This window comes from Arthrobacter sp. E1SS-5 (genome assembly GCF_057073715.1).
The window spans coordinates 3,629,419-4,403,156 of the sequence record NZ_CP172703.1 but is presented as its reverse complement, the minus strand read 5'-3'; the positions used below and the strand labels follow the sequence as shown (position 1 = coordinate 4,403,156).

The 773,738-nt window shown below is 65.2% G+C and carries 690 protein-coding genes, 1 tRNA gene, 6 rRNA genes, 7 pseudogenes and 4 riboswitches; of the genes and pseudogenes, 359 read left to right on the top strand and 345 right to left on the bottom strand.

Annotation, left to right across the window (positions count from 1 at the left end; translation table 11 throughout):
* Positions 1-469: 469 nt before the first annotated feature.
* The 8 genes from rpmH to ACIGJD_RS20440 all read left to right on the top strand — a co-directional run bounded on the left by rpmH (position 470) and on the right by ACIGJD_RS20440 (position 6,186).
* Positions 470-607 carry a 50S ribosomal protein L34 gene (gene rpmH, locus ACIGJD_RS20475; RefSeq protein WP_003800212.1) on the top strand — a complete coding sequence of 46 codons (138 nt, stop codon included), beginning with the start codon at positions 470-472 and terminating at the stop codon, positions 605-607.
* Positions 608-646: 39 nt separating this feature from the next.
* Positions 647-1,057: a ribonuclease P protein component gene (gene rnpA, locus ACIGJD_RS20470; protein ID WP_483687734.1), complete on the top strand. Its 411-nt coding sequence runs from the start codon at positions 647-649 to the stop codon at positions 1,055-1,057.
* Positions 1,050-1,442: a membrane protein insertion efficiency factor YidD gene (gene yidD / locus ACIGJD_RS20465; RefSeq protein WP_483687733.1), complete on the top strand. Its 393-nt coding sequence runs from the start codon at positions 1,050-1,052 to the stop codon at positions 1,440-1,442. Before rnpA ends, yidD begins: the two co-directional genes overlap by 8 nt.
* A gap of 15 nt (positions 1,443-1,457) precedes the next feature.
* The gene (gene yidC / locus ACIGJD_RS20460; RefSeq protein ID WP_483687732.1) at positions 1,458-2,429 is read left to right on the top strand and encodes a membrane protein insertase YidC; all 972 of its coding nucleotides are present in this window, start codon (positions 1,458-1,460) and stop codon (positions 2,427-2,429) included.
* Positions 2,429-2,992, top strand: a complete 564-nt coding sequence (locus tag ACIGJD_RS20455; RefSeq protein WP_483687731.1) for a Jag family protein — start codon at positions 2,429-2,431, stop codon at positions 2,990-2,992. The genes yidC and ACIGJD_RS20455 overlap by 1 nt, the downstream gene beginning before the upstream one ends.
* Positions 2,993-3,011: 19 nt before the next feature.
* Entirely contained in the window at positions 3,012-3,662 is a 651-nt protein-coding gene (gene rsmG, locus ACIGJD_RS20450; protein WP_483687730.1) for a 16S rRNA (guanine(527)-N(7))-methyltransferase RsmG, read from the top strand.
* 89 nt (positions 3,663-3,751) lie between these two features.
* Positions 3,752-4,834, top strand: coding sequence for a ParA family protein (locus ACIGJD_RS20445; RefSeq protein WP_483687729.1), 1,083 nt, complete (start codon positions 3,752-3,754; stop codon positions 4,832-4,834).
* Between the two features lie 65 nt (positions 4,835-4,899).
* A complete protein-coding gene (locus ACIGJD_RS20440) occupies positions 4,900-6,186 on the top strand; it encodes a ParB/RepB/Spo0J family partition protein (protein ID WP_483687728.1) in 1,287 nt (428 codons plus the stop codon).
* Between the two features lie 4,442 nt (positions 6,187-10,628).
* On the opposite strand, the gene trxA is transcribed toward ACIGJD_RS20440, so the two are convergent.
* The 5 genes from trxA to ACIGJD_RS20415 all read right to left on the bottom strand — a co-directional run bounded on the left by trxA (position 10,629) and on the right by ACIGJD_RS20415 (position 16,700).
* On the bottom strand, positions 10,629-10,955 hold the full coding sequence (trxA, locus tag ACIGJD_RS20435) for a thioredoxin (protein ID WP_110545201.1): 327 nt from the start codon (positions 10,953-10,955) through the stop codon (positions 10,629-10,631).
* Positions 10,956-10,989: 34 nt separating this feature from the next.
* Positions 10,990-11,940: a thioredoxin-disulfide reductase gene (gene trxB, locus ACIGJD_RS20430; RefSeq protein WP_483689553.1), complete on the bottom strand. Its 951-nt coding sequence runs from the start codon at positions 11,938-11,940 to the stop codon at positions 10,990-10,992.
* Between the two features lie 235 nt (positions 11,941-12,175).
* Complete coding sequence (locus ACIGJD_RS20425) at positions 12,176-13,843, bottom strand: discoidin domain-containing protein (RefSeq protein WP_483687727.1); 1,668 nt, start codon at positions 13,841-13,843, stop codon at positions 12,176-12,178.
* A 163-nt stretch (positions 13,844-14,006) separates the two neighbouring features.
* The gene (murJ, locus tag ACIGJD_RS20420; RefSeq protein WP_483687726.1) at positions 14,007-16,139 is read right to left on the bottom strand and encodes a murein biosynthesis integral membrane protein MurJ; all 2,133 of its coding nucleotides are present in this window, start codon (positions 16,137-16,139) and stop codon (positions 14,007-14,009) included.
* A 60-nt stretch (positions 16,140-16,199) separates the two neighbouring features.
* The gene (locus tag ACIGJD_RS20415; protein ID WP_142132013.1) at positions 16,200-16,700 is read right to left on the bottom strand and encodes an NUDIX hydrolase; all 501 of its coding nucleotides are present in this window, start codon (positions 16,698-16,700) and stop codon (positions 16,200-16,202) included.
* A 208-nt stretch (positions 16,701-16,908) separates the two neighbouring features.
* On the opposite strand from ACIGJD_RS20415, the gene ACIGJD_RS20410 reads away from it, so the two are divergent.
* From ACIGJD_RS20410 to ACIGJD_RS20335, 16 genes and pseudogenes are all read left to right on the top strand, one after another.
* A complete protein-coding gene (locus ACIGJD_RS20410; RefSeq protein WP_483687725.1) occupies positions 16,909-18,417 on the top strand; it encodes a CCA tRNA nucleotidyltransferase in 1,509 nt (502 codons plus the stop codon).
* Entirely contained in the window at positions 18,414-18,998 is a 585-nt protein-coding gene (locus tag ACIGJD_RS20405) for a histidine phosphatase family protein (RefSeq protein WP_142132017.1), read from the top strand. Before ACIGJD_RS20410 ends, ACIGJD_RS20405 begins: the two co-directional genes overlap by 4 nt.
* Positions 18,999-19,153: 155 nt before the next feature.
* Positions 19,154-19,288 carry a hypothetical protein gene (locus tag ACIGJD_RS20400; protein ID WP_483687724.1) on the top strand — a complete coding sequence of 45 codons (135 nt, stop codon included), beginning with the start codon at positions 19,154-19,156 and terminating at the stop codon, positions 19,286-19,288.
* 351 nt (positions 19,289-19,639) lie between these two features.
* On the top strand, positions 19,640-19,771 hold the full coding sequence (locus ACIGJD_RS20395) for a hypothetical protein (RefSeq protein ID WP_483687723.1): 132 nt from the start codon (positions 19,640-19,642) through the stop codon (positions 19,769-19,771).
* A 64-nt stretch (positions 19,772-19,835) separates the two neighbouring features.
* Positions 19,836-21,299 (top strand): glycosyltransferase family 87 protein, encoded by a 1,464-nt coding sequence (locus ACIGJD_RS20390; RefSeq protein WP_483687722.1) that lies wholly within the window; start codon positions 19,836-19,838, stop codon positions 21,297-21,299.
* Positions 21,300-21,311: 12 nt separating this feature from the next.
* Positions 21,312-22,754 carry a phytoene desaturase family protein gene (locus tag ACIGJD_RS20385; protein WP_483687721.1) on the top strand — a complete coding sequence of 481 codons (1,443 nt, stop codon included), beginning with the start codon at positions 21,312-21,314 and terminating at the stop codon, positions 22,752-22,754.
* Between the two features lie 102 nt (positions 22,755-22,856).
* Positions 22,857-24,845, top strand: a complete 1,989-nt coding sequence (locus tag ACIGJD_RS20380) for a penicillin-binding transpeptidase domain-containing protein (protein WP_483687720.1) — start codon at positions 22,857-22,859, stop codon at positions 24,843-24,845.
* A 25-nt stretch (positions 24,846-24,870) separates the two neighbouring features.
* Positions 24,871-26,553 carry an ABC-F family ATP-binding cassette domain-containing protein gene (locus ACIGJD_RS20375; protein ID WP_483687719.1) on the top strand — a complete coding sequence of 561 codons (1,683 nt, stop codon included), beginning with the start codon at positions 24,871-24,873 and terminating at the stop codon, positions 26,551-26,553.
* A gap of 52 nt (positions 26,554-26,605) precedes the next feature.
* Entirely contained in the window at positions 26,606-27,379 is a 774-nt protein-coding gene (locus tag ACIGJD_RS20370) for a DeoR/GlpR family DNA-binding transcription regulator (protein ID WP_483687718.1), read from the top strand.
* Positions 27,376-28,605, top strand: coding sequence for an MFS transporter (locus ACIGJD_RS20365; RefSeq protein ID WP_483687717.1), 1,230 nt, complete (start codon positions 27,376-27,378; stop codon positions 28,603-28,605). The genes ACIGJD_RS20370 and ACIGJD_RS20365 overlap by 4 nt, the downstream gene beginning before the upstream one ends.
* 22 nt (positions 28,606-28,627) lie before the next feature.
* Complete coding sequence (locus ACIGJD_RS20360) at positions 28,628-30,124, top strand: phosphatase PAP2 family protein (RefSeq protein ID WP_483687716.1); 1,497 nt, start codon at positions 28,628-28,630, stop codon at positions 30,122-30,124.
* A gap of 179 nt (positions 30,125-30,303) precedes the next feature.
* Positions 30,304-31,226: pseudogene (locus tag ACIGJD_RS20355) on the top strand (ABC transporter ATP-binding protein).
* Complete coding sequence (locus tag ACIGJD_RS20350; RefSeq protein WP_483687715.1) at positions 31,226-32,119, top strand: ABC transporter permease; 894 nt, start codon at positions 31,226-31,228, stop codon at positions 32,117-32,119. The pseudogene ACIGJD_RS20355 and the gene ACIGJD_RS20350 overlap by 1 nt, the downstream one beginning before the upstream one ends.
* A gap of 270 nt (positions 32,120-32,389) precedes the next feature.
* Entirely contained in the window at positions 32,390-33,793 is a 1,404-nt protein-coding gene (locus tag ACIGJD_RS20345) for an amino acid permease (protein WP_483687714.1), read from the top strand.
* Positions 33,794-33,815: 22 nt separating this feature from the next.
* On the top strand, positions 33,816-35,117 hold the full coding sequence (locus tag ACIGJD_RS20340) for a M18 family aminopeptidase (protein WP_483687713.1): 1,302 nt from the start codon (positions 33,816-33,818) through the stop codon (positions 35,115-35,117).
* A 204-nt stretch (positions 35,118-35,321) separates the two neighbouring features.
* Positions 35,322-36,704: a hypothetical protein gene (locus ACIGJD_RS20335; protein WP_483687712.1), complete on the top strand. Its 1,383-nt coding sequence runs from the start codon at positions 35,322-35,324 to the stop codon at positions 36,702-36,704.
* 46 nt (positions 36,705-36,750) lie between these two features.
* On the opposite strand, the gene ACIGJD_RS20330 is transcribed toward ACIGJD_RS20335, so the two are convergent.
* The 13 genes from ACIGJD_RS20330 to ACIGJD_RS20270 all read right to left on the bottom strand — a co-directional run bounded on the left by ACIGJD_RS20330 (position 36,751) and on the right by ACIGJD_RS20270 (position 54,718).
* Positions 36,751-38,634, bottom strand: coding sequence for a glycosyltransferase (locus ACIGJD_RS20330; RefSeq protein WP_483687711.1), 1,884 nt, complete (start codon positions 38,632-38,634; stop codon positions 36,751-36,753).
* Positions 38,631-39,773, bottom strand: a complete 1,143-nt coding sequence (locus ACIGJD_RS20325; protein ID WP_483687710.1) for a DUF1972 domain-containing protein — start codon at positions 39,771-39,773, stop codon at positions 38,631-38,633. The genes ACIGJD_RS20330 and ACIGJD_RS20325 overlap by 4 nt, the downstream gene beginning before the upstream one ends.
* On the bottom strand, positions 39,773-41,326 hold the full coding sequence (locus ACIGJD_RS20320) for a tyrosine-protein kinase domain-containing protein (protein ID WP_483687709.1): 1,554 nt from the start codon (positions 41,324-41,326) through the stop codon (positions 39,773-39,775). Before ACIGJD_RS20320 ends, ACIGJD_RS20325 begins: the two co-directional genes overlap by 1 nt.
* Entirely contained in the window at positions 41,323-42,570 is a 1,248-nt protein-coding gene (locus ACIGJD_RS20315; RefSeq protein WP_483687708.1) for a rhamnosyltransferase WsaF family glycosyltransferase, read from the bottom strand. Before ACIGJD_RS20315 ends, ACIGJD_RS20320 begins: the two co-directional genes overlap by 4 nt.
* The gene (locus ACIGJD_RS20310) at positions 42,567-43,700 is read right to left on the bottom strand and encodes a DegT/DnrJ/EryC1/StrS family aminotransferase (protein ID WP_483687707.1); all 1,134 of its coding nucleotides are present in this window, start codon (positions 43,698-43,700) and stop codon (positions 42,567-42,569) included. Before ACIGJD_RS20310 ends, ACIGJD_RS20315 begins: the two co-directional genes overlap by 4 nt.
* On the bottom strand, positions 43,697-45,241 hold the full coding sequence (locus tag ACIGJD_RS20305; protein WP_483687706.1) for an oligosaccharide flippase family protein: 1,545 nt from the start codon (positions 45,239-45,241) through the stop codon (positions 43,697-43,699). The genes ACIGJD_RS20310 and ACIGJD_RS20305 overlap by 4 nt, the downstream gene beginning before the upstream one ends.
* Entirely contained in the window at positions 45,238-46,320 is a 1,083-nt protein-coding gene (locus tag ACIGJD_RS20300) for a glycosyltransferase family 2 protein (protein ID WP_483687705.1), read from the bottom strand. The genes ACIGJD_RS20305 and ACIGJD_RS20300 overlap by 4 nt, the downstream gene beginning before the upstream one ends.
* The gene (locus ACIGJD_RS20295) at positions 46,317-46,976 is read right to left on the bottom strand and encodes an acetyltransferase (RefSeq protein WP_483687704.1); all 660 of its coding nucleotides are present in this window, start codon (positions 46,974-46,976) and stop codon (positions 46,317-46,319) included. The genes ACIGJD_RS20300 and ACIGJD_RS20295 overlap by 4 nt, the downstream gene beginning before the upstream one ends.
* Positions 46,973-48,139, bottom strand: coding sequence for a DegT/DnrJ/EryC1/StrS family aminotransferase (locus ACIGJD_RS20290; protein ID WP_483687703.1), 1,167 nt, complete (start codon positions 48,137-48,139; stop codon positions 46,973-46,975). The genes ACIGJD_RS20295 and ACIGJD_RS20290 overlap by 4 nt, the downstream gene beginning before the upstream one ends.
* Positions 48,136-49,131: an NAD-dependent epimerase/dehydratase family protein gene (locus tag ACIGJD_RS20285; RefSeq protein ID WP_483687702.1), complete on the bottom strand. Its 996-nt coding sequence runs from the start codon at positions 49,129-49,131 to the stop codon at positions 48,136-48,138. The genes ACIGJD_RS20290 and ACIGJD_RS20285 overlap by 4 nt, the downstream gene beginning before the upstream one ends.
* Entirely contained in the window at positions 49,128-50,252 is a 1,125-nt protein-coding gene (locus ACIGJD_RS20280) for a Gfo/Idh/MocA family protein (protein ID WP_483687701.1), read from the bottom strand. The genes ACIGJD_RS20285 and ACIGJD_RS20280 overlap by 4 nt, the downstream gene beginning before the upstream one ends.
* A 28-nt stretch (positions 50,253-50,280) precedes the next feature.
* Positions 50,281-51,876, bottom strand: coding sequence for a sugar transferase (locus ACIGJD_RS20275; protein ID WP_483687700.1), 1,596 nt, complete (start codon positions 51,874-51,876; stop codon positions 50,281-50,283).
* Positions 51,877-52,030: 154 nt separating this feature from the next.
* Positions 52,031-54,718, bottom strand: coding sequence for a helix-turn-helix transcriptional regulator (locus ACIGJD_RS20270; RefSeq protein ID WP_483687699.1), 2,688 nt, complete (start codon positions 54,716-54,718; stop codon positions 52,031-52,033).
* Positions 54,719-55,002: 284 nt separating this feature from the next.
* Here ACIGJD_RS20270 and ACIGJD_RS20265 point away from each other — a divergent pair, with 284 nt between their 5' ends.
* The gene (locus ACIGJD_RS20265) at positions 55,003-56,013 is read left to right on the top strand and encodes a metallophosphoesterase family protein (protein WP_483687698.1); all 1,011 of its coding nucleotides are present in this window, start codon (positions 55,003-55,005) and stop codon (positions 56,011-56,013) included.
* Positions 56,014-56,148: 135 nt separating this feature from the next.
* Here ACIGJD_RS20265 and ACIGJD_RS20260 read toward each other — a convergent pair whose 3' ends face one another.
* Positions 56,149-58,392 carry a PKD domain-containing protein gene (locus ACIGJD_RS20260; protein WP_483687697.1) on the bottom strand — a complete coding sequence of 748 codons (2,244 nt, stop codon included), beginning with the start codon at positions 58,390-58,392 and terminating at the stop codon, positions 56,149-56,151.
* Between the two features lie 430 nt (positions 58,393-58,822).
* Between ACIGJD_RS20260 and ACIGJD_RS20255 the strand changes: the two genes are divergently transcribed.
* The 7 genes from ACIGJD_RS20255 (at position 58,823) to ACIGJD_RS20225 (ending at position 68,153) form a co-directional block, all read left to right on the top strand.
* Positions 58,823-59,722, top strand: a complete 900-nt coding sequence (locus ACIGJD_RS20255; protein WP_483687696.1) for a glycosyltransferase family 2 protein — start codon at positions 58,823-58,825, stop codon at positions 59,720-59,722.
* A complete protein-coding gene (locus ACIGJD_RS20250) occupies positions 59,715-60,719 on the top strand; it encodes a glycosyltransferase family 2 protein (protein WP_483687695.1) in 1,005 nt (334 codons plus the stop codon). Before ACIGJD_RS20255 ends, ACIGJD_RS20250 begins: the two co-directional genes overlap by 8 nt.
* Positions 60,716-62,014, top strand: a complete 1,299-nt coding sequence (locus ACIGJD_RS20245) for a glycosyltransferase family 2 protein (RefSeq protein WP_483687694.1) — start codon at positions 60,716-60,718, stop codon at positions 62,012-62,014. Before ACIGJD_RS20250 ends, ACIGJD_RS20245 begins: the two co-directional genes overlap by 4 nt.
* An 89-nt stretch (positions 62,015-62,103) precedes the next feature.
* Complete coding sequence (locus tag ACIGJD_RS20240; protein WP_483687693.1) at positions 62,104-64,317, top strand: hypothetical protein; 2,214 nt, start codon at positions 62,104-62,106, stop codon at positions 64,315-64,317.
* Positions 64,318-64,324: 7 nt separating this feature from the next.
* On the top strand, positions 64,325-65,128 hold the full coding sequence (locus ACIGJD_RS20235) for a glycoside hydrolase family 16 protein (protein ID WP_483687692.1): 804 nt from the start codon (positions 64,325-64,327) through the stop codon (positions 65,126-65,128).
* A 50-nt stretch (positions 65,129-65,178) separates the two neighbouring features.
* Positions 65,179-67,146, top strand: a complete 1,968-nt coding sequence (locus ACIGJD_RS20230; protein WP_483687691.1) for a nucleoside/nucleotide kinase family protein — start codon at positions 65,179-65,181, stop codon at positions 67,144-67,146.
* The gene (locus ACIGJD_RS20225) at positions 67,143-68,153 is read left to right on the top strand and encodes an aminoglycoside phosphotransferase family protein (RefSeq protein ID WP_483687690.1); all 1,011 of its coding nucleotides are present in this window, start codon (positions 67,143-67,145) and stop codon (positions 68,151-68,153) included. The genes ACIGJD_RS20230 and ACIGJD_RS20225 overlap by 4 nt, the downstream gene beginning before the upstream one ends.
* Before the next feature lie 36 nt (positions 68,154-68,189).
* Here the strand turns inward: ACIGJD_RS20225 and ACIGJD_RS20220 are convergent, their stop codons facing one another.
* The 3 genes from ACIGJD_RS20220 to ACIGJD_RS20210 form a co-directional block, all read right to left on the bottom strand.
* Positions 68,190-69,677 (bottom strand): lipopolysaccharide biosynthesis protein, encoded by a 1,488-nt coding sequence (locus ACIGJD_RS20220; protein ID WP_483687689.1) that lies wholly within the window; start codon positions 69,675-69,677, stop codon positions 68,190-68,192.
* The gene (locus tag ACIGJD_RS20215) at positions 69,674-70,900 is read right to left on the bottom strand and encodes a glycosyltransferase (protein ID WP_483687688.1); all 1,227 of its coding nucleotides are present in this window, start codon (positions 70,898-70,900) and stop codon (positions 69,674-69,676) included. The genes ACIGJD_RS20220 and ACIGJD_RS20215 overlap by 4 nt, the downstream gene beginning before the upstream one ends.
* Positions 70,901-71,033: 133 nt before the next feature.
* On the bottom strand, positions 71,034-72,149 hold the full coding sequence (locus tag ACIGJD_RS20210; protein WP_483687687.1) for a glycoside hydrolase family 16 protein: 1,116 nt from the start codon (positions 72,147-72,149) through the stop codon (positions 71,034-71,036).
* Between the two features lie 4 nt (positions 72,150-72,153).
* Positions 72,154-72,303, bottom strand: a riboswitch (cyclic di-AMP (ydaO/yuaA leader).
* 377 nt (positions 72,304-72,680) lie between these two features.
* Between ACIGJD_RS20210 and rpsF the strand changes: the two genes are divergently transcribed.
* The 6 genes from rpsF (at position 72,681) to ACIGJD_RS20180 (ending at position 76,163) form a co-directional block, all read left to right on the top strand.
* Positions 72,681-72,986, top strand: coding sequence for a 30S ribosomal protein S6 (rpsF, locus tag ACIGJD_RS20205; protein WP_015939036.1), 306 nt, complete (start codon positions 72,681-72,683; stop codon positions 72,984-72,986).
* Between the two features lie 70 nt (positions 72,987-73,056).
* Positions 73,057-73,632, top strand: coding sequence for a single-stranded DNA-binding protein (locus ACIGJD_RS20200; protein ID WP_141158852.1), 576 nt, complete (start codon positions 73,057-73,059; stop codon positions 73,630-73,632).
* Positions 73,633-73,758: 126 nt separating this feature from the next.
* The gene (gene rpsR / locus ACIGJD_RS20195) at positions 73,759-73,998 is read left to right on the top strand and encodes a 30S ribosomal protein S18 (RefSeq protein ID WP_003800144.1); all 240 of its coding nucleotides are present in this window, start codon (positions 73,759-73,761) and stop codon (positions 73,996-73,998) included.
* Between the two features lie 17 nt (positions 73,999-74,015).
* Positions 74,016-74,468, top strand: coding sequence for a 50S ribosomal protein L9 (rplI, locus tag ACIGJD_RS20190; RefSeq protein WP_018769834.1), 453 nt, complete (start codon positions 74,016-74,018; stop codon positions 74,466-74,468).
* Between the two features lie 80 nt (positions 74,469-74,548).
* Positions 74,549-75,397: a PhzF family phenazine biosynthesis protein gene (locus tag ACIGJD_RS20185; RefSeq protein ID WP_483687686.1), complete on the top strand. Its 849-nt coding sequence runs from the start codon at positions 74,549-74,551 to the stop codon at positions 75,395-75,397.
* Between the two features lie 139 nt (positions 75,398-75,536).
* Complete coding sequence (locus ACIGJD_RS20180; protein WP_483689552.1) at positions 75,537-76,163, top strand: FMN reductase; 627 nt, start codon at positions 75,537-75,539, stop codon at positions 76,161-76,163.
* 8 nt (positions 76,164-76,171) lie between these two features.
* Here ACIGJD_RS20180 and ACIGJD_RS20175 read toward each other — a convergent pair whose 3' ends face one another.
* Complete coding sequence (locus tag ACIGJD_RS20175) at positions 76,172-76,738, bottom strand: hypothetical protein (RefSeq protein ID WP_483687685.1); 567 nt, start codon at positions 76,736-76,738, stop codon at positions 76,172-76,174.
* Positions 76,739-77,492: 754 nt separating this feature from the next.
* Here ACIGJD_RS20175 and dnaB point away from each other — a divergent pair.
* Complete coding sequence (gene dnaB / locus ACIGJD_RS20170) at positions 77,493-78,878, top strand: replicative DNA helicase (protein ID WP_142132093.1); 1,386 nt, start codon at positions 77,493-77,495, stop codon at positions 78,876-78,878.
* Here dnaB and ACIGJD_RS20165 read toward each other — a convergent pair.
* Both ACIGJD_RS20165 and ACIGJD_RS20160 read right to left on the bottom strand, forming a co-directional pair.
* The gene (locus tag ACIGJD_RS20165; RefSeq protein WP_483687684.1) at positions 78,875-79,849 is read right to left on the bottom strand and encodes an acyl-CoA thioesterase; all 975 of its coding nucleotides are present in this window, start codon (positions 79,847-79,849) and stop codon (positions 78,875-78,877) included. The genes dnaB and ACIGJD_RS20165 overlap by 4 nt on opposite strands.
* Positions 79,850-79,987: 138 nt before the next feature.
* Complete coding sequence (locus ACIGJD_RS20160; RefSeq protein ID WP_483687683.1) at positions 79,988-80,422, bottom strand: DoxX family protein; 435 nt, start codon at positions 80,420-80,422, stop codon at positions 79,988-79,990.
* A gap of 100 nt (positions 80,423-80,522) precedes the next feature.
* On the opposite strand from ACIGJD_RS20160, the gene ACIGJD_RS20155 reads away from it, so the two are divergent.
* The 3 genes from ACIGJD_RS20155 (at position 80,523) to ACIGJD_RS20145 (ending at position 82,983) form a co-directional block, all read left to right on the top strand.
* A complete protein-coding gene (locus tag ACIGJD_RS20155) occupies positions 80,523-81,872 on the top strand; it encodes an MATE family efflux transporter (RefSeq protein ID WP_483687682.1) in 1,350 nt (449 codons plus the stop codon).
* A 46-nt stretch (positions 81,873-81,918) separates the two neighbouring features.
* Positions 81,919-82,509, top strand: a complete 591-nt coding sequence (locus tag ACIGJD_RS20150) for a hypothetical protein (protein ID WP_483687681.1) — start codon at positions 81,919-81,921, stop codon at positions 82,507-82,509.
* A gap of 96 nt (positions 82,510-82,605) precedes the next feature.
* Positions 82,606-82,983, top strand: a complete 378-nt coding sequence (locus tag ACIGJD_RS20145; protein ID WP_483687680.1) for a hypothetical protein — start codon at positions 82,606-82,608, stop codon at positions 82,981-82,983.
* A gap of 34 nt (positions 82,984-83,017) precedes the next feature.
* Here ACIGJD_RS20145 and ACIGJD_RS20140 read toward each other — a convergent pair whose 3' ends face one another.
* A complete protein-coding gene (locus ACIGJD_RS20140; RefSeq protein WP_483687679.1) occupies positions 83,018-83,563 on the bottom strand; it encodes a CGNR zinc finger domain-containing protein in 546 nt (181 codons plus the stop codon).
* Between the two features lie 131 nt (positions 83,564-83,694).
* Here ACIGJD_RS20140 and ACIGJD_RS20135 point away from each other — a divergent pair, with 131 nt between their 5' ends.
* On the top strand, positions 83,695-84,669 hold the full coding sequence (locus ACIGJD_RS20135) for an EamA family transporter (protein WP_483689551.1): 975 nt from the start codon (positions 83,695-83,697) through the stop codon (positions 84,667-84,669).
* Between the two features lie 112 nt (positions 84,670-84,781).
* Here the strand turns inward: ACIGJD_RS20135 and ACIGJD_RS20130 are convergent, their stop codons facing one another.
* A complete protein-coding gene (locus ACIGJD_RS20130) occupies positions 84,782-85,045 on the bottom strand; it encodes a WXG100 family type VII secretion target (RefSeq protein WP_110545130.1) in 264 nt (87 codons plus the stop codon).
* A gap of 210 nt (positions 85,046-85,255) precedes the next feature.
* Here ACIGJD_RS20130 and ACIGJD_RS20125 point away from each other — a divergent pair, with 210 nt between their 5' ends.
* Complete coding sequence (locus ACIGJD_RS20125; RefSeq protein WP_142132107.1) at positions 85,256-85,528, top strand: DUF2277 domain-containing protein; 273 nt, start codon at positions 85,256-85,258, stop codon at positions 85,526-85,528.
* A gap of 29 nt (positions 85,529-85,557) precedes the next feature.
* Here the strand turns inward: ACIGJD_RS20125 and ACIGJD_RS20120 are convergent, their stop codons facing one another.
* The 6 genes from ACIGJD_RS20120 to ACIGJD_RS20095 form a co-directional block, all read right to left on the bottom strand.
* Positions 85,558-87,843: a heavy metal translocating P-type ATPase gene (locus tag ACIGJD_RS20120; protein ID WP_483687678.1), complete on the bottom strand. Its 2,286-nt coding sequence runs from the start codon at positions 87,841-87,843 to the stop codon at positions 85,558-85,560.
* A gap of 28 nt (positions 87,844-87,871) precedes the next feature.
* On the bottom strand, positions 87,872-88,111 hold the full coding sequence (locus ACIGJD_RS20115) for a heavy-metal-associated domain-containing protein (RefSeq protein WP_142132111.1): 240 nt from the start codon (positions 88,109-88,111) through the stop codon (positions 87,872-87,874).
* Between the two features lie 55 nt (positions 88,112-88,166).
* A complete protein-coding gene (locus tag ACIGJD_RS20110; RefSeq protein WP_483687677.1) occupies positions 88,167-88,532 on the bottom strand; it encodes a metal-sensitive transcriptional regulator in 366 nt (121 codons plus the stop codon).
* 296 nt (positions 88,533-88,828) lie between these two features.
* Complete coding sequence (locus tag ACIGJD_RS20105; protein ID WP_483687676.1) at positions 88,829-89,341, bottom strand: universal stress protein; 513 nt, start codon at positions 89,339-89,341, stop codon at positions 88,829-88,831.
* A 90-nt stretch (positions 89,342-89,431) separates the two neighbouring features.
* Positions 89,432-90,244, bottom strand: coding sequence for a class F sortase (locus tag ACIGJD_RS20100; protein WP_483687675.1), 813 nt, complete (start codon positions 90,242-90,244; stop codon positions 89,432-89,434).
* A gap of 110 nt (positions 90,245-90,354) precedes the next feature.
* Positions 90,355-91,122, bottom strand: coding sequence for a hypothetical protein (locus ACIGJD_RS20095; protein WP_483687674.1), 768 nt, complete (start codon positions 91,120-91,122; stop codon positions 90,355-90,357).
* 276 nt (positions 91,123-91,398) lie between these two features.
* Between ACIGJD_RS20095 and ACIGJD_RS20090 the strand changes: the two genes are divergently transcribed.
* From ACIGJD_RS20090 to ACIGJD_RS20055, 8 genes are all read left to right on the top strand, one after another.
* A complete protein-coding gene (locus ACIGJD_RS20090) occupies positions 91,399-91,599 on the top strand; it encodes a hypothetical protein (RefSeq protein WP_483687673.1) in 201 nt (66 codons plus the stop codon).
* Positions 91,600-91,668: 69 nt separating this feature from the next.
* The gene (locus tag ACIGJD_RS20085; protein WP_483687672.1) at positions 91,669-92,778 is read left to right on the top strand and encodes a WD40/YVTN/BNR-like repeat-containing protein; all 1,110 of its coding nucleotides are present in this window, start codon (positions 91,669-91,671) and stop codon (positions 92,776-92,778) included.
* Positions 92,771-93,058 carry a MoaD/ThiS family protein gene (locus ACIGJD_RS20080; protein WP_483687671.1) on the top strand — a complete coding sequence of 96 codons (288 nt, stop codon included), beginning with the start codon at positions 92,771-92,773 and terminating at the stop codon, positions 93,056-93,058. Before ACIGJD_RS20085 ends, ACIGJD_RS20080 begins: the two co-directional genes overlap by 8 nt.
* 166 nt (positions 93,059-93,224) lie before the next feature.
* Positions 93,225-94,007: an ABC transporter ATP-binding protein gene (locus ACIGJD_RS20075; RefSeq protein WP_483687670.1), complete on the top strand. Its 783-nt coding sequence runs from the start codon at positions 93,225-93,227 to the stop codon at positions 94,005-94,007.
* On the top strand, positions 93,994-94,704 hold the full coding sequence (locus ACIGJD_RS20070; RefSeq protein ID WP_483687669.1) for an ABC transporter ATP-binding protein: 711 nt from the start codon (positions 93,994-93,996) through the stop codon (positions 94,702-94,704). Before ACIGJD_RS20075 ends, ACIGJD_RS20070 begins: the two co-directional genes overlap by 14 nt.
* A gap of 6 nt (positions 94,705-94,710) precedes the next feature.
* Entirely contained in the window at positions 94,711-95,592 is an 882-nt protein-coding gene (locus ACIGJD_RS20065) for a branched-chain amino acid ABC transporter permease (RefSeq protein ID WP_483687668.1), read from the top strand.
* Positions 95,592-96,680 (top strand): branched-chain amino acid ABC transporter permease, encoded by a 1,089-nt coding sequence (locus ACIGJD_RS20060; RefSeq protein WP_483687667.1) that lies wholly within the window; start codon positions 95,592-95,594, stop codon positions 96,678-96,680. The genes ACIGJD_RS20065 and ACIGJD_RS20060 overlap by 1 nt, the downstream gene beginning before the upstream one ends.
* A 2-nt stretch (positions 96,681-96,682) precedes the next feature.
* Positions 96,683-97,933 carry an ABC transporter substrate-binding protein gene (locus ACIGJD_RS20055; protein WP_483687666.1) on the top strand — a complete coding sequence of 417 codons (1,251 nt, stop codon included), beginning with the start codon at positions 96,683-96,685 and terminating at the stop codon, positions 97,931-97,933.
* 10 nt (positions 97,934-97,943) lie between these two features.
* Here the strand turns inward: ACIGJD_RS20055 and ACIGJD_RS20050 are convergent, their stop codons facing one another.
* The 7 genes from ACIGJD_RS20050 to ACIGJD_RS20020 form a co-directional block, all read right to left on the bottom strand.
* Positions 97,944-98,564: a helix-turn-helix transcriptional regulator gene (locus tag ACIGJD_RS20050; RefSeq protein ID WP_483687665.1), complete on the bottom strand. Its 621-nt coding sequence runs from the start codon at positions 98,562-98,564 to the stop codon at positions 97,944-97,946.
* A gap of 70 nt (positions 98,565-98,634) precedes the next feature.
* A complete protein-coding gene (ligM, locus tag ACIGJD_RS20045; protein ID WP_483687664.1) occupies positions 98,635-100,047 on the bottom strand; it encodes a vanillate/3-O-methylgallate O-demethylase in 1,413 nt (470 codons plus the stop codon).
* Positions 100,048-100,085: 38 nt separating this feature from the next.
* Positions 100,086-100,958 (bottom strand): formyltetrahydrofolate deformylase, encoded by an 873-nt coding sequence (purU, locus tag ACIGJD_RS20040; RefSeq protein WP_483687663.1) that lies wholly within the window; start codon positions 100,956-100,958, stop codon positions 100,086-100,088.
* 12 nt (positions 100,959-100,970) lie between these two features.
* Complete coding sequence (locus tag ACIGJD_RS20035; protein ID WP_483687662.1) at positions 100,971-101,867, bottom strand: methylenetetrahydrofolate reductase; 897 nt, start codon at positions 101,865-101,867, stop codon at positions 100,971-100,973.
* Between the two features lie 112 nt (positions 101,868-101,979).
* Complete coding sequence (locus ACIGJD_RS20030; RefSeq protein WP_483687661.1) at positions 101,980-102,819, bottom strand: aldehyde dehydrogenase family protein; 840 nt, start codon at positions 102,817-102,819, stop codon at positions 101,980-101,982.
* A 65-nt stretch (positions 102,820-102,884) separates the two neighbouring features.
* Entirely contained in the window at positions 102,885-103,469 is a 585-nt protein-coding gene (locus ACIGJD_RS20025; protein ID WP_483687660.1) for an aldehyde dehydrogenase family protein, read from the bottom strand.
* A gap of 46 nt (positions 103,470-103,515) precedes the next feature.
* Positions 103,516-104,481, bottom strand: a complete 966-nt coding sequence (locus ACIGJD_RS20020) for a VOC family protein (protein ID WP_483687659.1) — start codon at positions 104,479-104,481, stop codon at positions 103,516-103,518.
* Between the two features lie 251 nt (positions 104,482-104,732).
* On the opposite strand from ACIGJD_RS20020, the gene ligM (ACIGJD_RS20015) reads away from it, so the two are divergent.
* Positions 104,733-106,145: a vanillate/3-O-methylgallate O-demethylase gene (gene ligM / locus ACIGJD_RS20015; RefSeq protein WP_483687658.1), complete on the top strand. Its 1,413-nt coding sequence runs from the start codon at positions 104,733-104,735 to the stop codon at positions 106,143-106,145.
* A complete protein-coding gene (locus tag ACIGJD_RS20010; RefSeq protein WP_483687657.1) occupies positions 106,135-106,953 on the top strand; it encodes an NAD(P)-binding domain-containing protein in 819 nt (272 codons plus the stop codon). Before ligM (ACIGJD_RS20015) ends, ACIGJD_RS20010 begins: the two co-directional genes overlap by 11 nt.
* A gap of 29 nt (positions 106,954-106,982) precedes the next feature.
* Here ACIGJD_RS20010 and ACIGJD_RS20005 read toward each other — a convergent pair whose 3' ends face one another.
* The 4 genes from ACIGJD_RS20005 to ACIGJD_RS19990 form a co-directional block, all read right to left on the bottom strand.
* Positions 106,983-107,219 (bottom strand): hypothetical protein, encoded by a 237-nt coding sequence (locus tag ACIGJD_RS20005; protein ID WP_236800316.1) that lies wholly within the window; start codon positions 107,217-107,219, stop codon positions 106,983-106,985.
* 105 nt (positions 107,220-107,324) lie between these two features.
* Positions 107,325-108,575, bottom strand: a complete 1,251-nt coding sequence (locus ACIGJD_RS20000) for a pyridoxal phosphate-dependent aminotransferase (protein ID WP_483687656.1) — start codon at positions 108,573-108,575, stop codon at positions 107,325-107,327.
* A 39-nt stretch (positions 108,576-108,614) separates the two neighbouring features.
* The gene (locus tag ACIGJD_RS19995; protein WP_483687655.1) at positions 108,615-110,309 is read right to left on the bottom strand and encodes an alpha-amylase family protein; all 1,695 of its coding nucleotides are present in this window, start codon (positions 110,307-110,309) and stop codon (positions 108,615-108,617) included.
* Positions 110,306-111,349: a TIGR03885 family FMN-dependent LLM class oxidoreductase gene (locus tag ACIGJD_RS19990; RefSeq protein WP_483689550.1), complete on the bottom strand. Its 1,044-nt coding sequence runs from the start codon at positions 111,347-111,349 to the stop codon at positions 110,306-110,308. The genes ACIGJD_RS19995 and ACIGJD_RS19990 overlap by 4 nt, the downstream gene beginning before the upstream one ends.
* Positions 111,350-111,516: 167 nt before the next feature.
* On the opposite strand from ACIGJD_RS19990, the gene ACIGJD_RS19985 reads away from it, so the two are divergent.
* Both ACIGJD_RS19985 and ACIGJD_RS19980 read left to right on the top strand, forming a co-directional pair.
* Positions 111,517-112,440: an AEC family transporter gene (locus ACIGJD_RS19985; protein WP_483687654.1), complete on the top strand. Its 924-nt coding sequence runs from the start codon at positions 111,517-111,519 to the stop codon at positions 112,438-112,440.
* A gap of 52 nt (positions 112,441-112,492) precedes the next feature.
* Positions 112,493-113,581, top strand: coding sequence for an ATP-dependent DNA ligase (locus tag ACIGJD_RS19980; protein WP_483687653.1), 1,089 nt, complete (start codon positions 112,493-112,495; stop codon positions 113,579-113,581).
* Positions 113,582-113,688: 107 nt separating this feature from the next.
* Here the strand turns inward: ACIGJD_RS19980 and ACIGJD_RS19975 are convergent, their stop codons facing one another.
* Entirely contained in the window at positions 113,689-115,008 is a 1,320-nt protein-coding gene (locus tag ACIGJD_RS19975) for an MFS transporter (RefSeq protein WP_483687652.1), read from the bottom strand.
* A gap of 233 nt (positions 115,009-115,241) precedes the next feature.
* Between ACIGJD_RS19975 and ACIGJD_RS19970 the strand changes: the two genes are divergently transcribed.
* From ACIGJD_RS19970 to ACIGJD_RS19915, 12 genes are all read left to right on the top strand, one after another.
* Positions 115,242-116,105 (top strand): IclR family transcriptional regulator, encoded by an 864-nt coding sequence (locus tag ACIGJD_RS19970; protein ID WP_483687651.1) that lies wholly within the window; start codon positions 115,242-115,244, stop codon positions 116,103-116,105.
* A 151-nt stretch (positions 116,106-116,256) separates the two neighbouring features.
* Complete coding sequence (locus ACIGJD_RS19965; protein ID WP_483687650.1) at positions 116,257-117,138, top strand: shikimate dehydrogenase; 882 nt, start codon at positions 116,257-116,259, stop codon at positions 117,136-117,138.
* Positions 117,138-119,030, top strand: a complete 1,893-nt coding sequence (locus ACIGJD_RS19960) for a bifunctional sugar phosphate isomerase/epimerase/4-hydroxyphenylpyruvate dioxygenase family protein (RefSeq protein ID WP_483687649.1) — start codon at positions 117,138-117,140, stop codon at positions 119,028-119,030. Before ACIGJD_RS19965 ends, ACIGJD_RS19960 begins: the two co-directional genes overlap by 1 nt.
* Positions 119,031-119,091: 61 nt before the next feature.
* Positions 119,092-119,961, top strand: a complete 870-nt coding sequence (pcaH, locus tag ACIGJD_RS19955; protein WP_483687648.1) for a protocatechuate 3,4-dioxygenase subunit beta — start codon at positions 119,092-119,094, stop codon at positions 119,959-119,961.
* A 5-nt stretch (positions 119,962-119,966) separates the two neighbouring features.
* Positions 119,967-120,524, top strand: coding sequence for a protocatechuate 3,4-dioxygenase subunit alpha (gene pcaG, locus ACIGJD_RS19950; protein ID WP_483687647.1), 558 nt, complete (start codon positions 119,967-119,969; stop codon positions 120,522-120,524).
* Positions 120,521-121,993 (top strand): lyase family protein, encoded by a 1,473-nt coding sequence (locus ACIGJD_RS19945; protein WP_483687646.1) that lies wholly within the window; start codon positions 120,521-120,523, stop codon positions 121,991-121,993. The genes pcaG and ACIGJD_RS19945 overlap by 4 nt, the downstream gene beginning before the upstream one ends.
* A complete protein-coding gene (locus tag ACIGJD_RS19940; protein ID WP_483687645.1) occupies positions 121,986-122,804 on the top strand; it encodes an alpha/beta fold hydrolase in 819 nt (272 codons plus the stop codon). Before ACIGJD_RS19945 ends, ACIGJD_RS19940 begins: the two co-directional genes overlap by 8 nt.
* Positions 122,801-123,226 (top strand): 4-carboxymuconolactone decarboxylase, encoded by a 426-nt coding sequence (gene pcaC, locus ACIGJD_RS19935; protein WP_483687644.1) that lies wholly within the window; start codon positions 122,801-122,803, stop codon positions 123,224-123,226. Before ACIGJD_RS19940 ends, pcaC begins: the two co-directional genes overlap by 4 nt.
* Positions 123,223-124,425 carry a thiolase family protein gene (locus ACIGJD_RS19930; RefSeq protein ID WP_483687643.1) on the top strand — a complete coding sequence of 401 codons (1,203 nt, stop codon included), beginning with the start codon at positions 123,223-123,225 and terminating at the stop codon, positions 124,423-124,425. Before pcaC ends, ACIGJD_RS19930 begins: the two co-directional genes overlap by 4 nt.
* A 3-nt stretch (positions 124,426-124,428) precedes the next feature.
* Positions 124,429-125,127, top strand: coding sequence for a 3-oxoacid CoA-transferase subunit A (locus tag ACIGJD_RS19925; protein WP_483687642.1), 699 nt, complete (start codon positions 124,429-124,431; stop codon positions 125,125-125,127).
* 1 nt (position 125,128) lies between these two features.
* Positions 125,129-125,818, top strand: coding sequence for a 3-oxoacid CoA-transferase subunit B (locus ACIGJD_RS19920; protein ID WP_483687641.1), 690 nt, complete (start codon positions 125,129-125,131; stop codon positions 125,816-125,818).
* Positions 125,819-125,829: 11 nt separating this feature from the next.
* The gene (locus tag ACIGJD_RS19915) at positions 125,830-126,639 is read left to right on the top strand and encodes an IclR family transcriptional regulator domain-containing protein (protein ID WP_483687640.1); all 810 of its coding nucleotides are present in this window, start codon (positions 125,830-125,832) and stop codon (positions 126,637-126,639) included.
* Positions 126,640-126,726: 87 nt separating this feature from the next.
* Here the strand turns inward: ACIGJD_RS19915 and ACIGJD_RS19910 are convergent, their stop codons facing one another.
* The gene (locus ACIGJD_RS19910) at positions 126,727-128,064 is read right to left on the bottom strand and encodes an MFS transporter (protein WP_483687639.1); all 1,338 of its coding nucleotides are present in this window, start codon (positions 128,062-128,064) and stop codon (positions 126,727-126,729) included.
* 143 nt (positions 128,065-128,207) lie between these two features.
* On the opposite strand from ACIGJD_RS19910, the gene ACIGJD_RS19905 reads away from it, so the two are divergent.
* The 7 genes from ACIGJD_RS19905 to ACIGJD_RS19875 all read left to right on the top strand — a co-directional run bounded on the left by ACIGJD_RS19905 (position 128,208) and on the right by ACIGJD_RS19875 (position 134,799).
* A complete protein-coding gene (locus tag ACIGJD_RS19905; RefSeq protein ID WP_483687638.1) occupies positions 128,208-129,044 on the top strand; it encodes a shikimate dehydrogenase family protein in 837 nt (278 codons plus the stop codon).
* Between the two features lie 113 nt (positions 129,045-129,157).
* Complete coding sequence (locus tag ACIGJD_RS19900; protein ID WP_483687637.1) at positions 129,158-129,937, top strand: IclR family transcriptional regulator domain-containing protein; 780 nt, start codon at positions 129,158-129,160, stop codon at positions 129,935-129,937.
* Between the two features lie 170 nt (positions 129,938-130,107).
* Complete coding sequence (locus ACIGJD_RS19895; RefSeq protein ID WP_483687636.1) at positions 130,108-130,764, top strand: GntR family transcriptional regulator; 657 nt, start codon at positions 130,108-130,110, stop codon at positions 130,762-130,764.
* A gap of 170 nt (positions 130,765-130,934) precedes the next feature.
* Entirely contained in the window at positions 130,935-132,131 is a 1,197-nt protein-coding gene (locus ACIGJD_RS19890) for a Re/Si-specific NAD(P)(+) transhydrogenase subunit alpha (protein ID WP_483687635.1), read from the top strand.
* The gene (locus ACIGJD_RS19885) at positions 132,131-132,436 is read left to right on the top strand and encodes an NAD(P) transhydrogenase subunit alpha part 2 (RefSeq protein WP_483687634.1); all 306 of its coding nucleotides are present in this window, start codon (positions 132,131-132,133) and stop codon (positions 132,434-132,436) included. The genes ACIGJD_RS19890 and ACIGJD_RS19885 overlap by 1 nt, the downstream gene beginning before the upstream one ends.
* Complete coding sequence (locus tag ACIGJD_RS19880; protein WP_483687633.1) at positions 132,433-133,806, top strand: NAD(P)(+) transhydrogenase (Re/Si-specific) subunit beta; 1,374 nt, start codon at positions 132,433-132,435, stop codon at positions 133,804-133,806. Before ACIGJD_RS19885 ends, ACIGJD_RS19880 begins: the two co-directional genes overlap by 4 nt.
* Positions 133,807-133,878: 72 nt before the next feature.
* The gene (locus ACIGJD_RS19875; protein ID WP_483687632.1) at positions 133,879-134,799 is read left to right on the top strand and encodes a diacylglycerol/lipid kinase family protein; all 921 of its coding nucleotides are present in this window, start codon (positions 133,879-133,881) and stop codon (positions 134,797-134,799) included.
* A 6-nt stretch (positions 134,800-134,805) separates the two neighbouring features.
* Here ACIGJD_RS19875 and ACIGJD_RS19870 read toward each other — a convergent pair whose 3' ends face one another.
* The 5 genes from ACIGJD_RS19870 to ACIGJD_RS19850 form a co-directional block, all read right to left on the bottom strand.
* A complete protein-coding gene (locus tag ACIGJD_RS19870) occupies positions 134,806-135,531 on the bottom strand; it encodes a maleate cis-trans isomerase family protein (protein ID WP_483687631.1) in 726 nt (241 codons plus the stop codon).
* A gap of 8 nt (positions 135,532-135,539) precedes the next feature.
* Complete coding sequence (locus ACIGJD_RS19865) at positions 135,540-136,967, bottom strand: amidohydrolase family protein (RefSeq protein WP_483687630.1); 1,428 nt, start codon at positions 136,965-136,967, stop codon at positions 135,540-135,542.
* 30 nt (positions 136,968-136,997) lie between these two features.
* Positions 136,998-137,786, bottom strand: a complete 789-nt coding sequence (locus tag ACIGJD_RS19860; RefSeq protein ID WP_483687629.1) for an aspartate/glutamate racemase family protein — start codon at positions 137,784-137,786, stop codon at positions 136,998-137,000.
* Positions 137,783-138,466 carry a GntR family transcriptional regulator gene (locus ACIGJD_RS19855; protein ID WP_483687628.1) on the bottom strand — a complete coding sequence of 228 codons (684 nt, stop codon included), beginning with the start codon at positions 138,464-138,466 and terminating at the stop codon, positions 137,783-137,785. Before ACIGJD_RS19855 ends, ACIGJD_RS19860 begins: the two co-directional genes overlap by 4 nt.
* A gap of 80 nt (positions 138,467-138,546) precedes the next feature.
* Complete coding sequence (locus tag ACIGJD_RS19850; RefSeq protein ID WP_483687627.1) at positions 138,547-139,905, bottom strand: MFS transporter; 1,359 nt, start codon at positions 139,903-139,905, stop codon at positions 138,547-138,549.
* Positions 139,906-140,166: 261 nt separating this feature from the next.
* Between ACIGJD_RS19850 and ACIGJD_RS19845 the strand changes: the two genes are divergently transcribed.
* Positions 140,167-140,700, top strand: a complete 534-nt coding sequence (locus ACIGJD_RS19845) for an HPP family protein (protein ID WP_483687626.1) — start codon at positions 140,167-140,169, stop codon at positions 140,698-140,700.
* On the opposite strand, the gene ACIGJD_RS19840 is transcribed toward ACIGJD_RS19845, so the two are convergent.
* Positions 140,660-141,502, bottom strand: coding sequence for an ACT domain-containing protein (locus ACIGJD_RS19840; RefSeq protein ID WP_483687625.1), 843 nt, complete (start codon positions 141,500-141,502; stop codon positions 140,660-140,662). The two genes, ACIGJD_RS19845 and ACIGJD_RS19840, sit on opposite strands and share 41 nt — an antisense overlap.
* A gap of 154 nt (positions 141,503-141,656) precedes the next feature.
* Here ACIGJD_RS19840 and ACIGJD_RS19835 point away from each other — a divergent pair, with 154 nt between their 5' ends.
* On the top strand, positions 141,657-142,733 hold the full coding sequence (locus ACIGJD_RS19835; RefSeq protein WP_483687624.1) for an FUSC family protein: 1,077 nt from the start codon (positions 141,657-141,659) through the stop codon (positions 142,731-142,733).
* 54 nt (positions 142,734-142,787) lie between these two features.
* Here ACIGJD_RS19835 and ACIGJD_RS19830 read toward each other — a convergent pair whose 3' ends face one another.
* Positions 142,788-144,029, bottom strand: coding sequence for an MFS transporter (locus ACIGJD_RS19830; protein ID WP_483687623.1), 1,242 nt, complete (start codon positions 144,027-144,029; stop codon positions 142,788-142,790).
* Positions 144,030-144,184: 155 nt separating this feature from the next.
* Here ACIGJD_RS19830 and ACIGJD_RS19825 point away from each other — a divergent pair, with 155 nt between their 5' ends.
* Both ACIGJD_RS19825 and ACIGJD_RS19820 read left to right on the top strand, forming a co-directional pair.
* Complete coding sequence (locus ACIGJD_RS19825) at positions 144,185-144,928, top strand: IclR family transcriptional regulator (RefSeq protein WP_483689549.1); 744 nt, start codon at positions 144,185-144,187, stop codon at positions 144,926-144,928.
* A 112-nt stretch (positions 144,929-145,040) separates the two neighbouring features.
* A complete protein-coding gene (locus ACIGJD_RS19820) occupies positions 145,041-146,231 on the top strand; it encodes a 4-hydroxybenzoate 3-monooxygenase (protein ID WP_483687622.1) in 1,191 nt (396 codons plus the stop codon).
* Positions 146,232-146,268: 37 nt separating this feature from the next.
* Here ACIGJD_RS19820 and ACIGJD_RS19815 read toward each other — a convergent pair whose 3' ends face one another.
* Positions 146,269-146,808: a TetR/AcrR family transcriptional regulator gene (locus tag ACIGJD_RS19815; RefSeq protein ID WP_483687621.1), complete on the bottom strand. Its 540-nt coding sequence runs from the start codon at positions 146,806-146,808 to the stop codon at positions 146,269-146,271.
* 57 nt (positions 146,809-146,865) lie between these two features.
* On the opposite strand from ACIGJD_RS19815, the gene ACIGJD_RS19810 reads away from it, so the two are divergent.
* Positions 146,866-147,921 carry an FAD-dependent monooxygenase gene (locus ACIGJD_RS19810; RefSeq protein ID WP_483687620.1) on the top strand — a complete coding sequence of 352 codons (1,056 nt, stop codon included), beginning with the start codon at positions 146,866-146,868 and terminating at the stop codon, positions 147,919-147,921.
* Here ACIGJD_RS19810 and ACIGJD_RS19805 read toward each other — a convergent pair whose 3' ends face one another.
* The 4 genes from ACIGJD_RS19805 to ACIGJD_RS19790 all read right to left on the bottom strand — a co-directional run bounded on the left by ACIGJD_RS19805 (position 147,922) and on the right by ACIGJD_RS19790 (position 152,623).
* Positions 147,922-149,745 carry an ABC transporter permease gene (locus ACIGJD_RS19805; protein WP_483687619.1) on the bottom strand — a complete coding sequence of 608 codons (1,824 nt, stop codon included), beginning with the start codon at positions 149,743-149,745 and terminating at the stop codon, positions 147,922-147,924.
* Positions 149,742-150,806 (bottom strand): ABC transporter ATP-binding protein, encoded by a 1,065-nt coding sequence (locus ACIGJD_RS19800; protein ID WP_483687618.1) that lies wholly within the window; start codon positions 150,804-150,806, stop codon positions 149,742-149,744. Before ACIGJD_RS19800 ends, ACIGJD_RS19805 begins: the two co-directional genes overlap by 4 nt.
* Before the next feature lie 43 nt (positions 150,807-150,849).
* Positions 150,850-151,926 (bottom strand): extracellular solute-binding protein, encoded by a 1,077-nt coding sequence (locus ACIGJD_RS19795; RefSeq protein ID WP_483687617.1) that lies wholly within the window; start codon positions 151,924-151,926, stop codon positions 150,850-150,852.
* Between the two features lie 193 nt (positions 151,927-152,119).
* Complete coding sequence (locus ACIGJD_RS19790; protein WP_483687616.1) at positions 152,120-152,623, bottom strand: GNAT family N-acetyltransferase; 504 nt, start codon at positions 152,621-152,623, stop codon at positions 152,120-152,122.
* Between the two features lie 155 nt (positions 152,624-152,778).
* On the opposite strand from ACIGJD_RS19790, the gene ACIGJD_RS19785 reads away from it, so the two are divergent.
* The 3 genes from ACIGJD_RS19785 to ACIGJD_RS19775 all read left to right on the top strand — a co-directional run bounded on the left by ACIGJD_RS19785 (position 152,779) and on the right by ACIGJD_RS19775 (position 154,687).
* A complete protein-coding gene (locus ACIGJD_RS19785; RefSeq protein ID WP_483687615.1) occupies positions 152,779-153,294 on the top strand; it encodes a MarR family winged helix-turn-helix transcriptional regulator in 516 nt (171 codons plus the stop codon).
* Between the two features lie 71 nt (positions 153,295-153,365).
* Complete coding sequence (locus ACIGJD_RS19780; protein WP_483687614.1) at positions 153,366-153,710, top strand: hypothetical protein; 345 nt, start codon at positions 153,366-153,368, stop codon at positions 153,708-153,710.
* Positions 153,707-154,687, top strand: a complete 981-nt coding sequence (locus tag ACIGJD_RS19775) for a serine/threonine-protein kinase (RefSeq protein WP_483687613.1) — start codon at positions 153,707-153,709, stop codon at positions 154,685-154,687. Before ACIGJD_RS19780 ends, ACIGJD_RS19775 begins: the two co-directional genes overlap by 4 nt.
* Here ACIGJD_RS19775 and ACIGJD_RS19770 read toward each other — a convergent pair.
* A complete protein-coding gene (locus tag ACIGJD_RS19770; protein WP_483687612.1) occupies positions 154,684-155,361 on the bottom strand; it encodes a histidine phosphatase family protein in 678 nt (225 codons plus the stop codon). The two genes, ACIGJD_RS19775 and ACIGJD_RS19770, sit on opposite strands and share 4 nt — an antisense overlap.
* A 132-nt stretch (positions 155,362-155,493) precedes the next feature.
* A complete protein-coding gene (gene purB, locus ACIGJD_RS19765; protein ID WP_483687611.1) occupies positions 155,494-156,936 on the bottom strand; it encodes an adenylosuccinate lyase in 1,443 nt (480 codons plus the stop codon).
* Positions 156,937-157,117: 181 nt separating this feature from the next.
* Between purB and ACIGJD_RS19760 the strand changes: the two genes are divergently transcribed.
* A complete protein-coding gene (locus ACIGJD_RS19760; protein ID WP_483687610.1) occupies positions 157,118-157,405 on the top strand; it encodes a hypothetical protein in 288 nt (95 codons plus the stop codon).
* Positions 157,406-157,449: 44 nt separating this feature from the next.
* Positions 157,450-158,751 carry a hypothetical protein gene (locus ACIGJD_RS19755; protein ID WP_483687609.1) on the top strand — a complete coding sequence of 434 codons (1,302 nt, stop codon included), beginning with the start codon at positions 157,450-157,452 and terminating at the stop codon, positions 158,749-158,751.
* A 28-nt stretch (positions 158,752-158,779) separates the two neighbouring features.
* On the opposite strand, the gene ACIGJD_RS19750 is transcribed toward ACIGJD_RS19755, so the two are convergent.
* Positions 158,780-159,700: a hypothetical protein gene (locus ACIGJD_RS19750; protein ID WP_483687608.1), complete on the bottom strand. Its 921-nt coding sequence runs from the start codon at positions 159,698-159,700 to the stop codon at positions 158,780-158,782.
* A 220-nt stretch (positions 159,701-159,920) separates the two neighbouring features.
* Entirely contained in the window at positions 159,921-160,346 is a 426-nt protein-coding gene (locus ACIGJD_RS19745) for a phage holin family protein (RefSeq protein WP_483687607.1), read from the bottom strand.
* A 103-nt stretch (positions 160,347-160,449) separates the two neighbouring features.
* Here ACIGJD_RS19745 and ACIGJD_RS19740 point away from each other — a divergent pair, with 103 nt between their 5' ends.
* The 5 genes from ACIGJD_RS19740 to ACIGJD_RS19720 all read left to right on the top strand — a co-directional run bounded on the left by ACIGJD_RS19740 (position 160,450) and on the right by ACIGJD_RS19720 (position 166,052).
* Positions 160,450-161,568: a histidinol-phosphate transaminase gene (locus ACIGJD_RS19740; RefSeq protein WP_483687606.1), complete on the top strand. Its 1,119-nt coding sequence runs from the start codon at positions 160,450-160,452 to the stop codon at positions 161,566-161,568.
* A gap of 149 nt (positions 161,569-161,717) precedes the next feature.
* Entirely contained in the window at positions 161,718-162,947 is a 1,230-nt protein-coding gene (gene pdhA, locus ACIGJD_RS19735) for a pyruvate dehydrogenase (acetyl-transferring) E1 component subunit alpha (protein WP_483687605.1), read from the top strand.
* Complete coding sequence (locus ACIGJD_RS19730) at positions 162,947-163,927, top strand: alpha-ketoacid dehydrogenase subunit beta (RefSeq protein ID WP_483687604.1); 981 nt, start codon at positions 162,947-162,949, stop codon at positions 163,925-163,927. The genes pdhA and ACIGJD_RS19730 overlap by 1 nt, the downstream gene beginning before the upstream one ends.
* 7 nt (positions 163,928-163,934) lie before the next feature.
* On the top strand, positions 163,935-165,431 hold the full coding sequence (locus ACIGJD_RS19725; protein WP_483687603.1) for a dihydrolipoamide acetyltransferase family protein: 1,497 nt from the start codon (positions 163,935-163,937) through the stop codon (positions 165,429-165,431).
* 3 nt (positions 165,432-165,434) lie between these two features.
* Positions 165,435-166,052 carry a phosphatase PAP2 family protein gene (locus ACIGJD_RS19720; RefSeq protein ID WP_483687602.1) on the top strand — a complete coding sequence of 206 codons (618 nt, stop codon included), beginning with the start codon at positions 165,435-165,437 and terminating at the stop codon, positions 166,050-166,052.
* A gap of 30 nt (positions 166,053-166,082) precedes the next feature.
* Here the strand turns inward: ACIGJD_RS19720 and ACIGJD_RS19715 are convergent, their stop codons facing one another.
* The 5 genes from ACIGJD_RS19715 to ACIGJD_RS19695 form a co-directional block, all read right to left on the bottom strand.
* Positions 166,083-166,418: a hypothetical protein gene (locus ACIGJD_RS19715; protein ID WP_142134990.1), complete on the bottom strand. Its 336-nt coding sequence runs from the start codon at positions 166,416-166,418 to the stop codon at positions 166,083-166,085.
* 178 nt (positions 166,419-166,596) lie between these two features.
* The gene (locus ACIGJD_RS19710; RefSeq protein ID WP_483687601.1) at positions 166,597-167,025 is read right to left on the bottom strand and encodes a universal stress protein; all 429 of its coding nucleotides are present in this window, start codon (positions 167,023-167,025) and stop codon (positions 166,597-166,599) included.
* 44 nt (positions 167,026-167,069) lie between these two features.
* Positions 167,070-168,362 carry an aminotransferase-like domain-containing protein gene (locus tag ACIGJD_RS19705; RefSeq protein ID WP_483687600.1) on the bottom strand — a complete coding sequence of 431 codons (1,293 nt, stop codon included), beginning with the start codon at positions 168,360-168,362 and terminating at the stop codon, positions 167,070-167,072.
* 88 nt (positions 168,363-168,450) lie between these two features.
* Positions 168,451-169,092, bottom strand: a complete 642-nt coding sequence (locus tag ACIGJD_RS19700; RefSeq protein ID WP_483687599.1) for a GerMN domain-containing protein — start codon at positions 169,090-169,092, stop codon at positions 168,451-168,453.
* Between the two features lie 178 nt (positions 169,093-169,270).
* The gene (locus ACIGJD_RS19695; RefSeq protein WP_286400359.1) at positions 169,271-169,828 is read right to left on the bottom strand and encodes an NAD(P)H-dependent oxidoreductase; all 558 of its coding nucleotides are present in this window, start codon (positions 169,826-169,828) and stop codon (positions 169,271-169,273) included.
* 121 nt (positions 169,829-169,949) lie between these two features.
* Here ACIGJD_RS19695 and ACIGJD_RS19690 point away from each other — a divergent pair, with 121 nt between their 5' ends.
* The 6 genes from ACIGJD_RS19690 to ACIGJD_RS19665 all read left to right on the top strand — a co-directional run bounded on the left by ACIGJD_RS19690 (position 169,950) and on the right by ACIGJD_RS19665 (position 177,931).
* Positions 169,950-170,558 carry a TetR/AcrR family transcriptional regulator gene (locus ACIGJD_RS19690; RefSeq protein ID WP_483687598.1) on the top strand — a complete coding sequence of 203 codons (609 nt, stop codon included), beginning with the start codon at positions 169,950-169,952 and terminating at the stop codon, positions 170,556-170,558.
* Between the two features lie 267 nt (positions 170,559-170,825).
* Positions 170,826-171,809, top strand: coding sequence for an ABC transporter permease (locus tag ACIGJD_RS19685; RefSeq protein WP_483687597.1), 984 nt, complete (start codon positions 170,826-170,828; stop codon positions 171,807-171,809).
* Between the two features lie 2 nt (positions 171,810-171,811).
* Positions 171,812-172,801: an ABC transporter permease gene (locus tag ACIGJD_RS19680; protein ID WP_483687596.1), complete on the top strand. Its 990-nt coding sequence runs from the start codon at positions 171,812-171,814 to the stop codon at positions 172,799-172,801.
* Positions 172,798-174,993 carry an ABC transporter ATP-binding protein gene (locus ACIGJD_RS19675; RefSeq protein ID WP_483687595.1) on the top strand — a complete coding sequence of 732 codons (2,196 nt, stop codon included), beginning with the start codon at positions 172,798-172,800 and terminating at the stop codon, positions 174,991-174,993. Before ACIGJD_RS19680 ends, ACIGJD_RS19675 begins: the two co-directional genes overlap by 4 nt.
* 49 nt (positions 174,994-175,042) lie before the next feature.
* Positions 175,043-176,761 (top strand): ABC transporter family substrate-binding protein, encoded by a 1,719-nt coding sequence (locus tag ACIGJD_RS19670; protein ID WP_483687594.1) that lies wholly within the window; start codon positions 175,043-175,045, stop codon positions 176,759-176,761.
* A gap of 108 nt (positions 176,762-176,869) precedes the next feature.
* The gene (locus ACIGJD_RS19665) at positions 176,870-177,931 is read left to right on the top strand and encodes a Gfo/Idh/MocA family protein (protein ID WP_483687593.1); all 1,062 of its coding nucleotides are present in this window, start codon (positions 176,870-176,872) and stop codon (positions 177,929-177,931) included.
* A 75-nt stretch (positions 177,932-178,006) separates the two neighbouring features.
* Here the strand turns inward: ACIGJD_RS19665 and ald are convergent, their stop codons facing one another.
* Positions 178,007-179,125: an alanine dehydrogenase gene (gene ald / locus ACIGJD_RS19660; RefSeq protein WP_142134995.1), complete on the bottom strand. Its 1,119-nt coding sequence runs from the start codon at positions 179,123-179,125 to the stop codon at positions 178,007-178,009.
* A 234-nt stretch (positions 179,126-179,359) separates the two neighbouring features.
* Here ald and ACIGJD_RS19655 point away from each other — a divergent pair, with 234 nt between their 5' ends.
* Positions 179,360-180,580, top strand: coding sequence for a PucR family transcriptional regulator (locus ACIGJD_RS19655; RefSeq protein ID WP_483687592.1), 1,221 nt, complete (start codon positions 179,360-179,362; stop codon positions 180,578-180,580).
* On the opposite strand, the gene ACIGJD_RS19650 is transcribed toward ACIGJD_RS19655, so the two are convergent.
* The 3 genes from ACIGJD_RS19650 to ptsP are packed head-to-tail and all read right to left on the bottom strand — an operon-like array spanning position 180,543 to position 183,537.
* Positions 180,543-181,313: an alpha/beta fold hydrolase gene (locus tag ACIGJD_RS19650; RefSeq protein WP_483687591.1), complete on the bottom strand. Its 771-nt coding sequence runs from the start codon at positions 181,311-181,313 to the stop codon at positions 180,543-180,545. The two genes, ACIGJD_RS19655 and ACIGJD_RS19650, sit on opposite strands and share 38 nt — an antisense overlap.
* Before the next feature lie 59 nt (positions 181,314-181,372).
* Positions 181,373-181,810, bottom strand: coding sequence for a helix-turn-helix domain-containing protein (locus ACIGJD_RS19645; protein WP_483687590.1), 438 nt, complete (start codon positions 181,808-181,810; stop codon positions 181,373-181,375).
* Between the two features lie 41 nt (positions 181,811-181,851).
* Positions 181,852-183,537, bottom strand: a complete 1,686-nt coding sequence (ptsP, locus tag ACIGJD_RS19640) for a phosphoenolpyruvate--protein phosphotransferase (RefSeq protein ID WP_483687589.1) — start codon at positions 183,535-183,537, stop codon at positions 181,852-181,854.
* 162 nt (positions 183,538-183,699) lie between these two features.
* Here ptsP and ACIGJD_RS19635 point away from each other — a divergent pair, with 162 nt between their 5' ends.
* The 6 genes from ACIGJD_RS19635 to ACIGJD_RS19610 all read left to right on the top strand — a co-directional run bounded on the left by ACIGJD_RS19635 (position 183,700) and on the right by ACIGJD_RS19610 (position 190,086).
* Complete coding sequence (locus ACIGJD_RS19635) at positions 183,700-184,428, top strand: TetR/AcrR family transcriptional regulator (protein ID WP_483687588.1); 729 nt, start codon at positions 183,700-183,702, stop codon at positions 184,426-184,428.
* Between the two features lie 87 nt (positions 184,429-184,515).
* Entirely contained in the window at positions 184,516-186,555 is a 2,040-nt protein-coding gene (locus ACIGJD_RS19630; RefSeq protein WP_483687587.1) for a PTS mannitol transporter subunit IICBA, read from the top strand.
* Entirely contained in the window at positions 186,555-187,718 is a 1,164-nt protein-coding gene (locus ACIGJD_RS19625) for a mannitol-1-phosphate 5-dehydrogenase (RefSeq protein WP_483687586.1), read from the top strand. The genes ACIGJD_RS19630 and ACIGJD_RS19625 overlap by 1 nt, the downstream gene beginning before the upstream one ends.
* Before the next feature lie 125 nt (positions 187,719-187,843).
* Positions 187,844-188,335: an N-acetyltransferase family protein gene (locus tag ACIGJD_RS19620; protein WP_483689548.1), complete on the top strand. Its 492-nt coding sequence runs from the start codon at positions 187,844-187,846 to the stop codon at positions 188,333-188,335.
* Positions 188,336-188,377: 42 nt separating this feature from the next.
* Entirely contained in the window at positions 188,378-188,818 is a 441-nt protein-coding gene (locus ACIGJD_RS19615; protein WP_483687585.1) for a MarR family winged helix-turn-helix transcriptional regulator, read from the top strand.
* A gap of 41 nt (positions 188,819-188,859) precedes the next feature.
* Positions 188,860-190,086 (top strand): MFS transporter, encoded by a 1,227-nt coding sequence (locus ACIGJD_RS19610; RefSeq protein ID WP_483687584.1) that lies wholly within the window; start codon positions 188,860-188,862, stop codon positions 190,084-190,086.
* An 81-nt stretch (positions 190,087-190,167) separates the two neighbouring features.
* Here ACIGJD_RS19610 and ACIGJD_RS19605 read toward each other — a convergent pair whose 3' ends face one another.
* From ACIGJD_RS19605 to rraA, 3 genes are all read right to left on the bottom strand, one after another.
* Complete coding sequence (locus ACIGJD_RS19605; RefSeq protein ID WP_483687583.1) at positions 190,168-191,610, bottom strand: sugar porter family MFS transporter; 1,443 nt, start codon at positions 191,608-191,610, stop codon at positions 190,168-190,170.
* Between the two features lie 210 nt (positions 191,611-191,820).
* Positions 191,821-193,485, bottom strand: coding sequence for an MDR family MFS transporter (locus ACIGJD_RS19600; protein ID WP_483687582.1), 1,665 nt, complete (start codon positions 193,483-193,485; stop codon positions 191,821-191,823).
* Between the two features lie 99 nt (positions 193,486-193,584).
* Positions 193,585-194,079 carry a ribonuclease E activity regulator RraA gene (gene rraA, locus ACIGJD_RS19595; protein ID WP_483687581.1) on the bottom strand — a complete coding sequence of 165 codons (495 nt, stop codon included), beginning with the start codon at positions 194,077-194,079 and terminating at the stop codon, positions 193,585-193,587.
* 126 nt (positions 194,080-194,205) lie between these two features.
* On the opposite strand from rraA, the gene ACIGJD_RS19590 reads away from it, so the two are divergent.
* The 4 genes from ACIGJD_RS19590 (at position 194,206) to ACIGJD_RS19575 (ending at position 198,336) form a co-directional block, all read left to right on the top strand.
* Positions 194,206-195,492 (top strand): MFS transporter, encoded by a 1,287-nt coding sequence (locus tag ACIGJD_RS19590; protein WP_483687580.1) that lies wholly within the window; start codon positions 194,206-194,208, stop codon positions 195,490-195,492.
* A gap of 137 nt (positions 195,493-195,629) precedes the next feature.
* Positions 195,630-196,238: a TetR/AcrR family transcriptional regulator gene (locus tag ACIGJD_RS19585; RefSeq protein WP_483687579.1), complete on the top strand. Its 609-nt coding sequence runs from the start codon at positions 195,630-195,632 to the stop codon at positions 196,236-196,238.
* Positions 196,239-196,525: 287 nt separating this feature from the next.
* Positions 196,526-197,725 carry an NAD(P)-dependent malic enzyme gene (locus tag ACIGJD_RS19580; protein ID WP_483687578.1) on the top strand — a complete coding sequence of 400 codons (1,200 nt, stop codon included), beginning with the start codon at positions 196,526-196,528 and terminating at the stop codon, positions 197,723-197,725.
* A 107-nt stretch (positions 197,726-197,832) separates the two neighbouring features.
* Positions 197,833-198,336 (top strand): DUF456 domain-containing protein, encoded by a 504-nt coding sequence (locus ACIGJD_RS19575; RefSeq protein ID WP_483687577.1) that lies wholly within the window; start codon positions 197,833-197,835, stop codon positions 198,334-198,336.
* Positions 198,337-198,338: 2 nt separating this feature from the next.
* Here ACIGJD_RS19575 and ACIGJD_RS19570 read toward each other — a convergent pair whose 3' ends face one another.
* Positions 198,339-198,569 (bottom strand): hypothetical protein, encoded by a 231-nt coding sequence (locus ACIGJD_RS19570; protein ID WP_331324006.1) that lies wholly within the window; start codon positions 198,567-198,569, stop codon positions 198,339-198,341.
* Between the two features lie 151 nt (positions 198,570-198,720).
* Between ACIGJD_RS19570 and ACIGJD_RS19565 the strand changes: the two genes are divergently transcribed.
* Entirely contained in the window at positions 198,721-199,698 is a 978-nt protein-coding gene (locus ACIGJD_RS19565; protein ID WP_483687576.1) for a hypothetical protein, read from the top strand.
* A gap of 32 nt (positions 199,699-199,730) precedes the next feature.
* Here the strand turns inward: ACIGJD_RS19565 and ACIGJD_RS19560 are convergent, their stop codons facing one another.
* Complete coding sequence (locus ACIGJD_RS19560; RefSeq protein WP_483687575.1) at positions 199,731-200,372, bottom strand: LysE family translocator; 642 nt, start codon at positions 200,370-200,372, stop codon at positions 199,731-199,733.
* A 105-nt stretch (positions 200,373-200,477) separates the two neighbouring features.
* On the opposite strand from ACIGJD_RS19560, the gene ACIGJD_RS19555 reads away from it, so the two are divergent.
* Entirely contained in the window at positions 200,478-200,933 is a 456-nt protein-coding gene (locus tag ACIGJD_RS19555; protein WP_483687574.1) for an Lrp/AsnC family transcriptional regulator, read from the top strand.
* 2 nt (positions 200,934-200,935) lie between these two features.
* Here the strand turns inward: ACIGJD_RS19555 and ACIGJD_RS19550 are convergent, their stop codons facing one another.
* The gene (locus ACIGJD_RS19550; protein WP_483687573.1) at positions 200,936-201,415 is read right to left on the bottom strand and encodes an Lrp/AsnC family transcriptional regulator; all 480 of its coding nucleotides are present in this window, start codon (positions 201,413-201,415) and stop codon (positions 200,936-200,938) included.
* A gap of 317 nt (positions 201,416-201,732) precedes the next feature.
* On the opposite strand from ACIGJD_RS19550, the gene gluQRS reads away from it, so the two are divergent.
* Complete coding sequence (gene gluQRS, locus ACIGJD_RS19545) at positions 201,733-202,614, top strand: tRNA glutamyl-Q(34) synthetase GluQRS (RefSeq protein ID WP_483687572.1); 882 nt, start codon at positions 201,733-201,735, stop codon at positions 202,612-202,614.
* On the opposite strand, the gene ACIGJD_RS19540 is transcribed toward gluQRS, so the two are convergent.
* The 3 genes from ACIGJD_RS19540 to ACIGJD_RS19530 form a co-directional block, all read right to left on the bottom strand.
* Positions 202,615-203,160, bottom strand: coding sequence for a flavodoxin domain-containing protein (locus tag ACIGJD_RS19540; protein ID WP_483687571.1), 546 nt, complete (start codon positions 203,158-203,160; stop codon positions 202,615-202,617). It abuts the gene before it with no gap.
* Between the two features lie 68 nt (positions 203,161-203,228).
* A complete protein-coding gene (locus tag ACIGJD_RS19535; protein WP_483687570.1) occupies positions 203,229-204,545 on the bottom strand; it encodes an ATP-binding protein in 1,317 nt (438 codons plus the stop codon).
* Positions 204,546-204,652: 107 nt separating this feature from the next.
* Positions 204,653-205,600 carry an L-lactate dehydrogenase gene (locus ACIGJD_RS19530; RefSeq protein WP_483687569.1) on the bottom strand — a complete coding sequence of 316 codons (948 nt, stop codon included), beginning with the start codon at positions 205,598-205,600 and terminating at the stop codon, positions 204,653-204,655.
* An 87-nt stretch (positions 205,601-205,687) separates the two neighbouring features.
* Here ACIGJD_RS19530 and ggt point away from each other — a divergent pair, with 87 nt between their 5' ends.
* The gene (gene ggt, locus ACIGJD_RS19525) at positions 205,688-207,520 is read left to right on the top strand and encodes a gamma-glutamyltransferase (protein WP_483687568.1); all 1,833 of its coding nucleotides are present in this window, start codon (positions 205,688-205,690) and stop codon (positions 207,518-207,520) included.
* An 89-nt stretch (positions 207,521-207,609) separates the two neighbouring features.
* On the opposite strand, the gene ACIGJD_RS19520 is transcribed toward ggt, so the two are convergent.
* From ACIGJD_RS19520 to ACIGJD_RS19480, 9 genes are all read right to left on the bottom strand, one after another.
* The gene (locus ACIGJD_RS19520) at positions 207,610-209,124 is read right to left on the bottom strand and encodes an amino acid permease (protein ID WP_483687567.1); all 1,515 of its coding nucleotides are present in this window, start codon (positions 209,122-209,124) and stop codon (positions 207,610-207,612) included.
* 79 nt (positions 209,125-209,203) lie between these two features.
* The gene (locus tag ACIGJD_RS19515) at positions 209,204-210,634 is read right to left on the bottom strand and encodes an aspartate ammonia-lyase (protein ID WP_483687566.1); all 1,431 of its coding nucleotides are present in this window, start codon (positions 210,632-210,634) and stop codon (positions 209,204-209,206) included.
* Between the two features lie 8 nt (positions 210,635-210,642).
* Entirely contained in the window at positions 210,643-211,725 is a 1,083-nt protein-coding gene (locus tag ACIGJD_RS19510; RefSeq protein WP_483687565.1) for an asparaginase, read from the bottom strand.
* Positions 211,726-211,755: 30 nt separating this feature from the next.
* Positions 211,756-212,463, bottom strand: coding sequence for a FadR/GntR family transcriptional regulator (locus ACIGJD_RS19505; RefSeq protein ID WP_483687564.1), 708 nt, complete (start codon positions 212,461-212,463; stop codon positions 211,756-211,758).
* Between the two features lie 42 nt (positions 212,464-212,505).
* Positions 212,506-213,141 carry a DedA family protein gene (locus ACIGJD_RS19500; protein WP_483687563.1) on the bottom strand — a complete coding sequence of 212 codons (636 nt, stop codon included), beginning with the start codon at positions 213,139-213,141 and terminating at the stop codon, positions 212,506-212,508.
* 278 nt (positions 213,142-213,419) lie between these two features.
* A complete protein-coding gene (locus tag ACIGJD_RS19495) occupies positions 213,420-214,037 on the bottom strand; it encodes a uracil-DNA glycosylase family protein (RefSeq protein WP_142132250.1) in 618 nt (205 codons plus the stop codon).
* A gap of 103 nt (positions 214,038-214,140) precedes the next feature.
* Positions 214,141-215,022, bottom strand: a complete 882-nt coding sequence (locus tag ACIGJD_RS19490) for a cytochrome c oxidase assembly protein (RefSeq protein ID WP_483687562.1) — start codon at positions 215,020-215,022, stop codon at positions 214,141-214,143.
* On the bottom strand, positions 215,009-216,256 hold the full coding sequence (locus ACIGJD_RS19485) for an HNH endonuclease (protein WP_483687561.1): 1,248 nt from the start codon (positions 216,254-216,256) through the stop codon (positions 215,009-215,011). The genes ACIGJD_RS19490 and ACIGJD_RS19485 overlap by 14 nt, the downstream gene beginning before the upstream one ends.
* A 488-nt stretch (positions 216,257-216,744) precedes the next feature.
* Positions 216,745-217,128, bottom strand: coding sequence for an RNA-binding S4 domain-containing protein (locus ACIGJD_RS19480; protein WP_483687560.1), 384 nt, complete (start codon positions 217,126-217,128; stop codon positions 216,745-216,747).
* Positions 217,129-217,184: 56 nt separating this feature from the next.
* Here ACIGJD_RS19480 and ACIGJD_RS19475 point away from each other — a divergent pair, with 56 nt between their 5' ends.
* A complete protein-coding gene (locus ACIGJD_RS19475; protein ID WP_483687559.1) occupies positions 217,185-217,637 on the top strand; it encodes a hypothetical protein in 453 nt (150 codons plus the stop codon).
* Between the two features lie 31 nt (positions 217,638-217,668).
* Here ACIGJD_RS19475 and ACIGJD_RS19470 read toward each other — a convergent pair whose 3' ends face one another.
* From ACIGJD_RS19470 to ACIGJD_RS19455, 4 genes are all read right to left on the bottom strand, one after another.
* Entirely contained in the window at positions 217,669-218,784 is a 1,116-nt protein-coding gene (locus tag ACIGJD_RS19470) for a sulfite oxidase (protein WP_483687558.1), read from the bottom strand.
* Between the two features lie 92 nt (positions 218,785-218,876).
* A complete protein-coding gene (locus tag ACIGJD_RS19465) occupies positions 218,877-219,674 on the bottom strand; it encodes an SDR family oxidoreductase (RefSeq protein ID WP_483689547.1) in 798 nt (265 codons plus the stop codon).
* A 63-nt stretch (positions 219,675-219,737) separates the two neighbouring features.
* Positions 219,738-220,742, bottom strand: a complete 1,005-nt coding sequence (locus tag ACIGJD_RS19460; RefSeq protein ID WP_483687557.1) for an aldo/keto reductase family protein — start codon at positions 220,740-220,742, stop codon at positions 219,738-219,740.
* Positions 220,743-220,781: 39 nt separating this feature from the next.
* Positions 220,782-221,432: a hypothetical protein gene (locus ACIGJD_RS19455; protein WP_483687556.1), complete on the bottom strand. Its 651-nt coding sequence runs from the start codon at positions 221,430-221,432 to the stop codon at positions 220,782-220,784.
* Between the two features lie 196 nt (positions 221,433-221,628).
* On the opposite strand from ACIGJD_RS19455, the gene ACIGJD_RS19450 reads away from it, so the two are divergent.
* Entirely contained in the window at positions 221,629-221,997 is a 369-nt protein-coding gene (locus ACIGJD_RS19450; protein ID WP_483689546.1) for a YchJ family protein, read from the top strand.
* Here ACIGJD_RS19450 and ACIGJD_RS19445 read toward each other — a convergent pair whose 3' ends face one another.
* The 3 genes from ACIGJD_RS19445 to ACIGJD_RS19435 form a co-directional block, all read right to left on the bottom strand.
* Positions 221,998-222,894, bottom strand: coding sequence for a TIGR04086 family membrane protein (locus ACIGJD_RS19445; protein ID WP_483687555.1), 897 nt, complete (start codon positions 222,892-222,894; stop codon positions 221,998-222,000).
* A gap of 64 nt (positions 222,895-222,958) precedes the next feature.
* A complete protein-coding gene (locus tag ACIGJD_RS19440; protein WP_483687554.1) occupies positions 222,959-224,959 on the bottom strand; it encodes an acyl-CoA dehydrogenase family protein in 2,001 nt (666 codons plus the stop codon).
* Positions 224,960-225,020: 61 nt separating this feature from the next.
* A complete protein-coding gene (locus tag ACIGJD_RS19435; protein WP_483687553.1) occupies positions 225,021-225,323 on the bottom strand; it encodes a hypothetical protein in 303 nt (100 codons plus the stop codon).
* Positions 225,324-225,595: 272 nt separating this feature from the next.
* Between ACIGJD_RS19435 and ACIGJD_RS19430 the strand changes: the two genes are divergently transcribed.
* Genes ACIGJD_RS19430 through ACIGJD_RS19420 form a run of 3 tightly spaced genes read left to right on the top strand, consistent with a single transcriptional unit; the run spans position 225,596 to position 231,556 of the window.
* Positions 225,596-227,053 carry a DUF3375 family protein gene (locus ACIGJD_RS19430; protein WP_483687552.1) on the top strand — a complete coding sequence of 486 codons (1,458 nt, stop codon included), beginning with the start codon at positions 225,596-225,598 and terminating at the stop codon, positions 227,051-227,053.
* Positions 227,046-228,083, top strand: a complete 1,038-nt coding sequence (locus ACIGJD_RS19425) for a DUF4194 domain-containing protein (RefSeq protein WP_483687551.1) — start codon at positions 227,046-227,048, stop codon at positions 228,081-228,083. The genes ACIGJD_RS19430 and ACIGJD_RS19425 overlap by 8 nt, the downstream gene beginning before the upstream one ends.
* Complete coding sequence (locus tag ACIGJD_RS19420; RefSeq protein WP_483687550.1) at positions 228,080-231,556, top strand: ATP-binding protein; 3,477 nt, start codon at positions 228,080-228,082, stop codon at positions 231,554-231,556. The genes ACIGJD_RS19425 and ACIGJD_RS19420 overlap by 4 nt, the downstream gene beginning before the upstream one ends.
* An 18-nt stretch (positions 231,557-231,574) precedes the next feature.
* On the opposite strand, the gene ACIGJD_RS19415 is transcribed toward ACIGJD_RS19420, so the two are convergent.
* Entirely contained in the window at positions 231,575-232,069 is a 495-nt protein-coding gene (locus tag ACIGJD_RS19415) for an FBP domain-containing protein (RefSeq protein WP_483687549.1), read from the bottom strand.
* Positions 232,070-232,424: 355 nt separating this feature from the next.
* On the opposite strand from ACIGJD_RS19415, the gene ACIGJD_RS19410 reads away from it, so the two are divergent.
* The 6 genes from ACIGJD_RS19410 to ACIGJD_RS19385 are packed head-to-tail and all read left to right on the top strand — an operon-like array spanning position 232,425 to position 238,495.
* The gene (locus ACIGJD_RS19410) at positions 232,425-233,513 is read left to right on the top strand and encodes an iron-siderophore ABC transporter substrate-binding protein (RefSeq protein WP_483687548.1); all 1,089 of its coding nucleotides are present in this window, start codon (positions 232,425-232,427) and stop codon (positions 233,511-233,513) included.
* Positions 233,514-233,523: 10 nt separating this feature from the next.
* Positions 233,524-234,606: a FecCD family ABC transporter permease gene (locus ACIGJD_RS19405; RefSeq protein WP_483687547.1), complete on the top strand. Its 1,083-nt coding sequence runs from the start codon at positions 233,524-233,526 to the stop codon at positions 234,604-234,606.
* A gap of 56 nt (positions 234,607-234,662) precedes the next feature.
* Positions 234,663-235,706 (top strand): FecCD family ABC transporter permease, encoded by a 1,044-nt coding sequence (locus tag ACIGJD_RS19400; protein ID WP_483689545.1) that lies wholly within the window; start codon positions 234,663-234,665, stop codon positions 235,704-235,706.
* Position 235,707: 1 nt separating this feature from the next.
* Positions 235,708-236,523, top strand: a complete 816-nt coding sequence (locus ACIGJD_RS19395) for an ABC transporter ATP-binding protein (RefSeq protein WP_483687546.1) — start codon at positions 235,708-235,710, stop codon at positions 236,521-236,523.
* Positions 236,520-237,590, top strand: a complete 1,071-nt coding sequence (locus ACIGJD_RS19390) for a siderophore-interacting protein (RefSeq protein ID WP_483687545.1) — start codon at positions 236,520-236,522, stop codon at positions 237,588-237,590. The genes ACIGJD_RS19395 and ACIGJD_RS19390 overlap by 4 nt, the downstream gene beginning before the upstream one ends.
* A 59-nt stretch (positions 237,591-237,649) precedes the next feature.
* Positions 237,650-238,495 (top strand): SGNH/GDSL hydrolase family protein, encoded by an 846-nt coding sequence (locus tag ACIGJD_RS19385; protein ID WP_483687544.1) that lies wholly within the window; start codon positions 237,650-237,652, stop codon positions 238,493-238,495.
* On the opposite strand, the gene ACIGJD_RS19380 is transcribed toward ACIGJD_RS19385, so the two are convergent.
* On the bottom strand, positions 238,492-238,797 hold the full coding sequence (locus tag ACIGJD_RS19380) for a YciI family protein (RefSeq protein WP_483687543.1): 306 nt from the start codon (positions 238,795-238,797) through the stop codon (positions 238,492-238,494). The genes ACIGJD_RS19385 and ACIGJD_RS19380 overlap by 4 nt on opposite strands.
* Positions 238,798-238,856: 59 nt before the next feature.
* On the opposite strand from ACIGJD_RS19380, the gene ACIGJD_RS19375 reads away from it, so the two are divergent.
* Both ACIGJD_RS19375 and ACIGJD_RS19370 read left to right on the top strand, forming a co-directional pair.
* Positions 238,857-239,342 carry a MarR family winged helix-turn-helix transcriptional regulator gene (locus ACIGJD_RS19375; RefSeq protein WP_286400244.1) on the top strand — a complete coding sequence of 162 codons (486 nt, stop codon included), beginning with the start codon at positions 238,857-238,859 and terminating at the stop codon, positions 239,340-239,342.
* 56 nt (positions 239,343-239,398) lie between these two features.
* Entirely contained in the window at positions 239,399-240,160 is a 762-nt protein-coding gene (locus ACIGJD_RS19370; RefSeq protein WP_483687542.1) for an SGNH/GDSL hydrolase family protein, read from the top strand.
* A gap of 24 nt (positions 240,161-240,184) precedes the next feature.
* On the opposite strand, the gene ACIGJD_RS19365 is transcribed toward ACIGJD_RS19370, so the two are convergent.
* The 3 genes from ACIGJD_RS19365 to ACIGJD_RS19355 are packed head-to-tail and all read right to left on the bottom strand — an operon-like array spanning position 240,185 to position 243,007.
* Complete coding sequence (locus ACIGJD_RS19365; RefSeq protein WP_483687541.1) at positions 240,185-240,997, bottom strand: FAD:protein FMN transferase; 813 nt, start codon at positions 240,995-240,997, stop codon at positions 240,185-240,187.
* Entirely contained in the window at positions 240,981-241,544 is a 564-nt protein-coding gene (locus ACIGJD_RS19360) for an FMN-binding protein (protein ID WP_483687540.1), read from the bottom strand. Before ACIGJD_RS19360 ends, ACIGJD_RS19365 begins: the two co-directional genes overlap by 17 nt.
* Complete coding sequence (locus ACIGJD_RS19355; RefSeq protein ID WP_483687539.1) at positions 241,541-243,007, bottom strand: ferredoxin reductase family protein; 1,467 nt, start codon at positions 243,005-243,007, stop codon at positions 241,541-241,543. The genes ACIGJD_RS19360 and ACIGJD_RS19355 overlap by 4 nt, the downstream gene beginning before the upstream one ends.
* A 315-nt stretch (positions 243,008-243,322) precedes the next feature.
* Between ACIGJD_RS19355 and rpmB the strand changes: the two genes are divergently transcribed.
* From rpmB to rrf (ACIGJD_RS19300), 11 genes are all read left to right on the top strand, one after another.
* Complete coding sequence (gene rpmB, locus ACIGJD_RS19350) at positions 243,323-243,559, top strand: 50S ribosomal protein L28 (RefSeq protein ID WP_018763944.1); 237 nt, start codon at positions 243,323-243,325, stop codon at positions 243,557-243,559.
* A complete protein-coding gene (gene rpmG, locus ACIGJD_RS19345) occupies positions 243,559-243,726 on the top strand; it encodes a 50S ribosomal protein L33 (protein WP_013602737.1) in 168 nt (55 codons plus the stop codon). The genes rpmB and rpmG overlap by 1 nt, the downstream gene beginning before the upstream one ends.
* Before the next feature lie 2 nt (positions 243,727-243,728).
* Positions 243,729-244,034, top strand: coding sequence for a 30S ribosomal protein S14 (gene rpsN / locus ACIGJD_RS19340; RefSeq protein WP_483687538.1), 306 nt, complete (start codon positions 243,729-243,731; stop codon positions 244,032-244,034).
* A 654-nt stretch (positions 244,035-244,688) separates the two neighbouring features.
* A 16S ribosomal RNA gene (locus ACIGJD_RS19335) occupies positions 244,689-246,211 on the top strand.
* A gap of 520 nt (positions 246,212-246,731) precedes the next feature.
* A 23S ribosomal RNA gene (locus ACIGJD_RS19330) occupies positions 246,732-249,860 on the top strand.
* Positions 249,861-250,031: 171 nt separating this feature from the next.
* Positions 250,032-250,148, top strand: a 5S ribosomal RNA gene (gene rrf / locus ACIGJD_RS19325).
* The 16S, 23S and 5S rRNA genes sit together here, the layout of an rRNA operon.
* Positions 250,149-250,240: 92 nt before the next feature.
* A complete protein-coding gene (locus ACIGJD_RS19320; RefSeq protein ID WP_483687537.1) occupies positions 250,241-251,251 on the top strand; it encodes a LacI family DNA-binding transcriptional regulator in 1,011 nt (336 codons plus the stop codon).
* Positions 251,252-251,348: 97 nt separating this feature from the next.
* Positions 251,349-254,375 carry a glycoside hydrolase family 2 TIM barrel-domain containing protein gene (locus ACIGJD_RS19315; protein WP_483687536.1) on the top strand — a complete coding sequence of 1,009 codons (3,027 nt, stop codon included), beginning with the start codon at positions 251,349-251,351 and terminating at the stop codon, positions 254,373-254,375.
* A gap of 564 nt (positions 254,376-254,939) precedes the next feature.
* Positions 254,940-256,462 (top strand): 16S ribosomal RNA (locus ACIGJD_RS19310).
* Positions 256,463-256,951: 489 nt separating this feature from the next.
* Positions 256,952-260,079, top strand: a 23S ribosomal RNA gene (locus ACIGJD_RS19305).
* Positions 260,080-260,245: 166 nt separating this feature from the next.
* A 5S ribosomal RNA gene (gene rrf / locus ACIGJD_RS19300) occupies positions 260,246-260,362 on the top strand.
* Positions 260,363-260,776: 414 nt separating this feature from the next.
* On the opposite strand, the gene istB (ACIGJD_RS19295) is transcribed toward rrf (ACIGJD_RS19300), so the two are convergent.
* Positions 260,777-261,565, bottom strand: coding sequence for an IS21-like element helper ATPase IstB (gene istB / locus ACIGJD_RS19295; protein WP_223917531.1), 789 nt, complete (start codon positions 261,563-261,565; stop codon positions 260,777-260,779).
* Positions 261,562-263,094, bottom strand: coding sequence for an IS21 family transposase (istA, locus tag ACIGJD_RS19290; RefSeq protein ID WP_483687535.1), 1,533 nt, complete (start codon positions 263,092-263,094; stop codon positions 261,562-261,564). Before istA (ACIGJD_RS19290) ends, istB (ACIGJD_RS19295) begins: the two co-directional genes overlap by 4 nt.
* A gap of 608 nt (positions 263,095-263,702) precedes the next feature.
* Between istA (ACIGJD_RS19290) and ACIGJD_RS19285 the strand changes: the two genes are divergently transcribed.
* From ACIGJD_RS19285 to ACIGJD_RS19270, 4 genes are all read left to right on the top strand, one after another.
* Positions 263,703-263,987: an HU family DNA-binding protein gene (locus tag ACIGJD_RS19285; protein WP_011693739.1), complete on the top strand. Its 285-nt coding sequence runs from the start codon at positions 263,703-263,705 to the stop codon at positions 263,985-263,987.
* Between the two features lie 112 nt (positions 263,988-264,099).
* Positions 264,100-266,271, top strand: a complete 2,172-nt coding sequence (locus tag ACIGJD_RS19280; protein WP_483687534.1) for a bifunctional copper resistance protein CopD/cytochrome c oxidase assembly protein — start codon at positions 264,100-264,102, stop codon at positions 266,269-266,271.
* A complete protein-coding gene (locus ACIGJD_RS19275; protein ID WP_483687533.1) occupies positions 266,271-268,295 on the top strand; it encodes an NHL domain-containing thioredoxin family protein in 2,025 nt (674 codons plus the stop codon). The genes ACIGJD_RS19280 and ACIGJD_RS19275 overlap by 1 nt, the downstream gene beginning before the upstream one ends.
* Before the next feature lie 143 nt (positions 268,296-268,438).
* Positions 268,439-269,308, top strand: a complete 870-nt coding sequence (locus tag ACIGJD_RS19270) for a DUF559 domain-containing protein (RefSeq protein WP_483687532.1) — start codon at positions 268,439-268,441, stop codon at positions 269,306-269,308.
* A gap of 70 nt (positions 269,309-269,378) precedes the next feature.
* Here the strand turns inward: ACIGJD_RS19270 and ACIGJD_RS19265 are convergent, their stop codons facing one another.
* The 5 genes from ACIGJD_RS19265 to ACIGJD_RS19245 form a co-directional block, all read right to left on the bottom strand.
* Entirely contained in the window at positions 269,379-270,371 is a 993-nt protein-coding gene (locus ACIGJD_RS19265) for a hypothetical protein (protein WP_483687531.1), read from the bottom strand.
* Positions 270,372-270,540: 169 nt separating this feature from the next.
* Positions 270,541-272,307, bottom strand: coding sequence for a helicase HerA-like domain-containing protein (locus ACIGJD_RS19260; RefSeq protein ID WP_483687530.1), 1,767 nt, complete (start codon positions 272,305-272,307; stop codon positions 270,541-270,543).
* 257 nt (positions 272,308-272,564) lie between these two features.
* The gene (locus ACIGJD_RS19255; protein WP_483687529.1) at positions 272,565-273,821 is read right to left on the bottom strand and encodes an SLC13 family permease; all 1,257 of its coding nucleotides are present in this window, start codon (positions 273,819-273,821) and stop codon (positions 272,565-272,567) included.
* Positions 273,822-273,943: 122 nt separating this feature from the next.
* A complete protein-coding gene (dctA, locus tag ACIGJD_RS19250; protein WP_286400175.1) occupies positions 273,944-275,254 on the bottom strand; it encodes a C4-dicarboxylate transporter DctA in 1,311 nt (436 codons plus the stop codon).
* Between the two features lie 56 nt (positions 275,255-275,310).
* Positions 275,311-276,453: a PrpF domain-containing protein gene (locus tag ACIGJD_RS19245; RefSeq protein ID WP_483687528.1), complete on the bottom strand. Its 1,143-nt coding sequence runs from the start codon at positions 276,451-276,453 to the stop codon at positions 275,311-275,313.
* Between the two features lie 128 nt (positions 276,454-276,581).
* Between ACIGJD_RS19245 and ACIGJD_RS19240 the strand changes: the two genes are divergently transcribed.
* Entirely contained in the window at positions 276,582-277,487 is a 906-nt protein-coding gene (locus tag ACIGJD_RS19240; protein WP_483687527.1) for a LysR family transcriptional regulator, read from the top strand.
* A 40-nt stretch (positions 277,488-277,527) separates the two neighbouring features.
* Here the strand turns inward: ACIGJD_RS19240 and ACIGJD_RS19235 are convergent, their stop codons facing one another.
* The 5 genes from ACIGJD_RS19235 to ACIGJD_RS19215 form a co-directional block, all read right to left on the bottom strand.
* A complete protein-coding gene (locus tag ACIGJD_RS19235; RefSeq protein ID WP_483687526.1) occupies positions 277,528-278,499 on the bottom strand; it encodes a serine hydrolase domain-containing protein in 972 nt (323 codons plus the stop codon).
* 70 nt (positions 278,500-278,569) lie between these two features.
* Positions 278,570-279,688, bottom strand: a complete 1,119-nt coding sequence (locus ACIGJD_RS19230) for an ABC transporter substrate-binding protein (protein ID WP_483687525.1) — start codon at positions 279,686-279,688, stop codon at positions 278,570-278,572.
* A 33-nt stretch (positions 279,689-279,721) separates the two neighbouring features.
* Positions 279,722-281,503: an ABC transporter permease gene (locus ACIGJD_RS19225; protein WP_286400163.1), complete on the bottom strand. Its 1,782-nt coding sequence runs from the start codon at positions 281,501-281,503 to the stop codon at positions 279,722-279,724.
* Positions 281,500-282,597: an ABC transporter ATP-binding protein gene (locus ACIGJD_RS19220; protein WP_483687524.1), complete on the bottom strand. Its 1,098-nt coding sequence runs from the start codon at positions 282,595-282,597 to the stop codon at positions 281,500-281,502. The genes ACIGJD_RS19225 and ACIGJD_RS19220 overlap by 4 nt, the downstream gene beginning before the upstream one ends.
* A 39-nt stretch (positions 282,598-282,636) precedes the next feature.
* Entirely contained in the window at positions 282,637-283,728 is a 1,092-nt protein-coding gene (locus tag ACIGJD_RS19215; protein WP_483687523.1) for a PrpF domain-containing protein, read from the bottom strand.
* A gap of 319 nt (positions 283,729-284,047) precedes the next feature.
* Between ACIGJD_RS19215 and ACIGJD_RS19210 the strand changes: the two genes are divergently transcribed.
* From ACIGJD_RS19210 to ACIGJD_RS19195, 4 genes are all read left to right on the top strand, one after another.
* The gene (locus ACIGJD_RS19210) at positions 284,048-284,716 is read left to right on the top strand and encodes a GntR family transcriptional regulator (RefSeq protein ID WP_483687522.1); all 669 of its coding nucleotides are present in this window, start codon (positions 284,048-284,050) and stop codon (positions 284,714-284,716) included.
* Between the two features lie 92 nt (positions 284,717-284,808).
* Entirely contained in the window at positions 284,809-286,299 is a 1,491-nt protein-coding gene (tcuA, locus tag ACIGJD_RS19205) for an FAD-dependent tricarballylate dehydrogenase TcuA (RefSeq protein WP_483687521.1), read from the top strand.
* A gap of 45 nt (positions 286,300-286,344) precedes the next feature.
* Entirely contained in the window at positions 286,345-286,980 is a 636-nt protein-coding gene (locus ACIGJD_RS19200; RefSeq protein WP_483687520.1) for a GntR family transcriptional regulator, read from the top strand.
* Positions 286,981-287,312: 332 nt separating this feature from the next.
* Entirely contained in the window at positions 287,313-287,774 is a 462-nt protein-coding gene (locus ACIGJD_RS19195) for a hypothetical protein (RefSeq protein WP_483687519.1), read from the top strand.
* On the opposite strand, the gene ACIGJD_RS19190 is transcribed toward ACIGJD_RS19195, so the two are convergent.
* The 6 genes from ACIGJD_RS19190 to ACIGJD_RS19165 all read right to left on the bottom strand — a co-directional run bounded on the left by ACIGJD_RS19190 (position 287,716) and on the right by ACIGJD_RS19165 (position 294,064).
* On the bottom strand, positions 287,716-287,982 hold the full coding sequence (locus ACIGJD_RS19190; RefSeq protein WP_483687518.1) for a YciI family protein: 267 nt from the start codon (positions 287,980-287,982) through the stop codon (positions 287,716-287,718). The two genes, ACIGJD_RS19195 and ACIGJD_RS19190, sit on opposite strands and share 59 nt — an antisense overlap.
* An 88-nt stretch (positions 287,983-288,070) precedes the next feature.
* Positions 288,071-289,585, bottom strand: coding sequence for a glycoside hydrolase family 32 protein (locus tag ACIGJD_RS19185; protein ID WP_483687517.1), 1,515 nt, complete (start codon positions 289,583-289,585; stop codon positions 288,071-288,073).
* 21 nt (positions 289,586-289,606) lie between these two features.
* Entirely contained in the window at positions 289,607-290,518 is a 912-nt protein-coding gene (locus ACIGJD_RS19180; RefSeq protein ID WP_483687516.1) for a carbohydrate ABC transporter permease, read from the bottom strand.
* Between the two features lie 8 nt (positions 290,519-290,526).
* Entirely contained in the window at positions 290,527-291,456 is a 930-nt protein-coding gene (locus ACIGJD_RS19175; protein ID WP_286400142.1) for a carbohydrate ABC transporter permease, read from the bottom strand.
* A complete protein-coding gene (locus ACIGJD_RS19170; protein WP_483687515.1) occupies positions 291,453-292,913 on the bottom strand; it encodes an ABC transporter substrate-binding protein in 1,461 nt (486 codons plus the stop codon). Before ACIGJD_RS19170 ends, ACIGJD_RS19175 begins: the two co-directional genes overlap by 4 nt.
* Before the next feature lie 107 nt (positions 292,914-293,020).
* Positions 293,021-294,064 carry a LacI family DNA-binding transcriptional regulator gene (locus tag ACIGJD_RS19165; RefSeq protein WP_483687514.1) on the bottom strand — a complete coding sequence of 348 codons (1,044 nt, stop codon included), beginning with the start codon at positions 294,062-294,064 and terminating at the stop codon, positions 293,021-293,023.
* 154 nt (positions 294,065-294,218) lie between these two features.
* On the opposite strand from ACIGJD_RS19165, the gene ACIGJD_RS19160 reads away from it, so the two are divergent.
* The 3 genes from ACIGJD_RS19160 (at position 294,219) to ACIGJD_RS19150 (ending at position 296,409) form a co-directional block, all read left to right on the top strand.
* Positions 294,219-294,707, top strand: coding sequence for a nucleoside deaminase (locus ACIGJD_RS19160; RefSeq protein WP_483687513.1), 489 nt, complete (start codon positions 294,219-294,221; stop codon positions 294,705-294,707).
* Between the two features lie 93 nt (positions 294,708-294,800).
* The gene (locus tag ACIGJD_RS19155; protein WP_483687512.1) at positions 294,801-295,730 is read left to right on the top strand and encodes an intradiol ring-cleavage dioxygenase; all 930 of its coding nucleotides are present in this window, start codon (positions 294,801-294,803) and stop codon (positions 295,728-295,730) included.
* Between the two features lie 154 nt (positions 295,731-295,884).
* On the top strand, positions 295,885-296,409 hold the full coding sequence (locus ACIGJD_RS19150) for a YbhB/YbcL family Raf kinase inhibitor-like protein (protein ID WP_483687511.1): 525 nt from the start codon (positions 295,885-295,887) through the stop codon (positions 296,407-296,409).
* A gap of 133 nt (positions 296,410-296,542) precedes the next feature.
* Here the strand turns inward: ACIGJD_RS19150 and kce are convergent, their stop codons facing one another.
* From kce to ACIGJD_RS19125, 5 genes are all read right to left on the bottom strand, one after another.
* A complete protein-coding gene (gene kce, locus ACIGJD_RS19145; RefSeq protein ID WP_142132304.1) occupies positions 296,543-297,475 on the bottom strand; it encodes a 3,5-dioxohexanoate:acetyl-CoA acetone transferase in 933 nt (310 codons plus the stop codon).
* A 21-nt stretch (positions 297,476-297,496) separates the two neighbouring features.
* On the bottom strand, positions 297,497-298,261 hold the full coding sequence (locus tag ACIGJD_RS19140; protein WP_483687510.1) for an SDR family oxidoreductase: 765 nt from the start codon (positions 298,259-298,261) through the stop codon (positions 297,497-297,499).
* Between the two features lie 21 nt (positions 298,262-298,282).
* Positions 298,283-299,605 (bottom strand): MFS transporter, encoded by a 1,323-nt coding sequence (locus tag ACIGJD_RS19135; protein ID WP_483687509.1) that lies wholly within the window; start codon positions 299,603-299,605, stop codon positions 298,283-298,285.
* A gap of 113 nt (positions 299,606-299,718) precedes the next feature.
* A complete protein-coding gene (locus ACIGJD_RS19130; protein WP_483687508.1) occupies positions 299,719-300,777 on the bottom strand; it encodes a LacI family DNA-binding transcriptional regulator in 1,059 nt (352 codons plus the stop codon).
* Between the two features lie 179 nt (positions 300,778-300,956).
* Positions 300,957-301,901, bottom strand: coding sequence for an alpha/beta fold hydrolase (locus ACIGJD_RS19125; protein ID WP_483687507.1), 945 nt, complete (start codon positions 301,899-301,901; stop codon positions 300,957-300,959).
* Between the two features lie 174 nt (positions 301,902-302,075).
* On the opposite strand from ACIGJD_RS19125, the gene ACIGJD_RS19120 reads away from it, so the two are divergent.
* A complete protein-coding gene (locus ACIGJD_RS19120; RefSeq protein ID WP_483687506.1) occupies positions 302,076-303,119 on the top strand; it encodes an LLM class flavin-dependent oxidoreductase in 1,044 nt (347 codons plus the stop codon).
* Positions 303,120-303,528: 409 nt separating this feature from the next.
* Here ACIGJD_RS19120 and ACIGJD_RS19115 read toward each other — a convergent pair.
* From ACIGJD_RS19115 to ACIGJD_RS19105, 3 genes and pseudogenes are all read right to left on the bottom strand, one after another.
* Positions 303,529-303,809: pseudogene (locus tag ACIGJD_RS19115) on the bottom strand (IS110 family transposase).
* A gap of 39 nt (positions 303,810-303,848) precedes the next feature.
* On the bottom strand, positions 303,849-304,040 hold the full coding sequence (locus ACIGJD_RS19110; RefSeq protein ID WP_483689565.1) for a hypothetical protein: 192 nt from the start codon (positions 304,038-304,040) through the stop codon (positions 303,849-303,851).
* Positions 303,998-304,590 (bottom strand): annotated as a pseudogene (locus ACIGJD_RS19105) (IS110 family transposase). Before ACIGJD_RS19105 ends, ACIGJD_RS19110 begins: the two are co-directional and overlap by 43 nt.
* A 605-nt stretch (positions 304,591-305,195) precedes the next feature.
* Here ACIGJD_RS19105 and ACIGJD_RS19100 point away from each other — a divergent pair.
* The 4 genes from ACIGJD_RS19100 to ACIGJD_RS19085 all read left to right on the top strand — a co-directional run bounded on the left by ACIGJD_RS19100 (position 305,196) and on the right by ACIGJD_RS19085 (position 310,027).
* On the top strand, positions 305,196-306,686 hold the full coding sequence (locus ACIGJD_RS19100) for an APC family permease (RefSeq protein ID WP_159629951.1): 1,491 nt from the start codon (positions 305,196-305,198) through the stop codon (positions 306,684-306,686).
* 183 nt (positions 306,687-306,869) lie between these two features.
* Complete coding sequence (locus ACIGJD_RS19095; protein WP_159629953.1) at positions 306,870-307,700, top strand: hypothetical protein; 831 nt, start codon at positions 306,870-306,872, stop codon at positions 307,698-307,700.
* A gap of 203 nt (positions 307,701-307,903) precedes the next feature.
* Positions 307,904-309,301 carry an FAD-binding oxidoreductase gene (locus ACIGJD_RS19090; protein ID WP_159629955.1) on the top strand — a complete coding sequence of 466 codons (1,398 nt, stop codon included), beginning with the start codon at positions 307,904-307,906 and terminating at the stop codon, positions 309,299-309,301.
* A 441-nt stretch (positions 309,302-309,742) separates the two neighbouring features.
* Positions 309,743-310,027, top strand: coding sequence for an antibiotic biosynthesis monooxygenase (locus tag ACIGJD_RS19085; RefSeq protein WP_236560956.1), 285 nt, complete (start codon positions 309,743-309,745; stop codon positions 310,025-310,027).
* 311 nt (positions 310,028-310,338) lie between these two features.
* Here ACIGJD_RS19085 and ACIGJD_RS19080 read toward each other — a convergent pair whose 3' ends face one another.
* Positions 310,339-311,385, bottom strand: a complete 1,047-nt coding sequence (locus ACIGJD_RS19080) for a LacI family DNA-binding transcriptional regulator (protein WP_483687505.1) — start codon at positions 311,383-311,385, stop codon at positions 310,339-310,341.
* Between the two features lie 153 nt (positions 311,386-311,538).
* Here ACIGJD_RS19080 and ACIGJD_RS19075 point away from each other — a divergent pair, with 153 nt between their 5' ends.
* Together ACIGJD_RS19075 and ACIGJD_RS19070 are read left to right on the top strand one after the other, a co-directional pair.
* A complete protein-coding gene (locus ACIGJD_RS19075; protein WP_483687504.1) occupies positions 311,539-312,813 on the top strand; it encodes an MFS transporter in 1,275 nt (424 codons plus the stop codon).
* A gap of 12 nt (positions 312,814-312,825) precedes the next feature.
* A complete protein-coding gene (locus ACIGJD_RS19070; protein WP_159629963.1) occupies positions 312,826-314,622 on the top strand; it encodes a glycoside hydrolase family 3 protein in 1,797 nt (598 codons plus the stop codon).
* Positions 314,623-316,034: 1,412 nt separating this feature from the next.
* On the opposite strand, the gene ACIGJD_RS19065 is transcribed toward ACIGJD_RS19070, so the two are convergent.
* Genes ACIGJD_RS19065 through ACIGJD_RS19040 form a run of 6 tightly spaced genes read right to left on the bottom strand, consistent with a single transcriptional unit; the run spans position 316,035 to position 321,142 of the window.
* Positions 316,035-317,084 carry a sulfate/molybdate ABC transporter ATP-binding protein gene (locus tag ACIGJD_RS19065; protein ID WP_159629965.1) on the bottom strand — a complete coding sequence of 350 codons (1,050 nt, stop codon included), beginning with the start codon at positions 317,082-317,084 and terminating at the stop codon, positions 316,035-316,037.
* Positions 317,081-317,944 (bottom strand): ABC transporter permease, encoded by an 864-nt coding sequence (locus ACIGJD_RS19060; protein ID WP_159629967.1) that lies wholly within the window; start codon positions 317,942-317,944, stop codon positions 317,081-317,083. The genes ACIGJD_RS19065 and ACIGJD_RS19060 overlap by 4 nt, the downstream gene beginning before the upstream one ends.
* Positions 317,919-318,722, bottom strand: coding sequence for a molybdate ABC transporter substrate-binding protein (gene modA, locus ACIGJD_RS19055; protein ID WP_159629969.1), 804 nt, complete (start codon positions 318,720-318,722; stop codon positions 317,919-317,921). The genes ACIGJD_RS19060 and modA (ACIGJD_RS19055) overlap by 26 nt, the downstream gene beginning before the upstream one ends.
* Positions 318,723-318,774: 52 nt before the next feature.
* Positions 318,775-319,296, bottom strand: coding sequence for a molybdenum cofactor biosynthesis protein MoaE (locus ACIGJD_RS19050; protein ID WP_159629971.1), 522 nt, complete (start codon positions 319,294-319,296; stop codon positions 318,775-318,777).
* Between the two features lie 59 nt (positions 319,297-319,355).
* On the bottom strand, positions 319,356-319,865 hold the full coding sequence (gene moaC, locus ACIGJD_RS19045) for a cyclic pyranopterin monophosphate synthase MoaC (RefSeq protein WP_159629973.1): 510 nt from the start codon (positions 319,863-319,865) through the stop codon (positions 319,356-319,358).
* Entirely contained in the window at positions 319,853-321,142 is a 1,290-nt protein-coding gene (locus ACIGJD_RS19040) for a molybdopterin molybdotransferase MoeA (protein WP_159629975.1), read from the bottom strand. Before ACIGJD_RS19040 ends, moaC begins: the two co-directional genes overlap by 13 nt.
* Positions 321,143-321,414: 272 nt before the next feature.
* On the opposite strand from ACIGJD_RS19040, the gene moaA reads away from it, so the two are divergent.
* Together moaA and ACIGJD_RS19030 are read left to right on the top strand one after the other, a co-directional pair.
* A complete protein-coding gene (moaA, locus tag ACIGJD_RS19035; protein ID WP_201302373.1) occupies positions 321,415-322,560 on the top strand; it encodes a GTP 3',8-cyclase MoaA in 1,146 nt (381 codons plus the stop codon).
* Between the two features lie 6 nt (positions 322,561-322,566).
* Positions 322,567-322,833: a MoaD/ThiS family protein gene (locus tag ACIGJD_RS19030; protein ID WP_159629977.1), complete on the top strand. Its 267-nt coding sequence runs from the start codon at positions 322,567-322,569 to the stop codon at positions 322,831-322,833.
* Between the two features lie 140 nt (positions 322,834-322,973).
* On the opposite strand, the pseudogene ACIGJD_RS19025 reads toward ACIGJD_RS19030, so the two are convergent.
* Both ACIGJD_RS19025 and ACIGJD_RS19020 read right to left on the bottom strand, forming a co-directional pair.
* Positions 322,974-323,753: pseudogene (locus tag ACIGJD_RS19025) on the bottom strand (helix-turn-helix domain-containing protein); the annotation flags it as partial.
* Between the two features lie 424 nt (positions 323,754-324,177).
* Complete coding sequence (locus tag ACIGJD_RS19020) at positions 324,178-325,281, bottom strand: IS110 family RNA-guided transposase (RefSeq protein ID WP_159629981.1); 1,104 nt, start codon at positions 325,279-325,281, stop codon at positions 324,178-324,180.
* Positions 325,282-326,072: 791 nt separating this feature from the next.
* Here ACIGJD_RS19020 and ndhA point away from each other — a divergent pair.
* The 5 genes from ndhA to ACIGJD_RS18995 all read left to right on the top strand — a co-directional run bounded on the left by ndhA (position 326,073) and on the right by ACIGJD_RS18995 (position 332,040).
* On the top strand, positions 326,073-326,924 hold the full coding sequence (gene ndhA, locus ACIGJD_RS19015) for a 2,6-dihydroxypyridine 3-hydroxylase subunit NdhA (RefSeq protein ID WP_159629983.1): 852 nt from the start codon (positions 326,073-326,075) through the stop codon (positions 326,922-326,924).
* The gene (gene ndhB, locus ACIGJD_RS19010; protein WP_328699835.1) at positions 326,921-327,412 is read left to right on the top strand and encodes a 2,6-dihydroxypyridine 3-hydroxylase subunit NdhB; all 492 of its coding nucleotides are present in this window, start codon (positions 326,921-326,923) and stop codon (positions 327,410-327,412) included. Before ndhA ends, ndhB begins: the two co-directional genes overlap by 4 nt.
* 1 nt (position 327,413) lies before the next feature.
* Complete coding sequence (ndhC, locus tag ACIGJD_RS19005) at positions 327,414-329,864, top strand: 2,6-dihydroxypyridine 3-hydroxylase subunit NdhC (RefSeq protein ID WP_159629985.1); 2,451 nt, start codon at positions 327,414-327,416, stop codon at positions 329,862-329,864.
* 71 nt (positions 329,865-329,935) lie between these two features.
* Entirely contained in the window at positions 329,936-331,213 is a 1,278-nt protein-coding gene (locus tag ACIGJD_RS19000; protein WP_159629987.1) for a (S)-6-hydroxynicotine oxidase, read from the top strand.
* A gap of 452 nt (positions 331,214-331,665) precedes the next feature.
* The gene (locus ACIGJD_RS18995; RefSeq protein WP_159629989.1) at positions 331,666-332,040 is read left to right on the top strand and encodes a DUF948 domain-containing protein; all 375 of its coding nucleotides are present in this window, start codon (positions 331,666-331,668) and stop codon (positions 332,038-332,040) included.
* Between the two features lie 376 nt (positions 332,041-332,416).
* On the opposite strand, the gene ACIGJD_RS18990 is transcribed toward ACIGJD_RS18995, so the two are convergent.
* The gene (locus ACIGJD_RS18990; RefSeq protein WP_159629991.1) at positions 332,417-332,611 is read right to left on the bottom strand and encodes a helix-turn-helix domain-containing protein; all 195 of its coding nucleotides are present in this window, start codon (positions 332,609-332,611) and stop codon (positions 332,417-332,419) included.
* 549 nt (positions 332,612-333,160) lie between these two features.
* On the opposite strand from ACIGJD_RS18990, the gene istA (ACIGJD_RS18985) reads away from it, so the two are divergent.
* Positions 333,161-334,693: an IS21 family transposase gene (istA, locus tag ACIGJD_RS18985; RefSeq protein ID WP_223993174.1), complete on the top strand. Its 1,533-nt coding sequence runs from the start codon at positions 333,161-333,163 to the stop codon at positions 334,691-334,693.
* Positions 334,690-335,478 carry an IS21-like element helper ATPase IstB gene (gene istB / locus ACIGJD_RS18980; protein ID WP_223917531.1) on the top strand — a complete coding sequence of 263 codons (789 nt, stop codon included), beginning with the start codon at positions 334,690-334,692 and terminating at the stop codon, positions 335,476-335,478. The genes istA (ACIGJD_RS18985) and istB (ACIGJD_RS18980) overlap by 4 nt, the downstream gene beginning before the upstream one ends.
* Positions 335,479-336,143: 665 nt before the next feature.
* Here the strand turns inward: istB (ACIGJD_RS18980) and kdhB are convergent.
* From kdhB to ACIGJD_RS18965, 3 genes are all read right to left on the bottom strand, one after another.
* A complete protein-coding gene (gene kdhB / locus ACIGJD_RS18975; protein ID WP_159629993.1) occupies positions 336,144-336,626 on the bottom strand; it encodes a 6-hydroxypseudooxynicotine dehydrogenase complex subunit beta in 483 nt (160 codons plus the stop codon).
* A complete protein-coding gene (kdhA, locus tag ACIGJD_RS18970) occupies positions 336,626-337,516 on the bottom strand; it encodes a 6-hydroxypseudooxynicotine dehydrogenase complex subunit alpha (protein ID WP_159629995.1) in 891 nt (296 codons plus the stop codon). Before kdhA ends, kdhB begins: the two co-directional genes overlap by 1 nt.
* Before the next feature lie 146 nt (positions 337,517-337,662).
* Positions 337,663-338,847: a PucR family transcriptional regulator gene (locus ACIGJD_RS18965; protein WP_159629997.1), complete on the bottom strand. Its 1,185-nt coding sequence runs from the start codon at positions 338,845-338,847 to the stop codon at positions 337,663-337,665.
* Between the two features lie 59 nt (positions 338,848-338,906).
* On the opposite strand from ACIGJD_RS18965, the gene ACIGJD_RS18960 reads away from it, so the two are divergent.
* The gene (locus ACIGJD_RS18960) at positions 338,907-340,133 is read left to right on the top strand and encodes a PucR family transcriptional regulator (RefSeq protein WP_159629999.1); all 1,227 of its coding nucleotides are present in this window, start codon (positions 338,907-338,909) and stop codon (positions 340,131-340,133) included.
* A 38-nt stretch (positions 340,134-340,171) separates the two neighbouring features.
* Here the strand turns inward: ACIGJD_RS18960 and ACIGJD_RS18955 are convergent, their stop codons facing one another.
* Entirely contained in the window at positions 340,172-340,522 is a 351-nt protein-coding gene (locus ACIGJD_RS18955) for a cupin domain-containing protein (RefSeq protein ID WP_159630001.1), read from the bottom strand.
* Positions 340,515-341,618: a 2,6-dihydropseudooxynicotine hydrolase gene (locus ACIGJD_RS18950; RefSeq protein ID WP_159630003.1), complete on the bottom strand. Its 1,104-nt coding sequence runs from the start codon at positions 341,616-341,618 to the stop codon at positions 340,515-340,517. The genes ACIGJD_RS18955 and ACIGJD_RS18950 overlap by 8 nt, the downstream gene beginning before the upstream one ends.
* A gap of 167 nt (positions 341,619-341,785) precedes the next feature.
* Between ACIGJD_RS18950 and kdhC the strand changes: the two genes are divergently transcribed.
* The 10 genes from kdhC (at position 341,786) to nboR (ACIGJD_RS18900) (ending at position 352,618) form a co-directional block, all read left to right on the top strand.
* Positions 341,786-344,170: a 6-hydroxypseudooxynicotine dehydrogenase complex subunit gamma gene (gene kdhC / locus ACIGJD_RS18945; protein ID WP_159630005.1), complete on the top strand. Its 2,385-nt coding sequence runs from the start codon at positions 341,786-341,788 to the stop codon at positions 344,168-344,170.
* A 95-nt stretch (positions 344,171-344,265) separates the two neighbouring features.
* Positions 344,266-344,571, top strand: coding sequence for a Dabb family protein (locus ACIGJD_RS18940; RefSeq protein ID WP_159630007.1), 306 nt, complete (start codon positions 344,266-344,268; stop codon positions 344,569-344,571).
* Positions 344,571-345,503, top strand: a complete 933-nt coding sequence (locus tag ACIGJD_RS18935) for a cyclase family protein (protein WP_159630009.1) — start codon at positions 344,571-344,573, stop codon at positions 345,501-345,503. Before ACIGJD_RS18940 ends, ACIGJD_RS18935 begins: the two co-directional genes overlap by 1 nt.
* Positions 345,500-346,693 (top strand): FAD binding domain-containing protein, encoded by a 1,194-nt coding sequence (locus tag ACIGJD_RS18930; RefSeq protein WP_159630011.1) that lies wholly within the window; start codon positions 345,500-345,502, stop codon positions 346,691-346,693. Before ACIGJD_RS18935 ends, ACIGJD_RS18930 begins: the two co-directional genes overlap by 4 nt.
* Before the next feature lie 12 nt (positions 346,694-346,705).
* Positions 346,706-347,419 carry an SRPBCC family protein gene (locus tag ACIGJD_RS18925; protein WP_159630013.1) on the top strand — a complete coding sequence of 238 codons (714 nt, stop codon included), beginning with the start codon at positions 346,706-346,708 and terminating at the stop codon, positions 347,417-347,419.
* Between the two features lie 61 nt (positions 347,420-347,480).
* Entirely contained in the window at positions 347,481-348,305 is an 825-nt protein-coding gene (locus ACIGJD_RS18920; RefSeq protein ID WP_236560688.1) for a carbon-nitrogen family hydrolase, read from the top strand.
* A gap of 197 nt (positions 348,306-348,502) precedes the next feature.
* Complete coding sequence (locus ACIGJD_RS18915) at positions 348,503-349,396, top strand: AAA family ATPase (protein WP_159630015.1); 894 nt, start codon at positions 348,503-348,505, stop codon at positions 349,394-349,396.
* An 80-nt stretch (positions 349,397-349,476) separates the two neighbouring features.
* Complete coding sequence (locus tag ACIGJD_RS18910; protein WP_159630017.1) at positions 349,477-350,505, top strand: vWA domain-containing protein; 1,029 nt, start codon at positions 349,477-349,479, stop codon at positions 350,503-350,505.
* A complete protein-coding gene (locus tag ACIGJD_RS18905) occupies positions 350,498-351,631 on the top strand; it encodes an XdhC family protein (RefSeq protein ID WP_483687503.1) in 1,134 nt (377 codons plus the stop codon). The genes ACIGJD_RS18910 and ACIGJD_RS18905 overlap by 8 nt, the downstream gene beginning before the upstream one ends.
* A gap of 387 nt (positions 351,632-352,018) precedes the next feature.
* The gene (gene nboR / locus ACIGJD_RS18900; protein ID WP_159630021.1) at positions 352,019-352,618 is read left to right on the top strand and encodes a nicotine blue oxidoreductase; all 600 of its coding nucleotides are present in this window, start codon (positions 352,019-352,021) and stop codon (positions 352,616-352,618) included.
* Positions 352,619-353,981: 1,363 nt separating this feature from the next.
* Here nboR (ACIGJD_RS18900) and pmfR read toward each other — a convergent pair.
* A complete protein-coding gene (gene pmfR, locus ACIGJD_RS18895) occupies positions 353,982-355,394 on the bottom strand; it encodes a transcciptional activator PmfR (RefSeq protein ID WP_223917529.1) in 1,413 nt (470 codons plus the stop codon).
* Between the two features lie 703 nt (positions 355,395-356,097).
* On the opposite strand from pmfR, the gene ACIGJD_RS18890 reads away from it, so the two are divergent.
* The 4 genes from ACIGJD_RS18890 (at position 356,098) to ACIGJD_RS18875 (ending at position 362,698) form a co-directional block, all read left to right on the top strand.
* Positions 356,098-357,426 carry an APC family permease gene (locus ACIGJD_RS18890; RefSeq protein ID WP_159635063.1) on the top strand — a complete coding sequence of 443 codons (1,329 nt, stop codon included), beginning with the start codon at positions 356,098-356,100 and terminating at the stop codon, positions 357,424-357,426.
* A gap of 851 nt (positions 357,427-358,277) precedes the next feature.
* On the top strand, positions 358,278-359,141 hold the full coding sequence (purU, locus tag ACIGJD_RS18885) for a formyltetrahydrofolate deformylase (RefSeq protein ID WP_159630031.1): 864 nt from the start codon (positions 358,278-358,280) through the stop codon (positions 359,139-359,141).
* A gap of 56 nt (positions 359,142-359,197) precedes the next feature.
* Positions 359,198-361,672 carry a GcvT family protein gene (locus ACIGJD_RS18880; RefSeq protein ID WP_159630033.1) on the top strand — a complete coding sequence of 825 codons (2,475 nt, stop codon included), beginning with the start codon at positions 359,198-359,200 and terminating at the stop codon, positions 361,670-361,672.
* 96 nt (positions 361,673-361,768) lie between these two features.
* The gene (locus ACIGJD_RS18875; RefSeq protein ID WP_483687502.1) at positions 361,769-362,698 is read left to right on the top strand and encodes a bifunctional methylenetetrahydrofolate dehydrogenase/methenyltetrahydrofolate cyclohydrolase; all 930 of its coding nucleotides are present in this window, start codon (positions 361,769-361,771) and stop codon (positions 362,696-362,698) included.
* 260 nt (positions 362,699-362,958) lie between these two features.
* Here ACIGJD_RS18875 and ACIGJD_RS18870 read toward each other — a convergent pair whose 3' ends face one another.
* The 3 genes from ACIGJD_RS18870 to ACIGJD_RS18860 all read right to left on the bottom strand — a co-directional run bounded on the left by ACIGJD_RS18870 (position 362,959) and on the right by ACIGJD_RS18860 (position 366,025).
* Entirely contained in the window at positions 362,959-363,138 is a 180-nt protein-coding gene (locus ACIGJD_RS18870; protein WP_159630039.1) for a hypothetical protein, read from the bottom strand.
* A gap of 604 nt (positions 363,139-363,742) precedes the next feature.
* Positions 363,743-364,435 carry a fumarylacetoacetate hydrolase family protein gene (locus ACIGJD_RS18865; RefSeq protein ID WP_236560689.1) on the bottom strand — a complete coding sequence of 231 codons (693 nt, stop codon included), beginning with the start codon at positions 364,433-364,435 and terminating at the stop codon, positions 363,743-363,745.
* Positions 364,436-364,519: 84 nt separating this feature from the next.
* Entirely contained in the window at positions 364,520-366,025 is a 1,506-nt protein-coding gene (locus ACIGJD_RS18860) for an NAD-dependent succinate-semialdehyde dehydrogenase (RefSeq protein ID WP_159630043.1), read from the bottom strand.
* A gap of 884 nt (positions 366,026-366,909) precedes the next feature.
* Between ACIGJD_RS18860 and ACIGJD_RS18855 the strand changes: the two genes are divergently transcribed.
* The 5 genes and pseudogenes from ACIGJD_RS18855 (at position 366,910) to istB (ACIGJD_RS18835) (ending at position 371,603) form a co-directional block, all read left to right on the top strand.
* Positions 366,910-368,175 carry a flavin monoamine oxidase family protein gene (locus ACIGJD_RS18855; RefSeq protein ID WP_159630047.1) on the top strand — a complete coding sequence of 422 codons (1,266 nt, stop codon included), beginning with the start codon at positions 366,910-366,912 and terminating at the stop codon, positions 368,173-368,175.
* Positions 368,172-368,516 carry a cupin domain-containing protein gene (locus ACIGJD_RS18850; RefSeq protein WP_159630049.1) on the top strand — a complete coding sequence of 115 codons (345 nt, stop codon included), beginning with the start codon at positions 368,172-368,174 and terminating at the stop codon, positions 368,514-368,516. Before ACIGJD_RS18855 ends, ACIGJD_RS18850 begins: the two co-directional genes overlap by 4 nt.
* Before the next feature lie 360 nt (positions 368,517-368,876).
* Positions 368,877-369,014, top strand: a pseudogene (locus ACIGJD_RS18845) (ACP phosphodiesterase); the annotation flags it as partial.
* Positions 369,015-369,285: 271 nt separating this feature from the next.
* Entirely contained in the window at positions 369,286-370,818 is a 1,533-nt protein-coding gene (gene istA / locus ACIGJD_RS18840) for an IS21 family transposase (protein WP_223993174.1), read from the top strand.
* Positions 370,815-371,603 carry an IS21-like element helper ATPase IstB gene (gene istB, locus ACIGJD_RS18835; RefSeq protein ID WP_440746075.1) on the top strand — a complete coding sequence of 263 codons (789 nt, stop codon included), beginning with the start codon at positions 370,815-370,817 and terminating at the stop codon, positions 371,601-371,603. The genes istA (ACIGJD_RS18840) and istB (ACIGJD_RS18835) overlap by 4 nt, the downstream gene beginning before the upstream one ends.
* 248 nt (positions 371,604-371,851) lie before the next feature.
* Here istB (ACIGJD_RS18835) and ACIGJD_RS18830 read toward each other — a convergent pair.
* Positions 371,852-372,241 (bottom strand): annotated as a pseudogene (locus ACIGJD_RS18830) (NADPH-dependent FMN reductase); the annotation flags it as partial.
* A gap of 1,511 nt (positions 372,242-373,752) precedes the next feature.
* Between ACIGJD_RS18830 and ACIGJD_RS18825 the strand changes: the two are divergent.
* Both ACIGJD_RS18825 and ACIGJD_RS18820 read left to right on the top strand, forming a co-directional pair.
* A complete protein-coding gene (locus ACIGJD_RS18825) occupies positions 373,753-375,261 on the top strand; it encodes an APC family permease (protein WP_159630053.1) in 1,509 nt (502 codons plus the stop codon).
* Between the two features lie 613 nt (positions 375,262-375,874).
* Complete coding sequence (locus ACIGJD_RS18820; RefSeq protein WP_159630055.1) at positions 375,875-376,567, top strand: SGNH/GDSL hydrolase family protein; 693 nt, start codon at positions 375,875-375,877, stop codon at positions 376,565-376,567.
* 470 nt (positions 376,568-377,037) lie between these two features.
* Here ACIGJD_RS18820 and ACIGJD_RS18815 read toward each other — a convergent pair whose 3' ends face one another.
* The 4 genes from ACIGJD_RS18815 to ACIGJD_RS18800 form a co-directional block, all read right to left on the bottom strand.
* Positions 377,038-377,190, bottom strand: a complete 153-nt coding sequence (locus ACIGJD_RS18815; protein WP_483687501.1) for a hypothetical protein — start codon at positions 377,188-377,190, stop codon at positions 377,038-377,040.
* 822 nt (positions 377,191-378,012) lie between these two features.
* Positions 378,013-378,588 (bottom strand): nitroreductase family protein, encoded by a 576-nt coding sequence (locus tag ACIGJD_RS18810; protein ID WP_159630057.1) that lies wholly within the window; start codon positions 378,586-378,588, stop codon positions 378,013-378,015.
* Between the two features lie 174 nt (positions 378,589-378,762).
* The gene (locus ACIGJD_RS18805; protein WP_223917533.1) at positions 378,763-379,566 is read right to left on the bottom strand and encodes a LacI family DNA-binding transcriptional regulator; all 804 of its coding nucleotides are present in this window, start codon (positions 379,564-379,566) and stop codon (positions 378,763-378,765) included.
* Between the two features lie 425 nt (positions 379,567-379,991).
* Positions 379,992-380,558 (bottom strand): recombinase family protein, encoded by a 567-nt coding sequence (locus tag ACIGJD_RS18800; RefSeq protein WP_159630059.1) that lies wholly within the window; start codon positions 380,556-380,558, stop codon positions 379,992-379,994.
* Between the two features lie 198 nt (positions 380,559-380,756).
* On the opposite strand from ACIGJD_RS18800, the gene ACIGJD_RS18795 reads away from it, so the two are divergent.
* Positions 380,757-381,053, top strand: coding sequence for a DUF4193 domain-containing protein (locus ACIGJD_RS18795; RefSeq protein ID WP_159630061.1), 297 nt, complete (start codon positions 380,757-380,759; stop codon positions 381,051-381,053).
* A gap of 119 nt (positions 381,054-381,172) precedes the next feature.
* Here ACIGJD_RS18795 and ACIGJD_RS18790 read toward each other — a convergent pair whose 3' ends face one another.
* Entirely contained in the window at positions 381,173-381,373 is a 201-nt protein-coding gene (locus tag ACIGJD_RS18790; protein WP_159630063.1) for a hypothetical protein, read from the bottom strand.
* Positions 381,374-381,991: 618 nt separating this feature from the next.
* On the opposite strand from ACIGJD_RS18790, the gene ACIGJD_RS18785 reads away from it, so the two are divergent.
* The 3 genes from ACIGJD_RS18785 to metH all read left to right on the top strand — a co-directional run bounded on the left by ACIGJD_RS18785 (position 381,992) and on the right by metH (position 386,791).
* The gene (locus ACIGJD_RS18785; protein ID WP_483687500.1) at positions 381,992-382,429 is read left to right on the top strand and encodes an Hpt domain-containing protein; all 438 of its coding nucleotides are present in this window, start codon (positions 381,992-381,994) and stop codon (positions 382,427-382,429) included.
* Positions 382,430-382,660: 231 nt separating this feature from the next.
* The gene (locus tag ACIGJD_RS18780; RefSeq protein WP_159630067.1) at positions 382,661-382,996 is read left to right on the top strand and encodes a YegP family protein; all 336 of its coding nucleotides are present in this window, start codon (positions 382,661-382,663) and stop codon (positions 382,994-382,996) included.
* Between the two features lie 147 nt (positions 382,997-383,143).
* Positions 383,144-386,791 (top strand): methionine synthase, encoded by a 3,648-nt coding sequence (metH, locus tag ACIGJD_RS18775; RefSeq protein ID WP_483687499.1) that lies wholly within the window; start codon positions 383,144-383,146, stop codon positions 386,789-386,791.
* Between the two features lie 51 nt (positions 386,792-386,842).
* Here the strand turns inward: metH and ACIGJD_RS18770 are convergent, their stop codons facing one another.
* The 8 genes from ACIGJD_RS18770 to ACIGJD_RS18735 all read right to left on the bottom strand — a co-directional run bounded on the left by ACIGJD_RS18770 (position 386,843) and on the right by ACIGJD_RS18735 (position 399,727).
* Positions 386,843-388,477 (bottom strand): ABC-F family ATP-binding cassette domain-containing protein, encoded by a 1,635-nt coding sequence (locus ACIGJD_RS18770; protein ID WP_483687498.1) that lies wholly within the window; start codon positions 388,475-388,477, stop codon positions 386,843-386,845.
* 364 nt (positions 388,478-388,841) lie between these two features.
* Positions 388,842-391,691: an ATP-binding cassette domain-containing protein gene (locus tag ACIGJD_RS18765; protein ID WP_483687497.1), complete on the bottom strand. Its 2,850-nt coding sequence runs from the start codon at positions 391,689-391,691 to the stop codon at positions 388,842-388,844.
* Complete coding sequence (locus tag ACIGJD_RS18760; RefSeq protein ID WP_483687496.1) at positions 391,688-392,266, bottom strand: hypothetical protein; 579 nt, start codon at positions 392,264-392,266, stop codon at positions 391,688-391,690. The genes ACIGJD_RS18765 and ACIGJD_RS18760 overlap by 4 nt, the downstream gene beginning before the upstream one ends.
* A 150-nt stretch (positions 392,267-392,416) precedes the next feature.
* Positions 392,417-393,991, bottom strand: coding sequence for an APC family permease (locus tag ACIGJD_RS18755; protein ID WP_483689544.1), 1,575 nt, complete (start codon positions 393,989-393,991; stop codon positions 392,417-392,419).
* 149 nt (positions 393,992-394,140) lie between these two features.
* Positions 394,141-395,781 (bottom strand): GMC family oxidoreductase, encoded by a 1,641-nt coding sequence (locus ACIGJD_RS18750; protein ID WP_483687495.1) that lies wholly within the window; start codon positions 395,779-395,781, stop codon positions 394,141-394,143.
* The gene (locus ACIGJD_RS18745) at positions 395,782-397,320 is read right to left on the bottom strand and encodes an aldehyde dehydrogenase family protein (RefSeq protein WP_483687494.1); all 1,539 of its coding nucleotides are present in this window, start codon (positions 397,318-397,320) and stop codon (positions 395,782-395,784) included.
* A 123-nt stretch (positions 397,321-397,443) separates the two neighbouring features.
* Positions 397,444-398,058, bottom strand: coding sequence for a TetR/AcrR family transcriptional regulator (locus ACIGJD_RS18740; RefSeq protein ID WP_483687493.1), 615 nt, complete (start codon positions 398,056-398,058; stop codon positions 397,444-397,446).
* Between the two features lie 391 nt (positions 398,059-398,449).
* Positions 398,450-399,727: a benzoate/H(+) symporter BenE family transporter gene (locus ACIGJD_RS18735; protein WP_483687492.1), complete on the bottom strand. Its 1,278-nt coding sequence runs from the start codon at positions 399,725-399,727 to the stop codon at positions 398,450-398,452.
* 261 nt (positions 399,728-399,988) lie between these two features.
* On the opposite strand from ACIGJD_RS18735, the gene ACIGJD_RS18730 reads away from it, so the two are divergent.
* Positions 399,989-402,322 (top strand): coiled-coil domain-containing protein, encoded by a 2,334-nt coding sequence (locus ACIGJD_RS18730; RefSeq protein WP_483687491.1) that lies wholly within the window; start codon positions 399,989-399,991, stop codon positions 402,320-402,322.
* Positions 402,323-402,424: 102 nt separating this feature from the next.
* Here ACIGJD_RS18730 and ACIGJD_RS18725 read toward each other — a convergent pair whose 3' ends face one another.
* Both ACIGJD_RS18725 and ACIGJD_RS18720 read right to left on the bottom strand, forming a co-directional pair.
* Positions 402,425-403,123 carry a type 1 glutamine amidotransferase domain-containing protein gene (locus ACIGJD_RS18725; RefSeq protein ID WP_483687490.1) on the bottom strand — a complete coding sequence of 233 codons (699 nt, stop codon included), beginning with the start codon at positions 403,121-403,123 and terminating at the stop codon, positions 402,425-402,427.
* A 64-nt stretch (positions 403,124-403,187) separates the two neighbouring features.
* The gene (locus tag ACIGJD_RS18720; protein ID WP_483687489.1) at positions 403,188-404,060 is read right to left on the bottom strand and encodes an aldo/keto reductase; all 873 of its coding nucleotides are present in this window, start codon (positions 404,058-404,060) and stop codon (positions 403,188-403,190) included.
* Positions 404,061-404,200: 140 nt separating this feature from the next.
* Here ACIGJD_RS18720 and ACIGJD_RS18715 point away from each other — a divergent pair, with 140 nt between their 5' ends.
* A complete protein-coding gene (locus ACIGJD_RS18715) occupies positions 404,201-405,190 on the top strand; it encodes an LLM class flavin-dependent oxidoreductase (protein WP_483687488.1) in 990 nt (329 codons plus the stop codon).
* 1 nt (position 405,191) lies between these two features.
* The gene (locus ACIGJD_RS18710) at positions 405,192-406,727 is read left to right on the top strand and encodes an MFS transporter (protein WP_483687487.1); all 1,536 of its coding nucleotides are present in this window, start codon (positions 405,192-405,194) and stop codon (positions 406,725-406,727) included.
* Here ACIGJD_RS18710 and ACIGJD_RS18705 read toward each other — a convergent pair.
* The 4 genes from ACIGJD_RS18705 to ACIGJD_RS18690 form a co-directional block, all read right to left on the bottom strand.
* Positions 406,724-407,857 carry an FAD-dependent oxidoreductase gene (locus ACIGJD_RS18705; RefSeq protein ID WP_483687486.1) on the bottom strand — a complete coding sequence of 378 codons (1,134 nt, stop codon included), beginning with the start codon at positions 407,855-407,857 and terminating at the stop codon, positions 406,724-406,726. The genes ACIGJD_RS18710 and ACIGJD_RS18705 overlap by 4 nt on opposite strands.
* A gap of 37 nt (positions 407,858-407,894) precedes the next feature.
* On the bottom strand, positions 407,895-408,821 hold the full coding sequence (locus ACIGJD_RS18700; RefSeq protein ID WP_483687485.1) for an AEC family transporter: 927 nt from the start codon (positions 408,819-408,821) through the stop codon (positions 407,895-407,897).
* 53 nt (positions 408,822-408,874) lie between these two features.
* A complete protein-coding gene (gene panD, locus ACIGJD_RS18695; RefSeq protein ID WP_483687484.1) occupies positions 408,875-409,300 on the bottom strand; it encodes an aspartate 1-decarboxylase in 426 nt (141 codons plus the stop codon).
* 168 nt (positions 409,301-409,468) lie between these two features.
* On the bottom strand, positions 409,469-410,383 hold the full coding sequence (locus ACIGJD_RS18690; protein ID WP_142132327.1) for a LysR substrate-binding domain-containing protein: 915 nt from the start codon (positions 410,381-410,383) through the stop codon (positions 409,469-409,471).
* A 155-nt stretch (positions 410,384-410,538) separates the two neighbouring features.
* Between ACIGJD_RS18690 and ACIGJD_RS18685 the strand changes: the two genes are divergently transcribed.
* Positions 410,539-412,002 (top strand): amino acid permease, encoded by a 1,464-nt coding sequence (locus tag ACIGJD_RS18685; protein WP_483687483.1) that lies wholly within the window; start codon positions 410,539-410,541, stop codon positions 412,000-412,002.
* A 279-nt stretch (positions 412,003-412,281) separates the two neighbouring features.
* Positions 412,282-415,788: a bifunctional proline dehydrogenase/L-glutamate gamma-semialdehyde dehydrogenase gene (locus ACIGJD_RS18680; RefSeq protein ID WP_483687482.1), complete on the top strand. Its 3,507-nt coding sequence runs from the start codon at positions 412,282-412,284 to the stop codon at positions 415,786-415,788.
* A gap of 76 nt (positions 415,789-415,864) precedes the next feature.
* Here the strand turns inward: ACIGJD_RS18680 and ACIGJD_RS18675 are convergent, their stop codons facing one another.
* Positions 415,865-416,179, bottom strand: coding sequence for a hypothetical protein (locus ACIGJD_RS18675; protein WP_236799977.1), 315 nt, complete (start codon positions 416,177-416,179; stop codon positions 415,865-415,867).
* A 167-nt stretch (positions 416,180-416,346) separates the two neighbouring features.
* Complete coding sequence (locus ACIGJD_RS18670) at positions 416,347-417,201, bottom strand: LysR substrate-binding domain-containing protein (RefSeq protein ID WP_236799974.1); 855 nt, start codon at positions 417,199-417,201, stop codon at positions 416,347-416,349.
* A 141-nt stretch (positions 417,202-417,342) separates the two neighbouring features.
* On the opposite strand from ACIGJD_RS18670, the gene ACIGJD_RS18665 reads away from it, so the two are divergent.
* Positions 417,343-418,722: an MFS transporter gene (locus ACIGJD_RS18665; RefSeq protein WP_483687481.1), complete on the top strand. Its 1,380-nt coding sequence runs from the start codon at positions 417,343-417,345 to the stop codon at positions 418,720-418,722.
* Positions 418,723-418,783: 61 nt separating this feature from the next.
* On the opposite strand, the gene ACIGJD_RS18660 is transcribed toward ACIGJD_RS18665, so the two are convergent.
* Positions 418,784-418,857 (bottom strand) — tRNA-Gly (locus ACIGJD_RS18660).
* A gap of 255 nt (positions 418,858-419,112) precedes the next feature.
* Between ACIGJD_RS18660 and ACIGJD_RS18655 the strand changes: the two genes are divergently transcribed.
* The gene (locus ACIGJD_RS18655; protein WP_483687480.1) at positions 419,113-419,574 is read left to right on the top strand and encodes an SRPBCC family protein; all 462 of its coding nucleotides are present in this window, start codon (positions 419,113-419,115) and stop codon (positions 419,572-419,574) included.
* A gap of 53 nt (positions 419,575-419,627) precedes the next feature.
* Here the strand turns inward: ACIGJD_RS18655 and ACIGJD_RS18650 are convergent, their stop codons facing one another.
* Complete coding sequence (locus ACIGJD_RS18650) at positions 419,628-421,355, bottom strand: CAP domain-containing protein (protein WP_483687479.1); 1,728 nt, start codon at positions 421,353-421,355, stop codon at positions 419,628-419,630.
* A 142-nt stretch (positions 421,356-421,497) separates the two neighbouring features.
* On the opposite strand from ACIGJD_RS18650, the gene dcd reads away from it, so the two are divergent.
* Positions 421,498-422,073, top strand: a complete 576-nt coding sequence (dcd, locus tag ACIGJD_RS18645) for a dCTP deaminase (RefSeq protein WP_483687478.1) — start codon at positions 421,498-421,500, stop codon at positions 422,071-422,073.
* Between the two features lie 90 nt (positions 422,074-422,163).
* Here the strand turns inward: dcd and ACIGJD_RS18640 are convergent, their stop codons facing one another.
* From ACIGJD_RS18640 to ACIGJD_RS18630, 3 genes are all read right to left on the bottom strand, one after another.
* A complete protein-coding gene (locus ACIGJD_RS18640; protein ID WP_483687477.1) occupies positions 422,164-423,345 on the bottom strand; it encodes a cation:proton antiporter in 1,182 nt (393 codons plus the stop codon).
* A 5-nt stretch (positions 423,346-423,350) separates the two neighbouring features.
* Positions 423,351-423,833 (bottom strand): cation:proton antiporter regulatory subunit, encoded by a 483-nt coding sequence (locus ACIGJD_RS18635; RefSeq protein WP_142132335.1) that lies wholly within the window; start codon positions 423,831-423,833, stop codon positions 423,351-423,353.
* Between the two features lie 65 nt (positions 423,834-423,898).
* Positions 423,899-425,302: an MFS transporter gene (locus ACIGJD_RS18630; protein ID WP_483687476.1), complete on the bottom strand. Its 1,404-nt coding sequence runs from the start codon at positions 425,300-425,302 to the stop codon at positions 423,899-423,901.
* 196 nt (positions 425,303-425,498) lie between these two features.
* Here ACIGJD_RS18630 and ACIGJD_RS18625 point away from each other — a divergent pair, with 196 nt between their 5' ends.
* The 6 genes from ACIGJD_RS18625 to mnhG are packed head-to-tail and all read left to right on the top strand — an operon-like array spanning position 425,499 to position 431,948.
* Complete coding sequence (locus ACIGJD_RS18625) at positions 425,499-428,585, top strand: Na+/H+ antiporter subunit A (protein ID WP_483687475.1); 3,087 nt, start codon at positions 425,499-425,501, stop codon at positions 428,583-428,585.
* Positions 428,582-429,103 (top strand): Na(+)/H(+) antiporter subunit C, encoded by a 522-nt coding sequence (locus tag ACIGJD_RS18620; RefSeq protein ID WP_483687474.1) that lies wholly within the window; start codon positions 428,582-428,584, stop codon positions 429,101-429,103. Before ACIGJD_RS18625 ends, ACIGJD_RS18620 begins: the two co-directional genes overlap by 4 nt.
* Positions 429,100-430,731, top strand: a complete 1,632-nt coding sequence (locus tag ACIGJD_RS18615) for a Na+/H+ antiporter subunit D (protein WP_483687473.1) — start codon at positions 429,100-429,102, stop codon at positions 430,729-430,731. The genes ACIGJD_RS18620 and ACIGJD_RS18615 overlap by 4 nt, the downstream gene beginning before the upstream one ends.
* Entirely contained in the window at positions 430,728-431,273 is a 546-nt protein-coding gene (locus tag ACIGJD_RS18610) for a Na+/H+ antiporter subunit E (protein ID WP_483687472.1), read from the top strand. Before ACIGJD_RS18615 ends, ACIGJD_RS18610 begins: the two co-directional genes overlap by 4 nt.
* Positions 431,270-431,548: an MrpF/PhaF family protein gene (locus ACIGJD_RS18605; RefSeq protein WP_483687471.1), complete on the top strand. Its 279-nt coding sequence runs from the start codon at positions 431,270-431,272 to the stop codon at positions 431,546-431,548. The genes ACIGJD_RS18610 and ACIGJD_RS18605 overlap by 4 nt, the downstream gene beginning before the upstream one ends.
* A complete protein-coding gene (gene mnhG, locus ACIGJD_RS18600; protein ID WP_236820669.1) occupies positions 431,538-431,948 on the top strand; it encodes a monovalent cation/H(+) antiporter subunit G in 411 nt (136 codons plus the stop codon). Before ACIGJD_RS18605 ends, mnhG begins: the two co-directional genes overlap by 11 nt.
* Positions 431,949-431,951: 3 nt before the next feature.
* Here mnhG and ACIGJD_RS18595 read toward each other — a convergent pair whose 3' ends face one another.
* From ACIGJD_RS18595 to ACIGJD_RS18585, 3 genes are all read right to left on the bottom strand, one after another.
* Positions 431,952-432,215 (bottom strand): DUF4235 domain-containing protein, encoded by a 264-nt coding sequence (locus tag ACIGJD_RS18595; protein WP_142132343.1) that lies wholly within the window; start codon positions 432,213-432,215, stop codon positions 431,952-431,954.
* Positions 432,216-432,348: 133 nt separating this feature from the next.
* Positions 432,349-432,579 carry a CDGSH iron-sulfur domain-containing protein gene (locus ACIGJD_RS18590; RefSeq protein WP_483687470.1) on the bottom strand — a complete coding sequence of 77 codons (231 nt, stop codon included), beginning with the start codon at positions 432,577-432,579 and terminating at the stop codon, positions 432,349-432,351.
* A gap of 120 nt (positions 432,580-432,699) precedes the next feature.
* Entirely contained in the window at positions 432,700-433,752 is a 1,053-nt protein-coding gene (locus tag ACIGJD_RS18585) for an iron-containing redox enzyme family protein (protein ID WP_483687469.1), read from the bottom strand.
* Positions 433,753-434,028: 276 nt separating this feature from the next.
* A riboswitch (TPP riboswitch) is annotated at positions 434,029-434,169 on the top strand.
* A 67-nt stretch (positions 434,170-434,236) separates the two neighbouring features.
* On the opposite strand from ACIGJD_RS18585, the gene ACIGJD_RS18580 reads away from it, so the two are divergent.
* From ACIGJD_RS18580 to ACIGJD_RS18560, 5 genes are all read left to right on the top strand, one after another.
* On the top strand, positions 434,237-434,860 hold the full coding sequence (locus ACIGJD_RS18580; RefSeq protein WP_483687468.1) for an ECF transporter S component: 624 nt from the start codon (positions 434,237-434,239) through the stop codon (positions 434,858-434,860).
* On the top strand, positions 434,860-436,407 hold the full coding sequence (locus ACIGJD_RS18575) for an ABC transporter ATP-binding protein (protein WP_483687467.1): 1,548 nt from the start codon (positions 434,860-434,862) through the stop codon (positions 436,405-436,407). The genes ACIGJD_RS18580 and ACIGJD_RS18575 overlap by 1 nt, the downstream gene beginning before the upstream one ends.
* The gene (locus ACIGJD_RS18570; RefSeq protein WP_483687466.1) at positions 436,404-437,204 is read left to right on the top strand and encodes an energy-coupling factor transporter transmembrane component T family protein; all 801 of its coding nucleotides are present in this window, start codon (positions 436,404-436,406) and stop codon (positions 437,202-437,204) included. Before ACIGJD_RS18575 ends, ACIGJD_RS18570 begins: the two co-directional genes overlap by 4 nt.
* 128 nt (positions 437,205-437,332) lie before the next feature.
* Entirely contained in the window at positions 437,333-438,856 is a 1,524-nt protein-coding gene (locus ACIGJD_RS18565; protein WP_483687465.1) for a UDP-N-acetylglucosamine 1-carboxyvinyltransferase, read from the top strand.
* Between the two features lie 68 nt (positions 438,857-438,924).
* Positions 438,925-440,148 (top strand): glutamate--cysteine ligase 2, encoded by a 1,224-nt coding sequence (locus ACIGJD_RS18560; protein WP_483687464.1) that lies wholly within the window; start codon positions 438,925-438,927, stop codon positions 440,146-440,148.
* Positions 440,149-440,270: 122 nt separating this feature from the next.
* On the opposite strand, the gene ACIGJD_RS18555 is transcribed toward ACIGJD_RS18560, so the two are convergent.
* Genes ACIGJD_RS18555 through ACIGJD_RS18545 form a run of 3 tightly spaced genes read right to left on the bottom strand, consistent with a single transcriptional unit; the run spans position 440,271 to position 442,150 of the window.
* Positions 440,271-441,479: an O-succinylhomoserine sulfhydrylase gene (locus ACIGJD_RS18555; RefSeq protein ID WP_483687463.1), complete on the bottom strand. Its 1,209-nt coding sequence runs from the start codon at positions 441,477-441,479 to the stop codon at positions 440,271-440,273.
* Entirely contained in the window at positions 441,480-441,890 is a 411-nt protein-coding gene (locus ACIGJD_RS18550) for a rhodanese-like domain-containing protein (protein WP_483687462.1), read from the bottom strand.
* Positions 441,887-442,150, bottom strand: a complete 264-nt coding sequence (locus tag ACIGJD_RS18545; RefSeq protein ID WP_141945355.1) for a DUF1737 domain-containing protein — start codon at positions 442,148-442,150, stop codon at positions 441,887-441,889. Before ACIGJD_RS18545 ends, ACIGJD_RS18550 begins: the two co-directional genes overlap by 4 nt.
* Before the next feature lie 13 nt (positions 442,151-442,163).
* Positions 442,164-442,279: riboswitch (SAM riboswitch) on the bottom strand.
* A gap of 179 nt (positions 442,280-442,458) precedes the next feature.
* Between ACIGJD_RS18545 and opgC the strand changes: the two genes are divergently transcribed.
* Positions 442,459-444,924 (top strand): OpgC domain-containing protein, encoded by a 2,466-nt coding sequence (opgC, locus tag ACIGJD_RS18540; protein WP_483687461.1) that lies wholly within the window; start codon positions 442,459-442,461, stop codon positions 444,922-444,924.
* Between the two features lie 85 nt (positions 444,925-445,009).
* Here opgC and ACIGJD_RS18535 read toward each other — a convergent pair whose 3' ends face one another.
* Positions 445,010-445,264 carry a hypothetical protein gene (locus ACIGJD_RS18535; RefSeq protein WP_286399929.1) on the bottom strand — a complete coding sequence of 85 codons (255 nt, stop codon included), beginning with the start codon at positions 445,262-445,264 and terminating at the stop codon, positions 445,010-445,012.
* A 225-nt stretch (positions 445,265-445,489) separates the two neighbouring features.
* Between ACIGJD_RS18535 and ACIGJD_RS18530 the strand changes: the two genes are divergently transcribed.
* Entirely contained in the window at positions 445,490-446,194 is a 705-nt protein-coding gene (locus tag ACIGJD_RS18530; RefSeq protein ID WP_483687460.1) for a TetR/AcrR family transcriptional regulator C-terminal domain-containing protein, read from the top strand.
* A 13-nt stretch (positions 446,195-446,207) separates the two neighbouring features.
* On the opposite strand, the gene ACIGJD_RS18525 is transcribed toward ACIGJD_RS18530, so the two are convergent.
* Both ACIGJD_RS18525 and ACIGJD_RS18520 read right to left on the bottom strand, forming a co-directional pair.
* Entirely contained in the window at positions 446,208-446,672 is a 465-nt protein-coding gene (locus ACIGJD_RS18525) for a pyridoxamine 5'-phosphate oxidase family protein (RefSeq protein ID WP_483687459.1), read from the bottom strand.
* Between the two features lie 60 nt (positions 446,673-446,732).
* Positions 446,733-447,662, bottom strand: a complete 930-nt coding sequence (locus ACIGJD_RS18520; RefSeq protein WP_483687458.1) for an aminodeoxychorismate lyase — start codon at positions 447,660-447,662, stop codon at positions 446,733-446,735.
* A 93-nt stretch (positions 447,663-447,755) separates the two neighbouring features.
* On the opposite strand from ACIGJD_RS18520, the gene cls reads away from it, so the two are divergent.
* A complete protein-coding gene (cls, locus tag ACIGJD_RS18515; RefSeq protein ID WP_483687457.1) occupies positions 447,756-449,231 on the top strand; it encodes a cardiolipin synthase in 1,476 nt (491 codons plus the stop codon).
* Positions 449,232-449,281: 50 nt separating this feature from the next.
* Here the strand turns inward: cls and ACIGJD_RS18510 are convergent, their stop codons facing one another.
* From ACIGJD_RS18510 to ACIGJD_RS18480, 7 genes are all read right to left on the bottom strand, one after another.
* Positions 449,282-450,556, bottom strand: coding sequence for a multidrug effflux MFS transporter (locus ACIGJD_RS18510; protein WP_483687456.1), 1,275 nt, complete (start codon positions 450,554-450,556; stop codon positions 449,282-449,284).
* 164 nt (positions 450,557-450,720) lie between these two features.
* Positions 450,721-452,799 (bottom strand): aminodeoxychorismate synthase component I, encoded by a 2,079-nt coding sequence (gene pabB / locus ACIGJD_RS18505; protein WP_483687455.1) that lies wholly within the window; start codon positions 452,797-452,799, stop codon positions 450,721-450,723.
* Positions 452,800-452,832: 33 nt separating this feature from the next.
* The gene (locus ACIGJD_RS18500) at positions 452,833-453,384 is read right to left on the bottom strand and encodes a DUF2231 domain-containing protein (protein ID WP_483687454.1); all 552 of its coding nucleotides are present in this window, start codon (positions 453,382-453,384) and stop codon (positions 452,833-452,835) included.
* 73 nt (positions 453,385-453,457) lie between these two features.
* Positions 453,458-453,991: a low molecular weight protein-tyrosine-phosphatase gene (locus ACIGJD_RS18495; protein ID WP_483687453.1), complete on the bottom strand. Its 534-nt coding sequence runs from the start codon at positions 453,989-453,991 to the stop codon at positions 453,458-453,460.
* A gap of 135 nt (positions 453,992-454,126) precedes the next feature.
* Positions 454,127-454,750, bottom strand: coding sequence for a LysE family transporter (locus ACIGJD_RS18490; protein WP_483687452.1), 624 nt, complete (start codon positions 454,748-454,750; stop codon positions 454,127-454,129).
* A 39-nt stretch (positions 454,751-454,789) separates the two neighbouring features.
* Positions 454,790-455,608, bottom strand: coding sequence for a methyltransferase domain-containing protein (locus ACIGJD_RS18485; RefSeq protein WP_483687451.1), 819 nt, complete (start codon positions 455,606-455,608; stop codon positions 454,790-454,792).
* Between the two features lie 30 nt (positions 455,609-455,638).
* Positions 455,639-456,139 (bottom strand): MarR family winged helix-turn-helix transcriptional regulator, encoded by a 501-nt coding sequence (locus ACIGJD_RS18480; protein WP_483687450.1) that lies wholly within the window; start codon positions 456,137-456,139, stop codon positions 455,639-455,641.
* A gap of 203 nt (positions 456,140-456,342) precedes the next feature.
* On the opposite strand from ACIGJD_RS18480, the gene ACIGJD_RS18475 reads away from it, so the two are divergent.
* From ACIGJD_RS18475 to ACIGJD_RS18445, 7 genes are all read left to right on the top strand, one after another.
* Positions 456,343-458,544, top strand: a complete 2,202-nt coding sequence (locus ACIGJD_RS18475) for an MMPL family transporter (RefSeq protein WP_483687449.1) — start codon at positions 456,343-456,345, stop codon at positions 458,542-458,544.
* A 144-nt stretch (positions 458,545-458,688) separates the two neighbouring features.
* Entirely contained in the window at positions 458,689-459,120 is a 432-nt protein-coding gene (locus ACIGJD_RS18470; RefSeq protein WP_483687448.1) for a hypothetical protein, read from the top strand.
* A 231-nt stretch (positions 459,121-459,351) separates the two neighbouring features.
* The gene (gene dnaK, locus ACIGJD_RS18465; RefSeq protein ID WP_142132368.1) at positions 459,352-461,220 is read left to right on the top strand and encodes a molecular chaperone DnaK; all 1,869 of its coding nucleotides are present in this window, start codon (positions 459,352-459,354) and stop codon (positions 461,218-461,220) included.
* 3 nt (positions 461,221-461,223) lie between these two features.
* Positions 461,224-461,916 (top strand): nucleotide exchange factor GrpE, encoded by a 693-nt coding sequence (locus ACIGJD_RS18460; protein ID WP_483687447.1) that lies wholly within the window; start codon positions 461,224-461,226, stop codon positions 461,914-461,916.
* 288 nt (positions 461,917-462,204) lie between these two features.
* Positions 462,205-463,176: a DnaJ C-terminal domain-containing protein gene (locus tag ACIGJD_RS18455; protein WP_483687446.1), complete on the top strand. Its 972-nt coding sequence runs from the start codon at positions 462,205-462,207 to the stop codon at positions 463,174-463,176.
* Between the two features lie 14 nt (positions 463,177-463,190).
* Positions 463,191-463,616, top strand: a complete 426-nt coding sequence (locus ACIGJD_RS18450; RefSeq protein WP_142132370.1) for a heat shock protein transcriptional repressor HspR — start codon at positions 463,191-463,193, stop codon at positions 463,614-463,616.
* A gap of 181 nt (positions 463,617-463,797) precedes the next feature.
* Positions 463,798-464,184 carry a hypothetical protein gene (locus tag ACIGJD_RS18445; RefSeq protein WP_142135025.1) on the top strand — a complete coding sequence of 129 codons (387 nt, stop codon included), beginning with the start codon at positions 463,798-463,800 and terminating at the stop codon, positions 464,182-464,184.
* Positions 464,185-464,254: 70 nt separating this feature from the next.
* Here ACIGJD_RS18445 and ACIGJD_RS18440 read toward each other — a convergent pair whose 3' ends face one another.
* On the bottom strand, positions 464,255-465,664 hold the full coding sequence (locus ACIGJD_RS18440) for an aldehyde dehydrogenase family protein (RefSeq protein WP_483687445.1): 1,410 nt from the start codon (positions 465,662-465,664) through the stop codon (positions 464,255-464,257).
* Positions 465,665-465,977: 313 nt separating this feature from the next.
* Between ACIGJD_RS18440 and ACIGJD_RS18435 the strand changes: the two genes are divergently transcribed.
* Complete coding sequence (locus ACIGJD_RS18435) at positions 465,978-467,549, top strand: right-handed parallel beta-helix repeat-containing protein (protein WP_483687444.1); 1,572 nt, start codon at positions 465,978-465,980, stop codon at positions 467,547-467,549.
* Between the two features lie 118 nt (positions 467,550-467,667).
* On the opposite strand, the gene ACIGJD_RS18430 is transcribed toward ACIGJD_RS18435, so the two are convergent.
* The 7 genes from ACIGJD_RS18430 to ACIGJD_RS18400 all read right to left on the bottom strand — a co-directional run bounded on the left by ACIGJD_RS18430 (position 467,668) and on the right by ACIGJD_RS18400 (position 475,655).
* Positions 467,668-469,173, bottom strand: coding sequence for an NAD-dependent succinate-semialdehyde dehydrogenase (locus ACIGJD_RS18430; protein ID WP_483687443.1), 1,506 nt, complete (start codon positions 469,171-469,173; stop codon positions 467,668-467,670).
* Between the two features lie 55 nt (positions 469,174-469,228).
* Positions 469,229-470,032, bottom strand: a complete 804-nt coding sequence (locus ACIGJD_RS18425; protein WP_483687442.1) for an HpcH/HpaI aldolase family protein — start codon at positions 470,030-470,032, stop codon at positions 469,229-469,231.
* Positions 470,017-470,802 carry a 2-oxo-hept-4-ene-1,7-dioate hydratase gene (gene hpaH, locus ACIGJD_RS18420; RefSeq protein WP_483687441.1) on the bottom strand — a complete coding sequence of 262 codons (786 nt, stop codon included), beginning with the start codon at positions 470,800-470,802 and terminating at the stop codon, positions 470,017-470,019. Before hpaH ends, ACIGJD_RS18425 begins: the two co-directional genes overlap by 16 nt.
* 2 nt (positions 470,803-470,804) lie before the next feature.
* Complete coding sequence (gene hpaD / locus ACIGJD_RS18415) at positions 470,805-471,890, bottom strand: 3,4-dihydroxyphenylacetate 2,3-dioxygenase (protein ID WP_483687440.1); 1,086 nt, start codon at positions 471,888-471,890, stop codon at positions 470,805-470,807.
* Between the two features lie 55 nt (positions 471,891-471,945).
* Positions 471,946-473,457: a 5-carboxymethyl-2-hydroxymuconate semialdehyde dehydrogenase gene (gene hpaE, locus ACIGJD_RS18410; RefSeq protein WP_483687439.1), complete on the bottom strand. Its 1,512-nt coding sequence runs from the start codon at positions 473,455-473,457 to the stop codon at positions 471,946-471,948.
* Positions 473,458-473,518: 61 nt separating this feature from the next.
* On the bottom strand, positions 473,519-474,193 hold the full coding sequence (locus tag ACIGJD_RS18405) for a GntR family transcriptional regulator (protein WP_483687438.1): 675 nt from the start codon (positions 474,191-474,193) through the stop codon (positions 473,519-473,521).
* Positions 474,186-475,655 (bottom strand): fumarylacetoacetate hydrolase family protein, encoded by a 1,470-nt coding sequence (locus tag ACIGJD_RS18400; protein ID WP_483689543.1) that lies wholly within the window; start codon positions 475,653-475,655, stop codon positions 474,186-474,188. Before ACIGJD_RS18400 ends, ACIGJD_RS18405 begins: the two co-directional genes overlap by 8 nt.
* 231 nt (positions 475,656-475,886) lie before the next feature.
* Here ACIGJD_RS18400 and ACIGJD_RS18395 point away from each other — a divergent pair, with 231 nt between their 5' ends.
* Positions 475,887-477,821 carry an FAD-binding monooxygenase gene (locus ACIGJD_RS18395; RefSeq protein ID WP_483687437.1) on the top strand — a complete coding sequence of 645 codons (1,935 nt, stop codon included), beginning with the start codon at positions 475,887-475,889 and terminating at the stop codon, positions 477,819-477,821.
* Here ACIGJD_RS18395 and ACIGJD_RS18390 read toward each other — a convergent pair.
* Positions 477,794-478,648: a prephenate dehydratase gene (locus tag ACIGJD_RS18390; protein WP_483687436.1), complete on the bottom strand. Its 855-nt coding sequence runs from the start codon at positions 478,646-478,648 to the stop codon at positions 477,794-477,796. The two genes, ACIGJD_RS18395 and ACIGJD_RS18390, sit on opposite strands and share 28 nt — an antisense overlap.
* A gap of 37 nt (positions 478,649-478,685) precedes the next feature.
* The gene (locus tag ACIGJD_RS18385) at positions 478,686-480,599 is read right to left on the bottom strand and encodes an amylosucrase (RefSeq protein ID WP_483687435.1); all 1,914 of its coding nucleotides are present in this window, start codon (positions 480,597-480,599) and stop codon (positions 478,686-478,688) included.
* Positions 480,600-480,798: 199 nt separating this feature from the next.
* Between ACIGJD_RS18385 and ACIGJD_RS18380 the strand changes: the two genes are divergently transcribed.
* A complete protein-coding gene (locus tag ACIGJD_RS18380; protein ID WP_483687434.1) occupies positions 480,799-481,851 on the top strand; it encodes a tartrate dehydrogenase in 1,053 nt (350 codons plus the stop codon).
* Between the two features lie 20 nt (positions 481,852-481,871).
* Here ACIGJD_RS18380 and ACIGJD_RS18375 read toward each other — a convergent pair whose 3' ends face one another.
* Positions 481,872-482,540 (bottom strand): GntR family transcriptional regulator, encoded by a 669-nt coding sequence (locus ACIGJD_RS18375; protein ID WP_483687433.1) that lies wholly within the window; start codon positions 482,538-482,540, stop codon positions 481,872-481,874.
* Between the two features lie 125 nt (positions 482,541-482,665).
* Between ACIGJD_RS18375 and glyA the strand changes: the two genes are divergently transcribed.
* From glyA to ACIGJD_RS18330, 9 genes are all read left to right on the top strand, one after another.
* On the top strand, positions 482,666-484,006 hold the full coding sequence (glyA, locus tag ACIGJD_RS18370; RefSeq protein ID WP_483687432.1) for a serine hydroxymethyltransferase: 1,341 nt from the start codon (positions 482,666-482,668) through the stop codon (positions 484,004-484,006).
* Entirely contained in the window at positions 484,003-485,223 is a 1,221-nt protein-coding gene (locus ACIGJD_RS18365) for a sarcosine oxidase subunit beta family protein (RefSeq protein WP_483687431.1), read from the top strand. The genes glyA and ACIGJD_RS18365 overlap by 4 nt, the downstream gene beginning before the upstream one ends.
* A 21-nt stretch (positions 485,224-485,244) precedes the next feature.
* The gene (locus ACIGJD_RS18360; protein WP_483687430.1) at positions 485,245-485,649 is read left to right on the top strand and encodes a sarcosine oxidase subunit delta; all 405 of its coding nucleotides are present in this window, start codon (positions 485,245-485,247) and stop codon (positions 485,647-485,649) included.
* Positions 485,646-488,588, top strand: coding sequence for a sarcosine oxidase subunit alpha family protein (locus ACIGJD_RS18355; RefSeq protein WP_483687429.1), 2,943 nt, complete (start codon positions 485,646-485,648; stop codon positions 488,586-488,588). The genes ACIGJD_RS18360 and ACIGJD_RS18355 overlap by 4 nt, the downstream gene beginning before the upstream one ends.
* Positions 488,581-489,219: a sarcosine oxidase subunit gamma gene (locus tag ACIGJD_RS18350; RefSeq protein ID WP_483687428.1), complete on the top strand. Its 639-nt coding sequence runs from the start codon at positions 488,581-488,583 to the stop codon at positions 489,217-489,219. The genes ACIGJD_RS18355 and ACIGJD_RS18350 overlap by 8 nt, the downstream gene beginning before the upstream one ends.
* Positions 489,219-490,592 (top strand): L-serine ammonia-lyase, encoded by a 1,374-nt coding sequence (locus ACIGJD_RS18345; RefSeq protein WP_483687427.1) that lies wholly within the window; start codon positions 489,219-489,221, stop codon positions 490,590-490,592. Before ACIGJD_RS18350 ends, ACIGJD_RS18345 begins: the two co-directional genes overlap by 1 nt.
* A gap of 3 nt (positions 490,593-490,595) precedes the next feature.
* Positions 490,596-491,492 (top strand): formyltetrahydrofolate deformylase, encoded by an 897-nt coding sequence (purU, locus tag ACIGJD_RS18340; RefSeq protein ID WP_483687426.1) that lies wholly within the window; start codon positions 490,596-490,598, stop codon positions 491,490-491,492.
* 140 nt (positions 491,493-491,632) lie between these two features.
* Positions 491,633-492,484 carry an ABC transporter ATP-binding protein gene (locus tag ACIGJD_RS18335; RefSeq protein ID WP_483687425.1) on the top strand — a complete coding sequence of 284 codons (852 nt, stop codon included), beginning with the start codon at positions 491,633-491,635 and terminating at the stop codon, positions 492,482-492,484.
* Positions 492,485-492,705: 221 nt separating this feature from the next.
* Positions 492,706-494,187, top strand: a complete 1,482-nt coding sequence (locus ACIGJD_RS18330) for an APC family permease (protein WP_483687424.1) — start codon at positions 492,706-492,708, stop codon at positions 494,185-494,187.
* Here the strand turns inward: ACIGJD_RS18330 and ACIGJD_RS18325 are convergent.
* Positions 494,174-494,827: an AmiS/UreI family transporter gene (locus ACIGJD_RS18325; protein WP_483687423.1), complete on the bottom strand. Its 654-nt coding sequence runs from the start codon at positions 494,825-494,827 to the stop codon at positions 494,174-494,176. The genes ACIGJD_RS18330 and ACIGJD_RS18325 overlap by 14 nt on opposite strands.
* Before the next feature lie 200 nt (positions 494,828-495,027).
* Here ACIGJD_RS18325 and gdhA point away from each other — a divergent pair, with 200 nt between their 5' ends.
* Entirely contained in the window at positions 495,028-496,365 is a 1,338-nt protein-coding gene (gdhA, locus tag ACIGJD_RS18320) for an NADP-specific glutamate dehydrogenase (protein WP_483687422.1), read from the top strand.
* 10 nt (positions 496,366-496,375) lie between these two features.
* Here the strand turns inward: gdhA and ACIGJD_RS18315 are convergent, their stop codons facing one another.
* Positions 496,376-497,347, bottom strand: coding sequence for an AraC-like ligand-binding domain-containing protein (locus ACIGJD_RS18315; RefSeq protein ID WP_483687421.1), 972 nt, complete (start codon positions 497,345-497,347; stop codon positions 496,376-496,378).
* Positions 497,348-497,510: 163 nt separating this feature from the next.
* On the opposite strand from ACIGJD_RS18315, the gene ACIGJD_RS18310 reads away from it, so the two are divergent.
* Positions 497,511-498,185, top strand: coding sequence for a DUF1345 domain-containing protein (locus ACIGJD_RS18310; RefSeq protein WP_483687420.1), 675 nt, complete (start codon positions 497,511-497,513; stop codon positions 498,183-498,185).
* A 66-nt stretch (positions 498,186-498,251) separates the two neighbouring features.
* On the opposite strand, the gene ACIGJD_RS18305 is transcribed toward ACIGJD_RS18310, so the two are convergent.
* Both ACIGJD_RS18305 and ACIGJD_RS18300 read right to left on the bottom strand, forming a co-directional pair.
* Positions 498,252-498,428: a CsbD family protein gene (locus ACIGJD_RS18305; RefSeq protein WP_214946270.1), complete on the bottom strand. Its 177-nt coding sequence runs from the start codon at positions 498,426-498,428 to the stop codon at positions 498,252-498,254.
* Between the two features lie 122 nt (positions 498,429-498,550).
* On the bottom strand, positions 498,551-499,144 hold the full coding sequence (locus tag ACIGJD_RS18300; RefSeq protein WP_483687419.1) for a TetR/AcrR family transcriptional regulator: 594 nt from the start codon (positions 499,142-499,144) through the stop codon (positions 498,551-498,553).
* A 122-nt stretch (positions 499,145-499,266) separates the two neighbouring features.
* On the opposite strand from ACIGJD_RS18300, the gene ACIGJD_RS18295 reads away from it, so the two are divergent.
* Both ACIGJD_RS18295 and ACIGJD_RS18290 read left to right on the top strand, forming a co-directional pair.
* A complete protein-coding gene (locus tag ACIGJD_RS18295) occupies positions 499,267-501,207 on the top strand; it encodes a primary-amine oxidase (protein WP_483687418.1) in 1,941 nt (646 codons plus the stop codon).
* Positions 501,194-501,655, top strand: a complete 462-nt coding sequence (locus ACIGJD_RS18290; protein ID WP_483687417.1) for a hypothetical protein — start codon at positions 501,194-501,196, stop codon at positions 501,653-501,655. The genes ACIGJD_RS18295 and ACIGJD_RS18290 overlap by 14 nt, the downstream gene beginning before the upstream one ends.
* 9 nt (positions 501,656-501,664) lie before the next feature.
* Here the strand turns inward: ACIGJD_RS18290 and ACIGJD_RS18285 are convergent, their stop codons facing one another.
* From ACIGJD_RS18285 to ACIGJD_RS18270, 4 genes are all read right to left on the bottom strand, one after another.
* Positions 501,665-502,651, bottom strand: a complete 987-nt coding sequence (locus tag ACIGJD_RS18285) for an NAD-dependent epimerase/dehydratase family protein (RefSeq protein WP_483687416.1) — start codon at positions 502,649-502,651, stop codon at positions 501,665-501,667.
* 102 nt (positions 502,652-502,753) lie between these two features.
* The gene (locus ACIGJD_RS18280; protein ID WP_286399808.1) at positions 502,754-503,128 is read right to left on the bottom strand and encodes a cupin domain-containing protein; all 375 of its coding nucleotides are present in this window, start codon (positions 503,126-503,128) and stop codon (positions 502,754-502,756) included.
* Between the two features lie 149 nt (positions 503,129-503,277).
* The gene (locus ACIGJD_RS18275) at positions 503,278-504,036 is read right to left on the bottom strand and encodes a ThuA domain-containing protein (protein ID WP_483687415.1); all 759 of its coding nucleotides are present in this window, start codon (positions 504,034-504,036) and stop codon (positions 503,278-503,280) included.
* A complete protein-coding gene (locus ACIGJD_RS18270) occupies positions 504,036-505,145 on the bottom strand; it encodes a Gfo/Idh/MocA family protein (protein WP_483687414.1) in 1,110 nt (369 codons plus the stop codon). Before ACIGJD_RS18270 ends, ACIGJD_RS18275 begins: the two co-directional genes overlap by 1 nt.
* A 320-nt stretch (positions 505,146-505,465) precedes the next feature.
* Here ACIGJD_RS18270 and ACIGJD_RS18265 point away from each other — a divergent pair, with 320 nt between their 5' ends.
* A complete protein-coding gene (locus ACIGJD_RS18265) occupies positions 505,466-506,758 on the top strand; it encodes an ammonium transporter (protein WP_483687413.1) in 1,293 nt (430 codons plus the stop codon).
* A gap of 99 nt (positions 506,759-506,857) precedes the next feature.
* On the opposite strand, the gene ACIGJD_RS18260 is transcribed toward ACIGJD_RS18265, so the two are convergent.
* Together ACIGJD_RS18260 and ACIGJD_RS18255 are read right to left on the bottom strand one after the other, a co-directional pair.
* Positions 506,858-507,922: a family 43 glycosylhydrolase gene (locus ACIGJD_RS18260; protein ID WP_483689542.1), complete on the bottom strand. Its 1,065-nt coding sequence runs from the start codon at positions 507,920-507,922 to the stop codon at positions 506,858-506,860.
* A 211-nt stretch (positions 507,923-508,133) separates the two neighbouring features.
* Positions 508,134-511,619, bottom strand: coding sequence for a DEAD/DEAH box helicase (locus tag ACIGJD_RS18255; protein ID WP_483687412.1), 3,486 nt, complete (start codon positions 511,617-511,619; stop codon positions 508,134-508,136).
* Between the two features lie 213 nt (positions 511,620-511,832).
* Here ACIGJD_RS18255 and ACIGJD_RS18250 point away from each other — a divergent pair, with 213 nt between their 5' ends.
* The 4 genes from ACIGJD_RS18250 (at position 511,833) to ACIGJD_RS18235 (ending at position 514,750) form a co-directional block, all read left to right on the top strand.
* Entirely contained in the window at positions 511,833-512,483 is a 651-nt protein-coding gene (locus ACIGJD_RS18250) for a DMP19 family protein (protein WP_483687411.1), read from the top strand.
* A gap of 87 nt (positions 512,484-512,570) precedes the next feature.
* Positions 512,571-513,269 (top strand): protein tyrosine phosphatase, encoded by a 699-nt coding sequence (locus ACIGJD_RS18245; protein WP_483687410.1) that lies wholly within the window; start codon positions 512,571-512,573, stop codon positions 513,267-513,269.
* A gap of 172 nt (positions 513,270-513,441) precedes the next feature.
* Positions 513,442-514,020 carry an RNA polymerase sigma factor gene (locus ACIGJD_RS18240; protein ID WP_483687409.1) on the top strand — a complete coding sequence of 193 codons (579 nt, stop codon included), beginning with the start codon at positions 513,442-513,444 and terminating at the stop codon, positions 514,018-514,020.
* Positions 514,013-514,750 (top strand): hypothetical protein, encoded by a 738-nt coding sequence (locus ACIGJD_RS18235; protein WP_483687408.1) that lies wholly within the window; start codon positions 514,013-514,015, stop codon positions 514,748-514,750. Before ACIGJD_RS18240 ends, ACIGJD_RS18235 begins: the two co-directional genes overlap by 8 nt.
* A 46-nt stretch (positions 514,751-514,796) precedes the next feature.
* Here ACIGJD_RS18235 and ACIGJD_RS18230 read toward each other — a convergent pair whose 3' ends face one another.
* Positions 514,797-515,324, bottom strand: a complete 528-nt coding sequence (locus ACIGJD_RS18230) for a COG4315 family predicted lipoprotein (RefSeq protein ID WP_483687407.1) — start codon at positions 515,322-515,324, stop codon at positions 514,797-514,799.
* Between the two features lie 269 nt (positions 515,325-515,593).
* Here ACIGJD_RS18230 and ACIGJD_RS18225 point away from each other — a divergent pair, with 269 nt between their 5' ends.
* Both ACIGJD_RS18225 and ACIGJD_RS18220 read left to right on the top strand, forming a co-directional pair.
* Positions 515,594-516,094, top strand: a complete 501-nt coding sequence (locus ACIGJD_RS18225; RefSeq protein WP_483687406.1) for a sigma-70 family RNA polymerase sigma factor — start codon at positions 515,594-515,596, stop codon at positions 516,092-516,094.
* On the top strand, positions 516,091-516,744 hold the full coding sequence (locus tag ACIGJD_RS18220; RefSeq protein WP_483687405.1) for an anti-sigma factor: 654 nt from the start codon (positions 516,091-516,093) through the stop codon (positions 516,742-516,744). Before ACIGJD_RS18225 ends, ACIGJD_RS18220 begins: the two co-directional genes overlap by 4 nt.
* Here the strand turns inward: ACIGJD_RS18220 and ACIGJD_RS18215 are convergent.
* A complete protein-coding gene (locus ACIGJD_RS18215; RefSeq protein WP_483687404.1) occupies positions 516,741-517,241 on the bottom strand; it encodes an SRPBCC family protein in 501 nt (166 codons plus the stop codon). The two genes, ACIGJD_RS18220 and ACIGJD_RS18215, sit on opposite strands and share 4 nt — an antisense overlap.
* A 27-nt stretch (positions 517,242-517,268) precedes the next feature.
* On the bottom strand, positions 517,269-518,087 hold the full coding sequence (locus tag ACIGJD_RS18210; protein ID WP_483689541.1) for a DUF1206 domain-containing protein: 819 nt from the start codon (positions 518,085-518,087) through the stop codon (positions 517,269-517,271).
* 251 nt (positions 518,088-518,338) lie between these two features.
* On the opposite strand from ACIGJD_RS18210, the gene ACIGJD_RS18205 reads away from it, so the two are divergent.
* The gene (locus ACIGJD_RS18205) at positions 518,339-519,919 is read left to right on the top strand and encodes a fimbrial protein (protein WP_483687403.1); all 1,581 of its coding nucleotides are present in this window, start codon (positions 518,339-518,341) and stop codon (positions 519,917-519,919) included.
* Between the two features lie 5 nt (positions 519,920-519,924).
* Positions 519,925-520,371, top strand: a complete 447-nt coding sequence (locus tag ACIGJD_RS18200; protein ID WP_483687402.1) for a hypothetical protein — start codon at positions 519,925-519,927, stop codon at positions 520,369-520,371.
* Positions 520,372-520,399: 28 nt separating this feature from the next.
* Here ACIGJD_RS18200 and trmB read toward each other — a convergent pair whose 3' ends face one another.
* The gene (trmB, locus tag ACIGJD_RS18195) at positions 520,400-521,323 is read right to left on the bottom strand and encodes a tRNA (guanosine(46)-N7)-methyltransferase TrmB (RefSeq protein WP_483687401.1); all 924 of its coding nucleotides are present in this window, start codon (positions 521,321-521,323) and stop codon (positions 520,400-520,402) included.
* 62 nt (positions 521,324-521,385) lie between these two features.
* The gene (locus ACIGJD_RS18190) at positions 521,386-521,880 is read right to left on the bottom strand and encodes a hypothetical protein (RefSeq protein WP_483687400.1); all 495 of its coding nucleotides are present in this window, start codon (positions 521,878-521,880) and stop codon (positions 521,386-521,388) included.
* An 85-nt stretch (positions 521,881-521,965) separates the two neighbouring features.
* On the opposite strand from ACIGJD_RS18190, the gene ACIGJD_RS18185 reads away from it, so the two are divergent.
* On the top strand, positions 521,966-523,312 hold the full coding sequence (locus ACIGJD_RS18185; RefSeq protein WP_483687399.1) for an MFS transporter: 1,347 nt from the start codon (positions 521,966-521,968) through the stop codon (positions 523,310-523,312).
* 8 nt (positions 523,313-523,320) lie between these two features.
* Positions 523,321-524,754 (top strand): MFS transporter, encoded by a 1,434-nt coding sequence (locus ACIGJD_RS18180; protein ID WP_483687398.1) that lies wholly within the window; start codon positions 523,321-523,323, stop codon positions 524,752-524,754.
* 26 nt (positions 524,755-524,780) lie between these two features.
* Here the strand turns inward: ACIGJD_RS18180 and ACIGJD_RS18175 are convergent, their stop codons facing one another.
* On the bottom strand, positions 524,781-525,554 hold the full coding sequence (locus tag ACIGJD_RS18175; protein ID WP_483687397.1) for an SAM-dependent methyltransferase: 774 nt from the start codon (positions 525,552-525,554) through the stop codon (positions 524,781-524,783).
* A 317-nt stretch (positions 525,555-525,871) separates the two neighbouring features.
* Between ACIGJD_RS18175 and ACIGJD_RS18170 the strand changes: the two genes are divergently transcribed.
* The gene (locus ACIGJD_RS18170; RefSeq protein WP_483687396.1) at positions 525,872-527,758 is read left to right on the top strand and encodes a DEAD/DEAH box helicase; all 1,887 of its coding nucleotides are present in this window, start codon (positions 525,872-525,874) and stop codon (positions 527,756-527,758) included.
* 185 nt (positions 527,759-527,943) lie between these two features.
* Here ACIGJD_RS18170 and ACIGJD_RS18165 read toward each other — a convergent pair whose 3' ends face one another.
* Genes ACIGJD_RS18165 through ACIGJD_RS18155 form a run of 3 tightly spaced genes read right to left on the bottom strand, consistent with a single transcriptional unit; the run spans position 527,944 to position 530,084 of the window.
* A complete protein-coding gene (locus ACIGJD_RS18165) occupies positions 527,944-529,059 on the bottom strand; it encodes a permease (RefSeq protein WP_483687395.1) in 1,116 nt (371 codons plus the stop codon).
* 50 nt (positions 529,060-529,109) lie between these two features.
* Positions 529,110-529,760, bottom strand: coding sequence for an MBL fold metallo-hydrolase (locus ACIGJD_RS18160; RefSeq protein WP_483687394.1), 651 nt, complete (start codon positions 529,758-529,760; stop codon positions 529,110-529,112).
* A 21-nt stretch (positions 529,761-529,781) separates the two neighbouring features.
* On the bottom strand, positions 529,782-530,084 hold the full coding sequence (locus tag ACIGJD_RS18155) for a putative quinol monooxygenase (RefSeq protein WP_483687393.1): 303 nt from the start codon (positions 530,082-530,084) through the stop codon (positions 529,782-529,784).
* A 302-nt stretch (positions 530,085-530,386) separates the two neighbouring features.
* Between ACIGJD_RS18155 and betT the strand changes: the two genes are divergently transcribed.
* The 3 genes from betT to ACIGJD_RS18140 are packed head-to-tail and all read left to right on the top strand — an operon-like array spanning position 530,387 to position 535,646.
* The gene (gene betT, locus ACIGJD_RS18150) at positions 530,387-532,561 is read left to right on the top strand and encodes a choline BCCT transporter BetT (RefSeq protein ID WP_483687392.1); all 2,175 of its coding nucleotides are present in this window, start codon (positions 530,387-530,389) and stop codon (positions 532,559-532,561) included.
* On the top strand, positions 532,558-534,057 hold the full coding sequence (locus ACIGJD_RS18145; RefSeq protein ID WP_483687391.1) for an aldehyde dehydrogenase family protein: 1,500 nt from the start codon (positions 532,558-532,560) through the stop codon (positions 534,055-534,057). The genes betT and ACIGJD_RS18145 overlap by 4 nt, the downstream gene beginning before the upstream one ends.
* A gap of 5 nt (positions 534,058-534,062) precedes the next feature.
* Positions 534,063-535,646 carry a GMC family oxidoreductase gene (locus ACIGJD_RS18140; protein ID WP_483687390.1) on the top strand — a complete coding sequence of 528 codons (1,584 nt, stop codon included), beginning with the start codon at positions 534,063-534,065 and terminating at the stop codon, positions 535,644-535,646.
* 95 nt (positions 535,647-535,741) lie between these two features.
* Here the strand turns inward: ACIGJD_RS18140 and ACIGJD_RS18135 are convergent, their stop codons facing one another.
* The 5 genes from ACIGJD_RS18135 to ACIGJD_RS18115 all read right to left on the bottom strand — a co-directional run bounded on the left by ACIGJD_RS18135 (position 535,742) and on the right by ACIGJD_RS18115 (position 538,826).
* Positions 535,742-536,755, bottom strand: coding sequence for an aldo/keto reductase (locus ACIGJD_RS18135; protein ID WP_483687389.1), 1,014 nt, complete (start codon positions 536,753-536,755; stop codon positions 535,742-535,744).
* 31 nt (positions 536,756-536,786) lie between these two features.
* Positions 536,787-537,413: a nucleoside/nucleotide kinase family protein gene (locus tag ACIGJD_RS18130; protein ID WP_483687388.1), complete on the bottom strand. Its 627-nt coding sequence runs from the start codon at positions 537,411-537,413 to the stop codon at positions 536,787-536,789.
* A gap of 9 nt (positions 537,414-537,422) precedes the next feature.
* A complete protein-coding gene (locus ACIGJD_RS18125; protein ID WP_483689540.1) occupies positions 537,423-537,788 on the bottom strand; it encodes a DMT family transporter in 366 nt (121 codons plus the stop codon).
* Positions 537,788-538,111: a DMT family transporter gene (locus ACIGJD_RS18120; protein ID WP_483687387.1), complete on the bottom strand. Its 324-nt coding sequence runs from the start codon at positions 538,109-538,111 to the stop codon at positions 537,788-537,790. Before ACIGJD_RS18120 ends, ACIGJD_RS18125 begins: the two co-directional genes overlap by 1 nt.
* Before the next feature lie 9 nt (positions 538,112-538,120).
* A riboswitch (guanidine-III (ykkC-III) riboswitch) is annotated at positions 538,121-538,186 on the bottom strand.
* Between the two features lie 70 nt (positions 538,187-538,256).
* Positions 538,257-538,826, bottom strand: coding sequence for a HutD/Ves family protein (locus ACIGJD_RS18115; protein ID WP_483687386.1), 570 nt, complete (start codon positions 538,824-538,826; stop codon positions 538,257-538,259).
* 103 nt (positions 538,827-538,929) lie between these two features.
* On the opposite strand from ACIGJD_RS18115, the gene ACIGJD_RS18110 reads away from it, so the two are divergent.
* Together ACIGJD_RS18110 and ACIGJD_RS18105 are read left to right on the top strand one after the other, a co-directional pair.
* Positions 538,930-539,541: a phosphoribosylanthranilate isomerase gene (locus ACIGJD_RS18110; RefSeq protein ID WP_483687385.1), complete on the top strand. Its 612-nt coding sequence runs from the start codon at positions 538,930-538,932 to the stop codon at positions 539,539-539,541.
* Positions 539,542-539,632: 91 nt separating this feature from the next.
* On the top strand, positions 539,633-540,049 hold the full coding sequence (locus tag ACIGJD_RS18105; RefSeq protein ID WP_236799854.1) for a YccF domain-containing protein: 417 nt from the start codon (positions 539,633-539,635) through the stop codon (positions 540,047-540,049).
* On the opposite strand, the gene ACIGJD_RS18100 is transcribed toward ACIGJD_RS18105, so the two are convergent.
* Genes ACIGJD_RS18100 through ACIGJD_RS18090 form a run of 3 tightly spaced genes read right to left on the bottom strand, consistent with a single transcriptional unit; the run spans position 540,046 to position 542,165 of the window.
* Positions 540,046-540,429 (bottom strand): VOC family protein, encoded by a 384-nt coding sequence (locus ACIGJD_RS18100; RefSeq protein ID WP_483687384.1) that lies wholly within the window; start codon positions 540,427-540,429, stop codon positions 540,046-540,048. The genes ACIGJD_RS18105 and ACIGJD_RS18100 overlap by 4 nt on opposite strands.
* A gap of 60 nt (positions 540,430-540,489) precedes the next feature.
* Positions 540,490-541,299 (bottom strand): 2-phosphosulfolactate phosphatase, encoded by an 810-nt coding sequence (locus ACIGJD_RS18095; protein ID WP_483687383.1) that lies wholly within the window; start codon positions 541,297-541,299, stop codon positions 540,490-540,492.
* Positions 541,296-542,165 (bottom strand): DUF4031 domain-containing protein, encoded by an 870-nt coding sequence (locus ACIGJD_RS18090; RefSeq protein ID WP_483687382.1) that lies wholly within the window; start codon positions 542,163-542,165, stop codon positions 541,296-541,298. The genes ACIGJD_RS18095 and ACIGJD_RS18090 overlap by 4 nt, the downstream gene beginning before the upstream one ends.
* A 119-nt stretch (positions 542,166-542,284) precedes the next feature.
* On the opposite strand from ACIGJD_RS18090, the gene ACIGJD_RS18085 reads away from it, so the two are divergent.
* The 5 genes from ACIGJD_RS18085 to clpB all read left to right on the top strand — a co-directional run bounded on the left by ACIGJD_RS18085 (position 542,285) and on the right by clpB (position 548,276).
* A complete protein-coding gene (locus ACIGJD_RS18085) occupies positions 542,285-542,695 on the top strand; it encodes a TOBE domain-containing protein (RefSeq protein ID WP_483687381.1) in 411 nt (136 codons plus the stop codon).
* 11 nt (positions 542,696-542,706) lie between these two features.
* Positions 542,707-543,525, top strand: a complete 819-nt coding sequence (modA, locus tag ACIGJD_RS18080) for a molybdate ABC transporter substrate-binding protein (protein WP_483689539.1) — start codon at positions 542,707-542,709, stop codon at positions 543,523-543,525.
* The gene (locus ACIGJD_RS18075; protein WP_483687380.1) at positions 543,522-544,424 is read left to right on the top strand and encodes an ABC transporter permease; all 903 of its coding nucleotides are present in this window, start codon (positions 543,522-543,524) and stop codon (positions 544,422-544,424) included. Before modA (ACIGJD_RS18080) ends, ACIGJD_RS18075 begins: the two co-directional genes overlap by 4 nt.
* On the top strand, positions 544,421-545,479 hold the full coding sequence (locus ACIGJD_RS18070; RefSeq protein ID WP_483687379.1) for a sulfate/molybdate ABC transporter ATP-binding protein: 1,059 nt from the start codon (positions 544,421-544,423) through the stop codon (positions 545,477-545,479). Before ACIGJD_RS18075 ends, ACIGJD_RS18070 begins: the two co-directional genes overlap by 4 nt.
* A gap of 154 nt (positions 545,480-545,633) precedes the next feature.
* Positions 545,634-548,276 (top strand): ATP-dependent chaperone ClpB, encoded by a 2,643-nt coding sequence (gene clpB / locus ACIGJD_RS18065; RefSeq protein WP_483687378.1) that lies wholly within the window; start codon positions 545,634-545,636, stop codon positions 548,274-548,276.
* 43 nt (positions 548,277-548,319) lie between these two features.
* On the opposite strand, the gene ACIGJD_RS18060 is transcribed toward clpB, so the two are convergent.
* Positions 548,320-549,000, bottom strand: a complete 681-nt coding sequence (locus ACIGJD_RS18060; protein WP_483687377.1) for a septum formation family protein — start codon at positions 548,998-549,000, stop codon at positions 548,320-548,322.
* 271 nt (positions 549,001-549,271) lie between these two features.
* On the opposite strand from ACIGJD_RS18060, the gene ACIGJD_RS18055 reads away from it, so the two are divergent.
* A complete protein-coding gene (locus ACIGJD_RS18055; protein ID WP_142135039.1) occupies positions 549,272-549,505 on the top strand; it encodes a DUF3073 domain-containing protein in 234 nt (77 codons plus the stop codon).
* 138 nt (positions 549,506-549,643) lie between these two features.
* On the opposite strand, the gene ACIGJD_RS18050 is transcribed toward ACIGJD_RS18055, so the two are convergent.
* Positions 549,644-550,444, bottom strand: a complete 801-nt coding sequence (locus ACIGJD_RS18050; protein WP_483687376.1) for an alpha/beta fold hydrolase — start codon at positions 550,442-550,444, stop codon at positions 549,644-549,646.
* A gap of 129 nt (positions 550,445-550,573) precedes the next feature.
* On the opposite strand from ACIGJD_RS18050, the gene ACIGJD_RS18045 reads away from it, so the two are divergent.
* Positions 550,574-551,347, top strand: coding sequence for a VOC family protein (locus ACIGJD_RS18045; RefSeq protein ID WP_483687375.1), 774 nt, complete (start codon positions 550,574-550,576; stop codon positions 551,345-551,347).
* 72 nt (positions 551,348-551,419) lie between these two features.
* Here ACIGJD_RS18045 and purM read toward each other — a convergent pair whose 3' ends face one another.
* Genes purM through ACIGJD_RS18030 form a run of 3 tightly spaced genes read right to left on the bottom strand, consistent with a single transcriptional unit; the run spans position 551,420 to position 554,604 of the window.
* Positions 551,420-552,565 (bottom strand): phosphoribosylformylglycinamidine cyclo-ligase, encoded by a 1,146-nt coding sequence (purM, locus tag ACIGJD_RS18040; RefSeq protein WP_483687374.1) that lies wholly within the window; start codon positions 552,563-552,565, stop codon positions 551,420-551,422.
* The gene (gene purF / locus ACIGJD_RS18035) at positions 552,562-554,232 is read right to left on the bottom strand and encodes an amidophosphoribosyltransferase (RefSeq protein ID WP_142132445.1); all 1,671 of its coding nucleotides are present in this window, start codon (positions 554,230-554,232) and stop codon (positions 552,562-552,564) included. The genes purM and purF overlap by 4 nt, the downstream gene beginning before the upstream one ends.
* Before the next feature lie 57 nt (positions 554,233-554,289).
* A complete protein-coding gene (locus ACIGJD_RS18030; protein WP_286399688.1) occupies positions 554,290-554,604 on the bottom strand; it encodes a hypothetical protein in 315 nt (104 codons plus the stop codon).
* Between the two features lie 314 nt (positions 554,605-554,918).
* On the opposite strand from ACIGJD_RS18030, the gene ACIGJD_RS18025 reads away from it, so the two are divergent.
* On the top strand, positions 554,919-556,019 hold the full coding sequence (locus tag ACIGJD_RS18025) for an S-(hydroxymethyl)mycothiol dehydrogenase (RefSeq protein WP_483687373.1): 1,101 nt from the start codon (positions 554,919-554,921) through the stop codon (positions 556,017-556,019).
* Positions 556,019-556,639, top strand: a complete 621-nt coding sequence (locus ACIGJD_RS18020) for an MBL fold metallo-hydrolase (RefSeq protein WP_483687372.1) — start codon at positions 556,019-556,021, stop codon at positions 556,637-556,639. The genes ACIGJD_RS18025 and ACIGJD_RS18020 overlap by 1 nt, the downstream gene beginning before the upstream one ends.
* A 98-nt stretch (positions 556,640-556,737) precedes the next feature.
* Here the strand turns inward: ACIGJD_RS18020 and ACIGJD_RS18015 are convergent, their stop codons facing one another.
* A complete protein-coding gene (locus ACIGJD_RS18015) occupies positions 556,738-556,956 on the bottom strand; it encodes a hypothetical protein (RefSeq protein WP_483687371.1) in 219 nt (72 codons plus the stop codon).
* Between the two features lie 364 nt (positions 556,957-557,320).
* On the opposite strand from ACIGJD_RS18015, the gene ACIGJD_RS18010 reads away from it, so the two are divergent.
* The 3 genes from ACIGJD_RS18010 (at position 557,321) to fdhA (ending at position 561,374) form a co-directional block, all read left to right on the top strand.
* Positions 557,321-558,625, top strand: a complete 1,305-nt coding sequence (locus ACIGJD_RS18010) for an aromatic ring-hydroxylating oxygenase subunit alpha (protein ID WP_483687370.1) — start codon at positions 557,321-557,323, stop codon at positions 558,623-558,625.
* Positions 558,622-560,025: a ferredoxin reductase gene (locus tag ACIGJD_RS18005; RefSeq protein ID WP_483687369.1), complete on the top strand. Its 1,404-nt coding sequence runs from the start codon at positions 558,622-558,624 to the stop codon at positions 560,023-560,025. Before ACIGJD_RS18010 ends, ACIGJD_RS18005 begins: the two co-directional genes overlap by 4 nt.
* Before the next feature lie 134 nt (positions 560,026-560,159).
* The gene (gene fdhA / locus ACIGJD_RS18000; RefSeq protein ID WP_483687368.1) at positions 560,160-561,374 is read left to right on the top strand and encodes a formaldehyde dehydrogenase, glutathione-independent; all 1,215 of its coding nucleotides are present in this window, start codon (positions 560,160-560,162) and stop codon (positions 561,372-561,374) included.
* A gap of 158 nt (positions 561,375-561,532) precedes the next feature.
* On the opposite strand, the gene ACIGJD_RS17995 is transcribed toward fdhA, so the two are convergent.
* The 6 genes from ACIGJD_RS17995 to purU (ACIGJD_RS17970) all read right to left on the bottom strand — a co-directional run bounded on the left by ACIGJD_RS17995 (position 561,533) and on the right by purU (ACIGJD_RS17970) (position 571,140).
* A complete protein-coding gene (locus ACIGJD_RS17995; protein ID WP_483687367.1) occupies positions 561,533-564,040 on the bottom strand; it encodes a GcvT family protein in 2,508 nt (835 codons plus the stop codon).
* Positions 564,041-564,267: 227 nt separating this feature from the next.
* Positions 564,268-565,686: an MFS transporter gene (locus ACIGJD_RS17990; RefSeq protein WP_483687366.1), complete on the bottom strand. Its 1,419-nt coding sequence runs from the start codon at positions 565,684-565,686 to the stop codon at positions 564,268-564,270.
* A 429-nt stretch (positions 565,687-566,115) separates the two neighbouring features.
* Positions 566,116-567,021 (bottom strand): bifunctional 5,10-methylenetetrahydrofolate dehydrogenase/5,10-methenyltetrahydrofolate cyclohydrolase, encoded by a 906-nt coding sequence (locus ACIGJD_RS17985; RefSeq protein ID WP_483687365.1) that lies wholly within the window; start codon positions 567,019-567,021, stop codon positions 566,116-566,118.
* The gene (locus ACIGJD_RS17980; protein WP_483687364.1) at positions 567,018-567,689 is read right to left on the bottom strand and encodes a cyclodeaminase/cyclohydrolase family protein; all 672 of its coding nucleotides are present in this window, start codon (positions 567,687-567,689) and stop codon (positions 567,018-567,020) included. The genes ACIGJD_RS17985 and ACIGJD_RS17980 overlap by 4 nt, the downstream gene beginning before the upstream one ends.
* 2 nt (positions 567,690-567,691) lie before the next feature.
* Entirely contained in the window at positions 567,692-570,184 is a 2,493-nt protein-coding gene (locus tag ACIGJD_RS17975; RefSeq protein WP_483687363.1) for a GcvT family protein, read from the bottom strand.
* A gap of 50 nt (positions 570,185-570,234) precedes the next feature.
* Entirely contained in the window at positions 570,235-571,140 is a 906-nt protein-coding gene (gene purU, locus ACIGJD_RS17970) for a formyltetrahydrofolate deformylase (protein ID WP_483687362.1), read from the bottom strand.
* 121 nt (positions 571,141-571,261) lie between these two features.
* On the opposite strand from purU (ACIGJD_RS17970), the gene ACIGJD_RS17965 reads away from it, so the two are divergent.
* Positions 571,262-571,942, top strand: a complete 681-nt coding sequence (locus ACIGJD_RS17965; protein WP_483687361.1) for a GntR family transcriptional regulator — start codon at positions 571,262-571,264, stop codon at positions 571,940-571,942.
* Between the two features lie 134 nt (positions 571,943-572,076).
* Positions 572,077-572,358, top strand: a complete 282-nt coding sequence (locus ACIGJD_RS17960) for a hypothetical protein (protein WP_483687360.1) — start codon at positions 572,077-572,079, stop codon at positions 572,356-572,358.
* A gap of 62 nt (positions 572,359-572,420) precedes the next feature.
* On the opposite strand, the gene ACIGJD_RS17955 is transcribed toward ACIGJD_RS17960, so the two are convergent.
* The 7 genes from ACIGJD_RS17955 to ACIGJD_RS17925 form a co-directional block, all read right to left on the bottom strand.
* Complete coding sequence (locus ACIGJD_RS17955) at positions 572,421-573,230, bottom strand: IclR family transcriptional regulator (RefSeq protein WP_483687359.1); 810 nt, start codon at positions 573,228-573,230, stop codon at positions 572,421-572,423.
* Positions 573,231-573,311: 81 nt separating this feature from the next.
* Complete coding sequence (uraH, locus tag ACIGJD_RS17950; protein WP_483687358.1) at positions 573,312-573,650, bottom strand: hydroxyisourate hydrolase; 339 nt, start codon at positions 573,648-573,650, stop codon at positions 573,312-573,314.
* Positions 573,647-574,144, bottom strand: a complete 498-nt coding sequence (uraD, locus tag ACIGJD_RS17945) for a 2-oxo-4-hydroxy-4-carboxy-5-ureidoimidazoline decarboxylase (protein WP_483687357.1) — start codon at positions 574,142-574,144, stop codon at positions 573,647-573,649. The genes uraH and uraD overlap by 4 nt, the downstream gene beginning before the upstream one ends.
* A 169-nt stretch (positions 574,145-574,313) precedes the next feature.
* Positions 574,314-574,739, bottom strand: coding sequence for an ATP-binding protein (locus ACIGJD_RS17940; RefSeq protein ID WP_483687356.1), 426 nt, complete (start codon positions 574,737-574,739; stop codon positions 574,314-574,316).
* Entirely contained in the window at positions 574,732-575,064 is a 333-nt protein-coding gene (locus ACIGJD_RS17935; RefSeq protein WP_483687355.1) for an STAS domain-containing protein, read from the bottom strand. The genes ACIGJD_RS17940 and ACIGJD_RS17935 overlap by 8 nt, the downstream gene beginning before the upstream one ends.
* The gene (locus ACIGJD_RS17930) at positions 575,064-577,022 is read right to left on the bottom strand and encodes a glycosyltransferase family 2 protein (protein ID WP_483687354.1); all 1,959 of its coding nucleotides are present in this window, start codon (positions 577,020-577,022) and stop codon (positions 575,064-575,066) included. Before ACIGJD_RS17930 ends, ACIGJD_RS17935 begins: the two co-directional genes overlap by 1 nt.
* A complete protein-coding gene (locus ACIGJD_RS17925) occupies positions 577,019-578,131 on the bottom strand; it encodes a PP2C family protein-serine/threonine phosphatase (protein ID WP_483687353.1) in 1,113 nt (370 codons plus the stop codon). The genes ACIGJD_RS17930 and ACIGJD_RS17925 overlap by 4 nt, the downstream gene beginning before the upstream one ends.
* 273 nt (positions 578,132-578,404) lie before the next feature.
* On the opposite strand from ACIGJD_RS17925, the gene ACIGJD_RS17920 reads away from it, so the two are divergent.
* A complete protein-coding gene (locus tag ACIGJD_RS17920) occupies positions 578,405-578,677 on the top strand; it encodes a hypothetical protein (RefSeq protein ID WP_483687352.1) in 273 nt (90 codons plus the stop codon).
* 195 nt (positions 578,678-578,872) lie between these two features.
* On the opposite strand, the gene ACIGJD_RS17915 is transcribed toward ACIGJD_RS17920, so the two are convergent.
* The gene (locus tag ACIGJD_RS17915) at positions 578,873-579,445 is read right to left on the bottom strand and encodes a GNAT family N-acetyltransferase (protein WP_483687351.1); all 573 of its coding nucleotides are present in this window, start codon (positions 579,443-579,445) and stop codon (positions 578,873-578,875) included.
* Positions 579,446-579,454: 9 nt separating this feature from the next.
* The gene (locus ACIGJD_RS17910; RefSeq protein ID WP_483687350.1) at positions 579,455-579,847 is read right to left on the bottom strand and encodes a hypothetical protein; all 393 of its coding nucleotides are present in this window, start codon (positions 579,845-579,847) and stop codon (positions 579,455-579,457) included.
* A gap of 92 nt (positions 579,848-579,939) precedes the next feature.
* Here ACIGJD_RS17910 and ACIGJD_RS17905 point away from each other — a divergent pair, with 92 nt between their 5' ends.
* The gene (locus ACIGJD_RS17905; protein WP_483687349.1) at positions 579,940-581,331 is read left to right on the top strand and encodes an MFS transporter; all 1,392 of its coding nucleotides are present in this window, start codon (positions 579,940-579,942) and stop codon (positions 581,329-581,331) included.
* 62 nt (positions 581,332-581,393) lie between these two features.
* Here ACIGJD_RS17905 and bcp read toward each other — a convergent pair whose 3' ends face one another.
* The 7 genes from bcp to ACIGJD_RS17870 form a co-directional block, all read right to left on the bottom strand.
* Positions 581,394-581,873: a thioredoxin-dependent thiol peroxidase gene (gene bcp, locus ACIGJD_RS17900; RefSeq protein WP_142132472.1), complete on the bottom strand. Its 480-nt coding sequence runs from the start codon at positions 581,871-581,873 to the stop codon at positions 581,394-581,396.
* Between the two features lie 81 nt (positions 581,874-581,954).
* Positions 581,955-582,605, bottom strand: coding sequence for a winged helix-turn-helix domain-containing protein (locus tag ACIGJD_RS17895; protein WP_483687348.1), 651 nt, complete (start codon positions 582,603-582,605; stop codon positions 581,955-581,957).
* A gap of 9 nt (positions 582,606-582,614) precedes the next feature.
* Complete coding sequence (allB, locus tag ACIGJD_RS17890) at positions 582,615-583,958, bottom strand: allantoinase AllB (protein ID WP_483687347.1); 1,344 nt, start codon at positions 583,956-583,958, stop codon at positions 582,615-582,617.
* Complete coding sequence (locus ACIGJD_RS17885) at positions 583,951-585,144, bottom strand: glycerate kinase (protein ID WP_483687346.1); 1,194 nt, start codon at positions 585,142-585,144, stop codon at positions 583,951-583,953. Before ACIGJD_RS17885 ends, allB begins: the two co-directional genes overlap by 8 nt.
* Before the next feature lie 2 nt (positions 585,145-585,146).
* On the bottom strand, positions 585,147-586,937 hold the full coding sequence (gene gcl / locus ACIGJD_RS17880; RefSeq protein WP_483687345.1) for a glyoxylate carboligase: 1,791 nt from the start codon (positions 586,935-586,937) through the stop codon (positions 585,147-585,149).
* A gap of 164 nt (positions 586,938-587,101) precedes the next feature.
* Positions 587,102-587,980 carry a 2-hydroxy-3-oxopropionate reductase gene (locus ACIGJD_RS17875; protein ID WP_483687344.1) on the bottom strand — a complete coding sequence of 293 codons (879 nt, stop codon included), beginning with the start codon at positions 587,978-587,980 and terminating at the stop codon, positions 587,102-587,104.
* A gap of 51 nt (positions 587,981-588,031) precedes the next feature.
* Positions 588,032-588,832, bottom strand: coding sequence for a hydroxypyruvate isomerase family protein (locus ACIGJD_RS17870; RefSeq protein WP_483687343.1), 801 nt, complete (start codon positions 588,830-588,832; stop codon positions 588,032-588,034).
* Positions 588,833-589,025: 193 nt separating this feature from the next.
* On the opposite strand from ACIGJD_RS17870, the gene ACIGJD_RS17865 reads away from it, so the two are divergent.
* From ACIGJD_RS17865 to ACIGJD_RS17855, 3 genes are all read left to right on the top strand, one after another.
* Positions 589,026-589,880, top strand: a complete 855-nt coding sequence (locus ACIGJD_RS17865; protein ID WP_483687342.1) for a hypothetical protein — start codon at positions 589,026-589,028, stop codon at positions 589,878-589,880.
* An 80-nt stretch (positions 589,881-589,960) separates the two neighbouring features.
* Complete coding sequence (locus ACIGJD_RS17860) at positions 589,961-591,019, top strand: LacI family DNA-binding transcriptional regulator (protein ID WP_483687341.1); 1,059 nt, start codon at positions 589,961-589,963, stop codon at positions 591,017-591,019.
* A gap of 100 nt (positions 591,020-591,119) precedes the next feature.
* The gene (locus ACIGJD_RS17855) at positions 591,120-591,863 is read left to right on the top strand and encodes an MBL fold metallo-hydrolase (RefSeq protein ID WP_483687340.1); all 744 of its coding nucleotides are present in this window, start codon (positions 591,120-591,122) and stop codon (positions 591,861-591,863) included.
* Positions 591,864-591,942: 79 nt separating this feature from the next.
* Here ACIGJD_RS17855 and ACIGJD_RS17850 read toward each other — a convergent pair whose 3' ends face one another.
* Positions 591,943-593,232 (bottom strand): MFS transporter, encoded by a 1,290-nt coding sequence (locus ACIGJD_RS17850; protein WP_483687339.1) that lies wholly within the window; start codon positions 593,230-593,232, stop codon positions 591,943-591,945.
* 89 nt (positions 593,233-593,321) lie between these two features.
* On the bottom strand, positions 593,322-594,581 hold the full coding sequence (locus ACIGJD_RS17845) for a M20 metallopeptidase family protein (protein ID WP_483687338.1): 1,260 nt from the start codon (positions 594,579-594,581) through the stop codon (positions 593,322-593,324).
* 135 nt (positions 594,582-594,716) lie between these two features.
* On the opposite strand from ACIGJD_RS17845, the gene ACIGJD_RS17840 reads away from it, so the two are divergent.
* Positions 594,717-595,736 (top strand): Lrp/AsnC family transcriptional regulator, encoded by a 1,020-nt coding sequence (locus ACIGJD_RS17840; RefSeq protein WP_483687337.1) that lies wholly within the window; start codon positions 594,717-594,719, stop codon positions 595,734-595,736.
* Between the two features lie 67 nt (positions 595,737-595,803).
* Here the strand turns inward: ACIGJD_RS17840 and ACIGJD_RS17835 are convergent, their stop codons facing one another.
* Positions 595,804-596,277 carry a hypothetical protein gene (locus ACIGJD_RS17835; RefSeq protein ID WP_483687336.1) on the bottom strand — a complete coding sequence of 158 codons (474 nt, stop codon included), beginning with the start codon at positions 596,275-596,277 and terminating at the stop codon, positions 595,804-595,806.
* Between the two features lie 315 nt (positions 596,278-596,592).
* Here ACIGJD_RS17835 and ACIGJD_RS17830 point away from each other — a divergent pair, with 315 nt between their 5' ends.
* From ACIGJD_RS17830 to ACIGJD_RS17820, 3 genes are all read left to right on the top strand, one after another.
* A complete protein-coding gene (locus ACIGJD_RS17830; RefSeq protein WP_483687335.1) occupies positions 596,593-596,892 on the top strand; it encodes a putative quinol monooxygenase in 300 nt (99 codons plus the stop codon).
* 103 nt (positions 596,893-596,995) lie between these two features.
* Positions 596,996-597,874, top strand: a complete 879-nt coding sequence (locus ACIGJD_RS17825) for a Rieske (2Fe-2S) protein (protein ID WP_483687334.1) — start codon at positions 596,996-596,998, stop codon at positions 597,872-597,874.
* Between the two features lie 146 nt (positions 597,875-598,020).
* Positions 598,021-598,884: an MBL fold metallo-hydrolase gene (locus ACIGJD_RS17820; protein ID WP_483687333.1), complete on the top strand. Its 864-nt coding sequence runs from the start codon at positions 598,021-598,023 to the stop codon at positions 598,882-598,884.
* Positions 598,885-599,063: 179 nt separating this feature from the next.
* On the opposite strand, the gene ACIGJD_RS17815 is transcribed toward ACIGJD_RS17820, so the two are convergent.
* On the bottom strand, positions 599,064-600,752 hold the full coding sequence (locus tag ACIGJD_RS17815) for an HNH endonuclease signature motif containing protein (protein WP_483687332.1): 1,689 nt from the start codon (positions 600,750-600,752) through the stop codon (positions 599,064-599,066).
* 83 nt (positions 600,753-600,835) lie between these two features.
* Positions 600,836-601,990: an N-acetylglucosamine-6-phosphate deacetylase gene (locus ACIGJD_RS17810; protein WP_483689538.1), complete on the bottom strand. Its 1,155-nt coding sequence runs from the start codon at positions 601,988-601,990 to the stop codon at positions 600,836-600,838.
* A gap of 191 nt (positions 601,991-602,181) precedes the next feature.
* On the opposite strand from ACIGJD_RS17810, the gene ACIGJD_RS17805 reads away from it, so the two are divergent.
* On the top strand, positions 602,182-603,075 hold the full coding sequence (locus ACIGJD_RS17805; protein WP_483687331.1) for a hypothetical protein: 894 nt from the start codon (positions 602,182-602,184) through the stop codon (positions 603,073-603,075).
* A gap of 77 nt (positions 603,076-603,152) precedes the next feature.
* Here ACIGJD_RS17805 and dctA (ACIGJD_RS17800) read toward each other — a convergent pair whose 3' ends face one another.
* Together dctA (ACIGJD_RS17800) and ACIGJD_RS17795 are read right to left on the bottom strand one after the other, a co-directional pair.
* Entirely contained in the window at positions 603,153-604,640 is a 1,488-nt protein-coding gene (gene dctA / locus ACIGJD_RS17800) for a C4-dicarboxylate transporter DctA (RefSeq protein WP_483687330.1), read from the bottom strand.
* Between the two features lie 107 nt (positions 604,641-604,747).
* Positions 604,748-605,332, bottom strand: a complete 585-nt coding sequence (locus ACIGJD_RS17795) for a nucleoside/nucleotide kinase family protein (protein WP_483687329.1) — start codon at positions 605,330-605,332, stop codon at positions 604,748-604,750.
* A gap of 206 nt (positions 605,333-605,538) precedes the next feature.
* Here ACIGJD_RS17795 and ACIGJD_RS17790 point away from each other — a divergent pair, with 206 nt between their 5' ends.
* Together ACIGJD_RS17790 and ACIGJD_RS17785 are read left to right on the top strand one after the other, a co-directional pair.
* Positions 605,539-605,802, top strand: coding sequence for a hypothetical protein (locus ACIGJD_RS17790; protein WP_483687328.1), 264 nt, complete (start codon positions 605,539-605,541; stop codon positions 605,800-605,802).
* A 2-nt stretch (positions 605,803-605,804) separates the two neighbouring features.
* Entirely contained in the window at positions 605,805-606,737 is a 933-nt protein-coding gene (locus tag ACIGJD_RS17785; protein WP_483687327.1) for a threonine/serine dehydratase, read from the top strand.
* Positions 606,738-606,794: 57 nt separating this feature from the next.
* On the opposite strand, the gene ACIGJD_RS17780 is transcribed toward ACIGJD_RS17785, so the two are convergent.
* The 4 genes from ACIGJD_RS17780 to ACIGJD_RS17765 all read right to left on the bottom strand — a co-directional run bounded on the left by ACIGJD_RS17780 (position 606,795) and on the right by ACIGJD_RS17765 (position 609,797).
* Positions 606,795-607,145, bottom strand: coding sequence for a hypothetical protein (locus ACIGJD_RS17780; protein ID WP_142132493.1), 351 nt, complete (start codon positions 607,143-607,145; stop codon positions 606,795-606,797).
* A gap of 150 nt (positions 607,146-607,295) precedes the next feature.
* Positions 607,296-607,937: an NADPH-dependent F420 reductase gene (locus ACIGJD_RS17775; RefSeq protein WP_483687326.1), complete on the bottom strand. Its 642-nt coding sequence runs from the start codon at positions 607,935-607,937 to the stop codon at positions 607,296-607,298.
* A gap of 70 nt (positions 607,938-608,007) precedes the next feature.
* Positions 608,008-608,697 carry a YitT family protein gene (locus ACIGJD_RS17770; RefSeq protein ID WP_483687325.1) on the bottom strand — a complete coding sequence of 230 codons (690 nt, stop codon included), beginning with the start codon at positions 608,695-608,697 and terminating at the stop codon, positions 608,008-608,010.
* On the bottom strand, positions 608,694-609,797 hold the full coding sequence (locus ACIGJD_RS17765; protein WP_483687324.1) for a histidinol-phosphate transaminase: 1,104 nt from the start codon (positions 609,795-609,797) through the stop codon (positions 608,694-608,696). The genes ACIGJD_RS17770 and ACIGJD_RS17765 overlap by 4 nt, the downstream gene beginning before the upstream one ends.
* Before the next feature lie 92 nt (positions 609,798-609,889).
* Between ACIGJD_RS17765 and ACIGJD_RS17760 the strand changes: the two genes are divergently transcribed.
* Positions 609,890-610,360: an Lrp/AsnC family transcriptional regulator gene (locus tag ACIGJD_RS17760; protein WP_483687323.1), complete on the top strand. Its 471-nt coding sequence runs from the start codon at positions 609,890-609,892 to the stop codon at positions 610,358-610,360.
* 5 nt (positions 610,361-610,365) lie between these two features.
* Here the strand turns inward: ACIGJD_RS17760 and ACIGJD_RS17755 are convergent, their stop codons facing one another.
* A complete protein-coding gene (locus ACIGJD_RS17755; RefSeq protein ID WP_483687322.1) occupies positions 610,366-611,268 on the bottom strand; it encodes a LysR family transcriptional regulator in 903 nt (300 codons plus the stop codon).
* Between the two features lie 118 nt (positions 611,269-611,386).
* Between ACIGJD_RS17755 and ACIGJD_RS17750 the strand changes: the two genes are divergently transcribed.
* The 3 genes from ACIGJD_RS17750 (at position 611,387) to ACIGJD_RS17740 (ending at position 616,462) form a co-directional block, all read left to right on the top strand.
* Positions 611,387-612,817 (top strand): M20 family metallopeptidase, encoded by a 1,431-nt coding sequence (locus ACIGJD_RS17750; protein WP_483687321.1) that lies wholly within the window; start codon positions 611,387-611,389, stop codon positions 612,815-612,817.
* Positions 612,818-612,833: 16 nt separating this feature from the next.
* Positions 612,834-614,129, top strand: coding sequence for an MFS transporter (locus ACIGJD_RS17745; RefSeq protein WP_483687320.1), 1,296 nt, complete (start codon positions 612,834-612,836; stop codon positions 614,127-614,129).
* Between the two features lie 341 nt (positions 614,130-614,470).
* On the top strand, positions 614,471-616,462 hold the full coding sequence (locus ACIGJD_RS17740; protein WP_483689537.1) for a rhamnogalacturonan lyase: 1,992 nt from the start codon (positions 614,471-614,473) through the stop codon (positions 616,460-616,462).
* 69 nt (positions 616,463-616,531) lie between these two features.
* Here ACIGJD_RS17740 and ACIGJD_RS17735 read toward each other — a convergent pair whose 3' ends face one another.
* The 5 genes from ACIGJD_RS17735 to ACIGJD_RS17715 form a co-directional block, all read right to left on the bottom strand.
* Complete coding sequence (locus tag ACIGJD_RS17735) at positions 616,532-617,491, bottom strand: SRPBCC family protein (protein ID WP_483687319.1); 960 nt, start codon at positions 617,489-617,491, stop codon at positions 616,532-616,534.
* A 135-nt stretch (positions 617,492-617,626) separates the two neighbouring features.
* On the bottom strand, positions 617,627-618,352 hold the full coding sequence (locus ACIGJD_RS17730; RefSeq protein ID WP_483687318.1) for a polysaccharide deacetylase family protein: 726 nt from the start codon (positions 618,350-618,352) through the stop codon (positions 617,627-617,629).
* A 247-nt stretch (positions 618,353-618,599) separates the two neighbouring features.
* A complete protein-coding gene (locus tag ACIGJD_RS17725) occupies positions 618,600-621,239 on the bottom strand; it encodes an exo-rhamnogalacturonan lyase family protein (protein WP_483687317.1) in 2,640 nt (879 codons plus the stop codon).
* A gap of 124 nt (positions 621,240-621,363) precedes the next feature.
* Complete coding sequence (locus tag ACIGJD_RS17720) at positions 621,364-621,516, bottom strand: hypothetical protein (RefSeq protein ID WP_483687316.1); 153 nt, start codon at positions 621,514-621,516, stop codon at positions 621,364-621,366.
* A gap of 237 nt (positions 621,517-621,753) precedes the next feature.
* On the bottom strand, positions 621,754-622,230 hold the full coding sequence (locus ACIGJD_RS17715; protein WP_483687315.1) for a sensor histidine kinase: 477 nt from the start codon (positions 622,228-622,230) through the stop codon (positions 621,754-621,756).
* 256 nt (positions 622,231-622,486) lie between these two features.
* Between ACIGJD_RS17715 and ACIGJD_RS17710 the strand changes: the two genes are divergently transcribed.
* The gene (locus tag ACIGJD_RS17710) at positions 622,487-623,062 is read left to right on the top strand and encodes a hypothetical protein (RefSeq protein ID WP_483689536.1); all 576 of its coding nucleotides are present in this window, start codon (positions 622,487-622,489) and stop codon (positions 623,060-623,062) included.
* A 20-nt stretch (positions 623,063-623,082) separates the two neighbouring features.
* Here ACIGJD_RS17710 and ACIGJD_RS17705 read toward each other — a convergent pair whose 3' ends face one another.
* The gene (locus ACIGJD_RS17705; RefSeq protein WP_483687314.1) at positions 623,083-623,781 is read right to left on the bottom strand and encodes an ABC transporter ATP-binding protein; all 699 of its coding nucleotides are present in this window, start codon (positions 623,779-623,781) and stop codon (positions 623,083-623,085) included.
* A 30-nt stretch (positions 623,782-623,811) separates the two neighbouring features.
* Positions 623,812-624,915, bottom strand: coding sequence for an FtsX-like permease family protein (locus tag ACIGJD_RS17700; RefSeq protein WP_483687313.1), 1,104 nt, complete (start codon positions 624,913-624,915; stop codon positions 623,812-623,814).
* Positions 624,916-625,081: 166 nt separating this feature from the next.
* On the opposite strand from ACIGJD_RS17700, the gene ACIGJD_RS17695 reads away from it, so the two are divergent.
* The 4 genes from ACIGJD_RS17695 (at position 625,082) to ACIGJD_RS17680 (ending at position 629,101) form a co-directional block, all read left to right on the top strand.
* Positions 625,082-626,383: a sensor histidine kinase gene (locus tag ACIGJD_RS17695; protein WP_483687312.1), complete on the top strand. Its 1,302-nt coding sequence runs from the start codon at positions 625,082-625,084 to the stop codon at positions 626,381-626,383.
* Positions 626,380-627,039, top strand: coding sequence for a response regulator (locus tag ACIGJD_RS17690; protein ID WP_483687311.1), 660 nt, complete (start codon positions 626,380-626,382; stop codon positions 627,037-627,039). Before ACIGJD_RS17695 ends, ACIGJD_RS17690 begins: the two co-directional genes overlap by 4 nt.
* Positions 627,040-627,196: 157 nt before the next feature.
* Positions 627,197-628,810 carry an AMP-binding protein gene (locus ACIGJD_RS17685; RefSeq protein ID WP_483687310.1) on the top strand — a complete coding sequence of 538 codons (1,614 nt, stop codon included), beginning with the start codon at positions 627,197-627,199 and terminating at the stop codon, positions 628,808-628,810.
* A 102-nt stretch (positions 628,811-628,912) separates the two neighbouring features.
* Positions 628,913-629,101, top strand: coding sequence for a hypothetical protein (locus ACIGJD_RS17680; protein ID WP_483687309.1), 189 nt, complete (start codon positions 628,913-628,915; stop codon positions 629,099-629,101).
* A 185-nt stretch (positions 629,102-629,286) separates the two neighbouring features.
* On the opposite strand, the gene ACIGJD_RS17675 is transcribed toward ACIGJD_RS17680, so the two are convergent.
* Both ACIGJD_RS17675 and ACIGJD_RS17670 read right to left on the bottom strand, forming a co-directional pair.
* The gene (locus ACIGJD_RS17675; protein WP_483687308.1) at positions 629,287-629,586 is read right to left on the bottom strand and encodes an antibiotic biosynthesis monooxygenase family protein; all 300 of its coding nucleotides are present in this window, start codon (positions 629,584-629,586) and stop codon (positions 629,287-629,289) included.
* A 37-nt stretch (positions 629,587-629,623) separates the two neighbouring features.
* Entirely contained in the window at positions 629,624-630,142 is a 519-nt protein-coding gene (locus ACIGJD_RS17670) for a GNAT family N-acetyltransferase (protein ID WP_483687307.1), read from the bottom strand.
* 171 nt (positions 630,143-630,313) lie between these two features.
* Between ACIGJD_RS17670 and ACIGJD_RS17665 the strand changes: the two genes are divergently transcribed.
* On the top strand, positions 630,314-631,519 hold the full coding sequence (locus tag ACIGJD_RS17665) for a GAF domain-containing sensor histidine kinase (RefSeq protein ID WP_483687306.1): 1,206 nt from the start codon (positions 630,314-630,316) through the stop codon (positions 631,517-631,519).
* Between the two features lie 62 nt (positions 631,520-631,581).
* On the opposite strand, the gene katG is transcribed toward ACIGJD_RS17665, so the two are convergent.
* Positions 631,582-633,876 (bottom strand): catalase/peroxidase HPI, encoded by a 2,295-nt coding sequence (gene katG / locus ACIGJD_RS17660; protein WP_483687305.1) that lies wholly within the window; start codon positions 633,874-633,876, stop codon positions 631,582-631,584.
* Between the two features lie 325 nt (positions 633,877-634,201).
* Here katG and ACIGJD_RS17655 point away from each other — a divergent pair, with 325 nt between their 5' ends.
* Complete coding sequence (locus ACIGJD_RS17655; protein WP_483687304.1) at positions 634,202-635,293, top strand: SDR family oxidoreductase; 1,092 nt, start codon at positions 634,202-634,204, stop codon at positions 635,291-635,293.
* Here the strand turns inward: ACIGJD_RS17655 and ACIGJD_RS17650 are convergent.
* A complete protein-coding gene (locus ACIGJD_RS17650) occupies positions 635,247-636,434 on the bottom strand; it encodes an MFS transporter (RefSeq protein ID WP_483687303.1) in 1,188 nt (395 codons plus the stop codon). The genes ACIGJD_RS17655 and ACIGJD_RS17650 overlap by 47 nt on opposite strands.
* Before the next feature lie 276 nt (positions 636,435-636,710).
* Between ACIGJD_RS17650 and ACIGJD_RS17645 the strand changes: the two genes are divergently transcribed.
* Both ACIGJD_RS17645 and ACIGJD_RS17640 read left to right on the top strand, forming a co-directional pair.
* Entirely contained in the window at positions 636,711-638,444 is a 1,734-nt protein-coding gene (locus ACIGJD_RS17645) for an ABC transporter ATP-binding protein (RefSeq protein ID WP_483687302.1), read from the top strand.
* Positions 638,441-640,468 carry an ABC transporter ATP-binding protein gene (locus ACIGJD_RS17640; RefSeq protein WP_483687301.1) on the top strand — a complete coding sequence of 676 codons (2,028 nt, stop codon included), beginning with the start codon at positions 638,441-638,443 and terminating at the stop codon, positions 640,466-640,468. Before ACIGJD_RS17645 ends, ACIGJD_RS17640 begins: the two co-directional genes overlap by 4 nt.
* Positions 640,469-640,650: 182 nt before the next feature.
* On the opposite strand, the gene ACIGJD_RS17635 is transcribed toward ACIGJD_RS17640, so the two are convergent.
* The 6 genes from ACIGJD_RS17635 to ACIGJD_RS17610 form a co-directional block, all read right to left on the bottom strand.
* Complete coding sequence (locus ACIGJD_RS17635; RefSeq protein ID WP_483689535.1) at positions 640,651-642,672, bottom strand: KAP family P-loop NTPase fold protein; 2,022 nt, start codon at positions 642,670-642,672, stop codon at positions 640,651-640,653.
* Between the two features lie 277 nt (positions 642,673-642,949).
* Positions 642,950-644,347, bottom strand: a complete 1,398-nt coding sequence (locus ACIGJD_RS17630; RefSeq protein WP_483687300.1) for a DUF3100 domain-containing protein — start codon at positions 644,345-644,347, stop codon at positions 642,950-642,952.
* A complete protein-coding gene (locus tag ACIGJD_RS17625) occupies positions 644,344-645,585 on the bottom strand; it encodes an amidohydrolase (protein ID WP_483687299.1) in 1,242 nt (413 codons plus the stop codon). The genes ACIGJD_RS17630 and ACIGJD_RS17625 overlap by 4 nt, the downstream gene beginning before the upstream one ends.
* A gap of 7 nt (positions 645,586-645,592) precedes the next feature.
* Positions 645,593-647,140, bottom strand: a complete 1,548-nt coding sequence (locus ACIGJD_RS17620; protein WP_483687298.1) for an aldehyde dehydrogenase family protein — start codon at positions 647,138-647,140, stop codon at positions 645,593-645,595.
* 37 nt (positions 647,141-647,177) lie between these two features.
* Positions 647,178-648,104 carry an NAD(P)-dependent oxidoreductase gene (locus ACIGJD_RS17615; RefSeq protein WP_483687297.1) on the bottom strand — a complete coding sequence of 309 codons (927 nt, stop codon included), beginning with the start codon at positions 648,102-648,104 and terminating at the stop codon, positions 647,178-647,180.
* Between the two features lie 37 nt (positions 648,105-648,141).
* A complete protein-coding gene (locus ACIGJD_RS17610; RefSeq protein WP_483687296.1) occupies positions 648,142-649,038 on the bottom strand; it encodes a MurR/RpiR family transcriptional regulator in 897 nt (298 codons plus the stop codon).
* Between the two features lie 207 nt (positions 649,039-649,245).
* Here ACIGJD_RS17610 and ACIGJD_RS17605 point away from each other — a divergent pair, with 207 nt between their 5' ends.
* The 4 genes from ACIGJD_RS17605 to ACIGJD_RS17590 all read left to right on the top strand — a co-directional run bounded on the left by ACIGJD_RS17605 (position 649,246) and on the right by ACIGJD_RS17590 (position 653,551).
* A complete protein-coding gene (locus ACIGJD_RS17605; RefSeq protein ID WP_483687295.1) occupies positions 649,246-650,691 on the top strand; it encodes an HNH endonuclease signature motif containing protein in 1,446 nt (481 codons plus the stop codon).
* A gap of 241 nt (positions 650,692-650,932) precedes the next feature.
* Positions 650,933-651,799 (top strand): phosphatidylinositol-specific phospholipase C/glycerophosphodiester phosphodiesterase family protein, encoded by an 867-nt coding sequence (locus ACIGJD_RS17600; protein ID WP_483687294.1) that lies wholly within the window; start codon positions 650,933-650,935, stop codon positions 651,797-651,799.
* 39 nt (positions 651,800-651,838) lie between these two features.
* Entirely contained in the window at positions 651,839-652,891 is a 1,053-nt protein-coding gene (locus ACIGJD_RS17595; protein ID WP_483687293.1) for a hypothetical protein, read from the top strand.
* A gap of 177 nt (positions 652,892-653,068) precedes the next feature.
* Positions 653,069-653,551 (top strand): SRPBCC family protein, encoded by a 483-nt coding sequence (locus tag ACIGJD_RS17590; RefSeq protein WP_483687292.1) that lies wholly within the window; start codon positions 653,069-653,071, stop codon positions 653,549-653,551.
* A 50-nt stretch (positions 653,552-653,601) separates the two neighbouring features.
* Here the strand turns inward: ACIGJD_RS17590 and ACIGJD_RS17585 are convergent, their stop codons facing one another.
* A complete protein-coding gene (locus ACIGJD_RS17585) occupies positions 653,602-654,105 on the bottom strand; it encodes a GNAT family N-acetyltransferase (protein ID WP_483687291.1) in 504 nt (167 codons plus the stop codon).
* A gap of 189 nt (positions 654,106-654,294) precedes the next feature.
* On the opposite strand from ACIGJD_RS17585, the gene ACIGJD_RS17580 reads away from it, so the two are divergent.
* On the top strand, positions 654,295-655,206 hold the full coding sequence (locus tag ACIGJD_RS17580; protein ID WP_483687290.1) for a patatin-like phospholipase family protein: 912 nt from the start codon (positions 654,295-654,297) through the stop codon (positions 655,204-655,206).
* 144 nt (positions 655,207-655,350) lie between these two features.
* The gene (locus ACIGJD_RS17575) at positions 655,351-655,584 is read left to right on the top strand and encodes a hypothetical protein (RefSeq protein ID WP_483687289.1); all 234 of its coding nucleotides are present in this window, start codon (positions 655,351-655,353) and stop codon (positions 655,582-655,584) included.
* A gap of 76 nt (positions 655,585-655,660) precedes the next feature.
* Here ACIGJD_RS17575 and ACIGJD_RS17570 read toward each other — a convergent pair whose 3' ends face one another.
* The 4 genes from ACIGJD_RS17570 to ACIGJD_RS17555 all read right to left on the bottom strand — a co-directional run bounded on the left by ACIGJD_RS17570 (position 655,661) and on the right by ACIGJD_RS17555 (position 659,741).
* Entirely contained in the window at positions 655,661-655,945 is a 285-nt protein-coding gene (locus ACIGJD_RS17570) for a DUF427 domain-containing protein (protein ID WP_483687288.1), read from the bottom strand.
* Positions 655,946-656,032: 87 nt separating this feature from the next.
* Positions 656,033-656,392 carry a VOC family protein gene (locus ACIGJD_RS17565; RefSeq protein ID WP_483687287.1) on the bottom strand — a complete coding sequence of 120 codons (360 nt, stop codon included), beginning with the start codon at positions 656,390-656,392 and terminating at the stop codon, positions 656,033-656,035.
* Positions 656,393-656,490: 98 nt separating this feature from the next.
* Positions 656,491-658,371, bottom strand: coding sequence for a pectinesterase family protein (locus ACIGJD_RS17560; RefSeq protein WP_483687286.1), 1,881 nt, complete (start codon positions 658,369-658,371; stop codon positions 656,491-656,493).
* Positions 658,371-659,741: a pectate lyase family protein gene (locus tag ACIGJD_RS17555; RefSeq protein ID WP_483687285.1), complete on the bottom strand. Its 1,371-nt coding sequence runs from the start codon at positions 659,739-659,741 to the stop codon at positions 658,371-658,373. The genes ACIGJD_RS17560 and ACIGJD_RS17555 overlap by 1 nt, the downstream gene beginning before the upstream one ends.
* Before the next feature lie 198 nt (positions 659,742-659,939).
* On the opposite strand from ACIGJD_RS17555, the gene ACIGJD_RS17550 reads away from it, so the two are divergent.
* Positions 659,940-660,242 carry a hypothetical protein gene (locus ACIGJD_RS17550; RefSeq protein ID WP_483687284.1) on the top strand — a complete coding sequence of 101 codons (303 nt, stop codon included), beginning with the start codon at positions 659,940-659,942 and terminating at the stop codon, positions 660,240-660,242.
* Here ACIGJD_RS17550 and ACIGJD_RS17545 read toward each other — a convergent pair.
* The 4 genes and pseudogenes from ACIGJD_RS17545 to ACIGJD_RS17530 form a co-directional block, all read right to left on the bottom strand.
* Positions 660,229-660,930 carry an EAL domain-containing protein gene (locus tag ACIGJD_RS17545; protein ID WP_483687283.1) on the bottom strand — a complete coding sequence of 234 codons (702 nt, stop codon included), beginning with the start codon at positions 660,928-660,930 and terminating at the stop codon, positions 660,229-660,231. The two genes, ACIGJD_RS17550 and ACIGJD_RS17545, sit on opposite strands and share 14 nt — an antisense overlap.
* A 133-nt stretch (positions 660,931-661,063) precedes the next feature.
* Positions 661,064-661,912: a LysM peptidoglycan-binding domain-containing protein gene (locus tag ACIGJD_RS17540; protein WP_483687282.1), complete on the bottom strand. Its 849-nt coding sequence runs from the start codon at positions 661,910-661,912 to the stop codon at positions 661,064-661,066.
* A gap of 358 nt (positions 661,913-662,270) precedes the next feature.
* Complete coding sequence (locus ACIGJD_RS17535; RefSeq protein WP_483689534.1) at positions 662,271-662,924, bottom strand: zinc-binding dehydrogenase; 654 nt, start codon at positions 662,922-662,924, stop codon at positions 662,271-662,273.
* Positions 662,921-663,226: pseudogene (locus tag ACIGJD_RS17530) on the bottom strand (alcohol dehydrogenase catalytic domain-containing protein); the annotation flags it as partial. The gene ACIGJD_RS17535 and the pseudogene ACIGJD_RS17530, both read right to left, overlap by 4 nt.
* A 156-nt stretch (positions 663,227-663,382) precedes the next feature.
* Between ACIGJD_RS17530 and ACIGJD_RS17525 the strand changes: the two are divergent.
* The 4 genes from ACIGJD_RS17525 (at position 663,383) to ACIGJD_RS17510 (ending at position 665,331) form a co-directional block, all read left to right on the top strand.
* Positions 663,383-663,697: an ArsR/SmtB family transcription factor gene (locus ACIGJD_RS17525; protein WP_483687281.1), complete on the top strand. Its 315-nt coding sequence runs from the start codon at positions 663,383-663,385 to the stop codon at positions 663,695-663,697.
* Entirely contained in the window at positions 663,694-664,101 is a 408-nt protein-coding gene (locus tag ACIGJD_RS17520) for an SRPBCC family protein (RefSeq protein WP_483687280.1), read from the top strand. Before ACIGJD_RS17525 ends, ACIGJD_RS17520 begins: the two co-directional genes overlap by 4 nt.
* A 104-nt stretch (positions 664,102-664,205) precedes the next feature.
* Entirely contained in the window at positions 664,206-664,454 is a 249-nt protein-coding gene (locus ACIGJD_RS17515; protein ID WP_483687279.1) for a hypothetical protein, read from the top strand.
* Between the two features lie 190 nt (positions 664,455-664,644).
* The gene (locus tag ACIGJD_RS17510) at positions 664,645-665,331 is read left to right on the top strand and encodes an SOS response-associated peptidase (protein ID WP_483689533.1); all 687 of its coding nucleotides are present in this window, start codon (positions 664,645-664,647) and stop codon (positions 665,329-665,331) included.
* A 41-nt stretch (positions 665,332-665,372) separates the two neighbouring features.
* Here ACIGJD_RS17510 and ACIGJD_RS17505 read toward each other — a convergent pair whose 3' ends face one another.
* The 4 genes from ACIGJD_RS17505 to ACIGJD_RS17490 all read right to left on the bottom strand — a co-directional run bounded on the left by ACIGJD_RS17505 (position 665,373) and on the right by ACIGJD_RS17490 (position 669,430).
* Complete coding sequence (locus ACIGJD_RS17505; protein WP_483687278.1) at positions 665,373-665,537, bottom strand: hypothetical protein; 165 nt, start codon at positions 665,535-665,537, stop codon at positions 665,373-665,375.
* A 138-nt stretch (positions 665,538-665,675) separates the two neighbouring features.
* Positions 665,676-667,136: a hypothetical protein gene (locus ACIGJD_RS17500; protein ID WP_483687277.1), complete on the bottom strand. Its 1,461-nt coding sequence runs from the start codon at positions 667,134-667,136 to the stop codon at positions 665,676-665,678.
* Between the two features lie 51 nt (positions 667,137-667,187).
* On the bottom strand, positions 667,188-668,933 hold the full coding sequence (locus tag ACIGJD_RS17495) for a DUF5671 domain-containing protein (RefSeq protein WP_483689532.1): 1,746 nt from the start codon (positions 668,931-668,933) through the stop codon (positions 667,188-667,190).
* Positions 668,930-669,430 (bottom strand): LpqB family beta-propeller domain-containing protein, encoded by a 501-nt coding sequence (locus tag ACIGJD_RS17490; RefSeq protein WP_483687276.1) that lies wholly within the window; start codon positions 669,428-669,430, stop codon positions 668,930-668,932. The genes ACIGJD_RS17495 and ACIGJD_RS17490 overlap by 4 nt, the downstream gene beginning before the upstream one ends.
* 159 nt (positions 669,431-669,589) lie before the next feature.
* Between ACIGJD_RS17490 and ACIGJD_RS17485 the strand changes: the two genes are divergently transcribed.
* The 13 genes from ACIGJD_RS17485 (at position 669,590) to ACIGJD_RS17425 (ending at position 683,317) form a co-directional block, all read left to right on the top strand.
* The gene (locus ACIGJD_RS17485; RefSeq protein ID WP_236799710.1) at positions 669,590-670,195 is read left to right on the top strand and encodes a helix-turn-helix domain-containing protein; all 606 of its coding nucleotides are present in this window, start codon (positions 669,590-669,592) and stop codon (positions 670,193-670,195) included.
* Between the two features lie 163 nt (positions 670,196-670,358).
* Positions 670,359-671,690 carry an MFS transporter gene (locus ACIGJD_RS17480; RefSeq protein WP_483687275.1) on the top strand — a complete coding sequence of 444 codons (1,332 nt, stop codon included), beginning with the start codon at positions 670,359-670,361 and terminating at the stop codon, positions 671,688-671,690.
* Between the two features lie 10 nt (positions 671,691-671,700).
* A complete protein-coding gene (locus tag ACIGJD_RS17475) occupies positions 671,701-673,098 on the top strand; it encodes an FAD-dependent oxidoreductase (RefSeq protein ID WP_483687274.1) in 1,398 nt (465 codons plus the stop codon).
* Positions 673,095-674,348: a CaiB/BaiF CoA transferase family protein gene (locus ACIGJD_RS17470; RefSeq protein WP_483687273.1), complete on the top strand. Its 1,254-nt coding sequence runs from the start codon at positions 673,095-673,097 to the stop codon at positions 674,346-674,348. The genes ACIGJD_RS17475 and ACIGJD_RS17470 overlap by 4 nt, the downstream gene beginning before the upstream one ends.
* A 56-nt stretch (positions 674,349-674,404) precedes the next feature.
* Positions 674,405-675,148 carry an enoyl-CoA hydratase-related protein gene (locus ACIGJD_RS17465; RefSeq protein WP_483689531.1) on the top strand — a complete coding sequence of 248 codons (744 nt, stop codon included), beginning with the start codon at positions 674,405-674,407 and terminating at the stop codon, positions 675,146-675,148.
* A 44-nt stretch (positions 675,149-675,192) separates the two neighbouring features.
* Complete coding sequence (locus ACIGJD_RS17460; protein WP_483687272.1) at positions 675,193-676,146, top strand: dihydrodipicolinate synthase family protein; 954 nt, start codon at positions 675,193-675,195, stop codon at positions 676,144-676,146.
* Positions 676,146-676,946 (top strand): SDR family oxidoreductase, encoded by an 801-nt coding sequence (locus ACIGJD_RS17455; RefSeq protein ID WP_483687271.1) that lies wholly within the window; start codon positions 676,146-676,148, stop codon positions 676,944-676,946. Before ACIGJD_RS17460 ends, ACIGJD_RS17455 begins: the two co-directional genes overlap by 1 nt.
* A gap of 29 nt (positions 676,947-676,975) precedes the next feature.
* Positions 676,976-678,445, top strand: coding sequence for an aldehyde dehydrogenase family protein (locus tag ACIGJD_RS17450; RefSeq protein ID WP_483687270.1), 1,470 nt, complete (start codon positions 676,976-676,978; stop codon positions 678,443-678,445).
* A 5-nt stretch (positions 678,446-678,450) separates the two neighbouring features.
* Entirely contained in the window at positions 678,451-678,771 is a 321-nt protein-coding gene (fdxA, locus tag ACIGJD_RS17445) for a ferredoxin (RefSeq protein WP_483687269.1), read from the top strand.
* Between the two features lie 282 nt (positions 678,772-679,053).
* Positions 679,054-680,424 carry an MFS transporter gene (locus ACIGJD_RS17440; RefSeq protein WP_483687268.1) on the top strand — a complete coding sequence of 457 codons (1,371 nt, stop codon included), beginning with the start codon at positions 679,054-679,056 and terminating at the stop codon, positions 680,422-680,424.
* Positions 680,425-680,530: 106 nt separating this feature from the next.
* The gene (locus tag ACIGJD_RS17435; protein ID WP_483687267.1) at positions 680,531-681,787 is read left to right on the top strand and encodes an aminopeptidase P family protein; all 1,257 of its coding nucleotides are present in this window, start codon (positions 680,531-680,533) and stop codon (positions 681,785-681,787) included.
* An 87-nt stretch (positions 681,788-681,874) separates the two neighbouring features.
* Positions 681,875-682,705, top strand: coding sequence for an IclR family transcriptional regulator (locus tag ACIGJD_RS17430; RefSeq protein WP_483687266.1), 831 nt, complete (start codon positions 681,875-681,877; stop codon positions 682,703-682,705).
* A 48-nt stretch (positions 682,706-682,753) separates the two neighbouring features.
* Entirely contained in the window at positions 682,754-683,317 is a 564-nt protein-coding gene (locus tag ACIGJD_RS17425) for a dihydrofolate reductase family protein (RefSeq protein WP_483687265.1), read from the top strand.
* A gap of 24 nt (positions 683,318-683,341) precedes the next feature.
* On the opposite strand, the gene ACIGJD_RS17420 is transcribed toward ACIGJD_RS17425, so the two are convergent.
* Positions 683,342-683,662, bottom strand: coding sequence for a DM13 domain-containing protein (locus tag ACIGJD_RS17420; RefSeq protein WP_483687264.1), 321 nt, complete (start codon positions 683,660-683,662; stop codon positions 683,342-683,344).
* 269 nt (positions 683,663-683,931) lie between these two features.
* Positions 683,932-685,563 carry a PucR family transcriptional regulator gene (locus ACIGJD_RS17415; protein WP_483687263.1) on the bottom strand — a complete coding sequence of 544 codons (1,632 nt, stop codon included), beginning with the start codon at positions 685,561-685,563 and terminating at the stop codon, positions 683,932-683,934.
* Positions 685,564-685,669: 106 nt separating this feature from the next.
* On the opposite strand from ACIGJD_RS17415, the gene ACIGJD_RS17410 reads away from it, so the two are divergent.
* Genes ACIGJD_RS17410 through ACIGJD_RS17400 form a run of 3 tightly spaced genes read left to right on the top strand, consistent with a single transcriptional unit; the run spans position 685,670 to position 689,469 of the window.
* Positions 685,670-687,193: a purine-cytosine permease family protein gene (locus ACIGJD_RS17410; RefSeq protein WP_483687262.1), complete on the top strand. Its 1,524-nt coding sequence runs from the start codon at positions 685,670-685,672 to the stop codon at positions 687,191-687,193.
* Positions 687,194-687,250: 57 nt separating this feature from the next.
* Positions 687,251-688,198: a polysaccharide deacetylase family protein gene (locus tag ACIGJD_RS17405; RefSeq protein ID WP_483687261.1), complete on the top strand. Its 948-nt coding sequence runs from the start codon at positions 687,251-687,253 to the stop codon at positions 688,196-688,198.
* Positions 688,199-688,242: 44 nt separating this feature from the next.
* Entirely contained in the window at positions 688,243-689,469 is a 1,227-nt protein-coding gene (locus tag ACIGJD_RS17400) for an amidohydrolase (protein WP_483687260.1), read from the top strand.
* Here ACIGJD_RS17400 and ACIGJD_RS17395 read toward each other — a convergent pair.
* Positions 689,445-690,302 (bottom strand): helix-turn-helix transcriptional regulator, encoded by an 858-nt coding sequence (locus tag ACIGJD_RS17395; RefSeq protein ID WP_483687259.1) that lies wholly within the window; start codon positions 690,300-690,302, stop codon positions 689,445-689,447. The two genes, ACIGJD_RS17400 and ACIGJD_RS17395, sit on opposite strands and share 25 nt — an antisense overlap.
* Positions 690,303-690,387: 85 nt before the next feature.
* On the opposite strand from ACIGJD_RS17395, the gene ilvD reads away from it, so the two are divergent.
* From ilvD to ACIGJD_RS17360, 7 genes are all read left to right on the top strand, one after another.
* Positions 690,388-692,247 carry a dihydroxy-acid dehydratase gene (gene ilvD, locus ACIGJD_RS17390; RefSeq protein WP_483687258.1) on the top strand — a complete coding sequence of 620 codons (1,860 nt, stop codon included), beginning with the start codon at positions 690,388-690,390 and terminating at the stop codon, positions 692,245-692,247.
* A gap of 118 nt (positions 692,248-692,365) precedes the next feature.
* Positions 692,366-693,118 (top strand): hypothetical protein, encoded by a 753-nt coding sequence (locus ACIGJD_RS17385; protein ID WP_483687257.1) that lies wholly within the window; start codon positions 692,366-692,368, stop codon positions 693,116-693,118.
* 81 nt (positions 693,119-693,199) lie between these two features.
* The gene (locus tag ACIGJD_RS17380) at positions 693,200-694,018 is read left to right on the top strand and encodes an oxygenase MpaB family protein (RefSeq protein ID WP_483687256.1); all 819 of its coding nucleotides are present in this window, start codon (positions 693,200-693,202) and stop codon (positions 694,016-694,018) included.
* Positions 694,011-694,904, top strand: a complete 894-nt coding sequence (locus ACIGJD_RS17375) for a DUF817 domain-containing protein (protein WP_483687255.1) — start codon at positions 694,011-694,013, stop codon at positions 694,902-694,904. Before ACIGJD_RS17380 ends, ACIGJD_RS17375 begins: the two co-directional genes overlap by 8 nt.
* Positions 694,905-694,973: 69 nt before the next feature.
* Entirely contained in the window at positions 694,974-696,200 is a 1,227-nt protein-coding gene (locus ACIGJD_RS17370; RefSeq protein ID WP_483687254.1) for an MFS transporter, read from the top strand.
* The gene (locus tag ACIGJD_RS17365) at positions 696,197-697,435 is read left to right on the top strand and encodes an MFS transporter (protein WP_483687253.1); all 1,239 of its coding nucleotides are present in this window, start codon (positions 696,197-696,199) and stop codon (positions 697,433-697,435) included. Before ACIGJD_RS17370 ends, ACIGJD_RS17365 begins: the two co-directional genes overlap by 4 nt.
* Positions 697,436-697,447: 12 nt before the next feature.
* The gene (locus ACIGJD_RS17360) at positions 697,448-697,843 is read left to right on the top strand and encodes a (R)-mandelonitrile lyase (protein WP_483687252.1); all 396 of its coding nucleotides are present in this window, start codon (positions 697,448-697,450) and stop codon (positions 697,841-697,843) included.
* A gap of 78 nt (positions 697,844-697,921) precedes the next feature.
* Here the strand turns inward: ACIGJD_RS17360 and ACIGJD_RS17355 are convergent, their stop codons facing one another.
* Positions 697,922-698,344: a universal stress protein gene (locus ACIGJD_RS17355; protein ID WP_142132557.1), complete on the bottom strand. Its 423-nt coding sequence runs from the start codon at positions 698,342-698,344 to the stop codon at positions 697,922-697,924.
* Between the two features lie 121 nt (positions 698,345-698,465).
* On the opposite strand from ACIGJD_RS17355, the gene ACIGJD_RS17350 reads away from it, so the two are divergent.
* Positions 698,466-699,227, top strand: coding sequence for a hypothetical protein (locus ACIGJD_RS17350; RefSeq protein ID WP_483687251.1), 762 nt, complete (start codon positions 698,466-698,468; stop codon positions 699,225-699,227).
* 74 nt (positions 699,228-699,301) lie between these two features.
* Here ACIGJD_RS17350 and ACIGJD_RS17345 read toward each other — a convergent pair whose 3' ends face one another.
* Positions 699,302-700,198 carry a helix-turn-helix transcriptional regulator gene (locus tag ACIGJD_RS17345; RefSeq protein WP_483687250.1) on the bottom strand — a complete coding sequence of 299 codons (897 nt, stop codon included), beginning with the start codon at positions 700,196-700,198 and terminating at the stop codon, positions 699,302-699,304.
* A gap of 140 nt (positions 700,199-700,338) precedes the next feature.
* On the opposite strand from ACIGJD_RS17345, the gene ACIGJD_RS17340 reads away from it, so the two are divergent.
* Both ACIGJD_RS17340 and ACIGJD_RS17335 read left to right on the top strand, forming a co-directional pair.
* Positions 700,339-701,355, top strand: coding sequence for a zinc-dependent alcohol dehydrogenase family protein (locus ACIGJD_RS17340; RefSeq protein ID WP_483687249.1), 1,017 nt, complete (start codon positions 700,339-700,341; stop codon positions 701,353-701,355).
* Between the two features lie 144 nt (positions 701,356-701,499).
* Entirely contained in the window at positions 701,500-702,540 is a 1,041-nt protein-coding gene (locus ACIGJD_RS17335) for an NAD(P)-dependent alcohol dehydrogenase (RefSeq protein WP_483687248.1), read from the top strand.
* A 57-nt stretch (positions 702,541-702,597) separates the two neighbouring features.
* Here ACIGJD_RS17335 and soxR read toward each other — a convergent pair whose 3' ends face one another.
* The 15 genes from soxR to ACIGJD_RS17260 form a co-directional block, all read right to left on the bottom strand.
* Positions 702,598-703,074, bottom strand: coding sequence for a redox-sensitive transcriptional activator SoxR (gene soxR, locus ACIGJD_RS17330; protein ID WP_483687247.1), 477 nt, complete (start codon positions 703,072-703,074; stop codon positions 702,598-702,600).
* Between the two features lie 277 nt (positions 703,075-703,351).
* Positions 703,352-704,389, bottom strand: coding sequence for a nitronate monooxygenase (locus tag ACIGJD_RS17325; RefSeq protein WP_483687246.1), 1,038 nt, complete (start codon positions 704,387-704,389; stop codon positions 703,352-703,354).
* 88 nt (positions 704,390-704,477) lie between these two features.
* On the bottom strand, positions 704,478-704,936 hold the full coding sequence (locus tag ACIGJD_RS17320; RefSeq protein WP_483687245.1) for an SRPBCC family protein: 459 nt from the start codon (positions 704,934-704,936) through the stop codon (positions 704,478-704,480).
* Between the two features lie 102 nt (positions 704,937-705,038).
* Positions 705,039-705,371, bottom strand: coding sequence for a hypothetical protein (locus tag ACIGJD_RS17315; RefSeq protein WP_483687244.1), 333 nt, complete (start codon positions 705,369-705,371; stop codon positions 705,039-705,041).
* On the bottom strand, positions 705,368-705,949 hold the full coding sequence (locus ACIGJD_RS17310; protein WP_483687243.1) for an Asp23/Gls24 family envelope stress response protein: 582 nt from the start codon (positions 705,947-705,949) through the stop codon (positions 705,368-705,370). Before ACIGJD_RS17310 ends, ACIGJD_RS17315 begins: the two co-directional genes overlap by 4 nt.
* On the bottom strand, positions 705,946-706,512 hold the full coding sequence (locus ACIGJD_RS17305; protein ID WP_483689530.1) for an RNA polymerase sigma factor: 567 nt from the start codon (positions 706,510-706,512) through the stop codon (positions 705,946-705,948). The genes ACIGJD_RS17310 and ACIGJD_RS17305 overlap by 4 nt, the downstream gene beginning before the upstream one ends.
* A gap of 117 nt (positions 706,513-706,629) precedes the next feature.
* Positions 706,630-706,860, bottom strand: a complete 231-nt coding sequence (locus tag ACIGJD_RS17300; RefSeq protein WP_387456643.1) for a CsbD family protein — start codon at positions 706,858-706,860, stop codon at positions 706,630-706,632.
* 28 nt (positions 706,861-706,888) lie between these two features.
* A complete protein-coding gene (locus tag ACIGJD_RS17295) occupies positions 706,889-707,518 on the bottom strand; it encodes a hypothetical protein (protein WP_483687242.1) in 630 nt (209 codons plus the stop codon).
* Complete coding sequence (locus ACIGJD_RS17290; protein ID WP_483687241.1) at positions 707,515-708,096, bottom strand: hypothetical protein; 582 nt, start codon at positions 708,094-708,096, stop codon at positions 707,515-707,517. The genes ACIGJD_RS17295 and ACIGJD_RS17290 overlap by 4 nt, the downstream gene beginning before the upstream one ends.
* Positions 708,093-708,467, bottom strand: coding sequence for a hypothetical protein (locus tag ACIGJD_RS17285; RefSeq protein ID WP_376977564.1), 375 nt, complete (start codon positions 708,465-708,467; stop codon positions 708,093-708,095). Before ACIGJD_RS17285 ends, ACIGJD_RS17290 begins: the two co-directional genes overlap by 4 nt.
* Positions 708,464-708,655 (bottom strand): DUF2273 domain-containing protein, encoded by a 192-nt coding sequence (locus ACIGJD_RS17280; protein WP_483687240.1) that lies wholly within the window; start codon positions 708,653-708,655, stop codon positions 708,464-708,466. Before ACIGJD_RS17280 ends, ACIGJD_RS17285 begins: the two co-directional genes overlap by 4 nt.
* Complete coding sequence (locus ACIGJD_RS17275) at positions 708,652-709,128, bottom strand: Asp23/Gls24 family envelope stress response protein (RefSeq protein ID WP_483687239.1); 477 nt, start codon at positions 709,126-709,128, stop codon at positions 708,652-708,654. The genes ACIGJD_RS17280 and ACIGJD_RS17275 overlap by 4 nt, the downstream gene beginning before the upstream one ends.
* A gap of 195 nt (positions 709,129-709,323) precedes the next feature.
* On the bottom strand, positions 709,324-709,518 hold the full coding sequence (locus tag ACIGJD_RS17270) for a hypothetical protein (RefSeq protein ID WP_483687238.1): 195 nt from the start codon (positions 709,516-709,518) through the stop codon (positions 709,324-709,326).
* Between the two features lie 230 nt (positions 709,519-709,748).
* Positions 709,749-710,513: an ANTAR domain-containing protein gene (locus ACIGJD_RS17265; protein WP_483687237.1), complete on the bottom strand. Its 765-nt coding sequence runs from the start codon at positions 710,511-710,513 to the stop codon at positions 709,749-709,751.
* Positions 710,510-710,761 carry a hypothetical protein gene (locus tag ACIGJD_RS17260; RefSeq protein WP_483687236.1) on the bottom strand — a complete coding sequence of 84 codons (252 nt, stop codon included), beginning with the start codon at positions 710,759-710,761 and terminating at the stop codon, positions 710,510-710,512. Before ACIGJD_RS17260 ends, ACIGJD_RS17265 begins: the two co-directional genes overlap by 4 nt.
* A 370-nt stretch (positions 710,762-711,131) precedes the next feature.
* Between ACIGJD_RS17260 and ACIGJD_RS17255 the strand changes: the two genes are divergently transcribed.
* Positions 711,132-711,866, top strand: coding sequence for a GAF and ANTAR domain-containing protein (locus tag ACIGJD_RS17255; protein ID WP_483687235.1), 735 nt, complete (start codon positions 711,132-711,134; stop codon positions 711,864-711,866).
* A gap of 38 nt (positions 711,867-711,904) precedes the next feature.
* Here the strand turns inward: ACIGJD_RS17255 and ACIGJD_RS17250 are convergent, their stop codons facing one another.
* Positions 711,905-712,633: a Type 1 glutamine amidotransferase-like domain-containing protein gene (locus ACIGJD_RS17250; RefSeq protein ID WP_483687234.1), complete on the bottom strand. Its 729-nt coding sequence runs from the start codon at positions 712,631-712,633 to the stop codon at positions 711,905-711,907.
* A gap of 103 nt (positions 712,634-712,736) precedes the next feature.
* On the opposite strand from ACIGJD_RS17250, the gene ACIGJD_RS17245 reads away from it, so the two are divergent.
* From ACIGJD_RS17245 to ACIGJD_RS17235, 3 genes are all read left to right on the top strand, one after another.
* Entirely contained in the window at positions 712,737-713,069 is a 333-nt protein-coding gene (locus tag ACIGJD_RS17245; protein WP_483687233.1) for an ArsR/SmtB family transcription factor, read from the top strand.
* Between the two features lie 12 nt (positions 713,070-713,081).
* Positions 713,082-713,579 carry an SRPBCC family protein gene (locus ACIGJD_RS17240; RefSeq protein ID WP_483687232.1) on the top strand — a complete coding sequence of 166 codons (498 nt, stop codon included), beginning with the start codon at positions 713,082-713,084 and terminating at the stop codon, positions 713,577-713,579.
* Between the two features lie 167 nt (positions 713,580-713,746).
* Positions 713,747-714,340 carry a DnaJ family domain-containing protein gene (locus ACIGJD_RS17235; protein WP_483687231.1) on the top strand — a complete coding sequence of 198 codons (594 nt, stop codon included), beginning with the start codon at positions 713,747-713,749 and terminating at the stop codon, positions 714,338-714,340.
* On the opposite strand, the gene ACIGJD_RS17230 is transcribed toward ACIGJD_RS17235, so the two are convergent.
* Positions 714,337-714,915 (bottom strand): GNAT family N-acetyltransferase, encoded by a 579-nt coding sequence (locus ACIGJD_RS17230; RefSeq protein WP_483687230.1) that lies wholly within the window; start codon positions 714,913-714,915, stop codon positions 714,337-714,339. The two genes, ACIGJD_RS17235 and ACIGJD_RS17230, sit on opposite strands and share 4 nt — an antisense overlap.
* A gap of 52 nt (positions 714,916-714,967) precedes the next feature.
* Positions 714,968-717,139 carry a transglycosylase domain-containing protein gene (locus tag ACIGJD_RS17225; protein WP_483687229.1) on the bottom strand — a complete coding sequence of 724 codons (2,172 nt, stop codon included), beginning with the start codon at positions 717,137-717,139 and terminating at the stop codon, positions 714,968-714,970.
* Positions 717,140-717,316: 177 nt separating this feature from the next.
* Here ACIGJD_RS17225 and ACIGJD_RS17220 point away from each other — a divergent pair, with 177 nt between their 5' ends.
* Positions 717,317-717,931: a PadR family transcriptional regulator gene (locus ACIGJD_RS17220; protein WP_483687228.1), complete on the top strand. Its 615-nt coding sequence runs from the start codon at positions 717,317-717,319 to the stop codon at positions 717,929-717,931.
* 3 nt (positions 717,932-717,934) lie between these two features.
* On the opposite strand, the gene ACIGJD_RS17215 is transcribed toward ACIGJD_RS17220, so the two are convergent.
* The 3 genes from ACIGJD_RS17215 to ACIGJD_RS17205 all read right to left on the bottom strand — a co-directional run bounded on the left by ACIGJD_RS17215 (position 717,935) and on the right by ACIGJD_RS17205 (position 720,693).
* Positions 717,935-719,260 (bottom strand): ammonium transporter, encoded by a 1,326-nt coding sequence (locus ACIGJD_RS17215; protein ID WP_483687227.1) that lies wholly within the window; start codon positions 719,258-719,260, stop codon positions 717,935-717,937.
* A 324-nt stretch (positions 719,261-719,584) separates the two neighbouring features.
* Positions 719,585-720,379 (bottom strand): carbon-nitrogen hydrolase family protein, encoded by a 795-nt coding sequence (locus tag ACIGJD_RS17210; protein ID WP_483687226.1) that lies wholly within the window; start codon positions 720,377-720,379, stop codon positions 719,585-719,587.
* 80 nt (positions 720,380-720,459) lie between these two features.
* A complete protein-coding gene (locus ACIGJD_RS17205) occupies positions 720,460-720,693 on the bottom strand; it encodes a DUF2630 family protein (protein WP_142132584.1) in 234 nt (77 codons plus the stop codon).
* Between the two features lie 85 nt (positions 720,694-720,778).
* Between ACIGJD_RS17205 and ACIGJD_RS17200 the strand changes: the two genes are divergently transcribed.
* Positions 720,779-721,177: a hypothetical protein gene (locus tag ACIGJD_RS17200; protein ID WP_483687225.1), complete on the top strand. Its 399-nt coding sequence runs from the start codon at positions 720,779-720,781 to the stop codon at positions 721,175-721,177.
* 22 nt (positions 721,178-721,199) lie between these two features.
* Here the strand turns inward: ACIGJD_RS17200 and ACIGJD_RS17195 are convergent, their stop codons facing one another.
* The 4 genes from ACIGJD_RS17195 to ACIGJD_RS17180 all read right to left on the bottom strand — a co-directional run bounded on the left by ACIGJD_RS17195 (position 721,200) and on the right by ACIGJD_RS17180 (position 723,695).
* Positions 721,200-721,532, bottom strand: a complete 333-nt coding sequence (locus tag ACIGJD_RS17195; protein ID WP_483687224.1) for a DUF202 domain-containing protein — start codon at positions 721,530-721,532, stop codon at positions 721,200-721,202.
* Positions 721,533-721,536: 4 nt separating this feature from the next.
* Positions 721,537-721,941: a YidH family protein gene (locus tag ACIGJD_RS17190; RefSeq protein WP_483687223.1), complete on the bottom strand. Its 405-nt coding sequence runs from the start codon at positions 721,939-721,941 to the stop codon at positions 721,537-721,539.
* Between the two features lie 126 nt (positions 721,942-722,067).
* Complete coding sequence (gene lhgO / locus ACIGJD_RS17185) at positions 722,068-723,270, bottom strand: L-2-hydroxyglutarate oxidase (protein WP_483687222.1); 1,203 nt, start codon at positions 723,268-723,270, stop codon at positions 722,068-722,070.
* A 65-nt stretch (positions 723,271-723,335) separates the two neighbouring features.
* Positions 723,336-723,695, bottom strand: coding sequence for a YnfA family protein (locus tag ACIGJD_RS17180; protein ID WP_483687221.1), 360 nt, complete (start codon positions 723,693-723,695; stop codon positions 723,336-723,338).
* A 54-nt stretch (positions 723,696-723,749) separates the two neighbouring features.
* On the opposite strand from ACIGJD_RS17180, the gene ACIGJD_RS17175 reads away from it, so the two are divergent.
* From ACIGJD_RS17175 to ACIGJD_RS17165, 3 genes are all read left to right on the top strand, one after another.
* Positions 723,750-724,796 carry an LLM class flavin-dependent oxidoreductase gene (locus ACIGJD_RS17175; RefSeq protein WP_483687220.1) on the top strand — a complete coding sequence of 349 codons (1,047 nt, stop codon included), beginning with the start codon at positions 723,750-723,752 and terminating at the stop codon, positions 724,794-724,796.
* 122 nt (positions 724,797-724,918) lie between these two features.
* Entirely contained in the window at positions 724,919-726,016 is a 1,098-nt protein-coding gene (locus ACIGJD_RS17170) for a ferredoxin reductase (RefSeq protein WP_483687219.1), read from the top strand.
* A 13-nt stretch (positions 726,017-726,029) separates the two neighbouring features.
* Complete coding sequence (locus ACIGJD_RS17165) at positions 726,030-727,211, top strand: fatty acid desaturase family protein (RefSeq protein WP_483687218.1); 1,182 nt, start codon at positions 726,030-726,032, stop codon at positions 727,209-727,211.
* A 63-nt stretch (positions 727,212-727,274) separates the two neighbouring features.
* Here the strand turns inward: ACIGJD_RS17165 and ACIGJD_RS17160 are convergent, their stop codons facing one another.
* Positions 727,275-728,357: a cation diffusion facilitator family transporter gene (locus ACIGJD_RS17160; protein WP_483687217.1), complete on the bottom strand. Its 1,083-nt coding sequence runs from the start codon at positions 728,355-728,357 to the stop codon at positions 727,275-727,277.
* The gene (locus ACIGJD_RS17155) at positions 728,354-728,731 is read right to left on the bottom strand and encodes an ArsR/SmtB family transcription factor (protein ID WP_286399244.1); all 378 of its coding nucleotides are present in this window, start codon (positions 728,729-728,731) and stop codon (positions 728,354-728,356) included. Before ACIGJD_RS17155 ends, ACIGJD_RS17160 begins: the two co-directional genes overlap by 4 nt.
* A 163-nt stretch (positions 728,732-728,894) precedes the next feature.
* Here ACIGJD_RS17155 and ACIGJD_RS17150 point away from each other — a divergent pair, with 163 nt between their 5' ends.
* Positions 728,895-729,731 (top strand): alpha/beta fold hydrolase, encoded by an 837-nt coding sequence (locus ACIGJD_RS17150; protein ID WP_483687216.1) that lies wholly within the window; start codon positions 728,895-728,897, stop codon positions 729,729-729,731.
* An 83-nt stretch (positions 729,732-729,814) separates the two neighbouring features.
* Here the strand turns inward: ACIGJD_RS17150 and ACIGJD_RS17145 are convergent, their stop codons facing one another.
* Entirely contained in the window at positions 729,815-730,240 is a 426-nt protein-coding gene (locus ACIGJD_RS17145) for a response regulator transcription factor (protein WP_483687215.1), read from the bottom strand.
* 69 nt (positions 730,241-730,309) lie between these two features.
* Positions 730,310-731,053 carry an ANTAR domain-containing response regulator gene (locus ACIGJD_RS17140; protein WP_483689529.1) on the bottom strand — a complete coding sequence of 248 codons (744 nt, stop codon included), beginning with the start codon at positions 731,051-731,053 and terminating at the stop codon, positions 730,310-730,312.
* A gap of 253 nt (positions 731,054-731,306) precedes the next feature.
* Between ACIGJD_RS17140 and ACIGJD_RS17135 the strand changes: the two genes are divergently transcribed.
* From ACIGJD_RS17135 to ACIGJD_RS17120, 4 genes are all read left to right on the top strand, one after another.
* Positions 731,307-731,900: an adenylate kinase gene (locus ACIGJD_RS17135; RefSeq protein WP_483687214.1), complete on the top strand. Its 594-nt coding sequence runs from the start codon at positions 731,307-731,309 to the stop codon at positions 731,898-731,900.
* Positions 731,901-731,944: 44 nt separating this feature from the next.
* Positions 731,945-732,811 carry an NAD-dependent epimerase/dehydratase family protein gene (locus ACIGJD_RS17130; RefSeq protein WP_483687213.1) on the top strand — a complete coding sequence of 289 codons (867 nt, stop codon included), beginning with the start codon at positions 731,945-731,947 and terminating at the stop codon, positions 732,809-732,811.
* A gap of 92 nt (positions 732,812-732,903) precedes the next feature.
* Positions 732,904-734,835, top strand: coding sequence for a S8 family serine peptidase (locus tag ACIGJD_RS17125; RefSeq protein ID WP_483687212.1), 1,932 nt, complete (start codon positions 732,904-732,906; stop codon positions 734,833-734,835).
* A 179-nt stretch (positions 734,836-735,014) separates the two neighbouring features.
* A complete protein-coding gene (locus ACIGJD_RS17120) occupies positions 735,015-735,800 on the top strand; it encodes a phosphatase PAP2 family protein (protein WP_483687211.1) in 786 nt (261 codons plus the stop codon).
* A gap of 34 nt (positions 735,801-735,834) precedes the next feature.
* Here ACIGJD_RS17120 and ACIGJD_RS17115 read toward each other — a convergent pair whose 3' ends face one another.
* Positions 735,835-736,152 (bottom strand): MerR family transcriptional regulator, encoded by a 318-nt coding sequence (locus ACIGJD_RS17115; protein ID WP_483687210.1) that lies wholly within the window; start codon positions 736,150-736,152, stop codon positions 735,835-735,837.
* Between the two features lie 141 nt (positions 736,153-736,293).
* On the opposite strand from ACIGJD_RS17115, the gene ACIGJD_RS17110 reads away from it, so the two are divergent.
* From ACIGJD_RS17110 to ACIGJD_RS17095, 4 genes are all read left to right on the top strand, one after another.
* Positions 736,294-736,719: an Hsp20/alpha crystallin family protein gene (locus tag ACIGJD_RS17110; protein WP_286404604.1), complete on the top strand. Its 426-nt coding sequence runs from the start codon at positions 736,294-736,296 to the stop codon at positions 736,717-736,719.
* Positions 736,720-736,785: 66 nt separating this feature from the next.
* Positions 736,786-737,184, top strand: a complete 399-nt coding sequence (locus tag ACIGJD_RS17105) for a J domain-containing protein (RefSeq protein ID WP_483687209.1) — start codon at positions 736,786-736,788, stop codon at positions 737,182-737,184.
* 72 nt (positions 737,185-737,256) lie between these two features.
* Positions 737,257-737,634 (top strand): hypothetical protein, encoded by a 378-nt coding sequence (locus ACIGJD_RS17100; protein ID WP_142132599.1) that lies wholly within the window; start codon positions 737,257-737,259, stop codon positions 737,632-737,634.
* A gap of 95 nt (positions 737,635-737,729) precedes the next feature.
* Positions 737,730-739,292: a glycoside hydrolase family 1 protein gene (locus tag ACIGJD_RS17095; RefSeq protein ID WP_483687208.1), complete on the top strand. Its 1,563-nt coding sequence runs from the start codon at positions 737,730-737,732 to the stop codon at positions 739,290-739,292.
* A gap of 58 nt (positions 739,293-739,350) precedes the next feature.
* On the opposite strand, the gene ACIGJD_RS17090 is transcribed toward ACIGJD_RS17095, so the two are convergent.
* Both ACIGJD_RS17090 and ACIGJD_RS17085 read right to left on the bottom strand, forming a co-directional pair.
* Positions 739,351-740,463, bottom strand: a complete 1,113-nt coding sequence (locus ACIGJD_RS17090) for an App1 family protein (protein WP_483687207.1) — start codon at positions 740,461-740,463, stop codon at positions 739,351-739,353.
* 32 nt (positions 740,464-740,495) lie between these two features.
* On the bottom strand, positions 740,496-741,227 hold the full coding sequence (locus ACIGJD_RS17085) for a DUF72 domain-containing protein (RefSeq protein ID WP_483687206.1): 732 nt from the start codon (positions 741,225-741,227) through the stop codon (positions 740,496-740,498).
* A gap of 64 nt (positions 741,228-741,291) precedes the next feature.
* On the opposite strand from ACIGJD_RS17085, the gene ACIGJD_RS17080 reads away from it, so the two are divergent.
* From ACIGJD_RS17080 to ACIGJD_RS17070, 3 genes are all read left to right on the top strand, one after another.
* Positions 741,292-743,100 (top strand): glycoside hydrolase family 15 protein, encoded by a 1,809-nt coding sequence (locus ACIGJD_RS17080; RefSeq protein ID WP_483687205.1) that lies wholly within the window; start codon positions 741,292-741,294, stop codon positions 743,098-743,100.
* Positions 743,101-743,213: 113 nt separating this feature from the next.
* Positions 743,214-743,504 carry a hypothetical protein gene (locus tag ACIGJD_RS17075; protein ID WP_142132604.1) on the top strand — a complete coding sequence of 97 codons (291 nt, stop codon included), beginning with the start codon at positions 743,214-743,216 and terminating at the stop codon, positions 743,502-743,504.
* Positions 743,505-743,515: 11 nt separating this feature from the next.
* The gene (locus ACIGJD_RS17070; protein WP_483687204.1) at positions 743,516-744,217 is read left to right on the top strand and encodes an HAD family hydrolase; all 702 of its coding nucleotides are present in this window, start codon (positions 743,516-743,518) and stop codon (positions 744,215-744,217) included.
* A 19-nt stretch (positions 744,218-744,236) separates the two neighbouring features.
* On the opposite strand, the gene ACIGJD_RS17065 is transcribed toward ACIGJD_RS17070, so the two are convergent.
* The gene (locus ACIGJD_RS17065; RefSeq protein WP_483687203.1) at positions 744,237-744,485 is read right to left on the bottom strand and encodes a hypothetical protein; all 249 of its coding nucleotides are present in this window, start codon (positions 744,483-744,485) and stop codon (positions 744,237-744,239) included.
* Positions 744,486-744,676: 191 nt separating this feature from the next.
* Between ACIGJD_RS17065 and ACIGJD_RS17060 the strand changes: the two genes are divergently transcribed.
* Positions 744,677-745,858, top strand: coding sequence for a zinc-dependent alcohol dehydrogenase (locus tag ACIGJD_RS17060; protein WP_142132607.1), 1,182 nt, complete (start codon positions 744,677-744,679; stop codon positions 745,856-745,858).
* Between the two features lie 79 nt (positions 745,859-745,937).
* On the opposite strand, the gene ACIGJD_RS17055 is transcribed toward ACIGJD_RS17060, so the two are convergent.
* From ACIGJD_RS17055 to ACIGJD_RS17040, 4 genes are read right to left on the bottom strand one after another with little or no spacing between them, the layout of a single operon-like run.
* Positions 745,938-746,750 carry a bifunctional allantoicase/(S)-ureidoglycine aminohydrolase gene (locus tag ACIGJD_RS17055; protein ID WP_376977509.1) on the bottom strand — a complete coding sequence of 271 codons (813 nt, stop codon included), beginning with the start codon at positions 746,748-746,750 and terminating at the stop codon, positions 745,938-745,940.
* Between the two features lie 18 nt (positions 746,751-746,768).
* Positions 746,769-748,043 (bottom strand): DUF6986 family protein, encoded by a 1,275-nt coding sequence (locus tag ACIGJD_RS17050; protein WP_483687202.1) that lies wholly within the window; start codon positions 748,041-748,043, stop codon positions 746,769-746,771.
* A 1-nt stretch (position 748,044) separates the two neighbouring features.
* Positions 748,045-749,643: a malate synthase A gene (gene aceB, locus ACIGJD_RS17045; RefSeq protein WP_483687201.1), complete on the bottom strand. Its 1,599-nt coding sequence runs from the start codon at positions 749,641-749,643 to the stop codon at positions 748,045-748,047.
* Positions 749,644-749,679: 36 nt separating this feature from the next.
* Positions 749,680-751,131 (bottom strand): NAD-dependent malic enzyme, encoded by a 1,452-nt coding sequence (locus ACIGJD_RS17040; protein WP_483687200.1) that lies wholly within the window; start codon positions 751,129-751,131, stop codon positions 749,680-749,682.
* Positions 751,132-751,352: 221 nt separating this feature from the next.
* Between ACIGJD_RS17040 and ACIGJD_RS17035 the strand changes: the two genes are divergently transcribed.
* Positions 751,353-752,108 (top strand): IclR family transcriptional regulator, encoded by a 756-nt coding sequence (locus tag ACIGJD_RS17035; RefSeq protein ID WP_483687199.1) that lies wholly within the window; start codon positions 751,353-751,355, stop codon positions 752,106-752,108.
* Between the two features lie 88 nt (positions 752,109-752,196).
* On the opposite strand, the gene ACIGJD_RS17030 is transcribed toward ACIGJD_RS17035, so the two are convergent.
* Both ACIGJD_RS17030 and pucL read right to left on the bottom strand, forming a co-directional pair.
* Positions 752,197-753,702, bottom strand: a complete 1,506-nt coding sequence (locus tag ACIGJD_RS17030) for a nucleobase:cation symporter-2 family protein (RefSeq protein WP_483687198.1) — start codon at positions 753,700-753,702, stop codon at positions 752,197-752,199.
* A gap of 162 nt (positions 753,703-753,864) precedes the next feature.
* Positions 753,865-754,773: a factor-independent urate hydroxylase gene (gene pucL, locus ACIGJD_RS17025; protein WP_483687197.1), complete on the bottom strand. Its 909-nt coding sequence runs from the start codon at positions 754,771-754,773 to the stop codon at positions 753,865-753,867.
* A gap of 886 nt (positions 754,774-755,659) precedes the next feature.
* On the opposite strand from pucL, the gene ACIGJD_RS17020 reads away from it, so the two are divergent.
* Positions 755,660-756,520, top strand: a complete 861-nt coding sequence (locus tag ACIGJD_RS17020; RefSeq protein ID WP_483687196.1) for a glycoside hydrolase family 16 protein — start codon at positions 755,660-755,662, stop codon at positions 756,518-756,520.
* 13 nt (positions 756,521-756,533) lie between these two features.
* On the opposite strand, the gene ligD is transcribed toward ACIGJD_RS17020, so the two are convergent.
* Together ligD and ACIGJD_RS17010 are read right to left on the bottom strand one after the other, a co-directional pair.
* Positions 756,534-757,778 carry a non-homologous end-joining DNA ligase gene (gene ligD / locus ACIGJD_RS17015; protein ID WP_483687195.1) on the bottom strand — a complete coding sequence of 415 codons (1,245 nt, stop codon included), beginning with the start codon at positions 757,776-757,778 and terminating at the stop codon, positions 756,534-756,536.
* 31 nt (positions 757,779-757,809) lie between these two features.
* Complete coding sequence (locus tag ACIGJD_RS17010; RefSeq protein WP_483687194.1) at positions 757,810-759,180, bottom strand: 8-oxoguanine deaminase; 1,371 nt, start codon at positions 759,178-759,180, stop codon at positions 757,810-757,812.
* A 399-nt stretch (positions 759,181-759,579) separates the two neighbouring features.
* Between ACIGJD_RS17010 and ACIGJD_RS17005 the strand changes: the two genes are divergently transcribed.
* The 8 genes from ACIGJD_RS17005 (at position 759,580) to ACIGJD_RS16970 (ending at position 770,087) form a co-directional block, all read left to right on the top strand.
* The gene (locus ACIGJD_RS17005; RefSeq protein ID WP_483687193.1) at positions 759,580-760,074 is read left to right on the top strand and encodes a nucleoside deaminase; all 495 of its coding nucleotides are present in this window, start codon (positions 759,580-759,582) and stop codon (positions 760,072-760,074) included.
* A gap of 14 nt (positions 760,075-760,088) precedes the next feature.
* Positions 760,089-761,630: an NCS2 family permease gene (locus ACIGJD_RS17000; RefSeq protein ID WP_483687192.1), complete on the top strand. Its 1,542-nt coding sequence runs from the start codon at positions 760,089-760,091 to the stop codon at positions 761,628-761,630.
* Between the two features lie 97 nt (positions 761,631-761,727).
* Entirely contained in the window at positions 761,728-762,945 is a 1,218-nt protein-coding gene (locus ACIGJD_RS16995; protein ID WP_483687191.1) for an XdhC family protein, read from the top strand.
* Positions 762,936-763,871, top strand: coding sequence for an FAD binding domain-containing protein (locus ACIGJD_RS16990; RefSeq protein ID WP_483687190.1), 936 nt, complete (start codon positions 762,936-762,938; stop codon positions 763,869-763,871). Before ACIGJD_RS16995 ends, ACIGJD_RS16990 begins: the two co-directional genes overlap by 10 nt.
* A gap of 2 nt (positions 763,872-763,873) precedes the next feature.
* The gene (locus ACIGJD_RS16985; RefSeq protein WP_483687189.1) at positions 763,874-766,708 is read left to right on the top strand and encodes a molybdopterin-dependent oxidoreductase; all 2,835 of its coding nucleotides are present in this window, start codon (positions 763,874-763,876) and stop codon (positions 766,706-766,708) included.
* Between the two features lie 87 nt (positions 766,709-766,795).
* The gene (locus tag ACIGJD_RS16980; RefSeq protein WP_483687188.1) at positions 766,796-767,776 is read left to right on the top strand and encodes an aldo/keto reductase; all 981 of its coding nucleotides are present in this window, start codon (positions 766,796-766,798) and stop codon (positions 767,774-767,776) included.
* Between the two features lie 26 nt (positions 767,777-767,802).
* Positions 767,803-768,450 (top strand): uracil-DNA glycosylase, encoded by a 648-nt coding sequence (locus tag ACIGJD_RS16975; RefSeq protein WP_483687187.1) that lies wholly within the window; start codon positions 767,803-767,805, stop codon positions 768,448-768,450.
* Between the two features lie 50 nt (positions 768,451-768,500).
* Entirely contained in the window at positions 768,501-770,087 is a 1,587-nt protein-coding gene (locus ACIGJD_RS16970; RefSeq protein ID WP_483687186.1) for an HNH endonuclease signature motif containing protein, read from the top strand.
* A 100-nt stretch (positions 770,088-770,187) separates the two neighbouring features.
* On the opposite strand, the gene nboR (ACIGJD_RS16965) is transcribed toward ACIGJD_RS16970, so the two are convergent.
* Positions 770,188-770,838 carry a nicotine blue oxidoreductase gene (gene nboR, locus ACIGJD_RS16965; protein ID WP_483687185.1) on the bottom strand — a complete coding sequence of 217 codons (651 nt, stop codon included), beginning with the start codon at positions 770,836-770,838 and terminating at the stop codon, positions 770,188-770,190.
* A gap of 78 nt (positions 770,839-770,916) precedes the next feature.
* Positions 770,917-773,670, bottom strand: a complete 2,754-nt coding sequence (aceE, locus tag ACIGJD_RS16960) for a pyruvate dehydrogenase (acetyl-transferring), homodimeric type (RefSeq protein WP_483687184.1) — start codon at positions 773,668-773,670, stop codon at positions 770,917-770,919.
* Between the last annotated feature and the right edge of the window lie 68 nt (positions 773,671-773,738).

Below are 773,738 nucleotides of genomic sequence, written 5' to 3'. Positions count from 1 at the left end.
CAATCGGTTCCCTCAAAACTTGCTGTGCCTGCATTGCCTGCAGCCCAAGTCCGGAACCAGGGTCCTGGCCCAGCTTCATCCACAGGGTTATGCACAACCCGTGGATAATCGGCTACTGGGACACTCTAGGGGATGAAAAGCCTAGAAGATAGCTGGCTATCCGGCTGTGGATAATTACACCGTTGTGGTTCTCCGGATGGCTCTGTGAGCCACTTCATCCACAGGTTGTTGGGGATACTTAGACACAGCTGGGGACAGTCGGAGAGGGACCTTCCGGTTTGACTCCGGCCTGCGGATTGCCCTAACGTTGTGAAGTCCTTTGTGTCCGCTTTTTGGCCCCATTTGAACTTTCCAGTCGCAGTGCGCCTGGCCAGTCCGGGGGAAGCGTGCATATACAAAACTTAGCGTCGGCCAGTTCTTCCCCATACTGATCGGGTGGGCGCACCTTTGATCCACTGGAGTAACTAACGTGAGCAAGCGGACTTTTCAGCCGAATAACCGCCGTCGAGCCAAGAAGCACGGCTTCCGCCTTCGTATGCGTACCCGTGCCGGCCGTGCCATCCTGGCAGCCCGTCGTGGCAAGGGCCGCACCGAACTGTCGGCCTAAATAACTGGCTCGTCGGTAGACATCCCTTGCGAGTTTAAGGTGCTGGCCGCCCGCAACCGCCTGAGGACCTCGACCGATTTTTCAACAACTGTACGTTCCGGTGTCCGCAATGGGCGCCGGAACGTAGTGTTATATGCGGCAGCTATTGCTGCCGACGAACCCAGCCGGATCGGGTTCATTGTTTCCAAGAGTGTAGGGAACGCTGTAGTCAGGAACCTCGTTAAGAGGAGACTGAGAGAAGCAGCTGCTGCATCGCTGCGCGGGCACGGTACGGGACTCGCCATCGTGGTGCGGGCGCTTCCTGCGTCTGCCACCGCCAGCTGGGACCAGCTGCTGTCGGACTACAACGCTGCACTGGGATCTGCGCTGAACCGGCTGGCCGGCCGCCCTTCACGGGCTGCCGCCAAAGGTTCGGCCGGTACAACACAGGAGGGGACAACGCGTGCCTAACGCCACTGCCGTCGTCGCCCGTTCCCGCAAGCTGTTGGCCGCCGTCGGGAAGTTCCTTTGGGACCTGCCCCGCAACCTCCTCATTCTTCTGCTGATGGCCTACCGCAAGGTGATTTCTCCCTTGTACGGTCCGGTCTGCCGCTTTTTCCCTTCATGCTCGGCGTATGCCCTTGAAGCGGTCACCGTCCATGGCGCCGTCAAGGGAAGTTGGCTGGCGGCCCGGCGTCTTGGCCACTGCCACCCATGGAACGCCGGCGGAGTGGACCACGTCCCCGCCGGCCGCCGGGAATGGCCGGAAGGCCGGACCCCCACAATTGTTGTGCTGAACAATCCGGATATCTACCGGGTTGATCGGACTGATGAAGAAGGCCGCAGTGCGGCCTGACGAATAGGGATAAGTATGGACTTCTTTGGAACAATCATGGCCCCGTTCAAGTGGCTGGTTTCCATCATCATGATTGGATTCCACGATGGCTTGAGCGCCATCGGGATGCCTGCCGCGAGCGGCTGGACGTGGACTCTGTCCATCATCGGGCTGGTGCTGGTAATCCGTGCCGCCCTGATCCCGGTATTCGTCAAGCAGATCAAGGCCCAGCGTGGCATGCAGCTGCTGCAGCCAGACCTGAAGAAGCTCCAGGACAAGTACAAGGGCAAGACCGACCAGCTGTCCCGCCAGGCCATGGCCCAGGAGCAGATGGCCATGTACAAGAAGCACGGGACCAACCCGTTCTCCGCATGCCTTCCCATGCTGATCCAGATGCCGTTCTTCTTTGCACTCTTCCAGGTGCTGTCGGGGATCTCGCAGGCCAAGGACCAGGGCGCCGGCATCGGTGCCATGAGCCACGAACAGGTTGTCGAGTTCGACGCGTCCAGCATTTTCGGCGCGCCGCTGTCCGCAGCCCTGCTGCACGGCGGGGCAGGCAACGTCGCCGTGGTGGTGCTGTCGATCGTGATGATCCTGGCCATGACGGCGTCGCAGTTCATCACGCAGAAGCAGATCATGGCCAAGAACATGTCTGAAGAAGCCATGGCCAGCCCGTTCATGCGCCAGCAGAAGATGATGCTGTACATCCTGCCCATCGTCTTCGGCGTGGGTGGCATCAACTTCCCCATCGGTGTCCTGATTTACTGGACCACCACCAACCTTTGGACCATGGGCCAGCAGTTCTTCGTCATCCGCCGCATGCCGACGCCGGGATCCCCCGCCGCCAAGGCCCTCGCCGAACGCCGGGCCGCCAAGGGCCTGCCGGCACTTTCCGTCCTGAGCGGCAAGCGGGACGAATCAGCCAACGCCGATGCCGCCGCGGCCGCCGCAGTTGAGATCAAGGGACAGCGCGTCCAGCCCCAGCGCAAGAACAGGAAGAAGAAGTAATGTCTGCCGAGAGCACCGAGCACGCCTTTTCTGAAGAGATCGAAGATCAGGACGCTTCCGTGAACCAGGATGCTTCCGCCGCCAAGGTTTCCGCCGTCAGCCGCCTCGAAGAAGAGGGAGACGTCGCTGCCGACTACCTGGAGGAATTGCTGGACATCGCCGATATCGACGGCGACATCGACATTGAGGTCCGCAACGGCCGCACTTACATCTCCATCGTCGCCGACGAGGAAGCCGAAGGGCTCGAAGGTTTGGTTGGCGAAGACGGCGAGGTCCTTGAAGCACTCCAGGAGCTGACGCGGCTGGCAGTCCTGTCGGCGACGGAAAACCGTTCCCGGCTTGTCCTGGACATCAACGGCTACCGGCAGGAACGTACCGGCCACCTGCAGAAGATTGCCGAAGACGCCGTTGCCTCCGTGAAGGACACCGGCAAGGCCGTGGCGCTGGAACCCATGAGCGCCTACGAGCGCAAGATTGTGCACGACGCCGTAGCCGACCTCGGCCTGGCCAGTGAGTCCGAGGGCGAAGGCGCCGGACGCCACATTGTTGTTTCCGCAGACTAGAAAAGCTGACCCAGTAACCATGGTTGACATCACGGCGGCAGAGCTTCGCGCTGCTGAGAAGATCTTCGGCGATCGCCTGGACCTGGCCAAACGCTACGTAGAGCACCTGGCCACCTCCGGTACCGAGCGGGGCCTCATTGGCCCGCGCGAAGTTCCCAGGTTGTGGAGCCGGCACGTGCTCAACTGCGCGGTCATCGAAAGTGAGATTGCCCCGGGAAGCCATGTTGCCGACGTCGGAAGCGGCGCCGGACTGCCTGGCTTGTGCCTTGCCATCGCACGCCCGGATCTTGAGCTGACGCTGATCGAACCCCTGGAGCGGCGCGTGATCTGGCTCCAGGAAGTGGTGGATGACCTTGGCCTGGACAATGTCACGGTTATGCGCACGCGCGCTGAGCTGGCCGTAGGGCACGTGGAGGCTGACGTGGTAACGGCCCGTGCCGTTTCGGCCTTGACCAACCTGGCGGGCCTCACCATCCCGCTCCTCGGCGGCCACGGTGAGGTGGTGGCCATCAAGGGACGCAGCGCCGGTGAGGAAATCGAGAAGGCGGCCAAGACCATCCGTAAGCTGGGTGGCGTTGAGACCTCGGTACTGACCGTAGGTGACAACCTGCTCGATGAGCCCACTACCGTGGTCCGCATCGTGGTGAACAAGTCCCAAAAGAAGTCCTGACCCGGGCCCGCTGACGGCTGTCAGCAGGCAGGAGCAGTTAGGCTAGACAACGGCAGCAAAATTGGCTGAACGAGAGTGAGAGTGCCCCAGTGACGAGTAGTGAAGCCTCCGCACAACGGATCCCGCCGTTTGTGTCATTGGGGTCGGCACGTTCTGTCGCTGGGTCCGGGCTTGCCGGCATGGGCACGGCTCCCGCCCGGGGTGGAAATTACCCGAAAGCAGGTGTTTCTGCTGCCTCCGGAAGTGCAGTTTCACGTGAAACAACCGCAAACGGTCGATCGAACGTCATCGACGCTATCGATGATTCCAGCCCCATCGCACGGGAACTTGCCCATGAAACCAAACGCCGTGAGCGTCTGATGGGACGCCAGCTTCCCCGCCCTGAAAAGACCCGCATCTTTACGGTGTCCAACCAGAAGGGCGGAGTGGGCAAGACCACCACTACGGTCAACATCGCCGCCGCCTTGGCAGCGGCCGGACTTAATGTGCTGGTCATCGATATCGATCCCCAGGGCAATGCCTCCACTGCCTTGGGCATCGAGCATCATGCGGACGTGGACAGCATCTACGACGTGCTGATCAACGACGTTCCTCTTGCCGATGTCGTAGCCCCGTGCCCGGATATCGGAAAACTCATCTGCGCGCCGGCCACCATCCACCTTGCAGGGGCTGAGATCGAGCTGGTGTCCCTGGTGGCGCGCGAGCAGCGGCTGCGCCGGGCCATCGACGTTTATGCGAAGGAACGCGAAAAGAACGGCGAGGAGCGGCTGGACTACGTGTTCATCGACTGCCCGCCCAGCCTGGGCCTGCTGACCGTCAACGCTTTCTGCGCCGCCAGTGAGGTACTGATCCCCATTCAGTGCGAGTACTACGCGCTGGAGGGACTCAGCCAGCTCCTCAAGAACATCGAGATGATCCAGAAGCACCTCAACGCGGACCTCGTCGTGTCGACCATCCTGCTCACTATGTACGACGGCCGAACCAACCTCGCTGCCCAGGTCGCCGCGGAGGTACGTCAGCACTTCCCCGAACAGGTCCTCTCGGCCGTAGTTCCACGGTCAGTCCGGATCTCTGAAGCCCCCAGCTACCAGCAGACGGTCATGACGTACGATCCGTCCTCAAGTGGTGCCCTGTCCTATTTGGAAGCCGCCGCTGAAATAGCGGAACGCTAGAATCTTCAATACCGCAACGCACGGAGCAAGGCCCAGCCCGGCTCTACCACTGGAGGGATTTACCCATGAGCGAGAAGCGACGGGGCCTAGGCCGCGGTCTTGGCGCGCTGATTCCAAGCTCCGCCGCAACCAATGGTTCCGGCAACGGTGGGGCGGCATCGCGGCCTGTTGATCTGTTCTTCCCGGAGGGACGCAGGAAGACGGAATCCACGGAGCAGCCTGCAGCGGCAGCAGTCACCGGAATGCAGGACAAGGAAGCGGCAAGGCCTGTCACCCCGTCGTCTCCAGGCAAGACAACTGCCCCCAAGGCTGCTGACAAGAGCAGCGACGATAAAAAGCCAGCCTCTGTGGCATCCCCCGCTCCGGCAAAGAAGGCTCCTGGCAGGAAGTCTCCCGCAGCCGCATCAAAGCCTGCTGCCGAACCCTCTGCCCCCGTGGCAGACCTGGAAGTCCCAAAGCCGGTTGAGGTCGCAGGCACCGAGGAGGCAGTACAGGATGGTGCGGCCGCCGACTCCGGCGTCGAGCTGGTGGAAGTTCCCGGTGCCCGCTTCGCCGAGATCCCAGTCTCCGACATACATCCGAACCGGAAGCAGCCGCGCAATGTCTTCGATGAAGACGACATGGCCGAACTGGTTCACTCGGTTCGCGAAATCGGCGTGCTTCAGCCTATTGTGGTCCGCACATCAACTGAAGCAGGTAGCGAACCCTACGAGTTGGTCATGGGTGAACGCCGCTGGCGCGCCGTCCAGGCAGCCGGGCTCGAAACCATTCCTGCGATCATTCGCGATACGACGGACGACGACCTTCTCCGGGATGCCCTGCTCGAGAACCTCCACCGCAGCCAGCTGAACCCCCTGGAAGAGGCCGCGGCTTACCAGCAGCTCCTGGAAGACTTTGGGACCACCCACGAGCAATTGGCGGATCGCATTGGCCGTTCCAGGCCGCAGGTGTCCAACACTCTTCGCCTGCTGAAGCTCCCTCCGCTGGTGCAGCGGCGGGTAGCCGCCGGCGTGCTCTCCGCAGGCCACGCGCGCGCCCTTCTGTCGCTGCCTGATGCTGCCGCCATGGAACGGCTTGCGCAGAGAATTGTTGCAGAGGGTATGTCAGTGCGCGCAACAGAAGAGGCTGCGGCTCTGTACCAGGATCCAGCAAAGCCCGCTAAGAACAACATTCCGCGCCCTGGGGCCCGCCATGAACGCCTGGACTATCTGGCATCCTCGCTCTCCGACCGCCTGGATACGAACGTCAAGATCTCGCTCGGTGTGAGAAAAGGTAAGGTAAGCATCGAGTTTGCCAGCGTTGAGGACTTGAACCGCATCATGGATGTTCTGGCTCCGGATTCGACCAACTGATCCGCGGTAGGAAGAGGCCCGATTCATTCTGAATCGGGCCTTCTTCATTGTGGAGTGAGTTCAAAGCCACTAGCTTTGGGGCCGGTGGCCGTTCGGGCCGAGGCCGCGCACTGATACTGCTGTCGCTTCTGCAAAATCGGGCGATGAGGCTCGCTGTTGAGGGTAGGCGGGCCAAACGTCGATTCCTACCTTCAGGCAGAGTAGGTGGTCCACCAGGCTAAGCCGGCCATTGGATGAGCTCAGCGACGTTGGTTCCGCCATCCGGCTGTTGTGGGAACATCGTCTCCCCTGTGTGGACTTTCTCTTTCCCACGTCCCAAAGTCCCCAGAGTCCGATTCAACATGCGTTCTCTCGCGATGAGTGATCAACTGGGAACACATTGCCGCTACCCCGAGATACAACGGTGTGGGGAAGATACCCGTCTGCGACATGTTGCGCGAAGGCCTGCCGGCAGGAAGCTGCGTGGTGTTCATGTGAAACGCTCGACCTGTTTCACGTGAAACGTGAATGGATGAACGCTGTCGCTAGTGATAGCGCGTGTGATGAGTCTTCAACCTTGGGACCGCGTATCTTTTGTAATAGCAGGGCGGTTCCAGACATACAGCCTTTTCGCCAACTCCTGCGGTCGAAGGCGGTACTGGTTCGTGACCATTGGCGTACTACGTACCTTTCTGTATATCGGTGCCTCCACGTGCCTAATACCGCTGGCCAGTAAGTAGTCCGCAAGGACTATGGTTTCGGTTGCCCGACGGATTGACTTCGAAGAGGACACATACATTTAAAGGTGACTGAAAAATTGATCGTTCCTGCGGGGCATCCTGACCCTTCGCTCTAGTGGCGGCAGTAGAAGCGACAAATCACTGGCAGTCTCCGATCTACTTCCGGCTTTCAGTTCTTCGGTGATTCTGATCGGTTACCAGGGCCGCATCAGTAGGAGGAGTGGCAATGCATGCCCATTGCGGGGGCACAACACAGAAGTACACCCACAACGCCTTCTGCAAAGCCCACGTCGACTCGTCCCTCTGCTTTGGCGAACGGCTCCGTGCAGAGGCTGAGGCCGCTTGGATGACAACGGTTCAGGCGTAGCCCTGTACGTCCCTGATGGGTTGCCGGTTGCACTGGGGGTAAGTCGTGTGCGCAAGTGCCCCCTGGGCCCGAGTGAACGGGAAGCAATCACGGCGGGCGGTCACGGACAATTCTTTTGTGGTGTCAGCACCTAGCGTTTCACGTGAAACGCGCGGTTCTCTCGAGTCTGATCCAGCGGCGGCGCCGGCTGATCACCAAGGAATTTACAGGCAACTGAAGCATAAGTGCCTCCCTGTCCGTGTTCCAATTTCAAGATCCGCCACGCTCTGCCTTTCAAGCAGATGAGCATCGTTTCAAAAACGCATGTTTCACGTGAAACGCTACACTCCTCGCTGTGACACCGCCTGTGCGTGCGACAAGCTCGGAGGAGTCGTGAACGCTGGTTGCCTGCAGTCAGTTTCTCTGACGCCACTGGAGGCATCCAGGACCGTGCCTGCCTTGTCGTCCAATACCGGTCCCGGTGTACTCCTACTCCTGCACGCCTGACCTAGCGGCCAACGGGTACGGGAAGCCATCGCTGGTGGGCGTGCTCTTGGCCATTACACTCGTGCCAACCAATCCCGGAGGCCACTGTCAGCAAGGATGGGATTTGGGGCCATACTCGCTGCCCAAGTCCCCGATGCTGCAGCTGACGCAGGGGTCAGGGGTCGTGTAGGCCGAGATGCCTGGCGAGCTCTCAAGGTATTCCCTAGGGGTCTGAGGTCCCCGGCGGCATAGGACGGCGCTGCACTGTGCGAGGGACGGAGGCCCCGGCTGGAGCTTCCTCTTGCTTATGTCTGCTCAGCTTCCCATCCGGGCGCTGCGTCCGATGGGGCGACATGGGCGCGATTCAAGGGCGAGTCGAGACAGCGCATTGTCCTCGATCCCTTGCAGGTTGGAGCCAAGTAGTACCCGTTAGTGCGTAAGAACACGCCCATGCCGTGCCGCTCCGCATGCCCGGCTCGCGTTGTGAAGGAACATGAACGTGAGGTGCAGGACTCTATGTAGGCGGTCGGAGGGGGTCTCTCCCCCGCTTGATTCTGGGGACGACAGGCCTGTGCGGTCAGTGGATAGAGCTGTGGATAACTCTGTGGATCCCGGCGCTGTCATTCTGCCTCCCGCTGACTCCATCAGGCTCTTCATGGGGCAGGCATACCCTGCGCCAAACGGAGCGGCTGCTGTGACGCTCCGAAGGAGCTGCGATGTTTCACGTGAAACGGCGGGCTGCAGCATGCGTGCATGGAGGACGGTATGCCCCGACGCAATCTTGGCCGGTTGATAGCCGCTCGAATTCCCGAAACTGCGTCGGAATGTGTTCCGGGGATAGGAGTAGTTGAGAATCGCCGCGCACCACCTGGAGCGGCCGGCAATCCACGGAGCATGCCGGAGCCGACGTGCTCGCTGTTGTTTGGCGGTGGAAGGGTATGTGGATAAAGGTGTGGATTGCGGGGCGGGCGCCTGTGGATAACCGTGGGGATAAACATCATGACCTGATTCAATTCGCGCGCGCCTTCCCCTGTCTTCCCCGTTCGTCGTCCCCCAAATATTGACGTTGGTAAGCGCATGGCCAACCCGCGGGTTCGGTGTGCGGCTGCCCAAGAGGTACCCCTTCACAACACGCCATTGCTGACAGCACCGACTGCTCATCACCACTTCGGGGAGCGAAGTACCTTTCGAGACCCAAGGGCAGTTTGGAAATTCGAAGGGCTCCCCTGAAGTCGCAACCCGCATCCGTTAAGCAAACGCCAGTCCATTCCTGCACCGATGTTCGCACCAGGCCCGCATCTATTCTTGATGGGATGCAGTGCCGTGCGGTGGGTGGTTCGTTTAAGAGCAATGGCTCCCATGCCGCCCTGAGGACGCCCAAGGATGCGCGTGTATAGGCTAAACCGTCCAGTGAGTTCACGTTTCGTCTTTGAGATACCTCTGTGCACGAAGCTGACAAGGGAGACTTTTCTGGGTCTGCTTCAACATCCCAAGGCAACATGGAACCCGTTCTTTTCACGGAAAGTGTGAGGACGACAAGCCGACGGTTTCACGTGAAACATTGCAAGTCGGTGCAGCTCTCCTGTTGAGAGGTTTCGTCGTACAACGGCCCTTGCCGTGACGTTGACTTTGCAGTCGTCCCGTCATTGCTCTAACTGTTTCACGTGAAACCGGGGAGGCGTGTGGCTCATATCTCGTACTGCCCGTCCCCACTAGATCGGGCAGCGGCCTCGGGTGGTCGACCCTCGGCGCGCTGCGCGCTTGAACCGACCAAGGCTCGCCTCGCGCGACGGCCCACATGGCCGCGTGACGGCGAGACGAACGCGCACGGGTGGCCCGCGGGCCAGGAGGCAGAGTGCAGCGGCTGGACGTTTCTGTGTCGCCCGTATGAGTAACCACCATGCTGCGCGCTAGTCATCGCTGTCCCATGCGGGCTCAGTGTGCATCAGGGTCTGTGCAACCTCGAGGTGGACGCACTATTCAGCTCTGGGGGAATTCTAAATGCTGCAACCCACGCAGCGGCCACCTACTGAAGATCGGCTTCGGTGTGACCGATACGGCATGTTTTTCTCTTCCTTCTTCCGCGAATTCGAGTTTCCGACGTGCCGGCTCTGCACGGCTATGGCTCTCTGACGCGCACGAATCACAATATGAATAGTTGTCGTGGAGCCACTCGGCCCTTTTGTTAGTGACGACGGTACATGCTGCACGGGTCCTGGTTTCGGGCATTGGCTCCCCGTACCTGTCCAGCAGCACGCCCTGGAAGGCGGCCCACAAGTGCCCAGCTGCTGGATACATGTGTAGCGCATATAGAAGCTAGATGGTGGGACTTCCTGCTACTGCTGGACTGAAGGACCAGGATGAGTGCGCACGGACCGTCGTTTCACGTGAAACACTTTCACCAGTGCCGGTAAGTGTAAAGCCACGTCCCTCGATAGGTCCATCGCTGAGCCTATGCCTTATCCCGGTCGTGGTGTCCTGTACAGAGTTTTGGCGGAGTGTAGGCCGAGTTCATTCTTGTAACGTACTCTGGCATTCTCTGCGGTCCTACCCGAGTGGCTTTGCCTGCTGCCGTCCTCTGCGGTCCTTACACATAGCCTGTGCAGACCTGCTGCCGATCCTGAGAAAACCTGCGGCGCAGCTGCTACTACTCGGGAGTATTGCCTGCGCCTGCTTCCGCTTCGCCTAATTGGTCGCACAAAATATACGGTTTCACGTGAAACATTGCCTTCCTATGACTACTTGCCCCGCAATGACAAGCGGATCAGCGGGGCTGCCCCATTTCCGCCCTATGGACTGACCTGAAAGCGGCGTATATAAAAAGAGCGGCCATCACCTTCATGGCGATGGCCGCTCTCCTACAAACCCATGTTCAGGATGGGCATTTGAGCTTAGGACAGAACGTCGGAAAATTCCTTCTCGAAGAACTGCTTGGGCTTGGCACCGATAACGGTGCTCTTCACCTCGCCACCCTGGAAGAGGTAGACGGCAGGAATGGAGGTGATTCCATATTCCGCAGCGATCGCGGGGTTGTCATCAACGTTTACCTTGACGACATCCACCTTTTCGCCGTATTCGACGGAAATTTCGTCCAGGATGGGGCCCAGCTTACGGCAGGGGCCGCACCATTCCGCCCAGAAATCCACGATTACCGGCTTCTCGGCCGACAAAACGTCGGTGCCGAAACTTGCGTCAGTTACATCTTTAGCGTTGCTCATAACCTATCTTTCTCTTCGGATAACAGGGCACGAATTATGCCGGCAGGTCTGCCAGGTAGTGTTCGACATCAATTGCTGCCACACAGCCGGAACCAGAGGCGGTGATGGCCTGGCGGTAGGTAGTGTCAACGACATCACCAGCAGCAAACACGCCGGGAAGGCTTGTCTTTGAGCTGCGACCCTCCACCGCGATGGTTCCTTCCGGAGTCAGGGCGAGCACGTTCTTGACGAGGTCGGTCCGCGGGTCGTTGCCGATTGCCACGAAGACACCTGTAACAGCGAGTTCTGACTCAGTGCCGTCAAGCAGGTTCTTCAACCGAAGGCCGGTGACCTTGTCAGTCCCCAGCACATCATCAACAGTGCTGTTCCAGATGAAACGGATCTTTTCGTGGGCCAGCGCGCGGTCGGCCATAATCTTGGAAGCCTTCAGCGTCTCGCGGCGGTGGACAACCGTCACTGATTTCGCAAACTTTGTAAGGAACAGGGCTTCTTCCATGGCAGAGTCGCCACCGCCAATGACCGCAATGTCCTGGTCCTTGAAAAAGAAACCATCACAGGTTGCACACCAGCTAACACCATGACCGGAGAGTCGTTTCTCATTGGGCAGCCCCAGCTCGCGGTATGCAGATCCGGTGGAGAGGATGACAGCCTTGGCCTTGAAGGTCTCCCCCGTGGCGATGGTGACCGTCTTGACGGGCCCCTCCAGTTCCAGAGCGATTACATCCTCAAACTGGATCTCCGTCCCAAAGCGGGCGGCTTGCTTCTCGAAGTTCTCCATCAGGTCCGGCCCCATGATCCCCTCGGGGAAGCCGGGATAGTTCTCCACGTCCGTGGTGTTCATCAGCTCGCCGCCGGCAGTCACCGACCCGGCCAAAAGCAGCGGCTTGAGGTCCGCCCGGGCGGTGTAGACGGCTGCCGTATAGCCCGCCGGACCCGAGCCCACAATGATGACGTCGCGAACGTCCGACGCCGTCTTCTCTTCCATGCTCACTGGACCGTGAACCTCTTCCTTGTTCGACTCGCCTCCCCGTGGAGGCCGGCCACATGGCACAACTGTGTCCGTGTGCTGAATATTCCAGCACCCCGGCAAAGCAAACCACCGGCAGGATGAAAGACCAGCCGTCGCAGGTAGGGCGCATTTTTCAGACTACATTCCCGCCCAGGCTGGCCCGCTCCCGGAGGTAACATGCGCAGTCGTGAAGCCCTTTCGGGCCTTCGCCTTACTGGACCTTGATCTCAGCCAGCCGGAGGCCGTAGCCGTAACGGGTCTTGGGAGCCGCAAGCTTGGGCAGTGAATTGATGGACACAATCACATACTGTGCCTGCACCGGCTCCGGGAGGGGCATGTTCAAGTCGGTGGATGTGAAGCTGCTGGTTCCAACCAGCTTGGCACCGTCCGTGGTGGGACGGTCACTGGTGTACACGCTGATGTTGCCGCCCGATCCCCCGAGCTGGGAGAGCGTGATGGAAGAGACGGTGGACTCGCTCTTCAGCTTCACCACGAGGGGAACACCCTGCGGGGCCAAGCCGCCCCAGTTCTCCGTGGCGAATTCCATGTCAGACCAGTAGCTTGCGGCATTGCCGTCGTACGCCTTGATCAAGTCGCCGTCGAACGTGGCGGCAAAGTCGAAGTTACCCTGCCGGCTGACACTCTCGATGACCGGCGGAACAACCGGGGGTTTTGAGGGGGCTGCCTGCGTTGCAGGAGCGGACGCCTGTGGCGCGGCGGTGGTGGCTGCCGGTGCAGCCGTTGGCTGCGCCTGCGGTTCAGAGGTGAAGAGGCTGCCCAGGTTGGTGACAGCAAAAATCAGGCCGGCGATCAGGACTACGGCCAGCAAACCCCCAACCAGCCAGCGCATGGAACGGGGCTGGTTTTGGGATTCATCCCGGTCATCGTCGTAGTCGTCCCGGTCAGCGAAGGCGACCCCGGCGGCAGCGGGAGCCGCCGCACGGGCGAACAGGGCAGACTTGCCCTTGACCGGCCGCGTTTCGTGCTGGTCTTCGTCAGCTTCCTCGTAGCGGTCCCGGTCCCCCGCCTGTGTGTAATCGTCCTCGGACCACAGGGAAACCTTCGGCTTGCGCTGCTCGGCCGCGGGCTGCGCCTGGGTGCTGCCGGCGGCCGCAGTGTCGGTGGGGCCCGTGTCCGCGTCGGCGGAGCCTTCGCGCCCAGTTGGCGAAGGGGCACGGTTGGCTACCGGCTGGGCGGCAGTGGCATCGGGGTCCACCCGGGAAGCTCCGGTCCCTGCCTTGGAAGCAGCGGCACCGGAAGCAGCGGCAGCACCAGCGACACCCGCGGCTGCACCGGCAGCTGCCCCGGCACCGCGATGGCCGTTGGAGGCGGGCTGCTGGGATGCGGGCTGCTGCGAAGGCTGCTGTGCGGCGGGACGAACGGAAGGCCGCGGCGGAACAGCGGGAGCGGCACGGTACGGATCAACCTGGCTGGGGTGCGAATCACCGTAGTTGATGTAGCCGGCCTCAACGTGGTCTTCCTCGTCGTACGGCTCGGGTTCGTGGGACCGCGGCTGGCCGAAGATTTCACTGCCCAGGGTGTCCGTGAAGAAGGGTTCAACGTAGGGCGGATTCGGGGTAACCACCAGGTCCAGCAGGTCAGCGGCAGATGTGTGGTTGGTGATCAGGTAGGTGGCGTCCTCTGTCACGCCAAGGTCCAGGACCTGCACGGTGCCCGGGCGTTCGCCGGTGGCCACTTCGCGGGCGCTCTGGGCAACCTGTTCCGTGTTATCGGGCCCGGCAACCAGGATGCTGACCGGGCGGTTGAGGACCTGGTCCACACCGTCCAGCACCAGATCGTGGTCATGCGAGGCCAACACTGTGGCGGTGACCTTGTAGCGGCCGCCCAGTACTGATCCGACATCGATCGGGTTGGACACGTGTTCCTCCTAGACTGTCCGGGATTGCCGGCCTCGATGACGCAACCGCCGTTCAGGCGCCGCGCACGGCCAACCCTGAATGCAACTACCCCTGTACCTGTTCGATCCTAGCCGATCCGCCCCCGGCGACCGCGGAGAAGACGGGCGCCGGGCCACACCCGGGTCACTTTTTACGCTTGCGCCGGCTGTTGAAATACGGGTTTTCGCCGGCTTTGCCCTGGTAGGTCCGGCGGCCGGGGAGCGGAATCTGTTCGCTGAGCAGGCCGCCACGGGCCGTGCCTGGCTGGTCCTCGCCCGGCAGGTAGCCTCCCTCGGCACCCTGCCGGGCGCCGCCGTCGTGCGTTTCCTGCCGGCGGACGCCCCGCTGCGGATCCGGTCCCGCACGGAAGGAGACGGCGTCGAACTCACCGGAGATCCGCGGGATGAGGCCGGTATCAACGGAGGTGGTGGCCCGTTCAGGTCGGTGCCCGGAGGAACCTTCAGCAGGAGCGGACGACGGCGCGTCCCCGGCTTCCGGGGCAGGGGCAGGGCCGCCGCGGCCAAGCCGTCCCAGCAGGGGCCGGAGCATGTCGCTGAGCTCGGAGACCCGGAACAGCCGCAGCAGCAGGAAGTAGACGGCCAGCATGACGGGTCCTGCCACGGCGACGGTCACCAGTGCCTGGAGGCGTCCGCTCCACGCGAAGCCGTCCGGGTTGTAGCTGCCCATCAGCCACAGGGCACCGGCGCCGGCAATGGCCGAACCCAGGGCCGCGTACCCCATGCGGATGTAGGAGTTGGCGATCCGCGGCCCGTCAAGGCTGCCCAGCATGCGCCGCAGGAAGAACGCGCTGATGACCACGGAGAGGATGTTGCCCACCATATAAAGGACGGCGATGGCGTAGATGATCCGGCCCACGGGCAGGAACTGGATGGCGAACGCACCGGCCACGTACACCACCGCGAGGAGCAGTTGCACGTAGAAGGGCGTGCGGGCGTCCTCGTTGGCGTAGAAGACGCGGGACATCATGAAGTTGGCGCTCATGAACGGCGTGCTGAGGGCCAGGATGGTGAGCGTCTGGGCCAGCATGACGCCGTCCTGGCGCAGTCCACCGGAGAAGAACATGCCCAGCGGACCGGCCAGGGCGAACAGCGCCAGGGCACCGAAAACGGTGGCCACTGCCATGGTCCGCAACCCGTGCGAGAGCGCATCGCGCAGCTCAGCGCGGTTGCCGTCCTGCGACGCCCGGGTCATCCGGTTGAACAGGACCGTGGCCAGGGACAGCGCGATGATGGAGTGCGGCAACAGGTAAAGCTGGCTGGCAACCTCGAGGACGGCGTTGCCGGGAAGGGTGGAGGCGGACGGGTCCCCCGCCTCCTGCAGCCGGATGCGTTCGGCGCCGGGGATGGTGGCAATGCGCATCACGTACAGGAATGCGAGCTGCCCGACGGCGGCCGTCAGCAGCGTCCAGATACTCAGCCGGGCAGCGTGGCCCAGTCCCACGCCCCGCCACCCGAACCGCGGACGGAGTCCGAGCTTGAGGCGGAAGACCGGAACCAGCAGGATGGCGGTCTGTGACAGCACGCCGATGGTGGAGAACCCGGCTATCAGCAGGGTCTGCGTGGGCCCCCAGTTGTCCAGGCTGTGGGGATTGACTTCGTTGCGCCCAAAGATCCAAATAAACATGGCCAGGCCGGCGATCGCCACCACGTTGTTCAGGATGGGCGCCCACATGGCTGGGCCGAACTTGCCGTTGGCGTTCAGCACCTGGGTGAGCAGGGCATAAAGGCCGTAGAAGAAGATCTGCGGCAGGCACCAGAACGCGAACGTGACCGCCAGGGCCTTTTGCTGCGGCGAGTAGCCCTGGGTGGTCAGCTCGATCACCGCGGGGGCTGCCAGGGTAACCAGTGCCGTCAGGCCGAACAGGAGCAGGACAGCCAGCGTCAGCAGCCGGCTGATGTAATCCGCTCCCCTGTCCGGAGCCTTGCTGGCCTTGATGATCTGCGGGACCAGCACGGCATTGAACACGCCGCCGGCCACCAGCAGGAAGATCAGGTTGGGCAGGTTGTTGGCGTTGATGAAGGTGTCATTGACCGTTGAGCCAAGGCCCAGTGCAGTACCCAGCATCCAGGTCTTGCCGAAGCCCAGGAAGCGCGACACGAGCGTGCCCGCAGCCATGATGGCACTGGAACGCGTCTCGCTGACGCCCGCCGCTGCGGGCTGGTCGATGTCCGGCGCGGCCGGCTCGGGGGGCACGCCATCGGGTGCCGCATCATCGGGCCGGCCGGACCGGTCGGAAGGAAAGTTGGTAGCTGACATCGACTTCATCGTCTCACCCGCGGGCACTTAACACCGCAATGACGACGGCGGCGTCCGGGCTTAGAGGTGTCCCGGCAGGACTTCGCGGGCGAGGTCGGCGATGCGGCGTTCGTTGGGGAAGGACAGCTTCCGTGCCAGCTCCTGGATGGGCACCCAGGCGACGTCCACGGCCTCCTGGTCCGGATCGTTCTCGATGGTGAGCTCGCCGCCGGTGGCGCGCAGGAGGTAGTGGTGCACGGTCTTGTGCACCCGGTGCCCGCTGACGGTGAACCAGTAGTCGATGCTGCCCAGCGGGGCCAGGATGACGCCCTCGATGCCGGTTTCCTCGGCAATTTCCCGGACCGCAGCCTCTTCGTTGTTTTCCTTGCCCTCCGGATGGCCCTTCGGCAGGCACCACTCCAGCCGGCCGCCCCGGTTAAGGCGGGCGATAATCGCCACCCTCAGTTCGGCGTCGGACGTGTCCACCACGACGCCGCCGGCAGAGACTTCCTCAACCGTAGGCAGCGACGCCGGTGCCGACTGCTGGGCAGGGGCAACGTGCGCCCCGATTGCCGATGGCAACGGTGCGTTCGTCCTCCTGCCTGGAGCGCTCGGTACTGGATGGGCCATGGAGTCCACTCTAACGACTGTTGCCCTCCGGTGATGACCGGAACATGACACCAACATGGACGGGATATGACGTAGTTTCTGCCGGGGAACGCCAACCAGCGCGGATCCGGATGTTTTTTTGGACTGCCGCGGCTCTGGTTTCTGCCAAGCTTAAGGAACTATGTCGCACGCACATCACAAGATTGATACCCACACTGTCGACTTCAAGGTGGATCCGGTGGTCCTGGAGCTCGGGCAGCGCTTCGTGGACGCCGGCCACGAGTTGTCCCTTGTGGGCGGGCCCGTGCGCGACCTGTTCCTTGGCCGGACTTCCCCCGATCTGGACTTCACCACCGACGCCACACCTGACCAGACCGTGGCCCTGATCAAGAAGTGGGCCGACAACTTCTGGGAGATCGGCAAGGCCTTCGGCACCATCGGCATGCGCAAGGCCGGTTTCCAGATTGAGATCACCACCTACCGGGCGGAGGCCTACGATCCGGATTCCCGGAAGCCCGTGGTGGCGTTCGGCTCCTCCCTGACCGATGACCTGCTGCGCCGCGACTTCACCATCAATGCCATGGCGCTGAAGCTGCCGTCCATGGAACTGGTGGATCCTTTCGGCGGCGTTCGCGACCTCCATGCCTCCCTGCTGGCCACACCCGGTTCGCCGGAGGCCTCCTTCTCCGACGATCCACTGCGGATGATGCGCGCCGCCCGGTTTGCCGCCCAGCTGGGGGTCTCGGTCCGCGATGACGTCCGGGAGGCAATGGCCAACATGGCGGACCGGATCAAGATTATTTCCGCCGAGCGGGTGCGCGACGAACTGGTGAAGATGGTGTGCGGCGCCCGGCCGCGGACAGGCATCGACCTCCTGGTGGACACGGGGCTGGCGGAACATGTGCTGCCCGAGGTTTCCGCCCTCCGCCTCGAATCCGACGAGCACCACCGGCACAAGGACGTCTATCAGCACTCCCTGCAGGTTCTGGAGCAGGCGGCCGGGCTTGAAACCGACGCGGAAGGTCCTGTGCCCGGCCCGGACTTCGTGCTGCGCTTTGCAGCATTAATGCACGACGTCGGCAAGCCGGCTACGCGACGCTTCGAACCGGGCGGCGCGGTGAGCTTCCGGCACCACGACATGGTGGGCGCCAAGCTCACCACCAAAAGGATGAAGGCGCTGCGGTTCGACAATGACACCACCAAGGCCGTGGCGCGGCTGGTGGAACTCCACATGCGCTTCTACGGCTACGGCGATGCCGGCTGGAGCGACTCAGCTGTGCGGCGCTACGTCACCGACGCCGGCCCCCTGCTGGAACGGCTGCACCGGCTCACCCGATCCGACGTCACCACCCGCAACCAGCGCAAGGCCGACCGGCTGTCCTTCGCCTACGACGATCTCGAAGAACGGATCGCCGCACTCCGTGAACAGGAATCCCTGGACGCAGTCCGCCCGGACCTGGACGGGGCGGCGATCATGGCCCTCCTGGAGCTCAAGCCGGGGCCCGTGGTAGGCCGCGCGTACAAGTTCCTCCTTAATGAGCGCATGGAACACGGGCCGCTGCCCACAGAGGAAGCGGAGGCGCGCCTGCTCCGCTGGTGGGCCCAACAGCCTGAATCCGCACCTGCCGTGCCCGGGGCAGAAGCCTCTCCCGCCGTCGTCGAACCTTCATCCGTTGAGGAGTCCAAGTGACCAATTCCGCCTTTGCCCCGCGCCCGCAGCTCTGGATCCTCCGCCACGGTGAGACCGAATGGTCCAAGAGCGGGCAGTACACCGGCCTGACCGACCTTCCGCTGACGGTGGAAGGCGAGCAGCAGGCCGTGGAGGCCCGCAAGGTGCTGGACGGCGTCGACTTTGACCTTGTACTCACCTCTCCGCTGCGGCGTGCCCGGCGGACGGCTGAGCTGGCCGGTTTCCCCGACGCCCGGCACGAGCCGCTCGCGGTTGAATGGAACTACGGCGACTATGAGGGCATCAGCTCGGACCTGATCCGCAAGGACAACCCCGATTACCTGATTTGGACCCACGGGGTGCCCAACGGTGAAACGCTGGACGAGGTGGCCGCGCGGGCGGACAAGATCATCGGCCGGATCCTTGAATCCGGCATGGACAACGTGCTGATCGTGGCACACGGGCATTTCTCCCGGATCCTCACAGCGCGCTGGCTGGAATTGCCGCCCACCGAGGGCCGGCACTTTATCCTGGGAACCGCCAAGGTGTGCACTTTGGGATGGGATAAAAAGACGCCCGCTATTGTGCGCTGGGGCCTGTAAACCTTCGTTTTTATTAGTTTCTGATCTTTTCCGGGAAATTGCTGGCATTTTGCTGATTCCTGCGGTAGCTTTATTCCTGACCCCACGGTGATCTGCCCGGGTCGAAGACCGCATCGCACCCTACGCAGCGGACAGCAGAAAAGGAGGTTGGGAAAATGATGACTTTGACTGGCGAATGGAATGCCTCCGTCAATGCGTTCCCGGCCTTTGCTGATGATGCACGCGTAGCCCCGGTCACCTCCGGTTCCCGCCGTACACCAGCCTTTCCGGGCTGGCTGCGGCGCCGCTAACCGGTACCTGCATCGGCGTCCCTGCGGGACTCCTTTCACGGCTTCGGCCACGGCACTTGGCCTGCCCGGAACGCTGCGCTTCTTCACTGACTTCCCGGACCAGCTTCCGGCATAGCCACTGCTCTTTGGTCGAATAAGCCCTGCTCGGAGAGCTTTGCATTCGGCTTTGTGTGGTTTCGCCTCAGCTTCTCCATGGTCAGGCACCCTTAATTGCGCTTTCTTGTGCAATTGTGACTAATCCCTTTTGTGGAATTTAGCGCGCCCTTATTTATGTGTTTCTTTGCGCCATAAAGCGGCGCTAATTCGCCATGCCCTTTTGCACCTGACGATCAATGAAAGGAGGTGGTTCGCTTGATGCGAGTGATCATGGGACTCCTGTCCCGCCCCCTGCAGCGCCGCAGTTCCTTCAACGTCGCCCTGCTGGAGCAGCACCGGAATGATGTTTTCCTGCTCATGCACCAGCAGCTGGGCGGCCTGCGCTGACAGCCGGCCCCGATCCTGCCGGACACTGATCTCCTGGGACGGGGCCGCCTGTAAGCTCGATTGCATGCACGAGACCCAGCCGCCGGAGGAAGCACGACGGCCACGAATCGTCGTGCCCAGCCGGAGCGATGACCTGCTGCGGAATTTCACGGAGGTGCTCGGCGGCCCGCTGGGGGCCCGGACCGATCCCGGTGTGGTCTCCCCCGGCATCTTCACCGTGGAGCGGGTGCTGGTGGTCCTCACTGCGATGGCAGCCCTGGTGGGGATCCTGCTGAAGGGATACTGCAGGGTCAACGGCTGGGAGACTCCCACACAATTCTACGCCACCTGCTATTCGGACTTCCCCGAGCTGTTCCGGAACCGTGGCATGGCAGCGGGGGTCTTCCCCATCCTGGGCAGCGGCAGCCAGTTCGAATACCCCGTGCTCATAGGACTCATCGCAGGGGTCACGGCCTGGCTGGTGCCCGGCGGAGACCCCAATGCCATGGCCCTGGCCTACTTTGACACTAACGCTGTGCTGCTGGCGGCGGTGGCCATGGTCACCGTGGTGGTGGTTGCGCGCATGCCCGGCCGCCGCCCCTGGGACGCGGCCATGGTGGCCCTGGCCCCCGGAATCGTGCTGGCCGGCACCATTAACTGGGACCTATGGGCTGCCTGCCTGCTTGCCGTGGGCATGTACTTTTTCGCCCGGAACCGGCTTGTCCTTGCCGGGGTGCTGATTGGGCTGGCCACAGCAACCAAGCTGTATCCGGTGCTGGTACTCGGAGCCATCCTGCTGCTCGCCATCCGGTCAGGTAAATGGCGGCCGCTGTTGGTGACCGGCGGCAGTGCAGCCGCCACGTGCCTGTTGGTCAATCTGCCGTTCGCGGCGGTGAACCCCTCCGGCTGGGCCTTTTTCTTCCAGTACAGCGCCGATCGGGGCGCCGGCTACAGTTCCCCCTGGTTCGCCTACAATCTGGTGGCGGGCAGGCTGGGCTGGTCCGGGCTCGGTGCCGACGGCGTCAGTATCCTGTCTGCCGGGTTGTTTGCGCTGGCCTGTGCCGGGATCGGCCTTGCAGCCCTTGCCGCGCCCCGCCGTCCCCGCATAGCCCAGTTGGCGTTCCTGATCGTCGCGGCCTTCATCCTCACCAGCAAGGTCTATTCGCCCCAATACGTGGTGTGGTTGATTCCGCTGCTGGCGCTGGCCCGGCCGCGGTGGCGCGACTTCCTGGTGTGGCAGGGCATCGAAGCCCTGCATTGGGCCGCGATCTGGATGTACCTTGGACAGGTGACCAGCGCAGGTGCCTCCCAGCACAACCTGGACATGCCGTATTACGTCCTCGCCGTTGTCGCGCACATGGCCGCGGTGGCGTACCTCATGGCACGCGTCACCTGGGATATCTACAACCCCGTCTACGACCCCATCCGCCGGCACCACCTTGATGATCCGCACGGAGGGCCTTTCGCGGACGCACCAGACCGGTTCCGGTGGCGCATCCGGCGCGGCTCCGCTTCGCCCCTCCCTTCCCAAGCTTCGCCCTCACTTTGAAAGCAAGGTCCCATGGTTGATGTTGCGGTAGTTGGCTCCGGCCCGAACGGGCTCTCGGCAGCAGCGGTCATGGCACGCGCCGGGCTGTCGGTGGAGGTCTTCGAGGCCGCACCGAAGATCGGCGGAGGCACGCGGACCACCGAGTTGATGCAGCCCGGCCACTTCCATGACGTCTGCTCCGCGGTGCATCCGATGGCCGTTGCTTCACCCTTCTTCCGCGCCTTCGAGCTGCCCCGGAGGGTGGACCTGATCACCCCGGACGTGTCTTTCGGGTCTCCACTGGAGGGGGGCCGCGCGGCGTTGGCCTACAAATCCCTCGACAAGACCGCGGAGGTACTTGGGCAGGACGGTCCGGCGTACCGGAGGCTCATGGAACCGCTGGTCCGCCATATCGACGACGTCATGGAGTTCACCCAGAACCAGCTCCTCCGGATCCCGCGAAACCCGCTTGTGGCCGGCATTTACGGGCTGCGGACCATGGAGCAGGGAACCGGGCTCTGGAACCTCCGGTTCCGGGACGAGCTTGCCCCGGCCCTGCTCAGCGGGGTGGCGGCGCACGCCATTTCGCACTTGCCGTCCCTGGCCGCGTCCGGGGCCGGCCTCATGCTTGGCGCCCTGGGGCATGCAGGTGGATGGCCCATCCCCCGCGGCGGTTCTGCCGCGATAGCGGCAGCACTGGCTGATGACATCCGCGCCCATGGAGGCGTGATCCATACCGGGACACCGATAGACCGGCTGCAGCAGCTTCCGGCTGCCCGGGCCACCCTGCTGGACGTGGCACCCCGGGGACTCCTGGACATGGCAGGGGAATCACTTCCTGGCCACTACCGGCGGGCACTGGAGCGCTTCCGCTACGGCAACGGCTCCTGCAAAGTGGACTTCATCCTGTCCGGGCCCGTGCCGTGGCAGGCCAGCGGACTTTCCGAATCCGGTACTGTCCACGTGGGCGGCACGCGGGCGGAACTGGCGAGATCGGAAAACGAGGTCAGCGCCGGACGCCACCCCGACCGGCCCTACGTGCTCGTGGCCCAGCCATCCTGTTTCGACTCCAGCCGCGCCCCTGCCGGGCGGCACACCCTCTGGACCTACTGTCACGTGCCCGCCGGCTCGACAAAGGACATGACCAACCACATTGTGTCCCAGCTGGAACGGTTCGCTCCGGGCTTCCGCGACCTGGTGGTGGAATCGCACGTCATCACCGCAGCGGAGCTGGCTGAGTACAACCGCAACTACATCGGGGGTGACTTCAGTGCCGGCATCATGGACGTCCGGGGGCTTATCCAGAAGCCCGTGGTCTCCCCCGTCCCGTGGCGTACGCCGCTGCTGGGCGTCTACCTCTGCTCATCGTCAACGCCACCGGGGCCGGGGGTGACAGGCATGCCGGGGATGCATGCGGCAAAGCACGCCCTTAAGGATGTCTTCAAGCTGCCGGTCCCGGACCTGGGACTCGCCTAGGCCCAAAGGCCGGCCTGGGCGTGGTTGCGACGGGCGCTTGTTACGCCATGCCTTTCATCTCCGGTGGCGCTGCAGGTGGGCGGCCCGGGGGATAATGGCGCGATGGGGAAATCAACAAAACTTTCGCTTGCCGTAGCTGCGCTCATCCTCGGAACCTCGCTGGTGGCCTGCGATGACGGAAAGTCCGGGGCGGAAGCCGCCGTTCAACAACTGGCCAGCGCGGTCTCGGCCCTGGATGTAGGGGCCGTGGCCTTTGAGGGCAAGGACGCTGCAGCGGCCAACGACCAGCTCCACCAGGTCTTCGCGGCCTTGGATCCGCAGAAGCCGCAGGTCCAGGCAGGCGCGCTCACGCTCGACGGCGATAAGGCCTCTGCCCCGCTGAATTACACCTGGAAGTTTGGCGAGGCCGAGTGGAAGTACACCATTGCGGCGAACTTCAAGAAGTCCGGCGACAAGTGGCTCACCGTCTGGGACCCTGCCCTGCTGGCACCGGGCCTTGCGGACAGCGAGATCGTGACCAAGGGCTCCCAGTCGCCTAAACGTGCGGACATCCTGGGTGCCGGTGACGTCCCGCTGGTGACCTACCGCCCCGTGGTGAACGTGGGCATCGACAAGCCCCAACTGGGGGGCGCAGACCCGGCCGATTCCGCCGGCAAGCTTGCTGCCCTGGTGGGCGTGGATCCTGCCGCCTACGTGCAGCAGGTCAAGGCCGCCGGTGAACAGGCCTTTGTTTCCGCGATCACCCTGCGGGAAGAGGGCCGGACCATCTCCGACCAGCAGATCCAGGCCATCCCGGGTGCACGGGGCATCCCGGCATCGATCCCGCTGGCCCCCAGCCGTACGTTTGCCCGTGCCGTGCTGGGCTCGGTGGGCGAAGCCTCCGCAGAGCAGATTGAGGCCTCGGAAGGCAAGCTGGCTGCAGGCGACGTCACCGGCATCGGCGGTCTCCAGCAGCAGTACGATCAACAGCTCCGCGGCTCAGACGCCGTCGTCATCCGCGCACAGCGGGCCGACCTGACCCGCGAACAGATACAGTCGGCCGGCACCGACCCCCGCCGCGTCCTGTTCCAGGTGGACCCCAAGCCCGGGACACCACTGAAAACCACCCTCGATCCCCGGCTGCAGACGCTGGCGGAGAGCACATTGGAGGGGGTCAAACCGGCATCGGCCATCGTGGCCCTGCGTCCCTCCACCGGCGCTGTCCTGGCTGCTGCATCCGGACCGGGCAGCAACGGCTACAACACCGCCATGCTGGGACAGTATGCGCCGGGTTCCATCTTCAAGATGGTGGATTCCCTGGCGATGTTCCGCAACGGCATGACGCCGGATTCCACCGTCCAGTGCACTCCCACGCTCAACGTTGATGGACGGACCTTCAAAAATTCCGAAGGCTACCCCGAAACCTCGCTGGGTGCTGTCACCCTGCGGGACGCTTTTGCGCACTCCTGCAACACGGCCTTCATTTCCCAGCGGGACTCTGTGACCCAGGGCCAGCTTGAAGCCGCCGCCACGTCCATGGGCGTTGCGGTGGAAGCGCCAAAACTTGGCGCCGAAGCTTTCCTGGGCTCCGTGCCCGGCCAGGCCCAGGGCACCGAACACGCGGCTTCAATGATTGGGCAGGGCAAGGTGCTGCTGTCCCCGCTGGCCGCGGCAATCATGGCCGGGTCGGTCGCCAAGGGCGCCCCGGTTTCGGCGCAGCTGGTCCTCAATCCCGACGCCGGCGCTCCCGCCGCCGGAACCACGGCAGGGTCCACCGCGCCGGCAGCCGAACCGAGCGCCACCGCCACGGCCGAGGCGCCATCCACGGCGTCGGACAAACCCATCACCGCAGCCGAGGCGGCATCGCTCGCAGACATGATGCGCGCCGTCGTCACCTCCGGCCACGCTGGATTCCTCTCCAGCGTCCCCGGCGCACCGGTGGGAGCCAAGACGGGAACCGCCGAGTTCGGAACCGAGAACCCGCCCAAGACCCACGCCTGGATCGTGGCCGTCCACGGTGACCTGGCTGTGGCCGTGTTCGTGGAGGACGGCGGCCTGGGCGCCACCACCTCCGGTCCGCTGCTGAAGCAGTTCCTCACCGCCGCCGGCTAGGAAGCGGCATGGGAGGATTGACGGTGTGGCCCATATTGACGTTTCCGGCATCGACTACTTCCTCTCCGACGGCACCCAGCTGCTGAACGGGGTCACCTTCAAGGTCCCGGACGGCACCAAGACCGCCCTGATTGGTCCCAACGGCACCGGCAAGACCACGCTGTTCCGGATCATTGCCGGGGACCTGGTTCCGGACGAGGGCGTGGTGGGCCGCTCCGGGTCCATGGGCATCATGCGCCAGTTCGTGGGCCAGGTGCGGGACGGCTCCACGGTCCGTGACCTCCTGGTGTCTGCCGCTCCCCCGGCGCTGGCGGCTGCTGCCCGCGAGGTTGATGAGGCCGAGCTGGCCATGATGGAGCACGACGACGAGCCCACCCAGATGCGGTACGCCCAGGCCATCGTGGATTGGGGGGACGCCGGAGGCTACGACGTCGAAACCGTCTGGGACGAGGTCTGCATGGCCGCGCTGGGACTGCCCTATGACCGCGCGCAGCACCGCCCGGCGTCGACCCTTTCCGGTGGCGAGCAGAAGCGGCTGGTACTGGAGGCACTGTTTGCCGGCCCGGACGATCTCCTGCTCCTGGACGAGCCGGACAACTATCTGGACGTCCCGGGGAAGCGCTGGCTTGAGGAAAAGCTGAACGACTCCAGGAAGACTGTCTTCTTCATCAGCCACGACCGCGAGCTGCTCAACAACGCCGCTGGCCGCATCGTCACCCTTGAACCGGGCATCAACGGCGCCGCGGCCTGGATCCACGGCGGCGGCTTCGGCTCCTACGTGGAGGCGCGCGCGGACCGGAACGCGCGCTTCGAGGAACTCCGCAAACGCTGGGACGAGGAGCACATCAAGCTCAAGGAACTCGTCAACATGTACAAGAACAAGGCCGCTTTCCGTTCCGACATGGCCAACCGCTACCACGCTGCCCAAACCCGGCTGGCCAAGTTCCTTGAAGTTGGGCCGCCCGAGGCCCTGCCCATCGAGCAGAACGTCCAGATGCGGCTCAAGGGCGGCCGGACCGCCAAGCGCGCCATCGTGGCGGAGCGGCTGGAACTGACCGGCCTGATGAAACCGTTCTCCACCGAGGTATGGTTCGGCGACCGCGTGGGTGTGCTTGGATCCAACGGCTCGGGCAAGTCGCACTTCCTGCGGCTGCTGGCCACCGGCGGCACGGATCCCGAACGCGAGCACCTGCCCGTCTCGGATGTGCAGATCGCGGAGGTGCCGCATGAAGGGACCGTGAAGCTCGGTGCCCGGATCCGGCCGGGCTTCTTCGCGCAGACCCATGTCCGGCCCGACCTCCTGGGCAAGACCCTGCTGGAGATCCTGCACCGTGGGGACGAGCACCGGTCCGGCCTGGGCCGCGAAGCCGCCGCCGGAGCCCTGGACGGTTACGGCCTGGCGGGGCAGTCGGAGCAGAAGTACGAGTCCCTCTCCGGCGGCCAGCAGGCTCGGTTCCAGATCCTGCTCCTGCAGCTCAGCGGTGCCACCCTGCTCCTGCTGGACGAGCCCACGGACAACCTGGACCTGCATTCGGCCGAGGCCCTGGAACGCGCAATCGACCACTTCGAGGGAACCGTCCTGGCGGTCACGCATGACCGCTGGTTCGCGCGGACCTTCGACCGGTTCCTGGTGTTCGGCTCGGATGGAAAAGTGTACGAGTCCGCGGAGCCAGTGTGGGATGAGCAAAGGGTTGACCGCGTCCGCTGAGACGTTCGTCTTTTCTTGTGAGCAAATGATCAAAATTTGATAGCATTTGATCATGAAGACGGATGAGCGGCACCGGACTATTGCCGAAATCCTCCGGCAACAGTCTGAAGCGAGCGTTGAACAGCTGATGCTGGCTTGCGGTGCGTCCGGCGCCACCATCCGACGCGACCTGGAGATCCTGGCCGGCCATGGCGTCCTCCGCAGGGTCCACGGCGGTGCCAGGAGCCTGATTGGACAGGGGCAGAACCCCGGCTACGGGCAGCGCGAGCTGGAGGACCGGGACGCCAAGGCGCGCATAGCGGCTGCTGTGGCGGGCCTGTTGGCCGAGCGGGAACACGTGTGGCTGGACAGCGGAAGCACGGCAACTGAGGTGGCGCGGGCCGTGGCAGGCCGGGAGCTGACCCTGATGCCCATGTCCCTCCAGGCCCTCAACGCGGCAACCGGGGGCGACGGAGGTGCGGGGGCCCGGCCTGGGTTGTTGCTGCCGGGCGGGAGCGTAGTGCCCGGCGAACTTTGTTTCCGCGGGCCCCTTGCCGAATCCAATATCCGGTCCCTGCGGTTTGATACCGCCGTGATTACCCCCTGCGCAGTGGACTTCAAGGACGGCCTGCTGGCCCACGACCTGGACGATGCAGCAGTCAAGAGAGCAGGGCTGGAATCGGCAGCACGGGTGGTGGTGGCGGCCTCGGCGGCAAAGTGGCAGGCCAGCGCGCGGGCACTCGTGGCCGGCCTGGACCGCGTGGACATCATCGTCACTGACCGGCAATTCGGTGCACAGGACAAGGCAGGACTCGAAAAATACTCAGTGGAAGTAGTGAGCGTATGAGCACCAACACCGGGATGGAACAGCACGCAGGACTGAAAGCTGCCGCCGCAGCCACGTTCGTGGTCTTCGGCATCAACGGGCTTGTTTTCGCCAGTTGGGCGGCCAGGATTCCAGCCGTGACCCAGACGCTGCAGATCACGTCCGGCCAAATGGGCACCCTGCTGCTGTGCACGGCCATCGGCTCCCTGCTCGCGCTGCCCACTGCCGGATTGGTGGTGGGCCGGATCGGTACCGCCAACACCGTGCGCTTTGCGGGCCTGCTGGCGGCGGCGGCAGGCGTGGGCATAGCGATGTCCCTTTCGTCGACCTCCATCCCCGGTACGGCGGTGTCGCTGTTCTTTTTCGGCATCGGCATCGGGCTGTGGGACGTTGCGCAGAATATTGAAGGTGCAGACGTGGAGCACAAACTGCGGCGGACCATCATGCCGCAGTTCCATGCGGCCTTCAGCGGCGGCGCGTTCGTGGGTGCCCTCGTGGGCGCCGGGCTGTCCACCCTGGGCGTGGACCTTCCGCTGCATCTCCTGGTGATCGCCGCCGTGGTGGTCGTTGTGGCCCTGGCGGTGCCACGCTATTTCCTCCCCCACCTGGCAACAGCCATTGTGGAGGGGGCTCCGAAGCCTGCCAAAGGTCCGTCCGCCTGGCGGGACAGCCGCACGCTGCTGATCGGTGTGGTGGTGCTGGGCGCCACGCTCACGGAGGGGGCCGGAAACGACTGGATTGCCAAGGCATCCGTGGACGGCCTTGCCACCTCAGAATCCACCGGCGCCCTCATGTTCGCCCTGTTCGTCCTGGCCATGACGGCCATGCGCTTCCTGGGCGGCCGTGTCATCGATAAGTATGGACGGGTTGCCGTGCTGCGGGCCAGCATGGCGGCGGCAGCTGCGGGCCTGGGACTCTTTGTGCTGGCAGCCGACATTTGGCTGGCAGGCATTGGTGCGGCCCTCTGGGGTGTGGGCGCCGCCCTCGCCTTCCCGATGGGGATGTCCGCGGCATCCGACGACCCGCAACACTCAGCGGCGCGCGTTTCTGTTGTATCCACTTTGGGGTATATATCATTCCTGGCTGGACCGCCGCTGCTTGGCTACCTGGGTGACCTCACCGGGATCCATACCGCCCTGCTGGCGATCATGGCACCGATTTTGGTGGCTCTGCTGCTGGCAGGTGCGGCCCGGCCGCTGCAGTTTGAAGTGGAGCCCGCAGTGCAGGAGGCAACTGAACGGGAATAGCCGTTGGGGTTAGGGTGATCACATGCAAAGCAGCAGGCCAAGGGGCCGGACCTGGATCAGCCGCCTGGATAGATACCTTTTGAGGCATGTTTCCGACCTGCCGGGCGGTAACCACGACGTCTTCTTCCGGCGGCTTTCCGCCTCAGCCAACCAGGGCAGGCTCTGGATCGGGGCGGCTGCGGTGATGGCGCTCTTCCCGGGCAAGACGAGGAGGGCCGCCCTGCACGGCCTGATTGCCCAGGGGACGGCTTCGGCCGTGACCAACATGGTCTTCAAGACACTGCTCCCCCGGACCCGTCCGCTTCCTGAACATTTGCCGGTCTTCCGCTTCGTACATCCCCAGCCCACCAGTTCCTCCATGCCCTCCGGCCATTCAGCATCTGCCGTAGCGTTCGCCGTAGGAGTGGGTTTGGTCCGCCCCGCCCTGGGCGCGGCATTGGCCCCCGCTGCCCTGGGGGTGGCCTACTCGAGGGTTCACACCGGTGCGCACTGGCCCTCCGACGTTCTGTTCGGTTCAGCCCTCGGGGCAGGTGCTGCCCTGGTAACGCGCCACTGGTGGCCTGTCCGCCCGCCCATCCCGCAGACCACCCGGGCATGGACCAATGCGCCCGAACTGCCTGGCGGTGAAGGCCTCAGCATCGTGGTCAACACCCTGGGCGGCTCCTTCAAGGAGGAGACAGCGGCTGCCTTGCAGGAAGTATTTCCCAGAGCGCATATAAATACCGTGCAGCCTGACGAGGATCTGGTGCGGCGAATCGCCGCCACCGCCGACTTGCCTGGTACCCGTGCCCTGGGCGTATGGGGCGGGGACGGAACCGTGGGCGCCGCGGCCGCTGCCGCCGTCGAACGCTCTCTGCCCTTGCTGGTCCTCCCCGGCGGTACCCTGAACCACTTTGCCCGGGATACGGGAACGGGGAGCCTGAAGGACGCGGTGCGGGCGGCGGGCAACGGTGAAGCCGCGCTGGCAGACATCGGAGTGGTCACCGCGGAGCGGGGCCTGGCCGGGAACCCGGAGGTATCCGAGGTGGCCATGCTGAACACCTCGAGCATCGGCCTCTACCCGAACTTTGTCCGGCGGCGGGAGCACCTGCAGCCTGCGCTCGGAAAACCGCTGGCCGGCGTGGCTGCCATGTTCAGAACCTTTGCGGCGGGTACGCCCACCACGATCACCGTGGATGGGAAGCGGCACAAGGTATGGATCGCCTACCTGGGCCGGGGCCGCTACTACCCCCGTGACCACGCCCCCTTGATCCGGCCCGTCATGGACGACGGCGTGCTGGATGTCCGGTTGATCACCGCCGATGAGTCCTTTGCAAGGCTGCGCCTGCTCTGGTCCGTGCTCACCGGCACTGTGGCAAGCTCCCGGATCACCCATCTGCGGGAGGCCACGCAGGTCAGGATCGACGCGGATGGCGCCCCCATGGCTCTGGCAGTGGACGGAGAGGCCCTGGCCGGAGTCCGAAGCGTGGCCTACAAGGTCCGGCCCAGAGCCCTGACGTACTACTCACCACGGCCCTGAGCGGGCGGAAGTCCCCGGCCAGGCGGACCCCTCCGGACAGGGAGGGCGCGGGAGGACCCTGATTCTCCCCTGAATCATCCCTGATTCGGGGCGATAAGCTGCCGCACCTCGGTAGCGTGGGGCGTGAACACCCACCGAAAACCGTCTGCAGCCGAGCGCTGCCGTCCAAAGGATGATTCATGATCGAGGCAAACGGGCTGACCAAGGTCTATGGCGCCAAAACCGCTGTGGCCGGTGTCAGTTTCACCGTGAAGGCAGGGCAAGTCACCGGCTTTTTGGGGCCCAACGGGGCAGGAAAGTCCACCACCATGCGCATGATCATGGGACTGGACCGGCCCACGTCCGGGTCTGTCACGGTGAACGGCCTGCCATACGTCCGGCACAAGGCGCCACTGCGGCAGGTGGGTGCCCTGCTTGACGCCAAAGCGGTCCACACGAGCCGCAGCGCCTACAACCACCTGCTGGCCATGGCGGCCACACACAGCATTCCCAAGGCCCGGGTGCACGAGGTGATCGAAATGACCGGGCTGGAGGCGGTGGCCCGCAAGAAGGCCGGCGGTTTTTCACTCGGCATGGGCCAGCGGCTGGGTATCGCGGCCGCCCTGCTGGGGGACCCGCAGACCCTCATCCTGGACGAACCGGTCAACGGCCTGGACCCCGAGGGCGTGGTGTGGGTGCGGAACCTGGTGCGGTACCTTGCCGGGCAGGGTCGCACGGTGTTCCTGTCGAGCCACCTGATGAGCGAGATGGCGCAGACTGCCGACCACCTGATCGTCATTGGCCGCGGCCAGGTGATTGCCGATGCCCCCATCAAGGACATCATCACCGGCAAGGGGCAGTCACGGGTCCGCGTCCGCACCGACCAGCCTGACCGGCTTCATCAACTGCTTACCCAACGGGCGCCGCCATTGACGTGCCGGAACGGGAGCTGCTCGAAGTAACGGGCCTGGAGCCCAAAACTATTGCGGCAGCCGCCCTGGAAAACCAGATCATGGTCTATGAACTCACGCCCCTCGTGGCCAGCCTCGAGGAGGCCTACATGGAACTGACCAAGGACGACGTCGAATACCACTCCCTGCCCGCCGCGGAGGTCAGCAAGTAATGAGTTCCACAACCACTGAAGCCATGTCCTCCCGCGAACCGGCGCAGTCCCCCGCCGGACCAGCCTCCCGCAACGCCGGACGGTCCCTTCCCGGCCCCACCTTTTTCCGGGTCCTCAACTCGGAACTCATTAAATTCCGGAGCCTTCTCTCCACCCTGATCCTGCTCGCCTCCACGGCAGTGGTCATGGTGGGATTCGGCGCGCTGTCCGCGTGGGGAACGGGCCAGTTCACAGACGCTGCCACCCGGGATCCGCAGGCGGCCGCGCGGATGGCATCCCAGGGCGGGGATCTTGCCATCAGCGCACCCACATCAGGTATCGCCTTCGCACAACTGATCCTGGGGTCGCTGGGTGTGCTCCTGATGAGTTCGGAGTTCACCACGGGGATGGCCCGGTCCACCTTCGCAGCCGTGCCCAAGCGGATCCCCGCATTCGCCGCCAAGCTGGTGGTGGTGATGGTGACGTCCTTCGTGGTCACCGCCGTGTCCACATGGGTGGCCGGGCTGGTGGCCGTGCCCATCCTGGACAACTACGGCCTGAAACTGGACCTGGGCAGTTCCCAGTCGGTGAAGCTCCTCCTGGTCAACAGCATCTATGTGGCCGCGGTCGCCGCCATCGGCATGGCCCTGGGCACGCTGCTTCGGAATTCCGCCGGTGGCATCATGAGCCTGGTGGGCATCTTCTTCGTGGCACCCCTTGCCTTCCAGCTCATTCCCGGGGATTTCTTCAAGGAAGCCCGAAAGTACCTGCCCGGAAACACCGTTGAGCCGCTGACGGCTGTCCAGCACGTTCCGGACACCCTTGAAGCGTGGCAGGCAGGGCTGGTCCTCGGCGCCTGGGTGGTGGTTCCCGTCCTGCTGGCTGCCGTCCTGCTGAAACGCCGGGACGTCTAAGCCGCCGGGTCCTTTCCCGGCCGCGCGGCCGGGGGCGCGTGGTTTCCGGCACATGACAAATATGCCTGTCAGGAAACTTTTCTTGCCTTTGATGGTTCCTGCTTGGAGCCCCGTCCTGTTGCCTGGAGTCAGATCTGTTGGACTGCACAAAGCAGGGCGGATAATGGCGGACCTAGGGTGAAACGACGATGTGGTGCATCACACGGTCCGCCGGTGTCCACCAAGGCACGTCGCTCAACCCATGCTATTTCCCAACAGGACGGCGCTTCCATGCATGCTGACCAGCAACTTTCAAAGTCCCTGAAACCAAGGCACCTGTCCATGATCGCCATCGCCGGCGTGATTGGCGCAGGCCTTTTCGTCGGCTCGGGGGCGGCCATCCAGCAGGCCGGCCCCGGCATCCTCATCGCTTACGCGGCCGCAGGCCTGGTGGTGATCCTGGTGATGCGCATGTTGGGGGAGATGGCCGCCGCCAACCCTGAAACAGGCTCGTTCTCAACCTACGCGGACAAGGCCCTCGGCCGCTGGGCAGGGTTCAGCATTGGCTGGCTCTACGCGTGGTTCTGGATCATCGTCCTGGGAATTGAAGCCACGGCCGGCGCGGCCATCATGCACCGCTGGGTGCCCGGCATCGACCAGTGGGTGTGGGCCCTTGCCCTCATGGTGCTGCTGACGCTGACCAACCTCGGTTCCGTGAAGTCGTACGGCGAGTTCGAATTCTGGTTCGCGTCCATCAAGGTTGCCGCCATCGTCCTGTTCCTCCTCTTCGGTGCAGCCGCCATCCTGGGGCTCATCCCGGGCGTCCCCGCACCGGGCCTGAGCAACCTGATCAACAACGGCGGCTTTATGCCCAATGGTCCGGGTGCCGTCCTGGCAGGCATCCTTGTGGTGGTCTTCTCCTTCTTCGGCGCTGAGATCGCCACCATCGCAGCGGGCGAATCAGAGAACCCGGTGGATGCCGTGAAGAAGGCAGTGAAATCCACCGTGTGGCGCATCCTGGTCTTCTACATCGGCTCCATCGCCGTGGTGGTCACCCTGCTCCCGTGGAACTCCGCCTCTGTGGCAAAGAGCCCTTACGTGGCCGTCATCGAACTGTTCGGCATCCCCGGCGCCGGAACCATCATGGACGTCGTAGTCCTCACTTCCGTGCTTTCCTGCCTGAACTCCGGCCTCTACACGGCCAGCCGCATGCTGTTCTCCCTCTCCACCCGCGGCGACGCACCGCGCTCCTGGACCCGCATCTCCAGCCGGGGAGTTCCCGCTGCTGCCGTCCTTGCCTCCACCGTGGTGGGGTTCATTACCGTCGGCCTGAACTACATCGCACCGGACACCGTCTTCCTCTTCCTGGTGAACACCTCGGGCGCCATTGCCCTGTTCGTATGGCTGGTCATATCAGCCTCGCAGCTGGTCCTCCGCCGCCGTATGGGAGCCGCGGCCAAGGACCTGCAGCTGAAGATGTGGCTGTTCCCGTACCTCACCTGGGCAGCGATCATCAGCATCGTGGCCCTGCTCATCGGCATGGTGATCGTGGAATCCACCCGGGAATCGCTGCTGCTCTCCCTGGCCCTGGCCGCCGTGGTCGTAGTGGTCGGCGTGCTCCGCTACCGGCGCAACGGCGCTGCCGCCAGCCAGCCGGCCGTGGCAGCCGAACCCACAGCGGCGCCTGCCGAGTAGGCACGGCACTAGACTCGGGACCATGCCTTTGCCTTCCTCTGCTGCAGACCACATCCAGGACCTTGGCGCCTATGTCAGCGCGTCGCCGTCGAGCTTCCACGCCGCGCACGAAGGCGGCCGGCGGCTGGAAGAGGCCGGGTTCACCCGCCTGGATGAGCTGCAGCAGTGGGAGGGCGGGCCGGGCCGGTTCTTCATCATCAGGGACGGTGCACTGATTGCGTGGGTGGTCCCCGAAGGCGCGGGGCCAACCACGGGGTTCAACATCCTGGGGGCGCACACCGATTCACCGTCGTTCAAGCTCAAGCCCAAACCGACCACCGGCGCCTACGGCTGGCTTCAGGCCGGAGTGGAAATCTACGGCGGACCACTGCTGAATTCCTGGCTGGACCGCGAGCTCCGGCTCGCGGGCCGGCTGGTAATGCTCGACGGCACCGAGCACCTCACGGCCACCGGCGCGTTGCTCCGTTTCCCGCAGCTGGCCATCCACCTGGACCGGGCCGTGAATGAGGGACTTACCCTCGACAAGCAGCGGCACATGAACCCGGTGTGGGGGCTGGGGAACCCAACGGATTCGGACCTGCTGGGTGTGCTGGCAGCTGCGGTTCCCGGCGCCTCCGTCGACCCGGAACAGATCGGCGGGTACGACGTCGTCATCGCAGACACACAGGAGCCTGCGGTTTTCGGGGGCAACGGGGAGTTCTTCGCATCAGGGCGGCTGGACAACCTTTCGGCCACGCACGCCGGGCTTGCTGCGCTGGTTGCCCACGCGGGTTCCGGAGATGCCGGCGGCCCCATTGCCGTCCTCGCCGCGTTCGACCACGAGGAAATCGGCTCCAACTCCCGCTCCGGCGCGTGCGGACCCATCCTTGAAGACGTGCTGGTGCGCATCTCCGACGGCCTGGGCGCAACGGCGGGCCAGCGGCGGCAGGCCCTGGCGGCGTCGTTCTGCCTCTCTGCCGACGCAGGGCACGCGGTGCATCCGAACTATCCGGAGCGGCACGATCCCGCCAACCATCCAGTGCTGAACGGCGGCCCGCTCCTGAAGATCAATGCCAACCAGCGTTACGCCACGGACGCGTATGGCGCCGCCTTCTGGGCACGGCTGTGCCGCGAGGCCGGCGTGCCGTACCAGGAGTTCGTGTCCAACAACGTGGTGCCGTGCGGCTCCACCATCGGTCCGCTCACGGCCACCCGCCTGGGCATCCGTACGGTGGACGTGGGTGTGCCGCTGCTGTCCATGCACTCCGCGCGTGAGTTGTGCGGGGTGGAGGATCCCCTGCGCCTGGCCGCCGTGGCGGAGCTGTTCTTCGGGACCGCCGCGTAGTTTTCTCCTTTTTGCGGCACCACAAACGTCCGTGCGGGTAGCCACATGCCCGGCCTGAAGGCCTAGAGAGGGCGCTGCACCCTGCCTACGGTTGAAAATGCGGAGGAACGTCCGCTGTGAGCCAACCGAGCATGGAGCCGAATATGCTGTTCGACGCAAAGTCCATCCCTCCAACCGGGTGCACGCAGGCCTAGGGGCGCGGAGGTGGAGATCCTCAGTGCGGGGTTGGTCCTGGCAGCGGCAGTACTTGGCGCGGTGGCCATCCTCACCCACCCTGCCCGAAGAACCATCCTGTCCTTCATCCTCGGAGTCTCCGCTGGATTGGTGGGCGTCCAGATCTTCAGGATCCATGCCTTCACCCTCCTTGCGGCCGTTTGGGTGTGCCTTCCGGAGGGGAGGGCAAACAGAACCTCGGTGAAGCACCTCGCCTTGATGATTTCGTCCGCCCTCCTGCTCGCGTCGACCACGCTCCTGGGCGACCTCGTGAACAGCCCAACCCTCGCCCTGCAGCTGTTGGCGCTGGCCGGATCGGCAGCCATTGTGGCGGCGCGGGCTACGCGGCGTGATGCTGCGGCCATCCTTTGGGGCCTGCTGGCCATATCCACGATTGGCAGCTTGGTTGGCCTCCTGCAGGTATTCAAGGTGATACCCACGGATCTATGGCACCTGGAAATCAGTTCCATTGGCCGGCCGACAGGGATTTATCCTGAGCCTGACTGGCTTGGCATGTTTGCCGGCCTGGGACTGATCCTGAGCTGGCGAATGCCGATGTCCCGGCGGGCCAAAGTCATGTTGTGCCTGATCAACCTGTCCGTCTTCGTGTTGGCCATGGCCAGGGCTGCCTGGGTTGCGTTGGCGGTAAGTTTGGCGGTCCTGGCAGTTTTTGTACTCGTGGACCGGCTTGGGGGAGTGCGGGGGAGAAGCGCACGCGCCGCACGGCGTGGACGGGCTGCCGCAGTAGCGATTGCCGTCCTGGTAGCGGCAGCAGCGCTCTCCACCCTGCCGCAGCTCCAGGAAGACCTGTCCGTGCGTGCCTCGACGATGTTCGGCACCGTCCAAGAGGACGATATTTCCGGCCAGGCGCGCATCCGGCAAAACGACTCCCTTATGACCCTGGCACAATCTGTTCCGGTCTACGGCCACGGGCTGAGCGCGGCCGGCCGGGTCGGCGTCTGGGGCCAGATAGAGACGGCGGCCGAGGCCGGCAACAACGTTGCCAGCAACTGGATAATCGGGATGTGGGTCGATGGCGCGTTCTTCGCCGTCCCGCTCATACTCTTCCTCGCGGGACTCGCTTTCCTGCGCACGCGGACCGTCGCTGGCCAGGGCCTCCTCTTTTGCCTGGCCTGCAGCCTCTTTTCGAACGCCGTGTTTTTCCCCGTCACCTGGCTTCTCGTAGGCCTGGCGATTGTTGCCCTCAGCCGGCCCGGGACCGCTGCTGACTCCTATGAGGGGACCGCCGCCCGCTTTCCCGTCCCCCGGGCCCTGGTGCCGCGGGGGGAAGAGCCTGCCGGAGTTGCCCAGCGCGTGTTGGGAAGCAGGCGTCGGCCAAAGCACCGGTTGGAGGAGCCCGTAAGGGGCGGATAGCAGCCGGCGGAATCAACCCCGCCCGGCGTCATCGTCGACTCCCCAGCTACCGTGAAGTGTTGGACGCGAACTCCGCCCACTCACGCGATGCGCGCTCCCGGAATGACGCAGCGGCCCGTGCAGCCTCGGTACGTCCCTCCCGCAGGGCAAAGCCGATTGCTCCCAGCCAGGCATCTACGTCCTCCGGTCCGGGGCCGCCGTCGGACACCAACAATGGTGACCCCGCCCCGTAAAGGTCCCCAAGGCTGGTCCCCGCACGCCCGACGACGGGTACTCCCTTTTCCAGGGCCCTCACCGCTATGCCGCTTTGGAAAAAGCGCGTATACGGGATGACCAGCGCAGAAGCCGTGGCAACGAGCTGATCGAGTTCCGGTTCGGAAACGAACCGTGGGTCCACGTGCCAGCCTTCGACGTCCGGCCACCCCCGGCCAACTATTTCCAGCCGGCATGATCCGGCCAGCCTTTGGGCGAGAAACTCCAGCAGCTGCAGGTCCCGGTCCGGCTTGTACTGGCCCAGCACCCGGATGGTGGGCTGCGCGCGTGGGGGCTCCTGGCCCGGGGATACGGCTGCTTCATGGACGGCGGCCGGATGCGCCACGACGCGGAGACTGCCGCCCAGTCCCAGGCTCCGCATCGCCAGTGCGGCCTGCTCGCTGTGCACCAGTGTTGGCACACTGCCTGCCAGCCGTTGCGCCACGGCAGCGGAGCGGGCACCCGATCCCACGGACCGGACCAGCGGCTGGGGGTCGTGGTAGATGACGGTGGCCGGCCCGCAAAGGAGTTTCACCAGGATGAGATCCAGGAATCCGAGCACCGGCCAGGTAACCAGCACGTGCGTCCGTCCTTGGCTTCGCACCCCTGCCCGGGCCAGCAGGGCAGCATACGAGCCCACCCAGTGGAGCCGGCCCTTCCCGGAGATGGATGGTTCCAACAGGGACCGCATCTCGACGTCGAAGCCTGCGTCAAGAAGGTGCCGGCGCAGGGCTTCAGTGTAATGGGCCAGTGCGGCGCCCAGCGGATTCACCACCGTGATGTGGGGTGCGGGGGGTGTGGCCGCCAACGGTGTGGCTGCGAGGGCCCTCCCGTCCCGCAACCCAGCGAGCATGGGGCGCAGGGCGGCAGGACGATTGTGCCGTACAGCGTCACGCGCCACTGCACGGAGAATCAGGTACGGCGCTGCCACCCTGCGCTGAAGCCCCGTTCCGTTCTTCGCCAGGAACAGCTGGACATTCCGGGTTAAGTAGTAGGGCGGGATGCCCGCAGACTCCTGCCATACCCTTGCCTCAGGACAGATCTTGACCTTCCAGCCCCGTTTCCCGAGGGCGAGGTGATGGTCCGTTTCCTCCATGTACAGGAAGAAGCGCTCGTCGATGGGACAACCCGTGATGATGCCCCGCCGGGTCATCAGGAAGGCGCCGTCGAGCCAGGTGACCTCCCGGGGAGGCCCGCCCGCACTCCCGGAACTGGGGCGCCGGTGATTACGGTGACGGGGAAGCCTGAGCGCCCGGGTGAGGTAGCCGCCGTCGGACCATAGCGTTTCCCCCTCCGGGCCGGTGACCAGGACCGGGCCGGCCACAGCCGTGCACGCGTCGGCGGCGAGGGCCGCACGGAGCACACCCACGGCTCCGGCCTGCGGACGTGTCTCATGCGTCGAGATCAGCAGGTACTGCCAGCCGGGCGTATTTGCCTCGTGCCATGCCGCCCCGAGATTCACCGCGGCGCCGTAGCCGGCGTTGGGGCAGAGGATGAGGCTTGCGCCGGCGGGCAGGCGGGCCTTAAGTTCCTCCTGTTTCCCGGGTTCCTCGCTGTTGTCCACCACCAGCAGCTTTTCGGGCTGTACTCCGTCCGCCAGGAGGAGGGCCAGGGTTCCGGCCAAGGTGTCCAGGCTTCGGTGGTGGACAACGACGGCGGCAACGTCCCGGGTGGTCATGCCGCCGGTCGTTTCAGCAGCACGGGTGCGGCTTCCTGCGGTGATGTGTGGACGGCCTGCAGCAACACTTTTGCGTAGCTGGCGCATACGTCCGGCCAGTTGTAGTGCCGTGCTGCCCGTTCCTTGTTGCGGGCACCCTCCCGCTCGCGCAGGTCTTGGTCAGTCAACATGCGCCGGATGGCTTTTTCGATCAGCAAAGGCTCCGGCGGGACCAGGTGCTCCGAATCGGGCAATACTTCTGCGTTGTAGGGCGTCTGCCTGGCAACCACCGGGGCGCCGCATGCCATGGCCTGTACCAGGGCAGGGTTTGTCCCGCCAACGCTGTGGCCGTGGAAGTACGCACCCGCGTGCTGCCAAAGCGACCACAGCTTCCGGTCGTCGCTGACATGGCCCAGCCAGCTGACGTTGGGGTGGCGCTCCGCAAGCGACGACGCCGCGCCGTCCAATGCGCCGCCATATCCGCACGACCCGACGATCACCACCGGGTAGTCCTCAGCGAGGGACTCGACGGCCTCGAAAAACTCGGCCACGGTGTTTTCGGGAACGAACCGGGCCACCATCAGGACGTAGCCGCCGTGCGGGAGGCCGGGCAGGACGTCCAGTTCCTCCGGCTGGTCCCCGCCGTAGGGGATGAAAGTGCTTTCCCTGCCGAATTCACCCTGCCAGCGGCGCTGGATTTCCAGGGAATCGCAGATGAGCCTATCGGCGTAACGGGCGGTAAAGCGCGCGCCCAGTTTGAACACCGTCTTGGCCAGCCGGCCCCATTTGGCGCGTTCCCATTCCATGCCGTCGACGTTCACCACCGTGGGAATTCCCCTCAGCCTGAGCAGCGGCAACCAAAAGCCATTGGCCACGTTCATGACCAGGGCAACGTCCGGCTTCTGCCAGCAGGCGTGAAGTGCGGCTGTGAGCCCATAGGACAGGGTGCTCAGGGATTTCTTCTCCAGTCCCAGGGTTGTGGTTGTCCTGACACGGGCGTCGCGGTCATTGTCGTCCCTGGTGGCGCCGGGGCGGCAGTAGACATTCACATCCCACCCTTCGTCGGCAAGGAACGGGGCGAGCCGTCGGACCGCTGTCTCAAAACCGCCGTAGTAACTGGGGTAGCCACGGGTTCCGATGATGGCAACAGAACGTTTCATCAGGATCTCCTCGCATGGCTTTCCGTTGCGGCGTCTTTCGGTGGCGCTGTCGCGTCCACGGCTTCTGCAGGTTCCAACCCATCAACCGGCTCCGGGGCGGAGTCCCTGAAGAAGTGGCCATAGGCCCGGTACCGGGCATACCCGTCCGCACCTGTTGTCGGTACACAGTTGAGGACTGTTCCCAAAACGGTCCCGTGGACTTTCCTGATGTTCCCGAGGGACCTGGCGAGGTTGTCCCTGGTGGTTTTGCCGGCCCTGACCACCAGGACTGCCCCGTCGGCCAGCTTGGACAGGACCGCTGCGTCAGTCACGGGAAGGAGCGGTGGCGCGTCGATCAGCACAATGGCGCGGTCCGACAAAGTCTTCAGGAGTTGAGCCATCGCGTTGGACGCCAGCAGCTCACTGGGGTTTGGCGGTGTGCGCCCGGCGCCCAGGATCAACAGTTTCTGGAAATCTCCGCGGATCTGGAGGGCATCAGCCACTCTTGCATGTCCGCTCAGGACATCCGTGACCCCCAGTCCAGGGACCAGGCCGAAGATGTTCGTAATGCTGGGCCGGCGCAGGTCTCCATCCACTACCACCACGCTTTCACCGCCAGCGGCCAGCACAGCAGCCAGGTTGGCGGCGACGGTGGACTTTCCCTCGGCAGGAATAGAGCTGGTTATCAGGATGACCCGGGGCGGATTGTCCACATCTACGAAGCCGAGGTTGGTGCGGAGTTCACGGAGGGCTTCCGTGTAGGCAAAACTTCCAATGCTGGACCGGGGCGTGGGGCCCGGCCTGGGCTGGACCACGGAGCTCTTCTCCCGCAATTGGCTTGTTACAGGGAGGGTTCCGATGACAGGCACTCCGAATTGCTGCTCGATCTGTTCGGCCTTGCGGATCCGCCGGTCGAGGTGGTGGCGCAGGAGGGCGGAAGCGTATCCGAGGAACAGCCCGGCTGCGAGGCCGAAGAGGGCGGCGAGTTTTACGTTGGGGGAAACCGGCGTTGTGGGCACAGGCGCGGTGTCCAGGGGGGTGAGGCCGACGGCAGGGGTGGCCACAGGGGAAGATCCTGCCAATGCTGCCGACTTTTCGAGGTCCTGCACCTGGTTGGCAAGCTCCGAAATCCAGGTGTTTGCGACCCTCTGCGCCGTCGCAGGGTCCGGTGACTTGGCCGTCACGCGGATTTCTGCCGTTTCCAGCGGGACGCTGATGGTGACAGTACTCATCAGGGCGTCCGCATCCATCTTCAGATTGGCGGCTTTGATGACGCGGTCGGCCAGAAGCCGGGATTCGGCGATGGATTTGTAGTTCTTGATTTTGGACTTGGCCAGGGCGTCGCCGGTCAGCAGGGTTTCGAGGTTCTCCGATCCCACCGTCAGGACCAGGGCGCTCGATTCTGCCGCATAGACGCGGGGCTGAAGCGCCCCCCATACCGTGGCCAGCAGCGCCAGGCCCACGGTCAGCGCGCAAATGGAGCGCCAATAAGCCCGTGCCACCCGGACGTAGCCGGTCAGGCCCAGCCCCGTTGCGGCCTTACTGTCTTCCGATACATCCACACTGGTGCTCATAGGGCCACCTGCCTCTCTTGTTGGCTTTGGGCGTCGGAGGTTGGGTCCTGGCCGGTTACTGCGGCAGCAAAGACGGCCTGCGTTTCCGCCCAGGTGTGCTCGCGGTGGGCGGCCGCCCTCCGGGAACGTTCGGCTGCACCAGCGGCGGTGACAGCCTGGCTAAGAGCTTTGGCGAGAGCCGCAGGACTGGGTGCAGCCCACAAGGCTTCCGGATTGGTCAGGACAGACCGGGAGAACGGATGGTCATTAAGGACCGGGATGTTGCCAGCCGCGAGCATCTCGGCCGCCACAAGTGTGATGTTCGTGAAAGAGAGGGCCAGCCCGGCGATGGTGCGGTTGTACAGTTCGTTGAGCTGCCGGGGAGAAAGGGTTCCGTGCTGCGTGATAGGAATGCCCCAGCCCGACACCCGCGATCCGTAGATGTGGATTTCCTGTTCCGGATGCATCCGGTGGAACTCTTGGAGTGCCAAGCGTCCCATGTCGTAGCCTCTGCGTTCCGCCCCGGGCTTGGCGAAGAACACCACTCCCGAACGGGCGCCCGTGTTGGTCAGCCGGTAGGTGCCCGTGTCACTGCCGTAGGGCAGGACGCGCGCCTTGACGCCAGCTTCGCCTTCCAGGACTTCAGCCACCATGGGGCCCAGGGCCAGCATGGTGAACCCAAAACGGTAACTGTCCTCCGCAAGGGCATAGAGCGAACCGCGGGGATGGAAGAACGGTTCGTAGTCCTGGATGAAGTAGAAGGGGCTGGGGCCCCCGTGGCGCGGCAGGCGGGTGGCCAGCACATGGGCGGTTTCCCAGGAACTGGCCACGCAGGCATCGAAACTGTCCAAGGTTGCCGGCACCGCTTCGATGCCGGCAGCGACGTCGGGCCAGCATTTCCTGATGACGGCCCGGTGCCGGGCCAAAGCCTCGCCGTTCCGGCTGTACACCAGGACGGTACAGCGGTGTCCGCGCTGTTCCATTCCGCGCACCATGCGGAAGAGGGTGGTGTGCCCTCCGGCACCGGGAGCGGGTGGAGTGATCAGCCACGCAATGTCCATTGCGCCCTCGAAGGTCCTTCGGGAGGCCACGCCGGCATCGACGGAGCTGAACACGTCGGCGGAGTTCAAGGGAAAGTCCAGTGCTTGTATGCCCATCAGTGCATCCAGTTCCCGGTAAAGGCGCCGCACCACGCGGCATGAGGTATCCGCAATGCCCCTGGCTTTGGTTCCGGCGATCACTTCACCGATCTTGATCCCTGTCACTTTGACCTCCCGGCCAGTGCATCGGTTAAGGCGTCCGCGACCTGCTGCTGCTGCGCCCTGCTGATGTGGGGATAGATGGGAATCGACAGGATTTCCTTGGCAGCCGACTCCGCCACGGGGCAGTGCGCTGGGGGCAGCCCCAATCGGTGCCATGCGGCCGTGTGGTGGACAGGAACCGGGTAGTGCACCCCCGTGGAAACGCCGGCCCGGTTCATGTGGTCGGCGACTGCGTCCCGGTTGGCCAGGCGGACAACGAAGAGGTGCCAGACGTCGGCGTTTCCCGGAGCGGAGCGTGGCAGCTTAAGCGTCCGGGCATCGGCCAAGAGCTCCTGGTAGTGGTGTGCAGCTTCGCGCCGCAGGTCATTCCAGGCGCCGAGGCGCCGTAATTTGCAGGAAAGCACCGCCGCCTGAAGGGTGTCCAGGCGGGAGTTGCGGCCCATGATTTCGTGCTGGTACTTGTGCTCGCTTCCGTGTGCACCGAGCAGCCTGATGTAGCGGGCTGCTTCCTCATCATTCGTGGTAATTGCGCCGGCGTCGCCGGCTGCCCCCAGGTTTTTTCCGGGGTAGAAGCTGGTAGCAGCCAAGCTGCCGAGCGTCCCCGCAGCCTTGCTGAATCTGGTGGCACCCTGTGCTTGAGCGGCATCCTCGATGATGACAGCGCCGCATTCGCGGGCTATCGGCTCCAGCCGCTCGACTGGGGCCACCTGCCCAAAGAGGTGTACCGGGATGATGGCGGCGGTTCTGCTGGTCACCGACTTTCGCACCGAGTCCGGATCCAGCAGGAGGTGCTCCTCGTCAACGTCCGCAAGAACCGGCTTGGCGCCGGTCCGAAGGACGGCCTCTACGGTAGCGATGAAAGTATTTGCCGGCACAATCACCTCCTGCTGCGGCCCGACCCCGGCCGCGGATAGCGCCATCTCCAGGGCATCCGTCCCGTTGCCGGTGCCAACGCAGTACCGTGATCCGATGAATTCGGCGTACTGCTGCTCGAAAAGTTCCACCTCCTTGCCGCCGACGAAAGCTCCCCGCTTCAGGATGTCCATGAGGGCGGGCTCGAGGTCTTCCTGGATTTCCTCCTGCTGGGCGGCAATGTCGACCAGGGGGACCCGGATTTGCTGGAGAGTTTTCAATGGGAGCTCCTTTGCGGTGGTGTAGGGCTGGTCGCGGCAGGGGTTTGCTGGGGGGATGGAGCGTTTGCTTCATTGCCTGGAGTTGCATCGGTCAGGGACGCCAGCCGGGCCATCGCCCTTTTGGCTGTTCTGACGGTCAAGGCCAGATACAGAGCTGCCCCGGCAAGACCGCCACCTGCAAGTGCAGCCAAAGGCTGGGCGATGCCGTTCGCGACCAGCCAGCTGAGAACGCCGGCTCCGGCCGCAGCGCCAACTGGCGCAATGAGGGGAGCCACCAGGCGTTTGGCTGGGGTGCCGAGAACCCGCCCAGCCAGGATGAAGTACACGGGCAGGACCGCCAGGCAGATAACCGCCGCATGTGCGCTGCCGGCACCGGTGACACCCCAGAAGGAAACGCCTGCCAGGAGGGCAGGGAAAAGGCACGCCAGCCACAGCGTCTGCACCCAAAACAGGCCGCCGGTCCGGCCGCCGCCGACGCATAGATCCGCCAGAATGTCGGAGGTGATCCTGCCCGCTCCGAAAATACCCAGGCCAATCATCGCCCCTGCGGCACCCGCCCACGCGATGCCATAGAGTACCTGCACCAGGGGAGCCGCCAAGGCCACCAGCAGCGCGGAAACCGGCATGGCCAGGAAAGCAGCGAGTCCCAACACGTCCGGTGCCGCGCGGTCCAGCAGCCCTGCCTTGTGCAGCCTGCCGAAAGTTGGAAGGGCAACAGTTCGGATCATCGCGGTGAGCAGGCTGCTCGGAAGGTTGGCAAGGCTGAACGCCAGGAGGTAGACACCCAGCTGGGCGGGCCCAAGCTGCCTGCCCACGATGGCGTAATCCAGGTTCAGGGTGGCGAAGACCACGAGGTTTGCCAGCGCCAGCGGCATCCCCAGCCGCAGGACATAGGCCGCCGCGGCGCGGTCAAAGCCCGGACGAAACCGTGTCGGGGTGATAACCCAGTACCCACCGGTAGTCAGCACCTGACCGGCGACCCGCGACCATACCAGGGCGTAGGCTCCCCAGCCGTCCTGCGCCATGGGAACCGCGACCACAAGAGTCAGGGCAGCCCCTGCGACTTCAATGAAGGCCCGCGGCCGTTGGAGGTAGTTCCGCCATACCAGTGCGGCCGGAACGCCTGAACACCCGGACAGGAGAATGGTGATGGAGAGGATTTGGATGACGCCCGAAGCACCGGGATCACCAAGGACTGCCGCCAAGGTTGGCGCAAAGAGAATCACGGCTCCCGTGATCACCGCACTCGTTGCCACTCCCAACGTGAGGATTGTGGGTGCGATTTCACGAGGATCACGGTCTGCGCGTGCCAGCGCTGCGGTGGCACCCAGTTCCGTCACGTTGACTGCAATGGTCTGGATGACCTGGGCGACAGCCAGGGCGCCAAAGTGCTCGGGGGCCAATATCCTGGCCAGGATAAGCATCGTGAGGAACTGCAGTGCCCTGCCGGCCACTACCCCGGCGGCGCCCCAGGCAAGCCCTCCCTTGAATCCTGCCTTGATCGTTTGGACCGGACCCGCTTTCAGCTGCTCCGCGCTCATGAGATGCCAACTTTGCGCCACGCAACCCAACGTGCGCGGTTCAGTTGGTGCCGGTAGTTTTCAGTGAAGTTCTGGAAGCCTGTGGGCGCTGCTCCGGCCAAGGCCCGCCGAAGCCGGTGACTGAGGGTGCGGCCGCGTACAGTCTCGGCTGCGGCAGGATAGGCGGCAATAGCTACGTCAAGGAACTCGAGGGAAGCGCCGGTTGGTCCCCCGCTGTCCAGGTTCCGCTCAGCCAGCAGGAGGGCTTCCCGGCAGATTCCCCGTTTGGCGAGCTCAAGGAGGTGGCCTCCATTGGGCAGTTGATGGGTTACCTCCGCCGTGGCCAGCACCCGGAAGGCAGCAAGCCTGTGCTCCAAGTCGATCTGAAGGGTGCTGTAGGTTGTGAGATGCATGTTCTTCCCATGGACCCGGTAGTACGCCTGGGATGGGCCGTTTATTCTGCCGATGTCCCAACCGGCTGCAGTCCGCAGCCAATACTCGAAATCCGCTGAGTGCGGAAGATCCTTGTTGTAGGGGCCTACTTGCCGCATAGCGGAGGTACGCATCACCACTTCCGGGGAAAAGATGAAATTCCGTCCCCGCAGGCAGGACCATAGGAGCCATTCTTTGCCTGGCCAGATGGTCCAACTGCTGCGCCGCGCGCCATCTTCTTCCCAGGCAGGCTCGGGGTCGCCGCGGAATTCAGTCGGCAGACCATAAACCATGCCTACGCGGGGATATGCCCTCATCAGGTCTGTAGCCCTGGACAGGGCTCCAGGAGCGACGATGTCGTCTGCTGACACGAGCGTTACGAACTCGGTTTCAACCCTCGAGAGACCATCGTTGTAGGTGGCGATATGGCCCATATTTTTCCCGTGCGCCACCACAGTGATCCTGGAGTCGCCGTCGGCGAGGGCATTTGCCACCTCCACGGACCCATCCGGTGAGGCATCGTCGACAATGATGATCCTTGGCGCAACGCGCTTTTGGGCCAGTACGCTCTGCACTACCTGCGGGAGATAGTGTCCGTAGTTGTAGCAGGGAATGACAACGGTGACAGTTGCAGGTAATTCAGCTTCCCGGGGCCATGTAACCCTCATGACATCCCCCCGATCCGGAATCCGTCCCCGTCGATCTCGTGCGCGGGCACGCCAACCCAGGTCTCGCCGTCGGGGACGTTGCTTAGGACCGCCGCCCCCATCCCCACCGTGGCGTAGGCGCCCACTGACGTCCGTTCGCGGACGCTGGCGTTCATGCCCAGGTAGGCTGCCCGGCCAATCCGGACTCCGCCGCCCAGTGACACTCCCGCAGCGAACGTCGCGAAGTCCGCCACGTCGTCGTCGTGCGTGAACGTCACGGAAGGCATGGCAACCACATGCGAGCCCAACGTGACGGACGCCGTGAGCGTGACATTGCGGAGCAGGATGCTGCCCCGGCCCACCCGGCACCCTTCCGGATACTGGACCGAAGGGTCGATCGCGGTGGCGTAGCGGGCCTCGGTGAGGCCCAGCGCCGTGAGGCGCTCCACCACGGATTCCCGCGCCCGGCCCGAGCCGATGCACACCAGCACGAACGCGTTCGTGTACCTGGCAGCGTCGTCAATGGTCCCCAATACGGGGGCGCCGTCCACGCTGACCCCCGCCATCTCCTTGTCGTCATCAAGCAAACCCACGACGTCGTACTGCCCGCTGCTGCGCACCATCGCCAGGACCTCGCGGGCCAGGCCGCTGGCCGCTATGAGGATCAGCTCACTCATGTGCGCGTCCCTGCTGCCGCTGCCCGGATGGTGCTGATGATCCTGCCCAGCCCGTCGTCGTCCAGTTCGTGGTACACCGGCAGGATCAACGTCCGGTCATTGAGCCGCTCCGTGTGCTGCAGCAGGGATCCGCCCGAGTCGCGCCACCGGTAGGCGGGCTGGCGGTGTGCCGCCATGATGCCCCGGCGGGCGGAAATCCCCGCTTCGGCCAGCTTCTCCATCAGCCCGTCCCGCGTTGTGCCAAAGCTGGGCAGCACCTCCACCCAGAACGACTGGAAGTTGGTGGTGCCGTAGGGCGGGTCCGATACCAGCCGCAGGCCCGGTACCCGGGCCAGTCCGGCCACGTACCGTGCCGCAATCTCCCGGCGCCGAGCCAGGACCTCGGGCAGCCGGCCAAGCTGGACGATTCCGACGGCGGCCTGCAGGTCCGTCATCCGGTAGTTGAAACCCACCTCCAGGTAGGCCTCCGGCGGGGCCAGCAGCGCGCCATGCCGGTCCGCAGCGGACACGCTCATGGAATGCTCCCGCAGCGTCCTGGCCCTCGCAGCCCAGTCAGCCCGGTTGGTGGTGAGCATGCCGCCCTCGCCGGTGGTGAGGATCTTGCGCGGATGGAACGACCACACCGCAACGTCCGCGGCCGCCCCCACCGGCCGGCCCTTGTACGTGGAGCCCACGGCGCACGCCGCATCCTCGATGACGGTGATTTCGTGGCGGTCGCACAGCTCACGGATGGGGTCCATGTCCAGCGGCACCCCGCCCTGGTCCACCACGATCACCGCCCGGGTGTCCAAGGTGAGTGCGGCGTGGATGGTTTCCGCGGTCACGTTCCCGGTTGCCGGGTCCACATCGCAGAACACCGGCCGGGCGCCTACGTACGTGACGGCGTTGGCGGTGGCGATGAAGGACAGGGAAGGCACGACGACGTCGTCCCCCGGCCCGATTCCGGCCACCACCAGCGCCAGGTGCAGGGCGGTGGTGCAGCTGGAGGTCGCCACACCGTGGCGGGCGTCCTGGGCTTCGGCAAAGCGCGCCTCAAACTCCTTCACCTTGGGCCCCTGCGCCACCCATCCGGAGGCCACCACTTCGGCCAGGGCCCGGGCTTCCTCTTCCCCAAGCCAGGGCTTCATGACGTTGATCCGGGTCAGGAATGTTTCCGCAGTCATGGCGCACCAACCTTCCGTGCAGCGGCAATCTCGTCGCGCAGCGGCATCCACCAGCCGACCAGTTGCCTGAGTCCTTCTTCGAGTTCCACCTCGGCCTTGAAGCCGAGATCGCGGGCGGCGGCAGACGTATCGGCAAGCCGCCGCACCACGCCGTTCACCTGGCGTGCGGGCCCGTGTTCCACTTGAAGCCCTGACCCCATGACCCGCAGCAGCGCCCGGGCCATCTCCAGCAGGCTGGTTTCCGTACCGCTGGCCACGTTGTAGACGCCCTCGGTGATGCTGCTTGCCGCCGCCAACACGTTGGCGCGGGCAACGTCCGCGGTATGCACAAAGTCCATGGTCTGCAGGCCGTCGCCGAAGATCAGGGGCGGCTGCCCGTCCATGATCCGCTCCATCCACCGCACCAGGACCTCGGTGTACAGGCCGTGGACGTCCATCCGGGGCCCGTAGACGTTGAAGTAGCGCAGCATCACGTAGTCCAGCCCGCTCATGGCGCGGAAGCTGCGGGCCATGCCCTCGTTGAAGGACTTGGCGGCGCCGTAAAAGGTGTCGTTGTTGGCGTGGTGATGCCGTTCGGGGGTGGGGAACTCCTCGGCCATCCCGTACACGGAGGCACTGGAGGCTGCCACCAGCTTGTCCACTTTGTGCTCCGCTGCTGCCTCCAGAACGTTGAAGGTTCCGTCCACCAGCACCTCAAGGGCCAGCCGTGGTTCCTCGGCGCACTGGGTGATGCGGATGGCCGCCTGGTGGAACACCACGTCTTTCCCTTTGGTGAGGTCATGCACCAGGTCCCGGTCCTGGATGCTGCCCCGCACCAGTTCCACCTGTCCGGTTGCCAGGGCACCGGAAAGGTTGCCGAGCCGGCCGCGGACCAGGTTGTCCAGGACGTCGATCCGCGCCACTCCGGCATCGAGCAGGGCGTCCACGAGGGTGGATCCGATGGTGCCCGCCCCGCCGGTGACCAGGACGTGGGCCCCCTCCAGCGCGCTCACAGCGCCCCCTCCAGGTCTGGTCCGGCACTGGCCAGCTCGGCTCCGGCCACCGGAGCCGGCTGCCCGTCCATACCCAGGCTGCGGGTAACTGCCTCCAGGACAGACAGCACCCGGAGCCCGGAGGCGCCACCGGTGCGGGCTTCCTGGCCGTTGCGGATGCACGAGGCCAGTTCCTGCACTACCTGGCTGAGGGCCTCCCGCTCCGGCAATGCAGGGGACCACGTGTCGCCCAGGCGGTATGAGACGGCAGTGGAGGCCTTCTCGCCGGCAGATTTGGGTTGCCGGTCCAGGCTGACTCCCCGGTCGTAGACGCTGAGGCGCTGCTGGGGGTTCAGGTCGTCCCAGACCAGTGTCCGCAGGGACCCGCCAATCACCATCTGCCGGATCTTGGTGGGGCTCAGCCAGTTCACGTGGACGTGGGCGGTGGCGTCGTTGGGGAGCCGGAAGTTCAGGTGTCCCACGCAGTCCCGCCCGGTTCCCAGCGGATCGGCGCCGAACGCTGACACCTCGGCCGGATTCAGGCCGCCCGGCAGGACGAAATCCAGGATGGCGAGGTCATGCGGCGCCAGGTCCCAGAACACATCAACGTCAGGCTGGACGAGGCCCAAATTGATCCGCGTGGAATCCACGAACAGGATTTCACCTAGGGATCCCGACTGCACCAGCTCCTGCATCTTCAGGACAGCGGGGGTGTAACAGTAGGTGTGGTCCGCCATCAGCACCAGCCCGTTCGCCTGCGCCTCGGCCACCATCTCCAGCCCGTGCTCCCGGCTGTCAGCGAGCGGCTTTTCCACCAGGACGTGCTTTCCGGCGCGCAGCGCCGTCATAACCGTTCCATGGTGGGTGCGGGCCGGCGTCGCAATGGCAACGGCGTCCACCTCGCAAAAGTCCAGCAACTCATCCAGGGACTCCACGCAGGGGATCTCGCCGAGCGTCGCCGCAAGCTTCCGCGCCCGCTCAAGGTCCAGGTCGCAGATGGCCACCAGGTCCCAGTCCGGGCTTGCCTGGAGGTTGCGCGCCAGGTTGGGTCCCCAGTAGCCGGCACCAACGACGGCGATGCGGAGTTTGCGCGCAGGCTGCGGATGCCTGGGGGCCTGGTTTTGATGGGTGAATGCCCTCATGTTTTTTCTTCCCATTTTCGTGAATTTGCTAGTAGGCGCCCGACGGCCGGACCACGGCCCGGAACGTGCGCCAGAGAATCAGGAGGTCCCCGGCAAGGGACCAGTTTTCGACGTAGTAGAGGTCAAGACGGACTGCTTCCTCCCAGGGAAGGTCGGAGCGTCCGTTGATCTGCCAGAGGCCTGTGATGCCCGGCTTGATCAGGAGCCTCCGGCGGGTATGGCGCTCATAGCCGCTGACCTCCCGGTCCAGCGGCGGCCGCGGCCCCACCATGCTCATATCGCCCAGCACCACGTTCCAGAGCTGGGGAAATTCGTCCAGGGAGTATCTGCGCATCCATCGTCCGCAGCGTGTCACCCGTGGGTCGTCCTTCATCTTGAAGAGCACCCCGGCTCCCTGGTTCTGCTGGTTCAGGACGGCCAGCCGCTCTTCGGCGTCGACCACCATGGACCGGAACTTGAACATCCCGAACACCTGGCCGTCCTTGCCGATCCGGTCCTGCCGGAAAAAGACCGGCCCAGGGCTGTCCAGCCGGACGATCAAGGCGAGCACCAGGAGCACTGGAGAGAGCACCAGGAGCGCTGCCAGCGCAGCAGTGACATCCATGACCCGCTTCAAGGCGTGCTTTGCGCCCCCGTACTGCGGGATGTCCACATGCATCAGCGGCAGGCCCTCCACGGGGCGCCAGTGGATCCGCGGGCCGGCCACGTTGGTCAGGGTTGCCGCCAGGATCAGCTCGGTGGAGGACTCCTCAAGTTTCCACCCCAGCTCCCGGATGAACTTGTTTCCGCCCGGAAGGGGCCCTGCCACGATGACGGAATCGGCATCGACCAGCCGGACGGTCCGGGCGATGGCGTCCGTGGACGAAAGCACCGGCACGGTGCGCCCATCCACCCGAAGGCCCGCTCCGCGCCGTGCCCCGGGGAGGCAGGCACCGAGGATTTCGTAGACCGCTCCGGACTTCCGGCCCACCTGCTGCACCACATAGCGGACGTCCTCCGGCTCGCCCACCACCACAGCCCGCGAAAGGTGCCGGCCCTTGATCTTCTCGGCAGCGAGCCGGCGGCGGAACGCCCAGCGGTTTCCGGTCAGGGCCACCAGGCCCAGCGGCAGGGAAACGGTGACGAAGGCGGTGGCACCGTGGATGGAGAACACCACCGCGGCCAGGGCCATCAGGCCGAAGATCCGCAGGGTGGCCGAGGCTACCCGCTTGTATTCGTCGGCGCCGATGCCCAGCACCTTGAGGTCCCTGGTGCGGTAGGCCTCCAGAGCCGCCAGCCAGCAGACAGCCAGGGCGGTGGAGGCGACTGCCGCTCCGCCGTCCCTGGGGCCAACCGGGGAGAATCCGTCTTCGGAGAGAAGGAAGCCGGCGTACACGGCGGCCGCGACCACTCCGGCGTCCGCGCCCCTCAAGAGATTCACATGCCGGGAGATCCAGGCTGCCGATGCCTTTCGGTTCCGGGCTTTTGGTGCCGTGGCGGGCCGGGCAGCCGGCAACAGCGGGAACCCGGTTCCTGCAGCCTCCGCCGCCACCGTCCGGGTTGCCTGTTTCCGCTGTGCGGCAACGGGTGCAACAGTCCAGTCGAATGCGGCGGGCCGTGCTTTAGCGAGTGGTATTTCAGCCATGGTGCCCCTTTCCGGCATAGCCGTCTGTCCTTGGCCGTGAAGTAAAACTAGCCTCGGAATGACGGGTATGGCGGGGAGGGGGAAGGTCCTTTGTGGGTACCGCGAAGGAAGGATGTGGATCCTGCGGGTACCTGCAAATTGCAGGACTTTTGGCCTATAGGACGGGCAGGACGTACGGCTCGGCAGCCGTGGCGCCCTTGCCTGTTGCGAGGGCGGTCAGCTGCGCACGGGACTCGACACCGAGCTTGCGGTAGATGGCGGTGAGGCGTACTTCGACCGTCCGTACAGAGACATACAGAGTGGCCGCAATTTCCTTGTTCCGCATGCCGCGGGCCACCATCTTGGCCAGAGCGCGTTCGTGGTCGGCGAGCAAAAGCATGGCCGGGTTGCCCTGCGGGCGCACAGGCTCCATCCGTTCGTCCAGGAGGAGGGCGTCCACGTGCTGCGTCCAGGCATCCGCCCCGGCCTCGTCAAACATGACCTTGGCCCGGAGCAGCGCATCCCGCGCGTCGCGCAGCCGGCCAAAAGCATGCAACCGCTCCGCGTAGCACATCAGGGTCCGTGCCCGTTCCAGGGTGTGCCCGTTCCTGCCTTCGAGGGCCTGGTTGAAAAGCTGAAGCGATTGCTCACCGTCGGCAAGCATGGCGCGGCTGCGGGCCACAGCCATCATCAGCCACGGCGACCGCAGCCCCACGGAACGGCTTTCGAGGCGCAGGAGCGCCTGCGTGGCCTCGTGGTGCCGGCCCAGGCGGATGAGTACCTCCACCAGGTCCGCCTCACAGCGCAGGAGGGTGGGGTTGCCAAAGCGCATACCGATCTCCGCGGCCCGGGACAACTGGGCCACCGACTCCGCCAGGTCACCGCGCAGCAGCGCAAAATGTCCCTGGCAGGCGGCAAGTTGTGCGGTGATGGCAGGATGGCTGTCCGCGCCCGCGTACCGGAGGGCCTCGGCTGCAAAGGAACGGGCCTGGGCGTCGTCACCAAGTGAGTGTGCCCGCCATACCCGGAAGAGGAGCCGCATTCCGCGGTGGTACTTGAGCTCAGGATCGGAAAGCTCGAGTTCGTCGATCAGCCGGACTGCCGAACGTACGTTGCCCGCCCGGATTTCGTTGTCCACTGCCATGAAGGCCGCGGTCTCCTGCCAGTTGACGTGGCCCGCTTCGGCTGAACTTTGAAGCAGCGCAAAAGCTTCGTGGGCGTTCTCGTAGTGCTCGGCGTAGGTGAGGGCGCGGCCGTGCATCAGGAGGCCGGCAATCCTGGCGGTACCGGCTCCTTCGTACTTTCGTCCGAGGTTGGCCGTGTTGCCGCTGATGGATTCGATTAACAGCTTGGCGCGCTCGGCAATGCCAAGGCATTGGGCGGAGGCCGACCCGCGGAACGCAGCGCCCTGGCGCAGGAGGTCCGAGGCTTCCTGCAGTTCCCACCGTTCGGCGTAGTACAGGGCGCCGATGGCCAGCAGGCTGGCGGAATACGCGGGATCGTGCTGGCCGAACTCCTTGACCAGCCGCAGCACCATGCTCGAACGCACGGCGGCCCCCTGGGCGAACTGGATTTCGAACGACAGCCCGGTCAGCCGCAGGATCAGTGCGGGGTTCCGGGTTACCCGCTGTGCCCATTCGAGGTAGCGGCGCGCGTACACGAACTCGCCCCGGTTGAAGAGCAGTTCCGCCACGCTGGTCAGGCGCGCCGCCGTTTCCGCTTCCCACGGGTTGATGGTGAGTGCGCGTTCGATGTACTCCACCGCGAAGGCCACTTCGCCGCCCCGGATCAGGTCCACGGCGTGCCGGAGCAGCTGGAAGGGGGTTTGCCGCTCCAGGGCGGTGAAGCTTAGGTGCCACCTGCGGGCATAGGGATCCGTGTCCGTCGCTGCTTCCGCGAGGGCACGGTGGTTGGCGGTGCGCACCGCAGGCGTCATGGCAGTGAACACATATCCCCGGAGCAGCTGGTCGCCGATCCCCAAGTGCGGACCGGAACGTTTTACCAGGCCCGCAGCAAGCAGCTCATCCACGCTGGTCCAGACGTCGCGGTCGATATTCTCGATCGTGGAAATGTCGCTGCGGTAGGAAAGCGCCAACAGGTCCAGGACGCTGCGGGCGCCGGGAGTCAGTGCGCCAACCGCGGATGCGTACTCTGCGTCAAAGCTGCCCTTGGAGGGCAGCGGGACGGGCAGCGCGTACTTGCCCTCGGCGTGCCGCTCCAGGAGTCGTTCGTAAAGGTCGACGGCGGCGAGCGGGTTGCCGCCTGTCGCTGCGGCAACCGCGTGGGCGGCCGCCGTCGTGGTCCTTTTGGCGGGGATGCTCTCCAGCATCCGCACCGTGTTGCTGTAGCTGAGCGGGCCCAGCCTTAGGGCTGACAGGCCGCTGAAGGGGCTTTCCGGGAAGTCTTCCCGCACCCCGACAATCAGGACAATGTCCGTTCCTGTCAATCGCCTGGCCATGAAGCCGATTACTGCCTGGCTGCCGGCATCCATGTGGTCGGCGTCGTCAATCACGATGACGGTGCGCGATGACGAGCGCTGGTGCAGCCCGTTCAGCAGCATGCTGGAAACAGCCGGCACGCCCATTGCCCCGGCCGTGTCCCGCAGCACCTCATCGGCGATCCCGTTCAGGACCGGATCGTCCATATCGTTAAGGAGCGCGGTGAGTCCGGACAGCGGCCATTCCGACTCGGCGGCAGTGGCGCCCATGAAAACCGTCCGGTAATCGGAGAGCGTGGGAATCTCCGACAAAAGTGCCGATTTACCAGTGCCCCTGTGGCCAATCACCGCCAGTGCGGCGTCTTTGGGACCGCGGATGACAGACAGTATGCGGTCCAGTTCTTTGTTTCGGCCGATGAGTGGCATCGCGTCCCCAATTCGTCGAAGAAGGAGACCGCTTCCTGCACAACCGATTTCATGCCTCAGCATCCGCTCCCCAGTGCGGATCCTGCCGGTACATGCGAATATAGCCCCGCAACCAGCAGCCACACCACATGGTTACCGCTGGATTTCATCAAGATTGACGCCTGCGCTTGCTCAAGGCCGGGGGTTTTGTGGCAGGGGCGGGAACCCCCTCGTCATCCGGGCTCCCCGCCCGTTATGCTCTAGAACACCCGGGCCGGGGCATGGTTCGACCGACGGAATGGGTCATGAATACTGGTCGCTGGCGCTTCCGCACCGCAGGCCTTCTGGCAGCAGCTTGCCTTGGCCTTTCCGGCTGCCAGGAGCAGCCGGTCCCGAATTCCGGGAGCGTGCGCTTCACGGCGTCCGGTGACCTGGGGATGGGGCCGGGGGCGCGGCAGGTGCTGGACGTGGTGGCCCGCCTCAAACCGGACTTCAACGTGGCCTTGGGTGACTTCTCCTACAAGGCAGGCGCTGAGCAGGACTTTTGCCGCATGGTGGCCAGGAAGCTCGGCCCGGATTTTCCCTTTCAACTGATCACGGGGAACCACGAAAGTGACGGCCACGACGGCCTGATCGCCAACTTTGCCCGGTGCCTGCCCAACAGGCTGTCCGGCCTCCAGGGCGAGTATGGCGTCCAGTGGTACGTGGACGTGCCGCAGGAGCGCCCGCTGGCCCGGATCATCCTGATTTCGCCCGGTTTGGAGTTCCAGGACGGCAGGGAACTGGACTATTCCGGTGGGAGCGATCGCTGGAAATGGACTGAGCACGCCATCGACGGTGCCCGTGCCGCCGGCATCCGCTGGACCGTGGTGGCCATGCATGCACCCTGCTTCAGCCTGGGCAAATATGGCTGCGTCGCGGGGCAGGAGATCACCAACCTCCTGGTCAGCAAGAACGTTGACCTTGTGCTGACGGCGCACGAGCACGTGTACCAGCGCAGCCACCAGCTGGCGGTGGGCGGCGAGTGCGCCTGGATTACTCCCGGCCGGACCGAGGAGTCCTGCATTTCCGACGCCGAGGGCCCGGTGACGCAGGGAAAGGGCACGGTCTTTGCGGGCGTCGGCACCGGCGGGCTGGGAGGGCACAAGGTCCAGGCGGATGATCCTGAGGCAGGCTATTTTGCTGCGTGGTCCGGGGTAAACAAGGATCCTGCGCTGGGGACGCTGGAGGTGTCGATTACCGAGGCCCGGCTGGATGCCCGCTTTGTCCCCGCGGCCGGCTACACATTCACGGATCAGTTTTCCATTGTTCGTTGAGTGGCCCGGTTGGTTGAGCCAGCCTCTGCGCGCGCCCTGCACAATAGGAGCGGCTCCGGTCCGCCGTAGTGGCGGGCCGGAGCCGCTCCTGTATTCAGTTATCTATTCAGTTGTCTATTCAGTTATGCGCTTCCACTAGGCCGCAGGCTTAAGGGCTGCCCGCCAGGCGGCAACGGCCCTGGCGGCACTCAAGGTCCAGGTGGCTGTTCCGCTGGCGCCCGCCGTCGGCTGCGGCTTGTCCGCCTGCTCGGCGATTTGGCCGGCCGCAGCCTCCCAGCGTTCGGTCCAGCCCGACGGGGGTGTGACTACAGGGGAGCTGCAGTCGCATGCCACGCCGCCAATCAACATCGCGCCGTTGGTGGCAGTGGTGATGCTGCCCACCGTGATGCTGGTGGCTGAGTAGCTGGTGTCAGCGGCAGTGACCACGGAGCTGTCCAGCGGCGTGGTGTTGTTGACGCCGCGGTAGGCGGTGATTCCCCCGCCCCACTTGGCAGCGGTGCTGAGGATCCAGTTGTACGTTCCCGGATCCCCGGCACCCACCACCTTGTAGTAGGCGAACGCCCGTGCCCCGGAGGTTGACGTGCTGTTGATGGACTTCGCATTCACCATGGTTGTCCAGCCTGCCGGTGCCGTCAGGTTGGGGTTGAGGTCCGTGGTGATGGAGGCCACCAGGACATCACCGGCTGCGGTGCCCGAGGGTACCGCCAGCGACGCCGTGGTCACAGCGGTCCCGGAGTTTGCGGTGCTGGAATTCACCACCGTGATGCCGCCGGTTGCGGGCGGCGGTGCCGTGCCCACAGTGATGGTGGTGCTGGCGGAGGAGGACCCGCTGCTGTTGGTCGCCGTCAGCTTGGCCGTGTACGTCCCTGCCGCCGTGTATGAGTGGGTGGGGTTCTGCGCGGTGGACGTTCCGCCGTCACCGAAGTTCCACGCCCAGGACGTAGGCGTGTTGGTGGACGTATCGGTGAACGTGACGTTCAGCGGCGCAGCGCCGGACGTCGGGTTGGCGGTGAACGAGGCTACCGGCGCCTGGCCCGTTGGCGGCGGCGTGCTGCCCAGGGCACGGTCCGAGAACCAGTAGCGCTTGGCCACGTTGTCGCTGGCCATGACCACCAGCCCGGTGGAGTTGTTCACGCTCTGCTTGCTGGTGGTCACGTCGTTGATGTTCGACGACGACGCCGCCTGCATGATGGGCGTCCCGCGGCCGGAGCCGAAAACAGGATTGTCCATGGACGCGGTCTTCTCATAGATGCTGCCCGCGACGCCGGAGTAGGCACAGCCTGAGACCGAGGTTGGTGGGGCAGTGTGGAACGCCCGCACCAGGTTGTTCTGGGTATCCAGGATGATCTGCGGGCGGGATACGCAGTCGCCGGTCTTGGCGATGGTGGACTGCGTGAAAGCTCCCGTGCCCGGCTTGAAGACCAGGAGGATCTCCTGGGGCAGGGTCTTGTCGCTTGAGATGTCGTTCAGGCTTGTCTTGACCGCCGCGAAGACCCGGCCGGTGGTATCGGCCTGCAGGGTCTTGAGGTTCAGATGGTCATCGGACTGGCCGTTGCCACGCAGTGCGGGCTGCAGCTTCCAGGACGCATTGGCAGCATCTGAGTCCTTATGGGTGGCCCACCAGACGGTGTTTGCCTTGTGGTCGCTCCACATCACCCCGATTTGTCCGTTGCCGAAGGCGACCACTGCTGAGATGTCGTCCGGGGCAGGGTTCGGGTTGCTGACGGGAAGGACGAAGGGCGTCCCCCAGGAGGCACCGCTGTTGGTGGCGGCATTCATGTACACCGTGTTGGTGTACCCCGACGTTGAATTCCCGCCCACCTGCGTCCAGGTCGCCCAGACCCGGCCGGTGGTGTCCTTGTCGATCGTCATGGATTCACTGGAATTATTGGTGATGGTGGTGGGGAAGCCGCTGTCCAGCGTGTACTTGCCGCCGGCGTAGCTGTACCGGTAGAGCTTGGCCGGCGAGTTTGAAAGTGAGGGCTTTGGGGTGCCATCGCCAGTGATGGTCACTACGTGGGAAGCGATGTAGAGATGGGATCCGTCCCACATCGTGTCCGCCAGCGTGCTGGCCCTGGTGTCGTTGACCACCCCGGTGTCCACCCAGGTCTTGGAAGTCCGGTCCAGCCGGTAAATGCTCCACCCCGTTCCGGACTTCCACATGTCGGCCCACCAGGACCCGTCATTCCACCACAGCTTGCTTTGCGGCTTGTCCGACGTTGGCGGGTTGGAAACCCCCGAGTAGGCCATGCCTTGGGTACCGTACACGGTGTCGGCCACGGCCGGCCCGGGCAGGCCGAGGATGGAGGCTGCAAGAACCAGTGCGACGGTGAGGGCCTGGCCCGTCCGGCTAAAGAAATGTCTGCGTCTGAGCTTCATAAGGGAACTCCTGGGGCTTGGGAATCAATCGGGGAACGTCTGCCCGTTGGCCCAGTCACAATGAGCTCTCCGCCCCCAAGTACCGAGAAGCGTATGCCCGCACTCCTACGGGGGCAATGCCGTTGCCATACCTAAAAAGGGGTTTTTCCCTATCCCCTACCTAACGCTTTTTGCGCCTTCGCGATCCCCTATACCTAATGAATTCCGCCGCAAGCTACCCCTTTACTTGCCTAACAGGGGGTAAACCCCAGGTGAAAAGCGAGTACCTACTACTCGTGATACCCGGATTAGGTAGGGGATAGTCTTCCGGAACGGCCAGAGGATTGGCGATGGGTTGCTGGGGGACAGCGACCAGACCATGACCGGATTAAGCGTTGGTGCCGCCGCCACAACGGCCGGCGGCATTGTCAAGAATCCGAACTGTCATGAAGTGGTGAGGCAATTGTCGATTTCGCCCCAACTTCCAGCTCTGTTTTCCGAGCCGGGACTCTTATCTGCACAGGCCTCGATCAGCGTGGTCATTCCCACGCTGAATGAGGAAAAAAACCTCCCCTGGGTTCTCCGCCGGATGCCCGCCTATGTGGATGAGGTGATCATTGTGGACGGCCGCTCGCAGGACAACACTGTTGAAGTGGCCAAGGCGCTGCGCCCTGACGTGGTGGTGGTTAACGAAACCCGCAAAGGGAAAGGTGTGGCTCTCCGTGCCGGCTTCGCGGCGGCGACGGGGGACATCATCGTGATGCTGGACGCTGACGGGAGCATGGACCCCCAGGAGATCGGGTGGTTCGTCGCACCGCTCCAGCATGATTTCGATTTCGTGAAGGGCTCACGGCACGTCACCGGCGGCGGGTCGGAAGACCTGACCCGGCTCCGGAAGGCCGGCAACCGGGCGTTGACCGGACTTGCGAACGCTGTGCTGCACAGCAATTACTCGGACCTCTGCTACGGGTACATCGCCTTCCGGCGGGAGTGCCTGGAGGTGCTGGAGCTGCAGTCCGACGGCTTCGAAATCGAAACCGAACTCATTGTCCGGGCGGCCAGGGGAGGCCTGCGGATCGCCGAGGTCCCCAGCCTGGAGCTGGACCGGATTTCGGGGGCGTCCAACCTCCAGACATTCCGCGACGGCTGGCGCGTCCTGCACACGCTGGCCCGGGAATGCACCCTTTGGGAGGCACCCACGGCAGGAGCCCGCCCGGAAGCACTCCGCCGCGTGAAGTACACCTACTCCAATGTCCGCTTCCCCAGGCTCCCCGTGGACCCGCACAGCGTCCTCGCCCCGGCCGTGAAGCAGGAAGCCCTTGTTGCAGCGGCGGTGGGCCAGCATGCTTGACCGTGCCAAACCCCTGTCCGTGTCAGTGGTGATCTGCGCCTACACCTCGGAGCGGTGGGGCATGCTGCTGGACGTCATCGAATCAGTCCGCAACCAGACCCTCGCCCCGGACCAGATCCTGGTGGTCATCGACCACAACGAGGACCTCTACGAGCGGCTCATCGAGATCGTCGACGACGTCACGGTAGTTGAGAGCACAGGCCTGCCGGGGTTGTCCGGGGCCCGCAATACGGGCGTTGGGCTCGCCGAGTCGGACATCGTCGCCTTCCTTGACGACGACGCCGAGGCGGCGCCGGATTGGCTTGAGCGACTCGTTGCGCTGTACGACGATCCGGACGTGCTGGGGGTGGGCGGAAAGGTGGTCCCGCTGTGGGAGTCCGGCCGCCCCGGGTACTTCGCTGAGGAGCTGGACTGGATCGTCGGGTGCAGCCACCGCGGGCTGCCCCGGGTGGCGTCGGAAGTCCGCAACGTCATTGGTGCCAACATGTCCTTCCGGCTGGAGGTGCTGCGGCAGGTGGGCGGCTTCAACCAGTCACTGGGCCGCAGGGGCACCATGCCGCTGGGCTGCGAGGAGACCGAGATCTGCATCCGCTCACGGATGGGCTCACCGGGCTCGCGCATTGTCTACGAACCCGCGGCCCTGGTGCGCCATCACGTTCCCGCATCCCGCGGAACCTGGCGCTACATGATGTCCAGGTCCTGGTCCGAGGGATTGTCCAAAGCGCAGGTCAGCCAGCTGGTGGGCCACAAACGCGCACTCGGCCCGGAACGCCGTTATGTCCGCAGCGTGCTCCCGCGGGCGGTGTTCACCGGCCTCACATCGTGGGGACGGGACGGCAGCCCCGACGGGCTGGGCCGTGCCGGTGCCGTCATCGCCGTCCTGGCCTGCACCGCTGCCGGGTACTTCCGCGGGCGCCGGCTCCAGCACTGGACCGGGCCGGAAGAAGAGGACCAGGTCCTGGTTGTAACCGGCGGGCAGTGGAGGGAAGTGCAATGAGCGAGGGCGCGAGCCAAGTGCTTGAGGAGCTCCGGGGCGAGGCACTGATCCTGGTGCCCGCCATGGAGTCCCCGTTGCCGCCGGCCTGGCCGGGGGCGAGGTGGATCGGGTCCGTGGATCTGGAAGACCTCGCGGACTGTTCGCGCTTTGAACTGGAGAACCATGCTGGATACGAACGGGCACGGCTGCTGGTGCGCGCGTCGGGGGCTGTGCGGGGATTTGTCGATGTGCCGTCGCCGGCGGGAATCGTGGATCGGGCTGTCTTCGAGGAAGCCCTGGCGGCCCTGCCGCCGGTCCCATCATTCCCGCCGGCTGTGACCGTCCCGCACATCACCGTGGTGGTGTGCACCAGGGACCGTACCCAGCAGCTGCGCGGGGCCTTGATGACAATCCTGGCCCTGGACTACCCGCGGTTCGACGTGGTGGTGGTGGACAACGCACCGGCAACTCGGGCCACGGAGGAACTGGTGCGCCAGGAGTTCCGGGACCAGCGGATACGGCTGGTAACGGAACCTGTTCCAGGCCTCTCCCACGCCAGGAATACCGGCCTTCGCCATGCCACGGGCGACCTCGTGGCTTTTACCGATGACGACGTTGTGGTGGACAGGTCCTGGCTGCGGGAAATCGCCGCGGCCTTTGAAGCGGTGCCCGGAGCGGCCTGCGTGACGGGCCTGGTCCCGGCCGGAGAGCTCCGCACTCCGGCCCAGGGCTACTTCGACTCGAAGGTCAGCTGGTCACGGAGCCTGGTCCCGCAGGTCTACTCACTGGCAAACCCGCCCGCTGCACTGGCCAAGTTCCCCTTCAGCCCGGGAGCATTCGGGACGGGTGCCAACTTCGCACTGAGGCGCCAGGCCGCCCTGCGCCTCGGCGGTTTTGATCCCGCCCTGGGTGTAGGCACTCCCACGGGCGGCGGCGAGGACATCGACATGTTCACCCGGGTCATCCTCGAGGGGCACGCGCTGGTGGTCCAGCCGGCCGCCATCGTGTGGCACCGCCACCGTGACGGGCTGGAAGACCTGCGCGTTCAGGCCCGGGGCTACGGCAATGGCCTCGGGGCGTGGATGACCAAGGTGATGATGGACCCCCGTACTGCACGGCTGGCACTTGCCAGGAGCTGGGGGGTTGGGCTCGAGTTCCTGAACCGCCGCCCACAGCCCACCCAGCCCGCCCTCCAGGGACCCCCGGTGCACAGCTCCCTCGAGGCCCAGGTCTCCAGGCTCGTCTGGCTGCAGCTGTTGGCTGTGGCCTTCGGACCCTACAAATATCTGCAGTCGCGCAGGGCTGCAGGCAGCTAGGGCAAGCAGCTAAGACAACAGTCCACAGGTGCTGATCGCGGAGGCCCGCTCCGCCGGCGGCAAAAGCAACATCCAGGAGTTGAAACAGTATGGCGCTTCTTATCAGGGATGACGTGTCAGGCCCGATGCACTCCCGCACTTCGCTCCGGCGCAGGCCAGGCTACCCGGAGTACGCCCTGGCCCTGCTGGGTGCATTGACGGCGGTCCTGATCCTGTTCGATGCCGGTGGCGAATCCCTGGCCGGAGCCAAACTCCTGGTATGCCTTGCCGTCCCCGGGTGGGCGCTGGTCCGGTGGCTGCGCCATGTGGATCCCGTTGCCCGCTTCGTCTTCACGGTCGTCGCCGGCGCAACCGCTTTCGCACTGATTGCCGCAGTAATGGGCTGGCTCCAGCTCTGGAATCCCCGGCCCGCCGCCGTCGGAATCCTGCTTGTGTCCGTGGCCGTCCTGCTGATCCCCGGGCCACGCACTGCCTGGCAGGCTCCTGCCCGGCTGCCGCGTCCGCAGCTTGCCACCTATGCGCCCTGGCTGGTCCTCCTGGCTGCCATGGTCCTGTGGGCAGCCACACTGGAGTCCACAAACCACCACCTGGGGGACTATGGCCTCCTGACAGCCTTCCCCGCCACCTGGTACATTTCGCTGGCCCTCGTTGTCGCACTGTGCATCTGGAGCGTTGCCCGGCCGGGCGCGCACTCCGGGTGGCTCCCCGGAGCTTCAATCACCGGACTGGTGGTCATCCTCTACTCCTCCGCCGGCCTGCTGACCGACGTGCCCCGCCTGCCCTGGACGTACAAGCACATAGCAGTGACGGACCTCATCCAGACCACCGGCCAGTTCGATCCAAACATTGACATTTACAACCGCTGGCCCGGATTCTTTCTGTTCAGTGCGTTCCTGGGGGAATCGAGCGGCTACAAGGACGCCCTGTCCTACGCCGGCTGGGCCGAGCCCGTGTTTGCCCTGATGAACGTGGCCCTGGTGCTTGCCATCGCCCGGACCTTGACAAAGAATCCGCGGATTTACTGGACCAGTGCGCTGGTTTTCGCGCTCTCCAACTGGCTGAACCAGAATTACTACTCACCGCAGGCGTTTGCCTACACCCTGCACCTGACCATGTGCCTGGTGATCCTCACGTTCCTCCGCGGCACCCCGGCCGGCTGGGTTCAAAGGCTTGAGGACAGGCTCGCCAACCGGTTTTCCAGGTCTGCGCCGGAGCCTGAGGAGGTCAAAACCTACACCGGCCGGCAGCAGGCGCTGGCAATCGTGGCGGTCCTGGTTCTGCAGGCGATGATCGTCATGAGCCACCAGTTGACGCCCTACCTGGCCATCCTGGGGCTGCTTCCCCTCTTCCTGGTGCGCTACTTCAAACCGGCCTGGGTGGCGCCGGCACTGCTGATGATGGCCTTGCTCTACCTTCTTCCGAACGCCGAGTTCGTGAAGGACAAGTACGGCCTGCTCAACAGCTTCGATATCTTTGCCAATGCCGGCTACAAAGCCGCCAGCGGGGCACCGGGCCCGTCCCTCCTCTCCGGGCGGTGGCTGGCACGGGAGGCCCTGGCGTTGTCCCTGTTCACCGCCCTGCTTGCGGGGCTGGGATTCATCCGCAACTTCCTTCGCGGCAACGTCCGCACCACCTTGATCGTGGGCACGTTTGCGGCAACGCCGATCATTGGCCTGTTCGGAACGTCCTACGGCGGAGAGGGCAGGCTCCGGGTCTTTATGTTTGCCCTTCCCTGGCTTGCCATCGGTGCCGCCTGGCTGTTCTGGTCCGGCAAGCTTCCGGGCAGGAAGGCAGTGGTGGGTGCCGCGTCCGCGATCTCAGTCATGGCCATCATGTTCACCACCGTGTACTTCCAGAACGAAGCCAACGTCCGGGTGCCGGCGGCCGATGTATCGGCAAGCCGCTGGCTGGACTCGAATGTCCAAAAGGGCGATGCGGTAGTGGAGACGAACTACCACTTGCCGCTCCTGGTCGGCTCGCACTACTCGTTCTACCTCCGCAGCGGCCAGCTGGTTTCGGTTGCCACAAAGCTGCACAACACGGCCCAGCCGTTCACCGGGGATGACATGCTCGCCTACGTCGACAAGACCAGGGCAGCGGCGAAGATGCGGCCCTCAGACCGGGTCTTCGTAGTGGTGTCGGACCTGCAGCAGCGGACCTCCACAGGCGTTCTCCGGCAGTTCCCCAAGGATGTCCTGGTACCCCTTGAGCACGATTTGGACGTGGCAAGGGGCAGCGACCTGGTCTTTGAGAACAAGTCGGTGAGGATCTACGAGGTTACCCGTGCTGACTGGGGAAAATAGCGGGCGGATGTACCAGGTGTCGGTCGTCACGGTAACGTCGTTGTCCATTGTCGGGGCCGCCTTGCTGGCCCTCCATGGTGACTCGTCCAACGTCACCGATGCGCCCAGGGGGGATCTTCCTTCGTGGCGGCAGACCATGGTCCAGGACTTCGACGTCCCGGCCCCGCTGGGCGCCGTGGGGCAGGTGTACGGGCCGGACATGCGCGGGTATTCGGGGTTCTCCGATTCCTCGGGCTACGGCACGTACACCCCGGACGATGTCCTTTCGGTCCACGATGGCTACCTCGATTTCCACCTCCATTACTCGAACAGCAGGCCACGGGTGGCCAGTGTGATTCCGTTCGGGTATACCGGCCAGACGTACGGGCGGTATTCGGTGAGGTTCCGCTATAACTCCACCCCCGGTTACAAGATCGCCTTCCTCCTCTGGCCGGCCAGCGACAACTGGAATGAGGGGGAAATCGACTGGCCCGAAGGAGCCCTGGACGGATCCCTCTACGGGAACTCCGCCATCAAGGGGACGCGCACGTCCACGGGAATGCAGTTTGATCCCGGAGATAAGAAGTATTCGTCGTCCCAGCCCGGCCAGTGGCATGTTGCCACGATCGAATGGAGCCCGGGACTGGTCCAGTGGTTCCTGGACGACGAGCTGGTGGACCAGACCACCAAACCTAAGGGCGTGCCGCATACCCCGATGCGATGGACACTCCAGGCGGAGACCGCCGATGACGCCACAAGCACCTTTCCCGCCACCGATGTGGACGGGCACGTGCAGGTGGACTGGGTGGTGCAGTATGCCTACACGCCGTAAACGAAGCAATTGCCGTCACCGCGGCCCAGAACACCTTGGGGGATTTCACCATGGATATCACCAGTGACCTTCCTGTTCCCGAAGAGCTGGGGGACATCGGCCGCCCGGCAGGGCAGCCGGTAGCCGGTACCCGGCAAATCCACCCCCGGGTGGCGGCCGTCTTCAGTGTCCTTGACGGGGCCGGGCTGCCCTGGCTGTTGCTCCGCGGCGAGGACGATCTGGCCCTTCCGGCAGGGGATGTTGACCTCCTGGTGGACCGGCAGATCCTGCCCCGCCTGGACGGCCTGATGGCTGACGCGGGATTCTGCCGCGTCCTGGCCTGGGGCCACGGCAGCCATAGGTTCTACTTCTGCTACTCGTCGGAGGAGGATGCCTGGATCAAGCTGGACGTGGTGTCGGAGCTGGCCTTCGGCCCCTGCCAGCAGTGGCGCACGTCGTGGGCGGCGCGGTGCCTGCGCCGCCGGATCCGTCACGGCTCCTACTGGCTCCCCGACGCTGCGGACCAGGCCTGGCTCCTGCTGCTGCATCTGTTCATGGACAAGGGCGATGTGCCGCAGGAGCGGCAGGAACTGGCCCGCGCGGCTGCCAAGGTGGCGGCCGACGGCGGCAGGATCGCGGAGTCGGTCCGGCGGCGGGTGGGTGCCGGGCTGGCAACGGACATGCTGAACCTGGTCCTGGCCGAACGATTCGGGGATGCGCCCGCCATCGCTGCCCGGATGAGGGCTTCGTGGAGCGGCGGCGCTAACGCCAGGCTCATCGCCGCAGCCAACCGGACGCTGCGGCGGTCCGGCGCCCGGGTCCAGGGCCATACCCCCTTGCTGGGCGTCATGGCTCCGGACGGGGCCGGGAAGACAACCCTTTTGAATGGGCTGCACGCGGATGTGCCGTTGCCTACCAAATACGTCTACATGGGCCTGTGGGGGGCGGGGCCCTGGGACAAGGTGCTCAACCGGGTTCCGGGCGGGCGGACGGCCAAGAAGGTTTACCGCCTGGTGCGTGGCGGCGTCCTGGCGAGGTTTTACCGCCGCATGGGCAAGGTGGTGCTGATGGACAGGGTGGCGTATGACGCCCTGCTTGCCGGCTCTGGGGGCGGCCCGCTGGCAAGCCTGAGCAATGCACTGGCAATGGCCGTGATCCCCGCCCCCGATGTACTCCTGGTGCTGGATGTGCCCGGCGCAGTCATGTTTGCGCGGAAGGGTGAACACAGCCCCGAACTCCTGGAATCGTGGCGGAACGACTACCTCATGCTGGCCGGGCGGCTCCGCGGCAGCAGGGTGGTGGATGCTGCGCAGCCGGCAGAGGCTGTGCAGCGCCTGGCCACCGGCATCATCTGGGACTCGTTCTCCCCTCCTGCCGCCAAGGGAACCCGGCATCGCCCTCCCCAGCAGGCCTCCGCCGTCGAACCTCCATCCCAGGCGGGTCCCGCCACGGAGCCCAGCGCCACTGAGGCTCTGTCCCTGCATCTTTGGCGGCTCCTGGACTGGCGGTTCCTGCTTCCCGTCCTGCAGCCCCGGACCCTTGGCTTCGCCGGGAAGGTGGGTCCTGAGGCAGAGTCCGCGCTGCGGTTGCTGGATCCGGATGCGGTCCGGCTGCCCGGAACCGGGCCCGGCGGCAGGACCTGTGACGTGGTGTTGCTGGCCTCGCCCAACGCCGGCGAGATGGAAAGCGCAGGAATGGCGCTGGAACCAGGTGGCTGGATCTGTGTGGAGGCCAGCCGGTCCCTGCTGCAGCGCTCCGGTCCCCGCACCCTGAGGGGCTGGAAACGGACGCTGGAGAGCCACGGTTACCAGGACGTTGCCCTGTACTGGAATGCCCCCAACCGTGAGCGCACCGCAAGGCTGGTTCCGGTGGAGTCCGGCGTGGCCATCAAGGACACCCTGGCCCTGCGGAAGGACGTGCGTTTCGGGGCACTGAAAGCAGCCGCGGTACGCATGGCCCTTGCGCTGCGCGTCTTCGACCTCCTGGTTCCCGAGGGCACCGTCACGGGCCGGCGGCCGGAAAGGAATGAGCAGCCATGAGTTTCGTGGACCAGTTCCTGCGGGACCACTTCGACGAGTTTGCCCTTGACCGGTACGGCCTGGGGAAGAACTGGGAGACGCTGCTGCTGACCCCGCGCTTCGCAACCTCCCGGCACGTGGTGGCCCTGGTGTTTCCCTCCCGGGAAAGGGAACCCGCCCTGGTGGTGAAAGTGCCCCGCCAGCCCGGCGACAACAGTGGTGTGCGTCGTGAGGCCGGCATGCTGGACCAACTCTCGGCCGCCGTCGACAGCTCCGGCGGCGGGGTTCCACGCCTGGTGGGGATCAGGGACGTGGGACCCTTCACGGTCCTCGTGGAAACCGCGTTGACCGGCGTGCCCCTTGATCCGCGGACGGTGGCCGCAGACCTGCCGTCCGCCGTCGCCACCGGAGCGGAGTTTGTGGCGTCCCTTCCCTGCACGCACGCTGCCGCGGACAACACCGACTGGTACCAGCGCGCCGTCGCCGAGCCCCTGGCGGCACTTGAAGGCCTGGCGGGGGATGCCTTCACCGGCCAACTGGTGGAGCGGACCCACCAACTCCTGGCACCCCTGCGCCAGGCGGAGCTGCCCGCCGTCATCGAACACGGCGACCTGAGCCACCCCAACCTGCTCATCAAGCCCGGCGGCGCCCTGCAGGTCATGGACTGGGAACGGTCCCTCACCGACGGCGTGCCCGGGCATGACCTGGTGTTCTACCTCCAGTACCTCAGCGAGTCCAGCGAACAGGCGTTCGCCAGGGAGGCCCAGCTGGCGGCCTTCGACAAGGCGTTCGGCCAGGGCGGGTGGGCCCTCGACCCGCTGTCCCGCCACCTTGGCATGAGGGGAGTGGACCAGTCGCTCCTTCCCCTGCTGGTCGTCGCCACCTGGGCCCGGTCCACGGCCACGCTCGCCGACCGCCTGGCCCAGGAAGCGGAGGTGGATCCCTTACAGGGGAACGGAAAAGTCCGCGCCACCCTCCAGGCCGACAGGGACTTCTGGTTGTGGCGGCACGTGGTGGAAGCCGTTTAGGGGCAACAAGTTCCCCGTCCCAGGGGGCAGGAAACCCTAGGAGGTCGGGCTTTCCGCCGCTCCCGAACTTTCATGGTTGCGCCTGAACAGACCGAGTATCTCGTCGTGCAGCTCCCGGTAGCCGAACCGCAGCACCGCGTACACCACCGCTACGCCGGCAACCACCATGACCGCCAGCGTGGGGACGGGCCCCAGCGCATGCCGCGCGAGGTTCAGGAGGCCCACCAGCCCCACCGCGGCGCCGCACACCAGGCCGGGTGCCGCGGAGCGGAGCATGCGGCGCATCCTGGTTCCCATTACTTTGGCGGCTACCGCCTGCATGCCGAACGCGAAGACCACAGCCACCACCATCTGGGCACAGGCAACCCCCACAATGCCCCAGCGCGTGGCAAAGATCAGCGCGGGGAGGAGGACCACCAGGCGGACCACGGAAATCCAGATGGAAAGCCCCGGCCTGCCCATGGCCTTGTAGACGTCGTTGGCGCCGGCGCCAAGGGACCGGGCCGCCGCGTACAGCGCAAGGAATACCAGCGGCGTGACTGATTGCTCCCACTGCTGGCCAAACAGGACCGGTACCAGGACGGGGGCCACCACGGCCAGTCCCACGCCCGCCGTAATGCCGTACAGCGCCTGCACCGTGACACTTTTCAGGTACCCGTCCCGCAGCCGCTGCCGGTCCCCGCGGACCTGGGTATACAGGGGGAACAGCACGGTGGAGAGCACGAAGAAGACGTTCAGGATCAAGGCTTCGGGCAGCCGGAAGGCGAGGGTATAGAGGCCCAGGGCCTGCGCGCCCAGGATGACGCCGATCACCAGGTAGTCGACGTCGAAAATCGCCCTGGCCAGCAAGGTGCTGCCGGCGACGGGGGCGCCAAAGCGGACGTTCTCGCCGATTGCGCTGCGACTCACCCGCCACAGCTGCCAGGGCGCCTCGTGGCGGATCAGGAACCAGCAGGTGGCGGCGTAGGCCACGGACCCGGCAGCTGTTCCGACGGCGAGCGACCAGGCGCCGTGGCCGGTGAAGGCCAGGTAGAGGGTCACCGTTCCCATGGTTGCGGCGCGGAGCACCGGAGCCGCCGTCAGCTGCCTGAACTTCAGGTCCCGGCGCATGATGGCCTCCGGGACGGCACCGCACGCGGTGGCCAGCACTGAAACGCCCAGGACCTGCACCAGCGGGGCCACACCGTCGAGCCCAACGACGTCCTCCACGGTGTCGGCGGCGAGCACCGCCGCCAGGGCCAGGCCCACACCCAGGGCAACGGAAAGCAGCAGTGCCGAGCGCGCTATGACGGGTGTCCTGGGGAGATAGACCAGCGCCTGCCCCACGCCGGCGTCAGCGATGGTTTCCGCATATGCCATGAGCACCAGTGCCAGGGCAACGAGGCCATATTCCGCAGGTGACAGGAGCCGCGCCAGCACCACCGTGGTGACCAGCACGATCACCCTGCCGGAGGCAAAGGCCATGCCCTGCCACAGGGCCCCCCGGACGCCCTTGCGTTCCAATTCCCCCGGCGCGTATGTCACGGTTGCCTGTTCGGTTGGGAGAGTACCCCGGCCGGGGAAGACGCAGCAACAGCCGCACGGACCTCCGCCAGGTATTCCCCGGCGACGGTTTCCCAGGTCCGGACAGGGGTGGCTCGTCCGGTGGCTCCTCCGGTGGTTCCGCCTCGAAGCGTGCCCTGCCCAGGTCCTTCCGGCGGCCCTTGCCCCGCCCGGGGATGGGTAAGTTGCTCCACCACCCTGCGGACAAGTGCCTCAGTGCTGCCTTCAACGGCCAGCAGCGGATGCGCGGGCAGTTCCCTGGCGGCCACCGGCGTCGCCACCACGGGCAGCCCGGCTGCCAGGGCTTCCAGTACCGAGTTCCGGATGCCCACGCCGTGCTCGTCCGGGAAGACTGCCACGTCGGCCCCGTGGAAAACATCCAGGATGGAGGGCACGTTGGCCAGGACATCCACCTGTGGGCCGGCCAGCGCCTGCACAGCGGGTATGGGCCGGCGCCCCGCGATGACGAAGCGGGCGTCCGGGACCTCCCGCCACACCTGGGGCGCGATCCTTTGAACCAATACGGTGGCACTGTCCACATTGGGGGCATAGTTGAGGCTGCCCGCGAAGCACACCACGGGTACGTCCCCCCGCCGGCGGGGTCCTGTTGCCACTTCCGTTCCGTTGGGGATGCTCCTGACCGGCCTGTCCAGCCTGGCGGACCACGCGGCAGCATCCTGGGCCCCGACGGTCAGCAGGCGCGCTCGTGGCGGCAAATGCCGTTCAGCGCGTGCCGCCAACTCTTCACGCAGCCGGTAGGCGGGCCGGAAGGTCCGCGCAATCGCGGTGTCCATGCCGGCCCGGATGGACCAAGGGTCCACCGTCTGCAGCACCAGGGGCCCGGTGATGTGGTGGGAGAGGAAAAGGGCGTGCGGTCCATGGATGAGCGTGGCGTCCTGGCCGGCGGACAGGCGGGCGGCTGCAGCGCGGGCGGAGGGTGTGGAGCGCCGCTGTTTTCCCAAGCCGGTGAGGCCGCCCAGGGACCGCACGAAGGCTGAAAGTTCTTCCCGCGGTGCCAGTTCATACACCGTTTCACACCGGTTCCTGATGTCTTCCGGTACCGGAACGGGGCCGGAGAACGTCAGCAGCGTGACGGCAACATCGGCAGGAAGGTGGAGGATCACCTCGTGCGGAATCATGGAGCTTCCATCGCCCAGTTCCGGGTCCCGGTTGGGCACGCTTTCCGTCACGTACAGGAGCTTCATTGCAAGAGTGTAATGGATCACACTGGGCGTGGAAGGGTTGCTTTAGGCAACCTTGAGGGAAACCACAGGAAAAGCGAAAGGACGACGGCGGGAGGTCCCGCCGTCGTCCTTCATTACATAGGTGAGTGGCTGGCTACTGCCAGGCCCGCACGTAGTCCACCAGCATCTGGGACTGGGGGCCGTAGGCCGGGTTCGTTGACGAGGCGCCCACGTTCAGCACGATGTACTGCGGGGCGTTTCCGTCATTCGTGGGGTAGGACTTGACCTTGACGCCGTCGAAGTACACATCGGAGGAGTTTGCCATCCGGTGCAGCCCGAATGTGTGGTACTCGTTGGCCCAGTTCCCGCCTACGCCGCCCTGGTTCTGGGAGCCGGAAGTGGAATGGTAATTAACGGTCATCCTGGCCTGCAGCACCTCGGCGATGTCGTTCTCGCCGGTGGCCGGCCAGGACTGTCCCGTGGTCCAGAACGCGGGCCAGTTGTAGAGGCCATTTGCGTTGCCGGGGAACTTGATACGGGCCTCCACGTAGCCGGTGGTGAATTGGAAGCCCGTGCCTGCCCCGCCCTTCGGGTTGGTCGACACCAACGCGCCGGAGGTGGAGGATGCCAGGCCCAGGGCAAGGTTTCCGTTGGCCACCGAGACGTTCGCGGGGCTGGTGGTGACCTTGTTCATGGTTCCGCAGCCGGGGGAGAACCAGCAGCCGGACCACTTGGCCGTGTCCAGTCCGGCGCCGGTGAAGTCATCGGCAAACGCCAGGGTCCAGTTCCCGGGCACTCCGGTGGGCATCGGCGCGCCGCTGTTGGCGAGCTGGGCTGCGGCGGGCGCCACGGCGATGGGAGCCTCGGGGGTGGCCGCGGAGGCGCGTGCCGGTGGCTCCGGGACGGCAGCGGCCTGGGGCGGCGCCGGGACTGGCGCGGGAGCGCTGGCCGTGGGGGGTGCGGGAGCCGGCGTGGCTGGGGCAGGAGCAACTGAAGGCTCCTGCGTGGGGACATCGTTTACGGGGACACCACTGCCGGTGTCGGAGGCGCTCGCCACCCGGGCTACATCCGTGGGGTGGGTGCTGTTTGCCAGGCCGAGGCCCAGGGAAGCCGCCCCGAGGAGCGCTGCGGCGAGGCCGGCAGCCAGGGGCCAGGACCGCCGCGCGGGGCCTTGTTTCGCCTCGGAGGAAGAAGGAAGGGGAGTGCCGGAAACTGTCTCGTTCTGATAACGGGGCGCTGGGTCGGCGCTGTGGTTGCGGTGTGCGGGCATGCGGAAGTTACCTCTCAACGCCTGCGGAGTTAGCTGTCGGGTTCGGATGAGGCATCCGGCCGCGTAGGGGCGGCTTCACCCCAGGGCAGGCGCAAGCCAGGCCCGTGAGACTTTGGGTTCCCCGCCTCTGCCTGGTACTTGGTGGATCACCGGAAGCGGCAGAGCTGGGCGTCATCCGGGATTGGGGCCGGCTGGGGGCGGCCCCCGCTCGACCGTACACGAATCCGGAGCTTAAATCACAATTAGGTAACGGGACTCACGCGGCGGCAGGTGGGAAGTGCCTCAAGCCGGAAGCGGCCTGGCCCTGGGCCGGTTTTCCACATAGCAGCACCGAACATCCCCGCGCCCGGCAGCATCCGGCTAGCTTTGAGTCAAGCGCGAATCGCCTATCGGGTCCAAATGCACTAGGATATTGAAGTCTGTGCTGCGTCCTGCCTCCGTTCCGGCGGCTAGGCATTGCATGGAATCGCAAATGAACCTCCTGTTACGGAAATGCCGTAACCGCTTAGCCCAAAGGAGGTGGGTTCACATATGCGTCCTTACGAATTGATGGTAATCATCGACCCCGAGGTCGAAGAGCGTACCGTTGAGCCGTCGCTTCAGAAGTTCCTGAACGTCATCACCAACGATGGTGGAACCATCGAAAAGGTTGACATCTGGGGCCGTCGCCGTCTGGCTTACGACATCAAGAAGAAGTCCGAAGGTATCTACGCCGTGGTGAACTTCACCGCCAAGCCGGAGACCGCCAAGGAACTTGACCGCCAGCTGTCTCTTAACGAGACCATCATGCGCACCAAGATCACCCGCCCCGAAGAGCAGAAGGTTGTTGCTGAGTAATTCAGCCGGCTTCATTCTTTACCCCGCAGGAAACGCACTCTTCACCCAGGATCGAACAAGGAGGCAGTAGATGGCAGGCGAGACCACCATTACGGTCATCGGTAACCTCACCAATGACCCGGAATTGCGGTTCACACCGTCCGGTTCGGCAGTAGCGAACTTCACCATCGCTTCCACCCCCCGTACCTTTGATCGCCAGTCCAACGAGTGGAAGGACGGGGAGACCCTGTTCCTCCGCGCCGCTGTCTGGCGTGAAGCAGCCGAAAACGTTGCCGAATCCCTCACCAAGGGAATGCGCGTCATCGTTACCGGCCGCTTGAAGAGCCGCTCCTACGAAACAAAAGAAGGCGAAAAGCGCACCGTTATTGAGCTTGAGGTCGACGAAATCGGCCCGAGCCTGCGCTACGCCAACGCCAAGGTCAACCGCACCCAGCGCTCCGGCGGACAGGGTGGCGGCGGCTTCGGCGGCGGCAACAGCGGCGGTGGCTTCGGAGGCGGCAACTCTGGTGGAAACCAGGGCGGCAACTCCGGCGGAGGCTGGGGCGGCGGCAACCAGCAGGCTGCACAGGACGATCCCTGGGCCACGCCCGGTGTATCCAACGCAGGCGGCTGGGGCAACGGCCCCGATTCCGAACCTCCCTTCTAAAACCCAAACAACGGCCCGGCGCCGGAACTGCCAGGGTGCGCAACGCACCCAAAGCAGCTGCCGCCGTCGGACCACCACCATCCCGTGGATCAATATCCACGGGCTCCCTAGAATAGGAGCTCCACGATGGCTAAGGCTGAACTCCGTAAGCCCAAACCAAAGTCCAACCCCTTGAAGGCCGCTGACATCACTGTCATCGACTACAAGGACGTAGCATTGCTGCGCAAGTTCATCTCCGACCGCGGCAAGATCCGCGCCCGTCGCGTCACTGGCGTTACGGTGCAGGAACAGCGCAAGATCGCCCAGGCAATCAAGAACGCCCGCGAAGTTGCTCTGCTGCCTTACTCCGGCGCTGGCCGCGGCTAAGGAAGGGATTAACTAACATGGCAAAGCTCATTCTGACCCACGAAGTTACCGGTCTCGGTGCTGCCGGCGATGTTGTCGAGGTCAAGGACGGTTACGCACGTAACTACCTGCTGCCCCGCAACTTCGCCCTGACCTGGTCCAAGGGTGGCGAGAAGCAGGTTGAGTCCATCAAGGCTGCCCGCGCTGCCCGCGAGCACGCTTCCCTGGAAGACGCTCAGAAGCAGGCTGCTGCACTGTCCGCCAAGCCGGTCAAGCTGGTCGTCAAGGCCGGCGAGTCAGGCCGCCTGTTCGGCACCGTCAAGCAGGGCGACGTCGCCGACGCTGTTGAGGCCGCTGGCCTTGGCAAGATCGACAAGCGCAAGGTTGAACTGCCGGCCCACATCAAGTCGGTTGGTTCCTACCAGGCCAACGTCCGCCTCCACGCTGACGTTGCTGCTGTGATCGAACTCGACGTGGTGGCAGGAAAGTAATTTCCCACTCCACGTCACGACCCCCGTTGCCGGTTTCCGGCGGCGGGGGTCTTTCGTTTTGGCGGTGGTAGCCCGCTCCGGTGAACCCGACACCCCGCAGCCGTCCTTTCCACCAGGTGGATGTATTCGCCAGCCAGCCCTACCGCGGCAACCCACTCGCCGTCGTCCTTGATGCCCAGGGCTTGGATGCCGCGACGATGCAGCACTTCGCCAACTGGACAAACCTTTCGGAAACCACCTTCCTCCTCCCGCCCGAGGATCCCCGCGCTGATTACAGGGTCCGGATCTTCACGGGCTCGGAGGAGTTCCCGTTCGCGGGCCACCCCACGCTGGGTTCGGCCCACACCTGGCTGGAAGCCGGCGGAGTGCCAAAGGCGGACGGGTATCTGGTGCAGGAGTGCGGGGCCGGGCTGGTGAGGGTAAGGCGCGACGGCGGGAGGCTGGCTTTCGCGGCACCACCCCTGACGCGCTTCGGCCCCGTGGAAGCGCCGGTGCGCCGGCAGTTGGCGGCAGCACTGCGATTGCCTATTGATGATCTCCTCGGTGCCGCCTGGCTGGTCAACGGTCCGGAATGGATCGGGGTCCTCCTGGGGTCTGCCGAACAGGTGCTGTCCCTTGAGCCGGACCAGGCAGCCATGGGCGGCCTGAAGGTTGGAGTCATTGGGCCTCATGCAGCAGGTGCCGGTACCGACTTTGAGGTCCGCACGTTCCTGCCGGGCGACGCCATGGTGGAGGACCCGGTCACGGGCAGTTTCAACGCCGGAGCCGCACAGTGGCTGATTGGAAGTGGACGTGCGCCGGAGCAGTACATCGCCGCCCAGGGGACCGTCCTGGGGCGGGCGGGGCGCATCCACATCAGTGCTGAGGGCGGGGAGATCTGGGTGGGCGGCGATTCCTCCACCTGCATCAAGGGGAGCGTGCTGCTCTGAGCAGGGCGGGGTTCCGGTCAGAGATGACGGGATCCGGGTCCCCCGGACCTGTGCGGGAATACTTCGAAGCTGCCGGCAGTTCATCGGTATAGATGCATATGCATGTATGATGAAACTGAACAAGCACCAGGAGAATGTCATGGAAACCCGCCGCATCACCGTCCTTTCCGCCGGTCTCGGCGTCCCCTCATCCAGCCGGCTGCTGGCGGACCAGCTCGCGGCAGCCGCCCAGCGTCAGCTCAAGGCGGGCGGCTTCGACGTGGCAGTGGATATCGTCGAACTCCGTGATCTGGCGGTGGACATCGCCAACAACTTCGTGACCGGCTACGCCGCACCGCGTTTGGCGGAAGTTATCGCCGGGGTGGAGGCATCGGACGGGATTATCGCCGTAACACCGGTTTTCAGCGCGTCCTACAGCGGCCTCTTCAAGTCCTTCTTTGATGTCCTGGACCCCAAGTCGCTGGACGGCAAGGCAGTCCTGCTGGGCGCCACCGGCGGCACGGACCGGCACCAGATGGTCCTGGACTACGCACTGCGGCCGCTTTTCAGCTACCTTCGTACCCGCATGGCTGCAACCGGCGTCTTTGCGGGACCCCAGGATTGGGGCACCGCGGAAGAGGGCGGTGGATCACTTGCGGACCGCATCGAGCGTGCCGCCGGCGAATTCGCGCGGTTGCTTGAGGGGCCGCAGCCGGGCCGGAAGCCCGCTCCGCTGGAATCCCTGCCTTTCGAGCAGCTGCTGGCGGGTATCGCAGGGCCCCGCTAGTCCACCCTCTAGTCATCCAGCAGCGCGATGAACTCCCGCGCCTGGGTGAGTGAGATGTCAGAGTGCCGGGTCAAGGCGCTGGCCGCCGCCTCCGTGTCGCCGCTCCGCGCCAGGGTACGGATCCTGCCATAGATCTCGTCGTTGAGCATGTTGCTGCTCACCTCGCGCGTGACGTCGCCTTTGCTGGCAATGGCCCGGTACCGGTAGGGGAACCGCTGCGGCTCCTCGTCGTCCTCCTCAACGGCCGGTGCCGGTTCCTGGTGCCGGTAAGGCTGTGGGTGGGCGGCCAGGGCGCCCACGGCGTCCCGTGAGGCCCGCAGCCCCTCTCCGGTGATCTCGTAGTACAACTTGATGGCGGCCATGGCCTGGCCCTGCGCAATCAACGCGTAAAGCCGCCGGTGTTCGTCTTCCGACAACCGGTCCGCCGCCGTCCGGGCCAGCTCCAGTGATGTCGCGGCGGGCTGGGCGGGGGCGGAGGGGCGTGCAGCCCTGCGCCTCCGGGTGGCGCGGTACGCCACCGTCACCCCCGCAACCACCACGAGCAGGATAAGGACCGGGACCACAAGGGATTCCATTTTTACGAGCCGTTCTGTTTACTTCCTGGCCCTTGCCAGGTGCGATTGCTTTGCTGGCCATCCGCCCAGCCATCTTCCTGCTGCTGGTTGTACAGCTGCATGTTCTGGCTACCAAAATCTTAATCCAGATCATGGTTATCCACAGCACTGTTCACCGGTGGACATACAGCCCCGGCTACTGCCCGTCAAACTCCCAGTGTGGAATATGAGCAGGGACACGGCGTGGACCTACAACCCCCGGGGGCATACTTCCCGCCTGCTTCCCGGCGCCTGGCGCCAACGGGCCTGTGGATGAAATTCCGCCAAAGAAATATTTACTCCACATGCCAAATTTAGCGTTTGCGCAGGTCAGCACACTATTCGGGGTCGAAAAACTTTTATATCCACAGGCTTCCCCACAGGCTGTGCACAAGCTATGCCCCGTACTGCACAGGTTATCCACAACCGTTCCGGCATGCTGGCTTTGCTGCCGGCACCCCGGCGGTTAGCGTAGCGGGGTACCTGTTCTCCACGGCCGAAACAGGGCCCACCCTGCTTCGATTCGGATCCCACTCTGCCGCCTTTCCCGCGTACCTGTGGAAAAGCTGTGGATACTGGGGATAACTCCAGCAGGCTTGTGCGGGAACCCCCTGGGGCACTCGATTGTCAGAGCCGGTGGATAGAACTGGACAAGTAGCGGAAGCCGGATTTTCCGGAGGCCGCGAGCAGGATGGATCACCGGACGCAGGCCCGGTACGAATGAAGGACGGCAGCTTTGTCAATCGCGCATCTGGACCCTGTCGAGGCAACCCGTGGATCGGACGCCAGCAGGAAGCCCCCGCAGGACATCGCCGCCGAACAGTCGGTGCTGGGTGGCATGATGCTCTCCAAGGACGCCATCGCCGATGTTGTGGAAATCCTCCGCGGCCAGGACTTTTACCGGCCCGCCCACGAGACCATTTACGAAGCGATCATCGACCTGTACGGCCGGGGCGAACCTGCGGACGCCGTCACTGTTTCCGATGAACTGACCAAGCGGGCTGAAATCAACAGGATCGGCGGCCCCGCCTACCTGCACGAACTGATCCAGACCGTCCCCACTGCGGCCAACGCCGGCTACTACGCCGAAATCGTGGCCGAGCGTGCGGTGCTACGCCGGCTGGTGAACGCCGGCACCAAGATCGTCCAGTTGGGCTACGGGTCCGACGGCGAGGTGGAGGACCTGGTTAACCAGGCGCAGGCAGAGGTTTATGCCGTAGCCGAACGCCGCACCGCGGAAGACTACGTGGTGCTGAAGGACGTCATGGAGTCCACGGTGGACGAAATCGAGGCGTCGGGCCACCGCGGGGAAGGCATGGTGGGCGTCCCCACCGGCTTCTACGAACTCGACGAACTGACCCACGGACTCCACCCCGGCCAGATGATCGTCATCGCCGCCCGTCCCGCCGTCGGCAAGTCAACCTTCGCCCTGGACTTCGCCCGCTCCGCAGCCATCAAGCACAACCTGGCCACTGTCATGTTCTCCCTGGAAATGGGCCGGAACGAGATCGCCATGCGCCTGCTCTCAGCCGAGGCCACCATCAGCCTCCAGGATCTCCGCAAGGGCACCATCAAGGACGAGCAGTGGTCCAAGATCGCCACCACCATGGGGCGAATGAATGAGGCCCCGCTGTTCATCGACGACAGCCCCAACATGTCCCTGATGGAGATCCGGGCCAAATGCCGCCGGCTCAAGCAGCAGCACGACCTCAAGCTCGTGGTCCTGGATTACCTCCAGCTCATGAGTTCCGGCAAAAAGGTTGAGTCCCGCCAGCAGGAGGTCTCCGAGTTCTCACGTGCACTGAAGCTCCTGGCCAAGGAACTCCAGGTCCCCGTAATCGCCCTGTCCCAGCTGAACCGTGGATCGGAACAGCGCCAGGACAAGCGGCCCATGGTCTCCGACCTCCGTGAGTCCGGCTCCATCGAGCAGGACGCCGACATGGTCATCCTGCTCCACCGTGAAGACGTCTACGACAAGGAGTCTCCGCGCGCAGGCGAGGCGGACATCCTGGTGGCCAAGCACCGTAACGGTCCCACCAAGGACATCGTGGTGGCGTTCCAGGGCCATTACTCACGGTTCGCCAACATGGCCGGTGACGGCGGTGGCGGTGGGGGCTTCTAAGCGCCCTGCGCCAGCAGATGGTTGGGCAGCCGGTTCCCGGGCGCCGTTCCCCGGATCTCCAGGAGTTCGCGGGCGTGAGCGTGGAGCCGTTTGTCTTCGTCGCTGACAGGCACCCAGGCGGGGACGGGCACTGAGGTGCCCTCGTCGTCGCGCGCCACCATCACGGTGAGGCAGTAGGTGGTGAGGTTCAGTTCCCGGCCCTTGGGGTCGCCGGAACGGACGTGGACGGCGATGTGCATGCCCTTGGTCCCGGTGTATACCAGCCGGGCTTCCACCTCCACTACGTGGCCGATCAGCAGCGGCCGGTAGAAGCGCACTCCACCGGAGAACACCGCCACGGTATCCCGGCCGCAGTAGCGTGAGGCGCACACGTAGGCGGCCTCATCGATCCACTTCATCACAATGCCGCCGTGGACCTTGCCGCCCCAGTTCACGTCGGTGGGCGCGGCCATGAACCGCAGCGTCACCCGTTCGGCGGTGCCGGCGTCGGTATATTCCTGCCGGTTCATAGCTTCCACGATCTGCTCGCGGACCTTGATCCTGGCCAGCGCGTGGTCCCGCTGCTCAATCTCCTCCGGCGTGACAGGCTCGAACTGCGGCACCGGGACGGGCTTGCCGTCCGCTCCCACGGCCACGAAGATGACCATGCACGTGCTGCGCATCGTGGCAGGGCCGCCTTTCGGGTCGCCGGAGGAGACCACTGTATGGATGTGCATGGATGACCGTCCGGTGTAGACGATGGTGGCCTCCACCTCCACCATGTCGCCGCTGTTGACGGGGTCGGCGAAATGGATGTTGCCCACATAGGCGGTCACGCAATAGGCCTTGGCCCATCCCACCGCTGCGGCATATGCGGCCTTGTCCACCCACTCGAGTACAGTGCCCGCATCCACTGATCCACTATGGCCCACGTCGGTGGGGGCGGCCAGGAAGCGGAGGGTCACGGAGTTGGGCCGGCCGGTCTCAGTCATGGTGCGATCTTACTGACGGCCCCGGTTACCGGCCGGTTGGGGCCGCAACAATCCGCGCGCCCGCATTAACCACGACGGCGGCCACGCACCTTTGTGCGTGGCCGCCGTCAGGCAGTGCTGCTTCAATCCGGGCCGGGCCTAGGCCAGGGCCGCCAGCCTGGAAGTGCGGCGGGCGAAGAGCGCGCGGTCCACGGAGAAACGGCCGGCGCCGGTGAGGGCCAGCGCGAATGACGCTGCGGCCAGGAGCAGGACCAGTTCATACCCTCCGTTCGCGGCAAAGATGCCGGCAGGGGCATGAACCAGGAAGAGGGCGCCGAGCATGTCCAGGACAAGGAGTCCGGCTACCACGCGGGTGAGGATGCCCAGGATCAAGGCAATGCCGCCGGCCAGTTCCAGGACGGCGATGGCCGGGGCCATGACGTCGGCCGCAGGCACCCCCATCTTGGCGAAGGAGGCCTGGGTGCCCGCGATGGTCCACTCATTGAACTTTTGCCAGCCGTGGGCTGCAAAGAGGAAGCCGAGGACCAGGCGGAGGGCTGTAAGGGCAGTGGTGGTCAGTTGTGGCTGGTTCATGGGTCCACTCTCTCCGAAGCTTAGTTGAAGTGTCAACTATCGGAGGTGGAATGTGGGTCATCTCATGTCGGCTGTCGGAGGGCGCTATTAAGCTGTCACCGTGCCCCAACAACCTGCCCCCGTGTTTCCGGCCACCCGCGGACCGGCCCGGGAGATACTCCGCCTCGCCGTCCCCGCCTTCGGGGCGCTGGTGGCCGAACCCCTCTTCCTGTTGGCGGACTCCGCCATCGTGGGGCATCTCGGCGTCGCCCAGCTTGCGGGGGTGGGGCTGGCATCGGCCGTGCTGCAGACCGCCGTCGGACTCATGGTTTTCCTGGCCTACTCAACCACTCCGGCTGTTGCCCGGGCCATCGGTGACGGGCAGCTGGGCAAGGCCCTGGCGGCGGGTCGCGACGGCGTATGGCTGGCTTTGATCCTTGGCGTGCTCCTTGCGGTGGCCGGCTTTGCCGCTGCGGACCCGCTGGTGGACCTCCTGGGTGCCGAGGGCAGCGTCCGGACGTTCGCCGTCAACTACTTCCGCTGGTCCATGCCGGGGCTGGTGGCCATGCTGTTGATCTTTGCCGGTACCGGTGTGCTGCGCGGCCTGCAGGACACGCGAACCCCGTTGGTGGTGGCCACCGCCGGATTCGGCGTCAATATCATCCTGAACCTCTGGCTGGTCTACGGCCTGGGCTTGTCCGTGGTGGGCTCCGCTGTGGGGACAAGCCTGGCGCAGTGGGCCATGGCAGCCGTATATGTGGTGATGGTGCGCCGGAACGCTGTGCGCCACGGCGTAAGCCTGTTGCCCAGCTGGCGGGGCATCCGCAGCTTGAGCCGCGTGGGGTCCTGGCTCATGCTGCGGACTCTTAGCCTGCGCGCCGCGATCCTGGCCACGGTGCTGGTCGCAACGGCCCAGGGCGAGGTGAACCTCGCCGCGCACCAGCTGGCCATGACCATCTTTTCCTTCCTGGCGTTCGCGCTCGATGCCCTGGCCATCGCCGCCCAGGCGCTTATTGGCAAGGAGCTCGGCGCATCCAATGCAGTCCGGGCCCGGCTGCTGACCGGGACCATGATCCGCTGGGGCGCAGGCTTCGGCGTGCTGACCGGCCTGCTGCTGGCCGCGGCGGCACCTTGGGCCGGGGCGCTGTTTACCCCTGACCACCAGGTGCAGCAGGTGCTTATGGTGGCACTCTGGGTCCTGGCCGCGGGGCAGCCCATCGCCGGTTACGTCTTTGTCCTGGATGGTGTGCTGATCGGCGCGGGGGACGCGCGGTACCTCGCCCTCGCGGGGCTGGTAAACCTCATGGTTTACGTGCCGCTGCTGGCTTGGGTTGCTTTGTCCGGCGCCGACGGCGCCTCCGGGCTCGGCTGGCTCTGGGTTGCCTTCGCGCTGGGGTACATGGCGGTGCGCGCAGTCACCCTGGGCCTGCGTTCGCGCTCCGACCGCTGGATGGTGCTCGGCTCCGCCTGAGGCGGCCCCGGTTAGACCTCCCAGCCGCCCCCACTAAACTGGACCGGTGACGCAACCATCCACCCCCGCGGGCGCTGCTCCCGGAACCGCCCCCCGTAACGACCTCTGGAAGCCGGTCCTGCTCCGATCGGCTGCTGCGCTGGTGTTTGGCGCGGTGACGGTCTTCTGGACTTCTCCGTCCGTGGAGGTCATGGGCTGGGCCGGCGGGCTCTACCTCCTGGCCGCCGGTGTGGTGTCGCTCCGCGCCGTCCCCGCGTCGGGCTTCGCCCCGAACTCTGCCCCCGGCAAGCTGCTTTCCGCCGGCGGAGCAGTCCTGGCCGGTGCCGGCTTCGCCGTGCTCCTCCTGCACAGTGACCTGTTGTTCGGGGTGATCGCAGCCCTGGGGCTGAGTGTGGCCGGCGTCATTGAGCTGGCATGTGGCCTTCAGTACAAGGGCCGCCACGTGCTCGCCCGGGACTGGATTACCTCGGGGATTATCGGCATCGGGACAGCGGTGCTCCTGCCGTTTTTCATCAACCTCGGCGCCCACGCGCTGTTGGGTGTAGCCGGTGGCGGAGCAATCATTTCCGGTGTCCTGTGGGTACTTTCCGGCCTGACCCTGCGGCACGATGCCCGCGCCGGGGCAGGAAAGCCGTAAACTAGGAGGAGTGCCTTCTACTTTATGTAGAAAATGGGTGCGACACCGCAAACGCAAACCAGGCCGGCCCGGCGCCGCCTGCAGGAAGGAACCACTGTGGCTGACCAGCATCAAGGAAAACCGCGCAAGCTGCGGACCTCGGTGAAGGGTCCCCTGATGTTTTCGGCATTCTGGGCCGTCGTCGCCTTCATTGCGGTGTTGATCTTCGCCTCCGGCGGTAGCGCCCGCGCACCCCGCTTCGACCTCGCCTTCACTGCGGCCGGCATCGCCTTCATCGTCACCCTGGTGATCGCCGCGATGCTGTCCATGAGCTACAAGGAGAACGCGGAACACCTGGGCAAGGGCTCCGGCGTTAACCTGAGTTCGGCGCCTAAAGCGCCGCCCCACGGAGGCTCCAGCCACGGCTTCGGTGCTCCCGGCAGCCAAACCCCGCCGGCCCCCGGTGACGGCACGGACGGCACCCCCCAGCGCTAGCAGGACTTCCCGCCGTCAGAACTGCCCGTTCCCGCTAGCCCGCCGCCGCCTGCCTGGCGCGGTAGGCGGCAACATGGGCGCGGTTGGCACAGTTACCGGTATCGCAGTACCGCTTGGACCGGTTGCGGCTCAGGTCCAGCACGGCGGCGTCGCAGTCCTCTGACTCGCAGATGCGCAGCCGGTCCATTTCCTTGCTGCGGATGACGTCAGCCAGGGCCATTGCCGCCTCGGTACTCATCCGGTCCGCCAGGGGCGCCTCCGGTGCCGTGGCGTGCAGGTGCCAGTCCCACCCGTCGTGCTTCATCAACTGCGGCAGGGCGTTCGCGTCGCGCAGCAGCCGGTTGACTGTGTCCACGGCGGCGTCCTCATCCGCTGTCCAAGCAACTGCCAGTTCGCGGCGCAGCTGCAGCACGCTTTCCAGTTCCGCGGCATCCCGGTTCCGTGCTCCGGAAAATCCCTCCGCGTCCAGAAAGTTGTCCAGGTCCGTAACGGAGGCCAGCCCTTCCCTGCCGTTTGCCGCGGTGTTGATGAGGTTCACCACCGTGCGCAGCGCCACTTCCGTGTCAGGGGCGAAAACCATGTTGACTCCTTACAGCGCCGAAGCGTAATGTCATGAGCATTACCCCACTTTACTCCTGACAGGAGGCGACGGTGCCTGCCGCCAACAACCACAACCCCACGCCGGAACCGCCCGCCACGCGGACCGGCTTCATGGCGTCCGGGCTCGGCATCGCGTTGTTCTCCTCGGCCGTCTTCGGCCTGTCCGGATCGTTCGCCAAGTCGTTGCTGGAAACCGGATGGTCCCCTGGTGCGGCGGTCACCGCCCGCCTTACCGGTGCAGCCCTGATCCTCGCCCTGCCCGCGGTGTCTGCACTGAAGGGCCGTTGGCACCAGTTGCGGGACAACTGGCTCACCATCGTGCTGTTCGGGCTTATCGGCGTGGCTGCCTGCCAGTTGTTCTACTTCAATGCGGTGGCACGCCTGTCCGTCGGCGTCGCGCTCCTGCTGGAGTACCTGGCGCCGGTCATCATCGTTCTCTGGCTCTGGGCCGCCAGCCGCCGCCGTCCGCGGGTGCTCACCGCCGGCGGGACGCTGCTGTCCCTGGCCGGACTGGTGCTGGTCCTGGACCTTACCGGCGCCGTGAAGGTTGACCTGGTCGGCGTCCTCTGGGGTATGGCTGCCGCAGTATGCCTGGCCATCTACTTCTTCATCACGGCCAGGGAAAACGACACCCTGCCGCCCATCGTGCTGGCGTCCGGGGGACTCATGGTGGGTGCCGCGGTGATGTGGCTTGCCGCCGCCACCGGCCTGCTGCCCATGGCCTTCAACACCGCGGACACCAAACTGGGACCCTGGACCACGCCGTGGTGGGTGTCGCTTGCGGGGCTGGTGGTGCTGGCTACCGTGCTGGCCTACACCTCGGGCATCATGGCGGCCAGGGCACTCGGCTCCAAGGTGGCATCCTTCGTGTCCCTCACCGAGGTCCTTTTTGCCGTCCTGTGGGCGTGGCTGCTGCTCGGTGAACTTCCCGGACCTGTCCAGCTCCTGGGCGGCGTCCTGATCGTGGGCGGGGTCATCCTGGTCCGGCTCGACGAGCTGCGCGCCGTGGCCTCCGACGCCGCCAAGGGCGCCCAGGTGCCGGCCTCACCGCTGGAACACGCGAACGACGTCGAACCCGTTCCCTAGGTGCCCCGGCCGGGCAGGCAGTGCCCCACCTGAGCCACACCAACAAACGCCAAACAAAAACGGGCAGGGACACCGCATGGTGTCCCTGCCCTGCCAGCGAGTGGCGATAAGCCTAGTGAGAGGCCTGGCTCTGCTCTTCGGCGTTGCGCTTGGCCTGCGAGCCGGCTTCCTTCAGTGCCTCGGCAACCTTGGTGAGCATGGCGGTGTGGGTACCGGACCACTCGTTACGGAACTTGGTTGCGTCCGGGCCCTCCCAATTGGTGCTGCTCAGAACCTTGGTGAGAGTGGACTTCTGCGTCTCGATCTCGGACGCCCCTGCCTGAAGCTTGCTGCCGAGCTGGCGAAGCTGCTCAACGTCTGCACCCCAAATAGCCATCAGTTTCTCCTTGTTAGGTCGTGGATCCGAACCAGATCGGCATCCCCAGCGGCCCCCCGGCTCATCCGGAAGATCCATTGCCTAAAACCTATCCCGGCCCCCAAACAGTGTCGATGGGCAGCCCTGCCCATGCCGGGCTCCCCATGGACGCCGGGCGGAGACCATGAAAAGGGGTCGATCCCAGGCGTTGCAAGAGCCTAGCATGGCGGTATGTGCCGGAATATCCGAACCCTCCACAACTTCGAGCCGCACGCCACGTCCGAGGAAGTGCACGCGGCGGCGCTGCAGTATGTGCGCAAGATCAGCGGGAGCACTAAACCGTCAAAGGCCAACCAGGAAGCTTTCGACGAGGCCGTGCACCAGATCGCGCACATCACGCAGCACCTGCTTGATTCGCTGGTGACGCAGGCGCCGCCCAAGGACCGGGAGGCCGAGGCCGCAAAGGCCAAAGCCCGCGCCGCAGTGCGGTACGGCGCGGCCTGACCTGTCCTGAATCGGGGGTGGCTACTTGGCTACTTGCCGAAGCTGCGCAGGCGCAGCGAGTTGGCCACCACCAGGACCGAACTCGCGGCCATGGCGGCACCGGCAATCATCGGGTTGAGCAGCCCCAGCGCAGCCACCGGGATCCCCACCGCGTTGTAGAAGAACGCCCAGAACAGGTTGGTCTTGATGGTGCCCAGGGTCTTCCGTGACAGTTCGATGGCCTGAGCCACCTGGGCGAGGTCATTGCCCATCACGGTCAGGTCCGCGGCTTCGATGGCCACGTCCGTTCCGGATCCCATGGCAATCCCAAGATCGGCCTGAGCCAGCGCCGCGGCGTCGTTCACGCCGTCGCCGGCCATGGCCACCGTGGCACCCCCGGCCTGGAGCTTCCGCACTGCCTCGACCTTCCCTTCGGGCAGGACGCCGGCGTAGACATCGCCAGGAGCAATGCCGACGGCGGCAGCCACGCGGGCGGCGACCGCGCCATTGTCCCCGGTCAGCAGGATGGGCCGCAGGCCCAGCGCCTTCAGCCGGGTGACGGCGGCGGCGGAGCCCTCCTTGACGGTGTCCCGCAGGCTGATGATCCCGGCCTGCGTGCCGTCCACCGCCACGCAGATGGCCGTGGCGCCCCCATCTTCAGCGGCCGCCAACTGCGCCCGCTGGCCGGCTTCCAGGACAACACCGTTCTGCTCCAGCCAGCCGCTGCGCCCGGCCATCACCTGCCTGCCCTCAACGCTTCCGGATACTCCGCCGCCCGGGGCGGAACTGAAGCCCTGCACCGACGGCAAGGTGCCGCCGTCGTTCGCTGTATGCGCGGAACCTTCCGCGGATGCTGCTGCCGCCGCGATGGCGCGGGCCACCGGGTGCTCGGATGCAGCCTCCACAGCGCCGGCGAGCCGGAGGACGTCCTGTTCCGCGAAGCCGGGGAACGCTGTGGTGGCGTCGACAGCCAGGATTCCGGTGGTCACCGTCCCCGTCTTGTCCAGCAGGATGGTGTCCACCGTACGGGTGTCCTCCAAAACCTGCGGGCCCTTGATCAGGATGCCCAGCTGCGCACCCCGGCCGGTGCCGGTGAGCAGGCCCACGGGGGTTGCGAGGCCCAGGGCGCACGGGCAGGCAATCACAAGGACGGCGACGGCGGCCGTGAACGCCTGGCGCAGATGGCCGCCATCAGCGTCAGGTCCGGCCGCCAGAAGCCAGAGCACGAAGGTCAGGACGGCGATGCCCAGGACCACCGGTACGAAAACGGCGCTGATGCGGTCCGCGAGCCGTGCGATCGGTGCCTTGCCGGTCTGGGCCTGCGACACCAGCCGGGCCATCTGGGCAAGCGTGGTCTCGGGGCCAACCCGGGTTGCCCGCACCAGCAGGCGGCCGGACGTATTGATGGTGGCCCCCGTGACGCGGCTGTCCGGCCCCACCTCGACGGGGACGGACTCACCCGTAACCAGCGAAGCGTCAACGGCGGATGCACCGTCCACCACCACGCCGTCGGTGGCGATCTTCTCGCCCGGGCGGACCACCAGGACGTCGCCCACCTGCAGCCGGTCCGCCGGGATCTTCTGTTCGCTGCCGTTGCGCAGGACCGTGGCGTCCTTGGCCCCCAGGTTCAACAGGGCCTGGAGGGCATTGCCGGCCTTTTGCTTGGCGTTCGCCTCCAGGTAACGGCCCAGGAGCAGGAAGGTGGTGACCACGGAGGCCACCTCGAAGTACAGGCCGCCGGACATGCCCTCCATCCCCGGGTGCTCCGTCATCCGCGGGTCCGCCAGCAGCTGCCAGGCCGAGAACAGGTAGGCCGCAGCCACACCCAGCGACACCAGCGTGTCCATGGTGGAGGCCAGGTGCCGGGCATTGATCGCCGCCGCCCGGTGGAACGGCCAGGCCGCCCACGTGACCACCGGCAATGCCAGCAGCGCGGCCACCCACCCCCAGTTGGGGAACTGGAACGCGGGGACCATGCTGATCAGGAACACCGGGACGGTCAGGACTGCCGCCAGGATGAGGCGGGGGCGGAGCCGTGAAGCCGGGATCGCAGCATCCTGGTCCGCGGGAGCCGCCTCAGGAGCCGCTGTGTCCTGCCGCCGAAGGGTGGCCCTGTAACCTGCGGCGTTGACCGTATTCACCAGCTGTTCGTCGGTAATGCCCTCCGGGACCGTGACGTAGGCCGACTCCAGGGGCAGGTTTACTGTTGCCGCAACGCCTTCAAGCTTGCCGAGCTTCTTTTCCACCCGGTTGACGCAGGAAGCGCAGGTCATTCCCTGGATGTCCAGTTCGACGATCCGGCTTCCCGGCGGGCGCAGCAGTTCTTGGTGGCTCATGTCAGCTTTCAGGTGGTTGGGAGGGTATTTAGGCTTCGTTGGCGACCACCAGGTAGCCTGCCTCGGCCACGGCTTCGCCGATGTCGGTGGGTGAGAGTTCCTTGTTTGCACTGATGGTCACGGTGGAGATGCCGCCCGCGTTCAGGTCCACCTTTACTTCCTCCACGCCTTCGAGAGCTTCGAGTTCCTCGCTGACGGCCGATACGCAGTGCCCGCAGGTCATGCCGGAGACGCTGATGGTTGTGGTGGTGGGGGAGGTGGTGCTCATGGCTTGCTCCTTTTGTAGGTTCCGGCGGTGGCCGCAGGTGGATTGTGGGGTGGTGTCAGCGAAGCAGCCGGCCGATTGCGTCGGCGGCTTCCTTGACCTTGGCATCGATGGCTTCAGCGCGGGCGTCCGGGTCCGGCTCGGAGGCTGCACCCACCACGCAGTGGCCGATGTGTTCCTCGACCAGTCCGAGGCTGACTGCGTGCAGGGCCTTGGTGACGGCGGCAACCTGGGTGAGGATGTCGATGCAGTACTTATCCTCGTCGACCATCCGGGCAATGCCCCTTACCTGGCCCTCGATCCGCTTGAGGCGGCGCAGGTACGCGTCCTTGTTGCCCGTGTACCCGTGCTGCGGTGCAACGTCCGCCTCGCCGGGAACCTGGTCAGCTGCCGCGGCCGCAACGGCTTCTTCGATAGCGCTCATGTAGTCAACGTATACCCCTCCAGGGTATAAACGCAAGTACCCCCGGGGGGTATCTACGGCCATCATGCTGCACAGACGGGTGGAGCTGCCGGGGCACAAAAAAGCTCCGGAGTGCGTTATTGGGGGATACGCACTCCGGAGCAGCTTTTGGGCAATTCCGTCTTCCACCCAAGTGGATCGTCCTTGCTTGAATTAGCTTACGGGCTGGTACAGGCACTGCGCCAGCATCCCGAATAACTACTTTCGCTTTACTTTAACCGGCCCTTCAAGGGCGCGGATTTCCGGCGGTTTAAAGCCTAGGGACGGTCTTCGTGGGCCGGCATCCGATAAGGGACCACCAGCACTGGCCGGCTCTGGTGGTGGCTGAGCCAGGCGCCAACCGAGCCGTTGAGGGCCTCCGAGAGCCGGTGCGAAAAGCCTCGTTCGGAGGTACCCACGATGATGATGGGGGCGTCGAGCTCGGCCGCCACCTGCCCCAGGGCGCGGGCGGGGTCCCCGGTGAGGGTGCGGAAGGACCAATCCAGGGAGGCGCCGTCGGATGCCAGTTTGTCTCCGACGGCCTGGACCTGCGCCTTCAGCTCCGTTGACAGGGCGAGCATGTCGTCATTGGCGTGTGGGTCGCGCGAAAGCCGGTGTGCGGAGCGGGCGGGATCCCATTCCACCAGGTAACTGGCTTCATCCACATAGGCGCAGACCAAAGGCATGGCCAGCCGCGCGGCAAGGGTGGCCGCCGTTTGCAGGACTTCCGGGTGTTGTTTCGGCATGATTCCCACCAGCAGCGCGGTGCCGTTGAAGTGTTCCCCTGTCATGCGGCCCATTGTCCGCCCGGCGAAGGGGTGTGAACAGGTACGTTCGGCCTGGAAGATTGCGCAGATCCTGGAGTGCCTGGCGTGGAGCGGCTAGGAAACTGCGGGGTACGCAGTGACCACAACGTTCTTGCCCCAAGGGTCCTCGGTGTAGCAGCTGATGAGGACCAGCCGGTTGGGCACCATGTCCCACACGGGGCTGTCCTTGAGGCCGGACTTTACGAACGTTGTGATGCTTTCCACCCGGTAGCCGATGGTTCCGGCAGCGGTTTCGACATCGAAGCGGTCCCCAACGGCTGCCGCCGAGCTGAGGTGGTTGAAGGGGGCATCCGCGCCTTCCCAGCTGTGGCCGATGACGTAGGTGGTGTTGTTCGAACCACTGCCCGGAATGCCGAACGGCGTCAGCCAGTACCCGTCCTTGGTGGCAGGGGGTTCAATAATCCGGCTGGACTGGGCTTCCCCGTCCAGGTCCAGGGGGTGGACGGCCACGTCGAATGCTGCGGATGGATACCTGATGCGGAGGGGCTGGGCGGCTGCCGGAAGGACCGGTCCTGCCGCAACTTTTGTCGGCTCCACGCCGGGGGTTTGGGCGGCTGCGGTTGGATCCGCTGCGGCTACTGCAGCAGGAACGCCCGTCCCGGCGATGGGAGCCCCGCCGACCGAAACAGGTGCCGTCGAAGCGCGGGAGGGGGACGCTGCGCCACCGGCAATGATCACAGCAGCCGCAGGACCATTCCCTACGGACAGCGGCGGTGCCGGGTGGAAAAGCGGAGCACCAAAGGTGAACGACAGGAAAGTGAGGACGCCGCAGAAGAGGATGGCGAGGTCGCCCCGGTTCGATGTCCGCCAGTCGCGCCGCCAAGTGTGGCGCCTGGGTGCCGCGTGCCGGCTCCGGTCCTGTCGCATGGCACTCCTCGGTGGTTAGCGGGATTGGCTGGATTGGAAGGAAGGCGTCCCGCCGGGCACTGGCGGGACGCCTTCCTTGTCAGGGGGCCACGCGTTGTGGCGGATTACGGTTACCCGGCGTTGTTCACCGGACGCGACCGGCGGCGGGCTGCCACGGCTGCGCCTGCCGCAGCAAGGGCTCCCACCCCTGCCAACCAGCCCTGTCCGCCGTCGGAAGCTCCCACCGCGGTCTGGGCGTTGTAGCCCTGGTTGGTGCCCACACTGACGGGTGCGGGTGCGGCCTTCGGTGCGGCGGCAACCTGCTTGGCAGGCGCGGGCTGTACCGGGACCTGGGCCACCGCAACCGGTGACTTCACCTCAGGCGCTTGCACGGCTGGGGGTTGTGCCGCGGGCGGTTCCACTGCGGGTGGGTCGACGACGGCGGGTGGCTGCACTACGGGCTGGTCAACGACGGTGGGCTTCTCGGTGGGCGGCGGCGTTACGGGAGGCTCGACGGTGGGCGGCGGCGTCACGGGAGGATCGACGACGACGGGCGGCTGCTCCGCAGGCGGTGTCGCCGGAGTTGTGGCAGGAGGATCCACCACAACGGGGGTGTCAATCACTTCGCCGGGCGGCAGCGTCGCGCCGCACTCGTTGACGTAACGAAGCTTTCCCTCCTTGGTCCAGTTCTTTCCCTCCGGCAGTTTGGTGGTTGGCGGAATGATGTCATCCGGGTGCTGGTCATGGCCGCCGGTCCCGTTGGCGTTGAATGACATCTGAGTGAGGGTCTCTCCGTCCCAGTGGCAGGCCACCACCTGGCCAGGGGCGGCTAGGGCAGGCGCTGTGAGGCTGACGAGGCCGAGCCCCACCACCCCCAGTGTGGCTAAGGTGCGTTTCATCTTTTTCCCCATCTGTTTGAGAAACGGACCATGGCCGGGGGCGGGCCGGCGGTTGCGCCGTATGCCCCAGCAGCACGGTCAGATTGCTTTGAGGTTTCAGGCTAGGAGCGCGGATGGAGGCAGTCGCCAGTAGCGGATACTCGTCTTTTCCCGCCCCTTGGCGGCCAAGTTACTTGCGGGTACCCGAAACGCTGCCGGGCCCACCTGGTTCGGTGCCGGTGCCTTGTCCGCCCCTCTGACTGTGCCTAACGTTTTAAGTGTCAGGGAGGGGGAATCGTGGAAATCTTCATGTGGTGGCTGGACCTGAATCTCGCCAGCAAGGAGTGGCTGCGGCAAAACCTGCGGGCGGACGAACTGCCGCTTCCGGTGCTTCAGGGCATCGCGGAAGCCGGCGGTCCGCATCCGGGCAACCCCGCAGCCGTGCTGACTGCGGCGGACTGGGACTTCATCGAGACGCAGTCGGAGTTCGTGGACTGACCCCCACCTGCCCGGGGAGGGGAGTTGCGGGGCTGGAAACCGTTGCGCTGCTACCCTTCCGGTGGTTGCATGGTCCGCATGGCAACGGCGGCAGAATCATTTGTCCTGGCAATCGGAACTAAAAAAGGCCTTTGGCTGGCCACGAGCAAGGACCGGCGGGACTGGTCCCTCTCCGGCCCGCATTTCCTCATGTCGGAGATTCCCAGCATCGGGATCGACACCCGGGACGGCCGCACCCGAATCCTGGTGGGCGTGCGCAGCCCGCACTGGGGTCCCACGGTTGCCCACTCTGACGACCTCGGCGCCACCTGGACAGAGCCGGAACAGGGTGCCATCAAGTTCCCGGAAGATACCGGTGCAGCAGTTGAGCGGGTGTGGCAGATTTATCCGGACGCCGAGTCCCGCCCGGGCGTGGTGTGGGCGGGCGCTGAACCCATCTCGCTCTGGAAGTCCACGGACGGCGGGGAGCACTTCGAGTTGAATCGAGGCCTGTGGGACCACCCGCACCGCAGCGAATGGGGAGCCGGCTACGGCGGGGCGGCAGCGCACTCCATCGTGGTGGACTCCTCGGGTGGGACCGTCCACGTCGCCATGAGCACCGGCGGCGTTTACCGCTCGGCCGACGGCGGCACCTCCTGGGAAGCGCGCAACAAGGGGATCTCGGCCTACTTCATGCCCGACCCCAACCCGGAATTCGGCCAGTGCGTGCACAAGATCGCCGCGGATGCCGCCGTCGAAGGCCGGCTCTACGCGCAGAACCACCACGGCGTCTATCGGACGGACGACAACGCGGACAGCTGGACCTCCATCGCCGAGGGGCTGCCCGCTGACTTCGGCTTCGTCATGCTGACCCATCCCCGCCGCGACGGCACCGCCTGGGTGGTCCCGCTGAAGGCTGACGGTGAACGTATCCCGCCGGACGGCAGGCTCGCCGTCCACCGCACCGACGACGCCGGGAACACCTGGAAGCGCCTCAGCAGCGGGCTCCCGGAGCACGAATACAACAGCGTGCTCCGGGACGCGGCGTCGGTGGACACCGCCGAACCGGCCGGGGTGTATTTCGGCACGCGGGGCGGAACTGTGTACGCGAGTGCGGACGAGGGCGAGACGTTTATGGAGATGGCCTCCCACCTCCCGGACGTCCTGTGCGTCCGGGCGGCAGTGGTGGCCAGTGCCTGAGATTACGTTGCTGCTTCCCAGCGTCCTGCAGCCCCTTGCCGGCGGGCGGCCCGTCCTGACAACGCCCGCCGACGGGCCGGTGACGGTGGCGGACCTGCTCGATGCGGTGGCCTCTGACTATGCGGTGCTGGGCCGCCGGCTGCGTGATGAGACGGGCGCGCTTCGAAGGTTCGTCAACGTCTATGTCGGCGGTGATGAGGTGCGGCGGCTGCGGGGACTGGACACCGAGGTAATGCCTGGCCAGGAGGTCCTGGTGATCCAGTCCGTCGCGGGCGGCTGACCAAACATCCCTGTGCGACCACGCGCTTTAGCTGGCGCGCTTCCCCGGGCACCGCAAGTTCAAGCCAAAATCGTTGACAATTTCGTGGGCGATCCGTAGCGTCGGTTTCGTGCAGTACTGATTGGCTGCATCCATTCCTAGCGATGATGCGACAGGAAGGTACAGGGTGGCCGCGAGCCTGAGCCTCAAGGACGTCAACCTGCACTTCGGCGGGGTCAAGGTGCTGCAGGACGTCAGTTTCGACGTCGAGCCCGGCGTGATCTTCGGCCTGGTGGGCCCGAACGGTGCCGGGAAGACGTCCCTGTTTAACTGCATCAGCGGCCACTACAAGCCAAGCTCCGGCTCGATTTCCATCGACGGGACCGAGGTCTCGGGCAGCGCTCCGTCCCGGCTGGCCCGCTTGGGCCTGGCCCGTACCTTTCAGCATCCAGCCCTGCAGTTGAACTCAACAGTCCTGCAGAACGTGCTCCTCGGCGCCCACACCCGGCTGCCCGGCGGTCCGGTGTCCTGGGCGCTCCGGTTGCCCCGCACCGTGCGGGCCGAGCGGGAAGTCCGCGCCGAAGCACTGGAACTCCTTGGCCGCGGAGGTTTGGGCTGGGCGGCGGAGCTGCCGGCCGATGAACTCTCGCACGGCCTGCACAAAGGCATCGAGTTGTGGCGGGCGCTCCTTTCGCGGCCCGCACTCCTCCTGCTCGACGAGCCTGCAGCCGGACTGTCCCACGGCGAAGTGGAACAGCTTATCGAAACGGTCAGGCGCCTGCGCTCGGAGCAGGACATCACCATCATCATCGTGGAACACCACATGGGACTGATCTCCGCGCTCACGGACCAGGTTGTGGTACTGGACCACGGGCGCAAGCTGATGGCGGGCACAGCGGCCGAGGCGCAGTCCGATCCCCGCGTGATTGAGGCTTACATCGGAAAGGATGCCGCCGATGACGCTGCTTGAACTCAAGGACGTCACCGCGTCCTACGGGCCGGTGCAGGTGCTGGACGGGGTCTCACTCAGCGTCCCGGAGGGCGGCTCGGTGGGGATTCTCGGTGCGAACGGTGCAGGCAAGACCACAACCCTGCGGGCCATCAGCGGCACGGTCAGGACCGGAGGGACCATTAGCTTCGACGGCCGTGACATCCGGGGCCTCCGGTCGGACCAGGTGGCGGCCCTGGGCATTGCCCATGTACCGGAAGGCCGCGGCACGCTGGGGCAGCTGAGCGTCCGGGAGAACCTGTTGGTGGGCGCCTATCTCCGCAGGGACCGGAAGGCTATCGAAACGGATATCGACTACTGCCTGGATCTGTTTCCGCAATTGCAGGACCGGGTGGGCTCCCGGGCAGCGGCCCTGTCCGGCGGTGAGCAGCAGATGCTGGCCGTGGGCAGGGCCTTCATGGCCAAGCCCAAGCTGCTGCTGCTGGACGAGGCATCGCTGGGCCTGGCGCCGGGTACGGCGAAGACGGTGTATCAGGCCATCCGCCGGCTGCGGCTCGAGTCCGGCATAGCCATGCTGGTGGTGGAGCAGAACGCAAACCTCGCGTTCTCACTGGTCGACACCGCGACCGTCCTGGAAACAGGCCGCAACGTCCTTACCGGCACGTCGGCCAAGCTCAAGGGCATGGACGAGATCCGCCGCGCCTACCTGGGAGGTTGAACGGGCATGGGAACTTTTATCCAACTCGTGGTCGACGGCCTTGCCACCGGTTCCATCTACGCGGCCCTGGCCCTGGCAATCGTGCTGGTCAACCAGGCCACTGGCCTGATCAACTTCGCGCAGGGCGGCCTGGCCGTGCTCTCCGCCTATATTGCCTACGTCTTCGTCCAACTCGGCCTGCCGCTCATCCTGGCCATCCTCATCACCGTGGTGCTTTCCTTCGTCCTCGGGGCGTTGGTGGAGCGTTTCCTGGTCCGCCGGTTCGAACGGGGCGACCCAGACACTGCAGTAGTGGTCACGATCGGACTGCTCACCCTCGTCACCGGCATCTCCGCGGTGTTGTGGGGCTACAACAACCTCGCCTTTCCGTCACTCTTCCCCCTGACCAGCGTGGAGATACTGGGCGCGGTGGTAAGCGTCAGGTCTCTTGCCACCGCGGTGACCATCGTCGTCATCATGGTGATCCTGCAACTGCTCTTCCTCCGTACCAAGCTGGGACTGGCCCTTCGCGCCGTCGCCGACAACCCGGCGTCGGCCGCTTTCTCCGGCCTTCCCGTTGGCCGGCTGCTCATGGTGGGCTGGGGGCTCGCGGCGACCCTCGGCGCCATCGCCGGAGTCCTGGTGGCACCCCAGCTGACCCTGACGCCGGGCATGCTGGACACTGCCTTGGTCTACGCGCTCGCCGCCGTTATCCTGGGCGGCCTGAACAGCCCCATCGGCTGTGTGGTGGCCGCGTCGGCGATCGGTGTACTGGAGAACCTGGTGGCCGTCTACATTCCCCTCATCGGCCACGACCTCAAGATCGCGGTGCCTTTCGCGCTGATCTTCGTTATCCTCATCGTCCGCCCACAGGGCCTGTTCGGCAGGAAGGTCGTGGTGAGGGTCTGATGAGCACTGCTGCCGCCTCCGTACGCCGACGGCGGGTCCGGCCTGCCCTTGCCGCCCTCGCCGCGGTTCTGCTGGTCGTCGCGCCACTGATCCTGCCGGCGTTCGCCAACCAGACGTTGGTTCGCATCGGGGTCTATGCCGTGGCGGTGCTGGGGCTGAACATCGTCATGGGATACACGGGCCAGGTCAACCTCGGGCAGATCTTCTTCGTGGGCCTGGGCGCCTACGTCACCGCGTACGGCGTCAACCATGGCTGGAACATCCTGCTGGTGTTCGTTGCGGCCTGCGCCATCGCCGGCGTGGTGGGGCTGCTGGTGGCGCTCGCCGCCGCACGCCTGGGCGGCCTGGCCATAGCGATGGTCACCATCGCCCTGCCGATCGTCGGCGTGCCCCTGGCCAAACGCCTCGCAGAGTTTACGGGCGGCTCCCAGGGAATCTCCGCGCGGTTCACCGATGCCCCGGACTGGTCCGGACTGGCCAACGACCAATGGCAGTTCTATATCGTGCTGGCAGTGACTGCAGGAGCATTCCTGTTGGCCCGGAGCCTCGTCCGTGGCAAGTACGGGCGGGCTTTCGCGGCGGTCCGGGAAAATGAGGCTGTTGCCGCCTCGATGGGCATTTCACCCTACCGGACCAAGGTCCTGGCCTTCACCATTGCTTCCATATTCGGCGGCGCAAGCGGCTTCCTGTACCTGGCAGCAGTGCAGTACACCTCTCCGGAAACCCTCAGTTTCGGGCACTCCATCAGCCTCCTGGCCGCCATGGTGATCGGCGGGGCCGGAAGCATCGCCGGTTCGCTCCTGGGCGGGGCCTACTACGTCTTCGTTCCGCAACTGACCAACGCCATCGATCCCAACCTCACCACCGTCAGCCAGGGTGCGATCCTCCTCACCGTGCTGTTCCTGCTGCCCGGCGGCCTGGTGAGCCTGCCCCGGGCGGTGCGCAGGCTCACCCGCCGTGCCGCCCCGCGCCGGTCCACCGCGCAAACTGCACCCGGGACTTCCCCGCAAACCGCTCCCGCCCATCGTCCGGTACCGGACGCTGCGCCGGAGGGACACGAACAAACAGAGAGGCAAGATGGACCATGAAGATGAGAAAGAAGCCACGCGCGGTACTTGGCGTCGTTGCCGTGGCGGCCGCCGTCGCGCTCTCCCTGTCCGGTTGCAGGGGCGACAGCGGCGGCCAGGGCGGAGGCTCCGCGTCCTCGCCGGGGATCACTGACTCGGCGATCACGCTTGGGATCACCACTCCGCTCAGCGGTGCAACCGCGGGGCCGGGCAAGTGCACCGTTGCCGGCGTCTCGGCCTACTTCGGTGCCGTGAACGCCGCCGGCGGGGTGAAGTTCGGCGACGGCAAGACGCGCACCGTGAACATCAAGTCCTATGACGACGCCTACGACCCCCAAAAGTCCCTGGCCAACTTCCAGCAGATGGTGTCCGACAACGTGTTTGCTGCCACCGCCGGCCTGGGGACGCCCACCAACCGGGCGTTCCGCGACGCCGCCATCAGCCAGAAGGTCCCGCAGGTACTGGTGATGACCGGCGACCCGCTGTTCAGCGACCGGAAGCAGAGCCCCTGGCAGTTGGGCTTCGTGCCCATCTACCAGAATGAGGGCGCGGCGTTCGGAAAGCTCCTGGCGAAGTCGGGTGCGCAGCACAAAGTGGCCATCCTGTCGCAGAACGACGACTACGGCAAGGGCTATGTTGCCGGCTTCAAGGACGCCATCAAGGACGCATCCAACATCACGGTGGTGGGGGAGCAGACCTACGAGGCTACTGACACCTCCGTGGACGCGCAGCTCACCCAGCTCGCCTCCTCCGGGGCGGACGTCTTCTTCAACGCCATGTCCATCACGCCGCTCACCATCGCGGCCCTCCAGAAGGCGCAGCAGATCGGCTGGAAGCCCAGCTGGTTCCTGCCGTCCAACACCTCCAGCCCAACCGCCATCCTGGAACCCGGCGGCGGCTCCGCCTACCCCGGTATCTACTCGGTGTCGTTTGCCAAGGCCCCGCAGAGTCCGGCATTCGCCAAGGACGCCGACGTGGTCAAATTCCTCGACGAGTTGAAGAAGTACGGGAATTACCCGGACATGCCGGCCTTCCCGCACTGCATGTGGAGCTACATGGTGGGCGCCACCCTTGAGAAGGCGTTCCAGAACATGAAGGAACCCACCCGGGACAGCTTCATGACGGCGCTTCGGGACATCAAGGACCTGAAGGCGCCACTGATGCTGGAGGGGACGTCGGTGAACACCACAGTCGATGGCCAGCCGGCGGTGTCCTCGGTGGTGGTGCAGAAGTACAACGGCAAGGGCTATGCAACGGCCGAGAACTTCGGCTGATCAGGGCTGATCAGGCCCGGGACGCGCTGGGCACCGGCTTGGCGCGTCCGGAGGATTCCAGGCTGTCGACAAGCTCGAGTCCCCGCTGGGCCCACGCGATCTCCGCGCGGGCCCGGTCCACCAGGCCTTCATAGGTAAACCGCTTGAAGGCGATGGTCCGTTCGCGGTCCGCCGGGTCGGTCACGGCCAGGCGGCGTACCAGCATAGGGTTGTCCACTTGGGCGATGCGCTGGAGTTCACCCTCCCATTGGGCGAGCTCGGCCTCCCACTGTTCCTGATGCCGGCGGAAAAACGCACGGGCCGTCTCCGGCGATGCCGCCTCAAGGTAGGCCGCGCGCAGGTGTGCGGGGTCGCGGACCCTGGCGTATTCCAGCGGGGTCTGCATCCAGTCCAGGAAGGCCTGCTGCCCGGCGTCCGTTACGTGGTAGACCCGCCGGGTGGCGCGCTGGCCCCGGGGCTGCTCCTCGCCCTCGATGAGGTGCTCTGCTTCCATCTTGCGCAGCTCAGGGTAGATCTGGGAGTCGGGGGCATGCCACACGTGCCCCACGGACATGGAGAACTGTTTCTGCAGTTCATAGCCTGACAGCGGGCCCACGCGCAGCAGCGCCAGCAGCGCGTACCGAAGGCTCATGCGGGTACTCCTCCAAGGGCTCAAGGAAAGTGCGGGGGCGGCTGCGCCCCCGCACTTCAGGGTCCCCAGCCTAGGCCGACTGGTAGTTCGTCCGCCACCCGCCGTGGTAGGTGGCACGCGCCACGGTGGAGTAGGGGACGGGGCTCACCACGGCCCGCACTTCAGTCTGCACATGGGGTTCGACGGCGGCCTTGGCAGTTCCACCGTTCGGCTCGCCCCAGACGACTTTTAGTTCCGTGCCTTCGGGGACGTTGGGATCGATGGTGGCGAGTGAGAGCGCGCGCCGTTCGTTGGCGCTGTAGCCGGTGAACATGGAGTACCCCACCACCGTTCCGTCGGCGTCCACCACCGAGTCGTAGTTGGCCGAGCCGTAGTTGGCCAGGGGCAGGTCGAAGAACTTGTAGCTGGGTCCGTCCACATTGAACAGCGACGCGAAGATGGAGGTGACATCTTTGGCATCCCAGGCCAGGGTGACCTTCCTGCGCTGCGTGGCTGGGTCGGTCCGCTCGAGTGCGTCCCGGCCGATGAAGTCGTGGTCGAACTTCACGAACGAACCGTAGCCCAGCTCCCACGGGGTCAGGTAGTAGTCCTCGATGTTGTCGGACACGAAGGATCCCGCAAGGGTTCCGGTGGCTTCGTACCCGTCGGCAGGCAGCCATTCGCGGTAGCCGCGCTCTGCTTCGCCGGTGTAGATGGCGGGCAGCGGCGACGGGATCCAGCCGGACTCCAGGGTGTTGGACGGATATGCCCGGGAGCCAACGGGCACCAGCCCGAACTCGGCGCCGGCCTCGACGATCGCATCCCGGATACGGTCGTGGTCGGCGTACGGGCCCCAGACTTCAAGGCCCGGGGCGCCGGCCATGCCGTGCCGCAGGGTGCGGACGGTGGTCCCGGCGATGGCCATGGTGGACATGTTGAAGAACTTGAGCTGCTCCAGGGCGCCGCCGTTGAGCTTTTCGATGACCTGCCAGGCATTGGGTCCCTGGATTTGGAACCGGTAGTACTGGCGGGTCACGGGATGTCCGTACGGCCGTGACGGTGAGCGCCGGTCCACAGTGATGTCCAGGTCCCGGTAGCCGCCTGTCTCGCCGTGGTAGAGCAGCCAGTTTGCGGCGGGGGAGCGGCCGACGTACACGTATTCGTCCTCTGCCTCGTGGAAGAGGATTCCGTCGCCGATGACGTGGCCGGACTCGGTGGTGGGTACGTACTGCTTGGCCTTGTTCACCGGGAACACGGCCGTGGAGTTGATGGCGGTGGCGGTGATCAGCTTGATGGCGTCCGGGCCCTTCAGGAACAGGTTGTCCATGTGGTGGGACTGGTCGTAGAGGACGGCCGTCTGCCGCCAGGCGGTCTGTTCCTTGATCCAGTTCTGGAAGTCCGCCGGCACTACCGGGTAGATGTAGGAGCCGATCTGGGAGTTGCGGAGGAGATCCACGGCCCCTTTTGATGCGTCCAGGACTTCCTGCAGATTGTTCGGTGCCACGTTGAACCTCTTGTTCTGTATCGGATTGTTGGTGGGTATCAGAAGACGATGGTCTGGTTGCCGTGCCGGATGATGCGGTCTTCGGCATGCCACTGCACGGCGCGTGAGAGCACGGCGCGTTCCACGTAAGCGCCCCGCGCCTGCAGGTCCAGGGCTGTGTGCCCGTGGGTCACACGGGCCACATCCTGTTCGATGATGGGTCCCTCATCCAGGTCCTTGGTCACATAGTGCGAGGTGGCGCCAATCAGCTTGACGCCCCGCTCCTTGGCCTTGCGGTAGGGCGCGGCGCCCACGAACGCAGGAAGGAAGGAGTGGTGGATGTTGATCAACGGCACTTTCACTGCCTCCAGGAACCCGGGCGACAGGATCTGCATGTACCGGGCCAGCACCACGAAGTCCACGTTCCCTTCCAGCAGCCTGAGAATCTGGGCCTCGGCCCCGGACTTGTCCGGACCGGCGGAGGGGACATGGAAGAACGGGACGCCAAAGGAGCGAACGTCCTCGGCAGTGTTCGTGTGGTTGGAGATCACCATGGGAATGGTTACCGGCAGCTCGCCCCTCCGGTGCCGCCACAGCAGTTCCAACAGGCAGTGGTCGGAGGTGGATACCAGGATGGCCATGCGCTTGGGGATGGAGCGGTCGGTCAGCGTCCAGGACAGCCCCAGCGGCGTGAGGGTCCTGGCAAGGTCGGCCTCAATGTCCGGAATCGCCGCGGCCAGGTCCGGCCGGTTGAAGACCACGCGCTGGAAGAAGTCACCCGATGACGGATCGCTGGAGTACTGGTCCAGGGAGACGATGTTTCCCTGGTTCCGGGTCACCAGGGCGGCCACCGCAGCCACGATGCCGGGCTGGTCCGGCCCGTGGACAATCAGGCAGGACTGGTCCTTGCGGGACTCTGTATGCAGGACCATTGGTTGCCGTCCCTAGCGCTCTTCGGCCGTGAAGTGCCGGACCCAGTTGGCCGTCGCCAGCAGGCCGCCGAACGTGTAGAAGTGCAGGCCGAGCTGCGGGGGCAGGTGTTGGTCCTGCCCGGGTGCACGCTGTGCAAGCACCGCAGCCAGATCGTTGACGAACCGGTCAGGTCCCGCGTCTCCCATGAGGTTGGTCAGTGAGAAGCCGTATTTCTTGACGATCATCGCGTTGGCTCCAACTCCGAACCGGCGTGCAAAGCCGAGGAGCCGCTTGACCCCTGCCGGTCCGGGCGTTCCGACCCGGATGGGTGCCTTGATGCCCCTGGCCCGGACCTCCTCGATCCACCCGGCCACTGGGCCGGTGTCAAAGGCAAACTGCGTGATGATGAAAGCGTCCAGGTTCTCCGCGGCGAGGGCTGCGGTCTTGTCTTCCAGCGCCTGCCAAAGAGTTTCCTTGGGGATATCGGGGTGGCCTTCCGGATACCCGCCGATTCCCACTTCCCGGACCCCGAACTGCTGCAGGAGACCGGTGTTGACCAGCGCAAGCGAGTCGCCGTACGGGCCCTCCGGTTCGGCGGGGTCGCCGCCGATCAGGAAAAGGTGTTCGGCGGCGCCCACGTCTGCCAGGCGCTGGAGGAACTTTTCGAGATCGCCCTTCGATGCCAGCCGGCGCGCCGAGATGTGCGGCACTGGGACGAAGCCCAAGTCCCGGGCGGCCTTGGCCGCCGCCACCCGCATCTCCAGGTCCTCGTTGCCGAGGAAGGTGACGTTGATACGGGTGCGGGGCGGAATTTGGTCTTTTGCCTCGATGAGGGCGGGAATGTCCTTGCCGGTCATTTCCAGCGAGAAATCTTTGATGAGTTCCAGTGATGCTGCCCGGTTGGGTGCGGGCATGGTTCGAGTCGCCATCAGGTCATCCTTTCGGCGGGTGCAGCGTTGCACCCGCCTCCGACATTACCTATGTCCATAGGTAATGTCGATAGTTATTTAGGGAAACCTTGGCCTTCCTTGCTGCCCGCGCCTAGCCTTCTGCCGCTTCAGGTTCAAGGCGGGCAATGGCGCGGGTGTCCTGGAAGGCCCGGACCCCCTCGATGCCCTGTTCCCGGCCCATGCCGGACTGCTTCATGCCGCCAAACGGGGCCCTTAGGTCCAGCCGCGTGGCGCCGTGGTCATTGACCCACACGTATCCGCACACCAGTTGTCCGCCCACTCTGTCAGCGGCGGCGGGATCCGCGGTCCACACTGAGCCGCACAGCCCGGCCCAAGTTCCGTTGGCCGCCTGCACTGCCTCTTCTTCAGAGTCGAAGGGAATCAGGGGAATGACGGGCCCGAACTGCTCCTGGGTGACCACGCGCAGTGAGGGGTCGGGATCTATGACCAGTGCGGGGCGCAGGAAGTTCCCGCCCTGCAGGTCCGGGTCCGTGGGAAGGGTCCCGAATTCCCTCACATCCGCGCCTGATTCCCTGGCTTCCTCGATGAGTTCGGCCACGAATGCCTTTTGTACGGGCGAGTGCAGCGGCCCCATGGTGGTCCCTTCGTCGAGACCGTAGCCGATGACCGCTTTTTCAAGCCGCTGCGCCAGCCCGGCCACCACCTCGTCCAAGCGCGAACGGTGGACGTAAACCCGTTTCGCGTTCATGCAGATCTGGCCGGTGGTGTCGAAGATGGCCGCGTAGAGCCGGTCCAGGTGCGTGTCGTCAAGCACTGCATCCGCGAGAATGACGGCGGCATCGTTTCCACCGAGTTCCAGCGTCACGCGGGTGAGTGACTTTGAGGCCATTTCCATGATGCGCTTGCCGCCGCCCACGCTTCCCGTGAAGCAGACCTTCGCGATATCCGGGCTGGTGATGAGGGCAGCCATGTCCGCATCCTTGCCGGTGACCACGTTCAGCACCCCTGGCGGCAGCTTCGCAGCAATCCTTTGGACTACCGGGTTGTTGCCAGCGGTGCCGTGGGTGGCGGCTTAACAATTGCGGTGTTCCCTGCCAGCAGCGCGTGCGGCAGTGAGGCCGCGAGGATGGCAATGGGCCAGTTGAACGGCACGATGACCGTCACCACGCCCAGGGGCTGGAAGGTGACCGACGTGGATACGGGGATACCGGGCGCGGGCGGGAGCACTTTGGCGGTGTCGACGTCGGGAGCCAGTTCCAGGGCCAGGTTCCACCTGATCTCGAACACCAGGGAGTCCACCCAGGCTTCCATGCGGATCTTGCCGTTTTCCTGCGAGAGGATGGCGGCATCCTCATCACGGAAGTCCGCGATGCCTTCCAGCGCCTGCCGCATCCGGTCCGCGCGCTCCTGCGCGCCCAGTGCGGCCCACCCGGGATAAGCGGCTTTTGCCGCCGCGATGGCGTCCCCGACGTCGGCCGGGCTGGCCGCGGCGGCATGGCCGACGATGACTCCGGGCTTGCCCGGATCGGCAATTTCCATGGTGGCGGCGGCCTGGCGTTCCGTGCCTCCAATGAAGAGGCCGGTGGTTACCGGAGCGGAGGTATCGACTGTGTTGGTCATGATTTTGCACCTCTCTGTGCAGTACTGCCGGGATCCCTTAATTTTGTCACTGGCGGATGTTTGGCGTTCCGTGCGTGTGGAAAGTCTCGATGGTTTTCATGCCCCAGGCCTGCCCCTTCCGGCGTTCCTCCTGGCTCCACTCCACCACCGGCGAATCCGGGTCCAGGAGCAGGCGTGCGCCGGCATTGGCCAGTTCGATGCGGTTGCCGCCGGGCTCCCAGACGTAAAGGAAGAATGTCTGGTTGATGGCGTGCTTGTGCGGCCCCGACTCAATGTGGATGCCGTTTTCAAGGAAGATGTCCGCGGCCTTCAGGATGTCCTCGCGGGTATCGGGGGCGAATGCCACGTGGTGGAGCCTGTTGCCGTGCTTCAGCCAGTCGTCGGAGTACACGATGTCGTAGGACTTGTTGTTGAAGTGGAACCACCAGGCGGCGTATCCGCCGTCATCGAGCCGGATACGCTCGCTCTCCCGTCCCCGCAGGACGTCGGCCACGAATTCCCCGTTTGCCACCACGTCCTTGGCGAGGAAATTGATGTGGTCCAGCCGACGCGCGTTGACTCCGCGGCCTGGAAAGGCCGAAGCCTGGTTCTTCAGTGCGGGCTTGTCGTCCGTTGCCACGTACCGTTCGGTCTCGTAGTAGATGCCCATGTCGTGCCCGTCCGGATCCCGGAAAGCGTAGGTGCGACCTGTTCCCACCGCGCCGTCCTCCCAGCCGATGCCCAGGCCTGCGGCTTCAATGGCGGCGGCCCGGCGCTCCAGCGCCTCCTGGCTGGTGGTCCGGAAGGTGGTTCGTCCAACGCCGGCGTCGGCTGAGGCGGTGAGTTTGAGGGTGTAGAGCTGGTATTCGTCCCAGGTGCGAAGGTAGGCGCACCTGGTGCCGCCACTGCCGGTCTCCGCCACCACCCGCATGGCGAGGAGATCGCGGAAGAACCAGAGGCTTTCCTCGAAGACGGGGGTCAGCAGTTCCACGTTCCCCAGATGGGCGACGTCGAACGAGGTATACCCGGTCATGGAACTGTCCTCTCTCTTGTTCCTGTCGAGCGGCGCGGGAGGGGGCCCGCCACTCAAGCCGAAGCAGGGAAGAACATCCTCGGCGGGCATGGTGCCTTGCGGCCCACGGTCAGTCCTTTCCGGCGGACCCTGCCAGAGAATCATGCTCTGGAACTTTGGTCAAGACATCCCATACAATTTTGTTAGCAATCACGCGCCAGCCTTTTCAGGGACGCGTTTCGGCAGTGCCCACTGAACCGAAGGAGAAAGCCATGACCCCGAAGTCCCTCCAGGAAGTGCTTGATGCGGCAGGCAACACCGTTGATCTCCTGCGCAATTCCCAACTCGGTACCTATATTTATCCGGTGGTACCGGCAGAGTTCACCAACTGGCGGCGCGAGCAGCGTGCCTGGCGTGAAACGGCGGTGCTTTACGATCAGTCCCACCACATGGTCAATTTCTTCATGACCGGGCCCGATGCCCTGAAGCTCCTCTCTGACACGGGCATCAACAGCTTCGCCAACTTCCCGGTCAACACCGCCAAGCAGTTTGTACCGACGGCGTCCAATGGCGGTGTGATCGGGGACGGCATCCTGTTCCACCTGGCGGAGCAGGAGTTCGTCTACGTGGGCCGGGCGCCGGCGGCAAACTGGCTCCAGTTCCATGCTGAGAACGGCGGGTACGACGTTGAATGCACATATGATGACCGGTCGCCGTCGCGCCCTTACGGCCAGGCGGTCACCCGGAAGTACTTCCGCTTCCAGATCCAGGGCCCCAGCGCATGGCAGATCATCGAAAAGCTCAATGGCGGAACCCTTGAACAAGTGAGGTTCTTCCACATGGGCCACCTGAACATCGCAGGGGAGCAGGTGCGCACGCTGCGGCATGGCATGGCCGGGGCGCCCGGGCTGGAAATCTGGGGACCCTACGAACAGCACGGCAAAATCCGGGACGCCGTCCTCGAGGCGGGGGCCGAGTTCGGGATCGAACCGTGCGGCTCCCGGGCCTACTCCTCGAACACGCTGGAATCCGGTTGGATCCCGTCGCCGCTGCCGGCGATCTACAGCAGTGACGCCGAGCGGGCCTACCGTGAGTGGCTGCCGGCAACAAGCTATGAAGCGGTCAATGCGCTCGCCGGCTCGTTTGTCTCCAACAACATCGAGGACTACTACCTCACGCCCTGGGAGCTCGGCTACGGCTCGTTCGTGAAGTTCGACCACGACTTCATTGGCCGTGATGCCCTCCAGCAGATTGACCCGGCCCGGCAGCGGAAAAAGGTGACCCTTGCCTGGAACGATGAGGACCTCGCCCGGATCTGGGCATCGTTCCTGGACCGTGACACCCCGGGCTACCAATTCTTCGACATCCCCAACGCCAACTATGGGTCGTCCAACTACGATGCCGTGGTGGACGCCGACGGCACAGGCGTGGGCCTCTCACTCTTCACCGGCGTCACGGCCAACGAGCGGCGCGGCCTTTCGCTGGCAACGGTCGATCCAAACGTGGAGCTTGGAACGGAAGTCCGGGTTATCTGGGGGGAGCCCGACGGCGGATCCCGCAAGACAACCGTGGAGCCGCACGAACAGTTCAGCGTCCGCGCTGTGGTCAGTCCCGCACCTTACGCGGTCACTGCCCGGACCGAATACCACGGGGGCTGGCGAACCGCGGCCGCCGGTGCACGGTAGGGAAACGGAGCAGGGCGGCACCTGGATCGCCGTCCTGGGCCTCGGGGAAGCCGGAAGCATCTATGCGCAGGACCTTGCCGGCCGCGGATTGCGGGTCACCGCGACAGACCCCGCCGTCGAGGCTGTCCCCCCGGGCGTGGTCCGGGCCGGGTCCATCAGCGAAGCAGTGGCCGGCGCAGGCCTGGTGCTCAGCCTGGTGGGAGGACGTGCTGCAGAATCCGTTCTCCATGAGGCGCTGCCCGCCATGGAACCGGGCGCTGTCTTCGCGGACCTGAACACCTCAGGACCGGACCAAAAGCGACGGCTGGCAGAACAGGCGGCCCGCAGGAATGTCCTCTTCGCCGACGTCGCCATCCTGGCGCCTGTACCCCGCAACAGGATCAATTCGCCCCTGCTGATAAGCGGCACGGGGGCGGATGTGCTGGCATCCCTCTTCGGGGGGTGGGGCATCCCGGCCACCGCCGCAGGAAGTGAAGCGGGGGCGGCAGCGGGCCTGAAGCTGCTCCGCAGCGTGTTCATGAAGGGGCTGGCGGCAACCATTCTGGAGTCGGTCACAGCCGCCGAAGCAGCAGGCGCCAAGGACTGGATGATCGGGCAGATTGCGGGGGAGCTGGGCTCGTCCGGCCCGGCGCTTGTGGCCCGGATGCTTGAAGGTACTCGCGTGCACGCCGTACGGAGGGAAGCGGAGATGTCAGAGGCGCGGGCCTACCTTGAGTCGCTGGGAACCCCGCATCCGGTGACTGATGCCGCCATCTCATGGCTGCAGTCGCTGGCGCATCAGGGGTGGGTTGCGGACAGTCCTTCCTGACTACGTCCGCCGCCCACCGCCCGGAAGTCCTAGGCCACCCGCCATACGCTGCACTCGTCCGTATTGATCGCCTTGCGGAGGCCGGTGAGCCGGTCCAGGATCCAGACGACGCCGATGCCCGGAGCAGTTTCCTGCACGCTGCCGCGGCGGATCACCACGTCGTCGTAGGAAGGCCCCACCGAGAGGCGGGCTTCGATTTCGTCACCGCGGTGGAGCTGGTCCAGTGCGCGGATTCTGGTTACATGCGGGGTCGCTTTCTTCAACATCGGGGCCTCCTGGCTGGAGCTGGTGCCGGCTCTTGCCTGCATTCACCAGTGTGGCGGCGCAATGTTGCGTACCGGTTTCCCCGCTGTTAGGAGCCGGTTAGTTCTTCACTCCGCCACTGTTTCCAGCTCATAGGCTGCGCCGCGGCTGCGGTAGGCGGCCAGGAAGGTGGAGATCCGGCGTACCGCTTCCTCGATTTCCCGCACCGACGGCAGGATGACGAAGCGGAAGTGATCGGGTGTGGGCCAGTTGAAGGCCGAGCCGTGCGACACCAGGATCTTCTGGTCCTTCAGCAGGTCCAGGACAAACTGTTCATCGCTGTCGATGGGGTAGAGCTCAGGGTCCAGCCGGGGGAACAGGTACATGGCGCCTGAGGCCGGAACGCACGTTACGCCGGGGATGGCGGTGAGAAGCTTGTGGGCCAGGTCCCGCTGTTCGCGGAGCCGCCCGCCCGGCTGCACCAGGGCGTTAATGCTCTGGTATCCGCCCAGGCAGGTCTGGATGGCGTGCTGGGCGGGAACGTTGGCGCACAGGCGCAGCGAGGCCAGCAGTTCCAGGCCCTCACGATAGGCGGCGGTGGCGGCCAGCGGCCCGGTGATGGCCACCCATCCGGCCCGGTAGCCGGGCATCCGGTAGGCCTTGGACAGGCCACTGAAGGTCAGGCAGCACACATCCTCGGCCACTGCCGCGGTGTGGATATGCTTGGCGTCTTCGTACAGCACCTTCTCGTAGATCTCGTCGGAGAACAGGACCAGGTTGTGCTTCCGTGCCAGGGCCGCGAACTGTTCCAGGATGTGGCGGGGGTAGACAGCACCGGTGGGGTTGTTCGGGTTGATGATAACGATGCCCTTGGTGCGGCTGGTGATCTTGGCTTCCACGTCGGCCATGTCCGGCCACCAGTTCTCCGCCTCATCGCAGAGGTAGTGCACTGGCTTGCCGCCGGTCAGGGTCACGGCGGCGGTCCACAGGGGGTAGTCCGGGGCCGGGACCAGGATCTGGTCACCGTTTTCCATGAACGCCTGCAGGCACATGGAGATCAGTTCGCTGACGCCGTTGCCGATCACAATGTCCTCGACGCCGATGTTCATCAGGCCGCGGGTCTGGTAGTACTGCGAGATTGCTGTCCGCGCGGTAAAGATGCCCTTCGAGTCGCTGTAGCCCTGGGCGCCGCGCAGGTGGTGGATCATGTCCACCACCACGGACTCCGGCGCTTCCAGGCCGAACGGGGCGGTGTCGCCGAGGTTCATTTTCAGGATCCGGTGCCCCTCGGCCTCCATGTTCTTGGCTGCCTGGAGGATGGGTCCGCGGAGTTCATACCGGACGTTCTGGAGTTTGCTGGAGTGCTGCATGGCGTGCATGGTTGATTTTTTCACAAAGAACGACGGCGGGCGGCCGGGTTACGGTGCCAGCCGGTCACCTTTGCGGTGCACGCGGAACCAGCGGCAGCCGTAGCGCCCCAGCTCCACCGTGAAGTCGCCGTCGGGCTCCAGGGCGACGTTGCCGCCGTCGAACAGGTCCAGCAGCATGGCGCCCCGGAAATCCGGGGCCGGACCATCGTCCGGCCCCACCTTTCCGTTGACCTTCACCGGCTCTTCGCTGAAGTTGTGCAGCAGCACCAGCGTCCCGCCCCCGGAACTGCACGTATGGGCGAACACCGCGGGCTCGCCCTGGTCGATGACCGCGAACTTTCCCCAGCCCAGCTCCGCTGCTTCGCGGTACCGTGCGATCAGCGTGGCCATGAAGTTGAACAGCGACTCCGGGTCCCGCTTGGCCGCGGCGGCGTTGACCCGGCCCGGCCCGTACTCCCCGCGCACCAGGGGTGCCACCAGGTCCGCGGGTTTGGCGCTGGAAAAACCGCCGTTCTCCTCGTTGTTCCACTGCATGGGCGTACGCACGGCACCGCGGCCCTCCTGGCGGAGGTCCTCGCCCATGCCGAGCTCCTCGCCATAAAAGAGCACCGGAGTGCCGGGGAGGGAGAACATCAGGGAGTACACCATCCGCAGGCGCTCCTGGTCCCCGTCGAGCATCGGCGGCAGCCTGCGCCGAAGTCCGCGCCCGTAGATCTGCATGTTCTTTTCGGGCCCGAACGCCGCGAAGACCTCCCGGCGCTCGCCGTCGGTGAGCCTGTCCAGTGTGAGCTCGTCATGGTTTCGCACGAACACGGCCCATTGGTTGTCCGGGTTGATCGGCGGCCGGCCCTTCAGCGTCTCCGCCAGGGGCCTTGCATCCTGCCGCGCCAGGGACAGGTAGAGGTGCTGCATGGACAGGAAGTCGAACTGCATGCTCAGTTCGTTGCCCTCGGCCCCGCCGAAGTACTCCAGCTGCTCCTGGTAGGACAGGTTCACCTCGCCCAGCAGCACCGCGCCGCCGTTGCGCCGGTTCACGAAACTTCGCAGGGCCCTGAGGTAGCCATGCGGGTTGATCCTGGCTGCCTGGTCCTTGGGCTCGCCCCTGGTCTCCAGGAAGAAGGGCACGGCATCCAGCCGGAACCCATCCAGGCCCAGCTCGAGCCACAGGCCCATCGCCTTGGCGATCTGGTCCCGGACCTTGGGATTCATGACGTTCAGGTCCGGCTGGTATTTGGCGAACATGTGCAGGTACCACTCGCCGGTGGCATCATCCCGGGTCCACAGCGAGTTCTCCTCCCCGGGGAACACCACCTCGGCGGAGGTGTCCGGGGGAGTGTCCTGCCGCCACACGTAGAAATCGCGGTACGGGTTGTCGGCCGATTTCCTGGCCTCCACGAACCACGGGTGCTGGTTGGAGGTGTGGTTCACCACGAAGTCCGCGATCACCCGCATCCCCCGGTCCTTTGCCGCGCGGATGAACTCCACCAGGTCGCCCAGGGTGCCGAGCCGGGGGTCCACGTTGAAGAAGTCCGTCACGTCATAGCCGTCGTCCCGGTCGGGGGACGGGTAGAACGGCATCAGCCAGATGCAGGTTACGCCCAGGGCGGCCAGGTAGTCCACCCGCTGGGTGAGGCCGGCAAAGTCCCCGGTGCCGTCGCCGTCGTCGTCATAGAACGTCTCCACGTCCAGGCAGTAGATGACGGCGTTCTTCCACCAGAGGTCCGTGGTTTCGGCGATCCTCATGCTGAAGAGTCCGACGCCGGGTTGGCAGCTGCCGCGGCCGGTTCCGGTTCAGCGGGGGTTCTTCCGCCCGGGTTTCCTGAGGGGGTGCGCAGCTGGGGGAGTACCTCCGCGGCGAAGGCGTCGATGAAGGCTGCCTGCTCCTGCCCCACGAAGTGCAGGTACAGCTCGTCGAAGCCAAGGTCCGCGTATCCGGCCAGCCACTCCACGTGCTGCTGGAGGTTGGCCGAGACGTTGGCCGCACTGCGTACCTGCTCCTCCGGCACATGCGCCCCCACCGTGTCGAAGTGCCCGGCGGTGGGCAGGTCCCAGGGGATGGGCGGGGCGAAGGTGTTGTTCCGCCACTGGTCCAGGGCAATGGCCACGGCTTCCTTCTCCGTGCCCGCCCAGGACAGGTGGACCTGCAGCACGGCCTTGCCCTTGCCGCCGTTGTCCCGGTAGGCGGCCAGCATGTCCCGCAGCTTTGGTGCCGGCTGGTTGATAGTGACCAGGCCGTCCGCCCAGGCGGCTGCGCGGCGCGCCGTCTCCACGCTGACGGCGGGGGCGATGAGCGGCGGCGGCTTATCCGGAACATCCCAGATCCGCGCCTGCTCCACGGTGACCAGGCCCCGGTGGGTGACCTCCCCGCCGCAGTGCAGGCGGCGGATGACGTCCACGCATTCCTCCAAACGGCGCTGCCTGATGTCCTTGGCAGGCCAGGCGTCCCCCGTGATGTGTTCGTTCATGTTCTCGCCACTGCCGGGAGCCAGCCAGAACCGCCCCGGAAACATGCTTGCCAGTGTTGCGGAGGCATGGGCGATGATGGCGGGGTGGTACCGCTGGCCGGGTGCCGTCACCACCCCGAACCGCAGACTGGTGGTGGCAAGCGCCGCGCCCAGCCAGGACCACGCGAAGCCGGCGTGCCCCTGCCGTTTGGACCATGGTTCGATATGGTCTGAGCACATGGCGGCGTCGAAGCCTGCGCGCTCCGCGTGCTGGACATCCTTGAGCAGCTGCCCGGGGCTGATCTGTTCGTGCGAAGCGTGGAGGCCGACGGTAACCATCATTAAGCTGTACCGTCCGGCAGGCGCCGTGTCGAGAGGCCGGGCAGGCGCCGGTGGGCCATTCTGTGGACGCTTTTAGGCGCAGCGCTCCTTATCCGATAAGTATGAAACTTGTAGTACTGCCTTCCTGCGGTAGTGCACGGCGTAACCGGAAGGAAGTACCCCAAGTGGGCGGTGTGCTCATCGGACTGGCGGTGATCGGCGTCGTCATCGCCGTCGGTTATGTCGCCGCGCGCTGCGGGCTGGGCGATGAACCCACCATCTCCGCCCTGACCCGGACCGCCTTCTTCATCACCAATCCGGTGCTGCTCTTCACGGTGGTGCTGAAATCGGACCTCTCCGTGGTCTTTTCCGCCTACGTTCCGCTTGCCGTCATCACCGCAGCGGTCACAGCACTGCTCTACGTTGCCGCCAGCCGCATCTGGTTCCGGCGCCCGGCGGCGGAAACAGCCCTTGGTGCCATGGCCGGTTCCTACGTCAACGCCAACAACATCGGCATCCCCATCACCCTCTATGCACTGGGTGACGCCACCCCCGTGGCCCCGGTCCTGCTGGTCCAGCTGCTGCTGTTCGCCCCGCTGGTCCTGACCCTGCTGGACCTGTCGGAGGCAGGCCGGTTCTCACCCCGGCTCATGCTCACGCAGCCCTTCCGGAACCCCATGATCATCGCCTCGCTCCTGGGGGTGGTCCTGGCTTCCTTCCACGTGAAGCTGCCGGACCCGGTGATGGCCCCACTGACCCTCCTGGGCGGCGCGGCGGTCCCCGTGGTGCTGCTGGCGTTCGGCATGTCGCTGCGGGGAACCAAGATGCTCCGGAGCGGCGGGCACACGGCGGAAATCCTCACTGCCACGGCACTGAAGTCCGCGGTGATGCCGGCGGTGGCGTTCGTCGTCGGGCGCTTCCTGTTCAACCTGGACCACCGGATGCTCCTGGGCGTGGTGCTCATGGCGGCGCTTCCCTCAGCCCAGAACGTTTTCCTGTTTGCCAGCAAGTACGGGCGCGGGGTGACCGTGGCACGGGAGACGATCCTGCTTTCCACCGCGGCCGCGGCGCCGGTGCTGGTGCTGATCGTTTGGCTGCTGGCAGCCTGAACCGGGCGCGCCGCCCTACCGCCCGGGGCGCCCGCCGGGCAAGAATGGGCACATGGAACTTCCCGTGATGCCGCCCGTCCCGCCCATGCTCGCCAAGGCCGTCAGCGGCATCGACGGCATCCCCGGCAGCGGGAACCTCAGCTATGAGCCCAAATGGGACGGCTTCCGGTCCATCATTTTCCGTGACGGCGATGACCTGGAGATCGGCAGCCGGAACGAAAAACCCATGACCCGCTACTTTCCGGAACTCGTTGCCGCGCTCAAGGAAAACCTGCCGCCGCGCTGCGTGGTGGACGGCGAGATCATCCTGGTGGGCGCGTCCGGTGACCGGCTTGATTTCGATGCCCTGCAGCAAAGGATCCATCCCGCCGCCAGCCGGGTGAAACTGCTGGCACAGCAGACACCCGCGAGTTTCGTGGCCTTCGACCTCCTGGCCCTGGACGATGACGACTACACCGGCAGGCCCTTTTCGGAACGGCGGGCGGCGCTGGAGAAAGCGCTCGCGGCCAGCAACGCACCGGTCCACCTCACCGCGGCCACCACGGACAAGGACACCGCCGCACAGTGGTTTGAGCAGTTCGAGGGGGCCGGGTTGGACGGCATCGTGGCCAAGCGGCTGGACGGCCGGTATGAGCCGGACAAGCGGGTGATGTTCAAGGTCAAGCACGAGCGCACCGCGGACTGCGTGGTGGCCGGCTACCGGCTGCACAAGAGCGGGCCGGACGCCATCGGTTCCCTGCTGCTGGGCCTGTACAAGGACGACGGCGGCCTGGCCAGCGTGGGCGTGATCGGCGCCTTCCCGATGAAGAAGCGGCAGGAATTGTTCGAACAGCTCCAGCCGCTGGTCACCGACTTCGAAGGCCACCCGTGGGCGTGGGGCAAGCAGGAAGAAGGCGAGCGGACGCCGCGGAACGCCGAAGGCAGCAGGTGGAGCGCAGGGAAGGATCTGTCGTTTGTTCCACTCCGGCCCGAACTGGTGGTGGAGGTCCGCTACGACCACATGGAGGGCGAACGCTTCCGCCACACGGCCCAGTTCAACCGGTGGCGGCCGGACCGGGACCCGGAATCCTGCACCTATGAGCAGCTTGAGGAGCCGGTGAACTTCGACCTGGCCTCGGTGCTGGAGACCGGCCGGGGGTAGCGGCTGCTGTAAAACTGGCCCAGTTTTAACGGGGGAGAGCCCGCCATTTGGTGGAATGGCGGGCTCTCCGGGCTGAAAACTGGGCCAGTCTGTGCGCGGCGGCGCTCCTACTTCAGGCCGAGCTGCTTGGTGGGCGTCCGGAAGGACTCCTTGGCGGTCAGCGCCGACACTGCGGCGACGGCACAGATGATGGCGGTGAAGATGGTGATCTGCACCCAGCCGCCGGGCTTGATGCCGCCCATGGCAGCGACGATGGCCGGGGCAAACCCTGCCATCAGGAAGCCCAGCTGGGTGCCGATGGCCAGGCCGGAGAAACGGACCTTGGTGCTGAACATTTCGGCGTAGAAGGATGGCCACACCGCGTTGGCGGCTGCGTAGCCGCCGGAGAAGTAGCCGATGGCAGCCAGGAACATCAGCGGGACGCTGCCGGATTCCAGGCTGAGCAGGAACACGGGGGTCAGGATCGCGCTGGCCAGGGCGCCGTAGATGAAGACGGGCTTGCGGCCGATCTTGTCCGCGAGCATTCCGAACAGCGGCTGGGTGCCCAGGGCCACGATGTTGGCGGCCACCACCAGCCAGAGGGTGGTGGTGCCGTCAACGCCGGCTACCGTCTTGGCGTAGCTGATGGCCAGGGTGCCGAACACCGTGGAGACGGCGGCAATGAAGGCGCAGCAGATCACGCGGAGGACATCGCGCCAGTGGCCCTTGAGCAGGTCGGCAACCGGGAGCTTGGCGATCTGCGCGGTCTTGCGGGCCTCCTCGAAGGCGGGCGGCTCGTGAAGGGTGCGGCGGATGAGGAACGCCACCACAACCACGGCGGCGCTGAGCCAGAACGGGATGCGCCAGCCGATGCCGAACTTGATCTCATCCGGCAGGGCCAGGACGGGAATGAACACCAGGGCTGCGAGGATCTGGCCACCCTGCGTTCCGGTGAGGGTCCAGGAGGTGAAGAAGGAACGGCGGTTGTCCGGGGCGTGCTCCAGGGTCATGGAGGAAGCGCCGGCCTGCTCGCCGGCGGCGGAGAGGCCCTGGCACAGCCGGGCCAGCACCAGCAGGGCCGGAGCCCACCAGCCAACGGTGCGGAAGTCCGGGAGGCAGCCAATGACGAAGGTGGACGCACCCATGAGCACCAGAGTGAACATCAGGACCTTCTGCCGGCCCACCCGGTCACCGAAGTGGCCCAGGATGATGGCGCCGACGGGGCGGGCCACATAGGCGAACCCGAAGGTGGCGAAGGACATGATGGCTGCGTTGGCATCGGCACTGGGGAAGAAGACCGTGGGGAAAATCAGCGCGGCGGCGGAGCCAAAGATAAAGAAGTCGTAGTACTCGACGGCGCTGCCCAGGAAGCTGGCGAGGGCGGCCTTCCGGGGCGTCCCGGCATGCGTGAGGGCACCCGCCCCTGCGGACGGAAGTGTCTTGCTCATGGTGTTCCTTTGGTGTGACGACATTGTCGCGGATGGATCTGGGGGTCGCAGCCGCCGCTGCCTTGGTGCGGGCGGGGCGTGATGCGGCTGGAGTCCGGAAAAGACCCGGCATAAGCAGCCACATGGTGGGAGCTGCTTGTGCGATACAGAAACTATGACTGTGAGGGCTGTCACCTGTCAAGAAAAATAATCACCATCTAGAAGTAGCTCTCACATTGTGGCAACATGGAGCTATGAGTGTGAACCAAACCACAGCGGTCAATGAAGAATCCGCTGCCGCAGTCCCCGCCGCGGAACCCGTGAATGCCATGCCGCCGGAGGGGAAGGTTGGCGGACGTCCTGCCGACCGCACGGACATGGTGGGCAAGGCCCTTGGCCTGCTTGTCCTGCTGGGGGACGAACCGCGCGGCGCAACCGCCGCGGATATTTCCCGCCGTGCGGAACTTCCCTTCAGCACCACTTACCGCCTGCTCGGCTCCCTGACCCGCGACGGCTTCGTCGACTACGAGCCGGACGGCCGCCGCTACCATCTGGGCCTGCGGATCTTCCAGCTGGGCCAGCGGGTCTCCAACCACCACGGCTTCGCGGGGACAGCCGTGCCCATCCTCCGCCGGGTCACCGAGCGGACCGGCGAGGCCAGCATCCTCAGTGTCCGCGACGGCCTGCACCACCTGACGGTCAGCAAGGTGGACGGGCCGCAGACTTTCCGTGTGACCAGCGACCCCGGCCACTTGGGCTCGCTCTCCACTACCGCGGTGGGCAAGGCCCTGGTGGCGTTCGCCGAGGATGCTGAACGGGAAAAACTGCTGGACGAGCTGCCGCTGGAAGAACTCACGGGGAAGTCGATCACCGACCGGGATGCCTTTAGGGCTGAAATCGGGAAGGTGCGCCGGCAGGGCTACGCCGTCATGGATGAGGAAAACGAGGCCGGAATGCGCGCAGTGGCCGTACCGCTGCTCAACGACCAGGGGCATGCCTTCGCCTCACTGGCAACAGCGGTGCCCGTCTTCCGCCTGGGCCTGGACGAGCTGATCGCCCACGTCCCCCTCCTGCAGGAAGCTGCCGCCGAGCTGGCGGCGAGGCTGCCGCAGCGGTAGCAGAACGCCAAATCAGACCCTACAAAGCCATTCTTGTTCGTATGTAGAACATAAGTGCGATAAGTGAACATTTGATGTACCGTAATCCCTATCACCTGCAGCGCGGCAAAGTTCCGCCGCTGCCAGGTGCTGTACCAAAGGAGCTGCACGCATGAGCAATCGAACTGAGTCCTACCTGGTGGGACTGGTTGGTGATGGCGTGATGCCATCGCTCACGCCGCCCATGCACGAACGGGAAGGTGACGTGCAGGGCCTGCGCTACCTGTACCGCCCCATCGACCTGCTGGAACTGGGGCTTACCGGAGAAGCCGTGGGTGCCATCCTGAACTGTGCCCGCACCCTGGGCTTCAACGGCCTGAACATCACCCATCCCTGCAAGCAGCTGGTCCTGGAGCACCTGGACGAAGTAAGCCCCGATGCGCGCCGGCTCGGCGCGGTCAATACGGTTGTCATCCGTGACGGCAAGTTCATTGGCCACAACACCGATTTCTCCGGCTTCGCCGCCGCGCTCGCCGCCGGACTTCCCGGGGCCCGGCTGGACCGCGTGGTGCAGCTTGGCGCCGGCGGCGCGGGATCCGCCGTTGCCTACGCCCTGCTCACCGCCGGCGTGCACACCCTGGACCTCGTGGACATGGACCCCGCCAGGGCAGCCGCACGGGCCGCCGAGCTGCAGGGCTTCTTCCCCCACAGCACCGTTACGGCACGCACGACGGCGGAGCTGCCGCAGCTGATGAGCCTGGCCGACGGTTTGGTGCACTGCACCCCGGTGGGCATGGCCGCCCATCCCGGCGTCCCGCTGGACCTTGACCTGCTGGAGTCCCGGCACTGGGTGGCGGACATCGTCTACCGTCCCATCGACACCGAACTGGTCCGGGGGGCCCGCGCCAAGGGCTGCGAGGTGCTGGACGGAGGCCGGATGGCGGTAGGCCAGGCCGCCGACGCCTTCCGGATCTTCACCGGGCTGGAGGCAGACCCGGACCGCATGCGCTCACACTTCCTGGAGCTCGTGGCCGCCGAGGAGGTGGCCGCCTGATGCGCACCGGGATCGCCACCGTCTGCCTCTCCGGCACCCTGAAGGAAAAGATGCAGGCCTGCGCCATCGCCGGCTTCGACGGCATCGAAATTTTCGAACAGGACCTGGTCACCTCCCCGCTCAGCCCCGAAGATGTGCGGAAGATGGCCGTGGACCTGGGCCTGGGCCTGGACCTGTACCAGCCGTTCAGGGACTTCGACGGCGTCACCCCGGACCTGCTGAAGGCAAACCTCCGGCGGGCGGAGGCGAAGTTCAAGCTCATGGCGCGCCTTGGCATGGACACCATCCTGGTGTGCTCCAACGTTGCCACCGCCACCATCGACGACGACGGCGTCCGCGCCGAACAGCTGGCGCAGCTGGCCAATCTGGCCGGCGACCACGGCGTCAAGGTTGCCTACGAGGCCCTGGCATGGGGAAAGTACGTCAACGACTATGAGCACGCCTACCGGTTGGTGGAGATGGTGGATCACCCCAACCTGGGCACCTGTTTGGACTCGTTCCACATCCTGAGCCGGGACTGGGACACCTCCCACATCGAGGCGTTCAACCCGGAGAAGATTTTTTTCGTCCAGGTGGCGGACGCCCCCAAGCTCTCCATGGATGTCCTCTCGTGGAGCCGCCACTACCGGGTGTTCCCCGGGGAGGGGCAGTTCGAGCTGGCCAAGTTCATGGGCCACGTGGTCCGCGCCGGCTACACCGGACCGGTCTCGCTCGAGGTCTTCAACGACGTCTTCCGCCAGTCCGATGTGGAGCGCACAGCCGTGGACGCCATGCGCTCGCTGATCTGGCTGGAAGAGCAGAGCGGCAAGTGGCTCGCAACCACCTCTGCCGCAGGCGCGCCCGGCAACGCAGGCGCGCTCCGCCGTCGTTATCCCATGGAACTTGCCACCCTGCCCAAGGTGAACGAGCCCGCCGGCTTCAACTTCGCCGAGGTGAAGGCGGACGATACCGCGCAGCTGGAGAAGCTCCTGGGCCAGCTGGGCTTCGCGTTCGAGGGCAGGCACCGGACCAAGGATGTCCAGCTGTGGACCATGGGCCAGGCACGGGTGATCATCAACGAACAGGCCGCGCAACACGCCGAGCCCGCCATCGCCGCGTTGGGGTTCGACGTCGATTCGCCCGTGATTGCCTCCGCCCGGGCCCAGCAGCTCAAGGCCCCCGTGGTGGCCCGAAAGGTGCAGGCGGACGAGGAAGTGTTTCAGGGCATCTCTGCTCCGGACTCCACCGAGATCTTCCTGTGCCAGGGCAGCCCCGACGGAACGGCGGCGTGGACCCATGAGTTCGGGGAAGGGCTGGAACACCCCTCCCCGGGCGCCAGCGCGGTCATCGACCACGTCAACCTTGCCCAGCCCTGGCAGCATTTCGATGAGGCCGTCCTCTTCTACACCAGTGCCCTGGCCCTGGAGCCCCAGCCCTTCGCCGAGGTGCCCAGCCCCAGCGGCCTGGTGCGCTCGCAGGTCATGCAGACCTCCGACGGCTCGGTGCGGCTGGTGCTGAACCTCGCCCCCATCCAGCAGGCACGGAACGAGGCCCGCAAGACCTACCAGGAGCACATCGCCTTCGCCGTGGATGATCTCGTGGCAACGGCCCGCGCCGCGCGGGACCGCGGCCTGGAGTTCCTGCAGATCCCTGCCAACTACTACGAGGACCTGGACGCCCGGTTCGATCTTGAGCCGGAATTCCTGGCCACTTTGCAGGAGCTCAACCTGCTCTTCGACCGGGACGCGGACGGGGAATTCCTGCACTTTTACACGGCCACCGTAGGCAGCGTGTTCTTCGAAATGGTGGAACGCCGCGGCAACTACGACGGTTACGGCGCGCCCAACGCCCCGGTGCGCCACGCAGTCCAGTACGACTCGCTGCACCGGAGCACCTGGACCCGGGACGCGTAGACCCGCATCACCCAAACCACGAACAGACGCAGGAACCAAACAGATCAGAAAGGAGCCAGCCGTGTCGGAAAACATCACCGAGGAGCTGGAGTCGGAGGAACTCGTGCCCCCGGCCGAACCAAAGGCTGCCCACCAGCTGGACAAGGCCGTCGAGTCGCAGGCGGACCTCAGTGCAGAGATCACCGCCATTGGCGAGGCCTATCAGCGGGCGCTCAAGGACGGCGCCGGGCAGGAGACCCAGCCGCGGCTGGACTACCCGCCCTACCGCAGCAGCATCCTGCGCCATCCCACCAAGAGCCTGCAGCACGCGGACCCGGAAACCATTGAGCTGTTCTCCCCGGCTTTCGGGCACCAGGACGTGCATGCGCTGGAGTCGGACCTGACCATCCAGCACAACGGAGAGCCGCTGGGTGAGCGGATCATCGTCTCCGGCAAGGTCCTGGACGGCGACGGCCGCCCGGTGGCGGGCCAGCTGGTGGAAATCTGGCAGGCCAACTCCTCCGGCCGCTACATCCACAAGCGCGACCAGCACCCCGCACCCATCGACCCCAACTTCACGGGCATTGGCCGCTGCATCACCGGCCCGGACGGCTCCTACCGCTTCATCACCATCAAGCCCGGCGCGTACCCATGGAAGAACCACCTGAACGCCTGGCGGCCGGCGCACATCCACTTCTCGCTGTTCGGCAGCGAGTTCACCCAGCGGATCATCACCCAGATGTACTTCCCGGGTGACCAGCTTTTCCCGCTGGATCCGATCTACCAGACCATCGTGGACCAGGACGCCCGCGACCGCCTGGTGGCCACCTACGACCACAGCCTGACCGAACCGGAGTGGGCCCTGGGGTACAACTGGGACATCGTCCTGACCGGCCCCAAGCGCACCTGGACCGAGAACGAAGCATACGGCGACGCCGGAGATGAGGAGTAGGAACTATGAGCACCAAACTGGTACCCACCCCCGGCCAGACTGTGGGCCCGTTCTACGGCTACGCCCTCCCGTTCGAGAAGGACAACGAGCTGCTGCCTCCCGGGTTCCCGGGATCCATCCGCCTGCAGGGCACGGTTTATGACGGCGCCGGCCACACCATCCCGGACGCCATCCTGGAGATCTGGCAGCCGGACGCCGACGGGAAGGTTGTCCAGCGCACCGGTTCCCTGGTCCGCGACGGCTACACCTTCACCGGGTGGGGCCGCGGCGCCGTAGGCAACTCCGGCGTCTACACCTTCACCACCGTCAACCCCGGCCCCACCAAGCCGGGCGCGGCCCCGTTCATTTCCGTGGCACTCTTCGCCCGCGGCCTCACCAACCGGCTGTTCACCCGCATCTACCTGCCGGAGGACACCGAGGCCCTGGCCAACGACCCGCTGCTGAGCTCGCTGGAGCCGGAGCGCCGCAGGACGCTCATCGCCCGCCGCGACCCCGACGGCGGCCTCACCTGGGACATCCGTCTCCAGGGCCAGGACGAGACGGTCTTCCTGGACTTCCAGTGACGCACGCCGCCGCTTTGGGAGATTTGCGCGCCTTCGCGGAAGAGGCCGACGCCGGCCTGCTCAGTCCCGTGTCAGCCTCGCCGCTGGTGGCGGCACTGACGGGGGACCGGGCAGTGCTGGCGGCCCTCCTCGCCGTCGAAGCCGGCTGGGCCGCCGTGCTGCAACGGGCCGGGCTGGCGCCCGCCGGTTCGGCCGCCGTCGTCGCTTCCGCCGCTGAGGCGGGGCGCTACGACCTGGCCGGTATCGCGCTGCGCGCCCAAGGCGGCGGCAACCCGGTGATTCCGCTGTTGGCCGATCTCCGCCGGAACGTGGCGGCGCTGGACACCGCCGGAGTCGGGGCTGCGAAGGCCGTACACACCTCGCTGACCAGCCAGGATGTGCTGGACACAGCCCTCATGCTCCTGGCCCGGAACACAGTTCACGCCGTGCTGGCGGATCTGAAGGGCACTACGACGGCGCTCGCCACCTTGGCAGGGCAGCATGCGGACACGCTATGCGTGGGCAGGAGCCTGACCCAGCATTCCCTTCCCTTCACCTTCGGGCTGCGGGCAGCGCAGTGGTTCCAGGGCGTGGCCGCCGCGGGCCGTCAGCTCGAGGCACTGCAGTTCCCGGTCCAGTTCGGCGGTGCGGCGGGAACGCTCGCGGCCGGCACCGTACTGACAGACGGCTCCTCGGCCACCCCCTTCAGCCTGGCCGATGCCCTCGCCACCCAGCTGTGCCTGGCCCCGGCCGCGGCGCCCTGGCACACCAACCGCCTTGCCATCACCTCCCTCGGGCACGCGCTGGCTTCCGCGCTGGACGCCTTCGGCAAAATCGCCGCGGACGTTCTGTTCCTCAGCCGGCCCGAGGTTGCAGAGCTCGCCGAACCGCGTGCTGCCGGCCGCGGTGTATCGTCCGCCATGCCGCAGAAACAGAACCCGGTGCTGTCCGTCCTGGTCCGCAGCGCCGCACTGCAGGCACCACAGCTGGCAGCGCAGCTGCACGTGGCCGCCGCCAACTTCAACGACGAACGCCCGGACGGGGCCTGGCACGCGGAGTGGCCTGCCCTCCGGCAGTTGCTGGCCCTGGCCCTTGGGGCCGCCGGACACCTCCGCGAACTCGCCGGGGGGCTGCAGGTGTTCCCGGACGCCATGCGCAGGAACCTGGACCTGTCCGGCCCGCTGCTGCTGGCCGAGGGCGTCAGCGCCGCCGTGGCACCGCTGCTCGAGGAGCAGGACGGCCGCAGCGGCAAGCAGCAGCTCCAGGACGTGGTGGACCGTACCCTGCAGGCGCCGCCCGCGGAGCAAGCCGGCACCTACCGGAAGCTGCTCCGCGAAGCCGTCCCCGCCGGCGTCGTTCACGACGCCCGGCTGGAGGAACTCCTGGATCCCGCCAGTTACCTGGGCCAGGCGGCGCAGATTTCCCGCCGCATCCTGGCAGCCTTCCCTGACTTTGTTTCCCCCGACGCGAATGGAGCTTCCCGTGGCTAAACCGGCCCTGAAGGCAGCGCTGCTGTCCCCCCAGCGACCCCTGGGCGACCACCCCTTGGTGGTGGCCGGTCCGTCCCTGGGCACGTCGTCGATCCTGTGGAACAGGGTGGCGTCCCTGCTCGGCAATGACTACGACGTGGTGGCCTGGGACCTGCCGGGGCACGGCGTCTCGCCCTCCGCCGCCGAAACCTTCGACGTCGCAGCCCTCGCAGACGCCGTGGTGGAGCTGATTGATTCGATCGCCCCCGGTGAGAACTTCCACTACGCCGGTGTTTCCCTGGGCGGTGCCGTGGGCCTGCAGCTGGGCATCAAGCACGGCGAACGGCTCAAGAGCCTCTCCGTCCAGAACAGCGGCGCCAAGATCGGCACGCCGGAGGGCTGGCTGGAGCGCGCCGAAACGGTCCGCACGCAGGGCACTCCGGTGATGATCCAGGGCTCGGCGCAGCGTTGGTTCGCACCGGGCTTCATGGACCGGGAGCCCGACTTCAGCAGCCGTCTCCTGCACTCGCTGCGGGACGCGGACCGCTTCAGCTACGCCTTCTGCTGCGAAGCCCTGGCCGCCTTCGACGTGCGCCGGGACCTCGGCAGCATCACCGTTCCTACCCAGGTCATCGCAGGTGCGCTGGACGCAGTGGCCACGCCCGCCATGGCCGAGGAAGTGGCAGCGGGAATCACCGTCGGCGGCGGCACCGCCACTGCCGTGACCATTGAAGGCATCTCCCACCTTGCCCCGGCGGAGGCACCCGCGCACGTCGCGGACCTGATGCGAAGCCTCCTTACCTGGGCCGAATCCCGGCAGGCTGCCAAATGAGCGGCGCCGAACGTAACGGAGTTGTCCAGCCCGACGCCACCAGCCAGGAGATTTACGACGGCGGCATGGCAGTCCGGCGCCAAGTCCTGGGCGACGCACACGTGGACCGTGCCAACGCCAACAAGGATGAGTTCACCGAGGACTTCCAGGACATGATCACCCGGATCGCCTGGGGCGGCATCTGGACCCGTCCCGGGCTTCCCCGCCAAATGCGTTCCGCCGTGACCATCACCGCCATGGTGGCGCACGGGCACTGGGAGGAACTGGCCATGCACATCCGCGCCGCCCTCCGTAACGGCCTGAGCAGGGACGAAATCAAGGAAATCCTGCTCCAGACCGCCATCTACTGCGGCGTCCCCTCCGCCAACACCGCCTTCAAGACCGCCCAGCAGGTCTTTCGAGAAATGGATACCACCCCGTGAACCAGGCTTTTGTGTACGACGCCGTGCGCACCCCGTTCGGCAAGTTCGGCTCCGGCCTCGCGGCCGTCCGGCCGGATGATCTTGCCGCGCACGTGATCAAGGAATCCGTGCAGCGCGCCCCTGGCCTTGATCCGGAGCGGATTGATGAGGTGGTGTTCGGCAACGCCAACGGCGCGGGCGAGGAGAACCGCAACGTGGCCCGGATGGGCACCCTGCTTGCGGGCCTGCCGGTGTCCATCCCGGGCACCACGGTGAACCGGTTGTGCGGGTCCTCGCTGGACGCGGCGATCATTGCGTCCCGGCAGATCAACGCCGGCGATGCCGACCTGATGCTCGTAGGTGGCGCGGAGTCGATGTCCCGCGCGCCGTGGGTTTTGCCCAAGACGGAGAAGCCGTACCCGGCCGGGGACCTGAACCTGGCGTCCACCACGCTGGGCTGGCGCCTGGTGAACAAGGCGATGCCCAAGGAGTGGACCATCTCCCTGGGCGAGGCCACCGAGCGGCTGCGCGAAAAGTACGGTGTCACCCGGGAAGCGCAGGACGAGTTCGCCGCAGCTTCGCACAACCTGTCGGCCGCCGCCTGGGACGAAGGGTTCTACGACAACCTCGTCGCCCCGGTCCCCGGGACGGACCTGGTGCGGGACGAGGGCATCCGGGCCGGTTCTTCGGCGGAGAAGCTGGCCGGGCTCAAGACGGTGTTCCGGGCAGAGGACGGCACGGTCACCGCCGGTAACGCGTCCCCGCTGTCCGACGGCGCCTCCGCGGCCTGGATCGGATCCGAGGCGGCCGCCGGGCTGCTGGGGCTGGATCCGCTGGCGCGCATCGCCGGGCGCGGCGCGCATGCCAATGATCCGCAGTACTTTGGCTACGCCCCCGTCGAGGCCGCCAACAAGGCCCTCGCAAAGGCGGGCATTGGCTGGGAGCAGGTGGGCGCCGTCGAACTTAACGAAGCGTTCGCCGCGCAGTCCCTGGCCTGCATCAACGCCTGGGGCATTGACCACTCGATCGTGAACCGGCACGGCGGGGCCATCGCCATGGGCCACCCGCTGGGCGCTTCCGGGACCCGGATCCTGGGCACCCTCGCCCGGTCCCTGCAGGCCTCGGGCGAACGCTGGGGCGTGGCTGCGATCTGCATCGGCGTCGGCCAGGGCCTGGCCGTCGTCCTTGAGAACGTGACTGCTTCGAACGGAAAGGCCTAAGCCATGTTGAACTTTGTTGATTCGGTCCAGGACGCCGTGGCCGGCATCAAGGACGGCTCCACCGTGATGATCGGCGGGTTCGGCAACGCCGGCCAGCCGTTCGAACTGATCGACGCCCTGCTGGAATGCGGCGCCACGGACCTGACCGTGGTGAACAACAACGCCGGGCAAGGGGACCAGGGGCTGGCGCTGCTGATCAAGGAAGGCCGGGTGAAGAAAATGATCTGCTCCTTCCCGCGGCAGTCCGATTCCTGGCACTTCGATGCCAAGTACAAGGCCGGTGAGATCGAACTCGAACTCGTCCCGCAGGGCAACCTCGCAGAGCGGATCCGCGCCGCCGGGGCCGGGATCGGCGGATTCTTCACGCCCACCGGCTACGGCACCATGCTGGCCGAAGGCAAGGAAACCCGCTTCCTGGACGGCAAATGGCAGGTCTTCGAGACCCCCATCCACGCCGACGTCGCCCTGATCAAGGCCCTCAAAGCCGACGGCAAGGGCAACCTGGTCTACCGCAAGACCGCCCGGAACTTCGGCCCGATCATGGCCGCGGCCGCGAAGCACACCATTGCCCAGGTCTCCGAGATCGTCCCCACCGGCGGGCTGGACCCGGAGAACGTGGTCACCCCGGGAATCTACATCAACAGCATCGTCAAAGTTGCCGGCAGCGCTCCCGCTGCGGGCACAAACCGGAAGGTGGCTTGAGATGAGCCTGACCGAAACGTCCCTGCAGACCTCGGCGACGGCGATGGGCCGGGATGACCTGGCCCGGCTGGTGGCCAGGGACATCGCACCCGGGTCCTTCGTGAACCTGGGCATCGGCCAGCCCACCCTGGTGTCCAACTACCTCACCGAGGAACAGAACATCACCCTCCACACGGAGAACGGGATGCTCGGCATGGGCCCGGAAGCCAAGGGCGACCAGATCGACGGCGACCTCATCAACGCCGGCAAGATCCCCGTCACCGAACTCCCGGGCGCCTCCTACTTCCACCACGCCGATTCGTTTGCGATCATGCGCGGCGGGCACCTCGACATCTGCGTCCTGGGCGCCTTCCAGGTCTCCGCCACCGGGGACCTGGCGAACTGGCACACCGGCGCGCCCGGGGCGATTCCCGCCGTCGGCGGTGCCATGGACCTGGCCACCGGCGCCAAGGACGTCTTCGTCATGATGACCCTCCTGACCCGCGAAGGTGCCTCCAAGATCGTGGACGCGTGCACTTACCCGATCACCGGCGTCGGCTGCGTGACCCGCGTCTACACGGACAAGGGCGTGTTCCTCACCGGCCCCGACGGCGTCACCGTCCGCGAAACCTTCGGCTGCACCCTCGAAGAACTCCAGGAACTCATCCCCGTCCCGCTCAAAACCGCGCCCGCCGTTGGAAGCGCCACCTAGGATTGGTAACCATGACCGACGCCGTCCGCACGGAGACCCAGCCCCCGCAGGCCAGCGACCAGTACGTCCAGTCGCTCGCACGGGGCCTGGCCGTGATCCGTGCCTTCGACGCCGACCGCCCCGTCATGACCCTGACGGAGGTCGCGTCCCGCACCGGGCTGACCCGCGCCACCGCACGCCGGTTCCTGCACACGCTCGTGGAACTCGGCTACGTGCGGACCGACGGCAAGACCTTCGCGCTGACGGCAAAGGTCCTCCAGCTCGGCTACGCGTACCTCTCCGGGCTGTCCCTGCCGCAGCTGGCCCAGCCGCACCTTGAGGAACTGTCCCTGAAGCTGGGCGAATCCACGTCCGCTGCCGTGCTGGACGGTACGGACATCGCCTACATCGCCAGGGTCACCACCCGCCGGATCATGACCATCGGGATCACGGTGGGGACCAGGTTCCCTGCGTACGCCACGTCCATGGGCCGGGTACTGCTCGCGCACCTGCCCGCGGCGGAGCTCAAGGCATACCTGGCGGCCGCGGACATCAAGCCGCTCACTCCGCGCGCCCTGGGAACAGTTCCCGAGCTGCTCGCCGTCCTGGAAACCGTCCGCGCCCAGGGCTGGTGCCTGCTCAACCAGGAACTGGAACTGGGCCTCATGTCCGTGGCGGCGCCCGTGTATGACGGGGCCAAGGTGGTGGCCGCCGTCAACGTCTCCCTGCAGGCCCAGTCCGTGGAGGCCAAGCCGGACCCGGACGCCTACCTGGCAGCGGCCACCCAGGAAATCGTGGCCACCGCCAAGCTCATCTCCGCAGACCTCACTGCCCGCGGCTGACTTTTACCCGGAGCTTAACGGAAGAGGCCGACGGCGGGTGCTTCCCGCCGTCGGCCTCTTCCTGTTGGTTGCGTGGTTGTGAAGGCCCTACCGCACGTGGTTGCCCAGTTCCCGGAGTGGGGTCTTGGCGGTCTCGCGCGCCCACCAGGCACCCGCGACGGCGAGGATTGAGGAACCTGCCACGATCCAGGCTGCGGGTCCCCAGTTGGCCTTGTCCGCTCCCACCAGGGCGGTGCCCAGCAGCGGGGTGAAACCGGCGCACAGGATACCGATCTGGAGGCCGATCGCCATGCCCGAGTAGCGGACCTTGACGTTGAAGAGCTCGGAGAACCAGGCCGGGTAGATGGCGTTGGACATGGCGTAGGTGCCGGCCGTAATCAGCGTGCTGGTCAGGAAGATCATCGGGATGTTCCCGGTGGAGATCACCCAGAAGTAGACAAAGATCATGGCACCGGAACCGAGCACGCCCCCGATGAAGATGGGCCGCCGGCCAAGGCTGTCGGACCACCGTGCCATCAGGGGCTGGCTGGCGATCGCCAGGACGTTGCCCAGGATGCTCACCCAGAGCATGGTGGAGGCCGGGACACCCACCGAGACGGCGTACGCAAGACCAAAGGACTGCATGAACGTATTGGTGACGGTTTCGAAGGACATCAGCGCCACCTGGAAGAACTGTGCCGGGTGGGTCTGGAACATCTTGGCGAAGGGCAGCTTCACCAGTTCGCCGTGGTCATGCTTTTCCTCGAAGACCTCCGGCTCCTCCAGGGAGCGGCGCACCAGGTACGCGACGATGAGGACCACCAGGGAGAGCCAGAAGGGAATCCGCCAGCCCCACGCAAGGCGGTCTGCCTCGCTCATGGCCGCCACCGGCAGGAACGCAAGGGACGCCAGCACGATGCCGGCCGAGATGCCGCTCATGGCGAAGCTGGCAAAGAAGCCGCGGCGGCCTTCCGGGGCTTCCTCCGTGGACAAGGCCGAGGCCCCGGCGGTCTCGGCGCCGGCGGACAGGCCCTGCAGCAGGCGCAGCACCACCAGCAGCGCGGGGGCCCAGTAGCCTGCCAGGCTGAAGTCCGGCAGGGCGCCGATCAGGAACGTGGCGCTGCCCATCAGGACCAGGGTGAGAACAAGGGTGTTCTTGCGCCCGATCTTGTCACCCAGGTGGCCGAACACCACCGCGCCGAACGGCCTTGCGACGTAGGCGACACCGAAGGTGGCGAAGGACGCGATAAGCGCCACCGTGGGGTCACCCGCAGGGAAGAAGATCTTCGAGAAGACGAGGGAGGCGGCGGTGGCATAGATGAAGAAGTCGTAGTACTCCAGCGCGCCGCCCAGGAAGGCTGCCAGCGCTGCCTTCTTTGCGCGCTTGAGGCGGCGCTGCTCCTCGGGCGTCGCCTGGGCCTGGGCTCCTGCTGCGATGTTGGTCATTGTGGGGTTCCTTCCACGCTGAAGGCGGGGATCTGTTCTCATTTGTACGCATAGCGAACAAGTGTGCGAAATGCGTCTAAAAAGAGGATACTAGCCGGTGACGCCAATCACAACGTCCATCTCTGCGAAAGGTGGAGCACTGCATGGAACCCCACACGCACCCTTACCGCCTGGTCCTGATCGGGTCAGCGGCTTCCCAAGCCATGTCGCCCGCGCTATGGAACCCCGTCCTGGCCCGGCTGGGTAACGGCTGGAGGTACGAGGCATGGGACGTGGCTCCGGACGCCGACCTCGCCCAGGTCCGCAGAAAGCTCCTGGATCCGGATACGGTGGCCGCCAACGTGACCATGCCGCATAAGCATTGGGCGGCGGATACAGCTGATGAGGCCGACGAGTCCGTGAGGCTGAGCGGTGCCTGCAACCTGCTGGTGCGGGCAGATGGAAGGCTGGAGGCCCACAACACCGACATCACCGCTGCCCGGAAGCTGCTTGGGCCCGCCTACCAGCGCCATGCCCTCCTGCTCGGGGCAGGGGGAGCGGCACGCGCAGCCCTTATTTCCATTCGGGAACAAGTGGGGGCCGTGTCCATTACGGACCGCGATCCCCATGCTTCCGCCGAGCTGCTGGAGCTGGCGCGCGAACTGGGCCTCGACGCGCATGCCATCACATGGGAGCATGCCCGGGACGCCGCCGCGGATGCCTCCCTGATCGTCAACGCCACGCCCATTGGGAAAAGCACCTCCGACCCCGCGGCCTGGGGTGATGCTGCACTGGCGCCCGACGCCGTCCTGTACGACTTCGTTTACGCCCGCCACACCACCCCAAGCGTGGCCTGCGCGGAGGCGATGGGCATCCGGTGCATCGACGGGTGGGACCATCTTCGGGAGCAGGCGGTGGCCATGGTGCCCCTCCTGGGGCTGAACGGAGAAGCAGAGGTGTTGTTGCAGGAATCCCTGGTCCGGCTCCGGGATACGCATTAGGACCTGATGCTTGGCCAAGCTTCCTCCGCGCCGGTGCCCGATATGATCGGACAGGTGCGGAAAGCCCGGCAATTCCGTGCCGGTACCGCCCGGTTGGTTCGGAGGGCAGGAACGTGGAGGAGCAGGCAGGCTACTTCGTTAAGTCGGTTGAGAAGGCTTTTGACGTCCTGCTTGCCTTTACCCCGGACCAGCCCCGGCTCACCGTCTCGCAGGTTGCGGCCCGGACGGACATGACGCGGGCTTCGGCCCGGCGCTTCCTGCTCACGCTCGCCGACCTTGGCTACCTCCGGGCCGTCGGACCGGCCTTCGAGCTGACCGCGCGTTCCCTGGACGTGGGCAGGTCCTATCTGGCCGCCCTGACCTTGCCCAAGGTGGCCGAGCCGCACCTGAGGGACTTGGCTGCGGAACTTAACGAAACAACGTCCCTGTGCATTCTCGACGGCGGCGACGTGGTCTACGTTGCCTGCGTTCCCTCTCCGCGGCTGCTGAGCGTGTCCATCACGGTGGGCACGCGCTTCCCCGCCTGGGCCACCTCCATGGGCCGCGTCCTCCTTGCCGGGCTGCCTGCCCCGCAGCTGGAGGAATACCTTCACTCGGTCCGGCTCCAGCGCTTCACGGACCGCTCGATCGGCAGCGTGGATGACCTGCGTGCCCAAGTGGAAGCGGCGAGGGCCAGGGGCTGGTGCATGGTGTCACAGGAACTGGAGGAAGGCCTCCGGGGTGTGGCCGTCCCGGTTCTGCGCGGACATGAGGTTGTGGCCGCGGCCAACGTTTCGCTGCAGACGCACCGTGCTGCGGCCCAGGACATCGAAGCGGCCGTCCTGCCACAGCTGATGGAAGCCGCGCGCCGCATTGCCCTTGATTACGGCGGTCCCGCCATTCAATCCAGGTAGCGCAGTCCCGCCGCTCCGAGCGGTCGGCGCATGCCGTAAATGTCCAGTCCGAGTTCCCCTCGTGGCCTCGTGGACGGTGCTGACGCACCTTGGAACAGGAGCTGGAGTACGCTGGATCCGGAAATTGTCAGCAAAATTGGCAACTGACAGGGACAGGGAGAAGGTTGGCTGTGGACACCGTGGATGGAGCGGGCCGGACCCTCACCGCCGTTGAGCTTGCAGAGCTCCTGCGCACCGCCATTGTCAGCGGCGAGCTCGTGCCCAACCAGCGCCTCGTGGAAGGGGACCTTGCCGCCGAGTACGGGGCCAGTCGGGGGAACATCCGGGTTGCCCTCTCGGAGCTGAGTGTCGAAGGCCTCGTGGAGCGTGTCCAGAACCGGGGAGCACGGGTGCGCGCGGTCTCCGTGGAGGAAGCGGTGGAGATCACGGAAGTGCGGGCCGCCCTGGAGGCGCTCTGTGCCCGCAAGGCTGCCGAACGGGCCGGCGATGCGGACATCGCTGAGCTGCAGGACCTGGCAGCCCGCATGAAGGACGCCGTGGACCGGGGCGACCGCGAGTCCTACTCGGAAGGCAACCAGGCGATGCACGAAAAGATCATCGCCATGAGCGCGCAGCAGACCGCGGCAGCAACCATCCAGCGGCTGCGGGGACAGGCCGTCAGGTTCCAATTCCGCCTTGCCCGCCAGCCGGGCCGCCCCGCCGTCTCCCTGCCTCAGCACCTCGCCATCATTGATGCCGTCTGTGCCCATGACCCGGATGCGGCGGCAGAAGCCATGCGGCTCCATCTGGAAAGCGTGGCGGACGCCATCCGCGCCAGCAACAAATAGGCGCAGTCCTTCAGCAAGTCAGTCACCGGGCCCAACCGGCCGGCTGACAGGCGAATCGTTACCACTAACCCTCCGGCCCCTACTCCCGCCGCGGCGCGTGGCGCTTTAGACTCAAGCCAACTGCGTGCAGCAGAGCCGCTGCACTGCTCGTCAGGAAGAGGAGTCGGCGGGTGAAGCTGGGGATTCCGCGGGAACGCCGGGAGGGTGAGCGGCGCGTGGCCGCCACCCCGGACACCGTCAAACAGTTGGCCGGGATGGGACTGGAGGTCCTGGTGGAAACCGGGGCTGGGGACGGTGCCGGGCACGCAGACTCCGGGTACCAAAATGCCGGCGCCACGGTGGTCCCGCAGCTGGACCTGGCCGTCCTGGACATCCTGGCCCACGTCCGCCCCCTCGACCCGCACACCGCTGCATCCCTCAAAAGGGGAGCCGTCACCGTAGGGCTCGCGTCGCCGTCGTCCGAACTCCCGGCCGTCCAGGCGCTCGCAGACAGCGGAGTGACCTCCTTCGCGCTGGAACTGGTCCCGCGCATTTCCCGTGCCCAGTCCATGGACGCCCTGACGTCGCAGGCGCTGGTGGCCGGGTACCGCTGTGTCCTGGAAGCCGCCATCCGGCTGCCCCGGTTCTTCCCGCTGTACATGACCGCGGCCGGAACCATCCCGCCTGCGCGCGTCCTGGTGCTCGGCGCCGGCGTGGCAGGGCTGCAGGCCATCGGCACCGCCAAGCGCCTGGGGGCGCGGGTCTTCGCCAACGACATCCGCCCCGCCTCCGCCGATGAGGTGGCATCCATGGGCGGCACCTTCATCCGGCTGGACCTTGAAACGGCAGAGGCGGCGGGCGGCTACGCCCGGCAGCTGAGTTCGGACGCCGGCACCCGGCAGCGCCAACTGCTGGCGCCGCACGTGGCGCAGTCGGATGTCCTGATTACGACGGCGGCAGTCCCCGGGCGTCCGGCGCCCCTTTTGGTGACCCGGGAGATGGTGCAGGGCATGCACCCGGGATCGGTCGTCGTCGACCTCGCCGCCGAGTCGGGCGGCAACGTGGAGGGCTCGGTGCCGGGCCAGGACATTCCCATCCCCACCGCCGACGGCACCGGCCACGTCACCCTGGTGGGGCTGAAGGACCCGGCCTCCGCGATGGCCTCGGACGCCTCGCGCCTCTACGCCAAGAACGTGGCCAACCTGCTGGCGCTGCTGGTCCGCGACGGCACCCTCACGCTGGATTTCGACGACGAAGTGTTGGCCGGCGCCTGCCTCACCCACGCCGGGGAGGTGCGGCACCAGGCCACGGCCGAATTGCTGGCGGCACGGGCGCAGGCCTCAACAGCCGGCGCCGCTGCCGCTGCCAGGCAGGAAGGAGGGCTCTGATGGACGGAATCGCCCTGCTGACCATTACGGTGCTGGCGGTGTTCGTCGGCTTCGAAGTGGTGTCCAAGGTCTCCAGCACCCTGCATACGCCGCTGATGTCCGGCGCCAATGCCATCCACGGAATCATCCTGGTAGGGGCCGTCATCGTGGCCGGCCAGGCAACCGACCCGTGGGTTCTCGCCGTGGCGCTGCTCGCCGTCGTCCTTGCCACCGCCAACCTGGTGGGCGGCTTCGTGGTGACGGACCGGATGCTGCACATGTTCCACGCCAAGAAGGACACAGCCACCAAGGCAGGCAGCAAATGAGCCTCCTCGATCCCGTCTGGACCTCCCTGCTCTACCTCGCCGCAGCGGTCTGCTTCATCCTGGCGCTGCGCGGGCTCAGCTCTCCCCGCACGGCCCGCCGCGGAAACCTGGTGGGCGCACTCGGGGCGCTGATCGCCGTCGTCACCGTCTTCCTGTCCGCCAGGCTGGAGAACATCCCCTGGATCCTGGCCGCCATCGCGGTCGGCTCGGCGGTGGCGGCACCGGTGGCCCGCCGCGTAAAGATGACGCAGATGCCGCAGCTGGTGGCCCTGTTCAACGGCGTGGGCGGCGGCGCGGCCGCCCTGGTGGCACTCCTTGAACTGGGCCATGCGGAGGACCCGTGGGTGCGGGTGGCTATCGTTTTCACGCTCCTGGTGGGTGCGGTGTCCTTCGCCGGCTCCGGCATCACATTCGCCAAGCTGCAGGAACTGATGACCACCCGGCCGGTGGTGTTCCCGGGGCTGCCGGTGGTGATGGCCGTGGTCCTGCTCGCCGCCGTGGGCGCGGCGGTGGCTGTGGTGCTTACTGCTTCGTTGCCCCTTGCGGTCCTCCTGCTGGTCCTGGGCCTCGCCGCGGGTGTCCTGCTGGTATTGCCCGTGGGCGGGGCCGACGTACCCATTGTCATCTCGCTGCTGAACGCCTTCACCGGCCTCGCCGTCGCCGCCTCCGGCCTGGTGCTGGGCAACGTCCTGCTGGTGGTGGCCGGCACCCTGGTGGGCGCCTCCGGCACCATCCTCACCCGTGCCATGGCCGCGGCCATGGGCCGGAGCGTGGCCGGCATCCTGTTCGGTGCCTTCCGGGGAGGTTCGACGGCGGGATCCACCGCCGTGAGCGAACGCCCGGTCCGCTCGTCCTCGCCGGAGGACGTGGCAGTCCTGCTGGGGTACGCCCAGCGCGTGATCATCGTCCCCGGTTACGGCCTGGCGGTGGCCCAGGGCCAGCACACCGCCGCCGAACTGGCCCAGGCACTCGAAGCGCGGGGCATCGAGGTGGATTTCGCCATCCACCCGGTGGCCGGCCGCATGCCGGGCCATATGAACGTGCTCCTGGCGGAGGCCAACGTGCCGTACGAGTCACTCAAGGAGATGGGCGAGATCAATCCGGAGTTCAAGACCACGGACGTGGCCCTGGTGGTGGGCGCCAACGATGTGGTGAACCCGGCCGCCAAGACCTCCTCGGGCTCGCCGATCTATGGAATGCCCATCCTGGAAGTGGCGGAGGCGCGCCAGGTGGTGTTCCTGAAGCGCTCCATGCGTCCGGGTTTCGCCGGGATCGAAAACGACCTGCTGTATGAGCCGCAAACGTCGCTGCTGTTCGGTGACGCCAAGGACTCGCTGGCGCAGGTGCTGGGCGCGGTCAAGGCCCTGTAGGCGCGGAACATACCCCGCGGCGGGATACCCTTCTTTCAGAAGCTTGCTTTCCATCCGCCATCAGAGGACGCCATGACTGACACCAGCTCCACTTCGCCCAAGCGTGCCGCCATCATTGTGAACCCTGCCAAGCCGGTGGACATCGACGTGCGCGGCCTGGTGGCCAAGCACTGCGTGGAGAACGGCTGGGGCGAGGCCATCTGGCTGGAAACCACCAAAGAGGACCCGGGTGTAGGCCAGGCCAAGGAAGCGCTGGCCCAGGGTGCGGACATCGTGATCGCGGCCGGCGGGGACGGCACCGTGCGCTGCGTCGCCGAGGTGCTGTCCGGCGGCGATACCCCCATGGGCCTGCTGCCCCTGGGCACCGGGAACCTGCTGGCCCGCAACCTGGGCATGGACGTCACCGATTACGACGGCGCCATGGCCGGGGCGCTGATCGGTACCGAGCGGAAGATCGACGTGGTCCGCGCCCGCCGCAGCGACCCGGACAAGGACCAGCTGTTCCTGGTCATGGCCGGCATGGGCTACGACGCCACCATCATGGCGGACACCAACGAGGACCTGAAGGACAAGGTGGGCTGGCTGGCCTACGTGGACGCGGGCATCCGCAACCTGCCGGGGAAGCCCGTAAAGGCAACCGTTGCGATTGACGGCAAACGGGTTGTCCACCGCGGCGTGCGCAGCGTGATGGTGGGCAACTGCGGCAAGGTCCAGGGCGGCCTGGAGATCTTCCCCGAGGCCAAGATCGACGACGGCTTGCTGGACATCGCTGTGCTGGCGCCGCACCACGGCAAGCTGGGCTGGCTGTCCGTGCTGGCCGGCATTATCGGCAAGGGCAAGAACAAGGACACCGCGGTTGAGTACTTCCAGGGCAAGAGCGTTGAAATCACCCTGGAGCACAAGGACGACTACCAGCTGGACGGCGACCACGAGGGCCAGGGCAAGCACGTGCTCATGACCATGGAGCCCGGTGCCCTGACCCTGCGGATGTAGGGCCGGTCAGCCCAGCAGCCGTCCCCAGCGAGGCTCCAGCAGCGGGGCGCCGGCCAGTTTCAGGGCGTGCCAGAGGGTGACCGCCACGGAGTCCAGCACGGGAACCCCGGTGGTTTCCTCGATCTCTGCGGTGATGTTGGCCCCGTACAGGTTGGTGCAGAGGTACACCAAAGCGTCCGGCGCGGCGGCCGCCAGCTCCAGGGAGCCGGGGCGCATTTCGTCATCGGTGACCCGGGCAAAGGACTCGTTGTCGCTCAGGCCCAGGGCCCGGTGGTCCACGGTCTTGATGCCTTCACGCTCGTAACAAGCGATGACCTGGTGGTTCACGTCTTCCGTGTATGGCGTGAACAGGCCGATGCGCTCCGTGCCGACGGCCCGGAAGGCCTCGAGATAGGCCAGCGTGGAGGTGGTGGCGGAGATCCCGGTGGCGCCGGTGATCTCCGCGGCCAGTTCCTGGTCGTGCGCGGACCCCAGCCACGATCCTGACGTGCCGTTCCAGGCAATCACGTCCACGTCCGCCGTCGCCAGCAGCTGTGCCGCCTCCCGCATGACGGCAGGGTCGAACTGGCGGTCCGAGGAGTCATCGAGCGCGATCCGGGTGACCGGGATCCGGGTGAAATGCACTGTCACGTCGGTGCGGCTGCCCAGGATGCGGTACGTCTGCGGTTCCAGGCAGGTGTTGGAGGACGGCACGATCATGCCGATCCTGCGGGGGCGAATGGTTGCAGGCATGGTGGCTCCTAGAGGGCGGCGGCGGGCAGGTGGGCGGCTTCGGAGGCGGACTGGTGCTGCCGGAAGCCGTTGCGGTGGATGAAGCGGCCTGCGGCGCCGGGATCGTGGAAGCCGTCCGCGTCCAGGACCACGCGTCCATTGGAAACCACGACGGCGGGCCAGCCCGTGAGTGCCTTCCCGTCGAAGGGGGAAAAGTCCGTTCCCATGTGCAGGGCTGCGCCGTCCACGGTGCGTTCCTCGTCGGGATCGAAAACCACCAGGTCGGCGTCGAAGCCTTCGGCGATGCGGCCCTTGCCGGGGACGGCGTTGATCCTTGCGGGTTCGGTGGCGAAGGCGCTGACAAACTGCTCCACGCTTGCCCCTGCGGAGGTCATTGCCGTGAAGGTGACCGGCATGCGCGTCTCCACGCCGGGCAGCCCGTGCGGCATGGCACGCACGTCATCGGTGCGCTCGCGTTTCTGGGACAGGTCGTAGCAGGAGTGGTCCGAGGACATGGTGTGGATGGCGCCGGAGGCCAGCCGCTCCTTCAGGGCCGCCACCGTTTCGGTGCAGCGCATGGGCGGGCAGCAGGCGAACCACTCGGGGAAGGTGGAGGCGTAGACGCTGTCGTCCAGGGTGACGTAATGCGGGCAGGTCTCGGAATATGCCTCAGTCCCGCTCTCCCGCGCCTGCGATACCAGGTCAACGGCGCCGGGCGTGGACTGGTGGACGAAGTACACCGGCGCACCCGTGTATTCGGCCATTGCCAGGGTCTCCTTGACGGAGATCTCCTCGGCCAGCTCGGGCCGGGTCCGGTGCAGGTGTTCGATGCCGATCCGGCCGTCCTGGGCGTGCTGCTCTGTGCAGTCGGCGATGATGGGGTCGTGCTCGGCATGGATGTAGGCCAGGCCGTCCAGCCGCACCATTTCCCGCATGACCTTGAGGATGGTGTCGCCGTCGGCCATGGTGGTTCCGCGGTTGGTGGTGTACATCTTCACCGAACGGACGCCCTCAGCGGCCAACTGCTCGAGCTGCCACGGCACCGTTTCGTCCCAGCTGATGACGGCGCCGTGGAGGGCCACGTCGCAGCGGGACTGGGTGGCCAGTTCCTTCTTGTGCAGGACGGCAGCAAGCGGGGTTTCCTGGGCATCACGGGGAATGCCGAAGTCGATGATGGTGGTGGTGCCGCCCCACAGGGCTGCGGTGGAGGTGGTGCGGTAGTCGTCAAGGGTGCGGAAGCGTCCGGTCACCTGGGCCACGTGGCAGTGTCCGTCCACGCCCCCGGGGATCACGAGCTTGCCCGTGGCGTCGATGGTCTGGTCCGAGGGAGGCACCGGCTGGGCGGCGTCGACGAGTTGGGTGATCTTTCCGTGGTGCACCACGATGTGGGCTTCCTGGCGGCCGTAGCTGTTCACCACGGTGGCGTTGGCAATAACGAGGTCTGGTTGGTGGGACATCGGTGTCTTCCTGGGTTGGTGAAGTGGGGCTTAGGCGGCGGGCTGTGGGGCGCCGGAGTGCTCCTGGCGGGCGGCGAGGGCAGCGTCCAGGTTGCCGGACAGGCCTTTGCGGTCCTTGGCCGGGGGCGGGGCAAAGGCGCCGGCGCGGTGGGTTCCGGACTGCAGCGCGGCCACCGCCTCCGCCATGCGGATGCCGGCGGAAATGCCGTCAACGACGGGCACGGGAATCTGTCCCTTGAGTTCGCGGGCCAGGCCTGCCAGCGGTGCGCCGGCAAGGATGACGACGTCGGCGCCGTCCTCGGCCACGGCCTGCCGGCTGAGTGCCAGCAGGGTTTCCCGGAAGTCCTGTTGGACGGATGCGATGCTGGGAAGGGAGTCGTTGATGGAACGGATCGAGGCCAGCCGGCCGGCCAGGCCGAACTGCTCCACGCAGTCGCGGTACCAGGGCTTGATCCGGTCCGAGATGGCAATGATGGAGAAGCGCTGTCCCTGCAGCGCTGCTGCGCACAGGGCGGCCTCGGTGATGCCGATGACGGGCACGTCGGCCAGTTCCTTGAGTCCCGGCATGCCGGGATCGCCAAAGGCTGCCACCACCACGGCATCCACCGGGTCTGCTCCCGGGCGCGTGTGTTCGGCGATGATTTCTGCTACCGCTCCGGCGGCGATGAGGGATTCGAAGCGGGTCTCGATGTACTCCACACCGTGGCCGGCCGTCCGGACCAGCAGGTCGGTGCCGGGGGAGGCGGACCGCAGCGCCTCGGATTCGATCAGTGCGGTGACATCGGCGCTGATGTTGGGGTTGATGACCAGGAGTTTCATTTTCTCTTCCGGTGGAATTCTGGTTCGGTTTTTTGGAAGTCCTCGGGGAACTGGTCCCGGTACTTCCCGATGTGGGATGCGGACTGGGCAGCTGCCCTGTCCGGGTCGCCGCTGGCGATGGCAGCGTAGAGTTCGCGGTGCTCGCGGATGAGTTCGGGCAGGTCGGCCACGTGCCGGAACAACCAGTGCATCCGGCCCTGGAGGGGTTCCAGGGCGGACTTGAGGAAGTTGTTGTCGGCGATCCGGGTGATGGCGTCGTGGAATTCGCTGTTGGAGCGGTGCGCTTCCATGACCGAGCCCTTCGCCAGGAAGGCCTCCGCGTTGTCCAGCAGGCCCTTGAGGTAGGCGAGGTGCTCCTTGGTGGCCCGCTTGGCGGCGAGCCGGCAGGCCAGCACCTCCAGGGACTGGCGGACGTCGAAGAGGTCCTCAACGTCCTTGGGGCTGAGGGTGCTGACCTCGGCGCCGCGTGCGCCGCGGTCACTGATCAGGCCTTCCATGCGAAGCATTCGCAGGGCTTCGCGGACCGGCAGCCGGGAGACGGAGAATTCGGCTGCCAGGTCCCGTTCCACCAGCCGCGTGCCGGGAGCGTAGTGTCCTTCGAAAATCCGGGTGCGGAGGGTGTCCCGGACAGTCTCGCGGAGGGGGCGGTCCTTGTCCTGGGTCTCTTCTGCGGTCAGCATGGTGCTCCATTCCGGATTCTCGTACGGCACTGCTCCCGGCTGCGGGGGCGTCGATTGCAAGTTTCCCTGCGAGGGTCAGCTTAGACAGGAAGCCGCTTGTTGTAGTTCAGGGTGAGGACGGAGGCGCCCATGATCACCGCGGAACCCACGAAGTACAGCAGCGCCCAGGTGTAGGAGCCGGTGGCGCCCACGATCAGGCCGACGACGATGGGGGTGACGAAGCCGGAGATGTTGCCGCTGAGGTTCATCGCCCCGCCCAGGACGCCGGCGTTGGTACGGCCACCCAGGATGGAGGGGATGCTCCAGAACAGGCCCACCCAGCGCAGGAAGAAAAGGACCACGGAGAGCAGGACCACGGCGGTGGTGGCGTCGGGGACCACGGTAACGCCCACCAGCCCTGCCACGACGATGGCGCTGGAGATGCCCAGGAGGGTCCGCATAACCAGGTTGGCGGAGGCGCCGGACGCACGCCACTTGTCTGCGATGGTGCCGCCAATGATTTCCCCGACGAACCCGGCGCCGAAGATCACCAGCGTGGACCAGCCGATGGTCTTCAGGTCGAAGCCCTTGGCCTGGGCCAGGTACAACGGGCCCCAGGTCAGCAGGCCGTAGAACACGCCGTTGAAGCCGAGCCAGCCCAGGCACATGGCCCAGAAGGAGCGGAACTTGAGGTAGGGGAGCAGCCCGCGCTTGCCTTTGCTGCCGTCCATGGCTGCTTCGGCATCCTCGGCGGCGTGCGACGCTTCGATGTAGGAGGCCTCGGCGTCGTTGACGCCGCGGTGCTGGCGGGGGTTGTCCCTGACGTACCACCACACGGCCAGGCCCATGAGGACCGTGGCGGCGCCGGCGATGACGAAGGCCCAGCGCCAGCTGCCCGTGGAGGCGATGAGGCCGGCAATAATAATGCCGCCAAGCCCGGCACCCAGGGGTGCGCCGGCGTCCAGGATCGTGGCGCCACGGCCGCGTTCTGACTTGTGCATCCAGATGGCGTTGAGCTTGCCGCCGGCGGGCATCACCCCGGCCTCCGTCACGCCGATGCCGAGCCGGGCGATGAACATGCTGAGGAAGCCGCCTGCCATGCCGGAGGCCGCCGTTGCAGCGCCCCAGCCAATGCAGGAAGCGGTCATCACTTTGCGGGGACCGAATTTGTCGATCAGCCAGCCCACGGGCACCTGCATCAGGGCGTAGGTCCAGAAGAACGCGGACAGCAGCAGGCCCACCAGCTCGGGGGCGAGGTTGAATTCCTTTTGGATGATGGGCAGCGCGACGGAGATGGAACCGCGGTCAATGTAGTTGACGGAGACCAGGACCAGGAGCAGCAAAAAGAGCTTCCAGCGGACGGCAGTGCGCCGTTGCGTGCCGTCCTTTCCGGGTTTGTCTGCGGTTCCGGGGGTGGCCTCAGGGGACGTGGCCGTTGTTTCGGTGTTTGGGATGGACACAGCTTCTCCTTCACGGGGAAGTTTACGGATGGGGGGATGCGAACGGTGCGGTACGTGCCCGTTGGGCCGTTGCCGATGGGGAGTGTCCGCTGGGCGATCCGGAGCGCCGAGCGGAAGCTTTGCAGTTTTGGGATCCCAACTTGGGATCCCAAAATCAAAGGTAGGAGTGACTCCCGCCACTGTCAAGGCTTATTGGGGCACCAGCTTCGTGGTCGGCTTTTCAACCGATTGTGACCGGCGGCCGGCGGGTATGGGTCAACCATGAACACACCAGCGCTGGAACAGGCTAAGAAGAAATGGAACAAGCTGGGCGCCGGACTGTACGCAGGGGTTCTGGGCATCGTTGTCCTTGCCGTCAGTGGCGCGGTGGGGCTGCTCATCCACCTGCCCTGGCTGTTTCCCAGCCTCGGCCCCACGGTGATGTTGTTCTTCGAATCGCCCGAACAGAAAGCCGCCAGGCCCGTCAACACCCTCGTGGGGCATGGCGTCGGGCTACTGGCCGGCGTCCTGTGCCTGTATGCGTTGGGCCTGCAGGGACAGCCGTCCGCGACCGTGGGCGGACTGACCCCGCTGCATGTCCTCAGCGGCGTATTGTCGGTGGGGCTCACCACGCTCGTGCTGACCTGGCTGGGGCTGCCCCACCCGCCCGCCGGAGCCACCACGCTGATCGTCAGCCTCGGCATCCTGTCCACCCCGGTCCAGCTGGCCTCCATGGCCGGTGCCATCATCCTGGTCACCGTGGTGGGCTGGGGGCTCAATGTTTTGTTGGGGACGCGGCCGGCCGATAGGAAGTGATTTCGGCCAGTTCGGCGAGCCGGTGGGCCCGCGCCGATTCCGCCGGGGTGAACGGCTCGCCCGGCCGGGAAAAGGTGATGGGCCCGTGCCATGCCGTGGGGATCTTAAGGCGCGTTCCGTCGTCGGGGCCTTTGCTGCCGGCGTCCGACGGCGGCAGGATCCTTGCGTGCAGCAGCTCGGCCACCGCCAGGGGCAGTTCCTCCGGGGCGGCAGCGATCCGTGCCGCGAGGCTCAGCGCCTTTGTCTGCCCGTCCGCCATGGCCAGCGCGGTGGTGGGCCACACGTGGGAACTTCCGCCGCCGCCGTCGTGCAGTGCCTCCAAAAGCTCCCGCTCGCGCACGTGGCCGGGGACCGAGAGGACGAACTCGTCCAGGACCCCGCCAGGCACAGGGTGGACGTGGATGCTGAGGATGTTGGTGTCCAGCCGCGCCAGCGCCCGTGTGATCCGCTGCAGCGAACCGGGCTGGTCCCGCAGCATGGTCCGCGCCCGCCACAGCGAAGGGGCCGCCGCCAGCTGCCGGCGGCGCCTCAAGGCAGGAGCATGCAGCCAGCGGAGCAGGAGCCGGGCAGCCGACGGCTCGGCCACCCAGATCACCAGGAACGTCGCGGTCAGCGTCAGTACCAGCACCTTGGCTACATAAGGAAGGTGGGTTTCCACCACCAGCGCGTGCACCAGCAGCTCGATGGGCAGCATCACGGCCACGTTCGCCGCAGTCAGTCTGGCCTTGGGCGGTTCCGGCATCTGGCCGCAGACCTCGCAGCGCAATTCTTTAGCGGCCGGGTGGGACGAAGGGTGCTTCATGGCTCAAGCATTGCCCCGCCTTGTTTCCCCTGCGTTGCCTTCCGATTCCATTCAGGGGAACGCGGCAGGCGCCGTCAGGGGGCAGGGCCGTAGGATTTATCAGGAACGTCAGCGTGGCCGCCCGTCCAGAATCCACCCCAGGAAGGCGCTGCCCGTGAAGATGTTTGCCGAGATGTTCACCATCGGCCCCGGCAACAAGGACCACCACCCGGCGCTGCGATGTGCCGTGGGCGTCTTCGTTCCCCTCATTACGCTGGTGCTGCTGGGCCGGCTGGACCTGGCAATCTTCGCGTCCTTCGGCGCCTTCACCGGAATCTACGGCCGCGGCGAACCGCATGCCGTCCGCTTCGTGCTGCAGCTGCGGGCCGGGCTGCTGATGCTGCTGGTGATCTTCCTGGCGGCGCTCGCGGCCCGCATGGGGCCTGCCTGGGGCCTGGATGGCGCTGCCCACACCTGGCTTTTGGTCCTGGCCACCACGCTGGTGGCGGGCGCCTGCTCCGTCGCCATCTCCTGGCTGCGGCTGCGCCCGGCTGGGTCGCTCTTCCACATTTTCGCGTTCGCCGCCATTGCGTCCATCCCCAACCAGCCGCCCCTTTGGCAGGGCATGCTGGTGGCTGTCCTCACCACGGTGTTCGCCCTGCTTGTCGGCTTCTCCTCCCGGATTCTTCCTTCCCACCGCACCCCATGGACCAGGCCTCCCCGGATCCGGCGCACCCCCGCGGAGAAGCGCACCGCCTGGCTTGAAGGGTTCGGCTACCTGGTGGCCGCGGGACTTGCCGGCACGCTGGCCACCTGGGCCGGGTCCAGCCTGGGATTCGGGCACAACTACTGGGCCATGGTGGCCGCCGTCGTACCCCTGGTGGGCCACACCACCCGGCACCGCGTGCGCCGCGGCATTCAAAGAATCATCGGCACGGTTCTGGGCCTGCTGGTCCTGGCGGCGATCCTGCTGGTGGGCCTGCAGCCCTGGCAGACCGTGCTCGTCATGGCGCTGTGCCAGTTCGGCGCCGAGATGTTCATCCTCCGCCAGTACCTCCTGGCCCAGGTGTTCGTCACCCCCCTGGCACTGATCTCCACCCTCCTGGTGGTTCCCGCCTCGCCTGTTTTCCTGTTGCGTGACCGCATCATCGAGACCGTCATTGGCGCCGCCGTCGGCATAGCAGTGGTGCTGGCTCCCGCCGTATGGCGCCGTCTGCGGCGCAGGCAGGGCCGCGTTACGACGGCGGCCTGACCGCCTTCACCGTCCGGCCCGCCTGGGTGCCCCAGCTGGCCGGACGGCGGCAGGTTATCGGCGTTCCGCGGTTGCCTCTTCCCGGACTGCCCGGATGGTGTGGGGAACTGCCACCAGCGCTACCACGGCAATGGCGGCAGCGGCCGCAAAGACGTAGAAGCCCCAGGGGTAGGCGATGTTGGCAGCCACCAGCGTTCCGGTGACTGCAGGGCCCATGATCGCGCCGAGCCGGCCCACGCCGGCGGCGAACCCCAGTGCTGTTGCGCGGAGGGCTGCCGGGAACAGCTGGCTGACCCACGCGTAGACCAGCACCTGTGCGCTGAACACAAAAACGCCCGTGACAAAGACTGCCAGGTTGAGCAGCACTTCACTTTGGATCTTGACGCTCAGGACCGCCAGGAAGACCGCGGAGAGCCCGAACCACAGCAGTACCACCTTCTTGGTGCCGTGCTTGTCGGCCAGGATGCCTGCGATGACCAGGCCCACCACGGCGCCCACATTCAGGACCAGCAGGAGGACCAGGCCGGTGCTGACCGTGTATCCGGCGCCGGCCATCAGCTGCGGGAGCCAGGTGTTCAGGCCGTAGACCAGGAGCAGGCCCATGAAGGATGCCGCCGCGATGGCCAGCGCCACCAGGGGGTACGGCTTCCGTGCCAGGTCCCGGAAGCTTGCGCGGGCTGGGGCCGGTTCCTTTGCTTCGGTTCCTGAGGCAGCCGCTGACGGCAGGGTCTCCGGGAGCTTGAACCACAGGAAGGGCGCCAGGGCAATGCCCGCCAGGCCGCCCACGATGAACATCATCCGCCAGTCCGGGATCAGCATCAGGGCAAGGAAGGACGTGGCCACGGCGCCCGCGTGGTAGCCCGTCATGGTGCGCGTGGTGGACTTGCCGGCAGTACCTGCAGGAGCGTAGTCGTTCATGTAGGCCAGGGCGGCCGGGAGGCACGCACCCAGGCCCAGCCCGGCAAGGAGCCGGAAGACGCAGAACACCGCGACGCTGGGAGCGAACACCACGGCGATGGTGAAGATCGAAAACCACAGGACGCAGGCCACCAGGAGGCGGCGCCGGCCGAAGCGGTCGGACAGCGGGGCGATGAACAGGGCGCCGGCGCCAACGCCGACCAGCGAGATGGTGGCGGCCCACGTGGCGCCCACCGCGTCGAAGCCAAGTTCGTGGGTCTTGATCAGGGTGGGGATGACGGTGCCCAGGACCACCAGGTCAAAGCCGTCAAGGACCATTGCGAGCCAGCAAAGCCAGACCGGCCACTTGGAGCGGTGTTGGGTTGGCGCAAATGACATAGAAATACCTCGGTGTATCTTCCAGGAGTTTGGGCGGCGGGCTGCTTTGCCGTGGTGGTTTTGGGCAGCATCGCCCTCATTCCCAGTGAGGTTTGTATCACCAGGGGGTGTAATCTGGGACATGTTTTCCCATTCAACGGAAGCAGGTGTTCGCGCTGGCCAACTCGAAATCCGGCGACTCCGTGGTGGACCGGATCGTGCGGCTGATCTCCGCGTTTCCCCAGGACGTCAGCGCCCTGCAGTTGAGCGACCTCGCCCAGCGCGCCGGCCTGCCGCTCACCACCACGCACCGCCTGGTGGGCCAGCTTGCCGCCCACGGACTGCTGGAGGCGGCGCCGGGCGGCATGGTCCGGCCCGGCGTCCGGTTGTGGGAACTGGTGAACCGGACCTCACCCACGCTGGCCCTGCGGCAGGCGGCCATGCCGTTCATGGAGGACATCCAGCAGGTCCTGCACCAGAACGTGAACCTGGCCGTGCTGGACGGCTGGGAGGCATTGTTCGTGGAGCGGCTGTCCAGGCGCGGTTCGGTGGCCAACCGCGCCCAGGTTGCAGGAAGGATGCCGGTGCACATCTCGTCCGCGGGACTGGCGCTGATGGCCCACCAGGACAAGATGATGCAGGAGGAATACCTCGCGAGGTTTACCGACCCGGAAGGAAAAGTAGCCGCGGACGCCATCCGGGCTCTGCTGGCCGAAACGTCCCGCCAGGGCTTCGCCCAACTCAAGGGCGTAGTGGATCCGGACACCTGGGGCATAGCCGTCCCGGTCCTGAACCGCAGGCAGCGCGCTGTGGCGTCGCTCGGCGTCGTGGTTCCCCTCCTCGAGATGCGCCTGCAGGCGCTGGTGCCGGCACTGCAGACAGCCGCCCGCGGCATCGCCCGGCAGATGGCGGACGGCTAACCATTGAACGGAACGGGTGTAACGGCGGTCACCACCTTCGGCCCACACTGGTTGGCAGACGAACCGATCCGGTGCCGCCCAGGCGGGGCCCGCAACGAAGCGAGGACAGATCATGACACGAAAAATCATCACTACGCAGGTAGCCATCATGGGCGGCGGTCCCGCCGGACTCATGCTCTCCCACCTGCTGGCCAAGGCGGGCATCGACTCCACGGTGATCGAGATCCGCAGCCACGAGCAGATCGCCCACACCGTGCGGGCCGGCATCCTCGAGCATGGCACCGTCAACCTGCTGGTGGACAGCGGAGTCTCGGACCGGGTGCTGCGCGACGGCGACCGGCACGACGGGATTGAGCTGCGCTTCAACGGCGAGAGCCACCGTATCGACTTCAAGGACCTCGTGGGGGAGTCCGTGTGGCTGTACCCGCAAACGGACGTCTTCCTGGACCTCGCCGCGCGCCGGAAGGACGACGGCGGCGACGTCCGCTACAGCGTCACCGACACCTCGGTGCACGACCTCGAAGGCAAGCCGAAGGTCTGGTTCACCGATGTGGACGGCGTCGAGTTCGAAATCCAGGCAGACTACCTGGTGGGCGCGGACGGCTCCCGCAGCCACTGCCGGTTCCAGATCCCCGAAGCCCACCGCAAGTGGTACTTCCACGAATACCCCTTCGCCTGGTTTGGCATCCTGGCCGAGGCGCCGCGCAGCTCGGATGAGCTGATCTACGCCAACTCGGCCAACGGTTTCGCCCTGATCAGCCAGCGCACCGAGACAGTGCAGCGAATGTACTTCCAGTGCGACCCCAAGGAAAACGTCGCCGACTGGGATGACGACCGGATTTGGGCCGAATTCCGCAGCCGCGTCAACGGCAACGGCTTCGAGCTCAAGGAAGGCCCGGTCCTGGAGAAGATGGTGCTGCCCTTCCGCAGCTTCGTCCACACGCCCATGCGCCACGGCAACCTGTTCCTGGCCGGCGACGCAGCCCACACGGTTCCACCCACCGGCGCCAAGGGCCTCAACCTGGCCATCAATGACGTCAAGGTCCTCTTCGAGGGCCTGGACAGCCACTACAACTCCGGCTCGGATGCACTCCTGGAGACCTACAGTGACCGCGCCCTGGACCGGGTCTGGAAGGCGCAGCAGTTCTCCTACTGGATGACCACCATGCTGCACACCCCCGCGGACGCCGACGATTTCTCCCGTGCCCGCCAGCTCGGGGAACTGAATTCCGTTGTCTCCTCCCGGAACGGCAGGGCCTACCTTGCCGAGGCGTACACCGGCTGGCCCACTCCCGCTTCCTAAGCCAGGGGAATTACGACGCCGGCCGGCTGGGCGGGGCTCAGCTGCCCACCAGCCGCCGGACGGCCGCCGCGATGGCGGCAACGTCGGGCTGCTCGTCACGCCTGACGGTGAGCAGGTGCAGCAGCACCCCATCGCCGTAGTCGGCTACATCCCGGGCCCGGGCCTTCGCATCCTGGACACCCAGCGCGGCAAGGGCGTTTTCCAGTCCGCCCACCAGCTGGAAGTGGCCGGCCGTCACGGAATTGGGCTTGTCCAGGGAAAGCGCCAGCCGCGCCCGGGTCAGGCCGGCGTGCCTGCCGGCAAGCAGCACCACCATGGAGGCGAGCTGGTTTGCCAGTTCAGTGGCATCCTTTGGCGGACCGGCCGGTCCCTGCTCCCGGAGGAGCGCGGCGTCCAGCTCGAGCAGCCGGTCCAGGACGGCGTCCACCAGCGCGGCGCGGTTGCGGTAGTAGTTCGACGTCGTGCCTTCCGACAGGCCGGCGGCAGTATCCACGGCCCGGTGGGTGAGACCCTTCATGCCCTTGTCCGCCACCACGGCCAGGGCAGCGTCGAGCAACAGGGTACGTCGGTCCGGCATGGAATCAGTGTAGTGGGACCCCTTTCGGTTCACTACAAAAGTAGTAAAATGGCGTGCATGGAAACGATCACGATCGTTGGCGGCGGCATCGCCGGCCTGGCCCTCGCGGCGGCGTTGAACCCCGGCCGCTTCCAGGTAACCGTCCATGAGAAACGTCCGGCACTGCCCACGGTCGGCAACGCCCTCGGGATGTGGCCCAACGCCCAACGCGCCCTGGCCCGGCTGGGCATCCTTGACGAGGCACGGGCGGTCAGCCCGGTGCTGGGCAGCGGGTCGGTCCGCAACGCCCAGGGTGAACCGTGGGTCACCGTCGACGCCGGGGAAATGTTCGGCATCTCCCGGATTGACCTGATCCGGCTGCTGGATGAAGCAGTGCCCGCAACAGTCCGGCGGGTCACTGACACCGTGCAGGCAGTCCCCGTGGACGGCAGCCTGGTGGTGGGAGCCGACGGCGTCCACAGCATGGTCCGCCGTGCGGCGTGGGGCGGGGCCACCGATGCCCGTCTCACCCCTTACCTCGCTCTTCGCGGCACCCTCCCTACTTCAGTCGGGCCGGATGAGGTGGGCGAGTACTGGGGCCGCGGTGACCTGTTCGGGATGGCTGCTGCCCGGGGAGGCTCCTTTTGGTACGCGAGCTACCGGTCGGACCTCGGCCCATACGGGATAGACCCGGCGTCGGTTCTCGAGCAGGCACGGGCACGCTTCGCCCACCACGCACCCGCCATCCGCCGCACTCTGGCCGCAGCCACGCCGGAGGAATGCCTGGTCCAGCGCCTGTGGACGGTACCGCGACTCGGGTCCTATGTCAGCGGCAGGAGGGTGCTCGTGGGGGATGCCGCCCACGCCATGATGCCAACCCTGGGCCGCGGGGCCTGCGAGTCGCTGGTGGACGCGGTCACGCTGGCTGACCTCCTCAATACCCTTCCGGAGGACCGGGCGCTGCGGGCCTACAACAGGCAGCGGCGGCTGCGCACCCGTGCCGTGAGCGTGGCCTCGTCAGCGCTGGGACGGGTTGCGCTCGCCGACCGTGCCCAGCCGCTGCGGGACCGCATGCTCAACCTCGCCCGACGGCGGAACGCAAGGGCCGCCGTCGGCAGTACTGCCGGAGGCTGATCAGCGGACGGCAGCCGCGGGGCGCGTGGCGTCATCCTCTCCCGGCGCCTGGGCGTCCTGGGCTTCCGGACCGGGAGCCTGCGATGCGGAAGGCAACGCGGGCAGACGCTTCCTTGTCCCGCGCCGGCCGGACCTGCCATACACCAGGTACATGGTCACACCCGTGATGACCATGAGGAGCACCGTGTAAACGAAGGTATTGGCGATTCCCTCGGTTCCCTCGGCCCCGTCAGTGTTGGCCTTGATGACCAGGCCCAGCGGCTGGACCAGCGGATGGGCAAGGAAGATAGCGGTGTCATAGTCGTCCAGCAGGCTGTTGAAATTCAGGGCGGTGATGGCGGCCGCAGCCGGCAGCACCAGCGGCAGAAGGATCCGCCGGAAGACGTACAGTGTCCTGGCGCCCATGATGGCTGCAGCCTCCTCCAAGGAGGAGTTCACGGAGGCAAAGGACGCTTTGAGCATCCGGAGCGTGAACGGGATCTTCACCGTGACGAAGGCGATGAGCAGGATCACGGTGGTTCCGGTAAGGACGGCCCCTCCCACCAGCGGACTGGGATGGTCGTAACTGACGATCAAGCCGAGGGCCAGCAGCGCGGAGGGCAGGATCCAGGGGATGTGCAGCAGGTACTCAAAGGCCGAGGCCGCCCAGTTCCTGTATTTCTGCAGCAGCCGGGCCACGAAAAGGAGTCCGCCGACGGCGACAACAGCCGCCAGGGCGCTGTACACCACGCTCACGATGAACGGCCGGATCCCTGACTCCTGGGTGAGGACGCGAACGTAGTTCTCCATTGTCAGGTTGGCGAGCGACAGTTGTCCGGTCTGGATGGCCGCCCCGTCGGCGAAGGAATACAGCACGATCAAAACGACTGGAAGCGTGTAGATGGCGAAGAGTAGATACGCCACAGCATGCACGGCCAGGTTGGCTGCGGGGTTTCGGATCTGCTGCTTCTGCAGTTCCGAGGACACCTTCGACACGGAAAAGTAGGTGCCGCCCCTCTCCAGGCGGGACATCACGGCGAGCATCAGGATGGTAGCCACGCCGAGAATCACGGCCAGCAGCGCGGCGAGGTCGCGCGAGGTGGGGCTGTTGGTAAACGTCAGGATCATCGGAGTGATGGTCTGGAAATCCCGGCCACCCAGCACCTGGGGAGCGCTCAACGCGCCCAGGCCGGTAAGGAACGACAGGATGGTGACGGCGAACAGTGTGGGTTTGAGCATCGGCAGGACAATTCGCCGCAGGATGGTCCACGTGGAGGCGCCAAGATTACGTGCAGCCTCGATGGTCTGGTAGTCGATGCCTTTGAGCGCATTCGCCACGAACAGCATGTGGTTGGTGGTGGTGGCAAAGGTCATCACCACCAGGACGGCGAAGAACCCTGAGAACCAGCCCGGGTCCATGCCGGGAACCATCTTGACCAGCAGCGAGGTGACAATGCCCTTCTCGCCGTAGATGAATTTGTAGCCCGCCGCCAGCACGATGCCACCGTAGATAAAGGTGGACGCGTAGCCCAGGAAGAGGATCCTGGAGCCTCGGATCCGGAAGTAGTGCGTGACCAAAACGATAAAGACCCCCACCACATTGACGGTGATGGAGAGTGCCACGGCCAGGAGAAAGCTGTTGCCAAGGGCCTTCATTGCCCGCTGCGAGGAGAACAGCTTCTCCGCCGCCCGGCCTGAAAAGCTCCCATCCGGAAAGAAAGTGGCGATCAGGATGTTGACGTTGGGCCAAACAAGGAAAGCGGCAATGAACCACGTGAGGACCACTCCGACCACCAGGACGAAGGGGGAGCGAACCATGTGGCGCACCGTGGTGTTTGCACTCATGGCAGGGCGACCGCCTGATTCCGGGTCAAGGCAATCCCCGTGTCCGGGTGGTACTGGAGGATGTGTTCCGGCCGGATGTAGACCGTTGTACCCGTACCGGCGTCAGGGTGGGTAGCGCCGTCCTCCCTGACCAGGAGGCGGATGTCAGCGCCGTGGCTGCGCACGACGTACCGGCTGTGGAGGCCGTGGTACGTGCGCGAGACCACGGTGGCGGACAGTCCGACGGCGTCGCCTCCGGCCACAGGCTGGTCCAGTGAGGCTTTTTCCACCCGCAGGTACGACTTGGCGTCGGTGCTGAGCCCAGCTCCGGAGAGCCTATTAACCTCTGCCACAAACTCCGGTGTCAGGGCCGAGCTGTCGCCAATGAAGTTGCAGACGAACTCGGTGGCGGCATGGTCGTAGATGTCCTGCGGCGTCCCGACCTGCTCAATGACGCCCTTGTTGAACACGGCCACGCGGTCACTCATGGCAAGTGCCTCGTCCTGGTCATGGGTGACGTACACGGTGGTAATGCCAAACTCGCTTTGCAGGTCTTTCAGCTGCTGGCGCAACTGGTGCCGGAGCTTGGCGTCAAGGTTGGACAGCGGCTCGTCCAGCAGCAGGATCTTCGGCCGCAGCACCAAGGCACGCGCAACGGCCACCCGCTGCTGCTGGCCGCCGGAAAGTTCTGCTACGTTTTTCGCCAGTTGCTCGTCGCTGAGCTCCACCCGCCGCGCAATATCCCGGACGAGGCGGTCGCTGTCAGCTGCTTTTTCCTTCCGGACCCGGAGCCCGAAAGCGATGTTCTCCCACACGCTCATGCTGGGGAAAAGGGCATAGTTCTGGAACACCATGCCCACCTGCCGCTTATCGCTGGGAAGGCGGGTGACGTCCTTTCCGTCCACACGAACGGTGCCCTTGGCCGGCTGGATAAAGCCGGCCAAGGTGCGCAGTGCCGTGGTCTTCCCGCAACCGGAGGGCCCCAGCAGGGTGAAGAATTCGCCCGGGCGGACATGCAGGTCCAGGCGTGGAATGGCGGTGAAATCGCCAAAGGTAACTTCGATGTTCTCCAAGCGGATCATGGCAAACCTGTCTGGTGTGGCGCGGGAGCGGGCGGAGGTCGGGCTAGGTCATGTATTCAAGCTCGATCTTCTCCACCCAGGCGCCCATGTTCTTCTGCACGAAGTTCCAGTCGATGTCCTGCTGCTTAAGGTCCGCAAAGAAGTTCACCACCTCCGGATTGGCCTTTGCCTGGGCACCCTTGTTGACGGGCATGGAGTTGAACTGCTGGGCGAACTCACCTTGGACGTCGGCGCTGCCGAACCAGTCGATAAATTTCTGCGCCTGCTCCTTCTTCTTGGTCCCCTTCACGAGGGCTATCTGCTCCACTGCAAGGGGGACGCCGACGGAGGGGACGACGGTGTCGACGTTCACCTTGAAGGACTTCTCGCGCTCAGCAATGATGGAGGACGGCATCTGGCCCATGTCCACTTCGCCGGACGCGATGCGGGCAAAGAGGTCGGTTTTCGCTACGGCCGGGCTTCCGTTCTTGAAGTACTGTTCAACTTGCTTCCAGCCTTCGTCGGAGATCCCCAAATCCCCGGACTCATCGCGGTAGCGCGACAGGATGCCGGCGAAGACAAGCTGTGCCGTGGCGGTGCCCATGCCGGTGACCCGTTCGTAGCGGCTCTTGAACTCGTCCTTTGTCCAAAGATCCGTCCAGTCCTTCGGTGACGCATCTTTGCTGATCTTGTCTGAGTTGTAGCCCAGGAGGATGGCCTGCTTCACCAGCGGCCAGTACGTCTCCCCGTCGCCCAGGCCCTTGTCCACGTCACCAGCCCACTTGGGTTGGTAGGCCTCCAGCGCTCCCTCATTCTTGACCTGCGAAAAGTACATGTTGTTCAGGCCGAAGGCGACGTCCGCGATGGGATTGTTCTTCTCGGCGATGAGCTTGTTGGTGGCATCAGCGCCGCCGGCACCCACAATCTCGATCTTGAAGCCGGCATCGGCGGCCTTCTTGGTCAACCAATCGCCGCGGCCTTCGCCGTTGGAGTTGGTGTAAACAACAAGGGTGTCTGCTGACGCGCCTGCCGCTGACCCGGAGGCTTCCCCGGACGAGGCCGGCGGGGACGAGGTGCCACCGCATCCGGCGAGAAGGGTGGCGGCGACGGCGGCGGCAACCAAGGTCTGCAATTTACGCACGATCAGGACTCATTTCTGGACTGGAATCGGAGCATGTCCGCACAGCCTATAGCCGGGCAGGACGAAAACCAGGCTGTTATAGCTATCGATTCGATAAACAGCCCGGCTGCTCACTTTGGACCAATCGGGGAAACGGAGGACGCCGTGGGCGTGAACCGGGGGCGAACGTTAGTCCTGGTCCTCCGGGTCCCCGCTAGGCCATCGCAGTCTGAGCGGCGCTGTGGGCGTTGATGGTTTTGGCGTAGCAGGAAGAGTGTTCCACTCCGATGTACGGCCCGAAGTTGGGAATCGCCTCGAAGCCGGAGTTCCGGTAGAAATTGCGGCCGTCCGGCTGGGCTGATCCGGCCTCCGCCTTGATCCGGGTAATGCCCTGGCTGAATGCCTCCGCCTCGAGTGCGGCCAGGATCGAACTCGCTACGCCTGAGCCGCGCGTATACGGCAGCACGTAGAGGCGCTTGATCTCAGCCGTTGATCCATCCAGGAGCCGCAGCCCCCCGCAGCCGACCGGTTGACCGGAACCTTTGTCGTATGCCACCAGGAACACCGCGCAGTCGGCGCCCGACGGCGGCGGGCCGGGTTCGTGGTCGGGCCGGCCAAAACGGGCGTCCAGTTCAGCCTGTTGGGCCCGGCGCAAGTCCGCGCCTACGGGGTTGGACCAGGGGACCTGCCGGATGTTCAGCCGGGGGTTGGTCTGCATAACTGCCTCGATTCGCCGGAGGGGTATGCCTGAAAAGGATAGGCCCGGGTGGTTACGCCGGTGTTTCCTGCCGGTTAGGGCCTGGCTAACGGATGTGGGAGGCGGCACAGCAAGTTGCTTGGCAGACTAGTTATAAGTTGGTCTAAAATGATCCCATGGTTTCTACGGGCAACGAGGGATCCGGCTACTGGTACGGACCCGACGGGCAGCTGGACTACAGTGCAGCGGTGTTGAAGTCACTCCGGGACTACCGGGCGGCTGAAACGGAAATCCGCCGCAGCACCAGGGACTCCATGGGTATGGGCGAAACGGACATCCTTGCCCTGCGGTACCTGCTGAGGGTTCAGGCGTCGGGCAAGCAGGTTGTTCCGAAGGATCTCAGCCAGTTCCTCAATATTACTAGCGCTTCCACCACCTCGCTCATCGACAGGCTGGTGTCCAGCGGCCATGTCCGTCGTGAGCCGCACCCCTCCGACCGCCGCTCCGTAGTGGTGGTACCAACGGTCGAGTCCGATAAGGAAGTGCGCGAAACCCTCGGCGCCATGCATCGGCGGATGATGGCCGTGGCCGAGAGCCTCACCGCGGATGAGGCGCGCATCGTAGTCGATTTCCTCCAGCGCATGACCCAGTCGCTGCAGGTGCATGAGGATGAGGAACTTAAAATTCACTAGGCGGACTAGCTAGTTGGACTAGTTATATGTATGCTTACGAATGTTCCTGATGTTGCTTTTCCAACGGAGTCGTGAGTGTCTTGGTTACCTTCACCGAAGTTTCACCGCCTGATCCCCGGCTTGGCGCTGTAATCCCGGATACCCGCACTGGCCTGCAGGAGACCTTCCCGGACGCGACACGACCCACCCTGGACGGCACCACTGCGCCGCAGGGCGGAAGTGCGGTCCACTGCGGCAGTCCGATGCAGCTCGTGACGCCGGCCGTTGGGCTGGAAGCAGCGAGCTACACCTTTGCGCCCGCCGATACGGTCGGTACTGAGCTTCCACCCGTGTGGCGTTGCCGCTGCGGGTTCCAGCTCGATGCCTGGTCCGCTGACCCCCAGTGGGGGCAGGCTCCGCTGGTTTCCTTCGCATGAGCCTCCTGGAAACGGCAGTTGCTGCCCCGCGCCCGGTCCCAGCGAAGGGCACCGTTGCCGGACGGTGGCAGCTTCGGGAACGCCTCGGCCGTGGGTCGGCTGCCGAAGTCTTTCGGGCGGTGGATCTGGAGGGCGGTCCCGACGTTGCGGTCAAGATCGCTGCCGCCAATGGCCGGAAGCAGCATCAGCGCATCCAAAACGAAGCGGGTGTCCTGGCCGGACTCAACCATCCCTCCATTGTGCGGCTTATTGCGCAGGGCGTTATGGCCGACGGCGGTACCCACGCCGGGCGACCTTTCCTGGTGGAGGAGCTCGCGCTGGGAACGAGCCTGGCGGACACCATCCGGCTGCAAAGTCCGCGCCCAGCCGACGCTGCCCGCTGGGCGCGCGGCCTTTTCGAGGCACTCGCGCACCTTCACGCCGGCGGCTTGGTGCACCGTGACATCAAGCCGGCAAACCTGATGCTGAGCGGCCTGCGGAGGAGCCCCGTCCGGATCATCGACTTTGGGATCGCGGCGGCGGCCGGGGCGGATCCCGAGCCCGGAATTTCCTCCGGGACTGTGCATTACATGAGCCCGGAGCAGGCGGCCGGCGGGGCAGCGGACCCGTCCTGGGACGTGTACGCCATGGGGCTGGTCCTGCTGGAACTCCTCACCGGCACCAAGGCGTTTCCCGGTACTGCCGTCGAATCCCTCGTCGCCCGCACCCTGCGCTCGCCCGCGATCCCGGATTCCCTGGGCGACTGGGCCGTCCTGCTGCGTTCCCTGACGGCAATGGATCCCGGAGAGCGTCCGACGGCGGCAGCCGCCGCGGCGATGGCGGCCCGGCTGATTCCGGCGGTTCCGTCCTCCGGTCAAGGTATCCAGCGCACCCTGCCCAGCCAAGGGAGCCAGTGTGCCCAACGTGGCCAGACGGTTGCCGGGACCTGCCCGGCAACCCGGGCATTCTCTCCCCGGCGCCACCGGCAGCGGGCCTAGGGCGCCGCTGCGTCCCGTCCGGTGGGATCCCCGGCCGCTGGGTCTGCCAGGGCCAGGCCGCCCACTGGGCTGCCATCCCAATGGATCAGGGTCCAGCCGGCAGCCGTGTCTCCCTCCAGGGCGACGATCCCGGTGTTGGCCAGGACATGGCGTGCTGCGAACTCATGGTCAGCGCCATCTGCCCGGAGTCCTGCCCAGGTGCGGATGGCGGCACCGTGGCTGACGACGGCAACCGTGCCGTGCTGCTGCCGTTCAGCCCGTTCCACCACCTGTGCGATGGCGGCGTCAAACCGCTCGAAGAAGGCATGGCCGTCGGGCCCGGCGGGCATGCGGCGGTCCAGGTCGCCGGCGGCCCAGGAGATCACGGTCCCCATGTAGCGCTTGTGGGCTTCATGGTCCGTCAGCTTCTCCAGTGAGCCGGCCTCGATTTCGTGCAGCCCGTCCAGGACCTCCACGTTGAGGGTGTGCCGCCGGGCCAGCGGCGCGGCGGTGATCTGCGTCCTGATCAGGGTGGAGGCGTAGAGTGCCTCGATGCGTTCGTTGGCCAGTGCCCGGGCCATGGCTTCGGCCTGGCGTTCGCCCAGTTCGGTCAGGCCGGGCCCGGGGTGGTCCGTATCCAATTGGCCCAGCACATTGCCGGGGGTTTCGCCATGGCGGATCAGGAGCAACTTCATGTTCCCAGTTTCCCACCCCCGGACGACTGCAACCGCGCGGCGGCAGCGGCGTTACCCTGCCGGATGCAAGGAAGGCGCCGGGCCTCCTCGAAGCCCGGCGCCGCCGTCGTACGTTCTGCCCTGCTTGGGGGCCTACTGCAGGTGGTCCACCAGCTGGTCCGCGATGCCCGTGTACTTGCCGGGGGTGAGGGCCAGGAGCCGCGCCTCAGCCTCGGGGGAGAGGCCCAGGCCCTGCACGAACTCCTGCATGCGGGCCGCGTCCACGCGGTGGCCGCGGGTGAGGTCCTTGAGGCGCTCGTACGGGTTCTCCATGCCTTCGACGCCGGCAATGGCCTCGGCGCGCATGACCATCTGGATTGCCTCGCCCAGGACCTCCCAGTTGGTGTCCAGGTCGGCGGCGAGGACATCCTGGGCCACGTCCAGGCGGTCAAGGCCCTTGGCCACGTTGGAGATGGCCAGCAGGGAATGGCCGAACGCCACACCGATATTGCGCTGGCTGGAGGAGTCGGTGAGGTCCCGCTGCCAGCGGGAGGTCACCAGGGTGGCAGCCAGGGTGTCCAGCAGGCCGTTGGAGATCTCCAGGTTGGCCTCGGCGTTTTCGAAGCGGATGGGGTTGACCTTGTGCGGCATGGTGGACGAACCCGTTGCACCGGCCACGGGGATCTGTGCGAAGTAGCCGATGGAGATGTAGCTCCAGATGTCCGTGCAGACGTTGTGGAGGATGCGATTGAAGCGCGCCACGTCGGCGTACAGCTCTGCCTGCCAGTCGTGGCTCTCGATCTGCGTGGTCAGCGGGTTCCAGGTGAGGCCGAGTCCCTCGACGAACGACTTGGACACCTGCTGCCAGTCGGCGCCGGGAACGGACGCCACATGGGCTGCGTAGGTGCCGGTGGCGCCGTTGATCTTGCCCAGGTATTCGGTCTTGGCGATCCGGTCCAGCTGGCGGGTCAGGCGGTGGGCGATGACTGCCAGTTCCTTGCCCAAAGTGGTGGGCGTGGCGGGCTGGCCATGGGTGCGGGACAGCATGGGCACGGCGCGGTTGTCTTCAGCCATCCTGCTGATCTGTGCCACCAGGGCGCGGGCCGCGGGCAGCCACACGTCCTCCACAGCACCCTTGACGCCGAGAGCGTAGGAGAGGTTGTTGATGTCCTCGGACGTGCAGCCGAAGTGGACCATGGCGGTCAGGTTTTCGATGCCGATCGCGGGAAGGCGGCGGCCAATGTAGTACTCCACGGCCTTCACATCGTGGACGGTGACGGCCTCGATTTCGGCCAGCTCTGCCACGGACGCGGCGTCGAACTCCGTGACGATGGAGCGGAGTTGGCTTTGCTGTTCCGCACTCAGCGGGCCCGCGCCGGGAAGGACGTTGTTGCTGGTCAGGTGGATGAGCCATTCCACTTCGACGGCCACGCGGTCGCGGTTCAGTGCAGCCTCGGACAGGTAGTCAACCAGGGGCGCGACGGCGGACTGGTAGCGGCCGTCCAGGGGTCCAAGCGCGATTTTTTCCGGTGACGCGGCGAGGGCCAGGCGTCCTGAGGGCGTGCGGGTATCAGCTGTGGCGGCAGTTTCAGGCATGTGCTGATTCTTTCACGAAGTCCGGTGCCGCTTTAAGCGCGTCCCCCACGTTACTTGTCCACATAGCCGACGGCGGCGCTTACCCGGGCAGGGAAGCGTCCCTAGCGTTGGGAGCGGCAGGGTTGGGGCGGACCAGCCGGCCGGGGAGACCGCGACGGGAAGCAACATGGGGAACGGATCGATGGACGGGATATGGGGCGGCGGGCTGGACGTCAGCCTGGAAGTGCAGGAGGTGGGCAGGAAGGTGGCGCAGTGCTCGGACAGTGCCGAAGGGGTGGTGGCGGGCTTCCATGACATCCAGCTGCTGGACTGGCAGTCACCTGCCGGACAGGCCTACCGGGCCTCTGTCGCCTTGCAAGCGGTGGCCGTACGGCGGGCATTGGAACGGATCCAGGAAGCTTCTGCCGCGGTGGCAGCACATGCCCGCGCGGCGTTGACCTCCGAATGTTCGCCCGACGGCCGGTTCTGATGACTGACGCAACGCCCTCCAGAGGGGGAAGACCCATCCAGGTTTTGCCACCGCCTCCGGCCGGCAACCTCACGGTCTCCGGCGGGGTGGGCGGCATTACCGTCCAGCTGGAGGAGTTGGAGTTGGGGGCCGGAAAGCTCGATCGGCTCGCCGAGCGGCTCGCAGCCATCGAGTCCGGGCTTTTCGCCGCCTGGCAGGAGCTCGGTGTCCACCAGAACCGCCCGCGCAGTACGGGAACCGCCGCTCTTATTGCCGTTTGGGAGGCTAAGGATGCCGTCCAAAAAGTGCGGCTGGAACTGCAGCGGATCAGCGGCCAGGTGCGCAGCTGCAGGCGCGAGTATGAGATTGCCGAATCCTCAGCCCACCTGAAGTGGCGGCTGGGTCTGTCGGATCCGGACGTTGAGCTCCAAAAGCACGTGGACTTCTGGCGGACGGGATTCCTTAACGGGGATGCCACTGAAATGCTGGTGGCAGATGCCGTCCTCCTCCTGCCCGCAATCACGTCCGCGGTTGAAGAAAACATCCCTTCCCTGCGCACGGGCCCCGTAACGGCCATGCAGGAAGAAACTGTCCCCATCGATCTCGATGCGAGCCCCGCCGGGCTGCTTGAGCGGGTACGGATGATTGAGGCACGCGGCAGCGGCTACATCGAAGTCATTGAAGTGGACACCGGCGCCGGAAAAGCCTACGTCGTTGTGGTTCCCGGAACGCAGGTGAACGAATCCGATGGCGGGACCAATCCTTTCGACCTGGGTGGAATCGTAGACGGCATGGGTGCCCGCTCGGAACGCATCAATGCCGCTGTAATCCAGTCGCTCCGGCAGGCCGGTGCCGAACCCGGCGCGGAGGTGGTCGCGGTGGGGTACAGCCAGGGCGGCATCCACGCCATGAATTTGGCGGCTGAAGAGGCCTTCTTGAAGGAGTACCGGCTCAAATACGTCCTGACCGCCGGGTCACCCGTTTCGCGCATCATGCCTTCCCCCGATGTCAGCAGCCTTCACCTGGAGCACCGAACGGACTGGGTGCCAGGCAGCGATGGCCTGCCGAACCGCGACGCCAGGAACCAGGTCACCGTAACCATGACCAACGACCTTTACGTCCGCGGCGGAGAAGACGCCGGCTTGGGTCCCGGACACAACCTCACGGGCTATGAAGAGGCGGCCCGGCAGGTGGGCGCCAGCAAAGACCCTTCACTGGTCCAGTCCACGGCGGTGCTTGGGAGTGTCCTCGGTGCCGGAGGCGCTGCCACTGCCACCCGCTTTGCGTTGTCCAAAACTCCGCCGCCTGCGGTTCCCAAGGACCCCAGGGATCCCTTCTCCGGGCGGCCGCAACCGGGTGCCCGGTAGCGGCCGTGTCTGATCTCCGGCGGGGGAGTCATGAGATCTGCGCGGGGTGCAGTTCAGCATAGGAATTTGAGCGCGGATTTTCCGGTTTGGGTGCAGGCTGCGGAGCGGGCGGCGGGGCCGGCTGTGGGTCCGGGGCGGGGACAGCGGCAGGGCACCGGTAGTTGTAGTCGAGGTCGTTTTCCGTGAACTGCGTTGTGGTTACGGTTCCGCCTGGGGTCAGAGGGGCTGCCTCGCAATACTCTTCTGCCGACTCTGCGGAATAGGCGCCCGCCAGCCAGTTCTGGAGTTTGTCGAGATTGCTGCCGGGACTGACGTCACCCACAATTTCGCTGAATTGATAACCGGTTGAATAGATCCCTACTTCTGCTCCGGCGCCCTGCAGGTAGGCCGTCATGCCTTCCAGTTCGGCTGCATTCACCGCCTTGTCCCACAGCCAGCTGTTTCCAAACTCAACGTCGAGCCACCACATGCGGTGGGCCACGGTGTGCCCGGCTTGCTGCAGGATGTCGCCCGCGTTGACGGCCATGGCGTAGCCGTGCACGTAAGCGCAGGCCGGGGAGGCAGTGCCATCACACGGCCCGTAGGGGTTGCTGACAGCAGCGCCCCGATAGGTGTTCTCTGCAGGCCACCACAATGATTCCACAGGACCTGTTGCGGCCGTATTCACGTACACGGCCGCCGGCATTCCGCCTGCCGAGGCCGCACTTTGGTCCGCCCAGGCCAGCTGCTCCGACAAGCACGGGTTGGCGGAATCCGGCCGGCCACCGTTCACGCCCACGATCGCAAAGGCAGGGGGCGCAGGAAGATCCGCCCCGCATTGGGGCCAGGAGATGTCGTTGCCCAGGCCCCCGGGACTGGGTACCGGCCCTGATTCGGCGTCCGCATAAGCAGGGCCTGCCTGCCAGGTGAAAAGCAGGCAGGCAGCGAGCAGGATTCTTCTGGGCTTCATCTTTGGCCCCCATGTTCCGGAACTGACGCAACAGGCCTTTTTGCGGCCCGGTTCGCAGCCTAAAAGGCGGGCGCCATGGCAGTCATGGGTGGCCGGTACTGGACTTTTGGGAACCGGCACGGGGAAAGCACCTGTTAGGTACCTGGTTTCGCGGGCACTTCTACTTGGGTGGACAGATCCTGCCTGGTCGGCAGGCTCCGGCAGGTGGCCACACGGGACGTCAGCGCCGGCCGCCGGGCAGCAACCCTGCAACCATCGAAACCAGGGAGATGATGATCGCAGCCAGCACCGCAGTCCAGAAAAATGAATCGAAGGTGAGGTGCACCGGGGTGTAGCTGCTGATCCAGGATGTCAGGTACAGCATCGCTGCATTGATTACTATCGCGAACAGGCCGAGCGTCAGGATGGTGATGGGAAGCGCAAGGAGCCTTACCAGGGGCCGGACGAAGGCATTGACCACGCCGAAAATGAGGCCGATAAAGAGATAAGCCACCACAATCCCGATGGTCCCGGTGTCCTGCGAAATACCGGTCCTGGCCACGGCTTCAGATGCCGCAGTGCTGGAGATTTCCATCCCGGGCAGGACCCAACTGGCCACCCAAAGAGCAGCGGCATTGACGACGACCCGGAGGATGAAGGAACCCATGGCACCATGCTTCCATACCGTCCTTCGGGGCGGCTGGGACCGTCCTAAATTTCTGCCGTTCGTTCCCCTGGCCCCTTGAGGCCCTCGAAGTAGGCTGGTGGCCATGACTTCTTCTGAGACCAGGGCAGGCGGAATCGCGCCGCGCCCGGTGCTGGACCGGCTGCCCCGCTACGCTGCAGGAAAGCCGCCGGCCGCGGTCAGCGGACTGGCCAGCTACAAGCTGTCCTCCAACGAAAACCCGCTGCCGCCGATTCCCGCGGTGCTGGACGCCATCGCCAGCCAGGGAGACTTCAACCGCTACCCGGATCCCCTGAGCAGCAGGCTCCGTGCCGTGCTCGCAGAGTTCCTTGATGTGCCTGCCGAGGACATCGTGACCGGAGCCGGAAGCCTGGGCGCACTGAACCAGATCCTGGCGGCCTTTGCCGGCCAAAACGACGACGGCAAGGCGGACGAAGTCATCTACGCCTGGCGCTCCTTTGAGGCGTACCCCATCAGCGTGGGCCTGGCGGGCGCCGAGAGCGTGCAGATCCCGGTGACAGGTGACGGCCGGCACGACCTCGCAGCCATGGCGGCAGCCGTGAGTGCCCGCACCAAGGTGATCCTGCTCTGCACGCCCAACAACCCCACAGGCCCCGCCCTCACCGCAGCCGAGACCGAGGCCTTCATCCGGTCCATCCCGGCCGACGTCGTGGTGGTCATCGATGAGGCTTACCAGGAGTTCGTCCGGGCGGAGGACGCGGCGGACGGGATCGCGCTTTACCGCAAATACCCCAACGTAGTGGTGCTCAGGACGTTCTCCAAGGCGCATGGCCTCGCGGGCCTCCGCGTTGGCTACAGCGTCTCCCATCCGGAATTAACCCAGTACCTTCGGGTCGCCGCAACACCTTTCGCCGTGTCCCAAATTGCCGAAAAAGCGGCAATGGTTTCCCTCGAAAATTACCCCCAGGTTGTGGAAAGGGTACAAAAACTCGTGGATGAGCGGACACGGGTCCTGGCAGGCCTCCGGGAGCTGGGATGGGCCGTCCCCGACGCGCAGGGCAACTTCGTGTGGCTCGCCCTTGGGGCTGAAAGCGCGGCCTTTGCGGAGTTCGCGGGCACGCGGGCGTTGTCTGTGCGGGCGTTCGCCGGGGAAGGCGTAAGGGTCAGCATCGGAGAACCCGAGGCCAACTCACGGTTCCTCCAGTTGTGTGCCGACTATACAAAGGCGCCAGCAACTTCCTAGCGCTTAACAAGTAGCCCTCCGGCTACTTACCGCAGATAAAGTTAGGATCAATAAGCCAATGTATATGCCGCAAGGGGAATGTATTCCTTGCGGGGCATATATCCTCACGACATCGCATTGCATCCGGATGCGGCAGGCAAGGAGACGGTATGGGCACTCATCTGCCTTCCACCGAGTTCGACGGAACAGCGGTAGACGACCAGCGGGAGGCCGATGCAGAGGCCGTTATGGGCGAGCCCCCTGCCCAGATGGTGCAGTTGCTGGGCCCTGAGGGAAAGCTGGGCACCGATCCGGTCTTCAGTGAGTACGCGGACAAACTCACCCCGGAGCAACTCCGCGGCCTCTATGCCGACATGGCCGCCATCCGCAGGTTCGACGTGGAGGCCACCGCCCTCCAGCGCCAAGGGCAGCTGGCACTGTGGGTCCCGCTTACCGGCCAGGAGGCAGCGCAGATTGGCTCGGGCAGGGCCAGCCAGCCGCAGGACTACATCTTTCCCACCTACCGCGAACACGGCGTAGCGCTGACCCGCAACGTGGACCTGGCAGAACTCCTGCGCCAGTTCCGCGGGGTTTCCAACGGTGGCTGGAATCCCAAGGACACCAACTTCCACCTGTACACCCTGGTCCTGGCCGCGCAGACCCTGCATGCCGTCGGCTACGCCATGGGAATCCAGCGGGACCAGAAGCTCGCGGCGTCGGATCCGGCAGGCAGGCAGCCGGATGCAGCCGTCATTGCCTACTTCGGCGACGGCGCCAGTTCTGAGGGCGACGTCCACGAATCGATGGTGTTCGCCTCCTCCTACAAGGCCCCCGTGGTGTTCTTCTGCCAAAACAACCACTGGGCCATCTCCGTGCCCACCAACGTCCAGACCCGCGTGCCCCTCTCCAACCGCGCCAAAGGCTACGGTTTCCCCGGTATCCGGGTGGACGGCAATGACGTGATCGCTGTGCACGCGGTCACCGAGTGGGCGCTCGAGCACGCACGCCAGGGCAAGGGCCCGGTCCTGATCGAGGCCTTCACCTACCGGGTGGGTGCGCACACCACCGCGGACGATCCCACCAAGTACCGGCACTCCGACGAAGAGGACGCCTGGCGCGCCAAGGACCCGCTGGCCCGGCTGGAAAAGTACCTGCGCGCCGAAGGCCTGGCCGACGACGCCTACTTCGCCAAGGTGAAGGCCGACGGCGACGAGCTGGCCGCGTATGTCCGCCGCACCGCCCACGATCTCGAAAACCCGGACATCCGGACAGCCTTCGCCAACGTCTACGCTGAAGCGCACCCGCTGGTGGCGGAGGAACTGGCGTGGTTCGAGGAATACAGCGCAGGATTCGCCGGCGAGGAAGAATCCGCCGGGCAGGCAGCAAAGGCAGGCCACTGATGACTACCATGACCATCGCGAAGGCCATCAACGAGGGCCTCCGCGCCACCCTGGCCGCCAACCCCAAATCGCTGCTGATGGGCGAGGACATCGGCCCCCTGGGCGGCGTCTACCGGGTCACCGACGGGCTGATCGGCGAGTTCGGCCCCGACCGCGTGGTGGATACCCCGCTGGCGGAGTCCGGCATCATCGGCACCGCCATCGGCCTGGCCCTCCGCGGCTACAGCCCGGTCTGCGAAATCCAGTTCGACGGCTTCGTCTTCCCCGGTTTCAACCAGATCACCACGCAGCTGGCCAAGATGCACGCCCGCAGCAACGGCAACCTCACCGTTCCGGTGGTCATCCGCATCCCCTACGGCGGCGGCATCGGGTCGGTGGAGCACCACTCGGAGTCCCCCGAGGCACTGTTCGCCCATACGGCGGGCCTGCGCATCATCACCCCGTCCAACCCGCACGACGCCTACTGGATGGTCCAGCAGGCCGTGCAGTGCCAGGACCCGGTGATCATCTTCGAACCCAAGCGCCGCTACTGGCTGAAGGGGGACGTGGACATCCAGGCGCCGGGCCCGGCGGAAGATCCGTTCAAGGCCCACGTGCTCCGCGAAGGGACAGACGCCACCATCGTGGCCTACGGCCCGCTGGTTCCCGTGGCCCTTGCCGCTGCCAACGCCGCTGAAGAGGACGGCCGCAGCGTTGAGGTCATCGACCTGCGCTCCATTTCGCCAATCGACTTCGATACCGTCACCGCGTCGGTGCAAAAGACCGGCCGGCTGATCGTGGCGCATGAGGCGCCCACTTTCGGTGGGATCGGCGGCGAAATCGCCGCCCGCATCAGCGAACGCGCCTTCCACTCGCTCGAATCCCCGGTGATCCGCGTAGGCGGATTCCACATGCCGTACCCCGTGGCCAAGGTGGAGGAAGACTACCTTCCGGACATCGACCGCATCCTGGAGGCGCTGGACCGCGCCCTCTCCTACTGAGGACACCATGACCCTGAACAAGTTCAACCTGCCCGACGTCGGCGAGGGCCTAACGGAAGCGGAAATCGTCTCCTGGAAGGTCAAGCCCGGCGACGCCGTGGCCATCAATGACGTCCTGTGCGAGATCGAAACCGCCAAGTCCATCGTGGAACTGCCGTCCCCGTTCGCCGGGACCGTCACCGAACTGCTGGTGCAGGAAGGCGTGACCGTGGACGTCGGGACCGCCATCATCAGCGTCAGCGACGAAGTTGCCGGCGACCCCACCCCGGCCGACGTGCGCGCCCCGGAGGCGCCGGCGCAGCCGCAACAAACAGCGCAGCCGCTCTACGGGAAGCTTCCCCAGGACGAGGCGCCGGATGGAACGGACGACGGCGGCACTGGCGGCGGTGCCCCGGCCGGCGGTCCGCTGGTGGGTTCCGGTCCCAAGGCCGACGCCGTCAAACGGCGCCCCCGCAAGACCTCACCCGCCGCTGCGGTCACCGCCAACGCCCCGGAGGTTGAGCCTGTGCAGCCGCGGACGCCCGCCGAGGTGTCCGCCGCCGCACCGGCCGGGGTGACAGCCGCCGTCGACACCCGCCCAACCCTGGGTGGCACCATCACCGGCCTGGTCAACCGGGTCCTGGCCAAACCGCCGGTCCGCAAGATCGCCCGCGACCTGGGCATCGACCTTGCGGACGTCGTGGCCACCGGCTCGCGCGGCGAGGTGACGCGGGAGGACCTGGTGAGCTACCAGGCCCAGCGCGACGCCGAACTGGACAAGGCGGACGGCTTCTGGGGCAAGGCAGGAAAGCCGCAGGACCAGCGCGTGGAGCGGATCCCGGTCAAGGGCGTCCGCAAGGCCACAGCCAAGGCGATGGTGGAATCGGCTTTCGCGGCACCGCACGTCAGCATCTTCGTGGACGTCGACGCCAGCCGCACCATGGAGTTCGTCAAGCGGCTCAAGGCCTCGCGGGACTTCGAGGGCGTCAAGGTTTCACCGCTGCTCATCCTGGCCAAGGCTGTCATCTGGGCGGCCGCCCGGAACCCCAGTGTGAACGCGGCGTGGGTGGATAACGGTGACGGGTCCGCGGAGATCCAGGTCAAGCACTTCATGAACCTGGGCATCGCCGCAGCCACCCCGCGCGGCCTCATGGTGCCTAACATCAAGAACGCACAGGACCTGTCGCTCAAGGAACTCGCGCTGGCCCTGAACAACCTGGCCACCACCGCCAGGGCTGGGAAGACGCAGCCGGCGGAAATGCAGGGCGGCACGCTTACGATCACCAACATCGGCGCCCTGGGCATCGATACGGGCACGCCCATCATCAATCCGGGCGAGGTGGCCATCGTGGCCTTCGGGACCATCAAGCAGAAGCCCTGGGTGCTGGACGGCGAGGTGATTCCCCGCTGGATCACCACGCTTGGGGGATCGTTCGACCATCGCGTGGTGGATGGTGATTTGTCCGCCCGCTTCATGGCCGACGTCGCGGCCATCCTGGAAGAGCCCGCGCTCCTCCTGGACTAGCAGGTGACGGTTAGTGGCGGGTCAATCCGGGTCAAGAACCGGACCGCCAGATGGCTGACTGAGGTTTTCCAGCCGCCGGTGGTGGTTTCCCTCCAGCTGCTGATCAGCCCGCTGGCGGAGCCGGGGTTTCCCGGATCCATTGGCTACGGCGCGCTGGCGGCCCTCTTTGTGTGCGTGGTTCCGCTCGTAGTGCTGCTGGTCCTGGTCCGGCTGGGGAAGGTGACGGACCATCACGTCAGCGACCGGAAGCAGCGTGCGCCCGTGCTCCTGATGGCGCTGGCCTCCATAGCTATCGGTTTGCTGGTGCTCAATGCCGTGGACGCGCCGTCGAGTGTGGTGGCCATGGTCCTGGCGGTGGTGGGCGGCGTCGCGGTGCTCGCAGCGGTCAGCCCGTTCTGGAAAATGAGCGGCCACGCTGCCGCGATGTCCTGCGCCGCCGTCGTATCCGTGCTGATGCTGGGCCCGGCATGGGCGCCGCTGCTGCTCCTGGTTCCGGCGGTCAGCTGGTCAAGGGTGGTCCTGAGGGCGCACACGCCGGCGCAGGTGGTGGCGGGTTCGCTTTTCGGCGGCGTGGTGATGGCCGGGATCTGGTGGCTGTTGCGGGGCTGGCTGGTGGGCTGAGCCCCGCGGAGCACGTGCAGCCAAGAGGTTTTAGTACGCGTTGTAGGCAGTCAGGGCATCGATGATTGCCGGATCGGCAGTAGCTCCCAAGGCCACCGCGGCGCCAGTCATCAGGACTCCCATCAAGGCGGCCATGCCGGCCCATGCGCTCAGCAGCTTCCAGTCCTCGCGCAGGACGCTGCGGACGGTCGCCGGAAGCTGAAGCCCGGGAGTGATCAGGTTGGGCGCGCTGTCCAGGCTGCCGTCGTCCAGCAGTGCAACCACCCTGTCGTTGCTGCGGTCCACCCGCATAGAGCTGATGTGGTTGCCGTGGCGGGCCAGGAGGATGTCGTGGCCAACCAGTTGGCGGCGCTGCAGAGTAATCAAGGGGAGCCCTTCGCTGGGGGTGGAATCGTCAGTGTCCACGCCTTTGGGGGCCTCTACAATTTTATCGTCGCGCCACCAGCTGAAACGGTGATATAGCGGTGAGAACGGACACCCCCCGCAGCGATGTCCGCCACCACGGGGAGTGTCCGGGGTTACGCCCGGGGTTGTGCTGGAGGGCCTAGTCGACGTCGTAGGTGTTGGCAATGTAGACGTCGCACGGAGCGTTGTGGGCAACGCTGTTGGCCACGCTGCCAAGCACGCGGCCAACGCCGCGCATGCGCCGGTTTCCCACCACGATGATCCTCGCGTCCATTCGGACCGCTTCCTTAATCAAGGCGTCGGCAGGCCGTCCGCGTGCCGCCGAGTACGTCACGGTGATGTCGCGGCCCAGCGATTCCGCCACGGTCCGCGCCACCTGCTCTGCCGCGTCCGCATCGGAGACGATCCACCGGTCGCTGCCGCTGCCGAACACTTCGGTCCGGTCGCTGTCGAAGGCGGAGACGACGTGCAGCGAAGCGTCCATGGCTGCCGCCAGGCCCTTGGCCGACTCAGCGGCCTTCTTTGCGGTTTCACTGCCGTCAACCCCTACAACGATGATTCCACCCATATGCATGCTCCTTTGCTCGGTTTACGGCTTTCGTGTGGCTTACGCTACAGCGCGGCGATGGCTTCCTGCAGCACCGGCGCCAGGCGGCGCACTCCTTCGGCAATCGCATCGGGAGGCACGGCGCTGAAGGCGAGCCTCATCTTGTTGGACGGCTGGTCCGACGGCGTGAAGGCGGCTCCGGGGATAAACACCACACCGGCGTCGATCGCCTTGAGCAGCAGCGGGTAGGTATCGACGCCTTCGGGCAGCGTAACCCAGACGAAGAAGCCGCCCTGCGGGCTGGTCCAGGATGTTCCGGGCGGCATGAATTCCTTGAGGGCGGCCAGCATGGCCCGGCACCTTTCGGCGTACAGCCCGCGATAGGTTTCGATCTGCCCTTTCCAGTCGTATCCGCCCAGGTAGGCCGAGACCAGCATCTGGTTCAGGGTGGGCGGACAAAGAGTCACGGACTCGGCGGCAAGGTAGTAGCGGCGCTGGAGGTGCTCCGGAACCAGCGCCCAGCCGATGCGGAGGCCGGGAGCGAAGATCTTGGAGAAAGAGCCCAGGTAGATCACGTCATCGGGATTCGCTGACCGGAGGGGAGCCAGAGGTTCCCCCTCGAAACGGAGCAGGCCGTACGGGTTGTCCTCCAGCACCAGAATATTCGCCCTGCGGCATATGTCCACCACCTGCTGCCGGCGTTCCTTGGCGAGGGTGATGCCGGAGGGGTTGTTGAAATTGGGGATGGTGTAGAGGAACTTGATGCTCCTCCCGGCCAGTTGCAGGGCTGCAATGCGGGCTTCCAGCAGTTCCGGGACCAGCCCGTACTGGTCCATCTCCACCGTTTCCACCTGGACCTGGTAGGCCTCGAAGGTGTTCAACGCGCCCACATAGGTGGGGTCCTCCACCAGCACTACGTCGCCGGGATTGCAGAAAAGCTTGGTGGCCACATCCTGTGCCGATTGGGAGCCGGCAGTGATCACCACATTCTCCGGTTTGGCATCGAGGATGCCTTCGGTGGCCATGACCTCGCAGATCTGGGCGCGCAGTTCCGCGGTCCCCTGCCCGGCGCCGTACTGCAGGGCCGTGAGGCCGTCCTCGGCGATGATCTTCGCAGCCGTCGCCGCCAGGCGGTCAAGCGGCAGCGACTGCAGGTAGGGGCTTCCGCCGGCCAGGGACACAAGGCCTGGCCGCATCGAGATGTCGAAAACGTCGCGCACGGCCGACTGGCGGATGTTGGCCGCGCGCTCGGAAAAGAGTTCCTCATGCCGGTGCGCCGAGGTGGCGGCACGTTCGATGGCGTCAATGGCCTCTGCCGGCAGCGTGCCGGCCGCAGCGTCAAGTGTTTCGTGGGTCACAGAGTCAGGATACAGCCCACTGTTGCTTCTAGAGCAACAGCTGTTTATCCCCGATTTACCCGCGGGAAGTTCGGTGCCAGGCGCCCAGCTACTTCAACTTCAGGTAGTCAGCCAGGCTTTCGCCGTTGATGTAGATTGCGGCCTTGACGGCGCCAACGGCTTCAAGGGCGGTCTGGGTGAGCTGGGCCTCAACCCGCGGAGTGTCGCAGGTCCCGCCCGGGTTGAGGGTTCCCGACAGGTAGACCGTGACGGTGGTGCCGTCGAAGCTGCCGGACAGGAACTTCAGCCGGGAGCTGCCCAGTGCGTTGTACAGGTTTTCCGGTTGTTCCGCACCCAGGAGGGCGTTTATCGCTGCCTTAAGCCTGCCGTCCCCCGTGCTGCCGTCCCCGGCTGCACCCACCAGGCTGTCATTGCAGCCAAAGCGCACGCCGTGCCTGCCGCCGTCGTCCACCAGGACGAAGTACGCCGTGACCGGCTCAGCCGTTGCTTCGGCGCCGCTGCCCGGGCCGGCAAGGGCTGTTGCAGCACCGCTTCCGGATCCGGGGGCTGGAATTGTGGCGGGCAGAAGGGCCAGCGGGGCGGCGCTTGGTGCGGTGCTTCCGGCTGAGGCAGGGGATTGCCCGTCCGCCTGGGGGAGGAGGGAGCTGCATCCCGTGAGCAGCAGGGCCAGGCATCCCAGGGCAACCATGGCGCCATGCCCACGGCTGTTCCAGCTTCTTTTTCCTGCCATGGGCCGCGATCCGATCCGGTAGTTCCAGTGGATTAACGCTATTGCCGCCCTTCCCGGCGCAGATGTCCGGACGGTACCGGTTGGGACAAGAGTTGGTCACGGTGCTTCCGCCCGCCCCTTAACGCGGCGGTGCCCGGTACGCAGGTGGCGTACCGGGCACCGCGGGATGCGGGACGGGCTAGGCTGCCGGTGCCGATGCGGCCAGGGCGTCGAAGATGCCCTTGATCTGCTCCACTACCTCGGCGTCGTCCTTGGGGTGGACTTCGGCGAAGCGCACCATGGAGCCGGGGACGGCAAGCTTGACGTCTTCCAGGACCTTGGCGCCTGCGATGCCTGCGGCCTTGCGGGCCTCATCCTGGGCCCACACGCCGCCGTACTGGCCAAAAGCGGTGCCGACGACGGCGGTCGGCTTGCCTGCCAGGGCGCCGGCGCCAAAGGGGCGCGACAGCCAGTCGATGGCATTCTTCAGGGTGGCGGGAACGGTGCCGTTGTACTCGGGGGTGACCAGCAGGACGCTGTCGGCCTCTTCAGCTGCCGCGCGCAGTGCTGCCGCTGCGGCCGGGACCTGGCCTTCGACGTCGATGTCCTCGTTGTAGAACGGGATGTTGCCCAGGCTTTCGTGGATCACCACGTCCACCTGCTCCGGTGCGTTGAGCTGGATGGCTTCCGCCAGCTGCTGGTTGGTGGATCCGGCGCGGAGGCTGCCCACAAGGGTCAGTACGGTGCTCTTGGTCATGGAAACTCCTGGCTAGGGGCCGCGGCGGGGCCGCGTTCGGTCAAACTTCAGGCTTTGCAGCCTTTCATCCAGAGTAAACGGACCGCGGTCCGCTTCTATTCCCTCTGGCTACACTGTCTTTGTGAGTGACATCCCAGTGCGGCCGGAAATGCCGGTAACGGCCTCGGAGCGCAGCGACGCCGCCCGCAACCGGGAGCGCCTCCTGCTGGCTGCCCGCGAACTGATCGAACAGGGCGGAGCGGGGGCGCTCACCATGGACCGCCTGGCCGAGCACGCAGGCGTGGGCAAGGGCACCGTCTTCCGCCGCTTCGGGAGCAGGGCCGGGTTGATGCTGACCCTGTTGAATGACTCGGAGGCCGCCTTCCAAGCCCGGTTCCTGTTCGGGCCGCCGCCCATGGGGCCAGGCGCTGCGCCCCTTGACCGGCTAATCGCTTTTGGCACCGAGCGGATCGCCTACGTCGTGGAGTTCGGGGACCTGGTCCTTGCAGCCGGACATGCCTCCAAGGGACGGTTCGAGGTGCCGGCCGTGGCCCTCTGGAACCAGCACGTCGAAATGCTGCTGCGCGAAGCTGGAGTGGACTCCCCGGAGCCCTGGCTGATGGCCGGCTCCCTTACCGCAACCCTGGACCCCGAGCGGCTCCTGCATCTCATCCGCGATCACGCTGTCACACGTGAACGCCTTGCCGTCTCGTGGCGCGATCTTGTGACACGGGTTGTAACAGCCGCGTAGGTTACGCGCTGGCCGTCCTGCCCGTCCAGTCACACCAACTTCACAGAACTATTCATAACGATCTGATACGGCGCGCCGGATTTCGGGGGATTACCGCACTTTTCGGGTTGGGGCTTGTGATAGTTTCCTCTGGAATGTGACCCGCGACATAGTCCACCAGGACCTGCCCATAGGGCTGCGGGAAGCCAGCTACCCGCTGGTTCGGGACCCGGCGAGGCGGCACAATCCGTGCTTGTCGGGGGAAGACGGAAGGATCCAGCAGCGCCCATGCTCAAGTACCTCGCCAAGCGCGGCATCACCTACGTGGTGATGATCTTCCTCACCACGTCCGCCGGTTACTTCCTGGCTGTCAGCTCCCTAAAGCCGGCACTCCTCGAGCAGGAGCGGATCCCCCGGCCAACCCCGGAACAGGTCGCCAACTCCATGCGGCTGAAGGGACTGGACCCGGACCTCAGCCCATGGGAGCGCTACGTTGACTGGCTGACCGGCATCGTCACCCGCTGGGACTGGGGCCGGAGCCCCAACGGCGCCTACATCAACGCCGAGTTCGGGGACCGCGTCTGGATCTCCACCCGGCTCTTCCTGGCCTCCATCATCCTGACCCTGGTCATCGGTGTCGCGCTGGGCGTCTATTCGGCGGCACGGCAATACAAGTTCCAGGACCGCGCCATTACGTCCTACAGCTACCTTGCCCACATTGTGCCCGCGCCCATCGCCTACTTCCTTGTACAGCTGGGCGCCATCAGCATCAACGAATCAGCCGGCAACCGCATCTTCTTTGTCACGGGCATTTCCACCCCGGGTGTTGAGCCCGGCTGGCCGCAGTTCGTCGACCTGCTGGCCCACTATGCGGTGCCCACGGTGGCAATCACCCTGGTGGGCTGGGGGTCGTACCAGATCGCGCAACGGCAATACCTGCTGGACAACGTCAACGCCGACTTCGTCAGGACTGCCCGGGCCAAGGGCCTGAGCCGGAACCAGGCAATCGCCCGCCACGCGCTGCGTGTCTCCTTCATCCCGGTGGCCCAAAGCATCGCCTTCACCATTCCGGCTATCTTCGCCGGCGGATTCTTCGCCGAAAAGATCTTCGCCTGGCCCGGCGTAGGCTCCTGGAGCATTGATGCAATTTCGCTGCAGGACGTCAACGCCGCCACCGCCACGCTGGCCTACGGCTCCGTGATCTTCGCCATTGGCGCCATCCTGGCGGACTTCGCCACCACGCTTGTCGACCCGAGAGTACGGGTGCAGTAACCATGACCAACCTCAACACCGTCGACCTGGCAGCCCAAGCGCAGGATGCGCACCTGGACAGCGCCGACGTCGTCATTGGCAAAAACACCATCATCTTCCGCCGGTTCCTGCGCAACAAGACGGCAGTGGCGGGGCTGGCCATCTTCCTGGCCCTGACGGTTTTCTCGTTCATCGGCGGGTTCTTCACCCAGTGGGACAAGGAAACGATCGACCCCTTCAACATCGGGATGCCGCCGTCGGCCGACCACTACCTCGGCACGTCGCAGGCGGGCATCGACCTTTATGCCATGACCGTCGAGGGCACCAGGATTTCCATCCTGATCGGCCTGGTGGTGGGCCTGGTCTCGGTCCTGGTTGCTGCAGTCTACGGCTGCACCATGGCCTATTTCGGCGGCAAAGTGGACAAGGCGATGCTGTTCATCCTGGAAGCGCTGATCATGATGCCGGCGCTCCTGGTAGTGGCAGTTGCCACCAGCGGCGGAGGCGCAGGCCTTAAGCGCGACCTTCCCTCGTGGCTGCTGCTCATCATCGTCCTGCTGGTCTTCAGCTGGATGGGCACCGCCCGCCTGATCCGCTCCATGTCCATGTCGCTGATGCAGCGGGACTTCGTCAAGGCCGCCCAGTACATGGGCGTCCCGCCGCGCCGGATCGTCTGGCGCCACCTGGTGCCGAACATCGGCTCGCTGCTGATCCTGGACATCACCCGCGGCGTCACCGCCGCAATCCTTGCCGAGGTGGCGTTCTCCTTCATCGGCATCGGCATCAAGGTCCCGGACGTGAGCCTCGGCGTGCTGATCGGCGCCGCAACCTCGCAGGTGCAAACCTTCCCCTGGATGTTCTGGGTTCCGCTCGCCGTCATGTTCCTGCTGACCGGATCCCTGGCCATGATGAACGACGGCCTGCGTGACGCCTTTGACCCAAGCTCCAGTTCCACCGGCAAGGCCAAGAAGGCCAAGGCCCGGAAAATCACCGCGGAAAAGAAGACGGCATGAGCAGCGAAACCACCACCGGAGCCCCCCAGCCAGCACGGTCCGACGTCGAGCGCCTGCACGTGGCAGGACTGCATGCCCCCACCGACGCGGTCCTGTCAGTCCGCGACCTTAACGTCCGTTTCAATTCCGAGAACGGCGTGGTCCATGCTGTCCGGGGCGTCGACTTTGACTTGATGCCCGGAAAGACACTCGGGATCGTGGGTGAATCGGGCTCCGGCAAATCCGTCACCTCCCTGGCCATCATGGGACTCCTCCCGCCAACGGCAGAGGTCTCCGGGTCAGTCCGGCTCAAGGGCCGCGAGCTGCTGGGGCTCAGCGACAAGGACATGTGCCAGTACCGCGGCAACGACCTGGCGATGGTTTTCCAGGACCCGCTGTCCTCCCTCACGCCGGTGTTCACCGTCGGAACCCAGATCATCGAAGCGCTCAGCATCCACCACCCCACCATGAGCAGGAAAGCCAAGGAAGCGCGCGCCGTCGAACTCCTGGCCATGGTGGGCATCCCCAGCCCCAAGGAACGGCTGAAAGCCTTCCCGCACGAGTTCTCCGGCGGCATGCGCCAGCGCGTCATGATCGCCATCGCCATCGCCAACAACCCGCGCGTCCTGATCGCCGACGAGCCCACTACGGCCCTGGACGTCACCATCCAGGCGCAAGTCCTCGAAGTGCTGCACACCGCGCAGGAGGAGACCGGAGCCGCCGTCGTCATGATCACGCACGACCTCGGCGTGGTGGCCGGGATGGCGGACGACATCATGGTCATGTACGCGGGCAAGCCCGTGGAGACCGGCGCCGTGGACGATATCTACTACAACCCCCGGATGCCCTACACCCTGGGCCTGCTCGGCGCCGTCCCGCGCGTGGACGTGGCCGAGAAGACTTCGCTGGTGCCCATCGCAGGCATGCCGCCGAACCTCCTGCACCCGCCCACCGGTTGCTCGTTCGCCCCCCGCTGCCCCCTGGCATCGGACGCCTGCCTCGAGGGCGAGCCCGCCCTGGCACCCGTCGACGGCCAGGGCCACCGGGCCGCCTGCATCAAATCCGAAGCCCTGGGCGGCGACGTGGACGTCCACGACGTGTTCGCCGCCCCGCCGGTGCCGGTGTCGCGCTTCGACGCGATTCCGCGGACCGAGCGGACCACGGTGCTGCAGCTCAAGGACGTGCGCAAGCACTTCCCGCTGACCAGGGGCGCCCTGATCAAGCGCAGGATCGGAACCGTCAAGGCCGTGGACGGCCTGAGCTTCGACGTCCGCGAAGGTGAGTGCTTCTCCATCGTGGGCGAGTCGGGATCGGGAAAAACCACCACGCTGCTGGAAATCATGGAGTTCCATCCGGACCAGGACGGCGAGGTGGTGATCGGCGGCCTCAGCAACAAGCAGGCGGCCGACGCAAAGACCAAGGGAAAGATGCGCCGCGAGCTCCAGATGGTGTTCCAGGACCCCACCGGCGCCCTTGACCCGCGGTTCACGGTGTACGAGGTCCTCGCCGAGCCGCTGCAGAACGCGGGCATGGACCGCGCCGCCATCAGGAAGCGGATCATGGAGCTGATGAAGCTCGTGGGCCTGCAGCCGGACCACGTCAACCGCTTCCCCAACCAGTTCTCCGGCGGCCAGCGGCAGCGGATCGGGATCGCCCGCGCCCTGGCCGTGAACCCCAAGCTGGTGGTCCTGGACGAGCCGGTGTCGGCATTGGACGTATCCGTCCAGGCCGGTGTCATCAACCTCCTGGACCACCTGCGCGCCGAACTGGGGCTGAGCTACCTGCTGGTGGCGCACGACCTTTCCGTGGTGCGCCACATCTCCAACCGCGTGGCCGTCATGTACCTCGGGAAGATTGTGGAGATCGGAGCCGTGGACCGGGTGTTCGACAGCCCCCGCCACCCCTACACGCGCGCTCTCCTTTCCGCCATCCCCGTGCCGGACCCGCAGCTGGAACGCACCCGCGAACGCATCATCCTCCAGGGTGACCTGCCCTCGCCCCTGCAGGCACCCAAGGGCTGCAACTTTGCCACCCGTTGTCCTGTCTTCGCGGCGCTGCCTGCCGCCAAGCAGGAAAAATGCCTCACCCTCGAACCGCCGCTGGAAGCCGCGGCATCCGCCACGGACCAGCAGTTCGCCTGCTTCTTCCCGGACGGGGAACTGGATGAGGACATGTTGGTGGTCCACGAACCTGCGGACCACCATGCACCCTGAGGCTTCTCGACCCACACGCTCCACCACTCGCACCTATGAAGGGAAAACCATGAGGAAACTGAACAGGATCGGCGGAGCTGCAGCGGTTGCTGCGGCCCTGGCGCTGACCGCTTGCGGCGGCGGTGGCGGTGCCAGCGGCCCCGAAACCGCCAAGGGGCAGGACTCGGGCAGCGACCTGTCCAAGCTGATCAGCATCAACGAGAAGCCGGCCGCAGATCTTCAGCAGGGCGGCAAGGTCACCCTGCCGCTGGGCAACATCGGCCCCGACTTCAACGGGTTCTCCAACAACGGCAACAGCGCGGACAACTCGGCGCTCCAGGTGCCCATGAACCCGGTGGGAATGAACAGCGGCGGCATCGGCGGCTGCTGGAAGGTGGACTTCAAGGGCAAGGTCACCCCCAACACGGATTTCTGCGAGTCGGTGGACAGCGAGGTCAAGGACGGCAAGCAGACCATCACCATCAAGGTGAACCCCAAGGCTACCTACAACGACGGCACGCCCATTGACGTCAAGGCCTTCAAGAACACCTGGAACATCCTCAAGAGCCCGGATGCCGGCTACGACATCGTCAGCTCCGGCGCATACGAGTTTGTTGATTCGGTCGAGGCAGGCAGCAACGACAAGGAAGTCATCGTCAAGACCAGCCGCCCGGTCTTCCCGGTGGACTCGCTCTTCTTCGGCCTCATCCACCCCGCCGTCAACACCCCCGAGATCTTCAACGAGGGCTACAACGGCAACCTGCACCCCGAGTGGATGGCCGGCCCCTTCAAGCTGGACCAGTACGACACCGCAGCCAAGACCGTCACCCTGGTGCCGAACGACAAGTGGTGGGGCCAGAAGCCCGTCCTGTCCAACGTGACCTTCCGCCAGCTGGAAACCAGCGCCCAGATCGCCGCGTTCAAGAACGGCGAGATTGACGCCATGAATGCCAACACCATCTCCCTCTACAAGCAGCTGGACGGCACCAAGGACACCGACATCCGCCGCGGCCAGCGGCTGTTTGCCGGCGGCCTGAACCTGAACGCCCAGCGCATCACCGATGTCAACGTCCGCAAGGCGATCTTCGCCGCGGTGGACCGCGAAGCCCTGCGCAAGGTCCGGTTCAACGGCCTCAACTGGGAAGAGCCCAGCTCGGGCTCCATGATGCTGCTGCCGTTCTCTGAGTACTACCAGGACAACTACCCCGTCAAGGAAACCGGCCCGGACGCCGCCAAGAAGGTCCTCACCGACGCCGGCTACACCGCCAATGCCAACGGCGTCATGGAGAAGGACGGCAAGCCCGCCGCTTTCAAGATCAGCAACTTCGGTGACGATCCCACCACCCTTGCTGTGGCCCAGACCCTGCAGAAGCAGCTCCAGGCCGGCGGCATGGACGTCGGGATTGACCAGCGCGCCTCTGCCGACTTCGGCAAGGTCCTGGGCAGCCGCGAATTCGACCTGAGCATCTCCGGCTACACCGTGGGCGCGGACGCCACCGACGCTGTCAAGCAGTACTACGACTCCAAGGTCAACGAGAACAAGCTGGGCGACGCCGAGCTGGACAAGAAGATCGCCGACCTCGCCTCCATCGAGGACAACGCCGCCCGCAACAAGGCAGCCATGGACGTGGAAAAGGAGCACATGGCCAAGTACTACTCCATGGGCGTGGTCTTCAACGGCCCGCAGATCTCCTTCGTCCGCAAGGGCCTGGCCAACTACGGACCGTCCCTGTTCCAGAGCCTTTCCCAGGTTCCGGACTGGACCACCATCGGCTGGGAAAAGAAGTAGGCACCACTACGGCGGCCATAGCCGCCTAGCGAAGAAGCCGGCATCCCTGGGCAACCAGGGGTGCCGGCTTCTTCTATATGCCTGCGGCACCGGCGGTAGCGTAGTTCCATGACCGGTACCGAAGGCGAACCCCGCACCATCCGCACGGCCGTCGTCGGCTATGGACTCGCCGGCAGCGTGTTCCACGCGCCGCTGCTGGCCACCAACGCCGGCTTCTCGTTGGACATCGTTGCAACGTCCGACGCCGGGCGGCAGGCAGCTGCATCATCCCGGCTTCCGGCGGTGGAGGTGGTGCGCGACGGCGCCGCCGTCCTTGAGCGGGCAGAAGGCCTTGACCTTGTGGTGCTGGCAACGCCGCCAATGACCCACTACCCCCTGGCCAAGGCCGCGCTGGAGGCGGGGCTGGACGTGGTGGTGGACAAGCCGTTCGCCGTCACCAGCAGCCAGGGACAGGAACTGATCGACCTGGCAAGGCAGCATGGGCGCGTGCTGACGGTGTTCCACAACCGGAGGTGGGACGGCGACTTCCTCACCCTGCAAAAGCTGCTGGCCGCCCAGGCCCTCGGGGAGGTGACCCGGTTCGAGTCGCGTTTCGAGCGCTGGTCACCCACCATCGGCAAGGCCTGGAAGGCCCGCGCCACGGCCGGGGACGGGGGAGGCACCTTGTTCGATCTCGGCAGCCACCTGATCGACCAGGCGCTCCAGCTGTTTGGTCCGGCCACCGTGCTGCACGCGGAGCTGACGGCGCGGCGCTCCGACGAGAGGGCGGATGACGACGTCTTCCTGGCCCTGCGGCACCACTCCGGGGTGGTCAGCCACCTGACCATGAACATGCTGTGCGCGCAGCAGGGGCCGCGCTTCCGGGTGCTCGGCTCCATTGGCGGCTTCACCAAGCACGGCGTGGACCCGCAGGAACCCTACATCGCCGCCGGCGGCAGCCCCCTGGACGCGGAGTACGGCGTCGAGGCACCCGAGTGGGCCGGCCTCCTGGGCCGCGACGGCCATCTGGACCGGCTCCCCACCGAGCGGGGAAATTACCCCGAGTTCTACCGCCTGCTGGCAGAAAAGATCCTCGACGGCGGAGCAGAGTCGCCCCTTCCCCTCCCAGTAGACCCGGAGGACGCGGTGGAGGTCCTCAAAATTATCGAAGCCGCCCGCGAACTGGGTTAAAAGACTCATCGATTGCTCCGTAAGTGTCGTTTTGAGGGCTCAAAAGGACAAGTACGGAGCAATCGATGGAGGGGACTAGGCCGAAACCAGCTCGTGCCAATCGGCGACGAGGGGCAGGCCGTGGGCCTCGGACACGGAGTGGTGCGCCACGTGGCCGGCGGCGATGTTGAGGCCGGCGGCGAGGGCGGGGTCGCGGTCGAATGCGGCCTTGACGCCCAGGTTGGCCAGGGACACGGCGTAACGCAGCGTGACGTTGGTCAGCGCGTAGGTGGAGGTGTTGGGCACGGCGCCGGGCATATTGGCCACGCAGTAGAAGATGGTGTCGTGCACCTTGTACGTGGGTTCCTGGTGCGTGGTGGGGTGCGTGTCCTCGAAGCAGCCGCCCTGGTCCACGGCGATGTCCACCAGGACCGAGCCGGGCTTCATGCGGGCCACAAGGTCGTTGGTGACCAGCTTGGGGGCCTTGGCACCGGGGATCAGGACTGAGCCGATCACCAGGTCGGCGTCCACCACGGACTTTTCGATCTCGTACTTGTTGGAGGCCACGGTCTTCAGCCGGCCCTGGTACTGGGCGTCCAGCTCGCGCAGACGGTTGATGTTGATATCCAGGATGGTGACGTCGGCGCCGAGGCCCAGGGCCATGGCTGCTGCGTTGGTGCCGGCCACGCCGGCGCCCAGGACAACCACCTTGGCGGGGCGGACGCCGGGCACGCCGCCGAGCAGGACGCCCTTGCCGCCGGCCGGGGCCATCAGCGACGTGGCGCCCACCTGGACGGACAGGCGGCCTGCAACCTCGGACATCGGGGCCAGCAACGGGAGGGTCCGGCCCTCCTGGACGGTCTCGTAGGCGATGGCGGTGACGCCGGAGTTGATGAGCTCCTTGGTCAGTTCCGGCTCGGCGGCCAGGTGCAGGTAGGTGAAGAGGATCAGGCCCTTGCGGAAGCGGTGGTACTCGGACTTGATGGGCTCCTTGACCTTCATCACCATGTCGGCGCGGGCCCAGACGTCATCGGCTTCGTTGACGATCTCGGCGCCGGCAATCGAGTATTCCTCGTCGGTAATGCCCGAGCCCAGGCCTGCCCCGCGCTCCACCAGGACGGTGTGGCCGTGGGTAAGGAACTCGTGGACGCCGGCGGCGGTGATGGCCACCCGGAATTCGTTGTTCTTGATTTCTTTGGGGACGCCGATGATCATCGTCTGCTCCAGTTTTTAGGGCCGGTGGGCCGGAAAGGCGGAAGAAATTTCGTGCTTCAACGATAAATCCCGCTGTGAGCCAGGCGACATGAGTCCCGGACCGAGAGGACTTCGAAAACCCTGGAATTTCGCGGTTTTCGTGCGCCACAGCTCGACATGTGTCGAGTCCTGAAGCGTCAGGTGTCGCCTCCTGTCCGTTCGTGCGGGAGGCTTCGAAGGCAGTACTGTTGGCCCATGCAGCAGCAGGGTGTGGAACAGCTCGTCGAGCAGGTGGCGCAGAAGCTGGGCCGTGGCCTGTCCCTTGAGGACCTGGACGGCCTGCTGCTTGCCTACAGTTCCAACCAGTCCCATGCGGACCGGGTGCGTGTGAACTTCCTGCTGAGCAAGAAGGTCCCGGCGGACGTGAGTACGTGGCAGCTCTCGCATGGGATCGCCACCGCCGTGCGGCCCGTCGTGGTCCCCGCGAACCCGGACCTGGGCATGCTGGGCCGGGTCTGCGTTCCGCTGATGGTGCGGGGCTTCCGGGTGGGCTACCTGTGGGTGCAGCAGGACTCGGCGGAGGAAAGCCCGACGGCGATCCTCACCCAGCTGCCGGGCGTCAACCATGAGCTTGAGCTGCTCTCCGGCCTCCTCCTCGACTCCAATACCGCCGAATCCGAATTCCGCCGCAGCCGTGAACGGGAGTTCCTGCTGGCATGCTCCGGGGAACCCAACGCGGTGGCGGCAGTGGCAGGCTGGAAGGAAGTCCAGGGCCGGGGACCGTGGCAGATGGTCACGGTACTCGATGCCGACGGCTGGGCCAGCGGCCCGGATCCCATCGCGTCCACCCTGATCCACCGCTCCACCGCGCTCCAGGCAACGGTGGGCATGGATGCCGCCCTCTTCAGTGCCGGCACGGAGACCCATTCCGTGGTGCTGTTCCGCGAATCGACCGGCCGCGCCAACCATGCCCAGGTCCTGGTGCACTACCAGCTGGAGCTGGCCAAGCGCTCCGGCCGCCCGGTCCACCGGATCATCCTGGGCATCAGCGAGGGATTCGCCAAGACCAGGCAGCTCGCTGAGGCATACCGGCAGTCGCGGGTGGCGGCCCAGGCGGCGGCGGTGGATCCGCAGCTGGGCGAGCTGGTGGATTGCCGGTCCACTGGCGTGTACCAGCTGCTCGCATCGGCCGGGGGAGGAGTGGGCGCTTGGGCGGACTCCGGCTCGGTGTACTTCCGGATGCTTGAGGACCATGACCGCAACGGCGAGCTCATCCCGGTGCTGGAACTGCTTTACGACAACGATGGATCAGTCCAGGACGTGGCCGGCAAGCTCCACCTGCACCGGAGCAGCATCTACAACAGGCTCGGCCGTATCCGCCAGCTGCTGGGCGTGGACCCCTTAAAGGGCCTTCCCCGTCTTGAACTGCACGCCGCGCTCAAGATGCGCCGGTGGGCGGCACGGCCCAGGATCTGATCGAGGCCGCCACCTCCCGCGGGCGCAGGTGCTGTGCCACGTGCCCTGCCCTGGAGATCTCCACGAAGCTTCCCTGCGGCACCACCTGCGAGAGCCGGAGCGACCAGTCGGCACCGGCCACCTGGTCATGGTTGCCGCGCAGCACCAGGACGGGAACGTTGACGCCAGCCAGCCGTGCTTCGGTGGGGTAGGACATCATGACCGGGAGCTCGGTGAAGTACCAGCGGGGGCCGCAGCGGAAGTAGTCCGAGAAGACGAGCCAGTTGGAGGACAAGTTTTCGCGGAAAAGCGCATCAAGGAACAGGGCCAGGCCTTGCCGCGGCACGCTGCGGTGCCGTGAATCAACCACGGGACCCATCAACACCACCCGTTGCGCCTGCCCCGGGGCATAGAGAGCCGCCTCGATGGCGAACTGCACGCCCATGGAATGCCCCACCAGGATGTACGAGCTGATACCGCTCGCCTTCAGCGCCTGCGCGATGAAGGCACCGTAGTCCGCTATGGACAGCTGCCTGCCCGGCTTGGGGGTTGCGGCAAATCCTGGAAGGTCCAGCGAGTAGGTGGGGGCGACGGCGGCGAGTTCGCCATGCAGCCGGCGCAGGTAGCGGTGCGAAACACCGATGCCGTGGATGAGGATGTAGGCGGGTGCTGCCGGGCCTGCCGCAGCATCCGGACCCGGGGGAGGGGTTCCGTCAGCCCAGAGGATGCGCCCCGTGAAACCATTCGCTTCCACGTCTGCTGAACGAAGCGAAACGTCTTTCCGGCGGCGCACCCAGGCCGATGGGATCCGCACTATTCCCCCGTGCCGGCGTCGTGCGCGGCGTCCTTGCCTTGCCTGCGCTTTTGTTCGGCATGCTTCTGTTCCGCAAGCTTCTGCTTGTCGAGCCAGGTCATGATGTCGGCTGTCCGGATGCGGCGGTGTGAGCCGCGGTATTCCACCGGGATCTCGCCGCGGTCCGTCATGTTGCGCAGGTAGGTGTGCGAGATCCCTGCCAGCTCGGCTGCCTGCGAGGTGGTCAGCATCTCCTCGACGCTGCCCACGGTCACCGTCTCGCCGCGTGACAGCCTGGCGAGGAGGTCCACGACGGCGTCCCTCACCTGTCCGGGCAGGCGGTGGACGGTGCCGTCCACGAACACGGTGATGTCATTGCTGTCCTCGAGGGCGCGCGCAAGGCTGCGCGCGTCGCCGGCGGGCAGGCCGGCCGTGACGCGGGGGGCTATCAGTGCCATGCACGTAGCCTATCCCGGCCGCGGCCGGCCTGCCGGAGGCGTCAGAGTCCCAGTTCCTCGAGTACGGGCAGTTTCTCCCGGACCCACGCCCGTGCCTCGGTGGCGCTCGGCGCGGACAGGGCCAGCTTGGCCAGGTCCTGCGCCTCGGACAGGGTCACCGTCTTCAGGACCGCTGCCACGGCGGCCAGCGAGCGGGCCGTCATGGACAGGGTGCTGACGCCAAGGCCGGTAAGGACGACGGCGAGGGCGGGATCGGCGGCGGCCTCACCACAGACGCCCACGGGCTTGTTGTGGCCTTCCGCGCGGGAGCCTTCGACGGTCAGTCCGACGAGGCGCAGGACCGCGGGCTGCCACGGGGTGTTCAGGTTGGCCAGCGGGCCGAGCTGGCGGTCGGCGGCCATGGCGTACTGGGTAAGGTCGTTGGTGCCCAGGCTGGCGAAGCCGACTTCGCGGAGGATGGCTTCTGCGGTGAGGGCGGCGGACGGCACCTCAACCATGACACCCGGCGTCTTGATGCCGGCGTCAGCGCACATGGAAGCGAAGCGGGCAGCCTCTTCCGCCGTGGAGATCATGGGGGCCATGACCCAGACGTCGGCCTCGGACTGCTGCTGGGCCAGGGCGATGGCCTCCAGTTGCCGGTCAAGCACACCCGGGGTGGTGAAGTCGGTGCGGTAGCCGCGGACGCCCAGGGCAGGGTTGGGCTCGGTGGAGTCGGTCAGGAAGGGCAGCGGCTTGTCGGCGCCCGCGTCCAGCGTCCGCAGCACCACCTTCTTGCCGGGGAAGGCGTCGAACACGCTCTTGTAGGCCGCCGCCTGCTCCTCAACGGAAGGTTCCGTGTCCCGTTCCAGGAAGCAGAATTCGGTGCGGAAGAGACCCACGCCCTGGGCGCCCAGCTTGGCAGCCGCCTCGGCGTCCTTGCCGCCGCCCACGTTGGCCAGCAGCGGCACTTCGTGGCCGTCCGCCGTCGCGCCCGTGCCGGTGAATTCGGCCAGGAGGGATGCCGTGGCAGCCCACGCTTCCGCAGTTGCGCGGAGGGACTGGTCCGGTTCGGCGGTGATGCTGCCGGCCGCGCCGTCCACGTACACCTCGGTGCCGTCCGGCAGTTCGTCAACGCCCACGGCGGCCACCACGGCCGGCAGGCCGAGGGAGCGGGCGATGATGGCGGTGTGGGACTGCGGGCCGCCGCCCGCAGTGACCAGGGCCAGGACCTTGTTGGGGTCAAGCGTGGCGGTGTCCGCGGGGGCAAGGTCCTCTGCCACCAGGACGAACGGGGTGTTGGAAGCGGGAATGCCGGGTGCGGGCACGCCCCGCAGCTCGGCCACGATCCGGGCGCGCACGTCCAGGACGTCGGTGGCGCGTTCGGCCATGTAGCCGCCCAGGTTGTGCAGCATTTCCGATACGGAGGAGCCGGATTCCCAGATGGCGCGCTCGGCGGAAGTGCCCCGGGCCACCAGCTTGGCGGCGCCCTTGATGAGCATGGTGTCCTTGGCCATCAGGGCAGTGGCCTCCAGGACGGCCTTGCCGTCACCGGTGGCGTGGGCGGCGCGGTCCTTCAGTTCGTCGTGCACGGCCTGGGAGGCCGCCTTCAGGGCTGCCGTGGCTTCTTCCGCCGTGGTGTCCGGCGCCAGCTGCTCGCCGGCGGGAGGCTCGCTGATCGGCTTGGGCATCTGCCGTATGGCGCCGATGACGCGGCCTGGGCTGACGCCTACTCCTGGGAAGTTCTGCACTGAAGGTCCTCATTCTCTGCCGGTAGACAGGCCCGCCAAGTGCTCCGGCGCCGTGCCGGGTCCGCCCGGAGGACTGCTACGTCCAGGGGCAGGAAACGTGCCTGAAAAAATTGTATGTGATTCAGTTCATATAGCAACGCTATAGGTGCTAGGGTAGCGGTTATGAGTTTGGATGGCCAGCTTCCCCCCAAAATGCGGCTGCTTCGTGCTGCCGCGGAACTGCTGGCAAATTCCGCGGGAGCTCCGGTTTCCACCCGCCAGATCACCCAGCTGGCGGGGGTTTCGGCTCCCACGTTGTACCACCACTTCGGTGACAAGGAAGGTCTGTTCGACGCCGTAGTCGCCGCAGGGTTTGAAGAATATGTCAGGGGCGAAAGGGATTTCGCCCCCTCCGGACAGCCGCTTGAGGACATCCGGAGAATGTGGGACAACCACGTCCAGTTCGGTCTGAACCAGCCCGAGCTGTACCTGGTGATGTTCGGCAACATCCGCCCGGAGAGCCGGCCGGCCATTGTGGCCGACGCCGAAGCGCTGATGGAGGAGATGCTGAACAAGGCAGCGGCGGCGGGCCAGCTGAACGTCCAGCCCAGGGAAGCGGCCAGGTCCATCCTGGCGGCCAACGTGGGTGTGACGCTCATGCTGATTGCGGAACCCGCCACCGAACGCAACCTCGAACTGTCCACCATGACCCGGGACGCCATGATCTTTGCGGTGTCCGCCGAGCCCGCCAGCGGCCCGGCCCCGGGCGGCACCGGGAAGTCCTCGGTAGTGGTGGCAGCGATCGCCCTGAACGCCGCACTTCAGGCTTCGCACTCTGACCAGCTTTCCAGCTCGGAACTCAAGCTCTTCCTCGAATGGCTCCACCGGATCTCCACCAGCCCGGCGGGTTAGCCCCACAAACCGGTAATACCCAGCAGTACGTCGTCGTAATCATCGGACCATCCTGCGGAGCAGCAGGAATGACGGTTAGGAAATCACATGGCAACAGAGACAGTTGCAAAACCCCGCACCAGCGCGCGCGTGCACGTCCAAAAGTTCGGGACATTCCTGTCCGGCATGATCATGCCCAACATTGGGGCGTTCATCGCCTGGGGCATCATCACCGCCCTCTTCATCGAGAAGGGGTGGCTGCCCGTTCCGCAACTGGGTGGTTTCGGTGAGACCGACGGGAAGCCGAACATCGGCCTGGTAGGCCCCATGATCACCTATCTCCTGCCGCTGCTGATCGGCTACACCGGCGGCAAGATGGTTTACGACGTCCGCGGCGGCGTGGTGGGGGCCATCGGCACCATGGGCGTGATCGTCGGCGCCGGCATCCCGATGTTCATCGGCGCCATGATCATGGGTCCCCTGGGCGGCTGGACCATGAAGAAGATCGACTCGATCTGGGACGGCAAGATCCGCCCCGGCTTCGAGATGCTGGTCAACAACTTCTCTGCCGGCATCTGGGGTGCCCTGTTGGCATTGCTGGGGTTCTACGGCATATCGCCCCTGGTTACCGCATTCAGCACCGCCGCCGGCAACTTTGTCCAGTTCCTGGTGCACAACGGCCTCCTGCCGCTGACCAGCATCTTCATCGAACCGGCCAAGGTCCTGTTCCTCAACAACGCCATCAACCACGGCGTGCTCACGCCGCTGGGCGTGCAGCAGTCGCTGGAGCAGGGCAAGTCCATCCTGTTCCTGCTGGAAGCCAACCCCGGCCCGGGCCTGGGCCTCCTGCTCGCATACACATTCTTTGGCCGCGGCGCCGCCAAGGCATCGGCTCCCGGCGCCGCCATCATCCAGTTCCTCGGCGGCATCCACGAGATCTACTTCCCGTACGTCCTGATGCGTCCGCTGCTGATCCTGGGTACCATCGCGGGCGGCATGACCGGCATCGCCACCCTTGCGATCACCAACTCCGGCCTGGTGGCGCCTGCCGCGCCTGGCTCCATTTTCGCCGTGCTGGCGCAGACCTCCCGTGACAGCTACTTCGGGGTGATCCTGTCCGTGGTGCTCGCAGCGGCAGTCTCCTTCCTGGTGTCCTCGGTCATCCTGAAGACCACCAAGCACAGCGATGAGGCAGACCTGGGCGATGCCACCGCCCGCATGGAGGAAATGAAGGGCAAGAAGAGCTCCGTGTCCTCCCATCTGACCGGTGCCGGCACCGGTGCCGCTGCAGGCGCAGCGGCCGGCCGCGGCGGAGTGGGCGTGCTGGCCGGTCCCGTGCGGAACATCGTGTTCGCGTGCGACGCCGGCATGGGCTCCAGTGCCATGGGCGCCTCTGTGCTGCGGAACAAGATCAAGGCGGCCGGCTTCCCGGACGTGAAGGTCACCAACGCCTCCATTGCCAACCTCAGCGACACCTACGACGTTGTGGTCACCCACCAGGACCTGACCGAACGCGCCAAGCCTGTCACCTCCAGTGCCATGCACTACTCGGTGGACAACTTCATGAACAGCCCCCGCTATGACGAGATCGTGGAGCTGGTCCGGGAAAGCAACACCGAACGCGGAACGGCCGACGGCGCGACCACCCACGGGGCCCACGCCGCTGACGCCCCGGTCGACGCAGCCCCTGTTGCCGGTGCCTCCGCCAATGGCTCCGCGGACATCCTGGCCCGCGAGAGCGTGGTGCTGACCGGATCGGCCACCACCCGCGACGCCGCCATCGACGAAGCGGGCCGGTTGCTGCTGGCCCGCGGTGCCGTGGACGAGGGCTACATTGCCGCCATGCACGAACGCGAGGAATCGGTGTCCACCTACATGGGCAGCTTCCTGGCCATCCCGCACGGCACCAACGCCGCCAAGGACCACATCCGCAAGTCGGCCGTGTCCGTCATCCGCTACCCGGAGGGCATCGACTGGAACGGCAAGCAGGTGAAGTTCGTGGTGGGCGTGGCCGGCATCAACAACGAACACCTGCACATCCTGTCCTCCATCGCCAAGGTCTTCACCAACAAGGAGCAGGTGGCCCGCCTGGAGGCCGCCACGTCCGAGGACGAAGTCCTGGAACTCTTCGGAAAGGTCAACGCATAGTGAAGGCAGTGCATTTTGGGGCCGGCAACATCGGCCGCGGCTTCGTGGGCCTGCTCCTGCATGATGCCGGGTATGAAGTGGTGTTCGCGGACGTTGCGGAGGAGCTGATCAACCGGCTCAAGGAAGCGGACAGCTATGCGGTGCACGAGGTGGGGGAGAACCCCGCCGTACGCACCGTGGACAACTTCCGTGCCCTGAACTCCAACGCCCAGGAAGCGGAACTGGTCCAGGAAATCTCGACGGCGGACATCGTCACCACCGCGGTGGGTCCGCACATCCTGAAGTTCGTGGCGCCGGTGATCGCCAAGGGCATCGTTGCGCGGGAGCCGGGCCTGGCACCGCTGCAGGTGATGGCCTGCGAGAACGCCATCAACGCCACGGACATCCTGGCCAAGGAGGTGGCCTCCCAGCCGGGCGTCACCGCCGCGGTGCTCGACGGGAAGGCGGTGTTCGCCAACACGGCCGTGGACCGGATCGTTCCCAACCAGGAGGCCGGGCAGGGCCTGGACGTCACCGTGGAGACCTTCTACGAGTGGGTCATCGACCGCACCGCCTTCGGTGATTCCGCCCCCACGATCCCCGGGGCCACGTTCGTGGACGACCTTTCGCCCTACATCGAGCGGAAGCTGTTCACTGTGAATACCGGGCACGCCTCTGCGGCGTACTTCGGATTCGAAGCCGGCCTGGAGAAGATCTCCGACGCCATGGCCGACCAGGACGTAGCCGAGGACGTGCGCGCGGTGCTGGAGGAAACCAAGCAGCTGCTGGTGGCCAAGCACGGGTTCAGCAACGACGAACAGGAGGCTTATGTCCAGAAAATCCTGGTCAGGTTCTCCAACCCGTACCTGCCGGACACGGTCAACCGGGTGGGCCGTGCTCCGTTGCGGAAGCTAAGCCGGCACGAACGGTTCATCGGCCCTGCCGCGGAACTTGCCGAACGCGGCGTGGTGCCCGAGGCCCTGCTGGGTGCGATCGCGGCTGCGCTGAGGTTCAACGACCCCGCCGATGCGGAAGCCACCGAACTGGCGGGCATCCTGGGATCCGCCAGCCCCGCCGACGCCACAGCCAGGATCACGGGGCTTGAGCCGGAGCACCCGCTCTTCAACGCCGTTGCCACCCTCGTGGAGGAGCGGCAGGCGGAGATGGCCCGCACCCCTGCCTGACCAGGTCTGCCTTCCGGCCTAACCGACGTACTGCATAAGCCACGACGCCGGCGCTTCCAAAAGTGCCGGCGTCGTGGTTTTTGCTGTGCCAAGCTGGGCGGGTGACCTCCAAACAAGCTGCTGCTTTGTTCACTGCCGACGTGGACGGCGGGACGTTCCGCCTCCGCCACGCAACCCGCGCAGACCTGCCGGCCCTGGTCCGGTTACTGGCAGACGACGCCATGGGTGCCGGCCGCGAAACCACCACGGACATGGAACCGTACGAGCGGGCTTTCGACGCGATCGACGCCGACCCCGCCCACCTGCTGGCGGTGGGCGAGCTGGTGCCGCCGGGCGGGGAAGCAGGGCCTGTCGTCGCCACCTTCCAGCTGAGCTTCCTCCCCGGCATCTCCCGGCAGGGTGCCTGGCGCTCGCAGCTCGAGGGCGTCCGGGTGGCGGCGTCCCTTCGGGGGCAGGGTATCGGGAAGCTGATGGTGGGATGGGCCGTCCAGGAGTCCCGGAACCACGGCTGCCGGCTGATGCAGCTGACCACCCACAGGAGCCGCACCGCGGCCCACCGGTTCTATGAGCAGCTGGGCTTCGAGGCCAGCCATGTCGGCATGAAGCTGACACTCTAATTTCTTGACCGTTAGGGCGCCTAAATGTTAGGCTACCTAACGATGAATACGAACGATGCCCAGCTGCAGGAGCTTGCCAGCGGGTTCCGCGAAGCCCTCCGCCACAGTATCTATCTGGTTCGGCGCCTGGACGCTGACGGTGAACTCAGCGCCGCCCAGCTCAGCACCCTCAAGATGATGCTTGGGGACGGGCAGCGGGTCGGTGAGATCGCCCGGAACCTCGGAGTCCGCGTGCCCAGCGCCACAGAACAGATCATCAAGCTTGAGCGCGCAGGCCTGGCCCGCCGCGAGCCGGACCCGGCGGACTCCCGTGCGGTCCGCGTGATCCTGACTGAGGAAGGCCGCGCCGCCGTCGAATCCGCCAACAAGCGCCGCAACCAGGTGATGGCCGAAATCCTCAGCACCCTCACCGACCAGGACCGTAAAGCCCTGGCCGAAGCCCTGCCGGTCATCGACAAGATCAACGCATCCCTCCAGAACTGAACTTCAGTACCAAACCAGCCACAAACTTAGGAGTACCCTCCATGGACGGCCAGCTCGCAGAACCCCTGCAAGCACCAGAATCAACCCTGCAGGCTGAAAAAGCCTCATTCCTGAAGCAGCCAAAGGCAGTCTGGGCCACCGCCCTGGCCGCCGTGTTCGCCTTCATGGGCATCGGCCTGGTGGATCCCATCCTCCCCGCCATTGCCAAGAACCTGGAAGCCACTCCCAGCCAGGTGTCCCTGCTCTTCACCAGCTACTTCATGGTCACGGCGCTGGCCATGCTGATCACCGGGTTCGTCTCCTCCCGGATCGGCGGCAAGAAAACCCTGCTGATCGGCCTGGCCGTCATCGTCGTCTTCTCCTCGCTCTCCGGCTTGTCAGCCAGCGTTGGTGAACTGGTGGGCTTCCGCGCCGGTTGGGGTCTGGGCAACGCCCTGTTCGTGGCCACCGCCCTCGCCGTGATCGTGGGCGTCGCCAGCGGCGGTGCGGGAACCGCCATCATCCTCTATGAAGCCGCCCTGGGCCTGGGCATCTCCCTCGGCCCGCTGCTTGGCGCCCTCCTGGGCGGCTGGCAGTGGCGTGCCCCTTTCTTCGGCACCGCCGTACTGATGGCCGCCGCCTTCATCGCCCTGATCGCCCTGCTCCCCAAGACGCCGCTGCCCGAACGCAAGGTGCGTTTGCGGGACCCCCTGCTGGCGCTGGGCCACAAGGGGCTGCGCACCACGGCGGCAAGCGGCCTGTTCTACAACTACGGCTTCTTCACCATCCTGGCCTTCACCCCGTTTATCCTGGGCATGGACGCGTACGGCATCGGCGGCGTCTTCTTCGGCTGGGGCGTTGCCGTGGCCGTGTTCTCCGTCTTCGTGGCACCGCCCCTGCAGAACCGCTTCGGCGCCGTCAACGTCCTGACCGGAACACTGTTCCTGCTCATGCTGGACCTGGCGGGGCTGGGACTGGCGGCCGGGCACTCGGTTCCTGCCGTCGTCGTCCTGGTCATCGTTGCCGGTGCGCTGCTGGGCGTCAACAACACCATCTACACCGAACTGGCCATGGGTGTCTCCGACTCACCCCGCCCGGTGGCGTCCTCCGGCTACAACTTTGTCCGCTGGATGGGCGGCGCTTTGGCACCGTTCCTGGCGGCGCAGCTCGGTGAACACTTCGGCCCGCAGGTTCCGTTCTTCGCCGGCGCCCTGGCCATGGTGATCGCCATTGCCATCGCGTTCGGCGGCCGCAAGTACCTGTCATCGCACGAACCGCACGTGGTCTAAGCACTGCTGTACCAACAACAAACCCTCCATCACGCCATGTGATGGAGGGTTTGCTGTTTTCCTGTGAAAGGTGATGGGGCGTTACTTGGCCTTGGCCGACCCCTTCGGCACGAACAGGGTCTCCGCCTGCTCCAGGGACATGCCGTTGGTCTCCGGCACCTTGAACATGACGAAGAAGAAGGACGCGGCCGCGAACAGGGCATACATGGCGTACGTCAGCGGCAAGGACGCGGCTGCCATCACCGGGAAGCTGAGGGTGATCACGAAGTTGGCCACCCACTGCGCCGCGGCGGCCAGGCCCAGAGCGCGGGCACGGATCCTGGACGGGAAGATCTCGCCCAGGAGAACCCATACCAGCGGGCCCCAGGAGGCGCCGAAGCTGATCACGAAGATGTTGGCGGCCACCAGGGCAACGGGACCCCAGGCGCCGGGCAGGGTGATGTCCTCGCCGCTGCCGGTTGCGGAGGAGAATGCCAGCGCCATGGCGCCCAGGGACACGGCCATGCCTACGGAGCCGGCCAGCAGGATGGGGCGGCGGCCAACCCGGTCCACCAGGGCGATGGCCACCAGGGTGACCAGGATGTTGGTGACCGAGGTTGCCACCGAGATGGCCAGGGAGTCCTTTTCCTGGAAGCCAACAGCCTTCCACAGGGTGGTGGAGTAGTAGAAGATCACGTTGATGCCCACGAACTGCTGGAGCACGGACAGGATGATGCCTACCCAGACCACGGCCTGCAGGCCCAGGGTCTTGCCGCGCAGGGAGCCCTTCTGGCCAGCCAGCTTGTCCTCTTCGATGGCCTCCTGGATGTCGCGGATGTGCCGGTCGGTGTCCTCGGCGGGGGCAATGGAAGCGAACACCTTCCGGGCCTCGTCCTCCTTGCCCTTGAACACCAGGAACCGCGGGGATTCGGGCAGGGTGAAGGCGATCCAGCCGTAGACGACGGCGGGCACCGCGGCGGCGAGGAACATCCAGCGCCACGCTTCAATGCCCAGCCAGAACCGCTGGTCCGCGCCACCTGCTGTGGTGGCCAGGACGGCGTCCGAGAGCAGCGCGGCGAAGATGCCGGTGGTGATGGCCAGCTGCTGCAGCGAGGCCAGGCGGCCGCGGACCTTCCGGGGTGAAATTTCGGAGATGTAGGCGGGGGCGATGACGGAGGCCAGGCCGATGCCCAGCCCGCCCACCAGGCGCCAGAACACCAGGTCCCACACGCCGAAGGCGAAGCCGGTTCCCAGGGCGCTGACCAGGAAGAGGAGTGCGCCGAGCTTCATGGCGGGGATGCGGCCATGGCGGTCCGCCACCCTGCCGGCCAGGAAAGCGCCCGCCGCGCAGCCCAGCAGTGCGACGGCCACGGCGAAGCCCGTGACGGCCTCGGACAGCGCGAATTCTTCCTTCAGGGCGTCCACGGCGCCGTTGACCACGGACGAGTCGAACCCGAAGAGGAATCCGCCCACCGCCCCCGCAAGCGCCAGCCAGATCACCCGCCGCGGTATCCCGGTATTGGTCTGCTCCTGTGCAGTGGGCATGGTTCTCCCTGGGTTCTGGAATGGGTGGAAGCGGTGCGGACGTCGTCGGCTGCAGAACCGGCCAGATCGCCGGTGCGCTTCCGCCAGTGTTCCATGCCACGGCTCCTCGATCCACTTGAGGGGCTGCCCGGGCGCTCTGCTGCGCGCCAAAAAAGAAGACGACGACGGCGGGCCGTGCCGCCGTCGTCGTCTGGTCTTTGCGCTGCCCGGCTAGTGTGCCGGGATCTGCATGTTGTCCTTGTCCTGCGGGGAGGCGTTCTGGTCCGTCAGCTTCTTCCGGGGCAGGGCGAAGCTGATGAGGAACGCCAGGCCGGTCAGCGCCGCGGCCGTCAGCATCACCGTGTCGATGGACGTGGCGAACCCTTCGGTGATGGGCCGGGTCAGGGTGCTGTTGGCGGTGTGCAGCCAGCTGGTGTCATTCAACGAGTCGTTGGAGGCGCCGTTCTTGAAGAAGTCGTACAGCTTGGCGTTGGCCGGGTCGGAGGCGACGGACGGGTCCTTGAGGACGGCAAGGTAGGCCGGGTCGGTGGTGGCGGCCTTCATTCCTTCGGCGATCTTGTCAGCTGCCAGGCTGAACAGCATGGAGATGAAGACGGCGGTTCCCACGGCGCCGCCCATGGAGCGGAAGAAGGCCGCGGAGGAGGTTCCCACACCCATGTCGCGCGGCGGGACCGAGGTCTGCATGGCCAGGGTGAGCGGCTGCATGCAGAAGCCCAGGCCGACGCCGAAGAACACCGCGATGAGGCCGGGAACCCACAGTTCGGTGTCCACTTTCAGGACGGAGCCCATCACCAGGGCGGCTGCGGTCAGGATGCCCGTGCCCATGATGGGGAAGATCCGGAACGTGCCCGAGGCTGAGATGGTGCGGCCGGCCGTGATGGAACCGAACAGGATGCCGATGGTGAAGGTAATCATCATCAGGCCGGCCTCGGTGGGGGTGAGGCCTTTGACCAGCTGCAGGTACATGGGGAGCATGGCGATGGCGCCGAACATGCCGATGCCGATGATGAAGTTCAGCAGCGAGGACAGCCCGAACGTGATGTTGTTGAAGAGCCGCAGCGGGATCAGGGCGTAGTCGCCGGCACGCTTCTCGGCGAGCAGGAACCACGCAATGCCCAGCACGCCCACTCCGTAGCAGAGGAAGGAGTTGGTGGAGGTCCAGCCCCAGGAGCGGCCCTGTTCGGCCACCAGGAGGAGCGGAACGATGGCCACGGTGATGGCGGCGGCGCCCCAGTAGTCGATCTTCTGCTTGAGGTGCCTGGCCGGCAGGTGCAGGAACAGGAACACCACCACCAGGGCGGCCAGGCCGATGGGCACGTTGATGAAGAAGACCCAGCGCCAGCCGTCGAAGCCAAGGATGTTTGCGGAGCCGGCAAAGGCGCCGCCCACCACGGGACCCAGGACGGAGGAGATGCCGAAGACGGACATGAAGTAGCCCTGGTACTTGGCGCGGTCCTTGAGGGAGACGATGTCCCCGATGATGGTCAGCGCCAGGGCCAGCAGGCCGCCGGCACCAAGGCCCTGGATGCCGCGGGCAATGGCAAGCTCGGTCATCGAGTGCACGGACCCGGCGTAGATGGAGCCCGCCAGGAAGACGGCGATCGCGGTCAGGTACAGCGGGCGGCGGCCAAAGATGTCGCTTAGCTTGCCGTACAGCGGGGTGCTGACGGTGGAGGTGATCAGGTACGCCGTGGTGGCCCACGCCTGCAGCGAGAGCCCGTCCAGGTCATTGGCAATGGTGTAGATCGACGTGGAGACGATGGTCTGGTCAAGGGATGCCAGGAACATGCCCAGCATCAGGCCCACCATCACGGTGACGATCTGGCGTTGCGTCAGGGCTTCTCCGGCGCCGGGCGCGGCCGTGGATTTGGACATGGGTGCTCCAAGGGAAAGAAAAGTATATAAGCAGCGATAGTTGCTTTCAGTAACTATCTTACCTGCTCTTTCTATTCCCCGCCTTGGTAACTTTTCGCTTTACGGCTCCACGAGGATGCCGTCCGGGTCGCACCAGACGGTGGCTCCGGGACGGAAGGTCACGCCGTCGATCACTACGTCCACGTCCACTTCGCCGGCACCGGCCTTCAGGCTCTTCCTTGGGTTGCTGCCCAGCGCCTTGACGCCCAGGTCCAGCTCCCCGATCGCCACCCGGTCCCGGATGGCCCCATTGATGACGACGCCGGCCCAGCCGTTCGCCACCGCGCTTTCGGCGATCATGTCCCCCATCAGCGCCGTGCCCAGCGAGCCGCCGCCGTCCACCACCAGCACCGCCCCGTTCCCCGGAGAATTGAGTGTCGACTTCACCAGGGCGTTGTCCTGGAAACAGCGGATGGTCCGGACCGGGCCGCTGAAGTGCGAGCGGCCGCCCAGGGACTGGAACTGCAGGGAGACGGACGCCAGTTCGTCGCCGCGCTCGTCGTAAAGGTCTGCCGTGTTTACTGCTGTGCCTTCTGCCGGGGTGGGTGCGCTCATCTGGTTCTCCTTTTTCCTGGCAATTTGTTCGTTGGGCGATGGGCCGCCACATACCCGGGCGGCCGGCTACCGCCCACGATAGTCTGATCCCACCGCCAACCGGCCGCACCAGGGGGAGCCAAGCCAATGAGTCCGTTCCACACGCCCGTGCCGCCGGAGGGCACGTCCGAAGGTGTCAGTACGACGGCGGCGCTCGCCGAACCGGTGCACAAGGTCACCGCCCGCTGGGTCACCGGCCTGGTGCTGGTCAACGTAGGCATCAACGCCGCGTTCTTCGGCCCCATCAACGTGTTCATCGGCCAGCAGGCAATCACCATCGACGCGCCCGGCAAGGAGGCCATCCTTTCGCTGGTCACGGCCTGTGGTGCGGCGGTCTCCCTGGTGGCCAATCCGCTCTTCGGCGCGCTCTCGGACCGGACCACTTCCCGTTTTGGCCGGCGCTCGCCGTGGGTGCTGGCCGGAGCCGTGCTGGCCACCGCTGCGCTGCTGGCCATGTCCTTCTCCGGCGCGGTGGCGCTGATGGTGCTGTTCTGGTGCCTGGTGCAGCTCGGCGCGAACGCCGCCTACGCTGCCATCACCGCCGCAGTGCCGGACCGGGTGCCGGTGGTCCAGCGCGGGGGAGTGGGCGGGCTCGCGGCCATGGGCCAGACACTGGGAATCCTCACCGGGGCCGTCTTCGGTGCCGTGGTATCCGGCAACTTCATGGTGGGCTACTGGCTGTGCGCCGGGGCGCTGCTTTTGTCCGTGCTGCCGTACCTGTTCCACCGGAACGACCCCGCACTGCCGGGGGACGTCGCCGGGCCGTTAAGGCTTGGCGCGTTTTTCCGCGGCTTCTGGATCAGCCCCCGGCGCTACCCGGACTTCGCGTGGGCATGGCTGACGCGGTTCCTGGTGAACGTGGGCAACCAGCTGACCATTGTCTACCTGCTCTTTTTCCTGCGGGATGTGATCGGCCACGAGGATCCGGCGGCCGGTGTGCTCGTCCTGACGGGGATCTATGCCGTGATGGTGATGATCACGGCAGTGCTGGCGGGGCCGTGGAGCGACCGGATGGGAAGGCGAAAGCCCTTCGTTATCGGTTCCTCTGCCACTATTGCCATGGCCGGTGCCATCATGGCGTTCTTCCCCGTGTGGCCCGGCGCCTTGGCCGGCGCTGCCGTGCTGGGCATCGGCTTCGGCGCGTACCTGGCCGTGGACTTCGCTTTGCTCACGCAGGTCCTGCCCTTCGCCGTCAGCCGCGGGAAGGACATGGGGGTGATCAACGTGGCCAATTCCCTGCCGCAGGTGGTCGCACCGGCGCTGGCGCTGCTGGCCGTGACCTATGGGGGCGGCTACCGGACGCTGTTCCTCACGGCGGCCGTTATTGGGCTGCTGGGCGCCGTCTTCGTGGTGAAAATCAAGGGCGTCAACTGACCCCGGGAGTACCGATAGTAAGGCTGGCTGACGAATTAGGGCACGGATCTGTGCCGTATAGTTGAACCGGCTGCAGGGCGGTACGGAAGTGGGGGCGCTCCTGGCCGCAGTCGCTAAAACACAACCCCGGAATGCTGATGCCCGAGACTTTTTCAGACCATCCGCCCATGGCCGCCCGGCCTTCCGCTCCACGCCAGCGCCTCCGCTACGCACGGATCCTCGATACGGCTGCAGGGTTTGCCCGCACAGGACTCGACGCCGTGGAACTCGCCCAGGTGGCAGAAAAAGCAGACGTACCGCTGGGCACTCTTTACCGCTACTTTCCCTCGCCAACGCACCTGATGCTGGCGCTGTACCGGCAGCAGCTGGATGAGCTGCAGGCAGGGACCCGAAGCTCCTCCCCGCGCTTCCGCGGGCGTGCACTCTCCGGCCTGCTGATGGAGATCTTCCACATGCGCGTCATGCAGCCCGCGGTGGAGCAGTGCCTTAGCCGGGGCGTGTACCTCCCGGGGAAGGACACCACAGACCTCCTGCGGGAGATCGACGCGCTCAGCGAAAAGCTCGTCACCGCTGCGTGCGGTGACGCCGTGGGAGCCAGGGTCCTCCTGCTGACTGTCACTGGTCTGGTCCAGTCCGTGCGGAACCGCCGGCTTTCCCTCTTCGAAGCCGAGGAGGACCTCAAAAAGGCGTGCGGCAGGCTGTCTCCGGAGGCGGACTCTGGGTTCACAGTGACGAAATCCGCGTAACTGGTCTAGACCAAAAGCGATTTAAATCGGCCATAATGCCGTGACCTGGATCATAAAAATGCCTGCCTAAACGATTTTTCCTGCTGCCGCGCTGTCAAGAGGCACCAAAGCGGGGTTACGTGCCTGCCTACCATGGAGGCACAGGAGCGGCAGGGCGGAACATCCCCGGCGTTCCCGCGGACCCGCCACCCCTGGGTTTCCTGTCGCACTACTTTCCCTGCTTGGGCCCGGCCGGGCTCCAGGCCCCACGTGCCGTGCGCCCACGGCGAGCACCAGGAGACAACGACGTGTCCATTGACGCAATCACTGCCATTGATGATTCCGCAACCGCCCCGCTGACCGAGGACGAGATCTTCGAAGCCCACCAGGGCGGCAAGCTGTCCATAAGCACCACGGCCCCGCTGTCCAACAAGCGTGACCTGTCCATCGCCTACACCCCGGGTGTTGCCGAAGTCAGCCGCGCCATCCACGCCAAGCCCGAACTGGCCCGCACGCTCACCTGGGCCGAGCGCCTGGTGGTCGTGGTCAGCGACGGCACCGCCGTCCTGGGCCTGGGAAACATCGGCGCCAGCGCCTCGCTGCCCGTCATGGAGGGCAAGTCCGCCCTGTTCAAGACTTTTGGAGACCTGGACTCCATCCCGCTGGTCCTCAACACCACCAACGTGGACGAGATTGTGGAGACCCTGGTCCGCCTGCGCCCCAGCTTCGGTGCCGTCAACCTCGAGGACATCTCCGCCCCGCGCTGCTTCGAGCTCGAGGAAAAGCTGATCGAGGCCCTGGACTGCCCGGTCATGCACGACGACCAGCACGGAACCGCCGTCGTGGCCCTCGCCGCCCTGACCAACGCTGCCAAGGTGACCGGCCGTGGCCTGGAAGGGCTGAAGGTGGTGGTGTCCGGTGCAGGCGCAGCGGGTATTGCGGTCGCCGAAATCCTGCTGGCCGCCGGCATCAGCGATGTTGTCCTGCTGGACTCGCGCGGTGTCATCAACAGCAGCCGCCCGGACCTCGCAGCAGATTCCACGAGCAAGAAGGCAGACATCGCCGGCCGCAGCAACCCCCGTGGGATCACCGGCGGTCCCGCCGAGGCGCTGGCCGGAGCCGACGTCTTCATCGGCGTCTCCTCCTCCAAACTGGACGAGGCACACCTGGCCACGATGAACCAGGACGCCATTGTTTTCGCACTGTCCAACCCGGACCCCGAGGTCCTGCCCGAGGTAGCCGTGAAGTACGCCGCCGTCGTGGCCACCGGCCGCAGCGATTTTCCCAACCAGATCAACAACGTCCTGGCATTCCCCGGCATCTTCCGCGGCGCCCTGGATGCCGGCGCCCGCCGCATCACGCCCGCCATGAAGCTTGCGGCGGCCCGCGCCATCGCCGAGCTCGCTGCCGAGGACCTTTCGGCTGACTACATCGTGCCCAGCCCGCTGGACCCGCGTGTTGCCCCGGCCGTCACCGCGGCCGTCGCCGCGGCGGTGGAAGCCGAGTAAGGCTTCTTCCTGCAGGAAACCACGACGGCGGTGCCTCCTTCGCGAAAGGAGGCACCGCCGTCGTGGTTCAGGAAGCTGGGCGTTGGGCGGCCCCTAGACTGGGGACCATGACCTCCGAGACCGTGGTGACCATCCTGTGCGGCCTGGCGATCCTGGTGGGGGTGGCGGGCACCATCATCCCCGTCCTGCCCGGAAGTGTCCTGATTGGCGTAAGCCTGTTGGCCTGGGCCATCTGGGGCGGCGCCGGGACTACCGGATGGGTGGTCTTCGCGGTGGCCATGATCTTCGTCGCCGCGGGAATGACTGCCGGGGCTGTCCTCACGGGGAGGAAGCTGAAGCAGCACGCCATCCCCAGCCGCAGCGTGGTGGTGGCCCTGGTAGCGGCCGTGGTGGGGATGTTCATCATCCCTGTTGTGGGGCTCTTCGTGGGCTTCGCCGCGGGCCTTCTGCTCAGCGAGTTCCTCCGGACCCGCAACTTCTCTACGGCGGCGAGATCCAGTTGGGCGGCGCTCAAGGCCACCGGCCTTGGCATGCTTGCCGAATTCGGGCTCGCCTGCCTGGCCGCCAGCACCTGGGTCATCGGAGTATGGATCGCCGCCGCCAACGGCTGAGTCTAGAGTCCCAGTCCGCCGAGCTTGTCGCCCAGGCCGCCCGGAAGTTTGTCCCCCAGGCCGCCGGGGAGCTTCGACAGCAGGTCGGCCGGATTGATGCCCAATTTGGACAGCAGGCCGGCGTGCTGCTCGGTGTCCACCTGGTCCGGCAGTTCCGACTCCGCCTGTGAGGCCTTGTCCTGCTCGCCCTGGGACCGCAGGAGTTCGAGGATCTGGTTCTTGTCGATCTGCATGGCACTCTCCTTGCTGGATGATTACTAAGGGTGCTTACTACCATTCCGGAAAATTCGGCGTGGGACAAGGCCCCGGCACTGGGCAACGTCCCCGGCGTCCGGGCTTTGGGGGCCGCGCCAGCCGAAAGGTCCCCGCGGCTAGCATGGAAGGATGAGCTCCGGGGATACTGCACCGATCTACTGGGACAGCCGTGACCTCACTCCGTTCGGGCATGCCCAACTTCGCACTCCGGTCCATGACCTCGCCGGGGGAGTAGGCGGCCTGCTCACCGGAGTTTTTGGGGGACGCAATCCAGCCCTGCTGTCCATTGACGGTGAGGTGCCGCGGCTCAAGCGGCTGCTGCCCAAGCCGGCCAAGGCGATCCATGAAGCTGTCTTCACCAGCCGGGAACCGGAGCGCCTGATCACCCTGGCGCGTGCCTACCCGGGTTGGGCCGGGCTCTGCTACCTGATGGCGGGATTGCTGGTGTACAAGCACGGCGGTTACCTGCGCGCCTCCGAGCTCCTCCAGCGCGGACTCACCACCAGGAACGACGACGAAGCGAACCGTTACTCCTCCACCTACCTCACCCGCATCGTCACCAGGATCGAACTCGCCGAGCGGGTGGAGATTCCCGTCCTGTTCAGCGAGGAATCGGTGTTCCTGGCCCTGGCCCATTCGTTGCGCGAGACGGGCCGCACTGAAGCTGCGCTCGACGCTCTCAACGGGCTGCCGCCGTCGCTCCCTATGGCCTTGGCACGCTGCTCGCTGGCCCTCGCCCTGGGCAGGAGCCGAACTGTCATCGATTGGACCGAAGGACTGCTGAACGCGGACGACCTATCGGCCGCACTGCTGCTGGTCCGCGCCCGGGCCCTGCGCCGGGAGGGCCGGTTCGATGCTGCGCACCAGGCGATCGCCGAGGTTCTTCGCCGCCGCAAGACGCACCTGGCCCTCCGGAACGACGCTCTGACGGACCGTGCGCTGCTGGTGCTGGAATCGAGCCGCCGGTCCCTGAACCCACGTGACTGGGGACGCCGGCGCGCGGACCCGGAACCCCAGCGGGAGCTTGAGGCGCCGGTACCCATCCGCAAGGACGAGGAGATGCGGCGGATCTGGGAGCAGGACTGGAAGGAACTCAGCGGGGACTAGGAACTCCGCTGTGAACCAGGCATAACCGGGAGCTAAGCCCGCCGGGCCAGGAGCGGCATGACCTGCTCGCCGAGGAGCACGGCTCCCAGCGCCACCATGATGATGCCGCTCGCCAGGGTCACGCCCCGCGCTGCCCCCGGCCGGCTCTGCAGCAGGGTGCGCGACAGCAGGGCCACTACTGTGTAAACCAGGCCTGCCAGCGCCACGAACGTCATGCCCAGCAGCCCCGACTGCACCGGCACGGGCAGGGAGGCGTCGGCGCTGATGAACTGCGGGATGAGCGCCACGTAGAAGAGCAGGCCCTTGGGGTTGATCCCGCTGGTGCCCATCCCCTGCAGGAAGGTACGAAGCTGGGTGCCGGAACCGCCGTCGGCATGCGCGGTGAAGCTGGCACCGCGCCAGGACCGGAGTGTTCCCACGCCGAGCCACAGCAGGTAGCCGGCACCCGCCAGGGTGATCCAGCCCAGGACGCCGGGCATCCCGGCCAGCACTGCGGCGAGCCCTGCCACCAGGAGCGCGGTGTGCAGGACATAGCCGCCGCAAAGCCCGGCTACCGCAGGAACGAAGCTGCGCTGCCGGAGTCCGGCCGCGATGGTGTAGGCCCAGTCCACTCCCGGGGTGCAGGCAAGCGCTGCCGCCACCACCAAAAAGGCCAGGAACAGCTGGGAATTCATCGGTTCTCCTGTCGAAGGGCTCTCAGGAGCAACCATAGGAAGAATCCGGCCAAAAGTGCTGTCCTTGTTTCGCTCGAACCGCGGCTCCCGCGATATGTTTATTGCGTGATCGACAGCATTGACAGAAATATTTTGCGCCACCTCCAGGAGGATGGCCGGATGACTGCAACGGCGCTGGCTTCAAAGGTGGGCCTGACAGTGGCGCCGTGCCACCGTCGGCTGCGGGACCTGGAGCAGTCCGGCGTGATTCGCGGGTACAAGGCGGACATCGACCCCGCTGCCGTGGGCCTGGGCTTCGAGGCGATCGTCTTCGTTACGCTCCGCCAGGTGGACCGGCCCACCATGGAGATCTTCGAGAACCGGGTGGCGGACAACCCCAACATCGTCGAGGCGCAGCGGCTCTTTGGTTCGCCCGACTACCTCTTGAAGGTCATCGCCGAGGACCTGCCCTCCTATCAGCGCTTCTACGACACGGAACTGACGTCCCTGCCCGGGGTGGAACGCCTGACGTCGACGCTGGTGATGAAGAACCTGAAGTCCAACGCCGGGCCTCCGGTGTAGCCTCAGCGCTCCGGCTCATCCTGAAGGAGTCCGGTGGTGCGGTACGGGATGACTTCACGCAGGAACATGCTGGTGGAGGTCCGGACGATGCCGGGGCAGAGGCGGATTTCCTCGGAGACGCGGTAAAGGTCGTCAGGGCTCTTGGCCACCACCCGGATCAGCAGGTCGGTGTCCCCGGCCGGTGCATGGCATTCCAGGACCTCGGGAATTTTGCGCAGGGCGGCGATGGCCTCGTTGAGATGGCTCTGGTCCAGTTCGGCGCTGACAGCTGCGGCAACGCCCCGGCCCAGGGCGGAGGGCAGTACGCGGCTGCTGTTGGGCCGCAGCGCACCCGACGCCGTCATCCGCTCCATTCGTGACTGCACCGTTCCGCGTGCCAGGCCCAGTTTCTGGGCCAGCACCATGATGGGGACGCGCGGGTCCTCATCCAGGGCGTTCAGGATGCGCTTGTCTGTGGCGTCCAGTTCTTGCAAATTGATCACTCCCTGCCTGCTCCAGCCGCAGGAATTGATCAGATTGACTAACCCAGCGCCTGGTTGTTGTCCTAACTGTAGAAGGCCTGCTGGAATAGTGGCAACAAGGGCAAAAGCTACCGCTGGACCCCGCAGGCTACAGGTTCCCCGGCACACCACCCGGCACACTGGACACCGCTTCCCGCAAGGAGGCCGCCGCTGAATGAGGCTTGTTCACACCATGCTCACTCTGCAAACACGGCAAGAGCCCCTGAGCTACCGACGTCGGATTTCCGCAGTCATCGGTAGCTGAGGGGCTCTTGTGTTGTTCCGTCTAGGGTTGGTTCATGACCTCCGCCGGCCGCTTTGCCCCCAGCCCCTCCGGTGAACTGCACGTGGGCAACCTGCGGACTGCCATCCTTGCCTGGCTCTTTGCCCGCTCCACCGGGCGCAGGTTCCTCCTGCGCGTGGAGGACCTGGACCGCGCCCGTACCGGCGCGGAGGCCGTGCAGTTGCGCGACCTGGCCGCCATCGGCGTTACGTGGGACGGCGACGTCGTCCGGCAGACAGTTCGGGGAAGCCTGTATGCCGACTCGATCGCCCGGCTAAAGGAAGCGGGCCTGACCTACGAGTGCTTCTGCACGCGCCGCGAGATCCAGGAGGCGCCGTCGGCCCCGCACGCGCCCCAGGGCGCATACCCCGGAACATGCCGCAACCTGGACCCGGCGGAGCTTGCGTACAAGCGGTCCACGCGCCCTGCGGCCATCCGATTGCGGGCGGACGTAACGGAATACACGGTGCAGGATGTCCTCCGCGGCGAATACACGGGGGCCGTGGACGACTTCGTGCTGCGCCGCAACGACGGCGTGACGGCGTACAACCTTGCCGTGGTGGTGGATGATGCCGAGCAGGGCATAGACCAGGTGGTCCGCGGCGATGACCTGCTTCCCTCTACTCCCCGGCAGGCCTATCTCGCCTCCCTCCTAAGTATTCCGGTACCGGAATATGCGCATGTGCCGTTGGTGGTAAACCACGACGGCGTGAGGCTGGCCAAGCGCGACGGTGCGGTGACGCTCGCGGACCTTGCAGAAGCCGGAGTCCCCGTCGAGGAGGTGCGGGACCGGCTGCTGGCTTCGCTGGGGTTGCCGGCAGGGAACCTTAACCACGCCCTGGACGCGTTTGACCCCGCACGCCTGCCCAAGGAGCCCTGGGTCTGGCCCGGGAGCTGACTACTCCGGTGCGGGTTTCCGCTCCATCAAAGCCACGAACTCCTCGGCGAACCGCCGCACCCCGTCCCACTCCGTATAGATATAGTCGCGGCCGGTGTCCGTGTCCGTACTGCCCTTGCTGCTGACGATCTTCTTCATCATCATCCGCTTGAGGAACCCATACTCGGTGTACAAGAGCGCACCGCCGAACAGCGCAACCTTCGTGGGATGCCAGCCGGTTGCGTCCTCGAACTCCGATACATACTTCTGTGCCTCTTCCGGATCGGCGTGCGCCGAGAGGCTGACGGAAAACAGGGCAGCGTGCAGGTGTTCCAGGGCGGCACGGTTCCGGCGGACAAAATCCGCTACGAACCCCTCGTGCTTTCCGGCATGAATGGAGGCTCCCACGATGACGCCGTCGTAGCCCTCGGGCAGGTCATGGTCGGCGTGTTTGAGGTCCAGCGTTTCGGCCTCGTGGCCGTGTGCCTGCAGGACGTCGGAGATGTACTCCGCGATCCGTGCGGTTTGGCCCTCGGTGGTCCCGTAGGGAATCAGGATCTTTGCCATGCCTCCCACTCTGGCGTTCACGGGAAGAACGGCAAAGGGGCAAAGGTCCCTGCGCAGGACCCGGAAGGCTACACCCTCCCCAGCGCCTCGATGTCCTCAAGGAAGTCCGCCTGCACTTCCGGGCTCACCGTGGTGCGGGTGTCGCCAATGGCGTCCAGGTAGTCCTGGGTGGAGGGCCCCTTCCGGACCGCCTCGCGGACGGAAACCTCGCCCCCGGAGGCCAACCCGCCGTCGTCGTACACTGCTTTCTCCAGCGCCCGCTGGGAGGCGCTCCGGGCGGCGTACTCGATGTCAGCGGGCGAAAAGCCCTCCGTGCGTTCCACCAAGAGCTCCACATCCACCCCGTCCACCACGGCCGCTGGTATGAACCGCTGCCACATCGCCTCCCGCGCCTGCCGGTCCGGCAGCCCGATGGGGATGACATAGTCGAACCGGCCGTGCCGCAGGAAGGCCGAGTCCAGGGCGCGGATGAAGTTGGTGGCACAGACCAGGAGCCTGCCCGGCTGCTCACGGAACGCGGGGATGATCTTCAGCAGTTCGTTGGTGACGCCCTGCAACGGCGACGGCGGATCGCCGGCACGCTGGGACGCGATCTCCTCCACCTCGTCGATGAACACCACGGCGTGCTCCAGCTCCGCTATCTCCAGGAACGTCTCGCGCAGGGCACCGGCCAGGCCCTGGGGATCGCCAGCCAGGCGGGAGGGGAACACCTCCACGAACGGCCACTCCAGCCGGGATGCGATGGCCTTGGCAAAAGTGGTCTTGCCTGTACCCGGCGGCCCAAAAAGGACGACGGCGCGCGGCGGCACCACGCCGAACTCATCGGCCAGGTCCGCCTCGGCGAGCGGCAGCACCAGGCGCCGCTCCAGCAGTTCCTTTTCCTTGCGCATGCCCGCCACGTTTTCCCACAGGTCGCGGGCCAGGACACGCCCGCCCAGCTGGCCCAGGGCGCCGAGTTCCTGCCGCTGGACCGGGATGGTGCGCTCGAAGTAGCGCAGGTTCTTCTTGAGCGCGAAGCCGCGGCCCAGGAAGGCCTCCACCCGGGTTTCGGATTCCGGCATCAGTGCCGAGAGCTTGTTCAGGCCGTGCGGGGCCATCCGGTTTTCGACGGCAGCCAGCAGCGAGGTGCCGATGCCCCTGCCGCGGTATTCGGGCAGGGTGGCCAGGAAGACGATCCAGCCCTGGTCGTGCGCGGCACGTCCGACGGCGGCACCCACCACCTGCTCGCCCTGTACCGCCACCACCGCATGGTCCTTTTCGCAGGAAGCGAGGACCTCGGACAGGGCGTAAACAGGTTCCACGTTGTGGGCCTTGAGCGTCTCCCAGAGGTGCAGGATCCCGTCCAGGTCCGCCGAATGGAAATCCCTGATGCGCCAGTTGGTCATGCGTTGCTCCTGTTTGGTTCGTCGTTGAGCCTGCTCAGCGTGCACTTCTGTGAGCATATGCGAACCAGCGCCGGCGGAGGGTTGCGGCGGCGTTGCATGACGCCGGCTCAGATCCCCAGGGCGTCTATGGTGGTGCGCAACGCGTCCGCGGAGTGACGCAAAGCCGCCAGTTCGCCGTCGTCCATGGGCGTTTCCAGGACGCGGTGCACGCCGCCGCGGCCCACCACGCTGGGCAGGGACAGTGCCACCCCGGAGACCCCGTGGAGACCCGACAGCACGGTGGAGACCGGCAGGACGGCGTTGTCGTCGCGCAGCAGGGCTTCCACGATCCGGGCACCGGACAGCCCGATGGCATAGTTCGTGGCACCCTTGCCGGCAATCACCTTGTAGGCCGCCTGCACCACCTCCTTGGCGGTGGCGGCAAGGTATTCGGGCGTGAAGATCCGCTCGCCGCCGTCGGTCCAATCTCGGATGGGGACCGGCCCAATGGTTGCTCCGGACCACAACGGGAACTCCGTGTCGCCGTGCTCACCCACCATGCTGGCGTGGACGCTGGTGACGGAAACCCCCGCCCGGCGGGCCAGCAGCCAGCGCAAACGGGACGTATCCAGCACGGTGCCGGAGGAGAAGATCCGTTCCACCGGCAGCCCGGATATTCGCTGGGCGGCCACCGTCAGCACGTCGCAGGGGTTGGTCACCAGGACGTAGACGGCGTCCGGTGCGCGCTCAAGCAGCGGCGGCATCAGCTGCTCCAGGATCCGCACGTTGGTGCCGGCCAGGTCCAGGCGGCTTTGGCCGGGATTCTGCTTGGCACCTGCAGTGATGACCACGACGTCGGCGCCTTCCGTCACGGCGATATCCCCGCCTCCGGTGACGGTCGCCGAGGCCGCGGCGAACTGGCTGCCGTGCGCCAGGTCAAGGGCTTCGGCCTCCGCCTTGGGCGCGTTGACATCGAACAACGCGATGTTGCTGGCCGAGCCGCGGATCAGCGCGGCGTACGCCAGGGAGGTGCCGACGCTCCCGGCGCCCACTACTGCGAGTTTGGATCCTGCCATGGTGCCCTTCCCATCCGGAGTCGTTGAGAGTGTCCTACCCGAAGAGTAGCGTGGCCCACATCACTCGAACCCCACGTAGGAGCCACCATGCCACATCTCGGACGCCGGCTCGCAGCTGTTACTGCCGCGCTGGCAATGAGCGTCACCACCGGGGCCATCAGCCCCGCGTCCGCCGATCCCCGGCAGACCGACAAGAACCCCACGGCCACCGGCTACGGCGGCGCCGTCAGCACGGTGGACCCGGATGCGTCAGCGGCGGCCATCGAAGTCCTCAGCAAGGGTGGAAACGCGGTGGACGCCGCCGTTGCCGCGGCAGCCACCCTTGGCGTCACCGAGCCGTACAGTGCCGGGATCGGTGGTGGCGGCTATTTTGTCTATTACGACGCGAAGTCCGGGAAGGTCAGCACCATTGACGGGCGGGAAACGGCGCCGGCCGGGATCAAGCAGGATGCGTTTATTGATCCCGCAACCGGCAAGCCTTACCCGTTCACCCCTGAGCTTGTCACCAGCGGTGTCTCGGTAGGTGTCCCCGGCACGCCGGCCACGTGGGAGCGGGCACTGGATCGCTGGGGCACGCTCAGCCTGAAGGACGCCCTGAAGCCCGCCATCAAGGTTGCAGACCGCGGCTTCGTGGTGGATGAGACCTTCCGCAACCAGACGCAGGACAATCAAAGGCGGTTCGAGGCGTTCACCTCCACCAAGGACCTGTACCTGAAAGATGGCAAGCTGCCCGAGGTTGGCTCGGTCTTCCAGAACCACGACCTCGCGGCCACCTATCGCATGCTGGCCAAGGACGGCATGAGCGCGTTCTACACTGGACCGCTCGCCGAGGAGATTGCCAAGACGGTGCAGAGCCCGCCGAAATCCCCGGGCACCACCCTCCCGGTCCCGGTGGGTTCCATGACTGCCGAGGACCTGGCCAACTACGAGGCAGTGGACCAGGACCCCACGCACGTGAACTACCGCGGCTATGACGTCTATGGCATGGCACCTTCCAGCAGTGGCGGCACAACGGTTGGGGAGTCGCTCAACATCCTGGATGTGTTTGACCTGCCCGGCCTGAAGGCAGACCAGCCGGCCGTGCTGCACCACTACCTTGAGGCCAGCGCCCTGGCGTTCGCTGACCGGGGCAAGTATGTGGGCGACCCCGCCTTCGTGGACGTGCCCACCGAGGCGCTGACCGATCCCATTTTCGGCAAGGAACGGGCCTGCGAACTCGACCCCAACCACGCAGCAGCCAAGCCCGTCCAGCCCGGCGACGTGGCCAACTACGACGGCACCTGCCCGGCGGCACCGGCGGCGCTCGCCGATGAGAAGGACACCGAGAACATCTCCACCACCAACATGACCGTCTCGGACAAGTGGGGCAACGTGGTGGAATACACTCTGACCATCGAGCAGACCGGCGGCTCCGGCATGGTTGTCCCCGGCCGCGGATTCCTGCTCAACAACGAGCTCACGGACTTCTCCACGGTCTACAGCGCCACGGACCCCAACCGGATCGAGCCGGGCAAGCGGCCGCGTTCCTCCATGTCGCCCACCATCCTTTTGGAGGACGGCAAGCCGTTCCTGGCCCTGGGCTCCCCGGGCGGTTCCACCATCATCACCACGGTCCTGCAGACCATCGTCAACCGCATCGACCTGGGCATGAGCACCCCCGACGCCATAGCGGCACCGCGTGCGTCCCAGCGGAACACTGCCAGTGTCACCGCGGAACCGGCCTTCATCGACAAGTATGGGCCGGCCCTGACGTCCCGCTTCGGCCACAAGCTGACACCGTCGGGTGACTCGTTCACGTCCGCCTCGGAGATCGGGGCAGCCACTGCCATCGAGTTCCTTGAGGACGGTCGCGTCCTGGCGGCCGCGGAGCCGGTCAGGCGCGGCGGCGGATCGGCCATGGTGGTCAAGCCGTCAAAGTGACACGCAGCAGCCACCGTTAAACCCCGACGGCGGCACCCGGGTTCCTGACTTCCAGAACCCAGGTGCCGCCGTTGGAAGTTTTGTTGCGGTTACTTCTTGAAGGTGTCAGCCGGCGCGTTGGCCACCACCGGGGACATTCCGGTGAAGCCTTCGCGGGTTTCGGCGATTTCGCGGATGCGGTGCCGGCAGGCGTACCAGCCGATGACCATGAGGACGGAGGCGATCGCGGTCACGAGCATGGTGAACGGTGAGTCGATGAAGACCATGACCAGGACGCCCACCAGGAAGAGCAGGGAGAGGTAACCGGTGTACGGGGCGCCGAACATCCGGAAGGAGGGGCGTTCCACCCAGCCCCTGTCCGCCCAGCGCTTGAGCTGGATCTGGCACAGCACAATGGTGGCCCAGGTCATGATGATGCCCACGGACGCGATGTTCAGCACGATTTCGAAAGCCTCGGCGGGGACCAGGTAGTTCAGCGGAACACCCAGCAGGGAGACCACGGCGGTGATGGCGATGCCGCCGTAGGGGACGCCGGCCTTGTTCATGCGCGAGGCGAACTTGGGGGCCGAGCCGTTGACGGACATCGAGCGCAGGATCCGGCCGGTGGAGTAGAGCCCGGCGTTCAGCGAGGACAGGGCGGCGGTGAGGACCACCAGGTTCATGATCACGTCCACGCCCTGGACTCCGATGGAGCCGAAGAACGTCACGAAGGGGCTGACGCCCTTCTGGTATGAGGTGAAGGGCAGCAGCAGGGCCAGCAGGATCACGGAGCCGACGTAGAACACGGCGATGCGGAAGACCACGGAGTTGATGGCCTTGGGCATGATCTTTTCCGGGTTCTCGGTTTCGCCGGCGGCGGTGCCCACCAGTTCGATGGAGGCGTAGGCGAACAGGACGCCCTGCATAAGGATGATCATGGGCAGCAGGCCGTTGGGGAAGATCCCGCCGTTGTCGGACAGGAGGCTGATGCCCACCTGCTGGCCGTCCACGGGGGTGCCGAAGATGACGAAGTAGGTGCCGATGATGAGGAAGGCGACCAGGGCGGCGACCTTGATCAGGGCGAACCAGAATTCCATTTCGCCGAAGACCTTCACGGAGACCAGGTTCAGGGCCAGGACCACGACGAGGGCGGTCAGTGCCCAGACCCACTGGGGGACGTCGGCCATCCAGGGGATGTAGTTGCCGAAGAAGTGCATGTAGAGGGCGGCCGCGGTGATGTCCACGATGGTGGTGGTGGCCCAGTTGATCCAGTAGAACCAGCCGGAGACGAACGCTGCCTTTTCGCCGAAGAATTCGCGGGCGTAGGAGACGAACGAACCCGAGGACGGGCGGTGCAGGACCAGTTCGCCAAGGGCGCGCAGGATCAGGAACGCGAAGAACCCGCACACGGCGTAGGCGATGACCAGGGACGGGCCCGCCGCGTTCAGCCGGCCGCCGGCGCCCAGGAACAGGCCGGTACCGATGGCACCGCCGATCGCGATCATCTGGATCTGCCGGGGCTTGAGGTTCTTGTGGTAGCCCTTGTCCTCGGCGTGCAGGGAGGTCTCGGTGGCATGCGCATGGCCACCGTCAATCAGGTGGTCTGGAAGGGGTGTGTTTGTCATTGGGGATGTCCTTACAACGGTGGGCCCACGCCCGCCGGGTTCCCTGGCCGAGCTTGCGAGGCTAGGGGGCGGGTGGGGATTACTTGCTGAGGTTGGCCAGGCGTTCGGGGCTGAGGAGTTCCTGGAGCTGGGCATCGGTGAGGAGGCCGTGTTCCAGGACGAGTTCCGCTACACCCTTGCCGGTGGCAAGTGCTTCCTGCGCGATGGCGGTTGCGGTGGCGTAGCCGAGGTGGGGGTTCAAGGCGGTCACCAGGCCGATTGACTGCTCCACGGTGCGGCGCAGGTGCTCGGCGTTGGCGGTGATTCCCCGGATGCAGCGGGCCGTAAGGGTGCGGCAGGCTGCCTCGAGGTGGGAGATGCTCTTGTGGAGGCTGTGCACGATGATTGGTTCGAAGGCGTTGAGCTGCAGCTGCCCGGCCTCAGCGGCCATGGTGATGGTGACGTCGTTGCCGATCACCTCGTAGGCCACCTGGGAGACCACTTCCGGGATGACCGGATTGATCTTGCCGGGCATGATGGAGGACCCGGACTGCACGGCGGGCAGGTTGATTTCGCCGAAGCCGGCGCGAGGGCCGGAGGAGAGCAGGCGGAGGTCGTTGCAGATCTTGGACAGCTTAACGGCCACCCGCTTCAGCACGCCGGACAGGTGCACAAAGGCGCCTACGTCCTGGGTGGCTTCGATGAGGTCGACGGCGGTCACCAGCGGGAGTCCAGTGATCTCGGCCAGGTGCCGGCAGGCGGTTGCGGCGTAGCCGGCAGGGGCGTTCAAGCCGGTGCCGATCGCGGTGGCGCCGAGGTTGATCTCGTGGATCAGCAGCTCGGCCTCCGCCAGGCGCAGCCGGTCCTCGCCGATAGTGACGGCGTAGCTGCCGAACTCCTGGCCCAGGGTCATGGGCACGGCGTCCTGCAGCTGGGTGCGGCCCATCTTCACCACGGTGCGGAACTCCACGGCCTTGGCTGAGCAGGCGTCCTCGAGTTCTTCGAGTGCTGCCAGCAGTTCCCGGGCGGCGAAGATGGTACCCAGCTTGACGGCAGTGGGGTACACGTCGTTGGTGGACTGGCTGAGGTTGACGTGGTCGTTCGGGTGCAGCCGCGCGTAGTCGCCCTTGGGGTGGCCCAGGATTTCCAGGGCCCGGTTGGCAATGACCTCATTGGCGTTCATGTTCGACGACGTCCCGGCCCCGCCCTGGACCACGTCAACTACGAACTGGTCGGCAAGCTTCCCGGCCAGGACGTCCAGGCACGCCTGCTCGATGGCGTCGGCGCGTTCGGCATCCAGCAGGCCGAGCTCACGGTTGGTGCGGGCGGCGGCCAGCTTGACCGCGGCAAGCCCGCGGACCAGGTGCATGTTGGAGGACAGCTTCTGGCCGGTGATGGCGAAGTTTTCCACGGCGCGGAGCGTGTGCACGCCCCAGTACGCGTGGGCCGGGACGTCCCGGTCGCCGAGCAGGTCGTGCTCCGACCTGGTCGGGGCGGAGGTGGCTTCCGCCGCGGTGTCGGTGATGGTCATGGTTGTCCTCACAGGGCTTCGTTGTCGGGCGTGGACTGGTTGGTGTTCAGGAAAGCAGGGTTCAGGAAGTCGGTTGCCAAGAGCTGGCCCACAGGGTGGCCGCCGCCGAGCACCGGGGAAGAGGCGATGCCGGCGAGCGGCCCGGTATCCACTCCCAGCGACTCCAGCAGGCGGCCGGTAGCGGGCATCCGGGCGCGGTCGCCGCCGTCGGAAATCTTGACGGCCACGGCGCTGCCGTCGGGCAGGCCCACCAGCTGCACGCCCTCAAAGCCGTCCTTGGCCACGGCGCCGGGAACCAGGCGCATCAGCGCGGTGACGTCGCGGCCTTCCCCGGCCACCATCTCCGGGTGCTGCTGCATGGCGAGCCCGACGGCGGCTTCCGGGCTGACGTCGTCGTTATTTCCTTCCAAGGAGGCCGCGGCCGCCCGGCCGATCCGGCCGAAAGCGCGGGCCATGCCACCCAGCGTCAGGGCGAACAGGGGGGTGCCGCAGCCGTCGGTGCTTACAGCGGCGGGCTCCTCACCAGTCAGGTCGATGACCGTTGCCGCCACGAGCTGCTGCAGCGGGTGCGATGGGTCAAGGTAGCCACGTACGGGCCAGCCGTTGATCTTGCAGGTGGCCACCATGGCGGCATGCTTTCCCGAGCAGTTCTGGGTGATCTGCGTGGCGCTGCCGCCGGTGCGGAGCCAGTCCTCCCGCTCCGCCGTGCCGTAGGGCAGGTCCGTGCTGTTTTCCAGGTCGGTGGGGGCCAGCCCGTGCAGTTCGAGGATGCGCAGGGCGCCGTCGCGGTGCGCCGCCGCACCTGAGTGGCTTGCAGCGGCCAGGGCCAGGAGGTCAGCCGGGAGTTCAAGTCCGGCGCGGACCATGGCCACCGCCTGGAGAGGCTTCAGCGCGGAGCGCGGGTAGAAGGGTGCCAAAGGATCGCCGGCAGTTGCCGCCACTGAACCATCAGCGCCAAGGGCAACGGCGGAGCCGTAATGGACGCTCTCCACCAGGCCGTCGCGGATGGCGGCGACCAGCGGGGTGTGCTGCGGCAGGGCCAGCTCGGCCGGGGCAGCGGTGTGGGCAGCAGAAAACACAGGGGATGGCATGGGGTCCTAGGAAGGGTTGGTTGAATCTGGCTAGTTATTGAGGATGGAGTCCAGGGCCACGCCCACGGCTTCCAGATGGTGGGCCATGGCGGCGCGGGCCTTTTCCGCGGAGCCGGACTCGATGGCGGCAAGGATCTGCTGGTGCTCAATGTCGGAGGCGTGCTGGCGGTCCGCCACCATGTTCAGTGTCTCGGACTGGTGTGCCAGTGCGTCCCGGATGTCGGCCACGACGCTCGCGAACACTTTGTTGCCGCTGGCGCGGGCAATGGTGGCATGGAAGCTGGAGTCGAGAGCCACCCAGGACTCGGGATCGGTCTCCACGGCCATGGCGGCAACAATCCCGCGGAGGATTTCCAGTTCCTCCGCAGTGCGTCGTTCAGCCGCCAGTCCGGCGGCCGGGATTTCAATGTGCGGGCGCGCTTCCGTGAGGTCCCGGGCCGAGTATTGCCCCAGGGTGAGGTCGTTGGCCACCTTGCTGGCGACCACGAACGTGCCCTTGCCGGTCCTGGTGACGGTCAGCCCCAGGGCGGTGCAGGAGCGGAGGGCTTCCCGGATCACCGAGCGGCTGACTCCGTACTGCTGCGAGAGGGTGGCCTCCGAGCTCAGCTTGCTCCCCACCGGGATGACGCCGGACTCGATATCCTCCCTGATGGTGTTGAACACCGCCTCGGCAGCGCTCAGCCGGGCAAGAGGGCGGACTACAGGCTGTCCTGCTGTCCGGCTGTCTGACAGGTTCACGCTTTAAATATGGCACTGGTCACAAAGGGTGTCAAACCCTCCTTAGTCCTGCCGCTGGCCTGCGGCGCGCCGCCGCTGCTGCCGCCGTCGTGAGCGAAGGTGCCAGGCGGCGAGCGCCGCCACGGCAACTGCTGCGATGACGACGGCGAGGTCCCGGCCCACTGCCTGGGCTACGGCCTCGTAGGAATTGCCGGCGAGGAAGCCCAGCAACACGAAGCCGATGCCCCAAACGATGCCTCCGGCAGCGTTGTATGCAAGGAACCGGCCGTAGGGCATCCGCGACGTTCCGGCCAGGGCAGGCATGAGGGCGCGCAGGAAGGCGGTGAAGCGGCCCAGGAACACGGCGGATCCGCCCTTGCGCCGGAGGAATTCCTGCGCGTTCTCCACCTTGCGAGAGTAACGTGCCAGCACTTTTGTTTTTACCAGACGGGTACCCAGGTGCTTGCCTACCTCGTAGCCCACGCTGTCGCCAATGATGGCGGCTAACACCACCAGGGCCATCATGCTTCCCAGTTGCACCTCACCGCGGCTGGCCACTACGCCGCCAAGGACGGCCGCCGTCTCACCCGGGATTACGAAACCGACGAATATGGCGTCTTCGGCGAAGACCAGGCAGAAGACGGCTATGTACGCCACGATCGGGCTGACGTTCAGGAGTCCGTCGATAAAGCCCGTCATGGAACCAACTTTAAGCCTGCGGAGCGGGGACGGGGCTGGGCTTGGCCAGGAACGGCACTCGGGCCAGCAGCGCCTGACCGGACCCGCTCAACGTGCCGGTTGGAGAGTGCAGCCATGCGCGCTGCTGAAGCCTCTGAAGAGAGTGCTCCCCGGGGTGGGCGGTTGGTGTGGGACGTCACGGTTCAGCCTGGTTCTTTAGCCGGTCAGGGTACCTACGAGTATGCGCTCGTTCGGCTGAACGAAACCTGTGACTGTTTCCCTATCCTGCGGGGCGCCAGCTAAAGGTGCTGGATACCGGCCCGCTGCATAGCGTCCCGGTAGGTTTCCACGTTCTTGGCCAGGAGCTCTTCCTGCTTAGCCTCAGAAACAGCAAAGGCCCTGCCGCCAAGGGCAGTGGCCTTGTAGATTTTGATGCCGTTGTTCTTCAGCGAGGAGTGGTACGTCTTCTCGAACAGGGTCAGAAAAGTAGATGCATCCGTACCGTGCGCGATGATGGCCGAAACGCGGGAGTTGATCTTAAGGAACTGCCGGAACGGGCGGAGCCCGTCGGTCTTCTCCTGGACACTAAGGGCCGAGGGGCTGCCGCTCTCGCGGACCCAGGGGTAAGCGTTCCAGGGCATGACGTAGCGGGGGTCCAGTTCAGCGAGCTCGTAGATCTGGGTTGCGCGGCGGGCCGCTTCGTCGTCGTTGTTGTGGGAGACAAATCCGGACTCGGTCCCCTTGCCGGGACTGGCCTGGAGGCTGATGATCCTGCACTCATCTTCGTCATGCACAGGGTCGATGTAGGGGACGGTGGAACCGGGCTTCTTTTCCATCAATTCGTCGCAAAGCTGGGTTACCTTCGCGATATTCGGTTCCTGTAGCAGGGCCTTTTTTTCGTCCCAATCAATCGTCACGATTTCTCCCTTAGCAGCAAGGCGTCCAGAATCAGGCGTCCTATGTCACTCTACGCTTTCACCGGGAGTGGTGCGCACACCGAATTTTTTGAAGCAGGCCAGCCTAGTGCGGGCCGCGCAGGTGCTGCTGGTGCAGCTCGCTCAACTGTTCGTCCGTCAGCTCATCAAAGACTCCTGCCTCCCGCTTATCGCTGCGTGAGAAGCGGATGAACATGAGGATGATCAGTGGCAGGTCCACAACTTCGCAGATGAACCAGAGCAGGTTTCCCGCAAACTGCTGGTCCTGGAACGCATCCCTGAACCACCACTGAGGGTTGGGCACTGACATTACGTGGTCGAGCACCTGGCCGTTCAGGCTGAGCAGGATTCCGGGGATCGCGTCGATCAGCAGTTCAATGAAGACGAACATGAATTCCAGGGTCAGGTACGCGCTGGACCGCTGGAAGTCCGACTCCTCGATGATGGGCAGCGCCATCAGCATGCCAAGCAGCGGTACACCGAGGGTGAGGAGTGCGCCGGCCACGGGATCTGTCCGGAGTGTGTAGAACATGGGAGTCAGGAACGTGGAAAAGAGCACCAGGCCCAGCAGCGGCGCACCGAAGGAGTTGCTGACGAACCGGACAGGCCGGCTCGCCAGGACAGTGTTCAGGGTGTCTATTCCCTTGGCCGGCAACGCTGCCCGGGCAAGGGTGAGAGGCTTGCCCAGCCCGATAAGCAACGGAACGACAAAGAGCAGCATGGATATCTTGATGGTGAACGCCCACCGCTGCTCCGCGCCGTAAACGCCAGTAAACCCACAAGTCAGGACAACGAACGAGCCCAGGCCCAGGGCGTAAAACGCAACTGCCCGCCACAAGGGCCAGCCCTGGCCCCGGCGGGCGGTTGACCGTATTCCCCACCCATATAGGACGCCGGCAACAACGACGAAGGCAATTGCAGCCCAGTCGAGTTGCCAGGAGGACATCAGGATCTCAAGGGGTGGCACGCGCCAAGGATAGGTGGCGTTCCTGAGAATGGCCTGACTGCTTGGCGTGCACCGGGGTTCCGCGAACCGGGGCTCCGGGGAGTGGTGGGGCGGTGGAGTGGTAGGTGTGGCCGGTTGGGGTGGTGGTTGCGACGGTGTGGCGTGGGCCGGGGACTGGTTGTGTGGTCCAGCCGGGTGTTTCTTTGGTGTGGTTGCAGGCTTCGCACAAACCTTGGCCGTTGGCGGCGGTGGTGGGCCCGGCGTTGTGCCAGGCGGTGATGTGGTCGTCGTGCCTGATGGGGGCGTCGCAGTACGGGGTTCGGCAGGTGTTGTCCCGGACCTGGAGGAAGCGCTTCAAACCTGCGGGGAACAGCCTGGCTTTGGAGTCCATCGCCACCAGCTCATTTGTGCCGGGGGCGGTGTAGAGCCGCCGGATCCAAAGATTCAGGCCTGTCGAGGATTCAGCTGTGAGGGTGAGTTCCCTGGCCCAGGCTGCGGGGATGCTGCCGTAGCCGGGGAGCCGTGCGGGTTCGGCGTCGGCTTGGAGGAGGGTGCGGTCGGTCATGACGAGCTGGATCTCCACTCCGCTGATCCCGCCGGGGGTGCCGGTGACGCGTTCGACGAGGGTGTCGGCCATGACCTGACCCCGCGACCTGGCATCCCCGGCCAACCGGGCACTGTCCGCGTCCTTGGCCAGGGCGGCGTACGCGGCGACCCCCTGGGCGACCGGGAGCAGCGCGGTGAGGTAGGCCATGGTGTCCGGTGCCGGGCGCAGGCTCACACACCGCTCACCCACGGCCCGCGCGGCCCGGCGCGCTACCGAGGCAGGGTCCCGCCGGTACGCCGCAGCCCGGACGGCGGCGGTGATGGCTTTGTCTCCCATGCCGTCCAGGGCGCCGGTGTCGGCGGCGAGTTCCTCATCCGCCCCGGTCCGGTCCTCCGGGGAGAGGCAGATGGTTTCCTTCACTACCAGCGTGGCCCGCCACTCATTCAACAAACCGGACCGGAACGCGGCGAACGTATGGGGCATCCCGGTCAGGGCCTTGGCCAGGCCCAGCAACCGGGAACCCCTCGCCGGGGACTCCCGCCTGGCCAGCGCGATCTGCGCCGCCACCCCGGCACCCTGCTCAGCGGCCGGGACCCCGGCGGCTGCCTGCTCCCGCCGCTGCTGAAGATCAAAAGCAACAGCGGTGTCGGCCTGGCGGGCACCCGCCACGCACTTCAGGTCCTCCAACCCGCGGATCTGATCGATCATCCCGGCAGGATCGGCAGCCAAAGGAACACGGTCCAACAGGCTCAGGACATCAGCAATTGAAGGGGCGGCCGGTGAGACGGAAGGGGCAGCCGGTGGGAACTGACGCTGACGGGCATCAGTAGCCGAGGGGACGGCAGGCAATGACGAAAAGGCCCTCGGCGTCTCAGCATCGCTTGGCACAGCAACGCTGGGCTGCGGCAGATCAGCAGCAAAGGACGCTGGACGCTCCGCCTCCAGTACTCTTGCCGTCCCCAAAGCCGCTTCCATAACCAAAGTCTTCCACCAGGGTGTGACATCGACAGGCACCCAAAATCCCTATGTGGAAAAGCACAAGCAGGGGGTGGTCCCTGACCTGCTGTTCAATGGATTATGCAGTTCTCCGGGAAGGGCCTGAAGGCCGAAGATTTCGCTGGCTTCCGGCCCGTTCAGTACCTCGAAACGTGCAGGCACGTACCTAAAATAGGCGCCTGACGCCGGCAGCACGTCAGTTACGAAGGTCCCCGCAGCCGCTCCATCTCGCGACGGTCTTTCTTGGTGGGCCGCCCAGCGCCGCGGTCCCGCTGCGGCAGCCCAAGTGCCGGCAGGACGGGCCGCGGGGGCGTGTGGTCGGTAAAGCAGTGCGACGCCGCCTCCGCTCCCACGCGTTTGGCAATGAGCCGGCGCACCTCAAGGATGCGCTCGTACCCGGGCATGCGGACGGTGACGGTATCGCCGGTGACCAGGGTGGCCGAGGCCTTGGACGGGCTGCCGTTCAGGCGGACATGCCCGGCGCGGCAGGCTGCGGTGGCGGCGGAACGCGTCTTATAGGCGCGCACGGCCCACAGCCAGGCATCGATCCGGACACTGGCGGGGGAGGAAGGCAGGCTGGTCATGATTGGCACCGAGTATAACCCCGCAGGCATCACATCAAGTCTGTTCATGCAAGACTGTGGACAGCCGCCAGGAAGAGAGCAACGTGGAGCCCCAAAGCCAGCACCAACCCGACTACGTCCTTTCCCAACAGGACCCGCTTCTGAAGCCGCCCTTGCCGGGCTGGGCGAGGGTTTATCGGATCGTTTTGCTGGTCTTGGCCGTCGTTATGTCCATACTCCTGTTGCTTCTGCTCACCATGGGAACCTCCACGATTGGTGACCTGTACCAAGACAGCACTGCGGCCTTTCTGCAGGCGCTCGTCTGGGTCGCGTTGGCACTACCCGCTTTGGGCATTCCCTACGTGATTGCCAGCATCGTCTACGGGGCGCTCTGGACAAGTTCGTTGCGTGGCAGGGGTTACCGCAGTTACCCGGCAACCTCATGGATGCTTGTGACGGGGCCACTGGTTGTGGGGCTCTCCATCCTGGCCTTGGCCGCGTTGATCATGGTGCCGGCCCGCATGTTGTGAAAGCCGGACGTGCCCGGCAGCAACACGCGCCTCACTCCACAGTCACGGTCACCTGCTGCACCACGTTGTTGCCCATCCCCTGGAAATTCCAGTTCTGCTCCAGGGGTTGGCTTGCGCCCGTGACGTCCGTGGCCCGGCAGGAAAGGACGTGCTCGCCGGGGTCGGCCACCCAGGGCAGGGTCCACCTCCGCCACGCGTAGCCGCCCGCTGGCTTGTCCAGGTGGGCGGGCAACCAGGTGCCGTCGATCCCCACGTCCACGGCGGTCACAGCGCCTTCGCCGGACCAGGCCCTGCCTTCCAGCATGACCGGGCCCGCCCGGAGGAACCGTTGCCGGGTGAAGAAGTCCGGAACGCCTGGCGGAACCATCAACGAACGCACCCTGATCCGCGAAACCGGCGTGCCGGCGTCGTCCGCGGAGTCCTGGTAGCGGTACGCGACCTCCTGCTGGAAGCCCCTGAAGGGCGTCTTAACCACCTCGATGGACTCCAGCCACTTCACGCTGGCCATCCCGTACCAGCCCGGGACCACCAGCCGCAGCGGGTAGCCATGCTGCGGCGGCAGGTCGGTGCCGTTCATCTGGTAGGCAAGGACGACGTCGGGACGCAGCGCCTCGCGGATCGGCAGGCTGCGTGCGTAGCGCTGGGGGACACCGCCCTGCACCCCGGCGTCGGCCCCGGCAAAAACCACCTCAACCGCGTCCGGAAGCACGCCCGCCTTGCCCAGGAGGTAGGCCAGTGGAACCCCGGTCCAGTGTGCCGTGCCCACCGCTTCCAGGACCCACGGCTGGCTGAGGGGCCGCGGCTCCAGAAGCGAACGGCCGTTCCCGGCGCACTCGAGGGTGACGGGCACGGTGATGGCAGGGTCCCTGCGGAGCGCCGCCATGCCCAGTTCCAGGGCACGTTCCACAGCCCCGCCAATCCGCAGATGCCAGGATGAACCGTCGAGGTCCGGAATGTCGAAGTGCGTCAGCACGTAGTGGAGCCCGGGCGGGGTGACGTCGCGGCGGAGCGCCTCCAGCGGCATGGAATGGTTCCGGGCGGCGAGCTGCAGTTCCTCCCGGGTGAGCGGACCGGACGCAGGCTGTGTGGCCGGTGACGGGACCGGCGCCGGCTCCTGCCTGGTTGACTGCTGGTTGCTGTAATTCATGGCGGTGCGATTCTGCTTGGCGGACCTACGACGCCCCCGGCACCAACAGGTTTACGCCTGGCCCATCCGCCCGTCAACGAAATTAAATGCCGCTACAGCACCGGCCGGGTCAAGAACTCGGCAAGGCTGATGGGGTCCTGCCCGGTCAGCCCATGGACGTCCGGCGAAAGCCCCGCCATCTCGCCTGCGGCCATCGCCGTGTAGGTGCTGACCCAGGCATCAACCTGCCACTGCGGAGCGCCGTAGGAGGCCCGTGACGCGTAGGCTTCCTCCAGCGTCTCCGGCTGGTAGCGCACGGTCCGCCCGGTCCCGGAACTCAGCACCTCGGCGGCCTGCGCCATGGTCAACTCTTCCGGCCCGGTGAGGTTGTACGTCATGCCCTTATGGATGGCCGGATCGCGCAGCACCGCGTGGGCGCAGCGGGCAATGTCCTCCCTTGCCACGCCCGAAAAGACGCCGTCACCGGCAGGTCCGCGGATCACGCCGTCCTCCCCGGTCATCAACGGCAGGAAGTCCAGGTAGAAGTTGTCGCGCAGGAGCGTGTACTCCATTCCGGACGCCTTGATCCGCTCCTCCGTGGCGTAGTGGTCCCTGGCCAGGGTGAAGGTGGCATCCGGCGCCGCGCCGTAGAAGGACGTGTACACCACGTGCTCCACTCCGGCCTCTGCAGCGGCATCCACGAACGCGTAATGCTGCTGCAGCCTGTCCTCGGCCTCCGCGGCGGACACCATGAACAGGACTTTCGCTCCCTCCAGGGCCTGCCGGGAGGCCGCGCCGTCCCCGTAGGAACACACCACCGCATGCGCGCCGTCCAGCTGCGGCGCGCGCAAGGCGTCGCGCACCAGCAGGCGCTGGGCGAAACCGGACGCGGCAAGCTGCCGTGCCACCATTCCGCCCAGGCCTCCAGTGGAGCCGGTGACCGCAAGCTCCGGCAGTTCCGACGGGGACGCCACTTACGCTTCCCGCGTGGCGGGCGACTTGGTCTGTGCCGGGTCCCGTTCTGCGAGGCCGCCGATAGCGTCGTCAATCCGCTTGAGGACCTCCGCCTCGAGCTTGACGCCGGCGGCACCCACGCTGTCGGCAATCTGCTCGGGCCGGGACGCGCCCACAATGGCGGACGCCACGTTGGGGTTCTGCAGCACCCACGCGACAGCCAGCTGCGGCATGGTCAGCCCTGCCTCCTGGGCAATAGGCTTCAGTTCCTGCACGCCTGCCAGGACGTCGTCGCGCATCCACCGCTGGATCATCTTGGCGCCACCCTTTTCATCCGTGGCGCGGCTGCCCTCGGGAGCCGGCTGGCCGGGCTGGTACTTGCCGCTGAGGACGCCCTGCGCCATGGGGGACCAGACAATCTGGGACACGCCCAGTTCTTCCGACGCCGGAACCACCTCGGCCTCGATCACGCGCCACAGCATGGAGTACTGCGGTTGGTTGGAGATGAGCTGGAAGCCCAGTTCCTTGGACAGCTTGTGGCCTTCGCGGAGCTGCTCGGCGGTCCACTCGCTCACGCCGATGTACAGCGCCTTGCCCTGCCGGACGATGTCAGCGAACGCCTGCATGGTTTCTTCCAGCGGCGTTTCGAAGTCGTAGCGGTGGGCCTGGTACAGGTCCACATAGTCCGTCTGCAGCCGGCGCAGCGAACCGTTGATGGATTCCATGATGTGCTTGCGGGACAGGCCAAGATCGTTCTTGCCCTTGGGGCCGGTGGGGCCGAAAACCTTGGTGAAGATTTCCAGGGATTCGCGGCGCTCATCCTTCAGGGCCTCGCCCAGGACGGTCTCCGCAGCCGTGTTGGCGTAGACGTCTGCTGTATCGAAGGTGCTGATGCCGGCGTCGAGGGCCGCCCGGACGCACTGGGTGGCCACATCGTTTTCCACCTGCGAGCCGTGCGTCAGCCAGTTGCCGAACGTGATTTCCGAGACTTTGAAGCCGCTGTTTCCGAGGTATCTGAATTCCATGTGTTCACGCTAACGCACATGGTTGCTCAGGGTAAGGGCTTAGCCGTTCTCCTTGGCCTGTTCCTTGAGCACCTGCTGCGGGCCCGCCAGCGACACGAGGGACCCGGTATCCAGCGGCGGCACCGGGTGCAGCGGCTGGGGCTTCTTGAATGACCGCGGCATTTCATGGGGCGGGCGGTGGTTGTGCAGGGCGGACTCCACCAGCGGGGCCACTTCCGAGACCTTGTCCGCGGGTACGGCCGGGTCCGGAAGGTCCCGGACGGACAATTTGATTTCCGGCCGTTCCGCCCGCGCCCTGGCCTCGGCGCGTTTATCCGCCTGGGCAACAGCGGAGGCCCAGTCTTCGGCGAGGACCGGGGGCTCCGGGCGTGCCGCAGCAAGCTTTGGGTGGCGTACGACGGCGGTGCGGAGCGACTCCTTCAGCCGGTCCGGCTTCAGCGCGGCGGCCCGTTCCCGGAGCGGTTTTCGTGGTTCCGCCCGGCCGGTTGCCGTGTTGGCGAAACGTTCGGAGCCGGTCCTGCCGGGGACGCGGCCGAAGAGGAGCATCAGCACGATGGCGGCCAGGCGGCCGAGGCCCGCGAGGACCAGGGTGAGGACCCCCAGCAGGAAGAGGACGCCGAACATCATGAGGGCCACGCCCACGGTGCCCAGGAAGGTCAGGTTGAGGACGAGAGTGTCCGGGTGGTCCACGTCATCTCTCCTCTCTGCCCGCATCCTGGGCCTACGTTTGGGCAACAAGTGCCGGGCCCGCAAGCTCCTTCTCCACCATACGGATTTTTGGCCGGACGTGCCGCCGTGCACCGCGTCATGGGCGGGGTTGTAGCGAACCTGTTACCGGATATGACAGCATCGCCGGGTGACCGACTCAATCGAATCCGCAAACTGCATGTGCCTGTCCGGGGAGCCGTACTCCCAGTGCTGCGGCCGGTTCCATTCGGGCCGGGCCCAGGCGGCGACTGCGGAGCAGCTGATGCGGTCCCGCTACAGCGCATTTGCCCGGTTGGATGAGGATTACCTCCTGCGCACACACCATCCCTCCACTGCGCCGGCGGCCCTGGACCTGGATCCGGCCATGGAGTGGCGCCGCCTGGACATCGTGGCCACCAGCAAAGGCGGCCCGTTCGAAACCGAGGGAACCGTGGAGTTCAAGGCCTACTACCGGCACGACAAGGAACGGGGCGTCCTGCACGAGAACAGCAGGTTCGTCCGCGAGGACGGCCGGTGGTTCTACGTGGACGGCGACATCCTCGCCTGACTACTCCTCGTCGTCGTAAAACTCGCTGTCCGGGGTAAATCCGGCGCGGTCAACCTTCCGGTGGAAGCGCATGCCGGCCAGGCCGCCGAGGATAGCCCCGACGAGGGCCACTACTGCCACCACCACCGCGGCGATGATGCTGGTGGTGGTGAGCTGACCTTCATTCACGGGGATGCGGGGGAAGCTGTTCAGGTTGGCCAGGACGTTGAACTGCTGTCCTGCCACCAGCCCCAGGATCGCCACCACGATGGCCGCGATCAACGCCCACACCCACACCATGAGCCCCTGCTTGGCACCATTGAAGCGTGCCATCCGGCCGGCCACGTAGCCGCCGCTGTAGTAGGAGAGGAACAGGATCACCAGCAGCACGATGATGCCCACCAGTCCAACGGTGCCGCTGTTCTGCGCAGCCTGGTTTACGGCCTGATTGACGTCGGTGTTGTTGGCGAGCCCCACGGCGGTGCCTGCGGCGGCCACCAGCGCCGTCAACAGCACAGCCATGCCGGTAGCGGTCAGCCAGCCAAAGAACGCCGAACCCACCTTGATGCCGCCAAACCGCTCCTTTTGGCGAGCGACGGCGGTTTCCCGGTCTGCCAGACCGGTGTCAACTACGGGGGTGGCAGCAGTTGGCGCGGGCTGGTATTCCCGCTCCGCCCTGACGTCCGAGCGGTCCCGGTCCACGACAGCGTCCCGGTCCCTGCCAATCACGCGGTCACGGTCCACGGCGCGGGTTGGTACTTCTTCCCGCGCAGCTACTCCTTCCCGTGCCGGCGCCTGGTCAAACGAACGTGTGGCGGCGTCGTCTGCGGCTCCGTCGCGGTAGCTTCCGCGGCGGGTGGTTTCGTCCTCCCGGACGCGGCGGGGAGGCAGGTTCTCTGGGTCCGTTGAGCTGCTCATAGCTCAACTCAACCACCCGCCCCAGCCGATAGCAAGCGTGCTTACTATTTTGTGACCTGCGGTTTTACCGGTATTTCCGGTGCAGGTCCTCCTTTTGGGACGGGCCCGGCGAGGCGTCGGCGATCCAGGGGCCGGTGCCTTCTGACTGGTCCAGCACGCCCGCCTCAAGCCACGTGTAGTCACCGGCCAGGACCTTGCGGGTCAGGTCCCGGTCGGCGTCGTCCGTGTTCCGCCACAGCTGGTCGAAATACCCGTCCACGCGCACCCTGGCCTGCTCGCAGTAGGCGTCGGCCAGTTCGTAGGCGCCGGCGCCCTTATCGGGGGACGTCCTGAGGAGCATCTCGGCGCGGGAACAGCAGGCGGTCATGGCGAAGAGTTCGGCGCCGATGTCCACCACTCGGCCCAGGAACGCCTGCTTCCGCTCCAGCTTGGCCTGCCACCGGCCCATGCCGTAGAAGGTCTGCCGTGCCAGCCGGCGCGACGACCGTTCCACGAAGCGGAGGTGCTTGGCCAGCCTGCCGAACTCGCCGTACGAGCGGGGATCCATACCGGCGCCGGCCACCAATTTCGGCAGCCATTTGGCATAGAAGCTGGAAGCCCCGACGGCGGCCTTCGCTTTGTCAGCCAGGCTCGCGTCCAGGGACGCAAGGTCGCCTGCGGCAGCCAGGTGCGCATCCACCGCTTCCCGGGCGATCAGCAGCCGCATGATTTCCGAGGATCCCTCGAAAATCCTGTTGATGCGCAGGTCCCGCAACTGCTGCTCGGCCGGCACCGCACGTTCACCCCGCGCAGCCAGCGACTCTGCGGTCTCAAAGCCCCGCCCGCCACGGATCTGGACCAGCTCGTCCGCGATGGTGCAGCTGATCTCGGTAGCCCAGAGCTTGGCAAGCGCCGCCTCGATCCGGACATCCTTCTGTCCGGCATCGGCAAGCTCGGCGGAGAGTTCGAAGACGGCATCAAGGGCAAAGGCCGAGGCCGCGATGAACGCGATCTTCTTTCCTACGGCTTCGTGTTCGCCCACGGGACGGCCCCACTGGGTGCGGGCGTTGGACCATTCCCGGGCGATCTTCAGGCTCCACCGCCCGGAGGCCACGCAGAGAGCGGGCAGCGCCAGGCGGCCGGTATTAAGCGTGGTAAGCGCGATCTTCAGGCCCTGCCCCTCGCGGCCCAGCCGGTTGGCGGCCGGCACCCGTACCTGATGGAAGCGGGTAACCCCGTTCTCGATGCCGCGCAGGCCCATGAACGCGTTGCGGTTTTCCACTGTGATGCCCGGAGAATCCATTTCCACCACGAACGCACTGATGCCGCCCTTGTGCCTGGTGCCGTCCGGATCGGTGTGCGCCGGGACTACGGCCATCACCACCACCAGTTCGGCGATCACCCCGTTGGTGGTCCAAAGTTTCACGCCGTCCAAAAGGTACGCGTCGCCGTCGTCCGTTGGCGTTGCTGTGCTGCCCAGGCGCGCGGGATCGCTGCCCACGTCCGGTTCGGTGAGGAGGAATGCGGTGACGGCACCGGCGGCACAGCGGGGCAGGTACTCCCGCTTCTGTTCGGGCGTGCCAAAGACCTTCACCGGCTCCGGCACGCCGATGGACTGGTGGGCGGAAATGAGGGCGCCCAGGCTGGGGTGCACGCTGCCCAGCAGGGCGAGGGCCCGGCCGTAGTACACCAGCGAGAGCCCAAGGCCGCCGTATTCCTCCGGGATCTTCATGCCAAAGACGCCCAGATCCGCCAGGCCCTTGATGTTGTCGTCCGGAATCTTCGCTTCCCGCTCGATCACGCGGCCGGACATGGTTTTGGCGAACTCCGTGAGGCGGGCCATGAACGCCTCGCCCCGTGCCACGGACGCAGGGTTCGCGGCGGGCCAGGGGTGGACCAGGTCCAGGTCAAAGCTGCCAAGATAGAGGCCCTTGGCGAAGCTTGGACGGTCCCAGCCGGATTCTCGGGCGGCTTCGGCGACGGCCCGGGCATCTTCAGCGGTGGCCCCGGCGCCGATCTTGCCGGCGGGGACGGGGGTTTCCTCAGCCGGGGCGTCCTTGGCCTGGCTGTCAGTGGCGGAGGTCATGGGTTATCTCCTTGGCCGGATGGCCGGTGTAGCCATGGATCCGCCGGGGTTGGAGAACCCTTCAGCTGTCCCTCAAGATTACCCGCGGGTAGGTTCCGGTGCTAGGGGACGTTTGGCCCTGGAAATCGGCCGGAAGGTCCACGGCGGAGGCGCGGCGGACCAGCTTTTCCCAGCCGGCGTTGATCCCGTGGACTACGGCCATCAGCGTGTTGGCCACCACTATCCAGGTGAGTTTGCCCGCGCCCAGCACTGCCAGGGCAATGAGCCCGGCGGTAATGACGAATGCGGCCAGGAGCGCACCGAATACCAGTGTCCCGATGAAGACCAAGGTGGCTGTTTCCACGGAGCTTAAATCGAACTGCATGAATCCCCCTGCTGCGACATTGCTTTGCGAAAGACTGCTGTGTGGCGAAGACCAGTAGCAGCAGATTAGGGGGACGCGGGGCGGCCAGCCAGAGCCGGATGGGGCGGAAGTGACTGTTGATACGGGATCGAAACACTACCGGCAGGTAGGTCACGAAGCGGTCGCGGCGGGCTGCGTTAACCTTGTAGTTGGCAGTTTTCCGGTCCGTCCCGTTCGGTCCACCCTGCCCAGCCCCCGGAACAGTCCAACAGCCAACAGCCCAAGGAGAGTGTGTGCCCCGCTCCGCCAGGTCGTCCGCTGACGCCATCAGCGCCCGGCTCCGGGACCTCGAACTCCTCACCAAGGGACCCGCCTGGGCCCTGACTCGCTCCGCGCCGTGGGTGATCGCGGTGCTGCAGGCTTCCTTTACCCGCACCCGGCCGCAGGTGCCGCTCGAGGAGTTCCACGCCGACGTCGACACCTTCCTTGAGGAGCTCCGGCGCCAGGATCCCGGGCTGGGCGGAGGGGCCAACGGCAAGGCTTTTGGCGATGAGTGGACCCGGCGGCAGTTCCTGACCCGCCGCAACCAGTCCGGACAGATTGTCTATGAGGCCACCGAGCCTGCCGCCCGTGTGCTCGCCTTCCTGGACAGCCTCTCCAGTGAACGGTTCACCCTGAACGGTTCCCGCCTGGGCACCCTGCTGGGGGACGTAGAGAAGCTCGCCAACGAAACCAACCCGGACCAGAGCGCCCGCCTCGAGGCCCTGGAAGAGGAGATCGAAGAACGGCAGCTGCTGATCCGGGACATCAGCACCGGCGAGTTCGACGGCCTGCTCGACGACGACGAGGCCGTGGAGGCCGCCGGGAACATCCTGGACCTGGCCGCCAGCCTGCCCGCGGACTACAAGAAGATGCGTGACCGGATCGAGGAGCTGGTGGGTGAACTCCGGAACCAGATCATCGAGGAGTCGCTGACCAAGGGTGCCACGATGGCCCAGGTCCTGGAAGCCGACAAGCGGCTGCGGCAGAGCCCCGAGGGCAGGACGTTCCGTTCCTTCACCGCATTCCTTGAGGACCCGCAGCAGCAGCTTCGCTTCCGCTCCGCTATCGGTGAGGTCCTGAGCCGGCAGTTCGCGGACGACCTTTCACCCGAGGACCGGGAGACGCTGAAGAACCTGGTGGCCGAGCTCCGCCAGCAGCACAGCCAGATCCAGCGCATCTACGGCAAGCTCAGCGAAAGCCTTAACACGTACGTCCAGAGTGACGACTTCCGCCAGTCGGTCAGGCTGCGCCAGGTCCTGCGCGAGGCGGAGCAGGCCATCCGTTCCCTCCCCTATGAGCGGGAACGCCCCGGGCTGGTTCCCGGGCCGATCCTGTACAACGCCGGCTTCGAGTCCCTGTCCATGGTCAAGCTCTTTGATCCCGACGAGTTCGCGGCCCCGCCCCGCCTGGCGGACCCCATCGCCTTCACCGACTCTGACAGGGTGCGCTCGCCGCGGACCGGCAAGGCCAAACCGGCGGTGGTCCGGGCGGCCATGGCAGGGGCCGGGACGCTCGCCGACGCCTGGCAGCAGCTGCCGCCCGAAGAGCAGCACATCAACTCCATCCGGGCTCTGTTGTCGGAGGCCCTGCACGCCGGGGCCGACTTTAACCGCAGCGACTATGAGGGCCTGGACTTCGAACAGATAGACGGCACAACCCGCAGGGCCTACCTGCCGGTGGTCACGCTCGCAAAGGATTCAGATGACTGAGGTTTCACACGGCACGAGCGAAGCGCCCGATGCCGCCCAGGGAGTGGCATCGGGCCTGTCGGAGCCGCGCGCTGAGCTGATCGAAGATCAGCCGCGCGGCGAAGGGGCGGGGGCGGCATCGGGCGCGGAGTATCCCTACGCGGTTTCACCGCGCGACACCTTCGTCGACGGCGCTGCCCTCTTCCCCGGCGACACCGGCGTCCTGTCCATGAAGGTGCGGCAGGCACTGGTGAAGCTCCTCAAGGGCCCCTACATCGACGGCGGCCGCGACGAGAAGCTGTGGACCGTACTCCTGGACAACCAGGTAATCCTGCGCAGCCGCCTCTCCGAGTTGTTCCTGACCCTGCAGCTGGACCACGAGCGGAAGATCGCAGTGCTTCGCCCCGTGGATCCGGAGATGATCGGCGGCAGCACCCGGTCCAGCATCCTGCGCCAGCAGCGCGCCCTGAGCCGGGTGGAAACCATCGTGCTGCTCCGCCTGCGCCTGCTGCTGGACCGGCACGTCACCGCCCAGACCGATCCCACCATCACCCGCGAAGAAATTACGGACCTGGTGGCGCACTACCAGCCTGCCGGGCAACAGGACGCCCTCCGCGACTCCGACGTGGTCACCCGCGCCATCACCAAGCTCCTGGCCCGCCAACTCCTGCTCCCCACGGGCTTGGACGACGTCTACACCATCTCCAACGCCCTGCCCCTGGCCCTGCCGTTCGAAAACATCGGCGACATCCCGGCCCACATCGAGGCCCTGGTAGCGGCATCCGCAGACGCCACGGGCACAGAAGCACTAATAGACCTCGACGGCGATACTTCGGGTGAGGACGACGGCGCGGGGGACGACGACGCCGATGCCGCCCCCGGTGAGGACAAAAACGGCGACGACGGTGCTGCCACCCTGGGAGTGGCATCGGGCCTGTCGGAGCCGGGCGCATCGTCCGAAGGACGAATGCTGCCCGGCGAAGGGGCGGGGGCGGCAGCACCGTCGTCGTACCCATCCATGGCAGCAGAACCTGAAGGAGAAGCCAAGTGACGATCGCGAGCATGCTTCCGTTGGGGGACGTGACCAACCCGGGGCAGATGCGGCTTGCGTTGGTGCAGGTGGTCAACTGGGGCACGTTCCATGGTGCGCACACGATGCACGTGGACCGGAACGGGACGCTGCTGACAGGTAACTCGGGCGTGGGCAAGTCCACGCTGTTCGATGCGATGCTGCGGGTGTTTGATGCGCGGCCGCGGTCGAACGAGGCGGCGGCGCAGCGTTCGGGGGCGGTAGAGGACAAGCGCACCACGTTCACGTATATGCGTGGCAAGGTGGGGGACAAGGCCGTGGGCGAGGGCTCGGCCAGTGCGTTCCAGCGCCCGGGTGCCACCTGGTCCGCCGTCGCCCTGACGTTCGACAACGCGGCCGGCACCCGGGTGACGGTCTCCGCCCTGTTCGACCTGCCCAAGAACGGCACGGAGTCCAGTGTTGGCCGGTTCTACCTGATCGACAACGTGCCCCTGGACCTGGAGCTACTTGAAGGAATTGCGGACAAGCGCTTCACCAAGGGGTCGCTGGAGGCGATCTTCCCGCACGCCCAGGTCTTCGACGTGCACAAGGCGTTCGCCGAGCGGTTCCGGCGGCTGCTGGGCATCAGCTCGGATCAGGCGCTGCCCCTGCTGCGCGTGATCCAGGCCGGCAAGGGGCTGGGCGGCAGCGTCAACACGTTCTTCCGCGACCAGGTCCTGGACGCCCCCGCAACGTTGGCCGCCGCGGATGACGTGGTGGAGGAGTTCAGCAACCTGATGTCCATCCGCCAGCGGCTGGAGGATGTCCGGCAGCAGCGCGACCAGCTGGCGCCGGTGCCGGGGCTGAACCGGGAGTATGCGCAGTCCCTGCTGGACGCCAACCGGCTCCGGGAGCTGGTGGGCGAGGAGTTCGAGGCGTACAAGCAGCAGCTCGCCGTCACTGTCCACCAGAAGACCCTGCTCCGCTTCCGTGAACTGGCCCAGGCAAAAGCCAAGGAACTCGGCGCCGAACGGGGTGTCCGGGATGGCCTGGCCAAGGAACTTCGGCAGCTGGAAACCGACTACAACAACCAGGGCGGCAACGCGATCTCAGCCATTGAGCAGTCGCTGGAGAATGCCAGGGTTAGCCTTAAACTCCGCCAGCAGGTGGAGGAGGCGGCCCAGCAGGCACTGGCCGACGCCGGGCTGCAGCTTGAGTGGAGCGCAGCGGGCTGGGAGCAGGCCCACGAGCAGGCGGCGGCACGGTCGGCAGAGCTGAAGGATGATTCACAGGCCCTTCAGGAGCTGAGGTTCGAGGCGTTTGACGCCCACGCCAGCCGGAAGCGTGAGCTGGCCGCGGCTGAGCAGGAACTTGTCTCGCTGAAGACGCGCAAGTCCCTGTTGCCGCCGTCGAGCATTGAAAACCGGGCCGCCATCGCCGCCGCCACCGGCATCCCGGAGGACCGCATGCCGTTTGCCGGCGAACTAATGGACCTCGCAGAAGGTGAGGAGCGGTGGCGCCCCGCTGCCGAGCGTGCGCTCCGCAGCCTGGCCACCACCCTGCTGGTGCCCGGGGAGCACTTCGGCGCGGTGACCCGGTACCTCAACGACCACAACGTGCGCGGTGCGCTGAGGGCAGTGGACGTCTCCAAGCCGCTCGCCGGCGGTGCCCTCGCCGTGGAGGACGCGCGCGACGGCGACCTGCTCACCAAGCTGGACATCCTCGCCTCGGGCACGGCTGCTGAAGCCGGGGAATGGGTGCGCGAACGCATCGCCCTGGACTTCGCCTACCCATGCGTCGAAGACCCCGACGAGCTGGCCGGCATGGACAAGGGCCTGAGCCTGGGCGGCGTGGTCAAGCGGAACCGGCACACGGTGGAAAAGGACGACCGCTTCACCAGCCGCCAGGACTACGTCCTTGGGTTCGACAACGCCGCCAAGCTGGAACTCGTGGCGGCCCAGGTGGAGGACCTCCGGCAGGAAGTGGCCAAGGCAGCCGAGCTGGCGCAGAGCCGCGAGGACTCGCACCAGGGCATGAGCCGGCAGCTTGACGCGCTGCGGCGGATCGCCGAAGATGACCGCCCATGGGAACAGGTGTCTGCCGCGGTTGCTGCCGATGAGCTGGCGCGGATCGAGCAGCGGCTCAAGGACGCCCTGGCCGCCCAGGCGGACCTGGAGCCGCTCCGCGCCACCATCGAGGAGGTCAGGCAGAAGCACCAGTCCAGCACCGAATCCGCCGCGGTCCTGCAGAGCGAGTACAAGGCGCTCGACCGGCAGTTGACGGCTGCGGACACCCTGCTGGAAGCCGCGCGGAACCGCCTTGCGCAGGCACCGCCGTCGGACGCCACCGTCAAAGCCCTGGAACCGCACTTCGCGGAATTCGGCGACGTCACCGAGATGCACGAGCTGGACAACCTGGCCAACCGGGTCCGGACCGCCCTGCTGGGGGAACTGCACACCGCAGAGTCACGCGGACAAGCCACGGCCGAGCGGCTCACCCGCATCTTCGAAGGCTTCGTCCGCGAGTGGGGCAGCGCCATCTCGGCGGACCACGGCACCAGCATTGGCGCGGCCAGCGAATTCGAGGCCCGCTACCACGCGATCGTGAACGACGGCCTGCCCGCTCAGGAAGCGGAGTTCCGGCAGTTCTTCAACCAGCGCACGCACGAATCGTTCAGCACCCTGCTGCACCTGCTGGACGAGGAACGCCGCTCCATCACCAGCCGCATCCTGCCCCTGAACGGCATCCTGTCCCAGGTGAACTTCCACGAGGGCAGCTACCTGGAACTGGACATCAAGCAGACGCTCCCACCCACGGCCAAGCAGTTCAAGGACGCCATCCAGAACGCCCTGAAGGCGCGGCACGCCCGGCCGGCCAAGGCGGAGGCAGCCCGCGCGGACGGTTCCGGCCCGGACAAGGACGACGACGGCGAACTCACCGCCCGCTACAAGTCCCTGGAGACGCTCGTGAAGAGGCTCGGCTCCCAGGCACCCGAGGACCGCCGGTGGCGCGCCGAGGTGCTGGACGTGCGCGGGCACCTGTTCATCCAGTGCAAGGAGCACCGGGAAGTCACCGGACGGCCGTCTAACGGGAAACGCAGCGGCAGGAAGACCGAGGTGTTCATGCACGCCGACACCGGCTCCATGTCCGGCGGCGAGCGGCAGCGATTCACGGCCTTCATCATGGCCGCCGCGCTGAGCTACCAACTGGGCATCGCCGAGCAGGGCTTCACCACTTACGGCACGGTAATGATGGACGAGGCGTTCGTGCTCGCCTCCGAGGAGTTCGCAGGTGCCGGGATCAAGGCCCTGCACGAGTTCGGGTTCCAGCTGCTGCTGGCAGCCCCCGAAAACGTGATCGACCTGTCCCGGCACCTGGGTTCAGTTACTGAGATCCTCCGCGACCGGCGCACCAACCGCTCCGGCGTCCTGACTGCGCCCGTGATCCGGCCCCGTCCCGGGGAGGAAGGGGCCTGGCGGTCGGAGGCAAACCCGGTGGACATCGTCCTGCGCTAGCCCTGCGTGGGCGTACGCCTACTTCGACTGCACCCTGCCCAGGAACTGCGCCGTGCGTTCCTGCAGTCCCTGGATCTGGCGCACCACGACGGCAGCCGGGTCAGGGTTGATCTCGTTGACCGGCGGTTCCTTCCGGACGTTGCCGCAGCACAGGAAGTCGGCGCAGATCAGGGTGCCCACGGTGTTGCCGTCGCGGCCGGATTGTCCTGCCCGTTTGGCGACCCAAAGGAGCACATCTTCTTTTGAGAACACGTCGCGGCAGAGCTCGCACAACACGGAGCGCTTCTTCCTGGCACCGCCTTCGGGTGCCCGGAGCATGATGCCCGTCAGGCCTTTGGCCCCGGGAACCACCAGGTAACCGCGCAGCGGCATCTTCTCGTCGCGCCAGCCCAGGAACTCCAAGTTGTCCCAGTCCAGGGAGTCGAAGTTCTTGGGCAGTGTGAGTTTTGCAGCTTCTGAGCGGCTGGCATTGACGAACGATGAACGGATCTGTTGGGGCGTGACTGATTGCATGGCTGAACTCTCATGAAAGGTGGGCGGCCCGGAGCCGGGCCAGGGTAACGAGGGGGAGTCAGTCAGTTCCCGCGGTGCAGGCCAGAGCGGCCGCCCCGCTTCCCGCGGCAGCGGCGGCCCAAGTGACCGTCTGCGTGCGCATTGTTCCCGTTGTCCTGTTCCTGTTCAGCATCCCGGTGTTTCTGCCGCCGGTCCGGCACGGCCATCCTGCCAGTTCAGCACCCCCGTGTCCAAGAACCCGCACTCGTCTGTGCTGCATCGGCTCCCGGGGATTAGGAAATGAAAATGTTGCGTAATAGCTCAATACATAGGTTAGCCTTACTTAAGTTTTCGTCAGCCTGATCCAAGGAGTCCCGTGACCAGCCCCTTATTCCCCGGCCCCGTATCCACCCGCCGGACGCTCTTCTTTTCCGCCGGGAAGGCGACGGCAGTGCTGGCAGCGGCAGCACTCACGCTTTCCGCCTGCAGCACGGGCCCAACCTCCTCCGTTGCGGATGCAGGCAACGCGACCAGCAGCACAGCATTCCCGGTCACCATCAAGCACGTGTATGGCGAGACCACCATCGACAAGCAGCCCACCCGCGTTGCCACGGTTTCCTGGGTGAACGACGACGTCGCCATCGCCCTCGGAGTGGTCCCGGCAGGCGTTCCCAAGAACGAATGGGGCGGCAACCCGCACGGCTCCACCCCGTGGAAGGATGCGGCCCTGGAAGAGCTGGGCGCCGGATTCGGGTCGGCCAAGGCACCCGTCCAGTACTCAGAAGCCGACGGCATCAACTTCACCGAGATCGCCAAGCTCAGCCCGGACGTCATCCTCGCCGCCTACTCGGGCCTCACCGAAGAGGACTACAGGAAACTCAGCGGCATCGCCCCCGTAGTGGCCCACCCAGACGTGGCGTACGGAACCTCGTGGCAGGACGCGACCACCATTATCGGCAAGGCCCTGGGCAAGGAAGACGAAGCAGCCAAGCTCGTCTCCAACACGGAAGCCACTGTCAAGGACAAGGTTTCCCAGTACCCGCAGATCAAGGGCAAGAGCTTCATTTACGGCAACCTGGAGCCAGCGAAGGGCGACGGCGTCAACGTCTATACCGCCAACGACAACCGCCCGCGGTTCCTGAGCGAAATCGGCATGACGCTGGCCCCGGTAGTTGCGGACAACTCCAAGGGGTCCAAGGAGTTCTACATTCCATGGTCGGCCGAGAAGGCGAACGAGCTGCGGTCGGACATCTTCGTCACCTGGGTTCCCGACTCCTCCACCGCGGATGCCATTAAGGCCGATCCGCTGCTCGGCCAGATCCCCGCCATTAGAAACGGCGCCCTGGTGGCCGATTCCGACAACACGCTGACCCTGTCCATCTCGGCTTCGTCGCCGCTGAGCCTGCCGTGGTCCCTGGACACGTTCCTGCCGCAGTTGGCCGCCGCCGCGGACGCAGTGAAGTAGGGGAAGCGACATGAGTACGACGACGGCACGCACTGCAGGCGGGGCAGGCGCCTGGGTGCCGGCCCGGGCACCCAGTGGTCCCCTTCGCGGTGATGCGTCAGGAAGGAAGCCTGCCGCATGGCTGCTGGCCGCCGTCGTCGTGCTGTTGCTGCTGGCCGGGGCATCGCTGGCCGTGGGCGCCCGCGACATTCCGCTTGGCACCGTGTGGCAGGCGCTCACCGCGTTCGACCCCACGAACGGGGATCATGCCGTGGTTCACGCACGGATCCCGCGCACTGTCCTGGGCCTGCTGGCCGGAGGCGCACTGGGCCTCGCCGGCGCGGCGATGCAGGGGGTGGCCCGCAATCCGCTGGCCGACCCCGGCATCATCGGTGTCAATGCCGGTGCCGCCCTGGCGGTGGTTACGGGAATCTACGTCTTCGGCGTCACCAGCTTCTCCGGCTACATCTGGTTCGCCTTTGTCGGCGCTGCCACGGCCGTGGTCGTGGTGTACCTCATCGCCTCGCTGGGCAGGGACGGTGCCACCCCGGTAAAACTCGCCCTCGCCGGGGCCGCACTCAGCGCCGGGCTGTCCTCGCTGATGAACGTCATTTTGGTTTCCAGCCAGGACACCTTGGACAGGTTCCGCTTCTGGCAGGTGGGCGGCATCGCGGGCCGGGACTGGCCGGTGCTCCTGCCGGGCCTGCCGTTCCTGGCGGCCGGTGCGATGATCGTGCTGCTGGCAGGGCGGATCCTCAACAGCCTGGCACTCGGGGACGATATTGCCCGCGGGCTCGGGCAGCGGGTCGGCCTGTCACGTGCGGTGGCCGTACTGGGAATCGTCCTGCTGTGCGGCACGGCCACCGCCCTGGCCGGGCCCATCGGCTTCGTGGGCCTGGTCATCCCGCACGCAGTCCGCTTCCTCACAGGCCCGGACTACCGCTGGATCCTGTCCTTCTCTTTGGTGGCCGCTCCTGCACTGCTCCTTGGCGCGGACATCATTGGCCGCGTGGTGCTGCTGCCCGGTGAGGTCCCGGCCGGCATCATGACCGCGCTGGTCGGTGCGCCGGTCTTCGTGTGGCTGGTCCGCCGCGGGAAGGGGGCTTCGCTGTGACCGGCGTTGCGCTATCAGATATGGCTGCCAAAACCCCTTCTAAGGGACCAAAAGTGATGAAGCAACGTGGGGGACGGGGGCGACCGAACCGGACCGCGGTGCTGGGTGCCGCCGTCGTACTCCTGTTTTTCGTGTCCGTCCTGCTGGGCAGCTACACCGTCACCCTCCCGGATTTCTTCACGATTGTCGCCAACCATCTGACCGGCGGCGCGAAGATACCCGGTGCCAGCTTCATCGTGATGGAGAACAAGCTGCCCAGGGCCGTGGTCGGCACCATGATCGGGATCGCGTTCGGGCTGGCCGGGGCCCTCTTCCAGGCCATGCTCCGTAACCCGCTGGCCAGCCCTGACGTCATCGGCATCAGTTCCGGTGCCAGCGCGGCCGCCGTCGTGGCCATCGTCCTCTTCGGCGCATCCGGTGCCGCGGTGTCCGGGGCGGCACTGGCGGGCGCCCTGGCCGTGGCTGTCCTGATCTACGCAATCTCCAGCGGCGGGAAGCACCGTGGAACCGGCCGGGGGAGCGCCGCCGGAAACCGGCTGGTCCTGGCCGGCGTGGGCATCGCGGCCGCCCTGCAGGCCGTGGTCAGCTTCCTGATGACCCGCGCCGACATCCGCACGGTCGCGGACGCGCTCGTGTGGCTCAACGGATCCCTGAACTCTGCCAACTGGGACCGCGCCGGCATCCTGTTCCTGGCGCTCGCGGTGCTGGTCCCCGCCGTCGCGTTCGTCGCCGGGCCGCTGCGAATTCTGGAGCTGGGGGACGACGCCGCAGCGGGCCTCGGCATCCGGGTGAACACGACGCGGCTGATCCTGGTGGCCATCGCGGTGTCACTGGCAGCAGTGGCGACGGCGGCCGCCGGGCCGGTCTCGTTCGTCGCCTTCCTGTCCGGCCCCATCGCGCGCCGCTTCACCGGGAAAGCCAGCCTGCCGGCGTCGGCCTTTGTGGGTGCCCTGATCGTCCTCGCGGCGGACTACTTCGCCGCGAACCTGGCACCTCTGCTGCTCAACGGCACTGTCCTGCCCGTCGGCGTCATCACCGGCGTGCTCGGTGCCCCGTTCCTGCTGTGGCTCCTGGTCGCGGCCAATCGAAAGGATGCCTGACATGGCAGTTCTCGAAGCCCGGGACCTGACCCTCACGTACCACCAGCGCTGCGTGGTGGACGGCCTCAGCGTTCGGATCCCCGAAGGCAGGGTGACCATGATCGTGGGCGCCAACGCCTGTGGAAAATCCACCCTGCTCCGCGGCCTGTCCCGGCTCCTGAAGCCCGCCGGCGGTACCGTGGCGCTGGACGGCAAGGACATTCACGAACGCCCGGCGCGGGAGGTGGCCCGCACCCTGGGCCTGCTGCCCCAGCACCCCACGGCCCCGGACGGCATCACCGTCCGCGACCTGGTGGGCCGGGGGCGCTACCCGCACCAGGGCTTCTTCCGCAGCTGGACCGCAAAGGACGACGCCGCCGTCCAGCGCGCACTGGAAGCCACCGGAACGCTGGAACTCGCCGGGCGCGACGTGGACGAACTGTCCGGCGGGCAGCGGCAGCGGGTGTGGATCGCGATGGCGCTCGCGCAGGAAACCGACGTCCTGCTGCTGGACGAACCCACCACCTACCTCGACCTGGCCCACCAGGTGGAGGTCCTGGACCTGGTGACGGATTTGAACCGGACCCGTGGCGCCACCGTGGCCATCGTCCTGCACGACCTCAACCTCGCCGCCCGCTACGCGGACCATGTCATTGCCATGAAGGACGGCGCCGTGGCGGCGATGGGCTCCCCGGCTGAGGTGGTCACCGAGGAGCTGGTTAGGGACATCTTTGGCCTGGAGTCCCGCGTCATCCCGGATCCCGTGGCCGGAACCCCGCTGATCATTCCTATCGGCCGCCATCATGCCACCGCCCACGAATTGGAGCCCGTCTCATGAAGACCCCTGGAACCCCGGCAGCCCAGCCGATCGCCGCGCAGCCCGTGACCACCCAGCCCATGAGCCTGGCCTTTGAGGTGGCGGTCTCCGCCGTCCGGCAGATCAGCCCCACGTTCCGGAGGATCACGTTCGGCGGGTACTCGCTGCGGGATTTCGGCGTCCACGGCGACACCCTGGACCTGCGGATCAAGCTGGTGATTCCGTCGCTGGCCGCGGATGGCACGCCGCTGCCACTGCCGGCCTTCGAGACGGGCGACGCCGGCTGGTACCGGAACTGGCTTGCCATGGACGCCGAAGTTCGCGGCTCCATGCGCACCTACACGGTCCGGGAGGCCCGGCTGGACGGGGTGTACCCGGAGATCGACGTCGACTTCGTGATGCACGTGGATGAGCACGGCCAGGCCGGACCGGCTGCGAACTGGGCACAGAACGCCAAGCCGGGCGACGCCCTCACCATCATCGGTCCCAACAGCCGGGCCGCGCACTGCGTCACGGCGGAGACCTACTCCGGCATCGAGTGGCGTCCCGGCCTGGCCCAGCGCATCCTGCTCGCCGGCGACGAAACTGCCGTCCCGGCCATCTCCGCGATCCTGGAAACCCTGCCGCCGTACATGAGCGGGCACGCGTTCCTGGAGGTTCCCCAGGCAGGTGACTTCCTGGATCTCAGCTCTCCGGCCAACATCGAGATCACGTGGCTGGCCCGCGGTACCGCCAGCGGCCAGTCCCGGCCACGCGGCCAACTGCTGCAGGAGTCCGTCCGCGCAGCAGTCCCCGTGCCGGGCTGGGTGGGCATCAAAGCGGACGACGGCGGCGCTGGACCCGAGCCCGGGGACGTCAACATCGATGAAGGCATCCTTTGGGAGACGCCCGCACGCCTGGACACCGCGGAGATCAACGCCACCAGGACCCCGCACCTGCCGGCCGGTGCCCTGCCCTTCTACGCCTGGATCGCCGGCGAAGCAGGGGTCATTAAGGACCTGCGCCGGTACCTTGTGCGCGACGTGGGGATTGACCGGAAGCAGGTGGCCTTCATGGGCTACTGGCGGCAGGGCAAAGCCGAAGGATAGCCACCTGCTGTTCATCCCGCCGTCGTACGTGCTTTGCCTCGCGGGGTTAAGTTTGGGCCGTGCCCTCTGTTCCCCTGCTTCCCGACTCCGGGCGGCGGGTGTTTGTTGCCCTTGGCGACTCCTTCACGGAAGGGGTAGGGGACCGGGATGAACGGCTGCCCAACGGCGTACGCGGGTGGGCCGACCGGGTGGCGGAGAAACTCGCCAAGGCCCAGCCCGGGTGGAAGTACGCCAACCTGGCCATCAGGAGCAAGCGGCTGCGGCACATCATCGACGAGCAGTTGGAACCCGCGCTGCGGATGCGGCCCACGCTGGTGACGCTTTACGCCGGCGGCAACGACATCCTGGACCTGAAGACGGACATGCCCGCGCTCATGGCGGACTACGAGCAGTTCGTTGCGAAACTCGCCGGTACCGGGGCGGTTCTTGTCCTCTTCACCGGGTTCGACGTCAAAGTTTCCGCGTTGCTGGAGCCGCTGAAGAAGCGCAACACCTACTACAACCAGCGGGTGCGGGAGATCGCCCGGAAGTACGGGGCCGTGCTGGTGGACTACTGGTGCCTGGACGCCTTCCAGGACCGGCGGATGTGGGACTCGGACCGGCTCCACATGTCCAAGGCCGGGCACAAATACCTGGCAGGGCAGGTGCTGGACCAGCTGGGCGTGCCGCACAAGATCAAGCCGAAGGACTGGGAACCGCAGCCCAGGCTGGGACTGCGCGAATGGGAGCGGCGGCAGCGGCGCTGGGTCCACGACTGGGTCCTGCCGCTCTTTGGCCGCAAGCTCCGCGGCGTCACGTTGGGGGACACGCTCACCCCGCGCTGGCCCCAGCCGGTGAAGGTGCCGCGGAAAGGCGGGCTAAAGAAGCTGGCCGCAGAAAAGTACGACGGCGGGACCGCGCCTTAAGCGGTGGGCGCGGGCGGGGTGTCCAAAAGGATTTCAAACCCCGGAGCTACCCGGCCGGCATGGAATTCCAGCACTTCGAAGTCGGCGACACCGTTGGTGTAGAACGGATCCCGCGCCAGGCTCGCATCGAGGGTTTCCCGTTCAGCCTGCGACAGCAGCAAGCCCCCGGTGCGCGGAATCTTGCGGCCGGCAGCGATGAACACGCCGTCGTCGAACGCCTTCTGCAGCCAGGCGATGTGGGCGTCGTTGTGGAAGTCCACGATCTCCTGGGGCACGCGGTAGCTGAGGGAGACAACATACATGCGGCAAGCCTACCGGTGCCGGGAAGGCTGGTTGAAAGATCAATCGTAGAATGGGGACCATGACCGAACCCCGCTGGCTGACCGCTGACGAACGCCGTGCCTGGCTGGCGCTGGTGAGCATCAACACGCTGCTGCCGGCGGCCCTGGACACCAGGCTGCACGCCGCGGGGAAGCTGTCCCTCTTCGATTACACAGTGCTGGCCATGCTGTCCGAAGCGGAGGACCGGTTCCTGCCCATGAGCGAGCTCGCCGCCCGCAGCAGCGCATCCCTGTCCCGCCTTTCACATGTGGTGACCAAGCTGCAGAAGCGCGGTTGGGTGGAACGCCGGCCGCATCCCTCCGACGCCCGGGTGACCACCGCGCACCTCACCGAGGAAGGCATGGCCACCATCGTGCAGCTGGCCCCGGCCCATGTGGAGGATGTCCGGGACCTGTTCCTCGACGCCCTGAGCGAGCAGGACGTGCTGGACCTGGCCCGGATCGGCGAAAACGTGGTGGGACGGCTGGACACCGACCACTGGATCCTGCGCGAAAAGCAGGCCTGACCGGGGACGGGAACAGCCGATTGGTTGCTTCCGGCAACGGGTGGCAAACTAACCGCATGGATTTCACTTCCCGCTACGTGGCCCTGGGCGACTCCTTCACGGAGGGCGTTGGCGACGACGACCCCACCCGCCCCAACGGTGTCCGCGGCTGGGCGGACCGCGTGGCTGAGCAGCTGTGCGCCGCCGATCCCAACTTCGGCTACGCCAACCTGGCCATCCGCGGCCGGAAACTCCGCCAGATCCTGGCTGAGCAGGTGGACGCCGCCGTCGAACTTAATCCAACCCTGGTGACCATCTACGCCGGCGCCAATGACATCCTGCGTCCCAAGGTGGACATTGACGACCTCCTGGCGGAATACAACGATGCGGTCGGCAAGCTCACCGCGACGGGTGCCACCGTGGTAATGTTCACCGGTTTCGATGCCCGGGGGTCAAAGGTTTTTGGCACCATGCGCGGCCGCACTGCCATCTACAACGAGCTGGTCCGCGGCATTGCAGGGGACCATGGTGCCCTGCTGGTGGATTACTGGCGCTTCAGCGAGTACTACGACTGGGGCATGTGGGCGCACGACCGGATGCACATGTCCGCCGCCGGCCACGGCAACATGGCCAAGCGCGTTCTTGAGGTCCTCAAATACGACCACTCCATCGATGTTCCGCCCATGACGCCCGTTCCGGAACTGAGCCGTTCCGAGGCCATCCGCGCCAACGCGCAGTGGTTCCGCGAATACGCCGCGCCGTGGGTGGTCCGCCGCGTGACCGGCAAGTCATCCGGGGACAACCTGCAGCCCAAGTACCCGCAGCTCACCCGCCTCTAGCGGGAAAACCGGCCGTCCCGTGTGTCAGGCGGGCTGGAAGCCTGGCGTTGCCAGCATGGAACCATCGGCGCGGATGGCCAGCACGGCCACATCCCACGCGTCCGCGGCGCGGTTTAGCATGCGTGTCCCGCCGGCGACGATCGCGGTGGCCAGGACATCGGCGGTGACGATGTCCGCAGCGGCCACGGTGACCTGGACGAACCCGCCGTCGTTCCCCACCCGCCAGATGTGCTCGCCGCGTTCGGCCGAGCCGGAGGTTGCAATTGCTGCATGATGGCTGTTGCCGCCCAGCGCGTAACCGGTGATCAGGGTGCGGCGGTCGGCCGGGTCCACGATGCCGGCCTTCCACGGTTCCGCGCTTCCGGGGCGCGGCGAGCCGCTGACCAGGACATCGCCGCCGGCGTTGAGGCACCAGTCGCGCCGGCCCAGGGCCAGCAGTGAGGTTCCTGCCTCACGGATGGCGTGCCCCTTGATGAGCCCGGAAAGGTCCAGTACGCCGTCGGGCCTTTCGGGGGTGAAGGCGCCTTCCGTGCGGAGCCGCCATTCGTGGGCCTCGGCGTAGCGCTCGCGCATCCCGGCCGAGGCCCGGGGCAGTTTCAGCTCACCGCGGGCCAGCCTGCTTGCCTCCGAATCCGGGCGGTACAGGCTGAAGGTTTCGTCCAGGTCCTGGAACAGGCGTTCGACGACGGCGGTGGCAGCGGCGAGCTCGTCCATCCCCGGCTGCCCTTCCGCGGGGTCGCCGACGGGCAGCGTCAGCCCGATGACGGTTCCCATGCACTCGAACGTGCGCGCCTTCAGCGTGCTGGCTGCCGTTTGGGGATTAAAGGTTCGCTGCATCGATGGCTGCCTGGAGTGAGGTCAGGTAGGCGTCGCTGGTGATGGTGGCGCCGCTGATGGTTTGGACATCTGCTGACTGTGCCGCCAGGACCTTGCTGCGCAGCAGGGGAGCGGCGCGGTTGCTGATCTGGATGGACTTGCCGTCGGTATTGGTGAGCTGGAGGGCGGTGACATCGGTGATCTTGCCGTTTGCCACCGTGATCTGGACCTGCACGGGGCCGAAACGGGTCTGTACGGTGTTGCCCTTGTAGGTGCCGGAGGCTGACGAGTTCGAGGACCCGGAGGAGCTTGAGGAGCTTGAGGAGCTGGACGAGCTTGAGGAGCTGGACGAGCCTGAGGTACCCGGGGTGCCGGACGGGCCGGAAGCGCCGGTGGACCCGGACGAACCTGTGCCGGACGAACCTGTACCTGTCGACCCCGTGGTGCCTGCCGCCGTCGTACTTGACGCGACGGTGCTGATGCCGCCTGCCTGCGTGCCGGTCTGCCAACCCGCCAGGAGGATCCCGGCGGAGGCCAGGGCCGCTGCAACTGTTCCGCGTATTTTCACCAGTCAAACCTTTCGTGATGGATCTGTTCCTCGGGGACGCCGGCCTTGCCGGCATCCGCTATGACGTTGGCCGCCCACGCCGCCGGGCCGCAGACGTAGACGTCGGCATCCGCAATGTCCGGCACGTAGGAGTTAAGGCTGTAGCCGTTGCGCACCGCGTCCTCGGGAAGCCACGTGGACCTGGTGCGGGAGCGTGGGCCGGTGAGGTGGAAGAGCCGGACGCCCCGGGCCTGGCAGAGGTCGAGGATCTCGCTGCCGAGATACAGCTCCTGGTCCGTGTGGCCGCGGAGCAGAACCGTGGCTTCGCCGGGCGCAAAAGGCGTGGTCTCCAACAGTGCCCGCAGCGGCGTGATGCCGATGCCGGCGCCGATCATCACCACCTTGTTCTTGGTCCGGGCTGCCGTGCTGAGCAGGCCGTACGGACCCTCCAGTGCCACTTTGGTTCCCTTCCGCAGCCGGAGAAGCTGGGCGGAGCCGTCGCCAAGGTTGCGGACGGTAACCCGCAACGTCCCTAGGCCGTCGGGGCCATTGAAAACCGGCTCGGCGGACAGGCTGAACGGGTGCGGATGCCACCACATGTTCGGGGCGAGGAAGCGCCAGATGAAGAAGCGGCCGCCCGTTCCCGCCAGCTGGTCCAGCTTCCGGCCCCGCATGACGATGTTCACCACGCCCGGTGCCACAGACTCAACGCGGGCCACGGTGAGCTGGTGCCGTGCCGTTGCGAGCACCGGCTCCACGATGCGGAAGTACACCAGGGCACTGCCGGTGTAGATGCAGATGGCAAGCCAGTACCAGCGCTGCCAGGTCCCGGGGGCAAAGAGGCCGCCCACGCTGAACTGGTGGGGGATCGAGGTGGCCACGGCGGCGTAGGTCAGGAGGTGGACCACGTACCAGAACTCGTACGGGAAGCGGCGGCGGACGGCCACCAGCGACGTCACGACGACGGCGATAAACAGCGCCATGGAGACGAAGGCCAGCCACATGTCGGGAACCTGGACCCACAGGTTGATGGACTCACTGACCGGATCCAGCCCTTCGGCCATGCCGTACCCAATGGCCAGCAGGACCCCATGCGCCAGCAGCAGGTAGAGGGAAGGTTTTCCAAGTTTGCCGTGGAACTCCAGCGCGCGGTCGTGGCCGATGGTGCGGTCATTGAACGGGATCCTTGCGGCCAGGAGCAGCATGAGCAGGACCAGGTCCATACCCGCCAGCCCCGCCACAATTCCCGCCGCCGTGAAAAGGGAGGCGGGTGAAGTGATGTTGGTGGCGCCGCCGTCGGCAAGCCAAAGGGCGATTGCGGCAGCGACGGATGACCAGGCAATGACGGTCAGGAGGTCCGTCCGCAGCATGCGCTGCCGGTACTGCCGGGTAAACCAGCCGCGAAGCGGTCTCGTCGTAGTTGAAAGCTCCGGGCGGCCGGAGCTGCTTGCGGCCGGTGATGCCGGCAGGAGCTGCGTGTTCATGCATCCAACATGCTTGGCGAAGCTATGCCGCTGCTGTGAAAAGGGGCAACCGCAGCCTGTGACCTTGGCCGGCAGCGGCTGCCCTTATACACCCGATTGGTCTTTAATTGCGTCAACTCGTAGACTTGGTAGGCGCTAAGTGCGCGGAGCGTGCGCAATTGCTCCGGTTGCCCGGTAATTTTCTCCAGGGTGGCCGGTAGTTAGGGGCTCAAGTTGCGTAACTAACCGTTGCCCGTACATTCTGTGGGTCGCCCTTAGCAGCATGGTCCAGCAGCCGATATGCGGATCATTACTTTCAATTCTTGAGGAGAAGTCATGGCAGCACACTGCCAAGTGACCGGGGCCGAGCCGGGCTTTGGGCACAGCATTTCGCACTCGCACCGCCGCAACAAGCGCCGGTTCGATCCGAACATTCAGAAGAAGCGCTACTGGGTTCCGTCCCTGCGCCGTAACGTCACGCTGCAGGTTTCTGCACGTGGCATCAAGACCATCGACGTGCGCGGTATCGACGCAGTCGTCGCCGACATTCTGGCTCGCGGGGTGAAGCTCTAGTGGCTAAGGACAAGGACGTACGTCCCATCATCAAGCTCAAGTCGACCGCGGGCACGGGTTACACCTACGTAACCCGTAAGAACCGTCGTAACGACCCGGACCGCATGGTCCTGAAGAAGTACGACCCCAAGATCCGCCAGCACGTCGAATTCCGAGAGGAGCGCTAAACATGGCTAAGAAGTCCAAGATTGCTCGCAACGAGCAGCGCAAGGTCATCGTTGAGCGTTACGCTGCAAAGCGCCTCGAGCTGAAGAAGACCCTGGTTGACGAAAACGCAACCGACGAAGCACGCGAAGCAGCCCGCCTGGGCCTGCAGAAGCTGCCCCGCAACGCGTCCCCGATCCGTCTGCGTAACCGCGACATCATCGACGGCCGTCCCCGTGGCACCTTCCAGAAGTTCGGCATCTCCCGTGTCCGTTTCCGCGACATGGCACACAAGGGCGAACTCCCGGGCATCTCCAAGTCTTCCTGGTAATCCAGCTCCGCTGATTCCAGATGCTTGGGAAGAGCCGGCAACCTCATGGTTGCCGGCTCTTCTGCGTTTAAGTCGTTGCCACCCGGGCGTCCTGCCCACCATGTGCGGCAGCCCACACAGGGGAATTACGACGGCGGCAACCGGCTTGGGTGCCTCGATGAACCGTTCTGCCGCGGAATCCCGGGGATTACAACGCTCCTCGCTGACGGTTTGCAGTGCACGCCGAGTGCGTGTATTGTTTTCTAAGTCGCCGCGGGGGAGACAGTGAAGAACTGATCACCGGGCGGCCAAAAACTCCCAAAATCAAAGCCAAAATCTGGTTGCTCTTCAGGGCGCTGGAAACGGGTTGGGAGCGATCTTCCGCCGAAAAGACTCCTGAAACATGGATTTGCTTCGGGGCCGGGGATCGGGTAAGTTTGAAAAGTTGCTCCGGAGCGATCCTGAACTGAGGGTTTGGGTGGTGCCGGGTGTGTCTGTTGTTTGAGAACTCAATAGTGTGCCAAGTTTGTTGATACCGATTATGTATGTAATTGGTTGAATTTGCCGAATCGTGCCGCCCCTGTGGTGCTGGTTTGGTGTTTTTAGCTGGTTTCAAATTTTGTGCAGCCAATTTTTGCCGTTATTTCCGGTGGTTTTGGTTGTGTCTGTTTGTTTTCAACGGAGAGTTTGATCCTGGCTCAGGATGAACGCTGGCGGCGTGCTTAACACATGCAAGTCGAACGATGAAGGGAGCTTGCTCCTGGATTAGTGGCGAACGGGTGAGTAACACGTGAGTAACCTGCCCTTGACTCTGGGATAAGCCTGGGAAACTGGGTCTAATACCGGATATGACCTTCCATCGCATGGTGGTTGGTGGAAAGCTTTTGTGGTTTTGGATGGACTCGCGGCCTATCAGCTTGTTGGTGGGGTAATGGCCTACCAAGGCGACGACGGGTAGCCGGCCTGAGAGGGTGACCGGCCACACTGGGACTGAGACACGGCCCAGACTCCTACGGGAGGCAGCAGTGGGGAATATTGCACAATGGGCGCAAGCCTGATGCAGCGACGCCGCGTGAGGGATGACGGCCTTCGGGTTGTAAACCTCTTTCAGTAGGGAAGAAGCGAGAGTGACGGTACCTGCAGAAGAAGCGCCGGCTAACTACGTGCCAGCAGCCGCGGTAATACGTAGGGCGCAAGCGTTATCCGGAATTATTGGGCGTAAAGAGCTCGTAGGCGGTTTGTCGCGTCTGCCGTGAAAGTCCGGGGCTCAACTCCGGATCTGCGGTGGGTACGGGCAGACTAGAGTGATGTAGGGGAGACTGGAATTCCTGGTGTAGCGGTGAAATGCGCAGATATCAGGAGGAACACCGATGGCGAAGGCAGGTCTCTGGGCATTAACTGACGCTGAGGAGCGAAAGCATGGGGAGCGAACAGGATTAGATACCCTGGTAGTCCATGCCGTAAACGTTGGGCACTAGGTGTGGGGGACATTCCACGTTTTCCGCGCCGTAGCTAACGCATTAAGTGCCCCGCCTGGGGAGTACGGCCGCAAGGCTAAAACTCAAAGGAATTGACGGGGGCCCGCACAAGCGGCGGAGCATGCGGATTAATTCGATGCAACGCGAAGAACCTTACCAAGGCTTGACATGAACCAGACCGCCGCAGAAATGTGGTTTCCCCTTTGGGGTTGGTTTACAGGTGGTGCATGGTTGTCGTCAGCTCGTGTCGTGAGATGTTGGGTTAAGTCCCGCAACGAGCGCAACCCTCGTTCCATGTTGCCAGCGGGTAGTGCCGGGGACTCATGGGAGACTGCCGGGGTCAACTCGGAGGAAGGTGGGGACGACGTCAAATCATCATGCCCCTTATGTCTTGGGCTTCACGCATGCTACAATGGCCGGTACAAAGGGTTGCGATACTGTGAGGTGGAGCTAATCCCAAAAAGCCGGTCTCAGTTCGGATTGGGGTCTGCAACTCGACCCCATGAAGTCGGAGTCGCTAGTAATCGCAGATCAGCAACGCTGCGGTGAATACGTTCCCGGGCCTTGTACACACCGCCCGTCAAGTCACGAAAGTTGGTAACACCCGAAGCCGGTGGCCTAACCCCTTGTGGGAGGGAGCTGTCGAAGGTGGGACTGGCGATTGGGACTAAGTCGTAACAAGGTAGCCGTACCGGAAGGTGCGGCTGGATCACCTCCTTTCTAAGGAGCACCTACAACTTTCTCATCACGGACGCATGTTGGTGGTGGGGGTTGTCAGGAGTAAAGGCCCGTTGCACGGACGAATGTTTCGTGGCGGGTGCTCAAGGGTGGAATATCAACAAATAGCGGCTGTTTCTTCCTGCGCTTCTTCTCTAGTACGAACCCTGGTGGTTCTGGAACGGTGGGTGCGGGTGGGGATGGTTTAGTGTTTGGCACACTGTTGGGTCCTGAGGCAACAGGACCATGTGGTGGCTCTTGCGTTTGTGGGGGTTGCCGGGTGGGTTTGTTTGTTTCTGGTTTCCCTGCCATGACGGTTCACGTGCTTTGTGTGTGTGGGTTGTGTGGTGTGGGGTTGTTGTTTGAGAACTACATAGTGGACGCGAGCATCTTGTATAAGAAGCAATTTCCAAGATATTTGAACCTGGATCTGGCCGCGCGTGTGATGACTTCCTTTTGGGGGGTTTGAGCGGGTGTGGTTGGTTTCGTGGTTCTCTCGAGTGAGCTTGTTTTTGATCTTTGTGGTCAAGTTTTTAAGAGCACACGGTGGATGCCTTGGCATTAGGAGCCGAAGAAGGACGTAGGAATCTGCGATAAGCCTGGGGGAGTCGATAACCGGACTGTGATCCCAGGGTGTCCGAATGGGGAAACCCCGCCAAGCGCGCGAGTGACTTGGTGACCCGTACCTGAACACATAGGGTGCGTGGGGGGAACGCGGGGAAGTGAAACATCTCAGTACCCGCAGGAAGAGAAAACAATAGTGATTCCGTTAGTAGTGGCGAGCGAACGCGGATCAGGCTAAACCGTTCCATGTGTGATAGCCGGCGGGCGTTGCATGGTCGGGGTTGTGGGACTTTCCATACCAGTTCTGCCGGGCTGGTGGGGTGTGATGTGCGCGCATAGGTGAACGGTTTTGAAAGGCCGGCCAGAGAGGGTGTTAGTCCCGTAACCGTAATGTGTTTGTACCGCCTGTGAGAGTATCCCAAGTAGTACGGGGCCCGAGGAATCCCGTGCGAATCTGTCAGGACCACCTGATAAGCCTAAATACTCCCTAATGACCGATAGCGGACCAGTACCGTGAGGGAAAGGTGAAAAGTACCCCGGGAGGGGAGTGAAACAGTACCTGAAACCGTGTGCTTACAATCCGTCGGAGCCATCTTTGTTGTGGTGACGGCGTGCCTTTTGAAGAATGAGCCTGCGAGTTAGTGTTACGTCGCGAGGTTAACCCGTGTGGGGCAGCCGTAGCGAAAGCGAGTCTGAATAGGGCGTGTGAGTGGCGTGATCTAGACCCGAAGCGAAGTGATCTACCCATGGCCAGGTTGAAGCGACGGTAAGACGTCGTGGAGGACCGAACCCACTTCAGTTGAAAATGGAGGGGATGAGCTGTGGGTAGGGGTGAAAGGCCAATCAAACTTCGTGATAGCTGGTTCTCCCCGAAATGCATTTAGGTGCAGCGTTGCGTGTTTCTTGCTGGAGGTAGAGCTACTGGATGGCTAATGGGCCCTACAAGGTTACTGACGTCAGCCAAACTCCGAATGCCGGTAAGTGAGAGCGCAGCAGTGAGACTGTGGGGGATAAGCTTCATAGTCGAGAGGGAAACAGCCCAGACCACCAACTAAGGCCCCTAAGCGTGTGCTAAGTGGGAAAGGATGTGGAGTTGCCCAGACAACCAGGAGGTTGGCTTAGAAGCAGCCACCCTTAAAAGAGTGCGTAATAGCTCACTGGTCAAGTGATTCCGCGCCGACAATGTAGCGGGGCTCAAGTACACCGCCGAAGTTGTGGCATTCACACTTGTTCCTAGCCTTCGTGGTTCAGGAGTGTGGATGGGTAGGGGAGCGTCGTGTGGGCGGTGAAGCTGCGGTGTAAACCAGTGGTGGAGCCTACACGAGTGAGAATGCAGGCATGAGTAGCGAAAGACGGGTGAGAAACCCGTCCGCCGAATGATCAAGGGTTCCAGGGTCAAGCTAATCTGCCCTGGGTAAGTCGGGACCTAAGGCGAGGCCGACAGGCGTAGTCGATGGACAACGGGTTGATATTCCCGTACCGGCGAAAAACCGCCCATGCTGAGCGGGGGATACTAACTGCCCGAAACCTGCCTGACACCCCTTGTGGGTGAAGGGTTTTGGTGGAGCGCAGGACCTGATCCCGGGAGGCAAGCGTATTAACAGGTGTGACGCAGGAAGGTAGCCGAGCCGGGCGATGGTTGTCCCGGTCTAAGGATGTAGGGCGAATGGTAGGCAAATCCGCCATTCATATAGCCTGAGATCTGATGGGACCCCCGTATGGGGGGATTCGGTGATCCTATGCTGCCGAGAAAAGCATCGACGCGAGGTTTTAGCCGCCCGTACCCCAAACCGACACAGGTGATCAGGTAGAGAATACCAAGGCGATCGAGAGAATTATGGTTAAGGAACTCGGCAAAATGCCCCCGTAACTTCGGGAGAAGGGGGGCCCCAACCTTGAACACCACATCGCTGGTGGGAGGGGATCGGGGCCGCAGAGACCAGGGGGAAGCGACTGTTTACTAAAAACACAGGTCCGTGCGAAGTCGCAAGACGATGTATACGGACTGACTCCTGCCCGGTGCTGGAAGGTTAAGAGGACCGGTTAGCCTCACGGCGAAGCTGAGAATTTAAGCCCCAGTAAACGGCGGTGGTAACTATAACCATCCTAAGGTAGCGAAATTCCTTGTCGGGTAAGTTCCGACCTGCACGAATGGAGTAACGACTTCCCCGCTGTCTCAACCATAAACTCGGCGAAATTGCAGTACGAGTAAAGATGCTCGTTACGCGCAGCAGGACGGAAAGACCCCGAGACCTTTACTATAGTTTGGTATTGGTGTTCGGAGTGGCTTGTGTAGGATAGGTGGGAGACGTTGAAGCCCGGACGCCAGTTCGGGTGGAGTCATCGTTGAAATACCACTCTGGTCACTTTGGACATCTAACTTCGGCCCGTAATCCGGGTCAGGGACAGTGCCTGATGGGTAGTTTAACTGGGGCGGTTGCCTCCTAAAAAGTAACGGAGGCGCCCAAAGGTTCCCTCAGCCTGGTTGGCAATCAGGTGTCGAGTGTAAGTGCACAAGGGAGCTTGACTGTGAGAGAGACATCTCGAGCAGGGACGAAAGTCGGGACTAGTGATCCGGCGGTACATTGTGGAATGGCCGTCGCTCAACGGATAAAAGGTACCTCGGGGATAACAGGCTGATCTTGCCCAAGAGTCCATATCGACGGCATGGTTTGGCACCTCGATGTCGGCTCGTCGCATCCTGGGGCTGGAGTAGGTCCCAAGGGTTGGGCTGTTCGCCCATTAAAGCGGTACGCGAGCTGGGTTTAGAACGTCGTGAGACAGTTCGGTCCCTATCCGCTGCGCGCGCAGGAAATTTGAGAAGGGCTGTCCTTAGTACGAGAGGACCGGGACGGACGAACCTCTGGTGTGTCAGTTGTACTGCCAAGTGCACCGCTGATTAGCTACGTTCGGATGGGATAACCGCTGAAAGCATCTAAGCGGGAAGCTCGCTTCAAGATGAGATTTCCATACACCTTGTGTGTGAGAGGCCCCCAGCCAGACCACTGGGTTGATAGGCCGGATGTGGAAGCGAGGACTAACGACTCGTGAAGCTGACCGGTACTAATAGGCCAACAACTTACACCACACAGAAACATACAAATTCTGCTTGCGTCCACTATGTGGTTCCCAACCAACAACCCTGTTGGCGGAACCATAACTGAATAACAACACCACCAGTCCAACAACACGGACAATGTTGTAACCACACAAGTCTTCCCACACCACTCCCGACGGGGTTGGTGACGGGTGAAAGGGTTACGGCGGTCATAGCGTGGGGGAAACGCCCGGTCCCATTCCGAACCCGGAAGCTAAGACCCACAGCGCCGATGGTACTGCACCCGGGAGGGTGTGGGAGAGTAGGTCACCGCCGGAACATCATTAAAAGTAGGGCCCTGACAACGAACGTCAGGGCCCTACGACTTTAACCACCACACACGCACCCAGGGCGGCCTAGACTTACGGGTTATGACCCCCCGAACCTCCGGCCCCGCGGGCAGGCGCGCCACCATCCTGGACGTTGCGGCCGCAGCGGGGGTGTCCCGCCAAACCGTGACCCGCGCCATGAACGGCATGACAGGCATCAGCCAGGAGACCAGGGAGCGGGTCCAGAAGCTCGCTGCAGAGTTGGGCTACACCCCAAGCCGCTTTGCAAAGGGACTGGTGCAGGGCGCCCGGATCTCCGTGGGCCTCGCAATCCCTGATCTGACCAACCCCTACTTCCCGGCCTTTGCCTCGAGTGTGGTGGAGGAAGCGACTTCCCGCGGGTGGAATGTAGTGGTGGACGACTACGGCCACGGCAGCGGGAGCGCCCTGGATGCTGCGGCCCGGCTGGCACCCCAGGTCGATGCGCTGATTGGGTATCTTGCGCCCCATTCCGATGAAGCCCAAGACATCATGGGACGGCGTCCCGTCGTCGCCCTTGATTCGCCAGAAGCGGGCACCGCCGGCGGGATCGCTTTTGATTTCCACCATGCAGCCCGGCTGGCCCTCGCACACCTGGCATCGCGGGGGTGCCGCAACATCGCCTTCCTGGACTCCGGACAGGGAGGGGCCCCCAGCAGCCGCAGCGCCGCTGCGGCAGCCGTGGCGGCTGATGCCGGCATTCAGCTCACCCGCCTGGAGGCCGAACCGACGGCGGGCGCAGCGAAGCAGGCCATGGCGGGCTTAGCGGCGGCCGGGGCTGGCCGACCCGACGGCATCCTCGCTTTCAATGACCTCATGGCAGCCGGAGTGCTGAAGGGCCTGCAGGAGGCAGGCGTGTCTGTTCCAGGAGACTGTGCGGTCATGGGCATGGATGGAATAGCTCTGGGCGAACTGCTGACGCCCGAGCTGACCACCCTCTCGCTGGACCTCCGCGCGGTGGGCCGGGCCGCCGTCGGACTCCTGGACGGTTTGCTGTCCGGCTCACTCCCTGAGCGCAGCCCTGCGGCCTACCGGACCCTTCATCACCAGCTGGTGCAACGGCAATCCGCCTGACCCCTACTCAAATGACGCACCAAACAGTAAACTCTTGCTGCAGTCTGCGTGAACGTTCACGTTCTGGTTTATTCCCCATCCCAAGCAAGGAACCCACATGTCCGTGCATACCCCCGCCGCAACTGCCGGCGTCCACTCCGGCCGTTCAGCAGGAACTTCCCGGAGCCTCGAACTAGGCGGCGTGGACGTCGCCGAACTCGACTCACTGGAACCTGGCCGGGGAAGTCTTCCGGCGCGGGCCTATCTGGCATCTGACGCAGCGCGGCTCTCCCTGAACGGTGAGTGGCACTTCCGGCTGAGCCCGGGAATCCGGAAGGCTCCCGCGGATGGGTGGCAGCAGGGGGGAGACCTCGCTGGCTTCACAACCCTTCCCGTGCCGTCGAGCTGGAACATGCACGGCCACGGATCGCCCGCCTACACCAACGTCCAGTTCCCGTTCCCGGTGGAACCGCCCCACGTGCCGGACGCCAACCCAATCGGTGACCACGTGGTGACCTTTGACGCCGGCCCGGAGTTCTTCCCGCACGCGCTGCTGCGTTTCGACGGCATCGACAATGCCGGAACCGTATGGCTGAACGGCGTGGAGCTGGGCACCACCCGGGGCAGCCGGCTGGCCCACGAGTTCGACGTCTCGGGGGTCCTGGTCGAAGGCACCAACACGCTGGCCGTACGGGTGGCCCAGTTCTCCGCCGCAAGCTATGTGGAGGACCAGGACATGTGGTGGCTCCCGGGGATCTTCCGGGACGTGACACTCCACGCCCGGCCCGCGGAGGGCATCGACGATGTCTTTGTCCACGCGGGCTATGACCCGGACACGGGCGAAGGCACGCTTCGCGTTGAGGTGACCCGCGCCGGTCAGCCGGCTGACGCCGTCGTACGTGTTCCGGAACTTGGCCTTGAACTGGCCGCAGGCATGGAGCAGCGCGTTCCCGGCGTGGAGCCCTGGTCCGCGGAGATCCCCCGCCTCTATGACGCAACGGTCAGTACGCGCGGTGAGACGGTTTCGCTGCAGCTGGGCTTCCGGAGCATCACCATCGAAGACGCCCAGTTCAAGGTGAACGGCCGCCGCATCCTGCTGCGTGGCGTGAACCGCCATGAGCACCATCCCTGGCTTGGTCGTGCGGTGCCCCGTGACGTTATGGAAGCGGAACTGCGGCTGATGAAGCAGCACAACATCAATGCCATCCGCACCTCGCACTACCCGCCGCACCCCGAATTCCTGGCGCTGGCGGACCAGCTGGGTTTCTATGTGGTCCTTGAATGCGACCTCGAAACGCACGGCTTCGTGAGCGCAGGCTGGGCGCAGAACCCCAGCGATGACCCGCAGTGGGAGCCGGCGCTGCTGGACCGCATGCAGAGGACCGTGGAGCGTGACAAGAACCACCCGTCGGTGATCATGTGGTCGCTGGGCAATGAGGCGGGCACCGGCCGCAACCTTGCTGTCATGTCGCGCTGGACCAAGGACCGCGACCCGTCCCGCCCGATCCACTATGAAGGCGACTGGTCCTCGCCCGACGTCGACGTCTACTCCCGGATGTACGCCAGTCAGGCTGAGACGGCGCTCATCGGGCAGGGCATAGAGCCGGCCCTTGAGGACTCCGGACTCGACGCCCACCGACGCGCCATGCCGTTCGTGCTGTGCGAATACGTGCACGCCATGGGCAACGGGCCGGGCGGCATGAGCGAGTACCAGGAACTGTTCGAAAAGTACCCCCGGCTGATGGGCGGCTTCGTCTGGGAGTGGCTGGAGCATGGCATTACGGTGCCTTCGCCAGGTGGCGGCGAGCATTTCGCCTATGGCGGGGACTTCGGCGAGGAGGTCCACGACGGAAACTTTGTCACCGACGGCCTGGTGGACGCCAACCGCAAGCCCCGCCCCGGCCTCCTGGACTTCAAGAAGGTGATTGAACCGCTGCACCTCGACGTTTCGCCGTCCTGGGCCGAATTCACCGTTCGGAACGGTCAGGACTTCGCGGACACGTCCGCGTTCCGTTTCCAGTACTGGGTGGAGTCCGACGGCGTGACCCAGCGTGAGGGGACGGTGGCCGTTGCGCCCCTGGCGCCTCAGTCCCAGGCGGATGTGGAGTTGCCGGCGGAGGTTGCAGAGTTTGCGGCGGGGTTGTCGGAGGATGCGAACGCTGTACTCACCGTCCGTGCCGTGCTGACCACAGATACTGCCTGGGCAGGTGAAGGCCACGAGGTTGCCTGGGGGCAGGCGGCCCGCTTCGCTCCTCTGGACGAGGGGGTGCCGGCGCGTGACTCAGTGGAGGTGGGAGATGGGGAACTGTGGCTCGGCACAGCTGTATTCGACCGGGCCACGGGCATGCCCACGTCGATCGGCGGGCTCCCGGTTGAGAAACTTGCCCTTGCCCTGTGGTGGCCGCCGACTGACAACGACCTTGGGCGGGAATGGGGCGGCGCGGACCCGCGCCCCCTTGCCACCCAGTGGAAGGACGCAGGACTTGACCGGCTGCACGCCCGCCTGCTGGGGATCAGCGCGGAGTCAACGGACGACGGCGGTGAGCACCTCCGCGTGAGCACACGGGTGGCTGCGGCGGACAAGCAGTTTGGGGTGCTGGTGGACTACATGTGGAGCAGCAGTGACGGCGCGCTGGCACTCCGGACACAGGTCAAACCTGTAGGCGACTGGGTCAACGCGGGCTTCGACGTCGAGTGGGCACGCATCGGCCTGGAGCTCGTCCTGGGGACGGAGACGGGCTCTGTGGGGTGGTTCGGCCAGGGGCCGCACCAGAGCTATCCGGATACCGGCCAGGGTGCGCGCACCGGATGGTTCGAATCGACCCCCGCCGACCTGGATGTCGACTATGTCCGGCCCCAGGAGTGCGGTGCCCGTTCCGGCGTGCGGTCCGCGGTGTTGGAGACCGGTGGAAGGCAGATAGGAATTTCCGGCGAACCATTTGCCCTGACCGTACGGCCTTATGGCCTGGACGTGCTTGCCGCTGCTAACCACAGGCCGGACCTCGCTCCGGACGGCCGCACTTACATCTACCTGGACCATGCCCTCAGGGGTGTGGGGACTGCGGCTTGTGGGCCCGGGGTGCTGGAGCCCTACCGCCTAAGGCCGCGGGAGGCTGACTTCGAATTGGTCCTGCGCGTGGAGTAGGGATCCGCTGGATGTGAGCCACTCCATAGAAGCAGTAGTCCTGCTCTACTGGGGCGCCAGAGCTGGTGGTTGCCGCCAAAAACCGCGGAATTCCGAGGTTTTTGGTGGCACCCTGGGCTCTTCCTGCCCGATTTGCGGTGGGGGTTGTGTGCGGGTATTGTTTTCTGAGTCGCCGCCGCTGAAGCGGAAAAATAGCGGCCAATCCCCTTGATGACAGCCTGGAAAATGGTTCGCTTTTGTGGCGTGCTGGTGATGGGTGGGGCCGGTTCTTTTGAAGTTTTGCCCGCTGGAAGGCGGATTTGCGAAGCTGTGGGGGATCGGGTAAGTTTGAAAAGTTGCTCCGGAGCGATCCTGAACGTTGGTTTGGGTGGTGCCGGGTGTGTCTGTTGTTTGAGAACTCAATAGTGTGCCAAGTTTGTTGATACCGATTATGTATGTAATTGGTTGAATTTGCCGAATCGTGCCGCCCCTGTGGTGCTGGTTTGGTGTTTTTAGCTGGTTTCAAATTTTGTGCAGCCAATTTTTGCCGTTATTTCCGGTGGTTTTGGTTGTGTCTGTTTGTTTTCAACGGAGAGTTTGATCCTGGCTCAGGATGAACGCTGGCGGCGTGCTTAACACATGCAAGTCGAACGATGAAGGGAGCTTGCTCCTGGATTAGTGGCGAACGGGTGAGTAACACGTGAGTAACCTGCCCTTGACTCTGGGATAAGCCTGGGAAACTGGGTCTAATACCGGATATGACCTTCCATCGCATGGTGGTTGGTGGAAAGCTTTTGTGGTTTTGGATGGACTCGCGGCCTATCAGCTTGTTGGTGGGGTAATGGCCTACCAAGGCGACGACGGGTAGCCGGCCTGAGAGGGTGACCGGCCACACTGGGACTGAGACACGGCCCAGACTCCTACGGGAGGCAGCAGTGGGGAATATTGCACAATGGGCGCAAGCCTGATGCAGCGACGCCGCGTGAGGGATGACGGCCTTCGGGTTGTAAACCTCTTTCAGTAGGGAAGAAGCGAGAGTGACGGTACCTGCAGAAGAAGCGCCGGCTAACTACGTGCCAGCAGCCGCGGTAATACGTAGGGCGCAAGCGTTATCCGGAATTATTGGGCGTAAAGAGCTCGTAGGCGGTTTGTCGCGTCTGCCGTGAAAGTCCGGGGCTCAACTCCGGATCTGCGGTGGGTACGGGCAGACTAGAGTGATGTAGGGGAGACTGGAATTCCTGGTGTAGCGGTGAAATGCGCAGATATCAGGAGGAACACCGATGGCGAAGGCAGGTCTCTGGGCATTAACTGACGCTGAGGAGCGAAAGCATGGGGAGCGAACAGGATTAGATACCCTGGTAGTCCATGCCGTAAACGTTGGGCACTAGGTGTGGGGGACATTCCACGTTTTCCGCGCCGTAGCTAACGCATTAAGTGCCCCGCCTGGGGAGTACGGCCGCAAGGCTAAAACTCAAAGGAATTGACGGGGGCCCGCACAAGCGGCGGAGCATGCGGATTAATTCGATGCAACGCGAAGAACCTTACCAAGGCTTGACATGAACCAGACCGCCGCAGAAATGTGGTTTCCCCTTTGGGGTTGGTTTACAGGTGGTGCATGGTTGTCGTCAGCTCGTGTCGTGAGATGTTGGGTTAAGTCCCGCAACGAGCGCAACCCTCGTTCCATGTTGCCAGCGGGTAGTGCCGGGGACTCATGGGAGACTGCCGGGGTCAACTCGGAGGAAGGTGGGGACGACGTCAAATCATCATGCCCCTTATGTCTTGGGCTTCACGCATGCTACAATGGCCGGTACAAAGGGTTGCGATACTGTGAGGTGGAGCTAATCCCAAAAAGCCGGTCTCAGTTCGGATTGGGGTCTGCAACTCGACCCCATGAAGTCGGAGTCGCTAGTAATCGCAGATCAGCAACGCTGCGGTGAATACGTTCCCGGGCCTTGTACACACCGCCCGTCAAGTCACGAAAGTTGGTAACACCCGAAGCCGGTGGCCTAACCCCTTGTGGGAGGGAGCTGTCGAAGGTGGGACTGGCGATTGGGACTAAGTCGTAACAAGGTAGCCGTACCGGAAGGTGCGGCTGGATCACCTCCTTTCTAAGGAGCACCTACAACTTTCTCATCACGGACGCATGTTGGTGGTGGGGGTTGTCAGGAGTAAAGGCCCGTTGCACGGACGAATGTTTCGTGGCGGGTGCTCAAGGGTGGAATATCAACAAATAGCGGCTGTTTCTTCCTGCGCTTCTTCTCTAGTACGAACCCTGGTGGTTCTGGAACGGTGGGTGCGGGTGGGGATGGTTTAGTGTTTGGCACACTGTTGGGTCCTGAGGCAACAGGACCATGTGGTGGTCTCCGTTTGTGGGGGTTGCCGGGTGGGTTTGTTTGTTTCTGGTTTCCCTGCCATGACGGTTCACGTGCTTTGTGTGTGTGGGTTGTGTGGTGTGGGGTTGTTGTTTGAGAACTACATAGTGGACGCGAGCATCTTGTATAAGAAGCAATTTCCAAGATATTTGAACCTGGATCTGGCCGCACTTTGGTGTGGTTGGTTTCGTGGTTCTCTCGAGTGAGCTTGTTTTTGATCTTTGTGGTCAAGTTTTTAAGAGCACACGGTGGATGCCTTGGCATTAGGAGCCGAAGAAGGACGTAGGAATCTGCGATAAGCCTGGGGGAGTCGATAACCGGACTGTGATCCCAGGGTGTCCGAATGGGGAAACCCCGCTGAGCGCGCGAGTGACTTGGTGACCCGTACCTGAACACATAGGGTGCGTGGGGGGAACGCGGGGAAGTGAAACATCTCAGTACCCGCAGGAAGAGAAAACAATAGTGATTCCGTTAGTAGTGGCGAGCGAACGCGGATCAGGCTAAACCGTTCCATGTGTGATAGCCGGCGGGCGTTGCATGGTCGGGGTTGTGGGACTTTCCGTACCAGTTCTGCCGGGCTGGTGGGGTGTGATGTGCGCGCATAGGTGAACGGTTTTGAAAGGCCGGCCAGAGAGGGTGTTAGTCCCGTAACCGTAATGTGTTTGTACCGCCTGTGAGAGTATCCCAAGTAGTACGGGGCCCGAGGAATCCCGTGCGAATCTGTCAGGACCACCTGATAAGCCTAAATACTCCCTAATGACCGATAGCGGACCAGTACCGTGAGGGAAAGGTGAAAAGTACCCCGGGAGGGGAGTGAAACAGTACCTGAAACCGTGTGCTTACAATCCGTCGGAGCCATCTTTGTTGTGGTGACGGCGTGCCTTTTGAAGAATGAGCCTGCGAGTTAGTGTTACGTCGCGAGGTTAACCCGTGTGGGGCAGCCGTAGCGAAAGCGAGTCTGAATAGGGCGTGTGAGTGGCGTGATCTAGACCCGAAGCGAAGTGATCTACCCATGGCCAGGTTGAAGCGACGGTAAGACGTCGTGGAGGACCGAACCCACTTCAGTTGAAAATGGAGGGGATGAGCTGTGGGTAGGGGTGAAAGGCCAATCAAACTTCGTGATAGCTGGTTCTCCCCGAAATGCATTTAGGTGCAGCGTTGCGTGTTTCTTGCTGGAGGTAGAGCTACTGGATGGCTAATGGGCCCTACAAGGTTACTGACGTCAGCCAAACTCCGAATGCCGGTAAGTGAGAGCGCAGCAGTGAGACTGTGGGGGATAAGCTTCATAGTCGAGAGGGAAACAGCCCAGACCACCAACTAAGGCCCCTAAGCGTGTGCTAAGTGGGAAAGGATGTGGAGTTGCCCAGACAACCAGGAGGTTGGCTTAGAAGCAGCCACCCTTAAAAGAGTGCGTAATAGCTCACTGGTCAAGTGATTCCGCGCCGACAATGTAGCGGGGCTCAAGTACACCGCCGAAGTTGTGGCATTCACACTTGTTCCTAGCCTTCGTGGTTCAGGAGTGTGGATGGGTAGGGGAGCGTCGTGTGGGCGGTGAAGCTGCGGTGTAAACCAGTGGTGGAGCCTACACGAGTGAGAATGCAGGCATGAGTAGCGAAAGACGGGTGAGAAACCCGTCCGCCGAATGATCAAGGGTTCCAGGGTCAAGCTAATCTGCCCTGGGTAAGTCGGGACCTAAGGCGAGGCCGACAGGCGTAGTCGATGGACAACGGGTTGATATTCCCGTACCGGCGAAAAACCGCCCATGCTGAGCGGGGGATACTAACTGCCCGAAACCTGCCTGACACCCCTTGTGGGTGAAGGGTTTTGGTGGAGCGCAGGACCTGATCCCGGGAGGCAAGCGTATTAACAGGTGTGACGCAGGAAGGTAGCCGAGCCGGGCGATGGTTGTCCCGGTCTAAGGATGTAGGGCGAATGGTAGGCAAATCCGCCATTCATATAGCCTGAGATCTGATGGGACCCCCGTATGGGGGGATTCGGTGATCCTATGCTGCCGAGAAAAGCATCGACGCGAGGTTTTAGCCGCCCGTACCCCAAACCGACACAGGTGATCAGGTAGAGAATACCAAGGCGATCGAGAGAATTATGGTTAAGGAACTCGGCAAAATGCCCCCGTAACTTCGGGAGAAGGGGGGCCCCAACCTTGAACACCACTTGCTGGTGGGAGGGGATCGGGGCCGCAGAGACCAGGGGGAAGCGACTGTTTACTAAAAACACAGGTCCGTGCGAAGTCGCAAGACGATGTATACGGACTGACTCCTGCCCGGTGCTGGAAGGTTAAGAGGACCGGTTAGCCTCACGGCGAAGCTGAGAATTTAAGCCCCAGTAAACGGCGGTGGTAACTATAACCATCCTAAGGTAGCGAAATTCCTTGTCGGGTAAGTTCCGACCTGCACGAATGGAGTAACGACTTCCCCGCTGTCTCAACCATAAACTCGGCGAAATTGCAGTACGAGTAAAGATGCTCGTTACGCGCAGCAGGACGGAAAGACCCCGAGACCTTTACTATAGTTTGGTATTGGTGTTCGGAGTGGCTTGTGTAGGATAGGTGGGAGACGTTGAAGCCCGGACGCCAGTTCGGGTGGAGTCATCGTTGAAATACCACTCTGGTCACTTTGGACATCTAACTTCGGCCCGTAATCCGGGTCAGGGACAGTGCCTGATGGGTAGTTTAACTGGGGCGGTTGCCTCCTAAAAAGTAACGGAGGCGCCCAAAGGTTCCCTCAGCCTGGTTGGCAATCAGGTGTCGAGTGTAAGTGCACAAGGGAGCTTGACTGTGAGAGAGACATCTCGAGCAGGGACGAAAGTCGGGACTAGTGATCCGGCGGTACATTGTGGAATGGCCGTCGCTCAACGGATAAAAGGTACCTCGGGGATAACAGGCTGATCTTGCCCAAGAGTCCATATCGACGGCATGGTTTGGCACCTCGATGTCGGCTCGTCGCATCCTGGGGCTGGAGTAGGTCCCAAGGGTTGGGCTGTTCGCCCATTAAAGCGGTACGCGAGCTGGGTTTAGAACGTCGTGAGACAGTTCGGTCCCTATCCGCTGCGCGCGCAGGAAATTTGAGAAGGGCTGTCCTTAGTACGAGAGGACCGGGACGGACGAACCTCTGGTGTGTCAGTTGTACTGCCAAGTGCACCGCTGATTAGCTACGTTCGGATGGGATAACCGCTGAAAGCATCTAAGCGGGAAGCTCGCTTCAAGATGAGATTTCCATACACCTTGTGTGTGAGAGGCCCCCAGCCAGACCACTGGGTTGATAGGCCGGATGTGGAAGCGAGGACTAACGACTCGTGAAGCTGACCGGTACTAATAGGCCAACAACTTACACCACACAGAAAAACATTCTGCTTGCGTCCACTATGTGGTTCCCAACCAACAACCCCTGTTGGTGGAACCATAACTGAATAACAACACCACCAGTCCAACAACACGGACAATGTTGTAACCACCAGTCTTCCCACACCACCCCCGACGGGGTCGGTGACGGGTGAAAGGGTTACGGCGGTCATAGCGTGGGGGAAACGCCCGGTCCCATTCCGAACCCGGAAGCTAAGACCCACAGCGCCGATGGTACTGCACCCGGGAGGGTGTGGGAGAGTAGGTCACCGCCGGAACAACTATTAGGTCGAGGCCCCAACCACACATGGTTGGGGCCTCCCACATTTAAACCAACAAGGCACGTGCGGAACGCCCGCTCACTTCCGGCAGCCAGGGCACGAACCCCCGCTCACCTCTGACGGGTAAACACCCAACCCCAGCTCACCTCTGACAGGAAAATCAGGAATCCCCGCTCACGTCCTTCTCGCGGCACATCCGCGGCCCCTCCAGCGAACCCTGCCAGAGGTGAGCGGGCGCCGGGAGGGAACGTGCAGGATGTGATCGGGCGCCGGGGATGTCAATGGCCATTGGTTTCTGCCCACGGGCGGCCAGTTAATCGGCCCGCTGGTGGCCAGTAAAGCTGCCCGGTGATGGCCAACAGATCTGCCCACTGAGGGTTGTCGGTGGGGTTGGCCATCGTCGAGGGTTTGTTAGTTCAGTTGGGTGACTCCTTTCCCGGCGAGAGCTTGAGTGAGTCGGATGGAGTCACCGCTGGTTTGGCAGACGTGGGCGTGGTGCAGGAGACGGTCCACGGTTGCCGTGGCCAGGGTTTTGGGCATCAGCTCGTCAAAGCCGGCGGGGTGCAGGTTCGAGCTGATGGCCACGGAGCGTTTCTCGTAGGCGGCGTCCACGACCCGGTAGAGTCCTTCGGCGGCGTCGGTGGCCACCGGGAGAAGGCCGATGTCATCGATCACGACGAGTTCCGCGCGGAGGATCCTGGCCACTGCCCGGGTGACGCTGTCGTCGGTGCGATGCGCACGGATCAGGGCGCCGAGGTCCTCGAGCCTGAACCAAGCAACGCGCATCCCCGCTTCGACGGCTTGCTGGCCGAGCGCTTCGAGGAAGAACGTTTTCCCGGTGCCGGAGGGCCCGCAGACGACCAGGTTCTCGCGTCGGGTGATCCATTCCAGGGTGCGCAGGGCTTGCTGGGTCGGCGCCGGGATCGAGGAGACGGCGGGGTCCCAGACGTCGAAGGTCTTCCCGGTCGGGAAGCCTGCTGCTTTGCGCCGGGTGGCGAGCATGGACCGGGCCCGGCCGGCTGCTTCCTCGGTGAACAGTGCCTTGATGATCTCGGTGGGTTCCCAGCGCTGGGCTCGTGCGGTCGCGATCAGCTCCGGTGCCAGTGCCCGGGCGTGGGGCATCTTCAGTTGCCGCATCAGCGCTTCCAGTTCGGCCGGCAGGGCCGGGGCGGTGGTGTTCGTGGTGGTGACCGGGCTCATCGGCTCTGCTCCTTTGCGGGGGCGCTGGACGGCTCGGCGCCGAGGCCTGCCCAGGCGCTGGTGCCTTGGGTGAGGGACCTGGTTTCGTTAGCGGCGTGGGTGGTGGTGCGGCGGATGTTCGCGTTCAGGATGGAGGGCAGGTCGCCGTGGGCGAACCGGCCGTGCAGCGCGGCGTCTCCCAGGGCACGGTCCACGGACTCGGTCCCGGCGATCTTGGCCAGGGTCACGGCCTCGGCCATTTTCATGTTCATCCGGCCTGTTCCTGCAGCCGCGGCTTCCACGAGCCAGGTCTTGGCGCCGGCGCCGATGGCCAGGAACTCGGCTTCACCGGCGGTGCGTGCCTTCACGGCGTAGTCGCCCGGGGTTCTGGTACTGGTCCCTGGGAAGTGCTCCTCGATGACCGCGGGACTGCCGGGCCTTGCCCGGCCGTGGCGGGCGACTTCGACCGGGCCGGTCGGGCCGTGGTGGACGATGATGACCTGTTCGTCAGGGCCGGTGCCGTGGGAGCGGACGAACACCTTCGCGCCGAGCAAATGCGACGGCACCGAGTACTGGGCGTTCTCGAAGGAGACCATCGGGGTGTTCTCCGGGACTATACGGGCCAGCCCGAACGCGACCGTGTGCGCGGTCTCCGGGATCCGGTGCAGCCGGGCCGCTTCCTCCGCCAAAACCATTGCGGGTTTACGTCGGGTGGCCCGGTGTTCGCGGTTGTTGACCTCGTCCATGAACGCCTCGCAGGCGGCCTCCAGCTCGGCAAAGGAAGCGTAACCGGGCCTCAGGTTCGTGTCGGTGGGCACGAGGTCGGCTTTGGCCAGTTTCACCGACGCTTCGACTCCGCCTTTCGTTGCAGGGTCCGCGGGCTGGCAGGTCAGCACGGTGACCCCGTAGTGCCGGGCGAAGTCCAGGGTCTGCTGGTTCCGCACCGGAACCCCTGCGACATGGGCCGTTGTCACGGTTTTCTCGTTATCGGTCAGCACATACGTTGGTGCCCCGCCCAGAATCCGGAAGCACCGGTCCAATGCGGCGAACACGCTCGGCGCGGTCCGGTCCCGCAACGGGATCACGATCCGGAACCTTGAGAACGCCAGCCAGGCAACGAACAGAATGGTTTTTACGCCGCCGATCCGTGGCCCGTCGCCGAAGTCGTACTGCAGCCACATCCCAGGCTCGGTGATCCACGGCCGGTGCACACGGGTGTGTCCGAGCCGCCACGCGGCCTTGACCTGCGCGATCGCCCGGCGCGTAGACCGCTCCGACCCCCCGTAACCCAGACCGAGCAGCTTCTCGTGGGCCTTATCGGCGCGGATCCGGCCCTTGGACGCCTCCACCCATTCCTCGATCTTAGGCAGGTAAGCGTCCGTGACCCTGGGCCGGGGCGCCGGTTCTGCAATTGGCCGGCCGGCGTCCCGCGCGGCGACGTGCCTGGCTACAGTGTGGTGCGAGCAGCCCGTGAGCTCCGCGGTGGCGCGCAACGATCCGGTCAGATCATAGGCAGCAAGAATTTCCATGATTTCTCCGTCATGCTTCATACAGGGCCTCTTCCTGGGACGACATTTGGTGCGACTAGACACCGTCATCAAATCCCGGGGAGAGGCCCCCGCCGCTTAAGACGCGGCAGGAACAGTTGAGGAAGTGGGCAGATCTCATGGCCACCGCTGGGCAGTTCTACTGGCCATCAGTGGGCAATTACGTGGCCGCCTATGGGCAGTTTTTCATGGCCGCTTACACGGGGAAGGAGCTGCCAGATGTGAGCGGGCGTGAGTATGTGAGCGGGCGTCCGGAGAGAAGCTGCCAAACTTGAGCGGGCGTTGAGGGAGAGCTTGCCTGATGTGACGGGGCGTTCACCATCAACCTGCCAGAGGTGAGCGGGCGTCGCAGGAAAGCCGGCGGGATGTGAGCGGGCGTCGGGGGAGAAGCCGCCAGACCTGACCGGGCGTCCAGGGAGAAACGGGGCAGGGAGCGCAAAGTGGTCCTGGAGGGAGCGAATATGGCCCGGAATCGGTGATTAACCTCAAAAAGTCCCGGAAACACGCGGAATTTGCGGACCGCAAGGGCCCAAGCTGGTAAGTTTTCGGACAGTGGCCTGTGCGCATGCCGCGTGCAGGCTCCAGAATCAGAACCGTCCAGGAGGACATAAATGGCTAAGAACCGTAGTGAACTTGTTGCAGAGGTAGCAGGCAAGGCCGGCACCAGCCAGGCTGCCGTTAACTCCGTCCTCGATGCACTGTTCGAGGTTTTCGAGACTTCTGTCGCCGCCGGCGAGAAGATCACCATCCCGGGCTGGCTCGCAGTTGAGCGCACCGACCGTGCAGCCCGCACCGGCCGCAACCCGCAGACCGGCGAGACCATCCAGATTGCAGCAGGCCACAGCGTTAAGCTGACCGCCGGCTCCAAGCTTAAGGCTGCAGTCTCCAAGAAGTAGAGCTTCCCCTGCCGGCACATCGCCGGCCGGAACAAGGAGCGGCAACCGGGAGGTTGCCGCTCCTTGGCATTTAACCGGATTCGCGGCCTGGGCGGGCGTGGCGGACAATGGAATGGTGTCTTCTGCCGCAAAACCACGTTCCACCCCTCCCCAGACCGATCCCGGCAAGGGAGCTGCGGTCCGGGACGCCGGAACCCGGGGGATTACCCTGCCCTGGCAGCTTGCAGGCCTGGCGGCGCTCTTCCTGGGCCTCGCGGCAGCCCTGATCTTCTCCGGCGCCGCAGCGGCCCGCAGCGTCGCCGACCCCGGCGCCCTGGTGCGGTGGGGCCTGCCGATCAGCAAGGCCATCCATAACGTATCGTTGGCGACCGTCGTCGGGGGCCTCGTCTTCGCCGTCGGCATCCTTCCCAGGAACCTCAACGCCCGGCACCATATCCCGCGCAGCCGGGGAGCGGACGGAGGTAGTGAAGCCCCCGAACACCCAGCCTTCACCAGGGCCCTGGCGGTAGCAGCTGTGGCGGGAGCGGTGTGGACCTTGTCCGCCATCGCAGTCCTGGTGCTCACGTACGGCGACGTAGCAGGGCAGGGGTTGTCCGGCGACCCGGCATTCACCCAAGCGCTGGTCTACTTCATGACCGACATCGAAACAGGCCGCGCATGGCTCGCCGTCATCATTATTGCCGCGGTGGTCACCACTGCGCTGTTCGGCGTCCGGTCCCTGGGCGGCCTGGCCCTCACCCTCATCCTGGCCCTGATCGGCCTGGTACCCACAGCCCTGATTGGCCACTCATCGAGCTCCTCGGACCACGAAGGCGCCATCAACTCGCTGGGCCTTCACCTGGTGGGCGTGACCACCTGGGTGGGCGGCATCATCATCCTGGCCCTGCTGTCGGGGATCCTGACCGGTACCAAGCCCGGCGCGGCAACGGACATTACCGAACCAACGCTCCGGCGCTTCTCCAGCCTGGCTGGCTTTGCCTTTGTGCTGGTCTTCGCCTCAGGCATCATCAACGCCAGCATCCGGGTCACCAGCTGGTCCGATCTTTTCGGGTCCGCGTACGGGCAGCTGATCCTGGCCAAGACGGCCGCCGCGGTGGTGCTGGGCGGCATCGGGTTCATGCACCGGCAGTGGGTCATTCCCCAGCTGGGACGCAAGGGCGCCACCATGTCCTCAAGGCGGGTCCTGTGGCAACTCATCGTGGCCGAACTGTTGAGCATGGGTGCCACCTCCGGCATTGCCGTGGCCCTGGGCCGGTCAGCCCCGCCGCAGCCCACCGAGCTGGCCCCCGATGCGTCACCCGCCTTCATCCTTAGCGGTTACGAGATGCCGCCCGAGCTCACGCCCGAACGCTGGTTCACCGAGTGGCGCCTGGACTGGATCTGGGTGGGCGTGGCCCTGTTCGGGCTGGTGACCTACTTCATGGGCGTCGCCACGATCCGCCGGCGCGGCGACTCCTGGCCGTGGTTCCGGTCGGTGAACTGGGTGGTTGGCCTGGTGGTGCTGACCTACATCACGTCCGGGCCGCCGTCGGTCTATGGCCGTATCCTGTTCTCCGCGCACATGGTGGACCACATGGCCCTCACCATGGTCGCGCCGATCTTCCTGGTGCTGGGCGCGCCGGTGACCTTGGCCCTGCGTGCCCTGCCCGCCCGTGGCGACGGCTCACGCGGCATGCGCGATTGGCTCCTGGTCTTTGTGCACTCCAAGTTCTCGCAGCTGGTCACCCACCCGCTGTTCGCCGCGGCCAACTTTGCCGGCTCCATCATCCTGTTCTACTACTCGGATCTGTTCGGCTACGCGATGCGCGATCACGTGGGCCACGAGCTGATGAACCTGCACTTCCTGCTGACCGGTTACATTTTCGTTCTGACCATGATCGGCACGGACCCGCTTCCGCGCCGTGCGCCGTACCCCATGCGTTTGCTCCTGCTCTTGGCCACCATGGGCTTCCACGCCTTCTTCGGCGTCTCCATCATGGGCGGGACCGGGCTCCTGGCTGCGGACTACTTCGGCAACCTGGGCCGCGCCTGGGGCCCCTCGGCCCTGGCCGACCAGCAGGCTGGTGGCGCCGTGGCCTGGGGCATCGGTGAGGTGCCGACGCTGTTGGTGGCGATCGGCGTCGCCATCATGTGGTCCAGATCGAGCCAGCGGGAGGCGACTCGCGTGGACCGTGCGGCGGACAGGAATAATGACGCCGATCTAACCGCTTACAACGATATGTTTGCCAAATTGGCCGAACGCGATGCCAGGCTGGCTGAACGCAACAAGCTGGAAGGACGCTGATGAGCGAAACCGTACGCACCCATGCCCGGGTCCGGGCCTCCGAACTGGTGGGCCGCAACTGGTTGAACACCGGTGGCAAGACCCTGGACCTGGAGGCCCTGCGCGGCAAAATTGTGCTGCTCGATTTCTGGACCTTCTGCTGCATCAACTGCCTGCACGTCCTGGATGAGCTGCGCCCGCTGGAGCAGCAGTACTCGGATGTGCTGGTCACCGTGGGTGTCCACTCGCCCAAGTTCGAGCACGAGGCGGACCCGGTGGCGCTGGCCGCAGCCGTGGAGCGCTACGAGATCCACCACCCCGTGCTGGACGATCCCGAGCTGGACACCTGGAAGGCGTACACTGCCCGTGCCTGGCCCACCCTGGTGGTCATCGACCCCGAGGGCTACATCGTGGCGCACCTTTCCGGCGAGGGCCATGCGGATGGCCTCGCCGTGCTGATCCCCGAACTCATCGCAGAGCACGAGGCTAAGGGCACCCTCCACCGAGGCTCCGGCCCCTACGTGGCACCCGAAGCGACATCGGGTACCCTGCGCTTCCCCGGCAAGGCGCTGTTCCTGCCGCCGGGCCGCGGTTCCACGGCTTCGGCTGGAACGTCCGACGGCGGCACGGCAGCAGGTGCCGCAGCCGCGGCTGCTGCCGAGAAGGGTTCCTGGCTGGTTACCGACACCGGGCATCACCGCCTGGTGGAACTCGGCACCGACTTCGAGACTGTCCTTGCCACCTTCGGCTCGGGAACCAAGGGCTACGCCGACGGTCCCGCCGCCGGGGACACCGCCAGCGCCCAGTTCAACGAACCCCAAGGCCTGGTCCTGCTGCCGGAGGATGTGGCAGCCAAGGCGGGCTACGACGTCGTCATTGCCGACTCGGTCAACCACCGCCTGAGGGGACTCTCGCTCACGGACGGCAAGGCCTCCACCCTGGCCGGCAACGGCATCCAGCGCCTGCTGGAAACCGGCCCGGCGCGCGTGGACGAGGAAGGCGCCGGCTTCAGCGGTTCACTGGGCAACGACCCCTTGGACGTTGCGCTGAGCTCGCCGTGGGACGTGGTGTGGTCGCGCAAGCTGAATGCGGTGGTGGTGGCCATGGCCGGAACCCACCAGATCTTCAGCTTCGACCCCGTCACCGGTGCCGTGTCGATCATCGCCGGCAACGGCCTTGAAGGACTCTTGGACGGACCGGCCCACGAATCCTGGTTCGCCCAGTCCTCCGGCCTGGCCGAGGACGCGGACGGCAACATCTGGGTTGCGGACTCCGAGACCTCCGCCCTCCGCAAGCTGGTCATCGCCGACGACGCGTCCATCACCGTGGAGTCCGCGGTGGGCAAGGGCCTGTTCGACTTCGGCTTCCGCGACGGCCCCGCAGCCGAAGCCCGCCTCCAGCACCCGCTCGGCGTGACCGTCCTGCCGGACGGCTCCGTGGCCATCGCGGACACTTACAACGGAGCCGTGCGCCGCTACGACCCTGCGTCCGGCACCGTTTCCACGCTGGCCCGCGGACTCGCCGAGCCGTCCGACGTGATCGTGGACCACACCCAGTCCGCAGGCACGGAGCCCCTCCTGGTGGTGGTCGAGGCCAACAAGCACCAGCTGGTGTACGTGCCCATCCCCAAGGAAGCGCAGCAGGTGGACGAGGGTGCGTCCCAGACCCAGCGGCCCAAGAGCCCCGTTGCCCCCGGCACGCTGGACCTGACGGTTCGCTTCACCGCGCCCACCGGGCAGAAGCTCGATGACCGCTGGGGCGACGCCACGCAGCTGAAGATCTCCTCCACCCCGCCCGAGCTGCTGGTATCCGGCGGCGGGACCTCCGTGGGACTCCTCCGCACCCTGGAGCTGTCTCCCGACGTGCCCGAGGGCGTGCTGCACATTACCGCCCGCGCCGCCGCGTGCGACGGACCCGAAACCGAGGACGGCGAGATCCCGGACCACGCCGCCTGCCACCTCTACCAGCAGGACTGGGGCATCCCCGTGGTCCTGCAGGCCGACGGCGACAGCGAGCTGGTCCTGGACCTCCGCGGGATGGACTGACCCCGTCTACTCCCTGCCGAACTGGCCCAGTTTTCAAGCTTGGAAAGCCTGAGGACCAAAACTGGGCCAGTGTGGGCGGCCCTGTGTCCACATAGCGCCCGTGACACCTGCCGGCAGCCCCAGAGGCCAGACATTGTGGCCTCATGGACCCATCGGAAATCCTCAAATCGGCCGGAGGAGTGCTGCTGCGGCGGGACGTGGCAGCCGCCGGGGCAACGGATACGGACATCAGCCGGGCAATTCGTGGCGGACAGGTGGTGCGGCTGGAGCGCGGGCTGCTGGCCGTACCGGGTGCTGACGCGGAACTGGTGGGAGCAGGACTGGCCCGCAGCCTGCTGACATGCGCATCGGCCGCCCCGCACTACGGACTGTGGCAGCTGCAACCGGCTGCCCGTCCTCACTACTGGCAAAGCAACGGAAGACGTACCGTCCGCTGCGTCAGCCACCGGCTTTCCCTCACGCAGCGGCCCCGTCATCGGACCCTTGCAGCACTCCCCGACGTGCTGCTTCACGCACTGCTGTGCCTGCCTGAACTGGAGTCGCTGGTCATGGTGGAATCCGCCGTCAACAGAGGGGACATTGAGCCGTCCCTGCTGTTGCGGCACTTGAAGGGCAATCGGTCAGGCAAGGCACGGAATGTTGTGTCCAAAGTTGAACGCGGGGCAGACTCTCTCCTGGAAACCTTGGCCCGGGTGTTGTTCAGGGATGCCGGCATAGCCACCGAGACCCAGGTGTGGATTGAGGGTATCGGCCGCGTGGACTTTCTGTTGGAGGGGTTCCTCATCGTTGAGATCGACGGGCTCGCCTTCCACCTTGACGCCCGCCAATTCAAAAAGGACCGCCGCAGGGACAACACGGCCGTCCGTCACGGATTCCCTGTACTCAGGTTCTTCTATGACGACGTGGTTTACGCCCCTGAGTCCGTGCTGGCGCAGGTCCGGGAGGTCCTGGCGCGGGGATCACTGCGGTGGCCGCAGCCGAACCAGCCCAGTTTTCGGGGCGATTGTGGCTAAGGAACAGAAGAACATGGCAGGCATGAGTTCAAAACTGGGCCAGTCTGACGCTTGGCGGGCAGAATGGAGCTTAGAAGCTCAGCTGCGGGGTGACCTTGACCGTGTCGCCCGTGACGTCCAGGCGGGTGGTGAAGCTGAAGTCCACCTCTTCGTCCAGCGGATACCAGGCCCCGGTGAATGAGTTCTGCTGCAGCGCTTCCACCTTGGCCTTGCCGTCCAGGGGCGCCACCACCCAGCGGCCGTCGAACGGCTCAACCGAGACACCTGGGTATTCGGTCACGGTCCAGCGGATGCTGCCGTCCTGGACCCGGTTGTTGCTGGCGTAGTAGAAGGGGCAGTCGGGCTGCAGTTTCTGTTCCTTGTCGGCCTCGGCAGCGCAGCCGTCCAGGAACTCCCGGACTTTGGCGGCGACGTCGCTCTTCAGTTTGTCCGTGGCCTGGGTGAGCAGGTTGAGCGGAGCCACGGGGGCATCCTTGGAGGTGATCGTGGCGCGGGTGGCGGGAGCCGAGAAGTACTGTCCGTCCAGGGAAGCCTCGTACTGGCCGGGGTAGAACACTGCGAAGGAGTTGCGGCCGTTGGGCATGTTCACCGGAACCCCGTTGACCTGGGCCTCGTTGCCATTGACCACGGTGATGTCGACGGTGGGCAGCCGCGACGGCACGAACGCCCACGTGTTGAAGAACAGCCACTCGGTGCCGGTCTTCTGCAGCAGGAACTCCGTGTGCAAGCGGCTGCCGTCGATCGTGTAGTCCATGGGCACCATGACCTGGTTGCCTGTGCGTGGCTCCGGGTCCCCGATGCTGATGTTGGAGAGCCGGGACGCGGACGACTGCAGCCCTGGACCGTCCAGCATGGCGGCGTTGCTGGGCGGAACGGCGGCCTTCAGGAGACCCAGTGCCCGCCCGCCGTCACCGCTCTTCAGCGCGTCCAGGTACTCGCGGACAGGCTGCTGCGGGCTGGCCACAGTGTTGTTCACAACGTTGATGGCCACAACGGCTCCGGCGACGGCAAGCATGAGGCCCAACAGCCATCCGGCCGCGATCCTCACCAACGCTTGACTCATCTGCACGGTCTCCACAGTAACGTCAGTGCGGACGCACTCTAAAGTTGGTGTCTCCCCTAATCGGGCATGCAACACCTACGTAACGCCCGACAGCGGGGCCGCCGGGACAGCAGCAACAGGAGCCTGGGGCAGCGTCCAGGGACAGCAGTTGTCGCCTGGGAAACGCGGCTCAGCGACGACGGCGGCGGGACGAAGTGCCGAACACCCCGCGGAGCAGTTCGCGGCCCAGCTGCGTGCCCATGGACCGCGCCATGCTCTTCAGCCCGCCGCCCAATGCACCACCGAGGACCCCGCCCAGATCACCCATCATGCCGCCCGGCTCCGGCTGCCTGGGCTGAGACGCCGGCCTCCGGGTTCGCGGGGCCTTGGCTCGCGGCGTGGACTCGCGTGGCTCGCTGTAATCAGGGGTGTCGTACTGGACGTCGACATCCTGTGGCGCCGTCGCCTGCGGCGGCCTGCTGCTGGGCCGGCCCAGGATCTCCTCCTCGATCCTCCGGGCTTCGGCGTCCACGTCGTAAGAGGCAGGAGTCCCGGCGGAAGGTGCACCGGCAGGCTCTGAAGCTGCCGGCCCTGTGGGCGCCGCAGCCTTGCCGTTCAGCTTTTCGTACGCGGAAGGGTTGTCCACCGCAGTGCCGTACTTGCCCAGCAACGCGGACCCGGCAACCGTGCTCCGGACCAGCGCTTCCTCGCTCGGGCCCATGAGGGATTCCGGTGCGCGCAGCCGGGTGAGGGCCACGGGCGTGGGCGCGCCCTTTTCGTTCATGACGGTGATGACGGCCTCGCCGATGCCCGCCGAGGTCAAGGTCTCTTCGAGGTCGTAGTCGCTCACCGGGAACGTGGACACCGTGGCCTTGAGCGCCTTGGCGTCCTCGGGGGTGAACGCGCGCAGGGCGTGCTGCACCCGGTTGGCCAGCTGGCCCAGCACGTCGGCGGGGACATCCTTGGGCGTCTGGGTGACGAAGAAGATCCCCACGCCCTTGGACCGGATCAGCCGGACGGTGGTGGTGATGGCGTCAAGGAAGGCTTTGGTGGCCCCGTTGAAGAGCAGGTGGGCCTCATCCAGGAAGAACACCAGCTTGGGCTTGTCCAGGTCGCCGGCCTCGGGGAGGTCCTCGAACAGGTCGGCCAGCAGCCACATCAGGAAGGTGGAGAACAGCATCGGTTTGGTCTGCAGCGTGGGCAGCTCCAGGCAGGTGACCACACCGCGCCCGTCCGGGGCAGTCCGCAACAGCTCCGCGGTGTCGAACTCAGGCTCGCCGAAGAACTTCTCCAGCCCCTGCGCCTCCAGGTTCACGATCTCCCGCAGGATCACGCCCGCTGTGGCCTTTGACAGCCCGCCGAGTTCCTCGAGCTTGTCCTTGCCCTCGTCCGAGGTGAGGAACTGGATAACGGCGCGCAGGTCCTTGAGGTCGATCAGCTCCAGGCCGTTCTTGTCCGCAAAGTAGAACACCAGCTGCAGGCTGGATTCCTGCGTGTCGTTCAGTTCCATGATCCGCGAAAGCAGGATGGGTCCGAACGAGGTCACCGTGGCGCGGACCGGGACGCCGTTGCCGTCACCGCCCAGTGCCAGGAACTCCACCGGAAACGCCTTCCCCTCCCACGGCTGCCCGATGCTGTCCGTGCGGGCCTTGAGCTTGTCGCTGCCGACGGCGGGCGTCGCCAGGCCGGACAAGTCACCTTTGATGTCGGCCAGGAACACGGGAACACCCGCGGTGGACAGCTGCTCCGCCATCATGTGCAGCGTGACGGTCTTGCCGGTTCCGGTGGCGCCGGCCACCAGCCCGTGCCGGTTCATCATGGCCAGCGGCAGCCGCACCGGCGCGTCCTTGTGCAGTTCGCCGTCGATGATGGCGGCCCCCAACTCGATGGTGGCACCCTCCAGGGTGTAGCCCTTCTGGATGGTGGCAAGCTTCTCTGCTGTGGTTTTGGTGGCCATGGCGCTAGCTTAGCGGCGGCTGCCCTGTCCGCCGGGAGCCGGCGCGGGTCAATTAAACTGTCAGGCTTCAGCTCACGATGGGGAGCAGTGGCTGCAGGGCCGCGGCCTCCCCGGATCTGAACCCCTAGTCCGTTTCCGGGCCGTGGCAGTAGAAGCAGTCGCCGGTATCGCAGTCTTCCGCTGCGTCCTGCTCGGTTTGGTACTCGTTCATGTGGGGTCCTTTCAGTGGGGGTTTTATAGGTCAAGGCTGTGGCTGGCTAGAGGATGCCTGTAGGCACAAGCAGCGCCCATGCCATGGCCGGGGCAACCAGGACAACTGCCCCGGCATAAAACATGAGTTGGCGGTAGACGCGCTGCCGGTCGTCGTCCCGGGCATTGGCTACCACCAGGGCGCCGTCGGTGGAGAAGGGCGATACGTCCACAACCGTTGCGGCGACGGCCAGGGACGCGACCGTTCCGGAGGCGCTGAGGCTGCTGGTGGCCAAGAGCGGGCCGGCCATCGGGATGAATGCTGTGAGCAGCGCGGTGGACGACGCGAAAGCTGAGCCGACACCGATGACGTAGCACAGGACAAGTGCGATGAGCAGGGGAGCGCCCAGCGCCAGCGCCTGCTTGGCAAGCGTGTCGATGACGCCGACCCGCTGCAGCAGCGAGACGTAGGTAATCATCCCCGCCACGAGCAGGACAGTGGACCAGGAAATGCCTCCGATGAAGGTGCGGTGTTCTTTGATGTTGACCAGCGCCAGCAGGAGCCCGGCGGAGAGGGCCACGAACCCGATTGGCATGTGAAAGCCCAGGGTGCACACCAGCAGCCCCAGGATCAGGACCAGGGTAAGGACTTGCTGGCCATGGGGCCGGGTGACCGCCGCAGATCCTTGCACTACGCCGCCGCCGCCACGGGAATCATGCAGCCGCCGCATGAGGACGAAAGCGACGATCGTTAGCACCGACAGGATGAGGTTGAGCGCGAAGCTGGCGGCGAACAATGCCATCGGGGAAACCGGAAAGCCGTTCTTCGACGCGATGTTTTGGACCAGGACTCCCGCCACGGACAGCGGGGAAAAGCCGCCAGCGTGGGCGCCGTTGATGATGAACGCGCCCATGAGGACGGGGTGGAGGAGCGACTCGTAGGCGAAGCCCATGGCCGCCGGGGCGAGGAGCGCGACGGCGGCGGGAGAGAAGGTGCCAAGGGACGTCAGTGCGGCGGCTACGAGGAAGAAGACCCACGGCAGCAGCATGGTCCGTCCCCTGACCAGGCGCACGCACGTTTGGACGATGATGTCGATGGTGCCGTTCCGTTGGGCCATGCTGAAGAAGTAGGTGACGCCGATGATCGTCAGGACGATGGTGGCCGGAAACTCGGAAAGGATTTCGCTGTCGGTCAGCCCAAGCATGAAGTAGCCGACGCCGAACGAGGCCACCAAGCCCATCACGCCAATGTTCAGCGGCCACTTGGTGGCAACGATGAACATCACCACCAGGATGACGAGCGGGATGATTTGGGTGGCTGTCATGGCCTGCTCCGATGTGGTGGTGACCGCTGGTTTGGCGACGACGTTACCCCAAAACCACGGTTCGCCCGGGGCGTGGCACCCCGGGCGAACCGTCGTCGTATTCGATGTTCTGATGCGGGCGGTCAGTGTGCCAGGGCGGGCTCGGCCAGCTGCACCTTTTCCGCCTCGGTGGGCACGAAGCCCGCCTGGAGCTCGGAGCGGAGCTTGGCCATGTCCAGCTCGCCCTGCCACTTGGCGATTGCCACGCAGGAGACGATGTTGCAGACCGTGCTGGTGAGGGCGCGGGCCTCGCTCATGAAGCGGTCGATGCCAACGATGAGGGCCACGCCGGCCACGGGCAGGGTGGGCATAACCGTCAGGGTGGCCACCAGGGCCACGAAGCCGCTTCCGGTGACGCCGGCCGCACCCTTGGAGGTCAGCAGCATCATGCCGAGCATCAGCAGGATCTGGCCCCAGCTGAGGTGGATGTCGCAGGCCTGGGCGATGAACATGGAGGCCAGGGTGAGGTAGATGGCCGTGCCGGTCAGGTTGAAGGAGTATCCGGTGGGGACCACCAGGCCTACAACGCTGCGGTCGCAGCCGATCCGTTCGAGCTTGGACAGCAGGCGCGGCAGGACCGGTTCGCTGGAGGACGTGGCCAGGACGATCAGGAATTCGTCCTTGAAGTAGCGCAGGATCTGCCACAGGCTGAAGCCGGTCACCTTGGCCAGGATGCCTAGGCCCACCGCCACGAAGACGATGCAGGCGGCGTAGAAGGCAAGGATCAGCATGCCGAGGTTGCCGATGGAGTGGGCACCGTACTTGCCCACGGTGAAGGCCATGGCGCCGAAGGCACCCAGGGGAGCTACCTTCATGATGTAGCCGAACATGATGAAGAGCAGCTTGTTGAAGCTGTTGACCACGTTCAGGGCCAGCTGGCCCGGTGCGCCGAGCTTGCTGAAGGCGAAGCCGCAGAGCATGGCGATGACCAGCACGGGCAGGACCTCACCGTCGGCGAAGGCGCCAACGAACGTGGTGGGAATGATGCTCAGGATGAAGTCCACAGGGTTGCTGCTGGGCAGCTGAGTGGTGTACTTCTGCGCCACCGAGGAGTCCAGGTGCGTGGGATCGATGTGCATGCCCGCCCCGGGCTGGAACAGTGTCACCGCGGCCAGGCCCAAGGCCAGGGCGAGTGCGGTCAGTGCGTAGAAGAGGCCCAGCGACCGGATCAGGGTGGGGCCCACCTTCTTGGTGTCCCGCAGGGAGGTGATGCCTCCCACGATGGTGCAGAACACGATGGGGGCGATCATGAACTTCACGAGTTTCACGAAGCCGTCGCCGATCGGCTTGAGGGAGGAACCGAGGTCCGGCCACAGTGCGCCTACAACGACGCCGAGGGCGACTCCGATGAGTACCTGGACATACAGGTGTCCGAGGATGGATTTGATCTTCATTGAACAACTTCCTGGTTGGTGCGGCCCCTTAATAATGGGGCAAAGAGATGGGGGTTTTAGGCGGACAGCTCGGCGGCCGGGGCCACATCGATGTCTGCGGTGGCGATGTGGCGGGCTGCCCGGTGGAGGGCCACTTCGCTGACAGCGCCGGTGTCATCGGTGATGATCTCGGCGGTGATCACGCCGGCGGGCGTCCCGACCCGCAGCAAGCGGGGGGTTCCGGTGCCGGTGGAGGGCGATTGGCCCGCCGCGGCGGCTACCACCGATGACGGCTGCGAGGCCGCCAGGGCGACTGCCACCGCTGAGGTGAGGCCGATGGCCGGGTGCGGCGCGAGCATGGACAGCATCCGCACCCGCACGTCGTGGCTGCCGGCGCTGATGGTTGTTCCGTCCGCGGCGGTGTAGTCGCCGGCAGGAGCCACGACCCCGACTTTCGGGACCGCGTTCTGCGGCGGATCCTCGGGCTTCCGCAGCCCCATGATGAGGCCGGCTGATGCCCGTGCCGCGATGAGGTCCGGCAGTTGGGCGGCGAGGTTGTCCGTCATTGAGGAAAGATCGACGCCGGCCTGGTCGGCTGCGAGGAGCACGGCAGGGGCGCCGGCGTCCACCATCGTTGCGTCCAGTGTCCGGCCGTTCACTTGGAGCTGCTCCACCGGGTTGCCGGTAGGCAGGAGTGCACCGGTGTTCTGGCCCCAGGGGCCGTGGAACGAGAGGCTGACGGGAACACCGGCCGCGCTGCTGCCGGGAACCCGGGCCAGGCCGGACTTGGGAATGCGGCCCCGGGGGGTGGGAACCGCTCCGCTGAGGACCGCGCCGGAAGTGACGTGGCGCATGTGGACCTTGGTCATGCCGTCCCGGGCGGGAACGATGCCCGTCTGGACTGCGAACAGGGCTATGGCGGTGGCGCAGTTGCCGCAGTTGGAACCCAGCTCAACGGTGGGGTCACCAATCCCCACCTGGGCGAAGAGGTAGTCGAGGTCTGCTTCGCCGCCGGGGGTTGCCCAGATGACTGCAGCCTTTGACGTGGTGGATGTTCCGCCGCCCACGCCGTCCAGCTGCCGCGCATCCGCTGCGCCGAAAGCGGCTGACAGCAGTGCGGGGATGTCCTCGCGGGTGGGGGCGTGGAGGGCCACGTCCCTGGCATCGAAGAGCCAGCACTTGCTGGTGCCGCCCCGGTACCAATGTCCTTTGAGTCCCACTGTATTTCTCCCTCGTAACTTTCAGGTGCTCTACTTCACAGCACCTTGTACTTCTACGATCCGGGATGAGAGCCTTCAGCACAATCGCAAATAAATGGACAACTATCTACTTTTGCTAAACTCAGTGCATGGCAATCCTCGATCTCCACCGGCTCCACGTGCTCCGCGAGGTGGGCCGGTCCGGCTCCCTGACCTCCGCTGCGGCCGCCCTTTCCTTCACCACCTCGGCCGTCTCGCAGCAAATCGCGAAACTCGAGCAGGAGATGGGCGTGGTGCTGATCGAGCGCCACCCCCGGGGCGTGGTGCTCACCGAAGCGGGCCACGCCCTGCTGCACTATGCCGATGACATCGACAGGACCGTGGAAGCTGCCCGCGCCGAAATGGGGGAGTTTGCGGGCCTCCGGCGGGGCCAGCTCCGGCTGGGGACCTTTCCCACCGGCGGGGCTTCCCTGATGCCGGACGTGGTGCTGGCCTTTCGTGCCCGCCATCCGGACGTGGCCGTGACCGTGGTCAGCGCCCGCCGCGACGGCCTGCTGGAGCGGTTGCGGCGGCGGGAAATCGAACTGACGCTGCTGTGGGACTATCCCTGGCAGCAGATCGAGGACCCCGACCTGGCACTGGTCCGGCTGACCAACGATCCCACGGTGCTGCTGGTGCCGCGGGAGCACCCCATCGCAAAACTGGGCTCGGTCCGCATCGGCGCCTTGAGTGACCAGGAATGGGTGGTGCGCGACGAGCACCCCGTGGCCGACGTCCTCAGCCGGGTATGCCGGGACGCCGGGTTCGAGCCGCGGATCGCCTTCGCCGCCAACGATTACCAGGAGACCCAGGGCATGGTGGCCGCCGGCGTCGGTATTGCCCTGGCTCCCAGGCTGGCGCTGACCGCGCTCCGCCCTGATGTGGTGGCCGTCCCGCTCGCCGGGGCACCGAAGCGGCGCATCCTCCTCGCCCACTTGGAAAACCGGAGGCTGAGCCCCGCCGCGCAGCAGGCAACCAAGGTATTCCGGTCCATCGCCAAGGGCGCGGCTTCCTGACGAAGGCCGGTGCCGCCGTCGTGCATGGTCTTTAAGACGCCTACCGGGCAAGGGGACCGGCCACCAGCGCGCGGGCCAGGTCCATGAATTCGGCGTGCGTGACCGGAGCCGGGGACGCCGCCGCCGGGGCACCTACGGCGCGGGTGTTCCGGGCGATGGCAAAGCGGTCGCTGACGAAGCGGCGGTGGACGATGACGCTGCCGATGGCCGGCAGGACCAGGAGGAACTGGCCGTAGTTGCCCGCCGCCAGGAACGCGCCCTCCCATTGGGGGCCGGTTTCCCGGGGCAGCCACCACAGGTAGCCGTAGTCGCAGGTGCCGAAACCGGTGGCCGGCGCCATGTCCGCGCGCCTCACGTGCGGTGCCAGGCTTTCCCTGACCCACTCCCGGTGCACAAGCTGCCGGCCCTCCCATTGCCCGCCGGCCGCCATTAGCAGCCCGATCTTGGCCAGGTCCTGGGCGGAGAGGAAGAAGTGGTAGGCCGGAAAAGCGGACTTTCCGGGGTCGCCGAGCATCCGCTGGCGGCGGGGGTCGTAGTCGCTCAGCCCCAACGGACCGGCCAGGTACTTCTCGAACGCCTCGAAGACGGTCAGGCCGCCGGCCTTCTCGAAGATGGCGCCCGCGGCGTTGAAATCCCAGTTGTTGTAGACGAAGTACTGCCCCGGCGTCTTCGTGCCGCGTGGCGGAAAGGCGTCCTCATCACTGCCGGGGCTGGACGGTGGGTGGTAGACCCCCGACCGCGACGTCAGGAGGTGGCGGAGCCTCGCTGTCTTCTCGAGGGGGAGCAGGCTGCCGGTGTCATCGATCCCCAGCGCGCCCAACGTGTCATCCAGGCTGACAGTGCCGGCTTCCACCTGGATGCCGAAGAGGATGGAGAGCAGGCTTTTGCGCACCGAGGCGACGTAGCTGGCCCGGGCGGTGTCGCCGAGTTCAAGGACGGTTGCCCCATCCCGGAGGACCAGCAGGGCTGTGGTGTTCCGGGGGACAGGCAAGGCGGGGTGCGGGGAGGTCACGGGGCTCCTGGGGTATAAAAAACGTGCCTGGGGACCCGGCGGCTGCCGGGTCCCCAGGCACGGGAGGGATTTACTTGGTGTAGCCGAACACCTGGTTCCACTTGGCCAGGTCGTCCTTGCCGTAAGTGGTGGCGTCGCTGTTCTGCATGCGGTAGACCTTGCCGGAATCGACGGCGGGGAGGGTCACACCCATGACGGTGGGCGGTGCCACGTCGGTGCGGACCGGGTATTCACCGATCTGCGCGAAGACCTGCTGGCCCTGCTTGGAAAGGTTGTAGTTCATGAACACCTTGGCGGCTTCCACGTTCGTGGCTGTGCCCGTCATGCCCAGGTAGTAGTCGTAGGAGACCAGGCCTTCCTCCGGCACGATGAACTTCACGGGAGCCTTGTCCTGCACGGCCGAGATGTTGGTGCCGCTGATGGTGACCGTGCCGACGGCGACTTCACCGCGGGCCAGTGCGGTGGCTTCAGCACCCAGGGAGTCGTAGATCTTGGGCTTCTGCGCCGCATACTTGGCGAAGTAGTCGCCGCCCATCTTGGTTTCCATGAAGCGGTTCAGCGCAGCGGTGCTGCCGCCAGAGCCGCCCTGGACGATGCCCAGCTTGCCCTGCCACTTGCCGCCGACGGCGTCTGCCCAGGACTTGGGGGCATCAGCTTCCTTCACCAGCTGGGTGTTGTAGCCCAGGGTGTACACGGAGTTGAACATGCGCGTGAACTGGCCGCCGTCCACGGAGACGTCCTTGAGTGCGGAGGCGCCCGGGACGTCGTAGGCCTTCCAGACCTTGGCGTCCTCCATGGACTTGGCGATCCGGTAGTCGGAGGTGCGGATCACGTCGGCGCTGAGCTTGCCGGCACCCTGTTCGGACAGTACGCGTTCGGAGAGTTTGTTCGGGGTGAGCCGGACGACGTTGACCTTGATGCCGGTGTCCTTGGTGAAGGCGTCCACCAGGGCGTTTTCGGAGGAATCGGTGTAGCCGGAGTAGAGGGACAGGGTTTGGGTCTTGGCCTTCTCGTAGGTGGCCTTGTCCGCGATGGATTCGCCGTTGATCACCAGGCCGTTGTCGGTGTTCACGGCCGCGGTGGCCGTGACGACGCCGGCGCTCTGGGCGGCGCTTCCACAGCCGGTCAGGCTGAGGGCCAGGAGCACTCCGGCGGCGGTGAGGACGGGGAGTTTGGACGCTAACTTCATTGTGGGTGTCCCTTTCAAAGGTGGGGTGGAAGGTCAGTTCTTGGTCTTGCGTTCGCCGCCGACTTTTTGGGCGATGACGGCGAGGATTCCGATGACGAGGCAGTACAGGACGCTGACGGCGGCAGCTGCCTGGCTCTGGCCGTTGTCGAAGTTGTCGAACACGAGGATGGACAGGATGCGGGTGTTGGAGGTGAACAGGAAGATGGAGGCGCTGAGCTCACGCATGGAGAGCATGAGGAACAGCAGGAAGGAGGACATGATGCCCACCCGCATCAGGGGCAGGGTGACGTCCAGGACGGACCTGGTCCGGCCGGCGCCGAGCATCACGGCGCTGTCCTCGAGGTCCTGGTCCATCTGGAGCATGGAGGCGGAGACGCCGCGGTAGCCCTGCGGCATGAACACTGCCACGCAGGCGACGGCGAGGATCGCCAGGGTGCCATAGATGGGCAACGGAAGCAGCAGCCAGGTCCAGAGCAGTCCGATGCCCATGACGATGGCGGGGACGGCCAGCGGGGTCATGGCCACCAGTTCGATCAGGCGCCCCACCTTGGACTTGGTGCGGTACCGGATGTAGGAGGCGATGAAGCTGAGGGTTGTGCCGGCGAAGGCCGCGATCAGGGCCACCAGCACGCTGTTCTTCAGGGCGAGCTGGAAGTCGTTGGAGCCCAGGACCTCGCCCAGCTTGGCGAAGCTGAGGGCATTCGCCTCCAGCAGCTGGGACATCGAGGACACGAACGGGGTGGCCTGCATGGACGCGGCCAGCAGGGCGAGCATGGGCAGGACCACGGACACTGCGAAGTAGGCCAGGGCAATGATGGTGAAGGGCCAGCGCATCTTGCGCAGCGGCACCTGGCGGGGACGGTTGCCCTTGCCGGTCATGGTGGTGAACTTGCGCTTGTTGATGATGCGCTGCTGGATGAGGGTTACGGCCATCAGCGCAACGGTCAGGATGACGGCGACGCTGGCGGCCTGGTTGCTCTTGGCCGGTGTGGCGCTCATCAGGCGGTAGATATAGGTAGGCAGCGTGTCCACGCCGGCCGGGTTGCCGATGACCTGGGCCACGGGGAAGTTTTCCATCGTCAGTGCGAAGACCAGGACGGCGGAGCCCAGGATGGCCGGCAGGGCCAGGGGCAGGGTGACGGTCCGCAGCATGGTGCGCAGCGGTGCGCCGTGGACGGTCGCAGCCTCTTCGAGGTCGGCGTTCATCATCGACAGGGAGCTGTGCAGCAGCAGGAAGGCGTACGGGGCGTAGAAGATTCCCAGCACGAAAACCAGGCCCGGAAGGCTGTAGATGTTGATCGCGGCATCAATGCCGAGGTCCCGGAGGAAGATGTTGATGTAGCCGGCGCTGGGCGAGCACAGCAGGGACCAGGCCAGGGCGCCGACCAGGGCCGGGATGAACATCGGGGCCATGCCGATGAAGAAGATGAACTTCCGCCACGGCGCATCGGAGCGGGCGCAGACAAAGGCCAGGAACGCACCGATCAGCAGGGCGATGACGGCCGAGCCTGCTCCCACCATGAGCGAGTTGACCAGGGCCCCGAGTGCCTCCGGGGTGGCCAGCAGTGCCAGGTTGGACAGCGTCAGGCCGCCCAGGGAGATGCTGCCGGGCCGCGGGACGCTGTCGGAGAAGGCTGCCAGCAGGACCAGGGCGAGCGGAAGCACAATGAGGATGCCGAGGATGACCAGGACGATCAGGCCCGGCGTGTTCTTCCGCAGGCCCGCAAGGGTCCGGGCAGAGCGGTAATCCTTGGGTGCGGGCTTCGGTGCCGGGCGGGTCTCGGCCCGGCTGGTCGCTACGGTCTTGAGGCTCATGCGAGGACCTCTGCCGGCAGGATCTGGACTTCACGGGGGTTGACGGTCACCCAGACGCGGTCCCCGACCTTGTGCTGTTCGCCGCGCTTGAGCCCGCCCAGGGCGTCCAGCTCGGGCCCTGATTCCAGCTGGATGGCGTACCGGATGTCGTTGCCCTGGAATCCGGCCACCCGCACGGTTCCCGGCCACGAGTTGGGGTGTTCCGTTGGCGCGGCCGTGATCTGCAGGTCCTCGGCGCGGATGCACACCTTGGGGGAGGTGCCCGCATCGGCGGTTGCCTGCGCCGATTGGACGGTGAGCTCACTGTCGGTGATGCGTGCGGTAGTGGACCCCGCGGCCGTGCCTTCCGGGGTGCAGTCCATGATGTTGGAGACGCCCAGGAAGTGGGCGATCGAGGCACTGGCGGGCGCCTCGTACATATGCTGCGGGGCTCCCATCTGCACAATCCGGCCGCCCTGGAGCAGGGCGATCCGGTCTGCCAGTGCGAAGGCTTCGTGCTGGTCGTGGGTGACGTACACGCAGGTGAGACCCAGCTGGAGCTGGATTTCACGCAGTTCCACCCGGAGCCGGTCACGCAGGCGGGCGTCGAGGTTGGAGAGCGGTTCGTCGAGCATGAGCACGCTGGGCCGCATCACCAGGCTGCGCGCCAGGGCGACACGCTGCATCTGGCCACCGCTGAGCAGGCTGGCGCCGCGGTCTGCGTAGGGCTCCAGACCGACCAACGTGAGGGCCTCCATGACGCGCTCATCGATTTCGCTCTTGGGAAGCTTCTTCTGCTTGAGGGAGTAGGCGACGTTCTGGGCCACGGTCATGTGCGGCCACACGGCGTAGGACTGGAAGACCATGCCGACGTTGCGCTTGTTCGGTGGCAGGTTGATGCCCTTTTCGGAGTCGAAGACCACCACGTCGTCGATGATGATGCGCCCCGAGGTGGGCTCCTCCAGGCCGGCGATGCAGCGCATCGTGCTGGTCTTGCCGCATCCCGATTGGCCCAGGAGGACGAGCGCTTCGCCGTCCTCGATGTCGAGGTTGAGGTTCTCAATGGCAGTGAAGCTTCCGTACTTCAGCTGCAGGTTTTGAATGCTGATCTTCATGGCTGATTCCTTGGCTGGGTTTTTCCGGTAGGGGTTACTTCAGTCATTTGGCACCAGGATGGTGCTTTCGCTGATGACGCGGGCCGAGCGTTGAAAGGAGACCTCAGCCGGATCGGCTGCATCCAACGCCAGTGTGGTCTTGCCGTTCAGCAGGTGGATGGACAGTCCGGCCTCGGCTGCCGGAACCATGCTGCGCCGCACTACGCTGCCTTCCGTCCCGGAAGCGGCAGCGACGGCGACGGCGCTGGTGAGCCCGATGGCGGGATGCAGCGCGCTCATCGAGATCATCCGGGCTGACACTCCGGTTGTTCCGTCGGGCGGAGGCCCCACGACGCCCACCTTGGGGATGGAGCTGAGGTTCTGCGGAAGGTTCATCTTGCGGGCAGCCGCGGCACGCAACTGCGGTGCAATCCGGACCAGCGCCTCCAACGCTTCCTCACTGCCCGTCGCGTCCAGTCCCAGGTCCCGTGCATCGAAGAGCGCAGCCGGGGCACCCGCGTCGATCAGTGTCGCCTGGTACCGCCGTCCGTCAACGTCGATTTCATCAAGGGCCTTGCCGGTAGGGAACTGTGCTCCGTAGCTGGACCACGACGTCTTCTGGAAAACGACGTCGATGGGGACGCCGGGGTAGTGCTGGCCATCGAGCCGGCGGCCGCCGTACGCCGGAACCTGCGCGCCCGGTGTCGGGATTTCACAGATGAGGCGCAGTCCGGTGACCGTGTTCAGGATGGGGACCCGGGTGACGTCGCCGGTGGGGGTGACCAGCCCGGCGTGGAGTGCATAGAGCCCCAGTGCGGTTGCGCAGTTTCCGCAGTTGCTGGCCCACTCGACTGCCGGTTTATCGATGGCAACCTGCGCGAACCGGTAATGCACGGTTCCGCCCGGGCCGGTGCCACCCACGGTGATGGCCTTGCTGGTGGTTGAGGAAGCGCCGCCCACCCCGTCGATTTGGCGAAGGTCCGGTGAGCCGAAGGTGCGGATCAGGAGCCGTTCGGTCTCCTGGGGGTCCGCGGGAAGGTCCTCGTCACGGAAGATCCAGCATTTGCTGGTGCCTCCGCGGACCAGGGTTGCCGGGACTGCGGTGACGGGAAGGTTGCCTGCCTGCGGTTCTTCCCTGAATAGAAGCGTCATTGATTCTCCTGAAAACACCGAGCCGCCGTGTGCAGCTGGTGGATAAATGTTCAGAGCCGCACGATCTGGAATCCGGGAACTCCTAGTCTGTATGGCGTTGGTCACAAACGGTATACCGTTTGAGTGACTTAAGCAACAGACTGGAAATTGTTGAATACAGATCTATTTCAATCGCGTGCAGCCCTGCTCCATTGCGTGCTGCTAATCGTGCATGGTGTTCACAGCGGCGCGAAACGGTATGCAGTGCGTTAGAATTGCCGCTAAAGGTATGGCGCTGTCCGCGTCCTGCCGCTTGTTCCATGAAGACCGGAGGCCGCCCGTGGCGTCGCAACCTGAGACAAGCCCCTACCTGATGATCAGGAACGCCATCATCTCGCAGGAGCTGCCTCCCCGTGCCCAGCTGGTGGAAAGCGCCCTGGCCAAGAAGTACAACGTCTCCAGGACTCCCATTCGGGAAGCGTTGCGGCGCCTCGAAACGGAGGGCCTGGTAGAGCGTTACGGGTCACGGATGCAGGTGCGGGAGTACCGGCCGGAGGAGATGCTGGACCTCTACGAAGTCCGGACCTTCCTCGAGGAAGCTGCCGCCAAAACCGCCGCCCTCCGGCATACGGACATGGACCTGATGCTCATTGACCGTGCGCACCAGGCCATGGTCACCCTCGACTTTGATGCCGCCACTCCGGCTGAGCTGGCCGCCGCCAACCGCACCTTCCACGAGCGCATCTGGGCTGCCAGCCACAGCGCAGCGCTCCTTGACCTGCTGGACCGGATCCTGGTGCACTTCATCCGCTACCCCGGCACCACGCTTTCCACCAGGGAGCGGTGGGACCGGGTGCTGAAGGAGCATGAGGAACTGCTGGTGGCCATCCGCGCGCGGAACGCGGAGGAGGCCGGCCGCATTGCCAGCGCCCATATGGACGAGGCGAAGAACATCCGGATCCAGATGTACATCGACGCGCAGGAGATCAGCCCTCCGCGCCTCGGCTAGCCGCAGGAAATCCCACTCCATCCGCTCCTGGGCACCAGCAAACAGGCAGCAACCAGCCCATTGCATCCAACGGCATACCTATGTATACAATCGTGTACAGCGATGGAGCTGAGGAGATGATGATGATCAAGAGCGATGTTTTGGTAGTTGGCGGCGGCAACGCCGGATTCGCGGCAGCACTGGCAGCCGCCGAGCGCGGACGCAAGGTGGTCCTGCTGGAAAAGGCCCAGGAAGCCGCATCCGGCGGCAACAGCTTCTACACCGCCGGCGCCACCCGCATCTCCCATGAGGGGCTCGGGGAGCTCATCGAATTCGTGGAGCCTGATGACCGGCACACCGTCACCGAAGTCCCCGCTTACACCGCTGCCGAATACCTTGCCGACCTGTCCAAGGTCTCCGAAGGCCGCAACGACCCCGACCTGTCCAAAGTCCTGGTCAGCGAAAGCAACCCGGCGCTGCGCTGGCTCCAGGGCATGGGACTCAAATACCGCCTGATGTATGAGCGCCAGGCATACCGGACCCAGGACGGCGGGTACCTGTTCTGGGGCGGCCTGCATGTGGGCAACGTGGGCGGCGGCAAGGGACTCATGGCCGACCACCGCGTGGCCGCGGAGCGCATGGGCGTGGAAGTCATCTATGACTGCGCCGCCACCGGACTCCTCGTGGAGGACGGCCGCGTCTGCGGTGTCCGGTACCGCACCTCAACGGAAGAGGGCGAGTTCCGGGCTGAGTCCGTAATCCTCGCGTCGGGAGGCTTCGAGGCATCGCCTGAACTGCGTCGCGAGCACCTGGGTGAGGGCTGGCAGAACGCGAAAGTACGCGGCACGCCCGGCAACACGGGCGAGATGATCCTCGCCGCCCTTGAAGCCGGGGCAGCCAAAGGCGGGGACTGGTCCACCTGCCACAGCGTGGCCTGGGACGCCTGGCACCCGGAGAACGAGGGCAACCTGGAACTCACCAACCAGCTCACCCGCGGCGGGTACCCGCTGGGCATCGTGGTAAACACCGAGGGCAGGCGGTTCGTGGACGAAGGCGCCGACTACCGCAACTACACCTACGCGAAGTACGGCCGTGACATCCTGGCCCAGCCGGGCTCGGCCGCCTTCCAGATCTTTGACGCCTCCTCCCGACCCATGTTGCGGGCCGAGGAGTACGACATGCCCGGAGTCTCGGTGGTTACCGCGCCCACCCTGGCCGAGCTGGCCCAGAAAGCCGGCATCAGCCCGGACGGACTGGAGGAGACGGTGCAGGGCTTCAACAACTCGATCGCTGAGGACACCCCGTTTGACCCCAACGTCAAGGACGGACGCCGTGCCGACACCCAGCCCCCGAAGAGCAACTGGGCCCGCAGCATCGCCACCGGACCGTTCTACGCCTTCCCCGTTACCTGCGGCATCACCTTCACCTTCGGCGGCCTGAAGACTGATACCTGGGGCCGTGTGCTGACCGAACAGGCGGAGCCGCTGGAAGGGCTCTTTGCCTGCGGGGAAGCGCTGGGCGGGCTGTTCAGCGGAAACTACCCCGGCGGCTCCGGGCTTGCCGCGGGCGCCGTCTTCGGACGCCGCGCCGGCTCAATCGCCTAGACGCCAACACAGCAGCCCCGAAGATCAAACGGAAAAGAGGAAAAAGTGGCCAGTCCCGTCCACCAGCGGCTTCGCGAAGACGTTCTCGCCAGTGTCTTTGCGCCTGACGAGCCGCTCACGGAAGCCAAGCTCACCGAGCGGTACGGGGCATCCCGGACGCCCGTGCGGGAAGCCCTGCAGCGGCTGGAGCAGGACGGACTGGTGGAACGGCGCGGCAAGGCGGTGGTTGTCCGCACGCATTCGGCCGAAGAGATCATCGACATCTACGAGTCGAGAATCATCCTCGAGCAGGCCGCCGCGGCCAAGGCCGCCGTCAAGGCCAGCGCCCTGGACCACCAGCTGCTCAAGGGACTGCTGCTGCAGATGCAGCAGCTGGATCCCACCGACGGCCGTGCGCTCGCAGAAACCAACCGCGCCTTCCACGCGCAGCTGTGGCACGCTACGCACAGCCCGTCACTGATCGGACTGCTGGAACGCCTGGACCAGCAGGTGCGCCGGTACACCCTGACCACGCTTACCTACCCCGGCAGGTGGCCGGCAGTGCTGGCGGACTACGCCGCCATGCTGGCCGCCATCGAGGACGGGGACTCCGGGCGCGCGGGGGAGATCGCCGCCCGCCACATGTCGGACGCTTTGGCCATCAGGCTGAAGATGTACGCCGAAGATCCCAGGACGCTGTAGGCCGCACCGGCGGCCTGGCAGCGTCCCGACAAGACCCGCCGGCCGATGTTCCTGCATACTCCATCGCAACAGGTAACCCGAAAGTCGGGCGCAGGACGTCAGCCGGCGCAAGAGGCGGGGCAGGCTCCAATGAGCCTGTCCCGCCTTGCTTTTTCCGCGCCTGCTGCACGTGGCCCCTTGCTGGAAGGCGCGACGGCGGCGCGAGGCGGCAGCCGTCGTCGTACCTTCCAGGGGTGGTTCCCTTTGGCACCGTCTGTCTGAAGGCTCTGGCGGGGCAAAGCTGCGCGGACTAGGCTCTCTCGCATCACCCCCGCATTGTGAAGGGACCAATGATGAAACTGAGCCATATTCCCCTCCGCCTGGCCACCGGCGCGTTTATTCTCAACGCCGGCTACAGCAAACGGAACCTGGACAAAGACAGCGCCGCCCACCTGCAGGGCATGGGCGCCAAGGCGTTCCCGCCGCTGAGCCGGCTGGACCCGGAAAGGTTTGGGAAGCTGCTCAGCTACGCCGAGATGACCTTGGGCGCAACACTCCTGGCACCGTTCGTGCCCAGCCGGCTGGCGGGGCTGGGCCTGGGCCTTTTCTCCGGATCAATGCTGACCATGTACCTGAAAACACCCGAAATGACTTTGGAGGACGGGATCCGGCCCAGCCAGCAAGGCACCGTACTGGCAAAGGACGTCTGGATGTTCGGCATTGCCCTGGCGCTGATCCTGGACCGGAAAGGTTCTCCTATGCGAGGTGCACGGCGTTCCAGTCCAGGAGGCGCGGTTCGGCCAGCCCTTCGGTGACGAAGGGGTCCCCGGCGACGAACCGTTCCGCTTCCTGCCGGGACGTGAAGATGCCCATGGAACTGGCGGCTGGGGCCGGGTCCTGGAACGGGCCGAGGGCAAGAAGACCTCCGCCGTCGGCGTGGAAAGCTTCGTAGTAGGCCTTGTGGCGCGGGTAGGTTTCCATGATCCGGGAGCGGTCGACGCCCTCGCGCACGGTGTACAGCACGACGCATTCCATGCGCCCGAACTTACCACTTAGTGTGTACGTGGTGGCCTGATTGCCGGGGCGCCGGCCTCCTGGCTTGTGTGGCCTCCTACTCAAGCCTCATGACCTGAAGGCTGTTGATCGTTGCTGTACCGCCGGTGGCGAAGACAGTGAGGTCCGTGCTGTTTTCAGCCGGGAAGATCAGTTCAGTCATTGTGACCTGGCCGTCCTGGGCGAACACTTCAACGGAACAGCGGTCAACGAAGATGCTGAGTTCGTAGGAACCGGACGTTGACCGGACGGGGGCGGTGTCCAGGGAGGGGAAGGATTCGTGGAAGTCAGTCTGTCCGGACTTCCGCCGGTCGACAAACAGTTGGCCTTCGTCCGGGCGGATGCCCACACGGGTCCCCTTTGCACCGTCCCCGCGGAGGACAAGTCCAAATTCCTTCGCACTTCCGCGGGTGAAGCTGACATCGATTCGCTGGACCGTGCCTGACGCGCCCGGCAGCATCTGCTCGCCGTCGTCAATAGTGGTTTCAGCAAGGGAGAAAGGCTCCTGCGCCACCAATGCAGTCCAGTCGCCTGCGGGTCGCTGGACCAGGCACAGGTTTCCGTCGATGGTTTGGAGGGAGACTTCGCGGGCCAGGCTCATGGGGCTGCGCCAGGGTGTTGTGGGGATGCGGTTGGCGTACTCCCAGTTGTTCATCCACCCGATCATGAGGCGGCGGTTGTCCGGGGCGTCGTTGAAGGAGACGGCTGCGTAGTAGTCCCGGCCCCAGTCCAGCCAGTGGTAGGCGCCCTGGTTGTCGGTGCTGTTGAGGCCTGCGGTCACCGTACTGGTGGAGGTGAATGAGGTTCCGTCGAAGTCGCCAATGAAGTATTGGCCCGCCGACCCGCGGTTGGGGCCGCCAGGGTTGAGGTTCACGGTCAGTACCCACTTGACGTTGTCCGGGTCGCCGTCCACCGGCAGCGGGAAAAGGTCGGGGCATTCCCAAATGCCGCCGGTGGCGTTCGCGGGGCCGAAGCTATCCAGGAATTCCCAATTCTTCAGGTCTTCGGACTTGTAGAACATCGCCTTGAAGTCTTGCGCTTCAACGGCGACCATCACCCAGTAACTGCCCTCGCCGCCGTCGTACCGTATGACTTTGGGGTCGCGAAAGTTGGCTGACCTTCTGCTGAGTACGGGGTTGTTGGCGTGTTTTGTCCAGGTGTAGCCACCGTCCAGGCTGTACGCCAGGGACTGGGCCTGGATTCCCTCGTGCTCGGAGCCAGGTTTGAAGGCGCTGGTGTAGATGGCCACGAGTGGGGCAACGGAACCGGTGCCGAAGCCGCTGGTGTTGGTCCTGTCATAGACGATGCTGCCGGAGAAGATGTCTTCATTGTCGTCGCAGGGGATGGCGACGGGGTGTTCGGTCCAGGTCAGAAGGTCCGTGGATGTCGCGTGTCCCCAGGACATGTTGCCCCAGACGTTGCCCAACGGGTTGTTCTGGTAATAGAGGTGGTAGACGCCGTCATGGAAAATCAGGCCGTTGGGGTCATTGAGCCAGGTGTCCCGGGCTGCGTAATGCAGGGCCGGCCTGTACATGTCGGTGGCTGCTGCATTGTTCGTCGTGAGGGTTTCCATAGGTTCCTTTGGAAGTCTGGGCTATTTGCTGGCGCCGGCCGTGAGGCCTTCCCGCAGGGTTCGTTGGCCGAAGATGAAGACGACCAGTGCCGGCAGCATGGACAGGATCACGCCGGCGAGGACCACGGAGATGCTGCCGGTGCCGAGGTTGCCCTGGAGCGTGACCAGGCCGAGGGGAAGGGTGAAGTTCTGTTCGCTGATCGTCAGGATCAGTGGCCGGAAGAACTCGTTCCAGTGGAAGTTGAAGGCAAGGATGCCGACGATGGCCATGCCGGGGACTGCCAGGGGGACGTAGACCGACTGGAAGATCCGCCATGGTCCGGCACCGTCCAGGGCGGCTGCTTCGGCGAAGTCGTTTGGCAGGCCAAGGAAGTACTGGCGCATCAGGAAGGTTCCGAATGCTGTGGGGATGGCGGGCAGGATCAGGGCCAGCAGGGTGTCGGACAGGCCCATTCCCCGGATCAGCATGAACACCGGGACGATGGTGACTTGCACCGGGACCATCATGGTGGCCAGCACCAGCGAGAAGATGGCGTTCTTGCCGCGGAAGTCCAGGCGGGCGAAGGCGTAACCGGCCAGGGTGGCCGACGCCATCTGGCCAAGGGCGATCAGCCCGGTCACTAGGGCGCTGTTCAGGACCAGGAGGCCGACGTTGATCTGCTTGAACACCTCCTGGTAGGCGGTGAAGTCCGGGTTGATGGGCAGGAACGACGGCGGCAGGTTGAAGGATTCCGACGGCGTCCGCAGCGAGGTGGACAAGGTCCACAGGACAGGGCCGAGGGTCAGCGCCGCTGCCACGGCCAACGCAGCGTATCTGCCGACGGTGCCGGCTGCGGGCAGGCGGCGGCTGCGCTGGGGCCTGGGGGCGATCGGCGGTTCGGCGGTGGGACCGGAATGCTTGCCGGTCCTGGTCTGCAGGGTCTGGCTGGACATGGGGGACCTCACTGGTAGAAGACGAAGCGGCGGCTAAGGCGGAATTGCAGGGCGGTGACGGCAAGGATCAGCACGGTGAGTACCAGGCCGATTGCAGAGGCTTTGCCGAACTCCAGCTGCTGGAACGCGGATTCAAAGATCACCATGACGGCGGTCCTTGTGGAGTCGCCGGGACCGCCGTTGGTCAGGACGTACGGCTGGTCGAAGACCTGCAGGGCACTGATGATGGCCATGACAGAGGCCACGAGCACAGTGGGGCTGATCAATGGAAGAGTCACATTGCTGAACTGTTTCCAGCCCGTGGCGCCATCCAGGTTCGCTGCTTCGTGCAGTTCTTTCGGGATGTTGGTGAGGGCGCCGAGGAAGAGCAGGAAGGAGAACCCGAAGTTCTGCCAGACGTAGACCAGGACAACGACGGCGGCAGACGCCGTGGGACTTGTCAGCCACGGCACAGCGGGAATCCCGACGAGCGACAGGAGCCAGTTCACCACGCCGAACTGTTCGTTGAACATGTACCGCATGAAGATGGACACCGATGCGGCGGACAGGACCAGCGGGAAGAAGAAGGTGGAACGGAGGAACACCCTCAGCCAGGACGGCATCCTGGCCTGCAGCATGGAGGCCAGGCCAAGCGCGATGCCCAGTTGAAGGATTACTGCAACAACTACGAACCCGATGGTGTTCAGGAAGGACACCCGCACGGTGGGGTCCTGTGCCAGTGCTGCGAAGTTGGCGAAACCGACGAACTGCGGTGCGGAGATGATGTCCCAGCGGAAGAAGGCCAGGACCAGCGAAGCGATGATCGGCAGGAACGTGAACAGGGCCATCCCCAGCACTGTGGGAGCAAGGAAGATCCTGGCCAGCCATCGCTCGACAAAGGAGCGGCGCACGGCCGGTGGTTTCACGGTTTGCCGCGGGGCGGCGGAAGTGGTGGTCATGAGTTCCTCCTCAGAGCCAGTTCAAGGTCGCGCTGCAGGTTGCCCATGGCTGCCCGCACATCGGCGGAGCTGCCGCTGACTGCGGTGGAGACGTTCTTCATCAGGGCAGTCTCGACGGCCGCCTGCTGCGGCGGCGCGGGGATCGGACCGGAGGTGGGGAACCTGTCCAGGGTGTCGTAGAAGACCTTCCAGTGCCGCGGCCCGGTGGCTGCGTAGAAGGATTCGTTGACCATCGAACGGCGGGTGGGCGTGGTGTTGGGCTTGGGAATGGCCAACTGCATCGCTTCGCGGCTGGAGCAGAACTTCACCCATTCCCACGCCGCGTCCTTGTCTTTGGCCGTGCGCATGATCGCGTAGCCGGCAGCGCCGAACTGATGGCGCTGGGTCCGCCAGCGGGGGAAGAACTGAACGTCGAATTGATCGGCGGTCATCCCGGCCTCGTGCAGGCCCTGCGCCCAATAGCCACCGGCCGGCGTGGTGCCGATGCGGTTGTTGCCGAACAGGCCCACCAGGGCGTTTCCGCCGCCGGATTCGGGACGGACGCCGAGTCCTTCGGCCACCAGTTCGCGCAGGTAGTCGAAGGTTTCGACAACCCGCCCGTCCTCGGCGTTGGGGGCCAGCCACTGATACCCGCCGCCGCGGGTGCTCCGGGCAGGATCGTTTGCGTAGAAGCGGTCCCAAAGCCAGTCCCCGCCGGGAGCCTTCGTTTCGGACAGGAAGCTGGTGTCATTGGCGTAAAGCCACGGCACGACGCCGCCGAAAAGCCGGTTGGTCCAGTAGTACGGGGTGAAGTCAGCCGGGCGGGCCTTGCGTAGGGCCCGCAGGGTGGCGCTGAAGTCGTCCTTCGTCCAGTCGTCTTTTGGCCGCTCAAGCCCGGCCTGGGCGAAGGTGGTGGTGTTCAAATACATGTTCGCCGCGTTCCAGTCCAGTGGAAGCTGGTACAGGCTTCCCTGGTACATGAAGGCTTCCAGCAGGCTCGGGTGGACGTCGTCAAAGTAATCGCTCATGGCGGCGGCATCCCGGCGGACATAACTGTCTAGAGGCTCGGCGAGCTTGTCGGCAAAGAGCTGGGCGCCTTCGGTGGCGACATAGACCACATCCGGCGGCGTTCCCGCGGCCACCATGGTCAGGATCTTGGAAAAGAAGTCCTTCCAGTCCGCGCCCTGAATGGCCTGCAGTTGCACCGGGATGTCGGGGTGCGCGGCGGTGAAGGCCTGGATGAGGCCCTGGCGTCCCGCGGCATCCGCTGCCGTCCCCAGGATGGCGATGTTCAGGGCCTTGCTGCCGCGGCCCGGGATATCGGCGCCAGTCAGTCGGGGCCACGCCCCCACGGTGGCTCCCGCCAGGGCGAGTCCGCTCAGGCCAAGCATGGACCGGCGGGTGAGTTGTGAGAGTTTGCTGCTGGACGGCAGCGGATGCGAAAGGGCTGGTTGCCCCGGTGTCTTTTCAGACGTCATTGTCGGCTCCTCCTAACACGTGTTAAGTAGATTAGAAGCGGCACCTAACACGTGTCAAGGGATTTTTTTACTCAGCTGACCCCGTTGGTGCGGGAGCCGCCGTCGTCCTAGGAAGAAGGGGGAGCGCCGGTTGATGCCCGGGTGATGACGCGGCAGGGCACCAGGATCGTTTCGCCCTGATCCTTCTCTGCTTCAGGCGCTTTCCCTTCAACCTCATCCAGGAGCATGGACATGGCCGTTTCTCCGATTTCGGCGTGCGGAAGTGCCACGGTGGTGAGGGCGGGAACAAGGTTGGCGGCCACGTGCTGCTGATCGTCGTATCCCACAACGGACAGGTCTTGCGGCACACGCAGTCCTGCGGATGCTGCATAGAGCAAGACGCCGGTGGCCACCCTGTCGTTGGAGCAGATGATCGCCGTCGGCCGGTCTCCACTACCCAGCACAGCGGACGCGGCCCGGTAGCCGTCATCGATGTCCCAGCCGGTCGGGTGGACGCGTTGTTGCTCGCGGCCCAGTCCCGCCTCCTCCATTGCTTCCCGGTAACCCTGTTCGCGCTGCGGGGCGGCAGGCGAGCTGAGGGTTCCGGTCAACAGGGTGATGCGGCGGTGGCCCAGGTCGATCAACAACTGGGCAGCGGCACGCCCGCCGTCGACCTCCGCAGGTATGACCGAGCGGAACGGGGAGGCGGCATCAGTGCAATTGGCAAGGATGGCCGGCAGAGTGCGCATCGTAGTTGGGGTAGTTACTTCGCGCAGGCTGCCGGTGGCATACATGATGCCGTCCACCTGCCGGTGTACCAGCTGCTGTGCTGCAGTGCTTTCACGGGACACGTCGTGCTCCGAGTCAATGACAAAGAGCATGTATCCACGGGTCAGGGCCGTGCGTGAGGCGCCACTGATCAGCCGGCCGGCGAACGGGCTGGTGACGATGTCGTCCGTGATGACGCCGATGGTTGACGTCTGTTGGTTGCGCAGGCTCAAGGCGACTGAATTGGGTGTGTAATCCAGCTCAGCGGCAGCGCGGAGGACGCGCTCTTGCCGTTCCGCCGTGACGTTGCCCTGGGCCCTGCCATTGAGCACCAGCGATACGGCGCTGCGGGATACTCCCGCGCGCTTGGCCACATCCAGTGCGGTCGCCTTACGTTTGGCCATGCTCATCCCCTTGCCTCTCGGACCAGCTTAGCTAACTCGTGTGAGGCACTTTTACCGAAACCCGGCGCCTCCGCTCGTTTCGTGCTTGGCGACTCGATACCCATCTACAGGGACTTCCCGGCAGAGCCAAGTGCCCACGTGCAAGAATGACCGCATGACGCACCCCAATGAGCCGTCCGCCTCGGCAGGAGCCGCACCCTTCGACCCCGCCTTCGAGGCCGCTTACCAGGCTGCGCAAAAGAGCCTCGACGAGGGCGGCATTCCGATTGGGGCCACGCTTGCCCGTGACGGTGTCGTCATCGCGAGCGGCCATAACGAACGGGTCCAGAGCGGCGACCCCATAGCGCACGGGGAAATGTCCGCTCTCCGCGCCGCAGGCCGGCAGAAGAGTTACCGGGACACCACGCTTTACACGACGCTGGCTCCCTGTGCCATGTGCACGGGAACCATCATCCAGTTCAAGATCCCGCGCGTGGTGGTGGGTGAGGCGCGGACGTTCGACGGCGAGTTCGACCTCTTGCGCTCACGTGGCGTTGAGGTGGTGGTCCTGGACGATCCGCGGTGCGTGGAGATGATGCGGACATTCCAGCAGGACAACCCGGATCTGTGGGCAGAGGACATTGCGGAGGAACCCGCCGGTTAGGGGCCGGTGCTGCCGGCACCGTCCAGCCGACTCACAGCCAAGGCACAGCAGCGAACGGTCCGGTCCATAGCCTCGTGCGGTTTTGTTGGAGCCATGACCACTTCACGCACACCCCGCCAGCCCGACGTCGACCAGCCCCATCCCGACCACGACCGGGGGCTGGAGTTTGACTTGAACACCTTGATGAGCCGCCGCTCGCTGGGGTTGTTCCTCGGTGTAGGCAGTGCCGCCGCAGCGCTTGCCGCCTGCGCCCCGGCCGGAGACACGGGATCCACTTCTTCTGCGACATCCACGGCTACCGCCGCAGCCTCGTCCGCAGCCGGTTCCTCCGCGGCTGCCTCTGCCACGGACGCCGCCACTGCCACGCCGACCCTCACGCGGGCCATCGCTGAGTGCGGCGTGGAAATCCCACAGGAAACTGCGGGCCCCTATCCCGGCGACGGCTCCAACGGACCGAACGTCCTGGAAGCGTCCGGAGTGGTGCGCCGGGACATCACCTCGAGCTTCGGAAACGCGTCCGCCAAGGCGGAGGGTGTTCCGCTGACGTTCACGCTGACCCTCCTGGACAACGCCAACGGCTGCGCCCCGATGGCTGGTGCCGCCGTGTACGCGTGGCACTGCGACAGGGACGGGAAGTATTCGATGTACGACTCGAGCCTGAAAAACGAAAACTATCTCCGCGGCGTGCAGGAGGCGGATGCCAATGGACAGGTCACCTTTACGTCGATCTTCCCGGCGGCCTACTCCGGGCGCTGGCCGCACATCCACTTCGAGGTGTTCGAGTCGATGAACAACGCAACGGCGGCCGGGCAGGTCCTGGCTGTTTCCCAGATCGCGCTGCCGCAAGCCGCCTGCGACGACGTGTACGCCACTCCGGGGTACGAGCGCAGCATCACAAACATGAGCCGTACTTCGCTGAAGTCGGACAACGTGTTTGGCGACGACGGCGGCATCTACCAGCTGGCAACGATGACGGGTTCAGCTGCCGCCGGCTACACGGCGGGGCTTAACGTGACCATCTAGGACGACACGGCCCACGCGGGCTACGACCGCGGCGGGGTGGGCCCGCCGTCGAACTCATCCACTGAACTGGGCGTTAGAGTGTGCAGCAGGCAACCCGTTCCAACCGCGTTATGCCTGCAGTTCCCATCCCGTTGTCAGGAAAGGTAATAAAGAGATGTCCCACGATCCGTATGCCGCACTTCCCCAGCTTCCTGAATTCTCCTTGTCCAGCACCGATATCCAGGACGGGGAGGCGCTCCCCGCGGCCCAAGCGAGTGGGAAAATGGGAGTCGACGGCGGAGAAGACCGGTCTCCGGCACTTGCCTGGGAGGGGTTCCCGCCGGAGACCAAAAGCTTTGCCGTGACGGTCCTGGACCCGGACGCTCCCACCGGCAGCGGGTTCTGGCACTGGGCAGCCTTCAACCTGCCTGCGTCCACCACCTCCCTTCCTTCGGGCGCGGCCGAGGCAGGCCTGCCCGCGCCGGCGCTGCAACTGATGAACGACGCCGGCTTTCGGGGCTTCGTCGGCGCTGCTCCTCCCGAGGGACACGGTCCGCACCACTACCACTTCGTGGTTCACGCGGTGGATGTGGAACAACTCGACATCCCTGCCGATGCGAGTCCCGCCTACCTCGGTTTCCAGCTCTTCAGTCACGCCATTGGACGGGCCAGGCTCACCGCCACATTCGAAATCCAGTAAGGGAAGATCCGGCCACCTTCTCTGGGACAGTAGGAGAAGGTGTTGCCAAAAAGACCCTCCCGCTGGAAGGGCCGACGACGGCGGCAAGGTGAGTGCCGCCGTCGTACCTTCCGCGTGGGCCACGGCGTACCGGTCAGAAACCCACGTTGTCCCTGCCCTTGAGGCCCAGCATCTGGCGGGCTTCATCGGGTGTTGCAATCTCAAAGTTGAGCGCTTCGAGAATGGTGCGGATGCGGGTGACCTGCTCGGCGTTTGACCGTGCCAGCTGGCCCGGGCCGATCCACAGGGAATCCTCCAGCCCCACCCGGACGTGGGAGCCCATTGCGGCGCCGATGGTGGCAAGCGGCATCTGGTTCTTGCCGGCACCAAGAATGGACCATTGGTAGTCGTCGCCGAGGAGCCGGTCCGCGGTGCGCCGCATGTGCATCAGGTCCTCAGGGTGAGCGCCGATGCCGCCGAGCAGGCCGAAGACGGACTGGACGAACAGTGGTCCCTTGGCCAGGCCGCGGGCGTGGAAGTGGGCCAGGTTGTTCAGGTGGGAGATGTCGTAGCACTCGAACTCGAAGCGCGTGCCGTTGGCATTGCCGATCTCCAGGATGGTTTCGATGTCCTGGAACGTGTTCTTGAAAACGAGGTCGCGGCTCTTCACCAGCCCTTCGCGTTCCCATTCGTGGGTGAAGTCCTTGAACCGGTCCAGCATCGGGTAGAGCCCGAAGTTCATGGACCCCATGTTCAGCGAGGCAAGCTCGGGCTTGAACAAGGCCGCGGGCTGCATGCGTTCTTCGACGGTCATGTGCGGCGATCCGCCGGTGGTGATGTTGATAACGGCGTCGGTGTTCCGCTTGAGCTTGTCCAGGATCGGCTCGAAATGCTCAGGATTCTGTGATGGGCGCCCGTCCCGCGGATCGCGGGCGTGCATGTGCACGATGGCAGCGCCCGCCTCAGCGGCGCCGATGGCCGCATCAGCGATTTCCTGGGGCGTGACGGGCAGGTGTTCGGACATGGAGGGGGTGTGGATGGCGCCGGTAACGGCGCTGGTGATGATGACCTTGCGTGTTGCTGCCATGGGACGTTTCCTTTCGGGGTCTTAGTAGAGTTTTTCGGTGTTTCCGTCGACGGCCAGGGCCTGGCCGTTGACGTTGCGCGCCATGTCGCTGGCGGCGAAGAGGGCCATGTTGGCGATGTCTTCAGCTTCAATCAGCCGGCCCAGCGACGACTGGTTGTGGTACAGGGCGGAGACGGTGTCCACGGGCTCGCCCAGCATGTCCGCCTTGGCGGCGATGACAGCGGCGATCCTTGGTCCGTTGACGGCACCCGGGCAGATGGCGTTGACCCGGATTCCCTCCGCCCCGAGCTCGATGGCGAGGGTCTTGGTCAACCCGATCACCGCCCACTTGGAAGCCGAGTAGGCGCTCCGCCCGGCCATGCCCAGGCGGCCGGCCGCCGACGAAAGGTTGATGATTGATGCCCCCGGTGCGGACCGCAGGAGTGGCAGGGCGTGCTTGATGCAGTAGAACTGTCCGTGGATGTTGACGTCGAACGTCGTTTTCCAGGCCGTGCTGTCCAGGGATTGGATGGGGCCGGTGGGTCCGGCGATACCTGCGTTGTTCACCAGGACATTGAGGCCGCCGAATTCGTCCTGGACCCGGGCCATGAGGTCCTGGACCTGAGATTCGTCCGCTACGTCGCTGACGGCCGCGTGGAAGCCCTCGGCACGCGCTTTGTCGACGGCGTCGGGGTCAATGTCCGTCACGAAGACGGTGGCCCCGTGGGCCTTGAACTTGGTGGCAATGGCCAGGCCGATGCCGTTCGCGCCGGCGGTAACCAGAACGCGTTTTGAACTGAAATCCATGGTGTTTCCTTTAGTGGTGGGTCAGTGGGCTGCCGGGGCGCCCTGGGGCTTTTCCGTGCCGCGCTTCAACATGAGGGACAGCAGTGCCCCGATGGCGCACATGCCGACGATGAACCAGAGGCCGGAAAGCTTTGACCCGGTCAGGTCCTGCATCAGCCCCATGATGTAGGGGCCAAGGAAGCCGCCGCAGAGGCCGATGGTGTTGACGAAGGCGATGCCGCCGGCGAGGGCCGCGCCGGTCAGGCGCGTGGCGGGGTAGGTGAAGAGGATTGGCTGGAGGGCGAAGAAGTTGAAGGCTGCGAGGCAGAAACCGATCATGCCGAGGACGGGACCGCCGATGGCGCCGAGGGCGAAGCCCGCCACGATGCCCGTCATGGTTCCGGTCACCAGCAGGCGTGAGCGGCGCCCGTCGGTGGCAAAGCGGGGAACCAGCAGCGCACCCGCAGCGGAGAAGATCCAGGGGATGGCGGTCAGCAGGCCGATTTGGAGCGGGTTGAGCTTGCCGTACGTGCCGATGATGGAGGGGAGGAAGTAGGACATGGCGTAGACGGCGATCTGGTGCGTGAAGTAGACGCCCACCACCAGGAGGATCTGCTTGTCCTTCAGTACGTCGCGCAGGCGGTGGTTGCCGGAGGCGGCAGCGCCGGCCTTTTCTTCGGCGGCGATCCGGGCTTCGAGGTCTTCGGCCTCGGCGGGGGTAAGGAAGCTGGCCTTGGTGGGACGGTCGGGAAGCTTCTTCCAGACAACCCAGGCAAGGACGCAGGCCGGCAGGCCTTCGATGATGAACATCCACTGCCAGCCGTGCAGTCCGGCGAAGCCGTCAAAGCTGGTCAGGAGCAGGCCGCCCAGCGGTGCGCCGACGATGTTGGCGATGGAGACGCCCAGCAGGAACATGCCGTTGGCCTTGGCCCTGTCCTTGACCACGAACCACTGGGTCAGGAAGTACATGACGCCGGGGAAGAGGCCTGCCTCGGCGATTCCGAGCAGCATGCGCATGATGTAGAACGACCATTCGCCCTGGACGAAGGCCATGGCCGCGGAGATCAGTCCCCAGGTGATCATGATCCGCATGATCCAGAAGCGGGCTCCCACCTTGTGCATGATCAGGTTCGAGGGGATCTCGGACAACGCGTAGGTGAGGAAGAACAGGCCCGCGCCAACTCCGTACGCGGTGGCGGAGATGCCCAGGTCGATTTCCAGCCGGTCCTTCGCCATCCCGATGTTGGTCCGGTCCAGGAAGGCCATGATGTAGGCGGCAATGAGCAGCGGCATGATCCGCCGGAGGATGACGCCGTTGATCTCCTGTGGCGTGCGCATCGTGGTCGATGTTGAGAGGGCTGTCATGGGTATTCGTCCTTGAATATCGGGCCGCCCGTTCCGGGCAGGACCACTTTGGGCGTGGGGGATCAAGGCATCAGCGATGAACGCTGATGCCGGGGAGCGAAGTCGGGTGGGGGCTAGGCGGGCTCTGCGTTACACCCGCAGGTCCTCCCTATGTGGATGCGGTGCGGACAAATCAAAGAGCTGTAGGTGTTGGACGGGGCTTCGATCCTGCGCAGCAGCATGGCGAATGCCTCCTGGGCCATCTCCTGCTGCGGCTGGACAATGCTCGTCAGGTTGATCAACCCGGAACGGCTGTGGGCCAGGCCGTCGCACCCCGCGACCGCCACGTCCTCGGGGATGCGGAGGCCTTGCGCAATCGCGTATTCCATGACGCCGATGGCGAGTTCGTCGCTGCCGCACACCACGGCCTGGGGCGGGTTGGGCGAGGAAAAGAGGCGTTCGGCTGCCAGCCGGCCGCCTTCGTTGTTGACGCGGGTGCTGATCTTCCACTCGCCGCTGATGGTGACGCCGGCGGCGGCTGCTGTGCGGACAAAGGCCTGTTCGCGGGTGAGGGAGGCGGTGGAGAAGCGCGGTCCCACCACGGTGGCGATGTCCCGGTAACCGTGGCTCAGCATGTGTTCCATCAGCAGGGTTGCCGCTGCGTCGTCATCAATGCCGACGAAGTCGCCTTGCAGGAAGTCCGCCCTTCGCGACAGGCAGACGTAAGGGATCCGCGCGGTCCGCAGGGTGCGTAAGGCGGTGGCGTCCTCCCGCAGGGCGGCGGCAAGGATAACGCCGTCCACGTTGCGGTTCGCGAGCGTGGCGGTGACCTGCGCCAGCGTTGCCGCATCGTCCTGCGTGGTGGCCACGAACACTTCGTATCCGGAGTCAGCGGCCGCGGAAATGATGCCCTGGGCCCACCGGGGATACATGGGGTTGATGATGTTGGGCAGGATCAGTCCCACGACGCGGGTCCGCAGCGGATCGGCGGACGACGATGACTTACGGGGCCTGAACCCGAGTTCGTTAGCGACGCCGATGATGTGGCGCCGGGTTTCGACCGACACACCACCCTTGCCGTTCAACGCATAGGACACCGTGGCAGGGGAGACACCGGCCGCGCGGGCAACGGCCGCGGCGGAAACCGTTGCGGGGCGGGGCCCGGAGGTTCTGCTGACTTTATTTCCGCTCACCAACCGCCCCCTCTCCATTGACGTGCATCCACGGTGTCCTTGTGACGTCAATTACAGTAGGAGCGCGCATTATCGTTAAGCAACGTTAAGTGCAGTGGGGTGCTTGTGCTGGAAGGTACGACGACGGCGGCGCGGTGAGTGCCGGCGTCGTACCTTCCGTGGGAGGTGCTGGGAGACCGTCAGCTGCCGGCGACCCGCTGGATGAACTCGACCGTCTCACGCTCCGTCTCGGCACGGGTGGTGGGCTCGTTGTGCACCTCGTGCCGGACGCCGGGGAAGACGCGGGTGCGGACGTCGGCGTGGCCCGAGTCGGCCAGGCGGTTGGCCACGTGGTAGGCGCCTTCGCCGTAGTTGGTGACGGGGTCCTGGTCGCCGGCGAGGATCAGGACGGGGAGGTCCGCGGGGAGCTGTTTGTACCAGTCGTCGGAGGTGACCTGGTCGTAAAGGTCCACGAAGCCCTGCAGGAAGCGTGCGCTGAGCGGTGCGCCGAAGTTGTTGAAGGGGTCCCGGCCGTGGTCAGTGACGACGTCCGCGTCCAGGGCAACCCAGGCGGTGGGCCCGGCGCCCTCGCCGAAGCGGCCCAGGAAGCCGTCGAACAACTGGGCCACCAGTTCCTGGGGTGCGGGCTCGGAGCCGCGCTCGCCGGTGGCAAGCCGCGCCAGTTCGGGCCGGTCGATCATCTTCTCGACGCCGCGCATCTGAGCGGCGATGCCGCAGAGGATCAGGCCGGACAGCTGCGTCCGCGGGTCCACGGCCATGCCGCGGGCGATCATGGAGCCCCAGCTGTGGCCGAACACCACGTAGGGGAGCTGGGGGAGCGCCTCTTTGGCCTTGGTCTGGAGGGTGACCTCGTCCTCGACCACCACGCTGGCGGCGTCCTCGCCGGCGTCGCCCCAGGTGCCCTGCTGCATCGCGGTGCGCCCGTGGCCGGAGTGGTCGCCCGCCACCACAATGAACCCCGCGTCCACCAGCGTGGAGATGAGGTGGAGATAGCGGCGGGAGTGCTCGCCGAGCCCGTGGATCAGCTGCACGATGGCCTTGGGCTGTCCGATGGGTTCGTAGACCCAGGCCTGGATGGTGTCGCGGCCGTTGGCGGACGTGAACTCGATTTCCTGCAGTGACATATTTTCCTCCCGTGCCGGCGCCGTCGCTGGCTTGAGGCGAGCCTAACGCCTTGGTGGACGGCTCCGTCAAGGCTGTCTTTCCATACGGCGCCGGGCCGTAGGACATGTTGGTTCATGCTCTGTCTGAGCGCCTAGTCTGAACACCAGCCACGTCCCCGGATCCTGGAGGAAGCCATGCCGCAGCCCGACCGTCCTTTGCGCAAGCTTGGCTTCCTCACGATTGGGCTGTTCGATCCTCTTGATCCGGCTGCTGGGCATGAGTCCACGCTGCAGATCATTGAGCTGGGGGAGCGGCTGGGGTTCGACAGCGCCTGGCTGCGCCATCGGCACCTGCAGTTCGGCATCTCATCGCCTGTGGCGGTGATGGCTGCAGCGAGCCAACGGACCTCGCGGATTGAGCTGGGTACTGCCGTGACGCCGCTGGGCTGGGAGAACCCGCTACGCCTGGCCGAGGACCTGGCCACCGTGGACCTGTTGGCCGGTGGGCGCATCAATCCCGGAGTGAGTGTGGGGGAGCCTATGCAGTACGACACGGTGAAGCATGAGCTGTATCCGGACACGGCGGATGTGGAGGACTTCAGCCACGCCCGGGTGGAACGGTTCGCGCGGCTGGTTGCCGGGGAGCCGGTACGGGAGTTTTCCGGCAAGCAGGGCGTAGTGGAGGAGTTCTCCAACCGGGTGGAACCTCATTCACCCGGTCTGCGGGACCGCCTCTGGTACGGGGCCGGCAGTACGAAGTCAGCGGTGTGGGCAGGTTCGAACGGCTTCAACCTGCTGTCCAGCAGCGTGATCTTCCCCGATAAGGACCAGGAGCCGAACTTCGCCTTGGTCCAGCAGTCGCAGATCCGGGCGTTCCGGGAGGTTGCTGATGCCGCTGGGCACGCCGGGGCACGGGTTTCGCAGGGCCTGGTAGTGATCCCGACTGACTCGGCGACTGCCGCCCAGCGGGAGAAGTACCAGCGATACGTGGACGAGCGCACTCCCCGCACGGCTGCTCCGCAGGGGCCACGGGGCATGATGTTCGCGGCTGATCTAATCGGCACCAGCGAGCAAATCGCGGAGCAGCTGTGCGCTCACGCCGGTTTCCAGGAGGTGGATGAGGTGGCGTTCGCGCTTCCCTTCAGCTTTGACCACGAGGACTACGTCCAGATCCTGACGGACATAGCGGGCAAGCTGGGGCCGGCTTTGGGCTGGAGCGCCGGAAAGAACGAGCGGTAAGGGGCGTAGCAAAGAGCTGGATGCTCAGGACCTCCAGCCAACGGATCGCCCAAATGCCGAAAATCCATCACGGGAGAGCTGTCAGAGTTGGATCTAAGACTGTTCGACGAATCTGTGGAAAAGGGTCGGTAGGAACCCTATTCTGACGCAAATTCGACCCGCCATCTGACGTCAGGTTGGGGTGTACTCCTCCCAAAGACATCTGCCACTGGGGTCGCGTTCTTGAGACCGGACTAGATAGCGCTTGTTCCTTTCGGCGGCACCTTCCATTCAATGGCTGCGTTCTGTCTCAGCATGCGGGGCGTGTCCCTATGCTTTTCGTCAGCGGCTTGGGGCGGTTTCTCCTCGTAGAGGGCGCCGTTTCTGAGCATTGAGTAGATGACGTCGCAGCAGCGCGGAGCGAGACAGATTACTGCGGCGTTGGGCTTCTTTCCCTGGTCCCGTTTCTTTGGTAGTAGGCCTTTGAGGCCGGATGGTGGCGGCTGGCAATCCATGTGGATCTGAACAGTGCGTTCTTGAGCTGCTTGTTGCCGGAGCCGGCGGGAAATTTACCGCGAATTGAGGTGCCGGACGTCGTGTCACCGGGGCTATTCCCGCATAGGCGGCGAGGTGTCCGGCGAAGGTGAAGGTGCCGGCATCGGCGATGGTCAGGAGTATCGTCGCTGCGGTCTTGATGCCTACTCCCGGCATGGACATCAAGATCTGGGAAAGAGGGAAGTCATCGAGGAGCTATTCGACTTCTTCGGCGACGATCGCTCGTTGGTGTTTGTGTTCTTTAGTTTGTGCTGCGAAGCGGGGGATGACCAGCTCGACGGCTTCGGCGCCGATGACGGAGACGCTTTGCTCGTCCAATGCCGCAAAGATCGCCTCGACCAGGTTCAGCGGATACTTCCGGCTGTAGTTTCGGGCCCAGCGCAGCACATTGGACCGCCGGCAGCTCGCAGCCCGATGGGGCCGGAGTACTTGATGAACAGCTCCAGGACCAGGGACCGGGTAAGCACTGTTCCTGGGAAGACACGCTCCAGGGCGGGGAAGATTTGCAGAATCTGAGACCGCAGACGGTTGATCGCTCTGGTGCATTCGTGAGTCAAGTCAGTGTCGAATCCGAAGAGGACCTTCAGCGCTGCGAGCACTTCGCTGTCTCGGTCTACTGCCCGCAGCGTGCGTGGCATGGCACGTGAGGTCTCAGCGATGATGAACGCATCCCGGGCGTCCGTTTTGGACTTCCGCGGTACAGGTCAGCCGCTTTGCGCGTCGCCAGGCCGGGCAGGTAGGCAACGGTGCAGCCGCAGTCCCCGGCCACGGCTATCGGCAGTGCGCCGATGGTGTTGGGTTCGTCCACGATCACCAGGACCCGGCCGTGCTGCTGCAAGCAAGTGAAAAGCTCGCGCAGCCGGGCCTCGTCTTGCGGCAACGCCTTACCGACTACCCGTTTACGACCGCGCTCAACGCGGCCGCGTGATGCTCGCATTTGCCAACATCAAGCCGCAGTAGACCTCGTATCCTTCGTTCATCCGGCGCTCCCTTGCACCACTTCTGGCCACAGTCACGACACCCGATGCTGGCACCCACGTTACAAAGAGACCTGGATCCTTCGGAAGGAGCCAGCCGTGTCCCTATCAGCAGTCAACGCGTGTCTCCGAACCTGGCGACAACACCCCCGGATCATCAGTGACAGGGCAAGAAAGTCATACCAGGTCCAGCGCCCAAATCCCCGGCCCTCGGGGACGCAATAAATGTAATGGGGGGTGAAGTTATTGCGTGAGTCGAACCCCGGGTGCTGTCAACGACTTGAGTAAGGATGCGGCCGACTGCTGAACTCAGACTCGGAGGCGAACATCCGAGCGGATAATAGCACGGCGACCGTACTTTCGGATTCAAACTTCCGTACAAATTCCGGATTCAAAACGTATGCAAGTCAGATTGTCGTCGTGGGATTCGCCCACTTAGATGGAACCTGCAAAGTGACGTGCACAACAGACTAAAACTGGCCTCAGCGTCGAGGCACCCGCAGGAATGGTGGCCGCACAGCAGCTCTACCGGCTCGCCCCCCAACCAAATCCAGGAGCATTCCCCATGTCTGAGATAAAAATGCATAAGGCTGAGATCGGCGTGGACCTTCCGCCGAGTAAAGATTCCCAACTAAAGGGAAGCATCGGCTTTGTAAACCTCATCTTCACTGTCTTGGCCTACAACGGCCCGATGGTGAACTTCCTCGGGTTCCTGCCCGTTGCGATCCTCCTGGGCAACGGCATCGGCACACCGGTGATGTTGCTCGTGTGTGGCGTTGTCGCTGCGCTCTTCGCCTCCGGTCTGGTCGCCATGGGGCTTCGCCTACCGAGACCAGGTGGCTACTACTCGTATGTTTCCGCCGGGTTGGGAAAGATCGCTGGTCTCGGTACAGGATTCACGGCCATAGTCTGCTATTTTGCAGCCAACATTGCCGGGTATGTCCTTGGTGGGATCGCCGCGGAGAACCTTGTACACAGCGCCCTCAATGGCCCAGACCTCCCATGGTGGCTGTACGGCAGCGTTATGTTTATCATCGTCTCGATCCTTGGCTATCTGAACATCGACTTCTCTGCGAAGATCCTTACAGTCTTCCTGGCGCTGGAGTTGCTCCTTATGGTCATGTACAACGTCTCCGTCATAACGCAGGGAGGCGCGGAGGGTATGGGTCTCGACAGCTTCAAACCAGAGAACATTTTCAGTGGTGACATCGGCATCGCCTTCATGTTCGGAATCGGCGTCTATGGCGGATTCGAGGCCACCATCATCTTCCGGGACGAAGTTAAGCGCCCTGAAAAAACTATTCCGCGCGCAACCTTCGCGGTTGTCGCAATCCTGGCCATCCTCTACTCACTCACGGCTTGGGTATTTATCAACGCCTATGGGCCGAACGCCATCATGGGCGTACTCACCGACAATGTCGTGGAGGCCTCCGGGGCAAGCGTTCAGCAGTTTACCGGCACCGCGGCCTACTACGCGGTTACTTCCCTTCTGATTACAAGCTGCTTCGCCCTTTCTCTGGCGAGCCACAACATCGTCTCCCGCTACCTGTTCAACCTGGGGGCTGATGGAGCGCTGTTCAAGTCATTGGCCCGTGTGCACGCCCGGCATGGTTCCCCGCATCGGTCTTCCGTCGTGCTCAGCGTAATGGTACTCGTCGGCATCGTCCTTTTCAGTGGAACCGACGGAGAGACGGCGTACGCACGCCTGGCAGGCATCTACTCGTTCGCATTCGCAATACTTATTGCATTCGCTGCCCTTGCCATCACTGTCTTCCTTTCCCGGGATAAGAAAGGTGGGCGAAAAGCGGTGTGGCCGGCCATTGGAAGCGGTGTCGCATTCGTATTTTTCACCACAGCGCTAGTGCTCTCCGGACTCAATTTCGGATTGCTCACCAGTACCGAAGGATGGTTCACCTGGGCGCTCTTGGGCTTGATCCTTGCCATCATCGCTACGGGAATGATCCTGGCCGCGGTCTACCGCAGCCGTCGACCCGAGGTATACGCCAGAATCGGCCGAGACGACGCTGGCGACCTGGTTCCCGGTACGGAAAGTTAATACGCTCTTTCTAAACCCGGTGTGATGACCGGGCAAAAGTGGCAGTGGCAGCTCGTCAATCGCCCTTCTCTTAGTTCACGCGCACTATCTGCGCGTGAACTAAGAGTCTCAACCGCGGTTAAGCGTCTTTGAAAAGAATCCCATCCCGACAGAGTTACGGGATGCATGCAATAAGGAGCTCACATGCACCTCTCCAAGTTCGTCGCCAGGGAAAGTTTCGGCGTTCGTATTGGATCGGACGGCAATCGCACCTCCGGAACGCTGGACGACCTGTTCCCCAACTGGGGCATGACAGAGCGGCTTGGCATCGTATTGAGCAAACCGTATGGGGCAATTGAGACGAGTCTCGCGTTGCTTGCCATGACGCCGTTGTTCTACGGACTGGTTCCAGAGCGTGCGACGACAAAGCCCCAGTATCCACCGATCATTCTCTTTCATGTCGGGCAGATGCACGGCAGCCACATCATGCTTGACGTGGTTCCCCATCGCTACGAGGTGCTTGTAGAGAACGACTCCTACTCCGTGCTCGCCGCCGTAAAGGACTATGGGATCACGCGGTTGATGGTCCCCGACGAACACGCGGAACGTGATCTTTCCTATGTCGAGCGAGCTCCACTGGGCTGGACAGATCTCCGTTACCTGAGGGAAAACTTGCGCTCGGTCTATGCGTATGGTCAGGAGAACGGCCTCGCTCATTCCTCGACCATTGAGATCACCTCGATTGATCCGCGTCTGGAGGACTCCGTGACCCAGGTTCTCAGGCCCGAGGAAAGCATAAAGGTGTTCACTGATGCGACTGAGGAATCGCTGGCTACGAAAATGATCGGTGAGACGAGCCTGGAAGATCTCGAAACGCTTACGCCTATCGTGGCCAAGCGAATGAATGAGGTCGGAACAGAAGAAAGGGCGCGGTTACTCGCTTCTCGAGCAGCGCGTCGAAATTCTCAGGGGAACATCACGCAGGCTTATCGGGAACTGAGTGTTGACGGCGGCCTCGCCCGGCTAGTTCCATAGCCTGCTTACATCCGTTCCGCTGCAGACGCGTCCTCCACACTGAATTGGGCGACTGCCAGGAGCAGCGGATCTGGTATGAACAGGAAATTTTGACAAAAATACTGCCCCTATCCGGGAGCAAGGGGCTCGAACCGAGGCACGCAGTCCCTCTTGCGGACTGAACCAGAGAAACTAAATTAACCGCGACTGTCGTGTGTCAAGAGATGGAGGAGCAGAAATTGGCGTTACCAAGGATAACCACGCCACTCAATATTGATGGTGATGTTCTTTTCCCCGGCAATAATGATTTTGATGCGGTCGCGGGGATTTGGGACGGCCGCCACTTGCAGCAGCGGCCGTCGGTGATCGCGCGCTGCACGAGCGCGGGAGACGTTCAGAAAGCCATTCGCTATGCACGCGAAAATGACCTTGAGATATCGGTCCGTGCCGGTGGCCACAATCCAAATGGGTATGCGACCAACGACGGCGGCATCGTTTTGGACCTCAGGCTGATGGATAGCATCGACATTGACACGGTCACGGGTAGAGCGCGCGTCGGTGGTGGGGTGATCGCTGGCGATCTCGTCCAAGAGGCAGCCAGACACGGTCTAGCGGCTGTAACGGGCATGCACCCCAAAGTCGGGTTCTGCGGCCTCGCGCTCAATGGAGGCGTCGGCTTCCTCACTCCGTTCTATGGTCTCGCCAGCGACAACATCGTGGGAGCGACTTTGGTGACGGCAACAGGCGAGCTGGTTCACTGCTCGGCGGATGAACGGCCCGAATTGTTCTGGGCAATCAGAGGTGCAGGCCCTAACTTTGGTGTCGTCACAGAGGTCGAGGTCGCTCTCCACGAGCTGCCCAGGCAGATGCTTGCCGGATTCATGACCTGGCAGCCAGCGGTCGATAAGCTGCCCAGCCTTCTGACGTCCATCCTCGATGCGCTCAACGCAATGGCAGATCATCTTTACCCCAGCGTTTTCATAAGCATGGACGAAAGCGGGGCCCCTGCTATTACAGTCTGCGTGGGTCACCTCGGAAAGCTCGATATCGCCGAACGGGACATCGAACGGCTTCGTGGCCTGGGTCGACCCGTGTCCGACTCCATTGCCATCCGCTCGTACGACGAGGTAGTCGCCCTTAACGCCGAGGTGGGTAGTTTCGAAGACGGAATGTTCAACCTTTGGATCGACCGGGAGATCGCCGTGTCAAACGGTCGTTTCGCTGAAGCCGTTGCGGCGAATCTCGATAAGTTCATCAGCGAGCCCTCGACCGGGAATTCTGTGAAACTGGAGATCGAAGGAAGGCCCTTCGGAAACCCGAAGGGAACGCCGGCCCGGCACCGCGATGCGATGGGCGTGCTGGCCGTCGCGGAATGGGACGGGACGAGCCACGGAGCTGCAAAGTACCCCGAGAGGGCACGAGAGCTGGACGCGGCCCTACTTCACGCCGGTGCCACGACTTCTAAATTCGGTCTCCTAAATAACAATTCAGAGGTCACACCAGAGATGGTCATCGAGGTCTATACCCCAGAAGTCTACCGCCGCCTCGCTGCAGTAAAACGCGAATACGACCCGGAAAACTGCTTCCACCGCAACTACAACGTAGACCCCCAGCGATTCTGACCCTCCCAAGACGCCGCGCTAACAAGCCCGGGTGGACTGCCAGACACTCATCTTGAACCACCAATTAGCCCGTTCAAGCGGAGGATCAACGACAGGTCGAAGCGGACCGGAGGCCGCTGACGGGACGATTCTCAAGCGAATTCGCTTGATGTTGTAATGGAACATTCCGCGGGCTTGTCCATTTCGCCAATGCTGCCGGGGGAGTGGAACTTTTCATTTGTTGTAAGTTGCGTTAGGTATCTGTAATGGCAGCTATTGGAGCCACCAGACAGGGGCAAGAATGAGTGCCACCAGGGTCATTCCTCGGCGCACAACTGCACGTGCTGAAGACTTCGCAGCCGTGCGCGGGGTCATCTATCCTGTTCTTGTTCCCCGGACTAGACGTTTGTGGTAGAAATTCAATCCTCAGGAGGAGGCGACGTGATAACCGTTGTCAGCACTATGCAGCTCGAGTCGAACGCAGAGCAAGAATGGGATCGGCTAATCCGAGAGCGCTTTAAATCAGCCCACAACAAGGAAGGCTGGATACACGGTCAGTTGCTCACTCCCGCTGACGCCCCCGGTACTCGCGTCATCATTGGCACCTGGAGAAGTCAAGCGGACTGGGAGGCTTGGCATGCGGATCCCGCCTTTCTCGCCTCGCGTACCAGGCTCGACGAACTACAGCATGCAGACCACGGGACCGCACTGTACGACGTAATAGAGGATGCCCAGGGTACCAACTAATTTTGGCCCAATGGCCTCCGTCGGACGTTTCTCTCCACTGGGCCCAGGGTTGTCCTCTTAGGGCTAGGGCTTGGGCCAGTGGAGAGTTTGAGGGGTCTGTCCTCGTTTGGTTTTGGTGAAATCGGCAGCCGACGTACCTAACCAACGTGCCGGTACGGTGGCTGCAACTGGTTGCCGACAAATTCGCGCTGCCCTGAAGGCGTACATCGTTTGCCGCCGTTCCTGGCGGACTGTCCTACCGAGGGCGACTGTGCGACCGGCGGGTCATGCATGCGGGTACGCTTGTGTGGTCGTGTCATCCGGTTGTGCCGTCAGTTTTGCTGACACTCTTGGGGCGAGGGAGTTGATGAACGTCGTACGAGTTCCGTGACGAATTCGTAGCGGCGAATCTCAACGTCCTCACCTTGAATTTTGCGCAACAGTAACTGAACCGCATGCCGGCCCATCTCGGCGTAGGGCTGCCGGATTGTGGTTAGTTGTGGATCGACCAGCATGGCAGCGCGCTCATCGTCAAACCCCACAATGGAGATGTCTTCGGGTACCTTCAACCCGCGGGCACGAAGGGTCCGCAGGGCGGCAGCTGCCATAGTATCCGCAGCACAGAACATAGCGTCAATTCTGATACCTTTCGACAGTTCTGATTCCAGCTCCCTCCAGTGCATGCGTGTTTCATTAAAGGGATCCATGCAGTCAATTATCAGCGACTCGTCGAAGGTAATTCCGGCCGAATCCAGTGCATCCCGGTACCCCAGAGTGCGGTGGTCAATGAACAGCCCGTCACCCCAAGTATCTGTCTCCATTTCCATGTTTGGACGCAGGAGCGCGATCGATCGTCTGCCGAGCGAAATCAAATACTCAACGGCAATTCGGGCGCCTTCCCGATTCTGCGCGGAAATGGTCGGAAACCGAACAGTGCGACTAGTATCGTCGATCGCAATAGCAGGCAGTGCTATGCGGTCACATGCTTCGCGCACGCCATCTTGATCCGGCACTCCAATAATGATCACACCGTCCGTCGGTACGTTGGCAAGTGCCCCCACAATCGCGGCGGCGCCGCCTTTAGTGCCGGCGACTGGATGCGCCATAAGGTAGTAGCCCTCTTCGGCGGCTGCTCGAAATGCAGCGCGAACGACCGGCTCCCACCATCCCCACCCTGCATCGGGCACGATGACACTGATAGCGCGGTACTCACCGCTGCGCAGCGCCCGCGCTGTGGCAGAGGGACGATACCCAAGATTGCGCGCCACAGCGCGAACGCGCTGGCGCGTGGTTTCGCTGACATCCGGATGGTCCCCGAGAGCCCTGGATACCGTAGCTACCCCAACCTCGGCCGCGCGCGAGACGTCCGCCAATGTCACCTTACGAAGCATTAAGTTCCTATCCCTAGAGCTTAAGTTGTGCTTTCGCTCGCACTGCAACAATCCGGTCCCTAGTATATCGGCAGCGTTTCCGGTAACGTTTCCGGTAGCGTTTCCAACTTCGTCCACTACTCTCAATGGTGAGGATCATTTATGTCAGTACCCACTAGCGCAACCGAGACGGGGGCTACCAACAACGTCCCGGAGCGTGTCGGTCCCCTCTTCATCGGAATCTACGTGCTCGCGTTGTTCGGCATCTGGATGTCGATCAACTTGCCCGCTTCCGTCACGCTCGCGTTGCGTATCGACGAACTAGACCCGGATGGCAAGGCCACCAGCTACTCGATGGCTGCGGGGATCGGCACGCTGACCGCGTTGATCGCGAATCCCCTTTTCGGTCGGCTCAGCGACCGGACGCGGAGCAGGTTTGGCCGTAGACGGCCGTGGATAGTGGTGGGTCTGGCCGGCACGATCGCCGGGGCTGCCGTCATCGGGTTCAGCAACTCAATGCCACTGCTGCTGCTCGGCTGGATCATCATGCAGGCCTTCGTGAACGCGTCGATTGCAGCATCTTTGGCCATTGTCGCTGACCGCATCCCCGAGAAGCAGCAGGGTTTCGTTGGGGCACTGTCTGGTATGGCCGCTTCTGCGGCATTACTCGTGGGCGTGTTCTTTGTACAGTGGTTCCCGTCAAACGTGCTGGCCCAGTTCGGTCTGCCCGTCGCGGTCGCAGTGGTGTTCTGTGGGCTGCTGCTCGTGCTGTTGCGCGACGACAGGCCGGCAGGCGATGACATCGCTCCTTTCGGCTTCCGTGAGTTTTTGGGCAGCTTCTACGTCAATCCGCGCAAGTGCCCTGACTTCAGTGCCTTTCTCGTGGCGATGTTCCTTGTCACGTGCGCTTGGGGGGTTGTGTCGACCTATACTGTCTATCTCCTCCAAGACCGCATTGCAGTACCGGAAGATGAACTGCCAGGGGTCATCACCTTGGCCTACGTCATTCCCGGCATCCTTGCCGTGATCTTCGCTCCGATCGCCGGGTGGCTCAACGACCGCACCGGCCGCCGCAAGCTGGTCCTGGGGGCCACGGCTGTAATCATGGCCGCCGGAACCATCCAGATCGCATTCGCAGACGGTGTCCTGCCGTTCCTTATCGGCGTAAGCATTGTCAGCGGCATCGCCGGCGGAATGCTCTACGGCGGATACATCGGCTTCGCTGTGGCGACCATGAACGACCCCAACACAGCGGCACGCGACCTCGGGGTCACCAACATCGCATTCACCCTGCCATTCTCGGTAATGCCATTCATCGCGCCGCTGCTGCTCGGCGTCGGCGGGGGAACCCCAAACTACCCGCTGTTGCTGGCCGTGGGGGCCGTGCTCACTTTGCTCGGCATCGTTCCTCTTTTCTTCATTCGATCGACTCGCTGAACGGAAACCGTTGTGAACGATTATCTGGACCCTGCCCTGCCCGCCGAACGCCGGGCAGAAGATCTGCTGGCGCGCATGACAGTCGCTGAGAAGGCGGCGCTGATGTTTCACCCTTCTACGAGCCCCGGCAGCGGTGGCCTTACGGACAGCGAGGCCCTCGCCGCTGCCGAACTGAACGTCGGCCGTTCGGGCATCACCCACTTCAACGTCCTCGGCGGGGAAGACAGCATCTCTGTTGCTGCGTGGCACAACACGCTGCAGGAGATCGCGGAAAGTACACGCCTTGGTGTCCCTGTGACCCTGTCAACTGACCCCCGCCATGGCTTCCGCAGCAATCCGTTCACCGGTCAGGCGCTCGGCAGTCTGTCGCGCTGGCCAGAGACGACCGGAATCGCTGCAATTGGCGATATCGATTCGGTCCGAAGCTACGCCGACACCATGCGCCAGGAACTGCTGGCCATGGGAGTCCGAGTTCTCCTAGGACCGATGGCCGACATCTTCAGCGATCCGCGCTGGTCCCGCGGCTCAGGTACCTTCGGCGAAAATCCTGAACGCGTGGCCGAACTCACCGTAGCGTTCATCGAGGCTCTCAGAGGAGGCCCCCACCTTGGCCCCGAATCGGTGGCTGCAGTCGTCAAACACTTTCCCGGCGCCGGGCCTCAGTTAAGAGGCGACGACGCGCACGATCCCCGCTATCCAGAACAGGTGTACCCGGGCGGTATGCAGGAACTGCACATGGATCCGTTCCGCCGCGCCTTCGCAGCAGGAACGACACAGGTCATGACCTACTACGGCAAACCTGTCGGAACATCCTGGGATGAAGTCGGGTTCGCGTTCAACGCTCCGGTCGTACGCGACATCCTGCGACGGGAACTCCGCTTCGACGGTATCGTCGTAACCGACTGGAACCTGCTTGAGGCAGAGCAGATCGGCGACGTGACGTTCGGTCCAAACGGCTGGGGACTGGAACACCTCGAACCCAAGGAACGCGCCGCCATCGCAATAGACGTCGGGATCGACCAGTTCGGAGGCGACCGCAATCCCCTTCTGATCGAGGAACTCGTGGACTCAGGGCGCATCACAGAAGAACGCATCGACCAGTCCGCGCGTCGGCTCCTGCGCGAGAAATTCCGGCTCGGCACTTTCGAACACCGCCGGGTTGACGTGGAGACCACTCGCAGAGTGTGCGGCTCCCCGGTCTTCCTCGAACGGGGAGTAGCTGCTCAACGAGACTCCCTTGTGCTGATCTCCGCAGAGGAGGGGGCCCTACCTCTTGCGGGAGGAACCCGCGTGTATCTCGACGGCCTGACAGCCCAAGATCTTGCTGACGAGCTGGTTATCACCGACGACATCACGGCCTCCGACGCGATTGTGGTCAGGCTTGATGCACCCTTCGAACCCGGCCGCGGCTCCCTCGGCGACTTCTTCCACGGCGGGACCCTCGAGTTCCCCCAGGAAACCGTCGACCGCATCCGCGCCTACGCCACGCACGCCCCGGTGTACCTCTCGGTATACCTCGAACGCCCGGCAGTGCTCACACAATTCATCGGAGCCACGGCAGCAATAGTCGGTGATTTCGGCTGCAGTGACAAGGTCTTGCTCGATGCTCTCACCGGACGGGCCCCATTCAAGGGAACCCTCCCCTTCGACTTGCCCTCCTCCATGACCGATGTCGAGGCCTCACGGGAAGACGTCCCCTTCGACATGGCCGTTCCGCTCTTCCGCGCCGGCTCCGGACTAAAGCTCGAGGCGGGCCCAAAAATCCCGTCAGCCGCCGACGCTTCTCCTGACACCTTCAACACGCGCTAAACGTTTACCACAGCACAGCCCCGCGAAGGGCATCACGCAAGTGAGGTCGGTGGGTTGCCCTGCCCGCCGGCCTCACAAGGACGATTAGGAACTGCGGTGCCGAATGCGCTGACCAACCCATCCACAGGCCAAAACGAAGATTCAAGGTCTCCTGGGATGCTCGAGGTGACAGTCGCCGGAGGCGACGCGGAAAGGGAACGAACGGTAGACGCCGCCATCGAACTGGTAACTCAGGCCGCACGGCGCAACGACATGGGGATCATGGTCACTGATATCGGGATGGGTCAGTACGTTGTACGGGCACATCCAGCAGTGCCTGTCGACTTCGTGCGCCGACAGGAGACCAGATTTACGGAGGGATAGCCACCCCAATAGCTGCCTGCCCACTGGTCAGAACGAAGGGAAGATGAGTATTGTGTGCCTGATGCCGGAACACACAGGCCTTGTTCGCCCGGTGTCCCGGCATCAGCACCCATAACATGTCAGCGGCGGGGTGTGAAGGGGTTCCTGGACCCCCAGAACGAAAAATATGATTCGCGCGTCTAAAGACGCCCTGACCGCGCTGGACTAACGTGGACCCGTCGCTGGTTGGAAGGACGCCTTCCTGAGTTGAAGCGATGCGGATCAAGAACCTTCTTGTGACTACAGGTTCATCAAGAACGCCCTGCAGGAGGGCCGAAGGAGGATTACATGAGTTCGAACGATACGAAGACAGCTGCCCCGTTCCCACCCCAGGCTCAGGAGGTCTTTCTTCCTCGCGGGGGCACAGACCCGGATTTTTACATGCCCGCTGAGTGGGGCCGGGGAGAACGGAGTTGGATGAAACGGATACATAAACGATTGAGGCTCCTCATCGGCTTGTCCACGTAGCCGCCGGGCTTAATCAAGGCCCCGATCCGCCTCACCTTCTCCAGGTCATCCCTGCGGGGCCATCAAAATGGGGTGTGCCGTACCGGACCCTATGACCACTGGATGATACTGACGCACGTGTCATGGAGCCGATAAATCTTCAGCAAAATCTGCCGGTCCTGTGAATAGGGCTCTGTCAGACGGAACCACCGATTCACCCGGAACCGCCGAGGCATTGACCTGGCCTTACAACTTCTGGCCGAACGTGGCGGATCGCCATTCGACACCACTGCCGCTCTGGTCCGGTCTGCTCTAGCATGCTGGGCAGAACCGCAACGGTCCGGTCTGGTCTTTCCTTGTTCGACTGGTTGCCCCGGAATAGGGCCACCGTTGCAGGACACTGCCTGCTCCGGACGTCTTCGTGACCAACTCCGGCGGCGCTTGTCGGCCGGTAAGGATCAGGGCAGGACACCCACTGCTGTACACCTTGTGATGAACTACCGCACGCGATTCCGGCATGACGAGACCTCGACCGCAGAGAAGATGGGCCCGAACGTTGTGTGCTATGCCGGGTAAACGGTGATGGCCGTAGCCTTGATGACGAAGTAGACGGTTATCCCGGGCATGAGCCCGAGGTCTGCCGAAGCGGCCGGGGTGATGTCTGCCATCAGGCCTCCGGCGTGGACACGGATATGATCGCCGTGGGGTTCCAGATCCGTGATTCGGACGGCGAACGAGTTCCGTGGGCTACCGTGATCAGCAGTCGGGAAGACCGCAACCGCGATCGGTGAAAAGAGTGCAACGCCGTCCTGGCCGACGACTGCTCCGTCTTGGGGATGTGCGTTGATGTCAAGCCCGCAATTGGACGTGAGCCCTTGGCCTGTGATAGTTCCGGAGAGCAGGTTCAAGCCCGCCAGTCCGGCAGCAAATTTGCCGCGGGGTTTCTTCAGGATCTCCCGGGGTGAGCCTTCCTCGGTGATCCGCCCGTCTTCGATGACGATGGCGCGGTCGGCGAGCATCAGCGCGTCCAGGACATCGTGCGTGATGATGATGGTGCGGCGCGTAGCGAGGATCCGCTTGAGAAGGCGGCGCAGCATGGGGGCGGCATGAATGTCGAGGGCCGCCATGGGTTCGTCGAGGAGCAGTAGTTCGGGCTCCGTTGCAAGCGCGCGCGCTAAGGCAACGCGTTGAGCCTGACCGCCGGAAAGCTGGCCTGGCCGCCGGTTGGCGAACTCCACCGCTTCTACTTCCGCGAGCCAGAGTCGAGCCGTCTGAAGCGCACTGGCCCGATCCGCGCCGGCAGCCCGCGGACCGAAGGCTACGTTCTCCAACACGCTCATGTGCGGAAACAGCAGCGGTTCCTGTGCGAGCAGCGCGGTTCCCCGCATGTGCGGCGGCAGGAAGTTGTTCCTGCCGTCGCCAATTTCGAACAGCATCTTCTGTTTTAGCGCCGCGTTCCCGCTATCCGGGCGGATGAGCCCTGCGATGATTGCCAGCATCGTCGACTTGCCGGCACCGTTTGGACCCAGCACGGCTACTGTTTCTGTGCCTCCGAAAGTGAAGGAGACGTCGAAGTTGCGCGCGTGCAGGGCGGCATCGAGTTTGAAGGTCATCTTGATTCCGCATCCGCTGCCAGCGCCGCCGAATTCCGGAAGGAAAGTGAGACGACCGCGACCGCCACCGCCACAAGTACCAGGGAAAGGGCGACGGCAGCGTCGGCGTCGCTTTCACGCTGAAGGTAGATCTCCAGTGGCAGGGTGCGGGTGACACCTTGGAGGCTCCCGGCGAAGGTCAGAGTGGCGCCAAATTCGCCCAGGCATCGCGCGAAGGACAGCACGGCGCCGGAGGCAAGACCGGGCAGGACCAGCGGGAGAGTGACCCGGCGCAGCACCGTGCTCGGGCGGGCACCAAGCGTCGCTGCGACGGCTTCATACTTGGTGCCGGCGGTACGGAGAGCTCCGTCGAGACTGACCACCAGAAACGGCAACGCCACGAATGTCTGGGCGAGGACGACGGCGGTGGTGGAGAACGTGATTTGGATCCCAGCCAGTTGCATGCTCTTCCCGAGGAGTCCCTGACGGCCAAACGTATAGAGCAACGCGATGCCGCCGACCACGGGCGGCAGGACGAGGGGTAGCAACACAAACGCCCGCAGCAGGTGCTGGCCCGGGAAGCTGGAGCGGGCCAGAAGGAGGGCCAACGGCACCCCGAAGACGACACACAACACCGTGCTGGCCGCAGCCGTCCGCAGGCTGAGGCCAAGCGCCGTGAGCGAGGATTCCGATGTGATGAGCGGGATGAAGTGCGCCCAGTTGACCCTGAACACCATTGCGGCAAGCGGCAGCAGGACAAACAGGCCTCCTGCTGCTGCAAGGGCGAAAACCCACGGAGGGAGCCCTGTGTAACCGGTGTTTTGTCGATTTGTCCTGCTGCCCGACCAGGCCTTCTTACGGGGCACCAAAACCGGCGTCACCGAGGACCTTCCTGCCTTCGCTTCCCGTAACCATGCCGATGAACGCGTTGGCCAGATCCTTGTTCGCGCTTGTTCCTACCGCAGCGATCGGATAAGTGTTCACAGCCTGGTCGGACCCGCTGAAAGCGATGCCCTTGACCCTGCCACCGGCGGTCTTGACATCGGTGACGTAGACAAGGCCAGCGTCGGCTTCCCCGGAGGTGATCTTGCCCAGGACGTCTGTGACGGAGGATTCCTCGCTGACAGGCTTCAGGGTTGTTCCCGTAGCCTTTTCCACCTTCCCCGTGGCGGAGCCGCAAGGAACCTGCGGCGCGCAGACAACTACTTTGGTGCCCGGCTTCGCTAGATCTGCGAAGGAAGAAATCGACGCCGGGTTTACTGATGGAACCGCGATCGTCAGGACGTTCGTGGCGAAGTTGGTCGGCGTTCCGTTGATAAGCCCGGCAGCGGAAAGTTCAGCCATGTTCTTGACATCGGCGGAGGCGAAAACATCGGCCGGAGCGCCTTGGGTAATCTGCGAGACCAGGGCCGAGGATCCGGCGAAGTTCAGCGTAACCTTAGTGCCCGGGTTTGCTGCCTCGAACTTGGAGGCGATCTCGGTGAAGGGAGACTTTAAGGACGCGGCGGCGTAAACGGTCACCGAGCCTGTGATCGTTGGGGGAGTGCCGGTACCTGGGCCCGGGGCTTTGTCATCGGCGGAGTTAGCGCAGCCAGCCAGTCCTGCTGCAACGACCCATGGGGTCAGCAGCAGGCTGATGCGCACGCGAAAAATGTTCATGTGATGGTCCTTCTCAGGGCTCGGCTTGATTGACCCAAACGCTCGCATGGGATCAACCTGTTATGCCGGAACCGACCCATTCCAAGGTCCCATCGGCGAAGAACTGTTGCTTCCAAATGGGCACCTCTTTCTTGATGCGGTCAACCAGGTCCGAGCACACAGCGAATGCCTGTCCCCGGTGTCCCGCGGCTACAGCACAAACGAGAGCCGCGTCCCCAATTCCGAGTGCTCCCACCCGGTGCGATGCCCAGATCCGCACGGGAACGACTTCCTCCGCCTCATCAGCGGACGAGTACTTGGCAGCGACCGCTTCCAGAACATTTTTCAACGCCTGGTGTGCGGTGGGGTGAGCAGTGTAGGTCAGTCGGTCGACTGCCTTACCGCCGTCGTGATTGCGTACCACTCCACAAAAACTGACTACTGCTCCGGACGTGCTCGAATCCACAGCCGCTGTGGCCACCTCGACGGAGATGGGCTGATCGCTGAGCTCGCAATTGACTACGGCAAAGGCTTGCCTCGTTGTCTGCGCTGCGGTGGCAGCTTCTCCTGCGTCCGTATGTTGGTCGGTGCTCATTCCTGTCCTCTCATTCAACGGTAGTCGCCTGTCAAGCCCACTCGTGTCTCCAGTCACGCCTATTCCTCCGAGGTTTTCAGAGACCAGTCCCCACTCTTGCCGCCAGTCTTGGCAAGTACCCGGATATCCGTAAGAACAGCGTGCTTGTCAACGGCTTTGATCATGTCGTAAACGTTCAGGGCGGCGACGCTTACTGCAGTCAAAGCTTCCATCTCTACTCCTGTCACACCCCTAGTCTTAACGGTTGCAACGAGCCGCACGCTGTCAGGTCCCAGTACGAAGTCGACCGTCGCCCTGGAAACAGGTAAGGGGTGGCACAGCACAATCAATTCGGACGTTTTCTTGGTCGCCAGGATGCCTGCGATCCGGGCGACGGCCATGGCATCGCCCTTGGGCAATCCCTCCGATGAGAGCAGCAGCAGGACTTCGCGAGTCGTACGAACTGTTGCCGTAGCTGTTGCCTCCCGGTTGGACTCAACTTTTTGTGAAACATCAACCATGTGGGCAGTGCCGTCCGTGCGCAGGTGGGTGAGGCCCGCGGACCAACCTTCAAGCGTCAAACCGCCCATACCTCCACCTCTGATCCCTCCGCCAGTTCCGAAATTCCCTCTGGGATGTGCACCAAGACATTTGATCGAGCAAGTGCTCCGAGCAAGTGGGAACCTTCGCCGCCTTCCAGTCGAACAGTGCCGTTCGCTAAGAGGACACCCCGCCGGACCTGGTGCTTTTTCGGGGGCGACGTTAAGGGATGCGAAAGGGGTGCGCGGAACGAGAGCCGGGGAGCCGGCGCAGCAAACATTTCGCCCAGGAGCGGACGCAGGAACATCTCAAACGAGACAAAGCAGCTCACCGGGTTTCCAGGGAATGCGAGGATCGGAGTGCCCTCGAAGGTGCCGACTCCCTGGGGACCGCCGGGCTGAATGGCAACGTGGGAAAATTCGACGTCATGATCGGTCATGGTCTGCCTAACAGGCTCGTAGGCGCCCGCGCTCACGCCGCCACTGGTAACAATCAGGTCGACGTGCGCGGCATGGATTTTCAAGAGTTTCGATAGGGCGCCCGGCTCATCCTTGACTATGCCTGCCCTGACGACGTTGAGCCCTGCCTGAAGCATAGAGGACTCCAGGAGCGTGTTATTTGCATCGTAAATCTTGCCCGGTTCGGGCTTCTCACCGGGCTCAAGGACCTCGTCCCCGGTGGTGGCCAGCAGGACAGTCAGCTTTTGAGTAACAACAACTTCAGTGACACCCAATGCGGCGAGCAGACCAAGCTGGCGCGGACCGAGCACGGTTCCGGCGGGCAGTGCGCATTCGCCTTTAGCTATATCACTCCCTGCGCCGCGGACAAACGTACCGGCAGCTGTCTCAGGAAGCCACACTGTCGTATCCAACCCAGGGGGAGGGAAGTGGTTTGGCGCTGCCCGTTCAATGGGGACGACAGAATCAGCTCCATCGGGTAGCAGGGCCCCCGTCATGATGGGAGCAGCTGTCCCTCCAGCCAGAGGTGCCGGTACTGTGCCTGCCGGGACGGGTGATACCACACGCAATTTCCCTTGGCCGTCAGTGATGTCGCGGGATTTAACCGCATAGCCATCCATTTGGGAGTTGGTGAAGGGTGGCAAATTTGCCGGTGCCTTAACGGTTTCGGCCAGGCCACGGCCCAACGCTTGCATTAAGGGGATTCGCTCTACCTGGGGTGGGGTCAACAGCGGAAAGAGCACGTCCCGGATTGCCTGCAGGTGTGTCGATACACTTCGATGTTCATGTTCCGGCAGAGACCTTCCGAGGATCCGGGGGCCGGGACGCTTGCCCCCCAGTCCGGTCAGCTGCTCTTCTTGCCTTTGCATGTCCTGCCTCCGGGAGATCTTTTTCGGTCTGGTGAATCCTGCTCGGCCACGCCAACCTGCTTATTCTTTCCAACGAAGCTTTTGGCGGAAGCATCTCTCTGGTTCTCGTGTGCGCCCCAGGTTCGATCGTGTTGCGCAAACTGGTCCTCCTGGGTGCAAAGTGATTCCAACAGGAAAGCGACGCTTCAGCTATAACTACTTGCCACAACTGGCTTCCGCAATTGTCAGTTCCAGCACAAAGGCCCCTGCCCTGCTTCGCGTAGCCTGAAGACATGAGTATCCAGCTAGGCATGCCGCAACCCCGGGAGGATGCCGGGCTGTCCGTATCCGCGTCAAGGCCTGCCGGCATAGGCGCCGCGCTGGTGGACCGGTATGGGCGCCGCGCCACTGACCTGAGGTTATCGTTGACGGATAAATGCAACCTCCGCTGCACCTATTGCATGCCTGCCGAGGGGCTCCAATGGCTATCCAAGCAGGCGGTCATGTCAGCCTCGGAAATTATACGGATCGTCCGGATCGGTGTGGAGAACCTGGGTATCCGCGAACTGCGGCTGACCGGAGGCGAACCCCTGGTCCGCCACGATCTACTGGGGATCATCGCCGAGTTGCGGCGAAACCACCCTCAGCTGCCGATTTCAATGACCACGAACGGTGTGGGGCTCGCCAAAAAAGCGGCCCCGCTCAAGGCTGCCGGGCTGACCCGGATTAACGTCTCGTTGGATTCGCTGCATGAGGAGACCTTCAACCAGCTGACGCGTCGGCCCTTCCTGGACCAAGTCCTGGCCGGGGTGGATGCCGCGTGGTCCGCCGGACTGGGGCCGGTCAAGCTCAATGCCGTATTGATGCGGGGCATCAACGATGCCGAAGCTCCTTCGTTGCTCGCGTGGGCGCTTGACCGTGGTTACGAACTAAGGTTTATTGAGCAGATGCCGCTGGACGCTGATCACGGGTGGACCCGGCGCAACATGATCACAGCAGCCGAAATCCGTACGCTGCTGTCCACTGACTTTGTCCTCACCCCGGATCCTCGGGCACGTGAGGGCGCGCCGGCGGAACGTTTCGAAGTACGGCGTCGGGCAGTTGGGTCGGAGGTGACTGACACTTCGTCGGCAGGGGGCCAGAACGTGCGTCCGGCGCTTGGGACAGTGGGGATTATCGCTTCAGTCACTGAACCCTTCTGCTCGGATTGCCGACGGACACGGATCACGGCCGAAGGTAAGATCATGGGCTGCCTGTTCTCCCGCGAGGAATTCGACCTGCTGGGTCTTCTGCGATCAGGCGCCTCAGACGAGGCTCTCGCACGGCGGTGGCAGGATGCAATGTGGCTCAAGCCAAAAGCTCATGGCATGGATCATGTAGGACTAGACGCCCCGGACTTCGTCCAGCCGGACCGCAGCATGAGCGCCATTGGAGGATAGCTCTTTATGAACGTACGCTATTTTGCTGCCGCACGTGCTGCTGCCGGATTTGAGGAAGAAATGTTCGACCTTGCAGACGGCACGACTGTGGCAGGGCTCCTGAAGGCCATACGGTCCGTAAAACGTCCGGAACCTCCCGCAGGGACTCCCCCTCTGACCAATATTTTGGCAAGAAGCAGCCTCCTGTTGAATGAAGTTGCAGTGCGTGATCACTCAACGGTTGTAGGTCCGAACGATGTGGTTGACGTGCTTCCCCCGTTTGCCGGCGGATGAGCCGCTTCAGCTTTTTGTGCATCCGGTCTGCAACCCAGTGTTGCCAATCTTGAAGGTCTTAGCGCGCTTCACGGGCTTCTCGACAGCGTGCGACACGTACAACGTCGTCGTAGCGGCGATCGTTCTTCAGCTAGTTGTACTGGCCTGGTGTATTTGTGTTTGATGCCGGGACCAAGAGCTTCGTTGAAAACCCGTGAGCGGTAGCAGGAACCGTTGTCGGTCAGCACCCTGCGGGGTGAGACCCCGTAGCCCTGAAAGTAGGCGCTGCCCCCTTGCCAGAATCGGGCAGCGTTGTTGTCCTGCCGCTCGTCTAAGAGGATCTCTGAATACGCGAGCCGTGAGTAGTCATCAATGGCGGTGTGAATGTGGCTAGCCGGGTTTAGGGCGGCCTTAGCAGTGTCCGCGGTTGGACCAGCCCTTGGCCCGGCCCACGGCCCTGTTGCCTCCTCCGTCGGGGACCCGGCCGAGCTTCTTGACGTCGACGTGAACGAGAGCTCCAGGGCTGTTTGTTCGTAGCGGCGAATGACTCGTCCTGTCGCCCGATCCAGACAGGACAGCCTCGCCAGACGATAACGGGACAGGACCTTGTGGACCGTGGACGGGTGCAACCCGAGCAAACAAGCGATGCGGGCCGGCCCCCAGGGCCGGTTCACCCGTAGGGCAATGATCCGCCGCTCGACCCGCTGTTGTGTCCGCTGCGGGGATGATGCAGGACGGCTCGAGCGGTCATCCATACCCTTGGCGCCGAGCTCGCGCGCCTGGGGACCAAGCTCAAGATAACGTTTGGCCCAACGGGCGGCGGTCGGCACAGAAACCTGCAAACGTTCGGCAGCGCGCCGCAACGGCCAGCCATCATCGACGATACATTTCGCCAACTCAAGCCGCCCCAAGGACGCGAGGAAAGCGTTAGGGTGGGACACGAAGACCTCCGATTGTGGAACTTGACTCTAGACAAGCCCCGCTCCACTCGGAGGTTTTCTTCATATCGCCATGCCATGCCGACTGTCACCAACGTCCGTGGGTAACACAGCTGATATGTAATTCTTGTGTCAAGAGCGTGGGGATGCAGTCCCAAGGTTTTGGGCCGTGGGACTGCATCCTTTGTTTTGCCGGGGTGATCGTTGGTGTGGGTTAGCGTGTCGTTGGCGACGGCGCGGTCAGACTGATATGCGCGGGTTGGTTACCGCAGGACGATGTGTTCGGCTGGAGGCTACCGCTGGTCTAGGAAGATCGGGCATACCCTGTTGGGGGCGCCCATAGCTGTATCGCGGGTTTACTCCACACGCTGCGATTACCCCACCATCGCTGGCGTCCCGGCTGTTCCGTTCCGTGAAGGGACGGAAGTCAGGTAGTTGTTTGGGTGGTCTCCAGGCTTCCGGTAGCGAGGGACCAACACCAGCCGGAGAGCTCGCGGGCGATGGCGACGTTTGCGATGACGGGCCGCTTGCGGCGTTCGAGGTAAATCATCCAGCGTTCGTGCAGGCGCCGGTTCCCTGCATGGCCACGTGCTCGGGCCTGGGAACTGGCTTCTTCCCACCGTGAGCGCATGAGCCGGGACGAGACGTTGTATGGTCTACGGTGGTGCCAGGCTGCTTCGACGAGTAGCCGGCGGGCATGTCCGTTTCCGGTTTTCGTGATGGATCCCTGGGACCGGGACGCCCCCGATGAACGCTCGGTCGGGACCAGGCCCAGATATGCGCCGATCGTTGAACCGGTAAACCGGTCCCAGTCACCGATCTCCACGGCAAGACCAAAAGCCGTCAGCGTAGATATCCCGCGCAGGCACTGCAGCGACCGGACAATGGGCGTGTATTCGCTTGCATAGGCCATGGAGGCGATCGCCTGATCGAGGCGGTCACGGCGGTCCGAGATCTCATGCATCGCTTCCAGCGAGGACGCATAGGTCAGTTGTCGGGCCGGAGAATCGAATCGCTGGCGTGCGAGCCAGAGTTCGTGGGTTCCGGTCCAGGCCTGCCCGCCGGAATACACGATGCCCTGTCGCAACAAGAGCTTGGAAATGCGGTGCCGGGAACGCATCAGGTCCCCGCGGACATCTTCACGGAAACGCACCAGATCCCGGGCCGCTTCCTGATCCACCGAAGGAACCTGGACCGCCGTGATCTCACCGAGTTTGAGCAACCGGGCCAGATGCAGAGCATCCCTCGCATCGGTCTTTACCCGGTCACCGGACGGGCGCTGAAGCTTCGACGGGGCTGCAATCACCGTATCGATGCCGGCAGAAAGCAGGAACCTGGCCAAGCCAAAACCTGTTGGACCTGCCTCGTAAACGACCTTTGCCGGCGGAGGCAGCGAGATGATCCAGGCAAGAATCTCATCCCGGTCCGGCGTCAAACGGCGCCGGAAAACTTCCCCGGTCCGACCGTCCAACGCACAGGCCACAACACTACGGGCATGGACATCCAGGCCAACGCTTGTACGCTCGAACATAGCTGGAACCTCCAAATTTCAAATGTGGCTCTACCTGTTCGCCAAGTGTGGCAGGCAACCCACGACTTGCTTTGAAAAGGAGGTTCCAGCCCCCTGGACCACATTTCCCGGGCCCTTCTGACAGAGGGCCATCAGCGCCGGAACAAGATCCGGAGCGTCCACCCCCCCACCCGTCATTAGGGACAGAGGATCCAAGCTGGACGCTCCGGAAACGGTCCGGCGAAAATGGACCTCCAGAAGGGTCCAGAAGCTCCACAGCTGCTTCGCCTAAGCCGGCAACCTCCTGCTCATATCGTCTAGTGGATGCGTACCAACCGTGATGAAGAGTCGGGATCTGAACATTGGTAGTTGCTCCCGTGGATTCTGGTGACTTTCGAATGGATGGCGAACACCTGAAGTTCGTTAGGTGCCGCCGCAGGAGTACCAGTAGCCATACCTTCGCATTTGGTGCAGGGGTAGACAGTTACGGCCCCCTGGACGGCGAACGCATGCGAAGAAGCACACGTGGGCTTGCGTTTCTGGCTCATGCGCGATAGCCAGCGCACATAACAGGCTGCCTGCAAAAATCAGGGGACGCAGGGGCGTGCCCACCCGGTCGTTTAAAGGAACAGTCCGTGACGTCTAAACGGACCCTTTGTCCTGCGTACCCTTTTCCCTGCCCAGGACCGGAATGGTGGGCGCGTTGTTCCTTGTGCACACTTCGACAAAAGGTCGGATGTAGTTGTCCTTCAATGCCATGCAAAAAGTCACGGCGGGTAGGGGAAGATGAAGGTCATTCGAGGGAGTGAAGGATGAAACTACCTAATATCAGATACGCATCACCAGCATCAATTGAAGATGCCTGCGATCTACTGTCAGCTGACGAGGACTCCAAGATCATTGCTGGAGGCCAGAGTCTGCTGCCTGTCATGGCCATGCGCCTAGCCCAACCGTCCGTCATTGTAGACCTGGGATACGTTCCTGGCCTGACTGACCTGGAGGAAGTCGGAGACTACATCCGCTTCGGACCTATGGTCACCCATGCAACGATCGTCAGTTCCCCTGCCGTTGCCAAGAACCTGCCAATGATGGTGGCAGCTGGCCACCACATAGCCCATCCCCAGATTAGGAATCGAGGGACCTTGGGCGGAGCCTTGGCCCATGGCGATGCAGCGGGCGAATGGCCGCTCGTATTGCTTGCCCTCAATGGAATGGTGGAGGTTCAAAGTGTAAGAGGACGGCGCACCATTGATGCCGATGACTTGTTCGTCGGTCCGTACATGACGAGCATTGCCGCTGACGAGATCATCACTGACGTTTGGCTACCTTCACGTCCCGACGGATGGGGCTATGGGGAGTTTGCTAGACGATCTGGAGACTATGGGCTCGCCAATGTCGCAGTCGTAATGTCGATTGAGGGTTCACAAATTTCAAATGCGCGGGTGGCCGTTGGAGCCGCTGTTGGCAAAATCCAACGAGTGCCCGAGGCGGAAGACGTCCTCAACGGATCAGAGCTGTCACCGGAAAGGGCAGAAGTAGCCGCAAAAGCTGGAGCGAAATCGCTCTCGTATATCTCAGACATCCACGGCTCGGCCGAATATCGCCAAGGCCTGGTGCAGGAGCTGATTCGGCGCACCATAGTTGAAGCAGGAGCACGTACGTGACATCATCATCCCCATCAGAACGCGTCGAAATAGACGTGGAAGTAAACGGACGTCGGCGCACTGTTGCAGTAGACGCGCGCGATACTTTGGCCGACCACCTGAGGAATGACCAAAAGCTCACCGGCATCAAGCTCGGATGTGAGCATGGGGTTTGCGGTGCGTGCACGATCCTCATGGATGGGGCTGCCGTGCGGTCCTGCCTGACCCTTGCCGCCCAGGGAAACGGACGCAGCATACGGACCGTCGAGGACCTGTCGGATGGCGCTGCCCTTAGCCCACTTCAGGAAGCATTTAAAAAGCACCATGCCCTCCAGTGCGGTTTTTGCACGGCAGGGTTCCTCATATCAGCTACAGAGTTGCTAGACGCAAACCCTAGTCCGACAAAAGACGAAGTTGTCGAGGCCCTCTCCGGTAACTTATGCCGATGCACGGGCTACCAGACGATTGTTGAGGCTGTCCTGGATGCAGCGGGTCAGATTGGAAACTAAAATGGACAACCCACATTATTACTCTCCTCCTATAACAAGAAACGTTATAGGCAAGCGGGTCCCACGAACTGAGGACGCAAGACTTCTTACCGGGCGGGGAAAGTACCTGAACGACATCAACGTTGAGGGCCAGTTGCATGCTTGTTTCGTGCGCAGCCCTGCTGCTCATGCTCAAATCACGGGCATTGATACGTCGGTCGCCTCAGAGATGCCTGGCGTTCACCTTGTCTGGACGGCTTCTGACATCGAAAAGTACTGCGCCGGCATCGAGGCACAATATACGGCTGAGGGATGCGAAGCGATGACCATGCCGCTCTTGGCTAAGGACGTCGTACGTTACGTGGGTGAACCGGTTGTATTGATAGTCGCAGACTCGCGAGCGGTAGCAGAAGATGCGTGTGATCTCGTAGGTCTCGAGCTCGAGCCCCTCGAAGTCGTGCTTGACCCCCGCAAATCCATCCAAGGGGGCCCAGTAGCAAACGGCGAACGCCCTGACAATGTGGGCATTCGCGGGAGAGCAACCTTTGGGGACGTGGATGAGGCGTTCGCCAATGCCGAGCATGTCGTTTCCGCCCTGTACCACCCTGGTCGGGTGGCAGCCGCCCCTATGGAGACGAGGGGTTGTCTAGCGGACTACGAATGGACTGAGGACCGGCTTAGGCTATGGGCGTCAACGCAGATGCCCCATTACGTGAAGATGTGCCTGAGCCTCTTTCTTGGTTTCGATGAGTCACGAAGCGAGGTCATTTCTCCTGATACCGGCGGCGGTTTTGGGCAGAAAGCGCACGTATTCCCTGAAGAAATGCTCATGCCGCTCGCTTCGAAGCACCTGAAGACGCCAGTAAAATGGGTAGAGGATCGGCGCGAAAATCTTTTGGCCGGTTCACACGCCCACGAGCAGTTCGTCACAATCCAATATGCCGCCAACGCTGAGGGACGAATAACTGGGGTTCGGACCCATTCTTTAGTTGACGGAGGCGCCTACCATATGCCCCCGCAGACTATGGCTGTGGAATGCTGGGCTACCGCGGCCGTCACGCCCACCGGTATATACGATATCCCAGCGGCGGAGTACGTTTACGAGGGGGCCGTCACCAACAAGTGCCCCATGGGCGCTTTCCGCGGGGTTGGATACACGGCGGGAACCCTCGCCCGGGAATCCCTTATGGATGATCTGGCGCGACAGATGAAGGTGTCTCCTTTTGAAATCCGGAGACAGAATGTTGTTAAAGAATTTCCGTGGACAAATCCCCAGGGGGTCGTGTACGAGGAGGGGTCATTTCTTGAGGTAATCAACACCTTGGAAGAAATGGTCGACTACCCGGCCTTTCTCAAACGACAGGAAGAAGCCCGCAAAAACGGCAAATACCTGGGGTTGGGAATCAGCGTCTTCGTCGAAAGTAGTGGCGAGAGCACGGGCATGATGCAGGCCCATGGCGCAACCGATGTGTTCCATGACACAGCAACCGTCAAAATGGATTCGACCGGCTCGGTGACAATAACCTCGGGTTTGAATTCACAGGGGCAGGGCCACCAAACGACCCTAGCCCAGGTAGCCGCGGATGTCTTAGGCATCCCCTTCGAATCGATCAGCGTCGATGCGGGAACTTCCACCAAGGGCGCCTATGGCAGCGGCACCATTGGAAGCCGCGCAGCCGTCATCGCCGGCGGATGTGTTAATCGTGCAGCCCATGCCATTCGCGAAAAACTGGTTGCCGTTGCTGCCAATATGCTCGAGTCTTCTGAGGAAGACATCGTTTTGGAAGAAGGCTTCGCATCCATCGTAGGGGCTCCGGAATCGCGAGTGAGCGTCGCCGACGTGGCCATGGCAGTCTACTGGGACTCATCCAAGTGGCCCGCCGGTTTTGAACCCGGATTGGAGTTCACTAAGGCATGGGACACATCCCGGCCCATGTTTTCGAACGGCGGTCATGCCCTTATCGTTGAACTGGATCCCATCACCGGGTTTGTAACAGTCGAAAAGGTCTATTCCGTCGAGGACTGCGGCGTTATCATCAATCCCACAATTGTAGAGGGCCAAATTCGCGGTGGGGTCATACAAGGAATTGGCATGGGCCTTTTCGAGCAGCTTGTCTACGATAATTCAGGAAACTTGTCTACAACGTCTTTCCTGGATTACCAGACGCCAACGATGGATGTTTCTCCCCCATTTGAAATCAGGCACATTGAAACCCCGTCGGTGATGACAGCGTCAGGCGTGAAGGGGATGGGAGAGTCTGGTCTGATCTCGGCACCGGCTGCCGTACTCAACGCCGTGAATGATGCACTCTCTCCCTTTGGTTCCGTTCTCTATGAACTTCCAGCAACCCCCGAGAAAATTATCCGCGCCACCAAGGGAATTGTCGACCTGGAAGGCCCGGAGGATTGGTCAGACCTGTGGGATCGGGCAGGGGTGCCCGCGCTCGATCGAGGCCCAATGGATACGGAGTAGGGACAGCATGCGTGCGTCCCTGATTGCAGACCCAAATTCCAAAGTCCAGGACATGTGAAAGAAGGCAAAATTTGTATGACGCAATTGTGGTTGGCGGCGGTTTTAGCGGTCTGAAAGCAGCACGCGACCTTACCAATGCAGGCAAAAAAGTACTTCTCCTTGAAGGGGGCGACCGCCTTGGAGGGCGAGCGTATTCCCGGGAGTCCCGGAATGTACCCAACCTGCAGGTCGAGATAGGTGGAGCGTACCTACACCGAAAGCATCACCCGCGGCTGGCAGCCGAATTGGACCGGTACGGAATTGCCACGGCGGCTGCTACCGAGTTCACCTCGTTTAGGCATCGTTTGGGCCCGACCGCACTGAATCAGGCATTTCCTATTCCCGGTTCGGAAGCAGTTGCAGTGGAAGCAGCCACCTACACTTTGCTGCGGGATGCGCACAGAATTGACCTGGAAAAGGGGTTGGAGAACCAGGACCTTGAGGACCTGGACATCCCACTCATCGAGTACGTCGACGGGCTCGACCTGCCCCCTGTTTCCAGGCAGTTTTTGCTCGCCTGGGCGTGGAACATGCTGGGCCAGCCTGCTGACCAGTCATCCGCGTTGTGGGCGTTGCAACTTGTTGCAGCACATCACTACAGCATCCTCGGCGTGCTTTTCTCGCTGGATGAAGTATTTGCCAATGGTTCAGCTGACCTGGTCGACGCCATGAGCCACGACATTCCTGAAATCAGGATGCAGAGCGTCGTTACCGGCATAGATCAGTCAGGCGATGCAGTGCATGTGACCCTCAAAAGCGGGGACGCCTTCCAAGCACGTTCCGTGGTAATTGCTACCCCAATGAACACTTGGCGGAGGATTCTTTTCACCCCGGCCCTACCTGAAAACCGGCGGTCAGTAATTGAGGAAGGGCACGGTGGCCGCGGACTTAAAATTCTGATTCACGTGCGGGGAGCGGAAGCGGGAATCGAATGCGTCGGAGACGGAATTTTTCCCACGCTTTACGACTATTGCGAGGTGTCGGAAAGCGAACGACTGTTGGTGGCGTTCACCGACTCGGGATCCTTCGATCCTACCGATCTCAGTGCTGTCAAGGACGCTGTGCACTACTATCTACCGGAGGTTGAAGTCCTCGGCATCGATTATCACGACTGGATCAAAGACCCACTTTTCGAAGGGCCCTGGGTCTCACCCCGAGTACGACAGTTCAGTCGAGTACACAAGGAACTTGGTGAACCGGCAGGCCGTGTTTATTTTGTAGGATCCGATGTGTCGTTGGGGTTCCCGGGATATATTGAGGGCGCGCTGGAAACCGCTGACTCGGCGGTCAACGCGATTCTGCGTTCGTAGAACGAGGGCTTCCTGATGCTCTCCCCGGAGCTTATGGTTCGCTCGCAGCCGGCGCAGTCATCCGGCCAAAAACGCTGACAAGAATGCCGTTGCACGGTCCCATGAACGCCATCGGCCATCAGGAATGATGGCCGATGGCGTTCTGTCGGGATCAAAAATTAGGTTTAGGTGTTTGGGTGTAGCGTGATCCTCTAACCCAACGGTGCCCCCGATCCCGCCTCATGATCCTCCTGCTCCAGGGAGGGTCACTGCTATCCGTTTGGTAGCCAAGTTTCCTGCTCAGGGCCTTGCCGCGCCCCCGCAGGAACTGGACCACTGCCTCCGCCCGTGAGAGTTGCTGCTTCGCCTGGTCGTCCTCGGACCTCGCCGGTTCACAAATTCGATGCCTCACATCCCTTTCCTATACACAGGCAGTTTGTGCTCACCCCGTTCACTTCGAGGAGATGAATTTGATGTCTATCGGTGCTATCGCCGGTCTGATTTCCGCTGGGGTCTTTGCACTCCTTGTTCTACTGCTTGCAGTGCCGATCATGAAACTCGGCCAGGTACTAGACGAGGTACGAATTGCGATTAGGTCGTTGAGCGACGGTGCGATTCCGATAATGGATGGGGCCACAGCTATTGTGGCCACCGCCAATCAACAACTTAGGAAAGTGGACGGCATTGCGTCGAATGTCTCTGATGTTAGTGCCAACTTCTCCGCCTTGACCTCCCTGATCACGGCCAGTGTCGGGGCACCCCTGATCAGAATGGCGGCTTTCAGCCATGGTGTCAGAACCGCTTTAGCGAAACACCCTAGGCCGGCTACAGGCCGACGAAGCCGCTAAAGTTCGGAGGCCAGTATGAACCGATTTATCTGGCTGGGAACCGGCATGCTTATTGCAGTCATTGCCCTTCGGCAAGTGAATGCAACAAAGACCGGACCCGGCCCGTGCAGGGCCTTATAGACGGTCTCAGGCGCGACGTGCAATTCCGGCTGTCCAGGAAGACACTACACAGCCGGTTGCCGATCTGGCGGGGGCTTCATCGCTGTTCGAGGTGCTCCCAGACGAAGGCCCACAGCTCCTGGATCGGACGACGGCGGGACTTTGCTTGCGATCTTCCCGGTTCGCTGACGACTCCTTCTGCGCTCGGCACTGCGCAGGGCTGTCTGCGGACGGTAGTTGCCAGAGGGTTCGTGAAGGTTGCGGCTGATCTCCGTGCTCACGGTAGCGGACTGCACCCGAGCTGCCGGGCAATGGCACGGATGCTACGCCGGGCATGCAGTAGGTCCGCAATCGTAATCCGTTCCGGCTCGGAGAGATGACGGCGGAGATCCCTGCAGGCCGCTGCTGTGAAATCGGTGCGTACGTCTTGATGTCTCCGGACTTTTAGACGACCGTTTGGCCGTGCCGCCACCGAGTGCCGGGACTACGGCTGGTTCCCACGATGCGGCAGGCTTCAGGATTGCCCATTTCCTGTTTTATCAGCTGATCATAGTGAGCCCGGGCAGCCATCTTCGGTGGAGCGCATCGACCCCTCGGCGGTCCTTTCATCTGGCCCAATTGCAACTCATAATCGCTCAGGTGTTGCAACCACCGCTAGACGGCAAGCCCACGCAACATGGCTCAGTTTTCGAGCATCGCTGACACCAGGGTTCGTTTTGGATTCGGATGCAGGCTTGGATACGCCATCAGCAGCACTAAGGAACGTTACGGTAGCGCTTAACACAGGGGAGGGGACAAGTTCCTCGAGTTGCAGGAGACGGCCTGTAAGCGGCCATGAAAAACTGCCCATAGGCGGCCACGAAATTGCCCACTGACGGCCAGTAGAACTGCCCACTGGTGGCCATGAGATCTGCCCACTTCCTCAACTGTTCCTGCCGCGTCTTCAGCGGCGGGGGCCTCTCCCCGGGATTTGATGACGGTGTCTAGTCGCACCAAATGTCGTCCCAGGAAGAGGCCCTGTATGAAGCATGACGGAGAAATCATGGAAATTCTTGCTGCCTATGATCTGACCGGATCGTTGCGCGCCACCGCGGAGCTCACGGGCTGCTCGCACCACACTGTAGCCAGGCACGTCGCCGCGCGGGACGCCGGCCGGCCAATTGCAGAACCGGCGCCCCGGCCCAGGGTCACGGACGCTTACCTGCCTAAGATCGAGGAATGGGTAGAGGCGTCCAAGGGCCGGATCCGCGCCGACAAGGCCCACGAAAAGCTGCTCGCCCTAGGCTATGAGGGGTCCGAGCGGTCTACGCGCCGGGCGATCGCGCAGGTCAAGGCCGCGTGGCGGCTCGGACACACCCGTGTGCACCGGCCGTGGATCACCGAGCCTGGGATGTGGCTGCAGTACGACTTCGGCGACGGGCCACGGATCGGCGGCGTAAAAACCATTCTGTTCGTTGCCTGGCTGGCGTTCTCAAGGTTCCGGATCGTGATCCCGTTGCGGGACCGGACCGCGCCGAGCGTGTTCGCAGCCCTCGACCGGTGCTTCCGGATCCTGGGCGGGGCACCAACGTATGTCCTGACCGATAACGAGAAAACCGTGACAACGGCCCATGTCGCAGGGGTTCCGGTGCGGAACCAGCAGACCCTGGACTTCGCCCGGCACTACGGGGTCACCGTGCTGACCTGCCAGCCCGCGGACCCTGCAACGAAAGGCGGAGTCGAAGCGTCGGTGAAACTGGCCAAAGCCGACCTCGTGCCCACCGACACGAACCTGAGGCCCGGTTACGCTTCCTTTGCCGAGCTGGAGGCCGCCTGCGAGGCGTTCATGGACGAGGTCAACAACCGCGAACACCGGGCCACCCGACGTAAACCCGCAATGGTTTTGGCGGAGGAAGCGGCCCGGCTGCACCGGATCCCGGAGACCGCGCACACGGTCGCGTTCGGGCTGGCCCGTATAGTCCCGGAGAACACCCCGATGGTCTCCTTCGAGAACGCCCAGTACTCGGTGCCGTCGCATTTGCTCGGCGCGAAGGTGTTCGTCCGCTCCCACGGCACCGGCCCTGACGAACAGGTCATCATCGTCCACCACGGCCCGACCGGCCCGGTCGAAGTCGCCCGCCACGGCCGGGCAAGGCCCGGCAGTCCCGCGGTCATCGAGGAGCACTTCCCAGGGACCAGTACCAGAACCCCGGGCGACTACGCCGTGAAGGCACGCACCGCCGGTGAAGCCGAGTTCCTGGCCATCGGCGCCGGCGCCAAGACCTGGCTCGTGGAAGCCGCGGCTGCAGGAACAGGCCGGATGAACATGAAAATGGCCGAGGCCGTGACCCTGGCCAAGATCGCCGGGACCGAGTCCGTGGACCGTGCCCTGGGAGACGCCGCGCTGCACGGCCGGTTCGCCCACGGCGACCTGCCCTCCATCCTGAACGCGAACATCCGCCGCACCACCACCCACGCCGCTAACGAAACCAGGTCCCTCACCCAAGGCACCAGCGCCTGGGCAGGCCTCGGCGCCGAGCCGTCCAGCGCCCCCGCAAAGGAGCAGAGCCGATGAGCCCGGTCACCACCACGAACACCACCGCCCCGGCCCTGCCGGCCGAACTGGAAGCGCTGATGCGGCAACTGAAGATGCCCCACGCCCGGGCACTGGCACCGGAGCTGATCGCGACCGCCCGCGCCCAGCGCTGGGAACCAACCGAGATCATCAAGGCACTGTTCACCGAAGAAGCCGCAGGCCGGGCCCGGTCCATGCTCGCCACCCGGCGCAAAGCAGCAGGCTTCCCGACCGGGAAGACCTTCGACGTCTGGGACCCCGCCGTCTCCTCCATCCCGGCGCCCACCCAGCAAGCCCTGCGCACCCTGGAATGGATCACCCGACGCGAGAACCTGGTCGTCTGCGGGCCCTCCGGCACCGGGAAAACGTTCTTCCTCGAAGCCCTCGGCCAGCAAGCCGTCGAAGCCGGGATGCGCGTTGCCTGGTTCAGACTCGAAGACCTCGGCGCCCTGATCCGTGCACACCGCACCGACGACAGCGTCACCCGGGCAGTGGCCAGGATCCTCCGCGCGGAACTCGTCGTGATCGATGACATCGGCCTTCTCCCGGTGGCCACCGACGCCGCCGAAGGACTCTACCGGGTCGTGGACGCCGCCTACGAGAAACGCTCCGTGGCCATCAGCTCGAACCTGCACCCCGCCGGCTTTGACGAGCTGATGCCCAAAACCCTCGCCACGGCAACCGTGGACCGTCTCCTGCACCACGCCCACGTCTGCCAAACCAGCGGTGACTCCATCCGACTCACTCAAGCTCTCGCCGGGAAAGGAGTCACCCAACTGAACTAACAAACCCTCGACGATGGCCAACCCCACCGACAACCCTCAGTGGGCAGATCTGTTGGCCATCACCGGGCAGCTTTACTGGCCACCAGCGGGCCGATTAACTGGCCGCCCGTGGGCAGAAACCAAAGGCCATTGACAACGGCCAGCGGCAGACGTCGCCCCGCCTGTGCAGAGCGACATAGCCCACGAAGACTGCGGGAAATGCAGGCCGTTGCATTCCCCGCAGTCCATGACCGAGGGTGGATCCCGAGCCAGGAGGAGTCGTGTCTGGCCCGGAAAATGTGGGGGGACTGTCCCAAGGGGTCTTGCAGTAATCTTGCGGTTAGTGGCTTCCTATCGGCAGTTGCCGCCTTGATTTCCGGTCACTCAGCTGTTTGGCCAGGATTCCCACATCGAGACCTGCTCAGAATCTTGGTACGCGGAGGCTGCGCGGAGCAGTATCTTCTGCAACGAAACTGCTTGCCAGAGCCGCCCACAGGGTTCGTGCGTCCGGATAGTTTCGTCTCCGCCCGGGAGCGCATTCTGTTGCATTCATCACCTCACGAGATGCCGCATTACTTCGCAGACCAACTGCCTGATTCCCCAAAGCCCGCAACCGGCGCGGAGGTGACAGCCATGGCCGAACGGCCATGAGACCGTTAGCGCTGACGTGACGTGGCCGACGCGTGTCAGCTGCTGTGATTCCTACATTGGAAGGCTTCTACTGTGGCTTCCACGATTTGTTGGTATCCCGTACACCGGCATATATTTCCGGAAATAGCTTCGCGAGCGGTTGTCTCATCGAGGGTAACGTCTTCGTCGTCGTAGAGAGGCTTAAGAGACATCAAGAAACCTGATGTGCAAAAACCGCACTGCAGGGCGTGGCACTTTGAGAAGGAACTTTGTAGCGGGTGAAGGTCGCCTTCCTGCTGTAGGCTTTCGACTGTTTCAATCCTGGCGTTGTTCGCCTGCACTGCCAGCACGGTGCAGGATCGAATGGGCTGACCATCCATCAGCACAGTGCAGGAACCGCAAACGCCGTGCTCGCAGCCTACCCGTGTCCCTCTGAGGTGCAGGTCTTCGCGTAGGAAATCTGCGAGGAGCCGACGAGGCTCGACGTCCGTTTCGTGGTTGACTCCGTTTACTTCAACCGTGAGGCGAAAGGCGTTCATCAGTATTCCATGCTTTCCTTTGTCGGTCTCGCGCGGTGCCGTGCTTGGGCGAGGGTTCGTTCGACGATTGTCCGAATAACTTGGGTGCGATAGGGAGCGCTCCCGTGCACTGTGGGCACGGGATCAAGCCCCTGTACCGCCACCCGGGCAGCTGTGGCAACGTCGGCGCTGGACAGGGTGCTGTCTATTAGGACTTTTTCCGCCTCTTGGCAGCGGATGGCGGTTGATCCTCCACCCAGGACAGTAATTCTCGCCCGCGAACATTTGCCGTGTTCGTCCAGGGTGACGATGGATGCCGCTCCTCCTATGGCGTAGTCGCCATGCCTCCGAGAGAACTCATCAAATGCAGCACCAGTGCCGGGAGGTAGCAGAGGTATGTTAACCTCCACAATGAGCTCGCCGGGAAGGATGCTCGAGACGAAATGTGAGACTAGCAGTTCCTTGATAGGAATCTTTCGCTCGCCTTGTAGAGACCGTGCGGTGACGGAGGCGTCAAGGGCTAGCAGGACTACGGGCAGCTCTGCCGCAGCATCAGCATGTGCAAGAGAGCCGCCAATCGTTCCTCGGGTACGAATTTGAGGGTGCGCGATCCACGCTGCCGCTTCCGACAAGATTGGAAGGTTTTGCGAAATGGTCTTGGAGGTCGTTAGCTTCGCATGACGGGTCAAGGCGCCAATCGCCATAGCATGGTCGGTCTTCTTTATGTTTGCCAAACCGGGCACCTGGTTGATGTCGACCAGAAGTGAGGGACGGGCCATCCGGAAATTCAGGAGCGGGACCAAACTTTGACCTCCGGCGATGACTTTCGCGTCATCGCCTCCCTCCGCGAGTAGGCGGAGCGCATCCTCAACCGAGTCGGCAACAACGTATTCGAAGGAAGGTGGCTTCACGGGCAATACCGCCGGCCGCGCTCATTGTTCATGCCACTACTTTGCCCCCTTGGTATGGCTTTGCGCTCTGCGTCATGGGACAAAACAGTGCCCGGACCTGCCTAGAACAGACAATTCCAAGCAGCGCTGATGCTGAGCGCCCTAACTCAGAGGATGTCTGTTTGGGCGATTGACTTCAGCAAACCATAAAGTCGTAGTGCGACAAGTAGTTCCACGTGGCGTTCGGCAACGCTGATGCCAAGCCGTTCTTCAATGGATCTGAGACGGTAGGCCACGGTGCGCTCATGAACCTGGAGTGCTGTCGCGGCCGCTACCGCATTGCAGCCGGCTGAGAAGTACGCCCGGAGGGTGTCACAGAGTATGTCTTTGCGGGGATCGGTGAGCAAAGGACCCAGCTGCTGCGCGACCAAATCACGCACCGCTTGCATATTTGTGGCGAAGACAGCTTCCAGAGCTACGTCGCTATAGTGCGTTATTCGCGCCCCCGTGAGACGGCCGACTTTGTAAGCTCTCCATGCGCGCTGGTGACTGTGCCGAAAGCCGGAGAAACCCTTGTCAAGGGATCCCAGGGCAAGATGTGCTCCATCGGGCAGGTCGCCTTCTGTCAATTGCGTTGCAGAGCTCAGTCCATCTGATACAGGCAACCAGCCCAGAAAAGCTCCGCCGGTGCTTTCCAGTATCAGTGGCGCATTGCTGTTAAGGATGGTGGCGGCAAGGGTGATCATCCCCTTCGGATCATTTCCCCAGGCCACCACTGATAGGTGGTTTCCTTCGAAGGGGTAGGCAGCGTTAGGTCGGGCCGTGCGCCTTCCTGAAATGAAGTCCCGCAACTCATTCCTCAGCCGGTGATCCTCAGACTTGTAGAAGAATCGATGCTGTTCGGAACGATACGCGTCGATGACGTTGGCAACGACCACGTCATGCCATCGGTGCTGTAACTGGGAGACCCACTTCTGGATCTCTAATTGCTGTGATGCATCTGGGACAAGAGTTGTTGTGAGGTCTAGGAGCACATCCCAGGTCGCAGATTGCAGCACTCTGTAGGTGTGGATGAGTTCGAGTAGATCCACACCGGCTTGGGCTGTTTCGCGCGCCTCAAGGGTGGCCTCCCGCAGGAAATTTTCGTCTGGTTCGTCTGACCCGGACAAGGCCCTGCTGATAGATAGCAGGGCGGCGGACAGCCGCTCAGACCGCCGCAGCGAAAGTGCCGGATCTAAGCCCACACCGGCCTGAACGTCATCATGGAGTCGGCGGACCATCGAGTCGGACAAGTGTTCGATATCTGATGTGACGGCGGCCGATATTGCCGATAGATGTTGTGTCTGGATCATGTTCCTATTTCATGCGCTGTGGTCTCGGCACAGACCAGGCCCCTTGATAGTCTCAGTGTATGACCATTGAGGAAGGACTGGACGAACTTTCCGTTGCAGTGAAGGCAAGGATTCCTGAAATCTACGACTGCATCCGGGCGAGACTGCAGTATACGTACGAAGACTATTCCGCCGCGACACGTAACTCGTCCCTCACGGAGGCAGAATCGGAAACCATCACAGCTTCCCTGCGTGATGTCCTCGAATACATCGGTCAAGGGCGGGTCGGGGCAACCAGGGCTTCCAATGAGACTCTCCGGGAGGTGAGGTTGGCGGCACGGGCCGGCGTGGACTTGCATCACCTGCTCCGGGGATCCAGGGCGGCTCAGGCCACTTTGTGGGAGTTTCTACTTGAGGAGGCGCACCGAATCATCACCGATCCCGTTCGAAGGTCCAAGGTCCTGAGGCATGCCAGTGCAAGCCATTTTGCCTGGAACGATAGAGTTTCTGCGTCCATCATCGAGACATACCAAATGGAGAGCACTGCATTCTCCAGGCAGAGTCAAAACCGGAGGAAGCTTTCGACGCTGAGGGCTCTCCTCGCTGGACTGCCAATAGATTCGACAGTTTTTTCCTATAACCTTTCAGGCCGGCATCTTGCTGCGGTTGTGTCCGGTGACGGTGTGGAGGCTGTGGCTCGGACCCTCGGCAGCGCATCTAGGATCCGTCCCCTTGTTATCACAGCCGAGGATGAGACCGGCTATATTTGGGCCGAGTGGTCGAGTCGATTGCCGTCACCACGGCAGGTTGTCCTGTCAAGTGACCTACCGAAGGACACGCGGATTTCGTTTGGGACTTTGAGCGAAGGCTTGGATGGGTTCGTAGTTACGCACAGACGAGCGCTGGAGGCCGACTCGGTCGCCCAAAAACTGGGCACCCAGGTCACCTGGTATGAAGATGTCATGCTTGAAGCGTTGGCTACGCGCGATCTCGCTGCCGTTACTTCATTTATTTCCGACGAATTGGGGGGCCTCGGGTTGCACCAAGACCCCCCAAGTAGGTTAGTCGAAACTCTCGAAGCATATTTTGCTTCGGGCCAGAACGCGGCAGCGGCAGCACAGCGTCTGGGAGTTCACAGCCGTACTATCGCTTACCGTCTAAAACTCATCGAAGGCAAAATAGGTTCACGTGGCTTGCTCCGAGATGAACTGCCCGTCGCCATCAGGCTCTCGCGGATGGTCGAGGCTATGAAGCTGGAGCTCGGCGGGTTGGAGGATTCTCCCGGTCTCCCGCAACCCGCCCTCTGAGTGAACCCCTTTGAGGAGTCGCTGCCAGCCAGCGGCTTCTACTCCACCAAGAACCAGATTTCCTTGAATGGCTCGTGAAACTCCCAAGTAGACGTGTGTCCCTTCGGAAGGAATACCAGGTCGCCGGCGGTTACAGGGACCGGCTCCTGGGATGCAAGAGTTAGCGTTGCGGAGCCTTCGACAACGTAAATGATCTCGTTATCGGTGAGTTCATAAGTTGTTGTGCACGGCTGCGAAGTGAAGATACCCGTGCCGAATTGTGGAGAGGAAGTGCGTTCAAAGAGCGTGAACCCGTGCCCGTTCGGGCTTCCCTCATGGACGACTACACCGTCCGGCTGCCAGGATTCAAGCGGGGCGGTGCCCGTGCTGACTTTCCTGATCTTATCCATTGTGCGGCCATCCCTTCATAGCCGGGGGAGGTGTCTTTCCCGTCACTAGAACATCTTGGAGCCAGTCTGCCATGTCAAGCCTGGGCCTGATTCCCAGATTGTGGCAGCAGTGATCGCCGTCCTTTTCAACTACCAGGGTCAGGTGTTCTGCCGGGACCAGTTCGAGGACAGTGTCCACGAAGGACAGTGGAACTTCGTCGTGCACGCCGTGCAGAATGTATGTAGGGCATGCGATGTTTGGTAGGACGTCCCGGGTCTCCAGAGCAGCATGGACGTGCTGCCTTGCTTCCTCCAGAGTGTCAACTTTGGAGACGTACTTCCAGCTTTCCTTTGTCAAGGGAGTCTCAAGGTCCCAGTAGTCCAGGTCGGAGAATCCGCCCCAGGAAATGCACGCCGCCAGACGCGGTTCACATGCGGCCGACTTGAGCGCATAGTTACCGCCCAGGCTTCGGCCCAAAACTCCGATAGCTTCGTTCCGGATTGCTTCAAGTCCGATGAGTAGATCCACTACCGCTGACGTGTACTTTTCGTAGTCACCGGCAATCCGCTTGTGTTCAAACATTTCGCCCTGCCCAGGCCCGTCAAACGTGGCAGTAGCCATGCCCCGATCGAGCACCAGGTTTTCCATCTGGAAACTTTCCTCTTTGGTGCTCTCCAGGCCACCGAGCATGATGACCGCGGGGTGTGGTCCCTGGCCTTCCGGAATTCGCACGTAAACAGGCATCGGAATGCCGTCAACCACCAGTTCGTGTCGCTGTGCGGGCGGGGACAAGAGTGGGGCTGCTTTCTGGTATAGTTCAACTTTTCGAGATTGGCCCTTCTGTCGGCGCTCATCGAACCAAAGGAACTGGGCGTACTGGGCGCACAGCGCCGCTGACATCAGGAGCTCACCGGCGGACAGGTCGTGGCCCAGGGCCACTTTACTTTCCGCTTCCTGCTCGTACTCATTTGCGAGATTCATCCAGTAGTCAAACCAGGTAATCTCCTTAGGCCTATCGCGGGCACCCACCATGTCCGAGTAGGAAACGCCGTCGAGGATAAGGCGTCCCCAGTTCAGCATTTCATCTTCAGGTTTCACTTGCGAAGTTACAGTCATACTGCCGTCTCCCTAAATTCAGACTTCCGTGACCCCGCACAAGGGGTCTGCGGAATGATCTTGCTATGGAAGCGGCGCGAGGGCGCCTACTAACTGCGGATACTTAGGCGGTGTTTTTGTCAATGCCTGAACATCCGGGCTTCCCGGCCCGGTGACATACTGAGCCCATGATGGCAAAGGCTAAAACGCTCATCCCTGATACCGGCACGGCCGACGCGGACAAGGGCAACAGACAGGCATGGATAGGCCAGGAGGTTCTGCGGCGGGAGGACCGCCGGCTCCTCACTGGATCAGCAACATTTGCTGGCGATCTGGGAGTGCCCGGGCAATTGCATATGCGCATTGTCCGTTCGACACAGGCCCATGCGCGGATCGTGTCCATAGACGTCACTGAAGCCGCAAAGACTCCGGGCGTACGAATGGTTGTCACGTCTGAGCACACGCGGCATTTGGGTTCCATCCTCTTGGAAGAGCTGGGATACCACGAGATTTACGAAAATATTGAGGACTTTAGCCACCCCGTTCTGGCAGTAGACAAGGTGCAGTATGTGGGGCAGCCGGTGGTTGCCGTACTTGCCGTTGATCCCTATCTTGCCGAAGACGCGGCCGAACTGGTCTCTATCGAGTACGAGCCGCTCCCGGTCCTCCTGGATCCGGAAGAAGCGTTGACCGGTGAGATTGAGCTTTTTCCGGGGCGTGGCAATGAAGGTGCACGCATTAAAAAGGCCTACGGCGACATTGACCGGGCCTTTGCCGAGGCCGAGCACATCATCCGCCACAAGTACGTTACGAACCGCCATTCCGGTGTACCTATGGAGCCGCGGGCCGTAGTGGTGCAGCCCGACCCGGCAAGGGACACGTTATTCATCTGGGGCACAGTGCATGTGCATGACAACCGCAGGATCATCGCCAAGATGTTGAATCTTCCCGAGGTCAATGTCCGGATGAAACACGTAGAAATCGGCGGCAGTTTCGGGGTGAAGGGCGGAGTCTTCCCGGAAAACGTCGTTGCAGCATGGGCAGCCCGCACATTGGGAGTCCCGATCAAATGGACTGAGGACCGCGCCGAGCACATGACATCCACGTCCCATGCTCGGGAAATGGTGCATAAGCTGGAACTCGCGCTCGATGCTGAGGGCAAAATTCTGGGCATGAAGGACGAAATTTTCCACAACCATGGAGCCTATTTCAGGCAAGCCGAGCCACTAGTCAGCGACATTACCGCCGGCATTGTGTTCGGCCCCTACCGGGTTCCGGCCTACGATGCTACCCTGCACGCCGTCTTCACCAACAAAACACCTGTCGGCGCTTATCGCGCACCTGGACGATATGAATCCACTTTTGCTCGTGAGCGGATCTTCGATCTGGCATGTGAAGAAATCGGTCTCAGTAAGGCGGAGTTCCGGCGGCGAAACCTTCTTACCACGGAAGACCTCCCGTGGACGCCTGGTCTCGATATCGTCCACGAGCCTTACCACTTCGACTCGGGAGATGTAGTAAAGCACTTCGGCGAAGCGCTGGAGGCGGCAAACTTTTCGGAGTGGATTGAAGAATCCAAACGACTGCGGGCGCAGGGCCGGAAAGTTGGCGTAGGCCTCGGCGTGCTTATGGACAAGGCAGGGCTGGGGCTTTTCGAAACAGGTGGTGTCGAAGTCAGCCGCGCAGGCCGCGTTACGGTCAAGACCGGAGGTTCTTCGGTCGGACAGGGAATCGAGACAGTTCTGGCCCAGATTGTCGCCGAAGAACTACAGATCGCTCCCGAAAACATTGACATCGTCCATAGCGACACAGAGCTCATTCCGGACGGCGTCGGCTCCTGGTCCAGCCGTTCAACTGTTCTCGCTGGGGGTGCTGCCCGCAAGGCGGCGCTTGCAGTGGTGGATAAAGCCAGGCGTCTGGCAGCTGAGATGCTCGAGGTTGATCCGGAAGACCTCGAATTGGCGGCAGGCAGTTTCAAGGTCAAGGGCACTGATCAGCAAATTACGCTGTACGAGATTGCGGCGGCGAGGGACCCTTTCACGGCTAGGGCGGACAATGATGAGCCGGGCCTCGCGGCGGACGCGGTCTACGTGAACAACGCCATGAACTACCCGTACGGGGTGACGCTGGTGCAAATCGAACTAGATCCTGGCACGGGCGGCCATAAGATACTTCGCTTCTCGACCTCCACGGAAGCAGGGCGTGTAATTAACCCGCTGACCACAAGGGGTCAGATCATTGGTGCCGCTGTGCAAGGCATTGGAGGCGCCCTTTACGAGGAGTTCCTCTACGAAGAGGACGGACAGCCAATTACGACTTCGTTTATGGACTACCTGTTGCCGGGCGCGCAGGAGATGCCGAACGTCGACTGTTTCGTAACTGAAGATGCCAAGTCGCCAGACAATCCCTTTGGCGCCAAGGGCCTTGGCGAAATTGGCATCATTGCCGCCGGCGCGGCAATCGCTTCCGCGGTAGATGATGCCATTGCCGATGGCATCCACACGGACCGGCTGCCAGTCACTCCCGAGCAGATCTTCACCCGCTGTCAAGGTTTGAACAAAGCACAACTGTAACTTGTGGCATCCGCCAGTGGGACAACTTCGCTGCTCTTACGAAACTGAACATACAACCCGGCGGGTAATCCAAGACACACATGAGAGGTCAACTGATGACTAAAGTTCGACACGTATTTGCATGGCGCGTAGCCGAAGGAAGCAACCAGGAGGAGATTGTTGAAATTCTCAACACCCTTCCGCCGCGTCTGGGTTTCATTCAAGGCTGGGAGATCGGCACTCATTCGGGCGACCCTGGCGATAACGGTGCGCCGTGGGATGGTGTCCTGATTTCTGATTTTGCAAGCTGGGCTGATCTGGACAAGTACTCCACCGATCCCTTTCACCTTGAGGTAGTTGCGACACTTATGCCGATGTTCGCGGACAGGGCTGTAGTGGACTACGAAGTTGAGGCGTTCTGATGAGCCAGACTGCTGACGTGAAGGTAGGGATTAGCCCTTGGGGCCCCGACGACGAGAGGGGAGCATTAAACCTCCTCGACGAGTCTGTTCGGGCAGACGTTCTTCAGCGGGCGGACCCCTCGCGGGTTTATGACCTCAGCGTTGACTATTTCGTAGGGATGCCCAGCTTTCAGGGAGCTGGCGATCCCAGCTACCAAATCTTCATGAGCCACACCCCTCAGGGCACGGTGGTGGATAACCTCAACGGTGTCGGCGAGGCTGTCAACAGGCACGTGTGCTACTCCGGAGATGTTGTATTCATGTATACCCACACCGGGACTCACATCGATTCGCTGAACCACTTCGGCGTCGACGGACAGATCTATAACGGGTACAAACCGGAAGAGAATTTGGGCAGTCGGACCTGGACCAAGGGTGGAGCGGAGACGATTCCCCCAATCATCACCCGCGGCGTGTTGCTGGATATTGCTGGCCTAAAGAACGTAGAGTGCCTGCCTGATTCCTACGCCATCACCACTGCAGATATTGAAGAGGCACTGGAAAAAGCGGGCCTCGTATTGCAGAGAGGGGATGTTCCCTTGGTTCGTACCGGACGTATGCGTCATTGGCCGGATGGAACTAAGACTCTTGGAAACCCTCCGGGACTGAGCTTGGATGCTGCCCGCTGGCTTACAAGCCAAAACATTTCTGCAATTGGTGCTGACCAGGAATGCGTGGAGGTAGGCCCGTCGGAGCATGAAGACAACTGGCTTCCCGGGCATACCCACTTCCTTGCGGAAGCAGGTGTGCCCATGGTGGAACTGTTGAACCTGGAGGAACTGGCAGCGGATGGAGTAAAGGAATTTTGCCTGATCGCTGCTCCTATCCGTCTTCGGGGAGCGAGCGGCGCCCCAATGCGTCCGCTCGCCATGGCATTAAGGAAGGACGCATGAGCCCGACAACCGAACGTATTGCGGTAGTTGGAGGTTCGATATCTGGGCTAACGGCAGCGCTGATGCTTCGAGATGCGGGCGTTGAGGTCGATGTCTATGAACGGTCGCCCCAGCCCCTCTCGGGCTTCGGCACTGGCATTGTCGTCCAGCCGGAGCTTGTTCGTTACTTGCTGGAGCAGGGTGTCGAGCTGGACTCGATCAGTGTTCCGTCGTCATCCATGGAATATGTCGACGCACTGACTGGAGAAAGCTTCGGGTCCGTTCCTGCAGACTGGCGCTTCACTAGCTACGACTCGATATACGGAGCGCTTTACGAACTGTTTGGGCCGGAGCGTTACCACACCAGTAAGTGCCTCGTCGGTCTCAACCAGGATTCCGACGCCGTACAGTTGCGCTTTTCAGACGGTACCCAGGCCGAGGCGAACTGGTTGATCGCCGCTGACGGCGGAGCATCAGTAGTTCGCAAACGCCTGCTGGGCATTGAACCGAAGTACGCAGGATACGTCACCTGGCGAGGGGTGCTCCAGCCGGGCGAAGTTTCCGACGATGTGTGGAACTACTTTAACGACAAGTTCACGTATGGGCTTCTGAATGATGGTCACCTCATCGCTTACCCCATTCCGGGCCGGGAAAACTCAGAGTCGCCGCGTTTGAATTTTCAGTGGTATTGGAACGTCCCTGAAGGAGCTGACCTCGACGAACTCATGACGGACGTTCGCGGCATCAGGCTCCCAACGTCTGTCCACAACAACTCACTGAATCCGCACAATCTGCGTCAGTTCCATAGCAAGGGTGAGCGTCTCTTCGCGCCTTTCAGGGACCTCGTACTCAAAGCTTCATCCCCATTTGTGACTGTTGTTGCAGATGCCACTGTCGAGCGCATGGTTCATGGCCGTGTTCTGTTGATTGGAGACGCGGCGGTGACCCCAAGGCCTCACGCTGCTGCGGGTGGAGCTAAAGCCTGTGACGACGCACGTACTCTTGCAGAAGTCTTTACGGAGAACGACAATCTGCAGGAATCCCTGCAGAGGTGGGAAACCAGGCAACTGCAGCAGGGGAACGCCTATCTCCAGAAAGTGAAAAGAATGGCGTCCCGTCTACAGCACGGGGGTAGCTTTGAGCCTGGAAACCCCGACTTCGCATTTGGGCTCCCCGCAGTGGATGAACCATCCGTAGTCAAGAACTTTTAAGGAAAACCGATCATGGAGATGACTAACACTTTCACCGTGCCTGTCCCGCCGGACGAGGCGTGGCCCGTCCTGCTGGACCTGCAGCGAATCGCGCCTATGCTTCCCGGCGCTTCCATCACCAGCGTTGACGGTGATGAGTACGAGGGCAAGGCGAAGATCAAGGTCGGCCCGATTACGGCCGAGTATGTTGGCGTTGCCCGTTTCATTGAGGTCGATGAAAAGGGACGGCGCGCAGTAATCCAAGCTCGTGCCAAGGATGCTCGTGGGCAAGGGAACATGTCCGCGACCATCACCGCACGGCTTGAGCCTGAGGCCAATGGCGCAACCGTCATTGTTCAGACGGAGCTGGACATGACTGGAAAAATCGCTCAGTTCGGGCGAGGTGTGATCAACGAGGCGGCTACGGCCATCCTTGGAGTCTTCGCTCAAAGGTTGGCTGTGGAGATGACTTCAGGAAGCGAGTCCCGGAGCGAAGCATCGACAGAGCTCTCAAAAGCTGACGGAGCCGCAGGAAGGGAACTAAAGCAGCCTGGTCAGGCGGAACCCGAAGAAGCTCTGGACCTCATTAAGCTGGCGAAGGAAACCCGCGCCGCTAAAAAGGGCACTGGCACTCAGGTCGAGGTTCCCGAAGTAGGAAAATGGCTCCCTGCAATTATTTCTGTCGTTGCTGCACTGATTGCAGTCTTCTCGGCAGGTGTTGCGGCCGGAAGCAACCGAAAGTCCTGAATCGATGAATGTTCGTGGATTGGTCCCAAATAGCGGGCAGCTTGACGTCTCAGCTGTTCAGGTGAGCTTTGATTCGACAGAGCTCCTCGAGGACAGGATTTCGCGTACGCAGGACTTGATTTCTGGCATCGACAAAGCGGACCTGATCGTTCTGCCTGAACTCTGGCTTCATGGCGGGTTCTCCTACGACAGCTGGCGAACGAACGCGATCTCGCTGCACAGTGAGGTGTTCACCTTCTTGTCCAAAATGGCCAGGGAAAAAAAGGCCTGGCTGCATGCCGGCTCTTTCATGGTGACGGAGCAAAGCAGTGCCGCTTCTGACATGTGGAATACATCGGTTCTTTTTGACCCTGCAGGATCCATCCGTGCCACCTATAAAAAGATCCATCGATTTGGATTTTCCGACGGAGAGCCAAAGCTGATAGCAGCGGGAGACGAGCCCGTGATCGTGGAGCTGCAGACGGAACGCGCGACGGCCATCACTGGGCTTAGCACATGCTACGATCTTCGTTTTCCTGAGCTGTATCGGCATATCGCAGCGGAGGGTGCGGCGCTAAATGTGGTACCGGCCTGCTGGCCACTTTCGCGAGTTCAGCACTGGCAGACCCTGGGGCGCGCGCGGGCAATCGAGAATCAGACCTTTGTCGTCCAGTGCAACATGACAGGATCTGACCAGAAGGTGGAGTTGGGTGGTCACAGTCAGATCGTGGACGGCAACGGAAATATCTTGGCGCAGGCAGAGAAAGAGGAAACCGTTCTCAAGGCGCGTCTCGATTTCGATTCGTTGAACGATCTGCGCACTTCTTTCCCGGTGCTTAACGACCGGCGGGCAGATATCTGGGTTGCTAAGGGTAAGACTATGGTCGTGAGCAACCTGCAGGAATAGCAAGGGGGCCACTTCGAGCGGTCCGGCTTCGGGGTGTTCTGCCTTGTCGATAGGGCGGGGCATCCCGGAACCGGCTGTTCTTACGTTTGAGTACGACGGTGGACCCTCGTCGACTGCTTGTATGCAGTGTCTGCATAAATTCACATCGCCATAAGCCGCACTCCACGACCTCTAAAACCGACTAGCAAGGCGAAACAATGAGTAACGACAATGTGACCAAACCGGAAAGCCCCGGTGAGATGGCGGCGCGGCTTAAGGCAGTCAACTACTTGGCTGACGAGGGTCTCTCCACCACCGTCTTTCTATCTGTTGCCATGAATAAGCCGTTGCTTGTTGAAGGTGCTCCCGGCACGGGCAAAACCTCCTTGGCTGAAGCTTTAGCTAAGATGCTGGGGATCCCGTTGATCCGACTGCAGTGTTACGAGGGCATCGAATCGACCCAGGCGCTCTACGACTGGGATTTTTCACGTCAGATTCTGTACTTGCGATCACTGGAAGCAGCAAATTCGGCAACGAGTGCGGAGGAACTAGAGCAGTCCCTATACACCGAACGGTTCCTGCTGCCACGACCAATTCTTCGGGCCCTGCAGGGGGGGCCGGCCGTTCTTCTCATCGACGAAGTTGACCGGGCGGACGACGAATTTGAAGCCTTCCTCCTGGAAGTGCTCGCGTCAAACCAAATATCCATACCCGAGTTGGGCACTATCACCGCTACTGTTCCACCCATCGTAATCCTGACCTCCAACCGGACTCGCGAGTTACACGAGGCTCTGAAACGGCGATGCTACTTCCATTGGATCGACCATCCAGAGCCGGCCCGCGAACTGGAAATTATCAGGACCCGGCTGCCCGGCATGGACGAGAAGCTGGCGCAGCAGGTGGTCGACGTGGTTCAGTCCTTGCGCAACGAGGGACGCTTGAGGCGTTCCCCTGGGGTAGCCGAGGCGCTCGACTGGGCCCAGGCTTTGAACCGCCTTGGCGGGCAGGACATCGACGCCGACAGTGCAGGCTTAACTATTGGCGCCCTCTGCAAAGACCAAGACGACAGGGAGCTGATCCTGAGCACCTTGAGAACCATCTTTCCTACCTAACGTGAATGGTGTTGGCGATGCACTCACAAGTAGGGTTGAAAATTTTCTATGGCTTCGTAGGAGCGCTTAGACATGAGGGGATGACCGTAGGGGCAGAACAGGTCGGCCTTTACCTTGAGGCCCTAAACGTTCTGGATCTCCAGCGTCGCAACGAGGTTTTTTGGGCCGGACGCGCTACGTTGTGTAAGAGCAGGTCGGACTTTGAGACTTACGACCGGGCGTTCCGCTTGTGGTTTTCATCCGAGCCTCCGGTACCTGTGCCCCTTTCGGAGAGACAGGAAGCAAGCCTGCCCGACGCAGCAGGCGGCGACAGCCCTCAGCCGGAACTTGAGCAACAGATTGCACTGGCTAGCAGGGATGAATCCCTGCAACACAGAGATGTGGCCCTCATGTCGGCGGAGGAAAAGAGGTACCTTGTAGAGGCCTTTGCTGCTCTGCCTATTAAAGCACCGCTAAGAAGGGCTCGTTACAAGCGGACCCATCGCCACAAGCGCATTGATCCGGCACACACTGTCCGAGACCACCTAAAAAGAGGCGGCGAACCAGGCCAACTGCAGTATCGCTTCCGAACGAAAAAGCCCCGCCGAGTTGTCTTGATTGTGGATGTTTCGGGATCCATGGAAGCCTACGCTGATAGTTTTCTTCGCTTCGGTAATCGGCTTTTAGCCACCAACGCCGACACCACAGAAGTATTTTCCATTGGCACACGCCTGACCAGGGTGACGGCGGCGTTGCAGCACCCGGATCCGGAAGTGGCGCTGTTGGACGCAGGATTCGCTGTGCCGGATTGGTCTGGAGGCACCCGGCTGGGCGAAGCCCTAGAGGCCTTCATCGCCCTCTGGGGACAACACGCAATGCTCAGAGGGTCTGTAGTTGTGATCGCAAGTGATGGCTGGGAACGTGGGGATACCAGAGATCTTGCGCATCAGGTATCCCGTCTCCATCGCCTGGCCCATCGTGTTATCTGGTCCAACCCCCACCGGGGAAAATCTGGATATGAACCTATACAAAGCGGCATTAAGGCCGTTCTCCCGCACATCGATGCCCTGGTCGCGGGCCACACCATGGCTGCTTTCAGGGACCTAGCAGATCGGATAGCAAATGCGTGACGTTATTGAAGCAGTGGCAGAGTGGACGAGGCGCGGAGAAACCTTCGCCCTCGCCACCGTCGTCAGCACGTCTAAATCTGCCCCGCGGCCGGCGGGCGCTGCGATGGCTGTAAGCACCGCTGGGGAAGCCGTCGGCTCAGTTTCCGGGGGCTGCGTTGAAGGAGCTGTTTACCAAATCGCGCAGGATGTCATCGAAGACGGTACCCCTGTTCTGCAACGCTTTGGTTATAGCGACGATGACGCTGTAGCGGTTGGACTAACCTGCGGCGGAATAATCGACGTCTTCGTTGAACGAGTCACCAAGGAAAGTTACCCAGAAATCAGGACGATCGTCCAGGACGTCCAGAACGGTAACCCTGTTGCCACAGCGACCGTCGTCGAACATGACCAGCCTGAAATACTGGGAAAGCGGCTGGCGGTTTGGCCGACCCACGCTGTAGGCAGCCTTGGCAGCAATATGCTGGACCATGCAGTGGCTGACGATGCAAGGGGCCTGCTGGCTTCCGGCGAATCCAAGGTGCTCACCTACGGTCCCCGAGGAGAACGCATGGAAACGGGCGCGAAGGTCTTTGTTTCTTCCTATCAGCCGAAGCCCAGAATGATCATTTTTGGAGCCATCGATTTTGCCGCCGCAGTCGCGCGGGCCGGGTCAATGGTCGGATTTCATGTGACCGTCTGCGATGCCCGCCCAGTATTTGCGACCGCCGCCCGTTTTCCTGGAGCTGACGAGGTGATCGTAGCGTGGCCTCACGTTTACCTTCAGGAACAAGTTTCGGCGGGAAAGGTGGACAACCGAACGGTCATTTGTGTTCTCACCCATGATCACAAGTTCGACGTCCCTGTCCTGGATATCGCTTTGCGGCTGGAAGAAGAATACAGGCCCTCCTACATAGGTGCCATGGGTTCTCGAAAGACACATGAGGACCGACTCAACCGCCTCTTGGAGGCTGGAGTAATGGAGAAGCAGATTGCCGAGCTTCATAGTCCGATCGGACTTGATCTCGGCGGTCGGACACCGGAGGAAACAGCAGTGTCAGTTGTGGCAGAAATAATTGCGAAACGGTGGCAAGGGACTGGCCGCCCTCTGCGGTATTCGGCTGGCGCTGTGCACTCGGACCCGGCCTAGCCATGCCGCACCTAAAAGAGTCGGCTACGCAACCTTTTGAAGACACCCGACAGTGGCAGGCGTTGGTGGCAACCAAGGCCGTGGTGGTTTCAAAGTCAGCGGAAGACCGCACACCCAGCAGACTTGACGAAGGCCAGCTACTTGATTTGGAAATGCTAGGGGAGGGCGACCGGATCCAGGTAATTGAAGATTACACGTCACGCTACTCCGGCGTCGTGGAAACGAGTGCTCCTTCCCTTGGGATTATCTGGATCCGCTTAGAAGGGCTGGGGGAGAGAAAGCTAATCCTTTGCACTGACTATAGGCTGCGTCAGAATCGCACCAGGCAATGGGACCTGACAGTTTTTTCATGCGGCGCATAGGAACCCCCCGCAGGAGGACAGGGATTTGGCGCGGGTAACGGGCTTATTGCTGGCAGCCGGCGCCGGAACACGTCTTGGGCGTGGTCCTAAGGCACTCCTGCCGTACCGCGGCCGCACTCTGGTTGAGGCAGCCGCTCACACGCTGCGTGCCGGCGGATGTCAGGAGGTTGTGGTTGTTCTTGGAGCGGATGCACAAGCGGTTAGCGCCGAAGCAGACCTTGAACCGTATCGGGTGGTGGTGAACTCCCACTGGTCCTCAGGTATGGGAAGTTCCTACCTTGCCGGTGATGCCGAAGCACATCCAAATAACCACCTCCTCGTAGCTCTGGTAGATCAGCCAGGGCTTACCGTCGCCATTGTTCATCGGTTACTCCTCTCCCATCGGCCGAGGCGCATTACTTCGGCTGCGTATCGCGCCATGGAAAACGATGGAGTGCTCCGTAGGGGTCACCCCATGGTGATCGATGCGCAACTCAGGTCAGCGGTGGCTAGCACTGTTAGCGGGGATGCGGGGGCTCGGGTTTTCTTGCAGCGGAAACCGTGGCTCGTAGACCTTGTCGATTGCAGTGATGAATCCACTGGCGAGGACATCGACACCATAGAGCAGATGAATCGCCTGTTGTAGGTCAAGGTGCTGCAACCCATGTTCGGTAGGTACTTTGGCGTTGGGAGAGCACGCCTGAGTCGGTGAAGTAAGGAAGTTCTTGCGTGGCATTACTACCGCTGTTGGATTGGTTGCTTGTGGCCCTATTTGGCCGTAGAGAGACTTGGTCTGGGCCAGCTTCGAGCGATGACCAATGGAGCTGGCTGGGATTGATGACCGGCCTACCGGCTGCTGCTAGCGGGCTTTGCCAGTCAAATACAAAGGGTCGAAGAGCTGCTGCCGAAACGGAAAGGGCGCCAGTGGAGATTACTTGTGCCCACGGGGGACTCGAATACCCTCGACAGGATGCATCGCAGTGAGAGCGCCCGCCTCTGCTCCAGCCGTGAAGTATTTTCGGTCCTGACCGGTCAAAGGAGCAAGTTAGTTGTGGCGAGGTGCCGATATCGGAATTGACAGGTCCTGGATAACCTTCTCTGAACATAGCAGCCGCGGGCCCTTGCCGCTTCTAGCTAGAAGCAAGTCCCGCGAAACGAATCATGTGCCTCCTCAGCCTGCAGGTGAAAGGCTATCATCTTCGACGCCAAGGGCGTCCGCAGCGTCCGCGACATCCACCCCGGTAAGTGCTGATCATTCTCCGGCGGCGCCTGCAGTTTGGACAAATCGAGGACCAGCGAAAAACGACGCGACCTAACTGCAGTCCCTCGCTTCGCAACTTCATTTGCACACGTGTCAAACGGGATGTACCTCTGGCTAGAGGGCGCATGTATAGTATCGGCGGCGTTGCGCGGGCGTGTTGAATACCGTTACGCACAGCACAGCCCCTTGCCTGCCCTTCCCCGACACATCAATCGGTCTCCGGAATGTTGCAAAATCTGCACGGATGCTCTTCGCAACCAGAACCGGCAGGCTCAAGTGAAAGGTAAGGGTGCCATCCCAGGCTGGGGACGGAGCTGACCGGTTTTGTGATGTGTCCGGCCGGAACTGTTGCTGTCATTATCGGACCTTTCTGTTCCTCAAGCCCAGGTTCTCGTGGACGAGAGGGTAAGGGGAGGGCTTAACTACAGGGACTTGACCTGCGCAAGAACAGGTATCAACCCATAGAAAGGTGCAAGTAAATTGGGTTACGGTTCTTGTTGCGCAGGGGTTGCCGTATCTCATGAAACCAACGACAACCCCTGTTCATCGAAGTTAGACGTTCCGGCGGCGGCAGTCATGATACCGAAAGCCAAAATTATGAGCGCTTTTTGTGTGATTCCTAGGACTCCCAGTGGGAACTGTTGATTTCAAAGGCAGAGGTTATGGATCGTAACTACCGGGAAGGGACGCCAACCTTGGTACGGCTCTCTTCCAGAAAAGCAGCTGGAATCGCACTTGACAGTAGGGTTCAGTCGGATTTGGACGAGTAGGACGGCCAGGCTTGAAACGCGAGCCAGAAGGCCGAAAAATCCGCTGAAGAAGCGATGTCTCGCCCTGTGACCTCTTTGATTCTGGTCAATCTGTAAGACAAGGTTTGACGGTGGATTCCGAGAGCGGCTGCCGTTTCATTCCAGCTGCGGTCGTGGGCAAGGAAGGCGAAAAGTGTTTCACGCAGAGCAGTCGATTTAGGATCTGCAGCCGCAAGCCCACCCAGCACTTGTTGAACAATGGCGCAAGCTTCCTTTTTGGAACGAGTAAGCAGCGATACAGGGACTCCGACGAAATCGGTCCATTGGTCGTTCGTCCCACCGGATGAAAAAACCTTTGCGGCCTCATCGGCAGCTGCTTTAGCATCCCGCAGGTCAAGGTAAGTTGACGATGCTCCGGCCCGGATGTCGAGGCGGCGGAGCAGCTGCCTGACCTCATTTCGGCTCTGCTCGGGCATTAGGACAAAAAACGAATTGCCTCCGGAGCCAGCCAGGATTGGCAGTGACTTGATGGAGGCGGCTCGGGCGACCTTGTTGCCGTCCTCTGCTGCCACTGCAACAAATTGATATCCCAGTGAAGTGCCGCCCGGGCCAAGCAGGGTCTCCAAGCCTTCCGGGCTCCGCCCTTCCAGGACGGACGCTAGCATTTGCGCGGAGCGTTCCGCACGGCGTCGAAGAGTCCTTAAAAGTTGACTCAAGGCGACATCCACCACTTGCAGGACGTGGATTAGCAGGAAACTGCTGACCTCCTCCCCGGGGTATTCCAAAATCATGAGCCGGGAGTCATTGTCCCCCGGGAGCGCATAGGTGCGTTCACGTGCCAAAGAGAGCATGGATTCCAGCGGTGTGCCCTCCACAATTGGGAGCCCTGTTTGCTCATCCAAGACTCTGAGCCCAGCCCTAAGAAGCGCCTGCAAATCATTCATCATCCGTACCGGATCAGTACGGGCGTAGGTGGACAACTGGTAGAGCTTGCTGAGCTTGAGTACTTGCATGGTTTGGGTAGTGGCCGTAGCAGCAGCAACTGTTCGCCCGATTGCGGCGAAGGGAGTGGCATCGTTCGTAAGAAGCACAGGAAAGGAGCGTTTCTCTGCTTCTTCGTATAGTTCCTGCGTGAGAGGGGGAAGACTTGGGTGATCCCCGAAGGCAACACCGGCAAGGCCGGCCTCGTCAAGCTTGCCAATAAAAGTCCGTTGTTCCTCGGCACTTCGTGGAACGCACAAACCCACGGTCATCAGTAACTCATGCGGACCGAGCCAGCGGTCGGGGTCACTCAACTCACAGCTATGCGCCCAGAGAACTTGCCGGTCAAGGCCGCCCGCGCCGGCAATTACCTTCGTACCCAGACTTTGGGCAGTAACAAGATCCCTGACCGTCAGCATTTGCTGTTCCATACGTGCATCTTAGTACTGGTGGATGAGGGAAGAATTAGTACTAAAGAACGAAGGCAGCCCACAATTTGTTCACTAGCCCAATTTCGGACCCCGGGAGCGGCTGCGTAATGTGTGGCCTTTGTAAGGGGAGTTAACGAATGACTTCGGCGGATCGACTCCCCTCATGGCTCGACTCCCAAAGCTGTGCTGAACGGTTCTGAGCCCCCCCCTGGGAGCACCCTAGCGAGGACGTGACGCTTCTTTAAGCGATCCCTGCGTATCGATCGTCGAGGTTGACCGGCGGCTTCACTTGGTTTCTCCGTGAGGCGGGAGGGCGGTGCTCTCATTCGTGCGAGAACAGCAAGACTCAACCCCTTCTGGATAGCATCCTGCCGAAAGGCTGGGCCAGTTGGTGAGGCGCTGAAAAAATACCGGCGAACGACTCGGGCTGAACAAACAGATCAGTCGTGAACCAACCGCGTCGAAGTCACTATCGAGTAGGTGTAAGGACGCATCTTCTCACCCGCTGCCTTAACAAGGTTCTAAAGAAAATTACACTTACGCGTCGTAGCCGCTCCGTGGCCTCGACTCACCTGAAAGGCGTACAGCTTTGCAAACTTCTTGTGAAAACGCAGGAGCATCAGCAGGCGGTGGTTACGGCCCACCGACTCAAGATACAGCCCACGCAGATCTGCAGTTAGGGCACCTTACCGGCTCGCAGGTGATGGGACTTTCAATATCGTCCTTCATCCCCGCTGTCGGTCTTTCAGCAGTGCCAGCGTTTCTCGCCTCTTACACAGGGCGTTCCTCGTGGTTAGCGATGGCCGCTTCCGTCGTGGCTTTCACAATCATCGGGCTTTTTATCACCGTGTTCGCGCGACGGTATATCGGGACGGGGTCTCTCTATTCGTATATTCGCCACGTGTTCGGCTCGTGGAGTCCGCTCATTATCGCGGCAGCCATGGTGCCCGGTTACATAGTTGTAGTTATGGTTCTGGTCGTATCGCTGGGCCTGTATATCGGAAGTTTCCTCATGTCCGTGGGCCTGCCTAGCGCAGCAGGACCGGACACTCAGTTGGTTATCTATGTCCTGGCCGCGCTGGTGGCCATGGGTATCGCCTATCGTGGCTTGGATGTGTCCGTCCGGGCCAGCGTAATCCTCACAGTCGTTTCCGTACCGGTCATGTTGACTATCACCGTAGCAACCGCCTTCGCAGGAAATATCGATTTGCTGGGGCAAGCTAGCCTCAGCGATTTCACCTTCAACAGTTTCCTCCAAGGTTTAGCAATAGGTTCGACATTCTTCATCGGCTTCGAAAGCAGCGCAGCCCTTGGCGCTGAAACCCGAAACCCGACCCGCGCTATTCCTCGGGCGATCATGGTGGTTCCCCTCGTCCTCGGCACGGCCTTCCTTGCTGCCACAGTGATCCAGGTACCCACCCTTGTCGATTCCGCTGATCAACTTGCCCTTGGTGTCTCACCGAATGCGGTACTAGCTGAAGCAGCAGGGGTAGGCCTTTTGTCGAACATCAGTGACCTGGTACTTGCCGCTGCCGTCTTCGCCAGCCTCATCGGCTTCTTCAACTACGGATCGCGAGTTGTTGTCAGTGCTGCTTCAGACGGGCTCCTACCTTCTGCATTAACCAGGGTCAGCAAGCGCCACAAGAGTCCAGTGGCGGCTATTGGCTTCCTTGGAATTCCTTCGCTTGTTGGTCCCCCAGTGATGCTATGGCTAACATCAGCCGCGCCGCTGGAAATATATGGTTATATCGCTACGTTGTTGGTCTACTTCTGGGTAATTCCATACTTCCTCATCTGCATCGGCGGTGCGGTGTTGTTGAACCGCACCGGCCCTAGGAAGTCCGTTCTGGTCAACATTGGAGCTGTCCTGGCATCGGCTACTGTCCTTTGGCTTTACGTCAATGGAATCTTGTACCCCGTGGCGGGGCCGCTGAGCGCACTGCCTTATGTAATGATCGGGACGGTTGCCGTGTTCCTCATCGGCTTTGTGGCGTCCGTCCGGATTAAGAGGAAGACTGCGGTTTCCACGTAGGGGCCTCATTTGCACTACTAACTGCAGGCAGGCCACGGCGCTTTGCTTCAACTGCGGCGACGGGCAGCACTCTCCGAAATGCCCCAAAGCCTAGAGGCTCCCGTCCAGTCCCCCTGGGCGGGAGCCTTTTCATTGCAACATCGCTCGTGATTCATATGGGCGGTGTACGGAGGCCTGCGATCTGCCGCATGGTCGATTACGTCTCAGAATCCGTCTTGACAGTTGCGCCACGCAATCCGCCACGGATGTAGAAGCCTTCATGAATCCGGCAGCCCGACCAACCTGGGCTGGCACGAGCGGTTTTATGGAAGCAGTTGCTATTCGGTCATTCCGCGCCATAGACGGTCGCGCGTCGTGCCCTCCCTGTTTGGGGAAGCCGACTGCCAACGATTTCAGGAGAACAGCACAAGGTGACTCGGTTTGGTGCCTGTGAGCATTTGGGCCAAGCCGGCTCCTTCGACCAGGTAATCGCGTGGCTCTGGCAGGCGGTGACGCCAGGTGTCAGCTGTGGGGCGCTAGTCTCGGTGTAGCGGGGCGACGGCAGCACGGCTCGCCAAGGGCCCCTATGCGCGTCGCCGACACCGGCGCAGTGTGGGCGTGACTAGGCATACGGTGAGGCCAGCACCCACACGTGCACAGAAAGCTCCCGCTTTCTCAGTTGTCAGCCTTCTGGAGTATGAAAACTATGATCTTTTCATACAAATACTGCATGGTCGCGCCGAATTTTGGGCCGTATGGTCGAGGCAGGATGCAGGTGCAGATGGCAGGGCTAAGCCTAGTTTTAGGCACTGTCCAAACCGTCCCTCCCCGCACGGGCACCCCAACGAACTAAATCTCCCAATAGGAGTCCTATGGAAAACGCCCAATTCCGCCAAGTAATTCTTTCACTCAGTTGCAGAGACAGGATTGGAATCGTTCATGCTGTCTCTGGGTTCCTGGTATCCCACGGCTGCAATATTCTTGCCAGTCAGCAGTTCGACGACAACGCAGAAGACAGATTCTTCATGCGCGTGCAGGTGTCCTGCCCAGCGGCCCTATCCGTTGGCGACCTGAAAAAAGCTTTTCTCGCTCTGGCCTCCACATTCGAGATGGAGTGGACGCTGGTTGATGCCGCCGATCGGCCCAAGGTTGCATTGCTCGTTTCCAAAGCTGAGCATTGCCTCAACGACTTACTCTTCCGTTGGCGCTCCGGACAACTTAAGGTGGATTTTCCGTTCATCGCCTCAAACCATACAACTCTCCAGCAAGTTGCAGACGCTCATGGCATCCCGTTCTTCCACATTCCAGTGACACCGGAAACCAAGCAAGAAGCAGAGGAAAAGCTCCTGGCTCTCCTGGCAGAACATCACGTGGATCTAACCGTTTTAGCCCGGTATATGCAGGTGCTCAGCGACGACCTTTGCCGCGAACTTTTCGGCAAGGCCATCAATATCCACCATTCATTTCTTCCCGGATTTAAGGGCGCCAAGCCCTACCACCAAGCATTTGACCGCGGGGTAAAGCTCGTCGGGGCGACGGCACACTATGTCACGGCCGAACTGGACGAGGGACCCATCATTGAGCAGGAAGTCCTCCGCGTCGGACATGAATACAGCCCAGCTCAACTAGCAGTGACAGGTCAGGACGCAGAGCGACTAGCACTGTCCCGGGCTGTTCAGTGGCACGCCGAACAGCGAATCCTCCTAAACGGCCACCGCACCGTCGTTTTCAAATAAGCACAACCATCCCGTGCCTGGGTCGTGCACTGACCTGAGCAGAAAAGAGGCCCCTAATGGACAGGCTTGTCGACCGCACAATCAGCGCGACGATGTTTACGGATACTTCTCACGACCCAATGCCGACGCACGTGCGGACAGTTGTGGTCGGTGGGGGAATCATAGGTGCAAGTATTGCCTATCATCTTGCAGCTGCAGGTGAGAACGACACTCTGCTCTTGGAAAGCAATGTCCTGGGCAGCGGCACGTCTTGGCATGCGGCAGGACTGGTCACAGGAGCCCGCGGCACCACGACTATGACGAAACTGGCCAAGTACGGTTTGGACTTTTACAGCCAGCTCGAGCAGATGTCAGGTCTGGACGTTTCATTTCAACGTTCCGGTTCCCTTAGCGTTGCGCGGACCGCTGGCCGCGTTGATGAGCTTCTATATGCAAAGGACGTGGCCGACCAGCAGGGGATACGGACTGAATGGCTGAGTCAGGACCGTTACGAGGAATTGTGGCCCCTGGCCTCCTCCTCAGGAGTCGCCGGAGCGCTCCTGCTACCTGACGATGGTCATATCAATCCCGGACACGCAACAGTGGCTCTCGCTAAACTCGCGTACGGCCTGGGGACCCAAATACGCGAAAACGTATCCGTCCAAAAAATCCTTCGCCAGGGTGATCTCGTCGTCGGCGTGCTCACGGACCAAGGAATCGTACACTGCGATCGATTGATTCTGGCATGCGGTTTGTGGACTCGGGATCTCGCGGCCACTGCCGATGTGAAGGTCCCCTTGTACGCTGCCGAACACATCCATGTCCGATCCGCAGAGATTGACGGGGCTGTCGCTGAACTGCCCGTATATCGGGACCTAGACAACAGCTACTACATCCGTCACGAGGCAGGGAGGCTCCTGGTCGGTGCATTTGAGCCTGACGGGCTTCCAAGGCCGCTTAAGGAAATCCCATCCAGCGGTTTCGCCGAGTTCGGGCCGGAATGGGAACACTTCGCTCCGATTAGAGCCAAGGCCGAAGCGGTAGTGCCGGCTCTTGCTTCAGCGGGATTCGATCGATTTCTGAATGCCCCGGAGAGCTTCACTCCGGATGCCAACTTTGCCGTGGGCGAAACCTCAGAACTTTCTAACCTCTTCGTCGCAGCGGGTTTCAACTCTCAGGGCATCATCTTTGCTCCCGGCATCGGCAAGGAGTTGGCCGAGTGGGTCATTTCAGGAACGCCCGGCTTTGACTCATCCTCGGTCGACGTACAGCGCTTCGCGGAACACCAAAACAATCGCAAGTATCTTAATGCACGAACCAAAGAGGGCCTGGGACGGCTGTACGCAATGCACTGGCCGAACCTCCAAATGGAGACGGGCCGCAACGTTCGTCGAACGCCCCTTCACGGGCGTCTGGCTGAGCTCGGTGCCTGCTTTGGTGAAGTAAACGGCGGCGAACGGGCGAACTGGTACGGGGACCCAGGAACGTCTCCCAATTATGACTACAGCTATGGACGTCCGACCTGGTTCGACCGCGTAGCCGAGGAGCATGAAGCGGCGCGTGAGGGTGTGGTCCTTTTCGATCTGAGTCCATTCGCGAAGTTCGAAGTTGCGGGCCCTGATGCCCTCGAAGTTTGTCAGATGGCAGCAACAGCAGACGTCGACGTTGAGACTGATAAAGCCGTCTATACGCTCTTCTTGAATGATCGAGCGGGAATCGAACTGGACGGAACCATCACTCGTCTCGGCCGTGACCGGTTCCTGATCGTTACGCCATCGTTCACGCAGCAAAAGACGGCCGCATACCTCAAACGAGTCGCACGGGGAAAAGCAGCCGCAGTGTTTGACTGCACGGCGGCTCTGGCAACCATCGGAGTCATGGGGCCCAAGAGCCGAGAACTTCTTAGCAGGGTTTCCCCAGAGGACTGGTCCGACGGGGCACAGAAATACACCCACGGACGCATGGTCGAAATTGCCGATGGCTATGCCTATAGTCTCCGCGTTAGCTTTGTTGGCGAATTAGGCTACGAGTTGTATCCGAGCGCCGATATAGCAGTGAACGTACTGGATGCGCTGTGGGAAGCAGGGCAGGATCTGGGAGTGAAAATGGCCGGCTATCACGCATTGGATTCACTGCGCAGCGAGAAGGGATTCAGGCACTTGGGCCACGATATCGGGCCTATCGATGATCCGTATTCGGCAGGCCTTCGTTTCACGATCTCCATGGACAAACCGGGAGGCTTCGTGGGCAGGGACGCCCTCCTGAAGCTCGATCCTGCAGCGCCTGACCATCGGACAGTGTATGTGGCCTTGGAAGATCCGGATCCAGTGTTCGTACATGACGAGACGGTCTACTGCAACGGCCTTCCCGTGGGACGCATGACGAGCGGCAGCTATGGCCACACCTTGGGACGAGCAGTCGGAATTGCCGCTATTGACCCTGGCGTAGACCTCTCGGGTGACTTTGAGGTCAAGTGTAAGGGACAGAATTACCCCGCGAAGGTCTCCCGGCGGCCGTTTTACGATCCCAAGGGCGAACGACTCCGCGGGTAGAGCCGCGTCCTTCAAAATCCCCTGAGATGAACTCAGATGTCGACAGGGCGGCTTATGGACAGCCGGAGTCTCACACGATCATTGAATGGAAGGCCCATGGCTAAGGACGCGATGCAAAAACCGGAGGGCCAATTGGCGAACACTGGCAAAATCCTTGACGGCAAGGCAACAGCTCTTGTCGTAAAAACTGATCTCGCAAGTCGCGTTGCAGCGTTAAAGGACCTTGGCAAGACGGTTGGGTTGGGTACAGTTCTCGTCGGCGATGATCCGGCAAGCCATTCATACGTGACGGGGAAGCACAGAGATTGTGCTGAAGTGGGAATTGCATCCATTCGTAGGGATTTACCGTCCACAATTTCTCAAGGGGAATTGGAGAGCGTACTGGATGAGCTGAATGAAGATAGCCGAACCACAGGCTACATAGTTCAGCTGCCGTTGCCCCCGCACATCGACCAAAACGCTGTCTTGGAAAGGATAGCCCCTCAAAAAGATGCTGACGGTCTCCATCCGATCAACCTTGGAAGACTCGTACTGAACGTCAGCGGGGATCTTACTTCTCCTCTGCCCTGCACCCCTAACGCAATCGTGGAGCTGCTGACCAGACACGGGATCTCTCTCAATGGTTTGGAGGTGCTTGTCGTCGGTCGTGGAGTGACAGTTGGTAGGCCCCTGGGTCTGCTGCTAACACGGCGCGCGTGCAATGCAACTGTCACTTCAGCCCATACCGGATCCGTTGATCTGCCTAAGCTGCTTAAGCGTGCAGATGTTGTCGTGGCCGCAGCCGGGGTACCGGGTATGGTGCAAGGCAAAAACCTCAAACAGGGGTCAATCGTCTTAGACGTCGGAGTATCGCGGAACACTGATGCCAGCACCGGCAAGGCCGTCCTTAACGGAGACGTTGCTGCCGACACTTTGCGTGTTGCCTCCTGGATCTCGCCCAATCCCGGCGGAGTGGGTCCTATGACGCGGGCGATGCTCCTTGCCAACGTTGTTGAGGCGGCCGAACGGGACCTTCTTCTTAAATGAAATTTCGGAACGCGTGCGGGACGGTGGCGGTTCGGGCAGTTCGTTGCGAATCACGTTGGCGAAGCCGCGGAACGGATCAAGCGCCAAGGTTTTGATGCCTGCCGTAAATTCCCCTCCCTGTTCTTTGAGCCAGTCCGTGTAGGCCTTACCGGAACGGCCCGGAACAAGGTCCAGCAACTTGGCGTGGACCACACCTTGGGGTCGCGGACGTGATCCATGACCCTGGTGTCCATACCAGCGCCAGGTGGTCCGGTATGGGATCAGACGGGCTCGTCAACGCCGAGAGCGTCCACTCCTGTCAGCCTGCCGGCCGTTGTGATCCGCCGGGCGGCTTCTGCCTTGATGGCGTCCCAGGCAGTGTGCCAGGAGACGCGGAGCTGGTGGGCCAGGGCGGAGACCGAGGTGTCGAAACGCTGCAGGCCGTCGGCCGCCCATGTCACGGTCCTGGCAGTGAGTTCTGCCCGGGGCCAGGCCAACTCGTGCTCTTCGGTGAACGCGGTTCTTGGGCGATCCGGGTCCGGGCACCGCCAGACTCGCTTGGCCCGGAGCAGTCGCACCGGACGGCCGAAACACGGGTGTCATGGAGCCGGACGGTCGGCGGCCATGCCCGATCGCGACGATGCCGCAGTCCGGACTGCCACTGACAGTTTGTGCTGTCTCCACGCGCAGAACCAGGCCGGTCCCGGCCGCTGTGACAGAGCAGACGTGGATACCTTCCACATCAAGAAGGGCGTCGGCCCGCTCGCACCGCCCGGGCAGGAAGTAGCATTGGGCATAGCAGGGTCACTTTGTTATTTGGAAGCTTGGTCGCTGCCAATTCAAAGTTGCACCTGAGCTCTCGCCTCCGCACCATGCCGCAGCGTCATCAGAACACACTCCCGGCACTGGCGTCAGAGGTCCCAACCACGCTCATCTGTGAAGGACCAGTAATGTGCCCGGAGCGAGTAGTACTGTTTGGGCACCTTGATCAAGGCCAATGCTAGGCGTTGACACTTCCCGGGCCTGTCTCTGACCGTCCGTTCGTTGAGTGGCCCTTTATGGCGCTCAGGTGACAGGACTGGTTAAAGTGCCTATTCCCCCGAGGCTGATTTGAACGCGATCTCCCCGGCTAATAGCAGCGAATGTCCCCGGTGCACCCGTCATCACGATGTCGCCAGGCTCAAGAGCCGTCCAACGGGTGACGTATACGAGGCAGTCCAGCACGCTCGTGGGTAGGTTGAAGGACCCGGAGTCGGCTACAACTCGGCCGTTCACGCGGACAGTGATGCTGACTTTGTCAGGATCACTGATTTCTGTTTCAATCCAGGGTCCAAGAGGTGTGTAATTTACCCCGGCTTTGGCTTGGAAAAGTTTCTCGTCGACAAGTCCCTGGTCCGCGTTTGTGACATCGTTTGCAATCGTGTAACCCAGCACATAGTCCATCGCAGATTCGGCAGTTAATCCGACAGTGCTTTTGCGAATAACTACTGCCAGCTCCCCCTCAGCGTGTACTGCACCTGCGTCTTGAACCGGGTGAATATGATCACCCGGGTTCGCAAGCGTATGGACTGATTTGTGCCATGCCTGCACGGGGAGCGGATGTTTTTTCCCCGGGGGGTTGTGACTCATTCCAATGAGCACGGAGGGAAGAACGGGAACAAGTAGCTTCGCCCCTTCCGCAGGCGTAACTTGACCTGTAAAGGATATGACCTTGGCAAACGGGTCAGTCAGGTGGTGCCACTTGCCGTCCCGCAGCACTGCATGCTGAGGGCCTGCGTTCGTTTGTATCCTAGCGAGCCGCATTATCCACTCGTTCCGTCGGCCAGTGACGCCGGCAGTCGTTTAGTTCTCATACGGGTCGTTGATGCCGATGTACTGGGTGGTGGTGTATTCGGCGATGCCTTCGGTGCCGCCTTCGCGGCCGAGGCCGGATTGTTTGACGCCGCCGAAGGGGGCTGCGGCGTTGGAGATGATGCCCGCGTTGAACCCGACCATCCCGAACTCGACTTGTTCCGCTACGCGGAGGAGGCGGTTGAAGTCTCGGCTGTAGAGGTAGGCCGCCAGCCCGTATTCTGAAGCGTTGGCCAGTTCGATGGCGTCCTGTTCAGTGGTGAAAGTGGTGACCGGCGCGACAGGACCAAAAATTTCTTGGCTGAGGATCGCCGCATTGTTAGGGACATCGGCAAGGACAGTGGGCTGGTAGAAGTAGCCTGGCCCCTCCGCGGGGCCCCCACCGACCAAGGCGACGGCCCCGGCATCGATGGCAGCTTTGACGAGGGCGTGGACGTCGTCGCGGGCACCGTCGTCAATCAGCGGGCCGACCTGGGAAGTAAGGTCAGTGCCGCGGCCGGTGGTGAGGGCGCCCATCGCGCCTGCAAACTTCCGAGTGAATTCCTGAGCCACGGATTCGTGGACGAGGAACCGGTTTGCAGCGGTGCAGGCCTCACCCATATTCCGCATCTTCGCCGCCATGGCACCTTCTACAGCTTTGTCCAAATCTGCATCTTCAAACACGATAAACGGCGCGTTGCCGCCCAATTCCATTGAAGTCCGCAGGACATTTTGCGATGCCTCTGCCATAAGGCGCCTGCCGACGGGAGTGGACCCCGTGAACGAAAGTTTCCGCAGGCGCGAATCTTTCAGCAGCGGTCCAGATATCTCTGAAGCCGATGATGAAGAAACAACGTTCAAAACCCCGGCGGGAAGACCGGCCTCCATCATGGTTCGGGCGAAAAGTTGTGAAGTCAGGGGTGTCAGCTTGGCGGGCTTGAGAACCATCGTGCAGCCAGCGGCGATTGCGGGAGCAACCTTTCGCGTAGCCATCGCCAAGGGGAAATTCCACGGGGTTATCAGCAGGCATGGTCCTACGGGTTTGTGCTGGACCAGGATTTTGTTCTTGCCCTCGGGGGTGGTGAGATAACGGCCATAGTCCCGCACGGTTTCCTCGGAGAACCACCGCAGAAATTCAGCCCCGTAAGCGACCTCTCCCCGGGCTTCCGCGAGTGGCTTGCCCATTTCCAACGTCATCAACAGCGCGAAGTCCTCCGATCGTGCTGTTACTAAGTCAAAAGCACGGCGTAAAATCTCGGAGCGCACTCGGGGAGCGGTCCGCGCCCACGAGGCTTGCGCCTCGCAAGCTGCGTCCAAAGCGGCAACAGCATCCTCGCTAGTGGCGGAAGCCAGAGTGGTCAGGACCTCCCCGGTAGCAGGATCACGCACATCGAACGTGCCGCCGTCGGACGCGTCGAGCCACTGGCCGCCAATCAGCAAGCCCGTCGGCACAGACGCGAGCAGAGATGCTTCGCGCTCTTGGGGAGTGGTGGGCAGCACAGCTGATTCAACGGTCATTTGTAGTCCTCAAGAGATTGATTTGTAAGCGATGATTGCCCTGCGGGCACTGCACATGGCGCGGAGGGAGATTAATTCACGAAAGACGTGAGTCTGCGGCCAAGGTGCGCGGAGCGAGACAATCGGGGCCGCGTGCATAAAAAGGCCTTCACGCTCGGAGGTAACCAGTGAGCGTTAGATGTGCGGTAAATATCCAATGTTGTTTCTCCACAGATCCCGTTCGACGGTAGTCCTTGGCGTAATGTCCGTCGAAAGACGGACACTGAACGTTTTTTGATCATGACGCGTGACAACAATCCCGTGATTTGAAGTGTGGAGCGCGTGCACCATTGCCTCGTTGACCACGGCGCTGAGTCGTTCTTCCATCTCATATCGATGATCTACGGTGATGACCTTGTTGTAAGAGCCTATGTGCGCTGCCATGCCAAGGTTTCCTTCCGAAGCGGTTCGCGAGTTTCCGACCAGGCAATCTTTCAGACATGAGAGCGCTTCTTGTGGGATCTGTTGTTTCAGTATGAACTCGAGCAACAGTTCACGGCCCTACGCCTGTAGCAGTGAGTATGAAGCCGCGAAGGGTGGTCCGCAAACAGTTCTTGCGGATGACTTCGGTGCATATTTTGTACTTGAGTCTGAATTATGTCTTCCCTGCGCCTGTAAGAACTGTCTGCAGGACAACCGTATTCTTTTGTCTTTAAGCTCCGCGGCCGCTCTTGTCCCTAGAGGTTTCGTGCCAGGACTACGCAAGAACTGTCCAAGAGTACAAAAACGGCAGTTATTTCTCGCTTTCGCACGATTTTCACGGTGAACCAAGCGGCCTAGCCTGAGGTGGAAGCAGCAGATGCAATCTGTCTGCGCCCCTGAACAAACGAAAAGGAGATGGCTGTATGGGCCGCATAGGGATTCTTGGTGCCGGCCTGGCTGGGCTGGCAGCTGCTACAAAACTTGCCGAAGCCGGAGAGCACGTCACAGTATTCGAAGCCCGCGACCGCCCCGGCGGTCGGGTGTGGTCCGAAACGCTTGACACGTCAACCGGCTGTTATGTCATAGAACGAGGTGCGGAATTCGTTCTTGACGGCTATACCTCAATGCGACGGTTGCTTTCCCAGTTCGGGCTTCGCTTGGTTGATACTGGCATGAGCTACTACGTTCGTGAGCCCGGCGACGTGCCTGACATCACTTGTGATGACATTATTCGTACCGGGCGGGAAGCGCTGCAACTAGCCAGTAGCAGCGGCCTCCAAGGGACCGCCGAAGCGCTGCTGGCCGACCTGCCCGACGAGCCGGAACTAGTGGACGCCCTTCGTGCCCGCATAGAGATCTCGACGGCGGTGAGCGCATCAGAGGTTACGGCGAAATCCTTGCAGCATATTGCATCGTTCGAACCCAAACCCAGCTGGCGAGTGGCTGGCGGCAATCAGCAGCTGCCCGACGCCATGGCAGGTGCACTTGGGGATGCAGTCCGCTATGGCGAAACCGTGAAAGCGGTTGAGAACATTAGTGACGGGGGCGTTCTCGTCACCACTGATGGCGGCACTTCGGTTTTTGATGCCGTAGTTGTCGCTCTTCCACTGGCCGTAGTCCGCCACCCCCAGGTGACACTGCCCACGAACGAAGCGCGCGACTCAGCCTTGAAGTACGTTCTTCAAGGTCATGCTGCAAAACTGCACCTCCCTTTGGAAACTCAGCCCACCACAAGTGCTGTCATGTCGGTGGAAGGCCGCTACTGGACTTGGACGGCCACTGATGAATCGGGGGGAGTGGTCCCAGTCCTAAACGCCTTTATGGGTTCCTCATCAGCAATATCCCGCGCCAACCTTACGCAACACCCGGAGGAGTGGGTTGCTAAGGCGCGAGCACTCCGGTCCGATCTCACCATCCCAGAGGACGCTTCCGCGCTGACCACTATATGGTCTCAAGATCCGCTGGCTGGTGGGGCATATGCCGCCCACGCCCCAGGTGTAACGGCCGCTGGAACGGCTCTCTTGGAGAAACCGGTTGGAGATGTTTTCTGGGCCGGCGAATATAGCGAACCGGAATTTGTTGGCCTAATGGAAGGAGCTATACGCAGCGGCGAGCGGGCAGCAGGACGTATCATTCAGCGCCTTCAAGCACGTTCGCGCAACTCAGATTCCGAAAGAACCAAAGCATGAGCACCGTACTTAACGCTTCTTCAGCGCACTGGCCAAAACCGGTCCCGGTTGCTTCCGAACGAATCATCCAGGGGACACCCGCCGCGAGCACTGTCGTGTTATTCACCGATGACAAAACGGAACTTGGGTTGTGGCGGGTCAGCCCTGGTGAGTTCACCACCGTCCATCAGGGATACGAGGAATTTATAAGCGTTCTCGAAGGAGAAGGCCAACTGACTCATGATGACGGCTCGCTGATCACGCTCAAACCCGGAACAGTCCTAATTCTTGAAAACGGTTGGAGCGGTCGATGGAGCATCGACAGCACTCTTGTTAAGTCCTATGCCACAGTTCGAGTGTGAACCAGCAAACGGGCAAGCACGCATCCCGGAAGGCTTTTACACCCGGGCCAAAGCGAAAGACGTTTACATCCATCGTTCTACAGAAGGTCTAGACGTGAACAAGCACTCGTCACACCCGTTCAGTCCCAGGTTTTGCCCCATGCGGTCAACCGAGCATCGCGCGCTTTACTTCCGAGATCGGCTGTTCGCGGCCGGCTGCATGTCCGCGGAGAAATCCAGCGACGCGGACCTTCCTGCGTCACTCTCGTGGACGCCCGCTGCAAATCGCAGTCCGGAAGTGCACGATCTTCTTCCCTGGCTCGGGTGGGTCACCGAATAAACCGGCCTCCGGACAAGTCTGGTCACAGTCTCCGCATATAACTAAAGCTTGCCCAGGATGACCTCGAGTTCAACGAAATCCCCATCAAGAATCTCCCGCTCTATAGCTATGACTACGACGCCGATTTCTCCCCGGAATGCCTGGCGCTGAAGCGTGCTATCGAAGCATCCGACGGTATGCCGGGGGTCATATATTGCCAGTGGTGCGTACAGGCGAGGACTGCGATGTCGCCTCGACATGCACGAATACATATGTTAGCGGCCATGAAAAACTGCCCATAGGCGGCCACGAAAATGCCCACTGACGGCCAGTAGAACTGCCCATCGGTGACCATGAGATCTGCCCACTTCCTCAACTGAACCTGCCGCGTCTTCAGCGGCGGGGGCCTCTCCCCGGGATTTGATGACGGTGTCTAGTCGCACCAAATGTCGTCCCAGGAAGAGGCCCTGTATGAAGCATGACGGAGAAATCATGGAAATTCTTGCTGCCTACGATCTGACCGGATCGTTGCGCGCCACGGCGGAACTCACGGGCTGCTCGCACCACACTGTAGCCAGGCACGTCGCCGCGCGGGACGCCGGCCGGCCAATTGCAGAACCGGCGCCCCGGCCCAGGGTCACGGACGCTTACCTGCCTAAGATCGAGGAATGGGTAGAGGCGTCCAAGGGCCGGATCCGCGCCGATAAAGCCCACGAAAAGCTGCTCGCCCTAGGCTATGAGGGGTCCGAGCGGTCCACGCGCCGGGCGATCGCGCAGGTCAAGGCCGCGTGGCGGCTCGGACACACCCGTGTGCACCGGCCGTGGATCACCGAGCCTGGGATGTGGCTGCAGTACGACTTCGGCGACGGGCCACGGATCGGCGGCGTAAAAACCATTCTGTTCGTTGCCTGGCTGGCGTTCTCAAGGTTCCGGATCGTGATCCCGTTGCGGGACCGGACCGCGCCGAGCGTGTTCGCAGCCCTCGACCGGTGCTTCCGGATCCTGGGCGGGGCACCAACGTATGTCCTGACCGATAACGAGAAAACCGTGACAACGGCCCATGTCGCAGGGGTTCCGGTGCGGAACCAGCAGACCCTGGACTTCGCCCGGCACTACGGGGTCACCGTGCTGACCTGCCAGCCCGCGGACCCTGCAACGAAAGGCGGAGTCGAAGCGTCGGTGAAACTGGCCAAAGCCGACCTCGTGCCCACCGACACGAACCTGAGGCCCGGTTACGCTTCCTTTGCCGAGCTGGAGGCCGCCTGCGAGGCGTTCATGGACGAGGTCAACAACCGCGAACACCGGGCCACCCGACGTAAACCCGCAATGGTTTTGGCGGAGGAAGCGGCCCGGCTGCACCGGATCCCGGAGACCGCGCACACGGTCGCGTTCGGGCTGGCCCGTATAGTCCCGGAGAACACCCCGATGGTCTCCTTCGAGAACGCCCAGTACTCGGTGCCGTCGCATTTGCTCGGCGCGAAGGTGTTCGTCCGCTCCCACGGCACCGGCCCTGACGAACAGGTCATCATCGTCCACCACGGCCCGACCGGCCCGGTCGAAGTCGCCCGCCACGGCCGGGCAAGGCCCGGCAGTCCCGCGGTCATCGAGGAGCACTTCCCAGGGACCAGTACCAGAACCCCGGGCGACTACGCCGTGAAGGCACGCACCGCCGGTGAAGCCGAGTTCCTGGCCATCGGCGCCGGCGCCAAGACCTGGCTCGTGGAAGCCGCGGCTGCAGGAACAGGCCGGATGAACATGAAAATGGCCGAGGCCGTGACCCTGGCCAAGATCGCCGGGACCGAGTCCGTGGACCGTGCCCTGGGAGACGCCGCGCTGCACGGCCGGTTCGCCCACGGCGACCTGCCCTCCATCCTGAACGCGAACATCCGCCGCACCACCACCCACGCCGCTAACGAAACCAGGTCCCTCACCCAAGGCACCAGCGCCTGGGCAGGCCTCGGCGCCGAGCCGTCCAGCGCCCCCGCAAAGGAGCAGAGCCGATGAGCCCGGTCACCACCACGAACACCACCGCCCCGGCCCTGCCGGCCGACCTCGAAGCACTGATGCGGCAACTGAAAATGCCCCACGCCCGGGCACTGGCACCGGAACTCATCGCGACCGCCCGCGCCCAGCGCTGGGAACCAACCGAGATCATCAAGGCACTGTTCACCGAAGAAGCCGCAGGCCGGGCCCGGTCCATGCTCGCCACCCGACGCAAGGCGGCAGGCTTCCCGACCGGCAAAACCTTCGACGCCTGGGACCCCGCGGCCTCGTCGATCCCGGCGCCGACCCAGCAAGCGCTCCGGACGCTGGAATGGATCACCCGACGCGAGAACCTGGTCGTCTGCGGGCCCTCCGGCACCGGGAAAACGTTCTTCCTCGAAGCCCTCGGCCAGCAAGCCGTCGAAGCCGGGATGCGCGTTGCCTGGTTCAGACTCGAAGACCTCGGCGCCCTCATCCGCGCACACCGCACCGACGACAGCGTCACCAAAGCCGTCGCCCGGATACTGCGCGCGGAACTCGTCGTGATCGATGACATCGGGCTCCTGCCGGTGGCCACCGACGCCGCCGAAGGACTCTACCGGGTCGTGGACGCCGCCTACGAGAAACGCTCCGTCGCGATCTCCTCGAACCTGCACCCCGCCGGGTTCGATGAACTGATGCCCAAAACCCTCGCCACGGCAACCGTGGACCGGCTCCTGCACCACGCCCACGTCTGCCAAACCAGCGGCGACTCGATCCGCCTCACCCAGGCCCTCGCCGGAAAAGGAGTCACCCAACTGAACTAACACCACCCGACAATGGCCAACCCCGCCGAGAACCTTCAGTGGGCAGATCTGTTGGCCATCACCGGGCAGTTTTACTGGCCACCGGCGGGCACTTTAAATGGCCGCCCGTGGGCAGGAACTAATGGCCATTGACATACATACTTGCTCAGTTAGGCGTTAGTGCGGCCAACCTGGCGATCGGTGCTCACAAGGAAACTCCAAAGCAAGAAGCACCAAAACCTACACACATTCCTGCGGTATGTCGTTTTTTAGCGGGATAGCTTGTCCCGATCCGGCTCCGTATCGCCGATGTGCCCGGCTGTGTTTGCCGCCAGGACTCGGGCGACGAAGGCGCCGGACTCGTCCATGTAGTGGCGTAGGAACTTCGCCGTGCGTTCATCCTTGACTTCGCCCCGTTCCTCAAATACTTCGATGTCATATGAACGTACGCTTCAGGCGAATTCAGTTGGGATGCGTCCAGGATGCTGCGGAAGGACGACTGCATCACTGCTGTGCCGATGCTTCCGGGAGAGGTCCCGATGATTCCCGTGGGTTTACGGGCGAATGAATTCTTCCCCCAACGACGAGAACCACAGTCGATAGCGTTTTTAAGGGCTATCGAGAATGGAACGGTTGTATTCGTGAGACACGAAGAGGATCAATTCCAGCGTCGTGGCGCTCCTCACCTCCGGCATGGCGAAGGTCCGCTCATCCCGCCGCTAAGTTGGTCCGGCTTACTTGGTATCGCTCTCCAAACGAACGTATCCTAGGAGGCCGCGACAACCCTGGCCAGGACCGATCAAGGGAGACGAACTGGGCTTGACCTTTGTGGTTAATCGGGAACACGACTCCGCGTTTCGCTTTCGCAACAACAGGATTGCCAGTTCACCTTCTACAGCCTTCAAAGCACTGATCTTGCCGGGCCGCGTGGCCCCGACATTCCTCTGTTTCCTAGGTGAATCGGAACCTCCGCGCGCCGAACTCAATCTGCCATCCCACCTTTGGCCCCCGCTTACGGCAGAGAGTGGATCGTAAAAGATGACATCAAAGCCGTGCCGTCCAGTTGTCACGCCCGCAGGGAGGGGCGGCGCTGGAATTGCTGGTGTCACCCAATCGGGGATCCTTGCTCGGTAGTTCATTCCGTGCTTTCCTTTTCAAGCTCTTTAGCCAGGTCACGGCCTTTCCGATCTTGCCAGTCGGTTCCAGGAAATTCATAGACGATAACCTTGTGGCAGCCATACCCGGAAACCCTCATCGCCGTAGACGGCTATGCGTCCGCGGCCGCCGTCAAGCCAGACCCAGAAGACCGATGCATCTTGTGTAACGACATCCACTTCCCCGGAGACCGCCGGCTCACTGTCCCGCTGAACGATTACATAGTGACCTTCCTCCAGCTGGGCCCAGTCGGCGGCCAAGAGCTCTTCGCCCTTCTCGTGCGCCTTGGGAAAAGGGACTCCACAGTTATCCCGAGGTCCAACGTCAATACCCATCGTCGGCCGTGCGTCTACTAACGCGGCAGCTGCATCCGCCCACATGGAAAAGAATGCAAGCGATGATATGTGAGGGAACGAGTACGCTTTCATGGCCTCATTCGAACCGGGAGCGGGGTTCTCGGAACCACTGCAATCCATACAAACTCCTATGTGGGGCACCGCCGTTGGCTGCCACTGAACAGTCCGGAGCCATGGCGACGGGAAGGCGATCGTCAAAAAAGCCAATTCTTAACCGAATTTAGCGTGCCTGTGACCCCCAAGGCCATGCAGTCAATGACTGAGAGGTCATTGCTTTTTGTACGCACGTACGGTTGCGCAGCGGCCAACGATACTGCCGTCGTCTATACAATCATTCCCACCTACACCCGAAACTACTTTACAAAGGACGGCCTCGCCGGGCCGCACCACAATGCTAAAGATCAGGGTCCAAGCCGTAGGTTTCCACACTGGCAGCCATGTACGGTCTGCGTGCTTCGCCGTTCCGGCCAGAGCATGCAATTGTTACTCGCCAAGGAACGCACTCGAAGCGTTAGACGTAGCGACACAAGGTGCGCGGCATTTTTATCAATTCACGACAATCGTGAACGGTCTGCCGGGCCCCATAGTTATCCGTGTCACTCAAGACGGCGCAGCACGGGCGTCTTCAGATCCATTAAGGAAAAGGAGAATGGTGAACTATGGCAGAAAGCGCAGCTAGTGCCAAGAACATAATGCGAAAGCGGCTGAAATGGACCGATGGCTTCGCCCTGACGATCGGGGTTATGACGACGGGTATTTTCACCTCTGTCGGATACACAATGGGTACGGTAGGCCTGTGGGGCATGATCGCTGTATGGGTAAGTGCCGCGTTGATCGGACTACTCCAGGTCATGCTGTTCACTGAAATGGCGCTAATGTTTCCCAACAAGACTGGCGGCATTGGCGTGTTCGCCCACGAGGCCTGGCGGAAGTATTTTGCACCAATTGGTCCGTTCTGTGTCTACGGATACTGGATGGCTTGGTCACTCGCGCTCTCGGCGGTCGGTTTGACCTTTGGCAATCTTGTGAAAGCACAGTGGTTTCCGGATACGGGAATCTTTTTTACAATCTTTGGTGTAGATATTGGTACTCAGCATTTTATTGCAGCAGGCGCAATCATTTTGGTGTGGATGCTAAATGTGTTAGGGGTCAAGCCAACAGTTCGTGTTTTGTGGATCCTCAACATCGGAGTTGTGTTTGTCCTGCTCGTATTCGTGGTTATGCCATTCATAACAGGACAATGGAGCGCGGAGAGCTTCACGTTCCATTTCTCGGGGGCATGGGGCGGCTGGAAGCTCGCTATAGCTTTGATGTACTTGGCAGCCTGGAGCGTATACGGTACCGAAATTATTGCGACTTTCGCCCCGGAGTTCGGTGATACGAAGCGGGACGTGCCCAAGGCGACTTCGTTCAACGGGTTCACAATGGTTGCTATTTATATCTTGGTGCCTATCGGTGCAGCCGGCACGCTCGGCGAGAACGCTATAGCCAATGATCCCATTGGCTACGCAGTGTTGGCTTTCCAGCACTTAGTCGGGCCAGCCTCGGGGTTCGTCACTCTAGTTGTCTGTGCATCAATGTTTGCCTCGATGACAGCCTCCAGTGGTGGCGCGGGACGAGCCCTCTTCGGACTCGCACGCGAGGGCATGACGCTCAAACAGCTGGACCATCTTGGCAAGCGAAGTGGCATGCCCGTGCGCCAGATGACACTGGACATGGTGGTCAATGTTGCGATGGTGTTCTTCCTTGGGTCAACACTGGCGGTACTATTCGCCAGCAACTTCGGATACCTCGTGTGCACAACATTCGCAGTCGCCGGGTTCGTGTTGCTGCGCAAGGACCGCCCAGACTGGCCGAGGCCGTTCAAGTTGCGATCTTACTGGGTGGGTATTGCCGCGGTCCTTGCGATAGTTGATGCTGTCATAGCCTTGGTCGGCTTCCTTAACCCGGATCTGGGGGGTTACGGGGACGCCAGCTCGATCTTCATCGCTTTAATCCTGCTTTCTTTCGGGCCTATCACCTACGTCATCAGGAAGAAGTTCCAGGATGGTGTGAAGCTGGTGCTCCGGGAATGGGTGCCGACTCACCCAGACGAAGAAGACCCGTCGTTCGAGGGCAAGGCAAAAGGTGAAACAACCACAAGGCCGGCGGCTGCCGAATCAAGCTGACCGAGGGTGAAGTTACTTGCATGTGCCGCATGGTTGATGCACGACGCGCAGGATGCGCCTCTTCCACGGGAGCATCGCTCGAAAAATTCGTAAGGGGCATTCCATGGTTGTCGTGACCAGTTCTGCATAGGGCGTGGACTAGCCTCGGCTCTAAGTGAGGCGCCGTTCTTAATCGCATGTTAGAAACGAGGAGGGTGCTCGAAGCCGCGACGTAGTGGTTATCCAAACCATAATTTGCCGAGCTAACGAGCACCCTTTCCGTTTCTAATCTCGCCAGCTTTTACGTGATGGTCCTGAGCTACGCCGAACACTAGCAATGGGTGACAGACATAACCCTTTCGGATTAAACCTTTTCGACTCTGGTTTCCTGGACATCACGGCTTCGAACAGGGGCTGATCACCCAGATGCAAGCATCAGATTAGCCCTGCCGTGATGCCTGAGCACGACCTCTTCGAGGTGCTCTCTCCAGTTGAACTGAAGCGCCGATAGTTTGCCCTTTTGTAAAGGTGGAAGAGAGTGATGGGTCCCTTGGATGCCTCAGCCACCGTGGGCTTGCTCCCTCGGGCCAGCGAAGGGTTCACCTGCGTCGTACTAAAATTGTTGGAGCAGTAGATGGAGCAATCGTCCCTGAACAGTAAGACGGCAGCCGGAGCGGCGCTGCTGGTTGCTATGAGCGCATGCGCCCCTGCCGGCGTCGACTGGCCTGTGCACGAAACGATGTCAATGGACATAGCCAGGGTTGTCGTGATTGGAGACTCGCTGAGTACCGGGTTGGGGACATCCCCACAACAGGCTTGGCCAGAACTCCTTAAGTCGGCACCCGGTTTCGACAAGCGTGCGGTTGAGATCACTAATGCTGCCGAGAACGGCAGCGGCTACATAGCCACGGGTGTTGATGGCGACACTTTCCACGGGGAAGTCCAGGCGGCAGTCACACCTTCAACCGATGTGATCTTGTTTTTCGGGTCAGACAACGACGCGGGGACAGATCCTGAGGAGCTCAAGGCGGCGGTAGCGTCAACGTTCGACGCCGCGTCGTCGCTGGCTCCCCAGGCCAGTCTCGTCGCGATCGGTCCGTTGACCGGGAGCGAGGGGCTGGATCAGGTGTTGGCCGCCGTGTGCCGTTCTGACGCTTCTGCCGTGCGCGATAAAGGGGTGAAATTCTTTGATCCCATAGCGGAGCACTGGCTCGGTGGCCGCGCCAGTGTGCTGCTCGGACCAGACGGCGAGCATCCCAGCGCCAAAGGACAGAGGTTCCTGCGAGACAAAATAGGGAGAATTCTTAGAGCCGCCCTATCCGACTGAAAGGCTCAAGGCGAAGTTCAGATTTACTGACAGTAGATCATGATGTTCTCAGATCACCGCCGGACGGTCGGAAGGGAAGAGGCTAAGCGGGTGAAACCCGGGAGTAGTCGAAGTACGCAAAGAAGTTGGGGCTAGACGGGATAAATTTGGGGCCGTGAGGAGCTATGCCCGCGTGCGCCTCAGAGGAGGCGTTAAGAACGAATGGGAAGCCCCCGTCCAACGTACGCGTGTGTGTTTCGCCTTGTCAGGCGCTTTCCACGTCAGGTTGGGGTGTGCCTTAGCCGGGCGAAGCCCGGGACCTTGAGCTAAGTCTTAGGACTTATGGATTCGGTTATACAAGAGAAGGCCTCCGGATTTGGACACCGGAAGCGCGTTCAATCGCATGGCCAAGGCGGTCATGGATGCTCGCCACGAGCCAGACAACGAGAGTTTCGAGTTGTTGAAGTTTGATTCGCTCCAGTTCTGGAAGATTACCTCCTAGGCCTCTCGAGACTTCGACGATGCGCTTCGGCGGCTTCTCGTCCGGGCGGGGGCAGCCACACTACGCTCTGTCTTCCGTCCTTCGGGTCGGGCATCCGTCCCACCAGACAGGCCACTTCAAGCCGCCGAACAACTCTGCTCACGTTAAACCGGCCCGTGCCGATGGCGTCTGCGATGTCCGTTGGACGGGCCGTGGTCCGCTAGATCAGTTGGTTGAGCAGCAAGAAAGCCGGCATGTCTCCAGGCAAGGGGCCCCCGCTCTGAACGAGAATGCTCTCGCGCACGGCGGTGGAATTCATTGCCCCGCCCATGAAGTAGGGGCACTGGGCTCACTACCACGTTCCGTAGGTCCACGCTCTCTTATGGTGCGCCGGAGCAACGCCTTGCAGCGCTGGCCTATGGCCGCATTCTTCAGTACGGCGAGGTGATGGGGATGGCCCCCGGAGCGGCGGGAGCGGCATCGCCAGGGCAATGGCACTCGGGCTTCGGGCATCCACCGGCGCAATGGTGTACACGCCGACCCGGGGGTGCTCGACCGCTGCCTTCCGGTACTAGGTGGGGGTCGGAGCACCAGCGCAGCGCGGGCTGGTCCCACTCCCAGGTGACCGCATGTACCGAGGACGGGCCCCGTTACCATGCGATTGCTGCCGGCCCCGGCGATCCCGCCACGGCTGTGATGGCAGGGGAGACTGCACACGCTCCTGCCCTCGCAGGTGACCGGCTGCCGACCGCGAAAGGGTCGCTGACACCGGCACTGCACTGGGCAACGTGCTCATACAGCGATTTCGTGCGGCCAGCCACACTTATGAGGTATCCAACTCGTCTGAACCCATGTCCTGCACGTCGACGGCGCAGGCAGGGGAGGTTGGTTCCCTCCACCTTGGTCTGGCGCAGGCGGCTTTTTCCACCCTTTGTAGGCGCCGCGCTGTTTGATTAGGGCAAGTTTCTTTTGTGCGCTGTAGGGTTTAACTGCGTAGTAATACAAGCTCGTCGAGTGGAAGGCGCTTTCGTGGGGCTGTCTCTCGTTGCTCCAGAATCTCGGAGAGGCGATCCGCGCTTGCAACCGTGCCCACGGCAGTGACGGTCATGGGCTTAAGATTTTCAGCAAGATTGAAGGCTTTCGTGAGCTTGTTCCAATCGACGCCCGCCATCTGGTGGGTGTAAAGGCCGTCTGCCTGCGCCTGCACACTAAAGTGAGCCAACGACTGGCCAAGGTCGTACTCTGCGTACGGTCGCCCATCCCCTTCCGGCGAGGACGTCTCCGCGATGCCCACCACCAGCGCCGACGCGGTGTGCGCCCATGAAGCGTTTAAACCAGCAAGGGCAGAGACGATAGTGTCGAATTCCGGTGTATTTCGGCGAGTCACGATGAAACGGCGGGGTTGATTGTTGCTCGCCGAGGGAGCCCAGCGCGCAGCCTCAAGAAGCGCGTCAAGCTGAGCATCGGTGATGCTAACGTCCGGATCGAAGGACCGAGGGCTCCAACGCTGAGACAGCTCCGAGATGATTGGAACACGCGTGTCAGCGGTACGGGAGGTCATTACGTCGGAGGGTTTCAATGTTATAGCTCTCTTCGTTTCTTTACGATTGCTCAGTCACAAGCCCACCCTAATAGGTAGGGCTCAGAACGGTCAGATCGGGTAATTTCTCATCAACACTAGGGCGTCCCTCACAAGATAGGCTTGTCCTTTTTATGTAATTTCTGCACAGGGTTTTTACGTACTCCGTGCAATTGAAGAGGTTTGCACAAGATTTCCCGAGGAGAGAAAACGGAATTGAGCGGACTCTCGCCCAGTGCGTATCCCAGCAGTGGCAAGTCTTGCCTGTGCAGTTCGGCCGGCGTCCTTGAGCGCTGCTTCCCACCCGCGCTTTCGCACGCGCCCGTCAAACCACTCCATGGAACCTGCGATGTGGGCGATGTCTGTGTGTCCGAGGTCAATGAGGTGCTGAGTTGCCAGCCGGGCCCCGAGTTCTTGATTTTCAGAGTAAGTGAAGACATCAGGAGTGGAAGAAACACCCGCTGCCACCATTTCAAGAGGCACCCGACGTGTTGCGCGCCAAACGGCAGCAGCCATGGACACCAGCGGCGCGATGACAATTATGCCGTCGACTCCGAGGTCTTCCAAGGTGTTGAGCGCGTTTGGGATCGATTCCTCGTACGGGGGTCGGACGGAAGCTACAGTGGTTGAGTATCCCTTTTCCCTGGCTACGTTCTCCAGCGCCAGAAGCGTTCCGACCGGCCCAAAACGCGGGGACCCATCGGTTACGATGCCGATGGATGTCGAGCGACTGGTCACAAGAGTGGTAGCGGCCCTATTGCGGCGATACCCAACATCCTTAATGATCTGCAATACCCGCTGCCGGGTAGACTCGTTGACTTCGGGATGGCCGTTAAGAACTCGGGAGACGGTTCCGTATGAAACGCCTGCCATTTGTGCGACTTCTTTAATAGTCATCCGCCGCTGGGGCGGGTTCGAGCCGGAGCCGTTCACCTCCGGGTGCGTCGCTGCTCCTGCCACAGCCGCGCCTCCTAACTCTTCACCTGGACCAACCGTCATGTATCCGCAATCAAACACTACGCGGCCAAGCCATCACGTACGCGCTCGTTGCCAGCAGCAGAGCACTGTGCTTCCAAATTTCGCCGTGCTTCAGGTGATGAGGCAGAGGGCGGACTCCTAATTTGGGCCACTTCTACATGCGGGGCCAAAGTGCCGATAATGGACGTTCTGTAGGGCCGGGGGAGTGGGGAGCGCTAGAGCTCAGTATGCTCCGTTCCGCCGTTCGCACGCTGACCCCTCAGTGACAGTGGGCAGGCGATGCCGGCGCCGGCCGAAGGCACTGGAATTGGCGAAACTCCGGCCAAATAGCGGTTGGCCGGAGTTCCGTGGACAACACTGCAGGGTGAACCTTGGGGTTGTGTGGGAGCGCCGGGCAGGGGAGGGGTTTACTTCAGCGCCGCTTGGCGGAGGTACTGGTAGACCGTTTCCCTGCTGATTCCGTAATCGCGGGCCAGTACGACTTTAGGGATGCCGGTGCCGGCTCGCTGGACCAGTTCGGCCGCACGCTCGGGTGTCAGAGTCTTTTTCCGTCCTTTGTAGGCGCCGCGTTGTCTGGCCAGCGCGATGCCTTCGCGCTGGCGTTCCCTGATCAGTGAGCGTTCGAATTCGGCGAAGGCGCCCATGACGGAGAGCATGAGGTTGGCCATGGGGGAGTCCTCGCCGGTGAAGACGAGCTGTTCTTTGAGGAACTCCACCCGGACCCCGCGCCGGGTGAGCCCTTGGACCAGGGCGCGAAGGTCATCGAGGTTGCGGGCGAGCCGGTCCATGCTGTGCACGACCACGGTGTCCCCGTCGCGGACGAACCGCAGCAACTCGGTCAGCTGCGGCCTTGCGGTGTCCCGGCCGGAGGCCTTGTCGGTGAACGTCCGGTCCAGGACCTGGCCATCAAGCTGGCGCAGCTCATTTTGGTCCACGGTGCTCACCCGCACGTAGCCGATGCGCTGACCATTCACGACGGCCTCCAATCCTCGCGGTGTGAGAACGAGTGTCGACCCCACCAGCGCAGAGGTCAAGACACGGGTCTGTCCAAAACCGCCTGACGACTAATTGCCAAGGAACGCACGTCCGGCAGGGGAACAACCCTGCCATGGTGTACGTTGCTCTCTGGTCGGGAAAGACCCGGTCAAAGACTGAAATGAGCACCGCCTACCGTGGCTACCGATTACGACGAAGTCCGTTCCGACGTCAAGGAATCCCAGGACCGGTCCCTCGAGGCGTTGAAGTCGGCCAGCGCTCCTGATGCCCGCAGCGTCGTCACCGAACTGGACGTGGCCGACGACGAAGGGCTGACGCCCGGCGGGGAAATCGTCTCCGAGGAACTCATCGTCCAGGTCATCCCGCAGGGCAAGGACGAGTTCACCTGCGCATCCTGCTTCCTCGTCCGGCACCGGTCCCAGCTCGCCGTCGAACGCAACGGCCAGCCTTACTGCATCGAGTGCGAAGGCTGACAACCTCGGGACGGCTCCCGCAACCTTCCCGACGCCGAGGACTTTTCGTCGTTCCCTGACCCCTGCCACTGCTGGTGACTCACTGCCGGCAGTGAGCCGTTCGGGGAGGGGCAGGGCTTTTAGAGCAGATCCAATTCCTGGATGAGTCCGTATTCAACGCCGGTGCTTAGGGTGGCAGTGAATGACCTGAAGCTGTGTCGGGTGATTAGTATGCCGCGGTCCGTTGCCTTCTCGCTGAGCAGGCGGGTGGCTTCTTCAAGCTGCAGATCTCTGGATGCGCGGTCGTGGGCTTCGATGATGATGGTGTCGTGGGTGAACATTGTTGGTCTCCTTTGTCCAATGTAAGAGTGGCGGCAAAGCTTTTGGCTGGGCTGGTTGCCGGAAGAGTGGTGGATCTTCAAAACCCTGGGAGCCGCCGACGGGCGCGCTGCAACAGATTTTGGTTGTGCTGTTTGGTGTGCCATCTCGCCGCCCTCAGGGGGCTTGTGGGCCCCTGGGTCAGCTTGGAGCCGATGAATGCGTGCTCGGCTTGCCTGCTTGGTTTCAGGCTCTGCGGAGGCGGCTTCGTTGGGCCGCGGCGGTAGCTGGCGACCTAACAGTTTGTGATGAAAGACGGGCGGGATGGGATCCCGGCTGGGTTTGGAAAACAACACTTTCCGCGCGGCGCATCCTCCGCCGAAACCTATGATTCATCAAAAGCTTCGCTCCAACAAATTGGCAGTGGAGACTCATTTTCAGGCGTGCATCTTGAGGAAATCTTGATCCGCAGGAAGCACCCGCTTGATCCTTTTCAGGAAGAGTGTCTTGGTCAGGTCATGCAGAGCGCCTGGCCAGTAACGGGGCTCGGGTTCCGTTGGCGGCGCTCGTAATCTTTGAGGATCCGTTTGAGAACCACCGTCAATATATTGCGTTTAGAACGACCCGGAGCTGCTGAGGCGATGGGCCCACGGGACGCTGACTCGGCCGCTTCGTTGCCGGGTGTCACCGGCGATATGTCGGCTCTCGACCTGCAAAGCCTGTGGAACATTGCCGAGGATACGCAGGGCCCTGCCCTGGCCCTGCAATTCCTCAGCGACTTTTTCAGCCTGCAGCAGGCTCGAGTGTCCCGGATCCTCGCCACTCTGGCCGAGGAGGACCCCGCGGGCTCAGCTAATGCTGTCCGTAGTTTGCACACTGCATCGTCCATGGCTGGCGCAAAGCACATTGCCGAGCGCTGCGCGATCATCCTGCCACTGGTCGGGGCCAGGAATTTCACGTCCGCGCGGGTACATGCAACGGCCCTGCAGTGCGACGTAGAGGCTCTGACTGCCGCTTCCCCCATGCTGCTGGAGCAAGCGGAGGCCCGGCTTGGTTCCATGCCAGCTGCCCACGCCTAGAATGCGGGGAAGCCGCCCCCTGGAATGGGACCGAGAGCAGGACATCAATTCGCCCTGGATGCCACGCGAGGCTTGCGTCCGCGGGCGTCCCTGGGCAAGACTCGGGGGACGCATGCTGAGTTGATGAAAAATTTGGAGCGGGATACACCACGAAAAGCGCTGGCAACGATGCTTGGCGCCCGCCGGCTGCGAAGGTGCAGCCACGAGGTCCCGCAGACCGAAAGGATCGCAATGGCAGGAATGTTCGAACTGTTTATCGACGCACAATCAGCTTTCAGGTTCCGTCTGACAGCACCGGACGGCACCGTAATGGCCGTATCCAGACCCTTCACGACCAAGACCGACGCCGTGGCAGGGATCGCCGCCGTCCGCGAGTACGCCGGCATGGGACTGATTACCGATTCCTGTACGACCCTCAGCGCTATCGGACATCGAGCCTACAATGACCCGCCTGCTCCGGCGGGCTCCCAACGGGTTCCCAAAATCGATTTCCATGGGCGCGCCCGTGCGGTCCGCCGGGCCGTCTCCGGTCCGCGCTGGGCCGGGGCAATACACAACTTTTCCTGAGCCCGGGGAGGGCCCGCCTCTGCCCCTTCCCAGCTCCAGCTTTACGTAAGATCAATTATCGGTTCTGATTCGCCGCGACGTCCCTGACCCCCCGTAGCATCCGGACACACAGCGCAACGCAGGCGTCCCCGCCCGTAACCTGTTTAAATGCCTCGTTTCGCATTGGACATCGAGTCCGTCCCCCGCCCCGCCCGTTCGCAGGAGCTTCTGGACGCCGTGAATCACCGCGTCGTCATCGCCGACGGCGCCATGGGCACCATGCTCCAGGGCCGGGACCTGCAGCTGGACACCGACTTCCAGAACCACGAGGGCTGCAACGAAATCCTCAACGACACCCGCCCGGACGTCATCGCGGACATCCACGACGCGTACTTCGCCACCGGCATCGACGCGGTGGAGACCAATACCTTCGGTGCCAACTGGTCCAACCTCTCGGACTACGGCATCGACGACCGCATCGAAGAGCTCGCCCGCAAGGGTGCGCAGATCGCCCGCGAACGCGCTGAAGCCGCGGAAGAAACGGACGGCCGCCTGCGCTGGGTCCTCGGCTCCATGGGCCCCGGCACCAAGCTCCCCAGCCTCGGCCACACCAGCTACGACTACCTCAAGCAGACCTTCGCCCTCCAGGCTGAGGGCCTCATCGACGGCGGCGCGGACGCCTTCCTCATCGAAACCAGCCAGGACCTCCTGCAGACCAAAGCCGCAGTCAACGGCTGCAAACAGGCCATCGTCTCCAAGGCCGTCCGCCTCCCCATCTTCGTCGAAGTAACGGTCGAAACCACCGGAACCATGCTCATGGGCTCCGAAATCGGCGCCGCGCTCACCGCCCTGGAACCGCTCGGCGTTGACGCCATCGGCCTCAACTGCGCCACCGGCCCGGACGAGATGAGCGAGCACCTCCGCCACCTCGCCAAGCAGTCCTCCGTCGCCATCGCCTGCATGCCCAACGCCGGCCTGCCCATCCTCGGCGCCAACGGCGCTCACTACCCGCTCACCCCCACCGAACTCGCCACCGCGCACGAACAGTTCGTGCGCGAATTCGGCCTGGGCCTGGTGGGCGGCTGTTGCGGCACGACGCCGGAACACATGGCCGCCGTCGTCGAACGCTTGGCTCCCTTCCGCACCAAAGCCGTGGTCACCACCGAGGGAAAAACAGCACCGGCAAGAATCCCCGAAGAACGCGAGGCCGGCGTCGCCTCCCTGTACCAGCACGTGAACTTCGACCAGGAGTCCGCCTACCTGGCCATCGGTGAGCGCACCAACGCCAACGGCTCCAAGGCCTTCCGCCAGGCCATGCTCGAGGAGCGCTGGGACGACTGCGTGGACATCGCCCGCGAACAGATCCGCGTCGGCGCCCACCTGTTGGACGTCTGCGTCGACTACGTGGGCCGCGACGGCGTGGCGGACGTCAAGGAGATCGTCTCCCGTTTCGCGTCCGCCTCCACCCTCCCGCTGGTCATCGACTCCACCGAACCGCCCGTCCTGAAAGCCGGTCTGGAACTCATCGGCGGCCGCCCCGTGGTCAACTCCGTGAACTACGAGGACGGCGACGGCCCCAACAGCCGCTTCGCCCGCATCATGCCGCTGGTCAAGGAACACGGCACCGCCGTCATCGCCCTTACCATCAACGAAGAGGGCCAGGCCCGCACCACCGAGGGCAAGGTGGCCATCGCCTCCCGCCTGATCGATTCCCTAGTGGGTGAATGGGGCATGCGCGTCGAGGACATCATCGTTGACTGCCTCACCTTCCCCGTCGCCACCGGCCAGGAGGAAACCCGCCGCGACGGCATTGAAACCATCGAGGCCATCCGCCAGATCACCGCCAAGTACCCGGGCATCAACACCACCCTCGGTGTCTCCAACGTCTCCTTCGGGCTGAACCCGGCCGCCCGCATCGTCCTGAACTCCGTGTTCCTGCACGAGGCCGTCCAGGCCGGCCTGACCAGCGGCATCATCGACGCCGCCAAGATCGTCCCGCTTGCGTCCCTCCCGGAGGAGCAGCGCAAGGTGGCCCTGGACTTGGTCTGGGACCGCCGCGAATACGACGCCGACGGCAACACCACCTACGACCCCCTCGCCATCATGCTGGACATGTTCGCCGGCGTCGACACCGCAGCCCTCAAGGACCAGCGCGCCGCCGAACTCGCCGCGCTGCCCACCGGCGCACGCTTGGAACGGCGCATCATCGACGGCGAAGGCAAGGGCCTGGAGGAGGACCTGGACCTGGCCCGCAGCGAGGGCATGACCCCGCTGGGCATCATCAACGACCACCTGCTCGAGGGCATGAAGGTGGTGGGCGAACGCTTCGGCGCCGGCGAAATGCAGCTGCCGTTCGTGCTGCAGTCCGCCGAGGTCATGAAGAATGCCGTGGCCCTGCTGGAGCCGCACATGGAGAAGTCGGACTCCTCCGGCAAGGGCACCATGGTGATCGCCACGGTGCGCGGCGACGTGCACGACATCGGCAAGAACTTGGTGGACATCATCCTCACCAACAACGGCTACAAAGTGGTCAACATCGGCATCAAGCAGGGCATCGCCGAAATCATCGCCGCCGCCGAGGAGCACAACGCCGACGTGATCGGCATGTCCGGGCTGCTGGTGAAGTCCACCGTGGTGATGAAGGAAAACCTCGCCGAGCTGCAGTCCCGCGGCTTGGCCAAGAAGTGGCCGGTCATCCTAGGCGGCGCCGCCCTCACCCGCGCCTACGTGGAACAGGACCTGGCCGAGCAGTTCGACGGCGTGGTCCGCTACGCCAAGGACGCCTTCGAAGGCCTCTCCCTCATGGAGCCACTGGTGCGCGTGGCCCGCGGTGAATCACCGGACGACGTCGGCCTGCCGCCGTTGAAGAAGCGCATCCACAAGGGCGGGGCGAAGTTCACGATCACCGAGCCCGAGGCCATGCCCGGCCGCTCCGACGTGGCCACCGACAACCCCGTGCCCGTGCCCCCGTTCTGGGGCACCCGCATCGTCCGCGGCGTCTCCCTCCACGACTACTCCGCGTTCCTCGATGAGCGCGCCACCTTCATGGGCCAGTGGGGCCTTAAGCCCGGCCGCGGCGAGGACGGCGCCTCCTACGAGGAACTCGTGGAACGCGAAGGCCGTCCCCGCCTGCGCTACTGGCTGGACCGCATCCTGGGCGAAGGCATGCTCGACGCGTCCGTCGCCTACGGCTACTTCCCGGTGGTCTCCGAGGGGGAGCAGGTGGTGGTGCTGCACCACGGCGAGGATCCCGACGGCGTCCTGGGCCAGGCGGGCCTGCTCGCCCCGGACGGTGGTTCAGGCGGCCCGATCGGCACCGACCGCCTGCGCTTCAGTTTCCCCCGCCAGCGCCGCGACCGGCACCTGTGCCTGGCCGACTTCGTGAAGTCCCGCGAGTCCGGCCAGATCGACGTACTGCCCGTGCAGCTCGTCACCGCCGGCTCCAGGATCGAGGAGTTCACCTCCAAGATGTTCGCGGCCAACCAGTACCGCGACTACTACGAGCTCAACGGCCTGGTCATGCAGCTCACCGAGGCGCTCGCCGAGTTCTGGCACGCGCGGATCCGCAAGGAGCTGGGGTTCGGGGCCGAGGAACCGAAGGACACGGCCGGGTACTTCAAGCTCGACTACCGAGGCGCCCGGTTCTCACTCGGCTACCCCGCCTGTCCGGACATGGAGGACCGCCGTAAGGTGACGGAGCTGCTGAAGCCCGAGCGCATGGGCGTCATTCTGAGCGACGAGCTCATGCTGCACCCGGAACAGTCCACCGACGCGTTCGTGTTCCACCACCCGGAGGCCAAGTACTTCAAGGTGTGAGCGGGGCCCGGCCCCGGAGCGGCACGGTTGTCACTCCGGGGCCGTTTCCTGTCATTCCCCGCCCGGCACGGAGGTGCCCGGCAGCGAGGCCAGCTGGGTCAACGAACCGTCGCGGTCCAGGCTGAGGATGAGGTCCAGGTCCAGCCGGTCCAGGAACGCGTCATCGTGACTGACCACAACCACGGCACCCCGATACGCAGCGAGAGACTCCACCAACTGGTCAACGCTGCGAAGGTCCAGGTTGTTGGTTGGCTCGTCCAGGATCAGCACCTGCGCGGGCGGGTCCGCGAACAGCAGCCTGGCCAGGGAGACCCGGAACCGTTCACCGCCGGAGAGCGTCCGCACCGGCCGGTTTACGCTGTCGCCGCGCAGGAGGAACCGTGCCAGCCGGTTCCGGATATCACCGGGAGGCACCGCCGGAGCGGCGTCCTGGACGTTTTCGAGCGTGGTGGCCTCTTCCCTGAGCCCATCGAGCCGCTGGCGCAGGTACCCGGCCTGGTCCGTCAGCAGGCTGCCGCCGGCTTCACCGTCGGCGCACGGAAGGCTGCCCACCAGCTTCTCGAGGAGCGTGGTCTTGCCGGCTCCGTTTGGGCCAATGATCGCCACACGTTCGGGGCCCTGCACCAGGAAGGAACGATTGGTGCCCCACAGTTCCGCGATCCGCCGGCTGCGCGGAACCTGCGGGTCGGGAAGATCCACCGATATCCGTTCCTCCTCGCGCACCCGGGAAGCAGCGGCGTCCAAGGCATCCTGGGCCGCCTGCACCCTGGAATCCATTCCGGAGCGCATTTTTCCTGCCGCCACCTGGGCGTCGGAGGCCCGTTGGTTCATCAGGATTTTGGACCCCTTCTTGTTCTCGTAGCTCTTCTGGCCTGTCCTGGCCCGGCTGGCCAGCTTCGTATCCGCCTCCTGCTTCTGGCGCTTTTCCTTCTTCACCTGCTGTTCGGCCGAACGGGTGGCCTGCACCGCGGCGGCCTGCTGTTCATCCAGGTAGTCCCGCCATCCGCTGTAGGGTCCGCCGAACACCGTCAGCCCTCCCTCAAACAGCTCTGCCGTTTCGTCCATAAGCTCCAGCAGCGCAAGGTCGTGGCTGACCACCAGCAGGCTTCCCGGCCAATCACCCAGCATCCGGCCAAGTGCCGAACGGGCATCCCGGTCCAGGTTGTTGGTCGGTTCATCCAGCAGCGTGATGGGAGTCCGCCGGATCCTCAGCCCGCTGATGGCGGCCAGCATCGCCTCCCCGCCGGACAACTCACCCACGCTCCGGTCAAGCCCGGCCCCGGAGAGCCCGATATCCTGCAGCGCTTCACCAGCGCGGGCTTCGATGTCCCAGTCGTCACCGAGGACGTCGAAGTGCTCCACTGCGGCATCTCCGGATTCGATGGCGCGCAGGGCGGTGACCTTGTCCTTGATTCCCAGCAGTTCCATCAGCGTGGCATCGCGGCGCAGCGTCAGGGTCTGAGGCAGGTAGCCAACGTCGCCTCCGGTGGAGATGGTGCCGGCGGTGGGCGCGAACGTCCTTGCTATCAGGCGTAGCAGGGTGGATTTTCCGGAACCGTTGGTTCCCACCAGCCCGGTTTTTCCCGGCCCGAAACTGCCGGAGATCCCGGACAGCGCCGGTGAGCCGTCCGGCCACTGGAAATGGACGTCCGTGAGGACGACGGATGGAGTATGTGATGTAGGCATGGTGCTCCCAATAGAAGATGCCGGGCGGCCGGGCCGCGGTTCGCCAAAAAGGTCAGGTGTGGAACGCGCGGGAAGTCCTACGGGGGACGGGCTGCCACGGAAGCCGGCCAGGGCGCGCGGGGATAAGCACCAGGCTGTGCAGGGTGGCGGGAAATCAGTGCAGGGCAAAGAACGCCATGGATTGGCATCGGGCTCCGGGTGGTTTCAGCGGTAGAAGCGCTGAGACCTGCCGGGCCCTTAGGGCATCAGGGAAGTGTCAGCGCGCGGACTGCGTCGCGAAACCTGAAATGCCCGTCACAAGATTGCCTAACACTGGGGAACAGAGGACATCAGTGTCACAAATTCAGTACCGGAAGGCAACCCGTCAGCACCGGTGGGCGTCGGCCGATTCCCTGGGCACCGATTCGCCCTGCCCGGCGTGCCGGGACCGTCCGCTGGTAGTGGGCGTAGCTCCGGACACCGGCTTCACCCGCCGCAGCGAGGCGAGCACGGCCCGGCCCACCACGGCGATGCCGATCACCGTTGTGATGGCGCGCAGGGTGTCCCAGCCCGCCGTCGACGTCAGCAGCGAGTAGAGCAGGAAGCTGCTGAGGTTGGTGGCCAGCGGTGCGCCGGGCACGTAGGAAATGCCCGTTCCGGCGCCCACGGCGAAGGGCCAAAACCACAGATTCAGCAGCAGCCCGAACACGTAGGACGCCACGACGCCGTAGGCCGCCAGCATCCACAGTTCTGCCCTGCCGCGTACCCGGCGGGGAAGCAGCCCGGCGCCCGCGCCCACCCACGCGCAGGCGAAAATCTGGAACGGCGTCCACGGCCCGATCCCGCCCCACAGCGCACTGGAGACGGCAATCGTGGCGGCTCCGAGCAGCAGCCCGAACCGCGCACCGAACGCACGGCCGGCCAGGATCAATAGGATGAACACCGCCTCCACGCCGCCGACGCCGGTGCTCGCCACCCGCACGGCGGAACCGACGGCAGCCAGCACGCCGAGCAGCGCCACCGTATGTGCCGAGCGCACCGATCCGTCCAGCGAAAGCACGACGGCGACCGCGGCCACGGGTGCAATTGCCAGGGCGATGTAGGGGGTTGCGGCGGCAGCGTCCTGCGGGAGTGCCGCGGCAAGCAGCGGCCAGCAGAATGCCGCGAGGGCGAGAACGTTGGCGGCGGCGAGGACTGTGAGTTCGGCGCCCCGCGGCATCCGGAAGCGGTGGGGTTTCTGGGCAGTTTCAATGACAGCCTGCGACTGGACAGCCGCTGGTGCTGGACGGGCAACGGCAGGCCGGGGCGGCGCGGGAATGAATGCTTCCTGGACGCGTTCCAGTTCCGGTGACGGGGCCACACCATCCCGCATCGGCAGAATCCGGGCACCCAGGCTGGAGGCGAAGTCGAGGTCGTGCGTGGCAATCAGGACCGCCGTGCCATCCTCCGCCGCAGCCCGCAGCGCCGCGGCCACCGCAGTCCGTGCGGTAGGATCGAGCCCGCGCGTGGGTTCGTCGATGAGCAGTACATCCGGGTCATCCATCGTCTGCAGGGTGATGGCCAGGATTCTGCGTTCGCCGGCGGAGAGGTCCCGCGGATGCCCGTTCCCGACGGGAATGCTGCTGCCTCCCCGCAGCCGGGACAGCCGTGCCGCCGCGGTACCGGCAGTAACCGCTGTGCCCTTGTTCCGCCGCGCCTGCCGCCGCTCCGCCGACCGCAGCTCGCCCGTTACCGTGTCCCTGGTGAAGAGGTCGTCCGACGCGTCCGGCACCAGGGCGACCCGGCCGCCGTCGGACGTTGCGCCGGTACCTTCACCCAGGGCCAGCGCCACCAGCAGGGACGACTTCCCGGCCCCGTTCGGTCCCACCAGCGCCACGATCTCGCCGTGGTGCAGGGCCAGCGAGGCGTCGCGGACCAGCGGTACGCCCTTCCGACGCACCTCAAGGTGGGTTGCCGTCAGCACAGGGGCGCGACCGGGATCCGGAACGGCCGCTGGCCGGGCCTCGGCGGGAGTTGCTGGGGAGGGAGGGGCGCCCGGCACCAGCGCGCCGCCGTCGATGGCCCACCAGGAATCAGCCACGGGAACCAGCGCCGCCGCCCGGTGTTCGGCCACGATGACGCACACGCCGTGTTCGCGGGCCAGGGCGTCTAGCACGGAAATGACGCGGCGGCGGTGTGCGGCATCAAGGTCGGCCAGGGGCTCATCCACCAGGAGCAGCTGCGGGTTATCCACGACGGCGGCGGCGATAGCAACGAGCGTTGCCTCACCTGCAGAAAGGGTGCTGACGTTCCGGTCCAGCAGCGCCGCGACCCCGATCCTGTCGGCCACCTCCCGTACCCGGGCCTTCACGGCAGTGGAGGGCACGCCACGGAGTTCAAGGGCCAGGGCGATGTCGTCCCCGACTCGGGTGGTGGCGAAGGCGGCCCGTGGGTTCTGCAGGACGACGCCCACCAAGTCCGCGGTATCACGCGGGGGAGCGGAGGCGCGGTCCGTCCCGGCAATCTGTACGGTGCCGGAAAGCTCCCCTCCGTCCACGTGGGAAAGGAGGCCCGCGAGGCCGCGCAGGATGGTGGACTTGCCGGAGCCCGTGGGCCCGGTGATCACCGCGACGGACCCGGCCGGCGGTGCAAACGAATCAACCTGGATGCGCGCGTCAGCGATGCGGAACTTTACGTCGCGCACCTGAAGCGGGCCGCCGTCGTCGTGGTGTCCTTGGCGGGATGCCCGGCTGCCGAAGCCGCGCAGCTCCAGGGCCGCGGCAATGCGGCCGGCGTGTTCCAGGGTGCGTTCGAGGATGGGAACCAGGGCGCGGGGGCCGAAGCGTTCGCCGCGGAGCCGGAAGGCCAGGCGCATGGAGGCCACGGCGTCGGCCAGCGCGGGGAGCGCCGCCCACGCCACCACCAGCATGCGGGCCACACCCTGCAGGGGTCCGCCGCGGGCCAGCCGGACGAAGCCGCGGGACACATCCACCCAGGCATTGAGCATGCCGAACCCCAGGATGGTGAGTGCGATCGGCAGGGCGGACAACACTGCCGCCCACAGCCCCGGCGCGGTGACCGGGCCCAAAAACACCACATGGGCGTACGGGGCGGGAAGCCGCAGCGGCGGCAGGTTCAGGAGGACCGGGGCGCCGGTGGCCGCTCCATTGAAGAGGACCCGGTAGGCGACCCGCGCCGCGATGAACACAGCAGCGAGAACCGCTGCTGCGCGCAACGGCGCGGGCCGGAAGGTCATGACGCGGGTGCTGCCGGTTCGTTGTCCACGGTGTAGAGCAGTTCAAGGCTCTCGCCGGGGTTGAGCTTGAGGCTGTCCAGGCCTTCCTGCGCGTAGGCCCACGTGCCGGCGGCGGGCTTCACCCAGAGGGCCCAATACGAGACCGTGTTCTTGTCATCGCACGCTTCGCGGGTAGTGCCACCCTTGTGCTTGATGTCGAAGTCCGCAGCGGGCACGCCGTTGACGCGGCACGCGAAGCTCGTGGGGTACTTGGCGGTGCCCTCGATCTTCACGTTGGCTTTGCCCAGCACGTCCGATGCCAGAGTGGGGCCGTCCACGGACACGCAAGAGGAGGTGTCGGCGGCGGACTGCTTCAGGGCGCCCGAATCGACGATGACCTTCACGCCCGAGCAGGGGCCGGCGCTGGCGGAAGCAGTGGACGAAGCGCTGGCGCTCGATGAAGCAGTTGCGGAAGATGCCGGGGCGGAGGAACTTGGGGAGTTGGCGGCCGGCGTGGAACAGGCGGCGAGGGTAAGCAGGAGGCCGGCGGCGGCCAGGGAGCCCGCGGACGCGGTGCGAAGTGTAGTCAATGTCACCTGTCAAGGGTAGGGCGTGGGCGCCCCGGAGCGGATGGCCGTTCCGTTGTGTGACGCCGGTTCTCAATATGGGCGCGTGGCGGGGACGCCAAGGGGCCGACGTCGGCACTCGAGTGAGTGCCGGCGTCGGCCCCTATAGGTGAAGCGTTGCTAGCCTTCGGTTGCCAGGACGGCGTTGGCGGGTACTGCCTCCTCCGGTGCGTCATACCGCGGGTCATTGGACGCCGGGTGGGCGGCCACGGCTGCGGCGTGCTCGGCGAGCACCCCGGTCTGGTGGCGGATCTTCAGGCGGTAGAGCAGGGTGCCGCCGACCACCACGGCGGCCACGAACATCACGCCGCCCCACTGCAGGTACCACTCGAACGGCGGCACCGAGTTGTAGATCTCCGGGCGCGGCCACACGAGGTTGATGGTCATGGCGGCGCCCCACAGGACGGCGACGATGTTCACGGGAAGGCCCCACTTGCCCATGGAGAACCCGGGCTCGGAACCGTCCGCGATCAGGGGCCACTTCTTCAGCAGCCGCTTGCGCAGCAGCGGGACCGTGACCAGGAGGTAGGACAGGTAGATCAGCACGATGCTGATGCTGGACAGGATGGTGAAGATGGCCGGCTGCATGACGTTGACCAGCAACGGGATGACGGCCATGACGCCGATGACGATCGCGGCGACCGTGGGGGTCCGGCGGACCGGGTCCACCTTGCTCAGCTGCCGGCTGAAGGGCAGGTTGTTGTCGCGGGCCATGGCGAACATCATGCGGATGGCGGCGGCGTGGACAGCCAGGGTGCAGACCACCACGGCAACCACGATGCAGGCCAGGAAGGCCTTGCCGAACGGGCCGCCCAGGACGGAGAGCACAATGTGCTGCAGGCCGCCGTCGGGGGAGCCGATCTGCGGGTCCGCGAGGTCCGGTGCTGCCAGGATGCCGAAGAGCAGGATTCCCCCGCCCAGAAGGAAGGAAGCCGTGACGGCGCGCAGGATGGCCTTGGGAGCGGTCTTCTTGGGGTCCTTGGTTTCCTCGCCCAGCGAGCTGGCCGTGTCGAAGCCGTACATGACGTAGCCGGAGGCCATGGCGCCGATCAGGAAGACGCCGAAGAAGCCAAGGTCTTGGCCTTCACCGAAACCGTTGGTCTGGAAGAAGACCTCCGGTCCGCGGACCACGTGCCAGCCGAGCGCGAGGATCAGCAGGACGGCGGCGATGAGCTCCACGAACACGCCGATGCTGTTGATCCGGGTCATCAGCTTCACGCCGAACGCGTTGATGAGGGTGGAGATGGTGATCATGATGGTGGCCAGGACCACGCCGTTCATGGCGAAGTCGTACGGCCCGGTGCCGTCACCGACGAACTGGAAGCCGGACCACAGCTGCGGCAGGGTGATCTGCAGGGCCAGGGCCACGGAGCCCAACGCCATGATGGAGGACAGCAGCAGCAGCCAGCCGGCGAGCCAGGACGAGGTTCCGGACGCGAGCCGCTTGGCCCAGTTGTAGACGGAACCGGCCACCGGGTAACGGCCTGCCAGTTCGGCGAAACACAGGGCCACCATCAGCTGGCCAACGAACACGATGGGCCAGGACCAGGCGTACGCCGGGCCGGCCATGGAAAAACCGAAGTAGAACAGTTGGAAAACACCGGTGAGGATGGAGATGTAGCTGACACCCGCGGCGAAGCTGGCAAACTTGCCGATGCTCCGATCCAGCGTCTGGGTGTAGCCGAATTCGTCCATGCCGCTTGAATCAATACTCTTGCTGGGTTCCAATATGGACTCCTAGTTCAGAAAAGCACGATGGGAACGGCCGCCCTGGGGTGCGGCGAGATAAACGTTCTGCGGGGGCCGGCGCTGTTGGGAACGCGGCCCCCGGGATGACCCGCCGCTTAGGCGAGGGACGTGCTGAGCTCCTTCTCTTCCAGGGCGTCGGTGCCGGCGTAGTCCGCCTTAATCAAATCAGCGCAGCGCTCGCCGATCATCATGACGGTGATGTTGGGATTGACGGTGACGTGTTCAGGCATGACGGACGCATCGGCGACCCGGAGGCCGGTGACACCCTTGACCCGCAGCTCGGCGTCCAAAGGTGACATCCCGTCGTCGTCCGCTCCCATGCGGACCGTGCCCACCGGGTGGTAGACGGTGTTGTGGGTCTTGCGGATGTAGTCCTGCAGTTCCTCATCCGACTGCGCCTCGACGCCGGGCGACAGCTCCCGGCCGGTCCACTCCGCCATGGCGGGCTGGGCGGCGATCTCGCGGGCCTTGCGGATACCGGCCACCATGACGCGCATGTCATGGCCGTCCGGGTCCGTGAAGTAGCGCGGATCCACCATCGGCTTGTCGCGGAAGTCGCGGCTGCGCAGGCGCACGGTGCCGCGGGAGCGGGCGTGCGTGACGTTGGGGGTGAGGCTGAAGCCGTTTTCCGTGGTGGGGTAGCCGTGCCGCAGGGTGTTCATGTCGAACGGGACGGAGCCGTAGTGCATCATCAGGTCGGGCCGGTCCAGGCCGTCCTCGGTGGGCGTAAAGATGCCGATCTCCCACCACTGGGTGGAGGTCTGCACCATGGGCTGCTTGGCCTCGAACTGCACCACGCCCTCCGGGTGGTCCTGCAGGTTCTCACCGACGCCGGGGGAGTCCACCAGCACCTCGATGCCGTGCCGGGCCAGGTGCTCTGCCGGGCCGATGCCGGAGAGCATCAGCAGCTTGGGGGAGTCGATGGCGCCGGTGGACACGACGACTTCGCGGTGGGCGGTGAGCCGGTGGGTGCGGCCGAACGCGCCGTCCACCACGTCCACACCGGTGCAGCGCTTGTCCGCGTCAAACACCAGCTGGCGGGCGCGCAGCCCGGTCAGCAGGGTGAAGTTGGGGCGGTCCACGATGGGGTGGATGTAGGAGACCGAGCTGGAGGAGCGGGTGCCGTCCGCGCGGCGGTTGATCTGGAAGAAGTTGGCGCCGTTGACCACGGTGGTGCCGGTGTTGAACTTCGCCCGCGGGATGCCCGCCTGCTCGCAGGCGTCCAGAAGCGCGACGCCGGCAGGATCCGCCGGGGGCACGTTCATCAGGTGCACGGGGCCGGAGTCCCCGTGGTGGGGTGCGTCCGGGCCGGCGTCCTCATTGGTTTCCAGCCGCTTGTACAGCGGCCAGGCGTTGGCGGCGTTCCAGCCGGTGGCGCCGTACTTGGATTCCCATTCGTCCAGGTCCTCGCGCGGGGCCCAGAAGGCGATGCAGGAGTTGTGGCTGGAGCAGCCGCCCATCACCTTGGCACGGGCGTGGCGCATGAAGGAGTTGCCGTTCTCCTGCGGCTCGATGGGGTAATCCCAGTCGTAGCCCGATTCCAGCAGTTCCATCCAGCGGTCCAGCTGCAGGATCTCGGGGATGTTCCGGTCGTCCGGGCCCGCCTCGACGAGGGCCACGGTCACCTCCGGATCCTCGCTGAGCCGTGCTGCCACGGCGGCCCCGGCGGACCCGCCGCCGATCACGACGTAGTCGAACCCGCGGTCGCTCACGTCCTCGATGTTGTCGTAGTGCATCTAGTTCTCCTTGCTGTGGTCAGCGAACCAGCCGGTGACCTGTGGGCTGGTGTTCTGGTAGATGTGCTTGGCTTCCTGGTATTCGGCCAGGCCCGTGGGGCCCAGCTCGCGGCCGACGCCGGACTGGCCGAAGCCGCCCCACTCGGCCTGGGGGAGGTAGGGGTGGTAGTCGTTGATCCAGATGGTGCCGTGCCGGAGCCGGGACGCCACCCGCTGCGCCTTGCCGGCGTCCTGGGTCCAGACGGCGCCGGCCAGGCCGTAGATGGTGTCGTTGGCAGTGGCCACTGCCTCGTCCTCGGTGCGGAAGGTTTCCACCGTGACCACCGGGCCGAACGCCTCGTCGGTGACCACGGACATCCCGCGTTGCACCTGGTCCAGGATGGTCGGCTGGTAGTAGAAGCCGGCGTCGTACTTTTCCCCTTCCGGTGCCGCGCCGCCGGTCCGGAGCCGCGCGCCCTCCGCGATCCCGCGCTGGACGTAGGCGTCCACCTTGTCCCGGTGGGCGGCGGAGATCAGCGGGCCGGTCTCGGCGTCCTCGTCGAAGGGGCCGCCGATCCGGATGTCCTTGGCGCGGCGGACCAGTTCATCCACGAAGCGTTCGGCGATGGATTCCTCCACCACCAGCCGGGCGCCGGCGGAGCAGACCTGCCCGGAGTGGACGAATGCGCCGTTGAGGGCATTGTCGACGGCGGCGTCGAAGTCGGCGTCCGCGAAGATAACGTTCGGGTTCTTCCCGCCAAGCTCCAGCGCCACCTTCTTGACGGTCCCGGCAGCGGCCGCGGCGATGCGCTTGCCGGTTTCCAGGCCGCCGGTGAAGGAGATGAGGTCGACGGCGGGGTGTTCCGAAAGCGGTGCGCCCGCCTCCGGGCCGGTGCCGGTGACGAGGTTGGCGACGCCGGCCGGCAGGCCGAGGTCCTGCAGCAGCTGCATGGCCAGGATGCTGGTGGACGGGGTGAGCTCGGAGGGCTTGAGGACGAAGGTGCAGCCGGCAGCGAGGGCCGGGGCGATCTTCCACGCGGTCTGGAGGAGGGGGTAGTTCCATGGGGTGATGAGGCCGCACACGCCCACGGGTTCGTAGACGATCCGGCTCACGACGGCGGGATCGCCGGCGTCCACCACGCGGCCGGCCTGCTGCCCGGCGAGCCTGCCGAAGTACTCGAAGCAGGCGGCGATGTCGTCCATGTCGATGCGGCTTTCCACCATCCGCTTGCCGGTATCCAGCGATTCGGCACGGGCGAACTCTTCCCGGCGCTCGCGGAGCCCGGCGGCAACCTTCAGGAGGAAGGTGCCGCGCTCCGGTGCCGGGACGTCGGACCAGACGCCGGAGTCGAAGGCGGTGCGGGCCGCGGCGATGGCGCGCTCGGCGTCATCGCGGCCGGCTTCGGAGACGATGGCGGCCAGTTCGCCATCGGCCGGATTGCGGATTTCGCGCACGGCGCCGGAGGACGCCGGCTCCCACTTGCCGTTGATGAACAGGGTGGACGCTGTATCGGTTTCGACGGCAAGGACGGGGTCCTGCGTTGATGTGGCGTAAGTCATACCGAGGACAGTAATGCACGTTGAACAAGTGTTCAATAGATTTCTTGAACACTTGTTCAACGACGTTGATGGAGCTACGGTTGCCTTGCGGTAAAGGCCTCCACCCTGGTCCGGCCCGGCGTTTTAGCCGCTTTCGCCCCGGCCGGGCTCGTTGATTGGCGCGAAGGCGATCTCTTCCGTCCGAGTGATGCTTCGTTGAATGGAGGCTTTGTCCACCCCGAGCAGCGCCGTCAGCCACATGCCGTTCTGGATAACGACGATGTCCGAAGCCCTCTCCCTGCACTCGTTCCATGGCAGCTCCGGCTTGGCACTGGACACCAGCGCCGCGAGCCCGTCGATGTACCGGTCAAAGGCAGCGGCGTTGATCTGCGCGTAATCCTCGTCCGCCTGGGCCAGGGCCCAAAGGTGAAGGCGCAGGGAAAGGTAGCGGGTGGTGAGCAGGTCGGCGGCTGCCACTCGATGGAGCGCCCTCCGAAGTTGCTCATCGGGGGACACCGACGGGTCCGGCGCGACGAGCAGGAGATCGTGCTCATCCACCCTGCCCAGGGCTGCCCGGATCAGGGTGGTTTTGTCGTCGTAGTAGTAATTGACCAGTCCCAGTGCCACGCCCGCCTCGCGCGCCACGGATCGCATGCTCACTCCCGCGATGCCGTGACGGGACAGCAGTTCCATCGCTGCGTCAAGGATGCGCGATTGCCTGTCAGTCTGTTCGCCGGAGTTCACGGCACTGGTCCCCATCTGGCCAGACTATTGCCTATCACTGCACCTGCCTAACCGCGCACCAGCGCGTACTTTCAAGGAACGGCCGGCCTGCTGATTGTGTTTGAAGCCTTCGCCTCCCGGGCAAGGTACTGGTACACCCGGGATTTATCAGTACAGCTTGGAGAAAGATGGAAAGCGCAAGCCTCGTTGCCCTCTTGTTTGCGGGCGCCATCCGCGCCGGCGGCAGCGCACTGCCGCACGCCCCACAGGTCGTCGCGAAGCCCGGGTGGAAGCGGCTGGCGTGGCTGGCGTTTCGGAGCAGGACAGCAACTTTCCTGCACAGGCTGGCCTGGGCGGTTGAACCGGACCCGAGGTGACGCAGAAATAATCCTGCCAGGCGCTGTGGCACCCGCACGCCCGGTCCGCCTCAAACGCGGGCGTGGTCCGCGCGCTCCAGCAGGCGGGACACCCCGTAGCCGATCACCAGCCCCCAGAAGGCTGCATGAATGTTGAAGAGGTTCATGCCTGAAATGGTCACCACGAACGTCACCAGTGAACCGAGCGTGAAGCTGCTGGCGAAGGCCGTGACAAAGGCCTGCTGGAGGGCCCGCAGCATCGCGATCCCGCCCAGTGCCAGGACGAATTCCTTGGGCGCGGCCAGCATCAGCCGGGTCAGGGTGGGGGCAAACGCTGCGAACACCAGGGCCAGCAGGCCATACGCCACGGCCGCCGTGTATTGGCGCTCCCTCTTCCCGGACGTGGTCAACAGGGCGTTGGTGGGGCCCGTAACGCAGGCCGAAACGGCACCGAAGCCGGCGTTCAGCACTGAGAACGCACCGGAGGCCATGGCGAAAGCATTCACCGGCGGCTGATGGCCGGCGGCGCGGAGGACGGCGATGCCCTGGCCGTTTTGAACGAACAGCACGGTGACGGCCAGCGGAACCACCAGTTCAAGCTGGGCGGCCCACGTGAATTCAGGGGCGGTGAAAACCGGGGTGGCCAGAAGCGGCCCGCCGGGCAGCAGGCTGAACTGGCCGCTGGCCGCCACCGCGATGCAGCCCGCCACCAGGGTGCCCAGGACCGGCGGCAGGAACCTGCCAAACCGTGGAACAGCGGTAAGGACCAGGAACGCGGCCACCATCGGAGCTGCCACCGCCGGGTTGTCCTGGGTCGAGGCGACGATGTCTGTACCGAACTTCAGGAACACCGCGGCAACCATCGCCATCACGAGCGGCATGGGCACCAGCGCCATGGCTTTGCGCACAACGCCGGTGGCGCCCAGGGCGAGGATCAGCACCCCGGACGTAAAAAACGCCCCAACTACTTCGGGGAAGGACAGGTGCTGGAGGGAAGGTCCCAGGAGTACCGTGCCCGGAATGGACCAGGCAAAGCCTAGCGGCTGGCGGTAGATGAGCGACATCAGCAGCGTGGCGGCCCCGCCGGAAAAGAGAATGCCAAAAACCCAGGACGACAGCTGGCTTTGGGTCAGGCCGCCCGCCGTTCCGACGGCCAGGGTGACGGCGATGGGCCCGGAGGCCGCGAAAATAAGCCCGATGGCGCCGTTGGAGACATAAGACAGGCCCAGGTCGCGGAGGATCCGGCGGGGACCCGCGGGCCGGACGCCGGGACGTTCCAGCAGGCGTTCCGGAGCTGCAGCCACGGCAGATTCAGCAAAGGCAGATGGATCCTGGTGGGGGTGCGTCATAGGGGCTCCTGGCAGTGGCTGCATCAGTATAGGCGTTCGGGGTGCCTGAATGGACCCGGCCCGCGCTTCCGGCCTGGTACGTCATCGGACTGGGCTACGGCAAGGGGGCAGCGCGCCCTGTCACACATCCAGCAGAAAGCGAGTACTTGGGGAAAAAAGACAAGTGGTAATTACGCGTGTTCTACCCCTGCACCGGAATCTACGGTGGGCCTGTGAGGCGGCCAGAGAGGTCCGCCGCAATGGTCTTTATCAGGAGCTCGCATGCGCACTTCCCCTTCCAAGTCCCCCCTGTCCCGGCGAATTGCCGCCGCCGTGGTCCTGCCCGGTATGCTCACCACCAGCCTGGTACTGGTCCAGCCCGCCATGGCAGCCACCGGCACGGCCCCCGGAATCTGTAACGGCGTGGTCAACCAACTGGCGCACCGCGGCGCCGTCCAGGAGAACCTCCTGAAGGCCGCCGCCAAGAAGAACGCCGACGCCATTGCTGCCCGGCAGGCGGAGAAGGCTGCCCTTCAGGCCCAGGCAGATGCACTGGCGGCACAGAAGGCGGACGCGGAGAAGGCGCTGGCTGACCTTGCAGCCCAGGAGACGCAGCTGGACAGCCAGGAAGCAGCAGCGCAGGCGGAGGTGGACAAGCTAACTGCCCAGCAGGCGAGCCTGGCCTCCCAGGTGACGGCAGCGGAAGCCGCCCTCGCCGACCTACAGAACCAGCAGGCAAGCGTGGCGGGCCAGCTGGCGCCGCTGCAGGATGAACTCGCCGCGGCCCAGGCCGCCTCCGCCGCCTTGAAGGACCAGGCGGACAAGCTCGGCGCAGAACTGGTGGCCAACAGCACGGCGGTTGCGGCTGCCCAAACGGAGCTTTCCCGGCTGCAGCAGGCCGCGGACCAGGCCGCTTCAGACGTCACTGCCAAGGAAACCCAGATCCAGCAGGCCCAGGAACAACTGGCGGCCCTGACCGCTCAAGCGCAGCAGGCCGCAGACGCCGTGAAGGCTGCACAGACGGAAGTCACTGACGCCGAAAATCAGCTGAAGGTACTTGAAGCTGCCGGAACCACCGCGGTCGCGGACCTTCAGGCGCAGCAGGACAAGGTGGATGCGGCCAAAGCCGCACTGGCCACACTGCAGGAGACCGCTGCCGCCGCGGACGCCGCTGTCAGCAGTAAGAAGGATCAGATCGCCACGGCCCAGACGGAGCTTACGGCCCTGCAGTCCGCGGCCTCCACTGCCAAGGCGGCACTCGATGCCAAGAACGCAGATATCACCGCAGCCCAGTCGGACCTGGCCACGCTTCAGGCCAATGCGGAGGCAGCCGCCAAGGCAGTCAGCGACAACAACGCCAAGATCGCCGCCGTGAACGCTGACATCACCAGCCTCCAGAGCCAGATCTCAAACGTGAACAGCCAGATCGTCACGAAACAAGCGGCGCTGGCCCAGGCCCAGAGCGACCTTGCAGCACTGCAGGCGCAGAAAGACGCGTTGACTGCGCAGATCGCTGACCTGGACAGCCAGATTGCTGCCATCAATGGAAATTCCAGTAAGAAACGGACGCTTCAGGCCCAGCGCGACGCCCTCCAGGTTCAGTTGAATGGCGTGAACGCCCAGATTGCCGACAAGAACGCGACGATTTCCGGACTCCAGGGTGACCTGGCCACCCTCCAGAAGCAGGTCACCGACTTGAACAGCCAGCTTGTGGCCAAGCAGCAGGAAAGCAGCACCCTGCAGCAGCAGGCAGCCCCGCTGCAGGCAGCGTTGGACGCCGCCAACGCAGCGGTTACTGCAAAGCAGGACGACATCGCCACCCTCAAGGCGCAGGTGCCAGCGCTGCAGGACGCCGTCAACCAGGCCAACGCGGCTGTTGCCGACAAGCAGGCCGAGCTCACCACCCTGCAGGGGCAGCTCCCGGCACTGGAACAGGCAGCGAAAGACGCTGCAGCCGCGGTGACGGCACAGCAGCAGGTGGTGGCGGACCTCGAAGCCGCCCTGCCCACCCTCGAGGGCAATGTGGAGCAGGCCCAGCAGGCCATCACGGATCAGCAGGCCGTCCTCGACGCGAAAAATGCAGCATTGACGGACGCGCAGGCAGCACTGACTGCAGCGAATGCCGCCGTACAGGACAAGCAGTCGGAAATCTCTACGCTCCAGGGCCAGCTCCCGGGACTGCAGGCCACCCTTGATGCCGCCAACACTGCCGTTGCACAAAAGACTGCAGAAATCGACTCGCTCAACCAGATCGGCGACAGCCTGGTAGCCCAGATCTCAAAGCTCAATACCCAGATTGCCGCCGCCGAAGCCAACGTCCTGGACCTGCAGACGCGGGTGGCGCCGTTGTTGGACCAGCTCAACAGCCTTACCGGAGACATAAATGCTGCGGAAGCCAACCTGGCATCCCTGCAGGGCCAGCTGACCACGGTGGACAACCAGCTCACCGCCGCGCAGGACACTCTTCGGGCCATCCAGGGCCAGAAGAAGCAGAACAAGGACGCCACTGAGGCCCAGAAGTTGCTGGTGGCCGGCCTGCAAACGCAGCTGGCGGACATCCAGAAGCAGATCGCCGCCATCGATCCCAGCATCGCGAACGGGGGCTGCGCCGCCTGATCAACCAGGCATGAAGACCGGCGTCCAATGGCGTGCGCCGCAAGGAGGGGACCAGTTCTTTGCGAACTGGTCCCCTCTGTTACTGCCTGAAAGACGTGCCGGCTAGCTCAGCGCGGCCAGCACTTCCTTGGCCACGTCCTCGCTGGACTGCGGGTTCTGGCCCGTGATGAGGTTGCCGTCCCGGACCACATTGGAGGACCAGGCCGCGCCGTTTTCGACGACGGCGCCCTTCTCCTTCAGCGCGTCCTCCACCAGCCAAGGGGTGTTCTCGCCGGTGCCGCCGCCAAGTTCCTCCTCGTTGGTGAATACCGTGAGGCGACGTCCCTTGAAGGCGAACCCGCCGTCGTCGTCCGTTGCGCTCAGCAGCCCGGCGGGACCGTGGCAGAACGGCGCAATGATCTTGCCGTCCTTATTGGCTGCCACCAGCAGCCGGCCCAGGTCGGCATCCTTGTACAGGTCGGCCATGGGTCCGTGGCCACCCGGCATCACCACGGCGTCGTAGGAGGCGATGTCGACGTCGGCCAGGACCAGCGGGTGCGCCAGCTCGCCGTCGATCTTGGCGATGTAGTCCTTGAACCCCTGCGCCCGCTCGTCCCCGCCTGCCGACTCGGCCGCCAGGCTCACCTGGTCCACGGTGGGCTTCCTGCCGCCCGGGGTGGCGATGTGTACGGTGTTGCCGGCTTCCGTCAGGGTCTGGTGGGACACCACCAGTTCCTCTGCCCAGTAGCCGGTGGGGTGTTCGCTGCCGTCCTTCATGGTGAGGGAATCTGCGGCCGATACGACCATCAAAATGTTTGCCATGGTGTTTCTCCTGTCCTTGCTGACGTGAGTGTCTTTGCTGACGTGAGTGGCTGGAAGCCGCTTGCTACTTGCCGGCTGCTTCCAGCTCAGCGTACGTGTCGTCGTCGAGCGTGATGCCGGCGGCGGCCATGTTTTCCTCGAGGTGCTGCACGGAACCGGTTCCGGGGATGGGCATCATTACGGGGGAGCGGCGCAGCAGCCAGGCCAGTGCCACCTGGGAGGTGGTGGCACCCAGGCGCTTGGCAGCCTCATCGAGCGGGCCGCCCGGCTGCGCGAGTTCGCCTGCGGAGATCGGCGCCCACGGGATGAAGCCGATGCCGTTTTCCTCGGAATAGCGCAGCACGTCCTCCGAGCTGCGGTCCGTCAGGTTGTAGCGGTTCTGGACGGTGGACACCGTGAAATGCCTGCCCGCCGCTTCCAGCTCCTCAACGCTCACCTGGGACAGGCCCAGGGCGCGGACCTTGCCTTCGTCCTGGAGTTCGCGCAGCACGCCGAACTGCTCCTCGGCGTCCACCTTGGGATCGATCCGGTGCAGCTGCAGCAGGTCCAGGGTGTCCACCTTCAGCTTGCGCAGGCTCAGTTCGGTCTGCTGGCGCAGGTACTCGGGGCGGCCAACGGGAATCCACTTGTTGGGCCCGGTGCGGGTGAAACCCACCTTGGTGGCGATCTTCAGCCCCTCCTTGTAGGGGTGCAGGGCCTCGGCGATGATTTCCTCGCTGATGTTGGGGCCATAGGAGTCGGCGGTGTCGATGAAGTCCACGCCGAGTTCGACGGCGCGGCGCACCACATCGATTGCGGACTTGCGGTCCTTGGGCTCACCCCAGACACCGTCACCCACGATGCGCATGGCACCAAAACCGAGCCGGTGCACGGTTCCCAGGTCCTTGAGGTCGATCGTTGCGGACAGTTCCAGCTGGTTCCTTGAATCATGGCTCATAGGGGCGGCAACATCATAAGGGTGCTGAGTATTCCGCACATCACAGAAATAAGCCGGGCTTCGCCGTCGTTATGCCTCAAGTGCCCGCCGCAACCCGGCCGGCGATTCTTACGAAACGTTCCTGAAAGGCCGCAACTGACGTGACTCTTCCCCTTTCCATCCTTGACCTGGCAACCATCGGCAAAGGCCAGACGGCGGCGGAGAGCTTCGCGGGCAGCGTGGCCATGGCGCAGAGCGCCGAAAAGCTGGGCTACCGGCGCGTTTGGTACGCCGAGCACCACAACATGTCCTCCATCGCCTCCTCCGCCACTAGCGTGCTGATCGCGCACGTGGCCGCGCACACCGAGAGCATCAGGCTGGGTGCCGGCGGCGTCATGCTGCCCAACCATTCCCCACTGACCATCGCCGAACAGTTTGGCACGCTGGAAACCCTGCACCCGGGCCGGATCGACCTGGGCCTGGGCCGTGCCCCGGGCAGTGACCAGAACACCATGCGGGCGCTGCGCCGCGACCCGATGTCCGCGGACAGCTTCCCGCAGGACGTCCTGGAGCTGCAGGGCTACCTGACCGGCCCCACCCGCATCCAGGGCGTCGAGGCCACCCCGGGCAAGGGGACCAATGTTCCGCTTTACATCCTCGGCTCGTCCCTGTTCGGCGCACGCCTGGCCGCGCAACTGGGCCTGCCCTACGCTTTCGCCTCGCACTTTGCCCCGGCCGCCCTGCAGGACGCGGTGGCCATTTACCGCCGCGAGTTCAAGCCGTCAGCCCAGCTGGACGCCCCGCACGTGATCGCCGGCGTCAACGTCATCGCCGCCGACTCCGCCTCCGAAGCACAGGCCATGTTCCAGGCCACCAAGCGCGCCCGCGTCTCCCTGTTCTTCGGCGGCGGCCGTGAGTTCACGGACGACGAAGCGGACATGATCCTGGACTCGCCGCAGGGACGCCACATGGCGCAAATGATGACGTACTCCGCGGTGGGGACACCCGACGTCGTGATCGATTACCTGGACAGCTTCGGCAAGCACGCCGACGCCGACGAACTCATCGTGGCGCACCAGAGCCCCGGCACCCAGGACCGCCTGCGGTCCGTCGAACTGCTGGCGCAGGCTGCCGGGCTGGTGGCGGTCTGACATGGTGAAACCGGCGAACGTCAATGACGGCGTAGGCTTCCGGTCCGAACGCGGACCCATCCTCATTGCCCTGATGCTGTCCACGGGACTCGTGGCCATCGACTCCACCATCGTGGCCACGGCGGTGCCGTCGATCGTCCGGGACATCGGCGGGTTCTCGTCCTTCCCCTGGCTCTTCTCCGCCTACCTGCTGGCGCAGGCGGTGTCCGTGCCGATCTACGGCAAGCTGTCCGACATGGCAGGCCGCAAGCCGATCATCCTCACCGGCATCGGCCTGTTCCTGCTGGGTTCCATACTGTGTGGTGTCGCCTGGAGCATGCCCTCCCTGATTGCCTTCCGGGCACTCCAGGGGCTGGGCGCCGGTGCGGTGTTGCCGGTCTCCGTCACCATCGCCGGCGACATCTACACCCTGCAGGAGCGCGCCAAGGTCCAGGGCTACCTGGCCAGCGTCTGGGCCATCTCCTCCGTTGTCGGTCCCAGCCTGGGCGGCGTCTTCTCCGCACTGGGCATCTGGCGCGGCATCTTCCTGGTCAACGTGCCGCTCTGCCTGCTGGCCGGATGGATGCTGGTCCGCACCCTCCACGAGAACGTGGAACGGAAGAAGCACAAGGTGGACTACGCCGGCGCCGTGCTGCTGGCCGGCTCACTTGGACTGCTCATCCTCGGCGCCCTCCAGGGCGGCCAGGCATGGGCGTGGAATTCGCCCATCGGCATCGGTGTGTTCGTGGTGGGTGCAGTCCTGCTGGCCGCATTCCTCCTGGTGGAACGCAGAGCCGCGGAGCCCATCCTCCCGGCCTGGGTGGTGTCCCGCCGCCTGCTGGCCACCACCGCGCTGGCGTCCTTCGGCGTGGGCACCGTAATGATCGGCTTGACGTCCTACGTGCCCACCTTCCTCGAGGGCGCGCTGTCCTCCTCGCCGCTGGTGGCCGGCCTGGCGCTCGCCGCCCTGACCCTCGGGTGGCCGCTCAGTGCGTCGCAGGCCGGCAAGTTCTATCTGCGCATTGGGTTCAAGCCCACGGCGCTGATCGGCATTGCCATCTCCGTAGTGGGGCTGCTGATCCTGTCACTCACGGCTTCCTCGCCCAACGTGGCGCTGATCGCAGTCAGCTGCTTCATCGTCGGGCTCGGCCTGGGCCTGCTGGCCACCCCCACCTTGATCGCCGCCCAGTCCAGCGTGCCCTGGCACGAACGCGGCGTGGTGACCAGCACCAACATGTTTGCCCGGTCCATCGGCAGTGCCCTGGGCGTGGCCGTGTTTGGTGCCGTGGCCAACTCCATCTACGGCGGGAGCACGGGTGGCGACGCCGATCCCTCCACTGTTATTTCGGCGTCGGGGGCAGTCTTCCTCGCCGCGCTGGTAGCCGGGCTGCTGACGGTTGTTGCCGTGCTGACCATGCCTGCCGTCAAGGCTGACACGGTGGAGCAGGCCGGCGACGGGGCAGCGGCAGCCGGGGAGTCGGCAGCCGCGGAGTCCTCTGAGCGGGCTGTTCCCAGCGGCGAAGCCGTTCCCACCCGGTCAGAAGGCCTCAGCAGCTAGCGGGATGCGCGAAAAATCGACGGTGCGGGGCGGGTCCCGGTGGCAAGGTCCGCCAGGATCCGCCCGATCACCGGCGTGAACTTGAAGCCGTGGCCGGAGAAGCCCGCGCCGATCACTACCGGCCCGATCCGGTCCAGGATGAAGTCTTCATCCGGCGTGGTGGTGTAGGTGCAGCTGATGGCCTCGAACGAATCGGCGTCCACGCCGGGCAGCCACTGCCGGGCGTAGTCCTGCAGTGCGGCCAGCTGCGTGGGTTCGGGCAGGAAGTCGCGGCGGTCCGGGTCCACTTCCGGGCCAACCCCGTGCCAGCCTGCTTTGATGCCTTCGCCGGGAGTCTGCATGCCGTAGATGGGGGAGTACCAGCCCTGGTAGTCCGGGCCGGGGTAGTGGTTGAAGCCGGGCCACACCGCGCCGGTGTCCGCCACCCGGAAATGCGCGGGCTGCTCCTGCGTCACTCGAAGGCGGGGAATCCGGATCCGGTCACCGTCGTTGCCTGTCATCTTCGCCAACAGCTTCTCAGTCCAGCCGCCGGCCGTCACCACCGCCTGTGCTGCGGTGACCACCTCCGTTCCCGCAGCCGATTCGAGTGCCAGCCGCACGCCGTCGTCGAACACTTCGAAGCCCGCCACTTTGGTGTGGTGCCTGATCTCGGCGCCCCGGGCGGACGCCAGCCGCTGTAAGGCAGGCAGCGCCGCCTCCGGGTTGAGCTGGCCGCCGTCGGGCATGTGCAGGACCTGCTGGTCGAAGCGGATGCCGCGCCACCGTTCGCCGGCTTCGGCGGGGTGCAGGAGCCCGGCGCTGATCCCGGCAGCCGTGAGGGCTGACGCAATTTTCCGGGCGTCAAAGCCCGGGCCGTGGGTGACGACGCCGGTGCGCGCCAGCAGCTGCTCGCCACTTTCCTGCTCCAGTTCGTCCCACAGCGCCAACCCCTCGGCCAGCATGGCCACGTAGTCCGGCTGGTGGTAGCCCGGGTTCAGGTTGCGGGTGGCGCCGTGTGACGCGCCGATCTTGTGCCCGGGCCCGGACTGCTCCACCAGCGTCACCTGCCGGCCGCGACGCGACAACGCCCACGCAGCCGCGGAACCCATGGCGCCGCCGCCGATCACCACGGTGTCCAGCACAGTATTCATCAGCCCTCCAAGCTGCGGTTCTTCACCAAGTAAAGCCTCACGCCAGGAGAAGCGCGACGCCGATCATTGCCGGTACGGCCACTACGGTGGTGATCAGTACGGTGTCCTTGGCCACGGTGAGGCCGGTCTGGTACCGGCTGGCCGCAACGAAGACATTTTGCGCCGTGGGCAGGGCCGAGGTGACCACCACGGCGAACAGGGCATGCCCGTCCATCCCCAGCGCGAAACGGGCGAAGAGGTAGGCAAGCGCCGGCTGGACGCCAAGCTTGAAGCCGCTCGCCAGCAGGGTGTCCAACCGGCGGCCGGCGGACGACTGCAGCGGCCGCGTGCCGTTCAGGCTCATACCGAAGGCGATGAGCATGGCAGGAATTGCCGCGCCGCCAATCAGGTGGATGGGCTCCATCACCAGCTCCGGGACGTGGAAACCTGTGCCGGCCACCAGCAGCCCCAGCCCGGAACCCACAATCATGGGGTTGCGCAGGATCATCAGGAAAAAGCCCAGCACGGTGGTGCGGTGCGTGCTGGTGCTCGAGTCACGGATCATCAGGAACATCGGTGTGAAGAACGCCAGCTGGAAGATCAGCAGCGGGGCCACGTAGCTGGCATCACCCAGGACATATACCGCAATGGGAATGCCAAGGTTCGCCGAGTTGGCCAGGGAGGCGGACATCGCCGACATCAGCGATTCCGGGAGTGCCCGCTTCAGCCAAAACCTGGTGATGGTGAAGAAGATGGCCGCCGTAACGATTGCTGCGACCGCAGTGACCAGCAGCGGTTCGGCGAAGACTTCCTGCAGCCGGGCCTTACTGAGGGTTTCGAAGAGCAGTGCCGGGCTGGCGACGAAGAAGGTCAGGCCGCTGAGGACGGGCCGGGCGTTGTCGCCGAGGATCCTTTGCCGGCCCACGAACCACCCCACCAGGATGATGCACCAGACCACGAAGAATCCGGCCAGCACCCCTAGCAAAGGATGCCTCGCGGGGCATGGAAGAAGGGTCTACCGGAGTTCACGCTCCGGGATCAGACGGTGGCGTTGTTCAGCGCGAACGGCGGGCGCACTACGCCAGGGGTAAGACCCTCGGCGGGATCGTTGCCCAGTTGGATCACGCGGTTGTTCTCGTCCACATGGACCACGCGGGGTTCGAAGGACTTGGCCTCTTCGGTGGTCATCTGGGCGTAGGTAATCAGGATGATGATGTCGTTCTCGTGCATCAGGTGCGCCGCTGCACCGTTGATGCCAATCACGCCGGAGCCGCGTTCGCCGGCGATGGTGTAGGTTTCAAGCCGCGCGCCATTGGTGACGTCCACGATGGACACCAGCTCGCCGGGAAGGATGTCGGCGGCCTCGAGCAGGTTGAGGTCAACGGTGACCGAGCCGACGTAGTGCAGGTCGGCGTGCGTGACGGTGGCCCGGTGGATTTTGGACTTGAACATTGTTCGATTCATAACGGCTCCAGTCTAGACCTGCGGTTCCTCACCTGCAGTGACGTACGAAACACAGGCCCCAGATGACGCGGCTGCGTCTTGAGCCAGGCCGTCAATGCGCAGGGGACGCACCTGCGGAACCACGAGCTCCCTGGGTGCGCAGCCAAGGAGGCGTACGACGGCGGCCGGTCACCCGGCGTCGTCCGTTGCCACCGCGGCGGCAGCGGCAGCAAGGGTTTCCCGGGCGGCGAGGATCGCTGGACGCTGTGCGCTGGAGCGGCGGACCGAGGTGAAGATGGTGCGGTGCGGCTTGCCGGGAAGCTCCAGCAGTTGGGCGGTGGTGCCGCGGCCGGTCCACACCAGGTCCGGCATCAGGGCCACGGCATTGCCGGACTCGATCAGCCGCGCCTGGGCCTGCAGGTCGGCGGTCTCAAAGCGGACGTCGGGCTCGAACCCCTCGCTGCGGCAGGCTTGCTCCGCCCAGTGCCGTGATGCCGCACCCCGCGGCTCCATCACCCAGGACAGCTCCGCCGTGTCTGCCAAAGAACGGATGGCCGGCCTGCCGGCGGACGCGGGGGGAACGGCCAGCCGGATGGCATCGGTGGTGAGCTTCACCTTGTCCAGCTCCGGGTACCGCGGAGCCGCATGGCCGGGGTACTGCTCCGCGATGACCAGGTCGAAGTCGCGGGCCCATGTCTCATGCAGCGCTGTTTCAGGTTCGCGCTGGATCATTTCGATCCGCACCTCGGGATACTTGGCGGCCATCCGCGTCAGGGTGTCCGGCATCAGGGCGAGCGCCGCGGACTGGAAAACGGCGATCCGCACCGTTCCCGTGACCGTGGTCAGCGAGGCTGCCAGATCCGCCTCCGCCTGTTCCATGGTTTCCAGCAGCTGGGCGGTGTGGGCCACCAGCACTTCCGCCTGCGGGGTCAGCTGCACCCGGCGCCCCGTTTTGCGGAGCAGCTCCACGCCCACTTCCTTCTCCAGCAGGGCCAGCTGCTGCGAGACCGACGACGGGCTGTACTGCAGCGCCTCCGCCACCTCAGCCAGCGTCCCCCGGATGCTTAATTCACGGAGCAGCCGGAGCCTGCGGACGTCGAGCATGGCATATTCCTAACTGAAACTAACGAATATAGGTTAGAAGTAGTCACTTTATCTAACGCAAACCCGAACGCATACTGTTGAAATCGAGTTACCCCCGTCACAGCCAGGTCCCTTGGCGTGCCGCGGCGGGGTCGCCCCCCAAGCAGGAGTTCCTGATGAGCACCAAAGATTTGAGCCAATCGATCATGCGGCGCAAGCCCATCGATGACATCGAAGAAGAGAGCAAGCACAGCGGACTGTTCAAGTCCCTGGGACTGTGGCAGCTCACCGCCATTGGCGTTGGCGGCATTATCGGCGTCGGCATCTTCTCCCTCGCGGGACTGGTGGCCGCCGGCAGCGAAGGCAACCCGGGAGTGGGGCCCGCGGTGCTGATTTCCTTCCTCATCGCGGGCCTGGCCTCTGCGGCCGCGGCCCTGTCCTACGCGGAATTCGCAGGCATGATTCCCCGCGCCGGTTCCGCCTACACCTACGGCTACGTGGCGCTCGGCGAGGTGATCGGCTGGTTCATCGGCTGGGACCTGCTGCTGGAATACATCGCCATCGTGGCCGTGGTGGCCATCGGCATCTCCGGCTACCTTGACGCCTTCCTGTCCGGCATCGGCATCCACATGCCTGCCTGGATGACGTCCACGGTGGACGAAGGCAAGGGCGGCATCATCAACATCCCCGCCATCCTGGTCTGCCTCCTGGTCACGTGGATCCTGTCCCGCGGCACCAAGGCGTTCGGCCGGTTCGAACTCGTCGCCGTGGCCATCAAGATCGTCCTGATCCTCTTTATCATCGGCCTCGGTGTGTTCTACATCGACACCAACAACTACAACCCGTTCATGCCCAGCGGCTTCGGCCCGGTTGTTGCAGGTTCCGCCACCGTCTTCTTCGCCGTGTTCGGATACGACGCCATGAGCACCGCGGCCGAGGAAGCCAAGGACGGCAAGAAGCACATGCCCAAGGCCATCGTGCTCTCGCTCATCATCGCCATGCTGCTCTATGTTGCCGCCACCCTGGTCCTCACGGGCATGCAGAACTACAAGGACATCGACCCCAAGGCCGGCTTCGCTTCCGCCTTCACCTCGGTAGGACTGCCGGTCATCGCCACCATCATCTCGGTTTTCGCCGTGCTGTCTATCCTCACCGTGATGCTCACCTTCCTGCTCGGCGTGACCCGCGTGTGGTTCTCCATGAGCCGTGACGGCCTGCTCCCCGGCTGGTTCTCCAAGACCGACCGGCACGGCACCCCGCAGCGCGTCACCTGGATCGGCGGCATCGCCTCGGCGTTCCTGGCCGGCGTCTTCCCCATCAAGGCGGTCGCGGACCTGACCAACATCGGCATCCTGGCCGCGTTCGTCGTCGTCTGCCTGTCCGTGATCATCTTCCGCTACAAGCGGCCGGACGCTCCCCGTACGTTCCGCCTGCCCCTCATGCCCGTCATCCCTGCGTTCGGCGTCCTGGCCTCGGCCTTCCTGATGCTGCAGCTGCACTGGGAAACCTGGCTGCGGTTCGTGGTGTGGCTGATCATCGGCCTGGTCATCTACTTCGGCTACGGCCGCAAGCACTCGCTGATGAATCCCAACAGCCCCCGCCACCAGGAACTCGCGGACCTCCACCGCCCGCTCGCCTAACCCCAACCCCGACGTCCAACTACCGGCAGGCATCCCGCCCAAAACCCGCGTTGCTCTATCACTTTTGGTCCCTAAACAGCCGTATTAGGGACCAAAAGTGATAGAGCAACCGGGGAGGGTGGGAGGCCTGCCGCCGGCATTTAAGGACCCTTGGGGCGGCCGAACTATTCATCGGTTTTCCTAACCTGTATTGGTTGGAAAAGATCGCTTTATCTTATGTGACTCGACACTCATACTGGTGGAAAGACCCCTCCCACAGCAAGAAAGATCGGGAAAACAATGACCCACGTTGCAATGGAACCGGCAGTCACCAAAGCGGCCACCCCGCAGACGGTCGACGTCGACGTCCCCCGGGCAAAGGCCCTCGCCGATGAGGCAGTGGCCCTGGTCCGCCACTGGCTCACCGAGGCCGCCAAGGTGCCGGTGGACCCGTCGGCCCAGCAGCTTGCCGGCGTCCTCAAGGACCCCAACGGCCTGGCCTTCACCGTCGGCTTCGTGGACGGTGTGGTCCGTCCCGAGGACCTGAACGTTGCCGCCCGCAACCTTGCCGCACTCGCTCCCAAGGTTCCGGCCTTCCTGCCCTGGTACATGCGCAGCGCCGTGGCACTCGGCGGCACCATGGCCCCCGTCATGCCGCAAGTGGTCATCCCCATCGCCCGCAAGGTACTGCGCGAAATGGTGGGCCACCTGATCGTGGACGCCACCGACGCCAAGCTGGGCCCGGCCATCGCCAAGATCAAGAAGGACGGCATCAAGCTCAACGTCAACCTGCTCGGCGAGGCAGTCCTCGGCGAGCACGAGGCCTCCCGCCGCCTCGAGGGCACGCACACCCTGCTGGCGCGTCCCGACGTCGACTACGTTTCCATCAAGGTCTCCTCCACGGTGGCACCGCACTCCGCCTGGGCCTTCGACGAGGCTGTGGAACACGTCGTCGAAAAGCTCACCCCGCTCTTCCAGCGCGCCAACTCCTTCGCCGCAGGCGGCCGCAAGGCCAAGTTCATCAACCTTGACATGGAGGAGTACAAGGACCTGGACATGACTATTGCGGTCTTCACCCGGATCCTGGACAAGCCCGAGTTCAAGAACCTGGAAGCCGGCATTGTGCTGCAGGCCTACCTCCCGGACGCGCTGTCCGCCATGATGCGCCTGCAGGACTGGGCCGCGGAGCGCCGTGCCAACGGCGGCGCCGGCATCAAGGTCCGCGTGGTGAAGGGCGCCAACCTGCCCATGGAACAGGTGGAAGCCTCGCTGCACGACTGGCCGCTGGCCACCTGGGGTTCAAAGCAGGACTCGGACACCAGCTACAAGAGCGTCATCAACTACGCGCTGCACCCCGAGCGGATCAGGAACATCCGCATCGGCGTGGCCGGCCACAACCTGTTCGACATTGCCTTCGCGTGGCTCCTGGCCAAGCAGCGCGGCGTCGAGTCCGGCATCGAATTCGAGATGCTGCTGGGCATGGCGCAAGGCCAGGCCGAGGCCGTCAAGAAAGACGTCGGCTCCCTGCTGCTCTACACGCCCGTGGTGCACCCGTCCGAGTTCGACGTCGCCATCGCCTATTTGATCCGCCGCCTGGAAGAAGGCGCCAGCCAGGAAAACTTCATGTCTGCGGTATTCGAGCTCAGCGAAAACGAAGGGCTGTTCGAGCGCGAGAAGCAGCGTTTCCTCTCCTCGCTGGAGGCGCTGGACAACACCGTCCCCCTGCCCAACCGCCGGCAGGACCGGACCCTTCCGCCGGAGGCCATGCCGCACACCGGGTTCCGGAACACCCCGGACACCGATCCCGCGCTTCCGGCCAACCGCTCCTGGGGCCGCGCCATCCTGGAGCGGGTCCCGTCCTCCACCCTGGGCGACGCCTCGGTGAAGGCTGCCTTCATCAACGATGAGGAAACGCTCAACAGCGCCATCGATAACGCGCTGGAGAAGGGCAAGGCCTGGGGCCGGCTGTCCGGCAACGAGCGTGCGGAGATCCTGCACCGAGCGGGCGAGATTCTGGAGTCCCGCCGTGCGGACCTGCTTGAGGTCATGGCGAGCGAGACCGGCAAGACCATCGACCAGGGCGATCCCGAGGTCAGCGAGGCAGTGGACTTTGCCCACTACTACGCCGAGTCCGCCCGCAAGCTGGACACGGTCGACGGCGCGACGTTCGTCCCAGCCAAGCTCACCGTTGTGACCCCGCCATGGAACTTCCCGGTCGCCATCCCCGCTGGGTCCACCCTTGCGGCACTCGCCGCCGGCTCCGCCGTCGTGATTAAACCTGCCAAACAGGCCGCCCGCAGCGGCGCCGTCATGGTGGAAGCGCTGTGGGAGGCCGGCGTGCCCAAGGGCGCGCTGACCATGGTGCAGCTGGGGGAGCGGGAGCTCGGCACCCAGCTCATCAGCCACCCCGCCGTGGACCGCGTGATCCTCACCGGCGGCTACGAAACCGCCGAACTGTTCCGCTCCTTCCGCAAGGACCTGCCGCTGCTGGCCGAAACCAGCGGCAAGAACGCCATAATCGTCACTCCGAGCGCTGACCTGGACCTCGCTGCAAAGGATGTGGCCTACTCTGCATTCGGCCACGCCGGGCAGAAGTGCTCCGCCGCCTCGCTGGTGATCCTGGTGGGCTCGGTGGCCAAGTCCAAGCGGTTCCACAACCAGCTGATCGACGCCGTCACCTCCCTCAAGGTTGGCTACCCGCAGGACCCCACCAGCCAGATGGGCCCGATCATCGAGCCCGCCAACGGCAAGCTGCTCAACGCCCTCACCACCCTGGGCGACGGCGAAAACTGGGCCGTGGAACCGAAGAAGCTGGACGGCACCGGCCGGCTCTGGAGCCCGGGCGTGCGCTACGGCGTCAAGCGCGGTTCCTACTTCCACCTCACCGAGTTCTTCGGCCCCGTCCTGGGTGTAATGACCGCCGAGACGCTGGAAGAGGCCATCGCCATCCAGAACCAGATCGAGTACGGCCTCACGGCGGGCCTGCACTCGCTCGACACTGAAGAACTCGGCATCTGGCTGGACACCATCCAGGCCGGCAATCTCTACGTGAACCGGGGCATCACCGGCGCCATTGTCCAGCGCCAGCCCTTCGGTGGCTGGAAGAAGTCTGCCGTTGGCGCCGGCACCAAGGCGGGCGGCCCCAACTACCTGGCGGGGCTGGGGGATTGGGCGCCGGCCGAGAGTACGGCTACTGCCTCTGTCACCCACGCGGGGGTGCGGCGCATCCTGGATGCAACCGGTTCAGCCCTGCAGGCCGCCGAGCTCGAGTCCGTGCAGCGTGCCCTGGCGTCCGACGCCGAGGCCTGGGCTGAGGAGTTCGGCACCGCCAAGGACGTCTCCGGGCTGAGCGCCGAGCGCAACGTCTTCCGCTACCGCAGCCTGCCGGTCACCATCCGCCTCTCCGAAGGCGTGCCGCTGGCACACCTCGTCCGGACTGTGGCAGCCGGGGTGCTGGCGGGTTCGGCACTCACGGTGTCCACCGCCGTCGAACTTCCCGCCCAGCTGCGCTCCGTGCTCACCGCGCAGGACATCGACGTGACGGTGGAGTCCGACGCCGACTGGCTGGCTTCGGCGGGGCACCTCGCCGCGGCGGGCAGGCTGTCCGGGGCGCGCATCCGCCTGATCGGAGGCGACGCTTCCGCACTGGCCGAAGCGACCGGCGGACGCCCGGACCTGGCCATCTACGCCCACGCCGTTACTGAGGCCGGCCGGGTGGAGCTGCTGCCGTTCCTGCACGAGCAGGCCGTCAGCATCACCGCCCACCGCTTCGGTACCCCAAACCACCTGTCGGACACGCTGATCTAGGGCAGGCAGGCGGTAAAAAGGTCCGGTGGTTGGGCTTGTTTACACAAGCCCAACCACCGGACCTTTTCTATGTCCTTTAGCCCAGGTACCAGCCGGGTGGTGCCCAGGTGGCCGGGACGCTGTGCGCGGAGAAATCCTCGCAGCGGGTGCAGGTGTAGGCTACCTCGCCAAGGGTGGCCACGCTTCCGTCACGCCGGTACGTGGGCGGAATGTACGACTCAAGGTAGACGAATTCGTCAGTACGGCATTTGTCGCAGGTTGGTTTTCCCACGTAACCGGAGTCAAGGGAGGCGTGTCCGGTTCCGAGGGTGTTCTGGCGCGTGGACGGCCGCGGTGCAGAGTACGGGCGTGCGTGGGCAGAACCGAGATGGATGTTCCTGGCTGTCGTCATTGGCTGCCTGTCCCAAGCGGCGTTTCCGGCATGCCGGGACGCGCTTGATTTAGTGAACTGGCCTGCTGCTTGACCTTGAAAAATCAGCATAGGCTATGCCAGTTCCCCTATCAATGGACACGGACCCCCTAACTCCCCCAAATGCTGGAAATCATGCGCGAAGAGAGTTAGGTTTGCCGGTTAATGGTCCGTCCGACAATGGACTGGGTGAGGGCGTCGATCACTTCGGCGTTTGCCAGCGGATTGCGGATCAGGGTGAAGTCCACGTCCCCCACGGCGGGAAGGTCGAAGCGGCGGGTGATGATCTTCAGGTCTTCGGGGACCAGTGACGTCGGCATCACCGCGACGCCGATCCCGGCCCGGACCGCTGCCAGCACGCCGCTGATTTGCCGGGTGGTGCAGGTGATCCGCCACGTCCTGCCGTGCGCTTCGAGCGCATCGATGGCGAGCTTCCGGCTGAGGCTCGGGGCGGGGTAGGCGATCAGCGGTACTGGGGTGCCCGGCTCCATCACGGTCTGCTCCAGGCCCACCCAGGAGAAGGAATCGTGCTGGACCACCGTGCCGTCCTTTGCCCCGGCCACCCATTTCACGAAGACCAGGTCCAGCTGTCCGGCATTGAGCTTGCGGTACAGCTGGTCGCTTTGCCCCACCGTCAGTTCCAGGTTGATCTGGGGGTAGATCTGCCGGAACTCGCGCAGGATCCGGGGCAGCCCCGTGATGGCGAGGTCGTCCGCGGTGCCGAACCGCAGCCGGCCCCGCATCGCTGAGCCGGAAAAGTAGCGGGCGGCAGCGTCGTGGGCGGACAGGATATTCCGGGCGAATCCGGCCATGGCGTCGCCGTTGTCCGTGAGCCGGACGTCACGGGTATCGCGCGTGATCAGGCTGCGTTTGGCTGCCGCCTCCAGCTTGCGGATGTGCTGGCTGATGGTTGGCTGGGCCAGTCCCAGGCGCTCGGCGGCCTTGGTGAAGCTTAGGGTGTCGGCAACGGCCAGGAAGGAGCGCAACTGGGCTGGTTCGAACATGCTGGACTCCGGTGTCTCGGGGGAGGCGCTTCTATTGCGTATTGCAATACGAGTTATAGGGACCATACGCCTCCATAATCTGCTCTGCCAGCCTAGCGTTAAGGACATCCCAGACCGCCCCGCAATTTTGAGGACATTCCTGTGGCACCCCCACCGCCTTCGTCGGCCTCCATTTCCCAACCAGTCATCGACGCGGCGGGCTCAGCGCCGCCGGAAAACCAAACCCAGCCGATCCCGGTCGTCGCCGATCGGCTGCCCTGGAAGCACACCTTCATCTCGCTGAAGGTTCCCAACTTCCGGATCTTTGCTGCCGGCCACTTCATCGCCGTCATCGCCATCTGGATGCAGCGGATTGCCCAGGACTGGCTGGTGCTCCAGCTCTCCGGCTCGGTGACAGCCGTGGGCATCACCGTGGCGCTGCAGTTCCTGCCCTCTTTGCTGCTGGGCCCTTGGGGCGGCATGATCGCCGACCGGTTCGCCAAGCGCAAGATCCTCATCCTGTGCCAGAGCATGGCTGCCGTCCTTGCCGCAACGCTGGCCACCCTTGCCCTCACCGGCGTCATCATGGTGTGGCACGTCTACGGCATTGCTCTGATCCTGGGCTTGGTGACAGTCCTGGACCAGCCTGCACGCCAAGTGTTCGTCAACGAACTTGTGGGCCCCACCTATTTGCGGAACGCCATCAGCGTCAACTCCACCACCTTCCAGCTGGGCGGCCTGATCGGCCCGGCCATCGCAGGCCTGCTGCTGACGGCGGTGGGCGCCGGCTGGGCCTTTGCGGCCAACGCCCTGGCCTGCTGCTCCACCGTGGTGATGCTCCTGGTCCTGCGGAAGGACCAGCTGTTCGTCAGCGCGCCCACACCCAAGAGCAAGGGGATGCTGCGGGAGGGGCTCCGCTATGCCTTGAGCAAGCCAACCATCTACTGGCCCTGGCTGATGGCCGGATTCGTCTCAGTCTTCGCCATGAGCCTGCCCGTAATCCTCGCCGCCTTCGCGGACCACATCTTCCAGGTAGGCGCCGGCGGTTACGGCGTGCTCAACGCCTTGGTGGCACTCGGTGCCCTGTCCGGCGCCGTGGCATCCACCCGCCGTCGTCAACTGCGCCTACGGTCCGTGGTGTTCTGTGCCGGGATGTACGGCCTGATGCTGTGCCTTGCCGCGCTTGCCCCGTCCATGGTGACCTTCGGGGCGGTGATGGTGCTGTCCGGATTCTGGTGCCTCATGTTCCTGACGGGCTGCAACCAGCTGGTGCAGGTCAGTTCCAACATGGGCATCCGCGGCCGCGTGATGAGCCTGTACATCATGGTGCAGATCGGGGGCCAGGCGCTGGGCAGTCCCATTCTGGGCTCGATCGCCGAACACGCCAATCCGCACGTTGCCCTGCTGGTCTCCGGCGGCGTCCCGGCGCTTGCGGCCGCGACGGTGGCAGCAATCCTGGCGCGGAAGGGCTCGCTGCAGCTCAAAGTGGACTGGCGGGACCGGCGGCATCCGGTGCAGATCGCGCGGCGGGCGGCGGCGTAACAGGGCCGTGCCGGCAAGGCCCAGGCAAAAGGGGAGGGGGCCTGGTCCGGCAGGAAGGGATTGGAGCGGCTGACGGGAATCGAACCCGCGTATCAAGCTTGGGAAGCTAGCGCTCTACCATTGAGCTACAGCCGCAGCGCCCTCGCTCGAGCGGGGCAGAACTTAGCTTAGCGCAGATCTGCGGGCTCCCCGCCAACCGGGCTAGCAGCGGCTTCGTGTCCTTAAATCCTGAGCTGCAACCCGGCGACGTCATCCAGTAACTCTTCAATAACGTCCGCGCTGCCTGCTAGGTCCGGGCGGGGAGCGCTGGCTAACCTGTTCCGGGTAGCGGCCGCATTTGGGGGAGGCAGCTATTGCGGCAGCCGACGTCAACCACAGGAACTTTTTTACATGGCAATCGCAGAGCACGAGGTCCTCATAGAACGCGACGCCATGGCCGTGTACCAATACCTCCTTGACGCGACCAACCTTCCCGCCTGGCGCAGCGACGTCCGGAGCGTGAAACTCATTCAGGGGCCGGCCGATGCCACCGGCGCGGTGTACCGCAAAATGGTGGCCGGCCGTTCCGGACTAAGCATCCCGGCGGAGCTGGAGATCACCAACCTGCGGCCCGGGGCGGAAATTGAATTCCACATTGTCTCCGGCCCCGCCACCCGCTGGGGCGGCTACTACCTCAGCACCGAGGACGCCGGGACCCGCGTGCGGTTTTCCATGGAAGCGAAACGTGTGGGCCGCTTCGGTTTCCTCAGCAGGTTCACGTTCCTCGACGGGATGCTCCAGCGCCGTGTCAGCTCCGACGTGGCCCAGCTGGACCGGCTGAAGCACGTACTGGAACTGCAGCCGGCAATCTGAGGCCGGCTGCGGGCCGCAGGGTTCCGGTTTCAGCTGCGGGTGCCGGCTTTTGCTTACTGCGCCAGCCGTTGCCCGGCCCAAGGGCCGGCAATGTTCGACGGCGACGCCAGGCTTCCCGAGGTCAGGTCCCAGTACTGCACGGTGTCGTTGGCCCGCCGAAGCGCTATGCCAGTGGAATTCAGCCCGGTGACATTGCGCAGCGCCCGGATTCCCGTAACATCTGTCCACCCCGTCGCGACGGTGGGCCGGGCCTCAGCGCGAACGGCGGTGGTGCCCCAACCGCGGTAGAGCTGCACGGTGCCGTCAGCCTTCAACGCCAGGACGTCCTGGAAGCCGTCGGCGTCGTAGTCCACCATGGAGAGTCGGGAGGCGTAGACGCCGGTGGAAATGGCGACCCTGTCCGCGATATCCCCCGTGCCCTTGTTGGCATACAAGAACAGGTTGCCGGCGCTGTCCAGGGCCAGGATCTGGGGCATGCGGTTGTTGGCACACCAGCCCCCGACCGCCAGGGTCAGGGTGTTCCAGCCGCCGGTACCCAGGGTGATGGGCGCCTGGAACCCGCCACTGGCGATCCCCCTGTGCAGGGTCAGGTTGCCGCCGGTCCACTGCGTCAAGACGTCATAGGCGCCGTCCCGGTCCCAGTCGGTGACAAAGACTTCCTTGGCTCCGCCAAACCCGGATCCGATGACCTTGGGCGCGGCGTAGGTGCGGGGCCCGGTGGAGGCCCGGTTCAGCAGCTGGCCGGCGGAGTCGACGGAAACGAGGTCGGCCGGGCCGGTGATTGCCGCGGCAGCGAGGTTGAGGGTGGGCGGCATGTGCTTGACGGGCGCGTCGCACAGGCTTGGCGGCGGCGGAGGGAAAGCTCCGCCCGACCCTGCGCCGCCCGGGGAATCGAGGGTGCCTGCCGGCAGCGTGGTGTATCCGAAAAAGTTCACCACACCCCAGATTTGATAGGTGGAGTTGGTGTAGGAGATCCCGGCGCCCATGACGTTGAAGCGCGGGTCTAGAAGCATGGCGTTGTGGCCCGGCGATCCCTTCCACCACTCCACGAGCTGGGCGGCGTCGCGGTCGGTGCGGATGGCAATGACTTCGCCGGCGCCGTTGTTGGGATTCAGGGCCCGGGGATCGGTCCAGAAACTCGCACGGTGCTCGATCACTTCACGCGAGGCGATGCTGTCCGACCATTCCTGCGACATCCCGGCCACCGTGGGGTGGTACTTGACCTTGTTCAGGCCGTTGGCCACCCGGTACTCGTTGATCTTGGTGAACACGGTAAGGACGGCGGACGAGTTGCTGTCCGGGACCAGTGCCTCGGTGGAAAGGACCGGGGCGGATTGGGGAGCCGCCGGCTGCGTTGTGGACGGTGAGGCCAGTTCCTGGTCCGGTGCCCACAGCGGAGGGATGGACGCCGTTTGGGGTGTGGGATCCGTGGAAGCGGCAGTGGCCTCCGGAGACGCCACCGTTTCCGTGGCAGGAGCAAACCCTGCATCGGACGGAGGCGCGGGGTCCGGCGCGGGCGTGGCCGTGGGGGGAGCGGGCTCCGGTGCCGGGCTTGCCACGGTCAAAGGGGAAGCGGCACGGATATCAGGGTCCACGGCAGGAGTCAGTCTTCCTGCCGGGTCCGCCTGGGTGGAGGTTCCCCCGCTGCGGACCAGCGGAGTCTGCAGGGTGATGCTCGCTGTGCCCGACGCCTGGCCGAATGGCAGCGGCTTGGGTGGTGCGGCAGCGGACGAAGAGACCAACGCCAATGCACAGAGCACGCCAATAAAAGACGGTGCCACTAATTTATTCACAACATCCCCAGCTCTGTTATGCCACCCGGGAGACCATTCCGGCGGCTTTCATTCGCAACATTAGCCCCAGGAGGCCACAGCAACAACGGGAAAGTGTGGCTGTGGATAACCGATACGGTAATTTGGGACGGTGCTGATCTCTGACCGCGACATTCGAGCCGAAATTGATACCCAGCGGATCGTCCTGGAACCGTACGATCCGGCGATGGTCCAGCCGTCGTCCGTGGATGTCCGGATCGATAAGTTCTTCCGGTTGTTCGACAACCACAAGTACGCGCACATTGATCCTGCCCAGGAGCAGCCCGAGCTGACCCGGCTGGTGGAAGTGGAGCAGGACGAGGCCTTTATCCTGCACCCGGGGGAGTTTGTCCTGGGTTCCACCTATGAGACCGTCACGCTGCCCGATGACATCGCTGCCCGTCTGGAAGGCAAGTCATCGCTGGGCCGGCTGGGCCTGCTGACGCACTCCACTGCAGGGTTCATCGACCCCGGCTTTTCCGGCCACGTCACCCTTGAGCTGTCCAACATGGCAACGCTGCCCATCAAGCTGTGGCCGGGCATGAAGATTGGCCAGCTCTGCTTCTTCCGGCTCAGCTCGGCTGCAGAATACCCGTACGGCCAGGGGGAGTACGGAAACCGGTACCAGGGCCAGCGCGGCCCTACCGCCAGCCGCAGCCACCTGAACTTCCACCGCACCAGCATTTAGCGGCGCCATCAGGAGCTGCGCGCCCAAGGCTTTCGAGCGCCGAAGGCTTCCACGCGCCCTAAGCTCCCGTGCTCCTAAAACCTTTCCTGCCTAAAGCTGCGGGGCCACTGCCCGCGGCCGGATGAACGGCTTGGTTAGCGGTTCCACATAGCGCGCGGCCAGCGGACCCAGCACTGCCATCAGCAGCACGTAGGCGGTGGCCAGCGCGGCGAGGTCATGCGGAACCGCCCCCGAGGCCACAGCCAGGCCGGCAATCACGATGGAGAATTCGCCGCGGGCCACCAGGGCGGCGCCCGCCCGGAAACGTCCGGGCCGGGCGATCCCGGCCTGCTTGGCGGCCCAGATCCCGGTGATCATCTTGGTGCCCGCCGTGGCCACCGCGAGGACCAGGGCCCAGCCCAGGACCGGCGGAATGGAGGTGGGGTCCGTGTTGAGCCCGAACGCCACAAAGAAGATCGCGGCAAACAGGTCCCGCAGCGGCTCAAGGATCCGGGTGGCATTGTGCGCGGTGGCGCCTGAGATGGCGATGCCCAGCATGAAGGCACCCACTGCTGCGGAGACCTGCATGGCGGATGCTACGCCCGCCACAAGCAAGGCGGCGCCCAGGACGTTGAGCAGGAAGACTTCGGAGTTCTCGCTGTGGACGGCCTTGGACACGTGGTGCCCATGCCGCAGCGCCACCATCAGCACCACGCTGACCACCGCCAGGGCAATCCCCACGGTGGTCAGCCCGCCCAGGAAACTGACCCCCGCCAGCGTGGCCGTGAGGATGGGCAGGTAGACGGCCATGGCCAGGTCCTCGAACACCAGGATGGACAGCACCACGGGTGTTTCGCGGTTTCCAAGCCGGCCCAGGTCCGTGATGACTTTTGCGGCGATACCCGAGGAGGAGATGTAGGTGACCCCGCCCATGACCATCGCTCCCACGCCGCCCCAGCCCAGGAGCAGGGCGAGCCCGGCCCCGGGCAGGAAGTTCAGGACGAGGTCCAGGATGCCGGCCTGCCACGATCGGCGCAGCCCGGTGAAAAGTTCAGCAGCCGTATATTCCAGCCCGAGCATAAGTAGGAGCAGGATGACGCCGATCTCGCCGGAGAGATGGGCGAACTCGTGCATGCCTTCGAGCTTGATGATGCCGCCGGCACCGAATGCCAGCCCGCCCAGCAGGTAGAACGGGATGGGCGACATGCCGATCCGTCCGGCCAGCCTGGCCAGGAGGCCGAGGCAGAACACGACGGCCCCCAGTTCAACGAGGGTCTGGGCCAGCGGGTCCATGGGAACTAGCCGTGGCGCAGGATATGGGCCGCTGAGTCGAGGCCTTCCTGAGTGCCCACTGCCACCAGCAGGTCGCCGGGGTGGAGGACGACGTCGGGCCCGGGCGATGGCAGCACCTCACCCTCGCGCATGATGGCAACGATGGAAACGCCGCTCCGGGTGCGGATGGATGCCTTGCCCATGGGTTGGTTCTGGAACGGGGAGTCGGCGGCGATGGAGAACTGGCGGGTGACAATGCCCGGCACGTCCTTGTGCTCCTCGGCGAGCTTCATGGCCAGGTGGGTGCCGCCCAGGAGGTTGCCAAGGGTGGCTGCTTCGTCGCTGGTCAGCGGAATTGAAGCCTGGCAGGTGTCGGGGTCGTCCCAGGTGGAAACGATGAGTTCCGTCTGGCCTTCCCGCCGCTCCACCACGCCGATGCGGCGTCCGGAGGCGGTCATGAAGTCCTTCCGGAGGCCCAGGCCCGGAAGGTTCGTTTCGTCCACGTTCATGGGTCCAGCCTAGTCTGCGTTGCACTGCTTGGCGGAGTCCCGGTCCAGGACCCGAGCGGGGTGTTTCAGTTGGCGGGTACGACGGCGACGGGCGCCTTTTCGGGTGATTTCACCGGGAGCAGCACCAGGAGTCCCGCCAGCAGGACTACCATGATGCCCAGGATGCCCCACCGCTGTGCCTGGCCGGCAGGCACCAGTGGGGTTGCCAGGGTGATGCAGAGCGTGAACAGGGCGGGCGCCAGGAAGCTGACGGCCCGGCCGGTGGTGGCATACAGCCCGAAGAGTTCGCCGGACTCCCCGTGCGGTGCCAGCCGGGCCAGGTACGCGCGGGACGAGGACTGGGCCGGCCCGACGAACAGGCAGAGGAACAGCCCGAACACCCAGAACGTGGTGCTGCCCGCCCACTGCATTCCAAAAATGGAATATGTTCCGTTGCCCAGGACCAGGATGGCGGTCCCGGCCACGAGGAGTCCCACCAGGGAGCCGGTGATGACAGCCTTGGGGCCCACTTTGTCGTCCAGGAACCCGCCCAGCATCGCGCCGATGGCCGCCACCACGTTCCCGAAGATGGCGAAGAAAATCACCTGGGACAGGGCAAAGCCAAACGTGCCGGCAGCGATGATCCCGCCAAACGTGAAGACCGCGGCGAGCCCGTCACGGAAGACGGCGCTGGCCAGCAGGAAGTAAATGGTGTGCGGGCTGGTGGCGTAGATGGCCTTGATCCGCCGGAACAACAGGCCGTAGCTGGCCAGGAAACCCAGGCGCGTTGCCTGGGCGGACCGCGGAACCTCAGGGACGGCGAACAGGACAGGAAGGGCGAAGACGAGGAACCACAGGGCGGAGAAGACCGCCACGAGCCGGATGTTGAGGCTGTCCTGGGTGGACGCACCGAACCAGTCAAAGGCGGGCTGGACGAACAGTTGCAGGACGATCAGGAGGGCCACGATCCCGCCCAGGTAGCCGGCGCCCCAGCCGAAGCCACTGACTTTTCCGATGTTCTGTGGCGTGGAAACCTGGGCCAGCATGGCGTTGTAGTTGACCCCGGCGAATTCGAAGAACACGTTGCCCAGGGCGATCAGGCATGCCCCGAGGAGCAGGAACTCCGGGCGCGGGAACACGAAGAAGCACAGGGCCGTGAGGATGGCGACGGCGGCTGAGTTCACTCCCAGCCACAGCTTCCGCCGGCCGCCCGCGTCGGAGCGCTGGCCGGTCACGGGTGCCAGCAGCGCGATGGCGAATCCGCCCACGGCCAGGGCCGCGCCCAGCACGGCTGATGCGCTGTCCTCGCCGCCGAAGGCGTTGGATGTCAGGTAGACGGTGAAGACGAAGGTGGTCATCACTGCGTTGAAGGCCGCTGAGCCCCAGTCCCAGGAGGCCCAGGCCAGTATGCGGCCCTTGCTGGAGGCGGGGGTTCCGGATTCGAGTTCCGAGGCCGGCTGCATTGCCCCCGGCGCGCTGGCGCTGTTCATACGATGCATCGTATCCGCCGACGGCGAACACCCGGGGGAGCGCGGCCCCGTGCTGCCGGGGATTCTGCCGGTCGCGAGCCAGTGAGGGGTGAAGGATAGCGCACCTACCTTGGTAAACTGGGCCCTCCCGAACCTTACTTTTTTGCCGCCTGCTCCAACTTTTGACAATCGAATCCCTGACGTTGCGGAGAATCCAGTGATCACAGTCCTTGCCGTGCACTTTTCGGTGGCTGTCCTCGCGCCCTTCCTTTTCAGGGTCTGGGGCCGCAACGCTTTTTACGCGCTTGCTGCAGTTCCCGCGGTTTCCTTCGGCTGGCTGATGCTCCAGCACGGCCCCATCTATTCCGGTCCCGGAACCATCACCGAAACGTTCGATTGGATCCCCAGCCTCCACCTGGAACTGGCCTTCCGCATGGATGCGCTGGCCTGGGTGATGTCCCTGCTGGTGCTCGGCGTCGGCTCCCTGGTGCTGGTCTACTGCGCACGGTACTTCAAGAGGAAGGACCAGGACCTGGGTGCGTTCGGCGCCCAACTGCTGGCTTTCGCCGGCGCCATGTTCGGCCTGGTCACAGCGGATGACCTCCTGCTGCTGTTCATCTTCTGGGAACTGACCACCATCCTGTCCTACCTGCTGATCGGTTTCGCCCGGACCAGGCTTGCCGCCCGCCGCTCCGCCCTCCAGGCCCTGATGGTCACCACCGCCGGAGGCCTGGCCATGCTGGTGGGCCTCATCATGCTCGGCTACACCGCCGGGACCTACCGCATTTCCAGCATCATGGAGCAAGCTGCGGCGCTGGCAACCGGCCCTTCGGCCGCCATGGTAAGCGCCGCCGTCGTCCTCATCCTGGTGGGTGCCATCACCAAGTCGGCGCTGGTCCCGTTCCACTTCTGGCTGCCCGGCGCCATGGCCGCACCCACGCCCGTGAGCGCCTACCTGCACGCCGCCGCCATGGTCAAAGCAGGTATTTACCTGGTGGCGCGGCTCGCGCCCGGCTTTTCGGAGACGGCCTACTGGCAGCCCGTAGTCCTGGGGCTGGGCCTGGCCACCATGCTGGTGGGCGGCTACCGGGCGCTGCGGCAAACCGACATCAAGCTGATCCTTGCGTACGGCACCGTCAGCCAGCTTGGCTTCCTCACCATGGTGGTGGGCCTGGGAACACCCGACGCCGCGCTGGCGGGCCTGGCCATGCTGCTTGCCCACGGCCTGTTCAAGGCCACGCTCTTCCTGGTGGTGGGCATCATCGACCACCAGTCCGGAACCCGGGACGTGCGTAAGCTGTCCGGCGTTTTCCGCTCCTCACGCGCTTTGGGCATCGTGGCCGCAATTGGTGCCGCGTCCATGGCGGGCATTCCGCTGCTGGGCGGCTTCGTGGCCAAGGAATCGGTGCTGGAAGCTTTTGTGCACCACGCCAAGGAACCGCACTCCGGACCGTGGGGCCTGGTGGTCCTGGTGGGGCTGGTGCTGGGTTCCATCCTCACCTTTGCCTACAGCGCCCGCTTCATATGGGGTGCCTTTGCCGTCAAGCCAGGCGTGGAACCCACCCCGTTCAAGGCGATCACGCCCTCCTTCCTCGCCGCTCCCGCCATCCTCAGCCTCCTCACCATTGTTTATGGGCTCTGGCCGGTTCCCGTGGACGCCTGGATCCAGCCGTACGCGGCGCTTTTCGCTTCCACAGCGCCCGACGCCGGCACTCCGGCCCAGCAGGCAGGGCACCTTGCGCTGTGGCATGGATTCACTCCGGCGCTCGGGCTGACAGCCCTCACCTTCATGCTGGGCGCCGCCATGTACTTTGGCCGCAACGCGGTGGCCCGCGCCCAGTCGCTGGTCCCGGCGTGGGTGGACGGCGACCGCGCCTACCAGCTGACCATCGGGGCCCTGGACGATGTTGCAGTGTGGATTACCGGGCGCACGCAGCGCGGTTCCCTGTACTTCTACCTTGCCGTGATCCTCAGCGTGGCATTCGTCCTGCCGCTCGTGGCCATCATGCTGGGCCGCACCGCCATGCCGCAGAACATCTACCTGGTGGATCCCAACTCCCCGCTGCAGCTCGTGGCGGGTGCAGGCATCGTGATTGGCGCGCTCGCCGCCGTCAAGGCCAACAAACGCTTCCTTGCAGTCCTGATGGTGTCCGTGACCGGGTACGGCATCGCCCTGGTGTTTGCCCTGCAGGGCGCCCCGGACCTGGCCCTCACGCAGATGCTGGTGGAGACCATCATCCTGGTGGCCTTCGTCCTGGCCATGCGCAGCCTGCCGCCCGAACTGCGCGACCGTACCGGCGGCAGGTACCGGGTGGTGCGCGTCATCATCGGCTTGGGATTCGGCGTGACCATGGTGTTCGCTGCCATCTTCGCCATGGGGGCCCGCACCGCCATTCCCATCTCGCTGCAGTTCCCGCAGCTCGCCTACGAGGGCGGCGGCGGCTTGAACGTTGTCAACGTGACCCTGGTGGACATCCGCGCCTGGGATACGTTCGGGGAAATCAGCGTGCTGGCGCTCGCCGCCACCGGCGTGGCCAGCCTGATCTTCGTGCGGGGACGCGGCGACCGCCTGCAGGCGTCGGCGTCCGTTGCGGAGGGCACGGTGGGACGCTACCGCGGCGTGGACCCCGGATCCCGTGACGGGGCCGCACTGGCCATCAGCCGGAGGTTTGCAGCCTCGGCCCGCGACGCCTGGATCGTGGCAGGGCGGACGCTGGCCCCGGAACGCCGTTCCATCATCTTCGAGGTGATCACCCGCCTGATCTTCCACTCCATGATCATCTTCTCGCTCTACCTGCTGCTGGCGGGCCACAACCTGCCCGGAGGCGGCTTTGCCGGCGGCCTCACCGCAGGCCTGGCACTGACCATCCGCTACCTGGCCGGAGGGCGCTTCGAACTCCGGGAGGCGGCACCGATCAGTGCCGGCGGCCTGCTGGGGACCGGCCTGGCCCTGGCGGCCATCTCCGGGGTGATGCCCCTGCTGCTGGGCGGCCAGGTATTCCAGTCCGCCATCATCCAGGTGTGGCTGCCCGTGTTCGGGGACATCAAGTTCGTCACCTCCACCATCTTCGATATCGGCGTGTACATCGTGGTGGTGGGCCTGGTGCTGGACGTGCTGCGCAGCCTCGGGGCTGAAATCGATGAGCACATGGAGGAACGGTCCGCCGGGGGCGGGCACGAGCCGGACCATGACCGGCACGGGCAGGAGCCGGACCGCACTGCAGGCCAGCTGCGGGAACAGGATCAGCAGGAACAGGAACCGGACGGGATTCCTGCCGAGACCACCGCGAGGGGCCGCGCATGAGCGTCAACCTGACCCTGCTGATCGTGATGGGCGCCCTGTACGCCTGCGGCATCTACCTGATCCTGGAACGCAGCCTCACCCGCGTACTGCTGGGGCTGATGCTGCTGGCCAACGCCACCAACCTGCTGATCCTGGCCACCGGGGGCTACGCCGGCCTGGCGCCGCTGTTCGCCAAGGACACGGCCGCCCAAGAGTACAACGACCCGTTGCCGCAGGCCTTGATCCTGACCTCGATCGTGATTTCCTTCGCGGTCACGGCGTTCATGCTGGGCATCATCTACCGCACCTGGGTCCTGGCCCGCCAGGACGAAATCCAGGATGACCTTGAGGACCGCCGCGTGGCCGCGACGCCCAGCTTTGACGCCGAGGACGACGCTGAAATTCCCGCGGAAACCTCCGAGTTCCCGCTTGCAACTGTCACCGCCGGCGGCCGGGAAATGCCCGCCGAACACGCTGCCGCGGAGGAACAGCCCGGCTCGCTCAACGTTGACCCCAACCCGGAAGGAGGCGGAAAGTGAACATCGCCAGCCTGGCCCCGCTCGCCGTCGTCCTTCCCATCCTGGGCGCCGCCCTCACCTTCCTGCTGATCCGGCACTCCCGCGCCCAGCGTGCGGTGAGCATCGCCCTGCTGTCACTGACCCTGCTCCTTGAATGCCTCCTGCTGGCGTCCGCCTGGAACGGCGGCACCACCGCGGTGAACATTGGCGGCTGGGTACCGCCGTTCGGCATCGTCATGGTGGTGGACCAGTTCTCGTCGCTGATGCTGGTGGTGTCCTCCGCCGTGAGCCTCGCCGTGCTGGTCTACGCCACCGGGCAGGGCATGGCCGACGGCGACGAGGACGCTCCGGTCTCGATCTTCCACCCCACCTACCTGATCCTGGTGGCCGGGGTGTCCAACGCGTTCCTGTCGGGGGACCTCTTCAACCTGTACGTCGGCTTCGAGATCCTGCTGACCGCAAGCTACGTGCTGATGACCTTGGGCGGCACCGGACCACGCATCAGGGCCGGCGTCACCTACGTGGTGGTGTCCGTAGTGTCCTCCGTGCTGTTCCTGATCGCCATCGCCATGGTCTACGGCGCCACCGGCACGGTCAACATGGCGGACCTGGCCCTCAAGCTCGGCGGCCTGGACCAGGGCACCAAAACGCTCCTGCACGTGATGCTGCTGGTGGCGTTCGGCATCAAGGCAGCCGTCTTCCCGCTGTCCTTCTGGCTCCCGGACTCCTACCCCACGGCCCCGGCGCCGGTCACCGCGGTGTTCGCCGGCCTGCTGACCAAGGTGGGCGTGTACGCGATGGTCCGGACGGAGACCCTGCTTTTTCCCGGCGACACCCTGAACACGCCCCTGATGGTGGCGGCGCTGCTGACCATGCTGGTGGGCATACTGGGTGCGCTGGCGCAGAGCGACATCAAGCGACTCCTATCGTTCACCCTGGTCAGCCACATCGGCTACATGGTGTTCGGGCTGGCCATGTCCTCCGCGGTAGGCCTGGCGGCCGCCGTGTTCTACGTGGCCCACCACATCACCATCCAGACCAGCCTCTTCCTGGTGACCGGCCTCATCGAACGCCGCGGCGGCAGCTCCTCGGTGGACCGGCTGGGTGGCCTGGCCAAGCTCTCGCCCATGCTGGCCCTGCTGTTCTTCATTCCCGGCATGAACCTGGCCGGCATCCCGCCGTTCTCCGGATTCCTGGGCAAGGTGGGGCTGCTGCAGGCCGGTATTGAACTCGGCACGCCCCTGGCCTACGCGCTGGTGATCGGCGGCGTGGTGACCAGCCTCCTGACGCTGCTGGCCATCGCCAGGGTATGGAACCGCGCATTCTGGCGCCGCCCAACCGACGCCGAACATCCGGACCCGGTGCTGCTCGCCGCACCTGGGGCGAGGGCTTCAGGGCCCGGAGCCAAGGCCAACAACACCGTGACCCTCCTGCCGCGCACCATGGTGGGTTCGACGGCGGGCCTGGTGGTCCTCGGTTTCGCCCTGACCATTTTCGCCGGGCCGCTGTTCAGTCTCTCGGACCGGGCAGCACGGGACATGTTGGACCGGGCACCGTACATCCAGGCGGTCCTGGGTGAGGGCACCGCCGTACCGGGAGCCATGGGCGGGACAAGCGCCGGGACAGGCGCCGGGGGAGGAACACGATGAGCCGCAAACGCATCTCCCTGCGCCAGGAACTGCCGCTCCTGGTCTGGCTGGTGGTTGTCTGGGGCGCCCTCTGGCAGGATTTCAGCCCCGGCAACCTCCTGTTCGGTGCCCTGCTGGCCGTGGGTGTGGCCCGGCTCTTCTACCTTCCGCCGGTGGAACTCAGCGGCCGCTTCAATATCCTTTACGCGGTGCCCTTTGCCCTGGTGTTCCTGTGGAAAGTGGTGGTGGCCAGCGCCCAGGTGCTCTACCTCGCCACGGTCCGCGGGCCCAAGGTGACCAACGCCGTCGTCGCCGTGCGGTTGCGCAGCCACCAGGACCTGATCGTCACCGCCACCGGGCACGTCATCTCCCTGATCCCGGGGTCGCTGGTGGTGGAGGTGGACCGTTCCACGTCCACCCTCTACCTGCACGCACTCAACATCACCTCGCCGGAAGACGTGGAGGGCCTGCGGGACGAAGTGCGGTCCATCGAGGCCGGCCTGATCCGCATCATGGGCAGCCGGGAAGAACTTGAAGCCGTCCGAATGGAGGCCGCCGCATGATGCACCTGGTCCTGGCTGTTACAGCCGTCATCTTCTCGCTGGCCGCCGCGGCGGCCATTATCCGGATCGCCCGCGGACCTTCGCTGCTGGACCGGGTGCTTGCCACCGACGTGCTGCTGGCCATCCTGGGCGGGGCATTGTGCATTGACATGGCCGTGAACCGGCACCTGAACAACCTGATGCTGGTGGTGGCCATCTCCGTCATCGGCTTTATCGGGTCCGTGACGGTGGCCAGGTTCGTGGCGGACCGGAGGGTGAAGCCTGATGAATCCTGACTTTTCCGGCCCCGACGCCTGGATCGACCTTGTGTCGGCCATATTCATGGTGGTGGGGGCACTCATGTCCCTGGGCGCCGCGATCGGCCTGCTCCGTTTTCCTGACCTGCTGAGCCGCATGCACGCCGCCACCAAGCCCCAGGTCCTGGGCCTGTTCCTGCTGCTGGCCGCGATTGGGCTGCAGATGCGGACATGGTGGGTGTGGCCGGTGCTGGTGGTGGCCTGGATCTTCCAGCTGCTGACGGTGCCCGTATCCGCCCACATGGTGGGCCGCGCCGGCTACCGTACCAAGCACCTGCACCGGGAGCTGCTCACGGCCGATGAGCTTGAGGCTGTGGTGCAAAAAGCCGCCGCCGAGGCTGCCCGGAAGGACAGCCCCGACGACGGCCGGCAGCGCTAAGGGCTAGACGATGTCCTGGGTCTTGGCGAACCGGGCGATGGCGCGCTGGGTGCCGCGGTTGGCCAGGACCTGAATGATGGCGCTGACCGACGCCGAGATCAGCGCAAAGGTCAACGCCGAACGCAGGCTGGTGGGGACGTCCTCGTGCTTGCCGGTGGGCGGCTTCTGTCCGGTGGTCTTTTCCCAGATGGTGTTGACCAGCTTGGTGCCGGCCAGGCCTGCGCCGAGGCTCACCCCGGTCCCGAGCAGCTTGATGAGAAGGTTCATTCCTATTACTCCTTGCGGACGGAAAACGGACTGCCTCCAGCCTAGCCGTACACCCGCCGCCGTCCCGGCAAGGGTCGGGGCAAGGGCGTGGCCGGCTGGTGGGACTTGTTGGACTGATTAACGCACCGGCTGATTAGGCGGCCGGCGGCTCGGTGCGGAACTTGATCATCTTGTGCGTGCCGTCGCAGTACGGCTTGATGGCGGATGCCCCGCACCGGCACAAGGCCACCGTCTTCCGGTCCCGGGGCACGGCACCACCGGACGGGGTGACGATCTCAAACTCGCCCCGGACAATGAGGGGCCCGTCCGGGCAGACCACGATCGAGCTCGCGGCAGGTTCCTGCTCCTCATGTACCTGGTCCATGTCGGCTCCTGTTCCATGCTGTTCAAGGTTCATGCCTGCACCGCACCCATCGTTGTTGTTCCTGGCCTGCCGGGGACACCTCTGCTTGGCCCACCTTGGAGCCCGCCGCGGTGGCGCCTGTCACGCTGCCGCCGGCACGGCCGCCCGGAGCGATGACTGCCCGGCTTCCCAGGACGACATCAGGTGGGCGGAAAGGCGGCTGTCGATGGCCATGACGGCCGTGGCCCCGAACAGGACATCGGCAAGCAGTTGCGGTTCGGCTTCCACCAGGCCGCCGGCAAGGTCCCGTCCCGCGATCTGTTCGTGCACGGCGTCGGCCTCCACGTGCTCGTCAAAGTAGTGCGTGATGTCCGGGCCGAAGCCGTGCCGGCGGAATCCGTTGCCGTAGAAGCGGTTGGGCTGGGAGGACGTCATCTCGTAGATTGCCAGGTGCCCGGTGATGGCGCCGCGAAGCCGCCGGTTCAAACCGCAGAGCGACATGAGGTTGACGGAGGCCAGGGAGATCGCCGGGACGGCGTCCACGTAGGCGCCGTAGCTGTCGTCCAGGCCCAGGCCGCGCATGGTCCGGGCGAACAGCGCGCTGTGCATCCGCTCAGGCCGGCCGCCGCCGTATTCGTCCGCCTGGATTTCCACCAGGGCCGCCTTGGGCCGGCCGCTGAGCCGCGGAATGGCCCACGTGTGCGGGTCGGCTTCCTTCAATTGGTACATGGATTTGTGGACCAGGAACTCCTTGAGCTGGTCCAGCGTGGCTTTCCTGGCCACGTAGCGGGACACGCTCGGACCAGTGTCCGTGGCGGCCAGGCCGAACAGGACGTCGGCAACGGCGTCGCTGGTCATGGCAACCCCGCCGGGCGGTTCGAAGTTCCCTGCGGCCTGGCAGGCGGCAGCGCGCAGTGCCGCTTCGAACGGTTCCTCGATCAGCCGGCGGACCCTGATCAGCGACGGCTCCCACTCCCAGTGGTCCGAAGCGCCGTCCAGGCCGGAGTAGTGGAGTTCGTAAAGGCAGAAAAGCGAAAGTTGGATGTCTTCGTCGGCGATGATGTCGCCGGTTCCGGCCAGCTGCCGCACCACCAGGGAGTACAGCCCGTCCAGGCCAGGCCCGGCGGTGTCCGGATGCGCCAGGACCTGGAACAGTGCGCTGCTGACGGGTCCTCTGGGTTCCGGGATTCTCATGGGGCTCCTTGGTCTGCCGCGCTGCTGACGGGAACGAACGCGGGGCCGCCCATGGTCAGTCCCATGCCCGTCCTCCTCGAAACCCGGGAGACAACATAGTAAGCATGATTACTAATAAAAGCTAAGTGAGCGGCCTCCATGCTCCACGCCGTTGCGAACGGCCGGTCACATCCGGTCCGATCGGTGCCGGCAGCCCTCAATCCGGTGCCGCCCGGTGTAAACTTGACCACGCCCGGAAGGGCAATCAAAAGCCTTACCCAAACCAAAAAGCAACACTAAAAACGACAGGGGAGCGCCGCCGTCGGGCATCCTGGCACAAGCCGGGCACCGCAGGTGGGCGCTGAGAGTGCGGACAGCCGCAGACCCTCGAACCTGATCCGGTTAGTACCGGCGCAAGGGAGTCGAGTTCTCAAAGTGTCGCGGCTGCACGGCAACGGGCCGTCAGCCGGGTCCACTTTCCCCTCCTGTTTCCCAGGAGGATCACATGAGCACTGCAGCAATCAAGAAGACCACCAGCAGGTCCTGGCGCGTCGTGGACATCGTGGTGGCGGCGCTGGTGGCCATCGCGGGCGGCGTCATCTTTTGGGCGTGGGACCAGGGCGCGGCAGCGCTGTCGGCCCCCATGAACGCCGCCTACCCACCCCTCACCGGGCTGCTGGCCGGCGGATGGATGATTCCGGGCGTGCTGGGCATGCTCATCATCCGCAAGCCGGGCGCGGCCCTGTTCTGCGAGACCGTGGCCGCCACCGGTGAGCTGCTCATGGGCTCCCAGTATGGCGCCTCGGTGCTGTTCTCCGGTTTCATCCAGGGACTGGGGGCGGAGATCATCTTCGCCATCTTCGTTTACCGGAAGTTCAACCTGCCCGTCTCCCTGCTGGCGGGCGCCGCGGCCGGCTTCTTCTGTGGCCTGAACGACTCCTTTGCGCCGTGGGGCTGGAACATCGCCTACTCGGGTGCGGACAAGTTCGCCTACATCGTCCTCACCACCATCTCCGGCGCGGTCCTGGCCGGCGCCCTGTCCTGGCTCGCCACCCGCGGCCTGGCCCGCACCGGCGTGCTGAGCTCCTTCGCCTCCCGCAAGGCTGCCACGGAGCCAGTCTTCTCCTGATGGCACCCTCCCAGGGCGCAGCCGGCGCCGTGAACCCAGCCGCCGTCACCGCCCGCGGCTGGGGCTGGCGGCATGCCGGCAGGGCCAAGCCCGCCGTCCACGCCCTTGACCTGGACATCAGCCCCGGCGAGCGGGTGCTGCTGCTTGGCCCCTCGGGCGCCGGAAAGTCGACGCTCCTGCATGCGCTGGCCGGCGTGCTGGGAGACATCAACGACGACGGCGAGGCAGGCGACGCCGACGAGTCCGGTTCGCTGCTGGTTGACGGCGCCGTGCCCAGGTCCCAGCGCGGCCGCGCCGGGCTGATGCAGCAGGACCCGGAGACGCAAGTGGTCCTATCGCGGGTGGGGGACGACGTCGCCTTCGGCGCCGAGAACCTTGCCGTGCCCCGCGACGCCATCTGGGCGCGCGTGCACGAGGCGCTTGCCGACGTCGGACTGTCCCACCTCCCGCTGGACCACCCGACGTCGGCCCTGTCCGGCGGGCAAAAGCAGCGCCTGGCGCTGGCGGGGATCCTGGCCATGCGCCCCGGGCTGATCCTGCTGGACGAGCCCACCGCCAACCTGGACCCGGACGGGGTGCTGGAGGTCCGCGACGCCGTGGCGCGCTGCCTGGACAAGACCGGAGCCACGCTGGTGGTGGTGGAGCACCGCGTGTCCGTGTGGAAGGACCTGGTGGACCGGATCGTGGTCCTGCAGCCCGGTTCGTCAACCGAACCTGCCGTGCTCCTGGACGGGCCACCGGACCGGGTGCTCAGCGAGGCGCGGACCATGCTCGCCGCGGCGGGGGTGTGGGTGCCCGGCTACGTTCCGGCCACCCGTGCCCGCTCTGCGGTGCAGGCGCCGGGAACGGGGAACCTCCTGCTGGCCGCGGAACAACTGGGCGTATCCCGCGAGCGTCCGCGCCGCCAAGGCTTCCGCAAAATCCCACCCGTCCCCGTCCAGGAAGGCGTGGCCGCCCAGGTCCGCGCCGGGCAGGCACTGGCCATCACCGGTCCCAACGGCGCCGGCAAGTCCACGTTCGCGCTGACCCTCGCCGGCCTCCTGGAACCGGTGTCCGGAAAGGTGTCCGCCACCCTGGACCTCAGCCGCGGTGCGGGCATCGACCCGTTCCGGTGGAAGGCCGAGCAGTTGATTTCGCGCGTGGGGACGGTGTTCCAAGAGCCTGAGCACCAGTTCGTCACCGGCAAGGTGCTGGATGAGCTGCGTTTTGGTCCCCGGCACCTGGGCCATGGTGAGGACCGGGTTGACGAGCTGCTGGAGCGGCTGCGGCTCACCCAACTGGTGGACGCCAACCCCTACACGCTCTCCGGGGGTGAAAAGCGGCGGCTGTCCGTTGCCACCGTCCTTGCCGCCAGCCCCCAGGTCCTGGTCCTGGACGAGCCCACCTTCGGGCAGGATGCCAACACCTGGGCCGAGCTGGCGTCGTTCCTGTCCGAGCTGCTTGATGCCGGAACGGCAGTTGTTTCCGTGACCCACGACGCCGAATTTACCGAGGCGCTGGGCGGCGAGGAGCTGCGCATGGCGGCTGCGGAATCGGTGGCGCCATGAGGCAGCAGCTCACCCTCAGCGGCAACCGCGCCCTGCTCACCCGTGCCAATCCGCTCAGCAAATTCGCGGCGGTCCTGCTCATTACGGCCGTCCTTGCCCTGTCCATCGACTGGGTGTCGGCATCCGTGGCACTGGTCTTCGAACTCCTGCTGTTTCCCCTGGCCGGGCTCACCCTGTCCCTGCTGTGGCAGCGCGGCTGGCCCTTGATCATTGCGGCCGCGATAGGCGGCTGGAGCACCTCCATCCTGGCGCCGGACAGCGGCAGGATCCTGCTCGACGCCGGCATCTGGACCATGAGCGAAGGTTCCCTCCAGCTGGGGATCGGCTTCCTGCTGCGCGGCTTTGCCATCGCCCTTCCGGCGGTGCTCCTGATGAGCTGCACCGATCCCACGGACCTGGCCGATGCGCTGGCGCAGAAAGCACGCCTGCCGCACCGGTTCGTCCTGGGAACCCTGGCCGCGATGCGGCTGGTGGGGCTCATGGCCGAGGAGTGGCAGACCATCGGCATGGCACGGCGTGCCCGCGGCGTTGGTTCACGCGGCAGCCTGGGCCAGCGGGTGAAGGCCACGCTGGGGCAAAGTTTCGGGCTCCTGGTGCAGGCCATCCGGCGCGCGTCAAGGCTTGCCGTGACCATGGAAGCACGGGGCTTTGGCGGCGCCACGCGGACGTGGGCACGGGAATCCACCTTCAGCCTGCTGGATCTCGGAGTGGTGGCCGGTGGGGTCGTGGTGGCCGGGCTGGCCCTCTTTGCGGCTGTCACCGCCGGTACCTGGAACATGGTGTGGCTGGGGAGCTGAGTCTCCGCCCGGGAACTACGCATGCTTCCCTATCGCACATGGTGGGTATAAACGTTCCGTACCCCCTGTACTCGGCGTTGGGTAGGCGCAAACGCGGGTGGATAGCTCATTTATGATATATTCGCGGTATGACGCAGGAAACCGCTGAACACGTTGCCGCCATGCTGAGGGACGCCCGGAGCGAGAAAGGGTGGACCCAGGGCCAGTTGGCCGCCGAACTCGGCACCAGCCAGAGCGCCGTGGCCCGGATGGAACAGGGCAAGCAGAACCTGAGCCTGAAAATGATCCAGCGGCTGGAAAACATCTTCGACCGCAGCATCGTCAACGTGGGCAAGCCGCAGATGACCCACCTCCGGGTGGAGGGCGGCCGCACACTGTCCGGGGCCGTAGACGTGAACAGCAGCAAGAACGCCGGCGTCGCCCTGCTCTGCGCCAGCCTGATCAACCGCGGCACCACCGTGCTCCGCAGGCTGGCCCGGATCGAGGAAGTCAACCGCATTGTCGAGGTGCTGACCAGCATCGGCGTGGAATGCACCTGGCTCAATGACACGGACCTGCGCCTCCGCCGTCCCGCCGTCCTGGACCTGGACGCGATGGACGTTGACGCGGCACGCAGGACCCGCAGCGTCATCATGCTGCTCGGCCCCATGCTGGACGAGTCGCGGGAGTACCGGCTGCCCTACGCCGGCGGCTGCGACCTTGGCACCCGCACGGTGGAGCCCCACATGCAGGCCCTGCGCGAGTTCGGCCTTTCCGTGGAGGCCACTGCAGGTTTCTACACCGTGCAGGCGCCCCCTGCAGACACCCGGGACCGTTCCTTCGTCCTCACCGAGCGGGGCGACACCGTCACCGAGAATGCGATCATGGCGGCGGCGCACCGGCCGGGAACCACCGTGATCCGCAACGCCAGCCCCAACTACATGGTCCAGGACCTCTGCTTCTACCTGCAGATGCTCGGCGTCACCATCGAGGGCGTGGGCACCACCACCCTGAAGATCACCGGCCGGCCCGAAATCGACGCCGACATCGAGTACTTCCCCTCCGAGGACCCCATCGAGGCCATGAGCCTGATCACGGCCGGGATCGTCACCAACTCCGAGGTCACGGTGCGCCGCGTTCCCATCGAGTTCATGGAAATCGAATTGGCCACCCTGGGCCAGATGGGGCAGAAGCTTGAGGTTTCGGGCGAATACATGGCCCGCAACGGCCGCACCCGCCTGGTGGACGTCACCACCAAACCCTCCGAGCTGCGTGCCCCCGAGGACAAGATCCATCCCATGCCCTTCCCCGGGCTGAACATCGACAACCTGCCGTTCTTTGCCGTCATTGCTGCGAACGCCCACGGCCAGACCATGATCCACGACTGGGTCTACGAAAACCGTGCGATCTACCTGACGGAGCTGAACCGGCTCGGCGCGCAGGTGCAGCTCCTGGACCCGCACCGGATCTACGTCAACGGGCCCACCAAGTGGCGGGCCGCCGAGGTGGGCTGCCCGCCCGCACTTCGTCCGGCGGCCTGCCTTCTGCTGGCGATGCTTGCCGCGCGCGGTGTCTCCGAACTGCGGAACATCTATGTGATTGAACGTGGCTACGAGGACCTGGCGGAGCGTTTGAACACCATTGGCGCCAAGGTGGAGTACTTCCAGGACTAGGCATTCACGGTTCGTCATGATCAGCGTGTGACAGTTCCAATGCCCTTGCGCTGCCGCAGAATGTTCGTATGCGTACGTTCGGCGTAGAGGAAGAACTCCTGATCGTTGATCCGGAGTCCGGAGAACCGCTTGCGCTGGCTGACGCCCTCCTGGCCAGCCATCGCGTTGCGGCGGACGATCTCCCCCTGGACCCGGACGCCCACCACGCCGGGACCCACGGGGATTACGACGACGAGATGGGCCTGAGTGCCGAGCTGAAGCTTGAGCAGATCGAGACGCAGACACGGCCATGCGCGGACTATGCCAGCCTCCTGGAACAAATCCGCGCGGGCCGTGCCCTGGCGGACCAGGCGGCCCGGAAGCACGGTGCCAGGGTGGCGGCCTTGGCCACCTCGCCGGTGGCATCCCCCAGCCACACCACGCCGGACCCGCGCTACGCCAGGATGCTGGAACGCTTTGGCCTCACTGCCCAGGAGCAGCTGACCTGCGGCTTCCACGTCCACACCTATATCGAATCGCCGGAAGAAGGTGTGGCCGTCCTGGACCGCATCCGGGACAAGCTGGCCGTGCTGACGGCGCTGAGCGCCAATTCACCGTTCTGGAACGGCGTGCCCACCGGGTTCGAAAGTTACCGGACCCAGGCCTGGAACCGGTGGCCCACCGCCGGGCCTGCCGGGATCTATGGCACCTACCCCGCCTACCGGCGGGTGGTGGCCCGGCTGCTCGATACCGGGGTCATGCTCGATGAGGGCATGGTCTACTTCGACGCCCGCCTGTCCCGCAACCATCCCACCGTGGAAGTGCGGGTGGCGGATGTGTGCCTGCGGGCCGAGGACGCCGCCCTCATTGCCGTGCTGGTCAGGGCCCTGGTGGAATCAGCCGGCAGGGAGTGGCGCGAGGACGTCGATCCTGCACCCGTTCCCACAGTCCTGCTGCGGATGGCCTCCTGGCAGGCCAGCAGCGAGGGGCTCAGCGGGGACCTCCTGGATTTCGGCAACTTTCGCCCGGCCCCGGCTGCCGACGTGGCGCGTTCCCTGGTGGACTACCTGGCCCCCGTCCTGGAAGAACAGGGCGAGCTGGCCCTGGCCCGGCAGGGTGTGGAGGACATCATTGCCCGCGGGACGGGGGCAGCCGAACAGCGCCTTGTGCGCGAGAAAGCCCTGGTGGCGCAGCCCGATGACGTGGGTTTCGGTGCGGTGGTCAAGCACGCCGCCAGGGTCACCATGCGCGATGCCCTTGACCTTTCGGATGTCGAGGCCGTGCCCGAGCTGCTGCGGGTCCGCCAATCCTGACCGGCCGCCTGGCAGGTCGCGACGCGTAGCTTCCTTTTCGACGCGCTTATTCCCTTTCGCGGCCCGCATTTGGGCCGCGCCCGGGAATCTGCGCCGCGAAAACGGGAAAGCGCGTCGAAAACCTAGATCTGCTTCAGCGCCTGCTCAAGGTCGCGGATGAGGTCGTCCGGGTCCTCAAGGCCCACGGAGAGGCGGACCACGCCGTCGCTAAGCCCGATGGCCGCCCGTCCTTCCGGCCCCATGGCGCGGTGGGTGGTGGTTGCGGGATGGGTGATCAGGGATTTGGAATCGCCCAGGTTGTTGGAGATGTCGATGATCCGCAGCCCGTCCAGCAGCGCGAAGGCAGCCTCCTTGCCTGAGCGCCCACCCGAAGGAGCAAGCTCCAGCGTCAGGACGGTCCCGCCCGCGCTCATCTGCTTCGCCGCCAGCCCGTATTGCGGGTGCGACTTCAGCAGCGGATACGTCACCCAGCTCACGGCCGGCTGCTCCTCCAGCCACTCGGCCAGCCGGAGGGCCGTGGCGGATGAGTGGTTGACGCGCAGGCCCATGGTTTCCAGGCCCTTGGTCAGGACCCAGGCGTTGAATGGGGACAGCGCAGGGCCGGTGTGGCGCATCAGCTGCTTCACGGGGCCTTCGATGAACTCCCTGGTGCCCAAAATGGCACCGCCCATCACCCGGCCCTGGCCATCGATGTGCTTGGTGCCCGAGTAGACGATGACGTCCGCGCCCAGGTCACCGCAGCGCTGCAGCAGGGGAGTGGCAAAGACGTTGTCCGCCACCACGGTGGCCCCCGCAGCATGCGCCAGTTCGCTGACCGCGGCGATGTCCACGATTTCCTGCATGGGGTTGGACGGGGATTCGAAGAAGACCGCCGTGGTGGGCTTGGAGAGCGCTTCGCGCCACTGGTCCAGGTCCGGCCCGTCCACGAATACCGTCTCCACACCCCAGCGGGGCAGGATTTCGTTGAGGACCACGAAGCAGGAACCGAACAGCGAGCGTGCGGCCACCACCCGGTCGCCCGCTGCCAGCAGGGCACCCAGGGCGGTGAACACCGCAGACATGCCCGACGCCGTCGCGAAGCATGCTTCGGTGCCTTCGAGCAGCCGGAGCCGTTCCTGGAAGGTGGCCACGGACGGGTTGCCGTAGCGGGAGTAGACAAAGCGCTCGTCCTCGCCGGTGAAGGCGCGTTCGGCGGCCGCTGCGGATTCGTAGACGAAGCCGGAGTTGAGGAAGATGGCCTCCGACGTTTCCTGGAAGTTGCTGCGGTCCAGCCCGCCGCGGACGGCCTGCGTGTCAGGGTTCCAGCCGGGGGCGTCTTGGTTGAAGCTCACTTAGTTCTTTCCGAGGTTGGTGGGCAGGCCACGGTTTTTCCAGCCATTGACAGTCCGCTCTCCGAAGCGGTCGGGATCGCCCTCGAAGCCCTCAAGGACGCTGTAGGCGGTGAAACCGGCCTGGGTGGCGGCGGTGGCAGCGGCGATGGAGCGCTTGCCGGAGCGGCACAGGAACACCAGTTCCGTGTGCGGGTCCTCCGGTGCCTGATTGGTCAGGTCCTTGATGAAGTCCGGGTTGGGGATGCCGCCGGGGAAGGTCCACTGGATGAACAGGGGGTCGTTGTCCGTGGCCTTGGTGTCAGGGATGCCGATGTGGGCCCATTCGCCCTCGGTGCGGACGTCCACCAGGACGGCGCCCTGCTCCAGCTTGGTCCAGGCTTCCTGCGGCGTCAGGTCTCCGGCGTAGCTCATGCGTGGCCCTCGCCGTCGAACTCGCCCTCAAGTTCGTCAACGGCAGTGGCCACGGCGGCGTCCGCCGATGCGATGGCCGCCGGAAGGACGATGGCCTGCGCCACGATCACGCTGGTGCCGTTGAAGGTGGCCGCCGGGCTGCCGTGCAGCACGTACCCGTCGGCGAGCGCAGCGGAGATCCGCTCGCAGAATTCACGGTTGTCCGCGCCGGTAATCAGGCGGTAGGACAGTCTTTCGTCAGGGGCGGGTGCGTCAGACACGACGGATCTCCTTCTTTCACGCTTGCAGCTCGAATGGGTCGATATGCCGAGTATTCACCTGAGGCACCCCGCCGCGAAAGGGAGGGTTGCCGACCGGCCAGTCAGGGCTTGGCGCCGGTACTCATTACTCCCCAAAAAAGTAACACCTGCGCTCCCAAGCCGCACGGCCGCCGTCGTCATGTTCCGTAATTCGCCGGAGGCCCAAGCGACACGCGAAGGCCCGCCGCCCGATAAAGTCTTACCGGGGCACCGCCCCGTCGCCTAAGCAACGGGCAGCAGAGCAATGAGTACCGGGGGGTCCTTGCAACATGCGGGCAGTTACATCGCGCCACCACGCCACCTGGCGGAACCGTCCGCGTTCCGCCGTCGCCTGTCTGGCAACCATCGTCATCGCCTTCCTGGCCGTGCTGGCGCCAGCAGGTCCGGTGCAGGCGGCCCGGCCTGCACCTGACAACGGAAAGCCGTGGTTCGGTGCCGTGCTTGAGTGGGGAGAAGATACCGCCGCAGGCTTTAGCGACCGGCTGGGTGCCAGCCCCGCTGTCTTCGGACACGACATCACCATTCCATTCCGTGATTCGGAACGGAATGACATCGACGGCTTCCTGCAGCAGGCCGCAGCCAAAGGCTCCCACGCCCTGCTCACGGTGAAGCCGTCGGTGCCGCTGGACCAGCTCGGCACCAGCGAGGCCGAAGCCTTCGCACAGCAGGTGCACGGCCTCACCTCCGGGTTCAAGGGGCAGCTGCTGATCCGGTTCGCCCCTGACATGAACACCAGCTGGGTGGGCTGGGGCCAGCAGCCCGCCGCCTACCGCCAGGCCTTCCAGGCAGTATCCAAGGCCTTCAAGAAGGACGACGGCGGCCGGGTCGCCATGGTGTGGGCACCTTACCTGGGCAAGGACTACCCCTTTGACCGGAGCCGGAACGCGCCGCAGCCGGGAAGCGACGGGTTCGCTTTGCTGGACACGAACAGGGACGGGGCCTGGAACGGGAGCGACAACGCCTACGCACCGTATTACCCGGGCGACGACGCCGTGGACTGGGTGGGTCTTGCCGCCTACCACGACGACACGGCCGGCGGGGCCGCCGTCAACACCGTGCCCCGCGCCGGTGAACTCCAGGAGATGCTCACGGCCTCCGGCAGCGAAAACTTCTACGGCACCTACTCCGAGGGGCACAGCAAGCCCTTCCTCCTGCAAACGTCGGCGTTCTACAGCCCTTCAACCGGCGGCGCGCCCGAAGCCGACATCAAAACCGGCTGGTGGGACCAGGTAGTGGCAACTGCCACCTCCCCGGAGTTCGCACGCACCGCCGCCGTCGTGTGGGATGAGCGCACCAGTACCAGGGACACCGGTGTGGCAAGCATCAGCTGGCTGCTCACTGGAAGCCCGGATATTGCCAAAGCGGTGGCGGACCGGCTGAAGGCCTCGCCGATGGTGACCGGCCCTGTCACGGATGCGGCACCCACCACCACCTATGTCCGCGCCAACACCCTCTCCGGGCCTGCAGCCTGGACTGTTGCCGCCGCCATGGTCATCCTCCTCGTGGCCCTGTGGCAGGTTCCCCGCAGGATCAATGCAGCCACGGCCTGGAGCTACCAGGATCCTTCCACCCGGGACTCGCGCGTTGACCTGCTGCGCGGGATGGCCATCGTCTTTGTGGTGGTCAACCACCTGGGTATGGCCTCGCTGTTCCAGCTGCTCACGCAGGAGGCCGTGGGCTTTGTGTCAGGCGCAGAGCTGTTCGTCCTCTTCTCCGGCCTGGTGGTGGGCATGGTGTACGGGCCCAAAGCCAAGGAGGACTTCGGGCGGGTTGTGGACCTCACGTCACGCCGCGCAGGCAAGCTTTACCTGACGGCGCTCGCGGTGCTGATCGGCGTCTTCCTGCTGTCCCTGCTCCCGTTCTTCCACACCGAGGCGCTGACCACCTTCGTGGACCAGGGAACCGGCGGTGCCGGGCACAACGGCGCCGGCAGGACCTACGACCTCTACGCGGGCATGTCCGCGCTGTTCCAGTTCCCCGTGCCGCCCCAGGTGCTGCCGGCCATCATCCTGCTGCAGTTCGGGCCCTGGCAGTTCAACGTCATGGGCCTCTACGTGGTGCTTTTGCTCATCAGCCCGCTCATCCTGGCGGCGCTGAACCGTGGAAAGGCGGTCTGGGTGCTGGCGGTGACCCTCGCCGTGTACGCGGTGGGTACGGTAACCAGGTTCCGCGTCCTGCCGTCGCAGTTCGAGGATTCCTTCCCCCTGTTGGTGTGGCAGGTGCTGTTCGTGCTGGGGCTGGTTGCCGGCTACTACCGCCGTGCCATCATTTCCTGGCTGTCCCGGCACACCTGGGTGGTGGTTGCCTGCACCGCCGCGGCGTTCGCGCTGGCCTTCCTGTCCTGGGGCAACCCCTACCTGGCCAACAACTACGACGTCCGCCTGGCGCTCATCCCGGACGCGGCATACCGCAGCATGTACGACGCACTCTTTGGCCGCACCTACCTGGCTCCCGGCCGCCTGCTCAATGTCATGGTTTTGGTGGTGGCGGCCTACGCATTCCTCAGCGCCTACTGGAAGCCGGTGCAGCGGGCCCTGGGCTGGTTCCTGATTCCACTGGGCCGGGCCACGCTCTACGTGTTCATCATGCACGTGCTGCTGATCGCCGTCGTAGCCAACATTCCGGCGCTGCAGCAACAGAGCATTTTCCTCAACACCGCGGCCTATGCCGTGGTCCTGGGACTGCTGTGGGTGATGGTGCGCACCAGGTTCCTCTTCCGGATCATCCCCACCTGAGCCGGACATGAAAAATGCCGTGGCACCGGAGTGCCACAGCATGTGTTCGTGCGCCCGCGGGTTGCCCCAAGGCGGCCCGGGGAAGCTAGACAAGCCCCGGATAGCTGGCGAGGATATAGTCTGCGGCGGCTGGGCCCTTCATGCGGAGTCCGTTGTGCCCGGGGTTGATCCTGTGCTTCATGGCTGACCAGAAAGTGGATTCGCTGCCGAGCGGCTGCTGATTGATCATGCACCAGCTGGTGTACAACCCATAGAGCCGGTCCCGGTCCAGGGTGAAGCCGGAAGCGTGGTCGGAATAGGTGGCTTCGTTCAAGAAAAGATCGAACTGCGAATTGGCCATGACGGCGTCCCTTCGCTCGGTGCCTGGTGCCGCCGGTAGGCTACAGCGGCGAATCTCGATGCCCTGCACAAGATGGCAAAGGATTTTGTAGGCGTTCCCCCGGACTTTCGGGGAGCGCATGTGCTCTCACCACGATGTCTACACTGTAGACTTTACCTGTAGACCAGATATGAGGCAACCGGCCCGGCGCCTATCAGGACCACGGCCGGCAGTGAGGATTTTTCGATGGCTTCCGCCGATACTTCCGGGCCCGGCTCGCCCAAAACGAGGCTCAGCAGGGACATCGTGCTGGCCAAAGCCCTGGAACTGGTTGACGCCGAAGGCCTGGAAGCGCTGAGCATGCGGCGGCTGGGGCAGGAACTCGGCAGGGATCCCATGAGCCTGTACCGGTATGCCGAAAACCGCGCCGCCCTGCTCGACGGCGTGGCAGAGCTTGTCCTCGACCAGCTCTCAATCGATGCCGGGGACCCGGACTGGAAAGCGCAGCTGCGGGTCCTTGCCCACGAGCTGCGCGGCCTGGCACTTGAGCACCCCAACGTTGTGCCCTTGCTGGTGACGCGGCCCCTGTCCACTCCGCTGGGCCTGCGGCCGCTGGGCACGCTGCGGCCGCTGGAGCAAATCCTGTCCCTGCTGGTGGCGGCAGGATTCAAGCCGGCCGATGCGCTCCACGTCTACCGCGCCTACTACGGCTTCCTCTACGGCCACATCCTCAACGAGCTGCAGGAGTACGTGGTGGACCCGGAGGAAAACGAGGTGCTGCTGCGGCTGGGGCTCCACCGGCTGCCCGCTAAGGAGTTTCCCAGGCTGCGTGCCCTGGCGCCCGCGCTGGCGGAGTACGACGGCGGCACGGAGCTTGACCAGGGGCTCACCATCCTGCTCTCCGGGCTGGAGGCACAGCTTTCACGTCAGGCGGCGCGTTCCGGCGCTTGACGCTGGACTCCTGCTACTCGAACGACGCGCGCCTCCGGTCTTGGGCGCGGGTGTTCCAGACGTCCGGCCGGTTCACTCTGAACCTGCGCCCCGTCAATGCTTTGGCGTTCAGCCTGACATAGTTGGCCTTCTCGCCGGGCTGCCACGGTTCCAGGCCAAGGCCGTCCACTGCGTCCCGGACGGCCTGGTCTTCAATGACTTCCGTGTCGCCCCGGACCACCACGCTCCAGGCCTGTTCAGTGGAGGTTTCGTAGCCGTCAATTTCCAGCGCCGCCGGCCGCTCCATCCTGGCGCCCCAGAGCTTTGAGCCCGGAGCGGTGCGGAAGACGATGCTGCGCAGGTGCACGACGTAGTTCACGGGAAAGATTTCCGGGTGCTCGTCCACCACGATGGCAAGCCGGCCCACCGTGTCATTGTCGAGCAGTTTCCAGCAGTCGTCGAAGGACAGGTTTTCGATCGGCAGGTTTCGCGAGTCCATGGTCCACACCTTACGGGTGATGCGGGAGCGGGAAAAGGGATTAAGCGCCTGTTGCAGGGCCTAGTGGATACCGGCGAAAAGTCCGCTCAACTCGGCAGTCAGATCCTCCTGGACCGACGGGCTGCCGATCTGCTTGCCGTCGATCGTGTTCACGGGGGCAAGCAGGCGGACGCTGGAGATCAACCAGACCGCATCCGCATCCAGGAGGTCCTGCGGCTCCAGGGGGCCGTAGCCCAGCTCCCAGCCCGCCGCCTTGGCGGCGGCGAAAAGGGCGCCCTGGGAAGTTCCCGGGAGGATGCCGCTGTCCAGCTGGGGTGTGATGAGGCGCTTCACCGGCGTGCCGTCGTCGGACGTTTCCACATGCGCCAGCAGCACCGTGGACGTGGGGCCCTCCAGGACGCGGCCGTCGGAGGACAGGAAGATGACGTCGTCCGCGCCCTGCTTGTGCGCGTAGCGGAGGGCTGCCATGTTGACGGCGTAGGAAAGCGTCTTGGCACCCAGGAGCAGCCAGGGTGCGCGTTCGGCCACGTCACTGTCGTAGCCGCGGTCAAGGAGGATGACGTCAATGCCCGTTTCGCGCTGCCGGCGGCCTGCGGCCCCGGCGGGCGATGCCTGGACCCAGGCCGTGGGAGCGGGGGCGCCCTCCACGCCTCGGGTCACCACCAGCTTGACCACCAGTTCATCGGCGGCAGGGTCAGTAGGGGGGTTTTCTGACCGGTGCCGGGACACGGCAGCGGCAATGGCACGGCGCCACGCGTCCTGGTCCGGGATGGCCAGGTCCAACGCCGCGGCGGAGCCTGCCATCCGGTCCAGGTGGGCCTGCATTTTCCGCACCGATCCACCCACCGCCAGCATGGTTTCGAAGACGCCGTCGCCCCTGGTAACCCCAAGATCCGTGACCAGCAGCTGGGGCTGGGACGCATCGGCCACCCTGCCGTCAGGAAATGCCGGATCGAGGAAAAGGAGAACCACTGGGGCTGGAGAGGTCATGGCACCAGCTTAGTGCGGTACCGCGGATAAGCTGGGCGGAGTGCACCGGCCGGAAGCCGTTCCCCGGAGCCCGATCTGCCGGGAGTTATAGACGTGTTGTGGCCTTTTTCGCTTGCCGGCACCGCGCCCACGTGGGTAGTGGTGCTCCTGGGCTTCATCGACTTTGCCATCAGGGTCCTGGCCCTGGGCATCATTCCCGGCAACCGGCGCCCCACCACGGCCATGGCCTGGCTGCTGGGCATCTTCTTCATTCCTTTCGTTGGCATCGTCCTGTTCCTGCTGTTCGGCAACTTCCAGTTGTCCAGGCGGCGCCGCGCCCAGCAGCAACTGGTCAACGACCGGGTGCAGTCCGGCATCACCGCCCTCTCGGACGTGGAAAGCGACTACCCGGGACCTGAGTGGGTCAAGTCCGCCGCTGAACTCAACCGCACGCTGGGGTCGCTGCCCATGGTGGACGGCAACACCGTGGACCTCATTCCCGGGTACCCGGACTCCATCCTGGAAATGACCAAGGCCGTGCGGAAGGCGAAGAAGTTCGTCAACGCCGAGTTCTACATCATGAGCTCGGACCACGTCACCAATGATCTGCTCACCGCCCTGGAGGAAGCGGCCGAACGCGGCGTTGAAGTGCGGCTGCTGTTCGACCACATCGGCACGCTGCGCATCAAGGGCTACAAGAAGCTGTTGAAGCGCCTCAAAGCGGGCAAGATCCAGTGGAAGCGCATGCTTCCCCTGCTGCCCATCCATGGTCAATGGCGCCGGCCGGACCTTCGCAACCATCGAAAAATCATGGTGGTGGACGGTGAAGTGGCATTCACGGGGTCGCAGAACCTGATCGAGCCCTCCTACAACAACCCCCGCCACCGCAAGGCAGGCCGTGAATGGGTGGAGCTGATGGCGTGCCTGCGCGGACCCATCGTGACCACCCTGAACGTCGTGTTCGCCACCGACTGGCTGAGCGAAACCGACGAATCGCTGGAACACCAACTGCAGCTTCCCTCGGATCCGCATCCCGGCGGCATCACGGCCCAGGTGGTGCCCAGCGGCCCGGGTTTCATGACCGAGAACAACCTGCGGCTGTTCAACACCCTCATTTACTCGGCGCAGCACCGGATCTCCATCTGCAGCCCCTACTTCGTTCCCGACGACTCGCTGCTGTACGCCATCACCACGGCGGCCCAGCGCGGCGTTGACGTAGAACTGTTCGTGTCCGAGAAGGGCGACCAGTTCCTGGTCCACCACGCGCAGCGCTCCTACTACGAGGCCCTCCTGGAAGCCGGCGTTCGCATCTACCTGTACAAGGCCCCGTTCGTGCTGCACGCCAAGCACTTCACGATCGACGACGAGGTGGCCGTCCTGGGGTCGAGCAACATGGACATGCGCTCCTTCTCACTGAACCTTGAGGTCTCCGTGATGCTCCTGGGCGAGGGCATCGTGAACAAGATGCGGGCGGTGGAGGACACCTACCGGGACATCTCCCACGAGCTGAAGCTGGCGGACTGGGTCACCCGGCCGCTGCCCGCACGGTATGTGGACAACGTGGCCCGGCTGACGGCCACGGTCCAGTAAGGGCACCGTCCAGTAAAGGCACCGTCCAGTAAAGGCACGGTGCGCTAAAGCTAGTCGTCGGCACCGACCCTCTGGCCGTCGTCGCGCCCTGCGTGTTCCGCCCAGCCGCCCTTGCGGTAGGCGGGCGTTCCCACGGCAAGCACCGTCACCGCCAGGGCGCAGCTGCCGATCATGACGCTGACCATCGACAGTGAATTTCCGCCCAGGACCCCTACCAGGGGGCTGACCAGTCCGGCCACCCCGGACTGCAGGGCGCCGATGACCGCTGCCGCGGTTCCCGCCATGTGGCCGTAATTGTGCAGTGCCAGGACTGAGGCGTTCGCCGGGACCATGCCCTGCATCGACAGCACCAGCCAGAGGCCTGCGACTGCCCCGAATGCTCCGCCGGCACCCGTTGCCACCACCACGAGCAGCAGCAGGGCCAGGACCAGCTGGACCAGCAGTGCGGTGCGCAGGAGGCGTACCGGCGGGAATTTCTTGACCAGGGCGGCGTTGAGCTGGGCCGAGAGGACCAGGGCGGCGCCGTTGAGGGCGAAGACAAGGGCGAACTGCTGGGCGGTGAGGCCGTACTCGTTTTGGAAGACGAAGGGCGAACCCACCACGTAGCTCATGATCAGGGCCAGCCCCAGCCCGGGGATGACGGCCAGCGCCATGAAGTGCCTGTCCCGCAGCAGTGCCCAGTAGGCCCGGGCAACATGCTTGGGGTGGCCGGGGCTGCGCCGGTCCTCCGGCAGCGTCTCCGGCATGAACTTCAGGACGATTGCCACCAGGACCACCCCGATGAGTGCCAGCGCGTAGAACACGGCGCGCCAGTTCCAGGCCCCGGCGATGGCCTGCCCAACCGTGGGGGCAAGGAGCGGCGCCACGCCGATCACCAGCATCAACCGGGAGAGCAGCTGGGCGGCAGCCGAGCCAACAAAGCGGTCACGGATCACGGCGAGTGCCACCACCGCGGCGGCCGCATTGAAGAAGCCCTGCAGCACCCGCAGCCCCGTGAGCGTTTCGATGTTCGGAGTGATGGAGCACAGCAGCGAGATGGCCACGTGCAGGGTAATGCCGATGATGAGCGGAAGCCGCCGCCCGAACCGGTCCGAGAACGGGCCGATCACCAGCTGGCCGAACCCTGCCCCGACCAGGGTCCCTGACAATGTCAGCTGGGCCGCGGTCTGGGTGGTGTGGAGATCGGCTTCCACGGCAGGCAGGGAGGGCAGGTACATGTCCGTGGTGAGTGCCGGAAGCGCGGCCAGGGCGCCAAGCATGAGGACGTATTTGAAGCTGCGCGGTCCCTGCTTGCTGGTGGTGCGGGAAGGGGAGGAGTCCGTCACGCGGCAAACCTAACTCGTGGAAGCGCCTTGGAGTCCGCCGCATGGCTTGAGCGGTTCAACTGACGCTCTGAGGCCCTACCCCCGGCACCGTCCTCCTAAACCGGCGTCCGCAGTGTGGATGCAGCAGTGTGGACGGGTGGCAGGAACGGCTGGGCGGTCCGGCGTTAGGCTTCGGGGAAGGTTGCGCCCAGGGTGGAGAGCACACCGTAGGCCTTGGTGCGGATCTCTTCATATTCCTCGTCAGGAACGGAGTCCGAGGTGATGGCGCCGCCGACGCCGAGAGACAGTTCCACAGTCCCGTCCCCTGCCGGGTTGAGCACCAGCGTCCGGATGGCGACGGCGAGGTCCGTCGCCCCGTTGAGCGAGAAGTAGCCGATGGCACCGGAATAGAGCCCCCGCGGCCCCGCCTCCAGCCGGTCCAGGATGGCCATGGTGCTGATCTTGGGTGCTCCGGTCATGGAGCCTGCGGGGAAACACGCCGCCACCGCCTCGGCCCTGGGTGCCCCCGGGAGGAGCTGCGCGTCGATGGTGCTGACCATCTGGTGGACCGTGGCGTAGCTTTCGATCGCGCAAAGCCGACTGACCGTAACGGAACCGGGCTCGGCAAAGTGGCTAAGGTCGTTGCGCAGCAGGTCCACGATCATGATGTTCTCGGCCCGGTCCTTCAGGGAGGTGGCCAGGTCCCTGCGCAGCCGGCTGTCCTCCTCCGGATCGGCAGCCCGGCGGCGGGTGCCCTTAATCGGCTCGGCGCGCATGCCGCCGTCGGACGCTATCTGCAGGAACCGCTCGGGCGAGGTGCTGGCCACCGCGAGATCCCGCAGCCGGAGGTAGCTGGCAAACGGTGCCGGGTTCCTGCGGCGCAGCGCCAGGTACGTGGCCCATGGGTCCAGCGAGCCGGCCGGGATCCGGCCTTCGAGCGTGGTGGTCAGGCACACCTCGTAGGTGTTTCCCTGCGCGATTTCGTGCTGGGCGGCGGCGATCTTTTCCCGGTACCCGGCGCCGGTGTCCCGGCTGCGGAAGGCAGGCGGTGGGGACAGTACGACGCCGGTGCTGCCGCCGGCTTCCGCGGTTGAACCTGCCACCGCCGCGGCGGCTTCCACGGCCGCCCGCGCGCCGGCCAGCCACTCGCCGGCGTCGGCTGCTTCCAGCGCCAGGAGCCAGACGGCACCTTCGGCGTGGTCCAGGACCGCGGCCCGGCCGGCGAAAATCAAGGCGGCGTCCGGGGTGGCTGCGGAAACGTCGCTGCCGCCCGTTTCGCGCTTCAACTCATAGCCCAGGCAGCCCAGCCAGCCCAGCGTGAATTCCCCTGGGTAGTCCTCGGGGGTGCGCACCGCCCGGCGCCCCCAGACGCTGTCCAGCCAGCGGAAGAACGGGCCCGGGACTTTCGCGGTGCACGAGCCGGCGCTGATCCGGCTTACCCCCGAACGGTGCGTGACGGACTGTCCGAACGTTCCGCCGTCGTCCGCCATGATGCTGAACCGGCTGCGTCCGGCGGCAGTCCGCTCTGCCGGTTCCGATGCATCGTATCCACCTGCCTCCGCGTTCGAGGAGTCCAGCCACACCGCGTTGCCCGATGCTCCATACAGTGACTGGAACAGTGCGGGCGCGTCGGGCGCGGCATCCAGCCGCTCGGCGCGGAGCCGCAGGCCGAGGCGGGCAGACAGCTCGGGCGCGAGGGCAGGCGCCAGGGCGGGCAGGTAGGGGAGGAGCTGCAGCACGTCGGACGGGGCTGATCCGTCTGCCAGGTTCTGGACGCGGAGGTCAGCGTGCCCGGGAACGTCGTCGCGTCCCAGCCACTCTTCCTCCTGCGCAGCCCAGCGGTCCCAATGCGGTTCGAAGGTTGCGCCGTCCCGGTCCAGCGCCCGGGTCCGGCGGACATCGTCCGGTGACTCGGCCCAAATCACCGCGTCGATCAGAGGCCGGGCCGCTTCCGCGGCAGCCCCCACGCCCTCCACGATGACGATCTCCGCCGGCAGGGTCACCCGGGCGTCGCCGTCGTAACGGTTCTCCCAGTCCCAGCTGGTCCAGGCGGAAGCCTCGCCACGGCTTAGCGGCGTGAGGACCGTGGTGACATAGCGTTCGATGCCGGCGGCCAGTCCGTCCCAGCCGGGGTAGATGTCCTCCAGGTGGAACAGTGAGACTTTGTGGTGGGCGCGGAGCCGCGCCGCGAGTTCGACGGCGAGGGTGGTCTTCCCTGCGCCGGAGCGCCCGTCGATGGCGATGATGACGGGGGCTGGGCTCATGGACTAGAGCGTACCGTTTTCCGTTGTCCGCTTTCAGGCATGAAGCTCACCCTGCCGTGACGCATGGCGGCCGCTGCTGAGGTGGCCGCCCAGGAACCCGCTCACCAGCAGCAGGACTGCTCCGGCCCGCCCCAGCCGCACGCCCAGCCGGTGGTTACCGCGGGAGCGGGCACGCCAGGAAGCGGTGTAAACAACGGTGGCTGCGGCATTGGCGCCGGCGTGCACGATGCCCACACGCTTCAGGGGCCGGTCCTTGCCGGACCAGGTCGCCCAGCCGGACAGGGCGGTGGGAACGGCGGCAATGACGCCGAGGGCCACCAGCCGCTGGGCGGAGCGGCGGGAACCGTCGTCAGCAAAGAAATCCAGGAACACTGCCGACCACCAGGCACCGAAGGGCCCGTCGGTGAGGATGGTGTGCAGCGGTACGCCGGTAATGTCGCCGCGGACAATTGACCGGATCCGGGGCTGCGACATCAGGCGGGATGCCAGTGGTTCCGCTGCTTCGACAGCGGCGTCCAACGGCGTGGCATCCTCAAGGCTGCCAAGGAAGCGGGTGTACCTGCCGGGGCTGGAAGCGGCGCGCATGAGCACAAAATACTCCTGGTGCCGCCGTGCCGCACCCGTTTTTGTGCCCGCAGCCTCTGCCGGGTGCTTTCGGCTAGTGCGGTTGAAGCTGGGTATTTTGCAGGACCGCTTCCTTGATGTGCCCTACAAGGCCCGGCAGGGCGGCGTGGATCTGATGCCACACAGCGTCGAAATCCGCATGCCCGCCATACCAGGGATCCTCGATGCCCTGGTCCAGCCGGTCGCGGTCCGCCATGGCCGGATCAAAACTGCGGAGCATCCGGATTTTGTCCAGCGCTTCCTGGTCCGGGGCGGCTTCAGTCAGCCAGGCGTAGTGGTCAATGTCCAGGGCCAGGATCAGGTCGCGCTCGCGGAACCACTCAGGCTCCCACTCGCGGGCCACATGATGCTCCGAGGCCAGGTGGGTCACTGCCAGCCGGCGAGCCGCGCGGGGATCGATGGGCCGGCCGGCCTCGTAACCGGTGATGCCGGCGGAGTCCACCTCCACCAGTCCGTCAAGGCCCTCGCGTTCCAAGGCCGCCTTGAGCATAAGCTCGGCCATGGGAGACCGGCAGATGTTGCCCGTGCAGACGGTGATTACGCGATATGCGCTCGACGTTGAGTTCATGGAACCAAGCATGCGCGCTGGCGAACCCTCTTGGCTACCCGCCTGTTCACATTGTTTTACAAGCTTGTAAAGATGCATTACCGGGTGGGAAATGGGTACATACCATGCTGGTGGCCAACCGGGAAAGAGCGCTTGTCAGTGGATCAGGGCCAGCAGGATGCCCACGCCTACGAACAGGACGCCGAAGACCCTGCTGAGCACTGTCTGGCCCTGCTCGGTGCTGGTAAAGCGCTGGAACGAACGCGCGGCGGCTGCAAAAAAGAACCACATCACCAGGATGTCGATGGTCACAATGGTGGCCGTGAGGATGGCGTACTGGGTGAAAAGGGGTTGGTCCGGCCGGATGAACTGCGGGGTGAAGGCAAGGAAGAAGACTATTGCCTTCGGGTTCAGCAGGTTGACCCAGAAGCCCCGCCGGAAGATGGACCACGTGGGTTCGTTGCGGAGGGCGGCCGCCTGCTCCTGCTGTGCCGTTGGCTTGCTGAGGAACTGGCGGATGCCCAGGTACACCAGGTAGGCGGCGCCGGCGTAGCGGATCACGTTGAAGGCGATGGGGGAGCTTGCCACCAGCACGCCAACGCCCAGGGCCACGATCAGGACGTGCACTACGAGGGCCGCCTGTTGGCCCAGGATTCCCCATATGGAGCGGCGGAAGCCGGCGTTGAGCGAGTTGCTCATGGTGTTGATGGCCCCGGCTCCCGGGGTGAAACTGATCAGGACGCCGGCACCGGCAAGGGCCAGCCACAGGGAAAATTGCACTAAACAATATTACGGGGGCCAAGGCAGGCTCCTGCGTTGCTACGCCCGTGCGATGACCTCGCCGTTGGGGATCAGGAACCAGCCGTCGTCCGTGGATCCCCAGCGGTGCCAGCCGGCCGAGATCCGCGCCAGGTCCGCGGGCTCCGCGAACCCGTATTCCAATGCCTGCTCGGCGAAGGCGGAATGCAGCACCCGCTCACCCCAGACGCGTGCCTGCCAGCGGCGCTGCTGCGCCGTGGCGTAAAGCCAGTTGCTGCTGGTGGGCGCAACATCGGTGAAGCCCGCAGCCTGGGCCCAGCTGACCAGCCGCCGCCCGGCGTCGGGCTCTGCTCCGTTGCGGCGGGCAACCCGCTGGTACAGGTCCATCCACTCGTCCAGCTCCGGGATCTCGGGGTACCAGCTCATGCCGTGGAAGTCGGCGTCCCGCACCGCCACAATGCCGCCCGGCTTGGCCACTCGCCGCATCTCCCGCAGAGCCTCCACGGGATCGGTCAGGTGCTGGAGCACCTGGTGGGCATGGACGATGTCGAAGCTTTCGTCGGCGAAGTCCAGGTCATAGATATTGCCCGCCACGAACTCCACATTGGGCACTTCGCGCTCGACGGCAAGCGCCTGCGCTTGGGCGATGATGTCCGGTGAGCGGTCCAGGCCGGTGACCTTGCCCGGGCTGACCAGGGCGGCGAAGTCGCAGGTGATGGTGCCTGGCCCGCAGCCGACGTCCAGGAGGGTGGATCCGGGGGAGAGGTAGGGCAGGACGAAGGCCGCGGAATTTTCCGCGGTCCTTGCGGCATGGGCGCGGACCACTGATTCGTGGTGGCCGTGCGTGTAAACGTCGTCCTCGGGCTGCTGCGCACTCATAACCCAAACGCTACCCCTGGCGAGGGCTTGCTATTCGGATTCCGTCCGTGCCGCTACGGTTGCGTCAATCATTGCCGTCATGAAGCGCGTGACAGTGTCCAGTTCCTCCTCCGAGAACCCGGCCATGGCGCTGCCCATTCGCTGCGCCAGCGGGGCGAAGATGGCGCCGCCCTCCCGGAATGCCTTGGGCGTCATTTTCAGCTGGACCTGCCGCCGGTCGGTGGCGTGACGTTCCCGGACCACGTGCCCGGAATGGTCCAGCCGATCGATCAGTGCGGTGGTGGCCGGTGAACTCAGGTTCAGTTCCTTCCGCAGCAGCCCGGGCGTCACCACGCTGCCCCTGGCGGTATGGCGCATGATGACGGCGAGCGCGTTCATGTCCGTGCGGTGCATGTCCTTGCGGTCCCCGGCTGCGTCCACATAGCGGTTCGCCTCGATGGTGAACTCCTGCAGGATCCGGAGCAGCGGATGTCCGAACTCCGGGCCTGCCTGCTCGAAAGGGGAGGCTTCCGGAGTGTTGTTCCCCGCCATCTCCACCTCCCAGCCTTCGGTTCTGCGCCGCGTTTTTGCCCAAGCGTCCTGACGGATATTACTCCAAGGCCCGTGGAGCCAACTGCACCAGTGGGCCATCTATCCCCGCGTGAAAGAAAAGCTTGACTGGCTCTTATCTCTGTTATGGAGATAATCTATGCTGGAACAAATACTACTCCTCCTGCTCATCCACGGAAGGCATCATGAAACGCACAAAAGTTGGCAGGGAACGCGTCCCGTTCTGGCTGCGCTGGCTGGTCCCCGTTGTTCTGGTGCTCACCTGGCTCGGACTGGCCGGGGTGGGCGGCCCCACCTTCGGCCGCCTGGAGGAGGTCTCATCCAACGACCAGGCGTCCTTCCTGCCCGCCAGCGCCGAGGCCACGGAGGCGCAGGACTGGCAGGCGAAGTTCCGCGACTCTGACGAAGTTCCCGGCATCATCGTCATCGAGAAGAGCGAGGCCTTCACACCGCCGCAGCTGGGCGAACTTGCCACGCTGAAGACAGACCTTGAAAACCTCAAGCTGGGCAGCGCGGTCATCGGGCCGATCCCGTCCAAAGACGCCAAGGCCGTCCAGTTCGTCGTGCCCATCGGATCGTCGGCCGAGCTCAAGGATGCCGCCAAGGAGCTTCGCGACACCGTGAAGGAGGCAGCGCCGGAAGGTGCGCAGACCTTCGTGACCGGTCCGGCCGGGCTGGCGGCGGATCTCACTGCTGCATTCGGCGGCATCGACGGCATCCTGCTGCTAGTGGCCCTGTCTGCCGTGTTCGTGATCCTGCTGGTCGTCTACCGGTCCCTGCTGCTGCCCATCATGGTGCTGCTGACCTCGGTGTTTGCCCTTTGCGCGGCCATCCTGCTGGTGTTCGGCATGGCCAAGGCGGGCTGGATCCAGCTCAACGGCCAGAGCCAGGGCATCCTCTCCATCCTGGTGATCGGCGCCGCCACGGACTATGCCCTGCTCTTCGTGGCCCGCTTCCGTGAGGCCCTCACGCACACCACCAACCGCACGGCGGCCGTCCTCACCGCCTGGAAAGCGTCCTTCGAACCCATCCTCGCGTCGGGCGCCACCGTGATCATCGCGCTGCTGTGCCTGCTTTTCTCCGACCTGAACTCCAACAAGGCCCTGGGCCCGGTTGCCGCCGCAGGCATCCTGTGCGCCCTGTTCGCCGCGCTGACCCTGCTGCCCGCCCTCATGGCGCTGCTCGGAAGGGCCGCGTTCTGGCCCTTCCGGCCCAAGCTCCTCCCTGCAGACCAGCGCGAGCCCGAACTGGTCACCGGCCTGGAAGGCCAGAAGGGTCTGTGGCGGGCCACCGGCTCGCTGGTGTCGCGGCGGCCCAGGACCGTGTGGGTTGCCTCGGTCCTCTTGCTGCTGGTTGCCGCGGGCGGCCTGTTCCAGCTGAAAGCCAACGGCGTGCCGCAGACCGATGTCATCCTCACCGCCTCCAACGCCGTTGACGGCCAGGACGCGCTGGCCCGCCACTTCGACGCCGGCAGCGGCAGCCCCGCCGTCGTGGTCGCCGACCAGGGCAAGGCGGCAGAGGTGCTGGACAAGGTGAAAGCGGACGACGGCGTGGGCGAGGCCTACCTGCTGGGCCCCGGCAGCGTGCCCATCACCGGAGCGCCCGGCACTCCCAGCGCCCCGGACGTCCGGGACGGGAAGGTCCTCATCAACGCCACGCTGAAGAATGCCGCTGACTCGCTGGAAGCGGAGGAAACCATCAAGTCCCTGCGCGCCGAGGTGAAGGCCGTTGATTCCGGCGCCCTGGTGGGTGGCGTGACGGCAACGGCCTTGGATACCAACACCACCGCCCAGCGCGACCTGCTGGTCATCATCCCGGTGGTCCTGGTGGTGATCCTCTTCATCCTGATGCTGTTGCTGCGCTCCGTCGTGGCCCCGGTCCTGCTGGTGCTCTCCGTGGTGGTGTCCTATGCCGCCGCGCTGGGAGTCTCGGCCTTCGTGTTCAACAACCTTTTCGGTTTCCCGGGTGCCGATGCCACCGTTCCGCTGTTCGGCTTCGTGTTCCTGGTGGCCCTGGGCGTGGACTACAACATCTTCCTGATGAGCCGCGTCCGCGAGGAATCGCTCAAGCACGGCACACGGCCCGGTATCCTCCGCGGCCTCGGCGTGACCGGCGGCGTGATCACCTCCGCCGGCGTGGTGCTGGCCGCCACCTTCGCGGCACTGGGCGTCATTCCCATCATGTTCCTGGTGCAGCTGGCCTTCATCGTGGCGTTCGGCGTGCTGCTGGACACCGTGCTGGTGCGCTCGCTGCTGGTTCCGGCGCTGGCCTACGACATTGGGCCCGGGATCTGGTGGCCCAGCAAGCTGGGGCGGACCGATGGCGGAAACGCCGTGCAGCCGCGGGAGCCCGGCGTCGAGCCGCTGGAAGAGGTTCCCTCCCGCTAATCCTCGCTTTCTTCGCTAACCCTGTTGCCGCCACCGGTCCACGGTGGCGGCAACAGCCGTTTCCAGCCCTGTTGGTGTGCCTGCCCCGTCGGTAGACTGCCAGTGCGCCCGCACGGACGCGGAGCCTCGAAGGAGAGATGCACCATGACTGAGAACCCGGAATTTGCAGCCGAGGAACCCCGCAGCGGCAGCAGCGCACCTGGCCTGGAAGGGGAAGGCGGCCAGTACGTCGACGGCGATTACGGCGACGCCGGCACCATCAACGAGGCGGAGCGTGGCCCGGCGGACGGCGAGTACGAAGAAGGTAACTACGGGGCTGCCGGAGCTGCCCGCGCTGACAGCCTGGATGAGGGCCAGTACGCGGACGGCAACTATGGCAAAGCGGGCAGCCGCAACGAGCCTGCTCCGGGGCCGGCAGACGACGAGTACGAGGAAGGCGATTACGGTGATGCCGGGACCGCCGGCGGTGCGCGGACCGAGGACGCCATTCGCGAAGGGTTGACCGGCGGTGGCCAGATGCAGGCGACAACCGAGGAGCGCGGACCACTGCACGGAGACCGGGACACGGAGCGCTAAGCAGCCCGGCGGCACGTTCTCGCAGAGCGAACTCGCGTGCCGCCGTCGTACTTTAACGCCGGGATCCCGCCGTTTCAAGGGACTTGGAGCCCAAAACCTGACCGCACGGCAAAGTTGAGCGAACTGCACTCAACTTTGGATTGACATCGCCGGCGCTCTGAGTAAAGTTGAGTGCAGAACGCTCAACGCTTAGGGCGCCAACCAGTTTCCAAGGAAAGAAGGAAGCAACACATGTCACGTGCAGTAGGTATCGACCTCGGAACCACCAACTCCGTCGTCTCCGTTCTCGAAGGTGGCGAGCCCACCGTTATTGCCAACGCCGAGGGTGGCCGCACCACGCCGTCGGTCGTTGCATTCTCCAAGTCCGGCGAGGTCCTGGTCGGCGAGATCGCCAAGCGCCAGGCCGTCAACAACATCGAGCGCACCATCGCGTCGGTCAAGCGCCACATGGGCACCGACTGGACCGTGGCCATCGACGACAAGAAGTACACCCCGCAGGAAATCTCCGCGCGTATCCTCATGAAGCTGAAGAACGACGCCGAGTCCTACCTGGGTGAAAAGGTCACCGACGCCGTCATCACCGTCCCGGCCTACTTCAACGACGCCGAGCGCCAGGCCACCAAGGAAGCCGGCGAAATCGCCGGTTTGAACGTCCTGCGCATCGTCAACGAGCCCACCGCCGCAGCACTGGCCTACGGCCTGGACAAGGGCAAGGAAGACGAACTCATCCTGGTCTTCGACCTCGGTGGCGGTACCTTCGACGTCTCCCTGCTGGAAGTCGGCAAGGACGAAGACAACTTCTCCACCATCCAGGTCCGCGCCACCGCCGGTGACAACCGTCTGGGCGGCGACGACTGGGACCAGCGCGTCGTTGATTACCTGCTGAACCAGCTCAAGGTCAAGGGCATCGACCTCTCCAAGGACAAGATCGCCCTCCAGCGCCTCCGCGAAGCTGCCGAGCAGGCCAAGAAGGAACTGTCCTCCTCCTCCAGCACCAACGTCTCCCTCCAGTACCTCTCCGTCACCCCCGACGGCCCGGTCCACCTGGACGAGCAGCTGACCCGCGCCAAGTTCCAGGACCTCACCAAGGACCTGCTGGAGCGCACCAAGAAGCCGTTCCACGACGTCATCAAGGAAGCCGGCATCAAGCTCTCCGACATCAACCACATCGTGCTGGTCGGTGGCTCCACCCGCATGCCCGCCGTCTCCGAGCTGGTCAAGGAACTGGCCGGCGGCAAGGAGCCCAACAAGGGCGTCAACCCGGACGAGGTCGTGGCAGTCGGCGCAGCCCTGCAGGCCGGCGTGCTGAAGGGTGAGCGCAAGGACGTCCTCCTGATCGACGTCACCCCGCTGTCCCTCGGCATCGAAACCAAGGGTGGCGTGATGACGCACCTGATCGAGCGCAACACCGCCATCCCCACCAAGCGGTCCGAGACCTTCACCACCGCCGACGACAACCAGCCGTCCGTGGCCATCCAGGTCTTCCAGGGCGAGCGCGAGTTCACCCGCGACAACAAGCCGCTGGGCACGTTCGAACTGACCGGCATCGCCCCGGCACCGCGCGGCGTTCCGCAGGTTGAGGTCACCTTCGATATCGACGCCAACGGCATCGTCCACGTCTCCGCGAAGGACAAGGGCACCGGCAAGGAACAGTCCATGACCATCACCGGTGGCTCCAGCCTCTCCAAGGAAGACATCGAGCGCATGGTCCGTGACGCCGAGGAGCACGCAGCCGAGGACAAGGCCCGCCGCGAGGCAACCGACACCCGCAACACCGCCGAGCAGCTGGCCTACTCCGTGGACAAGCTGATCGCCGACAACGCGGACAAGCTGCCCGAAGAGGTCAAGACCGAGGTCCAGGGCGACGTCGACAGCCTCAAGAAGGCCCTCGAAGGCACGGACGACGCCGCTGTGAAGTCTGCATTCGAGAAGCTGCAGGCTTCCCAGACCAAGCTCGGCGAAGCCATCTACGCCCAGGCCGGTTCGCCGGACGGCGCAGGCGCTGCCGGTGCTGAAGGTGCCGCCGGAGCTTCGGCAGGTTCTTCGGATGAAGATATCGTCGACGCCGAGATCATCGACGAAGACGAAGCGAAGAAGTAACCCATGCCGCACCACGGTAACGAGGAAGAGCACAACGCATCCGCCGGCCAGGAGCGCGGGCAGAACGGCGAACCGGTCATCCGGGACAACCGCAAGGTTGACCCGGTGACCGGGCAGGCCCGGCACCCGGAGGGCGGCCAGCCCGCCCCCGGGGCCGGTGCCCAGGCCGGATCGGATTCCGACGGCGACGCGCTGGCCCAGGCCGAGGAGATTCTCAACGGCGTGGACGTGCCGGCCGAGGAATCCGTGGCCCAGGGGGCGCCGGCAGGTTCCGGCGGCAACGCCGAGGCAGCCGAACTGCGCAACGACCTGCTTCGCCTCCAGGCTGAGTACGTCAACTACCGCAAGCGTGTTGAACGCGACCGCGCCGTGGCAGGGGAAATGGCCGTCATCGGCGTCCTGAATTCCCTGCTCCCGGTCCTGGACGACGTCGACGCCGCCCGGCAGCACGGCGACCTCACCGACGGACCCTTCGCCGCGATCGCCAACAAACTGGAGAACGCGCTGAAGACCTACGGCCTGGTCCGCATCAACGAGACCGGCGTGGAGTTCGATCCCACGATCCACGAGGCCCTGATCCAGCAGCCCGGCGAGGACATCGAGGTTGACACCGTCAGCCAGGTCCTCCGCTCCGGCTACAAATCAGGAGACCGCGTGCTCCGCGCAGCCCAGGTCATCGTCGCGGTTCCGGCTTAGTCGGTCAGCTGCTCGGGTCGCGCCGAACGGATAAGGGGGCCCCGCCCCTACGCTGGGGGGCTAACGATCGGCGATCGTTAGCCACCCAGCTCCGGCAGGCCCGATGCCACTCCCGGGCCCCCTTATCCGTCCGTCGCTTGATGGTTGTCTCGCCTAAGGTGGGACCAAGCGAAGCGCAGCTGGGTAGGGGGCCGCGGCGTGGCGGGCACCGCGAAGCGGGCACGGCCCCCTACCCAGCGGAGCGTCGCCCGCCGGGGACTTAGGTTTTACACAAGAAAGGAAACGCCATTGGCTAGCCAGGATTGGGTGGACAAGGACTTTTACAAGATCCTTGGTGTTGCCAAGGACGCTTCCGATGCCGATATCAAGAAGGCCTACCGGAAGCTTGCGCGGCAGCACCACCCTGATACGAATGCGGGGAACGCTGCTTCCGAGAAGAAGTTCAAGGACATCTCAGAGGCTTATTCGGTGCTCTCGGATCCCGATGAGCGCCAGCAGTATGACGCCATCCGGGCCATGGGCAGCGGGGCCCGGTTTGCTCCCGGCGGTGCGGCCGGCGGCAACGGCGGGTTCGAGGACATGTTCGGCGGCCTGTTCACCGGCAACACCGGACGCCATGCTGGCGGGTTCAACCCCGCAGGCGGCGGCATCCCGCCCGAATTCGCAGACCTGTTTGGCGGTTTCGGCGGAGCGCCCGGGTTCCAGCGCACCCCGCAGAAGGGTGCTGACCGGACCGCGTCCACCAGCATTTCCTTTGCCGGTTCCATCCGCGGCACCACCATCGGCCTGCGCGAGCCAAGCGGCGAAGTGATCGACGTCCGGGTTCCTGCCGGCATCAAGGATGGCCAGAAGGTCCGGGTGCGCGGTAAGGGCCAGCCCGGTGCCGCCGGCAATGGCGACCTGGTGGTTTCCGTGTCCGTCCAGCCCCACGCTTTCTACACGCGCGACGGCGACAACCTCCGCATCCACGTCCCGGTCACTTTCCCGGAGGCTGCTTTGGGCGCCGACATCCAAGTGCCCACCGTCGACGGCGAGACGGTGAAGGTCCGTGTTCCGGCGGGAACGCCGTCAGGCCGCACCCTGCGGGTGAAGGGCAAAGGCGTGAAGACGTCCAAGGGCACCGGCGACCTGCTGGTGACCATCGACGTCGCGGTTCCCAAGAATCTCAACAAGGACGCCGAAGCTGCGGTCAAGGCGTTCGCCGAGGCAACTTCGTCGGCGGACGTTCGCGAAGGCCTGGCAGCCAAGGCCCGGCTTTAGGGCGGAGGTGAGCCGTGGACATCAGTGCTGACCAGCCGATCTTCGTGATTTCCGTGGCGGCCGAGCTGGCGGACATGCATCCGCAGACCCTGCGGCAGTACGACAGGCTGGGCATCGTCAAGCCCAGCCGGGCCCCGGGAAAGTCCCGGCGCTATTCGCAGCGTGACGTGAACATGTTGCGGGAAGTGCAGCGTTTGTCCCAGGAAGGCGTCTCGCTGGAGGGAATCAAGCGCATCCTGGAACTCGAAAACCAGGTGGCGGCCCTCCAGAGCCGGATCAGCGAACTTACCGAGGAACTCGGGCGGAGGCCCCGCGCGGTGGACTCGCGGATCTTCGCAGCCGGCGCAGCCGGTGACGTGGTGAGCCTGGCGCGTGGTCAGCGGCCCCGGCCGAGGTCGCAGGCCGTCATGCTGTGGCGGCCGCGGGCCATCGGGCAGTAAGTACCGCGTCCGGCTGCCTGCCGAAAATAGAGTACCCACTACTCGTGACCGAAAAGCCCCCTGAAACTTGAATGGAACCATCGCCGGATCGGCGGCGGTGGTTCCACAAGTTCTGGGGGTTTTTCGTGTTTAGAGTTCTCAGCAAAGGTCTTATCAGCAAGGCCCGGCCATGAGTCCGGGAATGGAATCCGTGGCCGCTTTCAGCCACTCCCTGCCGGGCCAGGTCCTGCTGGCCATCGGGCAGACCATCGTGGTGGTGTGCGTCTGCTTTGACATGGTCCGCGAGCTGTCCGTCCCACGATCGCATCGGCGCTACGTCGCCAGCACCGTGTTCCGGACCTTGGCCATCCCCTCGATCATGGCCAACGCCCTGACCGTCTTCATCGCCCTGGTGCTCTCCTCCTGGGTGGACGTGGTGATGGGAATGTTCGTGCTGGTAGCCATCGTGTTCCGCTTCCACCACAACCAGGACGAGGACAACTGGTGGAAGGGCAAAGGCAAGAAACTCGCGCGTTGGGCCCGCCGCCAGTTCGCCGGCCGGACGTCCACCGCCCCGGCAATGGGCTAGTTGGACAAACAACAAAACGGGAGCCCTGCATGCCTGTCCGCATGCAGGGCTCCCGCCGTTGTGTTCCTGGTCAGCCGTTGATGACCTGCGGGACGCCGAGCGCTTTGAGGCCTTCGACGCCGAACTCCACCCCGTAGCCGGACTGCTTGGCCCCGCCGAACGGGATGCGGGGGTCCACGGCGCCGTGCCGGTTGATCCACACGGTGCCGGCCTGGATCCGCGCTGCGACTTCCCGGGCCGCATCCAGGTCCGGGGACCAGACGGAGGCGCCCAGGCCGACGTCGAGCCCGTTGGCCTTCTCCACCGCTTCGTCGACCGTGCTGTAGCGGATGATGGGCAGGGCGGGCCCGAACTGTTCCTCGGCCACCAGCGGGTTGTCGTTGTCGATGTCCGCCACCAGAGTGGTGGGGTAGAAGAAGCCGGGCTGGCTGGTGTCCGGGTTCCCGCCCAGCAGGACGCGGGCGCCGGAGTCCTTGGCGGCCTGGACCAGGCTGGCGACGATGTCGTACTGCGCCTTGTTCTGCAACGGGCCCAGGACGTTGTTCCCGTCCAGGCCGTTCCCCATTGGCATGGCTCTGGCCACGGCCGTCAGCTCCTCGCAGACGGCGTCGTAAATGCTGTCGTGGACGTAGAGGCGCTTGAGGGCGGCGCAGGTCTGGCCGGTGTTCAGGAAGGCGCCCCAGAAGATGTCCGTGGCGATGGCCTTGGGGTCGGCGTCAGGCAGGACGATACCGGCGTCGTTGCCGCCAAGCTCGAGGGTGAGCCGCTTGACCGTATCGGCCGAGGACTTGATGATGGCCCGGCCGCCGGCGGTGGAACCGGTGAACATGATCTTGCCGATCGCTGGGTGGTCGGTCAGGCGGGCACCCACCTCGCGGCCGCAGGATACGGCGGAGAGAATGCCTTCGGGGAGTTCCTCGTTGAGGACCTTGACCAGGGCCAGCACGGACAGCGGAGTGTTGCCGGAAGGCTTGACCACCACGGCGTTGCCCATCCGCAGGGCCGGGGCGAGCTGCCAGACGGCGATCATCATGGGCCAGTTCCACGGGCCGATGGCCGCGACGACGCCGATGGGCCGGTAGTGCAGTTCGGCGCGGGTCTCGCCGTCGTCCACGATGGTTTCCGGTTCCAGCGGAAGGCTGGCGGTGGCGCGGAGCCAGGCGACGCAGGCGCCGACTTCGAAGCGGGCGTTGGGGCCGTTGAGCGGTTTGCCCTGCTCGCGGGAGAGCAGCTGGGCAAGTTCCTCGGCGGAGCGTTCGACGGCGTCGGCCGCTTTGAGGAGCGCGGCGGACCGGGCGGCGTGGCCCAGGGCAGCCCAGGCCGGCTGGGCGGCGACGGCGGTGGCCACGGCATTTTCCAGGTAGTCGAGGTCGTGAATGGGGGCCTCGCCCACTGCTTCGCCGGTTGCCGGATCAAAGATGGTGCGGCCGGTGCCGGCTGCGGGGGCAATGGACGCGAGGAGCGCATCGTAGGTTTCCAAGGGATACTCCACTTCGAGTAGGCAAGGACGCCAGCCGGACGGCTTAGCGGGTCACTCCCAGTGTGGGTTGCACCCCCGTCCGTGCTCTTGTCTCTGGGCGCAGGACAGTTGTGTGGGAGCGCAGGCTGAGCAGCCGGACGGGCGCCAGCAACGGAGCACCTGGAGAACCAAATTTCGTTCAACCCCTTGTGAAAGCGCTTTCCGGCTGCTTGAATCGATTCATCGTCGTGACGGTGCCGGATTCTGACTCCACCCATGCTGGGGTGGCTGGGCGCCAGGGGGCCGACGCCATGAATCGACATACAAAGGAGTCATGTCCCTGAAAAACTCAAAGCGAGCGGCTGTAGCAGTTGCCGGCGTCTGTATGCTGGGCGCCTTCGGCATCACCGTCCCTGCCCATGCGGCGTCAGTGGACCGTACCCAGGATTCGGCCCTGTCGGTGCTGGGCGCGTTGAAGGCGGTCCCCTCTCCGGATGCCCACGTTTGGTTCATCTCGCCGAAAGGAAACGACGACAACGCGGGTACGCAGGACGCGCCGTTCAAAACGCTGATGAAAGCGCAGGCAGCAGCAGCGGCCGGAGACACCGTCTACATCCGGGGCGGCAGCTACAACCAATTCGAAGTACGCGAAACCGATAACCCGTTCGAAGACGTTTATCACTACGTCAATGACATCTATAAGAGCGGGATCACTTACGCCGCGTTCCCGGGGGATAACCGGCCCGTCTTTGATTTCAGCAGTGTCCCCACCGACCAACGTGTGGCCGCGTTCTACGTGGAAACGCAGGTGACGGACGTGAACTTCGTCGGCTTTGACGTAACGGGCGTCAAGGTGGGAGACCAAAAGCAATCAGAGGCTTTCAGAATTGCCGGTGGTGCCAACTTCGTAAACATGGCCGCCCATGACAACGAAGCCATCGGCTTCTACTACACGCTGGACGGGACGGGGGTGGTACTGAACAGCGACGCCTACAACAACATTGGTCCCACGGCCCGGTCAGCGGGCAATACTGACGGGTTCGGCGCCCACGCAAAAGACGTGTGGTTCATCAACGACCGGGCATGGCACAACAGCGACGACGGCTTCGACAGCATCACATCGGAGGGACGGGTCGCCTACGTCAACGACTGGTCCTTCGACCACCATGGCAACCAAAACGGGGTAGGCGACCAAAACGGATTCAAGGTTGGCGGATATGCCTACCGCACCACCGGGCTTCCCCAGCCCATCCCGCTGCACACGGTCATCAACTCGCTGGCTGCGGACAACGGGGCCAACAACTTCTACGCCAACCATCAGCCGGGCCAATCGGCCTACTGGATTAACAACAGTGCCTACAAGCCGGGATACGGGGCCAACTTCAACATGCTGGAGCGCGTAAGCCCCACCAGTCCGGACAACATTCCCGGTTACCGCGAGGTCCTGCACAACAACGTGGCCTACACCGGTGCGCCGACGTCGAACGACAACACTCCGGCAGAAAACGAGACGAACAATTCGTGGACGATTGACGGTGGTCTCCAAGTAGCTGCAGGGGACTTCGAAAGCCTCGACATGCAGCAACTCACAGCACCACGGAAACCAGACGGTGCCCTCCCCGATGTTTCCTTCATGAAGCCCGTGGCAGCCAGCGCACTGCAAACCCACGGCTTGGGCTACCTCGCTGACCAAGGCAATCCCTACGCAACCTTGCAGAAGCTCGTGGATGTCTATGGCAACTCAGGTGACATCGACAATCAAGGCCTGCGGGACAGCCTCCTGAACAAACTGGAAGACCACCAATTGGGCGCGTTCACCCAGGAACTGAAGGCCCAGTCGCAAAAGCACGTCAGCCAGTACGCTGCCAACACCTTGATCCTGGTGGCCAACGCGCTGGCGGCATAGGCGAATCGAGGCTGCGAACGTCAGGAAGGCCCAAACTGGCCCAGTTTCGGGGCGCGGCAAACGGCGGGAACCCCATTTTTCGGGGTTCCCGCCGTCAAAACTGGGCCAGTCTGGCTGTCTACCGGCCCGCGTAGGGGTCGGCGATGCCGATGTATTGGGTGGTGGTGTATTCGGCGATGCCTTCGGAGCCGCCTTCCCGGCCCAGCCCGGACTGCTTGACGCCGCCAAAGGGTGCCGCGGCGTTGGAGAGGACGCCGGCGTTGAACCCGACCATGCCGAACTCGATCTGTTCTGCGACGCGGAGGAGCCGGTTGAAGTCGCGGCTGTAGAGGTAGGACGCGAGGCCGTACTCCGTGGCGTTGGCCAGTTTGATGGCTTCTCCTTCGGTGGTGAAGGTGGTGACGGGCGCGACGGGTCCGAAGATTTCCTGGCCCAGGATCGCGGCATCGTTGGGGACGTTGGCGAGGACGGTGGGCTGGTAGAAGTAGCCCGGCCCGTCCACGGGGCCGCCACCGGTGAGGGCGACTGCTCCGGCGTCAACTGCAGCGGTCACGAGGGCATGAACGTCGTCGCGGGCACCGCCATCAATCAGCGGACCCACCTTGGCGTCCGGGTCGGTGCCGCGCCCGGTGGTCAAAGCTCCCATGGCGGCAGCGAACTTGGCCGTGAATTCATGGGCTACGGTCTCGTGGACCAGGAAACGGTTGGCTGCGGTGCAGGCTTCGCCCATGTTCCGCATCTTGGCGGCCATGGCTCCTTCGACGGCGGCGTCGAGGTCCGCGTCTTCGAAGACGATGAAGGGTGCGTTTCCGCCGAGCTCCATCGAGGTGCGGAGCACGTTCCGGGCGGCGTCGGCCATGAGCCGCTTTCCGACCGGGGTGGAGCCGGTGAAGGAGACCTTCCGCAGCCGGGAGTCCTTCAGCAGCGGCCCGGAAATACCCGACGCCGAGGCGGAGGAGACGACGTTGAGGACTCCGGCGGGGAGGCCGGCGTCGAGCATGGTCTGCGCGAAGTACTGCGCCGTCAGCGGTGTGAGTTTGGCGGGTTTGAGGACCATGGTGCAGCCCGCGGCGACGGCGGGGGCCACTTTGCGGGTGGCCATGGCGAGGGGGAAGTTCCAAGGCGTGATGAGCAGGCAGGGGCCGACGGGTTTGTGCTGGACCAGGATCTTGTTCCTGCCCTCGGGGGTGGTGAGGTAGCGGCCGTAGTCGCGAACGGTTTCCTCGGCGAACCAGCGCAGGAACTCGGCCCCGTAGGTCACTTCACCTCGGGCCTCAGCCAGCGGTTTGCCCATTTCCAGGGTCATCAGCAGGGCGAAGTCCTCGGCCCGCTCGGTCACCAGGTCGAAGGCGCGGCGCAGGATCTCGGAGCGCAACCGAGGTGCGGTCCGTGCCCAGGACGCCTGCGCGGCGTCGGCCGCGTCCAATGCCGCCACCGCATCGCCGCTCGTGGCGGACGCGAGCGTGGCCAGCACCTCCCCGGTGGCGGGATCATGCACATCGAACGTCCCGCCGTCGGACGCGTCCACCCACTCGCCGTTGATCAGCAGGCCGGTGGGCACCGACGCGAGCAGCGAAGCCTCGCGCTCCGGTGAATGGACAGGGGATAGCGCGGAAATGGTCATGCAGGACTCCTTGGGAGGTGAATGTTCTGGGGCACAACTGCGAGCTAGTTGGGTGTCAGTAGCTGGGCGGGGTGTCGCCGTCGGTTGGCTTCGCGAACTTGGCGGCGAGGGCTTCGGAGCCGCGGGCAAGGATGGCGACGTCGGCGCCCACCAGAATGAAGTTGGCGCCGTGGTCGAGGTAGTGCCGGGCAGTGTCGGGGTTGAAAGCGTTGACGCCGGCGGGCTTGCCGGCTGCTTTGGCGGCGGAGAGGCAGTGTTCGACGGCGGCACGCACCTCAGGATGTTCCTGCTGTCCCAGCAGGCCCATGGAGGCGGCGAGGTCGGAGGGCCCGACGAACACGGCGTCAACACCGTCGACCTTGAGGATGTCCTCCACTGACTCCACGGCGGCGGTGGATTCGATCTGGACGGTGACGCTGATGGTCTCATTGGCGCGGCCCAGGTAGTCCGGAATCCGGTTCCAGCGGGCAGCGCGGGCCAGTGCCGACCCCACCCCGCGGACGCCTTGCGGCGGGTAGCGGGTGGCCGCCACCGCGGCTTCGGCTTCGGCCACCGAGTTGACCATCGGGATCAGCAGGTTCTGCACGCCCAGGTCCAGGTACTGCTTGATCACCACGGTGTCGTTGACCGGCGGCCGGACCAAAACCTGTACCGGGTAGCCGTGGATGGCCTGGAGCTGGGCCAGGATGGATTCGAGCCCGTTGGGGCTGTGCTCGGCATCGACCAGCAGCCAGTCCAGCCCGGATCCGGCGCAGAGTTCGGCGATGAGCGGGCTGCCGGAGCACACCCACATCCCCGCGAGTGGGCGGTTCGCTTCCGCCAGGGCGGACCGGAACGTGTCCTCTATTCGAAACGGCATGTCACACTCCCCAGCGGTCCGTAGTCGGCGTGGACGGTATCGCCCTTGTAGACCCACATGGGCCGGGTGAAGGAGCCGGCCAGGATGATGTCCCCGGCCTTCAATGCGTCCCCGTGGGCGGCGATCTTGTTCGCCAGCCAGTGCACCCCGTTGGCGGGGTGGTCCAGGACGCCGGCTGCCACCCCGGTCTCCTCCACGGTCTGGTTCTTGTAGAGAATGGCGGAGACCCAGCGCAGGTCCACGGCGTCCGGCTTCACCGGGTTGCCGCCGATCACCATGGCGCCCATTGCGGCGTTGTCCGAGATGGTGTCCACGATGGTCCGGCCCTCCATTTCGATCCGGGAGTCCAGGATCTCGAGGGCCGGAACCACGTAGTCGGTTGCTTTCAGGACATCGAAAATGGTCACACCCGGGCCCTTCAGCCCGTCCTTCAGCACGAACGCCAGCTCCACCTCCACCCGCGGGTGCGTGTACCGGTCCCACTGGACGGAGCAGCCGGTGTCCAGCACCATGTCGTCGAAGATGGCGCCGTAGTCCGGTTCCGTGATGCCGGTGGCCGCCTGCATGGCCTTGGACGTGAGGCCGATCTTGCGCCCCACCAGGGTCCTTCCGGCGTCCTCGTTCCGGCGCCGCCACAACTGCTGCACCGCGTAGGAGTCCTCCACCGTCATCTCCGGGTAGCGGGCGGTCAGGCGGGGAACAGGGGTGCGGGTGCGGCCTGCTTCCACCAGCTCGTCCGCGATGGCCTCAATCGTCGTCGGCTCAAGCATGGCTAGACCTGGACTCCCAGCTTGAAGCCGGTCCGGTCGCCTTCGGGTGAGCCGTCCTTGCGCGTGTAGGAGAAGCCGTCGGCGCCCACGGTCACCGCCATCTCGCTCTTCTCCTCGCGGACGATGACCGGCTGGGGGTTGCCATCGAGGTCCAGGACCAGGGATGCCTCGGTGTACCAGGACGGGACGACGGGGTTGCCCCACCAGTCGCGGCGCTGGTTGTCGTGGACGTCCCAGGTGATGGTGGGGTTGTCGGGGTCGCCGGTGTAGTAGTCCTGGGTGTAGATCTCGATGCGGTGGCCGTCCGGGTCCAGGATGTAGAGGTAGAACGCGTTGGAGACGCCGTGCCGGCCGGGGCCGCGTTCGATCCGGTCGCTGATGCGCAGGGCGCCCATCTTGTCGCAGATCTGGATGATGTTGTGCTTCTCGTGCGTGGCGAACGCAACGTGGTGCATGCGCGGGCCGTTGCCGCCGGTCAGGGCGGTGTCGTGCACGGTCTGCTTGCGGTGCATCCACGCGGCGTAAGTGACGCCGTCGGAATCCTTGATGTCCTCGGAGACGCGGAAGCCCAGGTCCTCCAGGTACTTGCGGCCCTTGGGGACGTCCGGGGTGACCTGGTTGAAGTGGTCCAGGCGAACCAGTTCGCCGGCGGAGTAGAGGTCGTAGCGCTGGGTGAGGCGCTCCACGTGCTCCACCTCGTAGAAGAACTCGTAGGGGAAGCCGAGCGGGTCCTCCACGCGGACGGAGTCGCCGATGCCCTTGGTGAAGCCGTCCTTGCGGCGTTCCACCCGGCAGCCGAGTTCCTTGTAGTAGGCCTCAGCGGCGTCCACCTCGGCGGGGGACTTCACCCGGTAGGCGAAGGCGGCGACGGCAGCGATGGGTCCTTTGCGCAGCACCAGGTTGTGGTGGATGAACTCCTCCAGGGAGCGCAGGTAGATCGCGTTCTCGTCCTCTTCGGTGACGTGCAGGCCCAGGACGTCCACGTAGAACTCGCGTGACTTGGCGAGGTCGGTGACCACGATTTCCATGTAGGCGCAGCGGACGATGTCCGGAGCCGGAACGGTGGGGGTGGGGACGAAGTTGGTCATTGGATTCTCTCTTCTTTGAAAGGGGGCGTGGAGGGTACGACGGCGGCCGGCTGGCTTAGGCGCCGAACCTGGGGGTGTGGACAGAGCCGAGCGTGATGTGCACGGCCTGCTGGTCGGTGTAGAAGTCGATGGAGCGGTAGCCGCCCTCGTGACCCAGGCCGGAGGCCTTGACGCCGCCGAACGGTGTGCGGAGGTCGCGGACGTTGTGGCTGTTCAGCCACACCATGCCGGCCTCGACGTTCTGGGAGAAGTTGTGTGCCCGGGTCAGGTTCTGGGTCCAGATGTACGCGGCCAGGCCGTACTTGGTGTTGTTGGCCAGGGCGAGGGCTTCGTCGTCGTTCTCGAACGGGGTGATGGCCACGACCGGTCCGAAGATTTCCTCCTGGAAGATCCGGGCGTCGGGGGCGACGTCGGCAAACACCGTGGGTGCGATGTAGTTGCCTTCGGGCAGGTGGTCGGGGCGGCCGCCGCCGGCCAGGAGCCGGCCTTCGGACTTGCCGATCTCCACGTAGGAGGCAACCTTCTCGTAGTGCTCGGGGTGGACCAGGGCGCCTACTTGGGTCTTGGGGTCGTGGGGGTCGCCCACCACGATGTTCTTGGCCCGGGCGGCGTACTTTGCGCAGAATTCGTCGTAGATGGCGCGTTCCACCAGGATGCGGGAGCCGGCGGTGCAGCGCTCGCCGTTCAGGGAGAAGACGCCGAACAGGGCGGAGTCGATGGCGGCGTCCAGGTCAGCATCGGCAAACACGACGCACGGAGACTTGCCGCCGAGCTCCATGGACAGGCCCTTGAGGTTGGTGGCGGCGTTGCGGAAGATCGTCTGGCCGGTGGTGGTCTCGCCGGTAAAGGAGATCAGCGGGACGTCCGGGTGCTTGACCAGCGCGTCGCCGGCTTCCTCGCCCAGGCCGTTGACCAGGTTGAAGACGCCGTCGGGCAGCCCGGCGTCCTTGAAGATGATGGCCCACAGCGACGCGGACAGGGGCGTGAATTCGGCCGGTTTGAGGACCACCGTATTGCCGGTGGCCAGGGCCGGGGCAAGCTTCCAGGACTCCAGCATGAACGGAGTGTTCCACGGGGTGATGAGCCCGGCCACCCCAATGGGCTTGCGGTTCACGTAGTTGATCTGCGAGCCGGGAACCTTCATGGCGTCGTCGAACTGGGCCACGATCAGGTCCGCGAAAAACCGGAAGTTCTCAGCTGCGCGGAGAGCCTGCCCCTTGGCTTGCGTGATGGGCAGGCCGGTATCGAAGGTTTCGAGTTCGGCCAGGCGGGCTTCCTGCGCTTCGACGGCGTCGGCGATCCTGTTCAGCACGCGGGCACGCTCGCGCGGCTTCATCTTGGGCCAGGGGCCATTGACGAACGCTTCACGGGCGGCAGCCACGGCAAGGTCGATGTCCTCCTTCTGGCCGGCGGCGGCGGTGGCGTAGTTCCGGTTGGAAACCGGGTCCAGGACGTCGAAGGTCTTTCCGGAGACCGAGTCCACGAACTGGCCGTTGATGTAGTGCTGGATGTGCGTGGGCAGATCCTCGGGAACGTAGTGCTTTGCGGTTTCTACAGAGGCAGTCATCGTTGAAGTCCTTACTGTGTTCTTTGCGTACAAGTGATGTGCGTTCTGCCGGGCAGAGCGGCTAGGTGGTTTGGGCGAGGTAGGCGTCCAAGGTGGCGGTCCTATGGAGCCGGGCTGCTTTCTCGATGGTGTCGGCGTCAGCTCCTGTTTCGATGAGCTTCAGCAGGTTCTCGTGTTCGTCCACCGAATCGCGGGCGCGGCCGGGGACGAAGCGGAAGGTGGAGGACCGGATGGCGGCGAGCCGGTTCCAGCCGCGGTGGACCAGGTCCAGGATGTGCGGGTTGGGGCAGTGCTCGAACAGGACGCTGTGGAAGTCCTGGTTGAGCTGAGTGAACCGCACGGGATCGAAGTGCTCAAGGCATTCGCGCATCTCCTGGTTCACGGCGCGGGCCCGGGCTACAGCGCCGGAGTCGATCAGCGGGGCGGACAGTGCGGTAGCGGCACCCTCCACAATGCTGAGCGTCTGCATGGTGTAGAGGTACTCGGTGGGGTCGATCCCCGCGACGGCGGCGCCGACGTTTCGCTCAAACGTCACCAGGCCCTCTGCCTCAAGCCGCCGGATGGCTTCCCGGACCGGGACCACGCTGAACCCCAAGTCCTTGGCGATGGCGCCGAGGACCAGCCGGTAGCCAGGGGTGTACGTGCCTTCCACGATCCGGCCTTTGACGGCCTGATAGGCCTGCTCCGCCTTGCTGCCGGCGGCAACAGTGGAAAGGCCGGTCACAGTCTCAGTCATTGCTGCCTTCCATCCGTTCCCACTCCACGTACCTCTCCTGCCATTCGGCGTTCATAGGGTAGAGGCCGTCCACGCTGTTGCCCTGCTTGACCATCTCGAAGATGAAGGTTTCTTCCTTCTCCTGCTGGATGCAGTCGTCCACCAGTTCTTCGGCGATGGCGGGCGGGATCACCAGGATGCCGTCGGAGTCGGCCACGATGATGTCGCCGGGCTGCACCGTGGCGCCGCCGCAGGCGATGGTGATGTCCGTGTCCCACGGGATATGCCGGCGGCCCAGCACGGCGGGGTGCGGGTTGGCGAAGTAGGTGGGCATGTCCAGGTCCGCCACCGCGGAGTAGTCACGGACGCCGCCGTCGGTGATGATCGCCGCAGCCCCTCGGACCTGGGCGCGCAGGGCCAGGATGTCACCCACGGTCCCGGTGCCCTTCTCGCCGCGGGCTTCCATCACCAGGATTTCGCCCTCGTTCACCGAATCGATGGCTTTCTTCTGCGCGTTGAACCCGCCGCCGTGGGTCTTGAACAGGTCTTCCCGGTTGGGCACGTACCGCAGGGTCCGGGCCAGGCCCACCACGCGCCGGTCCGGGCGGGTGCCCTGGAGCCCGTCGATGCTGACGTTGTTCAGGCCGCGCTTGCGCATCTGCGAGGACAGGGTGGCGGTGGCGACGGACTCGAGCTTGGCCTTCAGTTCCGGGGAGAGGACAGGCCCGACGGCGGGCAGGCCCGCTGCTTCACGGGACCCGTAGGCTTCCTCCCGCTGGAGGTCATCAACCTTGGGTTGGGCACCAAAGTCCGCGAACGCCGTCGTGCCTTCCTCAACGGTGGTGACCAGGCGGCCGGTGGACAGCGCACCGTCCGTGGTGCCCACCTCCACCTCCAAAACGTCGCCGGGCTGGGCTACTGAGGCGCCGGCGGGGGTGCCGGTGAGGATGATGTCGCCTTCCTCAAGGGTGAGCAGCTGGGACAGGTCCGCCACCAGCCGGGCGAAGGGGAAGAGCAGGTCCTCCGTGGTGTCGTCCTGGACCAGGTCGCCGTTGTGCCAGGTGCGGATGCGCAGCTTGGAAGGGTCGACGGCGTCTGCCGGAAGCAGTGCCGGGCCCACGGGAGTGAACCCGTCCCCGCCCTTGGACCGAAGGTTGGAGCCCTTGTCCGCATACCGCAGGTCGTAGATGCCGAGGTCGTTGCTGGCGGTGACGGCGGCGACGTGGCTCCACGCGTCCTCAACCGAAACGCGGCGGGCGGCCTTGCCGACCACCAGGGCAATCTCGCCCTCGTAGCCGAGCAACTCGCAGCCAGCCGGGCGTTCAACGGGGCTTCCGCTGACGGCCAGGGAGCTGGAAGGCTTGAGGAAGTAGGACGGCTGCACCGGGGTGCGGCCGCGCTGGGCAGCCCGGCTGGGGTAGTTGATGTGCACCGCGATCACCTTGCGTGCTGCTGCCAGGGTGTCGTCGTTGACCTGCTCCAAAGCCTTCTCCTCATCAAGTACGAAATCGTATACGATCACTATCACCGCTTTCGCCGGATTCGTCAACCCCGGGTTTCCCGGCAGATTCCGGCCCCGTTTGCTGCCACTTGTCGCCCCCGTCACATGCGGCGTACAGTGGAAATCAAGTTTATAGTTTCGATTATCGAATCTTCTGTTCAGATATAGAACACACTCTGATGAGCGCAAGCCACAACGAAGTGAGGAAAGCCCGTGCAGTTCCACCACCACGGATACGTATCCGGTGACCCCCGCGTCCAGCCCGCCGCCGGCGTCGGCCTTGACCGCCCCGAGGAGCTCCCGGACGAAGTGGACGTCCTCATCGTCGGCTCCGGTCCGGCCGGGATGCTTGCCGCCGCGCAGCTGTCCATGTTCCCCAATGTGACAACGCGCATCGTCGAACGCCGTCCCGGCAGGCTTGCCATTGGCCAGGCCGACGGCATCCAGGCCCGCAGCGTGGAGACATTCCAGGCCTTCGGGTTTGCGGAGCGCATCATTGCCGAGGCCTACCGGATCACGGAGATGGCCTTCTGGAAGCCGGACCCGGCCAACCACGCCAACATCATCCGCACCGCCCGCGCCGTCGACGACGAGATGGGCATCAGCGAGTTCCCGCACCTGATCGTCAACCAGGCCCGCGTCCTGGACTACTTCGCCGAATTCGCCGCAAACTCACCCACCCGCCTTAAGCCCGATTACGGCTATGAGTTCCAGGGCTTGGAAGTGGCGGACAGCGGCGACTACCCGGTGACAGTCACGCTCCGCCACACTGCCGGACCCAACGAGGGCCGGGACCGGATTGTCCGCGCCAAGTATGTGGTGGGTTCCGATGGTGCCCGCAGCAAGGTCCGCCAGGCGATCGGCTGCACGCTGGCCGGAGACCAGGCCAACCACGCCTGGGGCGTCATGGACGTGCTTGCCGTCACCGACTTCCCGGACATCCGCACTAAGTGCGCCATCCAGGGTGCCAAGGGCAGCATCCTGCACATTCCCCGCGAGGGCGGCCACCTGTTCCGCATGTACGTGGACCTGGGGGAAGTTGATCCCAACAGCCAGCACTCGGTGCGGGACACCTCCATTGAGGAGATCATCGCCAAGGCCAACGAGATCCTGCACCCCTACACCCTGGATGTACGGAACGTCGCCTGGCACAGCGTCTACGAAGTGGGGCACCGGCTCACGGACAGGTTCGACGACGTCCTGCCGGCGGAGCGCGGCACGCGCACCCCGCGCGTGTTCATCACCGGCGACGCGTGCCATACGCACAGCGCCAAGGCCGGCCAGGGCATGAACGTCTCCATGCAGGACGGCTTCAACATCGCCTGGAAGCTGGGGCACGTGCTGGAGGGCCGCAGCCCAGAGAGCCTGCTGAGCACCTACTCCGAGGAACGCCAGGTGGTGGCCAAGAACCTGATCGACTTCGACAAGGAATGGTCCACCATGATGGCCAAGAAGCCGGAGGAGTTCGAGCACCCCTCCGACCTCGAGGACTTCTATGTGCAGACCGCCGAGTTCCCGGCCGGCTTCATGACCCAGTACACGCCGTCGCTGATCGTCGGCAGCAGCGACCACCAGGACCTGGCTGCCGGGTTCCCCGTGGGCAAGCGCTTCAAGTCTGCACCCGTGATGCGGGTGGGCGACACCAACCCCATCCACCTGGGCCACCACGCCACCGCCGACGGCCGCTGGCGGATCTACGTCTTCGCCGATCCCGCCCTGCCCGGCACCAGCTCCGCCACGGACAAGCTTGCCGACTGGTTTGCCAACTCGCCGGAGTCCCCGTTGGCCGCCACCCCCGCCGGCGCGGACTTGGACGCGTGGTTCGACCTTAAGGTCATCTACCAGCAGCCGCACACCGCCGTCGACATCAACGCCGCGCCCGCCGTGTTCAAGCCGCAGGTGGGCCCGTTCAGGCTGACCGACTACGAAAAGGTGTACGCCACGGATCCCAAGGCCGACATCTTTGACCTGCGCGGCATCGACCGCAACGGCGCCGTTGTGGTGGTCCGCCCGGACCAGTACGTCGCGAATGTCTTGCCGCTGACTGCCACCGCTGAGCTGGGTGCCTTCTTTGGCCCCCTGCTCAAGCCGCTCCAGCAGGCTGCACCCGCGCAGCCACGTCAGGCCGTGGCTGCCGCCGCCCGGTAGTCCGCAGCCGGGTACACGCCGAGGATCCGCACCTCGGCGGTGAAGAAGTCCAGTTCCTCGAGGGCCAGCTTAAGCGGCAGGTCCTCGGGGTGGCCTTCAACGTCCGCCATGAACATGGTGGCGGCAAACTCGTTGCCCACCATGTAGCTTTCCAGCCGGGTCATATTCACCCCGTTCGTGGCAAAGCCGCCCAACGCCTTGTACAGGGCGGAGGGGACGTTGCGGACGCGGAACAGAAAGCTCGTCACTGCCGGGCCGGGAAGTTCATCCCGGGCCGGCAGTGCCGTTTCCCGGGCCAGGACCACGAAGCGCGTGGTGTTGGAGGGATCGTCCTCCACGCCCGTAGCCAGGACATCAAGGCCGTAGATCTGTGCGGCCAGCGGGGGAGCGAGGGAGAGCTTGCGCGGATCGTTCCACTCGGCCACCTCGCGGGCGGACCCGGCGGTGTCACCCGCGATGACCGGCTTGAGCCCGTGTTCGCGGATCAGCTTCCGGCACTGGCCCAGCGCGTGGATGTGGCTGTGCACCTCGGTGGCACCTTCGATGGTGCTGCCCGGGATGCCCAGCAGGTCGAAGTGGATGGGCAGGAAGTATTCGCCCACGATCTGCAGGTTGGACTGCGGCAGCAGGATGTGGATGTCAGCCACACGCCCGGCGATCGAGTTCTCGATGGGAATCATGGCCAGCTCCGCCTCGCCGCTGGTCACCAGCTCAAAGGCGTCCTCGAAGCTGGCGCACGGGACGCTTTCCATGTCCGGGAACATCTGCTGACACGCGATATTGGAGTTGGCGCCGGGCTCACCCTGGTACGCAATCTTGGAGGCCATGATCCGTATGGTTTCACGGCCCGGGGCCAGCTCCCAATTACTGCGGCGTAACGCGCAGCCAGAGGTATTGCCGGGGAAGGAGCGTCACGCCGTTGTCCAGCCGCAGGGCTGCTTCGGAGAGAAGGTCGACGGCGGCAGGGGAGTACCCGCCGAAGGTTTCCGCGGGGAGGGTCTGGGCTGAGTCGCTGAAGTTGGCAAGGGCCAGGATCACACTGGAGTCCTCCGCATCACCGGGCCGTTGGTAGGCCAGGACTGCCCGGTTGTTCGTAGCGAAGTCGATGAGCGCGGTTCCGGCCAGTTCCGGGGTGGCACTCCGGACTTCGATCATCCGCTTCAGGCCCGCGTAGACCGCACCTTCCGGTGTGGCCGGGTCCAGCCGGCGGGCGTACTGCTCGGTGGGGAAGTGCGGGCGGTGCACCCAGCGGCTGTCTTCCCCGTGGCCGGGCTCGGACGCGTAGCCGTAGTCGTTGACCTGCCCCACCTCATCACCCAGGTACAGCAGCGGAATGCCGCCGGTGCTGAACGGCACCGAGTGGGCCAGGAGGACCCGCTCCACCGCCTCAGCCGGATCAACCTCCATGCCGCACAGGGACGCCGTCGTGCCCGAAATCCGGCAGTCGCCTGTCTTGGGATTGTCCTGGAAGGGCACGCCGCGGGCGAAGCTGCCCGGGAACCGGTTGACGTAGAAGGAGTTCAGGAAGCGGCGGTGGTCGAAGCCGTTGATGCCCAGCTCGGCGGCGTCCTCGTCCGCGAAGGTCCAGCCGATGTCGTCGTGGCTGCGGACGTAGTTCACCCAGGCCGTGCCGTCCGGGATGTTGTGCCGGCGTTCCAGTGCCTGGGCCAGGAGCGAGACGTCCCGGGTGGCCAGCGACTCCCAGATCAGGGCCATCTGCAGCGGGTTGTAGGAGAGCTGGCACTCCTTGGGATCGATGTAGAGAGCCACCTCGTCCGGGTGCACGATCGCCTCGGACTTGAACAGCAACGACGGCGCCGCCAGCCTGCACACGGCGTTGAAGGCGCGCAGCAGCGTGTGCGCCTGCGGAAGGTTTTCGCAGGGCGTGCCCAGCTGTTTCCAGATGAAGGCCACGGCGTCCATGCGCAGGATGTCCACGCCCTGGTTGGCCAGGAACAGCATCTCCGCCGCCATGGCCCGGAAGACCTCAGGGTTGGAGTAGTTCAGGTCCCACTGGTACGTGTGGAAGGTTGCCCACACCCACCGGCCGTCGTCCATTTGGATGAAGGAGCCCGGGTGGTTTTCCGGGAAGATTTCGCGGACGTTTGCCTCAAAAGCATCCGGCATGGTCCGGTCCGGGAAAATCCAGTAGTAGTCGCTGTACTGCGGATCGCCTGCCGCTGCCTTCCGTGCCCACTCGTGCTCGTCGGAGGTGTGGTTGAAAATGAAGTCCACCACCAGGCTGATGCCGTTCTCCTTCAGCTCGGCGGCCAGGGAGCGCAGCTGCTCCATGGTTCCCAGTTTGGGGTTGACCTGGCGGTAGCTGGAGACGGCGTAGCCGCCGTCTGAATGGGGTTCGGGCGCCAGGAACAGCGGCATGAGATGCAGGTAGGTCAGGCCCAGCTCCTTGAAGTACGGGATCCGGGCCCGCACCCCTTCGAGGCTTTCGGCATAGCGGTCCACGTAGCACACTCCGCCCAGCATCCGGTTGGACTGGAACCAGTCCGGGTTGCCTTCCCGCTCTGCATCGGTGGCCTTCAGCTCGGCGGAACGCTCCTGCCACGACCGGGCGCATTGGAGGACCAGGTCAGTGAGTTGGTCCAGCCAGTCGTTGCGGTCGCCGTACAGGGAGTGGAACAGGCTGCGGAGCGTGGGAAAGTGCTCTTCAAGGCGCCGGTCGAAGTCCGGGTCCGGGCGCAGCCCAAGGCCCCGTTCGCGGGACACGGCGGACAGCACATACAGGTGCGCTTCCTGGTCCTCGTTCACCGTTTCCTGCATGTTGACCGGCCTTTCCGCACTTCCACCGGCCTCCCTGGCCGCGCACCTGTAGGGAAGTATTCCACGTCACAAGCGGAAGGCGTTCGACGGCGGCGGGACAGTTACGTTCATTGGATCCCGGGCGGGCCGGAGGCAGGGGATGCCCGCCCCGGGCCTAAGCTTTACCCAGACCCACGAACGCCGGAAAGACAGGAAAAACATGACGCGCACCTACACCATCGATTCCATTCCCGGTGACGGCATCGGTGTCGATGTCACGGACGTGGCTATGGAGTGCGTGGACGCGGCAGCCGGGCTGCATGATTTCGCTGTTTCATGGCGGATCCGCGACTGGAACAGCGATCTGTACGTCAAGACGGGCCGGATGATGCCGGTTGACGGCATCGAGCAGCTCAGCAGCGGCGACGGCATCTTCCTGGGCGCGGTGGGAACACCTGACGTCCCGGATGATGTGACCCTCTGGGGGCTGCTGATTCCCATCCGCCGCGAGTTCGACCAGTACATCAACCTTCGCCCCATGAAGCTGCTGCCGGGCGTGAAGGGGTCGATGCCGGGCATCGAGGACCTTGACATCGTTGTGGTCCGGGAAAACGTTGAGGGTGAATACTCTCAGATCGGTGGCCGCTTCGGGGCGGGAACGGACGCCGAATTTGCCGTCCAGGAGAGTGTGTTCACCAGGGCCGGCGTCGCCAGGGCGGCGCGCTATGCCGCCCAAGCCGCCGCGGGCCGGGGCGGCACGCTGGTCTCAGCCACCAAATCCAACGGCATAATCCACACCATGCCGTTCTGGGACGAGGTAGTGGCTGAGACGGTGGCCCAGTTCCCCGGAGTCACCGTGGACAAGGTCCTTATCGATGCACTCGCCGCACGGCTGGTCATGAAGCCCACCAGCGTCCGCACGATCGTGGCGTCGAACCTGTTCGGCGACATCCTGTCCGACCTGGTTGCCGGAGTGGCGGGGTCCATCGGCATCGCCCCGAGTGCCAACCTGAACCCGGAACGCCGCTACCCGTCCATGTTCGAGCCGGTCCACGGTTCCGCCCCGGACATCGCCGGCAAGGGCATCGCAAATCCCGTAGGGGCCCTGTGGGCCGCGGCCATGATGCTGGACCACCTGGGGGAGGAGGCCGCGGCGCGATCCCTGACCTCCGCTTTCGAGTCCACGCTCGCCGAAGGAATTGCGACGCCGGACCTTGGCGGTTCAGCCACCACGCTGGAGTTTGCCAAGGAAGTGCGCAGCCGGCTGCGGTAACGGCGCGTGAAGCACCACCACTAAAGCACGTTGCGGATTGCCTGCTCGAAACTGGTGACGTGCTCCAGGGCGAGCTTGCCCGCCCGCTCAGCATCGCCGTCGGCCACTGCCTCCAGCAGCTCCACGTGCTCGGCGATGTGGGACGCGACGGAGGGCACCTTTTCCAGCACCATGCACCAGATGCGCGTGGCCAGGTTGTCGTAGCGGATCAGCACGTCCTCAAGATGCGCGTTGGCCGCGGCCCGGTAGATCAGCCGGTGGACCTTGATGTCGTACCGCATCAGTTCGTAGGGATCGTAGCCGTCCCCCATTTTGGAGATCGCCGCCGCCGTCTCCCGGATTTCCGCGCGCAGCGCCGGCGTTGCCAGCTTGGCCGCCCGGCGTGCTGCCAGGGGCTCCAGGGACTCGCGCAGCTCGGAGACGTCGGCGAGTTCGGTGATGTCGACAATGGTGGCGAACGTTCCGCGGCGCGGATAGGACACCACCAGGTGGTCGCTTTCCAGGCGCTTGAGTGCTTCCCGGACCGGCGTCCGGCCAATCCCGAGTTCGGCGGCCAGCTTGCCGTCGTTGATCGCCTCGCCCGGCCGGATGTCCAGCATGATGAGCCGGTCGCGTAGGTGCCGGTAGGCCTGTTCGGAGAGCGAGAGGTCGCCGTCCCCGGCCAGGTGGTTCTCTAATGTGACGCTCATTCCGAGCCTTCCCAGGAGTGCTATTGACGTCCAAGTGATCTGGAACATACTATTACGACAGTTCTAATATATCAGTTACAGATCAGTTATAGGTCAGTAACTCCGAAGGGCTTTGAAGGAGAACAATGCAGGACGTACTGAACGCCTCGCTCGCCACGGTAGACGCCGACGTCGCCGCCGCTGTGGCACGGGAACTGCACCGCCAGCAGTCCACCCTGGAAATGATCGCGTCGGAGAACTTCGCTCCGTCCTCCGTCATGGAGGCCCAGGGCTCGGTCCTCACCAACAAGTACGCGGAGGGCTACCCGGGCAAGCGCTACTACGGCGGCTGCGAGCACGTCGACGTGATCGAGCAGCTGGCCATCGACCGCGTGAAGGCCCTGTTTGGCGCAGAGTTCGCCAACGTCCAGCCGCACTCCGGCGCGCAGGCGAACGCCGCCGCCATGTTCGCCCTGCTCAACCCGGGCGACACCATCCTGGGCCTGTCCCTGGCCCACGGCGGACACCTCACGCACGGCATGAAGATCAACTTCTCCGGCAAGCTCTACAACGTGGTTCCGTACCACGTCCGGGAAGAAGACCTCCGCATCGATATGGCCGAGGTGGAAGCCCTGGCCCTGGAGCACAAGCCCAAGCTGATCGTGGCCGGCTGGTCCGCCTACTCCCGCCAGTTGGACTTCGCCGAGTTCCGCCGCATCGCGGACCTCGTGGGCGCCTACCTCATGGTGGACATGGCCCACTTCGCCGGCCTCGTCGCCGCAGGCCTGCACCCCAACCCCGTCCCCTACGCGGACGTGGTCACCACCACCACCCACAAGACCCTGGGCGGCCCCCGCGGCGGCGTGATCCTGGCCAAGGAGGAATACGCCAAAAAGATCAACAGCGCCGTGTTCCCCGGCCAGCAGGGCGGCCCGCTGGAGCACGTAGTCGCAGCCAAGGCCGTGGCCTTCAAGCTCGCCGCAGCACCGGAATTCAAGGAACGCCAGGAACGCGTCCTGCAGGGAGCCAAGCTCCTGGCCGAGCGCCTCCTCAAGGAAGACGTGGCAGCCGCCGGCATCTCCGTGGTCAACGGCGGCACCGACGTCCACCTGGTCCTGGTGGACCTGCGCAACTCGGAACTCGACGGCCAGCAGGGCGAGGACGCCCTCCACAAGATCGGCATCACGGTCAACCGCAACGCCGTCCCGTTCGATCCGCGCCCGCCGATGGTCTCCTCCGGCCTCCGGATCGGCACCCCCGCCCTGGCCGCCCGCGGCTTCGGCGCCGCCGAGTTCACCGAGGTCGCGGACATCATCGCGACCGCGCTGATTGCTTCGGCCGGCACGGGCACCCTGCCCGGGGACACCGCCGTCGAACTCCGCGCACGCGTGACGGCCCTGGCCGAGAAGTTCCCCCTCTACCCGCACCTCACCGCCGATGCCAGCCTGGCCGAAGCCGAGGCAGACCTGATTGGAGCAGCCCAGTGAGCGCACCGCACCTTCCTGAGCACCCGGAGTTCCTGTGGCGGAACCCGGAACCCAAGTCCTCCTATGACGCCGTGGTGGTCGGCGGCGGCGGACACGGCCTGGCCACGGCCTACTTCCTGGCCAAGAACCACGGCATGACCAACATCGCCGTCCTGGAAAAGGGCTGGCTGGCCGGTGGCAACATGGCCCGCAACACCACCATCATCCGCTCCAACTACCTCTGGGATGAGAGCGCCGCCATCTACGAGCACGCGCTGAAGCTCTGGGAGATCCTGCCCGAGGAACTCGAGTACGACTTCCTGTTCAGCCAGCGCGGAGTGATGAACCTGGCCCACACCCTGGGTGACGTCCGCGAAAGCATCCGCCGCGTGGGCGCCAACAAGCTCAACGGTGTCGACGCCGAATGGCTGGACCCGCAGCAGGTCAAGGAACTCTGCCCCATCCTGAACATCCGCGACAACATCCGCTACCCCGTCATGGGCGCCACGTACCAGCCCCGTGCCGGCATCGCCAAGCACGACCACGTGGCCTGGGCCTTCGCCCGCAAATGCGACGAAATGGGCGTCGACATCATCCAGAACTGCGAGGTGACCGGCTTCCTCAAGGACGGCAACCGCGTAGTAGGCGTCAAGACCAACCGCGGAACCATCCACACCGAAAAGGTGGGCCTGGCCGCCGCCGGCCACAGCTCGGTCCTGGCTGAACTGGCAGGCTTCCAGCTGCCCATCCAGTCCCACCCGCTGCAGGCCCTGGTGTCCGAACTGCACGAGCCCGTCCACCCCACGGTGGTCATGTCCAACCACGTCCACGTCTACGTCTCGCAGGCACACAAGGGCGAACTGGTCATGGGTGCCGGCGTGGACTCCTACAACGGCTACGGCCAGCGCGGCTCCTTCCACGTGATTGAGCAGCAGATGGCGGCCGCCGTCGAGCTCTTCCCCATCTTCGCCCGGGCCCACGTGCTCCGGACCTGGGGCGGCATCGTGGACACCACCATGGACGCCTCGCCGATCGTGGGCACCACTCCGGTGGAGAACATGTTCGTGAACTGCGGCTGGGGAACCGGCGGATTCAAGGGCACGCCAGCTGCCGGCATGACCTTCGCGCACACTATCGCCACCGGCGCACCGCACGCGCTGAACAAGCCGTTCTCGCTGGAACGCTTCGAAACCGGCGCCCTGATCGACGAACACGGCGCCGCCGCCGTGGCGCACTAGCCCAGAAAAGGACTTACGCACATGCTGCTGATCCCATGCCCCAACTGCGGCCCTCGGGACGAAACCGAATTCCACTACGGCGGACAGGCACACGTCCCGTACCCGGAGAACCCGAACGAGCTGACCGACACGGAGTGGTCCCGCTACCTCTTCTACCGCGAGAACCCCAAAGGCATCTTCGCCGAGCGCTGGGTCCACAGCACCGGCTGCCGCCAGTGGTTCAACATGCTCCGCGACACCGTGAGCTATGACATCAAGGCCGTCTACAAGATGGGCTCGTCCCGGCCTGACGCGGCCGGCTCCCCGGCCGCCGAATCCGGCACCGCCAGCCTTGCCGCGGACAGCACCACCACCGGGGCCGCCGCGCCCGACATCTCAGGCACCAGCATCCCGACCACCACCGCCCCGGAAGGAGCGACCAAGTGACTTCCCAGAACGCCCGCCTGGCTACCGGCGGCCGCATCGACCGCACCATCTCCTGGCGCTTCACGGTGGACGGCGAGGAATTCACCGGCCACCCCGGCGACACCCTGGCTTCCGCCCTGCTGGCCAACGGCCGCATCGCCGCCGGGAATTCGCTCTACGAGGACCGGCCCCGCGGCATCATGTCCGCCGGCGTTGAAGAGGCCAACGCCCTTGTCCGAGTGGAAGCCCGTTTCCCCGGCCACGTGGCCGAATCCATGCTTCCCGCCACCACCGTCTCCCTGGTGGACGGCCTGCAAGCGACACTGTTGAACGGCCTGGGCAAGCTTGACCCGGAGGACGACCGCGCCGAATACGACAAGAAGTACGTCCACACCGACGTCCTGGTCATCGGCGGCGGCCCCGCCGGACTCGCCGCGGCCCGCGAAGCCGTCCGCACCGGAGCCCGCGTCATGCTGCTCGACGACCAGCCCGAACTCGGCGGTTCCCTGCTCTCCGGCTCCACCGCCGAGGGACTGGCCGAGACCATCGAAGGCAAGCCCGCCCTGGAATGGGTTGCCGACGTTGAAGCCGAGCTGGTTTCCGGCGCCGAATCCACCGTCCTGAACCGCACCACCGCGTTCGGCGCCTACGACGCCAACTACGTCATTGCCGTCCAGAACCGCACCGACCACCTCTCCAGCCCCGCTGCCCCCGGCGTCTCCCGCCAGCGGATTTGGCACATCCGTGCCAATCAGGTGGTGCTGGCCCCCGGCGCCCACGAGCGTCCGCTGGTGTTCGAGAACAATGACCGCCCCGGCATCATGCTCGCTTCGGCCGTGCGCACCTACCTCAACCGGTACGGCGTTGCCGCCGGCAAGCGCGTGGTCATCAGCACCACCAATGACAGCGCCTATGCCGTCGCCGCAGACCTCGCCGCCGCCGGCGTCAAGGTGGCAGCCGTGGTGGATGCCCGTCCGTCGCTTACCACGGTGGCAACGGCCGCCGTCGAATCCGGGATCCGCGTCCTGATCGGCAGTGCGGTGGCCAACACCTCCGCAGGCGCCGATGGCCGGCTGGACGGGGTTACGGTCCGCAGCATCAACGACTACGGCGAGCTCACCTCCGGCGTCGAACAGATCGCCGCCGACCTGCTGGCGGTGTCCGGCGGCTGGAGCCCGCTGGTCCACCTCCACTCGCAGCGGCAGGGCAAGCTGCGCTGGGACGAGGACCTGGCCGCCTTCGTGCCCAGCACCGAAGTGCCCAACCAACAGACCATCGGCTCCGGCCGCGGCTCCTTCGCCACCGCCGACTGCCTCGCCGAAGGCATCTCCGCCGGCGCAAAGGCGGCCATCGCTGCCGGGTTCGCGTCCGCCGTCGAGCCTTCCGTGTTCGGTGAGCCGAAGGCCTCCGCCCCCACCCGCCAGCTCTGGCTGGTACCGGGCGAGAACGGCACCCCTGACGACTGGCACAACCACTTCGTTGACTTCCAGCGCGACCAGTCCGTGGCGGATGTCCTCCGCTCCACCGGCGCGGGCATGCGCTCCGTGGAACACATCAAGCGGTACACCTCCATCAGCACCGCCAACGACCAGGGCAAGACCTCCGGCGTGAACGCCATCGGCGTCATCGCCGCGGCGCTGCGCACGGCCGGCGAGGCCTCGCGCGGCATCGGCGACATCGGCACCACCACCTACCGTGCGCCGTTCACCCCGGTGGCTTTCGCGGCACTGGCCGGACGCCAGCGCGGCGAGCTGTTCGATCCCGCCCGCGTCACCTCGATCCACCCATGGCACGTGGCCAAGGGCGCGCTGTTCGAGGACGTTGGACAGTGGAAGCGCCCCTGGTACTACCCGCAGGACGGGGAGGACATGGACGCTGCCGTGCTGCGCGAATGCGCCGCAGTCCGCGATTCCGTGGGCTTCATGGACGCCACCACCCTGGGCAAGATCGAGATCCGCGGCAAGGATGCGGGGGAGTTCCTGAACCGCATGTACACCAACGCGTTCAAGAAGCTCGCCCCGGGTTCGGCACGCTACGGCGTCATGTGCACCCCGGACGGGATGATCTTCGACGACGGCGTGACCCTCCGCGTGGACGACGAAACCTACTTCATGACCACCACCACCGGCGGCGCCGCCAAGGTGCTGGACTGGCTGGAGGAATGGCTGCAGACCGAGTGGCCTGAGCTGGACGTCAAGTGCACCTCGGTGACCGAGCAGTGGAGCACCATTGCCGTCGTCGGGCCCAAGTCCCGTGAAGTCATCGCCAAGGTGGCACCGGAACTGGCTGCCAACGGCGGCCTGGACGCCGAGGCCTTCCCGTTCATGACCTTCCGCGAAACCACGCTCGCCTCCGGCGTGCGGGCCCGGATCTGCCGGATCTCGTTCTCCGGTGAACTCGCCTACGAAATCAACGTCCCGGCCTGGTACGGCCTGAACACCTGGGAAGCCGTGGCAGCCGCCGGGGCCGAGTTCAACATCACCCCGTACGGCACCGAAACCATGCACGTGCTCCGCGCCGAGAAGGGCTACCCGATCGTCGGTCAGGACACGGACGGCACCGTCACCCCCCAGGATGCGGGCATGGAATGGATCGTCTCCAAGGCCAAGGACTTCATCGGCAAGCGCTCCTACTCCCGGCTGGATTCCCAGCGCGAGGACCGCAAGCACCTGGTCAGCGTCCTCCCCGTGGACGGCACGCTGCGGCTGCCGGAAGGCACCCAGCTCGTGGAAAAGGGCCGCTCCACCAACCCCGCCTATGGCCCGGTGCCGATGGAAGGGTTCGTCACCTCCAGCTACCACAGTGCAGCGTTGGGCCGGTCGTTCGGCCTGGCCCTGATCAAGAACGGACGCAACCGCATCGGCGAAACGCTGGTGGCGGCCGCCGGCGACCAGCTGGTGGACGTGGTTGTGGCAGAGACAGTGCTTTTTGACCCCGAAGGGACCCGTAAAGATGGCTGAGACAGCAGCTTCCCCGACCTCCGCAGACAAGAACCTCGCAGCCCGCATCAGCCCCGCCCGGCAGCTGGCGGAGGAGTTCGCTGCCGGTTCCCTGGCCGGCACCGTCGAGATTTCCGAAGTCCCCTTCCTGACCATGGTGGGGCTCCGGGCAGACGCCGGCTCGGACGCGGCAACGCGGCTGGCCGGCGTCACCGGCGGTCTCCCGGACGGCTCCGGCTCGGTGGTCACCAACGGTGACACCTCCGTGCTGTGGCTTGGTCCTTCCGAATTCCTGGTGGTGGCACCCACGGAGGCGCACGAATCGCTGGGCGGCGACCTGATCCCCGCCCTCCGGGACGCCCTGGGTGGCGACGAAGGCCAGGTGGTGGACCTCTCTGCCAACCGGACCACGTTCGAACTCACCGGCCCCCGTGCACGGGCCGTCCTGGAAAAGGGCAACTCGCTGGACCTGCACCCCCGGGTGTTCAAGGCCGGCACCGCCTTCTCCACGGAAATCGCGAACATCCCCGCCATCCTGTGGAAGACCGGTGATGAGTCCTTCCGCATCTTCCCCCGGGCCTCCTTCGCCGAGTTCCTGGGCCGGTGGCTGCTGGACGCCATGCGGGAGTACGCCTCGCCCGAGGTCCCCTGATGGCGCTCAGCGTCCTGGATCTCTTCTCTGTTGGCATCGGGCCCTCGTCGTCACACACGGTGGGCCCGATGCGGGCGGCCAAGCTGTTCGCGGACGGGCTGAAGGGCGACGGGCAGTTAGCCTCCACCGTGCGCGTCCAGTCGGAACTTTTCGGTTCCCTGGGCGCCACGGGGCGCGGCCACGGCTCGGACAAGGCCGTGGTCCTGGGACTGCAGGGCCTGGAGCCGGAGACCGTGGACACTTTCACTGCCGACGACCAGGTGGCGGCCGCGGCCCTGAACGCCGAACTTCACGTAGCAGGCAGCCACCGGGTGGACTTCAACTGGGAAGAGGACGTGGTGCTCCACCGCCGTAAGTCCCTTCCCGCCCACCCCAACGGCATGACCTTCCGGGCCCTGGACCACACCGGAGCAGTCCTGAGCGAGCGGAGCTTCTACTCAATCGGGGGCGGCTTCGTGGTGGACGGCGACGCCCAGGGCGCGGACAAGGTGGTGGCGGATGACACCGTCCTGCCCTATCCGTTCTCCACTGCCGATGAGCTCCTGCAGATCTGCAGCCGTGAAGGAATGTCCATCTCCGATGTCATGCTGGCCAACGAGCTGACCTGGCGGAGCGAAGCCGAGCTCCGGGAGCAGCTCCTGGGGCTGTGGGCCGTGATGAAGGAATGCGTGCAGAACGGCTGCACCGCCGAGGGCATCCTGCCCGGCGGCCTGAAGGTGACCCGGCGTGCGCCGGCGCTCTACAAGACCCTTTCGGCGGACTCGGCCAGCACGGACGCGCTCCACGCGATGGAATGGGTCAACCTGTTCGCCCTCGCCGTCAACGAGGAAAATGCCGCCGGCGGGCGGATCGTCACCGCCCCCACCAACGGGGCCGCGGGGATCGTGCCTGCCGTCCTGCACTACTACATGAAGTTTGTACCAGGAGCTGACGACGACGGCGTGGTCCGCTTCCTGCTGGCGGCGGCCGCCGTCGGAATCCTGTTCAAAACGAACGCCTCCATCTCAGGTGCCGAAGTGGGCTGCCAGGGTGAGGTGGGCTCCGCCTGCTCGATGGCCGCCGCAGGGCTCTGCGAAGTGCTCGGCGGCACGCCGGCGCAGGTGGAAAACGCCGCCGAGGTGGGCATCGAGCACAACCTGGGCCTGACCTGCGACCCCGTAGGCGGCCTGGTGCAGATCCCGTGCATCGAGCGGAACGCGATCGCCAGCGTGAAGGCGATCAACGCGGCCCGGCTGGCCCTGCATGGGGACGGCAGCCACAAGGTCTCGCTGGACAAGGCGATCAAGACCATGCGCGATACCGGAGCCGACATGAAGACCAAGTACAAGGAAACCTCCCGAGGAGGCCTCGCCGTGAATGTGATCGAGTGCTGAGCCATGACTGTAACTGAAACCCACATCCCCGCGCCCAAGGCGCCCACCACCGTGGAGCATGTCCTGACCCTGGACTGCCCGGAAGGACCCGGCATTGTGCACGCCGTCTCCGGGTTCCTGCTGGAGCACGGCTGCGACATCATCGACAACAAGCAGTTTGGTGAGCGCAGTGAGGGACACTTCTTCATGCGGGTGCACTTTGTCTCCGAAGGAGATGAGTCCACGCTGGAGACCTTGCGCTCCTCCTTCGCCCCCGTCGCGGAGAAGTTCGGCATGCGCTGGCAGCTGGAACGCCAGGGCTCCAAGCGCAAGGTGCTGATCATGGTGTCCAAGTTCGGGCACTGCCTCAACGACCTGCTCTTCCGGGCCCGCATCGGCGAACTGCCCGTGGAGATAGTGGCAGTGGTCTCCAACCACCGGGACCATGAAGCCCTGGTGGAGTGGCACGGCATTCCGTTCCACCACATCCCCGTCACCGCCGAAACCAAGCCGGCAGCCGAAGCCGCGCTGATGGCACTGGTGGACGGGCTCGACGTCGAACTGGTGGTGCTGGCCCGTTACATGCAGGTGCTCAGCGATGACCTGACCCGGAAGCTGGACGGGCGGGCGATCAACATCCACCACTCATTCCTGCCCAGCTTCAAGGGCGCCAAGCCGTACCACCAGGCGTACGCCCGGGGTGTCAAGACGGTGGGGGCCACCGCCCACTACGTCAATGCCGAACTGGACGAAGGGCCCATCATCTCCCAGCAGGTGGTGGATGTTGACCACACCTACGGGCCCGAGGACCTGGTCGCCGCGGGCCGTGACACCGAATGCAAGGCCCTCTCGAACGCCGTGAAGTGGCACTGCGAAGGCCGCGTCATCCTGCAGGGCAACCGCACCGTGGTGCTGCGGTAGCGGAACAAACCTCATATCAAAAGCGCGGCCGGCTGCCTGTGAGGGCGGCCGGCCGTTGCCACATGTCGAACGCTTTTGCATTCAGCCGGGACGGGAGGCGAGAGTTGGGGAAACACCAACCCTCTCGAGGAGATCCCAGGATGAATGACCGGCCGATGGGCCACCAGGTACTGGAACTGGACGACGTTTCATTCCGCCGGGATGGCCGCGAAATCATCAGCGGGATCTCGCTCTCGGTCAAAGCCGGAGAACACTGGGCATTGCTGGGTGCGAACGGAGCCGGGAAGAGCACCCTCATGGCGCTGTGCGGGGCTGTCAACCACCCCAGCTCCGGCACGGTCTCTGTCCTGGGCGAACGCCTGGGCCGGGTGGAAATGAAGGCGCTTCGCCGGTCCATCGGCCATGTAAACCCGCGCCACCAGATCCTTGCACCCCTCACCGTCCGCCAGGTTGTACTGACCGGGCTGACCGGCAGTAACGAACTGTCGCCGCGATGGGAGCCCACCCATGCCGAGCTGGCCAAGGCTGACGCCCTGGTGGAACAGTTTGGCCTGGCCCCCAAAGCCAGCCTGCGCTGGCCCACCCTCTCCCAGGGCGAGCGTGGGCGTGCGCTGATCGCCCGGGCGCTCATCTCCTCCCCGGAGTTGCTGCTGCTCGACGAACCCTGCACCGGCCTGGATATCGCTGCCCGGGAGCAACTGCTGGAGACCATCGACGACCTCGCTTACAGCCACCCGCGGATGGCGTCGGTCCTGGTCACCCACCATCTTGAGGAACTGCCTGCCACCACCAGCCACGCGCTGCTGATCACGGCCGGGCAGGCCGTGGCCGCCGGAACCGCAGCCTCGGTGGTCACCAGCGAAAACATCACTGCCGCCTTCGGGCACCCCATCGACGTCGAGTACCGGCACGAGCGCTGGACCGCCCGCACGGGCCGCAGCAGCAGGCACGGAAGCCACCGACGGCATGCGGAAGAAGTCGCTGTTCCCTGAGAACCACCGACTCGTAAACCGAAAGACCCCTGCCGCGAAGCCACCCAGCTTACGGCAGGGGTCTTTTTCGTGTGCAGCAATGCCTTACCGCTTCCGCCGGGAGCAGGCACTGCGCTGACAAACAACAACTGGGCGCTGGCGGACAACGGGCTGCCGCGCCGCGCTGCCAGTCTGGATTCCATAGCAATTTTCCCCAACTCATGACCGTTAAGAAGGATCAAATGAGTATTTCGAATTCCGAGCCCCGGACCACTGACGCTCCGGCCAAGGAGCACTCAACTGCCCTGCGCGCCGGCAGCATCGGCGTCCTGGGCATCCTCTTCTTCGTCCTGTCGGCCCAGGCGCCCCTGACGGGGATCGTGGGCGCCTCGCCGCTGGCCGCAGGGCTGGGCAACGGAGCCGGCGCGCCGGGTGCCTACCTGATCGTGGGCATCGTCATCGTGATCTTCGCAGTGGGCTTCGTGGCCATGAGCCGCAAGATCCAGGCCAACGGTGCGTTCTACGCCTACGTCACGGCTGCGTTCGGCAGGAAGACGGGTGCCGGCGCCGCCTGGCTGGCCCTCCTTGCCTACAACACCGTCCAGGCCGCCATGTACGGGCTATATGGCTCCGCCTTCTCGGGACTGCTGGCCTCCATTGGGCTTCAGGTTCCGTGGTGGCTGCTGGCCCTGGCCACCATGGCCGGGGTCCAGGTGCTCGGTTCCCTGAACATTGAACTCGGCGCCCGCGTACTGGCCCTGCTGGTGGGGCTCGAGGTGGCAATCCTGCTGCTCTTCGGCTTCACCGTCCTGTTCAGCGGCGGCGGCCCCGAAGGCATCAGCGTGGCCGCGTCCTTCTCACCCGAAGCGATCGGCGCCGGTGCGCCGGGCGTGGCCATCATGTTCGCCGTGGCGTCAATGTTCGGCTTCGAATCCACCGCCATCTACTCGGCCGAAGCCAAGGACCCGCACCGCACAGTGGCCCGCGCAACCTACCTGTCCGTCGGCGTCATCTCCATCTTCTTTGCCTTCATTTCGTGGATGCTGGTCAGCTACTACGGCCCGTCCCAGGTGATGGATGCTGCGGGGGCCGCCCTCGAATCAGGAGATGCCACGTCGTTCGTGATCGGCCCCCTGGTGGAGCTGTTCGGCCCCTGGGCGGGCGTCGTGGCGGGCATCCTCCTGGTCACGTCACTGCTGGCCGGCATCATCGCGTTCCACAACGGCATCAACCGCTACCTGCACTCCCTGGCCCTGCAGGGTTCCATGCCCGCCGTCCTGGCCCGGACCAACCGGCACCGCGCACCCGCCGTCGCTGCCTGGATCCAGTCCGCTACCGCCGTCGTACTGGTGCTGCCGTTCGCCATCCTTGCCCTTGACCCGGTCCTGACCCTCTTCTCCTGGTTCAGCGGCCTGGCCGTGGCTGCGCTGCTGGTGCTCTACATGCTGTGCTCGGTGGCCGTGGTCAGCTTCTTCCGCCGCGAACGTGCCGGCGCCCAGCTCTGGCAAACCAGGATCGCCCCGGTCATGGCAACGGTGTTGCTCGCATGGGTCCTGTTCCTGGTGGTCAGCAACTTCACGGCCCTTATCGGCGGCAGCGCTGAAACCGCCACCGCCCTGCTGGCCGCCGTACCGGTGGTCTTCCTGGCCGGGGTGCTGGTGGAATCCGTGATCGAGCGGCGGAGCCACGCCACCGCCGCCCGTCCGGTGCTCAGCCGGCCGTAAGGCGTTCCTGCCCCACCGCCTGTTCCGAAGCGCCTGCGTTGGCCCGGCGCGGACCACCAGGTCCGCGCCGGGCCAATGCGCGTGCTGCCAGGAAGACTGCGGCCACGAGCAAGGCAGCCACCCCTGCAGCCCAAGAGCTCCGCGGCCAGACCCCGGCCAAGCCGAGGAACGCCGGAACCGTGGCCGTCACCTGGCTTGCCAGGACCAGCGCCCAGCCGGAGAACGGTTCCAGCCGCACCGCGCCCAGGGCTGAGGAGGCAAACAGCAAACCCCATAGCAGCGACCAGCACGCCCAGAGCACGGCCAGCAGGGGATCGATGCCCAGCCAGGTCCCCGCCAGCAGCAGCCCCACGAAAGCCACCATGCCGCAGAACCAGCCCAGCCCCTTCGAACCCAGCCCCAGCAGGACGTCCAATCCGGCATAGACATAGGTCAGCCCGAACAGGAACATGCCGGCCGCCGTCATGAGGGCTTCGCTGCCGGTGCCGGTCCCGGAAAGATGCACGACGCCGAGCACCAGTTGGGTGACCCCGAGCACCAGGCTGAACACGGCTGCGTCGCGGCGGGGGAGCTGCCCAAGGGCGGCCAGCCCGTTGGCCAGCAGCGCGGCACCGGAGAGAAGGAGGCAAATATAGGGCATCAGTGCCTCCTTCCTGCGGTTGGGCGAGGAAGGGCGCTTATCGAATGATGGAATTCTGCTGTCACATTACGGAGGTTAGTGGAGCCGCTGTGATCCGCCTACTGGTGCCCGGTCGTAATCGGATAGGTTGAAACGTGAACCTTTGAAGCGGTGTTGCTTTCCTGCGCCGTCCTTCATTTCGGCAACGTTAGGAACTGTTCATGGACGCACGGCTCGAATCCATCAAGGACACCGTCCTCGCGCGGAACCCCGGCGAGGCGGAGTTCCACCAGGCGGTGGTTGAGGTCTTCGAAAGCCTGGGGCCGGTCCACGACAGGCACCCTGAATTCCTTGAGGCCGCCATCCTGGAGCGCCTCTGCGAGCCCGAGCGCCAGATCATTTTCCGCGTTCCCTGGACCGACGACTCCGGCCGCGTCCAGATCAACCGCGGGTTCCGGGTGGAGTTCAACTCGGCGCTGGGCCCCTACAAGGGCGGCCTGCGCTTCCATCCGTCGGTGTACTTGGGGATCGTCAAGTTCCTCGGTTTCGAGCAGATCTTCAAGAACGCCCTCACCGGCATGCCCATCGGCGGCGGCAAGGGCGGCTCCGACTTCGATCCCCGCGGCCGCAGCGACGCCGAAGTGATGCGGTTCTGCCAGTCCTTCATGACCGAGCTCTACCGGCACATCGGTGAATACACTGACGTCCCGGCCGGCGACATCGGCGTGGGCGGCCGCGAAATCGGCTACCTCTTCGGCCAGTACAAGCGCATCACCAACCGCTACGAGTCCGGTGTCCTCACCGGCAAGGGCATCTCCTGGGGCGGCTCCCTGGTCCGCCCGGAAGCAACCGGCTTCGGAACCGTCATCTTCACGCAGGAAATGCTGAAAACCCGCGGAACGTCCTTCGACGGCCAGCGTGTGGTGGTGTCCGGCTCCGGCAATGTGGCCATCAACGCCATCGCCAAGGCCCAGACCCTCGGCGCCACCGTGGTGGCCTGCTCCGACTCGTCAGGCTACGTGGTGGATCCGGCGGGGATCGACGTCGAACTCCTCCGCGAGGTGAAGGAAGTGGAACGCGGCCGCCTGAAGGACTATGCGGAACGCCGCGCCGGAGTCTCCTATGTGGACGGCGGCTCAGTTTGGGACGTGGATGCCACGGTGGCGCTGCCGTGCGCCACGCAAAACGAGCTCGACGGCGATGCTGCCGCCCGTCTGGTGCGCAACGGCCTGCTGGCCGTCGGTGAGGGGGCAAACATGCCCTCCACGCGTGAGGCGGTGGGCCTGTTCCAGGAGGCAGGGGTGTTGTTCGGGCCCGGCAAGGCTGCCAATGCCGGCGGCGTGGCCACGTCGGCCCTGGAGATGCAGCAGAACGCCAGCCGCGATTCATGGTCCTTCGAACACACGGAGGAACGTCTCACGGAAATCATGGTGGGCATCCACGACCGCTGCGCCGCCACCGCCGACGAGTACGGCGAACCCGGAAACTACGTGCTGGGCGCCAACATCGGCGGGTTCGTGAAGGTGGCCGATGCAATGCTGGCGCAGGGGCTGATCTAGCCGGGTTGCTTTAGCCGTCCCGCCGCCACTGGCTGGGCGAAACACCAAACGCATCCCGGAAGGTGCGGCTGAAATGGGCGGCATCCAGGAACCCCCAGCGCGCGGCTACCGCCCCTACCGGTTTGCCCGCGTGCAGCGGGTCGCGGAGTTCGCGGCGCGCTCCTTCGAGCCGCTGGGTCCGGATCCAGCCGGCCACCGTGGTTCCGGACTCGTGGAAGACGTTGTGCAGGTGCCGGGTGGAGATGAAATGGGCTGCAGCGATGCTCGCGGGGGAGAGCAGGGGGTCTGAGAGGTTGGCTTCGATGTACTCCCGGACCGAGACGGCCAGCAGCGCCTGCGGCTTCATACGGTCCGGGGTGATGTCCATTTCCGCGTGCAGCATGGTGGATACCAGGTCCAGGGCGTTGGTGGCAAGCCGGGCTCCGCTGGGCCCGTTCAGGACGTCAAGGTTGACTGACAACTCGCGGATGAACTGGCCCACGATTCCGCTTAGGCCCCCGCTGCCCATGCGGACGGCCGCGAGCTGTCCCACGTAATCGGTGGGCAGGGACAGTGCGTCGCAGGGGAACATCAGCACCATGATCCGGGTCTGCTCCTCGAACGCGAGGGTGTACGGCCGGTTGGTGTCGTAAATGGCCAGGTCCCCGGGCTGCAGGACCGCTTCGCGGTTGTCCTGGATCAGCAGGCCGGTTCCCTCCAGCTGCAGGTTCAGTTTGAAGTAGCGCTCATGGGCCTGTGCAATCAAGGCCGGTGTCCGGTGGACCTCATGCGAGGTGGCGGTCACCTCCACGATGGACATCCTGTCCAGCACCCGGGCGCGCATCCGGCCCTGGAAGCCGTCGACGTCGGCCGTTCGGGCGTTGAGGGGCACAAAGGACTCGGCCACCAGGTGCTTCCAGTGATCGAAGGACGTGGCCACGCTGGAGGTCAGATCCTGGTGTTTGTGAATGGCGGGTGCCCCGCTTTTTGCAGTTGCTGGCATTGATGTTCCTTGCGACGGATGGCCACTCGACGTTCCCCCGTTGGTGTGTCCTGCGACACAGACTTTCAGGTTAACGCCGCTCGAAACGTTTTTCAACGGTTGGCGAAAATAAGAACATCTGTTTTTCCAGCCGTGCTTCAGCCTTCCGTGCCATGATCGGGCAATGAAGTCCATGACGGTTGCCGGCGACCACCACCGGAACTTCAACTCCCGGGCACACCATTCGCGGCTTCGGGTGCTGGTCATGCTGGCCGTCGGCCTGGCGGCGGCGTTGTTGGTCGGTCCTTCGGGAGCCTGGGCTTACGCGCCCGCGCTCGGGTGGGCTGCCGCCTCGGCCACCTACCTGGTCTGGGTGTGGAGCGTCATCGGGCGGCTCGGGCCCGCGGCCACTGCCGCGCATGCCCGAAGGGAGGATCCGGGCCGGGTCTTTTCGGACGCCCTGGTCCTCACTGCCACAGTGGCCAGTTTCGCGGGGGTGGCCTTGATCCTGCTTGACGCCTCCAATGAGCAGGGCGGCGCCAAGGACGCCACCGTGGCCATGGCACTGGGCAGCATCGCCCTGTCATGGTTCCTGGTGCACACGTTGTTCACCCTCCGGTATGCCGCCATCTACTACCGGGACGGTACCGGCGTCGATTTCAACGAGGAATCCCAGCCCCGCTACTCGGACTTTGCGTACCTGGCCTTCACTGTCGGCATGACCTTCCAGGTCTCGGACACCGACCTGAAAACCAATGCCATCCGCTCCACGGTCCTGCGGCAGGCGCTGCTCTCCTACCTCCTGGGTGCCATCGTCCTGGCCACCACCATCAATCTGGTTTCGGGGCTCATCCACTGAGCAAGCCCGGAAACGACAATGGGTGCAGCTCCTGATGGAGCTGCACCCATTGGTGTGAATTGCGGACTAATCCTTCTTGAAGGCGTCCTTGACGTTCTCGCCGGCCTGCTTCAGGTCCGATTTGGCCTGGTCGGTCTTGCCTTCGGCCTTCAGGCTCTCGTCACCCGTTGCGCTGCCGGCAGCTTCCTTGCCCTTGCCGCCAAGCTTCTCTGCGGCGTTGCCGATCTTGTCATCCAAACCCATGGAGGTGCTCCTTACAGTTGGTGCTCTCCCTGGCCAAACCAAAGCCAGAGCCTGACCCCTCCATACTAAGCATGCTTTCGACTTTGGTGCCTAATCGTCGTCGTACTTTTTTCCGGGACGGGTTAGGAGCGCCGCAAGAGCGTTAGGTAGCCCTCGAGCTGTTCCGCGTGGCCAAAGTCCAGCCGTCCCTCCGGTGCCAGGGCTGCCTCGATCTGCGCTCCGAGCAGCATGTTGAGCAGCTGGCCGGCAAGGATGGAATTGTCGACGGCGGCACTCACGTCCCCGTTATCCCTTGCCTCGGCGAGGAAGCGGCGGATGGCCGCCAGCCATTCGTCCATGGACTGCTGGTGGATCGCGGCTTTCTGGCGGTCGTTGATGGCCCGTTGCCAGAACGGAACCACAATCCTCGCCTCATTCACGCGTTCCTCGTCAAGGGGGAGCACTTCGAGGCAGAACGCCCGCAGCGCGTCCAGCCCGGCCTTGCCCGCAGTCACCTGGGCAATGCGATGGTTGGTCCGGTTGAACACGTGGCTGAAGGCAAATTCCAGCAGCGTGTCCTTGGTGGGGAAGTAGGGCTTCAGGGCGCCGTTGGCGAAGCCTGCCTCGGTGGCGATTTCCCGCATGGTGGCGCTTTCCAGCCCCTGCCGGGCAATGATCCGCCAGGTGGCGTCCACGAGTTCCAGGCGGCGCTCGTCATGGTCAACAATCTTCGGCACTGCGGCCACTCCCTGGAAATATTTGGCTCAACCTCTTGTGAGCCATGTTACGGACCTTTATTCTCTACAACTATAGAAAATAAACCCAGCGGCCGGAGACGGCCCTGACAAAAGGCTCTCCCATGACTCTTGCACCCACCGAAACTGCCTCCGCCTTCGGACTGGCATCAGCGCCGGAAATCCTGGATGTGCGTTCCATCCTTCAGGCCGAAGGCCAATTGGGCCCGCAGCACCGGATCGCCTACCTGGGCCTGCTGGACCCGGCCCGGGGTAATGACCCGGTCACGGCGGACCGGCGCTTCCGCGTCTTTATCCACGACGTCTCCGGAGCTGCGCCGCGCGACGTCGTCGTCTCCACCACCCAGCGAAAGGTGCTCTCCGCCGTCGAGCTCGACACCGCGCTGACCGGCGAACTGCCCGTCCTTGAGGAGGAATTTGAGGTTGTGGAGTCGCTCCTGGCCACCGACGAACGGTGGCTCAAGGCGCTGGCGGACCGGGGGCTCGCTGTCGAAAAGGTCCGAGTGGCTCCGCTGTCCGCAGGCGTCTTTGAGTATGCGGAAGAGAAGGGCAGCCGCATCCTTCGCGGACTGGCCTTCGTGCAGGACTTCCCGGAGGACAGCGCCTGGGCACACCCCGTCGACGGCCTGGTGGCGTACGTGGATGTGGTCAGCAAGGAGGTCACCCAGGTGATCGACCTCGGGGTGGTGCCCATTCCCGCCGAGCACGGCAACTACACCGATCCGGAGCTGACCGGTCCCCTCCGCGAAACCCAGAAGCCAATCAGTATCACCCAGCCCGAGGGACCCAGCTTCACGGTCACTGGCGGCAACCACGTGGAGTGGGAAAAGTGGAGCGTGGACGTGGGCTTCGATGTCCGCGAAGGCGTGGTACTGCACAATCTCGCCTTCCAGGACGGCGACCGGAAGCGGCCCATCATCAACCGCGCCTCGATTGCCGAGATGGTGGTTCCGTACGGCGACCCGTCGCCCATCCGGTCCTGGCAGAACTACTTCGACACCGGTGAATACCTGGTGGGCCAGTACGCCAACTCGCTGGAGCTGGGCTGCGACTGCCTGGGTGAGATCACCTACCTCAGCCCCGTCATCTCCGACGCGTTCGGCAACCCGCGGGAAATCCGCAACGGCATCTGCATGCACGAGGAGGACTGGAGCATCCTCTCCAAGCACTCCGACCTGTGGAGCGGCGTCACCTACACCCGCCGCAACCGCCGCCTGGTGATCTCCTTCTTCACCACCATCGGCAACTACGACTACGGCTTCTACTGGTACCTCTACCTGGACGGCACCATCGAGTTTGAGGCCAAGGCCACGGGCATCGTCTTCACCTCCGCCTTCCCCGAGGGCGGCTCGGACAATATCTCCCAGCTCGCCCCGGGCCTGGGAGCGCCGTTCCACCAGCACCTGTTCAGCGCACGGCTGGACATGGCCGTAGATGGGTTCACCAACCGCGTGGAGGAAGAGGACGTGGTCCGCCAGGCCATGGGTCCCGGCAACGAGCGCGGCAACGCCTTCTCCCGCAGGCGCACCCTGCTGGCGCGGGAATCCGAGGGTGTCCGGGAAGCCGATGCCCGCGCGGGCAGGACCTGGATCATCTCCAACCCGGAGTCCCGCAACCGGCTGGGCGAACCCGTGGGCTACAAGCTGCACTCCCACAACCAGCCCACGCTCCTGGCGGACCCGGATTCCTCCATCGCCCGGCGTGCCGCCTTCGCCACCAAGGACCTGTGGGTCACCCGATATGCCGAGGAGGAGCGGTACCCCACGGGAGATTTCGTCAACCAGCATGCCGGTGGCGCCGGCCTGCCCGCCTACGTGGCGCAGGACCGGGACATCGACGGCCAGGACATCGTGGTGTGGCACACCTTCGGCCTGACCCACTTCCCCCGGGTGGAGGACTGGCCCATCATGCCCGTGGACACCGTCGGCTTCAAGCTCCGGCCCGAGGGCTTCTTCGACCGCAGCCCCGTCCTGGACGTCCCCGCCAACCCAAACCAGCAGGCGTCGTCCTGCCACAGCGAGGGCGGCAGCGGTGGCTGCCACTAGCCCGTCGGCTGGGCTTATAACGCGAACGACGGCGGCAGGACGGGTCGGTGCCAACCGGCCCGTCCTGCATCCCCGGCTCGTCGCCGTGGTCACCGCGGTGTCCTGCGGGGCGCACGTTTGGCTGGCCGTCTCGGGGCATCACGGTGTGTGGCTTGGCGTCCTGATGGTGGCGCTCGCCGCCGTCTGCCTGCCCTGCACGGTCCACATCTGGCGGCACTGTAGGCTGGGCGCCCTGCACCAGGTCACGGGTGCCGCTGTGGCCATGGCTGCACTGCATACCGTCCTGCTGCTCGGCGGTGGTGCCGGGCATGTCCATGGCGGGGTGCCGCCGGCGTCCGCTGCTGCTGAGTCCGGCGGCACCCAACTGCTGCTGGTGATCGCCCTGGAACTGGCAAGCGCGCTGCTCGCCGCCACGCTGGTGGCGCGACTGCGGCACCTGTCTGTGTAGGTGCCGTGCTTAGCCGGCCGGCACGCCGAGCGGGCGCGCGACGTGCAGCTGTTCGTGGTCAACGAGCCACTCGACGGCTTCAAAAATGGCCTGCTCAGGTTCGTACCGCGGCGCGTAGCCCAGCACGGAGGCGGCCTTTTCGATGCTGAAGCACTGGCTGCGGTAGAGGTGGCCCCAGCTGGACTCCGCGTAGTCGCGCGTCGTGTTTTCGCGGAAGCGGTCCCACGTGACCGTTTCCAGCACGGCGGCGTGGCCAAACCAGGATGCGGCAATGTCGGCGTAGCCGCGGACGGTCAGTGCCGTGGGGGCGACGATGTTGAAGTCCTCGCCGGCAGCAGCTTCCCGCTGCGCGATGGCCTTTTCGAAGGCTTGGGCGACGTCGTCGGCGTGCACGTGGTGCATCAGCTCGGCGCCGCTGCCGGGCACCCGGAGGGGCTGGCCGGCAGAGATGGTCTGCCAGACATGGGGGTCGAGGTTGCCCAGCGGGCCGATGGGGTGCCACCCCGGACCGACGATGTGCCCGGGGTGCAGCGACGTGGTGGCCAGCCCGCCGCGCGCCGTTTCCTCCTTCAACATCAGGGCGATCCGGTTCTTCTGGACGCCGTACTCGCCGAAAGGCTCCGCGGCCGAATCCGATCCCTCCCTGATGGGCAGCTTCAGGCTTTGCCCGTACCGCCAGACGGAGCCACAGTGCAGCAGGTGCCCCACCTCGCCGCGCAGGCTTTGCACCAGCGACGTTGCCGATTCGAGGGTGAAGCAGACCAGGTCCACCACGGCGTCCGGCTTGAGGGCAGCAACCCGGTCACCGAAAGTGCCGTCGCGGTCCTCCGCCTCCCGGTCTGCGGTGACCTGGTGCACCTCCTGCCACTCGGGTGCCTCGCTGTAGGGCTTGCGGTTGCCGCGGCTGATGGCGGTGACGTCGTGGCCGGCGCGGACCAGCCGGGGGACCAGGAATGAACCGATGTGGCCGCTGCCGCCGATGACGGTGACTTTCATTGTTCTCCGATCGTTGTGTTCCCTCCACCGTAGGGCCCGGGCAACAGGAAAGGGAGGTCCTGGCGGACCTCCCTTTCCTGGCGATACGTGGGAACCTTGGGGTCAGGCGGGCTTGGCGAATTCTGCTGCGCTCATCACTTCATAGCAAACGTAGGTCTCGCTGCCTTCCACCCAGGCGTCGTGGCCTGCCGGGATGGAGTACGCGTCGCCGGCCTGGATGGTCATGCCGGTTCCGTCGGCCATCTGCACGGTCAGGGTCCCGGCGGCACAGACGCCCAGGTGGTTGACCTGGCAGGTGTCCGTCTGGACCACCGTCTTGACGGTTTCCGACCAGCGCCAGCCGGGCTCGAAGGTGAACCGGCCAAGGGTGGCGCCACCAATGTTTACTACGTCCACCTGAGTCTTGGGAGGGCGGCGCTTTTCATCCGGTTGGTCAAATGATTTGGACTCCAGGTCCTTCACCGTTACTGCGGGCATTGCTGGCTCCTTCGTAAGGAGTGGTTATTGAGTTCGTCCGGGGCTGTGCGCGGCCGGGAATCGGGGCCGGCAGGGCGGGATGTGCCCCGTCCAGAGCCTGCCGGACCCATGGATCAACGCTCTCAATCTGCTCTTGCGCGCACCCGATGTCAATGACGGTTTTCGGCCTGGAACCACTCCCGCCCGGGGTTGGTCACCGAGGGGGCGGAACGGTCAAGGCCCGGCTGCGCCGCCCACTTCGCACCGTTGGCCAGAACGCGCTGGACCTGCGGGTGGTGGTACACCGGGTACTCCTGGTCGCCCGGGCTGAAGTAGAAGATGCGGCCCTTGCCCCGGGTAAAGGTGACGCCGGAGCGGAACACCTCACCGCCCGCGAAGGAGCTGATGAAGATCAGGTCGTCCGGGTCCGGAATGTCGAACAGCTCGCCGTACATCTCCTGCTCGGGGATGACGATGGGGCTGTCCACGCCTTCCGAGATGGGATGCGAGGGCTTCACGGTCCACACCAGTTCGCGCTCGCCGTCGTTCCGCCAGGCAAGGGAGCAGCTGGTCCCCAGCAGTTTGGTGAAGATCTTCGATAAGTGCCCCGAGTGGAGCACGATCAGCCCCATCCCGCCCAGGACGTGCCGGTGGACGCGTTCGACGGCGGCATCGCTGACCTCGGCGTGGGCTATGTGCCCCCACCAGAGCAGGACGTCGGTGCCCGCGAGCACCTCCTCCGCAAGGCCGTGCTCATCATCTGTGGCGAGGACCGCCGTCGTAACCTCCGCGTCCGGAAGGTGGGAGCGAAGCCCCGCAGCGATGGCGCCGTGGATGCCGTCGGGGTACATCGTGCCAATGTGGGACGGCTCGTTGTTGGCCTCATGCACGCCCTCGTTCCACACCCGGATCCGCAGTTTGCTGTTCATCAGAGCCGCACCTCCCTCTGCTCCAGTGCCGACTGGTAGCAGGCATCGATGATTTGTGCCCGGTAAAGCGCCAGGGAGCCGTCATGCCGGCCCCACACCTGGGCACCGCCGCGCACGGCAGCGACGAAATCCTCCACCACTGCATCATGGGCGCGGCCCGGTACGACGACGGGCATATAGTCGGCGGATTCGCCGTCCTTGTCCGTGAACACGCGAAGTTCGCCAATGGGCGGAAAAGGCGCCCCATGGGCCTTGAGTTCGGCGCCGCCGTCGGTGCCGTAGACCGTGAACTCCAGCTGGTCGTCCACTTCCCGGTAAGTGGCCCAACTTGCTTCGATCACGAGCGTTCCGCCGCCGTCAAGCCGCAGGAAGGCCGAGGCGAAGTCCTCCACCTCGAACGCGTGGCTTGATGCCTGGGCCGTAAACCGGGTTCCGCCGCCCCTGCCCTGCGGCCCGAGCTCGGAGTGGGTGGCGGCGGAGACAGCCACAACCTTCGGTTCGCCCAGCAGGTACAGGGCGTAGTCCAGTGCGTGGACACCGATGTCGGCGAGCGGTCCGCCACCGGACAGCTCAGGGTTGGTGAACCAGCTGCCCAGGGTGGGGATGCCGGAGCGGCGCAGCCAGGATGCCTTGGCGTAGTAGGGGCGGCCCAGGCCGCCGTCGGCGATGACCTGCTTGAGGGCCTGGATGTCCCCGCGGCGGCGGTGGTTGAACGCCACGTCCAGGACGCGTCCGGCCTTCCGTGCAGCGTCCACCATGGCCTGGCCTTCCACGGCGTTGCGTGCAATGGGCTTCTCGCTCAGCACGTGGATTCCGCGTTCCAGCGCGGCGATCGCGACCGGTGCGTGCAGGAAGGTGGGGAGTGCCACGCTGACGGCGTCCAGGCCGCCGTGGTCCAGCATCTCCTTCCAGTCGGCGAAGCCGTTCGGAATGGAGTACTCGGCCTGCAGGGAGTCCCGGAGCTCATTTTCCATTCCTGCGAGCGAGACGATGCGGACGCCCTCGATGGCGGCGTAGGCCTTCAGGTGCTGCTGGCCGGCCCAGCCGATGCCCACCACGCCCACCCTGAGTTCAGTCCGCGGCGCGGGGGAGGGCTGCGTGTTGTTCAAGGGCTGGCTCCTTCGGGGTGGTTTGCTGCCCGGATTTCCCTAGCCTAGTCCTGCAAGCGCCTGGTCCTGCGCTGCCTCGTCGGCCTGCCCCTGATACGTCAGGTGCTCCTGCGTCCTGCGTTACAGCTGAAACCCCGGCGCAAATGACGGAAACCATCATTTAACACCCCTGAAACCCAACCAGAAATGGCCGCCATAGATTGAGACCAGACGGCAAAAGCCGCCCCTCCGCCGCACGTGGTTTCTCCGTCCACGTCCCTCCGGCGAAACGGCTCTGACGGCAACTTACCGCTCTGTTCGCATCTTGAAAGGGGTTTCCCATGGACTCGGGAAATGTCGCTTGGATTTTGGCCAGCTCGGCGCTGGTTTGCATGATGATCCCCGCCCTGGCCCTGTTTTACGGGGGCATGGTGGGCTCGCGCCGCATCCTCAACATGATGATGATGTGCGTCGGCGGCGCCAGCCTGGTGGCCGTCCTGTGGGCCCTGTTCGGGTACTCGATGGCCTTCGGCAACTCCGTCGGCGGCCTGGGCCTGATCGGTGACGTCACCGAATTCCCAGGCATGGGGCAGCTGCTGGCCAAGGATGATTCGGCGTCCATCCCGGTCATCCTGTTTGCCGCATTCCAGCTGTTCTTTGCCTGCGTCACCACGGCCCTGGTTGCCGGAGCCGCCGCAGGCCGGATGAAGTTCGGCGCCTGGATGCTGTTCGCGGGCATCTGGGCCACTATTGTCTACTTCCCCATTGCACACTGGGTCTTTGCGTTCGACTCGGCGGACGGCAGCACCGTGGGCGGTTGGATCGCCAACGGCATCAAGGCCATCGACTTCGCCGGCGGCACCGCGGTGCACATGAACGCCGGCGCCGCGGCCCTGGCTCTTGCCCTGGTCCTGGGCAAGAGCTCCGGCTGGCCCAAGGTGGAACATGCCAAGCCGCACAGCCGCCCGCTGGTGCTGCTGGGTGCAGGCCTGCTTTGGGTGGGCTGGTTCGGCTTCAACGCCGGCTCCGCCCTCTCCGCCGGCCAGTCGGCAGCGGTAGTGTTCCTCAATACCGCGGTGGCAGCTTCCACCGGCCTGCTCGCCTGGGCGCTCGTGGAGCGGTTCCGCCACGGCGCGGCCACCAGCATGGGTGCGGCCTCCGGCCTTGTCGCCGCCCTGGTGGCCATCACCCCGGCCTGTGGTGCGGTCAGCCCGCTGGGCGCACTGGCCATCGGCGCGATCGCCGGCGCCGTCTGCTCGCTGGCCATCGAATGGAAGTTCCGCCTGGGCTTCGATGATTCTCTCGACGTCGTTGGCGTGCACCTGGTGGGCGGCATCCTGGGCACCCTGCTGATCGGCCTCTTCGCCACGGACAAGGCCCCGAACGGCGTCAGCGGCCTCTTTTACGGCGGCGGGTTCGAACTGCTGGGCGTGCAGGCCCTGGCCACGGTTACGGTGCTGGCCTACTCCTTCGTCATCACGTGGGTCCTGGCCAAGATCCTGGACAAGGCCATGGGCGGCCTCCGCATCAAGCCCGAGGACGAACTGCGCGGCATCGACCTCGCAGCGCACTCCGAGCTGGCGTACCTGATGGACGAGGACCCGGTGGAGTTGGGCTCGCCGCAGCGGGTCTAGTCCCAGCCCGGCAGTCAGGGCCAAACCTTGGACCGGTGCCGGCAGCCGCCGGCTTATAGTTCCGAGGTTTGGCCCTTCTGCGTGTCCAGCACCCAGCGCCTAGTGCTCGGTACAAACCAGAATTCCGCCGCGCACTTCCAGCACGGTTGCCCGGACGTGGCTGAGGCGGGTGCGCGGGTCCGGCGCCATGGTGTCGATGTCCTCACCGCCCCAGTAGGGATGGGTGAAGTAGACCAGCAGCGCCCGCTGCGTGCCGCCGTCGGATGTTCCGGCCTTTGGTTCCTGCCCGGCACCGCCGGTGAGGGGCACCACGTCGGCATGGCGCCCGACGACGGCCCGTCCGTCCACCGATTCCGGCGCCGTGAGGAGCAGCCCACCGAGGTGCTCCTGCCGGACCCAGGTGCCGGCGGCATCATCGGAGCGGTATACCGCCTGGCCGCGCCACTCGTCCACGATCATCCAGTAGCTGCCGCCCAGCCGGAAGACCTTGGGGCCTTCGTGCGGCCGCCCGGGAATGGCGACGCCTTCCAGGACCCACGACGAAGGGTCGTCCGGAGTGTCGCTGACCGCGCTGTACGTGTTGGAGCCGCGGGCCTCGTCCTTGTACCAGAGCCGGTACCGGCCGTCCCCGCATCGGGCCACGGCCGCGTCGATTACCCGCGGCGAGTCCAGGTTGATGGCGCCCAGGTACTCCCAGTTTTCCAGGTCCCGGCTGGCGAACTGGACGATTTCGGCCTTCCCGGTCCAGTCCGTCCGCCTGCCGCCCAGGACGGTCAAGTACATGATCCACCGGTCGCCAATGCGGACGACGTCGGGCGCCCAGAGGGTTGCCGGGAGTTCCGTTCCGGGCGGGACGAGTCCCTCCGCGGTGCCTTGGTAGCGCCAGGTGGCGCCGCCGTCGGCCGACCGGGCGACGCCGATTCCCGTGCCGTGAACCCACTCCACTCCGGTCAGTCCCGGGGCGGTGGCCCGGCGCTGGGTGTAGAAGAGGACCCACTCGCCCTTCAGGTGGTCCGCCACAAGGATGGGGTCGGTGGGCCCGTCCCAGACCGGATCACGGTAGGGGACCGTGAAGGCGTCCGGGCGCAGGTGGGGGAGGGCCGGCGGGGCAGGTGCTTGACCTGTTTCGTGCCCGGCGGGCTGCCCCGCTTTTTGAGGGGCCATCTGCTGCTGCGACACGGTTTCTCCAACGTTGTAGTTTTGCATTGGATCCCAGCATAGGCGCCCCTGGCCGACGCGCAAACGCTCCTGCGCTGCACAGATTCATTTATGCCGCGGATATCTGCGCTGCGAAAAGGCATGGGCGCGTCGAATATCAGTAACCGCGTCGAAAATCACGAACCGCGCCCGCAGCCCTACTCCTCGACCCCCAGCCCTACTCCTTGAACAACCCCGCCAGGTCCTCGGCCGTGATCGCCCCGCCGGCCAAGGCGTCGCCTTCCATGACGTCCGCGAAAAGCTGCGACTTCCGGGTCTTGAGCGCCATGACCTTCTCCTCGATGGTGTCCTTGGCCACCAGCCGGTACACCATCACGTTCCGGGCCTGGCCGATCCGGTGCGTCCGGTCAACAGCCTGCGCTTCGGACGCCGGGTTCCACCAGGGATCGAGCAGGAAGACGTAGTCGGCCTCCGTGAGGTTGAGGCCGAAGCCGCCGGCCTTCAACGAGATCAGGAACACCGGAGCCTTGCCGTTCTTGAACTCACTGACCACGTCAGCCCGGTTCCGGGTGCCGCCGTCGAGGTAGCAGTACTCGATCTCCTCCTGGTCCAGCCGCTCCCGGACCTTGCCCAGGAAGCCGGTGAACTGGCTGAAGATCAGCGCCCGGTGCCCCTCTGCCACCAGGTCCTCGAGCTGCTCGAACAGGACATCCAGTTTGGAGGACCGCACCGCGGCCAGGGAAGCATCCACCAGGGAAACGTCCAGGCTGAGCTGCCGCAGCAGGGTCAGCGACTGGAAGATGGTGAACCGGTTCTTGTTGACGTCCTCGATCAGCCCCAGGATCTTTTGCCGTTCCCGCTGCAGGTGCGTCTGGTACACCTTCTGGTGCCGCGGATTGAGCACCACTTCCAGGACCTGCTCCTGCTTGGGCGGCAGGTCCTTGATGACCTGGTCCTTGGTGCGGCGCATCATCAGCGGGCGGACCCGGCGCCGGAGCTTTTCCAGCTGCCCCTTGTCGCCGTTCTTCTCCACAGGCTTCTGGTAATACTCCGCGAACCGCTTGGGGCTGGAGAAGAGGCCCGGAGCCACGATGGACGTGAGCGCCCAGAACTCCATGAGGTTGTTCTCCAGCGGCGTGCCGGTGATGGCCAGCTTGAATGCCGCCGGCAGCTTGCGGGCGCACTGGTAGGCCTTGGACTGGTGGTTCTTCACGAACTGCGCCTCGTCCAGCACCAGCCCGGACCAGGTGCGGGAGGCGTAGGACTCGTAGTCGATGCGGAACAGGGCGTAGGAGGTAATCACCACGTCGGCGCCGGCCAGCACCTCCGCCACGTCCTGGCCGCTCTTGGCGAACGTCTCACCGACGGTCCGCACGGTGAGGCCCGGGGCGAAGCGCGCGGCTTCCGCGGCCCAGTTGCCCACCACGCTGGTGGGCGCCACCACCAGGAAGGGGGCGACGGCGGCCGGCTGGTTTGCGCCGTCCACAACGGAGCCGGCGGCAGCACCGCCGTCGGACGTTCCCAGGGCAGCCGCAGCTTCGACAGCCAGCTCCTTCGCCGCGCACATCAGGGCCAGCGCCTGCACGGTCTTGCCCAGGCCCATGTCGTCGGCCAGGATGCCGCCCAGCCCGTGCTTGTACAGGAAGCTGAGCCAGTTGAAGCCCTCCAGCTGGTACGGCCGCAGCTCGGCGTTCAAGGTAGCCGGCAGCGGCAGTCCGTCGGTGCCGCCTTCCAGGAGGCCGCCCACTGCGGACCGCCAGGCAGCCGCCTGTTCGTCGACGATCCCCAGCTGCGCCAGCTCGTCCCAGAGCCCGGCCTGGAACCTGCTGATCTGCAGCGGAGCGTCCTTGTTGTCCTGCAGTGCCCTTGCTTCCTCGATCAGGGCCCGCAACTGGTGCAGCTCCGGCAGGTCCAGTGAGAAGTAGGCGCCGCTGGGCAGCAGCATCTTGGTCTGGCCGGCAGCCAACGCCGAAAAGACGGCAGCAAAGGAAACGGGCTGGCCTTCGAGGGAAATCTGGATGCCCAGGTCGAACCAGTCGCGCTGTTCGGTCGCCTTGGTGGAAATTGACACCACGGGTGCTTCCTCGGCCTCGCGGTAGTCCGCGATCTCGCCTGCGGTCTCCACGTCCACGTCCGGCGCCTCCCGCAGCCGCGGCAGCACTTCCTCCGTGAACGCCAGCGTGTCCAGGCCTGTCAGCTCGGCAGAGGCCGCCAGCCGGGGCGTGCCCCAGCCGCCGGTGGCGGATTCGCCCAGGGCGGGCACCACGTCCCACGGCCGGCCGACGCCCTCCAGGATGCGGGACTCGGCGGTGTCGTCACGGTAGCCGGCGTCACCCGGGTGCCGCCACAGCGGCTGCGCCGTGACCAGCTTGCCGGTCTTGTAGTGCCACTCCCAATGCAGCCGCACCCGGTGGTCCGCACCGTAGTTCGCCAGCAGCGACAGGGTGGGGACGGCGAGTTCGGGCAGCTCCACGGTCTCGTCCCGCGCCGTCACCCGGGCCGTCTGCTTCAGCTTCGGGTAGAAGCCCGTCAGGAACCGTGTTTCATCCTTGGCCGGGATGTGCAGCGTGCTTCCCGCGGTGACGAACGCCAGCAGTTCCTCGCTCAGTCCGTTCTCGAGCGGGGCCAGGGTAATGGTTCCGTTGGGATCAGGCACGCCCGGCAGTGACGCCTCCCCGGAGGTAAAGAACAGCCCGTGCGCCGGCCGGCCGATCGTGCCCACCGACGCCGGATCAACCTCCGCGCCCTCAACGGTGATGGTGGGCGAAAGTTCCAGCCCGCCGTCGGACGCCTGTGCGTTGGCTGCGTCCACCCCGGCCGGCTCGGCCACCGGAGCCCCGTAGCGGCTCAGGGAAAGTCCGACGGCGGCAGGGGCCTCGGCGATGCGGACCGGCTCAGTGCCGCGCGAGTGGACCAGCGCGAGCCCGATCTTCCGGGCATCGGACAGCAGGCTCCACAGGTTCTTTCCGGCATAGGAGTTCAGGCCCAGCCACAGTCCCGCCGAATTGTGCATCCGGCTGGCGGAGGAGGAATGTCCGGCCAGGAACTCCTGCAGCCACTCAACGTGCGCCTGGTTCGATTCACGCCGGAAGTTCAGGTAGCTCAGGGTGTTCCAGGAAACGTCGCCGCGGATCCACTTGCCCTTGGCGCCCATGATGACGGGCCGGACCTTGAGCTGCCGCACGCCGCGCACCGGATCCCGGCGGCCGGTGTAGGAGAAGTGCGGGGGCGGCTCCTCCACCTCGAACTGCAGGGCCAGGGGAACTCCGCTGGTGGATGGGGCGGAACCGGGCTGGGAGATCAGCGGGCTGAGGGCCTGCTCCCAGTCGGAAAGGGCAGCGGAGGGTGCGCGGGAAACCTGCGTTGCGGTGGACGGCGCCAGCAGCTGCATCCGGACCGAGGGGTTGTCCTCCGCGGCGAAGAGCAGGGCCGCCACATGCTTGCAGTCCTTCCGGACCGGGCAGCTGCAGACACCCACGGTGCAGCTCCAGCCGCCGGCCTTGCGGACCAGCTTGGCGGTGGTGGAATAAGGAACCTCAGCGCCGCCCCGGACCTTTCCCAGCATGAGTCCCGTGCCGCCGTCGAACGAAATGCCGGAGACCCTGCTGGCCATGGCATACGCCAGCCCGGCCGCCAGCGAGCGGTCGTTGATGGCAGGTGTCTGTATTGCCAGATCCGCACTTTCGTCCGGTTGGGATGGCATGGTGGCACTACTTTCGGGAGGTCACGGCGGAGCCGGATCCGGTGGGTGGCTATCTGATCCATCTTAGTTCGCCACAGTGCGGGCCTTTGCCGGGCGCTTTCTCCGCAAGCCCCAAAAACTTCGCTTGGCGTTCATTTCCCGCCGGCTCAGCCGTGACCCTTCCCCCATACCGTAAAGGCGTCCGCCGCACCACCACCTCCAGCAAGGATCCCCATGGCCACCACGTTCCTGCCCGTCGTCCTCACCAGCAGCAGCATCGACGGTGGCAGGGACGAAGAGGTGGTGGAGGCCAACGCTGCGATTGTCAATGCCATGCACCATGCCCTGCTGTTCACGGACGAGATGTCACCGGTTGCCGTCCGGAGCTGCTCGGTGGACTCCTATCTTTCCGAATTGCTGGAGGGCGGCTTCGCGCAGTACGCGGCCATGGCGGGCCGCCGCTTCGGCGCAGCCGACGCCCTGGTGCGCGAGGGCATGGCCGCAATGGGTGCCATCGCGCATCTGGACCTGTTTGATCGTGCCGTGGAAGCCTGCGGCCGTGGAGACGTTCACGACGGCGTTTTCCGGATGGCGGAGCTGGACGGCGAGTTTGAAGAGCTGCTGGAGCGTGAAAACATCACCGCCCTCAACTCCAGGTGGCTGCTCTGCCAGCCGGACCTCTTGGTGCTGGATGACGAGGAAATCGGCCCCTACATCCAGCGCGCGGCGGCTTCGGTTCCTGGCGCGGCCGGCAGGAGAGCCGCCGGCGCCGGCGTCCCGGCTTCGCGGATCGCGGGAGCGCTGCGAAGCAACCGGAACGGCCCTGCGATCCGGAACCTTTCAGGCGATTTGGGCGTAGGAAAAGAAATTCCCGGGCGTCCGTAACCTTTCTGGAACTGGGGGCGATGTAGTCAGTGATGGGCCCGCCCGGCGGGCCCAGTCCGATGTGTTGTCTAGGTTTTGGAGAAGTAAATGTCTGTGTTCACCGTTCTCGCCACCAGCAAAGTCGCCGCCGGAGTCCTGGCCGCCGGAACCCTGGCAGTAGGAGGAACCGGTGCCGCCGCCGTCTCGGGCGTCCTCCCGGCCCAGGCCCAGCAGACCGCCCACGAACTCTTCGGTGCTCCCGCACCCAAGCTGGCAGCGGAAGCAGCTGCTGATGCCCAGGCCACCCCGGCTCCCACCGCAACCGCCGCGGTGACCGACGCCCTGGAGCAGGCAGAAGCCACCGGCGACGCCACCGCCAAGGCTTCCGCCACCGCCGAGGCTTCGGACGAAAAGGTCAGCGCCGACGCAACGGAGTCGGCAAAGGCCAACACCGCCGTTGACGCTGCCGGCCCCGCCGCCCTGGGCCTCTGCACCGCCTTCACCCACGGCGGCCTGGACGCTTCTTCCAAGGCGTTCTCCTCGCTGTCCATCGCAGCCCAGGGTGATGCGAACATCAAGAGCTACTGCGCCGACGTCGTGACCAAGGCTGACGCCGCCGCGAAGGCCGGCGCCGAAACCAAGGGTTCGGTGTCCGTCCAGGCTGAAAAGCCCGAGGTTCCGTCGGTTCCCGCAGTTCCCGCCGTTCCGGCAGTTCCGGGTGTCGACGGCAAGACCACCGTCCCCGCGGTTCCTGCTGTCCCGGCTGTGGGCAACACGGTCCACGCGCCGTCGGTTTCGGCCCGCTAAGGCTCATTGGCTAGTCTGGACTGCGGCTTACCGGCCGCAGTCCGGACAGCCGGGCGGGGCGCGCACGTCAGGCAGGGCGCCCGTGAAAGACCCGTAAAGAGGCAGCCGGATAACCACGGGGGACTGGCAGTCCGAACCGGAAACCGGAGCAAGGCGTAGGCCAGGTTCCGGGATGGAGGAGCCGCTGGTGCTAGACACTTTGGCCCAAGAAGAGATCGATATATTCGACAACGCAGCCGGAACCGATCCGGCCGCGTTTTTCGCTGCTGCCTATCGAACCTTCGCGGGCCCGGTGCAGGGTTACCTCAAGGCGCGTGGACTGGATGACCCCGAGGCTGTCACCCAGGACGTCTTCCTGGCCTTCTATCCCAGGATCAGCAACCTTGCGGGCGGCATGCAGGGAGCCAAGTCCCTGATCTTTTCCATTGCCCACGCCCGCATGGTGGACCACTACCGCCGGCTGGAGCGCAGGCCGCAGCTCACACCATACGATCCCCAGCATGACGGCCGGACCACGCCGTCGGCCGAAGACCACGCCGTGGAACTGACCGGCGGAGCCGCAGCCATGCTGGAAGGGCTCAGCGAGGAACACCAAGAGGTCCTGGCCCTTCGCGTCGTGGCCGACCTGTCCATCGACCAGGTGGCCGCCATCATGGGCAAGAGCGCCGGAGCCATTAAGCAGCTCCAGCGCCGGGCCCTGCAGAACCTCAAGGCACAAACGCTCAAGAGAAACCAGGCAAACCATGAGTGACACCGCAGGAACCCGCAACGGCGGGGCCATTGACCAGCTCCTGCTGGAGGCAGGCATGGGCGACGACGGCCAGCTCCGCGACGCCCTGGCCGACCTGCGTTCCCTCGCAGCAGAGGCCCCGGCGCCCTCCGCCGAAATCGCGGCGTTGATGGCAGGTTCACCACGCGCGGCTGCCGCTGCCGAAACCACCGTGCTTCCCAGCGCGGCTCAGCCTGCCGACGAACTCGCTGCCCGACGCAAGGCCAAGCGCCGCATCACGCTCACCACGCTGTCCGTGGCGGCATCGCTCGCGGCCGGCGGTGCTGTTGCCGCCGCCTCGGACCAGGGCTTCCGCGACTCCTTCACCCAGCTGAACCATGCCGTCACCAATTTCGTGACAGGCTCCGGCGTGACGCCCGCAGGCAACACCAGCGGCCAGGCACCCGCACCCAAGCCCGTTGCCCCCCGGCCGTCGGCAACCAGCAGCCCGGATTCCATTCCGGCGGCACCCGCGACCGCTTCGGCACCTGCCGTCGTGGCGCCGTCGAGCACTCCTGCCCGGCCCGGGAACACTCCCACCCACGGAGCGCCCGCGGAAACGCCGACGGGAGCACCGGCACGCCCTGCACTGCCCACGGATGTTCCCGGGGAAGTTAAGAAGGGCCTGGAACAGGGCAGCCCCAAACTGCCTGTTCCGGTGCCCACGGAAATCCCGCTCCCGGGCAAGGTCCCGGACGTACCCCTGAAGTAGGCCGGGCCACTGGGTCCAGGACCAGGCGGGCCCGGCAGCCGCAGGCCTAGTAGCCCTGGCCTGCCGCCTTGATCATCGCGCCCGACGGATCCGACAAATACCACACACCGCCCACGCCCTGGCCAAGGGTGTCGCCCGGCTTGGTGTCCTTCGCGTAGTAGTACAGCGGCATGCCGTTCAGGGTCACCTGCTTCTTCCCGTCCGCGGTGCTGATGGTGCCCAGTTTTCCGGTCACTCCCTCTGCCGCGGGTCTGCCCGAGGTGGTGGTCAGCGGCGGCCACGAGACCAGGCAGGAACCGGTGCAGGCGCTGGTGCCGGAGTCCTTGATGTCCTTGGTAAAGAAGTAGAGGCTCATCCCTTTCGCATCAACCACAATGCTGCCTGCCGTCGAGGACGCCGTTTTAAGGTCGACGGCGGCGCCCGCCTGGGATGGTGACGCGGACGCTGACGAAGAGGTTGGGGACGGGCTGGCAGACGACGCCCCGGACGATCCGGTTCCTGCACTGCTGCCGCAACCGCTCAGGGTTGCGGCCAGGGCAAGGATGGCAAGGCCTGCCCCGAGATGTTGTTTCATGGTGTGCTCCTTGGCTGTGATGTTCCCTGCCGGGATCTTCGTGGCAGATGCCGTCGTGGCCGGCGCCCGGTCTCCTATCCAGGCGCCTACCCCTACGACGCCACCGGGTAAAGAATGGTTCACATCGCGGTGGAGCGGGGCCGTTGAACCGTTGGAGGGCTTCAGACGTGGTAACAGCCAGGAACGCCGGCTGCCGCGGTGTTCCCGCACAGCCGGCCGCGTGCGGGAGGTGGGCCGTGCAGCGCCGGGGCAATGATGGGAGGGCCGGGATGCCGCTCGACGACAACGTGGTGGAGTCCATCTACCGTGAACACGGCAGCGCCCTGCGCCGGTTCGTGCTCAGCGCCACCCATGATCCGCAGCTCGCGGAGGACGTGGTCCAGGAAACCGTGCTCCGCGTCTGGCAGCACGCCCCGGACGTCAACGGCAGCTTCCGCAGTTACTTGTACCGCACAGCCAGGAACATCATGATCGATAACTACCGCCGGAGCCGGCGCCGCCCGCCGGAGGCGCTGGAGGGCAGCCCCACCGATCCGGTCGAGGTGATGGGCCGCGTTGATGAGCTGCTCAACCGGGTGCTGATGGAGGAGGCACTGCTCCGGCTGAGCAAGGAACACCGGGACGTCCTGGTGGCCCTGCATTACCGCCGCTTCACGGTCAACGAGGCAGCGGTCCAGCTCAGCATCCCCAGCGGCACGGTCAAGTCCCGCGCGTACTATGCACTCCGGGCCCTGCGCACCATCCTGGACGAAATGGGGGTGGAACGGTGAGTGCCAATCCGCACATTCTGCTGGGCGCCTATGTGCTGGGCGGCCTGGAGCCCGCCGACCTTGCCCTCTTCGAGGCGCATTTGCAGGGCTGCGCCGGCTGCCGCAAGGAACTTGCAGTGCTGGAGAAGGTGCCCGTGCTCTTGGACGCGCTTCCCGTCCCCGACGCCGTGGCCCTTACCGACGCCCCCGGCAGCGAGGCGGCTGATCCGGGTGTCCCGGTCCGCCTTTTCGACGAACTGGAGCGCCGCCGTCGGACATCACGACGGCGATGGGCAGCGCTGGTGGGCGCGGTCGCCGCTGCCTGCCTGGCCGTGGGCCTGGCGGTGGGGCCTTTGCTGGCCCGGCCTCCCCAGCCGGATGCCACCTATTCGGTGGTGTCCGGAGGAGGGCTGCAGGTGCACATTGACATGGCCCGGAAGACGTGGGGGACCGAGCTGGCGGTCAGCGGCAGCAGCCTGCCGGCGGATGGGACGCTCTCGCTGTGGGTGCGCGACCGCGCCGGCGGGGAAGACCGGGCCTGTGCCTGGACGGCCACGCCCAGCGGAAAGGTCAAGGTCACGGGCGCAACGCCCATTCAGTTGGGCAGCATCTCCAGCGTGGAGTTGAGGGACGGCGCGCAGCACCCGGTGGCGGTGATTACGGTTCCCTAGGTCCTCGGGGAGTGGTCCCGGTTCCCCAGGGCTTTGAACTCCGCGACCAGGGCCTCGTCCTCGCAGGCACGGGCGAAGGCATCAATCCGCCGTTCGATCTCGTAGCCCAGCAGCCAGGCACCGATTCGTTCCATGATGGGCCGGAGCAAGGCCGGGCGGCATGAAAAGGTGTACTTCCAGACGGCCCGGGTGCCGCCGTCGTCAGCGGTGAAACGCCAGCCGCCACCAAAGTTCGTGAAGAACCAGGGCCCGGACACCATGGTCATGCCCACGTTCCGGGGAGGCGCGTACGAGACGTACTGGCTCACCATCTTCAGGCCCAGGCGGGACCTGGTGCGGGTGCGGACGCCCTTGCCCGGTGCCTGCGCCCCGTCCAGGAAACCTTGGGCGGAGATGAAGGGGTCCCACTTGAGGCGGAACTCCCCGGTGGTCTGGGAGAAGGCAAATGCGGTCTCCGGGTCGATGCGGATTAGTCGTTCGGCACGTACCTGGGGCATTCCCCCACCTCACCACACTCCAGCCGGCTACTTGGTCATTTTGGCCAGCCGGGCGCGCATGATCATGTACGCGCCGTAGCAGACCAGGCCGGCGCCCACCGCGGCCAGCAGATAGGGGCCCATCGGCTGGTCCCGGAGGGCACGCAGGCCGCCGTCCAGCCCGGTGGAGTCCTCCGGATGCTCCTTTATGGTGGCAACCACGATGAGCAGGCCGGTCAGCAGCAGCACCAGGCCCTTGGCCAGGTAACCCGCAACGCCCAGGGTGACCACCGCGGTCCTGGCCGGTCCGGAGGCCGGCATTCGCAAGTGCTTCTCGAAAGACTTTTTGGGCCCGCGCATGCCATAGGCGACGCCCGCGGCCGCCACGGCCAATCCAATCAGCACGAGCAATGCCACCCCGCCCGGGGCCTGCACCATGGCGATGGTGAAATCGCTGGTGGCCTTTCGGTTGTCCCCGCCAGTTCCGGTGCCAGTGACAAAGTGCCAAAGGGTCACGGCCAGGACGGCGTACACGACCGCCTGCAGGGCCGCCTTGGCCTTGTTCTTGACCTTTGTCTTGGTGGCCTGATGGTTGAAGTCGAAAATCGCATCGCCCGCCTGCCAGAGCGACAACGCGGCGCAGGCGGCGAAGCTGCCCCACAGCAGGAACGGACCCACAGGCATGGTTGCCAACTCGGCCACCGCGCCGCTGAAGTCTGCATTGCCCGTTCCGCCCACGGCCAGCCGGACCGCAATGGCACCCACCAGCAGGTGCAGGATGCCGCTGGCCGCGAACCCGGCACGGGCCAGGATCTCGAGGATGCGCGAATTCGTGACGTCCTCGGCCTTGTCGACCACCTGTTTCAGTTCTTCTTTTATCGTCTTTCCTTTGAGCAGGCGCGGTAGAGCGCTGGTGTGCGTGCCCTTCGTACAAGGCCAATCGTCCCATGCCCGCCGGGATCCGGAACAGCTGGCTCCAGGGATAGCCGGCTGCCGGAGTGCCGCGGTATGGGGAGGCCGGGGCGATGGGGAGGGATCCCCATCGCCCGGTCGCGGTACCTGTGCAACCATAAGGACCAGCGATTGACAGGTACCGCACTCTTTTCCCGGGGGAAACCATGACTTTTTACGGCGCAGACATAAGCCAGCTGCGGGCGCTGGCCAAAGCGGCGGACCAAGCAGCGTCCCTGCTGAGCAGCCGTGCCGGCTCACTGCACAGCCAGATCCAGGCCGCGCCGTGGAAGGGCAGGGATGGTGAACGCTTCCGCCAGGAGTGGAGCGCCAGCCACCGGCCCAGCCTGGACAAAGTCGTCGCCAGCCTCCGGGAAAATTCCAAAATCCTGATGAAGCACGCGGACGAGCAGGAGAAGGCTTCCACCCAGGCCAGCGGCGGCTCCGGCGGCAGCGCCTGGGACCGGATCACCTCTCTGGCGGCGCAGGCCAAGGAATGGTTCCAGGAGAAGGCCGAAGCCGCCAGGGCGCTGGCGGAACACCACCGGGAACTGGAGTCCGGGCTGGACCGGATGCTCAACGCCAGCCCCGAAGAGCAGGCGAAGTGGTGGGCCGGACTGTCCGACGCCGACCGCAGATACCTGATCGAGGGCGAAGGCAGCGATGGCCCCTTCGCCGAAGACCTCATGCGCATGGACGGCGGCATCCCCGCCGCCGCGCAGCAGCTGGCCAAACAGCACCTCCAGGACCTGGCCAAGGCGGACATCCCGGTCTATTCGGAGACGGGCAAGGCCTCCATCGAAGCCAGGGTGGCCTGGGTCCACGGCGGTGCTGAAGTGGGCACCGAAGTGGTGGAGAACGCCGACGGTTCCGCCACCATGAAGGTGTACGGAAACCTTGGTCTCGGCGTGAATGACACCACCGGCACGGCGGGGGCCACCCTGACCGGGGAGGTTTCCCGCGAGTACACCTTCGGCAGCGTGGAGGAAGCAATGGCTGCCCGCGAACAGATGTACCGGGACCTGCCACCCGACAGCATCGGCGAGATCAAGGATGTGGCGGGCAACCCACCCGGGTACGTCCTGGACACCATCAATGACGCTGCCAAGGACAACGGCTCCATGGGACAGACGGACAAGGCCAAGGGCACCTTCTCCCTCGATGCAAAGGGTGAGGCCGGCACGGCCTCCGGTGGAGCGAAGCTGGACCTGGCCTATGAGCGGAACCTGACGGACGGAACGTCCACAGCCAGCGGTGAGATCTCCGCGCAGGGCCAGCTTAAGCTTGACGGCCGGGTCTTCGAGGCGTCCGGCAAGGGCGGGCTGCAGGTCAACATGGACAAGAGCAACAACATTGACTCCGTCTCGGTGTCGATGGACGGCACCGTGGCGCAGGGTGTCACCTCTGGTGTGAAGACAGAGGCCGCCAAGTTCGATTCCACTGTCACAGCAGGAACCCAGGGCACCGTCAAGATCGACGTGGACTACTCCCCGGAGAACCGCCCCATCATTGACAGCTACCTGCGCAACGTCGCGCTGGGGAATGACACCGGCGCCGCCCGCGACGCAGCCCGGCTTTACGAGGCCGGCTCCGCCACTGTCCAGGTGAACTCGGTGGTGACTGCCAAGAATGAGGCAGGCTTCGACGTGAAGCTGGGCGAGGTGGAGGTCAAGACCGAGAACCAGGCCACCACCAACGTTTCCACGTACTATAAGGTCCCCAACGACACCAAGCTCGAGAGGCTCTGAAACCCATGTCAGTGCACATCGAATCCCCGCTGGGCTTCACCGCAGACTTCCCCGAGCACACCCAGGTCCTGGATGACTCCACGGCCGGGCCCAACAGTGAACAGTACGGCCTGCTGAACGGCGTCCTGGTCACCGTGATCAAGGACGACACCTCCGTGCAGGACGCCCCGCAGGCCAACGGCTGGGCGCACCTGATGGCGGGCTTCTACCTTGAGGACCGGGGCGGGACCCTCCTGGCGGAGGGCGAGCTGAACCTGCCCGGCAAGGCTGCCTACGGCGTGGTTGTTGGATATGACGACGACGCCGGGCCGGCCAAGGTGGCAGCGACGGTAGGCGTGTGGGAAAGCGGGCGGTTCATTGGCGTAGTGGTCATCTGGCCCTACCTGAACCCGGAGGCAGAACCCCGGCTGGACATGCTCAAGGAGATCGTGGGCTCCATCAGCGTGGGCTGAACGTCCGGCCCGGATCAGCCGCAGGGCGTCAGCGCCGGCGGTAGCAGAGGTCGAAGATCAACCTGCCGGCTTCGTGGGCCTTTGCCTCGAAGCTGGTCCTGATCCGGCCCTCGAAGCGGGGGGCCCAGCCGCCCGTTTCATCCACGCCCTCATTGGGCCCGGTGTGTTCCGTGCTCACGGGCGCGCGTCCCTCGCGGACGGGGGCGCCGCCCACCACGCATTCAACGCCGGACTGCCACACCTGGGTCAGTGGGCTTTCGGGGCCGCGCCGTTCGCCGGTGTGCAGGTTCTCGAAGTCCGTTGACGCTGCCATCACGTCCCGGACGTGGACGGCGTAGTTGGACCAGTCTGTGGCGATCCGGAACAGGCCGCCAGGTTTCAGGGCCCGTGCCGCCAGGCTGGCGAACTCAGGCTGGATGAGCCGGCGCTTGTGATGCCGCGACTTGTGCCATGGGTCAGGGAAGAAGACCCACAGTTCGCTGACCGAGCCCTCGGGCAGCATGGTGGCCAGTACTTCCGGGGCGTTTGCCTCCACCACCCGGACATTGTCCAGGCCGCGGCTGTTGATCTTGATGATGGTGTTGGCCAGGCCCGGGGTGTAGACCTCCACGGCCAGGAAGTTCGTGTCCGGGTTTTGTTCCGCCGCGTGGCAGATGGCATCGCCAAGGCCCGAACCGATCTCGACGATAAGCGGGGCATCGCGGCCGAACTCAGCCGCCGCGTCGAAGACGTAGTCAGGGTGGACCGAGGTGTTGGCCACGTGCCGCGGTACGTCGACGGCCCAGCGCTCGGCATGCTCAGCCCAGGCGGCCTGCCGCCGGCCCTGCAGCCGGGTTCCGCGGCGAACGAAGCTGACCGGACGGCCGCCGTAGGTGCCAAAGGAGGCCTGGGTTCCGGGCGTCACGGGTCTTGGGACATGCGGCTGCTGGGGGTTTTCAGGGGATTCGCTCATCCCTTCCAGAATAGCGCTGTGGGAACTGGCGGTGCGTCTTGGTGCCCGGATCATGCTTGTGGTCAGAACACGCCCATGAGGTCGAGCACCGGACCGAGGGCAAGGGCGAACACCAGACCGCAGATACAAAGGGCAACAGCCGCCGCGGACCGACTTCCTGATCCGCGTGGCAACTGTTTCAGGGCTGGGAGGGCCTGGCGGAGACCGAGCGAGGCGAAAAGCACCGGCAGGCTGAACAGCACGAAGGGCGTCACCCACGGCCTGTCGGAATGGCCGTTGTCCGAGTAGGTCATCAACATGGCGAACATGGAAGCAGGCGCGGTGAGGATCATGCTTGCCGGTGCAAGGATCGCCAGGACCAGGCTGTTGGTGGCTTTGCTGTTGGCTCCCGCATTGGCTGGTCCTCCGTTTCCGGGCCCATTGTTGCCCGGCCCATTGTTGCCGGCTCCGGTGCCCGCACTTTCTACGCGTGCCGGGCTGGCTTCCGGTCTTGGCGTTTTTTCCATGGTGCTCCCGTCGGTTGATGCAGCCAGGTGCGCGGCCGCGGCTGCTTTCAACCTATGAAGTTGCAGGGAAGGCCAGAAGCCTCCTTTTCCTCTATGTGGAAAACCCGCATCTGCGGTCTCCTGCAAGAATGGGCCCATGAAGGACGCGATGGATGCCGAGGCAAGGAAGCAGCGGCGAAGGACAGACTCCGGGGACTCCCAGGGCGGGACCCGTACCGGCAGCAGCCTGGTGGACCTCAGCACCCTGGTGGACGCAGAAATCGATGAACTCCCCGCGGCGGAACCCACCCGGGTGGGCAGCCGCCGGGCCCTGGCTTACCTGGGGGTGTGCCTGGTCCTGATCGGCCTGAACCTGCGCAGCGTCTTTTCCAGCCTCTCCGCAGTCCTTCCGGAAGTGACGTCCCAGGCCGCCCTGCCGGGCTGGTCCGTGGTGGTGCTGACCACGGTCCCCGTGACGCTGCTCGGCGTATTCGCACCGCTCGCCCCGGTCCTGGCCCGCAGGTTCGGGGCTGAACGGGTGCTGCTGGGGGCCATGGCATTGCTGACCGCGGGGCTGCTGCTGCGGCCCGTGGACACCGGGGCAGGGACGGGCGGCGCCGGCCACCTGCCTGCCCTCCTGGTTGGTACGGCTGCCTGCGGCGCGGCGATCGCCCTGTGCAACGTACTGCTCCCAGGCCTGGTGAAGCGCGACTTTCCCCACCGGCTGGGCCTCATGGGCGGCCTCTACACCACCGCCATCTGTGCGTCCGCCGCGCTGGGAGCCGGGTTCACCTACCCGGTCTACACGGCGACGGGGGAGTGGACCAAGGCGCTGTGGGTGTGGGCGCTGCCCGCCGCCGTCGTGCTTGTGCTGTTCCTGCCCGTCGCCGTGCGGCAGGGAACTGTCCGGCACCAGGCGGTGCGGGACGGCGTGAACGTGTGGCGCTCTCCGGTCGCCTGGCAGGTGACCATCTTTATGGTGCTGCAGGCCATGATGTCCTTCAGTGGCTTCGCCTGGCTGGCGCCCATCCTTCGTGAGAGGGGCGTGGATGGCGCCACCGCAGGGCTGATTGTTGCCGTCTGCATTGTGCTGCAGATGCTGGGCTCGCTGTTCGCCCCTGCCCTGGCCGCCAGGTTCCGGGACCAGCGGGCCCTTAACACGGTGGTGGCGCTGATGACCGGCGGCGGATTTGTGTTGAGCATCCTGGGTCCGCTCAACCTCATCTGGGTGTGGGCCGGGCTGCTGGGGCTGGGTCAGGGAAGCCTCACCGCCGCGGCGTTGACCCTGATCATGCTCCGCACCCGCGACGGGCACACGGCCGCCCACCTCTCCGGCATGATGCAGGGTGTGGGCTACGGGGTGGGCTCTACCGGGACGCTCATGGTGGGCCAGCTGCACCAGGCCACCGGGTCCTTCGTGCCTGCCGGCATCCTGTTCATGGTGGTGGGCATGCTCGCGGCGGTCTTCGGCTACCGCTCGGGCCGGAACCGGTTCGTGGGGTAGGACCTGCCGTGCGGGACTCCACCCTTCCGGCCGCCCATCCGGCCACGGGGATCTTCCGGCCCCCGTACCTCTTGGTGACCATCGGCACGTGCGCCCTGGTGTTCCTTGCCGCTTTCGAGTCCCTGGCCGTTACCACCATCATGCCGCTGGTCAGCCGGGAGCTGAACGGCGGCAGCCTCTACGCCCTGGCCTTCGCCGGGCCGCTGGCAACCGGCGTGATCGGCATGGTGGGAGCCGGCAACTGGTCCGACCGGCGCGGGCCGGCCATGCCGTTGTACGCCTCTGTGTCGCTGTTCGTGCTGGGGCTCCTGATTGCGGGCAGCTCGGTGTCGATGCCGATGCTCGTCGCGGGCCGCCTGGTCCAGGGGCTCGGCGGCGGAGCCCTGACTGTATCGCTCTATGTGCTGGTGGCGCGGTTCTTTCCCGGCCCGCTGCACCCGCGGATCTTCGCCGCGTTCTCCGCTGCATGGGTGGTCCCCTCATTGGTGGGACCGTTCGCCGCCGGTGTGGTGGCCCAGGTTGTCAGCTGGCACTGGGTGTTCCTGGGCGTGGTGGGCCTGGTCATTCCCGCGCTGGCGATGATCGTGCCGGTACTCCGCAGCCTGGACGAGCCCCAGGAGTCCGTTCAGCCCCAAGGGACCAGCCAACCGGAAGCCGCAGGCCAGCCAGGTCAACCCGTTCCGCCGTGGGCCCTCGGCCGGCTGGGGTGGGCGGCGCTGGCAGCGCTCGCGGTGCTGGGCCTCAACCTCTCAGCCGACGCCAGCGTCCCCTCGTTTCCCGCCGCCACGGCACTCCTGGCCTCGGCCGCCGTCGTCCTTGCCCTGGTGGCCGTCCGGCCCCTGGTGCCCCGCGGTACCCTGGCCGCGCGGCGTGGATTGCCCAGCGTGATCCTGGCACGCGGGCTGGCTTCGGCGTCGTTCTTTGGTGCGGAGGTTTACCTTCCCTACCTGCTGATCGACCAGTACGCGTTCCCGCCCACCCTGGCCGGCCTGACGCTGACCGGGGGAGCGCTGGCCTGGGCCGGCGCTGCGGCGATCCAGGGCAGGCTGGGTTCCCGGCTGCCGCACCAAAGCGCGGCGCAGGCCGGCGCCCTGATGGTCCTCGCAGCGGTGCTCCTGGCCCTCGCCACCACGGCGCTGCACTGGCCGGCCGCCATCGCCATCGCGGGCTGGGTCCTGGCCGGCGGTGGCATGGGCCTGCTCTACCCGCGCCTGAGTGTGATGACCCTGGCGCTCTCCACCAAGGAAAACGAGGGCTTCAACAGCTCCGCCATGTCCATTTCCGACTCCCTGGGCGGTGCGCTGTCGCTGGCCACCACGGGGATAGTCTTTGCGGCATTTACGACGGCGGTCCAGTCCTTCGCGGGCGTCTTCGCCTTCACCGCGGCCATTGCAGTCGGCGCCGCGCTGGTAGCGCCCCGGGTTACCGGCCGGACGCGCTGAACCACCAGTACGGGGGAACGGGACGGTCAGGCGAGCCGGGTTGCGCGCAACACGACGTCGGCGATGACCGCTTCCTGCCCCTCCGGCCCGGTCACGGGCCGTTCCCGTGACGTAAGGACCTCCAGCTGCCACTCCGGGCGGCCTTTGGAATCACGCCGGTCCAGCCCGAGCTCCTGCACCAGCTCGTCCCCGGTGTAGAACATGCCCGCGTGGTGGTGCGCGGGGCCCCAGGGCGGCAGCCGGTCCGGGTGGTGGCCAACCACCAGCAGGGTCCCGCCCGGCTTGACCGCTCCTGCGGCGGTCCGCAGGGGAACCCGCCAGTCGAGCTCCTGCGAGTGCAGGAACTGCGACGTCACCAGGTCGTAGGAAGCTTCCGGCTGCCACTGCGTCAGGTCCGCCAGCTGCCAGGTGATCCGGCTTTCGATCGCACCGTTGGACGCCTGTACGCTTTCCCGGGCGAGTTCGGCCAGCTCGTGCGAATGCGCCCTTTCCAGGGCAACGGCGGAAACGTCGACGGCGGTCACGGACCAGCCCTGCTGGGCAAGCCAGATGGCGTCGGCACCTTCGCCGCAGCCCAGTTCCAGCGCCTTTCCAGGGCGCAGGCCGCCGGCTTCACGGACCAGCTGCGGGTTGGGCTTCCCGCTCCAGAGCCGTGCCTTGGTGCGGTATCGCTCGTCCCAAACGGATGCGGCATCAATGCTGCCGCCGGCCGCCTCCGGTGCGCCGCCGCCGTCGTGCGCCTGATTTCCGTGCGCTTCCTGCTGGTGCCTGTCCTGGTGCTGCTCCGGGTGTTCGTTCATGCGTCAACACTGCCCCGCCGGGCCTCCCATGGCAACGGCGCGGAAGGGTGCCGGGCGTCGGGATGCTAGACTGGGGGAACTTGATGTGCAGTGATGCCCGCCTGCTCCGCGTCTGGAGATCCTTTCCAGGGAGTGGGCTTTCTTCATGTGAGAGGCACATCCTGCGTCGATGAACGCGTTCCATTTGGTCCCGGCCGGCTGTCCTTATTTACAGCGCCCGGTTGATCACCTGACTTTTCTTCGGCGAAACCCCTGGTCCAACCGGCATCGGGGGCCGATATCCGCCCGGATACCGCCAGAAAGACCGTAAAAACTACATGACTACTTTTGCTGCCCTCGGTACTCCCAAGGCCCTTGCAGACACCCTTTCCGCGCAGGGAATCGTTGAACCGTTCCCCATCCAGGTCAAGACCCTTCCGGATACGCTGTCCGGTCACGATGTCCTGGGCCGCGGCCGGACCGGATCCGGTAAAACCATCGCTTTCGCCATCCCGCTTGTAGCAAGACTCGCTGAGCGGGAAGCCAAGCACTTCCGCAAGCCCGGCCGCCCCATGGGCCTGGTCCTGGCACCCACCCGTGAACTGGCAACCCAGATCAACGCCACCATCGAGCCGCTGGCCAAGGCCGCCGGTCTGAACACCACCGTGATCTACGGCGGCATCTCGCAGGCACGCCAGGAAAAGGCGCTGCGAGCGGGCGTCGACATCGTCATCGCCTGCCCCGGCCGCTTGGAGGATCTGATCCGCCAGCGCATCCTCACGCTTGAGGCCGTGGAAATCACCGTCCTGGACGAGGCCGACCACATGGCCGACCTCGGCTTCCTGCCCGTGGTCAAGAAGCTCATGGACATGACCCCCAGCCAGGGCCAGCGGCTGCTGTTCTCCGCCACCCTGGACAACGGCGTGGACAAGATCGTCCAGCGCTACCTGTCCAACCCGCTTACGCACTCGGTGGATGATCCGCAGGCAGCGGTGACCACCATGGAGCACCACGTGCTGGTGGTCAACGACCAGACCGTCAAGAAGCAGCTGATCGTGGAGCTCGCCTCCGGCGCCGGCCGCCGCGTCCTGTTCATGCGGACCAAGCACCACGCCCGCAAGCTGGCCAAGACCCTGACGGATGCCGGTATCCCCGCCGTCGACCTGCACGGCAACCTCTCGCAGAACGCCCGGGACCGCAACCTGGCCGAGTTCTCCAACGGTGACGTCCGCGTCCTGGTGGCCACCGACGTCGCAGCCCGTGGCGTGCACGTTGACGACGTCGAACTGGTCATCCACGTGGATCCGCCCACCGAGCACAAGGCATACCTGCACCGCTCCGGCCGCACCGCGCGTGCCGGTTCGGACGGCACCGTGGTCACCCTGACCCTGCCCGAGCAGCAGACGGACGTGAAGAAGCTCATGAAGGCCGCAGGCGTGGACGTCAGCTTCGAACGCGTCACCGCCAACTCGCCCATCGTGGCCGAACTCGTCGGTGACATCGCCGAAAAGGTGGACCCGCGGACCCGCGCGGCACTGCTGGCCGCCAAGGCCCCCAAGCAGGGCGGCGGCACCTCCACCGGAGCCAACGCCGAGCGCAAGCGTGCACGCCGCCAGGCAGCCCCCACCGCCGGCGGCCGTGGTGGCCGTGGCGGACGCGGCAAGGTTGCAGCCGAGGCCGTTCGTACCGATGTACCCCGCGCCGAGCGCCGCGCCGCAGCCTTCGAAGGCCGCACCGAGGCCCGGGCAGCCTTCGACCGCAACGCCGAGCAGAACGAGGACCGCGCAATAGCCGCAGCAGCTGCCCGCCGCAACGCCCGCGGCCGCGGCACGGCCTCCACGCACCGCAATGACGTTCCCGCAGCAGGTGGCCGCTCATCGGCCGGCCGCGGATCGAACGGACGTGCAGCTGAGGGCCGCAGCGATTCCCGGATCACCCGCAGCGAGGCTCCCCGCGGCGGCACGGGCCGTCCCGCCTCCGGTGGACGCGGCGCCTCCGGCGGACGGCCGGCAACCGGCGGCGGCCAGCGCAGTGGTCGCCCGGCGACCGGACAGCGCGCAGCAGCAACCGGCGGCAGCAAGGCCGTCTGGTCATCCAACACCGGAGGCACCTCCGGCGGTTCGTTCGGCTCGGGCAACGGCGGCAACGGCGGTTCAGGCCGTCCGGCCCGCAGCGGCCCGCGCCGCGCATCCGCCCCGGCCTCGAACGAGCGCCGCGGACGGTAGTCCCCACCGGCTCCCTCGCCTCGCAAGCTCGGCCAGGGAACCCTGCCGGCGTGGGTCCCGCCTGGCCCATCGGGTGCTCCGATAACGTCGTTTAGAAGGTTCAAAACGACGTTATCGGAGCACTCGATGCGTTTAACCGATTAGCAGCCGGGACGGGTGGCCGCGGCTGCGAGCCGCGGGCCTGCTCAGGTCAGCGCCGCCATGGCGACCGCGCCCACCAGGCCCAGTCCCATGACCGCAGCCCCCGTGGCTGCGATCACCCTGCCGGGGAAGGCCCCACGGACCATGAGCATCGACGGCAGGCTCAGGGCGGGCAGGGTCAGCACCAGTGCCCCCAGGGGAACCATTCCCACTCCAGCGGCCATCAGCGCGCCGATGATGGGGATCTCCGCGGCGGTGGGGATCACGAACAGGGTTCCGACGACGGCGAGCACAACGGCTGCGAGCACGCCCCACGACGCGAGCGTGCCGGCTTCCGGGAACAGCCAGCCACGGAAGGCGCCCAGGAGCATCACAACCACCGCATACTCCGGCAGGAGGCGCACCGACAACCGGGCCAGGGCCTTGGTGAACCTGCGGACAGCGCCCGCGGCAGTCTCGGTTTCCGCGGGCTCTTCCACCGGTTCGGCCACGCTGGTCCCTTTTGCCAGGCGGCTCACCAGCAGCGTGACGCCAAAGACCAGGATCACGCCGGTGCCCACGCGGACGGCGACGAACTGCCAGGGGAGCACAAAGGCCATGAATGCCAGGGCTGCCGGATTGAGCACGGGGTTGCCCAGCCAGTAAGCGAGCGCGGAGCTGACCGGGACCCCTCTGCGGCGGACGTTCAACGCGACGGGGGCTGCGCAGCACGTGCACATCATGGACGACATTGACAGGAGTCCGCCGCAGACCGTGCTCGCCGCCGGGCCACGCCTGGCCTGAAACAGCGCGAGCAACCGGCGCGCCGGAAGAAACGCCTCCACCGCGGCAGCCACGAGCAGCCCGGCCACGAGCGCCTGCCAGATAGACCCGACGTAACCCAGGCTGTACTCGATGGCTGCGTTCCACGAGGGGGCAGGCGGCGCACTTGCCTTGCCGGACAGGATGGAGTTGCCCAATGAGTGGCTGCCCGCCACTGCAGGGATCTTGAGGGCGTAGGGGTACCACTTGGCCCAGACGAGGACCGCGATGGCTATCCCGGCCGTGGCCAGCGTTCCTGCAAGGACCATTCGCCGGTGACGCGCGGCGGAGTTCGGCGTCAGCTCCTGGTCCAGCCGCCCGCTGTCCTGGCGGTCAATACCTACGGCAATGTCCTTCATCTGTTTGGCGGAACCTTTCGTCGTGGGAAGTGGCGGCAGCCGGCTAATCACTACCAACCCCTGGCGCGCCACTCTTCCAGGTGCGGGCGCTCGGCACCCAAGGTGGTGGGCTTGCCGTGGCCGGGATGGACGACGGCGGCGTCCGGGTAGGCGCCGAACAGGCGCTCCGTGACGTCGGACAGGAGCTGGTTGAACCGTTTAGGGTCCTTGTCCGTATTGCCCACCCCGCCCGGAAACAGCGAGTCACCCGAAAAGATGTGCGCCGGCCCTTCCGGATCCTGGTACACAAAGGCAATGGAACCGGGCGTGTGGCCGCGCAGGTGGACTGCCGTCAACTCGAAGCCGCCCACGGCCACCTTGTCCCCGTGGCCAAGCCGCCGGTCCACCGCCACCGGCAACGCATCGGCGTCGTCCGTTCCTGCGGCGGTGGGGGTGCCCGTGGCGGCCACCAGTTCCTTCAGTGCCCGGACGTGGTCCCAGTGCTGGTGCGTGGTGGCGATCCACTCCAGCCGCGGGGCTACGGACGTGTCCGCGGCCCCATCCGCCAGCAGTTGCTGGATTGCGGGAAGGTCGTCAGCGGCGTCAATCAGCAACTGTGCGCCGCTCTCCTTCTCCGTCAGCAGGTACACGTTGTTGTCCATCCCGCTGACGGAGATGCTGCGGATGGTCAGGGCCGGCAGGTCGTAGAGAAGTGAGTCCATGGGCTTCAGTCTAGGGACGGGCTACAGGTCAAGAGGCATGGTTTCGGAGTAGACCTGCTTTGACGGCGCCGCGGCGAGGACCTCGCCGAGCCTGTGCCGCCCTTCGGGTGTTTGCCGCCAGGCGGCGTAATCGGCATGGTCCTGCGCGGTGGCCCAGGTTTCCACAACCAGGATGTGGCACGGGTCCGCGTCGTCCACCAGCGCTTCGATGCCCTGGTTGCCGGGCCAGGCGCGGGTGGCGGCGAGGGTATCAGACAGGTATGCGGCGGCGTCGTCCCGGCGGGCGGGGTCGATCTGGACTTCGAAATGCACGATGGCAGGCATAAGGCTCCTTGGGGTGTGGCGGACTGTGGTGCAGGGACGGTTAACCCTTACCCATTGCGACCAAACACGAAGCCATCGCTCTTTCTTTCTTTGAGTGAAATCTCTTGTCGTTTGAAACCGGAAGGGGTTGAGGGGAGCAGTAGTGAGGAGTTTCATAAAAGTGGGCTCTTCCCAAAAGAGGTTGCTAGCGTCGAAAGCCAAGCCAGACTCTTCACGACGCCGGCTGAGTGCTCTTCCCCGTGCAATACCAAGCATGTAAACCCGGCGTCAGGACCGCAGCCTCAAAACTGAAATGGGATCCAATGAGCCAGAAAGCAGCACCACCCGCAAATCCAGCAGAGATTGAAAAAGAGAAGCGCAAGCCGCCCGCCAGCGATGAGCGCCACCAGGCGACCTCCGCCCCGGAGGCCAAAACCCGGGTCAACAAGACAGTGTTCCTCGGCTCCGCAATTGGAGTGGTAGGCATCGCCCTATGGGCCATGATCGCCAAGGACAATGCCGACGCCGTCATCGGCGCCATGGTGGGCTGGGTGTCCACCAACATGGGCTGGTACTACTTCCTGATCGTCACCGCAGTGGTCATCTTCGTCCTCATTGCGGCCCTGTCCCGGGTTGGCAAGACCAAGCTGGGACCGGACCACTCCAAGCCCCAGTTCGGGATGTTCACCTGGGCTGCCATGCTTTTCGCTGCCGGCATCGGCATCGACCTGATGTTCTTCTCCGTGTCCGAACCCGTCAGCCAGTACCTGGCGCCCCCGCAGGGCGAAGGCGGGACAGCCGAGGCTGCCAGGCAGGCCCTGGTGTGGACGCTCTTCCACTACGGCATCACCGGCTGGGCCCTGTACGCCCTGATGGGCCTGGCGCTCGGCTACTTCTCCTACCGCCACAACCTTCCGCTGAGCATCCGCTCGGCGCTGTATCCGATCTTCGGCAAGAAGATCGAAGGGCCTATGGGGCACGCTGTGGATATCGCAGCCCTGCTTGGCACCATCTTCGGCATCGCCACCTCGCTGGGCATCGGCGTCGTGCAGCTCAACTACGGCCTGAACTTCATGTTCGGCATCCCAGAGAACCTGGCCGTGCAGATCGGCCTGATTGTGCTCTCCGTGGTGATGGCAACGGTCTCCGTGGTGTCCGGCGTTGAAAAGGGCATCCGCCGGCTCTCGGAACTGAACGTGGTACTGGCCGTGGTCCTGATGCTGTTCATCCTGGTGACCGGCAAGACCAACTTCCTGCTGGATGGAATCATCCAGAACATCGGCGACGTCATGAGCCGGTTCCCCGCCATGACCCTGGATACCTTCGCCTATGACCGGCCCACGGACTGGATGAACGCCTGGACCCTGTTTTTCTGGGCCTGGTGGATCGCCTGGGCCCCCTACGTCGGCCTGTTCCTGGCCCGGATTTCCCGCGGCCGCACCATCCGGCAGTTCGTTCTGGGCACCATGACCGTTCCGTTCCTCTTCATCGTGCTCTGGATCTCCATCTTCGGGAACTCCAGCCTGGACCTGATCATGAACGGCAACGCAGCATTCGGCGAGACGGCCATGAACTACCCGGAGCGCGGCTTCTACAGCCTGCTGGCGCAGTACCCGGCCGTGCCCGTCACCGCAGCGGTGGCCACCTTTACCGGGCTCCTGTTCTACGTCACGTCCGCGGACTCCGGCGCGCTGGTCATGTCGAACTTCACGTCGCACCTGAAGGACGCTGACTCGGACGGCCCGGAATGGATGCGCGTGTTCTGGGCCGTTGCCACGGGGCTGCTGACCCTGGCCATGCTGACCGTGGGCGGGGTGACCACGCTGCAGAACGCCACCATCGTCATGGGCCTGCCGTTGTCGCTGCTGCTGGTACTGATCATGCTGGGCCTCTATAAAGCCCTCCGCGTGGAGAACTCGCTCAATGACAGCTACCGCGCCAGCCTTCCGGGCATCATCACCGGCCGCGCTGCGGACCAGCGTGCCGGCCGGACTTGGCGCCAGCGGCTCTCCCGCGCCATGAGCTACCCCGGCAGGAAGCAGACCACCCGCTTTGCCGAAACAGTGGCCATCCCGGCGCTGCAGGAGGTGGAGGCGGAGCTGCGCGAACAGGGCGCCGAAACCACGCTGACCATCTCCACAGTGGAGGCCTGCGGGATCCCGAGCATCGACCTGCAGCTGGCCATGGGGGAGGAGCGGGCCTTCAAGTACCAGATCTACCCGGTCCAGTACGAGACGCCCAGCTACGCCACCCGGCGCGCCGACCCGGATGACCACTATTACCGGATGGAGGTGTTTTCCCTTGAGGGCAGCCACGGCTACGACCTCATGGGCTACACCAAGGAACAGGTCATTACGGACGTCCTGGACCACTACGAGCAACACCTGGAGTTCCTGCACCTGAACCGTGCAGCACCCGGGGTCACCCTCCTCGTGGAGGACCAGGTGGCAAAAGACAATTGGGAATCTGACTTCGACATGCAGGAGGAAACTAAGTGAGCACGTCTACGCTTTTCATCGGCGGCAGCTGGACGGCAGCGTCCGACGGCGGCACCCGGGACATCCACTGCCCTGCGGACGGGAAGCTGGTTGGCTCTGTCGCGGAAGCCACGGCGGCGGACGCCGAGCGCGCCGTCGCGGCTGCGCGGGCAGCCTTCGACCGGGGCGAGTGGGCCGGGAAATCGGCGCTGGAGCGGGGTTCCTTCCTGCTCCAGGTCGCCAACCGGCTGCGTGGGCGCAAGGACGACTTTGCCCGGGCCGAGACGCTGGACACAGGCAAGCGCCTGGTGGAGAGCGAAATCGACATGGACGACATCGCCAACTGCTTCGAGTATTTCGGCAAGCTGGCTGGCCAGGACTCCGGTCGGGTGGTGGATGCAGGCAGTCCCACCGTGGTTAGCCGGATCGAGTACGAACCCGTGGGCGTGTGCTCCCTGATCGCCCCGTGGAACTACCCGCTGCTGCAGGCCGCCTGGAAGATCGCACCGGCCCTGGCTGCTGGTTGCAGCTTCGTCCTCAAGCCCAGCGAACTGACGCCGCACACCTCCATCCTGATGATGGAGCTCCTCCAGGAGGCGGGTTTGCCCGACGGCGTCGCCAACCTGGTCCTGGGCGACGGCAAGGTGGTGGGCCCGGTCCTGTCCGGCCATCCGGACGTCGACCTGGTGTCCTTCACCGGCGGCCTGGAAACCGGAAAGACCATCGCGGCATCGGCTGCCGGAACCGTCAAGAAGGTGGCGCTGGAACTCGGCGGCAAGAACCCCAACATCGTCTTCGCGGACGCCGATTTCGACGCCGCCCTGGACAACGCGCTCAACGCAGCGTTCGTGCACTCGGGCCAGGTGTGCTCGGCAGGTGCCCGCCTGATCGTTGAGGAGTCCATCGCGGAGAAATTCGTGGCTGAACTGGTCCGCCGTGCCGAACAGATCCGGCTGGGCGGCCCATTCGATCCCGAGGCCGAAACCGGCCCGCTGATTTCCGCCGTCCACCGGGACAAGGTCACCGCCTACGTGGAGAAGGGCATTGCTGAAGGTGCCCGCCTGCGCTGCGGCGGCAAGTGGGGTGAAGGCGAGCTGGAAAAGGGCTTCTACTACCTGCCCACCGTCCTTGACCAGGTGAAGAGTGGCACGTCCGTGGTGGTGGACGAAGCCTTCGGCCCCGTGGTCACCGTGGAGACCTTCACCACCGAGGCGGAAGCCGTGAAGATCGGCAACGACACGCACTACGGCCTCGCGGGCGCCGTCTGGTCCCAGGATGCCGGGAAGGCCCAGCGCGTTGCCCGGGCGTTGCGCCACGGAACAATCTGGATCAACGATTTCCACCCCTACCTGCCGCAGGCGGAGTGGGGCGGCTTCGGTCAGTCGGGCGTGGGCCGCGAGCTGGGCCCCACCGGCCTGGCCGAATACCAGGAAGCCAAGCACATCTACCAGAACATCGACCCGCAGGTCACCGGCTGGTTCAGCGACCACGCCGGCGCAGCTGCAGAAGGGAAGTAGGACACATGGCAAACGGAACCAAGACTGATTTCGACTACATCGTGATTGGCGGCGGCTCTGCAGGGGCTGCCGTGGCGTCCCGCCTGAGCGAGGACCCGTCGTTGGAGGTGGCCCTGGTGGAAGCCGGGCCCGACGACCGCAACCTTCCCGAAATCCTGCAGCTGGACCGCTGGATGGAACTGCTGGAATCCGGCTACGACTGGGATTACCCCATCGAGGAGCAGGAAAACGGCAACTCCTTCATGCGCCACGCCCGCGCCAAAGTGATGGGCGGCTGCTCCAGCCACAACTCGTGCATCGCCTTCTGGGCCCCCCGCGAGGACATCGATGACTGGGAGCAGAAGTTCGGCGCCGACGGCTGGAACTCGGAGACGGCCTACCGGCTCTACCGGCAGCTGGAAACCAACGAGGACGCCGGCCCGGACGCGCCGCACCACGGTGACTCCGGCCCCGTCCACCTGATGAACGTCCCCGCCAACGATCCCACCGGCCGCGCCATGCTCGACGCCTGCGAGCAGTCCGGGATCCCCAAAGTAAAGTTCAACACCGGCGAGACGGTGATCAACGGCGCGGGCTTCTTCCAGATCAACCGCCGCGCGGACGGCACCCGTTCCTCCAGCTCCGTGTCCTACATCCACCCCATCATGGACCGGAAGAACTTCACCCTGCTGACCGGCCTGCGTGCCAAGGAGCTGACCTTCGACGACGCCAACCGGTGCACCGGCGTGGCCGTGGTGGACAACGCCTTCGCCAAGACCCACCTGCTCACCGCACGGTCCGAGGTGGTCGTTTCCACCGGCGCCATCGATTCGCCCAAGCTGCTGATGCTCTCCGGCATCGGCCCGGCGTCCCAGCTGGAGGAGTTCGGCATCCCCGTACGCGTCGATTCCCCCGGCGTGGGCGAGCACCTGCAGGACCACCCCGAGGGCGTCATCCAGTGGGAAGCCAAGCAGCCCATGACCGAGACGTCCACCCAGTGGTGGGAGGCCGGCATCTTCACCACCACCGAGGACGGCCTGGACCGCCCGGACCTGATGTTCCACTACGGCTCGGTCCCGTTCGACATGCACACCCTGCGCCAGGGCTTCCCCACCACGGAGAACGGCTTCTGCCTGACCCCCAACGTCACGCACGCCCGGTCCCGCGGCACGGTCAAGCTGCGCAGCAGGGATTTCCGGGACAAGCCCAGGGTGGACCCGCGCTACTTCACCGATCCCGACGGGCACGACATGCGCGTCATGACCGCCGGCATCCGCAAAGCACGCGAGATCGCAGCGCAGCCTGCGCTGGCCGAATGGGTGGGCACCGAGCTGTACCCGGGCGAGGCGATCCAAAGTGACGAGGAGATCGCCGGGTACATCCGCAAGACCCACAACACCGTGTACCACCCTGCCGGGACGGTGCGAATGGGAGCGGCGGATGACGTCATGTCACCGCTTGATCCCAAGCTGCGGGTCAAGGGGGTCACCGGCCTCCGGGTGGCCGACGCATCCGTGATGCCGGAGCTGACCACCGTGAACCCGAACATCACCACCATGATGATCGGCGAGCGGTGCGCCGAGCTGGTGCGCGAGGCGCGAAACGGGTAAGCACCAGGGGCTGGCAGCCTAAGTCCGGCAACACGAATGGGCGGCTTCCCTACAGGGAAGCCGCCCTTCACATGCCCGGAATGCCCGGGGAGGTTTTATTCCCGGCCCTCGGACACCCATTTGGGGTCCGCGGAACGTGAGCCGACGACGGCGTCCGAGGCCGGGTCCAGTGCTTCCAGGTGCGCCGGGGTCAGTTCCAGGGACAGTGCGCCGAGGTTTTCGTCGATGCGGGCGGCCTTGCGGGTGCCGGGGATGGGGATCACGGGCAGGCCCAGCCGCTTGCCCTGCGCCAGCAGCCAGGCGAGGGCAACCTGCGCGGGCGTGGCCTGCAGCTGGTCCGCCACGAACCGGACCGCGTCCACCACGGCCTGGTTGGCACTTGCGGCATCGGGGGCGAAGCGGGGGATGTTCCGCCGGAAGTCCTTGTCGCCCAGGCTGGTGGTGTCAACGGTTCCGGTGAGGAAACCGCGGCCCAGCGGAGAGTAGGGAACAAAACCCACACCGAGGGTGGCGGCGGCGGGAACCACGTTGCGTTCCACATCGCGGCTCCAGATGGACCACTCGCTTTGGACCGCGGCGATAGGGTGGACGGCTGATGCTTCCTGCAGCTCCTGCGCGGTCACCTCGGACAGGCCCAGGTGCTTGACCTTTCCCTGCTTCACCAGCTCCGCCATGGCGCCCACGGTCTCTTCGATGGGGACCCGGACGTCCCGGCGGTGCATGTAGTAGAGGTCGATGACGTCGGTGCCCAGCCGCTGCAGGCTTCGCTCCACCGCCTGGCGCACGTATTCAGCATCTCCACGGATGTCCGTGTAGCCGTCGGTCGGCGTGCCCACCAGCGCGAACTTGGTGGCGAGCTGGACCTCGCTCCTCCGGTCCTTGAGCAGCTGGGAGATCAGTTCCTCGTTGCTCCCGCCGCCGTAGATATCCGCGGTGTCAATGAAGCTGACACCCGCGTCCACGGCATGATGCAGCGTCTGCAGTGCCTCGGCAGGATCCACCTCGCCGTACACGGGGGTGAGGGCCATGCCGCCGAAGCCCAGGGGGCTGACGGCGAGGCCGTCGCCGAGCTGGACGGTATCGCCAGGGTTCGTGGGCGTGTTTGCCATGGGTGCTCCTGTTCGTTTCCTGAGAATGACGTTACAGCCAGGGTATGACGCGGTCCGCGGCGGGGCGGGTGGCCTGGATCAGGCGGGCATTGGCCTCGTCCGGTCCGGTGGCCCAGGCCAGCGCGGCCTCCCGCTCCATTCCGAATGAAACGTGGCGGTCCACCAGCCGCTGCAGCCGGAGCTGGTGCGGGGTTTCGAGGAACCACACCTCATCCAGCTGCGCCCGCACCTCTTTCCACGGCTCCTGGTCCGCCAGCAGGTAGTTGCCCTCGGTGATCACCAGCGGAACGTCGGCCGGAACTGCAATGGACGCGGCCACCGGTTCATCAATGGTGCGGCGGAACTCCGGCGCGTACACCACTGACTCGTCCCGGCATGCCAGGCGCCGCAGCAGCGAAAGGTATCCGCCGCCGTCGAACGTGTCGATGGCGCCCTTCCGCGCCCGCAACGGCGTGCCCTCGATGATGGCGTTGCCCAGGTGGAATCCGTCCATCGGCACCACCACCGAAGTTCCCGGGGTGAACTGTTCCTGAAGCCAGGCAGCGAAAGTGGACTTGCCGGACCCCGGTGCCCCGGCGATGCCAAGGATGGTCCGCGTGCCGGGCACCATCCGGCGCCGCAGCGCATCGACGGCGTGGGCGATCTCGGGGGAGTCCATGGCAAAAGCCTAGTCACTGCTGCGCGAAGCCGGCGCGTTTTTCCCGGCCGGCAGCGCCTTCAGGCCGGCGGCGCAGCCCACGATGCCGGCGATGAACAGCAGTTTCACCACGCTGAAGGGTTCCGCTCCGGTGGCCATCGCCCAGCCGACGGTGAGCGCAGCGCCGATGCCCACCCAGATGGCGTAGGCGGTGCCCAGCGGAATGCTCCGGATGGCCATGCCCAGGCCCAGCATGCTCAGGGTTGCGGTGACGGCGAAGATGACGGTGGGCAGCGGGTTGCTGAAACCGTCGGACAGGCCAAGGGCCGTGGCCCAGACTGCTTCAAGGACGGCGGACGCCAGGAGTACCAGCCACGGAAGGGTGCGCTGCAGCATCACGCCACCACCTTCAAGCCAACCACGCACGCGGCGATGCCGGACAGCAGCAGCAGGCGCGCCGCCGTCGGGCGTTCCACTTTGGTGGCCATCGCGTAGGCGGAGGTGAGGACCACCCCCACACCCACCCACACCGCGTAGGCGGTGCCGGTGGGAATGGACTGCATGGCGACGGCAAGGCCGCCGGTGCTGGCCGCGACAGCTACGAGGAAGAGGGCGGCAGGAGCGAGGCGGCGGCGTCCGGAAACCTGGGAGGCACGGTGCAGGGCGGCGGCCCAGACGGCCTCCAGCGCGCCGGAAAGAATGAGGATTACCCACGACATGACAGATCCTTTGGCCAGTCTTGTCGCGTGCCGGGTACTGAACCGTCGTCCGGAGGCTCAGGTGTGGAGCCTTGGTTTCCAGCGTAGCAACGCACGACGGCGGCCAGCCACCGTTGGTGCCCAACCTCACCAGCGGCGCTGCTGCTTACGCCGGGGTCTCCACCGGGTCGATGGACACCACGGCCAGGAAGCCGCGGCCCAGGATTTCGGGGGAGTCGGCGTCCGAGCCTGCCACCGCGTCATAACGGCCCAGCTCCACCGGCTCCCCACCGCCTTGGCTGACCTTCGCCTGCCCCTGCAGCAGCACACCGAACTGCCCCTCAAACACGGGATGGGCGCGCTTCCTGGACAGCTCGATGATGGACGTGAAGCCTTTGTAGGCCCCGGTCCGGGTGATGACGTTCAGGTCCCTGATGTCCCCGGTGGGCAGCTTGGCCGCCGTCGCTGCGCCGCCGTCGAACCGGAAGGGACGGTACTTCTCCAGGGGCTGCTCTGCGCCGTCGATGGTGAGCAGGATGAGTTCCCCCTCGATGACCGTCAGGACTCGCTCCATTCCCGCAAACGCCGAGAAGTCCCCGGCTTTGGCCACGTCGGCGATGCTCACCCGCCAGTCAAACCCGCCGTCTTCGGAGCCCTGGCGCGCGATTTCCCTGGTCACCCCGCCGCCGTTGCGCCACGGCTCGGCCTTGAGTTCTGCGAAGCGGATGATCTGCATCAGCCCAGCCTAGTTGCACGCTGCGGCCGGCATCGCAGTTGCGTCCCGTCCCTGCTAATCTCCTCCGGGGGGTCAACACGAAAACAGCCTGAAGGAGCCGGGAATGTTCGTCAAAGTGTGTGGTCTCAGCACGCCCGAATCGGTGCGTGAAGCAGTAGATGCCGGTGCGGACGCCGTGGGGTTCGTGCTCACCGCCAGCCCGCGGGTCGTCTCGCCGTCGCAGGCAGCTTCGCTGCTCGCCGGGGTCCCCAAAACTGTCTCCCCGATCGGGGTGTTCCGCGACGAACCTGTGGCCGACGCCATTGCCATCGCCCGGGCCGCAGGCCTGGAATGGATCCAGCTGCATGGCAGCCGGTCCCGCGCGGACGTGACGACCGTTCACGACGCCGGCATGAAGCTGGTCAGGGCCATCACCATGGGTGCCGCCCGGGATGAGTTCGAAGACTGGGGCGAGGACCTGCTCCTGATCGATGCAGCCGTGCCCGGATCCGGTGAGTCCTGGGACTACGCTTCCGTGGCAGCCCTGCCGGTGCTGCAGGGACGGAGCTGGCTGCTGGCCGGTGGGCTTGAACCCGGGAATGTGGGCCAGGCATCGGCAGCTGCCCATGCCTGGGGCGTGGATGTTTCCTCCGGCGTTGAAGCGTCCCGGGGCGTAAAGGACCTGGCCAAGGTCCGGGCCTTCGTGCACGCTGCCAAGGACGCGGCCACGGTCTAGATACTGTCCCGCCCCGCCGCCCGCGGTTATCAGGGCAGGATCAGGGGAGTCCCCCACCCTTTTGTCGGAGGGTCGGGGGCACAATGGGTGCATGAAGACACTTCTGAACATCATCTGGCTGGTTTTCGGCGGCCTGTGGCTGGCCTTGGGCTACTTCCTGGCGGGTGTGGTCTGCTGCCTGCTGATCGTCACCATCCCGTGGGGCATTGCCTCGTTCCGGATCGCCGCCTACACCCTGTGGCCGTTTGGCCGGATGGTGGTGGACAAGCCCGGCGGCACCGGTGTTTTCTCCCTGCTGGGCAATGTGATCTGGCTGCTGGTGGCGGGAATCTGGATTGCCATCGGGCACGTGGTCACGGCGTTCGCCATGGCCATCACCATCGTCGGCATTCCGCTGGCCATCGCCAACCTGAAGCTCATCCCGGTGTCCCTGATGCCGCTCGGCAAGCAGATCGTGCCCACCAGTACCCCCTTTGTGAGCACTTACCCCGTCAGGACCTACCGCTAGCCGCCTTCGCCGGGCCGCAGGGCACGGAGCACGCAGAACTCGTTGCCGTCCGGGTCTGCCATGACCACCCACGTGGCGGCCGCGCCCTGGCCCACGGAGACCTGGCGGGCACCCAACTTCTCGAGCCGGGCCACTTCAGCGTCCTGGTCCTCGGGCCGGAGATCCAAATGCAGGCGGTTCTTGAGCTCCTTCCGTTCGGGGACCCGCAGGAAGAGCAAATCGGGCAGCACGCCGTCTTCCGTGCTGCCGGCGGGCGGCTCCAGCACGATCTCGTCATCCTCTTCATGGGTGCGTCGCCATCCAAGCGCCTTTTCCCAGAAGGCTGCGGGGATGCTGGGATCGGTCGAATCAACAGCGATGGCTTGGATGCGCAGGCTCATCCGTGCAGTGTGGCACAGCTCCCGGCTAAATCGAAGCAGGTCCCCGAAGCGGGGCCATCCTCAAGGTCGCCGGAACGCCCCGTTCCGCAGGATGGCCACCGAATCGCTCTGGTCCAGTTCCGCGGCGATGTCCACGTCCCCGGGGTACCCGGCCCCCAACAGTTCCCGGCCGCTGGAGCACTGCTGCAGCATCTCCCGCAGGCGCGGTTCGGCGGACTCGTAGACAGCCATGGCCGCCACCGCTTCCGGCGCATAGCCGTGCCGGCCGTCCCCGGCTTCGTAGCCGCCCTTGCCGGCGGCCACCAGCCCGGCAATAAACGCGCCGGCTCCGATCTGGTCCTCCACGGCGGGGCGAAGGGTGCCGTCCGGCCAGCGCTCACCGGCGGCAACCACCGCCACCACCGCGTCGTCCGGAAGGTTGGCGGTCACCCACTCCGCTGCGGCTGCCGCGTTCCGCAGGCACACCGCGGCCACCAGCGGAACCTCCCCGGCCAGCGACTGGCACAGCTCTGAGCCGTTGGGGGACGGCAGCACCACTCTCTCCAGCGACGCCGCGCTCCGCAGGCTTGCCGGGGACAGGCTCAGCCCGCCGCCGTCGCGCGGCCCCGCCAGCTGCGCCTGGTGGTGGGCAGCGAAATCCTCCGCGCTGGTGTCCCGCCACCGGTAGGGGAAGACTTCCGCGCCCCGGTCCAGCGCCACGCTGACGCACGTGCTGAAGGACAGCACGTCCACCACCACCGCGATATCCGCGGTTGGCGCGACCGTCAGGGCTCCGGCCAATCCCCACTCCAGCCGGACCGCGAACGGGAGCTGCCGGTGCGCAACATCGGCGGAGAACGTGTGCCGCGGGCTGGAGCCGGGCGCGTTCACGCCAGTTCACTTTGCAGGTTGCGGTGGGCTGCGTCCAGCCACAGGTCCCGGGCGCGCTGCTGGTGGAAGAGCGGGTCAAGTTCCAGCAGTTGGCGCACGACGGCGGCCCGGCCGGCTGCAAAGTCGGCGTCGCCGATGTGCGCATAGTCCCTCCGCACGGCGGCAACGTAGCGGGCGTAGTCTTCCGGCTCCCCGCCCAGGATGGACAGGTCCGCGTCGCAGAGGAGGGCGCCGTCGTCGTCGCCTGGTTCGGGCCGATGGTCCAATGTCAGGCGGACCAGCCTGGCAACTTCCGCCACTTCTTCCGCCGGAAGCCCGGCGTCCGCCAGCCGGTCTTCCGCCAGGCGTGCCGACTCCTCCTCGTCCTGTTCCGCGACCCCACGGTAAACGGCATCGTGGAACCACGCGGCCAGCAGCACGGTCCGCGGCGGCTCGTCCGGTTCGGTGAGCAGGTCCAGCGCCTCCAGCACGGAGAGCAGATGCGTGCAGCCGTGATAGTGGCGGTGCGGCTCGCTCCACCGGTCCAGCAGGTCCAGGAAGAGTGCATCGTGGCCGGGCATGATGGCCTCCCACCGGTTCAGCAGCGGGACCTTCAGCGCCTTGTTCCGCCGGCGCGCCGGGATCCGCAAGCCACTGGCGATGAGCCTGCGGACCAGCACCCGGGCCTCCACGGACACGGCACCGGCCGCCACCAACTCGTCGAAGCGGCGCTCCGGCACGTCGTAATGGTCGCCGTCGAACGCCCGTTCCGGGATGCCGGCGGCGGCAGCGAAGGCATGCAGCTCGTCCAGCGACGAGTCGGAGACCAGATGCGAGAAGTGGGTTCCGTGTGCAGGCCACAGCGGCGGGTCAATGTAGATGGCCATGGAAGCGAGTCTAGTGCTGCCGTTCTCCCGGTAACCCGGGGGACCGCGGGACAGGTGCAGGTCCTCCTTTGCGCCCTTATGCTGTTTCCCATGCCGCATCTGCGGACTAGGATCGTTTCATGGCCCTCATCCGCGTTTCCGAAGCAGCACGGTTCCTTGGCGTGAGCGACGATACCGTCCGCCGCTGGACCGAGAACGGAACCCTCACTGCACTCCGCGACGGCTCGGGCCGTCTCGCTGTCGACGGGCTGGAACTGGCGGCTCACGCGCAGAAGCTGGCCCAGCTTCCCGACGACCCCAAGAATGGCAGCAGCTCCGCGCGGAACCGCTTCGTGGGCCTGGTGACCAACGTGATCACGGACAAGGTGATGGCGCAGGTGGAACTGCAGTGCGGACCCTTCCGGGTGGTGTCGCTGATGAGCAGCGAGGCGGTCCGCGAACTGGGCCTCGAACCGGGCTCCGTGGCCACCGCCGTCGTCAAGGCAACCACGGTCATCATCGAATCCCCGAAATGGAAGGCCACGGCATGAGCCTGCGGAACATGACCATCCTGAAGGCCCGGTTCTCCGCCGCGCTGCTTGCCCTGGGTATCCTCCTGCCGGCCGCACTTAGCGGATGTGCCGCGCAGGGCAGTGCCCCCGACTCCAGTGCCGGCGGCACGCCGAGCGGCGCCATCACCGTTTTCGCCGCCGCCTCCCTCAAAGCCACCTTTACCGAACTTGCCCGCACTTTCGAAGCGGAACATCCGGGAACAAAGGTGACCCTGAGCTTCGCGGGATCATCCGAGCTCGCCAGTCAGCTCAGTCAGGGCGCGCCCGCGGACGTCTTCGCATCCGCGGACACGGCCAACATGAAGAAAGTGCAGGACGCAGGGCTCGCGGACGGCACTCCGAAAGACTTCGCCACCAACACCCTTGCCATCGCGGTGCCGCCCGGGAACCCGGCCGGCATCGCATCGCTGCAGGACCTGGCCCGGCCGGGCATCAAACTGGTCACCTGCGCCCCGCAGGTCCCCTGCGGCGCCGCCACGGCCAAGGTGGCGCAGGCAGCCGGGCTTACGCTGAACCCGGTCAGTGAGGAAAACGCCGTCACGGACGTCCTGGGCAAGGTCACGTCCGGTGAGGCCGACGCCGGGCTGGTGTACGGCACGGACATCAAAGCCGCCGGCTCCAGCGCGAAAGGCATCCCGTTTCCGGAAGCCGGGAGTGCGGTCAACACCTACCCGATTGCAGGCGTCGCCACTGGCCGGAACAAGGCCACCGCCCAGGCCTTCCTGGACCTGGTCACCGGGCCGGAAGGCCAAAAGGTCCTGGGCGCCGCAGGATTCGGCCCATTCGCCCAGGGCGCGGGCAGCAAGTGAGCTGGCCAGGGAAGGTGGCCCGGCAGCAGGGACGGTCTGAGGCGCGCCCGCGCACCCACCCAGCCGTATACTTTGGCATCCCCGCCTGGGTGCGGGCGCTGGCGGTCGTGGCCGCCGTCGTCGTCGTGCTTCCGCTGCTGGCCATGGTGCTGCGCGTGGACTGGGCCAACTTCATTCCGCTGGTGACATCCGGGCCATCCCTGACGGCGCTGGGGCTGAGCCTGCGGACCTCGGCCGCCAGCACCGTGCTGTGCATTGTGCTGGGTGTCCCGCTGGCCCTGGTCCTTGCGCGGGACACCTTCCGCCTGCAGGGCCTGCTGCGCTCGCTGGTGCTCCTGCCGCTGGTGCTTCCCCCGGTGGTGGGCGGCATCGCCCTGCTTTACACGTTCGGCCGGCAGGGGCTGCTGGGGCGGGCCCTGGACGTACTAGGCCTGCAGATTGCCTTCTCCACCACGGCGGTGGTCCTGGCGCAGACGTTCGTGGCACTGCCCTTCCTGGTGGTAAGCCTCGAAGGTGCGCTGCGGACCTCCGGCTCCCGGTACGAGGCAGTGGCCGCGACCCTGGGCGCCCGTCCCGGCACCGTCTTCCGGCGTGTCACGCTGCCGCTCGTCCTGCCCGGCCTGGCTTCCGGCGCTGTCCTCTCCTTCGCGCGGAGCCTGGGCGAATTCGGTGCCACGCTGACCTTTGCGGGCAGCCTGCAGGGGGTGACCCGGACCCTGCCGCTGGAGATCTACCTGCAGCGCGAAACGGACCCGGACGCCGCCGTCGCCCTGTCCCTGGTGCTGGTGGCGGTGGCCGTGGCAGTGGTTGCCCTCGCGTACCGCCGCCCTGCAGCAGGACGCGCCGGGTCAGGACAACGGACGACGGCGGAAGCCCCGGCAGGAGGGAACGCGCAGTGACGCTGTCCTTCCAGGCAGCCGTGGCCGGGCGGGGTTTCGACGTCGCCCTGACCGTCCGGCCGGGCGAAACCGTGGCCGTCATGGGACCCAACGGCGCAGGGAAATCAACGCTGTTATCCAGCATCGCCGGCCTGCTGCGGCCGGACAGCGGCAGGGCGGAGCTCAACGGCAGGCCGCTCTTCGACCTCGACGGCTCCCGGCCCACGTGGTCCCCTCCGCATAACCGGGGCACGGCCCTGCTCGCCCAGGAACCCCTGCTCTTTCCCCACCTGAGCGTCCTGGACAATGTCGCTTTTGGTCCCCGGAGTGCGAGTGTGTCAAGGAGTGAAGCCAAGGAGCAGGCCCTCCGCCTGCTCGCTGACGTTGAAGCGGACCACCTTGCCGCGCGTCGTCCTGCCGAGCTCTCGGGCGGCCAGGCCCAGCGGGTCGCCGTGGCACGGGCACTCGCCGCCGACCCCGCCCTCCTCCTGCTCGACGAGCCGCTGGCCGCCCTGGACATCCACTCCGCGCCGCTGCTGCGCCGCCTGTTCAAGCGCGTCCTGGCCGGGCGGCAGGCCATCATCGTCACCCACGACGTGCTGGATGCGCTGATGCTCGCGGACCGCGTGGTGATCATGCAGGACGGCAGGATCGCGGAGGAGGGTCCAACCCGGACCGTGCTGGAGCGGCCCCGGAGCTCTTTCGCGGCCGGGCTGGCCGGACTGAACTTCGTTCCCGGCACCCTCGACGGAACCGGGGTCCGGACCGCTGGCGGCCTCAGGATCGCCGGCCACGACGACGAACCCGGCCACCTGCCCACGCTGGGCGGTTCCGGCGTCGCGGTGTTCCCGCCGTCGGCCGTTTCCGTGTTCCTGACGGACGCCCATGGAAGCCCGCGGAATTCGTTCGCCGTCACTATTACGGACCTTGAGCCGCACGGTGACCAGGTCCGTGTGCGTGCCGGAAGCCTGGCCGCGGACATCACGCCGGCCGCCTCCGCCGACCTGGCCCTGGTTCCCGGCATGACGGTGCACTTCGTGGTGAAGGCTGCGGCAGTGTCCGTCTACGGGACATAGGCTGCTCCTCCCTGGGCCGTGCTGTCCGGAGGGAAAGGACCTGGGCCTCTGGACAGCCGTTTCGCCGTGGGCAAACATGGCTAGTGGACCTCGCCGTCCAAAGTTGAGCGTAGTAGACTCAACTTAGTCAACAAGCCCCCGAAAGGAGCTCTCTTTGGACGTCAAATTCACCACCAAGAGCCAGGAGGCTCTTTCCGCCGCGGCAATGAACGCCTCGACGGCCGGCAACCCTCAGGTGGAACCGGCCCACCTCCTCAAAGCCCTGATGGACCAGCGGGAGGGTGTGGCCGTCGCGCTGCTCCGCGCCACCGGAGCCGACCCCGACGCCGTCAGCGTCCAGGCCAGCAGCGCTATTAAGGCCCTGCCCGCCACGTCCGGCGGCTCCAGCCAGCAGGCGCAGCTGTCCCGGCCCGCGCTGCAGGCCATCCAGCAGGCCAAGGAGGAAGCTGACAGGCTTGGCGACAGCTTTGTGTCCACCGAGGTGCTCCTGGTGGGCCTGTCTGGCGGCAATGATGCCGCTGCCCGCCTGCTGCGCGACGCCGGCGCTTCCCGCGAAGCCCTGCTCGCCGCGCTGCCCGGTATTCGCAATGACCGCAAGGTGGACAGTCCGGACCCGGAGAACACCTTCCAGGCGCTTGAGAAGTACGGCGCGGACCTCACTGCGATGGCACGCGCGGGCAAGCTGGACCCCGTGATCGGCCGCGACTCAGAGATCCGGCGCGTGGTCCAGGTCCTGTCCCGGCGCACCAAGAACAACCCGGTGCTCATCGGCGAACCCGGTGTGGGCAAGACCGCCGTGGTGGAAGGCCTGGCGCAGCGGATGGTGGCAGGCGACGTCCCGGAAAGCCTGCGGGGCAAGACCCTGATCTCCCTTGATCTGGGTTCCATGGTTGCCGGCGCCAAGTACCGTGGCGAGTTTGAAGAACGGCTGAAGGCGGTCCTCGAGGAAATCAAGGGCTCCGATGGCCAGATCGTCACCTTCATTGACGAGATCCACACCGTGGTGGGGGCAGGTGCCACCGGCGACTCCTCCATGGACGCCGGCAACATGCTCAAGCCTATGCTGGCCCGCGGCGAGCTGCGGCTTATCGGTGCCACCACCCTTGACGAGTACCGCGAGAACATCGAGAAGGACGCCGCCCTGGAACGCCGCTTCCAGCAGGTGTATGTGGGCGAGCCCAGCGTGGAGGACACCATCGGCATCCTCCGCGGCCTGAAGGAGCGCTACGAGGCACACCACAAGGTGTCCATCGCCGACTCCGCCCTCGTAGCGGCGGCCACGCTCTCCAACCGCTACATCTCCGGCCGCCAGCTGCCGGACAAGGCCATCGACCTGGTGGATGAGGCGGCCTCGCGACTCCGCATGGAGATCGACTCCGCCCCGGAGGAGATCGACCAGCTCCGCCGCCAGGTGGACCGCCTCACCATGGAGGAACTGGCGTTGAGCGGGGAGTCGGATCCGGCGTCCATTGAACGGCTGGCCGCCCTCCGCGCGGACAAGGCGGACAAGGAAGAGGAACTTTCCGCGCTGAATGCCCGGTGGGAAGCCGAGAAAGCCGGCCTCAACCGGGTGGGCGACCTGAAAGCGAAGCTGGATGAGCTGCGCTCTGCCGCCGACAAGGCCCAGCGCGAAGGCGACCTCGAAACGGCATCGCGCGTGCTTTACGGCGAAATTCCCGCTTTGGAGCGCGAGCTGAATGCCGCTGCCGAGGCCGAGGCCGCCGTGACGGATAAGCCGGCGCAAATGGTGGCGGAGGAAGTGACCGCTGAAGATATCGCTGAGGTCATCTCGGCCTGGACGGGCATCCCCGCCGGCCGAATGCTGCAGGGCGAAAGCCAGAAACTGCTGCACATGGAGGAGGAGCTGGGCCAGCGCCTGATCGGCCAGACCAAGGCTGTACAAGCCGTGTCCGACGCCGTCCGCCGCGCGCGGGCGGGCATCAGCGACCCCAACCGCCCCACCGGCTCGTTCCTGTTCCTGGGCCCCACCGGCGTAGGCAAGACCGAACTGGCCAAGGCCCTGGCTGACTTCCTGTTCGACGACGAGCGCGCCATGGTGCGCATCGACATGTCCGAGTACAGCGAGAAGCACAGCGTTGCCCGCCTGGTCGGCGCCCCTCCGGGATACGTGGGCTACGAGGAAGGCGGCCAGCTCACCGAGGCCGTCCGCCGCCGCCCGTACTCCGTGGTGCTGCTGGATGAGGTGGAGAAGGCGCACCCCGAGGTGTTCGACATCCTCCTGCAGGTTCTCGACGACGGCCGCCTCACCGACGGGCAGGGCCGTACCGTGGACTTCCGCAACGTGATCCTGGTGCTGACCTCCAACCTGGGCAGCCAGTTCCTGGTGGACCAGAGCCTGGACCCCGAGGCCAAGCGCAACGCCGTTATGGCCACGGTTAACGCGTCCTTCAAGCCGGAGTTCCTGAACCGGCTCGACGAGGTGGTGCTCTTTGACGCCCTCACGGTGGAGGAACTGGCGCACATCGTGGAGCTGCACGTGGCGGAACTGGGGCGGCGGCTGCACGAGCGGCGCCTTACCCTCGACGTTACGGACGGCGCCAAGGCCTGGCTGGCGCTGTCCGGTTACGATCCCGCCTACGGTGCCCGGCCACTGCGCCGCCTGGTGCAGCGCGAGATCGGCGACCGGCTGGCCAAGGCGATCCTGGCCGGCGAGATCAGCGACGGCGATACGGTCCTGGTGGATACCGCGCCCGACTTCGGTGAACTCACCGAATCCAGCGTCGACACGCTGACCGGTGCCCCGAGCTCAGGGCTGTCGGTGCGGCGGAAGGACTAGCCGCGGGCGAAGGTGGAGGTGTGCTGCCCTGTCAGGACGAGTGTCAGGGCAGCACACTTGCGTTAATCACGTTGCCGCCGTCAGCCGCGACATAGCAGTCCACCCGCCGGTCGCCTGAGCCCCAGCTGGTACTGCTGGGGTAGCTGCGCTGGTAGTTGAGCGGGAACTGTTTTGCCGCCGGGCTGAGCTTTGCCGCCTGGCAAACCTCCAGCGCCTTGGCTTTGAGCGGGTCCGCGCCAGGGTAGTCACCGTCGTCCGGGTAGCGGAGGGTGGCTACCAGCTGCGCCGAATGGGGCGTATCGCATGGCACCACCGTGGACGTCAGCGCCTGGGGGTCGAAGTCCTTGAAGCAATCACCGACGGCGTACGCTGCCGGCGCCACGCCTTCCCGGGGGAGGGGCTGGGGGCTGGCGGGCGGAGTGACGGCAGTCTGCAGCACGCCCGGCGCAGCAGCTTTCGGTGCCGGGGTGCCCGGCGAGGTGTTCAGCCACACGCCAAGCCACACCAGCGAGCCCGCCACGGCCAGGATCACGACGACGAAAAACGCCTTCCAAAGTGCGGGCCGCCTGTTGGTGGGCCTCTCCGGCGTGGGCTCGTGGCGCGGCTGGGACCACGTGACGGATTCCGGGGCGGGGGCCGACGTACCGTTCCCGCCGGGGATTTTCGGCAGGTTTCCGGTGCGTGGCGGCGAGGAGGGTTTTGGCGGAAGGTCCTGCTGGTTCACGGGTGCGCATCCTCCTGGTTTCGGTTCCGCGGCTCGCCGACGGCCGGATAAAATCGGCAGTTCTTAAGCGACTCTACCGAAGAAAAATGCCGGAATCCCGCGGGCGGGAGTGCGTCATGGTACCCCACGCACCTGTCCGGGCCTCCCGGCGGCGAGCGGGGCCCGCCGAAAGCATGTAATCTAGGTGTACGACAAATTGACCAAACATTCCGGGGCCTCACCGATCGCCAAGGTGACCACCTCCGGTCCAAGTACAAAAGGGGGTCACGCCATGGGGCGCGGCCGTCAAAAGGCAAAAGCTACCAAGCAGGCTCGGGACATCAAGTACTACTCCCCGAACACTGACTACTCGGCACTGCAGCGTGAGCTGACGGGCCCTGCCAGTCGTTCAACGAGCCGATATTCGAATGAGCCGGTTGAACCGGATTATTCGGCTTATGTGGACAAGTACGCGGATGATTTGGATGACGATGACGACGAGGTAGACCACCGTCGCATCGGCTAGATGTCGCTGGCCGTCGCTGCGCTAAAGCAGTTGGCACTCAGACGCGCTAATCTTCGCCACGCTGCTTTCCGTGCAGCACCCCTAAGTCCTGACCTCGCTCAAGAGGCCCGTTGGGGCATGCCTGTGTCCGGCACTACCTCAACGGGCCCTTTTGTCGTTCCTACCTGGGATGCGTGCCCGCCTGACAGGCATCAGGGTATGGGGAGGGCCGTCCTCTTCCAGGAACGGAAGGATGAGGCCGGCGAGCGTGGCAGGGCGTTCCATCGGCAAACCATGTGATGTGCCTGGAACCACTGCCAGCTGTCCGTTGGGCAGCGCCTCAAACAACGAAACAGCGTGGGGCAGGGTAACAATGTCATCGTCCCCGACAGCCACAAGCACCGGCTGTCGGATCCGCGAGATCTGGGATGTTTCAAGTGACGGCTCGCTGGTGATCAACTGCATGGCTTTGCGGGCTACTTCTCCAAAGTGCCCTGGTCCATCAGGAGAACGCTCGGCATAGGCCCGGGCAAGCTCTTGGAACACCGGCGCATCAGGGTCCATTTCCACTTGCTGAACGCCGTGCACGTCGTAGTTCGCGCTGATGATGACCATCTTGTTTACAAGGTCTGGTTTCGCGAGAGCCACCAGGAGGGCGACAATGCCGCCGTCGCTCCAGCCAACCAAGTGCGCGGGCCCACCGACGACTGTTTCGAGGACGCTGATCGCCTCTCTGGCCATATCGTCGTAGTGGAAGTCTGCATCAGTATCCGCCGTATAACCGTGTCCACGGCGGTCGTAGGCGATGACGCGGTAGTGGTTCGACAGCGCAGCCCCGAGTGTGTCGAGGAGGGCATCACTGTTGCTGAGCCCACCGTGTAGCAGGAGCAGTGGAAATCCCGCACCGCCCCGGTCTTCCACCCACGTCGAATGCCCGTCAATGTCGAGGAAGCGGGCCATCTTCGTTCACTCCCATTCCGGATCGACCGCTGCTGACGTGCCGCCGTGCTGCGTATCCAGCGGATCTGTCCGGGCTATTTTCCCCCGCCCAACCTTGTGGCTCAAGGGGGTCCGTGTACCGTTGGTCCCATGCCAAAAGTTGAGGGATACCGTCACGGCGAGCCCTGCTGGGCGGATCTGCAGACCCCCGATGTTGCCGCCGCCAAAGACTTCTACGGCCGGATCTTCGGCTGGACCTACCAGGACTTTCCCACTCCGGACGGCCGCAGTTTCGCCCAGGCTTTCGTCGGCGGCGAGCTGGTATCCACGATCGCGCCGCAAAGCCCCCTGCAACTGGAGGCAGGCACTGCCGCCAAGTGGAACATCTATTTCTCCGCCAAGGACGCCGCGGACGTGTTGGAAGAAGCGCGCCACGCCGGAGGTACTGCCCTGTTCGGCCCGGAGAGCGTAGGCGATACGGGAGTACTTGGCTTCCTGGCCCCTCCCGGTGGCGGAACCACGGGCATCTGGCAGCCCGGAACGCACTACGGAAGCCACGTGTTCAACCAGCCCGGTGCGCTGGCGTGGGCTGAACTGTTCACGCCAGAGACGCCTGCCGCCGTCGGTTTCTTCCAGCAGCTGTTCGGGCACGAGGTCACCGAGTACCCCCAGGACGACGGCGGCAGCTACAGCACGCTGCTCATCGACGGCACCGAGGTGGCCGGCGTCGTTCCTGCCGACGAAGGCGAGCAGGCCGACTGGCAGGTCTACTTTGGCGTGGCGGACGTTGCCGGGGCGGCAGCGGAGGCCCAAGCCGCAGGCGGGGAAGTCATCGTGGAGCCGGACGAATACCCTGTGGACGGCTCATTGGCCACCATCAGGGACCCGCAAGGCGGAGTGCTCAACCTGATCCAGGTCCCTTAAATGCATCGAGTGCTGAGTATTTGTCGTTCCCAGGCGTGAAAACGACAAATACTCAGCACTCGATAAAGGGTTTTAGGCGTACGCGTTGACCAGGCGGACCGCGCCGCCGTCCACGCCCTTGGCGCCCTGCACGTAGTCGGGGCCGGACTTGTCGATCGAGTCGGAGTCCGCGGTGACGGTGCCCATGATCCAGGACGGCAGTCCACGTTCGTTGAGGCGGGCCACGGCGGCATCCGCCGCTTCCGGGGAAACGATGGCCACCATGCCCACACCGAGGTTCAGCGTGCGCTCCAGGTCGGCCAGCGGGACGTTGCCCAGCTCGGACACCAGCTTGAAGATGGCCGGCAATTCCCAGGTGGCGCGGTCAACGGTGGCCACCAGGCCCTGCGGCAGGACGCGGGCCAGGTTGGCGGCCAGGCCTCCGCCGGTCACGTGGCTGAAGCCGTGGACGGCTGCGCCGGCGCTGACGGGGAAGGTGCGGGCCAGGTCCAGGCAATCGGCGGCGTAGACGCGGGTGGGTTCCAGGAGTTCCTCACCCAGGGTGCGGCCCAGCTCGGAGACCTGGCGGTCCAGGGCCCAGCCGGCGTGGTTGATGACGCGGCGGACCAGGGAGTAGCCGTTGGAGTGCAGACCGGATGAGGCCATGCCAATCACCACATCGCCGGCGCGGACGCGGTCCGGGCCCAGCAGCGCATCGGCTTCCACCACGCCGGTGGCGGCACCGGCAACATCGTATTCGTGCTCGCCCAGCAGGCCGGGGTGCTCGGCGGTCTCGCCGCCCACCAGCGCTGTACCGGCCACGGAGCAGGCGGAGGCGATGCCGCGGACGATGCCCGCGATGCGCTCGGGGACAACCTTGCCGCAGGCGATGTAGTCGGTCATGTAGAGCGGTTCAGCACCCACCACAACGATGTCGTCCACCACCATGCCCACCAGGTCGAAGCCGATGGTGTCGTGGATATCCATCGCCTGCGCGATGGCCACCTTGGTGCCCACGCCGTCGGTGGAGGTTGCCAGCAGCGGCTTCTTGTAGGTCAGCAGCCTGGAGACGTCGTAGAGGCCGGCGAAGCCGCCCACCCCGCCGATCACCGAGGAGTTGTGGGTTGCCTTCACGGCATCCTTCATGAGCTCGACGGCGCGGTCCCCGGCTTCAACGTCCACGCCGGCGGAGGCGTAGGTGATGCCGGAGTTTTCTGCGGCGGGGCTGGCGGAGGTCATACGGAATCCTTCTTGTCGGCGCTGGTGGCGGCGTGTACGTCGGGCACGAGGTCGGCTTCGGTCAGCAGGTTCTCGAATTCGGAGTCCGGGCCCGGGTCGCAGCCGGTGGCGCCGGACTTCTCCGCGGGATCCTCCGTGGCGTCCACGGCCAGGGCTGCGGTTTCACCGGGAAGGGCGGAAGGGGAAGGCTTCAGGCCGCCCAAGTCCGTCCGCTCCAGCAGGTTCTTGCCCAGCTTGTCCGCATCCGGAAGCTTGATGGGGTACTTGCCGGTGAAGCAGGCGGTGCAGAGACGTTCGCGCGGTTGCCGGGTAGCGCCGATCATGCCGTCTTCGGAGATGTACGCCAGGGAGTCAGCTCCGATGGCCTGGGAGATCTCTTCGATGGTGGCGCCATTGGCGATCAGCTCGGCGCGGGAGGCGAAGTCGATGCCGTAGAAGCAGGGCCACTGCACCGGCGGGGAGGAGATTTTCACGTGCACCGCGGCGGCGCCGGCCTCCCGGAGCATCCGCACGATGGCCCGCTGGGTGTTGCCGCGGACGATCGAGTCATCCACCACCACAACCCGCTTGCCGCGGATCACGGATTCGAGGGCGTTGAGCTTGAGCCGGATTCCCAGCTGGCGCAAAGTCTGCGAGGGCTGGATGAAGGTGCGGCCAACGTAGGAGTTCTTGACGAAGCCGTGGGCGAAGGGGATGCCGGATTCCTCGGCGTAGCCGACGGCTGCCGGAGTACCGGATTCCGGAACGGGGATGACGATGTCGGCCTCGTGGGTGTTTTCCCTGGCCAACTGGCGGCCCATCTCCACACGGGACTCATAGACGGAACGGCCGGCGATGGCGGCGTCCGGGCGGGCAAGGTAGACGTATTCGAAAACGCAGCCTGCCGGCGTCGGCTCCGCGAAGCGCCGGGAACGCACGCCTTCCTCGTCGATGGCGATGAACTCGCCCGGCTCGATCTCGCGAATGAAGCTTGCGCCCACGGTGGCCAGGGCGGACTGCTCGGAGGCGACCACCCAGCCGCGCTCCAGGCGGCCCAGGACCAGCGGGCGGATGCCGTAGGTATCACGGGCGGCGTAGAGGGTTCCTTCATCCATGAAGACAAAGCAGAAGCCGCCCTTGATCTTGGGAAGGAGCTCGAGGGCGGTGTCTTCGAGGGTCTTGCCCGGTTCACCCTCGAGGAGCGCGGTAACCAGCGCGGTGTCCGAGGTGTTGCCCTGTTTCATTTCGCCGGTGAGCTGCCCGCCATGGCGCTCGGTAATCATGGCGTTGAGTTCCACCGTGTTGGTCAGGTTGCCGTTATGCGCCAGGGCAACCGTCCCCGTGGCAGTGGCGCCCAGGGTGGGCTGGGCGTTGGCCCAGTGGCTGGCGCCGGTGGTGGAGTACCGGCAGTGGCCCACGGCCAGGTGTCCGGTCAGTGTGTTCAGGGTGGTCTCGTCGAAGACCTGGGAGACGAGGCCCATGTCCTTGTAGACGTTGATCCGGTTGCCGTCGCTGGTCGCTATGCCAGCCGACTCCTGACCGCGGTGCTGCAGTGCGTACAGCCCGTAATAGGTAAGTTTTGCTACTTCCTCACCCGGTGCCCAGACGCCGAAGACGCCGCAAGCGTCCTGGGGGCCTTTTTCGCCGGGGAGAAGATCATGGGAAAGTTTTCCGTCGCCGCGTGCCACTGATCGATTATCGCACGATATGGGGTATGTCTTTTCCGGCTGCCGGTTTGTGACCTGCTAGCCCTGCGGATCGGTGTCGGGCTCCGAATCCGGAACAGCCTCCACCACGGCCCGCTGCTGCCGCTTCACGCTTCGACGGTCAAGGACCAGCGCCAGGCCCGCGCCGAGGATGGCGCCAATGGCAGCGAACATGATCAGGAAGAAACCGAAGACGGACCCGGGGTCGAACGAGGCATCGCCCGGAACCGCATAAGCCACCACTGCGGCAGCGACAATTCCCACCACGGCACCCAGGATCAGGAAAGGAACGTACTTGGGTGCCCGGCGGACAGTTACTTCGCGCCGCTCGGCAGGGGTTTCTTCAAAAGCCATGACATCCAGCCTACTGCCGGAGTTTTGGGGCACATAACGGGAGGTCGAGCCGCGGAATGCGGCGTTTCGTGCGCGCACATTTCGCGGAAAAAGGATCTGCACAGCTGGCCTTCAACTGATATATCTATTGACACAAGGTGTGGCCGCTGTCATATTTTCCTGCAGGCGTATTGTGCGTCGTGTTGCGTACTACGCAATTGCTCTCGTGATCCGTGCGGCCACGGCAATGCTCCCGGGGCATGGCATGTCAGCTAGATTGGCACTTGGTGCCGACTCACCGGATCCAGCCGGATCCAGGAAAGGAACACAAGACCATGGTCCACAAAGTCCAAGCAGTTGTGGTTAAGGAAAAGAACGCTCCGGTGTCGCTGGAGACTATCCTGGTGCCGGATCCGGGACCGGGGGAGGCGTTGGTGGACATCCTGACCTGCGGTGTGTGCCACACGGACCTGCATTACAAGCAGGGCGGCATCGGGGAGGACTTCCCGTACCTGCTGGGCCACGAAGCCACCGGTGTGGTCAGCGCTGTTGGCCCGGACGTCACGTCCGTGGCCCCGGGTGACAGGGTCATCCTGAACTGGCGTGCTGTGTGCGGTGAGTGCCGTGCCTGTGCCAAGGGCCAGCCGCAGTACTGCTTTAACACGCATAACGCCACCCAGAAGATGACCCTGGAGGACGGCACGGTCCTGTCCCCGGCGCTGGGTATCGGCGCCTTCGCTGAGAAGACCCTGGTGGCCGCCGGGCAGTGCACCAAGGTGGACCCTGAGGCGGACGCTGCTGCCGTTGGGCTGCTGGGCTGCGGCATCATGGCCGGCATCGGTGCCGCGATCAACACCGGCGAGGTCAAGCGCGGCGAGTCTGTGGCAGTGATCGGCTGCGGTGGCGTGGGCATCGCGGCGATCGCCGGCGCAAGGCTGGCGGGGGCGACGACGATCATCGCCGTGGACATCGACGACAACAAGATCGAAATGGCCAAGTCCCTGGGCGCCACCCATGGCGTGAACTCCAAGCAGGAGGACGCGGTGGAAGCCATCCGTTCCCTCACCGGAGGCTTTGGCGCGGACGTGGTGATTGACGCCGTCGGCCGTCCCGAAACGTACAAGCAGGCCTTCTACGCCCGCGACCTCGCCGGCCGCGTGGTCCTGGTCGGTGTGCCGACGCCGGAGATGAAGCTGGAACTGCCGCTGCTGGATGTCTTTGGCCGGGGCGGATCGCTGAAGTCCTCCTGGTACGGCGACTGCCTGCCGTCCCGTGACTTCCCCATGCTGGTGTCCCACTACAAGCAGGGCAACCTTGACCTGGACGCCTTCGTCTCCGAACGCATCACCATCGACCAGGTGGAGGAAGCCTTCGGCAAGATGCACGAGGGCAAGGTCCTGCGTTCTGTTGTAGAAGTCAGCCCGGTGGAGATCTGATGGCTGTCACGATCGAGAACCTGGTCACCTCGGGCACGTTCTCGCTCGACGGCGGCACCTGGGACGTGGACAACAACGTCTGGATCGTGGGCAACGACGAAGAATGCGTCATCATCGACGCCCCCCACGACGCCGCCGCGATCATCAACCAGGTCCGCAGCCGCAAGGTCAAGGCCATCCTGCTCACCCACGCACACAACGACCACATCGGCGCCGCCCGCGAAGTCGCCGACGCCCTGGGCGCCCCGATCCTCCTGAACCAGGAAGACCTGGTGCTGTGGGAGCAGGTCTACCCGGACGCCAAGCCGGACCGCTACCACGCCGACGGGGACGTCTTCGAGGTGGGCGGGGCAACCCTGCGGGCCATCCATACGCCGGGCCACTCGCCGGGATCCACCTGCTTCTACCTGGAGAGCGAAGGCACGGTCTTCACCGGGGACACATTGTTCAACGGCGGCCCCGGCGCCACCGGCCGGTCCTACAGCGACTACCCCACCATCCTGAGCTCCATCCGCGAGCGGTTGCTGACACTGCCGGCTGAGACCGTAGTCCGCACCGGCCACGGTGACAACACCACCATCGCGGCGGAACAGGAAACACTGGCGAAGGTTCCGCAGTAGCAGGCGGAAAGCCGCCTGAAGGAAACGACGACGGCGACATCCGGCATTGTGCCGGATGTCGCCGTCGTTTTTGCTTGGGCAGTTAAGGGAGCTGGGGCCTACGCGGGGTTGTTGCCGTCAGGCCCGGCCTCCGGATCCAGGTCTTCGCCGTAGCCGCTGGCGGAGGCCAACCCGGACACCTGCTGCCCGGCATTGGTCTGGGCCGGCATGAATTGGTCCTTCTGCGGGTCCGGGGCTTCTCCTCCAGATTCAGGTGCCACGTCCTGCCGCAGATGCCCGTCTTCCGGAATGTTCTTGGATACCTCTTCATCAGCCATCCCACCAGCCAAGCACCCGGTGGGCAATAGCTGCAAGAGGCAGGCCCGGGTGAAAAGGGCAGCTTAATTCGAGGCTGCAGCGGACGGAAAAGAGCCTGGGAGCGCGGCTCGTCGGAGAGTGCATTCGGTGCTTTTTCGTCATATCCGAAATTCATTGACAGTGGGCGTGGCAAGAGTCACACTGTTGCATATGGTGATCGCTGTTGCGTTAGGTGCTTCCAGATTTTCTTCTGGAGTCATCGCTTCTGTTCCCGACTGACCTCCCCACACTCGGGAACAGGATGTCTTGAACACCCCCTGTTGCCCCGCCTGCTCCGTAATCACCCAAAATGCTCACAACCCAGCCCTATTCGGGAGGAAACACATGACTACCTCAGTGAACGCGCCGCTCAGCGCACGCGGAAAGCTCGCTTCAACATTGCCTGCCGAGCAGCTGGCTGAGATCACGGAGTTGTTCGCCCTGCGGCGCACCGGCTACTCCCTCGATGCCCCCTTCTATACCGATCCGACCATCTTCAAGCTCGACATGGAGGCCATCTTCGGCCAGCACTGGATCTTTGCCGGCAGCGTTGCCGAGCTTCCGGAGCCGGGCGACTACATCACGGTGGACTACGGCCCCTACTCCCTGATCGTGCTCCGCACCGATGAGGGCGAGGTCAACGTCCTGCACAACGTCTGCCGCCACCGCGGTGCACGTGTCCTGACCGAAGCTGCCGGTTCCACTGGAAACCTGGTCTGTGGCTACCACTCCTGGACCTACTCGCCCGAGGGCAACCTGATCCACGCCTCCGCCCCGGGCGAAGCCAAGTTCGACAAGAACTGCTTCGCGCTCAAGCGCGCCCACAGCCGCGAGGTCGCCGGGCTCATCTTCGTCTGCATCGCAGACGTTCCGCCCGCAGACTTCGATGAAACCGCCAGGATCTTCGAGCCCTACCTGGCACCCCACGACCTGTCCAAGACGAAGATTGCCTACCAGCAGAACATCATCGAAGAGGGCAACTGGAAGCTCGTCATGGAGAACAACCGTGAGTGCTACCACTGCGACGGGCACCCGGAACTCGCCTGCTCGCTGTTCCCCACCTGGGGCCTCACCGAGGGCCTGATCCCCACCCACCTCGAAGAGGTGTGGGACCGCAACAAGGAGGCCCAGTCCTCCCTCGAGGAGCGGTGCCGCCGCTACGGCCTGCCCTACGAGGTGGTTGAGGAACTCGATACCCGCATCGCCGGCATCCGCATTTCCCGCGAATCCCTGGACGGCGAGGGCGAGTCGTTCTCGGCCGACGGTCGCAGGCTCTCCAAGAAGCTGCTCGGCGACCTGCCGGACTTCCGCTTGGGCCGCTGCTCGATGCACCTGCAGCCCAACAGCTGGTTCCACTTCCTGGGCGACCACGTCATCACGTTCGGCGTCTTCCCTATCAACGAGCACCAGTCCCTGGTCCGCACCACCTGGCTGGTGGCCGACGACGCCGAGGAAGGCGTGGACTACGACCTCGACAAGCTGACCTACACCTGGAAGCAGACCAACATCCAGGACAAGGCATTCGTTGAGCTGTGCCAGCAGGGTGCCGCCAGCCCCGCCTACGAGCCCGGCCCCTACATGAAGAGCGAATACCAGGTGGAGGCCTTCATCAACTGGTACGTCCAGCGGGTGCAGGAGCACTTGGCATGATTGACGTTGCCCTGACTGAGACGCCTGTCCAGGAACCGCAGCGCATCCGCGGCCTCGAAATGCCGTGGAACCGGGTCATGGGCAGCATCGAAGGACCCGCCAGCGCAGCCAAGGCACTGGGCCCGTGGCATCCGCAGGAATTCATGGCCGAATGCGTCGAGACCATCCCCGAGGCGGGCGGCATGATGACGTTCGTGTTCCGCCGCACCGACGGTGCGCCTCTCGCGTTCCGTGCCGGGCAGTACGTCAACATCGCCTTCCCCGTGAACGGCGAGGACCAGGAGCCCGTGGACCGCAGCTACTCGCTGTCCAGTTCGCCCACGGAGCCGTGGACCTTCAGCGTCACCGTCAAGAAGGACGCCGGCGGACTGGTTTCCCCCTGGGTGCACCAGAATGTCAGGCCCGGCACCGTCCTGGACATGCTGGGACCTGTCGGGGCATTCCACCTGCCTGATGCCGACCGGCGCGCCCGGTACCTGTTCCTGGCCGCCGGCGCAGGCATCACCCCCATCATGTCGATGCTGCGGACCATCCACTCCCTGCCGGGAACCGCCGACGTGGTGGTGCTCTACCACGGCGCGGAAGCCGGCGGCTTCGCCTTCCACCGGGAACTGGCCTACATCGCTTCCGTGGACTCGCGCATCAAGGTCTCCTACGCCCTGGGCGACCGCGGCCGGCCGGAGGACTGGGAAGGCTTCAGCGGGCGGCTGACCTCAGCCATGATCGACGAAGTGGCGCCGGATGCCAACGGTCGGCAGGTGTACGCCTGCGGACCCGAGGGCTACCTGAACACCGCCACCGAACTGCTCAAGAAGGTGGGCGTCGACGACACGTCCATCTACATGGAGTTCTTCTCCGGCGACCGGCAGACCCTCCTCGAATACCAGGCCGAGCTCGCCCTGGCGGCGGACATCGCCGAGGAGATCGCAGAGGAAATCGCGGAGTCCGCGGAGGACTACTTCGAAGGCCAGCCGGCAGCGTTCGGGATCTACGAGCCCGGCTACGACGATGACGGAACCCTTCAGGCCACGGGACTGGCGCTGGAAGCCGCCACCCCGGAAGCCGCCTCCGGCGCCCCGGCTGCGGCCCCGGAGGCGCAGACCCCGGAAGCCTCCAGCTTCGACACCGTTGGAACCGGCAGCCTCACCCTGTCCTTCATGCGCACCGGGATCAACGTTCGGATCGACCCTGAGGAGCACATTCTTGAGGTGGCCCAGCGCGCCGGTGTCCGGATCGGTGCCAACTGCAAGGAAGGCATGTGTGGCTCCTGCAAGGTGGTCAAGCTGTCCGGGGAGATCGACATGAACCACCAGGGCGGAATCCGCAAACGGGAAATCGATGCCGGCAAGTTCCTTCCCTGCTGCTCCACGGCGCGCACCGACATGGTGATCGATGCCTAGCCCCTGAAGCGGCGGGTGCCCTGCGCACCCCCAAAGATTCACCGCAAGTGAAAAGCAAGACCGCACGGAAGGCCTGAGGCATTTAGCGTCAGGCCTTCCGTGGCAATCGAACGCCAACGATAGGAGTCATGCCCATGTCAGGAAACAAAGCTGTTGCCTACAAAGAGCCCGGTGTCGTCGAGGTCATCGACACCCCGTATCCCACGTTTGAACTGAAAGCCGGCCCCGGCGTCAATCCCGCCAATGTTGGCCGGAAGGTTCCGCACGGCGTCATCCTGCGCACTGTAAGCACCAACATCTGCGGGTCCGACCAGCACATGGTCCGCGGCCGCACCACCGCCCCTGCCGGCCTGGTCCTGGGGCACGAGATCACCGGTGAAGTCATCGAGACCGGGCCCGACGTCGAGTTCATCAAGGTGGGGGACATCGTCTCCGTCCCCTTCAACATTTCCTGCGGCCGCTGCCGGAACTGCACGGAGCGCAAGACCGGCATCTGCCTGAACGTCAACCCTGACCGCCCCGGATCCGCCTACGGCTATGTGGACATGGGCGGCTGGGTGGGTGGCCAGGCTGAGTACGTCCTGGTTCCGTACGCCGACTGGAACCTGCTGCGCTTCCCCGACCGGGACCAGGCACTGGAGAAAATCATGGACCTGACCATGCTCTCCGACATCCTGCCTACCGGTTTCCACGGTGCGGTCACAGCCGGCGTGGGCGTCGGGTCCACTGTGTACGTTGCCGGAGCCGGCCCCGTGGGCCTTGCCGCGGCCGCAAGCGCCCAGCTGCTGGGAGCCGCAGTGGTGATCGTGGGCGACCTGAACGAGGACCGCCTGGCCCGGGCCCGGTCCTTTGGCTGTGAAACCGTCAATGTGGCCGACGGCGACCCCGCCGATCAGATCGAGCAGATCCTCGGCGTCCGGGAAGTCGATTCCGGCATCGACGCCGTCGGTTTCGAGGCCCGCGGGCACGGCCACGGAGCCCAGGAAGCACCGGCCACGGTGCTTAACTCCCTGATGGACCTCACCACCGCCGGCGGCTCGGTGGGCATTCCCGGCCTCTACGTCACGGGCGATCCGGGAGCTGCGGACGAGGCCGCACGGAAGGGAAGCCTGTCCCTGTCCCTGGGTACCGGCTGGGCCAAGTCCCTGTCCTTCACCACCGGCCAGTGCCCGGTGATGAAGTACAACCGGCAGCTGATGATGGCCATCCTGCATGACCGGATCCAGATCGCCAAGGCGGTCAATGCGACGGCCATTTCGCTTGACGACGCCCCGCGCGGGTACGCGGAGTTCGACGCTGGAGCTGCCACGAAGTACGTCCTGGACCCGAACGGCTACCTCAACAACTGATATCTATAGCCCGTTTCTGAAGGGCAAAGGAGCCAGTCCCATCAACCTTGGGACTGGCTCCTTTTTCGTTGCCGCAGTGGCGTTCCCCGGGGCAACAAAAAGGTGGTTGGGCCTGCCGGTCTCAAGCAGGCCCAACCACCTGGTGTGGGTGGCGCAGATCAGCCGCGGAGGCGTTCCATGCCGGGGTCAAAGAGCGGCTCGGCGCTGACGGTGGCGGCTACGCGCCGGCCGAAGTACTCGATCTCCACGGCGTCACCTTCGGTTACGGACGAGGGCAGCCAGGCGTAGGCGATGGGCTTGCCGACGGTGTAGCCGTAGGCCGCGCTGGTGACGTACCCAGCGGCTTCGCCGGCCACGTACACCGGTTCCTTGCCCAGCACCACTGAGGTGCCGTCGTCGACCGTCAGGCAGCGCAGCGTCTTGGCCGCCGGCTGTTCCTTGCGGACCGCCAGCGCGTCGGCGCCGACGAACCCGGTCTTGTCCTTGGCCACGGAGAAGCCCAGGCCTGCCTGGTAGGGGTGGTGCTCGGAGTTCATGTCCGTGCCCCAGAGCCGGTAGCCCTTTTCAAGGCGCATGCTGTTGAAGGCGCCGCGGCCGGCGGCGATGATGCCGTGCTCCCGGCCGGCTTCGAACAGCAGGTCCCACAGCTTCAACCCGTATTCCGCCGTGGTGTACAGCTCCCAGCCGAGTTCGCCGACGTAGGAAAGACGCATGGCCGTCACGGGGATGCCGCCCACCGCGATCTGCTTGGTCCGGAAGTACTTGAGGCCGTCGTTGGTCAGGTCGTCCTCGCTGACCTTGCCGATGACCTCGCGGGCCAGCGGGCCCCACAGGCCGATGCAGCAGGTGCTGCCGGTGATGTCCGTGACGTGGGCCCACTGGGCGGGATCCGCCGCTGATTGCCGGCGGGCCTCCACCCGGAGGTAGTCGAAGTCCACGTTGCTGTTAACGCCCAGCTGGAACTCTTCCTCCGCGAGCCTGGCCACGGTCACGTCGCTGCGGATGCCGCCGTCGTGCTCCAGCAGCAGGCAGTACGTCACGGCGCCGGGCTTCTTGGCGATGTTGCCCGTGCTGAGGCGGTGCAGCAGCGCCTGGGCGCCGGGGCCGGTGACGGAGAGCCGCTTCAGCGGCGTCATGTCGAAAAGTCCGACGGCGGTACGGGTCTTCCACGCTTCGGCGGCGGAGATGGGGGAGTGGAACATGTTTGCCCACTCCTCGCGCTCCGGGGCGCGCCATTCTTCCGGCAGTTCGGCCAAAAGGCCGCGGTTGGCTTCGAACCAGTGCGGGCGTTCCCAGGCGGCGGACTCCAGGAAGAAGGCGCCGAGCTCCTTCTGGCGGACGTTGAAGGGGCTGACGCGCAGGTCCCGCGGTGATTCGCGGGGCTGCAGCGGGTGCATGACGTCGTAGATCTCCACGAAGTTTTGCTGCGAGGTCTCACTGACGTACGCGTCGGAGGTCTGCACCTTTTCGAAACGGGTCAGCTCGCAGCCGTGCAGGTCGGTCTGCGGCCGGCCGTCGATGATCAGCTCTGCCATGGCCTTGGCAACGCCGGCCGAGTGCGTGACCCAGACGGCCTCGGCCACGAAGAAGCCGTCGAGGTCCGGTGCCTCGCCCATGAGCGGGCCGCCGTCCGGGGTGAAGGAGAAGATGCCGTTGAAACCGTCCTGGATTTCGGTGCTGCGCAGTGCCGGCAGCAGGTCCTGGCTGTCCTCCCAGGCCGGCAGGAAGTCCTCAAGGGTGAAGTCCAGGCGGGAGGGCATGCGGTGGTCGGACATCTCATCGGCCGGCACTTTGGGCAGGGCGGACATGTCCACGGGCATCGGGCGGTGGGCGTAGCTGCCGATGCCGATGCGGTCGCCCCATTCGCGGTAGTACAGGTCCTTGTCCTGGTAGCGCAGGATGGGCTTGCTGGCACCCTTCGGAAGCTCGTTGACGCCCTCAAGTTCGGCCAGGGGCGTGCTAACCACGTACTGGTGGGCCAGCGGCAGCAGCGGCACCTCCAGGCCCACCATTTTGCCGAGCTCACGTCCCCAAAAGCCGGCGCAGGACACCACAATGTCAGCCGGGATCACGCCGTCGGACGTCTCGACGCCGGTGACCTTGCCGCCCTCCCGGGCGATGCCGGTGACGGTGGTGGAGCCGCGGTACGTGACCCCTTGTTCGCGCGTGCGCTCGATCAGGAGCTGCACGGCCCGGGCCGCCAAGGCAATCCCGTCGGTGGGGATGAGCAGGCCGCCCAGGACCTCGCGGCCGCCGGAAAGCTTGCCGGTGTTCAACAGCGGGTAGATCTTTTCGCATTCGTCGGCGTCAATGATCCGGCTTTCGACGCCCCAGGAGGTCATCAAGCCCATCTTGCGTTTCAGGTCGGCCAGCCGCTCCGGCGTGGTGGCCAGCTCCAGTCCACCCACCTGGTTGAAGCAGGACTCGCCGTCCTTGCCCAGGGCGAGGAGCTTGTTCACGGTGTACGTGGCGAATTCCGTCATGGTCCTGGACGGATTGTTCTGGAACACCAGGCCCGGTGCGTGCGACGTGGAGCCGCCTGCCAGTTCCAGCGGGCCCTGCTCGACGACGGTGATGTCGTTCCAGCCGCGGCTTACCAGCTCGTCGGCGAGGTTGGTGCCGACGATGCCGGCTCCGATGATGACGACGCGGGGTGATGCGCTCATGATTTCTGGTTCTCCTGGGTGGTGCTGGAATCCGCCTGGCCGTGTGATGCAGTTAGCTTCGCTATGAGCAACGCGCATCACTATATGCAACAGAGTGTCCCAGCTCACATCGGATGTCAAGGGTTTCCTGCTTTGTTGCGGGGATCGGCAGCGCTGCGTTGAACGGCAGCAAAGAGGCCCCCGCCGCTGGTGCGGCGAAGGCCTCTTGTAGTGACTGTGCAGTCCCGTCAGTGGGAGACGTCTGCCGAGATGTCGGCGAGGGTGCGCCCCTTCGTTTCAGGTGCGAGCCACTGCGAGAGGATTGCGCCGAGCAATGCGACGATGGCGGCTACCACCATGCTGGGCCCCATGCCGATGTTGCTGATCGCCCATGGCAGGGCGAAGGTGCCGAGTGCGGCTCCAATGCGGCTGAAGGCCGCGGCGAAGCCCATGCCGATGCCGCGCAGGTGGCCGGGGAACAGCTCAGCCGGATAGACCTGCGTCAACGTGGTGTAGCCGGCATTGAAGAAGGAGAAGGCGAGGAACAGGGCGAGCACGAGGATCGCCGGCGCGTCCGCCCAGACCCCGATCACCAGCAGGATGCCTGCGCAGAGCCACTGCCCGGGCACGGTGAGGATGCGGCGGCCGAGCTTGTCAATCAGAAGCACGGTGGTGACAACACCCGCGGTGGCAAGTGCGGACAGCCCGACTCCACCGGCCCAGCCGCCGCCGAAGCCGAACTGGTTGAGCACGTCATCGGCGAAGGTTGCGATTGCGAAGTACGGAGTGACGGCGCAAAACCAAAAACCTGAGGTGAAGAGGGTGGTGCGCCACTGCTGCCTCGAGAACAGCATTCCGACGGAGGCGCTCTTGATTTTGGTCCTGCCCTGCGCGGCTTGGGCCTCCTGGATCGCCCGCAGATCGATTTCTTCGGTGATGCTGTTGTGCATCTGGGGCGATTCGACGTATTTGTGTGCGATCGCGAGTGCTTCCTCACGCCGCCCCTTTGTGATGAGCCAGCTGGGCGATTCGGGGAGGCCGATGCGGGCGAGGAACAGGACGAATGCGAGGATCGTGCTGGTGCCGATGACAATGCGCCAAGGGACGCCCGCGTCGTGCATGAGCGTGCCGATGATGAATGCCATCATGAAGCCGACGTACCAGGCGATCAGCGTCAGTCCCAGCAGCCGCCCGCGGAGCTTTGGCGGGGAGAACTCCGACAGCAAGGGGCCGCCAATTGAGTATTCGCCGCCGATCGCGACGCCCATGCAGAACCGGATGATGGCCAGCTGGAGGACGGCTCCATCTCCGGAGGTCACGAAGAACTGGGCCGCTGAGGCCGCCAGGAACAAGCCCATGTCCACCAGGAACATGGGCTTGCGTCCGAACTTGTCGGTAGCCCAGCCGGCAAGCGGGGAGCCGACGAAGATACCGGCCAGCGGGCCTGCAGCGATCATGCCAAGGGAGAGTGCGTCGAGCTGGAGCTCTGACCGCATGGGCCCGGTGACAGGGCCGATAATTCCGAGGATGTAACCGTCGAGGAACATCCCGCCAATGAAGACTGCGACAAGCCGCACCATGAAGCGGCGTTTGAACGTGGAGCTCGTCCCTGAGTTCCGGCGCTCCGCACTGCTTTGATCGATGGTGCTGCCACCTTTGATAGTCATAAACAGTTTCCTTTAGTGGTTTAGCGCTGCCGCGCGGATGCTGGCAACGTTGTGCCGCCGATGCCCAAGCCAAGGTTCCCCTTTGGATCGGCATCATGCATTCGTTCGTCGATTCCCCAGGCCATCACGGGTGGAGTCGGGGGGGCGGAAGGAACATGTCCAGGCGATTTCGTTCCGTGATGATCAACAACGTTCGCTTTATGCAACAAAATCGTGCGCTAGGTCACACTCAAAGTCAAGAGTGTGACCCGTGAAAGTTGGAGTATGAAAGTGCCCTTGATGCCTGCTCCCGGGCATGCCAAAGGCCCGCGCGTTGCGGGGCCCCGTTCTCCGAAAACGGTGCTTCGATGAGGAATACCTCCCCAGGTCTTAGGCCCACCGAAGCACCTTTCACGGAAAACGGGACTCCCGCCGCGAACGCTGTCCCTTCTATCCGGCTGTTTCCAAGACGTGGGCGTCCAAGGCCCCGGCTTGCAGCGGCTCCGAGGACGATTGGCGGCGTGCGGCCTCCACGGTGTGGAGCAGCAGCAACGCGGTGGTGACGGAGCCGACGCCGCCGGGGACAGGGCTGAGCGCAGCCGCAACCCCTCGGACGCTGTCCGCGTCCACGTCTCCCACAAGGGAGCCGTCGGCCAGGACATTGGTGCCCACATCGATGACTACGCAGGAGGCGGAGACGTGGCTCCCATTAAGAAGGCCGGTCTTTCCCGCCGCGACCACCACGATGTCAGCTTCAGCCGTGTAGCGCTCCAGCGGCCCGGAGCGTGAATGGCATACCGTGACGGCAGCGTCGCGTTCCAGGAGCAGGAGGGCCAGCGGCTTACCCACCACTGCCGAGCGGCCTACAACCACAGTGCGGCGCCCGGCCACCGGGATGCGGTAGTGCCCAAGTATCTCGACGACGGACCGGGCCGTGGCGGGCGCGAAGGCGGGCTGCCCCACGGCAAGGCGGCCCAGGCTAAGCGGGTTCGCACCGTCGATGTCCTTTTCAGGCGGTATCAGGCCCACCAGGGTATCGGCGCGGACGCCGGCCGGAAGCGGTGTCTGCAGGATGATGCCATGCACTGACGGTTCGGCGGCCAGGTCGCGCAGGACACCGGCCAGTACCGGCTCCGTTGCATCGTGCCCGAGGTCGATGACCCGGCAACCGATCCCGGCCGCCTCCGCGGCGCGCTCGATGGAACGGACGTACCAGTGGGTCGAGCCGTCGTCGGTTGCGATGACGACGGCCAGGGCAGGATGGACGCCGTCCTGCTCGAGGTCCCGGGACTGCTCCCGGGCACGGCGCCGGATGTCCCCGGCCAGTTCCTTTCCGGAGAGCGACTGCGTGCTCATTGAAGGATCCTTTCCCGTACCCGCGCCACAAGGGCATCGGCCGCCGCTACGACCTTTTCTTCGATGCCGTCCGTCTGCTCCTTGAGCAGTGACCGCGCCGACTGGTCCCTGATGGCTACAACGTTGATGTCGATGTTGACCCGCGCCGTGGTGGCAGCGGCACGTGCTGCATCTGCTGCTGCCGCCACGTCGCTGATCACGTTCGGGTTGGCTACGTCGGCAAGTCCGGTTGCGAGCTCCACTACCGCACCGGCCAGCTTGACCAGCTGTGCGGGGGTCTGTGCCGCCTGCACCAGCGCTGCCTGGATGGCAGACGTCCTGGCAGCCTTGAGCTCCTCCGTGTCAGCAGGCAGCCGATAGGCGTCGATGACGGCTTGGAAAACCTGCTCATCCGAGTCGGCCAGGCGCAGTGCCTCCGACGCGAGCTCATCGGCCACCTTCGTGGTCCGCTCCACCAGTGCTGCATGCTCCCCGTACTTGGGGCCGGTGGTGTAGCGGGCCACCATGGCCACCAGGGCCGCCCCCTGCGCGGCATGGAGTGCGGCCGCCGCCCCGCCTCCCGGCGTGGGTTGCCGGGAGGCGAGCCGTGCGAGGTAGCTGCCGATGGTCTCGGATCCGATCGACCCAGCGCCGGGCCGCGCCGCTTTGTTCGCTTGCTGTTCCGCCATGCTCAACCGCGCAGCCGGGACATCGTGGGGTCGTACAGCGGATCCTGGGTCACGGTGGCCAGAATGCGGCGGCCGAAGTACTCGATCTCAACAGAATCGCCGATCGACACTTCGGCGGGCAGGTAGGAGTAGGCAATGGGCTTGCGGACGGAGTAGCCGTAGGCGGCGCTGGTGACGTAACCCACCGCCTGGTCCTTGTAGAACACCGGTTCCTTGCCCAGCACCAGGCTGCGGCCGTCGTCGACCGTGAGGCAGCGCAGGCGGCGCGCGGAGTTCTCCTCTGTGCGGCCTTCCAGGGCTGCCTTGCCCACGAAGTTGTGCTTAGCCATCTTCACAGCGAAGCCGAGGCCGGCCTCGAAGGGGTCGTGCTCGGTGGTCATGTCGGAGCCCCATGAACGGTAGCCCTTCTCCAGGCGGAGTGAGCTGAAGGCGGCGCGGCCTGCGGCGATGATGCCGAAGGGCTGGCCGGCCTTCCACAGCGCATCCCAAAGGCGCTGGCCGTTGTCGGCACTGGTGTACAGCTCCCAGCCCAGTTCACCAACGTAGGACAGGCGCATGGCCGTGACCGGAACGCCGCCGATGACAACCTTCTTGGACCGGAAGTACTTCAGGCCGTCGTTGGAGAAGTCGTCGCTGCTGACCGCGCCGACCACCTCACGGGCCAGCGGGCCCCAGAGGCCGATGCAGCAGGTGCCGCCGGTGGTGTCGCGCACCTGGACCCAGTCCCCGGCGCCACCGCCTTCGGTCTGGTGACGCGCGGCCCGCTCAAAGTAGGCGGTGTCGATGTTGCCGTTGGCGCCGAGCTGGAAGGTCTGCTCATCCAGGCGGGCCACGGTGATGTCGCTTCGGACACCGCCATGGTCATCCAGCAGGAGCGTGTACGTGACGGCTCCGGGCTTCTTGTTCAGGTCAGCAGTGGTCAGTTCCTGAAGCAGCTTCAGCGCCCCCGGTCCGGTGATTTCCAGGCGCTTGAGAGGGGTCATGTCGTACATGGCGACGGCGGTACGCGTCTTCCACGCCTCGGCCGCGGCGATGGGGGAGCTGAACATGCCGGACCAGGAATCGCGGGCCGGCGGCTGCCAGGCTGCGGGCATTTCCTTGAGGAGCTCGGCGTTGGCCTCGAACCAGTAGGGGCGTTCCCAGCCGGCGCCTTCCAGGAAGTAGCCGCCCAGCTGCTTGTGGCGGGCGTGGAACGGGCTGACGCGCAGGTTGCGCGGGGAGAGCTTGGGCTGCAGCGGGTGCAGGACGTCGTAGATCTCCACGAAGTTCTGCTGCGAGGTTTCGCTGACGTACTCCGGGGTCAGCTGGACGTCCTCGAAGCGGTGGATGTCGCAGTCTCCCAGATCGATGGAGGACTTGCCGTCCACCAGGAGCTCGGCCACGGCGCGCGCGATGCCTGCTGAGTGGGTGACCCATACGGCTTCGGCCACGAAGAAGCCGTCCAGTTCCTTCGACTCGCCCACCAGCGAGCCGCCGTCCGGGGTGAAGGAGAAGATGCCGTTGAAACCGTCCTCGATCTCGCTTTCGCGCAGGGCGGGCAGGATCTGCTTGGTGGCTTCCCAGGCCGGGAGGAAATCCTCCAGGGTGAAGTCCAGGCGGGAGGGCATGTTGTGTTCGCTGATCTCATTCGGCTTGAAGCTGCCCAGCTCGTCCAGGTCCACCGGCATGGGCTTATGGGCGTAGGAGCCGATGCCGTAGCGGTCGCCGTGTTCGCGATAGTAGAGGTCCTGGTCCTGGTGGCGGAGGATAGGCAGCCGTGCACCGTTGGGCAGCTCGTTCTTGCCCTGCTGTGCAGGAACCGGTGTGGTCTTGACGTACTGGTGTGCAAGGGGCAGCAAAGGCACGGACATGCCGACCAGCTCGCCGACCTTGGCGCCCCAGAACCCGGCGCAGGAGACCACGATGTCTGCCGGGATCACGCCGTCGGGCGTCTGGACGCCCGTGACCCGACGGCCGGACTGCTCGATGCCGGTCACTTCGGTGTTGCCGATGTACTTTACGCCGGCCGCCTCGGTGCGCTTGATCAGCAGTTGGACCGCGCGGGCGGCCAGCGCCAGGCCGTCGCTGGGAACGTGAAGGCCGCCGAGGATGTCCTCTTCGTTAATAAGGGGGTACAGCTCCTTGCACTCGGCGGGGGAGAGGATGGAGCCCTCAATGCCCCATGACGAGGCGTAGCCAAGCTTGCGCTTCAGGTCCGCAAGCCGGGTTTCGGTGGTTGCGACTTCCAGCCCGCCCACCTGGTTGAAGCAGCTGACGCCGTCCTCGGTGAGGGACAGCAGCTTCTCCACCGTGTACTTGGCGAACAGGGCCATGGACTTGGAGGGGTTGGTCTGGAAGACCAGGCCGGGGGCGTGGGACGTGGAACCGCCCGGCATGTTGAGGGGGCCCTGGTCCAGGACCGTGATGTTGTTCCAGCCCCGGGTGACGAGTTCATCCGCCAGGTTGGTGCCGACGATCCCGGCTCCAATGATGACGATGCGTGGCGACGATTCCATAGAGGTCTCTCCTGCTGTTTTAAGTATTGTGTCTGCGGACGGGCGGACGGTTACCGGAACACCACGGTGCTGGTCTGGTCCAGCAGTACCCGGTGCTGGCAGTGCCAGCGGACGGCGCGGGACAGTGCGAGTGCCTCGGCATCCTGTCCCACGGTGGAGAGCTGGGCCGGACCGTAGGTGTGGTCCACCCGGATGACTTCCTGCTCGATAATCGGTCCCTCATCCAGGTCGGCAGTGACGTAGTGCGCCGTGGCACCCACCAGCTTGACCCCGCGGTCGTAGGCCTGGTGGTAAGGGCGTGCACCCTTGAACCCCGGGAGGAAGGAGTGGTGGATGTTAATGGCCCGTCCCTCCAGTGCGCGGCAGAGGTCGTCCGAAAGCACCTGCATGTAGCGGGCCAGGACCACCAGATCGGCGTCGTACTCCTCCACCAGCTCCAGGAGCCGGCGCTCAGCGTCTGCCTTGGTGTCGGGGGTGACGGGGACATAAATGAAGGGCAGCCCGGCAGCTTCGGCCATGGCGCGGTGGGTCTCGTGGTTGGAAACGACCGCCACCAGTTCGCCGCCAAGACTGCCGCCCCGCCAGCGGAAGATGAGGTCGTTGAGGCAGTGGCCGAACTTGGAAACCATGACCAGGACGCGCTGCTTGGTTTGGCCATGGAAGCTGAACTTCATGTCGAACCGGCTGGCGATGGCCGCGAACTCATCTTCGAGCATGCCGGGCGTGTAGTTGGGGGAGCCGGAGAACGCGGTGCGCAGGTGGAGTGTCTCGCGGAGGCTGTCGTCGAACTGCTGGTGTTCGTCGATATTGAAGCCGCGCTCGAAGAGGAACGTGGTCACGGCCTGCACGATTCCTGCCTGCTCCTTGCAGGAAAGGGTCAGCACGAACTTCTGCGCCTGCTCTTCCTTGAGCGCTGGCAGGGTGGCGGTTGCTGAAGCTGTTTCGATGAGGGTCATGCCCCTCCTCCTTCTAGATATATTCCAAAGCAACGGACTGATATATTAGATTGGCTGCCAGCGTATACTGGTCTACAGGCGAGGTCAATAGTTTTTTCTGGTTGGGAAGAAAGGGCTCAGCATGGCATTCGAAGCATTGGCGGTTGCGGACGACGCCGGCAGGAAGTCACTGGCGGACGTCGCCTACGAGAGCATCCGTGACTGGTTGCTGACCTTGGAAATCAAGCCGGGTGAGCTGCTGAATGACGAGCTCCTGGCCAAGACTCTGGGCGTGGGGCGGACTCCGGTGCGTGAAGCCCTGAAGCGGCTGGAGCTGGACCGCCTGGTGAAGACCTACCCGCGGCGCGGCACCTTCGCCACCCGGGTGGATGTCACCGACCTTTCCTTCATTTCGGAGATCCGGGCCCAGCTTGAACCCCTCGCGGCGGCGCGTGCCGCACGGGTGGCTTCACCTGCGGTCCGGGATGGGTTGCGTGCCACGCTCGAGAAGGTGGAGTCATTCGATGTGGCCGCGGCAACCGTGACGGAGACGCTGCAGCTGGATGCGCAGGTGCACCAGGGCATCTACGCTGCTGCTGCCAACCCGCACCTGGAGGACATCCTGATCCGCTACGACAACCTGGCAACGCGCATCTGGTGCATGGTCATCGACCGGCTGCCGGACTTGTCCCACCACGTTCGTGAACACCTCGATCTGCTCCGTGCTGTCATTGACGGGGACGAAGAGCGGGCCGGGGAACTGGCCAGGGCGCATGTGAGTGAATTTGAGCATGCCGTGCGCGAGGCTCTCTTCAACGCCTAGCCCGCCCCCGCGCTTCAGGCCCGACGGTTGACATGGAGTGTGACCCGGGCCATACTCGGATCCTTATTTGATATATCAATCAGATATCAGTGCTTCCCAAAAAGCGGTGACGGCGCCGGCGAATGGAGTGATAAATGAATTTCCAGGCAAGCCTCGAAGTCCCACGTGACGCCACAGGCCTTGGCCTCGAACAAGGTGATCAGGCCGCCGGCACAGCGAAGAAGGCTCTTGGCCTCCGGGCCGACTGGGCGCGCCTGCCCGGCCGCAGTGTCGAAGTGTGGCTGCAAGGGGAGCATGTGGCCAGCGGGGTGGTGGACCAGGCTTCGGAGGACGGCACGGTGCTCTGGATAGCCGCTGAGGGCATCAGCACCCGGCGCATCTTCGACAAGTCATCCGGCTACCAAATCTGGGTCTAGCGCTCGGTCGCGCCGGGCTGCTGGTCCTAACGCGGTCCGTCGACTCCGGGGGTCATCCCGTGTTACCGCCTGTGGTAGCCCATGTTGGCGCTGACCTTGAGTCCGGCTTCCTTGAGTGTCTCCAGCAGCCCCGGGATCTTTTCCGGGTCGAACCGGAACGCCGGCCCCGAGATGCTGAGCGCACCGATCACGACGCCCTGGTGGTTGTAGACGGGGACTGCCACGGCATTCAGTCCGATTTCGAACTCCTCCCGCACCACGGCATACCCCTTGGCGGCCACCTCGAGCAGTTGCGCGTCCAGCTCCTTTCGGGAGGTGATGGTGCGGGCGGTGCGGGCAGTCAGCCCCGTCTCCTTGAGGATTCGGTCCCGCTCGTCTGCCTCCAGTGCCGCCAGGAGGACCTTGCCGCTGGAGGTAGCGTGCAGCGGCGTCAGGCTTCCCACCCAGTCGTAGGTGGCCAGCGTGGAGGGTCCCATGGCCTGGTCCACGTTCACCGCATAGTTGGAGCGCAGGACGGCAAGGTTGACCGTTTCCTTGAACTCCTCGGCAAGGCTTTCCAGCACCGGGCGTGCCTCATGCACCAGGCTCAGCCGGCCGGGAATGGAACTGGCCAGGCGCAGGATGCCGAAGCCGAGCTGGTACTTTCCGCGCTCGCTGTTTTGGTGGACCATCTCGCGGGTGACCAGCGACCCCATCAGCCGGGAGACAGTGGACTTGTGGATCCCCATCTCCTCGGCGATCTCGCTCACGCCGGCGTGCCCCTCGCGGGCCAGGATCTCCAGGACCGTCAGCGCACGCTCCACGGACTGCACGCCGCCGGACTGGCCGCCCTCGGCGTCGCTGTCTGATTCCGGTTCATTTTTAGGAGCCATACTTCCTGATCCTATGCCGGGAATTGTGACGGCCGTGACATTGGGGCAACCCGGGCGGGGTCCAGGGGCCCAGGATTGACGCTAGCTTCCGCGGTAGGTGGAGTATGCGAACGGGCTCAGGAGCAGCGGCACGTGGTAGTGCTCGGGGCCGGTGACTTCGAAGACCAGGTCCACTTCCGGGAAGAAGGTCTGCGTTTGCAGGCCTGCGTAGTACTTGCCCGTGGCGAAGTTCAGCTTGTAGTGACCCGGTTCCAGCTGCTCCGGCCCCAGGTCCTTCGCCCGGCCGTCCGCGTCGGTGCTGGACGCTGCCAGCTCCCGCCAGGAGCCGGCGTCGTTCTTTGAAAGGACGACGGCGACACCCGCCGCCGGGCGCCCCGTGCCGGTGTCGAGGATGTGGGTGGTGACGTGGGATACGCTCATGCGCTGATCAGTCCTTCGAGCCGCAGTACGGCGATTTCGCGCAGCTGCTGCGCAACGATGGTGTCTTCTTCTTCGGGGGAGTTGGTGAGCCGCTGGTTCAGGGCCGCCAGGATCTCCGGGGCGGTGCGTCCGGCGGCCCGGATCAGGAAGACCCGGCCGAACTTCTCCTCGTACTCACGGTTTCCCCGTGCCAGGGCCTCTGCGGCATCGGCATCCGCCGGGTCCACCCCGGCCTGCTCGGAACGGGACATGGACGCCTCAGTGCTGGCCGCCGTCGGGCGTTCCCCGATCCTTGGGTGGTGGGCCATGGCAGCTTCAACCTCGGCAGGGGTGAAAGGGTTGGCGGCCTGGGCGGCGAACTCCAGGAGCTCTTCGCGGCCGGCGAAGGGGCGTGCCCCGGCCACAGTCTCCACCCAGCGGCTGATGTCGATGCACGGCCGGAGGGTGGCCTGGGCCGCGGCGGGATCCGCGCTGTTGAATTCGGCAAGCTTCATGCTGGTCGTATTCCTCGATGTCATGCTGGCATCCATGGTGACGGCTATGCGGACGCCGGAGTGCCCGGCACCTGCGGCAACGCAGGCTTCCGCATCATGGAACTGTTATTTCAGCATACGTAATATTCAAGGGCAGGCGCGGGGCACTGTCAAGCGGGCCGCCAGATCCCTAGTCCTGGGAGGACGTCCTGGAAAGCACCCACGTGTTGGTCCCGTCCTGGCGTTCGAACGTCACCGTGGTGACCAGTGCCTCGATCAGCGCCAGGCCCCGGCCGGACTCCGCGTCATCATCCGGAGTGGAGGCCTCCATGGGGCCGAACGGCGGCTTGGCGTTATAGGCGCTGACCCGGGCCTGCAGCAGCGCGGGCTGCACGGTGGTCTCCACACCCAGCTCCACCTCCCGGTCTCCGGCCGGCTGCGCATGCTGGACGATGTTGGACGCGGACTCGATGACCGCGGTGGTGAACGTCATCTGGTCCAGGTCATTGACGAACGGGACGTCCAGCCACAGGCTGTCGAGGTCGTTGTGGACTGCTTCGATGGCGTCTTCGGCAGCGGGTCCGCGGTAGCTGCGTGAAGCCAATACCTCAGTCATTGCCGAACGCCTCCTCGGCCGTGGGGTAGGCGGTGAGGACCTTGTCCATGCTGGTCAGCTTCAGGACCATGTTCACCTGCGGCTGCACGGCGGCGATGCGCAGGTCGCCCCCGGCCTGGCGGGCGGCCTTGAGGCAGCCGATCAGTGCGCCAAGGCCCGAAGAGTCCATGAACGCCGTGTTTTCCAGGTTGACCACGATCCGGTTGGATCCGCCGGCGATGACGTCGGTGACGAACTCGCGCAGCTTGGGTGCGGAGACCATGTTGAGCCGGCCGTTCGCCTTGACCTCCGCGTACGAATCTTTGACCTCGTAACTGAACTCCATCAGGATTCCTCTCTGTTTGCAGGTTCTGCGGCCGGTTCGTACCCCTTGTAGAGCACGGCGCGGACCAGGATGCTCATGACCACCAGGTCAAAGACCACCCAGACGACGTTGACCAGGGTGCCCAGCGGCTCCGCCAATCCGGTAAGCAGGCGGGCAATTCCGACGACGGCGGCAACGGCCAGCAGGATGGACACCACGATCTGGGGCCGGATGAGGCTCCAGCTGGGGCCGCCACTTTGGCGCGCCTTGGGGGTGACGGCGAAGCCAAGGGGACGGCCAAACCAGACGTTCCGGGCCGCCGTCGTGCAGGCCTTGATCCAGGTGGGGAACAGCGCCAGGCTGTACTGCTGGCCGCGCCACGTGGGGATGCCGCGGCCGGCCACTGCGAACAGCAGTTGGTTGACCACCATGAACGGGATGAACCGGATGAAGAAGTCCCAGCTCAGGCTGCTGACCGGCAGGATGCCCAGCAGCAGGTAGATGATGGGGGCAGCAAAGTAGATGACTGCCGCGAATCCGCTGAGGTACGTCCACATGGTGGCGAAGTACATCAGGCGCTGGCCGAGCTTGAGGCCCTTCTGCACCAGGGGGTTCTCGCGCAGGAGCACCTGGATGGTGCCCTGGGCCCAGCGGAGGCGCTGGGTGAGCATGGTCTTCAGGTCCTCCGGCGCCAGCCCGTAGGCCAGGATCTCGTGGTGGTACACACTCTCCCAACCCATGGCGTGCATGCGCATGGCGGTAGCCATGTCCTCGGTGACGGAAATGGTGGCCAGAGGCATGACCGGCTGGGCCTCGTTGCTGCGCTCCACGGTCAGGGCGTCCAGAACGGCTTGCACGGATTCCAGGGCGCCCAGCGGGGACCAGTCGCGGGCGGACATGCGCTGGACGGCGTCGTCCGCCACCACCGGAACACCGGACTCGCCCACGTGGGCCAGTTCCATGGCGGCGATTTCCTCGAGGTCCGCCTGCAGGGCTGCGACGTCGGCCTGGACCAGGGTCTGGACGGCGGCGTCCACCCGGCGGCGGACCCGGTAGGTCACTTCGCTGAGGGGGCGGCCGGCGTCCACTTCCTCTTGGGCCTCGCGGGTGGCTGCCTCCACCTCGTCCAGGACCTCCGCCACCAGGGGTGACTCCACATCGGCCGATTTCCGGGCCTGCTTGATGGCGGCACGGGATGCGGCCAGCGCCCGGCGGATGCTCTTCTCGGTTTCCTTGACGTAGCCCACCAGGCCCAGCTGCATCAGTGCTTCGCGGCGCAGGATGGCGTTGGAGCCGCAGAAGAAGGCAGCATTCCAGCCGTCCTTGCCCTGCTGGATGGGGCCGTAGAACAGCGGGGCCTGGCTGCCGAGCGGATCGTCGGCCGGGACATTGCTGAAGTACTGCGGTGTTTGGACCAGGGCCACGCGGCGGTTGTTGAAGTAGCCCAGGGTCTTTTCCAGGATGTCCGGTTCCGGGATCTGGTCCGCATCCAGGATCAGCAGGAACTCGCCATGGGTGACCATGAGGGCGTTGTTGAGGTTGCCGGCCTTGGCGTGCCGCGGGAGGTCCTTGGTCCAGTCCTCGCTGCGGGTCACGTACCCCAAGCCGTGCTGCTCGGCCAGGGCCTTGAGCTCGGGCCGGGCGCCGTCGTCCAGGATCCAGGTGCTGTGCGGGTGCCGGATCTTCTGCGCCGCCAGTGCCGTGGTGAGGACCATGTCCAGGTCCTCGTTGTAGGTGGTGATGAAGACGTCCACGGTGGCGTCCGACGGCGGCTCCGGGGCACCCTTGCGGATCTTCAGCTTCCACACCGTCATGCCGAAGAGCATGACGTCGATCAGGCTGTAGGTTTCGGCCACCACCAGGGGAAGGGCTATCCACCAGGCATCCCAGTTGAGGGACGCCGCCCAGCGCCATGCGATGTAGTTCAGGCCGGTCAGGACGGTAAGGACCACCACCACCCGGGTCCAGAAACGGGTCATGCTGCCACCTCCAGGGGGAGCCGTCGGACCACGACCACCGTGACATCGTCTTCGGCGGTCTCTGCCGGGGCGAGCGCCATGATGGAGTTGCTGGCCTCATTGGCCGAACCCGCAGACTGCGTTGCCTGCTGCACGGCGTCCGTGAAGTCCTCCACTGACTCGAACACGTCCAGCACGCCGTCGCTGACCACCACCAGGGAATCGCCCGGCGCCAGCTCGAGCTCTGCCTGCGGCCACTGCGTCCCTGGCCAGGCGCCTACCGGAGGTCCTCCGGTGGGGAGCCGGTCCGCCGGACCTGCCGGCTGGACGTGCAGCGCGAGTCCGTGACCGGCGTCGACATAGCAGACCTTGCCGGACGCCGCGTCCAGCCGGGCGTGGAACAGGGTGACGAAGGAGTTGGAGGAGTCCAGATCGCTGGCGATTGCCTTGCTGGCGGAGGCGAACCCCGCGTCCAGGTCCTGCCGGAGGCCGGTGGAGCGCATCACCGCACGGACCGTTGCGGCGATCAACGCCGCGCCCATGCCCTTGCCCATGGCATCGGCAAAGGTAAGGTGAAGCCCGTCAGGCGTCTGGTACCAGTCGTAGAAGTCGCCGCCCACACTGCGGGAGGGACGGAAGAGGCCCGCAACATCGTAGCCGTCCACCCGGATGTCCTCCTTGGGCAACAGGCTTTGCTGCACCTCCGTGGCGCGCTCCAGCTCGCTGCGGGCGGCGGAGGCCGCTGCCGGGGAGGGGCGGCGGCGGAACAGGGCGTTGATCCGCGACTGGAGTTCCCGGGGGCTGAACGGCTTGCTGATGTATTCGTCGGCGCCGTTGTCCAGGCCGGTGAGCTTATCCAGTTCGTCCGCGCGGGCGGTGAGCATCACGATGAACGCGTCCGAGAATTCGCGCAGGAGCTTGCATACCTCCAGTCCGTCAAGGTCCGGCAGGTTGAGGTCCAACGTCACCAGGTCCGGTTTGGTCCGCCGGACTTCCTCCACGCCGGGCAGGCCGGCACCCGCCTGGGTAACCTCGAAGCCCTGCTTGACCAGGACGCGGACCAACAGGCCGCGGATGTCCGGGTCATCTTCAATGACCACCGCACGGCGGATTTCGGAGGGAGAGACCATTCTCTACTTTTACCGTATTAAGGCGCACAGGGCATGTCTTAGGGTTCACAGTTTCCGGTGACTTGCCTGACAGGGCTGTTGGCTGCCCTTTTCGGCCCTGCGCCGTCCTGCTTTTCAGCAGATCTTGCGGAAATCTTGGCATCTGCTTGCCGGGACGTTGAGGTGCGGCGGCCACACTCGAAGGGACGCAGCAGCTTCCAGGAAACAGCGTACGACGACGACACCGCGCGGAGGCTGTACGGCTTGCGGAAGGCGGGGAAGCCAATGGAACAAATGAAGAGGAAGGGAGCGGACAAAGCCAAAGCATTGCTTCGCCTCTACTTCCACTCACGCAAAGTACGGGCGGCGGCCAGGGAACTGGCGCACGCGCTCGCCGAATCACGGGAAGTATCCAGCTGGCCGGGGGACCGGCTCCCGGTGGGGGAGGAGATGTCCCGGCACGTGGAGAAACTGACCCGCCGGCTGAAGCTGGAGACCGAGGCGCACCATCGGCTCGAAGTCCTTTTTAAAACTGCGGGTGGAGGGCATTCCGTAGCGGCGCTTTAGGTGCCACACTTAGCAGCAATCGATTGGCTGGGGGATAGTCAGGAGATTGTTGTGAGCTTGTTGCTTGGCTGGTCGTACCTAATGGCGGGGCTGATGACCATGGACGCGATGCTCCTGGCGTTGTGGGCCATGGAGGTTGACTGGGGCAAGTACTGGCGCCGGAAGTAGCTCCCACCGGAGTCGTTGAAGCCCCGTTTAGCCCAGCATCAAGCGCATCAGCACCCGGGGGAACCCGTTCAGCACCGACGTCGTGTCCGCCGCCTTGGTGAAGCCCGCGTCCTCGAAAAGTTTGCGGGTGCCCACGTAAGCCATGGTGAGGTCAACTTTGCTGCCGCCGTTATCCACCGGATAGCCCTCAACTACGGGCGCCCCGTAGGACCGTGCCATCTCGACGGCGCCGGCCAGGAGATAGTGCGAGATTCCTTTTCCTCGGTGCCCGGGGCGTACGCGGAGGCACCAGACCGACCAGGCGTCCCGCTCATCAACGTGCGGGATCTTCCTGTTGCGGGCGAAACTGGTGTCCGCGCGTGGGTGCACCGCTGCCCAGCCGACTGGTTCGCCGCCGTCGTACGCCAGAACCCCGGGCGGTGGGTCCTGGCCCACCAGCTGCCTGACCAGTTCTCCGCGTTCTTCGCCCCGCAGGGCGACGTTCTGCTTCGAGGGGATCCGGTAACTCAGGCACCAGCAGACGGTGGCATCCGGCCGCTTGGGTCCCACCAGTGTTTTGACGTCCTCGAAGTTTGTGGCCGGGCGCACCTCGATCACCATGCGGCCATCCTAGTCTTCGGGGATCCGGCCGATGCTCCACGCCGCCACCCTGCGGACGTCCACCCTGGTTGCCTGCAGCGGCACCGTGACACCTCCTGAGAGCAGGACGGGTCCCAGGAAATGGAGGTACCTTGGCTCACCCTCTGTGCCGGCATCGCCCGCAGTGGGCTCCAAGGAGTCGAGGATCCCGGCGATGGCCCAGCTGCCGACCCGTACCTGGTCATTCTGGCGCTGCGTCCAGGCCTGCTCCGACACGACAGATCCGGAAATGACGCTGCCGGCAACCACCACGGTGAGTTCCATGGTGGCATCGGGGCCTGCCCCAAAGACCGAGTCCAACAGCAGCAGGAGGCGGGGATCCGCGCCGTCTTCCGGAGCTTCCTTATCCGTCACGTTGTCCATGCCCGTCCTTTCCTTAATGGCTGGAGCTGATTGCCTGATCAACCCAGTCTCCACCCTGTCGGCCCCCGTTGCGCCTCACTAGACTGGGACCCATGACCCAGCAGGAACCGGGCAGTGCCGCTGCGGATCCCCAAACCCTTCCCGTCTCCCTGCGAACGCCGCGTGAGCGCTCCCGCACCTTCGCCGGAATCCTGGTCAACACCGCCCTGGCCAATATCACCACCAGCTACCTGTGGTTCGCCCTGACTTTCTGGCTCTACCTGGAGACGCGCAATGTGATCGCCACCGGCGTGGTGGGCGGCGCTTACATGCTGTTGATTGCGCTGTCCAGCATCAGCTTCGGCACTTTCGTGGACCGTTACCGCAAGCTGGCCGTGATGCGCTTCGCCGCCGGATTCACCCTGGTGATGTTCGTGCTGTCCGGGGTGATGTTCCTGCTGACGCCTGCGGCATCGTTGCTGGACCTGGGGCAGCCGTGGTTCTGGGTGTTCACCCTGATCATCCTGATCGGCGCCGTGGTGGAAAACCTGCGGAACATTGCCCTGTCCACCACCGTCACTATCCTCATCGAGCCGGAACGCCGCGCCAACGCCAACGGCCTGGTGGGTATGGTGCAGGGGCTGATGTTCATCGTCACCTCCCTGCTGTCCGGGCTCTCCGTCGGACTGCTGGGCATGGGCTGGACCATCGCCGTCGCACTGGTGCTCACGGCACTCGCCGCGGCGCACCTGTTGACCCTGCGGATGCCTGAGGAGTTACACGTGGCGGCATCGGACGCCCACGGCGGCTTCGACCTGCGGGGCTCTTTGGCGGCGGTGCTGGCAATCTCCGGGCTGTTCGCACTCATCGTGTTTTCCACGTTCAACAACTTCATCGGCGGCGTCTACATGGCGCTGATGGACCCCTACGGTCTTGAAATGTTCTCCGTGGAGATGTGGGGCGCTGTCTTTGCGTTTGGGTGCACCGGGTTTCTCATCGGCGGTGCCCTGATCGGCAAGTTCGGGCTGGGCGCGAACCCCCTGCGCACCCTGCTGACGGCGGTGGCCGCCATGGGTGTGCTCGGTGCGGTCTTCACACTTCGGGAGTGGGCGTGGCTCTACATCCTGGGGATCTGGCTGTACCTGGTGCTGGTCCCGTTCGTGGAGGCAGCCGAGCAAACCGTCATCCAGCGGGTGGTGCCGCTGGAGCGGCAGGGCCGGGTCTTCGGTTTCGCCATGGCCTTCGAGTCCGCCGCAGCGCCCGTCACAGCGTTCGTCATCGCCCCCATCGCCCAGTTCTGGATCATTCCTTATGCGCGGTCGGCCGAGGGCGCCGCCGTCCTGGCCCCGCTGCTGGGCGAGGGCACGTCCCGCGGCATCGCCCTGGTGTTCCTGGCGGCCGGCATCATCATGATCGCGGCCGCCCTGCTGGCCTTCCTCACCCCGGTCTACCGCCGGGTGTCGGCATCGTATGCGCAGACGGCAGAAGCGAAGGCGGCAGGTTAAACGCCGGACGCCCCAGCACGTGCTGGGGCGTCCGGGGAAGACTGCAGGAAGTGATGGCTAGTTTAGACTCCCAGGGCTTCCTTGAGGCGGGCGACGTGGCCGTCGGCCTGGACCTGGTACTGGGCCAGGGTGACGTTTCCTTCGGGGTCCACCACAACCGTGGAGCGGACAATCCCTTCGTGGATTTCGCCGTTGACCAGCTTTTCGCCCCAGGCGCCGTAGGCCAGGGCGACAGCATGGTCGGGGTCGGAGAGCAACGGGAAGGTCAGGGAGAAGTCGCCGCTGAAGCCGGCCAGGGCTTCCTGGGCGTCGGGCGAAATGCCGACAACTTCATAGCCCTTGCCCTGGAGGGAGGCAAGGCTGTCGCGGAAGTCGCAGGCCTCGGTGGTGCAACCGGGGGTTGCGGCCTTGGGGTAGAAGTACACGATGACGTTCTTGCCACGGTAATCGGCCAAGGAGGTTTCCCGGCCCTGGGCGTCCCGGAGGGTGAAATCAGGAGCCGGGGTGCCGGGCTGAAGCTTGGTGGTCAGGGTGGGGCTCATGGCGTTCCTTTGTAAGACTCGGTCAGTGATGGCCAAACATCAAGTGAAGCGGGTTGCCGCTTATTGATACAAACCAGCGCGTCATATGCAGTATTCCGCGGGTCCCCGAACCGCCGCATGCGGGCCGGGAACAAACTGGTATCCGCCGCCGCGTACCGTGGCCACGGCATGGCGGGCGTTGCCCAGTTTCTTGCGGATCCTGCCCACGTAGACGTCGATGGAACGTGCGGTAGCGCCGGGGAAATCCAGTGATTCCAGGAACTCCTGCAGTTCCTCGCGGCCCACCGTGCGGGACAGGTGCGTCACCAGGTACCGCAGCACCTTGTACTCGACGCCGGTCAGCGCTACCGGGCTGCCGTCCAGCAGGACGGAGTCGGCGGCGAGGTCCACGGCGACCCGGCTGACGGGGCCGGCCGACGGCGGCAAGCGGGTGCCGCCGTCGGGCTTTGAAAGTGCCGGGCTGGTTGCCTCCGCCGCAGAGGAAGCGCGGGAGGAGTCATCTTTTGCTTCCTCCACGGCGGACGTGGGGGCTCCGGCGGCAGGCCAATGGACTTCCGCCTCCGGAGCAGTCTCGAGGGCCCTCGCAAGGACCATTTGGGCGGCGTGGCGCAGGATTTCCGGGCTGGTTCCTTCAGCCGGTACCACCCATACGGCAAGGCCACGGGCAGCGGCCTTGCGTGAAACAAATCCTGGCCTGGCCCCCGCCCCTGGGTAGTGTGCTTCCACTGCCATGGCGCGCCCTTATACGCCGCCGCGGCGGATCAGCTTGCCCGTAGGGGTCTGGCCGTCCACTACGGCGCCGCGGAGGTAGGTCTTGCGCACCACGCCGGACAGCGCCTTGCCGTCGTACGGGGTGATGGGGTTCTTGTGCTTGAGCTTGGAGACGTCCACCACGAAGGCCTCGTCCGGCGCGAAGATGGAGAAGTCGGCGTCGTAGCCCAGCGCCAGCTGTCCCTTGTTGGTCAGTCGGGCCAGGTTGGCGGGCTTCTCTGCCATCCAGGACACCACCTGTTCCAGCGGGATGCCACGCTGGCGGGCTTCGGTCCAGATCAGGGCCAGGCCCAGCTGCAGTGACGAGACGCCGCCCCAGGCCACGGCGAAGTCGCCGTTTTCCAGGTCCTTGAGGTCAAGGGTGGAGGGGGAGTGGTCCGAGACGATGCAGTCGATGGTGCCGTCCTGCAGGCCCTGCCACAGCAGCTCGCGGTTGGACGCTTCGCGGATGGGCGGGCAGCACTTGTAGGCGGTGGCACCGTCCGGGATTTCCTCCGCCATCAGCGTGAGGTAATGCGGGCATGTTTCCACGGTGAGCTTGACGCCGTCGCGCTTGGCGGAGGCGATCATGGGCAGGGCGTCCGACGATGACAGGTGCAGGATGTGCGCCCGGGCCCCGGTCCAGCGTGCCCGTTCGATGACCTCGGCGATGGCCTTGTTCTCGGCGCCGCGGGGGCGGGAGGCCAGGAAGGTTTCGTAGTGGTCCCCGCCCGGGTGGGGTGCGCGGTCGATGGCGTGGGAGTCCTCGGCGTGGACGATCATGAGCGAGTCGAAGGTCTTCAGCTCGGCCATGTCCTCTTCCATCTCGTCCGCGTCCAGGTGCGGGAACTCGTCCACACCGGAGTGGAGCAGGAAGCACTTGAAGCCGAAGACGCCCTCGTCGTGCAGGGGGCGCAGGTCGGCCTTGTTGCCGGGGATGGCTCCGCCCCAGAATCCGACGTCGATGAACGCCTGGTCCTCGGCCACCTCGCGCTTGAGCTTGAGGTTGTCCACCGTGGTGGTGGGCGGGACGGAGTTCAGCGGCATGTCGATGATGGTGGTGACGCCGCCGGCTGCCGCGGCGCGGGTGGCGGAGGCGAAGCCCTCCCACTCTGTGCGGCCGGGCTCGTTGACATGGACGTGGGTGTCCACCAGGCCGGGGAGCAGGGTTTCATCATCGGCCAGTTCGATGACTTCGGCGCCGGCCAGGCCGTTGCCCAGCGGTTCGATGGCCACGATCCTGCCGTTGCGGACGCCTACCTCGCGCGGCGCGATGCCGGCGGTGGTAAGGATGCGCTGGCCCCGGATGACGAGGTCAAAACGTTCTTCAGACACGGAGGTCCTCCTTGGTACTTGCGGCGGCGGGCCTGTTGGCCGCCAACCCCGCACTGATTTGGGTGCCAAGCTGCTCCAGCAGCGGCCCAGCCTCTGCTATGCACCTGTTTACATCGGTTTCGAGCGCCGTCAAAGCGTAGACGTCCTCGAATCCGGCGGCCGCCGCCTGGGCCTGGTCCAGGGTGGTCCGGCCGCAGACGGCGATGACCGGAACACCCTGCGCCGCCGCCGACCGGGCAACACCCATGGGGGTCTTGCCCAGCAGGCTTTGCTCGTCCAGGCTGCCTTCTCCGGTGATCACCAGGTCCGCGCCGCCAAGGCGTTCAGCCAGACCGGTGAATTCCAGGACGACATCGATGCCCGGCCGCCGCGTTGCGGCCAGTGCGGCGATGGCGGCGTAACCTACCCCGCCGGCCGCCCCGGCTCCGGGAGCCTCGGCGGCCTTGACGGCGCGGAATCCGATTTCCCTGGCCAGGACTTCGACAAACCTGGCCAGGGCGGCGTCGAGCATGCCGACGTCTTGGGGTGTGGCGCCCTTCTGCGGACCGAACACCGCGGCGGCGCCTTGCGCGCCCAGCAGCGGGTTGTCCACGTCGGATGCCAGCACAAATCGTGTGTCCACCAGCCGGGGTTCGAAATCGGTGAAGTCGATGCTGTGCAGGTTCGCCAACGCAGCCCCGCCCGGTGGGAGTTCGTTGTTCCTGTTGTCCAGGAACCTGGCGCCGAGCCCCTGCAGGAGCCCCGCACCGCCGTCGGTATTGGCACTGCCGCCCACGCCGAGCACGATCCTCCGGCAGCCGGCGTCGAGCGCTGCGCGGATGAGCTGGCCGGTGCCCAGGCTGGTGGCAGTGGTGGCCTCAGCCGGGGTGGGCCGTCCGCCCTTCTGGACGCTTGGCACCAGGGCAAGTCCGGACGCGGCGGCCATCTCAATCACGGCCTCCTGGCCCCGGACCGCGTAGTCCGCCTCCACCGGCTGCCCGGTAGGACCGCTCACCGTTGCCGTTCGGCGGGTGAAACCGGAGCCGACGGCGGCATCGAGGGTGCCCTCGCCGCCGTCGGCCACCGGAATCCGGACCACGTCAAGGTTGCCGCCGGCACCGCGCTGCAGGCCCTTTTCCAGGTGGCTGCACACCTCCGGGGCTGACAGCGATCCCTTGAACTTGTCCGGGGCAATTACCACGCGCATGGTTATGCCTGCAGGGCCAGGATGGCGGTGGGGGCGTCGGCGGCGGTCTCGGCCAGTTCCTCGAACTCGTTCACGGCGTTGATTTCCACGCCCATGGAGATGTTGGTGACCTTTTCCAGGATCACTTCCACCACCACGGGAACCTGGAACTCACCCATCAGGGCCTTGGCCTTGTCGAACGCGGCGGCGAGGTCGCTGGGGTCCTCCACGCGGACGGCCTTGCAGCCCAGGCCCTCGGCCACCTTCAGGTGGTCAACGCCGTAGCCGCGGGTGTCCTCCGACAGGTGCGCGCTGTTGATGTTCTCGAACGCCAGGGACACGTTCTGCTCCATGTTGAAGCCGCGCTGGGACTGGCGGATCAGGCCCAGGTAGGAGTTGTTCACCACTACGTGGATGTAGGGCAGGTTGAACTGCGCGCCCACGGCCAGCTCTTCGATCATGAACTGAAAGTCGTAGTCGCCGGAGAGGGCCACCACGGTCTGGTCCGGGTTGGAACGGGCCACGCCGAGCGCGGCCGGGGCGGTCCAGCCCAGGGGACCTGCCTGGCCGGCGTTGATCCACTTGCGGGGGCCGAACACGTGCAGCATCTGCGCGCCGGCGATCTGGGACAGGCCGATGGTGGACACGTAAACGGTGTCGCGGCCGAAGGACTTGTTCATCTCCTCGTACACGCGCTGCGGCTTGATGGGGATGTTTTCGAAGTGCGTCTTGCGGTGCAGGGAGGCCTTGCGGTCCGCGCATTCGGCAACCCAGGCGCTGTAGTCCGGCAGGGACCCTGCCGCCTTGCGCTCCTTGGCGAGCTCAACCAGCCCTGCCAGCGCCGCGCCGGCGTCGGACGCAATGCCCAGGTCCGGCGAGAACACGCGGCCGATCTGCGTGGGCTCGATGTCGATGTGCACGAACTTGCGGCCCGCGGTGTAGGTTTCCAGGCCGCCGGTGTGGCGGTTGGCCCAGCGGTTGCCGATGCCGATCACGAAGTCGGACTGCAGGTAGTTCTCGTTGCCGTAGCGGTGGCTGGTCTGCAGGCCCACCATGCCGGCCATCAGCTGGTGGTCGTCCGGGATGGTGCCCCAGCCCATCAGGGTGGGGATGACCGGCACGTTCAGGGTCTCGGCCAGTTCCACGAGCTGCGCGGAGGCGCCGGCGTTGATGATGCCGCCGCCGGCCACGATCAGCGGGTGCTTGGCGGCCAGGAGCATGTCCAGGGCCTTTTCCAGCTGCTTGCGGCTGGCCTTGGGCTTTTCGATGGGGAGGGGCTCGTAGGTGTCGATGTCGAATTCGATCTCGGCCATCTGCACGTCGATGGGCAGGTCCAGCAGCACGGGGCCGGGGCGGCCGGAGCGCATCAGCTGGAAAGCCTTCTGGAACGCGCCGGGAACCTGGCCGGGTTCCAGGATGGTCATGGCCATCTTGGTGACGGGGGCGGCGATGGACTCGATGTCCACGGCCTGGAAGTCTTCCTTGTGCAGCTTGGACACCGGGGCCTGGCCGGTGATGCAGAGCATGGGGATGGAATCGGCCCAGGCGGCGTAAAGGCCGGTGATCATGTCCGTGCCGGCGGGGCCGGAGGTGCCGATGCAGATGCCGATGTTGCCGTCCTTGGCGCGGGAGAAGCCGTCGGCCATGTGGCTGGCGCCTTCAACGTGGCGGGCCAGGGTGTGCCGGATGCCGCCGTGGGCGCGCATGGCGGAGTAGAAGGGGTTGATGGCTGCGCCTGGCAGGCCGAACGCCTCGATGGCGCCTTCCTTTTCCAGGATGGCCACCGCTGCATCAACGGTACGCATCTTGCTCATGGGGTGCTCCTTGAAAGCTTGGAAAGTCTGTTTTTGGGTGTGCTGAAGTACCCCCACGAACCGTCGTGGGGCACTTTGGGGAGGCTCGCCGTCGTAATGGACGACGGCGGCCGGCGTGTCCGTGTCGAAGTGCCCCGTTTTGGCGGGGCTGCTTCAGGCCTGGGTTACTTGCGGCCGGAGAGCTGGAGGACCTGCTTGAAGAGTCCGGAGTGGTCCAGTGCGCCGTCGCCCTGGTTGACGGTGGCGGCGACGAGCTGGGCGACGACGGCGCCGAGCGGGATGGCGACGTTGGCTTCGCGGGCGGCGGAGGTGACGATGCCCAGGTCCTTGTGGTGGAGGGCGAGGCGGAAGCCGGGGTCGAAGTTGCGGTCCAGCATCTTCTGGCCCTTCTGGTCCAGGACCTTGGAGCCGGCGAGGCCCCCGCCGAGGACCTTGAGGGCGGCGTCAGTGTCCACGCCGTAGGCCTCGAGGAAAGCGATGGCTTCGCCGAGGACCTCAATGTTCACGGCGACGATCAGCTGGTTGGCTGCCTTGACGGTCTGGCCGGAGCCGGAGGGGCCCACGTGGACGATGGTCTTGCCGACGGCGTTCAGGACGTCCTGGGCGTCGTCGAAGTCTGCCTTCTCGCCGCCGACCATGATGGAGAGCACCGCGTCGATGGCTCCCTGTTCGCCGCCGGAGACCGGGGCATCGAGGGGGCGGATACCGGCTTCCTTGGCGTCTGCTGCCAGGCGGACCGCAACGTCGGGGCGGATGCTGGAGGCATCGATCCACAGTGCGCCCTGCTTGGCGTTGGCGAAGACACCGTCCTTGCCGCTGACAACACCTTCGACGTCGGGGGAGTCCGGCACCATGGTGATGACGACGTCGGCATCCTTGACGGCGTCCGCGATGCTCGAGGCGCCCTTGCCGCCCTCGGAGACCAGCTTGTCGATTTTGTCCTGGCTGCGGTTGAAGCCGGTGACGGTGTGGCCGGCCTTGACCAGGTTGATGGCCATGGGCAGGCCCATGATTCCGAGTCCGATGACTGCAACGTTGCTCATGATGGTTCTCTTTCTGAAGTCTTAGTGGTCTTGCCGGTGTGCGGTGGTGGATCAGCGGGCGACGCGCTCGCGGATGGCCCAGCTGAAGGCCGTTTCCTGCGGTTCCTTGTACTCGAGGCCGATGTAGCCTTCGTAGCCGAGTTCGCGGCTGCGGGCGATCCATTCGCCGAGCGGGAGGGTACCGGTGCCGGGTGCGCCGCGGCCGGGGTTGTCCGCGATCTGGATGTGGCCGAAGTCCTTGGCGTGGTTCTCAATGACGGCCTGGACGTCGTCGCCGTTGACTGCCAGGTGGTAGAAGTCGGCGAGGAGCTTGATGTTTTCGACGCCGGACTCCTCCTTGACGCGGGCGATGACCTTGAGTGCGTCGTCGGCGGTGAGGAGTGGGTACTTGGGTGCGCCGCTGACCGGTTCGAGGAGGACGGTGCCGCCGATGCGGGCGACGCCTTCAGCTGCTGCCGCCAGGTTCTTGGCGGCCAGTTCGTCCTGCTCTTCGGGGGTGAATTCGTCCTGCCGGTTGCCGTAAAGGGCGTTGAAGGCCTTGCAGCCCAGGCGCTCGCCGATGCCGGCCACGACGTCGATATTGTCCTTGAACTCCGAGCAGCGTCCCTTCCAGGACACCAGGCCGCGGTCGCCGCCGGGCATGTTGCCGGCGTTGAAGTTCAGGCCGGTGAGCTGGACGCCGGCGTCCGTAATGGCGTTCTCGAACTTGGTGATTTCACTGTCCGCCGGGACGGACGTCTCGAAGGGCCACCAGAACTCGACGGCGTCGAAGCCTGCTGCCTTTGCGGCGGCTGGGCGCTCGAGCAGGGGCAGCTCCGTGAGGAGGATGGAGCAGTTCACTGTGTACGTCATCGTAGGTCCTTCCGAGGGAGGGGCTTTGATCTATCTTCCCGCGCTTCCGGCATCCTTACCGTTTCCGCTTTGTGGAATTTAGATTCTGCTTTATGAAAAGTGTAGGGAAGGTGGGGTGGGGTAGTCAAGACCGGGCGTGGGCACCAAACTGAGAGGAGGTAACCCCTCGCTGCGGGAATGGATTGGAGCGATCATGACCGGCGCCCGCCTCCGTCTTCTGGCCTGGCTCGTTGCTTTGGCCGGCTTCCTTGCAGCATGCACGCCGGGAGTGCAGCTCCAGGATGCGGCGACTGCTCCCGCTTCGTCGGGTGCTGCTTCCGCGGACGCTTCTACGGGTGCTTCGGCCAGCCCCAGTACAGCTGGCACTGCCTTGGCACCTCCGCCGGCTCCCGTCCCCGCGGAGCCAGCGCCAGGTCCGGCCGCGGCTCCCGCCCCGGCTCCGGTGCCCCAACAGTTCGCTCTCAACCTGTACCGGGAGGGGGACTTCGTGCCGCAGTACACCTTCGACTGGTGCGTGGCCGCGAGCATCCAGATGGCGCATAATCTCATCGACGACACCGGCGGCGGAACCTGGGCCGACCGCAACCAGCAAAGCCAACTGTGGGAGATGGCCCGCGCCCGCTCGTCCGACTCGTTCAACGGGGCCAACCCGTTCGGCTGGGCGCAGGTGCTGACCTTGTCTGGAATGGGACCGTACGGCGTCGTCAGCGTTCCCGACTACCAGGAAGCGCTGCGGACGGCGGCGCGTGCCATCACCGAAACGGGGCGTCCCGTCGGCCTGGTGATGTGGAGCGGCCGGCATGCCTGGGTGATGAGCGGCTTCGAATCGCTCGGCGATCCCCGCCAGTTCCCGGACTTCCCGGTGACCGGCATTCACGTCCTGGACCCGCTGTACCCCTACGGGAGCCAGCAGTGGGGGCCGTCCCCTGCGCCGAATGCTCTGCTGACCCCGGAGCAGCTGGCTACCCAGTTCGTGGTCCGGGAGCCGCGGCGTTGGAGCAGCAGCCTGCCCGCCGGCTACCTGCTGGTGCTGCCGCAGGCCGGCTGACCTGGCTGCATGCCTTGCCGGGCATCAGGGAACATCCATCGGGGCCGATAGCCTAGAGCCCAAAGGTGGGTGGGAGACAGGTGAGCAGCAGGATTATCGGCATCAAGGACGTGGCGGTGGCCGCCGGCGTCTCCGCTACTACCGTTTCCCACGTCCTGAACGACGTTCCGTACGCCAGGGTCAGTCCGGAAACCCGCAACAAGGTGCGGTCCGCGGCGGCGCAGCTGGGGTACGGGCCAAACCGCCTGGCCCAGGCCCTGCGTACCCAGCGCACCGGCATGCTGGGCCTGGTCTGCGAGGACATCGCCGCCACGCCCCACGCCGGCCGGATCATCCTGGGTGCGGAGGAGGCCGCCAAAGCGCGGGGCTACAACCTCCTGATCATCAACACGTCAGCCGGGGCCAGCCTTGCGTCCCGCCAGGCCGACGTAGCGGCGCTCATGGACCGTCGCGTGGATGGCATCCTGTACGCCACCATGCATCAGCGAAAGGTGGAGCTGCCAGCCAATGTGGGCAGCGTGCCCGCAGTCCTGGTCGGCTCCGGGGCGGGGGAGCCGGAAGTTCCGGCGGTGGCTCCGGATGAGGAAGGCGGCATGCGCGACGCCGTACAGGCCCTCCTTGATGCGGGCCACACCCGCATCGGCTTCATCTGCGGCGCCGACGGTGATCACTCAACGCGCCCGCTGGTCCAGGCCTTCCGAGCCACGCTTGACGAAGCAGGGCTCGACGGCGGCGCGGCACCTGTGGAGTCAGGGGTCCTGGAGGCGGAGGGCGGCTATTGGGCAGCCCGCCGCATTTTGTCGTGCAAGGACGGCGCCGACATGCCTACCGCATTCTTTTGCTGGAACGACCTGATGGCGATGGGTGCCTACAGTGCGGCTGCCGAGTCGGGACTCTCAATTCCCGGTGACCTTTCCATCATCAGCTTCGCTGACCAGGAATTGATCGCAGACAATTTGCGCCCGGCCCTGACCACTGTGGAACTGCCGCATTACGGGATGGGTGCCCGGGCGGTCGGGCTCCTGATTGACGCCGTCGAGGGGGCTGATCTTTCCCTGACGGCAGCTCAGCCGGCCATAGTTGGCTGCACGTTGGTGGCCCGCGGTTCTGTCGCTGCCCCGCCCGGCCAGGCAACCTGACCAGTTCCTGCCTGTACCGTGAACGCGTTCACGGCAATGCCGCCATCGGTTCCCCCGCCATCGCGGCGTTAGGTTCACTGTTCCTGGGTACTTTCCTTGCATGCTTATCCCCAACGTCGCAGAAGGCGTCCACCTGATCACCCACGCCAACGTCAACTGCTATGCGATTGAGGATGACCACGGCGTGACCTTGGTGGATGCGGGCCTGCCCAGCATGTGGCCCATGCTCACGCAGCTCCTGGAGGAACGGAACCGGCGCCCGCAGGACGTGAAGGCGCTGGTCCTCACCCACGGTCACTTCGACCACGTCGGCTTTGCGCTGCGGGCACACAGGCAATGGGGGATCCCGGTGCTGGTCCATGCGGAGGACGCCCGCCTGGCGGCGCACCCCTACCGCTACAAGCCGCAGCGCAACCGCTTCCTCTACCCCTTCACGCATCCCAAGTCGCTCCCGGCACTAAGCCGGATGGCGGCAGCCGGAGCCCTGACGGTGAAAGGCATCTCCGACACCAAGCCGCTGGGCACCGGGGTGGCGGACGCCGTCACCGGGCGTCCCGACGTCGTCCATGCTCCCGGCCACACCGACGGGCACTGCATCCTGCACCTGCCGGACCGGGGCGTCCTCCTCACCGGCGACGCCCTGGTGACACTCGACCCGTACACCGGCCAGTCCGGACCCCAGATCGTGGCATCCGCCGCCACCAAGGACACGGGACAGGCGCTGGCGTCGCTGGAGGCCATTGCGGCCACGGGAGCAACCACGCTGTTGCCCGGCCATGGCATGCCTTGGAAAGAGGGTGCGGAAGCAGCGGTCCGTGAGGCACGGCGGATCGGCGCGCACTGACCGGAGGGCTCGAGCAGGCATGAACCAAAAGGTCCCCGGCGCCATTGAACGCGCCGGGGACCTTTCGACGGGCCAAAGCCTAGTGCGTCAGGTCCTTGCCCTTGGTCTCGGGGATGGTGAAGACGAACGCCGCGCTGATTACCAGCAGCAGCACCGCGTAAACGTTGAACACCTGCGGCGCGCCCAGCGAGGAGCCCAGCCACTGCTGCAGGTACGGTGCGGTGCCGCCGAACACAGCGACGCAGATGGAGTAGGGGACACCGACACCCACGGTGCGGATCGACGTCGGGAACAGTTCGGCGTACACGGCGGGAACGATGGCGGCGCTCGCGGCGATGAACACCAGCATCACGGACATGCTCACGGCCAGCTGCCAGGCGGAGTCCCTCAGGAGCCAGGTCATGGGGAAGTGCAGCACTGCCGAGCCGATGGCGCCGGCCCAGAGGACTTTTTTGCGGCCGATCCGGTCGGACAGCTTGCCCCAGACTGGCAGGGCGGCGATGAACACGATGTTGGCCACAACGCCGGCCCACAGTGCTTCGCCGCGGTCGATCTTCAGTGCGGTGGTGGCGTAGCTGGGTGCCACCACGCCCCAGATGTAGTAGATCACCGTGAGGCCCACCGTCAGCCCGATCACCTGCAGCGCCTGCTTGCGGTAGCGGACAATCTGCGGCCAGATCGCGGCGCGCTTTTCGGTGGCAGCCTCGCCCTGGAAGGCCTCGGTTTCGTGCAGCCGGGACCGCATGATCAGGGCGTACAGGCCCATCGCGGCGCCGATCAGGAAGGGCACGCGCCAGCCCCACGCGTTCATCGCCTCGGTGCTCAGCGCCATGTTGAGCACGGCACCCAGCAGCGTGCCGAACAGGATGCCCACAGTGCCTGACGTGTAGATCAGGGTGGCCCAGAAGCCGCGGTGCTCCTTGGGTGCCATCTCGGACAGGTACGTCTGCGACGACGGCAGCTCACCGCCGTGCGCCAGGCCCTGCACCAGCCGGGCCGCCAGCAGCATCAGCGAGGCGAACGCGCCGACGCTGGCGAAGGTGGGGGCGACACCGATCATGAGGCTGCCCAGCGAGGCGAGGCCGACGGCGAGGGTCATGGAGGACTTTCGGCCGATCCGGTCGCCGATCCAGCCAAACAGGAAGCCGCCAAAGGGCCGGGCCACGAAGCCGACGGCGAAGATCGCCAGGGTGGACAGCACCGCCGACGCCGGGTCCTCCTTGCTGAAGAGCTGGCTGGCGATGAACGGGGTGAACGTGGCGTAGATGGCCCAGTCGTACCACTCGACGGCGTTGCCGATGCCGGTGCCGACGACAGTCTTGGCGGTGGACATGCGGCCCGTCCTGGGCTTGGTTGCTGCAACTGACATGGTCTTCTTCCTGGTCGGTTGGTCTGGAGGGGCAGCGGCGCTGCTGCCGGTTTTTTGGGAGGCGCTGTGCTCTTTTGGAGCCGCTGGGTTCAGGAGGCGGTGGCCAGGGCGGCCAGCCGTGACACGGCGAGTTCCGCGTAGAGTGCGGCCCCGTCAGCCAGCACGCCGTCGTCGAACGTTGCGTACGGTGAGTGGTTGAACGGCGAGGCGTCGGGGTCACCACCGGGTGCGACGGCGCTGAGCCCCACGAAGGTGCCGGGCACCTCGGCCAGCACCCGGGAGAAGTCCTCCGAACCGCTCAATGGGGTGGCCCAGCGGGCGAGGCGCCGCTCGCCGAAGAGCTCGGTGATCACCTTCTCCGCGGTGTGGGTTTCGTCCTCGCTGGTGATGGTGAGGGGGTACTCCTGCAGGTAGTCGACGGCGACCTCCACCCCGTGAGCGGCGGCGATCCCCTTGAGCAGGCGCGGCACGGCGTCCATCATCTTCAGGCGCGAGGCCTCCGAGAACGTCCGGATTGTCGCCTCGATTCGGGCCGACTCCGGGATGACGTTCCGCTTGGTGCCGGCGTGCAGCACGCCCACGGACAGGACCACCGGATCGAACATGTTGAACTGCCGGGTGACCATCACCTGCAGGGCGGTCACCATCTCAGCGGCCACCGTGACCGGGTCCTTCGCGGAGTGCGGTGCGGAGCCGTGGCCGCCGGCGCCGAGCACCGTAACCTCAAGGCCGTCGGAGGCGCTGAGCATGACGCCGGGCTTGGTGCAGAACGTGCCGTGCGGCTCTAGTGAGGAGAAGACATGCATGCCGTAGGCAGCGCTGACGCGGGTGCCGGCGGCATCCAGGACGCCTTCGCGGAGCATGTAGCTGGCGCCGTCGAAGCCCTCCTCGCCGGGCTGGAACATGAGGACGACATCGCCGTTGAGCTGGTGCCGCTTTTCGGCCAGGAGGGTGGCGGCTCCGGCGAGCATGGAGGTGTGCAGGTCGTGGCCGCATGCGTGCATGGCGCCGTCGGCCTGGGAGGTGAATTCCACTCCGGTCTTTTCCTGGACGGGCAGTCCGTCCATGTCCGCGCGGAGGAGGACGGCAGGACGCTGTGCTCCCCCTGGTTGTCCCGTGTGGTTCCCAGCGTCCGTGTTTCCCCCGCCCGTTTTTCCTCCACGCAGCACTGCCGTGACCGACGTCGTCTCCTTGCCCAGCGTGATCTCGTACGGGAGCCCGTCCAGCGCTTCCAGGACCTTCTCCTGGGTGCGGGGGAGGTGCAGCCCGATTTCCGGCTGCCGGTGAAGGTCATGACGGAGGCGGGCCAAGTCTCCCTGCAGGTCTTGGGCGTCGTCTCTTATGGGCATGGGTAACTCCTTGGCAGTCGGCATCAGGCTTGTGGACTATTGTGAAGTGGCGCAGTTCACATGCGCCGAAACCGCTGGAATTATCCTCCTGCTGCCCTTTTACAGCAGGATCTATGCAAACCCTAGGAGGCCTCAGTGGAGCTCAGCGAGGACGATCTTGCCCTGATCCAGGTCCTGCAGGCCTCTCCGAGGCTGGGCTGGGCCGATGCTGCAAAGGTACTTGGCGTGCACGCCACCACGCTGGCAGCCCGCTGGGACCGCCTGACCTCAAGCGGGGCGGCCTGGGTGACGGCGCACTTGGCGGGCGACCCGAAGCAGATGCTCCTGGCCTACGTGGCGGTGGACTGTGAGATGAACCTGCGGGACAGCGTCACGGCGGAGCTGGCGGCCGTCCCCGAGATCGTCACAGTGGAGGAGGCAGCCAGCAACCGCGATTTGATGCTGACCGTCATCACCCGCTCGCTGGAGGAATTCAGTGCCAAGATCATCACCCGCCTGAAGGCCGTCGAGGGGCTTACCAAGTATCAGGTGGCGCTGTGCACCCGGCTGCACAGCAGCGGGGACGACTGGCGGCTGAACGTCCTGAGCCGTGCCCAGCTTGCCACCTTGCGGACGCTTGTTTCCCCGCCTGCTTCGGAGTCCGCGCAGGCGGCCCAGCTTCCGCAGAGCCACCTTGACCTGCTGCCCTTCCTGGCGCGGGACGGCCGGGCGACGGCAGCGGACATCGCCCGCTCCCTGGGCCGCCACCCCGCCACCGTCCAGCGGCAGTTGAACCGGGTGCTGGCCAGCGGCATTCTGTCCTTCCGCTGCGAGATCGCACAGGCCTACTCATCGTTTCCGGTGACCTGCCAGTGGTTCGTCAATGTCCCGGCCGGCCAGCATGATGCCGCTGCGGCCCAGATCCGCACCATCAGCAATGTCCGGTTGAGCGCCTCCACCACCGGGCCCACCAACTTTGTGATCATCATGTGGCTGCAGACCCTGGCCGATGTGATGTCTGCTGAGCTGGCGTTGCAGCAGAAGGTGCCGGGCATTGACATCGTGGAGAGTGCAGTGATGCTGCGGACGGTAAAGCGGGTGGGCTGGATGCTGAAGGAAGACACGACGGCGAGTGGCGCCGTCGTCCATGCCGGAAACCTTGGTGCCGCGGACTGAGACGGGGACGACATAGTGGGGAACCAGGAGCCAACCACTGGTTCCCCACTATGTGGACCTGATGGGTCTATTTGCCGCCGTGCACTTCCACTACGGCGCTCTTCTCCCATGGGGTCCAGTCCGACCAGTGGCCACCGTGGTTCTCCACCCGGAATGAGACGAGTTGGTAGACCTCTTCACCCTTGCGGTCGTGGTTGCGGACATCCACAAAGTAGTGAACGGTCCTCGCGTCGTCATGGCGGCCAAATTCCTCCGTGAACTGTCGTTTGGCGAGGAGGTCATCGCTGTGGCGATCGTCTTCATAGATCCGCTGGCGGATCTCGACGGTCTTTTGGCCGTTGCAATCCACTGTGATCCTGAAATCGACGTCGTTCCCGCGGAGATCCTTTGGATCCAGGGGGTTGACGGTACAGCCGTTGCGGCTTGTTTCCGCGTTGGCCGGTGCGGCCATTGCCAGGGAAACCCCCAGCAGGCCCAGTGAAACCAACGGAACCAGGGCCGTCCGCGCCTTGGTTGGTCGGTTCGTTCCATTGTTGGACATTTCTTGTCGCTCCTCAAAGGGCGTGATTCACCTTTTGCGGGCAGCCTTCAGAACCGTCGCGAATAGTGAGCATGCTGCAAAACCAGTGTGGCGGCCGCGGGCCTGCCCGTCCCATTTCAGACAGCGCGCCCGCCAAAGCGGGTGGCTTCGACTCCGGATCCTTCCGTCTGGCGTTGATGCGGGTATCCGGTCTTTTAATCTTCCGCCGGCCCTTAGGGGGCGTACTAGGGGAGCGGCTACCCTACTCGCGGGGGTTTTACCGTAGGTAGGCAGAGTGGCCCTCCGCTTGTCGGGGACTTGCCGCACACTGGTCCCATGACATTTGCGAATGTGGGGACCCTTGGTACCAAGCCCGGGCAGCGGGATGCCCTCGTTGCCATCCTGCTTCGGCCCAAGCCCGGGATGAAGGAAGCCGGTTGCTTGCTCTATGAAGTGGGCATCAACGATGACGTGCCGGACACAGTGTTCGTTTCCGAACTATGGGAGTCCGCGGAGGCGCACCAGGCCTCACTGCAACTCGACAGCACCCGCGCGGCGATCGTTGAGGCCATGCCGCTGCTGTCCGGGCAGATGGGCGGCCATCGGTTCACAGTCCTTGGGTCGCCGCTGCGGTGACTTTCGGTCTGCCCAACAAGCCGCTTTCCCTGAAAGTGCGCTTGGCATAAAACGGGGCGTTGCGTGATGAGTGGACAGCGCTGATTGGGGTAAGGGACGTCACATGAAACCGTTGCCTGCACTTGAGCTTGTCACCCGCCTCGAGGACGCCGAATGGCTTGACCCGCTGGCCAAGAGCGTCAGGAAAGTCGTCAAAAAGGTCATCAAACCGCAGTGGGCCCGCGACATCATGCACGGCGTTCCCATCGGCCACCCCGTGCACCCACTTGCCGTCCAGGTCCCGATCGGTGCCTGGGTGTCAGCCGGCGTGCTGGATGCCGTTCCAGGCGCTGAGAAAGCGGCGAGACTGTTGATCGGAGTGGGTACCGCCAGCGTGCTTCCTTCTGCGCTCGCCGGATTCACGGACTGGTCGCAGCTGCACCCGCAGCAGCAGCGGGTGGGCCTGGTGCATGCGGCGGCCAATGTGACGGCAACCAGCCTTTACATCGCGTCACTTGTCCAAAGGGCCAGGGGCAGCCAAGGCAGCGGCAAGGTCCTTGCCTATCTGGGACTTGCCGCCGTCGGCACCGGCGGTTTCCTTGGCGGCCACCTGTCCTACCGCCAAGCCGCCGGGGTGAACCACAGCGAGGAAATCCCGCACCGGTTCCCGGCCGGATGGCATCCGCTGGCACCGTTGGCGGAACTGCCCGAGGGCGGCCTCCACAAGCGCGAGGTGGCCGGTATTCCGCTGCTGGTACACCGCGAGGGCGACACCGTTAACGTGTTGTCCAACGTCTGCAGCCACCTTTCCGGACCGCTTCACGAAGGCAAGATCAAGGACGACGGCGGGGACCCGTGCGTCGTCTGCCCATGGCACCGGAGCACTTTCTCGCTGCGCACCGGAGAGGTGAAGGCGGGGCCCGCAACTTCCCGGCAGCCCCTTTTCGAGACGCGCGTCAGCGGGGAACTTGTGGAGGTGTGCCTGCCCGGGGCGGACGGTTAGAAAGGCCATTAGGCCCTACTGGGCGAGGTAGGGCGGCGGAAAACTGGGTGCATGCGAGGTCCAGTGGTGCAACCGTCCAACCGGTCCCCGCTGCAGCACACGGGCACATCCTGTACGCCTGGATCTCTTGCACGTATGTGCTCCGCATGTCCCCTTTCTTCCAGCGGCGTGGGGCCAAGGTGATGCGGGTTTCGGAGCCGCGGGAGATTGCCTCCGGCGTGGTGCTCATGACTGCCGGTAGCGGGCCTATGGCAGTTAACCTCTACCTTGTCCGTTCGGCTTCCCGGTGGGTGATGGTCGACTGCGGGTGGGCCGGCAGTGCGAGGCCTGTCCTCAGTGCCGTGGAGAAGATGCTCGGGCCGGAGAACGCGCCGACTGCCATATTCCTGACACATATCCATCCGGACCACTCAGGTGCCGCCGGTGTACTGGCGCGCGCCTGGGGCATTCCGGTGTATGTCCACCAGGCGGAGCTGTCCATGGCTGCCGGACGCTACATTCCCGAATTTTCGATGCCGCTGGACCGCTGGCTGGTGGCTCCGTTCCTGTGGTCATTGCCCAGTCGTGCCCGTCGACGCATGGAAGCGGCGAACGACATCACCGACGTTGTGCAAGGCCTTCCGCGCAGCGGTGAAGTCCCCGGTCTGCCAGATTGGGTTGCCGTTCCCACCCCTGGCCACACACCCGGACACGTCGCCTACTGGCGCTCCAAGGATGGCGTCCTGATGACTGGCGATGCGGTGGTGACGGTGAACTTGAACTCGCTGCGCGGAGTCCTGCTGGGATCGCCCGACCTGTCCGGACCGCCCTGGTACACCACCTGGAACTGGAAGACCTCCCTGGATTCCGTTTCGCGACTGGCCGAGCTGGGCCCCCGAGTGCTGGCTCCCGGCCACGGGCAGCCCCTTGCCATGGGAGTCGTTCCCCGCCTCCGCGCTGTCGCCACGAAGGAGCAGGCACAACGGCTGGCACTTCGACGCCGCCCCGGCGGAGCGCCCAAAGCTGCATAAGCCGGAGCATCCAGGGCTCGCGAATGGGAGCTGCATAAGCCGGAGTGCCCAAGGCTGGCGAATGGGAGTTGCCTTGGGGGATCGTCGCGGTGACTTTCGCCTGGGAAGAACAAGGACTTTCGCTGCGTGTGATGCCGGTTCCAGGGAGGGCAAGACAGTGTCATCTGCGCAGGGCAGCATCACCTGGATGGTATGAGCGGCGTTGCAAGGAGTTCGGCCCAGAGGGGATCGTCCGGTGAGAGGTCGTCGGGGTCGATGAGTGAGTCGTCGTCGGGTTCCCATGGTGGGAGGTCTTCCGGGCCGGCGTCTATGCAGCTGGCGACTACACATCTAACATCTGAGCACCTGGCATCGAGGAATTGGCCTGCGGTGGGCATCAGCCATTGCGGCCAGTGTGTTGGTTCGGAGTCGGGGTGTTCTGGGTTGTAGTGGCGTCCTGTTGGTGAGGTCCAGCCGGGCGGGTCCTTCGTGGTGGCTGGATCCGGTGTCCAAGTGCTGTGGTGTTTGAGCCGGTGGTGTTTGGGGCAGAGTTGGGCCAGGTTGCTGACATCAGTATTGCCGCCGTGTTCCCAGGCTTGGAGGTGGTCGGTTTCGTTGTCCGGGGTGCGGTTGGTGCAGCCGGGGAAGGTGCATTTGGCGTCGCGCATCCTGATCCAGCGTTTGATGGTCTCCGTCAGCCGGTAGTTCTTCCTCCCGATCTCCAAGGGTGTCCCGTCGCGGGGGTCGACGAGGACGCGGTAGAAGGACTCCGCCCCGTCCGCGACGAGTTTCCGGGCCATTGACGCGGGGATGGGGCCGAGTCCGTCAAGTACTGCCGGCTCATCGGTCGCCCCGAGCAGCGAGAGCACCGGCACCATTACCAAGACATCAGCCCGCGGCGTGGGGACTTTCCCGATTTCCCGGACGGGCCGCGAACCGGCAGCGATGCCGGTTCCGTCGTCCTTACCGGTTCCTTCGTCGTTGCTGACCGGCTCTGTTGCTGCGGCGGTGGTGTTGCGGTTGGTCTCCATGGCGTTGCCGGTGCTGAGGAGGAGTGATGCTGCGATGTCGGGGCGGAGTTGGGTGATGGTGCGTGGTTCGTTGGGGCCTTGGAGGCCACGGGCGGTGGCGGTGGTGCGGTTCCAGATGGCGCAGGCGGTGTCGCCGGGCAGGTAGAGCGTGACCCGGGCCATGCCGTCACGGTCCGGTGTGTACTCCATCCACCGGTCACCCACACCCTTCACATGGCGTTTCTCAATGGACTCCGGATGGTGCCGCTCCCGCCAGCCGCGCACCTTCGCCCGGAACCGGGACGGGACGAGTTCGCCAGGGGCTGCCCCGCGGGCGGGGTGGGGAGCGTCGGGGTCGAAGAAATGCGCCACCAACTTCACCGCGCCCTCAGGAGTTAGGCCTTCGGTTTCATCGGCGATGACCTTTGCGTGCTGCCAGGACATGTCACCAGCGGCCAGGGCCTCGAACACGGGCGGGAGGGAGCAAACCTTCCGGGACTGTTCCACGAACGCACCTGCGGCGGCGGAGCTGATGGCCAGGACCCCGGCGATCTCCTCCACCGTGGACATCTCCGCGTAGGTGCGGTCGTGCAGCGACGCGTCCGGCGGCGTCATGGCCTGCTGGAACCCAACGGCTTCGGCAGCGTCCCGCGCCTGCGCGGCCGCGAGCTGCGCGGTAAGCCGGGACCGTAGCTCCAGCCTTTCCAGCCGGATCTCATACCGCCGCTGCAACACATCAACACCGGAACCAACAGCAGCACCCGAACCAACAGCAGTGCCGGAGGCCAGGAACCCATCCTCCCGGTCCAGGGCATCAAGGGCAGCCACAGAGGCATGAATGCCCTCCGCACCTGCCCCAACACCGCTGCTGCTTGCCATACAAGAATCATCCAACAGGGGTCTGACAATTTGAGGTCGGGGCAGCAAGGGAGCGGGCAGCAACTACGTGGCAGGACATGCTCTCACCCGATCGAGTGCACCCACTCACCACCGCGCAGCACCCCAGCCAGCTGCAGATCCTGGCCAAGAACCAAGATGTCAGCGCGCATACCAGCACGGAGGTCACCGACCTCCGCCGAAAGGCCCAGCACCGATGCCGGGACGGCCGAAGCGGACGTCACAGCATCCTGCAGGGGAACACCTGCGGCTACGGTAGTCCGGAAAACGTCCAATAACGTCGCGGTACCGCCGGCGATGGCACCAGTACCGTCCACACGCGCCACCCTGCCGCTCACGGTTACTGAGAGCGACCCCAAGCGATAGTGTCCGTCCTCCAGACCTGTGGCGGCCATGGCATCGGTCACCAGCGCGATGTTGCCCGCTCCGACAAGGTCGAAGACCAGCTTCACCGTCTCCGGTGCCAGATGCACGCCGTCTCCGATCAGTTCCACCACTGCCGTGCCGGCCCGTGCCGCGTTGAGGCTGGCCGAGACGGGGCCGGGGGCGCGGTGGTGCAGCGGAGGCATCGCATTGAAGAGGTGCGTCACAGTGGGCCGGATCCTGCCGCCACTATCAGCCGCAGAGCGCAGCCCGGCGGCCGCACGCTCAAGGAAGGCACCCGCCGTCGCATGGTCCGCCGCGGTGTGGCCCAGGGACGGGACGATGCCGCTTGCACTGAGCTGATCGACCAAGCCGGAAGCACCCGGTAGTTCTGCCGCCAGCGTCATGGATGCGAGGGAGGGCCCTGCCTCCGCCATCAGTTGGGTGACCAACTCCGGATCGGGATCCCTCAGCAGGGCGGGGTCGTGGGCGCCGCACTGCTGGCCCGAGAGGAAAGGGCCCTCCAGGTGGGAGCCCGCAACCAGGCCCTGCTCGGCCAGTTCCTTGAGGACGCCGAGGCTGCGCAGCAGGTCCCGTGGTTTCCCGGAAACCACGCTGGCCAGCAAGGTGGTGGTGCCGCGGCTGTGCAGGTATCGGGCTGCCCGGGATGCACCGTCAAGGTCGCCCTCTGAAAAGTCCCAACCGTAGGCGCCGTGGCAGTGCAGGTCCACCAGTCCAGGCAAGAGAATCTGGCCGCCGGGTCCCTTTTCTGGAAGAACCCCCGGAAAATCCGGCGCCGGCCCGGCGAAGGTAACCAGGCCGCCGTCGACCGTTACAACCCCGTCCGGTAAGTCCATGGTGGCGGTGATAATCCGCCCGCGGAGGGTCAATGCGCTGTTCACGTTCCACTCGCCTCCCGCCTCGGATTATTCCACAGGGGCCGACCCGGAAGGCCGGTAAAAGTCGCGACGCGTTATTTCGCACTCCCAATGGGAACATCTACAGTGGAAGTTACTAAGCATGCTGTCTATTTCGGAGGGTGAACCTAATGCGAAAAGTTTCTGCGCTTGGAGTGGTTGCTGCGGCGATGCTGGCGTTGGCCGGCTGCTCGGGAGGAGGCAGCGGTACCGCCAGCCCGTCGGGTACGGCAAGCACGTCGGCGTCGGCGTCGGCCTCCGCCAGCCAGACGGCGGACGCGAAGGTGTATTCGGAAGACCAGCTCCGCGACCTCATCGCCGGCATGAAGGACGCGGACGGCAACGAGCTGAAGCTGTACTCCAAGGATCAGGTGGCCCAGGGCAGCAACATCGCCAACCTGCTCATGAGCACTGCGACCATTGATCCCAAGGACTGCAAGGACATCGCCACCGCCGGCCTGCTGGACAAGGTGGAGAACGGTGACGTAGCCGTGGCGCTCTCCGAAGGCAACCAGCCGCGCACGCTCTCCGCGCAGTCCGGCAGCGACGGCCCCGACGCCGTCAAGACACTGACCGACATCAGCAACAAGATGGACCAGTGCGCCAAGTTCTCCGTCTCCGCGCTGGGGCAGAAGTACGACGTTTCCAGCGAGGAGCTGAAGGCGAACACGGACGCGGAGAAGACCTTCGCCACCGTCAGCACCCGCAGCGGTGACAACCAGCAGAAGCTGATGCAGGTGTCCGCTGCCCAGGGCCGCCTGCTTGTGGTCGCCACCAAGAGCGGTTCCGACCTGGGCGATAAGGACCAGAAGGAACTTGAGGGCCTCATCAACGACGTCCTGAAGAAGGCGGAGAGCGGCGGCGCAACGTCCAGTGCTACTTCCACCTCCAGCAGCTCGTCCGGTTCAGGAAGCATGTCCTCGCCGAGCAGCTCAGCATCGTCGACGGCCTCGCCGACTTCGTCGTCGACGATGTCATCCGGCAGCGGCGCCTCGTCGTCGGCCTCCCCGACTGCTTCGCGGTAGCAGGCAACTTTCAAGCAGAAAAAGGATGCGAGCCGGGACCTTGGGGTCCCGGCCCGCATCCTTTGCGTGGGTGGCCGCTATTTGGTTTTGCCGCCAAGCCTGACGCTGGCGCCGGCATCGACCGGAAGTTCGGCAACGACGTCGCGGGTGGGTGCTCCGCTGAACCGGGGTGACGGTTCCTGCCCCTCCGTCAGCCGCTGCAGCTCCTGGCCCTCGAAGTCCTCTTCCTTGCCGAGCAGGATCGCAGAGTCGTGGTTGGTGATTTCACCGTTGAAGGCGCGGACCATCACACTGCGGTCGAACTGGCCCTCCCACTTGGAAACGATGAAGGTAGCCACGCAGTTACCGAGCAGGTTGACTACCACGCGCATCGAGTCCATGAGCCGGTCGGCTCCGAGGAGGAGCGCGACGCCGGCAACCGGGAAGATCCCGAGTGCTGCGGCGGTAGCCGAGAGGGCGAGGAATGACGAGCCCGGGACCCCTGCCATGCCCTTGGACGTCAACAGCAGCACCCCGAGTGCCGCCAGCTGCTGGCCCAGGTCAAGGTGGTGTCCGAAGGCCTGGGCCAGGAACAGCAGCGAGATCGAAAGGTATATCGCTGCGCCATCGAGGTTGAAGGAGTAGCCGGTGGGGACCACCAGGCCCGTCGTGGCCCTGGAGCAGCCGGCGTTGGTCAGCTTAGTCATGATCCTGGGCATCACCGCTTCTGTTGAGGCAGTGCCCAGGGCCAGGAGGAATTCCTCCCGGGTGTACTTGAGGAACTGCCAGAGTGGCACCCGGGCGAAACTCCATGCCACCACGAACAGCAGTCCGATGAAGATAATTGCCGCGCCGTAGCAGGCCGCGATCAGTACTGCGTAGGTGCTCAAGGTATCCAGACCGTACTGGCCGATAATGAATGCCATGGCCCCGAACGCGCCGAGCGGTGCGACTTTCATGATCCAGGCCATGATCTTGAAGATCAGTTCCAGGACTGTTTCCATGACGTTGATAACCGGCAGGCACTTCTCGCGGCCGATCACGACGATTGCGGCACCGAAGAAGACAGAGAAGAAGAGGACCTGCAGGAGGCTGTTGCTGGCGAACGCCCCGATGACGCTGGCCGGGATGATGTCGAGAATGAAGGAAGCGGCATCCTTGGGCGCCGCGGAACCGGTCTTTGCATCCAGGTCTGCCTGGGAAAGAGTTGCCGGATCAATGTTCAAGCCAGCTCCGGGCTGGACGATGTTCCCCACGATCAGTCCGAAGACCAGGGCGAACAGTGTTGCTGCCGTGAAGTAGAGCAGGGCCTTGACCCCCACCCTTCCAACCGCCTTGACGTCGCCGACGGCTGAAATTCCAGTGACGATCACCAGGAAGATCAGCGGCGCGATGATCATCTTGATGAGTTTGATGAAGCCATCTCCGAGCGGCCTCAGTTGGGATCCGAGGTCCGGCCAGAAATGCCCGATGAGGACACCTGCCACGACGGCGATCAGAATCTGGAAGAAGAGCGACTTGTACAGCGGCTTCCTCTTCGCGGGCACCGAACTCGCCTTCAGTGCCTCAGGGTTGGGGATCTTCATTGACCTTTGCCTATCAATTGGGAACAGCCCGTTTGCGGGGCCGTTTCCAAAGTAATCCTCGTCACACTATTCCGCAAGAGGAAAACCTATTTCCGCAATGCGGAATGCTAATCGGGCTTTATGACTGATAGGCCAGCAATCCGGGCGTCCAACTCCGCCGCCACCTCGACCGCCGAACCCGACGCATCGACTCTCAAAAAGTTGGCGTACTCCGGCAGTTCCCGGTACCCCCTGTTAAAGGCTGCGAGGTCATCCACGGTCTCGGAATCCGTGCCCCGGGCAGTGATCCGGCGATGCGCTTCGGCAGGGTCCAGCTCAAGGTGAAGGATGGCGTCCGGCTGCGGCAGCCGGGCCAACAGCCAAGGAAGGAACCGTCCCCGGGGCAGCCCTTTCGCGCGCCGTAGTGCCAGTTGGCAGTGGAGGTGGCGGTCCATGACCACCAATCCATTGAACCCGGCGGCGCGCAGGTGCGAGAGCAGCACGTTGCCCACCCGGAGGAATGTTTCGACGGCGTCAGCCAGGCGCGCGGGCAGCCGAACTCCCAGCCTGGCTGTGGCCAAAGACAAAGCCCTGCGTCCAGCATGGTTGCTTACCAGCATGGCCCGCCCGCCATGGGCCCGCACCGTCGCAACCACGGTGCGTGCCGCCGTCGACTTTCCCGATCCGTCGATGCCCGTCAGCACAATGATCATTTGGCATCCTCCTGTCGATCCGGTTAACGCTGGAGGCGGCCGGAGAGTCCCTGCTGGGATTCACAACCGCGGGACGCGGGCGCGCAAAACGTGTGGGGCGGACGAAGGAATGGCTCCTGACCGTAGGCTGGAGTCCGGACAAGGGTTCACCCAGGTCCGGCACAGCAGTTCCTGAAACAGGCAGTTCCCAGGTGAAAGGCAGGACCATGACAGTTTCCAGCGACGATCCCCAGAACACCGCGGACCTCCGCGGGCCGGGCGACCCGGACGAGGCCAAGGACCAGGCCGCAAAGGCGCCCACCTCCGGTCAGCACCTGGAACAGCCGGGCGCAAACAACATCCGTGAGGAACAGCAGGCTCATGCGGCCGGAACCGTACCGGCATCCTATGTGGGTGGTGAAGAAGCGGCGCGGGAACCTGAGCCGGAAGACGCCCTGAAGGACCAGGGAACCTGGGACAACGAAGTCTAAACATGATCACCCACGCCGATATCGATCAGGCAGCCCGCCGGACGGCAGGCCTGATCCGCAGGACACCGGTGATGCAGGCAGACCCCGGAGTGTTTAACGGCCCGGTCTGGTTCAAGTGTGAGTTCATGCAGCATACGGGCACCTTCAAGGCCAGGGGCGCCGTCAACCGCATCCTGGCCAGCAAGGAGCGCGGGGAGCTGCGAACCGACGTGGGCATCGTCGTCGCCTCCGGCGGAAACGCCGGACTGGCCAACGCCTATGCCGCCAAACAGCTAGGGGTGCCGGCCACCGTCTTCGTTCCCGAAGCCGCGCCGGCCGTCAAGGTGGCCAAACTGAGGGCCATCGGGGCCACGGTGGTCCAGGGCGGTGCCGAGTACGCGGCCGCCTACCAGGCCGCCGTGGCCCACGCAGAGGATACCGGCGCCATCTATTGCCACGCCTATGACCAGCCTGAGATCGCGGCCGGCGCCGGAACCGTGGGTTCCGAGCTGCTGGAACAGCTGCCGGATGTCGATACCGTCCTGGTGGCCGCGGGCGGGGGCGGGCTGATGGCGGGAGTGGCGGCCGCCGTCGAAGGTTCGGCCAAAGTGGTGGCCGTGGAACCGGAAGGTGCGCCTACCCTGCACGCCGCCCTCGCTGCCGGCGAACCGGTGGACGTGGCGGTATCCGGCGTTGCCGCGGACTCCCTGGGGGCCCGCCGCGTAGGCGACATCGGCTTCTCCGTCGCGGTCCGCTGCGGCGTCGTAAGCGTCCTGGTAACGGACGCGGACATCATCAAAGCCCGTTCCGCGCTGTGGAACGACTATCGGATTGTCGTGGAGCACGGAGCGGCGGCCGCCTACGCTGCGCTGCTGTCAGGCGCGTACGTGCCCGCGGAGGATGAACGCGTTGCCGTCATTCTGTGCGGCGCCAACACCGACCCCGCAACGCTCTAGGCCACCGACAAAAGGACCGGCCACCTGGACAGGGGGCCGGTCCTTTCATCCAAGCGCTTAGCCGCCCGCCTGGCCGCAGAACTTGCTGTAGGTCGCGCCGGCTTCCTGGTAGCCGGACTGGAGCCCGGCCAGCTTGTCCTTGTCCGGGTTCTCCTTGGCCTGCTCGTCCGTGTACGCCAGGATCGAGGCGAGGGCGGGCTTGAGGTCGTCAGATGCCACCGCGTGGATGGGGCGGATCTGGTTGGCGAGGTTGTTCATGCCCGTCTTGCCGGCGTTGTTGGCGGGGTTCGACACAACGGCCTGGATCCGCTCGCAGGTTTCAGCGGTGGTCAGTTGATGCGTGGCGGTGCAGGCCGTGGCGGAAGCAACGAGGCCGGCGGCAAACAGGGCTGTGGCGAATTTCTTCATGGGTCCCTCGGTAGTGGTCAGAGGTTTCGATTGTAAGCAGATTGGGTACCCCGATGCCTTCCCGGTGCTGGATCCGGCCCGAAATTAGCGCCGCTTAAAACACAACTGGCTGGCAGTGGGAACTGCCAGCCAGTCTTTGTATGGGACGAATCAGATGGTCCGCGGCGCCTTGGCCAGGTTGTCCTTCAGCTCTGTGGCGTTCTGCCGTGCCACGTAAGCCGGGCGGTCGCGCTCCACGCGCCAGCTTTCGGAGAGCGGCCCGACGTTGACGGTGTCGAAACCGAATTCGTCGTAGAGGCGGGTCACCAGTTCGGCGGCCTCCGGGTGGTCGCTGGCGGTGGCAAGGGCCCGGCGGTTCTCCGTGCCCGCCGGAGTTCCGTCAGTGGTGATGTCCTTGGCCATGATGTGGTTGAAGCCCTTGGCCACCTTGGACTGGGGGAGGTGTTCCTGGAGCATCCCGGAGGTGGTGGCCTCGCCATTGTCCAGGGCAGGAATGCGGCCGTCCCGCTCCCAGTAATAGTTGTTTGTGTCGATCACAATTTTGCCCGCCAGCGGTTCCACCGGGACGTCCTTGTAGTTCTTCAGCGGCACGGCAACCACAGCAAAGTCGCCGGCAGCAGCCGCTTCCGCTGACGTGGCCGCCCGGGCCTTTGGGCCAAGCTCCGCCACCAGGTCCTGAAGGGTTTCCGGCCCCCGTGAGTTGCTGATGACCACGTCGTAGCCCAGCTCCACGGCCTTCCGTGCAACCTGGCTTCCAATATGTCCTGCACCGATGATTCCGATTGTTGTCATATGGGCGCCAACACCAGCCCGGACCCAGATATTTCAACGGGCTGCGGGGAATAAAGGGCCAGGCAGGCGCCTACTTTCCCAAGTAGCGCCCGGGCCGGTGGTTCAGCGCCAGGATGAGGTTCAGGAGGGTGGCGCCAGCCGCGGACAGCAGCACCATCAGCGGGGACACGAGGACGAGCGCGGCCAGGACGATGGCCACGTCCAGCACCATCTGCACATATCCGGCCCGCCATTTCAGCTTTTCCTGCAGCAGCAGGGCCAGGATGTTGAAGCCGCCCAGACTGGACTGGTGCCGGAACAGGATCAGCAGGCCGACGCCGGCGAGCAGGTTTCCACCCAGCACCCCATACGCGGGGTCGATGTGCAAGGAACCCAATGCCGCTGGATGCAGGCTGGCCATCACGGACACCAGGGCAATCGCCGCACCCGTGCGCAGGGCGAAGTTCCAGCCTTTCTTCCACACCGCCAGCACGAAGAACGGCAGGTTGACCGAGAAAAAGATGACGCCGAACGGCAGCGCCACCGAATAGCTCAGCAGCAGCGCCAGCCCGGCGGTGCCGCCGGTGACGGCGCCGCTCGACTTGAGCAGGAACAGTCCAAGCGATGCGGCGAACGTACCGGTGAGGATGCCCAGCACATCCTCAACCACCGAGTGCCGGACGGCCGACGGCGGCACGGAACCTGCCGCCGTCGGCCCTTCCACGTGCCGGGCCGGGGCAGCGGGGGTTGTGTCAGCGGGAGTTTCTGTGGAAGTACTCACCGGGACACAAACCTCTGGCGGTCGGCCAGGACCGCAAGCACGCGGTCATTGGTGGCTTTGTCAGCCAAGGTGATCCGGACACCGTCAACGGCATAACCGCGGGCCAGGATGTCGGCCCCGGACAGTGCGTCCAGGATCCGTTCCCGCAGTTCATCGGAGGCACGGAGCCAGTAGAAGTTGGCCTGGCTGTCCGGCACGTCCCAGCCGTAGCCGCGGAGGGCCCCGATCACCCGGGTGCGTTCCTGCGCCACTGCCTCGGTCCGCTCCAGGACCTCGTCGCCGGCCACGAGCGAGGTAACCGCTGCGGTCTGCGCCATGCGGTTCACGCCGAACGGAACGGCGGTGCGGCGGAGGCCCTCTGCGATAGCGGGCCGGGCGATGGCGTAGCCGATCCGGAGCCCCGCCAGCCCGTACGCCTTGGAAAAGGTGCGCAGGATGCACAGGTTGGGGTGACGGCGGTAGAAGTCCAGCGAGTCCACGCCGGGCCCGCGCTGGAACTCGATATACGCCTCGTCCAGCACCACCAGCACCCGCGGGGGCACGGACTGCAGGAACTCTTCCAGCGCCTCTGCACTGATTGACACTCCGGTGGGGTTGTTCGGCGAGCACAGGATGACCAACCGGGTGCGCTCGGTGATGGCGGCTGCCATGGCCGGAAGGTCGTGGTGTTCGTTGGCCAGTAGCGGCACTGGCACCGATACGGCTCCGGCCACCGCCACCAGGATGGGGTACGCCTCGAAGGAGCGCCAAGCGTAGACCACCTCGTCGCCGTGTCCGCTGACGGCCGAGATGATCTGCTGCAGGACCCCTGAGCTTCCCGGGCCGGCGGCAATTTCACCAGCGCTGACGCCGAAGTGCGCGGCGATGGCTTCACGTGCTTCCACCGCGCCCATGCTGGGGTACCGGTGGATCCGGTCCGCCTCGGCGGAAATCGCCTTGATAACGGACGGCAGGGGAGGGAAGTGGCTTTCGTTCGAGGCAAGGGCGGCGGTCAGGTCAGACTGGGCGCTCTTGCCGGCCACGTAGGCGGGGAGCTGGGCGACGGCGGCGCGGACCTCGGGTGCCGCGGCTTCGGGAAGGGTGCTGGTCATGGACAGCATGGTGCGGGAATTGGGGACGTCTGCGCAACAGGGGTGGATCAGGTAGGACAGATCCAGTAGTTGGACAGCGCGGGAGTGGCAAAATGCTCAGTATGCACCTTATTGACGCGCTGGACGCAGAGATCCTCCTCACACTGGACCGGGACCCCCAGGCGACAGTCCTGTCCCTCTCAAGAACGCTCGGCGTAGCGCGCAATACGGTGCACGCCCGGCTTCGCCGCCTGGCCGCCGACGGGAGCCTGGCCCCCTTCAGCCAGCGGGTCCGGACCGAGGCGCTGGGCCTGCCGCTCATTGCCTTCATCTCGATCTCCATCAGCCAGTCCTCCAGCGACCTCGCCGTTGCGGCGCTGCAGACCATCCCGGAAATCATCGAAATGCATGCCACCACCGGGGATGCCGACCTGCTCGCAAAGGTAGCCGCGCGGGACCCGGCCGACCTGCACCGGATTACCAACGCGATGCTGGCGATCGAGGGCGTCGTTCGTACCAGCACCGCCATGTCGCTGGTGGAAGTGATGCCCACCCGCACTGTGCCGCTGCTGCGGGCGGCGACGCAGAAGTAGCCGCTTTACTCGAACAGTTCCAGGGCGTCAATGAGGGCGTCCACGAACGCGGTAAGGATGGCCGGCTGGGTCCGACCGGTCATGGTCTGGATCTGGCCCTGCCGCTGGCGCAGCACCGGATGGTCCAGGTTGACCAGCACCAGGTCCTCGCGGTCCCGCCGGTCCAGGGACAGCCCGCTGACCAGGGAAACACCCACCCCTGCCCGTGCGAATTGGATCACCGGGTTGATGTGGTCGCTTTGCAGGCTGATGGAGGGAGCGAGGCCTTCAATCTGCATGGCCAGGTCCAGGAGTTCGCGCTGGCTGGAGCCCGGTGCTGTGATGGCCAGCTTGTAGCGGCAAAGGTCCTGCAGGGTGGCGCGGGGTTGGGCAGCCAGGGGATGACCGGGCGCCACCAGGGCATAGGCGACAGGGGTGGGCATGGAGTGTTCCACCGTCACCCTGGACTGTGGGCCGAGGGAAAACACCGCGGCGACGTCCGCCTCTCCCTCGGAAACCCGCCGCGTGCCCTCGGAGGAGGAGACGACGTCGAGATGGAACTCCACGTCGTCATGCTGGCGGCTGAAGGTGGCGATGGCTGATGGCACCCAAACCCGGGCAAATCCTTCGGCGCAGGCCACGCGCAGGGTCCGGGTCTTCCGCTGCATGGACACCAGCAGTTCTTCCCGGACGGCTGCCCCTTCCGCCTCGGCCCGGCGCACGTAGGCGAGCAGGAGGCGGCCCGCTTCGGTCAGTTCCACGCCACGCGCATGGCGCTTGAAAAGCGGCGTGCCCAGCGAAGATTCCAGCTTGTTAATCTGGCGGCTGATGGCGGATGCGGAGACATGGAGCTTACCGGCTGCCTCGGTAAGGGTGCCCTCCTGGGCCACGGCGTGGAAGTACATCAGGGCCGGAGTCAGCATGTTCATGATGGGGCTTTCTTCCGGTTTGCATGAGAGTCAAAGCTCGTGGACAAAATGATACTGGTTGTTTGGGCTGGAGCGCCCTAATTTTGGAGTCACGTTCCAACAGCAAGGGTGACAATCAATGCAGCAACGCGAGCAACTGACGGCAGCAGCAGGGGAGTATGTGGATTCCGGCCGCTTCAAGGCGGACCTGGAGAAGATTGTCTCCTATCCGTCAGAGAGTTCGACGGCGGAGGGTCGGCTTGCACTGAAGTCATATCTTGATGAGGTGATTGAGCCAGCGTTTGCCTCCCTGGGCTGCTCTGTGGAGCGTTTTGACTCCTGGCGCGGTGGCAGCAATTCCTTCCTGGTGGCCACCCGGCACGAGGGCCCGGAACTGCCGACAGTTCTTTGCTATGGCCACGCCGACGTGGTGGATGGCCAGGCGGCAGGCTGGACCAGCGGCCGGGACCCGTGGATGCTGAGCGACGAAGGCGACCGCTGGTACGGTCGGGGTTCCGCTGACAACAAGGGTCAGCACTGGATCAATATCGTGGCCCTGCGACTGCTCCTGGAACAGCAGGGACACCTCGGCTTTAATTTGGTGTTCCTCCTGGAGGGTGCGGAGGAGATCGGATCCCCTGATCTGGCCGATTTCGCCCGTGAACACCGCGGTAGCCTGCAGGCGGACGTCTTTCTTGGTTCCGATGGTCCGCGCCTGGCGGCGGACAGCCCCACGGTCTTCCTGGGGGCCCGCGGCGGTGTGACCTTCCACCTCACGGCCGACTTGCGCAGCGGTTCCTACCACTCGGGCAACTGGGGCGGCCTCCTGCGGAACCCAGCCACCACCGTGGCAGCCGCGGTGGCATCCCTGGTGGACGGGCACGGCATCATCAGGCTCCCGGAGCTGCTGCCGGCAGGAATCCCCGATTCGGTGGCCGCCGCGCTGGAACTCATTGATGTGGTTCCCCAGCCCGGTGATCCCAGGACCGACCCCACCTGGGGTGACGTATCCCTCAGTCCCGCCGAGCGGTTGTACGCCTGGAACACCCTTGAAGTCCTGGCCCTCGGTGCCGGCAACGCTGCCAAACCAGTCAACGCCATTCCCGGTTCAGCCAGCGCCAGCCTGCAGCTCCGGTTCGTCCCCGGAACGGACATGGCAAACCTTGAGTCCGCGGTCCGGCGCCACCTCGATGCCGCCGGATTCGCCATGGTGGAGGTCGAGGTGGGCCAGTCCTTCCCCGCCAGCCGGCTTGACCCGAACAGCCCCTGGGTCGCGTGGGCCCTTTCGTCCCTGGAGAAAACCACTGGGCGCAGCCCCGTGCTGCTGCCCAACATCGGCGGATCGCTGCCGAGTTTCGTCTTCGCCGAAGTCCTTGAACTGCCCACGCTGTGGGTTCCGCATTCCCATCCCGGCTGCCAGCAGCATGCCCCGGATGAGCATCTCCTCAAGTCGGTGGCGCGGGAAGGCCTGCAAATTGCTGCCGGACTCTTCTTCGACCTCGCCACCACCCCCACCCCAGCCGGCAACCCCCGCCCCGGAGCCGCCGTTCCCGCCGGCTCCGCTTCCTGAAATCCCTGGAGTCCCCATGACCATCCCGCAGCAAAAGAACAAGCCCGGCGCCGTCCAGGCGGAGGGCACGCAGTCCGCCACCCGCGGGATTGTCGCCGCCACCATCGGGAACGCGCTCGAATGGTTCGACATTGCCATCTACGCACTCCTGGCCATCTACATTGGCCGGAACTTTTTCCCAAGCCACGATCCCGGCGTCGAACTCATCCAGGCCTTTGCCGTGTTTGGCGTCTCCTACCTCATACGGCCGCTCGGTGGCCTGGTGCTGGGTTCATTTGCCGACCGGCATGGCCTGAAAAAGGGCTTGACCGTCACCATCCGGCTGATGGTCCTGGGGACGGCCCTGCTGGCCTTCATGCCCAGCTACGGAACCATCGGCATCCTGGCTCCGATCGGAATCGTCCTGGCCCGCCTGATCCAGGGCTTTTCTGCCGGCGGAGAGTTTGGTGCCGCCACCGCCTACCTGATCGCGCAGAACGGCAAGCGGAAAGGGTTCCTGGGCAGCTTTCAGTTCGCGAGCCAGGGCCTGGGCAGCCTGCTGGCAGCGATCCTGGTGGCCGTTCTCACCACCGTCCTTTCCGATACCCAGATGACCGAATGGGGGTGGCGCATCCCCTTCCTCTTCGGACTGCTGGTGGGCCCGGCCGGGTATCTGATCCGCAAGGAGATGAAGGAAGTTCCCCTTGCGGAGAAGCCGGAGGCCGAGAAGCACTCACCCATCCGGGAAGTGTTCGCAACCCAGAAAGTGGGGATGCTGATCGCCGGCGGCACGCTGGCCGTCTCCACCGCCCTGAACTTCATCCTTCAGTACATGCCCACGTTTGCCATCAAGGAACTTGGCCTCGAACCCGGCATCTCCTTCACGTCGCTGATCATCACCGGCGTCATCCTTACCTTTGGAACCCCGGTGGTGGGCCACCTCTCGGACAAGTTTGGCCGGATGGCAATTATGGTGCCCACCGTGGTGGTGCTGCTGGTCGCCGTCGTCCCGCTGTTCCTGTGGGTGATCAGCGCCCGGTCCTTCCTGGTGCTGGCCCTGGTGATGACCATCCTCGGACTGCTCAAGGCCGCCTACTTCGGCGCCCTGCCGTCCGTCATGTCGGATTCCTTCGATGCCCGCGCCCGTGCTACCGGCCTCTCCTTCAGCTACAACACGGCGGTGGTGGCCTTTGGCGGCTTCACGCCTATGATCGCGTCCTATCTGGTGCAGCAGACCGGACAAGCTGTGGCACCTGGCTACTACCTGGCCGTCATCGCTGTCATCAGCCTGGCCGCCCTCGCCTCGGCGGTGAAATTCCGGGGGATCCGCTGACCCCATCCGATGCTGGCTCACCGCTGGCAGGCTCCCATCGGACGCCCGCTCTCCTTCCACGCAAAAGGAGAGCGGGCGTTTCCTGCTGGGTGCCAAAGGTGACCGGGCGTGATGTCCAGAAACAATCGTAAAAGAACAAATTCTCCCAATCTCTTTCGGTCAAACCCTTGACCGTGTTTGTCACGCGCTGGTAGACCTAAAGGGCAGAAAGCGCTTCCTCGTAGTTCACATCCCTCGAAATCACTCGCGAGGGGTCAGAACACAGTACGAATGAAACGTTCCAAAACCAGCGGCGACTAAGCCGCTGCATCAAAGGAGATGTTCTTTTGGCAAACCCCTCAATGTGTTCCCCCAAATCCCCGGCGGGCAGGGCGTGGAAGGCGGCGCCTGCGGCAGCGGCCACCCTCGCTGCCGCTGCCCTGGCCTTTACCGGCGTCCCGCTTGCCGCCGCTGACCCTGGTGCGGGAAACCCTGCCGCTCCCGTGGCTCCCGCAAATTCCGGCCTCGCCCGGCAGGTGGAAGACCTGGAACGGGCCCCGGTTGCCGTCCTGACCGACCGGGGTATCTCACTGGGCTGGCGTATGCTGGGCCTGGACAAGGACAGTGTTGGCTTCCAGGTCATCCGCGACGGCGTGATCATCACCGACCAGCCAATCCGGGACACCACCACGTATCTGGACCCGGACGGCACGAAGGACTCCAAGTACGTCATCAAGACCGTGGGCAACGGCAATGGGCAGGATAAACTCAGCGCCGAGTTCAGCCCGCTGGCGCAGAACTACCTGCCCATCAAGCTGGACAAGCCGGACGACGGCGTCAGCAAGGATGGAAAGCCGTACACCTACAGTGCCAACGACTCCAGTGTGGCGGACCTGGACGGCGACGGCGCCTACGAAATCATCCAGCTCTGGAACCCGTCCAACGCGCAGGATAACTCCAAGTCCGGCTACACCGGCAACGTCTACGTGGACGCGTACAAGATGGACGGCACCAAACTGTGGCGGATCGACCTGGGCCGCAATATCCGCGCGGGTGCCCATTACACCCAGATGCTCGCTTACGACTTTGACGGCGACGGCAAGGCTGAAGTGGCTTTCAAAACCGCCGACGGCACCACCGACAGCGCGGGTACGGTCATCGGTGACCCAGCGGCCGATTACCGCAGCAGCGCCGGCTACATCCTGTCCGGTCCGGAGTTCCTCACGGTCTTCAACGGCGCCTCCGGCACCATCATGGACACAGTCCCCTACGATCCGCCCCGCGGCAGCGTTGCGGCCTGGGGTGACAACTACGGCAACCGGGTGGACCGCTTCCTTGCCGGTGTGGCCTACCTGGACGGCGAGCACCCGTCCATGATGTTCAGCCGCGGCTACTACACCCGCACCGTGTTGGTCACCTATGACTTGGTGAACGGCAAGCTGGTGAAGCGCTGGAAGTTCGACTCGGACGTGGCGGGGGCCGAGTACAAGGGCCAGGGCAACCACAACCTGTCCGTGGCGGATGTGGACCAGGACGGCAAGGACGAGTTCGTTTTCGGCTCCATGACCATCGACGACGACGGCGCGCCGCTCTACAACACCAAGCTGGGGCATGGCGACGCCATCCACACCGGCGACCTGGATCCCTCGCGCCCCGGGCTGGAGACCTTTGCCGTGCACGAGAGCATGAAGGAAAGCGGCAACCGGGGCGCCACCTTCCGTGACGCCGCCACCGGCGAGGTGCTGTGGAGCATCCCGGCGTTCAAGGACACGGGCCGCGGTGCCACGGGCGACATTGACCCGCGTTTCCCGGGCTCGGAGAGCTGGGCAGTGGGTGGGGATGCTGCCTGGAACTCCACCGTCGGGTACCTGATGTCTGCCAAGGGTGAGCGGATCTCGGACAAGATCCCGGCCGCCAACTTCATGGCGTGGTGGGACGGCGATTTGCTGCGTGAGATCGTTGACCACGATTTCAGCGCCGAGGTTGGCTATGGCGTCCCCACCATCTCGAAGTGGAACTGGGAAACCGAGTCCAGCGACCGGCTGCTGACTGCCACCGGGGCGCGCACCAACAACTACACCAAGGGCAACCCGTCCCTGCAGGCGGACCTCCTGGGTGACTGGCGCGAGGAACTGGTGTTCCCGTCGGCGGACAGCACCGAGCTGCGGATCTACACCACCACCTCGCCCACTGAGGTCCGGCTGCGCACCCTGATGCATGATCCGATGTACCGCACGGGCGTGGCCCGCGAAACGGTTGGCTACAACCAGCCGCCGCACCCGAGCTTCTTCATCGGCGAGGGAATGCAGGCTCCGGCCGCGCCGGCTGTCTTCTACGCGGGCAAGACGAAGTAAACCTGCCCGGACGCAAGAGCGCCGCCCGCCTTGGGGGAAGGCGGGCGGCGCTTGCTTGTGGGGGACGGGTCAGTGACCGCCGAGGTTGCCGCCGACGGGCGGCAGGCCGCCTTCGGTGCTGCGGTCACCCTCACGCCGTTCGCCTGCGCTCAGGTTCTCGCCTGCCACCGTGTCATCGGACTCGCCGGTGGTGTCCACCAAACCGTTGGTCTGGTCGAACTGGTGGCCGATCCTGCTGTCGTCCAGGTCGGCGACGGAACCGGTGGAGCCGGCTGCCGCCGTCGTGCCCGCTGCGGGGACTCCGGTGCCCGCGTCCGCCGCGCCGGTGGTGGCGCCGGTGGTCAGGGGGTCTGCGGGAACCACCGGTTCCGCCGGAACCACGGGGGTGGTCTCCGTAACCGTCACGTCAGTGGTCTCGGTCTTGTCCTTGTTGCTGCTGGCCGCCATCGCTGCTGCCGCGCCCGCAGCAGCTGCGATGCCTACGCCGGCCGCAACCTTGCCGGAGACGCCAGCCTTGCCGGAGTCACCACGGGATGCGCCCGCGTGTTCAACACCGGGGGTACCCACAGCGGAACCGGCGTTGACAGATCCGCGCCAGGCGCCGCTGGCGTAGCCCTCATCCTCGATGAATTCCTTGAACTTCTGCAGGTCCGATTCGGCCTGGCGGTCAACGACGTTGAGCTTGTCGCCCACCTTCTCGACGATGCCTTCGGGCTCGTATTCGAGAGTCAGCTGGATGGAGGTCTGGCCGCCTCCCACGTCCTCGAAATCCACCGCGCCGGCGTTCGTGGCGCCGTCGGTGGCGGCCCAGGCAACCCTGCGGTCCGGGACCTGCTCAAGGACTTTGGCTTCCCACTGCCGGCGGACGCCGCCGATCTCGGCCACCCACTCGAGCCGGTCGTCGCTGAGTTGCGTAACACTCTTGACGCCGCCCATGAAGTGCGGGAACTCCTCGAACTGGGTCCACTGGTTGTAAGCCGTGCTCACCGGTACGTTCACCAGAATGCGTTTTTCCACCTTCGTGCTCATAACGTCTCCTTCGCTTTGTTACCGGGAACCGATGACGTGGTAAAAATCATCAGCATGCTTACCAACATACCTTTTGGTCGGTTCGGTTTCCAGAGCGGGCGGTGCAAAAGGTGAAACCGGCGGTGCCTGGCCTACCTATGGCGCCACCACGACGCCATACGAGCCTTCGTTGAGGGCATTGGCCGTTGGGGAGGGAGCAACCACGCCGAAGTCGTAGCCCTTGGCGCGGATTGCGTCGATGGTGCCGGCCAGGTAGTCCCATTGGGAGGCGGGGCAGGACAGCACGTCGTTGGCGTCGTGGAGCAGGATGATTGCACCGGGGGCAACTTCATCCAGTACGTACTTCTGGACTGCAGCTGCGCCGGGGCACTCGTAGTCGCCGGGTTCGCCGACCTCCCAGTGCCACTGGATGCCTCCGCTCATACCGATGCTCCTGATGTAGTCCATCGTGTAGGGAGTGCTGTTTCCGAACGGGAAGCGCATCAGCGTGGGCGTTGTACCGGTCACTGCCTTGATCGCGGCGTTGGTGCTGTCGATCTCCTGCTTCTGGTTGGCCTGGGTGAGCTCCGGGAAATTGGCGTGGCTATATGAGTGGTTACCAATGGTGTGGCCCTCATCCTTGATCCGGCGGACGAGGTCCGGGTACTGCTGGACATGGGAACCCTGGAGGAAGAACGTTGCCTTGACGCCCTTCGCCTTGAGGGTGTCCAGGACAAAGGCGGTGCGCTCGGGCGACGGCCCGTCATCGAAGGTCAGGCCGATCAGCGGTTTGTCGGCGGCGTTTGCTGCGGGGGCGCCCGCCAGCAAGCCCAGGACCAGGCTCGCGGCTGCCAGAGCCACGACGGCAATCTTGCTCTTCATGGTGCTCTATTCCCTTCCCAAGGTTGCTTTCAACCTTGTTTAGGTGAGCACCCTATGGCGGGCTTAAAGCGGGTGTAAACAGATGGCAGGCGTCGACTGGGTAACTTCTGTGAGCGCGCAAAAAGCGCGTTATGCAGGCGTTACCTTTCGCTCCACCAGGCGGGGAAACGGACGACGGCGGCACACGGCTTTCCAGGGAAAGGAAAGCCAGGTGCCGCCGTCGTTGGTCCCGGTTGGGGACGACCCGTCAGTCCAGGTGGTCGCCCACCAGGGCGAGGTTCTGGATGACCGCAAGCCCAAACTGCGCAGTGTCATTGGTGGAAACCGTGGGCGCTTCATCCACCGGCAGCAAAACGTACGGCGGTTCGATCTTCCGCAGGGTGAACGCGGATCCGTGGTTAAGGTGCTCCCCACCCTCGGCGAAGCTCACCCAGGCCCGGGCTGCAAGGTCACGGTCCTGCAACCTTGACGCCGCATAGGCCGTGAGCCGGCTGTGCGCCTGGGTGAGGTAGATGCCCTCCAGCGGCTGGCCCACGGCTTCCACCTGTTCCTCCTTGGTGGCCAGGAACAGGCGGCAGTACTGAAGCCAGGCGCGCTCGAACTCCGGATCGTCCACCAGGTCCACCAGTTCGCTGCAGATTTCCACCAGCCCGAAGACGGCGCTGAGGTGTGACACCGAGATCTGCTCCCGGCCGGTATCGAACCGGCCCTTGTCCAGGTCGTACAGTGCTTCGCCGGTGAGGAACCCGTACTTGAGCGCCCCGATGTCCGCCATGGTGCCCAGCAACCGGTCGCGTGAGCGCGGATTGCCGGTTCGTTCCCAGTCGGTCAGCCAGGTGGCCGCAAGTGATCCCCAGTCCGTGCCGAGCCCCACGCCCAGGGCGCCGCGGTTGGGCCGGTAGGTGGCGGCGTCCGGCCGGACCTTGCGGACCGGGTCCAGGCCCAGGAAGTTCTGGTCGCTGTCCACGAGCTCGGTGAGCAGGTCCCCGGTGCGCTCGTCCGCCGTCAGGTAGTAGTAGAAGCGGCGGTAGGCGGGGGTGCTGATCCGCAACTGCTTGGCGCTGCAGCCCCAGTGCTGGACGTTGTGCCGTGAGCCCAGCCCCTTCCACGGACCACGGTGGTACACGTCCACCTCGCCGGTGTGCCGGGTCATGGCTTCGGCGAAGCGGAAGATGTCCGGCCGGCCCGAGCGGAGGTAGGAGTACCAGAGCCAGAGGTCGGGGGAGAGCTCGGAATTGTCCCAGGCGTAGCCGCCCACGTCATAGCGCCATACGTGCCGGTCGAAGTCGTAGGTGTGCATCACGTCGCCGTAGTTCCAGAAGCCGTACCACCGCCGCTGCTCCACCTGCCCGGCGTAGAAGTCGAACAGGAAGTCCAGCCGGTCCTCCAGCCGGGCCCGGGCCGGAGTGCTGCGGTCCACCGGGGCCCAGTCGCCGAAAACTCCCACGGAGCGCAGGTATTCCGGGGTGGCCTGCAGCAGGGCGGGGGTGGAGGCGGAGGCAGCGTCCGCGGCCAGGCTTTCGGTGGACGGGGTGGCCTCGTAGGCGAACAGGGTCAGCTCGTGGGTGCGGCCGATTCCCGTGGGATTGCCGAACCCCGGCTCGTAGTCCTCGTACGTGATCTCGAGGCCTTCGAGCTGTTCCTCGAACGTGTCCTGGCCCAGTCCGTCGTGGTAGAACCGCAGGTCCATCGGCTGCGCTTCGGGCGAGTAGAGCCAGGCGGTGAGGGCTGCTTCGCCGGTGGCGGCACCGCGGATGTCCAGCTGCCCGGGATGGGACTGCCAGAAGTCCTTGATCCCCACGCCCAAGCCGCCCCGGGTATCGCTGAGGGAGCAGAAGCCCGCCGAACGCGTTCCGCCGGAGATCCCCACCCAACCGTGGCCGGCGGCGGTGCGCTTGCGCAGTTCGAAGCCGTCTGCGCTCAACTGGCTCAGGGTGTAGTCGCCCCACGTGGGGATCAGGTGCAGGCGGCCGGAGACTTCCGGATTCCAGGTATCTGCCGGGGGAGTGGGGCGCCCGGCGATCTGCGCCGCCCGCACCTCGGCGCCGGGATCGCGGCGGAGCCCGGTGAGGCCGCGGACCGCCTCGGTGAGGAAGCCGCCGTCGGCGCCCGCAATGCGGATATGCCTATTGTGCAGGTGGTCCTCCAGGGGCACCGTGAAGCGCACGCCGAGTCCGGCCAGGAAGTCCCGCTCAGCGTCCCCGTCCCAAATAAAGGAGTGCACCATCCGCACGCTGCGGGCGTTGGCATAGAAGTAGAACCGCACCACGAACGGCAGCCACTCCCGCTTCCCGGTGTCCGGCGCGTCCGGGCGGTGGGTGCCTTCCAGCCGCACCACCGCGCGGACGGGACCGCTTTGTTCGAGGACGACGGCGGTGACCTCACCAGTGAAGGCCTGCCGGCCCACCGTTGCCGCACCTTCCGCGACGCCGTCCTGCAGGATGCTGACCAGGCGGGCATCGCGGGCAACTTCCCGGCCGTCCCGGACCAGGCTGCTGAACAGGGTGGATCCGCTGCGATTGATCACCATCTCCAGGACTCCGGTGTCCACGGCCAGGGCGTCGGCACCTTCGGTGACCGTGACTGAAGCGCCGTCCGACGCCGGTTGGCCGGCTCCGCTGGGTGTGTCGCCGTCGGACGCCACCTGGTAGCTGTCCGACGGTGCCTCTGTTGCCGGCAGTGCGATGCCTGCCCACTTCAATGAGGAGTCCGGCCAGGTGGCCAGGGGCCATGCCTGGCTGGGCACCCGGGTGCCGGCGGCATCGGTAACTGTCAGGGACTCCACCCCGGGCACTGAGCCGCGCGGGAACGGCATGCCCCAGGTGGTTCCGCCGCTGATCTCCGTAGGGGCCTGTCCGTCGATCCACCTGATGCGAGTATCCGCCATGTATCCAACTCCGTTGTCCTGCTCACTGAAAGCGCTTTCTGATACGTTTCAAAATAGCCCTGCGGCTTCGTCCCCGCAAGGGGTGTTCCACGGAGTGGGAGGCTTTTGTGGTTATCGGGAGGGCTCAGCTTTTCGTGGTGTCCCCGTCGTCGTCCGGCCCTTCGGCCGGATCCTGGGCATGGACGCGCAGGTCGCTGGGGTCGGCGTTGGGGTCGCCTTCGGCGGGGGCCTGGTTGTGCACCCGGTCGTCGTCGTCCTTGGCTGGATTCTCAGTCATGGCTGCTCCTGTCACGTGTAGCGCTGGGATTGCTGGTTTGCGGCCTCCCTCATTCAGCGCTTCGCTCCCTGACCTGTCAAGGACCAGCCAGGCGCTCCGGCCCGGGCCAATCCTGTGTGCTGGGCTGGAGGGAGCACCACGGTGGTCCCGCCCGGGAGCCCTTCCGGACGTACGGATGCCCGCCGTCCCAGCGACGGCGGGCATCCGAGTCTGTGAGTCTTTGGCGTGCGTGTCCGGTCAGTCCAGCGGCAGCGTGACCGTGACACTGGTGCCCCGGCCGGGGCTGGAGGTGATTTCCACGCTTCCGCCCGCTTCCTGGACGGCCACTGACATGAGCCGGAGCCCGTAACCGTGGTGCCGCCCGCTGGTGGCAAGGTGGCTGTCAAAGCCGGTGCCGTCGTCGGAAACTGCCAGTCGGACGCCGTGGTCAACGGCCGCAAGCTGGATGGTGAGCGTGTGCGCGGAGGAGTATTTGAACGCGTTGCTCAGGAGCTCGCGGGCGGACTGGTACAGCAGGGATGCGGAGTCCGCAGGGATCTCAAGGCCCCAGTGCGGAGTGTCCCACTGAACCGCTGTCCCCCGCTGGCGCAGGGGTGCCGTGAGCCGGTCGATGCACCCTGCAACCCCCAGCGTGTGGAAGTCCAGCGGCTGCCGGTCTGTCAGCACGCCGCCAACGCTTGTGACTTCGTTGTCCAACGCTGTTTTGCTTCCCATGACTTCCTGCTCCCCAAAAGCTGGCTTTGCCTATGGCTTCAGCGTGGACCCGATTTGTCTAGGGATGGCAAGGTTTGCCTCAAGATCCCATCAATTTTGCGTGTGGCGGGGACGGGCTGGACCCGGCACCACAACCTGGCCGGGCTGACCGCCTCGGTGGGTTTCCTGACGGCATTCACCGTGCACAAATTGGGGTGCGGCATCTGGTGTAGCGTTCAGGGAGATCACCAGCCTGAGGGGGCAGCGCTTGACCATCGTGACCGTCCAAAAACCAGCGGAACCACTGACGCTGTTTTGGAAACTCATCATCACCCTTGCAGCGATTGTTGGCGTTGGCACCTGCGCGGTCCTGGGTTTCATCTACGTCAGGTTTTTCGTCCCAGTTCCCGGGACGTTGGAAGTGCTGGGGCGGCAGTTGACCAAGCAGGATGCGGTCCACGCCATCCAGGATGAGGAGGGGGATGCGAGGATCGGTGAGTCGCGGCTCCTGGCGGAGTACGAGTCGATGACCTATTACGCCGCCCCCGGAATGGTGCCCGGTGTGGTGTGCCTGGTGGGGAAGTACCCGTACGACGAATACAACTATTGGGAAGCGTGCAACAGTCTGGGCGACGGCCGGGACATCCTGGTGGAGGTGCCGGACCCCGGCAGCAGAACGGTTATCTTTGTCCCGGACCAGTTCGACCACCGCGAATTGGAACGGGACGGGTGGGTGACGCTGCACCGCAACCTTTTGATCCTGCCCCTGACCAAAGCTCCGCAACCTGCGGAGCCTTTGACCAGCAGCGCTCTGCAGCAGGAGAGCGGCCAGGGGCACTCAGTTCCCATGTGACGCTGAAGCCTTTTGCAGGCTCACACTCCTGTCAGGACCGGCGCCGTCAGCCGGCCGTCCCGCATGGTGGCCACCATGTCGGTCAGCGGCACGAACTCGGTGTCATGCGTGACCATCACCGTCGCCACCGAAAACTCCGTGGTCACCTGCCGCAGGAGGGTGATGATCGAAGCGCTGCGCTCGTGGTCCAGTGCCGCCGTCGGCTCATCCACCAGCAGCACCTTGGGGCTTCCCATGAGTGCCCGGGCGATGTTCACGCGCTGGCGCTGGCCGCCGGAGAGCTGGTGCGGCAGCTTCCGGGCGCTTTGAGAGAGCCCCACGACGTCCAGCAGGTCGGCGGCCCGGGCGCGGGCCGCCTTGGCGGGCCTTCCGCGCAGGTGGTGGCTGATGATGAGCTGTTCGACGGCGGTAAGCGAAGGCAGCAGGTTGGGTTGCTGGAAGATGATGCCCACCTTTCCACGGCGCAGCGCCGTAAGCTCCTTGTCCTTGAGTTCAGTGGTGTCGGTGCCGTCGATGATGACCTGCCCGCCGGTGGGCCGGACCAGGGTGGCGGCGGTGGCCAGGAGGCTGGACTTACCGGACCCCGAGGGGCCAACGAGTGCCATCAGCTGACCTGCATGGGCAGCGAGGCTGACCCGGTCCAGCGCGGTGGTGGTGCCGCCGCCGTCGGGATATTCGAGGGTGACGTTGACCAGGCTGAGGAATGCGGGAGTTGTCATGACGGGTTCCTTTCGGAGGAGGGGAAGAGGTTAGTTGCCGCCGAGCGCCAGGAGAGCATCCACCTTGGTGACGCGGCGGACGGCCAGGGCCGCGCCCGCCAGGCCCAGGGCAACGATCCCGACGACGGGAAGCACCGTTGTGCCCGCGTTCAGCTGGAACGGGGCGGCCTGCGCGGCAAAGAAGCCGCCGGCAACGCCCACGGCTCCACCGACTCCGGCGCCGGTCAGCAGCACGATGGCGGCCTGGGTCATGGCGTCCCGCAGGATGTAGGAACTGGGTGCGCCCATGGCCTTCAGCACGGCGATGTCCCTGGTGCGCTGTATGGTCCACACGGTCAGGAAGGCCACGATCACCAGTGCCGAGATTCCGTAGAGGAAGGCCTGCATCAGGGTCAGGGATCCGTTTTCGCTTTTGAAGGAGCCCAAGGCCTGAAAGGATCCGGTGCGGGATTCGCTTACCGTGTGCGCCGCGGCGTTCGCGGCTGCCTCATCAACTGTGGCCCCGTCCGCGTAGGTGACGGCGACGACGGTGGCCAGCTGGCCGCCGTCGGACGCGTGCGCCGCCTTTGCCCACGCCGGCAGGGCTGTCCACACCACGCTGGTGTGCGAATACCATTGGTCCGGCACGACGGCGGCGACGGACAGCTCCACGCCGCCCAGGGACACCTTGTCCCCCTGGCCCACCGACAGCGCCTCCGCCACCGAGGCACCCACCGCGGCAGCCCCGGGCGATACATCGACAGGAGCCAGCGGGCTGCCGGGTGATACCCCGAACACTGCCACGTTCGCTGTGCCGGACCCGTCCGCGGCCTGCGCCCTTGTCTGGGTGATGCCCAGCGGCTCGGCAGAACGGACGCCGGGCTGGGTCTTCCACGTGTCCACCTGCGCGGCGGTCACGGAGCTTTCCGTATAGGAGGACTTGGGGGAGCCGGAGCCGGGTGCGCCGAAGGCGATGGTGTCCACCGGTTCTGCGGCGGACGACCCAAGCCTTCCGATGGCGGATGTGGATTGCTCGGCGAGCCCCGCGGTCAGGCCGGACAGCATGACCAGCAGGAGGGTGATCAGGGCTACGACGCCGCCCATCATGGCGAACCGGCCTTTGGCGAAGCGGATATCGCGGATTGCCAGGAACACGTTGTTTCTTCTCTCAGCAGGGGTGGTTTGTTCTGTTCTTCCACTCTCCCGGCGGCCACCCGTGCGGGCATCGCGGGGATGGTTGATCCGCCGGAATGGAAGGGTTGAGCTGCGGGTCAACCTTTTGGTTGATCCCCTCAGCGCCGTCGCGGCATAAGCTGGTGAAATGCCCGCCACGCCCCTGCCGCCAACATCGGAGACGGCGGAGTCCCGGGGGTTCCTGGGCGCACTGGCGAACGCCTCGTCCGCCGCCATCCTTCGGGTCCTGCGGGTCACCCTGCACACGGGTTTCGCCGTCCTGCTGGCCGTGGGCGTGGCCCGGATGCTGATGGCCGGAGGTTCCCTGCCCTGGGTGTGGGCTGGTGCAGCCGTCGTCCTCGCTGCCGTCTATCTGACCGGCACCGTCCTGGAGAAGCGGCATGCGGAAGGCCGGATTGCCTTCAACCCCCGGCGCTTCGGGCTGCTGTGGCTGGGACTGGTGACGGCGCTGTGGGCGTTCCTGCTCGCCGGAAGTGCCGATTTCGCGTGGCTCGCCTTCCCCATCTTCTTCCTGCACCTGCACCTGCTGCCGCGGCGGCCCGCATTGCTGACCATTGCGCTCATGACGGTGGCGGTGATCGCGTCCCAGTGGGCCGTCAGCGGTGCTTCCGTGCCGCACGCGGCCGCCGTTGTGGGGCCCGTGCTGGGGGCCATCTTCTCAGTGATCACCGGCCTGGCCTACGCCGCCCTCTACCGCGAGGCCGAGAACCAGCGGCGCGCCGCAGATGAGCTTCGCCGCACGCGGGAGGAGTTGGCGCGGTCCCAGCACGAGGCGGGCACGCTGGCGGAGCGGGCGCGGCTGGCCCGCGAAATCCACGACACCCTGGCACAGGGCCTGTCCAGCATCGTGCTGCTGGGGCGGGCGGCGGAGCAGTCGCTGGCGGACGGGGATGCCGCTACTGCGTCCGGCCGGCTGGCGCTGGTGCAGCAGACCGCCGCGGACAACCTGGCCGAGGCCCGCAGTTTTGTCCGCGGGCTGTCCTCGCCCCAGCTGGAGGGCACCACGCTGGTGGAGGCCCTGCGCCGGCTCTGCGACACGACGGAGGCTGCCGCTGCGGCGTCAGGGTCAGCGCTGCGCTGCCGGCTGGAGGTGGACGGCGAACCGCAGGAGTTGACCCAGCCGGTCCGCGTCACCTTGCTGCGCGCGGCGCAGGCGTCCCTGGCGAACGTGCGCGAACACGCCCGGGCCAGCACCGCCGTCGTCAGCGTCGCCTTCCTGGGCTCCGAGGTGACCATGGACGTTTACGACGACGGCACGGGCTTTGATGCGTCAGCTCCGGCAGGTGCGGCGGCCGCAGCGGACGGCAGCGGATACGGGCTGCGCTCGCTGCGCGAGCGGGTCACAGCTTTGAACGGCTCGCTGGCGGTGGAGTCGGCGCCGGGTGAAGGAACCGTGGTGGCCATTCGGCTGCCCGTGGAGGAACAGTGAGCGAGGTGCGCGTCCTGCTCGTGGACGACCATCCCGTGGTCCGCGCCGGGCTGCGCGCCATGCTCACAGGATTCGAAGGCATCTCGATCGCCGCCGAGTCCTCCGACGGGAAGGCTGCGCTGAAGGAACTGGCACGGCTGACGGCCCTGGGTGAGGGGCCCGATGTTGTCCTGATGGACCTGCAGATGGGGGAGGGGATGGACGGTGTCACGGCCACCGCCGAGATCCGGAAGCTCCCCGCGCCGCCGCCGGTGCTCATCCTCACCACGTACGATACGGACGCTGACATCCTCGCAGCCGTCGAGGCCGGGGCCAGCGGTTACATGTTGAAGGATGCCCCGCCGGAGCAGCTGCGGCAGGCGGTGCTGCAGGCCGCTGCGGGCGGCACCGTGTTGGCACCGCGTGCTGCCGCCCTGCTGATGGACCGAATCAGCAACCCTGGCACCTCCCTGACCCCGCGCGAGGTGCAGCTGCTGGAACTGCTGGCCACGGGCCTGTCCAACCGGGCCATCGCCAAGCAGGTGTTCATTTCAGAGGCCACCGTGAAGACGCACCTGGTGCACATCTACGGCAAGCTCGGCGTGGACAACCGCACCGCCGCCATCGCCGCAGCCACCCAGCGCCGGATCATCCGGCCGCCGGGTGCCAAGGGCTGACTTTCGGGGAAAGCGCGACGGCGGGGCCTGGCACCCTGCCGCGTCCCGCCGTCGTCCATCATCAGGTGGCGCGGGAGGCGCCTACCCTGCAGTAGGTTTATGTCACTGCCCCTCAGGCCCCGTTGCCTTTCAGGTGTAACTGTTCAAAGGAGAACGAATGTCCCGTCCGGTTCCAGCCGTTGATGCCCTTCTTGCCACGTACGGTGCGGCCGATGCCTGCGCGGCCCACCTCCTGTGTGACAGCCACGATCCCCACAAGGTTGCCTTTACGGTGGTCGCGGCCGATCTTTCCGCGGAGGACATCACCTACGGTGAGCTCCGGGAGCGTTCGGAACGGGGAGCCGCCGCCCTGGCAGAGCTGGGTATCGGTCCCGGCGACGCGGTGGCCACCCTCATGGGAAAATCCGCGGACCTTGTGGTCATGCTGCTGGCCATTTGGCGGCGCGGGGCCGTCCACGTCCCACTGTTCACGGCGTTTGCGTGGCCGGCCATCGAACTCCGCCTCACAGCCTCCGGCGCCAAGGCAGTGATCACCGACGCCGACCAGCGGGTGAAGATCCAGGAAACCGCGGCCGCCGTGGTGGTTGCCGGTGCGGAAGCGTCCCATCCGGACTTGGCGCTCACGCCGCTCCTGGCCAGGCAGGAGCCGGGGATCGCGTCAGAGGCTGTGGGCGGTGACGGCGCCTTGGTGCTGATCTTTACGTCCGGAACCACGGGTGCCCCCAAGGGTGTGCCGGTGCCCGTCCGTGCGTTGGCCGCGTTCCGCCAGTACGTCGAGCTGGGCCTGGACGTCAGTGAAGAGGATGTCTTCTGGAATGCGGCGGACCCCGGCTGGGCCTACGGCCTGTACTACGGCATCCTGGGGCCAATGGCAGCGGGGCGGCGCAACCTCCTGCTGCAGGCCGGGTTCTCCCCGGAACTCAGCTTCAAGGTGTTGGAAGCATTTTCCGTCACCAACTTCGCGGCGGCTCCCACGGTGTACCGGACCATGCGCGCGAAAACCGACGCCGAAACGGGCCCCTTCGGCCTTCGGCGCGCCTCGTCCGCCGGCGAACCGCTTACCCCGGAGGTGATCAGCTGGGCCCGGGAGGTGCTGGGTGTTCCAGTGCGGGACCACTACGGTCAGACCGAACACGGCATGATGATCATCAACGCCTGGCATGACGACGTGCGGACGGAGCTGAGGCCAGGTTCGATGGGCCGTCCCCTTCCGGGATGGAGCTGCGCGGTCCTCAAGGACAACGCAGATGAACCGGCTGCGCCGGGCGAACTGGGCCGGGTTGCGGTCAACGTGGCGGAAAGTCCCATGATGTGGTTCAGGGGATACCAGGACGCCCCGGAAAAGACGGCCGAAAGGTTCAGTCCGGACGGCACGTGGTACCTGACCGGCGACGCGGGCATGGTAGACCAGGACGGCTTCTATTTCTTCTCCTCCCGGGATGATGACGTGATCATTATGGCGGGCTACAGGATCGGCCCGTTCGATGTGGAGAGTGTCCTGGCCACGCACCCGGCGGTTTTGGAAACTGCCGTGGTGGGCGCTCCGGACGAACTCCGCGGCGAAGTCCTGGAGGCCTATGTGGTCCTGGCGGAGGGGACCACGGGCAGCGATGCCCTGGTGGCCGAGCTTCAAACCATGGTCAAGACGCAGTTCGCCGCACATGCCTATCCGCGCCGCATCCACTTTGTTAAGGACCTGCCCAAGACGCCGTCGGGAAAGCTGCAGCGCTACATCCTGAGGCAGCAGCGGGCCGCGGAGCTGGGGAGCTGACAGGGGCGGAAGGGACGACGGCGGGCAGAAACTTCCGGCCGTTCCGGCGCCTTTTGCTTTGGGTGCTGTTAGCGTGGAGGCCCAGCCACAGAAGGAGGAGCGATGTCCATCAATTCACCTGATTCACTGCCTGAGGATGAGCCGCAGGAAGGTTCGCCAGCCAGCAAGGGCAAGGCCGACGGCGGGATCCCCGGCGGGAAGGACGGCGTCGGAATTTCCGATGGCGCCGCGCCGAACACTTTTGAACCCGAAGAGGACCCGGACGCTGCAGCCGATCCCGCCGACCAGTAGGCCTGAAAAATGACTGCTCAAGGTTGGATCAAGATTCGCCCAAGGCGTCGGTTTTTGGTCTAGGGCCAACCTACTGGCCGGTAATTTGTAATTGCTTCCACGTCAGTTCCCCGGCAGGAAGCATCAGGAGCCCTCGCGCTGGAGCCAGACTCGCGCGGGGGCTCCCCCCAATTAGTCCTTGATTATTACCCGGCTGAATTCACCAGATTGAAGTGCTCAACCACCGGGAACGGCTCGTAGAAGCGGTGCAGCAGCGCGCGCCACTGCTGGTATTCGGGAGATTCGCGGAAACCAACAGTGTGGTCCTCAACCGACTCCCACTCCACGAGGAGCAGATAGGTGTTGGGGGTTTCGACCGACCGGGAAAGGGACAGCGAAACGAAGCCCGGCATGGAGGCGATGATACGGCGGGCCTGGTCGAATGCGGCCTCGAATTCCTCTTCCCGGCCCGCAATGACAGGGAGCAGCGCATGTTCAGTGATCACGGGAGCCAGTCTGGCAGACGGCCCCGCGCACGGCTGGCTACGTGGTGGCGATCCAGTAACGGCGCTTGCCGTTTCGCGTGTCCTGGTACTGGCCGCCGTTCTTCTCGATGGTTGCCCGTGAACCGGCGTTGTCCTCGTCGCAGGTCAGCAAGACCCGCTCGATCCCCAGCGCCCGTGCAATGGGGAGCGCGTCGGCGAGCGCCTTTGCGGCATGGCCGTGGCGCCTCGCGGAGGGCCTGACGCTATAGCCGATGTGCCCGCCTTCGTTGAGGAGATAGTCGTTAAGCTCATGCCTGATGGCGAGCGAGCCAACGAAAGTGCCGGCGTCGACCATCCAAAGGTAGGTGCAGGGCACGTAGCCGGGCTTTCGCACAGTCTCCGGCAGGGCGTCTTTGACCAGGGCGTCCACGAAACGGGCAAATTCCGCCGGGTCCCGAAGGTCTTCCAGCGACCAGCCTTCGGCGCCTGCACCGTCCAGGTGGGCACCCTGGAACTCCGCGGTCCCCTCGAGCCAGGAGGAATGGAGGACCGGGTCCGGGACGATAAGTTGAGCCATCCCAGAATCCTATGCTGCGCAGGAAGGGTGCCGGCTGAGCAAAGTAGACGCGGAAGTGAAACGTGTTCGCGGGCGCTCACGATGGCCGGTACTATCGGCCCCGGACCCATTTTTTGCGGTCTGGAAGGGGGACGATTAGTGGCGGCCACTCACACAACGACAGCAGCTCTCATGGATCCGGTTGGGCGGGACGAGTTACTGCGGGACTACGGCTTGGCCACCCGGCTCGACGAGGCCCCGTTGGCCGCAGTCGCGGAATCGTCCACCGAACCACTTGAAAATCTCGTCGAGCTCGCTGTTAAGCTCTCCGGCGTCCCCTACGGCGTGATCAACGTAGTCACCTCTGACGAACAGCGCCAAGTGGCCGCCGTCGGGATTGACGCCGGGATCTGTTCCCGGAACGACTCCATGTGCTCGAAGGTCTTCCTCTCGGGCGAGGCCACCGTGGTTCCAGATGCCTCCCTGGACCCGCGCTTCGCGGCAAACCCCTTTGTGACCGGAGAAATCGCCGCCGTCCGGTTCTATGCGTCCGTGCCGCTGGAAACGGCCTCCGGGTTCGTCATCGGGTCCCTGTGCGTCTTCTCCGATTCGCCTGCGGCGCTAAGCAAGGAACAGCAGGACATGCTGGAGGTCCTGGCCCGCCAGGCCGTGCAACTGCTCGAACTCCAGCGCCGCACCCTGCAGCTGCACACCGCGCTGAATGATGTGCGGGAAAGCAACGCCAAACTGGCGGAGTTCGCCGGCCGCGTCAGCCACGACCTTCGCGGCCCCCTCACCACCATGCTGGGCTACGTGGAAATGGGCGAGGACGACTTGGACACCGACCACCCCGCCGCAGAGTACTTCCAGCTCATCGGTGCCAGCGGCCACAGGATGCTCGCGATGCTTGAAGACGTCCTGAGCTACTCACGGATGGGCGGAAGCATCCAGCGGCAGCCGGTATCCCTCCATACCGTGGCCGCTGAGGTGGCCAACGACCTGGGGCTCCCGTTCGGCCCCGACGCTGTCGTGGACAGCGAGGACCTGAAGCTTCAGGTGGACCAGGGTCAGCTGCGTACCCTGCTGCAGAACCTGGTGGCCAATGCCGTCAACTATCCGAGCCCGGACCGGGACCTCAAAGTGCGTATCAGCGGCATCTCCAACTATCACGGGGTCACGGTCCTGGTGGCGGACAACGGCAAGGGCATTGCCGTGGAGCACAGGCAGCGTGTGCTGGAGCCTTTGGTCCGGCTCTACCGGGAGGGCGACGGACAAGGGTCCGGTCTGGGACTGGCGATCTGCCGGCGCATTGCCGAGGCGCACGGCGGAGAGCTGACGCTCAAGGAGACGCCGGGCGGCGGAACCACGGCAGTGATCAGCTTCCCGGCTGACTTGTAGGGACTTTAAACGGCTCCGGGCCGGCCGCGGAGTGCGGCCGGCCCGGAGGCTCGTGGTGTTGCTTAGTTCAGGTCGAAGCGGTCCAGCTCCATGACCTTGGTCCAGGCGGCCACGAAGTCGTTCACAAACTTCTCCCTGGCGTCCCCGCTTGCATACACCTCTGCCAGCGCCCGCAGCTGCGAGTTGGAACCGAACACCAGGTCAACCGAAGTGGCCGTCCACTTTAGTTCGCCGGTGGCAACGTCGGTGATCTCGTAGGCGTTCTCCTCGGACTCGGAAGCCTTCCACTTGGTGCCGGGCGAGAGCAGGTTGACGAAGAAGTCGTTCGTCAGGACCTGCGGCTTGTCCGTCAGTACGCCATGGCTGGAACCGCCCACGTTGGTGCCCAGCGCGCGCATGCCGCCCACCAGCGCCGTCATTTCCGGTGCGGAGAGGTCCAGCATGTACGCCTTGTCCAGCAGGAGGGTTTCCGGCTGGAGCTTCAGCCCCGGGCGCAGGTAGTTGCGGAACCCGTCGGCCTTCGGCTGCAGGTAACCGAAGGATTCGACGTCGGTCTGCTCCTGTGCCGCGTCCGTGCGGCCCGGACGGAACGGCACCGTGACGGGGAACCCGGCGTCGGCCGCTGCCTTTTCCACGGCGGCGGCGCCGCCCAGGACAATCAGGTCCGCAAGCGAAACCTTCTTGCCGCCGGACTGTGCCGCGTTGAACTCCTCCTGCACCCGCTCCAGCACCGGAAGCACGGCATCCAGCTGCTCGGGCTCGTGCGCCTCCCAGCTGCGCTGCGGCTCCAGCCGGATGCGCGCGCCGTTGGCACCGCCGCGGCGGTCGGTCTTGCGGTACGTAGCAGCCGATGCCCAAGCCGTGCCGGCCAGCTGCGGGATGGTCAGGCCGGAGTCGAGGAGCTTTGCCTTGAGCTGGGCGATGTCCTGCTCATCAATCAGTTCATGGTCGACGGCGGGAACGGGATCCTGCCACAGCTGCGGTTCCGGAACCCACGGGCCCAGCATGTGCGGGCCTACGGGGCCCATGTCGCGGTGCAGCAGCTTGTACCAGGCCTTGGCGAAGGCCAGCGCGAATTCGTCCGGGTTCTCCAGGAAGCGCCGGCCGATCTTCTCGTAGGTGGGGTCGAAGCGCAGCGACAGGTCCGTGGTCAGCATGGTGGGGCGGTGCTTCTTGTTGGGGTCGTGCGCGTCCGGGATGATCTCGGGGGCGTCCTTGGCCACCCACTGGTGCGCGCCGCCGGGGCTCTTGACCAGTTCCCATTCGTACTCGAACAGGATCTCGAGGAAGCGGTTGCTCCACTGCGTGGGCTTGTCCGTCCAGGTGACTTCCAGGCCGGACGTGATGGTGTCGCCGCCCTTGCCGCTGCCGTAGGTGCTGAGCCAGCCAAGGCCCTGCGCCTCGAGGTTGGCACCCTCGGGCTCGGGGCCCACGTGGGCGTCTGCAGGGCCGGCGCCGTGGGTCTTGCCGAAGGTGTGGCCGCCGGCGATCAGCGCGAAGGTCTCTTCGTCGTTCATGGCCATGCGCTTGAACGTCTCGCGAATGAACGCGGCAGCAGCCACGGGATCCGGGTTGCCCATGGGGCCTTCGGGATTGACGTAGATGAGGCCCATCTCGGTGGAACCGACGTTGTCCGCCATGGTGCCTTCACCGGTATACCGCTCGTCACCGAGCCAGGCGTCCTCGGGGCCCCAGATAATCTGTTCGGGCTCCCATACGTCCTCACGTCCGAAAGCGAAGCCGAACGTCTTGAAGCCCATGGACTCCAGGGCAACGTTGCCCGCGAGGACCAGCAGGTCGGCCCAGGACAGTTTCTGGCCGTACTTCTGCTTGACGGGCCACAGCAGGCGGCGGGCCTTGTCCAGGTTGGCGTTGTCCGGCCAGCTGTTCAGCGGCGCGAACCGCTGGCTGCCGTCCCCGGCGCCACCGCGGCCGTCGTGGACGCGGTAGGTTCCGGCGGCGTGCCAGCTCATACGGATCATCAGGCCGCCATAGTGGCCAAAGTCCGCCGGCCACCAGTCCTGGGAAGTGGTGAGGACCTCAGTGATGTCCCGCTTGAGCGCCTCGACGTCGAGCTTCTGGAATTCCTCCCGGTAGCTGAAGGAGGGGCCCAGCGGGTTGCTTGCCTGGCCGTGGGTGTGCAGTACGGAGAGGTCCAGCTGGTTGGGCCACCAGTCCTGGTTGGTCCGCGGCCGGTGGCCCTTGGGCTGCGGCGAATCGATTGCCGGGTTTTCACTCTCACTGCCCTGGGCGGTGGCACTGCCATGGGCCACCGGGCACCCGCCCTCAACCTTCTGGTCCAGGCCCTGTGCGCTCCCGGGAGTGGGGACCGGAGGATGGTCTTGGGGTTCGGTCATGTGCTTTTTCCTTCCGTTGGGCCGAGGCCGCGGTTGGACTCGGGCAGCCGGTGCAACCCTCCTATTTGAACATGGACCGGTGACAGCGCAAGTCACACCTACGCCATGGGTGAAACCCGCCGGCTGGTCACCCCGATCGAGCCCACCCGGCCCGTCGCTTCCGAAGTGATTTCCGAGCAATGGAATATCTGCCGGACGCCGCGGCTTGTCGCCAGTGGGCCCTTGTTGGCCTAATGTCCCGGCGCGAGGCAGCGCGCGGGCCTCCGCCAAAGCGTGAGGCCGTGCTGACGTGCGGACACCCAGCACCTAAACCAAGAGGAGCACCATGACTACGGCATCAGGAACAGCAGCAGGCAACGGCCGGACGGCCCTGGTGGTCGGCGCCACCGGCATCGCGGGGTCCGCCCTGGTGGATACCCTGGTTGGCCAAGGCTGGGCAGTTCTTGCCTTGTCCCGGCGGCCCGGCCCGGAGCGTTCCGGCGTCACCTGGCTTTCCGCAGACCTGACCTCCGCTTCCTCACTCGCCGCCGCGCTTGCTCCGGAGAACCCCGCACATGTCTTTTTCACCGCATGGTCCAGGCGCGCCACCGAGGAGGAGAACATCGCCGTCAATGCGGGCATGGTGCGTGACCTCCTCGCAGCACTGCGGGGCAAGGACGTGGCGCATGTGGCCCTGATGACCGGGCTCAAGCACTATCTGGGACCGTTCGAGGCGTACGCCGCCGGGGAAATGCCGGATACACCCTTCCATGAGGAGGAACCACGCCTGCCGGTACCCAACTTCTACTACGCCCAGGAGGACGAACTCTGGGCCGCAGCAGCCCAGCAGGGGTTCACCTGGTCAGTGCACCGCGCACACACCGTCATCGGGCATGCGGTGGGCAACGCCATGAACATGGGCCTCACGCTCGCCGCGCAGGCAACCCTCTGCCGGGACAGCGGGGAGCCGTTCGTGTTCCCGGGTTCCGAAACCCAGTGGAACGGCTTGACCGACATGACGGACGCGGGCCTGCTCGCCGAGCACATGCTCTGGGCCTCCACCACTCCCGCGGGCGCCAACGAAGCCTTCAACATCGTCAACGGCGATGTGTTCCGCTGGCGCTGGATGTGGCCGAAACTGGCCGCCTATTTCGGCGTGGAGTGGGAGGGATACCAGGCGGAGCCCCGTCCGCTGGAACAGTCCATGGCCGGCCGGGAGGACCAATGGCGGCGGATCGCCGAGGAAAACAACCTTCGCGAACCGGAGCTGGACCGGGTGGCGTCGTGGTGGCACACGGACGGCGACCTGGGGCGGAATATCGAGGTGGTGACGGACATGGGCAAGAGCAGGGATGGCGGTTTCACAGGGTACCGGCGGACGCCGGACGCGTTTACCTCACTGTTTGACCGCTATCGTGCCGATCGCCTGATTCCCTGATTACCCGGTCACGGCCGGCCAGCAGACCCATCAATGCCAGCACCGCCATGGCACCGGCGGTGGCGAACAGTGGAAGCGTCCAGTCTGCGGTGACGTCATGGAGTGCGCCGAAAACCACTGGACCCGCGGCGCCAAGCGCGTAGCCCACGGATTGGGCCATTCCGGACAGTGATGCCGCCTGCGGGTGGCTCACGGTCCGGAGGCTGAACAGCGACAGGGCAATGACGATGAGGCTCCCGCAGCCCAAAGCACCCAGGACAACCCACAGCAGGATGAGGTCCGGGGCCAGGGCCAGGCCCAGGAAGGTCACGAACACCAACGCCCCGCTGGCAAAGGAAACCAGCCGTTGGTCCGATCCGCGGTGAAGGACGCCACCCGTCCCCAGGCTGGCGAACACGCTGATCAGCAGGAAGACGGAAAGGTGCACGCCGGCAGTGGTGGCGGGGGTCCCGCGGCTTTGTTCGATGGTGGGCAACCACGCCATCAACACGTAAAAGGCGATCGACTGCAGCCCCATGAAGGCAGTCACCTGCCAGCCCAGGGCCGACCCCCAGGGCGACCGGGAGGCGGCTTCGGGCTTGGCGGAGTGCCCTGCAGTTGCGGTGTGCCGGCGGAGCCAGGGCAGGAGCACCGCCATGGCGATGAGGGCCAATCCCGCCCACACTCCCAGGGCGACGCGCCACCCTGCCGGGGACGTTTGTGCCACGGGTACGACGACGGCGGCCCCCACTGCTGCGAAGGCGGCCTGGGCAGCGGTGTAGCTTCCGGTGACCTGGCTGACGCGCAACGGAAAGTCCCGTTTGACGAGGGAGGGCACCAGGACGTTGAGAAAGGCAATGGCGACGCCGATCAGAACAGTTCCCGCCCAGAGCAAGCCGGGCACGGGCAAGGAGCGAAGCACGATGCCGGCGGCGAGAATCAGCAGGGACGTCCACAGTGCCCGGTCCAGGCCCAGGCGGGAAGCGAATCCGGGGGCCAACGGCGAGAAGACCGCGAAGGCGATCAGCGGGAGGCCGGTGAGGAAACCCGCTGCGGCACTGGACAGCCCGAGGTCGCTGCTGATGTTGACCAGGACCGGCCCCACGCTGACAAAGGACACCCGAAGGTTGACGGCGATAAGCAGGACGCCGATAAAGGCCATTCCGAATCTCGCAGTACGTTGTGGAGCATTCTGTGTGGCGGCAGGCATCGTTCGTTCTTCCATCATTCGGTGATGTGGCGCTTCTTGGCGACCTATCAGTTCTCTCACATGGACGTACCCACCGGCGCTTCTGAATCTCCCGCAGGACCGCTGCAATACGCCGTGGGAGAACTGCCGTTTTTCCCAGCCAACTGGCAGGATCAACTGCCCTTTCCGGACGTACACTGACCTTCGCACGAGGTTTTGTGGACACTCCGTCAGGTGAGGGCTCTGCGTATGCTCTGGAAGTTGCTTGTCGAATACCTTCGGCCGCACCGGCTGCTGCTCGCCGCCGTCGTGGTTTTCCAACTGGCGCAGTCCATCGCGTCGCTGTACCTGCCCACGCTGAACGCGGACATCATTGACCAGGGTGTGGCCCGGGGCGATACCGGCTACATCCTGTCCACCGGCAGCGTCATGTTGCTCGTTACGCTCGCCCAGATCGCCTGCACCGTTGTGGCCGTGTACTTTGGCGCCAAAGCTGCGATGGGGCTGGGCCGTGACCTGCGCGGTGCCATCTTCGAGCGGGTGGGGCAGTTCTCCGAGCAGGAGGTCAGCCGGTTCGGTGCCCCCAGCCTCATCACCCGCTCCACCAACGACGTGCAGCAGGTCCAGCAGTTGGTCCTGATGTCCGCCACACTCATGGTGGCCGCCCCCATGCTCAGCATCGGCGGGGTGATCATGGCCATCCGGCAGGACGCCCAACTGTCCTGGCTCATTGCCGTATGCGTCCCGGTGCTGCTCATCGCCGTCGGACTTATTGTCACGCGAATGGTGCCGTTGTTCCGCAAGATGCAGGCCCGGATCGACACCGTGAACCGCGTGCTGCGCGAGCAGCTCACCGGCATCCGGGTGGTGCGGGCGTTCGTGCGCGAGGACGTGGAGACGGAGCGGTTCGCGGGCGCCAACACGGACGTCACCGATGTGGCACTCCGCGCCGGCCGGCTGATGGCCCTGATGTTCCCAACGGTGATGCTGGTCCTGAACGTCTCCAGCGTGGCCGTAATCTGGTTCGGCTCGTTCCGGATTGAGGACGGATCCATGCAGGTGGGCACCCTGATCGCGTTCCTGAGCTACCTGATGCAGATTTTGATGTCCGTCATGATGGCCACCTTCATGGCAGTGATGATCCCGCGCGCGTCGGTGTCCGCGGACCGCATCGGCGAGGTGCTGGGCACCAGCTCCAGCGTCCTGCCGCCGGAACAGCCGGTCGCCAGCGCAGTCCGGCGCGGTGAGTTGGAAATGTGCGACGTCGGATTCGCTTACCCGGGTGCCGACCAGCCCGTCCTGGCAGGCATCAGTTTCATCGCGCGTGCGGGGGAGACGACGGCGATCATTGGCAGCACCGGCTCGGGCAAGACCACCCTGGTCAACCTGATGCCGCGGCTCTTCGACGTCACCTCCGGGGCCGTGCTGATGGACGGCGTAGACGTGCGCGACCTGGACCCGGACCTGCTGTGGGGGCACATTGGCCTGGTGCCGCAAAAGCCCTACCTGTTCTCCGGCACCGTCCGCAGCAACCTGCTGAACGGCAACCCGGACGCCACCGAGGAGGAGCTGTGGGACGCGCTGGACATTGCCCAGGCGCGGGACTTCGTGGAGCGGATGGAAGAGGGGCTGGACGCGCCCATCTCACAGGGCGGCACCAACGTTTCCGGTGGGCAGCGGCAGCGGCTAGCTATCGCCCGGGCCCTGGTGAAGCGGCCCGAGCTGTATATCTTTGACGATTCCTTCTCCTCCCTGGACACCGGCACGGATTCCCGGCTGCGCCAGGCGCTCAAGCGCAATATTGCCGGTGCCACCATGGTGGTCATCGCGCAGCGTGTGTCCAGCATTGTCGACGCGGACCAGATCCTGGTGCTCGACGACGGCAGGATCGTTGCGAACGGGACGCACCATGAGTTGCTTGAGACGTCGGAGACGTACCGCGAGATTGTTTCGTCCCAGCTGGCAGCGGAGGAGACGGTATGAGCCAGCGACCCACTCCAGGGGCCGGCACCAAAGCCGCGCCCGCCTCCGGAACCGGCCAGGCCGCCGTCGTACGCATTCCAAGGCCGCGCGGCGGCCCCGGGCACGGTGGACCTTTTGCCGGGATGAACGTGCCCGCGGAGAAGGCCATGAACTTTGGCGCCTCTGCCAAGCGACTGTTGGGTACGCTGCGGCCGGAACGGTTCTGGTTGATGCTGGTGCTGCTCATGGCCGTGGCGGGCGTGGTGCTGCAGGTGATCGGGCCGCGGCTGCTGGGCGAGGGCACCAACCTGATTTTCGCCGGCGTGGTGTCCAAGCAGCTGCCGCCGGGGATGACGCAGGCGCAGCTGATTGCCATGCTGCGGGCGTCCGGGGAGAACCAGAAGGCGGACATGCTCAGTGCCATGACGCTGACGCCCGGCGCGGGAATCGACTTCGGCGCGCTGGCGGGTGTGCTGACGTGGGCGCTGGTGCTGTACGTGCTGGGGTCGGCGTTCATGTGGGGGACGGCGTATGTGCTGAACGGCGTGGTGCAGCGGACGGTCTTTGGGCTGCGCGAGCAGATTGAGGCGAAGATCAACCGGCTGCCCCTGCGGTATTTCGATTCGATCCAGCGCGGCGAGCTGCTCAGCCGGGTGACCAACGATGTGGACAACATCTCGCAGAGCCTGCAGCAGTCCATCAGCCAGGCGGTGACGTCGGTGCTGACGGTGGTGGGCGTGCTGGTGATGATGTTCATCCTGTCGCCCACCCTGGCGCTGATCGCGCTGGTGACCATTCCGCTGACGCTGGGGATCACTACGTTGATTGCCAAGCGCTCGCAGAAGCTGTTCGTGCAGCAGTGGAAGAACACGGGCGAGCTGAACGGGCAGATTGAGGAGACCTACACGGGGCATGCGCTGGTGAAGGTGTTTGGCCGGCAGCGTGAGGTGGGGGAGCGGTTCCGGCAGAAGAACGCCGAGCTGTACGAGGCGAGCTTCGGGGCGCAGTTCATTTCCGGGCTGATCATGCCGGCCATGACGTTCATCGGGAACCTGGTGTACGTGGGGATTGCCGTGGTGGGTGGCCTGCAGGTGGCGTCCGGGGCGATGCAGCTGGGCGATGTGCAGGCGTTCATCCAGTACTCGCGGCAGTTCACGCAGCCGCTGGCGCAGTTGGGATCCATGGCAAACCTGCTGCAGTCCGGCGTGGCCTCCGCCGAGCGGGTGTTTGAGCTGCTGGATACGGAGGAGCAGTCGGCGGATCCTGTGGGAGCTGCGCTGCAGAGCCCGGACGGGCGGGCGCGCGGGCGGCTGGTGTTTGAGGACGTGTCCTTCTCTTATTCGCCGGACAAACCGCTGATTTCTGACCTGTCTTTGGTGGCGGAGCCGGGGCAGACGGTGGCGATAGTCGGGCCCACGGGGGCGGGCAAGACCACGCTGGTGAACCTGATGATGCGGTTCTACGAGCTGGACGCCGGGCGGATCACGCTGGACGGGGTGGACATCACCACCATGAGCCGGCACGACCTGCGCTCGCGGATGGGGATGGTGCTGCAGGATACGTGGCTGTTCGGCGGGACCATCCGGGACAACATCGCGTACGGACGGCCTACTGCTACTTCTTCCGAGGTGCTGGAGGCAGCCCAGGCCACTTATGTGGACCGGTTCGTAAAGTCGCTGCCCGAGGGGTACGACACGGTGCTGGACGACGAAGGGTCCAACGTGTCCGCGGGCGAGAAGCAGCTGCTGACCATTGCGCGGGCGTTCCTGGCGCAGCCTTCTGTGCTGATCCTGGATGAGGCGACCTCTTCCGTGGACACCCGGACCGAGGTGCTGGTGCAGAAGGCGATGAGCGCTTTGCGCTCCGACCGGACGTCATTCGTGATCGCGCACCGCCTGTCCACGATCCGCGACGCCGACCTCATCCTGGTGATGGAGAACGGGCAGATCGTGGAGCAGGGAAACCATGCATCACTGCTGGCTGCGGGCGGGGCCTACGCGCGGCTGTACGAGGCTCAGTTCGCGGCGCCGGTGGCGGAGGTTTAAGAACCCGTGGGTGGCAGGGGGCACTGTAGACAACTAATGTGCAGGATATCGACGCCCATCGTCCGTTGCGGACCCTTGGTTCTTGCACGGGCTGGAAGTAGACAGAGGCTCTCGGACCGAGTTCTGGGAATTTCGGGTATGGCAACAGCGCCAGCCTTTTCGACCTAAGTGCGGATCTGCGACTACTGAGTTTCGAGTGCAAGGACACTGCGAATGGCGAAGTCGCGACGCTGGGCCTCTGTCAAGTCTTGATCTTTTCTGTCCGACACCTCGTAGCTTGCGACCCCGTCGGAGGGCGAGATGTCGCTTAGCACGGCAGACCTCGAGGCCTCTCCAATGCTGAAGTTGAACTCGTCTTCTCGGAAGGTGACGTCGTACTTGATGTCAGTTCCAACCCATTCGGTGAAGGATACGAATGCTGTGGCAGCCTGAATGAGCGTTTCAGCGTCCACGATGCGGTCTTCGAGAAAGCCACCGTGGTCCTCAAGATCAGCAATCCAGATGCAGAAAGATGTCATAGGAATTAGTTCCTGCCGTTTCAAAGTAGCAGTGAGGGGTTCATTACGTACCTCGGCAACCCAGTTTGCTACAACTTCTGCATATGCATTCTTGATATCCGCCGCTTCGTGACGTCTAAATCGCTGTACGTTGTATGCGCTCCTGGTGATGGCAAGATACCCAAATCGCGCGATAATATCTTGCGTTGAAACAAGCTTTGTGGCTATTGCCAAGAATATTTCATGGTTCAGCCAGTGCTCCGCTGATACCACTCGGCTGAACTCGCCATTGCCCCTAGCCCGCAATTTAAGGTTCATATTTTCGGCAAAATCAAGGATAGTGGCGGAGGTGTGTTGTTTTTTGCGTCGGAAACTCATAACTATTTCCAATGCTAGTGCAGCACGCTCTCGGTCCGAGCTAAGTAATATATTCTCCAAGTCCTTTGCATAATGTGATCCTGAGGCCTCCTGCTCAAGTTCACGCAGCGCGGTCTGCGTTCTCCGTTCGCTAACGTCATCATCAGGTAGTCCGACTTGGAAATAGCGTTCAAAGTACCGCGATACCTGCATCCTGCCTTGCCGATCTGAGAACGCCCCCGCGAGTCCGGCCGGTTTGAATAGAAAATTAACTGCTTGGTGAACTACTTTGGAGTGTCCTCTGGTGACGAGGCTTTCTATTCGTTCAACGCGTAACCTTTGTGTCTCCGCTGTGTCTCCTTCCCTCCAAGAGGTGTAGTCCTCGGGATTGAGACGGATGTGATCCCAGACCCGATGGTGGGCAATGCGCAGCCAAGTCAAGGCGGCGAAGTCGAGAGCATCCACTTCTGCCTCAGTCAGGAGTGGAGAAAGACTGATCATTTGTTCCCGAAAGCGCTCGGCTGCCCGCGGAGTTTCGAGGCCAAGTGCAAGAATTCTGATCAGCTCTTCTCGCTGTTCCCCGTATTCTGCGCCGAGCTTGCCCTCCAGCGGACTAATGGCGTCAAGAATGGACCTACTCCAGCGGCGGCGAACCACCAGGGGTGCGGGAGGAACCTCAAATGGGTACTGAACAATCTTCTCCATAAACTCCGAGCTCTCACCCGTGGAGCCCATTGAGTCGAGAACCCGCTCGACTGTCGCTTGGTCGTAAGCCATAAGGTAATGAACATTGGTAAATCGACCGAGCAGCCGAACAACCCGAAGAAGCGCTCGAAGTTCATCTCCATCCAGTCGGTCGACATCATCTACGACGACGAGAACGCGTCTGTGTAAACCTCCGATATCTTTGCTTATTTTTCCAAACTCAGAATGCCACGATGGCCGCTTCGTCATCTCGGCTATTAATTCTGATGTAAGAGACGCCATTGCTCCCTCTACTACGGGAATCATCTTCAAGGTGGGCGCGCCTAAGCGAGAATACTTCGTAAGTTTTTCTTTTATTGGTGAAGACTGGGGAAACGCTTCAGTGAGGGTGGAAACAAATTCTGCGGTGATGGACTCAACGTCTGCTACAGACCAAGGGCTAAACCATACAACGGTCCACTCTTCTAGTTGTCCGACCACATCCTTCAATAGGGTCGTCTTTCCGCTTCCCCACGGTCCGACCAAGCCAAAAACCGTTGAGCTCTGGCCATCCGCGCAGGAATCAATGCGACTCGCTACGACCCTGGTGAACTGATCGCGACCTGCGATATCACTCTTGTTTCTTGCTTCATCGTTCCAAGGCATAGGGGGCTTGACTCTTCCATCCATGCCGATAGTCAACCACTCGATTAGTCCGAGCGATGGTTATGAATCGCGCAACTATCAATGCCCGCCCACGTCGGTTGAGCGTCATCTAACAACATCTATGTTGAGCGTCATCTAACAACATCTATTCAGGAACCTGAAGAACGGAAGCAGATCGTCGCAAACTTTCCATCACGATCAAAACGAAAGCGGACGACGCCGGGCCCACCCGCCGTCGTCCGCTCCGCCCAAGCCCCAACAGGGGAGGGTGACTACCTCAGTGCCACAGCCCCAGCGCGAACTCCGCAATAACCGTGGCCAGCAGGAACGACGCCGTGATGGCCACGAGTCCCACCGGGATAATCTTCCAGCCGATGTTCTTCAGCAGCGGGATGTCCTTGCCCAGGGACAGGCCGGCGAGGGTCAGCATCACGGTCGCGATGGACAGGAAGTCCACGGTCTTCACGGCCGCGTTCAGCGGCTCCGCCGCGAAGAACCACGGGCTCGAGATGTACGCGCCGATGGTAGTGATGAACACGATCGCGGAGATCTTGCGGGTGACCTTCGCCAGCGCAATACCCACCAGGACCAGTGCTAGCAGGATGACATACCCCACCACGATCGAGAGGCTCAGCCCCTTCGCCGCCACCGCCGCCGTGCCAATGCCCAGCACAGTCAGGACGGACAGCGAAAGCCACAGGGGCAGCTTGATCTCCGCGGAGGATGCGGCCACCCGCTCACGGAACCGCCGGTTCTCCTCCGCCTGAGCGGCCTCGCGCTCGGCGTCGGCAGCGGAGGCGGCGGAAGCAGCGGATCCAGCCGGAGCACCGGAGCCACCAGCACCAGCAGCCACAACCTCCCGGCTCTCCTGCCTCCGCGTCAGCACCCGGTAGAACTTGTCCGCCAGCGGCAGCGCAATGTAGATGCCCACGTACACACCGAGCACGGTGGTGATCAGGTTGGACACAGCGGCCATGCCTAGGATCGCTTCCTGGTCGGCCGGGTAGGCGGCGGTGATGCTCGCGGCGGAGGCTGCCATCATGGACCCGGACCCCACGCCGGCGCCCATGGCCAGCGCCAGCGGGTCGAAGATCTTCCAGTTGGACACCAGCGAGGTCAGCAGCGTGATGAACACGGCGCCGAACAGCGTCCCGAACACATACATCGCCAGCACGCCGCGGTACTGGTCCGAGTCCGGTCCGTACTTCTCGGACACCATCGCAAAGGACGGCTCACGGTCCAGCGAGAACGTGGCACCCACGGTCGCCTTGCCCATCCGCAGCAGCACCGCCAGCGGAAGCGCCAGCACGATGGTGCCCAGCAGGTGGCCCACCTCCTGCAGCAGCAGCGCCGGGCCGGCCTTCAGCAGCGTGGGCAGGCTGGGGCCGATGTTGAACGCCAGCCGCGCCACCAGCAGCAGCACGGCAACGCCCACCAGGGCAGCGGCCACGCGCTGCAGGTCGATCCCCAGCGGTTTGAACTTCTGAATGGACACCAGCAGGCCCAGGATCAGGCCCCACACCATGGGGAAAATGATGATCGCGCCGATGCCCAGATCGATTTTCGCCTGCCCAATGAACTGCACGGCCAGGGCAATCACGAACGCCAGCGCGGCGATGGGGATGGTCAGCCTGGTGCCGGCCGTTTCGGTCCGGGCTGCTTTGACAGTGCTCATGATGCGCCTTCCTGGGTGACAGCTTCCTGGGTGGAAGTACGACGGCGGTACGCCGCCTGGGTGAAGCGTTGACGTTGGGTGGGGGTTGAGGCAGCACCGGCGACGGTCCATGCCAGCGCGGTGGCGGCCTCGAACATCACCCCGTACGCCTGGGGAGTGTCCGCCAAGGCGGCGAACGCATGCGAGTGGATGGGAACGTCCGCGCCCGGGATGCTCAGCCACGGATGCAGGGACGGGATGACCTGGGAGATGTTGCCCATGTCCGTGGACCCGCCGCTCAGGCCGGACGACCGGGATGTGTCCTTGCCGAACGCATCCATCGCCGCGGTCCAGTGCGCCGCCAGGTCATCGTCCTGGATCAGCGGCTCGTATAGGGGCTCGGTGTCCTCGAACTCAAGGGTGGTGCCGGTGGCCAGAGCCGCACCTTCAAAGCACCGCCGCACCCGCTCCAGCAGCGCGTGGAACTCGGGCAGGGTGAAGGCCCGGCATTCGAACTCCACCACGGCCTTTTCCGGGATGATGTTGGTGACGTGCCCGGCCTCGGCCACGAAGCAGGCAATCCGGTGGTCGGATGGGATCTGCTGGCGCAGCAGGCCGATCGCCACCTGGCTCAGCACAGCGGCGTCCGCGGCGTTCACGCCCTGGTGCGGTGCCGCCGCAGCGTGCGCCGCCTTGCCGGTGAACGTCGCCTTGTACCGGCCCACGGCCTGGGCGCTCGTGCCGGCCGGGTTGTAGGTGAGCCCGTCCTGCACCGGGTGGACCATCAACGCCAGCCCCACGCCGTCGAACGCTCCCTGCTCCAGCATCAGCGCCTTGCCGCCGCCGTGCTCCTCGGCAGGGGTGCCGATCGCCTTGAGCCTGATGCCGAGCTGGTCTACGAACGGCCGCAGCGCCAGGGCCGCGGCCACGGATGCGCCGGCAATTAGGTTGTGGCCGCAGGCGTGCCCGATCCCCGGCAGCGCGTCGTACTCCACGCACAGCGCCACCGTGAGGTCGCCGCTGCCCGCGGTCGCCGTGAACGCGGTGGGCAGGCCGCTCGTGCCGCGCTCCACCTCGAAGCCGCCCTCTTCCAGCAGCGCGCTGATCGCCTCCGCGGACCGGACCTCCTCGAAGGAGATTTCCTTGAAGCCGTGGATGTCCTTGGCCAGCGCCTCCACCTTGGGCTTCCAGCGTTCGACGCCGTCCGCGAGGGAAGCGCGCACGTCATCTTGCGCTGTGGTTGTGTCAGTCGTATCCATGGGTCTCCTAGTAGGACAGCGAAGGGAAGGGGGAGCCGGCGGCGCGCGTGGGCACCCAGACGGCCTTGGTCTGCGTGTACTCGTCCAGGACGCCCGGGCCGGAGGAGCGGCCGTGGCCCGAATCGCCGAACCCGCCGAATGGAACCGCCACGTGGATGGTCTTGTAGGCGTTGATCCAGAACGTCCCGGCCTTGACCTCACGGGCCACGTGGTGGGCGCGGGACACGTCCGAAGTCCACACGGCGCCAGCCAGGCCGAAGGCGGTGTTGTTGGCGCGGGCGATGGCTTCGGCCTCTGTGTCGAACGCATCGGCCCCGACCACAGGCCCGAAGACCTCGGTGGTTTCCAACCGGTTCTCCGGGGTGACGCCGTCCAGCAGCGTGGGCATCACCCAATGCCCGCCCTTCAGAGCCGAGCCGCTCACCGACTCCGGCAACGCGGCCCCGGTAAGGCGGCGGCCGCCGTCGTTCATTCCCGCCTCGATCAGGCCGGTGACCGTGGCGAACTGCTGGGGCGTGATGATGGGGCCCACCTCGGTGTCCGCGCTGAGCGGATCGCCCACGCGCAGCAGGGCGGCCTTGGCGGCCACCATCTCCACGAACTCCGAGTGCACGCTGCGTTCCACCAGCAGCCGCGACCCGGCCACGCAGGACTGCCCGGCGCCGGAGAAGATGGCGGAGATGGCACCCTCGGCGGCGCGCTCCAGGTCGGCGTCGGCGAAGACGATGTTGGCGCTCTTGCCGCCGAGCTCCAGCAGCGCGGGGATGCCCGCCTGCGCTGCGGCTACGGCCACGCGGCGTCCGGTGGGCACGGAACCGATGAAACTGACCTTCCCGACGCGCGGATCGGTGGTGAGTGCCGCGCCGACAGTCTGGCCCAGGCCGGCGGCCACGTTGAAGACACCGGCGGGCAGGTCCGCCTCATGCGCGATCTGGGCGAGCCGGACGGACGACGCCGGGGTGAACTCGCTGGGCTTGATGATCACCGCATTGCCGGCAGCGAGAGGAGCGGCGGAGTTCCAGCCGGCCGTGAACATGGGTGCGTTCCAGGGGGTGATGGCGACGACGACGCCCCAAGGCACGCGCTCGGTGTAGGTGTGCCAGTTGCCCGGAACGGGGATGGTCTGGCCGGTGAGCTTGTCCGCCCAGCCGGCGTAGTAGCCAAACATCTCCGCCACTTTGGCCGCTTCTGCGCGGGCGTCCCGGATGGGCTTGCCGGTGGTGGCGGATTCCAGGATGGCCAGTTCTTCGGCATGCTGCTCCACGGCGCGGCTGACGTTCCGGAGGATGGCCGCCCGCTCGAAACCGTTCATCGCGCCCCAAACCCGGGCTCCCGCCGTCGCACTTTCCAGGATGGCGTTGGCACCCTCGGCGCCGGGGTCCGCGTAGGTGGCGAAAGGCTCGCCGGTGGCGGCGACGGTGAGGGTGATGCTGCCCCCGCTGCCGGTAGCGACGCGGCCGTCGACGAAGGCGCCGAGGCCGGCCGGGAAGGCGGCGTCCAGGACTGCTTTGGCTGTGGCGGCAGAGGATGAGGTCGGTGCTGTGGTGATCGTCAAAATGCTGTTCCTTTGGGGGACTGCGTCGCGCGGGGTATCAGGCGGCGGTTGTTGATTCGGGGGTACCGGTCTGTGGGGCGCCGGCAGGGGTGATGGCGGGGGCTACGGTGCGGGCGATCTCGGTAAAGTCGGCGCGTGGGCCGAGGACCGCCAGGGCGTCCTGCCACTGGCTGGCAACTGCCGCAAGGAGTGCCGGCTTCTCGCCGATCTGTGCGGCCACGTCCACGGCGAGGGACGCGTCCCGGGCCATCAGGCCCATGGAGAAGCCGGAATCGTGGCTGCCGGTGAGGATCCAGTTGGGGTACATGGCAGCCGAGACCTTGCTGCCGCCGGACGCGCCGCTGATGCTGGCTGCGGCGGTGGCGGGGTCGATTCCGTACGCCTTGGCCACGCCCAGGGCCTCGCCCACGGAGGCCAGGTTGGCGGCGGCCAGGACGTTGTTGAGGAGCTTGACCACGTTGCCGCTGCCGGGACCGCCGATGTGGCTGTAGTTGCCGCCGGTGAGCGCCAGCAGGACGGGCCCGGCGGCTTCCAGCGCAGCGTCCGTGGCACCAACGAAGGCGCTGAGTGAACCGGTGGCGGCGCCGTCCCGGCCGCCGGACACAGGAGCGTCGATGAACGCCGCGCCGTGGATTCCCGCGAGTTCGGCCATGCGCTTGCTGGTGGCGGGCTCGGAGGTGGTGGTGTCGATGATGGCGACAGTTCCCGGGGCTGCCAGAAGCTGCGGCACCGTGCTTTCCACGATGCTCGCGGCGGGCAGGGAAAGGACCGCATAGGGGGTTCCGGCGACCGCGGCCAGGGTGTCGGCGGTGCTGATGCCTGTCTTTTCGGCTGCTTCCCGCGCGGCGTCCGACGGGTCGAAGCCGGTGACGTCCCAGCCCGCTTTGTGCAGTGTGGCGGCCATTGCTCCGCCCATGGCGCCGAGGCCGATGACGGCGATGCGGCGGTTCTGTGGCTCGTTCATATAGGGGTACTCCTGAGTGCCTGTTGAGGTGGTGTTCTTAGTCGAGGTAGATGTCGAGGTCTTTCCAAAGCTGCTGGGTGCGGCGGATGGTGGCCCTGCTGCGCTCGGGGTGTGCCGCTTCCATGCCCGCCAGCAGGCCGTAGATGAGGGAGTTGGCGGCGGTGACGGATTGGAAGAAGGAGATGCCTTCGGAGGCAACGATCAACAGGTGGTCCGCGGCGGTGGCGAGGCGGCCGCGGCGAAGGTCGCTGATGGCCACGACAGTGGCGCCGGCATGCTTGGCGGCTTCGGCGGCGATGATGATCTGCTTCACCGAGCGCCACATATTGATGACCACCAGGACGTCTCCCGGCCCCAGGCTGTTGGTGCTCGACGCCAGGTGCGGTCCGGAGCGGTTTTCCAAGGTGATGGGGTAGCCCATGGTGGAGCCCAGGTGTGCCATGACGCTTGCAGGCCCGGCAAATGAGCCAATGCCGACGACGGTAATGGACTTGGCTGCCGCCAGCGCGGCTATGGCGCCCTGGGCTTCCTCCGGGGTGTTGGAGTCCAACGTCAGGCGCAGGTTTTCGATGTCGTGGTTGATGGCTTCGTACAGTGGGCTGCGCGTCTCGCCATGCACGGTGAGCGTGTCTTCGGTGGAGATCATCACCAGGTAGCGGGAGCGGAGTTCGCGCTGCAGGTCCGGCCAGCCCCGGTAACCAAGGTGCTGGGCCGTGCGCACCACTGACGAGCTGTTGACGTCCGCGCGCTGGGCGATCTCGGCGATGTCCGCATAGGAGGACAGCTGCGGGTTGCGGCGGATGACTTCCACCACCCGGCTCTGTGCCTTGGTCAGCGGGACGTCCGGCAGTGCGTCGCCAAGCCAGGCGTGCGAGCCGATGGCGGCATCGCTCGCTTCCCCCGTGGCGCTCTCGTCGGTGGCGTTGGTGTTCAAGGTAGGCCTGTCCTGTAATGCAGATCACTCTGCAAGTGCAATTGCATTTAATGTACTCTGCAATTTCATTTGCGAACAGGGTTTTTGGTTTCCGGTATGTAAAACCTTGACCCACGCGGGCAGCTTTGGGCGGACGCGGACGGGACCGCCCGGGCCTGTTGCCGCGGTGCAACCTCGAATGTCAGACCCTCATGACAGGGTTTGGTCATGGAGTCCAAGGCGGTAGTCAGAGCGGGAGGCAAGGCCGGATTGGCCGTTGCCATCTCCTCCCTCGCCGGGCTCGCTGATGAGCTTGCAGCTGTCCCGGCTTTTTCGCCCTACGCCGCCGAGGACGCCGGCTGCACTGCTGACGCGGATCCATTGCGGGACCTTGCCGAGTCGTGCCTGACCGGCCTGGAGGTTGTGGCTCGGATTGAAGCCGTCACTGCGGCGACAAAAGTTCAACTGCTGGCGACCTATGCAGACGCAGCAGACGCGCTAGAGGCGCCGGCAGAAACTGCATACGAGTCATCGGCGCGTGAAATGAGCCTGGTGGCGGAGGTCGCCTGCGCGCTCACTGTCGGCGAACGTGCTGCTTCTGCACTGCTGGGGGAAGCCCACGCTTTGACTACTTCCTTGCCGGCTGCACTGGATGCCCTGCAGGCAGGAAGGATTTCCTGGCAGCACGCCCGGATCATCGTTGATGAAACCATCGGGCTGGATACTGCCGCTGCCGCTGCGCTGGAGGCGCACTTCCTGGACCCCGAGGCGCCGAATGCAGCCAGGGGTGCCGCTGCGGGGGAACTGGTGCCGGCACGTTTCCGGCGGAAGGTGCGTGCCTGGCGGGAACGCCATCATCCGGAGTCCCTGGAGATCAGGCACGCGAAGTCGGTAGAAGACCGGCGGATGGAGTACTCCCCGGACCGCAACGGGATGGCTTGGATCTCGCTGTACATGGCTGCGGACAAGGCCTGTGCTATCTGGAACAAAAGCTCGGCCCTTGCCCGCGGGATGCAAGGGCCGGACGAACCACGGACGCTCACTCAACTCCGGGCGGATGTGGCCGAGAAGTTGCTGCTTGGCGGGACAGGCCAACTCGCCGGGACTGGGGCGACTCTCAAGGCGGATGTGCTGGTCACGGTACCTGTCTTCTCCCTCCTCGGTGCCACGGACGAACCCGCCGAACTCGATAACTTTGGGCCTATCCCTGCATCGATGGCGCGGAAGCTTGTCGCGGAAGGTGCTGGCTCCTTCTACCGGGTCCTGGTGGACCCCCGGGATGGAGCCCCACTGGAACTTGGCCGCACCAGCTACCGGCTGCCGGAGTCATTGAAGCGGTGGTTGCGGATGCGGGACGGAAAATGCACCTTCCCAGGCTGCAGCAATCCCAGCCAGGACAATGAGGCGGACCACCTCACGGCCTGGGAGCACGGAGGAGCCACCGGAATCAGCAACTTGGGACAGCTGTGTCCAAAGCATCACCGGCTCAAGCATCGAACCGGCTGGACCCCGGGCCCGGCAACAATCAATAAGCCGCCCGGCTGGGTCTCGCCTACGGGCCGCAAATACGACGCCGAACAACCGGACCGGGAACCAACGCTCTGGCCACCAGGTCTCCTGTTTGAAGAAGCGAGCCCACTGGAATCAGTAGTGGACTTCCTTATTGCCTCGTAGGACGCCGCCCGTCGGCCTGCTGCCTATGTTCTGTCGCCTCCTTGCTCTCGCAGTGCCCGGATTGGCGCGCCCTCGGACCAGGTCACTTCCTCCGCTCCCCAGTTCCGTTGTTCCCTCTCGTTCACCACTCAGCAACCAAGGGGCCTCACGCCGTTTCGGCAGGTCAAGCAGTCTTTTCACGCACCCTTCCGCCCGTCGCGTCAACAGGGCAACAAATCCCGAGGTACCAGGAGTACTCCCCGTGTTCGTGAAAAGCACCCTCGCCGCCGTCGCCATCCTCGCCTCCATGGCGGGGGCGGCAGCAGCCCCAGCCGTAGCGCAGGCTGCGGCACCCAAGCCCGCGCCCGTCGTCGTCGGCCAGCCCCTTGCCGGCACCCACGCCCACAACGACTACGAGCATGACCGCCCCCTGTTCGACGCACTGGAACACGGCTTCACCAGCGTTGAAGCGGACGTATGGCTCGTAGACGGTGAACTCCGCGTGGCCCATGACCTGGCCGACGCCAAGCAGGGGGTCTCCCTCGAAAGCCTCTACCTTGACCCGCTCCAGGACCTGGTCCGCAGCCAGCCTGGCCACAGCGTCTACCCCACATGGGACGGCAGCTTTCAGCTCCTGATCGACATCAAGAGCGAAGGCGAGGCCACCTACGCCGCCATCGAGCAGGAGCTGGCCGATCACCGGGACATCATGAGCCGCTACACCAACGGCAACGTCAAGACCGGCCCGGTCACCGCGGTCATCAGCGGCAACCGCCCGCTGACCACGATGCAGACGCAAACCCGGCGCTTCAGCTTCTACGACGGCCGCGCCACCGACCTCACGTCCGGCCTGCCCGCCGCCCTGATGCCGCTGGTCAGCGACAACTGGACCAAGCTCTTCACCTGGCAGGGCGTCGGCCCCATGCCGGAGGCGGAGCGCACCAAGCTCCGCAACTTCGTCGCCACCGCGCACGCCAACGGCTACCGCGTCCGCTTCTGGGCCACCCCGGACCAGCCCGGCGCGGCACGCGACGCCGTCTGGACCGAACTCGCCGATGCCGGCGTGGACCACATCAACACCGACGACCTCGCCGGCCTCCAGCAGTTCCTCACTGCCCGCGGCGCCTGAGCCCCCTGTCCAGACCTCACGAGAAACAGGACCATCCCCATGCCTTCCAAGACAGCCAAAATTACGACGGCGGCACTCACCCTGGCGTTCGGCCTCCTTGCGTCGCAGCCCGCCTTCGCCGAGACAGGCGAGGACAGCACCAACGACGGCAACCAGGCCTTCACCTTCGCCGCCATCGGCGACATCCCCTACGGTGCCACCGAGATCGCCAAATTCCCCTCCCGGATCCAGGATCTTAATGCGGACAAGGACCTGAAGTTTGTAGCACACGTGGGCGATATAAAGAACGGTTCCTCCGTCTGCTCGGACGAATACTTCTCCTACATCCGCACCCAGTTCGACACCTTCACCCACCCGCTGGTCTACACCCCCGGCGACAACGAGTGGGTCGACTGCCACCGCACCAACAACGGCGCCTACAACCCGCTGGAGCGCCTGGACAAGATCCGGGAGGTCTTCTTCAACCAGCCCGGCAAAACGCTCGGTACCACCATGCCGGTGAAGTCGCAGGAGAACCTGGGCCTCCCCGAGGACGTCCGCTTCGACAAGAACCGGGTGGCGTTCTCCGTCCTGAACGTCCAGGGCAGCAACAACTCCCTCCTGCCGTGGACCGGCCTGGGCAAGACCGCACCAACGCCGGAGCAACTGGCCGAAGTGGAGCACCGCACAGACGCAGTTATCGCCCAGATCCACCAGACCTTCGCCGACGCGAGGCGCAGCAACGACCGCGCCGTGGTGCTCATGCAGCAGGCCGACATGTTCGATCCGTCGCTCCTGGCCGACGCCACCGCCAACCCGGACACCGTCTCCGGCTTCCGCGGGATCGTGCAGGCCATCGTCCAGGAAACCAACAACTTCGACGCCCCGGTGTACCTGGTCAACGGCGACAGCCACGTCTTTGCTGAAAACCAGCCCCTCGCCGCGGGTTCCCCGTGGCTGGACATTTACGGCTCACCGGCCGCGGACAACCTGCAGCGCATCACCGTCGACGGCGCCAACAACGCCGTGGACTACGTCCGCTTCACGGTGGCGGGCAACAGCGCCAAGGGCGGAGACGTCCTGAGCTGGGAAAAGGTCCCCTTCAGCCAGTAGGCACCAACGGAAAGCGGACGACGGCGGCGCCCACCCGCCGTCGTCCGCTTTGGTATTTAAGGCTCTGGACACAGCTGGGCCCCGGATCTATCGTGCAGGGGTGGCGGCTGCCTGGCTGGCAGGAAGGCCAGATCTGCCGGTCCGCCGTTGCGGCCGTCCGTGATGAGGAGGAAGCAGATGGAACACTTTCAAGAGGTTGAAGAGACCGTTGACGTCGCAGTTCCGGTGCGGACCGCGTACAACCAGTGGACCCAGTTCGAATCCTTTCCGCAGTTCATGTCCGGAGTGGAATCGGTGACCCAACTGACCGACAGAACCAACCACTGGGTCACTAAGGTGGGTGGCGTCCAGCGGGAGTTCGACACCGAGATTGTTGACCAGGAACCCGACGACCGCATCGCCTGGCGCAGCACCGACGGCAAGTCGCACGCCGGCATCGTCCGGTTCACGCCGCTGGACGCGGGCCACACCAAGGTCAAAGTCCATTTTGAATGGGCGCCCGAAACGGTCACCGAGAAGGCGGGGGCGGCACTCAAGATTGATGAGATGCAGGTCAAAGCCGACATGCGGAAGTTCAAGGACTTCATCGAATCGCGCGGCACCGAAACCGGCGGCTGGCGCGGTGACGTCAAGGACAGCGGCCCCGGCGGCCAGTTGTAGAAGCGGGCAGTTTCAGCAAGCTGACGACGGCGGGTGGCCGCCCGCCGTCGTCAGCTTTCCTGGGTTCCGGGGGTGGGTCGCTGGAGGCGAAGCTCCATGAAGACGCTGTTGGGATCCAGCGTGTAGTCCGCAAAGGGTGGGCACTCGGTGAAGCCGTGCCGCCCATACAAGCGGCGGGCGGGAGCAAAGTAGTCCTCAGTTCCGGTTTCCAAAAAGACGCGCTCAAGGTTTCGCTTCCGGGCGTCCTCGAGGATGTGTCCGAGCATGAGCGTGGCCACGCCGCGGCCCCGTGCAGTCGCGGTGGTGCGCATCGACTTGATCTCTCCGTGCCTTTCCGTCCCGATAGGGGAAGCCAACAGCTTGAGGGCGCCGCACCCCAGCAGGCTCCCGTCCTCGCGGGCCGTCCAGAACGAGATCGACGGTACGGACAACGCGGAGTGGTCCAGGGCGTGCACGCTTTCGGCCGGCGAGGTGGCGTACATGTCGGCCAGGTGTTCGCTCAGGAGCAGCCGGACATCGTCACGCGCGGGGTTGTCGCGGTCAATGGAAATCACCGCTCCAAATTTACCCGTTGCGGACCGTGCGGGCGGTGTGCCAAGATTCCCATGATCGTGACACGAACCGAGGAGGTGGGACCCATGAAAGCTGTATCCGTAATGGGTGCTCCCTCGCAGCCTACGATCCGCGGCTGACCCAGCCGCCGCCGGGAGCGCCGAACAGGCAATTCGTGAAAGGCGACTCCCATGAACACAACACCCACTTTTCTCCCGCACGCCACGCCGGCCGGGAATTCCCGCCGCGCGCTGGTCCTCGGCGGCGGAGGCTCTACCGGTAACGCCTGGCTGATTGGCATCCTCGCCGGCCTGGCTGATGCCGGGCTGGACGTGACCAATGCGGACAGGGTCATCGGAACATCGGCAGGATCCACAGCTGCTGCCCAAATTGCCGGTGCCACTCCCGCGGAACTCTATGCCGCCGTCCTTGCTGCTCCCCTCCCGCAGCGGCCGCGTCCCGCAGGAACCGAGGCTCCCGGCAGCCCGGTGTCAAGCCATCTGGAGCGGACCGGCAGGATCATCGCCGCTTCCACGGATGCCGCCGACATGAGGCGCAGGATGGGGGCGGCCGCGCTCGACCTGGCTGCTGGCCACGATGCCTCGGAACGCTGGCGGGCCACCGTCGCCGCGCGCCTGCCCCGGCAGGAATGGCCGGACCGTGAGCTTTTCATCACTGCGGTCGATGCCAGTACCGGGGAACCGGCAGTGTTCCAGCGCAACAGCGGTATCGATCTGGTGGATGCAGTGGCCGCCAGCTGCTCCAGTGCCTCCGCGTACCGGATAGGGGACAACAGCTATCTCGACGGCGCCTACCGGCGCAACGAGAACGCAGACCTGGCCGGCGGGTACGGACTGGTCCTGGTGCTGTCACCCTTCGGTGGCAGGACCCGCATGCCACTGGAGTGGGGCATGCAGTTGGCAGCGCAGGTGGAGGAGCTGCGTGCAAGCGGCAGCAAAGTCGAAGTGATCGGTCCGGACAGCGACGCCGAGCACATGTTCGGCCCCAACGCCATGGACCTGTCCCTGCGGCCGGCCGCGGCCCAAGCCGGATACAACCAAGGCAAAGCCCTCGCCGGGAGGCTCGCGGAATTCTGGCAGTGAGCCGGACCTCGCCCCTAACCCAGAGCGTGCCGCAAATTTTGTCTTACGGGTTTCCCTTTTCTTTTTGGGTTATTACAAAAAGCGCCGGGGGAAATTGGTCACTGTCAGGAATTTGCATTTCTTGTAACTGGCAAAGGCGGCGCTGTGGGTTCCGCCGGGGCTCTGCGCTGCGGGATAGCAGGGCTGGCGAAAAAAATAAAAGTGGGTATGGTAGCGGTTAACGCGAGAAAGGAAGGCGTGATTCCGATGTCCGGAAAATCCAAGGGCGGCGCCGCTAAAAAGGTCGGCAAGTCTATTCTCGAAAAACGGGCCGAAAAGCGGGCAAAAAACGAGGCCAGCGAACTCCACGTTGTGAAGCAGCGCAAGAATCACCGCTAAAGGCTGACCAGCACACTGCAACAGGTAAGCGGACGACGCCGGGCGCCCACCCGCCGTCGTCCGCTTCTTCTGTCCGCTAATCCTCGATGGTCACGCCGCGCCAGAAAGCGATCCGGTCCTCAATGTGCTTGGCGCGTGGCTCTGGCTGGGGGTAGTACCAGGCTGCGGCCTCGTTCAGCTCGCCGTCCACGTCCAGCGTGTGGTAGCTGGCCGTGCCCTTCCATGGGCAGAACGTGTTCTTGCTGCTGTCCCGCAGGTAGGAGGGATTGACGGCCTCGCGCGGGAAGTAGTGGTTGCCCTCCACCACCACGGTGTCCGACGATTCCGCGATCACTTTTCCGTTCCAGACAGCCCTGACCATGAGTTCCCTTCCGTCGCTGCCGCCCCGTAAAGGAGGCGGTTGTACGGATGCCAACGGGCTGGGCGGGCCGCTTGTTCCCGGGCGGCGCTAGCGCGGGCTCTTGTCGATCACGCAGAACCGGTTGCCGTCCGGATCCTCCAGCACCACGAAGTCGGGATCGTCCGGGTACGAGTCCCAATCAACGCGCTGCGCACCGATCGACACCAGCCGCTCCACCTCCGCGGACTGGTCGTCCGCATACAGGTCCAGGTGGATCCTTGGATGGTGCTGGACGGGAGTTTCGCTGAGCATGAGGGACAGTTCCGCGCCAGGGCCCGACGACGGCACCAGGGTCACCCACGTTTCGTCACCGGGTTCCCGGGGGACATAGCCCAGAGCGTCATGCCAGAACTTGGTGGCGGCGGCGACGTCGTTGACGCCGAGGACGATCGTTCCGATGGTCAACATCCGCCCAGCCTAGACCCGACCCGCGCGGCCCGGCTAGGGATGGCCGGCAGGAGAAAGGCCCGGCTCCGAGGTGGAGCCGGGCCTGCCCCTGCCTGTCGTTACGCTGCCGGTGCCGACGGCACTACGCTGCAGTCCGCCGTCGTTCCTTCCAGCTGGGGTGCCCAGCCGTCCGTACCCTGCAGGTAGTTCCGGACCGTGTAGTCGCCCGCCTCCGGCCCGGGCAACTGCGGGCGGTCAGGCGTCTCCTGTGCTCCAGGTCCGCGGTTGTTGTACTCGTGGAACCGCGCCTCCCGCCAGGAAAAGCCGCTCATGTCCGTCCACGGGCTGCCCGAAATGTGCGCTCCCAGCCAGGAGTCCCGGACCAGGACCTGGGCAACTGCCCTCGGGTCGCCGCTTGGATGCCACGGCCTGCCGAGGTGGACGCTGTCCCTGGCGCCGTCCGACACCAACCGGCATTGGTCGAAAAGGTAGCCGTACTTGATGGACAGATCCTGGCTTCCGGCGGTGACATACCCGTTGTTCGTGGTGGAACCCCGGTCCAAGGACTTGATCTCGCAGGCGCTGAACACGGCGGTGCCGCGGCCGAAGATGAAGTCGACGTCCCCTTCCACGTAGCAACGGTCGAAATGGAAGCGGGCCGGGACGCCGGCGCCGGGCGAGTTGACCAGCAGGGTGTCCTGGTTGCCCAGCAGCCTTACCTGCGAAAGCACGGACCGGTCGGCAGTGATGTGCAGTGCCACGGCTTGGCGGTCCTTCATGCCCATATTCGCGGCTTCATCGAAATCATTGCTGATGGTCAGGTTCCGGGCCACAAAGTCTGGCCCGTCGATCCGGACCGACGCACTGCCGGAAGTCCCGTAATTCCCGCTGCCGTCCGGCTTGGGCGTGCCCGACGCGTTGTTGAACACGAGCAGAACGTCCTCCGGCCTGCTGCCCAGCCCCACCAACGAGACACGGGGCTTATTCACCGGCACCCGGATTGCCTCGCGGTAGGTTCCGGGCTGGATCCGGATGACTGTCCGCTGCGTACTGCCGGATGGAACGGAATCGACGGCCGCCTGGACCGTAGCGAACGCCTTGCCAGGCCCCACGTCCAGGGTTGCTGGCACATCCACCGGGCGCTCGCTGGGCCAGAACATTGCTATCAGGGGGTCTGGGTCCGCGTCGATGTTCAGGAAGTAGCCCGGCGGCACAATCTCCTTCTGTTGCAGTTCGCGTGCCACAAGGCGTGCGACGGAGATTGCCCCCGCGGCCTGGAAATGGGTATTGTCCTCCGACCCCTGCGGATACTGCGGGTATTCCCCGGGAGCCAGGAACAGGAACTGCCCCTTGGTCCCCTCCGGCCCTAACTGCTGCCACAACTCCTTGGAAGAGGCCGTCAGGTCCACCAGCGGCGTCCCCGTCGCTGAAGCCAGTTCCCGCACCGCCTGAGGATATGCACCGTGCGAATCCTGGGCGTTGCCGAAGGAATCGAAGCGCCGCCGTTCCACGGACGTCACCAGGACCGGCTTGCCGCCGCGTGCCCTGGCACCGTCAATGTACCGGCCCAGGTACTCCTTGTAAGTGGAGTCCGGAAGCGTTCCGCGGCTGGGGTCTGAAACTTTCTCATCGTTGTGGCCAAAGGAGATCAGGAGGTAGTCGCCCGGCTGCATCAGGGCGAGCACCCTGTCCAGCAGCCCGGCGTCCGCGAAGCTCTTCGAGGAGGCGCCGGACCAGGCGTAATCGAACACTGTGGCTTGAGGCCCCAGAAGGAGGGGGAGTGCCTGGCCCCATCCCGCGCGGGGCCGCTCCGACTGCTGGTACGCCGACGACGTCGAGTCCCCCACCACGAAGATGACCGGTTTGGTGCGGGGTTTGGTGAGGTCGGGGCTGGTTTGGGAAAGCGCGCTCGCCATGCCGGTTCCCGACAAGGCCACTGATCCGGCGGTAAGGGCCAGCGTTGCCAGGACGCTGCGCCGGCTCGGCTGCATGGCGGCCATCAGGAGTCAGCCCCCGAGGTGAAGATAGGCCCGGTCGAGGCCTTCAGCAGTGCCGGTACAGCCTGGGCCGGGTGGACCTGGGTGCGGTAAGTGGGCGTCCAGGAGGTGTCCTCAGCCAACTGATCGGCCGGGGCAGCAGCGGCGTTGTACTCGGCGCGGATGTCCGTGATCTTGCCGTTCACAGCATTGCCGATGGTGGTGATCTGGGTTCCCTTGTAGCGGCCAATGATGTCCGCGGCCGTGATTCCATCCGGCAGCGTGAAAGCGTTGGCTTCCGCGTACAGGTGCGAGCTGAAGCCGGCGCCCAGGCTGTACTCATAGGGAATGGCGCTGTCCGCCGCCACCTTGTAGTGGTTGTTGTAGACGTCCACCTGGCCAAAGCGGACCCGCGGAGCGCGCTGGCCCACGTTCTCGAAGATGTTGTGGTGGATGGTGACGCGGAGCTTGCCGGGGTCGCCGCGGGTGGCGGAGTCGGTGGAGCCGATCAGCAGCAGTTTGTCGTGGTCAGAGAACCGGTTGTAGGACATGGTCACCAGGTCAGAGCCGTTGGTGACATCCACTGCCCCGTCGTGCACCTGGTAGGGCCGGCCGAAGTAGAGCGGCTGCGAGCTGTCCAGATTGGGGGCGTCCGTGAAAGCGGCGTGGTCGATCCAGACGTGAGTGGCTTTGTTGATGACCTGCAGCAGGTCGTATTCACTGTTCCAGTTGCCTTCGGCCCCGTCAGTCGGATCCCAGGCGGGGAAGCAGTCGGACGAGTCCCGCAAGGTGAGGTTCCTGACGATCACGTTGGTAGCGCCGTTGATGCGCATGGCCGCACCCGTGATGCTGCTGTCCGGGGTCGCTCCGACGATGGTGGTGTTGCTGGGAATGTCCCAACGGATGGTTTTCGCCTGCTTGGCGGCGGCCAGTCGGCGGGCGTCCTCCTGCGGGCCCGCGGGCTCCTGGCTGCGGCCGTAGGTCGCGGGGTCGAAGTCCTGGAGGTATTGCTCCAGGCTGTACCCAGTGCCCTGGGCGTAGTCCTGGCAGGTCAGGAGTGCACCATCCGGTGCCGTGTTCGCGTTGATGGTTCCGTGGACACGGACGATCTTCGGCTGGGTACCAGCTTCCGCGAAGGCCGCCAGCATTTCAGCCTTATTGTGCACGTCGTAGACATGGGCAGCTGATGCTGGTGAACCGCCGGTGGTTCCTGGTCCCTCGGCTGCCCAGCCGTCGCCCGGGGCGAGGATCTGGCGTTCCAGCGGTGTGTGGGCGGTCTGGGCAGTGGGGTCGGCCGCAGGGTTTGGAGCCGCCCCTGCCTGGGCTGGAATCATGAGGGCGCCGGCTACTGCCAGTGCTGCGGATAAAGATAGGTGGGCATGGCGATGTCGCATGTTCTCTCTTCCGTCATTGGAATGAACTGCGCCCCCGGCCCGCGGTCCACTATGACGCCGATCACTGGAGGGCGCTGACAAGGACCCTACCGAGAAAGCGGTTTCTCAGCAATAGGAGTGACTGATGTTTTTGGAGTAGCGCAAGGGGCAGCCCTCCTCCTTGCTGGGCGGGCTGTGCTCCCCGCTAGACTCGCGGGCATGGGGGAAAACAATGCAAATGATGACCGTCAACCGTCGCGTCGGGGCAAAGTTGCTGCTGCCGTCGTGCCCTTATGCGGACTGGTGGCGGTGCTTGCCGGAGGCCTGATCGCTTACCTGAACCGGGACTTTGTGGGCTGGTTCGCGTACGCACCGCTGAGCAATCAGCCGTTCAGCGTGCCGGGTGCCGCTTTTATCACGCGGGGCACCCAGTTTGGCCTGGCCCTGGCAGTGGCGGGGCTGCTGGTGCTCGCATTCTGGGCTGGGTACAGGATGGGCCGGCGGGTATCTACGCGGCCGTAACGAAGGGTCGAATCTCCGGCAGGGCCTCGAACTCCGGTTTGGCAAACCAGTAGCCCTGGAACAGGCGGATCCCGGCGGCCTTGAGCGCCCGGAACTCGTCCTCCGTCTCGATGCCCTCCGCCAGGACCTTGATGCCAAGTTCCCTGGCGATACCCCCAATGCCGGCCACCACTGCCTGCCGGGCCGGGCTGGTATCGATGCCCCGGATCAGCTTCATGTCGATTTTCATCAGGTCCGGCTGGAAGTCCACCAAAAGTCCCAGCCCGGCATGGCCGGCGCCGAAGTCGTCGATGGCCGTGGTGAAGCGGTGCTTGCGGTACTCGGTGATGATGTTGGTCAGATGGCCGGTATCAACCACTTCTTCGTTCTCCGTGAACTCGAACATGATTGACGACGTCGGGAAGCCGCAGCGCGTCGCGGCCAGGAGGGTGGCACGGAGGCAGGCTGCCGGCTCGTAGACCGCGTTGGGCATGAAGTTGATGGACAGCATCAGCTCTTGATCCGCCGGGAACAACCGGGACGCCAGTTCGATGGCCTTCACCCGGCAGCCCTGGTCAAAACGGTACCGTTGCTCCGGCAGCACTCTTCCCAGGACCTCGTACGCTCCCTCGCCGGACATTCCCCTGACCAGGGCCTCATAGCCCCAGACGCGGCGCGCCTCGGCGTCGTAAATCGGCTGGAAGGCCATGCTGAAATCAAAGTCCAGCCGGGAAGATGCGGTGCAGCCGTTACAAGCCAAAGTGGGGTCCTCTCTAGGGTTACTCAAGAGTAGGACACGCCGCCACCTGCTGGGAGAGGTCCCGGACAGGGAGGAGCGCAGGTCAGGGACTGGGTTTGTTGATGGGCTTGTCGAGCGCCAGGCTGATGGTCTGGCCCGTTAACAGTTCGCCGCTGGGCAGGTCGGCGAAGTCATACCAAGCCCCGGCCGTGCCCGAGCTCGGACGGTTGGCCGAGCGCAGCTGGTCGACGCCGAAGCGGAAGGCAACCTGCCGCTCGATGTCGCCGGGGGCCGTGGTGTAGGTCAGCGGGATGCCGTTGGCGTCTGTGGTGAAGGTTCCCTGGGCACCCTCGATCTTCAACTCGCCCGGAATCAGGCGAACCTTCGTGCCGGCAGGAATGGGCTGGTTCGCCGACAGTGAGGGGTTGTAAAGCAGGATCTGCGCGGTGGTGGACCGGTATTTGTAGCCAAGGCTGTCGAACGAATCGCCGTCCACCGTGGTGTAGTAGACGGTTTGGCCGAAGGAGTTGTTGACCTCCGCTCCGTTCCCGGAGCGGCTGTCCACCGGGTTTTTTTGCAGGCGGATGGCCCTTCCGGCCTGGATGAAGAAGACGTTCCCCTTTTCGTAGGCGAACGGAACCTTATTGGCTTCCGCCAACTGCTCCTCGGTCAGGTTGAACCGGTAGGTGATGCCGGCCAGGCTGTCGTCGGGTTCCACTGCGTAATCCGTTGGAATGCCGTTTACGTCGCCCGTGGCAGCGCCCATTGCGCCCCGCGTTGGACCGGCCGGCATCAGCCGGAGCTTCGTTCCCGCAGGGATGACGGCTCCGGGCTGGAGCCCGTTGAACCCGGCCACCTTCGCCTCGGAGAGCTTGTAGGCCTTCGCCACTGCTGCGAGCGTGTCGCCTGCTGCCGTGGTGTAGAAGTCCACGTCGCCAAACGAGTCCCGCACGGTTTCCCCACTCAGCGCGGGCTTCGCGGCTGAAGACACAGTGGGGGCGGGGGTGGACTGGACGGCTGCCGCAGGCTCTGCCGGGGGATCGGAGTAGGTGCATCCAGCCAGCCCGAGCGACAGAGCAACAAGGAGTGCCGCTGGCCGAGCCAGGGGCACGCCTGTCGTCGTCTTTGAAGTACTGTTTCCCGCCATGAATATGCCCCCCATGAATCCAGCTGCGCCGCGCCAAGGCCCACAACGGACCAAAGCGAGCCTAGTGGATGAACTGTGGGCGCGCTGCAGCAGCCGTCAAAAAAGTCAGCGGACGACGGCGGGGCGCGCCCGCCGTCGTCCGCTTGGGAGGGTGCGCAGCGGCTTAGTCCTCGTAGACCGCGATGAAGCGTCCCACCACGCCGCCCTTGCGCAGCTTGTCGATGGCGCCGGGGATGTCCGCCTGCTTGATGAGGTTCATGGGCGGGTTCAGCTCGCCGGATTTCATGAGGGCGTAGAGGTTTTCGAGGTCCTCCTTGGTGCCGGACTTGGATCCCTTGATGGACAGCTGGTTGATGATCAGCGGGTAGGTGTTGATGGTCGCTTCGAGGCGTCCCATGCCCACCTGGACCAGCGTGCCAAACTCGGCGAGGGTCTCGAGGGCCTGCGCCGTGGTTGTGCCGAAGCCGGCGTAGTCCACGATAAGGTCCAGGTTCTTGTCTTTGAAGGCGGTAATGGAGTCGGCCACTCCGCGAGGCCGATCTCGCCGGCGAGCTTTTGCGTCTTGGGGTTCACCTCGGCGCCATAGACCTCTGCGCCTGACAGTGCTGCGACGCGGGCACCGATGTAGCCCAGTCCACCGAGGCCGATCACGCCGACCTTCATGCCCGCTTTGGCCCCGCCCACAGCCATGATCGCGTGGTAGGCGGTGAGGCCGGCGTCGGTGGCCATTGCGCCCAGCTCGAAGGAGACCTCGTCGGGCAGCTTCACCAGGTTGTCGTCGGTGGCGAGGAGTTTGGGTCCGAAGCCGCCGTCCCATTTGCCGTAACCCAATGCGTCGCCGTCTTTCATGACGGGGGAGAGGCCAACCCGGTCGCCAACCTTCCAGTGCTCCATTCCAGGACCCACTTCCGTGATGACGCCCGCATTCTCGTGGCCCATGGTGCGCGGGAGCTCAGGGAACAGCGGCATCCAGCCGGCGTCGTCGATGGCGGTGACGTCGGAGTGGCACACCCCGGCCGCCTTGACGCTGACCACCACCTGGCCAGGACCTGCACTGGGTTCAGCCACTTCGTTCAGCGTAAGGGGGTTGTTGGTACCGGTGAACTGCCATGCCTTCATTGGGGCATCTCCTTCGGATCCGTTGTATAAGTTCATGCATTTGCATGCAATTTCACACTACGCCTGTTCCGGCCCAGCGTAGTCCCGCTGTGACGGAGGGAATATGGCTGCTGGTCGTGATTGATGCGTCGGATATTTCCGACGTATGCTGGGCTGGTGCTTCCCGATGTCTTCGCCGCAGTGTCCAACCCGGCACGGCGCGTCATCCTGGACGAGCTGCGGCAAGGCCCGCGGACAGCCGGTGAACTCACCGGCCTGCTGGACCTTAGCCGCCCGGCCGCGTCCGAGCACCTTGCCGTGCTCCGCGAGGCGGGGCTGGTCCGGGAGGAGCGGCAGGGCAGGAACAGGGTGTATCACCTCCAGCCTGCCCGACTCGCCGAGATCGGTGGCTGGGTAAAGCACTTCGAGCACTACTGGAACCAGCGGCTGGATGCCCTGGCCGACCTTCTGGACAAGGAGAAACCGTCATGACCGAGAGCGCCATCAGGCTGGAACGCCGCTACCCACACCCCGTTGCCGCTGTCTGGGCCGCCCTGACCACCCCTGAACTGCTGGCCCGCTGGTGGGCGCCGGGCAACATCGCGCCCGTGGTGGGCCACCGCTTCAGCATGGACATGGACGCCTGGGGCCAGCAGCAGTGCGAGGTGCTCACCGTGGACCCGGGCACGTCCATCAGCTTCCTGTTCTCGGAGGGCCAACTGGACACCACCATCACCTGGCGCCTTGAACCCGTGGACGGCGGCACCATCCTCCACTTCGAGCACGCCGGCTTTAAACTCGACACCCCCATGGGCCGCCACGCCATCGAAGGCATGGGCAACGGCTGGCCATCCCTGCTGGCCCGCATCGACGGTCTCCTTGCCGAAGTCGGCTGACACTTCAGGCGAGCGGACGACGGCGGTTCCGGCCCGCCGTCGTCCGTTCCCCTTTGGCTCCTACGCCCCGTTTACTGCCGGACGGAGAAGGGTAACGATGGAGTATGACTGATACCGGAGACGGCGGCGCCAACGACCCCTTTGATGGCAACGATGAACTGGTGGCGGGGGCGGATCCCGATGCCACGCCCGAAGACATCGCGGAGGATGTCCGCCACGACATTCAGCTGGGCCATGTCCAGGACGACGTAAGCCACGTCCTCGAGGAGCGTTTCGAAGAGGCCGGGATCAAAGCCCGGCCGGAAGAAGTGGATGACCTGGCCGAGGAAATCGAGCGGGAAGCCTCCAGCTGACTTCTCCGTCTGTAGCAACGGCTTCAAAAGCCGGGCGGGCCTGAAACGGCGGGTAACGACCTGGGCCAGTGCGCTGGCCGTGTTGGGCGCATGGCTCCACGGAGTCATACCGGTGGTCCAGGTGGCCCGTCCAGTTACTTGCCGGGCAGCCTGGAGCGGGGAGAATAACCACATGTGCGGCAGATACGTCATGTCCAAGGCCAGCGGGGACCTCCTGAGCCACTTTGACGCCAAAGAGGTTGAAGGCAGCCTGCCACCACCCAGCTGGAACGTGGCTCCCACCGAGCCGGTGCCGATCGTCGCCGAGCGGCTGGACGAGGGCAGCATTGAACGGCACCTGCTGGTGGCGCACTGGGGCCTGGTCCCGTCCTGGGCCAAGGACATCAAGATCGGCAACAAGCTGATCAATGCCCGCAGCGAGAGCGTCCTGGAGAAGCCGGCATTCCGCAAGGCGGCTGTGAAAAGACGCGCAATTCTTCCTGCCGACGGCTACTACGAGTGGCAAAAGACGGAAGACGGCAAGAAGATCCCCAACTACCTGTACTCGGAGAAAGAACCGATGCTCGGCTTTGCCGGCCTGTACGAGTGGTGGGCTGATCCTTCAGTGCCGGAGGATGACCCGGGCCGGTGGCTCCTGAGCTGCACTGTCCTGACCACCACCGCCCAGGACGCCTTGGGCCATGTCCACGACAGGTCCCCGGTGATCATCCCCCGCGACCGCTTCGCTGAGTGGCTGGACCCGGACCTGACGGACAAGAGCGATATCCAGCACCTCCTGGACACTCTTCCCGAGGCGGTCCTGACCCCACGGGTAGTCTCCACGAGGGTAAACAGCGTGCGGAACGACGGGCCGGAACTGATCGAGCCGGCTGAGTGACGAAGCTGATGCGGACCGGCGCCTTTGACGTGCCGCGGGGTCTACGGCCAGTCGGCGCGGGTGAAGCGGATTGGGCTGCGCATGGTGAGCAGGCAGTCGGACGTCCAATCCGCCACTTTGTGCTGTACATCCAATGATTCCGGCGCGGCGACCTGCTGTGCGTCCTGGTTTGCGGCGTCTGTAAGACTCTCAACTGTGCTTTTCATTTGTCCCCCTTGGCAAAGCGTGTGTGCCAACCCTAGGCAGCGCAGAATGCCAGGGGAAGAGGGTTAATCCACCAGCGGGATAAACTGCGCAAATCTTGAGGAATGACCCAAACTCCCCGGCCAGGAGCCCCGGCCGGCTTACTTTCCCGCACGTGAGAAAACTGCGCTGAAGAAGGATGCGAGGGCGTCGGCCCTGGACTGTGCCTCCGACTGCGAAGTTGTCTGGCTGCTTGCCTCAACTGACAGCGTCCCCCTGCGCGCTCCGCATTGGACATGCCATTCACCGGTCCCGTCGGAGAGTTGATAGGCGACGGCGTAGGTTGAGTCGGCGGTGATGGTGCTGGTGAGTGCGGCAACAGAGGACCAGTCCCGGCTGCCGCCACCGAATGTTTTCTCCTGGATGCTGGTACAGCCCCGGAGATGCTCCGCGCGGGAGTCGAACGGATAAGGCGGAGCCAAGGATGAGGGCATGTTGATTACGGTGAAGTCGGTGTAGTCCATCTTGCTGGCGCTCTGGATCTGGCCCTGGCCATAGACGGAGCCGGCCAGGGCAGCGGTGTAGGACTCGTCATCAAAGGTGCAGGGGGAATCGGGCGGGGGAGCGGATGCGCCGGCGGTAAAGCCGGGAGGTGGGCCGATTATCGTCGCCTGCGGCAGGCTTACCGGGTCCCCGCCGGGACCGGTCATGCCCTTGAACAGCGCCACCATCTGGTCAGGCGTCATTGAGTTTGGCGCCGGCGGAGGTGCCGGCGTTGAGCCATTTGCGGCCTGGTCAATCAGCTCCCTGGCAAGGCCGGCCATGGCGTCCAGTGCGGGCTTGGCGTCGGCCTCCGAGTTAAGGTTTGGCACCGCAAGGCCGAGTGTGATGGACAAGGTGCCTTTAAGGACGCGCAGTCCGACGGAGCCGAAGTCCCCCGGGCCCTTCGGCTTGGGAACCTGCATGAAGGCGTGCTGCTTTTCCCCAAGCGGGGGAGCAGTGAGCAGCTGGACGCCGTACGTGGAGGCCCTCCCGGATTCGGTGTAGGTCAGGTCGAACCGGCCGCAGCGGGACTTCAGGTCATCCGTATAACCGAAGTCGGCCTTGCTGATGGCATCCTTTTCCGCGCTCCTCAGGACCACCGTGATGGTGGTGGTTGGCCCGGACTGACCGCCGGCCGGCGGCATGCCGCCCTCCGCGAAGTTGATGTCCTTGTCTGCCCATCGTCTGAAGGGGCCTTGGGGAACGAACGCGATGCAGTCGCTGGGCGTCGACTCCATCGTCGTTGAAGGAAACGACCCGCTTATCGCACCGCTGCGCAGGCGGGTGGAATCCTGGGCTGCGGGAAAGGGCAGGTTCCGGCTCTTTCCCACTCCGTTGATGATGGCTGTGAGTTCCGCGTCCGAGAACACTTTGGACGGTGCCGCCGAAGCTGGTCCGGACGGCGGCGAGGATGTCTCAGGTGCAGGAGCCTGGCTGCCGGAAGGGCTGCCGGTTGGCGCACCGCCACCGGAGGAACACCCAGCCAGAACCAGCAGGACGGCTGTCATGCAGCCGAGCCGGCGCCTGCTGCTTCTTCCGGCGGCAGCACCGCCACGCTTCGTGGCTCCACGAGCAGCCATCGCCGGCCTCCTTTGCCTGCACCAACGCTAGGCTCCGGCTCACCAAGGCAGCTAGGGCCGTAGGACCCGGCCGGGCGCAGGACCGGCAGGAACCGCAGCGCCGGGAACCATCAGCGGGACAACCTCCAACCGGGTTCCCGGCCCCGCGATTACCAGGACATGCTGCCCTGCAGTGGCCTCCAGCGCACCCACAACCTGCCGGATGACGTCCCCAGCACCAGGCGAAAGGGCGGACGACGGCGGAAGTCCGGCGCCGCCGTCGTCCGCCCTCAGCCAGGTGGTCACCTTCGCCCCGGTGGCGTCAGCGATGCCGCGCGCCAGGGCGTCCGGGTCCACGGCATCAGGGCGGTAGCCGCTGACCAGCGTGACCCGCTCGATCACCCGCTGGTGTACAGGGGCCGCCGCGGCAAGCAGCGTCCGGTCCTGCCGCCACAGCGCGAAGTGGTAGCCCGCCACGAGCCCGGCGGCCACCAGGAGGCCCAGCGGTGCACGGATGCGGTCCAGGACGCTGCCGCCGGTGACCTCGCCCAGCAGGAATTCGAAGAGCCGGTAGCCAATCACCAGCAGCGTAATGAGCGCCACCACCGCGCTGACGCCAAAAAATGCCACCAGGTACAGGCGCCGGCCGGGCGGAATCTCATCCGCGCTCCGCGGCTGATGCCGGGGCTTCCATGCCAGCCACCAGACCGGTGCCCCCACCGCCAGGGAACTGATGCCGCCCAAAAGAAGGGTCCGGGTCGCACCGCCCGCCAAGGGCGACACGGCTGCAGCCAGCAGCGCGTTGACCACCACGCCAACGCCCGACGCCGCCGCGGCAAGCGCCACCGCGGACGTCACCAGGAGGCTGGCCCGCCGCGTCCTGGTGGAGCGGTGCACTGAAGCGCTGCGGTGGTAGCGCCACACCAGCGCCCCGATGGCGGCAGCAGCGATGGCAGGAGCGAGTGGTTCAAGCAGGTTGTCCAAGGGATCGCTGCGGTCGAACGCCAGCCGCAGGAGGACAAACAGGATGACGCCCAGGCCGCCCAGGGCAGTGATGCCGGCGGCGAAAATGCCCACACCGATGATGGTGACGTCCACCAGCCCCGTCTGGAAGCGCCGGCCGCCCTCCCGGAACCAATGCCACCACCACACCACCGCGCCGCCCGCGGCCCAGACCACGGAGCGCAGGACGTCAAACCACCAGGGCTCAAAGACGGCGGTTGCCGTGAAGCCGCGAATGGCGACATCCAGCAGCGCGCTGAGCGCAGCGATCCCGGCACCGGTGCCCAGCAGCAGCCCAAAGACGGAGCCGACGACGGCGCGCACGTCCTCGAGGTGGCGCGACGCTTTGCCTGGGTGCTTCCACATCCACCGGTGCCACCACCAGATGGCTGCCCACACGATCCCATTGGCCAGCGGGGACGGCCACTGGCTCTCCCGGCTGCCTATGAAGGATGTGGCAAGATTCAGCAGCGACGTGCTGGCGATGATGAGCGAGACGGCGTACATGCCGGTCAGGTAAAGGCCCCAGCCGGGTGCCCTGCGCTCGGCCTCGTCGTCGAGCCGCCGCCACACAAACCACCAGAGCAGCAGTGCCAGCGGGCCGCCAATCAGGGTGAAGGCCAGGGACAGGGCCAGTCCGGTCACGTCGCCGGAAACCAGGGTGGTCGCCGTCCGGAAAAGGCGCTCCAGCAGCCCGCTCACACCTGAAGCCGCGATGACCACCAGGGCGAACAGCAGGACGTAGAGGATCAGCCGGCGGAGGGTTGCCAGGCCGCCCGCCGGGGCTGGGACCGCTGGTGCTGCCGGCGCCGTCATTGCTTCACCGGCGCAACGGTGCAGTCCACCAGCGGGTACGGCGGCTGGTCGATCAGCCATTTCCCGTTCACCTTGAGGAGTGAGAACGCGTCCTCCAGTTCATACTCGGAGGGGCCAAAGGGTCCGCCCTGGGACGACCGGACAATCGAAACCCGCACCGTGGCTGAATCGTCGCGTTCCGTCGTCGAAACCAGGACGACGCGGGCCGGTGCCGGCTCGCTGACGTATGCACCCCTGCAGCGGCTCATTGCACTTTCGGTGAGGTACGAGGCGGCCGTGGCGGCGTCGCCGTCGATCAATGCCTTGCTGTATCTCTGGACCACACCGGCCGGGCTTGCCTCATCAAGCGCGGCAGGCTCGCCGCGGGTGAAGACCACGGCCAGCGCCACCACCACCAGCACCACCACCACGCCCACCAAGGCGAGCAGGACCCGGTCCGGTCTTCGCGCGTCCTGATCCTTCTGCGCGGTCTGCTCCACGGCTGGGGTGTCGTCCATGGCGCCAGTATGGGGCAGGGGAAGCGGTTCCGCTCGTGTCTTTCGGCCCGCATTTAACGCGTCTAAGCAGAATCTTCAGGATAATTAGGAAAAGGGGTTGTTTCAGTAAAAATCTTCACTATAGTTGTGTGAGTCAGCTCACCCGATGAAAGACAACCGATGACCACCGAGAGTAGCACCACGGCACCGCCGGCCACCAGCGAACTGCTGGCCACGGTTGGCAACAAAGTGCGGGCCATGCGCAAGGAAAAGGGCATGACCTTGGCCAAGCTCTCGGACGTCACCGGGCTCAGCCAGGCGATCGTCAGCCAGATCGAACGCGGCATGGCCAACCCGTCCTTCACAACCCTCGCCCAGCTGGCCCATGGACTGGACATTCCCGTGGGAAGGTTCTTCATTGGCCAGGACCAGACCAAGTCACCCGTCGTCCGCAGATCCGCACGGCGGAACCTCAAAAACGTCACCCGCGAATCCGTGGGGGAGGCAGTTCACGAGCTGCTCACCCCGGACCGTGACGGCACCATCGAAGCGCAATGGATCATGACGCCCCCAGGGCACGACACCAGCGCAACACCCTTTACCCACAGCGGGGAAGAGTTCTGCTACATCATCTCGGGCCGGAAGGACGTCTACTTGGACGGCGTCTGCTACAGCCTGGAAGAGGGCGATTCCATCACCTACCCGGCAGAAACACCGCACTGGTACAAGAACAGCTACGAAGAGGTATGCGTAGCCATCTGGGTCAACGCACCCCACAAGTGGTAGGCCTGCCGGTCCCCGCCGGCGCCTGCGTTAGCCCTTAACTGTCCGGACCCAATCCGTGGCCCCGGACAATCCTTGCCACCTTCGCATCATGCGCCTCCTCCAACAGGCGCCGCTGCGTCATACCCTCCTGCGCCCTCCCCGGCGCCAGCGTAAGGACACTTCCATGCTCGATATCCAAGCGACGGACAACGCCGTACCGTCATCCCGCTCCACCACTCCGTCCCCCCGCAACCGCGACAAATTCACCCCCGAAGTCCGCAAGGGCCTCCTGGGCCTCGGCCTGGGAAACGCCCTCGAATGGTACGACTGGATGGTCTTCGGCCTCCTGTCCGCCTTCATCGGCCCCAACTTCTTCCCCAACACCGAGCCGCTTTCCGCAACGCTGAACGCGCTGGCCGTGTTCGCCGTCGGATTCGCCTTCCGTCCCCTGGGCGGCATCCTGCTCGGCACACTGGCGGACCGCATCGGCCGCCGCCGCGTGATGCTGCTGTCCATCATGCTGATGGCCGGCACCACCCTGGTCATCGCCATCACCCCCAGCTACGCCACCATCGGCGCCTGGTCCGGCATCATCCTGGTGGCCTGCCGCATCCTGCAGGGCATCTCCACCGGCATCGAAGCCCCGCTCTCCACCTCCCACGCCGTTGAACTGGCGCCGGAAGGCCGCGAAGGCTACGTGGCCGGCATCATGTCCTTCTACGTCAACATCGGCATCCTGCTCGCCTCCCTGGTCAGCTTCATCTGCAGCCTGGCAATCGGCGGCGCGGCCATGGGGGAGTGGGGCTGGCGGGTCCCGTTCATCATCGGCGCAGCCTTCGGCTTCGTGGTGCTCTACCTGCGCCGCTCGCTGCCGGAAACCCTCAAGGAAGAAGAGCGCGCCACCAATACGGCCAAAACCGTCTGGTCCGGCGTGGGCAAGCACTGGCTCTCCGTCCTGGCCATCGTCTTCGTGGTGGGCGCCGCCCAGGCCTACAACTACGCCTGGAACGTCGGCCTGCCCAGCGCGGCACGCAGCGGCTTCAAGGAAGACCCCACCGCCGTCTTCGCCCTCACCACCATCCTGGGCGTCATCCTGGTGGTGGGCAGCTGGATCATCGGCAAGCTGGCCGACGGCCGGTCCATGTCCCGCTGGTTCCTGGTGACCCGCATCCTGGCCATTCCCTCCGTGTTCCTCATGCTGCTGTACGTCCAGCCCGGCATCGGCGGGTTCGCGGCAGTCCTGCTGGGCGGCTCGATCGTCCTGGTCCTGAACATGACCCTCTACAACGTGGTCAGTTCCTCACTGATGCCCAAGAACATCCGCGGCACCGGCGTGGCCCTGGGCTACGGCATCGGCGTTGCCATCTTCGGCGGCACCGCCTCCTACCTCCTGGTCTGGCTGCAGTCCCTGAACCTCACCTGGGTCTTCCCGGTCTACGTAGCCGTCCTCTCCATCCTCAGCATCGTTTTCTACCTCGCCGCGCGCCGCTCCAACGGCATCTTCGTCGGAAAGTAAGGACTTCCCCATGAACAACACACCCAGCTTCACCGCGCCCAAAACCGGCTCCCTGGAGCTCTCCACCACCACCGCGGACCTCACCGCCCCGGTGATCTCACGCTCCAACGTCCTGGTGGTAGGCGGTGGCCCCGCCGGCGTTGCAGCCGCCGTCACCGCCGCCCGCTCCGGCGCCAAAGTGACGCTCCTGGAGCGCTACTCCTCCCTGGGCGGCCTGGCCTCCGGCGGAATGGTGCTGGTCCTGGACGACATGATCAACGGCCAGGACATCACCGTCACCGGCATCGTCTCCGAATACGTGGAACGGCTGCAGAAACTGGGCCTGGCCATCGTCCCGCCCGCCGAGGACCGCCGCACCTCGGAGGAACTGTGGAACAAGTGGGGCCGCTACGGCACCTTCGACTTCCACTCCCACACCAACCCCAAGCCCATCTGCTACGCGGCAGCGTTCGATCCCGACGGCTGGAAGCGCGTCTCCAACGACCTGGTCCGCGAGGCCGGCGTGGACCTGCGGCTGCACTCCTGGTTCTCCCGCCCCATCGTGGACAACGGTGTCATCAAGGGCGTGGTCTGCGAAACAAAGCTCGGCCCACAGGCCTTCATGGCGGACGTGGTCATCGACACCACCGGCGACATCGACGTGGCCTCCCGGGCCGGCGCCAGCTACGCCAAGGACAACTACCTCACCACCCTCGTCTTCCGCTTGGGCAACGTGGACACCGCCGCCGCCGAAGCCTTCGAACAGGCCAACCCCAAGGAAGCCCGCGCCATCAACCGCAAGATCAAGCGCCTCCTGGGCGGCGCCTGGGAGCTGTGGTGGCTCAAGACCCCCATCGACGGCGTGGTGTGGTGCAACGCCCCGCACATGACCGGCTTCGACGGCGTGGACCCCGCGGACATGACCGCCGCCGAATTTGCCGCCCGGGACAAGATCTCCGAGGCCGTGGACTACGTCCGCGCCAACCTGCCCGGCTTCGAGAAGTGCTACATGCTGGACGTCGCCTCCCAGATGGGCGTCCGCCAGACCCGCCTGCTCCAGGGCGAGTACGTCATGACCAAGGAAGACGTCACCTCCCGCCGCCACTTCCAGGACAGCGTGGCCCGCGGCCGCGACTACTACTACCCCTACCGGTCGCTGCTGCCAAAGGAAGTGGACCAGTTGCTGGTGGCCGGCCGCCACTACTCCGCCACCCCCGAGGCGCAGAAGATGTCCCGCGAGATCCCGCCCTGCATGGCCATGGGCCAGGCCGTTGGCGTCGCCGCCGCGCTCGCCGTCGAATCCGGCGTGCTGGTCCGCGACGTGGCGGCAGCGGACATCCAACTGGGCATGCGCCGGCACGGCGCGGACCCCGGCGACGTCCCGTCGTCGAACGCCACCCTGGACGCCGAAGCCGCGGTCCTGGCATGAGCGCGGCAACGGTGGAGCGGGTGGAGGAACGCACGACGGCGGCAGGCGCCACGGCGGCTGCCTCGCCGGTGCCCCTTCCGCTCGAGGGCATCCGGATCGTGGACTTCACCCAGGTGTTCATGGGCCCGTCCTGCACCCAGCTGCTGGGCGACTACGGTGCCGACATCGTCAAGGTCGAGCGGCCCGGCGCGGGCGACATTTCCCGCAACTCCTTCCCGGACCAGGACGGCCAGGACAACCCGATCTTCCTGTCCATCAACCGCAACAAGCGCAGCGTTTCGGTGGATACACGGACCGAAGAAGGCCGCGAGGTGCTGCACCGGCTCCTGGCCGACGCCGACGTGGTGGTCAGCAACTTCCGCTCCGGCGTGATGGAACGGATGGGCTTCGGCTACGAGGACCTCAAAGCGGACAACCCGGGCATCATCTGGGCCTCCGGCACCGGCTTCGGCCCCGTGGGACCGTACTCGCACAAGGGCGGCCAGGACGCGATCGCCCAGGCCTACTCCGGCGTGATGTGGCGCCGCGAATCGGACGACCAGAAGCCGGCCATCTACCCCACCACCCTCTGCGACTACATCACCGGCATGCACCTCATGCAGGGCATCCTGCTGGCGCTGCGCACGCGGCAGGCCTCCGGCGTGGGGCAAAAAGTGGAGGTGACCATGTACGACTCCATGCTGCACCTGCAGATGCAGGAGGCCTGCATGCAGCTCAACCGCGGCTACGAGGTCAACTGGGGCGCCATGCCGCTGAGCGGTGTCTTCGAAACCACCGACGGCGCCGTGTGCATGGTGGGCGGCTTCACCCCGGACCCGCTGGCCCGGATCTCCGACGCCCTGGGCCTGGACGAGGACCTGACCGAACGGCCCGGCTTCGCCACCCTTGAGCAGCAGTTCAAGAACAAGCCCGCCCTGCAGGCCATCTTCCGCGAACACTTTGCCACCAACACCACCGACTACTGGACCGGAAAGCTCGAGGAACAGGGGCTGCTCAACGCCCCCGTCCACACCCTGGAACAGGCGCTCGCCGATGCGCAGACCGAGGCGAACGGCATGATCGTGCAGGCCGAGCACCCGGGGGTGGGGACCGTGAAAATGCTCAACGCCCCCATCCGGCTTTCCGCCACCCCGCCCGTTGTTCGCCGCGTGGCACCGCGCCTCGGTGAACACAACGTGGAGGTCCTGCTGGAGAACGGCTTCGACGCGGACACCATCGCCCGGCTGCAGCAGCTGGGGGTGCTCCGGTGACGGCCGTGGCGGAGCGGGTTGACGAGGTCACCCTGACCATCGATAACCACGTGGCCATGGTGGTTATCGACCGGCAGCACGTCCTGAACGCCGTCGACGGCACCGCACAGGCCCGGCTCAACCAGATCTGGGATCAGCTGGAGCAGGACCTGTCCGTGCGGGCCGTGGTCATCACCGGTGCCGGGTCCCGGGCTTTCTGTGTGGGCGCGGACATGTCGGCATCCGCCGTGGACAAGACCGGCCTGGAATACTGGGCCGGCCTGGACCCCAACGGGTTTGGCGGCCTGAGCCTGCGCACCACCCTGGACATCCCCGTGATCGCCAAGGTCAACGGCTACGCCCTGGGCGGCGGTATGGAAATCGTCCTGGGCGCGGACATCGTGGTGGCGGCGGACAGCGCAAAGTTCGGGCTGACAGAACCCCGGGTTGGGCGGTTGGCGCTCGACGGCGGCATCCACCAGCTGGTGCGCCGTGTCCCCTACACCCAGGCGATGGGGATGCTCCTCACCGGCCGGAAGGCCGACGCCTCCGAGATGCAGGCCATGGGCCTGGTCAATGAAGTGGTTCCTGCCGAAGAACTCGACGACGCAGTGCAGCGCTGGGTGGACCAGATCCTCGCCTGCGCCCCCACCTCCGTCCGGGCGGTCAAGCAGATGGCCGCCCGGACTTCGCACCTGACGGCCGCCGAAGCGCGCGGCCTCCGGCTGCCGGCCCTCATGGCCGCCCTGGACAGCGAGGACTCCGCCGAAGGCGTCCGCGCGTTCCAGGAAAAGCGGCCGCCGGTGTGGCCGGGCCGCTGACCACACTTCCCCATCAAGAGTTTCCAACAAGAGAAGGACCACTCATGCCGCAATCCGCCGCGCCTGAAAATCGCGAATCCTTGCCCCCGGGCGTGTGGGGCGTCGTTGCCACCCCGTTCCAGGGCAGCACCTTGGACGTGGACCTGGACAGCCTCTCGGACCTCGTGGAGCGCTACGAAACCATCGGCGCCACCGGCCTCACCGTCCTGGGCGTGTTTGGCGAGGCTGCTTCCCTCACGCCGGAGGAGCGCCGGCAGGTCCTGGAAATCGCCGTCGAATGCACCAGCCTGCCGCTGGTGGTGGGGGTCACGGCCCTGGCCACGCGGCCAGCCATCGAGGAAATCCGCGCCGCGCAGGAGGCAGCCGGCCAGCGGCTCGCGGCCGTCATGGTGCAGGCCAACTCGCCAAGACCGGAGGTGGTGGCCGCCCACCTGGACGCCATCCACCGTGCCACCGGTGCCAAGGTGGTGCTCCAGGACTACCCCCTGGCCAGCGGCGTCAGCATTTCCACCGACGCCCTGATCGCGGTGGTCAAGGCCAGCCCCGCCGTCATCGCCATCAAGGCCGAGGCGCCGCCCACCAGCGTGGCCATCGCCACCCTCAGCGCAGCCACGGGCATCTCGGTGTTCGGCGGACTCGGCGGCCAAGGCCTGCTGGATGAACTCCTGGCCGGCGCGGCAGGAGCCATGACCGGCTTCTCCTACCCGGAAGCGCTCATTGCCTGCGTCCGGGCCTGGCAGCGGGAGGGCTATGCAGCCGCCGCAGCCCAGCTGGTGCCCTACCTGCCGCTCATCAACTTCGAGCAGCAGGCCAGGGTGGCCTTGGCCATCCGCAAGGAATGCCTGCGCGAACGCGGCTGGATCAAGGACTCCGGCGTCCGCGCCCCGGCGGCTGCATTCCCGGAAAACCTGCGGCATGCCATGTCCGCGCACCTCCGAGAAGCCGGCACGGCGCTGAAGCTGAACCGCACCACCCCCGTTCCGGCCGGGAGCCTCTGATGGATTTGGGTATTGCAGGACGGACAGCCCTGGTGGCGGCCTCCACTGGCGGGTTGGGACTTGCCGTGGCACGGGCACTCGCCGCCGAGGGAGCCAAAGTTGCCATCGTGGGCCGGCGTCGGGACCGTGCCGAAGAGATCGTGGCGGAGCTGCAGGCAGATTATGGGGATCTGCCAGGCTTCGCTGCCATCGCCGTCGAAGCTGACCTCACCACTGCGGGGGGAGTGGAAGCGGCCGTGACACAGACCGAGGGTGCACTGGGACCAATCGACATCCTGGTCCTCAACGGGCCAGGACCCAAGCCCGGCGCGGCCGCCACGCTCGGGTCCGAGGACATTGCCGCGGCGTTCGAAATCCTGGTCAGGCCGCACCAGGCGCTGGTGGCGCTGACCCTTCCCGGGATGCGCGAGCGGCGGTGGGGGAGGATCCTGGCCGTCGGTTCCAGCGGCGTGGCGGCGCCGCTGCCCAACCTGGCCATCTCCAACACCGGCCGCGCCGCGCTGGCCGCGTACCTCAAGACGCTGGCCGCCGAGGTGGCGCTGGACGGCGTCACCGTGAACCTGCTCCTGCCAGGCAGGATCGCCACGGACCGGGTTGCCGAACTGGACCAGGCGGCTGCCAAGCGCCGCGGAACCACACTCGAGGAGATCAAGCTCGAGTCCCGCAAAACCATCCCTGCGCGGCGGTATGGGGAACCCGCCGAATTCGGCGCCGCTGCCGCCTTCCTGTGCAGCGCACCGGCGTCGTACATCACCGGCGTGGCACTGCGGTGCGACGGCGGCCTCATCCGCAGCCTCTAGCCCCACCCACCACCTTTCGAAGGAACGCCATGACCTCCACCGCACTCGACCCCGTTACCACCACGCACACGCACCTGACCGCCCAGCACCTCATCAACGGCCAGTGGCTGGGCCAGGCCGAAACCCGGCGGATGAACCCCGCCCGGCCGGACGAGCTGGCAGCACTGTCACCCAGCGGCACCGCCCATGACGTGGACGCGGCAATCACCGCCGCCGTCGCCGCCCAGCCCGGCTGGGCCGCGCTGCCGGCACCCTCCCGCGGCGCCATCCTCCTGGCCGCAGGAAACCTGCTGATCGAACGGCAGGCCGCCATTGCCGAGGACCTGGTCCGCGAGGAAGGCAAGACCCTGGCCGAGGCCAAAGGCGAAGTGAAACGCGCCTCCGACGTCCTGCGGTTCTTCGGCTCGCTCGGCTGGGCCGCCACCGGCGAAGTGCTGCCCAGCGGCCTGCCGGATACCACCATCACCACCCGCCGCGAACCCCTGGGCGTCGTCGGCCTGATCACTCCCTGGAACTTCCCCATCGCCATCCCCGCCTGGAAGACGGCGCCGGCGCTGATCAGCGGCAACGCGGTGGTGATCAAGCCCGCCGAACTCACCCCGCTGTCCGCCACCCACCTGGCCCGTGCCCTGCAGGACGCGGGACTGCCGGCCGGCGTCTTCAACGTGGTGCACGGCAAGGGCCGCGTGGTGGGCGATGCCCTGGCCCGTGATCCGCGTATTGCCGGCATGTCCTTCACCGGGTCCACCAACGTGGGCCTGGGCCTGCAGGAGATCCTCAACGGCCGGCGCGCCCGGGTGCAGCTGGAAATGGGCGGCAAGAACGGCGTCCTGGTCCTGGACGACGCCGATCCCGGCAAGGCAGCCCAGGTGGTGGCCGCCGGCGCCTTCGGCCTCACCGGCCAGGCCTGCACCGCCACGTCCCGCGTGTACGTCACCCCCGGCATCCGGTCCGCTTTCCTGGACGCGCTGGTGGCGGAGGCTGCCAAGTACACCCCAGGTGACGGCCTGGAATCGGCGATGGGTGCCGTAGTGAGCCCGCAGCAATTCGAGCAGGACAAGGCAGCGGTGCGCGGCGCCGTCGAGCGTGGTGCCACCCTCCTGCACGGAAAGTACGACGGCGATTCCTCCGAAGCGCTGTTCTTCCCCGCCGCCGTGCTCACCGACCTGGCCACCGACGATCCGGCCGTCAACGAGGAGATCTTCGGTCCCGTGGTGGCAGTCCTGGAAGTGCCCGACTACGAGGCAGGTGTGGCCGCCATCAACGACTCCCGCTACGGCCTGACCGCCGGCATCTGCACGGATTCGCTGGCCTTGGCCACCGATTTCTCTGCCCGGGCCCAGGCAGGCGTCATCAAGGTCAACCGGCCCACCGCCGGACTGGACCTGAATGTGCCGTTCGGCGGGGTGAAGGATTCCTCCACCAATACGTTCCGCGAACAGGGCAGGTCCGCCCTGGAGTTCTTCACGTGGGGCAAGACCGTGTACACCGGTGTGTAGCCTCCATGACCTATGTGATCGCCCAGCCCTGCGTGGATGTGAAGGACAAAGCCTGCATCCAGGAATGCCCGGTGGACTGCATCTACGAGGGCGAACGCTCCCTCTACATCCATCCGTCCGAGTGCGTGGACTGCGGTGCCTGTGATCCGGTGTGCCCGGTGGAAGCCATCTACTACTCCGACGATGTGCCGGATGAGTGGGCCGACTACCTCAGGGCCAACGAGGAGTTCTTCTCCGAGCTGGGGTCACCGCAGGGGGCCTCGGCCCTGGGGAACCTGCATCGGGACCATCCGGTGATAGCAGGGGAACCCGTTACTGCCCGGTAGCTACCCCTCACTTCACCCGCCGCAATGGCCGCCAAGCCCTCCCGCTTGGCGGCCATTGCTGCGTTAAGCGCCATGTTTCGCTCTTGTTACAACGCTGTTGCTTTTACTGCAACGAGCCTTTCTAAGGCGTGCCACAACCCGATTCCTGGCACCCCCCCACTTCCGGGCGGTATATCTCGCTGATTAATCATTCAGATGCCTATTGACTGTGTTGCGCGTCACGGCCTATCTTGAAACAACCACGTTGCAAGCAATGCAACTCCAACTTTCATTGGTGGTTTCATGAGTACCCAACAAAACTCACCCCGGACGGATGCCGTTGCCGCCGACGCCAACGGTCCCATCCGGGCAGGCCAGGACGCGGACAGCGCTGTGGCCAGCAAGGATGTCCGACGCCGGGTGGTCACCGCGAGCTTCATCGGCAACTTCGTCGAGTGGTTCGATTACGCGGTGTACGGCTACCTGGCAGCGGTCATCTCCTCTGTGTTCTTCCCCGAAGCAGACCGGCAGACCGCGCTGCTGGCAACCTTCGCCGTCTTTGCCATCTCGTTCTTCGTCCGCCCCCTGGGCGGCTTCTTCTGGGGCCACATCGGCGACAAGCTGGGCCGCCGCAAAGCGTTGTCCCTCTCCATCGTCATCATGTCCGTCTCCACCTTCTGCATCGCCCTCATCCCCGGCTACAGCACCATCGGCCTCCTGGCGCCGGTCCTGCTGCTCCTGGTCCGCGTGGTCCAGGGCTTCTCGGCCGCAGGGGAGTACGCCGGGGCATCGGCCTTCCTGGTGGAATACGCACCGGCCCACCGCCGCGGACTCTACGCCGCCGTCGTCCCCGCCAGCACCGCGGCCGGCCTGCTCCTGGGCTCACTGATCGCAGCACTCCTCAGCTCGGTGCTCAGCACCGGCCAGCTGCACGAATGGGGCTGGCGGCTGCCGTTCCTGCTGGCGGCTCCCATGGGCCTGATCGGACGCTACATCCGCACCAAGCTTGAGGACACCCCGGCCTTCCGCGCCCTGGCCGACCAGGAAGAATCCGCTCCCAAGGCGCCGGCGCTGGACATGTTCCGGACCTACCGCAAGCAGCTCATCATCGCCTGCGGCGCGGTGCTGCTCAACGCCGTCGGCTTCTACGTCATCCTCAGCTACATGCCCACCTACCTCTCCGAGGAACTGGGCTTTGGACCCACCGAGTCCTTCCTTGCCACCACCATCGCCCTGGCCAGCTACATCGGCTTCATCTTCCTGACCGGCATCGCGTCGGACCGCTTCGGGCGCAAGCGCATGCTGATCACGGCGTCCGTGCTGTTCATGCTGCTGACCGTTCCCGCCTTCATGCTGCTGGACACCGGCAACTTCCTGGTGATCGTCCTGGTCCAGATCCTGCTGGGCGGCATGCTCACCCTGAACGACGGAACCCTGCCCAGCTTCCTGGCAGAACTGTTCCCCACCAAGGTCCGCTACAGCGGCTTCGCCGTCAGCTTCAACCTCTCCAACGCGCTCTTCGGCGGCACCGCACCGTTCATGGCCACCCTGCTGATCGGCATGACCCAGAGCAAGCTGGCCCCCGGCTGGTATCTCGTGGCCGCGTCCGCCGTGTCCCTGATGGCCGTGCTGTTCGCAGCCGAAACCTCGCGGAAGCCACTCAAGCACCTCTGACCAAGAGGCCTCCACGCCAACCCGGCGACCAAGACCAACCCTCATTACGCAAACCAACACCGGCTGCACAAACAGCAGCCGGCACCCATTAGAAAGGCACACCTTCGTGACTATCACCGCTGACAACGCGTCCTCCATCGCCGAACTCGAGCGCCTCAAGGTCCTGCACATCGGCTCCAAGGGCAAGCTCACGTTCTCCGACGCGGAGTTCGAGCGCCGCCTTGGCGGCCTGCGCAAGATCATGGCCGCCAAGGAACTCGACGCCGTCATCCTCACCAGCTACCACGGCATCAAGTACTACTCCGATTTCCTGTACACCACGTTCGGCCGCAACTACGCCCTGGTGGTCACCGCAGACGACTCGGTCACCGTCACTGCCAACATCGACGCCGGCATGCCGTGGCGCACCTCCTACGGCGAGAACATCGTCTACACCGACTGGCGCCGCGACAACTTCTACTTCGGCCTGCAGGAGGCCCTGCGCCAGCGCGGCGTCAAAGCCAACCGGATCGGCGTCGAGGATGACTTCCTCCCCGGCCTGACCCGCGAGAAGATCTCCGCCGCCTTCCCGGGCGCCCAGCTCCTGGATGTGTCCCAGGACGCCATGCGCCAGCGCATGATCAAGTCCGCCGAGGAAATCGAGGTCATCAAGCACGGCGCCCGCATCGGCGACCTGGGCGGCGAGGCCATCCGCAACGCCATCCGCGAAGGGATCAGCGAGTACGAGGTTGCCCTGATCGGCACCGAAGCGATGGTGCACGAGATCGCCCGGACGTTCCCGCACCGCGAAGTCCGCGACACCTGGGTGTGGTTCCAGTCCGGCATCAACACCGACGGCGCCCACAACTGGGCCACCACCCGCAAGCTGCAGCAGGGCGACATCCTCTCGCTCAACTGCTTCCCCATGACCTCCGGCTACTACACCGCACTGGAGCGCACCCTCTTCCTGGGCCAGCCGGACGAGCGGTCGCTGGAACTGTGGAACATCAACGTCGAGGTACACAAGCGGGGCCTGGAACTCATCAAGCCCGGCGCGGTCTGCAAGGACATCGCCGCCGAGCTTAACGAGATCTACATCAGCCACGGCCTGCTGGCCAACCGCACCTTCGGCTACGGCCACTCCTTCGGCGTCCTCAGCCACTACTACGGCCGCGAAGCAGGCCTGGAGCTGCGCGAGGACATCGACACCGTCCTGGAACCCGGAATGGTGGTCTCCATGGAACCGATGATCACGGTTGCGGACGGCCTGCCCGGCGCCGGCGGCTACCGCGAGCACGACATCCTGGTCATCGGCGAGGACAACTCGGTGGAGAACATCACCAAGTTCCCGTTCGGCCCCGAGCACAACATCATCGAGGCATAGGTAACTGAACAGCCAGGGCGGCGCCGTGGATTGAGCACTTCAGACCACGGCGCCGCTTTCGGCGTCTCCCGCCCACGATAGGGAAAGATGGTGTCCACCATGACTCCTGCAAAGACCCCCGACAGCAACGGATCCGGCACCAACGGCGGGCCGGACGCCAAGGGCGCCTCCGTCGTCGTCAATGCCATCGCCGTCCTGCGCACCTTCACCGCGGACGAGCCGCTGCTGGGCGTCACCGAAATAGCCAACCGCGTGGGCATGCACAAGAGCAGCGTCTCCCGGATCCTGGCCACGTTCGAGCAGGAAAACCTGGTGGAGCGGGACCCGGAAACCAAGCGCTTCCGGCTGGGCCTGGGGCTCATCGCCGTCGCCGGGCCGCTGCTGGCGGAGATGGAGGAACGCCGCGTGGCCTACCCTGTGCTGCGGCAATTGACCGAGCAGACCGGGGAAACCAGTGCGCTCATGTTGTGGAACGGCGACGAAGCCATCTGCGTGGAGCAGATTGCCAGCCACCACCAGATCAAGCACACCACCCCGCTGGGCGCCCGCTACCGGGACGCCATGAGCGCGTCCGTCCAGGTCTTCCTGTCCACCCTGCCGGCGGAGCGGGTGCGGGAGCTGCTGCGCAGCGGGACCATCACCTTTCCGGGACTGGACGACGACGGCCTGGCGGCTTACGAAACAAGGCTCCGGGACGTGGCGCAGCGGGGATGGGCGGGCAACTACGGCGAATCGTCCATGGACGAGGTGGGCGTGGCCGCCCCCGTCCACGACCACCGCGGTGACGTGGTGGCCGCCGTCCTCATTCCGGCGCCCAGGTTCCGGGTGTCCAAGGAGCAGTTCGAGAGCCTGGGCGAGGCCTGCGTTGCGGCGGCCGCCAAGGTAACCACGCGCCTGGGCGGCCGGCCGGGTAGCTGACGCCGCCAGGTCTGTACAATCAAGAGCGGCCCGCGGGAAACTGGCGCCATGCGCAAACTGGCCTTCGGCATGAACGTGAGTCTGGACGGCTACATCGCAGCGCCTGGCGACGACATCGGCTGGAGTACACCGAGTGACGAGCTGTTCCAATGGTGGTCCGACCGGGTGGCGGCGACCGGCCTGTCACTGTATGGGCGCAAGCTGTGGGAGACCATGAGCTCCCACTGGCCCACCGCCGACCAGCAGCCTGGCGCCACGCCGGCGCAGGTGGAATTCGCCCATCGCTGGCGGGACATGCCGAAGGTGGTTTTCTCCTCGACGATCAGCACGGTGGACTGGAATACCCGTTTGGTCGCCGGAGACGCGGTCACGGAGATCACCCGGCTTAAGGCCGGCGACGGCGGCCCCATGGACATCAGTGGTGCCACACTCGCCGCGGCGGCCATGCGGGCCGGGCTGATCGACGAGTATGCGATGGTCACCCACCCGGTCCTGGTGGGCGGCGGCACACCGTTCTTCACAGCCCTGGACAATTGGGTGAACCTAAGACTGGTGGAGACGGTGACGTTTCCGGGCGGTGTGCTCCTTGCCAGGTATGAGACCAGGCGCTGAGCCGACCCTACCTCCTCCCTGCACTTAGGCCCCAGGGGAGTTCGGTGGACCGCTGAGATTGGCGGTCCCATACGCCGCCTTGGTGGCATAGTCGTAGATCAGCACACTTCGGACCGGCTCGCGAATGGCGGCCCACGTTCCGGAGTCCATCACGAAGCGTTGGGTGGCACCGGCGCGAAACGGCCCGATCTCGATCATCCTTGTCGATGACAATGCGGGCCGGCCGTCGGCACCTGGAGCAAGGGTCCCGGGACTGAGCATGACCCGAAGATCTTTGCCTGGGTGGACCGCCATGTTTTCGAGCCGCAGAACTGCGCCTGCCTCGTTCACCTCGATGGTTGCCATGCCTGTTGTGGCGGCAGCTTGGGACTGGAATTCGCCCTCTAACCTGACGGGCGCAGCCGGAGGAGTACTGGGAGCCGGAGAGGATTCGACTGGGCGGGGCTCTTGCTCCTGCCCCGGATCTACGTAAGTGCAGGCGGTGAGCAAGGATGCAAGGATTCCTGCGAGCAGCCAGATCCGGATCAGTTTCATCATTCCCCCAATGATTCGTCTCCCAGGCACCCTACCGGACGCGGGCGCGATTCTCGTGAGGACCGATCAAAGGCAGATGCTCAGGGCAGGCACGCCATCCTGGCCGCGAGGTGGAGCGCCGCCAGCCGGCCGGTGCCGCGGGGATCACCGCCGCAGAGTTCGAAAATGCGCTGCAGCCGGTGGTGCATCGACTGCCGTTCCAGGTGCAGTTCGCGGGCAGACTGGGCGGTGTTGCACCCGGAGTCCAGCCACACCTGCAGGGTCTCCAAAAGCTGGGACTGCCGCTGCTCGTCATGCGCCAGCACTGCCCGCAGCTGCCGGGTGACGAAGGCTTCGCGTGCGGAGGCGTCCAGGCAAGTCAGGGCGAGGCTCTCGACAGCGGTGTCCTGGGCGTCAACCACCACCAGGGCGCGGGCCGTAGGCCGCCGGCGCGGCGAGGCAGTGCGGCGCCGGATCTGCCGCACGTCCAGCGCCCGCCGCGCCTCCGCCAGTGACCAGGCCGCCTCCGCAACGCGCGCTACCGGTGGTCCCACCGCGATCACGGCATCATGGTCACCCTCCAGTCCCCGCAGGGATTCCAGAAGCCGCCGACGCTCACCCGGGGGCTCGGTGCAGGGCAAGCCGATCATCACCACCAGCTCGGCGTCATCCAGATACGCGGCGCAGGGGATGCGGCGCGAACTCAGGAAGTTTTCGACGGCGCCCCGCAGCTCCTGCGGTGCCGCGGCATGGATGGCGGCCACCACGGCCGGGGAGTCCGTGGGGAAGCCGGCGCCGGGAGCGAGCTGCTCGAGGCGCCACTCCGGAGCCGAGTTCAAAACGGCCCGCATGAGCTCAGCACCCGCCAGGGCATGCAGCCCGGGAGGTGTGTGCTGCAGCAGCGCAAGGCCCAGGATGTCCACGGCGCGTTCTCCGGCCACCTGCGCCAGCGCCGTGTCAGCGGACGGCGGCACCAGCACCTCCAGCCGGCCCATGAGGACGCCGCGCACGGGGATGTCCACGTTGATCACGCGTCCAGCGGTTGCCCCACTGAAGTTGGCGTGCCCGGCCGGCCCGGAGCCGCCGTCGTCCGCTGCTTCTTGCTTGATTGCTCCTTCCTGCGGCGCCCCGGTCCCGCCCTCCGCCCCGACCTCGCTGCTCCATCCCTCCGGCACTGCGCTGCCCATGGTGACGCCCCACGGGGAGGTGAGCTTCACGGCGGAACCGGTGATGCCCGCCAGCACCGAAAGGATCTTGTCCAGCGAGGCGCCGTGGGCCAGTTCGGCCGCCATGGCGCGGGTGGCGGCATCGGCCTGCTGCAGGTGCCCCACCGACTCGCTCACCAGCATGGAGTTGATGGCCTGCATGACGCCCACGAACGGCACCACCTTGCGCAACTCCACCACGGGAAGGCCGTACTCCTCGGCCTTGTTCAGCATGTCGGCTGGAATCTCCGGCAGCGCCCCGCCGGTCTCGATGGCCAGCGCGGCAATGCCGCGCTGCGCGAGCTCCCGCACATACTCCTCGCGTTTGGCGGGCGAGGCCGTGGCAAGGGTGATGCCACCGCAGAGCAGCAGCTCGCCGCCGCGGAGCAGGGGAGCGATGTCCAGCACCTCGCTGGAGTGGACCCAGCGGACGGGCTGGGCGTCCGCCGCCACACCAAGGGGATGCACAACGGGGTCTGCGGCGGCGAGGGCGGGGTGGGCGAGTATTTCGCCAAGAAACACTGACACGACATTCCGTAACGTGGTAGGAGATTCTGCTAGACAGATCGTATCTTGTTCCTTGTGATGGGGGCCACATAGCCTTTTGGTACTTATCCACCTCACGGAGGCCCCCATGCAAGAAAAGCTCTCAACAGCCACGCACGGCCAACCTGCCCAGGCAACCGAGGACCACAACGCCGTGGACCACGAAGCCTGGCTGCAGCCCATCCCCGAATCAGCACGCACGCGCAAGGTATCCGGACAGTTCTGGATCTGGGCGGGTGCCAACCTTGCTCCCATCAACTGGGTGCTGGGGGCACTCGGGATCCAGTTGGGACTCGGACTCGCGGACACCATCACCGTCCTGGTGCTGGGCAACCTGATCGGCATGCTGCTCTTCGGCTGCTTCGTCCTCCTGGGCCAGCGGACCGGAGCCACCGGCATGGTCCTGGCCCGGGCAGCATTCGGACGGCGCGGCAACTACCTGCCGGCCGCCATCCAGGCCCTGCTGGTCATCGGCTGGTGCGCGGTAAACACCTGGATCATCCTGGACCTGGTCATGGCACTCTTCGGAACCCTTGGCTGGGTTGATCCGGAAGCGCCCAACTACGGCTGGAAGATCGGCGTCGCCACCTTCATCATGGCCCTCCAAGTGGCCATCGCCTGGTTCGGCTACAAGGCCATCGCCGCCTTCGAAAAATGGACGGTTCCGCCCACCATCCTCATCCTGGCCGTCATGTCCGCCGTCGCCTGGTTCGGAATGGACATCAACTGGGGCTACGCCGGACCCGCCGGCGCCATCCTGGAAGGCTCCGAGCGCATCGCCGCCATGAGCGCCGTGATGACCGCCATCGGCATCGGCTGGGGCATCACCTGGTTCACCTACGCCGCGGACTACTCCCGCTTCGTCAGCACCAGCGTCCCCAAGAAAAAGGTCTACCTGGCTTCAGTGCTTGGCCAGTTCATCCCCGTGGTGTGGCTCGGCGTCCTGGGCGCCAGCCTGGCCACCAACAGCGGCGAGATCGATCCCGGCAAGCTGATCGTTATGAACTTCGGTGCCATGGCGCTGCCGGTGCTGCTGATGGTGCTCCACGGCCCCATCGCCACGAACATCCTGAACATCTACACCTTCTCGGTTGCCACGCAGGCCCTGGACATCTCCATCAGCCGCCGCAAACTCAACCTGTTCGTCGGCGTCTTCTCGCTCGCCGCCGTCGTCTTCTTCATCTTCCAGGAGGACTTCGCCGCGGTGCTTGACGCCTGGCTGATCGGCCTGGTGGCCTGGGTGGCCGCCTGGGGCGGCATCATGCTGGTGCACTACTTCTGGTTGGAAAAGCGCTGGCCCGGCGGAGCCGATCGTCTGTTCGACGGCGTTGGCACCAAGCGGCTGCCCGGCGTCAACTGGGCGGGCGTCATCTCCCTCGTGGCCGGGATCTTCGCCACGTGGCTGTTCATGTACGGCCTGATCCCCGTCATGCAGGGCCCCATTGCGGTGGCCCTGGGCGGCTGGGACCTGTCCTGGCTCGCCGGCGGCCTGACCAGCGCCGGGGTGTACGCCATCCTCGGCCCGCGCCAGCACATCCGCTACCTCGCCCTGGAGCCCCGCACTGCCGCCCAGGCCCAGCCGGCCGGCAGCCCCGCCCTTCCCGCCCTCTAATTCCTTCGCTTCGCACACCCTGGCGGGCGCCCCGCGCCCGCCAGAAAGGATTTTCCCGTGAACCAGCCCGCCATCGCGGACCCGCTGCACCCCATCATCTGGCCTGAAGGCTACAAGGCCGCCGCGTCCTTCACGTTCGATGTGGACGCCGAGTCCTGCACCATCGCCCACGACCCCACCAGCACCCGGCGCATGTCGCTGATGAGCCACCAGTCCTACGGCCCCAAGATCGCGGTGCCGCGTCTGCTGCAGATTTTGGACCGCCAGGACATCAAGGCCACCTTCTTCATCCCCGGTTTCACCGCTGAGTCCTACCCTGACATTGTGCGGCGGATTGTGGACGGCGGGCACGAGGTGGCCCACCACGGCTACCTGCACGAACCCATGCAGGGCATCGACGCCGCCACCGAGGCCAGCTACATCGACCGTGGGCTGGAAGCCCTGGCCAAAGTCGCAGGTGTCCGGCCGGTGGGCTACCGGGCGCCGTGGTGGGAGCTGAACTGGCACTCTCCGGGACTGCTGGCGGACCGCGGCTTTCTCTACGATTCGAGCCTGCTCGACGGCGACGCCCCCTACCGCTTCGCAGTCGCCGCCGATGACCCACGGGACATTGTGGAGATTCCGGTGGACTGGACCCTGGACGACTGGGAGCAGTACGCGTTCTACCCCGGCGTCACCGGCAGCGGCGTGATCGAGAGCCCGGCGAAGGTGCTGGAGATGTGGACCCTTGAAGCGGAGGCCCACCACTCCCAGGGCAGCTGCTTCGTCCTCACCAACCACCCCTTCATTTCCGGCCGGCCGTCCAAGGCGGTGGCGCTGGAGCAGCTGATCGAGCGGGTCAAAGCGATGGACGGCATGTGGGTCACCACCATGGAACAGATCGCCCTGCACACCAAGGCCACGGTGAACGAGGTCCACACCCACGCACGGATCGACGTGCCGGTATTCCCGGGCGCGGGTGCACAGTTTGAGCCGGCCGTGGTGCGGCAGGGGGTGCTGGCCTAGAGTGGCCGAAGGGGCCGGCGCCGCCGGCCGGGAGGAGTTCCAGCATGGACGTCAAGGACAGCGATATGGAGCAGGAACTTGCTTGGCAGATCCCGCTCTACGAACAGATCCACCGGAACCCGGAGCTTGGCCTTGCGGAACACGCAACATCCGCCGCGGCAGCGGACCTGCTGGCCCGCTGGGGCTTTGACGTCCGGCACTTTGGCCGTACCGGCGTCGTTGGCGTTCTTGCCAACGGCGCCGGTCCCTGCGTCCTGGCCCGGGCGGACATGGACGCCCTCCCCGTCACCGAGGCCACCGGCGCAACCTATGCCTCCGCCAACCCGGGCGTGATGCACGCCTGCGGCCACGACATGCACGTGGTGGCCCTGCTCGGCGCGGCAAAGTACCTGGCTGACCACCGGGACATCTGGCAGGGCACCTACATCGCCCTGTTCCAGCCGGCGGAGGAGACGGCGGCAGGCTCCCAGGCAATGCTCGACGACGGCCTCGCCGCCGGAATTCCGCGGCCGGACATCGCACTGGCGCAGCACGTCATGCCCACCGAGGCAGGAACCATCGGCACTACGCCGGGGCCCGTCCTGTCGGCCGGCGATTCCATCCGGATCACGGTCCACGGCCGCGGAGCCCACGGATCCATGCCGCACAAGGCGGTGGACCCGGTGGTGCTCGCCGCCTCGATCGTCCTGCGGCTGCAGACCGTGGTGTCCCGGGAAACCACGCCGGGGGAGTTCGCGGTGCTGACCGTTGGGTCGCTGAACGCCGGTGCCACCGCCAATATCATCCCGGACCGCGCGGAGCTGCTGCTCAACCTGCGGACCTACAGCATGGCCACCCGCAGCCGGATGATCGCCGCGATCGAGCGGATTGTCCGGGGCGAGTGCGCGGCCGCCGGCTCACCGCAGGAACCCCGGTTCGAGTACTACGACCAGTACCCGCTGACCAGCAACGACCCGGAGGCCAATGCCCGGATCACGGCGGCCTTCACCAACACCTTCGGGGCGGATGCCGTCTACCGCACCGCCCCGCAGACGGCGTCCGAGGATTTCAGCCGGATTCCCGACGCCTTCGGGATCCCCTACGTGTACTGGGTGGTCGGTTCCGTGCCCCGGGATGTTTACCGCCGGGCCGTGGAAGCGGGAACCGTGGACACGGACATCCCCGCCAACCACTCGCCGTTCTTCCTTCCGGCCGTGGACCCCACCCTGCGGACGGCCACCCGGGCGCAGGCCACAGCAGCCTTGGCTTATCTTGGCACCGGCGCCGTCTGACTGGTTGCCGCCATCAAGGACTGCATCTGCGCCGCGGCATCACTCCCGGGCGCCGGCGTGTAGACCACGATGTGCAGGTCCGGCCGGTCCGACGGGGACACCTGGTGGTGCTCCAACTGCAGGACCCCCACGGCGGGGTGGTGGAAGAGGCGCTCGCGGGACTCGAAGCCCAATATGTCGTAGAGGTCCCAGCCCTGCCGGAACTCCGGGCTTGCCTCCTTGAGCCGCTCCACCTGGTACTGGATGTCCGGGTCGCCCAGCCGCTGCCCGGTCTCGGCCCGGAACTCCGCGAGGAACCTTTTGCTGGTGGTCTCCCAGTCCGGCAGCAGGTTCCGGACGTAGGGATCGGTGAAGACCAGCCACAGCAGGTTCCGGTCCGCCGGCGCCACAGCGTCAATGTTGGGGTAGAGGGCCGCATAAGCCCTGTTCCAGCCCGCCACGCCCCAATCGGGGAACAAGGCAAAGGCCGGATTGGGATCCAAAGCATCCATCAGCCGTTGGATATGGGGCGGGGCAGTATCGGCGGCGGGGCCGGCGGGAGCGGCAGATGCATAGCCGCCCAGGGACAGGACATAGCCCAGGCCGGTGCTTGAGAGGTGCAGCGCCCGGCTGACCGCTTCCAGGACCTGGCGGGACGGGCTGATGTCCCTGCCCTGCTCCAGCCAGGTGTACCAGGTGACGCTCACCCCGGAAAGAAAGGCCACCTCCTCGCGCCGCAACCCCCGCTCGCGGCTGCGGCCAATCGGCGGCAGGCCGTAGTCTGCCCGCAGCGCTTGGTCGCGCCGGGCCCGCAGGAAAAGGCCAAGTTCTTTGCGGCGGCCGGGATCACTCATCGGAAAATACTATTACTCTGGTACTCCCACTACTAGTAGCAGCGCTGTCTTCCGTCCGCGTCGCCAAGGCAAGAGGATGGTAAGCATGCCTGCACTCCGCTCTAAAACAGTCACCCACGGCCGCAACATGGCCGGCGCCCGCGCACTGCTGCGCGCCTCCGGCGTCGCCAACTCCGATATCGGCAAGCCGATCATCGCCGTGGCCAACAGCTTCACCGAATTCGTCCCCGGCCACACCCACCTCGCTCCCGTGGGCCGGATCGTCTCCGACGCGATCCTCGCCGCCGGCGCCGTGCCGCGCGAATTCAACACCATCGCCGTGGACGACGGCATCGCCATGGGCCATTCCGGCATGCTCTACTCGCTGCCGTCCCGCGACCTGATCGCCGACTCCGTGGAATACATGGTCAACGCGCACTGCGCCGACGCCCTGGTCTGCATCTCCAACTGCGACAAGATCACTCCCGGCATGCTCATGGCCGCGCTCCGCCTGAACATCCCGGTGGTCTTCGTCTCCGGCGGCCCCATGGAGGCCGGCCGCGTGACCCTGACCGACGGCTCCGTGCGCTCCCTGGACCTGGTGAACGCGATCGCCGACGCCGTGGACGAGTCCATCTCCGACGCCGACATCAACCTCATCGAAGAAAACGCCTGCCCCACCTGCGGGTCCTGCTCCGGCATGTTCACCGCCAACTCGATGAACTGCCTCACCGAGGCCATCGGCCTGTCCCTGCCAGGCAACGGCTCCGTGCTGGCCACCCACACCGCCCGCAAGGCGCTGTACGAGAAGGCCGGCGCCACCGTCGTCGAGCTGGTCAAGCGCTATTACGACGGCGACGACGACTCCGTGCTTCCCCGCTCCATCGCCACCGCCAAGGCCTTTGACAACGCCATGGCCCTGGACATCTCCATGGGCGGCTCCACCAACACCATCCTGCACCTGCTGGCCGCGGCCCAGGAGGCAGGCGTGGATTACGGCCTCGCCGAGATGGACGCCAAGTCCCGCCAGGTGCCCTGCCTGGCCAAGGTGGCACCCAACGTCGCCAAGGACAAGACCTACTACATGGAGGACGTGCACCGTGCCGGCGGCATCCCCGCCCTGCTGGGCGAGCTGAACCGCGGCGGCCTCCTGCACAAGGACGTCCACTCTGTGCACTCCGCCGACCTGGATGGCTGGCTCGACGACTGGGACATCCGCGGCGGCAAGGCCACCGAGGAAGCCAAGGCCCTGTGGCATGCAGCCCCCGGCGGCGTCCGTTCCTCCACCGCCTTCTCCCAGTCGAACGAATGGACGTCCCTGGACACCGACGCCGCCGAAGGCTGCATCCGCGACGTGGAGCACGCCTACTCCAAGGACGGCGGCCTGGCCGTGCTCCGCGGCAACGTGGCCGTCGACGGCGCCGTGGTGAAGACCGCTGGCGTGGACGAATCCATCTGGACCTTCTCCGGCCCGGCCGTGGTCTGCGAATCCCAGGACGAGGCCGTGGAAAAGATCCTGAACAAGCAGGTCAAGGAAGGCGACGTCGTTGTCATCCGCTACGAAGGCCCCAGGGGCGGTCCGGGCATGCAGGAAATGCTGTACCCCACGTCGTTCCTCAAGGGCCGCGGCCTGGGCAAGAAGTGCGCCCTGATCACGGACGGCCGCTTCTCGGGCGGCACCTCCGGCCTCTCCATCGGGCACATCTCACCGGAAGCTGCCTCCGGTGGTGCCATCGCCCTGGTGGAGGACGGCGACATCATCAGCATCAACATCAGCCAGCGGTCAATGGAGCTGGAGGTCTCCGACGAGATCCTCGCCGAACGCCGCGAAAAGCTGGAAGTCAATGGCGGGTACAAGCCCAAGAACCGGGACCGCGAGGTTTCGGCGGCCCTGCGTGCCTACGCAGCCATGGCCCTGTCAGCCGACAAGGGCGCCGTCCGGGACGTGTCCCTGCTCGAGCGGTAACTTCAAACCCCGGCGGAAACGCCAACCCGGGTGGAGGAGGGCAGGTCCTCCGGCCCTCCTCCACCCGGGCCTGCAGCGCCACACTTAAAGGGTCAACAGCCGGCCCAGGGAGGATGTGGTGCGCAGGTTTCCAGCAGCCCTTGTGCTGGTCGCCCTTGCCCTCGCCGGCTGTGCGCAGCAGCAGGATAGCCCGCAGCCGGGCCCGTCAGCGTCCGGGGCTGCCAGCACCTCCGCGACGGCGACAGGCGCGCCGGCCGCGCCAACGCCGTCGAACGTTCCTTCCACCCAGATGCCCACAGCGCCCGGCAACGCCGGGGAACAATGGACCACGTTTACGACGGCGGATGGCACCATGGCGTTCGACCTGCCTGCCGCCTGGAGCGCCAAGGACCCGGCAGGGGAACTGGCCGAAGGCGGCGGGGTGTACGCCGAGGTCCGCAACCAGGTTGGCAAGGTGATGGCGACGCTGCGGACCAACATGGCCATCGGGTCGTCCTGCACGCAGAAGTACCCATATGACGTCCTGGACACGGCGGAGTTGCCAGCCCTGGCACAGGACGGTGCGGCGCCGCAGTTTGCCTTCGAGACCCGGGGGAATGCCGGCACACCGGAACCTCCGGGCGTGCAGGCGGCAGGGTACGGCATCACCTCCGGCCCCATGCCCAGCGGCCCTGACGCCTGCCCCATCCTGCATTTCTTCCACTGGCGGCCGAACAGTGTCATGTTCGGCGCGTTTTACGATCCGGCCAACAACGCAACCCCCGGCGACCCGTCGCTGCCGTATCCCCAACTGGCGAAGAAGTACAGGGAAACCGCTGAGTACGCAGACATCAGGAGGATGATCACCTCGCTCCGGCCTGTTGCCAGGTGAACCGGATACCCGCGCTGGCCAGCCACGACAACGGGCCGAAGGGCCCCATCCGGTGTCATACCGCTCCGGTACCCTTTTCACATGGCGGGCGGAGCGGTTGACTATGGAGCGGAAGTCATCCTGCTCGCCGGGGCCGGCCGCGCCATCCTGCTGCAGCTTGCCAACCCGTCGGTAGGGCGGGGGGTCGCGGAGAACAGCACCTTCGCCCAACGCCCGCTGGACAGGCTCAACAGCACGCTGACCTACGTCTACGGGACTGTGTACGGCAATGAAGAGCAGGCCAATGAGGTCCGCCGCCGGGTCAACCGGGCCCATGCGCCGGTCCGCCGGGCTGGGGATGGATCTTCCGCCGGTTACAGCGCCTTCGACCCCAAACTGCAGTTATGGGTGGCGGCCACGCTGTACGACACCGCCAGGACCGTCATCGAAAAGATTTATGGACCGCTCGACGCCGACACCGCCGACGCCGTGTACCAGCACTACGCCAGGCTCGGCACCGCCTTGCAGCTGCCGCCGGACATGTGGCCGAAAGACCGCGCGGCGTTCGCCCGCTACTGGCAGGAACAGCTCACGTGCCTGTCCGCAGGGGACGGCGCATTGAGTGTTGCCAAGGACCTGCTGCACCCGGCCAACGTCCCGTGGTGGTACCGCGCCATCATGCCCACGGCCAGGTTCCTGACGGCCGGCTTCCTTCCGGCCCCCTTGCGGCAGGACTTCGGCCTCCAGTGGAGCGGCCGGCATGAGCGGCGCTTCCACCGGACCATGCGTGTCCTGGCCTTTGCCTATCCCAAACTGCCGGCACGGCTCCGGCACTCCTACCGGGATTACTGCCTCAATAAGCTCGACCGGGACCTGCGGGGAAACCGCCCGGCAAGCCAACGTCAGGGGATTAGTGCGTAATTCAACTCCAGTGGAGCAGCGGATCGACGAACGCGCCCGCCGCCTCCTGGCTACGTCCCCCGCCGGCGGTGCCAAGGCCAAGCTCACCGAGTTCGTTGTCTTTGGCCTCAAACAAGGGTGGGCCTGCATTTTCGGCGCCACCCTCCTGGCCGTGTTGATGGCGGCCAGGCTCTGGTACCCGGACGGTGCCGGGCTGGCGCGCAACGACTTCCTGACCATCGCCGCCGTCGTAATCCAGGTCCTGATGGTGGCTTTCAGGCTCGAAACCCTTCGCGAACTGCGGGTCATCGTCCTGTTCCACCTGGTGGGGACCGTCATGGAGCTGTTCAAAACGGACATGGGTTCCTGGTCCTACGAGGCCGAAGGCGTCCTGCGCATTGGTGCCGTGCCGCTCTTCAGCGGGTTCATGTACGCCGCCGTTGGCTCCTACATGGTGCGCGTCTACCGGCTCTTCGACCTGAAATTCGCGGCCTACCCCCGCCGCTGGATCACTGCAATCCTCGCCGCAGCGATTTACGCCAACTTCTTCACCCACCACTACATTTGGGATCTGCGTTGGGTGCTGCTTGCCGCCGTCGTGGTGGTCTTTGGCCGGTGCGTGATGCACTTCCGTGTATTCCGCCGGGAATTCCGCATGCCGCTGGTGGTCTCGTTCCTGCTGGTGGCGCTGTTCATCTGGCTCGCGGAGAACATCGCCACGTGGTCCGGAGCCTGGCTGTACCCCAGCCAGCTGGACGGCTGGCATCCCGTGGGCCTGGAGAAACTGGTGGCCTGGTTCCTGCTGATGATCATCTCCGTTGTGCTGGTGGCGTGGGTCTACAAGCCGCAGCCGCCGGAAACAGGCACCACATCACGCCCGGAGGTTTCGCCGGCCGCGGTGCCATAAAGGGGTTCTGCCAAGACCGGTTTCAGCAGGGCCCTCGCTAGGGTTCCGTACTCCCTGTTTCATGGAGGCATGGCCCCCGGAACAACTGTCACCAGGACGCGTGCGCCCCAAGATCCGGCCGGGCAGCACCCGGCCCACTGGGGCGGCGTTTATGCGATGTCGCTGTGCGTGTTCGCCCTGATCGCCTCCGAGTTCATGCCCGTCAGCCTGCTGACGCCGATGGCCGCCGAGCTGCAGGTCTCGGAAGGGATGGTGGGGCAGGGAATCGCCATCTCCGGCCTGTTTGCCGTGCTGACCAGCCTGTCGGTGTCCACGCTGGCCGGCAGCCTGGACCGGAAGACCCTGCTGCTGGGGCTGACGGGTGTCATGGCGGTCTCCGGTGCCCTGGTTGCGATGGCTCCGGGGTACCTGCTTTTCATGATCGGCCGGGCCCTCATCGGGGTGGTCATTGGCGGATTCTGGTCCATGTCGGCGGCCACTGCGATGCGACTCGTGCCCGCCCACCAGGTGCCACGGGCCCTGGCGATCTTCAATGGCGGCAATGCCCTCGCCACGGTCCTGGCCGCACCGCTGGGCAGCTACTTGGGCTCTGTCATCGGCTGGCGCGGGGCGTTCTTTTGCCTGGTGCCGGTGGCGCTGCTCGCCCTGGCCTGGCAGTGGATCAGCCTTCCCGCCATGAAGGGCGGGGCAAGCGCTGCGGGGCCTGGAAGCATCTTCGCGATCTTCAGGGAGCTCAGGAGCGCACCGATCGCATGGGGCATGGCCGCGTGCGGTTCCTTCTTCATGGGCCAGTTCGTCCTGTTCACCTACGTCCGACCGTTCCTGGAGACGGTAACCGGGGTGGACGTGGCCACGGTATCCATGGTCCTGCTGGGGATCGGTGTGGCGGGATTTGCCGGCACGCTGCTGATTGGCCGGTTCCTGGGCAGGAGGCTGTACCGCACGCTGGTCGGCATCCCTGTATTCATGGCGGTCATCGCCGCCGCCCTCGTTCCCACCGGTGGCTCGCTCGCCGCCGTCGTGGTTCTCCTGGGCATGTGGGGCCTGATGTCCACCGCGGCGCCGGTGGGATGGTGGAGCTGGATCGCCAAGGCCATGCCCCACAACGCCGAGGCCGGAGGCGGCCTGATGGTTGCCGTCATCCAAACCTCCATCGCCCTCGGCTCAACGCTGGGCGGAGTCCTGTTCGACTCAGCGGGCTACCGCGGCACCTTCCTGGCCGCTGCCGGAATCCTCGCCGCCGCGGCCGTGCTGGCAGTCCTGACGTCCAGGGTGACGAAAGGGGCCGGAAGATGAGCTCCCGGTCCATGGCGTCAAAGCCGCGAACCGGGTCCACCGGGGATACCCCGAAAAGCCTTCGCGGCATCACGGTGACTGCCTTCTCCTTTCTTGCCGTGTTTGCTGCGGGGTCGGCAGCCATTCCCCTTTTTGCCACGTATCGAACTGAAAATGGCGTGACGGACAGCGAACTGTCACTGGTTGCCGTGGGGTACTTCCTCTGCGCGGTGTCTTCCTTGTTGATGCTGGGCCGGCTGTCTGATTTCCTGGGGCGCAAGCCTGTCTCGGTCGCGGCGCTTCTCACCGCTGCCCTGGGGTGTGCAGTGTTGATGGGGGTCAATGGTTTCTGGCCGCTGCTGGCCGGCCGTGCCCTTCAGGGGGTCGCCGCCGGCTTGGCCTCAAGTGCTTTGGCCGCGTTCATTGTTGACTGCGCCCCTTCGCGCCCCAAGTGGATTGTTCCTGCCCTGACCACGGCGGGTTCCACGGTGGGACTGTCACTGGGCGTGTTCGTTTCGGGAGCGCTCGTGCAGTACGGCCCGTTCCCACGGCAGCTCCCGTACGCGGTCCTCGGGGCCGTCCTGGTTGTGTGCGCGGTGCTTTTGCTGGTGGTCCAGGAGACCGTTCACCGCCGCCCCGGAGCCGTGGCCTCGCTGCGCCCCAACCTCAAGATGCCCGCGAAGGCCCGGCCCTACCTGCTGGTGGCCTCATTCGTCTTTGTGTCCACCTGGGCCGTGGGGGGCTTCTTCAACGCCTTTGGCCCGTCAGTGCCGGTGGACTACCTGGGCTCGTCCGCCCCGCTGGTTGCCGCGGCGGTCTTTGCCTCCTACATGGTTCCCAGTGCGATAGGCGGCCCGCTGGCGGGACGCATGCCCGTCATTGCCGCGCAACGCCTGGGCATGAGCGCTTTCGCCGTGGCCGTTATCGGTCTGGCCGCTGCCACAGCGATCGGTTCGGCTGCCCTCTTCATCGGTTGCGGGATCCTGGGCGGGGCAGGCATGGGCCGGGCAATGAACGGCAGCATGGCGTCCCTGCTTTCCAGGGCGAACGCGGCGGAACGGGCGGGTGTGCTGTCCCTGATCTATGCCATTTCCTACACGGGTTCGGCCTTGCCGGCGCTGGTGGTGGGACAACTCAGCCATGTCATCTCCCTGCTCGTGATCACGTGCGGGTACGCGGGACTGGGGGTCCTGGCCTGGGTTGCCACCCTGCTGGGCACGAGGCCGGCCGACAGATTTTCCAGTAACCCCAACTAACAGGAGGAACACGTGAAATTCACCAAGAGCGGAGGCCAGACCGGCGCCGGACCGGCCGATTGGTTCACCGGGGCAGTGCAGATCGACGGGATCCGGAACCCCGACGGGCAGTCGGCCATCGGCTGCGCGCACGTCCGGTTCGCCCCCGGTGCCCGCACCGCCTGGCACCATCACCCCAAGGGCCAGACCCTTTACGTGACCGACGGGATCGGGCTGGTGGCCCGGCGCGGCGGTGAAGTCCAGGAGATCCGCCCCGGTGATGTGGTGTACATCGAGCCGGGCGAGGAGCACTGGCACGGGGCAAGCCCGGAACGGTTCATGGCACACATCGCCATGCAGGAAGCCGACGGGAACGGCCAGGTGGTCACGTGGCTTGACCACGTCACAGACGAGGAGTACGGCGCCTAACCACCCAGCCCAGTAAGAAGGTGGGCGGACGACGGCGGGAGGTCCCGCCGTCGTCCGCCACCCTTTTTGCCGGTTAGGTCAGTCCTCGTAGGTGTTGGCGATGTAGACATCGCACGGGGCGTTGTGCGCCACGCTGTTGGCCACGCTGCCCAGGAGCCGGCCGATGCCGCGCATCCTGCGGTTGCCCACCACGATCACGCGGGCATCCAGGCGGACGGCCTCCTTGATGAGGGAATCGGCGGGCTTGCCACGGGCAGCGAAGTGGGTGATCTCCACTCCAGGCCGTGACCCTGCAAGGGACTTCGCCACGATTTCGGAACTGTCCGCGTTGGAGATCCGCACCTTGTCGGAGCCAACTCCAAAGGTTTCGGCGTTCTCCATTTCAAAGGCGGTCACCACATGGAGTGACGCTCCCAGCGACTGGGCCAGGTCCAGCGCCACCTCCGCAGCCTTCCGTGCCGACTGGCTGGCATCCACACCTACTACAACTACATTGGCCATGCGCTCGCTCCTTCGTTTAGTCCTGGCATTCAGTCCACCTGCCAGTCTAGGGACTACCCGCATAATGCACGTGTAACCATAGGTTCTGAAAGCGGGCCGCGGGGTGGACGGGAAACCGCGGATGCTGATTGGGGGAAACATGGGTGAGCTGGCCAGACAGGCTTCGCATGGCCTGGCGGGCCTGCCGCCGGTTTACGTTGACGTTCAGGACAAATCCGGCTTGCCGGGTGCCGGCACCACCACACTGTTGAACACGGGCCTCACCGAAGCCGAGGCGCTCGTTGCCGCAGAACCGGCGCCAGCCCTGTTCGCTACCGCGCGCCAGCAACGAAGGCATGCGATCCTGGGTCTCAGCTGGTTCGTGCCGTGGCTTATTGCCGGCGGCCTGTTCAGCGCATATGTCAACGCGGAACGGGACGGCCAACTGGAGGATGCCGGAGCGGCGCTGGTATGGCTCGCCGTTTTGGTTCCGTGCGGCATCGCATTCGGCCTCTACCGGCGGTGGAGGAACCGGCAGCGCTGGAAAGATTACGAACAGCGGCACAAGGCCTGGGTGGCGCGGTTCATCGACAACTGGCCGCTCCGGGAGCGGCTGATCGACGTCGATGCCATCCCTGATGTGTGGCAACGTGTCAGCACCCGGACCATGGCGGACACGTTGGAGGCGGACCGGAAGACCGTACTGGTGCAGGGAGCCTCCCCTGAGGACGCCGCAGCCAGGTTGGCCGAAGCCTTGGCAGCCATAAACGCCTGGGCGCGCGCGGCGTGGTCGGACCCGGCTTTGCATCAGGCTGCCCAGGTTGCCGTTGACCGTTTCGGCGAGCAGGCCGGACGGCGGCGGGATGACGCTGAGCCGCCCGGGCCGCCGTCGAAACTTGCCTAGCCTCCCCGCTTGAAGGGCAGCTGTTCCGCCAAAACTTCGTGATGCACCCGAACCACCGCCCAGGGCCGGGCCGGTTACTGTGTTCCCACCTTTGCCTGCGCCGTTTCCACAATGTTTTCGGTGACCGCCCACGACGCCAGGAGCTTGAGGGCTTCGGCGGATGGGCTGCCGGGGGTTGCGGGATAAACGGTCAGGGTATGTCCGGGGTCCTCTTCCAGGCCGAGGACCTGGTAGTTCAGCTCGAGCAGGCCAACCACGGGATGCTGGAAGAACTTGGTCCCGGCGTAGTGGCGGCGGACGTTATGGGCGGCCCACAAGGTGCGGAACTCGTCGCTGCGCATGGACAGTTCGCCGATGAGTTCGGCGATGCCTTTGTCGTGCGGGCTGCGGCCGGCCTCCCGCCGGAGGATGGCCACGTTGGTGTTGGCCGCCCGGTCCCAGTCCGTGTAGAAATTGTGGGCGCGGGGGTCCAGGAAGATGAACCGGGAGTGGTTGGCCGGCCGTGACGGGTTGCGGTACATGTCCGAGTAGAGGGCGTAGCCCAGGGTGTTGGCGGCCACGATGTCCAGGCGGTTGTTGCCGATGAAGGCCGGTGCGTCCGTGATGGCGTCCAGGAGGTACTGTAGCTCCGGCCGGACCTTTGCAGGGACTGCAGCCCCCGCGCTCGCCGCCCGTTTGCGGCCCGACGTGTTGGCCGCCCGGGCCAGGTCATAGAGGTGGTCATGCTCGGCACGGTCCAGTTCCAGTGCGCCGGCAATGGCGTCCAGGACACTGTCGGAAACACCGCTGAGGTTTCCCCGTTCCAGGCGCGTGTAGTAGTCCACGCTGACGCCGGCCAGGCGGGCCACTTCCTCGCGCCGCAGCCCCGGTACCCTGCGGCGGCCGCCGTACGGTTCGATGCCTGCCTGCTCCGGGGTGATGCGCCCACGGCGGGAGGACAGAAACTGCCGGACCTCGGCTCGGTTATCCATAAGGAAAACGTTACGACGGTCGGCGCAATGCTAAGGAGGTACTGCCAGAACCAGTTTCAGCAGGACCCTCGCTAACGGTTCACGGGCCGGGTTTGATGGGATTGTCCGCTTTCAGCCTTTCACTCTTTGGAGGACCCAGCATGCGCGCAACCATCATGCACGCCCCCGGCGACGTCCGCGTCGAGGACCGGGACAAGCCCGCTATCCAGCAGCCCACGGATGCCGTCATCAGGGTCGTCGCTGCCTGCGTTTGCGGGTCGGACCTGTGGCCCTACCGCGGCGCCGACGTCCTCCACGAACCCAGGGCCATGGGCCACGAGTACGTGGGAATCGTCGAAGAAGTGGGCGCGGACGTGAAGAACGTGCAGCCGGGCCAATTCGTTGTGGGGTCCTTCTTTGCCTCGGACAACACCTGCGGGATCTGCCGCTCCGGCTACCAGACCGGCTGCGTGCACCGGGAGGGCGTGGGCGGTGCCCAGGCCGAGTACCTGCGCGTCCCGCTTGCAGACGGCACCTTGGTTGCCACCCCGGAGATGCCCGACGCCGGCAAGGTTCCGTCGCTGCTGGCTGCCTCCGATGTCCTGGGTACAGGATGGTTCGCTGCCAAAGCGGCCGAGGTGGGGCCCGGCAAGACAGTGGCGGTAGTGGGCGACGGCGCCGTGGGGCTTTTGGGGGTCCTGGCGGCCAAGCAGATGGGGGCTGAGCGGATCATCGCCATGTCCCGGCACGCTGACCGGCAGGCGCTTGCCCGGGAGTTCGGCGCCACGGACGTCGTGGAGGAGCGCGGCGACGCGGGCGTGCAGAAGATCAAGGAGCTCACCGACGGGCTGGGGGCGCACTCCGTCATCGAAGCGGTGGGAACGCAGGAATCGATGATGCAGGCCATTCAGGCCACCCGTGCCGGCGGCCACGTTGGTTTCGTGGGCGTATCGCATGACGTGGCGCTGCCCGGCCGCGAGCTGTTCTCCTCGCTCGTGCACCTGCACGGCGGTCCAGCTCCGGTCCGGGAGTACCTGCCCGAGCTGATCGACCTGATCCTGGGCGGCGACATCGATCCCGGAAAGGTGTTCGACCTCGAACTCCCGCTTGACCAGGCTGCCGACGCCTACAAGGCCATGGATGAACGGCGGGCCATCAAGGTGCTCCTTCGCCCGTGAACAGGTTCCGTCCAGGAACATCGCCAAAGGTAGGACTCGGAAGACCAGGCACAACAGGGCCACCCTGGCCCACCCTTTTCCGGGGTTTGCCCCGAACAACCCCGGTAGCATTTAAATGTCCCCCCAACAGATCACAGGAGAACCATGACTACCGTCAAGGCTTATGCATCCCCGTCCGCCACGGAGGACCTGGTGGCAACCACCATTGAGCGCCGCGAAGTGGGTCCGCACGATGTCCTGATCGACATCAAGTTCGCCGGCATCTGCCACTCGGACATCCACACCGTCCGCGGCGACTGGGGCCCGCAGCAGTACCCTCTGGTTCCCGGCCACGAAATCGCCGGCATCGTCACCGAGGTTGGCTCCGAGGTGACCAAGCACAAAGTAGGCGACCGCGTTGGTGTTGGCTGCATGGTCAACTCCTGCAAGGAGTGCGTCAACTGCCAAAAGGGCGAGGAACAGTACTGCCTCAAGGGCAACGTTGGCACCTACGGCGCCGTTGACCGCGACGGCACCATCACCCAGGGCGGCTACTCCACCCACGTGGTGGTCACCGAAGACTTCGTCGTGAACATCCCCGAGGGCATCGAACTCGACGTCGCCGCACCTCTGCTCTGCGCCGGCATCACCACTTACTCCCCGCTGCGGCACTGGGGCGCCGGCCCCGGCAAGAACGTTGCCGTCGTCGGCCTCGGCGGCCTGGGCCACATGGCCGTCAAGCAGGCGCACGCCATGGGTGCCGAGGTGACGGTCCTGTCGCAGTCGCTGAAGAAGCAGGAAGACGGCCTGAAGCTGGGCGCCGACCACTACTACGCAACGAGCGACGAGAACACCTTCTCCGAGCTCGCGGGCAGCTTCGACCTGATCATTAACACGGTCAGCGCCTCGCTGGACATCAGCTCCTACCTGGGCCTGCTGAAGCTCGACGGCGCCTTGGTGAACGTCGGCGCTCCCGCCGAGCCGCTCCCCGTCAACGCCTTCGCACTGATCGGCGGACGCCGTTCCTTCGCCGGTTCCATGATCGGCGGCATCCGTGAAACCCAGGAGATGCTGAACTTCTGCGCCGAGCACGGCCTCGGCGCCGAGATTGAGGTCATCCCGGCTGAGAAGATCAACGAAGCCTACGAGCGCGTCCTTGCCTCGGACGTCCGGTACCGGTTCGTGATCGACACCGCCACCCTCTAAGGCACCACGCATGCTCGGCGGGCCGGCCCCCACGAGGGGCCGGCCCGCCGTCGTCGTTTAGTGCTTACCCGCAGCTTCCCGCCGGGCCCTGCGAAGCCAACGCGATCCTGCCCCCTCCGCAGACGCGGCGTCGCCTGGGTTCATGAGGGAACAGCGCTGCACCGAGAGGCACCCGCAGCCGATGCAGCCCTCCAGCGAGCTTTCCAGGACCTTCAATTCCCGGATCCGTTGCGCCACAAGCCCGGCCCACTGCCGGCTCATGGCCGTCCAGTCCGCCTGGGTCGGCGCCTTGCCCACAGGCAGTTCATCCAGCGCTGCCTTGATCTCCTCGAGGGACAGGCCCACCCGTTGGCCCGCGGCAATGACCGCGAGCCGGCGAAGGGTCAGCCGCTTGTAGCGGCGCTGGTTGCCTGCTGTGCGTTCTGATTGAACCAGCCCGCGTTCCTCGTAGTAACGCAGGCTGGGAACGCTGATTCCGGCCCGGGACGCGATCTGGCCAACCGTCATCAGGGAGTCACGGCTGGTATTCGTCATCGGAGCAGTCTTCCACGGGATTTGACCTCAAGTCCACTTGAGGTTGTTCAGTTGGCTCTGACAGAAACCCACTCCGTTGGAAAGCAGAACCTGTGAAGAATCCGCGTAAAGACCGTTCCCGCATCGCGAAGCCCGGGGAGGCAGGACGGCCGGCTGAGACCCAGCTTCACGTCCAGCGGCCCTGGGAGAGCCGCTCATTCGACGCAGCATTGACCACGCTGTCGCACATCCGGTAAAGCCGTCAGGGCCCGATGCGTTCGGGGCGGGCCGGCGTCAGCTACGGCGCGAGGCTCTTCAGGATTTCGACGGCGGGCCCTTCAACGACGTTCCGGTAGTTGATGCCGGCCCACAGATTCAGCCAGTCCGGTTCCCCTGCCGCCGCGGCCGCGGCGCGCAGGGGAGTGGTGAGGTGGTGGATCTCGGGATAGCCGTAGGGGGCGTCGCCGTCGTGGCGGCGCATGAATTCGTTGTGCAGGCCCCTGGCGTTGCGGCCCGAGAAGACCCGGGTGACGGCAGTTGTGGTGAACCGGTGGGACGACGTCAATGCGGCCCGGTGCGTGGCCTTGGTTCCGGCTTCGTCCGCGCAGAGGAATGCTGTGCCGGCCTGCACCGCTGCGGCGCCGACGGCGAGCGCGGCGCGGGTGTGCTCCGCAGTGGCGATGCCGCCTGCGGCGATGAGCGGCACCTCAAGGTCGGACAGGTCGCCCAGGATCCCGTGCAGGGGTACCAGCGGAGGGGGTGCATCGGCCTTGAAGGTGCCGCGGTGGCCGCCGGCTTCCGGGCCCTGCACGCATAAGGCATCGGCGCCTGCCGCCAGGGCCCGGAGCGCCTCTTCCCGGCCCGTGACCGTGGCTATGACGTACATTCCGCGCTTCTGGAGTTCCTCCACCACGCTGGATTCAGGGAAATCGAAGGTGAAAGAGACGACGGCCGGTGCGAGGTCCAGCAGTGCTTCGAGCTTTTGGTCCCAGTGGTCATCATCGTGCTTCGGCTCTCCCAGGCTGACACCAAACCGTTCAGCATCAGCGGCCAGCGAATCGGCGTACTGCTGCAGGGCTTCGGGGCTGATGATCGAGGGCTGGGGGACAAAGAGGTTGACGCCGAAAGGGTGCTTTGTGAGGGACCTGGCGGTCTCGATCTCTGCGCGCATGGCTGCGGCGCTCCTGTAGCCCGCGCCAAGGAAGCCGAGGCCGCCGGCAGAACTTACCGCTGCCGCCAACTGCGGTGTGGAGGGTCCGCCGGCCATTGGAGCCTGGACCACGGGCAGCGCCAATGACTTAGGACTGAACCTTTTGCCGTGGTGCTGCGTGTCCATCTGCCCTCCCGGTCATCTGCGCGTACCAGACGAATGCTACGCCGGTACGCGCCGCCGTTCGACGCGGCAGGGGGGGCAGTTGCCAGGGTCAGCGCGGGCCGGCTTCGACCAGGAGCTTGAGGTTCTCAAGCGTCTGCTCGCGTGCCCGCTCCTGCATGCGCTCGATGATCAGTTCATCCGCGAATTTTCCCACGGCGCTGCCCGGGACGTTGTAGTCGAACTCCGCGGTCACCACCGTGGTGTTGTCTCCATCCGGGCTGTAGTCCCACGTCTGCCACCCCTTGAGCGGGCCGTCGAACTCCAGCCGCACTCGCTGCCCGCCGTTGGGGGTCTGCTCCCTGCCGGTCACACGGGTGGTCACGTGGAAGGGGACACCGGCCATGAGGTACTTGTGCTCGACCACGGTTCCCACACCGCCGTCGCCCTCGATCTTTTCCGCCTCGCCCAGGTTGACCCACCACGACGCCCAGTGTCTGGGGTCTGACGCTACCTCCACGACGCGGTCCACCGACGCGTTGATCGCTGTGCCCACCTTGATATGGCCCATGGGAAACTCCTCGTGCTCGCGGCCGGAAAGTTGGTGATGACCAGACGCTATCGGCACCGTGCCGGGACAAACAGGGGCAAAGGGCCTGGCAGGGTAAGACGGCTAAACGCCTGCGGCGCCGCGGGCGGGTGCGATCCGCACCACCGTGACCTTGACGGAGACGTCGGCGGGGGAGAGGTGGTTGCGAATTGCGGCGGCAACGGCCCTCACCACCTCGGGTGTGCGGGCGTCGGGGCTGACGCCGATGCGGACATTGACCTCCGTGCGGCCGCCTAAGTCCCGGACTTCGACCAGCGCGGAGTCGTCCGCATCAGCATTGTTCCGCTGCAGCAGCGACGCCGCCCGTCCGGGAAGGCGCTGCCAGAGGTTGCGGGCGGGAAAAACTTCCGTGACGCCGTCGACAGCCATGATGGCCTGGTGCAAAGAGGTGCTCACAATTCCTCCCGGGGAGCGTCGATGACATCGGTGACGGTGATGTCGATGGCGGAGATGTTCAACTCCGTATGGCGGGCCAGTGCCGTGGCCAGGTCCTGCCGCAGGGACGCCGCCCTGGGCATCAGCGGGTGGCCGAACAGGACCGCCAGGTCCACATGCACCGCCACTGGTTCGCCCGGGACGGTGACGTCCCCTTCCAGCCTTACCTTGCCCGCCACCGCCCCGGGCAGGCTGTCCGCCACAGAGCGCACCAGGGCAATGACCGATCCCTCGGTCTCGGACAGGGTGTCCGCCGGATCGTCGGAATGCAGGGGGATGCTCCGTCCGGGCCGCAACTCAAGCGTGAGGTTTGCCAGGATGTCCTTCATCCAGTCGTCCCTGCCGCTGCCGGCAGCGGCAAGGTCGTTGGCGAACAGTTCTTCACCGGCCGCCGAGAGCCGGCGAAGCGAATCGAGGCCGCTGCGGCACTCCGGGCAGGATTCAAGGTGGGGCGGGTCGGGGAACTCACCGGTGTCCAGGTAGAGGCTCAGTTCCTCGAGCGTATGGCCGCACTCGAATACGTCGTGGGGCATGCTCATCGCCAATCTTCCATTTCGCGGACCAGTGTAATCCGGGCCCGGGCAAGCCGCCCCCGGACACTGGCTGGGCTGATGTTCAGGGTCCGGGCAATCTCGTCATAGCTCTGGCCGTTGATTTCCTTCAGGATCCAGCAGCGCCGTTGCTCTTCCGGCAAGGCTGACAACGCAGCTTTCAAGGATCGGATGCCTGCGCCGGCCACGACCGCTGTTTCCGGCCCGGCTCCCGGGGAAACAGTGTCCGCCGGCTGGTCATCCTCCCGTCCGGTAAGGGTGGCGTGGTTCCGGCGCCTGCGCAGGAGGTCAATGCTCCGGCTGCCGGTCAGCCGCAGGAGCCAGGCCTTCACGGCGGCAGGTTCCCGGAGGGTGCCCAGCTGCTGCCACGCCTGGACCAGCACCTCCTGCACCACGTCGTCCGCGTCCGCATAGGAGCCGGTCAGGCGGCGGGCCGAGGCGCGCATATGTGGGCCGTAGCGGCGGGCCAATGCTTCGAACGCCGCCGTATCGCCGTCGGCTGCCCTGCCTGCCAGGATGGCATCGGGGACCACGTCCACCTGGTCCCGCATCAAGGGTGCTCCTGTCACCGGTTTCTGCTTTCACTATCGGCGCTAGCGCCTGAGGGGCGGCAGGCGGGCCCGCGCGCCGGGAAGGCAGCGCAGGCCTGCCGCTGGGAGGGGAGGTGGCTAGTCTTTGCTGAAGCCCTCTTTAACCTTGGCCGCAGCATCCTTGAGGTTGCTGCCGATGCCCTTGGCGGCGTCCTTCACCTTTTCGCCCGCCTCCTGCAGCTTGGCTTGGGCCTGGTCGCGCTGGCCTTCGCGTTCCAGTTCCCCGTTGCCGGTCAGCTTCCCTGCACCCTCCTTGGCGGCGCCGAGGTGGTTAGTGGCCGCGTTGTTGAGCTTGTCGTCGAGTCCCATGATCAGTTCCTTACAGTCGTTTCGTTTCTTAGCCCGCTCGGTGTGCGCGGGCCAGCTTTGTCCTGGGTCCACTTCCTATTCGGACCAGGACGGTGCTGCGATGACCCAGCAGCTCGTCAATCGCACTGACCAGTCCTTCGGCCAGGTCCGCCACCTCCCGCGGGGAGGCGCCCTTCCGGGCCTGGAGCGTGAGCCGGAGGCCGGGGGACGTGTTCCGTTTAAGGCGGCGGTTTCCCCGTCCGCGCCATGCCGTCAGGGAGCTCCCGACGACGGCCCGGTTCCCTTCCAGCGCTTGCTCCACGGCCGCTGCCAGGTAGGAGACGTCCACAGCCGTGTCCCCGAGCTCCGGATCCTGTGCCAGGGCCGCTGTGCCGGTCCGCCCGCCGCCTTGCCGGGTCAGCCACACGACGCTGGCCACCGCGCCGAGTAGCGGCAGCGCCGGCACGGCGAGTGCCCACCAGCTGCCCAGGGGATCCGGCGCCGGGGCTGTGGCCGACAGGTGCCGCCACCTTTCCAGCAGGCCTGAGGTGACGGTGGTCCACTGCTCCGCAAGGGCCGGGACCAGGGCCGCACCTGCCGCCAGTACTCCCGCCGAGAGCAGCACCAGCCCAGTGATGGCCAGAAGGATCCTGTTCAAAATCCTGTTGGTGTTGTTCACCGCCCCACCGCTCCTTCCGTGGCAATCCGCACGCGCGGCGCCAGGGCTTTGCGCAGGCGGAGGGCAGCGACTTCGTCCGTTGCTGCCGTGGTAAGGACGTCCGGGTCGAGGGTGATGCCCGACGTCGGACGGACGCTTACCAGCGCACGGTTCCGGGTTACGGTGGTGCCCACCTGCTCCGGGGCCAGGTTGGCGGCCATCCGCACCCCGCGTGAGATGGCGGCGGCGATTGCTTCGTCGTCCACCACCAGGGCACTGCGTTCGCTGGCCATGCACCGCCGTCCGCGCCGCCCGCCCGTGACCGCGGCGAGCAGCAGCGCGGCTCCCACTAGGGCAACGGCTGCCCCGCCGGCCACCATGCCTGCCGGCAGGACGGCTTCCGGTGCTCGGGCGATGAGCGATGCGGTCTTCCCGGGGGATGCCAGCAGCGCGGGCTCCCCCAGCAGGGAGAGGATGCTTTCAGTCACGAGCCACAGGCATGCGGCCAACACCAGCATCGCCGTGAGGGCGGACAGTCCGGCGCGCGATGAATGCGTTTCCCGGCGGATGATCCGCCTGTTGGTCCTGGCCGGGTTCACGGTTTCCTCCTGTCCTGTTTGGCGTCCACACGGGGTTCAGGGGTGGACCGTCCTGCTCCGGCAATGCGGATGCTGATGCGGCCACAGTCCAGGCCGGTGATCTGCTGACCCAGGGACGAGATCTTCAGCCGGGCGATGCTTGCCCGTTCGATCGCTGACTGCCGCCCCCGCCCCGCGGTCCCGAGCAGCGGTGGCGGCGGCAGCCGGACCGAGAGGTCCACTCCCAGCTTTGCGGCGTCGTCCGCCAGGGTGGCGGACACGTCGCCGCGCCTGACGCCGAAGGCGCCCGCGGCCACCGCTTCGATGGTGTGCCGCAGTGCTGCCGGTGCGATGCGGGTGTGGCCCTGCCTGGCTGGCCGTGGCCCGGTCACGATGACGAGCGGCGGCCGTGCAGGGCGTCCAGCACGGCGCCGAGGTCCAGCCTGCCTTCCGCGGCCCTGCCCAGGACGGCTCCGATTCCCATGAAGAGCGCCGTGAGCAGGAACCCCCAGAAACCAAAGGCCAGGGCGGCCAAGGCCAGGACTGCTCCCGCGGCGGTGCCGGCTGCCACCGGGGTCATGCAACCCTCGGTTCATGGCTGGTTTCGTCAGCGTCATCACCGTCAGACGGAACGTGGATGTCCGTGATGCTGATGTTGACTTCGGTGACCTCCATTCCCACCAGGTCCTCCACGGCGGAGTAGACCGCGTCGCGGGCATTGTCGGCCACCTGCTGGAGGGGATGCGGGTACTCCACCACCAGGGTTACGTCCACCGCCACCTGCGTCTGGCCCACCTCGACGCTGACGCCCTGTGTCAGGTCCTTCTGGCCGACTTTTTCGCGAAGGGTTCCAAGGGCCCGGGCTGCGCCGCCGCCAAGGGCATGCACCCCTTCGATCTCCTGGATGGCGATGCCGGCGATCTTGGCCACCACGCCGTCCGCCACCGTGGTGCGTCCTCGGCCGTCCTGGCCCTTGGCGGGGGAAAGCTCGTGGGCGGCGGCTGCTGCCTTCTTCTGCTGGACCGTTGCGGGGGTTTGCGTCTGCGTGGTCATTCCGTACGCTCCTTCTCGTTCTGGAACAGGTTCCAGGGCGCCTCGTGCGCCCTCACAAGTAAGGACGCGGCCAGGAAAGGAAACGTCACGCAGGAACTTATGTGATCGTCGTCACTTCAGTTCCCGGTCAGTAAAAAGGACGCGGGCGACGGCGGGTGGTTCCCGCCGTCGTCCGCGTCCTTTGCCTGGGGCTGCTTACAGCGCCAGTGCCGGCTCGTCCCCGCGCACGCTCAGCGTGAAGGTGTTCGGCCCGCTGCAGTGGACTGCAATGCGGCACGTGGTGGTGTTGTGGCGGGAGGAAAGCTCGGAGACCGCGGAATCGAGGGTCTCGTGGAGCGACGCGCGGTCCCAGATCTTCAGCGTCACGGATTCGGCAGTGTTAAACGTCATTGTTCAGTACTTTCCTGTGCTTAGCCGGTTGTCCGCCGGCGGTGGCCTGTCCGCGCTCGGAGGGTCGGTGGCCTGTGCTCACCGGTGGGCCTCGTTGCGTCACCAGGATGTCAAGGGCGGATGGTTTCCGGCCCTGTGCATCCATAGTGCCCATGGCGATTGAGAGGTCACAACCAAATACACCCTTTATTGCAAGTGAATCTCATCACGTGTGAGTGGCGACACAGCTGCTATTCATCGAAATGGGTGGTGATGCCGGCTTCCCCTGAGATGGACATGATGACCGTTGCGGCCACCTCCCGGAGCTTGACGTTCCTGGCGCTCGAGGTTCGCGTCAGGATATTGAAGGCAGTGTCCCGGTCGCAGCGGTTCTGGGCCATGATTGCCCCGATGGCCATGTCGATCACCGTCCGCGACTGCATGGCGGCGGACAGGTCGTTCCGGGCGTCGCTGAGCTGCGAAATCCGCAGGATCAGCCGCAGGGAGCTTGCCGCCTGTCCGGCGAAGAGCTCCGCAGTTGCTATGTCCTCGCTGCTGAACCCGTTGCTGCAGCCTGAGTAGAGGTTGAGGACTGCTTCGGCCTCACCCGCAAGATCCAGTGGGACCGCGAGGATGGACGACACGCCATGCTTCATGGCGGTCCGCACGTAGGGGCGCCAGCGGGTCTCGGCGGCGAGGTCGGGAACAAGGAGCGTGGTCTTACGTCGCAGTGCAGTAAGGCAGGGGCCCTGGCCGAACCCGTTCTGCAGCTCGTCAAGGGCCTTGGCAGCGGCGTCACTTGCTGCCACCGCCTCGGGTTTCCTGTGCCGGAGGACCGTGACGCCACTGTGAATCGTGCTGCCTGGGACGGAGAGCCTCGAGGCTGCCAGGATGGCCAGCTCCGCGAGGAAGGCCTGGATGTCCCGGCTTTCCAGCACCAGCTCCTGGAGTGACGGATCGCTTGTGGTCGGGGCCCGGCCGTCAAGCTTCCGGGGAGAGCCCTCGTTGCCGGTCATTCGTCCTCATCCGTGGATAATTCCGTCATGGCAGTGGAAATCAGCCCTACCTGGGCGGCCGGCAGGTGCAGGGCCTCGTTGAGATAGGCGTCCAGCGACATTTCGTCGGCATCGCCGCCAAGGCCGAAGTAGTACGTCCACAGTTTGATCAGCGGGACCCCGGCCTGGTGGAAACGCTGGGCCATTGCCCGGCGCTGCTCGTCGGCTTCCAGCAGGTTGTCCGGGCCGCCCGTCCAGTCGGCGTTCATGAGTGCACTCCGTCGGCGCGCACGGCAGCTTCCGCCGCTACCGGCGGGGGCTGGCGACGCGGGGCACGGCGGGGGGTGAAGGAGACTTCGGGCAAAAGGTCCGGGTGCCCATCGCAGGCTGCTGGTGGATGGTTGATGGCCATACGGCCTCGATCCCTGATTACGCCTGGAGGTTTAGGTCCCGGCTGGTGGCCGCCGCTCTTGGCGCGGGACGGCCCGTACATTCAACCTCTGGACCTGTGCGCAATCCCGAAATCTCCTACCTTTGACACTACGCGCCTTGGCGGATTTCTGATAGGGGAACTTATTCACTCCAGTTTCGCCCGGCAGGAGCAGCCCCTGGCCGCTTGAACTCACGTAAGCTGGGCGAATGTCGAGTTCATCGGATCATGAATCTGTACAGGAACTTCAAAGCATTCTGGTGGGCTCAGAGAACGGGGTTGAGTTCCTTTCGGGACTGTCCAGCCTTGCCGCTGCAGCGGTGTCTGAAGCTGCCGGGGACGCGATTGAGTGCGCAGTCACGCTAAAAGTAAAACGCAGGCCTGCAACGGCTGCCGGCAGCAGTGCGCGGGCTATCGAACTTGACCACATCGAGCAGGAGTTGGGTGACGGCCCCTGCATCCGGGCGCTCAGGGAGATGGCCCCAGTAATCATCGACGACGTCGACAGGGACCCCCGGTGGCAAGCACTGAACCGCCGGCTCGCTGAGCACAACGTGCGCAGTACGTTGGGTGTGCCGCTGGAGATCACAGGCGATGCCAGTGCTGCCTTGAACTTCTTTGCCACGAAGCCCGGCGTTTTTACCGCTGACGTCTATGACAAGGCCGTGGGTTTCGCCGCTGCCGCCCACAACACCCTGAATCTTTCCGTTCGAATCAATAACGCGCAGAGCAGGGCCGACGACCTCGAAGCGGCAATGCAAAGCCGCACCGCCATCAACCTGGCCTGCGGGGTGATCATGGCGCAGAACCGGTGTTCCCAGGAAGAAGCGATGGAAATCCTCACCAAGGTCTCCAGCAACCGCAACCGGAAGCTCCGGGATGTGGCCAGCGAGCTGATTGAGCAGTTGTCGGGCAGCAGTGCCAGGACGCACTTCGACGGATAGCCCGCCCCGCACGGGTGGCCGGGTGGATACCGTTCAGCTCAGCCGCCTGTCCTGACGGAGACCGCCGTGGCGCCGCCGGTGCCGCGGATGTCCCAGCAGTTGCCGGTTCCCATGACCTTGTAGTCCGCGCCGCCCGCTGATTCCACCACCACTGCCGTGTTCTCGTCGATGGCCACTGCCCGCTCCGCCAGCCCGGCCGCCACGGCGCCAACCGCCCGGCTCAGGGTGCCGGCCTGGGCCGCGTGCACATCCACTGTGAATGGGACCAGCCCCAGGCCCTCACGGAGAGCCAGGGAATCCAGGCCTTCGGAGCATTCTTCCCCGCAGACCTCCACCCCGTTGATCCGGTAACCGCCGATCAGGGCCAGATCCGGCGCCACCATGGCCCCGGCGGAGAATCCCAGGTAGGGAACGCCCCCAGTGACGAGCTTGGAAATGGCGTCGGCCGCGGGGTGGAGGCCTTCCCAGTAACCGGGCGTCAGCCCGCCGCCCACCACCACGCCGTCCACTCCGTCAAACGCGGCGGGATCCGCGGGTGCGCCCGGCACCAGCGGCACAACCACTGTTTCGCACTCGATCCGGGCCTGGAGAGGTTCTGTGTAAGCGGCCGCCACATCCTGCAGGTTGATACCTGCGCCAAACACGGCGACGGCAATGCGGGAAGCCCGGCCCTGCCCGGATCGCTGCCGGACTTCACCCGCGAACGCGTCAAAGGGACCAGGAAAGGCCGCCGGGTCCGGGCCCGCCCCGACGAGGAAGATGCTCATGTGCCCCAAGATACCGGCACTGCCCTCCGTCCTTCGGGCACCGCCGCGATTTGTCCAGGAATCCCATTGACGCCAGCACCCGGCGGGACTATCCTACAACCAAATGGTTGTAGATCAGCTCAGTGAGACCGAAGTGGACCGCCTCTTCCAGGCGTTCGCCGACTCCACGCGACGGGACATTGTCCGCCGGGTCACCGCCGGTGAGTACTCCGTCTCGGGGCTGGCAGCCCTCTACGCCATGAGTTTCGCCGCTGTACAAAAGCATGTGGCGGTGTTGGAACGCGCATCGTTGGTCAGTAAGGAAAAGCGCGGAAGGGAGCAGATCGTGCGGGGCAATCACGAAGGACTGCAAAAAGCCCGGCGGCTGCTCGACGAATATGAACAGATCTGGCGGCAGCGCGCCGCCAGGATGGCAGACATTCTCGCTGAAGGTTAGGAAGGCAATGCCATGACAGTCATCAGTACGGATAAGAGCGCCGAGGCTCTGAGCCTCACTCTCGTTGCCGAGTTCGACGCCGGAGTCGAACGCGTCTGGCAGCTCTGGGAAGACCCCCGGCAGCTTGAGCGGTGGTGGGGCCCGCCCACCTACCCGGCCACGTTCCATCGCCACGACTTCGTGCCTGGCGGCAAGGCCAACTACTACATGACAAGTCCCGAAGGGGAAAAGTTCCACGGTTGGTGGGAGTTCACTGCCATCGACGCGCCGCGCCGGCTCGAGTTCAACGATGGTTTCGCGGACAGCGACGGCAACCCGGCGGGCGAGTTGGGAACCTCCCACGCAACCGTGAGCCTGGAGCCTTTGGGGGAGCGGACCCGCATGACCATCCTGTCCACCTTTGAATCCGAGGAGCAACTTGAGCAGATGATGGCGATGGGTATGGAAGAGGGCCTCAAGGAGGCCGTTGGCCAGATCGACAGCATCCTCGCCGAGCACGCCAACGCCTGAATCCACCGCGCCGCCACAAACCGTTGCCGCGGCCTGTGCCACGGCGCCAGGTGGGCGGACGACGCCGGGACGTCCCGCCGTCGTTCGCTCACCCTGGGCGTTGAACGTGTCAGCCGCCCGCTGAATACTGGAAGGTGGGGATTGAGCGAGGGAAGGCGGTGGCAGCGATGAGCGGCGGCGCAGGGAATTTCCGGAAGCGGCTGGAGCGGGCGGCCGAGCTGCGTTCCTACCGCGGCGCGGGCATCAGTGCGGAGGAGGAAGCCGAGCTTGACGCCCTCGACGCGCAGGAACGGGAAAAGCGCAGGAAGGTCAGCGATGCCGCGCGCGCGGAATACCTCGTCCGGGATGCCATGGCGCAGGGGAAGTTCGACAACCTCAAGTACGCGGGCAAGCCAATTCCCGGCCTGGGCGAAACCTACGATCCCGACTGGTGGGTCAAGGGGCTGATCCAGCGCGAGAACATCAGTGGCCTGGGTCCGGCGGCAATCCTGCTCCGCACCGAGGACGCCGAGCTCGATGCAAAGCTGGACGCCCAGTACACGGAGCAGCAGGTCCGGGACCTCCTGCAGGACTTCAACCGGCGGGTCATCGATGCCCGCCGCCAGCTGCAGGGCGGGCCGCCCGTGATTACCAAGACCCGCGACATCGAGGAGGAAGTGCTGCGCTGGCGCGGTCGGCGTGCCGCCCGCGTGGAGGAGGCTCCTGCCGAGCAGGAACCCGGGCGCTCCTGGTGGAAGCGGCTCTGGAAGGGGACCGGCTAGGAATTCGGGTTTACCCGCTCGAAGAGCTCGCATAAGGCGTTGTAGTACTTGTCCGTCTGCCCCCGGTGGCTCAGCCCGATCCTGGTGCACACCCGCTGCGACGCTGCATTCGCAGGGCTCGTTACCGCAACAACCCGTGGCAGGCCGCGTGCAAAGGCATGGCCGAGGACCACCTGGGCGGCCTCGGTGGCGTAGCCGTTTCCCCAGTGGTCCGGGTGGAAATGCCATCCGATCTCCGTGTCGCCTGAGGGCTGGAGCGGCAATTCACTTCCCGACGCCGGGATGGACTTGAGGAGCAACGTTCCCGCGAGTTGAGGCTTGGCAGTTCTTTGTTGGGCGGCCTCAGCCTGGGCCTTGAGTTGGACAGCCCAGATGCCGTGGATGGGGTGGTCAATCCCGCGCCATTTGTCGATGAGTTCCCCGGCCTCGGCCATGCTGGTCATGACCCGTGGCTTAGTACCGATGAATCGCTGCACCTCCCAACGCGAGTAGAGGTCCAGTACGAAGGCCGCGTCTTCGGGCTCCCACGGGCGCAGGATGAGCCGCCCAGTCTCAAGGATCGTCACGCCACCCATGCTGCCAGAGGAGCGCGGCCAGGAGCGACAGTGCTCTGGCGGCTCTCCGAACCTAAGGCTTGTAATTGGGGTTGGGCCCGATCATCGAAGCGGGCGGCGGTGCAAACTGGCCGGCTGGGTAGAGCGGCGCCACCTTGAGCATGTAGTTGGCCCATTGAGGTCCGGCAATCATGTACCCGTCCAAGCGCGGGTAGAAGGTGCCGTTGATGGTCACGTTCTGGCCTGCCCGTTTTTGGCCTTCCAGCGCATCACCAAAGAAGGAAGCGGTCACCAAGCCGGTGGTGTAGCCCACCACCCAGGTGGAGCCGTTGTTGTTGGAAGTTCCGGTCTTGGCTGCCGTGGGAACCTTGTCCTGCACTTTGGGGTTGATCCAGACGCCCGAGCCCTTCTTCAGGACGTCCTGCAGCACGGAGTTAACACCCCGGGCCACGTCCGGTTTAACCGCACCATGGCAGTCCGGCGCTTGGGCCGGCAGCTTGGCTCCGGCAGCATCCTTGATCTCCAGCAGTGCGATCGGTGCACAGAACTGGCCCTCCGTGGCAAAGGTGGCAAAGGCGTTTGCCAGCGTGAGGGGAGCGACGCCGGTGCCGCCCAGCAGGTTGCCCAGCTGGTGCATGTTGACGGGCGAGCTGTCCAGGCCGCTGTGCAGGCCCACAGCGTCCACCATCTTCTGGATGCCGCAGAAATCCAGCTGGGAAGCCGAAGCGAAGGTGGCGGTGTTGATGGAGTTGTAGAGGCCGTAGTTGACGGGCATGGGCCGGTAGAACCCGTCTTCGGCATTCTGCAGGTCGTCCGCAGCGCCAAGGGCCGGGTTTGCCTGCGCTGTGCTGTAGGCCCCAAGAACCTTTCCGCAGCTGTCCCTCCAGGGGAACCCCAGCGGATAGACGCGGCGTGAAGCGTCCACTTCGGCGGTGAGCGTCTTGCCCTCGTTCAGCCACTCGGCAAACGTGAAGGGCTTCATTGTGGATCCCGGCTGGAAGCCGCCGGCACCGTTAAGGTCGTTCCCCTGCGCGTCCCTGGCATCCACGTTGAAGTTCAGGTTGGTGTCGAACTTTCCGGGTTGCGGAAGGAAAACCGTGTTTTGGGCCATCGCCAGGATCTTGCCGCTGCCGGGTTGGATGCTGACCAGCGATGCCGCCCAGTGGTCCGGGTTCGCTCCCGCCGTTCCATCCACCTGTGCTTGGGCGGCGGCCTGGAGCCGGCTGTCCAGGGTGGTGACGATGGTCAGGCCGCCGCGATAGAGCCGCCGCTCGCGTTCAGCTTCAGTTGGGCCGTACGCGGGATTGTTCAGGATCAGGTGGGAGATGTAGTCGCAGAAGTACGGGGCCATGGTGGCATTGGCGCAGCCCTGCTGCTGGGGGCTGATCTTCAGCTGGATGGGGGTGGCCACAGCTTCGTCGTGCTGGGCCTGGGTGATCTTGCCCAGCCGCAGCATCTCGCCCAGGACCTGGTTCCGCCGCACGATGGACTTGTCCGGGTTGGTGGCCGGGTTGTACAGGGTGGGGCTGTTGACCACGCCGGCCAGCAAGGCCGCCTGGGGAAGCGTGAGGTCCTTCGCGGTGGTGCTGAAGAAGTGACGGGCTGCAGCTTCAATGCCGTACGCGTTGCTGCTGAAGAACACGATGTTGAGGTAGCCCTCAAGGATCTGGTCCTTGCTGTATTTCTTTTCCAGGGTGACGGCGAGTTTCATTTCCCGCATCTTGTCGCCGAGGTTCTTTTGCCCGTTCAGGACCACCGCGTCCGGCCGGTCCTGGGAGAGTTGCGCCTCGTTCAGGACGTTGGTCACGTACTGCTGCGTGATGGTGGACGCGCCCTGCTCGCCGCCCTTGGTCAGGTTGGACACCAGCGCCCGCAGTATCCCCTGCGGATCCACGCCGGCGTGCTCATAGAACCTGCTGTCCTCGATGGCGATGATGCCGTCCTTGATGAAGGGCGACATCTGGTCCAATGGCACCTGCACCCGGTTTTCCGCATAGAACGTGGCGATTGCCTGCCCGTCCGCGGTCAGTACCTTCGTGGCCTGCGACGGCGGCTGGACCGTAAGCTCCGACGGCAGCTTTTCGAAGAAATCAATGGAGGAGCTGACCCCCATCCCCGCTGCGGCGACGGCAGGAACCACCAGGCTCGCCACCAGGACGCCGCACATGGCACTGGCTGCCAGGAACCCCAGGATCCTTCCCAAGGCCGCGTTGAAACCCTGCCTGCGCTTCCGCTTCTTCGCCATTCCTCAGCCCTCGTGCTCGAAGGTGGGACCAGAATACGCTCACGCCAAGGACGGAAAAAGAGGCGGAAAGGTCAGGATTTGGTCACGTCCAACCATTGACGGGCGATAGTTACCGATATATCTTTTAAATATCGCTGAAGTTAAGCGACTACCTATCAACGGAAGGACGATGCCACCATGAACGGCATGTTTGATGACAAAAATCCCGGTCCTGCATTCGGCCGGGGACGCTTCGAGCGGGGAAGGGGCCACAAAGGTCCGCACGGGCACAGGGGCCCCGGCTTTGGCCCGGGATTCGGTCCCGGTTTTGGGCCAGGCTTTGGTCCGGGTTTTGGTCCCGGTTTCGGGCGGGGCGGCCGGCGGGCCAGTCGGGGCGATGTCCGCGCGGCGATCCTCTCGCTGCTGGCCGAGGCCCCCTCGAATGGTTACGGACTGATCAAGACCATCGCCGCAAAGACGGGCGGGATGTGGCGCCCCAGCCCCGGATCCATCTATCCCACCCTCCAGCAGTTGGTGGACGAAGGCCTGATCGAGGCCCTCAGTGAGGGCCGGGGGACTGAGTTTGCCCTGACCGACGCGGGCAAGGCCTACGTGGCGGAGCACGCGGAGGAAATGGAGAACGCCTGGAACGCCGAGCCGGACAGTGCAGACCGGGACTTCCACCAGAGCATTGGCAAGCTCATGGGGGCCATCCACCAGTTCCGCAGCGGAGTGTCGGAGGAACAGCGGGCTGCCGCCATCGAGAAGATGGATGAAACGCGGCGCGCGCTCTACAAGATCCTCGCGGACTAGCTGCTACGCGAACGAATCTTCCTTCGCGCGCCGATCCGCGGGGACAGCAGCAGGAGCGGTTCCGTGGTGCGCCAGCATGTGGCCCAGGCTGCTGAAGCCGGAGCCCATCTCTCCGAACGCGTAGGCGGTCTCGGCGTGCTCGGACAGGTCCACGCCGGCAGTTTCGGCCTCGTGGCTGACGCGGAAGCCCACGGCCTTGTTGATGATTCCGGCAATAACCGCCGTCCCGATGCCGGACAGGAGCAGGGTGATGACGACGGCGGCTGCCTGGGCGATGAGCTGCTGGGCACCGCCGCCGTAGAAGAGTCCGCCGCCCTTGCCGTCTACGGGCAGGGCGATGAAGCCGAGCGACAGGGTGCCGATGAGGCCGGCGCCGAGGTGGACGCCCACCACGTCAAGGGAGTCGTCCAGGCCGAAGCGGTATTTGAGGTCCACGAACACGCAGCACGCGGCTCCTGCCACCAGGCCCAGGCCAATTGCGGCCACTGGGCTGATGTTGGCGCAGGAAGGGGTGATGGCCACCAGGCCGGCCACAACGCCGGAGGCCGCGCCCAAGGAGGTGGGGTGTCCGTGGCGGATCTTTTCGGTGACCAGCCAGCTCAGCATGGCTGCAGAAGGGGCTACCAGGGTGTTGATCCAAATGAGGCCGGCCTGTTCGACGCTGGTGGCCGCGCCGCCGTTGAAACCGAACCAGCCAAACCAGAGGATTGCCGCGCCCAGCATGATGAAGGGGATGTTGTGGGGGCGGTGGTTGGGGTCCTTGGCGAAGCCGTGGCGCTGGCCCACGATGACGGCGAGCACCAGGGCTGCCGTGCCCGAGCTGATTTCGACGACGGCGCCGCCGGCGAAGTCGATGACCTGGCCGAAGATCCGGGTGACGGCCCCGCCGGCACTCATCAATCCGCCGCCCCAGATCATGTAGGCAAGCGGGCAATAGATCACCGTGATCCATACCGGCACAAACAGTGCCCAGGCGCTGAACTTGGCGCGGTCGGCGATGGCCCCGCTGATCAGGGCCACGGTGATGATGGCGAAGGTGGCGCTGTAACCGGCCTTGAGCAGGTCGGGGGAACCCATCAGGTTCTGCAGCCCGAAGCTGGTGAAGGGATTGCCGAACAGCCCAAGGAAGCCGTTGCCGGTGGTCATCGAGTAACCCCAGAGGACCCACACCACGCCAACAATCCCTGCCGAGATGAAGCTCATCATGATCATGTTGAGGGCCGCCTTGGCGCGGGTCATGCCGCCGTAAAAAAGGCCCAGCCCGGGGGTCATCAGCAATACCATTGCGGCCGAAATCATCAGCCAGACGTGTTGGGCAGTGATTTCCACCGGTGGGTCCCTTCGCAACGTGATCTTGGTGCGGGACCTGGTTGGCCCCGGAGCATTTCCCCCGGGATCCATTTTTGGCGCAGCGTGTTTCAGCCAATGCCGCTTAAAGTTGCGCCCACGTTACACAAATCGCTCCGGCGTGAAGTTCACGTGTCGGCTATGTTTCGGGAATGTAAACGGTCACTCCCCTGGGGGTGGGCGCAAGAGGCGTGCACCCCTCCAATTCCCCGCAGCGGCGGGCCAAACGGCCAGCCGACGGTGAGAACCGCCGTCGTACGCGCTCTTGGCTTCTGTTTCGGGGCCATGAACGGCACCTCACCCGTGTCAGAACCTGCGGGCGTTGGCCAGGACCGGCAGCTTGGCGCGGACGTCGTCCACAGTTGAGGGATCGATATCGACGACGGCGAGTTCCGGCTTGCCGCCCAACGCCACCACCGCCTTGCCCAAGGGAGTGACGACGGCGCTGTGCCCGATTCCGGTGGGTGCTGTTCCTGCCGGCCCCGCGCCGGTGGCTTGGGGGTCGCCCTGGCCGCATGCAACCACGAAGGTGGTGCTGTCCAGCGCCCGGGCGCGCACCAGCAGGTCCCACTGTTCGGCCTTGCCGGGACCCGCGCCCCAGGATGCGCACACGATGTTCACCTGCGCGCCCGCGTTGGCGTTGGCCGTGAACAGGCCCGGAAAGCGGACGTCGTAGCACGTGGCCAGGCCGAAGACCGTCCCGTCCAACTCGAAGGTCACGGGTGCTTCCCCCGCATCCACTGTCTTTGACTCCGTGAAACCGAAGGCGTCGAAAAGGTGGACCTTGTCGTAGGAGGCCTCCACTCCGGGGCCGGTGACCAGCAGCGTATTGCGGACCCGGCCGTCCTGGCCCGGAGTGAACATGCCGGCCACCACTGTGATCTCAAGCTCCCGCGCCATCCTGCGGACCTCGCTGGCCCACGGGCCGTCGATGGGTTCGGCGATGTCCTTCAGGGAGTGGCCGAAGGCACGCATGGTTGCCTCCGGGAAGACCACCAACTGCGCGCCGGCGTTCTTTGCCTGGGCGGCGTAGTCCCACACCAGCTCAAGGTTGGCGGCGGTGTCGGCGCCGCTGATGATCTGCGCTACTGCGATACGCATGGAAAAGCTCAATCTGTTGGTAACGGAAACGGGTGCCCGGGCCAGGGGCCCGGACACCCAGGTTGATGCGGTGCCGGGGCCTACTGGCGGTAGCCCTCAACCTCGCTGATGGGGCGGGCCTCGGCGTCGTCAGGGTTCTCGCCTGAGTCCTTCTTGGCGCGGCGCTGGCGCAACAGGTCCCAGCACTGGTCCAGGCTCTCTTCCACGTACTTCAGCCGCGCGGGGTCCGGCTGGCCGCCTTCTGACCCCTCCCGCAATGAGTGTTCCTCCTCCACCAGGGCCTGGATGTGCGTCAAAATATCCTGATCATTCATGGTTTCCCCTTACTCCGGTCCGGTCTCCTTCAGCGTACGTATCACCTGCTGAAGCCACCAGTCCCCGCGCTGTACCATCAATTTCATGCCCACTGCGCTTGATATGGCAGGTCCCATCCTGGAGGTCCTCACCTGGTTGTGCCTGCCCGCCGGGTTGGGACTGCTCTTCTACACCGGGTTCCTTCGCCGCTACGTGCATCCCTGGGATGTGGCCGAGGCTGTGGTGTACTCCGACTCCACCGGCGTGGGGTTCCGCTGGTTCGACCGGAAGCACCAGGTGCACAACGCTCCGATGTCCCCGTACGACATCCGGGACATGGCCGAGGGGGACACCCTGCCCATCTACTACCACCCCAAGCGCCCCACGCAGTGGCAGACCACCCGGCCTGAGGAGGCCGGCAGGACGGCCTCGGTCCTGGGCCGCTGCCTGACCGCCATCGGCTCGGTGGCATTGCTGGCCGGCTTCGTCCTGCCGATGTTCTAGGATTGCCCGCTGACCGGCATCTTCAATTGACCAGGACTACAACGATGCCCAGCACGCCCAGCGCGACTCCAGCCACCGCGGTCCACAGCACCGCGGGCAGGTCCGCTTCGATGCTTTCGCCCGCCAGTCCGTGGGACCTCTTCAGGTAGCGGCGGCGCTGGGTGAGATAGATGGCAAGGGCAGTGCCGCCGGACACCACCGGCAGCATCAGGATGGGCGCCCCGTAGGTGGGAAGCCAGCGCAGGAAGAAGGCGCTCGCCGTCACCAGCGCCAGCATGGTCCGGCCCCAGGCGAGTGCGGTCCGCTCGGGCTGCAGGCCGGGATCGCCGTGGGGGCTGGGCGCGCGGGAGGCCACAGGATCAGCGCCAGAGGATAAAGACCAGTACGACGGCGGCAGCGAGCGCCCCTGCCCCCGCCAACAGGGGCACAAAGAGCGGCAGCGGCAACGGGGCTTTGCTGCGCATGCTCCGTTCCACCCGAAGCCAGCGCACCGCCGCTCCACCGCTGAGCATCATGCCCAGCAGCAGCAAAAGGACCGCCAGGCCTTTGCGGACCGGTTCGATGAAGAGGCCGGAAGTAAACGCCTCGATCGCGATGCCGCCCGCCAGCAGCGCAAGGGACGTGCGGATCCAGGCCAGGAAGGTGCGCTCGTTGGCAAGGGTGAACCGTGGGTCCGGTTCCTCACCTCCGGGCAGCAGCCGTTCCGCGATTTTTCCGCGCGACGGCGGGACCGCTGGACCGGACGACTGCTCACTGTTGATCACCGGGCCAGTTTAGCCGTGCGTGATGGGCGCGGCCGGACAGCCGATTTGGAAACTAAGCATGCTTGCTATTAGTTTGGTTTCAGCCTCTCCGTTTGGCCCCCCAATCAAGCGGAGAGGCGTCCATCTTCAGGCTGCGGGCCGGAGCGCGGCCTTGTCTGCCAAATGCCCACCGATTGGCAGCGCTGCGGTGGCGGCGGGTGACGGCGCGTTCAGCACGTGGATCATCCGGTCCGTCTCCGCCAGCAGGAAATCATGGAGGAGTGTACCGTCACGGCGCACGGCCTGTGCCCTGATGCCGGCCTCGTAGGGCAGCAGGTCGGCTTTGGTCAGCCCGGGCGCGTATTTGCGGCACTCCTGCAGGTAGCTTCCCTTGAACAGGGAGTTCCTGGCTTCCCGCACCGCGGTGGCGGCGTTGGACCTGGCCACGTGCCACAGTCCCGGGAAGCGTAAATACCGGGCGACATCCTTTATATCCACGGAGAACTTGGGGTACCCCTCACGGGACAGGCCCAGCACCGCGTTGGGCCCCACCGTGATGCTGCCACTGATGGTCGGCGTCAGGTGCACGCCCAGGAAGGGCAGTTCCGGGTCGGGTACGGGGTAGATGAGGTGGCGGACGTAGTCCGACCTGGCCGCCGGCAGCTCAAAGTACTCGCCACGGAAGGGGATGATCTGGACGTCGATGGCCATCCCGGCCAGCTCCGCCAGCCGGTCCGACTGCAGGCCCGCGCAGGCCACCAGCCGGCGGCAGGAATAGCGTTCCTGTCCGGTGCCCACCTCCACGCGGTCCGGATGTTCCACGATGGAGCTCACCCTGGCTCCCGTGATGACGCGTCCGCCGGCCTCCGTGACGAGCTCCGCCAGCCTGCGCGCCACCTCCCGGTAGTCCACGATGCCGGTGCTGGGAATGAACAGTGCGCCCAGCCCTGAAACGTTGGGCTCGCGCCGGCTGAGTTCCGCCTGGTCGAGGCGCTCGCAGTCCAGTTCGTGGATGGCAGCGCGTTCCTCCAAGCTGTCCAACCGGGCCAGCTGAACCTCCGAGGTAGCCACCAGCAGCTTGCCCGGCTCGGCGTACCTGATGCCGTGCTCCCGGCAGAAGTCCTTGGTCTGCTGCGCGCCGGCCTTGCTGAACCGCGCTTTCAGGCTGCCCGGGGCGTAGTAGATGCCGGAATGGATCACGCCGCTGTTGTGCCCGGTCTGGTGGGATGCCAGCGTTTCCGCGGCCTCCAGCAGGACCAACGAGGCTCCCGGCTGCTTCCGCAGCAGCTGGTAGGCGGTTGCCAGGCCCACAATCCCGCCGCCGATAACGCAGTAGTCTGTCCGATCCACAGCCCCGCCTTTCGTTGTGGCTAGATCCTAACCACCGGCGTGCTGTTTTGGCCCGGCTCTACTGCTTATCCCCCGCTCCGAGGCGCAAACATGATCACGGCAACCCCGAGCAGGCAGACCAGGGATCCGGCGATGTCCCACCGGTCCGGCCGGAAACCGTCAAAGGCCATTCCCCACGCCAGGGAACCCGCCACGAACACTCCGCCGTAGGCAGCAAGGATCCTGCCGAAGTGGGCGTCCGGCTGGAGGGTGGCCACAAAGCCGTAAACGCCAAGCGCAATTACCCCCAGGCCGGCCCACCACCAGTCCTTTCCTTCACGGACGGCCTGCCACACCAGCCACGCGCCCCCGATCTCCGCGGCAGCGGCCAGCACAAACAGGACAATGGTCTTGAAAACACTGACGGTTTCTTCCGGAATGCCCACGCAGCCATCATGCCAGCAGGGAATGCAGCCGCCGGCCGGAGAGTTGGGGGAGGTATGGAGCGTATCGGATTCCTCTCATTCGGCCACTGGGGCCCCGGCCAGGGTTCCCGCACCAGGACAGCGGCGGATGCCCTGCTGCAGGGGATTGACCTGGCGGTTGCCGCTGAGGAGCTCGGAGTGGACGGCGCGTTCTTCCGGGTCCACCATTTCGCCCGCCAGCAGGCATCGCCGTTCCCCCTGTTGTCCGCCATTGCAGCACGCACCAGCCGGATCGAGATCGGCACCGGCGTCATTGATATGCGCTACGAAAATCCGCTGTACATGGCAGAGGAAGCCGCAGCTGCGGACCTGATCAGTGGCGGCAGGCTGCAGCTGGGCATCAGCCGTGGTTCACCCGAACCTGCCCGGGAAGGCGCGTCAGCATTCGGTTACCAGCCGCAGCCGGGGGAGACTGACGCTGACATGGCGCGCCGCCACACCGACGTCTTCCGCAGGGCCATCACCGGTGCCGGCATGGCCCAGGCCGATCCCCGCTACGCGGGCGGCGCAACCGGGCTCCTGCCCATCCAGCCCCAGTCGCCGGGATTGGCGGAACGCATCTGGTGGGGCGCCGGCACCAGGAAGACTGCCGTGTGGGCCGCGGAGCTGGGCATGAACCTGATGAGCTCCACGCTGCTGACCGAGGACACGGGGGTTCCCTTCCATGAACTCCAGGCTGAACAGATCCAGCTGTTCAGGGATGCCTGGGCCGCCGCCGGACACCCCCACACCCCGCGTGTGTCGGTCAGCCGCAGCGTCCTTCCCATCGTTGATGAGGAGGACAACTATTACTTCGCAGGCAGCGCCCTCCGCGACGGCCGCGACCAGGTGGGCGTCATTGACGGCACCACTGCCAGGTTCGGCAAGAGCTACGTCGGGCCGCCGGACCTCCTGGCAGAGCAGCTGGCCGCCGACACCGCGGTCCAGGCGGCGGATACCCTGCTGCTGACCGTTCCCAACCAGCTGGGCGTGGACTTCAACGCCAAGCTGTTGGGCACTATCGCGGAGCACGTGGCGCCCGCGCTGGGATGGAGCCGAAAGGATGCTGGGAACCTTTTGTGAGACCTAACCGTTACTCTTGAAGTGCGTCGTGGGGGCTTCGCGCCCCAACTACTGTGTGACTGCGGAACGGTCATATGACGGAGAGAGAGAAATATGGCTCGCGCCGCCCTAGGCTTTACTGCATGATCCGGCTACGGCAGCTGGCCCAGGCGGCCTCAGTGCTCACTACGCCCCTGGCGCCGGAAGATGTCCTGGCCCTGTTCAACCCTGTCTACTCCGCCCGGCAGCTGCGTGGTGTGGTCACGCGGGTGGTCCAGGAGACCGCCCAGTCCGCCACCATCTTCTTCCGCCCCGGCCGCGGCTGGAAGGCGCACCTGGCCGGACAATGGGCGCGCATCGGCGTCGAACTTAACGGCGTGCGCCACTGGCGCTCCTACTCCCTCAGCGCCCCTGCCGGCAAGGACCCGGCCATCACCGTCACCGATGTCGGCGCGGTTTCCGGCACCCTGGTACGCACCACCAAGCCCGGCGATGTCCTGTTCCTGGCGCCGCCGCAGGGCGATTTCGTGCTTCCGGAGCATCCGCGTCCGCTCCTGATGGTCACGGCCGGCAGCGGCATCACCCCGGTGATGTCGATGATCCGCACGCTTGTACCGCGGCGCCCGGATGCCGACGTCGTACTGGTCCACTCAGCCCGCACCCGCGACGACAGCCTGTTCCGTGAGGAGCTGGCCGAGCTCGCTGACCAGTTCCCCAACTTCCGGCTGGCGCACTGGTACACCGGCGAACAGGGACGCATGGACTTCTCCAGCACCAGGGAGCTGGACGAGATCTGCCCCGACTGGAAGGAACGGGCAGCCTACGCCTGCGGCCCGGACAGCTTCCTTGATGACGCCGAGGCGTTGTGGAAGCGGGCGGCCCTGACCACACGGGCGCCCGGCACTGACGTGGCGGTGGCCGGCAGTGCCGGCAACCTGATGATCGAACGCTTCAACACCTCCTTTAACGCCGCGGTGGGGCACGACGGCGGCCTGGTCACCTTTGAAGCCAGCGACCGCGAGGTGGAGGCGGACGGCGACACCCCCATCCTGGATATCGGCGAGGACGCCGGGGTGCTGATGCCCAGCGGCTGCCGCATGGGCATCTGCCACAGCTGCCTCACTCCATTGCTGGCAGGGCAGGTCCGCGACCTCCGCACCGGTGAAATCCACGGCGAACCCGGCCAACTGATCCAAACGTGTGTCTCGGCAGCCGCCGGACCCGTCAACCTCGAACTCTGAGGAGCAGCACCGCATGTCTGTCATCTCACCCGCAAAAACCCCCGCTACAGGCGCCAACGGCGGCACCTCCAGGACACGCCCCGGAAAGCTGGCCGAATCGGGAAGCCCCAGCGTCCGTCCCCCGGCCGCCGCCCACCTCACCGACGAGCAGGTGGCGGATCTGGGCCGCGAGCTTGACGCCATCCGGGACGAGATCCTGGGCAAGCGTGGCGCGGAAGATGCCGCCTACATCCGCCGCATGATCAAAATCCAGCGCGGCCTGGAGCTCTCCGGCCGCGCCGCCCTGCTGGTGGGAAAGAACAAGGCCGCCTGGGTCACCGGCACCACGCTGCTGAGCCTGGCCAAGATCCTGGAGAACATGGAACTGGGCCACAACATCCTCCACGGCCAGTGGGACTGGATGCGCGATCCGGACATCCACTCCACTACTTGGGAATGGGACTTCGTCACGCCCTCCCGGTCCTGGCAGCACACCCACAACGACCTGCACCACCGCTGGACCAACGTGGTGGGCAAGGACAACGACGTCGGATACAACCTCCTGCGCATGGACGAGGAACAGCCGTGGACGCCCAAGAACCTGGGCAACCCGCTGTACAACGCCCTCCTGGCCCCCGTCTTCGAATGGGGCATCGCCATCTACGACCTCGAACTCGTGGAGTACAAGGAAGGCAAGAAGTCCAAGGAAGCCCTGCTCAAGGACCTCAAGGCGCTGGGCAAGAAGGTGGTCACCCAGTTCACCAAGGACTACGCCGCCACGCCCGCCCTGGCCATGCTCACCGGCTCCGCCAAGCAGGCACTGTTCGGCACCCTCGCCGCGAACGCCATCCGCAACGTCTGGGCCCACGCCGTGATCTTCTGCGGCCACTTCCCGGAAGGCACCGACACCTTCACTGAGGAAATGGTGGAGGGGGAGACCCGCGGGGACTGGTATGTCCGCCAGATGATCGGGTCCGCCAACATCTCCGGCTCCAAATTCATGCACCTCATGACCGGCAACCTCTCGCACCAGATTGAGCACCACCTCTTCCCGGACCTGCCGTCCAACCGGTATGCCGAGGTGGCGCCCAGGGTCCGCGAAATCTGCCAGCGCTACGGCCTGAAGTACACCACGGGTCCGCTGCTGAAGCAGGTGGGTTCGTCCTGGGCCAAGGTTTTCAAACTGGCCCTGCCCGGAAAGACGGCCCGCGCCTAAACCTTCAAATACAGAGGTGACCCGGTGGGCCCTGCCCGGCCGGTCACCTCTGTATTGCGGGCGTTACCGCCGGCTGGCGGGGGCCAGCAGCATATGGTCCAGCTTGGGCAGTGCATGCCGGAGCTGGTGCTCGGCGCGGTGAAGAATCTCTTCCGCCTCCGACAACGCCGTGTCCGCCAGTTCGATGCGGGCCGATCCCTGCAGCCGGTGGCCGGACCAGCGCAGCTGCAGGTGCTGGACTGAAAGAACGCCCGGTGTCCTCGCCAGCGCGGTTTCCGCACGTGACACCAGTTCCGGTTCGATACCATCCATCAGTCGGCGCCCGATGCTGCGGACCGTGCCCCACAGCAGCACCATGATGGCGGCGGAGATGACGAGCCCGACGATCGGGTCCGCCAGCGGAAAACCGAGCATGACGCCCACGGCGCCGATCACCACGGCCAGCGAGGTGAAACCGTCCGTCCGGGCATGCACGCCGTCGGCAACAAGCGCGGCGGAACCGATCCTGCGGCCAACCCGGATCCGGTAAATCGCCACCGCTTCGTTTCCTGCAAAGCCGATCAGGCCTGCCGCCATGACCCAGCCCAGGTTTTGCAGCGGCTGCGGATTGATCAGGCGGTCCAGCGACTGCCAGCCGGCCACGACGGCGGAGAGGGCCACCACGGACACGATGAACAGGCCAGCCAAATCCTCGGCCCTGCCGTAGCCGTAGGTATACCGGCGGGTGGCGGCCCTGCGCCCCAGGATGAACGCAACCCACAGGGGCACCGCAGTCAACGCGTCGGAGAAGTTGTGGATGGTGTCCGCCAGCAGGGCCACCGAACTGCTGAACAGGACCACCACGAACTGCAGAATGGTGGTGGCCAGCAGGAGGAACATGCTGATTTTCAGCGCCCGGATGCCCTCGGTGCTGGCCTCCATTGCATCGTCGATCGAATCGGCGGCATCGTGCGTGTGCGGGACAAACAGCTCGATCAGCCAACCCTTGAAACCGGAGTGGTGATGATGCCCGTGGTCGTGGTCGTGACCGTGGCTGTGCCCATGGCTGTGGTCGTGGCCGTGGCCGTGGTCATGCCCGTGCCCGGCGTGGCCGTCCTCGTGGGGGTGGCTGTGCGTATGCGTCGACTCCTGATGCGGCCCGGTCATGAGGCGCTCCTGTCTGCAGTGTGGGCGGGAACGCGGTGGTGCGCGGGCTCCCCGCCGAGTGCGTGCTCGGCTTGGAAGATGGCGTCGGCCACCAACTGGCGGGCGTGCTCATTCTCCAGCCGGTACAGCACCCGCGTGCCCTCCTGCCGCGTGGACACCATCCTGGCGAGGCGCATCTTGGCCAGGTGCTGGGAGACGGCGGCGGGGGATTTGCCCACCACATCGGCCAGGGCTCCCACCGCCATCTCGCCGTCACGCAGCGCCAGGATGATCCGCACCCTGGTGGCGTCGGCCAGCATGGCGAAGACCTCCACCGCCAGCTCCACATACTGGCTGTCTGTGCCCAACGAGCAAGCATTAGTATCTGCATTCATGCGCATATAGTGTCATAACTTCAGCCCTGGAGCACACTTTGGACAGTCCCGCCGCGGTCGAATTCAGGCCTGCTCCCGGGCGGCGGCGCACCCTAAAGTAGGAGGTGCACGGCCACGGCGCTCCGCCTGCCGCCCTGATCAGTCTCGAAAGGAATTCGCCCCGATGGCTTTCATCACCGTAGGTACCGAGAACAGCACTGATATCGAGCTCTACTACGAGGACCACGGCTCGGGCCAGCCCGTGGTGCTGATCCATGGCTACCCGCTGGATGGCTCCTCCTGGGAGAAGCAGACCGCGGCTCTCCTGGGTGCGGGCTACCGGGTTATCACGTACGACCGCCGCGGTTTCGGCAAATCCAGCAAGCCCACCGAGGGCTATGACTACGACACCTTCGCTGCGGACCTCAACACCCTGCTCACCATCCTGGACCTGAACGACGTCGTACTGGTGGGCTTCTCCATGGGAACCGGCGAGGTGGGCCGCTACCTGGGCACCTACGGCTCCGGCCGCGTCGCCCGTGCCGCGTTCCTGGGCTCACTGGAGCCGTACCTGCTTAAGACCGACGACAACCCCGACGGCGTCCCGCAGGACGTGTTCGACGGCCTCAAGGAAGCTGTTACTGCTGACCGGTACGCCTTCTTCTCCGAGTTCTTCAAGAACTTCTACAACGCGGACACCTTCCTGGGCACCCCGCGCCTCAGCCAGGAAGCGGTGAACGCCAGCTGGAACCTTGCTGCAAGCGCCGGTGCCACCGCATCGGTCGCCGCCCAGCCCACCTGGCTCACCGACTTCCGCCAGGACATCCCCAAGATCGATGTTCCGGCCCTGATCGTGCACGGCACCGCCGACAACATCCTCCCCATCGATTCCACCGGGCGGCTGTTCGCCAAGGCACTGCCCAGCGCTGAGTACGTGGAGATCGAAGGCGCACCGCACGGCCTGCTGTGGACGCATGCCGCAGAGGTCAACCAGGCGCTGCTCGGCTTCCTTTCCAAGTAGGCGCTGACGGAAGAAGGGCGACGGCGGCTGCCCGCCGCCGTCGCCCTTCTTCCCAACGGCCGTTCCCGGCCAGGGCGTTGTGCCTAGGCGTGGGGTTCGCCTGCCGTTGTCTGTTTCCGTGACGCAGGCTGTTCTAACGGCGGTGTTGATGCCACAAGTTGCCGTGCCAGCTCTTTCAGTTCCCCTGGACGGAACGGCTTGGTGAGATAGCCGGCAGCCCCTGACGCCATGCCGGCCAGCACGTCGTCGTTCTCGGAACGTGCCGTCAGGAACAACAGGGGTGCGGTGGTGAGGGCACGGATGGCGCGGGCCACCACGTGCCCGTCCATATCCGGCAGGCCAAGGTCCAGGGTGACCAGGGCGATGGCGGGATCAGCAGCGGCGGCAATGCCCTCTGCCCCCGTGCCCACGGCTGTCACTTCGAAGCCCGCACGGGACAGGACCACTGTGATCAGTCCCCGGATATCGTCGTCATCCTCCATGACAAGGCAAACATGCTGCTGTTCCATTCAAGGCCCCCCGGCGAAAAGTTGGCACCAGTCTACTGGTGGCGGAACACCTTGCCGCAGACCGCCGTCCTAGCCGTCGTAATGTGTACGCGCAGGCCCCTGGCCCAGGGCATTCACAACGGCAGCGGCCACATCGTGCAGCTTGGTGTTTCGGGTACTCGATGCCGTCTTCAGGATGCCGAACGCGTCCTGCTGGCTGCACCGGTTCTGGGCCATGATGATTCCCACCGCCATATCGATGACCGTGCGGGATTCCAGCGTGGCGCGGAGGTTCGCCGCCGTTTCGCTGTAATGCGCAAAGCGGACTGCGAGGCGGAGCGCCAGCGAGGTCTGGCTGACGAAATCCTCGGCGAACGCCAGCACCCGGCCTTCAAAGCGGTTGGCCCGACGGGAGTACAGCAGCAGCGCAGCCTTGGTTTCCCCTTCAAGCCGGAAAGGAAGCGCCGCGACCGATTGGACGCCCTGGGCAACGACGGCAGAGGAGTATTCCGGCCAGCGGTGATCCCCGGCAAGGTTCGGCGCGTGCACAGTCTCCTGGGCGGTGATTGCGGTGAGGCTGGGCGTTTCTGCAAACCTGTGCTCAAGCCGGCCGAGGGACTTGGCTTCCTGGCTGCTGCTGGCGATTGTGGCTGTTTTCCGCTGCCGGAGCAGGGTGATGGCACACAGCATTTCATCGCCGGGCTCGGAGAGGTTGCGGGCGGACACCTGCGCCAGCTCCGTAAGGAAGTCCTCAACGTCGGAGCTGTTGAGGACCAGTTCATGCAGGTGTTCGGTAATGGATGTATCGGTTTTTGCTGTTGACTCGCTGGCCACGGTTCCTGGTGCCATTCGTTCAGGTCAAAACGAGCCTGCAACACACAAACGCCCCGCAACTGGGCGGGGAGCCGGTGATGGTCGCTGGATCGACGAACTTTCCAACGGCCTGCTGCTAAACCGATAACCAGAGTATATACATTCGGGGCGGCACGAAGCCCACAACCACTTGGGGCGGTGACGCCGTTTGCCGGCGCTGGAAAAGGGTACCGGTCACAATGAAGCGGGTAGCGCCCCGGGGAAGGGCAGGAACATGACCAGGCTCCTCATCATCGGCCCGCCAGGCTCCGGCAAAGGGACGCAGGCAGAACACGTGGCCCGGCACTTCGGAGTGCCCGCCGTTTCCACCGGCGACATCTTCCGGAGCAACGTCAGCCGGCGGACCGAGCTGGGGAACCAGGCCGCGGACTACCTGGACGGCGGCCACTTCGTGCCGGACCATCTCACCAACGCGCTGGTGAAGGACCGCCTCCTTGAACACGATGTCCGGCACGGCTTCCTGCTGGACGGGTATCCACGGACGGCGCCGCAGGCAACCGAACTCGACAGCATGCTGGCGGCGCAGGGACATGCGCTGGACGCAGTCATCGAACTGCAGGCGCCGGACGCGGAACTGGAGGAGCGGATGCACCGCCGTGCGCTGGAACAGGGACGAACGGATGACACCATCGACGTCTTCCGGCGCCGGCTGGACCTCTACCGCCGGGAGACGCATGAAGTAGTCTCGGTGTACGCGGGCCGGGGCATCCTGGTGTCCGTCAACGGCAGCGGCGAACCGGGCGCGATTACCGGCCTGGCGATCGCCGCCGTCGAACAGTTCCTGGCAGCCCCGCGTCCCCCGTCCTGACCGAAACACCACACGGAGAAGCACTCGAACAGAAGGAAACACTGATGAGAATTGCCGTTACAGGCGGAAACGGAAAACTGGGGCGGCACGTGGTGCGCAGGCTCACCAACGACGGCCACCAGGTCCTCACCCTGGACCGCGCAGGTGACCGCAGCCCGGACCTGCTGATGGTGGACCTGCGCAACTATGGCCAGGTGGTGGACGCGCTGCTGGGCGTTGATGACCGGCATGACGGGTTCGACGCCGTAGTGCACCTGGGTGCCATTCCTGCCCCCGGCATCCTTCCGGACGCAGCCACGTTTGAAAACAACATGCTCTCCACCTACAACGTCTTCCAGGCGGCCCGCCGCGCGGGCATCAAGAAGGTGGTGTACGCCTCCAGCGAGACAGTGCTGGGGCTGCCGTTCGACATCGACCCGCCCTACATCCCGGTGGACGAGGAATACCCGCCGCGGCCGGAAAGCACCTACTCCCTGGTGAAGCGGCTGGAAGAGCAGATGGCCGTGGAGATGACGCGGTGGGACCCTGAACTGAGCATCACGGGCCTGCGGTTCTCCAACGTCATGGACGAAGCCGACTATGCGCGGTTCCCCTCCTTCGACGAGGACGCAACCCTGCGGAAGTGGAACCTCTGGGGCTACATCGACGGCAGGGACGGTGCCCAGGCCGTGGCCCGGGCCCTGGAGAATGCCAAACCGGGATTCGAAGCCTTCATCATTGCCAATGCCGATACCGTCATGAGCCGGTCAAGTGCCAGCCTGGCTGCCGAAGTATTCCCGGACGTCAAGGTCACCAAGGACCTGGGCGAGCACGAAACGATGCTGTCCATCGACAAGGCGCGACGCCTGCTTGGTTTCGAACCCGAGCACAGCTGGCGGAACCACGTGCCGGCAGCCACCAGCGCCGGCTAAAGCCACGAGAAAGCCGGCCCGCAGGAATCCCCAAGGGTTGGCACAGGATCATCCAAGGAGCCGGAAGCCACGCGCTTCCGGCTCCTATCCTTTTGGTACAGCCACCGTTTGTCCGGCTCCCGCGGGAGGATTTCCCCGCCGCAAACCGGGCGCCCAGCCACCACGAGGACCCCAAAATTCGTACCAGATCCTTCCTGCTGCCTGCCCTCACGGCGCTGCTCTCCGCCGTCACCCTTTCCACCGCCTCCCTTCCCGCCGTCGCCGCCCCTGCCTCCCCGGCCGGTTCCGGCGGAACCGGCAACGCAACCGGCCGCTACATCGTCCAGTACGCGCCAGGAACCGATGTCGCCGCGGAGGTGTCCGGACTGCACGGCCAGGGACTCGCCGTCGGCCGTACTTTTGAACACGCCATCCGCGGCGCCGTCGTCACCGCCAACCCGGCCCATGCGGCCGCCCTTGCCAAGTCCGGGAGGGTGCTGTCCGTGGAGCCCGATGCCCCTGTTAAGGTCTCCGGGACGGAGCAGCCCGCGCCCTGGGGCCTGGACCGCGCCGACCAGCGGGCGCTGCCGCTCTCTGGTTCCTACTCGTGGACCGCGGCCGGTGCCGGCGTGACCGCCTACGTGGTGGACACCGGCATTCTGGCGTCACACACCGATTTCGGCGGCAGGGTGGCCGCCGGCTGGACCGCCGTGGCGGACGGCAACGGCACCACCGACTGCAACGGACACGGCACCCACGTGGCCGGAACTGTTGCCGGCTCCACGTACGGCGTGGCCAAGAGCGCCACCCTGGTGCCGGTCAGGGTGCTGGACTGCAGCGGATCCGGCTACAACTCCGACGTAGTGGCGGGCCTGGACTGGATCGCCGCGAACCACGCAGCCGGCACCCCCGCCGTAGCCAACCTCAGCCTGGGCGGAGCCGCCAGCAGCACCGTGGACAACGCCATCCAGGCAGTCATTGACGACGGCGTCACCACCGTGGTTGCCGCCGGAAACTCTGCAGCGGATGCCTGCACCACCTCTCCGGCCCGCGTTCCCGCCGCCGTCACGGTGGCCGCCAGCGACTCCGCCGACAAGCAGGCATCGTTCTCCAACTTCGGATCCTGCGTGGACCTGTACGCTCCCGGCGTCAGCATCACCTCCGACTACTACACCTCCACCACTGCCACGGCATCCATGTCCGGAACCTCCATGGCCTCGCCGCACACCGCCGGCGCCGCGGCCGTCCTGCTGTCGCAGAACCCTGCCCTGGCGCCGGCCGACGTTGCCGCTGCGCTGGTCTCCAACGCCACGCCCGAAGTGATCGTCGGGGCCACCACCGGGACCCCGAACCGCCTGCTGTTCACCGGTGCGGACGCAGCTGCTCCTGCGCCGGCTCCTGCTCCCGCCCCAACTGTCGCGTCCGTGTCGCCCGCCGGGAAGGCCACGGCGGTGGCAGTGGGCACCAACGTGACGGCCACCTTCAGCACCTCGGTGCAGGGCGTATCCGCTGGGACCTTCGTGCTGCGGAATGCGGCCGGCAGCAGCATCACCGCGGCTGTCAGCTACAACGACACCACCAGGACCGCCACCCTTGACCCGGCCGCAAACCTGGCCGCAGACACCACCTACACCGCAACCCTGGCAGGCGGAACCTCGGCCATCCGGGATGCTGCGGGCACGCCGCTGTCCACGGTCAGCTGGACGTTCACCACCGGCCCCGCGCCCACGGTCACCAGCTACAGCCCGGGCAGCAATGCCACCCTGGTCCGCAGGAGCAGCAACGTCAGTGCCACCTTCAGCGAGGCGGTCCAGGGCGTTGGTACGGCCACGTTCACCCTGAAAAACGCTTCCACCGGGGCGGTGGTGGCGGCTACGGTCTACCGCAACGGCACCACCAACCAGTGGGTCCTCGACCCCCAGGCAGGGCTGGCCGCCAAGACCCGGTACACCGTGACGCTGACCGGCGGCGCCACCGGCATCCAGGACCTGGCGGGGAACCCGCTCGTTTCCCGCAGCTGGCAGTTCACCACCGGCTCGTTCTAGCCGCCAACCTGCCGGACCGCCGCGGCGCCCGCCCTGGAGCCTATATTCCAGGGCGGGCGCCGCGGCGTGCGGCCGCAGGATGAAGTGAATGGCCCGTCGCCGGGATAATCTTCAGCCTAGGCATTTACCATGGCCGTTATTCGGCATGGCTAAAACAGGGCGCAGGGACGGGCAGCACATTGGCACAGAATTCAGCAGGTTCCGCAGTCAAAGAAAACGGCAACGGCAGGTGGCGTACCTTCCATGAGAAGTTCGTGGTGGAGGAGCGGTATATCGACCCTGCCGACCGACGCCGCCTCTACCGGACGTCGGTGATCCTGGCCGTGGTGGGGCTGGCCCTCTTCATCGCCACACTGGTCAGCGTTGTCCAGGCCGACGGACTTTCCTTCGCCGACCACCCGGTGCACGACTGGCTGCTCACAACACGTTCAGCGGCAGTGACAGCCATCATGATCTTCCTGGCAGTGTTCTTCGGCCCCGTCGCGCTGCCCATCATCATCCTGGTGGTGATCCTCATTTGGGGATTCGCCGCCAAACACGCATGGCGGCCCATCCTGCTGGCCGCGGCCATGCTGAGCGGGGTGATCATCTCCCAGATCATCCTGCATATCGTCCAGCGCTCGCGGCCGCCCGTGGACCAGATGCTCTTCGGTGCGGACCAGACCTTTTCGTTCCCGTCCGGGCACGTGCTGGGAGCCTGCGACTTCCTGCTGGTGGGTGCCTACCTGATTTTCTCCCGCCGCCGGAACCCGCGCGCGGCGGTCTTCGGATTCGTCGGCGCCGGGATCGGGATCGTCCTGGCCATCGCAAGCCGCCTGTACCTTGGATACCACTGGCCCACGGACACGCTTGCGTCGTTCTCACTGTCGCTGCTCATCCTGGGCGGCGTCATCGCCCTGGACACCTGGCGGACGGCCCGGATCCCCGGGGAACCCGTCACGGGAGAACTGTCAAAGCCCGAGTAATCAGCGCGGGTGGAACTTCCACGCCAGGGCCTTGTTACTGCGGCCTGGACCGTGCCCGCTTCAGGGCACGGTGGAGTTTAACGTTCGCTGCCTCCAGCTGCAGGACCTTGGCAACGCCTGCCAGGTTCAGCCCTTCTTCGAGGAGCTCGCCAATCCGCAGCAGCACCGCGATATCGTCGTCGCTGTACTGCCGGGTTCCCCCGGCAGTCCGCGACGGTGTCAGCAGCCCCTTCGTTTCATAAAGCCTGATGTTCTGCTGTCCCGTTCCCGTCAGCTCAGCCGCCACCGAGATGGCATACAAGGCCCTTGAGCCGGGGGAGCGGGGGACGCGTCCTGCATCAGGTCCTGCCATGTTCCCTCCCAAAATCGGCCCGTCCGGTGTCTTGCTTCAGTTTCCCGCCGGTGCTATAAAAAATCTATACCCACCACCATAGATTAAGTGATGGTGGATAGCCACAGATCCAACACCTGGAAGCTAAAGGAGTGGGAAATGATGTTGATGCGTACTGACCCGTTCCGCGAGCTGGACCGGCTCACGCAGCAGGTCTTTGGAACCACCGCCCGCCCGGCCGCCATGCCCATGGACGCCTGGCAGGAGGATGGCGAGTTCGTGGTGGCGTTCGATCTTCCCGGCGTGAAGCTGGACTCCCTGGACCTGAACGTTGAACGGAATGTTTTGACCGTCCGGGCGGAGCGCCAGGACCCCACGCAGCCCAACGTTGAGCTGGTGGCCTCGGAGCGTCCGCGCGGTGTGTTCAGCCGCCAACTGATCCTGGGCGACACCCTGGACACGGAGAAGATCAAGGCCAGTTACGACCAGGGCGTCCTGACCCTGCGGATTCCCATGGCGGAGCAAGCCAAGCCCCGCAAGATCGAGATCCAGACCCAGCAGGGCGACATGCACCAGATCGGCACCTAGATCCATGCTTTCCCACCCTGTGCCCCTGTCCCCACAGCAGGGGCACAGGCGGAACAGGAGGCTGGGATGATTGACAACCCCGATTACTACACCGTCCTGGGGGTGGACCGGGATGCCACCCGGCAGGACATTTCGCACGCTTACCGCGCCCTGATGCGCAGCCACCACCCGGACATGGATGGCGGTCACCCGGACGTGGATGCTGGCCTTGGGGATGGGGCCGGCGGCGGCCCTGCCCATGGGGCCGCGCAATCGACGGCGGACAAACCGGGGGACCAACTACTCCGGATCATGCAGGCGTTCAACGTGCTGCGGGACCCGGAACGGCGAGCCGAGTACGACCGGAAGCTGGCGGCAGCGGAGCCCGTCATCATCCCCGTCCGCAAGGTCCATAGCACCGGGGCACCGTCCGGGCCTGCCATCCGCATCACTCCGGTGCGGTGGGAAAGCGGACCCTGGGCTTGAACCTGGCCCGGACAGGCCCACCCAACCAGGGCCACCTGTATACATATCCTTTCCGAGGAGGCGGAACACTGCATGAGCGAGTGGCGGCGCTACGATTCACACCTGATCCCCGCGTTCCACGAACGTTTTGAGCAACGGTGGGGCGCCGGCACCGCGCCCTTCCTGGACCCGGAGGCGCATGAACAGCCGCTGCCCCGGGCGCAGTGGATCAACCCGGCCACCGGTGCCGCCCTGGCGGTAGTTCCGGTCTGGACCGCCGACGAGCGGCAGCAGCGTTCGTTCGGCGTGTTCTACCTGCCGCCAGGAGGGGATATTTGGGTCCTAAGGCCTGGCTACACCGGCTACCTGGAACCATCCGACGGCGACTCGGAGCACCTGGTGACCCTGCGCAATGACGCCTTCCGCAAGGCAGTGGCGCACGCCAAGGAGTTCCTTTTCGGTTCGCAGTAGCCGTGGTGCTGCGTGGAGGGTTGCTGCTCGTCAGCCGCCCTTCCCTATGAGATTCTGGGACGTACCCTGACCACCGCGACCAAAAGGCTGGACCAATGCACATCACCGCCAAGGACCTTGCAGCACTTATCCCTCCGGGGTTCACCCTTGGCGTCGCAACCGCAGCATTCCAGATCGAAGGCGCGCTGGATGAGGATGGACGCGGTCCGGCGGCCTGGGACGGGTTCGCAGCCAAGCCTGGTGCGATCGTTGAGAACCACAGCCCGGTGGTGGCTACCGACCACTACCACCGGATGCCCCAGGACGTGGCGCTCCTGAAGCAGCTGGGCGTGGACTCCTACCGGTTTTCCTTCTCCTGGCCGCGCATCCAGCCCGGCGGCACCGGCCCCGCCAACCGCGCCGGACTGGCCTTCTACGACCGGCTCCTGGACGAGCTCCTGGCCAGCGGAATCTCGCCCATGGCCACCATCTACCACTGGGACACGCCCCTGGAACTGGAGGATGCCGGCGGGTGGATGAACCGGGACACGGCCTACCGCCTGGGAGAGTACGCTGCCATCGTGGCCGAAGCATTCGGGGACAGGGTGGCCCGCTGGGTCACCATCAATGAACCTGCAACGGTGAGCGCCAACGGCTACGCGTTCGGGCTGCACTCGCCGGGCAAAGAGCTGGCCCTGGGTGCCTTCCCCACGGTCCACCACCAGCTGCTGGGCCATGGGCTGGCTGTCCAGGCCCTGCGCGCCGCGAAGGTACCGGGCGAGATCGGGATGACCAACGTGTACTCACCCATGGTGCCGAACTCGATCAACCCGCTGGACAAAATCAGCGCCGGAATCATGGACCTGGGCCAGAACCGGCTCTACGCCGACCCGGTCCTCACGGGTAAGTACCCGGATCTCATCCGTGCCGCGAAGTTCTTCAGCTCGTTCGAGCATCCCGAAGAGGACATGGAGATCATTTCCCAGCCCCTGGACTTCTACGGGCTGAACTACTACATGCCCACCAAGGTGGCGGCGGGCCCCGGCGGCGGTACCGTGCCGTCAAGCATGGCGGAGGCCATGGGCAGCGACCTCAGCGCAACGGGCAGCGGGGCAACGCCGTTCCACGTCGAGACCTGGCCGGAAGCGGACATCACCGCCTATGGCTGGCCGGTCAAGCCGGAGTACATGGCGGTGGCGCTGAAGGAGATGGCGGAGCGGTACCCCAACCTGCCGCCGGTGATCATCACAGAGGGCGGCGCGAGCTTCGAGGACATCATCGTCCGGGACAAGTCCACCAACACCCGCTTCATCCCGGACGAGCGCCGGCTCAAGTACCTTTCCGACCACCTGGAAACCGCGCTGCGGGCCACGGCGCCCGGCGGTGTCGCAGAGTCCATGGACCTGCGCGGCTACTACGCATGGTCCTTCCTGGACAACTTTGAGTGGTCCGCCGGCTATAAGCAGCCGTTCGGCCTCCTGCACGTGGACTTTGAAACGCTGGAGCGCACGCCCAAGGCGTCCTACTTCTGGTTCCAGGAGCTCATCGAGGAACGCGACCTTGCCGCGGCGGCGGAGCTGGCCATCGCCCAGGCAGTGGTGCCGGATGTTCTGGTCGAAGAAGGTGTGGAGGGCACAGAAGCGCCCGACGACGGCGCGGCATTGGGTGCCAGTGCCTAGGACCTGAGATGCAGGCGCCGGCCGTGGCGGCACAGTGCCCCATCGGGGCTATGCCGGATCAGCCCCGGAGCAGGTCCAGCATGGCGAGCTGCCTTGCGATGCCGGCGCCGTCGGGGGAATAGATCCACGGCACCCTTGACGTGGTGTGGTCCCCGTCTTCCGAATGTCCGCCGGCGAATACGGATTCGCTGACAGACAGCTGCCGGATGGCGATGGCCGCGACCCTGTCCGGGTTCTCAGCCGCGAAGGCGGAGTAGATGGCCTCGTCGTGCTGGCCGTTGTCGCCGATCAGGAGCCACCGCATGTCCGGAAACTCCTGCGCCAGCCGCTCCAGGTTCCGGTGCTTGTGGTCCTGGCCGCTGCGGAACCAGCGGTCCTGGGTGAGCCCCCAGTCCGTCAGCAGCAGTGCGCCCTTGGAGTACATGTTGCGGGTCAGGAACCGTGCCAGCGTAGGGGCGGCGTTCCAGGGCCCGGTGGACAGGTAGATGACCGGCGCTTCGGGGTGCTCGATGGTCAGCCGGTCCAGCAGGACGGCCATGCCCGGGGTGGCCATGCGGGCGCGTTCACTGAGTACGAACGTATTCCACAGCGCCAGGAAGGGCCTGGGCAGGGCGGTGACCATGACGGTGTCGTCGATGTCGGAGACGATGCCGAATTCCACGTCGGGAGCGATCACCTGGATCAGTGCCTCTGCCGGCTCGGTTCCCTCCGCGCGCAGCAGCGCGGTGTGCCAGCCGGGGGAGAGCTGCACATCCACCTCGGTGTCGATCAGCCCGCCCCGGTCAGCCGTGACGTGGGTGACCACGTCCCCGATGGTGATTTCGACGTCGCTGTACTGCAGCGGCACCCCGGTGAAGGCGCGCCAGCCACGGATGTTCTGGTTGCCGTTTTTCGCTTCGTGCTCCGCCTTGCTGCCCGGCAACGGCTTCTGCGTCAGGAGCACCCGACCCAGTACGCGCACCCGGGTGGTTGAACCGTAACCCTGGTAAGCGATGGTCTGCGGCACGAACTTCCACCGTTTGGCGAGCTGGATCCTGACGTCATTGACAGCGTCGGACAGTCGGTGGGCCAGCCGGAAGAATTGGCTTCCGGAAAGCGCAACGCGGCCCTTGGTATTGTCCGTGGGCGGGTGTGCCGTGTCATGGGCGGGGTTCTGCGGAGCCGTGTCCATGGCACCACTCTGCCACAGCGCGGCAACAGCCATCAGCCGTTGCCCAGGATCCCGCGCAGGGTCTGGGCGTTCCGCACTGCGTTCCCGCCGCCGTCGTTGTTGAAGTACGCGTAAACGTCGATGCCCGCGCTGTCCCACTCCCGGATCCGGTCCGCCCACCACTGCATGTCCGCGTCCGAGTAGGAGCCGCCATACAGGTGCTCCTGGTCCGGGCCGTGGAGCCGGACGTAGGTGAACGGCGCGGTGGTGCGCAGAATGCAGGGCAGGTTGGCGCCGCTCATGATGCAGTACGCCGCCTGGTGGCGCTCAAGCAGCTCAAATACCTCCGGGCAGTCCCAGGTGGGGTGCCGGAATTCAACGGCAACCCTGATCCAGGACGGCAGCACACCCAGGAAATAGTCCAGCCTTGCATCGTCCCGCTCCAGCTGGGGCGGGAGCTGGACCAGGAGTACGGCACGTTTGTCCCCAAGTTCATGCCAGCACCTGGCGATGCGCTCCACCCAGACTTCAGGCGAGTACAGCTTACGGGCGTGGGTGAGCCCGCGGGGAGCCTTGACGGACATGCTGAAACCCGGCGGCAGGCGCCTGTTCCAGCCCGCGAAAGTGGTGTCCCGCGGCCACCGGTAAAAGCTGGCATTCAGTTCAACCGTGCTGAAGCTGGAGACGTAGCACTGGAGCCGGTCCCGAACGGGCAGCCCGGGCGGGTACAGCACGTTCTCCCAGTGGTCGTAACTCCAGCCGGAGGTGCCAATGTGGATTGCCATTTGCCTCAGGCTACACCCGGACATTTCCCCTTCCGTTGGGGGCTCTGTATGGCAGGGTAATGTCATGGTGCGAATTGAGGATTATGCGGTGGTTGGCGACCTTCACACCGGAGCCCTGGTCAGCAAGGAAGGCTCGATCGACTGGCTTTGCCTGCCACGGTTCGATTCCCCCGCGTGCTTCAATGCCCTGCTGGACACACCGGATGCCGGCCGCTGGCTCCTGGCACCCGCTGGCGGGGGTTCCTGCACACGGCGCAGCTACCGGGACGGCAGCCTGGTCCTGGACACGGAGTGGGACACGCCGGAAGGAACCGTCCGCGTCACCGACTTCATGCCGCCCCGCGATTCCGTGGCCGACATCGTCAGGATCGTGGAAGGCGTCAGCGGCAGCGTCAGGATGCACGGCGAACTCATCATGCGGTTTGACTACGGGCACATCATTCCCTGGGTCCGCAAGGACAAGCGCGGGCTGCATGCCATCGCGGGACCGGACGCCGTCTACCTGGTGACCCCCGCACCCCTGCATGGTGAAAACATGCATACCGTCAGCGACTTCACCGTAAACGCCGGCGACAAGGTACCGTTCGTGCTGACCTGGGCGCCCAGCCATGTGGGCCGGCCGGTCACCGTGGACGCTGAGGACGTCCTGGACAGCACCTTCGAATTCTGGCGGGGGTGGTCCTCGCAATGCACCGTGGAGGGGAAGTACCAGGATGCGGTGGTGCGCTCACTGATAACGCTCAAGGCGCTGACTTACGCTCCCACCGGTGGCATCGTGGCCGCCGTCACCACCTCCCTTCCCGAGCAGCCTGGCGGCCAGCGCAACTGGGACTACCGCTACTGCTGGCTGCGGGATGCGGCCATGACCCTGCAGGCCCTGCTGGCTGCCGGGTACACCGCGGAGGCTTCTGCCTGGCGGGACTGGCTGCTTCGGGCGGTTGCCGGTGACCCCGCCGACCTGCAGATCATGTACGGGATCCACGGTGAGCGGCGGCTGCCGGAGATGGAGCTGCCCTGGCTGAAGGGCTACGAGAACTCGGCCCCTGTGCGGATTGGAAATGCGGCGGCCGAACAGTTCCAGCTGGACGTGTGGGGCGAGGTGCTGGACTGCCTGGCGCTGACCCGTAACTCGCTGCTGAAGCACACTGACGAGGCCTGGGATGTGCAGATCGCGCTGATGGAACACCTGGAAACCATCTGGGACCAGCCGGACAACGGGCTCTGGGAGATGCGGGGCCCCCGCCGGCACTTCACCCATTCCAAGGTCATGGCCTGGGTGGCGGCGGACCGGATGGTCAAAGGAGTCCGCGAGTCCGGCCTGCCGGGTCCGGTGGAGCGCTGGGAAGCGCTGCGGGACCAGATCCGCGCGGACATCATGGCCAACGGTTTTGATGCCAAACGCAATACGTTTGTCCAGTCCTATGGCCGGCCGGAGCTGGATGCCAGCCTGCTGCTGATTCCCAGGGTGGGCTTCCTGCCCAACGACGATCCCAAGGTGATCGGCACCATCGAGGCCATCCAACGGGAGCTGACCCAGGACGGGTTCGTGCTGCGGTACAAGCCGGAAGAGAGCGACGACGGCCTGCCGGGCGACGAAGGTGTCTTCCTGGCCTGCTCGTTCTGGATGGTGGAGGCGCTGCTGGGCGCCGGGCGCCATGAGGAATCGCGTGAACTCTTCGAACGGCTGCTGGAACTGCGCAACGATGTGGGGCTGCTGAGTGAGGAATGGGGAGTCAAGTCAGGCCGCCAACTGGGCAACACGCCCCAGGCATTCAGCCATTTTGCGCTTGTGACTAGCGCTCTGGAGCTTCATCAGGATACGGTTCGGCGCAGTGACACCCCCCTTCCGTCCGCAAGGACGGATTCGCGCTGAGGCGGCGCGGACAGGGGCTGAACTTCTCCTTCGCAGGATAGATAAGTATACTTACTAACACCTCATGGAGTGCTCCCAAGCACAGCGCCGTGATTGATGGAGGAGTGATAGCTATGGCCGGATTTTTTGAGCTCGTTGATGCCCCTGACGGTGGTTACCGCATCAGGATGATGGACGGAAGCGGGAACCTGATGGCCATCTCGGTCACCTTCCCGACCAAAAGGGCAGCGGTGGCAGGCGTCGCCATGGCCCGGGAAATCGCAGGCACGGGCCTCATCCGGGACAAGAGCCTGGATGGTGCCGGGTCCGTCATTCGTGAGCGCGTGCGGCCCGTCAGTTCGCCCAAGGAGGAAGCGGCCAGGCGGAAAAAGGCGCCTGACGTGCGACGGGCAGCGGTGGGCTGATGACCGGGTCCATGACACCCCCTGGCGACGTCCGCCGGGGGGTCCTCTTTGACGTTGACGGCACCCTGATTGATTCGTCCTACATCCACACCATTTCCTGGTGGGGCGCCTTCCGCCAATACGGGCACGACGTGCCCATGGCGGCCATCCACCAGCTTGTCGGCATGGGCGGCGCCCGGTTGGTGGACAACCTGCTGCCACCCGACCGCGACCGTGACGAGGATGAGGACATCATGGCCAGCCATGGGGCGCTCTACGCCTCGCACTGGCCCTCACTCCGTCCCCTGGATGGGGCCAAGGAGCTCCTGGGCCAGTGCCACGCCGGGGGACTGGCTGTTGCTTTGGCCTCCTCGGCCCGGCAGCGGGACCTGCAGGTCATGCGGTCCGTCCTGGACGCGGACGCCTTCATTGACGCGGCCACCAGCGCCAATGATGCGAAGGAAAGCAAGCCGGCGCCGGACATCCTCGAGGCCGCCCTCGAATCGGCCGGCGTGGACGCGGCGCATGCAGTCTATGTCGGCGATGCCGTGTGGGACATGAAGGCGGCTGGAGCCCTGGGTATCCCGGCCATTGGGGTCACCTGCGGGGGCATCCAGGCCGCGCAACTGCGCGAGGCCGGCGCCGTCGAGGTTTATGACGGGCCACGGGATCTGTTGGAAAATCTTGGCTCCAGCTCCATTGGCCGGCTGCTTGCGCTGCAGTCGAACCCTTAGTCCCCAGCGGCTGCCCGGTTCACAGCGGCCGGCCGCCCGGTACTGAATCTTCGTTGCCGGCAATGGCGGGTTTTGTCCACGACACGACCACCTTCACGGAGCCGTCGTCGTTCCGCTCAATGTCCGTGGCCACCTCGGCCGCGGGGGCGCCCATCTCCTCCACGCGCCTCCGGTATGTATCGACCAGTTCCGCCAGGCTGTCCTCCGTCCATTCGCCCGGGCGCATGCGGGTTGAGATCTCTACCGGTTCCGGCTGGTACAGCGACATGGCGTTCCTCTTTCGGGGTGCTCTTTTTGGTGTTCCGGGACCCTTCCTACGCTAGAAGCAGTAGGCGCCTGCCACAAGCTCTTAGTCAGCATGCTTACTTTTTTCCCTCAAAACCGATACGGTCGAAGAAAGGGTGCCCGCGGGTGCCCTGCCCCGGGAGACCCCGGGCAAAGCAGAGCGAAAGGGATACTGTGAAAGCACTGACGTGGCAAGGAAAACGGTCGGTAAGCGTAGAAGAAGTACCCGATCCCGTCATCCAGGAACCGACGGATGCGATCGTACGGATCACCTCCACTGCAATCTGCGGATCTGACCTGCACCTCTACGAGGTCCTGGGCCCGTACATGCACAAGGGCGACGTCATTGGCCACGAGCCGATGGGCATCGTGGAAGAAGTGGGCAGCGGCGTCACCAATCTCCGCAAGGGCGACCGCGTGGTGATTCCGTTCAACATCTCCTGCGGCTCCTGTTACATGTGCAAGATGGGACTGCAGTCCCAGTGCGAAACCACCCAGGTCAAGGAGAAGGGCTCCGGCGCCGCCCTCTTTGGCTACTCCGAGCTGTACGGTTCCGTTCCCGGCGGCCAGGCCGAGTACCTGCGGGTACCCCACGCCGACTACGGGCCGGTCAAGGTGGGCAACGAACTGCCGGATGACCGGTACCTGTTCCTCTCCGACATCCTGCCCACGGCCTGGCAGGCCGTGGAATACGCGGACGTCCCGGCAGGCGGCACCTTGGCCGTGTTCGGCCTGGGCCCGGTGGGCCAGTTCGCCGGCCGCATCGGCGTCCATCGCGGGTTCCGCGTCATCGGCATCGACCCTGTCCCGGAGCGCCGGGAGATGGCTGCGCGGCATGGCGTGGAAACGCTGGACCTGAGCAAGACCATCGGCGACGAACTCCGGGAAATGACCGGCGGCCGCGGTCCGGATGCGGTGGTTGACGCCGTCGGAATGGAAGCCCACGGCTCCCCGGTGGCTGGCTTCGCCCACCAGGCGCTGGGACTCCTGCCGGACAAGCTGGCGCAGAAGGCCATGGAGACCGGCGGCGTGGACCGGCTGGCGGCGCTGCATGCCTCCGTCGACGCAGTCCGTCGCGGCGGCACACTGTCCCTCAGCGGCGTGTACGGTGGCACGGCCAGCCCCATGCCGCTGCTCACCATGTTCGACAAGCAGTTGCAGGTGCGCATGGGCCAGTGCAACGTGCGGAACTGGACGGACGCCATCCTTCCCCTCGTGGAGGACGACGCCGATCCGCTGGGTGTGATGGACCTGGTCACCCACCGTTCGGGCCTGGATGGTGCGCCCGCCCTGTACGAGAAGTTCCAGAAGAAGGAAGACGGCTGCATCAAGGTGGTCCTCAACCCGGGCGCCTAAGCCTTACCAACAACAATAAAAAGCAGGGGCCGTTACGGAAATCCGTAACGGCCCCTGCTGCTGCCCGGAGGCGGAACGGCTAGGTCAGCTTCACCTGGCGGTTCATGTCCTTGTACAGGAGGTAGCGGAACTCGCCCGGGCCACCGGCGTAGCAGGCCTGCGGGCAGAAGGCGCGCAGCCACATGAAGTCGCCGGCCTCCACCTCCACCCAGTCGTTGTTCAGCAGGTACATGGCCTTGCCTTCCAGGACGTACAGGCCGTGCTCCATCACGTGGGTTTCCGGAAACGGGATCACGCCGCCAGGCTGGAACGTGACGATGTTGACCTGCATGTCATGCGCCAGGTCGCTGGAGTCCGTGAATCGCGTGGTCTTCCAGACGTCGTTGGTGTCCGGCATGGACGTGGGCTGAACGTCCTTTTCGTTGGTGACAAAGGACTTGGCCTCGTACCCTTCCAGGCGCTCGTAGGCCTTGCGGATCCAGTGGTAGGACACGACGTCGTCCGAAACGTTCTCCACGCCCCACTCCGAACCGGCGGCCAGGTAGGCGTAGCCGCCCTCCTCCATCTGGTGCAGTTCGCCGTCGAGGGTCAGGTTGAGCTTGCCCTTGGTCACGAAGACGACGCCTTCCACGCCTGCCTCGAATTCGGCCTTCGGTGCGCCGCCGCCCGGAGCGATCTCGACGATCAGCTGGGAGAACGTGGTGGCGAAACCCGAAATGGGGCGGGCGATGATCCACGAGCGGGTGTTGGAGAAGCCCGGAAGGTTTGACGTGACGATGTCCGTCATGACGCCCTTCGGGATCACCGTGTAGGCCTCGGTGACGATGGCGCGCTCGGTGGTCAGGTGGGTCTGCGGCGGCAGTCCGCCGCTTGGGGAGTAGTACTTGCCCATGAATGGATTCCTTTTGGCTTAGGAGTTGGAAGTGGTGGCCAGCCGCGGGTGCGCCAGTGCGGTGAGCTGCGGAATTCCGACGCCGGCAAGCGCCTGGACTTCCTCGGCGCCAACAGCGCCGCACTGGACGCCGCGCAGCACGAACGCGGCCAGGGCGCGGGCGGTGGCGGGCTCGTCCAAGACGCCGCCTTCGGTCCGGTCCACGTAGTTGCGCAGGCGGGCTGCAGCGGCCGGGAGTCCTTCGCGGTAGAAGGCGTAGGTGGCGGCGAACCGGCTGGGCAGCTGGGCCGGGTGCAGGTCCCAGCCCTGGTAGTAGCCGCGTTCCAGCGACCGCCGCACCAGGCGCCCATGCAGAGCCCAGGCGTTCTCCACGTTGTCGCCCACGGGGATGATGTTGGTGGAACCGTCGGAGAGCCGGATGCCGGTTCCGGCCACGGCCAGCTGCATGACTTCCTTGGCGAAGTCGGCCACGGGGTGTTCCATGGACTGGTATTCGGCGGAGATCTGCAGGGATGCCGAGTAGTCGTAGGTGCCGTAGTGCAGGCCGCTGATGCGCCCCGGCACGGCATGCGGCAGCTGGGCCACCGGCGAGGTGCCGTCCGGGCCCAGGATCAGCTGCGGGGTTTCCACCTGGACCTCGAAACGGAGCCGCCCGGCCGGCAGTGAGTGGACTTCCTCAAGTCGGGACACCGCGTAGTCCATGGCCTGCACCTGCGCCACCGTGGTGACCTTGGGCAGGGTCAGGACCAGGCCTTCCGGCAGCTCGCCCGCTTGGGCGAGGCCGGAGACAAACAGGTCCAGCGTCCGCAGCCCGCGGGCCCGGGTGGGGGCCTCGAAGCACTTGAAGCGGATGCCGATGAACGGGGGAGCGGACCCGGCAGCGACTGCCTGGACCACGGCGGATGCTGCCGCAACGGCGGCGGCGTCCTCGGCGTCGTCGCCCCTGTTCCCAAAACCGTCCTCGAAGTCCAGGCGCAGGTCCTCGATCGGCTCGGTGGCCAGTTTGGTTTCAACCCGGCCAGCCACGGCCTGGGCGAGGCTTTCCTCCTGGCCCAGGAGCCGGCCCAGCTTTTCGAATCCGCCGTGGGCTTCTGCCGTCGCCGCTGCCTGGGCGCCCCAGTCAGCCGCGAACGACGGCGTAAAGCGGTCAGCGGGCACGTACACCGTGTGCACGGGCTGGCGGGAGCCGTCATCGCCGGGATAGTTACGGTCCAGGAGCTGGTCGGTGGCGGCCAGCTGCGCGTCAATGTGCGCGAGGTCCCCGGCCGGGAGTGACGTGTTGGGTGCGGCCATCTCAGTCCACCAGCTCGTAGGCGGGGGTGGTGAGGAAGTCCGTGTAGTCGTCGGAGAGGCAGATGTCAGCGATGAGCTCGCTGGCAGGCTGGTAGTACCGGCGGAACGCCTCGTCACCGAACTCGGTGCGGAGCCTTTCGGTCTCTTCGCCCAGGACCTTTTCCACCAGTTCCTTGGTGACGGTGTTGCCGGTGTCCGCCAGGATGGACTTGTTGCGGATCTGCTGCCACACCTGGGAACGGGAGATCTCCGCGGTGGCGGCATCCTCCATCAGGTTGTGGATGGCAACGGCGCCGTTTCCGGACAGCCACACGGCCGTGTACGCGACTGCCACATACAGGTTCAGGCGCAGCCCGGCCTCGGTGACCTGGCCGTCCGCGGACTGGACGTCCAGTAGCTGCTCCGCCGTGACGGAAACCTCCGGACGCTGCTTGTCCACCTGGTTGGGCTTGTCGCCGAGCACGGAGTCGAAGACCTCGCGGCAGGTGGGGACCAGGTCCGGGTGGGCAACCCAGGAACCGTCGAACCCGTCGTTGGCCTCGCGGGTCTTGTCAGCACGGACCTTCTCGAAGGCAGCCGCGGTGACTTCCGGGTGGCGGCGGTTGGGGATGACCGCTGCCATGCCGCCCATGGCGAACGCGCCGCGCTGGTGGCAAGTCTTGACCAGGAGCTCGGTGTAGGCACGCATGAACGGGGCGGTCATCACTACGGAGGCGCGGTCCGGCAGGACGAACTCCTCGCCGGCGTCCCGGAAGTACTTGATGATGCTGAACAGGTAGTCCCAGCGGCCGGCGTTCAGGCCGGAGGCGTGGTCCCGCAGTTCGTAGAGGATCTCGTCCATCTCGAACGCGGCCGGGATGGTCTCGATCAGGACCGTGGCGCGGATGGTGCCCTGGTTCAGACCCAGGAAGTCCTGCGCGAAGACAAAGACGTCGTTCCAAAGCCGTGCCTCGAGGTGGCTCTCCATCTTGGGCAGGTAGTAGTACGGGCCCTGGCCGTTGAGCACCAACTGCTTGGCGATGTGGAAGAAATGCAGGCCGAAGTCCACCAGGGCGCCCACGGCCGGTTCGCCGTTGATGAGCAGGTGCTTTTCCTGCATGTGCCAGCCGCGGGGGCGGGCCACCACGACGGCGAGCGGAGCGTCGGTGCGGAGGCGGTACTCCTTGCCTTCCTCCGAGGTGAAGCTCAACGTGCCCTGGGCCGCGTCGCGGAGATTCAGGATGGCGTCGATGACATTGGCCCAGGTGGGCGTGCTGGCGTCCTCAAGGTCCGCCAGCCACACCTTGGCACCGGAGTTCAGGGCGTTGATGGCCATCTTCGCCGGCGACGCGGGCCCGGTCATTTCCACCCGGCGGTCCTGCAAAGCCGCCGGTGCCGGCGCAACCTTCCAGTCGCCGTCGCGCACGTCCTTGGTCTCCGGCAGGAAGTCCAGCTTGCCGGTCTCGGCTACCCGCTGCCGCTTGACGGCGCGGGCCGCCAGGAGCTCGTTGCGGGTACCGGCGAACCGGTTGTGGAGCTCCTCGACGAAGGCCAGTGCCTTGGGCGTGAGGATCTCCTCCGCGCGGTCGATCGGCCGGGGATCTGTGACGGTGATGGCCATTTCTGGTCCTTTCCTATGGCTGGGAAGTCGGGCGGGTCAGGCGGAGGCGAGTGCCGGCGCTGGTTCCTTGGCAGGGTCGGCCGGTTCGGCAGCCGTTGCAACGTTTGAGGCCTGGGCTGCGGCCGCGACGGCGGCCGCGACGTCGGCGGTCACGTGGGGGTCGAAGATGCTGGGGATGATGTAGCTCGCATTGAGCTCATTATCATTCACGCGGTTTGCGATTGCCTCGGCGGCAGCCACCAGCATTTCCGGGGTGATGTCGCTCGCGCCTACATCCAGGAGCCCGCGGAAGAGGCCGGGGAAGGCCAGGACGTTGTTGATCTGGTTGGGGAAGTCGCTGCGGCCGGTGGCCACCACTGCGGCGTGCCGGGACGCGACGGCCGGGTCCACCTCGGGGGTGGGGTTGGCCATGGCGAACACAATCGCGTCCTTGGCCATGGAGGCAATGTGCTCTTCGCCCAGGATGTTCGGGGCGGAGACGCCGATGAAGACATCGGCGCCCACCAGGGCCTCGTGGAGGCTGCCGGCGAAGCCCTCCTGATTGGTGTTGTCTGCGATCCAGGTGCGGTGGGAGTCGTTGTAGGTCTCGCCCTTGTGGATGGCGCCGGAGCGGCCTGCGGCCACGATGTGCCGGGCGCCCTGGGCTTTGAGCAGCTGGATGATGGCGGAGCCGGCGGCACCGACGCCGGACACCACGATCCTGACGTCCGCGATCTTCTTGTCCACCACGCGCAGGGCGTTGACCAGGGCGGCCAGGGTAACGATGGCGGTGCCGTGCTGGTCGTCGTGGAAGACCGGGATGTCCAGTTCCTCACGCAGGCGCGCCTCGATCTCGAAGCAGCGGGGAGCAGCGATGTCCTCCAGGTTCACGCCGCCGAAGACGGGTGCCAGGAGCTTGACGGTGCGGATGATTTCCTCGGTGTCCTGGGTGTCCAGGCAGACGGGCCAGGCGTCCACGTTGGCGAACTGCTTGAAGAGGGCGGCCTTGCCCTCCATGACCGGCAGGGCCGCGGCGGGGCCGATGTTGCCCAGGCCCAGCACGGCGGAACCGTCGGTGACCACTGCCACGGTGTTGCGCTTGACCGTCAGGTTGCGGGCAGCGGCGGGATCCTCGGCGATGGCCAGGCAAACGCGGGCGACGCCGGGCGTGTAGGCACGGGAAAGATCGTCGCGGTTGCGCAGCGGGACTTTGGGAACGACTTCGAGCTTGCCGCCCAGGTGCATCAGGAAGGTGCGGTCCGAGACGTGCTGGACCGTGACGCCCTCAAGGGCGTTGAGGGCGTCCTTGACGCGTGCGGCGTGGTCGTCGTCGGTGGTGTTGCAGGTGACGTCGACGACGAGGGTCTCGTGGTGGGACTCGGTGACGTCCAGTGCCGTGATGGCCGCGCCGGCTGCTCCGACGGCTGCGGCGAGTTCGCTGGTGGCGTTGAAGCTTGAAGGTGCTTCCACGCGCAGGGTGATCGAATTTCCGGGGCTGGGGTTCGCCATTGAATGTCCTCCTGTTTGGGCCTGGTTCGGCTTCTGCTCTAATCCGAATGTTTTCGTATTATGGATATTATTATCTACTTTATGGAAACACAACCCCTCCGAATGCGACCGTCCCTTCGCGTCGCGGCGGCGGTGGCTGTGCTGTATGTTGGGTGTTCTAAGCAACTCTTTTCACGATGCGGATAAGAGTTGTCGGATTCCGAGCCATAGGAGACAACGGAATGGCAGAAAAAGCCTCTGGCGGGGTGCAGTCGGTAGAGCGCGTCTTCGAACTGCTTGAGCTCATCACCGATGCCGGCGGCGACGTCACCCTCAGCGAGCTGTCGTCCTCCACGGACCTGCCGCTGCCCACCATCCACCGCCTGCTCCGCACCTTGGTGTCGCTTGGCTACATCCGCCAGCTGCCCAACCGGCGCTACGCGCTGGGCCCCCGGCTCATCCGCCTTGGCGAAGGTGCCAACAAGCAGTTGGGCGCCTTGGCCCAGCCCCAGTTGAAGATCCTGGTGGACCGGCTGGGAGAGACCTCCAACATGGCGGTGCTGGATTCGGACATGGTGATCTATGTGGCCCAGGTGCCGTCGCTGCACTCCATGCGCATGTTCACGGAGGTGGGCCGCCGCGCCCATACCCATGCCACCGGCGTCGGCAAGGCCATCCTGGCCCAGCTCGACGACGACACCGTGCGGGGTATCGTGGCCCGCGCCGGCATGCCCACCCCGACGCCCAAGAGCATCGGCGATGTGGATGAATTGCTGGCCGACCTCAAGCTCATCCGCGAGCGTGGCTACTCCATTGACGAGGAGGAGCAGGAACTTGGTGTCCGCTGCTTCGCCATGGCGGTACCAAATGCCCCCACGCCCAGCGCCATTTCCGTCTCCGGCCCGGTATCCCGGGTGGATGAAGACTTCGCCGACAAAGCCGTTCCCATCCTCCGTGAAGCCGCCGAGGCCATCTCCCGCGAACTCAACCGCACCTGAGGCACCCGCGCGGCGCCGACTTCCAAAACCACACACTAAGCGGCCCCTCCCGTTCGGGAGGGGCCGCCGTCGTCTGTTGCAGGGAAAATTAATGCTCCGACGCCTTCTCAGATGACTGGATGGGGACTTCCTTGCCGTCGCAGTCGATGAGCTTGCCGTTTTCAAACCGGTCGCCCTCGGCCAGGCAGCGGAGGTCCTCGGCGCGCACCAGGCGCTCGGTGCCGGCCACGAACACGGACTGGTTGTCCGAGTTTCCGGCCCGGAGGTGGTTGAACAGCAGGTTCAGCAGGATGGCCATGACCGCGGCCGAGCTGATGCCGGAGTGGAAGATGGTGCCGAACCAGGACGGGAACTGGTCGTAGAAGGTGGGGGCTGCGATCGGGATCATCCCGAAGCCGATGGAGGCGGCCACCACGATCAGGTTCATGTTGTTCTTGTAGTCCACCTTGGACAGCGTCCGGATGCCGCTGGCGGCAACCGTGCCGAAGAGCACGATCCCGGCGCCGCCCAGGACGGGGGTGGGTACTGCTGCCACCACGCGGCCCAGGATGGGCAGCAGGCCCAGGACCACCAGGATCACGCCGCCGGCGCTGACCACGAACCGGCTCTTGACGCCCGTGATGGCCACCAGGCCCACATTCTGCGCGAACGCGCTCTGGGTGAAGGAGTTGAAGAGCGGGGAGACAGCGCTGGACAGCATGTCGGCACGAAGGCCATTGCCGATCCGCTTGGAGTCAACCTTGGTGCCTACGATCTCGCCCACGGCGATGATGTCCGCCGAGGTTTCGGTGAGGGTAACCAGGATGACGATCAGCATGGAGATGATGGCGGCGACTTCAAAGGTTGGCGGCCCAAAGGCGAAGGGGGTGGGGAAGGCGACAATCTCGCCCTGGCCCACCTTGGAGAAATCGGCCATGCCGAAGACGATGGCGATCACCGTGCCCAGGACCATGGCCAGCAGGATGGACAGCCGGGAGATGGCTGCACTGCCCACCTTGCTGAGGAGCAGGACGATGCCCATGGTCGCTGCGGCGAGTCCGATATTCGCCACGCTGCCGTAGTTGGGGGCCTTGTTGTTGCCGCCCATGGCCCAGTTAGCGGCCACCGGCATCAGCGTTAGGCCGATTGTGGTGATCACCGTGCCGGTGACCACCGGCGGGAAGAAGCGGATGATCTTGGAGAACAGTGGCGTGATCAGCAGCCCGATCAGGGAGGCTGCGATGACCGAACCGAAGACGGCCTGGATGCCGCCTCCGCCGTGGACGATGGCGACCATGGTGGAGACGCCGGCAAAGGAGACGCCCTGCACCAGCGGCAGCTGCGAGCCGAAGAACGGGATGCCGACGGTCTGCAGGATGGTGGCCAGGCCGCCGACAAACAGGCAGGCTGCGATGAGCAGGCCGATGTCCTGCGAGTTCATCCCGGCGGCCGCGCCGATGATCAGGGGAGGGGCGATGATGCCCCCGTACATGGTGAGGACGTGCTGGAAGCCGTAGGCAAACATGCTTCCGATCGGGAGCCGCTGGTCCTCGGGGCGGGCCGTCCGTGCGCCTTTGCCGGCGGCTGCGGGGACCAGTTTCTTCTTGGTGTTCATGGCAGACTTTCTTGGTTCATGGCAGACGTCATCGTCTGGCTAACTGGTGTCTGGCTAACAGGTGCTGTGAAGAGTTGAATATGTAGTTTTTGGTTGCACTGGGCTGGATTCGACGGGCTCAACCACGGGTGGTTGAGCCCGTCGAGACCAGAGAGTGTGCCTTTAGCAGAAGCCGGCGATGCCGGACCAGGCAGCAGGGGCTGCGGCTGCATCATCGCGCTGGACCGTGGCCTCGATCAGGCCGTACGGGCGGTCTGCTGCGAAGAAGACCTCGTTGGGGTTGTCGAGGCCGAATGGCGAGAGGTCCACCAGGAAGTGGTGCTTGTTGGGCATGGAGAACTTGATCTCGTCGATTTCGCTGTGTGCTTCGAGCACCTTGGTGCCCATGTCGAACAGGGTCTGCTGGAGCGCATGGGAGTACTTCTCGGTGAAGCCTTCAAGCAGGAGGCCCTTGACGTCGTCGTAGCTCTTGTTGAAGTCCAGCGTGCTGAAGTCCGTCCCGGTCTTGAAGCGCCAGCGGGCTGAAACGTCCGTGGCCAGGATGCGGTCGGTGGTTTCGGGCAAGGTGGTGTAGCGGTCCCGGGGGTAGCCGACAAAGCCGGACTGGGTGGACTTCAGGACGGTCAGGTCCTTCAGTCCGGAGATCAGGTGGCTTGTGGCCCCGTCCCGGACCAGGACGGCAGTCCGGACTTCCTGGCCGTTGCGGACGAATGAGTGGTCGTGTTCGCTGCCGTGGGCCTGGATCCGGTTCCAGGCGTAGGACTCTGCTTCCCAGCGTCCGCCGTTGACCCAGTCGAAGCTGGAAGTGAAGTGCTCGCCAAGACGCAAAAGGAACTCTTCCGGCGAGCCAATGCCGTCGCGGGCAAAGGCGTAGATGGTGTTCTTCTGGGTATCGGTGGCCACGACGTGGGCGTTGTCGCCTTCCAGGTGGGCCGCGGCGAAGTCGCCCCGCAGCTGCGAGGTGACGTTCAGGTCCTCAATCTCGTGGCGGTTGCTTTCGCGGGTGATCTTGACGACGCGCACTTCTGCCTTGCCGTACTGGTTCTCGCCGAGGATGATCTTGCTGCTCATGGTCTTTTCCCAACTTCCGGTAAGTGGAACCAAGGTTCCATCACTGAAATTAAGCGCGCGTTTCATGCGCGTTTCCGATGGAGCCGACCCAACAAAAAAGAGCCGGCATCCGTTGATGCCAGCTCATTACGACCCTGCCTGCTGCTCCCAGGTTACGTGACGTGCGCCACGAGTTGCATAACAGCGTACCTCCCCAGGCTGGTGGTGTACATCACAGGTTTAAAAATCGCTTTGTGACCGGTTCGGCCCGGCGAAGCCGGCCGGCTTGCTGGAGTGGCTATTGACCGCGCCGGCAAAACCGCCTTACTCTTTTCGCAGAGCAAAAATTGCTTTCCGCAATATGAAAATTAGGAGGTTCCGATGTACCAGCAGGACAACCGTTCCGTGTCGGCAACGCCGTCCACAGGAGCCGGCACAGAGGAGTTCTACCTCCCGCTCGGAGGTGGAATTGATCCGGATCTGTACGTGCCGGAGGACCGCCTTCACCCCACTGGCCGCTTCTCCCGGTGGATCCAGTCTTTGCCTGTTTTCGGCGGCAGTGCCGCACGGCGGTAAAAAGCCGCACAGTGCCCGCGCGATTTCGTCGCCTGCGAGTACCGCGCGGTCATACCGCGTGTCGGTGAGATGAAAGGCGAGTAGTTGCTACTCGCGACTGCCGGCGGCGCTTCACCTAACCTTGCACAATAGACGGCAGTCCATGCCCCTGGTGTTCAGCCCGGGACCTGGCCAGCCTCCGCTATAGCTGCACGGAAGGACAGCGATGCCACAGGCCACAGCCCGCTTGGTGCAGGTCCTGTGCTGCCTGTTGGTCCTTGCAGGGCTGTCGGGAAGTGCCATCCGAATGCAGGACCCGGTTGATGCGTCTTCGCCCGGACAGGACGCGTCCATGTCAGCTGCTGACCCGCTGGCAGGGCCGGCGCCTTCGGATCCCAAAGACGGAGCACCGCCACAGGCCGCGGAGCCGCGCGGGTCCGCTGCGCAGCCACCTGAAGGCGAGGGGGCTGGCAAGGCCGACGATTCCCCCGTCGGGGCGGCCGGCGATGACGCCCCGGTCAAAGGAACGCCTGTCGTGGCCAGTAAGGAAGCGGGACCGCTGGGCCCTCCAGGGCCGTGGCAGCTTGTGCTGGACGAGGAGTTCGACACTCTCAATACCAGCCTTTGGACTCCCTACTGGTTCCGTGACTGCCACCCCGGATCGACGAAGAACGGCGTCAAGACCTGTTCGGGCAACGTCAAAGTGGAAAACGGAAACGCGGTCCTCCAGTTGTCCGATTCCCAATCCGGAGCGTTGCTCTCCACCAACCCCAAAGACGGCGTTCCGGGCCATGTGGGCTTTCAATACACCACCGGATACGTCGAGGCCCGGATCTACTTCCCGGGAACCTGCTCGGGCGGCATCCACAACTGGCCTGCGTGGTGGACCACAGGCCAAAAGTTCCCTTCGACTGGCGAGATCGATATTGCCGAGCCGCTTGAGGGCACCATGACCACGGTCTATCACTCCACCGACAGCGACCCTGCCAAATGGTTCCTGGGCTGCTACGCCGGCGGCTACCACACCTATGGTGTGCACCGGAAGGCCGGCGTCAATGACATCTACTTCGACGGCAAGCTTGAGTTCTCCTACGCCACGAACGATGGGAACGCCCCGCACTACCTGATCCTGAACGTCGGCATTTGGGCTGACAAGAAGACCCTGGGGCCGGCCGGAGCGGTCAAGGTGGACTGGGTGCGGGCCTGGAAGTGACTGACGCCCGGCCCTAGGAGCCGGGCCGCCCCGGCCACTGCTTGCCGGCCCAAGGGTCGTAGTCCACAACGAGCTCCTCCTGCGGCGGCCGTTCGGCTTCGGGAACATGCTGCAGGTTCACCCGCACGCGGTACCAAAGCGAGCTGGACCCGCGCATCCCGTCGACCAGGATGTCCGCGGGCTGCAGGGAATCGACGACGGCGGCGTGCCGGCTTTTCCATTCATCGAGCGCTGCGAGGGCCTCCGGCTTGGTCTTGGTGCGGGCCACCTCAATCAATGGCATCGAGGACTGCCGGCGGCCGGACCCGTTGCCTGACCGGGGGGCTTTCTCGGCGGGGCCCAGCTCTTTTGCGAGGGCCAGGAGTCCGTCCAGCCTGCCCGCTGAATTATCAATGCCGGCGTGGGGATCACCGATCCGTGCGTACCGCTCCAAAACCGTGCGCACCGTGAACTCTTCAGGCCTGGCAGTGCGCATCTCGTCCCACGTGACCGGTGTGGAAACGCGGGCATCGGGCAGTGGCCGGACGGAGTAGGCGGAGGCCACGGTGCGGTCCTTGGCGTTCTGGTTGAAGTCCACAAAGACGCTCTCGCCGCGCTCCTCCTTCCACCAGCGTGCGGTTGCCAGGCCGGGAGCCCGGTTCTCCACCTCCCGCGCCAGGGTTTCGGCAGCGAGCCGGACGTCCTTGTAGGACCACTCGGGGGTGATCCGGACCAGGATGTGCAGCCCGCGCGAACCGCTCGTCTTCGGCCAGCCCACCAGGCCTGCATCCTCCAGCACCTCCTGTGCCACGTACGCCACGTCCACAATCTGCGACCAGTCCACTCCCGGCATGGGATCAAGGTCCACCCGCAGCTCGTCCGGATGCTCAAGGTCCTCTGCGCGCACCGGATGCGGATTCAGGTCCAGGCAGCCGAGGTTGATGACCCAAGCCAGCCCGGCAGCATCCCGGATTACGGCTTCCTCCGCCGAGGTCCCGGACGCGTAATGCAGCGTGGTGGTGTCGATGAAGGGAGGGTGGTTTTCCGGCACGCGCTTCTGGAAGAAGGGCTCGGCGTCGATGCCCTTGGGGAACCGCTTGAGCACCATGGGCCTGCCGCCCGCGCCCCTCAGCGCGCCGTCTGCCACCGCCAGGTAGTACTGGACCAGGTCCAGCTTGGTCAGCCCCGGCCCAGGGAACACCACTTTGTCCGGGCTGGAGACCCGCACTTCGATCCCATCGATCTCCAGAACCTCGGGTGGCGTCTTTGACGGTGTCATGGCGCCACGCTAGCAGCGGGCCGGGCGCGTGTCAGCCGTTGACCAGCCTCTTTGCCGCCGCAGAGTGTTCAGTAATGAGGCCGGCCACGTCCAGCCCCGGGATCTGCCCGTCCGCCACCCTCCACTGCCCGCCCACCATCACCCTGTCCGCCCGGTCGGCGGCGCACAGGAGGAGGGCGGCGATGGGGTCGTGGCTGCCGGAGAAGCGGAGGTCGTCCAGCCGGAACAGCGCCAGGTCGGCCTGCATTCCGGGTGCCAGTTGGCCCAGGCCGGACCGTCCCAGGACAGCGGCGGACCCGCGGGTGGCCCAGCCCAGTGCCCGCTCAACCGGCACGTCGGCGCCGTACCGCAGCCTCTGGAGGTAGAGGGCCTGCCGCGCTTCCAGGATCATGTTGGAGGCATCATTTGACGCCGAGCCGTCCACTCCCAGCCCCACCGGGACTCCGGCCTGCTCCAGTTCCAGGACCCGGGCGGTTCCGGAGGCAAGCCGCATGTTGGAGGTGGGGCAATGCGCGACGCCGGTCCCCGCCGCGCCGAGGCGGGTGATCTCCGCGTCGCTGAAGTGGATTCCGTGCCCCAGCCAGGTGCGGTCCGTCAGCCAGCCCACGCTGTCCAGGTAGTCAACCGTCCGCAGTCCGAACATCTCCCGGCAGAAGTCCTCCTCGTCGAGGGTCTCGGCCAGATGCGTGTGCAGCCGGATATCCAGGCGCTCAGCGAGGGCCGCGCTTTCGGCCATGATCTCCTTCGTCACCGAGAACGGCGAGCAGGGTGCCAAGGCGATCTGGATCGCGGCCGCCTCCCCACGTTCGTGGTACTGGCCCACCAGGCGCTCGCTGTCCGCCAGCACCACCTCCGGATCCTGCACGGTGGACTGTGGCGGCAGGCCGCCGTCGTCCGTTCCCAGCGTCATGGACCCCCGGGTAAGCGTGGCCCGCATGCCCAGCCGCCGCACCGCCTCAACCTCGATGTCCACGGCATCCTCAAGCCCCGCGGGGAAAAGGTAGTGGTGGTCGGCGGCGGTGGTGCAGCCGGAGAGCAGCAGTTCGGCCAGGGCCACCGTGGCTGCCAGTTCCAGGTCCTTCGGGGTGAGCCGGGCCCATACCGGGTACAGGTTCTGCAGCCAGGGGAACAGCGGGGCGTTGGCCACCGGACCCCAAGCGCGCGTGAGGGTTTGGTAAAAGTGGTGGTGCGTGTTGATCAGGCCCGGCAGCAGCACATGGCTGCCGGCGTCGAAGGTCTCCGTGCAGGGCGCTGAAGGCTGCTGCCCAGGGGCCAGGACCTCGGTGATAACGCCGTCCGCAACCACCACCCCGCCCGAGGCATCAAGGGTATTGGCGGTGAAGGCGGCCAGCGGATTGCGGATCCATAAACGGGAGGCGGATGCAGGGGAGGAGGGAGTCATGGCGGTCCTGTCTGAACGGTTGGCGGTGCGGTGCGTCCAGCTCAGTGATGCCCTGTCTGCTGATCCAGGTAGCCGTTCCTGCGGGCAGGACGGGTGCTGCCAGAGTAGGGAAACGGTCCGCCTGCGTCAACGCCCGCGTTTGTGACCGCGGCGGTGGGAGCGCGGTGAAGAGCCCGAAACATGCTTTTCACATAGCGAAATTAAATTTCCAGAAACTATGGCGTGGCCCACAAACCGGTGCTAATCTCGATTCTGCCAAAGGCGGGCACCCGAACCCGGGAAGCTATCTACCAGGCGCAACTTAACCTTCACAGCACATGCTGAAGCCTGGTAACCGTTCGCACCTGGTTCTACCGGTCCTGCGCGGCAACAGGCTTCCCGGCAAAAGGAAGTCGCATCATGAGTACCACCGTCACGGCCGAACAGTTTTTGGCCCGCTCCATCAGGCTGGCAACAGCCAATGTCCTCAACAGCGGAGGCCCGTTCGGCGCCATGATCGTCACGGCGGACGGGCAGGCGTTCGACGGCGTCAACCGCGTCACGGCGGACAACGATCCCACCGCGCACGCCGAAGTTACCGCCATCCGCACTGCCTGCCGCGAACTGGGCACCTTCGACCTCAGCGGCGCCACCCTCTACACCAGCTGCGAGCCCTGCCCCATGTGCCTGGCCTCCGCACTTTGGGCACGGGTAAGCCGCGTTGTCTACGCTGCAGACCGCCACGACGCCGCCTCTGTCGGCTTCGACGACGCCGTGTTCTACGAGTACTTTGAAAACCAGGACAGGGATTCCCTGATGCCGGTCTCCAAGCTGGAACTGGGCGATCCCCAGGCCCCGGCCCCGCTGGAGCCGTTCAACACCTGGAACACGCTCGAATCCAGGATCGACTACTAGGCCCGGCGGCTTCGATGACCATCCTGGACCATTCCCACGAGGAGCATTCGGCTCCAACCACCAGCACCACCCGGCGGGCGCCGCGCACTTCCACGCAGGCAACCGGAACACCGCGGCCGCCGGCACCGGAATCCTTCCTGGACCGTTTCTTCCAGATCACCCGGCGCGGCTCAACCCTTGCCCGCGAATTCCGCGGCGGCCTGGTCACCTTCTTCACCATGGCGTACATCGTCATCCTGAACCCCCTCATCCTGGGCGGCTTCAGCGCGGACAACGCCCCCACCGACGTCGCCGGCGGCTGGCTCTCCGCAGCCCAGGTGGGTGCCGTCACCGGTCTCACCGCCGGTGTCATGACCATCCTCTTCGGCCTCATCGCCAACCTGCCGTTCGGGCTCGCGGCGGGCCTGGGCATCAACTCCTTCCTGGCCGTCTCGGTGATCCACGAGGTCACCTGGCCGGAGGCCATGGGCCTGGTGGTGATCAACGGCATCCTGATCGTCCTCTTCGGCGTCACCGGCGCCCGGACCGCCATCTTCCGGGCCGTGCCCAAGGAGCTGAAGGCCGCAATTACCGTGGGCATCGGCCTCTTCATCGCCTTCATCGGTTTCGTGGACTCCGGATTTGTCCGGCCCACCGCGGGTGGTCCGCCCGTCCAGCTGGGCGACGGCGGCTCCATCACCTCCGTGCCCACGCTCGTCTTCGTCGTCGGACTCCTGGCCATGGGCATCCTGGTGGCACGCAAGGTCCAGGGCGGCCTGCTCATCGGCATCGTTGGCACCACCGTGCTGGCCGCCGTCGTGGAAGCCATCATGAAGATCGGCCCCGCCAGCGCCAACAACCCGGGCGGCTGGCACCTGAACACCCCCGTCCTGTCCGGCCAACTGGTGTCGGCGCCGGACCTGGGCCTTGTAGGCCAGTTCGACCTGTTCGGCTCCTTCGCCAGGATCGGCGGACTCGCGGCCACCATGCTGGTCTTCACGCTGGTGTTCACCAACTTCTTCGACGCGATGGGCACCATGACCGGCCTGGCCAAGAGCGCCGGCGTCGCGCACAAAGACGGCACGTTCCCGCGGCTGAAATCGGCCTTCATCGTGGAAGGCTTCGGCGCCGTGGCGGGCGGGGCCACGTCCGGTTCCTCCAACACCGTGTACATCGACTCGGCGGCCGGCATCGGCGAAGGTGCCCGCACCGGCCTGGCCTCGGTGGTCACCGGCCTGCTGTTCCTGGGCTCGATGTTCCTTACCCCGCTCACCAGCGTGGTGCCGCTCGAGGTCGCAGCCGCCGCCCTGGTGGTGGTGGGCGCCATGATGATGGCGCAGATCCGCGAGATCAAGTTCACCAAGTTCACGGTGGCCCTGCCGGCGTTCCTCACCATCGTGACGATGCCGCTGAGCTACTCGATTGCCAACGGCATCGGGGTGGGCTTCGTGAGCTGGGCCGTCATCGGGGCTGCCTCCGGCAAAGCTAAGAAGATCCATCCACTGATGTGGGTGGTCAGCGCAGGGTTCCTGGTGTATTTCGCCCGCGGACCGATCAACGCCCTGCTGGGCGGCTAAGTATTGCCCTTTCCTTCCGGGGGCCGGGCCAGCTCTTGGCCCGGTCCACGGATGGGCAGACAATGAACACCACCGCTGCGGAAGAAGGAGTGCCGCCATGCTTGACCTGATCCCTTCGCTCGGCCGCTGGGCGCCCCGGCTCCAAGGCGAGCCGTTCGCCGTGGCCACCATCGTGGCGGCTTCCGGCTCGGTGCCGCGGCCTGTTGGAACCTCCATGCTGGTCACGGGAGCCGGGGATGTCCTGGGCAGCCTCTCCGGCGGCTGCGTGGAAGGCGCCGTGGTGGCGCTTGCCCAGGAGGCAATGGACGACGGCGTCCCGCGCCAGGAGACCTTTGGCTTCAGCTCCGCGGACGCCTTTGCCGCCGGGCTCACCTGTGGGGGAGAACTGGCCATCCATATCCAGCCGGTGCCGGCGACAGGACCCGATAAAGTCCCGCACCCGCTCCGCACAGCCCTGCTGCAACTCGCGCAACCCGGCCCGGACCAACCCGTCGCGCTGGTACGGCTGCTGGGGAACCCTGGAGGTGCCGCCGTCGTCCTTTCCGATCCGGCCGCTTTCCGCCTGGGCGCCCACCCGGAACTGGCCTCACGGCTGCAGGGAGAATCTGCGCTGCAGATGGAAGCCATGGTGCGCCGCGGCGGTGCCGGCCTGGTCCGGCTCCCGGAGCCGGGCGAATGCGCTCCGGACCGAAGCGACGCGCATCCTGCCGGGGAGCGCGCCATCCTGGTGGAGTCCCGGCTGGCCCCGCCGCGCATGCTGGTGTTCGGCGCCAACGACTTCGGCGCGGCGCTGGTGCCGGCCGCCAAGCTGCTGGGCTATCACGTGACCCTGGTGGATGCCCGCCCGGCCTTCGCGTTGCAGCCCCGGTTCGCCGCAGCAGACCAGGTGGTCACCGACTGGCCGCACCGCTACCTGGCCGCGGAAGCGGCAGCCGGCAGGCTGGACACCCGCACCGTGGCCGCCGTCCTCACCCACGACCCCAAGTTCGACATCCCCCTGCTGGAAACCGCCCTGGCACTGGACCTCGCCTATGTGGGCGCCATGGGATCCCGCCGCAGCCACCTCCAACGGGTGGACGAGCTCCTGAATGCAGGCGTTCCGCCGGAACGGATTGCCCAGCTGCATTCACCCATCGGCCTTGACCTCGGTGCCGTCACTCCCGCCGAAGTGGCGGTGTCCGTGACCGCCGAATTGATCGCCGCCCGGAACCGCGCCGCCACTTGCGTGCCGCTGCGGGACACCTCCGGTGCCATCCACCACCCGGCTGCCCCCGCAGCCGCAGACCTTAATACCCAGGAGATCGCATGGACATGAACACCATCGAGGCGGTGGTCCGCACCACCGACCCCGCACAATGGCGCGACGGCGATGCCTGGCTTGCCGGCGGCACGGTCCTTTTCTCGTACGGCAGCTACGCCTTTGGACCCCAGCCGCTCACCCGGCTCCTGGACCTGGGCGGTGCCGGCTGGACGCCCATCACCGTCACCGGCGACGGGACTGAGCTGGCCGCCACCTGCACCATCGCCGAGCTGTATGCCCTGCCCGATTCTCCTGAGGTGTCCGGCCGTGCCTGGCCCGCGCTGGACCTGGTCCGCGCATGCTGCGATTCGTTCGTGGCGTCCTTCAAGATTTGGAACATGTCCACCGTGGGCGGCAACCTCTGCACCTCCCTGCCCGCGGGACCTGTCATCTCGCTCTGCGCCGGGCTGGACGGCACGGCCACCATCCTCGCACCGGACGGCACCAGCCGGCTTGTTCCGGTGGCAGATTTCATCACCGGGGATGCGACAAACTGCCTGGCACCCGGCGAACTGCTCCGCAGCGTCCACCTGCCGGCGTCGGCCCTTGCCTCACGCGTGGCGTTCCGACGGCTGTCGCTGAGCAACCTGGGCCGGTCCGGGGCGCTGCTCATTGGAAGGCTCGACGGCGGCACCTCCTTGATCCTGACCGTCACCGCCGCCACCAAGCGGCCTGTCCAGCTGCGCTTCGACGGGGTGCCGGAAGCAGACCGGCTGGCCGCTGCACTGGACGACGCCATCCCGGCGGCGCTCTACCACGACGACATCCACGGCCTGCCTGCCTGGCGCCGCGACATGACTTACCGGCTGGCTGAGGAAATCCGCGCCGAACTGGCAGCGCCCGAAGGGACGCCGGGACTGGCGGTCTCCGGCGACTTCTGGCCGCCCCGCAGTGCCGGTGCGCCGGTATCCGGGGCCACGACACTTCCGAAAGGGGCCTGAGCATGGCCATCGAGATCAATGGCACCCCCGCCGGCGCCACACCCCGCCCGGGCCAGTGCCTGCGCACCTTCCTGCGGGAGCAGGGCACCACCGGTGTGAAGAAGGGCTGCGATGGCGGTGACTGCGGCGCCTGCACCGTGCACGTGGACGGAACACCGGTCCACAGCTGCATCTACCCCGCCGTCCGGGCGGAGGGGCATGCGGTCACCACCATCGAGGGACTGGCTGCTGCTTCGGGCGGCGGAGACGGCCAGCTGCATCCGGTGCAGCGGCAGTTCATGGAGCGACAGGGTTTCCAGTGCGGCTTCTGCACGGCAGGCATGGTTATGACGGCGGCAACGTTCGACGACGAACAAAGGGACAACTTGCCGCGGAACCTCAAGGGCAACCTCTGCCGGTGCACCGGCTACCGCGCCATCGCCGATGCCGTCTGCGGCGACGCCGGCCACCCCGCCCCTGAGGGGCATGGGTCCGGCATCGCCGGGGAGGGCCAGCCGGATCCGGAGCCGGGCAGGCTGGGCGACGACGTTCCCGCGCCGGCCAGCCGGGCGGTGGTCACCGGCGCAGCCCGCTACACCCTGGACCTCCCCACGGACCAGCAGGAGGCACTGCTGCACCTGAAGATCCTGCGCTCGCCGCACGCCCACGCCCGGGTTGTGTCTATCGACAAGGATGCCGCGCTGCAGGTGCCCGGGGTGGTGGCAGTTTTCACCCATGAGGACGCGCCGGAGCAGCTGTTTTCCACGGCCCAGCACGAACTCTTCACCGACGACCCGGACGATACCCGGGTACTCGATGACGTGGTGCGGTTCCGCGGGCAGCGGGTGGCCGCCGTCGTGGCCGAATCGGTGGGCGCCGCAGAAGCCGGAGTGCGGGCGCTGACTGTTGATTATGAGGAACTGCCCGCCGTCTTTTCGCCACAGGACGCGCTGCTTCCCGGCGCGCCGCTGGTACACGGGGACAAGGACGCCTTCACGGCCCGCATCTCCCGGCCGGACCGGAACGTGGTGGCGGAGCTGCACTCCGAGCTGGGAAACGTGGCCGACGGCTTCGCCGCCGCCGACTTCATCCACGAACAGACCTACCAGACCCAGCGGGTGCAGCACGTTGCGCTGGAAACGCACGCGGCCATCGCCTCGGTGGACGCCGAAGGCCGGCTGCAGGTCCGCACCTCCAGCCAGGTCCCGTTCCTGGTCCGGCGGACGCTGTGCCGGGTGTTCGGCCTGGAAGAAGACAAGGTACACGTGGTGGCCGGGCGTGTGGGCGGTGGCTTCGGCGGCAAGCAGGAAGTCCTCACCGAAGACCTCGCGGCGCTCGCGGCCCTGAAACTGAAGCGGCCGGTCCAGCTGGAACTCACCCGCTCGGAGCAGTTCACTGCCACCACCACCCGGCACCCGTTCACCATCGAGCTGAAGGCGGGCGCCAGCAGGGACGGCAGGCTGACGGCCCTGGAGCTGGACGTCGTGACCAACACCGGTGCCTACGGCAACCACGGCCCCGGCGTCATGTTCCACGGCTGCGGTGAATCGCTGGCCGTGTACAACTGCGCCAACAAGAAGGTGGACGCACACTCGGTGTACACCAACACTGTTCCGGCCGGGGCGTTCCGGGGCTACGGGCTGAGCCAGATGATCTTCGCCATCGAATCCGCCATGGATGAATTGGCCGCCGGAATCGGGATGGATCCGCTGGAGTTCCGCCGCCGGAACATTGTCCGCGAAGGGGACCACATGCTGTCCACCCAGCCGGATCCGGAGGAGGACGTCCACTACGGCAGCTACGGCCTGGACCAGTGCCTGGACCTGGTGCGGGACGCCCTGGACCGCGGCAAGGCCCGCTACCGGGAGGCAGGGCTGGATGATCTTGGCCCGGACTGGATGGTGGGTGAGGGCGCTGCCCTGTCCATGATCGACACCGTGCCGCCGCGGGGCCACTTTGCCCATTCCCACGTCCGGCTCCTGCCGGACGGAACGTACCAGGCCGACGTCGGAACCGCCGAGTTTGGCAACGGCACCACCACGGTGCATGCCCAGTTGGCCGCCACGGCCTTGTCCACGGAGGCCTCCAAGGTGGCGGTGCGGCAGTCGGATACGGACCTGGTGGAGCACGATACCGGCGCTTTTGGTTCGGCGGGTACGGTGGTGGCCGGCAAGGCGACCTTGGCTGCGGCGGAAGAGCTGGCCGTGCGGATCCGGGCCTTCGCGGCCGGTATCCGGCAGACGCAGGCGTCCGCCTGTGTCCTGGAGGGCGGCGCGGTGGTGATCGACGGAGCCCGCGTGGCACTGGCTGACCTGGCGCAGGCCGCTGCGGATGCCGGCGTCGAACTTGCCGCCGAGGGACGCTGGGGTGGCACCCCACGCTCCGTAGCCTTCAACGTGCACGGCTTCCGGGTGGCAGTGAACCGCGGCACCGGTGAGCTGAAGATCCTGCAAAGCGTGCAGGCGGCGGACGCCGGTGTGGTGGTCAACCCGCGCCAGTGCCGCGGCCAGATCGAGGGCGGGATCGCGCAGGCCCTGGGTGCCACGCTGTACGAGGAGGTGGTAGTGGACGACGCCGGCAAGGTCACCACGGACATCCTGCGGCAGTACCACATTCCTACTTTCGCGGACGTGCCGCGCAGCGAGGTGTACTTCGCGGACACTTTCGACATGCTGGGGCCGCTGGGGGCGAAATCGATGAGCGAAAGCCCGTTCAATCCCGTGGCGCCGGCGCTTGCCAATGCCATCCGGAACGCCACCGGAGTGCGGTTCGCGTCTTTGCCCATCGCCCGGGACCGCATCTACCTGGGGCTCAAGGAAGCGGGCCTGGTGCCCAAGCTGGAGCGCGTGACTTCCTAGGCCGGCAGGTGGTCATACTTTCACTTGCGCGGGCGCAACCCGGGGTCGGATCTGACCCCGGGTTGCATCGTTGCATATAGTCGGGGGATGGAACAGCGGATTTTAGGCAAGACCGGACGGAACGTCTCCATCGTGGGGCTCGGTACCTGGCAGCTCGGCGCGGACTGGGGCAACGTGGATCCGGCACAGGCGCAGGCCATCCTCGCAGCCTCGGTGGAGGCAGGCGTCACCCTCTTCGACACCGCCGACGTCTACGGCGACGGCAAGAGCGAGCAGGCCATCGGGAAGTTCCTGGCGGACAACCCGGGCCTCGGCATCACGGTGGCCACCAAGATGGGCCGGCGGATGGAACAGCGGCCGGAAAACTACACCCTGGCCAACTTCCGCCAGTGGGTTGACCGCTCGCGGAAGAACCTGGGCACGGACACCCTGGACCTGGTCCAGCTGCACTGCCCGCCTACCCCGGTGTACAGCAACAACGAAGTGTACGACGCCCTCGATACCCTGGTGTCCGAAGGTGCCATCCGCAACTACGGCGTAAGTGTGGAACGCACGGACGAGGCCCTCGAAGCCATCCGGCACGAGGGGACAGCCTCGGTCCAGATCATCCTCAACGCCTTCCGCCTCAAGCCGCTGGACGAGGTGCTGCCCGCCGCCAAGGCCGCAGGGGTTGGCATCATTGCCCGCGTGCCGCTGGCATCCGGGCTGCTGTCCGGCAAGTACACCAAGGACACCACGTTCGCGGAGAACGACCACCGCAACTACAACCGCCAGGGCGAGGCCTTCGACGTCGGGGAGACCTTCTCGGGTGTGGACTACGAGTTGGGCCTGAAAGCCGTGAAGGAGTTCGAGCAGCTGGTGCCTTCCGGCGCTACCACGGCGCAGGCGGCCATTGCCTGGATCGCGGCCCAGGACGGCGTCACCACCGTCATTCCCGGCGCACGTAACGTGGAGCAGGCCCGCGGCAACGCTGCGGCAGCCACGGTCAGCGTGGGCAAGGAGTTCGACGACGGCGTCCGCTGGATCTACGACCACTACTTCCGCGAGTCCATCCACCCGCGCTGGTAACCCGGTCGCCGCCTGGGAGCACGCCGGTGACTGACTCAGTCCATGACTTTGTGGAGCGGCTCGCGGCCGTGCAGCTGGGACCCGCGTGCACCAACTTCTTCAATCATGAAGTTCCGGCGAACGCGCTGCGCAGGCACAACCTGGAGCTCTACCTCCGGGAGATGCTGGACCGGCGGCCCAAGGTGCTGCTGGTGGGGGAGGCGCCGGGCTTCAGGGGCATGCGGATCACTGGGGTGCCCTTCACCAACAGGGTCATTCTCGGAGGGCCCGCCAACAGCTTCGGGCTCTTCGGCCCCGGCAAGGGCTACGTGCTGCCGCCAGACGCTGCCGGGGTAGCCGCCGAGCCCACCGCCACCGTGCTCTGGCACGTCCTGGAAGAAGTGGGGTTCCTTCCGCTGCTGTGGAGTGCCTTTCCCTGGCACACCCACAAGCCGGGGCAGCCGTTGTCCAACCGCACGCCCAGGCCGTCCGAAACCCAACTCGGCACGCCTTTCTGGCAGGAACTGGCGGAGCTTTTCGGAGTCACCTCCATCGTGGCGGTGGGCAACGTGGCCCAGCACAGCCTGCAGCGCAGTGGTCTGTCCGCGCCAAAAATACGGCACCCGGCCCATGGCGGGCGGTCCGGCTTCAAACAGGGGCTTGAGCAGTTGTTGGGAAGTGGGATGCAGGCCTGAGCTGACGTCGTCACGGCCAGAATGTCGTACCCCCTTGTCATGATTGGTTTATGGGAAGGGCAGCGGTGGTCAGGGCTTATGCGGACATTCGGGCTGCCCTTGCTGTGTTGAACGCTGAGGTTGACGGGTCCGGGTTGGAGCCGTTTTCGGTGGCTGATCCTCTTGGTGGTTTGGCTGATGGGTGCCTGGATGTTTTGGCTGGTGCCCGGGTGGTTGAGGCCGGGTTCGCTGGGTTGAAGGCGAAGGCTGCGGTGAAGTATGCGGAGAGCGCCTCTGTTGTTGCCGGGCCGGATGTGCCGGTGCAGGCGCAGGAGATGGCGGTCGCGGCGGAGATCGGGTGTGTGCTGGTTTTGGGGCCGCGGGCGGCGTTATCGTTCTTGGCTGCTTCGCAGGCGGTTGTTTCGTCGTTGCCGCGGACCCTTGTGGGGCTGCAGGCCGGGATGTTGTCGTGGCAGCACGCGGTGGTGATGGCGGACGAGGCGGCGTGTCTGGACGCTGCCGGGGCGGCGGCGCTGGAAGCCCATTTCCTGGACCCGGACGCCCCTGGCGCGGCTCGGGGGTGCCCTGCCGGGGAGATGCCGGCGCACCGGTTTCGGGCCAAGGCCAGGGCGTGGCGTGAACGCCACCACGCGGAGAGCATTGAGAAGCGCCATGTGAAGGGGGTGGCGGATCGGCGGGTGGAGTTCCGGCCGGACCAGGACGGGATGGCGTGGCTGTCGGCGTGCCTGCCCGCGGCTCAGGCGTTGGCCGGGTGGAACCGGCTCACCGCGATCGCCCGCTCCCAGCAGGGACCCGACGAACCCCGGACCATGTCGCAGTTGCGGGCCGACACCTTCGCTGTGGCGGTTCTTGGCAGCGGCAGTATCACCCAAGGCGGTGGTACCTGCGCCACGCCCCTATCCGACACGGTCAGCGATGACGGGGCCGGTCCACGTGTCGGTGCCAGCGGCCGGACCGGTGGCGTGGTTGGTGTTGGCGTTGAAGGTGCTGGTGCAGGGGCAGAACACTTGTCTTCGCCGATCCGGGCGCAGGTTCTGGTGACGGTTCCGGTGTACTCGTTGATGGGGTTGACCGATGAGCCGGCCATGCTGGACGGGTACGGGCCGATCCCGCCGTCGATGGCCCGGGACCTGGTCGCGAACGGGGCGGGGTCGTTTTACCGGGTGTTGGTGGATCCGCGGGTAGGGGCGCCGCTGGAGATTGGGCGGACGAGTTACCGGGTGACTGGTGCGATGCGGGCCTGGTTGCGGATGCGGGACGGTAAGTGCCCGTTCCCGGGCTGCAGCAACAACTCCCTGGACAACGACGCGGACCATGTCCTCGCCTGGGCTGATGGCGGGACCACCGGGATCAGCAACCTGGGGCAGCCCTGCCCCAAACACCACAAACTCCGACACACCACCGGGTGGAAACCCACCCCGGCCACCAAAAACGAGCCACCCGGCTGGACCTCACCCACGGGCCGGCGCTACCCAAGCGAACACCAGGACTGGGAACCGCCCAAGTGGCCTGCCCTTCGCAACCCGCACCAGATACCAGGGGAGGGAGCGCCTGGCGCACTTCCGGATCTCGTGCACCTCGGCATATCTCCAGTAGAAAACTGGCTGGAGCGGATCCTGCACGCCCCAACCGCCTGACGCGGCCCGGGCAATGCTGCCCTGCCCGCGCCTGACCGTGCTCGAGTGCCTGTGGAGGTCGCCTGCTACTGAAGTTCCGGGCGCTGATGGCGGGAGGGCGCTAGCGTAAAAGGTCCAGCTGGTCCGGCGTATCCACATCTTCACCGGTGGACTGGTCGCTGCAGTCCACTTCGTCCACCAGGTCCGGGTGGGAGCGCAGGAAGCCGCGTGCCCCGGCGTCGCCCGTCACCGTCGCGCAGACGGCCTCCCGCAGGGAGGCGTCGATAAGCAGGGGATGCCCGCGGCGCAGTGCTGCCTGACCGCCGTCGCTGGAATCACGACGGTGGTACGCGGCCGCGGTGATCCGGCCGGTCCGGTGCCGGGCCAGCAACCGTGCCACTGTTTCACGGGTCAGGCCGGGCTGGTCCACGAGGGCGATCAAAAGGTGGCTTCCGGGATCCGCGGCTTGGTTTCCGAGGAGGAACGAGCTGCCCATGCCCGTCTGCCATTCCGCGTTGTCCACTACGCGGAAGCGGTCGAGGCTGGCAGCCGACTGAACTTCAGACGCTCCTGCCCCCAGGACCACCACCACTTCCCGGCAGCCACCGTCGAGCAGTGTGTTGGCGACCGACTCCACCAGCGGCCGGCCCCGGTAGGGCAGCAGGGCCTTCGGTCCCAAACCCAGACGTGTCCCGGCCCCGGCCGCCAGGACGACGCCAGTCACCCCGTGGCCAGTCGGGCCTGCGGGTCCGGGCGCGTCAGTGTTCCTCATAGCTGCACCCTAGCCAATGCCGAAGCAGTCGGGGCAGCCTCCCCCGGAAACTGCCCCGACTGCTGCTGCCGGTGGTTATCAGGCGTCTCCGCCCGCCCCGCCGGTGGTGCCGGCGTTAACGTCCAGGAGCTTGTAGCGGTCCATGGCGTACGACGGCGCGCCCTCCTCAACTTCACCCCTCGCCGCGAGCATTTGCAGCACTTTCACCACGATGGAGTGAGTGTCGTTTTTGAAGTAGCGGCGTGCTGCTGCGCGGGTGTCGGAGAAGCCGAAGCCGTCGGCGCCGAGGGCGGCGTATTCGTTGGGGACGAATTGCCGGATTTGGTCCGGGACGGCCTTCATGTAGTCGGATACGGCGACGATGGGGCCGGTGGCTCCTTCGAGTTGCTGGGTGACGAAGGGGACGCGTGCGGGTTGGCCGGGGTTGAGGAAGGCTTCCTCTTCGGCGGCGAGGCCGTCGCGGCGCAGTTCGTTCCAGGAGGTCACGGACCAGACGTCGGCGGAGACGTTCCAGTCATCGGCCAGCACGCGCTGGGCTTCGAGGGCCCAGGGGACGGAGACGCCGGAGGCGAGGATCTGGGTGCGGGGCCCGTCGATCTTTGCCGGGGCGAGCAGGTAGATGCCCTTGATGACGCCTTCGACGTCGAGGTTTTCAGGTTCTGCTGGCTGGATGATGGGTTCGTTGTACACGGTGAGGTAGTACATGACGTTTTTGTCGCCGTTGTGTCCTTCGGACTCTTCCCCGTACATCCGTTCCAGGCCGGAGCGGACGATGTGTCCGATTTCGTAGCCGTAGGCGGGGTCGTAGGTGAGCACGGCGGGGTTGGTGGAGGCCAGCAGGGGGGAGTGGCCGTCGGCGTGCTGGAGGCCTTCGCCGGTGAGGGTGGTCCGTCCTGCGGTGGCGCCGATGATGAAGCCGCGGGTCATTTGGTCCGCGGCGGCCCAGAAGGCGTCGCCGGTGCGCTGGAAGCCGAACATGGAGTAGAACACGTAGACCGGGACCAGGGGGATGCCGTGGGTGGCGTAGGAGGTTCCGGCGGCGGTGAATGCTGCCACGGCGCCGGCTTCGTTGATGCCGGGGTGGATCAGCTGGCCCGCGGGGGACTCCTTGTACGCCAGGACCAGGTCACGGTCCACCGACAGGTAGTTCTGGCCGGCCGGGCTATAGATTTTGGCGGTCGGGAAAAACGCGTCCATACCGAAAGTGCGGGACTCATCCGGCACGATGGGCACAATCCGGTTCCCGAACTTTTTATCCCGGAGCAAATCCTTGAGCAGGCGTACAAATGACATCGTGGTGGCGGCCATCTGCTTACCCGAGCCGCGCTTGGCAACCTCATAAGACTTCGCATCCGGGAGTTCCACGGCCTGGTGTCCGCCGCGGCGCTCGGGAACTGATCCGCCCAGTGCCTTCCGCCGTTCAAGAAGATAGGCAATCTCGGGCGCATCGAAGCCCGGGTGGTAGTAGGGAGGACGGTAGGGATCGGCGTCGAGCTGTTCATCCGAAATGGGAATGCGCAGGTAGTCCCTGAACTCCTTGAGATCCCCGATGGTCAGCTTTTTCATCTGGTGGGTGGCGTTGCGGCCTTCGAAGTGGGGGCCGAGGCCGTAGCCCTTGACGGTGTGGGCGAGGATGACGGTGGGTTTGCCCTTGAATTCTGTGGCTGCTTTGTAGGCGGCGTAGACCTTGCGGTAGTCGTGGCCGCCGCGCTTGAGGTTCCAGATCTGGTCATCGGTCAGGTCCGCGACGAGGTCTTTGGTCTGCGGGGTCTTGCCGAAGAAGTGTTCGCGGACGAACCCGCCGGATTCTGCCTTGTAGGTCTGGTAGTCCCCATCGACGGTTTCGTTCATGATTTTCACGAGGGACCCGTCGGTGTCGCGGGTGAGCAGGTCATCCCACTCCCGGCCCCAGACGACCTTGATCACGTTCCAGCCCGCGCCGCGGAAGAACGCTTCGAGTTCCTGCATGATCTTGCCGTTGCCCCGCACCGGACCGTCCAGGCGCTGGAGGTTGCAGTTGATCACGAAGTTCAGGTTGTCCAGGTTCTCGTTCGCGGCGAGCTGGAGCAGGCCGCGGGATTCGGGTTCGTCCATTTCCCCGTCGCCCAGGAACGCCCAGACCTGCTGGTCGGAGGTGTCCTTCAGGCCGCGGTTGTGCAGGTAGCGGTTGTTCTGGGCCTGGTAGATCGCGTTCATCGGCCCGATGCCCATGGACACGGTGGGGAATTCCCAGAAGTGCGGCATCAACCTGGGGTGCGGGTAGGAGGACAGGGCGTGGCCTTCACGGGACTTTTCCTGCCGGAACCCGTCCAGGTCCTCCTCGGACAGGCGGCCTTCCATGAAGGCCCGGGCGTACATGCCGGGGGAGGCGTGGCCCTGGAAGAAGACCTGGTCCCCGCCGCCGGGGTGGTCCTTGCCGCGGAAGAAGTGGTTGAACCCGACCTCGTACAGGGTCGCGGCACCGGCGTAGGTGGAGATGTGCCCGCCGACGCCGATATCGGGCCGCTGCGCCCGGTGCACCATGACCGCGGCGTTCCACCGCATGTACGCCCGGTAGCGGCGCTCGTATTCCTCGTTGCCCGGGAACTCGGCTTCCTGGTCCACCGGGATGGTGTTCACGTAATCGGTGGTGGTCACCATCGGCACACCCACGCTCTGCGCGCCCGCGCGCTGCAGCAGGCTCCGCATGATGTATTGGGCACGCTCGGTGCCCTGTTCCCTGATCAACGCATCCAGGGACTCAACCCACTCGGCAGTCTCTTCCGGATCACGATCAGGCAGCTGGTTAGTCAACCCGCTGAGGATATGGGAGGTATCTTCTCCTGCAGCCACGGCAGCCTCTTTTCATCTTTGAATGCATGGGCTCATGTTTTCGTATTATGAGAAAACATTATTGCTAG

Bases quoted from the DNA above. Each gene is read 5' to 3' on its own strand.
- ACIGJD_RS18010 (WP_483687370.1), top strand. From the start codon at position 557,321: ATGACTACCTCAGTGAACGCGCCGCTCAGCGCACGCGGAAAGCTCGCT.
- ACIGJD_RS20120 (WP_483687678.1), bottom strand. From the start codon at position 87,843: ATGAGCCACCAAGAACTGCTGCGCCCGCCGGGAAGCCGGATCGTCGAA.
- ACIGJD_RS19810 (WP_483687620.1), top strand. From the start codon at position 146,866: ATGGAAACGATCACGATCGTTGGCGGCGGCATCGCCGGCCTGGCCCTC.
- ACIGJD_RS19870 (WP_483687631.1), bottom strand. From the start codon at position 135,531: ATGCCTGCAACCATTCGCCCCCGCAGGATCGGCATGATCGTGCCGTCC.
- ACIGJD_RS18020 (WP_483687372.1), top strand. From the start codon at position 556,019: ATGGCTGTCACGATCGAGAACCTGGTCACCTCGGGCACGTTCTCGCTC.
- ACIGJD_RS17320 (WP_483687245.1), bottom strand. From the start codon at position 704,936: ATGGGCCATATCAAGGTGGGCACAGCGATCAACGCGTCGGTGGACCGC.
- ACIGJD_RS19880 (WP_483687633.1), top strand. From the start codon at position 132,433: ATGAGCCTCCTCGATCCCGTCTGGACCTCCCTGCTCTACCTCGCCGCA.
- ACIGJD_RS18955 (WP_159630001.1), bottom strand. From the start codon at position 340,522: ATGGATAAGATCAGGAAAGTCAGCACGGGCACCGCCCCGCTTGAATCC.
- ACIGJD_RS17650 (WP_483687303.1), bottom strand. From the start codon at position 636,434: ATGGCCTTTATCGGCGTCCTGCTTATCGCCGTCAACCTTCGGGTGTCC.
- ACIGJD_RS17095 (WP_483687208.1), top strand. From the start codon at position 737,730: ATGCACATCACCGCCAAGGACCTTGCAGCACTTATCCCTCCGGGGTTC.
- ACIGJD_RS18685 (WP_483687483.1), top strand. From the start codon at position 410,539: ATGAGCACCAAAGATTTGAGCCAATCGATCATGCGGCGCAAGCCCATC.
- ACIGJD_RS20020 (WP_483687659.1), bottom strand. From the start codon at position 104,481: ATGACCGGGTATACCTCGTTCGACGTCGCCCATCTGGGGAACGTGGAA.
- rpsF (WP_015939036.1), top strand. From the start codon at position 72,681: ATGCGTCCTTACGAATTGATGGTAATCATCGACCCCGAGGTCGAAGAG.
- ACIGJD_RS20105 (WP_483687676.1), bottom strand. From the start codon at position 89,341: ATGACAGGGGAACACTTCAACGGCACCGCGCTGCTGGTGGGAATCATG.
- ACIGJD_RS18680 (WP_483687482.1), top strand. From the start codon at position 412,282: ATGACCCACGTTGCAATGGAACCGGCAGTCACCAAAGCGGCCACCCCG.
- ACIGJD_RS16995 (WP_483687191.1), top strand. From the start codon at position 761,728: ATGCTTGACCTGATCCCTTCGCTCGGCCGCTGGGCGCCCCGGCTCCAA.
- ACIGJD_RS19100 (WP_159629951.1), top strand. From the start codon at position 305,196: ATGTCTGAGATAAAAATGCATAAGGCTGAGATCGGCGTGGACCTTCCG.
- ACIGJD_RS19875 (WP_483687632.1), top strand. From the start codon at position 133,879: ATGACTGACACCAGCTCCACTTCGCCCAAGCGTGCCGCCATCATTGTG.
- ACIGJD_RS17470 (WP_483687273.1), top strand. From the start codon at position 673,095: ATGAGCGCGGCAACGGTGGAGCGGGTGGAGGAACGCACGACGGCGGCA.
- ACIGJD_RS17450 (WP_483687270.1), top strand. From the start codon at position 676,976: ATGACCTCCACCGCACTCGACCCCGTTACCACCACGCACACGCACCTG.
- opgC (WP_483687461.1), top strand. From the start codon at position 442,459: ATGCGGGCAGTTACATCGCGCCACCACGCCACCTGGCGGAACCGTCCG.
- ACIGJD_RS19665 (WP_483687593.1), top strand. From the start codon at position 176,870: ATGACCGGTACCGAAGGCGAACCCCGCACCATCCGCACGGCCGTCGTC.
- ACIGJD_RS19685 (WP_483687597.1), top strand. From the start codon at position 170,826: ATGCTCAAGTACCTCGCCAAGCGCGGCATCACCTACGTGGTGATGATC.
- ACIGJD_RS20100 (WP_483687675.1), bottom strand. From the start codon at position 90,244: ATGCGACAGGACCGGAGCCGGCACGCGGCACCCAGGCGCCACACTTGG.
- ACIGJD_RS17720 (WP_483687316.1), bottom strand. From the start codon at position 621,516: ATGACTGAGAATCCAGCCAAGGACGACGACGACCGGGTGCACAACCAG.
- ACIGJD_RS19095 (WP_159629953.1), top strand. From the start codon at position 306,870: ATGCACCTCTCCAAGTTCGTCGCCAGGGAAAGTTTCGGCGTTCGTATT.
- ACIGJD_RS19630 (WP_483687587.1), top strand. From the start codon at position 184,516: ATGGCAACAGAGACAGTTGCAAAACCCCGCACCAGCGCGCGCGTGCAC.
- ACIGJD_RS17875 (WP_483687344.1), bottom strand. From the start codon at position 587,980: ATGAGCAACGTTGCAGTCATCGGACTCGGAATCATGGGCCTGCCCATG.
- ACIGJD_RS19405 (WP_483687547.1), top strand. From the start codon at position 233,524: ATGAGTACGACGACGGCACGCACTGCAGGCGGGGCAGGCGCCTGGGTG.
- pcaG (WP_483687647.1), top strand. From the start codon at position 119,967: ATGAGCACCAAACTGGTACCCACCCCCGGCCAGACTGTGGGCCCGTTC.
- modA (WP_483689539.1), top strand. From the start codon at position 542,707: ATGACCATCCTGAAGGCCCGGTTCTCCGCCGCGCTGCTTGCCCTGGGT.
- ACIGJD_RS19440 (WP_483687554.1), bottom strand. From the start codon at position 224,959: ATGACCTCCGCCACTGACAGCCAGGCCAAGGACGCCCCGGCTGAGGAA.
- ligM (WP_483687658.1), top strand. From the start codon at position 104,733: ATGACCCCGAAGTCCCTCCAGGAAGTGCTTGATGCGGCAGGCAACACC.
- ACIGJD_RS17990 (WP_483687366.1), bottom strand. From the start codon at position 565,686: ATGACTATCAAAGGTGGCAGCACCATCGATCAAAGCAGTGCGGAGCGC.
- ACIGJD_RS18745 (WP_483687494.1), bottom strand. From the start codon at position 397,320: ATGACTTACGCCACATCAACGCAGGACCCCGTCCTTGCCGTCGAAACC.
- ACIGJD_RS19995 (WP_483687655.1), bottom strand. From the start codon at position 110,309: ATGAGGATCGCCGAAACCACGGACCTCTGGTGGAAGAACGCCGTCATC.
- ACIGJD_RS18940 (WP_159630007.1), top strand. From the start codon at position 344,266: ATGACTAAAGTTCGACACGTATTTGCATGGCGCGTAGCCGAAGGAAGC.
- ACIGJD_RS18215 (WP_483687404.1), bottom strand. From the start codon at position 517,241: ATGCCCCAGGTACGTGCCGAACGACTAATCCGCATCGACCCGGAGACC.
- rpmB (WP_018763944.1), top strand. From the start codon at position 243,323: ATGGCAGCACACTGCCAAGTGACCGGGGCCGAGCCGGGCTTTGGGCAC.
- ACIGJD_RS19445 (WP_483687555.1), bottom strand. From the start codon at position 222,894: ATGAGCAGCTCAACGGACCCAGAGAACCTGCCTCCCCGCCGCGTCCGG.
- bcp (WP_142132472.1), bottom strand. From the start codon at position 581,873: ATGAGCCCCACCCTGACCACCAAGCTTCAGCCCGGCACCCCGGCTCCT.
- ACIGJD_RS18935 (WP_159630009.1), top strand. From the start codon at position 344,571: ATGAGCCAGACTGCTGACGTGAAGGTAGGGATTAGCCCTTGGGGCCCC.
- ACIGJD_RS19790 (WP_483687616.1), bottom strand. From the start codon at position 152,623: ATGCAGACCAACCCCCGGCTGAACATCCGGCAGGTCCCCTGGTCCAAC.
- ACIGJD_RS20275 (WP_483687700.1), bottom strand. From the start codon at position 51,876: ATGGCTGAAATACCACTCGCTAAAGCACGGCCCGCCGCATTCGACTGG.
- ACIGJD_RS17640 (WP_483687301.1), top strand. From the start codon at position 638,441: ATGAGCCAGCGACCCACTCCAGGGGCCGGCACCAAAGCCGCGCCCGCC.
- ACIGJD_RS18295 (WP_483687418.1), top strand. From the start codon at position 499,267: ATGACTCTTGCACCCACCGAAACTGCCTCCGCCTTCGGACTGGCATCA.
- ACIGJD_RS19450 (WP_483689546.1), top strand. From the start codon at position 221,629: ATGTGCCTGTCCGGGGAGCCGTACTCCCAGTGCTGCGGCCGGTTCCAT.
- ACIGJD_RS20305 (WP_483687706.1), bottom strand. From the start codon at position 45,241: ATGAGCGCGGAGCAGCTGAAAGCGGGTCCGGTCCAAACGATCAAGGCA.
- purU (WP_483687362.1), bottom strand. From the start codon at position 571,140: ATGACCCTCATCGAAACAGCTTCAGCAACCGCCACCCTGCCAGCGCTC.
- ACIGJD_RS19260 (WP_483687530.1), bottom strand. From the start codon at position 272,307: ATGGCCACCAAAACCACAGCAGAGAAGCTTGCCACCATCCAGAAGGGC.
- pmfR (WP_223917529.1), bottom strand. From the start codon at position 355,394: ATGGAACAGCAAATGCTGACGGTCAGGGATCTTGTTACTGCCCAAAGT.
- ACIGJD_RS18605 (WP_483687471.1), top strand. From the start codon at position 431,270: ATGATGCACCTGGTCCTGGCTGTTACAGCCGTCATCTTCTCGCTGGCC.
- ACIGJD_RS18155 (WP_483687393.1), bottom strand. From the start codon at position 530,084: ATGCCTGCCATCGTGCATTTCGAAGTCCAGATCGACCCCGCCCGCCGG.
- ACIGJD_RS18390 (WP_483687436.1), bottom strand. From the start codon at position 478,648: ATGGCCTCCAAGATTGCGTACCAGGGTGAGCCCGGCGCCAACTCCAAT.
- ACIGJD_RS19540 (WP_483687571.1), bottom strand. From the start codon at position 203,160: ATGGCAAAGATCCTGATTCCCTACGGGACCACCGAGGGCCAAACCGCA.
- ACIGJD_RS18185 (WP_483687399.1), top strand. From the start codon at position 521,966: ATGAAGGACGCGATGGATGCCGAGGCAAGGAAGCAGCGGCGAAGGACA.
- ACIGJD_RS18860 (WP_159630043.1), bottom strand. From the start codon at position 366,025: ATGACCGTTGAATCAGCTGTGCTGCCCACCACTCCCCAAGAGCGCGAA.
- ACIGJD_RS19670 (WP_483687594.1), top strand. From the start codon at position 175,043: ATGAGGAAACTGAACAGGATCGGCGGAGCTGCAGCGGTTGCTGCGGCC.
- ACIGJD_RS17915 (WP_483687351.1), bottom strand. From the start codon at position 579,445: ATGGTGATCGAGGTGCGCCCGGCCACAAACTTCGAGGACGTCAAAACA.
- ACIGJD_RS19675 (WP_483687595.1), top strand. From the start codon at position 172,798: ATGAGCAGCGAAACCACCACCGGAGCCCCCCAGCCAGCACGGTCCGAC.
- purM (WP_483687374.1), bottom strand. From the start codon at position 552,565: ATGACCTCCGCCAGCCCCGCCGCAGAAAACTCCGGCATCACCTACGCC.
- ACIGJD_RS20160 (WP_483687683.1), bottom strand. From the start codon at position 80,422: ATGAACCAGCCACAACTGACCACCACTGCCCTTACAGCCCTCCGCCTG.
- ACIGJD_RS19425 (WP_483687551.1), top strand. From the start codon at position 227,046: ATGACTGAGGTTTCACACGGCACGAGCGAAGCGCCCGATGCCGCCCAG.
- ACIGJD_RS20410 (WP_483687725.1), top strand. From the start codon at position 16,909: ATGTCGCACGCACATCACAAGATTGATACCCACACTGTCGACTTCAAG.
- ald (WP_142134995.1), bottom strand. From the start codon at position 179,125: ATGATCATCGGCGTCCCCAAAGAAATCAAGAACAACGAATTCCGGGTG.
- ACIGJD_RS19910 (WP_483687639.1), bottom strand. From the start codon at position 128,064: ATGACCAACATCGCAGCAGGAGCCCAGGCCCAGGCGACGCCCGAGGAG.
- ACIGJD_RS18255 (WP_483687412.1), bottom strand. From the start codon at position 511,619: ATGCCATCCCAACCGGACGAAAGTGCGGATCTGGCAATACAGACACCT.
- ACIGJD_RS19155 (WP_483687512.1), top strand. From the start codon at position 294,801: ATGACCACTTCACGCACACCCCGCCAGCCCGACGTCGACCAGCCCCAT.
- ACIGJD_RS18460 (WP_483687447.1), top strand. From the start codon at position 461,224: ATGCCGCACCACGGTAACGAGGAAGAGCACAACGCATCCGCCGGCCAG.
- ACIGJD_RS19510 (WP_483687565.1), bottom strand. From the start codon at position 211,725: ATGCCATCCCCTGTGTTTTCTGCTGCCCACACCGCTGCCCCGGCCGAG.
- ACIGJD_RS17090 (WP_483687207.1), bottom strand. From the start codon at position 740,463: ATGGACACGGCTCCGCAGAACCCCGCCCATGACACGGCACACCCGCCC.
- ACIGJD_RS20270 (WP_483687699.1), bottom strand. From the start codon at position 54,718: ATGCCACTCATCGGCCGAAACAAAGAACTGGACCGCATACTGTCTGTC.
- ACIGJD_RS17085 (WP_483687206.1), bottom strand. From the start codon at position 741,227: ATGGCAATCCACATTGGCACCTCCGGCTGGAGTTACGACCACTGGGAG.
- ACIGJD_RS18965 (WP_159629997.1), bottom strand. From the start codon at position 338,847: ATGATCCAGACACAACATCTATCGGCAATATCGGCCGCCGTCACATCA.
- ACIGJD_RS19150 (WP_483687511.1), top strand. From the start codon at position 295,885: ATGTCCCACGATCCGTATGCCGCACTTCCCCAGCTTCCTGAATTCTCC.
- gdhA (WP_483687422.1), top strand. From the start codon at position 495,028: ATGGACGCACGGCTCGAATCCATCAAGGACACCGTCCTCGCGCGGAAC.
- ACIGJD_RS19415 (WP_483687549.1), bottom strand. From the start codon at position 232,069: ATGCAATCAGTCACGCCCCAACAGATCCGTTCATCGTTCGTCAATGCC.
- ACIGJD_RS19370 (WP_483687542.1), top strand. From the start codon at position 239,399: ATGGATTTCACTTCCCGCTACGTGGCCCTGGGCGACTCCTTCACGGAG.
- ACIGJD_RS19680 (WP_483687596.1), top strand. From the start codon at position 171,812: ATGACCAACCTCAACACCGTCGACCTGGCAGCCCAAGCGCAGGATGCG.
- ACIGJD_RS18585 (WP_483687469.1), bottom strand. From the start codon at position 433,752: ATGAGAATCCCGGAACCCAGAGGACCCGTCAGCAGCGCACTGTTCCAG.
- ACIGJD_RS17135 (WP_483687214.1), top strand. From the start codon at position 731,307: ATGACCAGGCTCCTCATCATCGGCCCGCCAGGCTCCGGCAAAGGGACG.
- katG (WP_483687305.1), bottom strand. From the start codon at position 633,876: ATGACCGAACCCCAAGACCATCCTCCGGTCCCCACTCCCGGGAGCGCA.
- ACIGJD_RS17785 (WP_483687327.1), top strand. From the start codon at position 605,805: ATGATCACCCACGCCGATATCGATCAGGCAGCCCGCCGGACGGCAGGC.
- ACIGJD_RS17920 (WP_483687352.1), top strand. From the start codon at position 578,405: ATGAAGAGGAAGGGAGCGGACAAAGCCAAAGCATTGCTTCGCCTCTAC.
- ACIGJD_RS18675 (WP_236799977.1), bottom strand. From the start codon at position 416,179: ATGACGACAGCCAGGAACATCCATCTCGGTTCTGCCCACGCACGCCCG.
- ACIGJD_RS19020 (WP_159629981.1), bottom strand. From the start codon at position 325,281: ATGTTCGAGCGTACAAGCGTTGGCCTGGATGTCCATGCCCGTAGTGTT.
- ACIGJD_RS18855 (WP_159630047.1), top strand. From the start codon at position 366,910: ATGGGCCGCATAGGGATTCTTGGTGCCGGCCTGGCTGGGCTGGCAGCT.
- ACIGJD_RS17965 (WP_483687361.1), top strand. From the start codon at position 571,262: ATGGCATTCGAAGCATTGGCGGTTGCGGACGACGCCGGCAGGAAGTCA.
- ACIGJD_RS18890 (WP_159635063.1), top strand. From the start codon at position 356,098: ATGGGACTTTCAATATCGTCCTTCATCCCCGCTGTCGGTCTTTCAGCA.
- ACIGJD_RS20180 (WP_483689552.1), top strand. From the start codon at position 75,537: ATGGAAACCCGCCGCATCACCGTCCTTTCCGCCGGTCTCGGCGTCCCC.
- ACIGJD_RS18170 (WP_483687396.1), top strand. From the start codon at position 525,872: ATGACTACTTTTGCTGCCCTCGGTACTCCCAAGGCCCTTGCAGACACC.
- ACIGJD_RS17340 (WP_483687249.1), top strand. From the start codon at position 700,339: ATGCGCGCAACCATCATGCACGCCCCCGGCGACGTCCGCGTCGAGGAC.
- ACIGJD_RS18750 (WP_483687495.1), bottom strand. From the start codon at position 395,781: ATGCACTACGACAACATCGAGGACGTGAGCGACCGCGGGTTCGACTAC.
- ACIGJD_RS18735 (WP_483687492.1), bottom strand. From the start codon at position 399,727: ATGACGCACCCCCACCAGGATCCATCTGCCTTTGCTGAATCTGCCGTG.
- ACIGJD_RS17750 (WP_483687321.1), top strand. From the start codon at position 611,387: ATGCAGCAACGCGAGCAACTGACGGCAGCAGCAGGGGAGTATGTGGAT.
- ACIGJD_RS18610 (WP_483687472.1), top strand. From the start codon at position 430,728: ATGAGCCGCAAACGCATCTCCCTGCGCCAGGAACTGCCGCTCCTGGTC.
- ACIGJD_RS20350 (WP_483687715.1), top strand. From the start codon at position 31,226: ATGAGTTCCACAACCACTGAAGCCATGTCCTCCCGCGAACCGGCGCAG.
- ACIGJD_RS20265 (WP_483687698.1), top strand. From the start codon at position 55,003: ATGAATACTGGTCGCTGGCGCTTCCGCACCGCAGGCCTTCTGGCAGCA.
- ACIGJD_RS19395 (WP_483687546.1), top strand. From the start codon at position 235,708: ATGGCAGTTCTCGAAGCCCGGGACCTGACCCTCACGTACCACCAGCGC.
- dctA (WP_286400175.1), bottom strand. From the start codon at position 275,254: ATGAAGATCAAATCCATCCTCGGACACCTGTATGTCCAGGTACTCATC.
- ACIGJD_RS17430 (WP_483687266.1), top strand. From the start codon at position 681,875: ATGGTGTCCACCATGACTCCTGCAAAGACCCCCGACAGCAACGGATCC.
- ACIGJD_RS17230 (WP_483687230.1), bottom strand. From the start codon at position 714,915: ATGGGTGGCGTGACGATCCTTGAGACTGGGCGGCTCATCCTGCGCCCG.
- ACIGJD_RS17935 (WP_483687355.1), bottom strand. From the start codon at position 575,064: ATGGAGTTCAGTTACGAGGTCAAAGATTCGTACGCGGAGGTCAAGGCG.
- ACIGJD_RS20390 (WP_483687722.1), top strand. From the start codon at position 19,836: ATGCACGAGACCCAGCCGCCGGAGGAAGCACGACGGCCACGAATCGTC.
- ACIGJD_RS17355 (WP_142132557.1), bottom strand. From the start codon at position 698,344: ATGGCCAATGTAGTTGTAGTAGGTGTGGATGCCAGCCAGTCGGCACGG.
- ACIGJD_RS20400 (WP_483687724.1), top strand. From the start codon at position 19,154: ATGATGACTTTGACTGGCGAATGGAATGCCTCCGTCAATGCGTTCCCG.
- ACIGJD_RS19745 (WP_483687607.1), bottom strand. From the start codon at position 160,346: ATGGGTTCCTTCATCCTCCGGGTCGTCGTCAATGCCGCTGCTCTTTGG.
- ACIGJD_RS18425 (WP_483687442.1), bottom strand. From the start codon at position 470,032: ATGCCGTTTCGAATAGAGGACACGTTCCGGTCCGCCCTGGCGGAAGCG.
- ACIGJD_RS19645 (WP_483687590.1), bottom strand. From the start codon at position 181,810: ATGGCACTGATAGCCCCCCGCGTCACGGCCGGCCTGCCCGCCGGCGAC.
- ACIGJD_RS19375 (WP_286400244.1), top strand. From the start codon at position 238,857: ATGACCGAACCCCGCTGGCTGACCGCTGACGAACGCCGTGCCTGGCTG.
- ACIGJD_RS20325 (WP_483687710.1), bottom strand. From the start codon at position 39,773: ATGAAACGTTCTGTTGCCATCATCGGAACCCGTGGCTACCCCAGTTAC.
- ACIGJD_RS18930 (WP_159630011.1), top strand. From the start codon at position 345,500: ATGAGCCCGACAACCGAACGTATTGCGGTAGTTGGAGGTTCGATATCT.
- ACIGJD_RS18670 (WP_236799974.1), bottom strand. From the start codon at position 417,201: ATGTTCGAACCAGCCCAGTTGCGCTCCTTCCTGGCCGTTGCCGACACC.
- ACIGJD_RS20245 (WP_483687694.1), top strand. From the start codon at position 60,716: ATGAGCGAGGGCGCGAGCCAAGTGCTTGAGGAGCTCCGGGGCGAGGCA.
- ACIGJD_RS17345 (WP_483687250.1), bottom strand. From the start codon at position 700,198: ATGGATAACCGAGCCGAGGTCCGGCAGTTTCTGTCCTCCCGCCGTGGG.
- ACIGJD_RS19515 (WP_483687566.1), bottom strand. From the start codon at position 210,634: ATGACCATCACCGACACCGCGGCGGAAGCCACCTCCGCCCCGACCAGG.
- ACIGJD_RS17250 (WP_483687234.1), bottom strand. From the start codon at position 712,633: ATGAGCATCTTCCTCGTCGGGGCGGGCCCGGACCCGGCGGCCTTTCCT.
- ACIGJD_RS17555 (WP_483687285.1), bottom strand. From the start codon at position 659,741: ATGCGACATCGCCATGCCCACCTATCTTTATCCGCAGCACTGGCAGTA.
- ACIGJD_RS19655 (WP_483687592.1), top strand. From the start codon at position 179,360: ATGCAGCAGCAGGGTGTGGAACAGCTCGTCGAGCAGGTGGCGCAGAAG.
- istA (WP_223993174.1), top strand. From the start codon at position 369,286: ATGAAGCATGACGGAGAAATCATGGAAATTCTTGCTGCCTACGATCTG.
- trxA (WP_110545201.1), bottom strand. From the start codon at position 10,955: ATGAGCAACGCTAAAGATGTAACTGACGCAAGTTTCGGCACCGACGTT.
- ligD (WP_483687195.1), bottom strand. From the start codon at position 757,778: ATGACACCGTCAAAGACGCCACCCGAGGTTCTGGAGATCGATGGGATC.
- ACIGJD_RS19710 (WP_483687601.1), bottom strand. From the start codon at position 167,025: ATGGGTGGAATCATCGTTGTAGGGGTTGACGGCAGTGAAACCGCAAAG.
- ACIGJD_RS19265 (WP_483687531.1), bottom strand. From the start codon at position 270,371: ATGAGTCAAGCGTTGGTGAGGATCGCGGCCGGATGGCTGTTGGGCCTC.
- istB (WP_223917531.1), bottom strand. From the start codon at position 261,565: ATGAGCCCGGTCACCACCACGAACACCACCGCCCCGGCCCTGCCGGCC.
- ACIGJD_RS17070 (WP_483687204.1), top strand. From the start codon at position 743,516: ATGACACCCCCTGGCGACGTCCGCCGGGGGGTCCTCTTTGACGTTGAC.
- ACIGJD_RS17995 (WP_483687367.1), bottom strand. From the start codon at position 564,040: ATGAGCGCATCACCCCGCGTCGTCATCATCGGAGCCGGCATCGTCGGC.
- ACIGJD_RS17745 (WP_483687320.1), top strand. From the start codon at position 612,834: ATGACCATCCCGCAGCAAAAGAACAAGCCCGGCGCCGTCCAGGCGGAG.
- ACIGJD_RS18045 (WP_483687375.1), top strand. From the start codon at position 550,574: ATGCCAAAAGTTGAGGGATACCGTCACGGCGAGCCCTGCTGGGCGGAT.
- ACIGJD_RS20225 (WP_483687690.1), top strand. From the start codon at position 67,143: ATGAGTTTCGTGGACCAGTTCCTGCGGGACCACTTCGACGAGTTTGCC.
- pdhA (WP_483687605.1), top strand. From the start codon at position 161,718: ATGGGCACTCATCTGCCTTCCACCGAGTTCGACGGAACAGCGGTAGAC.
- ACIGJD_RS17775 (WP_483687326.1), bottom strand. From the start codon at position 607,937: ATGACAACAATCGGAATCATCGGTGCAGGACATATTGGAAGCCAGGTT.
- ACIGJD_RS17735 (WP_483687319.1), bottom strand. From the start codon at position 617,491: ATGAGCACGAAGGTGGAAAAACGCATTCTGGTGAACGTACCGGTGAGC.
- ACIGJD_RS18925 (WP_159630013.1), top strand. From the start codon at position 346,706: ATGGAGATGACTAACACTTTCACCGTGCCTGTCCCGCCGGACGAGGCG.
- ACIGJD_RS18500 (WP_483687454.1), bottom strand. From the start codon at position 453,384: ATGCGCGCCGCTTCCAGCCCCGGCAGGTACACCCGCTTCCTTGGCAGC.
- ACIGJD_RS18740 (WP_483687493.1), bottom strand. From the start codon at position 398,058: ATGGGGACCAGTGCCGTGAACTCCGGCGAACAGACTGACAGGCAATCG.
- ACIGJD_RS17865 (WP_483687342.1), top strand. From the start codon at position 589,026: ATGACCGGCGCCCGCCTCCGTCTTCTGGCCTGGCTCGTTGCTTTGGCC.
- ACIGJD_RS19965 (WP_483687650.1), top strand. From the start codon at position 116,257: ATGAGCAATCGAACTGAGTCCTACCTGGTGGGACTGGTTGGTGATGGC.
- ACIGJD_RS18260 (WP_483689542.1), bottom strand. From the start codon at position 507,922: ATGGCCCCTCAAAAAGCGGGGCAGCCCGCCGGGCACGAAACAGGTCAA.
- ACIGJD_RS18910 (WP_159630017.1), top strand. From the start codon at position 349,477: ATGACCGTAGGGGCAGAACAGGTCGGCCTTTACCTTGAGGCCCTAAAC.
- ACIGJD_RS17305 (WP_483689530.1), bottom strand. From the start codon at position 706,512: ATGCGGGACCAGGTGGACGTGGTCCCCGATGCCATCCTGGCAGGCAGG.
- ACIGJD_RS17795 (WP_483687329.1), bottom strand. From the start codon at position 605,332: ATGATCATTGTGCTGACGGGCATCGACGGATCGGGAAAGTCGACGGCG.
- ACIGJD_RS18620 (WP_483687474.1), top strand. From the start codon at position 428,582: ATGAGCGTCAACCTGACCCTGCTGATCGTGATGGGCGCCCTGTACGCC.
- ACIGJD_RS19175 (WP_286400142.1), bottom strand. From the start codon at position 291,456: ATGACCACCACTTCCGCCGCCCCGCGGCAAACCGTGAAACCACCGGCC.
- gcl (WP_483687345.1), bottom strand. From the start codon at position 586,937: ATGAGCAAGATGCGTACCGTTGATGCAGCGGTGGCCATCCTGGAAAAG.
- ACIGJD_RS20110 (WP_483687677.1), bottom strand. From the start codon at position 88,532: ATGAGCGCTATCGAAGAAGCCGTTGCGGCCGCGGCAGCTGACCAGGTT.
- ACIGJD_RS17500 (WP_483687277.1), bottom strand. From the start codon at position 667,136: ATGGCTGCTCGTGGAGCCACGAAGCGTGGCGGTGCTGCCGCCGGAAGA.
- ACIGJD_RS20055 (WP_483687666.1), top strand. From the start codon at position 96,683: ATGAGAAAGAAGCCACGCGCGGTACTTGGCGTCGTTGCCGTGGCGGCC.
- ACIGJD_RS17475 (WP_483687274.1), top strand. From the start codon at position 671,701: ATGAACAACACACCCAGCTTCACCGCGCCCAAAACCGGCTCCCTGGAG.
- ACIGJD_RS18780 (WP_159630067.1), top strand. From the start codon at position 382,661: ATGGCAGGAATGTTCGAACTGTTTATCGACGCACAATCAGCTTTCAGG.
- ACIGJD_RS17155 (WP_286399244.1), bottom strand. From the start codon at position 728,731: ATGAATGCAGATACTAATGCTTGCTCGTTGGGCACAGACAGCCAGTAT.
- ACIGJD_RS18360 (WP_483687430.1), top strand. From the start codon at position 485,245: ATGCTGCTGATCCCATGCCCCAACTGCGGCCCTCGGGACGAAACCGAA.
- ACIGJD_RS17760 (WP_483687323.1), top strand. From the start codon at position 609,890: ATGCACCTTATTGACGCGCTGGACGCAGAGATCCTCCTCACACTGGAC.
- ACIGJD_RS20175 (WP_483687685.1), bottom strand. From the start codon at position 76,738: ATGGAATCCCTTGTGGTCCCGGTCCTTATCCTGCTCGTGGTGGTTGCG.
- ACIGJD_RS18280 (WP_286399808.1), bottom strand. From the start codon at position 503,128: ATGCCCGCAGTAACGGTGAAGGACCTGGAGTCCAAATCATTTGACCAA.
- ACIGJD_RS18330 (WP_483687424.1), top strand. From the start codon at position 492,706: ATGAGTATTTCGAATTCCGAGCCCCGGACCACTGACGCTCCGGCCAAG.
- ACIGJD_RS18560 (WP_483687464.1), top strand. From the start codon at position 438,925: ATGCGTACGTTCGGCGTAGAGGAAGAACTCCTGATCGTTGATCCGGAG.
- ACIGJD_RS19865 (WP_483687630.1), bottom strand. From the start codon at position 136,967: ATGTCCCACCAACCAGACCTCGTTATTGCCAACGCCACCGTGGTGAAC.
- ACIGJD_RS18405 (WP_483687438.1), bottom strand. From the start codon at position 474,193: ATGACTGAGACTGTGACCGGCCTTTCCACTGTTGCCGCCGGCAGCAAG.
- ACIGJD_RS19220 (WP_483687524.1), bottom strand. From the start codon at position 282,597: ATGAAGATCAGCATTCAAAACCTGCAGCTGAAGTACGGAAGCTTCACT.
- ACIGJD_RS17910 (WP_483687350.1), bottom strand. From the start codon at position 579,847: ATGGACAACGTGACGGATAAGGAAGCTCCGGAAGACGGCGCGGATCCC.
- ACIGJD_RS20385 (WP_483687721.1), top strand. From the start codon at position 21,312: ATGGTTGATGTTGCGGTAGTTGGCTCCGGCCCGAACGGGCTCTCGGCA.
- ACIGJD_RS17765 (WP_483687324.1), bottom strand. From the start codon at position 609,797: ATGCTGTCCATGACCAGCACCCTTCCCGAAGCCGCGGCACCCGAGGTC.
- ACIGJD_RS19605 (WP_483687583.1), bottom strand. From the start codon at position 191,610: ATGCCCACTGCACAGGAGCAGACCAATACCGGGATACCGCGGCGGGTG.
- gluQRS (WP_483687572.1), top strand. From the start codon at position 201,733: ATGACCTCCGCCGGCCGCTTTGCCCCCAGCCCCTCCGGTGAACTGCAC.
- ACIGJD_RS18090 (WP_483687382.1), bottom strand. From the start codon at position 542,165: ATGGCCATCTACATTGACCCGCCGCTGTGGCCTGCACACGGAACCCAC.
- purU (WP_483687663.1), bottom strand. From the start codon at position 100,958: ATGGTCCTGCATACAGAGTCCCGCAAGGACCAGTCCTGCCTGATTGTC.
- ACIGJD_RS18085 (WP_483687381.1), top strand. From the start codon at position 542,285: ATGGCCCTCATCCGCGTTTCCGAAGCAGCACGGTTCCTTGGCGTGAGC.
- ACIGJD_RS17020 (WP_483687196.1), top strand. From the start codon at position 755,660: ATGTCAGCTGCTGACCCGCTGGCAGGGCCGGCGCCTTCGGATCCCAAA.
- ACIGJD_RS19215 (WP_483687523.1), bottom strand. From the start codon at position 283,728: ATGACGCTTCTATTCAGGGAAGAACCGCAGGCAGGCAACCTTCCCGTC.
- ACIGJD_RS19125 (WP_483687507.1), bottom strand. From the start codon at position 301,901: ATGTCACTGCAGGAAATCGAGTTCACGTCCGCCAACGGCCGCGACACC.
- ACIGJD_RS17325 (WP_483687246.1), bottom strand. From the start codon at position 704,389: ATGGACACGCAGCACCACGGCAAAAGGTTCAGTCCTAAGTCATTGGCG.
- ACIGJD_RS18345 (WP_483687427.1), top strand. From the start codon at position 489,219: ATGGCGCTCAGCGTCCTGGATCTCTTCTCTGTTGGCATCGGGCCCTCG.
- aceB (WP_483687201.1), bottom strand. From the start codon at position 749,643: ATGGCCATCACCGTCACAGATCCCCGGCCGATCGACCGCGCGGAGGAG.
- ACIGJD_RS19575 (WP_483687577.1), top strand. From the start codon at position 197,833: ATGACCTCCGAGACCGTGGTGACCATCCTGTGCGGCCTGGCGATCCTG.
- ACIGJD_RS17280 (WP_483687240.1), bottom strand. From the start codon at position 708,655: ATGACCCCGGTGGCAGCCGGCACCGCCGCGGGAGCAGTCCTGGCCTTG.
- ACIGJD_RS18595 (WP_142132343.1), bottom strand. From the start codon at position 432,215: ATGAACCTTCTCATCAAGCTGCTCGGGACCGGGGTGAGCCTCGGCGCA.
- ACIGJD_RS18575 (WP_483687467.1), top strand. From the start codon at position 434,860: ATGGCACCCTCCCAGGGCGCAGCCGGCGCCGTGAACCCAGCCGCCGTC.
- ACIGJD_RS17625 (WP_483687299.1), bottom strand. From the start codon at position 645,585: ATGGATACGACTGACACAACCACAGCGCAAGATGACGTGCGCGCTTCC.
- ACIGJD_RS18530 (WP_483687460.1), top strand. From the start codon at position 445,490: ATGGCTTCCGCCGATACTTCCGGGCCCGGCTCGCCCAAAACGAGGCTC.
- ACIGJD_RS19590 (WP_483687580.1), top strand. From the start codon at position 194,206: ATGAGTCCGTTCCACACGCCCGTGCCGCCGGAGGGCACGTCCGAAGGT.
- purB (WP_483687611.1), bottom strand. From the start codon at position 156,936: ATGCCTGAAACTGCCGCCACAGCTGATACCCGCACGCCCTCAGGACGC.
- ACIGJD_RS17350 (WP_483687251.1), top strand. From the start codon at position 698,466: ATGCTGATTGGGGGAAACATGGGTGAGCTGGCCAGACAGGCTTCGCAT.
- ACIGJD_RS17655 (WP_483687304.1), top strand. From the start codon at position 634,202: ATGACTACGGCATCAGGAACAGCAGCAGGCAACGGCCGGACGGCCCTG.
- ACIGJD_RS17300 (WP_387456643.1), bottom strand. From the start codon at position 706,860: ATGGGACTCGACGACAAGCTCAACAACGCGGCCACTAACCACCTCGGC.
- ACIGJD_RS18175 (WP_483687397.1), bottom strand. From the start codon at position 525,554: ATGAACGAACACCCGGAGCAGCACCAGGACAGGCACCAGCAGGAAGCG.
- ACIGJD_RS19830 (WP_483687623.1), bottom strand. From the start codon at position 144,029: ATGTCATTTGCGCCAACCCAACACCGCTCCAAGTGGCCGGTCTGGCTT.
- ggt (WP_483687568.1), top strand. From the start codon at position 205,688: ATGCCACATCTCGGACGCCGGCTCGCAGCTGTTACTGCCGCGCTGGCA.
- ACIGJD_RS17985 (WP_483687365.1), bottom strand. From the start codon at position 567,021: ATGAGCACGCAGTCGCTCTCCGGAAAGGAACTGGCCGGGGACATCCGG.
- ACIGJD_RS17980 (WP_483687364.1), bottom strand. From the start codon at position 567,689: ATGGCGGAACAGCAAGCGAACAAAGCGGCGCGGCCCGGCGCTGGGTCG.
- ACIGJD_RS19860 (WP_483687629.1), bottom strand. From the start codon at position 137,786: ATGAAACTCCTGGTCATCAACCCCAACATCAGCGCCGATGTCACCGCA.
- ACIGJD_RS17485 (WP_236799710.1), top strand. From the start codon at position 669,590: ATGACCACCGAGAGTAGCACCACGGCACCGCCGGCCACCAGCGAACTG.
- ACIGJD_RS19585 (WP_483687579.1), top strand. From the start codon at position 195,630: ATGCCCGAGACTTTTTCAGACCATCCGCCCATGGCCGCCCGGCCTTCC.
- ACIGJD_RS17255 (WP_483687235.1), top strand. From the start codon at position 711,132: ATGTCGAGTTCATCGGATCATGAATCTGTACAGGAACTTCAAAGCATT.
- ACIGJD_RS17245 (WP_483687233.1), top strand. From the start codon at position 712,737: ATGGTTGTAGATCAGCTCAGTGAGACCGAAGTGGACCGCCTCTTCCAG.
- ACIGJD_RS19280 (WP_483687534.1), top strand. From the start codon at position 264,100: ATGGTGTCTTCTGCCGCAAAACCACGTTCCACCCCTCCCCAGACCGAT.
- ACIGJD_RS20065 (WP_483687668.1), top strand. From the start codon at position 94,711: ATGGGAACTTTTATCCAACTCGTGGTCGACGGCCTTGCCACCGGTTCC.
- ACIGJD_RS18950 (WP_159630003.1), bottom strand. From the start codon at position 341,618: ATGACTGTAACTTCGCAAGTGAAACCTGAAGATGAAATGCTGAACTGG.
- ACIGJD_RS19390 (WP_483687545.1), top strand. From the start codon at position 236,520: ATGAAGACCCCTGGAACCCCGGCAGCCCAGCCGATCGCCGCGCAGCCC.
- ACIGJD_RS20320 (WP_483687709.1), bottom strand. From the start codon at position 41,326: ATGAGCACCAGTGTGGATGTATCGGAAGACAGTAAGGCCGCAACGGGG.
- ACIGJD_RS17035 (WP_483687199.1), top strand. From the start codon at position 751,353: ATGGCAGAAAAAGCCTCTGGCGGGGTGCAGTCGGTAGAGCGCGTCTTC.
- ACIGJD_RS19180 (WP_483687516.1), bottom strand. From the start codon at position 290,518: ATGTCCAGCCAGACCCTGCAGACCAGGACCGGCAAGCATTCCGGTCCC.
- ACIGJD_RS20295 (WP_483687704.1), bottom strand. From the start codon at position 46,976: ATGAGTGAGCTGATCCTCATAGCGGCCAGCGGCCTGGCCCGCGAGGTC.
- ACIGJD_RS17810 (WP_483689538.1), bottom strand. From the start codon at position 601,990: ATGGACTTACCGGACGGGGTTGTAACGGTCGACGGCGGCCTGGTTACC.
- ACIGJD_RS19135 (WP_483687509.1), bottom strand. From the start codon at position 299,605: ATGACAGCCCTCTCAACATCGACCACGATGCGCACGCCACAGGAGATC.
- ACIGJD_RS19470 (WP_483687558.1), bottom strand. From the start codon at position 218,784: ATGAATTACAGCAACCAGCAGTCAACCAGGCAGGAGCCGGCGCCGGTC.
- ACIGJD_RS18785 (WP_483687500.1), top strand. From the start codon at position 381,992: ATGGGCCCACGGGACGCTGACTCGGCCGCTTCGTTGCCGGGTGTCACC.
- ACIGJD_RS17930 (WP_483687354.1), bottom strand. From the start codon at position 577,022: ATGACCCGTTTCTGGACCCGGGTGGTGGTGGTCCTTACCGTCCTGACC.
- ACIGJD_RS17040 (WP_483687200.1), bottom strand. From the start codon at position 751,131: ATGGCGAACCCCAGCCCCGGAAATTCGATCACCCTGCGCGTGGAAGCA.
- ACIGJD_RS18495 (WP_483687453.1), bottom strand. From the start codon at position 453,991: ATGAACTCAACGTCGAGCGCATATCGCGTAATCACCGTCTGCACGGGC.
- ACIGJD_RS19160 (WP_483687513.1), top strand. From the start codon at position 294,219: ATGACGCACCCCAATGAGCCGTCCGCCTCGGCAGGAGCCGCACCCTTC.
- ACIGJD_RS17165 (WP_483687218.1), top strand. From the start codon at position 726,030: ATGTCTGTCATCTCACCCGCAAAAACCCCCGCTACAGGCGCCAACGGC.
- ACIGJD_RS17565 (WP_483687287.1), bottom strand. From the start codon at position 656,392: ATGTTGACCATCGGAACGATCGTCCTCGGCGTCAACGACGTCGCCGCC.
- ACIGJD_RS19195 (WP_483687519.1), top strand. From the start codon at position 287,313: ATGAAACTGAGCCATATTCCCCTCCGCCTGGCCACCGGCGCGTTTATT.
- ACIGJD_RS18915 (WP_159630015.1), top strand. From the start codon at position 348,503: ATGAGTAACGACAATGTGACCAAACCGGAAAGCCCCGGTGAGATGGCG.
- ACIGJD_RS17380 (WP_483687256.1), top strand. From the start codon at position 693,200: ATGGCGGGCGGAGCGGTTGACTATGGAGCGGAAGTCATCCTGCTCGCC.
- ACIGJD_RS18110 (WP_483687385.1), top strand. From the start codon at position 538,930: ATGTTCGTCAAAGTGTGTGGTCTCAGCACGCCCGAATCGGTGCGTGAA.
- yidC (WP_483687732.1), top strand. From the start codon at position 1,458: ATGGACTTCTTTGGAACAATCATGGCCCCGTTCAAGTGGCTGGTTTCC.
- ACIGJD_RS17490 (WP_483687276.1), bottom strand. From the start codon at position 669,430: ATGGACGACACCCCAGCCGTGGAGCAGACCGCGCAGAAGGATCAGGAC.
- ACIGJD_RS18245 (WP_483687410.1), top strand. From the start codon at position 512,571: ATGTCTGTGTTCACCGTTCTCGCCACCAGCAAAGTCGCCGCCGGAGTC.
- ACIGJD_RS17105 (WP_483687209.1), top strand. From the start codon at position 736,786: ATGATTGACAACCCCGATTACTACACCGTCCTGGGGGTGGACCGGGAT.
- ACIGJD_RS20230 (WP_483687691.1), top strand. From the start codon at position 65,179: ATGGATATCACCAGTGACCTTCCTGTTCCCGAAGAGCTGGGGGACATC.
- ACIGJD_RS17825 (WP_483687334.1), top strand. From the start codon at position 596,996: ATGAAACCGTTGCCTGCACTTGAGCTTGTCACCCGCCTCGAGGACGCC.
- ACIGJD_RS18475 (WP_483687449.1), top strand. From the start codon at position 456,343: ATGAAACGCACAAAAGTTGGCAGGGAACGCGTCCCGTTCTGGCTGCGC.
- ACIGJD_RS20280 (WP_483687701.1), bottom strand. From the start codon at position 50,252: ATGAGGGCATTCACCCATCAAAACCAGGCCCCCAGGCATCCGCAGCCT.
- ACIGJD_RS17160 (WP_483687217.1), bottom strand. From the start codon at position 728,357: ATGACCGGGCCGCATCAGGAGTCGACGCATACGCACAGCCACCCCCAC.
- ACIGJD_RS20330 (WP_483687711.1), bottom strand. From the start codon at position 38,634: ATGACCACCCGGGACGTTGCCGCCGTCGTTGTCCACCACCGAAGCCTG.
- ACIGJD_RS17895 (WP_483687348.1), bottom strand. From the start codon at position 582,605: ATGGCAGTGGAAGCACACTACCCAGGGGCGGGGGCCAGGCCAGGATTT.
- ACIGJD_RS19355 (WP_483687539.1), bottom strand. From the start codon at position 243,007: ATGAACACGCAGCTCCTGCCGGCATCACCGGCCGCAAGCAGCTCCGGC.
- ACIGJD_RS17740 (WP_483689537.1), top strand. From the start codon at position 614,471: ATGTGTTCCCCCAAATCCCCGGCGGGCAGGGCGTGGAAGGCGGCGCCT.
- metH (WP_483687499.1), top strand. From the start codon at position 383,144: ATGCCTCGTTTCGCATTGGACATCGAGTCCGTCCCCCGCCCCGCCCGT.
- ACIGJD_RS17705 (WP_483687314.1), bottom strand. From the start codon at position 623,781: ATGACAACTCCCGCATTCCTCAGCCTGGTCAACGTCACCCTCGAATAT.
- ACIGJD_RS17645 (WP_483687302.1), top strand. From the start codon at position 636,711: ATGCTCTGGAAGTTGCTTGTCGAATACCTTCGGCCGCACCGGCTGCTG.
- ACIGJD_RS18200 (WP_483687402.1), top strand. From the start codon at position 519,925: ATGTCAGTGCACATCGAATCCCCGCTGGGCTTCACCGCAGACTTCCCC.
- ACIGJD_RS17815 (WP_483687332.1), bottom strand. From the start codon at position 600,752: ATGGCAAGCAGCAGCGGTGTTGGGGCAGGTGCGGAGGGCATTCATGCC.
- pabB (WP_483687455.1), bottom strand. From the start codon at position 452,799: ATGAGCCCAGCCCCCGTCATCATCGCCATCGACGGGCGCTCCGGCGCA.
- nboR (WP_483687185.1), bottom strand. From the start codon at position 770,838: ATGAGGAACACTGACGCGCCCGGACCCGCAGGCCCGACTGGCCACGGG.
- hpaD (WP_483687440.1), bottom strand. From the start codon at position 471,890: ATGACCAACTTCGTCCCCACCCCCACCGTTCCGGCTCCGGACATCGTC.
- ACIGJD_RS20005 (WP_236800316.1), bottom strand. From the start codon at position 107,219: ATGTTGAAGAAAGCGACCCCGCATGTAACCAGAATCCGCGCACTGGAC.
- ACIGJD_RS20440 (WP_483687728.1), top strand. From the start codon at position 4,900: ATGAGCGAGAAGCGACGGGGCCTAGGCCGCGGTCTTGGCGCGCTGATT.
- ACIGJD_RS19270 (WP_483687532.1), top strand. From the start codon at position 268,439: ATGGACCCATCGGAAATCCTCAAATCGGCCGGAGGAGTGCTGCTGCGG.
- ACIGJD_RS18755 (WP_483689544.1), bottom strand. From the start codon at position 393,991: ATGGACGAATTCGGCTACACCCAGACGCTGGATCGGAGCATCGGCAAG.
- ACIGJD_RS17005 (WP_483687193.1), top strand. From the start codon at position 759,580: ATGAGTACCACCGTCACGGCCGAACAGTTTTTGGCCCGCTCCATCAGG.
- ACIGJD_RS18130 (WP_483687388.1), bottom strand. From the start codon at position 537,413: ATGGACTCCCCCGAGATCGCCCACGCCGTCGATGCGCTGCGGCGCCGG.
- ACIGJD_RS18535 (WP_286399929.1), bottom strand. From the start codon at position 445,264: ATGGCCAATTCGCAGTTCGATCTTTTCTTGAACGAAGCCACCTATTCC.
- ACIGJD_RS19700 (WP_483687599.1), bottom strand. From the start codon at position 169,092: ATGGCAGGAAAAAGAAGCTGGAACAGCCGTGGGCATGGCGCCATGGTT.
- mnhG (WP_236820669.1), top strand. From the start codon at position 431,538: ATGAATCCTGACTTTTCCGGCCCCGACGCCTGGATCGACCTTGTGTCG.
- ACIGJD_RS19805 (WP_483687619.1), bottom strand. From the start codon at position 149,745: ATGAGTGCAAACACCACGGTGCGCCACATGGTTCGCTCCCCCTTCGTC.
- ACIGJD_RS16985 (WP_483687189.1), top strand. From the start codon at position 763,874: ATGGCCATCGAGATCAATGGCACCCCCGCCGGCGCCACACCCCGCCCG.
- ACIGJD_RS19925 (WP_483687642.1), top strand. From the start codon at position 124,429: ATGTTGAACTTTGTTGATTCGGTCCAGGACGCCGTGGCCGGCATCAAG.
- ACIGJD_RS18050 (WP_483687376.1), bottom strand. From the start codon at position 550,444: ATGGCCCGCTTCCTCGACATTGACGGGCATTCGACGTGGGTGGAAGAC.
- ACIGJD_RS20210 (WP_483687687.1), bottom strand. From the start codon at position 72,149: ATGCCCGCACACCGCAACCACAGCGCCGACCCAGCGCCCCGTTATCAG.
- ACIGJD_RS17730 (WP_483687318.1), bottom strand. From the start codon at position 618,352: ATGAAGAGCAAGATTGCCGTCGTGGCTCTGGCAGCCGCGAGCCTGGTC.
- ACIGJD_RS20025 (WP_483687660.1), bottom strand. From the start codon at position 103,469: ATGACCAACACAGTCGATACCTCCGCTCCGGTAACCACCGGCCTCTTC.
- ACIGJD_RS19760 (WP_483687610.1), top strand. From the start codon at position 157,118: ATGGACGGGATATGGGGCGGCGGGCTGGACGTCAGCCTGGAAGTGCAG.
- ACIGJD_RS18580 (WP_483687468.1), top strand. From the start codon at position 434,237: ATGAGCACTGCAGCAATCAAGAAGACCACCAGCAGGTCCTGGCGCGTC.
- ACIGJD_RS19770 (WP_483687612.1), bottom strand. From the start codon at position 155,361: ATGAAGTTGCTCCTGATCCGCCATGGCGAAACCCCCGGCAATGTGCTG.
- rraA (WP_483687581.1), bottom strand. From the start codon at position 194,079: ATGAGCGCACCCACCCCGGCAGAAGGCACAGCAGTAAACACGGCAGAC.
- ACIGJD_RS18240 (WP_483687409.1), top strand. From the start codon at position 513,442: ATGGAGGAGCCGCTGGTGCTAGACACTTTGGCCCAAGAAGAGATCGAT.
- ACIGJD_RS17535 (WP_483689534.1), bottom strand. From the start codon at position 662,924: ATGGGACGGCGGCTTCGGACCCAAACTCCTCGCCACCGACGACAACCT.
- rplI (WP_018769834.1), top strand. From the start codon at position 74,016: ATGGCAAAGCTCATTCTGACCCACGAAGTTACCGGTCTCGGTGCTGCC.
- ACIGJD_RS18115 (WP_483687386.1), bottom strand. From the start codon at position 538,826: ATGCAGATCATCCGCTTCGCAGAACTCAAGGCCGAGCCGTGGCGCAAC.
- ACIGJD_RS17065 (WP_483687203.1), bottom strand. From the start codon at position 744,485: ATGTCGCTGTACCAGCCGGAACCGGTAGAGATCTCAACCCGCATGCGC.
- ACIGJD_RS17150 (WP_483687216.1), top strand. From the start codon at position 728,895: ATGGCTTTCATCACCGTAGGTACCGAGAACAGCACTGATATCGAGCTC.
- ACIGJD_RS17670 (WP_483687307.1), bottom strand. From the start codon at position 630,142: ATGGCTCAACTTATCGTCCCGGACCCGGTCCTCCATTCCTCCTGGCTC.
- istB (WP_223917531.1), top strand. From the start codon at position 334,690: ATGAGCCCGGTCACCACCACGAACACCACCGCCCCGGCCCTGCCGGCC.
- ACIGJD_RS17845 (WP_483687338.1), bottom strand. From the start codon at position 594,581: ATGCCCATAAGAGACGACGCCCAAGACCTGCAGGGAGACTTGGCCCGC.
- ACIGJD_RS17460 (WP_483687272.1), top strand. From the start codon at position 675,193: ATGCCGCAATCCGCCGCGCCTGAAAATCGCGAATCCTTGCCCCCGGGC.
- ACIGJD_RS18565 (WP_483687465.1), top strand. From the start codon at position 437,333: ATGACGCAGGAAACCGCTGAACACGTTGCCGCCATGCTGAGGGACGCC.
- ACIGJD_RS17830 (WP_483687335.1), top strand. From the start codon at position 596,593: ATGACATTTGCGAATGTGGGGACCCTTGGTACCAAGCCCGGGCAGCGG.
- ACIGJD_RS19990 (WP_483689550.1), bottom strand. From the start codon at position 111,349: ATGGTTACCGTCGGCCTCCACGCTTCGCACGAACAGATCAGCCCCGGG.
- ACIGJD_RS17240 (WP_483687232.1), top strand. From the start codon at position 713,082: ATGACAGTCATCAGTACGGATAAGAGCGCCGAGGCTCTGAGCCTCACT.
- ACIGJD_RS20300 (WP_483687705.1), bottom strand. From the start codon at position 46,320: ATGAGGGTTACATGGCCCCGGGAAGCTGAATTACCTGCAACTGTCACC.
- ACIGJD_RS19885 (WP_483687634.1), top strand. From the start codon at position 132,131: ATGGACGGAATCGCCCTGCTGACCATTACGGTGCTGGCGGTGTTCGTC.
- ACIGJD_RS18630 (WP_483687476.1), bottom strand. From the start codon at position 425,302: ATGAACAGCGCCAGCGCGCCGGGGGCAATGCAGCCGGCCTCGGAACTC.
- ACIGJD_RS19560 (WP_483687575.1), bottom strand. From the start codon at position 200,372: ATGAATTCCCAGCTGTTCCTGGCCTTTTTGGTGGTGGCGGCAGCGCTT.
- kdhB (WP_159629993.1), bottom strand. From the start codon at position 336,626: ATGAACGCCTTTCGCCTCACGGTTGAAGTAAACGGAGTCAACCACGAA.
- ACIGJD_RS17685 (WP_483687310.1), top strand. From the start codon at position 627,197: ATGTCCCGTCCGGTTCCAGCCGTTGATGCCCTTCTTGCCACGTACGGT.
- uraH (WP_483687358.1), bottom strand. From the start codon at position 573,650: ATGAGCGTATCCCACGTCACCACCCACATCCTCGACACCGGCACGGGG.
- ACIGJD_RS17440 (WP_483687268.1), top strand. From the start codon at position 679,054: ATGAGTACCCAACAAAACTCACCCCGGACGGATGCCGTTGCCGCCGAC.
- trmB (WP_483687401.1), bottom strand. From the start codon at position 521,323: ATGAGCGAATCCCCTGAAAACCCCCAGCAGCCGCATGTCCCAAGACCC.
- ACIGJD_RS17425 (WP_483687265.1), top strand. From the start codon at position 682,754: ATGCGCAAACTGGCCTTCGGCATGAACGTGAGTCTGGACGGCTACATC.
- ACIGJD_RS19565 (WP_483687576.1), top strand. From the start codon at position 198,721: ATGAGCTCCGGGGATACTGCACCGATCTACTGGGACAGCCGTGACCTC.
- ACIGJD_RS20290 (WP_483687703.1), bottom strand. From the start codon at position 48,139: ATGACTGCGGAAACATTCCTGACCCGGATCAACGTCATGAAGCCCTGG.
- ACIGJD_RS19635 (WP_483687588.1), top strand. From the start codon at position 183,700: ATGAGTTTGGATGGCCAGCTTCCCCCCAAAATGCGGCTGCTTCGTGCT.
- ACIGJD_RS18725 (WP_483687490.1), bottom strand. From the start codon at position 403,123: ATGGCAAACATTTTGATGGTCGTATCGGCCGCAGATTCCCTCACCATG.
- ndhC (WP_159629985.1), top strand. From the start codon at position 327,414: ATGGACAACCCACATTATTACTCTCCTCCTATAACAAGAAACGTTATA.
- ACIGJD_RS18315 (WP_483687421.1), bottom strand. From the start codon at position 497,347: ATGCCAGCAACTGCAAAAAGCGGGGCACCCGCCATTCACAAACACCAG.
- ACIGJD_RS17210 (WP_483687226.1), bottom strand. From the start codon at position 720,379: ATGCGTATCGCAGTAGCGCAGATCATCAGCGGCGCCGACACCGCCGCC.
- betT (WP_483687392.1), top strand. From the start codon at position 530,387: ATGAGCCAGAAAGCAGCACCACCCGCAAATCCAGCAGAGATTGAAAAA.
- ACIGJD_RS19905 (WP_483687638.1), top strand. From the start codon at position 128,208: ATGGAACCCCACACGCACCCTTACCGCCTGGTCCTGATCGGGTCAGCG.
- ACIGJD_RS20095 (WP_483687674.1), bottom strand. From the start codon at position 91,122: ATGAAACGCACCTTAGCCACACTGGGGGTGGTGGGGCTCGGCCTCGTC.
- ACIGJD_RS17075 (WP_142132604.1), top strand. From the start codon at position 743,214: ATGGCCGGATTTTTTGAGCTCGTTGATGCCCCTGACGGTGGTTACCGC.
- ACIGJD_RS17755 (WP_483687322.1), bottom strand. From the start codon at position 611,268: ATGAACATGCTGACTCCGGCCCTGATGTACTTCCACGCCGTGGCCCAG.
- ACIGJD_RS17955 (WP_483687359.1), bottom strand. From the start codon at position 573,230: ATGGCTCCTAAAAATGAACCGGAATCAGACAGCGACGCCGAGGGCGGC.
- ACIGJD_RS19465 (WP_483689547.1), bottom strand. From the start codon at position 219,674: ATGGTGGCACGGCAGCTTGCCGCGTCCGGTTTCGCCCAGCGCCTGCTG.
- ACIGJD_RS17115 (WP_483687210.1), bottom strand. From the start codon at position 736,152: ATGGCAGGACCTGATGCAGGACGCGTCCCCCGCTCCCCCGGCTCAAGG.
- ACIGJD_RS19480 (WP_483687560.1), bottom strand. From the start codon at position 217,128: ATGACCAGCCTGCCTTCCTCCCCCGCCAGTGTCCGGATCGATGCCTGG.
- ACIGJD_RS17265 (WP_483687237.1), bottom strand. From the start codon at position 710,513: ATGACCGGCAACGAGGGCTCTCCCCGGAAGCTTGACGGCCGGGCCCCG.
- ACIGJD_RS17410 (WP_483687262.1), top strand. From the start codon at position 685,670: ATGCAAGAAAAGCTCTCAACAGCCACGCACGGCCAACCTGCCCAGGCA.
- ACIGJD_RS17940 (WP_483687356.1), bottom strand. From the start codon at position 574,739: ATGACTGAGGTATTGGCTTCACGCAGCTACCGCGGACCCGCTGCCGAA.
- ACIGJD_RS20140 (WP_483687679.1), bottom strand. From the start codon at position 83,563: ATGGTTTTCGCCCCTGACACGGAAGTGGCGCTGCGCACGGTGGTGAAC.
- ACIGJD_RS20165 (WP_483687684.1), bottom strand. From the start codon at position 79,849: ATGACTGAGACCGGCCGGCCCAACTCCGTGACCCTCCGCTTCCTGGCC.
- ACIGJD_RS18385 (WP_483687435.1), bottom strand. From the start codon at position 480,599: ATGCAGGAAACGGTGAACGAGGACCAGGAAGCGCACCTGTATGTGCTG.
- ACIGJD_RS19725 (WP_483687603.1), top strand. From the start codon at position 163,935: ATGACCCTGAACAAGTTCAACCTGCCCGACGTCGGCGAGGGCCTAACG.
- glyA (WP_483687432.1), top strand. From the start codon at position 482,666: ATGCAGGACGTACTGAACGCCTCGCTCGCCACGGTAGACGCCGACGTC.
- ACIGJD_RS18265 (WP_483687413.1), top strand. From the start codon at position 505,466: ATGGACTCGGGAAATGTCGCTTGGATTTTGGCCAGCTCGGCGCTGGTT.
- ACIGJD_RS17175 (WP_483687220.1), top strand. From the start codon at position 723,750: ATGGAGCGTATCGGATTCCTCTCATTCGGCCACTGGGGCCCCGGCCAG.
- fdhA (WP_483687368.1), top strand. From the start codon at position 560,160: ATGTCAGGAAACAAAGCTGTTGCCTACAAAGAGCCCGGTGTCGTCGAG.
- ACIGJD_RS19970 (WP_483687651.1), top strand. From the start codon at position 115,242: ATGAGTGTGAACCAAACCACAGCGGTCAATGAAGAATCCGCTGCCGCA.
- ACIGJD_RS19435 (WP_483687553.1), bottom strand. From the start codon at position 225,323: ATGCAGTTCGATTTAAGCTCCGTGGAAACAGCCACCTTGGTCTTCATC.
- ACIGJD_RS19820 (WP_483687622.1), top strand. From the start codon at position 145,041: ATGACACGAAAAATCATCACTACGCAGGTAGCCATCATGGGCGGCGGT.
- ACIGJD_RS17515 (WP_483687279.1), top strand. From the start codon at position 664,206: ATGACTGATACCGGAGACGGCGGCGCCAACGACCCCTTTGATGGCAAC.
- ACIGJD_RS17235 (WP_483687231.1), top strand. From the start codon at position 713,747: ATGAGCGGCGGCGCAGGGAATTTCCGGAAGCGGCTGGAGCGGGCGGCC.
- ACIGJD_RS17570 (WP_483687288.1), bottom strand. From the start codon at position 655,945: ATGGTCAGGGCTGTCTGGAACGGAAAAGTGATCGCGGAATCGTCGGAC.
- ACIGJD_RS20365 (WP_483687717.1), top strand. From the start codon at position 27,376: ATGAGCACCAACACCGGGATGGAACAGCACGCAGGACTGAAAGCTGCC.
- ACIGJD_RS18350 (WP_483687428.1), top strand. From the start codon at position 488,581: ATGGCTGAGACAGCAGCTTCCCCGACCTCCGCAGACAAGAACCTCGCA.
- ACIGJD_RS17805 (WP_483687331.1), top strand. From the start codon at position 602,182: ATGCGAAAAGTTTCTGCGCTTGGAGTGGTTGCTGCGGCGATGCTGGCG.
- ACIGJD_RS17905 (WP_483687349.1), top strand. From the start codon at position 579,940: ATGACCCAGCAGGAACCGGGCAGTGCCGCTGCGGATCCCCAAACCCTT.
- ACIGJD_RS19610 (WP_483687584.1), top strand. From the start codon at position 188,860: ATGGACGGCCAGCTCGCAGAACCCCTGCAAGCACCAGAATCAACCCTG.
- ACIGJD_RS20130 (WP_110545130.1), bottom strand. From the start codon at position 85,045: ATGGCTATTTGGGGTGCAGACGTTGAGCAGCTTCGCCAGCTCGGCAGC.
- ACIGJD_RS18435 (WP_483687444.1), top strand. From the start codon at position 465,978: ATGTCCCTGAAAAACTCAAAGCGAGCGGCTGTAGCAGTTGCCGGCGTC.
- ACIGJD_RS17615 (WP_483687297.1), bottom strand. From the start codon at position 648,104: ATGAACGAGCCACAGAACCGCCGCATCGCCGTCATCGGCCTCGGCGCC.
- ACIGJD_RS20070 (WP_483687669.1), top strand. From the start codon at position 93,994: ATGACGCTGCTTGAACTCAAGGACGTCACCGCGTCCTACGGGCCGGTG.
- rpsR (WP_003800144.1), top strand. From the start codon at position 73,759: ATGGCTAAGGCTGAACTCCGTAAGCCCAAACCAAAGTCCAACCCCTTG.
- ACIGJD_RS17925 (WP_483687353.1), bottom strand. From the start codon at position 578,131: ATGGTCTCTCCCTCCGAAATCCGCCGTGCGGTGGTCATTGAAGATGAC.
- ACIGJD_RS17220 (WP_483687228.1), top strand. From the start codon at position 717,317: ATGAACGGCATGTTTGATGACAAAAATCCCGGTCCTGCATTCGGCCGG.
- ACIGJD_RS18640 (WP_483687477.1), bottom strand. From the start codon at position 423,345: ATGGACCCGCTGGCCCAGACCCTCGTTGAACTGGGGGCCGTCGTGTTC.
- ACIGJD_RS17560 (WP_483687286.1), bottom strand. From the start codon at position 658,371: ATGGCCGCCATGCAGCCGAGCCGGCGCAGCGTCCTGGCAACGCTGGCC.
- ACIGJD_RS17835 (WP_483687336.1), bottom strand. From the start codon at position 596,277: ATGTCCAACAATGGAACGAACCGACCAACCAAGGCGCGGACGGCCCTG.
- ACIGJD_RS19485 (WP_483687561.1), bottom strand. From the start codon at position 216,256: ATGATCGATCAGATCCGCGGGTTGGAGGACCTGAAGTGCGTGGCGGGT.
- ACIGJD_RS18480 (WP_483687450.1), bottom strand. From the start codon at position 456,139: ATGGCGGGGAACAACACTCCGGAAGCCTCCCCTTTCGAGCAGGCAGGC.
- ACIGJD_RS19840 (WP_483687625.1), bottom strand. From the start codon at position 141,502: ATGAAGCACCCTTCGTCCCACCCGGCCGCTAAAGAATTGCGCTGCGAG.
- ACIGJD_RS18230 (WP_483687407.1), bottom strand. From the start codon at position 515,324: ATGAAACAACATCTCGGGGCAGGCCTTGCCATCCTTGCCCTGGCCGCA.
- ACIGJD_RS19030 (WP_159629977.1), top strand. From the start codon at position 322,567: ATGAACGTACGCTATTTTGCTGCCGCACGTGCTGCTGCCGGATTTGAG.
- ACIGJD_RS18705 (WP_483687486.1), bottom strand. From the start codon at position 407,857: ATGAATACTGTGCTGGACACCGTGGTGATCGGCGGCGGCGCCATGGGT.
- ACIGJD_RS19320 (WP_483687537.1), top strand. From the start codon at position 250,241: ATGACCCCCCGAACCTCCGGCCCCGCGGGCAGGCGCGCCACCATCCTG.
- ACIGJD_RS18235 (WP_483687408.1), top strand. From the start codon at position 514,013: ATGAGTGACACCGCAGGAACCCGCAACGGCGGGGCCATTGACCAGCTC.
- ACIGJD_RS17010 (WP_483687194.1), bottom strand. From the start codon at position 759,180: ATGACTCCCTCCTCCCCTGCATCCGCCTCCCGTTTATGGATCCGCAAT.
- ACIGJD_RS18335 (WP_483687425.1), top strand. From the start codon at position 491,633: ATGAATGACCGGCCGATGGGCCACCAGGTACTGGAACTGGACGACGTT.
- ACIGJD_RS18655 (WP_483687480.1), top strand. From the start codon at position 419,113: ATGGCAATCGCAGAGCACGAGGTCCTCATAGAACGCGACGCCATGGCC.
- ACIGJD_RS18850 (WP_159630049.1), top strand. From the start codon at position 368,172: ATGAGCACCGTACTTAACGCTTCTTCAGCGCACTGGCCAAAACCGGTC.
- ACIGJD_RS18140 (WP_483687390.1), top strand. From the start codon at position 534,063: ATGGCAAACGGAACCAAGACTGATTTCGACTACATCGTGATTGGCGGC.
- ACIGJD_RS20135 (WP_483689551.1), top strand. From the start codon at position 83,695: ATGGCGTCCGGGCTCGGCATCGCGTTGTTCTCCTCGGCCGTCTTCGGC.
- ACIGJD_RS20085 (WP_483687672.1), top strand. From the start codon at position 91,669: ATGGTCCGCATGGCAACGGCGGCAGAATCATTTGTCCTGGCAATCGGA.
- ACIGJD_RS19315 (WP_483687536.1), top strand. From the start codon at position 251,349: ATGTCCGTGCATACCCCCGCCGCAACTGCCGGCGTCCACTCCGGCCGT.
- moaA (WP_201302373.1), top strand. From the start codon at position 321,415: ATGAGTATCCAGCTAGGCATGCCGCAACCCCGGGAGGATGCCGGGCTG.
- soxR (WP_483687247.1), bottom strand. From the start codon at position 703,074: ATGACGAATACCAGCCGTGACTCCCTGATGACGGTTGGCCAGATCGCG.
- ACIGJD_RS19815 (WP_483687621.1), bottom strand. From the start codon at position 146,808: ATGCCGGACCGACGTACCCTGTTGCTCGACGCTGCCCTGGCCGTGGTG.
- ACIGJD_RS18995 (WP_159629989.1), top strand. From the start codon at position 331,666: ATGTCTATCGGTGCTATCGCCGGTCTGATTTCCGCTGGGGTCTTTGCA.
- ACIGJD_RS18165 (WP_483687395.1), bottom strand. From the start codon at position 529,059: ATGAAGGACATTGCCGTAGGTATTGACCGCCAGGACAGCGGGCGGCTG.
- ACIGJD_RS20340 (WP_483687713.1), top strand. From the start codon at position 33,816: ATGCCTTTGCCTTCCTCTGCTGCAGACCACATCCAGGACCTTGGCGCC.
- ACIGJD_RS16980 (WP_483687188.1), top strand. From the start codon at position 766,796: ATGGAACAGCGGATTTTAGGCAAGACCGGACGGAACGTCTCCATCGTG.
- ACIGJD_RS20050 (WP_483687665.1), bottom strand. From the start codon at position 98,564: ATGAGCCTTCGGTACGCGCTGCTGGCGCTGCTGCGCGTGGGCCCGCTG.
- ACIGJD_RS18125 (WP_483689540.1), bottom strand. From the start codon at position 537,788: ATGCTGCAGCGCACCCTTCCGTGGCTGGTACTCCTGGCGTCCGCCGTC.
- ACIGJD_RS17275 (WP_483687239.1), bottom strand. From the start codon at position 709,128: ATGACCACGCAGACGCAAACCCCCGCAACGGTCCAGCAGAAGAAGGCA.
- ACIGJD_RS18135 (WP_483687389.1), bottom strand. From the start codon at position 536,755: ATGGCAAACACGCCCACGAACCCTGGCGATACCGTCCAGCTCGGCGAC.
- ACIGJD_RS20360 (WP_483687716.1), top strand. From the start codon at position 28,628: ATGCAAAGCAGCAGGCCAAGGGGCCGGACCTGGATCAGCCGCCTGGAT.
- ACIGJD_RS17370 (WP_483687254.1), top strand. From the start codon at position 694,974: ATGGCCCCCGGAACAACTGTCACCAGGACGCGTGCGCCCCAAGATCCG.
- purU (WP_483687426.1), top strand. From the start codon at position 490,596: ATGACTGTAACTGAAACCCACATCCCCGCGCCCAAGGCGCCCACCACC.
- ACIGJD_RS19090 (WP_159629955.1), top strand. From the start codon at position 307,904: ATGGAGGAGCAGAAATTGGCGTTACCAAGGATAACCACGCCACTCAAT.
- ACIGJD_RS19520 (WP_483687567.1), bottom strand. From the start codon at position 209,124: ATGACAAACACACCCCTTCCAGACCACCTGATTGACGGTGGCCATGCG.
- ACIGJD_RS20235 (WP_483687692.1), top strand. From the start codon at position 64,325: ATGTACCAGGTGTCGGTCGTCACGGTAACGTCGTTGTCCATTGTCGGG.
- ACIGJD_RS18765 (WP_483687497.1), bottom strand. From the start codon at position 391,691: ATGACCTTCCGGCCCGCGCCGTTGCGCGCAGCAGCGGTTCTCGCTGCT.
- istA (WP_223993174.1), top strand. From the start codon at position 333,161: ATGAAGCATGACGGAGAAATCATGGAAATTCTTGCTGCCTATGATCTG.
- ACIGJD_RS18120 (WP_483687387.1), bottom strand. From the start codon at position 538,111: ATGTCGTGGGTAATCCTCATTCTTTCCGGCGCGCTGGAGGCCGTCTGG.
- ACIGJD_RS20380 (WP_483687720.1), top strand. From the start codon at position 22,857: ATGGGGAAATCAACAAAACTTTCGCTTGCCGTAGCTGCGCTCATCCTC.
- ACIGJD_RS17400 (WP_483687260.1), top strand. From the start codon at position 688,243: ATGGACGTCAAGGACAGCGATATGGAGCAGGAACTTGCTTGGCAGATC.
- ACIGJD_RS20250 (WP_483687695.1), top strand. From the start codon at position 59,715: ATGCTTGACCGTGCCAAACCCCTGTCCGTGTCAGTGGTGATCTGCGCC.
- ACIGJD_RS17580 (WP_483687290.1), top strand. From the start codon at position 654,295: ATGAACACAACACCCACTTTTCTCCCGCACGCCACGCCGGCCGGGAAT.
- ACIGJD_RS17780 (WP_142132493.1), bottom strand. From the start codon at position 607,145: ATGAAGAAATTCGCCACAGCCCTGTTTGCCGCCGGCCTCGTTGCTTCC.
- kce (WP_142132304.1), bottom strand. From the start codon at position 297,475: ATGGCAGCAACACGCAAGGTCATCATCACCAGCGCCGTTACCGGCGCC.
- ACIGJD_RS18710 (WP_483687487.1), top strand. From the start codon at position 405,192: ATGGTGAAACCGGCGAACGTCAATGACGGCGTAGGCTTCCGGTCCGAA.
- ACIGJD_RS19255 (WP_483687529.1), bottom strand. From the start codon at position 273,821: ATGACAGCCACCCAAATCATCCCGCTCGTCATCCTGGTGGTGATGTTC.
- ACIGJD_RS20455 (WP_483687731.1), top strand. From the start codon at position 2,429: ATGTCTGCCGAGAGCACCGAGCACGCCTTTTCTGAAGAGATCGAAGAT.
- ACIGJD_RS18525 (WP_483687459.1), bottom strand. From the start codon at position 446,672: ATGGACTCGCGAAACCTGCCGATCGAAAACCTGTCCTTCGACGACTGC.
- uraD (WP_483687357.1), bottom strand. From the start codon at position 574,144: ATGAAGCTTGCCGAATTCAACAGCGCGGATCCCGCCGCGGCCCAGGCC.
- ACIGJD_RS17495 (WP_483689532.1), bottom strand. From the start codon at position 668,933: ATGACGGCGCCGGCAGCACCAGCGGTCCCAGCCCCGGCGGGCGGCCTG.
- ACIGJD_RS17885 (WP_483687346.1), bottom strand. From the start codon at position 585,144: ATGCGCGTGGTAATTGCCCCGGACAAGTTCAAGGGATCGCTGTCAGCC.
- ACIGJD_RS18820 (WP_159630055.1), top strand. From the start codon at position 375,875: ATGGAGCAATCGTCCCTGAACAGTAAGACGGCAGCCGGAGCGGCGCTG.
- ACIGJD_RS19785 (WP_483687615.1), top strand. From the start codon at position 152,779: ATGGTTTCTACGGGCAACGAGGGATCCGGCTACTGGTACGGACCCGAC.
- dctA (WP_483687330.1), bottom strand. From the start codon at position 604,640: ATGAAGATCCCCAACCCTGAGGCACTGAAGGCGAGTTCGGTGCCCGCG.
- ACIGJD_RS17605 (WP_483687295.1), top strand. From the start codon at position 649,246: ATGGAGTCCAAGGCGGTAGTCAGAGCGGGAGGCAAGGCCGGATTGGCC.
- ACIGJD_RS19225 (WP_286400163.1), bottom strand. From the start codon at position 281,503: ATGAGCCTCAAGACCGTAGCGACCAGCCGGGCCGAGACCCGCCCGGCA.
- ACIGJD_RS17680 (WP_483687309.1), top strand. From the start codon at position 628,913: ATGTCCATCAATTCACCTGATTCACTGCCTGAGGATGAGCCGCAGGAA.
- ACIGJD_RS17960 (WP_483687360.1), top strand. From the start codon at position 572,077: ATGAATTTCCAGGCAAGCCTCGAAGTCCCACGTGACGCCACAGGCCTT.
- ACIGJD_RS18470 (WP_483687448.1), top strand. From the start codon at position 458,689: ATGACTGAGAACCCGGAATTTGCAGCCGAGGAACCCCGCAGCGGCAGC.
- ACIGJD_RS17030 (WP_483687198.1), bottom strand. From the start codon at position 753,702: ATGAACACCAAGAAGAAACTGGTCCCCGCAGCCGCCGGCAAAGGCGCA.
- ACIGJD_RS18005 (WP_483687369.1), top strand. From the start codon at position 558,622: ATGATTGACGTTGCCCTGACTGAGACGCCTGTCCAGGAACCGCAGCGC.
- ACIGJD_RS18030 (WP_286399688.1), bottom strand. From the start codon at position 554,604: ATGGCTTTTGAAGAAACCCCTGCCGAGCGGCGCGAAGTAACTGTCCGC.
- ACIGJD_RS19380 (WP_483687543.1), bottom strand. From the start codon at position 238,797: ATGTATGTTGTCTCCCTCAGCTACCGCGTGCCCCAGGAGATCGTGGAC.
- ACIGJD_RS19800 (WP_483687618.1), bottom strand. From the start codon at position 150,806: ATGATCCGCTTGGAGAACATCGAAGTTACCTTTGGCGATTTCACCGCC.
- ACIGJD_RS18730 (WP_483687491.1), top strand. From the start codon at position 399,989: ATGCGCACTTCCCCTTCCAAGTCCCCCCTGTCCCGGCGAATTGCCGCC.
- ACIGJD_RS18205 (WP_483687403.1), top strand. From the start codon at position 518,339: ATGACTTTTTACGGCGCAGACATAAGCCAGCTGCGGGCGCTGGCCAAA.
- ACIGJD_RS18635 (WP_142132335.1), bottom strand. From the start codon at position 423,833: ATGAACGTGGACGAAACGAACCTTCCGGGCCTGGGCCTCCGGAAGGAC.
- ACIGJD_RS17635 (WP_483689535.1), bottom strand. From the start codon at position 642,672: ATGCCTTGGAACGATGAAGCAAGAAACAAGAGTGATATCGCAGGTCGC.
- ACIGJD_RS20125 (WP_142132107.1), top strand. From the start codon at position 85,256: ATGTGCCGGAATATCCGAACCCTCCACAACTTCGAGCCGCACGCCACG.
- ACIGJD_RS20260 (WP_483687697.1), bottom strand. From the start codon at position 58,392: ATGAAGCTCAGACGCAGACATTTCTTTAGCCGGACGGGCCAGGCCCTC.
- ACIGJD_RS17050 (WP_483687202.1), bottom strand. From the start codon at position 748,043: ATGGCCGCACCCAACACGTCACTCCCGGCCGGGGACCTCGCGCACATT.
- ACIGJD_RS19695 (WP_286400359.1), bottom strand. From the start codon at position 169,828: ATGACCAAGAGCACCGTACTGACCCTTGTGGGCAGCCTCCGCGCCGGA.
- ACIGJD_RS17665 (WP_483687306.1), top strand. From the start codon at position 630,314: ATGGATCCGGTTGGGCGGGACGAGTTACTGCGGGACTACGGCTTGGCC.
- ACIGJD_RS17695 (WP_483687312.1), top strand. From the start codon at position 625,082: ATGCCCGCCACGCCCCTGCCGCCAACATCGGAGACGGCGGAGTCCCGG.
- ACIGJD_RS18810 (WP_159630057.1), bottom strand. From the start codon at position 378,588: ATGACCTCCCGTACCGCTGACACGCGTGTTCCAATCATCTCGGAGCTG.
- ACIGJD_RS19775 (WP_483687613.1), top strand. From the start codon at position 153,707: ATGAGCCTCCTGGAAACGGCAGTTGCTGCCCCGCGCCCGGTCCCAGCG.
- ACIGJD_RS17510 (WP_483689533.1), top strand. From the start codon at position 664,645: ATGTCCAAGGCCAGCGGGGACCTCCTGAGCCACTTTGACGCCAAAGAG.
- ACIGJD_RS18570 (WP_483687466.1), top strand. From the start codon at position 436,404: ATGAGGCAGCAGCTCACCCTCAGCGGCAACCGCGCCCTGCTCACCCGT.
- ACIGJD_RS19050 (WP_159629971.1), bottom strand. From the start codon at position 319,296: ATGAGCACCGACCAACATACGGACGCAGGAGAAGCTGCCACCGCAGCG.
- purU (WP_159630031.1), top strand. From the start codon at position 358,278: ATGGAAAACGCCCAATTCCGCCAAGTAATTCTTTCACTCAGTTGCAGA.
- ACIGJD_RS19960 (WP_483687649.1), top strand. From the start codon at position 117,138: ATGCGCACCGGGATCGCCACCGTCTGCCTCTCCGGCACCCTGAAGGAA.
- ACIGJD_RS17000 (WP_483687192.1), top strand. From the start codon at position 760,089: ATGACCATCCTGGACCATTCCCACGAGGAGCATTCGGCTCCAACCACC.
- modA (WP_159629969.1), bottom strand. From the start codon at position 318,722: ATGAACATTTTTCGCGTGCGCATCAGCCTGCTGCTGACCCCATGGGTC.
- ACIGJD_RS17205 (WP_142132584.1), bottom strand. From the start codon at position 720,693: ATGAATGATCAGGATATTTTGACGCACATCCAGGCCCTGGTGGAGGAG.
- ACIGJD_RS18310 (WP_483687420.1), top strand. From the start codon at position 497,511: ATGAAGTCCATGACGGTTGCCGGCGACCACCACCGGAACTTCAACTCC.
- ACIGJD_RS19040 (WP_159629975.1), bottom strand. From the start codon at position 321,142: ATGCAAAGGCAAGAAGAGCAGCTGACCGGACTGGGGGGCAAGCGTCCC.
- ACIGJD_RS16990 (WP_483687190.1), top strand. From the start codon at position 762,936: ATGGACATGAACACCATCGAGGCGGTGGTCCGCACCACCGACCCCGCA.
- ACIGJD_RS18590 (WP_483687470.1), bottom strand. From the start codon at position 432,579: ATGGACCAGGTACATGAGGAGCAGGAACCTGCCGCGAGCTCGATCGTG.
- ACIGJD_RS18875 (WP_483687502.1), top strand. From the start codon at position 361,769: ATGGCTAAGGACGCGATGCAAAAACCGGAGGGCCAATTGGCGAACACT.
- ACIGJD_RS19275 (WP_483687533.1), top strand. From the start codon at position 266,271: ATGAGCGAAACCGTACGCACCCATGCCCGGGTCCGGGCCTCCGAACTG.
- ilvD (WP_483687258.1), top strand. From the start codon at position 690,388: ATGCCTGCACTCCGCTCTAAAACAGTCACCCACGGCCGCAACATGGCC.
- ACIGJD_RS19365 (WP_483687541.1), bottom strand. From the start codon at position 240,997: ATGCAGCGAACCTTTAATCCCCAAACGGCAGCCAGCACGCTGAAGGCG.
- hpaH (WP_483687441.1), bottom strand. From the start codon at position 470,802: ATGCTTGAGCCGACGACGATTGAGGCCATCGCGGACGAGCTGGTGGAA.
- ACIGJD_RS18550 (WP_483687462.1), bottom strand. From the start codon at position 441,890: ATGAGCTACGCCGGAGACCTGACGCCGCAGGAAGCCTGGACCAAGCTG.
- ACIGJD_RS19920 (WP_483687641.1), top strand. From the start codon at position 125,129: ATGAGCCTGACCGAAACGTCCCTGCAGACCTCGGCGACGGCGATGGGC.
- ACIGJD_RS19230 (WP_483687525.1), bottom strand. From the start codon at position 279,688: ATGAAGTTAGCGTCCAAACTCCCCGTCCTCACCGCCGCCGGAGTGCTC.
- ACIGJD_RS17715 (WP_483687315.1), bottom strand. From the start codon at position 622,230: ATGGGAAGCAAAACAGCGTTGGACAACGAAGTCACAAGCGTTGGCGGC.
- ACIGJD_RS20200 (WP_141158852.1), top strand. From the start codon at position 73,057: ATGGCAGGCGAGACCACCATTACGGTCATCGGTAACCTCACCAATGAC.
- ACIGJD_RS18055 (WP_142135039.1), top strand. From the start codon at position 549,272: ATGGGGCGCGGCCGTCAAAAGGCAAAAGCTACCAAGCAGGCTCGGGAC.
- ACIGJD_RS18380 (WP_483687434.1), top strand. From the start codon at position 480,799: ATGACGCGCACCTACACCATCGATTCCATTCCCGGTGACGGCATCGGT.
- ACIGJD_RS19165 (WP_483687514.1), bottom strand. From the start codon at position 294,064: ATGGCCAAACGTAAGGCGACCGCACTGGATGTGGCCAAGCGCGCGGGA.
- ACIGJD_RS20115 (WP_142132111.1), bottom strand. From the start codon at position 88,111: ATGAGCACCACCTCCCCCACCACCACAACCATCAGCGTCTCCGGCATG.
- dnaK (WP_142132368.1), top strand. From the start codon at position 459,352: ATGTCACGTGCAGTAGGTATCGACCTCGGAACCACCAACTCCGTCGTC.
- ACIGJD_RS17420 (WP_483687264.1), bottom strand. From the start codon at position 683,662: ATGGCAACCATCGAGGTGAACGAGGCAGGCGCAGTTCTGCGGCTCGAA.
- ACIGJD_RS18825 (WP_159630053.1), top strand. From the start codon at position 373,753: ATGGCAGAAAGCGCAGCTAGTGCCAAGAACATAATGCGAAAGCGGCTG.
- ACIGJD_RS19855 (WP_483687628.1), bottom strand. From the start codon at position 138,466: ATGCTGACCGCAGAAGAGACCCAGGACAAGGACCGCCCCCTCCGCGAG.
- ACIGJD_RS17520 (WP_483687280.1), top strand. From the start codon at position 663,694: ATGACCGAGAGCGCCATCAGGCTGGAACGCCGCTACCCACACCCCGTT.
- ACIGJD_RS18285 (WP_483687416.1), bottom strand. From the start codon at position 502,651: ATGAAAGTCACCGTCATCGGCGGCAGCGGCCACATCGGTTCATTCCTG.
- ACIGJD_RS17055 (WP_376977509.1), bottom strand. From the start codon at position 746,750: ATGGGCAAGTACTACTCCCCAAGCGGCGGACTGCCGCCGCAGACCCAC.
- ACIGJD_RS18770 (WP_483687498.1), bottom strand. From the start codon at position 388,477: ATGCCTACATCACATACTCCATCCGTCGTCCTCACGGACGTCCATTTC.
- ACIGJD_RS18905 (WP_483687503.1), top strand. From the start codon at position 350,498: ATGCGTGACGTTATTGAAGCAGTGGCAGAGTGGACGAGGCGCGGAGAA.
- ACIGJD_RS20060 (WP_483687667.1), top strand. From the start codon at position 95,592: ATGAGCACTGCTGCCGCCTCCGTACGCCGACGGCGGGTCCGGCCTGCC.
- ACIGJD_RS19500 (WP_483687563.1), bottom strand. From the start codon at position 213,141: ATGACGGGCTTTATCGACGGACTCCTGAACGTCAGCCCGATCGTGGCG.
- ACIGJD_RS17200 (WP_483687225.1), top strand. From the start codon at position 720,779: ATGCCCACTGCGCTTGATATGGCAGGTCCCATCCTGGAGGTCCTCACC.
- ACIGJD_RS19065 (WP_159629965.1), bottom strand. From the start codon at position 317,084: ATGACCTTCAAACTCGATGCCGCCCTGCACGCGCGCAACTTCGACGTC.
- ACIGJD_RS17170 (WP_483687219.1), top strand. From the start codon at position 724,919: ATGATCCGGCTACGGCAGCTGGCCCAGGCGGCCTCAGTGCTCACTACG.
- ACIGJD_RS19170 (WP_483687515.1), bottom strand. From the start codon at position 292,913: ATGACGTCTGAAAAGACACCGGGGCAACCAGCCCTTTCGCATCCGCTG.
- istB (WP_440746075.1), top strand. From the start codon at position 370,815: ATGAGCCCGGTCACCACCACGAACACCACCGCCCCGGCCCTGCCGGCC.
- ACIGJD_RS18100 (WP_483687384.1), bottom strand. From the start codon at position 540,429: ATGAGCCTGCGCATCCAAGCCATCGCTGTTGATTCGACCGATCCCAGC.
- ACIGJD_RS19120 (WP_483687506.1), top strand. From the start codon at position 302,076: ATGCCGCAGCCCGACCGTCCTTTGCGCAAGCTTGGCTTCCTCACGATT.
- ACIGJD_RS17465 (WP_483689531.1), top strand. From the start codon at position 674,405: ATGGTGGTTATCGACCGGCAGCACGTCCTGAACGCCGTCGACGGCACC.
- ACIGJD_RS17145 (WP_483687215.1), bottom strand. From the start codon at position 730,240: ATGGAACAGCAGCATGTTTGCCTTGTCATGGAGGATGACGACGATATC.
- ACIGJD_RS17790 (WP_483687328.1), top strand. From the start codon at position 605,539: ATGACAGTTTCCAGCGACGATCCCCAGAACACCGCGGACCTCCGCGGG.
- hpaE (WP_483687439.1), bottom strand. From the start codon at position 473,457: ATGACTGCCTCTGTAGAAACCGCAAAGCACTACGTTCCCGAGGATCTG.
- ACIGJD_RS17270 (WP_483687238.1), bottom strand. From the start codon at position 709,518: ATGACGTTTAACACTGCCGAATCCGTGACGCTGAAGATCTGGGACCGC.
- ACIGJD_RS20345 (WP_483687714.1), top strand. From the start codon at position 32,390: ATGCATGCTGACCAGCAACTTTCAAAGTCCCTGAAACCAAGGCACCTG.
- ACIGJD_RS20035 (WP_483687662.1), bottom strand. From the start codon at position 101,867: ATGGCGACTCGAACCATGCCCGCACCCAACCGGGCAGCATCACTGGAA.
- panD (WP_483687484.1), bottom strand. From the start codon at position 409,300: ATGAATCGAACAATGTTCAAGTCCAAAATCCACCGGGCCACCGTCACG.
- ACIGJD_RS18160 (WP_483687394.1), bottom strand. From the start codon at position 529,760: ATGGACTCACTTCTCTACGACCTGCCGGCCCTGACCATCCGCAGCATC.
- ACIGJD_RS18250 (WP_483687411.1), top strand. From the start codon at position 511,833: ATGGCCACCACGTTCCTGCCCGTCGTCCTCACCAGCAGCAGCATCGAC.
- rsmG (WP_483687730.1), top strand. From the start codon at position 3,012: ATGGTTGACATCACGGCGGCAGAGCTTCGCGCTGCTGAGAAGATCTTC.
- ACIGJD_RS19615 (WP_483687585.1), top strand. From the start codon at position 188,378: ATGAATACGAACGATGCCCAGCTGCAGGAGCTTGCCAGCGGGTTCCGC.
- ACIGJD_RS17850 (WP_483687339.1), bottom strand. From the start codon at position 593,232: ATGTCAGTTGCAGCAACCAAGCCCAGGACGGGCCGCATGTCCACCGCC.
- ACIGJD_RS17505 (WP_483687278.1), bottom strand. From the start codon at position 665,537: ATGAAAAGCACAGTTGAGAGTCTTACAGACGCCGCAAACCAGGACGCA.
- ACIGJD_RS17820 (WP_483687333.1), top strand. From the start codon at position 598,021: ATGTCCCCTTTCTTCCAGCGGCGTGGGGCCAAGGTGATGCGGGTTTCG.
- ndhA (WP_159629983.1), top strand. From the start codon at position 326,073: ATGAAACTACCTAATATCAGATACGCATCACCAGCATCAATTGAAGAT.
- ACIGJD_RS19400 (WP_483689545.1), top strand. From the start codon at position 234,663: ATGAAGCAACGTGGGGGACGGGGGCGACCGAACCGGACCGCGGTGCTG.
- ACIGJD_RS18445 (WP_142135025.1), top strand. From the start codon at position 463,798: ATGGAATCCGTGGCCGCTTTCAGCCACTCCCTGCCGGGCCAGGTCCTG.
- ACIGJD_RS20370 (WP_483687718.1), top strand. From the start codon at position 26,606: ATGAAGACGGATGAGCGGCACCGGACTATTGCCGAAATCCTCCGGCAA.
- ACIGJD_RS20000 (WP_483687656.1), bottom strand. From the start codon at position 108,575: ATGCACGCCATGCAGCACTCCAGCAAACTCCAGAACGTCCGGTATGAA.
- ACIGJD_RS19285 (WP_011693739.1), top strand. From the start codon at position 263,703: ATGGCTAAGAACCGTAGTGAACTTGTTGCAGAGGTAGCAGGCAAGGCC.
- ACIGJD_RS19085 (WP_236560956.1), top strand. From the start codon at position 309,743: ATGCAGCTCGAGTCGAACGCAGAGCAAGAATGGGATCGGCTAATCCGA.
- ACIGJD_RS17080 (WP_483687205.1), top strand. From the start codon at position 741,292: ATGGTGCGAATTGAGGATTATGCGGTGGTTGGCGACCTTCACACCGGA.
- ACIGJD_RS18305 (WP_214946270.1), bottom strand. From the start codon at position 498,428: ATGGGTTTGGATGACAAGATCGGCAACGCCGCAGAGAAGCTTGGCGGC.
- ACIGJD_RS17100 (WP_142132599.1), top strand. From the start codon at position 737,257: ATGAGCGAGTGGCGGCGCTACGATTCACACCTGATCCCCGCGTTCCAC.
- ACIGJD_RS17260 (WP_483687236.1), bottom strand. From the start codon at position 710,761: ATGAACGCCGACTGGACGGGCGGCCCGGACAACCTGCTGGAAGCCGAC.
- ACIGJD_RS17545 (WP_483687283.1), bottom strand. From the start codon at position 660,930: ATGGCCTTCCAGCCGATTTACGACGCCGAGGCGCGCCGCGTCTGGGGC.
- ACIGJD_RS19460 (WP_483687557.1), bottom strand. From the start codon at position 220,742: ATGGAATTCAGATACCTCGGAAACAGCGGCTTCAAAGTCTCGGAAATC.
- ACIGJD_RS17310 (WP_483687243.1), bottom strand. From the start codon at position 705,949: ATGAGCATGCCCCACGACGTATTCGAGTGCGGCCATACGCTCGAGGAA.
- ACIGJD_RS18325 (WP_483687423.1), bottom strand. From the start codon at position 494,827: ATGCCCTATATTTGCCTCCTTCTCTCCGGTGCCGCGCTGCTGGCCAAC.
- ACIGJD_RS18430 (WP_483687443.1), bottom strand. From the start codon at position 469,173: ATGACCATTTCCGCGCTATCCCCTGTCCATTCACCGGAGCGCGAGGCT.
- ACIGJD_RS18025 (WP_483687373.1), top strand. From the start codon at position 554,919: ATGGTCCACAAAGTCCAAGCAGTTGTGGTTAAGGAAAAGAACGCTCCG.
- ACIGJD_RS19530 (WP_483687569.1), bottom strand. From the start codon at position 205,600: ATGGCAGGATCCAAACTCGCAGTAGTGGGCGCCGGGAGCGTCGGCACC.
- ACIGJD_RS19740 (WP_483687606.1), top strand. From the start codon at position 160,450: ATGACTTCTTCTGAGACCAGGGCAGGCGGAATCGCGCCGCGCCCGGTG.
- rpsN (WP_483687538.1), top strand. From the start codon at position 243,729: ATGGCTAAGAAGTCCAAGATTGCTCGCAACGAGCAGCGCAAGGTCATC.
- ACIGJD_RS18690 (WP_142132327.1), bottom strand. From the start codon at position 410,383: ATGCTCGACGTCCGCAGGCTCCGGCTGCTCCGTGAATTAAGCATCCGG.
- ACIGJD_RS18880 (WP_159630033.1), top strand. From the start codon at position 359,198: ATGGACAGGCTTGTCGACCGCACAATCAGCGCGACGATGTTTACGGAT.
- ACIGJD_RS18375 (WP_483687433.1), bottom strand. From the start codon at position 482,540: ATGAGCGTCACATTAGAGAACCACCTGGCCGGGGACGGCGACCTCTCG.
- trxB (WP_483689553.1), bottom strand. From the start codon at position 11,940: ATGGAAGAGAAGACGGCGTCGGACGTTCGCGACGTCATCATTGTGGGC.
- ACIGJD_RS17725 (WP_483687317.1), bottom strand. From the start codon at position 621,239: ATGGCGGATACTCGCATCAGGTGGATCGACGGACAGGCCCCTACGGAG.
- ACIGJD_RS18105 (WP_236799854.1), top strand. From the start codon at position 539,633: ATGAAGACACTTCTGAACATCATCTGGCTGGTTTTCGGCGGCCTGTGG.
- ACIGJD_RS17870 (WP_483687343.1), bottom strand. From the start codon at position 588,832: ATGACGTACACAGTGAACTGCTCCATCCTCCTCACGGAGCTGCCCCTG.
- istA (WP_483687535.1), bottom strand. From the start codon at position 263,094: ATGAAGCATGACGGAGAAATCATGGAAATTCTTGCTGCCTATGATCTG.
- ACIGJD_RS17335 (WP_483687248.1), top strand. From the start codon at position 701,500: ATGACTACCGTCAAGGCTTATGCATCCCCGTCCGCCACGGAGGACCTG.
- ACIGJD_RS17590 (WP_483687292.1), top strand. From the start codon at position 653,069: ATGGAACACTTTCAAGAGGTTGAAGAGACCGTTGACGTCGCAGTTCCG.
- ACIGJD_RS20215 (WP_483687688.1), bottom strand. From the start codon at position 70,900: ATGAAGCTCCTGTACGTGACGGAAAGCGTGCCCAACCGGGACCCGGAA.
- ACIGJD_RS18275 (WP_483687415.1), bottom strand. From the start codon at position 504,036: ATGAACAGCAAACTGCGGATCCGGGTGTGGAACGAGGGCGTGCATGAG.
- ACIGJD_RS19600 (WP_483687582.1), bottom strand. From the start codon at position 193,485: ATGTCCAAATCCACGGCCGCGCCCGGCGCCGGAGAAGCCCTGACGCAA.
- ACIGJD_RS20240 (WP_483687693.1), top strand. From the start codon at position 62,104: ATGGCGCTTCTTATCAGGGATGACGTGTCAGGCCCGATGCACTCCCGC.
- ACIGJD_RS19975 (WP_483687652.1), bottom strand. From the start codon at position 115,008: ATGAGCAAGACACTTCCGTCCGCAGGGGCGGGTGCCCTCACGCATGCC.
- ACIGJD_RS17855 (WP_483687340.1), top strand. From the start codon at position 591,120: ATGCTTATCCCCAACGTCGCAGAAGGCGTCCACCTGATCACCCACGCC.
- ACIGJD_RS19240 (WP_483687527.1), top strand. From the start codon at position 276,582: ATGGCAATCCTCGATCTCCACCGGCTCCACGTGCTCCGCGAGGTGGGC.
- ACIGJD_RS18015 (WP_483687371.1), bottom strand. From the start codon at position 556,956: ATGGCTGATGAAGAGGTATCCAAGAACATTCCGGAAGACGGGCATCTG.
- fdxA (WP_483687269.1), top strand. From the start codon at position 678,451: ATGACCTATGTGATCGCCCAGCCCTGCGTGGATGTGAAGGACAAAGCC.
- ACIGJD_RS18225 (WP_483687406.1), top strand. From the start codon at position 515,594: ATGCCGCTCGACGACAACGTGGTGGAGTCCATCTACCGTGAACACGGC.
- ACIGJD_RS18720 (WP_483687489.1), bottom strand. From the start codon at position 404,060: ATGAGCCATGATTCAAGGAACCAGCTGGAACTGTCCGCAACGATCGAC.
- ACIGJD_RS19140 (WP_483687510.1), bottom strand. From the start codon at position 298,261: ATGGATTTCAGTTCAAAACGCGTTCTGGTTACCGCCGGCGCGAACGGC.
- ACIGJD_RS19535 (WP_483687570.1), bottom strand. From the start codon at position 204,545: ATGACCAACTGGCGCATCAGGGATTTCCATTCGGCGGACCTGGACGGG.
- ACIGJD_RS17110 (WP_286404604.1), top strand. From the start codon at position 736,294: ATGTTGATGCGTACTGACCCGTTCCGCGAGCTGGACCGGCTCACGCAG.
- ACIGJD_RS17225 (WP_483687229.1), bottom strand. From the start codon at position 717,139: ATGGCGAAGAAGCGGAAGCGCAGGCAGGGTTTCAACGCGGCCTTGGGA.
- ACIGJD_RS18485 (WP_483687451.1), bottom strand. From the start codon at position 455,608: ATGAGTGCGCAGCAGCCCGAGGACGACGTTTACACGCACGGCCACCAC.
- ACIGJD_RS19730 (WP_483687604.1), top strand. From the start codon at position 162,947: ATGACTACCATGACCATCGCGAAGGCCATCAACGAGGGCCTCCGCGCC.
- ACIGJD_RS16970 (WP_483687186.1), top strand. From the start codon at position 768,501: ATGGGAAGGGCAGCGGTGGTCAGGGCTTATGCGGACATTCGGGCTGCC.
- ACIGJD_RS19980 (WP_483687653.1), top strand. From the start codon at position 112,493: ATGGAACTTCCCGTGATGCCGCCCGTCCCGCCCATGCTCGCCAAGGCC.
- ACIGJD_RS20030 (WP_483687661.1), bottom strand. From the start codon at position 102,819: ATGGCTGCCCTCATCACCAGCCCGGATATCGCGAAGGTCTGCTTCACG.
- ACIGJD_RS18790 (WP_159630063.1), bottom strand. From the start codon at position 381,373: ATGTTCACCCACGACACCATCATCATCGAAGCCCACGACCGCGCATCC.
- ACIGJD_RS19570 (WP_331324006.1), bottom strand. From the start codon at position 198,569: ATGCAGATCGACAAGAACCAGATCCTCGAACTCCTGCGGTCCCAGGGC.
- ACIGJD_RS18960 (WP_159629999.1), top strand. From the start codon at position 338,907: ATGACCATTGAGGAAGGACTGGACGAACTTTCCGTTGCAGTGAAGGCA.
- ACIGJD_RS17630 (WP_483687300.1), bottom strand. From the start codon at position 644,347: ATGAGCACTGTCAAAGCAGCCCGGACCGAAACGGCCGGCACCAGGCTG.
- ACIGJD_RS17975 (WP_483687363.1), bottom strand. From the start codon at position 570,184: ATGGAATCGTCGCCACGCATCGTCATCATTGGAGCCGGGATCGTCGGC.
- ACIGJD_RS17480 (WP_483687275.1), top strand. From the start codon at position 670,359: ATGCTCGATATCCAAGCGACGGACAACGCCGTACCGTCATCCCGCTCC.
- ACIGJD_RS17130 (WP_483687213.1), top strand. From the start codon at position 731,945: ATGAGAATTGCCGTTACAGGCGGAAACGGAAAACTGGGGCGGCACGTG.
- ACIGJD_RS18520 (WP_483687458.1), bottom strand. From the start codon at position 447,662: ATGACCTCTCCAGCCCCAGTGGTTCTCCTTTTCCTCGATCCGGCATTT.
- ACIGJD_RS17395 (WP_483687259.1), bottom strand. From the start codon at position 690,302: ATGAGTGATCCCGGCCGCCGCAAAGAACTTGGCCTTTTCCTGCGGGCC.
- ACIGJD_RS17365 (WP_483687253.1), top strand. From the start codon at position 696,197: ATGAGCTCCCGGTCCATGGCGTCAAAGCCGCGAACCGGGTCCACCGGG.
- ACIGJD_RS17550 (WP_483687284.1), top strand. From the start codon at position 659,940: ATGGGGGAAAACAATGCAAATGATGACCGTCAACCGTCGCGTCGGGGC.
- ACIGJD_RS19915 (WP_483687640.1), top strand. From the start codon at position 125,830: ATGACCGACGCCGTCCGCACGGAGACCCAGCCCCCGCAGGCCAGCGAC.
- moaC (WP_159629973.1), bottom strand. From the start codon at position 319,865: ATGGGCGGTTTGACGCTTGAAGGTTGGTCCGCGGGCCTCACCCACCTG.
- ACIGJD_RS17595 (WP_483687293.1), top strand. From the start codon at position 651,839: ATGCCTTCCAAGACAGCCAAAATTACGACGGCGGCACTCACCCTGGCG.
- ACIGJD_RS19075 (WP_483687504.1), top strand. From the start codon at position 311,539: ATGTCAGTACCCACTAGCGCAACCGAGACGGGGGCTACCAACAACGTC.
- ACIGJD_RS17455 (WP_483687271.1), top strand. From the start codon at position 676,146: ATGGATTTGGGTATTGCAGGACGGACAGCCCTGGTGGCGGCCTCCACT.
- ACIGJD_RS19185 (WP_483687517.1), bottom strand. From the start codon at position 289,585: ATGGAAACCCTCACGACGAACAATGCAGCAGCCACCGACATGTACAGG.
- pucL (WP_483687197.1), bottom strand. From the start codon at position 754,773: ATGAGCAGCAAGATCATCCTCGGCGAGAACCAGTACGGCAAGGCAGAA.
- pcaC (WP_483687644.1), top strand. From the start codon at position 122,801: ATGAGCGGCGCCGAACGTAACGGAGTTGTCCAGCCCGACGCCACCAGC.
- kdhC (WP_159630005.1), top strand. From the start codon at position 341,786: ATGATGGCAAAGGCTAAAACGCTCATCCCTGATACCGGCACGGCCGAC.
- ACIGJD_RS19750 (WP_483687608.1), bottom strand. From the start codon at position 159,700: ATGAAGCCCAGAAGAATCCTGCTCGCTGCCTGCCTGCTTTTCACCTGG.
- ACIGJD_RS19845 (WP_483687626.1), top strand. From the start codon at position 140,167: ATGAACACACCAGCGCTGGAACAGGCTAAGAAGAAATGGAACAAGCTG.
- murJ (WP_483687726.1), bottom strand. From the start codon at position 16,139: ATGTCAGCTACCAACTTTCCTTCCGACCGGTCCGGCCGGCCCGATGAT.